Source organism: Marinobacter sp. CA1 (genome assembly GCF_020546665.1).
Lineage (GTDB): Bacteria > Pseudomonadota > Gammaproteobacteria > Pseudomonadales > Oleiphilaceae > Marinobacter > Marinobacter xestospongiae.
Genome location: NZ_CP071785.1, coordinates 3,828,361 through 4,721,802 on the forward strand (window position 1 = coordinate 3,828,361; position 893,442 = coordinate 4,721,802).

Below are 893,442 nucleotides of genomic sequence, written 5' to 3' on the forward strand. Positions count from 1 at the left end.
ACCCTGTAGGGCATGCTCCAGATTGCGCAGAAACACATACGCCGCCCGCAACTCCGCCACTACGTCAGAGGGCAACAGTTCCAGCGCCTCCAGTTGGGTCAGGATGGCCTGCAGCTCCCGTTGCTGGAGCTCTCGGTCACGTCCACCACGAATCAGCTGGAACGCCTGCACCACGAACTCGATCTCGCGAATGCCACCGCTACCCAGCTTGATGTCGTTATCCAGCCCCTTACGACGCACCTCGCGATTGATCATCGCCTTCATGTTGCGGAGCGATTCGAATGCGCTGAAATCGATGTACTTGCGGTAAACAAAGGGGCGCAGGCTGGCCATCAGTACCGCCCCGGCACGCTGGTCGCCGGCGACCACCCGGGCCTTGACCATGGCATAGCGCTCCCACTCCCGGCCCTGATCCTGATAGTAAGATTCCAGGGCCGCAAAACTCAGTGCCAGGGCGCCACTCTGGCCGTACGGACGCAGCCGCATATCGACCCGGTGTACGAAGCCGTCAGCGGTAATCTGGTCCAGGGCCTGAATCAATCGTTGTCCCAGACGGACAAAAAACTGCTGGTTGTCGAGGGTGCGCCGACCTCCCCGGGTCTCGCCACTGCTCGGGAAGGCAAAGATCAGGTCAATATCCGAGGAAACATTGAGTTCCCGGCCACCCAGCTTGCCCATACCTAGCACCACCATCGGTTGCGGCGCCTCTTCACCAGTGACCGGATCGGCGCCGTAGGGGGTGCCAAACGCCTCGCAGGCATCGGCGTAGAGCCAGTCCAGAGCACCCTGGATAGCGATGTCCGCCAAATCACTGGTGGCAGCAATGGTCTCTTCCAGGTCCGCCCAACGCAGCAGATCACGCCAGATGATGCGGAACTGCACTTCCTTGCGAAAACGACGTAACGCCGCCTGCAGCGCCGGCTCACTGTCCACGGCAGTGACGTAGTCGCGCCAGCACGCCTCCAGCGACGCGCGGGTCGTCGGCTCTGTCAGTGGTCGCTGCCTGACCGCATCGGCCAGCCGCTCGCTGTCCCGGGTCAGAATCTGGCGCAGGAACTGGCTGCTGGCCAGCGCCCTGGCCAGGTCCTCGGCCGTCACCCCAGCGCTTGCCAGCCACTCAGGCAAGCCCTCGGGACAGCTTTCCTGCCAACTTGCGGCGACTTCTTCCGCCAGAATGGCGGGTAACCCCTGCCACGGCTCGGACATAATGCAACCCCCTGTTTCTCTGTTATATTGTCGCCAAAGCCCCTGCGAATCGCACGCCAGTGGGCGTAAGACGAACACTACCATTCACCGGACCAGACTATACATGCTTCGAGACCGTCGGCCCCTGAACCCGGAACATCAGCTCGCCCACTTGCCCATGGCCAGTATTATCCGCAGCCGGATGAAACGGCTGTTCCTGATCCTCGGCGGACTGATGGTCTGTCAGGTACTGATTCTATGGTCGGTGGAACCGCTGTCGCTGTTCGAGGCCGCCTGGCTGACCATGACCACGGTCGTCACCGTTGGCTATGGTGACTACGCCCCACAAACGGTCGTCGGCCGACTCAGCACCATTGCGCTGATGTTCGTGGCGGCGATTACCCTGCTCACCCTGATTGTGAGCGACTTCATTGAGTACCGGTTCTACCGGCGCGAACGAATCGTTACTGGACGCTGGATCTACCCCATGAAAGACCACATCGTGATCATCAACACCCCCCGCCACGGCGGCGAGCAATATTTCATGCGCATTGCCAAACAGATACGGGCAGTGCCGGAATACCATAGTATTCCCATCCAGATCCTCACCCGCCAGTACCCCAACGGGCTACCGCCGGAGCTGACGGATCTGGGTTTGATCCACTATCACGGCTCCGGCAGCGACCCGGAAGCGCTCCGGGCTGTTCACGCCGGCGACGCCAAACACATCCTGCTGCTGGCGGCCGACGAGTCCGACCCCCACTCCGACAGCCTGACCTTTGACATCGCCCATCGGCTCAGCGAAGCCAACCTCGGTGGCCGGGTAATCGCCGAGGTGGTACGGGATGAAAACCGCTCCCGTTTCCAGCCGCTGGGGATTCGGACGGTGATCCGGCCAGTGCGTACCTACCCGGAAATCATGGTGAAAGCAGTGGTTGCCCCTGGCTCGGAGCGAGTACTCGAGGACCTGTTCAACTACGAACAGGATCATCCCCATCGTTACGACATTGTCCTGGATGACCTAAACTGGGCAGACATTGTCAGCGCACTGATCCGTCATGGCATCGGTACCGCCCTCGCCTACATAAACGGCGATGGTGAGGTCATCTGCCACCCTCCAGTGGACGAGGAGATCGAGGGCAAGGGCCTCATTGTGCTGGTCAAATCCCAGGACACACCCACCGTCGCCGTAGTGGAGGAAGCGCTGGATCGCTACCGCCAGTTCGTAGCCAAGTGGCATGAAATGCAGGAGCGTGCCGGCAACACCTGATGCGCGGTCTCAGGTGTTGATCAGCGCCAGCTGGAGAGCCCCCAGGTTCTCTACAACCTCTGGGTCAGGGCTGTCGCGGAGTCGTCGCAGATCGGTCTTTTGAGCCTCGCTGAGAACGCCCTCATAACCCGCCAGCACATCGTCCAGCGCCAGGCGCAGTTCATCGGTCAGTGCGCCGGTGAGCCAGCCGACGCTCACACCGTGGCACAGCCGGGTCAGGGCATCGCTGTCCGGGGCCAGCGGAGAGGGGTCATGCAGGCCCGCCAGGAAGTAACCCTGCTCCGCTTTGCTGATCAGATTGAGAAAGCAGCTATACGCCGCCGACAGCCGGGAGGCCCAATGCAACAGTCGCCGTTCATCCCCCGCCTTCAGCTCGAATTCCACCTCACACAACGGCCGGCTCTGGTCACCGGCAATGACCCGCCCCAGATCAAAGGCGCACTCGATCAACGTGTCGCCCTCCTCCAGCATGACAATACGACGTTCGAAGTTGGTTTCGAACACCGGCTCCAGCTCCGCCAGGTTGATCCCCTCCGCCAGCGGTGTATCTGCCAGCAGGCCCAGATTGAGACGGGTGCCCGTCAGCGGCCACTCCCATTCCTGACGGCGATGGGCGCCGGCGCGAAACTCGCCCTGGGTTTTCAGGGTCTGGATGTAACGGTCGCCGGCACGGCGTACCCGTAAAGCAGCACGCTGACGATTGAGCTCGGCCTTGGGGGTATCGAAATAGGTGTTGATGAGGGCCTTGGTCTCACCGGCCGCCGCCTCGGGCAGCTCGCTGAGCCATTGGAAGGCCGCTTCAGCGGTCGCGGGGGATAGGGTCAGCTTGATTTCAAGTTCCTGGGCCATGGTGCACCTTGGGGCAGAGTCCGTTTCCGCCAGCATACACATCGCCAAAAAAAACGGCGACCCGAGGGTCGCCGTTTCATTCCACGTTCCAACTCAGGTTAGCTGAATCAGAAGTAGTAGACCGCACCAACAGAAGCGATGGAACGCTCGTCGGTGGAGGCGGTGTTGCCCTGACTGTCGGTGTACTCATACACTTCGTCACCGCCACCCAGGTAGCCTTCAAAGTAGACGTACATGTTGTCAGACACGTTGTGCAGCGCCTGCAGGGTCACAGTATCACGCTCTGTGTCGTTGGCATCGTCAGCAGTAGCCAGCTCGTAAGACAGCGCGAACTGGTTGGCACCGATGGTGTAAACGCCCATCAGGCCCGCTACGTCGTAAGCGTCTTTACGGGTCTGGTACTCGGCAGAAACAGTGAAGCTGTCTGCACCGTAGGCAGCACGCAGGCCGTAGGTGTTCTCGGCATTACCGTCGTGGTTGTCGTTGGAGTCCATGGCCAGAGCCAGCTCAACACCGCCCATTTCGTAGGCAGCCGCCAGCTGGTACGGATAGGACTTCTCGGCGTTTTCAACGTCACCGTTAACCTGAACAGCGGCGCCCAGAGTCAGGCCACCGAAAGACGGGGTTTCGTATTGGATCAGGTCGCCTTCGCCAGTGCTGTATGCACCACCGACGTTGATTGAACCAACTTCGTAGAAGTTGGCAATCTGGTCGATCTTGCGCTCGTACAGGGAGTCGTCAGAACCTACCCAGATCTTACCGAAGCTGTCACCCTTAACACCGATGTAGGCTTCGTCAAGACGAACTCGGCCGCGGCCTTTGGTCTTGTCGTCAGCGTCAAAGCCGTCCAGCTCCAGCTTGAAGAAACCTTCCAGGCCCGGGGCAATTTCGTGGCTGTGCTTCACACCCAGGGTGGAGCCGTTGTCGAAATGATCAACTGTGGAAGGACCACCGTCGAAGTTGTCGTGTGCCAGTGCGTACTGGATGTTGCCGTATACGGTCGGCATGTTGTCTGCGGCCAGGGCAGAAGCGGAGAAGGTTGCCGCTGCGATAGCAGATGCGATGAGCGTCTTCTTCATGTTGCGTCTTCCTTTTTTGAGTTAACTCAGGTTTTAGCGTCGGGTTCTACCCGTTCTTTTTTGACTTCGACAATCGAGCCAGGAACGGGCCCGATTGTGTGTCGTAAACATGTCACTTTCATGACAAATAGTAAATGACGACTTAAGTGTTAACGGCATTGGAACCACCGTGGCCAAGACCACCGGGATTCGCCTTCGCTCCTTAAGCGTCAGCTACTTACAGGCTTTAATTAAAGCACTGCATGATGAATTCGTTTTAATACAAGGTTTTCACATTTGCAAACATTTCTACCAGATTTTTTAGTCCGTTTCGTGACAGTTCATGGCTGTTTTATAGCCAACTGCCCATCCAACTGACCATTCAAACCTGGGACCAACTTAGCCTTTCTTCACGGCTTTCAGAGTGATAGCTCAGCAAAGGCGCCGGACGACCTTTTCCCGGGCAAGTCCAGCACGAACGAATGCACCAGTTTGGATCGTACGGTTACAACCCCGAGGTTGGCACGACTCACACTTCCAGCAAGAACGTGACCGGACCATCGTTTACCAACGCTACCTGCATGTCTGCACCAAACCGTCCCTCACCCACAAGCTCTGTACCCAGGGCAGCCCTGGCGGAGGCGATAAAGCGTAGATAGAGTTCATTGGCTTGATCAGGGGGAGCGGCGGAAGAAAAGCCGGGGCGGGTTCCGGAGCGAGTATCAGCGGCAAGGGTAAACTGGGGGACAACCAGCAGCCCCCCTTTTATATCCTGGAGGCTGCGATTCATTCGCCCCTGGTCATCAGGGAACACACGGTAGGACAGAATCTTTCGGCACAGCGACTGCACCTGGGCCTCACCGTCTTCGCGCTCAACCCCCAGCAACAGCAGCAACCCGGTATCAATCTCCGAGAGCCGGTGACCTTCGACGGTCACACTGGCCTGTTTTACCCGCTGTATCAACCCCTTCATAACGTATCCGTTTGAATCTAGGAGCACAGATTCTAACGACCACGTCACTTTTCCTGCAACTGCCAGCCCCGGAAATTGCTTTACCAATCGTAACAGAGCCGGCGAGAATCACTCAGGAAGTCGTTTCCTGGGTCTTCTGAACCACCTCATCGACGGCGTGCATCAGGGCATCGACGATCGCCGGTTCGGAGGCGGAATGGCCCGCGTCGCGAATGATGCGCAGATCCGCGTCAGGCCATGCCTGGCTCAGCGCCAGGGCATTGTCCAGCGGACACACCATATCGTAGCGGCCATGGACGATGATGCAGGGAATTCCAGCCAGCGCACCGGCATTGTTGAGAATCTGGTCCGGTTCCAGAAAGGCCCGATTCATGAAGTAATGGCACTCGATTCGCGCCAGTGCGATGGCAACGTGGGGATGACCGAAATGGTCCACCACCGCCGGATTCGGGTGCAGGGTGGCACACCGCCCCTCCCAGATAGACCAGGCCTTGGCTGCCTGAATCTGCTCCAACTCGTTGTTGCTGGTCAGACGCCGGTAGTAGGCCGACACCAGATCGCCCCGCTCCGCCTCCGGGATCGGTGCCAGGAAGTCGCGCCAGTAATCCGGGAACACCCGACTGGCGCCTTCCTGATAGAACCAGTGAATGTCCTGGGGCCGGCACAGGAAAATGCCCCTCAGCACCAGTCCCATCACCCGCTCCGGATACTGTTCGGCGTAGACCAGACTGAGGGTGGAGCCCCAGCTTCCGCCGAACAGCACCCAGCGATCAATGCCCAGAAACTGCCGGACCTGCTCCATGTCCGCCACCAGATCGGCGGTGGTATTGTCCGCCAGCTCCGCCAGAGGCGTGGAGCGACCGGCCCCACGCTGATCCAGCAGGATGATGCGATAACGTTCGGCATCGAAGAACCGCCGGTAGTAGTCCTCACAGCCGCCCCCGGGGCCGCCGTGGACCACCAGCACCGGAATCCCCTCGGGATTGCCGCTTTCTTCCAGGTAGAGCTCGTGGGGAGGCGTCACCTTGAGGCGGTGACGGGCATTGGGACGGAGTTCTGGGTAAAGGTTCAACATGGAGGCATCACCTGGTGTCCATTAATGAAAGGTGCCTGTCGTCGACATCGAAGCAGTATGACATGAAACGCTTTGCCTCGCCCAAAACGCGAAAGGGGTGACCCTGAGGCCACCCCTTCCACCAAACCAATCCGCTCTGCCAAACCTGACCGGGCCCGAGCAATCACCCGGGCCGGTCAGCTCGGCGTCCCGATCAGCCCTTGTTGGCGCGCTTGCGCTCGTTCTCGGTCAGCAGCTTCTTGCGCAACCGGATCGATTTCGGCGTCACTTCCACCAGCTCATCGTCATCGATGAACTCAAGCGCCTGCTCCAGGGTGTGCTTGATCGGCGGCACCAGCCCGATAACCTCGTCCTTGCCAGAGGCACGCATGTTATCCAGCTTCTTGCCCTTGGTCGGGTTCACCACCAGATCGTTATCACGGCTGTGAATACCACAGAGCTGGCCTTCGTAGATTTCCTGGCCGGGGTCGAGGAACAGCTTGCCACGGCTCTGCAGGGTCTCCAGTGAGTAGGTCAACGCGGTACCTGTTGCCATTGACACAATCACACCGTTCTGACGACTGGTGACATCACCCGCCTTGATCGGACCATAGTGGCTGAAGGTGGAGGTCAGGATACCGCTACCGGACGTCATGGTCAGGAAGGTGTTGCGGAAGCCGATCAGACCACGGGCCGGAATGGTGTATTCCAGGCGCATGCGGCCCTTGCCATCCGGCGTCATGTTGGTCAGCTCACCCCTGCGCAGTCCCATCTGCTCCATCAGCGGGCCCTGGTGCTCTTCCTCAATGTCGACGATGACGTTCTCGTACGGCTCCTGCTTCTCGCCGTCGATTTCGCGGATCACCACTTCCGGACGTCCCACCGCCAGCTCGAAGTTCTCCCGGCGCATGTTCTCGATCAGCACCGACAGGTGCAGCTCACCCCGGCCAGATACCTTGAACTTGTCGGCGGAGTCCCCTTCTTCCACCCGCAGCGCCACGTTGTGCAGCAGCTCCTTCTCGAGGCGCTCCTTGATGTTGCGGCTGGTGACGTACTTGCCTTCCTTGCCGGCGAACGGCGAGTCGTTGACCTGGAAGGTCATGGACACGGTAGGCTCATCCACCGTCAGCGGCGGCAGCGCCTCAACGGCACTCTGGTCGCACAGGGTGTCGGAGATGTACAGCTCATCCAGACCGCTGACACAGACGATGTCGCCGGCCTGAGCCTCTTCAACCTCAACCCGCTGCAGCCCGGAATGGCCCATGATCTTGAGAATCCGGCCATTGCGTTTCTTGCCGTCCGCGCCAATGGCGGTGACCGGAGAGTTGGTGGTCACCTTGCCGCGCATGATCCGGCCGATGCCGATCACACCCAGGAAACTGTTGTAGTCGAGCTGGGAGATCTGCATCTGGAACGGGCCGTCCAGATCAACATTGGGCGCAGGAACATGGTCCACGATGGCCTGGAAGACCGCATCCATGTTGTCGTCCAGCTTCTCGTGGTCCTCGCCGGCGATGCCGTTGAGGGCGCTGGCGTAGACAATCGGGAAATCCAGCTGCTCGTCGGTGGCACCCAGGGCATCGAACAGGTCGAATACCTGATCCACGACCCAGTCCGGACGCGCGCCCGGACGGTCGATCTTGTTGACCACCACGATCGGGTTCAGACCTGCGTCGAACGCTTTCTGGGTAACAAAGCGGGTCTGCGGCATCGGGCCGTCGATGGAATCCACCACCAGAAGCACACTGTCCACCATACTCATTACCCGCTCGACCTCACCACCGAAGTCGGCGTGTCCCGGGGTGTCCACGATGTTGATGTCGTAGTCTTTCCACTTCAGCGCAGTGTTCTTCGCCAGGATGGTGATGCCACGCTCTTTTTCCTGGTCGTTGGAGTCCATAACGCGCTCATTCTCGAGCTCTTTACGGTCCAGAGTGCCAGACTGGCGCAACAGCTGGTCCACCAGGGTGGTTTTGCCATGGTCGACGTGGGCGATGATGGCGATATTACGAAGATTCTCAATCACAACAATATCCTGCGGCATGCGTACTGACCTGAGAGGTCTCAGGCGGCGGTCGTTCCCGACCACACGCACACCGTCTCAAATCCGTTAAGTAAAAGAACCGGCCCGGACATCGCTTGCTGACAACGAAAGCACAGTCAAGCGCGGCGGCCAGGCCTCTCCTCCCCCAGGGACACTTTTGAGTGGCACAGCCAGTGCCAGCAGAAACCAAACAGAAGGTATGCGGTGCCCGTTCAGGAACAGGGTCGGTGAGGCGGCGCGCAGTATAACGGAAACTTGATGTCGTTAGTATGAATAATGGTCGCAATTGGCAGGTAATTCCCACGACGACAAACACCCTGGCGCACCATTTAAGTGCATCACCCAAGGGGTTTGCACCATTTTGGTGTTGAGCTACGCTCGTGACACGGCGTTTTGCGCCCCGAAAGCGCATCTGCCCGACAGCCAGGGCCCGTCACTGCGCTGTTCTGGCGCATGCACGAAAAACTGGCACGGACCCTGCTTTGTCTTACGCAACCAATTTTGAAGGTGAGCGTCTGTTGCTTCTGATAAGCTACGCCCACCTGATAACAAGGCTGCGCCGGCCCACGCACTGAGGCGGGAGCGCCGGCCAAACGCAACAAAGAACACCGACACGCCCGCCTGCGGGCTAAACAACGGAGCTTGCATAATGTCCAAGACGATTGACCTGATCAAAGAGCACGAAGTTAAGTGGATTGACCTCCGGTTCACCGACAGCCGCGGTAAAGAGCAGCACGTGACCCTGCCGGCCACCGAAGTGGACGAGGATTTCTTCACCGACGGCAAGATGTTCGACGGCTCCTCAATCGCCGGCTGGAAGGGCATCAACGAATCCGACATGATTCTGATGCCGGACGACGAAAGCTCCGTTCTCGACCCGTTCACCGAAGAAACCACGCTGAACATCACCTGTGACATCGTCGAGCCGACCACCATGCAGGGCTATGAGCGTGATCCCCGCTCCGTTGCCCGTCGCGCCGAAGAGTACCTGAAGTCCACCGGCATCGCCGATGGCGCCCTGTTTGGCCCGGAGCCGGAGTTCTTCGTATTCGATTCGGTGAAATGGAACGTCGACATGAGCGGCGCCATGTACTCCATCCACTCCGAAGAAGCGGCGTGGGTTTCCGGCGAAGACTTCGACCGCAACAACATCGGTCACCGTCCGGGCGTGAAAGGCGGTTACTTCCCGGTGCCACCGGTTGACAGCCTGCACGACCTGCGTGGCGCGATGTGTGCCGCCATGGAGTCCATGGGCCTGGAAATCGAGGTTCATCACCACGAAGTGGGCACCGCCGGCCAGTGCGAAATCGGTGTTGGCGCCAACACCCTGGTGAAGAAGGCCGACGAAGTTCAGATCCTCAAGTACTGCGTGCATAACGTCGCCCACGCCTACGGCAAGACCGCGACCTTCATGCCCAAGCCTGTGGTTGGTGACAACGGCTCCGGCATGCATGTGCACATGTCCCTTAACAAGGACGGCAAGAACATCTTCGCTGGCGACGGCTACGCTGGCCTGAGCGAAACCGCCCTGTACTACATCGGCGGTATCATCAAGCACGCCAAGGCCATCAACGCCTTCACCAACTCCTCCACCAACAGCTACAAGCGTCTGGTGCCGGGCTTCGAAGCACCGGTTATGCTGGCCTACTCCGCCCGTAACCGCTCTGCCTCCATCCGTATCCCGTACGTCAACAGCCCGAAAGCCCGTCGCGTGGAAGTCCGCTTCCCGGACCCGGCCGCCAACCCGTACCTGGCGTTCGCAGCCCTGATGATGGCCGGCCTCGACGGTATCCAGAACAAGATCCACCCGGGCGATGCCATGGACAAGGATCTGTACGATCTGCCGAAAGAAGAAGCCCTGAACATTCCGACGGTTGCCGGCACCTTCCAGGAAGCACTGGACTGCCTGGAAGCGGACCACGAGTTCCTGACCCGTGGCGGCGTGTTCACCGAAGACATGATTGCCGGATTCGTTGACCTCAAGCGCGGCGAGATCGAGCGCCTGAACATGACCACTCACCCGGTCGAGTTCGACATGTACTACTCCTGCTGATCCTGACGGATGACGCAGTGCCTAGCCCCGCCCTGTGCGGGGCTTTTTTATGCCCGTTTGCCAACTCAAAGCGGTACCGACAGCCGAGCCTTAACGCTTTGTAACCAAGGGCAAAACCCATGGCGTTGCAATGTCCGATTGCGCTACCGATAATCCAGAAGAGGCTTACGCAGTCTCTCGATCCCAATAACCACAACGGACCAGGGCTATGACACCAAGGATTGCAGTATTCGCCGGCGCACTGACGGCACTGACTTCACCGGCGTTTGCCGAGATCTACCGCAGCGTGGATCAGTACGGCAACGTCACCTACTCAGACGAAGCCAGTGACCAGTCCGAGACGGTGGAGGTCAAGCCAATCACAACCATTACCCTGCCCAAACTGGAAGATGTCACCCAGACAGAAGCGGCGCCGGGGGCCGGCGATACCAACGCCCAGCCTTACGACAGCATCCGCTTTGTATCGCCAGGCAATGACACCGCATTCCACAGTGGCAACGGTGACGTGGAATTCCAGGTCAGCAGCAGCCCGGCCTTGCGTGAGGGTCACCTGTTCGAGGTTGCCCTGGATGGCGCCCCGGTCGGCCAGTCCAGCTCGGGTTCGGTGATGGTGCGCAATGTCTTCCGCGGTACCCACCAGGCCGACGTGCATGTGATCAACAGCGATGGCGTCCGCGTCCAGAGTGGCAACAGCATCTCCTTCACCATCCACCGGCCGTCCGCGCAGAATTAACCGAACCGGCGCCATACCCTGGCGCCCTCCCTGCCGGCGCCCCTGCCGACAAGGCACCAAAATGGTGCGCCCGCACCAAATAGCGGCCATACTCTGTGCCAACGCAGGGCGCGCCTCTTGTACCGCGCCCCGCTGTGACCGTCTCCGGCCAGGACAGATCACCCCCGTGCCGCGGTGAACGCCCCGCAACACGGCACCCTGCCGGTCTCCGTGCCGTATTAAGGCTGGGGCGGTGCACTCATTTCGATCCCGTCAGGGCTTTTGGGCCAAAGTGGTTCACTTCTTGCAGAAACGCCCTGCATACCAAGGGGAGAATCATGGCGACGTCTGCTGGCTACAAACACCTTCTGGACAACCTCACCACGGCGGTGCTGGTGCTGGATGCAAAACTCAACGTGCAATACCTCAATCCATCGGCCGAAAGCCTGTTTGAGACCAGTATCACCCGTGCCCAGGGTAACCCGGTGGTGGACCTGCTGGTGGAATCCGAAGAAGCCCTCGACACCCTTCACGCCGCCGCCCTCAATGGCCAGTCCTACACCAAGCGTGAAGCCGAATTCCTGTTGACCTCCGGTACCCGGCTGACGGTGGACTACTCGGTGTCACCGACCGGCAGCCAGAAACCGGAACTGTTGGTGGAGATCCAGCCCCGGGACCGCTTGCTTCGCATCACCCGGGAGGAGGAGATCATTGCCAAACAGGAAACCAGCCGCATCCTGGTCCGGGGCATGGCCCACGAGATCAAGAACCCGCTGGGCGGAATCCGTGGCGCGGCACAACTGCTCGACCGGGAACTGATCGACGAAGGCCAGCGGGAGTACACCCAGGTCATCATCAACGAGGCCGACCGGCTGCGCAGTCTGGTGGACCGGATGCTGGGACCCAACCGCGCATTACGGATGGCACCGACCAACATTCACGAGATTCTGGAACGGGTGAGAACCCTGCTGGAGGCGGAAAGCCGTGGCGAAATCCGCTTCCGTCGCGACTACGACCCCAGCCTGCCCGAGTTCCAGGGAGACAAGGAACAGCTGATTCAGGCGGTGCTCAACATCGCCCGCAACGCCATGGAGGCCGCCTTTGAGCACCACGACAACAGCCGTGAGGAACCGCCCACCATCACCTTCCGCACCCGCGCCCTGCGCCAGTTCACCATCGGCCACACCCGTCACCGGCTGGTGTGCCGCATTGACGTTATCGACAACGGTCCCGGCATTCCCCCGGAACTGCTGCAGAACATCTTCTACCCCATGATCAGCGGCCGGGCCAGCGGTACCGGCCTGGGACTGTCGATCACCCAAAGCATCATTGGCCAGCACAATGGGCTCGTGGAATGTGAGAGCGAGCCCGGCCAAACCGACTTCATCATCTTCCTGCCCCTGGAGGACCAAGCATGAGCCAATCGGCAAACGTCTGGATCATCGACGACGATCGCAGCATTCGCTGGGTGCTGGAGCGCGCCCTGAGCCAGGCCGACATGAAACCACGGGTTTTTGAAAACGGCGAGAGCATCATCACCCGCCTGGAGCACGAGCAGCCGGACGCCATCATCAGTGACATCCGCATGCCGGGTGTCGATGGCATCACCCTGCTGTCGAACATTGTCGAGCACCATCCCGACCTGCCGGTCATCATCATGACCGCCCATTCCGACCTGGACAGCGCCGTCACCAGCTACCAGACCGGGGCCTTCGAGTACCTGCCTAAACCGTTTGATGTGGATGACGCGGTGGCGCTGGTCAAGCGTGCCGTGGCCCACAGCCACGAGCGTCGCGCCACCAGCGAGCCGGCCGTCGAGGCCAGCCAGCGTAATGCCGAAATCATCGGCGAGGCACCGGCGATGCAGGAGGTGTTTCGCGCCATCGGGCGGCTGTCACACTCCAATATCACCGTGCTGATCAACGGCGAGAGCGGGACCGGCAAGGAACTGGTGGCCCAGGCCCTGCACAATCACAGCCCCCGGGCCAGCCACCCGTTCATCGCCCTGAACATGGCGGCGATTCCCAAGGATCTGATTGAGTCCGAGCTGTTTGGCCACGAAAAGGGCGCTTTTACCGGTGCCGGTGCCGCCCGCCATGGCCGCTTCGAGCAGGCCAACGGCGGCACCCTGTTTCTGGACGAGATCGGGGACATGCCTGCGGATACCCAGACCCGGCTGCTGCGGGTGCTCGCCGACGGCGAGTTCTACCGGGTGGGGGGCACCACTCCCATCAAGGTGGACGTGCGGATCATTGCCGCCACGCACCAGGATCTGGAGAGACTGGTGCAGGACGGCTCGTTCCGGGAAGACCTGTTTCACCGCCTCAACGTCATCCGGGTACACCTGCCCAAACTGGCGGAACGCCGCGAAGACATTCCCCGGCTGATGCAGCACTTTCTCAAACGGGCCGCCCGGGAACTGGCAGTGGAGCCCAAACTGCTGCGCCCGGAAGCGGAGGAGTACCTCACCACCCTGCCCTGGCCCGGCAACGTCCGTCAGCTTGAGAACACCTGCCGCTGGCTCACCGTGATGGCCAGCGGTCGCGAGATCCACATCGACGACCTGCCGCCGGAACTGCTGCAGCAATCCGAAACCCCGGCCACCGGCCAGACCTGGCAGGAAGGCCTGCGCAACTGGGCGGAACAGGAACTCAAACGCGGCCACAAGGGCCTGCTGGATGTGGCAGTCCCCGAGTTCGAGCGCATCATGATCGAAACCGCGCTCAAGCACACCGGCGGCCGCCGGCGGGACGCCTCCATCCTGCTGGGCTGGGGCCGCAACACCCTGACCCGCAAGATCAACGAACTGGGCATGGACCACGAGGGCCATCCGGACGATTGATGGCCTCAGGCCCCGGGGCTTGCCGGGGTGGTCCGATAGCCCTGGATCACCTCGTCCACAATGATCCCCAGGGAGGTCACGCTGGCCGCCGTGACATACCAGGTCTGGGCATCAACAAACACCACCCGCCCGGCCTTCCAGGCCCGGGTCTGCTGCAGCAGCGGGTTGGCCATGGTGGCCATGGTCAACGTCGCCTTGCGCTCCATCACCGCGGTACGGTCAATGACATAAAGGATGTCCGGGTCCACGGCGCTGATGAATTCATTGGATATGGGCTGGCCGTGCAGACCCGGCTCGATGTTCCGGCTGGCCGGCTTGACCCCAAGGGTGTCGAACACAAAGCCATAACGGGACCGGATGCCGAACGAACTATACGCACCATTGTTGTGCATCACGATCAGCGCGGTTTCCGGCCGCCCTGCCGTCACCGACCGGGCGCGCTCAACGCCGGCGCTGATCTCCGCCACCTTCTCCCGCGCCAGGGCTTGCTTCTGGAAAATCCGCCCCAGGGTCAGCAGGTGATCCTTGGCAATGTCGATGTAGCTTCCCTGTTCGTTCAGCAGGTCCCAGTCGAAGTGCAGGGTCGGCGCAATCTCACTCAGCTCATCGTAATACTGGGCCTGAACCGGCGAGATCAGGATCAGGTCCGGTTTCAGGGCGTACACTCGCTCCAGATTGGGCCGGACGATCGCCCCCAGGTCCTCAACCCCGGCATCATCCCGGTAGGACGCCAGGAAATCCGGCACATAATCCTTGGGCATGCCGGCCACAGGCACCCCCAATTGATCCAGCGAATCGACGTCGTTCATGTCGAACGCCACCACCCGCCTGGGCAGCTGCTCAATGGTCGTTTCCCCCAGTGCATGCTGCACGGTGATGGGCTGGTACTCGGCCTGGGCGGCTGACGACGCCTGCGGACTGGGATTGCCATCCGCCGATGCCGACGGCTCACAGCCTGCCAGCCCCAGCACCGCAGCCGCCACCAGCGCAGACCACCAGCGGGGGTAAAGTGTTTCCAGTTTCATGACCAGTCTCCCTGTGGGTTGAAGTAATTGCACAAACGGCCCCGCTCGCTGCGGACAATGTCGAACTCGAGGTCGTAAAGATCCTTCAGCCGGGCTTCGGTGACGGTGTCCGCCACCGGACCACTGAAATGGAGCCGCCCCTGTTTGAGGGCGACAATGCGGTCTGAGTAGTTGGCGGCAAAGTTGATGTCGTGGATCACCAGAATCACCGTCCGTCCCTGCTCGTCACACAGCCGGCGAAGGGCCCGCATGATCTGCACCGCGTGTTTCATGTCGAGGTTGTTGAGGGGCTCGTCCAGCAGCAGACAGTCGGTTTGCTGGGCAATGGTCATGGCCAGGAAGGCCATCTGCCGCTGCCCGCCGCTGAGCTCGTCAATATAGGCCTGGCGCAGTGGCGTCAGTGAGAGGAAATCGATGGCATCAGCCACCGCGTGCCGATCGGCTTCGGTGAGGGTGCCTCGACTGTAGGGAAAACGGCCAAACCCCACCAGTTCCTCCACCGTCAGCCTCAGGTTGATGTCCGGAGACTGTCGCAGGGTGGCTACTCGCCGGGCGTAGTCGGCCAGGCGGATGTCGTGGACCGGCTGCTCCGCCAGCCGGATCTCGCCCTGATCCGGCGACAGCAACCGCGCCAGCATCATCAGCAGGGTGGTCTTGCCGGCGCCGTTGGGGCCGATCAGCGAGGTGACCTGACGCGCCGGAAAGCGGGTGGAGACATCCGCCAGTACGGTGCGGCCACCATAGCGTTTGGACAGGTTGTGTACGGAAATCATGCGCGACCTCGGGTCCGGATCATTAACGCCAGAAAGTAGCCACCGCAGATCAGGTTGATCAGGATCGTCACGGTGGTGCGATAGTTGAGCACCTGCTCCACCAGCAACTGGGCCAGGATGAACAGCCCGACGGCCACCGCGCTGGCCATGGGCAGGGTGGCCCGATGGCGGGTAGTGCCCGCAAGGGCGTAGGCCAGATTGGCCACAAAAATCCCCATAAAGGCCGTCGGCCCCACCAGACTGGTGGAGATGGCCACCAGCACCGCCACCAGGAACAGCTGCTGACGGACACAACGGGGGTAATCCACCCCCAGCGACAGGGCCTGCTCCCGTCCCAGGGCAATCACATCCAGCAGCGCCCGGGAGCGCAGCATCACACCGGCCACCAGCAGCACCAGCACCGCCGCATAGCCCAGCTGCCCGGGACGAACCCGATTGAATGACGCCTCGTTGTAGCCCTGAAGGACAGCGAACTCACCGGGACTGACCGTGACCTGGATAAACTGGGTCAGGGTGCTGATCACCATGGTCAGCACCAGCCCCAGCAACAGCAGGAAATAGACGTTGCTGCGGCCATCCCGGAACAGCCAGCGATGGATCACCCAGGAATAGGCCAGCATCAGCAGCACCGACGCAAAGAAGTTGCCGTTCTGGCCCATCAGCATCAGGCTGCTGGTGCCCAACAGCCACACCAGCAGCGCCTGGAACAGCAGGTAAACCGACTCATAGCCCATGATTGCCGGTGTCAGAATCCGGTTGCCGGCGATGCTCTGGAACACAATGGCGGAGAACGCAATGCAGACACCGCCCAGCCCTATGGCCGCCAGCCGCAGCAACCGTTTGGGAATGATGTAGTCGGTGTCCAGTCCGGAATTCAGCAGCACAAACACCACCGCCAGCGCCAGCACGGCGACCCAGCTTGAGAGCATGAGCGGCCGGCGCATCAGCGGTTCCTCCGCAGAATCAGCAACAGAAACAGCACGCCGCCGACACTGCCGGCGGTCAGTCCGATGGGGATCTCGAACGGATAGATCAGCAGCCGGCTGATCAGGTCGCAGACCAGCAGCAGGCAGGCACCAGCCAGCGCCACAATCGGCAGGGTATGGCGCAGGTGCTCGCCGTAGTACAGCACCACCAGGTTGGGGATCACCAGGCCAACAAACGGTATGGTACCCACCGTAATGACCGTCACCGCCACCGTCACTGACACCAGCAGCAGGCCAAGGCCGGCGGTGACGGCGTAGCTCACCCCCAGACTGGTCGCCATATCCTCGCCCATGCCCAGTACGGTGAAGCGGTGGGCATAGAGGTAGGTCACCAGAATGATCGGCAGGGTGAGATAGAGAATCTCGTAGTTGCCTTCAACAATCTTGGAAAAGTCCCCCAGCAACCATCCCTGCATGCTCTGCAGGATGTTGTGGCGATAGGCGTAAAACTCGGCAATGGCACTGAGCACGCTGCCGTACATCAGCCCGATCACCGGCACCATCACGGTATTGCGGAAATGGATGCGGCGGACGATGGCCAGGTAGAGCGCACTGGCCGCCAGACAGAACACCAGGGCGAACAGCATCCGCCCCAGCGTGCCCATCGCCGGTGCCAGAATCAGCGACACCAGCAACCCCAGGCGCGCCGCGTCCAGGCCACCGGAGGTGGCGGGCTCGACAAAGCGGTTGCGCACGATCTGCTGCAGGATAACCCCGCACATGGACAGGCCGACGCCGGTCAGCACCACAGCCGCCAGTCGCGGCAGGCGGCTGGCGGTCAGGGTCGTCCAGGCATCGCCAGACAGCGACAGCAGTGCGTGCCAGGCCATCGGCTTGACACCAACCGCCAGCGAGACCAGGCACAGCAACACAAAGCCCAGGGACAGAACGCTAGGTATCGACACAGTGTTCCGCTTGTCGGAGATGGGGTTGTCCCCCGGCGACCTGCCAACCTCTGGCCGACTCGCGCTGGGCCAGAAAGCGTGCATAGCGCCCGCCGGCCGCAGCCAGCTCGCGGTGACATCCCTGCTCGCAGACAGCGCCATCCTCCAACACCACAATCCGGTCGGCAGAGGTGATGGTGGACAGCTGATGGGCGATCACTATCAGCGTGCGTTTGCCCCGCAGTCGCGCCAGAGTCTCGGCAATGATGGCCTGATTGCCGGTATCCAGTGCTGCCGTGGCTTCATCCACCAACAGGATGGGAGCGTCCTTGATCAGCGCCCGGGCGATGGCAATTCGCTGCCGCTCGCCCCCGGACAGCCGGGCACCACCCTCACCCACCAGCGTTTTCAGCCCCTCGGGTAAGCGTTCAACCAGCGTTTCCACACCGGCCAGCCGGACCACCTCCGCCAACTCGTTGTCACTGGCCCCGGGCCGCCCCAGGCGGATGTTGTCGGCGATACTGCCCTGGAACAGGTAAGTATCCTGGAACACCTGGCTGATCTGTGCCGCCAACTGGTCGCTGGTCATCTGCCGCACATCGATACCGCCCACCAGAACCTGGCCACCAGTGACATCGAAGAACCGCGCCACCAGACGCATCAACGTGGTCTTGCCCGATCCGGACGCACCAACCAGTGCAACCATGCTGCCGGGCGCAACCTCAAGATTCACCCCCCGCAACACCTCCGTCTCACTGGCGCCGTAACGGAAGCGGACATCGCGGAGGGTCACCGAATGGTCTGCCGGTGACTGTGGTTGAGGCGGCTGCGGCAGCGGTTGTGCTGCCAGGATTTCCCGCACGCCGTCAAGCTGGTTGCGAGCGCCCCGCAATGCCTCACCATAGCCGGCGATCTCCAGCAACGGCTCAACGAAGCGATAACTCAGCAGCAACGCCACGGTCACCGCAATCAGCGATTGCGACGACTGGCCAGCCATCAGCGCCTGGTTGAGCCAGAACACCGCCGCAAGCAGCAGCGTGGCAAAAACGGCCTGCACCACCCAGGCGTTGAGTGTCACCGCCAGTATCGAGGGGTAGATGAGTTGTCGGGCGGAGCGGTGCTGACGATCAATGGCCTCGGCCAGGAAACGGGCACCGGCGCCCTCACCGTTGAACGCCCGCAATACCGACTGGGCCTGGGCGAACTCCACCAGCCGCTGACTGGTGTCGGCGGCGTGGTCGTGGAAGCGGCGATCCACCTGCCGTCCCAGTCGTGTTGCCAGCCAGAACACCACCGCCAGCAGAGGCAGCGCCAGTAGCGCAATCAGCCCCATCTGCCCGTTCAGCGCAAACAGCGCCAGCACCATGACCAGGGGGGTGACCAGGCCACCAAACACCGGCGTGAACACATGCGCCGGCAACTGGGCCACCTCCATCAGGCCATGGGACACCACATGGCTGAGGCGGGCAGTGTTGGCCGGGGTAAACCAGCCCACTGGCAGGCCGGCGACATGGTCACCAAGACGCAGGCGACCGCTGCGCAGCACTGACACACCAACCCTGACCCCGGCCTTGTCCACCTGTACCCGCCACCACCAGGCCAGCGCTACACACCCCAGGAAGCCCGCCAGCCAGAACGTTGCGGGGCGCACCTCCCCGGCCAGCAAATGAGAGAGCAGCGGCACCAGCAGCACCACCGTGATGCCGTTCAGCAGACCATAGAGCACCACCATGATCAGGTAGCGCCTGAAGATGGCAACATCGCGACCCAACAGGCTCATCAACGTGTTCAACATGAGCTCGCCTCCTGATAGCCACCCAGGCGCCAAAGCCGGGTGTAGAGACCATTGCGGGCCAGCAGCTCCTCGTGCCGCCCCTGTGCGGCAATCCGGCCATTGTCCAGCACCAGAATGCGATCGGCCTGCCTCACGGTATCGAGCCGATGGGCGATGACCATCAGGGTACGGCCCTCGGCAAACCGCGACAGGGCCGCCTGGATCGCCGCTTCGTTGCCAGCGTCGGCAGCCGCCGTGGCTTCATCCAGCACCAGCACCGGCGGATCGAGCAATACCGCGCGGGCGATGCTCACCCTCTGCTGTTCGCCGCCGGAGAGCTGGGCGTCCTCACCAACCACCGAGTCATAGCCTCGCGGCAGGGCTTCAATGCGGTCATGGATATTGGCAAGCCGGGCCGCCGCTTCAATCTCCTGCCGGCTGGCCGCCGGACGACCCAGGGCGATGTTGTCTCGCACGCTGCCATGGATCAGGCGAACCTCCTGCAGCACAAACCCCACACGGCGATAGAGTTCCGGCGCGGCGAGCTGGCGCAGGTCCACCCCACCGAGGGTGATGCGACCGGCGCTGGGATCAAAGAACCGCAACAACAACCGGGCCAGGGTCGATTTACCGGCACCGGAAGCGCCCACAACGGCGGTCACCGTGCCAGGCTCCAGAGTGAAGTCGATCGCCAGCAGCACCGGCGACTGATCGTCATAACCGTAACTGAGCTGCTCAACCCGAACCTCGTTGCTGCCCGGCAGCGCCGCCTCAGCCGCCTCCGGTTGTGCCAGCACCGGGGTCTCCAACAGCGCCTGAACCCGTTGTGCCGCCCCCGTGGCGTTATGCAGGTCGTGGCCGATAAAGCTCAGCAGTTGCAGCGGCGCGGAGATGCCCGGCGTCACCAGGACAAACGGCAGCACCTCCACCGGCGTCATCCAGCCCAGACCGACGAACAGCACGCCGAACGTCAGCACCACGGCCAATACCGCCACCGGGGCGATGATGGCGTTGGCGTTGGCCATCGGCACCACCAATGGCCGGGTGAAGGCAACGAACGCCTGCAGGAACGCCTCGACGGCATCCCGGTAGCGGCTGTTGGCCCGTTCGCTGCCGGCAAAGGCTTTCAGCACCGGAATGCCATTGACGAACTCCACCACCGCGTTGTTGATCCGCGACTGGCCGTCGACAAACGCCTTCATGTTCTCTTCGCTGCCGGCCTTCATCGCCGCCCGGAATACCAGGAAAAATGCCGGAAACGGCAGTAACGAGACCAGCGCCATACGCCAGTCCATGGCAAACAGATACACCACCGACGCCAGAATCGCGCCCCAGGTGCGTCCGCGGATGGTGTAGTAGTGGGCGGTCAGCTCATGGAGGGTGCCGACGTCGTCCTGCAACGCCCGCTTCACCTCCCCCGAGGCCCGGCTGGTGAACCAGCCCAGCGGCACCTGGGCCAGACGATCCATGGCGGAGCGCCGCAGCTGCCGGGTCAGTCGATTGTCCGCCAGGTGCGCCAGCAGTTCAGCCACGGAAACCAGGGCCAACCCCAGGCACAGGGCCAGCAGACTCAGCGCGACGGTCTGCCAGATGGCATCGGTCAGCGCGCTGCCATCCACACCTTGCCCTCGCAACCCCTGATCCCCCAGAACAAGCGTCGCCAGGTGAGCGATTCCGGCCAGAGGCACCAGGGTGAACACCTCACCAGCGCCCGCGATCACCCCGGCCAGGGTCAGCCGCCCGCGAATCGGCGCCAGAACCTGACGGACTGCTCCGGTTCCGGCACTCACCTAGAAATCCACCGTTGCCGACATCAGGAAGGTGCGTGGCGCGCCCAGGCCACCAGACAGGCCGCTGCCATCACCGCCATTCCACGACCCCAGCCAGTACGCCTCATTGGTGACGTTCTGTACCCGCGCCCGCAGGGTCAGTGACTTGGCCAGTAGCCGGGTCACGTAACGGGCGCCAACATCAAAGGTGGTGTAGTCCGGCACCGCCAGTCGGTGACTGTTGTTGACGTAACGCTTGCCGGTGTGCACAACGCCGGCGGTCAGGGTCAGCCCCGGCACACGGGCCAGGTCGTACTCGGCTCCTACCTTGGCCAGCACCTTGGGCACACCGGTCACCTGATTGCCCTCGTTGGCGCCGTTCAGTGACCGGGTCACCTCCGCCTCGGTGTAGGACGCGCCGCCCAGCAAGCGCGTCCGCGGCAGCGGCTCGCCCACAAAGCTCCACTCCAGTCCCCGGTTGCGCTGCTCACCGTAGGTGCCGAACACCAGCGTGTCCGGATCGGTATAGGCGTTGGGCTTCTTGATCTGGAACAGGCTCAGGGTATGGGCGAACGCGCCCAGGTCCCACTTGGCGCCGATTTCATACTGCTTGGTCTGGTACGGTTCCAGCACTTCACCGGCGTTGGCCGCTGCCACCGGCGCGGTTGCCCCCTGGCTCAGGCCTTCGATGTAGTTGGCGTACAGTGACAGGGCGTCGCTGACACGAACCAGCAGCGCCGCCGACGGCGAGGTGCGGCTGGCATCATATTCCGCGGTCTTGGCGCCATCGGCCCCGTAATTGTCACTCCGGACGTTCTGGCGACGCGCCCCCAGAGTGAGCTGGTAGCGGTCATCGGCGAACGAGAGCGTATCGGCAATGGCGATGCTGCGCAGCTTGCTGCCACTGGCGGAGGTGTCCGCCGGAGACTGGTTGTAATCAGTCAGATCGGGGGCGACCCCAAAGTCCAAGTCGTAGTAGTTGGTCTGTACGTGGTCAAAGAAGTAGGCGTCCCGGAAGGACGAGTCCGACTCGAACTGGTTGGCCGACAGCGACCAGGCGTGACGGACCCAACCGGTGGTGAGATCACCGCGCACCCCGACTTCGGCGGACTTGACCGTGCCGTCCCGGGCCGAGCGGGCCGCCAGGGTGGAGATGTCACCGGCATCGTTCAGCAGCATGCTGCGGTCCACCAGCGCGTCATAGCCACCATCCTTGTGGCCCCAGGCCGCGTAGGCGGTGACCGTATCGGTCAGATCATACTCACCACGCAGTACTACGGTGTCGGACTCATTGCTGGTGTAAGCCCAGTCCGGTGCCAGGGAATAGTCTCCGTGTTTTGGCGTCGGTACCCTGGTTACCCCATCCGCCACCGCGAAGATGCCGAAGTAGTTGATCCGGTCCATGTCCTCCTGCTGGCTGTAGAGATCCACCGAGACGCGGGCATTCTCACCCCGCCAGTCCAGCCCCAGCGAGGCCAGTTGCATGCGGTGTTGCTGGCCATCCACCGGGGTGTCGCCATCACGGTAGACACCGTTGAAGCGCACGCCCCACTGCTGGTTGTCACCAAACCGCTGGCCCAGATCAACATGGCCACCCCAGAGGCTGTCGGATTCGTAGCTGGTGGTGATTCGCGCCAGAGGCTCCTTGCCTGCCCGCTTGGGCACGATGTTGACGCTGCCGGCAACGCTGCCGCCGGGCAACATGCCGTTAAGCAGCGCCGACGGTCCCTTCAGCAGCTCCACCCGCTCGGCCACCTCGGTGACACCCCGCAGGTTGGGGGCCATGCCCACCAGACCGTTGAAGGTCATGTCATCGGCGGAGGATGAGAAGCCGCGCACGAAGTAGGTCTCGAACAGGTTGCGCTTGGACGGCACGTACACCGAGGGATCGGTGGCACCGATCACCGCACCGATATCCTGGGCCTGCAGGTCCTGCAGCCGCTGCTCGGTGTAGCTGATGGTACTGAACGGGGTTTCCATCACATCCTTTTGGCCGAGGATACCGACAGAACCGCCGCGGGCCACCTGACCACCGGCGTAGGCTCCTGGCATGGCGTCCCAGCCAATGGCGTCCGCGCTCACTTCCAGCGGCATCAATACCGAGACATCACGGCGAGCCAGGGTGAAACTGCCATCGGGCTTTTCCACCAGCATCAGGCCCGAGCCCTGCAGCAGGCGGCCCAGCACCTCCCGGGGCGCAAGCTCGCCGCTCAGGGCCGGGCTGGTCAGACCCTGGGTCAGCGAGGGATCAAACGACAGCGGCAGCCCGGCTTCGGTGGCCACCCGGGACAGTTGCCGGCCCAGCGGATCACCGGCGGGAATGTCGTAGTGACGGGTGTCGGCCACCTCTGCGGTAACGGGCAGGGCGAGGGCAAGGGAAAGCGCGCAGGCGAACTGACGCGCCACGGGCAAGCAGCTGAAACGTTTCATACGACTCCTGATGACTTGGTATCGTGTTGCTGTTACTGGTAATGCCAATCAGGAACGAAAAAAGTATCAGCGCGACTGAAAATTATTGTTTCGGCAGCACCCGGGTCCAGTAGCCGAACAGGCTACGGTGCACCCGCAGTGGGTAGGTCGCCGCCACCATGGCCAGCGCCTGGTCACTGTCGAGCAGGGGGTAGGCGCCGGAGACGGTGAGTGCGGCCAGAGCCGGGTCCATCTGCAGGGTCCCGTGGCGATAACGCGCCAGTTCCCCGAGCAGTTGCGCCAGGGGCATTTCATCTGCCATCAACATGCCGTTGATCCAGGCGGCATCGGTGTCGGCAACGGCTTCCACCGCCCCCACCCGAGCCACCGAGAAGGCCAGCTGTGCGCCCGCCTCCACCACCGTCCGGGGCCCGCGGCCCGAAGGTGACACGGCCACCGCGCCCGCAAACACCTTGAGCCGGGTTTCGCCGTCGAGCTGGCGCACGCTGAAACGGGTTCCCAGGGCTTCCAGGCGGCCCTGCTCCGTCGCCACACGAAAAGGGCGCGGATCGGGCTGATCACTGGTCTCAATGTGAATCTCGCCCTGATGCAGGTCGATCAGTCGCTGCCGGCCATCAAAGCGCACCGCAATGTCGGTATCGGTATTGAGGATTAGTTGCGAACCGTCGGCGGTGGCCAGCTCCCGCTGCTCCCCGACCGCACTGCGATACCGGTTGGTACTGTCTGCCAGGTGCCAGGCGCCCCACCCCACAGGCACCACCGCAAGCAGCACCACCAGTTTGGCCAGGGCGGCGCGGCGCGCCGGACTGTCGGGGCGGTCCAGGGCGGCGGAAGCCACGCCCGGCGGCATACCACCCAGCGTGGCGGTAAGCCTTTCCACCCGTTGCCAGGCGCGGGCATTGTCGGCACTGGCTGCCAGCCAGTGGTCGAACTCCCGACGCTGGTCTGATTCAAGCGGCCCTTCCTGGAGCCGCAGCAACCACTCCGCCGCCTGCTCCAGTGCGGCCCGGGGCACTCCGGCGACACTCATTTCAGTCCGACTCCACCGACATCAGACAGCAGACCAGCGCCCGCTTGACGTAACGCTTGATGGTAATCTCCGACACCGCCAGACGCTCGGCAATCTCGCGATACTTCAGGCCCTCGAGCTGGGACATCAGAAACGCCTGCCTGACCGGCTGCGGCAGTTCATCGAGGGCGGCATCAATCTCGCACAGGGCATCCAGCAGCTGCTGTCGGTGCTCCGGTGATGGCGCCTCCGGCTCCGGCATGGAGGCCAGCGCCTGCAGGTAGGCCTGCTCCAGATCGCGACGCCGCCAGTGGTTGATCACCAGCGCACGGGCAATGTGCGAGAGATAGGCCCTTGGCTCCCGGATCACGGCGCCCTCACGATCCCGCAGCAGCACCCGGGTGAAGGTATCCTGGGCAAGATCGGCGGCGGTTTCCGAGCAGTCCAGCCGCCGTTTCAGCCAGGTACGCAGCCAGCTGTGATGAGTGTGGTAAAGACGGCAAACGTCTGTGGGCTCAGCGATGTTCGTGCCTGACAATGGACGCTCCTGACACCGGGTAACCGGGGCAACCAGCGCCCCAACAAATGATAATTGTTCGCATTCTAGAGCTTCACCGGAGAGAAACGCAAACCCGAGACAGCCAACCTCCCTTCACGCAAAGACCTTGACGTGCCGTCACACCGACCGGAAAAGCGGTGATCAAGCCGACCGACAGGCCAAAAAAAACCTCCAGTTGATGGAGGTTTTCAGTCGTAGCCGCAAAGGCGCGGCTAGATCACAAAGCCAGCCTCAGAACGGGATATCATCATCAAAATCGTCCACCGGCTCCGGCATGCTGCTCTGCTGTTGTTGTGGAGAATGCTGCGGAGAATGCTGCGGAGACGGTTGCGGAGGATGCTGCTGAGATTGCTGTTGCGGTGGCTGCTGGCTGTAACCGCCAGACTGCCCCTGGTAACCGCCACCCTGCTGCTGCGGTGCCGGCTGGTTGTAGGACTGCTGCTGCGGACGACCCGCCGGCGCGCCCTGGTTCATGCCGCCACCGTCGCCGCCGCGGCTGTCGAGCATCTGCATCTGGCCGTTGATGTCCACCACGATCTCGGTGGTGTAACGGTCCTGGCCATCCTGGCCCTGCCACTTGCGGGTCTGCAGTTTGCCTTCAATGTAAACCTTGGAGCCCTTGCGCAGGTACTGGCCGGCCACTTCGGCAATCTTGCCGAACATCACGATGCGGTGCCATTCGGTCTTGGGCACCAGCTGGCCGGTCTGGCGATCCTTGTAGCTTTCATCGGTTGCCAGGGTCAAGTTGACCACGGCATTGCCGTTCGGGGTGTAGCGGGTTTCCGGGTCCTGCCCCAGATTGCCGATGAGAATTACCTTGTTAACACCACGTGCCATGATTTGCTCCTGAGAATGTCTGGTTTGCAACAGACCATCCCTGGTCTGTCATCAAAGTTCATGTCGAATCTGTCAGGAAGCGTCTGGCCGGACGAAGTCATACTCCGTCAGGCGATCTTCCTCAAACTGGGCGCGATCAACCTTGAGATAGGCCGTATCCGTCCCTTCCAGGATCACCACATCCTGAACACCGGGGAGAGTCCTCAATGCCTTGTCCACCGCGTCCAGTCGGTCCCGGGCCGTTTCCCGCAACTTTAACACGAAACTGGTGGTATAGCTTGGCGCCGGCATGGACAGCGCCAGCAGCAGCCAGACCGCCAATACCGCCACCATCGGCCAGATCACACCGTCGATGCCCCCCCGGGATAGTAGCAGGCCTCCGACCGCACCGCCCACGAATGCCCCCAGGAACTGGGCCGTGGAATACACCCCCATCGCGGTGCCCTTGCTCGCCGCCGGCGATTCCTTGCTGATCAGCGACGGCAGGCTGGCCTCCAGCAGATTGAAGGCCATAAAGAACAGGAACAGCACCCCCCACGCCAGTGCCAGCCCCTCACCGGCGATCGCCAGGCCGGCGGTGGCCAGCGTCAGCAGCAGGATCGCCCCGGCCAGAACCGGTTTCATCTTGCGCTTCTTTTCGCCAATGATAATGAACGGCACCATGGCAAAGAACGACGTCACCATCACCGTCAGATAGAACCACCAGTGGGAGGTCGCCGGCAGTCCGAGGCGGTCCCGCAACAGCACCGGCACCACCAGGAAAATCGCGGTCAGCACCAGGTGCAGGGCGAAGATGCCAAAATCCAGCCGCAACAGGCGGCCATCGGTCAGCACCTGGGACAACATCGCCCGGGCCGGACGGGATTCCACGTCCTGTTGCTGCTGATGGGGATTGGGTACTACTTTATTGACAATCACCAACGCCAGGATGGCCAGGGCCGCCGTCAGGTAGAACAGCCCCGACAGACCAAACGCCGACCCCAGCAGCGGGCCCAGCACCAGCGACACCGAAAACGACAGCCCGATGGAGACCCCCACCGTGGCCATGGCCTTGGTGCGCTGTTCTTCCCGGGTGAGATCGCTGAGCAGCGCCATCAACACACTGGCTATGGCGCCAGCGCCCTGCAGAACCCGACCGGCAATCACACCGTATATGGACTCAGACGCACCGGCGATGATACTGCCGCCGGCAAACAGCACCAGCCCGATGTAAATCATGCGCTTGCGGCCAACCCGGTCAGACAACAGCCCGAACGGCACCTGCAACAGCGCCTGGCTGAGGCCGTAGGCACCAATGGCCAGACCCAGCAGGACCGGGGTGGCAGCGTCCAGATCGCTGCCCAGCAGCACAAACACCGGCAGCACCATGAACAGGCCCAGCATGCGCATGGCGTACACCGAAGCCAACGCGGTTACGGATCGCTTTTCCAGGGCATTCATACAGCAGGGATTCCTCGGTTCCAGTGTCGGACGGGGCCGGAACCGGCATCGGGCCTGCTCCGCTCCGGCTCGCCGGAAAGCGCGCATTGTAGCAGAACGGTCTGCCACGGGCATTGCGCCCGAGCCGGCGGATCACGGTATACTTTCGCTTTTATTTTGCCAGGGGGTGTTATGGATCATATCCAAGTTAAAGGGGCCCGAACCCACAACCTGAAGAACATCGACCTGGAGATGCCACGGGACAAACTGATCGTCATTACCGGTCTGTCCGGTTCCGGCAAATCCTCCCTGGCGTTCGACACCCTCTATGCCGAGGGCCAGCGGCGTTATGTGGAATCGCTGTCCACCTACGCCCGTCAGTTCCTGTCGATGATGGAAAAACCCGACGTCGACCACATCGAGGGGCTGTCACCGGCCATTTCCATCGAGCAGAAGTCCACCTCCCACAATCCGCGTTCCACCGTGGGCACCATCACCGAGATCTACGATTACCTGCGGCTGCTGTTTGCCCGCGCCGGTGAACCCCGCTGCCCGGACCACGACCTGCCACTGGAAGCCCAGACCGTCAGCCAGATGGTGGACCAGGTGATGGCCTTCCCCGAAGGCAGCAAACTGATGATCCTGGCGCCGGTGATCCGCGACCGCAAAGGCGAGCACCTGCAAGTGATCGAAACCATGAAGAGTCAGGGTTTCATTCGCCTGCGGGTCGATGGCGCCGTCTACGACATCGACGAGGTACCGGTGCTGGACAAAAAGCGCAAGCACCGCATCGATGTGGTGGTGGATCGCTTCAAGGTCAAGGCGGGTCTGGAACAGCGTCTGGCGGAAAGCTTCGAGACCGCGCTGGAGCTGGCCGACGGCATTGCCCTGGTGGCCCCGATGGACGCCGAGTCGGCCGACAACCACGAAGAACACACCTTCTCGGCCCGCTACGCCTGTACCCAGTGCGGTTACGCCCTCAGCGAGCTGGAGCCACGGATCTTCTCCTTCAACAACCCGGCCGGCGCCTGCCCCACCTGTGATGGCCTTGGGGTCAAGCAGTTCTTCGACCCGGAAAAGATCATCCAGCACCCGGAAGCCACCCTGGCCGAAGGCGCCATCAAGGGCTGGGACCGGCGGGCGGTGTACTACTTCCAGTTGCTCAGCAGCGTCGCCGACCACTACGACGTCGACATGGACACGCCGTTCGTCGATCTGCCGGATGACTTCAAGAAGGTGGTGTTGAATGGTTCTGGCAAGGAAGAGATCAGCTTCCGCTACGTCAATTCCCGTGGCCACGTGATGGAAAAGTCCCATCCCTTCGAAGGCATCCTGCCCAACCTGGAGCGACGCTACCGGGAGACCGATTCCCAAAGCATGCGCGAGGAGCTGGCCCGCAACCTCAGCCAGCAACCCTGCAAGGACTGCCACGGCACCCGCCTGCGTCGCAGTGCGCGCCACGTTTTCCTCGAAGAACGCAATCTGCCGGCCATTACCCAGCTGCCGGTGGGAGAGGCACACGACTATTTTGAACAACTGGCACTGCCTGGCCGCAAGGGCGAGATCGCCGAAAAGATCCTCAAGGAAGTGCGGGAACGGCTGAAGTTCCTGGTCAACGTGGGTCTGGAGTACCTCACCCTGGAACGCAGCGCTGACACCCTGTCTGGCGGTGAAGCCCAGCGTATCCGCCTGGCCAGCCAGATCGGCGCCGGTCTGGTGGGAGTCATGTACATTCTGGATGAGCCATCCATCGGCCTGCACCAGCGCGACAACGATCGCCTGCTGGCAACCCTCACCCACCTGCGGGATCTGGGCAACACCGTCATCGTGGTGGAACACGATGAGGACGCCATCCGCGCCGCCGACCATGTCATCGACATCGGCCCGGGCGCCGGCGTCCATGGTGGCCAGGTGATCGCACAGGGTACCCCGGAGCAGATCATCGCCAGCGAAGCGTCACTGACCGGCCAGTACCTGTGTGGCAGTCGCGAGATTGCGGTGCCACAGCAACGTCAGAGTGGCAACGGCAAGCAGCTGACGCTGTCCGGAGCCAGAGGCAACAATCTGAAAGATGTCACCCTCAGCATTCCGCTGGGGGTGATGACCTGCGTGACCGGGGTGTCCGGGTCAGGCAAGTCCACCCTGATCAACGGCACCCTCTACCCGGTGGCCGCGGCCAAACTCAACAAGGCCACCAGCCTGAACCACGCCCCCTATGGCAAGCTCACAGGGCTCGACCAGCTCGATAAAGTCATCGACATCGACCAGAGCCCCATCGGGCGCACTCCACGCTCCAACCCGGCAACCTACACCGGGCTGTTTACCCCGATCCGGGAGCTGTTCGCCGGCACCCAGGAAGCCCGTTCCCGGGGCTACAAGCCTGGCCGCTTCAGCTTCAACGTCAAGGGTGGTCGCTGTGAAGCCTGTCAGGGCGATGGGGTGATCAAGGTGGAGATGCACTTCCTGCCGGACGTCTACGTGCCCTGCGACATCTGCAAGGGCAAGCGTTACAACCGCGAGACACTGGAAGTGCGCTACAAAGGCAAGAACATCCACGAAGTGCTGGAAATGACGGTAGAGGAAGGCCGCGAGTTCTTTGACGCGGTGCCGTTCCTGGCCCGCAAGCTGCAGACCCTGATCGACGTGGGCCTGTCCTACATTCGCCTGGGCCAGAGCGCGGTCACCCTGTCCGGCGGCGAGGCCCAGCGGGTCAAACTGGCGAAGGAGCTGTCCAAACGGGACACCGGCAAGACCCTGTACATCCTCGACGAGCCGACCACCGGCCTGCATTTCTACGACATCCAGCAGTTGCTGAATGTCCTGCAACGCCTGCGCGACCACGGCAACACCATCGTGGTGATCGAGCACAACCTGGATGTCATCAAAACCGCCGACTGGATCGTCGACCTGGGTCCGGAAGGCGGCTCCGGTGGCGGCCAGATCATCGCCGAAGGCACACCGGAAACCGTGGCTCAAAGCCCGGTTTCACACACCGGCCGCTACCTCAAGCCGATGCTCACCAAAGCCGAGCCCGAGATCGCCTGACCCGCAAGGACAGTCGGCTCAGGCCCTAAAAAAGGGACGGAACTCAGTTCCGTCCCCCGGGCATCACGCTGGCGCGGACGTCAGTCTGATTTCAGCTGCAACGAGGTGAGGGTCCGCTCCCGAACGCTGTTCAGCAGGGCCTCGTCGTCGACCAGGGACTGGCCGTAAGAAGGCACCAGTTCGCGCATGCGCTCCTGCCACTCCGGTGTCTGCATCTTGTCGGCGAAGCAGCGTTCCAGCACGTTGATCATGGCGTTGGCGGCGGTGGAGGCCCCGGGCGAGGCGCCCAGCAGGGCTGCCAGAGAGCCGTCCTTGGAGGCCACGATCTCGGTGCCGAACTCCAGTTTGCCGCGACCATCAGCGGATTTCTTGATGATCTGAACCCGCTGGCCGGCGTCCTGCAGCTTCCAGTTCTTTTCCAGGGCATCGGGGAAGAAGTTACGCAGTGCCTCAACGCGCTCACCGTGGGTCTGGAACACTTCCTTGATCAGGTAGCGGGTCAGGTCCATGTTGGTCTTGCTGACCGACAGCATCGGCATCAGGTTGTTGGGTTTGACCGATCCGAACAGGTCAAACACCGAGCCCTGTTTCAGGAAGCGGGTGGTAAAGCCCGCAAACGGCCCAAACAGCAACGCCGGTTCACCGTTGATGATGCGGGTGTCCAGGTGCGGTACCGACATCGGCGGAGCACCAATCGGCGCCTTGCCGTAAACCTTGGAATGATGCTTGGCGACCACTTCCGGGTTCTGACACACCAGCCACTGGCCGCTGACCGGGAAGCCGCCGTAGCCACGGGCTTCCTCGATTCCGGATTTCTGCAGCAGCGGCAGCGCGCCACCACCCGCACCGAGGAACACAAAGCCGGCTTCCAGCTTGGTCATCTCGCCGGTGTTCTGATCCCGCACCCGCACTTTCCAGCGACCGTTGTCACGCTGAGCCAGGTAGTGCACCGGGCTGTTGAGCATCAGCTCAAAATTGGGCTGGGTCTCCAGGTACTCGACCATGGAGCGGGTCAGCGAGCCGAAATCCACATCCGAGCCATGCTTGATCCGCGTGGCCGCCACCTTCTGCATCGGATCGCGGTTCTGCACGATCAGCGGCATCCACTCTTTCAGCTCATCGGGAGATTCGGTGTATTCCATTTCCCGGAACAGGTGGTGGGCCTTGAGTTTCTCGAAGCGGCGCTTGAGGAAGGCCACGCCGTCCTCACCCCAGACAAAGCTCTGGTGTGGGGTACGGTTGATGAAGGAAGACGGCTCGGGAAGAATGCCCTGCTCCACCAGGTAGGACCACAACTGGAGTGAGACTTCAAACTGGGCATTGATGGCGAGGGCCCGGTCGATGGTCACATCGCCGTCGGCGGTCTCGGGGGTGTAATTGAGTTCACAGTAACCGGCGTGTCCGGTACCAGCGTTATTCCAACCGTCGGTGCTTTCATGGGCAACGTGATCGAGACGTTCCACCATGACGATATCCAGGGACGGGTCGAGTTGCCTGAGCATCATGCCGAGGGTAGCGCTCATGACGCCACCGCCGACCAGCACTACATCTGCCTGTCTTGCGGCCATTGGCTTATCACCTTAACAAGTTTTCGAACCTGTAGGCCCCCGGGGGGTAGCTGGGGAGCCAGACACGGAGCTTTGGTACGGCTCCTGCAAAATTTGCGCTAATTATCCCGATTTTTACGGGAATAATAAATTGAATATCTGAACTGGACCGATCCGCAGCTACCCGCAAGGCCGGCTGCCGCCGAACAGACCCTGGCCGGGGCGGTCGCAAAGGAATAGAATCGCGGCCGATCTTTCCAGAATACTCCGGGAGCCTCCGCTTCACTCCGCATCTCTTCAGAGCGCAGCCATCGGCCATTCAGAGGTGATCCGGAGTGAAGCAGCCGCTCCCCCGACCGTGGATCACATTATGTCGTTACTGGATCTCCTGCTGATCGGCCTTGCCGTACTCGCCCTCGCCGGCGTCATCTTCGAAGAAGTCACCCACGTCAACAAAGCCAAGGTGACACTGTTCTTCGGGACCCTGTCCTGGATACTGATGTTTCTGTTCAGCGCTGGCGAGGCGGAAACCGAGACCATCGCTGCGGGCCTGTCCGAAAGTGTCGCGGAAATCGCCAGCCTGTGGCTGTTCCTGGTGGCGGCAATGACGTTTGTTGCCTACCTCAACAAGAAGGGCCTGATCGAGAACGTGGTTTACCTGATCATGCCCGCGCGGGTATCAGAGCGTCGATTATTATTCCTGACCGGTTTATTTTGCTTCATCTTCTCATCTCTGGCAGACAACATCACTGCGACCTTAGTGTCCTGTTCGCTGATCCTGACTCTCAATCTGGAACTGAAAAAACGTATCCAGTTCATCACCCTGGTGGTGTTTGCGGTCAACTCCGGCGGGGTCGCACTGATCACCGGTGACGTCACCACGCTGATGATCTTCCTCGCAGGCAAGGTGGAGATCCTCACACTTCTTACTCTCGCCCTGCCCGCGTCGATCACCGTATTTCTGCTGGCGGTGTTCCTGTCCCGTGGCCTCGATGGCACCGTGGTGCTGGAGCCCCGGATGAACTCGGTGCGACCGGTGGACGCGGTAATCAGCGTGCTGTTCCTGTGCACCATCATCGGCACCATCACCGGCAACTCGCTGTTTGGCATTCCCCCGGTGCTGACCTTCCTGTTCGGTCTGTCGGTGATGTTCCTGGTTTCCCGGTTCATGAGCGACGACAACGATCTGGACCCGATCCTGGAATACGTCCGCAGCATCGAATTCGAGACCCTGCTGTTCTTCCTCGGCATCCTGCTGCTGGTGGGCAGCCTCAAGGAAATCCATGCTCTCGATTCCCTGGTTGCAGTCTATGAGCTGATGCCACCGCTGGCGGCGAACTATCTGATGGGGGCGTTCTCCGCCATCATCGACAACGTCCCACTGACCGCAGCACTGCTGAAAGCCGGTATCGAAATGTCCCCGGCGGAATGGATGGGCCTGACCTACGCCGTCGGTGTTGGCGGGTCGCTGCTGGTGATCGGTTCCGCCGCCGGGATTGTCGCCATGAGCAAAATCCCGGGGCTGACCTTCTCCAGCTACTTGCGGTATCTTGGCCACCTCTTCGCAGCGTATACCCTGGGCTACGCCGGGGTATACCTGCTGGGCAACGTACTCAACTGAGGTTTTTCAATGCTACTGGCAATCACCGCGATTCTGGCCGGACTGGTCCTGCTGGTCTGGAGCGCAGACCGATTCGTTGACGGCGCAGCCGCGACTGCACAGCACCTGGGTATGCCGACCCTGCTGATCGGCATGGTCATCATCGGTTTCGGTACCTCGGCCCCGGAGCTGGCGGTCTCTGCCATGGCGGCCTCCGACGGCAACCCCGGTCTCGCCCTGGGCAACGCCTACGGCTCCAACATCACCAACATCGCCCTGATTGTCGGCCTGGTGGCCATCGTCAGCCCCATTGCCATGCACTCCCAGGTACTGCGCAAGGAACTGCCGCTGCTGCTGGGGCTGTGCGCCATTGCCGGTGTGCAACTGATTGACGGCGAACTCACCCGCCTCGATGGCTGGGTGTTGCTGGCGGTATTCACCGCGGTGATGGGCTGGTCCATCGTCCAGGGCATCCGTGGCAAGGGCGACCCCCTCGGTGGTGAGACCGAGGCCGAGCTCAGCGAGCAGCCGATGTCCCTGAAGGTGGCACTGCTGTGGCTGTTCGCCGGCTTGGTGCTGCTGATCGTGAGCTCGCGGATGCTGGTCTGGGGGGCCGTCAGCGTGGCCCAGAGCCTGGGAGTAAGCGACCTGGTGATTGGCCTGACTATCGTTGCCATCGGCACCTCACTGCCGGAACTGGCCTCGTCAATTGCGGCGGTGAAGAAGAACGAGCACGACCTGATCCTGGGCAACATTCTGGGTTCCGGGATTTTCAACACCCTTGCGGTGGTGGGGCTGGCCGCCACCATCCACCCGCTGACCGTGGACATGGAAGTGCTGTACCGGGACTGGACAGTCATGACCGCCCTGACTGCGGCGCTGATCTTCATGGGATTGCGGGTATTCAGTTCGGAGCGCAGCATCAGCCGCCTGGAAGGCAGCCTGCTGCTGGCCACCTACATCGGCTATACCGGTTACCTGGTGTCCACCGTGATCGTCTGATCCCGGCCAGACCTTCCCCCTCGTATCAGCCAGCTGGGGCGCTCGACCTGGTGTCCCGTCTGGCTGCTTCATCGCCAGACACCAAAGGCGAGCAGTAACAGAAGCGAAAAATCAGAGGGCGTAGAGCGCGGAGAGAAAAGCGGGAAAAAACCACCATCCCTGGTGGCAGTTGGCGTCCGGCCACAGTAAGCGCGCCCCTCCCGGGAGAGGAGCCGAGCACGACAACAATGCAGTTGCTGAACGGCCCTTACGGTAACGGTGGCCGGTGACCGTTTTGTGACAGTCAGGCGCCCTCGGCACGAAACTCCATGGCGATGGAGTTCAGGCAATAACGCTGACCGGTGGGCGGCGGACCATCGGGAAACACGTGCCCCAGATGGCTGTCGCAGCGGGGACAGCGGATTTCGGTGCGGACCATGCCCAGGGTGTGATCCTCCAGACAACGGATGTGCTTCGGATCGTAAGGCTGGAAGAAGCTTGGCCAGCCGGTACCGGAATCAAACTTGGCGTTGGAACTGAACAGCGGCAAGTCACACAGCCGGCAGTGGTAGGCCCCCGCCGTCTTGTTGTCCAGCAACGTGCCGCAGAAGGGCCGCTCGGTGCCATGGTCCAGCAACACCGACTTCTCCTCGTCGGTGAGGCCTTCGGCCAGGCGCGCGATCTCGGCCTCGCTCAGGGGGGTCAGGTCGTAGCCTGCAGAGGAAGTGGTCATACCAGTCTCCTTGGTTGATGACACCGTTTATTGATGACGCTTTGTGTGATGAAACTGGGTGAACCCCGGGTCAGTCCTGAAGGTCCGGTTTGAGCCGGTCGCCGTAGTTCTGCCGCAGTTTCTCCACCTTGGGCCCGGCAACCGCCATGATGTAGGGCTGGTGGGGATTTCGTGCGGCGTAGTCCTGGTGGTAATCCTCCGCCGGATGGAACGTCGCCAGCGGCTCCAGTGTGGTCACAATGGGATCGGGGTAGACATCCGCCGCCTGCAGTTGCTCGATGTAGGCGGCCACCACCTGCTTCTGCGCCTCATCGGCATAGAACACCGCCGAGCGGTACTGGGTGCCCTGGTCGTGCCCCTGCCGGTTGAGCTGGGTGGGATCATGCGCCACCGAGAAAAACACCTTCAGCAAGTCTTCGAAGCTGACCCGCTCAGGATCATAGCGGATGTCCACCGCCTCGGCGTGACCGGTCTGGCCGGTACAGACGGCGGTGTAGTTGGCCGTGTCGGCATCGCCGCCGGTGTAGCCGGAAGTGACGCTGAGGACGCCGTCCATCGCCACGAATACGGCTTCTACACACCAGAAGCAGCCGCCAGCCAGAACCAGCCGCTGTTCACCGGTGCCGGGATCGGCCAGGCGCTGCTGCGGGTCCGGAAAACGGCTCCGGGGCACATTCATACCGGGAATGGAACAGGATGTGGTCATAACGGCCTCGTCTTCGTCGTTGGTTTGTATCAGGGTTTACAGTGAGGGACAGCAGGAAGCCAATACGCTGACCGCCATCACCGGGGATCACCACAACAGCCCACCCACTGCCGCACTCAACGGCGCCAACAGCCAGACCGGCTGACGCCAGACCGCCAGTGCCAGCCACAGCAGCAGCACCGCCGCAAGATCTGCCGGTGACCATACCGCCGCAGTCCACACCGGGTCGTACAGTACCGCCAGCAGCAGCCCCACCACGCCAGCGTTGACACCCGCCAGCGCCGAACGGGCGGCGGCATGGTGTCGCAACAGTGACCACAGGGGAAGACCCGCGAATACCAGCAAAGTTCCGGGCAGGAACACCGCCACCAGCGCCACCACCGCCCCATCCACGCCATTGACGCTGGCGCCGAGGAAAGCCGAGAAGGTGAACAGCGGTCCCGGCACCGCCTGGGCAGCGCCATAGCCAGCCAGAAAGCTGTCAGCGGACATTGCGCCGGAAGCCACAAACCCCTCCTGCAGCCATGGCAACACCACATGTCCACCACCAAAAACCAGGGCGCCGGCCCGGTACAGTTCCGCCGCCAGCCACGCCAGCGAGCCCTGGCTCCAGGGCAGCAGCGACAGCACCAGCAATCCCAGGAACACCACCAGGAAGCGCCAGGGGCGACGCTGCTCGCGCACCAACGGTTCGGAGTCGGTACCCACACCGGGGAAACGGCAGCCAACGCCCACCAGCGCAGCCGCTGCCAGCGCCACCAGTTGCAGCCAGAGGCCGCCGCTGGCCAGCAGTACCGCGGCGACTGCCAGCGCCAGACTCTGGCGGGCACGATCCGGACACAGGTTCCGCCCCATCTGCCAGACCGCCTGAGCCACAACGGCCACCACCAGCAGTTTGAGACCGTGGACCCAGCCGCTGGCCCCGGCGTCCGGCCAGGCAGCCAGGCCAAAGGCAAACAGCGCCATCAGCAACGCCGATGGCAGGGTAAACCCCAGCCAGGCCAGCGCCGCCCCCCGGTAGCCCCGCTGAAGGTAGCCGATGGCCAGTCCCACCTGGCTGGACGCCGGCCCCGGCAGCAGCTGACACAGCGCCACCACCTCGGCGTAGCGGGCATCCGTCAGCCAGCCCCGGCGTTTGACAAACTCATCATGAAAATACCCGAGATGGGCCGCCGGCCCGCCGAACGACGTCAGCCCCAGACGCAGGAACACCCGCCACAGCAGGCCAGCGGAGACCGGTGGAGTGGACACTTCTGACATATCGATTTCCCTTGCTGCAGTGGCCATTGATGACAGGAACGGTTGCATCCGCCCCGGAGGCATCCATACTTACCAGAGAATCTTTGCGGAGGCATGATGCCAGAAACCGTCGAGGAGCTGCCATGACGGCCCGAGCGCCCACACACCTGTCACCGGACGATCTGCTGGCCTATCGTCTGAGCCAGCGGCTGGGGCCGGTGCATGCCCGTCAACGGCTGGGCATCGAGCAGGAGTACGAGGCCCGGGTGTTCGGCCAGGATCACCACTCCTTTCACCTGGAAAACTGGACGTCCGCTCCGGCCCTGATTCGCACCTGTCTGCGGTTGTCCGGCCTGCTCCATCGTGGCCAGGACAACAGCCGCAACCTGCGGGTGGTCGACCACAGCTTCCGGGTAGCGGGACTGCCCGCCGCCTTCGACGGCTTCCGCATCCTCCACCTGACCGATCTCCACGTCGACATGGACGAGCTCAACCTGAAGCAGGTGATCGGACTGATCCGGGAGGTGGACTACGACCTCTGCGTTCTCACCGGCGACTACCGCAAGCTCACCTGGGGCCCCATTGACGCCGCCCTTGATGGCATGGACAGGTTACGCCGGGCCATCCGCGGCACGCCGCTGGCGGTGCTGGGCAACCACGACAGCATCCGCATGCTGCCAGCCCTGGAGGATCAGGGTTACCGCCTGCTGTTGAACGAGAGCACGGTGATCGAACGCAACGGCCAGGCGCTGTACATCGCCGGCGTGGACGACGCCCATTTCTACAAGGTCCACAACCTGCACAAGGCCGGTGACGACATCCCCGCCGAGGCCACCAGCCTGTTGCTCAGCCACACCCCGGAGATCTGGCGGGAAGCCGCCCATGCCGGCTATCGCCTGTTCCTCTGCGGCCACACCCACGGCGGCCAGATCTGCCTGCCCGGCGGCATTCCGGTCACCCTGGACTCAGACTGCCCCCGGGCCCTCGGCCGCGGGCACTGGCAGCACAACGGCATGCAGGGCTACACTTCCCCCGGCTGCGGCACCTCGGTGGTGAACGTGCGACTCAACTGCCCGCCGGAAATCACCCGCCACACCCTGCTGTGCAGCAGCGCCTGACCTGTCACCCAACAACCACACCAGTTTTTTTCAACCGGACAGGCAGCGATCAATGGGGATGACGGCGGATGCCCAGCCGATACAGCCAGGGTGAGCACACCACGTTGGCGGCCACAAACGCCGCCAGCAGCACCAGTACCTCGAGGCCAGCAATCCCCAGCCACGCCATCGCCAGCAGCAGCGGCAGCAATGCTTCCGGCACTTGATCCAGCCCCAGCGCACGGGCACTGGAGGCGAGTCCGAGACGTCGCTTGATAAAGCTGCTGATCAGATCCCCCACCAGCGCCAGGGCGCCGAACATCAGGCTGAACCCGACTTCCAGCCCCCAGAACGCGCCGTACAGACCCGCGCCCAGACAGCCTACAACCAATCCACGCCAGGTTTTGCTGTCGCCCAGCACGCGGCGGCCATCACGCCAGCAGCGACCACCATCCACCGGCCAGCGCCAACGCCGCCCCAGCAACCAGTGGGCGACCACCGGCAGGCCGTTGGCCAGCACCAGCAGGACAAACAGATGCAGGGACAACACCAAACCCTTGGCCTCCGTCGTTGTCGAGGTGTGCGGTGACGGTAGCGTCGAACAACGTCGTCCCTGAACGTCAGTCGCCGTTGACCCCACCGCGGGTCAGCTTCAGCGGGTCCAGCAACTGTTCCAAACGGTCCCGGGGCAGCCCTGACTGCTGTTCCGCCACATCAATGATGGCGCGTCCGCTTTGATAGGCCTCCTTGGCAATCGCGGCGGCCTTTTCATAGCCAATCTCCGGGTTCAGCGCAGTCACCAGCACCGGATTGCGGCCCACTGCGGCATCCAGGGTATCGGCATTGACCCGGAAGCCCTGAATCGCCCGGTCCGCCAGCAGGGTCGAGGCCTGGCTCAGCAGCCCCGTCATGTCCAGCAGGTTGCCCGCCACCAGCGGCAGCATCACGTTGAGCTGGAAGTTGCCGGACTGGCCCGCCATGGCCACCGCGGCATCCAGCCCCGTGACCTGGATGGCCACCATGGCCACCGACTCCGGGATTACCGGGTTGACCTTGCCCGGCATGATGCTGCTGCCCGGCTGCAGCGCCGGCAGGCTGATCTCCGCCAGGCCATGGATCGGGCCGCTGTTCATCCAGCGCAGGTCATTGGCGATCTTCATCAGCACCACCGCCACCCCCCGCAGCTGGGCGGACAGGTGCACCGGGGCATCCACCGCACTCTGGCCGACAAACTTGTGCTCCAGGCTGCGGAAGGGGTAACCGATGTCACTGCTCAGGGCACGCACGAACTGGTCAGGGAATTCCGCCAGCGCATTGACCCCGGTACCCACCGCGGTTCCGCCCTGGGGAAGTGCCAGCAGTTCCTCCATCGCCCGCTCCACCCGCTGTTCAGCGGCATACAACTGCTCCCGCCAGGTCCGCAGTTCCTGCCCCAGGGTGACGGGCATGGCATCCATCAGGTGGGTGCGGCCGGTCTTGACCTGATCCGACAACTCCGATTCCCGCTCGTAGATCATCCCTCGCAGATGGGACAGGGCCGGCAGCAATCGCTGCTGCACCTCGCTCACCAGGCTGACGTGGATGGCCGTGGGAATCACGTCGTTGGAGCTTTGGCTCATGTTGACGTGGTCGTTGGGATGCACCTCGATACCGCCGGCCTGGGCCAGGTTGGCCAGCACCTCATTGACGTTCATGTTGGTGCTGGTACCGGAACCGGTCTGGTAGCGGTCCACCGGGAACTGGTCCCGGTACTGGCCATCAAGAACCGCATCGCAGGCCGCCAGGATGGCGTCGCGCAGCGGCAGGTCCAACAGTCCCAGGCTGGCATTGGCCTCAGCCGCCGCCCGCTTGATGCGCACCACCGCCTCGATGAACGCTGGCGGCATCGGCAGACCACTGACCGGAAAGTTGTCCACCGCGCGCTGGGTCTGCGCTCCCCAGCGCGCGGTCCGTGGTACCTGGACCTCGCCCAGGCTGTCGTGTTCGATTCGATAATCGCTCATGACGATCCTCCCTGTCGCGTGTGGTCCCGGTTCATCACCATCGGGACCGTCAGTCTCCAGTTGGGACGGTCTGGCTGGTGGTTGGTTTCCGTCAGCCGCCGTTGGCCCGGAGCCGGACGTGGTCACAGATACCGGTCACCTGCTGGAAGTTGAGGATCACCGTATGCACGGTGTTGGTGTAACTGTCGTGGAGATGGAACTTGAAGCGCTTCTGCGGCTCGCCCTGCAAAAAGGCGTCGTACTCCCGCACCAGTTCACGGACATCGCCACCAGCGTCCTGGGTCCAGGTCGCATTGAAGGGACCCAGCACCGCTCCGCCGGCGAGGCAGATGGTGACTTCGTGGTTGGTAAGGGCATTCTCGGAACTGTGCATGACGGTGACCTCCGGATCGGTAAACGGACCTGTCGGCCGACAACGAGCGCCGGGCCGGTCGCCATCCGTACCCGGGCTCATGCCGGCGGGCACCGTGGCGATGCAGTAAGTGTAGGTCAGATTGTCGGAGACCGATCAGCGGTTGGCGGAGTCTGCCGTCGGTGGCTGCGGGCGTTCGCTGACCAGGCTGGTCAGCAGGGCCCGCAGGCGGTTGGGTTTGACCGGTTTGTTCAGCACCGGCAGGTACTGGGCCTGCAGCAGCCGTCGGCAACTGTCGCTGCGATCCGCGGTGATGATCGCCGCCGGCAGGTCCTGCTGGAGCTGACGGCGTACCGCGTACACGGCCTCGCAGCCGGTCTGGTTATCATCGAGGTGGAAATCCGCCAGGATCACATCCGGAGCCGGGCCAACGGCGCAGCTCTCCAGCGCCTCCTCCCGGCCCGACGCGACCATCACCTCGCAACCCCAACGCTGCAGCAGTGAGTGCATACTGACCAGGATATCCGGTTCGTTGTCGATCACCAGCACCCGCACCCCTGCCAGGGTCGCCGCGGCGACTTCAACGGCCGACACCGCCGGCGCGGGCGCCAGTTGCGGGCGGTCCTGCGCCAGCGGCACCGATAGCCGGAAACGGGAACCACGCCCCGGCCGGGAAGTCACCGCCACCTGGCAACCCAGGATGCGGGCCATGCGGTCAACGATTGCCAGACCCAGGCCAACCCCCTGTTTGCCGCCGCCCCCCCGGGGGATCAGTTGGCGGAACTCGGCGAAAATCTCCTGCAGTTGATCTTCGGCGATGCCGACGCCGGTGTCCCAGACTTCCAGGTCCAGCCGGCCGGCACGGGCGCGCATCGCCATCAGCACCTGTCCCTCCCGAGTATAACGGAAAGCGTTACTGAGCAGATTGCGCAGGATACGGGTCAGCATTCGCGGATCGGTACGGGCCACCACCGGACGCCGACGCACCCGGAACCCCAGGCCGGCGTTGCGGGCCACCGGCTCGAACTCCTCCCCCAGGCTGTGGACCAGGTCGCCAACGTCGACGTGTACCAGGTCCGGCTCCATCGCCTGCTGGTCCAGTTTGGAGATGTCCAACAGGTCCGCCAGCAGGTCTTCGGCGCCCTCCAGGGCCCGGTGGATACGGTCCACCAGCTGCCCTTCCCTCGCCGGTAACGGACTGTCCTGCAACGTCGACACCAGCAGGCGGGCAGCATTGAGCGGCTGCAGCAAATCGTGGCTGGCGGCCGCCAGATACTTGTCCTTGGAGCGATTGGCTTCCTTGGCGGCATCCACCGCCACCACCAGCTCCTGCTCCACCCGTTCACGCTGCTCGATCTGGTAACGCAGCCCTACATTGGCGTTCTGCAGGGCTTCGGTTCGCTCATCCACCCGCCGCTCCAGATCCGCGTTCAGTTGCTCCAGTTTTCTGCGGGCCTGGACCCGGTCGGTAACGTCGAGAACAAACGCTTCCACCACTTCAGCGCCCAGATCCGGCCGCCGCAGCAGGGTAATAGAGACCGCCACGGCCTGGCCATCGGCCCGTCGCAAGCGCGACTCCCGCGCCATCACCTGGCCATGGTCGAGCAATTCCTGGCGCAGCTGGTCAAATTCACCAATGGTATAGAACAGCTGTTCCCGCAACCGCCGTACCCGTCCCATCAGTTCCGCCGGGCTGGCATCACCGCAGATCGACGCCATGGCCGGGTTCAGCGCCAGAAAACCGCCCTTGAGATCACCCTGGAAAATCCCGTGCAGGGCATTCTCGAACAGCCACTTGTAGCGGTTCTTTTCCGTCTCGAGCTGGTCAATGCGCTCCTGCAGCTCCGGATAGTAGTTCTTGCGAACCGAATGGCTGCCCAGGCCCAGCAGATCGCCCACATCGTAGCGGCTGCCCGGGGCCGGTTCGGCGGCGGCAGGGGAAGACTCAAAGCGCCTCTTCATAGACCACTTCGACATCCCGCAGCGATGATTTGCGAGGGTTGGTGAGAATACAGGGGTCTTGCATGGCGAACTTCGACAGGTAGGGAATGTCACTGGAGGACACCCCCAGTTCCGCCAGTTTGGCTTCCAGCCCCACCGCCCGCTTGAGCAGGATCACCCGCTCCATCAGACGGCGCCGGATATCCGCCGGCCCCAGGCCACGGATATCGATTCCCAGCGCCTCGGCCACGCGCTTGAAGCGGTCCTCCGACGACGGGAAGTTGTAGGCAATCACATGCTCCAGCAGCAGCGCGTTGCACAGCCCGTGGGGCAGGTCCAGGTAACCGCCGAGGCTGTGGGACATGGCGTGCACGGCCCCCAGGATGGCATTGGAAAACGCCAGCCCCGCCTGCATGGACGCCAGCATGATGTGTTCCCGAAGTTGCGGATCGGACGGGCTCGCCACCAGCGGTTCCAGGTAGCGGCCGATCAGCCGGATCGCCTCCAGCGCGTGGCTGTCGGTAAGCGGGCCACTGCCAGTGGAGACGTAGGCTTCAATGGCGTGGACCAGGGCATCGACACCGGTGCAGGCCGTGAGGAAGGTGTCCATGGTCTCGGTCACTTCCGGATCGATCAGCGACACATCCGGCACCACGGCCTTGCTGATGATGGAAAACTTGAAGCGGCGCTGGGGGTCGGAAATGATCGCAAACTGGGACACATCCGCCGACGTACCCGCGGTGGTGGGAATCAGGATCATCGGCGGCGGCGGCACCCGGATGGTGTCCACCCCCTCGAAATCGAGGATATGGCCGTTGTGGCTGCTGACAATACCGATGCCCTTGGCACAGTCCATCGGGCTGCCGCCGCCAATGGCGACAATCACATCACACTGCTGGCTGCGGTAAAGCTCCGCGCCCAGCATCACCTCGTCCACCTTGGGGTTGGCGGAGATATCCGTGAACACGGTGCAGGCCAGCCCGGCCTCCCGCAGCAGGGTCTCAATCTCCTCCACCCAGCCGGCGGCCAACACCCCGGGATCAGACACCAGGAACACATGGCGGGCGCCAAAGTTGCTGGCGAAGTTGGCCACCGATTTGCGGGAACCGGCCCCGAAAATGATCTCCGGTGAGACAAACTTGCGCAGGGACGAGATGTCGTGACTCATGGGCAGACTCGTTGTTATTGTGATGTCGTTTCCAGGGAGCCTCTGATTAACTCCGAATCGCCTCTGCGCGATCTGAGGGCTGTAGCTGCAAGGCGCGGTCCGCAGGCAATGGCCGTAGCCCTTGGCAAGGATCGCAACGCCGCAGATGCAGCCCTCAGATCGCGCCCTTCGGGGCCTTCAGAGCGATCCACACTCGGCGTTGCGCCTTCTTGAAAGGCAACCAGCCTTCCTGCAAAGCCGCGCCTTGAGTGTGAACCGCTCTGAAGGCCAGAGGTGAACCGGAGTTAATCAGAGGCTCCCTAAACCAATCATTATCCCGAGTGTACCTGATGTTGGGCAAGTAGGCCCCGCCCTCAGGTTGCCGCCATGCGGTTGCGGTAGAACGCCAGCGAACGCCGCAGCACAGCCGCCTGGCTGGCCTGGTGGCGGAAGCCATGGCCCTCATCCGCGAACGACACCACCTCACTGTCATGGCCGGCGCGGGCCATTGCTGCCGCCATGGCTCGGGTCTGCGCCGGCACCACCACCTCGTCCAGCTCGCCCTGGAAAAACAGCACCGGCCCGGTCATGCGATGGGCCAGGTTGACCGGCGAGCGCTCCGGCCAGCGATCGCGGTCTTCCCCCAGCAGCCAATCCAGGTAACCGCTTTCAAAGCGGTGAGTGTGGGCACAAAGACGCCGCGGATCGGTGACACCAAACTGACTGACCGCCCCACGGAAGCAGTCAGCGCTGGCCATAGCCATCAACGCGGTATAGCCACCGGCGCTGCGGCCCTGGACAAACAGCCGCTGCGGGTGCGCCCGCCCCTCCCGTACCAGCTGTGCCACCGCCGCCAGACAGTCGGCCACCTCCAGCTCGCCCCACCGCCCGGCCAGGGCCTGGCGGAAAGCCCGCCCGGCACCGCTGCTACCGCGGTGATTGAGATCCAGCACCGAGAAGCCCTGCTGGCACCAGAATTGGGTGGCCAGATTCAACACCGGGTACGCGGCCGACGTGGGCCCACCATGAACCTGTAGAATCAGTGGCGGCGGCGTGATCGGGTCCCGGTGGCTGCCACCGGGATGGTTCCCTGATGCGACCGCCGGATAGAAAAAGCCACAGACCTCGGCGTCCGCCAACACAAACGGCTGCGGCCGCAACACCGATGTCAGTGGTTGCTCACCACCGGCCAGAACCTCAAGCTGATTGCTGACCAGGTCGATCCGGATCAGGCTCTGCAGCCGATGGTCACTGCTGGCCAGGGCGTAAAGAGCGCCGCGGTGATACTGCAAACAGCGAAAGTCGGTAAAGCCGTCAGCCAGCCGTCGGCGACGGGCCTCCGGCGCCGACGCCAGCCACAGCTGGCCTTCGCCGCGATGATAGCTGACCCGGGCCCAGCCCCCGCCCGGCAGGCCCAGGTGATGCTGTTCTGCCAGCTGCCAGGGAGCATTGCCATGGTCCGCCCGCAACCCACTGAGCAGGGACCACTGACTGCCCTCGCCGGTGGCCCTCACCCGGTAGGGCTGCCACCACCCCTGATGGTCTGACAGCACACACAACCTATGCCCGGACCAGCTCGGCTGCTGCACCGACGCCGGCCTCGGCGGCATTAAAGCACGGGGCGACCGCAGGGCACCGCTGGCATCACGTTGCGCCAGCCACAAGGTGCTCTGGTGCCAGGGCATGGCCGGCAGACGCCACTGCACCCAGGCCAGCCACCGTCCATCGTCGGACGGTGCCGGTGCACCCAGACAGTCCTCCGCCGCGCCAGCCCGCAATACGGTTTCCGTGCCATCGGTGGCAATCGCCACCAATGCCTGGTCGAGCACCTCCCCGGTAACGGACAGCCGCTCCCGCACCGCCAGCACGCCTCGCCCGGGATCGGCCACCAGGCCGCCATAGCGACTCCGTTCCGACGTTGCATCACTGCGGTCACCGGTCACCGGGACCGGCTCGCCGCTGCGGTGATGCAACCGCTCCACCTGGCCGGTGTCCTCACGCACCACCCAGGGGCCATCCGTCGTCAGACACAGGGCACCACCGCCATAGCCATTGATGCGGCTGCGGATGCGATAGTCCGGGGGGCTCAGAGGACGGGCGACGCCCTGGTCCAGGGTCCACAGCCGCACCGCACCGGTGTCCGGCGCCAGTTGCAGCCAGAACACCCCAGCCGGCCCCACCCGCAAGCCGTCACGCTGGATCTGGGCGGCAGAGGCGGCTTCCGGCGTCAGCCGGGATTGCTCAGCCGGTACGGTAGAACAGGCGGGAATTGTGGCGGTTACGATAGGTCAGCTCCTCCAGCCCGGCGGTGGCGTGGTCCGCCGCCCGCCGCGCCGCCAGGATACGGTCGTGGCTCGGTGATTTGCTGCACACCGGGTCCGGGTTGTCGGCGTTGCCGGTCAGCAGGTAGGCCTGGCATCGGCAACCGCCGAAATCCTTGCCCTTCTCGTCACAGGAACGGCAAGGTTCCGGCATCCAGCCATCGCCACGGTAGTGGTTGAATCCGGGGCTGTGGTACCAGATCGACTGCAGCGACTGCTCCCGGACATTGGCAAACTCAATCGGCAGCAACCGGGCACTGTGGCAGGGCAACGCCGTGCCATCCGGGGCCACCGTCAGGAACATGCTGCCCCAGCCGTTCATACAGGCCTTGGGGCGCACTTCATAGTAATCCGGCGTCACGAAGATCAGCTTCATGGCCTCGCCAGCGTCCGCCAGCAGGTCCCGGTAACGGTTGACGGCGGCCTCCGCCGTCTCCAGCTGGGTACGGGACGGCATCAGCCCCTCACGATTCTGGAACGCCCAGCCGTAGTACTGGCAAGTGGCCAGTTCAACGTAGTCCGCCTCCAGCCGCCGACACAGATCGAGGATATCCGTCATCTGATGGATGTTGTGTCGATGGATCACGAAATTCAGCACCATCGGGTAACCTGCCGCCTTCACCGCCCGCGCCATCGCCAGCTTCTGCTCGAACGCCTTGCGGGACCCTGCCACCGCATTGTTGAGCTCAGGATCAGAGGCCTGGAAGCTGACCTGGATGTGATCCAGGCCAGCATCGCGAAAGGCGTTGACCTTGGCCTCGGTGAGTCCCAGCCCGGAGGTGATCAGATTGCTGTAGTAACCCAGCTGACGCGCTTCGGCAATCAGCTCCGCCAGGTCCTGGCGCACCAGTGGTTCACCGCCGGAAAAGCCCAGCTGGGCGGCCCCCATCGCCCGCCCCTGGCGCAGCACCGACACCCACTGTTCGGTCGTCAGTTCCTGGTCCTGGCTGGCGTAGTCGAGCGGATTGGAACAGTAGGGACACTGCAGTGGGCAGCGATAGGTCAGCTCCGCCAGCAGCCACAGCGGTGGCCCGATGTCAGGCGCCTGATCTGAGCTATCAACACCGGCGGCCATCATGACAGCCGAATCCAGTGCTGACGCTCCGCATCCCGCAGGAAGTCGGTGACATCCCCCGCCAGGGAGCCGGCCTGGGGAAACTGCTGCTCCAGCCGGGCAACAATATCGCGGACACAACGCTCACCATCCACTTCCGCCAGGATGGCCCCGGCACTGCCGTTCAGTTTCACCATGCCTTCCGGGTACAGCAATACATGGGCCTGCTGGGCAGGCTCCCACTGGAACCGGAAGCCCGGCCGCAACTGCGGCACCTGGGCCATCATGACGCCAGCCCCCGATGCCACACTGCCTGATCAGTCACCGTATGGTATGGCGGCGTGTGGTGAACATAAGCCATGGTCATGGCGTCCAGCATCGACCACAGGATATCGAGCTTGAACTGGAGGATCTCCAGCGCCCGCTGCTGGTCTGCTGCGGCGGTGAAATGGTCAAGGGTGATGGTAAGGCCGTGGGCAACATCACGGCGGGCTTCCGACAGCCGCTTGCGGAAATAGCCGTAACCGGCCGGATCGATCCAGGGGTAGTGCTCGGGCCAGCTATCCAGCCGCGACTGATGGATCTCCGGCGCAAACAGCTCGGTAAGGGATGAGCAGGCCGCCTCCTGCCAGCTCGCCCGACGGGCAAAATGGTAGTAGGCATCCACCGCAAACCGGACACCGGGCAGCACGTGGCGCTGATCGACCACCTCCTCCCGGCTCAGCCCCACCGCTTCAGCCAGTTGCAACCAGGCCTCGATGCCACCCGGATCGCCGTCGTGTCCGTCGTGATCCAGCACCCGCTGCAGCCACTGCCGGCGCACTGCGGCGTCCGGACAGTTGGCCATGATGGCGGCGTCCTTGCGGGGAATGTTGACCTGGTAGTAGTACCGGTTCGCCACCCAACCACGGATTTGCTCCGGCGTGCACTGGCCACCGTACATGGCGCGGTGGAATGGGTGATGAATGTGGTAGAGCGCGCCCTTGGCCCGCAGGGCCTGTTCGAACGGCTCGCGCTGCATGGGGAATTCAACCGCTGCGTTCATGAGACCTCCGACAGGTCGAGATGCATACCATCCCAGGCAACCTCGATGCCATGACGCTCGAGCTCCGCCCGCTCGGCGGAGTCCTCGTCCAGAATGGGATTGGTGTTGTTGATGTGAATCAGGATCTTGCGACGGGCATCGAGAGTATCGAGCAGTTCAATCATGCCTCCCGGGCCACTCTGGGCTAGGTGCCCCATCTGCTGACCGGTCTTGTCGCCCACCTCACAGCGTTTCATTTCATCGTCGGTCCAGACGGTGCCATCCACCAGCAGCACATCGGCCCGACGCATCCAGGCCCGGATGCGATCATCCGGCTGCCCGAGCCCCGGCGCATACAGCACGCTGGCCCCCGTGCGACGGTCTTCGATAAACAGACCGACGTTGTCGCCAGGATGGGGGTTGTCACGCCGGGGAGAGTATGGCGGTGCGTTGCTCAGCAACGGAATCGCGGTCAGTTGCAGTGACGGCGCGCAGTCCACGGTAAACCGGGTGTCGTCGCCACAGGGCATGGGGCGCCAGTCCAGGCCACCGTTCCAGTGGGACAGCATGGTGAACAGCGGAAATCCGTGGCTAAGATCATCATGTACCTGCTCGGTGCACCACACCGGCAAGGGGCACCCTTCCCGTAGCGACAGCAGACCGGTGGTGTGGTCCACCTGGCTGTCCATCAGCAGGATGGCGGCAATGCCAGTGTCCCGCACCGCCCGGGCGGGCTGCATGGGAGCAAAGGCCGCCAGCTGGGCGCGGATATCCGGCGAAGCGTTACACAGGATCCAGCGCTCGCCGTCTTCACTGATGGCAATGGAGGACTGGGTCCGGGGCCGGGCATTGACGGTGCCGGCGCGAACGCCGTGGCAGTTGCGGCAGTTGCAGTTCCACTGCGGGAAGCCGCCACCGGCGGCGGAGCCAAGAATATGGATGTGCATGGGAACCTCCAGTCGGAAGCGACCGGCCGCGGAGGCCGGTCACCGACCGATCACCGGTTGGCGAAGTACATGGTGACTTCGAAGCCGATGCGCAGGTCCTGATAGGCTGGTTTGGTCCACATAGTGCCTTCCTCTTCGTTGTTGTCGTATTCAGGAAGCACCGGCGACGGCATCGCCGGCACACCCCTGATGCTAAACCGGCCCCACCAACCCCGACATGGTACTTTGGATGCAATTTTGAGCTGCCGAATGGCACTTCCGGGCCGCTTCGCCGGACCCGGGCGCACACGCCCGCATCGCCTCACCGCAAACGTACGGGACACTAGGCAGGGAAACAACACGAAAAAACGGCCCGACGAGAGAACCCAGGGACCGAAAAGGCAGGAAGACCCAAAGACCCCGCGACCGGAGAACGCCGCGGGGGCCGGCCAGAGGCCGGTCAGTAAAAGCACATCCATGTGCCGACTCACCTCCGGGCCGCCACCAGGACGGCCCGGGCACAACAACACCTGGTGACAGGTGGTGCCTAAATGCTGCCTAAGTAATGCCTAGAAGAAACCCAGCGGGTTGGTGTCGTAGCTCACCAGCAGGTTCTTGGTCTGCTGGTAGTGTTCCAACGCCATCTTGTGAGTCTCACGACCAACACCGGACTTCTTGTAACCGCCAAAGGCCGCATGGGCCGGGTAGGCGTGGTAGCAGTTCATCCAGACCCGACCGGCCTGAATGTTCCGCCCCATGCGGTAAGCCAGATTGGTGTCGCGACTCCAAACCCCTGCACCAAGGCCGAATTCGGTGTCGTTGGCGATAGCCAGGGCTTCTTCCTCGGTCTTGAAGGTGGTGACGCCCACCACCGGGCCGAAGATTTCTTCCTGGAACACCCGCATCTTGTTGTCGCCCTTGAACAATGTGGGCTGGATGTAGAAGCCGTCACTGAAGCCCTCGCCCAGCTGTTCACGGTCACCGCCGGTCAGCACCTCGGCGCCTTCCTGCTTGCCGATTTCCAGGTAGGACAGGATCTTGTCGAACTGCTCCTTACTGGCCTGGGCGCCAACCTGCACGTCGGTGTCCAGCGGGTTGCCACGCTTGATCGCCTTGGTGCGCTCGACCACCTTGGCCATGAACTCGTCGTAGATGTCTTCGTGAACCAGTGCCCGGGACGGGCAGGTGCAGACCTCACCCTGGTTGAAGAACGCCAGCACCAGGCCCTCGACACACTTGTCGATGAACTCCGGCTCCGCCTGCATGATGTCCGGGAAGTAGATGTTCGGCGACTTGCCGCCCAGCTCCACAGTGGACGGGATGATGTTCTCGGCCGCGCACTTGAGGATGTGGGAGCCCACCGGGGTCGAGCCGGTGAAGGCGATCTTGGCGATGCGCTTGCTGGTGGCCAGAGCCTGGCCAGCCTCGATGCCGTAACCATTGACGATGTTAAGCACGCCCGGCGGCAGCAGGTCACCGATGATTTCCATCAGCACCAGGATGCTGGCCGGGGTCTGCTCCGCCGGCTTCAGTACGGTGCAGTTGCCCGCGGCCAGACAGGGGCCCAGTTTCCAGGCGGCCATCAGCAGCGGGAAGTTCCAGGGAATGATCTGACCAACCACCCCCAGCGGCTCGTGGAAATGGTAGGCCACAGTGTTGTGGTCGATCTCGCCCAGATGCCCTTCCTGCGCCCGCAGACAGCCGGCGAAGTAACGGAAGTGATCGGCCGCCAGCGGAATGTCGGCGTTGAGGGTTTCACGAACCGCTTTGCCGTTATCCCAGGTCTCGGCCACAGCGAGACGCTCGAGATTGGCTTCGATGCGGTCGGCAATTTTCAGCAGGATGTTGGAACGTTCGGTTACTGAGGTCTTGCCCCAGGCCGGTGCGGCCTTGTGGGCAGCATCCAGAGCCAGCTCGACATCTTCGGCGGTGGAGCGGGGAATCTCGCAGATCACACTGCCATTGACCGGGGTGATATTTTCAAAGTACTGGCCTTTGACCGGTGCTACCCACTCGCCACCGATGTAGTTTTCGTAACGGGGTTTGAAGGAAACGACGGAGCCTTCCTGTCCGGGTTGTGCGTAGATCATGATGTCGACCTCTTGTTGTGGTTGTCTCTGGTGGCGTCACCGCCTTTTGTCAGCGTCTGTTTCACTCTAGCCGGCCCCGGTCAGGACGCCAATGGGTCCTTGGAGGGTCATCACTCGTTCATTAGTCGTAGATGCCCCAGGGCCCGTGGTTACTGGCCTCCCGGCGTGGCCTCCGGGCTCGCCAGCAACTCCAGTGCGGCTTTTTCATAGCCCGGATAGAGATGCGTCGTGGTTCGGATCAGCTCATAACGCCGACCGGCCACCGCTGCGAACCGTTCCGGGATCGCCATCTGCATCACCTCACTGCGGCTGAGACCACGCCGGGCTGCCTGCGTCAGGGCGCGATCCAGCCAGCTCAGGTAGTCGGCCATCTGTGCCAGGGCAGCGCCCCCGTCGCTGACCGGGCCATGGCCTGGCACCAGCACCCGGAATGGCAGCGTCCGCAACTGCTGCAGCTCTTCCGCCCAACGCGCCAGCCCTGGGGTCTGTGGGGTTGTGAGGGCGCGGTTGTAGAACACCAGGTCAGAGGCAAACAGCACACCGCTGCTTTCGTCCAGCACCACCAGATCCGACCCGGTATGCCCCGCAAACGCCATCAGCCGCAGCCGGCGCGTCCCCACCGTCAGCACGCCCGGGCTGAGGGTGTTGGGCGGCACCACCAGCTCGGTGCCCCGCATCCAGTCCCCCACCAGTCGGTACATGTTCTCGGCAAAGGCCGGACCATCCCGGGCCAACAGCTCACGCCCCCGGGGCAGCATATACAGGGTGTGCTCCGGGAAGGCCTGGTTGCCGAACACATGATCCGGATGATGATGGGTCAACAGCACATGGGTGACCGGCTGATCGCTATGGCGGGCAATCAATGCCCGCAGCGCCTCGCCATAGCGACGGGAGGGACCGGTGTCGATCACCACCACACCGGCATCGGTTTCGATAAAGCCGGTGTTGACGATGTTGCCGCCGTTGGCGGGCGAGAAATTCTCGGTGGTGCCCTCCACCACCCAGACCCCGTCCGCGACGGCCGTGGCCTCCAACCCGTAACTGCGGGCAGCCACCAGGGATGGCGCCGACAGCAGGCAAAGCAGGCACATCACCATCGCGCGAACTTGCAACCGCGTTGATGCTGCCACTAGCCGCCCTCCCCGAGCGCCAGTTCACGCTCGAACAGATTGCCGTTGTTGTCCCGCATCCATAACCGCACGGCACGCCGCTCGCCCGCCAGCTCAAACACAAACATCGGATTCTCTGCCGCCGACTCCGCCAGCCGCATCCGCAACAGCAGGCGGTCACTGGCCAGGTCGTGCAGGCGGACATCGTCGATACGGAACGCGGGCACATTGCCCACCATGCCGGAATCCATCGGGTGCAGGGTATGGAACTTGAAACGGGTGTGGCCAGGTACCGGCGAGAAGGCGCCGCCACGGATGGTGCCGAAGGCGGTCTGCCAATCCGGATTGGCAGCGGTCATGCTGGGCGCGGTGCAGCCGCCACCGGCAGCGTCGACATCGGCGCTGCCAATGTGCCAGCGACCATCACCGGCCTGCACCGCCACCCGCACTGCCGTCGCCTGCTGCACCCGAAAGTTGAGGGCGATCAGTCGCGGCTGCGCCGCCTCGGGGGTCAGTTTGAACAACAGCGGCACCGGGTTGAAATCAACCCAGCTCACCAATTGGCGAATGTGGCCGGGAAACGCCGACAGATCCACCGTCAGCGGCACCTGCGCGGAGTCCTCGGCGAAGCCGGGCACCTTCAGGGCCACCCGGTCATCAATCACCACCCGGGCCTCGTCCCCCAGGTATCGCGCCAGGTTGTACTCCCACATCGGGGAGCGCAGCGGGTCATCCGGCAGTGCCGCAGCCCGCGCCAATCCCGTTAGCAGCATCAGTGTGACAGCAATCCAGCGGCCCATGGCAACTCCCTGACGTTGGCGTTACTCCTTCACCGACTCGATGTAGGTCTTGATGGCCCACATGGCGTTCTGGTTCAGGTTGCGCTTGAACGAAGGCATACCACGATCGGTGCCGTGGGTGACCCGGCCGATGAAGTATTCATCGTCCCACTCGGTCAGCTCCCGCAGATCCGGAGTCAAACCACCGGACACCACTTCAATACCGTGGCAGTTCTGGCAGTTGCCGGTGTAGGCACGCTTGCCAACCGCCACCGCCTCCTCGTGGAAACTTCCCTTGTCGTTGCCGGCCCGGAAGGGGTTTTCGGCCAGCAGTTCCTCGCCCAGCTCGGGCAGATTGCCGGTGTCCACCGGCTGCGGGGTCACGTTGCCATGCCCCAGCACTGCGCCTGCACCGGCCAGTAACCCGGCGGCGGCGATCAGCTTGATGGAATGTGAAACTGCCATAACCTGTTACCTCTGTTGTTCTTGATGGTGATGATCTTGACGGTGTTGCTCTTGACCGTGCTGTTCTTGACGGTCTCGTGCTTGATCGGGTGTTGCACGTGATCTCTCAGAGCGCCAGCCGGGGCTCGTCGCCGCTGCGAACATGGCGCTGAATCCAGTCTAGAAAGGCGATGGCGGCGATCGAATGCCACTTTGGAGGCTGGCACCTCCTCCCTTGGTCGTACGCTCACCGGGGCGAGGCCAAAGCACGACGGCCCAGCGCCATGATCAAAAAGCCAGACAGTTCAGGGCCTAGGCCCGAGGCCGGGAACTTTTCCCGAGGCTACTTCCGGTTCTCCCGGGATTGCGGTGGGAATTTCCGTCGCCGTCAGCCCCGGGCGGGGCTAATACTCACTGCGTCACAGCGCTCCAGAGCGACCTGCGGCTGGTGAGCAAACCGGTCTGCCCCGCCCTGACCTGGCGCCCAACGACAGCAACCAAGGGGAAACACCATGAAAACAAACACAGCTAAGCGCCCCCTGATCCAAGGCATCAGTCTGGCCCTGGCCATCAGTTCGGCCGCCGGTCTGGCAACCAATGCCCTGGCCAGTGAGGTCACCTGGGACGACATCCTCAACGACGCCAGCACACCGGAAAACGTGCTGGCCTATGGCATTGGGCCCAAGGCACAGCGGTACAGCCCGCTGACCACCGTCAACACCGAGAACGTCGAGCGGCTGGTACCGGCCTATTCCTTCTCATTCGGTGATGAAAAACAGCGCGGCCAGGAATCCCAGGCCCTGGTGCACGACGGCATCATCTACGTGACCGGCTCCTACTCCCGCCTGTTCGCCATCGACGCTCGCACCGGTCGCAAGATCTGGGACTACAGCCACCGCCTGCCCAACGACATCCGCCCGTGCTGCGACGTGGTCAACCGGGGGGCCGCCATCTTTGGTGACAAGGTGTTCTTCGGCACCCTGGATGCCGGCATCGTGGCACTGAACAAAGACACCGGTGAGGTGGTCTGGCGCAAGAAGTTCGAGGATCACACCGGCGGCTACACCATGACCGGCGCTCCGACGCTGGTGAAGGATCAGGCCTCCGGCAAGGTACTGCTGATCCACGGTTCGTCCGGTGACGAGTTCGGCGTGGTCGGCAAGCTCTACGCCCGTGACCCGAATACCGGCGAGGAAGTCTGGATGCGGCCGTTTGTGGAAGGTCACTACGGTCGCCTCAACGGCGAACGCAGCACGCCCACCGGCGATCCCGATGCCCCCAGCTGGCCGGACGACCCCAACACCGAAACCGGCAAGGTGGAAGCCTGGAGTCACGGCGGTGGCGCCCCCTGGCAGAGCGCCAGCTTTGACGCCGAGACCAACACCATCATCGTCGGTGCCGGCAACCCGGCGCCGTGGAACACCTGGAAGCGCACCTCCCCCGGCGGCGATCCCCACGATTACGACAACCTCTACACCTCCGGCCAGGTGGGCGTGGACCCGAGCACCGGTGAGGTGAAATGGTTCTACCAGCACACCCCGAACGATGCCTGGGACTTCTCCGGCAACAACGAGCTGGTGCTGTTCGAGTACACCGAAGATGGCGAGACGGTGAAAGCCACCGCCCACGCCGACCGCAACGGCTTCTTCTACGTGGTGGACCGGGAGACCGGCGAATTCCAGAAAGGCTTCCCGTTCGTCGACAACATCACCTGGGCCACCGGTATTGATCCGGACACCGGCCGCCCGATCGAAGTGGAAGGCCAGCGCCCGCCACCCCCGGCCGAAGGCGAGACCAAGGGCGAGTCCATTGAGGTATCCCCGCCCTTCCTGGGTGGCAAGAACTGGAACCCGATGGCCTACAGCCAGGACACCGGCCTGTTCTATATTCCGGCCAATCACTGGAAAGAGGACTACTGGACCGAAGAAGTCACCTACAACCGCGGCGCCGCCTACCTGGGCCAGGGCTTCCGCATCAAGCGCATGTTTGATGACCACGTTGGCATCCTGCGGGCAATGGACCCGCTGACCGGTGACATCAAGTGGGAACACAAGGAAAACATGCCACTGTGGGCTGGCGTGCTGGCCACCAAGGGCGGCCTGGTCTTCACCGGCACCGGCGACGGCTACTTCAAGGCCTTCGACGCCAACAGCGGCGAGGAACTGTGGTCGTTCCAGACCGGCTCCGGGATCATTTCCCCGCCCATCACCTGGGAAATGGACGGCGAGCAGTACATTGGCGTGGTGTCCGGCTACGGCGGCGCAGTTCCGCTGTGGGGCGGCGACATGGCCGAGCTGACCAAGCCGATCTCCCAGGGTGGATCATTCTGGGCATTCAAGCTGCCATCGTGGATGGAAGCCAGCCGTTAAGCCCTGACCCAACCGGGCCCGGCAGCCGCCGGGCCCTCTCTGTCTGACCGGTCATCCTGCCGAAGGAGATCAGCATGCGAACTGCCACCGTTATCTTTACCGCCCTTGTCGCCAACGCCATCAGCGGCACGGCCCTGGCTCAGGAGGTCCGGACCTTCAACGGCTGTCCCCTGGTGCCTGAGGCCGACTGCGCTGGCGTCGACCTGCGAGGTGTCGACCTCGCCAATGAGGATCTCAAGGGTATCAACCTTGCCGGTGCCGACCTGCGCGGCGCGGTGCTCAACCACACCAACCTGCGGGGAGCCAATCTGAACGGTGCCAACCTGGCGGGCGCCACCGGCCAGCGGGTCAACCTATACCGGGCCTCGGTTCGCGGTGCCAACCTGCAAGGCGCCAACCTGGCGGGGTTGCGGGGGGAATACCTGTTTGCCCAGGGGGCGGACTTCAGCGATGCCAAATTGACCGGTGCCAACCTGGATTTCTCCCGGCTGTCCGGTGCCACCCTGGTGAACACCAACCTCAACGTGGCCACGCTGGAAATTGCCTGGCTGCCCAAGGCGAATCTGCAAGGTGCCAACCTGATGGGCGCCAACCTGCAGGAAGCCAAGTTGGGTTCCGCCAACCTGGCCGGAGCCAACCTGACCGATGCCCGCATTCACTATGCCATTTTTGAGGGCACCTACATGGAGGGCTGCACCGCCTGCCCGTTTGACTGGTAAGCGAGCGTGCGCTCACCGTAGCGCACCAGACCGCTGTCCACCGCCAGGTGGATGAGGTCGACCGCAGAACGTACCTGCAATTTGTTCTTGATCAGCGCCAAGTGGTTGGAAATAGTCTTGTCGCTGACACACAGACGCCGGGCAATACCGGCCACCGGTTCGCCACGGGCGTACATCACCAGCACTTCCAGCTCACGCTGGGTCATCTCCTGCAGACGCTGGTCGGCGCCGTGCTGGTGGTTGAGGGCCAGCCGGGTGGCCACCGAGTGCTCGATGTAGGGTTCGCCGGCGGCAACCCGTTCCACCGCCGCCACCAACACCGCCTGATCGCAGTTTTTGGACACGAAACCCAGCCCGCCCACGGCCAGGGCCTGACGCACCATGGGTAGCTCGTCGTGCATGGAGAAGAACAGGATGCGAACCTCGCGATGGCGCTGTAACAGACGTCGCGCCGCCTCCAGCCCGGACAGGTCTGGCAGGCCGATATCCAGCACCACGGCATCAAAGCGGTGTTCGGCGCACAGCGTCAACGCGGCCTGACCACAGTCTGCCTCGGTCACCTGCAGCGCTGGCAGGGCGCTGCGCAACAGCCTGTGGATCGCCACCCGGACCACCCGGTGGTCGTCCACCAATAGCACATTCATAGCGCTCTCCTTATTGTTTCCTCCCATGCTAGCGCTGACACCCCGGGCCGGAATGGTTCTTTGGTACCAGCGCCTTGCTACTTTGTGCATAGCGCCGACCCAGGCAGCCCCGCTTTAACCAGGCGTCTTCAAGGTGATCCGGAGTTCATCAGACGCTCACTAGTTCTTTAGTCGCACGGGATTAATGCCATGGTGGCATTCAAGGAAGGTTGCGAAGACCGTTAAATGGTAGCAACAAGAACTATAAGTGAGGTTTTCCATGCGCCACGCCCTGACCGGCCTGGTCGTCGGCCTGCTGCTGGCCGGCAGCCCGGTGCTTGCCGCCAACGATGCGCCCGAGGCGCTGTTCTCGGCGGACGGCTACCGCATCGACCGTTATCGCAGCCCCACACCGGAGGTCGCCGAACCCGCCCGGACAGTGGACACCGGGGAACTGCGCGCGCTGCTGAAGCAGACACCGAAACCCGTGCTGATCGATGTCATCAATCTGGAGTACCGGGCCGACCGATTCCTGCAGACAACGCCCCACCCCTCGCTGCCTGGCGCTATCTGGCTACCCAATACCGGCCGCGGCGAGCTGTCCGAAGCCTGGTTGCGATACCTTATCGACAATACCCTGGCGCTTACCGGCCAGCGCCTGGACTACCCGGTGGTGGTGCTGTGCAAGTCAGACTGCTGGCTGTCCTGGAACGCCACCCGGCGTCTGGCCGCCGCTGGCTTTCGTAACCTCTACTGGTACCGCAACGGCGTTGACGGCTGGGCCGAGGCCGGCCTGCCGATGCAGCCTGCGAAGCCGGTCAAACCCGGGTTCGCCACCGACACCAACAACAATTCCTGAGGTGCCCCATGCTGACCACCCTCACCCCCACCGCCAACACCGCTCACGCGGGGTCCAAAAACCGCTATGATGGAAACCTCCAGACCTGTGAGGAAACCAGACCCGCCGTGACCGACTCCGTGGACTGCAACTACCGAATCCTGATCGCCGACGACCATCCATTGTTCCGGGAGGCCATCAGCAACGTGATCGCCTCCGGTTTCGAGGGCAGCGAGATCATCGAGACCGAAGACCTCGACAGCGCCCTTGCCATTACCCGGGAACAGGACGACCTCGACCTGATCCTGCTGGATCTGAACATGCCCGGCATGCACGGACTCAACGGCCTGATCTCCCTTCGCAACGAGGCCCCCACCATCCCGGTGGTGATTGTCTCCGCCGAGGAGGACAAACAGGTCGTGCTGCAGGCCATCACCTACGGTGCGGTCGGTTTCATCACCAAATCCTCGCCGCGGGAGCAGATGACCGATGCCATCACCCAGATTCTCAATGGCAACGTCTACCTGCCGTCGGACATTATCCGTACCGGCAAGGAGACCCAGCGCCGTCACCGCCATGAAGACAACCCCATCTCGCCGGAGTTACTGAACTCCCTGACCCGACGCCAGCTGCTGGTACTGGAACGCATGTCCAAGGGCGAGTCCAACAAACAGATCGCCTACAACCTCAACATCGCCGAAACCACCGTGAAGGCCCATGTTTCCGCCATCCTGCGCAAGCTGGGCGTTCACAACCGGGTACAGGCCATCCTGTCGGCCGGGGATGTGGATTTCAGCCAGTATCTGAAGCGCTAGTGTCCCTTAACAAAAGTTCGTCTTATCATTGATTTTGTCGGATAGCCGAGCGATTGACGCAATGATTTGATCGGCTGTTTTACGCCAAACAAACGGTTTGGGATCGTCGTTGTAGGTCGCAAGGTAGTCTTTAATTGATGCTTCCAACTCGCGAGTACTGCGATGCGAGTTGCGCTTGATCCACCGCTCCGAGATCAGGGCAAAGAATCGTTCCACTAAGTTGACCCACGACGCCGAGGTTGGCGTGAAATGAACGTGGTATCTGGGTCTGGCAGCAAACCAGGCTCGCACCTTTTCGGTCTTATGAGTCCCGTAGTTGTCCATGACCAAGTGAATATCCAGATTCTCTGGAACCTCCCGGTCGATCTCATTCAAAAAGGCCAGAAACTCTTTGGCACGGTGTCGCCTATGAAGACGTCCGATAACCTCACCGGTGGCTACATCCAAGGCGGCAAACAGGGTGGTGGTGCCGTGACGAACGTAATCGTGCGTCCGAGTCTCTGAATAGCCAAACGACAGGGGGAGCGCCGGTTGGGTCCGGTTCAGCGCCTGTATCTGGCTTTTCTCATCCACGCACAGCACCAGAGCCCGGTCAGGCGGATTCATATACAACCCAACAATGTCGTGGACCTTGGCGACGAAGTGCGGGTCGGTTGAGAGCTTAAACGTCTCCAGGCGGTGAGGCTTCAGACCAAATGCCCGCCAGATTCGACTGATCGCCATGGCATTGAGGCCCGTTTCCTTGGCCATCAAGGTTGTCGACCAATGGGTCGCCTCCTTGGGCTTGGACTGTAGCGTTTTGTTGATGACCTCCGTGACCTTATCGTCATCAATACTGCGGGGCCGACCACTCCTGGGGGCATCGGTCAGCCCGGCCACCCGGAACTGCTCAAACCGCTTGCGCCACTTGCTGACCGTTTCGGCCGTCACGCCCACTCGCTCTCCGATCACTCGCCCAGGAAAACCCTCGGTGCTCAACAGGATCATTCGTGCTCGTTGTTGCTCAGCCGCAGGCATCTGCCGGCGACGAACCCACGAATTGAGCTCATCGCGTTCTTCGTCTGTAATAATCAAAGGGGTGACCGGTCGTCCCATTGCAGTAGCTCCCTCAATGCTTTCTGCAATTATAAACTTTAACCGCAAAAATTCGACAAACTTTTGTTAAGGGACACTAGTGCCGTGTTACTGCAGCAGATGATGCAGCGCTGAGCGCAGCTTGAGAGGTTTGACGGGTTTGTTCATCAGCAGGTAACCGCGATCGCGGATGTCCTGCTTCAGCGCATTGCTGTAGTTGGCGGTGATCATCAGTACCGGCACCGCCTGCCGCCGGCGAGCGTTGATGGTGGTCACGGCGTCGACCCCGGTCTCATCGTTGTCCAGGTGGTAGTCGGCGAGAATCAGGTCAACCGCATCGCTGGCAATGTCCACCCGGGCGTCCAGATCCGCCAGCGAGACCGCCGTCAGCACCTCACAGCCCCAGCCGGCCAGCAGCGTGGCCATGCCCTGACAGATCGCCGGGTCGTTATCGATCACCCACACCCGTGCACCGCCGAAGCTCTCGTGGGGCGCACTGGCGCAGTCCTGGCAAACCTGGGGACGGGGGCGATGGGTGGCCAGTGGCACCCGGACACTGAACACCGAGCCGCGTCCGGGCACCGAATCGACGTGAATGTCATGCCCCAGAATGCGGGCGATCTTGTCCACAATTGCCAGCCCCAGTCCCAGCCCTTTGTCGGCCTGGCGACCGGCCGGCTCAATGCGCTTGAACTCCTGGAAGATCTCCGACAGCTTGTCCGCCGCAATACCCGGCCCGGTGTCCCAGACCTGCAGTAAGACATGCTGCCCCTGGCGGCGGCAGCCCAGCAGGATGCGACCGTTGCCGGTGTAGCGGATGGCGTTGGTGAGAAAATTGCGCAGAATCCGCGCCAGCAGCTGGGAATCGGACTCCACCAGTGCCGAGCAGGGCACAAAATCAAGCCTCAGCCCCTCCGTGCCCGCCAACTGCCGGAACTCCCGCGCCAGATTGTTGAGCAGGTCCCGCAGGTCAAACACCGTGATGTCCGCCTGGATCACGCCGGCATCCAGCTTGGAGATGTCCACCAGGGTACCCAGCAGGTTCTCCACATCGTCCAGAGAGGTGGCCACCGACCGCACCAGGCTCTCCGCCCGTGGCCCGAACGCCTGTTCCTGCAGCGCGCTGGTAAACAGCCGGGCGGCGTTGAGGGGTTGCAGCAAATCGTGACTGACGGCGGCCAGGAACTTGGTCTTCGACAGGTTGGCCCGCTCCGCCTCCAGTTTGGCGTCCCGCAGCCGCGCTTCCACCGCCGCCCGCTCGTTGATCTCCTGACGCAGCTGGTTGTTGAGACCGGTGAGTGCTGCGGTTCGCTCTTTGACCCGGCGTTCGAGATGATCGTAGGCCTGTTCCAGCGCCAGCGCGGTGCGCCGGCGGTCGGTGATGTCGCGAATCAGCACGAACAGCCCCACCACCGTTCCCCGGGCGTCCCGGTTGGGCACATAGGAGCGCAGCATGTAGTGGCGCAGGCCCTCGCGACCGGTCTCCTCCAACTCAAAGGTCACGCTTTCACCTGCCAGTGCCTGGCGAACCCGGGGTAACAGCCGCCGGTACAGCGCCGGTTCATACACCTGCTCAAGCGGCAGCCCCAACAGCGATGTCCGGCCCGCGGCATACCAGCCTTCATAGACCTTGTTGCAGAACTGCATGGTCTGGTCGGCGCCGACGTAGGCGATCAATGCTGGCACATGATCGGTCACCAGGCGAACCCAGCGCTCGCTTTCGGCGAGGGTTTCGGCGTAGCGATAGCTCTCGGTGATGTCGGTGTAGGTGTTGACGAAGCCACCGCCGGGCATCGGATGGCTCTTGATCTCCAGCACCAGGCCGTCCGCACGACGATGGATCTGTTCGGCATAGGGGGCTTCCGCCGCTGGCCCCGGTGCCGGCAGCAACAGCGGCACCGAGGCATCCGCCATCACCGCAGACAGGTCGGTGTCACTGGACACCTGCTGCGGCGACAACCCGGTCAGCCCCAGGAAACGGTCGTTCCAGATCTCCGGGCAACCGTCAGGACTGACCAGCACCACACCCTGGGACAGGTTGTCGACAGCGCTTTGCAGCAACCGTGACTTTTCCGCCAGCGCCTGTTCACGGCGCAGGTTCTCCGAGTGCTTGAGATCGGTGATGTCGGAGTACAGCAGCACCAGACCACCTTCCCGGGTGCGGGTCTCGGTCATCTGCACCCAACGCCGGTTGGCCAGCAGGAACACCGAGCCCTCGGCATCCGGCTCGGTGTGCTCCTCAACGATCAGCCCTGAGCGTACCGCCTTGGCCTTGACCTCCGCCACGGTGGCGCCGTGGCGCACCCGCTCACCGGTGTAACGCCAGTAACTGTCAAACCGGCTGTTGCTCAGCACCAGGCGTTGATCCTGGTCGAACAGCACAAAGCCATCGCTGATGCTTTCAATAGCGTCCACCAACCGCTGGTGGGTGGTTTCCGCCTGTTGCCGGGCCCGCTCAAGCGCCTTGTTGCTGGCCTTCAGCCGGTCCATCGCCCCATTGAGGGCGTCGGTCCGCTCCCGCACCTGTTCGGCCAGCACCACCGAATGCTCAAAGGCGGCGTAGGGGTCGGGCTTGTGGGTGACACCGGACTCCACCCGCTGGATCAGCGCGTCGCGGATGCGCTGCAAACGGCCATTCTCTGCCTCGAGTTCGGCGATGCGGCGATCCCTGGGGTCAGTCCAGTCCGGATCAGGCGTTGCGGGTAGCGAAGTCAGGCTGGCCAATGACCACCCCCGTAAAAGTCTGGTTGATGTGCATGCCGTCAAACTGTTCGCCATAGGAGTTGAAGCCCATCACCCGATGGCGGCTGAGAAACTCGCCGATGTTCTGGTCGATGCCGGTCACCTCCGCTTCCAGGCGACGCAGAAAACAGTCGCAGCCGATAGTCACCAGCGGCTGGCCCACCACCGCCTCGGCCTGCTCCAACTGGTCCTGCAGGCTCTGTTGCAGCGATCCGGTGCGCATCATCGTCATCACGATGCCGGTTTCCACCGCGCAGTAGAACGTCAGGCTGCCGTCGGCATTGACCCGCTGCACCGAACGGATGAAATGGTGGCCGCCTATGCGTACCGCCATCGGGTGTAGGGCAAACGTTTTCCGATCGAGCTCGGCTTCGGTTACGCCCACTGCCCGGGCATAGGCCCGCGCCGCCGGCTCGGCATTGAGTTCATGGACGGTACGACGATCGCTGTCAGCGCGGGTCACCACCAGCTTCTGCTCGGTGGCAGTCATGTGGTGGGTGGAGAACACCCGGAAATCCAGCGGCGTATTAACCAGCATCACAATGGCGGCGTGGTTGTGGAAGCGGCCCCGAAAGTAGACGTGGGTGTCGTTGAGGCGTTCATCATCGCCCGCTGAGCCGCCGAACTGGGGAATCGAACCCAGCGCGGCGTTGAGGGTGGCCAGCACCAGTTCCTCACGGCTCGACAGGCCATCCAGCAGGGTGATGGCGAAGGTGTGGTCTCTGACCGGCGCCAGGTCAGCGTCACGGCAGGTGGCGAGCAGGCGGTCGATACAGGCCTGGGCATCCTGCAACGAGAACCCTTCCAGTTCCTGAATCAGCGCGCAGTCGACGGCAAAGTGGCGGCGATCCAGTGCAATGGCGGTCATGCAGCCACGGCCATAGCCTTGGGGCGTGATCTCTCCGGCGGTGGTGCAGCCACACACCAGAACGCCGGGGAACGCCGCCTCCAGTGCCGGGCCCAGTTGCGCCAGATCGTAGTCGGCGGAGCAGAAGAACAGCACACAGCCGAGTTCGGCATGGGCCAGCTCATCCGCCAGTGCCCCGGCTGCCGCCGCGGCATCACGCAGGGACGTACTGGCCAGCCGGGCGGCAGACTGGGAGCTGGCAGGCTGATGGGTAGCGGCATTCATCGGCTGAGGTTCCGGGTACGGCGGTAGTTCTTCCGATTGTACGGCCCCCAACGGGTACGCCAATGCGACTTCCGTGCTTTTTACCGGCGCGCCAAATCGATCGTAAGCCATTGAAAAAAGGCTCCTCTGAAAAAAAGGCCGACGAAACCAGACAGATTCGCCAGACCAATCCGCTACTTTCGTCCTACCGGACCCGGGGGTTTCCGGGGAAATAGCGGCAGCCATCCCTGCCCGCCGCGCCCCGCGGCAACCCACGCCGCGTTATCAGATCAGCACCTTCTGGGTCAGCACCTACCAGGTCAGCACGGCGCCCACCGCGATGGTGTCGGACTCTTCCACCATCGCGTCGGTGGATTGGCTGTCAACATTCAGCATGCTGTATTCCGCCACCAGCTTGAGGTTGCTGTTGACGTCGTGGAACAGGGCCACGGTGGTGTTGTCCCGTTCCTGATCCAGCACATCGTCCTCATTCTCGCCGTAGGACAACACCAACCGGTTGGCACCGAAGCGGTAGGCCCCCTGAACCAGGTAACCTTCAGTATCCTGCTCACCCGCCACCAGATCGAGGAAGTTATTGGTGAACAGCGGGTTAACGCCCTCCGCCGTAAAACCGGAGGCGGACAGCGACAGCCCGGCAACACTGACCTTGGCGCCGTAGCCAACACCAGTGGAGGTGACGTCCTCGACCGCGTCATCGGTACTTTCCGAATTCTGATACTGACCGTTGACCCAGGCCGTCAGGTTGATGCCATCCAGATCAAGCGCGTAAGTGAGTTCGGACTCGAACCGTGGCGCTTCCTCATAGGCCACACCGCTGCCGTCCTCCGCGGTGCCGTTGGGGTCCATCACCCCAACCGCCAGTTTGAATCCGGCCAGCTCCGGTGAGCGGTAGGTGATCTGTGCAGTGGGGAATGGGTAGGGATAGCCGGTGGCAATGTTGCCGAACGACACCCCCTGGCCGTTGACCAGGCCCAGGGTGTCACTGGTCTGGCCATAGCCCATGAGAATCTCATCAAGGAAGATGTTGGAACGGGCAAACAGACCGAAGTCCTTACCGATCAGCACCTCCCCCCAGTCGCTGGCAACGGTGCCATAGAACTGCCGCACATCTATGCCGGTGCTGGTGCCACCGGTTTCGCCATCGTTGATGGTGACCCAGAACGAGGAGCGCGCCCCCAGTGTCAGGTCGCCCATGTCGCGGTGGACATTAAAGCCCAGGTAGTTGGGCAGGAACCCCATTTTCACCCGGGACTGACGGCGATCCGCGCCCTCTCCCGGCTGGTCGACGTCGGTGTTGACGTAGAAGGTGTTGATGTAGCCGTCGGTGGAAAAACGGGTGCCGTCGGCGTCGTACAGATCGATGGCCGCCTGGGCCTGGGATGTCGTACCGGCAGCCAGGGCAACCGCCAGCGCCAGGGCAGCGGGTTTTGCATTGTTGTTGTTCATAGTTCCCCCATCTGGGAGTCCGCTGACCGGTGGCCCGTTCGGTTGATGCGCTGATCTGTTGAACGGGACACAAGTGCCAGCCGGAAGCTCCAAAGTTGTCATCTGGAAACAGCGCGACCGGCGGCCAGGCCGGGCGGCTGGGCCGCAATCAGTGGCCACGGATCATGGTCCGCCAGCGCGATCGGGGGGAAAATGGGTCGAGGGAGTCGGTTTGCTCGGCAATTGGAACGTTACCGGCACGGGACTTTGGAAGTAAGACTGGATGGACGGATCAACGCCCGGCGAGTGAAGCTAGAACCGCTCGAGCTCTGCCAGACAGTCGTCGAGGAAGGGGCCGGGCTGGGGCAGGATGGCCTCGTCCGCGACCACGCCGAACTGCACCTGCCCGGCGTAGCTGACGATGCTCACTCCCAGGCCAATGTTGCCGGCCTGGGGCACCCAGAACATCTGTTCACGGATACGGCAGCCGGCCAGGTAACGTTCGTCGCGGGTACCGGGCACGTTGGACACCACGGCACTGGCCTTGCGGTACATCAGGTCGGCGATGGGCTGGCGCCAGGCGCCTGGCAGCAGACTGGCCGACCCCGCCAGGCCCCAGGATATACCCGGTTGCCAGGTTTTTTTCAGACGCCGGGTTTCGTGCTTGACCCGGTAGAGCCGCTCCAGCGAACTGTCACCGTCCACCGGCAACGGCACAAACACGGTGCCAAAGAAATTGCCCAGATCCAGCTCGCCCGGACGAATACCCTCCGGCAGTTGGCGGCGTATATCCACCGGCACGGCGGCGTGCAGAATGGTATCGTCGAGGGATTCACCGTCAGTCTCGATGTGGCGACGCACCGCCGCAGACACACAGCTCAGCAGCACGTCATTGATGGTGGCACCGGTTTTGGCCGCCGCCTCGCGAAACCCCGCCAGCGCCACCGGTCGTGACCAGCGACAGCTGCGTCGGCCCAGCAGCGGCCGTTTGAGCCGGGTTGGACTATCCTCCGGCTCCACCAGGAACTGGCTCACCTCATTCACCAGACGCAGGCCCTGCATTGCCGCCCGTTCCAGCGGCGAGCGTGATCCGGTCTCCGTTGTCAGCGGCTCCGGCGCAGCCTCGGTCATCGCCGCCAGCGACGACAGCCAGGCTCCGGCTGAGCGGTACCAGCGACCAGGATCGGCCTGTTCGGTGGCACCATAGAGCGCCGGCGCCTGTTGCGGCGACGGTGGGCAGATGCGGTCGAACACCCCCAGCAGCGACAGGCCATCGGCGTAACAGTGGTGAATCCGCAGCAGCAGCGCGGCCCCGCCTTCGGCGTCGGGCACCAGCCAGAATTTCCAGCGCGGGCGATAGTCCGGCAGCGGTTGGTTGAGACGGGCGGACACCCAGTCCTGCAGCGCGGCCTCATCCAGCGGCTTGTGGACAACCTCGATATGATGGTGGAGGGCAAAACTCGGGTCCCGCTCCCACCACCACCCCGGAGCCCGCGCCACCGGCATGTAGCGGAAACGCTCCCAGGCCAGCCAGTAGACCTCCAGGAAGTCGTAAAGCCTCGCCGGCGTCAGTCCCTCGACCCGCAGCATGACCGTGATGGTCATCGGGTTTTCCGGGCGTTCCAGAGCCAGCCAGGCAGAATCCACCGGCAGGAGAAGATGCGCGTGCTCGTGACTCAACGACTGGCGACCCCGGTAAGTGTGTGTTTATGAGGCAATAACGAGGCATTGTGCCAGACATACCCGGCCGCCTCCACAGAGCCGGTTGCAACCCGGGAATTACAAAAAATTACATTTCAGCAACCTTCGCCCCCTATACTCGGGGTAGCAGGTGTTTAAAGGTGAAAGCGCCCCTGATTGGCCCTGACAAAGCGAAAAAAACGTAATCTGCGCCAATACAACCCGTGCACCCAAGCGATAAAACAGTGGTATCTGCTTGCAACGGTGCGCTCCTGAGCGCACGAACCAATAACAACGCGCAGACACACTGCTGGTGGGAGAACGGTGATGAAAGCAAGCCACGTTCGTAAACTGATCAAACCGATTGAGAGCGCTTACTCGGAAATGTTTTCCGGCCGGGTCTACCGGGTCGGCAAGGGTGCGGTCTCAGTACGGAATCACAGCGGCCAGGCGGAACAGACCGTCATTGGCGTTCATGGCTTTCTGGAAAACCACTGCTACTTCACCCAGGCCTACGAAGAGCCCACCACCGAACTGATCCTGCTGACCTGCTGCAATTACCACATCCCGGTCAACGGGGTGACGCCGGAATACCCGGAGTGGGAGGTGCCGATCAAGCACCCGGAAGCCACCATCGAGTACGATGCCTGCGTCCTGGTGCAGGCCCTGGCCAATCTGCCGACCACCGACAACATCCGCATCCACGGTCATTCCCGCGGTGGCGCAGTGGTACTGGAAGCCATCCGCCAGCGCCCGGAACTGTTTGACAACGTGGAGGTGGTGCTGGAGGCGCCGGTGCTGCCACAGGGCAAGCTGCACGCCCTGGTGACCACCCTGCTGGAGCCGGTCAGCCATGGCATGTGGCCCTGGCTGATCCGTCTGATCAACAGCGCCCCCCAGTCGGCCTATGGCCAGACATTCTTTGGCAAGATGAATCCGCGCAAGAAGGCCCTGCTCAGCAAGCTGTTCTTCGCGACCAGGGACCATCTCACCATCGTCCGCAACATCGAAAACATCATGGACTGGATGCACCGCACCGACACCAGCGTTTATCAGCACGTGCGCCATGGCACCTTCCTGATTCCCCAGGTGGACCGCATTCTCGACCGTTCGGCAATGCTGGCCAGTGCCCGCCAGAGCCCCACCACCATGCGGATTGTCGAGACCGACGCTCCCAGCCATTTCATCACTCTGGACAGCAATGAGTGGGTCCCGGGGTTTGAAGCCCTGCCCGCCGCCGCCCAACAGTAACGCCTGGTACAAGACAGCTCACACCGGCTCCGGTAAACTGCGGCCTTTTTGCCGCCGCAGCCCCGGAGCCCACAGCCGCCCATGTACCGTGATCGCCTCGTCCATACCCCGGTTCAGAGCGACGGTGGCCGCCGCCTGCAACAGCACCTGCTGGCTTACCACGATTTTCGCCTGCGCCGACGTCACCACCCGCTGGTGGACCGGCTGGCCCTGCTGGAACAGTGGCAGGCCCGCCGACTGCGGGAGTCCCACCAGGACCTGATCGCCGATCCGGGTTACCGCACTGGCCTGGAGTTCCTGCTCTCTGACCTCTACGCCCCCAGCGGCATGACTCGCCGCGACGACAACATCGACCGGGTATTTCCCAAAATGGTGAAGTGGTTGCCGGAACAGCAACTGGACACCCTGGCGGGCCTGGTGGAGTTGAACCTGGTGACCCAGTCGCTGGACCTGGCCCTGGTGGAGACCCTGGCCTACCACGGCCACGGCCGGCGCTTTCTGACCCCGGAACAGTACTGCCAGGGCTACCGCGCCTGCGGTCAGCTGGACCAACGCCGGCGCCAGATCGAGCTGGTATCGGAGGTGGGCCAGCAACTGGATCGATACGTCCGCAACCGGACCCTCGGCTGGCTGCTGGCAATCAGCCGGGGACCGGCTGAGATGGCGGGACTGAGCGATCTGCACGCATTCCTGCAGCGGGGCTACCGGGCCTTTCGTACCATGGACCGGGTGGAACGGCTGATCGATCAGTTGGTGGTGCGGGAAACCCGGGTGATGGAGCGCATTGTCTCCGGCCACCCGGCACCGTTCACGGCCTCAGAGAAGCCCGGGTAAGCCACCTAAGACTTGACCAGCTGATCCAGCTGGCTGTGGATTTCCTGCTCAATCCGTCCCTTGAACGGACGCAGCAGCAGGCCCAGCTCCAGGTGCACGTGAATGTCGTCCGGCTTGATGGTGAGCTGGCCCTTGACGCCACTGCGCTTGAACCGCACCAGGTCACCATCCCACTGGTAGTGGACATCAAACTCACGGGCCAGATCGCTGGCCAGGGCTTCCGCCGCCTGGCGGGCGTGGTCATGATCCAGACTGTGGGCACGGTGAATATCAATCACTGACATGGCGCAAGGTTCCCCTCAAAATTGGCAATTTCGCTAGTTTAAGGGGCCGCTAACCTTGTAGCCACCCCCCTAACCGTTAGAATACGGTGTTCAGATTCTGACAGGACCCTGCCATGAGCCAACAACCGACGTCCCCCGATCAGGCCCCCGCCAACAGCGCCGGCAACCCCGCCGACAACACCACCCACTTCGGCTTCCGGCAGGTGGATCGTGGCCAGAAGGCCGGCCAGGTGGCCGAGGTGTTCCACTCGGTCGCGGGCAAGTACGACCTGATGAACGACCTGATGTCGATGGGCATCCACCGCCTGTGGAAGCGTTTCACCATCGAACTCAGCGGCGTGCGACCGGGCCACCGGGTGCTCGACATCGCCGGCGGAACCGGCGACCTGACCATGAAGTTCTCCGACCTGGTGGGGCCGGAAGGGCAGGTGGTGCTGGCGGACATCAACGCCTCCATGCTGCAGGTCGGCCGGGGTCGTCTGACCGATCGCGGTTACGTCGGCAACATCGAATATGTACAGGCAGATGCCGAGCACCTGCCGTTCCCGGACAACCACTTCAACGCCGTCAGCATTGCCTTCGGCCTGCGTAACGTCACCGACAAGGACCAGGCCCTGCGGGACATGACCCGGGTACTCAAACCCGGTGGCAAACTGATGGTGCTGGAGTTCTCCAAACCCCGTAACCCGCTGCTGAGCAAGGCCTACGATCTCTACTCCTTCAACGCCCTGCCGCTGATGGGACAGATGATCGCCGGCGATTCCAACAGCTACCAGTACCTGGCGGAATCCATTCGCATGCACCCGGACCAGGATACCCTGCGGGACATGATGGCCGACGCCGGCCTGGTGAACTGCAAATACCACAACATGACCGGGGGCATCGTCGCCCTGCACGTGGGAATCAAACCCTGATGATGCCCGGCCCGACCCTGCGCGCCGCGCTGTCCGGCATGGTTGAGGAAGCCCTCAATCGGACCCTGGCGCTGGACCCGGCCGGCCACCAGGCGCTGCTCGCGGCGTTGCGCGGCACCGTGCAGTTCCGCCTGACCGCGCCACTGCCCCTGACGCTTACGCTTTCGGCCAGCGCCGACCGGGTGCGTGTCGGCAGCGTCGAGGAACCGGCGCCGGCCATCGAGATCGCCGGCCGGCCGCTGGCGTTTCTGGCCCTGGCCCAGGGCGATGACCAGGTATTCAGCGATGGCCGTCTGACGGTTCATGGCGACATGGCCCAGGCCCACCAGTTCCAGCGCGCGCTGGATCGCCTCAATCCGGACTGGGAAGCCAGTCTGGCGAAGGTGATCGGGGATGTGCCGGCGCATTTTCTGGGTCGTCGACTGCGCGCCGCCCTGCAGTGGAGTCGCCAGGCCAGCGCGGCCCTCAATGCCAACGTGGAAGAATACATCCACGAGGAGAGTCGCGCCCTGCCCGGTCGGCGCGAACTGGAAGCCACCTTCCATGACATCGACGAGCTGCACCTGCGCACCGAGCGCCTGGCCGCCCGCCTCGATCACCTGACCGACGCCCCCCGGAGTTCGGAGACACAGTGACACGCCTGCAACGCCTGATCCGTATTGGCTGGGTCTTTTGCCGTTATCGCCTGGATACCTTTCTGCCGATCGCGGAACTGCCCACGCCGCTGAAACTCTTTTTCCTGCTGGCGCCCTGGCACCTGTTCCCTCAGCCCAGGCTCAGTCGCGGCGACCGCCTGCGGCTGGCACTGGAAGAACTCGGCCCGGTGTTCGTCAAGTTTGGCCAGATTCTCTCCACCCGCCGCGACCTGCTGCCGGACGACATGGCCGAATCCCTGCGCCAGTTGCAGGACCGGGTGCCGCCCTTCTCCGGCGAGCGCGCCCAGGCCATTATTGAACGGTCCCTCGGCGCCCCGGTCAGTGAGTGCTTCGCCGAATTCAGCCAGCGGCCGATGGCGTCGGCTTCGGTAGCCCAGGTGCATGCCGCCACCCTGCCCAGCGGCCAGCAGGTGGTGGTCAAAGTCATTCGTCCGGGCATCGAGAAAGTGATCCGGCAGGACCTGGCGCTGATGTACCTGATGGCCGGCCTGCTGGAGCGCTACTGGTCCGAGGGACGACGATTGCACCCGGTGGACGTGGTGGCCGACTACGACGCCACCATCCACGACGAGCTGGACCTGCAGCGGGAAGCCGCCAACGCCAGCCAGTTGCGACGCAACTTCGACGGCTCCAGCCTGATCTACATCCCCGCCATCGACTGGGACTACACCCGCAAGTCGGTGCTGGTGATGGAACGCATTCACGGCATTCCGGTGGCCGACGTCGCCGCCCTGACCGCCGCCGGGGTTGACCTAAAGGTACTGGCAGAGAAAGGCGTGGAGATCTTCTTCACCCAGGTGTTCCGGGACAGTTTCTTCCACGCCGACATGCACCCGGGCAACATCTTTGTCGACGCCAGCAATCCCCGGGACCCCAAGTACATTGCCATCGATTTCGGCATCGTCGGCACCCTGGCCCCTGACGATCAGAGCTACCTTGCCCGCAACCTGCTTGCGTTCTTCCGGCGCGACTATCGGCAGGTGGCGGAGCTGCACATCCAGTCCGGCTGGGTGCCGCCAGACACCCGGGTCAACGAATTCGAGGCGGCAATCCGCACCGTCTGTGAACCGATTTTCGAGCGCCCGCTGAAGGACATTTCCTTCGGGCACTTCCTGCTGCGACTGTTCCAGACCGCCCGCCGCTTCAATATGGAGGTGCAGCCGCAACTGGTGTTGCTGCAGAAAACCCTGCTCAATGTCGAGGGCCTGGGCCGTCAGCTCTACCCCGACCTGGACCTGTGGAGCACGGCGCAGCCGTTCCTGGAAACCTGGATGCGACGACGGCTCGGCCCCGGCACCCTGTTCAAGACCCTGCAGTCCCACCTGCCGGCCTGGCTGGAGCAGTCGCCAGACATGCCCCAACTGGTGCATGATGCGCTACTGGAGCTGCGTAACCGTGGCACCGATGATCATCGCCAGGCCCAATGGCAGGCTCAGCTGGATGACCGGCAACGCCAGCAGGACCGACGTTGGCGGCGCACCACGGCGGCGCTGGTGTTGACCGGGCTGGCCCTCGCCAGCACCCAGGTCGACCTGCTGGCGGTGGCGCAGGATCTGCCCGCTTACGGGTGGGGGCTGATTGCCGTGGCTGCCTGGCTGGTGGCCCGTCCGGCTCCCCGCTAAAACCCACCCAATCGACGGACGTTCACAGAAATGAAAGACTCTTCCCCTAATGTCGACAGCCCAGAGTGGTTGGCCGAAGTGCGTTTCGACGCCAATGGCCTGATCCCCGCCATTGCCCAGGACGCCACCAGCGGTGACATCCTGATGATGGCCTGGATGAACGCCGAAGCGCTGACGGCCACGGCAACCGAAGGCCAGGCGATCTACTGGTCCCGGTCCCGCAACAAACTGTGGCGCAAAGGCGAGTCCTCAGGCCATCAGCAGCGGGTTCTGGACATTCGCCTGGACTGCGATGCCGACGTTATTCTGCTGAAAGTGGAACAGCGGGGAGGCATCGCCTGTCATACCGGACGGCGCAGCTGTTTTTACCGCCGCCTGGAACAGGGCCGCTGGGAAGTGACCGATCCGGTCCTCAAGGACCCGGACACCATCTATCGCCCGCACCCGCAACAGGGAGACTGACATGAGTGATGTGCTGATGCGCCTGGCCGACGTACTGGAAGCCCGCAAACAGGCGGACCCGGACAGTTCCTACGTCGCCAGCCTGCATGCCAAGGGGCTGAACAAGATCCTGGAGAAGGTGGGCGAGGAGTGCACCGAAACCCTGCTGGCGGCCAAGGATGCGGAGCGTTCTGGCGACACCAGCGACGTGGTGTACGAAACGGCCGATCTCTGGTTCCACTCGCTGGTGATGCTGTCGCGGCTGGGTCTGGGACCGGACGACGTAATCAATGAACTGGCTCGCCGCTTCGACCTCTCCGGACTGGAAGAAAAGGCCGCCCGGGACCAGTAATCGGAGTACCCCTTCTGGGGGTTTCCGCAATGCAGCCCCGGTAGCGTACAATATTGTGAGTCTCTGCATGAAAATGAGGACCCCATCATGGGTATCAGTATCTGGCAACTTCTAATCGTTCTCGGCATTGTCGTGCTGTTGTTCGGAACCAAGAAACTGCGCAATATCGGCAGCGACCTGGGTGGCGCCATCCGTGGCTTCAAGAAGTCCATGAACGAAGAGGACAACGGCAAGCCGCAACAGCGTTCCGTCGAGGACCAGGCTGCCGACCAGCCCCAACAGGCCCGCACCACCGACAGCGCCGGCGAAAAGACCCATAACTGAGACACCGCCGGATGTTCGACATTGGCTTCCTTGAGCTGCTGATCTGCTCAGTGATTGCATTGCTGGTTCTTGGCCCCGAACGCCTGCCCACAGCGGCGCGGGCGGCCGGGCGCTGGATTGGTGGTGCCCGCCGTATGGTCAGCCAGTTTTCCAGCGAGCTGGACCGCCAGCTCAAGGCGGACGAACTCAAGGAGCAGCTGCGCCAGGCTGGCGACGTTGGCCTGGAAGACGTTGAAAAGACCGTCCGCGATGCCCTCGACGAGGCCCGGCAGTACCAGCACATGGTGGTATCGGACACCAGTACCCGCTCCCGGCCGGCTCCGGCCACCCGTCGGGTACGGCCTCCGGAGCAGCAACCGGACTCCCCGGAGAACGAGCCCCCGGCGACACCGGCGGACAGCGCCAGCACGGAGGCAAACCAGACCTCTCCGGCACCTGAGTCCCCGGACACATCCACGGAAAGCCGTCAATGAGCGTTACCCCTCCAGGCCCGCCATCAACGGATGCGGCCGACAACAGCCAGGAAATGTCCCTGATCGAACACCTGCTGGAACTGCGCAACCGGCTGCTGAAGATGGTGCTGGCCGTCGCGCTGTGCTTTGCGGTGATCTACCCCTGGGCCAACGAACTGTACCTGTTTATGGCCGGGCCGCTGCTGGAGCTGTTGCCGGTAGGCCAGACCATGATCGCCACCGACATCACCTCGACCTTTTTCGCGCCGCTGAAGCTGGCGCTGGTGCTGGCGGTGTTTGCGGCAATCCCGGTGATTCTCTACCAGATCTGGAGTTTTATTGCCCCCGGACTCTACGCCCATGAGAAGCGTCTGGCGTTTCCACTGCTGGCAACCTCGGTCGCCCTGTTCTACCTCGGCGCCGCCTTTGCCTACTTTGTGGTGTTTCCGCTGGTGTTCAGCTTCTTTACCGCGATCGGCCCCGAGGGCATCGTTGAGTTGCCGGACATTGCCAGCTACCTCAGCTTCGTGCTGAAAATGTTCTTCGCGTTCGGTGTCGCTTTCGAGATTCCCATTGCCACCATCCTGCTGATCCTGACCGGCATCACCACCCCCAGGGAACTGGCAGCCAAACGCCCCTACGTGGTGGTGGCCTGCTTTATCATTGGCATGCTGCTGACTCCGCCGGACATCATTTCCCAGACCCTGCTGGCAGTGCCCATGTGGCTGCTGTTCGAGCTCGGCATCCTGTTTGGCTACCTGGCTCAGCGCCGGGCGCCGGCGACCGATTCGGCCGAGGCCAACGAGCCACAATGAACCTCGCACTGCTGACCGAGGCCGATTTTATCGGCCCCGACCGGGTCCGGCTGACCGGTCGCCGCTTCGACCACCTGGCCACCATTCTCGGCTCCGAGGTGGGAGACCAGGTGCCAGTGGGGGTGGAGAACGGCAACATCGGCACCGGCACCCTGATCCAGCGCGATGCAGACGCCGCCGAACTGGCCATTACCCTGGATCAGTCACCGCCCGAGCCCCTGCCCCTGACGCTGGTATTGGCCATGCCCCGCCCCAAAATGTTCCGGCGGGTGCTGCAAACGGTGGCGGCGCTGGGGGTCAAGGAGATCTGGCTGATCAACGCCTACAAGGTGGAGAAAAGCTTCTGGCAGACGCCCTGGCTGGGGCCAGACGCGTTGCGGGAGAACCTCACCCTGGGACTGGAGCAGGCCCGTGACACCCGCATGCCCCAGGTGCACATCCGCCAGCGCTTTAAACCCTTCGTCGAGGACGAGCTGCCGGCGCTGCTGGCACAGCGTCCGGGCCTGGTGGCCCATCCGGGCACAGACCAGCCCTGCCCGAGCCACCTGAGCAGCCCGGCGACCCTGTGCATCGGCCCCGAAGGCGGCTTCATTCCCTACGAGGTCGACAAGCTGGTTGAAGCCGGCTGCCAGTCGGTACACCTGGGTCGCCGCATCCTGCGGGTGGAAACCGCAGTACCGGTGCTGATCGGCCGGCTCTACGACGGCTGCGGCTACTAACTAAACGGCTGCAGCTAGTAGAAGGCCGCGGCTCTGCGGCGCGGGCGCCGGATCGGCGCCAAACACCACCTCCCCTTCTTGCGTACTACAACGCCCTGAGTAGCACGACGTCCTGAGTACCACGCCCCCGGCGCTTGTACCCACAACCTGCCGCGTCGATCAATTGATAATTTTACGCATTTGCATTACTTTTCCCCTCCCATCCATTACTCACCCGTAATCGACTCCCGGAGATTTCCATGACGATGATTCCGCGAACCCGCTCGGCACTTTACCGGGCCGGCCTTGGTACCCTGATCGCCAGCTGCACTACCCCGCTGCTGGCTGACGCCACCAATTACTCGCTGGATGAGCTGGTGGTGGTTGGTAACCGCGCGCCGGCACAGATCAGCCAGGTGCCGGGCACCGTCTGGGTCCTGGAGCAGGAAGCACTGGAAACCCAACTCCAGTCCGGTCAGGACCTCAAAAGTGTGCTTGGCAAGCTGGTACCCGGCCTCGACCTGGCGCCCCAGGGCCGCACCAACTTCGGCCAGAATATGCGCGGACGCAGCGTGCTGGTGATGATTGACGGCGTCTCACTGAACTCCTCCCGCGGTCTGAGCCGCCAGTTCGACAGCATTGACCCGTTCAACATCGAACGCATCGAAGTGCTCTCCGGTGCCACCGCGATCTACGGCGGCGGCAGCACCGGCGGAATCATCAACATCATTACCCATAAGGGCGAAGCCGGAGACACCCGCTATCGCACCGAGGCTTCCGCCAGCTCCGGCTTCAACGACAGCGAAGATCGCGTGTTCCGTGCCGGCCAGTCCATCAGCGGCGGCAATGACCGGGTCCAGGGGCGCCTCGCCGTAGCCACCCAGCGCAACAGCGCGTTCTACGACGCCGACGGCGACGCCATCATGCCGGACATCACCCAGACCGACCTGCAGTACAACCGCAGCCTGGATGTAATGGGCAGCGTGCGTCTACAACTGAGCGACCTGCAGTCCCTGGAGCTGCTGGGCCAGGCGTACGATTCCCGCTTCAACGGCAATCAGGGGGTCTACCTCGGCCCCAACCTGAGCACCATCGCAGATCCGGAGATTCGTACCGGCTACAAGACCGACCGGGCACCGGAAACCGATCGCCACCTGGTGAACCTGAACTACCAGCATCGCGACCTGTTCGGTCATACCGCGTACCTGCAACTGTCCACCCGGGGCGAGAAGGCCAGCTTCCACCCTTACCCCTACATTCGCCAGAACATGGCCCAGAGCTACGTTGGCGCGTCACTCCAGGACACCACCCAGCACAACCTCAAGGGGCTGCTGGTCAAGCACTGGGGGGACTGGCAGTTCAGCTATGGCGTGGATCTGGACCGAGAGGACTTCAAGGCCAACCAGATGATTTTTGACACCGCCAAAGCCTTGCAGAGTGGTGCCATGGTGACCGAGGAGGACTTTACCGTCGGCCGCTACCCGGGCTACCGGGTGGATGGTGTGACCGCCTTCCTGCAGACCGAGTGGCAGGCAACGGAGCGGCTGCGGCTCAACGCCGGCATCCGCCAGCGCCATTCCAGCCTGGAAGTGGACAATTTTGTGCCCACCCAGCAGCAGATTGACGTCCAACGCGGCCTGGCGACGGGTGCCGACGCCATTCCCGGTGGCGAGAACAGCTACGACGTCACCCTGGTGAATGCCGGCGCCATCTACAACCTCACCGCCAGCCAGCAACTGTGGACCAGCTTCAGCCAGGGCTTCGAAATTCCCGATCCGGGCAAGGTGTTTGGCCGCGGCAGCTACTCGCTGGACAATGGCTACTACACCCTCAACGACGCCCTCGACGTTGACAGCAACACCTTGCCCGGCCTGAAGACCCATCAGGTGGAATTGGGCTGGCGGGCGTACGAAGCCAACTGGGAAGCCCAGGTAGCCGCCTACTACACCTGGTCAGACAAGGACACCCGGGTCACCGATACCCTGCAGATTGACGTGGTGAACGCCAAGACCCGGGATTATGGCCTGGAAGCCAGCCTGGCCTACCGCATCAGCGATCAGTGGCGCGCCGGCGTCCAGGGCCATGTGCTGCGGTCCGAGGTCAAGAACGAGGGTGACTGGGACAAGAAAGACGCCCGTTACGCCAGTTTGCCCAGCGCCATGGCGTTTGTGGAATGGCAGGATGCCCGCACCCAGGTTCGGCTGCAGGGCAATCATGCCTTTGACATCGACGACGATGCCGGCAACGAGATCGATGGCTTTACCACCGTCGACCTGCAGGCTTCCCGCGAGCTGCCGGTGGGGCGCCTGGGAATGGGGATCAGCAACCTGCTGAACAACGACTATCTGACCGTCTGGGGTCAGCGCGCCCAGATGTTCTACGGTTACGACAAGCTGTTTGAATTCCAGGGCCGCGGTCGCACCTACACCCTGAGCTACACCGTCGATTATTGATCGACCCGGCGGGCCGGCATTCACGCTGGCCCGCCGCCTCAGCCCACCGGCCGCTCAGGCAGTTCCGCGAACACGCTTCCAGAGGCCTCCGACCAGGGTGACCACCGCCACCACCAGACCACCGGCCACAATCCCCACAACTCCGTCCGCCAATACCGGCATCAGTACCGCCAGCATCCCGGACAGCGGGTCGGTGAGATGATGGATCAAATCATAGAGCGTCGGAATGCCGTGGGAAATGATACCCCCGCCGACCAGGAACATCGCAGCGGTCCCCAGCACGGAGAGCCCTTTCATCAGGTACGGCGCCAGCCACAGAATGCCCCGGCCAAAGGCCCGCAGCATCGGGGCCAGGCCATCGTCGCCAGGCCGCTGGCTGAGATAGAGACCACCGTCATCGAGCTTCACGATGCCCGCAACCAGGCCATAGACGCCGATGGTGATTAATAACGCCACCACCGACAGCACCAGAAACTGCATGCCAATGCTCTGCTGGGCAACGGTGCCCAGGGTGATGGCAATGATTTCCGCCGACAGGATAAAATCGGTGCGGATGGCACCCTTCACCTTCTCTTTTTCCAGCGCCACCAGATCTTTCTGCGGGTCCCGCAGTGCCTGTTTCAGCTCCTCCTTGTGAGCCTCGTCCTCTTCATGGGAATGGAGCCAGCGATGGGCAAGCTTTTCAAACCCCTCAAAACACAGAAAGGCGCCCCCCACCATCAGCAGCGGGGTCACCAGCCAGGGTACGAAAAAGCTGATCGCCAGCGCCGCCGGCACCAGAATCACCTTGTTGCGCAGCGATCCCTTGGCCACGGCCCACACCACCGGAATTTCCCGGGCCGGTTTGACGCCGGTGACCTGCTGGGCATTGAGGGCCAGGTCATCACCCAGAACCCCGGCGGTTTTCTTGGTGGCGACCTTGGTCATCGCCGATACGTCATCAAGGATGGTGGCTATATCATCAATCAGGGCGAGCAAACTGGCTCCGGCCATTGCGGATTCCTTCCTGTGTTCTGTTAAGCGGTGGTGTTGCCTGGACTAAAGGATGTGTCAGGCTGCGGAGAGCGCCAGCCTGACCTGAAGTATGCCGGCTCAGGGTTGCAGTCCCATGGCCTGGGCGGCCACCCGGTGTTTGATGGCCGGCAACTGGTCAAGCCAGCGCATGCCGGTATTCCGAAGCCAGCGCAACGGCAGCTCATCACGGGCAAACAGCTGCTTGAAGCCCTCCATTGCCGCCATCATCGCCAGGTTATCGCCCTTGCGGCGGCGCTGATAGCGCGCCAGGGTCAGCTCATCCGCCGGTGACAGCCCCCGTTGCCGGGCGCTGTCCAGCTCCGCCAGCAGCACCCTGACGTCGCCATAACCAAGGTTGACGCCCTGGCCCGCCAACGGGTGAATGGTATGGGCAGCGTCCCCCACCAGTGCCAGGCTCTCGCCAATGTAGTCCTTGGCGTGACGCTGACGCAGCGGGAAAGCCTGGCGTGCCGACACCGCAACCAGAGGACCGAGTTGGTGTTCGATGGCCGCCGCCAGCGCCTCACGGAAGTCGTTATCCGACAGCGCCAGCAGACGACGGGCCTCGTCGGTGTCCTGGGACCAGACAATGGAACAGAAACGACCGGCGTCGGCCGGATCACCGCTGGCCAATGGCAGGAACGCCAGCGGCCCGGTCGTGGAAAACCGTTGCCAGGCGGTATCCCGGTGGCTCTGGGTGGTTTCCACCGTGCAGACGATGGCCTGCTGGTCGTAATCCCACTCGCGGGTCGGCAAACCGGCCCACTGGCGCAGCCGGGACTGGGCGCCATCGGCGGCCACCACCAGCGCCGCGGTCAATTCCCGGCCGTCGTCCAGGGTCAGTTGCCGCTGGCCCTGCTGGCAGGGCGACAGGCCGGTCACCCGGGCCTGGTCAAACACCGTCACCGGGCTGTCCTGCAATGCCAGCATCAGTGCCCGCACCAGCAAGCGGTTCTCGACGATACAGCCAAGGGCCGGCACCTGAAGGTCGGTGGCATCAAAATGAATACGCCCGGTACCCTCGGCATCCCACACCGTCATGCCGCGATAGGGACAATGGCGCTGGGTCGCCACCGCCTGCCAGGCGCCAAGATCGGCCAGCAAACGCTGGCTGGCCGCTGAAATAGCGCTGACCCGGGGTTCGAAATCCGCCACCGAGCCAATCGGTGCGGGGGCGTCCAGCAGCGCGGCTACCGGCGCCGCCTCCACCACACCAACCCGCCAGCCCTGCTGGCCAAGCCCCAGGGCCAGAGCACTGCCGGTCATGCCACCGCCGGCGACCAGCACATCGAAGTGCGGAGAGTCGTTCATGAGCGTTCCTCAATCGAGTGTCCTGACGTCCCGGCCGCGGCGTCCGCTGTCTGGCCATGGTGATAATCCGGGCGACGGGCGCCCAGCCCCATGGCCTGGCGGGCAAACCAGCGCTTGGCGGGAGCCACCAGATCAAGGCCAACCAGGCCGGCGTCCCGGGCCAGGCCCAGCCCCGGCACACTGGCGCCAAACAGTTGCACCAGGGAATCGGAGAATTGCACGGTACGCTGCCAGTCCGCCTGATGGGCCTGCTGATAGCCCTTGAGGGCCGACAGACTGCCCAGGGCATCGCCTCGGGCATCGGCCTGCTGAAACTGTTCCACCAGCGCGGTGATTCCTCGCAGCGCCAGGTTGAAGCCCTGGCCCGCCACCGGATGCAGGGCGTGGGCGGCGTTGCCGATCAGCACCACCCCCGGGCGCACCGGCTCCGGTACCGTCACCAGGCTCAGTGGGTAGTGACTGCACTCGCCCATGCGGGTAAACCGCCCCAGGCGCCAGCCAAAACGCTGCTGCAATTGCCGGCAACGGTCGTCCGGCGATGCCGCCATCACCGTATCCAGGGCATCCGGACTCAGCGTCCAGACCAGGGCACTGGTGCAAGCGGAAGCCGGACCCGGCCCGCCGTGGGGCAGCAATGCCATGGGGCCGGCGTCGGTGAATCGTTCAAAGGCGGTAAACTGGTGACGTTCGGCGGTGGAGACATTGGCGATCAGGGCATGCTGGCCGTAGTCCCGCCGTTCAACCTGAAAGCCCAGCTGCTCCCTCAGACCGGAGCGGCCACCATCGGCCAGCACCATGCACTGGGTGCGCAGATCGTGCAGGGTGCCATCGCCAGCGCGCACCTGAACCCGGGTTACCCCAGCTTCGGCACCGACCGTCTCCACCGTCGCTGGCGCCAGCCATCGCACCTGCGGGCACTGGCGCAGCGCCGCCATCAGGCACAGGCCCAGCCAACGGTTGTCCACCACATAGCCCAGGGCCTCCTGGTGATGATCCCCGGCAGCCAGCCGGGTGGCACCGAAGCGGCCGCGGTCGGACACATGGATATGCTGGATCGGCGTAGCCTGGCGGGCTAGCGCCGACCACAACCCCAGATCCTGGAAGATCTGCCGCGACCCCCACGCCAATGCAGTGGAGCGGGCGTCATAGCTGGGCTGGTAACTGTCCGGCAGGGCGTCCTGAGTCAGCGGGAACGACTCCACCACAGTGATGGCCCGATGCGGCAGGGCCCGGGCCATGGCCAGGGCCAATGAGGCGCCGGCCAGGCCACCACCGGCGATCACCAGATCGCTGTGCTGCCCGCCTTCAAGGTGGCTTGTCGCTGTCATGGTCAGCCCGCCATCAACGCTTCGATCTCGGCCACGGTCTTGGGCACGGCGTCCGTCAACACCCGGCAGCCCTCCCGAGTGACCACGACGTCGTCTTCGATGCGAATGCCGATACCCCGCCAGCGGGGCTCAACATCGGTGTTGTCCGGCGCCACGTAGAGGCCAGGCTCCACCGTCAGGACCATGCCGGGCTCCAGCACCCTCCAGGCATCGCCGACCTTGTAGTCGCCGACATCGTGGACATCCAGCCCCAGCCAGTGGCCGGTCCGGTGCATGAAGAAGGGTTTGAAGCGCTCCTGTTCCAGCGCGTCGGACAGCGAGCAGTCCAGCAGCCCGAGATCGATCAGGCCCTGACACAGCACTTCCAGCGCCGCCTCGTGCGCGTGGTTCCAGTGATTACCGGGGCAGACCGCCTCAATGGCGGCGTACTGGGCCGCCAGCACCACCTCGTACAGCGCCCTCTGCTCATCGCTGAAACGGCCACTGACGGGGAAGGTCCGGGTAATGTCGGAGGCGTAGCACTCCAGTTCGCAGCCGGCGTCGATCAGCACCAGATCACCGTCCGCCAGCGGCGCCCGGTTCTCGATGTAATGCAGGATGCAAGCATTGGTGCCACTGCCAACAATGGAGGGATAGGCGGTGCTGCGGGCTCCGTGCTCCATGAAGGTATGCAGCAGCTCAGCCTCCAGGTGATACTCGTGAAGCCCTGCCCGGGCGCGGCTCATTGCCCGGCGATGGGCTTCGGCACTGATCTCTCCGGCCCGCGCCATGACCTTGATCTCATTGGCGCTCTTGTACAGACGCAGATCGTGGAGGTGATGTTCAAGGGACACGAACTCGCCAGGCGGCTGGGCCCCGGAGCGAACCTTGCTACGAATCATCTTGACCCAGTCGATCACCTGGGTATCAAAAGTGTGGTCCTTGCCAAGGGGGTAATAGACTCGGCTGCGGCCCTCAATCATGCCCGGCAGGATGTCGTCGATATCAGAGATCGGGAAAGCATCGTCCAGACCATAATGCTCAATGGCACCGTCCGGCCCCACCAGAAAACCGTCCCAAAGTTCCTTCTCGGGATTACGCTCCTTGCAGAACAGCACCGACTCGCCATGATCCCGGCCAGGAATCAGCACCAGCACCGCGTCGGGTTCGCCGAAACCGGTGAGGTACTGGAAGTCGCTGTCCTGCCGGAATGGGTGCAACACATCCCGGTTACGCACCCGCTCCGGGGCGGCGGGCAGAATGGCGATGCTGTCCGGGGCCATGCGCTCCATCAGGCGTTGACGGCGTTCAGCGAACTCATTTACGGGTATCTTGGCGGCCATGACGCTCCCCAGTGATTGGTGTCGTTAGTGCAGGGTCTTGCTTTCGCGGGGTTCCGGCGGATTGTATTCGGTGAATACCGCCAGCGCACCCAGACGAACGTATTCGGTGATCTCGGTCAACTGCTGCTCGCTTTCCTCACCGTCCGCCTCGGTCTCGGACACCTGGCTGATCGCCACCAGGTCCTCGATCAGTTCACGGATTTCCTCCGGCGCCTCCCCCAGGCCAGCGCCGGCTTCCAGCGCCAGCCCCTCGAGGAAGCCACGAATCCACGCCGACAGGGCCTGCAAGCGCTGCTCCATGGCATAGTCATCGTCCGGCATCAGCGGCTGGAAGCTCATATCAGAGGCTTTCAGCAGGGTCAGGGTCTGGTCGTAAGCGGCAATCATGAACGCGCTCAGCGCCTCCGATTCCTCCGGCGCCGTGGTTGGCAAGCCCATCTGCTCACAGACCAGTGCCAGCCACTGGTCCTGCGGCAGGCGGCTACCGGCCGCCAGACGGCCACAGAGGGTACCGTGCAGTTCAGAGGGATGGCTGAACGCCTGGTGCTCAGTAAAGACGTTGGCCCAGCGCTCGAATTCGTCGTGGGAAGAAGTGGCGTCGGAATCAGACATGCAGTGGTTCAATCCTGTGGTGGTCATCGCGGATTCGACCGGGACAGCAACGCCGTCCGGTACAAAGCCCTATCCTAGCATTCGCGTCCAGCGAAGACACCGATCACCCCACCCCTTGACCTGCCCGGGATCGGGGTGAATTATGTTATAACATAACCAAACCCAGAACCCCGGAGTGCGCAGACATGCCCCATCCAATCTTTGCTCCACGGCACCTCGTCGTCGGCCTGCTTACCGTGGCCGGCCTGGCATCAACGGCCCAGGCCCAGGACAACCTGGCCGCCCACGAACACGGCCAGGCGCTGCTGCAGGTGGCCATCAGCGGTGACCGGCTGGATGTCATTTTCACCTCGCCGGCCTTCAATCTGCTGGGATTCGAGCATCGCGCCACCAGCGATGAGGACGTTCGCAAGGTCAACGAAGTCCATTCCTGGTTACGACGCACACCGTTGCTGACCGCCACCGGTATCAACTGCCGGTCCCAGGCTGCCACCATGGCGCTGACGGGCGCATCGGATGGGCACCACCATGAGGATGACCACGACCACGACCACGACCACGACCACGACCACGACCACGACCACGACCACGACCACGACCACGACCACGACCACGACCACGACCACGACGAAGAGCCTGGCAGCGTCCATCGCGATGTCGAGGTCAGTCAGCAGATTGTGTGCGAGGGGCAGGTGGCCGACGTGCGACTGGAATCCACACTGTTCCAACGCTTCCCCAACCTGGAAAGCCTGCGGGTCGAGTGGGTCACCGACCAGGCCCAGGGCAGCCACCGCCTGAGTCTGGATCAGCCGGGCTTCGAGCTGCCCTGAGCAGCGCCGATACCGGTGTCAGTAAAGCTCCACCGACTCGGCCTGGATGGTGTAGGAGGCGGCGGCCACGTCGTTCTCCACCCGCTCAGTACGCAGGGTGCCCTCAACCCACACCGGCTCGTACAACACTTCAAGCTGGATGCCCTGAGGGTATTTGACGTGGATAATCTGGTTCGGCGGCGGTGGCGGCACATGGATACAGGCGCCAAAATACGGCACCAGGAAGAATTCCAGTATGCGCATGTCGCCGGTGGTTTTCAGCGGTACCACAAACCCCGGAATACGGCCTTCGACGCCATTCATCGCCGGTACTACCCGTCCGGTCATGATTTCGTCAGGCAGGCTGGCAGGACCATCGCCTTCGTGCTCCACTTCCGGCAGGTTGTTCAGCAGTGCCAGATCGCTCTCCGGCATCAGTTCCAGCCAGTCGATTTCCCGTGCCGATTCATCGGCCGAGGCCGGAACCAGCCACAGCAACTGAATCAGGCACAGGGCGGCAATGCCAAGCCGTTTTGCCAACATGCAATATGCTCCCAATAAAGTGATGCTCCGATGCTACACCAACTCCACAACACCAGCACAGTGACTCCCGACCAAGCGACGCCGACATGACTTTTTCCCAGACAGACCTTGAGGAGACTCCCGCCCTGCGAACCCGGGACCTCCGTTTCCGCTGGAGCCCTGCCGATCCCTGGCTGGCCTTTCCGGACTTGACCCTGGCGCCCGGCACCAACCTGTTCCTGAAAGGCCCCAGTGGCAGCGGCAAGAGTACCCTGCTGAGCCTGGTGTGCGGGCTCGCCGCGCCGCAACAGGGCCGAATCGAGGTGATGGGCCAGGACCTCGGCCAGCTGTCACGGGGCGAACGGGATGCCCTGCGAGCCAATCACCTGGGGGTGATTTTTCAGCAGTTCAACCTGGTACCCTATCTCTCGGTAACCGCCAACACCCTGCTGCCCTGCCGGCTCTCCGCAGGCCGTCGCGACCGCACCGAACCCGCGCCGGACGCGGAGGCAAAGCGGCTGCTGAGCGCCCTGGCGGTGCCGTCACGGCTGTGGTCCAAACCCGTCACTCAACTCAGCGTCGGCCAGCAGCAGCGGGTGGCGGCGGCACGGGCACTGATCGGAGCGCCCCGATTGATCCTGGCGGACGAACCCACCTCGGCACTGGACCGGGAGAACAGAGACCGCTTTCTGGAGTTGCTGCTGACCCTGGCCGGGGAGCGCCGGACCTCGGTACTGTTCGTCAGCCACGATGACACCCTGGCCCGCCACTTTGACCACCTGATCACCCTGGGAGATCCCGCATGAGCCCGCGTCTGCCATTGTCGCTCGCCCTGGCACTGGCCAGCATCTGGCATCGCCGGGGCATACTCAGTCTGGTGACCCTGACACTGACCCTCAGCATCATGCTGTTGCTGGGCATTCAGTACCTGCGCACAGAGGTGCGGCAGTCATTCACCAGCACCATCGCCGGCACCGACCTGATCGTTGGTGCCCGCAGTGGCCAACTCAACCTGCTGCTTTACTCGGTGTTCCACATCGGTGATGCCACCAACAACATTCGCTGGTCCAGCTACCAGCAACTCCGGGACGACCCGCGCATCGACTGGCTGGTGCCGCTGTCCCTCGGCGACAGTTACCGCGGCTTCCGGGTGGTGGGGACCGATCAGGGCATGCCCGAACACTTCCGTTATGGCGACGACCAGCCACTGGCGCTGGCCCAGGGTCACTGGTTTGACGACCTGTTCGACGTGGTACTGGGAGCCGAGGTGGCGCGCCGCTTCCAGCACCGGCTGGGAGATGAACTGGTATTGGCCCATGGCGGTGGCAGCACCAGCTTCCTTCGCCATGACCAGACCCCCTTCACCGTCAGCGGCATCCTGGCGCCCACTGGCACACCGGTGGACCGGGCGGTCTACATCAGCCTGGCCGGACTGGAGGCCATTCATATCGGCTGGGAATCCGGCGTGCCATTGCCTGGGCGCACCGTCAGCGCCGATGTGGCGCGGCAACGGGATCTGTCACCCAAGGCCATTACCGCCGCCCTGGTTGGTATTGAGCGCAAGGTGCTGACTTTTCAGGTACAGCGCCAGATCAATCAGTTCCAGGGGGAACCGCTGACGGCCATCCTGCCCGGCGTGGCCCTGAGTGAACTGTGGCGACTGATGGGCCAGTTCGAGCGCACTCTGCTGGGCATCACCGGTTTTGTGGTGATCACCAGCCTGATCGGGCTGACCGCCGTGCTGCTGACCCTGCAGGTGCATCGCCGCCAGGAAATCGCCATCCTGCGGGCAACCGGCGCATCACCGCTGCTGATTGCCCGGCTCTACCTGATCGAATGCGGCCTGCTGGCGATGCTGTCCTGTGTGCTGGCCGTGGCCTTGGGCGCCGGCCTGTTGGCCCTGTTGGGGCCGTGGCTGCTGGAGCATTACGGCCTGCAGATCCGCCTGCGCGCCCTGGACCAGATGGAATGGCTGATTCTGGCCAGTGTACCGCTGGCGGCCATGGCGGTGGCACTGATTCCCGCCCTGCGAGGCTGGTGGCAGGGACGCAGGCCACAGTTTGGGACCGCGTCGACGGAATAACATCCCTGTAAATTGACCGGGTTAGAGTCCATACTTATAGTTACTGGGCCCCTGTCAGGTGGCGGGAACAGCCCCACGCTGCCCCGGCCCGGCTGGCCGGGGTTCTCGCACCACCGATCTTTTCAACCCGACCTTTCAACCGGTACCTTGGACACGCCATGGAACAGTCCGAATTGCAGGCATTAGCGGACAAGCTCGACAGGCTGATCGAACGCTGTAACAAACTGGAGCAGGACAACGCCGCAATGCGGGCGCAACAGGAAGACTGGCAGCGGGAACGTGCCCAGCTGATCCAGAAGAACGACCTTGCCAAGAACAAGGTGGAAGCCATGATCGGCCGTCTCAGGGCCCTGGAGCAGCACTGATGTCAGATACCGCCACCACGGTTGAAGTCAAAATTCTCGACAAGGAGTACCTGGTCGCCTGCCCCGAGGAGCAGCGTCAGGCACTGATGGAAGCCGCCGGCCACCTGGATCGCAAGATGCGGGAAATCCGCAGCAGTGGCAAGGTCTTCGGCACCGAGCGCATTGCCGTCATGGCCGCCCTCAACATCACCCACGAGCTGCTGCACCATGACAGCCTGTCCGACGCCTCCAGTCGTATCCTCGAGGCCATGAGCGACAAGCTGGACGAGGCCCTGTCTCCCGCTGAGTAGTTGATTCAGCGGCACCGTTAAAATCCGGTTTGCAATCGCCCCCGGTGATCACTCTATAATAGGCCAACTTCCTGGGTTGTTCGCTGGTCGGATACGTCCTCGAGCCGATGCGCACTACCCAGGCGGCCACTTCAGGGCATTGTGAGCATGTCCCCTGCGGGGGAAAGCCTAATATGTCACAGCGGCCGCCGACCTTGAACCTTGGGTTCAAGGGCCACATCCGATAACGGCAACCCGGGAAGCTTTTCTCCCCTCATCTCGCAGTAAACCTCCTCAACCGCACTCGCCAGCAGCGCCGGCCACCTGGGCCATAGGCAGACAGCCCATCAACTGTTTCCAGTGGATTACAGCGCTCACCCCGAGCTGTCGACATGCTTTACAGATGATAAGACAAGCTCACAGCCACTGCCCTTCAACTCAATGATTTAAATGAGGTATAGCCAGACAGGTTCAGTTCTTGCTGAATGCACTCTGCAATCAATAATGACCAGCCACCCCAACCGGCTGCGATCAAACGACTACATGGAGTGCATCCCAATGACAGTGAAACAGTCCCTGCTCGGCTTCGCCGTTCTCGCCGCCAGTTCCACCGCCCTGGCTGTGCCGGTTACCACCAACTACACCGCCGGCACCGCTTACACCACCACCGGTCTGTCCAGCTTTTCCACCGGTGCTAACGACATGGAAGGCCTGAGCATTACCGCCCAGTTCAGTAATGGCACCACCGATACCGCCGCCCTCAACGGCAGCGGCAGCGCCAACGGCGCGGGCTGGTCGGTCTCTTTCAGCGGCGCCACCACCTTCAACCAACCGTGGACCGTCAACGCCAGCAACACCTCTGGCTCACTGATCGAACAGCTGATTTTCAGCGGCTCCAGCGGCGACACCGTTTTTGACGTACTCGGCGGTGGCGAGTACACCCCGGGCTCAGCCAACGGCCGAGCCATCGACAACGCCAGCTACAGCGGCAGCACCGTCAGCGACGTGACCGCCACCTATACCAACCAGGTCTCGCTGAACGGCACCTTCTTTGGTGACCTGTATGAAACCCTGATCCTCAGCTTCAACCAGGGCCTGGCCAGTAACGACAGCTTCTCCTTCGTGACTGACACCGACAACTCCGCCATCGAAGGCGACATTCGCGTCGACGTTCCGGAACCTGGCACCCTGGCCCTGCTGGGCCTCGGTCTGGTCGGCCTGACCGCCGCTCGCAAGCGCTCAGCCTGAGCCCCCAGCCGGCCACTCACCGTGGCCGGCTTTTTGTTTCTCATCCCACTGGACGCCCAACCTTCCACCTTCGTATCCTGAGCACCGCAGGCACCGCCTGCCGGTCCCGCGCCGAGCCTCCTCCAGCCACAGGATATGCCACCACGTTATGCGTCTTCCGCTTGCTGCCCCGTTTGAACCACACCCGGAACAGTCATCACGTCACCAGATTCGCAAGGCCCTGCGCCGGCGACGTCGCTCCCTATCCCGGCACCAGCAACGACAGGCCGCCAGAGCCCTGGCTCAACGCCTGACAGCTAGCCCGGCCCTGTACCGAGCCAAGCACATCGGCATCTACCTCGCCAACGACGGTGAGATCGACCCCGCCCCCTACGTGACCGCCGCCCGGCAAAGGGGGGTTCAGTTCTACCTGCCGGTGCTACACCGCTTTCGCGATGGCCACATGGAATTTACCCCGTACAACGAAACCACGGTGCTTCAGCCGAACCGTTTTGGCATCCCGGAACCGGTGTTTAACGGTGGCCACGGGCGCCCGACCTGGGCGCTGGACGCGGTATTGATGCCGCTGGTGGGGTTCGATCTGGAAGGTGGACGCCTGGGGATGGGAGGAGGTTTCTACGACCGGACGTTTGAGTTTGTCCGCCGGACACCAAGGCTGGCGCCCAAACTGATTGGCTTGGCCCATGAGATACAACGGGTGGTGCGGCTGCCGATTGAGCCCTGGGACATCCCGCTTGACGGCATTGTCACGGATCGATGCCGCTACCGGGTCTGAGCCTCGCTGGCGGGCTCTCCGGCGTCAGGCCGTTTTCCCTGCTCGGAGGCCTGCAGGGAGGCGAAACCGGTAATGGCGAGCCCGATGGCGAAGATCAGGACAATGGTCCGGATCATATCTGGCTTGCGATGCATGAGGTGTGCTCTCCGTTCGCGCAGTAGCTTGCGCCAACCACGTCCGGGACCACGCTGCCCCGGACGTCTGATGTGTCGTCACCGCTTGCAACCAGAGTTGAATGAGCCGAAACAGCCCTTGGATAAAGCGTGAAAATCAAGCGGTAAAACGAACTTTGCAGAATCTACCGGAAGATTATCACGCATCTGATAACTTACAATTTATTACGAATTAATATTTATTAATGAACTACCGGTTAGCTCATGCTGAGCCGTTGCCGGCGCCCAGAAACAGCCGATAGGCTTCATTGTCGGTCATGTCCTGATAGCGGAAGCCGACCTTGTCGAGCATCGCCTGAAACGCCTCGGTATCGCCCTCATCCACCTGCGCACCCATGAGCACACGGCTGTACGCGGCGCCATGGTTGCGGTAGTGGAACATAGAGATGTTCCAGCGGGTCCCCAGAGACATCAGGAACTTCAGCAGCGCGCCCGGGCGCTCAGGGAACTCGAACTGGTAGACGCGTTCGTTGCTGACACTGGGAGCATGCCCGCCGACCATGTGGCGGATATGCTGCTTGGCCAGATCGGAATCGGTCAGGTCCACCACGCCGTAGCCGGTCTCCCGCAACTCCTGCACCAACTCATCCCGGCCCAGGCCACCTTGCTGGATCTGGATGCCGACAAAGATGCAGGCCTCATCGGCATTGGCGTAGCGGTAGTTGAACTCGGTGATACTGCGCTTGTGCAGGGCCTTGATAAAGCTCTTGAAAGCCCCCGGGCGCTCAGGAATGGTGACCGCCAGGATGGCCTCCCGCTTCTCACCAATCTCCGTACGCTCAGACACATAGCGCAAGCGATCAAAGTTCATGTTGGCGCCGCTGAGGACCCCTGCCAGGTTTTCACCCTCAATCTGTTCCCGCTCGATGTACTTCTTGATACCGGCCACCGCCAGCGCCCCAGCGGGCTCGGTGATGGAACGGGTATCGTCAAAGACGTCCTTGATGGCGGCACAGATTTCGTCGGTGGAGACGGTGATGACCTCGTCCACGGTGTCCTTGCAGATCTCCCAGGGGTGCTCGCCGATGCGCTTGACCGCCACCCCATCCGCGAAGATTCCCACCTCATCCAGAGTCACCCGCTCGCCGGCCGCCAACGCCGCCTGCAGGCAGTTGGAATCCTCCGGCTCGACACCGATCACCCGGATTTCCGGGCGCAGGTACTTGATGTAGGCAGCCATCCCGGCAACCAGACCGCCACCCCCGACCGGGATGAACACTGCATGCAGGGGCTGGGAGAACTGCCACATCAGCTCCATCGCCACGGTCCCCTGGCCGGCAATCACGTCGGGATCATCAAACGGCGGAATGTAGGTCAGCCCCTGCTTCTCTACCAACTCCGCGGCGTGGGCTGCGGCTTCATCGTAGGCGTCGCCACGCAGCACCACTTTGGCGCCGTTATTGCGTACCGACCGCACCTTGATCTCCGGCGTGGTCTGGGGCATCACGATCACCGCCTTGATGCCCAACTGCTTGGCCGCCAGCGCGACACCCTGGGCGTGGTTGCCCGCTGACGCGCAGATCACGCCCTTGGCTTTCTGCTCTTCGGAGAGTTGGGCAATGCGGTTATAGGCCCCCCGAATCTTGAAAGAGAATACCGGCTGCAGATCTTCACGCTTGAGAATAATCCGGTTTTCGAAACGACGGGACAGGTTACGGGCTTCGGTCAGGGGCGTTTCGATCGCCACGTCATAGACGCGGGCATCCAGGATTTTTTTGATGTAGCGTTGCGGCATAATCTCTGATTCCGTAAATAAGGCCAAAACCGGCGCTGTCGACGGACGGCGGCAAGCGACTGTTTCGCGCAGGGAAAAACCCACAGTGTAGAAAGTTTCCCGGGGGCACGTCTATAACCCCTCCAGGCTGGCGGCTATAATAGCGGCAATTTTCGCCACCGACGTACCCGGAGCCCAGCATGAACCAGGACCAACTGAAGCAGGCCGTGGCCAAGGCCGCCCTCGACTACATCGCCCCTCGCCTCGACAGCGACAGCATCATCGGGGTCGGCACCGGCAGTACCGCCAACTTCTTTATCGACCTGCTGGCCGACCTCCGCACCGAATTTGACGGCGCCGTCGCCAGCTCCGAGGCCACCGCAGAGCGCCTCCGCGGCCATGGCATTCCGGTGTACGACCTCAACAGTGCCGGCACTCTGGAGTTCTATGTCGACGGAGCCGATGAAACCAACGAACGGCTGGAACTGATCAAAGGCGGGGGCGCGGCCCTGACCCGTGAGAAGATTGTTGCCGCGGTCGCCAAGACCTTTATCTGCATTGCCGATGACAGCAAGAAAGTCGACATTCTGGGGGCATTTCCGCTGCCGGTCGAAGTCATCCCCATGGCCCGCAGCCATGTCGGCCGGGAAATCGTCAAACTGGGCGGTGACCCGGTCTATCGTGAGGGCGTCACCACCGACAACGGCAACATCATCATCGATGTCCACAACCTGGACATCAGCCGCCCGATCCATGTGGAAGAGCAGCTCAACCAGATCGTGGGCGTGGTGACCAACGGGCTGTTTGCCCGACGCCCCGCTGACCTGCTGCTGCTCGGCACCGCTGACGGTGTCCAGAGCATCGCCCGCCCCGGCGCACACTGAAGCCACCCCCTTCCACGCACCTTCTCACTCCTGAAAGCCCCCCCCATCAAGGGGCTTTCAGGTATTCAGAATCCCCACCCGGCTTCCAGGTCTGCCCCAGAGAGCCAAACGGCACCAACGGACAATACCAAGCGCTTGCTTGGTACCTCGTTATCGGTGACACTGCCAAAAACACCAACAATCCGATGGCCGGGGAGATCACCGTGACCGAGTACTTCAACGAGACCCACCAGCAGGTTCGCCAGACCGTGCGCAAGTTCATCAGCAGCCATGTCCTGCCCCACATTCAGGACTGGGAAGAAACCGGGGAGTTTCCCCGTGAGCTATACCGACTGGCAGGCGATGCCGGCTTGCTGGGGATCGGCTTCCCGGAGAACCTGGGCGGTACCGGCGAAGGCGATGTGTTCCTGAAGGTGGCCGTCTCCGAGGAACTGATGCGCTCCACATCGGGTGGCCTGGTGGCTAGCCTGGGGTCGCTCGATATTGGTCTACCGCCAGTGGCCAAGTGGGCCAGACCCGAGGTCCGCGACGAGATCGTGCCCCCGGTTCTTCGCGGCGAGAAGATCGCCGCCCTCGCCATCACCGAGCCTGGCGGCGGCTCCGATGTCGCCAGTCTGCGCACCCGGGCCGTCCGGGATGGCGATCACTATGTGGTGAATGGCAGCAAGACTTTCATTACCAGCGGTCACCGGGCCGATCACTACACCGTTGCGGTTCGAACCGGTGGCGAGGGCCATGGCGGCATCAGCCTACTGCTGATCGACCGGGACACCCCGGGCTTCAGCACCGGCGGCAAATTGAAGAAGATGGGTTGGTGGGCCAGCGACACCGCGGAACTGTTCTTTGAAGACTGCCGGGTACCGGCAGACCGATTGATTGGGGCGGAGAACGCCGGCTTCATCGCCATCATGAGCAATTTCCTGCAGGAACGGCTGATGCTGACCATCATGGCCTACATGACCGCACAGATCGCCCTGGAGGAGAGCCTGCAGTACAGCCAGCAACGCCAGGCGTTCGGCCGCTCCATTGATCGCTTCCAGGTCAACCGTCACAAGCTGGTGGAGATGGCGACCCAGATCGACGTCGCCCGCGAATACGCCTACCGCTGTGCCGCTCTGATGCAGGCGGGCAAGAACCCGATCAAGGAAGTGGCAATGGCCAAGAACTTCGCCGTTCAGGTGTGCGAGTCGGTCACCCGGGAGGCCGTTCAGCTGCACGGCGGCATCGGATACATGCGCGAGTCGGTGGTCGAGCGGCTGTATCGGGACGCCAAGATCCTGTCAATCGGCGGCGGCACCGATGAGATCATGAAAGAACTGATCGCCAAACAGATGAAGCTCTGACCGTTTCGCGGACCGACTTTGCCTTTGAAGGGCTTCGCCGGATGATGGCAAGCCCGAACCTACCATGGTTGAGTTTCGGACAGCGGCGGATCGACGTATAATTGCGGCCACTTTTCAGCCCCGTTTAACCGACCCCTGAGAAAGGACCGATTATGAACTTCGATCACATTCCCGCCGGCAAAAACCCGCCCGAAGACATCTACGTGGCTATTGAGATTCCAGCCAACAGCTCGCCAGTCAAATACGAGCTGGACAAGGACATGGGCGCACTGATGGTGGATCGCTTCATGGCCACTCCGATGTTCTACCCGGCCAACTACGGTTTCATCCCTCACACCCTGGCCGACGATGGCGACCCGCTGGACGTTCTGGTGGTGACCCCATACCCGGTACAGGCCGGTTCGGTGATTCGCTGTCGCCCGGTTGGCGTGCTGAACATGGAAGATGAAGCTGGCGGCGACGCCAAGCTGGTTGCCGTGCCGCACGACAAGTTGACCACGGCCTACAGCAACATCAAGGACATCGAAGACCTGCCGCAACTGCTGCGCGACCAGATCCAGCACTTCTTCGAGAACTACAAGACCCTCGAAGCCGGCAAGTGGGTCAAAGTCCAGGGCTGGGCGAATGCCGAAGAAGCCCGCAAGGCCGTGGAAGCGTCCGTAGCCGCTTACAAGGGCTGATCCCAAGGGGATGGCGTCACGGAGTCATGGCTTGCTAGGCTCCGTGATTCAGACACAAAAAAACCGGCGCCCGAAGGCGCCGGTTTTTTTGTGTCCCGAAGGCGAGGATTAATCCTCGTCTTCGTCCACCTCTTCCGCTTCGATGTCCAGAGGACGACCGACCAGCTCAACATAAGCCATAGGCGCGTTGTCACCGGCACGGAAACCACACTTCAGAATACGAAGGTAGCCACCCGGACGCTCGGAGTAACGCGGTCCCAGCTCTTCGAACAGCTTCGCTACCGCTGCGTCGTTACGCAGACGGGAGAAAGCCAGACGACGGTTGGCAACCGAGTCGGTTTTGGACAGTGTGATCAACGGCTCTGCTACCCGACGAAGTTCTTTCGCTTTCGGGAGCGTCGTTTTGATCAGCTCGTGCTCAACCAGCGACGCTGCCATGTTACGAAACATGGCTTTGCGATGCGCACTGGTCCTGTTGAACTTACGACCACTCTTACGATGACGCATTGCTCTGATTCCTTAACTTAAACTACCAATTCGGCGATTAACCGCCCAGAACCCGGTCGTCGCCACGAAGGCTCGCCGGCGGCCAGTTATCAAGACGCATACCCAAGGACAGACCACGCGAGGCCAGTACGTCCTTGATCTCGGTAAGCGACTTCTTACCCAGGTTAGGCGTCTTCAGCAGCTCCACTTCGGTGCGCTGAATCAGATCGCCGATGTAGTAAATGTTTTCTGCCTTCAAGCAGTTGGCTGAACGCACGGTCAGCTCCAGATCATCCACCGGACGCAGCAGAATCGGATCAATTTCTTCCTCTTCCTCTACGCGCTCCGGCTCTTTCTCGTGATCGAAGTCGACAAACACTGCCAGCTGTTGCTGGAGAATGGTCGCGGCCCGACGAATCGCTTCTTCCGGGTCGATGGTACCATTGGTCTCCAGATCAATAACCAGCTTGTCCAGGTCCGTACGCTGCTCAACACGGGCACTTTCAACCGCGTAGGCAACACGACGTACCGGACTGTACGTTGCGTCCAGCTGCAGGCGTCCAATCGCGCGGGTCTCGTCTTCGTCCAGACCACGCTGGTCAGCGGCCTCGTATCCGCGACCACGAACAATCTTGAGACGCATGTTCATGTCACCGTTGTCGCTCAGGTGACAGATCACGTGCTCAGGATTCGCAATCTCGACGTTGTGATCCAGCTTGATATCGCCGGCCGTGACAGGACCTGGACCTTTCTTGCTGAGGGTCAGCTCAGCTTCGTCCCGATCGGCCATCTTGACGGCCACACCCTTGAGATTCAGAAGAATCTCAATGACATCCTCCTGGACACCCTCGATCGCGCTGTACTCATGCAGCACACCGTCAATCTGCGCCTCAGTGATGGCACAGCCCGGCATGGACGACAAGAGTATCCGACGCAGTGCACTGCCGAGGGTATGACCGAAGCCACGCTCAAGCGGCTCCAGAGTTACCTTGGCACGAGTGCTGCTCGATTCCTTTACGTCGATGGTACGAGGTGTCAATAACTCATGTACTGAACGCTGCATAGACGCCCCTATCTGCTCTCGTTGCTAACTGGGCTTTACTTCGAGTAAAGCTCGACGATGAGGTTCTCGTTGATGTCGGCCGGCAGTTCAATGCGCTCAGGCACTGACTTATAAACGCCTGACATCTTGCTGGCGTCGACCTCTACCCAGCTCACAGGAGCGCGACCGGCAGCGATATCCAGAGCGCCTTTGATGCGCAGCTGGTTCTTTGCCTTCTCACGGATGCTCACAACGTCGCCCGGCTTGACCTGGTAGGAAGGAATGTTCACTACCTTGTCGTTCACCAGAATCGCTTTGTGAGAAACGAGCTGACGGGATTCAGCACGGGTCGAACCAAAACCCATGCGGTAAACTACGTTGTCCAGACGACCTTCCAGAAGCTGCAGCAGGTTTTCACCTGTTGCACCCTTCAGGCGGGCAGCCTCGGAGTAATAGTTGCGGAACTGCTTTTCCAGAACGCCGTAGATACGACGAACCTTCTGCTTTTCACGCAGCTGGACACCGTACTCGGACAGGCGGCCACGACGAGCGCCGTGCATGCCTGGCGGAGTTTCGATGTTACACTTTGAATCGAGTGCGCGAGCACCGCTCTTCAGAAAAAGATCTGTCCCTTCGCGACGAGACAGTTTACATTTTGGACCTATGTAACGTGCCATATCTCACTGTCTCCTGTCTTAGACGCGGCGCTTCTTGGGCGGACGACAGCCGTTGTGCGGAATCGGCGTCACATCTGTGATGTTGGTGATCTTGTAGCCGCACGCGTTCAGCGCACGAACTGCAGATTCCCGTCCGGGCCCAGGACCCTTAACCTCTACATCCAGGTTTTTAAGGCCGTATTCAGCAGCCGCGTTACCGGCTCTTTCAGCTGCTACCTGCGCAGCAAAAGGTGTACTCTTACGTGACCCGCGGAACCCGGAACCACCGGAGGTAGCCCAGGACAGGACGTTGCCCTGACGATCAGAAATGGTCACGATGGTGTTGTTGAAGGACGCGTGGATGTGCGCGACGCCATCAACAACCGTCTTTTTCACCTTTTTACGGGTACGTGTACCTGGCTTTGCCATGTTTGCCTACCTGTTACTTGCGAATAGGTTTGCGAGGACCTTTACGGGTGCGAGCGTTGGTCTTCGTGCGCTGGCCACGGACAGGCAGTCCATGACGGTGACGCAGACCACGGAAGCAGCCGAGATCCTTCAAACGCTTAATGTTCATCTGAACTTCACGACGCAGATCGCCTTCGACAGTCAGCTTGCCCACTTCAGTACGAAGTGCTTCAACCTGATCGTCGGAGAGGTCTTTAACCTTGGCGTCCGGCTGTACGCCGGCTGCATCGCAAAGCTTCTGAGCTGCTGTCCGACCAACCCCAAAAATGTAGGTCAGTGAGATAACAGCATGTTTGTTGTCGGGTATATTGACACCGGCTATACGTGCCATTCAGATTACTCCGCATTCAAAGCTTTGCTGTGTGAATTTTCCGCCACAAAAAGGGCGCGAAATAATAGCGCCTGACCAGAAAAAGATCAAGCGCTACTATCCCGTACCCCGGCAATGTCAGAATCCGATTCCTGAGGAATCAGCCCTGGCGCTGCTTGTGACGAGGCTCCGTGCAGATGACTCGAACTGAGCCATTGCGACGAATTACTTTGCAGTTACGGCAAATTTTCTTTACCGAAGCGCGTACTTTCATTGTCCACTCCAGTTTTCAAGGGGAACGGCTTAGCCGTTCCGACCATAGCCCTTGAGATTGGACTTCTTCATCAGCGATTCATACTGATGGGACATCAGGTGAGACTGCACCTGCGCCATGAAATCCATCACCACGACTACAACAATCAACAGCGACGTACCGCCCAGATAGAAAGGCACGTTCCCGGCTACCATCAGGAACTGAGGGAACAGGGACACCGCTGCGATATAGATCGCACCGAACAGAGTCAGTCGAGTCAAGACACCGTCGATGTACTTGGCGGTCTGATCACCAGGACGAATCCCGGGGATAAACGCGCCGGACCGCTTGAGGTTGTCGGCCACTTCCTTGGGGTTATACATCAACGCCGTGTAGAAGTAGCAGAAGAATACCACAGCTACCGCGAACAGGATGATATACAACGGCTGACTCGGGGCCAGTGCCTGGGACAGACTGCCCAGCCACTCCATACCTTCGCCCTGCCCGAACCACTGACCCAGCGACGCAGGGAACAGCAGAATGGAGGAAGCGAAGATCGGCGGAATCACGCCGGCCATGTTGACTTTCAACGGCAAGTGGCTGGATTGCTGGGCAAACACCCGGCGCCCCTGCTGCCGCTTGGCATAGTTGATCGTCAATCGACGCTGACCACGCTCCATGAACACCACGAAGCCAACCACAACCACCGCGAGGAGGCCAATTGCCAGCACCACCAGCAGGTTCATCTCGCCGCTGCGGGCCTGCTCCAGGGTCTGACCGATCGCGCCCGGCAAGCCGGCCACGATGCCCGCGAAGATCAGCAACGAAATGCCGTTACCGATACCGCGCTCAGTGATCTGCTCACCCAGCCACATCATGAAGACAGCGCCACATACAAACGACACCACCGCCACAAAGTGGAAGTTGAAGCTGTCACTGAAGGTGACTCCCTGGGAAGCCAGTCCTACAGAAATGCCAAGACCCTGGACCAGGGCCAGGATCACGGTTCCGTAACGAGTGTACTGACTGATCTTGCGTCGTCCCGCCTCGCCTTCTTTCTTCAGCTGCTCAAGCTGCGGACTGACCGCAGTCATGAGCTGCATGATGATCGAGGCCGAGATGTAGGGCATGATCCCCAACGCGAAGATACTCATCCGCTCAAGCGCACCACCGGAAAACATGTTGAACAGACTCAGGATTGTGCCCTGATTCTGATCAAACAGTGCCGCCAGCCGATCGGGATTGATACCCGGCACCGGGATGTGGGCACCGATCCGGTACACCAACAGTGCCAGCAGTACAAACCAGAGCCGCGAACGCAGCTCTGCCAGTCCTTTTCCCGCGCCAGCAGGCAATGATGCTGTCTTGGCCATTTAGTCCTCGACTCGTCTTAGTCCTCGACTTTTCCGCCCGCGGCTGTAATCGCCTCACGAGCGCCTTTGGTAACCTTCAAGCCCTTGACGGTCACCGCACGGCTCAACTCGCCGGACAGGATAACCTTGGCAGAACGGATCTCCTCACGGATGATGTCCGCCTTCTTCAGGGCTTCCAGGTCAACCACGTCGCCTTCCACCTTTGCCAGCTCATTCAGGCGGATTTCCGCCACGTAACGCTGCTGACGGGAAGTAAAGCCGTACTTGGGCAGACGGCGAGCCAGCGGCTGCTGACCACCCTCAAATCCCGGTGCGACGGAGCCGCCAGAACGGGACTTCAGACCTTTGTGACCACGACCACCGGTTTTACCGAGACCGCTACCGATACCGCGACCGACGCGCTTGGCGCTCGGGCGTGAACCGGGTTCCGGACTAAGTTCGTTCAAACGCATCTTAGTTCTCCTCCACCCGTACCAGGTAGTTCACCTTGTTGATCATGCCGCGAACGGAAGGAGTATCCTCCACTTCCACGGTATGACCGATTTTGCGAAGACCCAGGCCCTTCACACACAGTTTGTGGTTGGGCTGACAGCTGATCGGGCTGCGGGTCAGTGTAACCTTGATCTTTTTAGCATTCGCCATGACTTCAACCCAGAATGTCTTCCACGGTCTTGCCGCGCTTAGCTGCGATATCTTCAGGCGACTTCATTGCCTGGAGACCCTTGATAGTGGAACGGACCACGTTGACCGGATTGGTCGAGCCGTAACACTTGGACAGTACGTTCTGAACACCGGCCACTTCCAGTACCGCACGCATCGCACCACCGGCGATGATTCCAGTACCTTCGGACGCAGGCTGCATGTACACCTTGGAACCGCCGTGAACGGCTTTAACCGGGTACTGCAAGGTGGTGCCGTCGAGAGCAACGTCCACCATGTTCTTACGCGCGGCTTCCATAGCCTTCTGGATCGCAACCGGCACTTCACGTGCCTTGCCACGACCAAAGCCTACACGGCCTTTGCCATCACCCACTACGGTCAGTGCGGTGAAAGCGAAAATACGGCCACCTTTTACGACTTTGGCGACCCGGTTTACCTGAACCAGCTTTTCCTGGAGCTCAGGCGCTTTCTGATCGTTAACGCTCATCTTCTCCACCTCTTAGAATTGCAAGCCAGCTTCACGGGCCGCGTCGGCGAGTGCCTGAACACGGCCGTGATAACGGTAACCGGAACGGTCAAAGGCGACCTTTTCAACACCAGCCGCCTTGGCACGTTCAGCGATCAGCTGACCGACCTTCTTGGCGGCTTCCACGTTACCGGTTGCACCCTGGCGCAACTCTTTGTCCAACGTGGAGGCAGAAGCCAGCACTTTGCTGCCATCGGCAGTGGTGACCTGGGCGTACATGTGCCGGGGCGTACGGTGTACGCTCAGACGGTTACTACCCAGTTCACGAATCTTCATGCGCACCTTACGTGCGCGACGCAGTCTTTCGTTATTCGCGCTCATAGTCCCGCCTTATTTCTTCTTGGCTTCTTTGCGTCTGACCTGCTCATCCGCATAACGAACACCTTTACCTTTATAAGGCTCGGGCGGACGGTAAGCGCGGATTTCCGCAGCGACCTGGCCAACCTGTTGCTTGTCGATCCCGCGGATAACAACTTCCGTCTGGGAAGGCGTTTCAGCGGTGATCCCCTCGGGCAGCTCGTGCTCGACCGGGTGAGAGAAACCCAGTGTCAGATTGAGCTTCTTACCCTGCGCCTGGGCACGGTATCCAACGCCCACAAGCTGGAGTTTACGCTCGAAGCCCGCAGACACACCGGTGACCATGTTGTTGACCAGCGCACGGGTGGTACCTGCGAGAGCGCGGGACTGCTTGGCGCCATCACGAGCGGCGAAGCGCAGAACGTTTTCTTCCTGCGTAACTTCGACGGCCTGATGTACGGTGAGTTGAAGCGCTCCTTTAGAGCCCTTCACATTGATTTCCTGTCCGTTCAGCTTAACCTCAACACCGGAAGGCAGAACGACAGGATTATTGGCAACCCTGGACATCGTTATCTCCCTTTAGAATACGGTGCAGATGACTTCGCCACCCACGCCGGCGGAACGCGCGGCACGGTCAGTCATTACGCCCTTGGACGTAGAGACAATGGCGACACCCAAACCACCGGCTACTTTCGGCAGTTCCCCAGCGCCACGGTACTGGCGCAGACTCGGGCGGCTGGCCCGCTGAATGTCTTCGATAACGGGCTTGCCGCCGAAGTATTTCAGGGTAATGGTCAGCTCGGGCTTGGCGTCGGCTGAAACGGAAAAGTCTTCAACGTAACCTTCGTCCTTCAGGACCTGGGCTACGGAGACCTTGATTTTGGAAGACGGCATGGCCACGTCGGCCTTCTGTGCCATCTGTGCATTACGAATACGAGTGATCATATCCGCAAGCGTGTCTTGCATACTCATCGGTATGAGGCTCCTGATCTTTTTAGTTGTGCAGCGGCTTGCCGCACCGCTTACCAACGGGCACCTTCTCCTTGCGGGAAGGCGCCAATCTTACCAGCTAGACTTGGTCAGACCCGGTACGTCGCCACGCATGCCGGCTTCACGCAGTTTAATGCGGGACAGCTGGAACTTGCGCAGGACGCCGTGGGGACGGCCAGTTACCTGACAACGATTACGGAGACGTACCGGGTTCGCATTACGAGGAAGCTTTTGCAGCTTCATCTGCGCATCCCAACGGTCTTCGTCGCTGGAGTTCGGGTTCTTGATGATCGCCTTGAGCTCTGCACGCTTCGCTGCGAATTTCGCAACGGTCTTCTCGCGCTTGAGCTCTCGGTTCTTCATGGAAACCTTTGCCATAACACGGATTCCTTATTTCTTGAACGGAAAGCCGAACGCTTTCAGCAGTTCACGACCTTCGTCATCGGTACCGGCTGAGGTGGTGATGGTGATATCCAGACCACGGATCTTGTCGACTTTGTCGTACTCGATCTCGGGGAAGATAATCTGCTCACGCACACCCATGCTGTAGTTGCCGCGACCGTCGAAAGACTTCGGGTTCAGACCACGGAAGTCACGAACGCGAGGAATCGCGATGTGAACCAGACGGTCGAAGAAGTCCCACATACGCTCGCCGCGCAGGGTTACCTTGCAGCCAATCGGCCAGCCTTCACGGATTTTGAAACCCGCAACAGACTTGCGAGCCTTGGTAACAACAACTTTCTGACCAGCCAGACGCTCCAGATCCGCGACGGCATTCTCGATCAGCTTCTTGTCACCTACAGCTTCGCCGACACCCATGTTCAGGGTGATCTTCTCGATACGCGGCACCTGCATCACGTTCTTGTAGCCGAACTCTTTCTGCAGGGCAGGTACCACTTCCTTACTGTACTGCTCTTTCATGTTAAGCATCGTAACCACCACCGCTTACTGGTTATCGACAGCTTCATTCGTGGACTTGAAGATCCGCACTTTTGCGCCGTCTTCCTTAACCTGGAAGCCTACGCGATCGGCTTTGCCGGTCTGCGGATTAAAAATAGCCACGTTGGAAGCCTGGATAGGTGCTTCTTTCTCGACGATGCCACCGGGGGTGCCGAGCATGGGGTTCGGCTTGGTGTGCTTCTTGATCATATTGATCCCAGAAACCACCAGACGGCCGTCGTCCTGAACTTTCAGGACTTTACCACGTTTGCCCTTGTCTTTTCCCGTGGTGACGATTACTTCGTCATCTCGTTTGATCTTTTTCATAACCGGCCTCTAGTCCTTACAGTACTTCGGGTGCCAGTGAAATAATTTTCATGAACTTTTCATTACGCAGTTCACGGGTAACCGGTCCGAAGATACGGGTACCGATAGGGGCGTCCTGATTGTTCAGAAGTACAGCCGCGTTTCCGTCAAAACGGATCAGCGAACCGTCGGGACGACGTACACCTTTACGGGTACGTACTACGACAGCGTTCAGGACCTGGCCTTTCTTCACTTTACCGCGGGGGATGGCTTCCTTAACGGTTACCTTGATGATATCCCCAACGCTGGCATAACGCCGATGTGAACCGCCCAGGACTTTGATGCACTGAACTTGACGTGCACCGCTGTTGTCCGCGACTTCAAGCATTGTTTGAGTCTGAATCATGGTTGTTCTCCAGCAGAAACCACTTTGCCGTTACGACAAGACTCACCGTCCGGGCGAGTTACACCTTGGATGCTTGCACAGTGACTTCTACCAGGGCCCAGCTCTTGTTCTTCGAGAGCGGACGAGTCTCCTGGATGGTTACGATGTCACCGATGTTGCATTGATTAGTTTCGTCGTGCGCTTGCACTTTGGTTGAACGCTTAACGTACTTGCCGTACAGCGGGTGCTTGACCCGACGCTCAACCATTACAACGATGGACTTGTCCATCTTGTTGCTCACGACCTTGCCGCTCAGGGTTCTGGCAGTTTTGGTAGCTTCGGTCATGTCACTGTCCCGCCTTTTCGTTCAACACTGTTTTAACGCGAGCGATGTCACGCTTAACCTTGGCGAGGAGATGAGACTGATTAAGCTGACCTGTCGCCTTGCGCATGCGCAGGTTGAACTGCTCTTTCAGCAGGTCGATCAGCTCGTTGTTCAGCTCCTCGACTGATTTTTCACGCAGCTCTGTTGCTTTCATCACATCACCGTCCTCGTTACAAAGGTGGTTGACACGGGCAGCTTCGCGGCGGCCAGAGTAAAGGCCTCACGCGCGACGTCCTCGGCAACACCTTCCATCTCGTACAGCATCTTGCCGGGCTGAATTTCAGCCACCCAGTACTCGACGGAACCCTTACCTTTACCCATACGTACTTCCAGCGGCTTGCCGGTGATCGGCTTGTCCGGGAAAACCCGGATCCAGATCTTACCGCCCCGCTTAATCCGACGAGTCATGGTCCGACGTGCCGCCTCAATCTGGCGAGCAGTTATACGGCCACGGCTGGTCGCTTTCAATCCGTACTCACCGAAGCTCACCTTGTTACCGCGCTGAGCGAGACCGGTGTTACGGCCTTTCATTACCTTGCGAAATTTGGTGCGTTTTGGCTGCAGCATACGAGTGCCCCTTTACTTAGAACCTTTCTTGCGAGAGGCATTCTTGTCAGCACGGACCTGCTCCATACCACCAAGAATCTCGCCCTTGAAGATCCATACCTTAACGCCGATAACGCCGTAGGTGGTATGCGCTTCGTAGGTTGCGTAATCAATGTCTGCACGCAGTGTGTGCAGCGGAACGCGACCTTCGCGATACCACTCGGAACGAGCGATTTCAGCACCCCCAAGACGGCCACCGACCTGAATCTTGATACCTTTTGCGCCTTGGCGCATTGCGTTCTGAACCGCACGCTTCATGGCGCGACGGAACATCACACGACGCTCCAGCTGACCAGCTACGTTCTGGGCAACCAGGCGGGCATCCAGATCCGGCTTACGGACCTCTTCGATGTTGATGTGCACGGGCACACCCATCATGTCGCTGACTTCGCGACGCAGACGGTCAACATCTTCACCCTTCTTACCGATAACAATACCGGGACGGGCAGTATGGATCGTGATGCGGGCGTTCTGAGCCGGGCGCTCGATCACAATCTTGCTGACAGACGCCTTTACCAGACGCTTGTCGAGGAATTCGCGAACCTCAATGTCGTTCAGGAGGTTCTTCGCGTATTCCTGCTTTTCGGCATACCAGACTGAGTTGTGCTCTTTGATCACACCCAGGCGAATGCCGGTTGGATTTACTTTATGACCCATCTGAGCATCTCCTACTTGTCGGCGACCTTGACGGTGATATGGCAGGTGCGCTTGAAAATCCGGTCAGCGCGCCCCTTGGCTCGAGCTTTGATGCGCTTGAGCGTCGGACCTTCATCCACCATGATGGTGGAGACCCGCAGATCATCTACGTCCAGACCTTCGTTGTGCTCAGCGTTGGCAATCGCGGACTCAAGAGCTTTCTTGATAACCACGGCTGCTTTCTTCGGGCTGAAAGTCAGAATGTTCAGGGCGTCCTCAACAGCCTTGCCGCGTACCTGGTCAGCAACAAGACGAGCTTTCTGAGCAGAGAGGCGAGCGCCCTTGTACTTAGCCGCTACTTCCATTTCTATTCCCCTCACAATCAGCGTTTAGCTTTCTTGTCGGCTGCATGGCCGCGGTAGGTCCGCGTTGCCGCGAACTCACCCAGCTTATGACCGACCATGTCTTCGGTGACATAGACAGGCACGTGTTGCTTGCCGTTATGGACTGCAATGGTCAGGCCTACCATCTCCGGAAAGACTGTGGACCGGCGGGACCAGGTTTTGATCGGCCGCTTGTCGTTGCTTTCCAGAGCTGCCTCAACCTTCTTCAACAGATGCAGGTCTATAAAAGGACCTTTCTTCAAAGAACGTGGCACAGCATTTACCTCTATGTAGTCGTTTACTTGGCCGAACGACGACGTACGATCATCTTGTCAGTACGCTTGTTCTTACGAGTTTTATGCCCTTTGGTCGGAACACCCCAAGGAGTAACAGGGTGACGTCCACCAGAGGTACGCCCTTCACCACCACCATGCGGGTGGTCAACTGGGTTCATAGCAACACCACGTACTGTTGGCCGCTTGCCACGCCAACGTGATGCACCCGCTTTACCAAGCTGCTTGAGACTGTGTTCGCTGTTGGACACTTCACCCAACGTTGCACGACACTCAACAAGCACCTTACGCATTTCACCTGAACGCAGGCGGATGGTGGCGTATGCCCCCTCCCGAGCTACCAGCTGTACGGATGCGCCCGCAGAACGAGCCAGCTGGGCACCTTTGCCAGGCTTGAGTTCGACGCAGTGGATCACGGAACCGACCGGAATGTTCCGGATCGGCAGCGTGGAGCCCACCTTGATCGGCGCGTCGACGCCGGAGCGCACCTGATCGCCAGCTTTAACACCTTTGGGAGCGATGATGTAACGACGCTCGCCATCGGCGTACTTCAGCAGGGCGATGTGCGCAGAGCGGTTCGGATCGTATTCCAGGCGCTCAATAGTCGCCGGAATGCCATCTTTGGCCCGCTTGAAATCGATTACACGGTAGTGCTGCTTGTGACCACCACCAACGTGACGGGTTGTGATGCGACCATTATGGTTACGACCACCCGATTTGCTTTGCGATTCTACCAACGGTGCGTAAGGGCGCCCTTTGTACAGGTCCGGATTAGAGATCTTTACAACGTGGCGGCGGCCGGCAGATGTTGGCTTGGTTTTGACGATCGGCATATTACGACCCCTTTACCTTATTCCACATCCATAAAATCGATGTCCTGACCTTCCGCAAGCTTCACATAAGCCTTGCGAAGATCATTACGCTTGCCGAACCCACGGATAGTACGCTTGAGCTTACCCTTACGGTTCAGAACCTGAACACCTTCTACGGTAACGTTGAACAGCTGCTCAACGGCTTTCTTGATCTCAGGCTTGGTGGCATCAGGGGCAACACGAAATACCACCTGACCACGCTCAGCTGCCATGGAGGCCTTCTCTGATACGTGCGGCCCAAGCAGGACCTTATAAATACGTTCCTGATTCATCCCAGCATCTCCTCGATCTTCTTCAGAGCCGGAACGGTAACCACAACCTTCTCGAAGGCTACCAGGCTGACCGGGTCCAGGCCGGCAACGTCACGCACGTCAACGTGCGGAATGTTGCGGGAAGCCAGATGAAGGTTCTGTTCAACGGTCTCGGCCAGGATCAGGGCACTATCAACACCCAGGTCCTTGAGCTTTGCATTGAAGGCCTTGGTCTTGGGAGACTCGACGACAACGTCGTCGACCACAACCAAACGCTCCTGACGAACCAGCTCAGAGAAAATAGAGCGCAGGGCCGCACGGTACATCTTGCGGTTAACCTTCTGCTCGAAGTTCTGAGGCTTGGCAGCGAAGGTGGTGCCACCGGAGCGCCACAGCGGGCTACGGATGGTACCAGCACGGGCACGACCGGTGCCCTTCTGGCGCCACGGCTTCTTACCGCCACCGGACACTTCAGAGCGGGTCTTCTGGGCACGGGTGCCCTGACGACCGGCCGCCATGAATGCGGTAACGACCTGGTGAACCAGCGCTTCGTTAAAATCTTTGGCGAACGCGGAATCGGAAACCGAGATTCCCTTACCGCTACCTGTAATAGTCAATTCCATCGCACCGCTCCTCAGGCTTTAACTGCAGGCTTGATGACAACATCGCCACCGGTAGCGCCTGGAACAGCACCACGGATCAGCAGCAAGTTGCGCTCGGCATCGACACGGACAACCTGAAGGTTCTGCACAGTAACCTGAGCATTACCCATCTGACCGGCCATCTTCTTGCCCTTGAATACCTTGCCCGGGGTCTGGTTCTGACCAATGGAACCCGGTGCACGGTGAGACAGAGAGTTACCGTGAGTGGCATCCTGCATGGAGAAGTTCCAGCGCTTAACGCCGCCCTGGAAGCCTTTACCCTTGGAACGACCGATGGCGTCAACAACCTGGCCATCTTCAAACTGGGCAGCAGTAATCTCACCACCGGCAGCCAGGTCTTCGCCTTCACCGTCAGCCAGACGGAATTCCCACACGCCACGGCCGGCTTCAACGCCCGCCTTGGCAAAGTGGCCCGCTTCGGCCTTGGTCACACGAGAGGAACGACGCGCACCGACGGTTACCTGAACCGCACGATAGCCATCGCTTTCCAGAGTTTTGAGTTGGGTAATGCGGTTGGGTTCAACCTCAATTACCGTTACGGGCACAGACTGCCCGTCTTCCGTAAAAATACGGGTCATACCGGCCTTGCGACCGACAACACCAATTGCCATGTTTCACCTCTTAAGTGTACGGGGCTCTCACCCTCTATGGCCGTACGACAGTTACACAGACTAATACCGGGCGGTATTAGCCGAGGCTGATCTGAACGTCTACACCTGCTGCCAGGTCCAGTTTCATCAGAGCATCCACTGTCTTCTCCGTCGGCTCAACAATGTCGAGCAGACGCTTGTGGGTACGAATCTCGTACTGATCACGCGCGTCTTTGTTGACGTGCGGGGAGATCAGGACGGTGTACTTTTCCTTCCGCGTCGGCAGAGGAATAGGGCCACGCACTTGAGCGCCGGTCCGCTTGGCGGTATCGACAATCTCCTGCGTGGACTGGTCGATCAGGCGGTAATCAAACGCCTTCAACCGGATTCTGATTTTTTGGCTTTGCATGATGCACCAAACTCCACTCGTAGCAGCTACTTTTAGCCGACCTTCAAAAAAAGGAGCCGCATTGTATGCATATTACCCAGCCATGTCAAGCAAGGGGAATCCCCCCCCTGGTCAACTGCCGGGATACGGAATTTCGGGATAGAAAAAGGGGGCTGCATCAGCAGCCCCCTTCCCGAAATCATTCGAGTATCAAATTACTCGACGATTTTGGCAACAACGCCGGCACCAACGGTACGGCCGCCTTCACGGATGGCGAAGCGCAGACCTTCTTCCATCGCGATCGGAGCGATCAGAGTAACGTCCATCTTGACGTTATCACCCGGCATTACCATTTCAACGCCTTCCGGCAGCTCACAGGAACCGGTCACGTCAGTGGTCCGGAAGTAGAACTGCGGACGGTAGCCCTTGAAGAACGGAGTGTGACGACCACCCTCGTCCTTGCTCAGAACGTACACTTCGCACTCGAACTTGGTGTGCGGGTTGATGGAACCCGGCACTGCCAGAACCTGACCACGCTCAACGTCGTCACGCTTGGTACCACGCAGCAGAACACCAACGTTCTCACCGGCACGGCCTTCGTCCAGCAGCTTGCGGAACATCTCAACACCAGTACAGGTGGTCTTGGTGGTCTCGCGAATACCCACGATTTCCACTTCGTCACCAACCTTGATGATGCCACGCTCAACACGACCGGTTACCACAGTACCACGACCGGAGATGGAGAAGACGTCCTCGATCGGCATCAGGAACGGCTGATCGATCGCACGCTCCGGCTCAGGGATGTAGTCATCCAGAGCTTCTACCAGCTTCTTAACAGCGGTAGTACCCATCTCGTTGTCGTCTTTGCCTTCCAGCGCCATCAGCGCGGAACCGGTGATGATCGGAGTGTCGTCACCCGGGAAGTCGTACTGGCTCAGCAGATCACGAACTTCCATCTCAACCAGTTCCAGCAGCTCTTCGTCGTCGACCATGTCGGCCTTGTTCAGGAACACGACGATGTACGGAACACCAACCTGACGGGACAGCAGGATGTGCTCACGAGTCTGCGGCATGGGGCCGTCAGCTGCGGAGCAAACCAGGATCGCACCGTCCATCTGGGCAGCACCGGTGATCATGTTCTTCACATAGTCGGCGTGGCCCGGGCAGTCAACGTGTGCGTAGTGACGGATCGGAGAATCGTACTCAACGTGAGAAGTCGCGATGGTGATACCACGCGCCTTTTCTTCCGGAGCGTTATCGATCTGGTCGAACGCACTGGCAGTACCGGTACCCCAAACTTCGTGACACACACGAGTCAGAGCAGCTGTCAGAGTGGTTTTACCATGGTCAACGTGACCGATAGTGCCGACGTTGACGTGTGGTTTACTACGTTCAAATTTTTCTTTAGACACGGTTACACCTCTTCCTGTTTCTTAAGTCCGGGTATCAACCCTTTTTAATGATTGCGTCGGCAATGTTCGAAGGCGCCTCCGAGTAACCGGAGAACTCCATGGAGTAAGACGCCCGACCCTGCGTTGCGGAACGCAGATCGGTGGCGTAACCGAACATCTCCGCCAGCGGAACCTCAGCCCGGATAAGCTTACCGGAGGGGTTCTCATCCATACCCTGAATCACGCCACGACGACGGTTCAGGTCACCAACGACGTCACCCATATAATCTTCCGGGGTAACGACCTCGACTTTCATGATCGGCTCAAGCAGTGCCGGGCTGGCTTCCAGAGCACCCTGCTTCATGGCCATGGAACCTGCGATCTTGAACGCCATTTCGTTGGAGTCCACATCGTGGTAGGAGCCATCGTACAGAGTGGCCTTGATACCAAGCAGCGGATAGCCGGCCAGACAGCCGTTCTGCATCTGCTCCTCGATACCCTGCTGGACCGCCGGGATGTATTCCTTCGGAACCACACCACCAACGATCTCATTCACGAAGATGAAGTTCTCGGTATCGTCATCCAGCGGCAGCGGCTCAAGCTTGACCTTGACGTGACCGTACTGACCACGACCACCGGACTGACGAACAAACTTACCCTCAACGTCGGCCGGCTTGCGGATGCACTCACGATAGGCCACCTGCGGCTTACCAATATTGGCCTCAACCTTGAACTCACGACGCATACGATCGACGATAATGTCCAGGTGAAGCTCACCCATACCGGAGATGATGGTCTGGCCGGATTCTTCGTCAGTGCGAACACGGAAAGACGGATCTTCCTGAGCCAGCTTGCCAAGCGCAATACCCATCTTCTCCTGATCGGCCTTGGACTTCGGCTCAACTGCCACAGAGATAACCGGCTCGGGAAACTCCATACGCTCAAGAATAATCTTGGCATTTTCGTCGCACAGCGTATCACCGGTGGTGACATTCTTAAGTCCAATTGCGGCAGCGATATCGCCAGCAAGAACTTCTTTGATCTCCTCTCGATCGTTGGCGTGCATTTGCACCATACGACCGATACGCTCTTTTTTACCCTTCACAGAGTTAAAGACCGCGTTACCGGACTCCATCTTGCCGGAGTAAACCCGGAAGAACGTCAGAGTACCCACAAATGGGTCAGTAGCAATTTTGAAGGCCAGAGCAGCAAATGGAGCGTCATCATCAACAGGACGAGTCTCTTCCGTACCGTCCTCATCAACCTCACCGCGAATCGCCTTAACCTCATCAGGAGCCGGCAGAAACTCAACAACTGCATCCAGAACCGCCTGAACGCCCTTGTTCTTGAACGCCGAACCACAGGTTGCCAGAACGATTTCATTGGCCAGGGTACGTTGACGCAGAGCCTTCTTGACCTCGTCGTTGGTGAGCTCACCGCCTTCGAGGTACTTTTCCATCAGCTCTTCGCTGGCTTCGGCAGCTGCCTCAACCATTTGCTCACGGTAGGAGTCGCACTCATCCTGCATTTCGGCAGGAATGTCCTTCTCCTCGTAAGTCATACCGGCATCATCTTCGTTCCAGTAGATGGCCTTCATGCGGATCAGATCCACAACGCCCTGGAACTCGTCTTCAGCACCGATCGGCAACTGAATGGGTACAGGCGTCGCACCCAGACGGTTCTTGATCTGGTCAACAACGCGCAGGAAGTTGGCCCCGGCACGGTCCATCTTGTTGACAAAAACCATCCGCGGGACTTCGTACTTGTTAGCCTGACGCCATACCGTTTCAGACTGCGGCTCAACACCGGAGGACGCGCAGAAGACAACCACAGCGCCATCCAACACCCGCAGAGAGCGCTCAACCTCAATCGTGAAGTCAACGTGCCCAGGGGTGTCGATGATGTTTACCCGGTGCTTCTCGAACTGCTTGTCCATGCCCTGCCAGAACGTAGTCACGGCTGCGGAGGTAATGGTAATACCACGCTCCTGCTCCTGGGCCATCCAGTCAGTTGTTGACGCACCGTCATGGGTTTCACCCATTTTATGGCTACGGCCGGTATAGTACAGAATCCGCTCGGTGGTCGTGGTTTTACCCGCATCTACGTGCGCGCAAATCCCGATATTTCTATAGCGCTTGATAGGAGTCGTACGTGCCACTGTATGAACCTCAAATAATTAGAAACGGAAGTGGGAGAAAGCCTTGTTGGCTTCTGCCATGCGATGAACGTCTTCACGCTTCTTAACGGCGGCGCCCTTGCTCTCTACGGCGTCCAGGATTTCACCTGCCAGACGCTGAGCCATGGACTTCTCACCACGCTTCCGTGAGAATTCAACGAGCCAGCGCATGGCCAGCGCGTTCTGACGGGAAGGCCGTACTTCTACCGGCACCTGGTAGGTAGCACCACCCACACGACGGGACTTAACCTCAACCATCGGCTGGATGTTTTCCAGGGCCTTCTCGAACATGTCGATCGGCTCTTCCTTGGACTTGTCGGCAACAATATCAAGCGCGCCATAAACAATGCGCTCAGCCACAGACTTCTTGCCAGACTCCATCACGTGGTTGATGAACTTGGCCAGACGCTGGCTACCGAACTTGGGATCCGGGATAATTTCCCGTTTAGCTGCAACTCTTCTTCTAGGCATCGATAAGCCCTCAATAAACAAAAGGTCTTCAGGAACCCCTGAGATAGCAGATGCTACTCAGCCTTACTCTTACCGTTTCACATATCACCATCAGACATGGCAACGATAAAAGACACCCGCGAGGGATATCAGGACTTGGGTCGTTTAGCACCGTACTTGGAGCGGCCCTGCTTACGGTTCTGTACACCCTGGGTGTCCAGTGTTCCGCGAACAGTGTGATAGCGCACACCCGGAAGGTCTTTTACTCGACCGCCACGGATCAGTACAACGCTGTGCTCCTGAAGGTTGTGACCTTCACCACCAATGTAAGAGGAAACCTCGTAGCCGTTGGTCAGACGAACACGGCACACTTTACGCAGTGCTGAGTTCGGCTTCTTCGGCGTGGTGGTGTAGACACGGGTGCATACGCCACGACGCTGCGGGCAAGCCTGCAGGGCCGGAACGTCACTCTTGGCCACCTTACGTTTACGAGGCTTACGTACCAACTGGTTAATCGTTGCCATGTAAGCAAACTCCAATAAACCTAATCAATGAAACTTACCCCCGAGCGAGCGGGGGTAAAATTAAGGGACGCAAGTGTAAGCCTGCGCCCCAGGTCAGTCAAGAAGACTGATTCCTTTTTAACCAACTACCGGATCCGTAGATTCCGGCAGTTAGCGGTTGAGCTCTGCACTCAGCGCTTCAACCACGTCCTCGGCAGTTACGCCCTGCTCTTCCAGGTCACGCTTGCGACGACGCTCATTGTGGTAGGCCAGGCCAGTACCGGCCGGGATCAGACGACCCACTACCACGTTTTCCTTCAGCCCGCGCAGGTAATCACGCTTGCCAGTCACCGCACCTTCGGTCAGTACCCGGGTGGTTTCCTGGAACGACGCTGCGGAGATAAAGGACTCAGTCGCCAGCGATGCCTTGGTGATACCCAGCAGCAGACGCTCGCACTTCGCCGGTTCCTTGTCCTCAGCCTCGGCCTTGTCATTGGCTTCGATAAACTGGTTGTACTCCACCTGATCGCCGGACAGCAGCTCGGTATCGCCCGGGCTGGTGATCTCGACCTTGCGCAGCATCTGGCGGACGATAACCTCAATGTGTTTATCGTTGATGACAACGCCCTGCAGACGGTAAACGTCCTGGATCTCGTTGGTGATGTACTTCGCCAGCTCCACCACACCCAGCAGTCGCAGGATGTCATGGGGGTTGGACGGACCATCAGAGATCACCTCACCCTTCTCAACGGTCTCACCTTCGAACACGTTGAGCTGGCGCCATTTCGGAATCAGCACCTCATACGGGTCGCCATCCTTCGGCGTGATCACCAGACGCTTCTTACCTTTGGTCTCCTTGCCGAATGACACCATACCGGTGATCTCGGCCAGGATGGACGGCTCCTTCGGACGACGAGCCTCGAACAGGTCGGCAACCCGTGGCAGACCACCGGTGATGTCCCGGGTCTTCGAGCTTTCCTGCGGAATACGCGCAACCACGTCACCCAGCTCGACCTTACCGCCGTCACTGAGGGTGATCAGGGCGTTGGCCGGCAGGAAGTACTGGGCCGGACTTCCGCCGGGCAGCACCACTTCTTCGCCATTTTCGTCAAGCACCTGCACCATCGGACGAATGTCCTTACCCGCCGCAGGACGCTCCTTCGGGTCGATCACCTGAACGGTGGACAGGCCAGTCAGCTCGTCGGTCTGGGTGCGGACAGTAATGCCCTGGTCCATGCCAACAAATTTCGCAGTACCCGCACCCTCGGCGATGATCGGGTGAGTGTGGGGATCCCACTTCGCCACCACGACGCCGGCGTCGACTGCATCGCCATGCTTGACGGACAGCACCGCACCGTACGGAAGCTTGTACCACTCACGCTCACGGCCCTGCTCATCAGCAACCGCCAGCGCGGAGGAACGGGAAACCACAACCAGGCTGCCGTCGTTCTTCTCGATCGACTTCAGGTTATGCAGGCGAACGGTACCACCGTGCTTGACCTGAATGTTGTCTACCGCTGAAGCCCGGCTCGCCGCACCACCGATGTGGAAGGTACGCATGGTGAGCTGGGTACCCGGCTCACCGATGGACTGGGCAGCAATAACACCGACCGCCTCACCAACGTTGACCAAGTGGCCACGGGCCAGATCGCGGCCGTAGCACTGGGAACAGACACCGTGCTTGGTGTCACAGGTGATCGCTGAGCGAACCCAGATCTCATCCACACCCGCGCGCTCGACCATTTCGATGGTCTTCTCATCCAGCAGGGTGCCAGCCGGTACCACCGCGTTCTCTTTGTCGGTTGGCGTGAACACGTCACGCGCAGTAACCCGACCCAGCACCCGGTCGCCCAGAGGCACAACCACGTCGCCGCCTTCGATGTGCGGCGTCATCAGCAGACCTTCTTCGGTACCACAATCGTTCTCGGTAACAACCAAATCCTGGGATACGTCTACCAGACGACGGGTCAGATAACCGGAGTTCGCCGTCTTCAGTGCGGTATCCGCCAGACCCTTACGGGCACCGTGAGTGGAGATGAAGTACTGCAGTACGTTCAGACCTTCACGGAAGTTCGCGGTGATCGGCGTCTCGATGATGGAGCCATCCGGCTTGGCCATCAGGCCCCGCATCCCCGCCAGCTGACGGATCTGCGCCGCAGAGCCCCGGGCGCCGGAGTCGGCCATCATGTAAACCGAGTTGAAGGACTCCTGAGTCACTTCCTCGCCGTTTTCGTCGACAACAACCTCACCATCTGGACCGAACACCGGCTCTTTCGCCAGGCGCTCCATCATTGCCTTCGACACCTTGTCGTTGGCGCGGGACCAGATATCGATCACCTTGTTGTACTTCTCGCCCTGGGTCAGCAGACCGGACGCGTACTGGGACTCGATTTCCTTAACTTCGTCTTCCGCAGCCTCGACCATTTCGTATTTCTCGGGCGGAATTTCGAAGTCGTTAACACCAATGGAGGTGCCGGACACGGTGGCGTAGTGGAAACCGGTGTACATCAGCTGATCCGCAAAGATGACCGATTCCTTCAGACCCACGGTGCGGTAGCAGACGTTGATCAGGTTGGAGATCGCCTTCTTCACCATCGGCTTGTTGACGATCTCAAACGGCATACCGTCAGGCACGATATCAAACAGCAGCGCACGACCAACGGTGGTTTCCACCAGATTGCTGGACTCGGTGCTCTCACCTTCTTCGCTGACGCTGACTTCGCGGATACGAACCTTGATTCTGGCCTGCAGATCGACTTTCTTGGCACCGTAGGCGCGGTGAACTTCCTTGGTGTCGGCAAAGACCATGCCTTCACCCAGAGCGTTCTTGCGCTCACGGGTCATGTAGTACAGCCCCAGAACCACGTCCTGGGAAGGCACGATGATCGGCTCGCCGTTAGCCGGCGACAGCACGTTGTTGGTGGACATCATCAGTGCCCGCGCTTCGAGCTGAGCTTCCAGGGTCAGCGGTACGTGTACCGCCATCTGGTCACCGTCGAAGTCGGCGTTGTAGGCCGCACAGACCAGCGGGTGCAGCTGGATGGCCTTACCTTCGATCAGTACCGGCTCGAACGCCTGGATACCCAGACGGTGCAGGGTCGGCGCCCGGTTCAGCATGATCGGATGCTCGCGGATAACCTCATCGAGGATATCCCAAACCACCGCCTCTTCGCGCTCGACCATCTTCTTGGCCGCCTTGATGGTGGTGGCTAGGCCACGATGCTCAAGCTTGGCAAAGATGAACGGTTTGAACAGCTCCAGCGCCATCTTCTTCGGCAGACCACACTGGTGCAGACGAAGATAAGGACCAACCACGATGACCGAACGGCCAGAGTAGTCCACCCGCTTACCCAGCAGGTTCTGACGGAAACGACCCTGTTTACCCTTGATCATGTCAGCCAGGGATTTCAGCGGGCGCTTGTTGGTGCCAGTGATGGCCCGACCGCGACGACCGTTATCCAGCAGGGCGTCGACCGCTTCCTGCAGCATCCGCTTTTCGTTGCGCACGATGATGTCCGGTGCGTTCAGCTCCAGCAGGCGCTTGAGACGGTTGTTCCGGTTGATCACCCGACGATACAGATCGTTCAGGTCGGAGGTGGCGAAGCGGCCACCGTCCAGCGGAACCAGCGGGCGCAGATCCGGCGGCAGTACCGGCAGCACGGTCATGATCATGTCGCCAGGGCGGTTGCCGGAGTTGGCAAAGGCCTCGAGGATTTTCAGCCGCTTGCTGAACTTCTTGATCTTGGTCTCAGAATTGGTCTGCGGAATCTCTTCCCGCAGGGTCTCAATTTCGGCGTTCAGATCAATGTCTTCCAGCAGGGCCTTGACGGCCTCGGCACCCATGCGGGCATCGAATTCGTCACCGAACTCTTCCAATGCCTCGAAGTACTGCTCATCGTTCAGCAGCTGGCCACGTTCCAGCGTGGTCATGCCGGGATCGATCACGATGAACGATTCGAAGTACAGGACCCGCTCGATGTCCCGCAGGGTCATGTCCAGCATCAAGCCGATACGGGACGGCAGTGACTTCAGGAACCAGATGTGGGCAACCGGGCTGGCCAGCTCGATGTGGCCCATCCGCTCACGGCGAACATTGGCCAGGGCGACTTCGACGCCGCACTTTTCACAGATCACACCCCGATGCTTCAGGCGCTTGTACTTACCGCACAGGCACTCGTAGTCCTTGATCGGGCCAAAAATCTTGGCGCAGAACAGACCGTCACGCTCCGGCTTGAAGGTACGGTAGTTAATGGTTTCTGGCTTTTTAACCTCACCAAAAGACCAGGAACGGATCATGTCCGGCGATGCCAGGCCAATACGGATGGCATCAAATTCCTGCTTTTGGTTCTGGTTCTTGAGAAGATTCAGCAAATCTTTCATCAGTAACAGCTCCGGATGGCGTTAATCTCGGGCGGGCACCGACGGTGCCCGCTCACGCTGCCAAAACAATTCGGCTCAGTCGGATTCCAACTCGATGTCGATACCCAGCGAGCGGATTTCCTTGACAAGAACATTGAAGGACTCGGGCATGCCCGGTTCCATACGATGGTCGCCATCCACGATGTTCTTGTACATCTTGGTCCGACCGTTCACATCATCAGATTTGACGGTAAGCATTTCCTGCAGGGTGTAGGCGGCACCGTATGCTTCCAGTGCCCACACTTCCATCTCCCCGAAGCGCTGACCACCAAACTGCGCCTTACCACCCAGCGGCTGCTGGGTCACCAGGCTGTAGGAGCCGGTGGAACGGGCGTGCATCTTGTCATCGATGAGGTGGTTGAGCTTGAGCATGTACATGTAGCCAACAGTCACCGGGCGGTCGAACTGATCGCCGGTGCGGCCATCGTACAGCGTTACCTGACCGCTGGTGTCCATGTCCGCCAGCTCAAGCATACGCTTGACCTCAGCTTCCTTGGCACCATCAAACACGGCTGTTGCCATCGGCACACCGCCACGCAGGTTGTCCGCCAGCTCCAGGATCTCGGAATCGCTGAGGCTCTCAAGCTGAACCGCAGACACCTCGTCACTGTGATTATAGATCTCAGCCAGCAGTTCGCGAATTTCGGCGACCTTGCGCTGCGCTTCCAGCATCGCGTTGATCTTGACGCCCAGGCCCTTGGCGGCAGCGCCCAGGTGAGTTTCCAGCACCTGACCAACGTTCATCCGGGAAGGAACACCCAGCGGGTTGAGCACCACATCGACCGGGTTGCCCAGCTCATCGTACGGCATGTCCTCGATCGGCATGACCGCGGAGATAACACCCTTGTTACCGTGACGACCCGCCATCTTGTCACCCGGCTGGATGCGACGCTTGATGGCCAGGTAGACCTTGACGATCTTCAGTACGCCCGGCGCCAGGTCATCGCCCTGCTGGAGCTTGCGCTTCTTGTCTTCAAAACGCTGCTCGTGCTCCTTCTTGCGGTCTTCCAGGCTCTGCTCGGATTTCTCCAGCAGTTCGTTCAGCGGCTCGTCTTTCAGACGCAGCTTGAACCAGTCATCCCGCGGCAGCTCGGCCAGATAGCTCTCTTCCAGAGTGGCGCCTTTCTTCAGGCCCGGACCACTGAGGATCTCCTGACCCTTGAGGGCGTTCATCAGACGCTCGTAAGTGGCACCTTCAACAATGCGGTACTCGTCTTTCAGGTCCTTGCGGTACTTGTCCAGCTGCTCTTTCTCGATGGACTGGGCACGCTGGTCCTTCTCGATACCATCACGGGTAAAGACCTGGACGTCGATGACGGTACCCCGGGTACCGGTCGATACCCGCGCGGAGGTGTCCTTCACATCCGAGGCTTTCTCACCAAAGATCGCACGCAGCAGCTTCTCTTCCGGCGTCAGCTGGGTCTCACCCTTCGGCGTCACTTTACCCACCAGGATGTCACCCGGGCCGACTTCGGCGCCGATGTAGACAATGCCGGATTCATCCAGCTTGGACAGAGCACTCTCACCCACGTTCGGAATATCAGCGGTGATTTCCTCACTGCCCAGCTTGGTGTCACGGGCCACACAGGTCAGTTCCTGAATGTGGATCGTGGTAAAGCGGTCTTCCTGCACAACTTTCTCGGAGACCAGGATGGAATCCTCAAAGTTGTAACCGTTCCAAGGCATGAACGCGATGCGCATGTTCTGACCCAGGGCCAGTTCGCCCAGATCCACAGACGGACCGTCGGCGAGCACGTCACCACGGGCAATCTCATCGCCCTGCTTCACGATGGAACGCTGGTTGATGCAGGTGTTCTGGTTGGAGCGGGTGTACTTGGTGAGGTTGTAAATATCCACACCAGCGTCACCGGCTTCGGTCTCGGCGTCATTGACACGCACCACGATACGGGCCGCATCAACGCTCTCGATCACACCGCCACGACGGGCGGTCACACAGACACCGGAGTCCTGCGCCACAATTCGCTCAATGCCGGTACCAACCAGCGGCTTGTCGGCGCGCAGGGTGGGCACAGCCTGACGCTGCATGTTCGCACCCATCAGGGCGCGGTTGGCATCATCGTGCTCCAGGAACGGAATCAGTGAGGCCGCAACCGAAACAACCTGACGCGGAGAAACGTCCATGAAGGTAACGTTTTCCGGCGGCGTCACGGTGAATTCGTTGAGGTGACGAACCGTAACCAGCTCATCCGCCAGGCGACCATTCTCATCCACCGCGGCACTGGCCTGGGCGATAACGTAGTTGCTTTCCTCAATGGCCGACAGGTAGGCGATCTCATCGGTCACCTGGCCATCAACCACTTTGCGGTACGGACTCTCCAGGAAACCGTAGGAGTTGGTCCGGGAGTAGGTTGCCAGCGAGTTGATCAGACCGATGTTCGGCCCTTCCGGCGTCTCGATTGGACAAACCCGACCGTAATGGGTCGGATGCACGTCCCGCACCTCAAAGCCGGCACGCTCACGGGTCAGACCACCCGGCCCAAGCGCGGACACACGACGCTTGTGAGTAACCTCGGACAGCGGGTTGTTCTGGTCCATGAACTGGGACAGCTGACTGGAGCCGAAGAACTCTTTAACGGCAGCCGCAACCGGCTTGGCGTTGATCAGGTCCTGCGGCATCAGGCCTTCGCTTTCGGCCAGGCTCAGACGCTCACGTACTGCACGCTCAACCCGTACCAGGCCAACGCGGAACTGGTTTTCGGCCATCTCGCCCACAGAGCGGATACGGCGGTTGCCCAGGTTATCGATATCGTCGACGTTACCCTGACCGTTACGGATGTTGATCAGAGTCTTGAGGACATCGATGATGTCTTCGTTGGTCAGCGTGCCCGGACCGGTGCTCTCCTCACGCCCCAGACGACGGTTGAGCTTCATGCGGCCCACACCAGACAGGTCGTAACGCTCGTCGGAGAAGAACAGATTGGTAAACAGATTTTCAGCCGACTCTTTGGTAGGCGGCTCACCCGGGCGCATCATGCGATAGATTTCTACCAGCGCCTCAAGCGGCGAGCGGGTAGGATCAATGCGCAGGGTGTCAGACATGAACGGACCGCAGTCCAGATCATTGGTGTACAGGGTCTCAAGCTCGGTGATACCGGCGTCCAGCAGCTTGGTGAGGACGTCTTCAGTAATTTCGGTATTGCACTCAACCAGAACCTCACCGCTCTTGGTATCGACCATGTCACGCGCGATGACGCGACCATAGAGATACTCGGACGGCACTTCCAGTTCAGTGATGCCGGCTTTCTCGAGCTGACGGATATGCCGCGCGGTAACCCGGCGACCTTCCTCAACAATGACTTCACCTTCATTGTCTTTGATGTCAAAGGTGGCGATGTCACCACGCAGACGGCTCGGCACCAGCTCCAGCTTGCTGACGGTTTCGCCAATCGTAAACTTGGACGTCTCGAAGAACATCTCCAGCATCTGCTCTGACGTGTAACCGATGGCACGCAGCAGAATGGAGGCAGGCAGCTTCCGGCGACGGTCGATCCGTACGAACACGGAATCCTTGGGATCGAACTCGAAGTCCAACCAGGAACCACGGTAAGGAATCACCCGCGCGGAGTAGAGCAGCTTGCCGGAAGAGTGGGTCTTACCCTTGTCATGATCAAAGAACACACCCGGGGAACGGTGCAGCTGGGAGACAATCACCCGCTCGGTACCGTTGACAATAAAGGTACCGTTCTCTGTCATCAGGGGCATTTCGCCCATGTAGACTTCCTGTTCCTTGATGTCCTTGATCGCCTTGTTGGACGATTCCTTGTCATAAATGATCAAGCGGACTTTCACCCGCAACGGCGCTGCGTAGGTCACACCCCGAAGCTGGCATTCCTTGACGTCGAACACCGGCTCGCCAATGCGATAACTCACGTATTCGAGCGCCGCGTTGCCAGAATAACTGGCAATCGGGAATACGGATTTGAACGCTGCGTGCAGGCCAGTTTCCTGGCGCGCTTCCGCAGCCGCTTCCATTTGCAGGAAGTCCCGATATGAATCCAGCTGAATAGACAGCAAATAGGGGACATCCATCACGGAAGGCAATTTACTAAAGTCTTTGCGAATCCGCTTTTTCTCAGTGTAGGAGTAAGTCATCTGCATTCCCCAGCTTTAGACCTGATACCTGGTATCAAGAAGCAACCATTGTTTTGCTTCGGGGCCGAGTTGCTCGGCATACTGCGCCGTCTTGAACAAGACTCTGGCTGTAGGTTGTTAGGGACACGAGGGCCCTCAAACCACTTCCGCTGCAACGCTGTATAGCATATACAACAGAAAAAGGCCGGCGGCCCAGGGCCGCCAGCCCGTCCATGCTTATCGCACGGTAGCGTTCAGAAACCCGCTATTACTTGAGCTCAACGGAAGCGCCTGCTTCCTCAAGCTTCTTCTTGGCTTCTTCAGCTTCGTCTTTAGCAGCAGCTTCCTTGATGGTGGAAGGTGCGCCGTCGACCATTTCCTTAGCTTCTTTCAGACCCAGACCGGTCAGCTCACGAACGGCCTTGATGACGTTTACTTTCTTCTCACCAGCACCGGTCAGAACCACGTCGAACTCGGTCTTTTCTTCAGCGGCAGCAGCATCGCCACCGGCAGCAGCCGGAGCAGCGGCAACAGCAGCTTCAGCGGAAACGCCGAACTTCTCTTCCATTGCTTCAACGAGCTCAACAACGTCCATTACGCTCATTTCAGCAATTGCATTCAGAATATCGTCTTTTGACAGAGCCATGACTTTCTCCAATGTAAAATGTGTAGGGTGTTCAACAGAATCAAGCTGCGTCGCGCTTCTCGTCGCGGACTGCAGCGATCACACGCGTAATCCTGCCCGGAATATCGTTCAGGCTGCGTGCGAGCTTGGTAATCGGTGCCTGTGTAACCACGGCCAGCTTGGTCAACGCCTCGTGGAGGGTTGGCAGCTTCGCCAGGCGATCGATCTGCTCCGCGCCCATCAGCTCACCGCCGACGGCCAGGGCCTTGATCTCAAACGCCTCGTTTTCTTTGGCAAAATCCTTCAACAGGCGCGCTGCGGCACCCGGATCTTCCATAGAAAACGCCAGAATAGTCGGACCTACCAGAGCTTCGTCGATGCACTCGAACTCAGTGCCGCGAATCGCAATCTTCGCCAGGTTGTTACGAACAACCTTCAGATTGACGTTTTCGGCACGAGCCTTGGCACGAAGCGCCGTCATGTCACCGGAAGTGACACCACGGTAGTCGGCCAGAACCACAGACAGAGCATTACCAGCAGTCTCGTTGACTTCAGCGACGATCGCCTTCTTGTCTTCGAGTCTAATTGCCACTGGATTTCTCCTTGATTTCGCCAGTCGGAACGACCGGCAAACCCATCATTGCCCTTGCGGGCCCCTAACGGTGTATGGGTTCAGAGAACGTCATCACACCGTCTGCGCAGGCGTTGCTTTAACCCTTGTGGCCACCGTTGCCGGTGACCTCGGGGGCCTGCGGTCTTTGACAGCCTTGGCTTCCGCCAAAACTACAAAGTGCCTACCGAATCAGGGATCAGATGTTCAGACCGCTCTGATCGATAGCCAGGCCAGGTCCCATTGTGGTCGACAGGGTTACCTTCTTCAGGTAAACGCCTTTCGACGACGCAGGCTTGGCCTTTTTCAGGTCTGCCAGCAGCGCTTCAAGGTTCTGCTTGATCGCATCGGCAGAGAATTCAACGTTACCCAGCGGAGCGTGGATAATGCCGTTCTTGTCAGTCCGGTAACGAACCTGACCAGCCTTGGCATTCTTGACCGCAGTCTCAACGTCCGGGGTTACGGTGCCAACTTTCGGGTTCGGCATCAGGCCACGCGGGCCCAGAATCTGACCCAGCTGACCAACAACACGCATGGCGTCCGGAGTGGCGATGACCACGTCAAAGTCCATGTTGCCTTTCTTAACTTCTTCAGCCAGATCGTCCATGCCAACCACGTCCGCGCCAGCGGCGGTGGCTTTCTCGGCATTGGCACCCTGGGTGAATACCGCTACGCGAACGGTCTTGCCAGTGCCGTTCGGCAGAACGGTGCTGCTACGAACAACCTGGTCTGATTTACGCGCGTCAACACCGAGGTTAACGGCAACGTCCAGAGACTCCTGAAAGTTAACGCTCTGGCCCAGCTCAACCAGCACAGCAACCGCATCTTCTACGGAGTAGACACGACCGGCTTCGACTTTTTCACGGATCAGCTTTTGACGCTTGCTCAGCTTTGCCATGTTACAGGCCCTCCACGTTCAGGCCCATGCTGCGGGCAGTTCCGGCGATGGTACGAACCGCTGCATCCATATCGGCAGCAGTCAGGTCCGGCTCTTTGGTGGTGGCAATTTCTTCCAGCTGAGCGCGGGTCACGGTACCAACTTTGTCGGTGTTCGGACGGGCAGAACCACTCTTCAGACCGGCAGCCTTCTTCAGCAGAACGGCAGCAGGCGGAGTCTTGGTGATAAAGGTGAAGCTGCGATCGCTGTATACGGTGATCACCGTCGGAATCGGCAGGCCCGGCTCCATGCCCTGAGTCTGGGCATTGAACGCCTTACAGAATTCCATGATGTTTACACCGTGCTGACCCAGCGCAGGACCAACGGGGGGACTCGGGTTGGCCTGACCGGCAGCAACCTGAAGCTTGATGTACGCTTCAATCTTCTTTGCCATGATTCACTCCTTTGGGTTCGAACGCCTCTCGGCTCCCCATGGGTTTAATAACATAAGGACCAGACACAAAAAGCCCGCGTCACCATGGTGCGCGAGCTTTTGCCTGATCCGCTACGGCTCAGTCTTTTTCGACCTGCCCGAACTCCAGCTCAACCGGAGTGGAACGACCGAAAATCAGAACCGCAACCTTGACCCGACTCTTGTCGTAGTCAACTTCTTCCACAACGCCATTGAAGTCTGCAAAGGGACCTTCAATAACGCGTACAATCTCGCCCGGCTCAAACAACGTCTTCGGCTTGGGCTTATCGACGCCACTCTCAACCCGATTCAGAATAGCCTCAGCCTCTCTCTCGGTAATTGGAGCCGGCTTCTCCTTGGTGCCACCAATAAAACCAAGCACCTTAGGCGTATCTTTCACCAAGTGCCAGGTGGCGTCCTCCATCTCCATCTGGACGAGAACATAACCAGGATAGAATTTGCGCTCACTCTTGCGCTTTTTACCGTCGCGCATTTCCACCACTTCTTCGGTGGGCACGAGAATATCGCCGAACAGGTCTTCCATGCCATTCAGGACAACCCGCTCTTTCAGAGTGCGCATTACATGCTTTTCGAAACCCGAATACGCATGAACAACGTACCAGCGCTTAGCCATTGCACACCCCTGTTAACCAATAAAACCGGAAACCAGAAAACTGATAAACGAGTCCATACCCCAAAGCAGAAGCGCCACCACCAGCACAAACACAACTACGATCGCCGTAGTTTGAATGAGCTCTGGCCGGGTCGGCCAAACCACCTTCCGAATCTCGACGCGAGCTTCTTTCAGCAGGGTAGCAAAACGGCGCCCGCGATCGGTCTGCAAAGCCACAAAGGCCGCAACCATCGCAAGGACAACAAGGGCGAGAACACGATACAGCAATGACTCGGCGTTGAAATACTGATTACCCACTACACCAACGGCAATCAGAACGAAAACAACCAGCCACTTCATCGCATCGAAGCGACCGGTTGAGCTATCAGCTTTTGACTCCATAGGAATCAGCTTATGTATCCGGATGTTGTGAAATGGCAGGCCAGGAGGGAATCGAACCCCCAACCTGCGGTTTTGGAGACCGCTGCTCTGCCAATTGAGCTACTGGCCTGCACCGAAAACTCAGTGCACTCACTACAAAGAAGAGCAGCCCGAAAGGGCCGCTCACTCTATTCTTACTCTACAATCTTAGCAACAACGCCGGCACCAACGGTACGGCCGCCTTCACGGATGGCGAAGCGCAGACCTTCTTCCATCGCGATCGGAGCGATCAGAGTAACGTCCATCTTGACGTTATCACCCGGCATTACCATTTCAACGCCTTCCGGCAGCTCACAGGAACCGGTCACGTCAGTGGTCCGGAAGTAGAACTGCGGACGGTAGCCCTTGAAGAACGGAGTGTGACGACCACCCTCGTCCTTGCTCAGAACGTACACTTCACACTCAAACTTGGTGTGCGGGTTGATGGAACCTGGCACTGCCAGAACCTGACCACGCTCAACGTCGTCACGCTTGGTACCACGCAGCAGAACACCAACGTTCTCACCGGCACGGCCTTCGTCCAGCAGCTTGCGGAACATCTCAACACCAGTACAGGTGGTCTTGGTGGTCTCGCGGATACCCACGATTTCCACTTCGTCACCAACCTTGATGATGCCACGCTCAACACGACCGGTTACCACAGTACCACGACCGGAGATGGAGAAGACGTCCTCGATCGGCATCAGGAACGGCTGATCGATCGCACGCTCCGGCTCAGGGATGTAGTCATCCAGAGCCTCTACCAGCTTCTTAACAGCGGTAGTACCCATCTCGTTGTCGTCTTTGCCTTCCAGCGCCATCAGCGCGGAACCCGTGATGATCGGAGTGTCATCACCCGGGAAGTCGTACTGGCTCAGCAGATCACGAACTTCCATCTCAACCAGTTCCAGCAGCTCTTCGTCGTCGACCATGTCGGCCTTGTTCAGGAACACGACGATGTACGGAACACCAACCTGACGGGACAGCAGGATGTGCTCACGAGTCTGCGGCATGGGGCCGTCAGCTGCGGAGCAAACCAGGATCGCACCGTCCATCTGGGCAGCACCGGTGATCATGTTCTTCACATAGTCGGCGTGGCCCGGGCAGTCAACGTGTGCGTAGTGACGGATCGGAGAATCGTACTCAACGTGAGAAGTCGCGATGGTGATACCACGCGCCTTTTCTTCCGGAGCGTTATCGATCTGGTCGAACGCACTGGCAGTACCGGTACCCCAAACTTCGTGACACACACGAGTCAGAGCAGCTGTCAGAGTGGTTTTACCATGGTCAACGTGACCAATGGTGCCCACGTTGACGTGCGGCTTACTACGCTCAAACTTTTCTTTGGACATTCGACCTATCTCCCTAATCAACCATGACCGAAACGTTGACCGGACAAATAATGGAGCTCATGACCGGAATTGAACCGGTGACCTCATCCTTACCAAGGATGTGCTCTACCGACTGAGCTACATGAGCATTAAAACTTCATCAAATTGGAGCGGGCAGCGGGAATCGAACCCGCGTCATCAGCTTGGAAGGCTGAGGTAATAGCCACTATACGATGCCCGCAAGCAATAAGTGGTGGAGGGGGCAGGATTCGAACCTGCGAAGGCGAAGCCGTCAGATTTACAGTCTGATCCCTTTGGCCACTCGGGAACCCCTCCCAATACAACCTCGTTTTCGCGAAGCTGCGCAAAACCTTAAAGTGGAGCTGGCGGACGGAATCGAACCCCCGACCTGCTGATTACAAGTCAGCTGCTCTACCAACTGAGCTACGCCAGCTCACATTCGCCTCATCAGCGAGGGCAGCATACTACGGACTTTTTTTCGTGGTTGCAACACCTTCACAACCATTTATTTCAACCAATTCAAATTGGTGCCCATAGTTCGCCCGAGCCTGATCCAGTTCCTGGGAACCTGATGAATAGGCCGCCTCAAAAGCGAGCGCGTATCGTATCTGATTTCGGGGGAATAATTCCAGTACTGCCGGAAGATTTTCTGAAATTCTTTTCTCAAGGACCCGCTCAGCGGATTCCCGGGATTCAAACAGCCCCAACGAGATCGCGTTTTCCATCTCGCCACGGGTCACCAGGTACGAATCAACGCCTCGACGCTGCACATCGCGGAACAGTTCCAACGCTGCGTCCCGGCTCGACCGGGGTGGGATGATGACCCAATGCAAAGGCGGCTGCTCAAACTCCTGTGCCTCAACCTCCGGCTCGCTGATGGCAACAGCGCTCAGATCGCCCGCCAGGGCAAGCGCGGCCTCCTCGCTGTCGAACCATCCCAGACGGAAGCAGTAGCGTTGGACCGGCTTCGGCTCGGGGATCGGAATCTCCGCCAGCGCCGGATCAGCCTCCGTTACCGGTCCACTCTCCTGCCGGCTTTCGCCAGGGACATCGGCGATCGCAACCTCCGACGCCTCATTCGCGGTACCGGTGCCACTGTGCGCAGATTCCGGCGTCGGTTCCGGCGCTTCGACGTCACCCTCACCGGCCGACGGCGGCGGCACGGTTTGCAGCTCGGACACCCGGGGCAACCGCCCGCTCGCATCCGCATCACGCTCAACGTCGTCCGGCCCCGAGAACAACCACCAGAGCCCCAGATTGCCCAGCACCAACATCAACACCAGCCAGCGCATAATCAATCTTCCCGGACGTCAGCGGCCACAATCTCCAGCCCGTCGAGTACCAGACCGGGCACAGACTCTCCCTGCAGGCCACAACCGATCAGCCGATCCGAGTCGCCACCGGTAATAAACACCTTTTCTAGTCCCAAGGTCCTCACATCCTCCCTGAGTTGTTGAACCATCCCCCGCCACAGCCACTCAACCCCGTGATGCACACATTCTGCGGTGGACGTCCCTGGTGCCGAGTCCCCCTGGACCCGGCCCTCGAAGTGAATACGGGCGGCATCCTGGCTGAGGGCGCGGTACATCATATTCTGTCCAGCCAGAATGTAGCCACCGAGATGACGGCCATCCGCAGCCACATAATCCACCGTGACCGCGCTACCAGCATCAACAACCGCAATCCCACCGCTCACTCGGCTACGGGCAGCAACCATCGCATGCCAACGATCGGCACCCATGGTTTCCGGCCTATCATAGGCACAGACCAATCCCTGCCGCCGTGACTCAGTCCAGAAATACTCCGGTGGTACCGGAGTGATCCGTCGCAACCGCTCCTCCAGCTGCCGCCGGCCCTGGTCAGAAGCCACCGTGCTGACGGCAACCTGATTGATACCCTCACCATTCACTGGCAGATCAGCGAACAGCAAGTCCGAACCGATCGTCCCCTCTCCTTCAAAAACCGTGTTCCAGCCCCGCAACCGCCATTTGACCCGGCTATTGCCCATATCGACAAACAGCTTCATGCGTCAATCCGCAAGCTAATCTCCCCGGCTCGTATCGGGGACCGGTTACCGGCATCGTCTTCAACGAGGTAGCTGCCGTCCTGGTCAATGCCACAGCCGGTACCGACCAGTTGGCCCTGGGTGGTCACCAAAGACCGCCCCCGAAACAGATCCCGGTCAGACCAACGCTCGTGGAAACGGCCAAAGCCCTCCGCCTGGAAGGCCTCACTGGCGGCCAACACCCGAGTCACCAGTTCCGCTGCCAGAGCATTGCGGCTCCACTCCTGCTCAGGGGCGACACGAGCAAGACTGGTCCAGGCCTGATCAACATCGGACGCTTCGTGCATATGGACATTGACGCCAATGCCAATCACCACCTGGATAAAGCCCTCCTCCAGTTCCCCAAGCAGTTCAATGAGAATGCCTCCGAGCTTACTGCCGTTGTGATAGACATCATTGGGCCACTTCAATTGCAGGGGTCCGGTGCCGAAACTCTCAATCGCCTCCGCCAGCGCAACACCAAACACCAGACTCAGACCGTCCAACTCGGAGAACCCGCCCCGAATGCCCAACCCGAAGCTGATGTAGAGGTTCTCGCCCTTCGGGCTTTGCCAGGCCCTGCCACGTCGTCCACGGCCAGCGGTCTGACAATCCGCCAGACACACCAGAGTGCCCGTCGCCTGCCCGGGTAAGCGCCGCTGGCGCATAATTTCGGCGTTGGTGGAGTCAACCTCGTCCAGCACCATCAGCCGCAGCTGTTGCGCCAGACCATCGCCAAGCCCAGCACAGATGCGATCGTGATCCAGTAGATCGACGGGGGATTGCAGGCGATAGCCCTTACCACGAATGGTCTCAATCTCCACCCCCTGCTCCTGGGCCTTGCGAAGCTGCTTCCAGATCGCGGTTCGGCTGATACCCAGACGTTGGGCCAGGGATTCGCCGGAATGGACCTGCCCATCCGACAGCAATTCGACAAGTACTTTTAGATTCATGGGACAGAGGGTCCGGAAAACAAGCGAGTGATAGTGCCGGATTAAACACCAGGCAGCAGGAAAAAACAAAGAAGGGAAGGACCAGACGCTCGGGGCGAGCGTCTGGTCAACACACTACTGGATGGGCGTGGCGGTCAGGTTGGCCTTGATGTCGAAGTTTTGCATTTTGACACCATAGACCGCGGTTTGGGCACCCCCGATCGGATGCACCAGGTCGATGTTGTTGATGGAGAGTTCCTTGAAGCGGGCCTCGGCCTGCACCGCAAAGCCCAGAGGACGGTTCTGCATGTCCGCTGCGGTCGGGTTGGCCACATAGCGATAGCCTTCCGGCGCACCCGCATCCATGATCCGCTCGTCTCCACGGTTACCCACAACCCCGCGGGAGTCGGCACCGTCCTCCCTCTTAACCACCCGTGTCTGATAGACATCCACTGCGATGTCGCTCTGGATGCCGTAGGTGTTGTCTTCCACCCCATCGCCATCAAAATCGCCGCCATCGCTGGTGTAGATGTCATTCAACACCAGCTTCATGCCGGAATCGTTGATGGGGTTGCCGCTGCCGTCCAGCTGACGGTTGGATTCCCAGGTGAAGGCATTTTTGCGGGTATCGCTCACAGCCCGCGCCAACACATGCTTCATGCGAACGGTGACACCTTCCTCACCCCGGGTTTCCCAGACGCCACCGGAGGCCTCGCAGCTGGCCGCGTCAGACCCCATACCACCAGCGCAGACATCGCCCGCGCCACCGGGCAGGATAGTCATCGAACTGCCCTTTTCATATTTCTGCACCACAAAGCGACCAAAACTGGCGCCACTGGACTTGTCACCGACCCGGAGGTTGCCCACATCCATGGTACTCCAGGCCTCGCCCTTGATGATCGCCAGACCTTCGTCGGTCACATCAACGGTCATGTCACGGATGTGCATGTCGTAGTTCAGGTCGCTGACCCAGAGACCGGTCTGTGCGATCTCGCCGGCACCTTCGTCGTAGGGATTGGCGATCAGGGCGGCACTGCCGTTCCGGATCTGCACATCGGAATTGATGGTCAGCCCCTCGCCGCTGGCACCGCCGGCGCCCAGGGTCAGATGACCATCGAGTTCAAAGTCGTAGGCCGGGTAAAAACCCAGCGCCAGCAGCAATTCGGTACCACCCTGCAGCGGCGCGTTCTCATCGCCAACCCGCAGACCATTGATACGATAGCCACCTTTGATACCCTCAAAGCCAACCCGCAAACCGTCAAAGAAACGGGTACCGTTCTGGACTTCATCACGGGTCACATTGACGGTCACATCACCCTGCCCCCAGGATTGCAAACCGCTGAAGATCACCCGGTTGTTGTCCTCGGTGTAACTGAAGTCCGCGAGCTGAAGGCTCCACTGGGCCCCCAGCCTCAGCCCCTGAGGACCCGCGTCAGCATGGCCTCCGCCCATCAGGTAAAGTGCGTTGGTGTAGCTCTGACCGCGAATGACCTGATCCTGGAACAGGAAGCTGACATTCAGCCGCCCCAGACTCTTGTTCTGATTACCCAGCTCAATGCGGCCGATGTTGAAGGCCCCGGACAGCCCGCCGACGGAGAGTGCCAGCGCCTCACGGCCGTTCCAGTCCTTGTCGACATCAATCCGCAGGTCGGTAAGGTTGTAGTGACCGGTGATGTCCCTCAGCCCCAGCGCATTGCCATCATCCAGGTAGATGAAGTTGGCACTGTTGATCTGGGTGTTGGAGTCGATGCGGATACCTTCCTGGCCAACCCGGCCACCGCCACCGATGTAGGTTTCACCGGAGAGGTTGAAATCCCCCTTGAAGCCGCCGTATGAGGGCAATTCCAGGCCCGTGGTGGCATCGGTGGGCGAGCCGTGATTGAGCGGATTGTCGGAATAGCGAATCGCCCCGACCTCGTAACTGCCAATCAGCTCCGGGGTGGTGAACAGCAGCTGGTCCCCCACCACGTCCATGGTCACGCCTATGGCCTGGACGTCCATGGTGATGTCGTCCAGAAATACTTCGTTACCATTGGTGCGATAACCGATCCGCCCCCCGGTCATGGTGTAGGCACTGTCGAAGGTGTAACCATCCGGGCTAAGGGTGCCACCGGGTGAGAGGCGGAAGGTGCCCTGGAGGCTGTGATCAAAGAACAACCCGCCCATCCCCACGCCGGGCGCGCCTGGCAGGGTGACGTCCTCAAATTCGATGCGACGGTCTTCAACCAGATAACCGAGGTTCAGGCTGCCGTCGGCCTCAATGTCCAGATCGATCTTGTGGAACGCACCGCCATTGGGATCGGTCGCAGAACCAATGCGCACGTTCTCCAGGTGGATACCGTTGCCATCATCAAAATAGGACAGCCGATCGACGGTGGTCTGCAGATCCAGCTCCAGGGTTACCCCGGCCTGGCCACTGATGGAAGACATCATCGAGTCATCCAGGCTCTGCAGCTCGCCGACGGCCGGCATGGCAGCAAGCCCCAACCAGCCACCGAGCACTGGCGTCAGACAGGCGATCCGGGTCTGAGTCATTGGTCGTGCCATAGCGCCCTCTCCTTAAGGGTTACCGGTTGGAAAGACCAGCAGGTTGCCTTCCAGCGTGACGTCACCCTGCATTTCAATCGAGAAGATGTCAGTCTGCCGGAAACCGGGATCGGTTGGACGGGCAGTGCTGCTGCCAGCCAACTTGAACTGGACGTCGTTGTAACGCACCACATTGGGCAGCCCCAGCTCCACCACTTCCCGGTTGAACAGCTGACCATCCCCGGCAAAGCCGTCGTTGATTTCACGAACCTTGAGGGTCAGGCCCTCGAAAGCGAAGCTACCGCGGATGTCATCCAACACAAACCAGCCGCCGTCCTCTTTCAGCCGGTAAGCAACGCGGGCGCCACATTTCTTACCCACTTCCTCACAGCCACCGAAGTAGCCATTACGAATCGGACCGCCGAGTTCGTTGATGCTGACATCCCCCGACAGGTAGATGCCTCCCTGCCCGGACACATCCGACAAAGCGCCATCGTCGAGCCTGGCCAACTCGGCAGAGCCAAGCTGGGGCGCCAGGGCCAGCCCCAACGCCAGCGGTATTGAGCGTGCGTACTTGAGAGTCCGTCCAGTCATGGCGCCAGATCCTTGGTTTGGATTTTAAGGTGCTGGATCAACATACCTTCAACTCTTGCAGAGCCGAAATCCCGGTTACCGACAGAGAAGTTACCGATTGTGAGATTGCTGCGGTATTCCGGATTGGTGTAGTAGTCGTTATAGAAGTCCCAGGTCGCCGGGTCGCTGCTTGAACGCAGACCGTCCGCGCCAATGGTTCCCGGGGCAGGTTTCTGGATCGCCTGTATTTCAGCTACAAAATTGCCGCTGCCATCCACGTCCAGAAACATCGGTTGGAACTCGTTCCCCAAAGCCAGTTCCAGGGCAAAATCTGACATTCGGATGCGGGAGCCACAGTTGGTACCGTCCTGTTCACACGCGTTGATCGACAGCTCCGGGGTGTAGAAATTGAGTTTAAACTGGCCCACCAGCTGGCGCCGGTCATTATCGCCCCACAACCTCAGGTAGCTGCCATCGATCACCGCACTTTGTGCGTGGATATTAAGGTTCGAAGACTGATTCGACCCCACGGTCACATTCATCTGTAAACCGATATCCGGGCGTTCGCCAACAAAGGTCGCAGTGGAAGGGCGGCTTGAGCATACGCCACTGCCAGCGCCGCCCCCACCCATGCAGTTATAGCCTTCCGTCGCGGCGACCTTGGTTGGAGCTGCAATGCTGAGTACAGCCTTGTCCTGAACTCCAATGTCGTTGCCATCAACCACATCAATGGTGAAGGGGTTGACCAAACGCCCGAGATTAACGGAGCCGAGGGTCTGGCCGTAATTACTGCCCGACCCTGAGATATAGAGTTTGTTGACAACAATTTCGACGTCTTCGCCTTGGGAACTCTTAATTCCACCAATCTTAAAGACGCGGCCATTCTGAACGTCGGTACCGTGGGCGAATTTGAAATCCTCCAGTACCAGACCAATCCCGGCACCATCAATCTCCGAGAGCTCTGTCTCTGTCAGCCCCTGAAGCTCTGCCTTCGCGGCCGGCCCAGCTGCGACGCACAAGGCAATGATCCCGGCTTTCAGGAAAGGAGACTGGTGTAAGGTAGTAGTGGTCTCGCCGTGACGATGCATAGCTTTCCCCTAAAAGAGTCCACGACCGCGGTCGATGTATTCACTGCGATAACGCTGGGTTCCGTGTAGTGCTTCGCTAAGATTCACTTCTGTGGCGCCGTTGGGAATGTTGAAGAAGGCGCCAGCGGTGGCACGAACGAAGTCCTCTGGCGTTGGGTTTCCCTTGGCCACATCGGAAAGCCAGGCAAGATCCTTGGTTTGGAAAGAGATGAACGCGCCATCAACGGGCCCTGTTACGTGGCGCTCACCATCAATTTCTCCCAGCTCGCCTACCGCGAAGCTGTTGTACATATCCAACTCAAAACAGGAGTCAATGCCAAGAACCCTGCAATCTTTTGCGTACACATAGATATCACCGGCCCCACAGCTCAAAAACGAACAATCGGGAACAACGATTTCAGAGCTCGAACCGCGGGCCAAAAGGTTCTTTAGCGACCAACGAGTAAACCCACTGGCATTTTCCAGTACAAAGCGCTCCCCATCGGGGATACCGATGTGCTCCGCACGAATAGGGTCCAACGAGCCGATGTCAGGGTGCCCCTCTTCGCCGTAGACCAATTGAGCTTTGGTCTCCAACGGGCTTTCGCCTTCAAGCAGCGGTGTCAGCAACACGATAAGCTGATCAAAGAAATTGCCATCAGAGTCTGCATCCCTTAATCCTTCGCCTCGATCCAGAATGTTTACATTCACATTACCGGTCAGAGACTGGATGCGACCAGAAAGAACGCCCATGGACTCTCCAAAACCAAGTCGAAACCCGACGACCTCATCAGAGGTCTCATCATAGGCAAACTCAAGAAATGGGTTCTGGATTCTGAAAGGGACAATCTCACCCTCTCCATAGCGCGAGCCATCGGGCTTACGTTGCCGAGGCGCCTTGGGGTTATCATCGAAGTAGGCCTGATTGTTGATATAGCCCAGAGCAAAATCCTCGATCAGCACATCTGAACTGCCGGCCTTTTCGCCATCCCGCTCATAGCGGCCCAATTCCAGGACATCAACGTTGGTCTGAATATCGATATCCATACCAAGGTTAACCCTGGTATAGGCCACATTTTCCTGAGGATCGGGATGGTACTGACGGTCGATCGATACGAACGCCTGCCCGGTCACTTCCGACATAGCCTCGTCCGAGATGGCCTGAAGCTCCGCGGATGCCAACAGAGGCATGCTGGCCAGCAGACAGCCGCAGAATGCGATTGGCTTGTTCATCTTTGCCTCACCTGGCCACGCCACCGGCGTGGTTATTGTCATTGTCGTTTGGCAGTGAGTGTCTCTGGTCGACTGGTTTACTATTGTTTTTGCCCAGTTCTTGACCAGATTTTATGGGCATTATGCGCCCAAGGCTGTGCGCGTCGTCATAGATCAGGCAATTTATGACAGTCTTTTACATTGCCCGACCAAAAGTGACAAAGGTTTGTCACTTGGGGCCAGGCAATACCTCAGGTTTCTGCGGGCAAGCAGGGAGGAGCATATCGGACCTCGCCTTTCCTCGTCGGAAGAATCAACCCGGAGACCGGTCAGCACATCTTCGCGAAGGCTTTCGGAGGCTATCGCCAACTGGATGCATCCGATCCGACGGCATCCTGCGACGACAACTTTTCAGCGCTGCCCTGGTTGTTCGCCTCCCTAGAAAAGGCCCCGGCCTCGATCGATGTACTCGGTCCGATAGCGATCGATCCCGCCCAATGCCTCACCGAGACTGAACTCCACGGCCCCTGAAGGAATGTTGAAGAATCCTCCGGTTCCTGTACGGATAAAATCATCCACGGTCGGATTGGATTTAGAGACATCTTTCAGCCATTCAAGCTGCTGGGTCTGAAATGACAGGAACAGCCCGGATTCCGGAGCAACAACGCGACGCTCTCCATTCACTTCCTCAATCTGACCAATGGCCAGGCTTTCAAAGTTAGTCAGTGGGAAGCAGGCCTCAATACCTATCACCTTGCAGTCAGAAGCGATGATGTGAACTTGATCACCAATGATTTCAATCTCTGAACTCGCGCCGCCACCGATCGCGCCAAGTGCAAGTCGAATCAAAAACGGCACATCTTCAACAATGAAGCGTTCACCATTGGGCACACCTGCATGTGTCGCACGCACCGGATCGAGTTCGCCAATCTGGGGATGATCTGGCCCATAAACCAACTTTGCCTTGCTTCGCAGTGCATTCTGACGAAGGATAATGGGCCCCAATAATTTGATAACTTGGTCGACCCAATTTCCGTTTGAATCAGCGTCATCCAGATCCGCGCCAGTAGCCTGGATGTTGACATTCACGTCACCGGTCAGGTTTTGAATATTTCCGGAAAGAATTCCCTGTGCCTCACCGAAGCCAAGACGCACGCCGACGACTTCGTCGGTTCCCTCGTCGAAAGCGAACTCAAAGAATGGGTTGCTGATTGAGAATGGAACAATCTCGCCCTCGCTATAGGCAGAGCCATCCGCCTTACGCTGTCGAGGTGCGTCAGGGTTTCTGTCGAAGTAGGCCTGGTTGTTGATATAGCCCAGCGCGAAGTCGTTTATCAGCACATCGGACGTGCCCGCCTCCTCTCCATTGCGCTCATAGCGACCTAGCTCCAGCACATCCGCCTCTAGCTGGACGTCGAGATCCAGTCCCAGATTCACACGGGTATAAGCGACGTTCTTCTGGGCATCGGGGTGATACTGACGATCGATAGACACAAACGCCTGTCCGGTGACTTCCGACATGGCCTCATCCGAAATGGCCTGGAGTTGCGCTGATGCCAACAGGGGCATCCCGGCCAGCAGGCCGCCAAAAAGTGAAATTGATCGGTTCATCGTTCCCTCGCCTGTCCACGCCTTCGGCATAGCTATTGTCTTTGTCGTTTGGCAATGAGCGTCTCTGGTCGACCGGCCTGGTATTGTTATTTTTTTCTCTGTTGGTCAGCGTGTTCGGGCAATGGGAGCCCAAACAATACGCGCTGCCCGGATCAGGTGATTTGTGACAGCTTCCTCACATTGCCTGAGACACCGTCACAACGCCGTGTCAACTCGGGCCATACAAGGTTTCAGTTTGTTGCCGTTAGAGGAGAGAGTGGGGCCGTTCAGGCCAATGCAAGATCAGAGAGAACCCGTTGGCATTTCTGAAAAATAGTGTCTGTTAGGCTCGATGGGGCAAGTGGACTGATAACGATAAGGATATAACCCGATGAAACGAATAACCCTCGGTACCCTGATGCTTTGCCCGGCGTTGTTGAGTGCCCAACCCACAGAGTTTCCGCCGATGTCATCGATGCTGTCTTCCCCCAACTCTGCCCACGCGACAGCTGGCAGCATTCCAGGCGCACTGTGTCCCTACGTAATGGTTGACGGCGGCGCAATTCAATACAACCAACCATTCGATGTTTTTGCTTATATTGAAGGGGTATTAACTACCGGTGTATTGGCTCCAGCAACCGAAGGCATTTATGGAAGTATTGCCGTGCCACTTAGCGCATTGAGCCCTCCAGACCCAAGTAGTACGGGCCCAATTCCTCTAAACGGAGCTGAAATCATCGCATTTGAAGCAACGATCACTGGCTTTAACGACATGCCGAATAATTTAAGCCTAACTCCTTGGATAAATTTCAGTGCCAGAAAGGTCGCTGGCAGTGGAGATAATGCTATTGAAGAGATCGTAGCCCAATACTCTATTCTTATAGCCCGCTTGGCAGAGGAACCAACAGCCACGATAGCCGTTGGCGCAAGCTTTAGAAACTACCTCGACAAAACCCGAGGGAGTTTCTTGGATGACTCCCTTAGTGGAATCACAGGGAATAGTGTAACGGTCGGGCTGTACTATAATCAGATTACTCGTAGAGTTGGCGTAGTCACTGATGCTTTTGGGGATTATGGCTACATTCCACCAACGAATGAGGGAGATTTGACAAACATTCACCCTCTGCAAGAAATCGATACGACAACTGGCATGTTCTTTTCTTTTACAAATGTCTTTGGTCCCGGTAGTCAATCAGATGCAATGTTAACAATTGACCACAAAACCAATGCCGGCGACTTCACTCTAGCTTACCCGAGCGGTACGGTGGATATCTGTGGCAATGAAATATAGACGCCGATTATGCCAAGAAACTGACGTGTAAACCTGTCAGCATCATTCTCTACGAACCGGAATGCCCTCAGTCAGGCAGAGATTGAGGGCTTTTTCTTTGGCGCTAAGTAAATAAGGCCGAAGACTCAATTGCTTCGCTCCCAGCGTTTAAGGGTTATGGCCAAGGCCGCATTGACCTTGATGGCGTTATATCGATGGATTTTTTTCAGGCAATAAAAAAACCCCAACATCGAAGATGCTGGGGTTTTCGGTATTAAGAGCCTGACGATGACCTACTCTCGCATGGGCAAGTGCCACACTACCATCGGCGCAGGTCTGTTTCACTTCTGAGTTCGGGATGGGATCAGGTGGTTCCAGACCGCTATGGTCGTCAGACAAAAAGGTTGATCACTGGGAAGGATGAGAAAGCGAGATATTGATTTCAGGTTATCCGCAATTGTCTTGGGTGTTATATAGTCAAGCCGCACGAGCAATTAGTACTGGTTAGCTCAACGCCTCGCAGCGCTTACACATCCAGCCTATCAACGTCCTGGTCTTGAACGGCTCTTTAGGAGGCTCGAGGCCTCGGGGAGATCTCATCTTGGAAGGGGCTTCCCGCTTAGATGCTTTCAGCGGTTATCCTGTCCGAACATAGCTACCGGGCAATGCTTCTGGCGAAACAACCCGAACACCAGAGGTTCGTCCACTCCGGTCCTCTCGTACTAGGAGCAGCTTTCCTCAAATCTCCAACGTCCACGGCAGATAGGGACCGAACTGTCTCACGACGTTCTAAACCCAGCTCGCGTACCACTTTAAATGGCGAACAGCCATACCCTTGGGACCGGCTTCAGCCCCAGGATGTGATGAGCCGACATCGAGGTGCCAAACACCGCCGTCGATGTGAACTCTTGGGCGGTATCAGCCTGTTATCCCCGGAGTACCTTTTATCCGTTGAGCGATGGCCCTTCCATACAGAACCACCGGATCACTATGACCTGCTTTCGCACCTGCTCGACGTGTCTGTCTCGCAGTTAAGCGGGCTTGTGCCATTACACTAACCGCATGATGTCCGACCATGCTTAGCCCACCTTTGTGCTCCTCCGTTACGCTTTGGGAGGAGACCGCCCCAGTCAAACTACCCACCACACAGTGTCCTCATCCCCGATAAGGGGACCAAGTTAGAACCTCAAACATGCCAGGCTGGTATTTCAAGGTTGGCTCCACCAGAACTGGCGTCCTGGTTTCAAAGCCTCCCAGCTATCCTACACAAGCATGCTCAAAGTTCACTGTGAAGCTATAGTAAAGGTTCACGGGGTCTTTCCGTCTAGCCGCGGATACACCGCATCTTCACGGCGATTTCAATTTCACTGAGTCTCGGGTAGAGACAGCGCCCCCATCGTTACGCCATTCGTGCAGGTCGGAACTTACCCGACAAGGAATTTCGCTACCTTAGGACCGTTATAGTTACGGCCGCCGTTTACCGGGGCTTCGATCAAGAGCTTCGCACGAGTGCTAACCCCATCAATTAACCTTCCGGCACCGGGCAGGCGTCACACCCTATACGTCCACTTTCGTGTTTGCAGAGTGCTGTGTTTTTAATAAACAGTCGCAGGGGCCTGGTATCTTCGACTGGCTTCTGCTCCACCCGCAGGGGTTTCACATACAACCAGCGTGCCTTCTCCCGAAGTTACGGCACCATTTTGCCTAGTTCCTTTACCCGAGTTCTCTCAAGCGCCTTGGTATTCTCTACCTGACCACCTGTGTCGGTTTGGGGTACGGTCTCGAATCACCTGAAGCTTAGAAGATTTTCCTGGAAGCATGGCATCAATGACTTCATTCCCTAGGGAACTCGTCGTCGCATCTCGGAATTGAGGACCCGGATTTGCCTAAGTCCTCTTCCTACTTGCTTAAACCGGGACAACCGTCGCCCGGCTCACCTAGCCTTCTCCGTCTCTCCATCGCAGTGATCCAAGGTACGGGAATATTAACCCGTTTCCCATCGACTACACCTTTCGGTCTCGCCTTAGGGGCCGACTCACCCTGCGCCGATTAGCGTTGCGCAGGAACCCTTGGTCTTCCGGCGTGGGGGTTTTTCACCCCCATTGTCGTTACTCATGTCAGCATTCGCACTTCTGATACCTCCAGCATGCTTCTCAACACACCTTCGCAGGCTTACAGAACGCTCCCCTACCCCGCATACAAAGTATGCAGCCGCAGCTTCGGTGACCAGTTTGAGCCCCGTTACATCTTCCGCGCAGGCCGACTCGACTAGTGAGCTATTACGCTTTCTTTAAAGGGTGGCTGCTTCTAAGCCAACCTCCTAGCTGTCTGAGCCTTCCCACATCGTTTCCCACTTAACTGGTACTTGGGGACCTTAGCTGGCGGTCTGGGTTGTTTCCCTCTTCACGACGGACGTTAGCACCCGCCGTGTGTCTCCCGGATAGTACTCACTGGTATTCGGAGTTTGCATGGGGTTGGTAAGTCGGGATGACCCCCTAGCCCAAACAGTGCTCTACCCCCAGTGGTATTCGTCCGAGGCGCTACCTAAATAGCTTTCGGGGAGAACCAGCTATCTCCGGGCTTGATTAGCCTTTCACTCCGATCCACAAGTCATCCCCTGGCTTTTCAACGACAGTGGGTTCGGTCCTCCAGTGCCTGTTACGGCACCTTCAACCTGCTCATGGATAGATCGCCCGGTTTCGGGTCTAATCCCAGCAACTATACGCCCTATTAAGACTCGGTTTCCCTACGGCTCCCCTAGACGGTTAACCTTGCTACTGAAATTAAGTCGCTGACCCATTATACAAAAGGTACGCCGTCACAGAACAAGTCTGCTCCGACTGCTTGTACGCATACGGTTTCAGGGTCTATTTCACTCCCCTCACAGGGGTTCTTTTCGCCTTTCCCTCACGGTACTGGTTCACTATCGGTCAGTCAGGAGTATTTAGCCTTGGAGGATGGTCCCCCCATGTTCAGACAGGATATCACGTGTCCCGTCCTACTCGATTTCACTGAACTCAGGTTTCGGATACGGGGCTATCACCCACTATGGCGGCTCTTTCCAGGGCCTTCTCCTACCAGTCGTCCAGCTTAAGGGCTGGTCCCCGTTCGCTCGCCGCTACTTAGGGAATCTCGGTTGATTTCTTTTCCTCGGGGTACTTAGATGTTTCAGTTCCCCCGGTTCGCCTCTTACACCTATGGATTCAGTGTAAGATACCGACCCGAAAGTCGGTGGGTTTCCCCATTCAGAGATGTCCGGATCACAGCTCGTTTGCCAGCTCCCCGAACCTTATCGCAGGCTTCCACGTCTTTCATCGCCTCTGACTGCCAAGGCATCCACCGTATGCGCTTAGTTGCTTGACTATATAACCCCAAGACAACTGTGTTCGTGCTATCGATCTGTTGGCGGACCAGCAGAGGACAGAACGAGACAGTTTCCTTGAAGCGATAGAACAACCACTTCAACGACAACACCGGATAACGCTTGAAATCGCTATCACTTTGAGCGTATTGATCCTGGAGATAAATTGGATCAATACGTCTCGATATTGCTTTCTCATCCGAATTGTTAAAGAGCAATTCTGACCCAGTGATCAGAAAGAAGGATTTCATCAAAGTGAAACACTTGTTTCTGCACACTGACACAAGTCAGTAGGTTATGGTGGAGCTAGGCAGGATCGAACTGCCGACCTCCTGCGTGCAAGGCAGGCGCTCTCCCAGCTGAGCTATAGCCCCATATCGAACCACACACCAAGCGGACTTCGATAATGCTGACGCCGCACTCGGAAAATCGTTCAGATCTAGGCGCTTTAAAGCGTAGCGTGCGAGTAGCACGTGAGCTTTGAAGCAACGACGAGCTGAGCGATTTTGGTGGGTCTGGGTGGACTTGAACCACCGACCTCACCCTTATCAGGGGTGCGCTCTAACCACCTGAGCTACAGACCCAATTATCACTAAATCTTGTGCCACCTGAGCTGCGTTGCAGTCTTCGTTCGCTCGGTCACGTACTTCAGTACGCTCCCTCACTCTCTCAGCCTGCGCCTTGTCAGCTGTCACAACCTTTAGCGCTAATTCTCTGCTTCCCACTTACTTTTCAGCAAGCGATCACAGGGAACGGGTCTGAAAGACCCTATTGCTCTCTTCGCAAGTTAACCAAGTAATTCGTGTGGACTCTGACCGAGGCTTCGGTTTCGTTTAAGGAGGTGATCCAGCCGCAGGTTCCCCTACGGCTACCTTGTTACGACTTCACCCCAGTCATGAACCACACCGTGGTGATCGTCCTCCCGAAGGTTAGACTAACCACTTCTGGTGCAATCCACTCCCATGGTGTGACGGGCGGTGTGTACAAGGCCCGGGAACGTATTCACCGCGACATTCTGATTCGCGATTACTAGCGATTCCGACTTCACGGAGTCGAGTTGCAGACTCCGATCCGGACTACGATGCGTTTTGTGAGATTAGCTCCCCCTCGCGGGTTTGCAGCCCTCTGTACGCACCATTGTAGCACGTGTGTAGCCCTGGCCGTAAGGGCCATGATGACCTGACGTCATCCCCACCTTCCTCCGGTTTGTCACCGGCAGTCTCCCTAGAGTTCTCAGCCGAACTGCTAGCAACTAGGGATAGGGGTTGCGCTCGTTACGGGACTTAACCCAACATCTCACGACACGAGCTGACGACGGCCATGCAGCACCTGTCACTGCGTTCCCGAAGGCACCAATCTATCTCTAGAAAGTTCGCAGGATGTCAAGGCCAGGTAAGGTTCTTCGCGTTGCGTCGAATTAAACCACATGCTCCACCGCTTGTGCGGGCCCCCGTCAATTCATTTGAGTTTTAACCTTGCGGCCGTACTCCCCAGGCGGTCTACTTAGTGCGTTAGCTGCGCCACTAAGACTTCAAGAGTCCCAACGGCTAGTAGACATCGTTTACGGCGTGGACTACCAGGGTATCTAATCCTGTTTGCTCCCCACGCTTTCGCACCTCAGTGTCAGTGTTGGTCCAGGTAGCCGCCTTCGCCACTGGTGTTCCTTCCTATATCTACGCATTTCACCGCTACACAGGAAATTCCACTACCCTCTACCACACTCTAGCTTGCCAGTTCGAAATGCCGTTCCCAGGTTAAGCCCGGGGCTTTCACATCTCGCTTAACAAACCACCTACGCGCGCTTTACGCCCAGTAATTCCGATTAACGCTTGCACCCTCCGTATTACCGCGGCTGCTGGCACGGAGTTAGCCGGTGCTTCTTCTGCGAGTGATGTCTTTCCTAGCGGGTATTAACCGCTAGGCGTTCTTCCTCGCTGAAAGTGCTTTACAACCCGAAAGCCTTCTTCACACACGCGGCATGGCTGGATCAGGGTTGCCCCCATTGTCCAATATTCCCCACTGCTGCCTCCCGTAGGAGTTCGGGCCGTGTCTCAGTCCCGATGTGGCTGATCATCCTCTCAGACCAGCTACGGATCGTCGCCTTGGTAGGCTCTTACCCCACCAACTAGCTAATCCGACTTAGGCTCATCTAATAGCGCAAGGTCCGAAGATCCCCTGCTTTCTCCCGTAGGACGTATGCGGTATTAATCCGGGTTTCCCCGGGCTATCCCCCACTACTAGGCAGATTCCTAAGCATTACTCACCCGTCCGCCGCTCGTCAGCGGGTAGCAAGCTACCCCTGTTACCGCTCGACTTGCATGTGTTAAGCCTGCCGCCAGCGTTCAATCTGAGCCATGATCAAACTCTTCAGTTTAAATCAAGCAGATGCCGAAGCATCTAATTTTTGCTCAAGACAAAACTCAAATTCATCACCCTCAAAGAGGGTTCTGACAGGTCACTGTCTCGATATTTCGTATCCGAAATACCTCAGCCAGCGCCCACACGAATTACTTAGTTAACTTTTTAAAGAGCGTTGGGCCGTTGCCCGATCAAGGCCGCGTATTCTACAGTGAACCGCGAGCTTGTCAACCGTTTATTTTCAGTGGCTTTCGAAGCTTTTCGAAACCGCCGAAACCTCCCGGCTACCTCATCAAGGTGGCGCGCATTTTACAGCGTTGAACCACCTTGTCAACCGCTTATTTGAAGATCTCTCAAAACCGAAAACTTCAAAAAAACCAAACGGTTGCCTTTCGATTCCGAGCCCGCCTGACCGGCTTGCCCCTCGAAAGAGATGCGCATTCTACAGACTTCTCGGTGGCCGTCAACAAGGTTTTTGAAGAAATCTCAAAAACCTTGTTTTCCGTTCAGTCCTTGACCAGAACCCGGGCAATCTTCTTCTTGCCTGCCTGGATCACGCAGTCCTCGCCCAGCACAAAGTCCTTGCCGCCTTCCAATTGCTCGCCATTAATGTACACCGCGCCACGCCCCAACACATCGCGGGCCGCCGCACCGTTCTTGACCAGTCCCGCCAGACGCAGAACCGCCGCCACCGGCAGAGCGTCCTGGCCGTCCAGGGATACTTCGACCGTCGGGACGTTCTCCGGAATCTCACCCAGGGCAACCCGGTTGCCTGCGGACTTGTGCGCCGTCGCCGCTGCCTCTTCATCATGGAAGCGGGTAATGATCTCTTCCGCCAGTATCTTCTTGTAGTCCTGAGGATTAGCACCTGCGGCGACCGCTTCGCGGTACTCCGCCACTTCTTCCATCGGGCGGAAACTCAGCAGCTCAAAGTAGCGCCACAGCAGCTGATCGGGAATGGACAGCAGCTTGGTGTACATTTCACCCGGGGAGTCGTTGACACCGATGTAGTTGCCCAGCGACTTCGACATTTTCTGAACCCCATCCAAACCTTCCAGGATGGGCATGGTCAGGATCACCTGGGCCGGCTGATGGTGTGCTTTCTGCAGCACCCGCCCCATCAGCAGGTTGAACTTCTGGTCGGTACCACCGAGCTCAACATCCGCTTCCAGCGCCACTGAGTCGTAACCCTGAATCAACGGGTAGAGGAATTCGTGAATCGCGATGGACTGCTCAGCCTCGTAACGCTTGCTGAAATCATCACGCTCCAGCATCCGGGCGACGGTGTACTGACCCGCCAGCCGAATCATGTCCGCCGCCGTCAGCTTGCTCATCCACTCGGAGTTGAACGCTACCCGGGTTTTCTCCGGGTCGAGAATTTTGAACACCTGCTCTTTATAGGTAATGGCATTGGCCGCCACCTGCTCTTCCGTCAGCGGCGGACGGGTCGCGCTCTTGCCACTGGGATCACCGATCATGCCGGTGAAGTCACCAATCAGGAAGATCACTTCATGCCCCAGGTCCTGGAACTGCCGCAGCTTGTTGATCAGCACCGTGTGCCCCAGGTGCAGATCCGGCGCAGTGGGATCAAACCCGGCCTTGATGCGCAAAGGCCGCCCTTCTTTAAGCTTAGTGATCAGCTCCTCTTCCGGGAGCAGTTCGTCCACGCCTCGTTTAATGAGAGCCAGCGCGTCGTCGATCGATGCCATGAACAGATATCCCCAACACAAAAAATGGAAATGGAAGGTTACAGAGTTCAACAAAACAAAGCTGCGGCTTACCGCGACCCTTGCTACAGTGCCACCTGAACAAAGTTTAACCAGCCGTCCAAGCACCTATCATCTGGACGGTCGCCAAATAAAAGCGGCCATTATAGCAACGGGGGAGAGGAAAATCCGCGCCCGACACCCGGCGGAGGCCAGGCCTGACGCTATCCGGGACGGTTTTTCTACGGTAATCTGTTGAACTATACTTGCGTGAAAACTTTAATTAGGTAGTACAAGCTGATGTTCTCACTGCCCAATCCACCAGCCTATTGCTAACTCCGACTGATCGGGTCCGCTCTATTCCGATCCACAGTAGGCTGCTGAATTGCGCATTTATCTCATCACATTGCGCCTGATAACGAAAGCGGTGAACACCCCGCCCGTCAACGACCAAAGGTTTACCCCGTGCTGAACAAGTTTCCCAAAACCCATCTCGCTGCCGCGGTCGTCATCACCGCGGTGGTCACTACTGCGATGGTCCTGAGCCCCAGCTCCGACGTTGAGGCCAAACGGATGTCCGTTGCCCTGGATATCGAATCCGGCAAGGCCACCCCCATGCAACCGGCGGCAACTGACAACGCCGCCGCCAGTGCCAATGCTCAGTCGGTGCCGGCAGCGCTGTCTGCAATCGCGCCCACCGAAGCCACAGCCACCGCGGTTGATGTACCGGCGGAGCCACAACTGACCTGGTCCCGCTTCGACATCCGCAGCGGCGACACCCTCTCCAGTCTGTTCAAGAAGGCCGGCTATAACGACGGCCTAATGCTGTCGGTGATTCACGGTGAGGGCGAGGCGGTCGCGCTGCAACATCTTTACGCCGGAGAAACCATCGGCTTCGCCAGCAACGACGACGGCGACCTGGTACAGATCCAGCTCGAGCGCAGCCGTCTGGAGACCCTGCAGATCGACCTTACCGACGACGGCTTCGTGGGTGAGAAAGTGGTGCGCGAGCCTGAGGCCCGCATTACCTATGCCGAAGCCGAGATCGACAGCTCGCTGTTTGGTGCCGGCCAGTCTGCCGGCCTGACCGACAAACTCACCATGGAACTGGCGGGCATCTTCGGCTGGGACATTGATTTTGTCCTCGACATCCGTAAGGGCGACCGCTTCAGCGTGGTGTACGAGGAGCTGTTCCTAGACGGTGAGAAAATCGACAACGGTCGCATCCTGGCGGCCAGCTTCAACAACCAGGATCGCGAGTTCAAGGCGGTACTCTATACCGACGAAGACGGTGTCAGCGCCTACTACACCCCCGAAGGCCGCAGCATGCGTAAAGCCTTCCTGCGGACACCGGTGGACTTCGCCCGCATATCCTCACATTTCAACCTGTCCCGCCGTCATCCGGTGCTGCATCGCATCCGTGCCCATAAAGGCACCGACTACGCCGCCAGCCCGGGCACGCCGATCAAGGCGGCAGGCGACGGCAAGGTGATCCACGCCGGTCGCAAGGGCGGCTTCGGCAATGCGGTGGTACTTCAGCACGGCAACAACATCACCACCCTGTACGCTCACATGCGTGGCTTTGCCCGCGGTATCCGCTCCGGACAGCGAGTGACCCAGGGTCAGGTGATCGGTTATGTCGGCTCCTCTGGCCTGGCTACCGGCCCGCATCTGCACTACGAGTTCCGGGTTAACGGCGCGCCCCGCAATCCGGTGACCGTGCCGCTGCCCGATGCCGAGCCCATCCCCGGCGACGAGCGTCAACGCTTCTCCGCCGCCACGCAGGGGCTGCTGGCCCAGCTCGATACCTTCCAGAGCACGTCTGGCATGACCCTGGCCCGGGGCGAGTAAGCCATGGGGCCGGCCTACGTTGGCCTGATGTCCGGCACCAGCATGGACGGCATTGACGCCGCGCTGGTGTCGTTCAGCGCTGACCGGATCAAACTTCACGCCACCCACACCCTGCCCTACCCGGATGACCTACGTCGCCACCTGCAGCGGGTCAGTCAGAACCAGGGCACGCCGGATGATGTCGGCCACCTCGACCATCAGGTGGGCCGACTGTTCGCGGAAACCGCCGCCGGCGTGTTACGGCATCCCAATGCCCGCGGGCTGGATGTGGTCGCCATTGGCAGCCATGGCCAGACCATTCGCCATCAGCCCCGCGGGGAAGCCCCTTTCTCCATGCAATTGGGCGACCCAAACCTGATTGCCGAGCACACCGGCATCGCCACGGTGGCGGATTTCCGCCGCCGGGACATGGCCGCCGGTGGCGAGGGCGCGCCTCTGGTGCCAGCCTTCCATCAGTCGTTTTTCGGCCACCCCAGCCAACAGCGCTGCATCGTCAACATTGGTGGCATAGCCAACATCAGCAGCCTGTCCCCACGGGAGCCACGGGTTCTGGGGTTCGATACCGGCCCGGGCAATGCCCTGATGGATGCCTGGTGCCAGGACCAGCTTGGCAAGCCCTACGACGCCGATGGCCACTGGGCGGCCGAAGGTCGCGTGCATCAGGCGCTGTTGAGCGACTTACTGTCAGATGCCTACTTCGCCCTTCCAGCGCCCAAGAGCACCGGCAAGGAGAAGTTCAATCTCGACTGGATTCGCACCGCCCTGACCCGCCATCCGGGCATCGAGGCAGTCGATGTCCAGCGCACCCTGCTGGAGTTGACGGTCATCTCTATTACCAAACAGTTGCCGGAATGCCCCGACCTGAAAATTTACGTCTGTGGCGGGGGTGTTCGCAATCGGGTGCTGCTGCAGGAACTTCGCCGGGCCTGCACCCCCTTCAAAGTCTGTTCAACGGAGGAACTGGGGCTGGACCCGCAGTGGGTAGAGGCGACAGCATTCGCCTGGCTCGCCCGCCAGACCATTAACCGGTTGCCAGGCAACCTGCCGGAAGTCACCGGTGCCAAGGGACCAAGACTGCTGGGTGCGGTTTACTACCCCTGAGAAGGGTCTTGTCGATGAAACGCAGTGGGGAAAAGGGGAACAACGGAGCCGTCCAGAGAACCGCTCCGCCGGGTATCAGATCGAGAAGGACGAACCGCAGCCGCAGGTGGAGCTGGCGTTGGGGTTCTGTACCACAAACTGGGAGCCCTGCAGCCCCTCCTGGTAGTCCACCGTCGCGCCGACCAAGTACTGGTAACTCATCGGGTCCACCAGCAGCACCATGCCACCACGCTCGATGACGGTATCGTCTTCCTCCTGGTTCTCATCAAATGAGAAACCGTACTGGAAGCCAGAGCAGCCACCACCGGTCACGAAGACCCGGAGTTTCAGATCCGAGTTCTCTTCCTCTTCAACCAACTCCCGCACCTTGGCAACGGCATTGTCACTGAAGAACAGCGGTGTCGGCATTTGTTCCTGCACTACACTCAAGTTCGCCTCCGATACACGAGTCAGGGATGGGTTGGGGCGGCTGACCAAACTGGCCCAGCCAGAATGCCAGGCCCAATTATCGTATTCCCGACCAAAGCAGTCAATTATTCCACATCGGCGCGGGCATCGTCGTCTTCACTGACCGCTGACGAATCCTCAGCACGGTTTTGCTGTCCCAGCAGGCCGACCGGTTCACGCTGGTTCACCAAGTTACCGTTCACCGTCGCCCCCATCGCCATCTCAATCAGGTTGTAGTACACGTTGCCGTTGATTGAGGCCTTCGCCGCCAGCTCCAGATGCTCCGAGGCATACACATCCCCATGCACGGTGCCATTGATGATGACGTGAGGGGCCACAATGTCGCCGTCGACTTCACCGACTTCGGAAACCCGGAGCACGGCAGAACCACCCTCTTCGGCCGAAATCTTGCCGCGCACCTTGCCATCAACGTGCAGACCACCGGAAAACTTCAGGTTGCCTTCGATCGCCGTCTTGGCGGAAATCAGCGTATCGAACTGCCCTGCGGCGGGCCGACGTGGCTGCTGTTTTTTCTTTCCTAGCATGTCATTTCTCCGTTAGCTGCCCCCAATCAAAGGTGCGCTCGGCCTGGGACGACTTGCTTCCCTGGGCCTGGGCCACCACCTGAACTTCAAGGGGCTGAAAACTGTCGGGTACGGTCAGGAACCCTTCCACGTCCTGGAAGTATCGGAACCGGAACTTGACCCCCAGGTCGGTGATCTCTTCGGACAGATCCCGCAGGGCAATCACTTCCTTTTCGCCATCACGCAGTCCGATCACGTTGACGGCAACAATACCACCGATATAGCTGCTGTTGTCACCCACCTGGGTAAGCACCAGTTTGAATCCGTAACGCCCGTCCTGACGGGTGGTGTGCAGGTTCAGTCGATCCACCTGCAGCCCCTCGGCCACTTCCGAGGGCGCCATGATGTTGCGGTAGAAAGTCAGGTCCGCTTCCAGCTCCGCCACCCGGCTTTCCAGTCGGGCGATGGTGTGGCGGGCCTGGCTCAGCGCCGCTTCATCGATGCTGCGCCCCCGCTCCAAATTGATCAGCTGCTGTTCCGACGCCAACCGCTTCTGCTGCAGCGACTCCAGCTGATCCAGCAAATGGTCACGGGTGTCCACCACCGACGTGAGCTGGGTGCCGGTCTGGGACAGGCCCAGGAAATAGCCGCCAGCGGCGCAGGCCACCGAAAACAGCAGCAGGATTGCGGTACGGCGCAGCCGGCGGCCTGGCCGCCGGCGCACCATCACATATTCTTCACTGGGACTGCGGCTGTCGCTCACACCAGGCCTCAGGGCAGCAAGGCTGGCGCTTGCAGACCCAGGTCTTCCTGCAGCCCGAACATCACGTTCATGTTCTGAACGGCCTGACCGGCAGCGCCTTTGACCAGGTTGTCGATCACTGACGACACGATCACTGTCGCGCTGTCTTCCTGCCGGTGCAGGGCCATCCGGCAGTGGTTGGCGCCCCGCACGCTGCGGGTCTCGGGATGACTGCCAAACGGCAGGACATCGACAAATGGCTCGTCACGGTAGCGGTCCTCAAACACCGCCTGCAGACGATCGAAATCCGCCGGATCGTTCAGCTCGGCGTACAGGGTTGCCTCGATCCCACGGATCATCGGCAACAGATGTGGCACAAAGGTGACCCCCAGGGAGGCGTCGCCAGCGGCGGCAACCAGGCCCTGACGGATCTCCGGCAAGTGACGATGACCGGACGCACCATAGGCCTTGAAGCTCTCACCAATCTCACCGTGGAGCATGCCGATCTTGCCCTGGCGACCGGCCCCACTGGCACCGGACTTGGCATCGGCGATAATGCGATCGGTCTTGACCAGCCCCTGCTCCAGCAACGGCAGCAGCCCCAGCTGAACGGCGGTGGGGTAGCAGCCGGGATTGGCGACCAGTTCGGCTTCGCGAATGGCGTCGCGGGCCACTTCCGGCAGACCATAGACGGCTTTCTCGGCCCACTCCGGGCTCTCGTGGGGCATGCCGTACCAGGTAGCCCAGACGTCCAGATCCTTGAGCCGGAAATCGGCAGACAGGTCCACCACCCGGGTGCCCCGAGCGATCAGTTCCGGCGCCATGCGCATGGCCACACCATGGGGCGTGGCAAAGAACACCAGATCGCACTCAGCCAGTGTGTCCAGGTCCGGGGCGGTAAAGTTCAGGTCGAAGTGTCCTCGGAGGTTGGGGTAGAGATCGGCCACCGCCATGCCGGCCTCAGACCGGGATGTGATACAGCGCACCTCCACTTCGGGGTGCACCGCCAGAATGCGCAACAACTCGACACCGGTGTAACCGGTTCCTCCGACAATACCTACCTTGATCACCGAACTCTCCCGCTGCAAATCCCCACGCCAGGCGCGGGGGTGGATTTGGCCGGCTATTCTAACACGATAATCCCGCGTCTTATTGCAGGGCGCCCCCGCTCCTTTACAATTAAGGGGCCCGGGAAGCGGGCAAACCTGCCACCACCGTCAATCCGGATAGACGATCACCATGCGCGACCTCAAGCACCAGATCAGCGAACGACTGTTCCCCCTGTTCCGGCGCCGGCTGTCCGGCGTTGACGCCCTGCCCCAGCTGGCCCTGCTGGGGCTGCTGTCCGGTCTGGTGACGGGGGTGGTGATCCTGCTGTTCCGGCTGGCGATTGAGCTGCCGCTGGAGTACTTCCTGCCCGGTCATGACTCCGAAGCGTTCGAGAATCTGGATCTGATCACCCGTGGCTTGCTGCCGCTGGCCGGCGCCGTGGCCCTGGGGCTGTTCCTCCACCGACTGGGCATTCAGGACCGCAAGGTGGGCATCGTCCACGTCATGGAGCGACTCAATTACCACCAGGGGTATCTGTCGTTTCGCAGTGCGGTGGTGCAGTTTGTCTGCGGGGTTGGCACGGTCATTACCGGCCAGTCAGCGGGACGGGAAGGACCGGCAGTCCACCTCGGCGCGGCGTTCTCCAGCCTGCTGGGCCAGTGGATGCGCCTGCCCAACAACAGCATCCGAACCCTCGTCGCCTGTGGCTGTGCGGCGGCGATCTCGGCGTCCTTCAACACCCCGATCGCCGGCGTGATCTTTGCGATGGAAGTGGTGATGATGGAGTACACCATCGCCGGCTTCACCCCGATCATCCTGTCGTCGGTGACGGCGGCAGTGGTCACCCGGGCCGTGTATGGCGACGAGCCGGCGTTCAGTGTGCCGGCACTGACCATGAACTCGCTGCTGGAGATTCCCTGGATTCTGGCGGTGGCCGTGATCATTGGCATCGCCGCTGCCGCTTTCACTTTCCTGCTCGACTACACCGGTCGTTTCCACCAGCGCCCGGTGCTGCTGCGCATCATTGCTGCCGGCGTTCTGATGGTGCCGTTTGCCCTGTTGGTACCGGAGGTGATGGGTATCGGTTACGACACCGTCAGCGCCACCATCCACAACCAGTTGCCGTTCTGGCTGCTGCTGGGCGTGGCGCTGGCCAAGCTGGTGGTTACGGCGGTCACCCTGGGGCTGGGCATGCCCAGCGGGGTGATTGGCCCGACCATATTCATGGGCGCGACCCTCGGCGGCGCCATGGGGCTGGTCGGTGCCGCCATCGCGCCGGAGTACGCCTCATCGGTCGGCTTCTACGCCATGCTGGGCATGGGCGCAATGATGGGGGCAGTACTGCAGGCGCCACTGGCCGCACTGATGGCCCTGCTGGAGCTGACCCTCAACCCCCACATCATCCTGCCGGCGATGCTGATCATCACCACTGCCAGCATGGTGACCAGCGAGGTGTTCGGGCAGAAGTCGCTGTTCCTGACCATTCTCAAGAGCCAGGGCCTGAGCTATCAGAACTCCCCGATCATCCAGGCCTTGCGACGGGTATCCGTGGGCGCCATCATGGACCGCAGTTTCGCCCGGGTACAGCGTCACCTGCCCCTGGACGACTGCAAACGGGTGCTGAAAGCGGAGCACAAGTGGCTGATCGTGGACGGCAGCCAGGGCCCCGGCGCGCTGTTACCGGCGGTGGACCTCGCACGTTACCTGGAGGATGTCACCGAAGAGAGCCGGGAAACCGACAAGCCGCTGCCGGAATCCATTGACCTGATGGACATTCCCGCCAACCGACGCGACCTTGCTGCGGTACAATATCAGGCCACGCTCGAGGAGGCGCTGCAGGTGTTTCACGCCAGCAACGCCGAAGCACTGTACGTTCAGCGCCACGTTGCCCCGATGATCCAGCGGATCTACGGCGTGGTGCTGAAGTCCGAGATCGAAAGCTACTACCAGTATCGACGGAGTTAACGGATGTTGTGGGTCAAGGCCTTTCACCTGATTGCCATGGTGTGCTGGTTCGCCGGGATTTTTTACCTGCCACGGCTGTTTGTCTATCACGCTGCCTGCGAGGATGCTCCGGGGCGGGAACGCTTCAAGATCATGGAACGAAAGCTCTATCGCGGCATCACCACGCCGTCGATGATCGCAACCCTGGGCTTTGGCCTGTGGCTGATCAGCTTCAACCCGGCCGGTTATCTCAGCCAGGGCTGGCTGCACGCCAAGCTCACGCTGATTCTGCTACTGGTGGGCTACCATTTCTACTGCGGTCACCTGGTCAAGGTTTTCCGCGATGATCAGAACACCCGCAGTCACGTATTCTACCGCTGGTTCAACGAACTGCCGGTGCTGGTGCTGCTGGCTGTCGTCATCCTCGCCACCGTCAAACCCTTCTAGGAGGCAACGTCATCGAACTCAAACATCGCCCCCAGGTCCTGGTGCTGTCAGGGCTGGACCCCTCCGGCGGCGCCGGTATCCAGGCCGACATCCAGGCGATTACGGCCCTTGGCGCCCATCCACTGCCGGTACTGGCCTGCCTGACCGTTCAGGACACCCGAAACGTCTACGGCGCCTGCGCCATTGAGGCCGACCTGGTTCGCCAGCAACTCGACTGCCTGGCCCAGGACACCCCGTTCCACGCCATCAAAACCGGCGCCCTGGGGAATGCGGCCATCGTTGAGACGCTGCTGGATTTCCTCGCTGACAAACCCGACATCCCGCTGATTGTCGATCCGGTGATCAAGGCCGCCGGCGGTGGCGACCTGGCCGATCAGGCGCTGATCGAGTCAATGAAACAGGCGCTGTTTGCCCGCGCCGACCTGATCACCCCCAACGGCATCGAGCTGGCCCTGCTGGGGGACTCGGAACAGCCGGATCAGGCTGCTGCCAACCTGCTCAGCGGCGGCTGTCAGGCGGTACTGGCCACCGGCGGTCATGGTCAGGAAGAGGACATTACCAACACACTCTACTGCGAGGACCAGGCGCCCCGGGCCTGGCAGATACCCCGCCGTGGCGGGGAATACCATGGCACTGGCTGCACCCTCGCCGCCGCCATCGCCGCTGGCCGGGCGGCCGGGCTGAGTCGGGAGACCGCCATCGAGCAGGCCCAGCGCTTCGTATCCGCGGCCATCAATCAGGCGCTGGCCGTTGGCCAGGGCCAGCCGGTACCCGACCGGTCGGTGCGGATTGCCCCATGAACCCGGCTTTTAGCAAAGGGTTGCGGCCCGGGCTCTACGCCATCACCGACGAACAGCTGATCCCCGCCGACCAACTGGTTGCCGCAGTCACCGCCGCCCTCCGCGGTGGTGCGGTGCTGGTGCAGTATCGCGACAAACGCTCCCCGGACAGCGTGCGGCTGGACCAGGCCAGCCGACTCCAAGGCCTGTGTGGCGAAGCCGGGGTGCCGCTGATCATCAATGACGATCCGCAGCTGGCCAAACGAGTGGGGGCCGCCGGCGTTCACCTGGGCCAGAGCGACCAAACCCTGACCGACGCCCGCAACCTGCTGGGGGAAGACGCCCTCATTGGCATTACCTGTCACGGCGATCTCGAACTGGCCAGACTGGCCCATGACCAGGGCGCTGACTACCTCGCCTTCGGCCGCTTCTTCCAGTCGGCCACCAAGCCCGGTGCGCCCCCGGCAAACCGCCAGGTACTGGCCCAGGCCCGGCAGTTCGGCCGCCCCACCACCGCGATTGGCGGCATTACGGTCCATAACGGTGCCGACCTTATCACCAGCGGCGCAGACCTGCTGGCGGTGGTGGGCGGATTGTTCGGCCCCGGTGATGTCGAACTGCGCGCACGACAATTCAGCCGCTTGTTCGCTGACCATCATCCGCTCTACCCTTTTCACCCGTAACCTTTTTAACCCATCACTTTCAGTAGCCGTCACGGAGCTCCACAGCATGACCCAGTCTGAAACCCTGTTCGAACAGGCCCAGAAATACATTCCCGGTGGCGTGAACTCGCCGGTCCGGGCTTTCCGCGGCGTTGGCGGCACCCCGCTGTTCTTCAAACGCGCCGAGGGGGCCTACCTCTACGACGAGGACGACCGCCGCTACATCGATTACATCGGATCCTGGGGGCCCATGATCGTCGGCCACTCCAACCCCAGCATCAAGGAGGCCCTGCACCGGCAGATCGATCTGGGGGTCGGCTACGGCGCCCCCACTGCGATTGAAACCGACATGGCCCGCAAGGTATGCGAGCTGGTGCCCTCCATCGACATGGTGCGAATGGTGAATTCCGGCACCGAGGCCACCATGAGCGCCATCCGCCTTGCCCGCGGCTACACCGGTCGCGACAAGATCGTCAAATTCGAAGGTTGTTACCACGGCCATGTCGACTCCCTGCTGGTAAAAGCCGGCTCCGGCGCCCTGACCCTCGGCGAACCCAACTCCCCAGGCGTTCCCGCCAGCCTCGCCGAGCACACCCTGACACTGTCCTACAACGACATCGACGGCGTTCGGGACACCTTCGCAAAGATGGGTGACCAGATTGCCGCCATCATCGTTGAGCCAGTGGCCGGTAACATGAACTGCATCCTCCCGGTACCGGGGTTCCTGGAGTGCCTGCGGGAAGTGTGTGACGCCAGCGGTACGGTGCTGATCTTCGATGAGGTGATGACCGGGTTCCGGGTTGCCCTGGGTGGCGCTCAGGCCCACTACGGCGTGACCCCGGACCTCACCGCCCTGGGCAAGGTCATCGGCGGCGGTCTGCCCGTCGGAGCCTTCGGCGGCAAGCGCGCCATCATGGAACATATTTCGCCCCTGGGACCGGTGTACCAGGCCGGCACTCTGTCGGGTAACCCGTTGGCGATGGTCGCCGGGCTGACCAGTCTCAACCTGATCTCCGAGCCGGGCTTCCACGATGACCTCAGCCGCAAGGCCGAGACTCTGCAGCAGGGCCTGAAGGCCGCGGCCGGCAAGGCCGGCGTTCCGCTCGCGGTGCAGGGCGCAGGCGGCATGTTTGGCTTCTTCTTCACCGACGCTGAGCAGGTCACCACCTTTGATCAGGTCATGGCCTGCGATGTGGAACGCTTCGGTACCTTCTTCCAGGGCATGCTGAAAGAGGGTGTCTACCTGGCGCCGTCGGCGTTTGAAGCCAGCTTCGTCAGCGCCGCACTGTCAGACGACGACATTGCTCACACCCTGCAAGCCGCCGAGCGGGTATTCGCCACGCTGTGATCCAACCCACGTCGCCACGCCCGAGTTCCCGGGGCGTGGCGACGCTGACCACATCGTAACGCCCCGCCCTTACAGGGCCGACGCCCTGGCTTCGGCCTGATCCGCACCCGCCACATTCCCGCGAGCGCGGCGAATATCAGCAAGCAGCAACCAGCCGGAGCGCTGCAGTCCGGCATTGCGACCCGCCAGAGATAGCCCCTTCAGCGTAAACTGTTCCGCCGCCCCCAGGTTATCGGCCGTCACATAAGCCTCGGACAGTTTGAAATAGACCTCCGCCGAACGCGGCGAAATGCGTTGTGCCCGCTCCAACTGGCCAATCGCCGCCTGTGTCCGGCCCTGGGCCAGCAGACTGTCGGCGCGCGCGATCAGGCTGGCCGCCGCGCCGGACAGGGCATCCCCCTCATCACGGTAACGTGGTGCCGGGTCCGGTTCACGGGGCGTTGCCTCCCGGGCGGAGCTTGGCCGGGCCGGTGTCGCCGAATCCTGGCTGGACGTCGAGGATGCGTCGGCAGGCTCGGAGCGATCATAATCCGGTGGCGGCGCCGCCGGCACGTAGATGGAAGAACCACCCGGTCCGGTGGCGCAGCCGGCCAGCAGCAGCGCACTGCCAAAGGCGCTGCCCAGCATCAGGCGCTTGAGGGTCGGGTGTTTGGATGTCAGGTGCTTGGGGATCATTGAAACAGTCCTTCAAACCAGCCCCGCAGACGGTTGGACAGACTGCCGGCACAGTCATCCTGCCGCTCGGGCTCGCTACCAGCGATGAATGGAATCAGTCGCGCATTGTCGCAGGACTCCGCGGTCAGCGCACCCGTCTCCGCGTTCACCCAGTGATACTGGACGCCATCCGGGACTACCGGCTGAAAGCCGTGCTGTGGCACCTGCGACATGAATTCAGACCACACCGGCAAGGCCCCGGAGGCGCCGGTCAACGAGGTGGCACCGTTGTCATCACGCCCCACCCAGCTCACCGCCAGCAGGTCACCACTGAAACCGGCAAACCAGCTGTCGCGACCGTCATCGGTGGTGCCCGTCTTGCCCGCCAGCGTGAGCTCCCGGGGCAACCAGCGATAGGCCGAGCGACCAGTGCCTTCCTGCATGGTTTCCTGCATGGCGTACTGCACCAGGTGGGTGGCCGCCGGGTCCAGCACCTGGTCCACCGCCAGGTTGTAGCGGCTAAGTGCCTCCCCCCCGGCGTCGGTAACCTGACGAATGGTGCGCAGTGGGGTATTGAAACCACCAGTTGCCAGCCCCTGATAGGTCTGGGCCACGGTCACCGGGGTCATCGACACCGCGCCAAGCAGCATCGACGGGTACTGGGAGATCGATTCAGTCACCCCCAGGTCCTGCAAAATATCAGTGACGGAGTCCACACCAACGTCCAGTCCCACCCGCACCGTGGGCAGATTGTAGGAACGGGACAACGCCAGGTGCAGCGGCACCTCACCACGCTCCTTGCGATCGTAGTTGCGCGGTTCCCAGCGCTGGCCGTCATCGAACACCAGTGCAAAGCTCTTGTCCTGCACCGGGGAGATCAGGGTGTAACGCTCTGGCTGCTGCAAAGCCGCCAGATAGACGAAGGGTTTGATCAGCGAACCGATGGGACGACGGGCATCCAGCGCCCGGTTGAAACCGGCAAAGCGCGGATCACGACCACCCACCAGCGCCAGCACCTCACCGCTGTTGCGGTTGGTGACCACCATCGCCGATTCCAGCTTGCCGTCGCCACCACGGCCATCCAGTTCCTTCAGGGTTTCCCGTACCGAACGTTCCGCCGAATCCTGAATCGCCGGATCCAGGGTGGTGAAGATTCGCAGGCCTTCGCTCTGCAGGTCTTCGTCGCGATAGTCCCGCGCCAGGTGACGGCGTACCAGATCGATATAGGCCGGGTAGCGGTTCTCCGAGAACGAGGGCTTTGAAGTCACACCCAGCGGCCGCGCCTTGGCATCCGCAGCGGCCTCTTCACTCAACAGGCCCTGCTGCACCAGCACATCAAGCACCAGGTTGCGCCGCTGCCGGGCCCGTTCCGGGTGCCGACGGGGGTTGTAGTAACTCGGTCCCTTTACCATGCCCACCAGCAGGGCCACCTGGTGCGCCCTCAAATCCGCCAGTGACTCACCAAAGTAAAACTGGCTGGCCAGGCCAAAGCCATGAATGCTGCGCACCCCGGCCTGCCCCAGGTAAACCTCGTTGAGGTAGGTTTCGAGGATGTCGCGCTTGTCGTAATGCAGCTCCAGCAGAATCGCCATCAGCGCCTCATTACCTTTGCGCACCAGGGTCTGCTCGCGGGTCAGGTAGAAATTCTTGATCAGCTGCTGGGTCAGCGTGCTGCCGCCCTGCACCACCCGGCCGGCACGCAGGTTCACCCACATGGCGCGGGCAATGGACAACGGCGCAACGCCAAAGTGGTCGTAAAAATCCCGGTCTTCCACTGCCAGTAGGGTTTGCTCAAACAATGGCGGCAGGTCACTGAGCTGGATCAGCACCCGATCTTCCCGGTGGGCCGGATAGATGCCGCCGATCTGCGCGGGCTCCAGCCGCACGATGGGGGAGGACGGCCCGGACAGGGTGCGCAGCCCCTGTACCCGGTCGCCAGCAATCCGGAACGCTAGCCGCCGCCGGGGTTCATCACCGTCGCTGAATTCAAAGCCCCGGGTGCTGATCACATAGTTCTGGCCGGAACGCTGATAGGTACCGACGCGCTGACCATCGCCCTGACGATAACCCGCCAGCGCCAGCTCACGCTCAAGCGCGCTGCGGCTGACGCTGGCGCCATCATACAGCTCCAGAGGACGGGCATAGACCCGCGACGGCACCTCGAAACGACGACCCTCGAAGCGCTCGGTCACAACGGCATCCAGGTACACCATCCAGCCAGCCAGCAGCACGGCACCAACCAGAGTCAATCGCAGGACCAGTGGCCAGAACCAGCGTTTGCGGGCAACGGGGGATTTCTTGGGGGATTTGCGGGATTTCTTCTTGGCGGGCGCAGACTTTTTCATGTCCGGATTATACCCACAGCCAGCGCGGGCTTGGCAGGGCCGCTCTGTGTTATTTCTGTAATGCGCCCGTTATGATAGAGAGCCACAAAAAACAGAACTCCAAGGAGCGGTCGTGACCGAGACATCCCCAGACCAGTTGATCCAGGCTTTGCAGAACCCGGACCTGTTTGACCACCCGGTAGACAGCTTCGAAGTGCTGGAAACCCACATTTCCTGGGTGCTGCTGACCGGCGACTACGCCTACAAGATCAAGAAGCCGATGGACTTCGGCTTCCTGGATTTCTCGACCCTGGACCGTCGGCGGCATTTCTGTGAGGAAGAGTTGCGTCTCAACAGCCGCCTTGCCAGCGAGCTCTACGTCGATGTGCTGCCGATCACCGGCACTGCGGACGCGCCCCAGCTGGGCGGCAGCGGCGAGGCCATCGAGTATGCCATTCGCATGCGCCAGTTCAGCCAGAGCGAACTGTTCGACGCCCGCCAGGAACGGGGCGACCTGCCAGCGGCGCTGTTGACCACTCTCGCCCGCCAGGTCGCCAGCTTCCACGACCAGCTGCCGGCGGTCGCCGACGACAAGCCCCTGGGCACGCCGGAGGCGGTTTATGCCGCCATGCAGGAGAACTTTGACCAGATTCGTCCGCTGTTGTCGGATCAGCCCCTGCTTGACCAGCTCGACAACCTCGAGGCCTGGACTCGCACCACGTTCGAGCGCCACCACGAGCTGATTGCCCAACGCCGTGCCGGCGGTTTTGTCCGGGAGTGCCACGGTGACCTCCACCTGGCCAATATCACGGTATTCAATGACCAGGTCACGGTCTTCGACGGCATCGAATTCAACGAGCCATTCCGCTGGATCGATGTCATCAACGACCTGGCGTTCCTGCTGATGGACCTGGAGTCCCGTCGCGAGTACGCCCTGGCCAATGAGGTGCTGAACACCTACCTGGAGTACCGCGGCGACTTCCAGGCGCTGACCCTGCTGCCGCTGTACAAAGCCTACCGCGCCCTCGTTCGCGCCAAGATTGCCCTGTTCACCCTCGGCAACCCGGCCCTGACCGACACCGAGAAGGCCGGCCTGCACCAGCGCTATCGCGATTACGCCGAACTGGCAGAGAGCTACAGCGGCATTCCCAACCATTACCTGCTGGCCACCAGCGGTCTGTCCGCCAGCGGTAAGACCTGCGTCAGTGCCGCCATGGCCCGGGAGCTGGGACTGGTACGGCTGCGTTCCGATGTGGAGCGCAAGCGCCTGTTCGGCCTGGGGCCACTGGACCAGAGCAAGTCGCCCCAGGGCGGTAACCTGTACACGCCGGAAGCGACCGAACGCACCTACCAGCGCCTGGCGGAACTGGCCGGCCAGCTGCTGGAAGCCGGTCTGCCGGTCATTGTCGACGCCGCCAGCCTGCGGGTCAGCGAGCGGACACTGATCGCCGACGTAGCCGAAAGCCACAGCGTGCCGTTCGCGCTGCTGCACTGCGAAGCACCGGAAGAGAAACGGCGGGCCTGGATTCGTGAACGCAAGGGCGACGCCTCCGAGGCCACCGAATCCCTGCTGGATGCCCAGAAGGACTGGTGGGAACCGCTGACCACGGACGAGAAGCGCCACACTGTCCACGTCCACACCGACCAGCCCCAGGCGGCCGAAGCGTTGGCCGACTGTATCCGCCAGCACCTGGGGCTGCCGGAGTAACGCCCTGCGCACGCGGGCCCGGCCATGGTCTGGCCCGCACTGGGCTACACTGTTACCAGTCGGCGCGGCACCCGCGCCCGGGAAGGAGTAAAACGATGGACACCGACGCAATCCGCCATATCGACGACCCGCTGTATGAGATCCTCCGCAACGAGAACATGAAGGCGTTCAACGAGGCCAAGGCCAAGCGGGACAGCCTGCCCAGTTTTTCCCATGGCGACTTCCGCGGTCTGGATCTGCGGGGCCTTGACGCCAGTGGTCTGGATTTCAGCCACGCCTACTTCCGCGGCGCGGACATTCGTGGCGTCGACTTCCGTGAGGCCCAACTGGAAGGCGCCAGCATTGCCGGTGCCAAGATTTCCGGGTGCTACTTCCCGCTGGCGCTGCACGCTGATGAGATCGTTATGTCGCTGAACCATGGCACCCGCATGCGGTGCAATACCGGTAAGTGAACGCCTCCACCACCTGGCACCCGGTCTGCGAGCGCGACGCGCTGACGGACCGGCAAGCTGTCGAGTTCACCGTCGACGATACCCCGGGCTTTGTGATGTTCCACCGGGACCAACTGGTGGCCTACGCCAACCGCTGCCCTCACCTGGGCATCGAGCTGAACTGGATGCCCGGCCGGTTCCTGGATGCCGACGGCGACTTTATCCAGTGCGCCACCCACGGCGCGCTGTTCACCCCCGACCGCGGACACTGCATTGCCGGCCCGTGCCAGGGCGATGCCCTGAGCCCGCTGGAGGTGCGGGAAAGCCGCGGCCAGATTCTGGTCAGGGTGCCAGACTGACCGGCACCGGCCGGACCAGGTCAAGGCGGCCACTGACCTCGCCAGCAACGGCCAGATCCGCCTGCCAGGCCAGCACTTCCACCCCTCTCGCTACCGCTTCCCGCAGCAGGGCGCCGTAGGCCGGATCGATCCGGTCCGCCGGGCGAACTTCGGTGATGCCGGTGTGATTGACGCAAAACAGCAGCACGGCCCGCTCACCAGCCTCGACCTGCGCCATCAGTTCCCGCAGGTGCTTCTGGCCGCGGGTGGTCACCGCATCCGGGAACAGCCCGCGGCCATCCTCGCAAAGGGTCACGTTCTTGACCTCCACCCAGGCATCCGCCAGCTCGGCATGGCCGGACAGATGCAGGTCGATGCGACTGTTCTCAGCGCCGTAGCGCACTTCACTGCGGCAGTGGGCGTAGCCCGCCAGCGCCTCGATGCGCCCCGCTTCCACCGCCTCCCGGGCCTGGGCGTTGGGACGAGCGGTATTGATGCAGGCAAGCTGCCCCGGGGCAGTTTCCACCAGTTCCCAGGTGTACTTGAGCTTGCGTTTGGGGTTGTCACTGGATGTTAACCAAACCCGGGCATGATCCGGCTGGCAGCCCAGCATGGAACCGGTGTTGGGACAATGGGCGATCACTTCACTGCCATCCGGCAGTAGCACATCTGCCAAAAAGCGTTTGTAACGCCGGATCAGGCGCCCCTCAATCAACGGCGACGGGAATTGCATGCTATGCTCCGAAATGATTCGCGGAAAAGGCCCGCATGATACGGCAGCGGCGGGATCGCGCCAACGCACAGGCCCTGATCACAAGGCTGGCGCCCCCGGGGGTTATCTGCTATTTTCCGCAAATTCGCGTTTCAGGATGACCGCGCTGCGACGCTCCACGGAGGACGTCAGCGCGTTATTGTGAAGTACATGAAAGAGGCCGGGTTACATGGCAAATACTGCTGAAAGACCGCACGAGAAGTTCACCGACTTCACCCCTTATGAAATGAAGAAGGGTGAAGAGTACATGAGTGCCGAGATGCTCGAGCACTTCCGCGATCTACTGCTGCAGTGGAAGCAGGAGCTGATGGAAGAGGTCGACCGCACCATGCACCACATGCAGGAAGACGCCGCCAACTACGCGGACCCGAGCGACCGTGCCACCCAGGAAGAGGAATTCAGCCTGGAGCTGCGCACCCGTGACCGCGAACGCAAGCTGATCAAGAAAATCGACCAGACCATCGATCGCATCGACAAGGACGATTACGGCTTCTGCGACCAGTGCGGCGTTGAAATCGGCATCCGCCGCTTGGAAGCACGACCAACCGCCACCCTGTGCATCGACTGCAAAACTCTGGCGGAAATTCGCGAGCGCCAGACCGGTATCTGATCCCGACTCCCGCGCGCCGGTCCCCTGCCGCCGGCGCGCCTGCATCTCATGACGTCACCCCACTACTGCGGGCGCTTTGCGCCATCTCCGACGGGTCCGCTGCATTTCGGCTCCCTGGTCACGGCTCTGGCCAGCTTTCTGGAAGCCGACCGCCATCAGGGCACCTGGCTGGTAAGAATTGAAGATCTGGACCCATTGCGGGAAAGCCAGGAGGCGGTCGATCGTATCCTGACCTCTCTCGACGCCCATCAACTCCATACCGCCACTCCCATTCGTTTTCAGTCCCAACGCCACGACGCCTATCAGGCGGTCATCGAACGCCTGCTGGCAACCGGCCAGGCCTATCGCTGTCCCTGTTCCCGCAAGGAACTGCAGGCCAATAACGGCCATCACAGCGAGCGCTGCCGGCACCGCGAAGCCATCCCCGCCGGCACTCCCTTCGCCGTTCGCTTCGCCCTGCGCGATGCGGTGGCTGAGTGGCAGGACCGGCTGCTCGGTCACCAGCAGTTGATCGTGCGCGCCGAACTGGAAGACCCGGTGATCCAGCGCAAGGAAGGCTTCTACGCCTACCAGTTAGCGGTGGTGGTGGACGACATTGACCAGGGCGTCACCGACATCGTCCGCGGCTCCGACCTGCTCGCCACCACCGGCCACCAGCAGCAGCTCTATCAGGCCCTGGACGCGTCCTGGCCCAGCTGGTTTCACATTCCGGTGATACTCAACCAGGCCGGTCAGAAGCTCAGCAAACAGACCCACGCACCGGCCCTGGACGACCGCCAGCCGACGGATAACCTGGTGCGGGCGCTGACCGCCCTGGGCCAGCAACCACCAGCCAACCTGGCCAAAGGCACTGTGACCACGGTACTGGACTGGGCCAGGGCGCACTGGCAGCCCGACCGCCTACCACGACACTCCCAGTGTGAACAGCACCCAACGCCACCACAGCGCCACGACTGACCACCCGGGCCAGAGCGGCCAGCCCTGACACCGCCGCAACCGACATGGTATAAACGCAGGCTGTCATCACATTCGGGACGCTGTACCGATGTATATCTACCGACTGGTCTTCCTGCTGGTACTGGCCATCTACATATTCTCCCCCAACATCCTCGACTGGTGGATTGCCCCCGGGAATGCCTGGTACACCCCCTACCTGTTGTGGGGTGCTCTGATTGCCGTGGGCTTCTGGCTGGAATGGCGACGGGACCCCAATGAGTTTTAGTCTGACCACGCTGCTCACCTGCAGCTTTCTCTATCTTTCTCTGTTGTTCAGCATCGCCCACCTGACCGAGCGCGGCGCCATGTTTCGCGCCTGGCTGCAGCACCCGGTGGTGTACATCCTCAGCCTGGGGGTCTACGCCGGTATCTGGGCGGTCTATGGCGCTCTTGGCGTGGCGGCGGAAACCGGCTACGGCTTCCTGGCCTACTATCTGGGCATCAGCGGCGCCTTCCTGCTGGCACCGGTGCTGCTCAACCCGATCCTGCGGATTGCCCGGGCCTACCAACTGACATCACTGGCGGATCTGTTCGCGTTCCGCTACCGCAGTCAGTTTGCCGGCACCCTCGCCACCCTGTGCTCGGGCGTCGCCATCCTGTCGCTGCTCAGCATGCAGATCAAAGCGGTGGCGGAATCCGCCGCGCTGCTGGCGCCGGACACCTCGCCGCAGATGATTGCGGTGCTGTTCAGTCTGATTGTGCTGTTGTTTGCGGTGCTGTTTGGCGCCCAGCGGGATCAGGGATCGGAGAGTCACCGCGGCCTGGTGGCGGCGATCGCCTTCGATTCCCTGGTCAAGGTGGTGGCCCTGCTGGTACTGGGCGGCGTTGCCCTCACCACGGTGTTTGGCGGCCTGGATGGTCTGGAGCAGTGGCTGGCAAGCCACCAACCCCAGGTCGGCTATATGAAACTCAGCGTCGACGATGGCAGTTGGCGGGCGCTGATGCTGATGTCGTTTGCCGCCGCGCTGGTGCTGCCCCACATGTACCACATGACCTTCAGCGAGAACCCCAGCCCCCGGGCCCTGGCCAAGGCGAGCTGGGGCCTGCCGCTGTACCTGTTGCTGCTGGGGCTGCCGGTGCCGGTCATCCTCTGGGCCGGCCAGGCGCTGGGCGCCAGCTCGCCCCCCAGCTATCTGGTGATCGGACTGGCCCAGGCCCTGGACAGCCCGGCGCTGACCCTGCTGATGTACATCGCCGGGCTTTCCGCCGCCAGCGGGCTGATGATCGTCAGCACCCTCGCCCTGGCCGGCATGCTGCTGAACCACACCGTACTGCCCCTGCGCACGCCCACCGATCACGGTGACATCTACCGCTGGCTGCGCTGGGTCAAACGCATCCTCGTGGGGCTGATCATTCTCACAGCCCTGCTGTTCCACGAAACCCTCGGCAAGAACCTGGATCTGGCGATCCTCGGCATGCTGTCGTTGTCCGGGGTACTGCAGTTGCTGCCGGGCGCGCTGGGGGTGATCTACTGGCCGGAGGGCAACCGCCGCGGGCTGATCGCCGGACTGCTGGTGGGCATGACGGTGTGGGGGCTGACGCTGGTGCTGCCGTTCTCCAACGCCGCCAATCCCCTCGCCGAGCTGGGAGCACCGCTGGTGCCGGACTACAGCAACTGGCATATCTTCATCTTCCTCAGCCTGACCCTGAACATCACCACCTTTGCCCTGGTGTCCATGCTCACCCGTCCCAACAGCGAAGAGACCAGCGCCGCCCAGGCCTGCTCCTGGGGCGCGCTGTCACGGCCACAACGGCGGGAGCTGCTGGCCGGCTCATCCACGGAGTTTGTCCAGCAGCTGACCGAGCCATTAGGGTCGGACGTGGCCCAGCGCGAGGTGGATCGCGCCATCAGTCAGCTCAAACTGCCCGCGGTGGAATACCGGCCCTACCAGCTACGGCGGCTGCGGGACCAGATCGAGGTCAACCTGTCCGGCCTGCTGGGGCCGACGGTGTCCCGGGATCTGGTCAAACGCAGTCTGGGCTTCAAGCCCCTGGCCAGCGATGGCGGCCCTCAGGACATCCACTATATGGAACGAGCGTTGGGCGACTACCAGAGCCAGCTAACCGGGCTTGCCGCCGAGCTGGACAATCTCCGCCGCCACTATCGCCAGACCCTGCAGAACCTGCCCATTCCGGCCTGCTCAGTGGGTGACGACGGCGAGGTGCTGATGTGGAACCACGCCATGGAACAACTTACCGGCATCGCCGCCGACGACGTGGTCGGTGGGCGCCTGCTGGCGCTGCCAGAGCACTGGTACACCCTGCTGGAAGATTTCGTCAACGGCCCGGACCTGCACCGCTACAAGCACCGCCTGGATCTGCGCGGCCGTCCCCACTGGCTGAACCTGCACCGTGCCGCCCTCAGCGGCCCCGATCACCCCGAAGGCGGCAGCATCATCCTGGTGGAAGACCAGACCGAGACCCGACTGCTGGAAGATGAGCTGATGCACAGCGAACGGCTGGCGTCGGTGGGACGACTGGCGGCCGGTGTCGCCCACGAGGTAGGCAACCCGGTTACCGGCATCTCGTCGCTGGCGCAGAACCTGAAGCTGGAAACCGACGATCCGGATATTCTCCACACCGCCGACCAGATCCAGCAACAGACCCGGCGTATATCCACCATCCTGCAGTCACTGATGAACTTTGCCCGTACCGGCAACCACGCCCAGGCCAATCGATACGAACCGGCGGTTATTCGCCGCTGCGTGGAGGAGTCCATCAACCTGCTGTCCCTCAGCGACAAGGGGCGCGGCATCCGCTACCTCAACGACTGCCCGGACGACCTGGTGGTGCTGGGGGATGAACAGCGGCTGGTGCAGGTGTTCGTCAACCTGCTGGCCAATGCCCGCGATGCCTCGCCGGAAGGCGGCACCATCCGCATTGGTGGAAACCTGGAAGGCTACTCCGCTATCATCGAGGTCACTGATGAAGGGAGCGGTATTCCGGCGGATCAACTGGATCACATCTTCGAACCCTTTTACACCACCAAGGGCCCGAACCAGGGAACCGGCCTGGGACTGTCTCTGGTGTACAGCATCGTGGAAGAACACTACGGCAACATTCAGGTCGACAGTCCCGTCGCCGATGAGAGGGGCACCTGTGTGCGCCTGAGACTGCCCGCCTACGAGGCCGACGCCGAGAACGACACCGCCCCGACGAGCCGGAACGAAAGGTCAAAAAACTGATATGCCCCGTATCCTGATTGTTGAAGACGAAGAGATCATCCGCTCGGCGCTGCGCAAGCTGCTGCTGCATGCCGGCTACGATGTCGCTGACGCCGGCTCGGTGGACGAAGCCGAGCGCGACAACAATCTGCAGCAGTTTGATCTGATCATTTCCGACCTGCGACTGCCAGGCGCCCCCGGCACCGAGCTGATCAATCGCGCCCCCAGCGTGCCGGTGCTGATCATGACCAGCTACGCCAGCCTGCGCTCCGCGGTGGATTCGATGAAGCTGGGGGCGGTGGAGTACATTGCCAAACCTTTTGATCACGATGAAATGCTGGCCGCTGTGGAAGCCATCCTCAGCCAGCGTCGCCAGGCTCCAGCCGAGACGGAAGCCGACGACGCCCCGGTACCCGGTGCCTCGGAGGACGACCCCTCCAGCATCATGTACGGCGAGTGCGATGCCATGCAGCAGGTCTTCCGCCTGATCCGCAAAGTCGCGCCCACCGAAACCACGGTGCTGGTGAATGGCGAATCCGGTACCGGTAAGGAGCTGGCCGCCCGCGCCCTGCACCTGCTCAGCCCCCGGGCGTCAAAACCGCTGATTTCGGTCAACTGCGCCGCCATTCCCGAAAGCCTGATTGAATCGGAGCTGTTCGGTCACGAAAAGGGCGCCTTCACCGGGGCGGTGTCTGCCCGCACCGGGCTGATCGAGGCGGCGGACGGTGGCAGCCTGTTCCTCGACGAAATTGGCGAACTGCCCGCCGAGGCCCAGGCCCGCTTGCTGCGGGTGTTGCAGGAGAGCGAGATTCGCAAGGTCGGCTCCACCCAGAGCCGCAAGGTCAATGTCCGCATGATTGCGGCCACCCATCGCAACCTCAAGGCGATGACCCGCACCGGTGAATTCCGGGAAGACCTCTATTATCGGCTGAACGTGGTGCAGATTCGCATCCCACCGCTGCGGGAGCGCCAGGCCGATGTACTTGGACTGGCCCGCAAGTTCCTCAAGCGCCAGAGCGAGAGATTGGGCAACCCCAACCTCAACCTCAGCCCGGAAGCCATGCGTCTGCTACAGCGCCATCGCTGGCCCGGAAACGTGCGGGAACTTGAAAACGCCATCGAACGGGCGTGCATCCTGGTGGATGGCGACCTGATCTCCCCCGCCATGCTCGACCTGGAGACCGAAGGCGAAGACGTCAACATCCCCGAGAGCCTGGTGGAAGGCAACAACGAGCAGGCCCAGGACAACGACGGCTCCAACGATCTGTCGCTGGAGGACTACTTCCAGCATTTCGTACTGGAGAACCAGGACCGCATGAGCGAGACCGAACTGGCTCAGAAACTGGGCATCAGCCGCAAATCACTGTGGGAACGTCGCCAACGCCTGGGCATCCCCCGCAAGAAAAGCAACTAGTGCCCCTTAACAAAAGTTCGTCGAATTTTTGCGGTTAAAGTTTATAATTGCAGAAAGCATTGAGGGAGCTACTGCAATGGGACGACCGGTCACCCCTTTGATTATTACAGACGAAGAACGCGATGAGCTCAATTCGTGGGTTCGTCGCCGGCAGATGCCTGCGGCTGAGCAACAACGAGCACGAATGATCCTGTTGAGCACCGAGGGTTTTCCCGGGCGAGTGATCGGAGAGCGAGTAGGCGTGACGGCCGAAACGGTCAGCAAGTGGCGCAAGCGGTTTGAGCAGTTCCGGGTGGCCGGGCTGACCGATGCCCCCAGGAGTGGTCGGCCCCGCAGTATTGATGACGATAAGGTCACGGAGGTCATCAACAAAACGCTACAGTCCAAGCCCAAGGAGGCGACCCATTGGTCGACAACCTTGATGGCCAAGGAAACGGGCCTCAATGCCATGGCGATCAGTCGAATCTGGCGGGCATTTGGTCTGAAGCCTCACCGCCTGGAGACGTTTAAGCTCTCAACCGACCCGCACTTCGTCGCCAAGGTCCACGACATTGTTGGGTTGTATATGAATCCGCCTGACCGGGCTCTGGTGCTGTGCGTGGATGAGAAAAGCCAGATACAGGCGCTGAACCGGACCCAACCGGCGCTCCCCCTGTCGTTTGGCTATTCAGAGACTCGGACGCACGATTACGTTCGTCACGGCACCACCACCCTGTTTGCCGCCTTGGATGTAGCCACCGGTGAGGTTATCGGACGTCTTCATAGGCGACACCGTGCCAAAGAGTTTCTGGCCTTTTTGAATGAGATCGACCGGGAGGTTCCAGAGAATCTGGATATTCACTTGGTCATGGACAACTACGGGACTCATAAGACCGAAAAGGTGCGAGCCTGGTTTGCTGCCAGACCCAGATACCACGTTCATTTCACGCCAACCTCGGCGTCGTGGGTCAACTTAGTGGAACGATTCTTTGCCCTGATCTCGGAGCGGTGGATCAAGCGCAACTCGCATCGCAGTACTCGCGAGTTGGAAGCGTCAATTAAAGACTATCTTGCGACCTACAACGACAATCCCAAGCCGTTTGTCTGGCGTAAAACAGCCGATCAAATCATTGCGTCAATCGCTCGGCTATCCGACAAAATCAATAATAAGACGAACTTTTGTTAAGGGACACTAGAGAGCCTCTGGTTAACTCCCAGCCCCTCGGGCGGCCACTTCCCGGTCGCCCAGCCCCTTGGCACAACTCCCCCCCTCTCCGCCTTCACCTTGAAGCCCCCAACCAACGCCGAATCGTCTCGGCGCGATTTGAGGACAACCGCCAAAAGCGCGGTTATCCCCAACGGGTGTAACGCTGCGGTAACAGTGTTACCCGGTGTTACCGCAAGGAACAGGAAGGTGTATAAGAACCCGGCTTCGAGTAACACTTTAGTCTAATAATTCACCAACACCAAAGACTACAAAATATTAACCCACTGTTAACAAAGGCTTTTTAAAAACTGGCACACGCAGTGCAATCTCTATGGTGCACAACAACAAAAACAATGGTGACTGGCAGCGCCAAAACAAAAACAAAAAGCTGCACGAAGCGCTCAGCAACAAAAACAAGAATAGAGCGCAAGCGAACTGAGTGTTTTGGGTACTTTGCTTTTTAGTGGTCCCATGGCTCGTGTGAGTTGTAGATGTAGAGAAGAATCGTCCTCCAGGCGCCGCTATATCTGCTTCAATCTTACAGCGAGTTTCTGTCCACTCTATGTATTCAAAGCGTTCCGTTTGCCTTGCTTGCCCCTGACCGTAGGGGCCTATGATGGGGCAAGAACACAAAGAAGAAGCCCGGCAAAAACAAAAACAATGCAGATCGTCTATTCTTCGGAGGCGGGTTCGCGACAGCGGCCCGCCTTTTGGTTATCTGGAGCACCAACAAACGCCAGCCAGCCCCCCATTCCCCTCCAGCCGTGTGCAAATCCTCGCCAAACCGTTAAACTCTCGTTTTTGCGTAACGCAATGACGGAATTCAATGCTTAATAAAGTAAAGACCAGCCTGTCCCGCCTGCTTGGCAATAACAGCAAAAAAACCCGCAAGCTGGAGCGTCGGGATATCCCCCGGGACGAGCACAACGTCTCCCGCTCCATGATCAGCGAACCGGCCAAGAAAGTGCTCAACCGCCTGAACAAGGCCGGTTACGAGGCCTACCTGGTGGGCGGCGGCGTGCGCGATATCCTGCTGGACGGCCAGCCCAAGGATTTCGACATCGCCACCAACGCCACACCGGAAGAGGTGCACGAGCTGTTCCGCAACTCCCGGCTGATTGGTCGTCGCTTCCGCATCGTCCACGTGCTGTTTGGGCGTGAGGTGATCGAGGTCACCACGTTCCGCGGCAACGCCCAGGAAGCCGACCAGGACGACAGCGACCACCGCCAGACCAACGAGCACGGCCAGCTGCTGCGGGACAACGTCTACGGCAATATGGAAGAGGACGCTCTGCGACGCGACTTCACCATCAACGCGCTGTACTACTGCATCCGTGACTTCACCGTCATCGATTTCGCCGGTGGCGTGAACGACCTCAACAACCGCGAGATTCGCCTGATCGGCGATCCGGAAACCCGTTACCGGGAAGACCCGGTACGGATGCTGCGGGCCATCCGCTTCGCCGCCAAACTCGATTTCACCATCGAGCCGGACACCGAAGCGCCGATTCGCGAACTGGCCCCGCTGCTGGAACACATTCCCGCCGCCCGGCTGTTTGACGAAGTGCTCAAGCTGTTTTCCGCCGGCCACGGCGAGCGCACCTACGAGCTGCTGCAGGATTATGGCCTGCTGGCACCGCTGTTCCCGGACACGGTACGCGCCATTGAGGCCGGCGAATCCGACGAACTGATCCGCCAGGCCCTGCGCAACACCGATGCCCGTATCCGCAAAGGCAAGTCGGTCACCCCCTATTTCCTGTACGCCGCCATGCTGTGGCCGGCGCTGCAACAGGAATGGCGTCGGCGTCAGGACCATGGCGAACCGGTCCAGCCGGCACTGCATCAGGCCATGGGCAAGGTGATGGGACGCCAGATTCAGGCCACCTCGATCCCCAAACGCTTCTCCGGCCCGATGAAGGAAATCTGGGAAATGCAGATGCGACTGCCGCGCCGCCACGGCAAACGTGCCCTCATCACCATGGAGCACCCCCGCTTCCGCGCCGCCTACGACTTCCTGCTGGTGCGCGAGAGCGCCGGTGAGATCGAAGCCGGCCTGGGCCAATGGTGGACCGAGTTCCAGGCCACCGACGAGCGCGGCCGCGAGCGCATGCTCAGCGATCTCGGCAGTGGCGGAGGCCGTCCCAAGCGGCGGCGGCGCAAGCCCGCCAACCGGAAGCCCAGTGCATGACCACCGACGCCTTTATCGGCCTCGGCAGTAACCTCGCCGATCCCCTGGCGCAACTGGCCAGCGCCATCAGCGCGCTGGCCTGCCTGCCGGATTCGGCGCTGGTGGCACAGTCACCGTTCTACCGCAGCCGACCGGTCGGCCCCCAGGACCAGCCGGACTTCGTCAATGGCGCGGTGCACCTGCGCACCAAGCTGTCGCCGTTGGCGCTGCTGGACGAACTCCAGGCCATCGAACAGAACCAGGGTCGCGTCCGCCTGCGGCACTGGGGCCCCCGCACCCTGGATCTCGACCTGCTGTTGTTCGGCAACCAGACCATCGACGATCCAAGGCTGACGGTACCGCACCGGGAACTGGCAAACCGGGACTTTGCACTCCAGCCGCTGCTGGATCTCTCCCCCGATCTTCGGCTACCCGATGGCCGCCCCCTGGCCGAGCTGCGACATCGCTGTGCCGACAACGGCCTGCAACGGCTGGAGCCACCCACCGGCGAGGCCCCCACACCGGCTTGATCCCGCACCGGGGGCCCGCTTGCCTCCCGCGGTTGCCGGGGATACCCTTGTCGTTTAATTGCGCCGGCGGCCGCCGGCCCACGTCTTGACCCAGTCTACAGAAGGCAAGATTCCTATGGCTGTGACCATCAATACCCTGCGAGAGTACAAACAGAAAGGCGAAGCCTTTGCCGTTCTGACCTCCTACGACGCCACCTTTGCCCACACCGTCAGCTCAGCCGGCGTGGATGTCATCCTCATTGGTGACTCCCTGGGCATGGTGCTGCAGGGCCATGACAGCACGCTGCCGGTAACCATGGAACAGATGGTCTACCACACCCGGGCTGTGGCCAAGGGCAATCAGGGCGCCCTGGTGATGGCCGATATGCCCTTCATGTCCTACGGTACCACTGAGCAGGCACTCAATAACGCTGCCGAACTGATGCGGGCCGGTGCCCAGATGGTCAAACTGGAAGGCACCGACTGGATGACCGACACCATCACCGCCCTGAGCCAACGCGGCATTCCGGTGTGCGCTCACCTGGGTCTAACGCCCCAGTTCGTCAACAAGTTTGGTGGCTACAAGGTGCAGGGGCGCGATGAACACCACGCCGAGCAGATGATCGAGCACGCCTGCCTGCTGGAGCGGGCCGGCGCCGATGTCATCCTGCTGGAATGCGTGCCGGCGCCCCTGGCTGCCCGCATCACCCAGGCAGTCAAGGCCCCGGTGATCGGCATTGGTGCCGGCGCTGACACCGATGGTCAGGTACTGGTGGTTCACGACATGCTGGGCCTGACTCCGGGACGGCCGCCGCGGTTCGTGAAAAACTTCCTGGCGGAATCAGATTCCGTCCAGGACGCTATCAAGGCGTACGTCGACGCCGTGCGACACCGTCAATTCCCCGCTGAGGAGCACAGTTTCCAGGCATGAGAACCGTACACAAGGTCAAGGAACTGCGAACCATCCTGCAAAGCTACCGGGCCCAGGGCAAACGTATTGGTCTGGTACCCACCATGGGCAATCTGCACGACGGTCACCTGTCACTGGTAACCAAAGCCCTGGATGCCGCCGATGTGGTGGTTACCAGCATCTTCGTCAACCCGATGCAGTTCGGTGCCAACGAGGATCTGGACAGCTACCCCCGCACCCTGCGGGCCGATCAGGACAAACTCGACGCCAGTGGCAACACCCTGGTGTTCGCCCCGCCGGTCAGCGAGATCTACCCTGAAGGCCTGGTCCAGCAGACCCAGGTGGTGGTACCGGGTGTCAGCGAAGGCCATTGCGGCGCTGGACGTCCGGGCCATTTTGAGGGCGTCGCCACCGTGGTGACCATGCTGTTCAACATGGTCCAGCCGGACATTGCGGTGTTTGGCGAGAAGGATTTCCAGCAGCTGGCGGTGATTCGCAAGCTGGTGCGGGACCTGATGTTGCCGGTGGAAGTCATCGGCGCGCCCACCGTCCGCGATGAGGATGGCCTGGCACTCAGCTCCCGCAATGGCTACCTCAGCGAGGAAGACCGCCAGCGCGCCCCGGGCCTGCAACGGGTGCTTCAGGACACCGCGGGCAAGCTGGCCAACGCAGACGACGACGCCATCCCCGGACTGGAACAGGACGCCATGGACGAACTCAAGCGGCTGGGCTTTCGCCCGGAGTACGTGAACATCGTCAGCAGCCTGAGCCTGAAACCACCCCGTTCCGGCGAGCGGGACCTGACGATCCTGGCGGCAGCGTTTCTGGGCACTACCCGCCTGATCGACAACCTGTCCATCCAGCGCGCCTGACACCCAGCTCCCGACAAGGAACCCGACCATGGCCGAGGCCCGCAAACGCCTGACCGAACTTGAAGAATGGCAAGCCCTGCGCAAGCATCAGGGTGAGATGCAGTCGGTGCACATGCGGGAGCTGTTCGCCCTCGACCGGGACCGGTTCCGGCGCTACTTTACCGAAGCCGCCGGGCTGTCGCTGGATTACTCCAAGAACCTGATCACCGACGACACCCTGGCGCTGCTGATGGCGCTGGCCCGGCGCTGTCAGCTGCCGGAGCGGATTGAAGCGCTGTTCCAGGGCGACACCGTCAACCTCAGCGAGCAGCGACCAGCCCTGCACGTGGCGCTTCGCAACCTCAGCGACGAAGCCATTCAGGTGGACGGCCAGGACATCATGCCCGAGGTGCGCAGCACCCTGGCGCGTATGGAGGAATTTGTCTGGCGTATCCGCAGCACCCAGTGGCGCGGGTTCTCCAACAAGCCCTTTACCGACGTGGTCAGCATTGGCATCGGCGGCTCGTTTCTCGGCCCCAAGTTGGTATCGGCGGCGCTCAAGCCATATTGGCACGGCCACCTCAACTGCCACTACGTCGCCAACATTGACGGCAGCCACATCACCGAGGTGCTGCGTTACATCAACCCCGAAACCACCCTGTTCCTGATCCAGTCCAAGTCCTTCCGTACCCAGGAAACGCTGGAAAACACCAAGGTGGCCAGGGAATGGTTCCTCCACAACGGCGGCCGTGAGGAGCACATCAGCAAGCACTTTGTGGCGGTGACCGCCAAGCCCGAGGCCGCGATTGATTTCGGCATCGCCGAAGAGAACATCTTCCCGATGTGGGACTGGGTGGGAGGCCGCTACTCGCTGTGGTCCGCCATCGGTTTGCCAACCGCACTGACCATCGGCATGGAGAACTTCCGCTCCCTGTTGTCTGGCGCCCACACCATGGACCAGCATTTCCGCACTGCGCCACTGGAGCGCAACCTGCCGGTGATCCAGGCGTTGTTAGGCATCTGGTACGGCAATTTCTGGGGCGCCGATGCCCACGCCATCCTCCCCTACGATCACTACCTGCGGGGGCTGCCGGCCCACCTGCAGCAACTGGATATGGAGAGTAACGGCAAGTGCGTGACCCAGCACGGCGACCCGGTGGACTATGACACCGGCCCCATCATCTGGGGCGGCGCCGGCGCCAATGGTCAGCACGCCTATCACCAGTTGCTGCACCAGGGCACCCGGCTGTCGCCGGCGGACTTCATCATCCCCCTGCAGACCCACAACCCGGTGGCCAGCCACCACGCCATCCTGTTCGCCAACTGCCTGAGCCAGACCCAGGCGCTGATGCAGGGCAAAACCGAAGCGGAAGCCCGCACCGAGCTGGAGCAGCAGGGCCTGCCACCGGAAGAGGTGGACCGGTTGGCTCGCCACAAGGTCATTCCGGGCAACAAACCCACCAACACCCTGTTGTTTGAGCGCGCCACCCCCAGGATCGTGGGCGCGTTGATCGCACTCTACGAGCACAAGACCTACGCTCAGGGCGTGATCTGGGATCTGGATTCGTTTGATCAGTGGGGCGTGGAGTTGGGCAAGCAGTTGGGCGCCGACATCCTGCAACGCCTGCAAAGCCCGTCACCGCTGCCTGGCAGTTCAGACAGCTCGACCGACGGGCTGATTGCGCTGTTCCGTTCCCGTCACCACCACGAGCGCTAGCGCCCCTCCGGCTCATTCGCTGACCTACCGCCGAATGAATAAAGCAGGACGCCCCAAATGGCCTCAGGGCCGGGGTGAAATGGTCTGCCCCCGCCACTGGAACGGCACCACCCAGAGCTTCTGGTCACGGTCGTAGGCCTGCCATAACGCCTGGTAGGTCTGTCCATTCAGCGGGTGCGCCTGCTCCGGGGCAATTTCCGCCATCGGCCACAGCACAAAGGCGTTGTGGAGGATTTCCCCCCGGGGCAGTTCCACGCCATCGATGATACCGGCGGCGTCACCGTAGGTGAGGATGTCCAGATCCAGGGTGCGGGCGCTGAACTTGGGGGCGTCACGACGGCGGCCGTTGTCCGCTTCAATCTGCTTGAATCGTCGTGACAGGGTGGCCACCGGATCATCGGTGTAAAGAGCGACCACCAGGTTGAAGAACGGCGAGCCATTGAAGCCCACCGCCTCACTCTCATAGACCGACGAGATCCGCAGTTCGCCAAAGGCCTCGCTGAGGGCATCCAGCGCTGCGGAGACGTAGCGTTCCCGATCGACGTTGCTGCCAATGCTGACCAGCACCTCCACCGCCCCCGTCACGGCTTCTGTCCCCGCTCAATACGCACACCGACCGACCGTGCCTGCGGCACCGCGCCGGGTTTGCGCAGGGTCAGCGCCAGCCAGGCAATACCGTAGTGTTGCCGCAGGTCAGCGGCCAGTTCCTCGGCGGCGGTTTCCAGCAGCTGGGACTGTCGCCGTTGCAGAAACCCGCTCACCCGGGAACTGACATCGGCATAGTCCAGCGCCAGCTCAACGTCGTCACTGGCCGCCGGTCGACGGTTGTCCCAGGCCATCTCCAGATCCACCAACAGGTTCTGGGTGATTTCCCGCTCCCAGTCGTACACACCGATCACGGCGTCCACCGCGAGCCCTTCTATCAACACCAAATCCGTCACCAGAGACTACCTCTCTTACCGCTTCTGCCTGCCAGGCCGGCCTTGCGACCGATAGCTAATTGAACCGCCCGGGGCAACTCGATACTGTAGGACCGACTGCCCGCTCGCGCCAGCGCGGGGATTTTCGCACACTTGAGTGGTGCCCGTCCTACTCCCATGATCGCGATCAACGAGCCATTGCTGACCACCCTGTTCTGTGCCCTGGCCTATTTGCTGGGCTCGGTGCTGTTTGCGGTACCGGTCTGCCAGGCATGGGGACTGCCGGACACCCGCGCCCAGGGCTCGGGCAACCCCGGCGCCACCAACGTCTACCGCACCGGCGGCTGGGCGCCGGCACTGGCAACACTGGTACTGGATGCCGCCAAGGGCTGGTTGCCGGTGTGGCTGGCCCATCAGGCCGGGCTGTCACTGCTGGCGCAGGCCATGGTGGCGCTGTTTGCGGTCACCGGTCATATGATCCCGCTGTACTTTCGCTTCAAGGGCGGCAAGGGCGTGGCCACCGCGCTGGGCTCGGGGCTGGCGCTGGCACCGTTGACCACATTATTGATCAGTGCGGTGTGGGGCGTGGTGATGTGGCGCTGGCGCATCTCGGCACTGGCCTCGATTGTCGCCGTGGTGTGCGGTCCCCTGGTCAGTGCGCTGATTGAGCCGGACACCCTGCCCCTGTTTGGCCTGCTGGCGCTGCTGATCGTCGTTCGCCACCGCAACAACCTGATTCGTCTGGCCCAGGGGCGGGAATCCAGATTTTAGCATGGCAACGGCTTAGCGCTGGGGCGCCAGGCCCTCCAGGCACTCGGCCTCCAGCGGAGGCAACTGGTCCATGGGCCAGCGTGGCACCGCAACGATGCGCTCACCATCACGCTGGCCAGCCAGCAGACGCTGACAACCGGCGTAGGCGATCATCGCACCGTTGTCGGTGCAGAACTCTGGCCGGGCGTAGAACACCTCTGCCCGCAGCTTCTGCGCCATCTCCGCCAGTGCCGAGCGCAGACGCCGGTTGGCACTGACGCCGCCGGCCATCACCAGACGCCGACAGCCGGTCTGCTGCAGTGCCCGGCGACACTTGATTGCCAGAGTGTCCACCACGGCGGTCTCAAAGGCACGGGCAATGTCCGCCCGGGTCTGATCATCCAAGGTGCCGGCCTGTTCCGCCGCGGTCACCGTATTCAGCGTGAAGGTCTTCAGACCACTGAAGCTGAAATCCAGCCCCGGGCGATCCGTCATCGGTCGCGGAAATTTATAGCGACCATCCCGTCCCTGTTCCGCCAGGGCTGCCACCCGCGGTCCCCCCGGGTAATCCAGCCCCAGCATCTTGGCGGCCTTGTCAAAAGCCTCACCGGCGGCGTCGTCCACCGATTCCCCCAGCAACCGGTACTGGCCGATGCCATCCACCTGCACCAGCTGGGTGTGGCCACCGGACACCAGCAGGGCCACAAACGGGAACGCCGGCGGCTGTTCTTCCAGCATCGGCGCCAGCAGATGGCCTTCCATGTGATGCACCCCCAGCACCGGCACGCCCAGTGCAAAACCGAGGGCGTGAGCCACCGAGCCGCCCACCATCAGCGCCCCCACCAGGCCCGGCCCAGCGGTGTAGGCGATACCGTCAAGGTCGGCCCGCTTGCGGCTACCGCGCTCCAACACCTCATCGCATAGCGGCAGCAGTTTGCGGACATGGTCCCGCGAGGCCAGTTCCGGCACCACGCCGCCGTAATCGGCATGCATGTCCACCTGGCTGAACAGGGCATGGGCCAGCAGGCCCTGCTCGCTGTCATACAGCGCCACACCGGTCTCGTCGCAGGAGGTCTCAATACCCAGAATCAGCATAACTCGCTCACGTCTTGCGTTGGTTGGGGGAAACAGAAGCCCGGGATTCTACCAGAACGGCGCCGGCCGACGGCAGTTTTCCACAGCGGCCATTGACCATCGAGTGATCAAAGCGCTATCATTGCCGCCCCAAAATCGCACTGGTCGAGTTTTGTTCAATCTTACCAGGCGATACAATGGAAGGTGTGCAGGAGTGGGCTGGCGAGCAACGAGTCGCTGTGTACTGCACCGCAGGTACAAGTGGACCTGTCTGCACACCTTTAAAACTGAAACCGATTCCATAATAGGTAGGTGATTTTCGAATGCCAGCTGTTAAAGTGAAAGAGAATGAGCCGTTTGACGTAGCACTGCGTCGCTTCAAGCGTTCCTGCGAAAAAGCAGGCATCCTGTCGGAAGTTCGTCGTCGCGAGCACTACGAGAAGCCGACTGCCGTTCGCAAGCGCAAGGCCGCCGCTGCCGTCAAGCGTCATCTCAAGAAGCTGCAGCGGGAACAGCGCAAGTTCGAGCGCCTGTACTGAGTTGTACCCGGCGCTTGCTTGACTGCAAGCTCCAAGTCGCGACCCATCGGTTTCGGGTTGCGCTTCCAGAATGCCGTCGAGGCCCCGCTTCGACGGCATTTTTGGCTTTGGCCGCCGTCAATCACCGCAGCCCTATGCCTCCGGAGTTCCCATGAGTGGCTTGATCCCGCAACGCTTTGTCGAAGAGCTGCTAGACCGCATCGACCTTGCGGAGCTGATCGGGTCGCGCATCACCCTGAAAAAGGCCGGCGGAAACTATAAGGCCTGCTGCCCTTTTCACGACGAAAAGACCCCGTCGTTCAACGTCCGCCCCGATAAGGGCTTCTATCACTGCTTCGGCTGTGGCGCCCACGGGGACGCCATCAGTTTCATCCGCGAGTTTGACGGTCTGGGATTTACCGACGCCGTTGAAGAGCTGGCCCGTCGCCAGGGACTGGAAGTGCCCTACGACCGAGTGGCCCGCCAGGAGATGCAACAGGCCAGGACACTAACCGACGCGCTGGATTTTGCCAGCCAGTTCTATCAGGGCACGCTGCGCAGCCCCCAGGGCAATTACGCCCGGGACTACCTGCAACAACGGGGGCTCGACGCCGCCACAACCGAGCGCTACCAGCTCGGCTTTGCGCCGGGCACCGGCACCGCACTGTTTGAGGCGGCCGCGGCCGACCTCAAGGGCCCGCTGATGGAAACCGGCACGGTGTCTGACCGCTATGGCCGGCCCCGGGATCTGTTCCGCAACCGGATCATGTTTCCGATCCGCAACAGCCGCGGACGCACCGTTGCCTTTGGCGGGCGGACCCTGGGAGACGACAAGGCGAAGTACATCAATTCGCCCGAGTCCGATGTCTTCCACAAGAGCCGGGAGATTTACGGTCTTTTCGAAGCCCGTCAGGCCATCCGCCAGCTCGACCGCTTGCTGGTGGTGGAAGGCTATATGGACGTCATCGCCCTGGCCCAGCACGGCATTCACTACGCTGTCGCCACGCTGGGCACGGCGACCAACCAGGACAGTCTGACCGCGCTGCTGCGACAGGTCCGGCACCTGGTGTTCTGTTTTGATGGCGACGCCGCCGGCCACCGTGCCGCCGATCGCGCCATGGAGAACGCACTGGAACTGCTGGCGGATGGCCTCCATCTGCAGTTTCTGATGCTGCCCCAGGGGGAAGATCCGGACACCCTGGTGCGCAAGGAAGGTCCGGACGCGTTCCAGCAGCGCATTGATGGTGCCACACCGCTGTCCCGCTACCTCTTCAATCGCAAGAGCGAGGGACTCGATCTGGCACTCCCGGAGCACCGCGGCGAACTGCGGGCGCGGGTGGAACCGCTGCTGAACAAGATGCCACGTTGCACCCTGCGGGATGCCATGTGGCACGAAATGCTGAGACTGTGTGGCGGCAAGCGCGACTGGCAGAACAACCAGCGCGGTGACGGTGGTCGTGGCAAGTTTGGCCGATTTGGTCACCGCCGCGACCGCATACAGGAAGAGCGCATCGACGTGCGCCTGAACAAGGACAGCCTGCTGTGCCTGGCTCTGGTGGAAGCACCGGAACTGGCCACCGAGGTACTGGAGCTGGCCCGGATCGACCGTCAGCTGCCCCAGGCCCGCCAGCTGGCCAGCTGGATTGACCAGCAGCAGATCGGCGATCAACGCCAGCTGCTCAGCCGCCTGGCCCTGGATAGCCAGGCCCACGGGCGCTTTTTCGGCCTGTTCGACGGCATCGAACACGTGCCCAAACGGGAACAGACCCTGGCGGTCGCCAGGGAGATGCTGCAACCGGATCAGGAAGCGGCCCGCAAGCAACGCCTGGCGGCGCTGCTGAACGAGAAACGCAGCCTCGCCGACCTGAGCGATGCCGAGCGGCAGGAACTGCGCCAGCTGAGCCGTCACGAGGCGGGCTAACTGGCTGCGCGATAACGGGGGAAACCGCATCAGGGAAACCTGGCGCAACGGGGTCAAGCCAGCCCGCCCCAAACTGGCGACAGAACGACGGTTTGAACACTGGAGATCACGGCGGCACGGGGCTTTGCCACCAGCGGCCTTGAAACTAACGGTATTGATCACCATCTAACCATCCAGTGGCACACAAACCACGCGACAGCTATAATGGCTGTTTAACTTTTTTCCTTTTACCAGCGAGTTCACAGGGTGTCTATGTCAGGCAATTCGCAGAAATCACGTTTGAAAGACCTCATTGCCCGAGGCAAGGAACAAGGTTACCTGACTTACGCCGAGGTGAACGATCACCTCCCGGAAGACATAGCGGATCCCGATCAGGTCGAAGACATCATCCGCATGATCAATGACATGGGCATCCAGGTCTGCGAAGAAGCACCGGACGCGGACACCCTGCTCATGACCGATGGCGACTCCGCCGCCGACGAAGCCGCAGCTGCCGAAGCCGCCGCCGCCCTCGCCGCTGTTGAAACTGACGCTGGCCGCACCACCGACCCTGTCCGTATGTACATGCGGGAAATGGGTACCGTTGAGCTGCTGACCCGGGAAGGCGAGATCGTTATCGCCAAGCGCATCGAAGAAGGCATCCGCGACGTGATGGCCGCCGTTGCCCATTTCCCGGGCACCGCCGGCACCGTGCTGCAGGCTTACGAGCGCATTATCGAGAACGAAGGCCGCATCAGCGACATCGTCACCGGCTTCCTCGACCCGGACGACGCCGAGCCGTTCATGGGCACCGACGACACCGCCAGCAATGTGCCGGATTCTTCCTCGGACAGCGACGATGACAGCGACGACGAGGAAGAAACCGAAAGTGGTCCGGATCCGGAAGAAACCCGCCTGCGTTTCGAGCTCCTGCGTGAGAAGCTGAAAGCCGCCGAGGTTATGCTCAGCGACAAGGGCCGTTCCGACAAGGCCACCCAGCAGGCGCTGAATGAGCTGGGCGAGGTATTTGCCCCGTTCAAGCTGGCCAACAAGGCGTTCGAGGAACTGGTCAACGTGGTTCGCTCCACCAACGAAATGGTGCGTGAGAACGAGCGGGCCATCATGAAGATCTGTGTGCGCGAGTGTCGTATGCCGCGCAAGGACTTCATCAAATGGTTCCCGGGTAACGAGACCAACCTGGAGTGGGCCGAAGACCTGGCCAAGAGCAGCAAGGGCTATGCCTCTGCCCTCGGTGAGCGCGCTGACGAGATCGTGCGTCTGCAGAAGCGCATCCATAACGTTCAGAGCGAAGTGGATCTGGAGATTCCGGACATCAAGGAAATCAACCGCCGGGTGTCCATCGGTGAAGCCAAGGCTCGCCGTGCCAAGAAAGAAATGGTCGAGGCCAACCTGCGTCTGGTGATCTCCATCGCCAAGAAGTACACCAACCGCGGCCTGCAGTTCCTGGACCTGATCCAGGAAGGCAACATCGGCCTGATGAAGGCGGTGGACAAGTTCGAGTACCGTCGTGGCTATAAGTTTTCCACTTACGCTACCTGGTGGATTCGTCAGGCCATCACCCGCTCCATCGCGGACCAGGCCCGCACCATCCGTATTCCGGTGCACATGATCGAGACCATCAACAAGCTCAACCGCATCTCCCGTCAGATGCTGCAGGAGATGGGCCGCGAGCCCACGCCGGAAGAGCTGGGTGAGCGCATGGACATGCCCGAAGACAAGATCCGCAAGGTGCTGAAGATCGCCAAGGAACCGATCTCCATGGAAACCCCGATCGGCGACGACGAAGATTCCCATCTGGGGGATTTCATCGAGGACATCCAGGCGCTGTCGCCGGTGGATTCTGCCACTGCCGAAGGCCTGCGGGAAGCGACCCGCTCCGTGCTGTCCGGCCTGACGGCCCGGGAATCCAAGGTACTGCGGATGCGTTTCGGTATCGAGATGAACACCGACCACACCCTGGAAGAAGTCGGCAAACAGTTCGACGTCACCCGTGAGCGGATTCGTCAGATCGAGGCCAAGGCATTGCGCAAACTGCGCCATCCTTCCCGCTCCGATCACCTGCGCGGCTTTATTGACGATCAGGGCAACGGTTAATCCCCACAGCAGTGGCGGGCGCCACACCGCACCGGTATAATGGCGCCCGCTTTCTCCTCCCGAGAAGCTCCCGAAAGTACGAAAAGGGCCTATAGCTCAGTTGGTTAGAGCAGGGGACTCATAATCCCTTGGTCGCTGGTTCGAGTCCAGCTGGGCCCACCATCAATCAATGACTTACGCATCCCCTCCCCCGCTTTAGCCTTCTAGGTGTCAACCAAGTGTCAACGAGCCCTTCTTTGACAACCGCCAAAACCCGGCACCGACACCGCGCGAGTTCCATTCCTGGTGGCCAAGCATGTCCAATGGCAAGGCCTTGACGTCGTGCCCCTCCCTTTCAAAGACGCTTAACAAATACCCCCGGTTTATCCTTCAACAGCGCTTTCGCCCACTCGTGAGCCTGTGCCTGCAACGCCTGCAGCCGATCCTGTATCGCAGCAGTTAGCCGCTGTTCGTCATCCGCTGCAAGCCCCAGGGACTCCCGGTGCGTTTCCAGGTATTCGGCCAGCACGGCGTGATCATTGGCCAGCCCCTGGACTTCGGTCATGGCCTCAAAGGCCTGCACCTGCTTCTTGAAGCGTTTGTCATGGAGTGGAATCAGGATTCGCAGGCTGTAGAACAGATCCTTGCTGCGTTTGCGGAAGTCGTGAAAATCGTCGATGTCGTCGGAGGCCAGCGCCCCGCGTTCGGCATCACGGGCTTTGCGATAGAGACGCCTGAAGTTGGGTTTGAGATCCTCCAACTGCCTGGGCAATTGCCAATCCCGGGCCAGAAAACGCTGGGCCTCCATCTCCAGAGCCAGATCAACGAAGAACGCCTGCCCCTTGCTGGTGAGCGGGTCTTCCCGGGCACGCTCGGTCAGCATGGCGGTGACCCGATCAAAACCGTCGGTCTGCAATCCCTGCCGCTCATCCTGCAAAGCACGCCAGGTATTGACCATCACCATGGCGTCCCGGCTTCCGGACAACACCCCGGCAACGTGTCGATAACGGGCCTGATGATGGCGAAACGCTTCCACCCCGATCTGGGGACGCAGCAGCCGCAACAGCGCACGGATTTCCTTACAGCTCTTGCGGGCCTGGTGGACACCGGTTTCGGGATCACGGCAGGCCTGCAGAAGGGCAACGGCGATGTCTTCGTTGATGGACTGGATCAGGCGCTGCAACTGCTTGCCAAAGTTGCCGCTGGGATTGAGGCGATAGCGCATGGAACCTCCGAACGTCACCGTGGGCACGAGTGCGCCCGGAACACGTTTGAAAACGCCCTACTCTCGCAGCCTACTGGCCATAGCGACTGACGGCAACATCTCAAATGGAGCCCGCTATGGTCGAGCACGTTCGTAACGGCTGACGACTTCTGGAAGGTTTCCGGTTATAGATTGCGATAGTGACACCTGAGGCTGCCAAAGCCGCCCGAGATCAGAGCAAAGACTCTGTGAGTTCGGCGGCGCCATTGGACTACACCAACATTGCAGTCAGATGACTTTTGTACGGCCGGTGACGGCCAGAATGAGAAAATCGTCACACATTCACACGATCTTCATAAACCATCGGTAAAACACTCCCTTACTGATACAGGGGAGTAGTCGTTATGTCAGGTCAACCCTCAATGCTGGTGGAGAAACTGTGGCAACTGAAGCGCCGAATCGACAAGGGCGCCTGTCCGGGAGTGGAGTTTGTCCACCTCAACTCACTGCTGCGGGAGCCGGGTTACCGCGCCGATGTACTGCGACGGGTCGAGAGCCACGGCGGGCCTGAGATGCAGGCACTGGCGCGGGAGATCCAGGCCGCCGACCATGGCGAGCCGCTGATGGCGCGCAGCAACCCATCGGCACTGGGACAGGGCGATCGTGACACGGACCAGGACAGCAATCGCAGCTGGCTCCGCCGCCGCTCCACCACCCTGATCCCGGTGGTCGGCGTGGCGGTGGCCGCCATCGCCGGCTTCACGGCGTTTGAAAACCGCGCCATCCGGGTCAGTGACGACATCGTCGAAAACACCGTGTGGGAAAGCGGTAATCGCTACATCCTCGAGAAGATCGTGTTTGTCGATGGTGCCAACCTCACCATCGAACCCGGGGTCACCATTGAAGGCGAGAACGGCTCCGCGCTGATCGTGACCCGGGACAGCCGGCTGTACGCCCGCGGCCAGGCCGAAGCCCCCGTCGTGTTCACCAGCAGCCAACCGGAAGGCAAGCGCCACCGGGGCGACTGGGGCGGCGTAGTCCTACTCGGCGACGCGCCCGTCAACCAGCCCAACGCCTCCATTGAAGGGGTACCGGAAGGCGACCGCCGCGGTCAGTTCGGTGGTACCAATGCCAACGGCAGCTGCGGCCTGGTGGAGTACACCCGCATTGAGTACGCCGGCTTCGAGGTCTACAAGGACAACGAGCTCAACGGCCTCACCCTGGGCGGTTGCGGCAGCGGCACCATCATCCGCAACGTTCAGGTGCACCGCGCCCTGGACGACGGCATCGAAATGTTCGGCGGCACCGTGGATCTGAAGAACATCGTGATTTCCGGCGCCGGCGACGACAGCATCGACTGGGACTGGGGCTGGACCGGCCGGGTCCAGTTCGCGGTGATCCAGCAGCACCCGGACGTCGGCGACAACGCCTTTGAGGGGGACAACAACGGCAACAACCACAGTGCCCGCCCCCGCTCCGAGCCCACCTTCTACAACGTTACCTTGGTGGGTGCAGGCCAGTCCGAGAAACAGCATCGCGGCATGGTGCTGCGTGAAGGCAGCGGCGGCCATTTCCACAACATGATCATCGACAGCTACGCTATTGAGGCCGTGGACACCCGGGATGAAGTGCTGTCACTCACCAGCGCCGAAACCCTCACCTTCAGTCACAACCTGCTGGCCAATACCGGTCGCCTTGGTCGCGGGCCGGACGAGTCCGGTGACAACGATGACGATTTTGGCTTCAGTGAGAACGACTGGCTGCGCAACCCGGCCTTCAACAACACCATCCGCATGGATGGTGCACTCCACAGCACCGCCCGCGACCTGTATGCGCCCAGCTTCGAGACCCGGGTCCAGATGCGCCAGATGCAGGCGGTGAAGCCGCCCCAGAGCGAGTTCTTTGACGAATCCGCCGTGTTCCAGGGGGCTCTCAATCCGCTGTCACGCACCTCCTGGCTCGACGGCTGGACCGCCTTCCCAGGCGCCTGAGGCTGAGGCCCGACTGGCACCTATCCCGGTGCTGGTCGGGCTGGCCCTGCGGGAGGTTCCAAGCGCAGCGAATGCTGCTAACCTGCTCTCTGACGCCCTGCCAATAACAAACCGGGCGCAACCAGAGGGAGAGCAACTTGGACACCGGAACCCACCACCGCACCTGCCACCTGTGCGAAGCCATGTGCGGCATCACCATCACGGTCCGTGAGGGCCAGATCGACAGCATCCAGGGCGACCCGCAGGACCCGCTGAGCCGCGGCTACATCTGCCCCAAGGCAATTGCCCTGCAAGACCTCCACAACGACCCCGAACGGCTGCGCCAGCCAGTCCGGCGAACCGCCGACGGCTGGCAACCACTGGCCTGGGACGAGGCCCTGGATCTGGTCGCGGAGCAACTCGACCGGGTGCGGCAGGCTCATGGCCGCGATGCCGTTGGTGCCTATCTCGGCAACCCCAACGTCCACAACCACGGCGCCCTGGTAGCCAACCTGCCATTCCTCAAGGCACTGGGCACCCGCAACCGGTTCTCTGCCACCTCCAATGATCAGCTGCCCCACATGCTGGCGAATCTGGAGCTGTTCGGTCACCAGCTGCTGTTTCCGATCCCCGACATCGACCGCACCGACCTGCTGATCTGCCTGGGAGCCAACCCGATGGCCTCCAACGGCAGCCTGATGTCGGTGCCGGGATTCCGTCATCGCATCAAGGCCCTGCAGAGCCGGGGAGGCGAGCTGGTGGTGATCGATCCACGCCGCACCGAAACCGCGGCGGTGGCCGACCGTTTCCACTTCATCCGTCCCGGCAGCGATGCCCTGATGTTGATGGCGATGGTGCACACCCTGTTTGACGAAGGCCTGGTCAACCCCGGGCACATCGAGCCCTGGCTCAAGGACCGGGATCTGGTGGAGCTGGCCGCCCTGCCCTTCGCGCCGGAGCAGGTCGACGCTCACACCGGCATCGCCGCAGCCGACATCCGTGCGCTTGCCCGGCAGCTGGCGACCACCCCCAGGGCGGCTCTCTACGGCCGCATGGGGACCAGCACCCAGGCACACGGCGGCGTCGCCACCTGGCTGATTCACCTCCTTAACATCCTGACCGGCAAACTCGACGTCCCCGGCGGGGTGATGTTTACCCAGCCCGCGGTGGATCTGGTGGGGCTCGGCGCCATGGCGGGCCAGGCCGGTCACATTGGCCGACGCCACAGTCGGGTGCAGGGATTACCGGAGTTTGGCGGCGAGTTTCCCGCCAGCACCATGGCCGAGGAGATGCTGACACCCGGTGATGGCCAGATCCGGGGCTTTGTCTGCCTGGCGGGCAACCCGGTGCTGTCGAGCCCCAACGGCCAACGCCTGGAACAGGCGCTGGCGGGCCTGGATTTCATGGTATCCGTGGACTACTACGTCAACGAAACCAACCGCCATGCCAACGTCATCCTGCCGCCGACCTCGGCACTGGAACGCAGTCATTACGATCTGATCTTCAACCTGTTGTCGGTGCGCAACACCAGCAAGTTCAGCCCACCCCTGTTCGAGGCTGACGCCAACAGCCGCCATGACTGGCAGATACTGCTGGAACTGGCCCACCGGCTGGAACAGCGACGACACGACCGGCGTCTGGGGTGGCGCCAGGAACTGGGCTGGCGCGCCTTCAAGCAGCTTGGTCCCGACCCGATCCTCGACCTGCTGCTACGCAGCGGCCCCTATGGCCATGGCGGCGGCCTCTTGCGCTCACTGGGTCAGCCGCTGACCGACCTGATGCTGGATCTGCTGCCCGAACGCCACCCGCTGCACACCCTGGCTGAATTGAGCCCGCTGAACCGGCGCTGGCAGGCCCTGCCCAAGGGGCTGTCACTGTCGAGCCTGCAACAGGCCCCCTCCGGGGTGGATCTGGGACCACTGCAACCCAGCCTGCCTGAGCGGCTGTTCACCCGGGATGGCCGCATTAATCTCGCCCCCCGCCGCTATCTGAAAGATCTGGAGCGACTGCACGACCGACTCCGGGACCAGCCGGGGGAGGGTCTGCAACTGATCGGTCGACGGCATCTGCGCAGCAACAACTCCTGGCTCCACAACAGCCACCGCCTGGTCAAGGGTAAAGATCGCTGTACCCTGCAGATTCATCCCGGGGATGCCGCCAGTCTAGGCCTGGAACAGGGCCAATCGGCCCGGGTTCGCGGCCGCGCCGGGGAGGTTGTGATTCCGGTGGAAATCACCGAAGATCTGATGCCCGGCGTGGTGTCCATTCCCCACGGCTGGGGACATCACCGGCCCGGTACCGGTCAGTCGGTCGCCGCCGCCCACGCCGGCTGCAGCATCAATGACGTGCTGGGCGACGACCAGGTGGACCCGCTCAGCGGCACCTCGGTACTGAACGGCCAGACCGTCACGGTTCACCGGTGCGGCGAACCATGAACCAATCACCCTCCGCGCCCCCTGGCGCGGGTCGTCTCAGGAGTTGTACACCATGCCAGCATGGCTGCAGTGGAGTCTGATTGTCGCCGGTCTGATCGCCAGCGTCCTGCTAGTGCTGTTTATCGTTCGCCAGTGGCGCATCCTGCGCCAAGCCCGGGTTCGGGAACGCAGTCAGGCGGCGTTCCATGCCCAGCGCCGGGAGAACATTGTCGACAGCCTGCAGGTGCTGGCCATGGCCATTGAGCAGGATCAGGTGGAATACTCGGAAGCGTGCCTGCGGATCAAGGGACTGCTGGAGCTGGTGGCGCCGGAGCTGCTGACCCAACCGCCGTACCAGGTGTTTCAGGAGGTGCACGACCAGATCAGCCATATGCCGACGCACCAGGCACGCCAGGACACCGATCGGAAGTTTGTGCGCAAGATGGACAAGGAACGCTTTGCGGTGGAGCAGCAGCACGCCGACGCCATCCGCCGGGCCGCCACCGCGCTGCGTCAGCACACGTTTTGACCGGCATTTTGTAACAGTTTGTAACCGCACCAATTAGGCCGGGCCGCTTAATTCGCGTTGTAAATCAGCGGCTTTGTCAGCGCCCGGCACAGCCCGCTCCGGTCCTGAACCCGGTCTCACCCGACGCCCCCTCCCGCAGCAGCTTTTTTTGGCTAGATTAAAAGACAGGCCCGGCTTCAAATCGGCGGGGCCTCTTGGGTTTGCCATGCCCAGGCGCTGTATTGCTATCTCCTTTGATTGATCGAATGCGACGATACCGTGAGTGATCTGCAACAAGCGGGTGAGCTTGCCGGCCTCTTGGGGCCGGCTTTTTTCCATCCCGGGCGCTCAGTGGCCCTGCATCATGCCGGCGATGGCCATCACCGCATCCTTGTTACCCACCAGATCATCAAATTGGGCCTCCACCTCAGCCTGATCCAGCCCCAGGGCCAGAAAGTGGGCGCGATCCACCGTCTCCGCCGCACCCAGGGCAATACCCCGCTGGATCAGTAGCTGACGCCCCAGCCACAGCAATCGCGGGTAAACGTCATACTCACCCTGGAAGTCGGGGTTCTTCTGCTGCCGGATCGCCTGGGTGACTTCATCCGGCATGCCCCAGTTGGTCATCAGCTGGGTGCCGATCTGCTCCCGGGTGACCCCCAGCAGGTAATGCTCGATCAGTGAAGAGTCGATGTGACCATTCACTTCCAGAGAACGGCACAGCTTCTGAAAGTGGGGCGGGAACACATGGGCCAGCACCAGATAACCAAAGTTGTGCAGCAGTCCGGACAGATACGCGAGACCAAACACCGGTCGCTGCCCTCGTGGCATCATGCCGGCCAGTACCCCAGCGGACTGGGCCTGCCAGATGGCCTGTTGCCAGTAATCCACCTGGCCCTCCGGTTTGAGTTTGGGCTGATCCAGGGCCCGCCCCAGAGACAGCCCCACCGCCAGGTTCATCACCAGATCGAATCCCAGTACCCGCGACACCGCGTCGTGAACCGAGCGCACCTGGCCGGTAGCGGCGTAGAAGGAAGACGACGCCCAGCTCACCACCTGTGCCGCCAGACTGGGATCACTTTCAACAATGTCCACCAGGTCGCCCATCATGGCGTTGGGGTTTACCCGCAGGTGAATAATGCGTTGCGCGGTCTCAGGCAGCGGTGGCAGTTCCAGGGTGTCATCGAGGCGCTGCTGGATACGCAGGCCGGTGAAGCGCTTGATGGCGGTGTGAAGTTGAGCCTGGTCTTCCTCGGGCCGGTCCAGATTAACGCTGATGGTGTCAGGATCGACCGCAAACCCCAAACGCTGGGCGCCAGCCGTCAGCTCGCGGAAATCGCCATCGCTGAGCACAATGGTGCCTCCCTGCTCGGGCAACTCCAGCCCCACCACCGAGAGGGTATCCACGGCCTCGTCCACCACCGTGGGATAACCGGTCAGTGACGGCAGCGCTGGCAGTTCCCGCAGCCCGGTACGCTCACGCAGCCGACCCAGTTCAGTGCCCGACAGCAACCGCAGCGACCGCTGCAGGCGACTGTTGAGGGCGGCGATGTCGATCATGTCCTGACGCCGACAGATGACCTGCAACTTGCCCTGATCATCACTCAGCAGCACCATCCGCAGCAGGGTGTCCGCTGCGCTGGCGCTGGTGGCATCACGCAGCTCCACGCTGTTGGCGGTGTCCCCCAGGGCCTGACGGACAACGACGGGTAATTCCATGGTATTCCCCTGTTTCCAGTGCTGGCGGGACACTGACCGCCAGCCACGTTGCTTTGGTTCCGTCAGGGGCATCCAGGTCGGTTGCGTTGCCGTCCACGTCGGCACCCCTGATAGCTTTAAGTAACCTCTGATTAATTATACGTCTCCGTAGCGTATACGCTCTCCGAGCCAACGGCGAATCAGCGCCGTTACCCGGGCCCGATCCGCCATCAGGCCGGGCGCCAGTTCGCGGATCGGTTCGATCCAGCCTTTATCACGTTCAAATTCCGCCAGCCGGAACTGCATCAGCCCGGTCTGCCGGGTCCCCAGGACCTCCCCCGGACCGCGGATTTCCAGGTCTTTCTCGGCAATGACAAAGCCGTCCTGACTGTCCCGCAACACCTGCAGGCGGGCCTTGCCGTTCGTCGACAGTGGCGGGTGGTACAGCAGTACGCAGAAGCTGGCCTCATGGCCGCGCCCCACCCGGCCCCGCAACTGGTGCAACTGAGCCAGCCCCAGGCGCTCAGGATTCTCTATGATGATCAGTGATGCGTTGGGAACGTCCACCCCTACCTCGATTACGGTGGTGGCCACCAGCAGGTCGAGATCACCGGCTTTGAACGCCGCCATAACCCCGGCCTTCTCCGTCGCCTTCAGGCGACCATGCACCAAGCCCACCTTGAGATCCACCAGTCGCGCCTGCAGCTCTTGCGCCGTGGCCTCGGCGGCCTGGCACTGCAGTGCCTCAGACTCTTCGATCAGGGTGCAGACCCAGTACGCCTGGCGGCCGTCCCGGCAGGCACTGCGCACCCGCTCAATCACGTCTTCCCGGCGGCTGTCGGGGATCACGATGGTGTCGATGGGTTTACGGCCTGGTGGCAGCTCATCGATCACCGACGTGTCCAGATCGGCGTAGGCGCTCATCGCCAGGGTCCGGGGAATCGGGGTTGCGGTCATGATCAACTGGTGCGGTGCCAACTCACCGGCCACCCCTTTATCCCGCAGGGCCAGGCGCTGGTGAACGCCAAAGCGGTGCTGCTCGTCCACAATCACCAGTGCCAGACGCTGGAACGCCACATCGTTCTGGAACAGCGCATGAGTGCCAATGGCGATCTGGGCATCGCCGCTGGCGAGCGCCTCCAGCACCCGCTGGCGCGCCTTGCCCTTGACCTTGCCGGAGACCCACGCCAGTGACAGCCCCAGTGGTTCCAGCCATTGCTGAAAGCTATTGTAGTGCTGCTCGGCGAGGATTTCCGTCGGCGCCATCAGCGCCACCTGACCACCGGCGGCAATCGCCTGCAGTGCCGCCAGCGCTGCCACCACGGTCTTGCCCGAGCCAACGTCCCCCTGCACCAACCGCAACATGGGCAGCGGTTGGCTCAGGTCCTGACGGATGTCGCCAACGACATGACGCTGGGCACGGGTAAGTTCAAACGGCAGTTCATCGACAAACCGCTGCACCAGATCGCCCTGGGGCAACAGCGGCAACGACTGCCGCTGCTGGATCTGTTCCCGCACCTGCAGCAGACTGAGCTGGTGCGCCAGCAACTCCTCCATCACCAGCCGCTGCTGGGCCGGGTGTTTGCCCGCCAGCAGCTGGGGCACGTCCGCGTCTGCCGGCGGTGCATGAACCAGCATCACCGCCCGGGTAATGTCCGGTAACTGGTAGTCGGCGAGCACGGCCTCCGGCAGCAATTCCCGGATCGGGTAGCGCTGGAGATAGGCCAGGGCCTGGCGGCACAGCGCCCGTACCCGGGGCTGCTGGATACCATCGGTCAGAGGATAGACTGGCGTCAGCGAGGCGTCTTCCTCAGACGCCATGGGGGCAGGATTGATCTCGTACTCGGGGTGGTAGAACTCAAAGCCGGCACGGCCGGCACGAACCTCGCCAAAACAGCGCACCCGGGTGCCGGCAGCCAGTTGCGCTTTCTGGGCGGCGTTGAAGTGGAAGAAACGCATCACCAGGAAGCCGGAATCGTCCCGCAGCGTCACCTGCAGGCTGCGTCGTCGCCCCATCACCAGATCGGCCTTGGCGACCTCCCCTTCCACCACACCCACATCACCGATACGCAGGCTGCCGATCGGCAGCACCCGGGTGCGATCCTCATACCGGTGCGGCAGGTGGAACACCATGTCCTGCAGGCTATGGATGCCCAGTTTGGCAAGCTTGCCCGCCAGCGCTGCGCCGACGCCCTTGAGGGTTGTGACAGGCAGGTCTTCCAGCGAGGTCATATCACCCTCAGGCGCTCAGTGACGCTGCCGGCGTCTCGTCCCGGGCCTTCTCCATCACCCGGCACTGCCCCGCAGCCAGCCGCAGCACATCAATGGCTTTGGGTCGCGGAAAGGTCACCCGCCAGGCCAGCGCCACAGTGCGGTAGGGCACCGGCGCCACGAACGGACGTACCACCAAGATGTCCTCCCGGTACTGCATGGCCGTAGCGGCAGACAGCGGCAAGACGGTGATGCCCAATCCGGACGCCACCATGTGACGGATGGTTTCCAGCGAGCTGCCCTCGGTCACCAGCGCCGGTGTGGCACTCTGAGGGCGATTGGTGACGGTTTCCACCAGTGGCGGGCAGGACTCCAGCACCTGGTCCCGGAAGCAATGCCCCGGTCCCAGCAGCAACAGCTGCTCCCGCGACAGCTGTTCGGCTGTCAGCTCCGTTTCGTCCGCCAAGGGGTGCCCCGCCGGCAACAGCACCACGAACGGCTCGTCGTACAACGGCAGCGTGACCACCTCCGGCTCATCGAATGGCAATGCCACTATGATGGCGTCCAACTCCGAGTGCCGCAGTTTCTGGCGCAGGTTGGCGGTATAGTCCTCTTCGATGTACAACGGCATCTGCGGCGCAGCACGACGCAGCTCCGGCAACAGATGGGGAAACAGATAGGGGCCGATGGTGTAGATGGCTCCGACCTTGAGCGGCGAGTTGAGCTGGTTCTTGCCGTCCTGGGCCATGTCGCGGATCACCCCCACCTGATCCAGCACCCGCTGGGCCTGCTCGATGATCCGCTCGCCGGACTCGGTGACCCGGATGCTGCTCTTGCTGCGCTCAAACAGGGGAACGCCGAGTTCCTCTTCCAGCTTCTTCACCGCGACACTCAAGGTGGGCTGGCTGACGTGACATCGCTCCGCCGCCCGGCCAAAATGTTTTTCCCGGGCCAGGGTAACGACGTATCGCAACTCGGTGAGGGTCATGGTGCGCTCCGGTCAATCAGAATAGGGTTCGGCGGCCTGGATCATCCATAGGCTCTCTGGATCAAGCATAAGGATAGATATTGATTATGGCAATCGAAGAAACAGCCTCCCAGCCCCGTATCCTGGTCGCCGGTTGTGGCGCCCTCGGCGGTCGTATCGCCACGTTGCTTGCCCGGGACGCCACCGTCTTCGGGCTGCGCCGTCAAGCCAACAAGGTACCTGCCGGAGTCGAGCCGGTGGCCGCCGATCTGCTGCAGCCGACACAGCTGCGACAGGTTCTGCCGTCAGACCTGGATGCGGTGATCTACTGCCTGACCCCCAGCCAGTACAGCGACCAGGGCTATCGGGACGCCTACGTGACCGGCCTCAACAACCTGTTGGACGCACTCGACGGCCAACGCCCCCAACGCCTGATCTTCATCAGCAGCACCAGCGTGTACCACCAGGACGACGACAGCTGGGTGGACGAGGACAGCGCCACCGAGCCGGCGCGCTTCAGCGGCCAGTGCATTCTCGAGGGTGAGCAGCGGGCCCGCGACAGCCGCATTCCGGCCACGGTAGTACGCCTGAGCGGCATCTACGGCCCCAGCCGGCGCCGCTTTCTCACCGCGGTGCAGGACGGCGGTATGAACCCACGCTCACCCGGCCCCTACAGCAACCGCATTCATGAAGAGGACGCTGCCCGGGCGGTAGTGCACCTGCTGGAGCTGGCGCTCAGCGGCAATGATGTCGCCCCAACCTACCTGGTCAGTGACTGTGAGCCGGTGCGACTGGATGAAGTGGTGCGCTGGGTTCAGGACCAGGTGCCCTGTCGCACTCCCGGCGATGATGCCCGCACAGGCGGCCGGGCCGGAAGTAAACGCTGTCGCAACCAACGACTGCTGTCCACCGGGTTCCGGTTTCAATACCCCGATTTTCGGGCGGGTTACGGTGAGATGATTGCGCAGGAGAAGCCGGACGACGCCGGTTAGAAGGGAATTCATCGGCCCTGGCGGAAGGGCCAGGGCCATGAGTCAGCTCAGCTCAGGACCATCACCGCGTCCATTTCCACCGGCACGCCCTTGGGCAGGGCAGCAACACCGATGGCGGCACGGGCCGGGTACGGCTCCTGGAAGTAGGTCGCCATCACTTCGTTAACGGTGGCGAAGTTGCTCAGGTCGGTCATGTAGATATTGAGTTTGACGATGTCCTGCAGACTGCCACCGGCCGCTTCACACACGGCCTTCAGGTTCTCGAACACCTGGCGGGTCTTGGCGGCGAAATCCCCGGCCACCACTTCCATGGTTTCCGGCACCAGCGGAATCTGGCCTGACAGGTACACGGTATCACCGGCTTTTACTGCCTGGGAGTAGGTACCAATAGCCTGGGGTGCACTTTCTGTCTGGATTACCGATTTGTTGGTCATGACCTAGGGTCCTTTTCACTAAAACGAACATCCTCGCCCCTTCGGAGCGAGTCTGTCAAGATCGACCATGAACCGCCACAAGGGGCCACGGTGGCGGCGTCAGTGGCGAATCCGGCTGATGTGGGTAACGGCCCGGATATTGCGGATTCGACGCATCACCCGTGCCAGGTGGCGACGGCCATTGACGTGAACCACCAGGCTGACGATGCCCAGACGGGCATTCTGCTCTTCCACGTTGATGCGCTCAATGTTGCCATCGGCCTTGGCCACCGCGCTGGCCACCTCGGCAATGACACCGCGCTGACGCTCCAGCTCAACCCGCAGCTCCACCGAGAACTCATCGGTGATGTCCTTGGCCCACTTCAGATGGGTCAGGCGTGAGCGGGCTTCGTCACTTTCCGGCAAGCGCTCGCAGGTATCGGAGTGAATCAGCATGCCATTGCCGGAATCCATCACCCCCACCACCGGGTCACCGGGGATGGGTTTGCAGCACTGGGCGAAGCGCACCAGCAAGCCCTCAGTACCGCGAATGGTGACCGGGGCTCGGCGATAGCCATCACCGCTCTGCTCCAGGTCCGCGCCGGTGTCCTGACTGTCGCTGCCGGCGCCACTGACCAGCTGGCGAGCCACCAGATAGGCCATGCGGTTGCCGAGGCCGATCTCACTGAGCAGGTCATCAAAGCTCTGCACCTGGTTATGGCGCACCACCGCCTCTATCTGGGCATCATTGATGTCTCCCAACTTCTGGCCAAAGCCGTTGAGGGATTTTTTCAACAGGGTTTTGCCCAGTTCCAGGGATTCGGTGCGCTTCTGGTGCTTGAGCACATGGCGGATGCTGCTGCGGGCTTTGCCGGTGACGACAAAACCAAGCCAGGCCGGGTTTGGCCGGGCACCTGGCGCGGTGATGATTTCCACGGTCTGCCCGCTTTGCAGCGGCTGGCTCAGGGAGGCCAGATTGCGGTTGATCCGACAGGCCACACTGGCGTTGCCGATATCGGTATGGATGGCGTAGGCAAAGTCGATGGGCGTGGCGCCACTGGGCAGCTCCATGATCTTGCCTTTGGGGGTGAACACGTAGATCTCGTCGGGGAACAGATCCACCTTGACGTGTTCGATAAACTCCAGCGAATCGTCCGCCCGTTCCCGCATCTCCATCAGTCCCTTGACCCAGCGGTCCACCCGCTTCTGGTTTACGCTGATGATGTTGGACTGGTCGTTCTTGTACATCCAGTGGGCGGCAATCCCGTTGTTGGCAATGTGCTCCATTTCCTCGGTCCGGATCTGGATCTCAATGTTCACATGCATGCCAAACAACGTGGTGTGCAGGGACTGGTAACCATTGGCCTTGGGCATGGCGATGTAGTCCTTGAAACGCCCCGGCAATGGTTTGTAGAGGCTGTGGACCGCCCCCAGGATGCGATAGCAGTCGTCTTCGGTGTCGGTAATGATGCGAAAGGCATAGACGTCCATGATCTCGTGGAACGACTTCTGCTTGAACTTCATCTTGTTATAGATGCTGTTCAGGTGCTTCTCCCGCCCCATGATGCGGCCGGGCAGACCACGCTCCGCCAGTTTCTCCTCCAGTCGACCACGGATCTCCTGGATGATTTCCTGGTGGCTGCCCCGCAGCTTGGCCACCGCCTTGGAGATGTAACGGGAGCGCATCGGATAGAGCGAGGAGAAACCCAGATCTTCCAGCTCGGTGCAGATCGAATGCATGCCCAGGCGATTGGCAATTGGGGCGTAGATATCGAGAGTTTCGGTGGCGATGCGCTGGCGCTTGGCAAAGGGCAGCGGGCCCAGGGTACGCATGTTGTGCAGGCGGTCGGCGAGTTTGACCAGGATAACGCGGATGTCCCGGGCCATCGCCAGGGTCATCTTCTGGAAGTTCTCGGCCTGGGCCTCGGCACGGGAGCGGAACTCGATCTGGGTCAGCTTGCTGACGCCGTCCACCAGGTCTGCCACCGACTCTCCGAACTGGTCGGACAGCGCTTCCTTGGGGATACCGGTGTCTTCAATTACATCATGGAGCATGGCCGCCATCAGACTCTGATGGTCCAGCCGGAGATCGGCGAGGATGCTGGCAACCGCCAACGGGTGGGTAACGTAGGGCTCACCACTGCGGCGTTTCTGGCCTTCGTGAGCCTGTTCGGCGTAATAATACGCCCGTCGCACCTGATTGACGCGACTGCTGTCCAAGTAACTGCTCAGTTCCCTGGCAAGACCTTCCACCGTCTGCTCTGCTGACACCGCCCCTCCAACTCTTCGACATGGCATTGGACAAAAAACCCGGATGTGACCATCCGGGTTTTCGAGGTCCATCAACGGTTGGGGGCAAGCCCCCTACTTGACACTATAAAACCGTCAGGACGAATTTCAATGCCCCATTCAGCGGGGGGCGACGATTCTTAATCGTCTTCTTCTTCGGTGAGCAGCTCGGGGCTGACTTTGCCTTCGGCAATCTCGCGCAGGGCCAGAACCGTCGGCTTGTCATTCTCTTCCGGCACCATCGGCTCGTGGCCCTTGGTGGCAATCTGGCGAGCACGCTTGCTGGCCACCATGACCAGTTGGAAGCGGTTATCTACGTGATCCAGGCAATCTTCAACGGTAACTCGAGCCATAACACTCCCCGGCAATTCTTTTGGTAACAGTGCCCGTAAGGCACGCATTTCGGCAGACCGCGTAGTCTACCGCCACTGGTTCATTTTGTATACAGCGCGATGAACCGGACTATCCCTACGGTCTCGCCGTCAGACTGGCCAGCAAACCGGCATGACGGGCTTCCTGAGCGGCCACCCGCAGGCGCTGGCCCCGCACGATGGCGAGCAGGTCCGACAGCGCCACCTCAAAGTCATCATTCACCACCAGGTAATCAAATTCCTGGGCATGACGGCACTCCTCCGCTGCCTCCCGCAGGCGTCGCTCCACCACCTCAGCCGCGTCGGTGCCGCGCCCGGTAAGCCGCTGCCGCAGCACTTCCGGCGACGGCGGCAGGATGAAGATACCAACACAGTCCGGCATCAGCCGCCGTACCTGCACCGCACCCTGCCAGTCGATCTCAAGGATCACGTCACGGCCCTGGGCCAGGGTGTCCGCCACCCAGCGCTGGGAGGTGCCGTAGTAGTTGCCAAACACATCGGCGTGCTCCAGGAACTCATCCCGCTCGATCATCGCCTCGAACTGTTCGCGCCCCACGAAGTGGTAGTTGACGCCATCCTGCTCACCCGAGCGCATTGGCCGGGTGGTATGGGAGATCGATACCCCCAACACCGGATCACGTTCGAGCATCTGCGCCACCAGGCTGGTCTTGCCCGCTCCGGACGGTGCAGATATGACGTACAGGGTGCCTTGTTGCTGCTCGCTCATCGGCTGGTGGACTCCGCGGTTGTGTGAGAAAAGTCGGCCATTATAGGGGCTCCGTCGCGGAGCCGCATCCGCCGCTCTACTCCAGGTTCTGCACCTGCTCGCGCATCTGCTCGATCAGCACCTTCAGATCCACCGCCGCGCGGGTCACCCGGGCATCGAACGATTTGCTGCTGAGGGTATTGGCCTCACGATTGAGCTCCTGCATCAGGAAGTCCAGGCGCCGGCCAACGGCGCCATCGCCGGCCAGGGTGTCGGTGACTTCGTCGATGTGCGCCTCAAGACGATCAAGCTCTTCCGCCACGTCCGATTTCTGCGCCAGCATCACCATTTCCTGACTGACCCGATCGGGCTCCAGCTCCACGCTCGCCTTCTGGAATCGCTCCCTCAGGCTCTGTTCCTGCTGGGCCAGCAGTTCCGGCATCAGCTCACGAACCTCGCTGACCCGGGAAGCCATCTGCTGCAGGCGGTCCTCAAACAGCGGCCGCAACCGCTCACCTTCCCGCTCACGGGCCTCGATCAGCTCCGCCACCGCCCGCTCAAACAGCGCCAGCGCTTCGGCCTTGACCGGCTCCAGATCCTGTTCAGCGGCCTGCATCACACCGGGCCAGCGCAGAATATCCAGGGCATTGATGTGGGCGGGATTGTCCAGGATGCGATTGATCTGATTGGCAGCCTCGTTAACGCTGGCGGCAAGATCATGGTTGATTACCAGCTCCTGGCTGGTGCTGTCAGCCAGATGCAGGCGCATGCCCACTTCCACCTTGCCCCGTTTCAGGCGGGTACGCAGCTGCTCACGGAACCGGTTTTCCAGCTCCCGCAGGGTATCCGGCAGCCGGAATCCGGGTTCCAGATAGCGATGGTTAACGGCGCGGATCTCACAGGTCAGTGAGCCCCAGTCACCCTGGGCGTCCTGGCGGGAAAAGGCGGTCATACTTCTGATCATGGCGGCTCCGAGTCTGGCTTGGGCAACCCCGGCAAAGGGAGGGGCTGCACTCTCCGAAGCCGAGTGTAGCAGGGGCCGACGGTTCCCGGCGAGCCTGGCCGCCGCCCCCTGTCGCCATGTTATACTGGTGGGTCACTTCATTCATTCCGGCCGGCTCGTCAGCCGGCCTCAAGCAGGACCCAGGATCACTATGCGACCCAGCGGAAGAACGCCGGAACAACCGAGAGATATCCGAATCACCCGTCACTACACCCGTCACGCCGAGGGCTCAGTGCTGGTGGAATTTGGCGACACCAAAGTGATCTGCACCGCCTCGGTGGAGAACAAGGTACCACCGTTCCTGCGGGGCGAGGGTCAGGGCTGGATTACCGCCGAATACGGCATGCTGCCCCGCTCCACCGGCAGCCGCATGGGCCGGGAAGCCGCCCGCGGCAAGCAGGGAGGCCGCACGGTTGAGATCCAGCGCCTGATTGGCCGCTCACTGCGGGCAGCGGTGGACCTCAAGGCCCTGGGCGAGCACACCATCACCATCGATTGTGACGTCATCCAGGCGGACGGCGGCACCCGCACCGCTGCCATCACCGGCGGCTGCGTTGCCCTGGTCGACGCCCTGAACCACCTGGTGAAGGAAGGCCGACTGAAAACCTCGCCGCTGAAGCAGATGGTGGCCGCTCTCTCCGTCGGCATCTACCAGGGCACCCCGGTGACCGACCTCGACTACCCGGAAGACTCCTCCGCCGAAACCGACATGAACGTCATCATGACCGACCAGGGCGGCTTCATCGAGATTCAGGGCACGGCCGAAGGTGCACCGTTTGCCCAGGACGAACTAGACAGCATGCTGGTAATGGCCCGACAGGGCATCGAGAAGGTGTTCGCGCTGCAGAAAGCGGCACTGGAAGACTGAGACAGAAACGGAAACACGCCGCCGCATGGAAGCGGCGGCACCCGCGAGCAGCCTCGGCTGGCCACGGGCAAGGACGATCACATCGGGATCAGAATCCGATCTCGATGTCGTAGTCCATGATGACGGGCGCGTGATCGGAGAAGCGGGTGTCGTTGTCGATCCAGCCATCAAGGATGGTCTTGCGAATCCCCGGCGTCAGCAGCTGATAGTCGATACGGATGCCTGCATTGCGGCGCCAGCCTTCGGCCCATTCGGGCCAGCAGGTAAACTGGTTGCTCTGCTTGTTGATCTCGCGGAAAGCATCTATGCAGCCCATCTCATCGAACAGCCGGTCCAGCCAGGCACGCTCGTGAGGCAGAAAGCCGGACACATCCAGCTGGTGATAACGGGAGCTGGCATCGGTGACGTGGTGGGCGGTCTGCAGATTGGCGCAGAAGATGAATTGCCGGCGCTTGCGAAGGGTTTTCTGCATGTGCAGACCGAAGGCGTCCATAAAGGCGTCTTTGTGGTCCAGCGCTGTCAGGTCATCCTCACCGATGGGTTCGTCTTCCTTACCCAGGGCGGATGGCGCCAGCACACAGGCCACACTGACCTTATCGAAGTCAGCCTGGATAAAGCGACCTTCCCGGTCCGCCTGTTCGTTGGCGAAACCGTACATGATGGCCTTGGGGAAATGGCGGGTGTAGATGCCAACACCGCCGTCCTCGTTCCGCTCACCATCGATGAAGTAGGCCTCGTAGCCTTCGGGAATCAGGTTACGGTCTTCAATCTCGTAGGCGCGCATACGGTGGTCCTGCACACAGACCACATCGGCGCCCTGCTTCAACAACCAGTCGAAGAAGCCTTTTTCAACGGCCTGTTCGAGGCCATTGACGCTGATTGATACTACCCGCATACGTGTTCCCTGATTCGGTTTGTGTGTATGATACCGGTTTTAAATGCTTTTAAAAGCCAGAAGCCTTGCCATGCACGACTACCAGCGCGATTTCATAGAGTTTGCTATCAACCGAAACGTACTGCGTTTTGGTGAATTTACCCTCAAGTCAGGCCGGATCAGCCCCTACTTTTTCAATGCGGGTCTGTTCAATACCGGAGACGACCTGCTTCAGCTCAGTCGTGCCTACGCCGCCGCGCTGCAGCGTAGTGAGCTGAATTATGACATCATTTTCGGCCCCGCCTATAAGGGCATACCGTTGGCGGCCGCCACCGCCATGGCTCTGGCCAGCGACGGCGACAGCCGGCCGTTTGCCTTCAATCGCAAAGAGAAGAAGGATCACGGCGAAGGCGGCAACATCGTTGGCGCTCCGCTCAAGGGCAAGGTACTGATCGTCGATGATGTCATCACCGCCGGCACCGCCATTCGCGAGTCCATCGACCTGATCCAGGCGGCCGGCGCCGAGCCTGCCGGGGTACTGATCGCACTTGATCGCCAGGAACGTGGCACCGGTGAACTCTCCGCCATTCAGGAAGTGGAGCAGCAGTTCAACATCCCGGTGGTCAGCATCATCCAGCTGGAGCAGGTGCTCAGCTACGCCCAGTCTCAACCAGGCTTTGAAGAGCATGCCCGCAAGGTTGCCGACTACCGGCAGAGCTACGGCATCTGAGAACCGCTGTGTAATCCTGGCAGCCCGCTGACAGTCTGATATGCTGAACACACACCAGCCCAGCCTGAAAAGGAAGCCGCGCCGACACGCCATGAATCGTATCCAACGACTCTTCAGCACTGTCCTGGCAGCCTCGCTGCTGTTTGCGGCTACCGCCGCCGATGCCCGCATGTATCGCTACAAGGATGAGAATGGTCGCACGGTGATCAGCAACACTGTGCCCCAGCAGGCATCCCGTCGCGGCTACGAAATCCTCAACAGCCAGGGCCGGGTGGTTGAAGTCATCGACCCGGAACCCACCGCCGAAGAACTCGCCGCCCGGGCCGCCGAAGAAGAGCGACAGCGACAGGCAGAATTGCAACGGCAGGCGGATCTGGCGCTGCTGAAGCGGTTCAGCCATCCCGACGAAGCCATCCGGGCAATGGAGCGCAAGATCCAGGAAATGCGCGGGCTGACCCAGCTCAAACGCGGCAACATCTCCGTGCTGGTGAGCCAGCTCGACGAAGAGCAGGGCCGGGCCGCCAACCTGGAGCGGGCCGGACGGGACATTCCGGAATCCACCCTGCAGAAGATCACCCGGCTACAGAATCAGATCCGGGGCATCGAACGGGAAATCGCGATTCAGAACGCCGAGATCGAACGGATGCGCGAGCGCTACCTAGAAGACATCGAACGCCTGGAAGTCATCACCGGTGAGCAGGCCACCATCACACCGGATCTCGCCCCCATCGCTGACGGCAACGGAGCGCCCTGAGCGCCACCGCCCAGTCACCAAAAAGGCCACCCCTGGGGATGGCCTTTGTCTTACCTTGCCCCACCGACAACCGCCAGTTCAGGGCTGACCGCCTCAGGCGGTGGTGGACGCCTTCTTGGCAGCCGTGGTCTTGCGGGCTGCCGGCTTCTTCGCCGGAGCTTTCTTCTCCTCAGCACCGTTGATCGCCTCTTTGGCGGCCTCAGCGGCTTCTTCCACTTCCTCAGCGACGTCGTCTGCTGCCTCAGCAACCGCATCCGCGCTTTCCGCCGCCTCTTTCTCCAGACGCGCCACCAGATCACCGGCGAAGCTGCCGAAACGGGTGTTCAGATCCCGCAGCTGGGAAAACAGCGATTCGCTGTAACCGTCATAGCGCTCCCGCAGGGACTTGACGCTGTATTCACGGACTTCCGACTCCAGCTTCTCGGCGTATTCGAACGGCTTGGAGGAGAGTTTTTTCTGCTGCTCCTCAGCGGTGTTGATACCCTTGGCGACGATGTCCTGAAGCTGTTCCTGATACGACTTGAGTTTACCCATGGTGGCTCTCCTTTAAGATTGCTTGCCTTTGAGATTGCTTGCCAGTGAGATTGCTTGGCCGGCAATTGTGCGCGGCCGTTGGTTGGCGATGCCTGTTCGAAACCATGCCCGTGAAAGGCACTTCTCGCTTGAGACAAACCCTGCCCTTTGAGACAAACTCTGCACCTGCAGCACCGGCTACAACACTTCGGCGCCCACGCCCGGAACGGGCATCTGAGAGGCGGGCAAAGTACAGCTGCCTGCGTGACTTGAACGTCCGGCGTTTCCCTACCGGGGCTTCAATTCATCATCGAGACTAGAGACAAAAATTAGAATGTTCATACTAATGGCGACGAAATTGGCGCCATGTCAAAGCGGCATGCCAAGGAAAGCTCTGCGACCTCGGGGTCGACGCGGGCGGGTCAGATGTAAGCAGGAACGGGAATCCGAAAGGAAGTGGCCGCCGCGGGCGGACGACCGGAAAATGGCGGGTTATGGCAATCAGGCTGCGCGACTTACCAGCGAAAGATGACCCAACTGGGAATCAGGGTGTCCGATTCCGACGTTCGCGCCCAACCACCACCGTCGGCTGGCACCAGGTAATAGGCCGGACCGGTACTGGGCACCACCTTGATTTCCACCACTTCGCCGTTGACGCGGTACTCGTAGACCACCTGATCTTCGCCACCACGAATCACCACCTGGGGCTCACCAGGCTCGGGCTGGTACTCGGGTACCACCACCGGCTCGCCCGACGGCTCGACATCTGTCGGAAGGTCAGCGGCCTGCTGCGCCTGGACCGCCAATGGCAGGAGCAGACCGGCCAACACCAGAGATTGACACAGGGACCGTTGCAACAGGCTCACAGTCAGTCGACTCCTTATCAGGTTATGGAACAGTCTTGGCACGCCCGAATTGCCGTCGACAACGGGTTCGCCTAGAGTGACGGCAACCGATAGAATGCCCCACAAGGCTGGTCCTGCCGGCATCAGCGCCTCCAGGCCCCAGAATTGCACAAGCCCAAACACGCTTCAACAGATTCCGGAAACGAGTTGATATGAGTCAGCAGCAGACACCCCCGGTGGTTCTCATTGATGGTTCCTCCTACCTGTTCCGGGCGTTTCACGCCCTCCCGCCCCTGACCACCAGCAAGGGGCAGCCCACCGGCGCCATCAAGGGGGTGATCAGCATGATCCGGCGTCTGGATCAGGACTTTCCCGGCTCACGAGTGGTGGTGGTGTTTGATGCCAAGGGCAAGACCTTCCGTCACGACCTCTACGCCGAGTACAAGGCCAACCGGCCACCGATGCCGGAAGACCTGGCAAGCCAGATTGAGCCCATTCACCAGATCATCCGGGCCATGGGCCTGCCACTGCTGATCGTGCCAGACGTGGAAGCGGACGATGTCATCGGCACCCTCGCCCACGAGGCCACCAGCAAAGGCATTGATGTGGTCATCAGTACCGGCGACAAGGACATGGCCCAGCTGGTCAGCGATCACGTCACGCTGATCAACACCATGACCGACACCCGCATGGACCGGGACGGCGTGGTCGACAAGTTCGGCGTCGGCCCAGAGCGGATCATCGACTACCTCGCCCTGGTGGGCGACTCGGTGGACAACATCCCCGGGGTGACCAAGTGCGGACCGAAAACCGCGGTCAAATGGCTGCAGAGCTACGGCGACCTGGACCAGTTGATGGCCCGTGCCGATGAGGTCAAGGGCAAGATCGGCGAGAACCTGCGGGACGCGCTGGAGCAGCTGCCCCTGAGCCGGGAACTGGCCACCATCAAGACCGACGTGGAGCTGGACTTCGGCCTGGAAGCGCTCAAACACGACGACGAGCAGCGGGACACCCTGCTGTCGCTGTTCCGTGAATACGAATTCAAAACCTGGGTTGCCGAACTCGAAGGCCAGGACACGGCCAGTGAGGAGCCCGCTCCGGCCACCCCCGAGATCGAGACCAACTACCAGACCATCACCACCGAGGCGGTGCTGGATGAATGGCTGCAAAGGCTGGCCAAGGCGCCGCTGTTTGCCTTTGACACCGAAACCACCAGCCTCAACTACAGCCAGGCCGAGATTGTTGGTGTGTCGTTTGCGATCGAACCCGGCGAAGCCGCGTACGTGCCGCTGGCCCACGACTACCTGGGCGCACCGGAGCAGCTCGACCGTGATCAGACCCTGGCAAAGCTCAAGCCCCTGCTGGAAGACCCGTCCCATCACAAGGTCGGCCAGAACCTGAAGTACGACAAGAACGTGCTGGCCAACCACGGCATCACTCTGGAAGGCATTGCCGAGGACACCATGCTGGAGTCCTATGTGCTCAATTCCGTCGCGTCCCGACATGACATGGACTCCCTGGCCCGGAAGTACCTGGGGCTGGACACCATCAAATTCGAGACCATCGCCGGAAAGGGTGCCAAGCAGCTCACCTTCAATCAGATCGATCTGGAACAGGCCGCGCCCTACGCCGCCGAAGATGCCGACATCACCCTGCGCCTGCACCAGACCCTGCGGCCCCAGCTGGATAATCTCGGCCGCCTCGCCGAGGTCTACAACACCATCGAACTGCCCCTGGTCCCGGTGCTGTCGCGGATGGAACAGCGTGGCGCCCTGGTGGACGCCGAACGCCTGGCCACCCAGAGCACGGAGCTGGCAGCACGAATGGAAGAGCTGCAGGCCGCGGCCTACGAGGAAGCCGGCGAAGAGTTCAACCTGGGTTCGCCGAAACAGCTACAGGCCATCTTCTACGACAAGATGGGCCTGCCGGTGATCAAGAAAACCCCCAAGGGCGCGCCGTCCACCGCCGAGCCGGTGCTGCAGGAGTTGGCCCACGAACACGCCCTGCCCCGACTGATTCTCGAACACCGCAGCCTGAGCAAGCTCAAGTCCACCTACACTGACAGCTTGCCCGGCATGATCAGTGCCCGCAGCGGCCGCGTCCACACCTCCTATCATCAGGCGGTGGCCGCCACCGGACGGCTGTCTTCCAGCGAGCCCAACCTGCAGAACATTCCGATTCGCACCGCCCAGGGACGACGCATCCGTCAGGCCTTCATCGCGCCGGAAGGCTACAAGCTGATGGCGGCGGATTACTCCCAGATCGAGCTGCGGATCATGGCCCACCTGTCGGGCGACGAAGGCCTGCTGACCGCCTTCGCCAACGGTGAGGACATTCACCGGGCCACCGCTGCCGAGGTGTTCGGGGTGGCACTGGAGGACGTCAGTGACGACCAGCGTCGCAGCGCCAAGGCCATCAACTTCGGCCTGATCTATGGCATGTCCGCCTTCGGGCTGGCGCGACAACTGGACGTCGAGCGCAAGGTCGCCCAGCAGTACATCGACCGCTACTTCGAGCGCTACCCCGGCGTGCTGCGCTACATGGATGACATCCGCAAACAGGCCCACGACGACAGCTACGTTGAGACTCTGTTTGGCCGTCGCCTCTACCTGCCGGAGATCAATGCCCGCAACAAGCAGATGCAGCAGGCCGCGGAACGTACGGCGATCAACGCGCCGATGCAGGGCACCGCCGCCGACATCATCAAACGCGCCATGATCACCGTGGAAGAGTGGCTGCTGAGCGAACACCCCGACGATGCCCGGATGATCATGCAGGTTCACGATGAGCTGATTCTGGAAGTCCGGGAAGACGCGGTGGAGCGGGTTCGTGAGGGCCTGGTGGCACGGATGTCCGCCGCCGCCGAGCTGCGGGTTCCGCTGCTGGTGGAGGCCGGTGTCGGCGACAGCTGGGATGAGGCCCACTGAAGCCACTTCATCACCGTTAGATCATTGCCCCTAGACAGTGCAAGCATCTGAATAAACGCCCCTTTTGGGGCGTTTTCTTATCTCGGACACCCGCCAACGACACTCAAACCGCGCCGTGGCGGCACGGCACGATTTTCGCTTGGGCTCTCCTGTCGGCTGCCATTGCAGCCAGGATGTGACCCTTGTCAGCAGGAGCAGTACCTATGACCACCCTAGCCCCAGAACAGAACTGGTTACTGGACCCGGGTCGGCTCAAGCTGGTTCACCAGTGCCGTCGACTGATTCACTCCGAATTCGGCGTCAAACTCCATCTCACGGAAGACCGGCTGCCCCAGTTGCTCGCGGATTTCGCCGGACGCACCCGATCAACCCAACTGGTCAGGACCTGGGACAGCCTCAAGCATCAGATTCCCGGTTTTGATCCGGAGCACCCGGAGGGGGACCGCAGCCGCCGATACCGCGGCCAGCGCCTGGCGGATGATATCGAGCGCAATGATCGGGAACGGGTTGGCGTGGCAGCGGAACCGCCAAGGAACAAGGTGATCTATCGGGGGCAGGTGGTGGGATGACGGCCCCGGGCGCTGCCGGAGCCGTCTGTCGAGTCAAGTCAGCGGCAGGTCAGAACTGCTTGCTGAGCTGCACTGAGGCGCCCCAGGCGTCCAGCTCGTAAGTGCCCTGGAAACGGGCGGCGTTGGCCAGCGGCTCGTCGTCCACGTTGTACTCGCGCTCATCCACGTCTACGTCGTCAAACAGCAGCACACCCGCCGCCACATCGACCGTCCAGCCACTGCGGGCATCGGCATACTGGGTACCCAGAGTCAGCCACTGACGGTCATCAGACGGAATCCGTGCGGTACGGTAGCTCTCGTCCACCGGTGTCTGGTCGTAGGCGTAACCGGCCTTGAATGCCCAGGCAGGGGACGCCTGCCAGATCACACCAACGTTGGCCTGCCAGGTGTCGTTCCAGTTTTCGGAGACGTGGCCGATCATGCCCGGACGACCGTATTTGTCCTGGGCGCCAACGCCGGTGGAGATCGCGCCATTCTGTTCCCGGCTCTCGATGTCCAGCGCCACGAAACGGGACCACTTGGCCCAGGTAGCTCCGGCCAGCAACGTCACGCTGTCGGTCAGTTGATGACGGGCGCCCACGGAGATGCTCTCGGGAATCTCCAGCGGTACCCGGGCGTCTTCCTCCAGGTTGGTGAACGCCATGTTCAGGCCACCGGCGCCAATCTGTGGCACCGGTACGTTGGTGAGGGTTGCCTCGCCTTCCAGTTCCAGTTCAGTACCGGTCTGGGCAGTCAGACCAAACTGGGTGCGGTCACTGACCTCCCACAACAGACCAAAGGTAAACGTCATCGCAATGTCGTCACCTTCCACATCGAAATAGCCTTCCTCAAACGCCGGACCGCCATAACCGGATGCCTGCGCCTGCTGGTAGTTCTGGCTGTAGTCCTGAAACTTCGACAGCCGGCCCTCGGCGTAGATCAGGTTGGCGCCGAAGCCCATAGAGAAGCCGTTGCCGTCATTCAGCGCAATGGAGGGGCTGAAGGCAATCGCGGTGAGCTCGGTCTTGTCGGCGAAGTAGCGACCCACGAAGTCGTTGTCGTAGTCGGCGCTGAGGCCGTAGGGGGCGTGAATGCCGAAGCCGACATCGACGCTGTCGTTCACCTCATAGGTCATGTACAGGTTGGGCAGGACCGCCAGGGGAGCAAAGTCACCACCACTGCTGCCATCCACTGGGGCGCCGGCAGCGCCGGTGGCGGAGCCGGTCGGACGGTCCAGTTCGGCGTCAATGTTGAGGATGGCGGCACCGAACGACAGGTTGTTGCCTTCCAGTTGACTCATGCCGGCGGGATTGAAGAACACCGTGGTGGCGTTTTCCGGGTTGGCGGCAGCCCCCGCGTTGGCCACACCCATGGCGCTGGCGCTTTGCTCATTGAGCGAGAAACCTCCAGCGGATGCCACGACAGGCGCGGAAATCAGGGCGGCAGAGACGAGATAACGTGTTGTTTTGTACATAACTCCCCCTTTTTGGAATGCGGCGGAGTATACGCACGACACGGTAATGGCCTCAAATGCCAATACTATTCATTCAGGGACACAACCAACTACGACTAAAGTCGCAAGCCAGATAAAAGGGAGGAGGATCGCAGCCAGGCCGTCCGCACTGGCTGCGTTACAGACGACTCAGTCGCCCTGGATCGACAGCTTGTCGACGGAGGAGGACAGCTTGTCGGCGCCCTGAGCATCGGTCCCCAGCTTGATCATCAGACGCAGGTCGTTGGCCGAGTCGGCGTGCGCGAGGGCATCCTCGTAGGTCACCAGGCCGTCGGCGTAGAGCCGGTACAGCGCCTGGTCGAAGGTCTGCATGCCGGACTCGGTGGACTTGGTCATCAGCTCCTTGAGCTTGTGAACCTCACCCTTGCGGATCAGGTCAGACACCAGCGGGGTATTGATCAACACCTCAATGGCCGCGCGACGTCCCTTGCCATCCGGAGTCGGCAGTAACTGCTGGGCGACGATGGCCTTGAGGTTGAGGGACAGGTCCATCCAGGTCTGGTTGTGCTGGTCCGGATTGAAGAACTGGATAATCCGGTCCAGGGCCTGGTTGGCGTTGTTGGCGTGCAGCGTGGCCAGACAGAGGTGACCGGTCTCGGCAAACTGCACCGCGTACTCCATGGTCTGCTTGGTACGGATCTCGCCGATCAGGATCACATCCGGCGCCTGTCGCAGGGTATTCTTCAGCGCCACTTCGAAACTCTCGGTATCGATCCCCACTTCCCGCTGGGTCACGATACAGCCCTGGTGCTGGTGGATGAATTCGATCGGGTCCTCAATCGAGATGATGTGACCCCGGCTGTTGCGGTTACGGTGCCCCAGCATCGCGGCAAGGGAGGTGGACTTACCGGTACCGGTGGCCCCCACAAAGATAATCAGACCGCGCTTGGTCATCGCCAGATCCTTGACGATCTCCGGCAGCGACAGGTCATCGATCTGGGGAATCTTCACCTCGATTCGCCGCAGCACCATGCCGCACAGGTTGCGCTGGAAAAACGCGCTGACCCGGAAACGGCCGATACCGCGGGCACTGATGGCAAAGTTGCACTCGTGGGTCTCGTCGAACTCGGCCCGCTGCTTGTCGTTCATCGCGCCGTAGACCAACTCCCGGGTCTGCTCCGGGGTCAGGGCATTCTTGGTCACCGGCAGCACCTTGCCGTGGACCTTCATGCTGGGGGGCACACCAGCGGTGATAAAAAGGTCAGAACCGCCCTTGTCCACCATCAGGCGCAGTAGTTTTTCAAATTCCATGGCTGTTCCCTGTGCTTAGCAATCAGAAGTTGTCCGGCATCTTGGCCTTCATCCGGGCCGCCTCGCGGGAGATCAGACCTTTCTGCAGGAGTCGTTCCAGACACTGATCCAGGGTCTGCATGCCCAGCGAGCCACCGGTCTGGATCGCCGAGTACATCTGCGCCACTTTGTCTTCCCGGATCAGGTTTCGGATGGCCGGGGTCCCGATCATGATTTCGTGGGCCGCGATCCGGCCACCGCCCATTTTCTTCATCAGACTCTGGGAGATAACCGCCTGCAGCGACTCCGACAGCATCGACCGCACCATGGACTTCTCTTCCGCCGGGAACACGTCCACCACCCGGTCGATGGTCTTGGCTGCCGAGGTGGTGTGCAGGGTACCGAACACCAAGTGACCGGTCTCTGCCGCGGTCAGTGCCAGGCGAATGGTTTCCAGGTCCCGCAGCTCACCTACCAGGATGATGTCGGGGTCTTCCCGCAGCGCCGAACGCAGGGCCTCGTTGAAGCCGAGGGTATCCCGGTGTACTTCCCGCTGGTTCACCAGACATTTTTTGGAATCGTGGACGAATTCGATCGGGTCCTCGATAGTCAGAATGTGTTCGTAGCGACTGTCATTAATATAGTCCAGCATCGCTGCCAGGGTGGTGGACTTACCGGAACCAGTCGGCCCGGTCACCAGCACCAGCCCGCGGGGTACCGAGGAAATGTCCCTGAACACCTGCCCCATGCCCAGATCGTCCATGGTCAACACCTTGGACGGAATGGTCCGGAACACCGCACCGGCACCGCGGTTCTGGTTGAAGGCGTTGACCCGGAAACGGGCCACGCCGGGCACCTCGAACGAGAAGTCGGTTTCCAGAAACTCCTCGAAATCCTTGCGCTGCTTGTCGTTCATGATGTCATAAATCAGTCCGTGGACTTCTTTATGTTCCATCGGTGGCAGGTTGATGCGCCGGACGTCACCGTCCACACGAATCATCGGAGGCAGGCCGGCAGACAGGTGCAAGTCAGACGCGCCCTGTTTCGCCGAGAAGGCAAGCAGTTCAGTAATATCCATAGAGGTCCTCGGAAGGCTTTTTCTTGGTTCCTGCGGACAACCCGGTTGGGGCAAGGAGATACAGGCCTGGACGGTACGCCTGGCCGAAGGCAGCGCACGCGCTTGGCATTTTCCTGGCCCGGGGGTAACGTGTTGGCCAAACGCCGAATTTTGCCGGATTGACACCATGAGCAGCATAGCAGACAACATAGAGAGCGTAACCCGAAGCATACAAAAAGCAACAATCAGCGCAGGCCGCGAGGCGGGCTCGGTGACGCTGCTGGCAGTGAGTAAAACCCGGCCGGCGGATGACCTGCGCGCTGCGGTGGCGGCCGGGCAACGGGCTTTCGGTGAGAACTATCTGCAGGAGGCGCTGGACAAGATCGAGCAACTGGCCGACCTCCCGGGGCTGGAATGGCACTTCATCGGCCCCGTCCAGTCCAACAAGACCCGCGCCATTGCCGAGCATTTCCATTGGGTGCACAGCGTTGACCGTCTGAAAATCGCCCGCCGCCTCAGCGAACAGCGCCCGACGACACTGCCGCCGCTGCAGGTGTGCCTGCAGGTCAATATTGATGAGGAGGCCAGCAAATCCGGCTGCCACCCCGACCAGGCGATGACGCTGGCCGAGCAGATCCGCGAGCTGCCCCGGTTGCGGCTGCGGGGACTGATGGCGATTCCCGATCCCGATCGCCCGGAGCCGGCACTGCGTCAGAGCTTCCGGCGTCTGGCGGAACTGCAGCAGCGCATCAACGCCAGTACTCCGCAGTTACCGGCGCTGGACACCCTGTCGATGGGCATGTCCGGTGACCTGGAACTGGCGATTGCCGAAGGCGCTACCTGCGTGCGCGTCGGGACCGCCCTGTTCGGCCGCCGGCCGCCACCCGGCGAACCAAGACCGCCGGCATAATCTGCTATCATCGGCCAGACCGTTATCACCCAAACATCCGCGCGACAGACACTGGGAGCCCACCTTGAGCACAGCAACCACCATTTCCTTTATCGGTGCCGGCAACATGGCCAGCGCCATCATCGGCGGCATGATCGCCAATGGGTTCAACGCCGAGAACATCTGGGTCAGTGCCCCGGACGACCAGCACCTGCAGGCCATCCGCAAGCGCTTCGGGGTCAGCATCACCACCGACAACCGTTACTGTGCGCAGCAGGCCGACATCGTGGTCCTGGCGGTGAAGCCCCAGGTCATGGCCGACGTCTGCCGCGATATCGCCCCGGTGGCCCAGAACACCCGGCCACTGATGGTGTCCATCGCCGCCGGCCTGGAAGCCGCCACCCTCGACAACTGGCTCGGCGGCGGCCTGCCGCTGGTGCGAGTGATGCCCAACACACCGTCACTGGTGGGCAAGGGAGCCGCCGGTCTGTACGCCAACAGCCAGGTCAGTGACGACCAGAAAGCCAGCGTGGAGGCGGTGTTCAAGAGCATCGGCTCCGCCCAGTGGGTGGCGGAAGAGAAATTGCTGCACGCCGTGACCGCACTCTCCGGCAGTGGCCCGGCCTATTTCTTCCTGATGCTGGAAGCGCTGGAAGCCGCCGCGACCAAGGCCGGCATCGAAGCGGGCACGGCCCGTGAACTGGCGATCCAGACCATGGCCGGCGCCGCCGAAATGGCCGCCCAGAGTGAGCACGACCCGGCCCAGCTCAAACGCAACGTGATGTCGCCGGGAGGCACCACCGAGCAGGCCATCCACACCTTCGAGGACGGTGGCCTGCGGGAACTGGTGGAGAAAGCCTACCAGGCCGCCTTCAGCCGCTCCGAGGTGATGGCCAAAGAACTGGCCGGCGACGACTGAGACTGGCTGGCGGGGTTGCATCCGCCCCGCCCTGCCCACATAACCCAGGAAACCCTTCCGTCAACGGAGACTCGGCTTCATGCTGGCGCACATTCTGATCACTGTCCTGCAGATCGTCTCGACGTTCTATCTGACGATCGTGCTGCTGCGATTTCTGCTGCAACTGGCGCGGGCAGACTTCTACAACCCCATTTCCCAGTTCGTGGTGAAGGCCACCAATCCACTGCTGCGTCCGTTGCGGCGGATCATCCCCGGCTGGGGCGGGATTGATGGCGCATCGCTGGTGCTGGCGGTGCTGATCCAGGCCCTGGCCTACGTGCTGATCCTGTTTACCCTCAATGGCGGCCTGCCCAGCATCAACCCGATCACCCTGCTGACCTGGTCAGCGCTGACGGTGCTGGGGCTGATCATCAAGATCTACTTCTGGTCAGTGATCGCTGTGGTTGTGGTGAGCTGGATCGCACCTTCCAGCCATCACCCGGCGATCCAGCTGGTGGCCCAGATCACCGAGCCGGTGATGCGCCCGGTGCGCAACCTGATGCCACCGATTGGCGGCCTCGACCTGTCGCCGATTGTCGTGTTCCTGATTCTCAGCGTGCTGACCGAGGTGGTCCAGCGCATGGCCATGGCCGCCGGCCTTGGCGCGATTGGCGTGGGTTTGTAGAACCGGTCACAAACCTGCAATCAGTTACAAAGCAATACAATTGGAAACAGTTCGCAAACCCGAATCCAGCCAATTGATTTAACAAAATTTTTCACGCACTATCCCGGATCTTTACAGGTTCATGACTGCCGCCGCCCGACCAGGGTGTCGGGGCGGCAGCAGGTTTCTGTCGGTTTTGCAGTAATATTCTGCTATTGCCCATTACAATCTGGTAAAGGTCGGTGCGATGAAGACATACGGAAGCCTGTCCCAGCAGGTGGAAGCCTACCATTCATGGAAGAAAGAACTGATCCGGCAGATCAGCCGTTACCGGCTTTGGCTGCAGGATAACGACCTGTTCTCGGACGACATCAGCAGCCGCATCCGTCACGGCCTGGAATTGCTGATCGAAGACGAGCTCACCATCGCCTTCGTCGGCGAATACTCCCGCGGCAAGACCGAGCTCATCAACGCCCTGTTCTTCTCGAGCTACGGCCAGCGCATGCTGCCGTCCCAGGCCGGGCGCACCACCATGTGCCCCACCGAGCTGTTCTTCGACCGCAACCAGAATGAAAACTACCTGCTGCTGTTGCCGATCGAGACCCGTCGTCAGGACATCTCGCTGCAACAACTGCGCAAACAGCCCCAGGACTGGGTTCGTCACGAGCTGGACGAGAACAATCCTGAGGTGATGCGGGAAGTGCTGGGAGAAGTCGCCCGCACCAAGAGCGTGACGCCCCTGGAAGCCCGCGAACTGGGCTTTGAGGAGAGCATGCTGGAGACCGACCGGGAACAGCCCGGCAAGGTCCTGATTCCGGCCTGGCGCAACGCCCAGATCAGCATTCGCCACCCCCTGTTCGAGCGCGGCCTGCGCATCCTGGATACCCCGGGCCTGAACGCCCTGGGCTCCGAGCCGGAGCTGACCATCAGCCTGCTGCCCAAGGCCCACGCCGTGATCTTCCTGCTCAGCGCCGACACCGGCGTCACCGCCAGCGACATGGCGATCTGGAAGGAACACATCGACACCGAACACGCCGACCATCGCGCCGGCCGCTTTGCGGTGCTGAACAAGGTCGACGTGCTCTGGGACGATCTCCAGGGCGAGGCGCACACCCGCGACGCCATCCAGCGGGTACAGCAATACACCGCCGACCACCTGGGCATCCGCCAAACCGACGTGATCCCGGTGTCCGCCAAGCAGGGCCTGCTGGCCCGGGTTCGCAACGACGAGGCCAAGTTCCAGCGCAGCAATCTGCCGTGCCTGGAACAGCTGATCATCGATCGCATCCTGATGCACAAGGAGCAGTTGATCACCCAGAGTCTGATCAACGACCTGTTGGGAATGCTGCAGAACTCCCAGGCCGCCATCATGGGCCGGCTGGAAGTGCTGGAGGAAGAATACGACGCCTGCTCCGACACCAATGTCGACCGCGACGCCCTGCGCAAGCTGGCGGACCGCTCCCAGCGCGATTACGACTTCTACTACAAGAAGCTGATCACCCTGCGCTCCAGCCGCCGGCTGATGCAGTCCCAAGGCACAGCCCTGAGTCAGCTGGTCAGCGAGGAACGGTTTGAGGCCCACGTCACCAAGACCCGCGACATTCTGACCACCAGCTGGACCACCGCCGGCCTGACCCGGGGCATGGATCACTTCTTCGAGCTGCTGGAAAGCGATCTCAACAACCTGCTCAGCGAAGGCCAACTGGCCGAAAAGATGGTGTCAGCGATCTATCGCCGCTACAACGAAGACACCCGCGCCCGTCACCTGGAGCCCATTCCGCTGCGGGCCGGCCGTCACGTGATTGCAGTGCGGGAGCTGCGCAAGAAAGCCAACCGGTTCCGGCTCAACCCGCGCAACCTGCTGACCGAGCAGAACCTGCTGATCCGCCGCTTCTTCAACGTGCTGGTCAGCGAGGCCCGAACGCTGCACGCCCGCGTCCGCAAGGATGTCGACCGCTGGCCCAGCGAGGCGCTGCTGCCCATCATGCAGTACTCGATGGAACAGAAGCAGCTGCTGGAGCACCAGGTACGCCGGCTGCGGGACATGGTCCGCAATGAGCGCGACAGCAAGGCCCAGCGCCGCCGCCTGGAAACCACCATCGCCGACCTGCGTCGTCAGCTCGAGCTGGCGGAAAACATGCAGCGGCAGATCCGCAAGCCCGCCCCCACCCTGATCCAGCAGAAAGTGGTGAACATTTCCGGCATCGCCTGATGCCGGCTCATCCCGCCGCCATTCCCACGGCGGTTGCAGGCTGACAGGGCCGCCGATAAACTGCATGGCTGGCAATCGCTTACCCCGTCTACAGGCGGAGGGTTGCCAGCCGTCACTGCCAACGTTTAACGGACCCAACCAGGAAGCCTTACGCGCCGATGCCCGAATCCCTGCCGCCGGACTCTGTCGGGTTAGTGACCCCTCAGACCATTGCTTTCGAAGAGCCCCTGACCCTGGCCTGCGGCCAGACCCTGGGCCGTTACGATCTGGTGGTGGAAACCTACGGCACACTCAATGCCGACGCCAGCAACGCGGTACTGATCTGCCACGCCCTCAGTGGCCATCACCACGCCGCCGGCTATCACAGCCCCGAGGATCGCAAGCCGGGCTGGTGGGACAGCTGTATCGGCCCCGGCAAGCCCATCGATACCAACCGCTTCTTCGTGGTCAGCCTCAACAATCTGGGGGGCTGTAACGGCAGTACCGGGCCGATGTCGATCAACCCGGACACCGGCCGCCCCTACGGCCCCGATTTTCCGGTGATTACCGTGGCTGACTGGGTCCACAGCCAAGCACGGCTGGCGGATCATCTCGGCATTACCCAATGGGCCGCCGTCGTGGGTGGCTCACTGGGCGGCATGCAGGCGCTGCAATGGAGCCTGACCTACCCGGACCGCCTGCGGCACGCGGTGGTAATTGCCTCCACCCCACGTCTGACCGCCCAGAACATTGCCTTCAACGAGGTGGCCCGCAAGGCCATTACCAGCGACCCCGATTTCCACAACGGCCGCTATCATGACTACGGCACCCTGCCCCGACGCGGGCTGATGCTGGCCCGCATGGTCGGTCACATCACCTACCTGTCGGATGCCTCCATGGGGGAGAAGTTCGGCCGTGAGCTGCGGGATCAGGCGTTCAAGTTCGGATACGACGTCGAGTTTCAGGTCGAGAGCTACCTGCAGTACCAGGGCGAGCGGTTTTCCGAGTCCTTCGATGCCAACACCTACCTGCTGATGACCCGGGCGCTGGACTATTTCGATCCCGCCTATGACTTCGACAACAACCTGTCCGAGGCCCTGAAGCAGGCCCGCTGCGAGTTTCTGGTACTGTCGTTCAGTACCGACTGGCGCTTTACCCCGGCACGCTCCGAGGAGCTGGTGAACGCCATGATCGCCGCCCGCCGCAAGGTCAGTTACGCCGAGATCGACGCGCCCTGGGGACACGACGCCTTCCTGATTCCCACACCCCGCTATACCGATGCCTTCGGTGCCTACATGAGCCGGGTCGCCCGGGAGGTGAACGCATGAGAACCGATCTGGCCATCATTGAACAATGGATTCAGTCCGGCAGCCACGTCCTCGACCTGGGCTGCGGTGACGGCACCCTGCTGGACTACCTGCAGCGGGAAAAACAGGCCAGCGGTTTCGGTCTGGAAATCAACCCCGACCACATCACCACCTGCATGGCCCGGGGGGTGGCGGTGATCGAACAGAACCTGGACACCCAGGGGCTGCAGAACTTCGAAGACCAGAGCTTCGACGTGGTGCTGATGACCCAGGCTCTGCAGGCCGTGCGCCGGCCCGACCGGGTGCTGGACGAGATGTTGCGCCTGGGCCGCGAGGGCATCGTGACGTTTCCCAATTTCGCCTACTGGCGACTACGCTGGTATTTGATGCGCCGCGGAAGAATGCCGGAGTCGGAAGCCCTGCCCTACCGCTGGTACAACACCCCGAACATCCACCTGTGTACGTTCAAGGATTTCGAGGCGCTGTGCCATCGCAAGAACATCCGCATCAAGAACCGCACCGTGGTGGATGGCCAGCACCAGGATCGCTGGCTCAGCCGGCTGTGGCCCAATATGCTCGGCCAGATCGCCATTTACCGCATTACTCGCCAGGAGGACTGACCATGATTCCGCTTCCGCGTCTCGCCCGCCGTACCCTGGTGGCGCTTGCCCTGGCCTGGACCAGCGTTGCTGCCCAGGCCGAATCGGTGGCTTTTGACGACTACGAAGTCCACTACAGCGTGTTTCCCAGCACCTTCCTGAAGCCCGAGGTGGCGGCCCAGAACAATCTCAACCGCAGCAAGGCGATCGGCATTCTCAACATCAGCATCATGGAAGAGAACGAGCTGGGAGGCCTGCAGACCGTCAGCGGCCAGGTTGAGGGCAAGGTGCTCAACGACATCCAGCAACCGCGCTTTCTCGCCTTTCGCCGCATCCAGGAAGGCGACGCGGTGTATTTCATCAGTGAGTTCCAGTACCGCCCCGGTGAGCTGCTGACATTCCATGTCACCGCCCGCCCCACCGGCGCTGGTACCGACCTGCCCATCCGATTCGCCCACACGCTGTACGAAGAATGACCGACACCGACAACCGGCTGGTGATCGCCAGCAACAACGCCGGCAAGCTTGCCGAACTGACTGACCTGCTGTCCCCCCTGGGGCTGACCCCGGTGGCGCAGAAAACCCTCGGCGTCAGCGAGGCGGAAGAGCCGGCGGTCACCTTCGTCGAGAACGCCCTGCTCAAGGCCCGTCATGCTGCCCGCAGTACCGGACTGCCAGCACTGGCCGACGATTCCGGCCTGGCGGTGGACGCCCTGGGCGGGCAACCGGGCGTGCGCTCGGCGCGCTTTGCCGGCGACCAGGCCAGCGACGGCGACAACATCGATGCCCTGCTGGCCGCCCTGGCGGACGTGCCGGAAACCGACCGCGGCGCCCAGTTTCACTGCGTGCTGGTCTACCTGCGCCACGCCGACGACCCCACGCCGCTGATCTGCCACGGCCGCTGGCCCGGACGGATTCTGAGCGAACGCCACGGCGATGGCGGCTTTGGCTATGACCCGGTGTTCTGGGTACCGGAACGGTCCTGCAGCGCGGCGGAGCTGAGTCGCGCCGACAAGGGCCAGCTCAGCCACCGGGGGCGCGCCCTGCGGCAACTGCTGGCGCTGCTGGACAGCTCCGCCGCACCGACGTGAGCAACACCATCCCGGCAGCACCCCGACCGGCGCTGCCGCCACTCAGCCTGTATCTGCACATGCCCTGGTGCGTGCGCAAATGCCCCTACTGCGACTTCAACTCCCACGCCCTCGACGGCACCCCGCCGGAGTCCGACTACCTCGCCGCCATTCTGGAAGACCTGCGGCACGACGCCGACCAGATCCAGGGCCGCAGGGTGGAGACCGTGTTCATTGGCGGAGGCACCCCCTCGCTGATGTCGGCGGAGTTCTATCGCCAGCTGTTTGCCGGCCTGGCGCAACAGCTGGACTTTGCCGACAACGCCGAGATCACCCTGGAAGCCAACCCCGGTACTGTCGAGCAGGGCCGTTTCGAGGGCTTTCGCGCCGCCGGCATCAACCGGCTTTCGCTGGGCATCCAGAGCTTCAATCCCGACCATCTGAAGGCGCTGGGCCGCATCCACGATGACCACAGCGCTCATCGGGCGATTGCAGCCGCCCGCAATGCCGGCTTCGACAACTTCAACCTGGACCTGATGCACGGCCTGCCGGAGCAGAGCGTCGACCAGGCCCTGGCGGACATCGAGGCCGCCCTGTCCTGGCAACCGCCGCACCTGTCCTGGTATCAGCTGACGCTGGAACCCAACACCGAATTTTACAGCCGCCCGCCGGACCTGCCGGACGACGACCGGCTCTGGGAGATCTACTGTCAGGGCGGCAACCGGCTTCGCGAGGCCGGCTTCCGCGACTACGAGGTCTCGGCCTGGGCCCGGCCCGGCCAGGCCTCCCGTCACAACCTCAACTACTGGACCTTCGGCGACTACCTCGCCCTGGGCGCCGGCGCCCACGGCAAGCTCACCGGCACCGATGGCTCGATACGCCGCTACTGGAAAACCCGCCAGCCCGACGCCTACCTCAAGCGCATCGGCAGCCGCACCGCGGGCCAGCAAAGCATAGCGACGGATGAGCTGGCACTGGAGTTCATGATGAATGCGCTGCGCCTGCGTCAGGGCGTGGACGAGGCAGTGTTTGAGCAACGCACCGGTTTACCACTGCAATCGATTGCGGTATTACTGGAACAGCTACGATCCGAAGGACTGCTGGAACAGGACCGCCTGCAGGCCACGGAACAGGGGCACCGCTACCTCAACAGTCTGCTGGAGCGTTTTCTTTGAAGCACGAAGCCACCCTGCCGCCACTGCCAAGATCTCTGAAACTTGGCTTGCTGGCCACCCTGGGCCTGTTTCTGACGTTGCTGGCCATCAATCAGCTACTGGTTTCACCGGTGGCCAGCAAGGGCATTGTTGATCTGGAGCTGGCCTCCAACGCCGAGCGAACTCTCGCCATCCTCACCAGCTGGGGTGAACAGGGAATGCTGTGGGCTCAGGTCTCACTGTGGCTCGATTTCCTGTTCATCGCGATCTACGTGGTGAGTCTGCTGGCCCTGACCGGCTACCTGCTGCAGGACCGTCCCGGCATTCGCGAACGCAAGGTGGGCCATTCGGTACGGGCCCTGTTTGTCGGCGCGGGCGTCTGTGATGTGGCGGAGAACGTCCTGCTGCTCAACAACCTGTCAGCACCATCGGACAGCGTCAGCCTGGCGGCCGCGCTCTGCGCGATGATCAAGTTCACCGCCCTGCTGCTGGGCGGTGCCGGCCTGCTGGTGATCAGGGCCGAGCGCCGGCATCCACTGGAAACGTCCAGATAGCCGGCGCCCCGCACCTCACCCGCATATCAATTGGTGCGACGGAACAACAGGTCCCAGACACCGTGACCCAGACGCTCACCGCGCTGCTCGAACTTGGTGATCGGGCGGTCGTCCGGACGCGGTGAGAAGCCGCCTTCCTCCACGGTATTGGCAAAGCCTTCCGACGCCTGCATCACTTCCATCATGTGCTCGGCGTAGTTCTCCCAGTCCGTCGCCAGATGCAGAATGCCGCCAACCCGCAGCTTGTGGCGCAGCCGCTGGACGAACTCCGCCTGCACCAACCGGCGCTTGTGGTGGCGTTTCTTGTGCCATGGATCGGGGAAGAACACCATCACCCGGTCCAGGCTGGCGTCCGGCAGACACAGGTCAATCACGTCGTTGGCGTCGATGTTGTAGACCCGCAGGTTTTCCAGGCCATGATCCTCAACCTCCTTGAGCAGCGCCCCGACCCCAGGCAGGTGCACTTCCACGCCAATAAAGTCCTGTTCCGGCGCCGCCGCGGCCATGGTCGCCAGGGATTTGCCCATGCCGAAACCGATTTCCAGGTTCAGCGGAGCCTCACGGCCAAAGACCTCACGGGGGTCAATCATGCCCTGCTCCCGGGTCAGGCCGAACTTTGGCCAGCAGCGGTCAAAGGCGTTCTTCTGGCCCACCGTCATCCGGCCCTGACGCAACACAAAGCTGCGAATACCCCGCCGCGTAGTAACCGGAGATGTAACCGGAGATGTGGCCGGGGATGTGACCGAAGGTTGGTCCGTTTGGTTATCGCGATCTGTCATCGGCTGTCCTCAACCCGCTGGTTGTCAGTGTGGGAAAGATTACGTCATCAATAACCCGACAGTTTACCAGAACCGGCGGCACCGGCTCATACCGGACTGCGGCGCAATAAGTCAGCGAATGAACCGCACGGAACACTAACCCGCTGGCTTGCGATCGAGCTTGCGGTACCCCAACGCTTCCACCAGGTGGCCCTGGACCAGTTGGCCGTCGCCGGCCAGGTCGGCAATGGTGCGAGCCACCCGCAGGATACGGTGCAGCGCCCGCGCCGACAGCCCCAACCGTTCAATCGCCTGAGTCAGCAAGCGCTCACTGCCAGCATCCAGTGCGCACCAGGTCTGCAACTGCGCGCCCGCCAGGCGAGCGTTGATCACTCCCCGGTCGGCCTGCCGCTGGCGCGCGGCGATCACTCGCAGGCGAACAGCCGCACTGCTTTCGCCTCCGCCTTGGCGTCGCAACAGCACCTCCCCGGGCTGTACCGGCACCTCAACGTGGAGGTCGAAACGGTCGAGCAGCGGCCCGGACAACCGGCTCTGGTAGCGCTGAACCTGCTGGGGCGTGCACTGGCACTCAATGGCGGGATGGCCACGATAGCCACAGGGACATGGATTCATCGCCGCCACCACCTGGAACGCCGCCGGAAATGCCACCTGACGGCTGGCGCGGGAGATCACGATGCTGCCGGACTCCATCGGTTCCCGCAGCACTTCCAGCACCTTGCGATCAAACTCCGGCAGCTCGTCGAGAAACAGGATGCCCTGGTGGGCCAGGGAGATTTCTCCCGGCCGGGGTCGGCTGCCGCCGCCCACCAGCGCCGCCGACGAGGCGGTGTGGTGCGGCGAGCGGTACGGCGGCTGGCGCCAGTGCCCGGCGCGGATCGGCAGGCCGGCAATGGAGTGAATGCTGGCCACCTCCAGCGCGGCCTTGTCGTCCAGGGCCGGCAGCAGGCCGGGCAGGCGACTGGCAAGCATGCTCTTGCCGGTCCCCGGTGGCCCGAAAAGAAGCAGGTTGTGGCCGCCGGCAGCGGCGATCTCCAGGGCCCGTCGCGGCACCTGCTGGCCCTGGACATCGGCCAGATCGGGCTGATCCGGCGGCGCGGTGTCCTCCGCCATGGGGACGATGTCGGGCAACGGGCCACTGCCGGCCAGATGCTCACACACCGCCAGCAGGTGATCACCCGCCGCCACCCCCTCGGCACCGGCCAGGGAGGCCTCTTCGGCATTGGCCCGGGGAATCAGCAGCGCCCGTCCGGCCTGCCGTACCGCCATCACCGCCGGCAGGATGCCGGTAACACCGCGGAGCGCGCCGTCCAGCGACAGCTCCCCCAGGCATTCCACCTCCGCCAGCGCGGCAGCCGGCAACTGACCGGAGGCCGCCAGGATACCCAGTGCGATGGGCAGGTCAAAACGGCCACCTTCCTTGGGCAGATCGGCGGGCGCCAGATTGATGGTGATGCGCTTGGCAGGAAACTCGAAGCCGGCATTGAGCAGGGCGCTGCGAACGCGGTCCTTGCTCTCCTTCACACCGGTTTCGGGCAAACCGACGATGGACAGGGCCGGGAGACCGTTGGAGAGATGAACTTCAACCGTGACCGACGGCGCGGTGACACCCAGGCAGGCCCGGGTATGAACAGTGGCAAGCATGACAACCTTCCCTGGTTGATAAGAGCGAGAAGCCCCGGTGTGCGCCTTCCTGGCGCATCGACTCCGGGGCCGAAATCAGACAGAAAACTAGTCGACGGCAGTACCGGGTTCGGCCTGGCGTTGTTCAAGTTCGGCCACCCGCTGTTCCAGGGCTTCCAGCTTTTCGCGGGTACGCATCAGTACCGCCTGCTGGGCATCGAACTCTTCCCTGGTCACCAGTTCCAGACGGGACAGCACGGACATCACCGTGGCGCGGGCGTGCACTTCAAAGTCTTCCCGGGCGGCGCGCGCCATGTCGGGGACGAACTGACCAAACTGACCCTGAATCTGGGACAGAAAATCCTGCGGACCTTTCACGAGTCACCTCATTGTTTGCTGTGTGCGGGGGGCATGGCTCTGACAGATTGTTCTGCCAGAGTGTGGCACGGGATCGCCCCTGCTACCGAAGAGGGAGTGTATCATACCCCCGCGCCTGCCATACTGGGCCAGCCCGCGTCCAGAGGGTCAGCGACACGCTCTGCGATCGCCTCTGGCAGGCTCGCACCAGTATGGTTCACGACCAAAACCGGTGCGCTATAATGGAGCGCCCTGACGTCCCATTTTGGCACAGGGTTTTTCCAACTTTTTGTATAGAAAGAGATTTTTTGCGTTGGCACATCCGATGCTACTGACCTGGTACGCAATCCGCACAATTGGTGTGCGAGGTAGCAGCATCCCGACTGCAACGGCGGGCCCGGCCCCCGATTGTTGATACGGCTTCAACAAGGAGAAAGCAATGAAACTTGTGACTGCAATCATCAAGCCTTTCAAGCTGGATGATGTCCGCGAGGCACTGTCCGAGATTGGCGTTCAAGGTGTCACCGTCACCGAAGTCAAGGGCTTCGGCCGGCAGAAAGGCCACACCGAGCTGTACCGTGGCGCTGAATACGTGGTGGATTTCCTGCCCAAAGTCAAAGTGGAGGTCGCCATTGGCGACAACCTGCTCGATCAGGTTATCGAGTCCATCACCAAGGCGGCCAACACCGGCAAGATCGGCGACGGCAAGATCTTCGTGACCGAACTCGAACAGGCGATTCGAATCCGGACCGGCGAGACCGGAGAAGAAGCGGTCTAAAACCGCCACCGGAATTTTCAAGCCAGCGCAAAAACATCCAGTTACCTGAAAAGCCTCGTGCGGAGGGCTTCACATGGAAAACAATCTCTTTCACCTGCAGTACGCTATAGATACCTTTTATTTTCTTGTTTGCGGCGCATTAGTTATGTGGATGGCTGCAGGGTTCGCGATGCTCGAATCCGGCCTCGTGCGCGCCAAGAACACCACCGAAATTCTCACTAAAAACGTCGCACTGTTTGCGATTGCCTGCACCATGTACCTGGTGTGCGGCTACGCCATTATGTACGACGGCAATGTCTTCCTCTCCGGCATGGGCGCTATCGACGTCGACGGTGTGCTGGGGGATTTCGCCGGTCGTGAAGGCGGCTTCGAGGGCGGCTCCATCTACTCCGGCGCCTCTGACTTCTTCTTCCAGGTGGTGTTTGTGGCTACCGCCATGTCCATCGTCTCCGGCGCAGTTGCCGAACGCATGAAACTGTGGGCCTTCCTGCTGTTCGCGGTGGTCATGACCGGCTTCATCTACCCGATGGAAGGCGCCTGGACCTGGGGCGGCGCGGAAGTGTTTGGCCTGTATTCCCTGGGTGACCTGGGCTTCAGTGACTTCGCCGGTTCCGGCATCGTACACATGGCCGGTGCGGCCGCTGCCCTGGCGGGCGTTATCCTGCTGGGTGCCCGTAAAGGCAAGTATGGCCCCAACGGCGAAATCCGCGCCTTCCCGGGTGCCAACCTGCCACTGGCGACCCTGGGTACCTTCATCCTGTGGATGGGCTGGTTCGGCTTCAACGGTGGCTCCGTCCTGAAACTCGGTGACGTAGCCAGCGCCCACTCGGTTGCCATGGTGTTCCTCAACACCAACGCTGCGGCCGCTGGTGGTGCCATCGCCGCCCTGATCACCGCCCGCCTGATGTTTGGTAAAGCGGATCTGACCATGCTGCTCAACGGTGCCCTCGCCGGTCTGGTGGTGATCACCGCTGAGCCGTCCACTCCGAGCGCCCTGACCGCCACGCTGTTTGGTGCCCTCGGCGGTGTACTGGTGGTCCTGAGCATTGTGACCATGGACAAGCTGCGGATCGACGATCCGGTCGGTGCGATCTCGGTCCACGGTGTCTGCGGTCTGCTGGGCCTGCTGCTGGTGCCTTTCACCAACGACGGTTCCAGCTTCAGCGGCCAGATCATCGGCGCCATCACCATCTTTGCCTGGGTCTTCGTAGCCAGCCTGATTGTCTGGGGCATCATCAAGGCCGTCGTCGGCCTGCGGGTCAGCGACGAGGACGAGTACGAAGGTGTGGATCTGTCCGAGTGTGGTATGGAAGCCTATCCGGAGTTCGTCAGCACCAAGTAATCCCACAGCAGCCGGCCCCGCCGGCTGCGCCAAACAGAAAAGGGCGCCATCACAACGGCGCCCTTTTTTTATGATCGGTACGGCAACACGGCTCAGTCTTCCAGCAGCTCCCGCATGAACTGCGGTTGCGCCAGGGCACCATGGTGCGTGGCCTCGTTGTAGTAGCGGGTGACGAACGGCCGCTCGGCGGCATCGGCCTCGCGGAAGTACCGCAACGGGTTGTCCTTGCTGCCCATGGTGCAGCTCCACCAGCCGGTGGGGTACACCGGTTGCGGGAACGGCAGCGTCACCACATGGCTCAGACCGGCCTTCTTCATGTCGTTGTGGATATCGCGGATGATGGTATCGGCATGCAGCAGCGGCGACTCGCTCTGCTGCACCACTATGCCGCCATCCCGCAGCGCCAGCATGCAGTCGCGGTAGAAATCCAGCGCGAACAGGCCCTCGGCTGGACCGACCGGATCGGTGCTGTCGATAATGATCAGGTCGATGCTGTTGGGCTCAATGTCCCGCATCCACTGCACCCCATCGCCAAAGAAGAAGTTGGCCCGGGGGTCGCCGTTGGACTCACACAGTTCGGGGAAGTATTGCTCGGACAGCTTGGTGACCCGCTCATCGATCTCCACCTGCCAGGCCTCTTCCACATCGGGATGCTTGAGCACTTCCTTCAGGGTGCCACAGTCCCCACCGCCAATGATCACCACTTTCTTCGGCGCTTTGTGGGTAAACAGTGCCGGGTGGGTCATCATCTCGTGGTAGAGGAAGTTGTCGCGGCTGGTGAGCATGACGCAGCCGTCGAGCACCATCAGGTTACCGAAGGTGTCGGTCTGGTAGATTTCCAGCTTCTGGAACTCACTCTGTTCCTCGTGCAGCTTCTCCCGCACTTTGAGGGAAAACGCAGTGCCCTCGTTCTGGAATACCTCGGTGAACCAGCCTTCATTCAGTGTTGTCATGACGGACCTCCCCTTGCCAATGACAGGCCCCGACGGGGCCGAACTGGCGGTATTGTAGGTGTCCTTTCAGCATAGCTGAAGCGGTCGCCGCGAATATTGCCACGCCTATTGCCACTCCGTCACCGCTACCCTCTTTGCGAGGCCAGGGTGAAGCCCTACAATGGCGCCATTCCCGACCTCCGGGAGAGAATTTCCATCCCGCCTCCACGCCCGGGTCCACCGGCACCCGTCCAGAGGCAGGTTGCACACATTGCACAGGGTTGCGCCCGATGACCGATCTTGTCTCCACCAATGCCCGTCACACCTACAACATTCCCCACTGGAGCGACGGCTATATCGACGTCAACGGTAACGGGGAAGTCTGTATTCAGCCCGACCGGGGTGAAACCGGCGCTGCCATCAGCCTGCCAGCACTGGCCAGCGACCTGGTTGCCCGGGGCAGTCAGCTGCCGGTGCTGGTGCGATTCACCGACATCCTCCACGACCGGGTCAACCGGCTGTGCGACGCCTTCAACCAGGTGGCCGCAGACCAGGGCTATCAGGGGGGCTACACGGCGGTTTACCCGATCAAGGTCAACCAGCAGCGCCGGGTGGTGGAGGAGCTGATCCGTGCCGAGCCCGCCGCCAGTCGTCAGCAGATCGGTCTGGAGGCCGGCAGCAAGCCCGAACTGATGGCGGTGCTGGCACTCAGTCAGGTTGGGTCGGTGATTGTGTGCAATGGTTACAAGGACCGGGAGTACGTGCGCCTGGCGCTGATCGGCCAGGCCCTCGGTCACCGGGTCTACATCGTGGTGGAGAAGCAGTCCGAGCTGGCGCTGATCCTGGAAGAGGCCCGCCAGCTCAAGGTCAAGCCGCTGATCGGCGTACGCGCACGCCTGGCCACCATTGGCAAGGGTAACTGGCAGAACACCGGCGGCGAGAAATCCAAGTTTGGCCTGTCCGCCAGCCAGGTGCTGGCTCTGATCCAGACCCTTGAGCAGGCGGATGCCCTGGATTCACTGCAACTGCTGCACTTCCACCTGGGTTCCCAGATCGCCAACATCCGCGATATCCAGACCGGACTGCGGGAATGCGCGCGCTTCTACAGCGAATTGCGCCAGCTGGGAGCACCGGTCACCACCGTCGACATTGGCGGCGGCCTCGGGGTGGATTACGAAGGCACCCGCACCCGCAGCAGTTGCTCGATGAACTACAGCGTGGAAGAGTACGCCTACAACGTTATCCACACCCTGCAGGCCGAGTGTGACCGCGCCGGCATTCCCCACCCGGACCTGATCAGCGAATCCGGCCGCGCCCTGACCGCCCACCATGCGGTGCTGATCACCAACGTGATCGATCGCGAAAGCGCCGACAGCGCCGACCCCGTGGCCCCGCCGGAACCGGCCCCACAGCCACTGCAGGACCTGTGGCAGGCGCTGGAGGAACTGCAGGCCCAGCACAGCCCGCGCTCGCCGGTGGAGCTGTACCACGACATCCTGCATGCCCTGAGCGATGTCCACGCCCAGTTTGCCCACGGCCTGCTGGGGCTGGCCCATCGTGCCGCCGCGGAACGTACCTACAGCCGCTGCTGCCAGCAGTTGCGCCAACGCCTGAACGGCAGCAACCGGGCCCACCGGGAAATCATCGACGAGCTCAATGAAAAGCTCGCCGACAAACTGTTCGTCAATTTCTCGCTGTTTCAGTCACTGCCGGATGTGTGGGGCATTGACCAGGTGTTCCCGATCCTGCCGCTGCGGGGGCTGCAACGGCCGCTGACACGGCGGGCGGTGATCCAGGACATCACCTGCGATTCCGACGGCCGTATCGATCTCTACGTTGATGGCCAGGGTCTGGAAACCACCCTGCCTCTGCCAGAGGATGACGGCGAGCCACTGCTGCTGGGCTTCTTCATGACCGGTGCCTATCAGGAAATCCTCGGCGACATGCACAACCTGTTCGGCGATACCCACTCGGTGGATGTCCGGCGGGACGAGGACGGCAGCTACCGCATCAGCGAGAGCATCGCCGGCGATACCGTGGCGAAGATCCTCCGCTACGTGAACTTCGAGCCGGAGCAGCTGCTACAGGCCTACCGCCGCAAGTTTGCCCGCAGTGACCTCGACGCCCTGAGCCAGGAGCGGCTGCTGGCAGAGCTGGAAAGCGGGCTTCACGGCTACACTTACCTGGAAGACTGACTACCTGGAAGACTGACGGGCGCGATAGGCGGAGGGGGACACCCCCTCCCATTTGCGAAAGGCGCGACCGAAGTTCGATGGATCGCTGTAGCCCAACCGGTCAGCAATGTCATCGATGGTGGCCGCTGATGCCGTCAGCAGCTCCAGCGCCCGGGCATGACGCACCCGATCCAGAATGGCCTGGAACCGTACCCCTTCGGCGCTGAGCTGCCGCCGCAGGGTGCGGGAGGACACCCCGAGACTGTCGGCCACCTGTTCCAGCACCGGCAGCCGCCCGGTGCGCACCGATTCCAGCAACCGCCGCACCCGGCCCGCCGCCGAAGCGGTCTGGGACTCCAACTGGCGCTGCTCTTCCTCACACTGCTGCTCCGCCACCCGCCGTGCCACCGGGTTGGACAGGGCGATGGGCAAATCCAGAAACTGCCGCCGGAAGCGCAGCTGATTGGCGCAAGCGTCAAACCGCACCTGATCGGCGAACAGTCCCTGATAGGCCTGCCAATGGGCGGGTCTGGGGTAGGTCAGTCGGCACGAGCCGCCTTCCAGCAGGCGGGTGCCGAACAGCAGCAGATTGACCTCCATGATCGACGCCAGCACCACCTCAACGTTGAACACGTACAAATCCTGCAGATCGTGTTCCACCTTCAGCTCAATCACGGCGTCATCGCCATCGGTGTAGAAATCCAGCCCCATGTAGGGAAAGCGGATACGGAAGTACTTGATCAGCACTTTCAGCGCTTCTTCGATGGTGTCGCTGCTGATCGCCGCCTGGGACAGAGCGCCGTGGGTGGTGAACTTGAGCCGGCGGCCAAACGCCAGACCCAGGGCCGGATCGCCACTGTGCTCCAGCGCCGTCCGGCTGAGTGCAACAAACTGCTTGATGGTGATGAGATTGTCCGGATGCTCGAGAGCCGAAGACCGGATCGCCGCCGCCTTCAGCAATGGCTGACGCCGGATACCCCGCTCCTCCAGCAACTGGCAGAGGATGTCAGCGTAATGCGCTTTGATCACCGGCAGATCCACTGCCAATTCGGATGAATACCTGGACATTCCGAAACCCTGAATCGCAAACCGCAACAACACTAGACTGCATTGATCAAAACGGCAATCACCTGTCTGCCCCGGCGACAGTGTAGAAATGGTCAAAACAGCATCACCGTTCCCCCCGCCATGAATCCAATAGCCACGACCGGACGTAAAGCTTTTCACCAGTAGCCACTGACAGACGCCGGACGAGTGCCTAGAATGATGACTCAAACCGTAACAAGCCACGCCAAAGCCAAGGAGCGTCCAGTGACGACGCTGGAGCCAACTGCCCACCGGGCAGACAGTCCCCGTGACCCCTGGAGCCAGCTGCTGGAAAAGGTGGGCAAACACCAGGACCGGGAAGCCTTCCAGTCGCTGTTTCAGCACTTCGGGCCACAGATCAAACACTACGCCATCGCCAACGGTCTGCCCCATCAGGCAGAGGAGCTAGTGCAGGAGGTCTTTATCTCGATCTGGCGGCGCTCCTGCCTGTACGACTGGCGCAAGGCCGCGGCCTCCACCTGGATCTTCACCATCGCCCGTAACCAGCGGGTGGACCTGCTGCGCAAGCTCCGCCGTACCAATAAGGAAATCACCGTGGAGACCGAGGACCTGTGGCAGGTACCCGGAGAGCAGGAGGACGAACCGGTAACGTCCCTGCACCGGCTGATGTCGGAACGGCGGATTCGGGAGTCCCTGGTGCATCTGCCGGAAGAGCAGATCACGGTGATTGCCAAGGTCTACATGGAGCAGAAGTCCCACCAGACCGTGGCGGAAGAGCTGGACATCCCCCTGGGCACGGTGAAAAGCCGGGTCCGCCTCGCCCTGAAGAAACTGAAAGTACTGTTGCAGGACCAGAAGTCATGACGTCGCATCACCCCGACACCCTGAGCCTGATGGAGTACAGCGCCGGGACCCTGAGCGATCCCCATGCCCTGTGCATCCGCCTGCATCTGGATCACTGCCCCCACTGTCGCAGCCGCGTTGACGCCCTCGACAGCCTGGGTGCGATGATCGTTGAGAGCCAGCCCAGGGAACCGGTAGCGGCCGGTACCTTTGACGCCATTCTCGACCGCATAGACGCCGAGCCGGCGCAGGGAGCAATCGTTATGCCACGGGACCCGCGCGATGCCCTGCACAAGCTGCTCGACACCGACGACCTCAACAGCCTGCCCTGGAAACGGCAACTGGCGGACGCCAGCGTGTTCGACATCAGCGACTATTTTCCGGAGCAGTCCGAACGGGTGGTGCTGCAGAAGCTGACCGCCGGCGGCAAGGCCCCCAGCCACACCCACCGGGGCACCGAGACCACCATCGTGCTGCAGGGGGCGTTTGTGGACCACAGTGGTGTGTTCAACCAGTGGGACTTCGTGGTGCTGGACCAGAACGATACTCACAAACCGGTGGCCGTCGGCCACGACGACTGCATCTCGCTGTCGATTCTGAGCGCGCCGCTGAAGCTGACCGGTACCTTCACCCGCCTGCTCAATCCGTTTATCCGCTGAACTGAAGGCAGTTCACTGGTACCGGGCACGGCTCCGCGCTCACTTACCAGGGCAACTCGGTACCGTCCCAGTTCAGGAAGCGGCCATTATCATCACTCCCCAAACCACCAAGGATGCGCAGCAGGTTGACCGCCGTGTCCTCCGGATCGTGCACCTCCAGCTGTCGCAGCGACTCCTGAAACGGCGCACTCAACGCGGTCCGGGTGGTGCCGGGATGCACCGCCACACAGGCCACGGAGCGATACTGGCGCTGGAGCTCGATGGCCAAATTGGCCACTAGCATGTTCAATGCCGCTTTCGACATCCGGTAGGCGTACCAGCCTCCCAGACGGTTGTCGCCAATCGATCCGACCTTGGCTGACAAGGCCATCACCCGCAGCAGCGGCACCCGACCCAACCAGGGTCGCAACGCCTGCATTACCAACGCCAGCCCCACCGCGTTGATCTGGAACGCTTTCACCAACGCCCCCGGGTCAACATCCTGCAACCTCTTCTCGGGGGCCAGGTCGTGATCGTGGAGCAGACCGGCGGCGTATATCACCGTGTCGATCCGGATGGCCGGCGCCAGCACCCCGGTAAGTGCCCGCTGCACCTCGTCGGGACTCGCTGCCTGTGAGTCCCAGGTCAGCGGGATTACCCGGGAGTCGGACGAGCTGTGTGTTCGCCGCGACAGCGTGATCACCCGCTCAACCCCGGCATCCGCCAGCAACGCATTCAACAGCGCCCGGCCAATGCCGCCACCTGCGCCCACCAGCACAACGTTGTGGATCGAACGGTCGGTCATAGCGGAATCTCCTCTGCGGGCATCAATCGGACCAAAGCCGGGCAGGGCCCGGGTTACCAGAACGGTACGCCCGGCTGGCGAATTCCGACCACCACGCACCGGCCGGCGTGGCCGAAAATGACCGACAGCTGTCAGCTTCTGACCTTCTCCAGCCCCGGCCAATAGCAGAGAATGATTACGTTGATTAGTGTCTCTGAACTAGTCCGGCTCACCCCTCTGGGGTCGAGCAATACTGCTTTCGGCCACGCATTGCGTGGCCTTTTTATTTGTCAGAAAACTTTACACCCTCCTCCCCAAAAAAGATTAAATCGCCCTCCCCCACCAACCGTTAAACACTACCTATCTCTTAAACAACGCTACCCGCCAAGAATTGCGTCAGACTTTTTTCCACTCAACCCAAAGAAGTCTCGCCATCAACGACATATACAGTGTCCAAACCACCCCTTAACGTCGATTTACTTTACACACAAAAAACCATAACGACCTGATTAATTTACAATTCTTTTATTTTCAAGCATTGCCGAAATGCTCTGCTTAAGGTCAAATCCCACCGACAGTCTAAAACGAGACACCAGTCACAGACTGACAGGCGCTTGAAAAGACGCTCAATTGAATAACCTGGCCGTACTTCCTTAGAAATCGGCATATACGAAACACACAGTCACGAACCGAGACGAGCAGCAAACTTTTGACGCAAATATCTTGTCGTTACCGACATTAATTCGCCGCCCGATCACGTTATACCAACACGAACCCCTCGAAATTGGTAGATGATCACAACTGTTGAGTTTGACTTCCGACAGCAACAATTGACTGCAACTCATTTGAACAGGTAAGTGAAGAGGATAAATCTATGATGATCAGCATTCTCGGCCTTGGTTATGTAGGTGCAGTCTGCGCGGCCTGCCTTTCAAAGCGAGGTCATACTGTTGTAGGGGTCGACGTCGCTCAAACGAAAATAGACATCATCAATCAAGGTCGCTCACCGATTGTCGAACCTGGTCTAGAAACGCTTATTCAGGAAGGCGTTCGCAATCATCGAATCACAGCCACTACAAATGTCAGACAGGCCGTATTGGAAAGCGATCTTTCAATGATTTGTGTTGGCACACCGAGCAAAGCCAACGGAGATCTGGACCTAACCTTCGTAAGAACAGTCTGCCAGCAAATCGGTGATGCTCTCCGAGATAAGGCCACCCGTCATACTGTAGTCGTTCGCAGCACGGTATTGCCAGGCACTATTCGCGACGTAGTGATCCCGGCATTGGAGCATGCATCAGGCAAAAAAGCTGGTGTGGATTTTGGCGTAGCCATGAATCCAGAATTTTTAAGGGAGTCAAGTGCCATTGCCGATTATGAAAACCCACCGATGACGGTTATCGGTGAGTTGGATGACGCATCTGGCGCTCCTCTCGTGGAGATATACCAGGAATTGGACGCTCCATTGATTCGACGCCCTATCGAAGTGGCAGAAATGATCAAGTACACCTGCAACGTCTGGCATGCGACAAAAGTCGCCTTCGCCAATGAAATCGGTAACATTTCAAAAGCCGTTGGCATTGATGGCAGGGATGTTATGAATGTCGTTTGTCAGGACACCGAACTAAACATATCCCGTTACTACATGCGGCCAGGCTTTGCTTTTGGTGGGTCCTGCCTGCCCAAGGATGTCAGAGCGCTCACCTATCGTGCGCGACAACTCGACCTCCCCCAGCCCCTGCTAAATTCGCTAATGCCCAGCAATGCACTACAAGTGCAACTTGCAGTGGATCGGATCATCGGCTTTGGTAAACGTAAAATCTCCTTGCTTGGTCTAAGCTTCAAGTCGGGCACGGATGACCTCCGCGAAAGCCCTTTGGTGGAGTTGGCCGAACGCCTCATTGGCAAGGGCTACGAACTTAAACTCTATGACGCCAATGTCCAGTACGCCCGAATTCATGGGTCAAATCGTGATTACATCGAATCACGCATCCCTCACCTATCCTCACTGCTGGATGACAGTCTTGATGCCGTCATCGACCACGGAGAGGTCATCGTTATCGGGAACGGTGAAAAGATCTTCCAATCAGTTGTCGATTCACAGGAACATACCGGAAAACGCTTGTTTGACCTTGTAGGCTTCATGGATGGTGTCACTGGACAAGACCAGGAAGGTGTCTGCTGGTAAAGCTCTAAAACAAATAGTAACGAGCACGGATACATATTCCGCTGCAGCGATGAACTTTGAGCACGCTGGATGGACTCGAGATATGTCTACACCAAAGGGACCTTCTACCTACCGGGAGCTGGCTCAGCGCTTCCTGGGCTGGCTTCTGCTATTTGGTTTCATTGCCTTGCTTGCCGACTCGGTTGATGCACGCTATCTGGACCCAAATCACAAAAAGTTCATTTTCCTGTTGGGCATCATTGGCACCTGGCGCTACGGCAATGCCATCATGCATTACCTGCGGGGCATGTACTTCCTGTACTGGCGCTTCCCCCGAATGCGCCGGGCGGTGGAGCGGCTGGGAGACCGGGCGCTGCCCTCGGAGGTGTTCATGGTGGTCACCAGCTTTCGCATTCCCACCCACACCACCTTCAAGGTCTACCGCTCGGTGTTCCAGGAAGTGGAACGGCTGGAGCGGCCCGTTACGATCATTGCCTCCATCGTGGAGAAAGCCGACGAAGTCTTTATCAAGGACATCCTGCGCCAGACCTGCCGCCATCCTGATCGCATCAAGCTGCTGATCGTCCGCGCCCGCGGCACGGGCAAACGGGACGGTCTGGCCCACGCCTTCCGCGCGCTGTCACGGCAGATGCCGGCAGAGGACGCGGTTGTAGGGGTGGTGGACGGTGACACCCTGATGCTGCCGGACTGCGTTGCCAACGCCATCAAATTCTTCAGCTACCTGCCCAATGTCGGCGGCCTCACCACCAATGAGTATTGCGAGGTGGAGGGCAGTGAGCTGATGCGCCAGTGGCACGCCCTGCGATTCGCCCAACGCCACGTCAACATGTGCTCCATGGCGTTGTCCCAGCGGGTGCTGACCATGACCGGGCGACTGTCGTTCTTCCGCGCCACGGTGCTCACTGATCCGGACTTCATCCGCGATGTCGAGGCGGACCACCTGGAGCACTGGCGCCTGGGCCGCTTCCAGTTCCTCACCGGTGATGACAAGTCGTCCTGGTTCAGCCTGATGCGGGCCGGCTGGGATACCTTTTATGTGCCCGACAGCCTGACCCTGACCGTGGAGCACCCGCCGGAGCCCCGTTTCCTGAAGGCCACCCGGCAACTGATGTACCGCTGGTACGGCAACTCCCTGCGCCAAAACTTCCGCACCACCCGCCTGCTGGGCCGGCGACAGCTGGGTCTGTTCACCATGTACGTGCTGTACGACCAGCGCATCTCGATGTGGACCTGCCTGCTTGGCCTCAGCGCTTCGCTGGTGGCGTCCTTGCTGTTCGGGGCCCAGTACCTGCTGCTCTACCTGCTGTGGATACTGATTTCCCGCACCATCGCCACGCTGCTGTACGGCCTGTCCGGACACGCCATCAACCCGTTGTACCCGCTGGTGCTCTACTACAACCAGATCGCCGGCTCGGCGATGAAGGTCTACTCCATGTTCCATATGGACCAGCAGAGCTGGACTCGTCAAAAAACCAAATTGGCTCGTGGCGGCAACATCGACGCTGCGCTAAATGCACTGTCATCCAAAGCCATGCTGATTGCATCCGTAGGCATTTTTTCTGGTGCGGTTGCCAGTTTGATTTACCTATCACATAGCCCCTCGCTTTGAGGAAGACGACATGACCACCACAAAACAACCACAAATAGTGCACGAAGCTATCGATGAACGTCAGCATGTGCGTACTCGTGTGCCGGCCAAGGCCTTACTGATAGGCAACACTGATGTCATCGAATGCCAGATCCAGGATCTTTCCTTGGGCGGGCTGGGGCTGATATCAGAGGAACCGCTGCAAGAAGGGCAGCTTTTCAAAGCCCAAGTGACCCTTGATATACACAATGCAAGTCTTAACCTTGAGGCTGATGTCAAGGTAGTCAAGCAACGGGGCGACGTGACCGGAGTTGCGTTCATCGACCTGACACCAGGCAAGCGAGACATCCTACGCTACGTCATCTCTGCCTATCTCGCTGGTGATATCGTCGACGTCAACGGCGTACTCACGGTGATGCAGCGGGAAAACTACATCAAACAGCGCAAGACAAAGGCCGATAACAGCCGCAACGGGGGCGACCGGCTCAAGGCCGCACTGGGCACCCTGGTGTACCTGCTGGTCGGGCTGGGCATTCTCAGCGCTCTGGGCTACAAGCTTTACCTGTACCTGTTCCGGGTGGAGGCGGTGCAGGCCCATGTCGACACCAACGCCTACCACCTGAACATGCCGGACAACGGCTTTGCCCGCTTCCTGCTGCCTCCAGACCAGCTCAGCGTCAGCCCGGGTACGCCAGTTGCCGCGGTTTCCGGCCAGCTCGCCAGCCGTCAGGAATTGCCGGAACAGCTGCCAGCCCTGGCCCGGTTGAGTGCCGAGGAACGCGCTCTGCTGCTGGGTGAACAACCGCTTGAGACCGTGATCACCAGTCCCTGCGACTGCGACGTTTACTACCCGCAGGCAGCCACCGACCGCTACGCCTACCGTGGCGACAGCCTGGTGCACCTGCTGCCAAAGGATCAGCCGCTGACGGTCAAGGCCCAGATTCCCTACCGGGTGATCGACCAGATCGACTCCATCGATCAGGTCTCGCTGCAGGTGTATGGGGTGGACGGGCCACTAACCGGCGACATCATCGGTACCCGGCTGCTGCCGCAACAGGGCACCATCGAACTGACCATCCAGCCGGACACGTTACTGCCGCGCAGCAGCTACCTCAGTCCGGTCACGGTGGATCTTTACCGCGGCTTGCCATTTGACCTGTGAGTAAGACTGTTGCCATGATCCGAGCCGTCTCCTACGCTTCACTGACACTTGCCATGGTGCTGTCGGCACTGGCCAACGCCGCTGAAACCGGCCTACCCCAGGTTCGCTATCAGCTGCATCAGGCTCCGGACACCGAGGTGATCGAACCGTTACGGCGTTTTGCAGAGCGTGGTGACCGGCCGTCCATGCGTCTGCTTGCCAGTCGACTGGTATCGCTGGAGCAACTGGATACCACCCATGAGGCCATCGGCTGGTACTGGCGCGCCTTTGATCGTGGCTATGGCAAGCCCCTGGCTCTGGCCGGGATGTCGGAGATTGCCGATCGCATGCCGCTGTTCCGCGAGCAGATCCGCTCGCTACTGCAGCAGGGCCTGAACCAGCTCGATCCGCTGGCCAACGATGAGACCCTCAACAGCGTGCTCGACCTGTTCCTGGTATACCCCGAACTGCTGCCTTCTGATCAGGTAGAGCACCTGATCGGGCAATACCAACGTGCCTGCGTACTGGACTGCCGTGCCCTCACCTACCAAGCCCGATTACTGGAAGCCCGCGGCCAGTTGGAGCAAGCAGAACGGCGCTACCGGCAGGCTATGCTCTTGGACGCCCGGGCGGTTGGGCTGTACTCCCGCATGCTCGGCGACAACGCCTTCGATGGCCTGCTCTCGGTCGCCCAGGCCCACCAAAGCCGTTTGCCGGAGCTGCCCGCCGAGGTGGTGGAAATGCTCGCTGTGACCCTGACCCGAACACCCCGCCAGCACGACAACGCTATTCTGCTCTGGCTCGACCAGGCCATTGCCTGGGGCTCGTTTCAGGCACTGCTGGCCAAGGCCGGCTACCTGCTGGACCACCCCGATGTATTCGACCACCAGGCCGCCTTCCGGTTGATTGAACAGATTAGCCTCCGGGACCCGGACGAGGCCGGCTTTCTCCGGGCCCAGGCACTGCAGGTTTACGATTGGCCGAGCCTGGACCCGGAAGCTGCACAGCGGCAGCTCCAGACCCTGGCACCGCGCCACCCTGACCGGGTACAACTCGCAATGGCACAGCTATACAGCAGCGGTGGCCTGGACGAACCCGATCACCGCGCCGCACTGGCGCTCTACCAACCCCTGTTAACCCGACCCAACGCCGCCGCCCATTACCGCGTCGCTACGCTGTATGCTGGCACCCGCGCCATGTGCCCGGACCCGGTCAAGGGCTATGGTTACGCCCGCATTGCGGAGCTGCTGGGCAGTGCACGCGCCCGGCTGTTACGGCAACAGCTGGAAACCCGTCTGAGCCCTGAGCAACACAGCCGCGGTCAGGCCCTGGTTCACGTTCTTCGACAACGCCTGGAGCAGTCGATATGAGCCGCCTTCACTTCCGATCTGTCTGGTTGTTCCTGCTGCTCCTAACACTCCCGGCGCTGGTCCGGGGCGCCGCTAACACTATCACCACCGAACAGCCCCGTTATCAGCTTCAGCACAAAGTTACCGCCCAGATCGGCTATGGCCCCGGTGACGCCCCGCTGGGGAGTGACAACCGCGGATTCGGCCAACTGCGCTACCAGCCTGCACTGACTGCTTACCTGCCCCAACGGGCCTGGCCCGACTGGCAGTTTCACACCCGACTGTGGCTGACCTACACCGATGACGACAGCAACAGCGCGCTGTTCGAAGGCACCAGCCCGGAAGGTGACAGTCTGGAACTGCGGGATGCCTACGTCCGCCGCGAGCGGTTGCTGGACGATCCCCGACTGTCCCTGACCATCGGTCGCCAGCCCTATCGGTCACCATTGGCGCTGTGGTGGGACACCAGTCTGACGTCGGCCCGTCTCCAGTGGCAGGACACCTTCGAGCGTGGTTTTGTCGCCCTCGGACAACGGCCACACAGTTTCAACAGCGTCGAGGGCCGGCTCGACCCGGAGGACAGGGACATCGGCTATCTGCTCTCGGAAGCTGCCTGGCGCTGGGCGCCACAGGGATGGACTGGGGTCCGGCTGATGGCAGAGCTCGATCACTCCGGCGCCGACTGGCGCAACGATCGGGAAGACATCCGTGCAGTCCGCACCGGGGTATTCATCGGTGAGCGCCAGCGTGAGGACCGGGCCCTGGTCACCGACTACCACCTTGAAGCGCTGTGGCTGCAGGGACAACGGCAAGACACCAATGGTAAGGACAGTGTCCGCGGCTGGGCCCTAGCAGGCGAAGCCGGCAAACGCTTCCGCCAGCAGCCCTGGCAACCCAGGCTGGCGGTGCGGGCAGTGATAACCGACGACCGCGCTCAGGGCTTCTACCTCAACGGCCTGCAGAGCGACCGCCTTCAGTTTGAGCCAAGGGAGCGGGGGGCCATGGCGGGATCACTGGTTAACCTCAGCCTTCGCAACACGCTGTTTTACGGCCTTCGTCTGGAAGCCCACCCGGCAACCCGCCAGCGACTGGCCGTTATGCTCAGCAATCTGCACTGCCGCTCCGCCAGCGGCCCGCTGCCCCTGGAACGCATCAGTGACCGAAACGACCGCTGCCAGGGGCATGATCTGGGACAAACGTTGGACCTGGACTATCGCTGGCGGATGTTCCCACTCGCCTTCGCCGGAAGTCAGCTCAACTGGCAGGTAAGTGCCAGTCTGGGCCTGTTCCATGCAGGGTCGGCGCTGGCCGAAGGTGGTGATGACCAGCAATGGCTGATCAATACCGAGATGAGCTGGTAGGGCACGCCGATGATCTTCGCTTCCAACGTCTTCCTATTCCTGTACCTGCCGCTGTTCCTGGCGGTGTACTACTTGGCACGGCCACAGTGGCGATCGCTGGTGATCCTCGCCGGCAGCTACCTGTTCTACGCCTGGTGGCGACCGGATTTCCTGCTGCTGTTCGTCGCCGTCAGCTACTGGAACTATGGGTTTGGGCGCTGGCTGCACCAGTACCGTCAGTCTGCTCCAGGGCTGGCGTTTCGTCTGCTCACCGTTGCGGTCATCGGCAACCTGGCGGTGCTGGGTTACTTCAAGTACGCCAACTTCGGCGTCGAGGTGCTGAACGACCTGCTGCAGCCGCTGGGCATCGACACTTTCACCCTGGAGCACATCATCCTGCCGCTGGGGCTGTCGTTCTATATCTTCCAGGCCATCAGCTATGTGGTGGACGTGTACCGCGGGCACGCCCAGCCGGCCCGCCATTTTGTCGATTTTGCTGCCTACATCGCGCTGTTTCCCCAGCTGATTGCCGGCCCCATCCTGCATTACCGCACCATCGACCGGCAGCTGCGCCAGCGCGAACACAGCTGGGAGCTGTTCTCCCTGGGCGCCAGCCGGTTCATGCTGGGCTTTATCAAAAAGGTGCTGATCGCCGATTCCCTCGCGCCCCTGGCCAACCGCTTCCTGAGCAATCCCGATCCCGGCTTTGCCGATGCCTGGCTGGGTACTGCGGTGGCGTTCATCCAGCTCTACTTCGACTTCTCCGGCTACAGCGACATGGCCATTGGTCTGGGCATGATGATGGGCTTCCGCTTCGCCGAGAACTTCAACCAGCCCTTCCTGGCCATGAGTTTCACCGAGTTCTGGCGGCGCTGGCACCTGACCCTCGCCGACTTCCTGCAGAACTATGTCTACCGTCCGCTGGTGAAGGCCTGTGGCGTCAACGCGGGCCGGGCGCTGTTCGTTACCATGCTGCTTTCCGGTATCTGGCACGGCGCCAGCTTTGCGTTCTTCTTCTTCGGGCTGGTGACCGCACTGATGATGATGCTGGAGCGACGGTTCCGCTGGGTCACCACCCCACGCACGCCCTACAACGGCTGGCGCCACCTGCTGAACCTGCTGTTGATGATCATGATGATGGGGTTCTTCACCACCGGCGATCTGGCCCACTCGCTGCAGATTCATCAGGGCATGCTGGGCCTCTCCGGCCCCGGCTACCTGGAGCCCTATCTGCTGGCCAGCTCCCGCCTGACGCTCGCGTTTGTGCTGGTGGCGGTGGTATGGCTGGTGATCGCCGGGCGCACCAACCTACGGTTCTACGCCCGTGAAGGCGCCCCCTACCTGATGCAGGAGGTACGCGGCTGGCAGGCCGGGCTGCTGTGGCTGGGTTTCGCCCTGGCGGTCAGCCGGCTGGCGGCCAACTCCTTCTCACCCTTCCTGTACTTCCAGTTCTAGGAGCCGCCGATGTTTCCCGTGATGACTCGCGCCAGCCGCTGGAACGGCTACCTGTTCTGTCTGCTGCTGGTTGCCATGATGATCTACGGCGTGCCGCAACTGCTGCACTACGCCGGCAGCCAGGACCAGGCCCTGACCCTGTACCTGGATGGCGAGCTGGCGCGGGATTTTGAAGGCGAGTTCGATCAGCAATTGCCGCTGCGGGACCTGGCGATCCGGTTCTGGGGCAACCTGCGCTACCTGGTGTTCCGCGAAGGCGAAAACGGCGTTGTCCTGGGCCAGCAACACTGGCTCTACACCACCGAGGAGCTGGTGTACCCCAGCCGCCTGGACGCAGTGCTGGCCGGCCACCTGAGCCGCATCGGGGAGTTCCGCGAGGCCCTCGCCCGGCGTCAGCAACAACTGATTCTGGTGCCGGTGCCCATGAAGGTCGCCACCTACCCGCAATACCTCGGCCGCCCCCTGCCGGCACCGATCGCCCGCCTCTACCCCCGCCTGATTGAAACGCTGAACCAGCGCCAGTGGCCCCATGTCGACCTGGCCACGGCGTTTCACCAGACAGCCGGCGATGGCGCGCCCCTGTTCCTGGCCCGGGACACCCACTGGAGCCCCCGCGGGGCCCGGCTCGCCGCCGACACCATCGCCCGGACCTGGCCCGAACTGCAGGGCGACCGGTCATTCCGTACCGAACGTCTGGACGACAGCCGCTATCAGGGCGACCTGACCGGCTTCATCCTCACCAGCGATGGTCTTGCCGAGGGCTACAAGGCCAGTGAGGTGGTGCCCCGCTTTGAGACCCACGGCGACCTGACCATGCCGACAACCGCTGCCCTGTTTGGCGATCACAGTGATCGTGGAGTCGATCTGGTTGGTACGTCTTACAGCCAGATCGAGCGGTGGCACTTTACCGGCTTTTTGCAACAGGCCCTGGCTCGAGAGGTCAGTACCTTTGCAGTGGAAGCCCTTGGGCCCTACGCCGCCATGGAACGCTATCTGGCCGACACCCACCGGGATGCCCAGCCGGACACCGTGATCTGGGAATTCCCGGTGCGGGCCCTGTTGCAGCCGCTAGACCCGAACAAAAGCTGGCAGCAATCCCTGGATGAACAGTTCTGACGAGGAGAACCCCGATGCTGTACCGGTTACCCCAACTGGCAGCCCTGCTGCTGATGACCCTGTCCTCACTGGCCTGGGCCGACGACAACGCGGCGCTCTATGACGATGCCCTGCCGGCGGACGCCGGCTTCGTCCGCCTGCTCAACCTCGCCGCGGCGCCGGCGGAGCTGAGGGTACCGGCTCACGCCCTGAACCAGGCGGTGGGCGGCACCCAGCTGGGAGACTTTCTGGTGCTGCGCGAGGGGGAATACGAGGTGACCGTCAACGGCGACGCGCTGACCGTTGCAATCGGCGCTGGCCAGGCCACCACCCTGATCAGTGATGGCCAGCAGCTGCGGCAACAACAGGCACCGCTGCCGCAGAATCCCCGCAAGGCCCAGATCTGGTTCTACAACTTCAGCACCCAGCCACTGGCACTGAAAACCGCCGATGGCCAGATTGCAGTGGTAGACACCCTGGCGCCCGGAGAGCAGGGAGAACGGCTGATCAACGAGGTCAAACTGGGCTTTGCCGCCTACCAGGGCCAGCAGGCCGTCGCCGAGTTTGCCCCCTTGCTGTTACGGAAGGGGCGTAGCTACAGCTATGTGGTGATGTCCTCCGAGCAGGGGCCGGTGGCCCAAGCCAAACTCAACACTGTGGCACGGAGGGACCCATGATTGCCATCAGAACAATGGCGCCCTGGCTGGTCGCCCTTGCTCTCGCCACGACACCCACTGTTGCCAGCACCGGCGCTACCATGTCGTCCGACAACACCGACTCCCTACTGATGTCACCCGCTGACGCCTGCGACCAGGGCTGCCTCGCCTGCCCTGGCCTCGCGGACCCGGAACACTATGCCGAAGGCTCCATGAAAGCGCTGCGGATGATCACACCGGGGCAGGAGCGCTGGCTGTTTCGCAGCGAAACCGACCTTGCCACCGACTTCGGTTTTCCGGATGCCCAGGCCGAAGCCTGGTTCCGGCAGTTGGTGTCGACCCTCGCCCGGCAAGACACCGCCCTGGTGATGATTCTCCAGCCCACTCGAGGCCTGATGCATCAGGACCGCCTGCTGGCCGACGACCGCGCCGGCTTCGATGCCGAGCGGGCACGTCAGGGCATGGCACGGTTCCAGACCCAGTTGCGGCGGGCCGGCGCCATTGTGCCCGACATGCTGCCACTGGTGGACCAGCCGCCGGAGGCCGACTACTTCTTCCGCCGCGATCATCACTGGACCCCCGCCGGCGCCCGCGCCACCGCCGAGCGTGTGGGCGTGGCCCTAGCCGATCATCCGTTGCGCCAGCGACTGCCACCACAGGCCTTCGTCACCGAGCCCGGGGCGGTGATCCGAAAGCGCGGCTCCCTCAACAGTGGCCTGGGCCAGATCTGTGGCAATCACTATGGCCACCAGTACCTGCGCACCTACCAGACCCGGCCGGCGCAGCAGCAGAACCAGGCGGCGCTGTTTGGCGACCCGCCAAGGCCCGAGGCCGTACTGGTCGGCACCAGCAACTCCGCCGCACGGGACGACGACCAGAAGAACTACAACTTCGACGGTTTCCTCAAACAGGCCCTGGCCACCGACGTGCTCAACCATGCCCTGCCGGGGGCCGGAGCCGCCGGCGCGCTGCAGCAGTTTCTCCACTCCGCCGACTACGACCCGGCACAGCCACCGGCGGCGATTCTGTGGGAGCTGCCGCTGAACTACCGGCTGGATGACCCGCTGATGTATCGCCAGCTGCTGCCCGCCGTCAGCGGCCGCTGCCGCGGCGACCGCCAGATTCGTCGCCAGACCCTGGCACTGCCGGCGCTCCAGGTGCATCAGCGGTACGAAGTGCTCAGCAACACCGGTGACCAGTACCGCGACCTGCGTGGTCTCGACGGTTACCTGGACCTACGTTTCAGCGACCCGGACCTCAAAGCGTTCTACATTATTACCTACTACGACAACGGCGAGCGGGATAAGGTCTGGATACGCCGCCCGGCAGCAGTGGCCGGTGGCCAGTACTATCTGGCGCTGTCCCGCTCACCCCGCCTGGCCGAAGCCAACCTGCTGTCGGTGTTCATCGAGCCGACCCAGACCACGGCCACAGCCTCGGAGATGGAGATTCGACTATGTCGCTGAACCGCACCCTGAATGCCCTGCTACTGACCAGCCTGTGGGTACTGCCCCAGGCGCTGGCACAGGCGGTACCGGCAGGCGTGCCCACCCAGCCGGTCAGCGCCGACTGCCCGCGGGAGGTGGTGGTGCCCTACACCGGCCACCTGCAACTGCCCAGCAAGTACGACCAGAGCGATGCCAGCAAGTCCACCCTGAGAACCGAGCTGGCGGCAGAACCGGAAGCCATCAAGGCGCAGATCCAGGCCTACAGCAAGCAGGTGGTGGGCTTTGCCGACTATTACCTCAGCCATACCGGCGACCGCCACCGGCGCGGCGCCCTTGCCTGCTTCCATGGCGCTCTGGGCAGCTGGGCCGACGCCGGCGCGCTACTGAGCACCGACGCCAGCAAGACCGGGGTGGCGGTGCGCAAGTGGAGCCTGGCTTCCATCGCTACCGCCGCCTGGAAGCTGCAGCGCCTGAGCACCGACGCCCAGCCATTCCGCCTCACCGACCCAGAACGGGAGTGGCTCGCCGCACTGGCCTCCCAGGTGGAACGGGAGTATGCGCCCCGGCTTGATCCCGACTTCCGCTACTTCAATAACCACGACTACTGGGCCGGCTGGGCACTGGTGGTGACCGCCATGGCCCTAGAGCAACCGGCCTTCAGTGAACTGGGCTATCGAATCTTTGACCGGGCACTGAGCCAGATTGAGCAGGACGACAGTGGCCAGCTGGGCTGGCTGCCCAACGAAGTGGCCCGTGCCCACCTCGCCACCAACTACCTCAACTACGCCCTCAATCCCCTGGCGTTGCTGGCCCGACACGCTGCCGCCAACGGCCATGCGATGTCCGCCGACCAACGCCAGCGCCTACGCTCACTGGTGCGGTTTGTGGTGGCCGCCGAACTGTCCCCCACCCGCCTGCCGCCGGTACTGGCGCAGGAACAGGAGCCGGTGCCCGACTACAAGTTTGCCTGGCTGCTGCCGCTGCTGGATCTCGACCCCCGCCCCTCGGTGGCGTGGACCCTGTACCAGCGCAAGGCCGGCAACGTCGACGGCTACAGCCAGGCCGGTGGCCGGCTGGCCCCGCTGTATCCCGCCGCCAGCCTGGGGCCTCAGCCATGAGCTGGTGGAAAGCCTTTAGCGGATGGAAGAACATGAGCCACAACAGAATCACGGGCGCAAAGGCCAGCCAGGGCCTTCGCGCGGCCCTGACCAGCGCGCTGCTTGCGCTGCTACTAGCCCCCGGCAGCGGCCACGCCGATCTGATGGCGGACATCGCCGCCCTCAGCACCAATACCAACAGCCCGGTCAACTGGCCCGAACCACCCCAGCCCCGTAGCCGGTCATCCCGCGGCCAGGCCACCATCGCACCGCTGTTTTCTTCCGAGCAGGGCAGCTGGCCATTCGAGCCGTTTACCCACAACGGCCTGTTTGCGGTCATCGCCAACTACCAGCAGCAGCATCCACGGGGGGTTCACCTGCGCGGTGGCAACGTCGACCTGGCCACCCTGCAGCGGCAGTTGGGTGATTCGCGAGTACTACGCCCCCACAAGGATGGCTACCTGCTCAGCTACCCGGTGGTGATCGGCGCCGATGCCGGCTTGATCGTCCAGGACACCACCCTTTATCTCGACATCTACGCCGGTGCCGCCATCATCAATCGCGGCGACCTCACCGTTCAGGATGCCACCGTCACGGTCTGGCAGGGCCAGCGTCCCCGCGCCCGCATCGCCCAGTACCGGCCGTTCATCACCGGCTGGGCCGGCAGCCGCACCTGGCTCGATGGCGCCGTGCTCGACCGGCTGGGCTATGACGCCCATCTCAGCCGGGGCCTGACCCTCGCCCGCAGCCAGGCCCAGTCGGCCAATCTGCCACCGGCACGGCTGGTGGCTCGTCACAGCCGCTTTGACAACCTCAGCAGCGGGCTAGAGCTGCGCCAGGGCGAAGCCTGGATCAGCGACAGCGAATTCCACCGCAACCGTCACTACGGCATTGATGCCATCGACAGCCGTCTGCGGGTGCGCACCAGCGAATTTCGCGACACCCGGCTGAACAGCAGTCTGCGTGTCCAGGGCAACAGCCGGCTCCGGGTTGCCGACACCCTGTTTGCCGGCGCCCATAAGTCCGCCCTGGAATCCCCCGGCTTCAGCGGCGAGCTGACCCTGCTGCGATCGGTCATCGGCCACAGCGGCAGCCACGGCCTGGCACTCTCCGCCAACGGCCCTGCCCGCCTGCGACTGGCAGATTCGGTGGTCGCGGGCAATCAGCTCAGCGGCGTGCAACTACAGGGGCCAATCCAGGCCTCGCTGACCGGCAACCGTTTTCGCCACAACCGGCGGCCGGCCCTGCGGGTAGACGCCCGCCAGCCGGCGGGCGAGGTGGAGCTGCTGCTCTGGCGTAACCACATCGGCCGCAGCGACCAGGCCATGCTGACCGGCGCGGCGCTGGCCCGGCTGGCGATGGCGGACAACCAACTTGAACTGGCGACCATTGAGTACGACTGGCTGCAGGGCTATCTGGCACCGCTGCAGAGCGAACTGGCCCAGCAACTGTTCCGTCACGGCTGTCCGGTGGATATCCGCGCGGACGAACACAACCGGCCCCGATTCCAGGCCACCGGGCGTAGGGGTTGTCCGTAGACGACGTCGGCCCCATGGAGCCGGCCGCCGCCATCAGGTACACTCTGCGCTCCATTGCGGCCACCGATTCACAACACATGGCTGAGAACACGCTTTCCACCGCAGACGCCGATTTCCAGCACCGCTTCGGCGGTATTGAACGGCTCTATGGCCGCCGGGCACTGGCGGCCTTTCGCCAGGCGCACCTGGTCATCGTCGGACTCGGCGGGGTTGGGTCCTGGGCGGCGGAGGCCATTGCCCGCAGCGGCGTTGGCACCATCACCCTGATCGACATGGACGACATCTGTGTCTCCAACACCAACCGCCAGTCCCACGCCCTCACCGGCCAGTACGGTCGTACCAAGACCGACGCCCTGGCGGAACGGCTTCGGGCGATCAATCCCCACGCCCGCATTGAGCCCCATTTCGGTTTCCTGACGCCGAAGAATGTAGCGGACCTGCTGGGGGACGACCTCACCGGTGTGATCGACGCCATCGACAGCGTCAAGGCCAAGGCCGCGCTGATCGCCCACTGCAAACGTCGCAAGATCCCGCTGGTGTGCGCCGGCGGCGCGGGCGGCCAGATGGACCCGACCCAGATCCAGGTGGCCGACCTCAGCCGCACCACCCAGGACCCGCTGCTGGCCAAGGTGCGCAACATGCTGCGACGGGAGTATGGGTTTTCCCGCAACCCCAAGCGCCGCTTCGGCATTGAGGCGGTGTATTCGCTGGAACAGCTCACCTACCCGGCGGCCGATGGCGAGGTCTGCCTGCAGAAGCCCGATACCGACGGCCCGGTGCGCCTCGACTGCGCCACCGGCTTTGGCGCCGCCAGCCCGGTGACCGCCACCTTCGGCTTTGTGGCCGCCTCCCGCCTGCTCAATCGCATTGCAAGGCGGGCCCAGCTTGACGATAGTACAAAGAGCCTCTGATTCGCCCCGAATCACCCCATCCAACGGACACGGACTGATCTCTCTATGCCGAGCATTGTGATGCTTCTTGCCAGCATTGGCGTTCTCTCACTGTTTTGCCAGTGGCTGGCCTGGCGGGTACGGATGCCCGCCATTCTGTTCCTGCTGGCCGGTGGCCTGGCCGCCGGGCCGGTGCTGGGCTGGCTGGACCCGCAACCGCTGTTTGGTGACCTGCTGTTTCCGGTGATCTCGCTGGCGGTGGCGGTGATCCTGTTCGAGGGCAGCCTGACGCTGCGTTACCAGGAGATCCGTGACCACGGCAAGATGGTCCGCAACCTGATCCCGGTGGGCTCGGCGGTCACCTGCCTGATCGGCACCCTCGCCGCCCGCTGGGCGCTGGAGGTGTCCTGGGAGGTTGCACTGCTGTTTGGTGCCATTTCCATTGTCACCGGCCCGACGGTGATCGTGCCGCTGCTGAGGTCCGTGCGACCGACCGCCAAGCTGGCCAACATCCTGCGCTGGGAAGGCATCATCATTGATCCGGTGGGGGCGCTGCTGGCGGTGCTGGTGTTTGAGGGCATCGTGTCCTGGGGCCAGGGCAACGTCTTTGGCCACTCCCTGTTCATTTTTGCCAAGACCCTGGCGGTGGGCTTCCTGATCGGCGCGGTGGCCGGCTACCTCAACGGCATCGCCCTGCGCCGCCACCTGCTGCCACAGTACCTTCACAACGCCGGTACCCTGACCTTCATGCTGGGGGTCTATGCCCTGTCCAACGAGCTGGCTCATGAGTCTGGTCTGCTGACGGTCACCGTGATGGGTATCTGGATGGCCAACATGAAGCAGGTACCCATCGACAGCATCCTGGAATTCAAGGAATCCCTCAGCGTGTTGCTGATTTCCGGGCTGTTCATCATTCTGGCGGCGCGGGTGGAGTTCGACGCCATGGCGGCCCTGGGCTGGGATATGGTGATTGTGCTGGCGGCGCTGATCCTGCTGGCGCGGCCGGCCAGCGTGTTCCTGGCGGCCATCGGCACCACCCTGAACTGGCGGGAAAAACTGTTCCTGAGTTGGGTGGCGCCCCGAGGCATCGTGGCCGCCGCGGTATCGGCGCTGTTTGCCTACCAGTTGCAGAAGCTCGGCTACGAGAGCGCCGGCGCCCTGGTGCCACTGGTGTTCATGCTGATCATCACCACCGTCACCCTGCAAAGCCTCACCGCCCGCCCCATCGCGCGCCTGTTGAAGGTGGCGGAACCGGCGGATTACGGTTACCTGATCATCGGCGCCAACCAGATGGCCCGCAAGATCGCCGCCGCCCTGCAGAAACACGAGGTGCCGGTCACCCTCACCGACACCAACTGGGAGAACGTCCGCCAGGCCCGTATGGACAACCTGCAGGTCTACTTCGGTAACCCGGTGTCGGAACACGCTACCACCCACCTGGACTTCACCGGCCTGGGCAACCTGCTGGTGATCTCTCCCTACAAGCAGCTGAACACCCAGGCGACTTATCACTTCCTCGACTGGTTCGGCAAGAACAGCGTGTTCAGCCTGTCGGAAGGCGACCAGGACCAGCAGGCCGCCCGGCACCAGACCGCCGAGAAAGTGCAACGGACCCGGGGACTGTTTGGCGGGGTGAGCTACGCCAAGCTGGCCAGTCTGGCCAGCCAGGGCTATGTGGTGAAAACCACCCAGCTGAGTGAGGCATTCAGTTACGACGACTTCGAGGCCCAGTACGAACGCCAGGCCCTGCTGCTGTTCGTGATCGACAACCGTGGCCGTATCCAGCCGGTCACCGGCGCGCTGGAGAAGAAACCCGGCAAAGACTGGACCCTGATCAGTCTGATCCCGCCGCAACCGCCCAAGGAGCGCAAGGAGAAAGACGTCGACAGCGAGTCCACCGTCTAACCTCCGGCTCGATTGATCCGCTGACTGGGCTGCGCCGCTCAGCGGCAGTCCAGCACCAGCTTGCCACGGCCGTGGCCACGTTCCAGCTGTTGCTGGGCGGCCCCGGCCTCCGCCAGCGGGAACACCCGCTCGACGTGGACCCGGACATCGCCGTCCTCGATCAGTTCGGCGATTTCTTCCAGGTGGAACACCTCTGGCCTGACCGTCATACCGTGGGCCTTCAGGCCCATGGCTTCGGCACTGGAAATGATCTCGTCAGCGGTGACGGTGGGAATAGTGACCAGCACCCCGTGCTCACTGAGGGTGTGCAGGGAACGCCGGCCGATGTCGCCACCCACCAGATCCAGCACCACGTCGAGGCCGTAGCACTCGTCCACGAAATCCATGGTGGCGTAATCGATCACCTCATGAACCCCGAGGGCGTTGAGGAAATCCCGGTTGGCAGCCGAAGCAGTGGCGATCACATGCGCCCCCCGCTCCAGCGCGAACTGCACCGCAAAGTGACCAACACCGCCGGCACCGGCGTGAATCAGCACCTTCTGCTCCGGCTCCAGTTCCGCCACTTCAAACAGTCCCTGCCAGGCAGTCAGTGCCGCCAGCGGCACCGCTCCAGCGCTGACCAGATCCAGCTCCTCCGGCACAATCGCCAGCTCATCGGCCCGGGCCAGGGCGTACTGGGCATAGCCGCCACCATCGCCGGGAAAACCGATCATCCCCATCACCCGGTCCCCCGGCGCCAGGGTGGTGACCTCATCGCCCACGGCAATGACCTCACCGGCCATGTCGTAACCGGGTGTCCAGGGCAGGTGTGACTCGATCTGGCGGGCGGCAAAGCCCAGCCCCTTGCGGGTTTTCCAGTCAATGGGATTGAGGCCGGCGCCGGCCACACGAACGCAGACCTGGCCTGTACCGGGCAGGGGAACCGCCGCGGTTTCCAGACTCAGCTCATCGGCCTCACCGAACCGGTGGTACACGATGCGCTGCATCTCGCGGGCCTCTGGGGGCAGGGAATCGTGGGCCATGACGGCTCTCCTGATCGGCAGTGGACGGGGTTCTTTCTCCAGCCTAGCAGAAGCCGGCCGGAGCGTGTCAGTTGCTTATGACCAGGCCCTGGCCACCCTCGGTCAGTGCGCTGGCCAGGATGTCGCCGTATTCCTTCGGCACCCGGGTGGGCCGCTGGCTGCGCAGGTCGACACAGGCGTGGGTCGACAGCGCCCGCATCAGCGTCTTGCCATCGCCCGGACGTACCAGCTGGAATTGCCGGGCAGAACGGAAACGGCCGTCAAAGGCGGTCAGCCAGGTGCCCATCAGCAGGCGGTCACCGGCGTTGGCCGCCGCCAGGTAGTCGATCTCGGTGCGGGTGATGGCCATGGCCTTACCGGTGGCCTCATGGCGATCCCAGGTCATGCCCAGGCTTTCGATGTGGGCCCAGCTGATGTCTTCCAGCCAGCGCACGTAGACCACGTTGTTGGCATGGCCCAGGCGGTCGGTGTCGGCGTCGGTCACGTCGATCTCGAGGATAAAGGGGTTGGCCAGGTCCCAGTCGATGGCCGCCGTTGCTGTCATTTGCCGAACTCTCCCAATCCAGGCACGGAGCGCAACGCTAGCCGACCGATGCGGTCATTGTGAAGTGAACCAAAGTATAGGTAACCGTTGCTGGGATTGACCGAGGTGATTTCCTGCAGGTGGGTGCCCTTGGGGTCGTGCAGGCTGGTAATCACCCTGCCCTGCTCATCCAGTGCCACCACCAGGCCGTAGGGCTCCGGCTTGGGCTGCAGGCCGTCGGGCAGCTTCGCCACCAGATCCTTGAGCCAGGGCAGGCTGTGCATCATGTCGATCTGGCCATTGCGCAGGGAGGGAAACGCCACCCAGTAACGCCCGACCTCGTCCACCGCCAGGTTGTCCGGAAACCCCGGCAGGTTGTCGGTAAAAATCTCCGCCTGGCCGGCGTCGCGACCGGCAATCCAGTACTTGAGAATGCGGTACTTCCAGGTTTCGTTGACCAGCACGTACGTGCCATCAGGCGACACCGCAACGCCGTTGGCAAAATGCAGGTTCTGCAGCAGCACTTCGGTCTTGCGGGTCTGCGGATCGTACCTCAACAGACGGCCGTGGGGACGCATCTCCAGCAGATCCAGCTTGTAGTCCGGCTGGTGGAAACGGGAGCTGGCGTCGGTGAAATAGATTCGGCCATCGGGTGCGATGTCGACATCGTCGGTAAAGCGGAACGGCAAGCCTTCGGCTTCCCGGGTCAGCACAGTGACCTTGGCCTCCGGCGACACCTGCAGCAGGCCCTGCCAGGCATCAGCAACAATCAGGTTGCCGGCGGCATCGAACACCATGCCCAGAGGGCGACCGTTGGTCTCAAGCCAGGTTTCCACCCGGCCATCCGGCCAGATTCTTACAATCCTCCCATCCTGGGTACCGGCGTAAAGACGGCCCTGATCATCCTCGGCGGTGTCTTCCGGGCCGTACACCCGGCCCCGGGCCAGCAGCTCCGCCAGCCGCAATTTCTGGTTCGGAGCCAGGGCATCGGTCAGCGCCGGCGGCGGCGGCGCCTGCCAGGCCTTGCTGTCCACCGGCGATGGCGACAGCAGGAATCCCCCCAGAACCACAAAAAACAGCAACAGACTTGCCAGCAACCACCTCATAGAATCCTTCCAGTTGTGTTCGAGTTAGCCCTCAGCACGTACCTACCATAGCAAACCCTGACGATGGTCTTGGCGCCAACGCCATCCGGCTGTCCAGCGGAATCGATGTTGGCCCGCAATCACTGCTCCGCTAGAAACTGGCGGCACAGAGCGGCGAAGGTGTCCGGCTTCTCGGCATGCAACCAGTGGTCGGTACCGCTGATGATGCGCAACTGGGCTTTCGGGAACAGTGACATCACCGCCTCGCGATGCTTGTCCTGGATGTAGGCGGACTCGCTGCCCTTTAGAAACAGCACCGGCCCGGTGAACGGCCCCTCCCCTTCCGGCGCAGCGGCCAGGTTGTTGTAGCTGGCCTCGATCACCGGCAGGTTGATGCGCCAGCGGAAAGCCGCCGGGGCGGCCTCGGTGCGCTCCTCCTCCGGCACCCGCTGCAGGTTCTTCAGCAGGAACTGGCGAACGGCAGGCGTCTCGACGTAACGGGCCAGCGCCCGGTCGGCATCCTGGCGCGACGCCAGGCTCGCCAGGTCGAGCCCGGTCATCCCTTCCAGAATCACGTCGTGATGGGGTGGATAACTCACCGGAGCAATGTCCGCAACGATCAGCCGTTCCACCCGTTCCGGCGCGCTCAGCGCCACCTGCATCGCCGCCTTGCCGCCCATGGAGTGGCCCAGCAGTGAGGCCCGCTCCAGACCGGCCTGGTCCATGTAGGCCAGAATGTCCGCCGCCATGGCCGGGTAGTCCATCTGATCGGTGTGAGGAGAACGGCCGTGGTTGCGGTGATCCAGGGCGTGGATCTGGTATTCATCCTGCAGCCGCTGGGCCACGCCGCCCAGATTCTCCAGTGAGCCAAACAGCCCGTGCAGCAGGATCAGCGGTTCGCCTTCGCCACTGACCCGATAGTTGAGCGCCACTGTCATGCCCATCGCTCCGTTGTTCGGCGGTTACCCGCGGGTGTCGTCATACGTTTGTTTTCTCTGCATCAAACCCTGGAAATGTGGAAGCCTTCGCGCTTTCCCAGCGATCCACAGGCTACAGTGAGCGAACATTTTCCGCCAGTCATGAGGACCCGCGCCATGCCCGCTTTCCTTCAGCAGGAACGCCGTCGCCATCGCCGCATGCCCGCCGCCGAGCTCACCCTGGAGTGGCGCCGTCGCCGGGGTCTTTTCTCACGCTTCCACCCGGCTATCGGTGAGGATTTTACCCGCGAAGGCCTGTCGATGGTGGTGGAACCGGACCGGGAGCCCGCCCCAGGCGACACCCTGGAACTGCGTGCCGCGTTGTCGATGGAAGCCGGTCAACTGGATCTGGAGAAGATACTGGCAGTGGTAAAAAACGTCCGCCGGGAATCCGGGCACTGCCGCGTCGGGCTGGCGTTCGATTTTGCCGCCAACCGCACCATGCGCGCGGAATCCACGGTGGCGCAACTGGCAAGGATTGAGGGGCTGCTGGCCCGCAGCGCCAAGCTGCGGCAACGATTGCTGGCAACACCCTGAGGCTTAACCAGTACCTGAATCCGTGACTTCAACGAGCTGAAGTCACGGATTCAGAAAAAGGTTTTATTTCCAGAGCTCCCACCACCGCTTCCGATTAACCAAGTTCATTTGCTTGGCTTTATCGTAGCAGGCTCCACAAAGCAGCTTTACGCCAGCAAACGCTTCAGATTCATCGTTCCATTCGCCGACGCGATTGACGACGTCCTCACAGGCGGAACACCAAGAATCCGGACGCGGGTTTTCTGGGCTTTCTACAGAAGACCAGAATCCTCGCGGTTTGCTATCTCGAAGACTTTGCACTGTATGCTGGCAAACATACTAATCCAAAACAAAGTAAGCGAACATCACGCCGAGATATAAGCCAGCTCCGGATGCCCGAAAAATGACTTCAAGAGCTTTGGTAATTTCTGCAATCGCCGTAGTTGCCGATAAACGATAGCTCGGAGCTGCTCCTTGTTGTTGATGACTTTCTTGCCCACATGGTGATACTTGATGTAGCCCCAGACAGACTCGTCCGGGTTCAGTTCGGGGGAGTAAGGCGGCAAGAAAAACAACCTGAGCCTGCCATCAAGATTGTCCACGTACTCTCTGACCTTGCGGGCATGATGGACTGGGTGGTTGTCCAAAATCAGGAACACGGGTTTGTCAGCATCCCGAACCAAAGCTTTGAGAAAACCGATAAACACCTCGGCATTCATGGTGCCCTGCAGCGTTTTAAAGCGCAGCTCTCCACGAGGCGAAATGGCAGAAATCAGGTTTAGACTGAAGCGGCTTCCAGTCCCTCGTATGAGGGGAGTTTCGCCCGCAGGGGCCCAGGTTGTGCCACTGTGATAATCAGAGCGAATGGTGGCCTCATCTCCGAAGAAGATGGTGGCTCCTGCCTTCTTGGCCTCTTTTTGAATCTCTGGATAGGTTTCTTTCTTCCATTGTTCCACTGCTTTCGGGTTTTGCTGGTAGGCCCTATGCAGCGGTTTCTGAGGTGTCAAACCGAGGTTCCGGAGTAGGCGCCCAACAGACACATCGCTCAGGCGTACATTGAACTCCCGGCGGATCAGTTCACGCACGCGAGCCCGGGTCCACAACGCAAACTCGAACTTCAGTTGATCCGGCGTGAATGAGGTGATCCAAGTGTAGAGTTCACGAATCTGGTCTCCGGTCAGCTTCTTCGGTCGGCCTGAAATCTGCTTCGCCTTGAGGGCGTCAAAGCCACCTTCGCGATAGGCCGCCAGCCACTCATAGATCCGCGCCCGGCTCATGCCAAGAGCCTTGATGACCACTTCAGGACTCTCTCCATCCATCACACGTTGAACGGCGCGAATGCGGAGGGCTTCCAATGTCTTGTGGTCGAGTTTACGACCGTCGTCATGGCGCATGAGGGGAGATATCCGATAAGCTTGGCGAATAGGGACTGCATTATAAATGATGTTCGCTTACTTTCGTACTCATTAGTACGTCGCCTGCTGCTTACCGTGCTCGCAACATTCAACATAATGACCTTCATCGCTCATCTGCATTGCCTTTTAACAAGGCTGTAGAAAACCTCGCGTTTTTTGATGGCGTTCCTACGTGAAATCTGGGGTCGTTCTCGATGATGATGACAGCTCCAGATTTTAAGAATAGGCGCTATTTTTAGTTCATTTATCGATCATTTTCAGGTCAAAACATCTCCTGACCTTAACGCCAATAGTCCGCGGCGGCCATTGCGTAGCGAAGCGTAGAAAAAGCCGTCCAGTGGAGGCCCATCAGGGCCGGAACGAACTGGATTCCTGGTTAAGTTTTTATAGGCCAACCTGCGTGCGCCCAAGTGCCAACGCCAATTCTCGAATTATTGTGAAGGGCACATTTGCCAGCGAACTTCCTAGCTTCTGACGGACTTGTGCGGCAACGGTTTCGTTCCGCATCGAATCCAGAAACTCATGTCCTTCCCAAGATAGGCCAAATGGGTAAACAGTGATTATCCTGTCTGGCGTTGTTTTCGAGTTAGTCGACTCTGCATCCAATAGACCCGCCTCGAACATCCGGCGTAGATGGTAGGCGACAACACGATCGTCAAAACCGTCAATATGAAGCTTTTCAACCACAGAGATCTCGTCGCGATTCTCCAAAAACTCAAGAACTTTAATGACCAGTTCCATATCACGTTGCATGAGATCTCCAGGAAAACTTAACGCCCGCAATAAACGGCGCGAGGAACGAGCGTCCGGCGACCGCAGGGAGCGAATTGAATTGCTTGGTTAACCATTTTAGACCCACTGATTCTCATAAATCGTTCTTCTCAGCACTCTAGCGGCGAACAGAGCCATTTCTTCTAGCTCTTTTTCCGACTCTTCAGGATCATCAAGCAGCTTCTGATCATCCCATGGGTCATTTACATGCACCCACTTATTTCTGTACTTCCGTAGCTTGTGCAAATCAGCTCGAAGATCGTCTGCTATGAGAGCACCATCAATTAGCTCAAAGAGGCTGCTGCGCTCTTTCTCGGAATACTCGGAGCGCAGATAGGTTTCGATCCCAGAAACTGCCGTCAGTATTGATGCCAGGTTCGCTCCATTCGCAAACGCCAGGTCCGACTCTCGGACAATAAAAGAGCACCACTCTGACAGGATGACCCCGCCTTTTAAGAGCTCTTCATCAAGCGATACTATGTGGTTCCAACGTTCTTCTTCGTTCATATGGCTAACATTGATTCAATGGAAAGTTACGTGTTTAAACACATCACCAGACTGATATCCCGCCAAGTTTCTCCATCAAACTTATACTCCGACTCCTATTCCATCAAGCACTTAGAGAGATTCTCCCTAGGTTCGTTTGCGTAAAATGTGTCAGACGCCAAAATATCCCGACGGCTGTATAAACAAGGCCAACAGTACGGGCATGAAAAAACCATCGGCATAAAAAAACCGGCGCAGGCAAGGGCCTGTGCCGGTTTTCGCTGTTGCTTGAGCAATCGCTGTTACTGACTGACGACCCGCTCCGCCTCCTCCATGGAGGTGTGGCGGACGTCTTCTCCCTTGACCATGAAGATGACGTTCTCGGCGATGTTGCAGGCGTGGTCGCCCACCCGCTCCAGTGCCCGCAGCACCCACATCACCGACATGCAGCGGGAGATGTTGCGGGTGTCTTCCATCATGAAGGTCAGCAGGCTGCGGATTGCCGCCTGATACTCTTCATCCACCCGCTTGTCTTCCTTCATCACCTGCAGCGCCAGCTCGGAATCCAGCCGGGCAAAGGCGTCCAGGGCGTCGTGCAGCATACCGCCCACATGGTTGCCGATGTGGCGCACTTCCACGTAACCGCGCGGCGCCTTGCCTTCCTCGGACAAGCCCATGGCGAACTTGGCGATTTTCTTGGCTTCATCCCCGACCCGCTCCAGGTCGGCCACCATCTTGATCACCGACACCACCAGGCGCAGGTCGCGGGCGGTGGGCTGGCGACGGGCGATGACCCGGGTGGACTCCTCGTCGATCTCCACTTCCATCCGGTCCACGGTCTTGTCGCGGGCGCGGATTTCGTCAGCCAGGTGGCCGTCGTTGTCGATCAGGGCCTTGACCGCGTCGGCCAGCTGCTGCTCAACCAGCCCGCCCATTTTCAGGAACTGGGTCTTGAGCTCCGCCAGTTCTTCGTTGAACTGGTGGGAGATGTGATCACCGTAGACGTCGTCTTTCTGGTTCGGCATTGCCTGTATTCTCCTTCTCTGGTCCACCGTGGCCGGCGTTAGCCGAAGCGACCGGTAATGTAGGACTCGGTCAGCTCATGCTCCGGGGCGGTGAAGACCTTGTTGGTCTCATTCACTTCCACCAGGTGGCCCAGGTGAAAGTAGGCGGTGCGATGGGAGACCCGGGCCGCCTGCTGCATCGAGTGGGTAACGATGATGATGGTGTAGCTTTGCGACAGTTCGGCAATCAGCTCCTCGACCCGCGCCGTGGCGATGGGGTCCAGCGCCGAGCAGGGCTCATCCATCAGCACCACTTCGGGGCTGACGGCGATGGTGCGGGCAATACACAGCCGCTGCTGCTGACCGCCGGACATGCCGGTGGCAGGAGCATCCAGGCGATCCTTCACCTCGTCCCAAAGACCGGCCTTGCGCAGGCTGTTCTCAACAATGTCGTCGAGCTCTGACTTGCGGTTGGCCAGGCCGTGAATGCGCGGTCCGTAGGCGACGTTGTCGTAGATCGACTTGGGGAACGGGTTGGGCTTCTGGAACACCATGCCCACCCGGGCCCGCAGTTCCACCACGTCGTTCTTGGGATCGTAGAGATCCTTGCCGTCCAGCTGCAGCTGGCCCTTGACCCGGCAGATGTCGATGGAATCGTTCATCCGGTTGAGGCAACGCAGGAACGTTGATTTACCACAGCCGGACGGACCGATAAAGGCGATGACCTCGTTCTTGGCGATGTCCAGGCTGATGCCCTTGATGGCCTGGGTATCACCGTAGAACACCTCCACATCCCGCAGGGTGAACTTGGGATCGTCGGAGAACGGTGTGCCCACGGTTTTGCCGTATTCGATGACGCTCTCGGCCGGCTTTTCCGGGGCAGCGGCAGGAGCTGACGCTTCGGCCAGATCACGCTGGGCCTGTTCGTTGGAAAGACTTGCGTTCAGGGTACTCATGGGATTCTCCTTACCACCGGCGCTCGAGACGTTTACGCAGCCAAATGGCCAATGCATTCATACTGATCAGGAAGGTCAGCAGCACCATAATGGCCGCCGACGCGCGTTCGATAAAGCCCAGCTCCGGGCTGCCTGCCCACAGGAAGATCTGGACCGGCAAAACCGTGGCGGAATCGAAGAAGCCATCCGGCACATCCACGATAAACGCCACCATACCAATCAACAACAACGGCGCGGTTTCGCCCAGCGCCTGGGCCATGCCGATGATCGAGCCGGTCAGCATGCCTGGCAGCGCCAGCGGCAGGACGTGATGCAACACCACCTGCATCTTCGAGGCGCCAATTCCCTCGGCCGCTTCGCGGATCGACGGCGGCACACTTTTGATGGCGGCGCGGCTGGAAATGATGATGGTGGGCAGGGTCATCAGCATCAGTACCAGACCACCCACCACCGGCACCGACCGGGGCATGCCAAACAGGTTGATGAAGATCGCCAGACCCAGCAGACCGAAGATGATCGACGGCACCGCCGCGAGGTTGTTGATGTTGACTTCAATGAAGTCAGTGAGCTTGTTCTGAGGCGCAAACTCCTCCAGATAGATGGCCGCCGCCACCCCGATCGGAAACGACAGGAACAGAGTCACCAGCATGGTCAGCAGGGAGCCCACCATTGCCCCCAGCACACCGGCATTGCCCGGCTCACGGCTGTCGCCGTGGGAGAAGAACACGTCGTTGAAGGAGTTCTCAATGACGCCCTTCTCCACCAGTTGGTCGGCCCACTGTTGCTGGCGCTCGCTGAGCTTGATGGAGTAGGTGGTGTCGCCCTTGTGCTTGACGTAAACATCCACATCGTCGCTGGCCAGGAACGTCATCGTCTGGGTGGTCCCCAGAATTGACGGATCGGCCTTGAGGGCGTCCTTGAGCTCGTTGGTGGCATAGCTGGACACCAGGCCGTTAAGGGCACGCTGGTCCTCGCGCTCGGACGTAGCCTGGGGCACCTCTTTCTGCAACGCCGCCAGCAGCGGCGCCTTGAAATCGGCCATCCGCAGGGCTTTATCGTCGGTGGCGTCTTCCAGGTACATCAGGCCCTGGTCCAGGGTCACCTCCAGGGTCACCGTGGTCTTCAGGAAACCGGTGTAGCCTTTGCTGATGATGTCGGTAAACAGCGTTACCAGGGCCAGCAGAGCCACGGCGATGGCGGCAATGCCATAGGCCCGGAAGCGCCGTTCCTTGCGATAGCGCCGCTTCAGCGACTGGCGGACGATCTCCGCCTGAGAAGTTGGATTAGTCATACTGTTCCCGATATTTGCGAACCACATGGAGGGCGATGATGTTGAGCACCAGGGTGACGATGAACAGCATCATGCCCAGGGCGAAGGCGGCCAGTGTCTTGGCACTGTCGAACTCCTGGTCACCCACCAGCAGGGTCACGATCTGAACGGTGACGGTGGTGACAGCATCCAGCGGGTTGGCGGTAAGGTTGGCGGCCAGACCGGCAGCCATAACCACGATCATGGTTTCACCAATGGCCCGGGACACCGCCAGCAGGATGCCCCCCATGATGCCCGGCAGGGCCGCGGGGAAGATAACCTTCTTCATGGTTTCGGACTGGGTCGCGCCCAGCGCCAGGGAACCATCCCGCAGGGACTGGGGCACGGCATTGATGACGTCGTCAGACAGTGACGACACGAACGGGATGATCATCACCCCCATCACCAGACCGGCGGCCAGCGCGCTCTCCGCGGACGCCTGCAAACCCAGCGCAGCGGCCAGGTCAGTAATGAACGGCGCCACCGTCAGCGCGGCGAAGAAGCCGTAGACCACGGTGGGAACCCCGGCGAGCATTTCCAGCAGCGGCTTGACGATACCCCGCACCCGCCTGGTGGCGTATTCGGACAGGTAGATGGCGGACATCAGCCCCACCGGCACTGCCACCACCATGGCAATGGCGGAAATCAGCAGGGTACCGACAAACAGCGGGATCATGCCGAAGGCGCCTTCCGCGCCCACCTGGTCCACCCGGATGGCGGTCTGCGGACTCCAGGAAGAACCGAACAGGAATTCGGTCATCGGCACCTTGTCGAAAAACCGGATGGTCTCGAAGATCACCGAGAACACGATGCCAACGGTGGTGAGAATGGCCACTGCGGCACAGGCAAAAAAGATCCGCCGCAGGGTGGTCTCGAACTTCTCCCGGGCGTTGATATGGGGTGCAATCCGCAGCCAGGCCAGGAAACCGCCCAGCACCGCAATCACCACCACCAGCAGAGTCATCATCAGCTTGCTGTCTTCACGCAGGGCGGTCAGGCGGGTGGCCGCCTCGGCGATGGGCTCGGGGACAAAGTCCGCCGACAGCGCACCGGAAGCCACGTTGCTGATCTGCGACAGGATCAGGCTGGCCTCACCAGCCGACTCCGGTCGCAGGTCGTCGGGCAGGCTGCCAACGATCAGGGTTTGGATCACTTTGCCTTCGAAGCCGAGCCAGCAGGCCAGAATCAGCAGTGCCGGCAGGCCACACCACATGGCCGCCCGGGCTGCGTAATAGAACGGTAGGGACTTGAGGTGTCGGATGCCACCCAGCGGCGCCGCCAGGGCCCTGGATCGGGCATAGCCCAGGGCGAACGCGATGGCGATCAACACCACCAGCAGTGGTATCAGGTTGGCAGGTTGCATGAATTCTCTCTTTGTCTGGCGCTTGGCAAAGGCTCAATACTAGCGCGTATAAACTGGTTTCTCAGGGCTTTCCTTACAGACGAGAAAAGTGCGAGACCGCCGGCCCCGCACTTTTCTTGGTCATTCTGCCTTGTCCTGGCGGAGCTTACAGCTCGTTGCCAGTCATGGTTTGCATGTTGTTGGCGTTCTCGGACGCCTGCATGCGGGCAGAGCGGGCCAGCGGGATCAGGCCAACGTCAGCCAGGTAGCCGTTGTTGCCCCAGGTACCTTCACTGGTGAACTCAGCCACGTACTCGGCGATGCCAGGAACCACACCTACGTGGGCTTTCTTGACGTAGAACCACAGGGAGCGGGCAACCGGGTAAGCGTCGGAGCTGATGTTCTCCATGGTCGGCTCCATGCCGTTGATGGTGGCAGCCTGCAGAGTACCGGTGTTCTCTTCCAGGAAGCTGTAGCCGAAGATGCCGTAGGAGGAAGTGTCCGCAGCCAGCTTCTGAACAATCAGGTTGTCGTTCTCGCCGGCTTCAACGAAGGCACCGTCTTCACGGATGCTCTGGCAGACCTGTTCCTTGGCGTCTTTTTCCATGGCGTCGATCATAGGAATTTCTTCACAGCCACCTTCCATGGCCAGTTCAACGAAGGCGTCACGGGTACCGGACGTCGGAGGCGGTCCCATTACACGGATCGGCTTGTTCGGCAGGCTGGCGTCAACTTCGCTCCAGTTCTGGTACGGGTTGGCGACCAGGCGGTCTCCGCCGTTGGGGTCCGGAACTTCCTTGGCCAGGGCCAGGAACAGCTGCTCCAGAGAGATGTCCAGGTTCTCGGCTTCTTTGGAGCTGGCCAGAACGATGCCGTCGCTGCCAATCTTGACTTCAACGATGTCCTTGACGCCATTGCTCTGGCACAGTTCGAACTCGCTGGACTTCATGCGACGGGAGGCGTTGGTGATGTCCGGGTGCTGGGTACCGATACCGGCACAGAACAGCTTCAGACCACCGCCGGAACCGGTAGACTCAAGTTTCGGGGTCGGGAAGTCGGTGTTACGGCCGAAGCGCTCAGCAACCACGGTCGCAAACGGGTAAACGGTTGAGGAACCGACGATATTGATCGTGTCGCGGGCCAGAGTCGGGGTAGATACGGCTGCCATGGCACCGGCTACGGCAACGCTGGCGAGAGCTGCTTTCAGTTTAATCACGGTACGTCTCCATCACTTGAGCTGTTAGCTGCTTTTTTGGTGGCTGATCGGGTCGGATCGCGTCCAAGTCCTTGCCGGAACGAGTAAATCCTGCCCCGCAGTCAAACGGCATGGGTGAGCCGATGGTTGGAGAATACGGAGGGACTGTGACAACTTTGTTACAGCCACTGAAATACACAGCAACCCCTTTTAATGGGATGATGCGGTTATTAACTTGCAGCGACGGCGTGGATCGCTACCATGCCTCCAGCCATCAAAATCTACAAAAATTGCATAGGTAGGCTTCATGACTTCCCTTGACGACGATAAACCCGCCCCCAAAGGCGAGCTGGTATTACAACTGGTGCCACTGCCCGGTGACACCAACGCCAACGGCGACATCTACGCCGGCTGGCTGGTCAAACAGATGGACCTGGCGGCCGCCACCGTGGCCGGTCGCGTCTCCCTCGGCCGCAGTGCCACCGTGGCCATCGACCGGATGGAGTTCCTGTCTCCGCTGCGGGTGGGGTCCCAGGTCAGCTGTTACTGCGACCTGGTGGACATCGGTCGCAGCTCGATGAAAATCCAGGTGGAGGTTTGGACCCTGGACCGGGGCGCCAAGCGCCAGCGCAAGGTAACCGAGGCGCTGTTCGTCTATGTCGCCATCGACGAGCATGGGCGTATTCGGGAAGTTCCGGACCAGTAGCCGGCAACCTGATCGCACCGCTGAACGGCTGTCACCGGGCACCCACATCGGCTCCCAGGGGCACAACAGGTCTATTAACGCGACGGATCTGGTCGCGCTACGGTTCTGAGCACACTATAGTTCTGATAAAAAATCAGACATCAGGAACCTTAACGCGTGACAAGCCCCCAAAACGGCCCGGAATTCCTGGACCGGCACCTGTTGACCGGCATGATGGACATCATGACCGACCACGTCTTCATCCTGCGCCGGGAGAGCCCGCGCTACCGCCTGGTTTATTGCAACCAGGCAATGGCAACGTTCATGCGCCTTCAACCGGCAGACCTTTGCGGACGGCGGCTGGATGAGATTATTCTCGACCCGGATCTGTACGAACGCATTGCAGGCAACTATGACAAGGTCCTCGACGCAGGCCACATCCTGCGCTTCGAGGAGACCACCGAAGGCTTCGAGGCCAACCAGGTCCGCATCTTCGACACCTGTCTCTCACCCATGCCCGGCACCGATGGCAACTCCGTCTATATATGCGGCATATCCCGCGACACCACCGCCCGGCGTGAGGCCGAACTCGCCTTGCAACAGGCCAACGAGACCCTGGAGACGCAGTTGGCGGAGAACCGGGAACTGCACCGGCAACTGGAAGAGGAGGCCATCCGGGACCCGCTCACCAATCTGTTCAACCGGCGCTATTTCCTTGAAAGCCTGACCCGGGAACTCAGCCGCGCCCATAGGGAAACCTATCCGGTGACGCTGATGATGCTCGACATTGATCACTTCAAGGAACTCAACGACAGCCATGGCCACTCTGTGGGTGACCAGGTTCTGGTGGAAGTCAGCCAGCGGCTGTGCGCCGGGATGCGGAAAGAGGATGTGGTCTGCCGCTGGGGCGGGGAGGAGTTCCTGATCATGATGCCGGGGCTGTCGCTGGCGGACGCCCACGTGAGGATCATGAGCTGGCGCCGGGATCACAGCCCGATGGCGGTCCAGCTCCCCGGCCTGAGCCTGGCGGTCAGCTTTTCCTCAGGTCTGGCCACCGCGCCACATCATGGCACCACCACCGACGATGTGATCAATGCCACCGACAAGGCGCTCTACGAGGCCAAGACCAATGGCCGCAACCAGGTCCGGCTGTATCGCCAGCCGGCCTGAGCCGGCAACAGTGCGCCCGCCCTGGTCTCAGCAGGCCTCCAGCGGGGCGTAGGCCAGCACCAGCCATTTGGCGCCGTCATCGAAGTTGACCTGCACCCGGGTATGGTGACCGCTGCCTTCGCAGTTCATCACAATCCCCTCGCCAAACTTGGGATGCCGTACCCGCTGGCCAAGACGGAAACCGGCCTCGGCACTGGCGTCGTTGCTGAACAGGCTTTCGTTGGCACGCTCCACCATGGCCGGACGACTGACGGTGTTGCGCAGGCGAACTTCCTGCAGGCAGTCCGACGGAATCTCCCGCACAAACCGGGACAGCGCGTGGAACTTCTCCTGACCATAGATGCGACGGGACTCGGCGTAAGTCAGCACCAGACGTTTCATCGCCCGGGTAATGCCGACGTAGGCCAGCCGGCGCTCCTCTTCCATGCGGCCGGGCTCCTCCAGCGACATGCCATGGGGGAACAACCCTTCCTCCACCCCGGCCAGAAACACCACCGGGAACTCCAGGCCCTTGGCGGCGTGCAGGGTCATCAACTGGACGCTGTCTTCGTGGGCCTCGGCCTGGGACTCCCCGGCATCCAGCGCCGCCTGGGCGATGAACTCCGACAGCGGGTCCACCCCCTCTTCCACCTCAAAATCGGAGAGGGCGTTGACCAGTTCCTCCAGGTTCTCCACCCGGGCCTGGGCCTTCTCGCCCTTCTCGTTGGCGTGATGGTCCTTCAGCCCACTGTCTTCGATGGTCTGCTTCATCAGCCCCTGCAGCGAGGCGTTGGGTACCAGTTCCGACAGCGACTCGATGATACCGACAAACCGTTGCAGGCCGGTCTTGGCACGACCTTTGACCTGCCCGGCCGCCAACAGCCGCTCTCCGGCCTCCCACAACGAGATACCCTGCTCGGTGGCGAACTGGCGCAACTCCGCCAGGCTCTTGGCGCCAATGCCCCGGGGCGGCACGTTCACCACCCGCTCAAACGCCGCGTCGTCGCGGCGATAGTGCACCAGTCGCAGGTACGCCAGGGCATTGCGGATTTCCTGGCGGTCGTAGAACCGCAGCCCGCCATACACCCGGTAGGGAATGCCCTGGCGCATCAGCGATTCCTCCAGCACCCGGGACTGGGCGTTGGAACGATAGAGGATCGCCACCTCACTGCGCAGGTTGCCATCCGCCACCCAGCTCTCAATGGTATCGGCGATGTAGTTGGCTTCGTCCTGCTCATTGAAAGCGGCGTAGAGGCTGATGGGGTCGCCCTCGGGACCATCGGTCCACAACTGCTTGCCCAGTCGGCCCTGGTTGTTGGCGATGACCGCATTGGCAGCCTTGAGGATGGTCTGGGTCGAGCGATAGTTCTGCTCCAGCCGTACCAGCCGGCCATTGGGGAAGTCCTGCTGGAACTGCTGAATGTTCTCGATCTTGGCTCCGCGCCAGCCGTAAATGGACTGGTCGTCGTCACCCACGATGGTCAGCGGGACCCGCTGGCCGGCCAGCACCTGCAGCCAGGCGTATTGCACGGTGTTGGTGTCCTGGAACTCGTCCACCAGAATGTGGCGGAACCGGCGCTGGTAGTGGGCCAGCAGCTCCGGACGCTGTAGCCACAGTTCGTGGGACCGCAGCAGCAGTTCGCCAAAGTCCACCAGGCCGCTTTGCTGGCACAGGCGCTGGTAGTGCTCGTAGATTTTCACCATCACCGAGGTGAAATGGTCACTGGGATTGGCCTGGATGTGCTCCGCCCGCAAGCCTTCGTCTTTCTGGCTGTTGATGTACCACTGCACCTGTTTTGGCGGCCAGCGGGTCTCATCGATCTGCAGCTCCCGCATCACCCGCTTCACCAGCCGCAGCTGGTCGTCACTGTCCAGCACCTGAAAGTTCTCCGGCAGGCCAGCATCCTGCCAGTGGGAACGCAGCAAGCGGTGGGCGATGCCGTGGAAGGTACCAAACCACATGCCCCGGGACGGCAGGTTGAGCATCTGCTCAATACGATGCCGCATTTCCCGCGCGGCCTTGTTGGTGAAGGTCACCGCCAGCAGGCTGGTGGGCGGCAACTGTTCCACTTGCATCAGCCAGGCCATCCGGTGCACCAGCACCCGGGTCTTGCCGCTGCCGGCGCCGGCCAGCACCAGCAAGTGGTCGTTGGGAGCGGTCACCGCCTCACGCTGGGCGTCGTTGAGCGGGTCGATGATCGGGGATACGTCCATGGGAAATCGTCACAGGCCTGGCGCCCGAGGGCGCAATGAATGTCAACGGCGAAGTATACCAGCCCGGACCGGATTCGGCTTCAGCGAGCCCAAACCGCCATCAACACTGACGCCCGTCAATGCGACGTTCTGGTCATAACCGGCCAACCTAGGTAAAATTACGTACCCTTCATCAAAACACTACAGACCGTTACGTTTGCGCACTTACGGTAGTGTGAACCAAGCTGCAAATAATCTGTAATACGCTGCCTTACGGCCCGGTCAGGAGTCCAAGCCATGCTGTCCGCTCTCAAGATATCCCACAAACTGGCGTTACTGGTGGCCGTGGCCATCCTTGCGTTCAGCATCAGCCAGGGGTTTTCCATCGTCACCGAGCGCAGTAATTCCGAGCGTCTAGCCCAGGTGGAAGAGAGGCTCTACCCCACCCTGGAACGCACCACCATCAACCTCGGCCAGTTGGCGCTGATGGAGATGCAGCTGAAGAACTCCGTCACCACCGGCGACAAGGACCTGCTGCAGGAAACCCGCGGCTACTACGACACCATTCGCGGCAACCTGACCGACATCGCCCGCCTCAACCCGGCCCTGGCCAGTGAGGCCCGGGACCTCGGCAAGCTGCTCGACACCTACTACAACAAGGCGTCCAACCTGGCCACCGGGGTGATCGACGGCACCGCCGATTTCAGCCGTATCGGTGACGAGGCCGCCGCCAACGCCCAACGCCTGGAACAGCTGCGCAGCGACCTGGACGCTATGCGCAAACTGACCCGGTCCCGCTTCCAGGGCGAGATCAGCGACACCGTGCAAGCCGCCAGCCAGGCCGGGACCGCCTCCCTGACCATCGCCATCGCCGCGCTGACGGTGCTGGTGGTGCTGAGCGTGGTGATTGCCCGCTCCATCACCGGCAGCCTGCAGCGCATTATCGAGCCGCTGCGTGACATGGCCTCCGGCGAAGGCGACCTGACCGCCCGCATTGATTACCAGGGTCGCGACGAGTTGCGGGAACTGGTGGAACAGTTCAACCGTTTTGTGGAAAAACTCCATTCTTCCTTTGCCACCATCCGCAAGGACGTGGGCGAACTCAACACAGTGGCGGAGTTGCTGGCCACCACCAGCCAAGTCAATCTGGAGCGCATCAGCAGCCAGGCTCAAGCCATTTCCTCTACCCGTAACTCGGTGGACGAGCTGGTTCGCAGCGTCGAGGAAGTGGCCGGATTCGCCTCCAGCGCCTCCGACCAGACCCAGGACGCCGCCAAGTTCGCCCAGTCCGGCCAGACCACGGTGAACGCCAACGTCGACACCATCAAGCAACTGGTGACCGACATCGAGGGCACCGCCCAGCTGGTGAACCAGTTCGACGAGTTCTCCAGTCGCGTTGGCGGCCTGCTGGACACCATCCAGACCGTTGCCGAACAGACCAACCTGCTGGCCCTCAACGCCGCCATCGAGGCTGCCCGTGCCGGCGAGCATGGCCGTGGCTTTGCGGTGGTGGCCGATGAGGTCCGGGGCCTGGCGGTACGCACCCATAAGGCCACTGAAGAAATCCAGACGGTGATTTCGGAGCTGTCCCGGCTGTCATCATCGGCGGTGGAAGCCATGGAGCACAGCGTTACCCGGGCCCACGACGGCGTCACCGCCACCAACGAGTCCGGCGACATCCTCACCAAGATCCTCGCCAGTGTTCAGCAGATCAGCGAACTGAACGAGCAGATAGCAGCGGCCACCTACGAACAGAGCACCACCTTCAACGAGGTGACCGGGCATATGACGGACATGCACCGGAACGCCGAGCAGGTGATGGAAAGCACCCACCAGCTCGACACCGCCAGCAAGGACATTCATGACGTAAGCAACGGTCTGCAGTCCGTTGCCGGGCAGTTCCGGGTCTGACGCCCCAAGCTCCAAGCGTCAGAAACAACAAGCCCGCACAGGCGGGCAAAACAGCCACAACGGAGTAGCCTCATGACCCCGAAAACCCTTCGTGCCACCCCACTGGCGCTGTGCCTGGCTGCGGCCGGCGTCAGCGCCCAAACCACCGATGACAAGATCGACCAGCTCGAGCAACGCCTGAACGCACTGCAACAGCAGTTAACACAATCCCAGAGCGACCGGGTACGCCTCAACGGTTTCTTCAGCACCGGTTTCGCCCGCGCCAGCAACAACGCCGGCTTTGCCGGCATCACCGACAAGGCCGAAGTCAAAGACCTGAGCCTGTTCGCCCTGCAGGGCAGCTTCCAGGTCAACGACAAAACCCAGGCGGTGATGCAGATCATCGGCCGTGGTGAGGAAGACTGGGACCCGGCGCTGGAATGGGCCTACATCAGCCACCGCCCCACCAACAACCTGCAGGTGCGGGCCGGTAAAATGCGCCTGCCGTTCTTCATGTATTCGGACTCGCTGGAAGTCGGCTATTCCCAGCCCTGGGTGCGGCCCTCAGAAGCGGTCTATGAGCCGGCGGACATCACCAGTTACGTAGGTGCCGATGTCGCCCACACCCTGAATTTCGACAGCTCCTCCCTGACCACCACCTTGTTCGGCGGATTCACCGATGAGGACACCCTCACCGCCGGCCAGCCAGTGGACGTACGCCTGCGCAACGCCGGCGGCCTGACCCTGCTGTGGACCGATTACATCTGGAGCCTGCGGGCGGTGGCCGCCACCGCGGAAACCACCATTGAGGGCCAGGGCTTCTTCATCGCCGATTCCGACCGCAGCAACTTCTACGGCCTCGGCTTTGGTTACGACGATGGTAACTGGCAGGTGCTGTCGGAGGTGACCCGGGTGGAAGTGGACGGCATTTTCGCGGACACCGATTCCGCCTACCTCTCTGTCGGCCATCGTTTTGGCAGCGTGACGCCTTACGCCAAGGTTGGCTGGATTGAATCCGTCGACAACGACGACCGTCCGCTGGCCGTGGACCCGACTCTGGCAGCCCTCAACACGCGCCGTGACGAATACAGCCTGGGCCTGCGCTGGGACGTGATCCCCGGTATCGCCATCAAGGCGGACGTGACTCACGCCCGTGGCTTCGACGGCAAGCCCGGTGGGCTGGGTAACCCGATGACCACCGAATCCAGCACCAATGTCTACACCGTCAAGATCGATTCGGCGTTCTAAGGAGGCGACCCATGAAGACCCTGTTTGCAGCAGTACTTGCCCTGAGCTGTGTCGCCACCCAGGCACTGGCCGACGTGGTGGTGATTGGCAACCCGGCGGGCCCGGACAGCATCAGCGCCAGCCAGGTCCGCGATATCTACCTCAACCGCAGCCAGCAGCTGCCGGATGGCCAGAAAGCCGTGCCGTTTGAGCTTCAGAGCGGCAACCCGGTACGGGCCGACTTCCACGGCAAGATTACCAACCGCAACGACGCCCAGCTCAAGGCGTTCTGGTCCCAGCAGGTGTTCACCGGTCGTGGCCAGCCCCCCCAGGAGCTGGCCAACGCCGGCGCGGTGAAGAACTCCGTCGCTTCCACCCCGGGCGGTATCGGCTACATCGATGCCGCCGAGGTCGACGATACCGTCAAGGTCATCCTCACCCCCTGAGTAACCAGCGCCCCCGCCCAGCGGGGGCGCTTCTCACCATCGTCTTGCATTTCAGTCCTTTGGCGCCATATCCAGTCTCTCAAGCTGCGTTTTCTGAGAGGATGCCCTGTGCCCGATTTCCGCCGTATCAGCCTGACCACCGACCGCCTCAGCCTGCGGCCACTACAGACCGGCGACGCTGACGCCCTGCTCGCGATTTTCTCCGACCCGGAGGTGATGCGTTACTGGAACACCCCACCCTGGTCCTCGTGTCAGGATGCCATCGACTTTATTGAGCAAAGCCATCAGGCCCTGGCCTCAAAGGAACAGGTCATCCTGGGAGTGTACGATCGCCACAGTCAGCAACTGCTGGGCAAGTGCCTGTTGTTCGCCTACGATGTGGAATCGCGCCGCGCGGAAATCGGCTTCGGCCTGGCTCGCCAGAGCTGGGGCAAAGGCTACATCCAGGAAACCGGGCAGGCGCTGATCCGTTTTGGCTTTGAGGACCTCAACCTGAATCGGCTGGAAGCAGAGATTGATCCCGCCAACACCGCATCCGGCAAGGCTCTGGAGCGGCTCGGGTTTAACCGCGAAGGACTGCTGCGTGAACGCTGGATCATCGATGGCCAGGTGTCGGATTCCGGCCTCTACGGCCTACTGCGTTCTGACTGGCAGGCGACCAACACCATCCCACAGGAACGCTGACCATGCCCCAGATCCAGCCCACGGAACTGCCACAACACGCACTTTCGGCCCCCTACCAGGAACAGCAGGCCTACCTGGACTGCCTGACCACCGAGGTGGCCGGACAGGTCAGCCTGGCGGACTATATTGAGGCGTTCTACACCACCCCACTGTTCAAGCTCGAACGGCGACTGCTGGCGCTGGCCCGCAAACCAGCATCCGATGCCGATGCCCGCGCCCTGGCGCAGGCCGAAACCGAGCGTTTCTCCGCCTGGACGGTGGAGGGCCGGCATCCCGACCAACTGCTGCTGCGGGACTTTACCGGTCGCACCCGTTCCTGGTTGATGGTGGCATCAACCGGGCCGCAAACCACCCGCCTGTACTTCGGTTCCGTCGTGGTTCCGCTGGCCTATAATGAGGCCGGCGAGCCCCGCTTCGGCCCGCTGTTCGGCCTCCTCCAGAGCTTCCACGACCGTTACAGTCGTGGCCTGCTCAAGGCCGCCGCCAAAGCCATCGGCAAACGCGGACCGGGCACTAACCGCTAGCTCAGGCAGGCAGCCAACGTGGAAACTTCCAGCTTGTGGCGTCACCCCGATCATCCCGGCATTGAGCTACTGTCAGCCCGCTACACCCGCTTTGAGTTCAGCCGCCACTGGCACGATGAGCTGGCCATTGGCGTGATTGAGGCAGGCGCCGAAGGCCTGGACTACCGCGGTGACCGGCTGCTGATCCCGGAGCAGCACATCGTGGCGATCAACCCGGCGGAGGTCCACACCGGGTTTGCCGGCGCCGATCAGGGCTGGACCTACCGCATGTTCTACTTTGATCCCCAACTGCTTGGGCAGCTACTGGACCCGCCACTTGAACCGATCATCGAGCGCCCGGTGATCCACGACCCGGCGCTGTTTACCCTGCTGCTGGCGCTGCACCGGGCCCTCGAACAGCCAAGCCTGAGCCTGACCCGGAACACCCTGTTGAGCCAGTGTCTGGAGCGGCTGTTCCGCCGCCACGGCCAGCGATCATCAACGCCCACACCGGCACTCGACCGGCCCGCGGCACAGTGCGCCCATGACTACCTGCACGACCACTGGCACAGCAACGTCTCGCTGGATACCCTCGAAACCGTCACCGGTGCCAGCCGGTTCCAGCTGATCCGCAGTTTCCAGGCCCGTTATGGTCTCACGCCCCACCAGTTCCTGCTGTTGCTCAAAGTCCATCACGCCAAGCGCTCCCTGGCGGCGGGCTGCAGCCAACTGGACACCGCCCTGGCCTGCGGCTTCTACGATCAAAGCCACTTCTCCCGCAACTTCAAACGTGCTTTCGGGGTGCCCCCCTCCCATTACCGCACCGACTGACCGGCTGCCTGCAATTCTGTACAAGCGACCAGCGGCCGTTGCGCCGTACCCTGAACCTCCAATCTGGAGGAGTCGCTATGAGTTTACTGATGCCCTGGCTGGGCGTGATGTTTCCACTGGTGTTCAGTCCCGGCCCCGCCAACATCGTCTTTGCCGCCTGTGGCGCACAGCTGGGCGTGCGCCGCTCGCTGCCGTTCCTGGTGGGCGTGGATACGGTATTCCTGGTGCAGTCGCTGGTGGTGGGCTTCGGACTCGCCCAGGTGGTTGCCCGCTACCCGTATCTGGTGCCGCTGTTGCAACTCGCCGGCGCAGCCTATCTGGTTTATCTGGCTACAGGTTTCCTGCGCAGCGGGTCCTCCGCCCAGCCGGATGCCCGGCCGGCCCTGGGCTTTGTCGAAGGCGTGACGATTCAGACCCTGAACGGCAAGGGCTGGCTGTTGGTGGTGCTGATGTTTTCGCTGTTCGGCGAAGCCGCCCGCTCCCAGTTCGGAGCAGCCGGCACACTGGTGCTGGTGGCGTGGCTGGCGGTGCTGAACGTGGCCATGCACCTGGTGTGGATCAAGGCGGGGGCGCTGCTGGCGCGACTGGGCAGCGGCCAGCGTTTCGCCCGCAACCAGAACCGGCTGTACGGTACCTGCCTGTTGCTGGTTGCGGTTTGGCTGATCGTCGACAACGACCTTTGGCCACTGTCGCTCTAGAGGACGGAGGTCAGTCGCCGCGAGGAATGGTCTGGGGTTCGATGAACTCGAACAGGCCTTCCAACCCGCCTTCACGACCAATACCGGATGCCTTCATGCCGCCAAAGGGAGCCTCAGGGGTGGGACCGGTGCCGGTGTTCCAGCCGACATGGCCGAAACGCAAACCCGCCGCCACCCGCTGGGCGCGCTCGGCGTCGGCGGTGAAGACGTAGGCTGCCAGACCGAACTCGGTGTCATTGCCGGCAGCCACCACCTCGTCCTCGGTACGGAAGCTCGCCATGGGCACCAGCGGACCGAAGGTTTCTTCCCGAAAGCACGCCATGTCCGGCGTGACACCAGCAACCACACTGGGCGGATAGAACAGGTTATCGCCGCTGAGGCTGCCCGGCGCCGGTCCGGCCACCAGCTGGCCGCCCTTGTCCAGGGCGTCACTGACGTGGCGGTGCACCTTGTCCCAGCCGGCCCGATTGATCAGCGGACCAATGTCGATGCCGTCGTCCATCCCATTGCCCACGGTCATCCGCTCGACCCGCTCCGCCAGTTTCTGGCCAAACGCTGCCATCGCCTCATCCTGGACAAAAATGCGGTTGGCGCAGACACAGGTCTGGCCACCACCACGGAATTTGTTGGCGATCAGATTGTCAGCAGCGGCATCCAGATCGGCATCGGCGAAGACGATGAAGGGGGCATTGCCACCCAGCTCCAGGGACAGTTTCTTGACCTGCTGGGCGGTATCGAGAATCAGCTGACGGCCTACTTCGGTCGAGCCAGTAAACGACAGCATCGGCACCTCGGGGCTGTCGCACAGCACCTTGCCAATCACCGACGCCTTGCCCATCACCAGGTTGACCATACCTCGGGGAATCGACGTGTGCTGATCCATCAGGCTGAACAGCGCAATCATCGTCAATGGGGTTTCGCTGGCCGGCTTGATCACCGAGGGGCAACCGGCGGCCAACGCCGCCGACAGCTTCTTGGCGATCATGCCGATGGGGAAGTTCCAGGGCGTGATCAGGCCCACCACGCCGATTGGCCGGTAGTGCACCGTCCAACTGCAGTTACGGGCCCGCTCCGGCAGTTCGTGAGGCTCCAGCGCACCAATGTGGCGGGCGCAATAGTCAAAGAAACCGGCGGCGTAATCGGCTTCCCCTTTGGCTTCGGCCAGGGGCTTGCCATGCTCGGCACAGAGTATGCGGCCAATCTCGTCCCGGTGTTCAGTCAGGGCATCGCGGATCTCTTCCAGCCAGCGACGACGGGTTTCCAACGGGTATGGCTGCATCAGCCTGAGCGCCGACTGACCAGCCTCGATAGCCTGGGTCACCTGGTCCGCCGACAGGGATGCCACCTCGGCGATGACATCACCGGTGGCGGGATTGAATACCTGAAACCGGTCGTCGGTCTGGGGCGTCCATTGGCCGTCGATGTATCCGGTGAACTGAGTCAACAGGGGGGACTGAATCATCTTCGCTCCTCACGGGTTCGGTGCACGACGGCGGACTGCACCGGGCTCCTGGAATCGAAGGCGGGGTGCAATCCGTCCTCAGGAAACCACTGCCGGCTTCCTGTCCGGGTATACCCGACTCATCTTGGTCGTTGACCGCGCCGCTGTAAAGCCACCTGGCGAGAAATTCATCAGCACAAAAAAACGGTTGGCCGCCTTGACCTTAGGTCGATTTCCCTGCCTATACTCGAACTACCATGGAACGTCAGGAGGTCGGTCAATGAAAGCCTATTTCCACCCGTCACAGGATCTGCACATCCCCAAGACGTACTTTACCCGGGGCCAGATGCGTAAGCCTCAGGAGGTGCCGGACCGTACCGGCGAGATGCTTGCAGGCCTGCGGGCCATGGACGTTCCGGTGCTGACTCCGGCCGACCAGGGCTCCGGCACCATCGCCCGGGTTCACGACCTGAGTTACCTGAGATTCCTCAAGTCCGCCCACCCACGCTGGCTGGAGATGGGCGACGACTGGGGCGATGAGGTCATGTCCAACATCTTCGTCCGCTCCCCCAACGCCCTGCGCGGCATTCTCGCCGAGGCCGCCCGCTACCTCGCCGATGGCAGTTGTCCCATCGGCGCCAACACCTGGGAGGCCGCCTACTGGTCGGCGCAGACCGCTCTCGGCGCCGCCGACGCGCTGATGGCCGGCGAGCGCACCAGTTACGCGGTATGCCGCCCACCCGGCCACCATGCCCGCCGTGATGCCGCCGGCGGGTTCTGTTACCTCAACAACGCCGCCATCGCTGCGGAGAAGCTCACCGCCCGTTTCCCGCGGATCGCCATCCTCGACACCGACATGCACCACGGCCAGGGCATTCAGGAGATTTTCTACCATCGCAACGATGTGCTGTACGTCTCCATCCACGGCGACCCCACCAATTTCTACCCGGTGGTCAGTGGCTACGAGGACGAACGCGGTGAGGGAGAAGGCCTGGGCTACAACATCAATCTGCCGATGCCCCACGGCTCTCCGGAGGAGGTCTTCTTTGACAAGCTGACGGAAGCCCTGAGCGCCATCAAGCTGTTCCAGCCTGATGCCCTGGTACTGACACTGGGCTTCGACATCTACCGCAACGACCCTCAGGCCAAGGTGGACGTGAGCTCAGAAGGTTTCTGTCGCCTCGGCAACCAGATCCGCCTGGCCGGCCTGCCCACCCTGGTGGTTCAGGAGGGCGGCTACGACCTGGAAGCACTGAGCACGAACGTGCAGCAGTTCTTTAAGGGGCTGGAGGGGTAAGAGACACAGACCTCGCTGCTTTTGACATCCATCCACCTGACCTGCGCAGCAGCTCAGGCGCTCCCTAACAGCGTCAATAGTCGTAGGCCGGGGTCTGGCTGAGCCAGCACCGCATCGGGAATGTTTAGAAGCGAAATCACCATTCAGGTATTTGGTTCTCGCTGGTACGCTTGCTCTGATGTAGGATGAGCCACGTACTAATGCGAAACTTTGTATCCGAACTCAGCTCGACTCAATGCTCGAAAAAGTCAGCAGCCTCAAGCTGCTGATATAATGAAAATCTTATTGATTTCTTGAATTTTTCAGTCGAAATACTTAAGCACTCGGTTACTTTATTACCCATTAGTAATAACCATGGACAACTGACACCTACAAGGATGACTATGACTCAACAACCTCCCGCAGTACTCTCTCGCTATTAATTAAATATTCGGTCTTTTCATCCAGAAAAGAATTTCGGATGGTCAGGTCTATATTTCGAAGGAGATGATCGCCGCTTCTCTCTTCAACCCAGCGGCTCAAATGTCCTTACATCCAGAATATGGCAAAGGTTTGTACTAAATACTGAGCCGGGAAGCATAAGTGAGCTACGAACACGCTCCGACCCATCTAAGGCACCGTGGTCTGATGAGATGCAAGAATACTCTGGACGACTGGCACCTGAAGGTAGAGTGAACGTTGTTGCAAGCAAAAAGCCCAAAGGTATTAGCCAGTTCAGGATAGCCGGATCATACGGAGGTGTAAATCACGCGATGAACGGCTCTCCAGAAATGCAGGAACGCCTGGGGTTTTCGTATGAGCCAACTCTCAACGTCAGCTACGAGCTTCTGATCGATATTGACAGGATTAAGCGCCATTTGGATATAGTTGCCTATATCAAAGGAGACGGCTTCCCCAACTGTGAGGCATTCATTGTTGGACCAGGGCAAACGCCAGTATTCCTAGGCGTGCATGTTCGTAAAGGAATGCCAGCTACCACTCTTGCGCTCAACGCAGGTTACCCAATGATTGCGTGCGCTATCAGACTTCCGATCAATCGAGACGGCAGTTTCAAAGGCGTGGTAGGTGATGAACTGGCTCGAAAGAAGAAGAACAAGCGTGAGATGGAGTACCAAAGCATTTCTGACTGGAATAGTCGTTTTACATCAATAAGCCCCAATAGCGGCCACTGCATGGGACTGGAGCGGTCAGATCTCAAAGGGTTATTCAACATGGAATGCCTGTTGTGAACAACCTCACTTTAACTTCAATAACATGGACTTTGCTTGGGTGTCTATTGATCCCATCATTAAGCTCATGTGCTCGGGATACAAAAGAAACCAGCAGAGATGCAGAAATTTACCTAATTCCTGAAGGCTACGTCGGCTCCTTCTACATCTTGTTCAATATTCCGCAGGGCGAACCCCAAGAATACGAAGCCGACGCCAGAGTGTACGAAATCCCGGAAGATGGCATGCTGATGATGCAATCGGACCCAAATGAGGGCTGGATTCAAAGCAACAAAATAGACTTCTTCTTCGTCGCGCCAGATGGAACCAGGACTCGTATCACCGAACGCTGGACTACTAGCCTGAAAGATACACCTGAAAACAGAATGGATGAACATGTAACGGTATTTGGTGGGGGTATTGGGGTTTTCGAGCCTATTCGCCACTGCCAGATCACTGAGACAAACTTCTACGTTGGAACAAAAGCTCAAGCCCTGGATGGGCAGGGCTTTTTCGACCTATTCAGTGAAAGGGGCGTTGAACAAATTCCAGACGAAATATTTCTTGAGGCTTGTACAAAGTAGTACCTAAGCTCATCTCCAAAAAATTCCTCAAGAGCCATGTACTTCATTATTAGTTACACGTTTCTAGGGAGCAACAAGCAAGACCCAGTTACGCGTCTACACTTACTGTTTGACTTCAGGTTTTCAGTGATCCTGATGTCAGACAATAACTGCAGCACTTTGAGATAACGAGGTAGAGGAAGGAGGGTCGCTGCCGGTACCCTCATTCGCTTTACCGACCAAAGTGAAGCAGTGATGGGATACCGACAACTGACCCAGGAACAACGGTACCAGATTTCTGCCCTGCGTGTGGCAGGCAAGAGCCAACGCCAGATTGCCACGATTCTGGGCTGCCACAGCAGCACCGTCTGTCGGGAGCTACGCCGCAACGCGACCGCAGGGGGTTACCAGGCTGCCTTGGCACAGCAGTGCAGTGACCAGCGGCGACGGCAGGCCAATAAAGCCCACAAGCGGGCTTCGTCATTGATTGACTGGGTCAGCCGACTGATCCGAAAGCGCTGGAGTCCGGATCAGATCGCAGGCCTGATGGCGCGCCTGGGGCAGCTCCGGGTCAGCCGCCAGTGGATCTATGACCTGATCCTTCGGGACCGCGCCAACGGCGGCAAGCTCTGGACCTACGGCCGGCACTCCAGGAGGCGCCGCGCTCAACGAGATCTGGCCAAGCGCGCGGGACTGGGCAAGATCCCGAATCGAACGGGTATAGAGCATCGACCTGCCGAGATAGACCAGCGTCTGGAGGTGGGTCACTGGGAAGGAGACACGGTTCTGCACGGCCACAAGCAGTCAGGCATCGTAACGCTCGTGGAACGTCGTAGCGGATACTTGCTGGCAGGCCGGTTGGCGCGTGTCACAGCCGACCTGACGACGAATGCGATCATCCGCTTGATGACGCCGCTTCGCGGCGCCGTCAGCACCCTGACGCTGGACAATGGCAGTGAGTTCGCAGACCACGAGAGAATGGCCAAAGCCTTGAGCATGGCGACGTACTTCTGTGATCCCTATTGCTCAGGACAGCGTGGGACCAATGAAAATACCAACGGCTTGATACGGCAGTATTATCCGAAGGGAACCGACTTCTCAACGGTCAGTCAGCGAGCCCTGAATCGGGTGATCGATGAGATCAATAATCGCCCCAGAAAACGGCTGGGGTACCGCACACCGGCGGAGGTGTTCTGGGGAGAATATTCCGGGGCACTACCAACGAGTGGTGCTGCACTTATTGTTTGACTTCAGGATGTGAACCAAATCAGCTGGACAAGATCCGAGCAGCCAAAGAAAAGCTGGAAGCAGACCAAAAGGCGCGGGACAAGGCCGCGGGCGCGTTCTCCGGATGATGATCGCCGCTTGCCCCGTGGCGGTCGAAATTTCAAACGGGATTACGGGGTGCCGGATGACAAGGATCAGAGCAACGTTACCGATCCCCAGAGCCGGATCATGAAAATGGCGGATGGCTTCCAGCAATGCTACAACGGCCAACTGGCCGTGGACGGTGAGTTCCAACGGATTGTCGCCAACCGCCAGGACAACAATCCCAATGATAACGGCTGCCTTCTGCCCTTGTTGAACGAGGTAAAAGACATCCTGGGCGGCGATTCTCATCAATGCCTGACCGATGTCGGTTATCGTAAGGAAGATGATCTTCAGGCCCTGGAGATCCGGGGCATCAACGGCTGTGTCTCGCTACGACGGGAAGGCAAAAAGACCACCGAGATCGATGCGAACCGTTACCCCGCGACGGCCCGGATGGACGAGAAACTGGCCACCGCGACAGGTCAATCGGTTTACGCCCGGCGTAAGCACCTGGTTGAGGCGGTCAATGGCTGGATCAAACAGATCCTGTGCTTCCGCCAGGTCAGTCTGCGGGGGCTCGACGCAGTGCAAGGTGAGTGGGATCTAGTCTGCTTGTCGCTCAACCTCCGGCGGATGAGCTCGCTGATGAGGCTGACATAGGCGATTTGAAGGGGTTGCAGAACGTGTTGGGCTATCGGTACACGGTCGCGAGCTCGTTCATAACCGTCCTGGTTGCCAGAACATAAAGCCAAGACTTTATCCGGTTAGATTGTGTGGATACGTTTGCGGTCCCGAATTATAAGGCGGCGCGACAGAGGTGCTTGCTCAAAATACTTCTGCCGCAGACTCCTAGGACCGAAGTATATCCACACAAGCCAGACAGTCTATCTCATCTGGCTTATTCGGATAGAAAACCAAGTTTGGCAAGAACTCCCTTGGAAGAGAGTCCTGAGTCAGTAAAAATCGCAGATCTCAAGCGTTCGGCGCATAGACCTTGACGTTGCTATAGCCTTCGGCCCTGAGATGGCCGGCGTGCATGCGGCTCATGGAGCCGCGGTCGCAGTACAGCAGGTACTGGCGATCCTTGGGCAGCTGGCCGATCTGCTGGTTCAGTTCGTAGAAGGGAATGCGCAGGATCTCGTTGCTGGGCAGATCCAGCGGCGCCCGCTCCTCTTCGGAGGGGTGACGCACATCGATGATCACATCCGCCACCGCCGGTGTCGGCACCAGCTCCACGTCCTCCGGCGTGGTGAGGGTATCCATCAGGTCGGCGACCGAGGTCTCGGTACGCTGCTCAATCGCCTGCTGCAATACCGCCGGGTCCATCTGGGATTCGCAGTACTCTACCCGCACCAGCTTGGCTCGGGTCGCCGGTTTCTGGGAGATCACGCCGCAGTATTCCGGCATGGTGCGGGCGAACGACTCGGTGCCGATGTCACGGGCCACCTTGATGATCTGCTCCTTGTCCATCGCAATCAGCGGCCGCAGCACCACCTGCTCGCTGGCCCGGTCGACCACGTTGAGGTTGGTGAGGGTCTGACTCGACACCTGGGCCACCGCATCGCCCATCACCAGGCCTTCGGTGTTCTGGCCGTCGGCAATCGCAGACGCCGCCCGCAGCATTTCCCGCTTCAGCACCACGCCCCAGTGGCGGTTATTCACCGACCGCATGATTTCCGCCACCACGCCATCAAACGGCACCGAGATGAACTTGGCATGGTGGGACGAGCCGTACCGCTGCCACAGATAGTGCACCACCTGGCGCACCCCCACTTCATGGGCTGTGCCGCCCAGATTGAAGAACAGGTAGTGGGTACGCAGGCCCCGGCGCAGCATCAGATAGGCTGCCACCGAGGAGTCATAGCCACCGGAGATCAGTGTCATGACCGACTCGATACTGCCCAGGGGGTAGCCGCCCATACCCCGGTGACGGCGACGGGCCACCATGAATTCTTCCTGCTGGACCTCGATACGCACCTCAACTTCCGGTGCCTTGAGACTCACCCCGCGAGCTTCGGAAGCGCTCAGCAGTGCGCCACCAACATGACGTTCCAGATCAAGGGAGTTGAAACTGTGGGTGCCGGTGCGCTTGGCCCTGACTGCGAAGGTCTTGCCAGCCAGCTCGGCGGCAAAGGCCTCCACCGTTTTGGCGGCGACGTCGTCCATATCCACCAACGGAAACGCGGCCACCTCCTGGATGGTGGAGATGCCGGGAATCCGCACCAGCTCATCGACCACCGGTCCGGCCAGGCTGCGGTCGTCCGGCACATCCACATTGATGCGGTCCCAGCTGCCCTCGACAGCGATGTCCGGGTCCAGCCGGATCAGGATCTTGCGGACATTCTGGCGCAGTTGGCGCATCTGCTGGCGGCGGACAGGCTTGCTTTTGATCGCAACTTCCGACGCGGGACGAATCAGGAATTTCATGACGGGAATCGACTTCTGGCTGGGTGGCGTAAAGAGGAGAAAGCGCTTAGTGTAACCTGTTCCGGCAGAGCCTCAAAATCAGCGCCCACGGAAATGGGCTAAGTTAGAGGTAAGGACCGGTACTCTTCGCCTGACAGGAGCACGTCTGTTCATGAGTGAACCCACCATCAACGCACTGGTATCCCCGGAGGGCAGTCTCGAAATACTGTCCAACCACGAAGTCAACCGCCTCAAGGACCGCAGTGAAGGCGGTCTCTATCGGCTGTTCCGGCAATGCGCCCTGGCGGTGCTCAACACGGGCGTCGAAGCCGACGACTGCAAGAGCCTGATGGAACAGCACGCCGATTTCGACATCCGCCTGGTGCCCCAGCCCCGGGGGCTCAAGCTGGAACTGATCAACGCCCCGGCGAGCGCCTTTGTCGACGGCGACATGCTGCGGGCCAACCGGGAACATTTATTTTCAGTGCTGCGGGACATCGTCTATTCCCACTCCATTCCCAGCTCCGCCGCCGGCTTTCGCCGCGACGACCCGGAGGACATCACCAACCTGATCTTCCACATTCTCCGCAACGCCCGGGTGCTGCAGGCCGGTCGCCAGCCCGATCTGGTGGTGTGCTGGGGCGGCCACTCCATCAACCGCGAGGAGTACACCTACAGCAAGGACGTCGGGCATCAGCTCGGCCTGCGCGGCCTGAGCATCGTGACCGGCTGTGGCCCCGGTGCCATGAAGGGACCGATGAAGGGCGCTACCATCGGCCACGCCAAACAGCGGGTGAAGGATGGCCGCTACATCGGCATCACCGAACCGGCGATCATTGGCGCCGAGGCCCCCAACCCGATCGTCAACGAACTGGTGATCATGCCGGACATCGAGAAACGGCTGGAGGCCTTTGTGCGCGCCGGACACGGCGTTATCGTGTTCCCCGGTGGCGTCGGCACGGCCGAGGAAATTCTCTACCTGCTGGGCATTCTGCTGCATCCGGACAACCGCGACCTGCCCTTCCCGGTGGTGTTCACCGGTCGCAAGGAGAACGCCGACTATTTCGAGATGATCGACCGTTTCATCCGCAATGCCCTGGGCGAAGAGGCGGCGAGCAAATACGAGATCGTGATTGATGACCCGGTGCGGGTGGCGCAGATCATGAAGAAAGGTATGGACGACGTGGCGGTGTTCCGACGCGCCATGCAGGACGCCTACCACTTCAACTGGATGCTGAAAATCGATCCGGTGTTCCAGCTGCCGTTTGAACCCACCCACGAGACCATGCGGGCGCTGGAGCTGCACCAGAACCAGCCGGTTCACCTGATCGCCGCCAATCTGCGCAAGGCCTTCAGTGGCATTGTCGCCGGCAACGTCAAGGAACAGGGGATTCGTCAGATACAGCAAAAGGGGCCGTTCGAGATTGCCGGAGACCCGGCCCTGCTGGAGCCCCTGGAGGAAATGCTGGCGGCCTTCGTACAGCAGAACCGGATGAAACTGCCCGGCTCGGTGTCCTACCACCCCAGCTACCGCATCATTCGCGGCGCCGCCTGAGTGGCCAAGGCCGGAGCCCGGGCTCCGGCCATTCCACCAGGATTAACCGCCGGCTGGCAGGCTGGCGAAGTAGGCCGCCAGGTTGGCAATATCCTCATCGCTCAGTGCCGCTGCCTGAGCCTGCATCACCGCTGCCTGGCCGCCATTGCGCTCCTTGGAACGGTAGGCTTTCAGGGAGCTGACCAGGTAGGCCTCATTCTGGCCCGCCAGATTCGGGTACATGGGAATCTGTGCAACACCATTCTGGCCATGGCAGGCTGCACAAACCGCCGCTTTGGCCTGCCCTGCTGCGGCATCGCCGGCTGTCGCCAAACCTGGAACCGCCGCCAGTGCAACGGCGCCTGTCAGAACAAAGTGTTTCAGCTTCATGGGTGCTACCCTCTCATCGGTTTTTATGTAAGCCCTGGGGCCCGAGGGCCGGATTTATAACATAGCCCCCTAACCGCTCAAATGCGATAGATCAAGTTACGACTTTGGAACCGTTGTCGTATCACCCCCAGGGGGTCACCAGACCCATACGTAACCGGCGGGCAACAGGATTTTGGCAGCACCGCCCGCAATCGACGTTTGTCCCCTTCCCCGGGCCCTGCGCTACCGTCACACTCGGGGACAGGATAAGCTCGCAGTGTTCCAGCGTCCCGAGCGGGTAATTCGCTGATCTAGTGCGAATTAACCGCTCGGGACACGAGGGAGCCTCTGATCAACCAACGGAGAAGTGTGAATGTCCATCCTGGTAAACGAACTGGCCTGCCAGCAGGGCCGCCTTGGTCACCTGACCCTGGATGCCCCTGCCAGCCTCAATGCACTCAGCGAAACCATGCTGGATGATCTGTTGTCGGCGCTTGACCGCTGGGAGCAGGATGAGCAGGTGTGCCTGGTGCTGCTGGACAGCCGGGATGACACCGCCTTTTGCTCAGGCGCCGACCTGAAAACCCTTTACCGGGCACTGTGCGAGGGCGACAGCCGCACCGTCGAAGGCATCTTCTCCCGCGAATACCGGCTGATGTACCGGCTCCATCGCTACCCCAAGCCGGTGGTGGCGCTGGCTGAAGGAGTCGCTTTCGGCGCCGGCATGGGGCTGCTGTCCGCCTGCCGCTACCGGCTGGTGGGCCCCGAGGTGGCACTGGCGATGCCGGAAGTCCGCATTGGCCTGCTGCCGGATGTGGGCGCCAGCTGGTTCCTGAACCGGCTGCCGGCGGGCCTGGGGTTGTTTCTGGGACTGACCGGGGCGCAACTGAACGCCAGCGATGCCCTGCGGGTCGGGCTCGCCGATCTGGCGGTGCCAGCACAGTCCCGCCAGGCACTGGTGAGCCAGATTCAGGCTCAGGCCTGGACCGGGCGGGTGGCCGCCGACGACAACCGGCTCCACCGTCTGATCAACCAGTTCGCCAGCCAGCACCCGACCGCGCTGCCGGACAGCCAGCTGGCGCAACACGAACAGGCGATCGCCCACCTGTGCCGTCAGGGCGCCCTGCCGGACATTGTCGATCGCCTGCTGGCGGCGGATGAGGGTAATGACTGGTGGCAGGCCTGCATCGCCAACCTGCGTCAGGGCTGTCCGGTCACCCCCTGGCTGGTGTCGGAGCAATTACAGCGGGGCCAGCAGATGTCGCTCAGGGACAGTCTGACGATGGAGCTGGCACTGGCGCTTAACTGCAGCCAGGCCGCGGATTTCCGGGAAGGCATTCGCGCCCGCCTTATTGATCGCGACCAGTCACCACGCTGGCAGCACGGCAGCGTTCGGGAGGTGCCCGGAGAGCTGGTGGAAAGCCGTTTCGCGCCTCCGTGGGGCCACCAGCCGTCGCCACTGGATCTGGTTTAGTAACTAGTGCGCCCAGGGGCACCCACCTCAGGTTTCCGCGCCAGCCTGGATCAGCAGCATCTCGATGTCGCGGAAACCGCCGGCCCGGGCCAGGTCCAGAGCGGACCGGCCCTGATCGCCGCGATAATTGACCTCCGCGCCCGCCGCAATGACCGCCTCGGTGGTCAACAGATCGCCGCCGGAGACCACGTGCATCAGCAGCGAGCGGCCATTCTGGCTGACGTTGACGTTGGCACCGGCAGACAGCAGCACCTTGACCACCGCCAGGTGGCCGCCACGGGCCGCCAGCAGCACCGGAGTCTGCCCGTTCTGGCTTTCAGCGTTGACGTTGGCGCCAGCGGAGAGCAACAACTGCACCAGCCGCCGTTCACCATCCGCCGCCGCCAGCATCAGTGGTGTCATGCCGTCCGCGCCGGCGTAGTCCGGTGAGGCCCCCCGACTCAGCAGGTACCAGGCAATCCGGTCTTCACCACGCCGTACCGCCAGTGCCAGCGGCGTTCCCTGTTCGGTCAGGGTATTGAGGGCCGCGCCCTGGTCCGCCAGGGTCTGCACCCGTGGCAGATCTCCACTGGCCACCGCGGCCATCAACGGCGTTTCCGCACTGCCGGCCTGGGCCCGGTCGAGGTTGGCCGGTTGCGGCTGACCGGCACAGGCGGCCAGCTGCAGTCCAATCACCAGGAGTAGAAGTCGTACAAGATGTCGCAGGGCTGTTCCATTCGCCGCCATGTTTGAGGGTCTCAGTCACGATGAAGTCGTAGCCTGCATTCTGGACAGTTAGCTTTGGCAGTTAAATCGAGCGGTTCACAAGTTCCGCTCAGAGCCGCTCCGAATGCGGCAGAAACTGCCTGGTCACAGCCCGCAGACGCTGCTCAGCATCCCGGCGGCCATGGCAGAGGCCAGCTGACTGGGCCTGCGCCGGGGACCAGCCCTGCAGCACCAGCCGGCACCAGAGCCCGGCATCGTCATGGTGCCGCAGCGACGTGGCCACGTCCGGGCGGGCACTGAGCAGCCGCAGCACCGGCAGCGCGAGCTCAAGCCCCCGGTGCCCCTCGGCAAAGGCGGCCAGCTCCCGTCGATCCAGAGCCGACAGCACCGGCGCCGGAGGCAACTGGGCGGTCACCGCCAGCGTCAGTTCCGGGGCCAGCTGCGGCCAGACTACCGGTAACAGGGTCAGCCAGTGCTGCGAGAAGCGCGCGGCGATGGCTTCCACCAAGGCCTGGCCGTCTGCGCTCAGGCCACTCAGCATCTGAACGGTAAACTCGCCACTGCTGGCCTCCCGGTGCAACCCCAGGCGCACCGTGCGCAAACCACAGCGCTGCCAGAACGCCAGCAGGTCCGGGCTGGCGCCGTAGCTGGTACCGAGGGCATCCAGACCGGCCTGTTTACTGTGCTCCCGGGCTGCCGCCACCAGCGCCTGCCCCACACCACTGCGGCGGCAGCCGGCACTGACGGCGATCCGAACCACCCGCAACAGGGTGCAGGTCGCAGCCTCGGCAAAGCCGCTGTGATTGGCCAGGGACTGGGGCAGCAAGTGCCCGCGCAGGCGCCGGCGCCCCGCCATCACTTCCTCCGCCAGCTGGCAGGACAGCCCGCCCTCGCGGGCCGCCCACAGCACACCAACCAGCCGGTCCCCCAGCCAGGCCCGCCAGCTCACGGCGGTGGGATCATCCAGCCACTGGCGAAGGTCCCCTGGCGAGGTGCGGTAATGGGCATCCACCAGCAGACCAAAAGCCTGCTGTCGTTCGTGCTCGCTGGCATCGGCCGGAGACCAGCGCTCCACCCGTACCGCTTCGTCCATCGGCGCCGCGTCCGGGCCTGAGGTCTGCAGCAGGAACAACTGGTCCACCAGGCGCTCCAGGGGGTCATCCGGGCACCAGCGGATCGGGGCCGAAAGCTGACGCTGGCGCCACTGCGGAGTCTCCCGCTCCAGCACCCCGCGAAAGCGGATGTTAAAACCGCGACCCGTACCCTCATAGCCATGGATGGTGGTGGCAAACACGCAGCGGGGCCAGCCCAGCAGGATGGCCCGCAACTGCGGTGCCGGAATCGCTGCGGCTTCGTCCACCAGCACCAGTTCCGCCTCGGGGCGCTCTGCCAGCAACCGGTCCGGTGGCAGGAACAGCAGTTCGGCGCCATCCGCCAGCCGCAGGTGATCCGCTGCGGCCACCGCCGGCGCCTCCTCCGTCGCCAGACAGGCATGATGGAAAAGGGTCGCCACCGCTTCGGCTCTGGGCGCGGTCACCAAAACCCGGCGCCGGCCCTGCTGCAACAGGGCCATCGCCGCCATGCCCAGGGCAGCGGATTTGCCGCGGCCACGGTCAGCGCTGACCACCAGGGGGCGTCGACGCCGCCCCAGCCCTACCCGGATGACATCCGCGACCAGTTCCGACTGCTCGGGGGTAGTGCCAGGACAAAACGGTGCCTCGGAGACCGGCAACTGCGGCGGCGTCATCGCCGAGCAGTCGGGGCCAATCCGCAGCACCTCGGCATCGTTGGCAACCAGGGTCGCCAGCCGGGCGGCAAACGGGTGATCGGGAGCGCTGTCAAGGCCGGTACGGGGGTAATCCGGATCGGCAAAGCGGCCCCATTCCCCGCACGGTGGCATCAGCCAGAACCACAGGCCGCCTGCAGCCAAAGTGCCGCTGAGTGCGGCCAGGGCGTCCGGCGGGTTGCCGTGCCAGCCGTCCCAGACCAGCAGCGCCACATCCCGACCCAACCAGTCCCGGGCGCGGGCCGGGCGCACTGGGGTGAGGGTGAGGTCAAGCTCGCACGCGGCCGCTTGCGGTCCCAACCACAATCGGGGCTCGCCATCCAGGCCAGGCAGCAGTTGCCGCAGCCAGGCCATGGCGGCATCACGGTCCCCCTCCAGCAGGACCAGACGGCGCTGGCCAAGGTTCCGCAAACGCTGCTGGAAACGCTGCCAGGCCGGCAGGTCGGGAGAAGGCCAGGCGGACATGATCAGCTCAGGTCGATGGCGTGGCGTTTCAGGTCCGCCAGCTCACACACGCTCAGGGTATCCTGGTGCGTGGCCCGCAACCGCACCCGGGGCGCCGCGCCCGCCGCCAGCGCTTCCTGCCAGCGGCCGGCACACAGGCACCAGCTATCGCCGGCCCTGAGACCGGGGAACCCGAACGCCGGCACCGGCGTGGACAGGTCATTGCCGCGCGCCTGGGAGAACGCCAGAAACTCGTCCGTCACCACCGCACAGACGGTGTGCTGGCCAGCATCGTCAGGACCTGTATTGCAGCAGCCGTCGCGGTAGAAGCCGGTGACCGGATCATTGCCACAGGCTTCCAGAGTCTCCCCCAGCACGTTGATCGGTTCTGCCATCACTTCGGTCATTTCGCCTCCTCGGGATACCAACAAGTAGCCGAGCATTATGGTGCACGGGTGACCGCCATACCAGTTGCCGACTACAATGGCGCCATGCCAACCGACCTGCCCGATTTCCTCACCGACGAACAGCGCGCCATCATCACCGCGCCCTACGAACACGCCGTCATTACCGCCGTCGCGGGCAGTGGCAAAACCTTCACCCTGGCCTGGCGCATTCGCCACCTGCTGGCCCAGGGCCACGATCCGACGCGGCTGCTGGTGCTGATGTTCAACCGCAGCGCCCGCCGCGACTTCGAGCGCAAGCTGCAGGACGTCACTCGCGACACCGGCCTGATGCTGCCGGAGATCCGCACCTACCACGCCATGGGTCTGCGCCTGTACCGGCGCTTCGTCCGCGACGGCTACCTGCCAGCCTTCTCCGAGGCCATCCTGAGCGAGCAGGAAATCCAGTTCCAGGCCTGGCGACTGACCCGGGAGTTGGCGCCTGCGGAACTGGCGGACGAGATCCGCCGTAACAAGAAGGACTATGTGGAAACCGCCGTCAGTTTCATTGACCGGGTCAAGACCACCCTGTCGCCGGTGGACGTGGTGTTCGAGGAACTGGATTACACCGAAAAGCACCGCTACCTGATTGAGCTGTTCCACAGCTTTGAGCAGTGGCGCAAGGGCCAGGCCCGGATCAGCTACGCCGATATGCTCTATGAGCCAGTACTGGCGATCCACCAGACCCCACAGCTGCAGAAGCTGGTCGCCAACAAGATGGACCTGATCCTGGTGGACGAGTACCAGGACACCAACGAGATCCAGCACCTGCTGCTGCGTTACGTTGCCGGCGACCGGGCCCGCGTCACCGTGGTGGGAGACCCGGATCAGACCATCTACGAATTTCGCGGCGCCCGGCCGGAATTCATCCTCAACCGCTTCAGTGAGGAGTTTGACAGCCCTCTGGAGCAGACCCTGAGCTACACCTTCCGCTACGGTCACCGGGTGGCGCTGCTGGCCAACCACCTGATCCATCACAACAGCGGTCGCAAGGACGTGCTGTGCCATGCCCATCCAGGCACCCCTGCCACCGAGGTCCGGCTGCACGAGAGCGAGCAGGATGGCGACGCGGTGCTGACCATCCTGGCCCAGCTGTCACCGGAGCAGTTGGCAGACACCGCCATCCTGTTCCGGGTCTGGAGCCAGAGCGTGGCACTGGAACTGCAGCTGCTGGCCCGCCAGCTGCCCTATCGCATCGATGCCGGCAAGGGCGCCCTGTTCAGCCGCGAAGTCCAGGCGATTACCGGCCTGCTGCAATTGGTGGCCGGCAACCTGGCGCAGATGCCCGACGCCGACCGGCTGGACATCGCCCGTCAGTTGCTGCGTTTCCCCCACGTTGGTCTGAAGGAAACCGAGCTGGACCAGATCGCCCAGTTCCTCGCCAGGATGCCCGGGCAGTGGGGTCAGCGGCTGCTGGCGATGGAGTTTGATGCCCTGCCGCCCATGGCCGGGCGCAAGCTGCGCCGGCTCGGCGAAACCCTGGTCAAGCTGGAGGGCCACCAGGGCCCGGTGGCGTCGCTGATCAAGCGCTACGCCGAGGATACCGAACTGTTCGAGGGACTGCGCAGCCTGGCGCTGACCCACGAGACCGCCGATGAACGCGTCGACACGGTGGTGGGCTTCCAGCGTTACCTGGCCAGTCTCGACATCGGCGCCGCCGAGGCGGTGATCCACCTTCAGGCCCTCAAGACCCAGGCCGGCCAGAATCGCGATGGGGGCGTCTTGCTGTCCACCATTCACCGCACCAAGGGGCTGGAATGGCCGCGGGTGATCGTGCCCGGGCTACAGGAGAAATACCTGCCCTACAGCCCCCGTCAGGGCGAGAATCTGAAAGTGCTGGTGGAGAGCGAACGCCGACTGCTGTATGTCGCCATGACCCGCTGCCGAGAGCAGCTGCACCTGATCACCCGCCCCCGTGGCCAAGCCCCCCACCTGGATGGTGACCAGGGCCCCAGCCGCTTCGTCGACGAGCTTTGCTTTTCCCTCAGCGACCAGCTCGGCGGCCACTTGGAGCAGGCCTGTGACGCCCAGACCCTGACCCTGGACCACCCCCTGACGCCGGTCAGCCAGCGCTATGCTGAACGCGAGGGCCTGGAGTTGGCCACCACCAATGCCCAGCCCGCCCGGCGCGACGGGCCGTTGTGGACGCTGCCCCGGCTACGACATGTGATTTTCGGTGCTGGTACGGTGATGACCGAGGAGGAAAGCGCGTTCGAGGTCCGCTTCGACTCCGGTGAACAGCTCAACTTCTCGAAAAAGAGCGCCCACCTGTACTTCTCCCCGGCCGACTGAGGGGCGTGCCTCATCGCATGGAGAATCAATGGCTTCGTCACGGATAGTCAATTACCGAATTATGGCCTAGCTTTCATGATTGAGGCTCTGTGGAAACGCTAGGATTGTATAGAACAACATAATGACGAATGGAATGGACAGGAGGTACTGCATGACCGTCATGCGCCCATTTGCTGCTGCGGCGCTCGCCGTGGCCGTAGCCACCCCCGCGGTGGCCGAGGAAACCAACCAGTACATCTACCTCAACCCGTTTGCCGGCTACCAGCTGTTTGACGACAAGCGCGACCTGAGTGAAACCGGCACTTACGGCTTTGGGGTGGAATTCCGCTTCGCGCCACGCTGGGCCCTCGAAGGGGTGTACTCCAAGGCTGACGCCGACCGCAAGTACGTCAGCGGCGACAGTGATTTCAACGAGTACCGGCTCGATGGTCTGTACTACCTGGCCGATGCCGAAGAGGCCTGGAACCCGTACCTGGCCGTGGGTGCCGGTCACGCCGATTTCGGTGACGGCCCGGTCCGCACCGCCGGTACCAGCCATGACGAGACCCGGGTCAACGTCGGCGCCGGGGTGCGCTACAACATCAGCGACAGCGTGTCTCTGCGGGGCGATCTGCGGGAATTCCACGGCATCGATGAAAGCACCTTTGACACCCAGGTATCGCTGGGCCTGAGCCTGGCCTTTGGCCGCACCATCGGCACACCGGACCCGGTGGATTCCGACATGGACGGCGTCTACGACGACAGCGACCAGTGCCCGGGCACCCCCGCCGGGGTGCCGGTGGACCGGCTCGGCTGCGCCCTGGACGACGACAACGACGGCATTGCCAACCACCTCGATCGCTGTCCGGACACCCCGGCCGGCGCCACCGTCAACAGCCGTGGCTGTGAACTCGATTCCGACCGTGACGGCGTGGTGGACAGTCAGGACAAGTGCCCGGATACCACCGCCGGTGCCGATGTCGATAACGAGGGCTGCGAAGGCGTCACCGAGACCATCGAAACCATCGACCTGCGGGTCCAGTTCCCGCTGGACAGCGCCCGGATCGATGACGCCTACGACGCCGAGATCCGGCGGGTCGCCGAGTTCATGGAGAAGCACCCGGATACTTCGGTGGAAATCGCCGGCCACACTGACGCCAGCGGTCCCGCCGAGTACAACCAGAAGCTGTCCCAGCGGCGCGCAGAAGCCGTGGCCCAGCGTCTGACCGATGCCTTGGGCATCGATGCCAGCCGGGTGACTGCGGTGGGCTATGGTGAAAGCCGGCCACTGCAGGACGACGACAGCGCCGGTGGGCGTGCCCAGAACCGGCGGGTGGAAGCCCACATCCAGGTACGCTACTAAGTGCCAGCAACCGCACCTGCCCGGGCGGATCGGCCCTGGCGCCGGTTATCCCGGGCAGTGCGGGTTGGCAGCCTGGTAACGGCTGGTTTGTTATGCAGCGGCGCCGGTGCTGAACCGGTGTACCGCTGCGACAACGGCAACGGGGTGACCTTTGCCGACCAACCCTGTGGTGATGACGCCACCCGAATCCAGGTTCCGGACAACCGTCTGGGCGGGCGCCTGGACAGCAACCTGCCCCAAGATGACGCCGAGCCGGAACCGCCCCCCGAAACCACCCCGTCGGCACCAGACAGTGTTGACGACTCGCCCTGCCGTTACATCAACTCCACTCAACTGCGCACCTATCTTGCCCGTAACCAGGTGGTCCGGGGCATGACCCGGGAGCAGGTCCGCAAAGCCTTCGGGCCGCCACCGGAAACCCACAGCGTGCCCCAGGAGGCCTGGGTCTATCACACCGATTACTACGGTCGGCTCTACGAACTCACCTTCGTCTATTTTCGCGACGGTTGCGTCGACAGCGTGCAGTATCGCAAACCCTGATCAGCCGCGGCGGGCATCCAGCAACAGGTTACGGGGCGTCAGTGGGCGCTGGCAGAATTCCCCCAGGCTGACCCGGTACCCCTGCTCTTCCAGATACAGGGCATAGTCCAATACCAGCCAGAGCTCCAGCGGGCGGCGGAACAGGTGACGCACCAGCTCGTGACAACGCACCTGATGCAGGCGCCGCCAGCCATGGGCCAGCCAGTACTGGTAATCGATATCCACCGGCAGCGCCAGCGACTTGCGCTCCGCAGCCCAGAGGCAGAAATCGCGGAAATCGGCACGGTTCAGCGCCGCGGGATGGGGCGGCACCGGCAGGTAATGATCCTGGCCCCGCACCTGGCGCTGCAGGCCATCGAACCCCAGCCGCCAGGCGGAAACGGTCTGGCGCTGGCGCCGGACCCGGGCCGGTGCGGTCACCGTTTCCTGCACCACCACCCGCATCTCGCCGGCATCCAGGCTGACCCGGGCCGCCTCGCGGGCACGCCGGGACAACAACGGATAATGCCCCTCAACGCCCAGGTGGTAACAGCAGGGGGACACGCTGAGCCGGGCCAGACCGTCCTCGCTGCCCTGCCGCAACAGCTGGCGGTGGAGCTCGCCACAGGCGTGCAGGGCAACGACTTGGTCGGCCGCCGGCAGGGACCAGCCACTGGCCAGCACATCCTGCTGGCGGATGGTCACCGCGGCGCCATCCCGGGCCGCCAGCGTATTGCCGTCAACCACCAGTTCCGGATCCCACTCCAGCCCGGTCACCGCCTCGGCACCGCAGGCCACCAGGGTTCGCCCCAGGTGGCCCTTGCCGCAGCACCAGTCGATCAGCCGGGGCTCCAGTGGCGTCAGCGCCGCCGCGAAGGCACCGGCCTGCAGACGCTTGCGGCCCGGCATGTCCCGGGCCCGGGATTCCGCCAGCGGCGTGGCGGGCGCCTCGGCGACCGGTACCGCCAGCAGCGACGCCCGCTCGGCCAGTTCCGGCCAGAACGGGCTGAGGTCCTTCGCCAGCGCCGGTAGATCCTCGCTGTATTGCTCACAGGCAGCTTCATCCAGCGCCTCCAGCCAGCGGGCGGCCGCCGGCTGCGCCCTGAGCCAGTCCGGTTCGGGGGTGCTGAACGGCACTGTGGCCCACAATGGCCGATACTGCGCCAGCCAGTGATCCAGGGCCTGCCAGCGCGACCACCAGTCCTGCGCCATCATCACACCCGGAAACGGTCAGGCCGGAACGGGTCGAGGGACAGGGCGGTGGGCTCCTGGTCGATCACCTGGGCAACCAGCTCGGCGCTGGCCGCCGACAGGGTCCAGCCGAAGGTGCCGTGGCCGGTGTTGAGGTAGAGGTTGTCACGACTGCCGCGACCGATGATCGCCGGGCCGTCCGGCGTCATTGGCCGGAATCCGGTCCAGCGACTGGCCTGGTCCAGGTCGGCACACCCGGGGAAGCGGGATTCCACCGATTTGCGAATGGTGGCCAGCCGGGCTTCCGGAATGTCCCGGGCAAAGTCCGCCAGCTCGACAAACCCGGTCGCCCGCAGGCGATCCCCCAGGCGGGTCGACACCACCTTGAAGTTGTCATCATGCACGGTGGAGCGGGGCGCCCGTTCCGGGTCCAGCAGAGGCGCGGTCAGCGAGTAGCCCTTGACCGGGTAGATCGGCAACCGCATGTCCAGCGGTGCCACCAGGCCCGGCGACCAGCAGCCGGCCGCCACCACGCAGGCATCCACCGCCATGCTGTCGCTGCGACCGTCCGGGCCGGTCATTTCCACCGCCTGAACCCGCCGGTCGTCCGCCACCAGGCGCTGCACCTGTTGCTGGAAACGGAAGCTCACGCCATGCTGTTCACAGGCCCGGGCCAGGGCCCGGGAAAACAGGTGGCAGTCACCGGTGCCGTCAGTCTGGTAGCGGATCGCACCGTGGAGCGGGCCATCACCGGTCATGCCGGGTTCGTAGTCCCGGACCTCACGGGGGCCCAGTAGCTGATAGGGCACTCCCAGCTCGTCCAGCAGTTCGCCGGTTTTGCGGTACTCGGCCATCTGGGCCGGCGAACTGGCCAGGTGCAGCAGGCCGTCGTGGCCGCCGTCGAAGTCGAGGTTCAGCTCCTGCTCCAGATCGAGGAAGCAGCGACGGCTGTAGGTACCCAGGTGCACCATGGCGCGCTTGTTGAGGCCATACACCCCCGGTGCCAGGGCAAACCGCAGGGTGGCCAGCAGGAAACGCAGGGTATCGAAGGACGGCGGCATCGCCATTTTCAGCGGGCCATCCGCCTTTACCAGCCATGGCAGGGCCCGGCGCACCATGGCCGCATCCGCCCAGGGGTACACCACACCGTAGGAGCGCTGGCCGGCGTTGCCAAAGCTGGTTTCCCGACCGGCATCGTCATGGCGTTCGATCACCGTCACTTCGTGACCACGCTTGCCCAGTGCGTAAGCCGTCGTCACCCCGACGACCCCTGCCCCGATCACCGCTATCCGCATTGACTGTTTCCTCCTGGTCGATCAACCGTGCCTGATGCGCGAATAAACATGCCTCAAGACTGGCATGAGTGACCGGCAGCACGGCTTCGCAATTGTACCTACCGGCCCCGCCTGCCTTCACCAGCCTGTCAGCGAACCACCCACTAGTCCTTGGCTTTCAGCGCCTCAGCGTATTGCGCCAGCAGCGCCGGATCATGACTGGGGTACTCCGGCGCCAGGCCCTGCAACTGCTCCGCCACAATGCGCGCCACCAACGCCCGCGCCACCGGTTTGCGGTTGGCGGGGATGATGTGCCAGGGCGCAGCGGTGGTATGGGTCGCCGCCATGGCCTCCCCCGCTACCGCGCGGTATTCGTGGCGACGGCGCCAGGCATCGATGTCCGACGACTCAAACTTCCAGCGCTTGCGGGGCTTGTCCAAACGCTTCAGCAAGCGGTGGCGGTGTTCCTCATCGGACAGGTGCAGCCATATTTTGACGATGGTGGTGCCTTCCTGCACCAGGTGGGATTCGAAGCTGCGGATGGCGTCATAGCGGGCCGGCCAGTTGTAGTGCTCCGGCGCCCGCACCGGCCACAGCCGCTCCGCCATCACCGCCTCGTGGTAGCTGCGGTTGAAGGCCACCATCTGGCCCAGTGCCGGCAGCATGGGCACCGTGCGCCAGAGAAAATCGTGGCGGGCTTCAAGGTCATCGGGACGGCTGAACGACCAGGCGTGGAAGCCGGCCGGATCGGCGTAGGTGGCCAGGGTGCGGATCAGGCTGTCCTTGCCGGAGGCGTCGGTACCGTGGAGTACCAGCAGCAGGGCATGCTTGCCGTTGGCCCACAACCGGCGCTGATGCTCTCCGATCAGATCAAGGCTGGTCTCCAGACAGGGCAGCTCGAATGAGTGATCGATGTCCGTGGGATAGTCCTTGAGCTGGACCCGGGCCGGGTCCAGGTGAAACTGGCGGCTGAACGGCGTATCCGTCATGGTAATGCTCCTCATCCGGCCGGCTGGGGTGGCCGGAAGTCAAATGGTAAACTGGACCGCAAACGCCAACTGCAGCCCGCGAGTGATTCATGAGCCGAAAAAAACGCGACATTCCGGTGTTCGAGCACCCGATCATCGAAACCCATTGTCACCTGGACTACCTCAAGGACCAGCCACTGGATGACATCCTGGCGGAGGCCCGCCGGGTCAACATCGAGCGGGTCGTGACCATCGCGGTTTCCCCCGACAACCTGGGCCGGGTGCGGGAACTGAGCCAGGTCGCGCCCTGGCTCTACGGCACCCAGGGCATTCACCCCCACGACGCCGAGCAATACACCGACGCAGTGGAAGCCGAGATTCGCCAGCACGGCGCCGACGACAAGATCGTCGCGGTGGGCGAAATCGGTCTCGACTACTTCTACGACAACGCCGATCGGGCGGTACAGCGTGAGGTGTTCCGGCGTCAGCTCCAGATTGCCTGCGACCTGGATCAACCGGTGGTCATCCACAGTCGCGAAGCGGATGACGACACCATCGAGATCCTGCGGGACTTCGAGGCCACCCTGACCCGCCGCGGTGTCATCCACAGCTTCACCTCCGGCCCGGGACTGGCCCGCTACGCCATCGACCAGGGCTGGTGTCTGGGGTTCAACGGCATCGCCACCTTCAACAAGGCGGAGAACGTCCGTGACATCATCCGCATGACGCCCATCGGGCAGATCCTGCTGGAAACCGACGCGCCGTTCCTCACTCCGGTGCCCTACCGAGGCCGCGAAAATGCGCCATGCTACCTACCCTTTGTGGCCGAGAAGGTGTCCGAGGTCAAGGAAATCCCCGTTGACGAGGTGGTGCGAACCACCTACCACAACAGCTTGAGGACCTTCCATCGTCTCGCAGGCGCCAGCGCTTGATCCGCCCGCCATTGGATTTATAGTGAAGGTTGAGGCCGGTTACGCATTGGTAACGGGTTCATGATCAAGGCAGGAGAGGGTGCATGATCAAACGAGTGCCAGTAACCGCGTTGGAGGTGGGGATGTACATCACCGACCTCAACAACGACTGGATCCCCCACAACACCCGCAATCGCCGCGGTTTCCTACGCAACGAGACAACCATCGCCAAGATTCGCCAGATGGGAGTGGATTTCGTCTATATCGACACCAACAAGGGCAAGGACACCCAGGACAGCGAGCCGGCCCGTGAGGTGGACGCCCGCAATGCTGCGCTGCTGGACGACGTCGGTGCCCTCAAGCCGCTGCCGAAACGGGTACGGCCACTGGCGGATGAAATGGTGATCGCCCAGCAGATTCATGGTGAAGCCCAGAACCTGGTGGGCAATGTGCTGCGGGACGTCAAGCTGGGCCACGCCATCAACATTACTCCGTTCAACGAGCTGGCCACAGAACTTCAGGAATCGGTGTTCCGTAACCACAACGCGCTGTCCTGCCTCGGTCGCATCCGCGACAAGGACAACTACCTGATGGAACACTCGGTCAACCTGAGTGTGCTGATGTCGCTGTTCGGCAAGGCCATGGGGTGTTCCGCCGACGTCCAGCACCAGACCATCATCGGCGCCCTGCTCCATGACATCGGCAAGATCCTCACCCCGGAGGAGATTCTCCACAAGCCCGGGCGCCTGAGCGCCGCAGAATTTGAGGAAATGAAAGCCCACGCCCGCCATTCCCGCGACATCCTGCTGGCCACCGAGGGCATTGGCGAACTGACCATCCTCACGGCCGCCCAGCATCACGAAAAGATGGACGGCACCGGCTACCCGGAAGGCCTGCGGGGCGATGAAATTTCTGTCTACGGTCGCATGGTGGCGATCTCCGACGTGTACGACGCCATCACCGCCGATCGGGTCTACCACAAGGGCATGACGCCCACCCAGGGTCTGAAGAAACTGCTGGAGTGGAGTGGCCCTCACCTGGACTCGGCGTTGGTACAACAATTCATCCGCTGCATCGGGCTCTACCCGGTGGGCTCACTGGTGCTGCTGGAGAGTGGCCGGCTCGGCGTGGTGGTGGAGAGCAACGACGACGACCAGCGCCTGCCGGTGGTGCGAGTGATGTACCACACCAAATTCCGCATGCCGATCACTGTGGAAACCCTGGATCTGGCGAGTCCGGGCTGCCAGGACCGTATCGTCCGGGCGGTTGACCCGGAAGACTACCAGATCAACTTGAAGAAGTTTCTTGCGCTCTAATGAAGCAGCTTCCCGTCAAAAAAGTTTCTTCCCGCCTGAAAAGTTCCTCCCCGCCTGGCTAGCCGGAGGAGCACATCAGTGCACTTCGTCTGAGTCACTGGCTTTCTGGACGATCAGGTAGGCGATGCTCATGGTCAGCACGATCAGCGCGATGCCCCACAGGTAAGAGGCGTCGACGGTGTCCAGATCGAGGATGATCACCTTCCGGGCGATGGCCATCAACGCCGTCGCAATCACGATCTTGACGTGGATGACGTTGTCACGCAGGTAGATGGTGATGTTGATGAAAATCTCGATAGCGATCAGCACCGCCATGAAAGCGCCAAAGGTGGCCAGCATGTCGGAGATGGTGAGGATGTAGACCGGTGGCGTGACCAGCTTCTGGTACAGCGTCCAACCCACGTCCACCACACCCATCAGAATCACCAGCACCATCAGGATCGCCAGCAGCCGCACGGCAATCCTGATAATGGCATTGAGCCCTTTCAGCAGGGCCGGGTCGAACCGGTCCAGCAGGGTCGCTTCCGGGCCCTTTTCCGGGGCCCGGTCTTTGTCATCCCTGGCAGCGTCGTCGCTCATTCAGGCGGCGATCACGGGGCGGAAGGATGGTTCACGGTACGGCTGTTCACGCTGTTGCGCCGGCGCTTCGAAGACGTGGAAGGCTTCCGGACCGAACGGGTCCAGGGCGGTTCCGCGGTAGACGTAGTGATCGGGCACCGGCTCGCCGGAGAAGGCAACACGGAACTCGTACTGGCGCTCGGGGATATCCACCTTGAGCGGTTCCTCCACCCAGAGATAGACGGTTTTTTCCGGGACCACGTACTCACAGCGTACCACCTGGAAGCCCTCACGCAGGGTCAAGCGGTTCAGTTCGCGGCTCACCTTGAGTGCATACTTGTGAATGGTTTTCATGATGCCTCTCCTCATCGTGGGTCGACAGGATCATCATTACCGGATACTGAAACAGAGAAAAGCAGATTGCTTCGTTACTTCAATCAGCTTTTTTCGAACGATTAACAGTCTCTGATCAACCCGCCCCTCAGGACGCCAACGACTGCCCACAGATCGCCGCCACCGCCGGGTGACTGTTGCGACGACTGCGACTTACAGCGTACAACTGATCCTGTACCTCTGCCACCTCACCCACCGCCGCTACCTGGTATTGACGGCAGACCTCGTCCGCAATCACCGTGGGCGCAGCGAACACGCCGTAGCCCTGATGGCCAAACACCTTGATCAGCGCGCTGTCGTCGATCTCGGCACGGATGTCCAGACGGATACCCTGCTCATCAAACCACTGCATCAACTGGCGCACGTAGGGCGCCTTCACCGCATTGGCCAGGAAAGCCTGGCCCTGCAGGCTGTGGGGAAAGCCGGTCTGCAGGTTGGCGGCCAGATCCGGCGTTGCGAACAGGGTAATGGAGGTCTGCCCCAGGGGGTGCACGTAGCAGTGATCGTCCATGCCGGCGTCGGGCTCGCGATCCGTCAGCACCACATCCAGCTGTCCGGCCTTCAGATCCTGCAGCAACTGGGACGGACGGCCACTGCGACAGCTCAGCCGCACCGGCCGTGTCAGGGTCAGTGCCGGTTCCAGCAACTGGTAGGCAATCAGTTTGTGGATCGACGCCGCGACCCCCACCGTCAGCCCCAGGGCACGCTCGTCCGGCCGGGTATCGAGCACGGTCTTGAGCTCGTCGGCAATGCGGAACATGTCATCGGCGTAGCGGTACACCATCTGCCCCAGGTCGGTCAGCACCAGGCGGCGGTTTTCACGCCGGAACAGCAGGCTGTCGAGCGAGCTCTCCAGCGCGGTCAGCTGGCTGCTGAGGGTCTGCGGCGCCAGGTTGAGCAGTTGCGCCGCCCGCGCCAGCGACCCTTCCCGGGCAATGACCCAGAAATAGTACAAATGCTTGAAATTCAGGGACTGCAACATTCCACGGGTCACCCCAGTGACAGGAACAACCCCATCAGTATTGGCGACAGGAAGGACAAAATAAAGCCGGAGGCAATCGCCACCGGAACGCAGGCCAGACCACCGCTGCTGCGGATGATGGGCAGGGTGAAGTCCATGGCGGTGGCGCCGCCATAGCCGATGGCCAGGGCCGGGTGTCGACCAATCACCAGCGGAATCAGCGCCAGGGCGATGATCTCCCGCAAGACGTCGTTGAGGAACGCTACCCCACCCCAAGCCGGGCCCAGAGCGTCACCCACCACGATCCCCGACAGCGAGTACCAGCCAAAACCGGAGGCCAGCGCCAGGGCATCGTGCCAGGGTATCGACAGCAGGGGGCCGAGCAGCAACCCGATCAGCAGGGAGCTGATCACCACCGCCAGCGCAATTCCCAGACCCTGGCGGTTCATCAACAGCTTACGCAGGGACAGGCCAGCGTTGCGCAGTTGCACACCGATCAGCAGCAACAGCAGCATCAGTGACCAGGTCGCCAGGTCCTCGACCCAGGGCAATGCCGGCAGCAGCCAGGCACCGGCGGCCACCCCGACCAACACCGCCGAGAGCGGTTTCAGCGCCGCCAGAAACAGCCGTCGGTAGGACGTTTCCGTCGCCTCCTCAGCCGCTGCCACCGTCATCGGCTGCCAACGCTGCCACAGCCACAGAGCCGCCAGGTTGGCGAGGCCCAGGGCAACCACCAGAATCGCCACCTGCCCCAGCATGGTTGCGAGCTGCTGCCACAGGCCATCCATTTGTCCCAGGCCCAGACCCAGCAACGCCAGGATGAAATACACCAGCCCCTCCACAGCGTAATGGATCACCGTCATCACCGTACGATTGTCCAGGGCCAGGGCAAACCCCAGAAACAGGGGCGCAAGAATGATCAGCGCATCCAGCATAACTCTCTCACTACAGGCGTGGAGGCCCGATACCGGGCCAGAGACAGGCAGGGCCCTTGGCGGGCCGGTGAAATGGGGGACTGGAGGTCAGTGCAGCGGTTGGCTGCTGCGGTCCTGGACCAGAACCCAGGGCGCAATCACCACCGCCCAGAGTTCGGCATTGCGGTCATACCAGGCCTGGGCCATGGCCGGCGGCACGTCACCGACCTGGCCGGCGGCCATCCAGGCATCGAATTGGGTCTTATTGTCGGCCACCAGCTCGGCGGCGACATCCAGCAGGTCGAGGTCGGCGCCGACCCGCACCACGTGGCCGCGGGCGTAGTAGGTCTGCAGGTCATGCCAGCCAATGCGGGAGGTTTCCAGATTGAGTTTGGCCTTGAGTTCGTCCCGGGACTGGTCGCTGGACATGGTACGCCTCGCCTTGCGGTTGTCAGTGAGTGAAAACGGGCCGAAAGTGTCGGCCATCTGCCGGCGTTTGGCAAGGCCGGCCAGCCGCCATGCCGGTACGCGCCCAGCGGCTAACCGACATGCTGGTCCCAGATGCCCTGGACCTTGTCAGACAGGGTCATGGGATCGAACGGTTTGGCGATCACATCAATGGCCCCCAGAGCCTTGTAAGACTCCACCTCCGATGACTGGACCTTGGCGGTCATGAACGCCACCGGCACCTCGGCCAGGCCAGGTTTCTGGCGCAGCGCCTGCAATGTTTCCGGGCCGTCGAGCCGCGGCATCATCACATCCAGCAGGATCAGGTCGGGCTGAAAGCCGTCCACCCGCGCCAGCGCATCCTCGCCCGATTCGCACAGCATCACCTCAACCCCGCCCACCGAGACCAGGGCCAGTTCCGCCACGGCACGAATGTCCGGTTCATCTTCCACGTACATGATGCGCTTCAACTCAGCCATGGTCTGACTCCTCATCCCTCAATGTGTCCGCCCCCGGATCGCGCTCCGATCCCAGCAGCGGCAGCTCAATGTAGAACGTCGCCCCGCCACCAGGGGTGTCCTCAAATCCAATATCGCCGTGCATGCCCTCCATCAGTTGCTGGCTGATCACCAGCCCCAAACCTGTGCCTCCGGACTGCCGCGAGTCAGAACTGTCGGCCTGGGCAAAAGCGCTGAACAGCCTGTCGCGGAAGGCTGCCGGCACACCCCGGCCCCGATCCTCAACCCGCACCCGCACCCGTTCGCCCGAAGGCTCTACCAACACCCGAACCGCGCCATCGGTATGGGAGAACTTGATGGCATTGGACAGCAGGTTGGTCATCACCTGAATGAGACGACGGGGGTCCGCCCGGACCTGCAGACGAGTGTCCGCCGCTTCCAGCAGGCACTGGACCTGAAAGCGATCAGCGTAACTGCGGGTATCGTCCAGCACCTGTTTCAATAAGGGCAGCAGATCACAACGTTCCAGTTCGAACGGCATCTTGCCGGCCGCCAGTTTCTCCATATCCAGGATGTCGTTGATCAACTCGCTCAACCGCTCGCTGTTGCGCAACGCCAGGCTCACCATGTCCTGGGCTTTCTCCGGCAAGGCGCCTGCGACGCCCTTGCCCACCATCGACAGGGCTGCGGTGATCGCCGTTAACGGAGTACGCAGTTCGTGGCTGACGGTTGACACAAACTCCCGTTGCATCTGCGTCAGCCGCTTACGCTCTGTTATGTCCTCCACTATCGACCAGATCAGTTTGCGACCAGAAGCATCTGTCAGCAGAGTTCCATGCAGCATGACGGGGTACCGGTGGCCATTGCGGTGTACAAATTCTTTCTCGTAGGGGCCGTAGTGCCCTCTGTTTTCCAAGCGTTCCAGTTGCACCGCTTCCTGGTCGGCATAGTCCTTTGGTGTGACATCCCAGTAGCTCAGCGACAGGAACTCCAGCCGGCCGTAGCCTGCAGATGCCAACAGCGCATCGTTGACCTGGATGAACTGACCAGTGTCGAAATCGTTGAGAGCGATACCCACCGGCGACAGTTCGAACAGCGCCCGCAACCGGGCCTCACTCTCCTTGAGCCGCAGCTCCGCCGCTTTCTGGGCCGAGATGTCTGTGTGGGTACCGGCCATGATCAGCGGATCACCGTGGATATCGTGGGCCATGACCCGACCCCGGGCGTGGACCCAGACCCAATGGCCATCCTGGTGGCGCATGCGGAAGGTCGCGTCGTAGTAATCCGAAGCACCGGCAAAGTGACGACGCAACTTGATTTCCGCCTTTTCAAGATCGTCCTCATGGAGCAACCGGCGCCAGGTCTCCACGCTCAGTGGACTCAGTTCCTCCAGCCGATAGCCAATAATCTCGGCCCAGCGTTCGTTCAGGGTCAGGGCATCGGTCTGGACGTTCCACTCCCAGATACCCGTGTCGGTGGCCCTAATCACCATTTCCAGCCGACGCTCGCTCTCTCGCTGACTGCGCTGGACCCGGGTCGCCTCCCGCAACTGCCCAATGGTCCGCAACAGCGGACCCAGCTCCCGCTCCAGGGTCCGGTCGTAGCCCTGTTCCCGATTCGCCAGCCCCAACATTCCCACCAACTGACTGCCATGATAGATCGGCAACCCCATAAAGGTATGGATGGGCGGATGACCGTGGGGCACGCCGCTGCCGCGGGAATCATTAGGCAGGTCGTTGGCCAGCACCGGCTGGCCGGTGGTCATGACCTGGCCGAACAGAGTGTCGAGGTTGTGGAACTCCAGCCCCTCGTTGATGTTGTCACGATAGAAGGCCCGCGAGGCTTCATCCCAGGCAATGTTGGTAATGGTGTCGGTCTTTAGGTATGGCTGCCCCTCGGGGCTTTTTAGTATTTCACCAATAAAGCCAAAAGCACTGTCAGTGAAACGTAAAATCTCGTCCAACAGCTCAGTAAAGGCCTGAGGATTGTCCGGCCGGTTAATGAAGCTGGCCTGCGCTCGTGCCACCGCCAGTTCGATAGCCCGCAACCGGGAAAGGGTCTGATCCACCTGCCAGCGCTCCAGCACCGCTGTTGTCCAGCCACTGAGCAGTTCCATGAAGCGAAAGTCGTAGTGGTTGAAGCCCGTGGGTTCCCGTGGCGAGGGTGAAGAGAAGTTCAGGGTACCGTATGGCTGGCCAGCCACCACCAGCGCTGTGCCAAGATAGCTCTCGAGGCCGAACTCCCGGTAACAGGGGTGACTGGCGTACTGGGATTGCCCCATATTTTCAATGGCCAGGGTTTCGCTGGCATCAAGGGTCAGACTGCAATACGTATCATTAAGATCAAAGGCCTGGCCATCGTGGAGCGTGTCCGGGGGAGAGGCATGAGCCAACACCGTGTATCGATCACCCTCGATCTGGCTGATGATGCCAAATGGTAGCTTCAGGTAATCACACCCCAGCCGCAGCCCCTCCCGAAGGCAGTCGATGGGATCACGTCGGGTGTCGTTGTGAATGGCCGAGAGCGCCTCCAGGGTACGGTAGTAGCTTTTTTGCTGACTCTGGCCAATCTCCGCCTCGATGCTGTCGGCCAAATCCCGTAATAAACGACGATCATGAGCGGACAGGGTCCGGGGCTGGCTGTCGATGATGCACAGGGTACCGAGCCGAAAGCCATCGGCGGAGTGCAACGGCGCGCCTGCGTAGAAGCGGATGTTGGGGCTGCCGCACACCAACGGATTGTCGTGAAAGCGGGAATCGTGCGCGGCGTTCTCCACCACCAGGATGTCCTCGTTGAGAATGGCGTGGCCGCAGAACGACACACTGCGTGGTGTCTCCAGAGCATCCAGCCCCTGGCGGGATTTGAACCATTGACGGTCGGCATCTACCAGGGAGACCAACGCGATTTCCACACCAAACAGCCGTTGTGCCACCCGGGTCAGGCGATCAAAACGTTCCTCGGCAGGGGAATCCAGCAGCCCGGTGGCACCGAGGGAACGCAACCGTTCAGTCTCGTTTTCAGGTATCTCTGGCGCTCTCAATCACCTTCTCCTTCCCGCCTGTTCGTGGTCGTCTCGTGGCAGTCCTCACTGACTATTTCACTCCGGCCCAGGCTCGTGGTCGGCGGTATCGGCGAAATCACTCGGGTCCAGGCCAGCGAAACGCAGTAGACGCTGACATTCCGGTTCCGCCACCCGGCCCTGGGCAACCAGGGCCGCGGCACGCATGGCAATCCGGTCCTGTTTGGCGCCGCCCCGGGGCAGGAAATAGATCGCGCCAATCAGCTCCCTCAACTCCAGTGGCAGCCGCCACTGCACCTTGAGGCGATTGCCACAAGGCTGGGACCAGTCCTTCAGGGCCTGGTCAATCCGCTCATCGGTTAGGCTGCCGCCACCGGCCAGATACTGCTGCAACACACTAAGCACCACCAGCTCGCCGGCCCGGCTCAACAGGCCTGCGGTAAAGGCTTCGTTCGCTGGTAGTCGCAGCTGGCGAAACATTGACTGGGCGTAGTGGGCAACGTCTTCGCTCTGATGCTGAAAGGCTTCAGCACGTTCCCGCAAGCCGGCGTCGCTGAGAGCATGGGTATTGTCCAGCGCCAGCCCCAGGGCAATGTCCAGGGACATTCGCGTACCCACCAGCCGGATCGCCTCCGACAAGGTCGACACCGGCTCGCCGGACCGTCGAAAAGAGTTGCGATTAGCCACATCCAGCAACCGGGTGGTGAGACCGGTTTCATCCCGCCAGCGCTCCGCCAGTTGGTTGGCATCCAGGGGCTCGGCTCGATCCATCAGGTCCAGAACGTCCGCCGGCGCCAGGGTCGTGGGCAGCTGAAAGTGGCCCTCGCAGGCGGCCTTGAGCATGGCTTCCAGGTCACCGTGATCGCCATCGTCGTCCTGCTCGGGGGGCAGGATGGTTTTTAGCCGGTCCCGGACCATCTCCACGCTGAAGGGTTTGGAGACAAACCCGCTGATACCATGATGAGCCGCTGCCAGTACCGATTCCCGGTCACTGCGGCCGGAAATCATCAGCACCGCCACCTCGCGATCGTCCTTACGGATCTGTCGCACCAGCTCCAGCCCGGAGCCGTCCGGCAGGTTCCAGTCGCAGATCACCAACTGGTAGCGACCGGGCAGCCACTTGTTGCCTGCCTCTGCCACCGAGGTCACGATGTCGGCAGACAGCCGCGGGTAGATCCCCGCCAGGATGGTTTCCAGCAGCTCCGCCATCAACAGGTCATCCTCGAGGATCAGGGTATTCATCAGGCTCCGGTCTCCTGGTCATCACGGTGATTGGGGGCCTGGGACTGATACAGCGTCACCCCATTGCGACCGGCTCGCTTGCGCTGGTAGAGCGCTTCGTCAGCGGCGTTGAGCGCGGCCTCGGCGGAGGCAAAGTTCCGCAGGCTGGCCACGCCGGCGCTGAGAGTCACCTGAAATTCCTCGCCATCACCGGCAAACACCAGACCGGCGAACTGGCCACAGACGTCCTGGAGGATTTCCTCCGCCACCTCGGCACTGCAGTCCGGCAGGATCACCACAAACTCTTCGCCACCGTAACGGCCAATAATGTCGGTCTTACGCAGCCGGTGACGCAACAGGTTGGCAAGGGCGCGGATCACCACATCGCCGACGGCGTGACCATGGCTGTCGTTAACCCGCTTGAAATGGTCCAGATCAAGCATGGCCACCTGGGCCGCCAGGCCATAGCGGCGACAGCGATCAAACTCCTTCGCCAGCTCCTGCTTCACTAAGGAGTGTTTAAGCAGGCCCGTGAGGCTGTCCAGAGACGCCAGTTTGGAGAGCTGGCGGGCACGAACACAGCGGGCCTTGACCTCCTTCACCAGGCGGTGGTCACGAATCGGCTTCTCGATAAAGTCATCCGCCCCCTCGGCGATGGCGGAAATCTGTTCGTCCCGGTCCTGCTCGCTGGACAGATAGATGATAGGCAGCCCCAGCCACTCCGGCTGAAAGCGGATCATCCGCGCCAGGTTGATGCCGGAATAGTCCCCCATGTGGATGTCCATCAGCACGATGTCGGGGCGATACTCCGACAGCCGACGGATGACGTCGGGGGGATGAGTGACGGTCACCACTTCCAGACCGCCGGCCTCCAGTACCAGCCGGTAGTGCTCCACCAGCTGGTCGTCGTCATCGACGATCAGCACCTTGCCGCCCTGGCGCTCTTCGCGCTCCTCATTGAGCTGCTGAATGCGATCCGCCAGCGCGGGAATATCCACCGGCACGGTGAAGAAACCGCCGGCGCCGGCATCCGCCACCCGGTAGCGGACATCAAAGGATTCGTCATGGGCCACAAAAACCAGCGGCAGGTCGCTGTGGCGTTCCAGTTCCGCCACCACCCCATGCACCGCGTCCAGCAGATCCGCGTCGGCCACCAACGCCGCCAGATTCTCGCCGGTACTGGCATGATCACGGCGGTAGCCATCCGGACTGTCAAACACCGCCACCCGGTAGCCATAGCGTGACAGCCCCTGTTCCAGTTCCTCACGCACCTCGCTGTTGGCTGAAATCAGGTCCACCCGCTGCAGAGTGCCGTCCTCCGGCTCGGCCACCGCCCGCTGCAACAGCGGAATGGCGCAATCGCCGGCGTCGGCCTTGAGCAGGTCCGGCAAGCTGTCCAGGCGCTGGTAGAAATCCTCATCCAGTACCGTGGTGAGCAGCCCGGACAGGTCGTCGGAATCCATCTCCACCACCTGTTTGAGGGTCTCCTCCAGCTTGCGGGCCTGACTGCCCAGGGCCTGGAAACCAAAGGTGCCCGCCGAGCCAGCCAATCGATGCAGCCACTCATACCCCTGTTTGAGGGCCCGGATGCCAGCGGCATTGCCCTCCACCGCATGCAGTTTGGCCACATTGTCGTCCAGTTCCACCACCACCCGGGCGACGAACTGGGCCTTCAGCGCCTCCAGTTTGTTGACGACGTCCTGGTATCCGCCACTCGGCATCAAATCCCCTTAACCACTGGTCTTGAGTTGGCAAACGCTGCCCGATCCACTCCACTGGATCGGGCCGGTCTCTGGCCAAACTATAGCGTGCCTGTCGGGTGGTGACGACCGCACTTAAGGCTCAATCCGCTGAAATCATCTCCCGTATCACATAATGCAGGATGCCGCCGTGGCGGAAGTAGGTCGCCTCGTTGGCGGTATCGATCCGCGACAGCAGCTGGCAGCGTTCTTCGTGACCATCCGGGTACGTTACCGTCATGGTCAGACTGGCGGCCGGCTCCGGATTCCCGGCCATACCGGTGATGGTGATGGTTTCCTCGCCGGTCAGTTTCAGCGACTGGCGACTGACGCCATCGGTGAACTGCAGCGGCATCACCCCCATGCCAATCAGGTTGGAGCGGTGGATACGTTCAAACGATTCCGCCACCACCGCCCGGACCCCCAGCAGGCGGGTGCCCTTGGCGGCCCAGTCACGGCTGGAGCCGGTGCCATACTCCTTGCCGGCGATCACCACCAGCGGCGTATGGTCATCGGCGTAGGCCATGGCGGCGTCGTAGATCGCCATCTGCTTGCCACTGGGGATGTGGCGGGTGAAGCCACCTTCCACATCGTCCAGCATCTCGTTGCGGATGCGAACATTGGCGAAGGTGCCCCGCATCATGATTTCGTGGTTACCCCGCCGGGAGCCGTAGGAGTTGAAGTCGCGGGGTTGGACGCCCTTGTCCTGCAGATACCGTCCGGCCGGGCTGTCGGCCTTGATCGCCCCTGCCGGTGAAATGTGATCGGTGGTCACCGAATCCCCCAGCAGCGCCAGAATGCGGGCGTCGTGGATGTCATCCACCGGTTCAGGCTCCGCCCCCATGCCTTCGAAGAAGGGCGGGTGCTGGATGTAGGTGGACGCCTCAGTCCACTCGTAGACCTTGGCATCGGGCACCTGGATCGAGCGCCAGGTGTCGTCGCCTTCAAACACCTCGCCGTACTCTTTGTGGAACATCTCGGTTTCCACTTTCGCCACCGCCTCGGCGATCTCTTCCTGGCTCGGCCACAGTTCCCTGAGGTATACCGGCTTGCCATCCCGGTCCACACCCAGCGGGTCGCGGGACAGGTCCACCCGAACATTGCCGGCCAGGGCAAACGCCACCACCAGGGGCGGCGATGCCAACCAGTTGGTTTTCACCAGCGGGTGCACCCGGCCCTCGAAGTTACGGTTGCCCGATAGTACCGAGGCCACCGTCAGGTTACCCTTGTCGATGGCCTGCTCGATGGGATCGGGCAACGGTCCGGAGTTGCCGATGCAGGTGGTGCAGCCATAGCCCACCAGGTTGAAGCCCAACTGGTCGAGAACCTCCTGATAACCGCCGACCCGCAGGTAGTCGGTCACCACCTTGGAGCCGGGCGCCAGCGAGGTCTTGACCCAGGGCTTGGTTTGCAGCCCCCGGGCCACGGCCTTCTCGGCCAGCAGGCCTGCGGCCATCATCACACTGGGGTTGGAGGTGTTGGTACAGGAGGTGATGGCGGCGATGACCACCGCGCCCGGGTCCAGGTGCAGCTCCTCGCCGTTGAGCTGGAAAGGCTGGCTGGCGGCGTGACGATAGCTTTTCTCCACCCCGACCGCGGTCTGGCCGCCTTCCGATTGCAGACGGCTGTCTGATTCTGTCGCCGGACCTTCGTTGGTCTCCATCAGCAGTTCAAAGGCCGACTTCATCTGGCTCAGTGCCACCCGGTCCTGAGGCCGCTTGGGGCCGGCCAGGCTGGCTTCCACCTCGCCCATGTCGAGTGCCAGGGTGGTGGTGTAGGCCGGCTCCTGGCCAGGCTCCCGCCACAGCCCCTGGGCTTTGGCGTAGGCCTCCACCAGCTCGATCTGGTGGGCCTCACGGCCGGTCAGCCGCAGGTACGCCAGGGTCTGCTCGTCCACCGGGAAAAAGCCACAGGTGGCGCCGTACTCCGGGGCCATGTTGGCAAGGGTGGCACGATCGGCCACCGGCATGTCCTTGAGGCCATCGCCGAAGAACTCGACGAACTTGCCCACCACACCGTGCTTGCGGAGCATTTCGGTGACCGTCAGCACCAGGTCGGTGGCGGTGATGCCTTCCCGCAGTTTGCCGGTGATCTTGAACCCAACCACTTCCGGAATCAGCATCGACACCGGCTGTCCCAGCATCGCCGCTTCCGCTTCGATGCCGCCCACACCCCAGCCCAGGATGCCGAGACCATTGATCATGGTGGTGTGAGAATCGGTGCCCACCAGGGTGTCGGGGAAGGCGTAGGTCTTGCCGTCGATATCGCGGGTCCAGACCGTCTTGCCGAGGTATTCCAGATTAACCTGATGGCAGATGCCGGTGCCCGGCGGTACCACCCGGAAGTTGTCGAACGCCTGCTGGCCCCAGCGCAGGAACTCATAACGCTCGCGGTTGCGTTCCATTTCGATGGTGACGTTGTCTCGGAAGGCCGAAGCGTCACCGAACTTGTCCACCATCACCGAGTGGTCGATGACCAGATCCACAGGCGATAGCGGATTGACCAGCGCAGGGTCCTTGCCCGCCGCAGCCACCGCCTCACGCATCGCCGCCAGGTCGACGACGCCAGGCACGCCGGTGAAATCCTGCATCAGCACCCGCGCCGGCCGGTACTGGATTTCGGTGTCGGAGTGACGGCTGTCCAGCCACTGCGCCATGGCCTCCAGATGCTGGCGGGTGACGGTATCGCCATCCTCATGCCGCAACAGGTTCTCCAGCAGCACTTTCAGTGAGAACGGCAGTCGCTCCAGGCCCGGCAGGGCACGGGCCGCCTTGGGCAGGCTGTGGTAATGGTAAGTCTGGCCAGCCACGTCCAGCTGGCTCAGGGTCTGCAGACTGTCGGGATTGCTCGCTTGCGTTGCCATGGTGCACATCCTCCGTATCTGGTCGGGGTCGGGTTCAACCATGTTCCTACTATTGGGACGGCCGCGCGCCAGGTCAAAGTCACCGGGCTTATAGCCACCATAGCCGCGCTGAATGGGCCGGCGTCGCGACGCGCCGCAGCGCCGATGAGTCCAGGGTACTTCTGACTAACCCTTAGAGCTTGAAGGCCTGCATCTTCGCCGCCAGCTCATCCGCCAATCGGCGCAGATCGTCCACTTCCCGGTGACAGGCTGCCATGTCGTCGCTGGAACGGCCGCTCAGCTCGGAGATATTCTGGACGTTGCGGCTGATCTCTGCGGTAACCGAACTCTGTTCCTCGGTTGCCGCCGCCACCTGCTGGCTCATGCCCACGATCTGTTCGACGCTGTCGCCAATCTGGTCCAGGGCCTCGCCCATGCGCTCGGAGGTGGCCACCGTCTCGCCAGTGGCCTGCTCCCCCGCCGCCATCGCCGACACCGCGCGACTGGAGCCGCTCTGCAGGCGCTCAATGATGGCGCGGATCTCCTGGGTTGAACTCTGGGTTTTCTGGGCCAGACCACGTACCTCATCGGCCACCACCGAGAAACCACGACCGTGCTCTCCGGCGCGGGCCGCTTCGATGGCGGCGTTCAGTGCCAACAGGTTGGTCTGGTCGGAAATGTCATTGATGACGTCGATCACCCGCCCAATGTCCTCCACCTCGGTGGCGAGCTGCTGGATGGCGGTGGCGGAATCGCGGATGTCCCCGGCCATCCCGCTGACCTGGGCCACCGAGCTGGCCATGTCACTGCGGATGGCGCCGGCATGCTGGCCCATGGCCTCCAGTTGGGCGGCGGTATCGTTGGCGTTACGCGCAATCTCCTGAACCGTGGTTTCCATCTCATAGACCGCTGTCGCCACCGACTCGGTCAGCCGGCTCTGCTCTCCGGCCCGGGTGCTGTTGGCGGCGATCACCTCGGAAATCTGCTCGACAAACGCCTGCAACCGGTGGGCAGTCTCCAGCAACGCCAGGATCATCTCGTGCTGGGAACCGACAAAACTGTTGAACCCTTCGGCCAGTTCCCCCAGCTCGTCCTCGCTGTCCACGTCAAGGCGCTGGGTCAGATCCCCCCCGCCCTTGCCGATGTCCTTCAGCGCCCGGGTGACCCGGGTCAACGGCTGGGTCATCCGGGTAGCCACCAGCGCCACCAGCCCCAGGAACACCGCAGCCACCAGGCCCCCGGCCACCAGTGCCAGGGTGGTGGCCTCAGCCAGGGCACCATAGATTTCTGCCGATGGCACTTCCACCACAACCCGCCAGTCCCCCAGGTTCAGGGGCTGACTGGCGGCAATGAAATCGTCACCGTCACGCTGGAACTCCACCAGGGTGTAACGGTCCTGGCCGGTGATCTCAGCGGCGGCCGCTGCCGGCATCATGTTTTTCAACTGGCCACCGGTGCGGGCCAGTTGCGGATGGATGTTGACCTGTCCTGACGCCGACACCAGGTAGACAATGCCGGAGTCGCCAAAACGGAACTCGCGGATTCGCTCCGCCATGCGCTGCAGGCCGATGCCAATTCCGGTGACCGCCAGCGCTTCCCCCTGGTCCGCCATGCGAACGTTGATGAACAGGGTGGGCTTGCCACTGGCCTTGTCCACATCCAGCGCCAACGCCAGATCCCGGCCACTGTTGAGGAAGCCGTAGAACCAGTCATCCTGGCCCCGACGAACGGTGCGCTCGATGCCATCCTGGGTGTAGTAGCGGTTGCTGGCCGCGGAGACAAAATGCGCCGAGTCCGCACCTACACGCTGGCGCACCCGCTCCAGAAAACGGCTGACCGGGTCCAGCTGGGTGGCGGCCTCGCCCTGGCGAATCCAATCGTGCAGGAAGGCATTGTCGGCAATCATCTGGGAAGCGGTGATGGCCGGTTGCATGTCCCGTTCCACCGAGTTGGCGATGGCTTCAACGCTGGACGGCAGCGCCGAGCGCAACAAATAGCGGTCCAGCACACCGTTCATCTGCCAGATGTTCAGTGCGATCAGGGTCGCGGCGCTGATCAGCAGCGCCGCCCCCATGCCAATGATCAATTTCAGGCGAATACTCATAACGGCTTGGCTGGCTCCTGGGATACGGCAAGGATAGGGATGTCCCGGTCAGTATAGTCAGGCTTGGCGCGCTGGCACTGACCGGGGTCAGGAGGGATGGCAGAAAACCCGGTGTTCAGTGCTGGCGATCACCGTACAGCTGGGCATACAGGCCCTGGCGGGCGATCAGTTCGTCGTGATGGCCCTCTTCGATGATCTGGCCATCCTCAAACACATAAGCCCGGTCCGCCTGCTTCACCGCGCTGAGCCGGTGGGCGATGATCAGCGTGGTGCGCTGGCTGAGGAAAGCCGACAGCGCCTGATGGAGCTGGAACTCGGTTTCCGCATCCAGTGCCGAGGTCGCCTCATCGAGGATCACAATGGACGGGTCCGACAACACCATGCGGGCTATGGCCAAACGCTGGCGCTGGCCACCGGACAAGCGCACCCCCTGGCGCCCCACCAGGGTGTCCAGCTGCTCCGGCATCACCGCCACGGTGCCAGCAAGCTGGGCGATCTCCAGCGCCTGCCACAGCGCTTCATCCGGCCGCTCCCGCCCCAGGGTAAGGTTCTGGCGGATGCTGTCGTTGAACAGGGCCGGATGCTGCAGCACTGTGGCCACGTGCTCCCGCAGGCAATCCAGTCCAACACGCTGAACCGGCACGCCATCGATCAGCACCTCGCCGCGGTCGGGGGTGTACATGCCCAGGATCACCTGCACCAGGGTCGACTTGCCGCCGCCACTGGCGCCGACCACCGCCACCTTTTCCCCCCGCGCCAGATGCAGATCGATGCCCCGCAGGACCGGTTCACCGTCGCCGTAGTGGAAGTGCACATCCCGCAACGTCAGGCTGACGGTGTGACGATCACGGAAAGGGTTTTCCAGCGCCGGGTAGCGGGGTTCCTGTTTCAGTGCCAGCAGCCGGTTGATGCGGCCCAGGGCGGCATTGGCGGCGTAGAAGGCGTACTGCATGTTGAGGATTTCCTGCACCGGCGTGAGCATGAACCAGAGATAGCCAAAGATCGCGAACATCATGCCGATGCTGAGATCACTCAGCAGCACCGTCACCATCGCCGCGGCGCGGAATACGTCGACGCCAAACTGGAACAGGGCAAAGCTGGCCCGGGCGGCGGCGTCGCTGCGCCATTCGAACTGGATGGCGTGGTCCCGTACGGTGCGGGCCCGGCCCACCAGCTGGCGCAGGTAATGGGGTTCGCGGTTGGCCGCCCGCAACTGATGGATGGCATCGAGGGTTTCCGTGAGCGCCCCCTGGAACACCTCGTAGGCCTGGTTCTCCTCCCGCTTCAACTCTTTGACCCGCTTGCCGATGCGCATGGTGGCGAAGATCACCAGCGGGTTGAACAGCAGGATCAGCAGCGCCAGCTGCCAATGTACCCACAGCAGGATGGTGGCAGTGGCCACCACCGTCAGGCTGGCCACCAGGAAACGGCTGATGGTGGTGCCGAGAAACTTGTCGACGGTGTCCAGATCGGTAACGAAGTGACTGCTGACCGCCCCCGAGCCCAGGGTCTCGTACTCTGCCATCGACACCCGCTGCAGCCGCCCCAGCAACTGGGAACGGATACGGAACACCACATCCTTGGAAATCTTGGAGAACTCCCGCGACTGCAGCACGTTGAAGCTCAGTGCCAGTATCCGCAGCAGCAACGCCGCCACCACCATCATTGCGATGTAGGCTACGGGCTGCTGCCATGCTGTCGGCAACAGGGTATCCATGGCCGGCAGCACCGGCCCGGGCTCCTCCAGCAGCACCTCATCCACCAGCACCGGCAGCAGCAGCGGAATGGGAACACTCACCATGGTGGCCAGAATCGCCAGCAGGTTCGCCCGCACCAGCCGGCCCCGATGCCGTAACGCCAGCCGGGCAATGCCACGCCAGTCGTAGCCTCGGGGGGCGTTGCCGGCGGCCTGATCGGTGGCCGTCACGGCCTGGAGTGCAACGTCGTTTGAATTCTTCAACCTTCCTCCTGACAGCCCATGGTCACCCCGGGCCGGATTTTGTGGGTCTGGCAGTGGAGCACAACCCGCGGTTCTGCGATCATGGCGAGCGGAACCTACCCCTTTTGACGACAGGACGCGCACCCGTACCGTGAAACACGACTGCCATTACCATCCCGGCGCCCCCGCCAAGTGGCACTGCGGCGACTGCCAGATCCACTACTGTAACCGCTGCATGCCCGATGCCGACAGCAAGAAACAGCATGGGCTGTGTCCCCGCTGCAATCGCAGCATGCGTTACCTGGGCGCGGCCACCGCGGTGGAGCCGTTCTGGAACCGGCTGGGGGCCTTTTTCCGCTACCCCTTCCACTTCGATCCCCTGCTGGTGATCGCCATCTGCACGCTGGTGCCGCTGATGCTGTCCGCCAGCCTGGTGGGGCTAATTGTCAGCCTAGTGCTGTTCGTGGCGCTGCTGAAGTACACCTACACGGTGATCAACCACACCGCCGAGGGCCACATGAAACCGCCACCACTGGCGGTGGCCTTCACCGGTGACGGTTTTGGCATCGTGTTCCTCCAGCTGCTGGTGTTTGTGCTGTTCGGGGGCCTGGTGGCCGCCGCCGGCATGGTGGGCGGCCCGATTCTGGGACTGCTCGCGCTGGCCCTGGTGGTTCTGGCCATTCCCGCCAGCATCATGGTGCTGGCCATGGAACAGTCGGTGGGACCGGCGGTCAACCCGCTCAACCTGGCGGCGCTGATTTCCCGCATCGGCTGGCCCTACTTTCTGTTATACGGCTACCTGATCCTGCTGACCCTGGCGTCGGGCGCGGCCCAGGACTTTGCCGTGACCCATTTTGCGCCCTGGCTGGCGATGCCGCTGTCCGGCTTTCTCAACAGTACCTTTACCCTGATCCTGTTCCATATGCTGGGCTACCTGCTGTTCCAGTACCAGGAGGAGCTGGGGTTCGCCAGCGACCTGCAGGACGACCAGGATCAGAGTGCCGACAACCACCGCGACCGCAGCCAGCGGCTGGATGCCGACATCGACATGGACCTCAAGGACGGTCGTTACGACCGGGTCCAGGGCAACCTCAAAGAGGCCCTCAAGCGCAACCCCCAGGACCCAAAGCGCCTGGAGCAGCTCTACCGGCTGCTCTGCGCCCGTCAGGACGACGCTGAACTGTATCGCTACCACGGCCGCCTGCTGGGCTGGCTCGCCGACCGCAACGATGGCGCCGGCCTGGTCGACATGCTGGACGCACTGGAACGGGTCGAGCCCGGCTTTCGCATCGACGACCCGGTGCTCGCGGTCCGCTGCAGCCGCAGCCTGTACCAGCACGGCAGCTATCGCCGCGCCCTCAAGCAGCTGCTGGATTTCCACAAGCGCTTCCCGGACAGTGACCAGCTGGCCACAGCCTACATCCTGGCCGCGCAGGTACTGGCCAATGGCCTCAAGCAGTGGGAAAAGGCAACCGCCTTTCTGGGATTCGTCAAAAAACAGTGCGGGGATCACCCCCAGGCCGCCGGGCTGGACAGCTACCTGGAACAGGCCGCCCGCCGCGAGCCCCTGAAAGGCCCGAAAGCGAGCTTTACCGTCGACGGCTAACGTCCCGTCCGGTTAATGACCTGCTGAGCCGCTGAAAGACGCAGCAGGTCAGCGAATCAACCGGACAGAACACTGGAGGCACCGGCTCAGGCCGGTGGCAAAGCCGTCAGAATCTGGCGGTAGTGGCTGGCCCGGGGCGCCATCTGGCGCTTGTCGAACTCATCCGCCAGCAGCCGGCAGGCTTCTTCCACCAGCACGCCTTCACCGCTGCTGTAACGCAGCCGCTCGAAGGCCTTCTCCGCCTGCTTGAGGTCATCGGCCCGCAGGCAGGCGAACAGGATGCGGTTGTGATCCTCCGCCGCCAGCGGGTGGTGGCTCTCGCCCTTGCCGAGGAATTCCTGCCACACCTCCACCATGCGCTCGGGCTGCTTCTGGGTCAGCAACTGCCCCATCAGTTCGCGGGTGCGATCACGATAGGCTTCCTGATCCGGACGCAACTTGGCAAGCTGGTACAGGTGCTCCAGCAACACGATGCGTTCCGGGTAGCGCTGCCACAGCGCCTCAAACTGCAACCGGGCCTGGTCGAACTCCATCCGCGCCAGGGTCGCCATGGCCTGGCCGTACCCTTGGGTAAAGCGGTCGTCGATTTCCTCCTGCTCCGGCTCGTAGAACGACTCCCGCACCTGCAGCCAGCTCTTGCCCAACAGCAGGATGATGCCAGCGCCCGCCACCAACCCGCCGGCGTGAGCCATGTAAGCCACCCCGGTGGCACCGGCGAACCAGTAGTCGTAAATCTCCTTGCCCAGCCAGACTGGCAACAGCGCCAGCGCTGGCGCCCGGAAATAGTTGAAGTACACACCGAGAAAATAGAAAAAGCGGATGCGTTGCAGGCCATAGATCGCCACATACATCCCCATCAGCCCGGAAATGGAACCGGAAGCCCCCACCAGCGGCACCGTGCTGCCGAGGGAGAAAACCGTGTACACCAGACCTGACAGTACCCCGCACACCAGATAGGACAACAGATAGCGACCCACGCCGAGGGCCTTTTCGACGGTAAACCCGAGCAGGAACAGGAACACCATGTTACCGATCAGATGCCCCCAGCCGCCGTGCAGGAACTGGTAGGCAATCAGGGTGGACGGTGTCAGCTCGGCAGGCTTGAGGCCCAACTCGTTGGCGCTGAGGCGGTCCAGGTAGTCGCTCTGGATCTGGTCGTGCTGTTGCTGCCAGTAACGCCGGTCGGCACTGGCCAGCAGGATGTCGAGGTTGTCTTCCATGTACTGGTGGAACGGCGGGTTGAACAGCAGCGTCGCTGCCACCCACTGATCCTCTCCGTCCACCAGCGCCTGTTGGAACGCCTGCAGCTCATGCACCCGGTCGGATTCCCCGGCCATGCCGATCTGGCGCTCCAGGTAGGTCTCGTACACAGGCGCTTCCAGGGCCAGCAGGTCCGCCTCCAGGTAGTGCTCCAGCGCGGCCTGCTGCAGGCGCGGGTCCTTGCCCTGGTAGAACAGGAAAATCAGCAGGCAGGCCAGCATCAGGCCGAGGGTGGCCAGGGGCGGACGTTTCCAGTTAATGGCGTTTTCGGCGGGAACAATCAGCATGGGCGGTCACAATTCATCACAGTTCAGTCGGGGTGCGTCCGCTTTTGTACCACAGCAACGACAGCATTTCGCGTTGAAATACCTCCTGACAGCCGAGGTTGTGCACCTCAGCGCAACGAGCCGGCACAAGCGTCCATTCGCCTCAGGAGAACACACCATGTCACACAACCGTCATATCCATCGCGTTCAATCACCCCGGCTGGCAGGCTCGCTACTGGGGAAGGTGGGCTGGCGCAGCGCCTGCGGGGTGCTGCTGGCCACCAGTCTGATCGGGTGCAGCAGCCATGGGCCACAGACCGACACCGTTGCCAGGGCACCCACCGCCGTTCAGGTCGAGCCGGCCGATCCCGCGCCAATACTCGACCATTCTCCAATTGCCGCATCAGCCGCGAACGCCAATAGTGATAACAAACAACAACAATCGGCGGACCACCCGACAGAGGAAACAGAGATGACAGTGCTCGTACTGGACAACCCGGAACTGCTTGCCCAATCCGCCCACCTGGATGCGGACGCCACCCTCGCCGCCGATGCCGCTGAAGAAGGCCCACGCAAGCCCCACCGCCTGCGCTTCCACTACGGTTTCGACAAGCACCAGCTCAGTGACGAGGACGAAGCGATCCTGCGCCAGCACGCCGCCTATCTGCGGGCCCATCCGGAGGTGACGGTGCGAATTCACGGCCATACCGACAGTTTCGGTGCCGCTGACTACAACACCTTCCTGTCACGATTGCGCGCCAACGCGGTGGCCAAGCTGTTGAAAGAGGAAGGAGTCCGGGATGCTCAGGTGCAGATCAGCGCCTGGGGCAGCAGCCGGCCACTGGCCCGGCCTGACGACCACTCCGCCAACCGCCGGTTGGAGCTGGAGTACCACAACGAGCGCCTTGCCAAGGCCCAGTGAGAAATCGCGGCGATGGCACCGGCCGCCCCGGTGCCATCGGCTGTGCTTGAAGGGAACTGCGGCCAGTGATCAGTAATTGGCCTGAAAGACGTTCAGCATCACCGCCACCACCATCGCCAGCAGTGCCAGCCAGGTCAGCAGGATACCGCCCAGTCGCGCCGGGTGGGCACCACCGCGACCCTGGATCATGCCCCAGGCGTGCAGGAAGCGCCCCAACACGAACGCCATCCCCAGAGCGTAGATCCACTCCACCATGACCCCGTTGAGCTCGCCGATGGCCAGCAGGATCACCGCAATGGGGGCGTACTCGGTCAGGTTGGCCTGGGCCCGTACCGCCGCTTCGAAATCCCGATTGTCGGTCACACCGACGCCTTTCTTGTGACGCAGGCGGAACATCGCCACCCGTACAGACAACAACACCAGCAGAATGGTGCATACACAGGCGAAGACCGCCGACACCGGTAGAATCATCGTCAACCCTTCTTCAGTTTGCCCACCAGGAACAGCAGCAGCACCGCCCCTACCGTCGCGGTGACCAGCTCACCCACCGCCCCCTGGGACGCCAGCCCCAGCAGCCGGAACACAATGCCGCCAACGAACGAACCGACAATGCCGATCCCCACATTCGCCAGCACGCCAAAACCACGGCCTTTCATGATCAGCCCGGCCAGCCAGCCGGCGACGCCACCAATAATCAGAAACAGGATCAGATTCATCATCCGCGACCTCCCGAGTCGTCTCCATGGGCTTCAAGACTGCCGCGATTTTCACGCTGCTTCAAGCAGTTCCGCAATGACGAACGGTTAAGGGTCAGTGGCTCGCCAACTCGGCGATAACCTCCGCCATCTGGTGACGGCAGCGTTCCATCAGCTCGGGAATGTCGGCGTTGGTGAGGCCGGTGGTTTCCACCGGCGGCAGAATACGGACAGCAACCGACTGGTAGCGCCCCAGCGCGCCTTCGGTGCGACCGTGATAGGGCTGGGCACAGACCATGGTGATGGGGGCACCGGCAGCGACCGCGGCGTGAAAGGCGCCTTTCTTGAAACGACCCAGCTCGGCACCGTGACTGCGGGTGCCTTCGGGGAAGATCCACAGGCTTTTGTGCTCGCGGGTGATGGCTTCGCTGGTGGCCTGCATCGCCGCCACCGCTTTATGGGACTTGGCGCGATTGATCAGCACATTGCCCCCCAGCCAGAACACCTGGCCAAAGAACGGCGCCCAGACCAGGGCGGACTTGCCCACCGTAACCGCCCGCGGTGGCAGCAAATCCCCCAGCACGAACAGGTCATCGTTGTGCTGGTGATTGGCGATGATCACGGTGGGACGGTCGTGGGGCATGTGCTGCCAGCCATCCAGGGGACGCTTCAGCCCCAGAATCCGCCGGCCAAGACGGGCCAGCCAGCGGCCAAGGACGCGGTTATTCTCCGGATTGAAGGGCCGGGCCAGGCAAATCGCCAATCCCAACAGACACACCACCGGCACCATCAACCAGGCCAGAAATTTTCGCACCACACCCATTGCACGTTGTCCACTTGATAACCAAACACAAACCCCGTCGCGACCGGACCAGGGCAATGGTCGGGCCGGGACGGGGTCTACAGGGCGAACAAGTGTACGCCAAAAGTGTTCAGCTGTCCGTTACAGCGTGTGCCACCGAGGCCACCTCCGGCACTGCGGTGGTGACCCGCTGGGCCTCGACCACGTACCGCAGCGGGCCGTTGGTATTGAGGCTGTCGAAGGGGTAGCAGGTCACCAGCAACAGGCCGTCCGGACCCAGGGCATTGAGATCCACCCCCTCCTGGCGACTGTCGACGATACGGATCGACGCCACCTGGTAATCCTGCCACTGGCCGTCCCGCTGCTGCAGTTGCAGCCGGGTGCCGGCAGCCATCGCCTCCAGCGCCCGAAAATGGGTATCACGATGGCCGGCGATCATCACCGGTCCGTGATCACCGGTGCGCACCAGGCCAGGGCCAAAGGCGAGGCTTTCGCCATGGACACCGTCCATCACGATCCAGGACAGATCCTCGTCCGGCAGCGCCAGGCGGGCCACCGGCCAGGTGTCGGCCCAGGGCCAAGGTTTGGCGTCGGTCTGCCGGGCCCGGCTTTCCGCCCAGGCCATTTCCAGCAGCTCCTGGGCCAGCATTGCCTTGGCGGGAATCCACAACCCCGCCACCACCAGCATCAGCGACGCCAGCGCCACCACCGTCAACCAGCGCCCGCTCATGACCAGACTCCCGCCCGGCGGCGCCGGAACAGCCCCGCCAGCCCACTGAGCACCAGTCCCAGCAGCCCCGACGTCAACAGCAGCGGAGACCAGGTGGCGGTCTGGGGGTAACGCATCATCCCCGGCTGGCTGCCATCCGGTAGCAGGGTCGGCACCTGATCCTTGGCCAGAGCCTGGTTCATCGGACGGACCGGGGTACGGTCCACCGCCACAAAGCTGGTGAAACGGGTCACCAGGCGATGGGCCAGTGCCAGCTCGGTGACCTGGTCACGAATTTCAGAACCCACCTGCCCGGACAGCGACTGGTCCATCAGGCTGTCGATCTTCTCCGCCGCCCAGTATCGGTGCAGGCCCTGCCCCGGCGCTGCTTTCGCAAGGTCGAGCGACTGCTGCCAGCGGGTACCGTCCGGCAGCCGGCCGGACGCCTCCAGGGTGCCTTCCAGGCCTTCGCCGTCAGATGCCCGCACCACCTGGATCAACGGTTCACCCAGAAACAGGTCGCCCGGTCGCTGGGGCAGCGCCTCATGCTCCGACACCCCATCCGGCCACTGGCTGGCAATGTCAGTCATCACCGGTGCCTGCATCTTGGCAAACAGTGTGTCCAGCGGCCCGGAGACGTCCGCCAGGTCACTGATGGCGGTGTAGGTCCCGCGGCCAAAGCGGGCAGCCTCACGCATGAAGTGCATGTTGGGCGCCGATCCAATCGCCACCGTGAACAGCCGGCTACGCCCCAGCTGGCGCTGAATCTGGCTGAACAGGGCCGCTTCGTTACCCACTGCACCGTCGGTCATGAACACCACCTGTCGCACATAGCCGCTGCGGTCTTCATCGTCGGCGTCGGCAAGCAGCGCGGCGTCCAGCGCCGGTGCCATTTCGGTGCCGCCGTCGGCGTGCAGGTCCTGAACGTAGCGCCGTGCCCGCGCCAGGTTGGTGGCCGACGCCGGTACTGACGCCATGTGCAGGGCCTGGGTCTGACTGTTGAACTGGATCACGTTGAAGCGGTCTTCCGGCTGCAGGGTATCCAGCCCTCGCAGCAACGAGGCCTTGGCCTGACGAATCGATTCACCGGCCATCGAGCCGGAGGTATCAATCACGAACACCAGTTCCCGGGGTAGGCTCTGGGCTTGTTGCTGCCCCGGCACCAGCATCGCCAGCAGGTACTCCTCACCCTGCCAGTGTTCGCGGAACAGGGCGGCGGCCGGTGCCTGGCCACGCACCGGCGTCCAGCGCACCACCAGGTCGCGGTCCATTGCAATCGCGCCCCGGGTCGGCGCCACCACCACTTGGTCACCGTTCCAGGTGCTGTTTAGGCCATGACTGGGGCTGGTGACGTTGCCGATCGGCAGACCGGCGTTGAGGGTCAGTCGCACACTGGCCTGGTGGCTCCCGGCCGGAACATCGTTCTGGCTGACGGTGAACGGGCTGATCTGGTCGGCATCCGGCACCTCGGTGGTGGCGGTGGCCCAGCCCTGTTGCCACTGGGTGGACTGCTCGGTTAGCGGTTTGCCCGGCATGTAGCGGGGTGTCAGCGTGGTGGGCAGGCGCAGTTCAAACTCACCGGCCTGATAGCGCACCGCCTGCTGGTAACGCAGTTCCACTGACACCGCCTCACCGGGGGGAATGTTGGCTAGCCGGGTAGTGAACAGGTTGGGCCGCTGCTGTTCCACGGTCGCGGCCTGGCGCCCTTCGTCCCGGGCTTGCTGGTACTGGCGTTTGGCCTCCTGGCGGGTATGGATCTCGCCTTCGATCACCCGCTCACCGGCGATCATGGTGAGGCCGTAGACGCTGGCGTCCTCCGGCAGCGGGAACACGAACACCCCCTCCTGCCACTGCTGGCTGGTGTTGGCGAACTTCTGCACCAGCCGGGTGTCGGCAATCAGCCCGCTGACGGTCACCTGGTAGTCGGTGGTCAGCAGGGTGGCTGGCTGTTGCCACTGGCCCTGGCCATCAATGAAGTGGAATGCGCCAGTGCCCGGGGCTTCCGAGGCGTCGGCGAACAGCGGCTGGACAAACAGCAACAGCGCCATCGACAACCACAGGCCGACGCCTTCGCTCCAGCGTGGCAAACGCCGACGACGGGGCTGCAGTGGCTTGGCGGGACGGGCCGGAACCCGGGCGGGAGGAATGCTGACCGCGAGTAGCATGGTACCTTTCCTTGCGTGATGGATGAGATGACCTCATTTCACACCGCCGAGCCGGCGATCCGGTGGCGCAATCGGGGCAGCCCGATGGGGAAAAGTGATGAATTGTGGCAAGCTGGCGGGATGCCCTTGAGCCCGCGGGCGACCGTGATTTAATAGCAGGCACCCAAGGACCACTCATCCCCACACGACGCACGGACATGAAGCGACACATCTGCCTGATTGAAGACGAACCCGCCATCCGCGAGAACTATCGCGATGCCCTCGAGCGCCGCGGCTACCGGGTCACCACCCACGGCGACCGGCCCGCTGCGCTGCTGGCCCTGAGCGCCCAACTGCCGGAGCTGGCCATCATCGATGTGGGTCTGGGGGACGAACCCGACGGCGGCTTTGCCCTGTGCCAGGAGCTGCGCCAGCGCTCCGCCACCCTGCCGATCATCTTCCTCACCGCCCGTGACAGCGACATCGATTCGGTACACGGTCTGCGCCTGGGTGCGGACGACTACGTCACCAAGGACATGAGCCTGGATCACCTGCTGGCCCGCATCACCGCTCTGTTGCGGCGCGCCGACGCCTGGGCCGAGGCGCTGAAACAGCCTGATGAGGTGATCAAGCGTGGTCGTCTGAGCCTCAATGTGGATCGGATGACCGTGACCTGGAACCAGTTGCCGGTGGAACTGACGGTCACCGAATTCTGGATGCTGCACTCCCTGGCCCGCCACCCGGGCCATGTCCGCGACCGCGACCAGTTGATGTCCGCCGCCAGCACGGTGCTGGACGACAACACCGTGACTTCCCACATCAAGCGCATCCGTCGGAAGTTCCAGCAGGTGGACGCCGACTTCGATGGCATCCAGACCGCCTACGGCATGGGCTACCGCTGGAATGCCCACGAGGTCTGACGCTTGAGTCTGAAACGCCAGTTACTGATTGCCAGCCTGCTGACCCTGCTGATTCCCTGGCTGGGGCTGCAGTTCGTGCTGGAACTTGACGGCGCCCTGCGCCAGCAGGCCCAGGGCCAGCTGCTGGAGCAGGCCCAACGCATGGCGGTACAGACCAATCCGCTGCTGCAACGCCAGCCGGCGGTGTTCCACGGCACCCCGGCGCTGTTTGCCCACACACTCAGCCACGCCCCCAATCTGGACGGTTTTGGTGACGACTGGCCCGGCTATGACGAGGAATTCGACGACGGCCCGCTGGACGACCCCAATACCCCACTGGGCTGGCAACTGGCGGTGGACCGGGACCACCTGTATCTACTGGTCAAGGCCCGCCGGCCCCAGCCCCGTTACTTCGATCCGGGTCGGCCGCGACAGCCCCACGATCACCTGCGCCTGGTGTGGACCCGCTCCGGCGAGCGGGTGGAGCGCCTGATCCGCACCCCGGCACCCGGGCCTGTGGTGGGCTGGCAGCCTCAGGACGATCCCCGCCCCGACTACCGCATCCGAGGCTTCTGGCAGGCCCATGGCAACGGCTACCAACTGGAACTGCAACTGCCCCGGCCAGAGCCCGGTGAGCGCTTCAGTTTTGCCATCATCCAGCCGGATCAGGCCGGCGTACCGCCCAGCCATGGCCCCGGCCTGACCACGCTGCCACGGCTGGTCACCCGCGCGCCACTGCTGGAACAGGCTCTGACCCGGGGCCTGGCCCCCGGCCAGCAGGCCGCCATCCTCGACCCGGCGGGTTGGCGGGTGGCCTGGAGCGAACGACCGGCAGCGCCGGATTCCCCGGACTTCGACAGCCTCAGCCCACTGCAGATCGTTGAGCGCATCAGCCTCAATGGCCTGCGGGGGCTGGTGCGTTTCTACCAGCCCAGCCCGGCGCGCTGGCCGCTGCTGGCGGACCGACAACCCATCGAACAATTGCCGGAACAGGGGCTGATCGACAATGGCGATGGCCCGGCACTGCTGGTCAGCCAGCCGCTGGCGGATGGCCGCCGGCTGGTGCTGGTGCAGTCGCTGGATCAGTTGCTGACGCTGTCCGGCAGCGCCCTGGGAACGGTGATCGCCCGCAGTACCTTGCTGGTGATCGCGTTGATGCTGGTGCTGTTGGGCTATTCCAGCTGGCTGTCCTGGCGCATCACACGGTTGCAGCGGGCGGTCAGCAGCAGCGTCGACCAGGACGGCCGGATCATAGCCGCCCTGCCCCCGGTACGGGGCCGCGACGAAGTGTCGGAATTGGGGCACCAGTTCCGTCTGTTGATGGACAAGTTGCAGGGCTACACCGACTACCTGGAGAGCTTTTCCCGCCGCCTCACCCACGAGTTGAAAACCCCGGTGGCCATTGTCCGCTCGTCCCTGGACAACCTCGCCCACACCAGTCCGACGGCAGACCAGCAGGCCTATCTGGACCGGGTGCGCCAGGCCACCGAACGCCTGAGCCAGATCCTCCAGGGCATGAGCGAAGCGGCGCGGCTGGAACAGAGCTTTGACCACGCCGAACACGAGCCCTTCGACCTTGCCGAAGTGGCGACCCAGGCCACCCATGCCTACCAGGCGCTGTCCCCCGGCCATCGCATCCAGTACCAGGGCCCGGACCAGGGCTGCCAGTTCCACGGCTCGCCGGAGTTGCTGGTGCAGTTGCTGGACAAACTGGTGGACAATGCCCGCGACTTCACCCCCACCGCCGGGCTGATCGAAATCCGCCTGAGCGCCGATCCCGGCCACTGGCGGCTGGCGGTGTACAACCAGGGCTCCGCCCTGCCGGACGCGCTGGCCAGCGAGATTTTCAACCCGTTCGTGTCGCTGCGGGACAGCAAGGGCGAGGGCCACCTCGGCCAGGGCCTGCTGATCGTGCGACTGATCGCCGAACACCACCAGGGCGAAGCCCGGGCCAGCAATGCCGATGACGGCGTCGAGTTCAGCATCTTGTTGCCCAGGCCATCGCAGGCGGGACAGGCCTGACCGTCAATCCAGCCCTTGCCAGCCCCCGCGGATTGTCCTAGTGTCCCGATCCTTGCCGGAAAGTCGTAAGACCCTGGTCGTCTACTGCCCGGGGCGGTAATCGCCTATGGTCAGGGCACGGGTCCGGCGTCAATCCAGCCGGCGCAGCAACAAGGAATCTCCCCCGTGACTTCCCAGCCCCAGACGCTCAATTTCCACCCCCTGCGGGGAGAACTCTACGACGAGCTGCACTCGCGGCCGTTTCAGGTACTGCCCTGCCCGGCGGCGGTAACTCACATTGCCCTACTGACCGATGACGACCAGCGCGACGCCCAGTTTCGTCACCTCCAGGAGCTGCACGTGCTGCTGGGCGAGCCGGCCCCCACGGCGGAGGTCAGCTGCTTCGAGGCCACCTTTGGCCACCTGCGGGTGCGGCGGGAAACCCATATGGAATTCGCCTCCTACACCTTCATCAACCTGGCCCCCGGCCCCCACCACCGGCCCTTTGAACACACCGGCGCATCGCTGCTGCCGAAAGGCTGGCTGGAACGCCTGAGCGGCACCGTGGTGGCGGCGTTCCACCTTGACCTGCAGACCGTCAACAGCAGCCCCAACAACGATCTCGGGCTGGTACGGCCGTGGTTTGAGGGCAAACGTCTGGTAGGCAGCAGTCCCCAGGAAGGCAAGGCCCGGGTCTGGGGCAGCTTCAAGCTCCACAGCGACGGCTTCGGCCGCTTCATGGTGCTCAACCAGAGCCTCTCCAACAGCCAGCTCGGGCGTCTGACCCACCGCTTGATGGAAATCGAAACCTACCGGCTGATGTCCCTGCTGGCCCTGCCCCAGGCCCGCACCATCACCCCGAGACTGAACGAGATGGACCAGCAACTGGCGGAGATCACCCAGGCTCTGGCAGACAACCGCTCGATTGACGAGAAGGCCATCCTCGCCGAACTTACCGACATCGCCGCTCGTATCGAAGCGTTCCGCGCCCAGTCCACCTTCCGTTTCTCCGCCACCCGGGCCTATCACCGCCTGGTGCTGACACGGCTGGAGGAGCTGCGGGAAGACGAGCTGTCCGGCCACCTCACCATCACCGAGTTCATGACCCGGCGGCTGACCCCGGCGGTGAAGACCTGCGAAAGCGTTGGCGACCGTCTGGAAGACCTGTCACGCCGGGTCGACCGTGCCTCGGACATGATGCGCACCCGGGTCGAGCTGGCGATCCAGAGCCAGAACCAGCAGCTGCTCGCCTCCATGGACCGGCGCTCGAAGATTCAGCTGATGATGCAGCACACGGTGGAAGGTTTCTCGGTGGTGGCCATCAGCTACTACCTGATCAGCCTGCTGAAGATGGCCCTGGACACCGCCGCCGCCAGCGGCTTCAGTTTCAACAAGTCACTGGTGCTGGGCATCGCCATTCCGGTGATTCTGCTGGCAGTGTTCCTCGGCATCCGCTTTATCCACCACCACTTCATCAAGCTGGCCCGGCGGGAGTAGCCGCCATTCAGGCCGGCTCACTACCGTCCGCTGTTTCGCCACCAAACTGGCGGTAGAACTGCTGGGCGGTGCGACCATTGCGGACACCGCGGCTGGTGGCAAAACGAATGGCCTCCCGGTGCAGGGCGTCCCGGTCAGCCACCGCCGGGAACAGGGCATCCACTGCCTGCAGGTAGACGTCCTGGGCAAAGGCATAGAACGACAGCTGGAGGCCGAAACGGTCCGCCAGCGAGACCTGCTCTTCGATCGCTTCCGACGGGTGCAGTTCGCCGTTGTGGACCTGGCTGTTGAGGTTATCGGCCATGTATTCCGGCATCAGGTGACGGCGGTTGGAGGTGGCATAGACCCGCACATTCTCCGGCGGCAGCTCCAACGACCCTTCCAGCACGCTCTTGAGCGCCTTGTAGCCGGACTCACCGGTCTCGAAGGAAAGGTCGTCACAGAAGATCACGAACCGGAACGGCTGCTCGCAGAGGTCATCGACAATTTCGGGCAGGAACACCAGATCGTCCTTGTCCACTTCCACCATCCGCAGACCCTGGTCGCGATAGCGGTTCAGCAGTGCCTTGATCAGCGACGACTTGCCGGTCCCTCGAGCCCCCCACAGCAGTGCATTGTTGCTGGGCTGGCCGGCCAGAAAACGCTCGGTGTTGCGGGCCAGGGCCTGCTGCTGTCGTTCGATGCCGGTCAGCTGGTGCCACTGGATCGGGTCCAGCCGGCGGATAGGCCTGAGGCCCTGACGATGGCGACGCCATACCGCGGCTGCGATACGGGGCCAGTCGGGGGATTTGGGCTGGGTCATGGGCGGTCTCCTGTTTCCTCCCCGGGCGGGATGTGGAACACTGCCGCCAGGGATCTGAACTGAATCAGGAGACTATAACGCACATGGCCGTCAAATCTGTCGCTCTCGTCGCCCACGACAACAAGAAACGGGAACTGGTGGACTGGGTCTCCAGCAACCAGCAGCGGCTGGCACCGCTGGCGCTCTACGCCACCGGCACCACCGGCCGGCTGCTTCAGGAGCGATTGGGGCGGGACGACATCCACACCCTGCTGAGCGGCCCGCTGGGCGGCGACCAGCAGATTGGCGCTAAGATCGCCGAGGGCGAAATCGACCTGCTGGTGTTTTTCTGGGACCCGCTGGAACCCCAGCCCCATGATCCGGACATCAAGGCCCTGCTGCGCATTGCCGCGCTGTGGAACATCCCGGTGGCCTGCAACCGCGCCAGCGCCGAGTTCATCCTCAGTTCCACCTGCATGACCGACCCCGGCCACCGTGCCCAGCGGCCGGACTTCAGTGATCACGCCCGGCGGCGGGTGGAATAGCCCCGACCACCCGGTTACACTGACTCCAGCGGGGCTCGCCCCCGGCGGCGCAGGAAGCGCCGAGTCGACCCACACCGCTACATACGGTGTGGCCACAGACCCATGCCCAGGGATCGGGCAGGAGCAAACCAGCCATGCCTCTCACCAGCTACAAGTCACTGGCCGTCGGCCTGTTGGCCATGACCCTCTCCGGCCTGAGCCAGGCCGCCATCTATCGCTGCAGCCAGAACGGCCATACGGTGTTCGCCGACCGCCCCTGCGGTGACAACACCGAAACCGTCGCCGTCGATCCGGTCACCACCGGCGGCCGCCTCGACACCGGTACCGACGTGGAGTTCTACCAGCCGCCCGAGACCAGTCGCCGCCAACAGGCCCCAGGGTGTCCGGTTGGCTACCTGCAATCCACCGAACTGCGACGCCTGCGGGTGCAGTCGCGGGTGCGTGCCGGCATGAGCGAGGACCAGGTTCGCTACATCCTTGGTGATCCCGCCCAGCGGGCCGGCCAGTGGTGGGTTTACCGCCGCAAGGGCGAGGAAACCGGCCGCTACCGCTTCCGCAACGGCTGCCTCGACAAGTGGCGTTAAGGAGCCTCCGCCAGCAGATTATCAATCGCCTCGCTCAGCTCCGGGTCATCGGGCGTCACGGTACTGGGGAAGCGCGCCACCACGTTGCCGCTGGCATCCAGCAGGTACTTGTGGAAGTTCCAGCCCGGCGGCTGACTCTGGCGATTGATTGCCTGGAACACCGGATTGGCATCGGCACCGGTGACCGCGCTGAGCGCCACCATGGTGAAGCTGACACCAAAATTGACGTAGCAGATCCGCGCCGCTTCCTCCTCACTCTTCGCCGCCTGGCGGAAGTCATTGCTGGCAAAGCCCACCACCGCCAGCCCCCGGGAACGGTATTTCTGGTACAGTGCCTCCAGGCCCCGAAACTGGGAGGTGAAGCCGCAGTGACTGGCGGTATTAACCACCAGCATGGGCTTGCCGCCGGCGACTTCGCACAGATTCACCGTGTCCGGCGAGTGCAGCCGTCGCAGGTCGTGATCAAGCCAGTCCGGGCAGGTTGCGGCCATGGCCACCGGTGCCGTCAGTGTACTGGCCAGGATCAGCATCGCGGCCAGGGCAGATCTGGCAGGTAAGCGCGTTATCATGATGGTATCCCCACATCGTCAACGGTGTTGTTCTGAAGCCATACGGTATCAGCTTAACAACGGTTTCACGGCGCAACGGCGCCGGAGGTGCCAGTGACTCCGAGCAATCCCGATCACGAGCAGCCCCCCGCCCCGGCGGACCTGGCCGATCCACTGTATTACCTGCACAACTTCGACACACTGGTGGCCTGGGTTCGCGAGCATCACGATGACCTGCTCACCGCCGACGAACGCCGGCGTCTGGACCGTCTTGCCGACCTCAGCACCGCCGCCCGCGCCCTGTTGGTGAGACTGGTAATGCGTCGTGGCCACTGCTTCCGCACCGACCGCCTGGCCTACCCGGAACTGGAGGCCACCATCGACGACCTGATTCAGGAACTGACCGACGGCGACTGGCTTCTGCGCGATCCCGAACTGTTCCTGACTGACGCTGCCCGCCTGCAGACCCTGGCCGAGTTACGGCAGCGCTGGCTGGGGCGGCCGGAAGCCGACGGCCTGCCCCGGACCGTGGGCAAACAGGTGCTGGTGGATACCCTGACCGAACGCTTGCCCCATGCCGCCAGGGCCAGCCACTGGGGACTGCCGGACACGGTGGCACTGACCACACCGGAGCTGTTTGATCGCCTGCGCCTGCTGTTCTTCGGCAACCTCTATCAGGACTGGTCGGACTTCGTGGTGGTGGAACTGGGCCACTACCGCTACGAACCGGTGCCACTGACCCCCGCCCTGCGCGCCGTCACCCAGCGGCAGCATCTGGACGACTACCTCACTCTGCAACAATGCCGGGAGTTGCTGGAGACACACCCGGCCCGCGAGGTGTGGCCCCAGTTGCCAGCCTGCGACCAAGACAATCCCTGGCTGATGGCCCGCTACCACAGCCTGCTGTATGAACTGGGCATTCTTGCCGAACGCCAGGGCGATCCGGAACTGGCGTTGACCGCCCTGGCCAACAGCGGCCACCGCGAGGCCCGCCTGCGCCTGGGACGGCTGCTGGAACGCCAGCAGGCTCTGGAGAGCGCCTGGAACCTGGCCACCGACGCCCTCGCAGCACCTCGCACCGACAGCGAACGTCGGGGCATGCAGCGTCTGGCCCAGCGCCTGGCCCGCAAGCTGTCCCGGGCGGCACCCGTGGCACCGGCCCGCCCCGAACTGCAGCAGTGGTCGCTGGCCCTGCCAATCAGCGACGGCTCGGTTGAAGCCGCGGTTGCCGGGCACCTGGCGGGGCCCGACGTCACCGTCCATCACACCGAAAACCGGCTGTTCACCGCGCTGTTTGGGCTATTGTGCTGGGATGCCATTTTCCTGCCCGTGCCCGGGGCCTTTTTCCACCCGTTCCAGATGGCCCCCGCGGACCTCAACCACCCGGATTTTGTCCGTCGCCGTCAGTCCGAATTCGAGCGCTGTCTCACCGGGCTGGCGGACGACAGTTACCAACACCGTATCCGCCAGACCTGGCACCGCAAAGCCGGCACCCGAAACCCCTTCGTCCACTGGCCCACGCTGTCAGAATCACTGCTCGATGCGGCCTTCGCCTGTATTCCCGCCGGCCATCTACATGCCCTGTTTACTCACCTGCTCAGCGACCTGAAGGAGCATCGCCGGGGCCTGCCCGATCTGATCTGTCTGGACCGGCGCCAGCAGTGTTATCAGCTGGTGGAAGTCAAAGGGCCGGGAGACCGGCTTCAGGACCATCAACGCCAGTGGCTGGAGTTCTTCACACGCCAGGGCATTCCCGCCTCGGTCTGCCACCTGAGCTGGCTGGACGACGGAGACTGTGCCTGACGGGCATTTCGCGCTACAGTCCCAATGATTCTCTTTCCTGTTCCGGCGGCCCGGCCGCTCAGCAGGGCACCGCAGTCGCCGCCGCGATACCGGCGCTCAACCACCAACAACGGAGGAAACCACCATGGCACGGATCTACGACGACAACTCGCTGTCCATCGGCAACACCCCCCTGGTCAAACTCAACCGGGTTGCCAATGGCGCCACCATCTGGGCCAAGATCGAGGGTCGCAATCCCGCCTATTCGGTGAAATGCCGTATCGGCGCCGCCATGATCTGGGACGCCGAGAAGCGCGGCGTGCTCAAACCGGGCATGACCATCATTGAGCCCACCAGCGGCAACACCGGCATCGCCCTGGCGTTCGTCGCCGCGGCCCGGGGCTACCCGCTGGTGCTGACCATGCCGGCCTCCATGAGCCTGGAGCGCCGCAAGGTATTGAAGGCCCTGGGTGCTGAGCTGGTGCTGACCGAGCCCGCCAAGGGCATGCCCGGCGCCATCGCCAAGGCTGAGGAAATGGCCGCCGCCGACCCGGACAAGTACTTCCTGCCGCAGCAGTTCGAGAATCCGGCCAACCCGGCGATTCACGAGGAAACCACCGGGCCGGAGATCTGGAACGACACCGACGGCGCCGTCGACGTGTTTGTTGCCGGCGTCGGTACCGGCGGCACCCTGACCGGTGTGTCCCGCTACATCAAGGGCACCCGGGGCAAAGCCATCACCACCGTGGCGGTGGAGCCAAGCGATTCCCCGATCATCACCCAGACCCGTGCCGGCGAAGCGCCCAAGCCCGCCCCCCACAAGATCCAGGGTATCGGGGCCGGCTTCGTGCCCAAGAACCTGGACATGGACCTGGTGGATCTGGTGGAAACCGTTAGCAATGACGACGCCATGGCCATGGCCCACAGACTGATGAAAGAAGAAGGCATCCTCTGCGGCATCTCCTGCGGTGCCGCAGTTGTGGCCGCGGTGAAGCTCGCGGAGCGGGCGGAATTCCAGGGCAAGAACATTGTCGTGGTGCTGCCGGACTCGGCTGAGCGTTACCTGTCCTCCGCGCTGTTCGCCGATACCTTCGGCGATCTGGAGAACGTCCAGTAAAACCGTACACTGCCGCCTGGGGTGTCATCAGGCGGCCTTTTCCCTTCCTTCAACTGCGCTCACACCGCCTGATCGGCCACCGACTCCGGCTGCTCCGCCAGCGACCCGGCACAGCGTCCGAACTGGAAATCCCCCAACGCCAGGAACCGTGTGCGCAACCAGTAACGCCAGGTTGAGAACGGCCACAGCGCGAAGTTCCTGCCATCGGCCTGCTGGTACCAGCTGCTGCAACCGGACGTCCATACCGTGCCTTCCAGACCTCGGGCGACCTCGTCGTTGAAGTTGCACTGGGCGCCCTCGATTACATCCACGTAGTCGGCGCCACGGGCCGTGACGGTGTTCATCAGATTGACGATGTAGTCCGCCTGGCATTCGATCATGAAGATGATGGAGTTGTGCCCCAAACCGGCATTCGGCCCCACCAGCTGGAACATGTTGGGGTAACCGTGGACCATGGTGCCCATGTAACCCTCGACGCCGGCCTGCCAGTCCTCGGCCAGGGTGTGACCGCCGGCACCGCTGAGTTCGAAGCCTTTCATGTAGAGCCGGGGATCGACCTGAAACCCGGTGCCGAAGATCAGGCAGTCCGCCGGGTGCTCCCGACCGTCCGCCGTTACCACGCTGTTGGCGCGCACTTCACGGACCCCCTCAGTGACCAGCTCGACGTTGTCCCGGTTGAACATCGGGTACCAGGCATTGGAGATCAGCACCCGCTTACAGCCAACGGTGTAGTCCGGGGTCAGCGCACGGGCGGTATCCCGGTTTTTGACCTGCAGCCGGATCGACAGCTTGGCAAGCTGTTGCAGCCCCTTGGCCAGCGAAGGATGGAAGATTGGCCAGACCCGCGCTTCGTTGCTCCAGTACAGGCGGGCCCGGTGTAGCTTGCGCAGCAACGGGTAGCGCCGGAACAGCGCCTTCTCCAGCCCGAAGTAGCGGCGCTCGTCGCGGGGGATCACCCAGGCCGGGGTACGCTGCAGGACGGTCAGCCGGTCCACTTGCGGCGCGATCTCCGGGCAGTACTGAATGGCACTGCCACCGGTCCCGATGGACACCACTCGTTTACCCCGCAGGTCGTAATCATGGTTCCAGCGGGCGGAGTGGAACTGTTCGCCCTGGAACCGGTCCAGTCCCGGAATGGCCGGGTACTGGGGCACGTGCAATGGTCCGGAGGCCAGTACCCAGTACTGGCAGTCAAACCGGTCGCCGCGTTCGGTGGTGATCTGCCAGCGGGCGGTGTCCTCCTGGTAGTGGGCGGCGATGACCTCCTGGCCGAACCGGACCTTCTGCCGCAGGCCATAGGCCTCGGTGGTGTCGAGGATGTACTGCTGGATCTCCTGCCAGGGCGCGTAACGCTTGCTCCAGTCCGGTTTGCCATGGAAGGAGTAGGAATACAGGTGAGACTGGACGTCACAGGCACAGCCCGGGTAGGTGTTGTCGCGCCAGGTGCCGCCAACCTCATCGGCCTTCTCCAGGATCACCAGGTCTTCGACACCGGCCTCCATCAGTTTGATGGCCATGCACAGGCCGCCGAAACCGGCGCCGACGATGACCACGCCGGTGCGCTGGACGGGAGAGGGTTTGCGGGAAGAATGTTGTTTTTGGTTCATCTGTCATACCTCAGCGATTGCGATCAATGCTGCGAGTGTATGACGCTCCCTGTCGGGCCCGTGGGCCAGAGCGGGGTCATTCGGGGACACCGCCGGACGCCTTTGACCCAGGTCAAAATTCAGTCATCATGGGGCCACGGAGCCTCGGCTTCATGCCACCGAAGTCCTCACGCTTAACGTGCCACAGTAATCCACACGTTTTACGTGCCACGGTAGTCCTCACGTACCATGGTCCTTACGTTTAACGTATCACCAAAGGAGCCAGACCGTGTATCTGTCCGTGCAACTGAGCTACTACCCCCTGAACGACGACTACAAGCCCCCCATCAAGGACGTCATCGCCCGCCTTGAGGCCAGCGGCCTGGAAGTGCACGCCAACCGCATGAGCACCCAGGTGTTCGGTGACTATGACACCGTTATGGCGGTGCTGGCTGACACCATGAAGTGGTCGTTCCAGACCTTCGGCAAGGCGGTGTTTGTGGCCAACTTCCTGGAAGGGGATCGTCGCCCCAGATCGTAGAACGCTCCGGGGCGACGGACGGTTTTGTCTGGCTAGTCGACCGAATCCGAGGTGGAACTGAGGGTTCCCTGCAGGGCCTCCACCGCTTTCAGCACCCGGCTCATCTCGGTCTGGGTTTTCAGGTCCAGACCCAGCTTGCCCTCCATGGTCTGCACCAGCGGCACCACCGACTGTTCGAAAATGTCGGCGAAAGCCTGCAGCGCTTCGCCGAGGCCAGCCGGACTGGCCACATTGACGGTCACCGCCGGCTCCACCTTCAGGTCCTGCAGCCCGGTGCGGAAGGAATCCGCCACCTGGCTGAGCGCCTCCAGGCTCGCCACCGCAGGATCGGGGCCGGTATCGGCCGGGTTGTCCTCGGGCACCAGCTGCCGCAGCTGTCCCAGCGCTTCCACAATCAGCCCGAGCTGACGCACCACCTTGACGCCGGTTTCCTCATCGCCCCCGGCCTGCTGACGGCGACGGAATTCGGTGCAGATAGCCTGCCACCGCTCGGCTTCCTGCGGGCTCAGGGTTCCGCGCATCTGCTTGAGCTTGAGCAGGTTCTCCTCCGCCCCCTGGGTCAGCAGCTGGGCCTCGCCGAGGTAGTGGTCGTCGATCAGGGCATCGAGTTCGTCGTCTGTCATCACCGGTGACAGTTTCTCCGCCAGCTTGTTCATGTTGCGGTAACTGCCCTGCAGCTTGAACGTCGGCTCGGTGCGGTAAGCCTCAGCCTGGGCGCTGGAGGCGATGTAGGCCTGGTTGACCTGCAGCACCACATTGCGCACCTGGATCATCTTCTTCAGCAACGCCACAATTTCTTCCCGTTCCGCACCGCTGTAGTCGTGGTCAAACTCCGAGCTGGGCACATCCCGACCACCGGCAATGTCGGCAAAGCGGTAGAAATCGTCCATACCGCGGGTGGCCAGCGGCGCCAGCACCGAGTTGGAGCTGAGGCTGTTCTCGATGTAAGACAGCTCGAACACCTCTTCCATGCCGCTGAGCACGTCCCCCAGGTTGTAGATGTCCGCCCGGTTGGCCAGCATGTCGGGGATCTGGAAGGTCTCGCCACTCTCGGTGTAGGGGTTACCGGCCATCACCACGCAGAAACGCTTGCCGCGCAGGTCGTAGGTTTTGGTGCGCCCGCGCCAGACCCCTTCGATGCGACGACTGCCGTCACACAGGGAGATGAACTTCTGCAGGAACTCGGGATGGGTGTGCTGGATATCATCCAGATACAGCATCACGTTGTTGCCCATCTCCAGTGCCAGGTTGAGCTTGATCAGCTCGGCCTCGGCGGTGGAATGGGGCGCCTTTTCCGGGTCCAGCGAGATCACATCGTGGCCCAGACTGGGGCAGTTGATCTTCATGAAGATCAGCCCCAGGCGACTGGCGACGTATTCCATCAGCGTGGTTTTACCGTAACCCGGCGGCGAGATCATCATCAGCAGGCCCATCAGGTCGGTACGACGGTTCTCCCCCACCGTGCCCATCTGCTTGGCCAGGTTGTCACCGATCAGCGGCAGGTAACTCTCGCTGATCAGCTTGTTGCGCACGAAGGACGACAGCGGCTTGGGCCGGAACTCCTCCAGCCGCAGCCGGTCGCGCCATTTCGCCAGTACCTGCTGGCGCACGTCCTGCAGCCGGGTCCAGGCGGGAATCACCTCCTCCTGGTGTCGGCGCAGGCGCTGGCTGAACTCATCCAGCTGCAACCGGAAGCCACGGTCAACAATACGGGGGTGCTGCCCCAGCAGGCCGACCACATCAAACGCCAGTTCAACGTTCCGGGGCTGGGTGCTGACGCGCTTGCCGGCATTGAGGATGGCAATGGCCTCGGGCAGGTAGTGGCTGTCCTGCTGGTGACCGGCCTTGATCGCCCAGGCCTGCAGCCAGTGGGCGGTGATGCGCCAGCGGGCGCCGGGCTGGTCGCTGACCACCGTCAGCGCCTCTTCAAACTGGCTGAAGTGACCTTCCCGCTTCATTTCGCTGACGAAGCCATCCACCAGGGTGGCGGCATACTGGGTGACCTCAAAGCCACCGCTTTCCTCCGCCAGCTGCAGTATCAGGTAGTCGGCGGCGTTGCGGATAACACTGGCCTCCCCCGGGAGTTGGTGGTCACTGACAAAGGCCGCCAGCGCCGGTTCAATCTCCTCCACCAGGGTCGCGATCAGCTCCCGGGAATGCATCATGCGGCTGAGTATGCCGGCTGACAGACAGCGGGACCGCAGCGTCCGGGCCTGTGCCTCGTCCTGCGACCGGCGGGCCCAGAACAGCATGGCCAGCGCCCGGGCCTGGGGACTGAAACGCAGCAGACCGGCACTCTGGGTGGCGGGCCACAGGGTGCTGACAATCAGGGCAGCGTCATGGTCATGGATGCCCTTCTCGTAGCCCTCCCGGTAGCGGGGCGAGGCAAAACGGCGGATGTAATCGATCAACTCCTCCCGGTCGGCGACGTTGACCGGGGTCTCGCCGCCCTGGGCCAGCTCCGCCATCACCAGGTAGGCCAGGTATTCACCGCGGTACACCTGCTCCGACTCCGAGGGCTGGCTGACGTCCCAGTAGGCTCGCAGGGCGTCCAGTTCCGGCTCGTCGATGGCCTCGTAGTACTGGGTGCCGGTGAGGTGCAGCATGACCTTGCCGTCCCGGGGTACCAGAGTCAGGTCCACTTCCTGGTGGTTGACCGAGAACCGGTGGCGCGGCCCCAGACGAATCACCTGACCACCGTCCTCATAGATATCAGCGCGATCGCGGACGCTGCGCAGGGCGGCGTCCCGTTCCGAACGCAGGCGGCCCTCGCAGTCGTCCGCCTCCATGTTGGCGCCGAGGTCCCGCAGCTCCTCCGCCATACTGCGGACCTTCGCCACCATGGCGTCGGAAGCGAAGAAGGCGTGCAGCTCTTCCTGGCTCTCGAAGCGCTCGGTGCGCCGGTTGACGTTCTTGAGAATGCGGCTGGCGGCGTCGGTGAGGGTGTTGATACGACGCTGGCGCTGATCCTGTAACTGCTGGCGGCGAGCCTCGATGCTCTCGTGAGCGGTCTCCCGCTGCTCCAGGATGGCGGTAAGGAATTCGTCGTACTCGCCGAACTGGCTCTCCAGCTCCTGCAACTGGTCCAGCATCCGCGTCATCAGGCCATCGCAGGCATCCGGCTCGGTGAGTGCACCGACACCGTTGGCCAGGCTCTGCTCGAACAGCCGCATGCGGGCAGCAAACTGGGCCTTGGCCTCCTCGCTGCCACGGGCCTTGAGGCGGATCTCCGCCTCCGAGCGTTGCTGGTTGATGGTGGCGTAGATGCCGGAAATGTTCTCGGTGATCTGGGTCTCCAGGCTGGCGTTGTCACCGGACAACGACGCCAGCATGCCCTGGATCATGTCCAGGCCCGCAGTCAGCTCGCGATACTGCTCGACACACTCTGCCAGTTGATCACGGGACTCTGCCTCTTCGCAGCGGGTGGCCAGTTCCGCCAGGGTCTGGCGGTAGCCGTCCAATGCCGCCGGGGTGGCCAGAAACTTGAAGGTGCGGTCGGTCAACCGTTCCTCGGCCTGGTCCAGCTCCGCTTCCAGTTCGCCGATCTCGGCCTCGTCGATGTAGCGGCGATCCCGCAGGGTGCGGACCTTGCCGCGGTGATCCCGCAATTTCTTCAGGTGGGCGACAAACACATCCGGCGTTTTCCAGCTGTCGGGCTTGAGATCCCGCAGCAGGGCACCCTGCTCCCGCGCGGTGTCCTGCACCGCCATCGCGGTCTGGGCACGGATGCTCTGGACCTTCTCGTATTCGTCCAGCATCAGCTCAGCGGTCTTGCGGACTTCTCCCAGCCGTTCCGCCAGCGGGCTGGCAGGCACGTCTTCGGAATCGGCGATCTCACTGATCCAGTAGAACTGATCCAACACCCGGTCGGTGGTACGGATCAGCGAGGTGAAATGCTGCTCCGACACCTGAGGCCGCTCCACCAGGCCAACAATGGTGTTGAGTTCGGCAATGCCCCGCACCAGCTCCGGGTTGCCGATGCGGCCCAGCAGGGAATCGTTATTGACGCTGTCGCGGGCGTGGTAGCTCTCTGACATGAACGGTGTGGTCCACACCTGCAGCGGATGTACCAGGGTGGGCTCCTGGTCAGCGTTGAAGATGGCCAGGTGGCCATTTTCGAACAGCGCGAAGCCGTGGCCGATCATCGGCGTATCGGCCTGCTTGCGAATCAGGTTGTAGCGGTACAGCACCACCTGGCCGCCGTCCTCGCCGTAGAACACGTAGAGCACGTCCTCGCCGTTGGGGGAACGGATCATGCGCTTGAAGCGCAAATCCGCCGCCGGCACGTCAAAGGTCTTGAGTTCGCCACTGGCCAGGTAGTAGCCCGACGGGAAGATCAGGCCGTGGTTCTCCGGCAACTGCACCACCGAGCCACCGAGGGCATCGATGCGTTCCACCTGGCGGGTGCTGCGGTTGTACAGGTAATAGCGCCAAGCGTCCTCGCCGTACGGCAGGATGCGCACCAGAATAACCTGCTGCAGGTCGGCGTATTCAAAGGTGGCGTCGTCGAGGGACTGGGAGTCGGACGCCACCGGGTCAGCAAAAATGCCCTCGCCGGTGTTGGTGTTGTTCTCGATCTTGAAGGTGATGTCGCCGCGCAGGTTGTCGATGAACAGGGTGTCAGCAATGTTCAGATGCGGCGCCCGGCCCTGGACCTGGCTGTCGCGGCCGGCGGTCTGCCATTCGAAACTGAATCGGTCGGGGAACACCAGGTCGCGTTCACCTCGGTTGTCGATGTAGCGATTGACCTCTCCGGTGGCCGTCAGCTCCCAGCGGAACACCCGCCGGTCACTGAGCTTCTCGCCAATTCGAAAGGCCATCAGCAGCATGCCGTTGAGGATCACCAGCTGGGCCAGGGTGGCATGGCTGTAGTACTGCTGCAGCTCACGAAAGTCAGTGCGGAAACGGTCATCCGCCAGGAAGCTGTCTGCCACCGACGCTTCGGTGACCTCAAAGCCGTCGTCCGAGTCCTGCAGATGGTAGAGGCTGAACACATCCTCCAGTGCCAGCGCCTTGCGCAGACCCAGCTGAACGTTGAAACCGAACAGCAGGCGATCACCAATGCGGACCACATCCCGGGCCACCGAGTTGCTCTCGGTGCGTACCCGCCCCCGGCCCAGCACGCTCATGCCGGCACTGCCGAACACCTCGGCACGGGCGGCGTTGAGGGCCTCGACATCGGCCCGGAGTTGCTGGCCCTGGTCTTTCAGGCGCCGCTGGATGGTTTCGAAGGCAGAGCCTTCCCGGACGATGTCCTCAAGTTGACTGCGATCCGTCGACATGGCGATCTTCCTGGCTAGCGAAATCGGGAAATGGGCAGGGGCTGTGGGGCCGGCGCGCACTGGCAGCCGGCCCCAGGTGCCATCAGGCGTTCTCGGTGGAGTCCGCCGACGGCTTCTTCAGTGCCCGCTCGCTGATGCCGGCCAGGGCGGCCTGCAACGCGGGGGATTTGTCCAGAACACCCTGGACGGTCTTGCCGTAGCCCAAACCGGTAGCGAACTTCTCGAAAATGTCGCCATCGCCGCCAATCATCTCGAACTTGGCATCTTTCAGCGCGGCCGACATCACCTTGCCGTTCTCCAGCATGCCGATGCGCTGGGCTTCGATGGTGGCCATGGTTTCTTTCTCGTGCACTTCCAGGTTCATGCGGAACTGCTCGAAGTGACGGGCCTCTTCGGACATGTTGTCGTAGGCCTTGAGTTTTTCCACCAGACCGTTGGCTTCGGCCTTGGCCATGGCTTCGCGGGACTTGGCCTTGGCCAGACCCAGCTTCTCTTCGCCTTCGGCCTCGGTTTCAAGCCGCTGCTCGAGCACCCGCACTTCCGCCAGACCGGCATCCTCGTCGGCCTTGGCCTGGGCGGTGCGCACTTCCGCCGCCACCAAGCCTTCGGCACGCTGGGCGTTGGCCTGGGCTTCCTGCACCTGGGCCTTGGCCAGACCGTCGGCAGCAGCCTGGGCCTGACGACCACGGGCCAGTTTCTCTTCCGCCGCCGATTTCTTCTCGGCCGCATCCAGATCCGCCTGGGAGCGGACCACCACTTCCTCGGCTTCCAGCTTGGAGCGCTCGAACGCCGCCTCGGCGGATTTCAGCTCCTTGACCTTGCTCTCTTCCGCTTCCGCTTCGGCCGCGACCACGGTCTGGACTTTCAGCCGCTCCGCCTCGGAGCGGTTGCGGACGTCCTTGATGTTTTCTTCCTCTTCCGCCACACCGCGCTCCACGGCGATGCGCTCGCTGGTGATGACCGCAATCTCCTTGCGTTCCTCTTCCAGCGCCTTCTCCATGCCGATGCGCTCCACTTCCACCGCGCGCTGACGGTTCACATCCTCCAGCTCCCGGGCCTGCTGGATGCGGACGTCCTCGATCTGGACCGCACGCTCGCGGGCCTTGGTGGCCATTTCCACCTGCCGCTGCTTGTTCTCCTCGGCGATCTGGACTTCCTCGTCGGTCTTGATTCGGGCCGACTCGGCCTTGGCACGCTCCTGCTGGCGAACCTGCTCGGTTTCCGATGTTTCACGGGCCTGCAGGGTTTCGATCTCACGCTGCTGACGGGCTTCGGCATCGGCCTGGGTGCGCTCCAGTTCCAGCGCCGCTTCCCGCGCGGACACGTTCTTGCGCTGAATTTCCAGCTCCTGGTCCCGTTCCAGCCGGTTGGTTTCAACGTTGTGGAGAGCGGTGATCTCGGTGATCCGGCGAATACCCTCGGAATCGAGGATGTTGTGGGGATCGAGGGAGCTCTTCGGGGTCTGCTCCAGGTAGTCAATCGCCACGTCTTCGAGGATGTAGCCGTTCAGGTCCTCACCGATGGTTTCGACGATGGCATCGCGAAAGCGCTGACGCTCCTCAAACAGCTGCATGAATTCCAGCTTCTTGCCCACGGTTTTGAGGGCTTCACTGAACTTGGCGTTGAACAGCTGGTTGACCGCTTCCCGGTCCGAGGCCCGGCCCACACCAACCGACTTCGCCACCCGCAGTACATCCTCTGCGGTTTCGTTCACCCGCAGGTAGAACGCCACGGTGATGTCCGCCCGCAGGTTGTCCTTACAGATCAAACCATCCTTCCCTGTGCGGTTCAGCTCCAGGGTGATGACCGAAATCTTCATGGTTTCGGCGCGATGGATCACCGGCAGCACCATGGCCCCGGTGAAGTAGACCTTCGGCGTCGCCGACATGTCATTGACGATCAACGCCTGACCCTGGTCGATCTTGCGATAGAACGCCTTGAACAGCGTCAGAATGGCCAGGATCGACACCACCAGTACACCGATGGTGACGAGGACCGGCATAATCCACGACAAGTCCATTTATTGTCTCTCCTGCGTTGGTTGAGGGATGAATCGGGAAACGGGTTTACGGGGGCTAGCCGGAGCTTCCGGCCAGGAACTCTGCCTCGGTCACCACCCAGTACGCCTGGTGCTCCGGCAGATACTCCACCAGCACCGCGCGATCGCGCCGGGCCAGGGAGGCATCACTGCGAATTTTCAGGATCAGGTGGGCGCCGTCCCGGTGGACTTCCGCCCGCCCCTGCCCCTTATTGGCATTGAACGACAGCACGACGCAACCGGCGCCGATGATCTGCTTTTCCAGGGGACGCTTGTAGGCACGACGGAACAGTGGGCGCAGGGGCCGCACCAGCACCGCAGTGGCCAGCAGGCCGGCCACCAGGGCCAGTGGAATCACTACAAGGCCAAAGAGGATATGGCCCCAGCCGGCACCGAACAGCGATCCCAGCATGAGATCTGCGAAATAGGCGGTGAGCCAGGCACCGAGAAACAGCAGCGTCAGCACCAGTGGTAACGGCACCCCCTGCAGACCCAGGGTCACCATCAGCCCGCCCATGTCAGAGGAAGCATCGAGATCCAGGTCGGCGTCACCGCCGCCATCCAGATCCACCAGACCCACCAGGGAAATCAGCCAGTAGATCACCGCCACGGCCAACAGCACCGTGAACAGCACGGTGGGAAACGAGAATGTGACGGCAATGAAGGCTTCCATGAACTCCACTCTCCCTGGCCTGGACTATACTGGGCAGCGCGACTGGCTGCTGGGTAGTATGCGACATATTCTGTCACGCGGTGGTCAACTTATACCGCACCCTTTCGATTTATTGCAAATTCTTTATTGTCCGTTATAGACTGATTCCGGATGACATAACATGTCACTCGTAACCGACGGTTCTGCACGGAGTAGCGCCTTTGCCGACGCCGGGCCACGGGACGAGCCACTCGAAAAGGAGCTTACTGTGGACACACAATCCCTCATTCTTTCCCTGGGAGACGCCACCCACGCTGGCCGGACATTTAATGTCATGCCGGTGACGGGCGACGACCCGGTGCTGCAGATCGTGGTCTCCGGCGCCGAGGAGACACCGGTGTACCTTACGATCACCGATACCCAGATTCTGTGTCTGGTGTATCTGTTTGAGCAGAACGAGATTCGTCCGTCGGCCCTGGCGGACCTTCATGAGAGCATGCTGCGCATCAGCGTGCCCATGCCGCTGAGCGCCCTGGGCAAGGTCGACAACCATTATGTGGTGTACGGTGCCCTCAGCCCGACCTCCAGCCTTACCGAGGTCATGCAGGAACTGGTCACCCTCGCCGATAATGCGATCGACCTGTTACAGACGTTTGAAGACTTTCTGGAATGATCAGGGGACGATGACATGAAAGCCGTGTTGAAGAAATTGCTGACCGCCATGCGCGGAAGCGCCAATGAGCTTGGCGAAGCCATCATCGACAACCAGGGCAGCCGGATTCTGGAACAGGAGCTGCGGGACTCGGAGCACGAACTGGCCGAGGCCAAGAAGGAACTGGCCGCTCTGATGGCGGAAGCCGCCTCCCTAGCCCGCCAGATCGGCGAGGAAACCAGCGCCATCGAACGTCGTGAACAGGACGCCCGCAAGGCCCTGGGTGCCGGCGAGGAAACCCTGGCCCGCGAGGTTGCAGAGCGGATTGTCGGCCATGAAGGCCGGCGCGCGGAACTGACCACTGCCCGGGAAACCCTGCTGGTTCGCATCAGCGATCTCAAGGAGCGGATGCAGCAGTCCGAGAAGCAGCTGGCCGAGTTCCGCCGCGAACTGCAAGTCGTGAAGACCAATGAGCGGGTACTGCGCACCACCGCCCAGATCGATACCAACATCAACAGCAACCAGTCTTCCCTGAGCACCGCCAAGGCCACCCTGGAACGCATCCGCGAACGCCAGGCCCGGGAGGAAGACCGCCAGAACGCCTCCGTCACACTGGAGAAGGAACTTAGTGGCGCCGATCTGGACGAAAGGCTCAAGGCCGCCGGCATTGATGGCGAGCAGGACTCCGTCAACGACGTCCTGGCACGCCTGAAGGCGAGTAGCAGCGGCAATACCCCGTAATTGATACAGGCCTGTCACAGCCCGGTCACGGTTTGCCGTCACCGGGCTGTTGCCTGTTGGAGAGAGCATGAACAAACCCAAGGACTGGCCAGAGGAAACCCGGGCCATACAGGCCACGCAACTGGCGTTTGACCTGTCCAGCGACATCCAGCGCGCCTTCCGCGTTGCGTCGGCCATGCAGGACCTCAACACCTCGGCGATGGTGCGCAAGGTGCTGCAGCTGCCCTACCGCAAGAAACGTATCCGACCACGGCTCACCGTCACCCTGCACGATGACGACTTCGTCCAGCTCGCCGAACGCTACGGCCTGCCCGCCAGCGACCGGGCGGCCATTCGCCAGTGCGTCGCCGACGAACTCAGCGCCTTTGCCAGTCGCTTCCTGACCGATCCGGACGCCGATACATCTGTTAAATAGCGCAACATTTTTTTAGACTTGGGGGCTTTTGGAGTTGCCCGTTGGTGACTCGCATTCAAGGAAGAAAGCCCGTCATGACAGACTTCGCGCTAACCGAAGAGCAACGCCAGTGGCTGTTCGGACTGAGCAGCCCCATGGTGGCCATCAATGTCGATGCCGAGGCCAGCTACCTCGAGCCGGCCATGTGGCCCGACCACAAGACCCCGGAGTTCCTCGCCCTGGAGGATTCCTGGGGCATCAGCAACCGTGACGACCTGCTCAGCACCGTGGCGCAAATGACCGACGACGGCCACGCCACCAGCATTCCCACGGACTACTGGCGCTGGCCCCAGCAGACTCCCTCCGAACGCGCCCAGGCGCGGGCCTGTCCCGACCCGGAACCGCAGCACCTGCTGGAGACATTCGTTGACCGTACCGCGGTGCTGACCGGTCAGGGCGGCATCCGCGCCTGGGATCTGGCCCGCATGGGCTTCCTGCTGCGCAGCGGTTACTTCCTCAGCTACCTTGATGAAGCGGAAATGCTGCACCTGCATCTGCAGCTGGCCCTTCGCGCCCGTTACTGGTACCAGTCCTGGGATCAATACCTTGCAGGCTTTCTCTGCGGCCGGCTGCTGTGGCGGACCCTGAACTGCGACAGCGCCGACGAGGTCGCGGAGCTGTTGCTCGGAAATGCCGCCCAGGAGTGGCTCGAGCCACTGTTCCGGGAGCTGAACACCGCCTTTACCAACCCTGCCAACAGCCTGCCCTGGGACCTGGAGCTGCCCCACAGCGAACGTCCCGACAGCCTGCCGGAGATGCTGACATGAGCGACAGCCCCTGGAGCCAGCTGGGGCTCGAGCCCACAAACGATACTCGGACAATCCGCCGGGCCTACCGTCAGCGTCTGCCGGAGCACCCGCCAGAGACCGATCCGGAAGGGTTCAAGCGACTGCGCCAGGCTTATGAGGAGGCCCTCGCGCTCGCCACTAAGCCCCAACCCGAGCCTGAGACTGAAGCCGAATCGGAAACCGCCACCGACGAAGCACCGGCTCAGGACGCAGCCGATGAGGCACTGCAGGCCGCACAGGCCTGGTTCGACCACCTCAACACCCTGTCCGCGGCGGCGGAGAGCCGTTTCCACATTGCCAGCTACCAGACCCATCTGGCACAACTGGACGAACTGCCGCTGGCGGCCATTACCCCGTTACCCGCGCCGACCCTGGATTGGGCCAGCCAGCGGGGCTATCTGCCCAAGGCGGTATTGCGGGCACTGCGGGACCGCTTCCAGTGGCCACAGCTGGTCAATCGTTACGAGCCCCAGGAAGCCCTCGAGGTGGACCGTTTCCTCACCGCCCTGGACCAGGACGACCCGTTCAATCTGGAGGTGCTGTCGGCCTGGCCCGGCCACGCCCAGGAAGGCGCCATCCGTTTGTTTGCCGCCCTCGCCCACGGCCTGCGGCACGGCGACGTCAACAGCCTGCGCCAGTTGCTCTATCTGCCAGCCGTGCATCCGCTACCTCCCTGTCCACGGGCGCTGTGGCTGTTGCTGCGGTGCTATCAGGCCTGCCAGCTGCCGGTCCCCGACGCCTGGCTGGCCACCGCCAGAACCCTGCACCAGTGCGCAGACCTGGCCACCGAACTGGACCGGGACTGGCTGCTGGCCTCGCTGCTCGCCCACAGCGGCCAGACCGGGGCCGCCCTGGCGGTCATGACCCCGCACCTGAGTGCCGGCGCGGCACCGGATCTGCGCAGTTGGCTGTTCCGGCTGTTCCAGCACCAGCAGCCGGAATGGCTGCCGCTGTGGACTCTGCTGCTGCGCCCGGACCTGAACGACCCGGTGGACGCCGGCGATACGCTGCAACTGCTGGCCGCCCAGCGCCAACTGCTGGAGCGGAAGGACAGCGACGCACTGATGGCCCGGCTTTGCATTCGAGACGGCCTGTGCAGCGGGTTTCGTTATGGCCTGCCCCCCAGTGTCGACCGCCGGCACGACGACCCAGTCACCCTCAGCCACCTCTATGGCTGGCTGATGCAGCTGCAACAGGGCGTTACGCCTTTTGATACACCGTTCGATGCCTCGAAACTGGACCTGTGCGGCCTGCAGGCGCAGTTGCCGGACGACTACCCGGCAACCCGCCTGGCCCTGGCACTGCTGCACGAGCACCAGCAGTTACTGTCGGCACAGAGGGTGCTGCAGGAAGGGCTCGATCAACCCGAGCTGGCTCACGAACTGCAGACCCGGCCGGTCAGCGTACGACAACAGATACTGGCCCGGGACCTGACGCGACCGCTGCCGGAACTGCAGCGCCTGGCGGAAGCGGCCGAACTGAACCTCGAGGTGGACGACGATCAGCAGGGACAAGCCCATGAGGACCGGCTGGACTGGATTCGCCGCCGTCTCCACGCCGGTGACCGTCACTGGTGCAGTCGCGCCAGCCTGCCAACGGACCCGGAAGCCGCAATGGCGTGCCAGCGACTCGGGCTGGTGCTGGACATGGAGCCGGCCTGGTTGCTGGAGCCTTTCAGTCAGCCACTGCTGCAGACCGTGGCCGAGCAGCCCGAGGACTCGGTTTTCAGACTGCTGGCCCGCACACTGCTGGCGTTCCAGCAACAGGAGCCCGACGCCGACGCGGTCAAGGAGCTGTGCCGGCAACTGGTGCTGCCGCTGACGGACGCCGGCTTGCGCGACGCCTTCGCGCGACTGCTGAACACCCCCAGGATGATCACACACCTGATGAACGGGCTGTACCTGGAACCGGGCCTGCCGGACGCGTCCTGGGCCCCGGTAATGACGGCCCTGCTGGGCACCGAGCCCGCCAATGGCATCGACCCGCTGTACTACCACGCCCTGCTGACACTGAGACCGGCCCAGGCACCGCCAGCCCTGACAGCGCAGGTCAAGCAGCACACCCTGGCGCTGGACAACGTCAACTTGCGGGGCCAGGCCCTGCTCAGCGATGCCCTGAACATGCCGATTGCCGAACTCAAGGCGCTGAAAATCTGGCAGGCGGACGAGCTCGCCTATACCGGAGCCGCCCTCAACACCCTGGCGGCACTGAGCTCCAGCCACCCCAGCCAATGGCCCCACAAGGACGATGCCGCCACTCTGCTACAGACCTATCGCGGTGAGACCGAGGACTCCGTGCCGGTGCGGGTGCGATTGCTGTGCGGGCTGATCCTGGGTCAGTTGGAACACCACCTGACCACCCTGAAGCAGCAGCCCGGTGACTGGTCTTCAGAGCCCTGGCGGCGGCCGTTCAGCTTTCGCGGCCGACTGAGCCGGCTGGACTTTTTCCTGCATACCCTCACGGTGATGGCGCCGGGTCTTGGCCTGCAGGCCCTGTACCCCGACGCAAACGCCACACTGATCTCACTGCTTATGATGGCTGGCTTTGTTGCGTTTCTCAGCGGCATGACGCGACGCCTGCGGGACATCGGCCTACACGGTCGCCGGCTTGGGTTCGCGGTGCCAGTGTATCTGGTACTGCTGGTGGCCGTACCGCCGGTTGCCATCATCATCCTGCTGTTCAAGGGATCGGCCGTGCCCAAGCATTCCCTGGCCCGCGACGAGCAGCCCTGGCTGACCCAAATGGACCACCTCTATCAGGAATCCTGACACTATGAGCGAGCAGCCCTCCGTCCGCCCGGACGTGGCCATCGGCATCGACCTGGGCACCACCAACAGCCTGATTGCCGTCTGGAAAGACGGTCAGGCCGAACTGATCCCCAACAGTCTGGGCAAGACCACCACCCCCTCGGCGGTGAGTCTGGACGACGACGGTACGCTACTGGTCGGCGAGGCCGCGGCCGCCCGTCGGATCTCCCACCCCCATCGCACCGCCGTGGCGTTCAAGCGCCTGCTCGGCAGTGACCACCAGCACGAGCTGGGAGACGGCCACCGCTATTCCCCCACTGAACTGTCGGCAATGGTCCTCAAAAGCCTGAAGGCGGATGCGGAACAGCACCTGGGGCACGCCATCGAGGAGGTGGTGATCTCGGTACCCGCCTATTTCAGCGACGAACAACGCAAACACACTGCGTTCGCCGCCGAGCTTGCCGGACTCAAGGCGGTGCGCCTGATCAACGAGCCCACGGCCGCCGCCATGGCCTATGGCCTGCACGACCAGGAAGAACGGCTGTCACTGATCTTCGACCTGGGCGGTGGCACCTTCGACGTCACCCTGCTGGAGTACGACGGCCCGATCATCGAAGTGTGCGCCTCCACCGGCGACAACTACCTTGGGGGCGAGGACTTCACCCGCGCCATCGTCGACGCCTGCCTGGCCACCTGGGAACTGAAAGACAGCGAGCTTGAACCGGCCGCATTGGCGCGGCTGACCGCCCAGGCCGAACAGTTGAAGTGCCAGCCACCGGGGCAGCGCGGGGAACTGCGCTGGCACTGGCGGGATCGCGACTACCGCTGGCAGCTCCCGGAGCGCGAGGGCCCCTGGACGCCACTGCTGCAGCGGCTGCGGCAACCGATTGAGCAGGCCCTGCGGGACTCCAAACTGGACCCGGGCGCCCTCGACCACGTGGTGCTGGTGGGCGGCGCCACCCGGCTCAAGGAAATCCAGCAACTGGTGACCCAGCTGTTCGGCAAGCTGCCGCTCCGACACCTTGACCCGGACACCGTGGTGGCCCTCGGTGCCGCTGCCCAGGCCGCTTGTCGCCTGCGGGATGCGGCGGTGCGGGAGGTCATCCTCACCGATGTCTGCCCCTACACCCTCGGCATCAGCACCACCATGTCGGTGGAGGATCAATACCTTGGCGGCCTGATGTCCCCGATCATCGAGCGCAACACCACCATTCCCGCATCCCGGGAAAGCAGCTATCGCACCCTCCACGACAACCAGTCGAAGATCCGTATCGATATCTACCAGGGCGAGCGGCCGCGGGTGGCGGACAATATCCGGATTGGTGAGCTGGAGGTCAGCGTGCCAAAGGCACCGGCGGGTGAGGAGGCAGTGACCGTGCGCTTCAGCTACGACATTGATGGCCTGCTGGAAGTGGATGTCACCGTGCAGTCCACCGGTGCGCAGACCAGCAAGCTGATCGACCGCAGCCCCAACGGGCTGAGCGACGCCGACCGGGCGCGCTCCCATGAACGGCTCCAGGCGATCAAGATCCATCCCCGTCAGACCATGCCCAACCGCACCCTGCGGGCCCGGCTCGAGAGCGCCTATGCCCAGGCCCTGGGTGAGACCCGGGACCAGATTATGCACTGGCTGAACCAGTTCGACGCGGTACTGGAACGACAGGACCCGGACGAAATCCGCGATATCCGCCTGGCGCTGGAAGACGCCCTGACCCAGCTGCCGTGACTAGTGTCCCGATGCCCCGGTTGGCGCCGGCTGACGCACCCGCAGATAACTGGCAAATCGGGGCAACCCCGTGGCCGTCAGACCGAAGTACTTGTAGGTCACCAGCGCACCGATGGCCGGAGGATCTGCCCGCTCGGCATCGCTGAAGCCGGTACCAAGGCGGAACCGACGACCGTCCGAACGCTCCACCAGCAAGGCACCCAGCATTCCCTGGTACTTGCCCTGCCCTGGCAGGTGCGCCACCACTACCGCCTCGGCATCCCGGTGGCGCTTCACCTTCAGCAACGCCTGGCTGCGCCCTGCCCGGTAGCGACTGTCCCGGTGATGCAGCATCAGCCCTTCACCGCCGGCGGCAATCACCTCATCGAGACGGGTCATCAGGGCATCGTGGTCGGTGGCCGGGCGCTGGTCGATCAATGCCACATGGGGCGAGGGAGAAGGCGTCAGCAGCGCCCGTAAACGTTGCAGGCGCTGACCGAAGGGGAGCCGGCTGGCCGGCAGGTCAAACACCATATAGCGGATGCGCTGCCATTCCTGTCGCCGCGGCTGGAAACGCCGGACGGCGGCGGACAGCTCACTGAAGCGGCCCCGGCCCAGCCACAGCTCACCGTCCAGGGGCACGTCGGGAAAGTCCTCCACAAACCAGGCCGGCGCCGGGTATTGGTGGCCCTGGCGTGACCAGAGCCGCTCGCCGTCCCAGTAGGCGCGAACACCGTCGAGTTTCTCACTGACCCAGTAGCCCGACAGCGATGCGCCGGCCTGGTAGGTCTCCGCTAGTTGCAGCGGTGGCGGCGTCTGGGCCCAAAGCGAGACCGGCAGCCACAGCAGCAGCCACCAGATCGGGTTGCGATTGTTCATGACACCTCCCTGTGTCGATTGCGTTGTCTGTTACCCCGCCAGGGCGTTAACGGCGCTTGGGCGTCCAGGCCCAGATCATCTCGACCTCGATCGGCTCCTTGGCTTCAGCGTCGTGGATACGCACAGCAACGGCGGTCTCGCCCTTGTCCTCATCGCGGATACGCTGCTTCTGTTCTTCGGTCAGAAAGGCCTCTACGGTCATGTCGCCTTTCGCTCGCTTGGTATACTCGGCGTGGACCGTCTTGATTACCGGTATTTTGTCGTCCGGCACGTTCATGCCCACCAGAAAACCGGTGGCCGACTCCGCCAGCAACAGCGAGGCCACAGCATGAACACCGCCGATGTGGTTCTGTACCCGACGCTTGTTGGCCAGAGTGATGACGCAGCGGTTGGCGTCGAGACTGAGGATGCGGATGCCCGTGGTACCCGTGAAAGGCACCGCCTTGCCAAAGAACAGGGACAGCGCCCGGGGACGGGCGATGGCCGGCAAAGAGTTGATCCGGTTAACAATTGAGGCAAGACGGTTGACGGCCGCCATGGCGTTCCCTCCATATTTGGGTTCAGCTATCTTATAATTCAGCGCTGGACAATAACCCATTCGTCGAAGGAAAGAAACGCGACGCCGCGTAGCCCGAGACCCACAACCTCCCTACTCACAAGGAAACCAATATGAGCGACCTGAAAGCCAAGTTTGACGAGGCGGTCAACTACATCCAGACCGCCGAAGGCGATTTCAAGCCGTCCAACGAAATGAAACTGGACTTCTACGCCCTCTACAAGCAGGCCACCGAGGGCGACGCCAGCGGCAAGCGCCCGGGCATGCTGGATGTGGTTGGCCGCGCCAAGTACGACGCCTGGGCCAAGCTCAAGGGCACGTCAGCCGACGACGCCATGCAGCGCTATATCGATCGCCTGGAAGCACTCAAGAACCAGGGCTAAACTGAAGTAAAAGGGCAACTACCGCTGCAGCCCGACAACGTTTGAAGGTTTTTTGCCACCTTCAAACGTTTGTCATACGATGCGGAGATCATAACAACAACAATGTTTGTGGAAGACGAACCATGCAACTGATCGAAGCGTTGGAGCATGCCCAGCCGGGCCTGCTCAGTCGCGTATCCCTGGCGATCCGCCAGCACCAGCTCAACCAGCGGACTGAGCAGAACTACCTGCACTGGATTACCCGCTTTGTGCTGTTTCACGACCTCAAAGACATCGAAGCCCTGGAGGCGGATGACCGCCAGCAGTTCCTGAGCTATCTCGGCGAACGTATCGAAGTGTCCCGCGCACGGCTGAACCAGGCCAAGCAGGCCCTGACGTTCTTCTACGAGGACGTACTCGGCAAGCGGGACGACGCCACGGCCGCCGCCTGAACGCTCTCAGCCCGGCGGCGCTCCTGTCGTCAGGGCTGCCGCCAGCTCAGACCGCCCTTCAGCGGGCGGTAACGTTGGCGCCGTAGGTGTTGTAGGTACGACCAGGGGATGGCTGGATGGAGTAGGTATTGCCATTCACCTGCCCGGGAATCACCCGCGGGTTGCTGAAGCGAATCTCCACCGGAATCTCCGAACGCCCCAGATCGGTCCGATTGTCCGATGGCTGCAGCGCCAGCGGGTCCAGATAGAAATCCTCTTCGGTTTCCGCCACCGGCACACCGGCCGCCGGAGCCTCCAGCCCGCCCTCAATGATGGTGTTGGCCAGCGACTCCTCTTCCAGTGACTGGAACGGAATCGTGTCCATGGTAGACCGCTCCCGGTAACCGAAAGGGTCTTCGGATTCCTGGGCGGCGTCCTGAGCGTAGGTGCCGGCTGAATACAGCCCCGCCAGCGTGAACAGGACCAACACGGTTGATCGGTTCATGCTTTCCATCTCTTTGTTTTCCTTGTTTTCTTCGCAGCTTTCGTGACTGCTGGCTTTGGCGACGGTTAACGCTACCCCTTGCACGGTCGCACCGGCAACCATGGGTGTGATACCCCAAGTGTGGAGGCCAGTAGCCAGCGTCTCGTAGTGACGACTAGTGACAATTTTTGAACAGTTTATCGGCAATTAAAGCAACCCGATGGAGAGTTCGCCAATTCTGTGACCCCATTCACGGGTCCGATCAGGCCAAAATTTCACCAATCGTTGCATTGCCCCTGAAATCCACAGGGTCTTACGGTCATCCATCGCTCTGATACACTCGCCCACACAGACAGTCACCAACGACGACTCACACCATGCGCGCAAAACTCATTACCCGTGATGGCTTTGAAGCCCTGAAAAAAGAGCTGGATTACCTCTGGCGCGAGCATCGTCCCGAGATCACCCGCAAGGTGCAGTGGGCGGCCAGCCTGGGCGATCGCAGCGAAAACGCCGATTACCAGTACAACAAGAAGCTGCTGCGACAGATCGACCGCCGGGTGCGCTACCTGCGACGGGTTCTGGCGGAGCTGACAGTCGTGGATGCCGCCCCGGAGCAGGAGGGCCAGGTGTTCTTCGGCGCCTGGGTGGAGATTGAAAACGAAGAGGGCGAGACCAAGCGTTTCCGCATTGTTGGTTATGATGAGATCTTCGATCGCAAGGACTACATTTCCATCGACACACCGATGGCCCGGGCGTTACTGAAAAAACGGGTGGACGACGAGGTCGAGGTGAATACTCCCCAGGGCCCGGCCTACTGGGTCATCAACGCCATTGAGTACGAACACTATAAAAAAGCCCCGTAAGGACGGGGCGAAGGCTAGCGCTGTGCTGGAGGGTCAATGCGCCCATCTGCGGAAGGGCACATGCCTGAGCCTTGCGGAGACTCCAAGGAGCCTCTGACTCACTCCGAATCATCTCTGGCTTTCAGAGCGGTTCACACTCAAGGCGCGACGATGCAGACAGGCTGGCCGCCTTTCAAAGCGTCGCAACGCCGGGTGTGGATCGCTCTGAAAGCCCCGAAGGGCGCGCTCTGAGGACTGCATCTGCGGCGTTGCGGCCCTTGCCAAGGGCTACGGCCATTGGCTGCGAACCGCGCCTTGCAGCTACAGCCCTCAGAGCGTGCAGAGACGGTTCGGAGTGAGCCAGAGGCTCCTAACTACACCTTCTACTGTACGGATTGACAATTACTGCAGGGTGGCCAGGCCATTACGTTTCCGACAGACCGAAATTAGGTTGTGCATCCTAAAAATAGCCAGTAGGTTTGGCCACAATCCTTATTAGCCACGTTTCGGAAGATTGCCATGAACACCAAGCAACTGCTCGACACCGCACTCACCGGCCTGGATCACCTGGGCTATCAGTTGGACCAACTGGGCATCACCGGTAAGGTCAACCGCCACAACCTGGCGGCGTTTGTCATGAACGAACAGAAACACCTGGAAGGCGAGTGGGACAGCATTCAGGCCCGCATTGACCGTCGCCGGTCGCAGCTGGAAGGCCTGCGCCATCAGGTGGAAACCCGTGCGGAATCGGTGATCGGGCCACTGCGCTCGCGCCTGGACGAACTACGGGGCAGCCTGCGCGGCTAAAAGCCCGGCCGCCGACGCGACCCAAGCAGCCTCTGCTTAACTACTCTTGCTTAACTACTCTGCGGAGGAGAGTTCGGTCGCGTCGGCAGTGGTCTCGTCGTTATCGCCTTTGCCCTGGCCCGCTTTCTGGCGCCGGTTCTGTTTGCGGTAGGCCGGCAACTGGATAGTGACGGTCAGCCCCGGACGCTCTTCGCCTGGATGGCTGTCGCTGAGCAGAATCTGGCCCTGATGGATCTCCGCCACCGCACTCACCAGACTCAGCCCCAACCCATTGCCAGGCAATGACCGGCTCTTGCCCACCCGGTAAAAGCGCTGGAACACGTTCTTCTTCTCGTCATCGGGAATACCGATGCCGCTGTCACTGACCTCAAACACCACGTAGTCCCGGTCCCGGTACACCGACACCCGAATACCACCCTGCTCCGGCGTATACTTGATGGCGTTGTCGATCAGGTTGCTGACCATCTGGAACAGCAGGTCCCGGTCGCCATCGATCATCGCCTCGTTATCCAGGGACTGCTGGAAATCCTGCTGCTTGTCTTCCGCCACCGCCTCGTAAAGCTCACAGGCATCGGTAACCAGCAACCCCAGCGACACCGGTTTCATGTCGGCGGTATTGCCACGGGTCTCGAGGCGGGCAATGCGCAGCAGCGCGTTGAACGTCGACAGCAACTGATCCGCTTCCGCCACCGCCCGGCCGGCCTGTTCCCGGGCCTCGTCGTTGTCCACCGCCATCAGGGTGGTCTCCAGCTGGTTACGCAGACGGGTCAGCGGGGTTCGCAGATCGTGGGCGATGCTGTCGGAGACATGCCGAATACCTTCCATCAGGTACACGATGCGATCCAACATCTGGTTGAGGTTTTCCGCCAACTGATCAAAGTCGTCGTCGGTGCCCCGGGTGGGTATTCGCTGGGACAGGTGACCGTTCATGATCTTGCGGGAGGTGTTGTTGATCACCTCAATCCGGCGCGTGGTGCTGCGACTGATCATGAAACCGCCGAGCAGCGCCAGGGCCAGGGTAATCCCCATCCCCCAGTTGATCGCCGTTTCGATCACCCGTTTGAGTGCGGACAGGTCGTCCACGTCCCGACCCACCAGCAGCCGCAACCCGCCCTGGACCTCAAAGATTCGGGCACGAGCCAGCCTTGGCGGACCCTGCCAGCCAACCGAACCATTGAGGGTGAAATTGATCCAGCCGCTCTGCGACTGGCTACCTTCCGGCCAGGTGGCGAGGTTGCCGGCCAGCTTCATGTAATCTTCGGTGGTCACGAGGTAGAGGGACTTGCCGTTGGGGTCCCGTGCCACCCGCTCCCGAATGATGGTGATCAGGCCGTTGATGCCGCGACCGCGGTACTGCTCCGCCAGACCGGCGATTTCCGCTTCAATGGTCTCGTCGGTCTGGGCGGCCATAAATCCCGCCGTACGCCAGTAGATGAACGCCAACAACAGAAAGACTGATGTGGCGAACACCACCATGTACAGCAGGGCGAGCTGAAAGGTGGATGTGCGGAGCTGACTAAGCAGTTTCACGAAGCATGTATCCGGCACCCCGGACAGTCTGCAACAGCGGAGTGTCGAATTCCTTGTCTATCTTGGCCCGCAGGCGACTGATGTGAACGTCGATGACATTGGTCTGGGGATCAAAATGATAGTCCCAGACTTTTTCCAGCAGCATGGTGCGGGTCACCACCTGGCCGGCGTTGCGCATCAGATACTCCAGCAGCCGAAACTCCCGCGGCTGGACATCGATGTTCTGGCCGGCCCGCTTCACCGTCCGCGCCAGCAGGTCCATTTCCAGATCCGCCACCCGCAGCACGGTTTCAGTCTCGGCGGCCTGGCGGTTACGCCGTACCAGGGACTCGATCCGGGCCAGCAGCTCGGTGAACGAGAAGGGCTTGGTGAGGTAATCGTCACCGCCACCACGCAGGCCTTCGACTCGGTCATCCACATCGCCCAGGGCACTGAGGATCAGCACCGGAACCTGGTTACCGGTGGCGCGAACCGTCTTGATGATCGACAGACCATCCATCCCCGGCAGCATGCGGTCGACGATCATGATGTCATAGTCTTCGCTGGCCGCCATCATCATGCCTTCCTTGCCATCCGCCGCGTGGTCCACCACGAAGTCTGACTCTTTCAGTCCCTTGATCAGATAGCTTGCGACGTCCTGATCGTCTTCAATTACCAGCGCTTTCACTCAAAAGCCTCCAGGTTCTTGGAAAATCATAAAAACAGGTTACGGTCTTGCCTCAATGACAACCAGTTACGATCTTGTAAGAGGGTGTCGCCATTGGCGACGGTCACAGCCCGCTTAATTCCGGGCCCGGGCCAGCCAGGCCAGGGACTCCTCAGTACGCCCAGACGGGCGGTATTCGGCGCTGACCCAGCCGGTATAGCCCATCCGGTCTAGGGCCCGGAAGATCGCCGGGAAGTGGATCTCCCCGGTGCCCGGCTGGTGCCGTCCGGGGTTGTCGGCGAACTGGATATGCCCCACCTGCGGCAGGCAGCGTTCCAGCGTGCGGATCAGGTCCCCCTCCATAATCTGCATATGGTAGAGGTCGTATTGCAGCTTCAGGTTGTCGGAAGCCACCTCAGCGATCAGCCGCAGCGCCCGCGCCGAAGTGTCCAGCACAAAACCGGGCATGTCGACCCGGGAGTTGATGGCCTCCACGCACAGCGTGATGCCTTCCCGCGCCAGCTGCTGATTGGCCCAGTCGACGTTGCGCACCAGGGTGTCCCACACTTCCGCTTCCGCCACCCCGACCGGCGCCAGGCCCGCCAGACAGTTTACCCGCTCGCAGCCAAGCGCCTGGGCGTAACCGATCGCCTGCTCGACACCGCGACGGAACTCATCCACCCGCCCCGGCAGGCAGGCAATGCCGCGCTCCCCGGCGTCCCAGTCACCGGGCGGCAGGTTGAACAGCGCCTGGGTCAGCCCCTGATCGTGGAGCCATTGGCGCAGCTGCTGCCGGCGCCAGGGGTAAGGAAACAGGAATTCGACTCCCTCGAACCCGGCCTGGCGGGCGGCGGCAAAGCGCTCAGGAAACGGCACTTCGTTGAACAGCAGGGTGAGGTTGGCAGCAAAACGGGGCATCTCGTTACTCCCTTGATCCAGAACCGGACCAGGCAGGACCGGGGCCAACGGCTCCTAGGCGAGAGCCGTTGAGGTGTTCCAGCTCCAGCAGCAGGCCACTGTGATCCACTTCGCTGTGGCCATTGGCCAGCAGCGACTGGTAACTGTTGTGCACTTGCTGTGCCAGCGGCAGGGTCAGTCCCTGGGCCCGGGCCTCGTCGAGGATCATCCGCAGGTCCTTGAGCTGGATACGCGCTGGCGCCCCGGGCTCAAAGTCGCGCTCAATCATCCGCAAGCCATGCTGATCCAGTATCCGGCTGTGGGCGAAACCGCCCAGCAGCGCCTGGCGCACGGCCGCGGGATCGGCTCCGCCACCGGCGGCCAGCAACAAAGCCTCGGACACCGCACCGATGGTAATGCCAACAATCGCCTGATTCGCCAGCTTCGCCAGCTGCCCGGCCCCGACCGGACCAATGTGGGTCACCGAACCCAGTGCCGAAAGCACTGCTGAGGCCTCCGCCAGCACCGCGGCCTCGCCACCGGCCATAATGCTGAGCTCGCCAGCCTCCGCACCCCGGGTTCCCCCGGACACCGGCGCGTCCAGATAACGAATGCCCCTCTCCTGCAGGCGAGCGCCATGGTCCCGGGCCTGGGCCGGGGCAATGGAACTCATATCAATCACCAGGGCGCCCGGCGCCAACGCCGCCAACACGTCCGGCGCCAACAGCACCGCCTCCACCACATCGCCGTTCTCCAGCATGGTCACCACCACATCCGCGCCAGCCACCGCCTCAGCAGGCGTGGCAGCGATGTGCGCCGCTTCCGCGAAGGGCTCACACTTGCTGACTGTGCGGTTCCACAATCGCATGGCGAACCCCGCCGCCAGCAGGTTGCGGGTCATCGGCGCCCCCATCAGGCCAATGCCGAGAAAAGCAACGGTGGGTTGTGTCATGACGGGAAACTCCGGGCGGCGGTGAATGGCAGATACAAAAACGCCACCGGGTCGCAAAACCCGGTGGCGCTGGTAACAACGGTGTGAGCGGCGCCCCCGATCAGGCGGCTTCGCTCATCTGCACGCGAATTTTCTTCATCGCGTTTTTCTCCAGCTGGCGGATACGCTCGGCGGACACGCCGTACTTCGCCGCCAGCTCATGGAGCGTGGACTTGCTGTCCGACAGCCAGCGTTCCCGCAGGATGTCCTGGCTGCGTTCATCCAGGGACTCCAGCGCGTGCATCAGGCGGCTGTTGGAGTCCTCGGTCCAGTCAGACTGTTCCAGCAGGGTGGCCGGGTCAGCGCGACGATCCTCCAGATAGTAGGCCGGAGCCTGATAGCTGCTGTCGTCGTCATCGTCCATAGGGCCATCGAAGGAGGTGTCCTGAGAGGCCAGACGCCCTTCCATTTCCCTCACGACATGGGGTTCAACTCCGAGATCGCTGGCCACAGCCTGCAGCTCGTCGTGGTTGAGCCAGGCCAGACGCTTCTTCTGGCTGCGCAGGTTAAAGAACAGCTTGCGCTGGGCCTTGGTGGTCGCCACCTTGACGATGCGCCAGTTGCGCAGGATGTATTCGTGGATCTCGGCCTTGATCCAGTGCACGGCAAACGACACCAGCCGAACACCGTATTCGGGGTTGAAGCGCTTAACCGCCTTCATCAGCCCGACGTTGCCTTCCTGGATCAGGTCGGCCTGCGGCAGACCGTAGCCGGAATAGCTGCGGGCGATGTGAATGACAAAACGCAGATGTGACAGCACCAGCTGCCGGGCAGCATCGACATCACCGTCAAAATGCAGGCGTTCGGCAAGGTCGCGCTCTTCATCGACTGTAAGCACCGGAATCCGGCTCGCGGCCTGGATATAGGCGTCGAGATTGACTCCCGGAACCAGTTTGTCAGCCAACTGTAAACTTGTACCCATGCTTGCCCTCCTACTTAGGGACTTGCAAATATAGCAACTAATGTTTTGACCGCCAAGAGCGCTCAAAGTTCCCTTTACGCCAACATTAACCGTTTATAAACAAACTGTTAGATATTCCAGGGACATCAGCGACGATTTGAAACTACTGTGACAGCGCCGATTCCGACATACGGTGTTTCCACAACACCGGTTCGACCATTGTCCATCAACCAGTCACCCCCGCCGGTATCTTTGGACCGGATTTCAGGCACTTGCCGGTAGTCGCCCTTACCCGGCGCAGGCCATGCTCAGCCGGCACCGGAGGGCATACCCGGCTCAATGGCATCGAGATGGCGCTTGACCGCCACCCAGGCCCCCAACCAGCCCAGCACCATGGCCACCAACAACAACCCCAGGGCGCCTTCGAAGGATAGACCGGTCAGCTCAAAATTGCTGCGATACAATCCGGCCAGCCGCTCAATCGGGCCACTGAGCCACCACAGCGACAACTGCAGCAGCACCCAGGCCACCAGGCCACCGCCCAGCCCAAACCAGACGCCAGTGTACAGAAACGGCCGGCGAACAAAGGCATCGGTCCCCCCCACCAGCTTGGCCACCAGGATTTCATCACGCCGATTCTCAATGGCGAGACGAATTGTGTTGCCAATCACCAGCACTACGGCCGCGCCCAACAGCATCGCCAGCACCCAGACACCCCGGGCCAGCAGTTCCGTCATCCCATTGAGCCGCTGTAGCCAGCCCAGATCCACCTGTACCTGGGCGACCCCTGCCAGCGCTTTCAGCTCCGCCGCCAAGCGCTCCACCCCGGCGGCCGTACGGTCGCTTTCCGGTGGCGTCACCAGTAGCGTGTGCGGCAACGGGTTGGTATCGAGGTAATCCAGGGCGTCGCTGAGACCTGAGCTGTCGCGGAACTCCGCCAGCGCCTGCTCCCGGCCTATCAGCTCGACGTCGTCGACATCACCGCGACTGCCCACTTCCAGTTGCAGTTGCTCAGCCTGGGCCAGGGACAAGCCGTCCTCCAGGTAGGCGGTCAGCCGCGCACTGCTCTCCCAGCCGGCACTGACCCCCTGCAGGCTACCCAGCAGCAGTAACAACCCCACCGGCAGCGCCAGCGCTACGCCCATCACCAGCCAGGTCATCAGGCTGGCCACCGGGGTCCGCAGCAGGCGCCGGGCACTGTCCGAGGCCACCTTACGGTGATGGGCAAAGTAACTTTCCGCCGCCGAGCGGCTTTCGCTGCGGGCACGGGCGGCACCGCGACCGCGTTCGGGACGGCTACGACGGGGTTCAGTGGCCATCGGCAGACTCCATGGCCGCGTCCGAGGTGACCAGCCGTCCCTGCTCCAGAGTCAGGGTGCGGCGTCCCATGGCATCGATCAGGGCGATGTCGTGACTGGCAATCAGCACCGTTACCCCAACCTGACTGAACTGTTCGAACAGGTGCATGATGTCGGCCGAGAGCTCGGGGTCCAGGTTACCGGTGGGCTCATCCGCCAACAGCAACGGCGGCTTGTTCACCACCGCCCGGGCAATGCCCACCCGCTGTTGCTCACCACCGGACAGCTGCATCGGGTTCATCCGTTCCTTGTTGAGCAGGCCCACCTTGTCCAGTGCCGCCCGCACCCGCCGACCGATATCCCCGGCCGGCACGCCCATCACTTCCAGCGGCATGGCGACGTTGTCGAACACGGTGCGGTCGAACAGCAGCTGGTGATTCTGGAACACCACACCGATGTGACGGCGGATGTAGGGCACCTGGCGCCGGGGCAGGGTGTTGAGAACCTGACCGCCCACCACCACCTGGCCGGCGGACGGCCGCTCCATCAGCATGATCAGCTTGAGCAGGGTGCTCTTGCCGGCACCGGAATGGCCCGTGAGAAAGGCCAGCTCGCCCCGGGACAGGTGAAAGTTCACCTGTTTCAGGGCCGTATGGTCGCTGTCGTAGCGTTTACTGACCTGCTGAAACTCGATCATGGCTTCGGACTACCCAGTCAGTGACAGGAGACGACGGTCGTGGCGAATTACTCTTCGAACAACGCGTCGACAAAGGTTTCCGCATCGAAGCTGCGCAGGTCATCCACCTGCTCACCCACCCCGATGTAACGGATCGGCAACTGCAGCTGACGGGCAATGGCAAAGACGATGCCGCCCTTGGCGGTGCCATCCAGCTTGGTCAGGGTAACACCGCTGACTCCCACCGCCTGCTGGAACACTGTCGCCTGGCTGAGGGCGTTCTGGCCGGTTCCGGCATCCAGCACCAGCATCACCTCGTGGGGCGCACTGTCGTCCAGCTTCTTCATGACGCGAACCACTTTTTCCAGCTCGCTCATCAGGTTGTCCTTGTTCTGCAGACGTCCGGCGGTGTCGGCAATCACCACGTCGACACCCCGGGACTGGGCTGACTGCACGGCATCGTAGATCACCGACGCACTGTCCGCCCCGGTGTGCTGGGCCACCACCGGCACCTGGTTGCGCTCGCCCCAGACCTGCAGCTGCTCCACCGCCGCGGCCCGGAAGGTATCCCCCGCCGCCAGCAGGACCGACTTGCCGTCACGCTGGAAATGCTTGGCCAGCTTGCCGATGGTGGTGGTTTTGCCCACCCCGTTCACCCCAACCATCAGGATGACGTACGGCTTCTTGCCGGCGTCCACTTGCAGTGGCTTGGTCACATCCGCCAGCAGGCCGTGGAGCTGCTCCCGCAGGGCACTGCGCAGGGCCGCACCGTCCTTGAGCTGGTTGCGCTCAAGCTTGTCGGTAAGAGTCTCAATGATCTCGGAGGTGGCGGTCACCCCGACATCCGCCATCAGCAGCGTGGTTTCAATTTCTTCCAGCAGATCCTCGTCGATCTGCTTGCCCACCGAAAACAGGTCGGCCAGACCGGACGTCAGGTTGGCGCGGGTCTTGCCCAGCCCCTTACGAAGTCGCTCAAAAACGCTGAGCTGCGGCTCTGGCTCTGGCTCTGGCTCTGGCTCTGGCTCTGGCTCTGGCTCTGGCTCTGGCTCTGGCTCTGGCTCTGGCTCTGGCTCTGGCTCTGGCTCTGGAGCAGGCTCCGGCACCGTTTCCGGGGTGACAACGTCAGGCGCCGCGGCGGGCTCGGCCGGTGTGGCAGCAGGCGCTTCAGCCGCCGGGGCCTGATCCCGTGCGGCTGCTGTTGGCAACGGCTGTGGCGCGGCGCCCGCTGTGGCCTCCGGCTTGCGCTGGGGTACCGGCTCCGGGCGGGGCACCCGTCGGCGGTTCGCCGCCAGATCGCCAACGAACAACAACACAAGGAGGGCCAACAGGCCGATTGAAATCCACTCTGCCGTCATAGTCTTACCATCAGTCTGGAATGGGCGGGAACGTCCCGGGTCGCCGGGCGCCCCAAAAGGAAAGCGACCATTCTAGCGGCAGGGGCTGGCGGCGTCCAAACCCGCCCTTTGGTGGCCTGCCGCTTTCGGCTACCATAGGCGCCGACGCTTACACCACGGAACCGCCATGCCCCGCAAACGCCCCGCCAAACAACCATCCCGCGCCAGCAGCGGGGAACTGCGCATCATCGGCGGCGACTGGCGCAGCCGCAAGCTGCGGTTCCCGGATGCCGGCGGGGTGCGTCCCACGCCGGCCCGCACCCGAGAGACCCTGTTCAACTGGCTGTCGTTTCACCTGGCGGGCAGCCGTTGCCTGGACCTGTTTGCCGGCAGCGGCGTTCTGGGGCTGGAGGCGCTGTCCCGGGGGGCCGCCGAGGTCACCTTCGTGGACCACACCAGCGCCCTCACCCAGGCTTTGCGGGATAACCTGCGCCTGCTCGAGTGCCGCCGTGGCCGGGTGGAAACCCAGTCGGTCGAGCGTTTCCTGGCCACGCCACCGGCGCAACCGTTCGACATCGTATTCATGGACCCGCCCTTCCGCCAGAACTGGCTCGACAACCTCTACCCGGCGCTGGCCGGCGACGGCTGGCTGCACACCGGCAGTTGGGTCTATGTTGAGCACGAAAGTGATGGCGCGGTACCTGCAACACCGCCGCATTGGCAGCTACACCGGCAGAAGAGCGCCGGCCAGGTGAGCTACAACCTGTTCCGGGTGGGTGAACGCAACGACGCCCCAAGCGGGGCGTCGTCGGACTAACAGTAAGCGCTTACGCAGCCGGGCGTAAGGAGTAAGCCTTGAGGTGAGTGGCAAACTCCTCCAGGTAGCGGATACCGCTGGCTTCCGCCTCGCGACACCACTCCATCAGGGCCTGCATCTTTTCCTGCGGTTTAACGCCACGGCGACGCCACAGGGCCTGCAGTTCCTGACTCTTGTCGTAGATCTGCCGCAGCACCGGGTTGCTCTCCAGCACCGAATCCAGCTGGGCCTGCTCGCGGGGCTCAATCAGGCTGACCTCCCGTGACAGCAGCTGACGGAGCTTGCGGTAGCGGGGCTTGATCTCGTCTTCCATCAGCGTCCGCTGCTGACGCAACACCGGCTCCATCACCCGCTTGCGGTACTGACGCATGATGTCGAAACGGTTGTTGGCAATCGCCTGCACGGTCTCCACATCCACATCCTGCTTGCCCGGCACGTAGTGCACGATGGGACGCACGCCCTTGGGCTTGGCCAAGCCGAACAACTGGAACAGACGAATGTAGCCCCAGCCGATGTCCACCTCATACCAGCGCCGGGACAGCTTGGCGGAATTGGGGTAGGTGTGGTGGTTGTTGTGCAGCTCTTCGCCACCGATCAACAGCCCCAGCGGGGAAATGTTGCGGGCGTTGTCGGCACACTCGAAGTTGCGGTAACCGATGTAGTGGCCAATACCGTTCACCACGCCAGCGGCCCACACCGGAATCCACATCATCTGTACCGCCCAGATCCAGATCCCGTGAACGCCAAACAGCAGCAGATCAAGAGCCGCCATCAACGCCACACCAAGCATCTTGTGGCGGGTGTAGACATTACGCTCAATCCAGTCTTCCGGCGTCCGCTGACCATAACGCTCCAGGGTTTCCGGGGTAGCAGCCTCGGCGTAGAGTTCGGCACCTTCGAGCAGCACTTTGCGGATACCGCGAACCACCGGGCTGTGGGGATCTTCCTCCGTCTCGCACTTGGCGTGGTGCTTGCGATGGATGGCGGTCCATTCCTTGGTGTTCTGGCCGGTGGTCATCCACAGCCAGAAGCGGAAAAAGTGAGCCAGCGCCGGATGCAGATCCAGGGCGTTATGCGCCGAATGGCGGTGCAGATAGAGCGTGACGCTGACGATGGTGACGTGCGTCAGGGCCAGTGCAACCAGCACCAGTTGCATCACCGACAGGTCAAGGAGACCGTTGTACCACATACCAGAATTCCTCGGGGGGATCACGATGGCGCCGGGCAGCGCCGATTATTGTATTGGGTTTGTTGCCAGGGGCTGTTCTCAGGAGTCAGGCCCGCAAATGGGACAAGTGCCGCTACTGTAGCTTACGGGTGTACGCCAAACAAGCGAGTTGCGTTGTCGGAAAGTTACCTTTTGCATCCATTTTCAACGTCTTTTTACCGCAGCCCGCGGCCCCCGCTCTTCACCCCGCGGCAAGCCAATGACACAACGCCGGAATCCCGCCCAGACAGGCCGTTGACATTCCGTTACCGGCTCCCACAATCAGGGTTCCGATCCACCCAGGAGTACCATCGTGCCGGAACTGCCGGAAGTTGAAACCACCCGCCAGGGCATCGCCCCGTTCTGCGAACAGGCCACCGTTGAGGAGGTCATTGTGCGCAACCCCAGCCTGCGTTGGCCAGTACCGACGGACCTGGCGGAACAGCTGCAACGGCAGCGAATCAACGCCGTTGAACGACGCGCCAAGTACTTGCTGCTTCGGATTGGTGACGGCACCGTGATCGTGCATCTGGGAATGTCCGGCAGCCTGCGGGTGATCACCGACGACAGTCCGCCACAAACCCACGATCATGTCGAACTGCGGCTCGATTCGGGCGTCCGGCTGCGCTACAACGACCCACGCCGGTTCGGCTGCTGGCTGTGGAGCACCGAGCCGGAGAGCCATCCGCTGCTCGCCAGCCTGGGCCCGGAGCCACTGCCCCCCGAGTTCACCGGCCCCTACCTGCGACGCCAGGCCCAGGGTCGCAAGACGCCGGTCAAATCACTGCTGATGGACAACCACGTGGTCGTGGGCGTCGGCAACATCTACGCCAACGAAGCGTTGTACAAGGCCGGCATTCATCCCCAGCGACCGGCCGGCCGTATAAGCCTGGACCGCTATCATCGACTGGCGGCTGCGGTCCGGGAGACACTCAGCGCCGCCATCCTCGCAGGCGGCACCACCCTGCGGGATTTCGTCAACAGTGACGGCAAGCCGGGCTACTTTGCCCAGTCGCTGCTGGTGTACGGCCGCGGCGGTGAACCCTGCCACCACTGCCAGCGGCCATTGAAGGAAATCCGCATGAACCAGCGCACCACCGTCTACTGTCCGCGCTGTCAGCGTTGAGCTGTCAGTGATGGCCTGTCAGCGATGGCCAGGGCGGTTGAATTTTCACCAATCTGGACCATAGTTAGGAAATCCGGGCCGCGCCCTTTGCCGTCAGGGCCAATACGGAGCGCGCCGCGTCGAACCCCAAGGAGACCGACCATGACCACCCGGCTTTCCCGATCCCTGCTTGCCGTCGCCACCGCCACCATTCTCAGCCTGTCCGCAACCAGCGGCCACGCCCGCACCGTGGACGAGTCCCCCAGCGCCGCCGCCATGACCGTAGACGCCCTGGTGGCGCGGCCGGTACTGCTGGCCACCACGGTGGTTGGCGCGGCGGTGTATGTGGTGTCGCTGCCGTTCTCGCTGCTGGGCGGCAACGCCAGCGAAGCCGGCGAGGTGCTGGTTCTGGGCCCGGCCAAGGCCACCTTTGTACGCTGCCTCGGCTGTACCCAAAACGGCCGCCTGCAAGAGCCGGTCAACCCGGACGAACGCTAAGGAATCTCCGGTTAGCAATACCGGGCTATCTCCGCGTTTTCCACGGTTGCACCCGCTGCGGTTCTGCGTCAGCCTGAGGGTGAATTCCTCAGGCTGTGATTTCCCATGCTGAACTGGTCAACCCTCGACACCCTGCTGCTGGACATGGACGGTACCCTGCTGGACCTCCATTACGACAACCACTTCTGGCTTGAGCACCTGCCCGCGCGCTACGCCCAGCAATACCAGCTCAGCCCGGACCAGGCCCGGGACCACATCCTGCCGATGATCCAGGCCGAACGAGGGTCGCTAAACTGGTACTGCACCGATTACTGGAGTGAGCGGCTGCAGCTGGACGTCAACGCCCTCAAGGCGGAAGTCGGTGACCGCATTGCCTACCGCCCCCACGTCGAGGAGTTTCTCGAGACCGCCCGCCAAAGTGGACTGCGCACGGTGATCGTCACCAACTGCCACCCCGATCCGCTGGCGCTGAAGCTGAGCCGCACCGGTCTGGACAAGAAGGTGGATCACATCGTCTCCAGCCACCAGCTTGGCAAGCCCAAGGAAGACCCGAGTTTCTGGCGGGACCTGGCCCAGACCACACACTACCAGGCCGACCGCGCCATGATGCTGGACGACAGCTTCCCGGTGCTGGAAAGCGCCAATGCCGCCGGCATCGGCCAGTGTCTCGCCATCCTCGCGCCCGACAGCCGCCAGCCCCATCGGGAGCGACACCCGCACCTGCCAGGCATCCACCACTTCGACGAAGTGCTGCCGGAACTGCGCCGCCAGCGTCAGGGACATGCCGGAAATCCGGCCTGAGCCCCCGTTGCGCCTGCCCATCGGGCTCGGTGCCATCCGGCGACTGATGCCGTTATAATGTGGGCATAGACTCGTCAGGTGGGAGACATGAGCGACAGCAACCAGACCGAATCCCGGGTCCGGCTCGACAAATGGCTGTGGGCAGCCCGGTTCTACAAGACCCGATCCATCGCCAAGGACGCCATTGAAGGCGGCAAGGTGCATTACAACAACCAGCGCTGCAAACCGGGCAAACTGGTGGAAACCGGTGCCCAGGTCACCCTTCGCCAGGGCTGGCAGGAACGCATCGTGATCGTGGACGACATCAGCGATCGCCGGCGCGGCGCCCCTGAGGCCCAGAAGCTCTACCACGAGACCGACGACAGCATCAAACGACGGGAGGACATGGCCTGGCAGCGCAAGACCCTGCAGGCCGCGCAATTGCCACCGGCACGGAGGCCGTCCAAGAAAGACCGTCGCGACATCCAGCGATTCCGGGAACAGAACGGGCTCTGATCCGCCTTCCCCAACGTTCAACCTCGGCTTGGCCGTACCAGGAGACATACCATGGCGTCCCAGGACCAGTTCCAGCGCTTTATCTTTGAACACAGCGAGATCCGGGGAGCCTGGGTCCAGCTCTCCGACAGCTTCCGCGAAGCCGCCAGCCAGGCGCCCTACCCGCCCACCGTGCGGCAACTGCTGGGTGAATCCCTGGTCGCCAGCGTACTGATGAGCAGCACCCTGAAATTCGAGGGCACGCTGTCGCTGCAGGCCCAGGGCGAAGGCCCGCTGAGCACCCTGATGACCGAGTGCAGCCACGATCGCCATGTCCGTGGCCTGGCCCGCTACAGCGCCCCGGCGGCGGCGGAAACCGGCCTCAACGCCCTGTTGGGCGAAGGCCGCATGGCCATCACCATCACTCCACAGCAGGGTCAGCGCTACCAGGGCGTGGTACCGCGGGAACAGGACACCCTGGCCGGCTGCCTGGAGGACTACTTCCAGCGCTCGGAGCAGATCGATACCCGCCTGTTCCTGTTTGCCGATGACCAGCGCAGTGCCGGCCTGCTGCTGCAGCGCCTGCCCGGCAGCAGCCCTGAAGACCAGGAGCTGTGGGAACGCATCAGCCAGCTGGCCGCCACCACCACCAGCGAAGAAATGCTGGAGCTGGACAGTGAAACCATGCTGACCCGGCTGTTCCACGAAGAGGAAGTGCGCATCTTTGACGCCGAGCCGGTCGCCTTCCGCTGCAGCTGCTCCCGTGAACGCACCCTGGAGGCCCTGCGCTCCATCGGCGCCGACGAGTGCTACAGCATCCTCGAAGAACAGGGCAGTATCGATATGGACTGCCAGTTCTGTCACGCCCATTACAGTTACAACCGTAACGACATCGATCACCTGTTTACCGGTCATTCCCTGCACTGACCACGCGTTCCGGACCGGCCTGTGAAATGATTCGCGTTTTCGCAAGCCGGCCCGACCGATTGGCCCGGAGCCCGCGTCTGGCGCGGCTTTCCGGGCAGTCGTTTTTTACTGGCGTCTCTGGCATAATAGCGCGCCTGAATTGACCCGATTGCTCAGAATTCCGTCAACCCCACCCCGGTCTTCCGGGGGCAGGCACAGCGTGCAGACCGGTATTCCGAGTGATCACGAAGACACCCCGAGGGCGAGGTCGAAGTGAGCAACACTTATACTGATCTGAGCGCAGCACGACTGGTCGAGCTGGCACTGGAAAGAGGCGAAGGCCAACTGGCGGCCAATGGTTCACTGGTGGTCAAGACCGGCAAGCGTACTGGCCGTTCTCCCATGGACCGCTTCATTGTTGAGGAGCCCAGCACCGCGGACGCGATCCACTGGGGCCCCATCAACCGCCCGTTCGACGCCGACAAGTTCGACGCCCTCTGGGACCGCGTGGAAGCCTACATCGCCGAGAAGGACCAGTTCCTGTCTCACGTTCACGTCGGCTCCGACCCCGAGCACTACCTGCCGGTTCGCATGACCACCGAAACCGCCTGGCAGAACCTGTTTGGCCGCAACCTGTTCATCCGCCCGGAGAGTTACAACCAGGCCGACAAGCAGGAGTGGCAGATCCTCAACGCCGCCGGCTTCCAGTGTGATCCGGAGCGTGATGGCACCAACAGCGATGGCTGCGTGATCATCAACTTCGCCAAGCGCAAGGTGCTGCTGGCCGGCATGCGCTACGCTGGTGAAATGAAGAAAGCGATGTTCTCGGTACAGAACTTCCTGCTGCCGGAAAAAGACGTACTGCCGATGCACTGCTCCGCCAACGTTGGCGAGAATGGCGAGACCTGCCTGTTCTTCGGCCTGTCCGGCACCGGCAAGACCACCCTGTCCGCCGATCCTGAGCGCTTCCTGATCGGCGACGACGAACACGGCTGGGGCCCGGGCACGGTCTTCAACATCGAAGGCGGCTGCTACGCCAAGTGCATCGACCTGAGCCAGAAGAACGAGCCGATCATCTGGGACGCCATCCGCTTCGGTGCCATCGTCGAGAACGTCACCATCGACGAGGAAACCCGCGAGCCGGATTACACCGACGTCTCCCTGACCGAAAACTCCCGCTGCGCCTACCCGCTGGAACACGTTGAGAAGCGCGTTCTGGAGAACCGTGCCGGCGAGCCGTCCCACATTGTGTTCCTGACCTGCGACATGACCGGCGTGCTGCCGCCCGTGTCCATCCTCAGCAAGGAAGCGGCGGCGTACCACTTCCTCAGCGGCTACACCGCGCTGGTGGGCTCCACCGAGATGGGCTCCTCCTCCAAGCTGAAATCCACCTTCTCCACCTGCTTCGGCGCACCGTTCTTCCCGCGTCCGGCAGGCGTTTACGCCGAGCTGCTGATGAAGCGGATGGACGAGTTCGGCAGCAAGGTGTTCCTGGTCAACACCGGCTGGACCGGCGGCGCCTATGGTACCGGCAAGCGCTTCAGCATCCCCACCACCCGGGCGATCATCAGCGCGATCCAGAACGGCGACCTCGACGACGTCGAGACCGAGCACCTGCCGACCCTGAACCTGGAAGTGCCGACCAGCGTACCGGACGTCGACAGCCAGCTGCTCAACCCGCGCAACACCTGGAGCAGCGCCGACGAGTATGACGCCAAGGCCCAGGAGCTGATCGGCCAGTTTGTCGACAACTTCAAGAAGTTCGACGTCTCCGACGCCATCGTGGCGGCCGGACCGAAGCTCGCCGACTGAGCCAACGGAAAACCGCGGCCACCGGCCGCGGTTTTTTTATCTCCCCATGACCAAAACCCTGATGACCTGGCTGATCCGCCTTGGCCTTGCCACCCTTGTTCTGGTGGTAGCGGTCGCCGTATGGTTCGGCATCCAGTCCTCACGCAACGTCGAGGTTGCCCAGCCGTACTTTGAGCAACGGCTGCCAGCAGTCCTGACCGGTGATCCCGCCGACCTTGCACCGATACTGACAGCGCCTCTGCGAGACCGCCTCGAAAGCACCCAGGGCCAGCCCCTGCGCGATCTACTGACCCGTCTCGGACCGCTGCAGTCCTTCAGCCAACTGCAGTACGTGGGTGGCCACGCCGACATCCCCATCGAGACTCAGCACTTCGACCTGCTGCGATTCTCACTTCTGGGCCAGTTCCGCCACGGCCGCGCCCAATTGGGCATCACCCTGGCTCAGCCGGCCGACCGGGACAGCGCGCCGTTCCAGATCCACCAGTTCGATGTTCAGTCCGAGCTGGCGCCCGGCGGCGATCGCTAGCAACACTCCATACCCCCACCAGGCCACAACGCCAGCTATCTACAATCCCAAACACAAAAAACCCGTTACCAGCGTTCCCACACCAGTAACGGGCCAGGGTGACCAGGGGCCGGCAGTGAGCCTGGGCTAGCGTTCGCGGTACACGAACAGCTCGCCGGAACCGATCTTGTCAGCGATGTCCTTAATCAGTTGGTCTCCGGTATCCGGAATCGCCCAGGGCTTGCCATGGACATGCAGCCATAGCTCCACCATCACATTGTGAAACGGGTCCTGGACTGCATCCACGATGGTGGCCAGGGCCTCCCGGGCATAGGTTACGCTGGGCAGGAAGGCTTCCTGCACCGGATGTCCGGTTTCGTCCAACCGGGGTACCTTGGTGAACACCAGTCTCTGGTTGAGCTCGTCACGCAGGTAGAAGGCATCGTCGAAAAGCATCGGCGGCTATCCTTTTCCGGCAGCGGGCTCAGGCCCGCTGCAAGGCTTCACGAACGGCGCGGTAGAGCGCACCAACGGTCTTGTCGAACACCCAGCGGATAAAGCTGAAGGTCAGCTCCACCACCGCAGTGACCGCCACACGGGCAAACGCCAGCATGTGTCCCAGCAACCCACGGGCCTGGTCCGCCAACTCCCGCGAAGACTGCGCCACCTGCTCAATGGTACGGGCCAGCAGGTCGTAGAAGGTCAACGTTGAGCTGACGGCAGCCTGGGCCAGCACGGCGGTGTAGTAACCGGCGTCCTTCAGCAGGGTGATCAGCGCGGCGGAAATCCGTTCGGACCAGTAGGCGGAGAACGACGCCTCGTGACGACGCTCGTAGTCCAGGCGCACCGGCTGCTTGAGGAAGTCCAGAGAGGCCTGATGCAACCGGCTCCAGTCTGAGGTGTTGGCGGTGTTGCGATAGCCCGGCACCTTGTTCTTGCCCATGCCGTGGGCATCGATGGCAATCCCGGAGCCGTTGTCCAGACGGTACTCAAAACCGTTGGCCGGAGCGTGGATAAACGGCCACAGCGGCACGTTGGGCACCGGATCGGCGCCGTGGGTGCAGCGGTACAGCCGGGCAGCGGCGTGGGTGGTGTGCTGGGCGAAGCCTTCCAGGCCGACCCGGGGCGCACCAAAGGTGTAGATGTTGACCGGCTTGCGGTAACGATCCTTGATCCAGTCAGCCGTCAGTGACGCCAGGGCGCCACCCAGACTGTGACCCACACAATGCACGCCGCGGCTGTCCGTGCCGGTCAGGTGCGGTGACAGCAGGGACTCGAACGCCCCCTTCATGCTTTCGAACGCCTCGTTGAAGCCGGCGTGCACGGTGGAACCGCTGGCGCAGGTGGAGTAACCCACGTTGCCGTTGGTCAGCCAGTCGTGACCGTCCTGGGTACCCCGGATGGCCACCACGTGCTGGCCCTGGAACTGGTTCTTGCCATGCCCCACCAGCGCAAAGCCGGAAGTCTTGGAGAACAGCCCAAAGAAACCACCCGTGGTCCCGGTCACCGGGCCATTGGACAAATCGATATCAAAAGCGGACTTCAGTTCCTGGCTCTTTTTCAGCCCCAGGTTCGGAATACTGCTTGGAGACTGGATCTCATACACAAGATCCGCCAGCTCAGAGGCCAGCCTAGGCGATAATGCTTGCATAACATATCCTTATGATGACGTTTTCCATCGACAGATACTGCCAATAATATGGTCGAACTGCGGGTTATCCGGGATTGGGAAATAGTGATCGATCTCTTCATTCGCTATATCACAATCCAGATTCTTCAACAGATCCGAGATCACCGGTTCTTCGTCAATCCGGTCCGTTGTGTATTGCCATAGGATGTAATATTCGCCTTCATATTTAGCTGCCACCACCTGACGAAGGCGGGCCTCGATCAGAGGCTTACCAGGTGTGTTTGAGCGGGTTGTCCACTCCGGGAATGAGAACCGGCCCTCGGTGTCGGTCTCGACCGTTTCGGCCTCGACCTCGTCGTAGGTGGCCTCACGGATGATTTCCACGCCCGCCAGGGGTTCACCCTGATTGGTGAGGCGCCCTTCCACAGACGGGAAAAGCAACACGTCGTACTTTTTCAGAAAACTGAACATCCCTGCGTATACTCCAGTCGCTGTTGCAGCAGCCAGCACAATGACAAGTGGAATCCAAATGCGTTTAATCAAGACAACACCATCCCGGGGCAGGCTGGCTTTTCATCGGGGGAAGGCAGGCGCAAACATCATCGTTATGCCTGCGCAGGCAGGTATTCAAAACACGCATTGCACATGTTAAGAAAACATACATGTTCCTGATCCCTGAACAAAAAAGCCAATACCTGGCTAAATTCGAATCAAAAGTTATCCAAGCGCCCCGCCACTGTCAATTACCATTCCATGACGGCAAAACAGCAACATCGCTGCAAACGTCGCTCCCATACCAAGGCGGCCTGTATACTCCGGTGTGACGTTTTGTAATCAGCACCGAAAATGTGACACGGTTCCAATCCACAGAAATGCCTCGCCATCGGTTCCGATTCCGCGCTTCCATCCTTAACGGCCCGTCAACAGGCCGACAAAAACGCCATAAAACACCGCGACAACCACCGGCAGCCAGTACCAGTGATACTGTGAACTCCCGGTGCCCGCCAGGTAGCTCACAATAACCCCCGCCGCCGTCAGCACACACAGCCCTGGCAGGGCGTAGATGGCCCCGTTCAACAGCGCCGTCTGCCATGGCTGCAACTCGGTGGTATTGGCAGCGCCGGCGCCCATGAACACACTGAACATGAACAGCATAAAGGCCAGCATCAACTGCCCCAGCGTGCCAAGAATCACCCCCATCAACGACATTGCTCGACCTCCCTGCGGCGCGATCTGGAAAAGGCTGCCACTGTAGCGCCTATTCCCTGCGGTCGCGACCTTCAAACGGTGCGTTACAACGCTTTGTTTGGCGGGGCAATATGTCACCAAAGCCGTCATTGACAGTGTTTCGGGCGGCCCTTAACGTCCGCCCCAAGGAAGATTCAACCAACCCGTGCCCCGGTCTCGCCACCGAGGTACTGACACAGATAAGGACATCCGATGGCAACGCCTTCCCCCTTCGGCCCGTTCGAACTCAAGCGTGGCGACAGCGATAAGCAGCAGACCTGGGGCGGCCACAAACGGCCGAACGCCGGCAACCATGTCACCACCCTGCAGGAAGCCCTGGTGGCCGTAGACATCCCCCTGTCCATTATTGACGGCGAATTTGGCCCCGGCACCGAGCAGGCGGTAAAGATGTTCCAGTGGTGCCTCACCGCACACCCCTATCGCCGGTTCAACCAGGCCCTGGTGACCGATACCCGCAACGTCACTCAGGCCGTGAACGGCCGAGTGGACAGCCAGACCGCCAGCGAGCTTGAACGCTGGCTGGACCAGAGCTACGCCAGCACCGGCGACCTGGTGAGGCTGGACAGCGCCCTGCTCGACCACGTGGAAGTCGGTGATGGCTTCCGGGTGCTCAGCCACGCCTCGGTCCGGGACAGCGACGTAGTGGTGGCCTCAGCCGCCGCCGACCTGATCACCACCGCCAACACCAAAGCCGGCGAACGCTCGGTGCAACTGGTGCTGAACCAGGCCTTCCGGGTGAACGGGGTACCGGTCTCCGGCGCGGTGGTTACCCCCGCCACACGCTCCCAGCACCTGATCGGCCATGCCATTGACTGCAACATCGTCGATGGCAACAACTGGAACAACAGCCGCACCTTTGCCGCCGGCCGCCAGACCGACGGCGCCACCAACCTGATCAGCGACCTGAAGGCCGCCGGCTACCGCTGGGGCGGGGATTTCTCCAACCCGGACACGCCCCACTTCGACAAGCGGCTGAACCCATACGGTGACGCCTACGGCTTCAAGTTCTTCTTCAACCAGCGCACCATCACCAACAACCTGCCAATCCCGCTGAAGAACCTGGAGTAATCATGGCCCCGCTACGCTCCCTGATCACCCTCGGCCTGGCGCTGCTCACCAGCGCCTGCGCCCAGGCCGATACCGCCCACACGCCCCTGGCCGAGGCCTGGTCCGCTGGCAAGGTCATCGTCGTCACCATCGACGCCACTCCCAGCGATACCGACGAAACCTACGGCGACTTCGCCTACTACCTCAACGACTTCGCCACCAACGCCGGTGACGACTGGGCCTTCTTCGAACTGGATTCACAGCAGGCCAATCCCGACATCCCCATTGAACTCAACGTCACCGCACCGCCCTACTCAGTGCTGTTCATGAAAGCAGGCGCCCCCCAGGGCTACCTCTACCCCGGCCCGATCCTCGAGCCCCAGGTGTACGACTTTGTGCAGCGGCAGTTTGAGGGCAAAGAGGTGCCGGAGTATCTGTATCAGTTTGCTCCGGATGAGGTGCGAGTGGAGATGGATGAGGAAAGCGGGTTGTTCAGGGTTGGTGTTGGGTCATAGCATCATCTGCTACCACAAGTTGGCGTGGCGGTTTTAGTAGGCCAAGTGCGCCCTGGTCGTTAACCACCGGGACACTGACGCCACAGCATAGGGTGGCGAGCCACAGAAGGCTGCTCTCCTGGTCCGGGGACTGATGGACCGCCAGCAGGCGATTGAAACAATAGGCCCATCCCGGCTTCCCAATTCCTGGCCTACATCGGTGATATCCGGCGTTTCAAGAATGCTAAGGTATTAGCCGCCTTTGTCGGTGTCACGCCACGACAAAAGCAGTCCGGGACTTCGGTGAAGGACGGAGCAGTTTGTCGAGGGCGGGTCACACAGCCGCCAGGAAGGCCTTGTTCATGCCAAGCATGGCGGCTAAGCGCTACAATCCGGTGATTAGAGCCTTGTCCCTACGTTTGGAAAACGAGGGCTGGCTTCAAAGGCAATTGGAGGCGCCAGCATGAGCAAGTTAGTTCACCTGATCTATGGTGTGATCAAATCAGGGCAGCAATTTCAGGCAAAAGTCCCGATGGCAGGACTTGAAGTTCAAGAAGGTATCTGATCCCGTGATTGCGGTTGTCCTCTGAAATATCCAGGTGACAACTACACTGACACATAGGACCAGCAGGCGATCGAAGAAATAGATTCGTTCCGTTTTTTCTGCCAAAGCACTTACCGACCAAGCTCTATTTATTCCAACAACTCTTTGAGAGTTTAACCGAACTCGCCACCCATCTCCAAATACTGTTCTAGAGCAGCATCACCTTCAGCTTCGTACTCAATATGAAAATGATCAATTTTATCCAACCTAGATTTACAGTCAGAACCCAAAAACTCTTTATATTCTTGCAAAGCACAAGTTGCCTGAGCAATGGTCATCAAAACCTTCCGAGATTCGTTATACTCACACTCGATATAAATAACATTACTTACTGCCATTACAGAGTGAGAGTTCCCGGTCCCCAGATACCCGCCTTCGCGCCTTCCGTCACCTATTTCAGAGAAAACAACCATCCACTCTTCAAGACTGCTACAACTGTATTGAATATCATTTCCTAGCCAATTGGCAATCGTCTTAGCACCGACGGTATTTCCTTCAGGAACATATAAATCACCTGGACGAACAAAATTTATTTTACCTTCCATCAATAGTCCTCTATATAGACCGGCCAAGCGGTGGACGCATTGCCATCCGGCTTCTGGTAATACCCTCTGATAGTAACACCACTTGGAGAAACGCCTTCCCACATATCATCAACCAACGGCCTTGAGTTATAAAATGCCTCCTGTATTTCAGTTTCTGTTTGCCTTCTGGACCAACTTTCAGGATAAAATGTTGACGGTGCTTTCTTATCAACCCAAGCACCAGTGGCCGAGTCACGCACCTGAATCCTAGCCTTCATTACACCACTAGAATCTGCCTCACCAATCACCTCAGTTACCCTTATATTGGGAGATCGAATGTAATGACCGCCAACAGCTCTTTGCCCCACAACACTGCCTTTTCGAAGAACAGGCTTTACTTCCCCATCGAGAATATGACCAAATTCAATCTCAGCAACCCGTTTGGGCTGGCCGGATGCTTGTTGGACCAATTGTAAAGGTGTTGGATAACTATTGTTAGAGTTTGGAACACCTAGCCGGCTGGGAACCAAACGACCAGCAGCCCTTCTCGCAGCAGATGCTGGCGCACTCAACGGAGTGTCTGCTCCGCTTGCCAATGCTCCTGCTGTCAAGGCAGTCTCTGTCGCAACTGCCGACGCAGCAGCAGGTCGCAACAAAATGGCGTTGGTAAGACCAACGCTTTTCACTTCCCCAATAGCGGCGCCTACACTTCCAGCTACCGAACTGGCAGCAGGCGTCAATGCTGTGGCTCCTACAGCAGCTGGGTAGGGTGACAGCGCCGTAGCACCAGCCGCGCTTTTTACCATAGTCAACTGGTGCCGCAAGCCAACCTCTTGGGGAGAAGCATTTTGGCGCATAGCTGTGTGACCAGAGCCAAAGATACTCTCCATAATCAGTTGAGCGGTTGACAGATCACCTATCTGACCTTCTTCCCAGGCTATTTCCTGGCTAGCGGGAGATACGTCATCCACGGAGGCCATTTCAGCATCAATCGCATTCTCAGCTGTCACACTGGCCTCTTGCACCAACCCCAGCTGGTCAATGTAATCCACCGGATTCTGGGTGTAACGATAGCCGTTAAGGCCACCTTTAATACCCAAAGGATCGGACGTCAGGTAACGCCCTGCGTCTGGCTCATACTCCCGAAACCGGTTCTGCACGATCCCCGTCAGCTCATCCTCAAACTGCCCCGGCAGGCGGATGGGTTGGTGGATGTGGCCTTTCGGGGTATCCGGCTGGCACTGGCCCCAGGCGTTGGCGTTGGCCTGCCAGAGTTTTTCCCCGGTCCGGCTCCACAGGCGGATGGGCATCATGCGCCAGTCCAGTTCGTAGAAGCAGGGCTCGCCGTCGATCAGGGTCACCAGGGGTTCGTCGGTGGCGGGGTCCCGGAGGTACCACTGCCACTGTCCCTGAGGGCTTTGCTCGCCAAGCAGCACGTCCCCGCGCCACAGGTAGGTGGTGGTGCCGGCCTCGGTTTTGCGCCAGGCCCGACGGCCTAAGGCATCGTAGCCGTAGGTGACCCTCAGGCCCGGGCGCCGTACTTCGATGAGCTGGCCTTCGCCGTCGAACTGGCGGTGTTCGGTGGTCTTGCCCACCACCCGGATTTCGGCGCCCAGGGCGTCATACTCGCGGCGGTCGCTGGCAGTGCGCAGCAGGCGGTCGTTCTCGACCACGCCGCCTTCCGGTACCCGGTTGCCACCCAGGTCGTAGTGGTAGACGGTGTCGTTTTCCTGCACCAGCTGGCCCTGGCCGTCCCGGCGGTAGCGGGTATCGCCGGTGTCAGTGTCGCTGGAGGCTTCCAGCCGCGACTCCTGGTCCCAGCGGTAACGCCGGGTCGCCTGGGTCTGGCCCTGCCATTTGCGCTTGATCAGGCAACCGTAGCGGTCGTGAAGCTGGCTCTGGCGGTTGTTGCCGGCGCGGCGTTGGGTTTCCCGACCCTGGGTGTCCAGGGTGCGTTCGATCAGAGTGTCGCCGTTCACCGCCAAGGTGTGCCAGCGGCCCTGGGCGTCATAGCCATAGTGGACCTGGGTGCCGTCTGGCAGGTCCATGCGTTCCAGCCGGCCACCGGGGCCGTAACCGTAGGCGATGCGGTGGTGGTCCTGGTGGTGTGCCGCCACCTGGCCCTGGGGCGTCCATTGCCAGCGCAGCTTGCGGTCGGCGCAGTTGGCGTGGCTGCGGCGGCCAAAGGCGTCGTACCGGTAGTGGCGGCTGACCGCCTTGCGGTCCCGGCCCTGGCTGGTCTGGCTCAGTACCCGGCCCGCCGGGTCCCGCTCGGTGTGCTGGACCCAGAGGCCGGGGTGTTCGCGATGGGTGATGTAGCCGGCGGCGTTGTAGCGGAAACGGATATCGCGGCCATCGGGGGCCGCGCAGCGGTCGACCTGGCCGGCGGCGTTCCAGCCCAGTTGCCACTGCTGGCCATCGGCCCGGGTAATCGCGGTCAGCCGTTCGCTGAGATCGTACTGGTAACGGACCCGGTGGCCATCGGGACGGCGGTAGGCGGTGGGCCGCAGCAGATCGTCATACTCGTAACCGTGCTGGTCGCCCTGGGCGTTGATGAAGGTGGTCAGGCGGCCGGCGCTGTCGTACCGGTACTGGCGACTGCGCTTCTGGTCCGGCGCCTGCTCCGGGTACTGATGGACCGCCAGCAGGCGATCGAAAAAATATATTCGCCCCAGTTTTCTACTGGGTTGAGCTATTCAAGGGCCAGCCGGATTGTGACGAGGGCAAAAGGCAAGACCTGACCCCGTGATTGGTGAATGGCAGGAGCAGTTTGTCGAGGGCAGGTCACACAGCCGCCAGGAAGGCCTTATTCATGCCAGGCATGGTGGCTAAACGATACCATCCGGTGATTAGAGCCTTGTCCCTACGCTTGGAGAAACGAGGGCTGATTCCAAAGGCAATTGTTCGCGCCAGCATGCGTACTAATCCGAAACAAAGTAAGCGAACATCACGCCGAGATATAAGCCAGCTCCGGATGCCCGAAAAATGACTTCAAGAGCTTTGGTAATTTCTGCAATCGCCGTAGTTGCCGATAAACGATAGCTCGGAGCTGCTCCTTGTTGTTGATGACTTTCTTGCCCACATGGTGATACTTGATGTAGCCCCAGACAGACTCGTCCGGGTTCAGTTCGGGGGAGTAAGGCGGCAAGAAAAACAACCTGAGCCTGCCATCAAGATTGTCCACGTACTCTCTGACCTTGCGGGCATGATGGACTGGGTGGTTGTCCAAAATCAGGAACACGGGTTTGTCAGCATCCCGAACCAAAGCTTTGAGAAAACCGATAAACACCTCGGCATTCATGGTGCCCTGCAGCGTTTTAAAGCGCAGCTCTCCACGAGGCGAAATGGCAGAAATCAGGTTTAGACTGAAGCGGCTTCCAGTCCCTCGTATGAGGGGAGTTTCGCCCGCAGGGGCCCAGGTTGTGCCACTGTGATAATCAGAGCGAATGGTGGCCTCATCTCCGAAGAAGATGGTGGCTCCTGCCTTCTTGGCCTCTTTTTGAATCTCTGGATAGGTTTCTTTCTTCCATTGTTCCACTGCTTTCGGGTTTTGCTGGTAGGCCCTATGCAGCGGTTTCTGAGGTGTCAAACCGAGGTTCCGGAGTAGGCGCCCAACAGACACATCGCTCAGGCGTACATTGAACTCCCGGCGGATCAGTTCACGCACGCGAGCCCGGGTCCACAACGCAAACTCGAACTTCAGTTGATCCGGCGTGAATGAGGTGATCCAAGTGTAGAGTTCACGAATCTGGTCTCCGGTCAGCTTCTTCGGTCGGCCTGAAATCTGCTTCGCCTTGAGGGCGTCAAAGCCACCTTCGCGATAGGCCGCCAGCCACTCATAGATCCGCGCCCGGCTCATGCCAAGAGCCTTGATGACCACTTCAGGACTCTCTCCATCCATCACACGTTGAACGGCGCGAATGCGGAGGGCTTCCAATGTCTTGTGGTCGAGTTTACGACCGTCGTCGTGGCGCATGAGGGGAGATATCCGATAAGCTTGGCGAATAGGGACTGCATTATAAATGATGTTCGCTTACTTTCGTGCTCATTAGTAAGTTAGTTCACCTAATCTATGGTGTGATCAAATCAGAGCAGCCATTTCAGGCAAAAATACCGATGGCAGGACTTGAAGTTCAAGAGGGTATCTGACTCCGGCCTTTCTCTACCCCGTTATCGCAAAGTGCTGAGCTTATCTAATGCGAAACTTCGTATCCGAACACAGTTCAACACAATAGTCGACAAAGTCATGATTACCATAAGCCATTGATATTTTATGGTTTTTTGTTTTATTGACGATGCGCAGCCAAAATATTTAAGTGTTCGGCTACTTTGTTCCCATTAGAATTATCCGAATTCAGCAATCGCCTGTTTTTGTAACGAATATCAACTCAAACCTCTATTTTTGTTTCAAGAAATTCTAAATATTTTGGATCATCTTCCATGAAAATATCCATACCCGCCCCCATATATGCTCTAGCTAACTCGTCCGCCGCCTTATCTTCATTTCCTTGCTCAAAGTACATCTGCCCAAGCCGGAGATGGACATATGGGTTTCCTAAACCACCCGGACACTGCACCGCATTATAAAAACACCTAAAACATTTCTCGTAATTGCCCATCTGGAAATGCACATCACCAATAGCCACATAAATCCAAGTTGCAGCTTCCCACTCATTTCTATCTTCAGGCAACAACTTCAAAGCCGAAATATAGTTCGCCTTAGCCTCTTCAAGTTGACCAGACTTAACCAACTCATCACCCTTCTTACAAAGCAAGGCGACCTCTGAGTGTACCATCTTTGGTAATTCAGCCACTTAACCCCCCTAATCAATATCTTCTATTTCGAAATATTTTCTCTTCTCCGCATCCGTAGCCTCTGGCAAATACCTTGACCCAGACGATGCACCTTTACTTCTGTTAATACTCAATGGCTCTAGAACATAATTATCAGGATCTGTCATAAAACTCCGAACTTCAGGAGAACGCGCACCATGATAGCGTCCCTCTCGATTCCAATAATCGACAGCTCCGTCGATATGCCCCATATCTGTTTGTTCAATAGGATACCATTTACCATCCTCACCTAGAACCTGGCGATTAGAACCATTTCCAATTAATGTCCCCTCTCGTCTCATCCTGTCTTGAACTTGCAAACCCACTCTAGAGTCTTTCCCAGGCGTGCTTCCCATGAATGTTTCACGATTCGATCTACCAGTCCCATTCATCCTCTGCCATCGCCTAACATTTGGGTTCGAAGGGGCTGGCAATCTTGCATAGACCTGTCCTTCGGCGCCAAACCGAACCGGTGTATGAGAGCCACTTGGAAGATCATCAACCCTACTAGCCAAACGACCTGCTGTCTTTCTTCCAGCAGATGCTGGCGCACTCAACGGAGTGTCTGCTCCGCTTGCCAATGCTCCTGCTGTCAAGGCAGTCTCTGTCGCAACTGCCGACGCAGCAGCAGGTCGCAACAAAATGGCGTTGGTAAGACCAACGCTTTTCACTTCCCCAATAGCGGCGCCGACACTTCCAGCTACCGAACTGGCAGCAGGCGTCAATGCTGTGGCTCCTACAGCAGCTGGGTAGGGTGACAGCGCCGTAGCACCAGCCGCGCTTTTTACCATAGTCAACTGGTGCCGCAAGCCAACCTCTTGGGGAGAAGCATTTTGGCGCATAGCTGTGTGACCAGAGCCAAAGATACTCTCCATAATCAGTTGAGCGGTTGACAGATCACCTATCTGACCTTCTTCCCAGGCTATTTCCTGGCTAGCGGGAGATACGTCATCCACGGAGGCCATTTCAGCATCAATCGCATTCTCAGCTGTCACACTGGCCTCTTGCACCAACCCCAGCTGGTCAATGTAATCCACCGGATTCTGGGTGTAACGATAGCCGTTAAGGCCACCTTTAATACCCAAAGGATCGGACGTCAGGTAACGCCCTGCGTCTGGCTCATACTCCCGAAACCGGTTCTGCACGATCCCCGTCAGCTCATCCTCAAACTGCCCCGGCAGGCGGATGGGTTGGTGGATGTGGCCTTTCGGGGTATCCGGCTGGCACTGGCCCCAGGCGTTGGCGTTGGCCTGCCAGAGTTTTTCCCCGGTCCGGCTCCACAGGCGGATGGGCATCATGCGCCAGTCCAGTTCGTAGAAGCAGGGCTCGCCGTCGATCAGGGTCACCAGGGGTTCGTCGGTGGCGGGGTCCCGGAGGTACCACTGCCACTGTCCCTGAGGGCTTTGCTCGCCAAGCAGCACGTCCCCGCGCCACAGGTAGGTGGTGGTGCCGGCCTCGGTTTTGCGCCAGGCCCGACGGCCTAAGGCATCGTAGCCGTAGGTGACCCTCAGGCCCGGGCGCCGTACTTCGATGAGCTGGCCTTCGCCGTCGAACTGGCGGTGTTCGGTGGTCTTGCCCACCACCCGGATTTCGGCGCCCAGGGCGTCATACTCGCGGCGGTCGCTGGCAGTGCGCAGCAGGCGGTCGTTCTCGACCACGCCGCCTTCCGGTACCCGGTTGCCACCCAGGTCGTAGTGGTAGACGGTGTCGTTTTCCTGCACCAGCTGGCCCTGGCCGTCCCGGCGGTAGCGGGTATCGCCGGTGTCAGTGTCGCTGGAGGCTTCCAGCCGCGACTCCTGGTCCCAGCGGTAACGCCGGGTCGCCTGGGTCTGGCCCTGCCATTTGCGCTTGATCAGGCAACCGTAGCGGTCGTGAAGCTGGCTCTGGCGGTTGTTGCCGGCGCGGCGTTGGGTTTCCCGACCCTGGGTGTCCAGGGTGCGTTCGATCAGAGTGTCGCCGTTCACCGCCAAGGTGTGCCAGCGGCCCTGGGCGTCATAGCCATAGTGGACCTGGGTGCCGTCTGGCAGGTCCATGCGTTCCAGCCGGCCACCGGGGCCGTAACCGTAGGCGATGCGGTGGTGGTCCTGGTGGTGTGCCGCCACCTGGCCCTGGGGCGTCCATTGCCAGCGCAGCTTGCGGTCGGCGCAGTTGGCGTGGCTGCGGCGGCCAAAGGCGTCGTACCGGTAGTGGCGGCTGACCGCCTTGCGGTCCCGGCCCTGGCTGGTCTGGCTCAGTACCCGGCCCGCCGGGTCCCGCTCGGTGTGCTGGACCCAGAGGCCGGGGTGTTCGCGATGGGTGATGTAGCCGGCGGCGTTGTAGCGGAAACGGATATCGCGGCCATCGGGGGCCGCGCAGCGGTCGACCTGGCCGGCGGCGTTCCAGCCCAGTTGCCACTGCTGGCCATCGGCCCGGGTAATCGCGGTCAGCCGTTCGCTGAGATCGTACTGGTAACGGACCCGGTGGCCATCGGGACGGCGGTAGGCGGTGGGCCGCAGCAGATCGTCATACTCGTAACCGTGCTGGTCGCCCTGGGCGTTGATGAAGGTGGTCAGGCGGCCGGCGCTGTCGTACCGGTACTGGCGACTGCGCTTCTGGTCCGGCGCCTGCTCCGGGTACTGATGGACCGCCAGCAGGCGCTGACCCTCGTAGTCGTACTCGGTGACCAGGTCCTGCTCCAGCCGGCCGGCGACGCGACCGTCCGGGTGGAAGGCAAACCGCTGCAACAGGCCATTGCGGGCGCTGGCCAGTACCTCGCCGGTATCGCCACAGCCCAGGTCCACGGTCTCGCCGGTATCACTGGTGGCACGGCTGGGCCAGCCATCGGCGTCGTAATGGTAGTGCCAGCGACTGCCGTCGGCGCGCTGTTCGCTCTGCAGGCGTCCGGCCAGATCCACCTGGCGGGTGAGGGTGCGGCCGTCCGCCAGCTGCTCGGCGATACAGAAGCCCAACTCGTTATAGTGCCAGCGGTGGCAGCGGCCGTCCGGTTCGATGGTCTCGACCTTGCGGCCCTTGTCATCGAACACGTGACGGGTGGTGGCGCCATCGGGGCGGGCTTCCTGCACCAGCCGGCCCAGACCGTCGTAGGCCCACTGCCAGACGCCGCCGTCCGGGTCCTGACGGGCGACGATGCGGCCGCTGTCGTCGTAATGGAAGACCTGGGTATGGCCATGGGCATCGTGCACCTGGGTCAGGTAACGCTCGGGCTGGTAGTCAAACCGGAAGTCGTGATGGCCCTGGTCACCGCGACTGCGCAGGCAGCGGGCGCGACGGCCCTGGCCCTGCCACTCGAAGTGGAAAGCGTAACCGGTGGGCAGTTCCCGGTGGGTCAGCAGGTGCTGGGCGTACTGGTACTGCTCGGTGCCGTGGTCGCTCTCGGCACGCACCAGGTTGCCGTGTTCATCGTAAGCATACCGGGCCAGGAGTCGGCTGTTGTCGCCCCGTTCCAGGTGCAGCTCCCGCACCAGGCTCGGCTCGCTCTTGCCATAGCGCAGTACCACAGCTACCTGAGGGTTAAGCTGGATGCGGGTCAGCCGGAAGGCGGCATCGTACCGAAAGCGCCACTGCTGACCAGTGAGGTTCTGGACACTGGTGGGCCACCAGGTCCTGCCGTCCTCGGTGGCCAGAATCCAGGCGCGGCCGTCAGCCTCGGTGAGGATCATGCGGTTGTCCCGGCGACGCTCCAAGCGCAACCCTGTGTGCACCTGCCAGGTCATTTCACCCGGCTTGAGGAAATCCAGCTTGAGGGAACGGGCGTCGTCGTCGAGCACCCACAGGTGGTCGTCATCCAGATCAATCCTCCGCAGGCCCGGCATGGCCCAGCCGGCGCCCAGACCAAGCTGGCGATCGCAATAGCCGGAACGGTAGCGCCGAACCCAGGCCAACGGCATGGGGCCGTCGATCACGAAATCCTCGATGTCGAGGATTTCCTCACCGGTCACCGGCGCTACTGGGTCACCCTGCAGTTGCGATTCACCGCTGGCTGCCCCCGGATCATCTTCATTGGTGGACGAGGAAGTGCTGCCTGACCCCTTGGCAGAGCCAGATGATCCGCCACCACCACCTCTCGAGGTACGCGCAGAAGTGCATCCCGCGGTGTCTCCACCGCCTACCCCGGGAGACAGTTTGTCCGCCGGTTTGCGGCGGATGACCAGTTTGCCTTCGTACACCAGCCTTGCAACGTGCGGAAACAGCTGGGAGGCATTGTTGGCCAGATGAGCAGGAAGGCCATTCGCCTCCAACAGCCCAGCCCACTGACTGTGGTTGGCATCCAGGGATTCACCAAACCGCTCCCGTAACCAGGAATCCCAGCATCCGGAACCGTCCGCAATCTCGGTAGTATCCGAACCCTGAACGGAGTCCGGCGGTGCTATGTAGTAGGTGCCATCGTTTCGCACGATCTCGATGTGACTGGCCATGTCTGTGCAATCCCTGCCTTAATTCACTGCGATATGACATCCGGTCGGTGCCGCCTCCGGGCGGCACACGGTTATCGGCACGTCAGTTTGCCGAAACGGCCGTCCTGGGTGACCGGCAGGCTGCACGCCAGCCGTTGCTCCCCGGGCGCGGTGCGCCGGATGTACTCCACGTCAAATTCGAACCCGCCCAGCTCCCGGTTGAAGCCAATGGCGGAAAAACCGGTATAGGCGGTGTCGCGAAAATCCACCACCTCACCGTCTGATACTGCGATGTCGCAGACGTCCTGCCGGGCGCTGATCTGCCATCCATGATCCGGGTCGATGGCCTCAAACCTCAGGCAGGGGTAGTCGGTCTCGGTGTTGAAGCGAACAAAACGCCAGAGGGTGCCCTGATGCCGGGTGGCGCCCACTTCCATGGCGCGACCGTCCACCTGGGGTGGCTCCATACCACCGGCCTGCACCAACAGGGGGGTTATCAACAGCCCCAACAGCCACCACCGTTGCATCCCACAAACTCCTTCATCTCTGCCGTTTCACCGCGCCAACCACGGTCTCTGATGGCCGCCCCTTACGCCAGGTAGCGCACCCGGCGCTGGAAGCGGTCCGCCGGTACGTTGCTCCACAGGCTGGCGTTGCCCAGCACCTGACGGAAGGCGGCCAGGTCGTTGGCCACCACCGGTGGCTGAACCTGGCGCCGGGTGGTGCCGGTGTAATCACCACGGAACCGCAGGTCCACCAGGGTGTCGCGGATACGGCCATCGAGACCGGCCCAATCGGTTGGACCATAGCGCTCCAACACATCCTGCTTGCCGCAGATGCGGATCACATCCTGTTCCATTTCGCTGTAAACGGTCTCAAACAGCGACAACTGGACAGCGGGCGATACTTCGAAATCCAGCAGGTCGTTGTCGATGATGAACTGTTCCGCCGCCGCGCCGGACAACCGCACGGCACCTGCCAGGGTGTTGGCACGGTTGGCCGCCAGGCCAGCCGCCGCCAGTTGCCGGGTGACTTCAGCACGGGTCCGTTCGCGCAGGTCGTAACCACGGCCGATGGTGAGGCCGGATGACGCCGAAGGCACGTGCAGAATGCGGCTGTGGTAGCGCCCGCCTTCCTGGCCTTCCGCCTCCCAGGTCAGGCGCCCCTGACCCGGCGCCACCACCGGCTGACGGGTCCGCGAGGCTGCCAGGGTTTCCAGCAGCCAGGTCCAGCTCTGGCTGCCGGCACGAACCAGGCCTGAGGCCACACTGACGCCGCGATCACTCTGAAAGCGCGCAATGGCCGCATCCAGCTCATGCCCGGCGGTACTTTCGATGGGCAACGCCGCCTGGGACCGGACCCGGCGGTGAACGTTCACCAGTGCCCGCACCAATCGTACATCCTGGGCGCGATTCGCACCGCCGCGCCCGACACTCCCTGTTAACTGCAGGTTCATCACCTCATGCTCCCTTGATTGTCACGGCCTGCGGTTCGGTTGCTATTACCCTCAGCTTGCGCTCAGCCGTAACGTGCGGCCTCCGCTGCCTCGTCATCCTGTGTCGCGTCACCCAGCGCGGGGGCATCCAGGGCCGCTGGCCCGAACGCCGGAGCACCGCTGCCCTGGACCGGCGCCACCACCGTCACCCCGGCCAGCGGGCTGTGCTCATCCAGACACAGCAGGGCGCCAGGACGATGCCAGTCACCCAGGCGGTAGCCGTCCAACAGCCAGTACAGCCCCCAGATCGCACCAACCACACCGCAAGGTGGCAACAGTTGCTCCGGGAATTCCCAACGCAACTCGGGCCGACTCCAGGAGGTCAGGCTCGCCAGGAATGGCATCAGCCGCTCCAGACCGGAATCCCGGGGGTAGTCCGGGCACACCAGCACCTCGATGGCGGGCTCCGCCATCTGGGCCTGGGCCAGCAGGGAGGTCAGGTCATTGTGCCCCGCCAGCCGACCATCCATCGCACTGTGTTGAATCGTCACGCCCTGCTTGCCAGGCGCCAATGTCAGCGACAACCACTGGCGTCCGTCGATCTGATCGGCGGCCATCAGCCGGGCCGGCCGGTCATGGGTGCGCAGTGCGCTCAGAGCCAGCGCCAGGCCGGCCCTACCGAAACTCACCTGAACCGGCAGATCGGCCAGCGCCGCCTGCCAGTGTTCCCGCCGGGATTGTTCTGCCGACGGCAGTATCAGCCAGGTCGCCAGCCGCGTGTCCAGGCGGCTGCGCAGCCACTCGGGGGACAGCAGGTCATCATCGGCGTCACCGGCGCTTTCAGCCGGCGCGGGTCGTTGGTCTTCGGGCAGATCAAACCCTGCCGTCAACCAATCGGCGATGGCCACACCGGCGATCTCGCCGTTCAATTTGACCAGTTGCCAGCTCACTGTCCGATCTCCCCTGTTTCAACCGCCCCGGTGTTCAGGCCACCCGGTTATCCCTGGGCACAGACAAGGGGCGGGGTAACGGTTTACCAGTGGCCGCCGAACAAAGACCAGGGCGCGCCTTCAAGCCCCGCCCAGTTGGCCCACCAGTGCCGTTGGCGCAATCGCAGACCGGTGGGATCATCACCCTCGGTCTGCAACCCTTCCAGTTCTGTGGCGGCCACCTCCGCGTCGGGGCCGCCCTGCTCCGCCAGTTCCTGCAACCAGGGCTCAAACTGGACACAGCCAGAGGCGCCCATGGCCTCGATTACGTCGGCGCCGTCAACGTGGCCCATCAGCCAGTTCACCAACGCCGACCGCTGCTCTTCCTGCGCTGCAAGCAGCAGCGGATAGAACCACATCGGCCAGACCGTCTGTGCCACCAGCCACAACCGGGGCATCAACTCCCGTGTTCCAGCCACCGATTCACCGGCGCGGAGGGCCTCCAGAGCCGCCAACCATTCGCGCCAGGGCGAGGGGCAGTCCGCCTCAAGCCCTCGGCGCGCCAGGGCCATCACCGACCAGAGGTCGGTTTCCGGCGTCGGTGCTGCCTCTGCCACCATCCCCTCGGCCGGCAGTGACACGCCACTGTGGCAGGCCGCCAGTTGCCAGTGCACTGCCGTCACGGTGTCCTGGTCCAAACTGTCTTTCAGCTCCGCCAGCAGGGTGTCCAGGGTCGCTGGCTGCAGGCGAGCGTTGGTCTCCAGCCACAACAGCGCCAAACGGCCGCTGTTGATGGCCCCGTCGGTCAGCGGCCAGATTGCCGGCTGACGGGTATCCGGGTGGTGTTCGCACCACAACAGCAGCCGTCGGTCGAGCTGTCGTAGCAGCGACAGTGACGCCTGATGGCTGTTGAACAGCGCCTGGCGCTGTTCCAGCAGGGTTTCCAGCATGGCAAAACTCCCTAGCCATGACCGCCAGAATCAGTTCAGGCTGATCTTGGCGGCTTTCATGTCAATGGTGGTGCCCTGCACACTGATGCTGGTGCCCTTGATGGAGATCGCCCCGGACGCTTCCATGGTCAGGCTGGCCGCGCCGGTCTTCAGGGTGATGCTTTGGCCGGCCTCAACGGTGATGGTCTTGCCCACCGTGACCTTCTGGTCACCCGTTATGTCGACGGTCTGGTTGTTGAGGACGGTCAGAGTATCGTCATTACCGACTTCGGTGGTGCGATCGTTCTTGATGTCGTCGGTCTGGTCGTGCTCTACCGTCAGCTCGTGATCTTTCTCGGCATGGACCAGCAGCAGTTCCTTGCCAATGGTGTCGTCGAAACTGATCTCATTGTAGTTGGCGCCGCCGCCCTTGGTGGTGGAGCGGGTCTTGAAGCCGGAGATGTTCTTTTTCGACAACGGTTCGTACGGCATTTTGTTCTTGCCGTTGTAAACCGAACCGGTGATCAGTGGCAGGTCCGGATCACCACTGAGGAATTCCACCAGCACTTCCTGGCCTTCCCGGGGGATGAACTGGGCCCCCCAGTTCTCACCGGCCCAGGACTGGGCGACACGAATCCAGCAGGAACTCTTCTGGTCGTATTTGCCTTCCCGGTCCCAGTGAAACTGCACCTTGATGCGGCCATGCTCGTCAACGTAGATCTCTTCCCCCGGCGCGCAGGTGACTGTTGCGGTCTGCAGCCCCGGCACCATCGGCTTGGGCAGCTTGCGGGGGACGTAGGGTGCCTTGGTGGGCACACAGCGGAAGCTGTTGGTGTAAAAGAAATTGCCCATCGACGGCTGATTGTCGGCATTGAGGGGTACCGACGCTTCAATGGCAATCTCTGTGATCACGAATTCGTTGTGGGGCGGGATCTCATCCTCATGTTCTTTGAATGAGAACTTCAGACCAACGCCGAAAGAGCGATAGTCCGACACTGCCCGATAGCTTTCCGATTCCTGTGCGATACCCTTGAGATGCAGGGCCGCAAGGCTGGCGCCGTCCTTGATGGGACGATCCTCGCCAAAATATCCGAACAGTTCCCGGGAACCAAAAGGTCCGCCGGGGACTTTCTCATTACTGGTGTCCTTGACCTTCTGTTTTGGGGTCTCGAAATCAAAGCCGTGCTCAATGATGGAGTTGGCGGTGGCCTTGAAGCCGGCATACCAGCTGGAGATGTGGGCCGATCCGGTCGGTCGGGAACAGAACACGACAGACCCTTCGGCAGCCTTGGGATAGGCTTTCTCATGGTCGGTGATGACCATGGTATGGGAGCCATTGGCGTGCTGAAAAAAGAACGAGAGACCCTCGTGAGCCAGCAGACGGCAGACAAAATCCCAGTCGGTTTCGTTGTATTGGACGCAGTAGCGGTAGTTGTAAAGGCCCTTCTTGACCTTCCAGCTGAACGCCACCGAGTGCTCCCCGAGGATAGTCTCAACGATCTTCTTGACCGTTTTATCCTGGAAGATTCGACAGTTGGTGCGGTTGGCCGCAGACCAGGCCCGCGGAACGATGATGGCCTCGTAGCGTTGGCCATCGCTGTTGTGCAAGGGTTTGCCCAGTTCCCAGATGCTCAGAAAATGGCCATGGAAGTAGCGTTCGCCGCCGCCTCCCTGGGACCCGAGCTTCAGGCTGACACTCACGCCTTCGCCGATGTGCTTCTTCATGTCACTGATACGCTGGTTGGCGGTAAACCCAACCCGTATCTCGAAAAGACGGGACATGCCTTCACGCACATTCAGCCGTTCAAGGACCAGTGCGTCCTTACCGAGTGAACTGTGAATCTGAAGAAAGTGGTGTTGCTTTTCCTTGCCCATGAATCGCCGCGCCTTCCTGGTTTCGGTGAATGAAAACAGAGGGAACCACGCGGGTTCCCTCTGCAGGCTGGAAACCCTGGATCAGAGCTTCTGGCCTTTGAGGCCGCTGTAGCCGTACACCTTCGGAGAGGTGCTGTTGTTTTTGTCGTCGTTCGGAGTCACGGTCATCATCATTTCGGTGTAAGAAATGGTGATGGACTCAACCGGACGATCACCGGAAACAGACACGGAGTAGTTGGAGATCATGGCATCGGTCAGTTCGATTTTCATGATTTCTTCAATTGCTTCGCCCTGCTTGGTGATGAAGAAGGTAGCCTTCTTACCTTTACCAATGGTGGCTTCTTTGAACAGGTCCGGAGAAGCGTTGTCCTGCAGCTTGGTGATGGTGATATCACCCAGACGGGTAGCAGACGCTTCACGGTCCATGGCGGTACCGGTGTAGGCCGAAATTTCACGATGAACGTTAAAGTCCATGCTCAGAACAGTGATCATATCCTTGTACTGTTCTGCGGTGGCTTCACCCTGGATACCTTCGTAATCCAGATAGGTATTCGCTTGCATGTGTATCTCCTTGCGTTTTAAGTTACGTCCTGTAACGAGGACATGGTTATCCCAGTTCCGGCATCAGGCCAGAACCGCGGATTCGGGGTTCACCGTCCAACCATCAGATAGCAATGCAAAGGGGATGCAAACATAGCACCAGTCCCTGATATTATGCTCGCCGTTTCGGACACACAGCCGCTTCGATAAAGCCGGCCGGTGAATCGAGGTAATCGACTGAAACATAATCCAGCTTCCAGCGTTCCTGCTCCCTTTTAAATTCCATCTTAATAACAGCTGGTCGATCAAATCGATCAAATCCGTTCAGGGTCAGGCAGCCGAAGCCGCCGTCCCTTAACTCATAATGTGCCGTTTTCTTCACCAGTATATCGGGCAAATCTGACAATACTGGGTAATAGTCACTGAATTCCTTTGGGTCTTCCAGACCCCGGTTGCGCATGGAGGAGGATAACGCGTCCTCCATGATGTAGCCGTAGTCACGCTCCTGCAATCTATATGCGTACTCTTCATACACGTCATATAAATACACATAATCGCCATGACTGGCACAACCGCCAATGAACATTAACAGCAGCGACAGAATTTTAAACGGTGCAGCGAAACAAATACCAGAGACTTTTTGCAACGCCATGTGTATTTTCACGCCTCACCACCTTCTGTTCTGTGCTCTGTTAGCCAATCAGGAAACCTGGAAGGTTTCGTCCTTTACAACAATGTTAAGGTCTGACAGTTTGTCATCATTGGCAATGGCATTCAGCAGGATATCCGACAGCTTCGGCAGGATGTCCCGCTGGATCACCTGCTGAATGTTTCGCGCGCCCGTGCTGGCCTGGTGACCACTGTCCGCGATCCGCTCAATCACCTCGTCGGAGTACCCCAGGGTCACACCGTGCTGACGCTGGGCCCGCTCACAGACCCGGTCCAGCTGCATCCGTGCGATGGTCTGCAACTGTTCTCCGCCCAGTGGCCGGTAGGGCAACACCACGGTGCGGCCCAGGAACGCCGGCTTGAACGTCGCCAGCAGGTCGTCCCAGATGGCGTCCTTCAGGGCCGAGGGCTCCGGCGCAGTCAGTTCGTCAGCGTACAGATCCGAGATGTGCTCGGATGCGGCGTTGGATGTCATCAGCAATACGGTGTTGCGAAAATCCACATCCCGCCCTTCACCATCCCGCAGTGAGCCTTTGTCGAACACCTGATAGAAGATGTCCTGCACCCCGGGATGGGCCTTCTCCATCTCATCCAGCAGGATTACGCTGTAGGGCTTGCGTCGTACCGCTTCAGTCAGCACCCCGCCCTCGCCATAGCCAACGTATCCGGGAGGTGACCCCACCAGTTGGGAAACCTTGTGCTCCTCCTTGAACTCGGACATGTTGATGACGGTCATGTTCGATTCGCTACCGTAGACCTGCTCCGCCAGCGCCAGTGCGGTTTCGGTCTTACCAACACCGCTGGGGCCAACCAGCAGGAACACCCCGAGGGGTTTCTTCTCGTCGGCGAGTTCGGCCCGGGCCACCTGAATGGTACGGGCAATGTCATCCAGGGCGTGATCCTGGCCGGTGACCCGTTGCTTGAGCGTGGTGGCCAGTTTGAGGATGCCGGCCACTTCGTCAGACTGCATCCGGCCCAGGGGGATGCCGGTCCAGTCGGACAACACCTCGGATACGAGCTGGGTGTCCACCTGCCAGTGCACCATCACCTGTTCACGCTCCGCCAGAGTGGCGCGAATTTCGTTCAGGCGCTGTTTGTCGTCGTCATTTTCCTCGTCAAGCAGGACCTTGCTGATACCGGCGGCTTCAGCCACCAGCTCCCGCTCGCTGTCCCACTCGGCCTCCAGGCTAGCCAGCGACTCACGGGCCTGATGCAGGCGGGTGTCCAACTGGTCCTGGCGCGCGCTGTGATCGATACCAAAACGGGATTCGCGGGACAGCAGGTCCAGTTCCTGTTCCAGGGCAGTCACCTCCGCACGCGCCCGCTCCACTGGCGACGGCACGCTGGCCTGACTCATGGCGACCCGGGCACAGGCGGTATCCAGCAGCGCCACCGCCTTGTCCGGCAACTGACGACTGGCCAGGAAACGGGTCGACAGCACCACCGCAGCCCGCAGGGCATCGTCGGCAATGCCAACACCATGGTGGGCCTCCAGAGTCGGCACCAGACCACGGAGAATCTGAACGGCGATGGCCTCATCCGGCTCGTCCACCTTGACCACCTGGAAACGGCGGGTCAGGGCAGCGTCTTTTTCAAAGTACTTGCGGTACTCCGCCCAGGTTGTCGCCGCGATGGTCCGCAGCTCTCCCCGCGCCAGGGCCGGCTTGAGCAGGTTGGCGGCGTCGTTCTGGCCAGCCTGGCCACCGGCGCCCACCATGTTGTGAGCCTCATCGATGAACAGGATAATCGGCCGTTCCGAGGCTTTGACCTCTTCAATCACCCCTTTGAGACGATTTTCGAATTCCCCTTTCACACCGGCACCGGCCTGCAACAGCGCCAGATCCAAGGTCAGCAGACGCGCTGGCTTCAGGATCTCGGGAACATTGCCCTCGGCAATGCGACGCGCCAGTCCTTCCACCACCGCGGTTTTGCCCACGCCGGCCTCGCCGGTGAGGATCGGGTTGTTCTGACGACGACGGGTGAGAATATCAATCACCTGACGAATCTCATCGTCGCGGCCGATGACCGGGTCCAGGAGTCCGTCGGCAGCCTGGGCCGTGAGGTCGACGGTGTACTGCGCCAGGTGCTGTTCCTTCTTGCCCTTGGCCTTGGCCGGTTTGCTGGAGGCGGCGGCCTCCTCCGCGGAGAGCGAGGCCCGGATGTTGGCCCACTCGGCCAGCAGACGGGCCGGGTCAATGCCGTTCAGCTCGCCGGCATTGCGGGTCGCCAGTGCCGCCATGGCGGGGTCGTTCAACATGCTGTACAGCAGGGTGGCGCCGCGCATGGTGGGCTCACCAAACTCGATGGACGTATCCAGCCAGCACTGACGGAACAGGTCCACCATCCGGGGCGACAGGCTGGGCGTAGCGCCACTACCGGTGCGGAAGGTTTCCAGGCCTGCCTCCAACTGGGCGTCCAGGCGACCGAGATCCAGGCCAAAGTGACGGAACACCCCCACCAGGTCAGGATCATCGGTCCGCACCATGCTCTTCAGCAGGTGCTCCAGCTCCACGGTGTGGTGGGTGCGCTGGAAACACAGACCCACAGACGTTTCCAGCGACTCCTTACCCGCCTCATTGAGCTTCTCAACCAGTGACTTGAGTGTCATCGCAGACATGCTATTCAATCCTTTCCTTGGCTTGGCTTGAAACTGACCTCGACCATTTTGGTTGATTCCGGTCGGGCCCCAATAAAACTGTCAGCGCCGAGCTTGCCCTGCTGCCCCAGTATCGTGTGGGTCAGGTGGGCGGCACGGGCCGACAACCGATAACGAACCCGGGTCTGGCCACTGACCAGACGCTGAGTTACCTGTAACAAGGTCTTGCTGTAGGCACCGCCAGGCAGCACCGTGACCAGTTCTTCCCGGGATTTGGGACGGAAAACCACTTCCACGCCCTTGTCCGCAATCCACACCCGGCTACCGAGGATCGCCCCGCCAAGGTTGGCAAACTGCCCCTTGGGACAATCGTCGTCTGGCAGCCGGGACTGGTCGTCCGGGGACACCTGGGCCCATTCCCCCTGCATCGCACGGACATCCACCGGCATACCGGTAATGTCTTCCAACACCGCCCGTAACATACTGCCGGAGCGGGCATGGCGGGCGAAGGCCGCGCCGTAATAGAGTTGCCAGTTTTCCTCACAACCGGTCAGGGTCTTGAGGATGTAGGTGAAGATGTCTTCTTCCTCACGCTCCTGATGAACCGCGGGCTGGGTTTTCTCCCAGCTGCGGTAAAGCAGTGAAACCAGGCGATGATTGAAGAGATCCAGAAAATCCCGGGTGGCCGGCGACTTCTGCTTGACCAACTCCAGCACCCGCTCGGTAAAGCACGCCGGCATCGCCCCTCGCGCACCGGTCAGCCCCATCAGGTCCACAGTAAGATCGTGCTGCACGACACCGTCGTCACCGTCGTCACTACGCCGGGCGCGCTGTGTCACCAGATCCTGGCCGGCAAACCCAAGGTTCTGGCTCGATCGAAAGCGCACCACCTCCTTGTTCGGCCAACCGTCATGGCCGACCCGGTGATAACCTTTACGGTCACCAACCAGCTGTCGTTCGGCTTTCCACACAGCGCGGTACAGGGTGGTCGGCGTTGCCATCAGAGCAGCTCCCGCTCGCCTGCGCGAGCTGGCCACAGGCAATAGTCACGGTGATGACCACCAAGGCGGATACGTACCCGGGTAAAGGTATTGACCTGGGTAAACTGGGCAAAGAAGCGATCCAGGATGGCCGAAAACAGGTAAATACTGGTGCCGGCATAGCTGGGCTTGGAGAAGGTGACCTGGATTTCGGTGCCCTGGCACAGGCCGCTGTGGACCCCTTTGCCAACCCGGGCAGCCACGCGCTTCATGGTCACGTCTTCAATGCCTTCGATGAGTGCCTGGGTCTCCGGGGTGTGGCGGAAATCGTGCAGCTGCAACACCGCCTTCAGGCGTTCCAGGGCATCGTCACCGGCAAAGTGTTCCAGGTTGAGCTGCTGGATAAACTCCCAACGGGTACCGTCTGACAGGTCCGGACGGGTGGTTGCGGTCGGTGGCACCAGCGCCACGGCCTCCTCCACCAGCGGTTCACCGATGGCCCGGAACCGGGGCTCGCCACCGCCGAAGGGCAGCCGCTCCGGAATGTTGCGGTTGCAACACCAGGCATTGACCATCAGGGTCTCGTCTTCTGGCAGATCATCCTGGGTACGGTGGTTGAAACGCCGGTCCACCAGCGACAGGTAGGTCTCAAAACCCGGCTCAAACTGGCCGCCCGCCCAGTCCGCGTCCCGGCGGCCAAGGTGCCAGTAGACATCAAGCCCGGATTGCCAGCGCGGATGGCCGAGGCCGTAGAAGGGCGCCATCTCGCGGATGTTCTCATTTTCTACCAGGTTGACCGACTGGACGCTGACCACTTCAAAAGTCTCCGCCCCACGAAACCGGGACACCAGCCGGTGCTCATGATTGCTGTCGTCATTGGCAACGGGTTCCAGAGACTCGTCAAACAGGTTCACCGCCGGCACACACCACAACCTCATGTGCTCTGGTACAAAGCTCTTTTCCTGCTCGCTCGACTGTTCACCGAGGTAGATGTACAGGTCGACTTCGTCGTGTTCCGGCCAGGTGCCCGCCAGGCCCGCCAGGTCGGCAAACAGGAACTTTTCGGGAAACAGGAAAAACTCCACCAGCAGCCGGAAGCCGTCAAAGCTGCGCTTGCGATACGGCACAAGCGCGTCTTCCGGCTCAAAACCCACCGGCTGCAACTGCTTGGTGCCAAAGAAACGGATCTGGCGGGTGTCGTGGGTCGGTACCACCGCGAAGCCCACTCCGGACCGATGGATCAGATCATACAGCTCGTTGCTCAGGTGGGTCTGGCCGTGGAGGTAGAACCGCAACGACGGCAGATCAATCTCGCTGAATGGCAGCGTCGACTTCAGCCGCAGCTTGATCACACTCTGGGCCCCTTCCGAGCCAGCGGGACGGGGAGCATCAAAAGGAGCATTCTCAAAGGCCCCGGAGACCACCTCCACCGGCGCCAGATAGTGACTGGATGGCGAGCGGAACTCACACGCCGGCATCCGTTCGACCTGGGTTTCATAGCGCTGCTGCGGATCAAGGGCGGCGCAATGGGTCTGCGAGGCACCAGCGGCGAGTTGCAGGATCGTCATCGATGGAATCGGCGCCATGTAGTCCGGGAACAGGTTGCCCATCAGGATGCTGGTCAACTCCGGAAAATGATCGTCCAGTCGCTGACGGATCTGGGCGGTCAAGAATGCGACCCCCTCCAGCAAACGCGAGACATGGGGATCTTCCACCGACTCGTCGCTCACCCGCAGGTTACCCGCCACCTTGGGGTAGGCCTTGGCAAACTCGGCCCCCTGACGACGCAGGTAGGCCAATTCGCGGTTATAGTACTGGAGGAGTTCGTCACTCATATCACGCACACTCCTGCAGGGTCATCGACAGGTTAATAGGCTCGAGGTCGGACTGAAACGCCACCGGCTCCGGCACCGGGTCCACCAGCAAAATGGCATCAATTCGCAGCCTCAGTTGCCGATTCAATGGGGTGTCCCCATCTTCAGCTTCCACGCTCACTCGGGTCAGTCGCGGCTCGAAGCGGATAATGGTCTGGCGGATTTCCTCGCACAGCCATTGCCGGGCGTCAGTGGTACTGAGATCCATAACGGTAAAATCCGGCAATCCGAACCCCAGCACCGACTGCTTAAGCTCCCGCAGTTCCGCCGGCAGCTCCAGCCAGGAACGGCGGGTGTTCAGCAGCGCTTCCAGGTCCTGCCGCACCGACTGGCGGATGGACGAGACCGTGGCCCGGGCATCGCCGTCGGCGGCGAGCCGGTCCAGCAGGCTCATCTGCAGGCGAACCGAGCTATCAATCGGCATGAGCAAGCTCGACGCGCTCAACACGCTTCAGCGATTCCAGACTGATGGCGTCATCACCAACCAGGAACAGCTTGAGACCGATACCGGTGATCAGTCCTTCCGACCGCTCCTGCCAGTCGGTCACCCGGCCCAGCCGCTCCTCGTCGGACTGGCTATCGACGTAGGTCAGCGGTATAAACACCTCGCCCTGCTTGCCGGATACCAGCTCCACGTCCGCCCGACGCCAGATCAGCTCGACCGGTGACGTCGGCGGGTGGAAGTCGATGGCTTCAATCTCAGACCAGCGCCAGAGGTAGAAGTGGCCATCGGCCCCCAGGGCCTCGATAAAGCCACACAGAGCGTCATCACAATCCCGGGTATCTCCCTCAGCGTCGCCGAAACGGAAGGTCGCCGCCGTACGGGTCTGCTCCAGTTTCGCCGCTTCCTGTTCTGCCGCCGCCACGTCGTCCTGGCTCAGCGCCAGCCGCAGCGCCAGCAGAGCTTCCAGGTCCGCGCCTTCTGTAGCCACGACTTCCTCGGCCAGCTTGCCATCCCGAAACGCCAGGCGGGACTGCTGGGCCCGGATCAGTTGGCGCAGGTTGGCGGCACCGGCAAGCCAGTCCGGGTGGTGGCGGGCCAGTGAACCCAGCATTTCGTCCGCCCGCTCCAGTTGACCGGCCACACACAACAGCTCAATCAATGATGCGCGCAGGTCGGCGGCGCCGGGCTGGGCCTTGATCATCTGCGTTGCTTCTTCAATGGCCTGCTGCAGTTGTCCGCTGGCCAGATGCTGCTTGATGGCATCCATTCCTGAGTCCTCCAAATGTCAACTCATATGGCGGTGCGGGCTAATGCCCGTCCACCGGTGTCAGTTCCGTAATCAGCCGCATTCCGGTGACCAACTGGTCCAGCTGGAAGTGAGGCTGAAGGTGTATAATCGAGTAGTACTTGCCCGGTTCACCGGCCCGCGCCTTGACGGACACCTTGGCATCACGCAGCGGGAAGCGCGCCCTTAGTTCATCCGAGGCGCCTTCGGTGGCCATGGTGTAGCCGTGTATCCAGCGTTGCAGCTGGGACTCGCATTCCTCCGGGGTACGGTAGCCCCCTACACGATCCCGTCCCATCACTTTGAGGTAATGAGCGAAACGGGACACGCAGAGAATGTAGTGCAGCATGGCCGACAGCTTGGCGCTGACGTTGGCTGCCAGCAATTCGTAGGACTTTGGCTGCTGAATCGAAGGCACCGAGTGAAACACCAGCATGGGGGTGTTGGGTAATGGCACCAACGGCAGAAACCCCTCCTCGGCAAGGGCCTTTTCCATCCGATCACTGATTTGCCAGTCCACTGCCTGGCGTGTCGGGAACAGGCGCCCTGATCGGTTGATGTCGGAGATTTCCGGCATGTTGTCGACCGTGCCATGGGCCACCCGGCCAGCCCGAAAACCGCGAATATGGGAAAACCAGCCGGATTCGCAGAATGCCCGGATGGCCACGGTGCCAAAGGCAAAACAGGCCGGCCCCCACAGATAGTCCTTATCGGTCACCTCCCGACGCTCCAGAAACCCGAAGGCTTCAGCGCCCTCGCCCAGTTCCCGATGTGGCGGTCGCATCAGCATGCGGGGCACCGCCAGACCAAGGAAACGGGCATCGTCCACTTCCCGCAACGAACGCCAACCGGTCAGCTCCACCTGGGAGAAATGACTCTCCAGATCTCGGACACCAGTCAGCTCTGCATAGTTATCAACGCCAAAGAAGCTGGGAGCCGCATTGAGGATCAGCGGCGAAAACGCAGCCGCCGCCACCTGGGCCAACTCCCTCAGCGTGTCCAGGTTGGCCACGCCCCCCCGTGTTCGGTGACTGACACTGTAGGTACCCAGTAGCAAACCAAACGGCTCTCCCCCCGGACTACCAAACTCCTGCGAATACACCTTGGCAAACAGTCGCGACTGATCAAACTCGATCGCCCGGTTCAGATCCGCAGCAACGGTTTCCCAAGAGGCATCCAGAACTTTTATCCTCACCACATCCTGACGATCATCCAGCGCAGCCTGCTCTACCAGCAGGCTGACGCCCCGCCAGTTGGCTTCCAGGTCCTGGAACTCGGGGTGATGCAGGATTTCATTGAGCTGGGCATTGAGCAGGCGATCCAGCTTCAGGATCACCTTCGACAGCGCCGCCCGAACCTCATCCGAGGTCCAGCCCGCACGGCCGTGATACTGACTAAGGAACAGCATCAGTGCCCGCTGGTCATCCGACTCAGCCACCAGGCGCTCCGCCAGCCCCCGGGTCAGGCCCGGTTGCTTGGGTTGGCGCGACTTCCGCTGATTCAGATAGTCCTTGTCGACAAACGTCAACGCTGCGCTCATGAAGACTCCAAACCGTCCCGGGGCCCATCCGGGCCCCGGGAAACAGTCTTAGTTACCAATCTCTGGGATTTTTGCGACCAGGCGCAGGGAGGTGGTGAGTTCCTCCATCTGCAGCCAGGGGCGCAGCCAGGCAATGGCGTTGTAGGAACCCGGGCTACCCGGGATCTCACGCACCTTAACCTTGGCGTCTGCCAGCGGGAACTTGGCCCGAATTTCCTGACCACCGCCCTCGGAGGCGTTGACGTAACCAAGAATCCAGCGGTTCAGCCAGTTTTCCACGTCTTCCGACTCCATGAAGGAACCGATCTTGTCCCGAGCCATCACCTTGAGGTAATGGGCAAAGCGGGAAGTGGCCATCATGTACGGCAGACGAGCTGAAATAGCGGCGTTGGCCGTGGCATCCGGATTGTCGTAGATCTTCGGCTTCTGGCAGCTTTGGGCGCCAAAGAACACGGCGTAATCGGTGTTCTTGTAGTGACACAGCGGCAGGAAGCCGAGCTTGCTGAGCTCAGCCTCACGACGGTCGGTGATACCGATCTCGGTCGGGCACTTGAGGTCCGGATCACCATCATCACTGCGGAAGATATGGGCCGGCAGTCCCTCGACTTTACCACCGCCTTCGGCACCACGGATGGCGGTGCAGAAACCATACTTGGCGAAGGCGTTGGTCATCCGGCTGCCCATCACGTAGGAGGCATTCATCCAGCAGTAATCTTCGTGCTCCGGGCGCACCGCCATGCCGGTTTCCGGATCAATCTCGAACTCTTCGAAACCGAACTCTTCCACCGGTTTGGTAGCCTGGCCATAAGGCAGACGAGCCAGTACCCGAGGCATGGTCAGCGTGACAAAGCGGGAATCCTCGCTTTCACGGAACGAACGCCATTTGGTGTACTCGAGGGACTCGAACACTTTTTCCAGGTCCCGCGGTTTGGACAGTTCGGTCCAGTTGTCGAAGCCGAACAGGCCAGAACCACCGGCAGACACAAACGGACAGAAGCCGGCAGCGGCAACGTTGGACATCAGACCCAGAGTCTCAACATCGTTCGGGTGATTGGTGAACTCGTAGTCCCCAATCATCACACCGTAAGGTTCGCCACCCGGGGTGCCGAACTCGGACTCGTAGATCTTCTTGAAGATCTGGCTCTGGTCGAATTCCACCGCCTTGGACAGGTCCTTGTGAAGGTCCTTTTTGCTCAGGTTGAGCATGCGGATCTTCAGCATGGCGCTGGTCTCGGAGTTCATCACCAGGTGGTGCATACCCCGCCAGGAACCTTCCAGTTTCTGGAAATCTTCCTGATGCATGATCTCGGACAACTGACCGGAGATCATTTTATCGATCTTGGAGATCGCCTGGGAGAAGGTGATGGTCAGGTTTTTATTCCAGGTCATCGTGCCCTTCATCGCCTCTTCAGCCAGAGTGCGAATCAGCTCCTCCGCTCGGCTGCTCTCGGTCTGCTTGGTAGCCCCGATGGCCTGATCCAGGAGACTGAGGGCTCCGCCTTCCTCTTCGACAACCGCGTCCGTAGCCTGGGTTTCAAGACTCATTCCTTGTCCTCCTTAGTGCGATTCAGTTCCGAACTCAGTGCCTGCAGGTCATCCGAGTTGTTCAGTACGCGTTCCAGCAGTTCTTCCAGCTCTTCCGACCGGTCGACCTTGGTCAGCAGGTCACGCAGCTTGTTACGGGTTTCCATCAGGTGGCGCAGAGGCTCAACCTGGTCGACCACTGCGGCTGGCTGGAAGTCTTCAATGGAGTTGAACTCCAGCTCAACGGACATCTGGGAATCGTCATCCGCCAGCTTGTTGTCCACCTTGAGTTTGAGTTTCGGGCTCATCCGACGCAGCACGTCGTCAAAATTATCCCGATCAATCTGAATGAAGCGACGATCCCTGAGGGGCTTCAAATCGGTATTGTTATTACCGGAAAAATCTCCCATGACACCGACAACAAACGGCAGCTCTTTCTTGACCAGGGCCCCTTCCGTTTCTACGTCATAGGTAATGTGTACCCGGGGCTTGCGGACCCGGGACAGTTTGTTGTGGATGCTTTCCATGTCGCTGTCTCCTGTTGAGCGTCACTGTTAGTTTTCGAGTGGTCATTCCCGCTCGGGGGCAGGCACACCGGTTAGTTTGAAGAACCCGTCACGGGCTCCGCCATCGTCTATCAACTCCTCCATAAGTTCTGGCAAGGACAGCTCGCTCCATCGAACTGCCCGGGTAATGGCATAGGACACCGGCGAATGCGGCTCGGTCTTGAGAAAAAAATCGGACAACCGCTGCAGCTGCTCAAGGGCTTCTTTACGGCTCTCGATCGCCACCTTGACCGGGTCAACGCTGCGCCGCCCCTCGGCGACCGGCGCTTCCCCATCCGCACTGGCGGCATCTTCTTCGGCGGCTGTTTCAACCACCTCATCCGCCTGCTGGGACAGGTACTGGTCAATACGCTCACCAGCATGGTGATTGAGCATCAGCAGGCAGCGTTCCAGCGCCTTACGGATATTGGTGGTCGGCTGCGGCTCCCCGTGCATGGCCTCGTCCATGGCATCGGACAACGCCGCGAAGGACTTGCTGGCGGCCTCAATGGCAACCCGCATTGCGACCAAATGCTCAATCGGGGTTTCCTTGGCGGCGGCATCCAGGGCATCCGGTGACACCGAGCCACTGCGAATACGGGCTTCGGCCTTGTCTTCATCCAGGCGGGCCACCTCGGCGGCCTGCTCGGCATGCCAGGTGGCGAAAATGTCGTTGCCATCGCCGCTGAAGAACAGTGGGACGGATATGATCGGGCGAATCAGAGTGCCTTCGCCATCCACGCCGTTGAGCCCTACCAGCGGCGAGATCCGGGTATCCAGACCCTCCTCATCCGGTGACGGGTAGATATGGTCCCAGTGGCGTTCAATCATCTCGCGGGCCAGCTCAAAACCTTCCCTGACCCCGTCAAAACCGTACTCGCGGCACAGGGCTTCGATCAGCCAGGCCACAAACTCCAGGTCCTTGGAACGGCTTTCCAGCAGCGGCGGAATATCGTCAAGCAGCTGACGCCATTGGGAGATCTGCGGCGGCTCCTCATCGGAGAACACCTGCCGCTCCAGGGCACGAGCCTGATTCCGCACATCCTTGAGGGTAAAATAGGGCGACAGCGGCGATGCATCCTCACGGGTGTCATCACCGCAGGGTGCATCTTCTGAGATGTCAGCCAGCAGGGCCTCAAACGGCAACAGGCGGGAATCAACGTCGGTCATAGCAATCCTGCATCCACTTCATTCATAGTCCGTTACACGTTCCACTGACCCAGCGGCAGCGTGGAATCCCCCTGCACGGCGGGACGATCGTTCCACGCCATCTGATGATCCACCTGTACGATGATCGAGGTGATGTTATCCCGACAGCCTTTGACCAGCGCGGAGTGACGGATCGCCTGATTGATGTCGTCGATCGGCTCACCAGCAAGCAGGGCTTCAAGCTCCTGCAGTTCAAACTCCTTACTGATGCCATCGGTGCACAACAGGAAGCGGTCACCAGGCAATACCTCACCTTCAACCACATCAATCACCGGCTCATCCTCAACACCCAGCGCCCGGGTGATGACATTTGACAGCGGATGGCTCTCCGCCTCTTCTTCTGACAACACCCCCTGCTCCACCAGATCCGCCACCTGACTGTGGTCCCTGGACAGACGCTGCAGACGACCATTGCGTAACAGATAGGCCCGGCTGTCGCCGATCCACAATACCTGATAGCGGTCATCGACGATCTTCAACGCCACCAGAGTCGACCCCATGGTCGCGCCCGGGTGCTGCTGCTCGCCATACTGGCGAATCCGCTCATTGGCGAGCAGGAATGCCCGTTTGAGATCCTCATTGGCGAGGGCGTTACCGTGTCGCAGACGCTCAGAGGTCACGGTGTCGCAAATCAGTTGACTGGCAACGTCGCCGGCCTGGTGCCCGCCCATACCATCGGCGACCACCCAGAGGCCGTCCTCGGGAAACGACAGAAACGCGTCCTCATTGTGATCCCGCACGGCGCCCGTGTGGGTAAACTGGGCTGAAGACAATCGCACGCCTAGCGTCCCTCCCCGTAAAACTCGGCTTCCAGCCAGCCATGACTGGGCCATTGGCCCACCATCATTGAGACAAACTGGCCGATTTTTGGCAGCCCGTCTGTCAACAGGGTCACAGGCTCGACAAACGCCGATCCCTGGGTCCACCAGACTGTGTTGCGACGATCTTTCTTCAGCATCGCCTGCAACCAGTCCGACTCGCTACCCGCGGACGGAAATACCAGATTGCCCTCCCCCGCAGGGCACTTCATGGTGGCGGGTGACGGGGCGGGGGCGGCCACCTCGGCCAGTCGCTGCTGCCAGCTTTCTTCCTGCCAGCCATCGTCCAGCACCGCCAGGATGCAGTCTTCCATCTCTGAGGCCCATTCCGGCTGACGCCAGCCATCCAGGGTCTGGCCGCTGAACTCCCGAACCACCAGGAACGGAAAATGCCGACCGACACGATCCACGGACGGGATCAGGGTACCCACCAGGCCCACATCAAGAATCGCGCCCGGCGCTGCACAGAAGTGCCAGATTGGTGATGTCAGGTAGGCGTCCATCCAGCGATCCGCCAACTGGTCCCGGCTCACGGCCAGGGATGCCTGGCACCACTCGAAGAACAGATCCCGGACATCGGGGCGGACATCCACGGTGATAAAATCACCACGTCCGGGCACTTTCCCCATGTATCCCCACATCAATCGATACTCCTCGCGCTACAGCCGGGACGGCAGAGTGAAGTTCTGGACCAGCCCACTGCGGAAGGGGTGCTTCACAGAGGACGGTTCAACCTTGATGCGGGCCAGATAATCACTCAGCATCACTTCCAGGGTCAGCTCACGGCCTTCACCGGACAGGCCGTCGTAGGCATCCAGCATATGGAACAGCGCCCATTCGCCCTGGAAGGACCGCTGCACCACGGCATCCGAGGTCGAGCCCGGGTTAACCGCCACCCGCACGCCACCATTGGTATCACCAGGCCACACGAACGGATGGCGACGGGCCGGTCCATGACGGTAATTCAGTTCATTGCCACCCGCTTCAAACGAGAACTGGGTGACCCGGTTGTCCAGGTAGACAGTCTGTACTGAGAACGGCACCCGCAGAGTCTTGGTACCTTCGACGAAGAAAGCCTCCCGGATGCGGCTTGCCCGCTGGAAGAAACGCAGACTGGAACCACGAATGTTCAGGTCCGTGGACAGTTTCCAGGGCGTGCGGGAGGTATCGACATGCTCGGCCACATACTGCTGGAAGAAGTTGTCCACCGTGCCGCCATAGCCGAAGAACTGACTGAAGTCGGCCAGGCTGATCTCTTCACTCGCCGACGGATCAACCGGGTACAGCCCGGCAATCGCCGAACTGTATTCCCGATAGACCTCGTTACGCCAGAGACCATTGATCTTCTGGGTCGCGGACGTGCGGACCAGGCCCCGGGACTCGCGGGCAAAGCCGGAAACAATCGACTCCAGGTGGGACGACTGGGTGTTGCTGACGGTGGCGTAGAAACCGGTGACCGCAGCGTTGAAATCCGCCCGGGACACGGTCTGGAAGTTGTTGCCGCCGCTGGCCTGTTCAGCAAAATACCGGGACATGATGCGAGTCTTGTCCTGCAGCGACTGGAAGGTCTCTTCCTTGATGTTGTGCATGACCTTGAAGGCGTCATCCACCAGCGTGGTCTGCTGCGGCTCTTCGCCGGCCAGAGGCATCAGACGGTTGAGACGGTCGAAGGCCCGGCTTTTACGGGTAGCCTCCTCCATCGCCTGATCCTTGGCGGCATCCATCTGGGCCGAGTTGTCACCGGTATCCAGCGACAACTGGGTGTTGTACTTCACCGCCGATACCAGTCGATTGAGTGGGGCGTCGGGCCCACTCAGCAGGTTGGTCAGGTAACGGCCCTGCTCAGGACTGCCGAAGGAACGGATCTTCAGATCCGACAGGAACGACTCCCAGGTGTAGATGTAGTCCCGGAAGTACTGGTCCTCGACCAGCGACTTGATTCGAGCTTCGTCCAGATTGCGATAGTCCTTGGAATCCTCACCGTAGACCCAGGAGTCCTCCAGCAGGTGACTGACAATCTGGTCACGTTCAGGTTCGAACACGCCCTGGTAACCGGATTTGGTGTAAAGCGCCGGAATACCCTCATGGAGGCTTTCGCCGGAACGGCGCTCAAACACTTCTGACGCCACGGTGCCGAGTACCATCGGTAGTCGGAATTCCGGCAGACCGGCGGCCTGGGCATCCATCTTGATGCGCTGGTAAGCCCGTTCCGCCAGAGGCACAGCGGTCAACTCATTCCGCGCCTGCTCCACCAGCGAGTTCGAGACCCGCAACGGCTGCTCCAGGGCGAGGTAGTCCTGCAGATGGGCCAGCAGAGCCTCACGCTGGGGCCGGTTGATCTCGCCCGGCAACTGCTGGCTCAGCAGATACTCCAGCCACAGCGCCACCTGCTGCTCGTTGTAGCGACTGCGGTCCCCCATCATCAGGTAGCTCTTGAGGGCCTCGTACAGATATTCCGGGTTGTCGAGATGAAGCCGGATGTCCTCTTCCAGCGTCCGCTTCAGGGTGCCGCCCAAACGGTACTGCATCACCCGGCCATGCACGCCTTCGGCAGCCTGACGCAGGCCCTGAACCTGGAAATAACCCAACGACGAGAAGCCCGGCATGGCGGTTTCCGCCTCTCCGCCCACCAGTTGGGCGGATTCATCCAGCAGCCCTTCCAGCACCAGCCAGTCGGCCTCCTCCGGCACCTTGTCGAGGTGCTGATCCAGAGACTCGGTGCGAGCAGCAAACTGGTCAATGGAATCCCGCGCCTTGGCATAGTCCAGGTACCAGGCAGTTGCCAGCCCCACCGTCAGTACCGCCATGGCGGCAAAGGCAATCCGGCGGGTCAGAGTCATCTGCTTGGCCTTGCTGCGGTCAGTCACCGCCAGGCCATGCTCGGAAAAGATGATCTGGTCAAACAGCTTGCGCTGGAAGAAACCATCGTCGGGGACGCCCCGCAGATCGCGTTTTTCTTTCGGGGTTTGAAGCTTGAACTGCTGATCGACCAGGCCAGAGACCTTGTCGAACGCCGGCTGTCCCTGCTCGGAGGACACCATGTACACCCCTCGCAGCAACGGTACTTCCTCGTAGGCGGAGGGGAAGAACACGTCTTTGAGCAGATTCCACAACGGTGCCTTGAGCAGGGCGACCTGTTTGGGGAACTCATAGACACGACGGCGGGTATCCGGGGCCCGCTCCTGCTGCAGACGATGGAGCAGGAAGTGGCTGAGCCGTCCAAGCAACTGGTTGAACTCCTCGTCGAACACCACCGGCAGACGCTCGGGGTCCTTGACCGAATCCAGCTCGAAGGTCAGCCCGAGCACGTCTTCCCGCTCCTGCTCGGACAGCATGCCGAAGGTATCAACAAAGCCGTCCAGCAGGTCGAACTTGGTCAGCATCACATAGACCGGAAACACCACGCCAAGGCGGTTCTTCAGCTCCTGAACCCGCTGTTTGATCGCCCGGGCGTGCAACGCCTGCTCGGTCGGCGTCTGCTCCAGCAGATCCGCCACACTCACAGCTACAATGACACCATTGATGGGCTGGCGTGATCGGTACTTCTTCAGCAGGCCCAGGAACGCATTCCAGCCTTTGGCATCGCGCTTGTCGCCGGATTCCTGAGTGGTGTAGCGGCCGGCGGTATCGATAATGACCGCCCGGTTGGTAAACCACCAGTCACAGTAGCGGGTGCCACCCACGCCTTTTACCGAATCCAGCCCCATCTCGCTCTTCAGCGGAAACTCCAGGCCGGAGTTGAGCAACGCCGTGGATTTGCCGGAACCCGGCGCCCCCACAATCATGTACCAGGGCAACTCATAGACAGAGCGGAAGCGACCCGGCTTCCACTTACGGACCAGGGCGAGTGCTTTACGCAGGTTATTGCGCTGGGTTTCCAGCTCTTCCCGCAACAGCTCATCCCCTTCCTCGGAGGCCATCATTTCGCTGACCACCCTTTCGTTGTCCTTGCGCTCCCGACGGGTCCGCCACAACTGAATCGCCAGGTAGGAAATCACCAGCAGCAGCAGGAACGTCACCCGGGCCAGCACGGACTCAAACGGCTTCCAGTCGGCAATAGCCAGCAACGGGCCACCAAACCAGACCAGAATAACGAGCGCAACAAAGCCCAACAGAATAAAAAGGGCTCGCAGCGTAATCTTGGACAGCATCCGGCGAATCCATGCCATAGGGTTTTACCTCAAATACTCCGTCATCGGATCTCAGGGAATCAGACTGATTTCCACGCGTCGGTTGCGGGCCCGGTTCTCTGCCGTGGCATTGTCGAACCGGGGCTCAGCCTCCCCACGACCTTCCGGCCACAACCGGCCCTCCAGATTGGCGGCACCGGCCAATTCATCCGACACGGCGGTGGCACGAGCCAACGACAGGTGCCAGTTGGAGGGGTAGCGGGAGGTGGATATGGGCTGATTGTCGGTATGGCCGGTCACCATCACGGAGCCTTCCGTGGATTCCAGTGCCCGGGCAATCTTGTTCATTAACGGCAGGGTGTCCTCACGCAATTCGGAACCGCCGGACTCAAACAGCGACTCGTTGCCAATGCGCAGGGTAACGCGGCCATTGTCCTCTGCGTCCAGCTCGACCAGCCCCTTGTCGATCTCGGTCTGGAGAATACGACGCAGATAATTCGCCTGATTCGGGTTGGCGTTGCCGGTCGGCTCCTGAACAGCGGGAATTGCCAGCTGGTTCATTGCCTCCAGCACCGGCTCCGAGCTGGAATCGAGAGTATGGGAAAAGCCCAGGTAGAACAGCAGCAGCACTACCGCACAGACGGACGCCCCAACCCAGACTGGCACGCCCCGGGTAACGCCGGGGCCAGACTCAATCTTCTGCTCCCAGGACTTTTCAAAGGGCGTGGCAAAGCGGCCATGTTTGGCGCAGATCTCGTGATAGAGGCAATCCCGCAGGGTATCGAGTTCTTCCTGGCCCCGTTCCTCAACCCGGTACTTGCCCTTGAAGCCCAGCGACAGGCAGAGGTACTGCAGCATCATCACTTCGGTATTGGTGGTGCGCCGGGCGCCAGCAACCAGGTCGAAAAAATGCGTACCGGACCAGGTCTGGGAATGGAACTCAGACAACAGCGAATGCGCCGCCCAATGCCCGCTCTGCCCCCACTCACTGTTCAGCACAATCTCGTCAATCAACGCGCAGACACAGTAGGACGCAGTTTCCACCGTATCCGGTGTCAGGTTTGCGGCTTTCAGATTGGCCTGGTACTCGCGAACCAGATCCATGCACTGACGACGGAGGTCGGCGACGTCATCGACCCGGGCCGCGCCCAGCAACCGAACGGCCAGGGACAGCAGCCTCGAGGCCTGGTCGCACACGGCTCCCAGACTGGTCTCCGGCAACTTGAAACGGCTGTAGGAAGGCGTTGCCGAAGCGGCATCGGCCATCACCGTTTGGTCTGGTGCAGCGGCCGCTTCCGGTGCGGAGGTGGGAACCTGCTTGGCTCCCGGGCGCGGCTTGATGATGGTGCTGTCGTTCATAGAGCAATCCCTGCTGAATATCCGTCAACGGCTATTGCCGAATGGCCCACAGCTCAAGTTCGAGCCCCGGGTAATTGCCGGAAACATGAATGGCCAATCCGCCACTCTGCTTGAGATGCTGCCAACGCTCGCTCTTGCCGTCCAGCAGGAAATAGTGATACCCGGCATGGTAGGGAATCTGGCGCGGAGCCACTGGCAGGGCGCTGACCGGAATCCCAGGCAGGTGGTTGTTGACCAGATCGCGGATGTGCTCGACCGCACCCAGTTTGATCTGAGCCGGCAGCCGTCGGCGAATATCTTCGGTGGTCAGATCCGCCTTCACCGCCAACACTAGCTGCGCGGAATCCAACAGACTGCCGTCCGGCAATGGCGCCACACGAATGCCGTATTGGGCTTCTTCCAGGCGCAGGGCAATAGCGGTTTGCTCGAGCACGGTGCTGAGGGACTGGCTCAGTAACGCCGCCAGGTCACCAAAGGTCTCGGTCAGCTGTTCGTGTCGGTAGGGCGGCAATGCCGGCACCATCTTTTCCGTCCGGGTGAACAGTGCCAGCTCACCGGTGAGCGTGATGGCCAACTCGTAGAACCGTTCCGGATGGACCTGGGAAGAAATCTTCAGGTGCTCCAGCATCGGCTGCCAACGGTTGAGTGTCTGTAGCATCAGCACGTCAAACAGGGTGGAGGACTGCTCAGCACCTTTCTGCATGCGAACCGCCAGCGCCTTGGCGCGCTGCTTGACCATGCCCAGGGTTTCCCGCAGGAACGAAGCCAGTGGCGGCATGGCCGCAACATCCAGACAGGGCGGGATAAAACTGCGGTCGAGCTTAACGTCTTTCTCGTTGACCACTTCGACAATGCGCGCCACTGCCAGGTAGGCGAACCCGGCCAGGTCATCACGACCCAACTTCAAACGCGGGTTGAGGTGGGCCAGCCCAAGTACCTCTTCTTCTCCATCGTCGGCGGAGTCATCCAGAAGACGACCTTCCTCGAAGCGATAACGGGCCGTCTGGGACGTTGCATCAGCGGCGATGTTGGTACCGGCCAGTTTTTCCATGGGCAACGCCAGATACACCAGTTCATCGCGGGCGTCGGCGGGAATCTCCATCACCAGAGCGTTGCCCTGATCGAACTCAAACGGCATGCCGTCCGGGAAGATACCCGCGGCACGCACCACCGATACCTGGCCAAGGCCCAGCGCCTGCGGGTCCAGCTCCACCTCCGACAGACCATAGCCATGGACATCGGTGCGGGTATGACGCTCCCTGGCGACCTGATAGAGAAAGCGGTCCTGCTGTTGGAAATGCTGCGGCCTGAGCAGCATACCCTCAGACCAGGCGACTTTGGCCAATCGTTCCATGATGTCAGATTCCTGTGTAATACGGGCCCAGCAGATACCGCCGGGATAAAATGGTCCCGACTTAATCGCGAATCAGAGTGATCGAGCGCCGATCAATCATGATGTCACGATTCTTGTACTCCTGTGGATTCGCCTTCAGGTTGAGTTTCCAGTCGGCATTCTCGATGTCACGAAACGCGCCAATAACGCCAATATGGGTGGTCGCCTCATCAAGCCGCATTTCGTGGGTCACACTGCGGCCGGGGCGGAGCACCATTTCGGTGGAACTCAACAGATCTTCGCCCAGAACGGCTTCCGCGTTATCGTAGAGATCAAAGAAGTCCGCCCCTTCGAAACCGTCAGCCGAGCTCAGCTCATATACGCGAACCACCAATGGCGAAGCGCGTTCATTGTCGTCCGGGTTGATGCTGCCCAACGCCCGGAAATGCAGATTGGTATAGGGTTCAACAATCGCATTGGCAACCACACAACCGGCCAGGGTGAGCAAGGCTGCGAATACGCTTACCAACCGCATTGTTTTCGTCATCACTAGGGACTCCCGTCTTTCTGATCCACTTCCCGTTCATAGGCTTCGATGAAGACATCACTTCTGAGCATCCTGTCGCCGTCACCGTAGGCCTCCAGTTGCCACGCACGATGACGCCGAATTGTTTCCAACGTTTTACGGTGTGAGAACAGGCCACGACCTTCGGCTCCGGACGCGCCGGGCGTTTCGGCCAGAATATCAGCCACCACCGCCTCAATCCCCTTCATCAGGGCCCGCTCGTGGGACATGATATCGTCAAAGGCGTTATTCACCGCCTGCTGCGCCTTCAGGTTTGCAGCATGCGGACGCAGCAGCAAGCTGTCCAGCGCATCCTGGGGTGTCGCCGAGAACTTGAGAGGGTTGTTCTCACTTCTCTGGAACAGGGTCTGAGCCACCCGCAGTTGCTGCTTCTGACGTGCCCGGGCATGGATCATGTCCAGCAATCGATCCAGCAGGGCTCGGGTCAGACCACCCAGTTCCCGATAAAACTCGGTCCCCATACCAGACGCCCGCTCCGGGCTGATCCCAAGACCATCCCAAAGGGCTTCCAGCGCATCCGGCTCAGCGGTTTGTCGTGGCGGAGCCTCGCTGGTTGGCGCACGCCCTGGTGCCGGCCGGGCCGTTGTCGTTGCCGCCGGTTGCGACGCCTCCGGTGCTGGCTCCTGATCCCAGCTCCAGCCACCGGGAATCGACGGTTCCGGCATCGGCACGTGGGTATCCGCCATCATTCTTTCCCCCAGACCTGCCGCCAGCACATCGGGGAAATCCTCTACTGGCTGACTGGTAGCAGCAGGCTCCGGGATCGCCGATGGGGTGGTCACGCCAATAGGCTCGGGAATCGGAGCGGGGTCGGGGGTGGGCTCAACCTGAGGCGCCGGCGCCGGCGACGAATCTCCCGAAGCGTGAACTGTCGCACATATTTCGAAATCACCCAGACGCAGTCGGTCACCGTCACTGATTGCGGCGGCGTTGCCCTTGCCTATCGGGGATTGGGAGTCGTTGATGAACACGCCATTGGTGGACGTATCCACAATGGAGAACGTACCGCCTTCGCTGCGGATTTCGGCGTGCCGCGAAGACAGGATTTTGTTGGGGTCCGGCAGATGCCAGTCACACTCGGGCGCACGCCCCACAACCACCGTTTGCCCCACGCCGACGCGATGGCTGCCGGTAACGCTGGGCGACAAACGCTGATAGCTGGATATGGAAAGCTCTAGCTGCATCGATTTCGTCCTTCCCTCTGAGCGTGGCTTGCCGTTCGCAGGGAACAGAACGGGCAAACCAACCAATCCATGGCAACTTGCTTGATGGCAACTGGAATGTAAGGGACATCCAAGGTCTAAAGATAAGAGACAGCGAGGCTATTCAATTTTTGCAAGAGTGTCAATTTATGTGAAACCCGCACCCACCGGTTCTGCGAAGCCGCTCACGTGCCAGGGTTGACCCTCTGCCCGGAATAGCCGATCATCCTGTGCGTTAACGGAGATTGATCAATCAGGGACTGATTCCATGGGCAAGCCTGCTGCTTACCTGGGCGCTTTTCACGCCTGTCCTGCATTCAACGGTCCGGTTCCACACGTAGGTGGCCCGACCCTTGCTGCATCACCCAATGTGTTCGTGGGTGGACTCCCCATCGCGAGACTGACCGACAAGCTGGTGTGCGTTGGCCCGCCCGACGTCATTGTCCAGGGCTCAGCCACGGTATTCGCCAATGGCCTGCCAGTCGCCCGACTGGGCGATTCAACCGCCCATGGCGGCAAGATCGTGGTTGGCAACCCGACCGTACTGGTCGGGGGATAACGGCCATGACCACGGCAGCAAAGCACAAATGGCTCGGCGAAGTCCTCAATGATCGCTACCGCATCGAGGCACTGATTGCCTCCGGCGGCATGAGCGATGTCTATCGCGCGGTCGATACCCACCTGGAACGGGCCGGCGCAACCGATTGTAACGTTGCCCTGAAGATCCTCAAACCCGAGACCGCCAAGGAAACCGCCTCCCTTGGCCTGCTTGCCCGCGAAACCGCCAAGACCCGCCGGCTCTCCCATCCCAACATCGTACGGGTGCAGGATCTGGAGCAGGACGGCGAGACCTGGTTCATGGTGATGGAGCTGCTGGAAGGTGAGTCGCTATCCCGGGTGATCCAGCGTTCACGCCCCAACGGGCTGAAATGGGCTGGCGCCAGAGCCATTCTCGAGCAGATCATGTCGGCACTGAGGTACTCCCATCAGCACGATGTGATCCATGCCGACCTGAAACCATCCAACATCTTTTTCACCAAGAATGGCCAGGTCAAACTACTGGATTTCGGCGTCTCCCGGGCCCTGACCGACCCACTGCACGAAGACTTCCTGAATCCGGCACACGACGAAACGTCGATTTACGGCTACACCCCGGCGTACGCCCTGCCCGAGCTGGCAGAAGGCGGCGAGCCGTCCACCCGCGGCGATCTCTATGCACTGGCATGTATTCTCTACGAGCTGCTCAGCTCCAGGCACCCGTTCGATCGCAAACCGCTGACCTTGGAAGAACGTCGGGCCACCAAGCTGAGCCGCCCCGGCAACATGCCCATCAAACTGTGGCTGACCGTAAAACGACAACTGCTTGGTGACGAAAAAGCCCTGTCACTCAAGCAACTGGACAAAGCCCTGACTCCCATCCCCTGGGCCACCATCGGACAGACCACCGCTACCGCCGCGGCAATCACCGCGGCCATTATCAGCTGGCAGCTCAACTCCGCCGAGTCGGTGGAAGCCGCCAACCAGATTCGCCAGCTGGAATCGGCCACCGAACAGTTGGACGAAGTACGCGAACTGCCGCCAAGGCAACTGCTTGCAGCAATCACCGACTTACCCGACATCGAGCGGGCTGGATTGTTGAAGCTGCGGCAACCGGATCTGATGCGCCATTACCTTGACCGCATGGATCGAGCCCTGGAACCGTCGGAGACCACCGGGCTGCCAGATACTCCCAAGGCGCTCGAGATTGCGGGCGAAGCCGCCAAGCTGTTCCCCCGCGACCAGCAACTACTGCAGGTTCAGGATCGCATTGAGCGCCGTCAGGCCACCCTGCAGCAGGCCATTGCCGAGGAGCTGCTGTCCAGCCTGAACCAGGGCGACTTCAAAACCACCGAGGATGCGCAGAACCTGGAGCAACTGGCCTCCAACCTTGAGTTCCTGGGCGGCACGCTGCCGCTACCGTCTGAAGAGGCCAGCAAGAGTTTCAACCGCCAGACTGCAACGGCGCTTGAGTCCAACGACGCCGAGACCCAGTCTCATCTGCTCGCCACTGGCAACCGTTTCTTCCAGGACGTACCGGAAGTGCAGGACAACCTGGCCAAGCTGGCCGCGCTTGAAGATGCCGTCTACGCCCTCAATCGCTACCGAGAGCGTGTGGAGGCCGGTGAGCAAGGCCTGCCTTTCCCCGCCGATGCAGCTCGCATCTTTTACGCGCAGCGGTTTGAGCAATGGGGCAAAACCATTAAGGCCGCCCGCAGCAGTCGCGACCTGGACACCGTCTATGACGACGTCCAGTCCCTCAAGCCCAAGCTCCCCGAGGGCTTCGACATCATTGTCGAAACCGAGAAGACGCTGGCGGATGCCTATCTGTCACGGGCAGACGCCCTGCTTGCCCGCAACCGCACCCGACAGGCTCAGCCCCTGCTCAAACGGGCAACCGAGCTGATGCGCTGATCCGGAGAGGCCTGCCGCTACGGCGAGTCAGGCCGCCAACTCATCTCTGAACACCTGCTCCCACAGGGCCCGGTAACGGGCCTTGTGCCAGCCGATGTGGCCGATGCGGCGACAGCCGATGTCGTCTGGCCGCACGGTGAGCATCTTCTTCGGTGCGGCGGTGAAGAAGCCATGCAGGGTTTCGATGTTGCGGGCAGACATCATTTCGTCATCGCTGAAGGCGAGCGCAGTGATCGGCGTCTGCACACTGGCAAACCGACGCTCCAGCACCTCGCCCTCCACACCAACCGCGTATTGCGGATGCAGGCACCATTTCCGCCACTGCATCATCACGCCCTTCGGCAGGTCACACATGATGTTGAGCCTGCGCCCCGGAAAGTAGCCTGCCAGCGGCACCACGGTCGGCACCAGGCCGTACCACAACAGCCACGCGATGCGCTTGGTGGGCGGCGAGTTATGCCACCAATAGCCGGTACCGGCGGCCACCGTAATTGCCTGATCGATGCGATCGGTGCTGTCCATCATGCCCAACAGGTGACCGCCAACGCTGTGACCAATCCAGACACGGCGCTGGCCGGGAAACCGCGCTTCAACAAAATCCAGCACCGCGGGGCAGTCGTAGCGTGCCCAGCTCAGCATGGTGGCACGGCTGTTGCGGACATGGCCATCGATCGACAAACCAATACCGTCGTAGTCAAAGGTGACGGCGGTGTAGCCCTGTTCAGCCAGCCAATGGGCGAAGTCTTCGTAGTGACTCTGGGCCACACCGGTGGCGCTGGCGACAATCACCACGGCCCGGCTGTCCGTTGCCGGCGGAAACACTCGGGCCACAATCTGGTGACCGGCCTCGGTCTGCAGTGTCTGGGTCAGATAGCTCATTTCTACCTCCTGGCCTTGGGCCATCAGAAGCGGGTCAGCAATGCATTGAGAAATTTCAGCACCACATCGATCTCATCATCGCTGAAGCCCGCCATCATCTGTTCGTTCAGTTCGGTAATGAACGGCGGAATCATCGCGGCGCGGGCACGCCCCTGCTCGGTCAGCAGCAACCGCGACACCCGACCGTCCTCCGGACACGGCTCACGGGCGATCAGGCCCGCGGCCTCCATACGGTTGACCAGGCCGGTCACTGCTGGCTTCTTGAGCCCCAGTTCCCTGGCCACCTCGGTCAGCCGGGCAGCGGGATTATTCGCCAGTACCAGCAGCACCCCCAGCTGACTGACGGAGGCACCGAACTGTTCGTCACTCAGTCGCTCGACGTGGCGAAACACCCGGTGTTGGGCACGGTTTAACAGCAGAAAAAGACGGCGGTCCATGGCATCTCCGGTCAACACTGAGGCAAGCGCGATCACGAACTTATTTAGTTCACGCACGAACAATATAGTTCGCAAGCAAACCAGTTTTCAACCCCTTCTGTGCAATCCGCTGGAGAGATGGCGCGCTTTCGGCCCGGTGCGGCTTTTGGTAGATTCAGTTTTCCGGCAAGGAAGGACCTTTATGAGCACCCCAGACGACGATATCCTCCGTGCCTGGCACGACAACGCCGAGCCCTGGGCCCGGGCGATCCGGGAACACCGCATCACCAGCCGCGAGCGGGTGACCAACCGGGCGATAGTGCAAGCCATCCGCGATCTTGCGCCAGCGAAGGTGCTTGATGTTGGCTGCGGCGAAGGCTGGCTGACTCGCACCCTGGCAGACGACGGCATCGACTGCCTTGGCATTGACGCCATGCCGGCACTGATCCAGCATGCCCGCGACGCCGGCCCGGGTCGCTATCAGGTCCTGAGCTACGAGGATCTGCCAGCCAAGGCTCCCGAGGAGCGGTTTGACCTCGCGGTGTGCAACTTTTCGCTATTGGGAGACCGCCCGGTTGCCCGCCTGCTCGCAGCCCTGCCGAACTGGTTGAATAGTGACGGCCACTTGGTGATCCAGACCCTGCATCCCGGCCCGCACAGTCACCCGGACGAGGATGGCTGGCGCAAGGGCAGCTGGGGTGGTGCCGGCCCCGGCTTTGGCGACCCCGCGCCGTGGTACTACCGCAGCCTGCCCTCCTGGCAGACGCTGCTGCGGGACAGCGGTTTCCGATCACTGCAGCAACAGGAACCCAGGGACCCGGATACCGGTGACCCGGCGTCGATCCTGTTCATCGCCCAGTGATTCAAATACCGCCAGCGCCACGCCGGGGCATTCCCAATTGCCCGTCAGGCCCGTAAGGTAAGCGGTTGTTCAGACAAGGAGTCGCAAGATGTTCGGCGTTCGTGACGTATGCCTGCCGTTGGCACTGCTGGTGATCGCAAGCCTGTCCGGCTGTGCCGGTTTCATTGGGGGAGATCTGGCCGATCAGCCATTGGGCGAGGTGCAGGTGCCGTTCTGTGACGATCATCCCGAAAGTCGCTATCGCTTCACCGTCACCACCGACGCCGAGGACGATTACTTCGACCAGACTGTGGCGGGGGAAATCTCGGGCTGGACCTTTGGACTGATTCCAACCTATTGGATGAAATCGGAAACCACCCAGGCCCAGGTCTTTGAGGGTGACACGCTGCTGGCGGAGTACCAGTACCGGACCCGGGTTCACCGCTTTTATGGCCTGCTGTGGGGACTCCTGCTGATGCCGCTGGAGGCGCTCATGGACCCGACCAACATCCTGCCCGGCAATGAGGGGGAGGGACTGGTGATCAACCGCTCATTGCGCTACCGGGCCCGGGTCAAAACGTACCTGACAGCGGTGCAGGAACAGGGCATGAACAGCGACGAACTCTGTTTTTTCCGCGCCAATCGCAACCGTTAACGAAGCTTTGCCCGACTACAGGGTGCAACCAACTACAGGGTGAGGCCAACGACAGGGTGTGACCGACTACAGGCGGCGAACATGTCAGGCCGGAGAATTGTCCCGGACAATATCCCCCTGATTTGCTTCAAGTTCCTCCAGGGCACTGCGGCAGCGGGCCTCAGCGTTGTCCAGCTCCAGGTTGGCCATGGCAATGTCGCTGAGCTGCTGACGCAGCCCCTCGCGCTTCTTCTCGATGATATCCAACATCAGCTTGAGCTGCTGCTCACTGCCCCGATGGGTGTTGTCCCACAGATCAAACAGTTCCTTGGACTCGGCCAGGGAGAAACCCAGTCGCTTGCCCCTCAGAATCAACTTCAGGCGCACCCGGTCCTTGCTGGAGTAGACGCGGGTCTGACCACGCCGGCCGGGGTGCAGCAGGCCCTGGTCTTCGTAGAAACGGATGCTGCGCACGGTGACGTCGAATTCGCTTGCCAGTTCACTGATGGAGTAGGTTTTGCTCATAGCTCTTCTGTCTGGATGGTTAACAATCAGGCTAGATGGCATTTACGTAAACGTAAAGCATATTCCTGCGACCTATTCACTTGCTCATCCAATACAACACGCCCCAACCCTCGGCAACACAAGCTTTTGTCGCTTTTCTCAACAGAGACTTCGACCAAAGTCGTACTTGTGTCAGCGTGATTCCCGTTGCTACGTTGGCGGAAACCTTACGTTAACGTAAGCACCTGTAGACCAGGGCATGCCGGATAGTCTGCAAACTGCAGCACCACCGGCTCGCAACAGGTCGCCAGGAACTCAATACAACAACAACAAACGAACTTGGATTCTCAAATGAGTGCAGACTATGTTCTCGAATCCCGGAACCTTGTGAAAGCGTTCAAGGGATTTACCGCCGTCGATGACGTCAATCTGAAGGTGAACCGGGGGCACATCCATGCGCTGATTGGCCCCAATGGCGCCGGCAAGACCACCGTCTTCAACCTGCTCACAAAATTTCTCAGCCCCACCTCCGGCCGCATCCTGTTCAATGGCCAGGACATCACACCGATGAAACCGGCCGCCATCGCCAGGGCCGGGGTGGTACGGTCGTTTCAGATCTCCGCGGTCTTTCCCCAGCTCACCGTGCTGGAGAATGTGCGCGTGGCGCTGCAACGCAAGGAGGGCAACAGCTTTCACTTCTGGCGACCGCAACGCATTCTCGACCGCCTCAACGACCGGGCGATGGAGCTGCTGACCTCGGTCGGGCTGGAGAGCTTTGCCGATGCCCGCACCATGGACCTCTCCTACGGCCGCAAGCGGGCACTGGAGATTGCCACCACGCTGGCCCTGGACCCGGAGTTGATGCTGCTGGACGAGCCCACCCAGGGCATGGGCCACGAAGACGTCGGCCGGGTCGCGGACCTGATCAAGCAGGTGTCCGCCGGCCGCACCATCCTGATGGTGGAGCACAACCTCCACGTGGTGTCCAAGCTGGCCGACCGCATCACCGTATTGCAGCGCGGCGCCATTCTCACTGAAGGCGATTACGCCACCGTGTCCACCGACCCGCGGGTGCAGGAAGCCTACATGGGCACCGCCGCCGCGGCCGAGGCCAATGCGCAGCAGGAGGAGACGGCGTGAGCACCCATCGAGAGAAACTTCGTCTGGCGGATGTCCATGCCTTCTACGGCGAGTCCCACATCCTCCACGGCATCGACCTGCACCTGAGCCAGGGCGAGCTGGTGACCCTGCTGGGACGCAACGGCGCCGGCCGCAGCACAACCCTGCGGGCCATCATGAACATGGTGGGACGCCGGACCGGCTCCATCACCGTCAATGGCACCGAAACCATCGACATGCCGGCCCACCGCATTGCCCACCTGGGCTTGGGCTTCTGCCCCGAGGAGCGCGGCATTTTCTCCAGCCTCAATGTGCTGGAAAACCTGATGCTGCCCCCCACCGTCCGTTCCGACGGCATGAGTGTGGAGGAACTGTTCGAGATGTTCCCCAACCTGTACGAGCGTCGCTTCAGCCAAGGCACCCGACTGTCCGGCGGCGAGCAGCAGATGCTGGCACTGGCCCGCATCCTGCGGACCGGCGCCAACATTCTGCTGCTGGATGAAATCACCGAAGGTCTGGCGCCGGTGATCGTGCAGAAGCTGGGGGACGTGCTGATCGCCCTGAAAGAGCGGGGGCTGACCATCCTGCTGGTGGAGCAGAACTTCCGTTTTGCCGCCCCCATCGCCGACCGTCATTACGTGATGGAACACGGCCATGTGGTGGAGGAAGTCCAGGCCCACGAACTCGCGGAAAAAGAATCCTTACTGAACACCTACCTGGGTGTCTGAGCCGGTATTTCCGGCCACCATACCTGAGAAACAACAACAACTTGCTCAATTGGAGAAACAACATGAACCGGTTCACCAAGACCCTGGTCGCTGTGGCTGTCGCCGCTGCCACCTCCACCGCCGCTGTCGCCAACGTATCGGATGACAAGATCAAGATCGGCGTGCTCGCCGACATGGGCGGTGTCTACTCTGACCTTTGTGGCCCTGGCTGTGTGACGGCCCTGGAAATGGCCGCGGAAGACTTTGGCGGCGAAGTGCTCGGCGCCCCGATCGAGATCGTCAGTGCCGATGACCAGCTCAAGGCCGACGTCGGCTCCGCCATTGTCCGCAAATGGGTCGAGGATGAGCAGGTCGACGCCGTCGGTGGCCTGGTCTCCTCAGCGGTGACCGGCGCCGCCACCAAGGTACTGACCGATGCCAAGAAGATCGCGATGATCTCTACCGCCGCATCCAACGCCTTCACCACCGCCTCCTGCTCGCCCTACAACGTTCACTGGACCTACAACGTGGCAGCACTGGCCAACGGTACCGTTAAACCAATGGTGGATTCCGGCAAGAATAAATGGTTCTTCATCACCGCCGACTACGCCTTCGGCCATGCCCTGGAATCCGTTGCCACCGAGGTGATTGAGAACAACGGCGGTGAAGTGGTGGGTGTGGTGCGCGCGCCGCTGGCCACTACCGACTTCTCTTCCTACGTGCTGCAGGCCCAGGCCTCCGGTGCTGACGTGGTGGCCCTGGCCAACGCCGGTGCCGACACCGTCAACTCACTCAAGGCCGCCACCGAGTTCGGGCTGACCGAGATGGTCGATGTGGCCGGCCTGCTGGTGTTCACTCCCGCCGCCCAGGCCATGGACCCGGACACCGCCGCCGGTATGCGCCTGACCACCGGGTTCTACTGGGACTACGACGATGAAACCCGGGCCTGGAGCAACCGCTTCAAGGAACGTCATGGCAGCATCCCGGCCATGGGCCACGCCGGCGCCTACTCCATGGCGATGCATTACTTCCGCGCGGTGGAAGCCGCCGGCACCGACGACTCCGACGCGGTGATGGCCAAGATGCGGGAGCTCAAGCCTGACGATTTCTTCGCCCGCAACGCCTACCTGCGCGCCGACGGCCGCATGGTCCACGACATGTACTACGCCGAGATCAAGCCCGCCGACCAGCGCCGCGACAACGACGACATCCTCAATGTGCTGAGCGTGATTCCGGGTGACCAGGCCTTTGCGCCGATGCTGCCGGAATGCAACTTCGCCGACTAAGCGCCCCATCGGCCCGCCACACCCCGGTGCCGGCGGGCCGTCGACAGTGACTGGCAAGAGCAAGCAAAGGCTATGATGACGTTTCTTGGAATCAACCTGTTCGGACTGTTCGGGCAGCTGCTGGTGGGGCTGATCAACGGCTCCTTCTACGCGCTGCTCAGCCTTGGGCTGGCGATCATCTTCGGGCTGCTGAAGATCATCAACTTCGCCCAGGGCGCGATGTACATGCTGGGGGCCTTCTTCGCCTGGATGGCGCTGAGTTACTTTGGCATGAACTACTGGGTGGCACTGGTGGTGGTGCCGCTGGTGGTGGGCTTTATCGGCATTCTGATGGAGCGCTTCCTGGTGCGGCCGATTGCCCATGAAGATCACCTCTACAGCCTGCTGCTGACCTTCGGCGTGGCGCTGATGCTGCAGGGCATCTTCACCCACGTCTATGGTTCCTCAGGGCTGGCCTACGCCATTCCGGAGGAGCTCAAGGGCGGCACCCGACTTCCCTTCATGTACCTGCCGAACTACCGCGCCTGGATCATCGTTGCCTCGCTGGTGGTGTGCGGGCTGACCTGGTGGCTGGTCGAGAAAACCAAACTGGGCGCCTACCTGCGGGCCGGTACCGAAAACCCCCAGCTGATGCAGGCCTTTGGCATCAACGTGCCACTGATCGTCACCCTGACCTTCGGTTTCGGGGTTGCCCTGGCCGGCTTTGCCGGTGTCATGGCCGCACCGGTGTATTCAGTGTCCCCGGAAATGGGCTCCAACCTGCTGATCGTGGTGTTCGCCATTGTGGTGATCGGCGGCATGGGCTCGATCGGCGGCGCCATCCTCACCGGTCTCGCGATGGGGGTGATTGAAGGGCTGACCAAATACCTGTACCCGGAAGCGTCCACCACCGTCATCTTCCTGGTGATGGTCATCGTGCTGCTGCTGAAACCCTCTGGCCTGTTCGGCAAGGAAGCCTGAACCGGCGGCATCAGCCACAACAATAAGAGAGAAGGTAACTCACGATGAAACTGTCGAAACTCCACATCGCCCTGTTGCTGGTCGCCCTGGTGGCGCCTTTTGTGCTCTATCCGGTGTTTCTGGCGAAGATCCTGTGCTTCGCGCTGTTTGCCTGCGCCTTTAACCTGCTGCTGGGTTACGTTGGTCTGTTGTCCTTTGGTCACGCCGCCTTCCTGGGCACTGGCGGTTACATCACCGGCTGGCTGATGATGAACGCCAACCTGACCCCGGAGCTGGCCATTCTGCTGGGTACCGCCGCCGCTGGCCTGCTGGGCGCGCTTTACGGCAAGCTGGCGGTGAAACGCGAAGGCATCTACTTCGCCATGGTAACCCTGGCGCTGGCGCAACTGATCTTCTTCGTTTACCTGCAGGCGCCATTCACCGGCGGCGAAGACGGCATGCAGGGCATCCCCCGCGGTGAACTGTTCGGCCTGATCGACCTGTCCGACAACCTCACCATGTACTATTTTGTACTGGCGGTATTCCTGTTCGGCTTCTGGCTGATCAACCGCACCATCCACTCGCCGTTTGGTCAGGTGCTCAAGGCCATCCGCGAGAACGAGCCCCGGGCGGTGTCTCTGGGTTATAACGTCAACGACTACAAGTGGGTGGCGTTCATGATTTCTGCCGCCCTGGCGGGGCTGGCCGGCGCTACCAAGAGCCTGGTGTTCCAGCTTGCCTCTCTCACCGATGTGCACTGGCACATGTCCGGCGAGGTGGTGCTGATGACCCTGGTGGGCGGTGTCGGTACGGTGTTCGGCCCGCTGCTGGGCGCCGGCGCCATCGTCACCATGCAGAACTACCTGTCCGGCGGCGAGCTGGGCAACTACATTCACATCATTATGGGAGCCATCTTCGTTATCTGCGTGCTGGCATTTCGCGGCGGCCTGGTCGGTGAGCTGCAAAAGCTGGTAAAACGCAACTTCGGCTGACCCCAGTACCTGGGGCAGGGACGCCCCAACCGCTCAACACCAGGAAGGTGCCATGCGCAAATCCGATCGACTGTTCCAGCTCACCAACCTGTTACGGGCCCATCAGCCCATTACCGCCCGGGCCCTGGCCCAGCGGCTGGCGGTGTCCGAACGCACGGTGTACCGCTACATCGACGACCTGTCGGTGTCCGGAGTACCGGTGTACGGCGAAGCCGGAGTGGGCTACCGGCTGACGCCAGGGTTTGAGCTACCCCCGCTGCAACTGACCGGCGGCGAGCTGGAGGCGCTGGTGCTGGCCGTTAACCTGGCCACCTCACGCACCAGCGGCCAGTTGGCCGCCAGCGCCCGATCACTGCAGAGCAAGATCGAAGCCGCCCTGCCCGCCACCCTCGCCAGCGAGCATGCCCGGGCGCCCCGCACCGTACAGGCACCGGCAACCCCCAAGGCCACCCCACCACCCTACTGGGAGACGCTGCATCAGGCCATCAGCCAGGGCACCGCACTGGCGATGCATTACCAGGCACTGAATGGCGACATCAGCCAACGTCCGATCCGGCCTCTGGGGCTGTTCTACTGGGGAAACAAGTGGACCCTGGGCAGCTGGTGCGGACTGCGGCAGGACTACCGGGACTTTCGGGTGGACCGGATTCTGCAGCTGACACCGGCAACCCTGGCGAGCCCGGAGCACGTCAGCCTTGACGATTATCTGAAGCGGCTCTGACACAGGGGTGTCAGGAGGCCTCCATCAGACTGGACACTTCACTCACAGAAGGAGTCCATCGTGTTGATCAAATCCGGTTTTGAAACGTTTCAGGGCATGGAGTTTGCGCTGTTCAGGCTGCGTCCCGGCATCACCGAAGCGCAGCTGCTGGCGCGGGCCCAGGCCGCGGAGCAAGGGTTCTTCCTGCATCGCGACGGCTTGCTGGGCCACTGGTTGCTGCGGGGTGCAGACGGCCTCTACGCCGACGTCACGCTGGCCCGCACTCAGGCACTGGCGGAAGCCATCTGCCAGCAATGGCTTAGTGAACCGGAGACCCAACGGTATCTGGCGCTGATTGATGAGGGTTCCGCCGACATGAGCTTCTGGACCCGGCTCTGCCAATTGCCAGGCCCGGAAGCGCGCCTTTAGAAGCCGACGTTCAGGGCCAGCCAGTAGCGGCGGCCATCGGCGTGATAGCCGTATTCGTCGTCGCGGATTTCCTTGTCCATCAGGTTGTAGACGCCGGCCTTGAGTTGGGTGCGCTCGGTCAGGTCGTAGACCATACCGGCATCCACCAGGGTGTTGGACGGCGCCACGACGGAACGGCTGGAAGGTCCGGTCACCGGCTGGCTTTCTTCACCGCGGTAGCGCACCTTCAACCACGGCGCCAGACGGTCGCTGGCCTGCCAGTCCAGCCCGAGGCTCACCAGGTGCTCTGGCACCTGCACCAGCGGCTGACCATCGTAGGCTCCGGACTTCTGCTCGGAATCGGTATAGGTGTAGCTGGTGGAGAGCGCCAGGGACTGCCCCAGCGGCGTCGACAGATTCATCTCCACACCGCGGGTGATGGCTTCATCAACGTTGACCCGGTAGGTGGGGTCGGAGCCGAACTGGTTGGGACCGTCGGTGCAGATGCTGATAGGGCACGCCACCCGGGTGATCTTGTCCTCGAAATCAGTGTGGAACAGGGTCAGGCCGGCGGCCACACCAGTGGCGCCACGGTAATGCAGGCCGACCTCCTTGTTGAGGGAGGTTTCCGGCTCCAGATCCGGGTTGCCATAGATGTTGCCACCACGGCTGATCTGCCCCCAGTCCGGGGTAATCTCCCGCAGGTTGGGGGAACGGAAACCGGTGGAGACCCCACCCTTGACGGTGACCGATGGCGACAGCTGCCACACCGCGTAAAGACGGGGGCTGACGTGGCTGCCGTAGTTCTCGTCATCATCGAGCCGGGCGCCCCCCGTCAGCGACAGGCTGTCACTGAGCATCCACTCGTCCTCGGCGAACAGCGCCCACTTGGAGCCATCCACCCGGGTGCGGTCGGAAATGCGGTTGGAGGTGCGGTCGTCCAGCGACTCTTCCTCGTAGCTGGCGCCCACGGTAACGATGTGATCCCCCAGCACGGTCACCAGGCTGCTCTTGGCGACGGTGTTGGTGATTTCCATTTCGCGGCTGCGGTTCTCCGTGGTCTCCCGCTGCACTAAGGTGTCGGAGGTGCCCAGCTGCCAGCGCCCGGTGTGGGACAGGGCGTAGTGCTGGCGCTGGTGCTTGTTGTCGGAGTCGGTACAGCCACCGCGGCAACCGTCGGCCTGGCCGGACACGCCGACAAAAGATCGCCGCCGCTGGTCAGTCACGCCGGCTTCCAGGATCACATCGTGATCCGGGTTCGGGGTCAGTGCCAGGCGGGTGGTGATGCTCTGCAGTTCCTTCTCCTCGAAGCCACCGATGATCTCATCCTCCTCCCGACTGTGCTGACGGCCGTAGATCTGCAGCCCCAGCAGGTCGTCCACCAGAGGCCCGCCAATGCTGAAGTTGGCCTGCTGGACGTTACCGGACGCCTGATCTTCCTGGATGATGGTTTCCATCTGGACACTGCCGGCCCAGGCATCCGGCACCTTGCGGGTGATGATGTTGATCACGCCGCCAATGGCATCGGAGCCGTACAGGGTCGACATGGGGCCACGCACCACTTCCACCCGCTCAATGGCTTCCACCGGCGGCAGCCAGTCCTGCTCGAAGCCGGCGCTGCCATTGGGCCGGCTCTCGCGACTGGACAGCCGGCGGCCATCCACCAGAATCAGGGTGTAGCTGGCCGGCAGTCCACGCATGGTGATGTCGCTGCCACCGTCGCCGGAACCGCCCCCCAGAACCACCACACCGGGCACGTCCCGGAGCACGTCGGTGACGTCCTGATAGGCGCCCTTGTCGAGGGTTTCCCGGTCGATGACGCTGATAGAGGCCGGCGCCTTGGTCGCCTCCTGCTCGTAGCCGGCGGCAGTCACCACCAGCTCATTCAGAGCCACCGGGTCAGCGGCCAGCACCGGTCCCGATACCAGTGCCATTCCGATCCAACCGGCCCGATTCAGGGCCACTGCGCGCTTCAGGCTATCCGCAACCATGACACTCTCCTGCGTTAAAAAAGGCGAATGATAATGGTTCGCGTTAAATTCAGGCAGGTGATAAACTGGCACGATCTGTTGCAAATACCGGAACACCCCATGTTCGACCTCAAGGAACTGGAGGCCTTCGCCACTGTGATCCAGTCTGGCAGCCTCACCGCCAGCGCCCGCGATCTCAACCTGCCCAAGTCCACCCTCAGCCGGCGCATCCGTCAGCTGGAAAAACAGCTGGGCCAGGCTCTGCTGCGACGGGAATCCAACCGTCTCAGTGCCACTGAAGCCGGACGACTGTTCTACCGCTACTGCGACGACATTCTGCAGCTTGCTCGGCAGGGCCGCAGCGCGCTGGATGAATTGCAGGAGGAAATCCGCGGCGACCTGGTGCTGCGCTGTCACGGCGCCTTCACCCGGGGCTGGTTCCCCGACCTGGTGGAGACCTTCATGGCCCGGCACCGTGGCGTGCGGGTGGTGATCCACACCCAGGTGGCCCGCCCCTGCGCCGACACCATCGATGGCCCCTGCCTGTGGCTTGGCCAGCTGGATGACATCGGCCTGCGCCAGGAGCCCATCGGTACCCTGAGCCAGGGCCTGTACGCCCAGCCAGACTATCTGGCGCGCCATGGCCACCCCGAGCATCCCCGGGAACTGATCCACTACGACTGGGTGGACCTGCTGGGGGACAGCAATGACGGCCTGGTGCTCCAGCATCCCCGCGAGGGTCTTTACCCCCTCAACCCGCCGGTGTCCTGCCTGCGGGTGGACCAGTTCACTCTACAGGGCGACGCCATTGCCCGCGGCCGTGGGCTGGGGTTGCTGCCCCACTGGCTCACCGCCCGACGCCTGCGCAGCCACCCGGGCACCATGGTGCCCTGCCTGCCGGAATGGCAGGGTCCTTCGCTGCCGATCTGGCTGATCTACCCCCACGGCCAGCTGGCCCGACGCCAGCGCGCCTTTCTCCAGCATCTGCGGGCATCCGTCCCCGCCGCCTGGTTGCAGCCGAATCAGCGCCCAGCCAGCTGAGCCGGGCGTCGCGAACCGCTTGCCGCACCCGGGTGGTGGCGCTATCTGGGGGTCGCGCTATCCGAGTGGAGGCACTGTCCTGGTGGTGGCAATATGGGGGAACGATAGCGGGCCGGAACACCGGTCTATCCTCACACTGCCTGGAGAAAGAAATGTCCCCCTTACAAACACTCGCCCTGAGCCTGTTGCTGGCTCTGACCTGGTCCCTGTCCGGGACTGCCCTCGCCGACAGCCTGTCCGACGACCAGGTTCGTCGTTTCATCGACGTCATGGAGCAAATCAACGCCATGGAGGAAGAGTTCGCCGAACTCGACCAGGAGCTGGAACGCCAGGCCCGACCCAATGGCAACGAACTGCCGAACTTTGAGCACCTGTTCAGCAGCACCCTGGCCAAGGTCACCGACCACCCCTCCTACGGCCTGCTGGAAGACGTGGTGGAAGATCACGGCTTTGACGATGTACCGGAATGGGGGCGGGTTGGCGACCGGGTCTTCCGCGCCTGGATGGCGCTCGAGGTGGCCGAGCAGATGAACCAGATGCCGGCAGACCCGTCGGCGATGCTGTCACAGCTGGAGAACAACCCCAACCTCAGCGACGCCCAGAAAGCCCAGATACGAGCATCGGTGGAGCAGATGATGGCGGTGAGAAAAATGCTGGAAAGTGCGCCCAAAGGCGATATTGCCGCCGTGCGTCCCCATCGGGACACCCTCCGCCGGGCAACGGAGATGGAGTAGCAACCAATTCAGGGAGAGGCGTGCCACGACCGGATGGCCGGTCGTGGCACAGGTCTTCAACTCATCAGGTTGTAGACAAACACGATCACCACCGCGACCGGGGTGACGAAACGCAGCAGGTTCAGCCACAGGCCGAACGCGCTGTTGGACAGGTTGATGTCCTGCTGCAGGCTTTCCTTGGCCACGAACCAGCCAACAAACACAGCCGTCAGCAGACCGGACAGCGGCAGCATGATGTTGGCGGTGAAGTAGTCGAGCAGATCAAAGATGGTCTTGCCTTCGAAGCGCTCGAACATCGCCAGCGGGGTCACGTCTGACCACAGGTTGAGGGACAGGATCGAGGCGATCCCCAGCAACCAGCAGGCAATCCCGACGATGATGGCACTGCCACCGCGGCTCACCACAGTCTTCTCCTCAAACCATTCCACCACCGGCTCCAGCAGGGAGATGGCGGAGGTCCAGGCAGCAAACACCAGCAGTACGAAGAACAGGGTGCCGAAGAAGGTACCCATCGGCATCTGACCGAAGGCCAGCGGCAGGGTCTGGAAGATCAGACCGGGACCGGCGCCGGCTTCCAGGCCGTTGGCGAACACCACCGGGAAGATCGCCAGACCCGCCAGCAGCGCAACACCGGTATCCATCACCGACACCGTCACCGCGGTCTTGCCGATGGAGATGTCGCGCCCCAGATAGGAGCCGTACGCCATCATGATTGCCATACCCAGGCTCAGGGTGAAGAAGGCGTGACCCAGGGCGATCAGTATCCCATCAACCGTTAGGGCGCCGAAGTTGGGTCTGAACAGGAAGCTCACCGCCTCCATGAAGTGGCCGGTGGTGGTGGCGTAGCCTACGGCCAGCAGCAGCAGCGCGAACAGTGCCGGCATCAGGATATTGACCGCACGCTCCAGGCCGGATTTCAGGCCCTGGGCAACCACCAGGATCACCAGCGCCATGAACAGTGAATGCCACATCAGCAGCTGCCCCGGGCTGGCCAGCAGATCGCCGAAGATCTGGTTGACCACCTCAGCGCTCTGGCCGGTGAAGTCACCGCTTGCGGCGTGCGTGATGTAGGACGCCGCCCAGCCACCGATCACCGAATAGAACGACAGGATAATGAATGCCGCCAGCACACCGATGATGGCCGACACCCGCCACAACGGTGAGCGCAGGTTACGCTCGGCCACCAGACGCATACTGGCCACCGGATTGTGGCGACCACTGCGACCGATAAAGACTTCCGCCATCATGATGGGAATGCCGATCACCGCGATACAGAGCAGATAAACCAGCACGAAGGCGCCACCGCCATTCTCGCCGGTGATGTAGGGGAACTTCCAGACGTTACCCAGGCCGACCGCCGAACCGGTGGCAGCGAGGATAAAGGCGAGTCGGGACGACCAGAGGCCACGCTTGGCCGATCCGTCCGACGCCATGTTGGAGTCAGTCATATTGTTATCCTGTGTGTATAAGCTAGCTTATTAATATCAATTATGGCTTGCCGCCACCGCACGCCAGGGCTGACCCGGGGTACCGTTGCAAACGGCAATTGGAGCGAAATTCTGCCAGTCCCCCACACAGGATGCCAGTCAACCAGGCCAATGCCCGCCAATTCGTACCCGGCGGGCCGCTCGCTCCCCCTTCGCAAGCATGGCGGGCGGGCTCAGTTGCGGGTGATGAAGCGCGCCACCAGATCCTTGAGACCCACCGACATATTGCTCAGTTCCTCACTGTAGGTCTTGGCGGAATCCGCCTTCTCGGTGCTGTTGTCCGCCAGTTCGGCAATGCTCACCACCTGTTGGTTGATTTCATCAGACACCTGACTCTGCTGCTCAAAGGCGGCCGACATGCTGATGAAGCTGTCGGAGATCCGGCCAATGGCCGACACAATGGCCTGCAGCGACTGCTCTGCGGACTGCACCTTCTCCAGGCCGACACCCGCAATACTCTCGCCTTCCCGGGTGGCCTGCACCGCCTGGCTCACCTGCTCGCGGAAATCGTCGATGATGTTCTGGATGCTGACCGTGGACTCCCGGGTTCTCGCTGCCAGCGACCGTACCTCGTCGGCCACCACCGCGAATCCCCGGCCCTGCTCGCCGGCGCGGGCGGCTTCAATGGCCGCGTTGAGGGCCAGCAGATTGGTCTGCTCGGCGATGTCAGAAATCAGCCGGGTTGCCTCACCGATGCTCTCGGTGGATTCCCCCAGCTTGCCAATGGCACCACCAATGGCATTCACTTGACCAACCAGCTGTTCAATCGCCGCCAGCGCCTGGGCACTGAGTTCGCTGCCGGAAGACGCCGAACGATTGGCTTCCTCGGCATCCCGGGCGTTGCTGGACACGCTCTCGGCCACCTCCTGGATCGACACAGTCATCTCATTGATCGCAGAGGCGGTCTGATCGGTCTCGGCGCGCTGCAGGGCGATGGAATCGGCGCCCTCACTGATCAGCCGATGGCTGTAGCGGGCCTTTTCCAGCAACAGATCGGAGTGGTCCTCGATCCGCGCAAGCACGGTGCGGATACGGGCCTCCTCGCTCATCAGCACCATCGCCAACTGGGCGAAAAGGCCGTCTTCATCGGTGTAGGTCTTGGCCACCACCGGGTCCTTGAAGGCATCCGGTCGCAGATCGATCAACCGCCGCAGGCGACTGGACAGCGACTGGGTCAGCAGTCCGCCGGCCACCAGGTGCCCGGCGACGATCAGCGCCAGCGCCAGGCCACTGTGATCCAGCCCCAGCGCCACCAGGGAAGCCGCCAGCGAGACCAGCAGCGGCCAGCCGGAACGGACAATCGATGCAACCCGGCCACGGTGATCACTGTGACGGCCAGCGGACAGCCGGCGATAGAGTTTCTCAGCCCGTGCCACCTGCTCCCGGCTGGGAGCGGTGCGGACCGACTCAAAGCCCACCATAGTCTTGCCGTCCCAGATCGGCGTGACATAGGCGCTGACCCAGTAGTGATCGCCGTTCTTGGCGCGATTCTTGACGATACCCAGCCAGGGTCGCCCCGCTTTCAGGGTATCCCACATACCCTTGAACACGCCCTGGGGCATGTCAGGGTGACGAATAATGTTGTGGGCCTGGCCCACCAGCTCCTCGCGTGAGAATCCGCTGATCTCGACAAACTCGTCGTTGCAGTAGGTGATGCCCCCTTTCAGGTCGGTGGTGGTGATCAGCCGCCCCCCCTCTCTCATCCGGACTTCTTGCTGGGTCACCGGCAGGTTCTTACGCATTCTGGGCGTCTCCACGCTGGTTGGCTGCCAAGAGCCAACTTCCTCGCAAGGAATTGATTTTTATCAAGGCGAGTTTACCAAATACGCCAAGGCCGATTCTTAAGACCTTAGAATAAAGATGGTTAAAAAGTGTGAAAGATCAACCCGGACCGCAGCCACACCCCGCCGAATCAGGCGGTCTGCAGGCGGTTGGGACGGAACCGGGCGTTTACCCACAGCGACAGCAGGATTACGCTGCCACCGACGACCAGCCGCAGCAGATCCGCATCCCGGTTCCAGATCAGCAGGTTCACCAGCAGACCGGCGGGTACCAGGGCGTTGTTCATGATCGCCAGGGTGCCGGCGTCCACCTCGCAGGCGCCCCGGTTCCACAGGAAGAATCCGAGACCGGACGCAACCAGACCCAGCCAGGCCAGGATGCCCCACTGCAGCCCGGTGGAAGGCAGTTTGTCGGCCTGACCGAAGATCAGGAAGGAAGGCAGCGCCACCAGCAGGGCGCCGAGGAAGAAGTAGCCGAAGGTGTGCCGGGGATTGGCCACGCCGGCGTAGTGCCGCATCAGGTGTTTATAGCCCACCTGGCCGGCAGCGAAGGTGGCATTAGCCAACTGCAGCAGCAGGAAACCGGCAATGAAGTCCTCACTCAGGCCATCGTAGCGGATGATACCGGCGCCCACGGTGGCAATCGCCGCCGCCACCAGCGCCATCGGGGTAAACCGGCGATAGAAGGCATCGTCGATCAGGGTGACATAGAGCGGCGTGAAGATGGTGAACAGCAAGACCTCAGGCACGGAGAGGTAGGCAAAGGAACGATACAGGCACAGGTAGGTGATCCCGAACTGCAGCGCGCCCACGGCCAGGGTGCCCAGCTGCAGCCCCGCCGGAATACCGCGCCAGCGCAGCAACGGCAGGAACACCAGCCCGCCCAGAAGAACCCGGGTCAGCACGGCAAAATCGCTGTCCACCCGGCCGGCGAGGAACTCACCAATCAGACTGAACGAAAACGCCCACAGGACCGTGACAACAACCAGCAGTGCCATACCACGCAACTCCCCGACCGGATAGCGGCAACCCTCCGGTTGCCTGCGAAAAGGAAGCGCACTTTACCACACTGTCAGTTGCTCACACCCGGGGCATCAGCCAGCGAGAAACTCCCGACGGCGATCGCGATCGCTCTTGAACACCCCGCCCAGGGCCAGGGTCTCGGTCTCGGAACTGACGTCCATCACCCCCCGCGCCTTGACGCAGTAATGGGTCGCCTGGATCTGCACCGCAACGTCGTCCACATCCAGCAACGTCTGCAATGCCACCAGAATCTGGTGAGTCAGCCGCTCCTGAACCTGGGGCCGCCGGGCAAAGAAACGCACGATGCGGTTGATCTTGGACAGGCCGATCACCCTGTTCCGGGGCAGGTACGCCACCCGTGCCAGGCCATCAATGGTGACAAAGTGATGCTCACAGGTACTCAGCACCGCGATGTCCCGCACCCGGATCATCTCATCCACCCCCATCTTGTTGTCGATCTGGGAGATCTTGGGAAACTGGTGGTAGTCCAGGCCGGCGAACACTTCGTCCACGTACATCCGCGCAATGCGCTGCGGGGTGTCATGGAGGCTGTCATCGTTGAGATCCAGACCCAGGGTGGCGACCACCTCCGCCATCAGCTCGGTGATGCGTGTCACCTTCTGATCCCGGGTCAGTACGTTTTCGTTGAGGGGCGTTTCCAGGCCCTGCTCGATGAGGGCGGCCTGCACCGCTTGCGCTTCTGGGCTCAGCATGTCGAATTCCGTTAGTGACGACCATTCTCCCTGCATACGCCCATCTGCGCATCCGGGATCACGGGTTGATGACAACAGCGTGTCCGCTCTGTGACGAGCCGGTTATTATCCACAAGCATCTTCCCTTATGCACTAAGTAGGCGCCACGAGCTATCATGGACGGTCTTCCCCGGGGCGCCGACCCATCACCGCGGATGTCACCCTGATCCGTCGCCGTGACACCGGACCGCGCCCCTCAAACACTAAGACCTGGAACCTTCGCCGTGCAGACCCTGGACGACACCCATCAACCTCTCCCCGCCAGCCGCCAGCCGCTGGTTCAGCGCACGCTGTCGGAGTGGGGCACGCTGATCCGCCTGGGCGCGCCGATTCTGGTGGCGCAACTGGCGCAGATGGCCAATGGCGCCATCGATACCGTGATGGCCGGACACGCCAGCGCCGAGGATCTGGCTGCCGTGGGCATTGGCAGCAGTCTGTGGATGCCCCTGTTCCTGTTCTTCATGGGGCTGCTGGGAGCACTGCAACCGATCATTTCAGGTTACCGGGGCGCGGGCGACAATCATCGCATCATGCCCACCACCTGGCAGGGGCTGTACATTGCCGCGGTCGGTGCGGTGCTGATGATGGTGGCGTTGGCCAACGTGCGACCAATCCTGGCGATGCTGGAACTGGAAAGCACCACCGCCGGTATCACCCAGGGCTATCTGGATGCCTTTATCTGGGGCGTGCCGGCGCTGTTCCTGATTGTCGCTCTGCGGGGACTGACCGATGGCCTCGGCCACACCAAGGTGATCATGGTGTTCTCGCTGCTGGGCACGCTGTGCAACCTGCCGCTGAACTACATTTTCATCTACGGCAAGCTGGGACTGCCGGCCATGGGCGGGGTTGGCTGTGGTTGGGCCACCGCCATTGCCAACGGCATTGCCGCGCTGGCCCTGGTGATCTATCTCAACCGCAGCGCGGCCTATCGCCGCTTTCACCTGCTGGCCAGCCGGTGCCGGCCGGATGGTGCCCAGATCCGCTACATCCTTGCGATCGGGGTACCCATCGGCTTCACCATCTTTGTCGAGGCCAGCATCTTTTCGGTGATCGCGCTGTTCCTGGCTCCGCTTGGACCGGTGGTGGTGGCCGGCCATCAGATTGCACTCAACGTCACCTCGCTGATGTTCATGGTGCCACTGAGCCTGGGCATGGCACTGACCCTGCGGGTCAGCTTCCTGGTGGGCGCCAGGGCTCCGGACACCGCCCGGCTGATCTCCCGCAGCTCGCTGCTGCTGGCCGGCGCCATCGCGCTGGTGTTTGCCAGCGGACTCTGGCTTGGATCGGGATTGATCGCCCAGCTCTACACCAGTGACCCGGAGGTTCAGGCGGTCACCATCGCGCTGTTGCTGTGGGCGGCGCTGTTCCAGATCGTCGACGTCATCCAGGTTACCTGCATCAGTGCCCTGCGAGGCTACAAGGACACCCGCATCCCGATGCTGATCATGCTGTTCTCTTTCTGGGGCGTGAGCCTGCCACTGGGGTATGTGCTGACGTTTACCGACTGGCTGGTACCGGCGATGGGGGCCGCCGGTTTCTGGATCGGGCTCACCGCAGGCCTGACCTCAGCCTCGGTGCTGCTGATGAGCCGACTGTTTCTGTTTACGCCGGAACAGGCCGACGATCAGCCAGCAACGGTAACCGGCGCCAGTGCTTCCGCGTAGATGATGCGGTCACGGCCGGCGGCCTTGGCCTGATAGAGCGCCTCATCGGCCCGGGCCAGCCAGCTGGCGGCGTCGTCTCCCTCCCGCAGCAGGGCGATGCCGATGGAGGCCGTGACCGGCCCCGCCGGGCTCTTCAGGGAACGTCGCAGGCTGTGCTGGAGATGGTTCATCACCGCCTGCAGGCCGGATTCGTCCACCCCGGGCAACAGCAGTACAAACTCCTCACCACCGTAGCGAAAGAGCTGATCGCTCTTGCGGGTGTGCCGCTCCAGCAGGCTGACAAACTCCACCAGCACTTCGTCGCCAACACTGTGACCAAACTGGTCGTTGATACGCTTGAAATGATCCAGATCCAGCAACGTCAGGGCATAGGACAGACCGTTACGGCGATGGCTGGCCACCGCCGCGGTCAGCTCCCGGTCCATGGAGCGACGGTTCTTGATACCGGTCAGGGGGTCGAGGGTGGCCAACTGCTCCAGCCGGGCACGCTGGTTTTCGTTGCGCAGGGCAAACACGTAGGCACAGCAACTCACCACGACGGCAGTAGTCACGAACGACCACATCTGCTCCTGGGATGAGAACGCCGCGCCATGGATGATCAGCGCCATCACCGCCGCCAGGTTGATCAGCACCGCCACCGGCGCCACCGTCAGGAAAAAGCTGGTAATCAGCGAGGGATAGAGCCAGAACAACCCCACTTCCCCCTGCACCGTTGCCACCGCAACACCGCCGCCACAGGCGACAATGGCCAGGAAGAAGCCAGACCGGTAGGTGTCACTGGTACGCCAGGCGTACACCACCGCGCCACAGATGCTGACCAGGATACTGAGATCGATCAGCCCCGCCAGGATGGTGCCCTGCCAGAACCGATAGAGGGCAAATGGGGTGATTCCAAGCACCGCACTGGCACCCAGCAGGGTGATGATGGAGAGGCGGAAGTTACTGCGAAGCCGGGAGTACATGCCAGGAGTCCATGTTGGTGTTGTTATTGGGAACTGTCCGTGTACCGCAATGATCAATGGGCCAAACCACAGCATATCCGAAAGGGCCAGACTGGAAATCCCCCGCCGACAAAATATGACATTTGTTCAAGTTTCTGCCAGCGTGCGCCCTGTCCGTCCCCCCACAGATCCGGTAGAGTAGCTTTCAACTACATTACAATAATTTGCGTTACCCGGTGGGAACCTCATCACAAGGGAAAGGAACGTTGTGACCAATCTTGTCCGTGTCGCCCCCGGTGCACTGGTGGTCGGCAAACCGCTGCCCTGGACGGTGTACGATGCCCACGGCCGGGTGCTGCTGACCCAGGGCTACGTGATCCACAGCAACGCCCAACTGGAGCAGCTGTTCGAACAGGGTCTGTTCCACCCCCGTATGCCGGAGAAAAAGGAGACGCCGGAAGCCACTGAGGATGTCCGCGACCGCAACCCCTTTTATGATTACCCGGTACTGCTGAACACCCTGGAAGCCACCCTCAACGCCATTACCGCCGGCGAGGCCAGTGCCTTCAAGCGCCTGCTCGGTCTCACCCGGCTGGTGCAGCGCAGCTGTCAGGAAGCCCCCGACCCGTGCCTGGCACTGGTGCACCTGTACTCGGTGGAACCCACCGCCTTCGAGCACACCCTGTTTCACGCCATTGTCTGCCAGATGGCGGCGGACCAACTCGGCCTGGACAACAACCGCGCCAGTATCCTGGTCGCAGCGGCGCTGACCGCCAACATCGCCCTGCACCCCATCCTCGACCGGCTCAATGCGTCACCAAGAACCCTGAGCGATGACCAACGCGACATCATCCACCGCCACCCGGAACGCGGCGCCCAGGCCCTCAGCCAGGCCGGTATCGACAACAGCCTGTTGCTCGACATTGTGCGTCAGCATCATGAGCGGGCGGACGGCGCCGGCTATCCCCGGGGGCTGGAAGGCGGCGACCTGCTGCCGGAAGCGGAACTGCTGTCGTACGCGGAACTGTACGTGGCACTGATCACCCGGCGCGGCTACCGTCCCCGCCTGTCCATCGGCGACGCCCGCAAATCGCTGCGGGAAGCCGGCAGTCTGAGTGCCCGGCCACGGCTGTGCCAGGCCCTGCTGGCGGCCCTGACGCCCTACCCACCGGGTTGCCTGGTACGACTGGCCAACAACGAAGTGGCGGTGGTCACCCACCGGCCCCAGGTCGCCAGCGGCCATCGCGCCCAGGCCATCATCAGCGCCCAGGGTGACCGCTATCTGGGCGCCTTCCAGCGTCACTGCCAGGAACTGGACTACAACATTCGCGCCCAGGTGGAACCCGATGTGATGCCGTCCATGGACTTCGGGCTACTGTGGGGGTTTGGTTAGGCGGGCCATCACCGCGTCGGTGATGCGGTGGGCCAGCGGGGCGATTACCGACACCAACGGGAAGGCGACGGCCCAGGCCACGATGAAGGCATGCAACCAGCGCTGCGGGAAACCGGCATCCAGGCCGGTATTGATCAGGGTCACCACGGCCGACATCAGCAGTGACATCAACCCCGACATCACAAACGCGAACACCAGGTTGCGGCGTCGGCCACCGAGATGGGCAGTTTGGGACATAGGGAACCTCTGATTGAATAGGACGCTATGTTCTACCAGAGTCCTCCAATCAGGATGATACGTGTAACTACCAACTCAGCCGGCTGTCAGTCCGCCTCGGCGAAACGGCCCGTCTCCAGGCCGCAGCCCAGTTTTGCCAGTTCCGCCAGGATCGCACTGCGGGTGACGATGCCCACCAGACGGTCATGGTCCACCACCGGATAGACTTTGGGCTTGCCGGCCCCCAGGTTCTGGGCCAGGTCCACCACCGCCATTTCCGGGGTCACCGTGACCGGGGCATGAAACATCACATCATTGACGATGGGTTCACCCTCGCAGTGGTAACTGCTGACCAGCAGGGCATGAATGCAGTCCTGCTCGGACACAAACCCGATCACTTTGCGGTGATCGTCCACCACCGGCAGTCCGGACACATGGTTACTGAGCAACGCCTTGACCACCTTGGCCAGGGGAGTACTGCAACGGATCGGCTCGATATGGTTCCACATCACATCGGATACTTTCAGTGAGCGCATGAAACGCGACCTCCTAGGTTGAGACGAGGTTGGAGTGGGGCTCTCTATAACCATAGGCAATGGCACCACAAACAGGAAGGTCACAGCCTGCAATTCTGCCCCTCAACGGGACACACTTACATGCATTCTGCAATAAAAATTTACGTAGAATCAGTGCCCCTACGTATTGTTGATGAATGGTCACTTACTATACAGTAGCACTGTGTTCCGGAGACCCCTCCGAACACTCCTGGAGGCCCTCCAGGAAGGCGCCGACCGATCCCGGCAACGGCGTCCTATCGATGGACTGAAACTTTGGCAAACCCGGAAACCACAGGAGCCTTATCGGACTCCTGGGATGGCTAATGCATTTAGGAGGTGTACCATGCGTTTGAACAGCCTGGCTATCCGTTTTCGTCGCAACCGCGCTGTGGTTGCTGACACCGTTGAGCAGCCGCAGGCGCTCACCCTGGGTCGTCGTCAAAGCATGACCCTGGAGTCACTGAACCGTGCGGCCCAGACCCGCAGCCTGAAAGCCGGCATGCGTGTACGCTAAGCGGTCTTGACGACACCAGAGAAAAATAACCAACACGGAGGACCACCCCCGTGGAGAGTTCGACCTGATGGCCAGCCCGATGACAATCCGGCTGGCCATTTTCGTTTCTGAGCGCTGGGTTTTGCTCACCCCGCCCGCGACTGGGACGCCACCGCCAGACCAATGTCGGCAATCCGGGCCAGCAAGGGCACCGGCAGGTCATGCCCCATCCCCTCAATCAGTTCCAGCCGCGCCTGTGGCAACAAATACTTGAGCTGTTCCGCGGCCACCGGCCGCACCAGCGGGTCCTGGCGACCGTGAATGATCGCCGCAGGCACGCGAATCTGCCGGGTCCATGGCGTCAGGCTGCCCGTGGACAGAATCGCCCGGGTCTGCCGCAGAATACCAGCCGGGTGGTAGCTACGACGGTAGTCCGCCACCAGCCGCGCCCGCACGTCCGGCGCCGGCGTGGGGTACCCCGGGCTCTGGATCGCCTGCCAGAACGCCAGACTGCGGGCCACCACCGAGGCCTCATCGTGCCCCTTGGCACCGACTCCGGCGAGTTTCCACACCAGCCGGGGCTGGGGCAAAGGCAGCCGCGGGCTGTTGGTTGAAGTCATGATCAGTGCCAGCGAGCGCACCCGCTCGGGCCATCGCGCCGCCGCCAGCTGACTGATCATGCCCCCCATGGAGACGCCAACCAGGTGCGCCTGCTCGAGCGCCAGCGCATCCATCAGATCGCGGACATCACCGGCCATGTCATGAAGACTGTAGGGACCGTCCACCGACAGCCCCAGCCGGTGCCGGGCCATCATCATCATCGGGTGGCCGCTGAGGTGCTGCTTGAGGTGGCTGGACAGACCGATGTCGCGGTTATCGAAGCGGATCACCCGGAACCCGGCGTCGGCGTAGGCATCCAGCAGGGCCTCCGGCCACAGTGTCATCTGCGCCCCCAGCCCCATGATGAACAGCACCGGTTCGCCGTCCGGATTGCCCCGGGTTTCCACCCAGAAACGCAGGCCTCGGGTGGTCACCTCGCGCTGTTGTGGCAGGTGATGGCTGGGCGTGGTGGTCATGGCAAACTCCTGAACTGGGCTAAGGGAGCGGATCACAGCTCCCACGGAAACCAGACGATGTTGTACGACACCCATGCCTGCTTGCCAATGCCTCTGCCGGCCCCGATCCCGGCACCTCGGTCAATCCCCTGTTACAGCAATGGTTTACACCAGCGTTTCAACAGCTAAACTCAATCCTTTATTGACCTTGCCAACAATTAAAACCGGCGCAGGCGTCATCACAGCCCGCCTTCAGAACCGGGTGACGCCTGCGTGAACCAGACCAGGAGACGCAGATGGAAGCGATTTCAAACTTTGTGGGACAGATCAACTCGCTGGCCTGGGGGCCGCCGATGCTTGTGCTGATCCTGGGGGTAGGGCTGTTCCTCAGCATTGGCCTCAAGTTCATGCCGATTCTCAAACTCGGCGCCGGCTTCCGGTTGATGTGGCAGGGCCGCAGCAGCTCCGACCAGGCCGGCGAGATTCCGCCATTCCAGGCACTGATGACGGCGCTGTCCGCCACCGTGGGTACCGGTAACATCGCCGGTGTCGCCACAGCGGTTTTTCTGGGCGGGCCCGGTGCATTGTTCTGGATGTGGCTGACCGCACTGGTGGGCATGGCCACCAAGTACTCCGAAGCGGTACTGGCGGTTCGCTACCGCGAGGTGGACGAGCGTGGTGCCCACGTTGGCGGCCCGATGTACTACATCCGCAACGGCCTGGGCCCCAAGTGGGCCTGGCTCGGCGTACTGTTCGCGCTGTTTGCTGCCATTGCCGGTTTCGGTATCGGCAACACCGTGCAGTCCAACTCGGTGGCGGATGTGCTGGAAGCCAACTTCAACCTTCCCACCTGGGCCTCGGGCGGCATCCTGATGGTGCTGGTCGGGCTGGTACTGATCGGCGGCATCAAGCGCATTGGTCAGGTCGCCAGCGCGCTGGTGCCGCTGATGGCCATTTCCTACGTCACCGCCGGTGTGGTGGTGCTGGCCATCAACGCCAGTGAGATTCCCAGTGCTCTGCAACTGGTCTTCACCCACGCCTTCTCCCCCATTGCCGCACAGGGCGGGTTTGCCGGCGCCGCCATCTGGGCCGCGCTGCGATTCGGTGTGGCCCGGGGTATCTTTTCCAACGAAGCCGGCCTCGGCTCAGCGCCCATCGCCCATGCGGCCGCCCAGACCAACAACCCGATCAACCAGGGTATGGTGGCCATGCTGGGAACCTTCATCGACACCATCATTATCTGCTCCATCACCGGCCTGGTGATCATCACCTCCGGCACCTGGACCAGCGGTACCGAAGGCGCGGCCCTGACCTCCATGGCGTTCGCCGACGCCCTGCCCGGCATCGGCAACTACATCGTGGCCATTGCCCTGGCGATCTTTGCCTTCACCACCATCCTTGGCTGGTCGTTCTACGGTGAGCGCAGCGTTGAGTTCCTGTTTGGCGTCAAGGCCATCATCCCCTACCGGGTGCTGTGGGTGCTGGCGATTCCCCTGGGCGCCACCTCGGACCTGGGTTTCATCTGGCTGCTGGCCGATACCCTCAACGCCCTGATGGCACTGCCCAACCTGATTGCCCTGGCACTGCTGAGCCCAGTGGTGTTCAAGCTGACCAAGGAGCATTTCAACCGCCAGCGCGAACTGGGGGTAAAATCCTGATATGGATTCACGTGGGAGCCGCTGATGAACGTTGGTTTTGATGAACGTTGATTCACGTCCGCTCTTCAGCGCTTCCCTTGTGTTCTCCGACAGCCATCCCCATGGTTACTCAGAGGACACTGGTGAACTGGCCGGTCCGGGGTCGGGCCGGCCTGACCCGACAATGAAGGAGGACACCGCATGAGTCTGAGACTGGGAGATACCGCGCCGGATTTCGAGCAGGAATCCACCGAAGGCACCATTCGCTTCCACGATTGGCTGGGGGACAGCTGGGGGGTGCTGTTCTCGCATCCCGCCGACTTCACCCCGGTGTGTACCACCGAGCTGGGATTGACGGCGAAACTGCACAAGGAGTTCGCCCGCCGTAACGTCAAACCCATCGCCCTCAGCGTCGATCCGCTGGATTCCCACCGGGAGTGGATCCACGATATCAATGAAACCCAGGAATGCACGGTGACCTTCCCCATCATCGCCGATGCCGACCGTACGGTTTCCACCCTCTACGACATGATCCATCCCAACGCCGACGACACCCTGACGGTGCGCTCGCTGTTCGTGATCGACCCGCAGAAAAAAGTGCGGTTGATCATCACCTATCCCGCCAGTACCGGTCGCAATTTCAAGGAAGTCCTGCGAGTGATCGATTCGCTGCAGTTGACCGATGAGCACAAGGTGGCGACCCCGGGCAACTGGGAGAAAGGCGAGGACGTGGTGATAGTGCCTTCCCTGCAGGATGAGGACGAAATTAGCAAGCGCTTCCCGCATGGCTACAAGAAAGTCCGTCACTATCTGCGCATGACGCCGGACCCCCACAGCAACTGGAGCGGTGACTGACCGCGCAACCTTTTCTGCAGATCAAAAAAAACCGGTCGGAACTCGACCGGTTTTTCTTTACTCGCCAGGAGACTGGCTCAGAATGCCGGCACCACGGCACCCTCGTACTTCTCTTCGATGAAGCCTTTCACCGCCTCGGACGTCAGGGCGTCAGCCAGCTTCTGCATCGCTTCGCTGTCCTTGTTGTCCTCACGGGACACCAGGATGTTGACGTACGGTGACTCCGCACCCTCAATGATCAGGGCATCTTCAGACGGGTTCAGGCCGGCTTCCAGGGCGTAGTTGGTGTTGATCATGGCCACGTCCACCTGATCCAGCACCCGCGGCAGGGTGGCTGCTTCCAGCTCGTAGAACTCCAGATCCTTGGGGTTGTCGGCAATGTCACGGGGCGTGGCGGTGATCTTGCTACTGTCTTCCAGGGTAATCACGCCGGCCTGCTGCAGCAGCAACAGGGCACGGCCACCATTGGTGGGGTCGTTGGGGATGGCGATGGTCGCGCCTTCGGTCAGCTCATCCAGTGATTCAATCTTGCTGGAGTAGGCGCCAAACGGCTCAACGTGCACACCCACCACGCTGACCAGGCTGGTGCCACGGCCATCGTTGAACTCGGTCAGGTAAGGCTGGTGCTGGAAGAAATTGGCGTCCATCCGCTCCTGATCCACCTGGATGTTGGGCTGAACGTAATCAGTAAACACTTTGACATCCAGATCCACGCCCTGCTCCATCAGCTGGGGCTTAACGAACTCCAGAATCTCGGCGTGGGGCACGGCAGTGGCGGCAACACTGAGTTTGTCCGCAGCCTGGGCGGCGGAAGCAGCGGCGACGGCGGCCAGGGCCACCAGGACGTTTTTCAGTTTCATATCCTTACCTCTTGGTTTTGGAGTCGTTATTCAAACCCGCTCAGCGACGGCTGAAATAGGTCACCAGGCGATCACCAGCCATCTGCAGCAGCTGCACAAATACCACCAGCAACGCCACGGTAATCACCATCACGTCGGTCTGGAAGCGCTGATAGCCAAAGCGGATGGCAAGATCGCCAAGACCACCGCCCCCGACCACGCCGGACATGGCGGCGTAGGACACCAGGGTGATGGCGGTCACGGTAATGCCCGCAATAATGCCCGGCAGCGCCTCCGGCAGCAAGGCACCGAAGATGATCTGACGGACGGTGGCGCCCATGGCCTGGGTCGCCTCAATGATGCCCCGGTCCACTTCCCGCAACGAAGTCTCCACCAGGCGGGCAAAGAACGGCGCACCACCGGCCACCAGGGGCGGAATCGCGCCGGCGACCCCCAGGGAGGTACCGATGATCATCACCGTCACCGGGATCATCACGATCAACAGAATGATAAACGGCACCGAGCGCAGCACGTTCACCACAAAGGACAGCACGGCGTAGGCCATTGGCTGCTCCAGCAACTGACGCTTGCCGGTCAGGAACAGCAACACCCCCAGGGGCAGGCCGATCAGCACGCTGAACAGCAGCGACAGGCCGACCATCACCAGGGTATCCCAGCTGGCCCAGCCGATTTCCAGCCAGTCGACGTTGGACAGTAGATTTTCCATCAGCGTAGCACCTCCACATGCACGTCGGCGGCTTTCAGGGCGGCCATGGCAATATCCAGGTCGCCTCCCACCAGGGACAGGGTGAGCTGCCCGTAGGGGGTATCCTTGATGTGGTCAATGCGCCCGGAGAGGATGCTGAAATCCACCCCGGACTCCCGCGCCACCTTGCCCAGCAGGGGTTTGTAGGTGGATTCCCCCCGGAACGTCAGCCGCAGAATGCGGCCTTCAGCGTGGGACAGGTCTTCCTGCAGCTCGTCGCGATCGATGTTCTCGCTCTCGAACACGAAATCCCGGGTTGTGGGGTGTTCGGGATGCAGGAAAACATCGCTGACCGCGCCCAGCTCCACCACTTCGCCGGCATCCATCACCGCCACCCGGTCACAGACCCGGCGAACCACGTCCATCTCATGGGTGATCAGCACAATGGTCAGACCCAGCTCGCGGTTGATGTCCGCCAGCAGTCTCAGTACCGACTGGGTGGTCTGGGGGTCCAGGGCGCTGGTGGCCTCGTCACACAACAGGATTGACGGCCGGCACGCCAGTGCACGGGCAATGCCCACCCGCTGTTTCTGGCCACCGGAGAGCTGCGAGGGGTACTTGCTGGCGTGGTCACTGAGGCCGACCCGGGCCAGCAGTTCGTCCACCCGGTCACGGATCTGCTGGCGCGAGTAGATCCCTGCCAGCTTCATCGGGAAGGCGATGTTGTCCGCCACGGTTTTTGACGACAGCAGGTTGAAGTGCTGGAAGATCATGCCGACCTTGCGACGGAATCCCCTCAGCTGTTCAGCGTTGTAGTCGGTGACGTTCTCGCCATCAATCAGGATGCGCCCACCGGTGGGGCGCTCGAGGAGGTTGATCAGCCGGACGAGAGTGGACTTGCCGGCACCGGAGTGCCCGACAATGCCAAATACCTCGCCGGCCGCAACGGTCATACTGGTGGCCTTCAGCGCAGGGATCGCCCGGCCGCCCACTTCGTACGACTTCTGGACCTGGTCAAATTCAATCACGGAGCAGCCTTGTGAGTGCAGCGTTAAAATGGGGTGGGATTATAGACTAAACCGTGGTCAAACCCGAGCGCGGAAGGTCGTTGAATGCCACTACCCGTCAGCGCTTTCCAGTGCCTCACTAGAGCTCATACAGCCGTGCAACATGCAGAATCGGCCCGGTGGGCGCACCAGTGGGCGAACCACCCCGGGGCTCCAGGCTGATGGCCAGGGTTCGACTCTGGCTCAGGGCGGCCCGGGCCTCGTCATCCAGGGTGACCTGGTAGACTTCGCCCACCGGCACCACCCCCAGCGATAGCGGTGTGCCGTTTTCCGGCACCACCCACAGTTCGTAGTCGCGATCCTGGGCGGCCGGCTGGGCGGCGACTGGCCGCAGGCTCAGGCGGTGCTCATGGGCGGCTTCGCTGACCACCCAAAGTGGGTCATCCACATCCTGCTCGACAATGGCGCCAGCCAGGAAACGCGGTTCCACCACCGGCGGGGTCTGCCACAGCACCACCGCCAGCACCATTACCGCGGCAGTGGCCAGCGAACTCCAGGTGGCCAATAACCAGCGCCCGGCAGCACCCGGCGACGGCGTTGCCGTCGGCCAAAGACGCTGGCCAATGCGCCGCCAGACCCGTTCCGGCGGCGTCTGCTCCGGCACCACTTCGGCCAGCTCCGCCAATCGGGTTTCCCAGTACCAGACCTCCCGACGCACCGCGACGGAGTCCATCATCCAGCGCTCAAACCGCTGGCGCGCCCGGCCCCGAAGCGAGCCCATGACGTATTCAGCCGCCAGTCGTTCAATCCTTTCGGGAGTCCGTTTCATCGTTCCAGGCACCGTTTCAAAGCCATCAGACCACGGCGAATCCAGCTTTTCACCGTGCCAATCGGGGTTTCCATGGCAACCGCCAGTTCCTCATGGGTCAGACAGCGATAGTAGGACAACAGAATACTGTCCCGCTGGGACTCGCTGAGTTCCTCCAGACACCCACTCAACGCGGAAGCCCCCGACATCATCAGCGACCTGTCCATCGGTCCCGGGCCGTCGTCCGCCAGCCCGTCCAGGTCAGCATCACCACGGCCCTGGCGCACCTTGCGGGCGCGGATCAGGTCCAGGGTGCGATAACGGGCGATGCTGAGCATCCAACTCAGTGGCGCGCCCCGTTCCTGGTGATACTCGCCGGCGTGGTGCCAGATCCGCACGAACGCATCCTGCAACGCCTCTTCCGCCAGTTCCTGCTGACCAGCCAGCTTCAGGCACAGGCCAAACATTCGCCCCGACACCTGTCGGTACAGAGTCTCAAAAGCCCGCCGGTCCTGTTGCGCCACCTTAGCCAGCAGGCGTAGCAACTGTGCCTGATCCGCATCCACCGCTGCCATGTCCATCTCCCGTTTCGCGACCTCGCCTACCGAAGCCACACCTAATCCGATACGGCCCAAACCTGCCGCCAGATGCAGAAAAAAATATTGCACCGCTGCATCCGCCCACCACGCTCAGCCGTTACCCCTGATACCGCCACCGGTTAACGGTGGTCGGGCCGCAGAAGCCCGTAGGTGAAAGACAACACAGGGGGATGCCCCCTAACCATAGAAGAGGATTGCATAATGACCAATCGAACCCAGACCCGTCTGTCCCTGGCCATTGCCGGGCTGTGCCTTGGCGTGGGAATTTCCCACGGTTCCAGCCACCGGGAGGCACCGTTTCTCACCGAGCAGCCCAAAGTCGATGCCAGCGACTTCTACATGTTCCGCAGCTACGAGCCCGGCCGTGCGGATTTCGTCACCCTGATCGCCAACTACCTGCCATTGCAGGATGCCTATGGCGGCCCCAATTACTTCGACCTGGACCCGGATGCCCGCTACGAGATCCATATCGACAACGACGGCGATGCAATTGAGGATCTGACCTTCCGCTTTTCGTTCCAGGACATCAGCAATGACATCCAGCTTCCGGTCGGCCCCAGCGGCCAGGAAACCCTGGTATCCGTCCCCCTCAAGCAGATCGGGGACGGCACGGTGGATGGCAACCTCCAGCAACGCCAGGAATACACCGTCGAGATCGTTCGCGGCGACCGCCGTGGCGCGGCCGCGCAGGCCACCAATGCCAGCACCGGCACCGAACGCTTCCGTAAACCGCTGGACAACATCGGCAGCAAAACCTTCGCCGACTACAGCGGCTACGCCGACCAACACATCCACGACATCGCAATCCCAGGCTGCAATGGCCTTGGCCGGGTCTTTGTCGGCCAGCGCAAAGAGGCCTTTGCTGTCAATCTCGGCGAAATTTTCGACCTGGTGAACACCAACCCCCTCGGCCCACGGGATGGCGAGGGCGCCGGTGACCTGGCCGACAAAAATGTCACCAGTTTTGCCCTGGAAGTTCCCATTGACTGCCTCGCTGGCAGCGCCACCACCCAGAACAGTGGCCAACCGGTGATCGGCGCCTGGACCACTGCCAGTCTGCGCCAGGCACAGATCTTGAACCCCAGCCCTGCCGCCAATGGCAAGGGCGCGACCATTCAGGGCGGCGCCTTTACCCAGGTGTCGCGATTGGGCATGCCACTGGTGAACGAGGTGGTGATCGGCCTCAAGGACAAGGATCGATTCAACGCCTCCGAGCCCCGGGACGATGGCCAGTTCGCCACCTACGTCACCCACCCCACCCTGCCGGAACTGCTGGAAATCCTGTTTGCCAGCGCCGGCGCCAAAGCGCCTGACACCTTCCCCCGCAATGATCTGGTGACGGCGTTCCTCACCGGCGTACCGGATCTTAATCAGCCCGCGGGCGTCACCGCCTCGGAAATGCTTCGCCTCAACCCCGCCATCGCCGCAACCGACGCCGCCAGCCAGTCCGACCTGGGTGTTCTGGGAGGAGATCTGGCGGGATTTCCCAATGGCCGCCGGCCGGTGGATGACGTGGTCGACATTGCCTTGCGGGTCGTGATGGGCGCGCTGCTTGAAGACGCTCCCAACCGGGACGTGCCCTTCACCGATGGCGTCCAGCTTGACCCAGCCGAGCTGATGACCCGGTTCCCTTATCTGGCAACACCGATTGCCGGCTCCCCGAACCCGTCGACCATCTAATTCTGGAGGTAACCTATGAGGCCATTGACCCTGACCACCCTAGCCCTGGCGGTGATGCTGTCCGGTTGCTCCAGCAGCGACAACGACCGCCGTGAGCCGATGCCGAGTGAGAGTTTCACCGGCTTCGTCAAGGCGCAGTTCAATCAACCGGACAACCGTCGCGAACCCACCGAAATCAACCATCGGGAGTTCAGTTTCGATGATCAGAACAACCCACAAGCCTTTGACGACCTGCTGTAAGCACGGTCGTCCCCACTGCCGCTCTGCCAGAGACCCCCGATCGGCCGTGGCTTCCCCTGCCCTGTGGGGCAGGGGCTTTTTACTGGTAGCCCTGGCGCTGACCAGCCTGACCGTTGTCGCCGCACCCACCATCGAGGCTCGGCCGCCTCCGGATCAGGTGCTGCTGGAGCTGCCACCGTCCATGTTATCTCTGCCGGCAGCCGCAACGCCGGCGCAGCGGGCAGAGCGGGTGCAGCACTGGCTCACCCTTGCCAACACGGAGGATGATCCCCGCTTCCTGGGCTACGCCCAGCGCAGCCTCGAGCGTTGGCCGGCGCAGGCCCGTTCAACGCTCTACCAACTGCTGTGGGCGCAGCTGGAACAGCGCCTTCATCGTTTTGAGCCGGCCACGGAGAGACTGCGCCAGGTACAGGAGCAGACCCGTGCCGACCACCCCCACTGGCACCAGGCCACCTTGATGCTGGCCACCCTGGCACTGGTACAGGGTGACTATCCCCAGGCCCGCCAGGCCTGTACCACGCTGGTATCAGCCCGATCCGACGCAGGGTTGGCAGGCCTTACCTGTCAGGCCCTGGTCATGGCCCGCACCGGGCAGTCAGACACCGCCTACAAGCAGCTCACTCGCCATCTCGAACAGGCCCGCCAGGCCCCATTGCAGACCCGTCTCTGGGCTCGAAGCGTTTTGGCGGATCTCGCCGCTCAACGGGGAGACCCAGCAGCGGAATCCCACTGGCAATGGCTGCTGCTGCAGGCCCCAGACCTGCACCAGAGCCGGGCGGAGTGGGCCGACTGGCTGCTGGCCCGGGGACGCCACCAACAGGTACTCGCGCTGACCGCCCATCATCAGGGCTCCGACCGGCTGGCACTGCTGCGTCTGCTGGCACTGCAACAGAGTTCGTCAACGACGGAGACGCAACTCCTACGACAGCAGCTGGCGCAGCGGTTCCGCGACGCCCGCTGGCGCGGAGAGCTACTGCATCGCCGCACCTACGCCCGCTACCTGCTGGACGTGGAACGGGACACCGGCGGCGCCCTCAACCAAGCCAGACTGAACTGGCAACACCAGCGGGAACCGGAAGACACCCGCCTGCTGCTACGCGCCGCCTACCAGCATCAGGACCAGGATACCCTGCGCCAGGTGAAAGACTGGCTTGCGACCAACCAACAGAGCGATGCTCGTTACCCCGAGGGAGGACGCTGAAATGCCGCTCCGTATCCTTTGCTACCTGTGCCTCGCTTTCCTGACCTTGCCAGCCCATGCCCACAAGGCCAGCGACGGCTACCTCTACCTCGACAGCGACGGTGACCGTCAGTGGCAGCTGCGCATTGATCTGGCACTACGGGACCTGGCCCTGGTACTGCCTCTTGACCGCAACGGCAATGGCCAGATCACCGGTGCCGAACTGACCGCCAGCCGCAGCGATGTCCTTGGCTACCAGGCCGGTCACCTGGCGCTGTCCAACCCAACCGGAGATTGTCAGCTCATCCCCGCTCGCTGGGGGCTGAGTCAACGCAGCGACGGGCCCTACGTGGCCACCACCTATCAGGCAAACTGCCCGGATGCCGCCCCACCTCAGGCCCTGCGTTATTCGATGCTTTTCGAGCAGGACGCCCTGCACCGGGGCCTGGTTCAGGTCGACCTGCCCAACCAGCAGCGCCTGGCGGTACTGGCTCCGGACAGCCGCCTGCTGACGCTGGGCCCCCAGGCCCCGTCCGCACTGGCGAGCTTTGCCAGCTTTGTACGGGAAGGCGTGGTGCACCTGTTGATCGGACTGGATCACCTGCTGTTCCTGCTGGTACTGGTACTGCCAGCCACCCTGCCCAATCGCAGGGGGCAGCGTCCCCCTTTCCGCCAGCAGTGGCTGACGCTGGCCGGCGTCATCACCGCCTTCACTGTCGCCCACTCCATCACCCTGGGGCTGGCCGCGCTGGGGCTGGTAACCCTGCCAATTGCCCTGGTGGAAACGGTGATTGCGCTGTCGATTGCGGTTGCGGCCATCAACATCCTGTGGCCGGTCCTCGGTCGCAAGACCTGGAAGCTCGCCTTTGTTTTCGGCCTGGTCCACGGTTTTGGCTTCGCCAGCGTGTTGTCGGAGTTGACCACCACAACGCCCCATCTGGTGCTGGCACTGGCCGGATTCAACGTTGGAGTGGAACTGGGGCAGCTCGGTCTGCTGATTCTGGTGTATCCCCTGTTGTCCGGCCTGGCTTTGGCGCCCGGCTACCGCCGGGTGATGGTGCCGGCAATGATTGCCGGCGTCAGTACCGTCAGCCTGTTGTGGGTCATAGAGCGGGCTACGGCCATCTGATCCACTCGGGACACCAGGCATTGCTGGCCAGGTCCAAGAGGTATAAGAGGTATAGATAAGAGGTACAACAAGGAGCTCGCGGCGCAAATGTAAAAGGCGGTTAACCGCCCCTGACGCCGCGGGTTGACTGGACTAAACTGTGTCATTGAGAGACCCTGCGCCACACCGACCCGGTGGTGTAGCGGTTTCCCGATGTCTCCCGGCGAGTGACTGGACAGCCTGTATTGACCGACCGTACCGACGTTCCCGCACGGATGAATTCTGCCCAGGCATGGGTCGCTTACCTGAGCAAGGTCGAACTCCCTGTTCTGGCCAATACTCTGCGTAATATCGACGAGCTGACCGACAGCACCAGCAGTACGGTGAACGAGCTGGCTCATGTGATCCTCAACGACGCCCAGCTCACCTCCCAGGTCCTGAGACTGTCCAACACCGTGTTCTACAACCAGACCCGGACCCAGGTCAGCACCGTCAGCCGGGCCATTACCCTGATCGGATTCGATGCGGTCAAATCCATGGCCATCTCCTCGCTGATCGTCGACACCCTGCTGCAGCGCAGTGATCGCCCACATCTGCTTCGGTGTCTGGCACGAGCTCTCCATGCCGCGGTCCAGGCCCGCTGCCTGCTGCCCAAGCGCAACAGCCAGGCCCAGGAAGAAGTGTTCATCGGCGCCCTGCTGATGAACATCGGTGAACTGACGTTCTGGTCCTGCGATACCGAGCAGGCCGATGAGCTGGAATTACGCCTGCACGGTGATGAAAGCGAGGCCGACGCCCAACGGGCGGTGCTGCACACCACCTTTGTCACGCTCACACGAGGGCTGGTGGAGGCCTGGGCCCTGGGGCCATTCATCCGCGAAGCGGTCGCCCCCGGCCAGGCACGATCACCGGAAGCCCATCTGGTGCAGCTGTCCGTGGAACTGGCACGGGCGGCCGAGCAAGGCTGGCACAGCGAGGCGGTGGCGCAGGTACTGACGCCCGTGGCCCGGGCGACCGGTGAGTCGGTCACCGATCTGCGGGCGCAGCTGGCCAGCAACGCCGAGGAGGTGGTACAGATTGCCTCGTCCCTGGGCATTCCCCAGGTGGTCCAACTGCTGCCGGGCACCCAGCCCGAGAGCGACGATCTGCCACGCCAGGAGGCACCGGTACGCGATGCCGACATACAACTGCAGCTGCTTAGGGAACTGACCCGGGTGCTGACAGAAAAACCCGACATCAACACCGTGTGTCAGTTGGTGAGCGACGGCATTCAACGGGCGGTCGGGCTGCAACGGGTGGCCCTGCTGATGACCGACCGTAGTGGCGACACCCTGGTCCCACGTCGGGTGGCCGGTCCCCACACCGAAGGCTGGAAAGCGGACTTCCGGATACCCCGGAACGGCCAGGGTGAACTGGGCGAACTGCTGCCCCATGGCACCGCGATCTACCGGCCACGGTCGGACGCCCCCACCACAGCCGCAGATCCCTGGCTGGGCCGGGTACCGGCGCTGACCGGAGCCCTGGTGGCCAACGGTCGCCTGGTTGGGATGTTCTACGCCGATAACGCCGGCGCCCCCACCACACCGTCCGAAGCCCAACGTGCAGCCTTCGACCACTTTATCCAGCATGCCCAGCTGTGCCTTACGCTGATCTCCCGCCGGGATACTGCTACCCCCTGAGGCCGTCATGCCCGATGCAGTTGGGTAGTCGGAGTATCTGTCCTCCTAAGCCCTCGTGGCCGGGGCCAAGGTTGACTACCCTGTTTGCTGAAACTTCATAATGTACCCGGACAGGACCCGCCATGACCCAGAACGCACCCCTCGATATCGTCATCATCGGCACTGGCTTCGGTGGCCTGGGCATGGCCATTCAGCTAAAAAAGGCCGGTATCGAAAACTTTGCCCTGCTGGAGAAGGCCGACAGCGTCGGTGGCACCTGGCGCGACAACACCTACCCGGGCGCCGCCTGCGACGTGCAGTCCCACCTTTACTCGTTCTCGTTCGAGCCCAAGCACGACTGGACCCGCAAGTTCGGTCTACAGCCGGAAATCCGCGCCTATCTGGAAGGCTGTGCCAGCAAGTATCAGTTGCAGCGCCACATCCACTTCAACCAGGAGGTAACCACCGCGGACTTCGACGCAGACGCCGGTCTCTGGCGCCTGCAGACGGCCACCGGTGACCGCTTCCTGACCCGCATTCTGGTGACCGCGACCGGCCAGCTCAACCAGCCCGCCTACCCGCGTCTTGACGGGCTGCAGCGGTTCCAGGGGCACGCCTTCCATTCCGCCCGCTGGGACCACCGCCACGACCTCAGCGACAAACGGGTGGCGGTGATCGGCACCGGCGCCAGTGCCATCCAGTTTGTGCCCCAGATTCTGCCCAGGGTGCGCGAGCTCAAGCTGTTCCAGCGCTCCGGCGCCTGGGTTATCCCCAAACCGGACCGGCCCTTCAGCGGGTTTGAGCAGTACCTGTTCAACCATTACCCGGTGCTGGATCGCCTCTATCGCACCCAGATCTACTGGCGCAACGAATCCCGGGCGCTGGCGTTCACCCGCTTCGGTTTTCTGCTGAATGTGTTCAAGTGGCAGGCCAAACACCTGGCCAAGAAGCATGTACGGGACCCGGACAAGCGCCGCAAGCTGATCCCGGACTACCCGGTGGGCTGCAAACGGGTATTGATCTCCAACGACTGGTACCAGGCGATAGACCAGGATCACCTGGCGCTGATTACCGACGGCATCGACCACATCGATGAGCGTGGTGTGGTCACGACCGATGGTCAGCACCATGAAGTGGACACCCTGATCTACGGTACCGGCTTCAAGGCCACCGACTTCCTCAGCCCGATCACCATCACCGGGCTCAACGGCCAGTCCCTCAACGACGCCTGGCAGGACGGTGCCGAGGCCTACAAGGGCATGAACGTGGCAGGGTTCCCCAACCTGTTCATGCTCTATGGCCCCAACACCAACCTGGCCCACAGCTCCATTGTGTTCATGCTGGAGTCACAGATCCGCTATGTCATGCAGTGTGTCCGCCTATTGCAGGACCCCGGTCTGCACTACATCGACGTCAAGGCCGAGCGCCAGCGGGACTACGTCTCCGGGCTTCAGCACCAGCTCAGCCACAGTGTCTGGGAGTCCGGTTGCGATTCCTGGTACAAGACCGCCTCCGGCCGCAACACCAACAACTGGCCAGGCTTCACCTTCAGCTTCCGGCTGATGACCAGCAAGCTGGACCTGCAGGACTATCACCTTCAGCCGGTGCCGGCCCGGGGCTGAACGGGTATGAAAAAGCCCGGTCTGGCCGGGCTTCTGGGAGGATTGTGCGGTTATTACGCACGATTGGGGGGATTGGCGAAGGGCCTCAGTGCAGTGCCCGCAGTTGCCGTGGGTACAGCGCCGCGCTCACTTCCGGCTCTTCCAGCAGATCCGCCAGTTCGCGATCCACTTCGGTTTCTTCGCCCTCTTCAGGCAGCGGCTCGAACAGGGTATCGAGCCAGGCCGTAACCTGGGGCGCGTCGTCGCGACCGTAATCGGTCGACAGGGCGCCAATGCCCCGGAAACCAATGATGCGCTGGTGGCGCGGATCGCGAATCTGCTCGAACCCCCGCCAGTAGACCCGGTCACGGGTGTGCAGTTGCACGAACAGGGTGTCGATGGGCTCGGCCTGCTCGTCGTCGCTACGCCCGCTTTCAGCCTCAACCTCGGCGTCCGCAGCCACTGCGGGTTTCTTGCGGATGGTGGTCCAGGCCGGATACAGCAGGGCCACGGCATCGGCTTCCACGTGTTCACGCGCCGCCCTCAGGATCAGCGCCCAGCGTGCCTTGTCGGCATCGGTGTCCAGTGAGTTGATGGGCAGGTCATAACTCTGCTCATTGGTGAGCACTATGGCCATCATCGGGGCATCCAGCTCCCCCATGGCCTCAGCCTGCGCTACGGATACCAGCTCTTCGATTGCCATCGGTTGGTTCATCGTTCACTCGCCTCCTCGATGCCATCAGGTGTCAGGGCCGCTTCGTTACCAATTGGCCGGGACCCTGACTAACAGCATAGCCTGTTCACACTGCAAAGATAAACGCCCGGTGCCCGCAAGCGGATCACCCGGACGGGTCTGCAGCGCCCAAGTTGCAATCAGCCCAGGGTGTCCAGGCGCTCGTACTGACCGAACCAGGGCAGCGCCTCTTCCAGCTGCGCCGCCACCTGCAGCAGGGTCGCCTCATCGCCGCTGGGGGCGCCCAGTTGCACCCCAACCGGCAGACCGTCGGCGCTCCAGTGCAGTGGCACCGACATCGCCGGGGTACCAGTGAGATTGGCCAGCTGGGTGAACGGGGTCCGGGCCAGGCTTTCCAGTGCCAATTGATCAACCTGACCACTGCGGTGCACCAGACGTCCGGCCTTGAGCGCGAGCATCAACCTGGCCATCAGCTGCAGATGTGCCGGTGTGTTCATCTCGCCAATACGCGCCGGCTTCTGCCCGGCGCTGGGGCAGAGGTAGAGATCGTAGCGCCCGAAGAACTGCCCCAGAGCCCGGCCGAAATCGTTCCACTGCTGGCGCATGCGAACGTAGTCCGGCAGCGGCAGGGTCCGTCCCAGCATGGCCAGCAACCGGGTTTCCAGCTCGAAATCGCTGTCTTTCGCTCCCCAGTCGTCCTGGGCCCGTGCCATGGCCGCAGCCACCTCACCGAAGTACAGCCCCAGGTAGCAGCGGGCCAGGGCAGGGCCATCATAGTGGGGCCGGGCCAGCTCAACCTCATGGCCCAGGCTTTCCAGCAGGCGTCCGGTGGCTTCCACCGCCTCGACGTACTCGGGGTCAACCTCGGTGTGATAGGGCGATTCGGTGAACAGGCCGATACGCAGCGGCCGGGGCGCCTGCTGCATCAGCTCGGCATAGGGCTGCGCCGGAGGTGCGATACGGAATGGGTCGCCCTCGGCGGGGCCCGCCAGCAGATCCAGCATGGCGGCGCTGTCACGGACGGTACGGCTGACTACATGGTCCACCGAGGCGCCGGTCCAGGCCTCGCCCACCAGCGGACCAGCAGACACCCGGCCGCGGGAAGGCTTGAGACCGAACAGGCCATTGTAGGCCGCAGGAATACGTATGGAGCCACCACCGTCGTTGGCACCGGCGATGGGCACAATCCCCGCCGCCACTGCAGCACCCGAGCCACCGCTGGAGCCGCCCGGCGTCCGGCTCAGGTCCCAGGGGTTGCGGGTCGGCCCCCACAACTTCGATTCGGTGACCGCTTTCAGGCCCAGCTCCGGCGTTGCGGTGCGTCCCAGGAACACCAGCCCGCCGCCGCGGCTGCGACGGACAAACTCAGAATCGGTGCGGGCAATGTTGTGGCGGAAGCCCCGGCTGCCATAGGAACACAATACCCCTTCCTGCTCCTGGGCCAGGTCCTTGAGCAGGAACGGCACGCCGGCAAAAGGCGCATCCTCCGGCAGCGGCTGGCTGCGGGCCTGCTCGAACTGGGGCTGACAGATGGCGTTGATACGACGGTCCACGGTCTCGGCACGGCGGATGGCGGCGGCACAGACCTCCTCGGCACGCACCTCACCACGACGGATCAGGTCCGCCAGGGCGACGGCATCAAATCGCAGGTATTCGGCTTCCTTCATTGCGGCTCCCTCATGATGGTCGGCTGGCGACAGCATACCCTAACATGATGGGCACAGGGACTTTCCCCACGCCCTGGCCTGATCACCCCGCCCCCCAGCGCAAAGCCGTGGACAAGGCACCGTGGCGCTGGCTAGGATGCCAACAGATCGAGCCCGTTCCCCCAACAATCAGCAAGGACATCCTCACCATGCGAGACCGGCTACTGCTGTCGCTGCTGTTCGGCTGGCTGCTTGCCGTAACGGTGCCCGTCGCTGCCCAGGACACCGAGGCCGACTGGACCGAGGTGGTGCGGTCATCGCCCTACTGGGTCAGTCAGGGGGTGTACCAGAACATCGTCACCATCCGCCGCTGGGTGCTGTCCTCTTCCGGCTACTGCTCGCAGCCGGATCGTCACATTCTGTTCGACCGTCGCGGTCGCTTTCTGGGTTACATCGATAACGGCGTGTCGCGACTTGGCACCCAGCGGCGCATTAACGACGCCCGGGCCTCCATGGCGCAGCGGGGCAAGGCCCATACCTGGATCAAGGGCGCCCCCGATGTCACCGGCTACCCGTTCGCACTGGCCTGCGACCAGCCCCACGCCGAGCTCGACGACGCCATCAGCCGCTACCTTGGCAACGACCCGGATGCCCGTCTCTGGGGCAGCTGGGACGACCTCAGCTTCGCCTCGCCACAGCAGCCCGGGAACCTGCACCAGGCACTCTCGCTGGTGGTCGCCACCCGCCAGGCCCAACAACGGATGCAACTGCCTCCGGAGCTGCCTCGTTATCTCGCCGGCCAGTTGCTGATCGAAAGCGGCGGCCGGGCCCGGGCCCACTCGGCCGCCAACGCCCGCGGCATCCTGCAGCTGTCGAGCTCGGCACTGGGGGACTGCGGCATCACGCCGAAGCACCACTGGCATCGGCTGGCCCAGTTCGACTGCGCCCTGAAGCTGATGAACCAGAACGCCCGCAATCTGCGTCCGGCCTTCGAGCAGCGCTTCGGCAGCCTGCCCGAAGGCAAGCGTCAGCGACTGTTCACGCTGTTACTGATCCAGGCCTACCACGGCGGCGCGGGCCGGGTCGAAGCCCTGCTCAACGATGACCAGCGGGCCGAGGCCGCACGCTACTTTGCCCGCCACCACGACCGTTTCTCCGCCGGCGATATCGCTTTCGGCATGATCTACCACAACCTGGGCCGGGACCGGCTGGGGCTGGCATCACTGTATTACGTCGCCGACGTGCAGCTGGCCACCGAAGCCCTGTGCCAAACCTCCGCTCTCCGGGAAGATCCGCTGTGTACGGCCGCCCCGGAGTAGCCCGCACCACCCTCAACAACCCCTGATCGGAGCTGCCTTGGACATCGCCCTGTTACCGGAAGGCCTTGGTGTCACCACCGCCGCGCTGCTGCTGGCCGCATCGGCACTGACCTCAATGATTACCGCCAGCCTGGGTGCCGGCGGGGGTGTGCTGCTATTGGTGCTACTGGCCATGTGGCTGCCACCGGCGGCGATCATTCCGGTACATGGTCTGGTGCAACTGGGTTCCAACGCCGGCCGCGCGGCGATGACCTGGCGCAAGGTGGACTGGCGGGTGATTGCAGCCTTCGCCCCCGGGGTTCTGGTGGGCGCCGCAGTGGGAGCCTGGCTGCTGGTGGACCTGCCCCAGCACCTGTGGCAGCTCACCATTGCCCTGTTCGTGCTCTACCTGTGCTGGGGCCCGCCACTGCCAGGCCGGGCCCTGGGCACCCCGGGGGTGTTCCTGGCGTCGGTGCTGACGTCCTTTGTGTCGCTGTTCGTGGGCGCCACCGGGCCGCTGGTGGCTGCCTTCGTCAAGCAGATCCACCGCGACCGTTTCACCACCGTGGCCACCTTTGCCACCGCCATGACCCTGCAACACGCGCCCAAGGCCCTGGTATTCGGCTTGGCCGGGTTTGTCTTCCAGCAGTGGCTGGTGTTTATTGCGGCAATGATTGTGTGTGGTCTGGTGGGTACCCGGCTGGGACTGCAGGTATTGAAAAAACTGGACAACCGTCGCTTCCAGCAGTTGTTCAACCTGTTGCTGACGGCGCTGGCGCTGAGGCTGTTGTGGCAGGCCGCCCAGTCTGCCGGCTGGCTGGGAAGCCTCTGACTAACCGCCAGGTTCCGTCACTTCCTCGTATTCCGGTGGCAGCGGTACCGAAACCACCTGGTTGCGTCCCTGGGCCTTGGCGGCGTAGCAGCCCTCGTCGGCCCGGGCGATGGTTTCCCGGGGGCCGGAATCGTCCTGTGACAACACCGTCAGGCCTATGCTGGCGGTGACACCGAAGGACTGTCCTTCATGTTCGATGGTCAGCGCCTCCACCTTGGCCCGGATCTCCTCCGCCAGTAACTCCGCCCGCTCCAGGCCACAGCCCGGCAGGATCACCCCGAACTCGTCACCGCCAATACGGGCAACGCAGTCAGACTGCCGCACCGCCTGGCTGAACACCTCCGCCAGCCGTCGCAGCAGTTCGTCCCCCAGCAGGTGGCCGCCGTGATCGTTGACCGGCTTGAAATAATCCAGGTCGATCAGCATCAGCACGCTGGGGGTTGTGAGCTCTTCCGCCCGCTCCAGCCATTTGATCAGCGTGGATGAGAAGCCGCGCCGGTTCATCACCCCGGTCAGGGCGTCGTGACTGGCTTCCCAGGACAACTGACGTTCCTGTTGCCGCCGCTCGCTGTCATCCCGCAGCACAAACACCAGACGTTCGTTGTCTCCGCCAGGACTTAACCGCAGCATGGTCAGCTCAACATCAAACTTCTGGCCCTGGGTATTGCGCAACACCGCGTCCAGCACCGGAACCTCCGACTGTGCCAGGAATCGCTCACGGCGCCAGCGCATCCCGTCGGCCTCAATGATGACCCGATCAAAGAAATTGCTGCCCTCACATAGCGACGGACTGCCCATGTATTCGCAGGCACCCTGGTTGGCGTAGCGAACCGCACCCTGGGGATCGGTCAACAACACCCCTTCGCGCAGCACACTGAGGATGCTCTCGGCGCGTTTCTGCTCCGCTTTCAGCTCGGCTTCCACCGCCAGCTCGTGGGTGATGTCGCGAATGACGGTGAGGGTACCGAGGGTCTTGCCGGGAGCGTCGATCACCGTCGTCATCACATCCACCCAGCGGGTGCCCCGCCCCTGCTGGTGCTCCACCCGGAAACGACCGCGGTAGACCCCGCCCTGCTGACGAATACGACGCCAATCCGCAACCACCGTGTGGCGATCAGCGGAGTGGATCAGCGCCGTCAGCGGCAGGTGGCGGATCTGATCTGCAGGCACGCCGACGATGTCCTCGCAGGCGGGGTTGACGAACTCGACCCGGCCCAGCACATCCGCCTGCAGGATGCCAATGGGGGAGCGCTGGGACAGCGAGCGAAAAAAAGCCTCACGGTCCGCCAGCGAGTTGACCACCTCGGTACGCTCATCCATCACCGTGTTGAAGGTGTCGGCCACCTGGCGGATCTCCCGGCCACCACCAACGCTGACCCTGCGGGATCGCAAGCCCAGATGGCGATCAGTGATCTGCTGGGAGAGGTGGGTCAACGGTGCCAATAGCAGGCGGAAGCCCCACAGTGCGACCGGCACCAGCACCAGCATCACCGCCAACAGCACCCAGGCCAGCATGTCGGTGAGGCGGGAGGCCGGGGCGAAGGCCTCGTCCAGGGGCCAGATCACCCCGACAAACCAGGGCGCCTGATTAAGCTGGCGAATCGATACCAGGGAGCGCCGACCATCCTTGTTGGGCGAAATCTTCGTGCCCTCAAAGCCTTGCAGAGCGGCGGTGACCGGAGCATTGCTGGCGGGGATCGGCTGCATCACCAGGCTGGTGTCGTCGCCATGGGCGAGGGTAATACCGCTCTGGGTACCAATTCCAACATAGCCGGTACGCCCGATGTGAACGCTGGCAATGTCGGCCATGAAGTTCTCGCCATCCAGGTGAATGGCACCGCCCAGCACCCCCACCATCTGGCGCTGGTGATCGAACACCGGCGCGGCCACCATGATCTCCGGCAGGTCGGTGCCATAGGCCCGGTAGGGCTCGGAGATCACCGGGGTCAGTTGCCCGAGGGCCTGGCGGAAGTAGGGCCGGTCACGGATATCGATGCCGAGGTGCTCCCGCCCCTCCGGGTAGGCGCCAATCAGAGTACCTTTGGCATCAAACAGGTAAATGCCATCAAACAGATGCCGCAGGGCCACCTGCCGGTCCACCAGTAACTGGGCCCGACTCTCGAAGGCCACACGGTCCATGGCCAGGTGGGCGGCCACGTCCGAGATGGCTTCCAGCCGGACCGACAGTTTCTGGTCCAGCTCACTGGCCATCAGTCCGGCCATGATGGCTACCCGGGCTTCCGCCTGGGCCTGCAGCTCCTGCCGGCTGGCCAGGGAGTTGGACAGGCTCACCGCAAGGGCGGTCAACAGGATGGCCCCTACCACCAGAAGCACGGCCCGATTGACCAGACTATCAAGCCAGCGACGCAACATAACTCAGTAAGACTACTCCGGCATGAATCGATGGGAACCACAACCGCCATCCTGAACCCGCAGAGCCGGACGACAGCATTCCCGAGGGGCGTAGAGAGGCTCACGGACTCCCCGCCGATGCGTTTCTAGTTTAACAGATGAGCAGGTTTCTGCAGTTTACGGCTTCAAATCTCTAACAGGAATCGTTATCATTTTCGCTCATTTCCGTTTTCTCGTTGGGGCAGTCATGGCTGACAACACTCTCACTCAATCGACCGACCTTTTCTCTGGACCGCTGCAGCAACTGATCGACATGGGCGGACCGGTGATCATGGTCCTGCTGGTTCTGGCCGCCGCCGGGGTGGTTACCTTTGTTTACCTGATGCTGTGTGGCGCGGTCTATGCCCCCCGCCTGCCCCGTTCCCTGCGCCGGGTGATCGACGACTGGCACCACAGCCCCAGCCAGGCCTGTGCCGATCGGGTGATGGCCGGCATCGGCTGGTTCCAGCGCCAGAACCCGCTGCGCCGATTGACCGCCGATACCATGGCCGCCCGCCTCAACCATGATGAACCCAACATCGTTCGGGAAACCCTCGCCCGGGACGCCCGTGCAGCTCTGGAGCCGTTCGAGGGACCACTGAAAATCCTCGAAGTGATTGCTGCCCTGGCCCCATTGCTGGGTCTGCTGGGGACGGTTCTGGGGATGATGGACGCCTTCAGTGCCATGGCCGCCACCGAAGGCCGGGCCGATGCCAGCCAGCTCAGTGGCGGCATCTACGAAGCCCTCACCACCACCGCCGCGGGCCTGATCGTGGCGATTCCGTTCGCCGCGCTGGCGGCCTGGGTGGAGTTCCGTCTGCGCCGCCTCAACAACCTGGTGAATGGTGCCCTGGTCACCGTTCTGGCACCGGCGATTCCGGAGCAGCAAGCCGCTATCGACATGCCGGCGCCAGCGGCGGAAGTGGAGCGCCAGCCGGAAGCCCCGGCACGCCAGAAACCGGCCGCCAGACACGACACCAGCACCGCCACTGCATCGGCCCGCGTCGCCCATGCAGCTGGTTGATCCACGGCCATCCCGGCCCATCCCAATACGGATTACCCCACTGATCGACGTGGTGTTTATCCTGCTGGTGTTCTTCATGCTCACCAGCCGCCTGCTGCCCACCAGTTTCCTGGAGCTGGACAACAGCACCGCCCCGGGGCAGTCGGTGGACGGCGATCCCTTGCCGGAACTGGTGGTGGAGGCCTCCGGCCAGATTCGCTGGCAGGACCAAGAGTGGGCCCTGCCGGCGCTGTTGCAGGAATTACGGCGCACCCAGGTGACCGAAGTCAATCTGGCGACCGCAGGTGAAGCACAGCTGACCGACTTCACCCGCACCCTCACGACCCTGAAAACCGCGGGCATTGAGCCTCACTGGCAACGATCCGCCCCGGCGCAAGAAAGCGAGTAAGCTATGGAATCCCTGGTACCGCCTCCTCCCGGAAGCGGGAAGACCCTGATGGATCGGGTGGAGGACAGCCTGCTGCCATTGATCAACCTGGTCTTCCTGCTGCTGATGTTCTTTATCGTGGCCGGCCAGTTGTCGGATACCCCACTGCCAGAACTGCCTGGGGTGGCAGACGATGCCAAAGACCAGAAACCCGCCGCCGATCTGGTGCTTAATGCCGACGGCCGCTGGCAGGTGGGGGGGCAGGATGTCAGTGAAGAGACTCTGGTGTCACAACTGCCAAAACCCGATGAGACCACGCCGCTGAAGATCGCCGCAGCCAACGAGCTGGCCATGGCCGATCTGGAGTCAGTACTGCGGCGCCTGGAAGAGGCAGGCTATAAGGACGTGGTCCTGTTGACGGAGCCGGCATCATGAGCCGCGGCGTCCGATGGCTGTTCCTCCTGGTCGCCCTGGGCCTGTCCGCGCTGGCACTGGCGCTGGTGCTACCGCACACACCGACACCGCCAACCCAGGAAGGCGAAACCATGGTCACCACCGCCGCGGCCATCAAGATCTCGCTGGCCGGCCAGCCACAGGCAGAGCCGGAGCCGGTTACCGAACCCCAGCCACAGGTGGAGCCACCACCCCCGGAGCCCAAACCGGAACCAGAACCTGAGCCGGAGCCGATCCCCAAACCGGAACCCAAACCCGAGCCCAAACCGGAACCTAAGCCAGAGCCAGAGCCGGAACCAACACCGGAACCAACACCGGAACCGGTACAGCAACCGGTTACCGAACCGGCGCCACAGCCGACCTCGGAAGTGGAGGCGCCGGCGGCAGAGAACACCTCCAACCGTCAGCAGGCGGAGCAGGTGGAACTCCAGGCCGGTGCTTCAGAGAACGTGGACGCCTACCTCACCGCGCTCAACCAGCACCTGCGGCGCCACTACGAGTACCCCCGCCGTGCCCGCCGCCTGGGCCAGGAAGGTACGCCGATTGTGGAGTTCGAGTTCAATCGTAACGGTGAGCTGGTCAGCTATCGGGTGAAGAACTCATCGTCCTTCACGCTGCTGGACCAGGCCGCCATGGATCTGCTGGAAGAAGCCAGCCCGCTGCCACCGGTACCGGATTCCATGGAAGGCCAGACGTTCACCTTCACCCTGCCGGTGGCCTTCAAGCTGCACTGACGACAACGAGTGACCGGGCGGGTATGATGCGTCTCGAACCCATCACCCGGCCGGACATATTGCCCGATGGCTCCCAGCCCTCATCAGCAACTGGGCCAGTTGCTCTGCCAAGCCACCCACGAACTGCTGTGGTCGCCCCAGGCCCGGCACATCCGTGGACGCCAGTCCGGCACCAGCCTGACCTGCCGGGTTGGCCATGGCCAGGCAACCTATCACCGCTACGATCCCCGTGACCGCCAGCACCTGATCACCTACGGTGCCCGCATGATCGCCGCCAAGCAAAGCGCCACCACCGCCGTGACCTGGCTGTCCAGCCGCGAGATCCAGCAACGCCGGTACTTCAACGGCGAACTCTCCAGCGCCAACCTGCTGGCCCACACCTGTTGTCACGAGTTTGCCCACCTGCTGCAACAGGTGGCGGGCAAACGCTTCCATGGCTCGGTACACAACGGCCATTTCTACCGCATCCTCGACCAGCTGCACCACAGTGGCCGCGCCCTCGCGGTGCGCCAGTACCTGCTGGCTGCAGCCGGTCAGCGTGGCCTGACACTGGCCACCACGCCGTTCGACCTGCCCCGGGAGGCATCAGCCCGGGCCCGGTGGCAGGCCGGCGACCGGGTCCGTTTCGGCCACGGCGCCAACCAGCACCAGGGCCGCATCCTCCGGGTCAACCGCAAGACCTGCACGGTGTGCTGTGACGACACCCACCGTGGTCGTGAAGTGCGCTACCGGGTACCGCTGGCGATGTTGCACAAAGTGGATTAGGTCAGCTCCGCCAGCAGGCCCTTCAGTTCCGGCACACAGGAGCCACAGTTGGTGCCGCAACGCAGCTGTTGCCCCAGCGCCGTCACCGAGTCGGCACCGTCAGCCACCGCCGACGCAATCTGCCGCTGCCCCACCTGAAAACAGCTGCAGACAATGGCGCCTACGTCCTCCCGCGCTACATCCCGGGCCGCCAGCAACGCCCGTCGTTCGCTCTCTTCCAGGGCTTCACTGAGAAAGCACTGCTCCAACCAGGCCAGATCCGGCAGCTGCTGTGGCTGCCGTTCCACCAGCAGCATGGCTTCCAGTCGGCCATCCTTCAGCCGCGCCGCCCGAAAACGGCCCTCCGCCGGATCACTCATCACCAATTGCGGGGTGCCGCCCAGCCAGTCATCGGCATCGTCCAGCCAGTGGCGCGGATCGGTGCCTGCCAGCCACCAGCTGTCGCAGCCCGCCAGGGGCACGTGACACCAGTATTCCGCCCGCCAGCGCCGCGGCCGATCCCGGCGAACCAGCAGGCGGGCATGCCAACGGGCCCGGAACGGCGTCAATGCCGCCACCCCGTGCTTGGACTCCGGCTGCCCAGACAGCGGATCGGTCACCGCCGGCATCAGCGCCGACGCCAGCCCCGCCGGGGTGAACTGGCGGTTCCAGTGAATCGGCACGAACACTTCCCCGGGACGCTGACCACGACTGGCCCGCACCCGTCCGACAAACCGCTGGCGCTGCCGTGTCAGCACCGCCAGATCGCCGTCCACCAGCTGATGGCGGGCCAGATCCTGGGGGTGGGCCTCAATGAATGGCTCCGAGCGGTGCTGCAGCAGCCGCGGTGCCCGCGCGGTGCGGGTCATGGTGTGCCACTGGTCACGGATGCGACCGCTGTTGACCACCAGCGGATGGTCCGAGTCGGGGCGGCTTTCCGGCCAGACCGTCTGGATCGGCACCAGCCGGGCACGGCCATCGTCGGTGCAGAAACGGCCATCATCAAACAGTCGCTGCCGGCCCCGGGGAAACGCATCGTTGACCGGCCACTGCACCGGCGCCAGGCGATCGTAGTCCCGGTCCGACAACTCGCTGAGGCCACGGATGTCGAAGCAACGCGGGCCGGCAGCGGCGGATGCGTCGTTACCAACCCCTGACAACGCGGCGTGTTCGCGGAAGATGTCCGCGGGCCCCTGGTAGCGGAATGCCTCGCCGTACCCCAGCCGCTGCGCAACCTCCGCCATAATCCACCAGTCCGGCCGGGCGTCCCCGGCCGGTGGCAACAGCCCCCGCTGGCGGGAGATACGCCGTTCAGAGTTGGTCACGGTCCCGTCCTTCTCGCCCCAGCCGGCGGCAGGCAGCAGAATGTCGGCAAACGCCGCGGTGTCGGTGTTGGCAACGCAGTCGGAAACGATCACCGTGGGGCAGCGGGCCAGGGCTTCGCGGACCCGCTCGCTGTCCGGCAGGCTCACCGCCGGGTTGGTCGCCATCACCCACAGCACCTGGATATCACCGCGGTGGATGGCCTCAAACAGGTCCACCGCCTTGAGCCCAGGGCCATCGGCCAGCGCGTCCGTTCCCCAGAAGTCCGCCACCAGTTCCCGGGCCCCCGGTGTCTGGTAATCCAGGTGGGCGGCCAGGGTGTTGGCCAGTCCGCCGACTTCCCGGCCACCCATGGCGTTGGGCTGGCCGGTGAGTGAGAAGGGGCTGGCCCCCGGCCGGCCAACCCGACCGGTGGCAAGGTGACAGTTGATGATGGCATTGCCCTTGTCGGTCCCCGCCACTGACTGGTTGGCGCCCTGGGAGAACCCCGTAACAGTGCGTGGCGTGTGCTGGAACCAGCGATAGAAGGCTTCCACATCAGCGACAGGCAGATCGCACTGGTGCGCCACGCTGGCGCTGTCCGGCGCCGCCTCCCGGGCACTGGCCAGCGTGGCCTCCAGACCGCTGCAGTGGCGCTCGAGGTAGTCCCGGTCCAGGCCGCCGTGGTCCGCCAGCCAGACCAGCAGGCCGTTGAACAGCACCGTGTCCGAGCCCGGCCGCAGGGGCAGGTGCAGGTCCGCCAGGTCGCAGGTGGCGGTCCGCCGGGGATCAATCACCACCACCCGCCGTCCCGTCCGGGCCGCCGCCTGCATGCGCTGGTACAGCACCGGGTGATTCCACGCCGCATTGCTGCCCACCAGCACCAGCAGGTCCGCCAGTTCAAGATCCTCATAGCACGCCGGCACCGCGTCAGCGCCAAAAGCCCGCTTGTGGGCCGCCACCGCCGACGACATGCACAGCCGGGAATTGGTGTCGACATGGGGGGTGCCAATAAACCCCTTGGCCAGCTTGTTGGCGACGTAATAGTCCTCGGTCAACAGCTGGCCGGAAAGATAGAACGCCACCGAACCCGGGCCGTGACTGGCCCTGGCCTGGCGAATGGCCTCTGCCGTGGCTGCCAGGGCCTCCGACCAGTCAACCGCTCGCCCCGCCAGGCGCGGCTGCAACAGGCGACCGTCATCGCCCAGGGTTTCATGGAGGCTGGCGCCCTTCACGCACAACCGTCCGTGGTTGGCGGGATGGTCCGGGTCTCCGGCCACGGTGCCAGGCGTATCGGTGGCCTCAGTAGGCCGGGATGCTCCGGGTTTGAACAGCACGCCACAGCCCACGCCACAGTAGGGGCAGGTGGTCCGGCAGGTGTCAGTCACAGCAACTCCTGATCTCGCTGACCGGGCACAAAAAAGCCCGATGCCCGGGGTCGCGTGCGCAAGCCAGGGCCATCGGGCGTCAGTGCCGGTGATGGGTAAAAGGTCATGTTGTTGCCGTCATACAAAGCAATAACAGGGCCAGCCGTCGTTACCGCCGGTCGCAGCGATGCATCAGGCCATGGACGGACAAACAACCGCACAAAACGGTGCAAAAACCCCGCCGCGTGCACAACGACCGGGCACAGCCTGCCCCGCCGTCCGCCTCCGGCAACCGCCATCAACCCGCGCGCCGCCTGTGTCGGAGGCCGGGGCCGGGGCGCTGGCAGATTTCTTGCAGATCCATCACCAGTAAACCCGGGAGAGCCACGGCCCCCCGACTGAAACCTGATTACGTTATCAAAGGATGACCGTCATGCACTCGACCGACCCACTCCGCATACTGCTGATCGACAAGGACAGTGACCGCGCCCGGCTGGTAAAGCAGGCACTGGAACTGGAGGGGCACGAGGTCATCAGCCAGCGCCCGGACGCCACCGGCCTGACAGCGGCGGTGGCCCGGGACGAGCCGGACATGGTGATCATCGACATGGACCTGCCAGACCGTGACACCCTGGAGAACATGAGCACGATGAACGAGCACGCCCCCCGCCCCATCGTGTTCTGCGCCAACGAGCCCGGCGACCGAGACACCATCAAGGCCGCCCTGCATGCCGGTGTCAGCGCCTACGTCATGGATGGGCTGCAACCGGAGAAGGTCCGCGCCATCATCGACTCGGCGGTGGCCCAGTTCGAATCCTTCCAGGCCCTCAGGACCGAGCTGGCGCAGACCCGCACAGCGCTGGAAGACCGCAAACTGATCGAACGCGCCAAGGGCCTGATCATGAAACGGGAAGGCTGTGACGAAGACGCCGCCTACCAGGTGCTGCGCAAGTCCGCCATGGACCACAGCGAACGCCTGGCGGTGATTGCCCAGCGGGTGATCGACATCCTCGAGTCCGAGACCACCACCGCGGCGCCACGTCGCGCCCTGCAACAGGCCAGCTGAGACCCGTTCATGCCCGCACCGACCCCGCTCCACCGCCATCCCGGTTTCCACATCCGCCTCGGGTTTGTGCCGTTGCTGGACAGCGCGCCGCTGATCATGGCCCGTGAACTGGGGCTGTTCGATGCCGAAGGCCTGGAGGTGGAGCTGATGAAAGAGGGTTCCTGGGCGTCGGTTCGCGACAAGGTCAGCTTTGGCCTGCTCGACGGCGCCCAGATGCTGGCCCCGATGCCGCTGACGATGTCGCTGACCCGGGGCCAGCCGGCGACCCAGGTGGTCTCCGGTATGGTGCTGAGCCGCAACGGCAACGGCATCACCCTGGCCCAGCCGTTGTACCAGGCACTGCGCGATCGCGGCGTCGACGAAGACCATCCCATCGATTCCGCCAGCGCCCTACGGGCCCTGGCCCGGGAACGTGGCCGCCCGATCCGGCTGGCCTCGGTGGCGCCCTGGTCCAGTCATGACCTGCAGTTGCGGGACTGGTTGGGCAGCGCCGGAGCGCTTTCGGATGCCGAGGTGGAAATTATCCCGGTATCGCCAGTGCAGATGATTGATGCCTTCCGCGCCGGCGCCATTGAGGGCTGTTGCGTGGGGGAGCCCTGGAACAGCCTGCTGGAACTTGAAGGGCTGGGGCGAATCCTGCACTCCGGCCACCAGATCTGGCAGAACGCCCCGGAAAAGGTGCTGGGCGTGCGGGCCGACTGGGCCCAGCAGCACCCGGCCGTACACCTGGGTCTGATTCGTGCCCTGCTGGGGGCCTGCCGCTGGCTCGACAACCCCCAGAATCACCGCCAGCTGGCACGGATACTGAGCCGTCGGGAGTACTTGGGCGAACAGGTAGAGCAACTGGCGCAACACCCGTTCGGACTGTTCCATCCTGGCCTGCACCAACACTTCTTCGAGCGCTGCGCCAATTTTCCCTGGTTGTCCCAGGCCCATTGGCTGGGCAGCCGCCTGGTCTGCCACGGCCAGCTCAGGCAGGCCTCACTGGCAGCCATCAAGACCGTGATCCGTCCCGACATCTACCGCCAGGCCGCCGACACCTTCGGCCTCGATGCGCCGGCGATGGATGGCAAAACCGAAGGCCGTCACCACCTGCCGTTCACCGTCAATGGCCGCCATGGTCCGGTGGACATTGCCGGTGACCAGCTGCTGGGGCAACAACTGCATGAGTGGTAGCCGCCCCGTGCCCCCTACTGAAGCGCTCCACCCTGAAACTGTGCAATCTCTGCCCACCCCTGTCTAAGACAACACCCCGACAACCCACAACCCACTGTTATTAAACATATAAATATTTTGGCACAAAGCCTGCAACGTCATCCTTACTGATCAGCCATCCACTGACGGCAGTGACTGCCGTCCACACACAATGCGATTTCACAGGCAACGGCGCCCGTCCTCCAGCAGAGGACCGGCGCTTTTTTTGTGCCTGAAATAACCATCGGGAGAGCACACCATGACACGACCTCACATGATTGCCCTGGTCCTGGCCTGCAGCGGCTGGATGCACGGCGCACTGGCAGAGGCCAGCGCCACCGACCTGGGTCCGGCGGAAAAACCGGACCTGAAACTCGGCTTCATCAAGCTCACCGACATGGCACCGCTGGCGGTGGCCTGGGAAGAGGGTTACTTCCTCGACGAAGGCCTGTTCGTGGAACTGGAGGCCCAGGCCAACTGGAAAGTGCTGCTCGACCGGGTCATCACCGGCGAACTCGACGGCGCCCACATGCTCGCCGGTCAGCCGCTCGGCGCCACCATCGGCTACGGCACCCAGGCCGATATCATCACCGCCTTCAGCATGGACCTGAACGGCAACGGCATCACCGTCTCCAACGATGTCTGGCAGCAGATGGAACAGCACCTGCCGCAGCAGGCCGACGGCAATCCGGTGCACCCGGTCAGCGCCGAGGCACTGAAACCGGTGGTGGACAGCTATCGGGACCGGGGCGAACGCTTCCCCATGGGCATGGTGTTCCCGGTCTCCACCCACAACTACGAACTGCGCTACTGGCTGGCCGCCGGCGGCCTTAACCCGGGCTACTACGACCCGGAGAACGGCGACACCAGCGGCACCCTGCAGGCCGACGTGCAGCTCTCGGTCACTCCGCCGCCACAGATGCCCGCCACGCTGGAGGCCGGCACCATCAAGGGCTACTGCGTTGGCGAACCGTGGAACCAGCAGGCGGTGTTCAAAGGCATCGGCGTGCCGGTGATCACCGACTACGAAATCTGGCCCAACAACCCGGAGAAAGTGTTCGGGGTGACTGAGGGCTGGGCCGAGAAATACCCCAACACCCACGTTCGCCTGCTGCGGGCGCTGATCCGTGCCGCCTACTGGCTCGACGACAACGCCAACCGCGAAGCAGCGGTCCAGATGCTGGCCCGCCCCAACTACGTCGGCGCCGACCCGCAGGTGATCGCTAACTCCATGACCGGCACCTTCGAATATGAAAAAGGCGACGTACGCTCGGTACCGGACTTCAATGTGTTCTTTCGCTACTACGCCACCTACCCGTATCCGTCCGATGCCATCTGGTACCTGACCCAGATGCGGCGCTGGGGCCAGATCGCCGAGCCCAAGCCGGATAACTGGTACATGGACACTGCGAAGAAGGTCTATCGGGCCGACATCTACGCCGAGGCGGCGCAGTCGCTGATCGACGACGGCACCCTCAGCGCTGACGACTTTCCGGACCTGAGCGCAGAAAACTTTGAGCGGCCCGGACAGGGCGAGCTGATCGACGGCGTGGCCTTCACCCCCCGTCAGCCCAACGCCTACATCGACAGCTTCGCCATCGGCCTGAAGGGCCGGGACACCGCGGTCGCCGCCGAGTAATGGGAGACACACCATGACAACCGCCACCTCGTCTGAATCCCTCAAGGCGCCGCCGCGCTGGTTTGCGGCGGCAACCGAGCGGCTCTCCCCCCGGGCGCTGGCCCGGGGCGGGCGCAACCTGCTACTGCCGCTGATCGGCATTGGCCTGTTCCTGCTGTTCTGGCAACTGGTCGCGCCCCAGGTCAATACCTCCCTGGGCAGTTTCCCGGCGCCCACCGATGTCTGGCAGCAGGCCGGCCAACTGTGGCAGGAGCACAGTGACGAGCGGGCACGGGGCGATCGCTTCGTCACCATGCAGGAGGAACGCAATGCCCGCATCCTGGCTGACAACCCCGAGGCAGAGGTGCGTATTCGGCCTTACCCCGGCGCGCCCACCTTCTTCGACCAGATCGGCACCAGCCTGGTGACGGTACTGTGCGGTTTCCTGCTGGCCACCCTCATCGCGGTGCCACTGGGTATCGTGGTGGGCCTCAACCGCTTCTTCGCTGCGGCGGTCAACCCGCTGATCCAGGTGTTCAAACCGGTGTCGCCACTGGCCTGGCTGCCGCTGGTCACCATGGTGGTGTCGGCCACCTACGTCAGTGACGACCCGATGTTCGAGAAGGCGTTCCTGACCTCGATGATCACCGTCACCCTGTGCAGCCTGTGGCCGACCCTGATCAACACCAGCGTCGGTGTGGCCGCGGTCAATCCGGACCTGCTCAACGTCTCCAAGGTGCTGCAACTGTCGTTCTGGACTCACACCCGCAAGGTGGTGTTGCCGTCCTCGGTGCCGATGATCTTCACCGGCCTGCGGGTATCGCTGGGCATTGCCTGGATGGTGCTGATCGCCGCCGAGATGCTGGCGCAGAACCCGGGGCTGGGGAAATTCGTCTGGGACGAGTTCCAGAATGGCAGCAGCCAGTCCCTCAGCCGCATCATGGTGGCGGTGCTGGCGATCGGTTTTATCGGCTTTCTGCTCGACCGGATCATGCTGCTGATCCAGAAGAAAGTCGCCTGGAACGAGTGAATTTTACAGAGCATGCCGCCCCGGGCAGATAGACCCTTCTGGGACACGCGGTGAATACATCCATGTACGCTCGACCAAAACATCCCTGTTTTGGACGGTCCCGGAAGGGCCTATCTGCCCGGGACTCCGCAACTTTTGAGGTGAAAGCCGTGAGTAAATCGCATCTTGAGTTAACCGGTGTTGATATGGCCTTCGACACACCGTCGGGCGCTTTTCTGGCTCTGGATAACGTCAACCTGAAGATCAGCAAGGGCGAGTTCGTGTCGCTGATCGGCCATTCCGGCTGCGGCAAGTCCACCGTCCTCAACATCGTCGCCGGCCTGTTGCCGGCCACCCGGGGCGGCTGTGTACTCGACGGCCACGAGGTCAACACCCCGGGGCCGGAGCGGGCGGTGGTGTTCCAGAACCACGCCCTGATGCCGTGGCTGACGGTGTACGAGAACGTTGCCCTGGCGGTGAACCAGGTATTCAAAAAGTCCATGGGCAAGCGCGAGAAGCGGGCGTGGATTGAACACAACCTGGCGCTGGTGAACATGCAGCACGCCCTCAACAAACGCCCCGGTGAGATCTCCGGCGGTATGGCCCAGCGGGTGGGCATTGCCCGCGCCCTGGCAATGAAGCCCAGCGTGCTGCTGATGGACGAGCCGTTCGGCGCCCTCGACGCGCTGACCCGGGCCCATCTGCAGGATTCGCTGATGGCGATCCAGCAGGAGCTCAACAGCACCGTGATCATGATCACCCACGATGTCGACGAGGCGGTGCTGCTGTCCGATCGCATCGTGATGATGACCAATGGGCCGGCCGCCAGCGTCGGGGAAGAACTGGCCATTACCCTGCCCCGCCCCCGGAACCGGGTTACCCTCGCCGATGACCCGGATTACGTGCATTACCGTCAGGCGGTGCTGTCATTCCTCTACGAGAAACAGACCTTTCCGGGACGCAGCGAACCCGAACCGGCCCCGCTGCCGGCAGAGCCGGCAGTAGCAGGCCCATCGCCCAAAACTGCCGAGGGCAGCAAAGCCAGCACCAGCCGGGAGGCAATCGCCTGATGACAAGCCCGGTCCGCTTCCATCGCCTGCGCCAGCACAGTGCAGGGCGACCCAGAGCGGGGCGCCGGCTTCGACGGGTTGTGCGCCACGGCCCACCTGAAACCCTGTAAATCAATAAGTTGCATTAATGGCACGATACTCGCTTTAGAAGACTCAGGATGGGGTTAGCCGGTTGCGACCGGACCATCCGCATTTCGTTGTTGGCAAAGTTGCCGGACCGTCGCGTTCTCCCCGGGGAACCCGACGCTCCGGCTTTTTTCGTTGGGAGAACACCGATGTCGGTTCAGCCAAACACACCCCGAACCCTGGTGATCTGCGGCCATGGCATGGTGGCCCAGCGTCTGCTGGAACGGCTGTGCGACCAGGCCAGCCACCCGTTCGAGCGCATAGTGGTGCTCAGCGGCGAGCCTTCGGCCGCCTACAACCGCATTCTGCTGTCGTCGCTGCTGGCCGGTGATGCCGACGAAGCCAGCCTCAGGCTGCAGGCCGACGACTGGTTCCAGCGCCAGGGAATAGAGCGCCGCCAGGGCGACCCGGTGGTTGGCATCGACCGCCAGGCTCGTCAGGTGGTGACCGCCAGCGGCCATAGGGAAAGCTACGACCAGCTGGTGATCGCCACGGGTTCCCGTTCCGCCAGCCTGGGCCTGCCCGGTGAACAGCTCAACGGCGTGGTGGGATTCCGTGACCTGCGCGACACCCGCACCCTGATCGAGCTGAGTCAGCGCCACCGTCGGGCAGTGGTGATTGGCGGCGGATTCCTAGGGCTGGAAGCGGCCGAGGGGCTGCGCCGGCGCGGCATGGCCGTCACCGTGCTGCATCGCAGTTCTCACCTGCTCAACCGTCAGCTTGACCGGGTCGGTGGCAACCTGCTGGAACAGGCCCTGAGCGCACGGGGCCTGTCCATACGCACTGGTATCGGACCCATGGCCTTGCTGGGCAACCAGCAGCTGCGGGCGGTGCAACTGACCGACGAGACCCTGATCAGCACCGACCTGGTGGTGATCGCCGCCGGCATCACCCCCAACGCTGAGATTGGCCGTGACGCCGGCCTGGCCTGCGACCGCGGCATCCTGGTCGACAACCGCCTGCAGACCAGTGATCCGGCGATCCACGCCCTCGGCGAATGCTGCCAGCTTGGCGACCAGACCTTCGGGCTGGTGGAGCCGGGCTATGAACAGGCCGACGTGCTGGCGCAGGTGCTGGCCCAGCCCGACAGCCAGGCCCGTTTTGCACCAGCCGTGATTGCCACTCGCCTGAAAGTCAGCGGCATCCCCATTTTTTCCAGCGGCCAGACCGACGCCGACGAGCACACCGACTCGGTGGTCTGGCAGGACTACGAAACCGATCGCTACTGCCGGTTGCTGATCCGTGACCGCAAGCTCACTGGCGCCGTGCTGTTTGGCGAAACCAGCGACGGCCCCTGGTACCACGAGTGCATTCGCCAGGGCGACGACATAACGGAGTACCGGGCCAACCTGGCATTCGGCAAACAGTACTGCAACGCGGCAGCCTGAACCGACCCCGGTCTAAGATGAGAGGACACCCCATGAGTAAGAAAAACCTGTTAGTGATCGGCAACGGCATGGTCGGTCACCATTTCCTGGAACAGTTTGTTGCTACCGATGCTGCCGCGGATTACCACATTGTGGTGTTTGGCGAGGAACCGCTGCTGGCCTACGACCGGGTCCACCTGTCGGAGTATTTCGGTGGCTCCAGCCACGCCGACCTGGCCATGGGCACCGCCGAGTGGTACGCCGAGAATAACCTCGACCTGCACCTGGACGAGCAGGTCACCGGCATCGACCGCGACGCCAAACAGGTGGTCACCCCGAAAGGCACCTACGCCTACGACGAGCTGGTGCTGGCCACCGGCTCCTTCCCGTTCGTACCACCCATCGACGGCAATGACCGGCCCGACTGCCTGGTCTACCGCACCCTCGACGACCTCGACCAGATCCGCGCCAGTGCCGAGAATGGCAAGGTCGGCGTGGTGGTCGGCGGCGGCCTGCTGGGCCTGGAAGCCGCCAACGCCCTCAAGAGCCTGGGGCTGCAGGCCCACGTGGTGGAGTTCGCCCCGCGGCTGATGCCGGTGCAGCTGGACAACGACGGCGGCGCGCTGCTGCGCCGCAAGATCGAGGAGTTGGGGGTGCAGGTCCACACCGAGAAGGCCACCACCGCCATCGTCGACGGCGAGGACTGCCGCCTGCGGATGAACTTCAGCGACGACAGCCACCTGGAAACCGACCTGATCGTCTTCTCCGCCGGCATCCGGCCCCAGGACGCCCTGGCCCGCAGCTCCGGCCTGGAGATTGGTGAGCGCGGCGGCATCGTGATCAACAACCAGTGCACCACCTCCGACCCGCACATCCACGCCATCGGCGAGTGCGCGCTGTGGAACCAGCGCATCTTCGGCCTGGTGGCGCCGGGCTACACCATGGCCCGCACCCTCGCCGGTGCCCTCAACGGCGACGGTGAGGCCGCCTTCACCGGCGCCGACATGAGCACCAAGCTCAAGCTGCTCGGTGTTGACGTCGGCTCCATCGGCGATGCCCACGGCCAGAGTCCCGGCGCCCGCAGCATCCGCTTCAACGACGAGGCCAGCGGAGTCTACCGCCGCATGGTGATCAGCGAGGACGGCAAGAAACTGCTGGGCGCCATTCTGGTGGGCGACAACGGCCCCTACGACACCCTGCTGCAGTACGCCCTCAACGGCATCGACCTGCCGGCCAGCCCGGAAGCGCTGATCCTGCCGGAATCCGAGGGCGGCGCCCCGGCCCTGGGTCCGGACGCCCTGCCGGACACCGCCTCGATCTGTTCCTGCCACAACGTCACCAAGGGTGACATCTGCGGCGTCATCGACGCCGGCTGCCAGGACCTTGCCGGCGTCAAGGCCGAGACCAAGGCCAGCACCGGTTGCGGCGGCTGTGCCGCGCTGCTGAAGAACGTGGTGGACTGCGAACTGGAGAAACGCGGCGTCGAGGTCAGCACCGACATCTGCGAACACTTCCCCTACAGCCGCCAGGAGCTGTTCCACCTGGTCAAGGTCAACGGCATCCGCACCTTCCGCCAGTTGATTCGGGAACACGGCCAGGGCCATGGCTGTGACATCTGCAAACCGACCGTGGCTTCCATTCTGGCCACCGTGTGGAACGAGCACATCCTGGCCACCGACCACGTCGCGTTGCAGGACACCAACGACACCTTCATGGCCAACATGCAGAAGAACGGCACCTACTCCATCGTGCCGCGGGTGCCGGGTGGCGAGATCACCCCGGACAAGCTCATCGTGCTCGGTGAGGTGGCCAAGGAATACAACCTCTACACCAAGATCACCGGTGGCCAGCGCATCGACCTGTTCGGCGCCACCCTCAGCGAGCTGCCGGAGATCTGGGAGAAGCTGATCGCCGCCGGCTTCGAGACCGGCCACGCCTACGGCAAGTCGCTGCGTACGGTGAAATCCTGCGTCGGCAGCACCTGGTGCCGCTACGGCGTGCAGGACAGCGTCGGCATGGCGATACTGCTGGAGAATCGCTACAAGGGCCTGCGCGCGCCCCACAAGTTCAAGCTGGCGGTGTCCGGCTGCACCCGTGAGTGCGCCGAGGCCCAGAGCAAAGACTTTGGCGTGATCGCCACCGACAAGGGCTGGAACCTCTACGTCTGCGGCAATGGCGGCATGCGGCCGCGCCACGCCGACCTGTTTGCCACCGACCTGAGCGACGAGGAGCTGATTCGCACCATCGACCGGGTGCTGATGTTCTACGTCCGCACCGCCGATCGTCTGCAGCGCACCAGCGTGTGGCTGGAGAATCTGGAAGGCGGCCTCGACTACCTCAAGGAAGTCATCCTGGAAGACAAGCTCGGTCTCGGCGAGGAGCTGGACGAGCACATGCAGAGGGTGATCGGCACCTACCAGTGCGAATGGAAGACCGCGGTGGAAGACCCCGAGAAGCGCAAGCGCTTCCGCGAGTTCGTCAACGACGAGCGCAAGGACCCCGTGCAGCAATGGACCACCGAACGCGGCCAGCGCCGCCCCGTGGCGGAAACCGCCTAAGCCAGAGGAGACCCAGCAATGACCCGCAAGACAACCCAATGGCACCACCTGTGCGACGTGCAGGACTTGATCCCGGAATCCGGCATCGCGGTATGGACCCCGGCCGGCCCGGTGGCGATCTTCTACCTGCCGCATCAGATTCCGTCGCTGTACGCCATAGGTCACCATGACCCCTTCTCCGACGCCAACGTGCTGGCCCGGGGCATTACCGGTGACCTCAAGGGCGAGCCGGTGGTGGCCTCACCGATCTACAAACAGCACTTCAGCCTGCGCAGCGGCGTCTGCCAGGAAGACGACAGCGTCCGCGTGCCCACCTTCCAGGTGCTGGTGGACGGCGAACAGGTGCTGGTGGAAGTACCCGCAACCCAGCGGGCCGATGCCGTGGCCTGACGACCCGGGCAGTGGCCTGGGGCAGTTGGGCCACTGCCATTGTGACCGGACGACCGGTAGTATCGGGGCAGACCAATAACAGCGACAACAAGGACCTGTCCCTTTGAAACCTCTCAGCCCGGCCGACCAGCTGTTCCTGTGGCTTGAAAAGCGGCAGCAGCCCATGCACGTGGGCGGACTGCAGCTTTTCTCCTTCCCCGATGACGCCCCCGACGACTACGTCGCCCAACTGGCGGATCAGCTGCGCCAGCAGACCACCGTGACGGCACCGTTCAACCAGCGTCTCACCAGCCGCTTTGGCCAGCCCTACTGGACCGGAGACACCCAATTGGATCTGGAACACCACGTCCGCTTCGAGGCCCTGCCCACCCCCGGGCGCATCCGCGAACTGCTGGCGTTCGTCTCGGCCGAGCACAGCCACCTGATGGACCGGGAGCGGCCGCTGTGGGAATTTCACCTGATTGAAGGGCTGCCGGACCGGCGCTTCGCCATCTACACCAAGGTCCATCACGCTCTGGTGGACGGCGTCTCGGCGATGCGGATGATGAAGCGGATGCTGGCGGACAGCCCGACGGAGCGCGAGCTGCCGCCGATCTGGTCGTTGCCGCCCAGAGCGAACCGTCAGCCGCAGCCACGGGGATCGGTGATCGACAGTCTCAGCCACCTGCTGGGACAGTCCGGTCGCCAGCTCGGCACCCTGCCGGCGGTGGCACGGGAACTGTTGCGCACAGTGCAGCGGGCCCGCCGCAACCCCGAGTACGACTCGCTGTTTCGCGCCCCCCGCTGCATCCTCAACCAGAAAGTCACCGGGTCCCGCCGGTTTGCCGCCCAGTCCTACAGCCTGGCACGCATCCGGGCGGTGGGGGAGGCCTTTGACGCCACCGTCAACGATGTAGTGATGGCGATGTGCGGCCACGCCCTGCGCGCCTACCTGCGCAGCCAGAGCGCGCTGCCGGAGCAGTCGCTGATTGCCATGGTGCCGGTGTCCCTGCGACGGGACGACAGCGCCGAGGGCAATCAGGTGGGGATGATCCTGGCGTCGTTGGGCACCGACCTGGCCGACAGTGGCGAGCGCCTGCGCCACATTCACCAGGAAGTCGGCGAGGCCAAGGCCCGCTACGCCAGTCTGTCAGCGGAAGAGATCGTCAACGTCACCGCACTGACCCTGGCGCCGGCGGGATTCCACCTGCTGACCGGGCTGGCGCCAACGTGGCAGACCTTCAATGTGGTGATTTCCAACGTGCCGGGGCCCCAGCAACCGGGTTACTGGAACGGAGCCCGGCTCGAGGGCATGTACCCGGTGTCCATCGCCATGGACCGGATGGCGCTGAACATGACGCTGACCAGCTACTGCGATCAGGTGGAATTCGGTCTCACCGGGTGCCGGCGCACCCTGCCCAGCCTGCAACGGCTGCTGGACCACCTCGACGAGGGGCTGGAGGAACTGGAGGCGGCCCTGCGCTGAGCGCGCAGGGGCGATTCGGAGTTAATCAGAGGTTCCCTCAGTAGCCGGAGGACTCGGTGTTCTTGATCGACACCTGCTCATTGAGGGTCCAGAAATCGTACAGGATACCGATCAGGAACAGACCGCCGGTCAGCAGGTAGAGGATGCCGGTGATCCACTTGCCCATGTACATGCGGTGGACTCCGAACACCCCGAGAAAGGTGAGCAGAATCCACGCCACATTGTAGCTGGTGCCCCCTTCCCGGAAACGCAGGCCGGCCTGCCGGTCCATGGACGGGATCAGGAACAGGTCAATGATCCAGCCAATCAGGAAAAATCCCAGGGTGAAGAACCAGATGGTGCCGGTCACCGGCTTGCCGTAGTAGAACCGGTGTGAGCCCAGGAAACCAAAGATCCAGAGCAGGTAACCGATGATCTTGCTGTGCGTGTCTGCAGGCTGCATGGGCTGCCCTCCTGTGTTGAAACGGGACGCTAAACGGGCCCCAGTGTAACCGAGCGTTGGCTCGGAAAAGATGACAAAGGCGACAGCTCCCGTGAAGCTGGCGAGCGTCTCGCTTAAGGCCCCATCTCCGGTGCCGGGTCGGGGCCGTCTTCGCGGAATTCGCTGGCGGATTTGCCGGTCCACTTGCGGAACGCCCGGCTGAAGTTAGACAGGTCGGCGTACCCCAGCTCGTAGGCAATCTCGCTCACCGACTGGTTGGTGTAACGCAGCAGCTGGATGGCGCGGTCCTTGAGCACGCCCTCGACAATCTCCCGGTAGGTGGTGTCCTTCTCCGCCAACCGCCGCTTGAGGGTCCGTGACGATACACAGAATCGCTCCGCCATGGCCTCCAGTGACGGCAGCGGCCCAGGCATGATGTGCAACATGTTGCGGATGGCGTAGGTGATGTCGCCCTGGTCCTTGAGTGCCTTCTGCAACTCGAATTCGCACTGGTCCCGGGCCATCCGGGATGCATCGGCATCGGCCAGGCGCATCTTTGCCTGCAGCAGTTTCTTCGGAAAAATGGTCATTTCCGCCGGTTGCTGGTACTGGAACGCCACCGGCAGCTGGTCGGCAAACTTGCGGAAATACCCCGGCTCCGGCGCCGTGAGGTGAACCTCAACCCCGGGGATCTTGCCGTCGGTGATCTCAAATCCCATCTCCGCCGCGCTGGAGCGGTCAATCAGCTGATCCGCCAGCAGCATCAGGGTGGTGGCCACCGTTTCCGCCAGGAAGTGATAGAGCCCGGGTACGTCAAACTGGGCCTGCATGGTCACCAGAACGCGATCATCGGTGTCGTTGATGGCCATGGTCAGAAACGGCACCCGTAACTGCAGGTAGCGCCGCACCGAGTCCAGGGCTTCCCCCATGGTGGGACTGGTCAGTGCCGCCAGGCCCAGGGTGCCGTGGATGGTCAGCCGCAGCTCCCGCGCCAGCAGAAAACTGAGGCCCTGATCGCCGGCAAGCGTTACTGCCCGCTCGGCCATCACCATGGCGTCGGTCACGAATACCCGGCTGTCGTTGGCCTTGAGGTCCTCCGCAGAAAAGCTCAGCCCCTCGTAGAGCTGACGCTCGTTGTGGCCCAGCTTGCCGACGGTTTCCGCCAGCACCCGCATGTAGACACCCGGCACCAGGAACAGACCCAGCATCTGCCGTTCTTTGTCAGGACTCGTATTCGCCATGGTACTTCCTTCGTAACTGGATGAACGAACTGATCGGACAGGCGCCGGACGGACACCACAGGCATCACACCTGTCTGGATGCTAGCACGAAGCCCCACGGGACAGCACCGTGGCTCCGGCGCCCGGCCCTGACGTCAGGCCAGTCAATCCGGGCCAGGGTGGCCCAACCTGAACGACCGACGTCCCCTTCTCGCCTTCTCCCGCCGGTTTGACCCCGGCACACTCAATTCATGACTGATGCGCAAAGCGCGGACTTCATCATTGAGCGCAAAGCGCGACCATTAAAAGAACAGCGCAGGAGTACCAACATGCAGACAACTCAAGACACCGCCAACAATCGTTCTGACAATCGTTCTGACAACGCCAAGACCCGGACCCCGGACAATGTGTCCATCAAGCCCCAGCGCATGGGTTTCGAGTTCGACGAAAAGAACCCTCGTTACTGGCTCGACAACAGCTACATCCTGAGCCACACCATGAATGCACTGTCGGTGCTGTTCCCTCAGGGCGAACAGTTCTTTGTTGACTCGGTACGCTACTTCCGCGATCAGATCACCGATCCCAAGATGAAGGAAGAGGTGCGGGGATTCATTGGCCAGGAAGCCATGCATTCGCTGGAACACATTGCCATGAACCAGCACGTGCGTGACCAGGGCATGCCGGTGGAAGAACTGGAGAAACAGCTGAGTGTGGTATTGGGCATCGCCAAGAAGCTGCCGAAGCGGCATCAGCTGGCGATCACCTGCGGCCTGGAACACCTCACCGCAATGATGGCCGACATGCTACTGGAGCGGAACGACATTCGCGAAGACATGCACGAGTCGATGCAACCGATCTGGGTCTGGCACGCCATTGAGGAAACCGAGCACAAGGCGGTCACCTTCGACGTCTTCCAGGAAGTCGGCGGCACTTACGCCGAACGCGCCTTCTACCTGGCCTTCAGCACCGCCATGCTGGGCGTGGTGGCCTCCGCCTTTACCGCCCAGATGATGATCAAGGACCCGAAACACTTCAGCCTCAAGGACACCGCCAAGGGGATGTGGCGGATGTGGGGCAAGAACGGCGCCTTCTCCAGCCTGATTCCCACCTGGCTGGAATACTTCAAGCCGGGCTTCCATCCCTGGGATCACGACAACAGCGAGCTGATCGAGCGTTTCAAGGCCAAGATCAACGAACACATCGCGCCGCAGTTCAAGAACGGTAACCGTCGCACCCTGCAGTGATCAGTCAGTGATCAGTGATTCCTCAGTAATGAACTAGCTCACCAATCCCAACGCACGGGCGCGGGCCACCGCCCCCGTGCGGTTGGCCACCGCCAGCTTGCCGTAGATGCTGCTGAGGTGGGATTTCACCGTCGCCTGGCTGATGCCCAGACGTTCACTCAGGCCCTTGTTGGTGAGCCCCGATCCCAGCAGCACCAACACTTCCCGCTCCCGGCTGCTGATGTCTGACAGCAGCGCTGAATCCAACTCCGGCGCCGGCGCCTCCACGCCTTCTCCGCCATGGCGCAACACCGCCTGGGCCGAGGTACGGCCCTGGTTACGGGCCACACAGGCCCGCAGAATCGGCTCCAGCAACACTCCTTCATCGAGGAACAGCCTGACCGCACCCATCGGCACAAACTCGTCCAGGGTTTCCGCCAGCAGCGCTACCGCCTGCCCCTGGGCCTCCTCCCGATACCAGCTGTGCTGCGCCGCCAGTACCTGCAGCCGTCCCAGCAACAGCCGGTTGTCCCCCTGCGCCGCCGCCTGCTGTAACAACGCCAGGGGCTCGTCGATGGGTTGCCCCATCAGCAGGCTGCCGGCCAGCCGCAGCAGGGATTCGTGCAACACACAGAAACGCGGCCGGGCCTCGGTTTCGGCAGGCTGCTGGGACCAACGCACCAACGCCGACGCATCTCCCTGGCGCCAGGCTACCAGCGCCCGCAACGCCTCGGGTGCCGGCACGTTGTAGGCCCAGGGATTATTCAGGCGGCGGTGCAGGCTGGTCATTCGAGCCACCTGGGCCAGGGCCTCGGCATCGCGATGGTCAATCAGCGCCAGCCGGAACAGGGCGAACAGCAGGTACAACTGATCCAGTGGCGTCAGCCGTTCGCTGCCCAGCGCCCAGGCCCGCTCCAGCTGCTGCCGGGCATTCACCAGATCATTCGCCTCCAGCGCCAGCAACCCCTGCAGGTACGCCAGCAACGATTGCGCTTCGGTGTCGCGGGCGGCGTCCCGGAGCCAGCCGGCCAGGGTGCGGTACTCCGTGGCTGCGCGATCCACTTCCCCCCGGTGCAGCAGGGCTGGAACCAGCACCACCAGACAACGCAGCAGGCAACGCTCATCGCGCCAGTGACGGGCATCGTCCAGTGCCGCCCGGAGGTAACGTTCGGCCTGGCCCAGCTCCGCCTCCATGAAGGCGTTGGCCCCCAGGGTGTACAGCGCCCAGCGCCGTAACTGGCTCTGGTCCTCAGCCAAGCCGCTGTCCAGGCCCTGCTCCAGTTGCCGCACCAGCGTCGCAGCATCCTGATGGCGGCCACTGAGGCGAACGGCGGGGCAGCGCAACATCAGGCCAATGTGGACCAGCGTCGGCTCCGGCGTCTGGTCACTCCCGGCCCACAGCCGGTCGGCGTGGTCCAGGCTGGCCAGAACCTGCTCGTACTGGCCCTCAAAGAAATGAAACAGCGCCGTCACCACCGCCAGCGCCGGAGACTGACGACGAAAGGCCGCAGGAAACCGCTGCAGCAGATCACCATGGATTGGCTGCACGTCCGCCGCCAGCCACATCGGCAGCAACCGCTCGGCGTCGTCATAGCATTGGTCCGCCAGGTACAGCTCCAGGGCATCCCCCACCAGGCCGGTGTCCGCCAGCGCCCGTGCCGCGGCCAAGCGCTGGCGCCGGCCCTGTTCCGGCGCCTGTGGCCGGGCCAGCAGCCAGTCCCGCAGCAGATCGTGCATGCGGTACCAGGGCGGGCCGTCAGCTATGCCGTCGAGGTGCCAGACCAGCAGCCGATGCTGCCGCATACGCCCAATCAGCTCACCGCTGTCACCCGCCTGGCGCACGGTGTTGGCCAGTGCTTCCGAGAACGATGGCAACGGCGCCATCGCCAGCAGAAACTGCTGCAGCTCGTCATCAAGCTGGCCGAACACCTCCTCCAGCAGGTAATCCGACAGCATCAGCGCGTCACTCTGGCCGTTGACCGGTGCCTCGCGGTGAGCCGGCACCTGGCCGGCCAGCTGTAACGCGGCCGGCCAGCCACCGGTCTGTCGGTGCAGACTGCGGGCACGCGCCTCATCCACCGGGCTCGCCAGGCGTTGGTGCAGGAAACGGCGGGACTGGCTTTCGCTGAACCGCAGCTGGTCACAACCCACCAGCAGCGCCTGGGCCCGGGCCAGGTGGCGTGCCCGCCGTAACGGCGGTTCGTGGCGGGACACCACCACCACCCGCAACAGCGCCGGCGCCAGGTCGAACAGCCGCTGGCACTGATTCAGCAACAGCGGGTTATGGATTTGGTGGAAGTCATCAAGCACCAGGTAAAGCCGCTGGGGTGCCTGCCAGGTGCGGGCGTAATCCGACAGAGCGTTAACCAGGCTGTCGACCGGATCGTCCTCCCAACCCTGGGCAAGCGCCTGGAACAGGCCCTGATGACGGCGATCAAAATGCGGGTCGATACGTGCCAGGGCTTCCCGGATGCCGGCCCAGAACAGGGCCGGCTCGTTGTCACGAGCTTCCAGGGCGAGCCAGGCGTGGGTGGGCTGGCGCTGCTCCAGCCATTGGCTGACCAGGGTGGTTTTGCCAAAGCCGGCGGGCGCGCACACCAGCGTCAGCGGCGCGTCCTGGGAGCGATCCAGCAGGGCCAGGCGATCCGGGTCATCAATCAGGCCGGCGGGCAGCCGCGGCCGGATCAGTTTGGTTTCCGCTACCATTGGGCAGGTCATCCGTCACGATTCCTTTCCAGCTTATCGACGGACAGCGGGTGGCTCCACGGTGAGGCCGCCAGGGTGAGACAGAGCTAACGGTTTGGCGACCAATTGCCGCCGAGCAGGCCGGTACCGCGCAGCAGCACCGCGGCAATGCGGGCCGCACCCAGATCGCGGGCACACAGGTACCAGGGGGTTTCGCGGCCACGATAGCGGGATTTGTGGTAGGCCAGCGGCGCAAAGGCATACAGCCGGTTGCCATGGCGGTAGAACAGCTGGGCGAGACGACGCACCATCGGCTGTTCGCCGGAGCAGGCGCGCACGCCATGCAGCGGCGCGATGCCGAGAGACAGTTCCGGCACGCCCTCCTCCCGGAAGCGGGTCATCGCCTGCAGGATGATGTAGTCCAGCAGACCGGAATGGTGGGCCTCCGGCCGGGCCCGCAGGATATTGGCGCAGTACCCCACCAGCTCGCCGTTGTCGAAATAGGGATCGAAGAAAACGTAGCCGGCCAACTGACCGTCCAGGTAGGCGTAGAACTTCCGCACGCCCCACTCATCAGCAAACACCGGCGGCCGGGTCAGCAGGCTCAGTTCCCGGTGTTTGACCGCCTTGCCCTGACGCCAGGCGTCGGAGATGGCCGCCACCGCGGCCTGGTCCACCCCAACCGCCGGCAGTTCCATCACCGACACGGCATGGCGCCGGTGCAGGTTGCTGGCATGGCGCAGCTGTTTCATCGCCCGCCCACGCAGGCTGAAGCGCGCCAGATCGACGGCAAACTCGGTGCCGATGATGTTGGTGCGATGCCCCAACCCCGCCAGGGTATCGGCCATCTGCGGCCCCACCCCCACGTACAACGGCCGGCCAGGCACACTGCGCTCGAACTGGCGCAGCAACCGGGGCAATTGGTTGGGCGCCGCCACCGGATCGGTAAACACCACGTTGACCGGACCGGCCAGCGTCGGCACCGGGATGTAGGGCACGAAGCCCAGGCTGTCCAGACTGTAGTGGCGGCAGCCCTGTTGCAGGGAGAAGTAGCTGCTGGATTGGCGGCCGTGCTGACACAACCAGCTTTCCAGTTGCGCCGACGGCAGACGCACCGGCGACGCTGGCACGGGTTGCGACGGCATCAGCACGTCGGCTGCGGGCTCGGCTGTGGCTGCAATGTGGGTTACCGTCATGGACTCTACCTTTCAAGCTGTCGCTGAAGACGCAACGAAAACACTACGCTCCGGTGTCACCACCGGCATCCACCCAATGGCTGACCCCGGCGCCGGATTGCGGAACTGGATCACAGTTCCACCATCGTCTCCGGTTAATCGGTAATCGACTGTCGTCCCCGCCGAATCACTTCGCCCAGACGCCACAGCCGCCACTCACCGGGCTGGTACAGATCCCATCGTTCATCGGTGGTCAGCGGTTCGGTGACGATCACACTGACCACATCGTTGGGGGTGGTTTCGGCCTCGAAATCCACCGTCACATCGGCATCTTTCAGCCTTGCCGGGCCAAAAGGTGCTCGCCGGGTGATGCTGGCCATCTTGGTGGTGCAGAAGGTGAACAGCCAGTCGCCGTTGGTCAGCAGCAGGTTACACACCCCCTGCCGGGCGTAATCGGCGGCCCGTTCCACCAGTTGGGCGACCAGGCTATCCAGGTCAGCCTCACGACTGCCCGAGGCCCGCAGGTGATTGAGCAGGTCGCAGAACAGCGCCTCGCTGTCGGTACTGCCCACCGGCTCGTAGAATCCGGTTTGCGGCTGGAAGGTCTTGAGCTGACCGTTGTGGGCAAATGTCCAGTAGCGGCCCCAGAGCTCGCGGATGAACGGGTGGGTGTTGGCCAGACACACCGAGCCAACATTGGCCTGGCGGATATGGCACACCGCCACTTCGCTCTTGATCGGGTGGGTCTGCACCACCTCGGCAATCCGCGAACTGGCACTGGCGCCGGATTCGTGGAACGCCCGCACGCCCTTGCCCTCATAGAAGGCCACACCCCAGCCATCGCGATGGGGGCCGGTGTCACCACCGCGGCGGGTCAGGCCGGTAAAGCTGAAACACAGATCGGTGGGGGTATTGGCGCTCATCGCCAGCAATTCACACATCGGTACCGCTCCCTATCCGTGCCCGTTGGCGTCAATGACACCACCAGTCTGCAACCGGCGACTGGCGCTACGCACCAGACCGTCTGCCTGATGACCATCACGATCGCTATGGGCTAGCCCCACCGCCAGTGCCGGCGAGAATGCACCGTCGTCCGCCGCCAGCCGCAGCGCGGCCACCTGCGCCTGCAAACTGGCCGTCAACTGTTCCGCATCGGCACGCTGAAGGTCGCGTAATACCAGGCCAAACGACCCGTCACCTAGGCGTCCGATCACGTCGGTGGAGCGCAACCGGTGGGTCAGCACCTCGGTCACCGCCGCCACCAGGCGATTGCTGAACGCCAGCCCCTGGTGTGCCTGCAGGGTCTGAAAACCGTCGATGTCCAGCAGCACCAGAGCGCAGGGGCTGTTGCTGCGCTGACACTCCGACAGGGTCCGCGCCAGGCTGTCACGGAAGCGCTGGTGGTTGACCAGACCGGTGAGCGGGTCCACCTGGGTCAGCGCCAGCAACTGCCCTTCCGCCGCCTCCCGGCGCTGCTCAAACAGGTGGATGAACACCAGCATCAGGCCGGCGCACAGCAGCATGTTGAGCAGGTCCACTGCTACTCCGGTGGAGTGCTGGCTGCCAAGATAGTAGGTGTAGCTGACACAACCGGCGGCCATGAATGGCACGCTGAGCACCAGCCCCCGTTGTCGCCCCAGCAGCAGGTACGCCAGCACCGGCATCATCAACACCCACACAAAGGAGGCCACCGAGGCCTGGGGCATGATGATGACGTAGTTGAAGAAGGCAAACAGTGGAATCAGGTAGCCGTAGGTCCAGGCCCGCAGGTGCCGACATCGGGCCAGGCGGATGTAGCCGGTCAGCAGCACTACGCTGGCCAGCAGTTCCAGACCGGCCAGCACCGGCTTGCCGTTGTGAAATTGCAGCGCCGCGAAGGCCACCAGGGCGCCGGCAGTGACGGCGTAAAGCAGGCGAAGCAGATCGCGGCGATAATGGGGGCGCAGGCCTTCGCTGGCCGGCGCCGGGGCGTCACAGGAAGTCGAAGAAGTCATGGAGAATTGGTCCCTCAGATACCGCCAGTATACGACGCTGCCCCAGCGAGTAAACCCGCGGGCAGGGTCCTGGTTAACAGCAACCGGGAACCACATCACCAGACCGCCTCAGTTGTAGAGGCTCTTGCGGGAGAACCGCTGCACCAGGGGCTGGTACGCGGCCCCCAGAACCCGGTTAAGGGCATCGATGCCCCAGGCATCCGGTCCCACCAGGATGCGGGACTCGTCCCGCAGGATGCCTTTGACAATGGTTTCCGCCGCTTTTGCCGGCGTGGTCATGGCCAGTTTGTCGAAACCCTTGCGCTGAGCTTCGGCGTTCTCCGATTTGCCCATGCGGGCGGCGTTGGCGATGTTGGTACGAATACCGCCGGGGTGAACACAGCTGACAGCCACCGGCTGTTCTTCCAGCTTCATCTCCTGACGCAGCGACTCGGTGAAACCGCGCACGGCAAATTTGGCGGCGTTGTAGGCGCTCTGCTTGGGCACGCCAATCAGGCCAAACACGCTGGAAATGTTCACCACGTGACCATCACCGGAGGCAATCAGGTGCGGCAGGAAGGCACGGGTGCCGTGGGCCACACCCCAGAAGTCGATGTCCATCACCCACTTGAAGTCCTCGTCGGTCATCTCCCGCACCGAAGCCGACAGCGCCACGCCGGCGTTGTTGATCACCAGATTGACCTGGCCAAAGTCCTTCGCCACCTGGTCGGCATGGGCGTAGATGGCGTCACGACTGGATACGTCCAGGGTGTAGCAACGGACTTCGTTGGCACCGCACTGCTCGGCAGTTTCAGACAGGCCGGCCTCGTTAACATCGGACAGGGCCAGACGGCAGCCCCTGGCCGCCAGGGCCTTGGCCAGGGCACGACCAATGCCGGAACCGGCACCGGTAACGACAGCGACTTTGTTGTGCAGATCTTTCATCGGGGTGACCTCTTGTTATGAATTCCGGGCTCGCCGCGGCGGCGCCACAGGGTATGCCCCATCATCGCGCAGAGTCCGCAATGCCAACATGGCAGAAGGCAACACCGGGGCTGGGCGCTGCGGTCAGTGCTGTTGTCTCGCAATTGAGGACGCCGCGGATCCCTTTGGGTACAATTCCAGCTCCAATCACGTTGTCACAGGAAGCTGCCTATGGAATGGAGTCTGACTCACTTCTGGTTGATCCTTGCCCTGGTGCTGTGCCTGGCGGAACTCACCTCCGGGGTGCTGTTGCTGCTGGCGCTGGGGATTGCTGCCGGGCTCACTGCGCTGGTGTCCTTCCTCGGGGCCGGATTCGAGTGGCAACTGGTGGCCATGGGGGTGTTCTCCGGCATCCTGGTGCCGGTCGCCATCCGCTGGATTCGCCCACACTTCTCTCCCAAGGGTGTGGCCTATGGCACCACCGGCACCGGTGTTGAGAGCGGGCGCCGCTACCAGACCCTGAAGCGGGACTTCGACGGCGCGACCGGCATCAAGGTCAATGGTGACTTCTATCGCCTGAAAATCGCCGACAGCCACGAAACCGAACTGCCGGAAGGCACCGAAGTTGTCTTCGATCACTTTGACGGCACCACCGCCGTCGTCCACAGCGTTAATCGCAACAAGGAGCACTAAACATGGAGTCCCTGGTCAGTCCGAGTCTGATTCTGAGCCTGATATTTGTCGCCGTCGGCATTTTCATTATCGCCAAGGGCCTGGTGATCGTTCGCCAGTCCGAGGTGATGGTGATCGAGCGCCTGGGGTCGTTCAACCGGGTGCTGGAGAGCGGCGTCAACATCATCATCCCGTTCATCGAACGGCCCCGCCCCATCACCATCATCCGCTACGTCAAGATGGGTCAGGAATACCATCCAGTGGCCAGCGACGAGACCCGCATTGACCGCCGGGAGACGGTAATGGACTTTCCCGGTCAGCCGGTGGTGACAACCGACAACGTCACCGTGTCCATCAACGGCGCCCTCTACTACCAGATCATCGATCCCCGTCGGGCGGTGTACGAAGTGGCCAACATGAGCCAGGCGGTGGAAGTGTTGGCCAAGACCACCCTGCGTTCGGTGGTGGGCAAGATGGAGCTGGACAAGCTGTTTGAATCCCGCAGCGAAGTGAACAACGCCATCCAGGCGGAGATGGAAGAGCCCGCATCCAAATGGGGGGTCAAGCTGACCCGGGTGGAAGTGCAGGACATCAGCATGCCGGAGGAAGTGGAAGAGGCGATGCGACTGCAGATGGCCGCGGAACGGAAACGTCGGGCCACCGTCACCGAGGCCGAGGGTGAGAAGGCAGCAGCCATTGCCATGGCTCAGGGCCAGCGGGAATCCGCCATCCTCAACGCCCAGGGTGATAAGGAATCCGCGATCCTGCGGGCCCAGGGTGAGCAGGAGTCCATCCGCCTGGTACTGAGCGCCATCGGCGACTCCGAGGACAACAAGCAGGCGGTTATCGGCTATCTGCTGGGTCAGAGCTACATCAAGGCGCTGCCCACCATGGCGAAAGACGGCGAGCGGGTGTTCGTGCCCTACGAATCCTCCGCCCTGCTGGGCTCCATGGGCATGTTCCGTGAACTCACCGGCTCACCGGAAGACGCGGTGCGCAGTAGCCTCCAGCGTGACGGTCTGCGCAGCGGGATTGTCGGCGGCTCCGGCGCCAACAGCTGAACCCGCGGCTATTCCAGCAAATGATCCAGGGGACGCTGGTAGCTGGGGGCAAACACTTCGAGGAAATACAGCACCTCTGGTAACGCTTCCTCCTGCAGGCGGGCCAGGATCTGGTCCGCCGCCGGCTCAAACTCCCGGTTACCGGCCTGGATCTCCGCCTGACACTTGAGCCAGGCGGACAACCGGTCCGCCGCCTTGATCAGCACCCGCTCCTGCTCCGGCCAGGTTGATTCCCGGATGTAGGGCGCAAACGCCCCCTGCAGGGACGCCGGCAACAGCGCCAGCAACTCCGATTCCGCCTTGTGTTCAACGTCGCCAAACGCCTCCCGCATCACTTTCGAATGGTACTTCACCGGCGTTGGCAGATCCCCGGTAATCACCTCGGTGGCGTCGTGGTAGAGCGCTGCGGTCGCGATGCGGTCAGCATTGACGTCACCGTCGAAGTGGCGATTACGAATCAGCGCCAGGGCGTGGGCCAGGGTCGCCACCTCCCAGGAATGGGTGGCGACGTTCTCCTCAATGGCGTTGCGCATCAGGCCCCAGCGGCGAATCCAGCGCAGCCGGGCAACGTAGGCAAAGAAATGGCTCAGGGGACGCTTGTTCACAACGTTCCTTTTCATTAAGTCGATTCTTGGATTGAATTCATGGCTTGGAATCATGGCCTCGATGGCAATGACAGCCACTGGCGGCAGGCACGCCGTCAGCGTGCCTGCAGGCTGAAGGGCACGGTCACCCGGCCGTCGTCGGACGCCGGGGCATCCAGTGACGGCTCCGCCAGAAACAGTTGGCTGGCCGGAATGTCGTACTGTTCCGACAACTGACGGTGCAGCCACTCCCCCCGCGCCGCCGCCAGTCGGCCCAGGGTTTCAGGCGGCAAGGTGCGATCAGCCGTCAGGCGTCGTACCAGGCGGTCCGCCCAGGGTTCGCCGCCGGCTGTAGCCGCCTGCTCGCGCATTGCATCCAGGGTGGCAGCACCGAACCGGTCACGGACCGCACCTTCCAACGCACCGATGCGGGCTGAGGCGCCGGCCTCCGCCACTCCCAACTGCTGCCACAACGCCTCTCGGTGCAGCGCCAGGCCATCCTGGGACGGCACCACCGCACCACGCACTTCGAGAATCAGCTCCGGACGCTCGGCCAACGCCTGGGCCAACACCGTCAGCTTGTCGGATTCACCATCGGCCAGGGCGACGTCACCGGGCACAAAATCCACCGCGCCCAGCTCTTCGCCGCTCAGCCCCGCCATTTCGGCCACCGCACCCAGCGCGCTGAAGGGCGATGCCGCGGCTTTCACCACCAGGTTGACGAAGGTGCGCCACAGCACCCGGTCCAGCCGGAAGTCCGGGTCGTCCAGATTCCCGCTGACCGGGATATCCAGCTCGATCACGCCCCGGCGATCCCGCAGCAGCGCCAACCCCAAGCTGAGCGGTGCCTGCACCGCCTCGTCGCTGGCCACCGCCTGGCCCAGTTCCAGTCGGTCCAGTAACACCCGATTCTCCGCACTCAGTTCCGTGCCAGACAGCTGGTAATCCAGTCCCAGCCCCAGTTTGCCCCGGTCAATGCCATAGCCCAGGTAGCGGCCGGCGTAGGGCGAAAAGGTCGGCATGGAGACGTCGCTGAGTTCCAGGGTCAGGGTGCTGTCGCCCTCGGCTCCCAGAGGCGACAGGGTGCCGTCCAGCCGCAACTGGCCGGACTCACCGACCCGGCCCGAGAGTTGCACACGCCCCTGTTGAGGCGGGATGTTGCTGAGCCCGATCACCTGGCCGTCCAGCGCCCGCAGACGGGTATTGAAGGCGGGGCTGACGCTGCGATCGGTGTAGGCCACCTGACCACCGCTCAGCGCCAGTTCGCCTATGCGGAAGATCAATCCCGGCGCCTCATTCTCACTGACAGGCTCGGTCGGGGTGTCGGAGTCGACCGGGGCGTCAGAGGCATCCGCAGGCGAAGCCAGCAGCGCAGCGATATTGAGGTTTCCGGAGGCCTCCCGCAGCAGTTGGGCCTGGGGCCCGGTCAGCGTTACCTGGCCGATCTCCAGACGTGCCGGGGTGAGGTTGTATTCAATCGGCGCCAGCCGCAACAGCTGCCATGCCAGCAACTCCTCTTCCCGGTCCACCACCGCCGTCACCAGCCCGCCAATCTCGGCGCTGCCACTGAAGGTGCCGGTCATGGGCTGTTTCTGGTCGTCCAGGTCAAGTTCACCGTCCAGGGACAGGCGGCCGTCACGAATCGCCAGCTGGCTGGCCTGTTCGATGTAGGGCGACAGTGGCGCCAGCGCCAGATCGCGAGCGGTCACGGCCGCCTCCAGGGTCAGCGGGGTCAGCGTCACCTGGCCCTGGGCGGACAGCTGGCCACCACTGGCAACACCGGTTTCCAGGCGGTAGTCCACCGGTTCAGCCAGTTGCTCACTCAGCGGGCCCAGAGTCAGCGCCAGGTCGGTTGCCTCCAGACTCACCGGCCGGGGCGGTTGCTGATCCTGCCAGCGCAGGTTGGCTCCCGTCAGGTCGATACCCGCCAGCGACCACTGCCAGGCCGGGGCGCTGTCGCTGTCGTCCTCAGAGGTGTCATTCGTGGCAGGATCTGTCGCCGCCAGCGGCTTGAGCCAGTCCAGCTGGCCGTCCGCGTCACGAGCCAGCTCCAGCGACAGGTTCTGCATGGTGATCGGTCCCAGTTCCAGCCAGCGCTCCAGCAGGCTGAAGCGAATGTCGGTGAGGGTCAGGCGCTCCAGGGCCAGACCGGTGTCCTCACCCGCCGGCTCACGGATGGCCAGCTCCGCCACGGTCACCGCTCCCCCGGTGGTGACCAGGGACAGCCGGTTGTCGTAAGCCAGCTGGTAGTCCGTGCTGACACTGACCTCGCCGTCGGTCAGGGTGTAGGGCAACGCCGCGCCGGCGAAGTGAGCCAGGATGTCGTAATCCAGATCTTCCAGGGTGAGGCGTCCCTCGGAGTAGAGCGGCGCCAGGCTGAGGCTGCCTTCCCAGCTCAGGTGCTGGTCGCCGATCCGGGCCTGGAGATGGTACCGGCTGTCCCCGTCATCACGCGGGAAGGTGGCCAGGTCTGAAAGATTCAGGTTAAGGGGTGCGATATCAAAGTGCCGCGGCGTGTCCGTGCGACGATCCCAGAGCGCGATCTGACCCTCCGCCAGCACCAGCGACCGCAGCAGCAGTGGTATCGGCTCAGATTCGGTGTCGGACTCCGGTTCAGGATCATCGGTGGTCGGGTGCTGGTCCTGCCAGTCCTGCAGCAGATTGACCTGCCCGCCCGGCAACAGCTCCAGCCGCAGCTGTGGCTGCGTCACCCGGATGCCGTCAAAGGCCAGCACACCAGTAAACAGGTGCAGGAACGACAGATCCACCCGCAGTTCCGGCACCGTCAGCACGGATTCGCCGCGGCTGTCCGTCGCGCTCAGCGCAGACGCTTCCAGCGCCAGGGTGAAGGGGTTAAAACGGATGTCCTCAACCTCCGCCTGCCACCCCATCTGATCCCGGAACTGGCCGGGCACCTGACGCTCCAGCCACCAGGGCAGAGCCACAAACCCGGCCAGCATGTACAGCAACAGCACCACCGCCAGCCACAGTCCGATCCGTTTGATTGTGCGGTTGCCACTCACCTGCCTTGCCACAGACGTCTCCCTATCCCTTGGCTGAAGGGATACCAGGTTCCATTGATCCAACGATCTTGAAAGAATACACCATCGTATTCAGCCCCAGTATGACGAAGACCCTGAAGCCCCTCAAAGGCTCAACCACCAAAGGATAGCCCTATGGACATTGGTGACATGCGCCGGGAGTTCGAGAGCGAAGGCCTCGACCGTGACCACCTGGACGACAACCCCACCCGCCAGTTCGAACGCTGGTTTCACGATGCCCGTGAGGCCGGGCTGCTGGAACCCAACGCGATGTCACTGGCCACCACCGGCAGTGACGGCCTGCCGGACCTGCGCACGGTGCTGCTGAAGTACTTCGACGACCAGGGACTGGTGTTCTACACCAATTACCAGAGCCGCAAGGCCCGGGAGCTGGAGGAAAACCCCAAAGCGGCACTGCTGTTCCCCTGGATTGGTCTCAACCGCCAGGTGATCGTCCAGGGCCGGGTGGAAAAGGTCAGCAAGACCGAATCCCTCAAGTACTTCGCCTCCCGCCCCCGCGGCAGCCAGCTCGGCGCCTGGGTTTCGGAACAGAGCCAGGTGATCACCTCCCGTGGTCTGCTGGAACAGAAGGTGGCGGAGATCAAACAGCGCTTCAGCGCCGGCGAGGTGCCACTGCCCAGTTTCTGGGGCGGTTACCGGGTGATCCCGCAACGCTTCGAGTTCTGGCAGGGGCGGCCGTCCCGGCTGCACGACCGTTTTGAATATCTGAGGCAAGACGATGGCTGGCTCATCCAGCGCCTGCAGCCCTGAGGCAACGGCACCACAAATCTGGCTGGCCCGGGTTCCCGAGCAGCAGCCTGAGGCCCTGCCCGACTGGCTGAGTCGCGAAGAACAGCAGCGGGCCGCCAGCCATCACGGCGCCGGTCGGCTCGATTTCCTGCACAGTCGCTGGCTGATCCGCCAGGCCCTGGGTCACGCCGCCGGGCGCCCGCCTGAACAGTGTCAACCGGTCAGCGGGCGTCCGGTGGCCGCGGCTGTGCCGGCCGGGTGGCGGCTGTCCCTCAGCCACAGCCATGGCGTGGTGGCCTGTGCCACCGCCTGGGAGCAACCGCTGGGCATTGATCTGGAACCGCTGGGACGCCACAGCCGCTGGCGGCGGGTGGTGCAGCACTGGTTCAGCGAAAGTGAGCAGGCCTGGCTGCTGGCCGAACAGGACGCCAGCGCATTCCTGCGCTGCTGGACCCTGAAGGAAGCCTGGTTGAAGGCCACCGGCCGCGGCATCGCCGGCAACCTGCAAACCCTGGAGATCGACGCCGATGGCCAGTTGCACGGCGATCTGTCGGACCCCGACTGGTGGGCCATCAGCACCACCACCGGTGGTTTCCAGCTGGCGCTGGTGTACCGCTGCCCAACCGGTGTCACTACGCCAACACAGTGGCTGGTGGCGGACCCGCAACTGTCCCTGGCCACTGCCGCACCGCCGGTCAGCGCCGCCGGCGACACCCCTTTCCATACGGCAGACGGCACGGACAAGCCGGCCCAGCCCTGCCCGATCCTGCCGGCAACCGGAACCGATCATGACTGACGACACCCAACGCTGCCCCTGGTGCGGCACCGACCCACTGTATGTCCATTACCACGATACCGTCTGGGGTCGCCCCGAGTACGACGACCTGGCGCTGTTCGAGAAGCTCTGTCTCGATGGCCAGCAGGCCGGGCTGAGCTGGATTACCATCCTGCGCAAACAGGAAACCTACCGCGAGGCCTACGATGGCTTCGACCCGCAGAAGATCGTCCACTACGACGACGCCAAGGTGGCAGAGCTGCTGGCAAACCCGGGCATTATCCGCAATCGCCTCAAGGTCCAGTCGATCATTCGTAATGCCCGAGCCTATCTGGGGTTCCAGGAGCGTGGGGAGTCGTTCAGTGACTTTCTGTGGTCCTTCGTCGATGGCCGGCCGGTACAGAACCAGTGGCGAACCTTTGAGGAAGTGCCGGTCACCACGCCACAGGCGGAGGCCATGTCCAAAGCCCTGAAGAAGGCCGGCTTCAATTTCGTCGGCCCCACCATTGTCTACGCCTTTATGCAGGCCACCGGCCTGGTCAATGACCATCTGGTGGGCTGCCCGGCCCACCAGGCCTGTCGCGACGAAGCCACATCCAACTGATCCCGCCCTGCGGGACGGTCGTACATCAGGGGGACATTCACGGCTTCGGAGCATGCCATGCGTATCACCCTGGAGGAATTGCGACAGGCGGCCAACGTTACCATCGAGCGGGTTGACATCCTGTCCCTGGAAGGCCAGCGCTACATGGCCACCCTGTACATGGGCGGGCGCGGTCAGGTGCTGTCCGATGGCCACGGCCAGACCCTGCTGTTCCGCAGCAGCTGGGAGATCAAGGACTCCCTGGCGGCGTTTGAGCCCCAGCGGCTGGTGATCATTCACCCGTCCGCCTACAACGAAATGATCGGCATGGACCCGGCGCCCGTGCCGCCGCTGAGCATTGACCTGCAGAGGCGCAAGTCGTGATCGCCATCGCCCGCCTTGCCGTTGCCGTTGGCCTGTTGGGACTGCTGCCCTTCGTGGCCGGTGCCGCTGCTGTGTTGCTGTGGCCCGAGCGTCAGGCCCAGATGATGGAACTGTTCTATCTCTACAGCGCCGGGATTCTGGTGTTCATGGCCGGGGTCTACTGGCCCATTGGCCTGCAACTCCAGCAGCACTGCTATCCGGTGTCACCGGTAGTGGTGATGGCGCTGAGCCAGGCGTTCTTTGTGACCGCTGGTGTCGCGGTGCTGCTACCCATGACGATCCAGGCGGTGCTGTTCCCGCTGGCCTATCTGCTGCTCTACCTGGTGGATGCGGTGTGGATGAAGAGTTTCTGGCCCGCCTGGTACCTGCGGCTGAGACTGGCATTGACCGCGGTCGCCATGGCGACGCAGCTGGCGGTGGGGATTGTGCTGTTGTAGCAAGAAGGCTGCAAAAGGCAGAAAGGGAAAACAGAGAGTGCCGCCCGGAAGGGGATCGGAGACGCCCAGCAACGCCGGACGCCCCGATCGGGAGGCAAGACACCCTCCATTACCCGGAAAGGAAGCGACCGGTTCCCTTTCCGGGCAACTCATGCACCACTTACGCCGCGACGATGGCGTACTCGTGGTTGTGAGGTTCGATCAGCACACCGTGCAACGCCGCAATGGAGCGGTCGTAGGCATCCTCATCGATGACGAACTGGATATCCACCTGGCGCATGCACTGGTGGATGGCCAGTACGCTGATTTCGGCATCCGCCAGCGCCTTCACTGAACGTGACAGGATACCCGGCACTTTCATGTCGGAACCGATGGCTGATACCAGCGCCACCTTGCGGGTGTTGATCTCGGCATTCGGGAACACTTCCTGCAGCGCCTTCACCACCCGCTTGATGTTCTTCAGCGTGCTGTCGACGTAATGGGTGATGGTATTGGCGTTGGTGTCCTTGGACACGAAGCGCACCTTGAAACGGGCCAGGGTGTCGAGGATCTTGCGATCGGACCCCGGCTCGCCCTGCATGTCCTGGTCGAACACTTCCACCGCGAACACGCCCTTGGCGCCGGCGATGATCTCCACCTGCGGCTTCTCACTGACGTAATCCGGCGTGATCAGGGTACCGGTATGCTCCGGCTCGAAGGTGTTCTTCACCCGCAGCGGAATCTCGTTCTGACGCAGGCCCTTGCCGGCCCGGGGGTGAATCGCTTCCATCCCCAGGTTGGCCAGCTGGTCGGCAACGTCGTAGTTGGTCCGCCCCAGTGGTACCACCTTCTCTTCACCAACGATGTTGGGATCGGCGGAGCTGAGGTGGTATTCCTTGTGGATAATCGCTTCCCGAGCGTCGGTGATCACCGCCACCCGGCTGAAGGTCATCTCGCTGTAACCCCGGTCGAAGGTTCGCATCAGACCTTCCTTGCACTGGGCGTAGCCGGTCACGATGGGCAGCTCACGGCTCAGGTCGACGGCGTCGAACGCCTGCTTGAGCTTTTCATCCAGCGGCAGCAGCTCGTTGTCACGCCAGCCGGTGAGGTCCACAAAGCGGGCATTGATGCCTTCCTGCTGCAATTTCAGCGCAGTGTTGAAGGCACTGTGGGCTTCGCCGATACCCGCCAGCATCTCCCGCACGGTGAGCAGATGCTCCTCGAGCTGGAACTGGCCGTAAGAGCACAACCGCTGCAGGTCGATCAGACAACCGCGAACGCCTTCGATGCGATCGGTGATGAACTGGTCCGCCTGCTGCTTGAGCATCGGGTCTTCGAACAGCTCGCCGTTGAGGTCGGTCAGGAACTGCACCAGCTTGGTGAGGTCATCGCCCCAGGCCCAGTCTGACTCGGCATCGGCGAACAGGGCGTAAACGCCCGGTTCACCGGTTTTCTTGTGCTCCAGCAGCTCATTGGTGACACCGCCGTAAGCTGAGACCACGAAGATGCGCTGATACAGCTCGTCCTCGGTGCGGCCGCCCAGGATGATGTTGTCCCGGACCGCCTCGTAGTTGCTCATCGACGTGCCGCCGATTTTTTCTACGGTATGTTGTTGGCTAGTCATTGTCGGTTCGTCCTTGGCGTTACGATGCCTTGCTCAGACTTGTACCCAAAACCTCGTCAAAACACTCGGCCAGGATGTCGGTACCCTTTTTCAGGTCATCCTTGCTGGTGGTCAGCGGCATCAGGCACTTGATGACTTCGTCGTTGGGACCACTGGTCTCAATGATCAGGCCTTTCTCGAACGCCAGCGAGGTGATCTTGTCCGCCAGATCGCCGTTGGGGCAGGCAATACCACGCATCAGACCACGGCCCTTGAGGTAGAAATCGCTACCGTACTTGTCAGCGATGGCCTGCAGGCCGTTGCCCAGTACCTCGGTCTTCTCCTGCACTTCCTTGGCGAAGGCGTCGTCTTTCCAGTACGTCTCGATGGCGGTACGGGCGGTGATAAACGCCATGTTGTTACCACGGAAGGTACCGTTGTGCTCACCCGGACCCCACACGTCCAGCTCCGGCTTGAACAGCACCAGCGCCATCGGCAGACCATAGCCGCTCAGGGACTTGGAGACCGTGACGATGTCCGGCTTGATTCCGGCAAATTCGAAGCTGAAGAACTCACCGGAACGGCCGTTACCGGCCTGGATGTCGTCCAGGATCAGCAGCATGTCGTGCTTCTTGCACAGTTTCTCCAGACCCTGCAGCCACTCGGCGCTGGCCGCGTTGAGGCCGCCTTCGCCCTGTACCGCCTCAACAATCACGGCGGCCGGCAGGTCGAGACCGGAGGAATTGTCAGACAGCATCTTGTCCATCATCGCCAGGGTGTCGACACCCTCGCCCAGATAACCGTCGTAGGGCATGAAGGTCACGCTGTTCAGCGGTACCCCGGCACCACCGCGGTGGTGCTTGTTACCGGTGGCGGCAACCGCACCCAGGGACACACCGTGGAAGCCGTTGGTGAAGGAGATGATGCCGTCGCGGCCTTTCACTTTGCGGGCCAGTTTCAGGGCCGCTTCCACACAGTTGGTACCGGTCGGTCCGGTGAACTGCATTTTGTAGTCCAGCTCACGGGGGTCGAGGATGTACTTCTTGTACGCCGCGATGAAGTCGTGCTTGGCGGTGGTGAACAGGTCAAGACCCTGGCTGATGCCATCGCTCTCGATGTACGTCAGCAGTGCCTGTTTCAGGGTGTCGTTGTTGTGACCGTAGTTCAGCGAGCCGGCACCGGCGAGAAAGTCCAGGTACTCCTGGCCATCCTCGGAGTAGATGTGGGCGTTCTTGGCCCGGTTGAAAACCATCGGAAAAGCGCGGGAATAAACGCGTACTTCGGATTCGGTGCTCTTGAAAATATCCATTGTCTTGCCTCTTAGCATTTTAGGTTCGAGGTAGATGTGCGAAGGCTGTTCAGTGTCGGTCGCGACCAGCGCGTCGCACGTGATTTGGAGCCTGTTGGCAGCCCGACCTCAGCGAGCCGCCGGCTCGCTCACGGTATGGCTGGTTGGCTGAAGGGACCGATACGCAGCAGGAACTCGGAATCGTGTTCGCCGCCAAAATGGGCCGCCTTCTCGAAGTGCTCGTGGTACTTCAGCTCTGCCCCAAGGTCGCGGGCAAACGAACGGAACAGCGCCCAGGACGCCTCGTTGTCCGCGGTGATGGTGGTTTCCAGGTGGGTCACGCTGGCGCACACCTCACGGCCGGCGATGGCCTTGAGCATGCGCTTGGCCAGCCCCTGGCCGCGTCCTTTCTCGTGGACGACCACCTGCCAGATGAACAGGGTGTCGGGCTGTTGCGGAGGAATGTAGCCGGAGATGAATCCGACCAGGTCACCATCCAGTTCGGCGGCAACACAGGTCTCGGCAAAGTGGGTGCACTGCAGCAGGTTGCAGTACATGGAATTGGGGTCCAGCGGCGGGCATTGGGCCACCAGCTGGTAGAGCCGGAAGCCATCACGCTTCTCCGGAATCCGGAGGGTGATGGCGGTGGTATTCGAACCTTCGGTGGTCATAGTGTGATTCATTCGCCTCAAAAAGTTAGTGCTAAATTATATAGACCTCGAAAGATATTTCAAGGTCATCAGCAGAGCTAACCCCGGGGAATGATCAAAAAGCGATCATCGCCTCAGTACCTATCATCGCATACGGGCTTGCAGAAAGGGTTACAGAAGCATGTCAGATGCATCTAATCCGGTACCCTGGAGGATGCGATCACGGTAGGAAATGGCGGCGTCGGAGCCGGCCGGCCAGAGCCGATCGAAGGTCCCCTGCCAGGCGTGCAGATCGAACGAGACCGGTGCCAGCGCGACCGTCTGAGCATGCCCCTCGAGCATTGCCAGATTCGTCGCGAACGGCGGCATGGCGCTGATTCGGGCGATCAGGCCACGGCTGTCACCATACAGATTGGCCATCCCCGCGGAACCGTTGTTCACCACCCGACAGAGCCGGCCATCCACCTCGCCCTGCCACAACAGCGGCAGGCAGGTGTGGCTGCAGACCATCACATCGGCGCCAGTCTGGCGGAACCACTGCCGTAGCCGCTGATCCCCCGATGCCTGCAACCGTTCCCGGGCCAGCCCCCAGCCCGCCAGGGACTCGGGATCTCCGTGTAAAATCAAAACCTTTAGGCCACCAAAGATCCCGCAGCGCCAACGCGCCAGACCACGCAATTGCTGCTGAATTTCCGGCTGGTCAGCGGCCACCGCCTGCAGTCGTTGCATGATGCGATTGGACCGCGAAACCACACCGTCGTCGACGAACTCCGGGTAGGCACAGCCACAGCCTGCGCTGTCACTGGGCTGGGCCAGTTCGTACTCGACGTTGCCCAGCATGGCATCATGTCGCAACACCCGGTTGTTGATGGTCCGGAACAGGGTGTCGTCGGCATTGAACCAGTTGAAGTCACCATTGAACAGCAGCCTGACCGAACGCCCGGCGGCCCGCTCTTGAGCCACCATGGATTCGATTGCATCGAGGGCGAAAGGATTGCCATACAAACCACCGGCGACGTACAGCACCTGCTCAGGCCAGGCTTCCGGATCCTGCCCCAGTTGCTCGGGCCGGTAACGGTAATGCAGCGGGCAGGCGCGGCCCGCCGCCTCACGATCTGTCGCCATCTAGTGCCCCTTAACAAAAGTTCGTCGAATTTTTGCGGTTAAAGTTTATAATTGCAGAAAGCATTGAGGGAGCTACTGCAATGGGACGACCGGTCACCCCTTTGATTATTACAGACGAAGAACGCGATGAGCTCAATTCGTGGGTTCGTCGCCGGCAGATGCCTGCGGCTGAGCAACAACGAGCACGAATGATCCTGTTGAGCACCGAGGGTTTTCCCGGGCGAGTGATCGGAGAGCGAGTAGGCGTGACGGCCGAAACGGTCAGCAAGTGGCGCAAGCGGTTTGAGCAGTTCCGGGTGGCCGGGCTGACCGATGCCCCCAGGAGTGGTCGGCCCCGCAGTATTGATGACGATAAGGTCACGGAGGTCATCAACAAAACGCTACAGTCCAAGCCCAAGGAGGCGACCCATTGGTCGACAACCTTGATGGCCAAGGAAACGGGCCTCAATGCCATGGCGATCAGTCGAATCTGGCGGGCATTTGGTCTGAAGCCTCACCGCCTGGAGACGTTTAAGCTCTCAACCGACCCGCACTTCGTCGCCAAGGTCCACGACATTGTTGGGTTGTATATGAATCCGCCTGACCGGGCTCTGGTGCTGTGCGTGGATGAGAAAAGCCAGATACAGGCGCTGAACCGGACCCAACCGGCGCTCCCCCTGTCGTTTGGCTATTCAGAGACTCGGACGCACGATTACGTTCGTCACGGCACCACCACCCTGTTTGCCGCCTTGGATGTAGCCACCGGTGAGGTTATCGGACGTCTTCATAGGCGACACCGTGCCAAAGAGTTTCTGGCCTTTTTGAATGAGATCGACCGGGAGGTTCCAGAGAATCTGGATATTCACTTGGTCATGGACAACTACGGGACTCATAAGACCGAAAAGGTGCGAGCCTGGTTTGCTGCCAGACCCAGATACCACGTTCATTTCACGCCAACCTCGGCGTCGTGGGTCAACTTAGTGGAACGATTCTTTGCCCTGATCTCGGAGCGGTGGATCAAGCGCAACTCGCATCGCAGTACTCGCGAGTTGGAAGCGTCAATTAAAGACTATCTTGCGACCTACAACGACAATCCCAAGCCGTTTGTCTGGCGTAAAACAGCCGATCAAATCATTGCGTCAATCGCTCGGCTATCCGACAAAATCAATAATAAGACGAACTTTTGTTAAGGGACACTAGTGTCCCGTCTGGTTAATTCGTTGACTTAATGAGCCACTGACAACCCGAAGAGCTAGGCGTGCTGGTGAAGGTTTGGTGGTTCCAAATCGAGACAGTACAACGACGCTATTCGGGTTGTCAGTGGCTCCCGAAGGGCTTGTCTCTGAGGGCTCTGAGCCTGTGTTGCCACTGTTTGATGTGGAACCACCACATCGGCACAGCGGCGCCTTGGTCAGAACCCTCAGAGACAAGTAGTAAGTTAACGAGTTAACCAGACGGGACACTAGTTGGTGCCGCGGCTGGGTTCGACCGCTCGCCCGGCCAGCCGGCGCAGCACCAGCGGCAGGAAGAAACCGGCGCTGCAGATCAGGAAGCCGTAGGCGTTCACTCCCAGCAGCATGGCGTACTTGCCCTCACCGATGGCCCAGGACGCCGGCACCAGCCCCATGGCCAGCAACACCCCCAGCGTCAGGCCACCCCAGAAGCTGAGGTGGAAGCTCCAGGGCGACCATTGGGTAAAGCCGTAGAACAGGAACACCGGTGCCAGCCCCATCACCATGGTGCCGGAGATGGTGGTGGCCTTGAGGATGTCGGTGCCGGCAAACATTGGCAGGTTGCCGAGAATCGCAAACACCACCATCACCACGGCCCCCACCCGCAGGCTCGGCAACCGGTCTGCCGCCCGGCGGGCCAGCCGGGGCAGGTCCACCGCCAGCGATTTCGCCAGCGAGGTGAAGGTGGAGTCGAGGGTGGAGCCGGCCGACGTCATCATCACCACGCTCATGAAGAACAGCGCGGTCAGCCCCAGGGACTGCCCCACCGCTGCCGGCGCGTTGCCCATGGCTTCGATACCATTGAGCTGGGCATGAACCCCCACCAGGCTGAAGATAAACACCGCGACAAAGCCCAGCAGACCCGCCACTACAAAGCTCTTGAGCATGGTTTTCTCGCGGTTGACGAACCCCCGATCGGTCAGCACCGGGTCGTGGAAGGGGTAGCTGAAGATCTGCAGCCCGGCCACCAGCAACAGGTCCATGCCCGCCTCCAGGCGGAACTCGCCGGTGGTAAGCAGGGTTCCGGTATCGTTGGCCGGGACGATCAGGAACAGCACGGCGCCGACGAAGAACACGAACACCACCGCCTGGATCGCATCGGTGAAGATCGAGCTGCGCAGCCCGCCTTTGAGGCTGTAGGCCAGGGTAAAGGCGGTGAACAACATCGCCGCGGCGTAGTACTGCCACTCCCCGGGCAGGCCGAAGTAGCCGCCCACCACCGCGGTGTTGCTCCACACCTCGTTGTAGAGCCGGATCAGGATCGCCGCCGCAAAGCTCAACGCCGCCAGCCGGCCAAAGCGGGAGGTGAGAAAGTCCTGCAGGCTGGTGGCGCCGGTCTGGGTACGGATCAGGTAGATCACATAGCCGGCCACCGGAATCGACAGCCAGTAGGTGGCGTAGGCCAGGCCACCCACCACGCCGTAGGCCGCCCCCAGGTTGGCGGCGTTGGTGACCGACTTGGCAAAGATCCAGCTGATGAAGATACTCGCCGTCAGTGACCACTGACCGACCGGGTTGCCCTTGTCATCCGCCCCCTGATAGAACGACTTGGCCGTGGTGCTGCGGGGGGACAGCCAGTACATGATGGCGCCGTAAACCAGCAGGAAGCCCCAGAACAGGGTTGCTTCGGTAATCGACATGATGGTGTGGTCTCCCTTGGTCCAATCAGGTGGGCTCGGCGCAACTGGCGCCAAAGCGGTAACAGGCAAAGCAGCGGTGATGTCGCAGCATGATCCGCTGGTCCATGCTTTCTTTCAGGGTCGCCCCCAGGTCGTAGTCCGGGTCATCGTCCACCAAGGTGCAGGCGTAGACCCGGACCTGATCCTTCTTTTTCACCAACATGCGGGTGTAGGTACACATGAAGTGGGCCCGGCTTTCCCGGCTCGGGTACTTCTCCATGCAGGTTTCGGTGATCTCGGGACTGCCGTCCTCCGAGCCCGGGGTTCCCAGGTCGGGAAACGCGGTGAAGGCCAGGTCTTCGGGAATGCCGTGATCCCGGAAGATGCGACGGAACGCGGCCGCCACTTCCTCCGGGTCTTCACCCTCATCCGACTGGCGGGCAATCGACACCACAAAGCCCTGCTCCCTGAGCCAGCGAATGCCCTCCAGCGCCTTGGCAAAACTGCCATCCCCCCGATCCCGGTCATGGCGCAGGGCATTGGGGTAATCCAGGCTGACCCGGAAGTGGATGTCGTGGCGATTCTCCAGCAGTGGCAACACCTGGTGGCGACGCTTGAGCAGGGGCTCGGTGGCGTTGGTGAGGACAAAACAGGGGCGGTGCTGGCTGGCGTAGTTGAGGATGTTGACGAAGTCCCGGATCACAAACGGCTCGCCGCCGGTGAACGAGAACTGGCTGACGCCCAACTCCAGCGCTTCATGGATGAACGGTTTGACGTCGTCCAGGGTCATGCCGGGGATGCGCCCGTCACCGGGGTGGGAGCCTTCCAGGCAGAACGGACAGGCCAGGTTGCAGGCGGTGCCGGTGTGTATCCACAGCTCCCGCAGTTGGTCACTGTCGATGTAGCCCCGGGGATCGCCGGAGCGGGTGTGGGTCCAGCTGTCCACCGCGCGCGGCGAAATCACTTCCACCGCCGGAATGCGACGGGCACTGCTCGCGTTAGAGGGCATGTTGTCTCCTGTCTCTCATCGCTGCCGCCAACACAGGTTTGGCGGCCTTTGTTATAGCTGCTGTGATTCCACCGCCGTGGACGCGGCGTTCCCGGGTTTGCCCCGGCGCCAGCGGTGCAGCTTTTCCAGCAGCCGCAGCACCAGTTGCGGTGCGTGGGCCCGCTTCCACTCCCCGGCGGCGTACTTGGCCGCTTCGTTCCAGGTCGGATAGGGGTGAATGGTTCCCAGGATCTTGTTCAGCCCCAACCCGTGTTTCATTGCCAGGGTGAATTCCGCCAGGATCTCACCGGCGTGCTGTCCTACCACCACAGCGCCGAGGATGCGGTCCTTGCCGGGCGGGGTCAGTACCTTGATAAAGCCATGGTCCTCACTCTCGGCAATAGCACGATCCAGGTCGTCAATGCCGTAGCGGGTCACTTCGTAGGCCACACCCTGAGCCTGCGCCTCGGTCTCGCTCAGCCCCACCCGGGCCACTTCAGGGCCAGTGAAGGTCACCCAGGGCATCACCCGGTACTCCACCCGGAACCGCCGGAACTGGCCGAACAACGCGTTCACCGAGGCATACCAGGCCTGGTGTGCCGCCGCGTGGGTGAACTGGTACGGACCGGCAACATCACCGCAGGCAAACACATTGGGGAAGCGTACGCTGAGGTCATCCTCCACCGGCACCGTGCCATTGCGTTCCGGCTCAATGCCCAGAGCCTCCAGATTGAGGCCGCGGGTATTGCCACTGCGGCCCACCGCCACCAGCACCCGGTCAAAGCCGATACGGACCCGCTCCTCAGCGTTATCCGCGCCCTCGCGGCCACAATAGACCACCCGCTCGCCGTCTTCCTCGGCAAATTCCAGGGCACGGTGTCCCAGCCGCAGATCAATGCCGTCCCGTTCAAACTGGCGCTGCACCAGCTCGGCCACCTCGGGGTCTTCCTTCGCCAGCAGGCGGTCGCCCTGCTCCAGCTGGATCACCTGGCTGCCCAGACGCTGGAAGGCCTGGGCCAGCTCCGAACCGATTGGCCCGCCACCGAGCACCAGCAGCCGTTGTGGCTGTTCGGTCAGCGACCAGAGGGTATCGGAGGTCAACGGCTCCATCCGCTCCAGCCCCGGGATTGGTGGCATTGCCGGACGGCCACCGGTGGCGATGATGATGCTGCGCGCGGTCAGGGTTTGCCGGCGACCATCACTGTGGGTGACCGCTACCTCCCAGGGCGAGACGAACTCCGCAGAACCGGCGATACAGTCCACCCCCAATTTGCGGTAACGCTCCGGCGAGTCGTGGGGCTCCACCTGGGCGATCACCCGTTTCACCCGGGCCATAATGTTGGCGAACGAACCCTGCACCGGCACCGAGTCCAGGCCGTAACGATCGGCATGGCGCATGGTGTCGGCGGCCTTGGCGCTCTTGATCAGCGCCTTGGACGGCACACAGCCGGTGTTGAGGCAATCGCCGCCCATGCGGTCACGCTCAATCAGCGCCACCTTGGCCTTGACCGCCGCCGCGATGTAAGCCGACACCAGGCCGGCGGAACCACCGCCGATCACCACCAGGTTGTAGTCAAACTGCTGCGGGCGCTGGAAGCCCCGGTATACCCGGCGCCGACGCACGAAACCGAGGGCAAACTTGGCCACCAGGGGAAACACCCCCAACAACACAAAAGCCCCCAGCACGCCCGGTGATACGATGTCCCCCAGGGTTTCGATCTGCGCCAGTTGGGTACCGGCGTTCACGTACACAAACGTGCCCGGCAGCATCGCCAGCCAGCTCACCAAAGCGTAAGTGCGCAGTTTCATGCCGGTGAGACCCATGGCCAGGTTGATCAGGAAAAACGGGAACACCGGCACCAGACGCAGGGTGGCCAGGTAAAAGGCCCCGTCCTTCTCGATCCCCCGATCCATCCGCCTGACGGTCTCGGCGTAGCGCTGGCGCAGGGTATCCCGGAACAGGAAGCGGGCCGCCAGAAACGCCAGCGACGCGCCTGCGGTGGACGCCACCGACGCTGCCGCCAAACCCAGCAGGTTACCGAAGAAGGCACCACCGGCCAGCGTCAGTACCGCAGCCCCCGGTAGCGACAGCGCCGTGGCCGCGATGTAGATCAGCACGAACCCACCCACCGCAGCGAGGGTGTTATCGGCAATCCACTGTGCCAGCGAGGCCTGGTGGGCCTGAAGGTTGGCCAGGGTCAACAGCTGATGGCCATCAAAGACAATAAACAGCCCCACCAGCAGGGCGATGATGGCGATCAGGACAAGTTTTTTCCGATTGATCATGGGTTCGACTACCTTTTGGGTGGAATCACTGCGGCCATGGACACCTATTCTTGCAGGATGTTACGGAACAAAGTTCACTTTTCTGTCTCTTTACCTTCACGAATGCAACCAATTAAAGAAAACGATATGCCACCAACTCGGGAACACAACGACGAACAGCAACTGGTGTTGCGACTGCAGGCAGGCGAGGCCGCTGCCTATCGGGAGGCGGTGCGCCGCTACACCCCCGGCATGCTGGCGGTGGCGCGCTATTACACTGACCATAGCAGCGCCGAGGACATCGTGCAGGAGTGCTGGACCCGGGTGGTCAGCGCCATTGCCGGCTTCGAGGGTCGCGCCAGTCTCAAGACCTGGCTCCATCGCATCGTTGCCAACCAGGCCAAAAACAGCCTGCGCCGGAGCCAGCGGGAAGTTCAGACCGATTTCAGCGAGGCGCTGGAACCGCAACTGGCAAGCCGGTTTCGCAGCGACGGCCGCTGGTCCCAGCCACCCCAGCTGAGCACCCGTGAAACCGCCGAGAGCCTGCTGGAGAACGGCGCCCTTGGCGACTGCCTGGACAAACATCTGTCCCAGCTGCCCGAGGCCCAGCGCTCGGCCTTGATGCTCTACGAAGCCCACCAGCGGCAATCGGCGGAAGTCTGTAACATTCTGGGGGTCAGTGCGTCCAACCTGCGGGTGATGCTCCACCGGGCGCGACAGAAGATTTTCCTGATGGTGGAGCACTTTCAGGAGACGGGCCAATGCTGATGTGCCGAGATCTGGCGGTGATCGCCAGCGATTACATCGAAGGTGACCTGCCACTGACGCAACGGCTGTCGGTGCGCACCCACCTGATGATGTGCCGCCACTGCCGTTCCTTCGTTGCCAACCTCCGCAACAGCATCGAGCTGATGAAGGGCCACAGCGACCAGCGTCTGGATGACCGCTACGCCCGCCGGCTGGATGAGGAAATCGAACGGGCGCTGGCCAGCCAGTCCAAAGACGGTTCAGGACCTGATCAGGGTTGAGTCAAGGCTTCTCAGACAGCAACGGCGCCACCACCGGTTCCGAGAACCCCTGTACCCGACGGCCATTGATCAGCAGGAACGGCGTCCCCTGGCCACCGAGTCGCTCGAAGGTGTCGCGGGCCGCTTCGGAGGTGCTGATATCGAACTCCTGATAGGCAACGCCCTGCTCGGCAAAGAACTGCTTGGCCGCCAGGCATCCCGGGCAATAGGGTTGCGAGAACAACACCACCTCGCTGCGTTCCGGGTCACCGGCCACAGCCGGCACCGCCATCAGCCACAACAGCACTGCCAGGGGAATCAGTTTCAGACGTTGCATCCAGGCCTCCGGAATCCATTGCTTCGAAGGCACTGACACCGGTTGGGGGGATTTGTTACCCGGCGCAAGGGTATTTCTTCGACAGGAGATGCCCCGGCCCCGCCCATCGGCGTGACCGGGAAAGCGCTTAACGCAGGTCCGGATTAAGGGTGTAGGTCCCGGTCACTCGCGCCTGGGCGAGGACATGGCCCGCCATCGCCTCACGTACAGCCTCGCCATCGAACTCGCCACTGAGGCCCAGAGTCTCCACGTCGAGGGCGTACACCTCAAAGTGGTAGTGATGGAGGATCTCATCGTTCCAGGGCGGACAGGGGCCGTCGTAACCGGCGTAGGTGCCGGCCATGTCCGGATTGCCGGCGAGGAACTGGGTGTAGGTGTTGATGCCACGCACGCCAATTGGCCCCGGACCCGCCGGCTTGCCCTTGGGCAACACACCGTCGCTGTCCTCGCCTTCCGGAATACGACTGACCGATGCCGGAATGTCCACCAGCAGCCAGTGGAAGAAATCCACCCGCGGCAGATCCTTAGACACCCTCTTGCCTTCCTGGTTGACGTCGTCGGCAACGCTGGGAACATCCGGGTCAAACATCACCACGGCAAAGCTTTTGGTTCCGGCCGGGGCGTCTTCCCAGCTGACTTCCGGGTTGCGGTTGGGGCCGAAGCTCATGTGGTCCTCGGCACTGAACACACCGAAAGCAAACGATTCGGGAATCGGCTGACCCTCGCTGATACCGCTGACAGTGATTTTCACGTGTTGCTCCTTCTGGATATCTTGGTTTGCGTGGCGATGCTCACGCAGAATGTTGACCGCCATACCAGGCAGTAGGTTCCGGTTGTAGCAGGCCACCGGATTGTCTGTCCAGAGCACGGCTAACCAACCACAACCAACAAAAGAACTGAGCACCGGGTAAGCACATGCCGCACTGTTGTCACATCTCGCCCGCCACTATCGTCGTAATCGGTATGGTGCTAATAGACCGGAGAGCGACATTGTTTCCCCGCTGGCATCGGGATAGCATAGGCGCGCCTTCCGGGGGATGCACCGGGAGTGGGGCAAGTGAAGAAAGCGAAGCGTTTTCAAGTCGATGGATTGAGAGCCTTTCGCTGTCTTCACTTAAGGAACTGCATCCATGGATAAACTGCATCACATCGTCGTTGTCGGCGGAGGAGCCGGTGGTCTTGAACTGGTAACGCGCCTGGGAAATAAGCTGGGCAAGCGTCAGAAAGCCCGTATTACCCTGATTGACGCGGTCCTCACCCACGTCTGGAAGCCACTGCTGCATGAAGTCGCGGCCGGGTCGCTGGACGCCAGCACCAATGAGATCAACTTCCGCGCCCACGCCCGCAAACACCACTACGAATTCCAGCTGGGACGCATGAGCGACCTTGACCGGGAAAACCGCCAGATCACCCTGGAACCGTTCTACGACAACGAGGGGGTGGAAGTGGTGCCGGAGCGTCATGTCCAGTACGACTCCCTGGTCATCGCCGTGGGCAGCACCGCCAACGATTTTGGCACACCCGGCGCCCAAGACCACTGTCTGTTTCTGGACAGCCTCGCCCAGGCCCGGCGTTTCCACAACCTGATGCTCAACGCCTTCCTGCGCACCAACCACGAAGCCAAGCACGGCCAGCCGGCGCAATTGCCGATCACCATCATCGGGGCTGGCGCCACCGGGGTGGAACTGGCGGCAGAGCTGCGACTGGCCTCCCGCGAGCTGCCGGTGTACGGCATGAACTCGCTGCAGCCACAGGACGTCAGCATCCGCGTGATCGAGGCGGCAGATCGCATCCTTCCGGCTCTGCCGGGGCGCCTGTCCGCCGCCGCCACTCGGGAACTGGAACGCCAGCATGTGGACGTGCTCACCGGACAGCCGGTCAGTGAAGTGAAAGCCGACGGCGTGGTGATGAAAGACGGCACCGAGCTGCCCTCAGCCATGACCATCTGGGCGGCCGGCATCAAGGCACCGGCCTTCCTCGCCAAACTCGATGGCCTGGACACCAACCGCGGTAACCAGCTGGTGGTAACCCAGACCCTGCAGACCACCGCCGACCGCGACATCTTCGCCTTCGGCGACTGCGCCGCCTGCCCGCAACCGGACTCCGACCGGCCGGTACCGCCGCGGGCCCAGGCCGCGCACCAGCAGGCCGACACCCTCTACAAGACGCTGGTCAACCGCCTCGAAGGCCGCGAAGACGTGCCCTTTGTTTACAAGGACCACGGCTCGCTGATCAACTTCAGCCGCTACACCACCGTCGGCAACCTGATGGGCAACCTCTCCGGTCGCAGCATGTACATCGAGGGCAAGGTTGCCCGGCTGTTCTACGTCTCGCTGTATCGCATGCACCAGGTGGCCCTGCACGGCTTTCTGCGCACCGGGGTCATCTGGCTGATGGACAAGATCAGCCGCGCTATGCATCCCCGTTTGAAGCTGCACTAACCCCCTTCGACGATCACCCGTGCCAGCCCAGGGAGGGGCTCGTGCTAGGGTGACGCCCAGTACATTTCCTCCAGCACCACCGCGGGAATCGGGGCGTTTTGCCACAGTCCTTTCAGCCCGGTGCGGTGGATGGAGTGCTGGGGCTTCATGTACAGGAACACGTTCACCGCGTCATCGCTGATCAGACGCTGGGCGTCGCCGAGCAGGCTATTGCGTTGCGGCTCATCCTGGGTTCGTTCAATGCGCCGCCAGAGTGCCTGGAACTCGGGGCTGCGGTAGTTGAAGTAGTAATCGTCCCGGGCGTAGATATCGATGTCCATCGGCTCGACGTGAGAGATCAGAGTGATGTCGTAGAGCTTCCGGTTAAAGACCCGGTCCAGCCAGTCAGGCCAGCTCAGCCGCTCCACCTGCACCGCAATCCCCACCGCCTCCAGGTCGCTGGCGATGTGCAACCCGCCGCGTTCCGCATAGATGGGCGGTGGCAGGCTCAGCGTCAGGCTCAGGGACTCCGCCCCGGCCTCACGCAGCAGCGCGCGGGCACGGTCGGGATCGTAGGGGTAGCGATCCACCAGATCCACGTAGGCCGGGTGCTGGGGGGAGAAGTGGCTGCCGATGAGTTGCGGAGTGAACTGTTCGTAGATCGACAGCAGCGCCTGCCGGTCGATAGCATGGGCCAGGGCGCGGCGGACCCGCAGATCCCGCAACGCCGGATGGGCATGGTTCAGCGCCAGGATCACCTCGCCCTCGCCGTTGCCCTGCAACACCGAAAAGTCGTGGTGCAAGGCCAGTTGCAGATGGCTGGGAAGCGGGCTGGCATCGGCGTGAACATCCACCTTGCCGGCGCTGAGGCTGTTCTCCAGCTCAATGCGATTGGCGGTAAAGGTGAAATGGGCATGGCGGATCGCCGGCGTGGGGCCCCAGTACTCCTCAAACGCCGTCAATGACACCGGCCCACCCTCCCAGGGCAGCACCCGATAGGGGCCGGTGCCAATCGGCCGGGTGGCATTGGTTTCGACACTGTCAGGATGCACGATCACCGCCGCCGAAAACGCCAACCGATAGGGCAACAGGGCATCCGGCCGCGTCAGGTGGAGTCGCAGTTCAAACGGCGCGCTCACCTCAATCCGCTCGATGGCGCTGTACAGCGGCCGCTGGGGATTGCCGGAGTCCGGGTCCACCAGTCGCGCCAGACTGAACGCCGCCACCTCGGCGTTGAACGGTCGGCCATCGTGAAACACCACGCCCCGGCGGAGGTTAAAGGTCAGGGTCAGACCATCGTCGCTGACCGACCAGGCAGTGGCCAGGGCCGGCTGGACCTCGGCCTCCCGCGTCAGCCGGGTGAGCCCCTGGAAAACGTTCATGTGAGTGACTTCGGCCACGCTGGCGGAGGGGGTCAGTGTGGGGTCGAGGTGGGGCGGCTGGATCTGGCGATCGATGGTGACGGTGTCATTGGCCCAGAGCAGTGTCGGCAGACACAACAGCAGAACCAGCCAGAGAACGACCACCCGGGGAATACCCAGCCGGTGCACAACACGAATCATAACGACACCTCGTTGCCGGAAGGTCTGGGAGAATGGGCCACCAAACGGTTGCGGCCTGCGTTCTTGGCCTGGTACAGGCGTTCGTCGGCCTCTTTGACCGTGCTGGCCAGCGAACAGCCGGGTTGCTGCTGGGCCAGGCCGATGCTGACAGTCACCGAAAGACGCTGCGACCCCACCTCGATCACCGTCGCAGCAATCTCCCGCCGCAGCACATCCAGCCCCCGCTGCAGAGCCTTGAATGGCACATCCCGGGCCAGCAGCGCGAACTCCTCGCCGCCATAGCGGGCCACCAGTACCTCATCGGGCAACTCCCGCCGGATCAACCGGGCGATGTGTTGCAACACCCTGTCGCCGGCATCGTGGCCGAAGCTGTCATTGATCGCCTTGAAGTAGTCAATGTCCATCAGCGCCACACAGAGTGTGCTGCCCTGTGGCGCCTCACCATGAACCTTCAGCGCCTGTTCGAAATAGTGGCGATTGTGCAGCCGGGTGAGGGAGTCGTGGGTCGCCAGAAAGTTCAGCTCCCGGTTCATTTCCAGAATGCGCTGTTCGTTGAGGTTGATGCTGTGAACGTAACGCCGGATTGCGGCGCCCATGTGGGCCACTTCGTCGCCACCTCGAACCTCGATGTGTTCTGGCAGTGGGCGGGGGCGACTCAAACTCGCCTGCAGTCGGCGCAGGCGCCGGACCACACCGAACTGAATGAAGCCCAGGAGCAGCAGTACCGCCAGAATCACCGCCACCGCCGAGGCTTTAAGCAGTGTCTCCAGGCGCGCGATGTCCGCGTTGAGATCGCCGATGGTGCCCTGCACCTGCTCACGCATGGCGGTCACGTGGTAGCCCACCGAAATGCCCAGGTTGCGGGACAACAGCCGGTTGTCGCGAATGATCGCCGCCAGCTGCGTTTCCACGTCAGCCAGCTGCTCCAGTCTGGCCCGGCTCGGCGGCGAATCACCGCTGAGTGCGGCCCGGAGATCGATCCGTTGGTGTACCAGCCCCTGCATGGCCGCCACATTGGCCATCAGTTGCTGGCGTACCGCCAGAATGTCGTCAAAGCGGGAAGACTCCCCCCGCAGCGCCGCCAGCTGGTTGACCAGCCGGCCCACCCACTCGGCACGGTCGGCAATCTCGAACATCGCCTCACGGCGCTGGAAGTGGGTACTGGCGAGCAACAGCAGTGAGCTGCTGGAGACCAGACCCTCGGTCTGCTGAAGCAGCAAATGCGCGGTTGCCAGGCCGCGGTTCTGCTGCTGGTCAAGCTCGGCAATGGTGTCGCGGTACTGACCAAAGGCATGCAGCGCCAGCAGGATCGCCCCCAGCGTCACACCCACCAGCAACAAACTGAGCAACAGGGTACGCAGCGCCAAGCCCGACAACAGCCCGGACGATGGCGACGGTGATTTTGCAGTCAGTTCCGGGGCCACTGCTTCCCCTCTGCCCCGATCACCGGACATACACATTCCGCATGCAACATGGGTCCAAGCTATGGGATCTCTGACCAGAGCCCCTCATGAAGTTTGTGGCAAGTCGCCGGTGTCGACAAGAAAATCCTTGCGCATTGAAACCAGTATGCAACCTAACCAGGAAAAATGATAAACATTGGGAAAGTCATAAAGCGCCACCATAGCCGTCCCCACCAGCGCTTCTTTATCCTCACCCGTTATAAAAAAACGACCCGTTATCAGAGGATGAGACGCCATGAACCACACCTACCGAACCGTCTGGAATGCCACCAAAGGCGTTTGGCAGGCCGTGGGAGAGCATGCCCGACGACAGACCCGAAGCCCCTCCGCCGGGCGGGGCAAGCAGCCCACCCGGTCATTGTCGTTGGGCGGGCTGTTGCTGGTGACACTGCCGGCGTTTGCCAGCGACCTGCCCACCGGCGGGCGGATCATCGATGGCAACGGCGGCTTTGACCATCAGGGCAACCGGCTCACCATCCATCAGGACAGCCAGAACCTGGCCATCAACTGGGACGATTTCTCCATCGCCGAGGGTCACTCGGTCCACTTCCAGCAGCCCAACGCCGAGGCCGCGGCACTGAACCGGGTGACCGGCAACCACGTCTCCGACATTCGCGGTGCCCTCTCCGCCAATGGCCGGGTGTTCCTGGTCAATCCCAACGGTATTCACTTCTCCCGGACCGCCCAGGTGGATGTGGGCGCCTTGGTTGCCTCAACGCTGGACATCACCACTGACGACTTCATGGCGGGCAACTATCGTTTTGAGGGCGACAGCGGCAATGCGGTGATCAACGCCGGTCGCATCACCAGTGCCGCAGGCGGCGCGGTGGCGATGATCGCCGCCGAAATCATCCACACCGGCAGCATCACCACTCCCAACGGCAGCACCCTGATGGGCGCGGGCAATAAGGTGACCCTCGATCTCGGCGGGCCGGTGAAAATTGAAGTCGACGAAGCCCGACTGGAAACCCACATCGAACAGGGCGGCGCCATTCGCGCCGATGGCGGGCTGGTTTATCTCACCGCCAGGGCCGCCAACGAACTGACCCGCAGCGTCATCAACCACACCGGCATCACCGAAGCCCGCACCCTGGCCAGCAATGACCGGGGCGAGATCATGCTGATGGGCGATATGGCCAGCGGCAGGGTGCAGGTGGCGGGTACACTGGATGCCTCCGCGCCGGCTGACCTGAGCCCCGATGCGGGTGACGGCGGGTTTATCGAAACCTCTGCCGCCCAGGTGCAGGTGGCCGACGGCACCACCGTGACCACCCACGCTGACAGCGGCGATACCGGCACCTGGCTGATCGACCCCAAAGACTTCACCATCGCCGCCAGTGGCGGTGACATGACCGGCCAAGCGGTGAGTGATGCCCTGGCTACCACCGATTTTGAAATCGAAACTGCCACCATGGGAACGGATGGGGGCAATGGCGACATTCTGGTCAACGATGAGGTGAGCTGGAGCAGCGCCAACACCCTGACCCTGAATGCCGAGCGTAATATCGAATTCAACCGTGAGGTGAGTGTCACCGGTGCCGGGACTCTGTCGCTGCTGTATGGGCAGGACAGCCTTGCAGCGGGCAATACCGCCAATTATTACGTCAATGCGCCAGTAGACCTTGCCAGCACTAGCCATTTCAGCACGTTGCAAGGCAGCGATGGCACGCCCATCGACTACACCATCATCACCGACCTGGGAACGGAGGGCTCCAATAGCGGCACGGATCTGCAGGGTATTCTAGGCGGTCTCTCGGGCAACTATGTACTCGGCAGTGATATCGATGCCAGCGCCACGGCGGCTTGGGCAAAGGGCTTTGCGCCACTGGGCAGAGTGACTTATGGCCATACCTTTACCGGTCGGTTCGATGGGTTGGGGCATACTATCAGCGGCTTGGTTTCTGCACCGACCGGTGGGTTCTACGGTGAAGACAACGTCGCGTTGTTTGGTGCAACCAACGGCGCCGTAATTCGCAATGTCGGACTGGTGGACGTCAAGATTACCGGGGAAAACCAGGTCGGTGCCTTGGTGGGAGATGGCTACCAGACCACCATCCACAACAGCAATGCCACCGGGCAAATCAGTGGCAACCAGAATGTCGGCGGTTTGGTCGGTTACACCACTCGCGTCGACATCAGCAACAGCTTCGCCACTGCCGATGTCGAGTTAGCCGGTGACTTTGGCGGCGGCCTGATCGGCAACGCCTGGAACAGCGAGATTCGCAACAGCTATGCTTCCGGCACCGTCACCGGCGCATCGCAGCTTGGCGGACTGATAGGCAAATCAAAAACCACCACGATCTTAGATGTCTACGCTGTCAGCACCGTGACCGGCACCGGTAACGACCTGGGAGGCCTGATCGGTGAACTGGAGGGAGGCTCGGTTGATCGGAGTTACGCCGCCGGACGGGTAACCGGAGCAACCGGCACGAATCATGGGGGCTTGATTGGCTATGGCTGGAATGGAGAGACCGTCCAGGACAGCTTTTACAGCATCGACGGCACAGGGCAAACTTCATCCGCCGGAGGGTCTGGCCTGTCTGAGGTCGATATGCAGCAATTGGGTGACTTTCTGGCAGCCAACTGGGACATCGACGCCCAGGGCGGTACCGGCAGCACCTGGCGCCTCTACGAAGGCCACACCACCCCACTGCTGCGCAGTTTCCTCACTCCACTGACGGTGCGGCCGGAGTACGACGGCAGCGGCGCTCACCTGACGAATATCGGCGCCGCCGCAGGCGATGCGCTGAATGATCCGCGGATTTCCGGCAGCCAGACCAACACCGCGCTGACCCTCGCCGGCAGCACCAATAACGGCGAATACCTGGCCAGCCTGGACCTCGATGGCCTCTATTCCGGCCAGCAGGGGGTCGATCTGATTGCCGGTGATCGAACCGTCACCGACAGTAATGTAGCCACCGCCGGCAATGTCGCCCTCACCAACGGCGTGAGCTGGGACAACGGCACCCTGCGCATCGACACCAGCGGCAGTATCACCCACATCGGCGCCATTGACGGCGGCGCGGGCAGTGTCTTCGACCTGGCCGGTGGCCGCTGGCAACAGGAGACCAGCAATCTGCCAGACTTCGCTGTTCACGATTTTCGTATCGATCCAGCGAACGCGACGTTCCGGCGGACCGCCGGTGGCGGTGGAAGCGGGGTTGACCCTATCGTGATAACCGACATCTACGGCCTGCAGGGGATCGGGTCTCACAGCCTGCTGGGCCCTTCCTTCGTCCTGGCCAACGATATCGACGCCAGCGGCACCGCCAACTGGCATGACGGCGAAGGCTTTGATCCCATTGGCGATTCCGCAAACCGCTTCACCGGCAGCCTCCATGGCGGGGGCCATATCATCGACGGCTTGTCCATTCAGCGTCCCACCGAAGGCTTTGTTGGGCTGTTTGGAGGCACCGAAGGCGCCACGTTGAGGAATATCGGGTTATCGGATGTCAGCCTGGCGGGAAATCTCTATGTTGGTGCTCTGGTGGGGCACGCTCGCAACACCGCCATCAACAGCAGCTTTGCGAGTCGTGGTCAGGTAACGGCCGCGCTTTTTGGGGCTGGCGGGCTGGTTGGGTTCGGGGACGATAGCGTTATCCAAAACAGCTACACGGATGTGGCGGTGTTGTCAGAGGGCCAGGGCGTTGCCGGTGGGCTGGTCGGCGCCGGTTCCATGGATATCAGCAACAGCTATGCCCGCGGCGATGTCAGTAGCCCCGGCGCACAGGTGGGGGGGCTGGTGGGCCAGTACAATGGCGGCACCATCACCAACAGTTATGCCACCGGCCAGGTAACCGGCAGTACTCTTGTCGGCGGCGCCGTCGGAAATCTGCAGAATTCGGCGTCGCTCAGCCAGGTGTTCTGGAACCAGGATGCCAACCCCAGCCGCATTGGCGTTGGCAACGATGCGGCGGCAGCCGGCGTAATCGGCAAGAGCCTGACCGACCTGCAAACCCTTTCCACCTTCACCGACGCCAACTGGGACATCGATGCCCAGGGCGGCACCGGCAGCGTCTGGCGCCTCTACGAAGGTCACACCACCCCGCTGCTGCGCAGCTTTCTCACATCGCTGACGGTGGCCGCCGATGATGCCAGCGCCACCTACAACGGCACCGCCCAGACCGGCCCGGGGAGCTGGAGCGCCAGTGGCTCCCACGACAGCGGCCTGATCCTCGGCACCGCCAGCATCACCGGTGGCGGCCAGGATGCCGGCAGCTATGGGATTGCGCTCGATGGCCTGTACTCCGGCCAACAGGGGTACGACCTGACCTTCAACGACGGCACCCTCACCATCACCCCCCGCCCGGTCACCGTCACCGCCGATGACCTGCGCAAACGCCAGGGCCAGGCCGACCCCGCTCTCACCTGGCAGGCCGGCTGTGGCGCCGCAACGGCTGACTGCGGCCTGGTCGCCGGCGACAACCTGACCGGCACCCTGAGCCGCGCCCCCGGCGAGGGCACGGGTCGCTACGCCATCCAGCAAGGCTCGCTGACCGACGCCGCCAACCCCAACTACGCCATCACCTTTGAAGAGGGCGAACTGCTGATCGCCGCCCTGCCGCCGACTCCGCCACCGGAGCCGGACCCAGAACCGGAACCGGAGCCAGATCCAGAGCCAGATCCAGAGCCAGATCCAGATCCTGACCCAGAACCGGAACCGGAGCCAGATCCAGAGCCAGATCCAGAGCCAGATCCAGAGCCAGATCCAGATCCAGATCCTGACCCAGAACCGGAGCCAGAGCCAGAGCCAGAGCCCAGCATGGACGCAGCGCCAGGCGAGAGCATCTCCACACTGCAACGGCAGGTCACGCAGCGGCAGGATCGCTCGTCATCAGTGAACGCCGGCATCGACATCGAAGTGGAAGGCAGCGGCATTCGCCTGCCAGAGCAGACACTGTTAGGCGCTGCCGACTAGCGCCAATGCACGAACGGAGGGCTGCCCAGCGGGCGCCCTCAGAGAGGATCGGCAGCCAATCAGTGGCTCTTCAACGGATTTTGGCACGGGAATACCGCACTCATGCAACGAAGTAACAATCAGACCCTTACCCTGGCCCTGGTGCTGGCAGCACCGCTTATGGCCCCGCTTGCCCAGGCCCAGACAGCGCCGGGCGCCGGCCAGATTCTGCAACAGAACCAGCCCGACACACTCAGCCCCACCGCGCCGTCAGTGGATCTGGAACTGCAGGGTGAAGCGCTGACCGACACCGACCCGGGCGGCCGCACGGTCACCCTCACGGCCATCACCTTCCAGGGTAACCAGCGCTTTTCCGACGACGAACTGGCTCGGGTTATTCCCAGTGCCCTTGGCCACCCCCGGGACCTGGCCGGTCTGCGCCGTCTGGCCAACAACATCAGCCGGTTCTATCGCGACCAGGGCTACCCGTTCACCCACGCCCTGTTGCCCGCCCAATCGCTGAACGACGGTGCCCTCACCATTCAGGTGGTGGAAGGTCGCTATGGCCAGGTCACCGCACACAGCGACGACCCGCAGTTGGTGACGGCGGCACAGCCCTACCTCACGCCGCTGGTCAGTGGAGAGGCCATCGCCTCCGCGCCGCTGGAGCGGCAGATGCTGTTGTTGGGGGACCTCCCCGGGCTCGCCGTCACGCCGGTCTTGCGGCCCGGCCAGGCGGTGGGCGAAGGTGACCTGGACGTCCGCGCGCAGGAAAGCGATCGTGTTGCGTTTGAAGTGGGTGCCGACAACCACGGCAACCGCTTCTCCGGCGCCTACCGGGGCCGCGTGGGCGCCACCGCCCGCGGCCTGCTTACGGTGGGGGATGAACTCCAGGTGACGGCACTGTATTCCAGTGAGCAGACCTGGCTGGGCAACCTGGACTATTCACGCCCCATTGGCACCAGCGGCCTGCGCGCCGACCTGGGCTACGCCCACACCGACTACTCCCTGGGCAAAGGCTTTGATGGCTACACCGGCACCGCCCATGTCTACACCACGGGGCTCAGCTACCCGCTGGTGCGCCGCCAGACCCAAAACCTCTCCCTCAGCGCCCGGTACCGCTACAAGGACCTGGACGACACCATCGACTTTGCCGACTACCGCAAGGCCACCGAAAGCCACAGCCTGCCCCTGGTGCTGCGCTTCGATAGCCGCGACGCCCTTGGCCAGGGCGGCCTCACCTACGGCAGCCTCGGGCTGACCCCCGGCGTGCTGGACCAGTCGCTGTCGGGGCAGACCGGGGCCGACTACGGCTTCACCAAGGTCAACCTGGACTTGGCACGCCTGCAAACCCTGGGCTATGGCGTGCAGGCCTATGGCCGGGTCACCGGGCAGTGGGCGGACCACAAACACCTGGACGGCTCCGAGAGCTTCCAGCTCGGCGGCCCCAATGGCGTGCGGGCCTACCCCAACGGCGAGGGCTCCGACAGCCGCGGCTGGCTGGCCCAGCTGGAACTGCGCTACCACACCGGCTTAGGCCTGGCTCCCTATCTGTTCTACGACCAGGGCCGCACTCCCAATGGCGGCGCCGACGAGGGCGATGCCCGCTCCCTGGCCGGCGCCGGCCTGGGCCTGCGCTACCGTCGCCACAGCCTCAACCTCGACCTCAGCAGCGCCTGGCCACTGGACGGCGGGGATGCCCAGTCCGACGACCGTCAGCGTGAGCCGCGGCTATGGGCCAGCTTCGGGTACCAGTTCTGAAAGGCTTCGACATCCTCCGGCACTAACACCAGACACCTGCCGCAGTCGCGCTTCGGTGACTGCGGCTCACAGACCGCACTGCAAGACCTACCTACCGCAACACACCGACACCCACTGCAACACAGAAATCACAATATTTTATTAGGTTTTCTACCAATCCATTTCTAATCTACAGGTTATAAAAACAGGGAAATCCCAACTTGAGCAAGGATGCGTGTCCACTCTTGCCTGTCCCTGCCCGATAGAGTCGCCATTGCCCAGCCGAGGAACCCATGGCCAATAGTCTGCACACCACCAACCAGCAGTTGTTTGTCATCGACAGTGCCACACCGGATATCGAATCCCTGATTGCAGGCCTGCCTTCAGGGGCGGAGTACCTGATCCTTGCAGCCGAACAAGGCCTGGCCGGATTGGCACAGCAGCTCTCCGATTACGAACAACTGGATGCTATCCACCTGCTTTCCCACGGTAGCGAAGGTGCGGTGTACCTGGGTGGTGAAGTACTCAACTCCGACTCCCTGCCTCGGCATCAAGAGGCGTTAAGTGCTATCCGCGACAGCCTTAGTGAGAACGGCGACCTATTGCTTTACGGCTGCGACGTCGGCGCAGGTGAACTCGGCGAGTCATTTGTCAAAGAGCTGGCACGCTGGACCCAAGCGGATATTGCAGCGTCGGACGACCTGACAGGAAACACCGGCTTAGGAGGAGACTGGCAGCTGGAGTATCACATGGGGGACGTTGATACAGACACCCTGGTTGCCCGAGCCTATGGTCATGTGCTGGCTGGCAGCGCTGTATTCGACTTCGAAGATGCCACGCAGATAGACGTCGAGGCACCAGATCCAAATCAAGGAGACGGTCGGGAATACCGAGTACAACAAACTGTTGATGGAGTGACAGTTACCGTCGCCACCGATGCTTCGACGGGGAACCAAACCTTCAATGTTGTCGAGGCTGGCAACGGATATGGCGGCACCAGTGGCTTGGTGTTTTACTCCTACTACACACAGGTTACATCGTTTACGATCTCCTTCAGTGACGCGGTCACTGTAACCAGTCTAAGGGCCGCGACTGGCGGCGATACCAGCACCTGGACGTTTTCCGATGCAGACAGTAATACTGCTGATGTCACAGCAACAGTGACAGGGTCAGGAATTGATGTCGATTTAAGCAGCTTTGGCGAAACACAAACCGTAACCGTTACATCTTCAGATCCGACCGGCAACAACGTTATCTTGGATAACGTTGTTTTTTCCGCCTCCTCGAACACTCCCACCCTCACCAACGCCACCTACAATGCCAGCACCGGCTCACTGGTCGTTACCGGCACAGACTTTACCGCCACAGCCGGCGCCGCAAATGATGTCGATGCCTCCAGGTTCACCCTCACCGGTGAAGGTGGTGAGACCTATACTCTGACGGATACTGCCGATGTTGAGATCGACTCAGCAACCCAGTTCACCCTGTTACTATCGGCAACCGACAAGGCTGCCATCAACCAGATTCTGAACAAGGACGGCACCAACGCCACCGACGGCACGGCATTCGACCTCGACGGCGCAGCGGGTTTTATTGCTGACAGCGCAGCCACCGCCGATACCGACGCCAACGGCGTGACGGTCTCCAACGTCGCAGCCCCCACAATCTCATCTGCGACCTACGACTACAGCACCAACACGCTGGTGGTCACTGGTACCGGTTTCCTGAAGGCGTCCGGGGCAGCCAACGACATTGACGTCAGCAAACTGACGTTTACCGGTGAAGGCGGGGCAACCTATACCCTGACATCCTCCAGTGATGTCGAGATTACTGACGGAACGTCGTTCTCAGTCACTCTTTCGGGCGCTGACATCAGCGCTGTTGAAAGCCTGCTGAACAAGGACGGCACCACATCTGCCAGCAGCGGCACAACCTACAACCTCGCCGCAGCGGAAGACTGGGCCGCAGGGGCGGATGCTGCCGTGACCGTGGCCGACACCACCGGCAATGGCGTTACCGTTTCCAACTACACCCCGCCCACACTGACCAGCGCCACCTTTGACTGGAGCAACGGCCAACTGGTGCTGACCGGGACCAACTTTGTGTCAGCAACCGGCCCCAACAATGACATTGACGTTTCCACGTTGGAAATCTTTGGTGAAGACGGTGTTAGCTACGCCCTGACCAGTACGGATGTGGACATCACCTCAGCCACTCAGGCGACGGTGGCACTGAATACCACGGACCTGCTTCACGTGCGAGGCCTGCTGAACAAAAACGGCACCACATCAGACGACAACACCACCTACAACCTGGCGGCGCAGGACAACTGGATGACCGGTGCCCCCGCCAGCAATGACATTGCCGACGCCACCGGCAACGCAATCACTGTCTCCAATGTCAGTCTGCCCACCATCACCGCTGCGACCTACGATTCTGACAGTGGCGTTCTTACCGTGACCGGGACCAACTTTGTCCATCGAACCGGCGCAGCAAATGATGTCGACATCTCTACCATCACCCTGACAGGCGAAGGCGGCGCCTACACACTCACCAGTGCCAGCGACGTGGAGATCAGTTCGGACACCAGCTTCACCCTGACACTGAGTGGTGCTGATAAAACCAACGTGGACACACTGCTGGACCAGGCCGGCAGCACCTCTAGCGGAGGCACAACCTATAACATTGCGCTGGCTGACAACTGGCTGACCGGTGCCGCCAGCTCGCCAGACATCGCCGACACAACCGGCAATGGGGTCACGGTGCAGGTTGCTCCCAGCATTGCGACCGCCAGCTACAACGCCACTGCTGGCACCCTGGTGATCACCGGAGCCAACATCCAGGCCAACGGCGGCGGCGCGGACATTGATGCCTCAGCCTTTACCCTCAGCGGTGAGGGTGGTACGACCCACACCCTGACAGACACCGCCGATGTCGAACGCACATCCATCTCCGGCTTCACTTTGAACCTGAGTACCGCTGATCAGGCGGCCGTGGCCCAGATCCTCAACAAAGACGGCACCACCTCCACTGGCGGCAGTACCTTTAACCTCAGCGCAGCGGACGACTGGAACACCAATGTCCTCTCCGGAGACACGTCGGACCTCAGCAACCCCGTCACGGTCTCTGACGTCCCGGTGCCAACACTCGTCAGTGCGACTTACGATGCCAGCACCGGCACCCTGGCCGTCACCGGTACGCATCTGTCAAAGCGGGATGGCAGTGCTGATATAGATGCCTCGATGCTGACCCTGACGGGCGAAGGCGGTATCACCCACACTTTGAGCGATACCTCGGATGTGGAAATTACCTCAGACACCAGTTTCACCCTGACCCTGAGTGCGGCAGACCGCGAAGCCCTGGGGCTGATTCTGAACAGCGCCGGCACCGCAGCCACTGGTGGCACCACCTACAATCTGGCGGCCGCCGAAGACTGGGCCCTGGGAGCCGACGCAACGGTAACCATCGCGGACCTGACCGGCAATGGCATCACCGTCAGCAATGTGCAGACACCCACCATTACTTCAGCCACCTACCATGGCCCCACAGGAGTACTGACGGTAACCGGCACCAACTTTGTTCAGCTGAGTGGCGCCAATAACGACATCAATGTCAGTCAGCTATCGATTGTTGGTGAAGGTGGCCAAAGCCGCGCACTAACCAGTGGCTCGGTCGACATCACCTCCGCCACCTCATTCAGCGTGACCCTTAACACAGCTGACCGCACGGCCCTGGCGACACTGATCAACAAAGACGGCACCGCAGCCACCGACAATACCAGCTACAACCTGGTTGCCAATGAAGACTGGGCTGCAGGTGCTGCTGCGGCCGTCACGGTTGCGGACCTGAGCGGCAATGGCATCACCGCGACCCTCAACACCGCTCCTACCGCCAGCGATACCGTCGAGTCAGTGCCATACAACGGAGGCTATACCTTTACCGCCGCGGATTTCGGTTTCAGTGATGCCGATGGTGACACCCTCAGCCACATCACTGTAAAGACCCTGCCGACCGCCGGCAGCCTGATGCTCAACGGTACGGCGATTACTGTTGCAGACACCGACATATCCCTGGCCCAGCTCAATGCTGGCGAACTGGTGTTCAGGCCCGCCTCTGGAGGCAGTGGCACCGGTTACGCCAGCTTCGACTTTACGGTGAACGATGGCAGCGAGGATTCGGTCAACAGCCACGCCGTAACCCTGAACGTGGGCAACCCACCGCCACCTCCGCCACCTACACCCACACCCACGCCTGATCCGGAACCAGAGCCCGACCCCGAGCCTGATCCTGACCCGGAGCCAGACCCCGATCCGGACACCGACGGCGATGGCATCAGTCAGGAAGAGGAAGCCGGCGTACCCTCCCTCGACGGAGACGGCCAGGGCGATGGCAATGGCGACACGGTGCTGGACACCGAACAGGCCAACGTTGCCTCACTGCTGTTTCTGGAAACCGACACCGCCCAGAGCAACCCGGGCGATGCGCCGGCAACCTACATCACTCTGGCAACGGGCAGCGGCAACAACGCCCTGACCAACCTGGTGCAACTGGACGCCCCGGCGGATCGGCCAGACGACCTGGAGATGCCCCTGGGCCTGCTGGGCTTTGAGGCCACGGTGGACGAAGGTGACGCCGTTACCTTCGAGCTGTTCATCGCTGGCAGCCTGAACGTCAACGGTTACTGGAAGCAGGATGGCAGCGGTGAGTGGGTCAACCTCGCCAGCGAGGCCTATGGCGGCAGCATGACGCAGGTGAACGATCGCCTGCTGCTGACCTTCGCCATCGAAGACGGCAGTGAGTTCGACGACGACGGCCAGGTCAATGGCGTGATCCTCGACCCGGGCGCCCCCGGCTTCCGGCCACTGGCACCGGAGCCTGAGCCAGAGCCGGCTGAACCGCCAGGGCCGTTTGATGGCCTGACAGTAAGTGACTACTTCGATTGGTTCGATATGGGGTAGACTGGGCCTTCAATCTCAGAGCATCGGGCACCCAAACGGGTGCTGACGTCAGTGGCTGGAGTCGGGATGAAGCAACACAGTTCAAGGATGACCGCGCCGGAGCTGGAGGCAGCGTGGGATTTTAAGGGCACCGAGTTTTCGCTGCCACACCACTCTGGCACCGGTTGCATGCAGATCGCTCAGCTTCCCCAGGACGGCAAGCTGTACTGCTCCGAGTACCGGGTGATAAACGACTGCCAGGTGGATACCGCAACGGACCCGGTACAGCTTCCCCAGTTGCTGTGCTCCCAGGTACTGCTGTCCGGCCAACTGGAGCTGGAGACACCGGATGGTCGGCGGCACGCCAACACGCCCAACCGGGCCCTGCTGATGCGCCTTCATCAACCCGGCTCCCGTTTGCATCTGCCCGGCAACCAAGTCATCCGTCACGTCGGTGTGGCGCTGCCCTTGCACCACGAAGGCCTCGTCGCGCCGGAGCTGACTGCCACATTATCGGATTTCCATCACTGCCAGAGCGACTCCCTGGTACACGGGGTGCCCTGGAGCAAACGCACCCGCAGCCTTGCCACCGAGCTGTTTCAGCTAGCCGCTGCAGCGGAGCAACCCGTGCTGCCGCTACGCCGGGATGGCCTGGCCCGCTGCTTCCTGGCCAGCCTGCTGGAAGACTACGGCAACCATCAGTTGGGGCATGTGGCACCGGATGAAGCCGCAAGCGTATGGGAGCAGCAAATCATCGCCCAGATCTGCGACTACATTTCCCGGCAATTGGCCACACCGCTGCGTAGTGACGATCTCGCGTTGCACTTTGGACTCTCTCGCCACCGTCTCAATGACCTGTTCCGGAGCCTGGTCGGCCAGTCAGCCAGCGACTATATCCGTGAAAAGCGCCTCACCACCGCCCGCGAGCAGATCGAAACCCAGGGCCTCCCCGTCAAAGTCGCCGCCCACAACGTCGGCTACCGCCACGTCAGCAACTTCACCAACGCCTACCGCCAGTACTTTGGGGTCACGCCCGGGCAAAGCCAATTGAGTGCGATTCAGCAATAGCCTATAGCGACCATCGACCCGATACGGCCGACAAAAATGATAAGGATTGCCAAAAATCATAAATCAAACCGATTGCACCCCTGACCTAATAAACTGAATATGAGCGATATTTTGGCCTGGTGAAATCATCTGTTGCCCCTAATGTTCAGATGCCCTCCAGTCAAGGTCAAACCAGACACCACCGTGCGCTTCTCCGAACAACAACCATAGGGGAAAGGGAGCCCGCAGGCGGTAGATATCTATTTTCTTTGTGCGGCAGTTGTCCCAGAGGTATCCATGGCGATCTCCAATAGCAGTCAACGATCAACCGATCACCGTCAGCTCATAATTATCGACAGCGCAGTGGCAGATCAAACAACCTTACTGTCCAATCAAGCGCCCGGGACAGACTACCTGGTCATGGAACAGGGAGATTCACTGGCGTTTCTGGCGCAACAGTTAAACGCCTACCAGGACCTGAACGCGATCCATCTGATTTCTCACGGCGGTGAGGGCAGTCTTTATCTTGGAAATGAGCAGCTTACGTCCGCCACACTGGACCAGCATGCGACGTTTCTGCATTCGATTCGGGACGCATTGGCAGACGATGGTGATCTGCTGCTCTATGGCTGTGACGTGGCCTCCGGTGATCGCGGTCTGACGTTTTTACGGGACCTCTCCCAACGAACCCGGGCAGACATTGCCGCCTCCGACGACACGACAGGGAACGGTGGTGATTGGTTGCTGGAGCAGCATACCGGACGCATCGACACTGGCGTAGCAATCAGCGATGGCGCTCAACAGGCCTATCAGTTCAGCCTCGCCACGTTCGATATGACGGCGCCATCGGGCCCGACCAAGCAGTACAACCAAACGGTGGACACCGTCACGATGACGGTGTCCAGCCCAGGTGATCTTATTTCATCCGGTATCGGTGACGGTGCGGGCTCAACCGGGCAAACGCTGATCACCCAGGGCAGTGGCGGCAACCTCACGGTCACTTTTGACGCTCCCATCAGCATCTCCAGCCTGGCTGTCGGTAACTTCAACACCAACAACCAGCGGGTGGTCATAACGCCCAATTCCGGCAGCGCCGTTACCTCGAATACCCTGGCAAACCAGACCGGCGAAACGGTCACGGTCAATTTCACCAATATTACGTCGTTTACCGTTGCCTTTGAGAGCGGGGCGGCCTATCAGGGCATTCTCGATACCATCGTCTTCACTGCCTCCGCCAATCCGGCACCAGATATCTCCGGCACATCGTCCAATCAGGCGGTGAACGACAACAGCACAGTCACACCGTTCTCCGGTGTCACCATCAGCGACAACGACAATGTCTCGGTGACAGTCACCCTGGATGACCATAACAAGGGCGTATTCACAACCGGCTCCCTCTCAGCGTCAGGCTTCAGTGACAACGGAGGAGGTACCTACTCGCTGGCCAGCACCTCGGCCGTCAATGCCCAGGCCGCCATTCGCCAGCTTGTCTTCGACCCGACGGATAACCGCCAGGCACCAGGGGCAACGGAAACCACCACCTTCACTCTTGCCGTTAACGACGGTTTCAGGGATACGGTTGATACCACCGCGTCCGTGATGTCGACCTCGGTCAACGACAGCCCCAGTGACATCAGCCTCAGCAACTCAGCCATAGCCCACAGTGATGGCCAAAGCAACGTGACCGTCGGTACGCTATCCAGCATTGACCCGGATACCGGAGAAAGCTTCAGCTACAGCCTGGTCAGTGGCAGCGGAGATACCGACAACAGCCGTTTTTTCATCGATGGCAACGTATTGAAAGCCAAAGACCCTACCGCGATGGCCGACGGCAACTACTCGGTCCGTATCCAGACCGACGATGGCGAGGCCCAGTTCAGCGAGGCTCATACTATTCAGGTCACTGACGATACCCCGGCCGAGGTCACTGCCATTTCCCTGGCTAGCAGTCCTGACCTCAACGCCGACACCGTCACATTCAACGTGTCGTTCAGCGAGGTAGTGAACAACCTTTCTGCAGACGACTTCGTCCTAACTACCGTTACCGGTAACGCCACCGGCACAATCAGCTCGGTTTCAACATCCTCAGGCAACTCCATTAATGTGACTGTCAACTCGATTGCTGGCGATGGCAGCTTTCGCCTCGATTTGAAGAGTAACTCTGACATCACTGACAGCCGTGGCAACGGAAACGGCAACAATGGCTACACCCCTGATTACCAGGCTGGGGATCTGCATACCGCCGACCGGGTGGCTCCAGATGTTGTCGGTGTAACCAGCACTTCACCCGATGGTGGTTACGGAGTTGGCGACACCATCACACTCACCGTTAATTTCAGTGAGGCGGTGGCCGTTACCGGTGCGCCCGAGTTGTTGCTGGAAACCGGCACCACCGATCGGACTGCCACCTACAGCAGTGGTTCTGGCACCGATACCCTCTCTTTCACCTACACGGTACAGGCTGGTGATCGCAGTGCTGATCTGGACTATGTATCAACAGCCGCTCTCAATCTGGCCGGCGGCACCATCAAAGACCTCGCCGGCAACGACGCCTCTTTCACCTTACCAACCCCGGGCAGTACGGGCTCACTGGGCGCCAACGCTGAGCTGGTGGTGGATACCGCCGGACCAGAGATTCTGACGGTGGCCATTGCGGACGTGGCGATGAAAGTCGGCGATGTGGTCGAGGCAACCATCACGGTTACCGATGATCAGGGCGATCACTACAGCGGTCTGAGCGGCACAATCGGTGGCTTTAACCTGTCCAACCTGAACCGAGTCGATAACACCACCTACACCGCCCAGTTCACCGTGGCGGAATCTGGTACCGATGTGGCGGCGACGGACGATCTCCCGGTCTCCCTGACCCTCGCCGATACCCTGGGTAATCGTTCCGCCACCTTTGACACACCGATCAGCCAGGCCAATGATGCTCTGGATGCCAACTCACCAGCCGCTTCGGCCCCACAACTGGAGGCCACTTCCGATTCCGGTGTCAGCAACACAGACAAAGTAACCAACCTGGCCACGGCAACGGTTGGTGCGAGCTCAGCGGAAACCGGCGCAACGGTGTCCGTGCGTGTAGCCGGACTTGAAGTTGGCACCACCGTCGTGGATGGCACAGGTCACTGGCAGTACCAGTTTGGTGCGGGCGACCTCACAGAAGGCGACAACACCATTAACACCGTGTTGCTGGATGCGGCGGGTAATACCAGCACGGTGTCAGCAGACTTCACCATCACCCTGGACACCATCGCGCCCACCGCCGCCGACGATACCGGCGCCACGGTCAGCGAGGATGCCGGCATGGTCGCGTTGACTGGTGTCAGCAGTGGCCACGACAACCTCCTGGGCAATGATACCGACGCTGTGGCGATCACCGCCGTCAACGGAATGACAACAAACCTAGCCAGCGCCACGGCAGGCAACAACGGCGGACTGTTCACCATTCTGGCCGATGGCAGCGCCAGCTTTGACACCAGCAACGAATTTGATCACCTGACCTCCGGCGAAACCCGCACGACCGAAGTCACCGTGACAACCCTGGATACCGCAGGCAATACCAGCGATGCCACCTTGCTGGTGACGGTGGAAGGCATAAATGACGGCCCCAGCCTGGCTACCAATACTGGCTTCAGCGTCCAGGCCAGACGCAGCATTACCTTCACCGATGCACAACTCAACGAGGGCGATCCGGACGACGATGGCACCGAGGTCATCTACACCCTCAATACCCTGCCAAGCTCAGGCAATCTACGCCTAGAAAATACCACCCTGGCCGCAGGTGACCAGTTCAGCCAACAGGATATCAACGACGGCAAAGTCAGTTTCCTGGCGGGCAATCGACGCGGCAATGTCGAACTGGATTTGACCATCAGCGACGGCGGCGAAGACGGCACCACGGGCAGCGTGGAGACCGTTTCCATCACCGTCACCTCACCGCCCCCACCACCTGCGCCCGATCCCACCCCCGACCCAGGACCCGTGCCGGAGCCACAACCCGATCCGGACACCGATGGCGATGGCATTCCCCAGGACGAAGAGGCCGGCGTGCCCTCCCTCAATGGTGACGGCGTGGGGGATGGCAATGGCGATGGCATCACCGATACCGAGCAGGGCAACGTTGCCTCGTTGATCTTTGGCGTGGGGGGGGCATGGCAATGGCGATGGCATCACCGATACCGAGCAGGGCAACGTTGCCTCGTTGATCTTTCTGGAATCGGACCGTGCCGAATCCGATCCCGATGGGGTACCGGAGATCTACCTCACCCTGGCCGCCGTCAGCGCCGAAAGCGCCCTCAAGGACCTGGTGCAACTGAATGCCCCGGAAGACCGGCCAGACGACCTGGAGATGCCCCTGGGGCTGCTGAGCTTCGGTGCCGAGCTGGAACAAGGCAGTGACAGCGCCACATTTGAGCTGTATCTCAACGGCGATCTCAACATCAACGGCTACTGGAAGCAGGACAGCGACGGTGACTGGGTCAACCTCGCCAGCGAGGCCTACGGTGGCAGTGTCAGTCAGGTCAACGACCGCCTGCTGCTCACCTTCACCATTGAGGATGGCGGCCAGTTCGATGACGACGGCCAGGTCAACGGCGTGATCACCGACCCCGGGGCGCCGGGCTTCCGTGCTCCGGAACCGGAACCTGAGCCCGAACCGCCGACGCCGCCAGGAGCCTTCGATGGCCTGCCGGTGGACACGTTCTTCGATTGGTTTGAGATGGGTTAAAGCCCCATCAAACAATGGACCAAGAACAACAGACCAAGAACAACGACTGTCGAATAAAATCCAAAAAAGTGCCTGTGCTTCTATGCCCAGACACCGTCAATAAACGTGCGAATGGAGCATTCCAATGAACAACCCGACTTCCCGCAAGCTCGCCCTGGGCCTGGGGCTTACCGCCGCCCTGCTCGGTTCCAACAATGCCCTGGCAGGCTGTAGCATAGATCCGATGATAGGTTCCATCTGCATGGTGGGGTTCAACTTCTGCCCCCGAGGCTTTCATGAGGCAGACGGTTCACTGATAGCCATCTCATCGAATGCCGCGCTTTTCTCCCTGCTAGGCACTACCTACGGCGGCGATGGCCGCACCACCTTTGCTCTGCCGGACCTGCGTGGCCGTACACCCGTTGGATTGGGGCAGGGCCCAGGACTAAACGGGACGATTACCCAAGGTCAAAAGCTGGGACAGGAGTCTGTCACCCTGGGCCAGGACAACATGCCCATTCACGCCCACGGCGCCACCTTTGTCGGCGACGACCAGTCGGCGCCCGTCAATATTCCCGTGTCTGACCGCTCCGCAAGCAACAGCACGGTGCCAACGGCCAGCCGCAACCACCTCGCGGTGTCCACCGGCGGCCCGGGGGCTGCGGCCATCTGGTCCGACACGTCGAGCCAGATTGCCAGTGTCGGTGGGGCGACCACCAACATCACGCCTGGCGGCCAGATAACAGTCAATAATGCTGGCGGCAGCGTGCCCTTCAACAATCGCCCGCCTCAACTGGGCGTTCGCTACTGCATTGCGCTGCAGGGCACTTTCCCATCCCGAAACTGATGTCACCCGGGGTAAACAGCCCCAGGCTACGGAGAGCAAACATGTTGTACCGTCACGTAACGGTGATCGATCCGGCGTTGGCCGATGCACAGACACTGGTCAACGCCGCCCATCAGTTGGGACACACCACCCTCATTCTGACCCAGGATGAGGCCAGCCTGCCGTCACTGGTCCAGCGGCTGGAAAACCTTGGCCAGATTGATGCGTTGCACGTCCTCTGCCACGGTGAGCCGGGGCAGGTCCGGCTGGGCAACACCCTGATTTCGCCAGCAAATATTGATGCCCTTGCGCCTTCGCTACAGCGGTTAGGCGCCTGCGTTGAAGAGGCGATCCTGCTGTACAGCTGCCACACCGCTTCAGGCCCGCAGGGTCAAGAGCTTTTGGCTCGCCTGGGCAACCTTCTGGGCACGACCGTATCCGCCTCCAGCACGGCCATTGGTCACAGCACACTGGGCGGAAACTGGATTCTGGACCAGTCCACGGGGCCGCACAGCGCACAGGCTTTATCAATTCCCGGCTACGCTGGGGTGCTGGCAACCACCCTGACCTTCAGCGCCGATGAGAGTGGCTGGGATGCTCAGGCCATGGCCGTCGATGGCGAGGGAGGCAGTACCGACTTCCCAGGCATGGAACTACAGATATTCAACATCAGCGATGCCGCGGGCACCAAACTGGACCATATCAACTGGTATGGCGCCGATACGTTCTACGCTGACGATGGCTTCCACGGTGTCACCATTGACTGGGACAACCATAGTGGCGAATGGGCAGGCATGGCCATCCAGAGCGCGGATGGCGCCGAATTCCAGCTGCAATCTTTCGATTTCTACGACTGGGGCAGCTACCCGCGACAGGGCGAGAACGTCACGGTCATTGGCTATCGGGATAACGTGCAGGTCGGCTCACAGACCTTTACCTCTAATGGCGATAACAACCGCAAGAGTGTTGCCATCACACCGTCGACAGGCTTCGAGGCGGTCGATGAGGTGCGTATTGTGTTCGAAGACGGCGCGGGCTACATCGCTCTCAACAACATCACCGTCGACGTAGCAATCCCACCCAATACGGCACCGACCGCCAGCGACGATAACCTCAGCATCCGCTACAACGGCAGCCACACCTTCGCCCTCGCCGACTTCGGCTTCAGTGATGTGGATGGCGACACCCTGCACCACGTCACCATCAACACCGTGCCCACCAGCGGCAGCCTGACTCTGGATGGCAACCCAGTGAACAATGGCGATACCATCTCCGCCATGGATCTCTCCGGTGGCAAGCTGGTGTACAGCCCCGCCAGCGGCGCCTCCGGCAACGGCTACGCCAGCCTGGTGTTCACCGTCAACGACGGCACCGTGGATGCCGCCGGCAGCAATACCCTGACTCTGGACGTGGGTACCCCGCCGCCGCCACCGCCGCCCCCAACACCCGATCCGGAACCGGAACCCGACCCTGAACCAGAGCCCGACCCTGACCCCGAGCCGGAGCCGGAGCCGGAGCCACAACCCGATCCGGACAGCGACGGCGATGGCGTTCCTCAGGACGAAGAGGCCGGCGTGCCCTCCCTCAATGGTGACGGCGTGGGGGATGGCAATGGCGATGGCATCGCCGATACCGAGCAGGGCAACGTTGCCTCACTGATTTTCCTGGAATCGGACCGTGCCGAATCCGATCCCGATGGGGTACCGGAGATCTACCTCACCCTGGCCGCCGTCAGCGCCGAAAGTGCCCTCAAGGACCTAGTGCAACTGAATGCCCTGGAAGACCGGCCTGACGACCTGGAGATGCCCCTGGGGCTGCTGAGCTTCGGTGCCGAGCTGGAACAAGGCAGTGACAGCGCCACATTTGAGCTGTACCTCAACGGCGATCTCAACATCAACGGCTACTGGAAGCAGGACAGCGACGGTGACTGGGTCAACCTCGCCAGCGAGGCCTACGGTGGCAGTGTCAGTCAGGTTAACGACCGCCTGCTGCTCACCTTCACCATTGAGGATGGCGGCCAGTTCGATGACGACGGCCAGGTCAACGGCGTGATCACCGACCCCGGGGCACCGGGCTTCCGTGCTCCGGAACCGGAACCTGAGCCCGAACCGCCGACGCCGCCAGGAGCCTTCGATGGCCTGCCGGTAAACGACTACTTCGACTGGTTCGATATGGGATAGATTCGATATTCGCCAGACATTTGCAACAACTCCGAGGTCAAAACGTTTATTTGGCTATCTAATCAGGACTTTCTAGTCTGTAATCAATCATTACAGGGAAGAGCCTACCTTGAGCATGGAAACACGCTCTCCTCTATCCCGCCCCAAAAGCCGCCACAGCCCAATCGAGGAAGCCATGGCCAATAATCAAGGTACCACCAACCAGCTGTTTGTCATTGACAGCGCCACGCCAGACATCGAAGCCCTGATAGCGGGCCTCCCACCAGGCGCGGAGTACTTGATTCTCGCGGCCGGCGAGGGCTTGGAGGAATTGGCAGGCCAACTTGCCGATTATCGGCAGTTGGAGGCGATTCACCTGCTGTCTCACGGCAAAGAAGGCGCCTTGGTTCTGGGGAAGGAGACTCTGACTTCAGAGTCCCTACCCCAGTATCAAAAGGCCATGGCCGCGATTGGCGACCGTTTGACCGAGAACGGAGACATCCTGCTTTACGGGTGTGAAGTCGCCGCGGGTGACGTTGGCAAATCTTTTATTGAAGAGCTGGCCCGCTGGACCAAAGCCGACATTGCCGCCTCAGAAAACCTGACCGGCTCAGATCAGTTGAATGGCGACTGGGTTCTCGAAGCTTCCGTTGGGCAGGTTGAAGCTCCTACGTTCTCGATGAGTGACGACTACAATTACCGGCTGACGCTTGATGGTGCAACAGTCGAGCAAGTGGAGTTGGCCACAAGCACCGTTGTCGTCGACTCAGATGACGATCTAACCGGTGCGTCTGCCACCTACGATGTCGAGTTCAACCTCAGTCCCAGCGTAGAAAACCTATATGCCGATATTGATGCAGGGCAGATTACTATCGCCGGCAGGAATGGCACGTTCATTAACATCGACGAGATCAATTTCAATTTTTCTGGAGGCAGTTTAGATCAAATCACCGCTGTGACCTTAAACTCAGCGGAATCCACAGCAGACAGTTTGGAAGGGACTGTTACCGCGAGCTTCACGTCAAATTCAATAACCCTGGAAGGATTGAATGGGGCGGTTTTCTCGAACACCACCACGGTGCAATCCATTGTCTTCGACATCACCACCACAACGACATCGAGTGCGCCAACCCTCACCAACGCCACCTACAATGCCAGCACCGGCTCACTGGTCGTTACCGGCACAGACTTTACCGCCACAGCCGGCGCCGCAAATGATGTCGATGCCTCCAGGTTCACCCTCACCGGTGAAGGTGGTGAGACCTATACTCTGACGGATACTGCCGATGTTGAGATCGACTCAGCAACCCAGTTCACCCTGTTACTATCGGCAACCGACAAGGCTGCCATCAACCAGATTCTGAACAAGGACGGCACCAACGCCACCGACGGCACGGCATTCGACCTCGACGGCGCAGCGGGTTTTATTGCTGACAGCGCAGCCACCGCCGATACCGACGCCAACGGCGTGACGGTCTCCAACGTCGCAGCCCCCACAATCTCATCTGCGACCTACGACTACAGCACCAACACGCTGGTGGTCACTGGTACCGGTTTCCTGAAGGCGTCCGGGGCAGCCAACGACATTGACGTCAGCAAACTGACGTTTACCGGTGAAGGCGGGGCAACCTATACCCTGACATCCTCCAGTGATGTCGAGATTACTGACGGAACGTCGTTCTCAGTCACTCTTTCGGGCGCTGACATCAGCGCTGTTGAAAGCCTGCTGAACAAGGACGGCACCACATCTGCCAGCAGCGGCACAACCTACAACCTCGCCGCAGCGGAAGACTGGGCCGCAGGGGCGGATGCTGCCGTGACCGTGGCCGACACCACCGGCAATGGCGTTACCGTTTCCAACTACACCCCGCCCACACTGACCAGCGCCACCTTTGACTGGAGCAACGGCCAACTGGTGCTGACCGGGACCAACTTTGTGTCAGCAACCGGCCCCAACAATGACATTGACGTTTCCACGTTGGAAATCTTTGGTGAAGACGGTGTTAGCTACGCCCTGACCAGTACGGATGTGGACATCACCTCAGCCACTCAGGCGACGGTGGCACTGAATACCACGGACCTGCTTCACGTGCGAGGCCTGCTGAACAAAAACGGCACCACATCAGACGACAACACCACCTACAACCTGGCGGCGCAGGACAACTGGATGACCGGTGCCCCCGCCAGCAATGACATTGCCGACGCCACCGGCAACGCAATCACTGTCTCCAATGTCAGTCTGCCCACCATCACCGCTGCGACCTACGATTCTGACAGTGGCGTTCTTACCGTGACCGGGACCAACTTTGTCCATCGAACCGGCGCAGCAAATGATGTCGACATCTCTACCATCACCCTGACAGGCGAAGGCGGCGCCTACACACTCACCAGTGCCAGCGACGTGGAGATCAGTTCGGACACCAGCTTCACCCTGACACTGAGTGGTGCTGATAAAACCAACGTGGACACACTGCTGGACCAGGCCGGCAGCACCTCTAGCGGAGGCACAACCTATAACATTGCGCTGGCTGACAACTGGCTGACCGGTGCCGCCAGCTCGCCAGACATCGCCGACACAACCGGCAATGGGGTCACGGTGCAGGTTGCTCCCAGCATTGCGACCGCCAGCTACAACGCCACTGCTGGCACCCTGGTGATCACCGGAGCCAACATCCAGGCCAACGGCGGCGGCGCGGACATTGATGCCTCAGCCTTTACCCTCAGCGGTGAGGGTGGTACGACCCACACCCTGACAGACACCGCCGATGTCGAACGCACATCCATCTCCGGCTTCACTTTGAACCTGAGTACCGCTGATCAGGCGGCCGTGGCCCAGATCCTCAACAAAGACGGCACCACCTCCACTGGCGGCAGTACCTTTAACCTCAGCGCAGCGGACGACTGGAACACCAATGTCCTCTCCGGAGACACGTCGGACCTCAGCAACCCCGTCACGGTCTCTGACGTCCCGGTGCCAACACTCGTCAGTGCGACTTACGATGCCAGCACCGGCACCCTGGCCGTCACCGGTACGCATCTGTCAAAGCGGGATGGCAGTGCTGATATAGATGCCTCGATGCTGACCCTGACGGGCGAAGGCGGTATCACCCACACTTTGAGCGATACCTCGGATGTGGAAATTACCTCAGACACCAGTTTCACCCTGACCCTGAGTGCGGCAGACCGCGAAGCCCTGGGGCTGATTCTGAACAGCGCCGGCACCGCAGCCACTGGTGGCACCACCTACAATCTGGCGGCCGCCGAAGACTGGGCCCTGGGAGCCGACGCAACGGTAACCATCGCGGACCTGACCGGCAATGGCATCACCGTCAGCAATGTGCAGACACCCACCATTACTTCAGCCACCTACCATGGCCCCACAGGAGTACTGACGGTAACCGGCACCAACTTTGTTCAGCTGAGTGGCGCCAATAACGACATCAATGTCAGTCAGCTATCGATTGTTGGTGAAGGTGGCCAAAGCCGCGCACTAACCAGTGGCTCGGTCGACATCACCTCCGCCACCTCATTCAGCGTGACCCTTAACACAGCTGACCGCACGGCCCTGGCGACACTGATCAACAAAGACGGCACCGCAGCCACCGACAATACCAGCTACAACCTGGTTGCCAATGAAGACTGGGCTGCAGGTGCTGCTGCGGCCGTCACGGTTGCGGACCTGAGCGGCAATGGCATCACCGCGACCCTCAACACCGCTCCTACCGCCAGCGATACCGTCGAGTCAGTGCCATACAACGGAGGCTATACCTTTACCGCCGCGGATTTCGGTTTCAGTGATGCCGATGGTGACACCCTCAGCCACATCACTGTAAAGACCCTGCCGACCGCCGGCAGCCTGATGCTCAACGGTACGGCGATTACTGTTGCAGACACCGACATATCCCTGGCCCAGCTCAATGCTGGCGAACTGGTGTTCAGGCCCGCCTCTGGAGGCAGTGGCACCGGTTACGCCAGCTTCGACTTTACGGTGAACGATGGCAGCGAGGATTCGGTCAACAGCCACGCCGTAACCCTGAACGTGGGCAACCCACCGCCGCCTCCACCACCCCCACCCACGCCTGATCCGGAACCAGAGCCCAACCCCGAGCCTGATCCTGATCCGGAGCCAGATCCCGAACCGGACACCGATGGCGATGGCATTCCCCAGGACGAGGAAGCCGACGTGCCCTCCCTCAATGGCGATGGCGTGGGGGATGGCAATGGTGATGGCATCGCCGACTCTGAGCAAGGCAACGTTGCCTCACTGATTTTCCTGAAATCGGACCGTGCCGAATCCGATCCCGACGGGGTACCGGAGATCTATCTCACCCTGGCCGCCGTCAGCGCCGAAAGTGCCCTCAAGGACCTGGTGCAACTGAATGCCCCGGAAGACCGGCCAGACGACCTGGAGATGCCCCTGGGGCTGCTGAGCTTCGGTGCCGAGCTGGAACAAGGCAGTGACAGCGCCACGTTTGAGCTGTACCTCAATGGCGATCTCAACATCAACGGCTACTGGAAGCAGGACAGCAACGGTGACTGGGCCAACCTCGCCAGCGAGGCCTACGGTGGCAGTGTCAGTCAGGTCAACGACCGCCTGCTGCTCACCTTCACCATTGAGGATGGCGGCCAGTTCGATGACGACGGGCAGGTCAACGGCGTGATCACCGATCCGGGAGCACCGGGCTTTCGTGCGCCAGTACCGGAGCCTGAGCCCGAACCGCCGACGCCACCAGGAGCCTTCGATGGCCTGCCGATGGACACCTACTTCGACTGGTTTAACCTTGGATAACAGCTATGTTTAGAAACATCGGCCCGGACACAGGCCAGGAAACAACTAATGAAAACAGGACGAACCCCATGAAACTTTCCATTCTCGCGATGTCCACCTTGCTGCTGGCGGGCACGGCCCAGGCTGGCCCTTACCTGGTGCTGGAAGCTGGCCAGGCTCGGGGTGATTTCGATCTGAACGACTTCAAGGCCTTCAACCAGTCCGTCATTGATGCCGGCGGCACCGCCAGCCTGGACGACGATGACACCGACACGGCCCTGAGCCTTGGCGGCGGCTACCGCCTGAACAACCACTTTGCGGTAGAGCTGGCCTACATGGACCTGGGCGAATACAGCGCCCGCTCCGACACCCAGGATACCGTCGACGGTTTTGACCGCGAGCGCACCATCGAGGAGCGGCTGGAACTCAGTGGTCTGGCCCTGCAGGCCATTGGCCGCTGGCCTATCAACAACCTGGCCCTGGAAGGCAGCGCCGGGCTGATCCGTCTGGACCAGGACGGCAGCGCCCGTGCCGAGGGCCAGACGTTCGACAACTCCGGCACGGTGGTGGATTCCCAGTCCACCCGTAGCAGCGCAGACGACAGCGAGACGGTCCCCATGTTCGGCGTGGGCGTGAGTTACCAGTTCACCGACCAGCTACAGGCGCAGGTGCGCTACCGCCGGATGATGAACATCGACTCCGACCTGCAGGACGAGTACGACCTGGACCTGTTTACCGCCGGGATCGGCTTTCACTTCTGATCACCCTCAACCCTGCCGGTGCCCGCCGGCAGGGGCATAACCCGCCCCGTCTTCGAGCACTCTCCCGCTCCACTTCCGCTCTCCCCGCGCCAGCAATTCTGTCGCTGACACCCTATCGCCCCGGCCTCACCGGCGTTATCGACTCAGGGTTCCTTTTTTCCGCATGAGGATATAATATAATCGGCATATTAATTTTCTGGCATATTTGGATTAAGACATGAGCAAAAAGCGACGGGTACTCTTTGTCTGCACCGCCAACAGCGCACGCTCGCAGATGGCAGAGGCCCTGCTGAGATCCATCGCCGGTGATCAGTTCATCGTCGCCAGCGCTGGCACCGCACCGACCACCCCTCACCCCCTGGCGCTGCAGTGCCTGTCGGACGCTGGCATCGACAGCACCGAGCTGCGGGCCAAATCGATCAGTGAGGTCAGCCAGGAGCACTGGGATTACGTCATCACCCTGTGTGACAAGGCCTCACGAGAGTGCCAGCCGATGGCGTCGATGGGACAGATGATTGCCTGGGACTTCCCGGACCCGGTACCCGGTAACCGGCCCTCGGGGTTTGCGCTGGTGATGAAAGAACTGCGGGAACGAATCAGCCTGTTTGTGCTGGTCCACCAGAAAGACAGTCACCGCCCTATTCATTACCCGCCTGCCGGCGTGTTCAAGGCTCTGGGGGATGACAACCGGCTGGCGGCGCTGTTGTTGATCCAGCTTTATGAAGAGCTGTGTGTCTGCGAACTGACTGCAGCCATGGAACTGTCCCAGCCGCGAATCAGCCGATTTCTCGCCCAGTTGCGGGAACAGGCGCTGGTGGAGGATGAACGGCGGGGGCAGTGGATTTACTACCGCCTGCATCCAGCACTGCCGGACTGGCTATTGACCACCCTGCACGCCGCCGCTGCAGAAAACACCAGCGTCCTGGCGCCCATGACCCAGCGCCTCGACGCCATGCCCAATCGCCCCGCCCGTACGGCCTGCCAGTAGGAGCACAACCATGGGACTGTTTGAACGATTTCTCAGTGTCTGGGTCGGGCTGGCGATCATTTTGGGGGTGACCGCCGGTCATCTGTTCCCGGGCCTGTTCGAGGCTGTTGCTGCATTCACCTGGGCCCAGGTGAACCTGGTGGTGGCGGTGTTCATCTGGGCGATGATCTACCCGATGATGGTCCAGGTGGACTTCGCCGCGCTGCGGGACGTTCGGCGGGAGCCCCGGGGGCTGTGGCTGACGCTGTTGATCAACTGGCTGGTCAAGCCGTTCACCATGGCGGCCTTGGGCTGGCTGTTTTTCCGGGTGTTCTTTGCCGACTGGGTGGCGCCGGAAACAGCCAACGAATACATCGCCGGCATGATCCTGTTGGGGGTGGCCCCCTGCACCGCCATGGTGTTCGTGTGGAGCCACCTAACCCGGGGCAACGCCAGTTATACCCTGGTTCAGGTATCAATCAACGACCTCATCATGATCTTTGCCTTCGCCCCCCTCGCCTCGCTGCTGCTGGGGCTGTCCGACGTCACTGTACCCTGGGACACCCTGCTGCTGTCCGTCACCCTGTACGTGGTGTTGCCGCTGATCGCCGGCGTACTCACCCGGCGCTACCTGCTGGCGCAGGGGCGTGACCGGCTGGACCGCTGGCTCGCCCACAGCAAGCCCACTACCATCCTCGGGCTGCTGGCGACGGTGGCGCTGCTGTTCGGGCTCCAGGCTGATCGCATCCTCGAGCAACCCCAGGCCATCGGGCTGATTGCGATCCCGCTGCTGATCCAGAGCTACGGCATCTTCTTTATCGCTTACGGCCTCGCACGCACCCTGAAGCTGCCCCACAACATCGCCGCTCCGGCCGGGCTGATCGGCACATCCAACTTCTTTGAGCTCGCCGTGGCTGTCGCCATCAGCCTGTTCGGGCTCACCTCCGGCGCCGCCCTCGCCACCGTGGTGGGAGTGCTGGTGGAAGTCCCGGTGATGCTGTCGCTGGTGGCCTTCGCCAATCGGACACGGCACTGGTTTCCTGAACCCACGCCTTTGGAGGCAACGTCATGACACGCCTATTCCCCTTGGCGGCACCAAACCACTGTCCCAACCTCGACATGAGTCGTTTGGATCTGTCCATTCCCGCCTTGCCCGGAGGACCGGATCATCCACCTCGTGTCTTGTTACTCTATGGGTCCTTACGAGCCCGCTCCTATTCACGCCTGGTGGTAGAGGAAGCGGCCCGAATACTCAACCTGCTAGGGGCGGAAACCCGCATCTTCGATCCAAGCGATCTGCCATTGCCTGACCAGATCGAGAACGATGATCACCCGGCTGTGCAGGAGCTACGCGAACTGTCTCTATGGTCGGAGGGCCAGGTCTGGTGCAGCCCTGAACGCCATGGCCAGATCACCAGCGTGATGAAGGCACAGATTGATCACTTACCCCTGTCAATGGGCGGCATTCGCCCCACCCAGGGTAGAACCCTGGCCGTAATGCAGGTCTCGGGAGGCTCCCAAAGCTTCAATGCGGTCAACACCCTACGACAGCTAGGGCGCTGGATGCGGATGGTCACCATCCCAAACCAATCCAGTGTACCCAAGGCTTATCAGGAATTTGATGAAGCCGGCCGGATGCTGCCTTCGGCGTTCTATGAACGCATTGTTGATGTCATGCAGGAGCTGGTCCGGTTTACCTGGTTACTGCGGCCTCACACCGAACAGCTGACCTGTCGATACTCGGAAACCCAGCCCGACACCTTTAACCGGGAACAGGCCATCCTCACCAACCTTTAACGAATCCAGGAGCTCTGACAATGACCACACTCAAAGTCGGTATTAACGGATTTGGCCGCATTGGCCGCCTGGCGCTGCGCGCCGCCTACGACTGGCCGGATGTCGAGTTTGTCGCCATCAACGACCCCGGCGCCAGCGCCGGCCACCTGGCTCACCTGCTGAACTTCGACAGTGTCCACGGGCGCTGGCAGCATCAGGCTGACAGCGATGACCAGGGGCTGGTGATCGGCCAGCACCGAATTCCGGTCAGCCACCATACGGCGATTGCCGATACCGACTGGTCCGGCTGCGACGTGGTGATCGAGGCCAGTGGCAAAATGAAAACCGTGGAGCGCCTGAACGGCTACCTGGACCAGGGCGTTAAACGGGTGGTGGTGTCGGCTCCGGTCAAGGAAGCGGGCGCCAAGAACCTGGTGATGGGGGTGAACGACCACGAGTTCGATCCCGCCAGCCACCGCATCGTGACGGCAGCGTCCTGCACCACCAACTGCCTGGCTCCGGTGGTCAAGGTGATCCACGACAAGCTGGGCATCCGCCACGGCACCATCACCACCATTCACAGCCTCACCAACACCCAGACCATTGTCGACGCCCCCCACAAGGACCTGCGCCGCGCCCGCGCCTGTGGCAGTTCGCTGATTCCCACCTCCACCGGCTCGGCCACCGCCATCGTGGAGATCTTCCCGGAACTCAGGGGACGGATTGATGGCCACGCGGTGCGGGTGCCCCTGACCAACGCCTCTCTCACCGACTGCGTGTTCGAGGTGGAGACAGCGACCGATCGCGACACCGTCAATCGCCTGCTGCAGGAAGCCGCCGAAGGCGAACTGGCGGGCATTCTCGGCTATGAAGAACGCCCGCTGGTGTCCATCGACTACCGCACGGACCCACGCTCCGCGATCATCGATGCCCTCTCCACCCTGGTGGTCAACGGCACCCAGGTGAAACTTTACGCCTGGTACGACAACGAATGGGGCTACGCCAACCGCACCGTTGAGCTGATGCGCAAGGTGGGTGCTGCCTGAGATGAATGCCGCCATCCGCCAGTACCTGGTTATCACCGGTAACTACTGGGCCTTCACCCTCACCGATGGCGCCCTGCGAATGCTGGTGGTGCTGCACTTTCACCAGTTGGGCTACTCACCTCTGGCCATTGCCCTGCTGTTCGTGTTCTACGAGTTCTTCGGTGTGGTGACCAATCTCGTGGGCGGTTACCTGGGGGCCCGGCTGGGCCTCAACCGCACCATGAACATCGGCCTGCTGCTGCAGGTGCTTGCCCTGGGCATGCTGGCGGTGCCGGCTACCATGCTGACGGTGCCCTGGGTGATGGCGGCCCAGGCGCTGTCCGGCATCGCCAAGGACCTCAACAAGATGTCCGCCAAGAGCGGCATCAAGCTGCTGGTGCCCGGGTCGGAACAGGGCAAGCTGTACCGCTGGGTGGCCATCCTCACCGGCTCCAAGAACACCCTCAAGGGCATCGGCTTTTTCCTGGGGGGCGCCCTGCTGGTGGCAACCGGTTTTCAGGGTGCGGTCATCGCCATGGCTACCGCGCTGATGTTGGTATGGCTCGCCAGCCTGGTGCTGTTGTCCCAGGAACTGGGCCGCAGCAAAGCCAAGCCCAAGTTCACCGATGTGTTTTCCAGCAGCCGGGCCATCAATGTGTTGTCGTTCGCCCGCCTGTTTCTGTTCGGCGCCCGCGACATCTGGTTTGTGGTGGCGTTGCCGGTGTACCTCCACACCGGGTTTGGCTGGGATTTCTGGCAGGTGGGTGGCTTCATGGCGTTGTGGGTCATCGGCTACGGCGCTATCCAGACCCTGGCCCCGACGCTGACCCGCCGAACCGCCCAGGGCCTGCCGCAGCGGCGTGTTGCCGTTATCTGGGCCATGCTGCTGGCGGGCCTGCCAGCCGCCATCGCGCTGGGGCTGGGCCATGGCGGGCAGGATCAGATCGTACTGGTGGGCGGCCTGTTGTTGTTCGGCGCCGTGTTCGCCATCAACTCCTCCCTGCACAGCTATCTGATTGTCAGCCTGGCCCGCGCCGACGGCGTCTCTCTCGACGTGGGGTTCTACTACATGTCCAACGCCATGGGCCGTCTGCTGGGCACGGTGCTGTCGGGCTGGATGTACCAGGCCTACGGCCTGGAGGCCTGCCTGTGGGTATCTTCGGCGATGCTGGTGGTGGCGACGGTGGCGGTGGCGCGGTTGCCGAAGAATCTGGCCAGAGAGACTGGGGAATCGTATCCGGGCCGGGCTAAACCAACGTGTAAAAGCCGTTGAACACAAAGAGAGGTGCGCCAGAGACAGTATGAACTGTGACCAGCACGACTATATCGAGATAGCCTGCACCTTCGGCCTGCGGGTCCGCTTGTTGCTGGCCAGTGGCGAATGGACCGAAGGTGTCGCCCTCGATACCCGCTACAACCAGTTAAGACAGCATTGCCTGTACCTGAAAACCCATGTCGGTGAGCGGGAAATCACGCTGGATTCGATGGTGCGGATGACGGCCGTCACCGATAACCGGTATTTTTCCGATGTGTTTTTCAGCTAGCGCCGGACCTGGAGGTAGGTTGAATACGATCGCCATAGAGGCTCTGGACAGGCGTTTTTACAGCGAAGGGCCACAAGGCTGGCGTCAGGGTAGCAGGCGACGCCGCTAACGCCGTCATCACTCTCCGAGCACCCCATAACGGGTTATGGAGCGGGTGAAGGGAATCGAACCCTCGTATGCAGCTTGGGAAGCTGCCGTTCTACCATTGAACTACACCCGCATCTGGGAGGCTCTGGCGAGACTATAGTCAGCCGGGGCACAATCTGGCAAGGACGTTGTCTGCCTGGGCGACGGCAGGCGGGTGGTTGTTGTGCAATACTGACAACAGTCGCCATTTCCGGGGAGTGGTTGCAGTGATCCTCACTCGCGTCAACCGGGAGCTCTTCACCTATGGATGGCCTGTTGTTCTTGTCTTCGCTGTCGGCTTGCTGCTCACCGCCTACCTGACCCAACGGGTAGAAGAAGCAGAAGCCCGCCTGGCGACCTCCCGCTTTGCCCAAGTGGCCCAGCACCGTATTCAATTGGTGGAACAGCGCTTCCACAGTCAAATGCGGGAACTGGAGCAGCTTCGCCGCTACATTCACCTCGACACCCAACTGACCCGACAGCGCTTCTACGACTTCAGCCACTCGCCGGAAGGCATCGAACGGGCCGCCGGCTGGGTGGAAAATCTGCCACGCTCCGCTGTCGACACCTACCTCGCCCGGATGGAACTGGAATACGGGCCGGCGTTCCGGCTAACACCCTTCACCCCGTCGGATGAGGAAGACCGTTTGCGACTGTATCCGGTCACCTACCTCAGCACCCTGCTGGAATCCGACCGCGTGGGCGAGGACATCCGCCAGGCGCCCGGACGCCAACGGGCGATGGACCGGGCACTGATCACCGGCGCCACGGTGGTTCTACCGCAGCCGGCCACAACCGCCGGTAACCGGGAAGCAGCCATCATGCTGCTGGCACCGGTATTCCATCCCGCCACGGGCGAAGCCGTAACCGAACGCCACTTCGGCACCCTGCGGGGGTTCGCCTATCTGCAACTGCGACTGGCCAGCCTGGTTGGCAGTGTCACCCGGCCGGATTCACTCGCCCCCACCGCCACCAGTGAGCGGCAGGTCATCGACCTGTCAGTAACCGACATCAGTGAACGGGAAAGCCCTGGCCTGCTCTACGCTACCGATGAGCACAGCCTGCCGTCAGAGATCCAGTTCAGCCAGGAGCTGGAGCTGGCCGATCGCACGCTGAGACTCACCGCCACGCCAGCGCAACCGGAGGCCTGGCGCGCCGGCCCCACTGCACTGGTGGTATTCGCCATCGGCTCGGTCGGCGCCACGCTGGTGGCAGGCTATCTGGCGTTGTTGCTGTTTCAGCGGCGGAGGGCTGAGCGACTGGTGCGCCAGCGCACCGAAGCGCTGGAGGAAGCCAACGCTTACCGCAATGGCCTGCTGGCGTCCGCTCAGGATGTCGCCGTGATCGCCACCGACACCGACGGCATCATTACCCTGTTCAGTGCCGGCGCCGAGAAAATGCTGGGGTTCCGGGCTGAGGAAATGGAAGGCCGGACTCCGATGACCCGCCTTCACCCGGCGGATGACCTCGAGCAGTGGCATCAGCGCCTGAGCCAGCAACTGGGCCGTACCATAGACGAACGCCAACTCTACCCCGCGGCCATTGAGGCCGGGCTGTACAATTCCCAGCACTGGGAATACCAGCACCGCAACGGCGAACGCCGCCAGGTCCAGCTCACCTTCTCCACCATCTGCAATGGCACCGGTGAGGTGCTGGGTTACCTCAGCGTTGGCGTTGACCTCAGCGACTATGTCCGCACCCGTAAAGCTCTGGAGCACAGCGACCATCTGCTACGGGACCTGTCGGCCGAAGTCCCCGGGGTGATTTTCCAATTCCTGATGCGTCCCGATAACAGCAGCTGCTTCCCGTTCATCAGCCAGGGCGTGGAACGGGCGTTCGAGCTGACGGTGGACCAGGTCCAGAACAGTGTTGAACTGCTGTTCGAACGTATCCATCAAGACGACCGGGCCGCCTGCTTCCAGTCCCTTCGGAAATCCCGGCAACAGCTCACCCCCTGGGTGCACGAGTTCCGGGTGCAATTGCCTGAACATGGTATCCGCTGGTTGCTGGGAGAGTCCCGACCGCACCAGCCGGATGACGGCTGCACTGTCTGGAATGGCCACATCAGCGACATCACCAACCTCAAACAACTGGAACTCCAGCTCCGCGAGCAGGCTACGGTGGACCCCCTGACCAAGGCCTTCAATCGCCGTCACCTGCACACCCAGTGGCAGCAGGCCATTGCCCGTTACCGACGAACCGGGATTCCACTGTCGCTGATCATGCTCGATATCGATCATTTCAAGGTGATCAACGACACCCATGGCCATGATGCCGGCGACGAAGTACTGGTGCGTCTGAGCTGGCTGCTCAACCACGAAGTCCGCAACACCGACATGGTCTACCGTCTGGGCGGCGAGGAGTTTCTGGTGGTGTGCGAAGACACCGATCTGCAGGGCGCCCGCACCCTGGCTCAGTCCTTGCAGCGCAAGCTCAAGGCCAGCCCGATGCCATTCGTCGGCCGCATCACCGCCAGCTTCAGTGTCACTGAGGTGAACGCCACAGAGTCGATGGACACCGCTTTCAAGCGCCTGGACAACCTGCTCTACCGGGCCAAGCGTAGCGGTCGTGACCGCATCGTCTGCTCGGAGATCAGCCACCGTTCGTCCCACCCGGGGTGATGGCCACAGAGTCCGTAAGGGATTACCCCTCAGGCACTTAGCGGCTCCTGGCCGGTTTGGTATCATCAGAGGTCTACCGAGCCCGGCGGATGCGTTGTCACGCCGCAGGCCTGCCAACCACCGGAGACGGCATGGATTCCCTATTGATCCTCATTGGTGCCCTGATGCTGGTGATCAGCATCGTTCTCAGCCCCCTGTCGGCCAGACTGGGGATGCCAGTGCTACTGATATTCCTCATCGTTGGCATGCTGATGGGCGAAGACGGCGCCGGAGGCATCCGTTTTGACAACTTCGAGCTGGCGTTCCTGGTGGGCAATCTGGCGCTGGCGGTGATTCTGCTGGACGGCGGTATGCGCACCCGCGCGGATACCTTTCGGGTCGGTTTGCGACCGGCGCTGATGCTGGCCACCGTCGGGGTATCGATTACCGCCGTCGGCGCCGCTCTGGTCGCCCACTGGGTGTTCGGCCTGCACTGGATTGCCGCACTGCTGCTGGGTGCCATCATCTCCTCCACCGACGCCGCCGCGGTGTTTTCGCTGTTACAGGGACGTGGTCTGCACCTCAACGAACGGGTCAGTGCAACGCTGGAAATCGAATCCGGCAGCAACGACCCAATGGCCATCTTTCTCACCATTATGCTGGTGACCCTGGCGTCGGCACCCGACAGTGGCAGCGTTGGCCAGGCCCTGCTGATTCTGGTCCAGCAGTTTGGCATCGGCGCCTTGATGGGCGTGGCCGGCGGTTACCTGATGGTGGCTGTCACCAACGCCATGCGCCTGACGCCATCGCTGTATCCGCTGCTGGTGGCCGCCTCCGGCATGACGGTGTTTGCCGCCACCCTGGCGCTGGATGGCAGCGGCTTCCTGGCGATCTACCTGGCCGGCGTGATTCTCGGCAACAAACCGGTGCGGATGATGCCGATGATCCTGCAGGTTCACGACGGTCTGGCCTGGCTCGCCCAGCTGTGCCTGTTCCTGATTCTGGGCCTGCTGGTCAACCCTTCGGAACTGCTGCCCCTGGCTGGCGGCGGTCTGGTGCTGTCACTGGCACTGATCTTTGTGATTCGTCCGCTGGCGGTGATGGCCACACTGTGGCCGTTCGGCTTTAACCGCCGTGAACTGGGCTTCATCAGTTGGGTGGGTTTGCGGGGGGCGGTCCCCATCGTGCTGGCGCTGTTCCCGGTGATGGCAGACCTGCCGGAAGCCTGGCGGCTGTTCGACATCGCCTTTTTTGTGGTCCTGGTGTCACTGATCGTACAGGGCACCACCATGGCACCGCTGGCCCGCAAGCTGCGGCTGGAAGTGCCGGCGGGTGAAGACCCGTACCGACGGCTGCCGCTGGACGTGGCCGCTGCCGGCGATCATGAGCTGATGCTGTTCCCGCTACGGGGCGAAGCCTGGCAGCAGCCCCGGCCACTGTCGGCGCTGAAACTGCCTCCCAACACGGCGATCGCCGGGGTTTTCCGGCAACGCCTGTGCCACGCGCCGACGCCCGACCTGGAGCTGACCTCCGGCGATGTGGTCGCGGTTTTCTCAGAACCGGAGCGACTCACCGAGCTGGGCAAGGTCCTCAGTGGTCGTCACGCGCCCCAGCACCTGGCGGAACGGGCCTTCTTCGGCGATTTTGTGCTCAATGGCGACGCCCTGCTGGGCGATGTGGAGCAGGTCTATGGCATCGAGTTCGACGAGCTGCCGCCAGAGCTGTCCCTGGCCGAGTGCTTTGCCCGCCGAACCAAAGGCCACCCGGTGGTCGGCGACAAGGTGATCCTGGGACCGGTGATCCTGGTAGCCCGGGCTACGGACGCCGATCAGGTCACCAAGGTGGGGCTGAAAATGGACCCGCAAATTACAAAATGACGCTTTCGCCATCTTCGCCCTGACATTCTCTCTATGATATAAAAAGTTCCGGAGACAGATTACTGATTGTTAAGGATTGGCTTTGCGTCCGGGATTCCTGCTTTTCAGCCCGCTCTGGGCACTACTACTGACACTCTTGGCGCCGATGTCAGGCCAGGCATCGGAGCTGACGACGGCTGCACTGACGTCGGCACCCACGGTGAGCCAGGTACTGGTGCGCAAGGAAGACCGTCGTCTGTACCTGATGGCGGGGTCGGACGTGGTTCGAAGCTACCGCATTTCTCTGGGCGACAACCCCGTTGGTCACAAGCTCTACGAGGGTGACGAACGAACACCCGAAGGTCGCTACACCCTTGACTGGCGTAACGAAAACAGCGACTTCTACAAGTCCATCCACATTTCCTACCCCAACGACGAAGACCGCAGCCTGGCAGCAGCCTGGGGGCTGGACCCGGGCGGCAGCATCATGATTCACGGCCTGCCCAACAATGCCGGCGATCTGGCGTTTGCCTACATTGGCCTGGACTGGACCGACGGCTGCATTGCCGTCAGCAATGAGGAAATGGAAGAGATCTGGCAACTGGTGGCGGACGGCACCCCCATCCATATCCTGCCCTGATCAGCTAACCGCACTGTCATCAATGCTTCAGAAAGGTATTAAGTTGCTGTCATCACCGATAAACTTTTGTTGTTACTGAGTTAACATTTTAACCTTGAGTGTTTTACACTGATTCACGATTCCGGTTGTCGCAGCCCCTGTGCACGAACCAACTGGATGTTGGCTATACTGACTTCCGAGATTTCAGGAAGTAACCCGACCAATGAGAGGAATTGATATGCGTAAGTTGACGATCGCAGGGTTCGCACTGGCCACCGCTCTGACTGCTGGTTGCGCCACCACCGACCAAGCCGCCATCGATGAAGCCGCTGCCAACGCCAGCTCCGCCGAGCAGACTGCCAGCAACGCCATGAGCACCGCCAACAGCGCTGCCGCGGCTGCCCGCTCTGCCCAGCAGACAGCGGAAGAAGCTCTGGCCGCAGCCCGTGCTGCCCAGCGCTCTGCCGACGAGGCCAACGAGCGCGCGCGTCGCATGCTGCAGCGCGCCAGCCAGAAGTAAGAGCTGCCTCTTACCTGGGAACAGCCCCGGAAAGCCCCAACCGGCGATTGAATCGACCGGTCTGGCGAGCTTCCCGGGGCTGTTTTTGTATCAGCCGCCGTTATCCTCCGGTGGCGCCGTCTTCTTCCGATGGCTTTGCTGGACCGCTATCGCCACGCTGGAACGCCGCCAGCACATCCAGCGGCAGTGGGAACACAATGGTCGACGCATTGCCGGTGCTCATGTCCGACAGCGTCTGCAAATACCGCAACTGCATCGCGCCCGAATCCGCTGCCATCACCTGGGCCGCTTCCACCAGCTTGCGGGACGCCTGCAGCTCCCCTTCGGCGTGAATCACCTTGGCCCGACGTTCCCGTTCTGCCTCCGCCTGACGCGCAATCGCCCGGATCATGGACTCGTTGAGATCGACGTGCTTGATCTCCACGTTCACCACCTTGATTCCCCATTCCTCGGTCTGGGCATCAATGATCTCCTGGATATCGGAGTTCATCTTGTCGCGCTCCGCCAGCATCTCGTCAAGGTCGTGCTTGCCCAACACCGACCGTAGCGTGGTCTGCGCCAGCTGACTGGTGGCCGAGGCGTAGTTCTCCACTCGGATAATGGCCCGCTCCGGGTCCACCACCCGGAAATACAGCACGGCATTGACCCGAACGGTGACGTTGTCGCGGGAGATCACATCCTGACCGGGCACATCCAGGGTGATCACCCGCAGGTCCACCCGCACGATCTGCTGAATGCCGGGAATCACGATGATCAGCCCCGGTCCTTTCACCCCCTGGAACCGCCCCAGGAAGAACACCACGCCCCGCTCATACTCCGGCAGGATCTTGATCGCCGAGGCGATGATCAGCAACAGCACCACCGTGGGTGCCACGTAGGGAATCAACTCACCAAGCATATTGCCTCCTTATGCCATTGCCTCAGGGGGCCTCGACCCGGACGGTCAGCCCCTCAAGTGCCACCACCCGCAGGTCGTCGCCGGCGGCCACCGGTCGTTCACTCAGTGCGTTCCAGCGTTCACCGCTGAGCTGCACATGGCCGCCGTAGCCCTGGTCCCGGGGCTGAAAATCCTCCAGCGCCCGGGCGTGCTCCGTAACCAGCTGTTCCCGGCCACTGACCGGCCGACGCCGGCGCAGTCCCAGGAACCGGCTTACCGTCCACAGGATGAATCCCGCCGCCACCGCAGCGGTGCCACCAATGGCCGGAAGCGAAATCTCGCTGTGACTGCCGTCCATCAGGATGATCGAGCCCGCCACAAAGGCGATGACGCCCCCGATGCCCAGCATGCCAAAACTGGGCATGAAGGCCTCACCGACGATAAAGGCAAGCCCAAGCAGAATCAGCGCCAGTCCGGCGTAGTTCACCGACAGCACTTGGAATGCGAACAGCGCCAGAATCAGGCAGATTGCCCCGATCACCCCGGGCACCAGAGCCCCGGGGTTGGACATCTCGAAGATGATGCCGTAGAAGCCGATGATCATCAGGAAATAGGCAACGTTGGGGTCGGTAATCACCGCCAGCAGCCGGGTGCGCCAATCCGGCTCCACCCGGGTCAGCGCCAGATCCGCCGTGGCCAGTTGGCGTGGGCCGGTAGCCATCTGCACCGTACGACCGTCCAGCTGCGTCAGCAGGTCGGGCAGGGACGTTGCCACCACATCGATGACATTGCGCTCCAATGCCTCCTTCGCCCCCAGATTGACGGCCTCCCGCACCGCCTGCTCGGCCCAGTCGGCATTGCGGCCATGGCGTTCTGCCAGACCACGGATGTAACTGACCGCATCCTCCAACACCTTGCGCTCCATGGCGGTGTCGCCACGGCGCTTATCGGCAGAGGGCGTCTCCGTTGCATCAGTGGCATCGCTGGCATCGGCGGGCGATGTCGATGATGGGGATTCGTCAGTCGGGGCGTCCTGAGCTCCGGAAGGGGCAGGGGGGTCTGGTGAATCCTGGCCGGGCAGGCCGCCCAGTTGCACCGGTGTGGCCGATCCCAGATGGGTGGCCGGAGCCATGGCGGCAACGTGGCTGCCGTAGAGGATAAAGGTACCGGCACTGGCAGCGCGGGCACCATCGGGGGACACGTAGGTCACCACTGGCACCTCTGACGACAGCATCGCTTTGATGATCTGGCGCATGGAGGCCATCAGCCCCCCTGGGGTATCCAGTTGCAGCACCAAAAGCTCAGCGTCGGCGGCCTCTGCCTGTTCAATACCCCGCAGCACATAATCCATGGTGGCGGGGCCGATGGCGCCCTCCACCCTCAGCACCAGGGCCTGCTGCCGTGACTCGCTGTTGGCCATACCGGCCACCAGCGCCAGCAACAGCAGTAGGAAGCTGACGGCAAGTCGCCCCCCGTGGAGTCGATTGGGTGATACAGCCATGGCACCTCCCGAGTTGCGTCGGTAGTGTTGCCACGCCCGGGAGTCCGCCACAACGAGCCGGGCGCTCACCGTTACTGATCAAGGGATCGAATGGGAGCCTCCGACGGACTCCCCAATAGCAACTATAGCCCGTTAGCCGGGAACCGGCCGGAATAACCCGGAGTGACCTCCTGCGACATGACACATCGCACAGGATTGGCACCCTCGCTGATCATAGCGGGCCTGCAGGGCTGTGACCTGAGAACTGGCGACGAAGTTCCGGAATCAGAACCACAACTGCTGGACGGGAGGGGATGGCTCGGCTGCCGGGGAGGCAGCTTCCGGTGAGGGTGTCACGGAGTCTGTCCGCCCGCTGTCTTCGCCGGAGGCCAGTTGCGGCAGGCGCTCGCCAACCATTCTTGGGATACCATCGCCTTTCTGCACCGCCAGCTCTACCTGATGGCGCTGGATCTCAACACCCGGCACGCTCTGGCGCAGCTGCTCCAGGCGATCAGACACCTGCTGCCACAGCCGCTCCCGGTCGCTGTCGCGGTAGTTTTCAGTGGGGCGATGGACTTCCAGCCACACCTCGTCGCCGTTGAAGCCCACTTTTACCGGTTGATCCACCACCTGCACGGTGGTGCCATCGGCCACTTCGCGGGCCAGGGTGGCGATGTCCTGATTGTACATCCGGAAACAGCCATGACTGACCTGCATGCCGACACCGAAGCGCTTGTTGGTGCCGTGAATCAGGTAGCCGGCTTCGCTGAGCAGCAGGGCGTGACTGCCCAGGGGGTTTTCCGGGCCGGGCGGGATCATCCGCGGCAGAAACTCGCCGGCCGCCTCGTATTCCGCCCGAATACTCTTGGGCGGATACCAGGCCGGGGATTCCAGTCGCATGGTGACCCGGGCATCGGTCACCGGAGAAGGATTCTCTTCGGTACCCACACCCACCGGGTAGACCGCCACACCGTCATCGCGGAAATGGTAGAGCCGGTATTCCGCCAGGTTCACCACCAGGCCTTGCCGTCGTCCTTCCGGCAAGACATACCGCCGGGGCAGAGTAATGGCCGTGCCATCCCCGGGCAGCCAGGGGTCGACTTCCGGGTTGGCCTTGACCAGTTCCAGATACCCCAGGCCCAGCCGGGTACCAATGGCCGCGAAGGTGTCTTCGTAGCGGGTGGTCATCATTCCCAGATCGCCGAGCAGATCACCCTGCGGTCGCCAGACCGGAACCCGCGGACGCTCCGGGTCGCTGTCGGCGTCTGCCGCTTCCACGTCCGCGCTGGCGTCTCCGACGGCTGGCGCGTCGTCAGCCAGGACGGAGGCCGGGGCAAGCAACGCCACCAGCCAGGCGGCGAACCAGAGTTGTCGTTTTGCCATAGGGTACTTCCTGGGCTTTCTGCAAAGTCGGAACCGGTCCCTGGCTTCCTGTTCAGTCTTTTAATGGGCGTTACCAGCCAAGCGCTCAGCCTCGCAGGGTGGTCCATACCGTGACCACGGCCAGCAACAGGAACAGTACGCTGGCGCCGATGCGGGCCGTTGCCAGGGGCAGGCGGTCCATCAACCATTTTCCTGCCATGATAACCGGTACGTTGGCCGCAAGCATCCCCACCGTGGTGCCGACGATCACCCACAGGGTCTCGGTATAGCGGGCCGCCAGCACCACCGTCGCCACCTGGGTCTTGTCACCGATCTCGGCCAGGAAGAACAGCACCGTGGTCGCGGCAAACGCCCCCAGCCCGAGGAATCCGGAGTCATCGCTGTCGTCTTTGTCCGGGATCAGCAGCCAGGCGGCAATGGCCACAAAGCTCCCAACCAGAATCCACGGCAGCCAGGCCGCGGGCAGCAGACTGGCAACCCAGGCCCCCAACCAGGCCGACAGGGCGTGATTCAGCAGGGTCGCCACCAGAATGCCAAGGACAATGGCGCTGCGATTGGCAAAACGGCTGACCAGGAACAGCGACAGCAGCTGGGTCTTGTCACCGATTTCGGCGATAAAAACCGCCAGGGAAGAAGCTAGGAAGGCATCCATTCAGATAAGGCTCCAGGGCGGATTTCAGACATGAGACAGAGCCATCCTCCGCCCATGGGAGATGGTCCTGTCCCAGGTCTTGCCAATCCCCGTCAGGCATCTGCTGACGGTGGGACGCGATGGCCATGGAGATGAGCTCCAAGTGTGTTGACCATCACCCGCCAGACAAAGCGATTGCGAAACCGGTCGGTTCGCACTTGCTGGCGAAGGCTACTCCCCCGAGAGTGGCGCCAGTATACCCAGCCATAACCGCGGATTCAACGCATGGCCGTGCGAGTCAGCGGTCGGGTTCAGGTCCGCATCCGCCACACCGGCAGCACCGCTAGGGCGACACAGGTCGCTACCAGCCACCAGGCAGTATGAAAGGCCTCAATGGTGGGCAGGCCACCGGTATGATCACCGTATTCCAGGGTCAGGGCCACGGCGTTGATGCCGTAGGCACCGCCAAGCTGACGGGTGAAGTTGATGATGCTGGAGCCGGCACCCAGCTCGTCCACCGCCAGCGGATTCAACGCGCCGGTGGAGAGCGCGGGCAGCATGAACCCCAGGCCAATCCGGCCCAGCACCGCCCACAGTGCCAACCAGAAGAACCCCAAAGCCAGATCAGACAGCGCGAACAGCACCGCCGACAGCGAAAACAGCCCGATGCCGACCAAGATCAGGCTACGGGCGCTGTAATGATCTGCCAGCCGGCCCGAAATGGGGAAGGTGATACCCAGGGCAATCCCCGCCGGCAGCATCAGCAGCCCGGCTTCGGTGGCGGAGAACGACAGTGCGCTCTGCACGAACAGCGGGATCAGGTAGGTGGAGCCGAACAACGACAGCCCCAAAGCCAGGGCACCAATATTGGCATAGAGAAACGCCGGCCGCCGCAGCAGGGCGACGTTCAGCAGAGGATGGCGGGCGCGACGTTCACGCACCACGAACGCCGATAACGTCAGCAGTGCCAGGGCACCTTCGGCGGCAATCAGGCCCTGCTGGCCCGTCAGCTGCTGCAGCCGGTTCAGGGCATCCAGACTGGAGGCGATGGTGATACCCAGTAGCACCAGTCCCGGCAGGTCAAAGCGGTAGGGTTGAGGCCGGGTAACCGGCCGGGGCAGGAAGCGCCAGGTCATGACAACGCCCAGCAGGGTAACCGGGGCCGGGGCGAACATTACATAACGCCAGTGCAACTGATCCACTAGGAAGCCCCCAAGCACCGGACCCAGCGCCGGGGCAAGGATTACTCCCATGCCGTAGATTCCCATGGCCTGGCCCCGACGCTCCCTGGGGAAGATCCGGAAGATCAGGTACATGGCCATCGGCTGCATCAGTCCCGCCATGGCGCCCTGGGCGACCCGGGCAAGAATCAGAGTATTGGCATCGGGACTGAAGCCACCGAGAATCGACACCAGCGAGAACACCGCCATGGCGCAACCCAGGGTTTTGCGAATACCGAAATGGTCCAACAGCCAGGCGGACGCCAGCATGGTGGTGGTCATGGCGGCGATGAAACCGGTCGCCAGCCAGTGGGCCTTGCCCTGGCGGATGCCGAACTCCGCCATGATGTCTGGCAACGCGACATTCACCACAGTGGCGCTGAGCACCGTTGCCATGGTGCCCAGCATCACCGTCAGTACCGCCAGCCAGCGCCAGCGATCGCCATAACGGGCCTTCAGATCGTCAACGGAACTGCGACTCAGGGCTGGCCTCCGGCCCGGGTGGGCATTACTTCTGACGTTCGGCGTTCACCATGATCTTCTGGAACACCTTCAGGGCACACTCAACTTCGTCGTCAGTGACGCCTTCGAGCATCTGATCGCGCAACTCCACCGCACGCTCGTTGAGGTCATCCATGAAGCGCTCGCCGTCTTCTGTGAGGAACAGTCGACGGGCGCGACGGTCGTGCTGACAGGGACGGCGCTCGATCAGGTTCTGCTCTTCCAGGCTGTCCAGCAGGCGCACCAGGGTGGGGTTCTCAATCGCCATCAATCCCGCCAACTCGCGCTGGGTCAGGCCCTCACCACCTTTTTGCAGATACACCATGGTGGTCCAGCGAGCCTGGGTGACGCCCAGATCCTTGAGTCGCTCATCCAGCAGCTTGCGCCAGCGTCGGGTCACGCGGGCCACGGCAAACGGAAACTGGTCTTTCATAATCTCGTACTCCATAAAGCAAGATCAGGGAGTCGTTGAACGGGCGGGTGGGCCAGGGACGGGTAACTCGTTCAGACGCTCCGGACATTCCGAGCCCAAAAAAATCGGATCGCTAATAGTAAGCTAATGATCCATTAGAGGATAGAAGAGTGAGGACCAAACGCATCAGGGAAAACCGAAAGCAAACTCACTGGAACGCACTCAAAATGACCAACCCAACCACGCCACAAGCCGCGCCAGACGGGCAGTTCACAATATTTTACATTAAGGTGACGTAACACACGAGCGACTGGCATTACTGTTACCATGATTCGGTACTCAGGGATCGAGATACCAGAAAGAACATCAGAAAAGCTGGGTGATTTCCGCACGAGCAACACCGTCCACGGGGTTGAACCCAACTCCGGCCCCCACCCAGCCTAAGAGCCAAGCCCAGTCAAAGAGCCAAGCGACATGAAAAAAACGGAGTGGCCCATTCGATGGGATCTGCTGTTGCGCTACCGCCTCATTGAGATCATCGCACTTTGGGAAGGTCGTTTGACCACTAACCATATCTGCCATGGATTCGGCATTGGCCGCCAGCAGGCTTCCAAGGACATCAATACGTACCTGCGCGAGCTGGCGCCCGGCAACCTGGAATACGACCGCCATCTGAAAGGTTATGTGCCTGCTGAAAATTTCCGGCCGGTCGTGACTCAGGGCGAGGCCGAGGAATACTTCGATCTGATCCGCCGTAACGAGGTGCTGAGCCAGACCTTCGAAACCCTGGATATCGGTTTGCCCAACAGCCGTATCCTGCGATTCCCCCGCCGTCTCGCAGAGCCAACCCTGGCGCGCACGGTCATTGCTGCCATCCGCCAGGGTCGCAAGCTCCGCGCCCAGTATCTGTCCATGGACAGTGCCGACGCCGAGCAGTGCCTGCTGGAACCCCATACTCTGATCTGCGGGCTCGACCGCTGGTACGTCCGGGGCTGGTGTCACAACAGCGAGCAATTCCGCGATTTTCGCCTCAGCCGTTTCCGCCAGCCGCTGACGCTGCTGAGCGAACGGGCCCGGCACGGTCACCACCTAGATGAAGACTGGCAGCAGCTGGTTACCCTGGTGTTCCAGCCCAGCCAGCGCCTCAACCACCACCAGCGCGACCTGATCGCCCACGACTACGGCATGACCGACCAGCGCCTGGAACTGACCACCCGTGCGGCACTGGCGCCTCACTTGCTGCGTCAGGCCGGCCTAAGTGACGCCGCCGAGACGGGCGAGCTGGAGCTGATCAGCCAGACCGAGGCAGCCGCACCGCAGGAAGCCACCGCCCAGCCCCGGGCACTGGCGGAAGCCTGAGAATCAGAACCAGGCCAAGCTATCGCGCCCGGTCCCAGTGGCTGGTGTGCAGCTGGTTACTGGCCTGGCTATTGGCCGTCCTCCAACTGCCAGCCTGGGCAGACTCCTGTGGTGAGCCCGCGCTGGCGATCCACCAGATTCAGGGCGCGGCAGAACAATCCCCCTACGTTGGTCAACGGGTCACGGTGGAAGGCGTTATTACCTACAGCGCCACCGACGCCGGCGAACTGCAGGGCGCATTCCTGCAATCCGCCGACCACCAGCGGGACGATGAACCAGCCACCTCGGAAGCCCTGTTTGTTCACAGCCGTACGCCGCTGTCAGCGCCAGGACGTCGGCTGCGGCTGACAGGCCAGGTGCGGGAGTACCATGGCCTGACCGAGCTGACCCGAGTGCAACAACGGCTGGACTGCGGCCCGGCCCCTCTGCCCACCGCCACCACCATTGCCTGGCCCCCAGCCGACGGCGCCGAGGCTCTGGAAGGCATGCGGGTGCGGCTGGAATCGCCGCTGGTGGTGATCGACCAGTACGATCTTGCCCGCTATGGCACCCTGACCCTGGCGCCTGAACGCCAACCTGTACCCACCCAGATCCTGCCGCCCGGCCCCCAGGCTCAGGCACTGTTCCGGCAGCAACAACGCCAACGGCTGCTGCTGGATGACGGCCGCCTGCAGCGTCATCCCCAGCCCTTGTCCTACCCAGCCGGCGGCTTCAGCGAGCAACAGACCCTGCGTGCCGGCACCACGGTAGAGCAACTCGCCGGTGTGCTCGACTACCGTTTTGATCACTGGCGCCTGCACCCTGAACGACCACCCATCTTTCGGCCAACAGCCCCCAGACCAGCACCGCCAGCGCCACCGGAGGGCCATCAGCTCAGGGTCGTGGCATTCAACCTGGGCAACTACTTCCCGTACCTTGCAGCGACGGGCCAGCCCCGGGAAAACAGCCGGGGCGCCACCAGCGCCCAGCAATGGCAGCGCCAGCAACAACGCCTGGTCAGCACCATCCAGGCCCTAGCGCCCGACGTGCTGGCACTGACCGAACTGGCCAGCGATGGCTACGGGCCTGCCAGTGCACCGGCTTTGCTGGCCCGGGCACTGGGCGCACAGTGGCGCTTCGTGCGCTCCCCGGACGATGGTCACGACGCCATACGGGTCGGACTGCTGTATCGGAGCGACCGGGTTAACGTGGTTGACGCGCCGATGGCGGTCGATCTGGCGGGGAGTCGGCCAGCGCTGGTGCAAACCTTTCTGCCCATCAACGGCCGACGCTCAAGCGGACTCCCACCGATTCGGCTGGTTGTCACCCATTTCAAGTCCAAGGGCTGCGGCCGGGCCAGGGGCGCCAATCAGGATCAGGACGATGGCCAGGGCTGCTACGCCGCACGGCGAAATCGGCAAGCCGAGCAGCTGGCAGAGGCGCTTACAGAGGCGACGCCCGGCACCGGCACCCTGATCCTTGGGGATCTCAACAGTTATGCCCGGGAAACACCGCTGGACCGGCTCGCCAACGCCGGTTACCGGGATCTGCTCAACCCGCCGGACCAATCCGGCTGGCGCTACAGCTACCGGTTCCGCGGCCGCCTCGGCAGCCTCGACTACGGTCTGGCTGACCAGACCCTGCTGCCCCACGTCCAGGCCGCCCGAACCTGGGCGATCAACGCCGATGAACCATCGCTGTTGGGCTACCAGCATCCCCGTTTTGGCGACTTGGTGGCCACCAGCAAGCCCTGGCGATCGTCCGACCACGACCCGGTTGTCATCGATCTGGGAACCCCTTTCGCCGCTTTCGACTGACCGCTGGCGCCACCTTGTTCTGCCCCGACAGCCAACGCCTGACGGTTTCTGCCCGGTACACTGCCAGCAGGTAACCAATGAGTGAGGCCCTGCTGTGACCCTGACCCTTCCCGACCTCTGGCCCCTGGCCCGGACCGGCCATCGCTGGCTGCAACCCTGCCGTCACCGGCACACCCTGGTGGACGGCCACCGCCTGGTGTGGCTGGAACGCGGCCAACCGGGCCCGGGCCGACCCACGGTGGTGCTGCTCCATGGCTTTGCGGCGATGAAGGAGAACTGGAGTCTGTGGCTCACTCTGCTGCCGCGGCACTGGCATCTGCTGGTACCGGACCTGCCGGGATTTGGTGAAAGCGACTACCACGCCGGGGCCAGCTATCGCTATGAAATCCAGGCCAGCCGCCTGCGGAACTGGCTGACCGACCTTGAGGTCGGCCCGACCCACCTGGTGGGCAGTTCCATGGGCGGCGCCATTGCCACCATCCTGGCCCACCGCCTGGAACCGGCACCCGCCTCGCTGACCCTGCTCAACAGTGCCGGCATTCCCGAGCACGAAGGGGTCGATCCGGAGGCGCCGTTCGAATCGGATCGTGACCGGGTACTGATTCCAGCCTCGCTGGGCGCGGTGTATCGCATGTTCAACGCCGTCGGCAGTGGCCGTCCCCATCCCGGCGCCCTGGCCACTGCCGCGCTGCTGGGTCCGGACCTGCTCCGGCGGCAGCACGCTCATCGGCATATTTTCAACGACATGCTCGCTGATGCCCTGGCCCCGATGCGCTACCTGGGTCGCCGACCCATGCCGCTCCAGGTGCAGTGGGGAGACAAAGACACCATCACCCCAACCCGCTGTGTCGACTATTTCCGGCGTACCATCCCAGCGGCGGATATTCGTCTGTTTCGGGGCGTGGGCCACCTGCCCATGCTGGAAGTGCCCGGCCGCTCCGCGCGCGCGCTGGTGGAGCAGGTGGAGGCGGCATCCAGCCGTTAAAGAAATATGACACCACGTCATGAATTGGCCCCCATATCCCATTGACCCGTCAGCGCAGTCATGGGGCAGGGGTACCAATGCGGTCATAATCAAAGTCGATTGCCACCACCACAATAAGAACAGCACCTACGAGGAAACAGACATGCGAGCCTCACCATCCCAGGCCCAGGACCTCGGCCTGCCAGCGATCTACCTGCACCTGCTGGCGGAACTGCTTCATCGGCTCAACGTCGATGACCAGGCACTGCTGCTGCGAGTGGGGCTGGACCCTGCGCGACTGCAATCCACGGAGTTGCGGGTCAGCCAATCCCAGGCCAGCGAGTTTGTCACCCGGGCGATCATCGAAAGTGGTGAGCCCGGCCTGGGCATCATGCTGGCCCAGGAGATGAAACTGCCACTGCACGGCGCTCTCGGCACCGCGGTGATGAGCAGTGGCAACCTGGGGGAGGCGCTGGACCTGGTCAGCCGCTACCTGATGCTACGGGCACCGCATCTGCGGGTTCATCATAAGCAGGAAGGGGATCGGGTGGTGTTCCGGCTGGTGTGCGATATCGACCTGGGACCGCTGCAGGGCTTTATCCTCGACGCCATGCTGTTTGGCTGCGTCACCATGGGCACCCAGTTGCTGGGGTCACCGCTGCAAGGTGCGGAGATCCGTCGCCAGGGCAATGAGCCGGCGTACTTCCAGCGTTTTCGCCAGCAGATTGCCGCACCGGTGAACTATCAGTGCCGGGAAGATGCCTTCGTGCTGCCGCGATCCGCCCTCGATGCGCCCATCCGTTTCAGCGACGAGCAGCTGGCCGCCACCTCCCGCGCCCAATGCGAAGAGGCCCTGCAACAGCTGACCGAGGAAGCCGGCTTCGGCTGCCGGGTACGGCGTGTCATCGAAACCAGCCACCCATTCCCGCCAAAGCTGGCGCAGGTCGCCAGTACTCTGTTCGTCTCCGAACGGACCCTGAAACGGCGTCTCCAGGAGGAGAGCTGCAGCTTCCAGCAGCTGGTGGATGAGGTAAGACTGCAACGGGCCGGGGAACTGCTGGAAAACACCGCCATGAACCTGAGCCAGATCGCCGATGCCCTGGGCTATGCCGATGCCGCCAACTTCACCCGGGCCTTCAAGCGCTGGACCGGCGTCAGCCCCAGCCAGTACCGCAACCAACAGAAACAGAACGCTGCGGAGCCGGCACAGGTACCGGCGCCAGCTCTGGAACGTCGGGCTGTCAGCCTGTAGGGAGACCTTTAACGATCGCCGCTAATCGATGCCCACGATCTTGTGCATCTGCAGGGTCAGACGCCATTGCGGGTTTGCCAGGCAGTAATCCGTTGCCCGGCGGGTGTTGCTGCGTTTAATCGGGTCATCGCCGTCGTCGGGAACCGCCGGAGACGCCATCGGCGACAGGAAGAAGTGGTCCGCGTCCATCGCCGCAAACCGTTCCGGCAACGCCAGCGGCTGCGGATACACCAGTTTCAGCTCATTGCAGCGGGTGATCACCACCTCGGCATCGGCCTTGGGACTGACGCACAGCCAGTCGATACCCGCCGGCGCCGGCAGGGTGCCGTTGGTTTCCACACCCACCTCGAAACCGGCAGCATGGAAGGCATCAATCAGTGGCGCATCCAGCTGCAACAGCGGCTCACCGCCGGTACAGACCACATAGGGCCGCCCCAGGCCAGCGGGCCACAGCTGACGGATGTGCTCAGCCAGAACCGCCGCAGTATCAAAACGGCCACCATTCTGACCATCGGTACCGACAAAGTCGGTGTCGCAGAAATCGCACACCGAGCCGGCCCGGTCCTTCTCTCGTCCATTCCAGAGATTGCATTTGCTGAACCGGCAGAACACCGCAGCCCGGCCCGCCTGAGCGCCTTCTCCCTGCAGGGTGTAGAACGCTTCCTTTACCCGGTACATGACGGACCGGTCTCGTACGGCAGCGGATCGCAAATATCGTGGGCGGCAAACGCCTCCAGCCGCTCAACACAGGAGCCGCAGCGGCCACAGGCCTGGTCGCGACCGTTGTAGCAGGTCCAGGTCTGACTGTAGTCCAGCCCCAGCGCCAGCCCTTCCGCCAGAATCTCGCCCTTGTCGTGCTTGAGGAAGGGGGCCTCAATAGCCACCGGGTGGTAGTTCGCCACCCGGCAGACCGCATCCATCTTTTGCAGGAATTCCGGACGGCAATCCGGGTAGATAGCGTGGTCACCACCATGGGCGCCAAACCACACCGCCCGGGCTTCCACCGTCACCGCGTAGCCGGTCGCCAGCGACAGCAGGATCATGTTGCGATTGGGCACCACGGTGGATTTCATCGAGTCCTCCTCGTAGTGTCCCTCCGGCACATCAACGTCACTGGTCAGTGCCGATCCGGCCATCACCGGCCCCAGGGAGCGAATATCAATCACCTGGTGCGGCACCCCGAGCTGCTGACACACCTCACGGGCGCATTCCAGCTCCCGCACGTGGCGCTGGCCATAGTTGAACGACAGGGCGTGCACCTGATAACCCTGGGCGCGGGCCTTGTGCAACAGGGTGAAGGAATCCATTCCGCCGGAATAGATGACAACAACAGTCTCGCTCATGAATGCCTCGTCTGGCGCACCACGGCTCTGGGCCACGGTACGGTGTGGGTGATGGCGGTATTGTAACAAGGGAATGCGAGGATAGGGTTCGCGTCTCTTTGACAGGACGGTTACACTCTGGAAACGGCTCACCAACAAAAAATTCGAACGGCATGACCACCGATAGCAGCCCGGCATTCATTGACTTCGAGGCGTCCAGTCTGGACCTCATCGCCAGCTACCCGATTGAAGTGGGTGTTTGCCTGGCAGACAGCAGCCTGCACAGCTGGCTGATCCAACCCCATGTGCTCTGGAGCGACTGGTCGGACAGTGCCGAACGCATCCACGGCATCAGCCGCAGCACCCTCGAGCGTGAGGGCATCGCCGTGCATGAAGTGGCGCTGCAGCTCAACGAACTGCTCAGTGGGCAGGTGTATTGCGACGCCTGGACCTTTGACAGCTTCTGGCTGCACCGGCTGTTCCGCGCCGCCAAGGTACTGCCGGCGTTCCAGCTGGAGTCGGTCTCCATGCTGCTGGATTCCAGCCAGGTGCATCAGTGGTCACAGACCCGACACCAGGTGATCGAACACCTTGCCCTGCCGGTGCACCGCGCCGCCAACGACGCCCTTATCCTGCGGGAGACCTGGTGGCGTCTGATGCAGGCGCCACTGGCGAATCACGCCGACGGCGCCTGACGGTGGCGGCTGTCACTTGAGCGGCATTCCCGGGCGAGGGCGCCCGGCGCACGCATCAGTGGTGCAGACGCTTCATCTTGATGGCCACCAGTTCCAGGCCATCGCGGACCGTGGTGAGGGTCCAGTAGGAAATCAACGCCATCAAACCGGCACCAATGACTGTGAAGGTCAGATCATCCCCCACACCCTGGTTCTGGGCCAGGATCAGGTAAGCCGCGAGCGCGACCAGCAAAACGATTTCTACGAAAAGATCGGAGTGGAACTTGCGGGCAGATCTGGATTCGCCAGACATTTTCTTAGGTTTCAACCTCTGGATAGCAATGGATTGGATAGCTGGCTAAATTATCGCCAAAATCCGGCCATTTGGCTGTAGGCAGTAGCCGCTACGGGGTTTCCGAGGGTTGGCGCCGCAAGTTGCAGGGCGCAAGTTGCAGGTCGAGGGTACAGACGACTTTTTTCGGGGCAAAAAAAAGCGCGACCAATTGGCCGCGCTACAAAGGAGAGATCCATTCGGTAACTCACCCGGTAGGGGAGTCGCCGCGGATTGCACAACGTAAAACACGTGACAGGACGAATTATGGTGACCGCAAGCCCAAGCGTCTGTAAGGGTTTGCCGAAGACCGCTGAACAGGCCCGCCATGCCGCGGCTGTTAGGTATTGAAGGCAGGTTGATTGGGTAGAAATGCCCATTTGCAAAGTCGGCCGCAGGCGATACACTGCGCCTTGATCGAAACCCTATAAGCTTTGGCGCACACCGCCAACCTCACCACCGGGAGACAGCCAGTTGTCTGCACTGTCAGCACTGATTCCAGTCAACGCTTGCCACGGCGGCCACGGCCATGCCCTGCCAGTGGCGCGCGCCATGGTGGTGATTCACTAACGGCTTTCGGTCTCGCCCGGGAGCCTTGCAGCGACCGGGTCCGCCTCTCCGCATCAGGCTCCGGTCGTCCAGGCCCCGGGCTTAAGAACCCCACAATGTGTTCCTGTCACGAAGGGCAAGCACCCCTTGTCAGCCGTGGCGCCGTGCCGTCGGCGTCCCGCCGGTCGGGATCGGGAACTCCGGGGTTCACCTGTTTGCAGCCGCAAAACGATAAGGAGAACACCATGAGAAGACAACCGAGTTCCCGTGCTGCCAACCAGCCCCTGAACCAACGCCAGGGCCCGGTGCGCCGTCCCAACAAGTTGCCGCTGCTGGACGCCATCTGCAAGAAACTGAATCAGCGCGTCAACCTCGACGATGAGCAACGGGTGTTGGGGCTGTATGAACGTGGCTGGATTTTCAAGGGTGTGCTGAGCGGACTGGACGGTGCCGAGGCCCGATACGTCCGGACCCTCGCCACCAAGTACAATTCCTGGATCGCCCGCCAGGTAGCCTGACCGGAGAGCAGGGCGGCGGAAGCGTCAGTGACGACGCTTCAGGCCGCCCTTGAGCATGGTGGCCTCGCCGCCGTGCACCATGGCGTAGTTGTTGACCACATCGTGGATCTTTTCCTGGGAATAGGGTTTAACCACGTAACCGTTGGCCCCGGCGCTGATGGCCTTCTGGATACTCTCGATGGAATCGTCAGCGGTCACCAGCACAATGTGCTGATCGGGCTGGCTGCGCTTGAATTCTTCCATCAGCTCGTGACCATCGCCATCCGGCAACCCCAGGTCGAGCATGACGATCTCGTAGCGCTCGCTGGCAAAGGCCGCACGGGCACCCTCAACGTCCTCGCTCTCGACTACCCGGGTGGCACCCGCCTGGTACAGCATGTCCCGCAGCAGTTCCCGCATGGTGGCTTCATCCTCCACCACCATTACCTTCAAATTCTGCATAGTCCCTGTCCTCTGCTAAGGCGTCTCTGAGCGACGTGGAATGTTCAGCGGCTCTGGGTCGGGAACCCCGGCAAGCGGGTCCCCGGGCTCGTTGCCATTCGTCGGTACGGTGCCATCCGGCAGTGTCGGCGCCGCGGATTTGGTTAGCATATTACTGATACTGATGGCTGTCGTGTAGAGCGAGATCGCGACAATCAGCAACACTGGCTGCAGGAACGCTACGAACCCCGGCACTGGCTGACCACTGATGATGCTCAGCATCAGGATGATCGCCGGCCCCATCACCACAAACAGGGTCAGCGCAATGAAGAACACGATCCGCTCTTTGAAGCGCCCCAGCTCCCGCTCGGTGACCAGCCCCAGGACGAACTTGCCGATGGCCAGGCCACCGAGAATGGCCGCAGCAATACTCAGGTCCGGCCGCAGCAGCACCTGGGCAACATCGCCATCCCAGATCCGTTGCATGAAAATGATCAGGAACGGGAACAGCACGAACAGCACATCGGCGTAGGTGCCGTACATCATGCTCAGCGACTGGCCTTCCCGCTGCGGTTCGGTGTCGGTCATCAGGGGTCTTCCTCCTGCTACAGAATCATCACCAGAGCGGTGCTATGGACCAGTGTCCCGGGTCCGCTCCGATCCCAAGGCCTGTTCAATCAGGGCATCCAGCGCCGTCAGCTGGTCACTCACCCGCTGCCAGTCCACCGGCGCCATCTTCAGTGACCGCTCCAACTCGCCGGCCAGCTCCGTCATCGCAGGATAGCCCATGGCACCCGCCGTGCCCTTGATCTGGTGAGCCTCCTGTCGCAGCGGTTCCGCGGTCTGTGTCGCCCGGGCCCGGGCCATCCGCTGCCGACGCTGGGCCAGGCTGGCGAGAAACTGCCGCACCAGCTGTTCAATGCCGGCATCCTCATCCGCCACTTCCACGGCATCGGCGGCAGTCGCTTGCGGCAGGTAGCGGGCCAGCAGTGCGGCCAGTCGCTCCGGGTCAATGGGTTTGGTCAGCACCCCCTCGCAACCGGCTCCCTGCAATGCCTCAATCTCCCGGGCATCACCAGCGCTGAAGGCCACCAGGGGCCGCCGAAAGCCGGCCTGACGCAACAGCTGGCAGGCGTCAACGCCGTCCATGCCGGGCATGTGGCGGTCCATCAGCACCAGTTGCACAGGTTTGGCCAACGCAGTCCGGACCGCATCATCACCGCTGGCCACCGCGATCACCTCCAGCCCGAACCGCTGCAGCATGGTCACCACCAGTTGCCGGTTGTCGTCGTTGTCCTCCGCCACCAGCACCAGGCCGCGGTAGCGTTGCGACGTTGCCGGCCGTGGCGGCGCCGAATCCAGGTAGCGCGCCAGCAGGTCATAGAAACGCTGCTTGTCGATGGGCTTGGCCAGGTGATCGGTGAAACCGGCGCGTCGATAATCGTCGATATCTTCGCTCATCACATTGGCCGTAAGGGCCAGGGTAGGAGTGTTGATGCCGGCCTCCCGCAGCGCCACCATGGCATCGCGACCATTCATCACCGGCATCTGGATGTCCATCAGGATCAGGTCGAAATGCTGCTGACTGGCCACATCCAGCGCTTCCGCACCATTGCCCACGTGCACCAGCTCGGCGCCAGTCCGGGCCACCAGCAGCGACACCAGCTTGCGGTTGACCTCATTGTCTTCAGCACAGAGGATGCGCCCGGCCAGCTGCGGTGCCTGCACCAACGGCAGGGGCCGGCTCTGGTTCAGTTCCGAGGCATCCCGCAGTTGCACCACATCCTCAAGCGGTCCGGTGGCGATGGTGACGTCAAACTCACTGCCGTCACCGTAGCGACTGCGAACCGAAATGGCTCCGCCCAGCAGTTCTGCCAGACGCCGGGAGATGCTCAGCCCCAACCCGGTGCCACCATACTGGCGGGCAATCGCGGCACTGCCCTGGGCGAAGGGGTCGAAGAGCCGCTGCAACTGCTCAGGCTTCATGCCAATGCCGGTATCCGCCACCCGGGCATGGAGCCTCTGCTCAGCCCAGTCGCAGGCAAGTGCCAGGGTGATGGACCCCCGCTCGGTAAATTTCAGCGCATTGCCGCACAGGTTGATGAGAATCTGGCGGAAGCGGGTGGGGTCGGTCTGGATGGTCTGGGGCAGGGGAAACTCGCAGTCAATGCTGAAGTCCAGCCCCTTCTCCCGCGCCCGGGACTCAAAGAAGGCCCGCAGCTCATCCAGCAGCTCTGGCAGGTTAACGGTGACAATGTCCACCGCCAGCTTGTTGGCATCGATCTTGGAATGATCGAGGATATCGTTCACCAGGTCCAACAGATGACGGCCACTGCGTACCACCGTCTCGGCGCTGTTGCGCTTCTCCGCCTCGTTCAGATCCGGCTCCAGCAGGGTTTCACCATAGCCGATGATCGCCGCCAGCGGGGTACGGATCTCATGGCTCATATTGGCCAGGAACTGGCTCTTGGCTTCCGCGGCATTGCGGGCCAGTTCCTTGTCGAGACGCTCCTGCTCCCGCTCTTTCTCGATCTGCTGGCGCTGGTGACGTTCGGTGGCATCGATACAGGTACCTTCCAGAAAGCGGGGGTCGCCTTCGGCATCGTAGACGGTGTGGAGGGAGATGTTGGCCCAGCGGTCCTCGCCCTGGCGGGTCTGGAAACGGGCCTCAATGCCCTTGACCGAGCCGTGGTGCTGGATCTGATCCACTACCCACTCCCGTACCCGGTCATCCGCAAAGCAGGTGGCGAGCACATCCTGGCGCGCCTTGATCAGTTCACGGCTGCTGGCAAACCCCAGCAGCTCCGCCATCGCCGGATTGGCGGTGATGAAACGCCGGTCCAGGGACATCTGGAACACCCCTTCCACGGCGTTGTCGAACAGCGACTGGTACTGGCGCAGATTGGCCAGGGCACGCTGGCTCCAGCTCAGGGCTTCACCCTGGACCAGCTTGATGCGATCCGCCAGGGCAAACGAGAACAGGATGATCTGGCCGGCCAGGCCAATCTGGCTGGCGTGGGCCGTGACAATGTTGAGCGGCAGGTACCCCATCACGGTGAGGGCGTACACCACAAACCCGCTCAGGGCGACGGTCCAGGCGTAGAAGTAGGCTCGTGCAGCCGGATTGTAGTGGCGCCAGGACAGGTAGCTGACCACGATCATCACCACACACAGCAGGATGGTAACCAGCACACACCATTCCATGGCGATGTGGTAGGGCATCACCGTCGCCAGCCCCAGGGTGGCCAGCACGCAGTAGAGACTGACCCGAATCACCTTGTCCAGCTCCGGCGAACGCCACCGGGTCTCCAGCAGCGATCGCGCCATCAGCAGGCCGAAAAACCAGGTGCCCATGATCTGGTAATGCAGATAAGCCTTGTCGAAGAACCAGGGGCGCTCGCCAAACAGCTGGGTACCATGCACCTGTTCGGTGACAATGAACATCACCGCCATCACCAGGTACAGCACGTAATAGATGTTGCTGCGCTCCCGCACCGACACCGCCACGAACAGATTGTAGGCCAGAATGCCGAGGATGCTGCCCAGCAACAGCCCCCGGAAAACCTCGTCCACACTGACCTTTTCCAGGTAACGGTCCGGCTGCCACAGGGTCAGTGGCAGTCGCAGGGTATTCTGGGTGGCAACGCGCAGGTACAGTCGCAGCGGCTCGCCGGCCGGCAATTGCAACCGGAAGGTGGGGTTGGGCACCGCCAGCTCGCGCTGGCTCCAGTCACGACTGTAACCGGCATGGCGGTGTTCCACGACCTCGCCCTGGCGCACCAGGTAAAGATCCAGATCGTCCACCAGCGGCAGCGCCAGCTCCAGAATCCAGGTCTGCGGGTCGCCCCGGGGCGCGGCGGCCAGGTCGATTCTGGCCCAATAGGCCGACTCGGTGTAACCGAAGTTGAGTACGCTGCCCTGGTGCCGGTTGAATGTCGGACCATCGCTGGCCATCACGTCGGCGAGACTGAGGGACCGCTGCGGGTCCTCCAGATACCACAGGCAGCGGCCGAGGTCGTAGGACTGGTTGCTGGTGGAGAGGGTCAGCGGACGGTCATCGCAACCGGTGCGGGCCTGTGCCTGAGACACCACCAACACCAGCAGGACCAGCCCCATGAGAGCCTTGCCCAGCACCGACCCCAGCAATCCCGTCGGGGCAATCGGGCAACGATGGGCTCGGTCGTCGGGATGACGCAAAATGTGATCTCCGAGGGGGAAGCACCTGGCTGTTTGCATTACCGTGAGTTGTTATAGTGTTTTGACATTTCCGGCATTTTCAGACAACAACGCCCAGCGAGAATAATAACTCCCCGGCTATCCGACTTCACTGTAGCGCGATATCCCGGGGGACGCACCCGAGGAACCCTGCGAATGAGACATTATCCGCTCTTAGTTGCCACCCCCTTCGTCGCCCTGCTGGCAGGCTGTGGCGCCGATACCGGGGGTGACAGCGCCTTCAACCCGGCGACGGATGTGGAGTTGCTGTTTTCCACCTTTATCCTTAAAAACACCGAAACCGTCGACAATCTCCAGCACACCCGGTTTGACGATTTTTATCGCGGTATCCAGCCACTGGATAGCGACGATGCTGACGCGGCAGAGGTCACTGGCCAACTGCGCGGACTGGTGCACTCCCTGATGGGTGCAGATGCCGATGACTCCGGCCAGACTTACGACCGGGTCCGTAATCCGCTGGACTTGATGAATCAGGTGATTGCGGCCAACGAGGTGGCCAATTTTGTCGAAGGCCGAAATTACATCAGCGATCGCATCGACGAGGGCAAACCCGCCACCTACAACACCAGAAGCAACGAGTCACTGATCCGCTTCGTTGACCAGGCCGCCACCCTGAACCAGGAACCCCTGCCGGTCCGCGAGTGGCGTTACCAGACCCTGGCCTGGACCTATACCCCTTACGATGAAGACGGCAATGCCGGGCATGACAAGGTCTTCCGCACCATCCAGCACATCGCCCGGCAAGACGACAGCGCCGACGAGGACGACCTGCCGCAACTGGTCAGCTTCCTGGCCGGCACCCAGTTCGACGCCAACAACTTTGTCACCACCGGCTACAACCAGCCGGAGATGGCCACCGTCAGTTTCGCCACCCGAACTCTGGGCAGCCTGGAGCTGCGTCAGGAGTTCATTGGCGAGAAAACCGATACCCTGTTTATCAGCGACACCGACAGCCCCTGGTTCACCATCAATGGCACCACGCCGGACTGTGTGCGGGCGGAGCTGGACTATCCGATGCAGGTGCTGAGGCTGTACACCTCAACCGGGGAGTCGGCCACCATTGACCACGACAATGACCCGGAGACGCCCAAGGAAGACAACCCGGCCCACTGCGGCATGAAAGACATCGGTGACGAAACCCTGAGCTTCGCCACCGTGGCTGTGCCGGCGCGTCAGTAGCGCTGGTCCAGCTCCCATTGGGCGATGAAGCCGCGTTTGCGATCCAGCATGCGCTGGTAGGTGGTGATCATCAGATCCGCGTAGGGGGCGTTGACCAGACGCAGGCTTTCGATCCGTCGCTCAAGCTGGGCGACTTCATCGTGGATGCGCTGGTTGACGTGGGAGCGGACGCTGTCGTGCTGGTCCAGATCCACCGCCCGCGAAGGGGCAGCCGGGGAAACAATGGCGTGACGATTCATGGCTCTCATCCAATGAGTTCTGGTTATAGCGGACAGGACACCCTCGTTCTGTCCGACGCAATCGCCGATGTTGCTATCGATGTTGTTGGCAACCATCGATATTGGCAACTATCGATGTTGGTAATACCGGGCAACTGCGCTGTTCCGAGTATAGCAGGCTGAAAGCCTGTGCAAGGAATCTGCTGGCATTGTGCACAGATTAGGTTGCAAAGACAATAATCCATGAACCCGAGTTCATGGATTATCCAGCTTCGTGCCCCCTCGTTCCGCCAGCGTCGCCAGTGCTATAGTTCTGCCAAAGACCGCCTGCACCCTCCCAGTCAAGCTAGCCAAGGAGTCATCATCATGAACCAGACCTCGGTTGCGGATACCCTGCGGGAGTTCCTGTCGCTGATGGAACTGCTCGACGACGCTTACTGGGAGGCGGCGACGATCCAGCACAAGGACATGATCTACGACATCATCAGCATCTTTCACCAGGAAGTGGCGGAACTGAACAAGCTCAGCATCATGGACCATCACTACCCCTACGAGGTCATTACCGAGGGCATCCGCCGGGTCGTCCCCAAGCTGGAACGCCTGGACGATGCCCGGGAAGACGTCATCCAGCGCACCCAGACCCTGACCGACTTCCGCGATGTGCTGTCCTCGGTACTGGGCATCCTGGAGGCCCAGCTGCAAGAGCTGTAGGAACCTACGGCCCCGAATCGCTCAGGCCACCGCCAGTGGTCGCTGGGCATCCGGGATCAGCGGGAACTGGTCACACACGGTGTACACAAACCGCACCAGCGCCGGCAGGTGATGGGCCACGATCGGCAGGCCGGTGTTGAGCAGGCTGACGGATATATCCCGGGCGGTATCGGCCCAGCACAACTTGTTGATCAGCCCCAGGTGACCGAAGGCAAAACGGCTCTGCTGGCCCCAGATGCCCACCGGATTGCCTCCCAGCATCAGGCCGGCGCTGAACCGCATCGGCACCAGCATGGTGCGATCGATCTGCAACGACCCGAACTGCTGGATCGCCCGCCGCACGGTAATCTCGGCGCAGATGCGACGCCCCTGCCAGACCCCGCCGTTCAGCATCATCTGGAAGAAACGCCCCATTTCCTCGGCGGTACCGCAGAGGTTGCCCGCCGGAATCACCGCGGCCTGGAAGCGGGGATCGTTGACCACCTGCTCAATGGTCACGATGTCGCCGCCCAGCGCCCGACTGACGACCCAGGACACCGGGAATGTCGGCCGCGGCCCGGTGGCGTAGTTGAGTGCCAGGTTATCCAGTGACGGTCCGGCTATGCCATAGGTAAACCAGCGCATGCCCATGGGCTTGCGCAGGAACTGATCCAGGAACGCCTCAATACTGGCGCCGGTGACTTTTTCCAGCACCCGCTGCAGCACGAATCCCCCGGTGATGGCGTGGTAGGCCACCTTGGCGCCATCCACTTCCACCGGCTTGGCGTCGCACAGCAGCCGCCAGATTTCGTCCCGGTCCCAAAGCACATCGATCGGTGTGTCCTTGGGAATCGCGGGAATACCGCCACGGTGGGACAGGATCTGGTGAATGGTGATGGTGCGCTTGCCATGGCGGCCAAACTCCGGGCAGTAATACGCCACCGGATCCATCAGATTGATCAGGCCCTTCTCCGCCAGCATGTGCATCAGCAGGGCAGTCACCGCCTTGGCCGCCGAGAAATAGCACACCGGCGTATCCGTGGTCATCGCCACTTTCGGGGTGTCCGGTTGATCGCCGGGACCGTTGCCGCGGGCATGACCAATGGCCCGGTGCAACACCGGTTCTCCACGGTGGCGGATCGACAGCTGGATGCCGGGATGGACGCCGGTCTGGTAGAGTCGTTCCACGCTGCGCCAGATCCGTTCCACGGTCTGGTCGCTGACCCCCACCGCCGCCGGGTTTTCACCGGCCGCATCGATGTGGGTCACCGATGCCAGATCCTGGGGTACGGCGAAGGTATGGAAGGCGCGACGGGCGAGCTGTTTCATGGCAGATCCTTGGGCGTCTGGCAGCGAATGTTCGGAACTCCCTATGATTCTAGCTGCTGGCGGCGGGCACATTGGCCGAACCGCACTGCCACTGGCGTCAGCCGTCATAACCCTACAGACCGAGGCTTCCCGTGTCCCAGCCTGCCATGATCTTCTCTGCTGTTGTCCTGTTGTCGATTGTCATCGCGGCTTTCTACGGCCTGTTCATCTACCCGCGTCAGCGCCGCCACCACCTGCTGCGACAGCCGTTTCCAGCGTCCTGGCAGGCGCTGCTGGAGGAGCGTATGGCCCTCTACCGGCGCCTGCCCCAGAGCCGGCGAACCAGTCTCCATAACCATCTGCGTCTGTTGCTGGACCGGGTGGAGTTCTACGGTTGCGCTGGCGTCACCGTCGACGAGTCGATGAAGGTCCTGATCGCCGCCCACGGCGCGCTGCTGGTGAACGGCCTGTCGCCGACCTACTACCGCCGGCTGCGATCCATTCTGGTCTACCCGGGCGCCTATCGGGTCCAGGAGGCGGTGCACGACGGTGAGGTGCTCAGCCACAGCGCCCAGGAGCGGCTGGGGGAATCCTGGGAACAGGGCCGGCTGGTGCTGGCCTGGGATACTCTCGCCCGGGAGGCCGCCGACGAACACGCCGACAGCAATGTCGCCCTGCACGAGTTCGCTCACCAGCTTGACCAGGTGGACGGCCAGTCCGACGGTGCGCCGCCCCTGGCCTCCGCGGAACTGGCGGAACACTGGCAAACGGTGTTCAGCGACGCCTGGCACCGTCGCCAGCGCGGCGGACACCACAGCGTCATCGACGAATACGGTGCCACCTCACCGGCCGAGTTCTTTGCCGTCACCAGCGAGACATTCTTTCTCCATCCCCGGGCCCTGGCCCACGAGGAGCCGGAACTGTATCGCTGCCTGAGCGCCTTCTACCACCTCGATCCCGCCCACTGGTAGCACCGGCTTTGGCCCGGTCTACCGGGCCGGCACTCTCGACCGCGGACACTTGACAGCCAAAACGTGATAGTCAATCATGTTTACTCCAGCCACCAAGGCTGTGGTCACGCCGTGCGCGTGCCGCCAAAACAACAGGCTTTCTCTGGCCAATAAAAACAACGACCCGGGAGATTGAAGTGATCGACTCCACCAAAACCGGCCGCCTTCGCGCAGCCAGCCTCCGCGTTCGCCCATCCAGACTCCGTCCCAGCGCCCTGGCCCTTGCCGTCGCAGCCCAATTGGCCAGCACCACGCTGTTGGCCCAGGGCTTCTACGTTGATGAGCAGAGCGTCCGTCACCTCGGCAACGCCTACAACGGTATGGCCGCCATCGACGACGACCCGTCGGCGGTCTATTACAACCCCGCCGCCATGACCAGCGGTGACAATGGCCGCCTCGCCGGTAACCTCACCGTACTCAACAACAACCTGGACTACGACGGCCACCCGGTGATGCTGTCCAACGCCGATGGCGGCACTCCGGTGCCAGTGCAGGGCGACCGGGTCGAGGTCAGCGATACCCAGCCACTGCCGACCCTGTACCTGACCCTGCCGCTGGACGACGACCTGGTGTACGGCATTGGCATCAACGCCCCGTTCAACACCGGTAACGATCTGGGCGACCGCTCCAAGGCCCGGTATCAGACCATCGAATCCACCATTGGCACGATCACCCTGACCAATGCCTTTTCCTACCGCGTCAATGATCAGCTCAGCCTCGGTTTCGGGGTGATGGCGCAACAGGCCACCGCCGATCTGGTGCAGGCCCTGAGTCCCGGACTGGTGTGCCTGGATGGCGGCATGGGCAGCGCCGGTTGCGAGGCCATGGACCTCACCATCGACGGCAGCGCCGACTTCGATGGCCGGGTGGACATGGAAGGGGACGAGCTCTCCGTGGGCTACAACCTGGGCCTGCTGTACCGCATCAACGAACGTCAGCAACTGGGCTTTGGCTACCGCTCCAAGATCGACCACAAGCTCGACGGCGACGTCACCGTCACCATGCCGGTGACCTTCGACCAGGTGTCCGGCTCGATGACCACCCGCATCACCACGCCGGCCATCGCCAACGTCAGCTACCAGCACCGGTTTGACCGGCTGACCCTGCTGCTGGATGCCAGCTGGACCGACTGGAGCGAGTTCGACGCCCTGAAGTTCCGCGCCGAGGACCCGAATGTGCAGGCGCTGCTGGCGGACCAGACCTTTGACTGGGACGACTCCGTTCGAGTCGGCATCGCTGCCGAGTATGCCCTCAGCCCCAGCCTGACCCTGCGCGGCGGCGTCGCCCTGGACCAGTCACCGATTCCCGACCAGCACGCCACCGTTGATCTGGGCCAGGACGACTACCACCAGTTCGCTGTCGGTCTGAGTTACCAGCCCAGTACCGACCTGGTGATCGACGCCGGTTACATGCTGGGACTGACCAGCAGCCGTGACATCCGTCAGGGCGATATCACCGACCCGAACCAGAACCTGGCACAGCTGGAGGGTGAGACCCACTACACCTTCCACTCGCTGGGGTTGGGTGCGCGCTGGTCCTTCTGACCGGCGCGGTCACCACATCCACAACACGAGAGAAACCATGCGCAAAGCAACCACTTCCCTGCTTGCCCTGGTCACAGCCGGTCTGCTGGCCGGCTGTGACCAGGGCCCGGATCAGGCCACTGTGGTGGCCTACGCCGCCTCCGCCCAGCCCGCTGACCCGGCGCTGGCGGAGATCTATCAGAGGTCGTGCCAAGCCTGCCACAGCCGTGGCACCTCCGATGCACCGCTGGTGGGCGACGAAACCGCCTGGCAGCCGCGGCTGGAGCAGGGCATGGACACCCTGCTGACCCACGTAGTGGAGGGCTATGGCGGCATGCCGCCCTACGGCCTGTGCATGGATTGCAACGCGGCTGAGTTCGAGCAGCTGATCCAGTTCATGTCCCATTACCCGGACAATTCTTAAGGAGCAACTGATTGACTCAGGATCACCTCTGGCCTTCAGAGCGGTTCACACTCAAGGCGCGGCTTTGCAGGAAGGCTGGTTGCCTTTCAAAAAGTCGCAACGCTGAGTGTGGATCGCTCTGAAGGCCCCGATGGGCGTGCGCTGAGCGCGCAGAGGCAATTCGGAGTCAATCGGGGGCTCCCTTACTCCCATTGCAACCAGAGGCAGGACACACGCCATGGCAAATCGTCGGGAATTCCTCAAAACCCTGGTGGCCGCCGCAGCGGCCACTTCCTTGCCAGTGCAGCAGGCGCTGGCCAACAGCGGCACGGATGGCCAGCGCCTGGCCTGGAAGAACTGGTCCGGCTCCCAGATCAGCCACCCCCAGACCCGCATCGCGCCGGCCACTGTCGCCGAACTGCAGCAGCAGGTTCGCGATGCCCGCGGGGTCATCCGCGCGGTGGGCTCGGGCCACTCGTTCTCGCCACTGGTGCCGACAGACGACACCCTGATCTCCATCAACCGGCTGAGCGGAGTGCTGAGTCACGACGACGCCCGCCAGCAGGCCACCATTGCCGCCGGCACCCGTCTCGGCCAGCTGGGGGGACCGCTGGAGGAGCGCAACCAGGCCCTGATCAACATGCCGGACATTGATCAGCAGACCCTCGCCGGCTCCCTTGCCACCGCGACCCACGGCACCGGCGCCGGACTGCAGTGCCTGTCGGCCAATATCGAGGCCCTGTCCCTGGTCACCGCCCGTGGCGAGCAGGTGCAGTGCAGCCGCGACCACAACCGCGAGCTGTTTGATGCCGCCCGGGTTGGCCTCGGCGCCCTCGGCATTGTCACCGACGTCACCCTGCAGAACACCCGGCCCTACCGGCTGAAACGGGTGTCGGAATGGATGCCGATCGAAGACATCGTCGCCAATGCCCAGGACACCGCCGACAAGTACCGCAACTTCGAGTTCTTCTACATTCCGTTTGCCGGTATGGGGCTGCACGACACGCAGGAGTTCACCGACGAACCGGTGTCCAGCACCGAGAAGTTCGACCAGAACGACGGCGCCCGCGACCTGCAGAACGTCCGCGACATGCTGAGCTGGTCCGACACCATGCGGCGCATGGTGCTGCAGGGCATCCTCAAGACCATCGACAAAGAAGTGAAGGTGGCATCGTCCTGGCAGAACTACACCAGCGAGCGCAATGTCCGTTTCAATGAGATGGAATACCACCTGCCTCGGGAAGACGGCCTCAAGGCACTGATGGAGATCAAGGAGGTGGTGGAGAACAACTTCCCCGAAGTGTTCTTCCCGTTCGAGGTGCGCTTCGTCAAGGGCGACGATATCTGGCTCAGTCCGTTCTACCAGCGCGACAGCATTTCCATCGCCGTCCACCGCTTCTTCGAGGAGGACTACAAGCCCCTGTTCAAGGCGGTGGAGCCGATCTTCCGCAAGTATGGCGGACGTCCCCACTGGGGCAAGCTCAACACCCTCACCGGAGCAGACTTCAAGACCCTGTACCCCCACTGGGATGACTTCCGCGCGGTGCGCCAGGAGATGGACCCGGACGGCCGCTTCCTCAACCGCTACCTCAAGGACCTGCTTGCCTGATGCACAACAGCGAAGCCTTCTCCCACAGTCGCCGCCGGCTGCTGCTTGGCGGCGCCGCGGTGGGCCTGGCCGCCGGGATCGGCTGGCTACGGCCAGGCGCCGCCAGCGGCAGTCATAGCGCCTACTTCCAGAGCCTCAGCAAGGCCGCGGACCGGAACGGGGTGTTCCAGCCCCAACTGATTGTTGATCAGCAGCGAATGCTGGCCAACCTGGACCGCCTTACTGCCGCCCTGAAGAATCAGTACCACTACCGCATCGTCGCCAAATCCTTGCCGTCGGTGGAGCTGCTGGCCACCCTGATGGAGCGGGCCGGCACCAACCGGCTGATGGTGTTCCACCAGCCGTTTCTGACCCAGGTCGCCCGCGATCTGCCCGCCGCCGATGTGTTGCTGGGTAAGCCACTGCCCGTGGCGGCAGCGATGCGTTTCTACCAGCAGCTGGCCGCCGACACCACCGACTTCCAACCGGAACGGCAACTGCAATGGCTGATAGACAGCCCTGAACGTCTGGGCCAGTATCACCAGCTGGCGCAGCAGCGCAGCCAGCCCATGCGGCTGAACCTGGAAATCGACATTGGCCTGCACCGGGGCGGTATCCAGTCACTGGAGACCCTGGAAACCATGCTGCAAACCATCGATGCCTCCCCCTGGCTCACCTTCTCCGGTTTTATGGGCTACGAGGCCCACATCGCCAAGGCCCCTGGCAGCAACGACTGGCTGCGGGACCAGGCCATGGAACGCTACCGGGCTTTCGTTGAACGGGCAGAGCGGACCCTGGGCCGGTCCATACGCGACCTCACCCTCAACACCGGCGGCAGCACCACCTACACGCTGTACCGGGACCGCCACGACCAGGTGGTGGCCAACGAAATCGCCGCCGGCTCGGCACTAGTGAAGCCCACCGACTTCGACCTGCCAACGCTGGCAGACCACGTGCCGGCTGCGTTCATCGCCACCCCGGTGCTGAAGGTGCTCGACCATACCGAGATTCCCGGCGCACCGGGTCTGGGCCGGTTGATGAGCTGGTGGAATCCCAACCGGGAGAAAACGGTGTTCATCTACGGCGGCTACTGGAAAGCGGTGCCCGAATCCCCCGCCGGCCTCAGCATCAATCCGGTGTATGGGCGCTCCACCAATCAAGAGATGCTCAATGGCAGCGCTGACCTGACCCTGAAGCCGGACGACTGGGTGTTCCTGCGCCCCACCCAGAGCGAGCAGGTCTTCCTCCACTTCGGTGGCATCGTCCGCTACGACGCCGATCAGCAGCAGCTGGACGGACACTGGCCGGTGCTGGGGAGCCGCATTACCGGCCAGTCATAGGGCTGACCAGGGAATGGTGATAGGCTCATTGCTGCCAAATCAAAGGGGAAGCAGGAATGAGCTCATCTCAGGTCCGGGCGCGGGGCGCCCACTGGCTGGCAGTCACGCTGGGACTGACCAGTGTTGCGGCGGTGGCCGAGGAGACCGATCCATACACCCTGCCGGCCGCCGAGCTGGAGGAGTGTGCGTTACTGGAGAACGGCATCAAACGGCTGGCCTGTTTCGATGCTGCGGTGGACACCGAAACCCTCAACCGCAGTTCCAGCCCGGAGCAACGCCAGCAGGCGGAAAAGAAAACCGAGCTGATCGGACCCCGGGCCTATGACGCCAATGGCGAAGTGGAAGACAAGGAAGACATGGCCGAAGCCCTGGTCAGTCGCCACATCGCCACCGAGCGGGCGTTCATGTCGTTCGCCGGCAATTTCCTGCCCCACAAGCAGAGCTACCTGCTGCCCTACACCTACACCCTGGACACCAACCCCAGGCCCCACAGCCCGACGCTGGGTTTCACCGACTACGACTACGACGTTGAAAACCACGAAGCCAAGTTCCAGCTGAGTTTCAAGGTGCCCTTGCTCAGCGGCGTGTTCGACAAGCGCACCACGCTCTGGTTCGGCTACACCCAGACCTCGTTCTGGCAGCTCTACAACAAGGACGATTCGGCGCCGTTCCGGGAAACCAACTACGAGCCGGAAGTGTTCATGCGTTACGACCTCGGCATGGACCTGGGCCCGGGCCGTATCGATGTGGTGGAGCTGGGCTTCACCCATGAATCCAACGGTCGCACCGAACCCCAGTCCCGCAGCTGGAACCGCATCAATGCCTCCGTCACCTACGGCGTCGGGCGCTGGCTGTTCGCGGTCAACCCCTGGTACCGCATCCCGGAGAAGCGCTCGGACGACAACAACCCGGATCTGGACCGCTACCTGGGTTACGGCGACCTGTGGACGCTCTACAAGGTGGACGAGGCCCGCACCGTGTCCCTGCGGCTGCGCAACAACTTCCGCACCGAGGACAATCACACCTCAGTGGAACTGGGCTACAGTTTCCCCCTGGGTCAGTCGGTCAAGGGCTATATCCAGTATTACAACGGCTACGGTGAAAGCCTGGTGGACTACAACGTCCGAATCCACCGGCTGGGGGTCGGGATCATGCTCCACGACTGGCTCTAGTGTCCCGTCTGGTTAATTCGTTAGCTTACTGCTTGTCTCTGAGGGTTCTGACCAAGGAGCCGCTGTGCCGATGTGGTGGTTCCACATCAAGCAGTGGCAACACAGGCTCAGAGCCCTCAGAGACAAGCCCTTCGGGAGCCACTGACAACCCGAATAGCGTCGTTGTACTGCCTCGATTTGGAACCACCAAACCGTCACCAGCACGCCTAGCTCTTCGGGTTGTCAGTGGCTCAGTAAGTCAACGAATTAACCAGACGGGACACTGAAACTTCAGTTTTTCTGAACGAGTTGGCCAGCTTCTTCCGCTTTGCCCGCATTACGGCGCCGGGCAAGATAACGCGGTAACCAAGGAGATCGCCGTATGGCCCAGATTCTGTACCTGCCCCACGGTGGTGGCCCGCTGCCACTGCTGAATGACCCCGGTCACCAGGCACTGACCGACTTCCTCACCCGGATTCCCGAGCGGCTAGCACCGCCCGAGGCCATCCTGGTGATCAGCGCCCACTGGGAGGCACCGCGCGTAACCGTTACCACCGCGGCGCAACCCGACCTGCTGTTTGACTACTACGGCTTTCCGGAGGCCGCCTACCAGCTCCGTTACCCGGCCCCTGGTGAGCCGGCGCTGGCCGCGGAGATCCTGCAACGGCTCAAGCAGGCCGGCATCGAGGCCGACGGCGACGACCAGCGCGGATTCGATCACGGCCTGTTCGTGCCCCTGTTGCTGATGTACCCGGACGCCAACATACCCTGTGTCCAGCTGTCACTGCATCAGGACCTCGACCCCCAGGCCCACCTGGCCCTCGGCGAAGCGCTGGCACCACTGCGCCAGCGCAACCTGCTGGTGATCGGCTCGGGGCTGTCATTCCACAACATGGCGCTGCTGAGACAGGGTGGAGGTGATGGTCATTATGACGCCGACATCGCCGACTTCCACCGCTGGCTGATCGAGACCTGCGCCAGTGGCCTGGACCACGACCAGCAGCGGCAACGTCTGCTCAACTGGCAACAGGCCCCCGCCGCCCGCCTGTGCCACCCTCGCGAGGAGCATCTGCTGCCGCTGCACGTATGCTGGGGCATGGCCGGGGGCGACAACGCCGCCGAGGTGGTGTTCAATGACCGCATCCTGGGCCATCAGGCCGTCGGCCTGTTGTGGTCAGAGCTGTCCGGCCACGCCTGATCCGAACCAACCACCAGCAGAGGCACCCCATGACACCCGGCATCAACATCGCCCGGAAGGCGGGCATTTCCCACACCATCCACGAATACAGCCACGAACCCGGCAGCGAATCCTACGGCACCGAAGCGGCGGACAAGCTGGGGCTGGCCCACCACCAGGTGTTCAAAACACTGGTGTCCAAAGTGGACGGTCGGGAACTGGTGGTGGCGGTGGTGCCGGTCAGCGCGATGTTGTCGCTGAAGCAGATCGCCCGGGCCGCCGGTGGCAAGAAAGCCACCATGGCGGAGCCGACGGAGGTGGAGCGCAGCACCGGCTATGTCCTCGGTGGGGTCAGTCCGCTGGGGCAGAAGAAGCGACTGCGCACCTTTATTGATGACTCCGCCACGACCCTGGAGCGCATTCATGTCAGCGCCGGACGAAGGGGGCTGGAGATTGAGCTGGCGCCTGGCGACCTGCAACAGCTCACCGGCGCCCGGCTGGCCCCCCTGCAGGCCTGATCAGTCCTGCTGCGCCATCGCCGCGTAGACCACCAGTTCCACCTTCATCTCCTCCCGGGCCAGTCCGGCCACCACCACCGCGGCGCGGTTCGGGTAGGGCGCCTGGAAATACTCGGCGTAGATGCGATTGACCACCGCCAGGTCCGCACGGTCGGTGACGTAGATCATCACCTGGGTCACCGCCCTCAGGTCAGTGCCCGCGCAGGCCAGGGTATGGCACAGGTTGTCCAGGGTCTGGCGGGTCTGGGCTTCGATGCCCCCGGCCACCACCTGACCGTCGGCGTCGATGGGAATCTGCGCGGTGAACAGGATGCCGTTGCCAATGGTGGCCCACTCCAGTGGCGACGGCGAGGCATACAGGTCGGTTTTTACGGTAGAGATCATGGTGTTTCCTTAACGAGCGTCTGATTAAACTAGTGAATGTGAATGGATGGCACGGGCGGTGCCGGCGCCCTACTTCTCGGCGCCAGCCAGGTGTTTTTCGACCGCGCTGACGGCACGGAACCCCAACTGCCGGAACGGCTCCGGAGGCATCCAGGCCGCCCGCCCCAACACACCGGGAACGTCGAGATGGGGCTGCTGACAAGCCAGCCGCGCCAGCTCGGAACCCAGCAACCAGCCCTTGAGGATGCCGACACCGTTGCAGCCGATGGAGGCAAACAGTCCCGGTTCCAACTGTCCCCACAACGGCGCGCCGTTAAAGGTGAGGGAGGTGGTCCCACCCCACCAATGCTCCAGCCCCAAAGATCGCAGCTGCGGGTAGCGCCGGGTCAGGCTGCGCATCAGTTCCTTCGCCACTTCCTGACCACCTTCGTGCTCATATCCGTACATACCCCGTACCATCAGCCGACGGTCCTCGGTGGTACGGAACGTTGATCCCAGCCGATGGGCCGGCAGCAGACCCCACTGTCCGCCGGGAGCCAGGGACTCGAACAACGGCGCCGGTAGACGCGGGGTCAGGCCAGCATAGGTGAAGATCTTGACGCTGTAGGCCCGGCCATAACCCAGACCGGCGGCAAAAGCGTTATTGGCCAGGAACACCTGACCGGCATAGGCGGTGCCATTGGGGGTGCGCACCAGCCAGCGATCGCGCTCCCGGCTGATCACCATGGCCGGGCTGTGTTCATGGACGGTGACCCCGGCCGGCACGGAGGCAACCAGTGCACGGATCAACTGACGGGGGTTCACCAGGCGACTGCCGGGCAAGGCCAGGCCCTGTCGATAATGATGGCTGCCGGTGAGAGCGGTGACGGCGTCCCGATCCAGCCACTGGCAGGGTTGGCCTGAGGCTTCCAGATGCCGGGCCATGGCCTGCAGATGATGCTGTCCCCGCTGTGACGCGGCGCCCTTGAACACCGTCGCCGTGGCGCTCTGATCAAGATTTGCCAGCGTTGCCATGGTGTGATGAACCGCGCGATAAGCCTGATACAGCGACTGCGCGGCCTCCGCCGACGGTGCTGCCAGGGCATGCTCCAGCATGAACCCGGAGTTCCGCCCTGGCGATCCGGCGCCCACGGCATCGGCTTCCAGCACCCGGATGTCTGCACCCGGGCGCAGACTGGCGAGGGTTCGGGCGATGCCCAGGCCGGTGTAACCGGCGCCGATCACGACTGCATCACAGTGCACCGGTCCCTGCAGCGGCGCAGCCGCGGCACCATCGCTATCAACCACCTGCCAGCCGCAATGGCGCAGGTAATGGGGGTGGGTAGATGTCATCGTCAATACCTCATCACACGATGGTGTCAGCAAGATCGTTGTCACGACCCTCGTTGCTATCCTCGTTACTATCTTCGTTACTACCTTCGTTACTACCAAAAAAAGCCTGGCGAATGCGGCTGGCGGCCGCCTGCAGCCCGGAAATCAGCGCCTCGTCGTGGCCATCACTGAGCCGCGAACGTCGCAGGCAACAGCTCACCGCAGCCACCGCCCGCTGGCGATCATCCAGCACCGGCACCGCTATGCCGGTGAATTCCGGCGGATCACTGCCCTCCACCCCGCGAGTGAACTGAAGGTGCCGGCACATTGCCATCGCCTGCGCCACCTGGGGCACCTGAATGCCATAGTCCCGCCGCAGGCGCGGGCCATTGTGGTCAAGAATCTGCTGCTGCTCGTCCTCGCCCAGGAAACTCAGGACCGCCACCGACGCCTGGCCAACACCGCAGAGAATCTCATCACCACATTGACGGGTGTAACTGCGAGCCGGAAAGCGACCGTCGTAGATCGCCAGACACATCACCGTCATCCCATTGGGGACCATCAGGAAGAAGCTGTCGCCATGGCGCTCGGCCAACTCCAGCAATGGCAGTCGGGCAACATCGGCGATGCCGCCACGCGCCTGCTCCCCCCAACGCAGCAGGGCCGGCCCCGCCAGCAGCGGTCCCCGGGGCAGGGGCTGTCGTAACAGCCCCATCTGCCGCAGGGCACGGGTCAGCCGGTACAGGGTGGGGGTGCTGAGGTCGGTCATTGCTTCCAGCTGGGCCACGGTCAGCCCCCGCTCCCCGGCACGCACCACCAGATCCAGGACCCGGTAGCTGCGATCCAGGGTCTGAATGCCGCTGCCATGGTTGCTGTCCGTCATCGGCTACCGCCCCCCATCAATCGTCCGCTGGCGCTGCTGATCGGCCTATCGGTTGGCACTATACGCCGCGCTCCGGGAAGCGCCTTATCAGCAGGCGATAATTTCACCAAAACAGGCGAAACAAAATCATATGAGAATTTAGAATTTAAATATGAATAACTTGTTGCCATATACGGTTTGAAACGATCAGTTTATGTGCTTATATGCGTCTTAAGTTAATATCTAGGTGTAACTATGGCAATCGATCTTCAACCCCAACCCTGGCAAGGCAGACTCGATCCGGAAGATGGCCCCTCTTCAGTACGCTGGCATCAGCGCATCGACCCGGCCAGCCAGACCCCGGGTCACGCCGAGTTCGGTTTACTGGGGTTTGCCTGTGACGCCGGCGTCCGCCGCAACAAAGGCCGCCCCGGCGCTGCTGCGGGACCAACGGCGTTTCGCGACCAACTGCGCAACCTGGCCTGGCACGGCGACCGGTCGCGGATGCTGGACTTCGGAGACGTGGTGGTTGAAGGCGATGCCCTGGAGGCTGGCCAGGCCCGCCTGGCCGAGGCGGTGGCCGAGAGTCTGGACCGGGTCTACCGGTTGCTGGTAATCGGCGGTGGCCACGAAACCGCCTGGGGCTGCTTCAGCGGGCTGCACCAGACCCTGCCGGCCAACACCCGGGTAGGCATCATCAATCTCGACGCCCATTTCGATCTACGCAAACCGGGGGCCGATGGGGTATCCTCCGGCACCCCTTTCTACCAGATCGCAGAAAAGCTGGGCACCGATGCCTTCCATTACTGCTGTCTGGGCGTTTCCCGTACCAGCAACACCCAGGCGCTGTTCGACCGGGCAGACGAACTCGGGGTGTTGTACCGGGAGGATCGGGAAATGCTGCCCCGTCATGTTCCCGAGATCTGCCAGCAGATCCGCGATTTCTGTGCCGCGGTGGACGTCCTCTACCTCACCATTGATCTGGATGTGCTGCCGCACTTCCAGTCTCCCGGTGTCAGTGCGCCGGCGGTGCGGGGGGTGTCGCTGGAAGTGGTGCAGTCAGTAATAGAGGAAGTCCTGCGCAGCTCCGTGCAATGCCGCTACGGCCTGCCGCTGGTGGACATGACCGAACTGAATCCGGACTACGACGTCCATGGCATCACCGCCAAAACGGCAGCGATGCTGGCCGACACTCTGCTGTGTCGATAACCGTCATCACGCGATGGCACCAGAAAGACCCACTCTCATCAGGAGACGATAACAATGACCAAACTGAAAAAGTTCCTTCTCTCTGCCGCCCTCAGTGCGGGTGTGGCCGCTACTGGCGCCGCCCAGGCCCAGGACCGGGTGTTCTTCGGCATCGCTACCGGCGGCACCGGCGGCACCTACTACCCGCTGGGCGGCATGCTGGCCCAGGTGATCTCCAACAACGCCGAGCTGGAAGGCAAGAAACTGTCCGCCACGGCGGAAACCGGTAACGCCTCGGTAGCCAATGCCGGCCTGCTGGGCCGTGGTTCGATCGAATCCGCCTTTGTCGCCGCCGACATTCTGGACGCCGCCTACAATGGCCGTAACCAGTTCGAAGGCAAGGCCATCACCAACCTGCGGGCCCTTGGCGCACTCTACCCGGAAACCGTGCAACTGGTCGCCCAGCCGGGCCTGGAAACCTTTGCCGACCTGGCTGAGCATACCGTCAGCTCCGGTTCCCCCGGTTCCGGTCAGTGGCAACTGCTGGGTGACCTGCTGGCCGCTCATGGCATGAGCCGCGACGACATCGGCGAGGACTACTCCTCGTTCTCCCAGTCCGCCGAAAAGCTCAAGGACGGTAACCTGGATGCGTCGCTGATCACCGCCGGCTCTCCCACCGCCTCCATCACCGAGCTGGCGAACGGCCATGACATCAACATCATCCCGCTGTCCGGCGCGCCGATCGCCAAGCTGCAGGAAACCCAGCCGTACTACGCCTCCGCGGTACTGCCGGCCGGCACCTACAACGGCGTCGACCACGATGTGGACACCATCGCCGTACGGGCCATCTGGGCGACCCACGCCGACCTGCCGGAAGACATCGCCTACGCCGTCACCAAGGCGCTGTATGAGAACACCGAAACCCTCGGCAAGGTTCACGTGAAGGGCAAGGAAATCAGCGTTGAAACCGCGCTGCAGTCCGTTTCCATTCCGTTGCACCCGGGCGCTGAGCGGTACTTCCGTGAAAAAGGCATCATCGAATAAGCGCTGCGCGTTGCCGTGGCTGGTGACAGGCCTGCTGGGCCTGTTCACCAGCACCGCGGATGCGGCGGCACTGCGTGTGACGGTGCACCGCGGCGGGCAGTTCCTCGCCTGCATCCCTCTGCCGCAACCCCGCTTTGAGCTGTCGTTCATCCATTCGGTGTCGCTGACACCGGTTACCGATGTCTACCAGCTGACCACCGCCGATAACGACGGCTGGACCCTGCTGCAGACCCGGGAGCGGTTCATCGCCCACGGCCAGGGCTTGCCCTCGATGGCGAACGAACCGGATGCCACGGCCTTCCGTCACCACGACGGCGTTTTTGAGCTGGAGATGGCTCGTCCCATCCCCCGGCTGATTGTGCGGACGGACGCCCGTTTCAGGAATCGACTGCACACCGGTCAACAGACCGTTGATCTTAACCAATGGCCGGACAACGGGCTGCTGATCGCCCCCGTGTCCCGCTGTGACTAACACCCCACCGAGTGTACAGGCATGAGCAACTCGCGAACCTACGACTCCGATCAGGCCGGTGGCCATCCCCCTGAGATGCACCAGCAGGATCTGGACAACCTGATCAAGCAATTCGACAACGAATCCAACTTCCGGGACCTGAAGGGCGTGCTGAAATGGCTGGTCACCGCCGCCTGTGTGGTGCTCAGTCTGTTCCACATCTACACCGCCGGTTTCGGCCTGCTGAATGAGGTATCCCACCGTACGGTCCACATGGCCTTCATCATGGGCCTGCTGTTCCTGGTGTTTCCCCGCCGCCGGCCAAAGCGGCCCAAAGTTGCCACCACCATGGGCCTGGCCTACGGTGCGTTCTACCTGTTGATCGCCTACCAGCTGGTCGGCGCTCTGGGTAGCCAGATGCCAGCCTGGTGGGGCTGGGGCATCTACGCCTTTGCAGTGATGATGGCGATTTCGGCCCTGCCTCTGAGTTTCCTCGGCAATGGCCACAAGCCCGGCTGGCTGGACTGGCCGCTGGCGGTCGCCGGTGCCGGCTTCTCGGCGTACCTGGTGATCTTCTTTGAAGAGATTTTCATCATCAACGTAGGCTTCCCGCAAACCTTCGACTACCTGATGGGCGGCATTGCCATCATGCTGGTGGTGGAGGGTGCCCGCCGCACCATGGGCGAATCGCTGTCAGTGATCGGCGTGCTGGCCCTGCTGTACGCCATGTTCGGCCCGCAACTGCCGGGCGTGATGGCGCACCGTGGCTACGACGTTATCCGTCTGGTGGAACACCTGTACCTGGGCACCGAAGGTATCTACGGCATCGCCATTGGCGTGGTCGCCACCTACGTCTTCCACTTCGTGCTGTTTGGCGTACTGGCCCAGGCCTCCGGTCTCGGTCAGCTGTTCATTGAACTGGCCACCATGGTCGCTGGCCGTTACAGCGGTGGTCCGGCCAAGGTATCGGTGGTGTCCTCCGGGTTCTTCGGCATGATTTCCGGCTCCCCGGTGGCCAACACCGTCACCACCGGCGCCTTCACTATCCCGATGATGCAGCGCTACGGCTTCAGCGGCCGCTTCTCCGCCGCCACCGAGGCGGCGTCCTCCTGCGGCGGCCAGATTACCCCGCCGATCATGGGCGCCTCGGCGTTCGTGATGTCAGAAATGCTCGGCGTGCCCTACAACGAGCTGATCCTGATCGCCATCATCCCGGCGGCCTTCCACTACCTGGCCACCCTGTGCATGGTGCACTTCGAAGCCCGTCGCCTCGGCCTCAAGGGCATGCCGTCCGACGAGATTCCCCATCTCGGCGATGTCATGGCGCGCCACTGGCACCAGGTGATCCCGCTGGTGGTCATGGTGACCCTGCTGCTGATGCAGTTCACGCCCTTCCTGGCGGCGTTCTGGGGCATCATCCTCACCATCGTCTGCTCCTACATTCCGCTGCTGCTCAAGCCGCTGGGCTTTGACCGGCTGGATCACGAAAGTGTGCTGACGCCACGGCGGCTGATGCATGGACTGGAAGAGGGAGCCAAACAGTCCATCGCCATCACCGCGGCGTGTGCCTGTGTCGGCTTCCTGCTGGGCGTGACCACCCTGACCGGTCTGGGCTTCAAGTTCTCCGGCGCCATCGTCGGTCTGGCCCACGATTTCGGTGGCACCCTGAGTGCGCTGATTCCGTTCGACCTGGTCACCGAGGACAGCCTGACGCTGTTCATCGCGCTGATCCTGGTGGCACTGGCCTGCATCCTGATGGGCGCCGGCATCCCCACCACGCCGACCTACATCATCCTGGCCTCCATTGTGGCGCCGGCGCTGGACGATTTTGGTATCGCGCTGCTGGCCACCCACTTCTTCATCTTCTACTACGGTGTGCTGGCGGACGTGACGCCCCCGGTTGCCCTGGCGGCTTACGCCGGTGCCGGTATCTCCGGTTCCGACCCGATGCGTACCGGTACCACCGCGTTCCGGCTGTCGATGGGTAAAGCACTGGTGCCGTTCATGTTCCTGTACGCACCCAGCCTGCTGTTCCTGGACTTCACCTGGACCGAGTTCAGCCTTGCCATGATCAGTGGGGTGCTGTGTATAGTGGCACTTTCCGCCGCCTACATCGGTTACTTCAGCGCGCCGCTGTCGCGGGCCGAGAAGACCCTGCTGACCATTGCCGGCCTGGTTTTGGTTGGTAACAGCCCGTGGCTGATCGCCATCGCCGGCGCCGTGGTGCTGATGATTCTGGGGCGGAACTATCGCAATAGCCAGTCGTCACTGGCGGTTGCCTAAACGGAGGGAGATCAAGCCTTGAGTGAAAAGGACTACACGGTTCCGGCCCTGCAACGGGGCCTGCGCATCCTGGAGATGTTCGACAGCCAGCGCCGGACCATGAGCCAGGCGGAAATGGCCGAACAGCTGGGGGTCAGCACCAGCTCGCTGTACCGCATCGTGCAGACGCTGACCAACATGCAGTACCTGAACAAGATCGGAACCAACACCTACACTCTGGGCACCCAGGTGGTGTCACGGGGCTTCAGCTACCTTGCCAGTCGCGAGATTGTCGAGGTGGCCGCTCCGTTCATCACCCGGCTGCGGGACAGCACCTCGCTGTCGAGCCATCTCGGCATCCGCGATGGCGCCGAAACCCTGTACGTGTTCCGCGCTCTGGCGCTGCAGCGGCTGTCGGTCAACGTGCCACTGGGCACCCGCTTTCCCTGCCACACCACGGCCATGGGACGGGCGCTGCTGATGGGCATGACCCCGGCGGAGCTACAGACCCTGTACCAGGGCCAGCGCATCGACGGCTACCCGGTGCCGGCGCCACAGACCATGCCGGAGCTGATAGCCCAGTGTGAGAAGGAGCGCAGCCAGGGCTGGAGTCAGCACTACTCGGATTACTCCACCGCGCTGGCGGTGCCGATCCGTAACTTCACCGGCAACGTGGTTGCGGCCATCAACATCTCCGGCCCCGACCCGGTGATGAACAGCGATGCCGTCCGCCAGCAACTGATCGACGCCCTCCAAGACACCGCCCGGGAGATCATGCGTCAGTTGGGTGGCTACTAGCGGCCACAATCGCCACCCATCCCCAGAAACCACAACGCCCGCAGATTCGGGCGTTTTTTATGCTGGCTCAGAACTGATAGCGCAGCTTCAGGTTCCAGCTGCGGGGTTCGCCCCAGTGAACGCCGTTGTAAAAGCCGACAGTGCGGTAGTAAGCCTCATCCAGCAGGTTGTACACATGCAGGCTGGTGGACAGATTGTCGAGCCAGCGGTACTGGGCCATCGCATCCACCAGATAGAAATCCGACTGGGTAATGCGGGCCGACTCGGTGACCGGCGAGCCGTTGTCGTTGAACTCGCCGGTCGGCCTTTTGGCGTCGTCCCAGATCTTGCTCTGCCAGGTCACCCCGCCGCCCACACTGAGCCGGTTCCACTGGCCCGGGAAACGGTAGCCACTGAAGACCCGCAGCAGGTTGCGGGGCCGGTTACTCTGCAACGTATTACCGTCGGCATCCTCCACTTTGGTGTGGGTGAAGCCGAATGACAGGTTCCAGTTGGCGGTGATATCGCCCTGGGCTTCCAGTTCCACGCCGCTGACCTCGCTGCCCTTGCCGGTGCTGCGGTAGGGCAGGCGACCACCCGGCAACTGGAAGTGACCGTTCTCATCGTAGCCTTCCGGCGGGTTGTCCGGATCGAAGCTGCCCGGTTTCAGGTCCCGGGTGTCGTCCCGCTCCGCCAGGTTGTCCTGCTCGCCGCGGAATGCGGCCACTGACAGCGTCAGCCGGTCCTCAAACAGACTGCTCTTGAGGCCCAGCTCGGTGTTGTCCCCCACCACCGGGTCAAGGAAGTCGCCGTTCATGTCCTGGTAGTCCTGGGGTTTGAAGATGCTGGTGTAGCTGGCGTACACCGTCAGCTGGTCACTGAGGTCGTAGGTCACCCCAAGGTACGGCGTCAGTTCACGGTCCACCCCATACGCACTGCGCTCTTCCAGCTCACCGTTCTCATCGTAGCTGCGGGCGCTGTAGTCCCAGTCGCTGAGGCGGGCGCCGACCGTCACGTGCAACGGATCGATCACGCTGAAACGGGCGGTGGCAAAGCCGGCGCTCTGTTTGGTGCGGTAGCGGTCAGCATCAAAGCCCAGATCGGTGACGGTGAACTGCGGGAAGCGGCCATCAAAGGTGCGCCAGTCCTCGATGGTGGTGTAACTATCCGGCACCGGGTCCCGCACCAGGAACGGCACGTTGCGCTTGCTGTCGGTTCTGGCGTAACCGAACACCAGTTCATGGTCGCGGCCAAACAGCGCGAAGGCACCGTTGACCTGGACATCGACCGTGGTGGTGTCCATCTCCTGATCGGCATTGCTGCGCCAAGCTCGCATGCCGGTTCCATCTGCAGCCGGGTAGCCACCGCCACCAAACCAGCGCGCGCCACCAAACTCCTTGGTGTCATCGACGTAGGACAGCTTGAGGTTCCAGCCGTAGCCAAAATCATGCTCAAGGCTGCTGAAGAGCTGTTTCTGCTGCACCGACCACTCGCTCCAGCCCGGTGCCCAGTTGGTGCTGCGGGGCAGGTTGGCCTTGCGACCGTCCGCCATCCAGTAGGGCACGGTGCCCCAGGTGACACCGGTGGTGATGGGTGCCTGGTAGTCATAGCCCAGGGTGATCAGGGTACGGTCGGTCAGGTCAAACTCGGCCACCCCGTACAGCACTTCCTTGTCCAGCTGGTAGCGGTCACGAAACGAATCCTCTGCCTGCTTGACCCCTACCAGCCGCGCCCGCAGGCGTCCGTCCAGGGCGACCGGACCGCCCACATCGAACTCGCTGCGCCAGCTGTCCCAGCGTCCGAGCTGGCCGGCCACCGTCGCCTGGAAGTCCCGGGTCGGGCGCTTTCGCATCAGGCTCACCGAGCCACTGGGATCACCCGCCCCGGTCATCATCCCGGTTGCGCCGCGCACCACCTCGAGCCGGTCGTACACCGCCGCGTCGCTGTTGAGGGACACGTAGGGACCACCCTGGGGCATCAGCACGCCGTCCACCAGGTAGTTATTGATGGCGTAGCCACGGGAATAGAAGCGGGTACGCTCTGTGTCATTGTTGGTGCGGTAAACGCCAGGGGTCCGCTCCAGCACCTCGTTCAGGCTGTCCACCCCGAGATCGTCCAGTCGCTGCCGGGTGACCACCGTCACCGACTGGGGCGTTTCCCGCAGCGACAGGTTCAGCCGATTGGCGGTACTCATGGTGTCGGTGCCGTACGAACCGCTGCCTTCGGTGGTGCCCGGCGACTGTCCTGCCGCTGTCACTGAGATTGGCGACAGCATGATGGCACCCGCGTCCGCTCGCTTGAGGGCATAGCGGTTTTCACCCTGGGCCACCGCCTCCAGCCCCGTGCCTGCGAGGATCGCCGCCAGCCCGTCAGTAACCCCAAAGCGCCCGGTCAGCCCCGGGCTTTGGCGTCCCCCGGTCAGCGCCCCATCGATCGCCAGCAGGATGCCCGTGGCCGCGGCAAAGCGGTTCAGTACCTGATCGAGACTGCCGGCGGGGATCGCAAGGTCCACCTGGTTGCGGGCCTGCTGGGTCGTCGTCGCCGCCTGCACCATGGCCGGTACGGCAACGACGCTGCAGCCCAGCCCGGCGACCAGGATCGCCCGTGGCAGGGCCGCACAGCGGAAGGAGGAAGGAAGGTTGATGAGCATAGAACGTCCTCGTACGGGAAACAGGGTCCACGGTCAGCGTGGGTATACCCTGTTTCCCGTACGAGAACGCAAAAGTGCTACAACAACGGCCACGTTTTCGTGGATGTTACGGCAACCGCAGGTTGCTGACGCCGGCTTTGCTCCAGCAGAGGGTATTGTCGGTGTCACAGGTGTGGGTGATATAGCCGTCAAAATCGTAACGGTAGTAGAGCGTATCACCAACCACCTGAATGCCGTTGATCCTGGAGTTTCTCGGCTTGTCCAGCCGCATCAGCGGCAGCACATCGCCGGCGTCATTGACCTCGTAGATCACCCCGTAACCGTAGGTCATCTGACTGTTGGAGTCCGCCTGGCTAAAACCGGATACACCGGCCATCAGCAGGCGGCCGCTGTCAGTCAGTACGGTGTCGAAGAGCATGTCCTCATCATGCACATGGAACAGTTGCGAGTGGAGGGTCTCGCCGGTGGAGCTGTCAATCCGCGCCAGGTAACTGTCCCATTCACTGCTGCCCCCCGCCGCGCCGGCCTTGCCATAGCGGGTGCCGCCGGTCAGCACCAGCTCGTCCCCGCGCCACAACACGCTGGTCAGCGCCTCATCATGGCCCTTCAGACCGGCAATGAAGGTGCGCAACTTGACACCATCCGGGCTGAGCACAGAGATGCCCACATCGGAGCCAGGGTTCGGGTCCGCCAGTGGCTGGCCGAAATGGGCCTGGTACAACCGGGCATTATCGTCACGGGGCTCGGTACCCTGGAACAGTTCAAACGCCACCGCAACGGCGCCATCGTCACGGACGTCCATTTGGCTGACATTGGTCAGGTCGCCGAACCAGAGATCGCGATTAGCCGGCATGATTTGCTGGTCCCAGGCCACGGTCAGATCGGAATTGAACCTGTACACCTTGATGCCATAGGTATGGGCCACCAGGTAAGGCACGCCGTCGTGGACCTGCAGACGGGCGAGAGTATTCACGCCAATCTGGGGCCGGTTGTTATGGCTCAGACTCTCCTCCACCCGGCGGCTCGGCGTCTCAGCGTTACGCTCATAGAAGTAGTAATACAGCTCCTGCTCGTTTGGCTGGTCTTCCAGCCAACGTTGCTGCAGGGTATTGCCGGCACCGTCAAGCTGGGTGAATCGCAGCTCAAACCAGCCCTCTGCAGGACCCGGTCCGTCATACGCGCTGGGCACGGCTTCCAGCAGCAGCACCCGGCTGCCATCCTGTACCGCCATATCCACGACGATGACGCCGTCCTGCGGTTGATAGCGGAACGTCTGCTGGCCGTCGATGTGGCAGCTCATGCTCTGTTGCCAGCCCGGTTGCCAGGCGCGGCCCATCGGGAGCGGATTGTCCACATCAGTTCCCCGTTGCACCTGACACCAGAGCCCTTCTGCACTCACCGCCAGATCGGTCACCTGGACCTGGTATGGCTCCGTCAGCTCAAAGTTCACCCGCACATCCGACGCCGGCGGCGCCACCGCGATATCCAGCAAGTCACCATTGCCCGGTGGCAGCGGCACATCCCCGGACAACGCCGGTGGCGGGTCCGTCGGCTTGTCATCGGGGTCGGAATCACTGCCAGAACCACAGGCACTGAGCATGCCCGCCATCAACAGGGCGGCAACCAGCCGTTTGCTTTCCAAAATCGTACTCCTGGATCAAGGGTCAATCAGAGGGTTTTAACGCGCCTTCCCGAAAGAGTCTATAAAACATCAAGATAACGACAGAGTCGGGACAAATCACTGGCTCTTGGGGCGGTGTCGGTCGCCAGCGTCAGCAGCCTCTGACCGTCCTGCGGGGTGATTCGGGATTTACCAGAAGCTGATCGAGAACAGCCCATCATTCTTATAGACGAGTCACCAGGCCAACAAGTGACAGATGTCATGCCGCAATTGCAGGGGCAGGCTCAGGACGCCGTGACGGTGACCCAATAATCAGTGATCGACTGCACCGACACCGGTAGCACCTGGGCCAGCGCCTGCAGGATGGCATCGGTGTCGTCGAGCGGAAAGACGCCGGACACCACCAGATCGGCCACCGCCGGGTCGCATCGCAGTCGCCCCGGGCGGTAGCGATCCAGGTTGCGGATAAAGTCCCCCAGACGCTGCTGCTCCGCCACCAGCCGCCCCCGGCTCCAGGCGGCTTCGGTCGCTGCCACTGGTGCCGGCACACTGACCGCCCGGCGCTGGAAGTCTGCCTGCTGGCCGGCTTCCAGGCGCATCGCCGTGCCCCAGCGCGGGGCCAGGTTGACGGCGCCGTCAAACACCTGCACCCGAGTGCCGGCACCGTCTCCGGGCAGGCGCCGCACGCTGAACCGGGTACCTACCGGTCGCACCACACCGGCGTAAGTGCCAACACTGAACGGACGCGGGGTTGGCGACGGGTCCATCGCGGTGGTGACGAGGATTTCACCGCGATACAGCCGCAGGTGACGACGGGATGGCGTGTAAAACAGGTCCAGGGCGGTGTCGGTATTCAGCGTCAGTGCGGTACCGTCAGGGAGCGTCATCGTGCGTCGCTCGCCGGTGCCCGTGCGGTAATCGGCGGTGGCCATACGCCAGACCCGGGTTCGGGTCGCGCCATAACCCAACAGCCCGGCGCCGCCAAAGGCCGTCAGACCCAGCAGCAGTTTGCGCCGGCCCAGCTCGGCGGAGGGTGCCCGCAACACCCGCCCCGCCAACTGCTCCGGCACCGTCTCAAACGCCTGACTGACCTGCTGTACGCGTTGCCAGGCCTGCCGCTGGGCCGGACCGGTCGCGAGCCAGCGTTCAAAGTCGGCCTGCTCTTCGACCGACACCTCACCCGACCAGAGAATCACCTGCCATTCCAGTGCCTGGGACCGCAACTCCGATTCCGGCAATCGCTGCGTTCCCTCACTCCGGCGCGACTTCCAGCTCATGGCGCCTCAGTCGCCGCCAGGCATGCCTGCATGGCAACCAGCATGTCCTTGCGGACCGTCGCCACCGACATGCCAAGGTGCTCGGCGATGGCGCTGTAGGTCAGGCCATCGAATCGCGACAGTAAAAAGGTCTCACGGACCCGGGGCTTGAGCGAAGCCAGCATCCGGTCGATCCGCACCAGGGTGTCCAGCACCAGCGACGACTCCTCGGGCGACGGCGCCACCGCCATCGGTTGATGGGACAGTGCTTCCAGGTAGGCCTGTTCGATACGCTGGCGGCGATGGCGGTCCACCACCAGGCCCTTGGCAATCTGCATCAGATGGGGCCTGGCCTGGGCCTGGTCGGGTACGCGGCCGCTGGTCAGCACCCGCAGGTAGGTGTCCTGGGCCAGATCCGCCGCCCGATGGGAGCAACCCAGCCGTCGCCGCAGCCAGCCATACAGCCAGCCGTGATGGTCCTGATACAACGAATGAAGCTGCTGTTGTGCGAAATCCGCGCCTGACACGACAAGCCCTGAAGACAATGAGAGGAAACGGCATGGCTATTAATGAAAACGATTCGCATTCTATAGTTTTGTGACTGCGAAAAGCAATCCATACCGCACCGCTCCCCGCTTGCAGGCAGGGACGGTGAACACAACAGGGAAGGCAAAACGAGGAGGCTCGCCAGACTAAAGGTTGCCGGCGAGCACGGGGAAGGTGCTGATCAGGCACCTACCGCCAGGAAGGCCTCGACCAGTTTGTCGATGCGACTTTCACTCAGGCCAGCGACGTTCACACGACCACCACCCACAACGTAGACGCCATGGTCCTGGCGCAGGCGGGCAATCTGCTCGTTGCTGAGACCGGTGACGGAGAACATGCCGCGGTGACTGGCAAAGTAGTCAAAGCGGTCGCTGTCACTGGCGTCCCGGAATGCCGTGACCAGCTGCTGACGCAGACGCACGATGCGTTGCTGCATGCCATCCAGCTCATCCCGCCACTGTTGGGTCAGGCTGTCGTCGTTGAGCACCCGGGCAACGATGGCGGCGCCGTGATCCGGTGGCATAGTGTAGGTCGCCCGCGCAATCCGCTGCATGTGGCCCTTGGCACGTTGGGCATGGGCCAGACTCTCGCCGATCACAATCGCAGCACCGGTGCGCTCACGGTAGAGCCCGAAGTTCTTCGAGCAGGAGGTGGCAATCAACAGCTCCGGCAGCCTTTCTGCCAGGTGCCGCAAACCACGGGCATCGCCCTCCAGACCGTCACCAAAGCCCTGGTAGGCCAGATCCACAAACGGCAGGAAGCCCTGACGCTCGGCCATGTCGGCGATAGCCTGCCAGCTTTCCCAGGAAATGTCGGCACCGGTCGGGTTGTGACAGCAGCCGTGCAACAGCAGCACGTCTTCCGGCCCCAGCTCTGCCACCTGGGCCAGCATCGCGGCCTCATCCACCCGCTTGCTGTCCGGATCGAAGTAGGGGTACTCGCGCACCTCCAGTCCGCAGGCTTCCATCACCGGCTGGTGGTTAACGTAGCTGGGCCGGCTGATCCACACCCTGGCACCGGGGCGGGCGTAGGCAATCAGCTCACCGAGCATGCGCAAAGCGCCGCTGGCGCCGGGGGTCTGGATGGTGGCGGCACGATCCAGGGCCGGGGTACCGGACAACAGCAGCGAGGTCAGTGCCTGGTTGAACACCTCATTGCCGGCGAGGCCGACGTAGCTCTTGCTGTCCTGTTCCTCGGCGATACGCAACGCCGCCTCCCGCACGGCAGCCATAACCGGCGTCGCACCAGCGGCGTTGCGATAGACCCCGATGCCGAGGTCCAGTTTGTCGTCCCGGGGGTCGTCCCGGTAGGCCACGGTCAGCGAGAGAATCGGATCTTCTGCCGGGGGATCGAGCTGCTCAAACACTGCGGTATCTCCTTCTAGCCAGTCAGGACTTGCCCAAACCCCCAAGAATACTCCGGTCCTGCCCTCCAATTCGAGTGTTTTACTCAAGCACCGCGCCGGGCTGGCGCTCGCCTGACCGAGATTGCTCAATACGCAACCGGTTGAGGCGTACCACCGCGCAACAACCCAACGCCAGCAGCCAGGCCAGCGCCCCGGCCACCACGGGTGCCCACAAGGCTGTGCTCACCCCGGCCTGATCCACCACCCAGCCCGCCACAGCCGCACCGCCTGCAACACCAACGCCCAGGCCAGTGATCAACCAGGTCAGTCCCTCGGTTAACTGGGCCGGGGACACCAGGGTTTCCACCAGGCGCATGGCGACAATCATGGTCGGCGCGAAGAAGCCACCACACAGGAACAGCACCGCCGCCAACGCCACGGTATGATCGACCCACAGCAACGGCAGGGCCGTCACCGCGGTTGCGAACGCACACCAGGCCAGCAGTCGGGGAAGCGGCCAGGCGGGGTTCAGCGCACCAAAGGCCAGACCAGCCAGGCACGAGCCCACGGCATACACTGACAGCACCACACTGGCCGCCGCTGGCTGGCCCTGGGCATCGGCAAACGCCACACTGATGACGTCGATTGCCCCCACAATGCCCCCCAGTGCCACCAGTGTCATCACCAGCGCCCGCACCGACGCCAACCCCATCGCCGACGGCTGAGCATCAGCACTGGTACCATGGGCCGGCGGCTCGGTCGCCCGCTGGCGGACCAGCGCCACCACCCCGGCCGCCAGCATCAACACCGCCAGCAGCGGCCCCGCCTCCGGAAACAGCGCCACGCTGGCACCCACCGCCAGGGGCGGTCCCACGATGAAGCTCACTTCGTCCAGTACCGACTCCAGGGAATAGGCCGTGGCCAGCTTGGGGGTGCCGCGATAGAGCTCGGTCCAGCGTGCCCGCACCATCGCCGGCATGCTCGGCATGAACCCCGCCAGTACCGCCAGCGGAAACAGCGTCCAGTCCGGTGCCTGGAAATGGCTGGCCAGCAACAGTGCCAGCATCGCCACCACACTCAATGCGGTCACCGGCGGCAACACCCGGCCCTGGCCGTAACGATCCACCCAGCGGGACACCTGCGGCGCCGCCAGCGCCATGGTCACGGTAAAAGTGGCTGCCACGGCACCGGCCAGCCAGTAAGAGCCCCGCTGTTGCGACAGCATGGTGATCAGGCCGATACCGGCCATCGACAGGGGCATGCGGGCAACCAGGCCGGCACTGGCAAACGCCAGGGTGCCTGGGTGCTGAAACAGGGCGCGATAGGGATTCGCCATAACGTCTCCAGTCATTTGGAAGAAACCTTTGGAATGGCCTCCCGGCACCATGGCCGGCTCATGGCAATCTAGGAACGGCCGTTGTCGCCCACTCACATACGGGGCGTATGTGAAGCTAATTGACATACGTAGCGTATGTCAATTATAAAATTGCTCCAGCCGTTTCATCCAAAGGACAACCCCATGGCTCCAAAACCGCGAGCGGAAATGATTGAAGAAACCCGTGCCAAGCTGCTGGCTACTGGCCGTCAGCACTTTGGTACTGCCGGTTTCGCGGCCACGGTTATGGACGATCTCACCGCCCGGGCGGGATTGACCCGGGGCGCGCTCTATCATCATTTCGGCGACAAAACCGGGCTGTTCTTTGCTGTGGTACAAGACGTGGATCGGGAGATGGAACGGCGACTGGCTGACGTCTCCGCCCGGGCTTCGACACCCTGGCAGGCGTTTACGGGGCGCTGTCGGGCCTACCTGGCGATGGCTCTGGAGCCGGAGATCCAACGCATCGTGCTTCGTGACGCACCGTCGGTGCTGGATGAGGCCCGACTGGAGGCCATTCGCCAGCCCTGTGTCACGGCCGTTGCCGGACTGCTGCAAGGACTGATGGATAAGGCCGTGATAGCACCGGCACCGGCGGCACCGCTGGCACGGCTGATCAACGGCGGCTTGATGGACTCGGCGCTGTGGATCGCCCGCAGCAGCGATTCGGACCAGGCCCTGGCGGAGGCCCTGGCCGGACTGGAGGTATTGCTGGCCGGGTTACGGCTCCCGGGCCAGTGACGCTGGATTGATGTCTGGCTCTTCATGACGCAGCAACTGGTTGGCCAACTCCAGGGCACTGTGGCATTCCCCGGTTTCGGTACAGTGCTCCAGTTGCGTCTGCCAGTAGGCGCAGGCTGAACGGCGGCGACAATCGGTTGCCCTCACCAGCCAGTCGATCCCCTGCTCGGTACGCTTGACCGGTGCAAACAGATACTGCTGCCCCTGGTAGGCCAGCACCGCCACCCGATAGTCGCTGCCTTGTCCCACCGTCGACGGGTAGTCAAGCAGGTTCACCAGGCTGAGAGGGGTACCACGGGGAATCACCGCCACCACATTGCGGTCTCGGGCGGGATAACCGCCGAAACGGCCACGCTGGGACAACGGCAGCAGGCGCTGTGTCGCGCCATCGCCGGCGAGGACCACACCCAGGGCCGCGTGGTCGCCGGCGACCGCCAGCAGGGTTTCCGGAGTCACGAAGGTGGCGTCATAAGCCGGCGGCAGGTCGGCGTGCAACGACGCCGGGGAAGGGGCATCCGGGGTGCTCTGGCATCCGGCCAGCACCAGCAGACACAGCAGCGACAGAATTCGGTACATGAAGGGGTTAACCTGTCAGTCAGTCCATTGAGCGAGCCATGATCCCATGGCTGACAGAATGGTCAAGCCGGCAACCGCAAAATTGGCGATCAGTCCCGGCCATTCCCGCTGCTGCACCTGGCTATAACCACGCCCCACTGACGGCGGCTCAGTCCGGCCTGGCCAGCCAGGACGCCAGCTTGGCCCGGCTGCGCTCGGACACCGGTGTTGCCAGCAGTGCTTCCATCCGCGCCGGGTCACGGGGTTTGTTGACCCACAATGTGAACATCTCCGCCACCGTGACCGACGGTGTCGCAACCGGCTCGAACTGCACGTCTGCACCTGCCTCCAGGCGGCCGCCTTGCAGTACCCGGGCATAGACTCCGGGTCGGGCGGCATCGATGAAGCGGGCAACGAACTGCGGGTCGGCCATCCGGGCACCAAAGGTGGCACAGGGAATGCGCGGAGCCGACAGTTCCAGCACCACATCGGCAATCCGCAACCGGTCACCAATACGCAGAGGCTGCTCGGGAAAGGCGGACAGGGTCAGGTTCTCACCGAATATCCCCGGCGCCAACTCACGCTGCAACTGCGCCGACCACCAATCGTAGTCCTCACGGCTGTAGAGGTAGACCGCCTGGTCGACGCCACCGTGATGACGACCATCAACGATCACATCCCCGGCGACACCCTCAATGCCAACCTCAACCGGCCCCGATACCGGGCGTTTATGGATGCCGGTTTGCTGCACCCGTTTGCCGATGGCGATGGGCTCACTGGCACCGACGTTGATGGATTCCAGCCGTATTGCTCTGGTCATTGCCTTTCTCCCTGACGGTTTGTTTCTCCCGCCAGCCCCAGGGCCTGGCGAAGGTTGTCCCGGGCGCGAGTCTCCCAGCTCTGGTACAACGCCGGCGTCTGATACAGCCGCGTGCGTTCCAGAAAGCCGGCAAGCACCTGGCGACGTTTGCGTCGATACAGCCAGCCCGGCACCCAACGGTACTCCTGGCGGACCTGGAGTTCGTACTCGGCGAATCGCGCCGGCTCCGCTGCCAGAATGGCCAGGTCGATATCCACCAGCAGGGCCCGGTCGGGATCGCCGGATGTCGTGGTGCTGCCTTCGTCGGCACCGTGGCAGGTCGCCATCACCAGCGCCACCACCCGATCAACCCGGGACTCAGCGATACCGGCTTCCGCCAACGCCTGCCGGGCCCACTCGGCGCTGCGGGCCTCATTGTCGCCAGAGCGCACCTGATAAACCGCGTCGTGAAACCACAATGCCATCTCCACCTCGGCAGGTTGCTGGCAATGGTGTCGCTGGTGCTCGAACGTCAGCAGGCATTCGCTCAGGTGCTGCAAGGTGTGGTAGTGGCGCTGGGGCTCCTGCCAGGCCGTTAACAGCTGCTGGCAAAGGGCATCACCGGTACCGCTTTGAGTGGGCGACAGGCCCGTCCAAGCGCGCTGCCAGGAGCGTTGGAGCAGGGCATCCCGGTGTGAGGAGGAATCAGAATCGGGGAGTGGGCACATGGGGGTCTCACTGGCCAGATCACGGACGGGCATCAGTTTGCGCCGCCCCCGGGGCTGATGCAAGCCATTGACCTTAAAGGCGGTTAGCCATCACACAGAAAGGCGCTCGGCAGCGGCTGTAACAATCCCGCGACAGCGGTGTCCAAGAGCAACCATCCTGTCTGCATGAGGACATCGCAATGAACGCCATCTGGCAACGCACCATCATGATTCTACTGCTGACCACCGTGGCATCGCTGGCCCGGGCGGGGGAAGACCCCGTCTACACCGGACTGCTGTCCAACACCGGCGCCGGCGGCTTCGATGTCGTTGGCTACTTCGAGCAGGGCCAGGCGCTGAAAGGCTCAGCGGACTTCCAGAGTGAGTATCAGGGCGCCCAGTGGCGCTTCGCCAGCGCCGATCACCAGGCCAGGTTCGAAGCCAACCCGGAACGCTACGCCCCCGCCTACGGCGGCTATTGTGCCTGGGCGGTCAGCCAGGGCTACCTGGCGAAAGGCGATCCGCAGCACTGGAGCATTGTCGACGGCCGGCTGTACCTGAACTACAACCAGGACATCCAGGATCGCTGGCTGGCGGATACCACGGGCTTTATCCGTCAGGCCAATGCTCACTGGCCGCAAGTACTGGAATGACTCAAGTCACCTCGGTCGCGGCCGCCAGCGTTACCCGGTCGCGACCGTGGCGCTTGGAATCGTACAGGGCATCGTCAGCACGGCGGATCAGCGCCTCCGGGTCGCTGTCCTGATCCGACTGAATCGCCACCCCGAAACTGCCACTGATAGCCACCGTCTGGCCATCAGCCAGCTGGACGGATAATGCCGCCATGGTCTGACGCAGGCGTTCCGCCGCCTCACCCGCCTGTTCACGATCACAGTTGGGCAGGATCACCACAAACTCCTCACCACCGTAACGACACACCACATCCACCTGCCGAACCGCATCGTGCAAGGCTTCGGAGACCGCCTTCAGGACCCGGTCGCCGTTCTGGTGACCGTAGGTGTCGTTGAATTTCTTGAAGTGGTCGATGTCACACAACACCAGGGCCAATGGCTGGCCAAAGCGCTCCGCCCGCAGACACTCCTGGGCCAGCATCCGATCGAAATGGCGGCGATTGTGGAGCCCGGTCAGGCTGTCGGTGATGGCGGCAGTCTCCAGCTCCCGCTGTTGCAACAGGATCTTGCTGCGCATGGTGTTGAAGGTGTCCGCCACGCCCGCCAGCTCATAGGGAATGCGGACCTCTATGCGATGGTCCGGGTCGCCATCGGCAAACTTCATGGCACCGTCAGACAGCCGGTTCATACTGTCGATCAGTGATCGGTTGATGATCCACAACCCCAGCACCCCGAACACCACGGACAGCAACAGTGCCGCCAGGGCGAGCTGATCGAATTGCGTGATGGCGACCAGGGCCCGGCGGTGGCTGGCCTCGTTGGCCAGCCGGACATCCTCGAACAGCTTGCCCAGGTCGTGACCGAGACGATCGATATCGTCCTCGAACGCCAGCACCGGCTGACGCCGGCTGGTGTCCATCATTCGTGGTGGCAGCCCCAGCACCTGCTCAGCATCCCCGGTCACGGCCCGCCAGTCCGCCAGTGCCTGGCGCACATCCTGCTCCAGCAGCGGCTGCCGGGCTACCGCCTGCTCCAGCCGGACAAAGGCCTGGTCAATAAGGTCACGGTGTTCAACATAACTGTCCGCATACCCACGCTGACCGGTGGCGGCATAATCCACCACCGCCCGGGATACATCCCAGAGATTGATTTCGATCTGGTTCAACGGCTGCAGCACCTGACTCTGCTCTTCGGTCACCGCCACCAGCGGTTGCACTATTTCACTGTGAAAACGCAGGTAGCCCAGCACCGCCAGCAGACACACCGGCGCGATGGTCATCACCAGGCCGCTGGCCAACCAGAACTTGAGGGACCGCTGCTGCCAGAAGGATTTGATGCGGCTCATGAGGGGCTCCATCAGCTCATGTTCAGGGAAACGCCCTCAAGGTATAGCCGAAACCGACGTCGTCGACCATACCTGAGGGCGTGTGACTGGAGCCTTGTCTGTGCTATAGCCAGGTCAGCACTGCTGCCAGGCCAACACTACTACCAGGTCAGCACTACTAAGAGGTCAGCACTACAGCGAAGTCAGCTTACCCGCCCCCTTGCGGCGCAGTTCCCATTCCTCGCGGGTCTGGGCGGCCTGTTCACCGGGCATGGAATCGACGATGTGGAAGTAGTCGGAGCTGTATTCGTCCTCCATCACCAGTTCCCGCTCCTTGACCTTGACCACGTACACCGTCTGTACGTTCTGGTGATCGAACTCACGCCATTCCTGCTCGTCCTTGAGGAAGCTGTAACGATGCCCCTCCAGTTCTTCAATCACGCTGCTGGTGCGGGTAGTGCCCGCCCGTTCCACCGCCTCCTTGTACTGGTACACGGTGCTGTAGGCCGAGGCCGCTACCGATGAGGGGCGCATTTCATAGCGCTCGGAGAAGGCGTCAACAAACGCCTGGCCACGGGGATAGCCGCGCTCATAGGGCAGGTTCCAGACCCAGGGTGCGGCGCCGATCACGCCCTGCATGATGGTCGGTCCCACTTGACGCACCATGCCCAGGGTCAGACCCGGCACCACCACCTGCATGCGCTCGGTCAGCCCCATCTCATAGGCAATGTTGAGTGCCCGCACCATATCGTCGCCAAACAGCACCAGCATCAGCACGTCAGCATCACTGGCTGCAGCCTGCTCCAGGGCAGCGCGGTAATCGGTGATCCGGGCCCGCGGAAAGGGCGTGTGCACCCCGGGATGCACCTGGGTGTCCGCGGTGTTGGAGAAGTTGCGCATGGACTCCTCGGTGGACCAGCCCCAGGTGTAGTCGGCGGTGATGTAGAAGTAGCGATCGTTGGCATGCTGCCGCTGCAGGTAACGGCTCAGCGCCTTGGCCGACATCCAGGCGTTGTAGGGTTCACGGAACATGTGCCGGTGACCCTCACTGCCGGTGGTGGCGTTGGAGTAGGTCAGGGTACCGAAGTACACCCGGTCACGGTCCCGTGCCACCTTGCCGGAGGCGATCACCACCGAGCTGGAGGCCCCGCCGAACACCATGTCGACACCTTCCTGATCAATCAGCTCCGCGGTGTTTTCAGCGCCCTGTTCGGGTTCACCACGGGTGTTACGGATCACCAGTTCCAGTGGTCGGCCCATCACGCCGCCAGCCTTGTTGATCTCATCCACCGCCAGAAAGGCGCCCAGGCGCTGTTGCAGGCCCTGGTCCTTGTAACGGCCGGTTTGAGGGTAGTTGAGTCCGAGCCGGATCGGTTCGGCGAGCGCTGTCGCGCCGGTGACAAGCCAAATACACGCACAGAGGAGTACGGTCCTGATACTCATGGGTAGGTCTCCTGGGCAGCCTCGCCAGCAACTAAGTCCATCCGCTGCTAACGGTTCGCCTTTTTATTATTTGAATGTTGGACCTTGTAGTCTCCGCACCGAAATGGCGTACAACAACTGTACAAAGGTGACAGTTTGGTTACGAAGTGTGAACGCCCGGCTTGACCAACCTTACCCACTAAATAATAATGATTCTCATTAGCCATTAAGGATGGCGAACCGCCTGGCCAAGTCGCGCCAGTGGCGGGCGCAGGCACAGCAGGAAGACGAACATCATGGACACCAACAGTTACCGGACACTGGAAGCCCGGATTCGCCACGGCAGCGAGCCGGACCACCCACGACTGCTGATCCGCTACCTCAGCCTCAGCTGCGCCCGGGCGGAACGCTGTAACAGCTCGGGTGACAAACGCGCCGCCTACCTGCGGGCCTACCATACCCTGCTGGAAGCCATCTGCGATCCCTGCGTCGCCCGCCATTGGCGCTGCCTGTGCCTGGACCAGATCTGCGTTCCCATCATCGCCCTGAACCGGCTTGCCAGCACCCGGCGCGAGCGTGCCCGCATCCAGCGACTGCGCCACGAACTCTCGGTACTCAGCCACTATTTCCTGGCCTGACCGGCCACCACACCAAGGAGCCACAATGACCCAAACCCGCATTGAACGTGACAGCATGGGCGAGCTGGAGGTACCGGCCAACGCCCTTTACGGCGCCCAGACCCAGCGCGCGGTCAACAATTTTCCGATCAGTGGCCGGGGCATGCCGGAAGCCTTCATCCGTGCACTCATCCTGATCAAGTCCGCCGCGGCCACCAGCAACCGCCAGTTGGAGTGCCTGACCCCGGCGCAGGCCAACGCCATCGTCAGCGTCTGTTCCGACCTGCTGGCCGACGACGGACTGATGACCCACTTTCCGGTGGATATCTTCCAGACCGGCTCCGGCACCAGTTCCAACATGAACGCCAACGAAGTCATCGCCACTCTGGCCAGCGCCAAAGCTGGTGAAACCATTGGCGCCAACGACCATGTCAATTTCGGCCAGAGCAGCAACGACGTGATTCCCAGCGCCATTCACGTCAGTGCCGCCCTGACACTCAACGACCGCCTGCTGCCGGCGCTGCGCCATCTTCAGGATGCCATCGAGACCAAGGCTGATGCCGTCATGCAGTACTGCAAGACCGGTCGCACCCACCTGATGGACGCCATGCCAGTACGCATGGACCAGACCCTGCGCGCCTGGGGTGCCCAGGTGACGCAGAACATCCACCAACTGGAGGCCCTGCAGCCGGCGATCCAGACCCTCGCCCAGGGCGGCACCGCGGTCGGTACCGGCATCAATGCCCACCCTGACTTCGCCCGGGTCTTCAACGGCAACCTCAGCAACCTCACCAATCTGACGTTCACCCCGGCGGTCAATTTCTTCGCCCTGATCGGCTCCCAGGACACCGCCGTGGCCCTGTCCGGCCAGCTCAAGGCCACCGCCACCACGGTGATGAAAATCGCCAATGACCTGCGCTGGATGAACTCCGGACCACTGGCGGGACTTGGCGAAATCGCCCTGGAGGCGTTGCAGCCCGGCTCCTCGATCATGCCCGGCAAGGTCAACCCGGTGATTCCGGAAGCCGCCGCCATGGTTGCCGCCCAGGTCATTGGCAACGACGCCGCCATCACCATTGGCGGCCAGTCCGGCAACTTCGAACTCAACGTGATGCTGCCGATGATCGCCAGCAACCTGCTGGAAAGCATTGAACTGCTGAGCAACAGCAGCCGTCTGCTGGCCGATCGCGCCATCACCACCTTTACCGTCAACGACGACAAACTCACCGAAGCCCTGCACCAGAACCCGATTCTGGTGACCGCACTCAACCCCATCATCGGCTACCTCAAAGCCGCCGAGATCGCCAAGCAGGCCTACCGGGAAAAACGCGCCATCATTGATGTCGCCGAAGAGCAAACCGACCTCTCCCGGGAAGAGCTGAAACGCCTGCTCGATCCGGCAAAACTCACAGAGGGCGGGCTGTAGACTCCGGCAGCCGTAATCGGCAATGCGGCGGTCAGCAATCGGGGTACAGCCGACCGCCGCACCACCAAAACCAAGTATATATACTTAATAGATGCAAATTTAACCAAGGGTTTGCCACTGGTGTTTTTTTGTGCTGTGATGCCCTAAACACCAACCGGAGTCGCCCATGCCCGCCACCCCACACGCCGATGGTTCGCTGACCGCCACCCACTGGGGCACCTACCGTGTCCACACCCAGAATGGTCGGGTCACAGCGCTGACCCCATTCGAGCGCGACCCTGACCCATCCGCGATTGGTCAGGGCATGGCGGATGTGGTGGACGGCCCGCTGCGGATTACCCAACCGATGTTTCGACGTGGCTGGCTGGAGCAGGGAGCGGGTCCTGCCGACGGACGAAGGGGTAGCGAAGACTTCGTCGCGCTTCCCTGGCCCGAAGCCATCGAGCGGGTAGCCGCCGAACTGAACCGGGTTCGTCAGCACCATGGCAACGAAGCGATTTATGGCGGCTCCTACGGTTGGTCCAGCGCTGGCCGGTTCCATCATGCCCAGAGCCAGCTAAAACGCTTCCTCAACACCATCGGCGGCTATACCGCCTCCGTCAACACCTACAGCTACGCGGCTGCGGAAGTCACTCTGCCTCACGTCCTGGGCAGTTTTTACCCCATGGTGAACGGCGCCACCAGCTGGGCCCAGATGCGCAAGCACACCGACCTGTTCGTGGCCATTGGCGGTATCCCACTGAAAAACGGGCAGGTCACCAATGGCGGCGTAGGACAGCATGTCCAGCGACAGGACCTGCTGGATGCGGTGGCAGATGGGGTCCGTCTCATCAACATCAGCCCGATTCGCTCGGACGTCATGGCCGAGGCAGGGGCCGACTGGCTGCCGCTCAGACCAGGCAGCGATGTCGCGCTGTTGTTGGCCATCGCCCATACCCTGGAAAGCGAGGGCCTGACCAACCAGCAGTTCATTGCCAGCCATACGGTCGGGTTTGAGCGCTTCCGTGACTACGTGCTCGGACACAGCGATGGTCAGGCCAAAGATGCCGATTGGGCCGCAACACTCTGCCAGCTCGACCCCGATGATATCCGCCAGCTGGCAAGACGGATGGCCCGGGAACGCACCATGATCTCCGTGAGCTGGTCACTAACCCGGCAGGATTACGGTGAGCAGCCCTACTGGGCCGCCATCGCCGTCGCCGCCATGCTGGGCCAGATCGGCACCGAGGGTGGTGGTATCGGCTTCGGCTACTGCGCCATGAACGCCATCGGCGCCAACTATCAGGGCATTCCGGGCGCGGCCTTGCCCCAGGGTAACAACCCGGTGAAACAGTTCATCCCGGTCGCCCGGATTGCCGACATGCTGCTGAATCCCGGTGAACGCTTCGACTACAACGGCCAGTCCGGACACTACCCGGAGATAAAACTGGTGTACTGGGCTGGCGGCAACCCTTTCCACCACCACCAGGACCTGGATCGGCTGCGACAGGCCTGGCAACGGCCAGACACCGTCATCGTCCATGACTGGTGCTGGAATGCCCATGCCCGCCATGCCGACATTATTTTGCCCGCGGCCACCCATCTGGAGCGGAACGACATCGCTTCGTCCAGCCGTGACCCGTTCCTGGTGTACATGACCCAGGCCATTGACCCGGTTGGGGAAAGCCGCACCGACTACGCCATTTTCAGCGCCCTGGCCAAGGCTCTGGGGGTGGAGGAGGCATTTACCGACGGACTGGATGAAAGCCAATGGCTGGCCCGACTGTACGACGAGACCCGGGACAAGGCGGCGGTGCAGGGCATTGAACTGCCGGACTTCGAACAATTCCGCCAGCAGGGCTGGTTCGAGGCCGAGCCCCCGCGGCAACCGCAGGTCCTGATGCAGGCGTTTCGCCGGGACCCGGAAACCCATCCCCTGGGCACTCCCAGCGGAAAAATCGAACTGTTCTCGGCAACCGTGGCCGGTTTCGGCTACGACGACTGCCCCGGCTATCCCTGCTGGATACCGCCACGGGAATGGCTCGGCGGCGCCACCGCGGCAACGCCCCTGCACCTGATCTCCAACCAGCCAAGGACCAAGCTGCACTCACAGCTGGACCATGGCCAACACAGTCGCAGCGCCAAGCTCAATGGCCGCGAACCGGTCATGCTGCATCCCGACGATGCCGCCGCTCGCGGCATTCGCCACGGCGATCTGGTTCGGGTCTTTAACCACCGGGGCGGGTGCCTGGCGTCGGCCATTGTCAGTGATGATGTTCGTCCGCAGGTCGTGCAACTCAGTACCGGCGCCTGGTATGACCCGCCGTCGTCACCGGCCAGTGGCCTGTCATGCCTGCACGGCAATCCCAACGTACTGACCCGGGATCAGGGCACCTCCCGGCTGGCACAGGGCCCCAGCGCCATGTCCTGTCTGGTGGAGGTCGAACGTTACCTCGAACCGGCAGCGCCGGTAACGGTCTTCACACCGCCAACCATCGACCACCGCAAAGGCACAGCCGACTAATGCCTGATCTGCCGAGGGCCGGATCCTGTCCGCATCGACACGCCGGGTTGCAATTCCCCCTGGCGCCGCTTTAATAGGCAGTCAGATCACCACCGGCCCAGATTCCCCATGCGACAGACCTTCGAACTTACCCTCAGCGAGACTCAAACCGCTGCCGATGCCCTGGCAGCCCACACCGGGCTGTCCAAGGGACGCATCAAGGACGCCATGACCAAGGGCGCCTGCTGGTGGACCTGGAAAGGCAAGACCCTGCGATTGCGACGGGCCACCAAGACTCTGTACCCCGGAATCCGGCTGGCGCTGTATTACGATGACACCGTGCTGGCACGCACCCCGCCGGAAGCGTCCTGTGTGCAGGATGGCAAGCGCTACAGCCTGTGGTACAAACCCCACGGATTGCTGGCCCAGGGTTCCCAGTGGGGAGACCATTGCAGTCTGTTGCGCTGGGTGGAACAGCGAACCGGCCGTGAGGTATTTCTGGTCCACCGGCTCGATGCCGATGCCGCCGGCCTGATGCTGGTGGCCCATGACGGCAAGGCCGCCGGTGCGCTGTCCCAGCTGTTCCAGGGTCGGGATATCCGCAAGGTCTATCAGGCCTGGGTCTGTGGTGACCTGCAGGCCAGCGACCGGGTGCTGGACGAGCCCATCGACGGCAAGGCCGCGATCAGCCGCGTCACCACCCTGGCGTATGATCCGCAGCGGGACAGCACCCTGGTGGAAGTGGTGATCGAAACCGGCCGCAAACACCAGATCCGGCGTCACCTGGCGGGCATTGGCCACGCCATCGTCGGCGACCGGCTCTACGGTGACGGCAAGGGCGAGACCCTGCAGCTGCTGGCCCTGGCGTTGAGTTTTCAGTGCCCGCTGAGCCGCAAGGCCATCGAGGTGTCACTGCCTGAGGCGTTGTGGCTGGAGGGTGCGGCTAATCAGGCATCAAACAGCTGATAGCCGCTCTTGCCGTGCTTTTTGATCTGGTACATCGCCTGATCGGCTTTTTCCAGGAGTTGCGCCAGCGCCTCACCGTGGGTGGGGTACAGGCTGATGCCAATGCTGGCACCGATGTTGTAGTGCTGGCCGCCTACCTGGATGTCGTCTTTCAGCCGTGCCAGTAACTTGGCAGCAATGTCGTGGACGTGAGCGGCATCATTCAGCTGGGTGGCAATCACCACGAACTCATCGCCCCCCAGGCGGGCGCAGATGTCGGTACTGCGGGTGTGCTCCCGTAACCGTTGCGCCACGATCTTGAGCACCTCATCGCCGATGCAGTGACCGGCACGATCATTGATCGGCTTGAAGTTGTCCAGATCTATGTAGATCAGTGCCACCGACTGGTGGGGCCGGGTGGCCAGCAGCAGAGCGTCTTCGAACAACTTGGTCATGTAACGTTGGTTGTTGAGCCCGGTCAGCGGGTCGAGGTAAGCCAGCTCCAGTGCCCGGGACTCCGCATCCAGCAAACGCTGCTGAAACAGCAACAGCAATGCGCCAATCAACGACAGGTACAACAGCACCGAGAACACCATGCCCGTCACAAAACCCGCAGCCTGGGTCTCAGGTTCAAACCGTAACGACGGATAACTCAGCCAGTACACAGAGAAAACCGCGGCCACCAACGCGGTGAAAACCAGCATGCCTTTAGGCACCCGATGACGGTAGCGATAGGCCAGAACGGCCAACAGCCCCAGTGCACTGCTGTTGAACAGCACCACCCCCCAAGCCACCGTCGTAACCGCCAGGTCGAACCCCACACCGGCCACCAGCCAGACCAGGGCCAGCAAGGCGACACCACGGCAGTACCTTTCAAGGGAGTCGAGCGCAAGCAACCGGATCAAGCCGGTTACCAGGAACAGCTTTTCCAGCACCACAAAGGCGATGTAGACGGCTTCGGCGATGCGCTCTTCCGCCCCCCAATCAGGCAACAGCAGGCTGAGTCTCGCCGACAACAGGCATAGCATTGCCAGTGCCCACCAGATGGCTACCGAATGGGTACGGGGAAAACGGTTCAACCAGAAGAACAGCACCAGAAACACGGCGTAGATCGAGGAGCCAACAAGGTGTACCACATCGATGGGCGCCATAGACAAACGGCCTGGGCTGGAAGCGGATGTTTCCCCCAGTATAGCTCGGCTACGCCGGGCTGCCGGTCAGCCTGGCTGGGTGACGAACGCCACCAGTGCCTCGTGAGCCTGTTTGGTACCGTTGATGGCCATATCGGTATGCGACGGGTCCCGGTAAGCCGGACCGGTTTCAGTCTGGACCATTTCAGTCCAGCCATCCCCCAGGTCCCGGAATTCCAGCACGATCTCGGCGTCGGCGCCATCGAAGCGGCCTTGGGGGCCCCAGGACTCCCAGCTCTGGACAATGCGCTGGCCGGGCACCAGTTCTTTGAACTCGCCCCGGGCGGACAGCTCACCGTCCGGAGTGGGCCAGCGATAGACGTAAGCGCCGCCTGGGCGGGCATCGATTTCAACACTGGCAGCCAGCCATCGCGCCAGCGACGGTCCGTCTGTCCAGGCCTTGAAAACCGCGTCCGGGGACGCCTGGATGCGTGTCGTTACCGAAAAACCCTGGTCTTCCACAGTAGCAGTACTCATGGGTCGCGCTCCTTTCGACGTTCAGGCTTTGCCTGATCGTGGCATCCCACCAGATATTATTCAACCAAAAGGTTGACAGTTGCAGGAGTTCGGCAGATATTAAACCACATGGTTAACTATAGCGATGATGCCCTCAACCAACTGTTCCATGCCCTGGCGGACCCAACCCGGCGGGCGATGCTGCAGGCACTGGCCCACCACCCCCAACCGGTCGGGGCCCTGGCCGCCCCGTTCGAGATTTCCCTGGCGGCCGCCTCCAAGCACATTCGGGTTCTGGAGCGGGCCGGTTTGCTAACCCGGCAGGTACAGGGACGAAGCCACATCTGCCAGCTCAACGCCGCGCCCATGCATGGCGGTATGGAGTGGATACGCCATTACGAACAGTTCTGGCACCACCAGCTGGACACCCTGGAGCATTTGCTGGAAGCGGAGGATGCCGCCAAAGCCGATCCAGAAAGCCGTCGGGATGCTCCATCCACGTGAGGACCACTGTGAGGAGAAAACACCATGACCCAACCCTATGGCGAACTCAGCAACCCCGACACCCTGACCATTGAACGACTGCTGCCTGGCCCGGTCGAGCGGGTCTGGCAATATCTGACCGATCCGGAACTGCGACGGCAATGGCTGGCGGCCGGCCCGATGACACTGGAACCGGACGGTGAGGTGGAGTTGCGATTCCACAACAGCCAGCTGTCCGGCGCTGAGGACACCCCCCCAGCCAAATACGCCCAGTACGATGACGAACACATCCAGCGGGGCACCATTCTGGCCTGTGAACCTCACCGACTATTGCGCTTCACCTGGCCCATGGGCGATGAGATGACGGAAGTCAGTTTCGAGCTGAGCCCGCAGGGCGAGAAGGTCAAACTGGTCATCCGCCACAGCCGTCTGCACCAGGGCGACCACCTGCTCTCGGTCGCCAGTGGCTGGCACACCCATCTGGCCTTTCTGCTGGCCAGGCTGGAGCAACAGCAGCCACCGGCATTCTGGGCCACCATCGCTGAGACCGAAGCAGAATATGCCCGGCGATTTGGGCTGAAGCGGAACTCAGCCTGAGTGGGTTCGGGTTCCGGCCTGGTACGGTCGACCCAGAGTTCTGTTGATTATAGCCAGTACACCAGCTTAATCCCGGTTCCGAAGGTACGGCCGTCCTGTAGTTCAAGGCCTGAAACTTCGAACCGGGCATCCAGACGCGGCTGCAATTCAAGCGTGCGTTTCTAGCGAAGGAGCCGTCAATCACTCGCTATAGAACGCTATTCTTCCGGCTATTACAACGCACATCACCACCAGCCAAAGCCGACTGGCGCCAAACCAGGGCCGCCCCCACCCACAACGCCAGCTCCAGGCCAAACGACCAGTGCAGCACAAAGTTGAGCCACCAGGGCGAATAGCGCGCGTCGACGGTGAACAGGGCAACGGGCTGGTCAACGAAAGGGGCCAGCCACCAGATATCCCCGACCACACTGTCCAGCAGCAGGTGCAGGCAACCACCGCAGACGAACAGAAAGCCCGCCGTAACGACCGGCCCGGTATACCCGAAGCGCCGCAGCAACAGTATTGGCAACAACAGACTGAACCAGAGCGCGGGGTAGTGGGTGAGGTAGGTGTGATGGTGGACACGACCGGAGTCCACCAGCCAGAAATAGAGCATGTCCAGATCCGGCGCCATCGCGCCGGCCATCGCCGATCCCAGTCGCAGCCCCGGACGCAGGTTCCGCGCCCAGGGCCAGCGTGTGGCCTGAGTTCCCAGCAGGTAGCCCGAGGGCAGGTGGGCCGTCAACATCGCTCGTTCCTCCATTGTTTCGAGACACACTGTTTCGAGACACGAGGCGATTCTGCCGGGGGATTCGGTCAACCAGCGGCCAGCAATGTGATCAATTCTGGCAACCCCACGCTCAGCGCTCGCCGGCGGACGGCTTGGACGCCGCCAGGGCAGCGTCGATGAGGTGACGGCCAATGGCCTCCTCGAACTCGGCCCATACCGGCTGCATGGCCCGGCGCCAGGTGTCCAATTCGGCTTCACTGGGGCGGTAGACTGTCACTTCACGCATCCGCTTCAGGTCCTGGTGGTCGTTGCGGCTTTTGGCGGTGGCCACGCTGTTGCCATAGCGCAGCGCAATGTCCATGGCGTAGCTCAGCATCCGGCGGTCCTCATCCGGCAGGCCCTGCCAGAAGGCATTGTTGGTGATCAGCAGGTAGTCCAGCACGCCGTGGTTGGATTCCATCAGATAGGGCTGATGGTGCTGGAAGTTCTTCGAGTAGATGTTGGACCAGGTGTTCTCCTGCCCCTGGATCATGCCGCTGGCCAGGGCATCGTAGACATCGGCGAACGCCAGCGGCACTGGTTCCGCGCCAATCTGCTCGAACTGGGCCCGCAGCACCGGAGAATCCATAATCCGGAACCGCAGCCCGGCCAGGTCCTGGGGCTCACGGAACGGTCGGTCCGCGGTCAACTGCTTGAGGCCATTGTGCAAATAGCCCAGACCGAGAATGTTGCTGTCCTGCATGCTGGTGAGCAATCCCCGGCCCGCCTCACTCTGCTGAAAACGGTCCACCGCGGCCATATCCGGGAACAGGAACGGCAACGAGAACAGCTTCAGACGGGAGGTGTAGCCGGCAAACTTGGACAGTGACGGCGCTGCGAAATGCACCTCACCGGCAGCCACCGCGTCGATCACTTCGACATCGTTCATCAGGGTCGAGTTGGGGTGCACCACCACCTGGTAGCGACCGCCCAGTTTCTGCTCGACGATGGACTGGAACATGGTCGCCATCTTGCCTTTTGGGGTATCCGGTCCCACCACGTGGGAAAACACCAGTTGCCGCGGGCTCTCGGCCGAGGCCAACAGCGGCAACAATAACAGGGGCACCAAGCCCAAACGGACAATCCACTTCTTCACTTCGGATCTCCTTGCACAGGGAAGTCGGCAGCCGGCATGGGCCACCGTTTTGTTAGGCTGCGATCAAAAAAAACCCGAACCACCGGGCAGTGGTTCGGGTTGTGGGCCGGTACGGCTGGCCGGGATCAGTCGATCTCGGCGCGGGCGTTGGCCAGGATGGTGTTGAGGGTCTTGCTTGCCTGCATGACCTCAGCCACCTGCTCAGCCGGCGCGTGATAGTAACCACCGATGTCCGCCGGGTGGCCCTGGATCACGCTCATTTCCTCGAGGATCTGGTCCTTGTTGGCTTCCAGCTGCTCGGAGAGCTTGGTGAAGAACGCCTTCAGTTCCGCATCTTCATCCTGCTTGCTCATTTCCTCAGCCCAGTAACGGGCCAGGTGGAAGTGGCTGCCACGGTTGTCCAGCTCACCGGTCACGCGGGACGGCGACTGGTTGTTCTCCAGCAGGCGCTCGGTGGCCTTGTCCATGGTCTGGCCAAGGATACGGGCGCGGGCGTTGCTTTCCTTCTCGCCCAGCTCGTCCAGGGACACCGCAATGGCCAGGAACTCACCCAGGGAATCCCAGCGCAGGTGGTTCTCTTCCAGCAGCTGCTGCACGTGCTTCGGTGCAGAGCCGCCGGCGCCGGTCTCGTACAGGCCACCGCCGTTCAGCAGCGGCACAATGGACAGCATCTTGGCGCTGGTGCCCAGTTCCAGGATCGGGAACAGGTCGGTGAGGTAATCACGCAGTACGTTGCCGGTCACGGAAATGGTGTCGAGGCCACGGATCAGCCGCTCCATGGTCCAGCGAATGGCGCGCACCGGGCTCTTGATGAGGATTTCCAGACCATCGGTGTCGTGGTCCTTGAGGTAGGTTTCCACTTTCTTGATCAGCTGGGCGTCGTGGGGACGCTCGTCGTCCAGCCAGAACAGTGCCGGCATGCCGGACGCACGGGAGCGGTTGACCGCCAGCTTGACCCAGTCGCGGATCGGCAGGTCTTTGGTCTGGCAGGCACGCCAGATGTCGCCTTCCTCAACCTTGTGCTCGGTCAGTACCGCGCCATCGGCGTCGACAATGCGGACGACGCCGTCTTCCTGGATTTCAAAGGTCTTGTCGTGAGAGCCGTACTCTTCCGCCTTCTGGGCCATCAGCCCCACGTTCGGTACCGTACCCATGGTGGTCGGATCGAAGGCGCCGTGGGTCTTACAGAAGTTGATCACTTCCTGGTAGATGGTGGCGTAGGTGGACTCCGGCATGACCGCCTTGGTGTCCTTGAGCTTGCCGTCGCGGGCCCACATCTTGCCGGAGTTGCGGATCATCGCCGGCATGGAGGCGTCGACAATCACGTCGCTCGGTACGTGCAGGTTGGTGATGCCTTTGACGGAATCCACCATGGCGATTTCCGGGCGGTGCTCGTAGCACTTGTGCAGGTCTTCCTGGATCTGCTCCTGCTTGGATTCCGGCAGTTGCTTGATCTTCTCGACCACACTGGACAGACCGTTGTTCGGGTTAACACCGATCTCGTCGAACAGATCGCCGTACTTGTCGAACAGCTCCTTGTAGAAAATCTTCACCGCATGACCGAACACGATCGGGTGGGAGATCTTCATCATGGTGGCTTTGACGTGCAGGGAGAACATCACACCGGTGTTTTCACAATCGGCAATCACGTCCTCGAAGAACTGGCACAGCGCTTTCTTGCTCATGAACATGGCATCCAGCACTTCGCCTTCCAGCAACGGCAGGTCGTCTTTCAGGACCGTCTGTTCGCCCTTGCTGTTCTCGAACACAATCTTGGCGTTGGTGGCCTTGTCCAGGGTCAGGGACTGCTCGCTGGAGTAGAAGTCACCACCGCGCATGTGGGCAACGTGGGTACGGGAAGCCGGGCTCCACTCGCCCATGGAATGGGGATACTTGCGGGCAAAGGCTTTCACCGCTGCCGGCGCACGACGGTCCGAGTTGCCCTCACGCAGTACCGGATTCACCGCACTGCCGAGCACCTTGGCGTAACGGGCCTTGGCGTCTTTCTCGTCGTCGTTCTGGGGGTTTTCCAGGTACTCGGGCAGGTCGTAACCCTGGGCCTGGAGCTCCTTGATCGCTGCCCGCAGCTGCGGGATGGAGGCACTGATGTTGGGCAGCTTGATGATGTTGGCGTGCGGGTTCTTGGTGTACTCCCCCAGCTCGGTCAGGGCATCGGGGACCCGCTGCTCGTCGGTCAGTCTATCCGGGAACTGGGCCAGGATGCGGCTCGCCAGGGAAATGTCACTGGTCTCAAATTCAATACCGGCCGGCTTGGCATAGGTTTCCAGGATCGGAAGCAGGGAACGGGTGGCCAGGGCGGGTGCTTCGTCCGTCAGGGTATAGACGATCTTGGATTTTGATTCGGTCATTTTCGTCCTCTAGCTAGTGTGAGAGTTCAGGACGGTCATGGCCAGACCGGAAGTCTTGTGAACCCACGGTCACGGCAAAGACTGATTACGAACTTTTGATGGGCGTACTAAGATACCAGTTTTTCCAGTGGAATGAGTAAGATCTTAGTATAAGAACTTAGATATTGTGGGCAGAACCGGTGACAATCCGGTGAAATGGCGTTTTTTTACGGAAGTTTCGGAAACGGCGGGAATTTTCCAACCCCGCCGGCCAGGGCGCCAGGGGGTTGGAAAGTAAGTTGGATAGTGAGTTGGCCAGAGGGTCGGGGACTCAGCCCGCCGGCATCAGGCCAACCGCCGACAACGCCTCGGCAATCTGGTCCAGGGCCTGGGGGTTGGCCAGGGCGTCACGGTTGTCACTGCGGGCGGCACCGTTGATCAGTCGGGCCACCGCCAGCTCCACCTTCTTGCCGCTGCGGGTGTAGGGAATGTCCGCCACCTGCACAATGTGCCGCGGCACATGGCGGGGGCTGGCACCCTCGCGGATGCGGGACTTCAACCGCTTCACCAGGGCTTCATCCATAGCCTCGCCCTCGGCCGGCACCACCAGCAACACCACTTCCACATCGCCGTCAATCTGGCGTCCGACCACCAGGCTGTCTTTCACCGCAGCCTCGGTCTCCACCTGCCGGTAGATCTCAGCGGTACCGATGCGCACACCGCCCGGATTGAGGGTAGCGTCGGAGCGACCGTAGATGATGGCGCCACCGTGCTCGGTGAACTCGATGAAGTCACCATGGGCCCAGACCCCCGGGTAGGTATCGAAGTAGGCGCCGTGGTAGCGACTGCCATCGGTGTCGTTCCAGAAACTCACCGGCATCGACGGCAATGGCTGGCGACACACCAACTCGCCGCGGCCCTGGGAGACCGGCTGGCCGTCGTCACCGTAGGCCACCGCATCCACGCCCAGGAAACGGCACTGAATTTCGCCCCGGCGCACCGGCAGCAACGGTGTCGCGCCGACAAAACAGCCACAGATATCGGTGCCCCCCGCAATGGACCCCAGCAGCGCCTGGGGTGCACCGTCGCTATAGATCCAGTCGTAGTCCTCAGGCAACAGCGGCGAACCGGTGGAAAACACCACCCGCAGCGGGCTCTGGTCCAGGGTCTTCGCTGGCGCCAGCTCGGCCTTGCGACAACCGGCAATAAAGCGGGCACTGGTGCCGAAGTGGGTGACCTTTTCGTCCGCCACCGTCTGCCACAGGAAATTGAGGTCGGGATAACCCGGCGAGCCATCGACGGTGATCACCGCCGCCCCGGTCAGCAGCGCTGACGCCTGCCAGTTCCACATCATCCAGCCACAGGTGGTGAAGTAGAGGAAACGGTCATCAGCGCCAACGTCGCCGTGCAGCATCAGTTCCTTGGCGTGGTTGACCAGCAGCCCACCGGCACCATGGACGATGCACTTGGGTTTGCCAGTGGTACCGGAGGAATAGAGGATGTAGACCGGATGCTCCGGCGGCAACGGGGTGTAGGAAGGCGCCTGGCCCTCACCGGCCGCCAGCGCGTCCTCCCAGGTGGTCACCCGGTCACCGGATATCGGTGGCTGGTCCGGCAACTGCTGGACACTGACCACACAACGCAGCGAAGGCAGACCGGCGATCAGTTCGGCAAACTCCTGCTGGCGCGGGAACACCTTGCCGCCGTAGCCGTAACCGTTCACCACCACCAGCGCCGCCGGTTCAATCTGGCTGAAGCGGTCGTTGATGGCCCCAACCCCGAAGTCCGGCGATGCCGAGCTCCAGATGGCTCCCAGACTGGTGGCCGCCAGCATCGCGACCATGGCTTCGTAGCCATTGGTCACCACCCCGGCCACCCGGTCGCCGGCGACAATGCCCTGGCCACGCAGGAACGACTCCAGCGCCCCTACATCCGCCTTCAACTCGGCGTAGCTGCGGCGCAGCACCGGCCGGGTTTCGCAGTAGGCGACGATGGCTTCCCGGTCCGCCAGCTCACCCTCAGCGTGGCGCAACAGGTTGGCGGCGAAGTTCAGGGTCATGCCGGGGAACCACTCGGCACCGGGCATGGTGCGACGCCCAAGCACCGCATTGGCCGGACGGTCGCAGATCAGACCGCAGAAGTCCCAGACCTTCTGCCAGAAGGTTTCCAGATCGTCGATGGACCACTGGTGCAGGGCGTGGTAATCGGCAAAGGGGCCATGGCCCTGCTGCTCCAGCCAGTGTTTGAAACGGGCCATCTGGCTGTTGTTGAGGGCCGACTCGGTGGGGCTCCACACGACATCGGCGGGTTGGTTGTCAGTCATGGTGTTGCTCTCTCCTGTTCGCGCTGCCGTTTACTGCATGTGCCAGCCATGGCTTACCACCACCGACTGGCCGGTGAGGGCCGCCGAGGGGAAGGCAGCCAGATGCACCGCCAGTTCCGACACGTCCTCGACGGTGGTGAACTCACCGTCGACGGTGTTCTTCAACATCACGTTTCTGATCACCTCCTGCTCGGAGATGCCCAGTTCCTTGGCCTGTTCCGGAATCTGCTTGTCCACCAGTGGCGTGCGAACAAACCCCGGACAGATGATGTTGCTGCGGACGCCGTGGCTGGCCCCTTCCTTGGCCACCGCCCGGCACAGACCGAGCATACCGTGTTTGGCCGCCACATAGGGTGCCTTCAGCGGCGACGCCTCCAGCGAGTGGACCGAGCCCATGTACAGCATCACCCCGCCATCACCGGCGTACATCTGCTGCAACGCCGCCCGGGTCACCAGGAAGGCGCCGTCCAGGTGTACCCGCATGACCTTCTGCCAGTCGGCAAACGCCAGCTTGTCCAGCGGGTCGATGTGCTGGATGCCGGCATTGGCGAGGGCAATATGCAGGCCTCCCCACTGGTTGACGATCTCCGCCACACCGCGATCCACCGCCTGCTCATCGGTGACGTCCATGGCCAGTCCCATGGCGGTGCCACCGGCAGCCTCAATGGCGCGGGCGGTGTCGGTGGCGGCATCGCCGTCGAGGTCAGCGACCGCCACCCAGGCGCCCTCACGGGCATAATGCTCGGCAATGCCGCGGCCAATGCCACGGGCACCACCGGTGATCAGCGCAATCCGCTTGTCTAAACGCATTCTTGAATCTCCTTAAACAACGTCACCGGGGCTAGTCGTAGGCGACACTGGGCAGCCAGGTCGCGATTTCCGGCACCAGGAACACGATGGCCAGGGCCACCAGCTGGATAATGATGAACGGCACCACACCCCGGTAGATATCGGTCACCTTGATCTCCGGCGGCGCCACCCCCTTGATGTAGAACAGGGCGAAACCCACGGGCGGCGTCAGGAACGAGGTCTGCAGGCACATCGCAAAGAGGATGGTGAACCACACCAGATCAAAGCCCAACTGCTGCACCACCGGCGCCACCAGCGGCAGGATGATCAGGGTGATTTCCACCCAGTCGAGGAAGAAGCCCAGCAGGAACACCCCGAACAGAATGGTGAGGATCACGCCATAGGGGCCGAAAGGCAGACCCAGCAGCGCACTCTCGATCACCTCATCACCGCCGAGACCCCGCAGTACCACCGAGAACGCCGTCGCCCCCAGGAAGATGGCAAAGATGAACGACGCCGTGCGGGTGGTCTGGTAGAGCGAGGACCGCAGCACCGGCAGGTTCAGGCGACCGGCAAACAGCGCCAGCAACAGCGCGCCCAGAGCCCCTACACCAGAGGCCTCGGTCGGCGTTGCCAGACCGGCAAAGATCGACCCCAGTACCCCCAGGATCAGCGCCGCGGTGGGCACCACCGCCTTGCAGACCTCCCAGATCACACTGATATCCACCTTGCCAAGCCCTTCCGGCACCGGCGCCACATTGGGCTGCAGCAACGGCCTCAGGATGGCGTAACCGACGTACATGGTGCCCAGCATCAGGCCGGGCAGGAAGGCCCCCATGAACAGGTCGCCCACCGACGCCTCGGGCACCGCCAGCCGGTCCGCCATCAGTACCAGCATGATCGACGGCGGAATAAGGATGCCCAGGGTGCCGGTGGCACAGGCGGTGCCGACGGCAAAGCCCTTGTCGTACTTATTCTCCATCATCACCGGCAGGGACAGCATGCCCAGCAGCACCACCGAGGCACCGATGATGCCGGTGGTGGCCGCCAGCAGCACACCGATCACAATCACCGTGACGGCATAGCCACCACGCACCGCTCCGAACAGCTTCACCATGCTGTTCATCAGTCGCTCGGCAATGCCGGACTGATCGAGCATGATGCCCATGAAGATAAACATCGGCAGCGCCACCAGGGTTTCGCTCTCCACGATCCCCCAGATCCGCTCCGGTGCCAGCCCCATCGACGAGGGGTAGTCAAACCACAGGTTGGCGCCGAAATTCTCCACCGCCACCACACCGACCACGGTCCAGATCACCGCAGTACCACCCAGCACCCAGGCAACCGGGAAGCCGGTCATCAGCAATGCTCCAAAGGTCAGGAACATGCCAATTACGAACAGGGTTTCAAGCTCCATCAGGCCGCATCCCCTTGTTGATCTTGTGAATGGGTCTCAGGCTGCGACGTCCGCGGTTTCAGCGGTCGCGGAAAACCGAACAGCAGCGCGGTCACCTTGAACAGGCGGGATACCGCCGCCAACGCAATCAGCATGAAGGCCAGGGCCAGGATGGCCTTGAGAACCCAGCGATGGGGCAGCCCTGCGGGCGCCTGGCTGGTTTCCCCGACCTGGAAAGAGCTGAGGGCGTAGGGAATCATTTCGTAGATCGCAATGCCCAGGAAGGGCAGCAGCAGTAACAACAGGCCGAACAGTTCGATCCAACCCTGGGTCTTCAGACTCAGGCGCTCGTGGATCACATCCACCCGCACGTGGTCGTCCACCACCAGGGTGTACGCCAGCCCCAGCAGCCAGCCGGCGCCGGCAATGTGCCACTGCAGTTCCTCCAGCAGCACCGAGCCCTGGCCAAAGGCGTAGCGGCCAACCACCGCCCAGATGATGACCCCGGTGACCACCACCCAGAACCAGGAGGCCAGCTTGCCGATTGCCGTCAGCGCCCGGTCGAGCAGGCGACTGATAGCGGTATCCGGCAGTTCGGTGTGGTGATGGATAAGCTCATCGGCATCGGTCACGGTCGGGTGACCGGAGGGTCCTTGATCAGACACCGTCATGGAAGAGTCCTCGCTTAACAAGCCAATACTGCGAAGCAGCCATGATCCCGGAAGACCATGGCTGCGGCTCGCCAGGCCGGCAACGCCGGCTGGCGGTTGACGCGCCCCGGATTACAGGTCGCTTGGCAGGTAGGCGCGGCTGTCCCACACCTTGTAGGTTTCCATGAATTCCTGCTGGCTGTCGTAGACCCGTTTGAAGTCGGCGTCACGCTCGGACTCCTCCTCCAGCACTTCCTCGGTCACCGCCTTGAGCTCCAACAGTACCTCGCGGGGGATCTGGTCAGCCTGGACACCTTCGTCCTGGAAGCCGGCCAGCACCGCACCGTTGCGATACTCACCCTCGGCCAGACCCAGGGTAGTGGCGGCGGTACAGGAGGCTTCTACCAGCGCCTGCTGGGACTCGCTGGCGCCATCCCACTCATCCTTGTTGATCAGCAGGTACTGGGCAGTGAACTGCTGGTGCCAGCCCGGGAACAGGTTGTACTTGACCACCTGGTTGAAGCCCAGGATCTGGTCGATGGCGGGCATGGAGAATTCGGTGGCATCGATGGTGCCTTTTTCCAGCGCCTGATACAGCTCGCCACCCGGAATCATGGTGACCGACGCGCCCAGGCGTTCCAGCACCTTGCCGCCGAGACCGGCGAAGCGGATCTTCATGCCGTCGTAGTCTTCCAGGGTTTCGATCTTGTTGGCGTACCAGCCCGCCGTTTCGGGCCCGATGATGCCGCAGAGCTGGGCGTGGACGTTAAAGCCCTTGTTGGCGTAGACCTGTTGCAGCAGGTCATGGCCGCCACCGTAGTAGTACCAGCCGATATAGGCCCAGGGCTTCATACCGAAGGGAACCGCGGCGAACAGCGGTACCGCAGGCACCTTGCCCTGGTCGTAACCGATCCAGGTGTAGCCGGCGGATACCTTGCCGTCGGAGACGGACTGCAGGATATCGAATGGTGGAACCAGCTCACCCGGCTCATACACCCGTACCCGGATGCTGCCGTTGGAAGCGGTGGTCAGGTTGTCAGCTACCCAGGCAGCGGGAGAGCCCAGACCGGGCAGGTTGGTGGCAAAGGCGACGGGCATTTTCCAGCGCAGGTCGTCGGCAACGGCACTGGTGGACAGGGCGATAGCACCGGCAACGCCGGTCATGGCCTTGAGCAGTTTCATCGATAAGTCTCCTAATATTGTTCTTGTAGGTTGCCCGCCTGGCATCGTCGGGCGGGTCTGGCCTGAGTGTAGTCAGACAGCGCAGGAAACAGGAAAGACTGAGGACGGTAGGGTTGAGCTGTCGGCGTCATTCTTGTTTTCTGCGTTGTTCTGACGTCCTGCCTGACAGGAATAGCAGACACCGTGCCAAACCACAAAAATACAGTAAAAACAGGAGACTAAAGAGATCGGAGCAATGTAGTGGAAAACCGAAATGTCCTGACTTCCAGACACACTTAGACAGAAGTCTAAAAGGCCCGTCCTGAAAACCGGACAGGCGTCCAGGATTCAGGACATTCGCGCCAGCTTTTCGTACAACACCGAACGAGAGATGCCCAACAGTTTTGCCGCCCGGGTGCGGTTGCCGCGGCTGGCCACCAGGGCCTCTTCAATGGCCTGGCCCTCCGCTTCTGCCAGGGTCTGGGCCAGCGGCCGGATGGGCCGCGGCACCAGCGATGGCGAGGGCCGATTGCCGCCGCGGGGCAACACCTTGAAGATGGCATCGGCATCCAGACGGCCGGAGTCTTCCCCCATGGTCAGCGCCCGCTCCAGCACGTTGCGCAGCTCGCGGATGTTGCCGGGCCAGTCGTAACCGGCCAGCGCCGACACCGCAGCGTCGGTGATCTCGCCCCGCAACTCCAGACCCTCACACAGGTCTTCCAGAATGGCCTCGCACAACACCCCGAGATCCGGCAGCCGGTCCCGCAGCGGCGGAATGGGAATCTCCAGCACATTCAGGCGGTAATAGAGGTCGGAACGGAAGCTGCCCTCTGCCATCATCGCCTCCAGGTTGCGACTGGTGGCGGCTATCACCCGCACGTTCACCGGCACCACCTTGTTGGAGCCCAGCGGTTCGATCTCACCTTCCTGCAGCGCCCGCAGCAGCTTGGCCTGCAGTGCCAGGGGCATGTCGCCCACTTCATCCAGGAACAGGGTGCCGCCGTTGGCGAGCTGGAACTTGCCGTCGCGGTTGCGGCGGTCCGCGCCGGTGTAGGCCCCGGGGGCGACACCGAAGAACTCCGCTTCCAACAGATTTTCCGGAATCGCCGCGACATTCACCCCCACGAACGGGCGGTCGGCGCGTCCGGAAGCCGAGTGGATGGCCTGGGCCAGCACCTCTTTACCGGTCCCGGTTTCCCCCAGCAGCAGCACCGGCACGTCCCGGCCAGAGGCCAGGCGGGCCCGGCGCTTCACTTCCAGCGCCGCGGGGCTGGCGCCGACGAAATCCCCCAGGCTGTAGCGGGTGCCGCGGGTCTTACGCGCCAGGGCCTTACGGGCCGCCACCAGATCCTGGTGCAGCCGGCGGTACTTGCTCACCAACGGGGTCAGTGGCTGCAGGTCGTCGTACAGCACAAACGCCACCGCCCCCATGATGTCGCCGTCCTCATTGAAGAACGGCAGCCGGGTCACCACCAGTTGCTGGGTGTCGTGCTCCATGATGTCGAGCAGCAGCGGCTGGCCGCTCTGCACCACCTCATGCATCCGGGTCTGGGGAATGACACCTCGAACATCCTGGCCAATGACCCCGCGGGGATCGGGCAGCCCCAGCAGGGCGGCATAACTGGCGTTGATCCAGGTGATACGGGCATCCCGATCCACGGCGATGGCGCCGGCACTGGCTTCCTCAAACATCGGAAACAGCGCTTCGATCAACTCCCGGGTCAGCCCACTTTTGTTGTTTTGGCTAAACGGCTTGGTCATGAACTCGCTACTGGCTGGAAAAAAGTCTGTCATGATGATGAACCTGCCAGAGGTTATCCCGCGGGACCGGGGTTGGCAATCCAGGCCACCAACCGCCAGCCCCGCAACGTGGGGGATCAGTCCGGGATGCGGACCTGATTGTCAACGAAGTGGATACGATCCGCCTGCGCCGGCGCCGGCTGGATCGCCGGCAACTGCGCCAGGGTCAGCGCTGGCGCACCAGCACCACGGGGCTGGGGCCGTACCACCTGGCTCGGCGGCAACTCGGCCCCGGTGGTCAAGCGGTCGTACACCAGATCCAGCGCCTGCAGGTAGTAGTGGTGCAGCGGCACGTAGCGGGCATCAAAACCGGGAAAGGCATTGAATGCATCCAGGTGATGGGCGTTCAACACCTCGTAGTAACGCAGCCCGGAGGTGTCACCCTCAACCCGGCGGTTGAGACCGAAGTAAGGCCGCGAGGTGTGGTTGATTGGCAGGATGGCGTCGGCCCGCCCGGTCACAAACACCGCCGGTTTGCCCTGCAGATCGCCACTGGCCCGCACCGCCTCGATACCAGAGCTGACGCGCTCGGCCTGGGCCTGCAGCGGGGCCGACAGCGCATCGCCGGTGACCGGATCGAGGCCGTCCACCAGACTGCGCAGGCACAGCAGCGCATCCAGGCCATGGTCGGCGAGGCCGCTGGAGGTGGAGACCGCATCCGCCAGACGGGTGGGCACCCCGGCGGCCTGGTCATACACCAGCTGCACCCCGGACGTCGGCGGAATGCCGTTGCTGGTGGCGTACAGGAGCGCCTCCTGGGCATCCGTCAGCGGGATCACGGTGCCCTGGTCACCGGTGGCCGCCAGCGACAGGCCGCACAGCGGTTGGTTGACCGGGAACTCGCCATAGGCGTTGGCGTAGGTCATGGCGATGGCCTGGGCCACGGACGCACCGTAGTGGCTGGGCGCCACCAGGTTCTGCTCCGGCTGGATGGCGTACTCGTCATTGAGAATGCGCAGGGCATCGGTGGCCTGCTCGTCCAGGGTCGCCCCCGTCACCAGGCCCTTGGCCGCCAGCGCGGCACAGGTGTTCTCGTTGACGTCGACGTTGTTCAGCGCGGCATTGAAGGGGGCGTCATCCCGCACCGCCGGCGCCCGGTTGGCACAGCCCTGGTAGAGGGCAATGGCGGAGGTGTAGTCCAGCAGGCTGCGGCTGTGCCCGGTAATGACCGGGCCATCGCCCTGGCGCAGGGTGAAGCTGCTGTCCGGCGTCGGATTGATGTTGGGCTCGGATACTGCAACACCGTCAATCCAGCCGTTATCATCAAGCTCGGCCGCCCGCACCGAGGCACCGCCACCGTTGGAGACGCTGGAGGCGATCACCAGGGTGTTTTCCGGCGTCAGCACCACGGTACGGCCATCGTCGCCGTGGGGTTTGCCATAGCGCTGGTTCAGCACATAGAAACCGAACTCGATTGACTGCAACACATGGCGGCCCCAGTCCGCCTCCGGGTTGTCCCGGGAATGGGCGTGCTTGAACGCCAGCCGGTCCGGGTGACTGGTGTTGAAGGCCTGGCGTTCGGCGTCGGTGAGATCGGTGCGAAACAGCACCGGCGTGTCTTCGTCATCACTGAGGGTGCCGTCCAGACGCTGGGCGTTATTGGTCATCAGATTGTGACTGCCGGTTCCGGTGCCCTTGTCGGTGTACACCACCGCGCAGCCCTGTTTCAGCCCCCATTCTCCGGCGGTACCGATGGCACCGTAGATGCCACGGGAACCGGAGGACGGTGCGGTCACCATACAGGCCTGTTCGGTGTCAAAACTGGCGGGCACCTGCACCATCACGGTGACCGGGTGATCGGCGCCGGGCACCGTTGCCAGTGCCAGGGTTTCGGAGCCTGCCACCAGGCCATCGTCGTTACGCCCAACCTGGGGTCCGTAGAGTCGGCCATAGCCGCCGTCGGCGGTCATGTCCGCCAGCGCCCGGTAGTTGGTGTAAATCGCCAGGCGGCGCAGTTCCGCCGGCGTGGGATTGAGGCTGTCGGCAAACGCCGGTGCGGTGGCGCTGGCCAGACCACTGCCACCGAGACCGGCGGTCAGCAGATCGTCGGTGATGCCGTCGTAATCCTGCTGCTGTATTTCGCCGGTGATAAAGCCGGGCAGGGTGTTGAGTTGGGGAGAATCGTCGTTGTCGGAGCTGCAGCCCACCAACAGAAAGGCCGCCGCCAGGCCCGTGGGAATGGCCAGCCGTGCGCGATTGGTCATGACATGTTTCCTTACCGGTGTTGTTGTTATTGAACCGCGTTCCAGCGATCGGACGTCGCCGGACGCCGCAGCCACCGATGCAGATCCCGGGCCAACGACACAACCGCTTTAAATTCAATGAGTTAAAGTGATTCGAGCGGAGCATCGGACCCGCATGTCCGGATATCAGGACAGACAGAATCCGGCGATTCCCGGTCGTTACACTGGCAGGGTGGGCCTCAGGGGGCAAAAGCAGGTACTCACAGCCGACGTCCTGGAATCCGGACACCGTCCCACTTTCCGGACAGACGGGCGCAGCTCAGTCCAACACCGACCGCAAACCGTCGATGGCTTCCACCAGGCCATCCGGCTGGCGTTCCCGCGACCACACCACGTAGGAAGGGTAAGGGAATTCCGGTGCCAGCGGCACCCGATGCAGTTCACCACGGGCCAGGTAGGGTCGCACCGCCCGCTCGCGGAAATAGCCGGCGCCCCCGGCCTGGAGAATGAAGCTGAGCGCCAGCGGCCCGAGGCCAACAAAGACGTTGGAACGCCGCAGGGTGGGAAAGGCCTGATCGTGGCGACGGGAGAATTCATCCCCCCAGTCGACATAGACGTAACGGTCCGGGGCGCTGATGGCCCCTTCCGGTTCGGTGCTGACCATGATCAGCCGTTCCTGCTGCAACAGTTCGGTGGCCAGATCCGGGTGGTACAACGGCGAGTACATCACCGCGAAATCCAGCAGGCCGCGCTCCACCTTGTCCAGCAGACTGGCGGGCTCTTCCACATGGGTACGCAGGCCGATGTCGGGGTGATGCTGGCGCATCCACACCAGCCAGTTCAGCAACAGCGGGCTCCACAGGCTCTGCTCCCCGCCCACGGCCAGCATCTGGCGCTGCTCCGGCGCCATATTGACCTCATGCTGGGCCCGCTCCCACACCTGGATCAGCGCCTGGGCATGGCGCTCGAAGCGGCGGCCTTCCAGGGTCAGCAGGGCACCATGGCGGCCCCGATCGAACAGGGTTCGGCCCAGTTGCGCCTCCAGGGTTTTGATACGGGCGGTGACGGTGGTCTGGGACACACTGAGCCGTTCGGCCGCCTGCATAAAGCTCCCAACTTCCACCACCACCAGGAATGTTCGCGCCAGTTCGGTATCCATGGCCGAACCTTACCTCAAAATAATTGCTGGTTAGTAGCAATATAATTCGTTATTTATGCATTAATGAGGGTGGGATACTGGCTCCGCCAATGTCGGCCAACCTTTTCTATCCGTAGGCTTGTCATGACCAATGCAATCGAACACCGCGACGTTTGGTCGTCCCCCTGCCTGCTGGGACAACCCGACGCTCACCTGCTGACACCGGAACCCGCCGGACGGGAACTGGCCCTGGTAAACAGCCTGTCCCGGGTCTTCGGCATTCACCTGAAATCCGCCGGGCGGGACACCGACCATCCCATGCTGAGCAACCTGACGCGGCTGTTCCACCGGGTGACGGTGGACGCTGACACCGCTCTGGAGCGACATCAGGAAGCCTGGTCCAACGTCTACCTGATCCAGCACGGGGTCACCCGGCTGTTCCGTGAGGCCCCCAACGGCAAGATTTCGATTCACCACTTCTTCGCCGAAGGCGACCTGGTGTGGCCAGTGTTCGGCCGCAGCCGGACCATGCGCAACACCCTGTGCCTGTCCACCGTCACCCACTGCACACTGTGGGCTGCGGACTTCCAGGCCTTCCGCGCCACCATTCGCAAACACAGCGAAGGCCAGTGGGCCCGTTTCGCCCTGGCGCTGACCGAGGAACTGGCCGAGCTGGCCACCATGCGGGAGTTCCACAAGCAGACCCTGTCGGCAAAGGAACGCTACGACCTGCTGGTGCGCGACTACCCCGAGCTGGTGCAGCGGGTACCGGACAACCAGCTCGCCGCCTGGCTGGGCGTGGTGCCGGCGACCTTCTCCCGCCTCAAGCGCGCAAGCTGATCCACTGAGCGCGGAGCTGGCACCAAGCCACGTTTCAGCCCCGCGCGTCACGACCATCCCCAGAACATCAGCCACCAGGCGGCCAGTATCGACAGGATCGCCAGCAACGGGCCAACCATGGCCACCATCCGCCGCCCACCGGTGGCATAACCACCGGCAATCTTCCAGGCCAGCACCGCACTGGCAACGGCGCCCAGCGCCAGCAATGTAGCGCGGGCCTCGTTGACCCAGCCCAGGCGGATACCGTCATTGCCCAGCAGCGTCACGGTAATGCCGGTCAGCCCCAGGAACACCCCCAGCCCCGCCAACGGGATCAGACAGTAGCCCAGGTGCCAGAGCCGCGACCAGGACCAGCGCCCCAGCAATCGGTTCGCCAGCGCCAGCAGCATCGCCAGCACCGATCCCAGCAATGCACCGGTGGCGGTGATGTAGAGCAGCAGGGTGACGCCATCGAGCAGGTTGAAGACGTCGTTCTGCGCCGGGTAATTGGTGAGAACCCAGGCCGGCAATGTGGTGGTGAGCGGCCACAGCCAGTCCCAGGACACCAACCAGGTGGCAATGGTCTGCTTGAGGGCCACAAACCAGGGGCTCACGGTCCACTGGAACGACCCCACCGCCACGCCCAGAACGCCGTAGAGCAGCAGCACAAACTCCCAGCCGGTGGGCTGGCCGTCCCGCGGTGGCCGGATCACCTCGCTCGCCGGCGCTCGTAACCGCAGCCGGATCGAGGACTTGTAATCGCTGCAGCGGCCGCACATGTGACAGTCGCTGGTGCTGTCGAGCTGCTTCAGGGGAATCAGCGGCCCACAGTCCGGCGCGGGCGAACGCGGGCGCTGATGTCGGGTTTCACGGTTGAACCGGACCCAGGCGGCCTGGTCGGTGTGGAAATGCACCGGCGCCAGTTTCGCCAGCAGGCCGAACACCCCCCGCACCGGACACAGGTAACGGCACCACACCCGCTTACCCTTGCCATACACCAACCCCACCAGGGTCGCCGCCAGCGTTGAGCCCCCCAGCACCACCAGGGCTCCCAGCGGATACTGGTAGACGCTGGCCATCTGGCCGTACAGGGTGGTGCCCAGGAACGCCACGAACGGCCAGCCGGGCCAGCGAATCCAGGCCGGAATCGGCCGGCCCAGCCCCACCCGGCTGGCCGCCTCGGTGAGGGTGCCCTCCGGACAGAACACGCCACACCAGACCCGTCCCAGCAACACCATGCTCACCAGCACGAAAGGCCACCACAGTCCCCAGAACACAAAAGCGGCGAAGACCGTCAGATGAGAGAGGATCTGGGCCTGGTGATCCGGCAGCGGCAGGCACGCCGGCACGATCAGCAGCACCGTGTACACAACCACCACCGTCCACTGAATCCGCTGAACCCACCGCCGGTGGCGACGCAGGCCATCGCCAATCGCCGCCAGTCGCGAAGGCCTGGCCGTCGCGGGCTGGCCCAACGTCATACCGCCGCCTCCGTTGACAGACCCGCAGCGGGCCGACGCCGCTGCCAGCGCAGTCCAATCGCCACGATCAGCCAGAACAGGCCGTAGGCCAGCACCATGGTCAGGGCCGGCCAGGCGCGGTAGCCGGCGAAATCCGCCAGCAGTGCCCCCACGCCCTGGCCATCGTCGAGCAGCCAACGGCTGTCCCACAGAGGATCAGGGCCCGCTGGCAACAACCCCAGGCCGATCAGACGTTCCACCCCGGCAACCAGCAGTGAGGCAGCCAGCATTAGCAGCAGTATCTCAGTCAGGCGGAAAAACAGCCGCCAGGAGAACAGCCGGGGACCGACCTGCAGCAGGGCAAACGTCAGTAACGCCACCGCCAAGCCACCGAGGGCTGCCAGGGTGAACGACGCCAGGGCGGCCGGGGAGTCCTGGGCCAGGCCCATGCCATACAGGAAGATCAGCGTTTCCGAACCCTCCCGGGCCACCGCAATCGCCACCAACACGGTGATGCCCCAATGGCGGGAGTTGTCAGTGGCGTGGCTCAGCCGCTGCTCGATACCGGCCCTGAGGCCGGCGCCGTGGCGGCGCATCCAGAACACCATCTGTACGATCAATGCGCTGGCGACCAGCACCATCGCGGCCTGAAAGATCGCCTGGCGTTCGCCCTGCAGCCAGCCGTCAGCCTGCATCAAACCGATCCCCATCAGCCCGGCCAATGCCACGCCCACGGCGACGCCAAACCACAGGTAACGCTGCCCGGCACCGCCGGAGGTGCGGGCCAGCCAGGCGTGAACAATACCTATCACCAGAATCGCCTCAACGCTCTCGCGCCAGACGATGAAGAAAACCTGTTCGGGCATGCCGGACTCCTTACGATGGCGCGATGGCGGACGCTTTACTCGGCAATGACCTTGCCGCGGGCCTCGGGCAGATGAAATTCGTCAAAGAAGTCGTATTCACCGGGGCGAAGCGGGTGCACCACCACAAACGAATCCACCCCCGGTCCCATCACCTTTTCCTTGCGCAGGGAGCGACTCTCAAACTCCACCGGGGTATCGCCGGTGTTGTGCAGGCGGATCTTGAAGCGCTCGCCCGCCCGCACCCGCAGCTCCCGGGGAATCAGTTCACCGTTGTTGAGTTCCAGATCGTAGGCCGGCAGCCCGCCGGCCCGGGCCAATGGTGCCAATAGCGCGGCCATGGTGAGGACAATCAGTCGATTCATCGCCGTCGCGCCCTCAGTACCCGCCTTTCTTGCCGACTCCGGCGTAGACGAAGGTGTAGTCCACGCTGAAGGTGTCGAACCACTCGTCCACGCCGGTCTCGTTGTCAATGTGGCGCATCAGGCGCGGGGTGCGAATGGTGTAGGTCAGGTGATACTCGCCCGGACCATTCAGCCGCACGTTGTCGCCGTAGTGGGTGCCATCGCTGGCGATCATCGGCATGAAGCGGCCCTCAATGGCGGTGCCGCTGCCGGCCTTGGTCAGCACGTAATCGATTTCCAGGTAGGGGATCCAGGCACCGGGGGCAAAGCCGTTGGGGTTGTCTTCCAGGGCGTGGATGTCCGCCTCCAGATGAATGTCCGCCTCAGCCGCCGGCAGGCGGCCGGTCGGTTCCATCACCACCGGCTGCAGGTACACGGCGGCGATCTCCATGCCATGCTCCAGAGCGGGTTCACCGATGGGGTATTCCAGCGCCATCGCAGAGGATGACAGCAGCAACAGGGGGGCAAGCAGTAACGAAGGGCGGGGCATGGCGGCGTTCCTCGATCAGGTCTGTTGGAACGGCACTATAAACAAATGATAACGGTTATCGTTTGATCAATATCAACCTGCGGTCATTGATCCACCTCAGGACGGCTCAAGCCCCGGGGTCGATGGCCTGGCAGCCTGGTCCGCCGGCCGCCAGAGCGGGTAGGGAATGCCCGCCATCCGGTTGATCACCCAGGCCTGCACCAGCAGCAACAGCAATCCGGACATCAGGATCGGCAATTGGGCAGGGTGGGGCATCAATCCCAGTGACACGATCAGGGCGGTGGCACCGGCCGGCGGATGGGGTACCCGCAACACCACCATCAGGCAACTGGTGAGCCCCAACGACATCGCTGCGGCCCCTACCCGGGAAAGGTCGACGCCGGTGGCCATGGCTGACGACGCGTCCGCCAGCCCAAACAGGTACAGCGACACCAGGCCCATCAGGGCACCCAGCAGGTGACCACAGAAAGCATTGCGGGGCGACGCCGGAGCCGCCAGCGGGACGTGGAAAAGAATGAACGCGGTAGCGCCAAGGGATGGGAAGATAAAGGCTTCCTGGGTGGCCAGCGCCACCAGCGACACGAGTGCGATGCTGAGGCTGCCGTTCACCAGATTGAATCCCGCCTGCACCGTGCGTCGGCTGAATCGCTGTTCCAGCCGCTCCAGGTGCAGCACCCGCAACACCCCGCTGACCTGCTGCCAGCGCAGGCGTTCGTTGCCCGCCGCCATGCCCGTCTCCGTTGACGTCACCAAAGGGCCGGCGATGCTACGGCAGAATGTCCGGCCAGACCATGGCAGCGCCCGCCATCACTTGATATTCATCAACTGACGCCAAAACCCGGTCACAGAACACCGCTTTCAGTCGCGGACAGGGCTACAGCCGCAGGTAGGGCGCCAGGGTCAGCAACAGGATCATCGCCATGGCGAGACAGGCCGCCAGAGTGGTCACCGGCTTGTGGCGCAACCGCGCCCAGAAGCCACGTACCCGGCCGGCGTCCAGGCCCTGCTGGTAGGCCGCACGCTGGCGGCTCAATCGCTCGGCCTGATAGTCCTGCAACAATGCCCGTGCCCGCTCCGCCTCATCGGCGTCATGGACCCAGAAACCGCCCATGCTGATGCCCCAGCGGCTTGGCGGGGTCTCATAGTAGGCCACGCCATGCTGTTCGAACAGCGCGCGAATCTCATCCGCTTCATCGTCGGGCACATGGCGCAGGTTCATCAGGTGGTGTGGCATGGGTCTCCGGGGCGTGGTGGTTGCCCCGGGGTCGGGGCCATAGAGTTCTGGCGCTACGCCCATTATTCTAGTGCCAGTGCCCATTGCTTGAATAGCCGGCGCTTCCGGATCTTTGCCAAGGACCCTGCATGACCGAACACCCCCTGACCCGCCTGCTGGCGTTCGACGACCAGGTACGACGGGACCGCCGCCAGGCGCCGGCGTTTCTCCACCGCCGTGACCGCCGTTTTGGCCTGGATACCGAGGCCCGCGACGATGACACCCTGGTGAACCAGTGGCTGACGCACCTCCGCCGTTTCAGCCCGGGCAGTCAGCAGAACGCCGGCGGGCGTGACCGGCGCCTGCAGCGCTGGGACCGAATCGGCCTGGCCTTTATGGCCGCCGGTGTGCTGCTTGGCATTACCACCATGCTGGGTCTGCTGTACTACGACGGCAGTGGCCGCATCAACGTCACCGTGCTGCTGGCGTTCCTGGCGCTGCAGCTGCTGCTGGCGCTCGCCACCGCCGTGCAGTCGCTGCTGGGCTGGCGCCCCTGGGGCTGGCTGGTAAACCGCAGCGCCGGCGCCGACACCTCCGTGCTGCAACACCTTCACCCCCAGCTGTTGGCCCGGGCCGCCCAGGGTGGGGGGCTGGCCTTCACCCTCGCCGGCCTGGCAACCCTGCTGGTGCTGGTGGTGGTGCAGGATCTGGCGTTCGGCTGGAGCACCACCCTGGCCGCCGGCGCCGAAAGCTATCACCGGCTGGTGCAGACCCTGGCCATACCCTGGCAGGCACTGTGGCCGGCCGCGGTGCCAGACGCCAACCTGGTGGCCAGCACCCGCTTCTTCCGCGCCGCGCCGACAAGCGCCGTCACCGCCGTCCGCTGGGGCGACTGGTGGCCGTTTCTCACCATGGCCTGGCTGTGTTACGGCGTGCTGCCCCGGGCCCTGCTGAGATGGCTGGCCGGTTGGCACCTGCGTCACCAGGCCCGCCAACGGCTGTACCATCACCCGGGGCTCACCGCCCTGCGCTACCGCATGGAGACGCCGGTGCTTGAGACCGGCAACCCCGACGCCGATGCCAGCAGCGCGCCGTCCCTGGACACCCGCGGCGAGCTGCAGCCGTACCCGGACAGTCCGGTGGTGATCCGGTGGGCCGGCGCCGGTGGGGAGCAGCTGCCGCTGGACTTTGCCGATAACGGCCAGCGCCAGGTGTTCGAGGCTGGCGGTGGCGCCACCCTGGCGCAGGACCGGCTTGCCCTGCGCCAGGCGGCCGCGGTACTGGCGCTGGCCGAATTGCCATCGGCGATCGTGCTGACCCGGGCCTGGGAGCCGCCCACCGGGGAGCTTGAAGACTTCCTCAGCGAAGCCCGCGAGCAATGGCCGACGGACACCCTAGTGGCGCTGGTTCCCCTGGCCACAGACCCCAGCCGACCACCGGAACCCCAGCAACTGGCACAGTGGCTGCGCTTCAGCCAACGCCAGCATCAGGCCCGGCTGCAGGTCAGCCGCTACGATGCCCAGCCACCGGCCCGGGCCTGGAGCAACGGGGGTGCGACATGAGCCAGCCGCCACTGTTTGCCGTCGTCGGCCACCCCAACAAGGGCAAGTCCAGCGTCGTGGCGACCCTGTCCCAGAACGACGCCATCGCCATTGCCCTGGAGCCCGGCACCACCCGGGAGCACCATACCTACCCACTGAGCATTGACGGTGAGACGCTGTATACCCTGGTGGACACCCCCGGCTTCCAGCGCCCCCGCCAGGTGCTGGCCTGGCTGGAGGCCCACAGCCTGTCGGCCTCCGACCGGGCCGAAACGGTGGCGGCGTTTGTCCAGCAGCATCGCGACGATCCCCGTTTCCACGACGAGTGCGAACTGCTGACACCATTGATCAACGGAGCCGGCATTATCTACGTGGTGGACGGCTCGGTACCCTACAGCGCGGCCCATGAGAGCGAGATGACGATCCTGCGCTGGACCGGCCAGCCCAGCCTGGCGCTGATCAACAGCATCGGCACCGACGACCACAGCGACACCTGGCAGGCCGCCCTGGGCCAGTACTTCCAGGTGGTGCGCAAGTTCAACGCGGTGACCGCACCGTTCAACCAGCACCTCAGCCTGCTGAAGGCCTTCGGCCAGCTGGAGCCAGCCTGGGAATCGGTGCTCGAGCGGGCGGTGATGCACCTGTCGGAACAGCGCGCCCAGCGCCGCCATCAGGCCGCCCGGCTAATCGCCACAGCGCTGGAGGACATGATGGCCTGGCAGGAACGTCGCACCCTGACCACGGGCCAGCCCGCGGACGCCGATCGTGACGCCCTGGCCGGCCAGCTGCGACAGGCCTGGTATCGGCACCAGCGTCGCCGTGAACAAGCCCTGCGACTGGCCATTGAAGCGCTGTATCAGCATCACCGGGTACAGCGCCAGGAGGCCGAGCTGGAGTGGCACAGCGACCACGACCTGTTCAGCGAGGACAGCCGCCAGGCCTGGGGTGTCAGCCGTAAATACCTGGCCGGTGCCGGGTTTGGCGCTGGCGCCCTCGGTGGCGCAGGGCTGGACGCGGTCACCCTGGGCTCCTCCCTCGGCACCGGCGCCTTGATTGGCGGGCTGGTGGGGGCCGCCGGCAGCTACTTTTACGGCGACCGGCTGGCACTGCCGGTGATGCGCCTGGGGCCCCTGCGTGATGGCCTGCAGACCGCCCGCTTCGGGCCGGTACAGGACAGCCAGTTCGGCTACGTGGTACTGGGCCGGGCGGTCGACCACTGGTGGCACATCAGCTGTCGCAACCACGCTGGCCGCGATACTCTGGACCTGGCACCCGCCGACAGCCACTGGCTGGAAACCCTTGCCCCGGAGCATCGTCAGCAGATCCACAAGGCCCTGCAGCGCTGCCGCAAACAGAAGCCGCTGGGCAGTGACCAGCGCCACCGGCTGGCGCTCGCGGTGGAAGCCGCACTTGAGGCATACAGCCGCTGGCGGTTGAATCCGGGTTGAGAGGGATGTTTATACTGTAAGGCTATTCCATCACCCAATGAGGAATGCTATGAAAATTGTACGTGTACAGGACATCATCGGCACCGAACGCGAAGTGGAAGGTCCAGGCTGGACCAGCCGTCGGCTGCTGCTGAAGAAAGACGGCATGGGCTTCTCGTTCCACGAGACCATCATTCCCGCTGGTGCCGAACTGAACCTGTGGTACAAGAACCACCTGGAAGCGGTGTACTGCGTGGCCGGCAACGGCACCATCACCGACCTGGCCACCAACGAGACCCACGAGATCACCGACGGCACGCTCTACGCCCTCGACAACCACGACCGCCACATCCTGCGCGGCGGCACCGAGGACATGCGCCTGATCTGCTCGTTCAACCCGCCGGTCACCGGTCGCGAGACCCACGACGAAGACGGTTCCTACAACCTGTCGGAGTAATCCGCCCCTCCGGGAACCCCTGTAATGCTCAAGGAGCACACCCCTGCCAGCACCGCCCACCTGGTGCTGGTCGGTCTGCTGTTGTGGCTGGCCGGCCTGTACCTGCGGATACCGGTGCTGGTGGCGCCCGCGCTGGCGCCGGACATCGCCGCTGAGCTGGCGCTGTCCCAGGCCCTGACCGGCGCCCTCACCACGCTGCCCATCCTGATGCTGGCCATTGGCGCCATGCCGGGTTCGCTGGCGATCTCCCGCCTTGGCCCCCGCCATACCCTGGCCCTGGCGATGCTGGTGATGGTGCTCGGCTCGGCGGGCCGGGCGCTGGTACCGGACGCCACCGCTCTGATGGCGGCCAGTGCGGTCATGGGCCTGGGAGTGGCGATGATGCAACCGGCGCTGCCAGCTCTGTTGCCACGCTGGCTGGCCCCGCACCACCTTGCCATGGGCACCGCCATCTACATGAACGGCATGCTGATGGGGGAGTTCATTGGCGCCGGCATTACCCGGCCGTTGATCCTGCCAATGGTGGAACACAGCTGGCGCCAGGCGCTGCTGGTGTGGTCACTGCCGGCCCTGCTGGTCACCGCCGCACTGTACCTGCCCCGCCGCGACAGCGCCCGCCCAGCCCGACGACCAGCCTGGCTGCCGGACTGGCGCAACCCGCTGACCCTCAAACTGGGCCTGCTGCTGGGGCTTTCCGGTTCGCTGTTCTTCGGCTTCAATGCCTACCTCGGCAACCTGCTGGAACAGCGGGGTGAGCTGGAACGGCTCTCCGACGCCCTGTTCTGGTACAACCTGGCCCAGGTGTTCGCCTCGCTGATCATGCTGAAAATGGCACGACGCTGGGTCGGCAACCGTACCGTGATCCTGGTGATGGCGCTGGGAGCCATCGCGGGCGCCCTGGGCAGCGTGCTGACCGACGGCACCCTGGCGATCGCCAGCGCCACCTTCATGAGCCTCACCGCGGGCATCCTGCTGATCCTGCTGGTGGCGCTGCCGCCACTGCTGGTGAGTGCCGCGGACACCGGGCGGCTGTCCGCCGGCAATTTTCTGGTGGGCTATACCATCGCCTTCGGCGTACCTACCCTGGGTGGTCTGATCGCTGACGCCACCGGGGATGTCCGTCACGCCATCTTCACCATGGTCGCCTACGCTGTGGCGGTATTGCCGCTGGCGCTGACGCTGGACCTGAGACGGGCCCGCTCACCCGCTCCCCAAACCCATTAACCGTTGGACACCCTGACTATGCGCCAGCTTCTTCGTCTGTCCCTCACCGCCCTGTGTCTGCTGCTGGTACTGGGCTGCTCCGAACACCCCAGCCAGGCCAGCGAACGCCAGGCCCTGCCGGCACCGACCAGTGACACGGTGAGTTTCAGCGACGACGTGCAGCCCATTCTCGCTGGCAAATGCCTGGCCTGCCACGGCTGCTTCGACGCCCCTTGCCAGCTCAAGCTGGAAACTGCGGAAGGCCTGGTGCGCGGCGCCCACCCCAGCCCGGTGTACGACGGCGGCCGGCTGGAAACCGCAGCCACCACCCGGCTCGGCTTCGATGCCAGCAGCGAGGCCCAGTGGCGGGAACTTGGCTTCTACTCGGTGCTGGCAAAGAACGGCGGGGAACAGAGCCTGTTCGAGCGCATGATCCGGCTCGGCAAGCAGTACGACTTCGCCCCCAACAGCAAGCTGCCAGATGACATCGCCCTGGGGCTGGCACGCAGCAACCAATGCGTCAGCAATGACGAGTTTGCCGACTACGCCGAGGACCATCCGCTGGAAGGCATGCCACTGGCGGTGACCGGGCTGACCGATGACGAGTACGCCACCCTCACCGGCTGGCTCCGCCAGGGCGCCCCCGTCACCCTGGAACAGGTCACCCCGGGCCCGGCCGAGCAGGCGCTGATCCACCGCTGGGAATCCCTGCTGAACCAACGCGATGACCGCCATCGCCTGGTGGCTCGCTGGCTGTACGAGCACCTGTACCTGGCGCACCTGTATTTCCCGGAACTGGAGGGCGACGCCCGCTTCTTCCAGCTGGTGCGTTCCTACACGGCGCCGGGCGACCCCGTTGACCCGGTGGCCACCCGGCGCCCCAACGACGGTGTAGACGCACCGTTCTACTACCGCCTGAGACCGGTGACCGGCAGCATCCTGCACAAACGCCACATCACCCTGCCGGTAGGCGAAGCCACCCTGGCGCGGGTCCACAAGCTGTTTTTCGAGCCGGACTGGTCGGTGCACCGGCTGCCCGGCTACGGCGCCACCGAACGGGCCAACCCGTTTCTGACGTTCTCCGCGATTCCGGCCCGGGCCCGCTACCAGTTCATGCTCGACAACGCCGAGTACTTTGTCCGCACCTTCATCCGCGGACCGGTGTGCCGTGGCCAGATCGCCACCGACGTAATCCGCGACCGCTTCTGGGCGATCTTCCAGGACCCGGACAAGGATCTCTACATCACCGACGCCGCCTACCGCCGCAAGGCGACCCCGCTACTCAGCCTGCCCGGCCAGGACTCCGCCCTGCTGGATCTGGGGGACAATTGGCTGGGCTACCAGGAAATGCGCAATCGCTACACCGCCCTGCGCGAAGCCGCCTATCGCGAGTACCAGCCCGACGGCGCGCGGCTTGCGGATATCTGGGATGGCGACGGCCACAACGACAACGCCCTGCTTACCATCTTCCGTCACCACACCAGTGCCTCGGTGCAACGGGGGCTGATCGGCCAGGTCCCGCTCACCACCTGGTGGATGGATTACCCGCTGTTTGAGCGCACCTACTATGAGCTGGTGGTGAACTTTGACGTCTTTGGCAACGTTGCCCACCAGGCCCAGACCCGGCTCTATTTCGACCTGATCCGCAACGGCGCGGAGCACAGCTTCCTGCGACTGCTGCCGGCAGACGCACGCCAGTCGGTACTGGATCACTGGTACCAGGGCAGCGGTCAGCTCAAGTTCGGCATCAGCTATCACGAGGTCGATACCGACACCCCGAGCGGCGTGACCTTCGCCACCGATGCCCCCCGCCAGGAGCTGGGCCTGCGATTGCTGCAACGCTTTGCCGACATCAATGCCGAACACCAGGACCGCCTCAACCGCTGCGCCGGTCGCAATTGCCGGCGTCCCGACCAGCCGGGCTGGGTGCACCCGGTGGACCGACAGCTCAAGACCCTCGCCAACGTCCCGGCTGAACGCCTGGCCGCCATCGATGGCCTGCCGGATGTGACCTTCCTGCGGGTCCACAACGACGATGGCGAGCGCACGGTGTACAGCCTGATCCGCGACCGCGCCCACAGCAACGTGGCCTTCATGATGGGGGAATCGCTGCGCTACCAGCCGGAACAGGACCGCCTCACCCTCTACCCGGGCATCATCGGCAGCTACCCCAATTTTGTCTTTGACCTGCCGGCCTCACAGGTGGCGGAGTTCACCCGCCGGATGCAGGCCGTAGCGACGCCGGAGGATCTGACCCGGGTGGTGGATACCTGGGGCGTGCGCCGCACCCATCCACGGTTCTGGCAGATCCTCCATGACATCACCGCCTGGCACCGAGGCCAGCGACCGCTGGAAGCGGGCATTTTTGACATCAACCGTTATGTCAATCTGTAGGGCTGCTGCGGGATACCGCCTGTAGTGAAGGCGTGGTGATGTTGTGGCAAAGCTGTAACGAAATGTAAGATCCGGCGGCCCGGGCTTTTCCGCCCTGACCGCTGGTGATAATGTGATCAGCAGTGGCCCGATATGACGGGCTGAACCCTGACCAGTTGAACCCATGAGGTCGCTATGGACGTCTCTTCCATTGCCAGTTACGCCAGCCTTCAGAGCCAGGGACAGGTCCGTGAGCAGGTACAGCTCAGTGTATTGAAAACCGCCCAGGACATGGCCTCCCAGGGCGCCATGCAGTTGCTGGACAGCGTCGCCCAGACTGCGCCGGTATCCACCGCCAGCTCCAACCCCAACGTCGGCAACAACATCGACGTTCGCGCCTGATTCCGCTCAACGCCCCTGTTTCTTGGTGCCCTGCTTCGCTTCCGCGGTGAGCGGGTCTTCCGGCCAGGGGTGCTTGGGATAACGCCCGCGCATGTCCTTGCGCACCTCCACATAGCCATTACGCCAGAAACTGGCCAGATCACTGGTCACCGCCAGTGGTCGCCGGGCCGGTGACAGCAGGTGGATCACCACCGGCACCTCGCCCCGGGCCACCGTCGGGGTGGTGGTCCAGCCAAACAGCGCCTGCAGTTTCGCCGCCAGCACCGGGCCGTGGTCGGTGGTGTAGTCGAGGGTGACGTTCTGGCCGGTGGGAATGCTCAGCGCAGCCGGCGCCAGTTCCGCCAACTGCTGTTGCCGGGGATAGTCCAGCAGGCTCAGCAGCGCCGGCACCAGGGCCACCTGCTGGAGCTGGCCCCAGCTTTTCACCCCCACCAGGAACGGCGCCAGCCAGGTGTCCAGAGCGTCCAGCAGCGAGGTATCATCCATCGCCGGCCACTCGTCCGGCCACCGCGAATGCAGCAACCGGAGCCGGGCCCGCAGCTGACGGGCGTTGTCGTTCCACGGCAGGCTGGCCAGACCTTTCTCCCGCACCGCCGCCAGCAACCCCGCCACCACCTGCTCCGGCGACGGATCGGGCAGGGCGGTTTCCGCCAGTACCAGGCGTCCCAACCGGGTCTGGCGACGGGCAACCACCCGGCCGCGGTGGTCGTCCCAGATCGCCTCTTCAACGGTGGTCATGTGGTCGGCCAGATCCCGCTCCAGATCCGCCGGGTCCAGCGCCGCGGCCAGGTAGATGGTCGCCTCCCGCGCCTGGCCGTCCAGCTCGGCCGCCACCAGCCAGTCTTCCCGCGCCAGGGCATCGTCCGGCCGCAACGCCGCCCCGCGGCCGTTGCTGAGCTGGTAACGTGGCGACGTTCCGGGGCGGCGACGGGCCACCCGATCCGGGTAGGCCTGGGCCAGCAACCGTCCCAGGTCCGCGGCACTGGCACCGCTGTCCGGCTCCGGAGCCCATCGCGCTGCCACCCGTTTCAGGGCCTGCAGACGCTGGCCATCCACCCGGCTGTCCCGACGCTCCCCACGCAGCAGCTGCCAGCGGCTGTGCAGATCGGCGCCGGCGCCCGGTCCCAGCAGGTCCCGGTCTTCCAGCAGTGCTGCCAGCTCGGCGGCGGTTCGGGCCAGCCCCCAGTCCCGGCCCCGCAGCATCATGTGCGCCAACCGGGGATGCGCCCCCAGTTGCCGCGCCGCCTTGCCCTGTTCGGTGATCGCGCCGTCGGCCGCCAGCAGGTCCAGCCACTGCAACAGCGACACCGCTTGCTGCCAGTGGGCCCGGGGCGGGGCATCCACCCAGGTCAGGTCATCCGGGCTGCGGGCGCCCCACTGCGCCAGTTCCAGGACCAGCGGGGCCAGGTCGGCCTGCTGGATCTCCGGCGGGGTAAAGTCGGCCAGACCAAACTGGTCGGACTCACTCCACAGTCGGTAACACACCCCGGGCTCCACCCGCCCGGCACGGCCCTTGCGCTGCTCCGCCGACGCCCTGGACACCCGCCCGGTGACCAGTCGAGTCATGCCGCTGTTGGCATCAAAGCGGGCCTGGCGCTGCTGGCCGGCGTCCACCACCACCCGAATGCCCTCGATGGTCAGGCTGGTCTCAGCGATGGCGGTGGCCAGCACAATTTTGCGTTCACCCGCTCCCGCCGGTGCGATGGCGCGGTCCTGATCGTCATTGCGAAGGTTGCCGTACAGCGGTGCCACATGGACACCCGCCGGCAGGTGACCCGCCAAAGCCTGGGCAACCCGGCGAATTTCGCCAGCCCCGGGCAGGAACACCAGCAATGATCCCGACTGGTCCGCCAGAGCCTCCTGAATGACCGCCACCACATGATCCAGCAGCCGTCCCTGACGGGGCAGGGGGCGATAGATCTCAGTAACCGGAAACGCCCGGCCGGCGCTGGTAAGTACCGGTACATCCCCCAGCACCCGGGCAATGGGCGCGGTATCCAGGGTGGCGGACATCACCAGCAACCGCAGATCCTCCCGCAGCGCCTGTTGCGATTCCCGCACCAGCGCCAGCCCCAGATCCGCCTGCAGCGAGCGTTCGTGGAACTCGTCAAACAGCACCGCAGCGTAATCCTCCAGCGCCGGGTCGTTCTGAATCAGCCGGGTGAGGATGCCTTCGGTCACCACCTCGATACGGGTCTGCGCCGACACCCGGGTGTCCAGTCGGGTGCGGTAACCCACGGTCTCGCCCGCCCGTTGCCCCAACTGGCTGGCCATGAACCGCGCCGCGGAACGGGCCGCCAGACGCCGAGGTTCCAGCATCAGGATCTTGCCGTCTCCCCGCCAGTCCGCCGCCAGCAGCGCCAGCGGCACCCGCGTGGTCTTACCGGCCCCGGGCGGCGCCTGTAACAGCGCCGTTGTATGCTCGTCGAGGGTGGCCAGCAGGTCGGGGAGCAGGTTGTCGATGGGGAGCATGGTTGGGGGTATCCGGGTTGATGCGGGGTATGAATTCTAGCGGGAGAAAGCAGGGACTGTCAGGACGGCGGCCACTCTGACCATACCCCCGTTTGATTAGTGTCCGTGCCACGCCTCAGGCTTCGGCACCAGCGCACTGAACACCAGGCCCCAGGCGAGGGCGGCGACGCCGATCCAGAAGGCGGTGTCGAGGGTGCCGCCGAGGTTGAGCCATTGCTTGGTCAGCCAGGGGCCCACCATCTGGGTGAAACCGTAGAGCGCGACCAGGGCGGCGGAGAGGCGGGGGCCCTGATGGGGGTGGAGGGCACGGCCGATGCGTTGGGTCAGCAGGACCGTGCCGACGAAAGTGATGCCCACCAGCAGAGCACACAGCACCAGACCCACCGGACCTGGCCACAGCACCGCTGCCAGAACACCCAGCAGCTGGATCAGGTAATTGGCCCGCAGAGCCGGCAGATCCCCGAGACGGCTACCCAGGTGGTTCCACAGGAAGGCGGCAGGCAGGGTCGCAAGAGCCACTAACAACCAGCTGCCATCGAGCAGCCAGTGCTCCGGTGGCAGCTGGCGCTGGGCCACCAGTGGCAGGAAGGTCATCGGCAGGATGTACCCCAGTCCGGCACCCGCGTAGGACAGGAACAGCGGCACGCTGGCTCGATCCAGTAACGGTCCATGGTCCGCACCGTGGCCAGAGCTCTCAGGCCGGGAGGGCACCTCGAGTTTCAGCAGTCGCGCCGTTCCCCACCAAGCCAGTGGGATCGAGAGAATGGCCGCAGGCCACCAGCGGGCGGCACCGCTCAGCCAGTCCGCACTCAGGCTCACCAGGGCGCTGGACAGCAGCAAGCCCAACCCCACCCCCAGATAAACCAGGCCACTGGCGCTGGCGCGGTTGCGGCGGACCAGCCATTCCAGAATCAGCGCCGGCGCCTGCACAAATACCACACCGTTGGCTACGCCGTTAAGCCAGCGGGAGGCGGCGATTGTGGCTTCGCTGTCCAACTGGGTCTGGAGCAGCGTGGTGAGTACGTGCACCGCCAGCGACAGCGGCAACAGCAGGCGGATGTGGTCAATGCGGTGCCAGCGAATGGCCAGCAACGCCCCCATCAGATAGCCGAGGTAGTTCCAGGTGGCGATGCTGGCGCCCTGTTGCAGATCCAGCTGGCCATCGGCGACCAGATAAGGCAGCAGCGGGGTGTAGATAAAGCGCCCGAGGGAGTGCACCACAACCAGCAGAACGGCGCCAGCGGCAAGGACCGAGAACAGCTCACGGGGCGTGGTACAACTGGGTTGGGATACCGACATTCAAGACACCACGGCAGACAGCTAAGAAGAAGAGCAACCTTTCCCTGAAAAGACCCGGATCAACCCGCCCGGGGATGATTGCGACGGGTCCACTCATAGATTTTCTGATAGGCCTCTGCCAGGTCTTTGGGCGTATGCGGGGGCTGGATAACCGCGGTCATCTCGCCCTCGGGGTTGATCAGCGCAATGTGAGCACTGTGATCCACCAGTTGCACACCCTTGTCCTCACGATGGACAAACACCGCGTTGAGGCTCTTGGCCAGATCCCGCAGCACCGAAAGGTCGCCGGTAAGGCCGTGAAAGTCGTCGCCGAAAAAGTTGAGGTACTCGGTGAGCCGGTCCGGGGTATCCCGCTCCGGGTCGGCAGAGATCAGCAGGTAATCCGGCTGCGGCAGGGTATCCGGCATCAGACCGTCAGCCTGGCGCAGGGTGGACAGGGTGGCGGGGCAGACGTCGGGACAGAAGGTGTAGCCCACAAAGGCGAAGGTCCAGCGTCCCTTGAGGGCCTCCTGGCTGACCGTTTCACCGGCCTCATTGAGCAGCTGAAACGACGGCAGTGCACGGCCCTGCTCGTACACAAAGGTATTAAGCTCGCTCAGTTCCGGCGCTGGTGCGGTATTGGCGGTTTCCGCCTGGAACACCTGCCGGCCCACCACTAGGCCAAACACCAGAACCACCACCATCACCAGGATGATGACCGTATTGCGTACCGTGCGATCCATCTCTGTCTCCCGAAGCTTTCAACACCGCGATCAGCGCCAACGTGATCAGAACCGTGCGAAATGGTCGACCAGCAAGACCACGAACAGTGCCATCAGGTAGGTGATGGAATACTTGAAGGTGGCCAGGGCGACCCGGCGGTCATCACCGCGCAGCAGTCGAATGGCATAGTGCAGGAATCTCAGCCCCAGAACCAGTGCCCCGACCAGATAGAGGGTGCCCGACAACCCGGTCACGAACGGTAGCAGACTGGCCGCCAGCAGCATCAGGGTGTACAGCAGGATGTGCAGTTCGGTGTAGCGGTTGCCATGGGTCACCGGCAGCATGGGGATACCGGCCTTGGCGTATTCTTCCTTGCGATGGATCGCCAGTGCCCAGAAATGCGGTGGCGTCCAGGCGAAGATGATCAGCACCAGCAGCAGCGCATGGCCGTCCACCTGGCCGGTGACCGCCGTCCAGCCCAGCAGCGGCGGCATGGCCCCGGCCAGTCCGCCGATAACGATGTTCTGGGGCGTGGCCCGCTTCAGAAACAGGGTATACACCCCGGCGTAACCCACCAGCGACGCCAGGGTCAGCCAGGCTGTCAGCAGGTTGACCTGCCACACCAGCACCACCATGCCGGCCAGGGCCAGTGTCAGCGCGAACAGCAGGGCATCCAGTGGCGCCAGCCGCCCGGTGGCCACCGGACGTTTGCGGGTCCGCGCCATCACCGTATCCACCTTCTGGTCCACCACATGGTTGACCACCGCCGCCGCCCCCGCCAACAGCGCAATGCCCAGGTTGCCGAACAACAACGCCCGCCAGGACGGCAGGCCCGGTTCCGCCAGCAACATGCCGATGACCGCAGTGAGGATCATCAGCGCCACCACCCGTGGCTTGGTCAGTTCCAGGAAATCACGCCAGGACACCGGTTGGCGCCCGGCCTGGAGAGTCAGTGCTTTTGCCGGTTCAGTCATACGGTTGCCTCCTGGTTAAAGGGCGATGGCGCGACAGTGGCGGGCTGTGGCGAAGCCGGCCGGGTTCGCCACAACAGGTGGATGATGGCAATCAGCAGCGCCGCCCCCATGGCGTTGTGGGCGACGGCAATGGCCAGGGGCAGGTGCAACGCCACGTTGAGGAGCCCGAGGCCGATCTGTGCCAGCAGGGTCACGGCGACCAGGCCCAGGGCCTGACGCTGACGCCGCCGGGGACAGGCCGGCCATACCTTCAGCAGCAACAGGGACCAGTACACCAGCACCACCAGGGCGCCGAGGCGATGGCTGAAGTGGATCGCCACCCGGCCATCCGCGGTGAGCTGGCCACCCAGATAGTTCGGCCCGACCTGCTGGGTGATGTCGAAGCCATGGCGAAAGTCCATCGCCGGCCACCACTGGCCCTGGCAGGTAGGCAGATCCGGACAGGCGACCGCGGCGTAGTTGGCGGCGGTCCAGGCGCCCAGGGCGATCTGGCCGATCACCAGCAGCAACCCGCCAAACAGCCAGCCCCGCCATCGTCCCAGTTGTGGCGCTGGCGGCTCCCAGCGGGCCAGCAGACGAATGCTGAGCAGGGCCAGTAACGACAGGGTAGTGAAGCCCCCCAGAAGGTGCAGGGCCACCACCTGGGGCCAGAGCTTGAGGGTCACGGTCCACATGCCAAAGGCGCCCTGCAGCAGGATGAAACCGGCCAGGAACAACGGCAGCTTCCAGGGCAGACCGTGGCGCCGGTGGCAGAATGCGAACCCCGCCAGGCCGAAAACCACCAACCCCAGGATCGCGGCCGCGTAGCGATGGATCATTTCCGGCCAGCCCTTGCTGGCATCCACCGGGGCATGGGGGAAACGGGCCTCAGCAAGGGCAATCTGCTCGGCGCCCTGGGGCACGGTGAGGAACCCGTAGCAGCCGGGCCAGTCGGGACAGCCCAGGCCGGCATCCACCAGCCGGGTCCAGGCCCCGAGCATCACCACCACCGCGGCGAGCACCGTTGCCGCCAGGGCCACCCGGCCCATGCCCCGTTGCCAGGACGTATGTTCAGGCGTTTTGGTCATGGCGGCTTATCCGATCTGGGAGAGTTTCAGCAGATGCTTGATGTCCTTGAGCATGTCCTTGCCGCTGTGGCGCTCGTCGTAGCGCATCAGCACATTGCCCAGCGGGTCCACCAGCAGCACCGCCGGTGCCTGCCCGGGGCGCACGCCTTCTGGCCACTGCGGGCGGGCATCGGGCGCCAGGCTCAGCCGTTCCATGGCGCGGTATTGCTGCTCCCAGGTAGCACTCAGCTCAGCTCCGATCTGGCCAACATAGGCCGCCCGCGCCACCCGGTTGGCGTTCTTGCCCAGGGCAACAGGCACCTGCCGGGCCAGGTAGAGCAACTGCTCGCAGGCCCCATCGCAGTCTTCGGCCACCACCATCAGCAGCCACTGCCCCTCCGTATCAGAAAGGCCAAACCGTTCAGCCAGAGGCTCACCGCCGACACCACGCAGCTGCAACTGGTCGACCGGCACCACGGGCTGAACCAGCACGCCCTGATTGCTGTGGCCAGTGGGGTTGAGCCAGCCGGTGTAGAACATCACCGTGGCGAGGATCATCGGGCCGAAGCCCACGGTGAACAGCAGCAGTGCCATGCGCCGACCCCGGCGCACCTGAGCCGGCGTCGGGTGTTGTGGGGTCTGGGAGGCGGGTTGGTTCATGGATTCAGCCGTTGTCGTTGTCATTGTTGGCTCCCTTCGTTGTTATCGGGGTTCCTTTTTGATCATAGGCTGGTGGCCGGCGGTAGCTGGCGAAGACGGTCAGTACCACCAGCACCGCCGCCATCAAAAACCACTGGGTGGCATAGCCGTAGTGAGTCTGTGGGCCCATCCGATCCGGCACCCAGTCGGCACGGAAGGCCCCGGGCTGAAGCGGGCTCTCCAGTCGCACAATGCGGTTGGCAACCCCAGGTGCCAGCACCGCCACGTCGGCTGGCGCCAGGGTCTGAACCCGTCGGGGCCAACCGCTTTGCGGCCCCGGGGGCGTCTGTGCCAGCACCGGCGGCTGGGGAAAGTCGGCCACCCGGCCCGCCACCCGCAGCTCGCCCTGGGGTGTGGGGAACACCGGCAGGTTCTGTCGACGTGCCGGCGCCCGCACCCAGCCCCGGTTGACCACCACCGGAGGCCCGGCCACGGGATGGAACAGGGTCATCACTTCGTAACCGGCCACGCCGTCGCGGGTTCGGTTGTCCAGCAGCCAGCTGTGGTCGCCATAGCGGCCACTCAGCACCACCGGTTGCCCGGACTGTGGCTGCTGTTGCCACAGCACCGACCAGTCCAGTTGCTCTGCCTGGCGTCGCCACAGCTCCAGCTGCCGGGTCTTCTCGCTGGCCCGGTCCAGCTGCCAGATCCCGAGGCCGAGCAACAACGGCAGCATCAGGCCGCTGAACAGCAGCAGTCGCAGATTCGGTTGCCATACCCGCACCGCCGCCGGGGTCCCGATCATGCTTTGCTATAGTGGAGACTGACCCTGCCAGCCACCAACCGATTGCCGGGAGCACCGATGTTGAAGATTGTCATTGTGATCATGATGATTGCCGTCCTGATCAGTCTGTTTACCGGGCTGGTGTTCCTGATCCGCGATGGCGGTAAAACCAACCGGGTGGTTAACTCCCTGGCGGTGCGGGTGGGCCTGAGCCTGGCGCTACTGGCGCTTATCCTGGTGTCGCTGTGGCACGGCGACCTCAGCCTCAATCCCACCCCCTGACCGGCAGTGCCTAGAGAATGTAGACAAAGACAAACAGCCCCAGCCACACCACGTCGACAAAGTGCCAGTACCAGCTCGCCGCCTCGAAGCCGAAGTGTTTCTCTGCGGTGAAGTGGCCCTTGAAAATCCGGATCAGCATGATGGTCAGCATCAGGGTCCCCAGCATCACATGGGCCCCGTGGAACCCGGTGAGCATGAAGAAGGTACTGCCGTAGATGCCGGACGACAGCGTCAGGTCCAGCTCGGTGTAGGCGTGAACATACTCTTCCGCCTGCAACGCCACGAACGCCAGCGCCAGCACAATGGTGGCCGCCAGCCACAGCTTGACCTTGCCGCGATGCCCCTGTTTGAGGCCGTGGTGGGCCACGGTCACGGTGAACGACGACGTCACCAGCAGGATGGTGTTCACCAGCGGCAGTCCCCAGGGACCGATCACCTCGGAGGGTCCCGGGTAAGCCTGCGGATCGGGGTTGTTGAGCAGTGGCCAGGTGGCCTGAAAGCCCTCCCACAGCATCTGTGAGCTGCCGCGGTCACCCTCACCACCGAGCCAGGGCACCGCAAACACCCGGGCGTAGAACAGGGCGCCGAAGAAGGCGGCGAAGAACATCACTTCGGAGAAGATGAACCAACTCATACCCCAACGGAACGAGCGATCCATCTGATCGCTGTAGAGTCCGGCCCGGCTTTCGCGAATCACGCTGCCAAACCAGCCAAACAGCATGTAGGCCATGATCAGGCTGCCCACCAGGAAGATCCACCAGGAGCCGGTGGTGGAGTTGCCCTGGGACCCGTTCACCATGATCGATGCCACCCCGTACAGGGTGACCCCCAGCCCGACCGTGGCGATGATCGGCCACTTGCTCTGGGCGGGAACGTAGTAGGTCTGGTCAGTTGCCATGCCTGCCTCCGACGGTTTAGCCGTTATTGTTGGTGTTGTCCTGCCCACTGCCGGAGACCGCCTGCAGCTCGCTCTGATCGTACAGGGTGTAGGACAGGGTCAGTTTGCGGATGTGTTCCGGCAATGCCTTGTCAACAATGAACACCAGCGGCATCTGCACGGTTTCACCCGCTGCCAGGGCCTGCTGGTTAAAACAGAAACACTCGGTTTTGTGGAAATACAGGGTGCCTTCGGCTGGAGCCAGGCTGGGCACGGCCTGCCCCACCATCGGATCGGTGGTGGGGTTTTCGGCGTAGAAATTGACGGTGGTGGGCTCGCCCGGGTGCACGGTGATGCTGCGGGTCACCGGCCGAAACACCCAGGGCATGTCAGGGCCGTTCTGGGCGATGAACTGAACGGTCACAGTGCGGTTGGCGTCGGTCTCCTCATTGCCGCTGGCCTGATAGCGGCCAGCGGTCTTGCCGTTGATGCCGGTGATGTCACAGAAGACGTCGTACAACGGCACCATGGCGAAACCAAAGGCAAACATCCCCATCACGCCGGCGAGGCACCAGCCGATCACCCGGGCATTGGAGCGCCGGGGTGGCTGCGGGTTGGGCTGCGGTGTGTCGCTCATGACCGGTTCCTCCGTGGGCGGACCGTTACTTGACCTCGGGCGGGGTGCTGAAGGTGTGGTAGGGCGCCGGTGATGGCACCGTCCACTCCAGCCCTTCGGCACCGTCCCAGGGCTTGGCCGGCGCCGCCTCACCACCACGGACGCACTTCACCACGATCAGCAGGAACAGCAGCTGGGTGGCCCCGAACATGAAGGCACCGATGCTGGATACCATGTTGAAGTCGGCGAACTGCAGGGCGTAATCCGGAATCCGCCGGGGCATGCCCGCCAGTCCCAGGAAATGCATGGGGAAAAAGGCCAGGTTCATGCCGATGAACGAAAGCCAGAAATGGGTCTTGGCCAGAGTCTCGTCGTACATGTGACCGGTCCACTTGGGCAGCCAGAAGTAGGCCGAGGCGAAGATGCCGAAGATGGCTCCGGGGACCAGCACATAGTGGAAGTGGGCCACCACAAAGTAGGTGTCGTGATACTGGAAGTCCGCCGGGGCGATGGCCAGCATCAGCCCGGAAAAGCCGCCGATGGTAAACAGGATGACGAAAGCCACGGCAAACAGCATGGGTGCCTCAAAGGTGAGGGAACCGCGGAACATGGTGGCCACCCAGTTGAACACCTTCACCCCGGTGGGCACCGCAATCAGCATGGTGGCGTACATGAAGAACAGCTGCCCGGCGATGGGCACCCCCACGGTAAACATGTGGTGGGCCCAGACCACAAAGGAGAGCAGAGCAATGGCACCCACCGCGTAGACCATGGAGGCGTAACCGAACAGCGGTTTACGGGAGAACGCCGGAATGATGTGGGACACCGCCCCGAACGCCGGCAGGATCATGATGTAGACCTCGGGGTGGCCGAAGAACCAGAACACGTGCTGGAACAGCACCGGATCACCACCGCCGGAGGCATCAAAGAAACTGGTACCGAAGTTGATGTCCATCAGCATCATGGTGACCACACCCGCCAGCACCGGCATCACCGCAATCAGCAGGAACGCGGTGATCAGCCAGGTCCAGACGAACAACGGCATCTTCATCATGGTCATGCCCGGGGCCCGCAGGTTGAGGATGGTAGCGATGACGTTGATCGCCCCCATGATCGAGGAGATCCCCATGATGTGGACGGCAAAGATAAAGAAGGTCGTGCTCGGCGGGCCGTAGGTGGTGGACAGGGGGGCGTAGAAGGTCCAGCCGAAGTTGGGGGCTCCGCCCTCCATGAACAGGGTGGACACCAGAATCAGGAACGCACACGGCAGCAACCAGAAGCTCCAGTTGTTCATCCGCGGCAGAGCCATGTCCGGGGCGCCGATCATCATTGGCAGCATCCAGTTGGCCAGACCGACAAAGGCCGGCATGACCGCCCCGAACACCATGATCAAGCCATGCATGGTGGTCATCTGGTTGAAGAACTCCGGCTGCACGATCTGCAGCCCGGGCTCAAACAGCTCAGCCCGGATCACCATCGCCATGGTGCCGCCCAGCAGGAACATAGCGAAGCTGAACACCAGGTACATGGTGCCAATGTCTTTGTGGTTGGTGGTCAGCAGCCACCGGCTGATGCCCCTGGCAGGACCGTGATGATGTTCCCCGGCATGGGTATCGATAACCGCACTCATGGAAGACCCCCCGTTACCACCGGCCCAGCGGTGGCGTTTGTCCATCGGTTACTGCTGGTTCTTGTAGTCAAACACCTCTTTGGGCGTCACCATTTCCCCGGTGTTGTTGCCCCAGGCGTTGCGCTCGTAGGTGATCACCGCCGCCAGGTCCACCTCACTGAGCTGCTTGCCAAAGGCCTGCATGGCAGTACCGGACACCCCGTTAACCACCACATCCAGATGCGCCGCCATGTCCTCGGTAACGATGGCGCTGCCCTTGAGAGCCGGGAAGGCTGGTGGTGCGCCGGAACCGTCAGGCTGGTGACAGGCGGCACAGGCAGTGGCGTAGACACCTTCACCCCGAGCTACCAGCTCATCCAGGGTCCAGTCCTTCTGGGTCAGCTCGCGCTCTTTCTCAGCCGCGGCCACCTGATCGGCCACCCAGGTGTCGTACTCGTCCTGGGGCACCGCCTTCACCACCACCGGCATGAAGCCGTGGTCCTTGCCGCACAGTTCGGTGCACTGGCCGCGGTAGATGCCGGGCTCGTCGACACGGGTCCAGGTCTCGTTGATAAAACCGGGGATGGCGTCTTTCTTGACCCCGAACGCCGGTACCCACCAGGAGTGGATCACATCATTGGCCGTTACCAGGAAGCGCACTTTCTTGCCCACCGGGATCACCAGCGGGTTGTCCACATCCAGCAGGTAGTTCTCGGATTTTTCGGTGCGGTTGTAGATCTCGTCACGGGACGTGGCGAGGTTGGAGAAGAAGCCGAAGTCATCGTTGATGTAGTCGTAACGCCACTTCCACTGATAGCCGGTGATCTTGATGTCGATGTCCGACGCTTCGGTGTCGTACATGTCCACCAGGGTGGCGGTGGCGGGGATGGCCATGGCCACCAGGATCGCGAACGGAATCAGCGTCCAGAGGATCTCGACCACGGTATTCTCATGGAAGTGGGCCGGCTTGTGGCCCTCGGACTTGCGGTGAGCCAGAATCGACCAGAACATCACCCCGAACACCACCACCCCAATGATCACGCAGATCCAGAGGATGGTCATGTGGAGGCTGAAGATGTCGTTGCTGGTTCCGGTCACCCCCGGGGTCATGTTCAGGGTCCAGTCCGCCCGGGACCAGACCGGAAACAGTAACCCGGCAGCGAGTAAACCCGCCCGCTTCGCGTGCACGCCCATAGCCTTTCTCCGTAGAGTTCTATGGAGCCCTGAGCGTCCACTGGCGTTGCCGGTCGCATCCCGCTGATCGGTTTGCGTGACCCAGCGGCTCCTTATTCTTGTTCGATATTCCCTCTCACCGGCCACAGGCGGAAACCGCTCGTACTGACGGAACCGGCGAGGAAGCCTGCTCACGGATTAACCAACCCTGAGTATAGACAGGGGGTTGGGAAATGCTAAAAATTGGGTAAACGGAATATGACTATTAACACTGTTTTTTTATAACCTGAGCTTCTAGGCTACCGCCGTTCCACTTCGCCACCCCGAGACCGTCGCCCCATGTCCCAAACCGGCCTTTTCCCCCTGCGCCTGCCGGCGGTCGACCGTCGTCTTTGGGCCCTGGCCTGGCCATTGATGCTGACCAATCTCACGGTGCCCCTGCTGGGGCTGGTGGATACCGCCGTGCTCGGCCATCTGGACCAGCCCGACTACCTTGGTGCGGTGGCCATCGGCGCCAACCTGTTCACCCTGCTGTACTGGACCTTCGGCTTCATGCGCATGGGCACCACCGGGCTGGCAGCCCAGGCCTACGGCCGCCGCGATGACTTTGAGCAGACTGCGCTGCTGGTACGTTCACTGGTGCTGGCACTAACCATTGGCGGCCTGCTGATCCTGCTGCATCAGCCGCTGATCCGGCTTGGTCTATGGCTGATGAACCCCAGTCCGGAGGTCACCGAACTGGCCCGCGACTACGCTGCCATCCGCATCTGGAGCGCCCCGGCAGTGCTGTGCCAGTACACCCTGGTGGGCTGGCTGATCGGCACCCAGTACCCTCGCGGGCCAATGCTGATGCTGATTGCCGCCAATACCCTCAACATCCTGCTGGATCTGCTGTTCGTGACGGTTCTGGGCTGGTACAGCAACGGCGTGGCCCTGGCCACCGTGGCAGCGGAGTACACCGCCTCCGGCCTCGGCTTCTGGCTGGTGCTGCGACGGGTGCCGGCAGGCCAGCGACTGGGCCGGGCGCTGCTGGGCCAACTGGCGGACTACCGCCGCATCCTCCAGGTCAACCGCTATATCCTGGTGCGCACCGTCACCCTGCTGCTGGTGCTGGCGTTCTTTACCGCCCAGGGCGCGCGCCAGGGCGATGTGGTCCTCGCCGCCAACGCAGTACTGATCACCTTCCTGATGGTCATCTCCAACGGCCTGGACGGCTTCGCCAACGCCGCCGAGGCGATGGTCGGGGAACGGGTGGGGCAGGGCGATCGCGACGGTTTCTACATCGTCTGCCGCAGCGCGCTGCGCTGGACCTTATGGGGGTCGGTGCTGTTTACCGTGGTGTTCGTGGCCGCCGGCCCCTGGCTGATCAGCCTGCTCACCAGCATCGATTCCGTGCGCCACACCGCCTGGCACTACCTGCCCTGGCTCTGGTGTCTGCCGCTTGCTGCCATGGGCGGGTTCCTGCTGGACGGCATCTTCATTGGCGCCACCCGCACCCGGGAGATGCAGAACACCATGCTGTTCTCGGCCCTGGTGGTGTTTCTGCCGCTGTGGCGGCTGACCACCGACTGGGGCAACCATGGGCTGTGGTTTGCGCTCATTGGTCTGATGCTGGCCCGGGCCGGCAGCATGGCCTGGCTGTTCCATCGGCATCACCAAAATGAAACCTGGTTCACATAAACCGCCGCGACAGGCAGTTTGGTGAAAACCAACTACACTTGCTTCAGGAGGCCAGCAACCAGTTCTGGAAACGGCCCGACGGCAGGCATGACGTGGTAGCCAGCCCGTTCGCCTGGAGCATCGACAGCACCGAACAAGGGGAGGCGCCTTGCGACCCTACTCCGTTCAGTTAACGGCATCTCCTGATATGACACCAGCAGTAGTGCTCGACATCATTGACCAGGCGCGTCGGCAGGAAGCCCGTTCCGGTGAGTTTTTCCGGCTTTTGAGACTCAAGGCGGAAGAGCTGCCTGACAGCATCGTCGTGGAGGGTTACCAGCCCGCCACCTGCCTGTTCCAGTTCGCCCTAGAGTACATCGAGATGGCGCCCCGGCTGATCGACTTTGTCGATACCTGCGCCAGCGATGCCGGCTGTGCCGATCTGTTCGTCCCGTTCATCGACGCCGCCACCCGCTACTTCACCCAGCCGTCGCCGCTGCTGGCCCGCTACGAGGGCCTGGACAGCCTGCTGGTGCGCTCCTATCTGTGCCACCGGCTGATGGAGGAAATGTATGAGAACAATCGTTCCACCCGCTCCAGCCAGCTGGTGGACATGGAGGCCACCCGGGCCAACCTGTTGGTACATCAGCTGATTGGGGAGCCATTCTCCAACGAGCTGGATCAGTCCATCGTGGTGACGGTGATGCAGATTGCCGGCACACCGGATTACTACGAGCTGGACCTCAATCCCTTCGTCCAGCAGGCCCGCCAGGACGCCTGGGACTGGATGCGGGACTACTGGGAGAACCTGTTGGTCCGCAACCACATCCGCTTCTCCCTGGGAACGCCCTGACCCCCGGTCCCGACAGGAAGCCGACGGCCATGACACCACCGCCCATGCGCACCAGCCGATGCGGCCTCTTGCTCCTGTGCTGGCTGTTGTTGGCAGCTACCTGGTCGGCCACGGCACTGGCCAGTGGTCTGACCCTGCGCTTTGTCGACGCCGGCAGCGGTGAACCGGTGTCGGACGTGGTGGTGGTCGCGGTCTCACCGTCGGAACCCAACCCGGTCAAGGCCGAAATCGAGCAGCGCGACCGCCAGTTCCGGCCCGGAGTGCTCACCGTACCGGTCGGATCAACCGTGGACTTTCCCAACCGCGACGACACCCAACACCACGTCTACTCCTTCTCACCCGCCAAACCGTTCGAACTGAAACTGTACGCCGACCGGCCCGAGGCCCCCATCCGCTTCGATACTACCGGCGTGGTGGAGCTGGGCTGCAACATTCACGACCACATGCAGGGGTTTGTGCTGGTGACCGAGGCCGTTCAGTCCTGGCGCTCCGGCGCCGCCGGGCTGGTCACCCTGCCCAGCCCCAAGGCACCGCTGACCCTGCGCTACTGGCATCGGCGGCTGCCGGACAACACCCGGTTCCAGCCACTCACCCTGGGTGAACCGTTGCCCGCCCACCATCGGATCGCCCTGGAACTGCAACCACCACCCCCGGCCAACAACGCTCTCGACCGGCTGCAACAGCGGTTCCGGGAGCTGTAGATGCTGAGGGTGGGGGAGATCGGATTCCGCGGCCGGCTGGTGCTGACGCTGACGACCCTGGTCATCCTGGTGGGGTTGTCCATTGGCGTGCTGACCATGGTGCAGCTGTTTGAAGATGAGAAACAGCGGGCCATCACCCAACTGACCGTTGCCGAGCGGGTGGTGAAGGCGGTGCTAGAGAACCGCGCGGACACCCTCCAGAGCCAGCTTGAACTGGTGAGCCAGGACTTCGGCTTCCGCACTGCCATTGCCAGCGGCGAACGAGCCACCCTCGACAGCGCGCTGGCCAACCACAGCCAACGCGCCGGAGCCGATCTTGCCCTGGTACTGGACCGCGACAACCAGCTGCTGGCAGCCACCCAGGCCCTGGGGCCGAAGCTGCCGACTCCCTTCCTGACGCTGTTGGACACCACCGTGCCTCCGGCAAACAATCGCGGCTTTCTGGCCTGGGGCGGCGACGGCTACGAGATGCTGCTGATCCCCATTGAAGCGGCCGGACTGCGGGCCCGACTGCTGGCGGGATTCAAGCTCAATGCCGCACTCACCAGCAACATTCGCCGGCTGGCCGGCACCGACATCGCCTTTCGCCACCATGACCACTCAACCGGCATCGATCAGCTGCTCGCCAGCAGCCTGGCCAACCTACCACCATTGCTGCACAGTCACGAGCGTGACCTGCCCCACAACGATATCCATTTCTTCCAACGGCTGATTCATCTGGGACAAACCGGGGATGAGGACTTTGACGCCATTCTGATGATCGATCGGCGGGACGCCCTGAACAGCTATCGCCAGCAGGCCATCAAGATCTCGGCACTGATCGGCACCAGTCTGCTGCTGGCCATTGTGATTGCGGTGCTGGCGGCCCGGGCACTGGGTAAGCCGATTCTGTCCCTGGCCCGCTACGCCGCCGACATTGGCGACAACCTCAACCCACGGGCACCGGCCACCCCAAGCTACGGTGAACTGGCGGTACTGGAAGACACCCTGGAGAAGATGCAGCGCAAGATCCTGCAGCGGGAACAGCGCATCGAATTTGCCGCCAGCCATGACGAGATCACCGGCCTGCTCAACCGACTGGCCATGGTGCAGGCGCTGCGCAAACGCCTGGAAAAAGGCGATGAGGTAACGGTGGTGGGCATGTCGGTACAGGCCCTGAGCGAGATCAACGATACCCTGGGGCTGAGTTTCGGTGACAAAGTGCTGACAGCCACCGGGTTGCGCCTGCAAAGCCAGGTGCCACCACCGGCAATCTTTGCCCGCACCGGGGCCAATGAGTTCGTCGCGCTGCAGGAGCGGCTCGACGGCCACCGTCTGGAAAACCTGATCAAGGCTCTCAAAGCCAATGCCGAACAGCCGCTGCAGATCGAGCAGACCCCGTTCTCGGTGCAGTGCCGGTTTGCGGTGCTCCAGGTCCCACGGGATGCCACCACCGTGGATGAAATTCGCCGCCGGCTCAACCTGACTCTGGAAGCCGCTGGCCATCGCAGCGACCGGGTGGCCTTCTACACCCCCGGCGAGGACGAGTTCCGGCTGCGGGAGCTGCGGCTGATCCAGGAGCTGCAAAGCGCCATCCGCAACGACGGCCTGCACATGCATTACCAGCCCAAGGTGGCATTCGACAGTGGCGAGCTGGTGCAGGTGGAGGCGCTGGTACGGTGGGTGCACCCGGAATATGGCTTCATCTCACCGGACGAGTTCATCCTGCTGGCGGAACGGTCCGGCCAGATTCACGAGCTGACCCGCTACATCCTCGGCCAGATTGCCCGCGATGCCAGCCAGTGGTGGTATCGCGGCCTGCAGATCGGCCCTGCCATCAACCTGTCGGCACTGGACCTGTCCCGTCCCGAACTGGTGGACGACGTGCTGGCCATCTTCGCCAACTATCCCGGCGGGCTGTCGTCCGTGACCATGGAAGTCACCGAAAGCGCGGTGATGGAGGACACCGTCACCGCCCTGGAAACCCTCACCCGGCTGCGCAAGGCCGGGGTGAAACTGTCCATCGACGATTTCGGCACCGGGCATTCCTCGCTGTCCCAGTTACGCAAGCTACCGGTACAGGAGCTGAAGATCGACAAATCCTTTGTGCTCGATTTGCAGGAAGACGATCAGGATCAGTGGATTGTCCGCTCCACCATCAACATGGCCCACGGCCTGGGGCTGCGGGTAGTGGCGGAGGGTATTGAGAACCTGACCAGCTGGCAGCTGCTGCAAAGCTGGGGCTGTGACCTGGGGCAGGGCTATTTCCTGGCCCGCCCCATGCCGGCGGATGAGCTGGCCGGCTGGGTACGAACCCTGGCGGAGAGCCGCGATGCCCTGATCCCCCACACCAACACCGAGCCGACGGAGTCCGACTCATGACGGCCTTTCGCCTGGTGCTTGCCTGCCTGACCCTGCTGCTGAGCACCGCCGGTCAGGCCAGTCCGGGCAGCCGGCTGTGGGCCACCGGGGGCGTCACCACCATTGACGGCAGTGCCGGCGGTGGCCTGGTGCCCTGGGCCCTGCTCAGCGGTTACGCCAGTGACCGCGAATGGGGCGGTACTCTGGCGTTGTCCCGGCTGGAAAGCGACGACTACAGCCTCGATGTGGCCGCCGCCTCATTCAACTGGCGTAACCGCCTGGAGCTGAGCATCAGTCGCCAGACCCTGGACCTGGACAGCCTGGTCTTCGCCCTCAAGGAGGGTTTCGGCCTGGAGCAGGACCAGCTGCGCCAGGACATCGTCGGTGCCAAACTGAGGCTTTGGGGAGACGTGCTCTACAGCCCCCTGGGGCAATGGTCCCTGGGCCTGCAGCACAAACGCAACCGGACCTTCCTGGTGCCCGAAGCCATCGGCGCCCGGGACGACCAGGGAACCGATGTCTACCTCAGCGCCAGCAAACTGCTGTTTGCCGCGGTGCTCGATCGCAACCTGCTGCTCAACGCTACGGTGCGGGCCACGCGGGCCAATCAGGGCGGTCTGCTGGGGTTTGGCGGTGACCGTAACAACGACCATGAACTGATGGCCGAGGCCAGCGTCGGGGTGTTCCTGAACCGGCACTGGCTGGTGGGCCTGGAATATCGCCAGAAGCCCGACAACCTGACGTTCGCCGACGAGCAGGACTGGTGGGACCTATTCCTGGCCTGGGTGCCGGACCGCCGGCTGGCGGTCACCGCCGCCTGGGTCGAGCTCGGTGACATTGCCGGCCTGCAGCACCAGCAAGGTGCCTATGTGTCGCTGCAGGCCAGCTTCTGACCGCCACCAAGCCGGAGGACGCCATGACCCCCATTCGCCCCTGGTTGCTGATCCTGATGCTGGCCGTCACGGCAGGCTGCCAGGCACCGACCGCGACGCCGGACGACACCCTCTATCAGGATCTGGGTGCCCGCGGCGGCATCGCCGACGTGGTGGAGGAGTTGCTGTACCTGATCGTTGACGACGACCGCATCAACCGCCAGTTCCGCGGCCTCGACGTGGCCAGCTTCCACCGCCACCTCACCGACCAGTTGTGTCAGCTCGCCGGCGGCCCCTGTACCTACAGCGGTCGCGCCATGCGCCCCCTGCACGCCGACATGGCCATCACCGACACCGAGTTCAACGCGCTGACGGAGAACCTGGTGCTGGCGATGGAACGCAACGGCATAGCCACCGGCGTCCAGAACCGGCTGCTGGCGCGGCTGATCGCGCTTTATCCGGAGGTTCGTAATCTTTGACAGCCAAGACGCCCGCGGTAAGCTAGACAGGTCTATAACCCTTCACTGCGCCGCCGTCACTAGGAGACCCCCTTGCTGGATAACGCCGATCTGGGAAAACTGATCATTCGCCTGACCCTGGGCTGCCTGCTGCTGTTCCACGGCATTGCCAAGCTGCTCAACGGTGTTGGTTTCATCGAAGGCCAACTGGCCAGCCATGGTCTGCCGACCGTGCTTGCCTACGGCGTCTATATTGGCGAGATCCTGGCGCCGTTGATGGTGATCCTGGGCTACCAGACCCGCATCGGGGCACTGATCATTGTATTCAACATGCTGGTAGCCATCGCGCTGGTCCACACCCATGAGCTGCTGGCGCTGAGTCGCAGCGGGGGCTGGGCGCTGGAGCTGCAGGGCTTCTTCCTGTTCACTGCATTGGCGGTGATTTTCCTCGGCCCCGGTCGCTACAAACTGAAGAACTGAGCAAGGCCATCATATTATGACCCCATCCGTCGCCATCGGCCGCTACCGCCACTATAAGGGCCGGGATTACGAAGTGCTGGGCGTGGCCCGTCACAGCGAAACCGAAGAGCCACTGGTGGTCTACCGCTGCCTCTACGGTGACCACAGCCTGTGGGTCCGCCCGCTGGCGATGTTCCGGGAAACCGTGGAAGTCGCCGGCGAACTGGTGCCACGATTCGCTTACCAGGGACCCATGCTGAACCCCGGAGCCGACTGAACGGCCCACCGCCCCCGCTTTGACTCGCGGGGGCAAATCCTGCACATTACCGCCCCGTCACTTTTGTCCACGGGGCCCGCCGGCACGGCCAAGGCTCCGACCAACACCCGGAGTCTGCCATGAATGCCGTTGTTGCCGCGGTCGGGATCATGCTCATACTGAGCCTGTGCCGCATTCACGTCGTCGTTGCCCTGATCATCGGCGCCATTGCCGGTGGCCTGATCAGCGGCCTGTCTCTCGAAGCCACCATTGACGCCTTCAACAGTGGTCTCGGCGGTGGTGCCACGGTGGCGCTGTCCTACGCCACCCTGGGCGCGTTCGCCGTGGCCATCGGCAAGTCCGGCCTGGCCCACGCCCTGGCTGACAAGGCCCTGACGCTGGTGGGCCGCCAGGATGACGGCAAGGCGGTTACCGGTATCCGCCTGCTGATCGTGGGCCTGCTGATCGCCGTGGCGATGTCGTCCCAGAACATTCTGCCGATCCACATTGCCTTTATTCCGCTGGTGGTGCCGCCGCTGCTGTACGTGATGGCGAAACTGCGGATGGATCGCCGGCTGGTGGCCTGCGTCCTGACCTTCGGCCTGATCACCCCCTACATGTTCCTGCCGGTCGGTTTCGGTGGCATCTACCTGAATGAGATCCTGCTGGCCAACGTCAACGACAACGGCGTTGCCACCGACGGTCTCAATGTCATGTCCGCCATGGCGCTGCCGGCCCTGGGCATGCTCACCGGCCTGCTGGTGGCGGTGTTTGTCAGCTACCGCGGCAACCGCGACTACGACCTGGAGGCCATTGGCCAGACCGAGCGGGTAGACGTCAGTTACAGCGGCCGCACCCTGGTGATGGCACTGGTGGCCATTGTCGCCGCGTTCGTGGTGCAGCTGTGGCTGGGCTCCATGATCCTCGGCGCGCTGACCGGCTTTGTGCTGTTCAACCTGTCCGGCGTGGTGAAGTGGAAGGAGGCCGACGACCTGTTCACCGAAGGCATGAAGATGCTGGCGATGATCGGTTTCATCATGATCGCCGCTTCCGGCTTTGCCGAGGTGATGCGGGAAACCGGCGAAATCGCCTCACTGGTGGAAGGCTCGGTCGCAGCCATTGGTGACAACAAGGCGCTGGCTGCCTTGCTGATGCTGGTGGTGGGGCTGCTGATCACCATGGGGATCGGCTCGTCGTTCTCCACCATTCCCATCATCGCCGCCCTGTACGTGCCGCTGGCCCTGGAGATGGGCTTCAGCCCGCTCGCCATCCTGGCACTGGTGGGCACCGCAGGCGCCCTGGGGGATGCCGGTTCCCCGGCGTCGGACTCCACCCTCGGCCCCACCGCCGGCCTCAACGTCGACGGCCAGCACAACCACATCTGGGACACCGTGGTGCCCACGTTCCTGCACTACAACCTGCCGCTGCTGGTGTTTGGCTGGCTCGCGGCAATGGTGCTCTGACGCACCAGTGTCCCGATGGCACTGGCGGTGGATCGCCGTCAGTGCCATCGGGACCAGCTGTCCAGGGAGCTATCAACGAGTCTCTATAAACCCGACAGAAGAACTCCCTAGTCCTCCTGGCCGGCCTTAAAGAACACCACCTGTTTGACAGTGTGATCGTCGCGGTTGCTGCGCTGGTTGACCCGGGTATCGAGTTCGGCGACCTCGGCCTCACTCTGCTTGTCGTGGTAGCCGCAGGCTACGCATTCGCGGAACTGGCCATCGTCGTTGCTGTACATCACAATCTTGTCCATCTCCGCACAGCGGGGACAGACCGCGCCGGCGATGAATCGTTTGGGGCTCGCCATCAGTCTGCTCTCATCAGTTGGTGTGGTCTGCCCGGGCCCGGCACCAAGGCCGGGCCCGGAATCTCAGGCGGCGTCGCCGGTGATGCCGGACTGCCGCAGCAGGGCGTCCACTTCCGGCTCGCGACCGCGGAACGCCTTGAACAGGGCCATCGGTTCCTGTGACCCGCCTTTTTCCAGAATGTTCGCCAGGAACGAGTGGCCGGTCTCCGGATCGAAGATGCCGTGCTCCTCGAACAGCGAGAAGGCGTCCGCCGCCAGCACCTCCGCCCACTTGTAGCTGTAGTAGCCGGCCGCGTAGCCGCCGGCAAAAATGTGGGAAAAGCTGTTGGGGAAGCGGTTGAAGGCCGGGGACTCCACCACCGCGATCTCACGACGCACCTGACGGTGCACTTCCAGTGGCTGCACCGGCGACTGGGGATCAAACTCGGCATGGAGCCGGAAATCGAACAGCGAGAATTCCAACTGCCGCACCATCTGCATGCCGGACTGGAAATTCTTCGCCGCCAACAGCTTGTCCAGCAGTGCCTGGGGCAGGGGCTCACCGGTCTCGTGGTGGCTGGCAATCAGTGCCAGGGACTGCTGATCCCAGCACCAGTTCTCCAGGAACTGGCTGGGCAGTTCCACCGCGTCCCAGGCGACGCCGTTGATACCGGATACGTCCGCCACTTCCACCTGGGTCAGCATGTGGTGCAGGCCGTGGCCAAATTCGTGGAACAGGGTGGTGACCTCGTCGTGGGTCAGCAGCGACGGCTTGCCATCCACCGGCGGGGTAAAGTTGCAGGTCAGGAAGGCCACCGGCAGCTGCAGGTGGCCCTGCTGGTTGCGCCAGCGGACCCGGCAATCGGCCATCCAGGCACCACCGCGTTTGCCCTGACGGGCGAACAGGTCAAGGTAGAACCAGGCGATGGGCTGACCGTCGCGGCTGATGCGGTAGGCGTGAACGTCCGGGTGCCAGGTTTCCACTTCGGGCTGGGCCTCAATCTGCACACCGAACAGCTTCTCAGCCACCGCGAACAGGCCCGGTACCACCTTGTCCACCGGGAACCAGGGCCGCAGGGTTTCCTGGGAGATGTCGTAACGCTGCTGACGAAGCTTCTCGCTGTAGTAGCCGATGTCCCAGGCTTCCAGTTCCTCCACCCCGTAGGTGTCACGAACAAACGCCTTCAGCGCCGCCACGTCCTGCTCCGCCACCGGCTTGGAGCGGGCCGCCAGCTGGTTGAGAAAGTCCATGACTTCGTCAACGCTACGGGCCATTTTGGTGGCCAGCGAGCGTTCGGCGTAGTTGTTGAACCCCAACAGCTGGGACTGGGTGTGGCGGCGCTTGAGAATTTCCGCCATCACCTGGGAGTTGTCCCACTTGCCAGCGTCCGGTCCCATGTCGGAAGCGCGGGTAACAAAGGCCTCGTAGACGCGACGACGCAGATCACGGTTATCACCGTAGGTCATCACCGGATAGAAACTGGGGAAATCCAGGGTGATGACGTAGCCGTCCAGGTCGCGCTGACGGGCCGCCTGACGGGCACCCTCGATGGCGGTTTCCGGCACCCCGGCCAGCTCTTCCACGTCGGTAATGTGGCAGTACCAGTGCTGGGTGGCGTCGAGAACGTTGTCACTGAACTTGTTGGACAGCTCCGCCAGTTCCCGCGACAGGTGGGCGTAACGCTGCTTCTGCTCGTCCGGCAGATCGACACCGCCAAGTCGGAAATCCCGCAGGGTGTTCTCAATCGCCTTGCGCTGGTCCGGGTGCAGCTCGGCAAAATCCTCCCGCGCGGCCAGGGCCTTGTAGGCGCCACACAGCTCGGTGTTCTGGCTCAGCTCGGTGCCGTACTCGGTGATCTTCTCGAGGCAGTTCTTGTAGGCCTGGCGGGTGTCATCGCTGTTCATCACCGCATTGAGGTGGGAGATCACCGCCCAGGCGTTGTTGAGGCGATCATCGAGCGCCTGCATCGGCTGGGCCAGGGTGTCCCAGGTCGGCTCCTGCTGTTGCGCCAGATCCTGGATCTGCATCCGGTTGTCACTGAGAATCTGGTCGATTGCCGGCTCCATATGCTCGGTGCGGATGCGGCCAAAGGCTGGCAGCAGGTCGTCGGTCAGCAGTGGGTTAGTCATAGGTCCCCTTCTCAGTGCTCGTATTGTCAGGTAATTTGATTGCCATCCGGCCACCCGTTTCCGGGGCGCCCGACTCCACAGGAATACAGAGGTATATGTAATGGCGAATGTCCGTTCTCACAAGGGTACCACGCCACAGTTTGGCGCACGCACCTGGGTCGATCCCAGTGCGGTGGTGATCGGCGATGTGGTGTTGGGGGACGATTGCTCGGTGTGGCCGATGACGGTGATTCGCGGTGATATGCACCAGATTCGCGTCGGCAACCGCTGCAGTCTGCAGGATGGTTCCGTGCTGCACATTACCCACGCCAGCGACTACAACCCCGGGGGCTGGCCGCTGATTCTGGGTGATGACGTCACCGTTGGCCACAAGGCCCTGCTGCATGGCTGCACCATCGGCAGCCGGGTGCTGGTGGGCATGGCCGCGACCATCATGGACGGCGCGGTGGTGGAGGACGAAGTGATTGTGGCGGCTGGCTGCCTGGTGCCACCGGGCAAGCGCCTGGCCTCCGGCTACCTGTACGTCGGCTCCCCCTGCAAGCAGGCCCGGGCACTGACGGAGAAGGAGCGTTCCTTTTTCAAATACACCGCCGCCAACTACGTCAAACTGAAGGACGAGTACCTCGCCGACGGCGAGACCCCATCCTTCGGATAAAACCACGGGGTGGGTAACCACCCCGCGTCCATTCCGTTACTCCCCGTCTGCTTCCGGGGCCGGACGGTGGCTCATGGCGTCAATCCAGATCGGGTTGGAGAACGCCTGTTTGCCCTCGCTGTCTTCCACCACGACGGCGTAGAAGGTGTCGCTTTCGACGGTGATATCGAATTCGGCCCGGGCCTGGGTCGGCGCATCGTCAAACTCACGCTCGGCCACCACCTGGCCGCCATCACCAATCAGCTGGATCGCCGCCAGGCCGTTGGCGGCCGCCAGATCAAAGCCCAACGTGGTCTGCTCGCCCTCAGGGTAGGTCAGATCCTCGCCGAACAGGTGATCCGGATACACCAGCGGACCAAAGGTCACGAAGGCATGGCCGTCCCGCAATGACGCCACAAAGCTCTCCGCACTCACTTCACCAGCCACCTGGGCATAGGCCCGCACCGAACCGGAACGGTGCTGCCAGACGTCGTGGACATCGGAGCCGGCGCTGAGGTAAACCCGCTCACCATGGCTCCAGTGGTCCCAGGCCTTGCGCAAGGTCTTCTCATACTCGCCTTCGGCGTTGATCTCCATCAGGTCAAAACGGGGGAAGTAGCCACCGGTGGCGGTGCCGTTTTCCAGATTGGTGTAGTAGCCGTACTTGATGTACGGATGGTTGACCTGAATGGCGTCGGCACCCAGCGCGTCACGCTGGGCAATGATGTCCTGGATCGGCGCTTCACCGGAATTGATCTGGTAGTCCGCGTTCGGGTCGATGGGGTAGGGATTGAAGTGGCCCCAGGACGCCGAGATCTCGATCGACGGGATGAACGGCACCCCACGGGCGGCCGTCAGACGTGCGGCCTCAGCCAGGTTGCGGGTGGTGTCGTGGTCCAGCAGCAGTACCAGGTCCAGGCCGGCGGACAGCTCGGAGCGGATGGCGTACTCCGGCGGCGTGAAACCGTCCAGCACATCGGAGTGGTGGTGCATGTCGGCGGAGTACCAGTCACGGCGGTTGGGTGCGGTGTTCTGGTGAATGTCCACCACCTCGTTGGCGGTCTCTCCGGAGCTGACCTGCACCTGCGCACGGGTGGCCTGGCTGAGGAAGTTCTCACCGTGGGCGACCTCAAACACATAGTCCCCCGGCGCAATGGCCACTTCCCGCTGGCCAACCTCGTTGAGCTCGGTGAAGTAGGTGGTCTTGCCCAGGAAGCCCACCAGTGGCATCTGGCCCTCGCGGATGGTCAGGCGCGCGTCCCGCGGCTCGCCGCTGGTGCTGTCCTGAACCTGGAACCGCACCTTGCCCGGCGCTTGCACGTCGTTGAAATCCACCTGCTGCCGGCCATCGGCGGTCACCGTGATCGCCACCGGTGTGCTGTCGGCGTGACTGCGCGCGGTGGCGTAGAGCTGATAGTCGCCAGCCGGCAGCTGCAGCTGATAACGGCCCTGATCCCCCAGAGCCCAGGCATAGGGCTGACCATCACGTTCCACCACGATCACCGGGGTGGTCACCGGATCACCGCTGGCGGTTTCCACCTGGCCAGACACCTGACCGGCCGGCAGTGCCTTGCGTTCCACCTCGGCGGCAACGGCGCGGGCAATACTGCCATCCGGCAGCACCTGAACCCAGCCTTCAAAAGTGCGGGACGCTCCCGGAGCCAGATCGTGCTGCAGGTACAGGTCGCGGGCGTCGTAATCGATGTGGCTCATGTAGGGGGCGTGCAGGACAAAGCCCCAGTCCTCATCGTAGGCGGCGGACCAGTCGGCGAAAGCCTGGTCGGTCGGACCCTCCTCGGTGCCGTGCATGCCCGCCGGGCCGAACAGGTGACCACCGTCCGGCCACATGACGTAACCCGAGAGGATGTCGTCGTAGGCCTTGTCACTGTCGTTGGCCATTTCGGTGACCACGTGAATGCGGTCCGACCCGGCCGCCAGGGTGTAGGTGGTGGTCAGCTGGACGCCTTCCCAGTCACGGCGAACTTCCACCACGCCCCGCTCAGGGCCGTCCTCGACGATGGTGAATTCCTGGTAGGTGGTGGGCCAGCTGGACCAGTTGTTGGGGATGAAATCAATCAGCGACACCTTGTCCCGGGCCGGCTCGCCGTTGTGCACCGGCGCCGCATCGATAATGCCACCCGGTGCCACGCCCCAGGGCGGAGCCGAATCAACGGCGATGGACGCCACCAGGTGATCGTTGCGGAGCTGGATATCGGTGCTGGCGGTGGCATCACCACTGCGCAGGGGCGTGGGTCCGCGTTCAACCGAAACTCCGGCCAAGGTCTGGCAACCGGCAAGGGAAAGACCCAGGGTCACACCCAGGGTTCTCGCCGTCGACTTGAATGCTGTCTGCATGAAATCTTCTCCTAGCCTACGTGTGTTGGCGGGCCGTGTTGGCATCGTTGTTATTGCTTGGTGGCAGCCCGAACGACAGGCAGGGTACGAGGCATTGAACGGTCGTTCAATGTTGACAAACGGAAATATTGATTAATCGTTCAATCAAAATAAGGGCAGATTAGTGCATTTTCGACGCAGAACCATTCCTTGATGTCGATCAAATATCAGCCATTGAAAAGTCCGCAAACCGTTCCTATAACCCCCTTAGACACGGTTCACGGAGTCCGTCCAGTAGGCGCCACTGTGATGGGGCTGTTCCGGGAACGAAGCTGATGTCTGACACAACGATTTCAGATTCGTAGGAGGAGTTTCATTATGAGCAACATTACCCGCTGGAACCCGATGGGCGAGTTCGAAGACCTGTTCGACCGCTACCATCGCTACTTCAACCTGCCCCGCACCAACGGCGAGCGGGAAGGCATGTTCAGCCGCAGTGACTGGGCACCGGCGGTGGACATCAAGGAAACCGAGTCCGCCTTCACCATCGAGGCCGAGCTGCCCGGCATGAGCCGGGAGGACGTCAAGGTTACGGTCCACGATGGGGTACTGTCGATCCAGGGCGAACGCCGCAAGGAAGAGGAGACCGGTGACAAGAAGCACCACCGGGTGGAACGGGTGTTTGGCAGCTTCACCCGACGGTTCACGCTGCCGGACAACGTCGATCAGGGCAACATTGGCGCCAGCTTCAAGGACGGTGTGCTGACGCTGACCCTAAACAAGGTGGAACCGCCCGAGCCCAGGGCCATCGAGGTGGACGTGCACTGATCCACCACGGACCGGGGAGCCCCTGCGGGCTCCCCATCGATTCGATCAGGCGTCGGCCAGCTGTGCCGATGTCTTCGCTCCAGCCTGCTTCAGTGAGGCTACATAGGCGGCACTGCGCCGGTGTTCGGCAATATGGTCGAGAATGGTCTGACCTTCGCGGTTACGGGCGTTCAGGTCCCGGCCGGCATCGACAAAGAAACCCACCAGGCGCTCGAAATCCCCTTCCCGCAGGGCCTGATAGGCCCGGATCAGTACGAAAAAATCGGCGTTGTCCTGGCTGTCGTAGGGGCTCAGGTCGAGGAATCCGCGAATGCGCTCGTCGCTCAGTTCCTCACCAATGACCTTGGGTTGCTCGGGTCCACTCATGGATACTCTCTATCAGCTGTCGTGTTCGATTGGCGGCTGCATCTCATTGTGCAGTATGAAAATACCAGGGGCGACAGTATACCGGCCAGTTACCGGTGGGGTTATATGAATTGCGTCTGAGCACCTGACCGGGAGTCATAAGTGGCGTGACCGTCAGGGCAGGATCTCCACCGGCAGGTCGTCGGTGGCCACGCTGTCCGAGCAGGTGGGGTTGCGGATGGAAATTTCCACCCGGCGGTTCTTGGCGCGGTTTTCCGGGGAGTCGTTGGGGGCCAGAGGGTTGGTTTCGGCGCGCCCGGCCGCGGTGACCCGCTCGGCTTCCACCTCCTGGCTCAGCACCAGCTCATGCACCACCGATACCGCCCGGGCGGCGGACAGATCCCAGTTGGAGCGGAACCGGCTGCTGTTGATCGGCCGGTCATCGGTATAACCCGCCACCAGCACGTCACCGGTGCAGCCCGACAATACCCTCACCACCTTGTCGATAATGGGGATCATGCTGGGCTTGATCTCCGCTTCCGCCGAGCGGAAGGTGGCTTCTTCGGCAAAGCGGATCACCACCTGCTGGCTGTCGTAACTGACGTTGAGGTCCTCCGCCAGCACCTGGGGCTCCAGCTGCTGGATCAGGCGCCCGGCCAGGTCCACCACCCCGGCCGGCACCGTGGTGGGCGCCTCGCCCTGATCGCGATCGTCGATCAGTTCCGGCTGCTGAATGGCCGTGTCGGAGGGCTCCGGCAGGGACACCGTATCGGTCTCAATCAGGGTCAGGGGGGAACCGCCAACGCCGTCGTCGAGCACGTTGTTGCTGCCAAACGCCACCGCCATCGACTGGGCCATCATGCGGTATTTCTCGGCATCCATTTCAGCAAACGACAGCAGCAGGATGAAGAAGGTCAGCAACAGGGTAGCCAGATCGGCAAAGGTGGTCATCCAGGCCGGGGAACCGCCCCCCGCCTTCTTCCTGGTTGCAGGCTTCTTCAGCACCGGACTCAGGCCTCCCGTTCGGGAATCAGGCCCTGGCGTTTTTCCGGAGCCACGAAGGACGACAACAGCTCGGTCATGACCCGCGGGTTCTCGCCGCGCATGATGCTGCGCATGCTGGTGGCAATCAGCAACTGGTTACGCTGCTCGTCCTCGGCCTTGAGCTGCAGCTTGTCCGCCAGGGGCAGGGCGATCAGTTGGGCCAGGAAGGCACCGTAGAGGGTGGTCAGCAGGGCGATTGCCATGGCCGGGCCGATGGATGACGGATCATCCAGGGTATTGAGCATCTGCACCAGCCCCACCAGCGTCCCCAGCATGCCGATCGCCGGCGCCGATTCACCGATACCGCGGAACACCCGCTCGGAGACTTCGTAGCGTTCGGCGCACTGCTGGATTTCCTGGGCCAGGGCTTCTTCCACCAGCTCCGGGGCATGGCCATCGACACACAGGTTGATGGCCTTCTGCAGGAACGGGGTGTCGGTTTCGTGGCTCTCAAGGCCAAGAATGCCATCCTTGCGCACCACCCGCGCCAGCTCACTGACCTCCAGGATCAGCTCCGATGGCCGTGCCACCCGGTCGGTAAAGGTGGCAGATATGGCCAACCGGAAGGCGCTGGCTACCGACGCTAGGCGGAATTTCACCAGGGTCACCGCGATGGTGCCACCCAGCACGATCGCCAGTCCCGGCAGGTTGAGGAACGTCAGCAGAGTGGCGTTCGCCAGCATTGCCAGGATCACGATCAGGATGCCGGCCAGCAGGCCAACGAGGGTCAGTATGTCCATGGGATGCCTTTTGCCCTTACCTCAACAGCAAGCCAATTCCGCAGAAAAACAGAATGTTATCTGGCAAGCATAGCCGAACCCGGGCGCCAGTGTTAAGGCGCCTGACAATGGAGCGGCGGTCAATGGCGGATCAGCTCCGCAACGCCGCCATCACCGGCGCGGTTTGCGGGCTTACCCCCCGCCAGATCCGGAACGATTCGGCGGCCTGCTCCACCAGCATGCCCAGGCCATCCACCGCCTGCGCCGCGCCCTGATCCAGGGCCCACTGGTTAAATGGCGTCGTGGTGGCAGCGTACATCATGTCGTAGACCTGGGTGTGGCGGTCGATCACAGCCTGGGACAACGGGGGCAGATCGCCCTGCAGGCTGGCGCTGGTGCCATTGATGATCAGGTCAAACGGCTGATCCGGGGTTTCGAAACCACAGGCACTCAACCCGGTCTCGCCAGCTTCGTCGGCAAACAGCTCCACCAGGGCCTGGGCACGGGATACCGTGCGGTTGGCCAGGGTCAGCGAGGCCGGCCCGGCGGCCAATAGCGGCCCCAGCACGCCGCGAACCGCACCACCGGCACCCAGCACCAGCAGCTTGCGGCCAGCAAGGGTGATGCCGTGATTCACCGTCAGGTCGGTGACCAGCCCCTGGCCGTCGGTGTTGTCCGCCACCAGATCGCCGGCTTGATTCCGATACAGGGTGTTGGCAGCCCCGGCTTTCTCCGCCCGCACTGCACGCCGGTCCGCCAGCGCCCAGGCCTGTTCCTTGAACGGCACGGTGACATTGAGACCACAGCCACCGGCGCGGAAGAACTCTGCTACGGTGCCGGCAAAATCGTCCAGCGGCGCCTGGATGGCGGTGTACTCCATGGCTTCACCGGTCTGCCTGGCAAACAGACTGTGAATCCGCGGTGACTTGCTGTGACTGATGGGGTTTCCCACCACGGCGTAAAGATCGTTGCTCATGGTTGCTCCTGTCAGTGGGCGGTCAGGCGTCCGCCAGCCAGTCCCGCGAGGTCAGGTAGTGTTCGGTCAGACGTGCCTCCTCACTGCCGGGCTCAAAGCGGCGATCGTAGTCCCAGCGTACCAGTGGGGGCAGCGACATCAGGATGGACTCGGTACGCCCACCGGACTGCAGACCAAACAGCGTGCCCCGGTCACACACCAGGTTGAACTCGACGTAGCGACCACGGCGATAGAGCTGGAAGTCACGCTGGCGTTCCCCGAACGGGGTGTCCTTGCGACGGTTCACGATGGGCTCGTAGGCCTCGATGTAGCTGTCCCCCACCGACCGCATGAAGGCAAAGTCCTGATCAAAATCGCCGGTGTTGTGGTCGTCGAAGAACAGGCCACCGATGCCCCGGGGCTCGTCCCGGTGCTTGAGGAAGAAGTAGTCGTCACACCAGTGTTTGAACTTGGGGTACAACGCCTCACCAAACGGCTGGCAGGCGGCACGGGCCACCTGGTGCCAGTGCACGCAGTCGTCGTCGTAACCGTAGTAGGGAGTGAGGTCATAACCGCCACCGAACCAGTACACCGGGTCTCCATCCTTGGGGGTGGCGATGAAGAAGCGGACGTTGGCATGGGACGTGGGCACGTAGGGGTTGTGGGGGTGGATCACCAACGACACCCCCATGGCCTGCCAGGGTGCCCCGGCCAGGTGCGGCCGATGGGCGGTCGCCGACGGTGGCATGGTCTCACCCATGACGTGGGAAAAATTCACGCCCCCCTTTTCAAACACCGCCCCGTCGGCAATGACCCGGCTGCGGCCGCCTCCGCCTTCCTCACGGGTCCAGGCATCGGTATCAAAGCCGGCTTTGCCATCCACCTGGGCCAGGCGCTGACAGATGCGATCCTGCAGGTCGAGCAGGTAATCGCGAACGGCGGTGGTATCGGGCTGAGCGGGTTGGGACATGGAAAACTCCTGACGGATCGGCCTAGCGCAGTCGCCGGCCGGTGGTGATATCAATGATCTGGCTGGGTTGGCGGGACTCGCCCAGGGCGCCGGGCACCAGCCAGTCGAGTCGGTCGGCGAAATAGCGGCGCACCTGCCAGGCATGACGCGCCGGCTGGCGCCCTGCCGGGTTGCAGGACGTCGACACCAGCGGCATGCCGGTGCTCTGGCACAGGGCCTGTACCAACGGGTGGGCGCTGACCCGGATGGCAATGCTGTGATGTCGACCCCGCACCCACGCCGGTATCTGCTCCAGCGGGTCCGGCACCACACAGGTGACCGGGCCGGGCCAATGCTGCAGCGCCCGCTGACGAATCTCCGGCGCCAGTGGCTGCAGCAGGAACGCCACCTGGTCCAGGGACCCGGCGACCAGGATCAGGCCCTTGTGCCAGGGGCGCTGCTTCAACGCCAGGATGCGTTCCACCGCCTCCCGGTTCCAGGGATCACAACCCAGCCCCCAGACCGCTTCGGTGGGGTAAGCAATGACGCCACCGCGGGCGACGGTGCGGCGGACACAGTGACGTTGCCATGAGTTGAGCGAGGGGGATTGCTGGGGCATGACCACCTACCTGATGTCACGGACAGTTTCTGGGGAGCCTCTGAATCGCTCCGGTGATACCCGCTTGGCACTGTCAGCGCAGGCGCTGGTAACCACCAGGCACCGACGCCACCAGCCCCTGCATTTCCAGCATCAACAGCGACTGCAGCAACTGGTCGGCGGCCAGACCGGTGGCCTCGCAGAGGGTATCGGTTGACTGCGGATCATACCCTAAAGCCTGCAGCACCGCGATTTCCCGCGCTGGCAGATCCGCCTCGGCAGCGCTGCCGCCAGCGTCAGATTCGACACTGGCGGGAGAGGGTGAGGGGACGGGGGAGGACGCCACCTGCCAGCCCCCCAGCTCCTCCTCAATATCGGCCACCGTTTCCACCAGCGCGGCACCCTGACGGATCAGGCGATGGCAGCCCTGTGCCTGGGGGTTGCGTACCGACCCGGGCACGGCGAACACCTCCCGTCCCTGCTCCAGCGCCAGCCGTGCGGTGATCAGCGAACCACTGCGCAGGCTCGCCTCCACCACCAGTACGCCCCGGCTGAGGCCACTGATCAGACGGTTGCGCTGGGGAAAGTGGGCGGCGCGGGCCGGCGTGCCCGGCGGCAGGTCAGACACCAGCAGCCCCTGCCGGCGGATCTGTTCACTGAGGGACCGGTGCTGGCGGGGGTAGTCGACATCCACGCCGGTACCGACCACCGCCAGGGTGGGATAGCCGGCGTCCAGCGCACCACGGTGGGCGGCACCGTCGATACCCAGCGCCAGCCCGCTGGTGACCAGGTAGCCCCGCTCGCTCAGGTCGGCGGCAAACTCATGGGCCAGTTGCAGCCCGGTCGGGGTAGCGTTACGGCTGCCCACCAAGCCAATCTGCGGCCTGACCAGCAGGCGGCGATCACCCTGCAGATAAAGCACCAGCGGCGCGTCGTGGATATGACGCAGGGGTTCCGGGTAATCGTGATCGCCCCAGGTCACCATCTCGATGCTCAAGGCCTGACAGCTGGCCTGTATCTGCTTCAGCGCAATCAACAGTGGGTGAGCAGTATCCTGCGCCTGCCAGGCCCGCAGCGCCTCACGGGTTTTCTGCGGCAGCGCGGCGGCCTGCCACACCGCTTCGGTGGTGGCCAGCAGCTCCAGGGGGTCGTCAAACTGTTGCAGCAGCGTCAGCCGACGCTTGCGGCCCAGGCCCGGCAGGCGGGCCAGACACAACCACGGCAGGGTATCGGACTGGCTGGTCAGAACAGGCGATGCGATGGACATCGCTGGTGAGGTTGGGGGCATGGCAGCATCCTTGTTGCGTAGCGCCGTCCTGGCGAAAACCCGCAGTATGCCATAACGCAAGAGGGAGGCACCGGGCCTCCCTCTTGTTTGTTGATTACCCGTTGTTTGTTGATCACCAATTGTTGGTTGATCAGGCCACTGCGCAACCGGTCAGGGGTTGCGCACCTTGTCGCCCAGGGACAGCGGTCGGGTTGCTGTCAGGATCAGGCCGTAGCTCATCTTCTCGTAGGACTGGAACACCATCAGCAGGCCAGCACGCTCGTCCGGCAGGGCGATGGTTTCCTTGGTGACCGGATCACGCACCAGGTTGCCCTTCTTGAACACCGCCAGCACGTTGCCCGGCACCAGGCCTTCACGCAGGCCGCGGTTCAGGGCCACCACGTCGAACTGACCAATCTGGGTCACGCCGTCTTCCACCGACAGCATTTCACCTTCGATCTCGTTCTCCGGCGAGCTGGGGGTGAAGGTGGTGGTGATGCTGCGGTCCTCACCGGCCAGCAGTCGATCGCCAATGCGGACTTCCTCACTGGAGCTGGTCACCCGCATGGTCAGCACGTCACCGGTTTCCTTGGTGATCTCACCTCGGGCAATCGCCCGCGCTTCCAGACCCAGGAACTCACCGGTCTGGGGATCAACGAACTCCTTGCTGCGGCGGAAGATACCAACGTTGTCGGCCGGTTTCTCACCACGGGCGTAAAGCTTGTCGCCGGCCCCTGCCACAATGCGGCCATCCTCACCCTCAAGCACGTAGGGCGAGCCATTGAGTTCGGTCACGTCGACAATGCGGGTGTCGGACAGGAAGCCACTGATGGCATCCAACGGGATTGCCGGAATCGGGGTATCAATAGGCTCGGAGCGAATCTGCGGCGACAGCTTGATCACGCCATTGCGGTTGACCTTGGTTACCCGCGGCTGGCCGTCGATGTACACCAGGGCCAGCTCGTCACCCGGGTAAATCAGGTGAGGATTGCTTACCTGGGGATTGACGTGCCAGATCTCTGGCCAGTACCAGGGGTTGTCGAGAAAGCGGGCAGAGATGTCCCACAGGGTATCGCCCTTGACGACGGTGTACCGATCGGGGTGATCATCCCGGAGATCGGGCCCGGCCGCCTGTGCCCAGGTGGTAACCAGCAGCATGCCAGCCGCCAGCGCGTACAGCAGATTCCTCATTGTGTATGTCCTTGATCGCGTGCCTTCATCGGTGGTTTTGATCGCGGGTCGTCCAACCGCCGCTCCTCGCGTCTCCCTCTACTATAGAAGAAGTGACGCAAATTGTGATGTTATCTTTTGTTCTTCCAGTAGATTCTACCTATCAACTGGTTAGTTTGTACTCAGTCGTGAAACTAAGGGATAATAGCGCTGTATGAGCCGGTAAGCACTCATCCTGACACGAGTCACTTTGGGGCTGACGCACTTCGGGCCTGCGGCGGACAGGGCGCGCCCTGATACCCCCCTGCAGCCGGGACTACAGTCAGCCCGAATACAATTAGCCCGAATAGTAGTGGACGGGCGGCGAATTGACCCTCTACACCGTCGCATTTCTGGCATGATAACCGATCTCCCGCCCTGTCGGGCAGGGGCGGATCACCGTTATAATGGCCTTTTCGCCGGTCCGTACCGACACACGATCCAACAGTAAAGAACCGACACGCTATGATCCTAGACATCCTGGAATACCCTGACCCCCGGTTGCGCACCGTTGCCAAGCCGGTGACCGAGGTCACGGACGACACCCGCAAGCTGATCGACGACATGTTCGAGACCATGTACGATGCCCCCGGCATCGGCCTTGCGGCCACCCAGGTCAACGTTCACCAGCAGATCATCGTGATGGATCTGTCCGAGGATCACAGCGAGCCACGGGTGTTCATCAACCCGCAGGTGGACGTCCTCGACGGCGACTACGAGAAAATGCAGGAAGGCTGCCTGTCGGTGCCCGGATTCTATGAAGACGTCGAGCGCATCGAGCATGTCCGCATCAAGGCTCTGGATCGCAACGGCGAGCCTTACGAACTGGAAGCCACTGGCCTGCTGGCGGTGTGTATCCAGCACGAGATGGACCACTTGAACGGCAAGCTGTTCGTGGATTACCTGAGCGCCCTCAAGCGCAACCGTATCCGCAAGAAGCTGGAGAAACAGCACAAGATCCGTGCCTGATCCCGCCACGGGATCGCGCCAGAACATCGACAGCCAACAAGACCGGGTGCCAACCCGGTCTTTTCGTATCCACCGACACAGAGACCACCAACCGTGCGAGTTGTCTTTGCAGGCACCCCCGACTTTGCCGCCACCGCCCTCAAGGCCATCCTGGCCACCAACCACGAGGTGGTGGGCGTCTACTCACAACCGGACCGTCCCGCGGGGCGGGGCCGCAAACTGACCCCCAGCCCGGTCAAACAGGTGGCGCTGGATGCCGGTCTGCCGGTGTTCCAGCCACTCAACTTCAAAGACAGTGCCGATCGCGACCAGCTGGCAGAGCTGGCGGCGGATGTCATGGTGGTGGCCGCCTACGGCCTGATCCTGCCACAGCCGGTGCTGGATACCCCCCGTTATGGCTGTCTCAACATCCATGCCTCACTGCTGCCACGCTGGCGCGGCGCGGCGCCGATCCAGCGGGCGATTGCCGCCGGCGAAGACCGCACCGGCATCACCATCATGCAGATGGACGCCGGCCTCGACACCGGGGCCATGCTGTTGACCCGAGAAACCGCGATCCAGGCCGACGACACCGGCGGCAGTCTGCACGACCGCCTGGCGGACCTGGGCGGCGAGGCCATTGTGGAAGCCCTGGCACACCTCGACACCGGCTCGCTGCAGGCCGTTCCCCAGGATGACAGCCTTGCCAACTACGCCCACAAGCTCAGCAAGGAAGACGGTCACCTGGACTGGACACGCCCGGCGCTGGAACTCAATCGGCTGATCCGCGCCTTCAATCCCTGGCCGGGCTGCTTTACCGATCTTAACGATGACAGCGGCCAGGCCCCTCAGCGTATTCGCATCCACGCCGCTGGCGTCGTCGATGGAGGCGGGGATGCTCGTCCCGGCACCATCCTGCGGCGGGAGCGGGACGGTATCGACGTCCAGTGCGGCCAAGGTGTGCTGCAGCTGACCCAGGTGCAGCTGCCCGGCGCCCGGGCCCAGAGCGTCAACGACCTGATCAATGGCGGCAAGGCCCTGCTGCTGCCTGGCCAGGAGCTCAACTAGATGGCCCACTCATTGCTGCCGCTGCGGGCGGTCGCCGCCAGGGTCCTGCTGGCGGTGGAACAGGGTCAATCCCTGTCCCAGGCGCTGCCACCGGCCCTGGACCAGGTGGAGGATGGCGAGCGATCCTCTCTGCAGGCGTTGTGTTACGGCGGTTGCCGCTGGTTCCACCGGCTCGATGGCGAGCTCGCCGAAAGGCTGCGCAAGCCCCTGCGCAAACAGGACCGGGTGGTCCATCACCTGTTGGTGGTGGCGCTGTTCCAGCTCCGCTTCAGCCAGCAGGCCGACTACGCTGTCCTCAATGAAACCGTCGAGGCCTGCCGCGCCCTTGCCAAACCCCATCTTACCGGCCTGGTCAACGGCCTCCTGCGCAAGGCCCTGCGCGACGATTCCCCCACCGACATCCGGGACAACCCGGCCCGGCACTACAGCCACCCCGACTGGCTGGTGGCCAAGCTGCAGCACAACTGGCCCGACGACTGGACCGCCATCCTTGATGGCAATAACAGCCAGGCACCGATGACCCTGCGGGTCAATGCCCGTCGGGGCGATCGTGACGACTATCTCGCGCGGCTGCAGGCCGAGGGCATAGAGGCTTCCGCCACCCGCTTTGCCCGCCACGGTCTGCAGCTGGCCCGACCGGTGCCGGTGGACCGGCTGCCCGGATTTGCCGACGGTTCCGTCAGCGTGCAGGACGAGGCCGCCCAACTCAGCACTGACCTGCTGGCGCTGGCCCCCGGTCAACGGGTGCTGGACGCCTGCGCCGCTCCCGGCGGCAAGACCTGCGCCCTGCTGGAACAGCAGCCGGACCTGGCGGAGGTGGTCGCCATCGACCAGGCCAGCGAGCGTCTGGCGCGGGTCGAGGAGAATCTCGAGCGGCTCGATCTGGACGCCCGCCTGGTGGCCGCCGATGCCGGCGACACCGAGCAGTGGTGGGACGGCCAGCCGTTTGACCGCATCCTGCTGGACGTGCCCTGTAGCGCCAGCGGCGTGATCCGTCGCCACCCTGACATCAAGCTGTTGCGGCGGGAAGCCGACATTGCCCCGCTGGCAAAGATCCAGCTCGAACTGCTGGCCGCCATGTGGCGGATCCTGGCACCAGGTGGACGGCTGGTGTACGCCACCTGCTCGGTGTTCCCCCAGGAAAACCACCGTATAATCGAGCGGTTCCTCAAACAGCAGGACGATGCCCGGCTGGTGGACCTGGACGTGCCCTGGGGCCGCCCGATGCCCGCCGGCCGCCAGCTGCTGCCCGACCCCCTCAGTCACGACGGTTTCTATTACGCTGTGCTGGACAAACCGGGCGGGCCGGACGCGCCCGCCGACGACAGGTGAACCGTAATCCGGCACTGGCCGGTACAGGGAACTGAACCATGAAAATCATCATCCTGGGTGCCGGCCAGGTCGGCGGCACCCTGGCCGAGAACCTTGCCAACGAAGCCAACGACATCACCGTGATCGATTCCGACGGCGCCCGTCTGCGGGAACTGCAGGACCGTCTCGACATCCGCACCGTGCAAGGCAGGGGGTCCTATCCCACCATCCTGCGCCAGGCCGGCGCCGACGACGCCGACATGCTGATTGCGGTGACCAACAGTGACGAGGTCAACATGGTGGCCTGTCAGGTGTCCGGGGTGCTGTTCAAAACCCCCACCAAGATCAGCCGGGTGCGGGCCAACGCCTACCTGGCCCGCAAGGAGCTGTTTGCGGACCAGGGTTTCCCGGTGGACGTGCTGATCAGCCCGGAGCATCTGGTCACCCGTCACATCACCCGACTGATTGAATACCCCGGCGCGCTGCAGGTACTGGAATTCTCCAAGGGTCTGGTACGGCTGGTGGCGATCCGGGCCACCAAGGGCGGACCACTGGTTGGTCACGAACTGTCCTACCTGCGCACCCACATGCCCCGCATCGATACCCGGGTGGCGGCCATCTTCCGCAAGGACCGGCCGATCATTCCCCAGGGAGATACCGTGATCGAGGACGGTGACGAGGTCTTCTTCATCGCCGGCACCGACCACATCCGCTCGGTCATGAGCGAGCTGCAACCACTGGAAAAGCCCTACAAGCGGATCTTCATCTGCGGCGGTGGCAACATCGGCCAGCGCCTGGCCCACACCCTGGAGAACCGTTACCAGGTCAAACTGCTGGAGCGGGACCGGGAGCGCTGCGTGATGCTGTCGGAAAGTCTGCGCAAGACTGTGGTGCTGGAAGGCAATGCCGCCAACAAGGACATCCTGCTGGAAGAAAACATCGAGAACACCGATGTGTTCTGCGCCGTCACCAACGACGACGAGGCCAACATCATGGCGTCGCTGTTGGCCAAACGACTGGGCGCCCGCAAGGTCCTGACGCTGATCAACAACCCGGATTACGTCGATCTGATCCAGGGCGGAGACATCGACGTTGCGATCTCCCCCCAGCAAACCACCATCGGTAGCCTGCTCACCCACGTTCGTCGTGGCGACGTAGTGAACGTTTACTCACTCCGAAGAGGCGCTGCTGAGGCCATTGAGGCCATCGCCCATGGCGATCACCGGTCCTCCAAGGTGGTGGGCAAGCGGCTGGATGAAATTGCCCTGCCGGAAGGCACCACCATCGGCGCCATCGTCCGCCACAACGAGGTGCTGATCGCCCACGACCACCTGCGGGTACAGCCCGATGACCACGTCATCCTGTTCCTGGTGGACAAGTCCCGCATCCGTGACGTCGAACGGCTATTCCAGGTGGGGCTGACCTTTTTCTGACGCCGTTGGGATACGCTTCACAGCCGTTCCGGCCCGTGCCGGCGGGGCGCGCCATCGCGGCTTAGAAAAGCCGGCGACAGCAGCGTATAATGCGGCAACTTTACATTCGCTGCGTGCCGAGGGTTCAGTCCGGTACGCCACACACAGACCGATAGCAGGCAATCGTCGTGACAGACAAGGCAACTCTCAACGGAAGCCAGGACCTCAACACCTTTCAGGGACTGATCCTGGCGCTGCAGAATTTCTGGGCGCAGCATGGCTGCGTCGTGCTCCAGCCACTGGATATGGAAGTCGGTGCCGGCACCTTTCACCCCGCCACTTTCCTGCGGGCCATCGGCCCGGAGACCTGGAACGCCGCCTACGTGCAGCCCAGCCGCCGTCCCACGGACGGTCGCTACGGTGAAAACCCCAACCGCCTGCAACACTACTACCAGTTCCAGGTGGTGCTGAAGCCGTCGCCGGACAACATCCAGGAGCTGTACCTGGACTCCCTCAAGGCCCTGGGCCTGGACCCACTGGTCCACGACATCCGTTTCGTTGAGGACAACTGGGAATCCCCCACCCTGGGCGCCTGGGGTCTGGGCTGGGAAATCTGGCTCAACGGTATGGAAGTCACCCAGTTCACCTACTTCCAGCAGGTCGGTGGTATCGAGTGTTACCCGGTTACCGGCGAGCTGACCTACGGTCTGGAGCGCATCGCCATGTACCTGCAGGGTGTGGACAGCGTCTACGACCTGGTGTGGACCCAGGGCCCGGACGGCGTGGTCACCTACGGCGACGTGTTCCACCAGCAGGAGGTGGAGATGTCCACCTACAACTTCGAGCACGCCGATACCGAGTTCCTGTTCCACTGCTTCGACGTCCATGAGCGCGAGAGCAAGCGCCTGATCGAAGCCGGACTGGCACTGCCGGCCTATGAGCAGGTGCTGAAGGCCTCCCACACCTTCAACCTGCTGGATGCCCGCCACGCCATCTCGGTCACCGAGCGCCAGCGCTTCATCCTGCGGGTGCGCACCCTGGCCCGAGCCGTCGCCCAGGCCTACTTCGACAGCCGCAAGGCCCTTGGCTTCCCGCTGGCACCCGAAGCCCTGCGTCAGGAACTGCTGGCCGACGACGAACAAGCGAACGACTCTGCTAAGGGGAACGCATAACCATGGCAACACAGGATTTTCTGGTCGAACTGGGTACCGAAGAGCTGCCGCCGAAGGCGCTGAAATCCCTTTCCGACGCGTTCACCCAGGGCATCGTTAGCGGGCTGGCTGACGCCGGCATCGATCACGGTGCGGTGGAAAGCTTCGCCGCCCCCCGTCGCCTGGCGGTGCGTATCCGCGATCTCGCCGATGCCCAGCCGGACAAGCCGGTGGAGAAACGCGGTCCGGCGGTCAAGGCCGCCTTCGACGACGCCGGTAACCCCACCCGCGCCCTCAATGGCTTCGCCACCTCCCTGGGGGTCACCCCGGATCAGCTCGACACCCTGGAAACCGACAAGGGTGCCTGGGTGGTTTACCGCACGGTAGAGCAGGGCAAGCCCACCATTGAGCTGCTGCCGGCACTGATCGAGAAATCCCTGGCGGCGCTGCCGATCCCCAAGCGCATGCGCTGGGGCGCCTACCGCACCGAATTCGTCCGTCCGGTACATTGGTTGGTGCTGCTGTACGGCAACAAGGTGATTGATGCCCCGATCCTCAACCTGACCCCGGGCAACCAGACCCGTGGTCACCGCTTCCATTGCCCCAAGTCGCTGCTGATTCCCACCCCCAACGACTATGAGGTGGTGCTGAAAGAAGAGGGCCGGGTACTGGCCAATTTTGAGGAACGCCGTGACGTGATCCGTGCCGGTGTGGCTGCCATCGCCAAGAATGAAGGCAACGGCCGCGCGGTGATCAACGACGACCTGCTGGACGAAGTCACCGCCCTGAATGAGTGGCCGGTACCGCTGCTGGGGCGCTTCGAGGAGCGCTTCCTGGAGGTGCCCGCCGAAGCCCTGATTTCGTCGATGGAAGAGCACCAGAAGTACTTCCATGTGGTCGACGATAATGACCGCATGCTGCCGCTGTTCATCACCGTGGCCAACCTGGAAAGCAAGGACCCGGCGCAGGTAGTAAGCGGCAACGAGAAGGTGATCCGGCCGCGGCTGTCCGACGCTGCCTTCTTCTACGAGACCGATCGCAAGACCCGGCTGGAAGACCGAGTCGAGCAGCTCAAGCCGATCGTGTTCCAGGAAAAACTCGGCAGCCTCTACGACAAGTCCGTGCGGGTCGCCGCGCTGGCGCGCAAGATTGCCGATGCCATCGGCAGTGATCCGGCGCTGGCCGAACGTGCTGCCATGCTGGCCAAGACCGATCTGGTCACCGAAATGGTGCTGGAGTTCACCGACCTCCAGGGCATCATGGGTCAGTACTACGCTGAGCACGATGGCGAGCCGGCCGACGTTGCCAAGGCGCTCAATGAGCAGTACATGCCGCGCTACGCCGGTGATGACCTGCCCACCACCCTGACCGGCTGCGCCGTGGCCCTGGCCGACCGCATCGACTCGCTGGTGGGGCTGTTCGGCATCAACCAGCCGCCGTCCGGTACCCGTGACCCATTTGGTCTGCGTCGGGCGTCCCTGGGGGTCCTGCGGATAATCATCGAACGGGCGCTGCCGCTGGATCTGCAGACCTGCTGCGAGTGGGCAGCGGAGAACTTCACCGTGCTCAGCGAGCAGAAAGTTGCCACCACCGTTGTCGACTACATGCTGGAGCGCTTCCGTGCCCACTACGACGAGCAGGGCATCGGTGCCGAAGTCTACCTGGCGGTGCATGCCCGCCGGCCCACCCGGCCTCTGGACTTCGATCGCCGCATCAAGGCGGTGGAGGCATTCCGTCAGTTGCCGGAAGCCCAGGCCCTGGCAGCGGCCAACAAGCGGGTCTCCAACATCCTCACCAAGCAGGGTGGCGACAGCATTGGTGAAAGCGTCGACACCAGCCTGCTGCAGGACGGTGCCGAACAGGCCCTGGCGGATGCCGTGGCCAAGCAGGCCGACGCGGTACTGCCGCTGTTCGAGCAGGGGGACTACGGCTCTGCGCTGAGCTCACTGGCGGGCCTGCGCCAGCCGGTGGACACCTTCTTCGAGGAAGTGATGGTGATGGCGGAGGACGACGCCGTTCGCAACAACCGCCTGGCGCTGCTGAACCGTCTGCGCAACCTGTTCCTGCGGGTCGCCGACATCTCACTGCTGCCGACCGCCAGCTAACACGGCAATGCTGGTCATCCTGGACCGGGATGGGGTCATCAACCACTACGATGGCAGCTACATCTGCTCGCCAACCGCGTGGTTGCCCCTTCCCGGCAGCCTGGAAGCCATCGCCCGTCTCTGCCATGCCGGCTACACCGTGGCCATTGCCACCAACCAGTCCGGCATCGGCCGGGGCTATTACGACGTCGATACTCTGGAGGCCATGCACAGCAAGATGGCCGATCTGCTCAAACCGTTGGGCGGCCGTATCGACCTGATCGCCTACTGTCCTCACCATCCCAATCAGCACTGCCATTGCCGCAAACCGGCCACCGGCCTGCTGGAGCAGATCCGCCAACGGCTCGGCCTGAGCACCCTGGCTGGCACCCTTATGGTTGGCGACAGCCGCAAGGACCTGGAAGCCGCCCTCGGCGCCGGCTGCCAACCCTGCCTGGTGCGCACCGGCAACGGTCGCGAAACCGAGCACCACCTGCGGGAACGGCCTCTGGCTGGCGTGCAGGTGTACGATAATCTGGCGACCCTGGTCGACACACTGCTTGCCACCAGCCGATAAAAAATTCTCCACTGGGCACTGGCAAAAAGCCGCTGTTTCCGTATAATACCGGCCGTTGTTCGGCGTGTAGCGCAGCCTGGTAGCGCACTTCGTTCGGGACGAAGGGGTCGGAGGTTCGAATCCTCTCACGCCGACCAATCTTTCCCTCCCTGCTTTATCCGTGTTTCATTCGCCCTGTTTCTCTACCAACCAATCCGGTTGTGTACCGCCGCTCGTTCACACACGGCAGCCTCCGTTCACCCGCAGTCACACTTCGTCGCCAATCCACGCTAAACTGGGTGCCAGTTTTGACACACACTGTCTGTTCCCCGTTGCGTGCCAGGAATCCTGGCTGATAAGGATATAGCATGAAACTTAGCCCCCAGCTGACCGGTCTGATCACCGTTGCCACCCTCCTGGCCGGTTGCAGCAGCCAACCGTTGAGTGTTGGTACCGACGATGTCTGTGGCAGCCTGCAGGCGTTGATTGCCGATTACGATGCCGACTTCGCCAGTTTTCGCGGCAAGGGGGACAGCTTTATCGCCGGCACCGTTTACCGCGCCAAGACCGAATTGATCGAAGGCCACTGCCAGATCTGGAGCTGGGGTCGTGGCGATGCCGCCTACCTGTGCGCCGCCACCAGCCCCAGTCTGGACATAGCCAAGAGCCGTCACCAGCAGGCGCTGGCGTCGGTTAAAAGCTGTCTCGGGCCGCAGTGGCAGGAAGAGGGCGACTGGCGCCAGCGCGCCGGTGAGACCGACGGCTATGCCTCCCGATTCCGTGCCCCGGACAGCGACGCCCTGGTGTCAGTACAGACCACCGTACAGCTCGGAGGCCCGGTACGGCACTACACCAACTTTCTCTACATTGGCGGCGAGTCCCGGGCGGACCAGCCCCGCAGTCGGTAGGTACGTAGCCAGGTGGGTAGCCAGGTGGATAGGGCAGGGCAGTGGCCGGCCCGGACCAAGCCCTCAGATATAGAGCCACAGAATTGAAACGACAACCCGTGCAGGCATTTCCATGACCCAGACCACGAACACCACTCCCACCCACAAACCTCGTCCCTGGGTCGATCTGCTGGTCAGCATCGTGATTCCGTCCGTGATCCTGATGAAGCTCAGCGGCGACGACTATCTCGGCAGCACCTGGGCGCTGGTCATTGGCCTCGCCTTTCCGTTGGGCTGGGGGCTGTTTGAGCTGCTCCGCTACCGCAAGTACAACTTCATTGCGGTGCTTGGGGTGATCAGCGTCGGCCTCACCGGCGGTATCGGCCTGATGGAGCTGGACCCGCAGTGGCTGGCCATCAAGGAAGCCGCAGTGCCGCTGCTGATTGGTCTGGCGGTACTGGTGTCCACCCGCACCCAGTACCCGCTGGTGCGTACGCTGCTGTACAACCCGTCAGTGCTGGATGTCGACAAAATCCAGCGGGCACTGGTGGAACGCAACAGCGAAGCCGAGTTTGAAGCGAGGCTGTTGAAGGCCAGTTACCTGTTCAGTGGCACCTTCTTCTTTTCCTCCGCGATGAACTACATTCTCGCCAAGTGGATCGTCACCAGCCCGGCGGGCACCCAGGCCTTCAACGAAGAACTGGGACGAATGACCCTGGTGAGCTACCCGATGATCGCCATCCCGTCGATGGTGATGATGATTGCCATTTTCTACTACCTCTGGCGCACCATCCGCCGCCTGACCGGCTACACCCTGGAAGAAGTGATGTCGCCGCACCTCCATGGCAACGAACAGCCCGAGGGCCCGTCCGAATCCAACAAGGGGCGGTAACGCCCCCTGTTGTTATTGGCTATCTATCAACAACTATCTGTTACCAACTACCTGTTACCCAACTACTTGTTACCCAACGAGCTGTTATCAACTACTGGTGACCACCAGCCCGATATCACAGCGGGTTAGTGACATGTCCCCCATCGACCGGGATTACCGTTCCGGTCATGAAGCCTCCGGCCTCGCTGGCCAATAGCAGCAGCGGGCCACTGAGATCCTCCAGTTGCCCCAGTCGCGCCATCGGAACCTGGCGCTGGATGTAACGCTGGCCCTGCTCGGTGGCAAAGAACTCATCGTTCATTTCGGTGCGGAAATAGCCCGGAGCCAGGGCATTGACCCGGATTCGGTGTCGGCTCAGCTCTACCGCCAGCGCCTTGGTCAACTGCACCACACCGGCTTTGGCCACCGCGTAGTGGCTAAGATCCCGACCGACCCTCAAGCCCAGGATCGACGCAATGTTGATGATGCTGCCGGGCTGCCCCTTCTCCACCAAACGGCGACTGACTTCCCGGGCCAGGAACCAGGCACTCTTGAGGTTGGTGTCCATCATCCGGTCCCAGTCCGCTTCCGTGGTCTCCAGGAACGGACGCGGGTCGCCAATGCCGGCGTTGTTGATGAGGATCTCCACCGGCCCGAACTGGTTTTCCACGGTAATCAGGGCAGTCAACACCGAGTCACTGTCGGTCACATCCATTGCCACCGCCAGGGCCTGGCCACCGGCCTGCTCAACCTCGCTCACCAGCGATTCCAGGCGCTCCAGACGGCGCGCCGCCACCACCACCCGGGCACCGGCCTCGGCCAGTACCGCTGCGAAATGGCGGCCAAGGCCACTGGAGGCACCGGTCACCAGGGCCACCCGGCCCCGCAGGCTAAAGCGTTCGTTTGTCATTGTTGTCTCCTTGTGACGGCATGGGGTTCCAGCAGCTTATCCGAGCCCGGCACAGGGCGCCAATGGCTATCCACAGTGGATTGCTATCGCCTTCACAAGAGCTGATTCACAGACACAAAAAAGCCGGCCCAGGAAATCCGGGGCCGGCTTTTTGTCAGTGCTGTCTAACACGGCACGGGATCAGACATCCAGATTGGTCACCTCCAGGGCGTTGGTCTGGATAAAGTCCCGGCGGGGTTCGACGTCGTCGCCCATCAGGGTGGTGAAGATCTGGTCCGCGGCGATGGCGTCCTCGATGGTCACCTTCATCATCCGGCGGGTTTCCGGGTCCATGGTGGTTTCCCACAGCTGCTCCGGGTTCATCTCACCCAGTCCCTTGTAGCGCTGGATGTTGAGGCCTCGCTGGGCTTCCTTCATCAGCCACGCCAGGGCGCCCTCAAAGCTCAGCACCGCCTGTTTGCGCTCGCCCCGCTGGACATAGGCGCCTTCCTCGATCAGGCCATTCAGCGTCTCACCCATGCGGGCAATGGCGGCGTAGGAAGCTGACTCGAAGAACTCGTGGTTGAATACATGGGCGTGGGGGATGCCATGGACGTAGATCACCACTTTCGGCAGGTAGAGCTGACGCTCCTCGTCCTTCTCCACTGAGAAGGTGTATTTGGTGCCGGTGCGGGTATCCAGGGACAGATCCTCGCCCAGGGAACCGACCCAGGCGGCAACGGTGGCTTCGTCCTTGAGGCTGTCGACGGTCAGGGTCTCGACCTTGAGCATCTCCTGCAGTACCCGCGCCGGGTAGGCCCGGGACAGCCGCTCAATCATCGCCATCACCGCCTGGTAGTCCTTCACCATGGTTTCCAGCGCGGAATCCTTGATCGCCGGCGCTTCGGTGTTCACGAATAGCTGGGCGCCTTCCAGGGCGCTCTGGGTGAGGTATGCTTCCTTGGCCTTCTCATCCTTCAGGTACTGTTCCTGTTTGCCCCGTTTGACCTTGTACAGCGGCGGCATGGCAATGAAGACGTGGCCCCGCTCGATGATTTCCCGCATCTGGCGGAACAGGAAGGTCAACAGCAGGGTCCGGATGTGGGAGCCATCGACGTCCGCATCGGTCATGATGATGATGGAGTGGTAGCGAAGCTTCTCCGGATCGAACTCCTCACGGCCAATACCGCAGCCCAGAGCAGTGATCAGCGTGCCGACCTCGGCGGAGGACAGCATCTTGTCGAAGCGGGCTTTCTCGACGTTGAGAATCTTACCTTTCAGAGGCAGGATCGCCTGGGTGCGACGTTCGCGGCCCTGCTTGGCACTGCCACCGGCCGAGTCACCCTCCACAATGAACAGTTCGGACAGAGCCGGGTCTTTCTCCTGGCAGTCCGCCAGTTTCCCGGGCAAACCGGCAATGTCCAACGCGCCCTTGCGGCGTGTCATGTCGCGGGCCTTGCGAGCCGCTTCACGGGCCCGGGCAGCTTCAATCATCTTGTTGACGATCTGCTTGGACTCGTTGGGGTGCTCCTGCAGGAAGTCGGAGAACACCTGGTACATCTCCTGTTCCACCGCGGTTTTCACCTCGGAGGAGACCAGTTTGTCCTTGGTCTGGGACGAGAACTTGGGATCGGGCACCTTGACGCTGATGATCGCGGTCAGGCCCTCGCGGGCGTCATCACCGGAGGTGGCTACCTTGGCTTTCTTGCCCAGACCTTCGTGCTCGATGTAGTTGTTCAGGGAGCGGGTGAGGGCAGAGCGGAAGCCTGCCAGGTGGGTACCGCCATCCCGCTGGGGAATGTTGTTGGTGAAGCAGAAGATGTTCTCCTGGAAGGCATCGTTCCACTGCATCGAGACCTCCACAGCAATGCCGTCTTCCCGTTCCTTGTTGAAGTGGAAGACTTCATTGATGGGGGTCTTGTTGGTGTTCAGGTGCTCAACAAAGGCCCTCAATCCACCCTCGTACTCGAACACTTCTTCCTTGCCGCTGCGCTCATCCTGCAGACGGATGCGTACACCACTGTTGAGGAACGCCAACTCACGCAGCCGCTTGGCGAGGATGTCGTAATGGAATTTGATGTTGGTGAAGGTCTCTTCAGAGGGCACGAACTGGACTTCGGTCCCGCTGCGGTCGGTGTCACCCACCACCGTCAGAGGGGCATTGGGCACCCCGTGGGTATAGACCTGCTCATGAACCTTGTTGTTACGGCGGACGGTCAGTTTCAGGGTGGAGGAGAGGGCGTTAACGACCGACACCCCGACGCCGTGCAGACCACCGGACACCTTGTAGGTGTTGTCATCGAACTTACCACCGGCGTGAAGCACGGTCATGATCACTTCCGCCGCAGAAACTCCTTCCTCCTCGTGCAGGTCGGTAGGGATGCCACGGCCGTTATCCCGCACGGTGATGGACTCATCCGGATGGATGACCACCCCGATTTCCGAGCAATACCCCGCCAGGGCCTCGTCGATGGAGTTGTCCACCAACTCGAACACCATGTGGTGCAGGCCAGTACCGTCATCGGTATCCCCGATGTACATCCCGGGGCGTTTGCGCACCGCATCCAGGCCTTTCAACACTTTGATACTGGAGGAGTTATAACTCTGTTCACTCATTAGACGCTCCTAAAGCGCGGGGCTTATTCTTCCGTCAATCGGCCATGTTCCACGTGGAACATGCGGTATTCCGGCAGGCTGTCCTCCCGCCACAACTCGTCCGGACGGGGTCGTTCAATGGATGTCATGAAAACCTGACACCGAAGTTCGTGCAGCTTGTTGGCCAGCATGGCGCGGTGGCCCAGATCGAGCTCTGCATTGATGTCGTCCAGCAAAAACGTGACCTGCTTGCCGAGGCCAGACAACACCATGCCCTGGGCGATCTTCATCAGGATCACCAGGGTTTTCTGCTGACCACGGGAAAAGGTTTCTGCGACGGGACGTCCCTGATAACGTAACCGTAGATCGGCACGATTGGGCCCATACAGGGTATGGCCCATTCGCCGTTCCTGCTCCCGGTGAGACACCAACACATCGACCAGGGACTGTTTCACGTCCCATCCCGGATAGAAGTCCACTTTCAGGCCGTCCACCCAGGGCGTTTCCACCTCTTCCAACAACGTCTCAAACGCCTGCTGAAAGGCCGTAACCGCTGCCTGTCTCGCTTCCGTTACCTGCTCCGCGAGAACGCCGTACTGGCGGTCCCAGACCCGGAGCAGGTGATCGTCCATTCTACCATCTCTGAGCGCCTGATTCCGCTGTGAGGTCACTCTTTGGCACTGCTGCCAGAGACTCGCAAAGGAAGGTTCCACGTGGAACACTGACCAGTCGAGAAACTGCCGACGTTTGCCGGGGCTACCGCCAACAATCTCGAACACGCCCGGATCGATCACCGACACCGGCAGCAATCGGGCCAGTGACGACAGGCTCCGCACCGATTCACCGTTGTGGCGAAGCAGTGTCTCCTTGTCCGCCAAATCCCGGGCAAACCCCACGCGATGGGCAACCTCGGTGCTGACCATGTCCGAGACATCCGTGGCGCCATTGTTCAACGCCCCAAAGACAGTAAAACGTTTCTCGCCGTGACAACACACCGCCTGATGGCGGTGAACCCGAAACGAGCGCCCCAGCCCCAGATAAGCAACCGCCTCCAGAACGCTGCTCTTGCCGCTGCCGTTCTCGCCGTGAATCAGATTGAACGAGGGAGAGAAATCGACGCCGTCACCAGTCAGATTACGGAAATGTTCGGTTTGAAGCCTGATCAGTGCCATTAAGACAAAACTACCTGAATGGAAGGGGAGAAGGGCATTGCTCCGGAACTCTTCTTCCGGTGCGCTGGCGCCGTGATGTGGGACCAGTACACTGAGTTAGCCGCCGAAAGTCCCAGGCCCCCCGCCCAACAAACCCAGCGAACTCGCCAGCGAGGAGACTGAACCCAAAACAGAAGTTTACTAGATGCCATGGCCGCAAATCGAACGTTGCTGAGCCTTTCACCATCATTGCTGACGTGTGTACCAGGGGACCACGTATAAACATCGGGAAACCCGCGACCACGCGCACTGGCTCGACAGGTCGATAACTACAACACCGTCACCGACGCCACACCTCCAGTCAACCGCATCAAAATCATCAATTGGCTGCCAAGCATGTGCGCATTCCCAGTGATCACTCGTTTGCCAGGGATATACAACGCCTGACCCGCCTAAAACCTGCTCACGTACTCAGGCAACGATGTGCCATGCTATGGAGAACACAATCACCAGCCCTCATACTTCAAGATCGCAGATGGGTCCGCCTTTTCTGATCGATTCCCGACTGCCTCGCCGCACCGTTTTCAGCTTCACTTTGGCAAAACCAACCAATAGCCTTCCGAAACGCTCTATTCCGGCTGGCAACGCCTTATCATCGAAGGATGCCCCTCGAATGAACCCGGTATCAACCCTCCCTGGACTTGAGGACCGTGCCGCTGTCGCGACGAAGTGCGCCCAGCATCGACTCATCTTTCATGCGCCAGCACCCGGCAGTAACTGAAACCGAACAACACGACGCCCGAAAACGCCCGGTCACTTCGATTCAACCAGGAAAACGTTGGCCATCGCCAGCAATCTTAGTGTTGAGGATCCATAGACACGGAATGATGGGCGGAGCAGACCCCCGAACCAGAACGGCTCCCTTGCTGTGGATAATCAACTGACTGAGGGCAGGGGAAAACCAGGCAAAGACAATGAAAAAATCACCGGCCTTGGTGAGCGCACTTCAAAGGTTATTCACAGTTCGTACAGCAACAACGTTTTCCAGACATCAGTTATTCATCCACAACCATCCACGTCCTCTACCTGTGGAAAAAAACCACAAACTGCACGACCAAAACGAGTCCGATATCCGCACCGACGACTGAAAGCCCAGAAAGGTTATGCACAAGATGTTCAGGATCGCTGGCAGTGCCAGTTCTTCCTGAACCAACCGCTCAGGCATCACCGGGATCGGAACACAGCTCGCCCCACGGGCGGGTTTGTCCGGTTGAGCCAGGATTGGTATGACGACGGCAGAGCAATCGGATGGCGAGCACCACCGAAAAGATATCCACAGTAGTCGCACCAGGAAAACCCGACCGGGAAAGGACGGATAACGGCGCCTGTTGCCAACATCACTTTTACTGATGACAACGGAAATCTCATGGAATAATCCAACGACAAAACTGTCCACAGCCAGCCAGACAATCCGGCTCAACCTTGTTCTGTTGATAACCGGATAAGTCCACCGAGACGGCGGTTCGGGCCAGAGCAAACTACGCCGGAGTTTATGCTGTGGATATACACAGTCCTTGTGGATAGCGCTGGCGTTGATGATTTTATGACCCGAACCACCGCTGAATGGCGCCATCGGCATGACCACTCTCCCGGAAGAGCCGGGAACACTGAGTTGTACGAACACTTCGCCGGCAGGGCAAGGTAGTTAAAAAGCCACGCTCTGTGGACAACTCCGGTTTTATGACGATTGAGAGACCGAACTACACACAGGCTATCCACAGAAAACAAGGAATAACTGCGGTTACTGCAGGAAAACGTTATTCACAGAACCCGCTACGCCAAAGCCAACGGTCACGAGGGCCGAAGCGACGGTTTGTGGATAAGATTCTTGGGACGCAAGACGAAAGCGGATGGCAACCAGAGTCTGCCAACCTCAGCGGACAACCGGAGGTTGGCAATGATCCCTAAGCCTTCAGTGGAGCAGGGTGAGGCGATCGTCCATGAACACATCCATTTCCGGCGCCAGGATGTGGACGTAGCGATCAAAGTAGAGGAACTGCTTTAGCAGCAGGGCAAACTCGCGGGGAAAGTGAAGGCCATGGCCTTCGCCGATCTTGACCATATCCATCAGGATGCTGTTGACGTCGTCTTCGGCCTGATCGGGCTGATAGCTGTCCATGTCCGGAACCATCCGGTCCATCTGCTGATACAGTCGCCGCAGGTCGTCGGCAAGATCCCCCGCAACCACCGTCTGCCGGGTAACCCCAATACGGATCATGGCGTCGGCCACGCCTTCAAAGTTGCCCACCATCACCGCGGATATAAAGTCGGAGACCGCCTGCCAGGTATCGGGCCGAATGCGGCCGACGATGCCAAAATCGATAAACCCGACACGGCCATCGGTCAGCACCATCAGGTTGCCGGCGTGCACATCGGCGTGGAAGAACTCACACTGGGTGAGGCTGGCGAACCAGGTGTTCATCGCGGCAATCAGGGTGCGTTCGGGATCACGGGCGTAACCGCGAATGCTCTCCAGATCCGTCAACGGCACACCGTGGAAACGTTCCATGGTGAGTATCCGCCGGGTACTGGCGTGTTGGTAGACACGGGGAACCGTCGCATCCTCATTATGAGTATTGTGAAGGAAATCACGGAATACCTGGAGGTTGTTGGCTTCCTTAATGAAGTCACACTCCTCCATCATGGTGCGCTGAATTTCTTCCACAATGCCAGACATCGAAGTCCAGGACAGCTTTGGCGCCAGAGTCTCGAGAATCCGCGCGGACACGTAAAGAAAATTCAGGTCAGTCAGCAGGATGTTTTCCACACCCGGCTTCTGCACCTTGATCACCACCTCTTCTCCGCTCACCAGCCTGGCCGCATGCACCTGGGCGATCGACGCCGATGCCAACGCTTCGGGCTCGATGTGGGCAAACACCTCATCAATCGTCCGATCCAGCTCGGCGGCAATAATCCGGCGGATGGTGGCAAACGGCAGGCTTGGGGTGCAGTCCAGGCAGTACTGGAATTCCTCCACGTAGGCCTTGGGGAAAAAGGTGGGGGAACTGGCGATGAACTGGCCCAGCTTGATGTAGGTCGCGCCGAGGGATTCAAACGTCTGGCGCAGCAGGCGTGGCGCCGGGGGACGATCCCCCAACGCCCAGCTGACACCGGTGCGACCCAACACGCTCAGGGTCTGGCCGATTCGAAACGCGCCTTTCAGGCCATTGGTCACTGCGGTCATGATGGATATCCTTGCTGCCATGATGTCTCTGTGACGCTCTCTGTCTCAGGGCCTGACACGCCCGGCTCGATTACAGCCGCATGGGCATGACCACGTACAGGCAACGGTTGTCGTTCTGTGCCTCCAGTAGGGCACTGCTGTTGGGGTTGGCCAGGGTAATCTTGACCTGGTCTTCGTCCAGCGCATTCAGGACGTCGACCAGATAGCCTACATTAAAACCAATCTGCAGGGATTCGCCCTGATACTCCACCGGCAGCGCGTCTTCGGCCTGTTCTTGATCCGGGTTGTTGGCAAACACCTGAAGCTGGTTGGGCGCCAGGTTCAGACGCACACCGCGGATGTTTTCGTGGGACAAAATGCCCGCCCGCTGCAGGGTATTTTTCAATGTCGCCCGGTCTGCCAGTACCACCTTGTCACCGCCGCGCGGGATCACCCGGTTGTAGTCCGGGAACTTGCCCTCGATCAGTTTCGAGGTAAAGGTGTAGGCGCCGATGGTGGCCCGCAGATGGTTGTCGCCAATCACCAAGGTCACCGGTGTTTCCACATCGTCCACCAGCCGTGCCAGTTCCAGCACCCCCTTGCGGGGAACAATAACCTGGCGCAGATCGGGACAGCCTGTGGACAGTTCCAGGTGAGCCATCGCCAGACGGTGGCCGTCGGTGGCGACCGTGCGAACGTGGGAGGCGTCTACTTCCAGCAACAGGCCATTGAGATAGTAACGCACATCCTGCTGCGCCATCGCGAACGCGGTCGCATCCAGCATCCGTCCCAGTTCCTTTTGCGGCAACTCGAGCCGGAAACTCTCGTCCTCGTCTTCCACGTTGGGGAAATGCTCCGCCGGCAGGGTGGAGAGGGTAAAGTGGCTGGCACCGCAGTGCAGGTGCAGGCGATCACCCTCCAGCGACAGTTCGATCGGCGACTCGTCGCCCAGGGCGCGGCAGATATCCGCCAACTTGCGGGCAGGTACGGTAATCCGACCCGGCTGGTCGACGTGTACCGGGGTGACCCGGCCGACCAGTTCCACTTCCATATTGGTGCCGGTCAGGGTGAGGGTATTGCCCTCGGCGTCCAACAGCACGTTGGACAACACCGGCATGGTCTGTTTCCGTTCCACCACCCCGGCGATGGATTGCAACGGGGTGAGCAGGGACTCGCGGCTGATTGTCAGTCTCATGGCTGGCACTCGGTCTACTGGTTCGATGGGTCTGTGAATAATCGTTCTGTTTACGGCTTGCCTGGCGTCGGCCGGTCCCGGCGCCGGTCCCTCAGGTGGTCAGCAGCCGCATGAAGTTCTGGTAGTCTTCGCGGATATTGGGATCAGATTCCTGCAATTCCACGATTTTCTTACAGGCGTGCAGAACCGTGGTGTGGTCCCGTCCGCCAAACGCCTCGCCAATTTCCGGCAGGCTGTGATTGGTCAGTTCCTTGGCCAGCGACATCGCCACCTGACGGGGACGCGTCACGGTGCGGGTGCGCCGCTTCGACAGCAAGTCTGCCACCTTGATCTTGTAATACTCCGCTACGGTGCGCTGGATATTGTCGATGCTGACCTGCTTTTCATGCAGCGCCAACAGATCCTTCAGGCTCTCGCGGATGAATGGCGGCGTGATTTCCGAACCGGTAAAGTGGGCGTTGGCAATCACCAGTCGCAGTGCACCTTCCAGCTCCCGCACGTTGGAGCGGATTTTCTGGGCAATAAAGAAGGCCGCTTCGCTGCTCAGACGAACATTGGCCTGTTCCGCCTTCTTCATCAGGATCGCCACCCGGGTTTCCAGTTCCGGCGGTTCCACCATTACCGTCAGGCCCCAGCCAAACCGGGACTTGAGCCGCTCTTCCATATCGACGATTTCCTTGGGAAAGCGGTCGCAGGTCACAATCACCTGCTGGCCGCCTTCGAGCAAGGCGTTGAAGGTATGGAAAAACTCTTCCTGGGACCGCTCCTTACGGGCAAAGAACTGGATGTCATCAATCAGCAGCGCGTCTACCGAGCGATAATAGCGTTTAAACTCATTGATCGCATTGAGCTGCAGCGCCTTGACCATATCCGCCACGAACCGCTCCGAGCGCAGGTACGCCACCTTGGCGCCCGGATTACGGCGAACAATCTCGTTGCCGATGGCGTGCATCAAGTGGGTCTTACCCAAGCCCACGCCGCCATAGAGGAACAGCGGGTTATAGGCACCACCGGGGTTCTCTGCCACCTGCATCGAGGCCGCCCGTGCCAGTTGGTTGGACTTACCTTCGACAAAGGTTTCGAAAGTAAAGCCTTCATTAAGGAAGCTCTGATGCTTGATGTCCCCTTCCACCTGCACCGGCCGCCGTTCGCTGTCATTCCTGGTTCGGGCAGCGGTGGTCTGGGCCAAAGACTGGGTCTTCGGCTCCACCACCGTGGCAGCCACACCGGCTTCCTCTTCGGTGACACTGCCGGCTTCCTCATCACTGACTGGCGTCGGCGTCTGCACCGCCGCCGGCTGGGATCGCGCCACCGGCTCACTGGCCTTGGGCGCCGAGCCCACTTTCATATGAACCCGCGGGGCCTGACCACCCTCCAGATCCTTGAGTACTTCCTCTATACGGCGAAGGTACTTTTCATTCACCCAGTCCATCACGAACCGGTTTGGGGCAAACAGCATCAGCTGCCCGTCGCGCTGATCCGACTGCAGCGGTCTCAGCCAGGTATTGAACTGCTGCGCGGGAAACTCATCCCGGAGTACTTCTAGACATTGATGCCAAATGGTCTGCGGCACGTCGCCCGCCTCCGATGCTTATAAACGCCAGCCAGAGCGCTTCTGGTCACCGCCAGAAACGTCGTCGTGGAAAAGGTAATCCCGGATTCTACCCTGCCAAACACCGCCAGGAAAAGGGCACCAGGGCGGTCATTCACAGCCTGTGGAAATCTATAATGATGTTTTTCAGCTTGTTGCAGACTTACCGACAGCGTTGTGTACAGATAATCCGCTACAGAAAAGTTATTCACAGGACCCTGTTGGCACCCGGGGTCAAACCCTGTGTCCAGACGTTGGACCCACCATGGCATAACTCATCCAATTCCCCTAGTCGCGACTTTTCCCCAATCCCCTCGTCGGTTACCCACAGCCCTCAGAGGCACTAGTCAACCCGGTTGTCATCGTTGCAGTTTTTTGATTTAAATCGCGTTTTTACAGGTATCCACAGAATACCTGGTGCCCTATAACAGTAATAAATATCTTTAAAGAGAATAAAAAAAGACCTATTGGTTTAATTAACTGATCCTGTCACCAACCATCGATCCCATCCCCACTGACCCGAAATTGCTGCGAACAATGTCCTGCCCTGAGCAAGCATTTCCTCACACCACACAGCGTGTCGCTTCTGGTGACATATTAGAAAATGACGGGGCCATCCGATCACTGACCTCCACCGCCATTGTTGCAGCAAAGGTCCGGTCCATTGCCAATCAGGCTGACCACGGTTCCTGGCCTTGATCAAAACTTCGGCAATCCGTAACTTTCACCGCACCATCAGGCCATTGAATTAGGCTTGCACTTGCCCTAGAATGCCGCTCCTGTTTTGGCTGTTCATTTTGCAGCCAGCAACTGAACATCCAACTTCTGTAACGTGAGAGCATTCCCATGAAAAGAACGTTTCAACCGAGCGTCCTGAAGCGTAAGCGTGTTCACGGTTTCCGTGCCCGCATGGCTACTGCCAACGGCCGCAAGATTCTGGCTCGTCGCCGTGCCAAGGGTCGCGCTCGTCTGTCCGCCTGATCGGACAGTCTGCAGCTGCGATGAATTCCCTGTCGTTTCCCAAGAACGCCCGTTTACTGCGTCCGGGGGACTACGGCAGGGTATTCGATAACGTCCAGATCAAGGTTCCGCACCGCCATTTTCTGGTTCTGGCATCGGCCAATGAGCTTGGTCGACCCCGTCTTGGGCTGATTTTCGCCAAGAAGAACCTGAAACACGCGGTCCAGCGAAACCGGGTCAAGCGACTGGTGCGCGAAAGCTTTCGTCAGCACCCTGACCTGCCTGCCGTTGACATCATCGTGTTGGGCCGACAGGGCCTGGCCGGCATTGAAAACGCCAAACTGCACGCCATACTGGACGAACTCTGGCAACGGTTACGGCGCAAAAGCTTGGCCAGCAACCAGCCAGCACCACCGGTCAATGCCCAAACCCGCAATTCCGGGACGGCTTAGGGAACGGGTCCATGCGCAAACTGCTGCTCCTGCCCATTCGTTGCTACCAGTACGCAATCAGTCCCATGATGGCGAGTCATTGCCGTCACTATCCGACCTGTTCCAACTACGCCATCGAAGCCATCGAACGCCATGGTGCGGTTCGCGGCTCATATCTGGCGGGTCGACGATTACTGCGTTGTCACCCCTGGTCACCCGGCGGCTACGACCCGGTACCACCGTCAACGCCCACACCGCCCTCTCCGGAAGGCAGTTCCATCCGCTCTGCTAACGCCAACCAGACGACACAGTAGGTTTATGGACATCAAACGCATTGCTCTTTACGCCGGCCTGGCGATTGTCAGTTACCTGATGGTACTGGCCTGGAATGAGGACTATCACCAGCCCCCAACGGCCCAGGTAACCAGTGAGTCCAGCGCGCCAACCCTGGCTTCTGCCGACGGCAGCGGACCTGTAGCGACAGGCGATACAGCGGATGAGGAATTCACCACACCGGAAAGTACCACCACCGGTCTGGCGAACGACGCCAATGCCAACCAGGTGTCAGATCAGCTGATTACCGTCACCACCGACGTTATGACACTGGCCATTGACCGGGTGGGCGGTAATCTGGTGGAAGCCGAACTGCTCCACTATGAAGACGATCTTAATAGCGGCAACCCACTGAAACTATTGCAAAATAATGATCAGCGAAGGTACATGCTGGAAAGCGGTCTGATTGGTCGAAATGGCTTTGACAGCCGACGCAATGGCGAGACGCCGATGTACGCCAGTGAGCTGAGCCACTACCAGCTCGGAGACGGTCAGGACCAGCTGAGCGTCGACTTGGTGTTCACTGCAGACAGCGGAGTGGAAGTCACCAAGCGTTACACGCTGGCTCGCAACAGCTATCAGATTGATGTTCGCTATCTGGTCAACAACCAGTCCGACGCCACCTGGCAGGGCAACTTCTCGGGCAAGATCGTCCGTGATCGCAGCCCTGATCCCACCGCCCAGAACAGCATGGGCATCCGGGCCTTCCTGGGCATGGTGATGAGTTCTTCCGAGGACCCGTACGACAAGCACGATTTTGACGATCTGCGGGAAAATCCCATCAACCAGACCGTCCACAATGGCTGGCTGGCGTTCCTGCAACACTATTTCCTCACCGCCTGGGTACCGACCCAGGAACAGGCCAATCAGTTCCAGACCACCATGCGCGGTGACCTGGTGGTGATGGGCTTTGTCAGTCCGGCCACCGTGGTTGAGCCCGGGGACAGTGCCGAGATCGGCGCTACCGCCTACGTTGGTCCGAAGATCATTGATCGCCTGGAACAGGTAGCACCGAACCTGGATCGCACTGTTGATTTCGGCTTCCTGTTCTTCATCGCACTGCCGCTGTTCTACATCCTGGAATGGTTCCACAGCCTGGTCGGCAACTGGGGTATGGCCATCATTCTGCTGACGGTGCTGGTCAAGGGGGTATTCTTCAAACTCTCCGCCACCAGTTACCGTTCGATGGCACGGATGCGGGCGGTAGCGCCACAACTGACCCGTTTGCGGGAACTGTACGGCGAAGACCGCCAGCGCATGTCCCAGGAAATGATGGCGCTGTACAAGAAAGAGAAGATCAATCCACTGGGCGGCTGTCTGCCGATCCTGGTGCAGATGCCGGTCTTCATTGCGCTGTACTGGGTCCTGTTCGAGAGTGTTCAGCTGCGGCATGCGCCGTTCATGCTGTGGATACACGATCTGTCGGTGATGGACCCCTACTTCATCCTGCCGATCCTGATGGGCGCCAGCATGTTCCTGCAGATGAGTCTCAACCCGTCGCCGCCGGACCCGATGCAGGCCAAGATCATGAAACTGATGCCACTGGTCTTCACCATCTTCTTCCTGTGGTTCCCGGCAGGTCTGGTGCTGTACTGGCTGGTGAACAACGTGCTGTCGATCAGCCAGCAGTGGTACATTACCCGCAAGATCGAAGCCGAATCCGCGGGCAAGAAACACTGACGGCAGCCTTCATCGCCGTTAGTTATCCACAGGGGCCCCTTTTCAGGGGCCTTTGTGCGTTCTGTCCACAGCCAGGAGCTGTCGATGACCACCGACACCATTGCCGCTATTGCCACTGCTCCGGGTCAGGCCGGCGTGGGCATCGTCCGGGTTTCCGGGCCAGCGGCCAAAACCATTGCCACCCGCCTGCTGGGTTTTGAACCCCGGCCCCGCTTCGCCCACTACGGCCCGTTCTGCCAGGCCAACGGGGCGGTGATCGATGAGGGCATCGGGCTGTTTTTCCCCAACCCGAACTCTTTCACCGGCGAGGATGTGTTTGAACTCCAGGGCCACGGGGGTACCGTCATCCTCGACCTGCTGTTGCGGGAAGTGTGCAGCCTCGGGGCCCGTCTGGCCCGCCCCGGAGAGTTTTCCGAACGCGCCTTTCTCAACGACAAGCTCGATCTGACCCAGGCGGAGGCCATCGCCGATCTGATTGAGAGCAGCTCCGAGCAGGCGGCCCGCTGCGCCGTGCGTTCGTTACAGGGGGAGTTTTCCCGCCGCATCGACACCCTGGTGGAGGCGCTCACCCACTTACGCATTTACGTCGAGGCCGCCATCGATTTTCCCGAGGAGGAGATCGACTTTCTTGCCGATGGCAAGGTGGCCACCGATCTGGCCGCCATCATGGCGGATCTGGACACCATCCTGGCGGAGGCCCAGCAGGGCAGCATCCTCCGGGACGGCATGAAGGTGGTGATCGCCGGCCGCCCCAACGCCGGCAAATCCAGCCTGCTCAATGCCCTGGCTGGGCGGGAAGCGGCCATCGTGACCGCCATTGAAGGCACCACCCGGGACGTGCTCCGGGAACATATCCACATCGATGGCATGCCCCTGCACATCATCGACACCGCCGGCCTGCGGGACAGTCCGGACGAAGTGGAACGGATCGGCATCGCCCGCGCCTGGGACGAAATTCGCCAGGCCGATCGCATCCTGCTGATGGTGGACGCCACCACCACGGCCGACACCGAGCCCCACGCCATCTGGCCTGACTTTATCGACCTGCTGCCGGCGTCGGCGCCGGTCACGGTGATCCGCAACAAGGTGGACCTGTCCGGTGAAGCGGTGGGCTTGGTGGAAAACGCCAGTGCACCGGTGATTCGGCTGGCGGCCAAATCCGCCAGTGGCCTGGAGGTGCTGCGGGATCACCTCAAGCAGTGCATGGGCTTTGCCACCACCACCGAGGGTGGCTTCCTGGCCCGGCGGCGCCATCTCGATGCCCTGGATCGTGCCCGACAGTCCCTGCTGGAAGGCCAGCAACAGCTTGATGGCTACGGTGCCGGCGAGCTACTGGCAGAAGACCTGCGTGCCGCCCAGGATGCCCTGGGGGAAATTACCGGCACCCTGACCCCGGACGATCTGCTCGGAAAGATTTTTTCCAGTTTCTGTATCGGCAAGTAGTTGCCTGCAACCACAGGGCACGCCGACCCATTGCCAAGGAGAGTACGCACAGATGAACCCTAGCCGCGATGTTGCTAACAGCTTTTCCACAGGTTTACTCGGACTGGTGCTGCTGGTCCTGGTGTCCGGGTGCTCCAGCCTGTACTACGACACCATGGAGAAATTCGGGATTGAGAAGCGGGAGATCCTGGTGGACCGGGTGGAGGAAGCGCGGGAAAGCCAGGATGAGGCCCGTACCACCTTCCGTTCCTCGCTGGCGCGGTTCCAGCACGTGGTGGAGACCCCGGACACCGACCTCAAGGCCCGGTACGAGGAGCTGCGGGATGCCTTCGAGGACAGCCAGAGCGTGGCGGAAGACGTCCGCTCCCGCATTGACTCGGTCGAAGACGTGTCTGAAGCCCTGTTTGAGGAGTGGCAGGAGGAACTGGGTCGTTACCAGAACGCCAACCTGCGGCGGGCCAGCGAGCAGCAGCTGCGGGACACCCGCCGCCAGTACGCCACGCTGATCCGCCGCATGCACCAGGCTGAGGCACGGATGGCGCCGGTACTGGAGGCGTTTGAGGACCAGGTGCTGTTCCTCAAGCACAACCTCAATGCCCAGGCCATCGGCGCGCTGGAAAGCGAACTGGGGCGCATCCGCGCCGATGTCGATCAGTTGATCCGCGACATGGAACAGGCCATGGCCGAATCCGACGACTTCGTCCGCAGCCTGCGCCAGCCCTGAGTAGCGGGTGAAAAAACCAATGGCTGCAATTACCTATGGCGCAAAAGGGGGCATTCGGTGGCGGATTACAAATTGATACAGTGAAGTGCGAAACCTTTTCATCGGACTCAAGTACACTCCGACACCCTGATCGATTTTCGACCAGTCAGACCGGCTGACACGTCTTTCACCATGGAGGTACCAATGCGACTGATTGCTGCTCTGCTGCTGGCCCTGCCAGCGTTCCTGATGTCCTCAACCGGACATGCCAGTGACCGGCTCTATCTCTACACCGAAAACTTTCCCCCCTACAACATGAGTGCCACTGGCCGAGCTTACGAGCACAACGGCAGCGGCGTGGACGGCCTTTGCACGGAAATCGTCAAGGCAATGCTCGCCGAAACCCAGCTGGATTACGTGATCAAGCTGCGGAACTGGGATTATGGCTACAGCCGGGCGATGGAGAAGACGAACCACGGTATTTTCTGCACCCACTACACCGAGGAACGGGCACCGCTGTTCAAATGGGTGGGGCCGCTGGCGACCAACCAGCGCACGCTGTTTGCCGCCTCCGGCAGTGATATCCGGGTTAACCGCCTGTCTGACGCCCGTGGCCTGACCATCGGTGGCTATCGCAATGACGTCATGGCGCAGTACCTCAAGGACCAGGGGCTGTCCGTGTCGGAGCTGGACAGCGATGATCTGAACCCGAAGCGGCTGGAGCTGGGCCAGATCGATCTGTGGATTGCTGACCGTCTGGCCGGCCCCTACATCGCCTCCCAGCAGAACGTTGAGGGCCTGAAGCCGGTATATGCCTTCGAGGAAGGGGAGATTTTCCTGGCCCTGAACCCCCAGACACCGGACGCTGTGGTACAGACGCTGGAAGCGGCGCTGGAGCGTATTCGCCAGTCCGGCATTTACCAAGCGATTCAGGACAAGTACTGAGCAGCCGGCAGCGACGATCCTTAATACTTAAGTGATTCGTAATTGCAATTGTTACAAAAAGACACGGTTAGAATGACGGCCTAATCCGACAACGTAGCTACAGTGTACGTGTCCCGGCTCGTGATGGGGAAAGCCCCGGAGGCAGTACGAGCGGTTAGATCCCGATCATTGTTGAGGAACCGTCGATGCGTCTGCTCGCAGTACCGATGCTGCTGGCCATGCTGATGGGCACTGGGGTGCCCGCCATGGCCAGCGAAAAGCTCTATTTCTATACCGAGAATTACCCGCCCTACAACATGAGCGCCACCGGGCGCGCCTTCGAACACAGTGCCGATCAGATTGACGGTCTGTGTACCGATCTGGTGGAGGCCATGATGGCCAACACCAGCCTGGACTTTGTCATCAAGCTGAGGAACTGGGATTACGGTTACCAGCGGGCCCTGAACAAACCCAACCATGGGGTATTCTGCACCGCCTACAACGACGAACGGGCAGGGCAGTTCAAGTGGGTTGGGCCATTGACCACCATTGCCTGGACGGTCTTCGGCAAGGCCGGCACCGACATTACCCTAAACAGTCTGGATGACGCCAAGGGTTACAGTTTCGGTGGCTATCGCAACGACATCATGACCGATTTCCTCAAGGAGCGGGGATTCGAGATGTCCGAGCTGGACAGCAACGACCTCAACCCGCGGCGCCTGGCCCTGGGGCAGATCGACCTGTGGCTGGTGGATCGTCTGACCGGCTACTATCTGGCCTCCCAGCAGGACGTCGAAGACATCGAAGAGCTGTACTCGTTCAACGAGACCGAGCTCTACCTGGCACTGAATCCGGACACCCCGGATGAGGTGGTACAGACCCTGGAGATGGCCCTGGAGCAGGTTCACCAGTCCGGCATGTTCTCTGCCATCAGCGACCGCTACGGCCTTTAGTAACCCCCTTCGGGATACCAGCCGCAGCGGCACTGATAGACCGGGTTCCTAGCCCAGAAACGCCATATGCTCGGCGTCCAGCTGCATCAGGTTTTTGGTGGGGCTGAGCATGCTGGTGGCGTGGCTCTGGGCCCGTGGCAGCAGTCGCTCGTAATAAAATTCGGCGGTGGCCAGCTTGGCGCGGTAGAACTCCGCCGCGTCGGCGCCGCCGTTCTCCAGTTTGTCTGCCGCTACCGCCGCCTGACGGGCCCACAGGTAGGCCATGGTGACGTAGCCGCTGTACATCAGGAAGTCGTGGGCCGCAGCGCTGACTACGTCGCGGTCCTTGCGGGCCGCCAGCATCAGCCGCACAGTCAACACGTTCCACTGCGCCGTCAGTTTCAGCAGTTCCACTGCGAACGGCCGTAACCGCTTGTCGGTCAATTGCTTGCGGGCGAAGTTGGCGATCTTCAGGGTGAATTCCCGCACCGCACCGCCCTGGGTCATCATCAGTACCTTGCGGCCCAGCAGGTCGAGGGCCTGGATGCCGGTGGTGCCTTCGTACAGGGTGGCGATCTTGGTGTCACGGATGATCTGCTCCATGCCATGCTCGCGGATGTAGCCGTGGCCACCGAAGACCTGCACGCCCTGGTTGGCGGCCTCGTAGCCGAGCTCGGTGAGGAAGCCCTTGAGGATCGGCGTCAGGAAGCCGAGTTTGTCGTCGTAGGCCTCGGCCTTCTTGCTGTCGCCCTGTTCATGGCCTTCCACCATGTGGTCGGCAAGCCGCGCGGCGTAATACAGCATGGCGCGACCGCCTTCGGCGATGGCCTTCTGGGTCAGCAGCATACGCCGTACGTCGGCGTGATGGATCAGGCTGTCGGCGACCTGATCCGGCTCCTTCTTGCCGGACAGCGCCCGCATGGAGCGGCGATCCCTGGCGTAGTCCAGCGCCCATTGGTAGGACAGTTCCGCCGGCCCCACGCCCTGGATGGCAGTGCCGATGCGGGCGGTGTTCATAAACGTGAACATGCATTCCAGGCCCTGGTTCTCCGGGCCGATCAGGTAGCCGGTGGCGTCGTCGAAGTTCATCACGCAGGTGGCTGAGGCCTTGATGCCCATTTTCTTTTCCAGACTGCCACAGGTGACGCCGTTGCGCTGGCCGACATCGCCGTTATCATCCGGCAGGAACTTGGGCACGATGAACAGGGAAATGCCGCGGGTGCCCTTGGGCGCGTCCGGCAGACGGGCCAGCACCACATGGACGATGTTGTCGGTGAGGTCGTGCTCGCCGGAGGAAATGAAGATCTTGGTGCCGGTGACCCGGTAGCTGCCATCGGCCTGGGGCTCGGCCTTGGTCTTGACCTGGCCCAGGTCGGTGCCACATTGGGGTTCGGTCAGGCACATGGTGCCGCCCCAGCGGCCCTCGGTCAGTGGCGGCAGATAGGTCTGTTTCTGTTCGTCACTGCCGTGGAGGAAGATGGTGTTCATGGCGCCAATGGACAGGCCCGGGTACATCGAGAAGGACCAGTTGGCGGTGCCCATCATTTCCTGCTTGAACAGCCCCAGGGAAGCCGGCAGGCCCTGGCCACCGAACTCCTCGGGCGCCGACAGGCCCTGCCAGCCACCAGCGACGTACTGGGCGTAGGCCTCCTTGAAGCCTTTGGGGGTGGTGACCTCGCCGTTTTCCAGTTTGCAGCCTTCCTCGTCGCCGCTCTGGTACAGCGGGCTCAGCACGTCCTCACAGAAACGGCCGCACTCGCTGAGAATGGCGTCAACAATGTCCGGCGTGGCGTTCTCGCCGCTGGCCAGGGAGGCGTAGTGGCGGGGGTAGTCAAAGACCTCGTTGAGCAGGAATTTCATGTCCCGCAGGGGAGCCTTGTAGGTCGGCATACCGGTACCTCTGTGATGCGATTGTCAGGGGAAAGGCCCAGGCCGGGCCGTGTCTGTTTTTTGTTGTACGGCATTCAAACGAGCGTTCCATTGACGAAAACCGCCTACCCCCCTGTCAGCAAGGACAATTGGCCGAAATGACGAAAGCCCGCTTCTGACGACCCGTTGCGGTCGGTCCAATCCGCCCCGGGGGCCGTAAAGCCCTGTGGATAACTTAAGCGGAGGTAAAGAACATGCAAAGATGGTCCTGGAAGTATGGCGCCGGCGTCCGGCTGTGGGTATGTTGGCTGGCAGTCGCACTGGCCGGCTGTGCCGGACCGTCGCTGGACGACTACCAGGGGCGGACGCCGGAGCTGGAGCCGACCCGCTTTTTCGAGGGTGAACTTTCCGCGCGCGGGGTGGTCAAGGACTTCTCCGGCGAAGTGATCCGCACCTTTGATGCCGACATCGTTGCCCGCTGGGACGACCGCGGGGTGGGGACCCTGGATGAGGTGTTCCGCTTTGACGACGGCGAACGCCAGACCCGCATCTGGACCCTGACGCCCAACGCCGACGGCTACCTGGCCGAGGCCGGTGATGTGGTGTCTCCGGGCCAGATGCGCTGGACAGGCAACAGCCTGCATATGAATTACGTGCTGCGGGTGGCCACCGATGATGGCGCCATCGACGTGCACATGGACGACTGGATGCACCTGGTGACCCCCGATACGTTGATCAACCAGACCACCATGACCAAGTGGGGCGTGGAGGTTGGCGAGGTGGTGCTGGTGATCCAGAAACGATGATCACGAAAGGTGAGACGGGAGTATGCTGAAACAAGGGATGATCGCCCTGGCCATCCTGCTGATGGCGGTGGCGGCGGGGGCTGGCTACCAGATGCTGGCGGAACAACAGACCGCCGGCGAACAGGAGCAACGGCCGCCCCGCATCGTCAACACCGCCCAGCCCAGGCTGCAGCAGGTTCAGGACGCGCTGTCGGCGGTGGGCACCCTGAAGTCCCGGGAAGCGGTGTCGCTGACGGCCGAAGTCAGCGGCCGGGTGGTGGCGATGGAGTTCGAGTCCGGTGGTCGGGTACGGCAGGGCCAGCGTCTGGTGCAGCTGGACGATCGCCAGGCCCGCGCCGATCTGGAGGTGGCCGAGGCCCAGCTGGCTGAGGCCCAGCGCCAGTTTGACCGCGCCCGCCGGCTGGTCACCAACAACAGCATTTCCCAGTCCCGTCTCGACGAGCTGCGCACCGCTCTGGATGTGGCCAGAGCCCAGCGTGTGGCGGCCCAGACCCGCCTTGACAACCATCGCATCGAAGCGCCGTTCAGCGGCGTGGTGGGGCTCACTGACCTCAGCCTGGGCAGCTACCTCAGCGTGGGCGATGTCATCGCCACCCTGGACGACACCAGCCGGATGGAGCTCGGCTTCTCGGTCCCCGAGCGCTTCCTGGGCCAGCTCCATCGTGGCCAGCGTGTGGAAGGCACCACCCCGGCCTACAGTGGCGAGCGTTTTGCCGGCACCCTGATCGAGCTGGGCTCGCGGGTCAGCGAACTGAGCCGGACCCTGCCGGTGCGGGCGCAGGTGGACAATCCGGACGGTCGCCTGCGGCCGGGCCAGTTCATGTCGGTGCGGTTGACCCTGGCGGAGCGCGAGGCGCTGGTGATTCCCGAGCAGGCGATGCTGATTCGTGGTGGCGCCAGCTACGTGTTCACCGTGGTGGACGGACAGGCCCGGCGCACCACGGTGACGGTAGGGCAGCGCCAGCCCGGCTGGGTGGAGATCCTCGAGGGTCTGGCACTGGATGATCAGGTGGTGATCACCGGCCAGGACCGCCTCAGCAGCGGAGACCCGGTCAAGGTGGTGGACGACGACAGTGCTATTCCTCCCAGCCACCTGGCCAGGGCGCCGGGAGCGGCGTCGTGATCCTGTCGGATGTCTCTATCAAGCGGCCGGTGTTCGCCACCGTGCTCAGCCTGCTGGTGCTGGTGTTCGGCCTGGCAGCCTTGCTGGGTCTGCCGGTGCGGGAGTACCCGGACATTGATCCACCCTACGTCTCCATCTCCACCGATTACACCGGCGCCGCCGCCGAGGTGGTGGACACCCAGATTACCCAGGTAATCGAGGGCGCGGTGAGCGGGATCGAAGGCATCCGCTCGGTGACCTCCAGTACCGAGCAGGCGGAATCCCGCACCTCCATTGAATTCAACAGCGATGTCGATGTCGACGTTGCCGCCAACGACGTCCGCGATGCGGTGTCGCGGGTGGCCAACCAGCTGCCGGATGAGGCGGACGCCCCGGTGGTCAGCAAGGCCGACTCCGATGCCAACCCGATGATGTGGGTCACCCTGCGCAGTGATGTCTGGAGTCGCGCTGAGCTCAGTGACTACGCCGACCGCGTACTGGTGGACCGGCTGTCGGTGCTGGAGGGCGTTGCCCGGGTGCGGATCGGTGGTGAGCGCCGTTACGCCATCCGGGTGTGGCTGGACCAGCAGCGGCTGGCGGCCCGGGACATCACCGTGGCAGAAGTGGAGCGGGCGCTGCGGGCCAACAACGCCGAGTTCCCCGCCGGCTCACTGGAATCGGAAACCCGGGACTTCACTGTGCGGGCAGAAGGCCGGTTGTCGTCGGTGGAGGCCTTCCGTGAGCTGGTGATCCGCCGTGACGGCAACAACCTGCTGCGGCTGGGGGAAGTGGCCCGGGTGGAAATGGGCGTGGAGTCTGATGTCGGACGGCTGCGGGCCAACGGCAAGAATGCGGTTGGCCTGGGTATTATCCGGCAGTCCAAGGCCAACACCGTGGCGGTGTCGGACCGGGTCCAGGCTGAACTGGACAACATCCGCCAAACCCTGCCGCCGGAAGTGTCGATAGCCGAAAGCTACGACGAATCGCTGTTTATCCGTGCCTCGATCCGCGAGGTGATCACCACCCTGGCCATTGCGGTGGCGCTGGTGATCCTGGTGATTTTCGTGTTCCTGCGGTCCTGGCGGGCGACCCTGATCCCCGCCGTTACCATCCCGGTGGCGGTGATTGGCGCGTTTATCGGCCTTGGGGCGCTGGGCTTCTCGGTCAACGTCCTGACCCTGCTGGCGGTGATCCTGGCCATCGGCCTGGTGGTGGACGACGCCATTGTGATGCTGGAGAACATCCAGCGCCGCATTGATGATGGCGAGCCGCCGTTGCTGGCTGCCTTCCGCGGTGCCAAGCAGGTGGCGTTTGCGGTGATTGCCACCACCCTGACTCTGGTGGCGGTGTTTGTGCCGATCTCGTTCATGCAGGGCAACGTCGGCCGGCTGTTTGCCGAGTTTGGTTTTACCCTGGCAGCGGCGGTGGTGGTATCGAGTCTGGTGGCGCTGACGCTGGCGCCGATGCTGTGTTCCAAGTGGCTGCGGCACAGCCCCCAGCAGGCGGAGGGCCATCGCCTGTGGATGGCCAGCGAGCGGGTGCTGTCGGGGCTGACCCGGGGTTACGAGCGGCTGTTGCGGTTCTCCCTGCGCCAGCCCGGGCTGCTGCTTGGGCTGGGCCTGGCAGGGCTGGTTCTGGCTGCGGTGGTGTTTCCGCAACTGCCCCAGGAACTGGCGCCGACGGAGGACCGCAGTGTGGTGATTGTGCCCGCAAGTGCGCCGCGGGGATCGACGGTGGAATACACCGATCACCACGTCAGCAAGATTGAACGCCAGTTGATGCCCTACCTGGAGCAGGGTATTGCCGACCGGCTGCTGGCGATTGTCGGCTTCCGTGACGAACAGGACCGGGGGCTGATGATTGTTGGCCTGGTGCCGTGGGAAGAACGCACCATGCGCCAGCAGGAGCTGGCCGCCGAGCTGTGGCCAATTCTCGGCAGTGTGCCGGGGGTGCGCTCGGTGGCGATCAATCCCGGTGGGCTGGGGGGCGGCTTCAGCGAGCCCATCGAGCTGGTGATTGGCGGTCCGGACTACGACACCGTGCAGGCCTGGAGCGAGGAGCTGCTGGCGCTGGCGAAGGAAAATCCCAACCTGTACAACCTGGAAACCGACTTCGAGCTGACCCGGCCCGAGCTGGCGGTGACCATTGACCGGGAGCGAGCGGCGGACCTGGACATCACCATCGAGGACGTTGGCCTGACCCTGCAGACCCTGCTGGCTTCCCGCCAGGTTACCACCTTCCTCGACCGGGGCCGGGAGTACGACGTTATTGTCCAGGCCGAAGACGCCGATCGCGCCACCCCGGATGACCTGGGCCAGGTGTTCCTGCGTGCCCGCAGCGGTGGCGAGCTGATTCCGCTGCAGGCGCTGGTGTCGATGGCGGAAGTGGGCGCCAACCCTGACCTGCGGCGGGTCGACCGGCTGCCGGCGGTGGTGATCAGTGGCTCGCTGGCGGAGGGCTACGACCTCGGCACCGCGCTGGACTACCTCAACACCCTGGCCATGGACAACCTGCCACCGGAAGCCCGTATCAGCTACCGCGGCCTGAGCCGGGAACTGGAAGAATCCACGGCGGCCATCTACCTGACCTTTGGACTGGCGTTCGTGATCGTGTTCCTGGTGCTGGCGGCCCAGTTCGAGAGCTGGATTCACCCGCTGATCATCATGCTGGCGGTGCCGCTGGCGGTCACCGGCGCGTTGCTGGCGTTATGGTGGTCGGGGATCAGTCTCAACATCTACAGCCAGATCGGCATCATCATGCTGCTGGGGCTGATGGCGAAGAACGGCATCCTGATGGTCGAGTTCGCCAACCAGCTGCGGGACCGTGGCCACAGCGTCCAGGAGGCGATCCTCCAGGGCAGTATCCTGCGTTTCCGGCCGGTGTTGATGACCACCATTTCCACCGTGTTTGGTGCGGTACCGCTGGTGCTGGCGTCCGGCGCCGGGGCAGAAAGCCGGGCCTCCATCGGTGTGGTGATTCTGGGTGGTCTGGTGTTTGCCACCACTCTGACGCTGTTCATCATCCCGGTGCTGTACAACCTGCTGGCACGGTTCGCCAAGTCCGCCAATGCGGTGGAGCAGGAGCTGGAGCGGCTCACCGCAGGACAGGCCGGCGGTGCCGGTGTCCAGGGAGCCCGTCAGGCGCCGCGACCGGAGGACTTCTAGCGCGCCTTGGATTCAAGCGGGATCAGCAAAAGCGAGCCCCGCCTACAGCGTCGGCGGAAAGCTCAGCTGGCCGTTGAACAGTTCGTCCGGGTGCAGGTCGACGCAGAAAATCATCGCCTGGTCCTCCAGTTGCAGCGTGGTGGACAGGGTAATGGTGCGGGTGGCGTCCGGCAGTGCGACGTAGGGCCGGCAGGCGTTGACCTGCTGGGGCTGCTCGATGGCCAGGCGGACGTATTCACGATGGGCCCAGCAGGCACCGCTGGAGCCATACAGCGGATTGAAGGTACGACGCTGGTGGTCAGGGCTGGCGATGGCCAGGTTGCCCTGCTGCACGCCCTGGCGATCCAGCAGGAAGCAGCGTTTGACGCCAGCGATCGTCAGCAGGCCGCCACAGGCCTGGTCGAAGGCTTCCTGGCGCATGATGCGGTGACAGGCCTCCAGGGTCTCAAAGCGCAGTAACCGCAAGAATCCCTCCTGGGCCAGATGGTCCACCGACGCGAACTGCTGGTTGTTGGCCAACAGGCGCTGGAACCGTTGTTGCAGCGGTGCTGCCTCGTTGTCCGCCAGCGGCGCCGGGCGGCCGAAGTAGAAGCCCTGCAGCAAGTCGGCGTCGGTGGCTAGGGCAATGCGGGCCTGGGCGTCGGTCTCGATGCCTTCCAGCAGTACCAAGCTGCCGCTCTCCCGGATCATTCGTACCAGGCTGTCCAGCAGTTGACGGGCCCGCGGGTGACACTCGGCATTGACCAGTAGGCTGCGGTCCAGTTTGACGATCAGCGGTTCCAGCTGCCACATGCGCTCAAAGTTGGAATCGCCGACACCAAAGTCGTCGATGGCGATCTGGAAGCCCCTGGCCTTGGCCTGGGCAACGAAGTCCAGCAGCGCCTGGCGTTCCGCCACCTCGGTTTCTACCACCTCAAGCACCACTTGGGCCGGCTCGATGCCCAGATGCCGGCAGTGTTCGGTGAGGGTGGTCAGGCAGTTGTCCGGGTGCACGCAGGTGGTGGGGCTGATATTGAGGAACAGCCACACCGGCACCGGCGGCTGCTGATGGGCGAAGCTGTCCAGGTGCAGCTGCAGCAGGTGGCGGTCGAGCTGATCGGTGCAGTCCGCCCGCTGGGCGGCCTCGAACAGTTGCGGCGGCGGCACCGCCTGCTGCTGCCGCTGGACCCGGATCAGCGCCTCATAACCCACCAGACGCTGATGGCTGGGGCTGAAGATGGGCTGGGACACTGGCGTAAGGGCGAACTGATCCAGAAACTCACTGCCTTTGGGGGCAGGGGTCCAGAAGGTGGTGCGGGACCTGAGCGAAATCACACTGCTCATGATGTTGGTTGGCCTCGATGGCAATTGGCAGAACCGTTCCCTGGGGTAGCTGAGTTTTCCACAGACCGTCGATCCGACGCTGTCCGGGACTGCGGGGTTATTCGCAGCAGGATCAGGTTTGCGAAGTTCATGCCAGCTGTGGATAACGGTCATTGATGGCCACGAGAGCAGGTTATCCACAGGTTTTCCCCGGAAGGCGCCCTGTTAAGGTGCGGTCACCACCGTGACTGCGCCAGGATGGCGCGTGCCGGTCAGCCGGGGCTTGCCCCCGGGATCGCTTTGCCGCATCGTTACAGGAATTTTTTCCACAGCCTGGCCGGGACGGCTTGTTACTGGCCGCCCGGGCGGTGGCTGGTGTGCCATCGGCGGTTGCCAACAAGGAGGAGTGTGTTTTCATGGCCGATCACAGTCAGTTCCGGCTGCTTGGAGAGCGACGGTTCCTGCCGTTCTTCCTGACCCAGTTTTCCGGTGCCTTCAACGACAACCTCTACAAGAACGCCCTGCTGTTGCTGGTGACCTACAGCGCCGCCGGCCTAATGGGGCTGTCGGTGGACATCGTGGTCAATCTGGCGGCGTTCCTGTTTATTCTGCCGTTCTTCCTGTTCTCTGCGATTGCCGGCCAGGTGGCGGACAAGTACGAGAAGTCGCTGGTGATTCGCCGGGTCAAGGCGCTGGAGATTGTCATCATGGCGCTGGCAGCGCTGGGGCTGTGGTTTGGCTGGTACGGCGCACTGTTGCTGCTGCTGTTCCTGATGGGCACCCAGTCAACCTTCTTCGGTCCGGTGAAGTACGCCATCCTGCCCCAGGTACTGCGGGACGACGAACTGGTGGGCGGTAACGCGCTGGTGGAAATGGGCACCTTCGTGGCGATCCTGCTGGGTACCCTGGCGGCGGGCCTGATCATGGGTTTTGATGCCCCCGAGCGGGTGGCGGCGGTGGCCGTCCTGATCATGGCGGTGGTCGGTTACCTGGTGGCGCGCCAGGTGCCCGCCACCGAGGCCGGCGCTGCCAACCTGACCATCCGCTACAACCCGCTGAAGGAAACCTGGAAGCTGATGGCGATGGCGCGGGAGAAGCACTCGGTGCTGCTCAGCATCATGGCGATCTCCTGGTTCTGGTTCCTTGGCGCGGCCTATCTGACCCAGTTCCCTAACTTCGCCAAGTCCGAGCTGTTGGGGGACGAGACCGTGGTGACGCTGCTGCTGGCCATCTTCACCATTGGCATCGCCCTGGGCTCGGTACTGTGCGAGCGGCTGTCCGGCCATCGAGTGGAACTGGGCATTGTCCCCATCGGTTCGTTGGGGCTGAGTCTGTTCGGGGCCGATATCTACTTCAACATGCCCACGGCCACCACCACGGTGGATTGGTGGACCGTGATCAGTGACGGTGACTACCGCCGGATTGCCATTGACCTGCTGGGCATCGGGGTATTTGGCGGGCTGTTCATTGTGCCGCTGTACGCCTTCGTCCAGCACGAAACCCCGGCCGACAAACGTGCCCGGATCATCGCCGCGCTCAACGTCTTCAACGCCCTGTTCATGGTGGTGAGTGCGTTGATGGGAATGGTCATGCTGGGGCTGATCGGGTTGTCGATTCCGGAATTCTTCCTGGTGCTGTCGATCATGAACCTGGTGGTGGCGGGGTTCGTTTACCAGCAGGTGCCGGAGTTTGCCCTGCGGTTTGTGATCTGGGTGTTGTCCCACACCTTCTACCGGGTCCGTCACCAGGGTCTGCAACGCATTCCCGAGGACGGGCCGGTACTGCTGGTGTGCAACCATGTTTCCTACATGGATGCCCTGGTAATCGCCGGCGCGGTGCGTCGTCCGGTACGCTTCGTGATGGACTACCGCATCTTCAAGACCCCGGTACTGGGGGCATTCTTCCGCCTGGCCAAGACCATTCCCATCGGCTCCCGCAACCGCGTGCCGGAGATCTACCAGCGTGCCTTTGAGCGCATCGATGAGGAACTGGATGCCGGCAACGTGGTGTGCATCTTCCCGGAAGGCAAGCTGACCAAGGACGGCGAGATCGATACCTTCCGCGGCGGCGTGGAACTGATCCTGGAGCGCCGGCCGGTACCGGTGGTCCCAATGGCCCTGCGGGGATTGTGGGGCAGTTTCTTCAGTCACTGCGGTGGTCCGGCCCTGAAACACTGGCCGCGGCGCTTCTGGTCACGGATCGAGTTGCGGGCCGGGGATGTGGTGGCGCCAGAGGCGGCGTCCGCCGGCCAGTTGCTGCAGCAGGTGACGGAACTGCGGGGGGAAACCCCCTGAGGAAAACCCGCATGGTGTGTGGATAAAAACAGGGATAAAGTCCGGACAAGCCGTGGGTTTCTTTATTTATGGCTTTTGCTTTCAGTAGCTTATGTTGTTTTCGTCGACTTTGCAGGGACCGTATTTCTGTGGATAACTTTATTGAAAATTTTTTTCAACAAGGTCAGGCAAACCGCTGATAAATCTGGCTGTTTTCTGCGCAGATCGATGAAAAACTGAACGCCCGCGCTGGCCTGCAATGACAGATTATTGCAACGGCGATGACTCTGGTTAAAATTTGCACATTCCAACTGCATTTCGGGCGGGGAGGCGTTATACTCCCCGCCCCGAATTTTTCTCCCTGTATCCGAGGTGACGAGTGGACTTTCCGACCCGTTTCGATGTGATTGTCATTGGTGGTGGCCATGCCGGTACCGAAGCCGCGTTGGCGGCAGCCCGCATGGGCTCGGCCACACTGCTGCTGACCCACAACATTGAGACCCTCGGCCAGATGTCCTGCAACCCCGCCATTGGCGGTATTGGCAAGAGTCACCTGGTGAAGGAAATCGACGCCCTGGGTGGCGCCATGGCCCGGGCCACCGATCGCGGCGGTATCCAGTTCCGGGTACTTAACAGCCGCAAGGGGCCGGCGGTGCGGGCGACCCGTGCCCAGGCCGACCGGGTGCTGTACAAGGCGGCGATCCGCGAGATGCTGGAGAACCAGCCCAATCTGACGCTGTTCCAGCAGGCCGCGGACGATCTGCTTGTGGATAACGATCGGGTCACCGGGGTAGTGACCCAGACCGGCATTCGCTTTCACGCCGACACCGTGGTGCTGACCACCGGAACCTTCCTGGGCGGGGTTATCCACATCGGTATGCAGAACCACGCCGGCGGCCGTGCCGGCGATGCGCCGGCCAACGCCCTGGCCAAGCGGCTGCGGGAGCTGCCATTCAACATTGGCCGGCTGAAGACTGGCACGCCACCGCGGATTGATGCCCGCAGTGTCGATTTTTCGGTGATGCAGGAGCAGTGGGGCGATGCCCCCACCCCGGTGATGTCGTTTATCGGCTCCCGCGATGAGCACCCCGAACAGGTCTGCTGTTACGTTACCCGTACCACCGAGCAGACCCACGACATCATCCGCAGCGGCTTTGACCGTTCACCGATGTTTGCCGGTGCCATTGAAGGGGTGGGCCCACGCTATTGCCCGTCCATCGAAGACAAGGTCAGCCGCTTTGCCGACAAGGATTCCCACCAGATCTTTGTGGAGCCGGAAGGGCTGACCACCCACGAGCTCTACCCCAACGGGATTTCCACCAGTCTGCCGTTCGACATCCAGCTGGCGGCGGTACGGTCGATCCCCGGCTTTGAGAATGCCCACATCACCCGGCCTGGCTATGCCATCGAGTACGATTACCTGAACCCCCAGGACCTGCGCCACACCCTGGAAACCAAGTTCATTCGGGGTCTGTACTTTGCCGGCCAGATCAACGGCACCACCGGTTACGAAGAGGCGGGTGCCCAGGGCCTGCTGGCCGGCCTTAACGCCGCGTTGCAGGCCCAGGGCAAAGACGCCTGGTACCCGCGCCGGGATGAAGCCTACCTCGGTGTGCTGGTGGACGACCTGATTACCATGGGCACCTCCGAGCCCTACCGCATGTTCACCAGCCGTGCCGAGTACCGGCTGATCCTGCGGGAGGACAACGCCGACCTACGCCTCACCGAAACCGGCCGCAAGCTGGGATTGGTGGACGACAACCGCTGGGACCGGTTCAATCGCAAGCGCGATGCCATTGCCATTGAACGTCAGCGCCTGGAAAGCACCCGCATTCATCCCGGCACCGCCCAGGGCGAGACCGCCGACGGCCACCTCAACCAGCCGATGACCCGCGACCAGTCCCTGGCGGAGCTGCTGCGCCGTCCGGAGATGGCGTACCCGCAGATTGCCGACATTGGCGGCGAGCGTGCGGACGATCCGGCGGTGGCCGAGCAGGTGGAGATCGAGATCAAGTACGAGGGCTACATTTCCCGGCAGGCCGATGAGATCGAACGGTTGCGGCGCAATGAGAATACCCGTCTGCCGGTGGATCTGGACTACGAGCAGGTCGGTGGCCTGTCCAACGAGATCAAACAGAAGCTGCTGGCGGTCCGGCCGGAGACCATTGCCCAGGCGTCACGGATTCAGGGCGTGACACCGGCAGCCGTGTCCCAGTTGCTGGTGTACCTGAAAAAACGCGATCTGCTCAACAAGCGCTCGGCCTGATTTCCGATGTCCGACGCACTCTGGCAGAAGCAACTGCAGCGTGGCCTGGTGGCCATGGATCTCAATCTCTCCAGTGGCCAGCAGCAACAGCTGCTGGCCTTTCTCGCCCTGCTCAACAAGTGGAACCGGGCCTACAATCTCACCGCGGTCCGTGAACCGGCGGCGATGGTGTCGCGGCAGTTGCTGGACAGCCTCAGCCTGCGGCCGTTCGTGACCGCAGAGCGACTGTTGGATGTGGGCGCCGGTGGCGGCCTGCCGGGGATTCCCCTGGCCATCACCTGTCCCGAGCGTCACTTCACCCTGCTGGACAGCAACATCAAGAAAACCCGGTTCCTGACCCAGTGCAAGCTGGAGCTTGGCCTGGATAACCTGGACGTTATTCACGGCCGTGCCGAGGCCTGTCCGCCGGATACCCGCTATCATCAGATCAGCAGCCGGGCCTTCACCGCCCTGGCCAACCTGGTGGACTGGTGTGGTCACCTGCTTGCGGACGGTGGCGAGTTCCTTGCCATGAAAGGTCAGTTTCCGGATGATGAAGTGGCGGCGCTGCCGGCGCCGTGGCAGGTCCGCGAGCAGCATGCCCTGGTGGTACCGGAGTGCAGTGGGGAACGTCACCTGCTGATTCTGGACCGGTCCCACTGAACCATCGGCCGGTGTCCCGGCCAACCAAAAGAAACCAATGAATCCGGAAGCGAGGACAGGAGACTTGTCATGGCACGCGTAATTGCGGTGACCAACCAGAAAGGCGGTGTGGGCAAGACCACCACCTGCGTCAACCTGGCGGCTTCCCTGGCGGCCACCAAGCGTCGCGTGCTGCTGGTGGACATGGACCCGCAGGGCAATGCCACCATGGGCAGTGGTGTGGATAAAAATGCCCTGGAGCGGTCCGGTTACGACGTTCTCACCAAAAAAGCCGACATCAGTGAGGTGGTAGTTCAGGTCGAGGCGGCCGGGTTTGACCTGCTCGGCGCCAATGGCGATCTCACCGCGGCGGAAGTCGAGCTGATGAACGAGATCGGCCGTGAACACCGGTTGCGACTGGCGGTCAACTCGGTGCGTGAGCGGTACGACTACATCCTCATCGACTGTCCGCCGTCGCTCAGTCTGCTGACGGTGAATGCGCTGTCGGCCTCGGACTCGGTGCTGATTCCGATGCAGTGCGAGTATTACGCCCTGGAAGGGCTGGCGGCGCTAATGAACACCGTGCAGCAGATCCAGGAGACGGTGAACCCGAATCTGGAGATCGAAGGCATCCTGCGGACCATGTACGATCCGCGCAACAGCCTGACCCTGGACGTGTCCGGTCAGCTCAACGAATACTTCGGCGACAAGGTCTACCGGGCGGTGGTGCCGCGCAACGTGCGACTGGCGGAGGCGCCCAGTTACGGCCTGCCGGCACTGAAGTACGACCGTGCCTCCAAGGGTGCCATCGCCTATCTGGCCCTGGCCGGGGAGATGGTGCGCCGGCACGGCACCTCAAAGACATCCGCGGCAGTCGCCGTGTAAGATAGCAACCGACAATCAGCGGGAAGAATGACAGACACCATGGCGGCGAAGAAACGGGGATTGGGCGAACGCGGACTGGGCGCCCTGTTGGCGGGTTCCAAGGTCAGTCTTGACCAGCAGGTCCAGGATCATGACGGCGAACTGCGGGAACTGCCGATCGACCTGGTCCAGCGCGGACGCTATCAGCCCCGGCGTGACATGGACCCGGCGGCGTTGCAGGAGCTGGCGGACTCCATTCGCCAGCAGGGGGTAATGCAGCCGGTGGTGGTCAGGCCGATTGCTGAAGGCCGGTACGAGCTGATTGCCGGGGAGCGACGCTGGCGTGCCTGTCAGCTGGCGGAGCTGGACCGGATTCCCGCGATCATCCGCGAGGTGCCCGACGAAGCCGCCATCGCCATGGCGCTGATCGAGAACATCCAGCGGGAAAACCTCAACCCGATCGAAGAAGCCTTTGCCCTGCAGCGGCTGCAGGAAGAGTTTGGACTCACCCAGGCCCAGGTGGCCGAGGCGGTGGGTAAATCCCGCACTACCATCACCAACCTGTTGCGACTGATTGGCCTGACCGAGGATGTGCGGCTGATGCTGGAGCATGGCGACCTGGAGATGGGCCACGGCCGGGCGATGCTGACCCTGCCCCCGGAACAGCAGCTGCAGGTGGCGCGGACGGTGGTGTCAAAATCGTTGTCGGTACGCCAGACCGAGGCTCTGGTGCGCCGGGTTCAGCAGGAAAGCGACAAACCGGCCAAAGCCGGCAGCAAGGAGCTCGATCCCAACATCCGCGCGCTCCAGGACGACCTCTCGGAACGGCTCGGTGCCCGGGTGTCCATCGCCCATGGTCAGCGCGGCAAGGGCAAACTGGTGATCGAATACAGCTCGCTGGATGAGCTGGATGGCATTCTGGGCCACATTCAGTGACCCGACCCCGCCCTCTTTTGGTGCCAGGGCGGTCCAACCTCGGGACCACAACCTAGGTCCCGTTTTTCCTCCCGACCACTATATCTAGTGGTCAAAAAAGAAACACGCACCCATTTGTGTCCGATTGCCGTCGAAGCCAGAAATTTCGGGCTGTTACGGCTTTCCCGGGGTTTGCAGATTTGTTGATTCGTGCAAGTCGAACACATATAATCTGCCGCGCTTGTACGCGGTGTATTTGGACCCGATACGACCAGAACACCGACGCAAGGCGGACTTTTTTGGGGCAGTCATGACAAAGGCACATTCGAACGGCATCGGCCGTCCGCCCATTGGTCGCTGGTTTCTGATCCAGGGCGTGGTGCTGGTAATCGTCGGTCTGGCATTTTTACTCAAGAGCCCCGTTGCCTGTTATTCCGCCTTTCTGGGGGGCCTCATTTTTATCGTCCCCCACGGTTATTTCGCGTTCAAGGCATTCCGCTACTCCGGCGCGCGGGCTGCCAAGAAGATCATGAGTTCTTTTTATCAGGGTGAGGCCGGCAAGCTCATCCTCTGCGCCATCCTGTTCACGTTGGCGTTTAAATGGATTCAACCGCTCGACGTAGCGGCACTTTTTCTAACATTTGCGGTCATGCTGGTCACCAATCTGGTGGCCCCGTTCCTGGCGAACGGCAGAACGCAGCGAAATTAACTGGACCTGAGAGAACGTTATGGCAGGCAGTGCATCTGAATATATCCAGCATCACCTCCAGAACTTAACCTATGGCAAGCTGCCAGCTGGCTACGAGCGGGCCGATGGCACCGTCACCAGCGAAGCCGGCTGGACCCTGGCGCAATCCGGCCAGGAAGCCTCCGACATGGGCTTCTGGGCCCTGCACGTTGATTCCCTGGGCTGGGCTGTTGGCCTCGGCGTGCTGTTCCTGTTCCTGTTCCGCATGGCGGCCAAGCGCGCCACCAGCGACACCCCGGGTGGCCTGCAGAACTTTGTTGAAGTGATGATTGAGTTCGTTGACAACAGCGTCAAGGAAACCTTCCACGGCCGCAACAAGGTCATTGCCCCGCTGGCACTGACCATCTTCTGCTGGGTCTTCCTGATGAACCTGATGGACCTGGTGCCGGTAGACTTCTTGCCGCAACTGTTCCACCTGGCGGGTCTCGATTACATGAAAGTGGTGCCGACCACCGACGTCAACGTCACCCTCGGCATGTCCCTGTCCGTATTCGCGCTGATCATCTACTACAGCCTGAAAGTCAAAGGCGTGGGTGGCTTCCTGGGCGAGCTGACCCTGCACCCGTTCTCCTCTGACAACCTGTTCCTGAAAATTCTGCTGGTCCCGGTCAACCTGCTGCTGGAAGGCGTGAGCCTGATCGCCAAGCCGATCTCCCTGGCACTGCGTCTGTTCGGTAACCTCTACGCCGGTGAGCTGATCTTCATCCTGATTGCGCTGCTGCCGCTGTGGGCACAGTGGACGCTGTCAGTACCCTGGGCGATTTTCCACATTCTGGTCATCACCCTGCAGGCCTTCATCTTTATGATGTTGACCATCGTGTACCTGAGCATGGCGCATGAGGACAGTCACTGACCGGTTCGCCGGTCACCAGACTGTCGTGAAAACCGGTTTGTAAAGCGCAAGCGAATTCTCTTAAACCCTAAACCATTAAACTGAAAACCAAACTGAAAACTGGGAGTTAACATGGAAACTGTAGTTGGAATGACCGCGATTGCCGTTGCACTGCTGATCGGCCTGGGTGCCCTGGGTACTGCGATTGGCTTTGGTATCCTCGGTGGTAAGTTCCTGGAAGGCGCTGCCCGTCAGCCGGAAATGACCCCGATGCTGCAGGTTAAAATGTTCATCGTTGCCGGTCTGCTCGACGCCGTAACCATGATCGGTGTTGGTATCGCCCTGTTCTTCACCTTCGCCAACCCGTTTGTTGCCCAGGTTGCTGGCTAATTGAGTCGTCATTCCGGGGGCATGTCCCCCGGTTTGTTGATTCCTTACACAACAGGCGAGAGGTGACGACGTGAACATTAATTTGACGATGATCGGTCAAGCCATCGCGTTCTTTATCTTCGTTGTCTTCTGCATGAAGTACGTGTGGCCGCCGATTATGGCTGCCCTGCAGGAGCGTCAGAAGAAGATCGCGGATGGACTGGCTGCCTCGGATCGTGCCGCGCGTGACCTGGAACTGGCTCAGGAAAAGTCAGCCCAGGAACTGCGTGAAGCGAAGCAGCAGGCGGCGACCCTGATCGAGCAGGCCAACAAGCGCGCCAACCAGATTGTGGAAGCCTCCAAAGCGGATGCCCGCAAGGAAGGCGAGAAGCTGATCGAACAGGCCAAGGCTGAAATTGAACAGGAGCGCAACCAGGCGCGTGATGCCCTGCGTGCAGAAATTGCCGCGATCGCGATTGCCGGTGCCGAGAAGATCCTGGAAACCTCTGTCGATGCCAACAAACACAGCGAGATGCTGGACAAGCTGGCAGCAGAACTCTAAACGACGAGGTTCATCATGGCAGAACTGAGAACGCTGGCTCGTCCATACGCCAAGGCAGCCTTCAAGGCTGCCCAGGAACAGCAGCAGCTGGCCGATTGGGCCAACGTGCTGACCATGGCTGGGCACATCGCAGCGAACGACGTAATCCGACAGCTTCTCGCAAATCCGGGCATCGACGAATCAAAGAAGGCGGAACTGATCCTGGGGGCGACCGAAACCGACGCCTCCGAAGCGGTCCGCAACTTCTTCCTGATCCTGGCCGAAAACCGTCGGCTGGCCCTGCTTCCGGAAATTGCGACGCTCTTCAATACGTACCGGGCTGAACTCGAGCGCACTGTTGATATTGAGGTTACCGCAGCCTTTGAGCTGACGGACGACCAGCAACAGAAGCTCGCCCAGGCACTGTCGACCAAGCTCGACCGCAAAGTGTCACTCGCAGCATCACAGGACAAGTCTCTGATCGGCGGCGTCATCGTGCGTACCGGCGATCTGGTCATCGATGCATCTGTCCGCGGAAAGCTGAACAAAATGGCCGACGCTCTGGGCTCCTGATTTCAGCACAAGGTTTGAGGATAAAGGCATGCAGCAACTGAATCCATCCGAGATCAGTGACATCATCAAGCAGAGAATCGAGAAGCTCGATATCTCTTCCGAAGCAAAGAACGAAGGTACGATCCTGTCCGTTTCTGACGGCATCGTACTGATCCACGGTCTCGCCGACGTTATGTACGGTGAGATGGTGGAATTCGCCAACGGTACCTACGGCATGGCTCTGAACCTGGAGCGTGATTCCGTGGGCGCGGTGGTACTGGGCGACTACGACGACCTGGCCGAAGGCCAGAAAGTCCGTTGCACCGGCCGCATCCTGGAAGTACCGGTTGGTAACGAACTGCTGGGCCGTGTTGTTGACGGTCTGGGTAACGCCATCGATGGCAAGGGTGACCTGGGCACCGAGCTGACCTCTCCGGTTGAGAAGGTTGCGCCTGGTGTTATCGCCCGTCAATCCGTTGATGAGCCGGTTCAGACCGGTCTCAAAGCGATCGATACCATGGTTCCCATCGGTCGTGGCCAGCGTGAGCTGATCATCGGTGACCGTCAGATCGGTAAGACCGCGGTTGCGATCGACGCGATCATCAACCAGAAGAACACCGGCATCAAGTGTATCTACGTTGCCGTTGGTCAGAAGCAGTCTTCCATCGCCGCCGTTGTGCGCAAGCTGGAAGAGCACGGCGCCATGGACCACACCATCGTGGTTGCCGCCGGTGCTGCCGATCCTGCCGCGATGCAGTTCCTGGCACCGTACGCCGGTACCGCCATGGGTGAGTACTTCCGTGACCGTGGTGAAGACGCACTGATCGTTTACGACGATCTGTCCAAGCAGGCGGTTGCCTATCGTCAGATCTCCCTGCTGCTGCGTCGTCCGCCGGGCCGTGAAGCCTACCCGGGTGACGTTTTCTACCTGCACTCGCGTCTGCTGGAGCGCGCTTCCCGCGTTAACGCCGACTACGTTGAGCAGTTCACCAACGGTGAAGTGAAAGGCAAGACCGGTTCTTTGACCGCGCTGCCGATCATCGAGACCCAGGCCGGTGACGTTTCCGCGTTCGTACCGACCAACGTGATCTCCATCACCGACGGTCAGATCTTCCTGGAAACCAACCTGTTCAACTCCGGTATCCGTCCGGCGATGAACGCCGGTATCTCGGTATCCCGGGTTGGTGGTGCCGCCCAGACCAAGATCATGAAGAAGCTCGGCGGTAACATCCGTCTGGCCTTGGCCCAGTACCGGGAACTGGCAGCATTCGCCCAGTTCGCTTCCGACCTTGACGAAGCGACCCGTAAGCAGCTGGAGCACGGTCAGCGCGTTACCGAACTGATGAAGCAGAACCAGTACAGCCCGCTGTCCGTGGCGGAAATGGGTACCGTTCTGTTTGCAGCCAACGAAGGCTTCCTGGACGACGTTGATGTGGAAAAAGTTGTGGCTTTTGAAGCCCAGCTGCTGGACTGGATGCGTGCGGAGCAATCCGAGCTTCTGGCCAAGATCAACGAGAAGGGCGATTTCAACGACGACATCGCTGCCGGCCTGAAAGCTGCACTTGAAAAATTCAAGACCACTCAGAGCTGGTAAACGATCCACGGCCTGCGAGTTATCGCGGGCCGGTTTTGTCACAGCGAGTGTCTAATTTGAGAAGGCAGTGAGTTATGGCCGTCGGAAAAGAAATACGTAACCAGATTTCCAGCATCAAGAGCACGCAGAAGATCACCAGCGCCATGGAAATGGTTGCGGCGAGCAAGATGCGGAAGGCTCAGGAGCGCATGCAGGCCACTCGCCCATACGCTCAGAAGATGCTTCAGGTTATCGGACACATTGCGAAGGCGAATGCTCAGTATCGTCACCCGTTTATGGTCGAGCGCGAGGTCAAGCGTGTGGGCTATATCGTGGTGTCGACCGATCGCGGCCTTTGCGGTGGTCTGAACGTCAACCTGTTCAAAGCGCTTGTCCGTGAAATGCGAGCGTGGAAAGAAAAGGGTGTGGAAGCTGATCTGTGCGCAATCGGCCAGAAAGGCAACTCCTTTTTCCAGAACTACGGCGGCAATGTCGTCGCGGCGCTGACCCATCTGGGGGACAGCCCGAGTTCTGACAAACTCATCGGCAACGTCAAGGTCATGCTGGACGCCTACAACGAAGGCAAGATCGACCGTTTGTACGTGGTACACAACGAGTTCGTGAACACCATGACCCAGAGCCCGAAGGTGGAGCAGCTGCTGCCGCTGCCGGAAGGCGAGGACGAAGAAGAGATCAAGAACCAGTGGGACTATCTCTACGAGCCCGATGCCAAGCAAATCCTTGAAGGTCTTCTGCCACGTTATATCGAATCCCAGGTTTACCAGGGTGTGGTAGAGAATCTGGCCTGTGAGCAGGCAGCCCGAATGATTGCCATGAAGAGCGCGACAGATAACGCCGGTGGCATCATTGACGAGCTTCAGCTGGCTTACAACAAGGCGCGCCAGGCAGCCATCACGCAAGAAATTTCGGAGATTGTGAGCGGCGCAGCATCGGTTGGTTAACGCTCACAGACCTACTGGTTTTATTGACTATTTAAGATAACGAGGAACCGAGCATGAGTAGCGGACAAATCGTTCAGATCATCGGCGCGGTTATCGACGTGGAATTCCCACGTGACTCCGTACCCAAAGTGTATGACGCACTGCTGCTTGAAGGTGGCGACACAACTCTGGAAGTCCAGCAGCAGCTGGGCGACGGCGTTGTACGTACCATCGCCATGGGCAGCACCGAAGGCCTCAAGCGGGGCCTGACCGCAACCAACACCAACGCACCGATCTCCGTCCCGGTCGGCACCCAGACTCTGGGCCGTATCATGGACGTACTCGGCCGTCCCATCGATGAATGCGGTGAGATTGGCGAAGAAGAGCGTTGGGGTATTCACCGTAAAGCACCTGGCTACGCGGACCAGTCCGCCTCTGCCGACCTGCTGGAAACCGGCATCAAGGTTATCGACCTGATCTGCCCGTTCGCCAAGGGTGGTAAAGTTGGCCTGTTCGGTGGTGCCGGTGTTGGTAAAACCGTAAACATGATGGAACTGATCAACAACATCGCGAAAGAGCACTCCGGTCTCTCCGTATTCGCCGGTGTTGGTGAGCGGACCCGGGAAGGTAACGACTTCTACTACGAAATGAAGGAGTCCAACGTTCTCGATAAGGTGGCCATGGTTTACGGCCAGATGAACGAGCCCCCCGGAAACCGTCTGCGTGTGGCCCTGACCGGTCTCACCATGGCTGAGAAGTTCCGTGACGAAGGTCGTGACGTACTGTTGTTCGTCGACAACATCTACCGTTACACCCTGGCCGGTACTGAGGTATCTGCACTGCTGGGCCGTATGCCGTCTGCGGTAGGTTACCAGCCGACACTGGCCCAGGAGATGGGTGAGCTGCAGGAGCGTATTACCTCCACCAAGAACGGTTCCATCACGTCCATCCAGGCGGTTTACGTACCGGCGGATGACTTGACTGACCCGTCCCCGGCCACCACCTTCTCGCACCTGGATGCGACCGTGGTACTGAGCCGTGACATCGCCTCCAAGGGTATCTACCCGGCGATCGATCCGCTGGACTCCACCTCCCGTCAGCTGGACCCGCTGATCATTGGTGAAGAGCACTACAGCGTGGCTCGTGGCGTGCAGACCAACCTGCAGCGCTACAAGGAACTGAAGGATATCATCGCGATCCTCGGTATGGACGAGCTGTCAGAAGAAGACAAACTGACCGTAGCCCGTGCCCGTAAGATCGAGCGTTTCCTGTCCCAGCCGTTCCACGTTGCTGAGGTCTTCACCGGTGCGCCTGGTAAGTACGTGCCCCTGAAGGAAACCATCAGCAGCTTCAAGGGCATCCTTGACGGTGACTACGATGACATGCCGGAACAGGCGTTCTACATGGTAGGCTCCATTGAGGAAGCGGTCGAGAAAGCGAAGGAAATGAAGGCCAAGGGCAACTAAGAGGCCATCCATTTCCTGATCGACCAAAGAGGCAACAGACATGGGTATGACCGTGCATTGTGACGTGGTGAGTGCCGAAGAGAAGATCTATTCCGGACTGATCGAGATGCTGATCGCGGCCGGCTCCGAGGGTGACCTGGGTATTGCCCCAGGCCACACCCCGCTGCTGACAGCGCTGAAGCCCGGTCCGATTCGGGTGATCAAGCAGGGCGGAGAGGAAGAAATCCTCTACGTCTCCGGCGGTTACCTCGAGGTTCAGCCGAACCTCGTCACGCTGCTGGCTGATACCGCGGTTCGTGCAAAGGATGTGGACGAAGCCGCGGCGATGGAAGCCCAGCGTGAAGCCGAGAAGGCACTTGCCAGCAAGACCGGTGAATTCGAGTACTCCCGTGCCGCTGCGGAATTGGCGGAAGCTGTGGCCCAGCTTCGCACCATTCAGCAGCTGCGCCGTAAGATGAAGTAACCTATCCTACGGTCAGGGATTGCTGATCACCCAAGCCGCATCCTGAAGCGACCGGCGCCATGATTCATGGCCCCGATCATCCAGGGATGCGGCTTTTTTTGTTTCAGGACACTGCCCCCGCAGTCGGCCACCCGGGCTGGAGGATGTCCGCAAGGTATCACTAGGAGAGAACCCCGTAATGACTCCACTGCACGTAGTGATCCTGGCCGCTGGCCAGGGCACCCGAATGAAATCGGCCCTGCCCAAGGTTATGCACGCCGTGGCCGGCAAGCCGATGCTGCACCACGTCATCGACACCGCCCGCACCCTGGGGGCGGCCGGCATTCATGTGGTGGTTGGCCACGGCGCCGACCAGGTCAAGGACCAGACCCCCGCCAGTGATATCCACTGGGTCACCCAGGCCGAGCAGCTTGGCACCGGTCATGCCGTGGCCCAGGCGCTGCCGGGCATTCCTGATGATGCCCGGGTACTGGTGCTGTACGGTGATGTTCCTTTGACCCGTCAGCACACCCTGCAACAGCTGGTGGCGGAGGTCAGCAACGACTGGCTGGCGCTGTTGACGGTGACCCTGGCCCAGCCTGATGGGTATGGCCGCATCATCCGTAATGACGACGGCGCGGTGCAAGCCATTGTTGAGCAAAAGGATGCCAGCGCCGAACAGCGTCGGGTGAACGAGGTCAACACCGGCATCCTGGCTGCCAGCGGTGCCCGCCTGAAGGACTGGCTGCCGCGATTGTCCAACGGCAATGCCCAGGGCGAGTACTACCTCACCGACATCATTGCCATGGCGGTGGCCGATGGCGTCGGCGTTCATGCCGCCCAGCCGGAAACCGAGGTTGAGGTCCAGGGGGTCAACAACCGGCGTCAGCTGGCGACGCTGGAGCGCTGGTTCCAGCGCCAGCAGGCGGAGCGTCTGATGGATGAGGGCGCGACCCTGGCCGATCCGGCGCGAGTGGACGTCCGTGGCGAGCTCACCATCGGCACCGACCTGTGGATCGACGCCAATGTGGTGTTTGAAGGCCAGGTCCGTCTTGGCAGCCGCGTCAGCATTGGTCCGGGCTGTTTCATCCGCGATGCCGAGATCGGTGACGATGCGGTGATCCACGCCCAGTCGGTGATTGACGGCGCCGACATTGGCGCCGCCGCCCAGATCGGCCCCTTCGCCCGTCTGCGTCCGGGCACCCGTCTGGCGGCCCGTACCAAGGTTGGCAACTTTGTCGAAACCAAGAAGGCCGAGGTCGGCGAGGGCAGCAAGATCAACCACCTCAGCTACGTCGGCGATGCCATCCTGGGCCAGGATGTGAACGTGGGTGCAGGTACCATTACTTGCAACTATGATGGGGTCAACAAGCACCGTACCGAGATTGGTGACCGGGTCTTTGTGGGTTCCAACACCTCCCTGGTGGCGCCGGTTACCGTGGCCGCGGATGCCACCATTGGCGCCGGCTCCACCATTACCCGGGCGGTGGACAGCGAGGAACTGGCGGTGGCGCGTGGCCGTCAGCGCAACATCCAGAATTGGCAGCGGCCGGAAAAGGAGGCCTGACTGGCCCCGGCTCAATCCAGACAGAACAGGTAACAGATCATGTGTGGCATCGTAGGCGCAGTATCGGAACGGGACGTTCAGGGCATCCTGCTGGAGGGGCTGAGACGGTTGGAATACCGTGGCTACGACTCCGCGGGTATGGCAGTGCGTCAGGATCAGGGCGATATCCAGCGCGCCCGGGAAGTGGGCAAGGTCGCGGCACTGGCCGAGGCCATCGAACAGCAGCCCTGCAATGGCAGCGTGGGCATTGCCCACACCCGCTGGGCCACCCATGGCGAACCCAGTCAGATCAATGCCCACCCCCACATGTCGGGCGAGCGCCTGGCGATCGTCCACAACGGCATCATCGAGAACTACCAGGGCCTGCGGGATCAGCTCAAGGCTGACGGTTACACCTTCAGCTCCCAGACCGACACCGAGGTGGTCGCGCACCTGATCGAGCGGGAATACCGTCAGCAGGGTGACCTGGTGGCGGCGGTGCGCGCGGCCATCGGCCAGCTGCGGGGCGCCTATGCCCTGGCGGTGTTGCACGCCGATGAGCCGGATCATCTGGTGGTGTGCCGGGCGGGGAGTCCGCTGGTTGTGGGTGTGGGGATTGGCGAGAACTTCATTGCTTCCGACCAGTTGGCACTGCTGCCGGTCACTGACCGCTTCATGTTCCTGGAGGAAGGCGATCTGGCCGAGATCCGCCGTGATGGCGTGACCGTGCTGGATCGTGACGGGGCCGCGGTGGAGCGGCCGGTGTCGCGCTTTGAGCATGGTATGGACTCGGCAGACAAGGGTGAGTACCGCCACTTCATGCTCAAGGAAATCCACGAACAGCCCCGCGTCATCCAGGCCACCATGGAAGGCCGGATCACCGACAGCCGGGTGTTGGAGCAGGCCCTGGGCACCGAGGCCGGTAGCCTGCTGGACGACGTTCGCCACGTTCAGATCATCGCCTGTGGCACCAGTTACCACGCCGGCATGGTGGCGCGGTACTGGATTGAAGAACTGGCCGGCATCCCCTGCTCGGTGGAAGTGGCGTCGGAGTTCCGTTACCGCCACCACGTGATCCAGCCGGACACCCTGTTCCTGTGTATCTCCCAGTCCGGCGAGACTGCCGATACCCTGGCCGCCCTGCGCCAGGCCAAAGACGCTGGTTTCCGCGCCGCACTGGCAATCTGCAACGTACCTGGCAGCTCCCTGGTGCGGGAATCGGATCTGGTGATCATGACCCAGGCCGGTCCGGAGATTGGTGTCGCGTCCACCAAGGCGTTCACCACTCAGCTGGTGGCACTGTTGCTGTTTACCCTGGCGCTGGGGCGCCACAATGGCCTGAGTGAACAGCGTGAGGCGGACATTGTGGCGGCGCTGCACCGACTGCCGGGTCAGGTTGCCGATGCCCTGGCGCTGGATGGCAAGATCGCCGAGTTGAGCAAGGCGTTCATGGACAAGAATCACAGCCTGTTCCTGGGCCGTGGCGCGATGTTCCCGGTGGCGCTGGAAGGCGCACTCAAACTGAAGGAAATCTCCTACATCCACGCCGAGGCCTACCCCGCCGGTGAGCTCAAGCATGGCCCGCTGGCGCTGGTGGACAGCGAGATGCCGGTGGTCACCGTCGCCCCCAACGACGAACTGCTGGAGAAGCTGAAGTCGAACCTGGAAGAGGTTCGTGCCCGCGGTGGCGAGCTGTTTGTGTTTGCCGATGGCGGTGCCGAACTGCAGGACCAGCCCGGCATTCACGTGCTGCAGATTCCCGAGGTGCACCCGATCACCGCCCCCATCGTCTACACCCTGCCACTGCAGCTGCTGTCATACCACGTTGCTGTGCTCAAGGGCACCGACGTAGACCAGCCGCGGAACCTGGCGAAGAGCGTGACGGTGGAATAATCCAACGCAATCGATGTGCTGCCATGCCGGGTCTCACCGACTTCTGACCCGGCATGGCCTTAAAATCAAATAATTAGAAAAGCTACCTTCCTGTCTCTCGAATCCCTTTTAACATCTTTGACAAACTCGTTGCGGACCGTAACACAGCCGTTGTGGCGTAATGGCTGGCAACTGCCGTAGCATCCTGGCTGTTCAAAAAATGACCAGCTCAAGGGTGTGCCATGACACGTGTGTTGTTGCTCCTGTTTTTCGTAATCCTGACGGGCCAGGCCCAGGCCGAACCCGCCATTACCCTCTCCGATGCCTCGGGTAGCCTGACGCTGGTGCGTTCCGAACTGGAGGCATTTCCCCAGACCGTCATCGAAACCGAAACGCCGTACTATGAGGGCAAGGTGACCTTTAGTGGTCCGTCCCTGCGTCGGGTGCTGGAAGCCCTTGGGGTTGAAGGACATCAGGAGGTGACGTTCCGTGCCCTGAATGATTACAGCGTGAGCGGGTCAGTGAATTCTGTTCTGGATCTCGATGCGATCGTTGCCACCCGCCGTAATGGCGCAGCCATGTCAGTGCGCCAGCGTGGACCGTTCTGGATCATGCTGCCTCTGACAGAACGTCCGGAGCTGGACGATCCCCAGTACCACCGTTATATGGTCTGGCAGCTTGCTGCCATCGAACTGAAGTAAGCGGCCATGGGATCCCGATCCGCTGCCCAGCGGGTATTCTCCCGGCCGGTGGTCGTCACCCTGTTTGTGGCTCTGGTGTTGCTGCTGGGGGCCAGTTTCCACACCTATCGCCAGGATCAGGAACTGCAGTCGGTGTCTCTGGCAGAGCTGCGCATGGCGTCCTGGAACCTGGCCCAGCTGGGCCATGAGGCGGATGAGTTTGGCCACGAGCTGAGATCCATGACCACCGTTGCCGCCGATCAGGATCAGCTGCTGCTGCAGTACGACATTCTCTGGAGCCGGTACGACTATCTGCTCCAGAGCCGGGAATCGGCACCGACCCGCAACCACAGCGACAACGAATCCAGGCTGCGTTCGCTGTTTAGCCAGTTGCGCGCCATGGAAACGCCGCTGATGGCCCTGGTCAGTGGCCAGCGTTCCGACTGGGACACGCTGACCATGCAATGGCAGCCGCAGCGTCTGGCGTTGCAACAGTTGGTGGTGGATAACTTCGTTGGCGATGAAACCGGCTTGCTGATGGATCAGGTGCAGGCATCGCGGGAGCGGCTGTCGCTGCTGTCAGTGCTGACCCTGGTTGTGGTGGCGGTGATCCTTTGCTATCTGGCGTTTGCGTTGATCTACATTCGCCGGCAGTCCCGCATCGATCAGCAGACCGGGTTGCCAAACGCCAACTACCTCCAGGTGCTGCAGTCGGTGGACGTGGGGCAGGCGATTATTGCCTGCGAAATCCGCGACTATCGGGTGGTGCTCAGTGAATACGGCACCGACTACGCCGCCGATCTGACCCATACCTTTATCGACCGCCTGAAGGTGGGCCTGGAGCTGTACTCGTTTCAACTGGTCCAGCTGTCGCCATCGGAGTTCGTGATCTTTGTACACACGGGAGACACCGGACAGCTGGTGCGTCAGTTACTTGCCAGTGTGCATTTTGACTGGATGGTGCACGATGCTGTGCTTCCGGTGCGTGGCATCTTCGGTATCGATCCCGCTGGCGCGGGTCCAACCCTGGACTGGCAGGATCGTTATCAGCAGGCCCAGCGGTGTCTGGCCCAGGCGGAGCGTCAGGGTCTGGATCACTGCATCAACAACCAGGACCTGCGCAAGCAGCTGATGGAAGAACGGTTGGTGCATGCCGGCCTGGTTCGCTTCCTGGCGGACGAACCGTCATCGCTGTCGCTGTCGTTGGTGTATCAGCCCATTGTCAGCACCGGTAACATCAAGGACATCCGCGGCGCGGAAGTGCTGCTGCGGGCATGGCAGGAGGAACTGGGTCCGGTACCGCCCAACCGGGTGGTGGAACTGTGTGAGCGCTTCGGGCTCGGTCGCCAGCTGGGACGATGGCTGTTCCGTCAGGTCGCGATGGAAACCCGGCAGCTCTACACCGACCTTGGGTTTCAGGGCACCCTGTCGATCAACCTCAACCCCGCGATGCTGGCCGACGAGCTGGAGACCGACGTGCGTTCGCTGCTGCTGGATGCGGGCATACCGGCGTCCTGCCTGTGCATGGAGATTACCGAAGACAATGCCGCGCTGAATTTCGGCCGGATCAATGAGCTGATCCAGCGCCTCTCACAGGCGGGGGTAGGCTTTGCACTGGACGATTTTGGGACCGGGCATTCCTCTCTGGAGTATGTGCGGGAGTTGAAGATTGACCGGTTGAAGATTGATCGCTGCTTCGTTCAGGGCATTGAGCACAGTGCGGCCAAGGCCCGGTTCCTGGGCTCCATCATTGCCATGGCGGAGCAGGGCTTCCTGAAGAGTGTGGTGGAAGGTGTGGAGAATGAGGCCCAGTGGAATCTGGTCCGGGCCATGGGTGGGTCGCTGGTGCAGGGATTCTTTGCCTACAAGCCCATGCTGTTCAGCGATTTCCTGGCTGAGATCCTGACACACTGGAGCACGGTTTCGACCGATCACACGCTGGAGGTTAGCTCATGAAGTGGCGTCATTCCCTGGGCTATAAAGCCGTGCTGGGTATTGGGCTGGTCGAGCTGACGATGCTGGCAGTGATGCTGTGGTCCATCTTCCAGTTCATCGAAACGTCGTTCTCCGGTGAAATCGACCGGCATGCCCGCTCCATCGTTGAAGTGTTTGCCGCCGTGGCCAGTGATGATGTGGTCGCTCGCAATGTGCCGGCGTTACGGCAGTACGCCGAGCAGATTGCTTCTACGCCGGGCACGGCCTTTGTGCGTATCACCGATTACCAGGGGGTATTGCTGGCTCAGGCCGGGGATTCCCAGGCGCTGTTACAGCCATTCCGGTCCTGGCAGCCTGGCGAGGCATTGCCGGATGTGTTCATGACCCGTCAGGACATCGGCAGGGCAGGCCTGGATTTTGGCGTCATTGAGGTGGGGCTGGACCTCACGGGTCAGAACGCGGCCCTGCTCGAGTTACGCCACAAGAGCCTGATGCTGGGACTGATCGAAATGACGCTGGCGGCGTTTATCTCCCTGTTATTGGGCCATTTCGTCGTCACCCGAATCGCGCGGATGGTCTCCCGGGTACGCGGAATGACCGCCGCGGGCGAATCCATTGACCCGATTTCAGGCGATGAGCTCAATACCCTGGAAGCGGAGCTCGAACGGCTGGAACAGATGCTGCAGTGGCAGCGCCGACAGCAGCGGGAACGCATCCATCAGCTGGAGACCATCAATGGCCATTGCCAGCGCAAACTGGCCAGCCAGAACCCATCCATCCTGCAGTCCCATGGCGGGTAGTCTGTCATCGAAATGTCATATTGATTCCTGATGCTTGCGCAATGAACGAATGCCGGCGAATCCACGGGCAAGTTGGAAATCCTCGTATATCCTTCATACAAACACACACTTAGTCTTCGCACGCCAGCGTACCTCCGTTGTGCCAAGCCACGGCGATCTCTACAGGAGACTCCCTGAATGAAGATAAAGACCAAGCTGCTGTCGGCCTTTCTGGCCACCACCCTGTTGCCGGTGCTGATTGTTTCGCTGATCACCATCAACAACGTGATTGAGCAGGCCGAAGCCGACTTCCTCAACACCAGCACCACCGATATTTCCATCGTTGACCAATCGTTCGAGAACTTCTTCGATGTGATTGGCTACAACGTTTCGTTCATGGCCGAAGCCAGTGCGGTGACCAACACCAATGCCGGACCGATCACCAAGTATTTTGGTGAGGGCCGTAAACCGTCCCTGGTGGCCCGCCGGAATGGCGGCCGTGAAGAGGCCATCTTCGACCTGTTCAGCGCCATCGGAGACAACAACCCGATGCTGGGTTACGTCTACATGGGCGAGAAGGATGGTGGCTACCTGGAATGGCCTGGCACCGCCGACTATGGTGACTGGGACCCGCGCACCGAACCCTGGTTTGATATCGGCAAGCAGGCCAGCTACCAGATCGCCCGCCGGGATGGCTACTACTGGGAGCCGGACGACGCCGTCTATGTGTCGGTGCTCAAGGGCTACCGCAACAGCCAGGGAGATTTCGGTGGCGTGGTGGCGATCGACGTGTCGCTGAAATCCCTGACCGACATGGTGCAGCAGATACGTCTGGGCGACAGTGGCTACCTGATCATCGTTGAGGGCAGCGGCAACATCCTGGTGGATGGCGGCAATCCGGAAAACAACTTCCAGTCGCTGACCGAACTGGAGGGAGACTACTTCGGCCTGATCGACGCCACCGAGTCCGGGGTGATTGAGTTCAGCATCGACGGCGTCGACTACATGGCCAATGTCTATCATTCCGAGGCCCTGGGCTGGAAGTTCGTGGGCCTGATGGAGAAAGACGAGATCTTTGCCAGCGCCCGCGACGTGGGCATGACCACCGCCATCGTCAGCCTGGTGCTGGTGGTGCTGTTCGGGGTGTTGGGCCTGTACATCGCCAATCGCATTGTCACGCCGATCAACTCGGTGAAGGACAACCTCAAGACCATCGCTGAGGGCGAAGGCGATCTGACCACGCGGATTCCGGTGGCCAGCCGCGACGAGGCCGGCGAACTGGCGCAGTGGTTCAACCAGTTCATCGAGTCGACCCAGACCATGATCCAGGACATCAAGTCCACTGCCCACGACATGGACGCGGTGTCGGCGGACACCAGTGGCAAATCGGCGGACCTGTCCGACAACGCCAGCCAGCAGCTGGGTTCCATTGAGCAGATTGTCACCGCGGTGACGGAGATGGCGGCGGCGGCCAACGAAGTGGCGAAGAACTGTGTGGACACCGCTTCGGTGTCGGAGAACGGCATGGAGGCCACCAGTGCCGGCAAGGATGTGATCAACCGCAGTGCCGCCGGCGTGGAGGCCCTGGGGGAGAGCATCAAGTCGTCCAACTCGGTGATCCTGGAGCTGGAGAAGGAAACCGGCAACATCAACAACATCCTATCCACCATTCAGGACATTGCCGAGCAGACCAACCTGCTGGCGCTCAATGCCGCCATTGAGGCGGCCCGGGCCGGTGAACAGGGACGGGGATTCGCGGTGGTGGCCGACGAGGTCCGCAGCCTGGCCCAACGCACCCAAAGCTCGACCGAGGAGATCAACAAGATTCTCAGTCAGCTGGTGAACCGCACCAAGGACGTGTCCGCCAATATGGAGCGCAGTTCGCGCCAGTCCGAAGAAGCGGTAGCGTTAACCGCCGAGGCGCTGCAGGCCTTTGACCGCATTGAAGAGGCGGTGGAGAAGATACGCGACATGACCACCCAGACCGCCAGCGCGGCGGAAGAGCAGCATCTGGTGACAGAGGACATCAACCAGAACATCGTCAACATCAACGATTCCGCCAACCACGTCACCGGGGTGTCGCGGGAAGTGGCTGGGCTGAGTGCCCGCCAGGCCGAGCTCAATGCCCGCCTGACCCAGCTGGTGGCCCGCTTCAAGACCGAATAGGGGAGTGGGGATGCGGGCTCAGGCCGAGTGCCGGGCCCGCGACTTGCCATTGAGGTTGGTCGCCAGCCAGACGTCCATGGGTTGGGGCTTGCTGAAGTAGTAGCCCTGCACCACGGTGTTGGGGTAGTGCTTGAGGTACTGCCACTGCTCCTCGGTTTCCACCCCTTCCACCACCGTGCGCAGGTTCAGTTCCGCCGCCATGTTGTGGATCATGGAGACGATGGCGCGTCCGCTCTGGTTACCGCCGATGTCCTGGGTGAAGGAACGGTCGATCTTGAGTTCCTGGATGGGCAGGTGCTGCAGGTAGCTGAGGCTGGAATAGCCGGTACCGAAGTCGTCAATGGACACCTCAATGCCCAGGCCCGCCAGCGCCCGTAGTTTGCTCACCAGCAACCGCAGCTCTTGCACCATCACGCTCTCGGTGAGTTCCAGGGTCAGGTGATGACCGCTGAGGCGGTGGTGGTGCAGGCCGGTGATCAGGTGGGAAACGAAATCCTCCCGCGCAAAGTGGTCGGCACTGATATTGATGGCGAAGCGCAGGTCCCCCAGTTCACCCTGGTGCTGGTGGATCATCTCCAGCATCTGGTCAATGACCCAGCGGTCCAGCGTAGTGATGAAACCGGTGGACTCCGCCAGTGGAATGAAGGTGGTGGGGGATACCAGCCCCCGATCCGGGTGTTCCCAGCGTAGCAGGGTTTCTGCGCCCACCAGCTTGCCGTCGGTGTCGCACTGCGATTGCAGGTAGATCCGCAATTCGCCGTTACCGACCGCATGGCGCAGGGCCTGGGCGGTGTAGAACCGCTCCATGGCATCCAGCCCCATGCGCTCGCTGAAGAACACGATGGAGCCGGCCTGTTCCAGTTTGGCCTTGTGGTGGGCGGTTTCGGCGTTGCGCAGGGCATCCGCCGCCAGCTCCGAGGTGGTGCCCGGCAGCAGGGTGATGCCGACCGTCACACTGAGGGAAATGTCCTGGTTTTCGATGGTCAGGGAGCGGGCCATGGCTTCCTGCAGTTCGGTGGCCACTTCCAGTGCCCGGTTGGCCTTCTGGGTCTTGCTGGCATGGCTCGGTGGCAGCAGCACCGCAAACTTGTCGCCGTCGATACGGGCAATGGTCTCACCATTGCACATCAACTGGCTGAGGCGGTCAGCAAAGGCACGGAGCACCCGATCGCCCACCTCCAGGCCCATGGATTCGTTGATGGCCTTGAAGCGGTCGATGTCGAGGATCATCACCGCGGAGGTCAACTGGCTGGTCTGGCACATCTGCATGGCGGTTTCCAGCCGCTCCAGCATCAGCAGGCGGTTGGGCAGGGCGGTCAGGGCGTCGTACCAGGTGAGGAAATCGATGGTGCTCTGTTTCTGCTTGGTGGCGGAAATGTCGCTGAACACCGAGACGTAATGGGTCACCCCTTCGGCGGGATTGGACACCGCGTGGATGGTGCGCAGCTCCGGATAGGTTTCGCCGTTGTGGCGACGGTTGATCAGCTCCCCCTGCCAGTGACCGGTCTTGCGCACCCGCTCCCACACCTCGGCGGAGAACTCCGAGCGCTTCAGCGATTGTCGCAGGGTATCCTGGTCCTTATCGACCACGTCTTCCGGGGCGTAACCGGTGATCCGGGTAAACGCCGGATTCACAGCACGAATACACCCCTCGCCATCGGTGACGGTGATGCCTTCCATCGCCTGATCGAACACCGCGTCCATCAGCAGCATCTGCGGATTGAGCGTTTTACTGGCAGTACTGACGTGCTCCATCTCCTGGGCGATGGAGGCGTCCAGCCGGGAGGCAGTATAGCTGAGACGGTCCATCATACCGTGCACTGACAGGTGGGAGCGGATGCGGGCCAATACCACTGCCCGGTCAAAGGGTTTGTGAATGTAGTCAACCGCGCCCATCTCGAAGCCGCGCTGCTCCGACGCGCTGTCGGTAGCGGCGGTCACGAAGATGATGGGGATGCGGTTCCACTCCTGGTGCTGCTTCAGGGTCTGGCAGACTTCGTAACCGTCCATGCCGGGCATCATCACGTCCAGCAGGATCAGGTCGGGAAGGGTGTCGTTCTCAAGGAACTGCAGGGCGCCGGCGCCGCTGGTGGCGATGGCGATCTCATAATCAAAACGCAGGGCTTCGGCGAGTACACGAAGGTTGTTGGGCTCGTCATCAACCAACAGCAACAGCGGTTTTTGCAACAGCGTCTTCCGATCCATGGATGCACTCTCCTGAGAGACGTCCTGGTCCTTCCGTAGGGAGCCCCTGAACCGATCTGAAGAGGTATCGGGGGTTCAGAAGCTCATTGAATGTGACTCGTTTCAGTGTAGAACGCCTTAGGCTAATTCCAAGCCAGTTGGCGAAAGTTCACACGATTTGACGTTCGATTTCCGACAGCGTCACCATCGCCGACTGGTAGCGGAATTCGTCCAGCTCCATCAGCAGGGTGCGGAAGCGCTCACCGAGGTCCGGGTGATTGACGTAGTTGCGCAGTCGGTCAATGTCCTCCTGGGACGGCAGCCGGGAGCGGGCAATGGTTTCCTGGATCGCCTGCAGCTCCTGCTGGATCGCGCCGGTTTCGGCCGCTTGGCCATCCTCTTTCGAATTGGCCTTGGTTGGTGGCTCCTGCTCTGCGAGCCAGTCGGCGATTTCGGTGACTGCCTGCTCCAGCGCCTGCCTCAGTGAGTCCAGCTCAACCTGCTCGCCCTCTTTGAACTGTTTCTCGGCGGATTCGGCCAACTGAGAGAGTTCGTACAGTCCAAGGGTGGCAGCGGACCCCTTGAGGGTGTGAAGGAACTGGTGCAGGGGCTTGCGGTCCTCACCTTCGGCCGGCAGCTGTGGACAGCCGGACCGGTACTGCCGCACAAAGCTCTGCAGCAGCCGCAATACCAGCTCCTGGTCGCCCTGGAAGCGGGTAAGGATTTCCTGCTCACTGAACTGCAGGGCACCGGGCAGACCAATGCGGGTATCCGGATCGATATCCGGCAGCATCGGGGTCACCGCGGTCTGGCCGTCGCGGTTGAGCCAATGGCACAGCACCGAGGTCACCACCTGGAAATCCAGCGGCTTGCCGATGTGGTCATTCATGCCGGCCGCCTTGGCCTGTTTGACGTCTTCCTCGAACACCGCGGCGGTCATCGCCACCACCGGCAGGTCGTAGTAGGCGTACTGCTCGCGGATCTTGCGGGTGGCTTCATAGCCGTCCATGTCCGGCATGTGGAGGTCCATCAGCACCAGGTCGTAGTGCTGGTGTTCAAGGTACTCCAGCGCCTCGATGCCGTTGCCAGCGGTGTCCGCGGAGAGCCCCAGCTTGGCGAGCATGGACAGCGCCACTTCCTGGTTCAGCTCGTTGTCCTCCACCAGCAGGATGCGGCTGCCGGCTACCAGCGACTGCAGGGTGCCCAGGTCGGGCACCACGATACCGGGGCGGCTGTCGTTGTGGTCGCTGCGGCCAAAAGTGTGCACGCCATTGAGGCTGTTGAACAGCGCAGACGGTGTCACGGGTTTGGTCAGAACCGAGGGGTGGTCGTCATCCTGGCGGACCTCTCGCTCCAGTGCCTGCAGCAGGTCTTCCTGTTTATGGGCAGTAACCATGATCACCATCGGGTGGATGTTGGAGCCGGTGGTGCGGGCGTACTCCTGCAGGCTGTTGTAGAGCCAGACTCCGTCCTTACCAGGTAGTATCCAGTCCACCAGCAGGGTGTCGTACTGTTCATGGGTATCCAGTGCGCGCAGGTAGCGGGCCAGACCATCCTCCGCGGTACGGGCGTGATCGCAATGCACCGACCAGGTATTGAGGTAGGACAACATCAACTGGGCGGTGGCGTCGTTGTCTTCCACCAGCAGCACCCGCCGTACCCGCAGCTGGTGGTTCTGCCAGGCCGGTTCGGTGGTTTCCACCTGCATTGGCAGGGTGAAATGGAACTCACTGCCCTCGTCCGGCTTGCTGGCCACCGAGATATCCCCCCCCATTAACCGCACCAGGCTCTTGCATATCGCCAGCCCCAGGCCGGAACCACCGTACTTGCGGGTGGTGGAGGTGTCGGCCTGGTCAAAGGCCTCAAAAAGATCGGCCTGTTTTCCCGGTGGAATGCCAATGCCGGTGTCCCTCACCGAAAAGCGGACATGGTTGACCTGGTTGCCCGGTTTTTCCAGGCGCACCGCCAGTTCCACGGTGCCACTCTCGGTGAATTTCAGGGCATTGCCGAGCAGATTGTTGAGCACCTGGCCCAGCCGGTGGTCGTCACCAATCACGGTGCGGGGCAGGGCCGGGTCAATCCACACCAGCAGTTCCAGCCCCTTCTTGGAGAAGCCCAGCTCGAACAGTTGCACCGATTTGCGGATCACCTGCTCGATGGAAAACGGCTCCTCCACCACGTTGAGTTTGCCGGCTTCCAGCTTGGACAGGTCGAGGATGTCGTTCAGCACCTGTAGCAGGGCGTTACCGGCGCCGGAGATCTTGTTGACGTAGTCCTGCTGCCGAGTATTGAGGCCGGAATCTGCTAACACCGTCAGCAGCCCTAGGATGGCGTTCATTGGGGTGCGGATTTCGTGACTCATGTTGGCCAGGAAGGCGCTCTTGACCCGGGCGACGTTTTCGGCACTTTCCGTCCGTTGTTTGAGAGCGGTATTCAGTGCACTTAAGGTTTCCCGAGCCTGAACAATCTCAGAAATGTCTGTTACCAGGGATATGAAGCCTTTGATCAGCCCTACGGGGTTGAATAGTGGCAGTAAGTTGAGCAACACCGTGCGGGAGCCCTGTCGAGTGGCTAACACCAGCTCAACGGCTTGCTTTTCTCCTTTCATCACAGCATCGATCTGCGGTTGGCACTTCTGATAGGCCTCTGCGCCAAATACATTGTGCAGGCTCATCCCTTTCATGGTGTCCGGGTCCAGGTCAAGCCATTTATGATGGGTTCCGTTGGCGTATTCGCAGCGCTCGTTGGTGTCCCAGAATGCCACCAGACCAGGCAGGGCATTGGTAAGGGCGTTTATAAACTGAATGTTGTCGGTCAGTTCCTCCGCATTGCGAGTAAGCCGATTACGCAATTGTACGGCTTGGTGTAAGCGGCGGTAGAACAGCATTGACAGCAGTGAGAATAGTGCCAGCAGAATGAAGAACACCAGGGCAGCCTGCTGCAGAGCATTCTGGTGGTAGCCAGCCAGCAACTCAGTGGATTCACGTAACAGCAGGGTCAGGGTTGGAGCCTGTTTCACAGTGGCTCCGCCCCGGCCCTTAGCATCAGGAGTGATATGGCTCAGATACCAGTGGCCAGAATCCAGCTCAAGATCGCTGTCGGAGTCGATTGCCAGTGCCTGCCACAACTCCGGGTTGGTCTGGGCAACATTATTGTCGTGGTCACGGAATGAGGCCCAGGTAACTGTGGGGTCCGGATGCAGTATCCAGTCGCCTTGAGAGCTGGTTACCATTACCTCAAACCCGTTCAGTTGGCCAAGCTCAGCGATGCTGGCCAGCAGATTGTTTGCCTCCACATTGATGATCAGATAGCCGTTATCCCGACCCTGATAAGCTGGCAGCCGTAGTGCGACCCGCAGTACGGGCCGTAATGGACGTTCCAGTCTCCCTTGTTCGCGATTGAGGTCTGGCTCTGAGATATGGAGCTGAAATGGAGCTAGAGCCATGACTGCGTGGTGATAGGATCGAGGGCTTTTGTCCTGCAGTTGGTCCTCGGGTGTGCGCTGGATTATTTCCTCCCCCTGACCGATATCAATGCGTACACCTTCGTGGCCGGTATCCTGTATCCAGCGAACCTGAAAGTAGTTTGGATTCTGGTAGATCAACGGATATAGCGCCTGGGCGAACAGGGCTTTCTGCTCAGCCAGGGTGGGTGCCTCCAGTGCCGAACGGGCCAGTGGGGTCTGGGCGATGCCAGAAAGATCACGGATTGGAATTGCCAGGGCATCTTTGAGCTGGGTACGTAGCTCGGTCAAGGTGCGGTAGGCATCGGCATCTGTCACTAAGTGCGCGTGCTGGTGGTTCTGGTGGTAGGTCAGCCAGGTCAGCAGCAGGATCAGACCGGTTAGCGGGACGCACAACATCAGTAACTGCTGGCGAGCGTTACGGTCCATCTCAGATAGGGCTCTCACGATTCTGCACTCCTTGCATCGCCGACGAGCGAAATTGCCACGATCCTCTCAGCATGGTCGATTCTGGCGAATTTTCCAGCGCCCGAACGCCGCCGACCATCGCCCCGGGACTGGCTGCAACGTCCTGCCGATGGGTCACCGTGAGCCGGGGACCCGGTGGATGAACTACGACCTTTGGCCTGGCGTTCCGGACGCGTCCGAACCGACAACAGCGTCGTTCTTTTGTACTGATTTATAGCCAACTGGCCAGAAAGTGGCCAGGGGATCTGCTACCATGCCCACGCCCTTCGTCAGTTGTTCAAGTGAATTGATCATGCCATCCACCGTTATGGGCGGTTTTGCCGCCAACTTCCTGGGCAATGCGCCCACCTGGTACAAACAGGTGATCATTCTGTTTCTGATCGCCAATCCCCTGATCGTCTGGACCTTCGGTCCCGGTGTTGCCGGCTGGGTGTTGGTCGGCGAGTTCATCTTCACCCTCGCCATGGCGTTGAAGTGCTATCCGCTGCTGCCCGGTGGCCTGCTGGCGGTGGAATCCCTGCTGATCGGCATGACCACGCCGGAGGCGGTGTACCACGAGGTGCTCACCAACTTTCCGGTGATCCTGCTGCTGATGTTCATGGTGGCGGGGATCTACTTCATGAAAGACCTGCTGCTGGTGACGTTCACCCAGATCCTGGTGGGGGTACGCTCCAAGTCAGCGCTGTCGCTGCTGTTCTGTTGTGCCGCGGCACTGTTGTCGGCCTTCCTCGATGCGCTGACGGTCACCGCGGTGATCATCTCGGTGGCGGTGGGGTTTTACTCGGTTTACCACAAGGTGGCGTCCGGCAAAGGCTACCACCACAAGGACCACAACGCCCTCAGTGATGACGGTGTGATCGAGCTGCACCGGGAAGACCTGGAAAACTTCCGCGCCTTCCTGCGCAGCCTGCTGATGCACGGCGCCATCGGTACCGCCCTCGGCGGCGTGGCCACCATGGTCGGCGAGCCCCAGAACCTGCTGATTGCCAAGGTGGTGGGCTGGGACTTTGTTGAGTTCTTCCAGAGCATGGCGCCGGTGAGCCTGCCGGTGCTGGTGGCGGGGCTGATCACCTGCTGGCTGCTGGAGAAGCTGCGCTGGTTCGGCTATGGCACCCGCCTGCCCAAGCCGGTACGCCAGGTGCTGGAGGAATTCGCCGACAACGAGCGTTCCAAGCGCACCAAGGCAGACCAGGCGGCCCTGTGGGTGCAGGCGCTGGCGGCCGTGGTGCTGGTGATCGGGCTGGCCTTCCACCTGGCCGAGGTGGGACTGATCGGGCTGCTGGTGATTATCCTGATCACCGCCTTTACCGGGGTCACCGATGAACATCAGATCGGCAAGGCGTTCCAGGAGTCGCTGCCATTCACCTCGCTGCTGGTGGTGTTCTTCGCCATCGTGGCGGTGATCCACGAGCAGCACCTGTTCAAGCCGATCATCGATCTGGTGCTGAGCCTGCCGGAAAGCAGCCAGCCGGCCTGGTTCTTTGTTGCCAACGGCGTGCTGTCGATGATCAGTGACAACGTCTTTGTGGCCACGGTGTACATCAGCGAGGTCAAGCAGGCGCTGGATGCCGGCACCATCACCACCGAGCACTTCCAGAACCTGGCGGTGGCGATCAACACCGGCACCAACCTGCCCAGCGTGGCCACCCCCAACGGCCAGGCGGCGTTCCTGTTCCTGCTGACCTCCGCCATTGCGCCGCTGGTGCGACTGTCCTACGGTCGCATGGTGGTGATGGCGTTCCCGTATACGGTGGTGATGGGCACGGTTGGCCTGTTTAGTGTCATCCAGATGATTTAAAATCCCCCGTCCCAGTTGCCCGCCCTGGTTGTTTCGTGACCAGGCGCGGGCATTGTCGTCTCTAGCACACTGATTTTTCCGGATTCCTCATGATGAAAACCATCAAAACCGAGTGGTTGTCGAACATTCGCGGCGACCTGCTCTCCGGCATTGTTGTGGCCCTGGCCCTGATTCCCGAGGCCATTGCGTTCTCCACCATTGCCGGCGTCGACCCCAAAGTGGGGCTTTACGCATCGTTCTGTATCGCCGTGGTAATCGCCTTCGCCGGCGGCCGTCCCGGCATGATCTCCGCGGCCACCGCCGCCATGGCCCTGCTGATGGTGGATCTGGTGAAAGACCACGGCCTGCAGTACCTGCTGGCGGCCACCATCGTCACCGGGGTGCTGCAGATTCTTGCCGGCTACCTGCGGCTGGGGGAGCTGATGCGCTTCGTCTCGCGCTCGGTGGTGACCGGCTTCGTCAACGCCCTGGCGATCCTGATCTTTATGGCCCAGCTGCCGGAGCTGACCGGCGTCACCTGGCACGTCTACGCCATGACCGCCGCTGGCCTGGGCATCATCTACCTGTTCCCGTACGTGCCGGTGGTGGGCAGGGTGCTGCCGTCGCCGTTGGTGTGCATCATCCTGCTGACCATCGTGGCGGTGTTCCTCAACCTCGATATCCGCACCGTTGGCGATCTCGGTGAGCTGCCGTCGACCCTGCCGATCTTCCTGTTCCCGGACGTTCCGCTGAACCTGGAGACGCTGTGGATCGTGCTGCCGTACTCCGCCTCGATGGCGGTGGTTGGGCTGCTGGAGTCGCTGATGACTGCCACCATCGTTGACGACCTCACCGATACCGAAAGCAACCGCAACCGCGAGTGTCGCGGCCAGGGCATCGCCAACATCGGCGCCGGCCTGCTCGGCGGCATGGCTGGCTGTGCAATGATCGGCCAGTCGATCATCAACGTGAAGTCCGGTGGCCGCACCCGGCTGTCCACCCTCACCGCCGGTATTGTGCTGCTGATCATGGTGGTGGTGCTTGATGACATCCTGGTACAGATCCCGATGGCGGCGCTGGTGGCGGTGATGATCATGGTGTCCATCGGTACCTTCAGCTGGGATTCTTTCCGCAACCTCAAACAACACCCGATATCCACCAACATCGTGATGATTGTCACGGTGATTGTGGTGGTGGCAACCCACAATCTGGCGTTTGGGGTGTTTGCCGGCGTACTGCTGGCGGCGATGTTTTTCGCCAACAAGGTGGGCCACTTCATGCTGGTCAAATCCGACCTGGACGAAGCCAGCCGCAGCCGCAGTTACACCGTGGTGGGCCAGGTGTTCTTCAGCTCGTCGGAGAAATTCCTGTCCTCCTTCGACTTTAAGGAAGGGGTGGATCGTGTTGTGATAGACCTCAGCCGGGCCCATTTCTGGGACATCACCGCCGTCGGCGCCCTCGACAAGGTGGTGCTCAAGTTCCGCCGTGAAGGGGCCGATGTCGAGGTGATTGGCCTGAACGAGGCCAGCGCCACCATCGTTGACCGCTTCGGGGTGCACGACAAGCCCGAAGGCGTTGAACAGCTGATGGGCCATTGAGCCTGCCGACACCGACAACAGGGATTGAGGTAGCGAGGTAACGATGAAGCAAGTAGTAGGCTGTATCGATGGTTCCCGGGCCGCGCCGGCGGTGTGTGACTACGCTGCCTGGGCCAGTGGGCGCCTGGACGCGCCGCTGACGCTGTTCCACGTACTGGACCAGGACCGCTATCCGGCGGAAACCGACCTGGCCGGCAGCATTGGCCTGGGTACCCGTGAGCATCTGCTGGAGGAACTGGCGGAGCTGGACCAGCGCCGGGGCAAACTGGCGCTGGAACAGGGCCACCACATGTTGCAGGCGGCGGAACAGCGGGCGCAGGCGTTCGGTGTCACTGACATCCACCAACGCCAGCGCCACGGTGATCTGGCCGACTCCCTGCTGGCGATCGAGGACAGCACCCGTCTGCTGGTGATGGGGCTGCACGGTGAAAGCAGTACCGATCGGGATGTCCACATTGGCAGCCAGCTGGAGACCGTGCTGCGTCAGGTCCACCGGCCGGTGCTGCTGGTGCCGGACGAGTACCGCGAACCCCGCAGCGCCATGCTGGCCTTTGACGGCAGCCCGACCACCCGCAAGGGGCTGGAGATGTTGGCCCAGAGCCCGCTGTTCCGCGATTTTCCCCTGCACCTGGTGATGGTCGGGGCTGACACCAACGATCAGTGGGAGCAGCTCAAGCAGGCGGAGCAGGTGCTGGCGCCGCTGCAGACCGAGATCCACCTGGCGATCCGCCCCGGCGACGTGGAACAGGCGCTGCACCAGTACCAACAGGAGCACGACATCGAGTTGATGGTGATGGGGGCCTATGGCCACAGCCGCATTCGTCAGTTGTTCATGGGCAGTACCACTACCAACATGCTGAAAACCTCCACCACACCGCTGTTGGTGTTACGCTGAGGTGAGTGTAAAACTTGACGCATCGTGGTCACGGAAGTTTGACCCAGTCGGGGGTATTGTTGGCCTGATCTGATACCCTCCGGTTTCACAATGGCGCAGGCAGTACCAGCAGCAGGAGCGGACGGTGATCAGTGGCGTGGACAACAGGCAGACGGGCCGTTGGGGGTGGTTACCCCTGCTGCTGCTATGGTTCTGCCTGCCCGCCCAGGGACTGGCGAGCGAAGACCGGGTGCTGCGCATCGGCTATGTGGAGTTCCCGCCGCTGGAATACCAGAACGGCAACCGCCGCGCGGCGGGCAGCTTCATTGAGCTGACCCGAAAGGTGGCAGCCGAGGCCGGCTACCAGGTGGAGTTCGTCTACCTGCCCATCTCCCGCACCTATTTCTATCTCAAGAACGGCGTGATCGACCTGTGGCCAGGGCTGACGGAAGTCCCGGAACTGCAGGGCTATGTGCTGGAAAGCGCGGTGACGCCGATCCCGGTCAAGCTGTCGGCCTGGTCGCTCCGGGACACGCCGCCGGTCACCCGCTTCGAGACCTTCAACGAACAGATCCTGATCCTCATCTCCGGCTACACTTACGGTGGTCTGGTGGATTACCTGGAGCAATCCGACAACATCCGGGTGTCTTACGCTCCCAATCACCTGGCGGCGCTGTACATGCTGGAGCGCAATCGCGGTCACTACCTGTTGGATTACCAGTTTCCGATTCGTGAAGTGATGGCGGATTACGACATTGAGGGCCTGCGCGAGCACCCGCTGCGCACCCGCTACACCGCCTGGCTGTTCTCCCGCCAGAGCCCGGGGGCAGAACGCATCCGGCGCCGGTTCGACGACGCCTACCGACGCCTGGCCGAGCGCAACGAGGTACCGCCACCGGTGACCCGGGGTCAAAGTTATCTGTTGCCCGGCTTCCCCGCCCTTAGCGAGTGAGTGGTTACTTTTTCTCTTGGCCTTCTAGGGTGTAATCAGTTCAATGTCGCCGTACCAGGCGGTGGCTGAGTCACCGGTGTTGTCGGCATCCGACATGATGCCGATACCGACGATCCGTGGCGGCGCCTTGCTGAAGGCCTGGCGGTAATCCGCCACCAGGTCCCGTTCCACCGTCACCCACTGTCCCACCCGTTCCCGGCCGCTGGTTACCGCCACCATCATGGTCTGGTCGGTGTAGGGGTTGGCCACCATCCGGCCCTGCGGTAGCCGGTTGGCCCAGATGTAGTTGAGGGCATTGCCCGGCAGTTCCTCCCCGAACAGCGCCTTGACGGTGCCGCGCTTGAGGCGCTCGAAGAAGCCGGCGTGTTCGTCCTCGAACCGGAACGCCACGTAGAGCCGCGCGGGGTAGTCGTCACCGTCTTTGCGGCGGGCGTCGCCGGCCTGGTAAACGTTGCTCACCTTCCAGCGCCAACGCAGGATCAGCTGCTCGCCGGGGTCAAGGTCCAGGCGGGCGATCAGGCCAGAGGCACCGCCATCGGTGCGGGCTTCCACCACCTGGGTGCCCTGGGAATCGCGTACCAGCCGATACTCGCTGTGACGCTCGATGTTGGGGAACGTCAGGGGCATCCACTCCGGCGCCAGGGTATCGAGCCGGGAAAATTCCGCTGGCGCGGCCGTGGCCGGCAATCCAAAAGCCAGGCTTATGATCATCGCCAGGGCTGCTAACACCTTGTTTCGATTCATGCCGATTCCCCCGTTTTGGGCACTGACCCGTGGATTGCCGAAAAGTGCCTTGTTGAAGTCATGATCGGTGTATATAGTGTTGTTGTTCTTGGTTTGATACCAGATATAGTGATTAAGGCGTAACCAAAGCGGTGAGGAAATCACCAGTCACAACGCCAGATCACGCTGTATCGGGAATCCGGTGAGACTCCGGAACTGACGCGCAGCGGTATTGGGGAACGAGCGAGGCACGGTGCCAGGCACCAGACACTGACCGCAACCGGTTGGGAAGTCGCCCCGCAAGGCGGTTCGATCACGAACCCTGCCCCTGAGTCCGAAGACCACCAGGAACAGTGAGCTTATTGCTCAGTAACTGCACCTTCGCGTCACAGGTGAGCAGAGTCGAATTGAAGTGGGGGCATACCGCTGGGGAACAGATCTGAACTCTGTCCCCTGCCCGATGTCGCAGCCTGTCTGGGGAAAGCTTTGTCGTCGGGGACAGATTTCAGATCTGTCCCCCTGCTCATGTCCCCACCACGGTTGCTCGCCCCATCTCTCGCTCTCCTGCCGACGTGAAGGTCACGGACTTTCAACGCGCACTCAGGAGACACAGCATGTCCGCCGCCACGGCCGATCCCCAGCTCAACACCGATTCCCTGCAGGTTATCAAACGTAACGGAACCCTGGTCAGCTTCGACGCCGCCAAGATCAGCGTCGCCGTTACCAAGGCATTCCTGGCGGTGGAAGGCGATCAGGCGGCCGGCTCTGCCCGCATCCACGACAGCGTTGCACGGGTGACCGAGCAGGTGATTCAGGCCATCAGCCGCCGTCTCAAGGCCGGCGGCAAGGTCCATATCGAAGACATCCAGGACCACGTTGAACTGGCGCTGATGCGGGCCGAAGAGCAGAAAGTGGCCCGTGCCTACGTACTCTACCGCGAAGCCCACGCCCAGGAGCGGGCCAGCCGCGAGGCCCCGGTGGAAGCGCACCCGAGCCTGACCGTGAAACAGACCAATGGCAAGGTGGCACCGCTGGACCTGGGGCTGATGAAGTACCAGGTGGAGCAGGCCTGTGAGGGCCTGGACGGCGTCGACGCCACCTCGGTGGTGGACGAGGCCCTCAAGGGCCTGTATGACGGCATTCCCGAGGCCGATGTGTTGTCAGCGCTGGTGATGACGGCCCGCAGTCACATCGAGCAGGAGCCGGACTACTCCCAGGTCACCGCCCGCTTGCTGCTGGAACAGCTGCGGGTCGAGGCCGCCATTGCCCTCGACCTGCCCCTGCAGGAATCCCTGAAGGCGGTCTATCCCCAGGCCCTGACCGCGTTTGTTCACGCCGGCATCCGCTACGAACTGCTCGATGAGGCGCTGGCGGCGTTCGACCTGGAGCGCTTGGGTGCGGCACTGATTCCGGAGCGCGACTACCAGTTCGGCTTCCTCGGCCTGCAGACCCTGTACGACCGCTACTTCCTGCACTGGAACGGCGACCGTCTGGAACTGCCCCAGGTGTTCTTCATGCGGGTGGCCATGGGCCTGGCGCTGCGGGAAGACGACCCCAATGCCCGCGCCATCGAGTTCTACAACCTGCTGTCGTCCTTCGACTACATGGCGTCCACGCCAACCCTGTTCAACAGCGGCACCCAGCACAGCCAGCTGTCGTCCTGCTACCTCACCACCGTCAGCGACGACCTGGAAGGCATCTACGGTGCTATCAAGGACAACGCCCTGCTGTCCAAGTGGGCCGGCGGTCTTGGCAACGACTGGACGCCGGTAAGAGCGCTGGGTTCCCACATCAAGGGCACCAACGGCAAGAGCCAGGGTGTGGTGCCGTTCCTGAAAGTGGTCAACGACACTGCAGTGGCAGTGAACCAGGGCGGCAAGCGCAAGGGCGCGGTGTGTGCCTACCTGGAAAGCTGGCACCTGGACATTGAGGAATTCCTCGAACTGCGCAAGAACACCGGTGACGAGCGCCGTCGCACCCACGACATGAACACCGCCAACTGGGTGCCGGATCTGCTGATCGAGCGCATGCGCCGGGACCAGGACTGGACCCTGTTCAGCCCCAGCGACGTGCCGGACCTGCACGACCTCTACGGCAACGCTTTCCGCAGCCGGTACGAGGAATACGAGGCCATGGCCGAGCGCGGCGAACTGCCGCTGCACAAGAAGCTGCCGGCCAAGCAGCTGTGGCGCAAGATGCTCACTGTGCTGTTCGAGACCGGTCACCCGTGGATCACCTTCAAGGACCCCTGCAACCTGCGCTCACCGCAGCAGCACCAGGGCGTGGTGCATTCCTCCAACCTGTGCACCGAGATCACCCTCAACACCAGCGCCGAGGAAATCGCCGTCTGTAACCTGGGCTCGGTCAACCTGGCCGCCCACATCAAGGATGGCGAGCTGGACGTGCAGCGTCTGGAGCAAACCGTGAACACCGCGGTGAGGATGCTCGATAACGTCATCGACATCAACTTCTACGCCGTGCCCCAGGCTCGCGAATCCAACCTGCGGCACCGTCCGGTGGGCATGGGCCTGATGGGCTTTCAGGACGCCCTGTATCAGCTCAAGCTGGCCTACTCCAGCCCGGAAGCGGTGGAATTCGCCGACCTCGCCATGGAGCAGATCAGCTACTTCGCCATCCGCGCCTCCGCCGAGCTGGCGGCCGAGCGTGGTGCCTACCCGACCTACCAGGGCTCGCTGTGGGATCAGGGCATCCTGCCCATCGACTCCATCAACCTGCTGGCGGAATCCCGCCAGGACGGCGACCTCAGCGTTAACACCGAAGCGAAGCTGGACTGGGCGCCGGTGCGCGAGCTGGTGGCCAAGCACGGCATGCGTAACTCCAACGTCATGGCCATCGCGCCGACCGCGACCATTTCCAACATCGTCGGTGTGTCCCAGTCCATCGAGCCGGCGTACCAGAACCTGTTCGTGAAATCGAACCTGTCCGGCGAGTTCACCGTGGTGAATCCGTCCCTGGTCGCCGACCTCAAGGCCGAAGGCCTGTGGGACAACGTCATGGTCAACGACCTCAAGTACTTCGACGGCTCGGTGCAGCAGATCGAGCGTATCCCGGCCGAGATCAAGGCCCGCTACGCCACCGCCTTCGAGATGGACGCCCGCTGGCTGGTGGAAGCCGCCGCCCGCCGCCAGAAATGGCTGGACCAGGCCCAGAGCCTCAACCTGTACATGGCCGAGCCGTCCGGCAAGAAGCTCGACGCCCTGTACCAGTTGGCCTGGGAACGCGGCCTGAAAACCACCTACTACCTGCGCTCCCTGGGCGCCACCGGCGCCGAGAAATCCGCCCCGGTGCAGGCAGCCCCGGCCCCGCAGGTGTGCTCCATCGACAACCCGGACTGTGAGGCCTGTCAGTAAGCCGTTTGTTTTCACTGAGGTAACTGAACAGTTCTGAGGAACGGGCTGGGAACCTTTTTCAGGACCGTCGCTGGCCATGGACGGCCAGCGTCGAGCCCTACAGGGACGTATTCACGGGCGTGTCCTGAAAAAGGTTCGCAGACCGGTTCCGGCACCAAAACCAAATCGCCTACGCCGACACCAAGATTCTGAGGACCACCACCATGCTCGATTGGGACGACGACTCCACCCCCAAGCAACCCCAAGCCGGCAACCCCGACGGCCCGCGCCCGGTCAACGTTGACGACAAGCGTGTGATCAACGGCGAGACCGACATCAACCAGCTGGCACCGTTCAAGTACCCCTGGGCCTGGGAGTACTTCATGAACGCCAACAAGAACCACTGGACCCCGCTGGACATCAACATGGCCCAGGACGTCCACGACTACCACCACCGCCTGAGCGCGCCGGAGAAGCACGTCTACGAGAACGTGCTGGCCTACCTCACCACCTCCGACATTCTCGCCATGCGCAACATTGGCCTGGCGGTGATGGAGAAAATGAGCGCCCCGGAACTGCAGATCTACCAGGCCCGCCAGGTCTACGAAGAAGCCCTGCACACCTGGACCTACCAGCACTGCATCGAGACCCTCAACCTCGACCAGAGTGAGATCTACAACCGCTATCGGGTGGTGCCGGAGATCAACCAGAAGATCCAGGTGGCCAACCGCCGCCTCGATGCCGCCATGCGCTCCGACATGAACCTGCGCAACCCGGACGACCTGCAGGACTTCATCATGTCCTACCTGTTCTTCGCCGCGGTGTTTGAAGGCTGCTGGTTCTACAACGGCTTCAGCCCCATTTTCGCGTTGCAGCGTCGCGGCCTGATGCGCGGCACCGGCGAGCAGCTGCAGTACATCCTGCGGGACGAGGCCATGCACTTCTCCTTTGGCCTGAAAGTGGTGAACCAGATCCTGGAAGAAGAGAACATCACCCTCGACCCGAAAGCGGTACGGGAGATGTGGGACGAGTCCGAAGCCGCCGAGAAAGCCTACGCCGACTACATCCTCCGCGACCCGATCCTCGGCTACTCCGCCGAGTACCACAGCGAACAGTTCCGCTTCGTTGCCAACCGCCGCGCCCGCACCGTCGGCCTGGAAGAACCGTTCCCCGGCGCCAAGAACGTGTCGCCTTGGCTGGACGAACAAGCCAACATGCGCAAAGAGAAGAACTTCTTCGAGACCCGGGTGATCGAATATCAGACCGGGGCTCAGTTGGAATGGTAAGCGCTTACTGACCTTTAACCCAACGGACTGCGTACGCCTGCAAAGCCCTGGCCCAGCACATGGGTGTAAATCTGGGTGGTGCGCAGATCCGCGTGGCCGAGCAGATCCTGCACGGTACGGATGTCATTGCCACGTTTCAGCAGCTCAGTGGCAAAGGTGTGCCTGAAGGTATGGCAACCCGCCCGTTTGCCAATCCCTGCTTCACTTACCGCCCGACGAACTGCCCGTTGTACGGAAGAAATGTGGCGGTGGTGGCGGGCAACATTACCCAGGTTGTCGGTACTGAGTGAAGGCGATGGAAATAGCCATTGCCACTCCAAAGAGTTACCTGCGTTAGGGTATTTCCTGGCCAAAGCGTACGGCAAGCTGACCGGGTGCTGATACAACTCGTCTTTCTGCTTCCAGGCCCTCTGCAAGTCGCCAATATGGTTCTGCAGCGGCACAACAAGCGGTGTCGGTAGCAACGTCGTCCTGTCTTTCGCACCCTTGCCGTCACGCACTGTAATTACCTGTTGATTGAAGTCCAGGTCTTTGATCCTGAGACGACAGGCTTCGGTCACCCGTAGACCGGAGCCGTACATCAACGAGGCAATAAGGTGATCAGGATGATTTAGCCTCTCAATAGTGCGCATGGCTTCGTCATGGGTAAGGACCACAGGCAATTTTCGAGGCTTTTTCGACCGAACCACATCACCAATATCGCCCAAAGGTCTGTCCAAAACCTTGTCATAAAGGAACACCAGCGAGTTCAAAGCCTGGTCTTGGGTAGCTGCTGCAACTTGCCGATGTACAGCAAGCCAGGTCAGGAATTCATTGATCTCTCTGGAGCCCATATCCAGTGGGTGCTTCATCTGATGGAAGCGAATGAAATACCGAATCCAGTACCAGTAGGACTTTTCAGTACGAATGCTGTAGTGATTGACGCGAATAACGTCGCGGAACTGATCACGCAAACGAAGTTGTTTCCCTTCCATGGGACTATCTCCAGTATCTGTATATTTATGGCTCTTCACTTATCCGTGTGGGTTAGGAGCCATAGGCAGTCCGCCATAGTGAAACAGTATCGCCCGCTTGAACCTTTCCTTGCTCCGGAATCCTCTGGATCGAACCTTTAACGTTCTTATCTGTCCGTTGATGGCTTCCGCCAGTCCATTTGAGGCTCGAAATCGCATGGCGTTGAGAATGCCAAACAACTTGGTTTCGATCTGATTTGCCGCTGACGCCAAGGCCCGAATTTCTGTTAGCCGAGCCATCTGAACCCATTCCAGCCAAGCCGAACGAGCACCTTTGACACGATACCCCTGCCAGATGTCTCGAGCCTTTTCCTTGAGGTACCACACCAGGCCGGTGTCTTTGAGCGCATCCGACAAGTTCCGGATTTGCCGAACCTGCTGTCCCTCAAGGCTCTTGCGGTGACGTAACCAGGTATATCGGCTTCGGTGGATCTCCTGACGCATCGAACGATCCGCCCGCGCCATGTCAGCCTTGCGAGTGGCATCAAGCGTCCGGGTCAGCATCTGTGCAACATGAAAGTGATCGAAGGCAATCTTCCGGTGGGCTTTCTCGATATGGTCAAACGTGGCCTTCTGATAGGCCGGGCTCATGTCCATGGAGATCGAGATAATCGACTGTTTGCACGGCTCTTTCAGGCTTTCGTAAAAACGGCCAAGACTGTCTGAAGACCGGCCGTCTTCCACCGCGAGGACCTGCCCCTCGGCATTGGAAACGATCGTCACATAGTCGTGCCCCTTGCGGAATGCCGTCTCATCGACCGCCAGCCGAGTAGTATCCCGGTTGGGCGTATTGGCCAGCCCCCGACGCACCGCTCGATCCATGATGTTGTCGATGGCGGTCCAACTCAGACGCAACTGTTTGCTGACGGCAGAGATCGAAGCTGCCTTGAGCCAACTAATCACAAAGGCTTCAAACAGCAATGTGTACCGGCTGTTCTGTTCAGCCCAGGGTACGCTGATAGTCAGGCAACCATGCTCCGGACACTGTACTCGAGGGACTTGAGCAACCACTTGCGTCCGAAATTGGCAGGTATCGAGATGACGCCAACGACGCTCCCGTGAGTCGTAGCCCGGGCAGGTACGGGCACAGCGAGGGCAGACCAGTTTGGCGCTGCGGTCTAGATCGACCTGGACTACGACTTCTCCCTGGCTCTTATCAAGCTCGACGCCTGAGACAAACCAGGGCGAGGAGAGCCCAAGAATCTGTTGGTAAAGGGTGCATTGATCCAACGGTAGTCACCATCCGTCGCGTTAATCGGATGGGATAACAGTGACCAAAAACGATAGGAAAATAAAGGGTTACCCACCAGAAGAAGTGAAGAGCCATATTTATACAGTATTATTGTGAGAACAAATCGTGGAAGTCAAATGATTCCATGGCGAAGCGCTTAGCAATTGGCTAAGCTGATGTTTTAACAAGAACTTGGTGGGGCGCTGCTGCTATGAAATTGCGTAATAATGACGCAGTCAAGTTTGTGCAATATCGAAGCGCGCTATCTAATTGCTGTTACGTGTAAGGGTGAAGATATGGAAGTTTCCGCCGAAGAAGAAGTAAAACAAATAGAGATGGGTAAGCCGTACGTTGTCATTCTAGGTGCTGGAGCTAGTTTCGCGGCCTTTCCAGACGGTGATCGACACGGGCGAAAGCTACCCTTAATGAACAACTTAGTCGAAACGCTAGGTATTGAAGATGTGGTATCGCGTTCAGGGCTATCTTTCACATCAAATAATTTCGAGGATATTTACTCAAAAATCCACAAATATCCTGAATTGAAAGAGCTGAGAGAGGAACTCGAAGAGGCTGTTTATGAATATTTTCGGGAAATGGAGCTTCCTGACACTCCTACTATCTATGACCACCTCGTTTTGTCCCTGCGAGATAAAGATTTTATAGCAACATTCAACTGGGACCCATTTTTGGTTCAAGCGATCCGTAGAAACGGGCAGCGGTTTAAAATGCCACGGGTTTTGTTCCTTCATGGAAACGTTGAAGTGGGGGATTGCCCAAAAGGTCATATGATGGGGATTAATGGCAATCAATGCCATGAGTGTCATGACTTGTTAACCCCCACAAAACTTCTCTATCCAGTCTCAGAAAAGAATTATCACTTAGATGACTTTATTTCCAAGCAGTGGTCAACACTGGATGAGCTTCTAAAGCATACGTTCATGGTCAGTATTTTCGGGTATGGAGCTCCAGTCTCTGATGCAAGTGCAATCGATCTGCTGAAAAAGGCATGGGGTAGTGTGGATAGTAGAAACATGGAAGAGATTGAGATCATCGATATTCGCGATGAGGATGACCTTCGCGAGACTTGGTCGCCATTCATTCACACGCATCATTACCGAGTCGAGAAGGATTTCTATAGCTCCTGGATCGCAAACCATCCTCGTAGAACAGGAGAGGCCTATATAAACCAATTTCTCAAAGCTCAATTTATTGAAAATAATTCGCTACCTAGAACGGCGCATTTTGAAGAGCTTTGGGATTGGTACGACAGGCTCCAGACTGCGGAGAACTTACACGTAACCAGTGGGTGAAGCCGACCGGTACTACGCTGCGCTCTGCACCGGCAGCTTACCCAAAGCGTTAGCCTCACAAAGGGATGAATGATTTGAAGTTAAAGCTAAACCCAATACAAATTGAGCCAAGCGATCCTTTCAAATATGATCTTTTGGGTAGAAAGGAAGAAATTGTTAATCTGTCCTTGCTAGTATCAAACGTAAACTCCCCGGCCGTGATAGCAATTGATTCACGATGGGGGACGGGAAAGACAACTTTTATCCGACTGTGGGAGCAGCACCTTAAGGAAGATAATTCTCCCTCTCTATACTTCAATGCTTGGGAGACCGATTTTTCGGATGATCCATTGGTCTCTTTCTTAGGTGAAATGAATGAGGGCCTAAAGACTCTCATTGGTGCCAATGAAAAAGCAAACGAGGCGTGGGAGAAAACCAAAGCTGCCGGAAAACAAATTGCAAAACGAGGAATTCCCGCATTGGTGCGAATTGGCACTGCCGGAATAGTTGATGCTGATAAATTAATAGAAGATGAGATGATGAAAGCAGCCGGGTCATTGGCTGGTGATGCACTCGACAACTACCTACAGCAAAAACAAGCAATATACGAGTTTCATGCCGCATTGACTAACTTTATTGAGAAGTCAGCCGATGGTAAGCCGCTCGTCATATTTGTCGATGAACTGGATCGATGTAGGCCAAATTACGCAATTGAGTTGCTGGAGAGAATCAAGCATCTCTTCAACACAGAAGGTTTGATCTTTGTGTTAGCTCTCGATAAAGAGCAGCTAGGTCATTCGATTGAAGCCGTCTATGGAAACGGAATCGATTCGGTTGGGTACCTTCGCCGATTCATCGATTTTGAGTATCAGCTGAAACAGCCCGACAAGGCTAGCTATATTGACTCTCTGTTTTCTGCACTACAGATAGACAAATTTTTTCAGCCAAGGAAAAAATATGGAGAACTCCGGCACGACGAAGACCATCTAAAAAATGTATTTTCAATGCTAGCAACTAACCTTCGGCTCTCATTGAGAGAAATCGAACAATTCCTTGCAAGTATCAATATTGCAATTAGGGCCGCTAAAGAAAACGAGTATATCTTCCCCGCATTGTTGGTTTTCTTGCTTATTTCAAAGCATTTCAAGTCAGACGCATATCAGCGATATGTCTCAGGCGAGGGAGATGAGTCAGAGCTAATCAATTACCTTTATGACATCGTGCCAGAACGGAATAGAGATGAGAGTTTTGAATGCGCGTTAGTCGAAGGTTTTTTAATAGCCGCCAAGAACGATCGATTTCAAAAAGCCGAATCGCCGACAATTTTGAGACACAAAGAAATACTTCAGAATGACGAACTGGATTACAAAGAAAGACAATACTCTGAGACAGTTGTGAATGTTGTAAACAGGCCAGCAGGTGTGGGCCATGGTGTAAACCTAAACCGACTCAAAGACCGTATCGATTGGCTTAGTAGGTTCGAATTTTTCGATGTTGAAGGCTAACAAAGCGCTGCTGTCGGACAAATTTTCCGCTGCGCTCCAAATTTGCCGCAGAGCGCAGCGTTATAACGCGAGGAGAGTATGAGACAGCAGATAGAGGCTCTTGATCGGTTGATACTGGAAAAACGACCCGAGTTGCATGCCTCGCTGTGTCCCGGAGCTTCTCATGACTACGTTGCAGATACGTTGGGCTCCTTATTTGAAAAGGCACCCGCTGGTCTGGTTTCGTTGTGGGAATGGCATGATGGGCAGTCACAGCGATACTTAGGAGACTTCCATCCGAGAGCCAGTGAGATGTTTCTATCGGTCGCTGATGCGTTCGAAACGATGGAAATGCTTAATGAATATGTCGATGCTGGAGATGTTTCACCCGATAACTGGCAATCTGATTGGCTGCCTTTTACCGAAAATGGCGGGGGAAACTACACCTGTGTGAGCATTTCTACAGGGAAGGTTTATTACTTTGATAAATATGCGGTTTCTACTGGAGTGCAATATTCGTCCTTTTCTGAATGGCTTGAAGATTTAGTCGATGGGTATGAAAAGTTATAACAATCGCAGGCACGGCGACGCCTTTTCCATTGCGGCTTCGCCTCCATTCCAAAGCCGCGCATGCTGCGGGCGTTAGGCTGATGATGAAATCTTTGGCAAAGGTTTTTTTAACGATACTATTTGTCGCTTTTCTTTGTTTCGCAATTTCCGAAACAGAGGGTGAGGCATGGCTTACGGTTTGGTTTGTCCTATTTTTCTTTGTTGGAATACCGCTAGCCTTAGTTGTTCTAAGAGATGTTCTGGTGGTGGCGCTGCCTCGGTGGGTGGGCCCCTCTCAAATGTTGCTGCATATTTGTGCTGTCTTTGGGGCAGTTATAGGGTATGGGTTAGGGGTTATGGCGGTGAGTTCTGGACATGAAAAAGCGCATTTGCATCAGCTAATGGTGATTGTGTTTCCTGTGCTGGTCTATGCCACACCATTATTGATGGTCTTTAATGGTATGCCACTATCGCGTGTAAAAGATTTCTACTTTAGGTCAAAAAACGATGGGCGGTAAGCCTAACAATGCCATGCATGCGACGAGCGCATGATGGCTGGCGTTAGGCAAATATGAATAAATATCAGCTTCAAGTAACAGAAGAAAATTTCACTATCAAAAAAGATGGTGAGCTATTTTGTGAGGGCAGCTTTCTCCCTTCGTTTGGTTCATATAGTTTTTCGTTTACTACCTTAAACGGAGAACAATACGTAATGAAATCGTCCGGTATGTTTATTTGGCGAAAAATTCGTTTGTATAAAACTGATTCATTAGTTGAAGAGTTTTCGGTTAATAAAGCAAAGCAGAGCAATGTTAAATTAAACTTTGTTCCTAACTATCAAGCAGAAAATTGTGTAGTTAATTGGTCAAACGACTCAATAAATAATGAAATTCAAATTATCTGTTTGGTCATTTTAGGGTATATTACTAATGAGTACGAAAGTAAGCGAACATCATTTATAATGCAGTCCCTATTCGCCAAGCTTATCGGATATCTCCCCTCATGCGCCATGACGACGGTCGTAAACTCGACCACAAGACATTGGAAGCCCTCCGCATTCGCGCCGTTCAACGTGTGATGGATGGAGAGAGTCCTGAAGTGGTCATCAAGGCTCTTGGCATGAGCCGGGCGCGGATCTATGAGTGGCTGGCGGCCTATCGCGAAGGTGGCTTTGACGCCCTCAAGGCGAAGCAGATTTCAGGCCGACCGAAGAAGCTGACCGGAGACCAGATTCGTGAACTCTACACTTGGATCACCTCATTCACGCCGGATCAACTGAAGTTCGAGTTTGCGTTGTGGACCCGGGCTCGCGTGCGTGAACTGATCCGCCGGGAGTTCAATGTACGCCTGAGCGATGTGTCTGTTGGGCGCCTACTCCGGAACCTCGGTTTGACACCTCAGAAACCGCTGCATAGGGCCTACCAGCAAAACCCGAAAGCAGTGGAACAATGGAAGAAAGAAACCTATCCAGAGATTCAAAAAGAGGCCAAGAAGGCAGGAGCCACCATCTTCTTCGGAGATGAGGCCACCATTCGCTCTGATTATCACAGTGGCACAACCTGGGCCCCTGCGGGCGAAACTCCCCTCATACGAGGGACTGGAAGCCGCTTCAGTCTAAACCTGATTTCTGCCATTTCGCCTCGTGGAGAGCTGCGCTTTAAAACGCTGCAGGGCACCATGAATGCCGAGGTGTTTATCGGTTTTCTCAAAGCTTTGGTTCGGGATGCTGACAAACCCGTGTTCCTGATTTTGGACAACCACCCAGTCCATCATGCCCGCAAGGTCAGAGAGTACGTGGACAATCTTGATGGCAGGCTCAGGTTGTTTTTCTTGCCGCCTTACTCCCCCGAACTGAACCCGGACGAGTCTGTCTGGGGCTACATCAAGTATCACCATGTGGGCAAGAAAGTCATCAACAACAAGGAGCAGCTCCGAGCTATCGTTTATCGGCAACTACGGCGATTGCAGAAATTACCAAAGCTCTTGAAGTCATTTTTCGGGCATCCGGAGCTGGCTTATATCTCGGCGTGATGTTCGCTTACTTTGTTTTGGATTAGTAACTATCAACATAAAATTACTACTGGCTCAGTACCGGCTGCCTAACAAGTGGCTGCTACGGACCCAAAACAGTTGGCACCTTCTCCGCACGCTTCGCAGCGTCAAAGTCGCCAACTATTTTGGGCCGCAGAGCCATGCGTTAGCACTCTTGAAAGATTATGAACATCGTAGAAATTATAGAGAAAAGAGGTTGTGGTGAGCTTAGAATAAACTTTGCAACCAATTGGAATTACTCCACTAATCAAATATTGAGTGGATTTGGTCTCTTTCCAAATGAAGAGAATCTTATTGAGGTGACTATCGAAGTTGCTCGTGAGATTGTCGAGACTCTACTTTGGCGTGATCTTGCTTACAGCGTTGAAATCATGTCAAAGAATGATGCTATAAAGTATTCTGAGTATTTGATCTATTCCCAAGCACCAAGAGAATCTACTTTTTATACTAATGCAGAATGGCAAAAGTATCACCAAACAAGCTCCTTCAGCTCAAAGCGTTTTACTAATTCTACATTTGATGGTGGTGTTCTATGTGTGGGTAAAGATTCATCGATGAGTATATGGGTTGAAGATGAAGATTAGTGCTAACAAGGGCCAGCAACGGACTGTCAAAAGTGTCACTCAAATTGCTAGCGCAATTACGTGCCACTTTTTCCAGCCGCTGTGGCCGGCGTTATGACTAAGGAGTAGTCGATTTTGGAAGTGGTATCCACCCTATACGAATGCAAGCATTGCTCGGGTACTGGCACCTGCACAAATGGCGAGGACAAAGCTTCATGTCTGGCTTGTGCTAAAAAGCATGATCTTCCTTTTTGGCAGCAGCGCGGCCAGCGTGGCCTGATGTGTGGTTCGTGTGGTGGTATTGGGCAAGCAGAGCCACTGACGGAGCGGATGAATAAACGCATTGCGCCGATGCTAGCTATATTTTTAACCTTTTTTTTGCTGGTAATGATTTCGGGCGCTGCATTGCTCAAGAGCCAATATTTTTCAGAGCTTCTGGCATTCGGTAGTGCCATCATCGGGTCTGTGGTGGGGTTTTACTTTTCATCACGCCAGAACAAGTCATAACAAACGCAGGCACGGCGACGCCTTTTCCATTGCGGCTTCGCCTCCATTCCAAAGCCGCGCATGCTGCGGGCGTTATTGGTCCTGGCCTTCTTCATTTTGGTTGGGTTAGTGCAAAGGCCTTGGCATCGGATTTGGCTGCAAAGTCGCATACGTGGGTGATGGCCAAGGCCGGAAAAGTGGCTGTCGGGGTTGGGTGCCCACATAACCCGCAGCATGGTTATTCACGGCGTGCCTCAGTCGCGGGGCCGTTCGTTTTAAACGGTAATCGGGCTGGCACCGTCTGCGCTCTGGTTCCTTTCGGCATCCGTTGGGTTGGTGCAAGCTGTTCGGGAGAGGGCATTCAGCGTTGGGTGCCAGGGGAGACCTTGGTGGTGACCGGCCACTAACCAGTCGGTCAACCGGACACCAAAAGCTAGTAGCTTTTGGTTCCCTCCGCTGCGCTCCGGCGCCGGTTACCATCAGCGTTGAGGCTGTAGAAAAAGTCCCGGAATCGCCCCTCGTGCTCTGGTAGCATCGAGTCATCGCAGACCGACAAGGACCCGTCCCATGCCCCGATTCAGGCACTACAACTACGACCAGGATTCGATGGTCGTGATCAACTACCAGGACCAGCTTCAACCTGGCACCTTTGAACACGCGGTGCATTACCTGATTGAGCACAAGCTGGACCTGTCGGTGTTCCACCCCAAGTACCGTAACGACGATACCGGCCGGCTGGCCTACGATCCGGCCATCCTGCTGAAGATCATCCTGTTCGCCTACTCCAAGGGCATCACCTCCAGCCGCGAGATGCAGTGGTGCTGCGAGACCAACATCATCTTCAAGGCCCTGTCCTGCGACACGGTGCCCCACTTCACCACGCTGGCGAAGTTCGTCAGCAGTCATGCGGATGAGATTGAAGAACTGTTCGAGCAGGTGCTGCTGGTGTGCCACGAGCAGGGTCTGCTGGGTAACGAACTCTTCGCCATCGACGGGTGCAAGATGTCGTCCGATGCGGCCAAGGAATGGTCGGGCACCTTCAAGGAACTGGACGAGAAGCGCACCAAGTTGAGACGCCTGGTTCGCCATCACCTCAAGGTCCATTACGAGCGGGACGAGGCAGAGACTGAAGCTGAACTGGACCGGGACATCCGACGAGCCAAGACCATCCTGTCCCTGGATGAGGCCGCGAAGAAAGTGGACCGCTTCCTAAAGACGAACCGCCCAAGGATGGGCCGGGGGAAGCGGAGCAAGGAAGTGAAGAGCAACATTACCGATAACGACAGTGCCAAGATGACCACCAGCAAGGGCACGATCCAGGGCTACAACGGCGTGGCCACGGTGGACAGGAAGCACCAGGTCATCATCGACGCCCAGGCTTTTGGGGAAGGCCAGGAACACCACACCCTGCAACCGGTTCTGGAGAGTGTCGAAGCCCGCTACCGCAAGCTGGGCATTGCCGACAGCATCTACCAACAAAACACCATCATCACCGCCGACACCGGCTTCGCCAACGAAGCCAACATGAAGTACCTGCACAATCGACAGATCAACGGCTATATCCCGGACAACAAATTCCGTAGCCGCGACCCGAAGTTCCAGAACCCTGATGTCAGACAATAACTGCAGCACTTTGAGATAACGAGGTAGAGGAAGGAGGGTCGCTGCCGGTACCCTCATTCGCTTTACCGACCAAAGTGAAGCAGTGATGGGATACCGACAACTGACCCAGGAACAATGATACCAGATTTCTGCCCTGCGTGTGGCAGGCAAGAGCCAACGCCAGATTGCCACGATTCCAGGGCTTTGCAGCAACCGTCTGTCGGGAGCTACGCCGCAACGCGACCGCAGGGGGTTACCAGGCTGCCTTGGCACAGCAGCGCAGTGACCAGCGGCGACGGCAGGCCAATAAAGCCCACAAGCGGGCTTCGTCATTGATTGACTGGGTCAGCCGACTGATCCGAAAGCGCTGGAGTCCGGATCAGATCGCAGGCCTGATGGCGCGCCTGGGGTCGTTCCGAGTCAGCCGCCAGTGGATCTACGACCTGATCCTCCGGGACCGCGCCAACGGCGGCAAGCTCTGGACCTACGGCCGGCACTCCAGGAGGCGCCGCGCTCAACGAGATCTGGCCAAGCATGCGGGACTGGGCAAGATCCCGAATCGAACGGGTATAGAGCATCGACCTGCCGAGATAGACCAGCGTCTGGAAGTGGGCCACTGGGAAGGAGACACGGTTCTGCACGGCCACAAGCAGTCAGGCATCGTAACGCTCGTGGAACGTCGTAGCGGATACTTGCTGGCAGGCCGGTTGGCGCGTGTCACAGCCGACCTGACGACGAATGCGATCATCCGCTTGATGACGCCGATTCGCGGCGCCGTCAGCACCCTGACGCTGGACAATGGCAGTGAGTTCGCAGACCACCAGAGAATGGCCAAAGCCTTGAGCATGGCGACGTACTTCTGTGATCCCTATTGCTCAGGACAGCGTGGGACCAATGAGAATACCAACGGCTTGATACGGCAGTATTATCCGAAGGGAACCGACTTCTCAGCGGTCAGTCAGCGAGCCCTTAATCGGGTGATCGATGAGATCAATAATCGCCCCAGAAAACGGCTGGGGTACCGCACACCGGCGGAGGTGTTCTGGGGAGAATATTCCGGGGCACTACCAACGAGTGGTGCTGCACTTATTGTTTGACTTCAGGACCAGAAAGCCAAATACGGCAAACGCCACCAGAGCCAGACGAATACCGGCTGGAAAAACATCATCCCGGCCAGTGAATTCCAGTTCGATCCGGTGAATCTGACGTGCATCTGCCCGGCGGGTGAATCTCTGACCTACCGGAGCCAGAAGGAAGCCGAGAACGGCAAGACCCGGGTTCATTTCGAAGGCCGTTTGCTGCAATGCCGGCACTGCCCCAAGAAGCACCGATGTATGCAGAACCCGACGTCCGCCGATCACCGCAAAGGCTCGGGAAGGCAGGTTTCGTTCACCATCGAAAACAAACGCCAGCCCAACTACACCGACTGGATGAGGCATCGGGTGGACAGCCCGGAGGGCAAAGCGATCTACAGCCACCGAATGTCGGTGGTGGAACCGGTGTTCGGCAACATCGGCAGCACGAAACGATTGAACCGCTTCAGCCTGCGGGGCAAGAAGAAGGTGCAGGGCCAGTGGCAGCTGTATTGCCTGGTGCACAACATTGAGAAATTGGCGAACTATGGGCACTTGGCGGCATGATGTGAGGGCGAAGGCCCCTCAAAAAGGGCTACAGGAAGCCAATCATAGCGTCCCTGAAGGCGCTGATGTTGCTGAATGGCTAGACAAACACGGGCTGCGAGTCATCGGCCAAGCTGATGCTGGCGACAGAAAAATTGGGGATCAGGTGGTAGGGAGGACTCGGAAACGAGTTTTTCTACAGCCTCGTTATGTGGATTAGTGTTTTAGGCCATGTAGGTAAGTAGCGGGAAGGGTTTGTGCATAAAAAGGCTTTTCTAATTGGTGGCGGAGTTGGCTGTTTGGCTGGTGGTTTGCTGAGCTTTCTTTTCGGGTTCTCCGAAGAAGGTATTGCTGCAGGTATTGTGGTTGGCTGGGCCGCCGGTGAAATTATAGGTTTGGCCGCTTCTAGATAAAGGATTGCTAGTGTTGAAACTGAAGCTGCCACATAACAAGTGACTGTGGTGTCAATTCCATAAATTAAGCCATTTCACCCCGCCATGATTCCTGGTTTTTGATCATGGTATTGAGCATCACAATCATCTTTCTCATGCAGGTGATGAGAGCGACTTTTGGGATCTTCCCCTGGGCTTTCAGGCGTTCATAAAAGCGTTTGAAGACCGGATTGCACTGGATGGATGAGAGCATGGCCATGAACATGACAGTGCGGACTCTGTGGCGCCCACCTCGTATCCTTCGTTTGCCGTTGAGCTTGCCACTGTCTCGGTTGATGGGTGCTACGCCAACAAGCGCTGCGATCTCCTTGCGGTTCAGCGAACCGAGTTCCGGGAGTTCACTCAGGAAGGTGTAGGCGAGCACTTTTCCGACGCCTGGCACGCTGGTCATGATCTCCATTTTGCTGCGCCACTGATCCACCTTGGCCACCTCCTGCTCAATCTGTCGGGTGACGGTTTCAATCTGACTCTGGAGCATCCGGAGCATACTTTTGATCGACCGGTGAAGGGATTTCGGCAGGATCTGGAGGCGGTTTTTCTCCATGGTGGACATTTCCAGAAGCTGAGAACGTCGGGCCAGTAAGTCCTTAATCTTCTGGGAGGTTTTGTCTGGAATAGGTTTGAACTCAGGTTTCAGTGTGGCGGCATACTGCGCGATGACCTGGGCATCAATCCGGTCGGTTTTGGCGAGTACGCCAATGGCTTGGGCGTAGCGTCGGACACTGATGGGATTGACGATAATGATCGGCAAACCGGCTTTGTCACAGGCCTGAACCAGGGCATGTTCATGTCGACCGGACGCTTCGACAACGATGCGTTCGATCTCGTAGTTTTTGAGGATTCGGACGAAGCGACGAATGTGGGCTTCGGTATTTGGGATGGTATAGAACTGCCCGGAGGGATGAAGAGCAATGTCCAGATTGGCTTTACGGACATCGACGCCGACATTGACTGGGGTTTGGATTTCCGTGTTGTTCATAATAAGCTGACTCTGCCTTGCTATACGGGCTCGAGGCCCCGATGACTGTTCGAGTTATCGCTTGAGAGTCATGCAGCGCTACACACTTGTTATCGGTCTCTCGAAGGAGGAGCCGGTCAGGCATCGAGCTGCTGCATGAAGGCCCCCAGCGGCCACTGGGGGTGGGCCTCAATTTACCCAAACACGGAAGAAATTATCCATACAAGGCCAGGCAGGGCGACGCCAAAATGCGGCGCGCCTGCTGGCAGCGTTAAATTTCTAGTCGGACATGGAATGTTGAGTATTAGCTTTGATCGTCTCAAACTGATTGAACGTCCAGCGAAGTTGCTGACAAAGGCGTTGATCGTTCTGTTCTGGCTCTGTGCGGGGTTTGAAGTCTACGAGCTCTATTACGCGAGATCAGAGGAAAAGCCTGAGTATTTTTTCTTCACGATGGGCGGTGGTATTTTCGCAGGACTATTTTATCTATGCATTGCCTATTTTTTTCTACTAAGGGCATTCCTGCAACCTCCAGGGGTTAAGCGAATGCCACAGAAAATTGTTCACATGCGAAAGTATGGGGCTATTGTAGTGGCTGCATTCTTTATATATGCCGCGGCAGCTACGGTGGTCGGCAATTTAACCAGTGGGTAAAGCCGACCGGTACTACGCTGCGCTCTGTACCGGCGGCTTACCCAAGGCGTTATAGCTCAAAGGAAATATCGTGCCGACTCGAAAGTTACTGAAAGGGATTGCAGGTGGGATTCTTGGAAAAGTAACTGGTAGAAATAATGATATTTCTAGCTTTTTGGGTGTGGGATATTTATATAACTTGACCCATTATAAAGGTGTTGGTGGGTGTAGTTTTGAGCTGTTGGCTGGAACGTCTACGCCAAATATAGAGTTTTCAGAACGTTTTTCTTCTATCTACAAAAAAATTCTATGTGAGCAGCTTTTAAAAAATAAACTCCCAGAATCGGCCGTTAAAGAAGTGGTGGTTAAATTTGAGTTCAATGTAAGTCCAGGCGATGATTCTGATTTGGTGGGATTAAATGTTTATGGTCAACCATTTCGGTGTACGGTTATACTAATAGCAGATACAGGGAAGCAATATGTTACGTCACACTTATCAAGGTGTCGTCGCCAGCCGCCAACGCCACCTAAAGACGAAGGCGCCGTTGTATTGCGGCAAGAGCTATAACAAATGCAGGCGCGGCGACGCCCATTACATTGCGCCTTCGGCTCCATTTCATGGGCGCGCATGCTGCAAGCGTTGAAGTGACTCCCCACGTCAAGAGGCAAACACCAGTCCAGGCCCGTTTTTCAGAGCTACATTCCCGCAGTTAAAGGGCGGGTCAGGACAGACGCTGAGGCCAGTAATCGTCGACGGTTTTCATGCTGATACCCGTGGGTTCTCACCACCTTACTTTTCCGTCGTGAAGCCGGTCCTCCGTCTAGGAGCGAGCGTCTAGCTGTGATTGCCTCACCCGCATAGTGATACTATAGTGTCACTATCAATTTGGATCAGGGTGAGCCCATGAAAGTTGAGCTTGTTACAAACCTGAAGCGTCAAGCTACAAAAATCCTGGCAGACCTGCATCTGACCAAAGAGCCGGTACTGATCACTGAACATGGCCAGCCATCCGCTTATCTTGTTGATGTGCAGGATTACGAGTTCATGCAGCGCCGACTTGAGCTGCTTGAGGGGCTCTCACGGGGAGAGCGAGCTGTACTAGAGGGAAGAATGTACAGCCAAAGTGAGGCCAGGGAGAAAATGAGTAAATGGCTGAAGTAATCTGGACAGAGCCCGCCCTTCAAGAACTGGATGCCATCGCTGAGTATATTGCTCTAGACAATCCTGCTGCCGCACGCGATCTGGTCCAACAGGTTTTCGATAAGACCGAGCGTTTGGAAAACTTTCCTCAATCCGGGCGGATTCCTCCCGAACTCCCCAATTCGGTATACAGAGAGGTCGTGGTTCAGCCGTGTCGTATTTTCTATCGTGAGGACGAGAGGCGGGTTCTCATCCTCTATGTCATGCGAGAGGAGCGGCAGCTTCGTGCGTACATGCTTGGAAGCAGCTAACCAGGCGCGTCACTCGGATGCCTTTGTCTCCGCTTTGTTACGCCAAAGCTACCGGCCTGGAGCGCTTCGGCGTCATACGGACGCTCGTCTTGACGTACGTACCTAAAGGCGTACACTTGGTTAAAAATTGAACTCACAAGAGGTGCGTCATGGCAGGAATCACAGCGACTGAGGCGCGCAGCAACCTTTATCGGTTGATTGACGAGACCGCCGAGTCCCACCAACCAATCGTCATTATGGGTAAGCGGAACAAAGCCGTTCTGGTTTCTGAGGAGGACTGGTCCGCAATTCAGGAAACACTCTACCTGCTCTCCGTACCTGGTATGCGGGAGTCTATTCGTGAGGGGATGGATACCCCCGTGGATGAATGTGATGAGGAGCTGGACTGGTGACATGGAAGTTGGTTTACACCAGGCAAGCCCAGAAAGATGCAAAAAAGCTTGCCTCCAGCGGTCTCAAACCAAAAGCCCAGGAGCTGTTAGCGCTGATAGCGGAAGATCCATACCGCAAGCCGCCTCCGCTTGAGAAGCTCATTGGTGATCTGGCGGGGGCCTATTCGCGCCGCATTAATATTCAGCATCGTCTGGTCTACCAAGTGCTAGAGGACGAGCAAGTGGTGAAAGTTCTCAGGCTCTGGAGCCACTACGAATAATGCATAACCAGCCGCTGTTGCCGGACAATCTTCCCACCGCTTCGCGGCTCCAAAATTGTCGCAAAGCTCCGCTATAAATCAGGGTGTAGCCATCAATGGAGTGGCGCAAGGGCGATTACCTAATCACTGACGATTCCAAGGTGCAACTGGGTATCGTCCACCGCTTGCTTGCGGCAACCTATTTGGGGTGGCCGCCGTCCTCAAGAAACCGTCGAGCGTATGATGGTGTTGCAAACCCGCGATGCTCAAGGATTGTACGAGAAGTTTGGCTTCTCTGGAAATAGTGCTCGGCTTCGCGGGTCTTGTAGCACCGAAGCCAGACGAAGAGTCAGCCGATGTTGTCGGTCGACTTCACGGAACAGCAGTAATCCGGCATCGGAGGTGATGTGGCCACCAGAGAAATCGGCTTCAATCTGGCGGCGTGCGAGTGGCGAGAAAGTCAGTTTTTCAGGTACCATTTGGAAGCGGCTGTTGGTGTTGGTTTCTTGGGTAAGGTCTTGAAATCTGAGCACTTTCATCCGGACGTGATGTTCACTTGAAGTCAGGCTTCGTCATATGAAACTTGAAAACATTGAAATGCTCATTGATGGCTCGGGTGAAATTACCGTTGGCAGAGCTGGGCCGGTTCGTTGTGCGGCGACCGCATCTGATGAAGGGCAGTGCCTTGCGATGTTAGTTCGTCAGCCTGAAGAGCCATTCGAGGATTTGCTCGCACGATTGGATCGCGCCATTGCTGATGCAGTCGAGGAACAGATATTTGTTGATGAAGTCAATGAATAGGCTGTCAAACGTCATACATCATTGCGACCGGATGCCGCGTGCCGGGGTTTCAATCTGTTGGGTGCCGCTCGTTTAGAGGCCGAAAGCCTTGGCTGGTGTTTGCTGACCCTCGCACACTATACTGTACTACAATGTATTAACCCGCATTGGAGGTACAGTCATGAGCGTTACCACCGTTCGTCTTCAGGCAGAAGTTGAAGAGCACCTGGAAGCAATCGCCGGCAGGCTCCACCGGAGCAAAGGCTGGGTGATTAACCAGGCGCTTTCGGAGTACATCGAAAAACAACAGCGTGAGCAGGCGCGTTGGCAGCAAACGCTTGATGCAATGGAGTCGGCGGCACAAGGAAAGGTAGTCGATGCTAACGACGTCCATAGCTGGCTCAATAGCTGGGGAACCGAAAACGAGCAGGATGCGCCGAGGTCAGGTAATTGAAACTGGTTTACACGGACGAAGCCATTGAAGACTTGAAGCGCCTTAGGGAATTTATAGCAGTCCACAATCCCTCTGCGGCCTCCAGGATAGCGGCCGAGCTGGTGACCAAGATCGAATTGCTACCAGACTTTCCAAAGATGGGCACACCGGTTGAAATGGCGCCGCTTCCCGATTCCATCCGCGATATGGTTTTTGGCAATTACGTTGTCCGTTATTCAGTACATGGGAGTGCCATTATCATTCTTCGGGTATGGCATGAAATGGAAGGTGAACGGTAGCAATTTAACCAGCCGCTGTTGTCGGAAATTGTCCAGCGTTACGCAGCTCCAAAATTGTCGTAGAGCGCAGGGTTAACTGTCTTATGAGCTTTTCTGTGGCCTCGCCATCACTCAGGGAAGATTCACTCGATGAGTTGCAATGCAACATTAAGAAACTTATTGAACTGCAAATTCAGAAGCTTTTTAAGAGTAACGTGTTCAGTTTTGTTGGCATCCGCTATTAGTGGGTGCGAAGTGATTTATGGCGTTGTCCTGATGGCTTCTTGCGGTTTTTCTTCGGACCTGGAGATCCACCCTGAAACATTGCCAGTGGCAATCGTGGGCCAACCTTACCGCGTGGATATTTCAGCTTCGGGGAAGCAAGCGCCAATTGGAGATTTTTATTTGTCTGCTGGTCAACTTCCGGTGGGTCTTGAGTTTATCTTTTTAGATAATAGATCAGGTGAATCTACGGCTGCTATCGAAGGTGTTCCATCAGAAACGGGAAATTTCCCGATCGCTGTTGGAGCGAGGACTTATGGTACCCACTGTGCCGGTCAAACAGCCAATAACGAATATGCATTGGAAGTTATTGATAAATAAAAATATTCACTGGGATTAAATTTGGCCGGATTTTTATTCGCTCTACGTTCGAGTCAAAAGTTTTAGTCTGCTACATTCGCAACTTGCCTGACTTGGCGTCGGCTTTGATGGAGGAATTGACATTGAAATCAGGAATCTTTATAGCATCGATACTTTTGCTGGTTGGATGTGCGTCTCAAGGACAAACTGTTCCTGCAGTAACCGATAAAGACGCAGTTATTGAGCCTGTTATCGAACAAAACGCGGCCGGAGAAGCCTCAATCATGACGAATCCGGCCCTGAAGTCTTACAGGGAGGAATACCTTCATGCAACCGAGCATAAGGCGTTTGCTCAATCAGAGAGTGGTGCCTGGTCCTGGAAGTCGAATAGAACCTCAATAGGTTACGCAATAGATAACGCTCTAATTGGGTGCCAAAGAAACAATAGAAGATACGAAGAAGAGTATCCGTGTAAGATAATCAATATCGATGGAGTATGGGCTAAAGAGCACTCGGGAGCCTCTGATTAACTCCGGATCACCTCTGGCCTTCAGATCGGTTCACACTCAAGGTGCGGCTTTGCCGCCCTTGCCAAGGGCTATCCGGGTGCGGCCCAGACCATTGGCTGCGTGCAGCTACATCCCTCAGATCGCGCAGAGGCGATCCGGAGTTAATCCGAGGCTCCTTCATCCGCCCATCGCAACAAGGATTGTATTCGCTCATGAACATCAACCTGGCTATGGTCCCTTTTATTCTCGGCTTCGTAACGCTGGTGCCGGCGGTTTTGGCCGCTCTGGTTGCCCGGAAGCAGAAGCGCTCCGTTGGCATGTGCGCGCTGGTGGCGTTTGTCCTGGGGATGATCAGCATGATTGGTGGCTGGGTGTACCTGGCCGTGCTGACGTTGCTGCCCCCTGCTACCCCGGATAATCCGCCGGGTAATGCCGGATAACGCCAGGATGTGGTGACGGCTGTGCATCGCCGGAGGCCTCCATCGTCATGAAGGTTCTGCTGCTGCCGGGCATGGATGGCACCGGCCAGCTCTTCGAGCCGTTGCTGAGGGCGTTGTCGGGTGATCTGGCGCCGACGGTGGTGTCTCTCAACCACCTGTCGGCTGACGGTTACCGGGAACAGGTGGCGCAACTTCGTGGCCAGTTGTCGGCGGTCCCGGTGGTGATCGTGGCGGAATCCTATTCGGGCCCCATTGCCTACGCACTGTGTCGGGAACTGGGGCGTCGGGTGGCCGGGGTGGTGTTTCTGGCAAGCTTTGTCTCCCGACCGTGTGGGGTGGTTCGGCTGGCGCGGCGGTTACCGGCGGCGTCACTGCGACTCGACTGGTTGCCGGATCGGTTGCTCAATGGCGTTGGATTTGGTGGTCTCGGCACGGCGTCGTCGATGGCGTCAGTTCGGCTGGCGGTGCAGAATGTTGCCCCGGCGGTTCTCAAACAGCGGTTGAGCAACATGGCCGTGCTCAGGGAACCCAGTGAGCGTCTTTCGACGCCTGCGGTCTACATTCGCCCAACCCGTGATTACCTGGTCAGCCAGGCCGCTGTCGATACGGTCGCCCGGGTATTTCCCGCGCTCAGGGTAATCCCCCTGGAAGGCGGTCATTTCATCGCGCAAGGCCAGCCTGATGCCTGCGCACAGATCATTTTGCAGTTTGTACGCCAGGGCTTTCCACCCCCTGACTGCACGGGACACTAGACGTCAGGCGTTGGGGAGAAAGCTCAATCAATTTCAAACGCAGTGCCGGAATTGGCTATAAGGAAAACCATGATTCGTAGAAAGCGTCCACTTCGAATGGGAGTGTGTTTGCTGGTATTGGCCGTTGCGAGTCTCCTGGTCGGTCTGTTGGGCGGCTTCGAGGCCGGTGGCCGCTCATACGAGAACTATGGTTTTCTCTACGTCTTGGGCATTGGCGTATTTCTGTTTGTTGGCTCTGCACTGGTCGGCTATGGAATCTCCAACAAAAGCCCTATGGGGAAGCTGGGAAGGTCCGTCTATCTTGTCTACCTGCGTAGCAAGCGCAGATGATACGGTTGCTGCTGGCTGACACTCTGCCCTGGCCAAATCCGCTGGCGAGAACGCTATGATCGAACTGCAACGGCCGAAGGATCTGGCGCGACTGCGTCGTCTTGCCCTGAACGCTCAGGGCCTGCTGCAGGCGCAACCGTTTGGCCGTGGTTTGGCGGGCGCGCGGCGGGCCATTGGCCACGTTGGCTATGTCCAGATTGATACCATCTCGGTGGTGGAGCGCGCCCATCATCACGTCCTTCACACCCGGGTACCCGGCTTCGAGCCGGCCATGGTCGACCGGATGCTTCGGGACCGGGACATCTTTGAGTACTGGTCTCACGCCGCGGCCTTTCTGCCCATCGACGATTTTCGTTTCTCATTACCCTACAAGCACGCCATCAGAAGCGGCCAGACGCACTGGTTCCGGAAGCCGGACCGAGCGCTGATGGCGGAGTTGCTGGCCCGCATTCGTGCCGAAGGGCCGCTGCGGTCCCGGGATCTCGAAGCCGGTGCCCGCAAGCAGGCCGGCTGGTGGGACTGGAAACCTGCCAAGAAGGCGCTGGAGCAGCTGTACATGGAAGGCGAGCTGATGGTCAGTGACCGCGAGGGCTTCCAGAAAAGCTACGATCTGACCGAGCGGGTGTTACCCGCAGGCGTCGATACCCGCGCGCCCACCACCGACGAGTTTGCCAGCCACCTGCTTGAGCAGCAGTTGCGCTGCCATGGCCTGGTGTCGCTCAAGGGGCTGACCTACCTGCGCCGCAACGCCGATCTGCGTCAGGCCGTTAAAGCGTTGGTGGATGACAGGCTGGCGCAGGGGATGTTGGAACCGGTCCGGGTGAACGGGGGTGAGGTGTTTCTGCTGGCCGCGGGGGCGCTCGATCAACCCCTGCCGCGGCTGGGCAACCGCCTGCGCATCCTGTCGCCGTTCGACAACAGCGTTATCCAGCGCGACCGCCTCCGGGCCCTGTTCCAGTACGACTACCAGATCGAGTGCTACGTGCCGGAAGCCAAGCGCCAGTACGGCTACTTTTGCCTGCCGCTGCTGTACCGCGACGAATTTATTGGCCGCATGGATTGTAAGGCCCATCGCAAGCGCCGGCAGCTGGAAATCAAGTCGCTGCACTTTGAGCCGCATCGCTTTGGCGACGACGCGGTTGTATCGGCCTTTGCCGATGCGATCGGCAACTTCTGCCGGTTCCAGGGCTGTGAGTCGGTGTCGTTGACGGCGGTTTATCCGCACCGGCTGGCCCAACCTCTGAACCTTGCGCTGGAATCCTTGCGGTGATGCCAGGCTGGGCGCGTAATTGTTTTCGGGGGTTGTAGCACCAGATAGCCTCTGGCGAACGGTTAGACGCTCTGTCGTCAATTACGGTATAACGTGCAGTCAGGGCCGAATCGGACGGGCCCGAAACAATTGGACTGTGGATACGATTGATGGACCGATACCGGACCCTGATCCTGCTGGCAGGCCTGTGGCTGCTGGCCTTTGGTGCCCAGGCGGAGCCGCGGGTAGTGCTGGGCGATGGCGACATTGAGCTGACCGACTTCGCTATTGGCTACTTCGTCGACCAGAGCAAGGCCCTGTCCTATCCGCAGGTCCGCAACCAGACGTTCACCGAAACCGGCAACCGAACCACCCTGGGCACCAACGCCCGGGTAACCTGGTATCGGGTGATTCTCGATAACCCCGGCCCTCAGCCCCGCACGGTCAGTGTGCACCTGCCCCATGCCTACCATGTTCAGGAAGTGGCGCTTTATGAGGAGCAGGGAGGGCGCCTGGTGCGCGACGAGCACCTGGCCCTGGATGAGGCCGCCGACAGCCCGCTGATGTATCGCGGCGTGGTGGTGTACTCGCTGACGGTGCCGGCGGGGGCGTCCACCACGCTCTATGTCCGCAGCCATTCCTACTCCCACCAGTGGTTTGCCCTGGAGATTCTCGATCAGGACCATTCCCGGCGGGTGCTGATGGGCAGCAAGCACGACATTGCCCTGATGGTGGGGATGATGCTGGCGCTGGTGTTCTACAACTGCCTGTTGTACTTCGCCACCAGCAAGAAAGAGAACATCTACTACTCGCTCTACCTGATTTCCGGGCTGGTGTGGATTGCCCTGTCCTACGGGCTGGTTGCCAGTCTGTTCAATGCCTATGGCGCAACGGTGTTCCAGCTCAACATGTCGCTGATCACCATGCCGATTTTCCTGCTGTTGTTCATGATGTCGATCTTCGACACCCGGCGACTCTATCCCACCGAACACCGCTGTCTGCAGGCGTTGCTGGTGCTGTTGGTGGCAACGCTGGCGTACAGCGTGTTCGATATTTCCGGCGCGCTGAAACCGGCCAGCAGCCTGGCGGCCCTGATGATGGTGGTGACGTTTTCGGTGAGCATTTCGCTGTACCGCAAGGGCAACCCGCTGGTGAAATTCTTTCTGGTGGGGCACACCTTCTTCGTGGTGTTCAACGGTATTGCGGTGCTGTTTTACAAGGGCCTGATTGCACCCAGCTACTGGAGCAGCCATGGCGTTGGTATTGGCATCGTGCTGGAAGCGCTGACCCTGGCGTTCATTATTTCCTACCGGATCAAGGTGCTGGAGGACATCCGCGCATCCCAGGACGAACTCAAGAAGCAGGCGGCCACCGATCCATTGACCCGGCTCTACAATCGCCGGTATTTTCACTCCGAAGCCGACTTCCTGCTGGAGCTGGCGAAGTCCCGGGCGGAGCCGCTGTCGGTGCTGGTGCTGGACATCGACCACTTCAAGCAGGTGAACGACAGCCACGGTCACCATGTGGGCGACCAGGTCATCGTGCGTCTGGCCCAGGTGCTGCGCCAGTTCAGCCGTTCCAACGATCTGGTGGCGCGCTTCGGCGGCGAGGAGTTTGTGATGCTGCTGCCCAACGCCGACCGTGCGGAGGCGGAAATCTGCTCGGAACGGATTCGGGCCGCGACCGAGTCGTTGGCGGTGGCGATAGACGCCAGCACCAGCCTGCGCTTCACCATCAGCATTGGTATTGCCGAAGTCGCGGTTGGCCAGGAGAGCACTGAGGCGGCCATCAAACGCGCCGACCGGGCACTCTACAGAGCCAAGCGCAGCGGTCGTAACCGGGTCTGTGTCGATCTGCCGGCACCGGCCTGAACCGCAAGGGTGGCCCCGCGAAGGCCGCCACCATCCCGACAGAGGAGCTGTCGGAGACCATCCACCAGGGACAGGATGTAACACACCATGACACCAACCCGTGCGCTGGCTGCATTACTGGCCGGCCTTGCCATCACTGCCGTTCAGGCGCAGGAATACGGCACCAACCCGATGCCCCAGGACATCGCGTCGCTGAGTTCATCGGACTACACGGTGATTGAGCGTTTTGCTGACACCTTTCGGGGCAATGGCAGCATGAACCCCGGCCTCTATCGGGTCTGCGACCGCTACACCCTGATGCTCAATCCGGCGGCCCAGCGGCAGGAATTTCCTGACCAGCACTACACGATTCCGGCGGATGATCCGCTGTTCGATGAGCTGGTGGAGCTTGCGGCCAAAACCCGACATGCTTACTGCAATGTGGATTACGATGCCGTTGCAGAGCAGTCGCTGGCGGCGTTTTTGAGTGATCCGGCCTTCAACCGTCGATATCTGCCGGCGATGCGCCGGATCTCCCGCCATAAGCCGGAGCCGGGCGACCAGAACCGGGCCTATCAGGGCTTTGACCGTGCCCTGGAGAACTACCTCAGGGCAGAACGCCAACCGCTGTTGGATCGTTACTTCGCCCAGGTTCAGGAACTGCACGATCGCTACTTTGCCTGCGAAGGCTGTCAGTGATCCTTCATCAACACGATAGAGAGGAAAGCCGGCCCCGGTGTCCGGGGCTGGCGTTTGGGTATGAATAAGCAACCTGAAAAAGTGGTTCGCATCGCCACCGAGCGGGCCGAACAGCGTCGCAGTGGCTGGCGCTACCGGGTTCAGAAAACGGCTCCGTTGCTGATGGCGGCGGTGCTGGTGGTACTGGCGGTACTGTTTCACGAATCCGACAGCACCGTGCCGGTGATGGACGCGGATGAGCCGGTGAGCCGGGTGAACGCCGATGGCGACCTGGTGGTGACGATCCCGGCAGACCGCCGTGGTCATTATGTGTTTGCCGGCCGGATCAACGGTCAGCCGGTAAAGTTCCTGCTCGATACCGGCGCCACCCGGGTGGCGATTCCCGGCGGCGTGGCCAACCATCTCGATCTTACCCGCGGGGTGATGTACCAGACCCACACTGCCAATGGCACCTCCATGGCGTACCACACCCTGCTGGATTCGGTGCAGGTCGGCGGTATTGAGCAGCGCACGGTCAATGCGGCGATCCTGCCGGATTTTGACGGCGATGAAATACTGCTGGGGATGTCGTTCCTGAAAGAGCTGGACCTCCGCCAGAGCGGAGGCCAGCTGATCCTGACCCTGCCGGCCCGCTAGCGGCCTTGCTGGCTGACCGCCTGCCCCGGCGCCGGGGCGCCGGCCAGGGTGCGGTACAGGCCGACCATGGCCAATACCGTGTCGGTGCGGCCTTGGCTCAGGGCCTGGTCACTGGCGAGCTGTTCCCGCTCGGCGTCGAGCACCTCGAAGTAGCCGATGTAGCCCTGGCGATAGCGGGTCCGGGCCAGGTCCGCGGCGGCCTGGGCCGCCTCGGCGGCGGTCTCCAGCTGGGCGGTGCGTAACTGACTGCGCTGGTAGCGTATCAGCCGGTTCTCGGTTTCCTCGAGGGCTTCCAGCACCACCTGGCGGTAGTCGGCCAGGGCGGCACGGGCGTCCGCATCCTCGGCGTCGATGCGGGCCTGGACCCGGCCGAAATTGAGGAAGGTCCAGTCGATACCCAGAGCGACCCGGCGGGACTCCGCACCGGCGCTGAACAGGTCGCCGCCGTTCAGAGCCACGGTACCCAGCAGGGCATCGAGGCTGAAGCGGGGGAACAGGTCGGCGGTGGCCACGCCAATGTCGGCGGTGGCCGCCGCCAGCTGGCGTTCGGCCTGGCGTACGTCCGGGCGCCGGCGCAACACGTCACCGGGGCTACCCACCGGGATGGCGGGGGTGACCGTGGGCAGCGCCGTGGCTGGCTGCAATCGCGTCACCAGCTGTCCCGGCGCCTGACCGGTCAGCACCGCCAGGCGATGCATGCGGACACGAATGTCCGCCTCCAGCCGGGGCACCACGGCGCGGGTGCTGGCCAGTTGGGCACGGGCCCGCAGGACATCAAAGTCGGTGCTGCGGCCGGCGTCCATGCGGGCGCTGACGATGGCCAGGGAATCCTGTTGCAGGGTGACATTGCGCTGGGCCACCGTCAGCTGCTGTTGCAGCCCCCGCAGTTCAAAATAACTGCTGGCCAGTTGCCCGACCAGGGCTACCCGCAAGGCGTCCAGTTCCGCTTCGCTGGCCTGCAGCCGGGCACCCTGGGCCTCGGTGGCGCGGCGCAGGCGACCAAACAGGTCCAGTTCCCAGCTGGCGTTGGCGTCGATCCGGAAACGTTCAATGTCGCCGTCCCCGCCAGCCGGTCGCTCTGATTCGGGCAGGTGCAGTGCCGCCGCGGAGGCGCCTGTGCCTATTGTTGGCAACTGCTCGCTGCGGCTGCCCCGCAGCAGCGCTTCGGCCCGCTGGTAGCGGGTCAGCGCCGCCTGCAGGTCGAGGTTGGCGGTGAGGGTCTGGTCGATCAGTTGTGCCAGCAGCGGGTCGCCAAAGCCTCGCCAGAAGCGGGCTTCCTCAGTCGCATTGAAGGGCTGCTGGTTATGCTCGGTGCTGAACCGGGCCGGAGCCTCCAGCGTCGGCGGCTGGTAGTCCGGGCCGACGGCGCAGCCGGCCAGCAGCACCAAGCTGCTGGCGATCAGGCGCATCTTAGGCATGGTTTCCTCCTGGCAATGCTGCCGGGTTCTGGTCGTCGTCCCCGGACAGGGTGGAGCTGTGGTGGCTGGTCAGGGGCTTGCTGCCGGACAGCTTGCGCAGGGCCACGTAGAACACCGGGGTCAGGAACAGGCCGAACAGGGTGACCCCGATCATGCCGGCGAACACCGCGGTGCCCAGCGCGGCCCGCACTTCGGCGCCGGCACCGGTGGCCAGCACCAGCGGCACCACGGCGGCGGTGAAGGTGATGGACGTCATGATGATGGGGCGCAGGCGCAGACGGCAGGCTTCCAGTGCCGCATCCACAATGCCCCGGCCCTGCAGTTCCAGCTCACGGGCAAATTCGACGATCAGGATGGCGTTCTTGCAGGCGAGGCCGATCAACACCACCAGACCAACCTGAACAAAGATGTTGTTGTCGCCATCGCCGAACCAGACGCCAATCAGTGCCGACAGCATGCACATGGGCACGATCAGGATCACCGCCAGCGGTAGGGTCCAGCTTTCGTACAGCGCCGCCAGTACCAGGAACACCAGCAGGATGGCCAGCGGGAACACCACCAGCGCGGCGTTGCCCTGGTTGGCCTGCTGGTAGCTCAGGTCGCTCCACTCGAAGTCCATGCCCGGCGGCAGCACCTGTGCGGCAATGCCGCCGAGGGCGCCCATGGCCTGGGCCGAAGACAGCACCCGGGGGTCGGATTCGCCGGCCAGGTCCGCTGCCGGGTAGCCGTTGAAGCGGATCACCGGGTCCGGACCGAAGGTCTCGCGCAGGGTCACCATCGAGCCGATGGGCACCATCTCGCCCTGGTCATTGCGGGTCCGCAGCCGGGCGATGTCCTCAATGCTGTCGCGGTAGGGGGCATCGGCCTGGGCGATCACCTGCCAGGTACGGCCAAACTGGTTGAAGTCGTTGACGTAGCTGGACCCCAGATAGGTCTGCAGGGTGTCAAACAGCTCGGTGAGCGGTACCCCCTGGGCCTTGGCCTTGAGGCGGTCCACCTCGGCATCCAGCTGTGGCACGTTGGCCTGGTAGCTGGTCACCGGGAAGCTCATGCCCGGAGTCTGGGCAACCGTGCCCTGGAACCGGTTGACCGCTTCCTGCAGGGCGCCATAGCCGAGGTTGCCGCGGTCTTCGATGAACATCTGGTAGCCGGACCCGCTGCCCAGGCCGAGAATCGGTGGCGGCATGAAGGAGAAGGCAAAGCCTTCCTTCAGCCCGGCGATCTGCTGGTTGATCCGGGCGTTGATCTGTTCGGCACTGAGGCTGCGTTCCTCGAACGGCTTGAGGGGGAAGAACACCACACCGGTGTTGGCGGTGTTGGTGAACTGCAGCGCATTGAGGCCCGGGAAGGCGATGGCATGATCGACGCCGTCGGTTGCCATGGCAATGTCGGTGACCTTTTGTAGCAGCTCATCGGTACGCTCCAGTGAGGCCCCCTCCGGCAGTTTCACGCCCGCCATCAGGTACAGCTTGTCCTGCACCGGGATAAAGCCGGGTGGCACCACCTTGAACATGAAGCCGGTGGCGGTGAGCAGCAGGGCATAGACCACAAACACCGCGCCGCGGCGCCGCAGCGACCGTGAAACACCGCCTTCGTAGCGGCGGGCACTGGCGTCGAAGAAGCGGTTGAAGGGCCGGAACAGCCAGCCGAACAGGGCGTCAATCAACCGTTGCAGACGGTCTTTGGGCGCACTGTGAGGTTTCAGCAGCATCGCCGCCATGGCCGGAGACAGAGTCAGGGAGTTGATGGTGGAAATCACCGTGGAGATGGCGATGGTGACCGCGAACTGACGGTAGAACTGGCCGGTGACACCGGACAGGAACGCCATCGGAATAAACACCGCACACAGCACCAGGCCAATGGCGACGATCGGGCCAGACACCTCTTTCATCGCCTGGTGGGCCGCCGCCAGCGGTTTAAGGCCTTCCTCAATGTTCCGTTCGACGTTTTCCACCACCACGATGGCGTCGTCCACCACGATACCGATGGCCAGCACCAGACCGAACAGGGTCAGGGTGTTGATGGAGTAGCCCAGCAGGTACAGCGCCCCGAACGTGCCCACCACCGACACCGGCACCGCCAGCAGCGGGATGATGGAGGCGCGCCAGGTCTGCAGGAACAGGGTGACCACCAGCACCACCAGCAACACGGCTTCCAGCAGGGTGGAGATCACCGACTTGATGGAATCGCTGACAAAAATGGTGGTGTCGTACACCGCCTCGTAGCCGACGCCGTCCGGGAATAGCTCAGCGGCCTCGTCCATGGTGGCGATCACGTCGTTACGGATCTGCAGGGCGTTGGCGCCCGGGGCCTGGAAAATACCGATCGCGACGGCATCTTTGCCGTTGAGCTGGGAGCGCAGGGTGTAGTCGCCGGCACCCAGCTCCACCCGGGCGACGTCCGCCAGCCGCAGGATTTCGCCGTCGTCGCCGCGCTTGAGCACGATGTTGCCGAACTCTTCTGGAGTTTCCAGGCGGCCGCGGGCGTTGATCAGGGTGAGAAAGTCACTGTTGGCCACCGGCTCGGCACCGAGCTGGCCGGCGGACACCTGCACGTTCTGTTCGCGCATGGCCCGTACCACATCGCTGGCGGTCAGGCCGCGGGCGGCAATGCGCTCCGGATCAAGCCAGGCCCGCATGGCGTAGTCGCCGCCCCCGAAAACCTGGGCATTGCCGACGCCCTGGATGCGGGCCAGGCGATCGCGCACGTGCAGGCGGGCGTAGTTGCGCAGGTACAGGGTGTCGTAGCGGTCATCCGGAGAGGTCAGGTGCACCACCATCAGGAAGGTGGGGGACTGCTTCTGGGTGGTCACACCCTGGCGACGGACCGCTTCCGGTAACCGCGCCAGGGCCTGACTGACCCGGTTCTGCACCTTCACGGTGGCGTCGTCGGCGTCGGTTCCGGGGCGGAAGGTGACGGTCAGTTGCAGCACGCCGTCTGACCCGGCCACGGACTTGAAGTACATCATGCCTTCAACGCCGTTGATCGCTTCTTCCAGTGGCGTGGCCACGGTGTCGGCAATCTCCTTGGGGTTGGCGCCGGGGTAGACGGTGCGCACCATCACCGACGGCGGCACCACTTCGGGGTATTCGCTGATCGGCAGATTGGGGATGGAAATCAACCCGATGGCGAAAATTATGATGGATACCACGGCCGCAAAGATCGGCCGGTCCACGAAAAATCGCGAAAAATTCATGACAAAAGGCTCCTGTGCGACAGCCGTGGAGGCTGCCGCCGGTCTCTGGTTCCCTGGACGTGGGGTGTTAGATCACTGCGATCCGGGCCCCTGGCCCGGTCCGGTTCAGGGGCTGGCAGCCACCACGGTGGTGTCGTCTCCGGTCTCCCGCATTGCCACCTGTTGCGGGCTGACTTCCATGCCGGGGTAGAACACTTTCTGAACGCCGTTGACGATGACCCGGTCACCGCTTGCCAGGCCGTCGCGGATCACCATCAGGTCATCGACCTGGCGACCTACGGTGACGTGGCGGGGCGTGGCCTGGTTCTGGTCATTGATGACGTAGACAAAGCGACGGTCCTGGTCGGTCAGTACGGCTTTGCGGTTGACCATCAGGGCCTGGTCCAGCTGCGCCACCGGCATTTCGACCCGGGCGAACTGGCCGGGTTTGAGGCGTTCACCGGGGTTGGCCAGAACGGCGCGATACTGCAGGGTGCCGGTGCTGGCGTTGAGCTGGTTATCGATGAAGTTCAGCTCACCGCTGAGGGGCTGGTCGCTGTCGTTGCCGAGCTGGATTTTCACCGTTTGCGGCCCGCCAGCGGCCAGCAGCGCCTGACTGGCGGCAGCGGTCTGTTCATCCGCTTCGAAGTAGACGTACATCGGATCGACGGACACCACCGTGGTCAGTTCGGTCTGGTCGGCGTTGGCCAGGTTGCCCCGGGTGACCAGGGCGCGGCCGGCGCGACCGCTGACCGGTGCGGTCACCCGGGTGTACTCCAGGTTCAGCTCTGCGCTGGTGAGTGCCGCCCGGGCGGCTGCCACGCTGGCCTGGGCGCCCATCAGTGCGGCGTCGCGCTGGTCGTATTCCTCCTGGGAGATGGCCCGGCTCTTCAGCAGGCTGCGGGCCCGGCCGGCTTCGCTGCGGGCCAACGCCAGCTGGCTGTTGGCCTGGGCCAGCTCGGCCTGGGCAGCCTGCACCCGGGCCTGATAGGGGCGGGGGTCGATCTGGAACAGCAGATCGCCGGCTTCTACCAAGGCGCCTTCGTCGAACGCCACCTGCTGGATGTAGCCGCTGACCCGGGGCCTCAGCATCACCGCGTCGGTGGCCGCCACCCGGCCGGTGAAGGATTGCCACAGGGTGACCGGCTCGGCCAGTACCTGCGCCACGTCCACTTCCGGCGGCGGTGGCATGGCCATGGCTTCCTCGCTCTGGGCCTCACAGCCGCTCAGGAAAATGGCCAGCACCAGGGCCAGGCCGCCTGCCAGCGGTGAGCGCCGGCGTGTGTCGTTGGTCAGACGTTCCATGATTCTCTGCTCCCGTTGTCGAATAGGTACCAGCACCACCTGTTGCGGCCGTTTTTGCCGGTGACTGTCCCCTCAATCGTTTGGGCGAGGGACAAATCGACAGCCACGGTAATGCCTCAAGTAAACTTGAGGTCAACCGTTTGTTGTCGTCGCTACAGCTGGGCAGGGGGTAGTGCTCTGGTCGATGGAAGGTTTCTCCACGAATGGTTGAGAACCTTACCGAGTGGGGACAAACGGGTGGTATCGGATTACTGCGAAACGATTGCCTGATTCTGCAAAGCGATTAAGAAAAGGTTATGGCATGGGGTGCTGGGTTCATTCTATAGTCTCTGTTATAAAAGGCTTTTATTGTGATTCGGCCGAATTGTCGAACGTTCAAGGTGTAACAAAAGTGCAACGCCTGTCGACGGTGATGGCTTGCCCGTTCCTGTTTTTTGATTGCCTATTACTGCAAAAATTCTCGTTGGCAAACCAAGTGATTCCTGTCCCGCCGTATACTTCGATGCAGTGTTCGGCGATCGCTGAGCGGATGTGATTCACCAGATGGGGCATGCACCAGGAGCGGGAGTGACCGATGTTGACCAGTAATCAGGAAACTGGCGTGGAACTGGACGCCGACATTGAGCAGATGCGCCAGCGCATTGCCTCGACGGTGGAGCGCTGGACGCCGAACCAGCAGGTGCAGGACACCCTGGTGCCCGGGTTGCAGCTGTTCCGGTCCGACAACCCGACCAGTTGCACCGCCACGGTGTACGAACCGTCGGTCTGTTTTATGGTGCAGGGCACCAAGAGCGTCAGCTTTGGCGACCGGGAGCTGTTCTACCAGGCCCTGACCTACATGGTGTCCTCGGTTCACCTGCCGGTGCTGGGCCGCATTCTGGACGCATCGCCGGAGTCGCCCTACCTGGCGTTCAAGCTCACTTTCGATCCCCAGGAAGTCAGTAACCTGGTGCTGGAAATGGGCGCGCAGTTGCCGCCGGTGAACGATTGCTGCGCCGAGGGTAACTGTGCGCTCAGTATGGCCACCATTGAACGCCCGCTGCTGGATGCGCTGTGCCGGTTCACTGGCCTGCTGGATGTTCCCCAGGACATTCCGGTGCTGGCACCGCTGATCCGGCGGGAGATCCTCTATCGGGTACTGCTGGGGGAAATGGGGCCGCGGATGCGCAAGTTCGCGGTGGCGGATTCGTCAGTCCAGCGGGTCTCCAAGGTGATTGCGGTACTCAAGGACCGCTACACCGAATCTCTCAAGGTGCGGGAGCTGGCGGATGAGGTGAACATGAGTGAGTCGGCGCTGTTCCACACCTTCAAGCAGGTGACCCGGATGTCGCCGCTGCAGTACCAGAAAAAGCTGCGCCTGCACGAAGCCCGCCGACTGATGCTGTCGGAAGGGCTGGAGGCTGCCACCGCCAGTTACCGGGTTGGCTACGAGAGCCCGTCCCATTTCAGTCGGGAGTACAGCCGCCTGTTTGGCGCACCGCCACGGGCGGATGTGATCAAGCTGCGGGGCGAACAGGCGGTGACGGCGCTGTCCTAGGGAGACCCTCAAAGCGCAAGATCCGGCTGGCCGAGTGCGGGCGGCGCGGGCACACTGACGATTCTGCCGTGATGATCAGGAGTGCCGCCGATGTCGGACTACGAGCGCATTGCCCGCGCCATCCAATACCTCCGCAGCCACACCGGCGACCAGCCCTCGCTGGCCGCCGTAGCCGAGCATGTCCACCTCAGTGAGTACCACTTCCAGCGGCTGTTCCGGCGTTGGGCCGGGGTGACCCCCAAGCGTTACCTGCAGGCACTGACCCTGGCCCGGGCCAAGCAACTGCTGGCGGACAGCCGCCGATCCCTGCTGGCCACCAGCGATGAGTTGGGACTGAGCAGCAGTTCGCGGCTGTACGATCACTTTGTGCAGCTGGAAGCGGTGACACCGTCCGAGTTCCGCCAGCGCGGTGCCGGCATGACCATCACCTGGGGAGTGCACGCCACGCCGTTCGGGCCCGCCTTTGTGGCGCTGACGCCAAAGGGTGTGTGCCAGTTCGAGTTCGTGGCGCCGGCGCAGCCGCAGGCCCCGCTTCAGCGCCTGCTCGATCTCTGGCACCAGGCCCGGGTGGTGGAAGACCAGCCCGGCACTGCCTGGGTGGTGGCGCGGTTGCTGGCGGCGCCCGCCGAGGACGGTGCCCCCCTGTCACTGTGGGTGCAGGGCACCAACTTCCAGGTTCAGGTCTGGCGCGCGCTGTTGCAATTGGCCCCCGGGCACCTGGCCAGCTATCGCGACGTTGCGGTTGCCATTGGCCACCCCACGGCAGCCCGGGCGGTGGGCACCGCGATCGGCGCCAACCCGGTGGCGCTGGCGATTCCCTGCCATCGAGTGTTGCGCCAGGGCGGCGAACTGGGGGGCTACCGCTGGGGAGAAACCCGCAAGCAGGCGATCCTGGCGCGGGAGCTGGCTCGCGCCGATGCCCCCGATCTGACCTCCGCGTGACCTGGCTTAAGCGCGAGTGCGGCGGCTCGCCCCACTGGCGCTGGCAATCTGGTATCTTTCCGTCCGGGTCCTGTCGTTACGGGCCAGCGCTGGCGGTCGTCTGTGGATAACTTCGTGGGTAAGCGGTGGTCAAATGGGCGGACAGCCTGTGGACAGGGTGTGTAAAACACGCATGTGGATAACGCTATGTGGATTGAGAACGAAGCACTGACCGGCCAGGTGGTCACCCTGGAGCCGCTCACGGAAGCTCACATCGAGCCGTTGCAGCGGGCGGTGGCGGACGGTGAAGGCTGGAAGCTGTGGTACGCCTCGGTACCGACCGTGGCCGCGATACCGGAGTACGTGCGTCAGGCCATGGCGGCCGCCGAGTGTGGCGATATTGCCTACGCGGTGCGATCCCGGGCCAGTGGCGACATCGTGGGTACCACCCGCTACTACAACGTCGACGCCGCCAACCGTCGGGCGATGATCGGTTATACCTGGTATGCCGCCGCCGTGCGCCGCAGTGCCGTCAACACCGAATGCAAGCTGCTGTTGCTCGGCCAGCTTTTCGAGCAGGCCGGCGCCGTCGCCGTGGAGTTCCGCACCCACTTCTTCAACCAGGCGTCCCGAGCCGCCATCGAACGGTTGGGGGCCAAGCAGGACGGTATTCTGCGCAATCACCAGATCATGGCGGACGGCTCTTACCGCGATACCGTGGTTTATTCCATCATTGCCAGTGAGTGGCCAGCGGTGAAGAATAACCTGCTGAGCAAGATGCAGCCCTGAAGGTTCGCCCTGTGCGCGGTGAACTCAAACCATGAGTGGAGGCCCCATGTTCGTTGTATCCCTGACCTACGTTGTTGAGTTGTCTGAGGTTGAGCCCCACCTGGCCGCCCATGTCGAGTTTCTCGAGCGGCACTACGCCAGGGGCCACTTTGTTGCATCCGGGCGCAAGGTGCCCCGCACCGGGGGCATCATCCTGGCCCGGGTGGCCAGCCGTGAGCAGCTCGACGCAATCCTGGCGGAAGATCCGTTCCAGCAGGCGGGTGTGGCGGAATACGAGGTCACTGAGTTCCTCGCCACCAAGGTGGCGCCGGGGTTCGAGTCGATCAAGGACTCCCTGCAGTGAGACGGGTGTCGCGTCGATGAACGTCAAGCAGTTCGCCGAGCGGGTGGGGCTGAGTCCGCACACCATCCGCTATTACGACAAGCTGGGTCTGCTGGGAGAGGTGCGTCGCCGACCCAATGGCCACCGCTATTTCTCCGAGCGGGACCTGGAGTGGATCGGCTTCGTGCACCGCTTGCGGGACACCGGCATGCCGGTTGAACAGATGCTGGAATACGCCCGCCTGCGAGCCGAAGGCGACACCACCATGGCGGCGCGCCAGGCGGTGCTGGAGTGCCACGCCGAGGCGCTCGACGCCCACATCCGACAGCAGCAGGCTCACCTGGACAACCTGACCCGCAAAATCGCCTGGTATCGCCAGCAACTGGCCGGCAAGACCGGTTCTTGACTGAGAGTTCACTCCAAGGCGTAGCCTTCCTCCTGAGTCACAGTCGTTCAATAACCCAGGAGGATTCCGAACATGTCCCGTAACACCCTGTTTGTTTTTGCCAAGATCTCCCCCAAAGCGGCTCACCTGGAGGATGCCAAGGCGGCGCTGCTGGCGATGCTGCCGGCCACCCACGCCGAACCCGGTTGCCTGCAGTTCGAGCTGCACTGCTCACCGGACGATGGTTGCCTGTACCTGTACGAGGAATGGGTGGACCGCCAGGCCCTGGATGACCACCATCGTCAGCCCCACACCGAGGCGGTGGTGGCCCAGTTCGAACAATGGCTGGCGGTACCCACGGAAGTGACGCTGTTGCACCGGGTCCAGGGCGCCACTCACTGATGGCCACCCGCCGGCTTGTGCCGGCGGCAGAAATCCTTAAGGTGTTGTCCCTGATCGGAGGTTCCCTAATTCACCGGGCCGGACGGAGTCCGGCCAGCGACAGGTACAGAATGGACCCGGCCAACCTGCTGAAAATCGATTCTCTGGACAACGAATGGCGCGACAAGGACACCGTCATGCTGCATGCCTGTTTTCAATTGCTGAAAGATTGTGTGGAAAAAGAACGCCTGCTCGATGGCAACACCGACTGGCAGGCGGATGAACGCCAGCGTGAGACCTACCGTGAACTCAAGGCCCTGTACGACTGGTGGTGTGGTTACGCTGACAACCGCTTCCCCGATGACGCCGATTACGCCCTGGAGACCCAGATGCTGGAGCGTCTGGTGCGGATTCGCTGGGCCATGTGGACCTGAACCCTGAAAGTCTGAGCCCTGGATGGCGGCTCCATGAGGATCGCCGTCAGGCCAGATCGCTTTCCAGGCTGTCGCGGCGATGGTCCTGCAGTTCACCGTCCTGAAACAGGTGGCTGTAATGGGTCCGCACACTGTCGACGATGAACTCGTGGGGCAGGTCATCGAACACGCCGTGGTCCTCAATGTATTCCATGTGGGCGTGGCCGTCGGCGGTGTACTGCTGGAATACCGAATCCCGCAGCCCGTCAAAGGCCAGTGGCTCAACCCCCATAATCTGACACAGGCGGTTGTTGAAGGCCGGGGTGGCCTTGACCCAGCGCTCATTCAGGTAGAGTTCGATATAGCCGTGCATGCGGAAGATGTCTGATCGCAGGAACTCGATCAGCTTGGGGCTGGACAGGTGGTTGCGGACATCCGCCAGACCCAGCCGGCTGGGCACGCCGATGGCCCGGGCGGCGGCCCCCAGCAGAATCGCCTTGGGAATGCAGTAGGATTCGCCGCTGATCAGGGCGTGACTGGCGCGGAAGGTGTCAGGGTCATCACTGAACACGTAGGGGTTGTAGTGCACCTCATCCCGCACGGCCAGGTACAGGGCCCGCATCTGGCTCACCGGATCGGTGGCAACGCCGTCGAGCTGCTGGTCGATCCACTGCGCCAGCTGGGGCTGGCGGTAGTCGAAAAAACGGGTTGCCTGCAGGTAGTTGTCCATACGTCACGTCCACGAAGTTGATCAGATGCGGTTTAGGGCGGATACAAGGGATGCTCCCGCACCTGGTCGTGGGCCACAATAGGAAAATCGGACAATTCGGTTGGCCCCATCGGCCACTGGTTTGCAGCGCTAATCTATGAGCAGGAGGCATCATGACCGTCACTCGCATTGTCGCTAATATTGCAACGCCGGACCCGGCCCGGGCCAAGGCGTTCTATGAGGATATCCTGGGGCTGTCGCTGTTGATGGACCACGGCTGGCTCCGCACCTATGGCAATCAGCAACGGATGTCGGTGCAGGTCAGCTTCGCCGAGCAGGGCGGTGGCGATACCCCGGTGCCCGATCTGTCGGTGGAGGTGGACGATCTCGACGCGGTGCTTGCCCGGATCAACGCGGCGGGTATCGATCTGGAGTATGGGCCGGTGACTGAGCCCTGGGGCGTGCGCCGCTTCTTCGTGCGTGATCCCTTTGACCGGCTGGTGAACATTCTTGAGCATTTGACGGAGTAGTCTTTCCATGTCCGATTCGATCCATGTGCGCACCTGGCGTGGCCCGTTGGCGGAGTTTGTGATTGGCGCCTACCAGGGGCAGCTGTGCCTGCTGGACTATCGCTATCGGCGGTTACGTCAGCGTGTGGATCAGCGGGTCCAGCGCAACCTGGGGGCGTCGTTCCTGGAGGCGGATGATCCGGTAATCGACGCTACGATTGCCCAGTTGGAGGAATACGGTCGTGGCGAGCGGCAACAGTTCGAGTTGCCGCTGCGGCTGGCGGGCAGTGAGTTCCAGCAGGCGGTGTGGCAGGCGCTGATGGCGGTGCCCTACGGCGGTACCGCCAGTTATGGTGAGCTGGCGGAACGGCTGGGGCAGCCGCAGGCGGTGCGGGCGGTGGCCAATGCCAACGGCGCCAATGCGCTGGCGTTGGTGGTGCCCTGCCATCGCATCATTGGCCGCCGCGGTGAGCTGGTGGGTTACGGTGGCGGCCTTGAGCTGAAGCGCCGCCTGCTGCGGCTGGAACAGGAACATGTGGGGCAGCTGCCACTGTTTGCCGACCATCCCAGTGCGGAGACCAACGATGAATAAAGTATTGCTCAGTGCCTGCCTGTTGGGCCGCCGGGTGCGTTACGACGGTGGTGGCCTGGCGGTGACGGACGACATCCTGGCCCGCTGGCAGTCCGAAGGTCGGGTGGTGACGGTGTGTCCGGAAGTGGACGCCGGTATGGCCATTCCCCGCTCACCGGCGGAGATCCAGGGAGGTGACGGGCGCGATGTACTGGCCGGTTCCGCAACGGTGACGGAGCGGGACGGCGGTGTGGTGACCGATGCCTTCCGGCGTGGGGCCGAACTGGCCCTGGCGGCATGCCAGCGCCATGGTATCCGGGTGGCGGTGCTGACCGAGTCCAGTCCGTCCTGCGGCAGCCAGACCATCTACGACGGTCGCTTTGCCGGCCACAAGCGCGATGGCGTCGGCGTGACCACCGCGCTGCTGACCGCCCATGGCATCCAGGTTTTCAGCCAGCACCGGCTGGCAGAGGCGGACGCCGCCTTGCGCGCCAGCCCCGGCGCTCGATAATTACTGCTTTGGCGACTGCGTCAGCTGGGACGTGAGTTACTGCACGGCCGGGCCGGTTTCCACCGTCAGCCCGGCGGCCTGCCACTGGGGATAGCCGTTGATCAGTCGCAGTGCCTCCAGCCCCCGGGCCCGCAGGGCGATCACGGTGTCGTGGGAGAGCAGGCAGTGGGGACCGCGGCAGTAGGCCACCACCGGACGATCGGCGGGCAACTCGGTCAGCCGCTGGGCCAACTCCTCAAACGGAATGTTGATGGCGCCGGGCAGGTGGCCCAGGGCGTAATCGGCTTCAGTCCGCACATCCAGCAGGGTGACGTCACCGTCCTGCAACCGTTGCAGCAGCGCGTCGCAATCGATCGCCTCCAGGGTGTCTGGCTGATAGACGCTGTCATCCACCATCGCCTGGACCCGACGGCGCTGCTGTTCGCTGAATTCCCGCAGTGCCGCCAGCAAGGGCAGGATCGGGCCGTCTCCGAGCCGATACAGCACCCGTTTGCCGTCGCGGCGGGTTTGCACCAGTCCGGCCCGTTTCAGGTGTTGCAGGTGCTGGGAGGCATTGGCCACGCTCAGCCCGGAAAGCTGGGCCAGCGACTCCACCGCCCGTTCGCCCTGGGCAATGTGCTCCAGCAGCGACAGGCGGTGGGGGTGACCCAGAGTACGCGCCAGATCGGCGGAGTCCTGGACCAGGGATTGGGCAGAAGGCAGTCGTGTCATTGACCAGACGCTATCATCCCTTCATCATTCAATCAATCAATTGAATGTAGGGAATGGAGTATGAGCACAAGTCTCGAATTGCTGTTCTGGGGTGCGCTGGTGGGAACGGGCGCCACCGTGGTGATGGATCTGTGGGCCTGGCTGGCCCGGCTGCTGCTGGGTATGGCGTCTCTCGACTGGGCGCTGGTGGGCCGCTGGGTTGGACAGTTGGCCCAGGGTAACTGGCGGCATGGACCTATTGCGAAAGTGCCGCCGATGGCGGGGGAGCGCGCCCTGGGCTGGGCGGTGCATTATGCCGTCGGGGTGATCTTTGGTGTGGTGCTGTTGCAACTGTGGGGACTGGAGTGGGCCCGTCAGCCGACCCCCGGACCGGCCCTGGCCTTTGGCGTGTTGACGGTGGCGGCGCCGTTCCTGGTGATGCAGCCGGCGCTGGGGGCCGGCGTGGCCGCGTCTCGCACCCCCAACCCGGCCCAGGCCCGCTTCCGCAGTCTGCTGACCCACGCGGTGTTCGGGCTGGGGCTGTACCTGTCGGCCTTGCTCCTGGCCCGGTGGATAACGGCATAATGGCGGACTTTGGCGAACTCGACGTGAGGGCCGGCCATGGTTCGATCCCCATCTCCCGGGCAAACGCCCGAGATCCTCTTGGTGTACGACGGTGAATGCCCGGGAGGAGTCGGCGCCGACGCTATCCATACCCTGGCGTTAATCAGCGGCCGTTCCGGCTTATTCAACCGCTTCAACTACTGGCTGTTCCGCTCCCCGCGGCGGGCGGCGCTGGTGTACCCTGTCTTGCGCAGCTGCCGCAATCTGTTGCTGAAACTGCTGCGCAAGACCCGTATCAACAACCTGGGCCTGCCGGACAACGACCGTTTTTAGGGAGCCTCAGATCAACTCTGAATCGCCTCTGTGCGATCCGAGGCGCCCGGCCGGCCCCATTTCAGGGAGAGAACCCATGGCGCTGTCCTCGCTGCTGGCTGAACTGGAAACCCTCGGAGAAACCAACGACGCTCGGGAAACCGACCGTGCCCGCAAGCTGCTCAACATCACCCGCGATACCGGTGAGCTGCTGGCGGTGCTGCTGAAAGCCGGTGGCTGTCGCCGGGTGCTGGAGGTGGGCACTTCCAACGGCTATTCCACCCTGTGGCTGGCGTCGTCTTTGCCGGCGGATGGCTGCGTGGTTTCGCTGGACAGCGCCGCTGATAAACTGGCCATGGCCGCGGACAACCTGGCTCGCGCCGGGCTGACGGAACGGGTTGAGCTGGTGGAAGCCGACGCCGCCGCTTACCTGGCGGAGCAGTCGACCGCGTTTGACCTGGTGTTCCTGGATGCCGACCGCAGCCAGTACCCGGCGATGGCGGAAGACGTGTTCCGACTGGTCCGCCCCGGCGGTTTGCTGGTGTGCGACAATGTGCTGTCGCACGCGGATGAGGTGGCGCCCTTCCTGGCAGCGGTGGAGGCCAGTGGGCTGTTTACCACCGCCATTGTGCCGGTCGGCAAGGGAGAACTGGTGGCCTGCCGTCATCCGGACTGACTGGCTGCTATTGGCCAGGTCGGGACACTTGTTGTGGCGTCGCCGCCAGGCCGCAAGAGAGTAAAGGAAGAACAATGAAAGCGCTGTTGATCATCCTGCTGGTGGGCGGTGTGTCCTACCGGTTCTCAGACGCGGATTCCGGTCAGTTGCTGACCGGTTTCCTGTTCCCGTTTCTGTGTGGCGGCTCGGTGGTCGCTGGCATAATCTGGCTGTTCTGCCACCTGGACTACCGCGGTGGTTCCGGTGGCGGCGGCGGGACTGGCAGCGGCGGTTTTGGCGGCTTCGGTGACGGTGGTGGCGGCTGCGGTGGCGGTGACGGCGGCGGGGGCTGCTAGTGTCCCGTCTGGTTAATTCGTTAACTTAATGCTTGTCTCTGAGGGTTCTGACCAAGGCGCCGCTGTGCCGATGTGGTGGTTCCACATCAAGCAGTGGCAACACAGGCTCAGAGCCCTCAGAGACAAGCCCTTCGGGAGCCACTGACAACCCGAATAGCGTCGTTGTACTGTCTCGATTTGGAACCACCAAACCTTCACCAGCACTCCTAGCTCTTCGGGTTGTCAGTGGCTCAGTAAGTCAACGAATTAACCAGACGGGACACTAGCCCCGCGCCCCGGTGCCGTTCAGGTATTTCGTCACCGTCCGCTTCAGAAGGTAAACACCCGCACCCTGGCGTCCCGCATCAGGCTGGCCATTGCCGGCGGTGTCGCGACGGTGACGCCCTCCGCCAGATCTTCCTCGCCATGCTCGCTGTTGGGCAGATAGAGCGCACAGACCTGGACTTCGGCGCCCTGCTGCTGCAGCCGCCGGAGCAATTGCGCCGGAGTGACCTGTTTCGGCGCCAGCACCGTGGCTGGCGGGTTGGCGAGCGCCAGGTCGCCGGCCTGGTCACACAGCAACACCCGCACCCGGGTGCCCTGACTGGCCAGGGTGTTGCCCAGCACCATGGCCATGCCCTGGGTTTGGGGCGAGGCGCTGGAAAGGATCAGCAGGGTCTGGTCGACGGTCATGGTGGATGTCTCCTCGGCGGTGGCGACAGTGGTGGTCAGACACAGCAGCACGGCGAGCCACAGTCGGCGGATGATGATGGACATGGCGGTCTCCTATTAGCGGGGTTTGCGGGTGTGGCAGGTGTTGATGCCCAGCAGCCGGTAGGCGGGGCAGTTGCCCAGGGCGGCGGTGGCCAGCGGCACTACCCCCAGCCAGCCCCACGGGGTCTGTGGGCCGATGAAGACCAGCGCGATCAGCGCCAGGCCGACAACAAGACGCAGGCTGCGGTCGATGGGTCCAAGGTTTTTGCACATCAGCAGTTACTCCCAAACCGGTGGTTGATGGCCTGACTTTAAGGCCGCCGGCGTTGGCGCTCAGTGACTAAGTCACAGTCCCCGGGGTGGCGCGGCACTAAATTAGCGGGCGCAGCGCTGGTGTCAGAAGAGGAGAGTGTAATGAGTGAGCAGGGCGTGTGGCAGGGACTGCCGGAAGCGATACAGGCACGCATTCGTGATGGCAGTCAGGTCGTTGATATCGCCGCCGGCGAGGTACTGTTCCGCGCCGGGGATGGCTGCCGTGGTCTGCCTCTGGTGGTCACCGGCACGGTGCGGGTGCAGATGACCGGAGCGTCCGGCCACAGCATCGTGCTGTACCGGGTGGAGGCCGGGGATGTCTGTACCCTGTCGATCGGCTGCCTGATGACCGGCGCCGGCTACCGTGCCGAGGCGGTGACGGAGAGCCCGGTTACGGTCCAGCTGCTGCCGGTGGTGCTGTTCGAGCAATTGATGGCCCAGTCGCCCGAGTTCCGCCAGGTGGTGATGGCCGCCTATGGCCGACGACTCGACGACCTGATGCTGCTGGTGGAGGAAGTGGCGTTTCGGCGCATGGACGAGCGCCTGGCGGAATGGCTGGCCGGTCATCGTCCGCGGGGCGAGATCCGCATCACCCACCAGCAACTGGCGGTGGAGTTGGGCACGGCCCGCGAGGTTGTGAGCCGACTGCTCAAGGAGCTGGAACATCAGGGCCAGCTGCAACTGGGGCGCGGGGTGATCCGTTTCCTGGGATCATCGACGTCTTCGGCTTGATTTCGGCAAGCCGCTGCTGGTCTGATAGGCGGCTTTGCCGCAAATACCGGAACCCGATGGTGGACCAACCATGACCATTACCCCTTTCCAGGCTCTGACCTGTCCGCTGGATGGCGCCCCGCTGAGCGCGGAGGAGCGGCGCTGGTGCTGCCCGTCCGGCCACAGCTTTGACACTGCCCGCCAGGGCTACGTGCATCTGCTGCCGGTGCAGAACAAACGCTCCCGTGACCCCGGCGACAGCAAGGACATGGTCGCCGCCCGGCAACGGTTCCTGGCCCATGACGATTACCACCCCATTGCCGAGGCGGTCAGCCGCCGGGTGCTGGCGGCGGCCCCGTCCACCGCGCCCTTGCGTTGCCTGGATGCCGGCTGCGGCGAAGGCTACTACCTGAGGGTACTGGCGGAGTCGGCCACCGCTGCCGGCCGGGATCTGGAACTGCTGGGGCTGGATATCTCGAAGTGGGCGGTGCAGGCCGCTGCCCGCCAGGACCGGCGGGTGCGCTGGCTGGTGGCCAGCAATGCCAACCTGCCGGTGGCCGACAACGCCCTGGACTGGGTGCTGTGCCTGTTCGGGTTCCCGGTCTATGACCAGTTTGCCCGGGTGCTCAAACCCGGTGGCCGCCTGTTGCAGGTGGACGCCGGCCCGGAGCATTTGCGCCAGCTGCGGGAAATTCTCTATCCCCAGCTGCGTGAGTCCGCCAACACCGGGGCCGACGCCCCGGCTGGGTTTGAGCGCGAGGGTGAAGAGCGTATCCATTACCCCCTGACCCTGCCCAGCCAGGAGCGCATTGCCGACCTGCTGGCGATGACACCTCATGGCTATCGCGCCAAGGCCGAAGGCCGGGCCCGGGCTGCGGCGCTGGACGCCCTTGAGGTCACGGTGGATGTGCGCCTGGTGAGCTGGCAGCGACGATAGCGGTCCGTGCTATGCTGGACGCTCCAGTGGCAACCGGGATGACCCGCCGTGACCGCAACCCCTGATCCGATCTTCTGGTGCGACGATCGTCTGCCTCACGTCGAGCTGCGTAAGGTGGCCGACGGTCGCCAGGTCTGTTACGCCCCCCACAGCCACCGGGAATGGTCCCTGGGGGCCATCACTGCCGGGTGCAGCACCTTCGACTACCGCGGCCAGCGCCATTACATGAAGGCAGGTGATCTGGTGCTGATCAATCCCGACTGGGTGCACAACTGCAACCCCATCGACAACCAGCCCTGGTCCTACCTGATGCTGTACGTCGACACCCACTGGCTGACCCGCCTGCGCCACGATCTTGACCAACTGCCGGCCCCGGCCTGGCAGGACCTGGCCACCGCCACGCAGGATGATCCCGAGTTGTACCAGGGCTTCTGCGAGCTGGCCGACACACTGCTGGACCCGGACCGGGAACTGCTGGCGAAACAGGACCGGCTGGTGGACTATCTGACGCACCTGCTTGAGCGAGTCGCGGCGGCACCCTCGCCGGTACCGGTGAGAGTGCCGCCCAGGATCGGTGAACTGGCGACGTATCTGGACCAGCACTGTACCGACGATCTCAGCCTTGACGCCCTCTGTCAGCAGGTTGGCTGCAGCCCGGGCTACCTGATCCGCGCCTTCCGTCAGGCTTTTGGCCTGACGCCCCATGCCTACCTGGTCAATCGTCGCATTCAGCTGGGCCGGCAACAGCTGCGCCAGGGACTGCCCATCGCCGAAGCGGCCCTTAATGCCGGGTTCAGCGATCAGCCCCATTTCCAGCGCACCTTCAAGCGTCTGGTAGCAGCCACCCCCAACCAGTACCGGCGTCAGACTTCTTCTGTCGGCGCCAGCGACTCCTAGCTCACCATCAGGAACACACAGCTGGCGGCCAGCAGTGCCGCCAGGGTCCGGTTCAGCCCCTGCAGCACGTTGGGCTGGCGGACGTAATGCCGCAGAAAGGCCCCACTCACCACCCAGCTTCCCAGCGACAGCCAGCAGATTGGCAGGTACAGCGCGGCGAACAGCAGCACCTGGCCAGTCTCGGCGCCCTGGGTGTAGGCGCCAATACCGGAAACCGAGGCCAGCCAGGCCTTGGGATTGAGCCACTGCATCATCCACCCGGTGATGAAACCGGGGCCGTGCCCCTCAGTCTCCGGCAGCTCCCCGCTGTCCCGGGCCAGCTGGTAGCTGAGGTACAGCAGAAAGGCGATGCCGCCCCAGCGCAGGATCTGGTTGAAGCCGGGCAGTTGCGACAGCAGTGCGTGCAGTCCGAATCCGATGGCGAGAAACAGCACGATAAACCCCAGAGTGGCGCCGGTGACAAAGATCAGCCCGCGAGCCATCGGATAGCGGGTACCGCTGCTGAGGCAGACCAGATTGACCGGTCCGGGGGAGATCGAGGCGGCCAGGGCAAAGGCGGACATGGGCAGAATCAGGGACAGGCTCATGGCTGGCTCCTTGTGGTTGTGAGAGTCCATTGACAGGGGCATTGATTGTGCCCGGCCGTATTCGCCGGGTATTGAACAAAATGACACCCCGGGTCGTACCTCCCTCTGCGGTCTCCATTTACGACCAGGGCACACTGGCAAGCCCGGGTAAGGACTGCTTCACTGATAGCCATGATCGTCGGACAGTGGGCCCAATGGCGACCATGGCAACGGTAGGGAGGGCGATGAAACGCGATGCAGAGCTGGAGTGATGCCGACTGGCTGGACCTGAGCCTGGCACTGGTTGAGGCACCGACCGCCGGGCATGACAACGCCATTCACCGTTTCCTTGGCAAGCTGGGAGATCGTTTTCAGGCCTGTCGCTGCAGCCTGCATCTGCTGGATCATGCCGGTGCCGTGTTGCGGCGTTCCCATGCCTGGCAGGTGGAGGATCACACCCTGGCGCCGGGTTGGCAGCGGCTGACCCTGGCCCGCTTCCCCTGGTTGGTGGCGCAACTGCGGGGCCAGCGTCAGGTGACCATCGATCAGCCCGAGGCGCTGGGTCAGGAGGCGGCGGCGGAAAAATCGCTGTTGCAGAAACACCAGACCCGCTCCCTGGTGATGGTGCCGGTAAGCGCCGATGGCGCCGACCTCGGTTATCTCAGTTGTGAAGGTGTGCGCCAGGCGCTGCCATCGGTGTCGGAGGTGGCCAGTGGCCTGGCGCCGGCGGCGCGGATGCTGGCGTCGGCGGTGCAGGGCTGGCTCGACGCCAACGAGCGGCGGCGTCTGGACCAGAGTCTCAGTACCTTTGCCAGCCAGTTTCCCGGTGTGGTCTACCAGTTCCAGCTGTTCCCCGATGGTTTTGCCCGCTGTCCCTTCATCAGCGACACCGTGGAACAGCTGTTCGAGGTGCCGGCGGCCCAGGCCCGTGAGGACGTGCGACCGCTACTGGCCCGTATCCACCCGGAGGACCTGGGGCGGTTCTTTGAGGCCATCGAGACCTCCCGGGCCAATCTCACTCCCTGGTTCCTGCAGTTTCGTGGCCGCCGCCCCAGTGGTGAGGTGTTCTGGGTCGAGGCGCGCTCAGTGCCGGAACCGCAACCGGATGGCAGCATGCTGTGGCACGGCTACTTCCACGACATCACCGCCCAGGTGGAGGCGCAGCGGCGATTGCGCCAGCAGGCGGAACAGACCGAGGCCATCCTCGCCAATGTGGCGGACGCCATTCTCACCATTGACCACAAAGGCCGGATTCGCACCTTCAATCCCGCCGCCGAGCGGATCTTTGGTTTGCAGGCCGGGGATGTGATTGAACACCCGGTGGCGGAATTGCTGACCTATCCCCACCGCCGCAGCCTGTATCGGCTGCTGCGCAAGCAGGGCGGTCTGGTCGACGGTCGGGAAGTGGAAGGGGTGCGGGCCGATGGCAGCGTGTTTCCTGCTGAGGTCAAACTGTCGGTGATCGATGCCCAGGGTGACCTGCGTTACGTGGCGGCGGTACGGGATCTGAGCCAGAGCAAGCGGGCGGAGGCGGAGATCGAGCAGCTGGCGTTTTTTGACCCGCTCACCGGCCTGCCCAATCGCCGCCTGCTGGTGGACCGGCTGGTCCAGGCCCAGGCTTCCAGTGAGCGCAATACCCAACACGCCGCCCTGGTGTTCATTGATCTGGACGACTTCAAGACCATCAACGACTCCGCCGGTCACGCAGTGGGCGATGAGCTGCTGCGGCAGGTGGGTCAGCGACTGTCGGCCACCGTCAAGGACCTGGACACCGTCGCCCGCCTGGGCGGCGATGAGTTCGTGTTGATCCTCAAGGGCTTTGCCGGTGATCCGACCCGGGCGGCCACCCAGGTGGAAAAAGTCTGTGAACGGGTCCGACGTCAACTGAACCGGCCCTACCGGTTGTCAGGAGGTGAGTACACTGGCTCCCCCAGCCTTGGGGTCACGCTGTTTTTCGGTCGCCGCCGTCAGCCGGACGAACTGCTGCGCCACGCCGATCTGGCGATGTACCGCGCCAAGGAAAACGGCAAGAACCGGATTGCCTTCTACGATGCCGAGATGCAGCGGATCGTCACCGAACGGCTGCAACTGGAATCGGACCTGCACCTGGGGCTCAAGCATGGCCAGTTCCAGTTGCACTACCAGTTGCAGGTGGACTGCCGGCAGCAGCCGGCGGGAGTGGAAGCGCTGGTGCGCTGGCATTCGCCGGAACGCGGTTGGGTGTCGCCGGGGGCGTTCATTCCGCTGGCGGAGGAGAACGGCTTCATCGTGCCCCTGGGGCACTGGGTGCTGGACCAGGCCTGCCACCAGCTGGCGCAGTGGCAGGCTGCCCCGGCGCCGTTCAGCCAGTTGGTGATGGCAGTGAACGTCAGTGCCCGCCAGTTTCACCAGCCGGCGTTCGTGGCGTCGGTGGAGGCCGCGCTGGCGCGCTCCGGGGCACCGCCGCGGCTGCTCAAGCTGGAGTTGACGGAGAGTGTGTTCGCCCAGGATCTGGAGCTGATCCGGGATCGTTTGCAGCGCCTCAAGGCCCTGGGTATCCGGGTGTCGCTGGACGATTTCGGCACCGGCTACTCGTCGCTGGGTTATCTCAAGCGGTTGCCGCTGGACGAGCTCAAGATCGACCAGGGCTTTGTCCGCTGCCTGCACCGGTCCGCCGGTGACGCGGCCATCGCCCGGATGATCATTGCCCTGGCGGCGGAAATGGAGCTGACAGTGGTGGCCGAGGGGGTGGAACGGGACGATCAGTTCCAGGCCCTGGTGGCCATGGGGTGCGACCGGTTCCAGGGCTTTCTGTTCGCGCGGCCGCTGGCACTGGCGGAGGTGGAATCCCTGCTGCAGGGTGTTAATGCGTCGCCGGGAACCATCGGCAAACGCCCGGGTCATCTTGTCAGCGGTTTCCCGGGGCCGAACGAAGGGGGATGACCATGGCACGGTATCTGGCACTGATCACGGCAGTACTTATTGTCGGTTGCGTCGGCAAGCCCATTGATCAGTTGGCCGATCCACAGCGCCAGCACGCCTGTCGCTTCGAGACCGACCTTCACCAGCGCATGGAATGCCTGCATCACGGCGGCGGGCCCTGGCCGGATTGAGCCGCGTTGAACCTGGCCGAAGGCGCGCCATGGCGGGGCTGGCGATCAGATAGGTGAATTCTATTGGTCGCCTAGAAACAATCAATTTGAGCCTTCTGCCACTTCGGCCTACCTTATCAACTCGTTTCAAACACGCGAATCCAATCGACAGGAGATTGCTGGATGTCTTTGATCAATACCGAAATCAAACCGTTTAACGCCACTGCTTTCAAACAGGGCGAGTTCGTTGAAATCAGCGAAGCCAACGTCAAGGGCAAGTGGGCGGTCTTCTTCTTCTACCCGGCCGACTTCACCTTCGTCTGCCCGACCGAGCTGGGCGACGTTGCCGACAAGTACGACGAGCTGCAGAAGCTGGGCGTGGAAGTGTTCTCCGTCTCCACCGACACCCACTTCACCCACAAGGCATGGCACGACACTTCCGAGACCATCGGCAAGATCAACTACTTCATGGTGGGCGACCAGACCGGCACCATCACCAACAACTTCGGTGTGATGCGTGAAGGTCAGGGCCTGGCCGACCGCGCCACCTTTCTGATCGATCCGGACGGCATCATCCAGGCGGTGGAAGTGACTGCCGAAGGCATCGGCCGTGACGCCGACGACCTGCTGCGCAAGGTCAAGGCCGCCCAGTACGTCCGCAACAATCCGGGCGAAGTGTGCCCGGCGAAGTGGAAAGAAGGCGAAGAGACTCTGGCGCCGTCCCTGGACCTGGTTGGCAAGATCTAAGCTGACCGGTCAGCGACCTGGTGCTGTACCGAGAACCCCGGCTTGTCCGGGGTTTCAGACTGCTGACAAACCCCGGTTTTCCGGGGTTTGTTGCATTTGGTCGTTCTGTTTTCAGCCGACGGTCGCTTGAGTCAGCCTTCCTCGTCGATACTTCCTATCAACCCGTTTTTGAGTCCATGCCAGGATAGACGCCTGTAAGACCAGTGCTGCAAGCGATTTCAGCCCCAAAATACGCGCCAGGAGCTGCGCGATCTTCTTCATATTCTGGGCAGTCGCAGCCAACAGACATTGCTCGCGGACCTTTGACAGCCCTCGCAATCGAGCATAGCGATGGCCATGCAACTGCTTGGCATCCGCGAACGAGCGCTCCACCGTCTCTTGCCGTCGTTTGTACAGCGCCTTGCCCCAAGGCGTTAATCGGTTTTGGTCGACTCGTTCTTTGCAGTCCTGCCAAACATGGCGGGTGAGCACCTTGACGTGGTTAGCGCTGCGCGTGCACTGACCAAGTAGCGGGCAGTCTTTGCAGTGAACCGGGTTGGACTTGTACTCCCGGTAGCCCTGCCGGTTGGTGGTGGCGTAGATCAGCAACTGTCCCTCGGGGCAGCGATAGGTATTGGTTTCCCGGTCATAGGTGAAGGCGCGCTTGGGAAGATAGCCCTTGGGCTTGTTGGGGCGTCGGTAGCCCATCACGCCATAGATGCCCCGGTCTTCCAGGCCCTTGCAGAGACCCGCCGTGTAGTACCCCGCATCCAACCCCACACCCCAGACGTCAAAACCGAAGCGTTCTCGCTGGCGGTCCAACCGATCGAGGTAAGGCCGGCTGTCATGGAGATTGGCCGGGGTCGCGTAACTGTCTGTGATGATGGCATGACGCCCATCCACCGTCCGGTGGTCCAGATAGAAGAAGCCCTTGGGTTTCCCTTCCCGCACCATGTAACCGCTGTCCGAGTCGGTACGACTCACCTTGGTGTCCTTCATTTTGGGCGGCTGCTCGGACAGCTTCGTTTTCAGCGGCTGCTTGCCATGAGCCTTGCGGTCGCTCTCGATCGCCTGCTCCAAACTCTCCAGGTAATCCACCACCTTCACTTCCGCCTGTGCCAGGTCGTACTTGTTCTTGTTGGCGTTGGCCTTGAGGTGGGTGCTGTCGGTGTAGAGCACTTCGCCACCAACCAGGCCGTACCTCATGGCCTGAAGCACGATCTCATCGAAGATCTCCTGATAGATGTGGCTGTCATGAAAGCGACGACGGCGGTTCTGGCTCAGCGTGGAGGCATCTGGCACCTTGTCGGTCAGGTTGAAACGCAGGAACCAGCGGTAGGCCACATTGACCTGAATCTCCCGCACCAGCTGCCGCTCACTGCGGATACCGAACAGGTAGCCCAGAAACAGCATCTTGAACAACACCACCGGATCAAGGGCCGGGCGGCCGTTGTTCGCGCAATACAGGTGCAGTACACGCTCACGAATGAACTCGAAATCAATGGCGTGATCGATTGAGCGAAGCAGATGGGTTTCAGGAACCAGGGACTCGAGACAGACCATCTCGAGTTCGTGTTGTTGTGGGGAGGGCTCTTTGAGCATGGGGCAGCCTCTGGAAAGTCGCTGACCCAAATGCAACAAACCCCGGTTTTCCGGGGTTTGTTGCATTTGGTCGTTCTGTTTTCAGCCGACGGTCGCTTGAGTCAGCCTTCCTCGTCGATACTTCCTATCAACCCGTTTTTGAGTCCATGCCAGGATTGATGCCTGTAAGACCAGTGCTGCAAGCGATTTCAGCCCCAAAATACGCGCCAGGAGCTGCGCGATCTTCTTCATGTTCTGGGCAGTCGCAGCCAACAGACATTGCTCGCGGACCTTTGACAGCCCTCGCAATCGAGCATAGCGATGGCCATGCAACTGCTTGGCATCCGCGAACGAGCGCTCCACCGTCTCTTGCCGTCGTTTGTACAGCGCCTTGCCCCAAGGCGTTAATCGGTTTTGGTCGACTCGTTCTTTGCAGTCCTGCCAAACATGGCGGGTGAGCACCTTGACGTGGTTAGCGCTGCGCGTGCACTGACCAAGTAGCGGGCAGTCTTTGCAGTGAACCGGGTTGGACTTGTACTCCCGGTAGCCCTGCCGGTTGGTGGTGGCGTAGATCAGCAACTGTCCCTCGGGGCAGCGATAGGTATTGGTTTCCGGGTCATAGGTGAAGGCACGCTTGGGGAGATAGCCCTTGGGCTTGTTGGGGCGTCGGTAGCCCATCACGCCATAGATGCCCCGGTCTTCCAGGCCCTTGCAGAGACCCGCCGTGTAGTACCCCGCATCCAACCCCACACCCCAGACGTCAAAACCGAAGCGTTCTCGCTGGCGGTCCAACCGATCGAGGTAAGGCCGGCTGTCATGGAGATTGGCCGGGGTCGCGTAACTGTCTGTGATGATGGCATGACGCCCATCCACCGTCCGGTGGTCCAGATAGAAGAAGCCCTTGGGTTTCCCTTCCCGCACCATGTAACCGCTGTCCGAGTCGGTACGACTCACCTTGGTGTCCTTCATTTTGGGCGGCTGCTCGGACAGCTTCGTTTTCAGCGGCTTCTTGCCATGAGCCTTGCGGTCGCTCTCGATCGCCTGCTCCAGACTCTCCAGGTAATCCACCACCTTCACTTCCGCCTGTGCCAGGTCGTACTTGTTCTTGTTGGCGTTGGCCTTGAGGTGGGTGCTGTCGGTGTAGAGCACTTCGCCACCAACCAGGCCGTACCTCATGGCCTGAAGCACGATCTCATCGAAGATCTCCTGATAGATGTGGCTGTCATGAAAGCGACGACGGCGGTTCTGGCTCAGCGTGGAGGCATCTGGCACCTTGTCGGTCAGGTTGAAACGCAGGAACCAGCGGTAGGCCACATTGACCTGAATCTCCCGCACCAGCTGCCGCTCACTGCGGATACCGAACAGGTAGCCCAGAAACAGCATCTTGAACAACACCACCGGATCAAGGGCCGGGCGGCCGTTGTTTGCGCAATACAGGTGCCGTACACGCTCACGAATGAACTCGAAATCAATGGCGTGATCGATTGAGCGAAGCAGATGGGTTTCAGGAACCAGGGACTCGAGACAGACCATCTCGAGTTCGTGTTGTTGTGGGGAGGGCTCTTTGAGCATGGGGCAGCCTCTGGAAAGTCGCTGGCCCAATTACAACAAACCCCCGCTACCATGGCGAGGGTTTGTCAGCAGTCTGGAACCCCGGCTTGTCCGGGGTTTTTTTATGGCGATCAGAACGTTGGCGGGTGCGGACGATGAATAGAAATTCTCTATTGAACGTTTAATGGCAATCAATTTGAGCATATTTCAGCCGGGCCGTATCGTACGGGGTAATTCGATAACGATTCACCAAGCCCGCCGGCACCAACCCCGGCGGATTGCCAAAGGGGAACAGACACCATGTTGGATGCCAATCTGAAGGATCAACTCAAAGCCTACCTCGCCAACGTCACCCAGCCGGTGGAGCTGGTGGCGGCGCTGGACGACAGCGACAAGTCCCGTGAGCTGCATCAGCTGCTGCAGGAGATTGCCGGACTGTCGGACCAGGTCTCGCTGACCGACGAGGATGGCGCCGCCGACGTTCGTCGGCCATCCTTCGCCATCAACCGGGTGGGCACCGACATCGGGGTGCGGTTTGCCGGCATTCCCATGGGCCACGAGTTCACCTCGCTGGTGCTGGCACTGTTGCAGGTGGGCGGCCACCCGTCCAAAGCCAGTCAGGAGGTGATTGAGCAGATTCAGGCGCTGGACGGCGAGTTTGAGTTCGAGACCTATTTCTCGCTGTCCTGCCAGAACTGCCCGGACGTGGTGCAGGCGCTGAACCTGATGAGCGTGCTGAACCCCAACATCAAGCACACCTCCATCGACGGGGCGCTGTTCCAGGACGAAGTGGCACAGCGGGAAGTGATGGCGGTACCCAGTGTCTACCTCAACGGTGAGCCCTGGGGCTCGGGCCGCATGACGCTGGAGGAAATTGTCGCCAAGGTCGACACCAACGCCGGTGCCCGCGAGGCCGAGAAGCTCAACCAGAAAGCGCCGTTTGAGGTGCTGGTGATCGGCGGCGGTCCGGCCGGGTCGGCCGCGGCCATCTACGCCGCCCGCAAGGGCATCGCCACGGGCATTGCCGCTGAGCGTTTTGGTGGCCAGGTCAGCGACACCATGGGCATCGAGAACCTGATTTCCGTGCCCTACACCGAAGGGCCCAAACTGGTAGCGGCGATGGAGCAGCACGTTGGCGACTACGATGTCGATGTGATGAACCTGCAGCGCGCCGAGAAGCTGGTGCCGGCCGCCCAGACCGGTGGCTACCACCAGGTCCGCCTGGCCAACGGTGCCACCCTTCAGGCCCGCAGTGTGGTGCTGTCCACCGGTGCCCGCTGGCGTCAGCTGGGTGTGCCGGGTGAAGCCGAGTACCGCAACAAGGGCGTGGCCTACTGCCCGCACTGCGACGGCCCGCTGTTCAAGGGCAAGCGGGTGGCAGTGATTGGCGGCGGCAACTCCGGCGTTGAGGCCGCCATTGATCTGGCCGGGATTGTCGGCCACGTGACCTTGATCGAATTTGGCGATCAGCTGCGGGCGGACGAGGTGTTGCAGCAGAAACTGCGCAGCCTGCCCAATGTCGACATTCTGGTGTCTGCCCAGACCACCGAGATCCTGGGCACCGATGGCAAGGTCAGTGGTCTGGCCTACACCGACCGCAGCAACGGCGAGAGCCATCAGCTGGCGCTGGAAGGGGTGTTTGTGCAGATCGGTCTGGTGCCCAACACCGAGTGGCTCAAAGGCGATATCGAGCTGAGCCAGCACGGCGAGATTGTGGTCAACGACCGCGGTGAAACCTCCATCCCCGGTGTGTTTGCCGCCGGCGATGCCACCACCGTGCCCTACAAGCAGATTGTCATTTCCATGGGGGATGGCGCCAAGGCAGCGTTGAGCGCCTTTGACTTCTTGATCCGTCACAACAACCCGGATGCGGAGGACGGTGACCAGGCCGCCTGAAACCGCCTGCCGACGGACAATAAGTGAGCGGCGAAGCCCGCTGAGAGAGCGCAGGCACCGGAGTGATCCGGTGCCTGTTTTTGTTTGTGCCCCGGGGGTAAACCCTGCCGATCCGCGGTTCCGTTCCGGCCTTTTCCTGGCTTACCGGTAACTCTCTGAAAATAAAGACCATAGCTCCGGTTTTCTGGCGTCATGCAGGCGCTCTGGTGACGGCTGTTGATCACTAAGTGATCAGTTTGGCTTGTATTCGCCCTGACATTTCGTTAACCTATGCCTTAATTGAACGTTCAATCAATAAAAAGAACGCCGTTCTTCCCAACCGATGCCATGGCCCGAAAGGCCGGTTTGATGTGGTGTCGGATCTATGCCCACGGGCGCTCTTGTTTGGCCGTTTTTTATCAATTGATGCGGTGGCTGGCATGCCTAGCGATGGCGTGCGGCTGCAACTGGCCGGGCCCGACCATTGGGTGAACTTTCAACGGACCGAGGTGAATTGAAGATGACGCTACCCCGTTACCAGAGTTTTGTTGACGGCCGTGCGCTGGCCAATACCAGCGGCGAGACCTTTACCGTGGTCAATCCCGCCACCGGCGAGGCGATCTACGAGATGGAAGTGGCCGATGAGGGTGTGCAGGCCGCCGCCCTGGCCAGTGCCCAGCGCGGCTTTGCCCAGTGGTCGGCGACGCCGGCCATCGAACGCAGCCGCATTCTGCTGAAAGCGGTGGCGCTGCTGCGGGAGCGCAACGACGAGCTGGCGATGGTGGAAGTCCGGGACACCGGCAAGCCGCGCCAGGAAGCGGAAGCGGTGGACGTGGTCACCGGCGCCGATGCAATCGAATTCTTCGCCGGTCTGGCGCCGTCCATCGAAGGCAACCAGCAGGACCTGGGGGGCGATTTCTACTACACCCGCCGCGAGCCGCTGGGTGTGTGTGCCGGTATCGGCGCCTGGAACTACCCGCTGCAGATCGCCTGCTGGAAATCCGCACCGGCGCTGGCCTGTGGCAACAGCATGATCTTCAAACCGTCTGAGGAGACCCCGCTGGGTGCCCTCAAACTGGCGGAAATCTTCATTGAGGCGGGCGTGCCCGCCGGCGTGTTCAACGTCATCCAGGGCGATGGCGCGGTTGGTGCCTGGCTCACCAACGAGCCGGCCATTGCCAAGGTCTCGTTCACCGGCGAGGTGGGCACCGGCAAGAAAGTGATGGCAGCCTCGGCGGCCTCCCTCAAGGACGTCACCATGGAACTTGGCGGCAAGTCCCCGCTGATCGTGTTCGATGACGCCGATCTCGACGACGCCGTCTCCGCCGCCATGCTGGGCAATTTCTACACCCAGGGTGAGATCTGCACCAACGGCACCCGGGTGTTCGTTCACGACGCCATCTATCCGCAGTTCATGGGGCGCCTGCTGGCCCGTACCCGTGACAACATCCTGATGGGCGACCCCACCGATCCGGACACCAACTTCGGTGCCCTGATCTCCGCCGGTCACCGGGATCTGGTGATGGACTACATCGCCAAGGGCGTGGCTGAAGGCGCCACCCTGGCCCACGGTGGCCAGGCGGTGGCACCGGCCAACTGTCCGGGCGGCTACTTCGTCGAGCCCACCATCTTCACCGACTGCCGTGACGACATGACCATCTGCCGCGAAGAGATCTTCGGGCCGGTGATGTCGGTGCTGACCTTCAGTGACGAGGATGAGGTGATCCGTCGCGCCAACGACACCGAGACCGGTCTGGCGGCCGGGGTGTTTACCCGCGACATCCGCCGGGCCCACCGGGTGATCCATCAGATCCAGGCCGGCATCTGCTGGATCAACAGTTACGGTGCCTCTCCGGCGGAGATGCCGGTGGGTGGCTACAAGCTGTCCGGCATCGGCCGCGAGAACGGTCGCGTCACCCTTGACCATTACACTCAGATCAAGTCGGTGTACGTCGGCATGAGCAACCTCGAGAGCCCGTTCTAGGAGGTGGCCGATGACTGAACCGCGTTATGACTACATCATCGTTGGCGCCGGCTCCGCCGGCTGCGTGCTGGCCAACCGGCTGACCGAGGACGGTAATCACCGGGTCCTGTTGCTGGAAACCGGCGGCAGCGACAAGAGCATCTTCATCCAGATGCCCACCGCCCTGTCGATCCCGATGAACACCAAGAAGTACGCCTGGCAGTTCGAGACCGAACCGGAGCCGTACCTGGACAACCGTCGCATGCACTGTCCCCGTGGCAAGGTGCTGGGGGGCTCGTCCTCCATCAACGGCATGGTCTACGTCCGTGGCCACGCCCGGGATTTTGACGAGTGGCAGCAGCACGGCGCCGAGGGCTGGGACTACCAGCACTGCCTGCCGTACTTCCGCAAGGCGGAAACCTGGGCCTTCGGTGGTGACCGCTACCGTGGCGACCAGGGCCCGCTGGGGGTGAACAACGGCAACAACATGCGCAACCCGCTGTACAAGGCCTTTGTCGACGCCGGCGTTGACGCCGGTTACCTGGCCACCGACGACTACAACGGTGCCCAGCAGGAAGGCTTCGGGGCGATGCACATGACGGTCAAGAACGGCCGTCGCTGGTCCACCGCCAACGCCTACCTGCGTCCGGCGATGGCGCGGCCCAACCTCACCGTGGTGACCCATGCCCTGGTGCACCGGGTGCTGCTGGACGGCAAGCGCGCGGTCGGTGTGCGCTACGAGAAGGACGGCAAGCTGCACGACGAGCGGGTTGCCCGGGAGGTCATTCTCTCGGCCGGCTCCATCGGCTCGCCGCACCTGCTGCAACTGTCGGGCATCGGCAACCGGGCGCTGCTGGAGCAGGCCGGTGTCGAGGTCAACCATGAGCTGCCGGGGGTGGGCGAGAACCTGCAGGACCACCTGGAGTTCTACTTCCAGTTCCGCTGCAAGCAGCCGGTCTCGCTGAACCGCAAACTGGACTGGTGGAACAAGCTCAAGATCGGGGTGCGCTGGATTCTGCGCAAGGATGGCCTGGGGGCTACCAACCACTTTGAATCCTGCGGGTTCATCCGTTCCAAGGCCGGGGTCGAATGGCCGGACCTGCAGTACCACTTCCTGCCGGCGGCGATGCGTTACGACGGTCGCGAGGCCTTCGATGGCGACGGCTTCCAGCTGCACATTGGCCACAACAAGCCCAAGAGCCGGGGCATTGTCCACATCCAGTCGGACGACCCGCGCCAGCCGCCGCGCATCCGCTTCAACTACCTGCAGCATGAAGCGGACCGGGAAGGTTTCCGGGACTGTGTCCGGCTGACCCGGGAGATCATCAACCAGCCGGCGATGGACGCCTACCGCGGCGCGGAGATCCAGCCCGGCGAACAGATTCAGAGCGACGAGGACATCGACGCCTTCGTGCGTCAGGCGGTGGAGAGCGCCTACCACCCGTCCTGTTCCTGTCGCATGGGCCGCGATGACCTGGCGGTGGTGGACCCGGAGACCCGGGTTCATGGCCTGCAGGGCCTGAGGGTGGTGGATTCATCGATATTCCCGACCATCCCCAACGGCAACCTCAACGCGCCGACCATTATGGTCGCCGAACGGGCGGCCGACCTGATCCGGGGCAGGACGCCCCTGCAACCGACTGACGCCGAGGTCATCATGGATGATCAATGGGCCCAGCGTCAGCGCACGGGCCAGGCCAAACGAACCCCGGCCTGAGTCCGGTCAGGGGCTGCGGCCCCTGCCATGCAAACCATCAGGTTTTAGCGATCGCCGCCTTGCTCCGGCAAGCGGCTCCCTTCGCCTACGCAAGCGATCGCTAAGACCTGGCCCGTTGGCAAGCGGGGGTTTGTGTCCGATTCGAACTAGTAAGGAACCCGGCAATGACGCCACCGGCCATCCGGCTGTGGACGTGCCTGAGCGGTTCCCCAATAATGTAGAGGAGGAACACCCATGCTATTGCGCAAAATGATCGACTGCTTTTACCGGAGGCGCGCATGACACTCTGGTTATCTGCAGGCCTGCTATTCACCTTCGCGGCCATTGCCGTGGTCCTGTTCAAGTGGTGGGACCTCAAGTGCATTGGCGTTACCCCGGTTCACACCTTCACCTTCATTGCGATTCTGTTCACTTCCGGCCTCGATGTCGGGCTGATCATGTTCCCGCTGACCGAGTTCGGCGGCTACGCCGATCTGGCGGCAAGCCCCGAGTACGGCTTTGCCAATCCCCTGGCCATTGAGTTTGGTTTCTGGGCGTTTCTGATCTGGGGATTCTACTTCCTCACCTGCTTCTATTTCTGTGTCATCGAGCCGCGGGTGAAGTTCTTCGATATTCCACTGGTGAAAGTGATCAACAACGTGGTGATCATCGGCACCTGTGCCTTTACCGCCTTCCTGCTGCTGGTGAACCTGCCGTGGTACCTGCCGCAGATCGGTGACGGCGAATCGGTGGTGCCCACCTTCTACCTGATTGTGATGCTGGCGATCGCGGCGGCGGTCTACTCCAGCAGCAACATCCGCTACGTCCGCCTGCTGAGCCTGGGGTCGAGCTGGCTGTTCATCGCCCTGATCGCAATGATGTGGGGCCAGGCGTTCCTCACCGACAACGGCCAGGTCAGTGACTTTTTCGCCACCGCCGGCCTGATCGGTGACTACTTCACCAACTTGCACCAGTTCATGCTGCCGCTGAACGACTACCACGAGTTCTATCTCTACTGGTGGTTCTCCTGGAGCATCATGATTGGCCAGTTCACCGCCCGCTTCATCAGTGGCCTGCGCACCTGGCAGGTGTTTCTGGCGATGCTGGTGTTCCCGTCACTGGCGATCGGCATCTGGTTCAGCGTGCTGTACTACTTCCACGCCGAGAGCCTGGCCATCAGCAGCTTCGTCAACCTGGCGATGATCACTGTGGGCATCCTGATGGTGATCAACTCACTGGATTCGCTGGTGCGGCTGTACACCGACAACCTGGGCCTGACCACCCAGCGCATGGGCAAGCCCATGTACTTCGTGTTCAACTTCGTGGCTCTGGCGGTGCTGACACTGCTGTTCCAGTTCGACTTCCTGCAGATTCAGTGGGTGGGCGCGCTGGTGATTGCGATCTACTTCGGCTGCTTCGGCTACATCCTCCTGCAGAAGCGGGCAGAGGTGGCCTCGATCCAGAGTTCACCGAAGGAAAATACCCTCGATTTCAGCAAGATCGAGTACGTCAGCTAAGCTGATTACCCCGGCATTCCGCCTCTGGCGGGGGCCGGGGTTCCCTCCTCATCCCAGGTCGGTGGCTGATCGCCCCACAACTGCACCTGGAACCCCAGGTCATCGGCCTGGTCCTGAATCTCCGCCAATGACAGCCGTGCCACGCACGGGCCCGCGCCGCTGGGCCAGTGGCCCCGTTGCAGCCAGCGTCGGGCCAGCAGCAGTGCCGGCAGGATGGCCAGGTCGACGTTGTCTCCGGTTGCCATGGTCAGTTGCCAGCACAGGGTCTGGCGCCGGTTACGCCGGTCGGTGCCGGTCATGACCACCTGCAGGGCGGCGGGGTCGGCGCCTGGCTGGGTGGTGAGCGACGGCGCCGGTGCGGGAATCGCCGGCAGTTTCTGGCACGGTGCCGCCAGCGAGCGCAGCCGGGCCATGGCCATCGCCGGCAGCCGACGCCAGTTGCGGGGCACCGCGACCTGCAGCTGTACCCGTTCACTGATCTCGCAGGCGCCGGGCAACAGCACCTGATCGGCGGCATCGGCGGCGATGGTCCAGTGTTGCCCCACCGCGCCCCCGAAGTCCCAGCGACAGGGCAGACGGGTAGCCAGCGGGTAGCGGATTCCCACCTGACGGCCGGGGGCCAGCGCCAGGTCCACCGACGCCAGGGTGGCAAAATCGTCACGATAGTGACTCACCACCGCCGAGGTCAGGCCGGGCGCAGCGGTGGCGCCGCTGACCAGCAATACGCCGGCCTGCTGTGCCGATTGGTTGAGCTGGGCCAGGTTACAGACATGGCGCCGCTCGGTGGCGGTGTCCAGATAATGGGCGCCCACCTGCAGGCAGGCTTCGGCCACCCGCAGGCGGCCACTGCGGAAGGGGCCATCGGCGTCGATGACCAGATCCGGTGCCAGCGCCTGCAGGCGGCTGCTGAAATCGCTTTGCTCCGGTGCCAGCAGGGAGGTGCTGAGCTGGGCCCGCGCCTGCGGGCTGAGCCGGCTGGCCAGGGCCGTGGTGGCGGCCTGACTGGCACCGGCGACCACCAGGTCCAGACCGGCCTGTTGGCTGAGATGGTGACAGAGGCGGGTGCCAAGCGGGCCATACCCGCCTACAACGACTACTCGCTTCATCCTGATTCCCCGAGTCCTTGGGTCGATACGGAGGCGGATTATAGCGGATGGGCGGTGGTCGGCGGCAGGTTGCCAGAAGCGTCACATCGCCCGAATGTGACGACGTTATCACCCGCCGGGTCGACTCAGTGGCCGAACACCGGCAGATAAACGTGCTGGTAGCCGATGGTGACGGCGACGTACAGCAGCAGGCTGGCCATCAGCCGGTTGAACCAGACAAAGTAGCGGGGGTTGGCGATGCGGCGGCCGACGGCGTCGCCCAGCAGGGCGTAAACGCTGGGGGCGCCGAACGCCAGTACCGTGAGTGCGGCGACCCAGGGCAGGATGGCCAGCCCCTCCAGCCCGGCAGCGGGAAACTGAATGGTGGCAATGGGCAGGGTGGCCACCAGGCCCTTGGGGTTGAGCAGCTGCATCACCAGCCCGGAGCGGAAATCCAGAGTGACGCCGTTACCGGCGTCGGGCTCATTCAGCGACGGTTTGGCCCTGACCAGCGCCTGCGCCAGATACAGGATGTAGAGGCAGCCCAGGGCACCGACCACCGACAGCAGCGGTCCCTGCACCAGCTGGCTGCCGAGCAGACCAAACACCAGCAGAAGCAGCAGCATGGCGCAGGCTACCCCGGTGAAGAACCCCAGGGACTGCCGCAGTCGGCCCTGCAGGCCGGAATTGAGGCTGAGCAGGTTGACGGGGCCCGGGGTGTACATCACCCCGAACGCGTAGGCGAAGGTCTCGATCATCGGATATCTTCCTGGTGTTGCGGGCGGACTGTTCCGGGTGGAGTGTTGCGCGGCCTGATTCAGGCGCAGACGCTGGCCTGGTACTGGCGCGGGGTCATGCCGTAGATGCGCTTGAAACGCCGGTTCAGGTGGCTGAGGTCGGCGAAGCCGTAGCGGAACGCCACCTCGTTGGCGGCCTGTCCCGCCTCCAGATCATTGCGGGCGGCGTTGATGCGGCAGTTGAGTACGTACTGGTGCGGGGTGATGCCAAACTGGCGCCGGAACAGACGCAGGAAGTGGTACTTCGACAGGTGCACCGCGTCGCTGATGTCCTCCAGTGCCAGGTCGTCGTCCAGATGAGCATGGATGTAGTCCCGTGCCCGCAGCAGCAGGGTGTCGACCCGGGGGCTCACCGCGTTGGCCTGGTAACGGCCCAGGCGCTGGGCCACCCGGGCAGCCAACTGGTACAGCGCGTGTTCCTGATCCAGCTGGCTGCCGCCGCCGGCGTTCACCAGCTCTGCCAGCTGCAGGATCACCTGACGCAGCGGCGCGTCTGCCAGCAGGGTTTCCCGTAGCCGCAGGCTGCCGTTGTGGGCCTGGCCGGCCGCTTCCGCCAGCAGCGGATCGAGACGGTCGGGGTGGATATAGACCATCACGTAGTTCAGCGGATCGGCGCCGCCGGACTCGCCATCATGCACATCGCCGGCGTGAAAATGGATGATGTGGCCGGGCGTACTGCGGTGAAAATGACCGCCGCTGAAAAAGTCCTGACGACCGCTGAGGGTGACGCCGAAGGCATGTTCCTCGTGGGCATGGCGATCGTAGCGAAAGTCGCTCATGGCGGCCTGCAGTACCGTCAGCTCCGGTATGTGGCTACTCTTGTTGAACTGGAATTGGCTGCGCTGTTCCACGACGGTCTCCGCTGTGACGCCCCTCATCGTGCCGGGGGTCAGGTTCGGACACACTGTAGCCAGATTTGCCGTGGAACGCTTGGACAAAATTGCTCGTCTGCGCCGGAGGATGCCGTGAGCCTGATTGACTGTGTCAGCCTGTTTGCCGTGCTGGTGGCGTTGGCGGCCCTGCCTTCCACCAGTGTGGTGCTGGTGGTGAGCCGGGCAGCCGAGGGCGGCCTGCGGGCCGGAGCCGCGGTGACGGCGGGCATTGTGCTGGGGGACCTGGTGTTCGTCGCTCTGGCCCTGGGGGGCATGGCGGTGCTGGCGCAGACCCTCGGGGGGCTGTTCCTGGTGGTGCGCTGGCTGGCGGGACTGTGGCTGATCTGGCTCGGTATCCAGCTGTGGCGCCGGCCGTCGGCGGCCCCGGCGCCGGTATCGCCGCCATCACGGCGGGGGCTTGCCGGCGGTGTCCTGGCCGGTTTGGCGCTGACGCTGGCGGACCTCAAGGCGATTGTGTTCTACGCCAGCCTGCTGCCGCTGTTCGTCGACCTGGCCCAGCTGACCCCGCGTGACCTGGTGCTGGTGGTGGTGATCGACATCGTGGCGGTGGGTGGGGTCAAACTGATCTACGCCGCGGCGGCCCTTCGAATCGCCCGTCGTCTGGGGCCCAAACCCGGGCTGCGGCGGGTTGCCGCCGGTGCCATGGTCACTGCCGGCGGCTGGTTGCTGGTGCGGTCCTAGGGCCGCGCCGACGAATCAATCGGATGGAATACCCGTGTCAGAACCAGCGCTGAGGGTAGGGCTGGTGCGACACCCAGCGGTGGTAGCCGTAGCCGAAGGCAACGATGGTCACCGCGCCCAGGGCCACCGGTGTGAGCAGGAAGTGCCAGTCCTCCCCCGCCAGCATGATCAGCAGCGGATTGGCGCCAGCCGGCGGGTGGGTGGTGTCTGTCAGCAGCATCACCGTGACCGCCAGGCCAACCGCCAGACCCAGTGACCAGGGCGTCAGCCCGAGCAGATCGGCCACCGCAAGGCCAATGGCGGCGGTAAGTACGTGGCCCAGCACGATGTTGCGGGGCTGCGCCAGCGGGCTGGCGGGCAGGCCGAACAGGATCACCATGGTGGCGCCAAACGGTGCCATCAGCCACAGCGCGCTGTCCAGATTGCTGAGGCTGCTGAGCAGGGTAATGCAGACCGCGGCGCCGAGGCCGGCGATCAGGGGTGTTTTGCTGGCGGTCAGTGACAGGTTCATAACGGGATACTCCGGGTGGTTGGGGGAGAGAGCGTGTTGGCTCACGCAAAGGTAGACCGGTCTGTCTACTTTTTAGGGTAGACAGGTCTGTCTCCCTGTGTCAATCTGCCCGTCACCGTTCAGCGCTGCCAAAGTGGAAACCGCAATATGGACAAACGACAACACCTGGTGACCACCGCCTTCGAGCTGTTCTATCGCGAAGGGGTTCACGCGGTGGGCATCAACCGGGTGCTGGAAGTCGCCGGGGTGGCGAAGAAAACCCTGTACCACCACTTCGACAGCAAGGAAGCACTGGTGGCCGCGGTGGTTGAGTATCGCGATGGCCGCTACCGGGACTGGCTATTGGCACGGATGGCGCGCGCCGGCACGGGCCAGCGTGCGCTGACGGGGCTGTTCGCGGCGCTGGACGACTGGTTCAACGATCGTGATCCGGCCATTCGGCCATTCCACGGCTGCTTTTTTATCAATGTCAGCGCCGAGTACGGCGATCCGGCTCATCCCATTCACCAGTTGTGCGCCGACCACAAACGCGCCATTGCCGCGCAGGTCACCGGGGTGATGGCGCAGATCACCGAGGACCCGGTGCAGCAGGAGCGGCTGGCCCAGGCGGTGCTGTTGCTGAAGGAGGGCTGTATCGTCCAGGCCCATGTCTGTGGTGATCGCAGCGCCGCAGTGCGGGCGGGAGAACTGTTGACGGCGCTGTTGCGGGAGGCCGGTCTGGCCGCTGAGCCGGCATAGGGGATTACCGAAGCGACACTACCGGTGTGAAGGGGCCAGGCGTAATTTTGGTAGCTTGCAAATCAAATCAGAACCAAGCCAAGGAGCACGCCATGTCCAATGACAGTCCACAGCACACCGATACCCTGGGCAGCATCAACCGCCAGATCGTGGCGGACGGCGAAGACCTGCCGGCGGTCCAGTTGCGGGATGGCAGCCGGGTCCAGACCGGCACTGTGGCCGCCATGCTGCAGAACGTTGAGCGTTACAATCGCGGCGAGCGGGGGGAGGTGGAAACCGCCCTCTCGGTGGCCGTACCCACGTTGATCAAGGTGGGCCTGTTCGAACTGTTTTCACCGCAGGAATGGATGGCCGGGGACAACCCCGGACGCCGGTTTGTGGGTGAGCAGGCGCTGGCCTGGCTTGCGGAGCAGAACTGAGGATTACCATGATCAAGGCGCTTCGTTGCCTGCTGTTGATACCGCTGCTGTGGCTGGCGGGCTGTTCGCCCGCCGCCGAGGTACCGGCGTTGCGGCTGAGTGAGGATGAACTGGCCTGGGTAGGGGCCCAGATCTTCCGCAACGAATGCGCCAGCCGCCCTCGGTGCCTGGTGCACTGGAACGAAGGGGAGGCGTTTCCGTCGCTGGGGATCGGCCATTTTATCTGGTACCCGAGCGCGGTGGACGACCGCTTTGTGGAGAGTTTCCCGGAACTGGTTGCCTTCATGACCGAGCGCGGCGTGACGCTGCCCAGCTGGCTGGCGGAGCTGTCGCCTCTGGACGCGCCCTGGCCGGATCGGGCCAGTTTCCTGGCCCAGGCTGACAGCCCCAGGGTGGTTGGCCTGCGGGACTTCCTGCTGCAGCATCAGGGGGTACAGGCGGAGTTCATTTTTGCCCGCGCCCAGACCGCGCTGACGCGGGTGCTGGCAGCGGCGCCGGAGTCCCGGCGTGGCGAGATCGCGGAACAGCTGGCGGCCCTCAGCGCCACACCGGGTGGCGTCTACGCGCTGCTCGATTACGTCAATTTCAAGGGTGAGGGTCTGGCGACCGGTGAGCGCTACCAGGGCCAGGGTTGGGGCCTGTTACAGGTACTGCAGCAGATGACGGCCACTGAGGGGGCCACCGCTCTGGCACGTTTCCGCGATGCCGCCGCTGCGGTGTTGACCCGTCGTGCCGAGCTGGCACCCCGGGCGATTGAGCGGCAGCGCTGGTTGCCGGGCTGGCTGCGGCGGTTGCAAAGCTATCGGGAGCCGGCCATGCTCGGAGACGATAACGCCCAATCCTGACCCGACGGGACACCCACTTCATGACTCAGCCAGCACCCCACTCAACGCCCGGCCCGACCGGCTGGTGGCGCGCCCTGCCTCTGGCGGCCCTGCTGGTGCTTGCCGGTTGCGCCAGTACCCCTGGCCCAGCGCCGCTGGCACCTCCTTCACTGTTGCCCCTGCCGGCCGCTTCAACGGATGGCCAGAGCCGGTTGCAGCAGGTCTTCGAGCACTACCAGGGCACGCCTTACCGGTATGGTGGCACCGATGGCGGTGGCTTTGACTGTTCCGGGTTCATTCGTACCGCCTACCGTGAGGCGCTGGGGCAGGTGCTGCCACGGACCACCGGGCAGATGCTGGCGGCGGGGGCCGCGGTGCCGCCGGGCCAGGTCCGGCCCGGGGATGTGGTGTTCTTTCGACTGCAGGGCAAGGAGCGCCACGCCGGTATTTACCTGGGGCAGGGGCGCTTCATTCACGCCTCCACCTCCGTCGGCGTAACCGCTTCGCGGCTGGACCAGGGCTACTGGCGGCCGCGCTTCAGCCAGGTCCGGCGCTTTCGTTAGCCTTCAAACCCTTTCAACACGTTGACCACATTGACGCCTATGGCGTCGACGTCGTAGCCCCCTTCCATGGTAAACAGCGTGGGCAGCCCCAGCTCTGCCAGTCGCTGCCCCAGGGTGAGGTAGTCGCTGGACTTGAGCTTGAAGAACGAGATCGGGTCTTCCTCGAAGGTGTCCACCCCCAAAGCGATGATCAGGGCGTCCGGAGCGTAGTCGGCGATGCGCTGGCAGGCGGTCTCCAGCCCTTCGCGCCAGACCTCGAACGGGGTGTTGGGCGGGTAGGTGATGTTGAGGTTGTAGCCCTCGCCGTCGCCTTCGCCGGTTTCGTCCTCGAAGCCGAGGAAATGGGGGAATACCAGGTCCGGATCACCGTGCAGGCTGAGGGTCAGCACATCGCTGCGCTGGTAGAAGATGCTCTGGGTGCCGTTGCCGTGGTGGAAGTCGACGTCGAGAATCGCCACCCGTTTGGCGCCCTGGTCGAGGAACGCCTGGGCGGCAATGCCGGCGTTGTTGAAGAAGCAGTAGCCGCCAAACAGTTCTTCGGCAGCATGGTGTCCCGGCGGCCGGCACAGTGCGAAGGCGGCGCGTTCACCCCCGGCCACCAGGGCCTGGGCGGTCAGTGCCACATCCACGGCGGCGCGGGCGGCTTCCCAGGTACCGTCGGTGATCGAGGTTTCGGCGGCAAAGCTGTAGAAGCCCAGGCGGCCGTCGATGTCTTTGGGCAGCCGCTCGCGCATGCCCCGGCCGGACCAGACCGCGGGGATGGCTTCGCCGGGTTTGCCCTCGGCCTGCCAGTCACGCCAGCAATGTTCCAGGAACTCGATGTAGCGATCGCTGTGAATCCGTCGGATCGGCGCCAGCCCATGGGACTCGGGTGGCAGCACCTCACCGAGTTGCTGTTCTTTCACCCGGGCGAGGATGGTTTCTGCCCGGTTGGGGTTCTCATGGGGTGGGATCAGTACCCCGCCGTCCAGTTCGGAGACAGCCGTACGACGGTGGTGCAGGGGCGAATACACGGTTTTCATCGATAACGCTTCCGGTTGACCAAAGGAGCCACTGTCGCACAGCGTCCGGGGCGGCTCAATGGGGCCTTCGTAGGGTCGGGCGCATGCTTGCCGGTTGCAGGCTATTGATTAGTGTCGCTGTAAAGGTGGGACGAATTGGGTAAGCTTGGCCTGGCGATCGGAAGGATCATGTCAGTCTTGTACAGGAGAAGGAGGAATATCATGGATCTGTCGACTTTGCTGCTGTTCGTGCCTGCCTGTTTCGCCCTCAACCTGTTTCCGGGTCCCAACAACCTGGTAGCGCTTGCCAACGGCCAAAAGCAGGGCTTTATGGTGGCATGGTTAGCTGGGCTGGGACGGCTGCTGGCATTCGTGGTCATGATTGCCCTGGCGGCACTGGGATTGGCGGTGATCCTGCAGACCTCGGAACTGGTGTTCCTGGGGCTCAAACTGGTTGGCGCCGGTTACCTGTTCTGGATCGCCCTGCAGATGTGGCGGACACCCGCCGCTGCGGCGGAATCCTTGGCGGAAACGCCGAACCGGGGAGTGCTGGCACTGGCGCAGCAGGAGTTCCTGCTGGCGGCGGGCAACCCCAAGGCAATCCTGATATTCACCGCGTTCTTCCCCCAGTTTATCGATCCTGGCGAGGGCGTGGGCGCCCAGTTTGCCGCGTTGGGGATGGTGTTTCTGCTGCTGGAATGGCTGGTGATAGCCGGTTACGCCGCCTGCGGCCATGTGCTTGGCAATTGGCTGCAGCAGCCCCGCCGTCGCCAGTGGTTCAATCGCGGCTGCGCCAGCGCGTTGGCTGTTGCCGGGGTTGGGCTGCTGGCATCGGACCGCCGGGGTTAACCCGGTGGTCCGTAGGGCCAAAGATTGCAAAACTATGTGTAAAACCAATGAATTGGCGGGTGGACTAATTGCCTTACTAACATAAGTGTCTAAACTGTAACCTCATAATTACGGATAATTATGAGAGTGCTATGGACACACGTAGAAGAACAATCATCGCGGTTTCCCTGACCACCCTGGTGTTGCTTGCGATTGCGGTGACCCTGGGCGTTCGCCACTACTCCGATACGGCTCCCGATACCGACTACCAGGAACTGGCCCAGGGCTGGGACAACCGGGTGCGGGAGCAGATGCACCACCTCAGCTTCGGCTCCCGCATCCTGCCCTACGACTGGCTGCTGCACCTTGAGCAGGCCGACAGCGATGAACCGTTGCGGGACAACGCCCACCTGGCGGGGCTCGGCTTCATTCCCGCCAAGGCCAGCCCGCTCAATCCGGACGGTCTGCCGGTGGGGTTCAGCCGTGACCATGCCCGTGATGGTCAGCTTTGGGCCGGGGTCAACTGCGCCGCCTGCCACACCGGGGTGATTCGTTACAACGGCGAGCAGGCCATCGTCGAGGGCGCCCCGGCGCTGATCGATTTCAGCGGGCTGGAAGCGGCGGTGGAGGCGAGCCTGGCGGCGACCCTGGCTGATGACGGCAAGTTCCAGCGCCTGGTCACGGCGCTGGCACCCGAGGACCCCGACGCCCTGCGCCAGCAGTTGCAACAGCGCCGGGACTACCTGAACTGGCGCCGTGGCATTAACCGCAGTGATACCGCCTACGGCCATGGTCGCCTGGATGCCTTTGGCCAGATCTTCAACACCGTGGCGGTGGAATTGCTGGAGGAGCCCGCCAACGCCCGTCCTGCCAATGCGCCGGTGAGCTATCCGTTCCTGTGGCGGGCCTCCCACCTGGATCTGGTGCAGTGGAACGGTTCCGCTCCCAACAAGGCTCCCGGCCCCCTGATCCAGAACGTCACCACCGCGCTGGCGGTGTACGGCACCGCCAACCTGGTCGATCATTCCGGCCGCACCGGCTACCCCAGCTCGGTGAATGTCAGCAACCTCGGTACCCTGCAGAAGCACTACTACCAACTGCAGGCGCCACGCTGGCCGGTGTCACTGCTGGGCGCCCTGGACAGTGACCGGGTGGCCCGTGGTGAGACCCTCTACCGCAACAACTGCCTGGCCTGCCACCAGCTCAGTGACCGCAACCAGGCCAAGGAATCGCTGCGGGTGACCCTGGTGCCGCTGACCGAAGTGGGTACCGATCCGCGTATGGCGGACAACTTCATCGACGCCCGGGCAGACACCGGCGCCCTGCAGGGCCGCAAGCAGTTCGTGCTGGCGGGTGACCGCTTTGGCGAGCAGGCCCGCACCATCGATATGGTGGTCCATGCCGCCATGGGCGCCACCCTGCGCCATCCGGTGGAGGCGGTGGTGGCCGCGGTGAAGGACTACCAGAAGGTGTATGGCACCCAGCCGGCCAACGAACCCCGCCAGTACAAGGCCCGTCCGCTGGCTGGCGTCTGGGCAACGGCGCCCTACCTGCATAACGGTTCGGTACCGACGCTGTTTGATCTGCTGACGCCGCCGTCCGAGCGTCCCCGGCAGTTCCATGTCGGCAGCGCCCACTTCGATCCGGAACGGGTGGGCTTTGATAGCACCGCCGGAGCGCACACCAGCCTGTTCGACACCTCGCTGCCGGGAAACCACAACGGTGGCCACGTCTATGGCACCGACCTGTCCGAGGCGGACCGGCTGGCGCTGATCGAATACCTCAAGAGTCTGTAGCGGCCGGGATCGGCCCTGAAATCGCACAAGGAACGCATCATGACCCTATCCCTGTCTCAACGTCTCTGGCTCTGGTGTGGCAAGGCCCTGAAATGGCTGGTTATTCTGGCCCTGGTCCTGCTGCTGGCCGCAGTGGCGCTGTTTGCCTGGTACATTCTGTGGCCGACCTCGTCGGTGCCGCCGCTGGAGCAGGTGGACGAAGTGGTGTATCTGGACCAGGGCTGGGGCGTCCGGCGGGAGTCGGCGCCACGCCAGCACTACTATTACACTCCCCAGGGCACCTCCATGCCCCAGGGTGCCACCACCGGGGCGGTCCGCTACGACTGGTTTGTGCATCTGGAACTGCCGTTCTCTGACCAGCGCTTCGCCGATCCGGATCACCTGCGCCAGCTCCGGTTCCTGGTGGACCCGGCGCCCACGGCGGGCAACCCGGACCAGTTGCCGGTCGGTTTCACCCGCCATTTTGATCCGGTCACCGGCGATCAGTTGCTGGATGTCTCCTGCGCCGCCTGCCACACCGGTGAGCTGCACATGGAGCGGGAGGGTCGTCGCTACGCCCTGAGGGTGGACGGTGGCCAGGCCATGCATGCGCTCACCGACACCACCCGTGGTGCCTTTGCCCCGAAACTGGTGGCCTCGCTGTTCTACACCGCGCTGGTGCCGTGGAAGTTCGATGAATTCGCCCGCCGGGTGCTGGCCCAGCGCTACCCGGACGGCAAGGACGAACTGCGTGACAAGCTGTGGGCATCGGTCAGGGCCTTTGCCAGCAGTCCCCAGAACAATCCCTTTGGTCACCTTTACCCGGTGCAGGAAGGTTATGGTCGAACCGACGCGCTGGGGCGCATTGGCAACACCGTCTTTGGCGACCACCTGAAGCCGGCCAACTCGCCGTCCGGCAACTACCAGCCCGGCAACGCCCCGGTCAGTTACCCCTATCTGTGGAACATCTGGAAATTCAGCTGGGTGCAGTACAACGGCTCGGTTGCCCAACCGCTGGCCCGCAATATTGGCGAGGCCATGGGGGTTGGGGCACGGATTCCGCTGTTGAACGATACCGATGGTCCGTTGCCGGCGCCGGAACGTTTCCGCAGTTCGGTAAGGATCGAGGACCTGGTGGCCATCGAGCATACCCTGCAGTCGCTGCAGCCGCCGACCTGGCCCGATACCCTGCTGGGGGAAGTAGACACCGCACTGGCGGACCGGGGCGCCGGGCTGTTTGCTCGCCACTGCCAGAGCTGTCACGGTCCCCATCGGGTGTCGGAGGCTCGCCAGCAGGCGCTGGCACCGCTGAAGCCCTCGGCTGACAGTGAATGGCGCATTGAGGTGATTCCGGCGTCCCAAATCGGCACCGATCCGGCAACCGCCGATGGCTTCATGGATCGCCGTTATGACCTCAGCCCCACCGGCCTGACCGATGCGGATCTGGAAGACGCGTTGCGTCCGTTACTGTACCGGCAGCTGGTGCGCCAGGTGCGATACCGTCTGCGTGAAGTCATTGACGGTCGCCAGCGCCAGGGGCTGGCGCTGGGCGAGTTGCCGGCGTTGCTGGCGGATTACCCGACCCAGTCGCCGGACGCCCGCATTCCGCAGGCCCGCTTCGACGCCCTGCTGGCCAGTCTGAGCGAGCTGGTGGTGCCGTTGCCATCGGTACCGGGAGTGCGTACCCCCGCCCCGGACCCGCTCAGCTGCGACCTCGACTGCCAGACCGTGGCGCTGTTGTGGCAACTCCAGCATGGCCAGGATTACGCCGACATTCAGCTGGATGCGCTGGATGTGACCCGGTTGACCGAGGGCGAGGCCCTGAACGTCGTCGGTATCCTGGTCAAGAACCGCTACTTTGCCGATCAGCGCCTGGACTTTGACCAGCAGCAGTGTGTGGAAGGGTTTGGCACCCTTGACCTGCCGCAGCAGGTTCGCGGCTACAAACCGCGGCCGCTGGCCGGCGTCTGGGCCACGCCTCCGTTCCTCCACAATGGTTCGGTACCGACCATCTACCAGCTGCTGTCGCCGCCGGAAACCCGCAGCGAACGCTTCCTGGTGGGCTCCCGCCGCTATGATCCGGAGCACCTGGGCTACGATGTCCAGAGCGAGGGTGACGGCGACGGCTTCTGGTTTGATACCACCGTGTCCGGCAACCACAACAGTGGTCACGCCTTCGCCGCCGATCCGCAGTTGTGGCAGCAGCACCTGGTGGACCCCGACGCCCAGCCGCTGCCGCAGGGGGTCATTGGCCCCATCCTCAGCCATAACGACAAGATGGCCCTGCTGGAATACCTCAAGGTCCATCGGGATTCCCGCGACCAGGGCTATCAGCCGCCGGCGGCCAACTGCTTTGGGGAGGGCGGGGTATGACCGCCCGGGAACCCCGCCCGGAGCCGGTCTACACCGAAGACTTCAGCGAGGTCGAGGCCGCCGAGCGGCAATGGATTCAGGCCCGGCGACGGGCCTGTGGCCAGGATGTGGCCGAGGATGCGCCCATCACCGCACTGGCGCTGTCCGGTGGCGGTATCCGTTCCGCCACCTTCAACCTGGGGGTGTTGCAGGCCCTGGCCCGGGCCGGGCTGCTGCATCAGGTGGACTACCTGTCGTCGGTTTCCGGCGGTGGCTACATTGCCGCCTGCCTGAGCTGGCTGCGGGCTCACTTTCCGGTCTGTCAGCAGCGGGACATCGCCGCGGCGCCGCTGGCCAATGGCCGTGGTACCGTGCTGGACTGGCTGCGGGCCCATGGCAACTACCTGATCAACGGCAAAGGCATCTCGGGCTGGACTCTGGGAGCCTCCATCCTGGCGGGCACCCTGCTCAATCTGCTGGTGCTGATGCCATTGCTGCTGGGCCTGGTGGCGCTGGCCAGTGCCGAGTGGTGGTCAGTGTCCTGGCCCGTCTGGTTGCACCTGCCCGGGGCTCAGGCCATCTCCGGACATGACGGATTTATCCTGTTGCTGCTGACCGGGTTGGCGAGTGCGGGGCTGTATCTATTGGTGCTGCTGGTGTTTGCCCTGGCCAGTTCCGAACGCGGGCCGGCGGGTCACAGCACCGAACGTCGGTTGCGGCTGGTGTTGGGCTGGTGCCTGGCAACCACCGTCATGGGACTGGTGGTGGGGCTGTTGCCGGTAGTGGCAGATCTGGAGATGGCCGCGCTGAGCCGGTTTGGCAGTGAACGGCTGGCGGGGGTGATGCACCACCTGACGTACCTGGGCCCCATGGCCACCGGGCTGTGGTCGTTGCGACTGGCCCGCAAGCAGGGTGGCGGCCTGGCCGTGGCCGGCCTGGGGTTGTTGCTGTACGGTTTCCTGACCCTGCTGTATTACCTCTGCACCGATACCGGCCTGATCGGTTCCAGCCTCTACATCGGCTGGCTGGGGCTGTCCCTGGTACTGGCCCTGGTGGGCAACATCAACACCCTGTCGATGCACAGCTTTTACCGGGGCCGGCTGGCCGACGCCTACCTGCCGGTGGTTGCCAACCCCGGTTCGGAGACCGCCGACTGGCCCAAGGACCCGCTGCGGTTCCGGCTCACGGAGCTGCATCCGTCCTCCGGGGCACCGCTGCACCTGATCAACACCACCCTCAACACCCGCAATTCCCGCCGCCAGCGGCTGCAAAGCCGGGGCGGCGCGTCGATGGTGCTGAGCCCGCTGTACTGCGGTTCTGCGGCCACCGGCTATCGGCATACCGGTGATTACCTCGGTGGTGCCATGACGCTCTCCACCGCCTTTGCGGTGTCTGGTGCGGCGGTGGACCCGGACACCTTCAGTACCCGTTCCCGCCCGCTCAGTTTTCTGATGACGCTGCTCAATCTGCGGCTCGGGGTGTGGACCCGCAATCCCCGCAGTATCCGCCGGTGGCGCTGGCTGCCGGGCTGGTACCGTTACATGCTGCGGGAAATGCTGGGTCTTGGTCTGGCGGAGTCGGAGGCGGAAATCCACCTTTCCGATGGCGGCCATTTCGACAATCTGGGGCTCTACGAACTGGTTCGCCGGCGCTGCCGGTTCATTGTTATCAGCGATGCCGGTGCCGATCCGGACACCTCGCTGTCGGACCTGGGCCGGGCCATCCAGCGGGTGAGGGCCGACTTCGACGCCGAAGTGATGCTCAGCGCCGATGATCTGGTGCGCCGGACCGTCGACGGTATGGCGGAGCGGGCCTACGTCTGGGGGCGGGTGCGCTATGCCGATGGCAGCGAGGGGCAGATCCTCTACCTGCGGGCGGCGCTGTGTCCGGGGCTCAGCGCCGACATCTACGCCTACTGGCGTCGCAACCCCTCCTTCCCCAACCAGACCACGGCCGACCAGTTCTTCGACGAGATGCAGTTCGACAGCTACCGCCAGCTGGGTCTGGAGCTGATGACCGCAATCCTTGCCGATGCGCCGCGGGATTTTGCAACGCTGTTCGGCCGGGCGGAACACCGGGAAGCCCCAGACTGTCCCCGGACCAGAGACGCCTGACGACAGTTTCTGACAGCGGCCATCAGAGCAGGGGGAGCCAGGCGTCGGCCGGCACCCGGTGGGCCAGGTGGCTCAGTTTGTGGGGATTGCGGGTGATGTAGACATCGGTCACACGGCCATGCTGGAGCGTCAGCGCGGTGGTTTGCAGGGTGCCGTCCTGCTCGACGGAGAGCCAGCCGGGCTGGCCGTTGATCGGCAGCGCTTCCGCCCAGCGCGGGTATCCGCTCTTGCGGGCCAGGGCCAGGAACAGTCGGCACAACCGGTCGACGCCGTCGATCCGCCGCAGTGCCGCCGGCCGGACGCCACCGCCATCGCTGTGCAGGCGGGCATCCTCCACCAGCAGCTGGCGCAGGGTGGATTCGTCGCCACTGCGGGCGGCGGTGAAGAACGCCTCCGCCAGACGCTCGCCATCAGGCGGTGGCGCCGGAAAACGCGGTCGTTCAGCCCGCACCCGATCCCGTGCCCGCTTGGCCAACTGACGGCAGGCGGGCTCGCTGCGGGCCAGTGCCCGCGCGACTTCCTGGAATGGCAGCTCGAACACGTCGTGCAGCAGGAAGGCCGCGCGCTCCAGCGGGCTGAGTCGCTCCAGCGCCAGCATCAGGGCGTAACAGACCTCCTGCTCCAACTGGTGTTCGGCATCTGGGGTGGCCTCGGCAACCAGCGGTTCCGGCAGCCATTCCCCGACGTAGTGTTCACGTCGATGACGGGCTTCCTTCCAGCGGTCCAGACACAGCCGGCTGACCAGGGTGGACAGGTAGGCGGCCGGATTATTGATGTCGCCGAGGCCGATGCCCTGCCAGCGTAACCAGGCATCCTGCAGAATGTCTTCAGCCTCGCTTACCGAACCGAGCATACGAAAGGCCAGCGCCGCCAGTCGCGGGCGCTGGTGCTGGAACAGGGTCAGGGCATCGTCTGTCATGGCTGCTCAGTGATCGTGGCTGGCGGTGGTGCTGCCGGCGGATTCGGTCGGGTGAATCAGGCGGAAGCCAATGGCCAACCGGTTCCAGGTGTTGATGGCACCGATCAGCAGGGTCAAGTCTACCAGCTCGCGGTCGCTGAATTGTGCCTTGGTGGCTTCATAGTCACGGTCCGGGGCGCCGGTGTCCGCCACTAGGGTCAGCGCTTCGGTCCAGGCCAGGGCGGCGCGTTCCCGCGGGCTGTACAGGGGTGACTCGCGCCACGCCGCCAACAGGTGCAGGCGCAACTCGGACTCGCCGGCAGCCCGGGCATCGGTGGTGTGCATGTGCAGACAGAAAGCGCAGCCATTGATCTGCGAGGCTCGGGTCTTGACCAGTTCGATCAGGCTGTACTCCAGCCCGCACTGCTGCAGGTAACCTTCCAGTTTCACCATGGCCTGGTAGGCCTCCGGGGCGGCACCTGGGGGATCGAGTCTTGCTTCCATTGGGAGTCTCCTTGAGGGTTGGGATAAGCTGTCACCCCTTAAGACGACACAGCGTGCGGCGTTGTGACATCAACAGAACATTTTTTCCGGTGACAGACAGGGAGATCACAACAAATGACGGAGATCCGCTTCTCGGCAGAGCAGAAAGCAGACCTGGTGCAGCGGCTGCAGGCCTATTTCGACATCGAGCTGGACCAGGAGCTCAAGCAGTTTGATGCCGAGTTCCTGCTGGATTTCATCGCCCGGGAACTGGGCGTTCACTACTACAACCAGGGCCTGTTCGATGCCCAGGCGGCGCTGTCCAATCGCTTGGACAGCCTGACCGAGGCAATTGACGAGCTGGAAAAACCGCTGCCCTCCCGACGCTGATGGCACTCTTGGGTGAGGGGGCTATGCTGTAGGCAGGTCCATGGCGAAAGGGGAGTATCCCCGGGAGGCAGCATGCTACTGGCCGAAACCGCAACCGGACACCTGGTCGAGGTGCTGGACCTGCAGGCCCTGTTCAACCCGTTTTCCGCCACCGTGCGTGGCTGTCTGCACTTCGGTGAGGAAGCCCAGGACCCCGAGCCGTTCGACAAGACCCGGCTCAGCTTCCCGTCCGGCGAGGCCCTGCCGCGGTGCTGGACGGATGCGGACTACCGCCGAGGTGAGTCCCGCCAATCAGCCTAACGCTGAGGCGTTAATCAGAGGCTCCCCAGGCATTTGATGGCAGTGGCGGCGGCAGAGGTGCGGTTTTCCACCCCCAGCTTGCGAAACACCTGCTCCAGGTGTTTGTTGACGGTGCGTGGGCTCATGTCGAGGATCTGGCCAATCTCCCGGTTGGTTTTACCGTTGGCGATCCACAGCAGCACCTCCGATTCCCGTCCGGTCAGCTCAAAGCGCTGACGCAGCGCCTCGCTGGCGGCATCCGGGCGCTGCGGTTCGTGCAGTCGCAGCAGGTATTCCCGCCGGTCCACCAGGGCCAGGAACTCGATCGCCAGCTCCTGATCCCCCAGGGTGACCGGCAGGCTGTGGCCGGGTTGTGGTAGCCGTTGCAGCCAGCCCGCCAGGCTCTCGCGAAAGCGCTCGCCCGCTGGCTGATCGGCGGCGGGCAAACGCTGCTGGACGGCCGGGGTGGCCCACAGCGTCTCGCCCCGGAGATCGCAGGCGAACAGCTTCTGGCCAGTGCTGTCGAGGGCTGCCCGGGCACTGCGGGCCATGCGGGCATTGGCCAGGTGCACCCGCATGCGGGCCAGCAGCGCGGTGGTATCAATGGGTTTGGTGACATAGTCGACGCCGCCGGCATTGAGCCCCATCACCACATGCTCGGTGTCGCTGAGCCCGGTCATGAAGATCACCGGCGTGTCGGTCAGACCCGGCAGTGCCTTGAGCCGACGGCAGGTCTCAAAGCCGTCCATCTGGGGCATCAGGGCATCCATCAGCACCAGGTCGGGGGTCAGGGTCTGGCCGATGGTCAGGGCCTGGCGTCCCTCCAGGGCCACCAGCACGGTCAGGCCCTCGGCCTCCAGGGCATCACTGACCATGCGGATGCTATCGACGGAATCGTCCACCACCATCACCACCGGGGCGGTGGCGTTGTCAGCATTCAGGTTCATGGCTTTCCTCCAGCTCGGTCAGCAGATCGTCAAAGCGGAAGTCCCCGGCCAGGGCGATCAGTCGATTGGCCGCTGCGTCAGCCAGTACGCCCTGCTCCCGCAGGGTCAGCAGGGTCTGCTGCAGGCCCTTGCGGTGGCCGATGGCCACCAGTTCCGCCAGCGTTCTGCGTTGCTCCGGCGTCAGGGTCGCCGCAAGCGGCGCTGCTGCCGTTGACGGCTCCTGAGGGGCGTTGACGGTCCGGGTCTGCCAGCGCAGATCCAGTTGCAGGGCCAACAATGCCAGCAGGGCGTCGAGGCGCACCGGTTTGAGCAGATAGCCGTTATGGCGTTCGGGCCGATCCTGGCCTTCCTGGGCATCGGCCGACACCATCACCACGGGCAGGGTCGGTGTGTTCTGGCGCAGGGTTGCCAGCACCTGCCAACCGCTCTGTCCGGGCATGGCGACGTCCAGCAGGACCAGGTCGGGGTGGAAGCTGGCCAATTGCCCGGGCACCCGCCAGGGGTTGGCTTCGCCCCGCACCTCAAACCCCAGTGGCGACAGCATGGCGACCATCAGCTGGCGGTGGGACGGGTCGTCGTCCACCACCAGCAGACGGCGGCGGCGGCCGTGGTAGCCGACGATGTCCGCCGGGGGGGGCGGTACCGGGCTGGCAACCGGGGTCTGGCTGGCGAGCATCAGGCTGACCCGGAAGCAACTGCCCTGGCCGGGCTCGCTGTCGACCTGGATGTCGCCGCCCATGATGTCGGTCAGCAGTCGGGTGATGGTGAGCCCGAGACCGGTGCCGGTGCGACTGACGCCGGGGGTACGGATTCGTTCGAAGGGGTGGAAGATGCGCTCGAGGTTGTCGGCGGCGATGCCCTCGCCGGTATCGCGCACGGTGAATTCCGCCACCTGGTTGCGGTAGCGCACGGTCAGTGACACTTCACCGTGGTCGGTGTACTTGATGGCGTTGGACAGCAGGTTGATGAGGATCTGTCGCAGGCGCTTCTCGTCGCCGGTGACCACCGCCGGCAGCCGGCTGGGACCATGGTAATGGAACGCCAGGCCCTTGGTTTCCGCCTGCAGCCGGAACAGGTGCACCAGCTGGGTCATCAGCAGTTCCAGCTGCACTGGCCCGCGGTGCAGCTCCAGCCGTCCGGCTTCAATCTTGGAGATGTCCAGCAGTCCCTCGATGAGGTCGGCAAGGTACTCGCTGCTGCGACGCATGACCGACAGCGCCTCACGACGGTGCTCGGGGATGCTGCGATCGTGCTCCAGCAACTGGGCGTAGCCGAGGATGGCGTTGAGTGGCGACCGCAGCTCGTGACTGATGCCGGTGAGGTAGCGGCTCTTGGCATCGTTGGCGGCCTCGGCGTGCTCCTTGGCCTGTTGCAGGGCCTGATCGGTCTTCTCATGGGCGGCAATCTCCGCCATCAGCAGGCGGGTCTGGCGGTGGGATTCCTCTTCCGCCACCCGCCGGCTTTCCTGGGCCAGCACGAACAGCCAGCACACCACCCCGGTGATGATGATCAGCACCGAGAACACCTGCCACAGGGTGCTGGACATCAGCAGCTGCTCGGTGGCGGAGGTCACCGTGGTGTGGTGGTAGATCAGCGTCAGCAGCAGGCCGCAGGCGCCGTTGATCAGCACCATCAGCGTCAGGAAACGACTGACCCGGGTGCGCAGATGGGGTTGCCAGGCGGCGGGCAACCAGTCACCGAACCAGTGCCGCAGCTGGTCCCGGTAACCGGCACCGGGTTTGCAGCCATCACCGCAGCGGGCGTCCAGGGTGCAGCACAGGGAGCAGATGGTGCCGCCATAGGCGGGGCAGTGGGTGATGTCCTCGGGCTCGAAACGGTGCTGGCAGATGGAGCAGGGGATGCGCTGGCCGCCACTGTCGATGGCCTGCCAGGGCCGGGCAATGTAGTAACGCCCCTTCGTCAGCCAGGCCAGGGTCGGGGCGGCGACCAGGGCGGTGGCCAGGGTCAGGAAGTGGGCCAGGGCCTGGGCGGTCTGGCCCAGGGCGCCGGCGTAACAGAGCATCCCGGTCACGCTTGCCAGGGCCATGCTGCCGACCCCCACCGGGTTGATGTCGTAGAGGTGGGCGCGTTTGAACTCGATGTAGCGCGGGCTCAGCCCCAGCGGTTTGTTGATCACCAGGTCCGCGGCCAGGGCGCCGACCCAGGCCACCGCCACCAGGCCGTAGAACCCGAGCGTGGCTTCCAGCGCACGGTAGATGCCCAACTCCATCACCAGCAGGGCGATGGCGACATTGAACACCAGCCACACCACCCGGCCGGGGTGACTGTGGGTGAGGCGGGAGAAGAAATTGGACCAGGCGATGGAGCCGGCGTAGGCGTTGGTGACGTTGATCTTGAGCTGGCACAGCACCACGAACAGCCCGGTCAGAGCCAGGGCGACGGCAGGTGAAGGCACCAGGTAGCCATACGCCACCTGATACATGGTGACGGGGTTGCTGGCGTCGTCGTCCGCCAGGCCGTGACCGAGGGCGACGGTGACCAGAAACGAGCCGGCGAGGATCTTGAGCACTCCAATCACGATCCAGCCCGGGCCACCGAGTACCACCCAGCTCCACCAGCGTCCGCGCTGGCCCGCCGCCGGTGCCGGCAGGAAACGCAGGAAGTCCACCTGCTCACCGATCTGGGCCATCAGGGAGAACACCACCGCCGAGGCTGCACCAAAAAGCAGCAGGTTGAACTCGTCGCCCTCCGATGACGCACGCCCCTGAAAGTCCTGCCATTGTCCCAGGCTGTCCGGCGCCACCACCGCGATGGCGATGAACGGCAGCAACTGCAGTCCCAGCCACAGCGGCTGGGTCCACAACTGGAAGCGGCTGATGGTACGGATGCCATGGGTGACCAGCGGGATGATCACCAGTGAGCACAGCAGGTAGCCAACGGTCAGCGGCACGCCGGCAACCCGTTCCAGCACCATCGCCATGATGGCGGCCTCAATGGCGAAGAACAGGAAGGTAAAGGACGCGTAGATCAGCGAGGTGAGGGTGGAGCCAATGTAGCCGAAGCCGGCACCGCGGGTCAGCAGATCAATATCGACGCCGTCGCGGGCGGCGTAGTAGCTGATGGGTAAGGCCACCAGGAAGATGATGGCCCCCACCACCAGGGTGGCGGCGAGGGCGTTGGTAAAGCCGAAGCTGAGGGTGATGGCGCCGCCAATGGCTTCCAGGGCGAGGAAGGAAATGGCGCCCAGGGCGGTGTTGACCACTCGCCGGCCGGACCAGTGCCGCGCGCCCTTGGCGGTGAAGCGCAGGGCATAGTCCTCCAGGGTCTGGTTGGCGACCCACTGGTTGTAGCGTCGGCGCACGCGAAAGATGTTTTGCCTGGTGTGCATGGATGGTTTCCGCCAAGGGTTCCCGCTGGCTGTTACAAAAGCCGTGCCATGGTGGTGTTGTAACTCGTTGATCCCGGGAGGCCCATGCGTCAAATGACGTAGCGGGGTGGGGCATTTGCCGAATGGGCCGGCAACGGCGACGTGGACAGAATGTGAGCAGACGGTGGCGGTTCGTGACGCCGTCACTGTCCGAGCTCCAGACAGGATTGCAACCACGTGAGGACCCACCATGACTTCCAGACATTCCCGCATTTCCCCTCCGCCAGCCCGGGGCTGGCAACGGCTGAAAGCCCTGGCGGCCGGACTGATGCTGTCGGCCTCGGCACAGGCGGCGGTGCCCGCCACCGATGAGGTGAACACCACCGGCCTGGCGGTGACCGATGACGCCGTACAGGTCGGCATCCTGCACTCGGTGACCGGCACCATGGCCATCAGCGAGGCCGGGTCGGTGCAGGCCGAAATTCTCGCCATTGAGCAGATCAACGCCATGGGCGGCGTCCTCGGACGCCAGATCGAGTATGTCCAGGAGGACGGCGCCAGCGACTGGCCCACCTTTGCCGAGCGCTCCCGCAAACTGCTGCGGCAGGACAACGTTGCCGCGGTGTTTGGCTGCTGGACCTCGGCCTCCCGCAAGGCCGTACTGCCGATCTTCGAGCAGTACAACGGCATGCTCTACTACCCGACGTTCTACGAGGGCCTGGAACAGTCGCCCAACGTGATCTACACCGGCCAGGAGGCCACCCAGCAGATCCTGGCGGGGCTGGACTGGGTGGCCCGGGAAAAGGGTGCCGAGACGTTTTACCTGCTGGGGTCGGACTACATCTGGCCACGCACCTCCAACAAAATTGCCCGCAAGCACATCGAAGACGTGCTGGGGCTGGAAGTCGTGGGGGAGGATTACTTTCCCCTCGGCCACACCCAGTTCAACTCCGCCATCAACCGCATCCGGCTGAAAAAACCGGATGTGATCTACGCCATCATCGTGGGTGGCTCCAACGTGGCGTTCTATCGCCAGCTGGAAGCGGCCGGCATCGATCTCACCGAGGATGACGTCACCCTGCTGACCATCTCGGTCACCGAAGACGAGATTCTCGGTATCGGGGGCGACAACATCGAAGGCGCCTACGCCGCCATGAAGTACTTCCAGAGCCTCGACAACGCCAATAACCAGGCCTTCGTGGACGCCTTTAAGGCCCGCTGGGGTGAGGATTCGGTGATCGGCGATGTCACCCAGGCGGCCTACCTCGGTCCCTGGCTGTGGAAGGCGGCGGTGGAGAAAGCCGGCTCTTTCGACGTCGACAGGGTGCGCGAGGCCTCCATCGGCCTGGAGTTGGACACCGCGCCGGAAGGCTATGTCCGGGTCCATGAAAACCACCACCTGTGGTCCCGTACCCGCATTGGCCGCGCAGGAGCGGATGGCCAGTACCAGGTGGTCCACGAGACTGCCGAGCTGATGGAACCCGACCCCTTCCCGGAAGGCTACCAGTAAGCCCTTGCCAGGCTGCGCCCGCTCGGGCGCAGCCCGTCGATGCTTCCGTTATCCACAGTGCCTGCCAGCGATGACAGGCCGGAGGACCAACCATGTTTGACTATTCCATGTCCGAACTGACGGCCATCTTCGCCATGCAGGGTTTCGCCGGGCTGATCCTGTTCTCGGTGTTCCTGCTGATGGCGCTGGGACTGGCCATCATTTTTGGTCAGATGGGGGTGATCAACATGGCCCACGGGGAGTTCATGATCCTCGGGGCCTACGTCACCTATCTGACCTCCAACCTGTTTGCCGAATACGCCCCCGGGCTGTTCGACGGCTATTTCTTTGTCGCCATTGTGCTGGCATTCCTGGCGTCGGCGTTGCTGGGGATGCTGGTGGAATGGAGCATGATCCGCTTTCTCTACCAGCGGCCACTGGACACCCTGCTGGCCACCTGGGGCCTGAGCCTGGTGCTGCAGCAGGCCTATCGCTCGATCTTTGGTGCCCGTGAGGTGGGGGTGGTGATTCCCGACTGGCTGACCGGCTCCTATCCGGTCACCGACATCGTCGAGCTGCCGGTCAGTGGCATCTTCGTGATGGTGCTGGCGGTGGGGGTCACCCTTGCGGTGGCGCTGCTGATGTTCCGGTCCCGCTGGGGCTGCCAGGTGCGGGCTGTCGTCCAGAACCGGCCGATGGCCGGTGCGGTGGGCATCAACACCGCGCGGGTTGACCGGCTCACCTTTGCCCTCGGCTGTGGCATCGCCGGGATTGCCGGCAGTGCCTTCACCATGATCGGTTCCACCGGGCCGTCGTCGGGCCAGCTCTACATCGTCGACACCTTCCTGGTGGTGGTGTTTGGCGGTGCCGCCAGTCTGCTGGGCACGGTCGCCTCGGCGTTTGGCATCTCCCAGGCACAGTCCACCCTGGAGTTCTTCCTCGGCGGCTCGATGGCCAAGGTGCTGACGCTGATGGTGGTGGTGCTGATCCTGATGGTCCGTCCCCAGGGCCTGTTTGCTCTCAAAGTGCGTCGCTAGGAGGCCCATGCCATGTTTCGTACGACCTTCATGACCCGACACGACCTGTTGGGCTTCGCGGTGCTGGCGGTGTTGCTGCTGCTGGTGCTGCCGCTGTCGCTGGATGTGTTCCGCCTCAACCTGGTGGGCAAGTACCTCACCTACGCCTTCGTGGCGGTGGGCCTGGTGCTGTGCTGGGGCTGCGGCGGCATCCTCAGTCTTGGCCAGGGGGTGTTCTACGGCCTTGGCGGCTACGCCCTGGCGATGTTTCTCAAGCTGGAGTCGTCGGACCCGGAGAGCACCCGCATCCAGAGTACCCCCGGCATTCCCGACTTCATGGACTGGAATCAGCTCATCGAGCTGCCCTGGTTCTGGGAACCGTTCCAGAGCCTGGGGTTCAGTCTGCTGGCGGTGCTGTTGGTGCCGACCCTGTTCGCCTACCTGATCGGTGTGGCGATGTTCAAGCGGCGGGTGGGCGGGGTTTACTTCGCCATCATCACCCAGGCGATTGCCGCCATCCTCACCATCCTGATCATCGGTCAGCAGGGTTACACCGGTGGGGTCAACGGCATCACCGACCTGCGTACCCTGCTGGGCTGGAACATCCGTACCGACTTTGCCAGCTACGTGTTCTATTTCATCTGTGTCGGGTTGCTGTTCGTTTGCCTGCTGGTGGCCCAGTTCATTCGCCGCAGCAAGCTGGGGCGCATCCTGCTGGCGATGCGGGAGCAGGAGGACCGGGTGCGTTTCTCGGGCTACGACGTCGCCGGCTTCAAGATCTTCGTATTCTGCGTGGGCGCGGCCTTTGCCGCCATTGGCGGTGCCATGTTCACCCTGCAGGAAGGCTTCATGTCCCCCAGCTTCGTCGGCATCGTGCCGTCCATCGAGATGGTGATCTTCTGCGCCGTGGGCGGTCGGCTGTCGCTGCTGGGAGCAGTGTATGGCGCGTTGCTGGTGAACCTGGCGAAAACGGTGTTCGGGGAGAGTTTCCCGGAGCTGTGGCTGTTTGCCATGGGGTTGCTGTTCATCGGTGTGGTGATGGCGTTTCCCAACGGCCTGGCGGGTCTCTACCAGCAGTTCCTGGGGGATCGGGTGGCACGTTGGCTGGATCAGTTGGGGCGGCCATCGCGGTCGCAGGCGCCGGTTGCCCTGGAAGGAGGTACGCAATGAGTCATGGCAGCAATACCGATTTTGTGCTCGCGGTGGAGGGGCTGACGGTGTCGTTTGACGGCTTCCGGGCGGTGGACGATCTGAGCTTCTACGTCGACGACAGTGAGATCCGCGTCATCATCGGCCCCAACGGTGCCGGCAAGACCACGGTGCTGGACCTGATCTGCGGCCGCACCCGGGCCACCGCCGGCTCGGTTCGCTTCCGCAACCGTGAGCTGACCCAGCTGCGGGAACACGACATCGTCCGCGCGGGGGTTGGGCGCAAGTTCCAGACGCCGTCGATCTACGATGACCTGACGGTGTTCGAGAATCTGGAAATCTGCTACCCCCGCGGTCGTGGCGTATTCGGTTCGCTGTTCTTCCGCCGTGACCAGGCGGTGATCGACAAGGTGCGGGAAGTGGCGGCCACGGTGCTGCTGACGGAGCGGCTCGAAGAGCCGGCGGCGCTGCTGTCCCATGGCCAGAAGCAGTGGCTGGAGATCGGCATGTTGCTGATCCAGGACCCCCAGTTGCTGATGCTGGACGAGCCGGTGGCGGGAATGTCGATCACCGAGCGGCGCCAGACCGCGGACCTGCTGCGGCGCATTAGCCAGGGCCGGTCGGTGATTGTGATCGAGCATGACATGGATTTTGTCGCCGAAATCGCCGACCGGGTCACCGTATTGCACCAGGGCCGCATCCTCGCCGAAGGCAGTGCCGAGGCGGTCAAGCAGGACCCGCAGGTCATCGACGTCTATCTCGGGCATTAGCGGCCAGGACACTCAGGAGGACACCGCATGTTGCAAGTATCCGATTACCACGTCCGCTATGGCCAGAGCGAAGTGCTCCATGGCCTGGACTTCACCCTCGGCGCCAATGAGATTGTTGCGGTGGTGGGCCGTAACGGCATGGGCAAGACCACGCTGATGAAATCGCTGATCGGCATGATTCCGTCGGCGTCGGGCCAGGTGCGGCTGGAAGGGCAGGAGCTGTCCGGTCTGCAAAGCCACCAACGGGTCCGCCAGGGACTGGCGTTTGTGCCCCAGGGCCGGATGGTGTTTTCCACCATGTCGGTGCAGGAGAACATCGAGACCGGCCTGACCAGCACCGGCCGCCGCCGTGTGCCGAGGGATCTGTATGACCTGTTCCCGGTGCTGCTGGAGATGCGTCACCGCCGGGGCGGCAACCTGTCCGGCGGTCAGCAGCAGCAACTGGCGATTGCCCGGGCCCTGGCCAGTGACCCCAAGGTGTTGCTGCTGGATGAACCCACCGAGGGCATTCAGCCTTCCATCATCCGGGACATGGCGCGCACCCTGAAGCTGATCCGCGACCAGCGCGGCCTGTCGATTCTGGTCTCTGAGCAGGTGCTGAGCTTCGCCCTCGACATCGCTGACCGCATCCTGGTGATCGAGAAGGGGAAAATAGTTCAGGACCAGCGACGAGAAGACGTGGACGAGGCAACGATAGCCTCCTATCTTTCTGTATAGCCCCGGCGAAGGTGCTGCGCCGAGTCAGGCCCCTACGTCATTTGACGCAGTTGGCCGGGGTGATTGCCGTATGGTCTGGAGTTCCGGTCGGGGCCGATACTGGAATGACCATACGACTCAACCACTGTTCAAGGAGACGCCGTTATGGCCGAAACCATCATCAAGATCGACCTCAGCAAATCCGCCTACGAAAACGATGCCATCCACAACCGCTGGCATCCGGACATCCCCATGGTGGCTACCGTCAAACCCGGAGACGACTTCATTGTCGAGTGCTATGACTGGACCGGTGGCCAGATCAAGGACAACGACAGTGCCGACGACGTCCGTGACGTTGACCTCAGCCAGGTGCACTTCCTGTCCGGCCCGATCGCGGTGGAGGGCGCCGAGCCCGGCGACCTGCTGGAGGTGGATATTCTCGATATCGGTGCCTTTGATGAAAGCCAGTGGGGCTTTAACGGCTTCTTTTCCAAACAGAACGGCGGTGGCTTCCTCACCGAGCATTTCCCCGAGGCCCACAAGTCGATCTGGGAATTCAACGGTATGTTCACCAAGTCCCGCCACATTCCCAACGTCGAGTTCGCCGGCATGATCCACCCCGGCCTGATCGGCTGCCTGCCGTCACGGGAGCTGCTGGAGCAGTGGAACCAGCGCGAGAAGGCGCTCTACGACACTGACCCGGAGCGGGTACCGGCGCTGGCCAACCTGCCCTTCTCGGACACCGCCCACATGGGCCGGCTCAGTGGCGATGCCGCCCAGGACGCCGCGGCCGAAGCCGCCCGCACCGTGCCGCCGCGGGAGCACGGTGGCAACTGCGACATCAAGGATCTGTCGCGGGGTTCCAAGGTCTACTTCCCGGTGTACGTCAAGGGCGGCGGGCTGTCGGTGGGGGATCTGCACTTCAGCCAGGGGGACGGTGAAATTACCTTCTGTGGCGCCATTGAAATGGCTGGCTGGATTCACCTGCGGGTCAACCTGATCAAGGACGGGGTGGCCAAGTACGGCATCAAGAACCCGGTGTTCAAACCCAGTACCATCAAGCCCAAGTACGATGACTATGTGATCTTCGAGGGCATCTCGGTGGATGAACAGGGCCAGCAGCACTACCTCGACGTGCACGTGGCCTATCGCCAGGCCTGTCTCAATGCCATCGAGTACCTGTCCAAGTTTGGCTACAGTCCGGCCCAGGCCTATGCCCTGCTCGGCTGTGCCCCGGTGGAGGGCCATATCAGCGGGGTGGTGGACGTGCCCAACGCTTGTGCCACCCTGTGGTTGCCCACCGGCATTTTCGATTTTGACATCAACCCCAGTGCCGATGGCCCGACCACCCAGGTGACCGGGGGGATGGATGTGCCCAAATCACCGGATAAGGAGTAACGGCCATGCCGGTCTATGACTACAAGTGCCGCGATCACGGTCTGTTCCATCGCCTGGCCACCCTGGCCGAAGCGGCGCAGCCGGCGCCGTGTCCCGACTGCGGTGGCCTCGCGCCCCGGGTGATTGTGATGCCGTCGAACCTGCCACGGATGGCGCCGGATCAGCGCCGGGCAATGGACCGCAACGAGCGGGCCCGTCATGAACCGCTGCATTCCACCGCCGCCCAGCGGCAGGAGGACGCTGGTCATCGCCAGCAGTGTGGCTGCGGTTCACCGAACAGCCGGCCCAAGCTGTTCTACACCGCCGATGGCAAGAAGATGTTCCCGTCGATGCGGCCATGGATGATCAGCCACTAGCAAACTGCCAGCCGGCCCGCTCGGGCCGGCGTTTTTACATATCCCGCTGATGCTTCTGGGTTTTGGCGCCCGCCCTACATGCCCGCGGCGTCGGTGCTCTCGAAGATCTTGTCCGCCGAGGCGGCAACAAAGCCGCTGTACAGCGAGCCGTCCGCGGTGGGGTAGCGCTTGGCGAACTCGTAGAAACAGCTGGGAATCACCGCCGCCCGGTCACGGAAGGTCACTTCCGTCAGGTCTGCCATGGTGGAGGACTGTTCCAGCATGGCTTCCGGAGATCCCTTGATCTCACCGCCGGAGCTGTTGATCGGGAAGCCTTCGGCCTTCAGTACCGCATTCACCTCGGCCACCGAGTCGAACCGGGCCAGTTCGTTGATGTTGACGGTGAAGTGGTTGGCGCGATAGCCCCAGGCGGCCATCCAGGCAGCGTACTCACTCTCCTTCAGCAGTTGCTGGTACGTGGTGTAATCGACCTGCCAGTGGGTTCCGGAGTAGAGGAAATCATCGGCTTCGACCGCCTGCGCCGGAACCTGGGCCACCAGCTCACCGACGATCGCCTGCAGTTCCGGTGAACACTGCTCCACCAACAGTTCGGAGATGAACACCTTGGGCGCGGTGGGGTCCGGATGCTCATAGTGGCGGGCGTACAGTTTCTTGGCTTCGAAGTGGTACTCGCCACCCTGGACGTAGCCGAGACTGAGAAAGTGGGCAGCCAATTTGTCGAGGCCAACCCTGGGCAGGTTGAAGGTACGCAGGGCGATGTGGTCGTTGATGATCTCATCCGCCTGAGTGCCGCCGAGCAACTGGTGGATGCGCTCCGCCGACGGAGTCACGGTCTTGTAGTTCTCCCACAGGTGGTGGAACAGGGTGTCGCGATCAGAGTGCATGGCGGAACTCCTCGGTATTGGACCGGTTGAGACTGGAAAAACGGGTAGCTGATGGCGAGGACCAGTGCTCCGCGGTCTGGCGCTCGCCAGAGCTGGCGTTCAGCGGCAGGAAACGGGCGATGGCGCCTTCCTCCAGGCTGAGCTGGCTGGCCAGATCGGCCGGTATCTGCAGCAACTGGTGCTCCGGCAGGTAGCGGGCCTGCTCGGTGATGGTGGCGCGGAAGCCGGCGGTGGCGGTGTTGGCCAGCAGCAGCGGCTCGCCTTCGCCACACACCGGGCCGGGGTCGAGCACGGCGGTATCCGCATCCAGCACCTGAATGCGGCATTGCCGGGACTGGGCGATGCTGCGGATCTGGCTGCGTTCGGCCTCCACCGTGGGGCCGGCATCGAACAGGTCGACGTAGTCCTTGTGGCGGAAGCCCTCACGCTCCAGCATCGCCAGCGCGGGGCGGGTGTCCGGATGCACCTGGCCAATGACGTCGCGGGCGCTGGCGCTGAGCAGGTTGGTGTACAGCGGGTATTTGGGCATCAGTTCGGCAATGAAGCGCTTGTTGCCGGCGCCGGAAAGGTGCGTCACGGTGGCGAAGTCGAGATTGACGAAGTGCACCCGCAACCAGTTCCAGAACGGCGATTCGCCGTTGTCGTCGGAGATCCCGCGCATCTCGGCAATGACGGTGTCGGCAAAACGCTGCGGGTGCTGGGCCATGAACAGGAAGCGGACCCGGGACAACAGCTTGCCGGCATTGGCGCGACGGAACCTGGGGCGCAGGTAGAGGGTGCAGATCTCGGTGCAGCCGGTGTAGTGGTTGCACATGTTGAGCACTTCAACGCTGTTGAACAGGTCCAGCTCGCTGGAATGATGCACCACCCGGCTCTTGTGGTAGTGGTACAGCGGGCTGCTCAGGCCTACGCTGGCCTCGATACCGGTGGTGCCCATGAGCTCGCCGCTGTCCTCGTCCTCCAGTACGAACAGGTAGCTCTCCTGGCCGGGTTCGTATACACGGCGGGCAAAGCTGTCGATGGAGTGCTGGATCTTGTCACGGAGGAACGTCCGGTCGTCGATCAGCGAGGTGAAGCCGGGGCCGGATTCGACGGCAATCTGTTGCAGGGCGTCCAGATCGTGATGGGCAACGGGACGGATGATCATGGGCAAGCTCCGGGTCGGGGACCTGTCAGGGATACCCGCTATTATCGCGACCACTGTTGTCAGCTTGCAGTTTCAGATTTAACGAATCAGTGCCATATTTAGGCAAATTGACCAACAGGTTTGCCAATATGATCAACAAACAGGATCTGCGCCTGATCGCCCTGCTGCGCAAGGACGCCCGCACCAGCGTCTCGGACCTGGCCCGGGCCCTCGACCTGTCCCGCTCCACGGTGCAGAACCGGCTGGCCCGGCTGCAGAGCACCGGCATCATCAAGGGCTACTCGGTGGAGCTGGGCGGCGAATACACCGCCAACCAGGTGGAGGCCCATGTCTCCATCAAGGTGCACCAGAAACTGACTGTGCGCACCAACACCGCCCTGGAGGCGATGCCGGAAGTAAGCCAACTGTATGCCGTGAGCGGTGAGTACGACCTGCTGGCCATCGTCCAGGCCCAGAGCCTGGAGGCCCTGAGCGCGGTACTGGACGACATCGCCACCCTGGATGGGGTGGAGCGCACCAACTCTGCGGTGGTGCTGGAGACCAAGTTCAGGCGCTGAGCCAGGCCACCACAGGCTCGACCACGCGGTCGTGCCACAGCAGCCGGTGGTGGCCCAGACCCTCACTGCGCAACAGTTCGGCGCCGGGCCAGCGATGGTAGACCCGTGCGCTCTGCGCCGGCGCCACTGCACGGTCCTGATCGTCGATGACCACCAGCCCCGGCTGGTTCAGCTGTGGCACCAGTTCATCCAAGGCCAGCCGCTGCCAGACCTCGGGACCGAAGCGGGCCTCCATGCGCGCCCGGTGCTGCGCCAGGGCGCCGGCAGACAGGCCCATCTGCACACCCAGATTGTCCACCACTTCCGACAGCGACGCCGGGGGCGCCAGCAGGACCAACTTGCGGGCACTGAGGCCGTCCACCAGGGCGCGGCCGGCAGCCAGACTGCCGAGGGAGTGGGCCATCACCGCCTCCAGCGGGCCGAACAGCTCGCCCACCCGGGTCAGTACTTCGGTCATTTCATAGAGATCGGTGCGCTCGCCCTGGGCGCGGCCGTGGGCGGGGGCGTCGTAGAGCACCACCCGATAGCCGGCGGCGACCAGTGGCTGGATAAAGGCGCCAAACTGGATGCCGGCGCCGGACCAGCCGTGAACCCCGAGCACCACAGGGCCTTTGCCCCAGCTGTAGACCGGCAGGGTACGCGTGCCGACGTGCAGCTGGGTGTGGCTGTCGGCCTGCTCCAGCAGGTGCTCGTAGCGGCTGGGCATGGGCAGTCGCTGCGGGGTGAAGGCCAGGCGCTCGATCAGTCGGGCGGCACCGTCGCTGGAGAGGCGGGCATACAGGGCCAGTCCCAGGCTCAGGGCCTGGTGTTGCCAGGAGCGGTGGCTCGCCGCAGTGGCTGGTTGTTGTGATATGGATGGCCGTGATGCGGATGATCGTGACGCCGATTGTGGCGATATGGATGGGGTGACCTGGGTCATGGTTGATTCCTCCCTTACGGGCGTTGGGCCAGGATGGCTGACAGGTTCAGATTAGGGCTTGTGGTGGGTGAGCTGGAGTGTCATATTTGACACTCTTGGTGCGAAATGGGACATGGCTCATGATCACTGTTGCGGTTCTCGCGTTGCCTCACTGCCACGCCACCGGCATTCACGGGGTGATGGATTTTTTCACCACCGCCACCTATTGCAGTTGCAAGTCCGGCGGTAATCCCGCGACCCGGTTTGATTGCCAGATCGTGACCCTGGATGATCAGCCGGTGCAGGCCTACAGTGGCGCCACGGTGGTACCCACCGCCCGGCGTATGGAGCTGACGCCGGATCTGGTGGTGGTGGGGTCCGGCATAGAAGCGGTATCGGCGCCGGCGCAGCTGGAGCAATACCTGGTGGCAACCGAGCCGGCCCTGGCCTGGCTGCAGGACTGCCATCGTCGTGGTGCGCTGATTGCCAGCGTCTGTACCGGCAGCTTTGTCCTTGCCGAGGCCGGTCTGCTGGAGGGCCAGGTGACCACCACCCACTGGCGCGCTGCCGCCCAGTTCCGGCAACGCTACCCGACCCTGCGGCTGGAGGAGGATCACCTGCTGGTGGACAACGGCCAAGTGGTCTGTGCCGGTGGCGCCTCGGCCTACGTGGATCTGTGCCTGTATCTGGTGGAGCGCCTGGTATCGCCGGCCATTGCCCTTGCCTGCAGCAAGCTGCTGGTGCTCGATGGCCGGCGCCGGGAACAGACCCCCTACATGGGATTCTTTGGTCAGCAGTCCCATCAGGACGAGGCGGTTCGCAAGGCCCAGGTCTGGATGGACCAGCACTACGCCGAAACCATCGTGATTGATGAGGTGGCGGCCCAGGCCGGCCTGGGGCCGCGAACGTTCAAGCGCCGTTTCAAGGACGCCACCGGCGACACCCCACTGGCGTACCTGCAGCAACTGCGGGTGGAAGCCGCCAAGCACCTGCTGGAATCGACCCGTACCCAGACCGCCCAGATCATCTGGCAGGTGGGTTATGAGGACACCAGCTCCTTCCGCCGCCTGTTCAAGCGTACCGTGGGCTGCACCATGGAACAGTACCGTCGTCGTTTCAGCTACCTCACACCGGAACCGGTCAGCCAGCGGGCCGCAGCGGCGGATGAAATCGGGTAGACTGGTCGCCTTCGAATTGTTGGCGACGGGTGTTTAGGCGGTGATCCGACAGCTTCCACGATGGGTTGAAATTGGCGGTTTCTGGCTGGCGCTGGTGGCCGGTGCGGTCAATGCCATCGGCTTGCTGGGTTTTGAGCATCAGGCCGTGTCCCACCTCACCGGCACGTCCAGTCTGGTGGCCCTGGCCCTGGTGGATCTCAACCTGTCGGTGACCGTGCACTTGCTGCTGATCATGCTGTGCTTCGTGCTGGGGGCGCTGCTCAGTGGTGCCCTGGTGGGCAATGTGGCACTGCGGCTGGGGCGTCGTTACAGCGTGGCGCTGTGCCTGGAGGCAGCGCTGTTGTTGCTGGCGATGGTGGTGTTGCAGCAGGGCTCAACCCTGGGGCATTTGCTGGCGTCGGCGGCGTGCGGGTTGCAGAACGGCATGGTGAGTACCTACAGCGGCGCCATTGTTCGCACCACCCACGTCTCCGGCCTGTTCACCGATCTGGGCACCATGCTCGGCGCCCGCCTGCGGGGGCACCCCATCGACCGGCGCCGGATCGGTCTTTACCTGCTGCTGATCGCCGGTTTCATCACCGGCGGCGCGGTGGGTGCGATGGCGTTCCGGCACTGGCACTTCCTGGCGCTGATCGTGCCGGCGGCCGGCACCCTGTTGCTGGCCGTGGTGTATTGGGGCTACCGCCTGCGCCAGCGCCCCGTGCAAGAGGAGTAAGTCCCATGCTCTACCCGCTGACGACATTGCTGTTGCTGCCCTGGTTGCTGTGGCAGGGCCGACGGGTGCGGCGGGACACGCCGCGCCTGCCGGAGCCGGATGGGCCGCGCGAGGGAGTGTCCGGATCGGGGACGCCGCTGGCGGTGCTGATGGTGGGTGATTCTGCTGCTGCCGGCGTGGGCACCCGGGTTCAGACCCAGGCGTTGTCCGGCCAGCTGGTCCAGGCGTTGGCGCAGCGATTTCAGGTGCGCTGGCAGTTGCTGGCCCGCACCGGTGACAGCAGTGCCGATGTCTGCGACCGGCTGGCGGCGCAATCGCCGCGACCGTTCGATCTGGCGCTGGTGTCGGTGGGCGTCAATGACGTTACCGGCCGCACCACGCTGCGGCAATGGCACCGTCATCTGCAGCAACTGACCGGCCTGTTGCAACAGCGTTTCGGGGTGCGTGAGGTGGTGTTCACCGCGATACCGCCAATGCACCAGTTTCCGGCCCTGCCGCAGCCCCTGCGGTGGTACCTGGGGCGCCGTGCGGGTCAGCTCAACCAGGCGCTGGCGCAGTTCTGTCGGGATACCGGCGGCTGCAGTCTGTTGCAGGTGCCGTTCCCGTTCGAGCCGGGTCTGATGGCGAGTGATGGTTTCCACCCCGGTGAGGCCGCTTACGCGCTGTGGGGCCAACACGGCGCTGAATTGCTGGCTGACCTGCACGTCAAGGCTCTCTCTGGCGCGCCCTCTGGCGCATCCTCTAGCGCACTCTCTGGCGTAACCCCGGCGGCGTTGGCAGAATAGCCGCCCGCCCATCAGCGAAGGAAGACACAGACGATGCAAGTGGCAGTCTATTGCGGTTCCAGTTCCGGTCATAACCCCGATTACGTTGAGGCCGCCCAGGCCCTGGGGCAGTACCTCGGGGAGCAGGGCATCAACCTGGTCTTTGGTGGTGGCAAGGTAGGGCTGATGGGCACGGTGGCTGATGCGGTACTGGCGGCTGGCGGTGAGGTCCATGGGGTGATTCCCGAAGCCCTGAAAGACCGGGAGCTGGCCCACCCGGGGCTGACTCACCTGGACGTGGTGGCCACCATGCACCAGCGCAAGGCGCGCATGGCCGAGCTGGCCGATGCCTACATTGCCCTGCCGGGTGGTCCCGGTACCCTGGAGGAGCTGTTCGAGGCCTGGACCTGGGGTCAACTGGGCTATCACCGCAAACCCTGTGCCCTCTACAACGTCTGCGGCTACTACGACGCGCTGCTTGATTTCGTCGACCGGATGACCGGCGAAGGGTTTCTGTCACCGACCCATGCCGAGATGCTGATCGTCGCCAGTGAGCCGGCGCCGCTGGTGGATGCCCTGCGGGCCTACCAGCCTCCGGCCCGCAAGTGGAGCTGATCCCCCGGCCGCTCAGGGCATCAGCGTCAGCCAGCGTAAGCCGGCAAAGGTGGTGAGACTGAGCACCACCACCCACAGTAGCGAACAGCGCAGGCCCGCCAGCACCACCGCGACGCCGCCGCCCACCAGATAGGGACTGTCCGGTGTCAGCCACAGCGCGCCATGGGGCGCCACCGCAATGGGGGTGGCCATTGCCGTCAGCACGCAGGGGGCGGAAAACGACAGCAGCCGTTGCAGGCGCGGTCCCGGCGTCAGAGTGACAAAACCGGCAAAGAAGGCGAAACGGAAGCCGAAGGTCACCAGCGCCATGGCCGCCAGCAGGGTCCACATCATCATGTCGTGGCTCCCTCTGAGGCGGACCGTGAACCGCCGTAACCCACGGCCATGCCGGCGACACTGGCAATCAGCAGACCCAGGGGCACTGCCAGCAAGTGGCAGGCGACGGCGACCAGGGCACTGGTCAGGGTCGCCGCCAGCGCCGCCGATGATGTGACCTGGGGAACCACCATGGCCAGGAAGATCGCTGCAATCGCGAAGTCGAAGCCAAACCTCTCCAGCCCCGCCACCGACTGTCCCAGGACGATGCCCGCCAGGGTGGCGAGGTTCCAGATCAGGTAGAACGTCAGCCCCGCCGCCAGGGCGTAGCCGCGATGAAAGCGGCCGTGGCGCTGGCGGTAGGCCTGCACCACCACGAACAGCTCGTCAGTCAGCAGGAAGGCCAGCCCCAGTCGCCAGCGCAGTGGCTGCTCGCGCACATCCTGTCGCAACACTGCTGAATACAGCAGGTGGCGGGCGCTGACGATCGCGGTGCTGGAGAGAATCGGGCCGGGGGCCCCGACACCGCCGCTGATCAGGCCGATGGCCGCCAGTTGCGCGGCGCCGGCAAACACCAGTAGTGACAGGCACTGGGCCTGCCAGGGATTGAGCCCGGCCTGCAGCGCCAGGGAACCGCACAGCAGGCCCCAGGGCACCACCGCCAGCGACAGCGGCAGAATATCCGCCAGCGCCTGGCGAGCGGGCGGATAGGGTGGGGCAACAGCAGATACACTCGACATTTTGGACTCCGGCAACATCTCGAATCTGTCGAGGTTGGCATCACCGAGAGCCGCTGGCTTGTAGCATCTTGCTCTGGCGGGCGTACTGGCCGGGCGCGACGCCCATGGCCCGCTTGAAATGGGTGGTCAGGTGGCTCTGGTCGTGGAACCCGCAGTCGATGGCCACGCTCGCCGGGGCCTGGCCCTGCCGCAGCAGCGTGCGTGCCAGCCGCAGGCGGTTCTGCACCTGGTAGGCGTGAGGTGGCAGGCCGTAGTGGCGGCGGAACTGGCGGACCAGATAGTAGGGGCTGAGGTCGGCCAGCCGGGCCAGGTCCTCCAGCGCGGCATCGGCGGCGGGGAAATCGTCAAGAAATTCCTTCACCAGCTGCAGGGCGCGGCTTGGCGCCTTACCCTCACGGAAGCTGTGGCGGCTGCGGGAATGGCGGGCGACCAGGCGGGTCATCACCGAGTACAGCAGGGTTTCATTGAGCAAGCGGTCGTGGCTGTCCCGCAGGTGACTGAACACCAGTCGCAACTGGGCCGCCAGTTCCGGGTCCTGCACCACCGCCTGGGGAAAATAGGGCACGCCATCGCGACCCTGGAACAGCTCACGGCCGACGTGCTGGAACTGCTTCGGGGTCGGGTACATGGCGCGATAGGCCCAGCCATAATCGGTGGCCGACTGGCCGGTGTGGACATCGTCGGCGTTCACCAGAATGATGCTGTCCTGGTCCGCCAGGTGCTGGTCTCCGGTGCGGTAGAACCGTTGGGCACCGTGCTCGATCACCGCCACGGTATAGCCCTCGTGGGTGTGGCGGGCGAAGTTCTGGCGGTAGTAGTGGGCGTTCAACAGTTCCAGCCCACCCAGTACCGGGGCATTGGCGTAGTCAGCGTTCTCTTTCATCGGACCTGTCCTGAATCACGCCAGTGCACCACAGTCGCCCACGCTTGTCTTGTAGAAAATTGCGGCCAGGGTTCCGTCTGCCTCATTCGTTGATCTATTGGGCCTTGGGCAGGCAGGAGGGGGGTGGCGGACAGCCGTTGCGATCCTGCCCCGGCTGGTGACCGGCCGGCAGCTGGGGAAAGCGGTTGGGGTCGTGGCGGTAGGCGCAGGCGCGGGCCTGGCTGGCCGCCTGGGGGCACTGCTGTTGTTCCAGGGTTTCTGCCAGGTTGTGCCAACCGGCACCCAGTTCCGGAAATGCCCGGGTCAATCGGGCGTAGTGCTGCCGGGCCAGGTCCCAGTCCTGCTGCTGATAGGCTACGTTGCCAAGCCCGAGTCGGGCCGCGGCCTGATCCGGCCAGTGGTACAGCGCGGTGCGGTAGGCCTCGCGTGCCGCCTCCAGTTGTCCGGTCGCTTCCAGGTCATGGGCACTGGCGAGGAACGCCAGTGGTGTGGTGGTCGCCGGTACCTGGTCGGGCGTCAGCATGACCCGGGCCCAGCGCTTCGCGCGCTCCCAGGTGGCAAGAAAAGCTGGCCTTGGCAACCGATAGTTGGCGTTGACCCCGGAATGCAGGATCAGCACATCCGCCTCGACGTCATAACCTGTTACCACCGCATAATGCCACTGGGGCCACCATCGCAGCCCGAGATTCTGCAAGACCAGCACCGGGTGACCGGCGTCAATCTCGCTCAGCAGGGCCTGGAAATCCGGCGCCAGCGGGTGAACCAGCAGACCTTCCTGCCGTGCGGTGGCGACCATATCGAGCTGCAGTGACCCCTGTCGCCCTGGTAGATACACCCGTTCCACCAGCGCATCCGGCGTGGCGCCAATCCCCTGGTCGTTCAGCATCATCGCCAGTGCTGCCGGCCCGCACTGGTAGCGCGTCTGGGGGTGGAACGGCACCGCCAGCTGGTGTGCTGCCGGTGCCGGCTCCCGGACCGTGCTGGGCCAGGGCTGGCTGGCGCAGCCCGTAAGCAGCGTTGCCACCACCAGGCCGGCGAGCAGAAAACCTCGTACCATCACGGTCGCCGATCAGCGAATGCAGTTCACGAACGGGAACAGGTCCGTGGCGCAGAGCATGTCGGTGATGATGAAGACCAGCACAAACAGCACGATGACGCCCACGACGCCCTCGCCGGCGGGGGCTTCGTTGAGCTGCTGGTTGAAAGATGCGAGCTCCGCCGGGGTGAGCCGGTCGATGCGTTGCTGCACCTGGTCTTCACTCACACCAAGGGCTTTGAGGGACTGACGCACGTCGTCCTGGGACAGCGCCTGACTCAGGGACGCGCGGGACTGTGTCTGGTGTTGCTGCTGGATCAGTTCGCCGGTGCCGACGATGGCGGCCTGGGCCGGCACGGTGAGCATGCTGGCCAGCAAGGCCAGACATAACAGTGGCGCCAGTTGGCGAATGGTTCGGGTGGCAATGATCATGTTGGGCTCCCCCTTCTCCGGATCTCAAGGACTGCGGACTCGTCCCGGGAGGTCTGTGACTGCAGGTGACAGCGAGCGTCCTGTCCCGAACTGCCGATATATACCCCAAGTGTATACAGGTTCTGCTGGATTGCCCCGGTTCCGGTGGTTACCGTTCGATGAGGGATTGGTCATCTGGTGAACATAAAAAAGCCCCGGAGGCGAGCTCCGGGGAACAGGGTGCTGCCGGAAGCCCGGCCGGCGCAGGGTGCGCCGGGGGAGGGCCACCGAAGGGGAGGTCAGGACGTCAGCTGACTTCTCAGGACGTGTTTCTGCAGTTTGCCGGTGGATGTCTTCGGCAGTTCTTCGGAGAAGATGATCCGTTTGGGTACCTTGAAGCCGGCCAGATTGGCGCGGCAGTGGGCGACGATGTCGTCCTGACCCAGATGCTCATGGCCCCGCTTGAGGGTGATAAAGGCACAGGGGATTTCCCCCCAGTGATCGTCCGGCGCCGCCACCACCGCCGCTTCCAGCACGGCGGGGTGATCATAGAGGGTGCTCTCCACTTCCAGGGTGGAGATGTTCTCGCCCCCGGAGATGATGATGTCCTTGGAGCGGTCCTTGATCTCGACGTAGCCGTCCTCGTGCCAGACCCCCAGATCACCGGTGTGGAACCAGCCGCCAGCGAACGCTTTGTGGGTTTCATCCGGGTTGCTGAGATAGCCCTTCATCACACTGTTGCCACGCACGAACAGCTCGCCGATGGTGGTGCCGTCACGGGGGACCGGGGCCAGGGTATTGGGGTCGGCCACCATCATGTCGGTCATCGACAGCGACAGGATGCCCTGGCGTGCCATCTTGGCGGCCCGGTCCTTGAGGGACAGGTCCTGCCAGTCGTCCTGGAAATCACACACCAGACTGGGGCCATAGGTCTCGGTGAGGCCATACAGGTGCACCACCTTCATGCCCAGGCCTTCCATCGCTTCGATGGTGGCGGCTGGGGGCGCGGCACCGCCGGTGGCCACGGTGACGGCCTGGTCAAACGGCTTGCGCAGCTCTTCCGGGGCGTTGATCAGCATGTTCAGCACCACCGGTGCGGCGCAGAAGTGGGTGACGCCGTGGTTGGCGATGGCATCGTACACCGGCTCCGGGTGGGGCTGGCGCAGGCAGACATGGGTGCCACCCACCGCGGTGACCGCCCAGGGGTAACACCAGCCGTTGCAGTGGAACATCGGCAACGTCCACAGATACACCGCACCGGAGGGCAGGCCAAAGCCAATCACGTTACTCAGGGCATTCAGGTAGGCGCCGCGGTGGTGGTAGACCACCCCCTTGGGGTTGCCGGTGGTGCCGGAGGTGTAATTGAGGGTGATGGCCTGCCACTCGTCTTCCGGCGGCTGCCACTGGAAATCGTCATCACCGGTGGCCAGCAGCTGGTCGTAGGTCATGGTGCCCAGGGCCTCGCCACCATCGAAGCTGGGGTCATCCACGTCGATCACCGTCGGTTTGGCGTCACAGCCTTCCAGCGCCGCCCGGGCGCGGTCGCTGAATTCCCGGTCGGTGAAGAAGATCCGCGCCCGGCTGTGGTTGAGCATGAAGGTCATGGTCTTGGCATCGAGCCGGGTGTTCTGGGTGTTGAGCACGGCGCCGATCATCGGTACCGCGAAATGCAGTTCCAGCATTTCCGGCACGTTTGGCAGCAGGGCGGCGACGGTGTCGCCACGGCGCACCCCAAGCTTGCGCAGTGCCGACGCCATCTTCAGGCAGCGACGGTGGGTCTCGGCCCAGGTCCGTCGTACCTCACCGTGGATCACCGCCAGGCGATTGGGATGGGCCAGGGCGGTACGCTCCAGAAAAGTGACCGGCGACAGCGGTGTGTGGTTGGCGGTGTTGGCCGCCAGGCCGGTTTCGTACAGGTTGTCCATGCAAGTGAGCCTCTTGTTGTTGTGTCTGCGATCGGGGGGCCGCTCAGCCCTGTTCGGTGGCGGCGTCCCCGGCATCCGGTTGTTCCTTTGCCGGCGCGGGAGCGGTAGCGAACCAGTTCTTCTCCAGTACCAGCCACAGTACCAGGCCGGTACCCAGACCCCAGGCCGCGCCCTTGGTGGCCAGGATGGCACCGACGATGACGGCCACGCCCCGCTGCAGGTTACTTTGCCGTTCCAGCATCTCGATGGCCAGGTAGCCGCAGAGGTAACCCTGAATCAGCAGGGTCAGTGCCATGCCGATATTGAGACCGGGCTTGAGCAGGGTAATCACCGGCACCAGAATCAGCGCGATGCTCATGCCCCAGTAGATGCTGGTGGCGCCGCCCCAGTAGCTGTCCATGGCCTTGCGGGGATTGTTCATGTAACGGTTGATCACCAGTGCCTGACCGCCGGTCCAGGCCGGGCCGGAGAGGCTGATGAACGGGGCCAGCAGACCGTGGATCAGGTTGCGGATGCCCACGATGATGCTGTTGCGGCGGGGGCTGAACACCAGTTTCTCGTCCTTGCGCACGCCGTCGGCGTTCTTGAACAGGGAGTCCACCACCAGGATGTCGCCGAAGGCGATGATGTACGCCGCCAGCGCCAGCGGCAGGGCGTCGATGAAGTACTGCAGCGGCGGCAGGCCGAGACCGAAGACGCTGTAGTCCCGGATGATGTCGCCGATGGGGATGGCGGTGAAGCCCCACTCCACCTGCGGCACCGGCACTTCACCGATGAGGATGCCGAACACGTAGGCCAGGATGAACGGAATGGCGATGCCGTACTGGGCCACGAAGCGGAAGAAGCCATAGCGGGCCCGCAGCGGCGCGGCGGTTTCCGAGAACAGCATGAAGAAGCCCAGCGCGGCGCCGGACAGGATGGTGATCGGCATGGTCCAGACCCGACCGTCGGCGCCGAACTCCCCCATCACCGCCGAGATCCCGGCGCCAATCAGGATGCCGGCCTTCAGCGACATCGGCATCTTGCGCACCATGGCGTCGGCCCCCTTGAAGATGCCGAGCCCGAGGAACAGCACCGCGACCGTGATCTGTAGCGCAATCAGGGCGAGTATTCGCGCGTCCCCCTCCGGGTATCCGGACAGGAAGGCGATGTACAGCGGAATCCCGGCGGTGATCCAGCCGGACACCGCCGGGTCCCCGAAGTGGGTGTGCAGCAGGTAGAGGAAGTTGTTCAGCAGCACGAAGGCGACGGCAACCTCGAAGGGAATGCCGAGAATGTCGGTCATCAGTGCGGTGATGCCCAGAGGCACCACGCACAGGATCACCCCCTGGAGGATGTCCGGAATCTCCAGCTTGTAATGCACCAGCGGTATGCGGAGCTTGAGTGCGCCGAGCATGGACGGCTGTTCGGCACCGTCCGGGCGTTGCTTGAGGGACATTGTTGTTGTTCTCCATCCACGATTGTGTGTGAGACGGCCGGCGAGAATGATTCACGGCCACTCCCGATCCTAGGCACTAATACGGTTAAAAGCAATGGTATTTACTTGGTTTTATGAGTGGATACTCTCAATCTGGCTGAAAGTATGATGTCGCTGGAAATGGCGCTTGCAGGCAGGGGCGGGCCGGCGGCCTGAATGGCCGCCAGCGAATGTCGCAGATGGGGTTCCGGGAGGGTGGAACCGGGCGGTTCCGCCAGCGGGGACTGTCTTAGCCGGTGTAACCTTCGACAATGCCCAGGGCGATGGCGATCTGCACCAGCTCGGCCAGGGAATCCACCGTCATTTTGGTCATCATGTGGGCGCGATGGCCTTCCACGGTCTTGCGGTTGATGCCCAGGTCGTCGGCCGCCTCCTGGTTGGACATGCCCTGGACGATCAGCGCCAGCACCTGTTTTTCCCGCCGGGTGAGACTGTCGTAACGCTGCTGGATCTGGGATTGCGAGCGCTGTTTCTGATGGCGTTCCCGGTCCAGGGTAAGGGCGTTGTGGACGTGGTCGATCAGGACCTGGTCATCGAACGGTTTCTCGATGAAGGTCAGGGCGCCCTGGGTCAGGGCGGTCACCGCCATGTCGACATTGCCGTGGGCGGAAATCATGATCACCGGCAGATCGATGCGGTACTCCGGCAATTTCTTCTGGGCATTGATGCCACTCATGCCGGGCATGCGGACGTCCATCACCAGGCAACCGCTGTCGCCGGGCCGGTAGTTCTCGAAGAACGCCATCGCGTCCTCGAACGTGCGTACCGTCAGGCCGACGGACTCCAGCAGCCACTGAAGCGAATCGCGGACATCGGGATCATCGTCGATGACAAAGACGGTCTGGTCGTGATTGGTGGAGTTCATCGAGCCTGTCTGGTCATGTTGGGGGTGAATCAATCGTGAGGGTGAACGAGAAGCGGGCACCGCCGCCGGGCAGGTTGTCGGCCCACAGTTCACCCCCGAGATTTTCCACCAAAGAGCGGCTGATCGCCAGCCCCATCCCCAGACCGCTGGACTTGGTGGAGTAGAAGCGCTCGAAAATACGGGTCATGGCCTCCGGTGGTATGCCGCCACCCTGGTCGGTGACGCGGACCATCAGGTGGCCGTGATCGAAGCGCTCGGCGGTGATCTCCACCATCGCAGCGCTGCTGTCGTCGTCACGACGACTGGCCTCAATGGCATTGACCAGCAGGTTGAGGATCACCTGTTCCAGCTGGATCTTGTCGCCCCGCACCGCCGGCATGGACTGGTCGACCCGGTTGACCAGTTGGACGTTGTGACGCTCGGCGGTGGACTCGCAGAAATCACACAGGTCGCCGATCAGCGCAGTCAGGTCTAGGGCTTCGATCACCGGCTCCTGTTTGCGGGTAAAGTCCATCATCCGGTGAATGATCTCGCCGGCCCGCAGCGCGGTGTTGATGGAGCGGGTGATGGGCAGCTCGATATCGGCCCAGCTGAGGGCGTCGTGGCCGGCAAAGCGGCGTTCCACCCCGCGCAGAAAGTTGACCATCGCGGCCAGGGGCTGGTTGAGTTCGTGGGCCAGGCTGGAGGCCAGCTCGCCCATGGTGACCAGGCGGCCGGCGTGGTCGAGTTCCTCCCGGTAGGCCTTGAGCTGCTGTTCGGCGGCCTTTTTCTCGCTGAGGTCGTGGGCCACCAGGGAGAAGTACTCGACATCACCGTGCAGTGAACGGTGGGCCAGCAGTTCCAGCATCACTGGCAGCGGCCGGCCGTCACGGCTGGTCAGGGCCAGCTCTCCCCGCCACTGGCCCCGCGCCAGCGCTGCCGGAAAGGCCTCCTGAACCAGCAGTTCGTTGCCCCGTTCGGACACCAGCCGGTGCAGGGGAAAGGCAGTGTAGTCTTGCTGTTCCAGGCCCAGGGCGCGGCGGGCGGCCTCGTTGAGGTGGGACAGGGTGTGATCGAGATGGACAAACAGCACCAGATCCTGGGTGCTCTCCAGCACCCGCGCCAGGCGTCGGTTGGCCTTGTCGGCCTTGATGCGGTGACTGGCATCCCGCGACACCACCAGGATCTCGCGAATGGCGCCGGAATCCGGGTCGCGGATGGTGCGACTGGTGCTTTCCAGCCAGGTGTAGTGACCATCCTTGCAGCGAAAACGGTAGGTGTGGGTGTACAGGCCGCGGTCGTAGTTGACGCTGGGCGCCCGACGCTTGAAGTCTTCAACGTCGTCCGGGTGGTAGAGATCGTAGGCCGACATGCCCACGATTTCCTGCACGCTGTAGCCCAATAGATGGGTCACCGCCGGCGAGGCATAAATGAAGCGCCAGTCATCGGGGGTGTGGCGGGATATCATGTCGGTGGACTGTTCCGCCATTTCCGCCAGCAGGCGATTGCGCTCGGCGTCGTCGGTCAGCGCGGAATAGCCTTCTTCGGGTGTTCGGGTCTTCATGGTTCTCCTGGTCCAGCCTGGCCGGGTTGCGCGATGCCAACCCGGGCCAGGTGGTGGCGATCAGCGCAGGAAGTCCTTGCTGAACGTCTTGAAGGCCGGGGCGTCGGAGCGGCGAATCCACTCAAAGCCCACCATTTCCCGGGTCACCAGGGTGACACCGGCCTGTTCCAGGCGGCGCAGGGTGATCTCGGTATCGCGATGATTGCGGGCAGAAATGGCGTCGGCTACCACGAACACGTCGGCGCCGGTTTCCTTCAGCCGCAGCGCGGACTGTAGCACGCAGGCCTGGGATTCCATGCCACACAACACCACCTGCTGCCGGCCTTCCTGCTCAAAGCGGGCGGCAAAGCCTTCGTCGTCGATGCAGGAAAAGGTGGTCTTGCCGTACAGGTTGGCCTCGCCGATGCGGGCCTGCAAGCTCTCTTCGGTGTGGCCCAGGCCTTGTGGGTACTGCTCGGAACCGATTACCGGCACCTCGGCCAGCTGGGCCAGGCGAACCAGCCAGTCGCAGTGTTTGACCAGGGTGTCGTTGTCCTGAACACCCGGCAGCAGCCGGGCCTGGACGTCGACTACCACCAGAATCGATTGTTTGCTATCCAACAGCATAGTCATCTCCCCTTACTCCGCCGGACGACGGTCCACCATGTTGGTGGCGTAGCCTTCGGCAACCACCTTGTCACCCACCTTGCAGACGGTCTTCAGTTTGACCCGGCGGCGTTGTTCGTTGATCTCTACCACCTCGGCGCTGGCCACCACGGTATCACCGATGTGTACCGGGGCCTTGAACTTGATCTCCTGGTCGACGTAGATCGCGCCCGGTCCCGGCAGACGGGTGCCCAGTACTGCGGAAATCAGCGCCGCGCTGAACATGCCGTGGACGATCCGCTCTTTGAACGGGGTGGTCTTGGCGTACTCGACGTTGAGGTGGACCGGGTTGTCGTCACCACTGATGCCGGCAAACAGCACCACATCGGCTTCGGTGATGGTCTTGGCATAGCTGGCGCTCATGCCAATGGACAGGTCTTCAAGATAGTAACCGTGCAGGTCATTCATGGTTGATTGTCTCCATAGGTTTGATCCATTCGCTTAGGAGGTTAATGGTTTGTATTGAATAAACCAAGTAGTTTTACTTGGTTTTGTTCAAAAGCTCTGATAGCCTCCCGTCAACAACATCAACAAGTAAAGCGGAATCATCGGGTTCCGCGACGTCCCGGACGTCCTTTTAATGCCACGGACGTTCTTTTAATGCCAAGTGGGGTAGTTGTCATGCAAAGCCAGCCAGCCAACATCTTTGAGCGGGCGTTCAAACGCCTGGTTCCCGGTGGGGACGCCGGCGCCGGTCGTCGCGCCGCCAACGAGTCGCTGACCGTCGCCGCTGATCTGCCGGAAGCCGATCTGGAAGTGGTACGGCAGTGGATCGATCACTGCCTGGCGGAGAATGGCGGCCAGGTGGCGGCCCGCAATCGCGCGGCGGAACTGGGGCGCACCTACCTGACCCTGTCCCGTCAGGGCCGCATCCGTTTCCTTGGTCTGCTGGCGGAGCACTACGGGGTTGATGAGGCCCGCGTGGGTCGGGAAATCGATCACTGGCAGGCTGCCGGTTCCGGTCACAAAACCGCGGCGGCCCAGGCCCTGCGTCAGGCTTTGGAGCCCAGCCGGGTGGCCCTGCTGAAGCAGTTCAACGGGGTACCCTCCGGCGTCAAGTTCCTGGTCGATATGCGTGAGGAGCTGTTGGGTCTGCGCAAGGAGCACCCATCGCTGCAGCCGCTGGAAAGCGACCTCAAGGAACTGCTCAGTCACTGGTTCGATGTCGGCCTGCTGCAGCTTGAGGAAATCAGCTGGCGTTCCGGTGCGGTACTGCTGGAAAAACTGATTGCCTACGAGGCGGTGCACGCCATCAAGAGCTGGAGCGACCTCAAGAACCGGCTTGATTCCGACCGCCGCTGCTTTGCCTTCATGCACCCGAGCATGCCGGATGAGCCGTTGATCTTCGTTGAGGTGGCGCTGGTCAGCGGCATGGCCGACAACGTCCAGGCGCTGCTGGACGAATCCGCGCCGACCCAGAATCTGGAGGCGGCGGACACCGCCATCTTCTATTCCATCTCCAACGCCCAGCGCGGGCTGGCGGGCATCAGCTTCGGCAATTTCCTGATCAAACAGGTGGTGCGCAAACTGCGGGAGGAATTTCCTCAGCTCAAGCAGTTCGCCACGCTGTCGCCGATTCCCGGTTTCTGCCGCTGGCTCAACCAGAGCGACGCCGACACCCTGCGGGGCCTGCCCGGTGGCGAACAGTGGCTGTCGCTGCCACCACCACGCACCCCGGAGCAGCTTGATCCCAATGGCAACAACGAGGTGCGGCGTGACGCCCTGACCCGGCTGGCGGCCAGCTACCTGTGCCAGGTTCGCCGCCAGGGCAACAAGGCCCAGGACCCGGTGGCCCATTTCCATCTCAGCAACGGTGCCCAGGTGGCGCGGCTGAACTGGCTGGCGGACAGCTCAGACAAGGGGCTGAAGCAGTCCGCCGGGTTGATGGTCAACTACCTCTACGAACTGCCGAAGATCGAGCAGCGCAGCGAGCGCTACACCTCGGAGGGCGCGATCGCCCAGTCGTCAGCGATCAAGAAATTATTGAAGTAGTTGCCAGGCAACTGCATCAACCACTACCCCAACAAGCACTGAGACAACCATCAAGGAGAGCACCATGAGCAAACGTATCGCAGTTGTAACCGGCGCCACCGGCGGCCTTGGCACCGCTATGTGCAAGGCGCTGGTCGACCAGGGTCGCCAGGTCATTGCCAGCCACCTGCCGGGTGAGGCCGACACCCAGGCCGCCCAGGCGTGGCAGGCGGAAATGAACGGCGCCGGTTATGAGGTTGCCATCCTGCCGCTGGACGTGACCGATTTCGAAGCCTGCAGCAACTTCGTTGCCACCGTGGAGCGGGATTTCGGTGCCATTGACGTGCTGGTCAACAACGCCGGTATCACCAACGATGCGCCGCTGAAGAAGATGGCCCAGGACCAGTGGCTGCAGGTGATCAACGTCAACCTGAACTCCATGTTCAACATGTGTCGCCAGGTCTTTGAGGGCATGTGCGAGCGGGGCTTTGGCCGCATCGTCAACATCTCTTCCCTCAATGGTGAGAAGGGCCAGTTCGGACAGTCCAACTACGCCGCCACCAAGGCCGGCATCTACGGCTTTACCAAATCCATCGCCCAGGAAGGTGCCCGCAAGGGGGTGACCGCCAACGCGGTGTCGCCGGGTTACATCGATACCCCGATGGTGCGTCAGGTTCCGGAGAAAGTACTGGACGGCATCATTGCCGGTATTCCAGTGGGCCGGCTGGGCCAGCCTGAGGACATTGCCCGCGCCGTGGCGTTCCTGACGGACGACAACGCAGGGTTTGTGACCGGCACCAACCTGTCCGTCAACGGCGGCCAGTACATGAGCTAAGGAGCGTTTCCATGGCAGAGTACAGAGCACCCACCCGCGACATGGCGTTCGTTCTCAGCGACGTGGCCGGGTTCCATGATATGGCGAAAGCCTGTGGTCACGAAGAGGTCGGTGACGACCTGGTAACCGCGATCCTCGATGAGGCGGCGCGTTTTTCCGGCTCGGTGCTGGCGCCGCTCAATGGCTCCGGCGACCGCGCCGGGCTGAGCTTTGGCAGCGACCACACCATCACCACGCCGGCCGGGTTTGCCGATGCCTACCGTCAGTATGTGGACGGCGGCTGGGGCAGCCTGCAGTTTGCACCGGCGTTTGGTGGCCAGGGCCTGCCGTTCTCACTGGCGATACCGGTCCAGGAGATGTGGCACGCCGCCAACATGGCGTGGGGGCTTTGTCCTCTGTTATCCCAGGGCGCGGTTGAGGCGTTGTCGGAGAATGCCAGTGAGGCCCTCAAGGCTGAACTGCTGCCCAAGATGGTGTCGGGTCAGTGGACCGGCACCATGAATCTGACCGAACCCCAGGCCGGCTCTGATCTGGCCACCATCCGCACCACCGCGGAACGGGATGGGGCGCACTACCGCATTCGTGGCCAGAAGATCTTCATCACCTGGGGTGAACACGATATGGCGGAGAACATTGTTCACCTGGTGCTGGCGCGGCTGCCGGATGCCCCGGCCGGGGTTCGCGGCATCTCGCTGTTCGCGGTGCCCAAGTACCTGCCGGACGCGCAGGGCGAGCCCGGCGAACGCAACGACTGCCACGCGGTCTCCATTGAACACAAGCTGGGCATCCACGCCAGCCCCACCTGTGTCATGAGCTACGGCGACAACGACGGCGCCATCGGTTATCTGGTGGGCGAGGAAAACCAGGGCCTGGCCTGCATGTTCACCATGATGAACAACGCCCGCCTGACCGTGGGTCTGCAGGGGGTGGCGGTGGCCGACCGCGCCTACCAGGCGGCACGGGATTATGTGTTTGAACGTCAGCAGGGCGTGGCACCGGGTGCCACGGGCGCCTCGGCGATCATCCGCCACCCCGATGTGCGACGCATGATGATGACCATGAAGGCGCTCACCGAGGCCGGTCGCTGTCTGGCCTACAGTGGTTGCGTCGGGGTGGACCTGGCACGGGCGCCGGATCTGGACGAGGATCAGCGCCGCTATCATCGTCGGCGGGTGGAGGTAATGACGCCGCTGGTGAAGGGCTGGTGCACCGAGATGGCTCAGGAAGTCACCTCGTTGGCGGTACAATGCCATGGTGGCATGGGCTTTGTGGAGGAAACCGGCGTCGCCCAGTACTATCGGGATGCCCGTATCCTGCCCATCTATGAGGGTACCAATGGCATCCAGGCGATGGATCTGGTGGGCCGCAAGACCCTGCGGGACCAGGGTCAGGGCATGACGGAACTGGTTGCTGAAATGCGTGGCTTTGCCGAGGCCATCGCCGGCGATGCCGCGGTAACGGGCGAGCGTCTGGATCGCTTCCGCCAGTCGGTGGCGTTCGTGGATGAGGCGGTGCGGCTGGTACTGGATGGCCAGGACGATGCCAATCACGCCGGTTCGGTGGCCTTCAACTATCTGATGCTGACCGCCACCACCGTGGCTGCCTGGCTGATGCTGCAGTCGGCACAGCGGGCCGCGGCCCGGGATGACGGCAGCGACCCGTTCCTGCAGGGCAAGCGGGTGACGGTGAATGTCTTCATCGACCAGATCCTGCCCCGCTGCGCCGGCTACCTGTCGGCCATTCGTGCCGGCAGTGAGGCTATCATGGCGATGGCGGACGACAGCTTCTGAACGAACACGAGGTGAGATCATGTACATCAACGGGGAATGGCTGAGCGATCGGCCCACCTTCGCGGTCACCAACCCGGCCACCGGCGAGGCGCTGGGGTCGGTGCCGGATTGCAGCGACGCCGACATCGACCAGGCCATCGCGGCGGCGCACAGCGCCTTTGACAGCTGGAAGAAGACCACGGCCTACGAGCGTTCGCGGTTGCTGTACCGGGCCTGGGAGCTGATGATCCAGCGCAAGCAGGCGTTGGCGGAACTGATGACCAAAGAGCAGGGCAAGCCGCTAAAGGCCTCGTTGAACGAGGTTCAGTACGGTGCCGATTTTCTGCAGTGGTTCGCCGAGCAGGCCAAACGCATCCAGGGTGAGACCATCCCGTCGGCGCGGGAAAACCAGCGCTTTCTGGTACACCGGGTGCCGGTCGGTGTGGTGGGGGCGATCACCCCCTGGAACTACCCGATCTCGATGATCACCCGTAAGCTGGCGCCGGCGCTGGCCGCCGGCTGCACGGTCATCCTCAAGCCGGCGGAATCGACGCCGCTGTGCGCCCAGGCAATGATGGAGATCTTCGCCGAGGCCGGCTTCCCGGCCGGTGTGGTCAATGCCATCACGGTACAGCAGCCAGCCCGGGTCGGTGAGGCGTTCTGCCGCGACCCGCGGGTGCGCAAGCTGACCTTCACCGGGTCCACCGAGGTGGGCTGTCAGTTGAACGCCGAGGCTGCCCGTCATATGAAGCGGGTATCGATGGAACTGGGCGGGCATGCCCCGGCCATTGTCTTCCCCGATGCCGATCCGGTGCATGCGGCCAAGGGACTGTCGCTGGTGAAGTTCCTCAATGGCGGCCAGGCCTGTATCAGTCCCAACCGGATCTACGTTCATGAAGATCACCGCGAGGCGTTTGTCGCCGAGCTGGTGAGCCGCGCCGAGCGGCTGCAGGCGGGTAACGGTCTGGACAGCACTACCTCCCTGGGGCCGCTGATTGACCAGCGGGCACTGGACAAGGTGGATCGCCAGGTCAAGGATGCCGTGGCCAAGGGCGCGACCCTGGAGACCGGTGGCGACCGGCTGCACAACGGCGAGCTGGCCCGGGGCTGCTTCTACGCGCCAACGGTGCTGTCCGGGGTGACGCCGGAGATGGCGATCTATCGCGAGGAAACCTTCGGTCCGGTGGCGCCGGTGATCAGCTACCGCGATGGTGACGATGTGCTGGCGATGGCCAACGACACCGCCTATGGCCTGGCGGCCTACGTCTACACCGACCGCCTGTCCACCGCCCACCGGGCCTTCGAGGCGCTGAACTTTGGCATCATCGGCATCAATGACATCAACCCCACCAGTGCCGCCGCGCCCTTTGGCGGCATGAAGACCAGTGGTCTGGGGCGCGAAGGTGCCGAGGAAGGCATCGACGAGTACCTGGAAACCAAGCTGGGTGGCTTCGCCATCTGACGTCCGGCAAGCGGCCTGCGGCGACTTCGGGTGCGCCGTGGGTTGGCGCCGGTGGTGATCATGGCCGGCCGGATTTGCCGCCGGCAATGAATCCGATCCCTCGCTGACGTATCATGCTGCTCTATAACAGGCCCGTTCAGGGCCGTCGATCATACGATGACAGAGGAGCACCCCATGATCTGGACCGTCTACCTATCCGGCGAAATCCACACTGACTGGCGCCAGCAGATCCAGGCAGGCGTCGAGGCCGCGGGCCTGCCGGTGGAGTTCACCGCCCCGGTCACCGACCACGACGCCAGTGACGCTGCCGGCGATGTGCTGGGCAAGCCGGACGTTGGTTTCTGGCGGGACCATCAGTCCTCCAAGGTCAACGGTATTCGCACCAAGACCCTGTTGGAGCAATGTGACCTGGCGGTGATCCGTTTTGGCGACAAGTACAAGCAGTGGAACGCGGCGTTTGATGCCGGCTTCTGCGCCGCCATGGGTACCCCCTACATCACCCTGCACGACGACAGCATTGTGCACCCACTCAAGGAAGTCGACGCTGCCGCCATGGCCTGGGCCCAGACCCCGGAGCAGGTGGTTGAGGTGCTCAAGTACGTCACTACGGCCCAGTAACCCGGGCGGGAGAAACACCATGATCAAGCGACTGATGATGACCCTGGCGCTGGCCGTTGGCCTCGCTGGCTGTGCGCCGGAAGTGGGCAGCGATGCCTGGTGTGCGGACATGGATGAGAAGCCCAAGGGCGACTGGACCATGAACGAAGCCGGTGACTACGCCAAGCACTGTGTGCTGCCCTGAGCGGCGGGAAGATCGCCATGAGTGAACGCTGTTTCAGCACTGACGACCAGCAGTTGCTGACCGATATCCTGCGTCATCGCCGTGATGTCCGCGGCAACAACTTCCGCCCGGAGCCGATTCCGGAGCCGGTGCTGGAGCAGATCCTGCAGGCGGCGACGCTGGCGCCGTCGGTCGGGTTTTCTCAACCCTGGGAGTTTGTGCAGGTGGCTGACCCGGCACTGCGGGCGCAGGTGGCGGAAAGTTTCGATGCCGCCAACCGGCAGGCCCGCGAACGCTTCAGTGGCGAGCGCGGTGAACTCTACGCCCGTCTCAAGCTTGAGGGCATTCACGAGGCGCCGGTCAACCTGGCGGTGTTCTATCGCGCCAGCGAGGGGCCGGTGTTGGGCCAGACCGCCATGGCGGAGGCCGGAGAATACAGTGTGGTGTGCGCAGTCCAAAACATGTGGCTGATGGCCCGGGCACTGAACGTCGGCATGGGCTGGGTCAGCATCCTCGACCCCCGCCGGGTGGCGGAGATCCTGCAGGCGCCCGCCGACCGCAAACTGGTGGCCTACCTGTGCCTGGGCTATGTCCATCGCTTTGACGACCGCCCGGAGCTGGAACGGCTGGAATGGGAGCAGCGTCGCGCCCTGGCCACCGTGCTCCACACCGACGGTTACCGGTGACGGTCATGCTGCCACTGTCCAACGCCGTCAGCCTCGCCGATGATGAAATCGAGATTCACCAGATCCGTGCCCAGGGCGCTGGCGGCCAGAACGTCAACAAGGTCGCCTCGGCGGTGCATCTGCGTTTTGATATCCAGGCCTCACGGCTACCGCCCTACTACAAGGAGTGCCTGCTGGCGCTGCGGGACAGCCGAATCACCAAGGACGGAGTGATTGTGATCAAGGCCCAGAACCACCGTACCTTTGAGGCCAACCGGGACGATGCCCTGGCGCGGTTGCAGGCGCTGATCCGGGATGCGGTCAAACCCCGTAAGGCCCGTCGCCCCACCAAACCCTCCCGCGCCGCCCGCAAGCGACGGGTGGACAGCAAGACCCAGCGTGGCCGCACCAAGGCGCTGCGGGGTAAGGTGATGTAGTCCGTCGGCGTTGAACGGCGGCGCGTTAGTCAGCCGGGCTGTGGCCGACTACCGGTGTGGTTGCGGCGATCAGCGGGGTGGCGGGTCTGAGCGACACCGGATGCTCACCCACCGCATGCCAGTAGCGTTGTGGGATCACGTCCAGGCTCTGGTAGGTTTCCGGCAGCGCCAGTCGCACCACCCGCCGGCTGGTAAGCTCGCCGTCCTCCAGGGCACGGCGGATCGCCGGATGGCTCAGGAAGTTGGCCATGAAGGCGCCGCTGTTGTAGGCGTTGACCAGCCCGGTCAGCAGCAGGTCGTGCAGATCTGGCCGGTTGACCGAGACATAGAAGAAATAGTCGTAGGGAAACACCACCATCATGCCTGGCAGGACTGCCAGTTGCTGGTGCTCCGGCCGTGCCAGTTCGGTGTAGATTTCCTGGACGCCGCGATGGAACAGGTCAAAACGCTCCATCGCCAGCATGCGCCAGAGGTTGTCGTAGCGGCTGGTGATCACTTCCAGGCCGTTGGCCTGCAGGACATCGTTGTCGGGCCAGCCAATGCCCGAGCCGATCCGGTAACGGCGCAGCTCCGCCAGTGAATCGACACCTTTCAGCTCCGCCAGCCGTTCCGCCTTCACCACCATCAGCCGATAGCCAAGCAGGCCACGGGTGAGGGGAATGTTGACCTGAAGCAGGCGCCGTTCCCGTTCCGGACTGTAGCCACTGAAGAACACGTTGATGGGTTCCCAGGCCGAGTCGAGCATGGCGAATATGCGTTGCTGGGGCGTTTCCGGCAGGGGCACCACTTCCAGGGTGTGGTCTCCGGGGGCGTGGGCCAGCGCCAGTTTCAGCACTGACAGCTCGTAATCGAAGATTTCGGTGTCACCGTGCAGCACGCCGACCCGGAAGGACTGGGCCGCGGCCGGGGCCATCAGCAGTAACCCCAGGATCAGCAACAACATTCTGGAGACCATGGCGTGCTCCACTCGCTTGTGCCTGTCTGCTTTATCAAAGCACATAATCCGGCTTCCTTCACACCGTGGTGCGGTTGCGGGTGAATTAAAGTGGCTATCGCCGCAGGACTCTGTTACCGTGCCCGCCATCCTGCCTCGAAGGATTGCGCAGTTACGGCCCCGGGCCGAGCGCGACCCCCATTCGAAACGACCTGTCAGAGGACGGCGCGCCCAACATCCGGTGCACAGCCGTAGTCGTCTTAGTTTCGCCGCTCCAACTGCGGCACTCCCGCCCGATGTCGGGAGTCATATCAAGAGTTTACAATTATGAGTTTTGCTTCCCTCGGTCTGTCCGAGTCGCTGGTCCGTGCTACCTCGGATCAGGGGTATGAAACCCCGTCCCCCATTCAGTCCCAGGCCATTCCCGCCGTACTGTCCGGCCAGGACGTCATGGCCGCTGCCCAGACCGGCACCGGCAAGACCGCCGGCTTCACCCTGCCGCTGCTGCAGCGTCTGGGTGAGCTGCCCCGGCGTTGCCAGGGCGTCCGCGCGCTGATCCTGACCCCAACCCGGGAGCTTGCAGCCCAGGTGGGCGACAGCGTCGCGCTGTACAGCAAGTACCAGGCTACCTCCTCGGCGGTGGTGTTCGGTGGCGTCAAGATCAATCCCCAGATCCGCACCCTGCGCAAGGGCGTGGACGTGCTGGTGGCTACCCCGGGCCGGCTGCTGGATCTGCACCAGCAGGGCGTGGTCAATTTCGATGCCCTCGACGTGCTGGTGCTCGATGAGGCCGACCGCATGCTGGACATGGGCTTTATCCGGGATATCCGCAAGGTGCTGACCCTGCTGCCGGCAAAGCGCCAGAACCTGCTGTTCTCCGCGACCTTCTCCGGTGACATCCGCAAGCTGGCCGAAGGCCTGCTGAATGAGCCGGTGCAGGTGGAAGTGGCCCCCCGCAACACCACCGCGGAGACCATCCAGCAGACGGTGTACCCGGTGGACAAGAGCCGCAAGTCGGCGTTGTTGAGCCGGCTGGTGAAGGATCACGACTGGCAGCAGGTGCTGGTGTTTACCCGCACCAAGCACGGTGCCAACCGTCTGACCCAGAAGCTGGAACGCGACGGCATCGCCGCCGCGGCGATCCATGGCAACAAGTCCCAGGGTGCTCGTACTCGCGCGCTGAGCCACTTCAAGAGTGGTGAAATCCGGGTGTTGGTGGCCACCGACATCGCAGCCCGGGGGCTGGACATCAAACAGCTGCCGCAGGTTGTGAACTTTGAACTGCCTAATGTGCCGGAAGACTACGTCCACCGCATTGGCAGAACGGGCCGGGCTGGTGAGCAGGGGCAGGCGCTTTCGCTGGTGAGTGCGGATGAGGGCAAACTGCTGGCGGGGATCGAGAAGGTTATCAGCCAGTCGATCCCGCGGAAGACGATGGCGGGATTCGAGCCGGAGACACCGCTGTCCGTCACCCCAAAATCGGCCCCGGGTCGCGGTGGCCGGTCACGTCCGTCCGGTCGCAATGGCCAGGGACGTGGTGGTAACAGCCCGGGGCAGGGCCGTGGCCGCGCCCGCTCCCGTCAGGGAGACGGCGGGTCCAAACGCGGCTAGGCCCTGACCCAACCCCCGGGTTCCGGGCGCCTCTGGTGGTTTCCCTGCTGTAAAGCCACTCCGCCAGAGGCGCTGTCAGGTCTCAGAACTTGTAGCTGAGGCCGATCATGTACACCATCGGATCGATTTCCACGTCCACCTTGGCGGTGCCAACGCGCTGACCGTCGCTGATGGCGTGGATGTCGGCGGTGGTGTCGATGTCTGCCCACCACATGGCGGCGTTCACACCGAGTTGGTCGGTGATCTGCACGTCCACACCCAGCTCGGCGGCGATGCCGAAGCTGTCATCCAGTTCCAGCTCGGTGGCGTCGATCACCCCGCCGCCCAGGGCTGCATCGACCGCGCCGGTCAGTGTCGGTGTGGTGTCTTCCTCAAAAAAGTTGGTGTAGTTCAGGCCAATGCCGACGTACGGGTTAATCTGCTGATTGGCGCCCAGCGGGTAGTACTGCGCGGTGATGGTCGGCGGCAGGTGCTTGGTGGAACCCAGCTTGCCGGCACCGGCGATGGAGCCGGCCGCACTGATGTCGTGCTTGAACGGCGTGGCACCCAGAATACCCACCCCGAAGTTGTCGTTGAGCATGTAGGTGGCGGTAATACCCAGCTGGGTATTGGAATCAACACCGACTTCCCAGTTGCCATCGCCAACACCAGCGCCGCCCAGAGTCACGGTATCGCTGGATTCCTGCGGGTCCACTACGACGGCGCCGGCGCGGATCAGGAAGTCTCCGGCTTCGTGGGCCTGGGCAACACCAGCCGCCAGCAGGCAGCCAGCAAGGATTCCGGTCTTGAGGGTATAGGACATGGCAAACTCCTTCGGGAAACAGGGAAGTAATGATCAAAAGCATCGATCAACAGTGATCTATGGCCCCAAGGGTACGCCGTTGGCAAAAACGCAACTTGACCTGACGCAAGAATCGGTCCTGAGATCCGGCCGGCGCCGGCAGGAAGTTGATTGGGCTCAATAGAAGGCTGTGGTGGGTCGCAGGCAGGTGCGAACGGGCCAGCGGTGATCCGGCGTCAAGCGGGGGCTCCCTGGACGCTGATCCGTGGCATAATGTTTTGCTGCTGTATTTCGCATCCAAGGACGATACGTTTTTTAAGGAGGAATCCCATGTCGCTATATTTCCTGCAATCCCTGCGTTTACCTGTCGCCGGTGCTGCCGTCGCCGCTGCGCTGACGGTGTCGGGCTGTTCCGACGCGGTGGAGTCGATGACAGAGAAGTATGTGAAATCCCAGTTTGAAGAAGCCGGTATGCAGTTCGATGAAAACGGCGAGCTAAGTGGGTTTGACTACGGTGAAGGCCAGATGTCCTTCGCGCTGGAGGTGGACGAACTGCCGGAGGACTTCCCGGCAGACGTGCCGGTTTACCAGGGCATGGCACTGGAATCCATGTTCCGCAACACCCGCGAGCAGGGCGAACACTTCATGGTGGCCGGCTCGACACTGGATGACGTCAAAACCGTGGTGGACACCCTGGTGAAGGACGCCTCCGACGCGGGCTGGCAGTTGGACGAGGAAGAGCTGGACGGGGTGATGTGGATTGAAGGTGAGGACGGTACCGCCAGTGACGCAACGGCCTGGCTGCGCAAGCAGGACCGGGTGCTGAACTTCGTGGTGTCACCGGAGGGTGAGGGCACCCAGATCACGGTGATGACCGGATACGACAAAGATCGTGGCTGAGCGCGCCTTGCGCTCAACGTTTTCGGAGGCTCGGCAGATCAGCGAATCACCCGGACGGGACCTTAGCTGTCAGCGTCCGGGTCGTCAGCAGACGTCGCCCCCGGCAGGCACACCTCGCGGATGGTCAGTGGCTGGCCATCCGCATCCCGCACACACACAGGGCTGATCGGCCGGCCACTGGCCCGGTCCCGCAGATCCAGCGGGGCCTGGTCCGGCGCCGGGTTCCACCTGTCCCCCCATTGCCGCAGGGCGATGACCACCGGAAACAGCTCCCGGCCCTTGTCGGTCAGCCGGTATTCGAAGCGGCAGCCATGCTCCCCCACATCGACCTTGGTCAGCACCTGGTTTTCCACCAGGCGCCCCAGCCGGTCGCAGAGAATGTTCTTGGCAATCCCCAACTCCTTCTGGAAATCGACATAGCGGCGGGTGCCGTACATTGCCTGCAGCACGATCAGCAGTGACCACCAGTCACCCACTTCGTTGAGGGCGCGGGCGACGGAGCAGTTGGAATCATCAAAACGTTTTCTGGCCATGGATCACAGTCTACCGAAAAGGGTTGCATCAAGAAACCAGATTAAATAGGGTTGCGTTATGAAACCAAATCAACCGGACTGCCAACGCAGCGGAGACCGATCATGACGATGAACCTTGGACCCCTGTTCGAGCCTTTCGAGACCACCAAACTGACCCTCGCCAACCGGGTGGCCATGGCGCCCATGACCCGCAACTTTTCACCGGGCAGCGTGCCGGGCGATGATGTGGTGGCCTACTACCGCAGGCGCGCCGAAGGCGGCGTGGGACTGTTGATCACCGAGGGCACCACGGTGAACCATCCGGGCGCCAACGGTTATCCCAACGTGCCGGCGTTCCACGGCACCGAGGCGCTGGCGGGCTGGAAAAAGGTGGTGGATGCCGTTCACGACGCCGGTGGCAAGATCTTCCCCCAGCTCTGGCATGTGGGTGCGGTACGCAAGGAAGGCACCGAACCGGATGCCAGTGTGCCGGGTTTCAGCCCGTCGGGGCTGTTTGCACCGGGCAAGCCCAATGGCCGGGCGATGAGCAAGGGCGACATCGACGAGGTGGTTCAGGCCTTCGCCGATGCGGCCCAGGACGCCAAGGCCATCGGGTTTGATGGCGTCGAGATTCACGGTGCCCACGGTTACCTGATTGACCAGTTCTTCTGGCAAGGCACCAACCAGCGAGACGACGAATACGGTGGCTCAATGGCCAACCGTCAACGCTTCGCCATTGAGATCATCGAAGCGGTACGTGAGCGGGTGGGTCCCGACTTCCCGATCATGCTGCGGTTCTCGCAATGGAAGCAGCAGGACTATGAGGCCCGCCTGGTGGAGTCCCCGGAACAGCTGGAGGCCTTCCTCAAACCACTGGCGGAGGCCGGGGTGGACATCTTCCACGCCTCCACCCGTCGTTTCTGGGAGCCGGAGTTTGAAGGTTCCGACCTCAACCTGGCGGGTTGGACCCAGAAACTGAGCGGTGTTCCCACCATGTCGGTGGGCAGCGTGGGGCTGACCGAAGACTTCATCAGCGGCACCTTTGCCAGCAAGCAGGAGTCGGTGGAGCAGTCCGGCATTGACGAGCTGGTGGAGCGGATGAACAACCACGAGTTCGAACTGATTGCGGTCGGCCGCGCGCTGCTGCAGGACCCGGAATGGCTGGTGAAAGTGAAGGAAGGCCGGCTCGACGAGGTTGAGGCCTTTGCCCGCAAGTCCCTGGCCAAGCTTTACTGACACCCGGATTGACGACCTCCGAAGACTGGACGTCCCCTGTTGCCCCGCCTTGGCGGGGCTTTTTTCGGCGCCCCGGGTTGGCCTGCCGGCGCAGTGCCGGCCAATGTGTTGATCGAACCGCGCGAATGCCGGTTGACAGGGTTGGCCCGGGCGCGGCATTCTGCGGATTCGTTATTTGTTGATGTTCCAATTTTTTTCAGGGTTACCCATGTTCTCCTGTTGTGCTGCAGCACCGAAAGCGATTAGCCGACTGGCCGAGAAGGCCGTCTGGCATCGTGCGCGCGTGGCTGTGGCTGGGGACGTTAACGACTGACGTAACACCGAATCCTCCAAAGGCCGCAGCGCAATCGCCCTGCGGCCTTTTTGTTCGTGGGGTGGTGGCTTCCGGAGGCGTGACGACGGACGCTTTACCAAGGAAGAACCTCATGCACATACCTGCTGCGTATATGACGGTGGTCCTGGTCTGGGCCACCACTCCCCTGGGCATCGCCCTGAGCGGTGCCACCCTGCACCCGATTCTGGCGGGGGCCCTACGGATGGCAATTGCCGCCGTGCTGGGCCTGTTGCTGGTGGCGGCGCTGCGGATTCCCCTGCGCTGGCGGGGGCCGGCGCTGCGCAGCTACGGCTGGGCACTGTTGGGGGTCTATGCTGCCCTGAGCCTCAGTTATTTGGCCGCCCAGTCAGTGCCATCCGGGCTGATTTCGGTGCTGTATGGGCTGTCGCCGATGGTCTCAGCGGTACTGGCCCGCTGGCTGGTGGATGAGCCGGCAATGCCGGCCTACAAGTGGCTGGCCTGTGGTATTGCGCTGACCGGCCTGGTGGTGCTGTTTGGTCACGACCTGGCGGTTGGCAGTGCCCGGCTGTCGGGGCTGCTGATGCTGCTTGTGGCGGTGTTTCTGTTCAGCCTGAGTGCGGTGATGGTGAAGCGTACCGATGCCCGCTCCCACCCGCTGGCCCAGACTGTGGGCACGGTGGTGTTGAGCGTACCGCTGTTCGTCTTGACCTGGTGGTTGCTGGATGGCCAGGCGCCGACCCTCGACTGGGCCACTCCCTCGCCTTGGGCGGTGCTGTACCTGGCGGTGTTCGGCTCGCTGCTGGGGTTTGTCAGCTATTTTCACGTGCTGCACCACCTGCCGGCGAGCACGGTGGCGCTGGTGACGCTGATTACGCCGGTGTTTGCGATGGCGTTGGGGCACTGGTTCAACGACGAGGTACTGTCAGCCACCGTGTTGCAGGGCAGTGGTCTGATCCTGGTGGGGTTGGCGGTATTCTTCTTTGGCGGCCGCTGGAAAGCTGTCGGCAAGGTTGCGGCATCGTAATCGCGTTGACGCCGGGCTGACGTATCATGGCATCAGCAACCCATAGCAGGAGGTCACCATGCCCTCGATCAAACCCGTTGCCCTGGCGACGCTGTTGCTGACTGTGACCATCGGCGGCTGTGCCACGGTCGGTCAGGATTTCGCCACTCACAATGTCGACCAGATCCGCCTGGGAGACACCACCCGTGACGAGGTCCAGCGACTGTTTGGCCAGCCCTGGCGTACCGGCCTCAAGGATGGTCAGCGTACCTGGACCTACGGCAAGTACCGCTGGTCGGCGTTCGATGATGCCCAGACCACCGACCTGGTGATCACCTTCGACGACGACGGTACCGTCGAGTCCTATACCTTCAACACCACCCAGTAAACCAACCCGGCCCTGCGTTCTGCGGGGCCGTTCCTTTCCTCCCGGCGTCCCGTTCAGCCGGCCAGTGTCCCGGCTGGTTGGTATCACCGATGTTCGATGGATGCGGCCAGGGCCTCAAGCTCGGCGGCGTCCAGCTGGTCCAACAGGGCGCCGCGGAACTGCCGGTTGATGAAGCGCTCGCTTTCCTGCTGGATCGCCAGCCGTTGCTCAGGTTTCTCGATGTAGTCCATGGCGCGAAACAGTAGGTACCGAATCGTCATGTGGGAGATTTCCAACACGGTGGCCTGTGGTAGCCGGCTGGACACCAGGCGCAGGTTGAGGATGTCCTCCGCCATCTCCCGGGCGCTGGCATCAAGCTGGTTTTCCAGGGCCCGCCGCAGCAGCGGTGACGGGCCGTACAGTTCCCGCACCGCCACTGTGGTGGCGGCCCGGTTCTCCAGAAAGTAGCGATAGACGAAGCTGACGGTACTGGCCACCGCCTGGTCGGAAGTGTCCGCAACGTTGCGCAGTTCCCGCACCCCCGTTTTCAGCTCGTCGGCAATGTAGCCCAGCACCTGCAGACCCAGTTCGTCCAGGTTGCGAAAGTGCCGGTAGAAGGTGTTGGGGTTGAGCCCGGCTTCCCGGGCCAGCTCCCGCAAGCCCAGGGAAGTCAGGCTGCGACTTTCGGTCGCCAGCTTAAGGGCGGCCTGGATCAGTTTCAGTTTGCCTGCGCTCATCACGCTCATTGGGACGCCTTACCGTCATTCAGGGCCAATTGACCGCTGTTCGTGAACTTGAAGTATACAGTCGTCTACTTTCGGGTGTATACATTTGTCTACCGACGGACGGGCGCCCATCGTAGCCAGTCCAGCATGCCAATAACAATCGGGTTGCAACAGGAGTGGGAGCATGAACGACAACACACAGATCGCCATCATCGGTACCGGCTTTTCCGGGCTGGGCATGGCCATCCGGCTCAAGCAGGCCGGCTACAGCAACTTTGTCATTCTGGAACAGAGTGACGACGTGGGCGGCACCTGGCACGAGAACCACTACCCGGGCTGTGCCTGTGACGTGCAGTCGGCGCTGTATTCCTTCTCCTTCGAGCAGAACCCGAACTGGTCCCGGATGTTCGCACAGCAGCCGGAGATCCAGGCGTACCTGCGTCACTGTGCCGAGAAGTATGACTTGTTGCCCCACATCCGTCTGAACACCCATGTCGCCGGTGCCCGCTACCAGGAGGGCCGTCAGCAGTGGACCCTGGAAACCTGCGACAGTCCGGCACTGTGGCAGTACATGCAGGCCCGGGGCATCAAGCCGGGTGATGAGCTGGACCGCAGCGACGACCAGTTGCCGGCGTTCCAGACCCTGACGGCCCAGGTGGTGGTATCCGGCATGGGTGGTCTGAGCACGCCGGCCTACCCGGAGATTGCCGGCATCGAATCCTTTACCGGCAAGGCGTTTCACTCCCAGGACTGGGACCACGATTACGATTTCCGCGGTAAGCGGGTGGCGGTGATCGGTACCGGTGCCAGTGCCATCCAGTTCGTACCGGAAGTGGCCCGGGACGCGGCCCATCTGGATCTGTACCAGCGCACACCACCGTGGATCATGCCCAAGCCGGATCGGGCCATCTCGCCGCTGGAACGGGCGCTGTTCCGGCGGGTACCGCAAACTCTCAATGCCCTGCGCAACAGCATCTACTGGTATCTGGAAGCCCGGGTGTTGGGCTTTGTCGGCAATCCCCGCATCCTCAAGCTGGGGGAGCTCCAGGCCCGTCGCCACATCCGCAGCCAGATCAAGGACAAGGCACTGCGCAAGAAAGTGACCCCGGATTTCCACTTTGGCTGCAAGCGGGTGCTGATCTCCAACAACTATTACCCGGCGCTGGATCAGGACCATGTTGACGTGCTGACCGACGGTATCCGTGAGGTGCGGGGCAACGTCATCGTCGACAATCACGGCGTCGAACGGGAGGTGGACTGCATCATCTACGGCACCGGCTTCAAGGCCCAGGACCCGATCCCCCGCGGCATGATCTACGGCCGTGACGGCCAGGACCTGCTGGATGCCTGGCAGGACGGCGCCGAAGCCTACAAGGGCACCACCGTGACCGGCTTCCCCAACCTGTTCCTGCTGATGGGGCCCAACACCGGTCTGGGCCACAGCTCCATGGTGTACATGATCGAATCCCAGGTGCAGTACGTCATCGCGGCCCTTGAACAGATGGCGCACCAGGGCTGGTCCAGTGTGGAAGTGAAGGCCGACAGCCAAAGCCGTTACAACGCCTCGATGCAGGCCAGGCTGGGGGATTCGGTGTGGCAGACCGGCTGCAAGAGCTGGTACGTCAACGAGAATGGCAAGAACACCACGCTGTGGCCGGGCTTCACCTGGCAGTTCCGCCAGCAGACCCGGTCATTCGATGCGGCCCAGTACCGCTGCCAGCCGCTTACCGCAAACGCTCCCGAAGCGGCACCAGTACCAGCCTGATTTCAGGTCTTTGTTCCCTTGCATGTTGGAACATTGCGTTGCCGGGGCTTTGCCCCGGCTTTTTTACGCCTGTGGTAAGCTTGTGGGCCTGATCCTGCCAACACGCGCGCTACCATGTCTTTTGATACCACAGCACACAATCGCCAGCGGTTCTGCTTCGACGGCGTCGAGTCGGTGTGGCTGTTTGGCTACGGCTCGCTGATCTACAAGGTGGATTTTCCGTACCTGGAGCGGCGGCCGGCCCATATTGAGGGCTGGGTGCGGCGATTCTGGCAGGGTTCCCATGACCATCGGGGCACCCCGGAGGCTCCCGGCCGGGTGGTCACGCTGATACCGCAGGCCGGCGCCCGTTGCCTGGGCATAGGCTACCGGGTGGCCCCGGCGGTGTTTGAACAGCTGGATGTGCGGGAGAAGAACGGCTACCTGCGGTTCCAGACGCCGATGACGTTTGCCGACGGCACCCGTGAGCAGGGCCTGGTGTACATCGCCACCGAGGACAACGCGGCCTTTCTGGGACCGGCGGACGATGAGGCGATTGTCCGCCAGATCGCCTCGGCTCATGGCCCCAGCGGCGCCAATGCCGAATACCTGCTCAACCTGGCCGCGTCTCTGCGGCAACTGGGGGACGACGATCCCCACATATTCACTTTGGCCGGCCTGTTATCGACGGTCTGAGCACCGTCAGCCCCTTCCCGACGCCATCCGATACTGTGACGGCGTGACGCCAAAGCGTTTGCGGAACGCCCGGCTGAACTGGCTGGGGTCGCCAAATCCACAGGCCAGGCCAACCGCGGTGATCTTGCTGCCCGGTGCCTGCAGCAGTCGTCGCGCTCGCAGCAGCCGCTGTTCCTGAATGTACTGATAGGGCGCGCAACCGAATGTGGCCCGGAACAGGCGGGCGAAGTGATAGGGACTGAGGTTGACCCAGCCGGCCAGGGTGGCCAGCGTCAGCGGCTGGTCCAGCTCGGCATCGATACGATCCTCCAACAGCCGCCGGTAACGCCGCGACAGCTGTCCCCGCACCTCCGGGGTGGCGCGCGGGGCGATGGCGTGGCGGCTGACCACCTGCACCAACAGCCATTGCGCCAGATGCTCCATCGCCAGTGCCTGCCCGGGCGCCTGCCAGTCGGTCATCGCCAGCAGCTGGCCAGCCTGGGCCAGCAGCGGGTCCTCGGCGTGGTAGCGTTCCTGCAGCTGCAGGTGACCCGGTTCGCAGTCCCAGGTCTGTTCGGCGCACTGGGCCAGGTCCCGGTCGTTGAAGTACAGGTGAACAAACTCGAACTGTCCCGAAATCCCCCAGGTTGAGCGACTGCCCGCCGGCAGCAGACACACCGCGCCGGAGAAGCCCCGGCTCACGGCGTGGCCGTTCACCAGCCGGCTGGCCCGGTCGCCGTGGCTGGTGTAGATGCTGAGGACGTGATGGCGGGGCCGTTCATAGTGCACCTGGCCCTTGCGGTTCTGCCACTGGGCCAGGGTCTGGCCACGGTCCAGCTCCAGCAAACGCTGCTGGTCGAGTCCGGCGGAACGCAGGACGTCGACAATGTCGAGCCGGGAGCTGGCTGGTGCCAGGGGGGAACAGGAATGGTCTTGCATAGCGGAGCCTCCGCAAGAATCATCCACGGAACCGCAGGATCTGACAAGCCCCGGGGATATCGGCGGTCGTAGACTGGCGGATTAGCCGTTAGGAGTGCCTGCCCATGCCCATCGCCCTGCATTATGGTTTGACTGTGTTGATCTGGGGTCTGACCTGGACCGCGATCCGTCTTCAGGTGGAAACCGCTGCCGTTGACCTGGCGGTGTTCTATCGATTCGTGATGGCGTCGGTGGTGGCCCTGGGGGTATTGGCGCTGTTGCGCCGGCTGCCGCGCCTGAGCCTGCGGCAGCATGGCTGGCTGGTGCTGCAGGGGCTGACCTTGTACAGCATCAACTTTCTGCTGATCTACCGGGCGGCGGAGACCATGACCAGCGGTCTGCTGGCGGTGGTGTTTTCCCTGGCGGCGCTGTTCAACGCCTTCAACGGCTGGGTGATCCTGCGGCTGCGACCGACCCGGCGACTGTATCCTGCGGTGGCGCTGGGCGTGACCGGGGTGGCGCTGTTGTTCTGGCATGACCTCAGCCTGGGCAATGCCACTCTGTCGAGCCTGCTGTTCGCCATGGCCGGAACCTTCTGGTTCTCTCTCGGCAACCTGATCAGCGTCAAGGTGCGGATGGCGGAGGTGCCGCTGCTGCCGGGCAATGCCTGGGCCATGGTCTACGGCGCGCTGCTTCTGGGCGGTTGGTGCCTGGTGCAGGGGGTGGAGTGGGTTGTACCGACCTCCACCACCTTCTGGGGGGCGACGGCCTTTCTGGCGATACCCGGGTCGATCGTGGCGTTCTACTGCTACATTACCGTGATACAGACCCTGGGGGCGGACAAGGCGGGCTATGCCACCGTGCTGTTCCCGGTGGTGGCGCTGTCGGTGTCGACCTGGCTGGAAGGCTTTGAATGGACCACCCCGGCCATCGCCGGCGCCGCCCTGGCGCTGCTGGGTAACTGGGTGCTGTTCCGTAAATCCCCGTAGGTTCAGGTGCGTACGGACAGACGACAGGCAAGCCAGTAGCATGCACGCTTTAACCTGAAGGTAACCCGACCGATGTTTGCCGAGTTCTTCTCGACCTACCTGAGCAGTACTGTCCGATTCGTCTTTCTGCTGGCGCCGTTCTTCGTGGTGACCATGTTCCTGGCGTTGACCCGGGGCCAGCCCGTGGCTGAGAAGAACTCCATTATCCGGCGGGCCACCGTGGCGGCGCTGGTATTGGGGCTGATCCTGTTTTTCGCCGGCCCGGTGCTGTTCAATGCCATTGGCATTACCCTGAACTCGTTCCGTATTGGTGCCGGCTCGCTGCTGTTCCTGACCGCGATCAGCCTGGTCAACAGCGGTACCCGCAATCACGCTACCGGGTTGCCCCAGGAAGACCGCGACGACATCGCGGTGGTGCCGATGGCGATTCCGGTGATGATCGGTCCGGCCACCATCGGTGCCATTCTGGTGTACGGCGCGGAACTGAAATCGGTGCCGGAAGTGGTGGGTGGTGTGCTGGCCCTGGTGACGGGCCTGCTGTTGCTGGCGCTGTTGCTTTACCTGTCCGGCTACCTGGAGCGGATGCTGGGCAAGACCGGTCTCAACATCCTGTCCAAGGTCAGTGGTCTGATTCTGTCCGCCATGGCGGCGGAAATCGTGCTGACCGGCATCGCCGGCTTTATCAAGTCGGCGGGGCTGGTCTAGCCGACCAGTTACCCCTCACCGACTTTCCATCATCCGTTAGCCATCCCCGCAGGGGCCTATAGCCCCGGTGCTCAGCCGGACGCGCCGTGATACTCACTGTCGGCGATGTAGTGGCTCTCGGCCCTGGCCTTGCGGCGATGCTGCAGGCCGATCAGGATCAGGGGCACCACGATCATCGTGCTGCCCAGCACGAACCAGGCGTCCGGTACCTCGCCGAACCAGATCCAGCCAATCGCCACCGCCCAGATCAGCCCGGTGTACTCGGCACTGGTGACCTGGTTGGCGTCCACCTGCTTGTACGCCAGCAGCACGGTGACGTTGTAGCCAAGGATAAACAGTGACGACCCCAGGGCACTGACCAGGATGGAAGGATCCCACTCGGCACCTTCCACCAGCGTCAGCACCGCAATGGCCGGCAACACCATCAGGTAGGTCAGGAACAGCTTGTGGACCGTGCTCTGGTCGCTGGGCAGCTTGCGGACCATCAGCGCGTTGATGGCAAGGGCGGCGGCAGACCCCAGGGCCGCGATAGCGCCCCAGTTGAACTCCATCGGCCGCAGGATAACGATGATGCCGAGAAATCCGCTGATCACCGCAACCACGCTCAGGGCGGTCAGCTGCTCCCGGAATACCAGCACCGACAGCACCATAACCAGCACCGGCGCGGCGTAGAAGATGGCATTGGCGGTGGCCAGGGGCAGGGCGCCGAGGGCCACGATCATGCAGAGGATGCCGCCGAGGTGGATATGGGCGCGGACAAAATGCGCCCGCCCGCCTTCAAACAGTTTGCGGTGGTTGATCTGCTTCCACAGCGGCAGCAGGAACAGCAGGGTCAGCGCACAACGCAGGAACGCGAACTGGAAAACCGGCGCGCCGGGCTCCAGCAGCTTGATGAAAACGTCGGAAATCAGAGCCAGGGCGTTGCCGATGACCAGGAGCAAGATGGCACTGCTGACGGTCTTTCCGGACATGATCGTTCCTCCATGATGGGGTGGCGGGTGAGCCTCTGAGTGCGGTGACGCTCGAAGCGCTGAGGGAGACAGTGTAGGGTGGGGCTGTCATTGGATAAAATGATGTTTATTGATCTGGTATTAGGTTTTTAGATAATGAAGCTGCCTCCCCTCAAAGCCCTGCCGGTGTTTGAAGCCGTCGCCCGACTCAACAGTTTTTCACTGGCCGCGGAGGAGCTGGCGGTGAGCCAGAGTGCGGTCAGTCACCAGATCAAACAGCTGGAGACGTATCTGGGGGAGAAGCTGTTCCTGCGCAGTGGCCGTCAGTTGACCCTGACCGAGGATGGCAAACAGTACCTGGAGGCCGTGGGATCGGCGTTGTTGCAGATTGAACGGGCCAGTGAACAGATGCTGGGACGGGAGGAATCACGGCTGCGGCTGGCCTGCTTCAGTTCCTTTGCGGTGCGCTGGCTGATACCGCGATTGCCGGATCTGCAGCGGGCTCAGCCGCAACTGGACCTGGCGCTGGAGATGACGATCCAGAACCCGCAGCTGTCCGACCGGGTGGCGGACTGCTTCATCACCATTGATACCTCATCATCGGCGTTCAGCTACGAGCTGCTGTACAAGGAGCGGCTGTTTCCGGTGTGCAGCAGCGACTACTGGCAGCGGATCTGCCGGCAACTGGGGCTGGACCGGCAAGCGGGCGAGGACCGCGAGGGTCTGGCACCGGAGCAGCTGGCGGCCTTTCCGCTGCTGTCGACGCAGACCATCTTCAACCGCCAGGCCGGCGACTGGCAGGCCTGGTATGACGTCGCCGGCATGGGCATTCCCGGCAACGCCCGGATTCAGCATTTCAGCCACATGCTGCTGGCCCTGGAGGCCGCCCGATACCACCAGGGCATCGTCCTCACCAACGATTACATGCTCAGCACCCTGGAGGACGCCGACGATTTCGTGCGGTTGCCCTGCCACCACGTCATCACCGGCGACCGCTTCCACTTTGCCTGGAAGACCAGCCGGCGGCGGGAGCAGGGCATTCAGACCCTGCGGCGCTGGCTGGTAGAGCAGGCTGAGGCCGACGGTCTGCGGTGACCGTCATGCCGCCGCTGGCATTGGTGGCGCCGGGCTTTCTGCGGTTTTTCAGCGAGCTGGAACGATCATTACCGGAGCTTTACCGCACGGTAACCGTGGCGATGGCGGCAACCTGCTACCTTGAGGCCTTTCCGAATTCTGGCCTGCCGGAGGTCACCATGCCACCCCATTTGCGCCACTGCCTGGTTTGCCCACTGTTGCTGTTGCTGTCGTTGCCCGCCCTGGCCCTGCAACCGGGGCTGGCGCCCCCGGCGCCCAGTCTGCCGCCCGGGCTCCAGAAGGCTGCGCCCGGCGGTTCGGATGCCCAGGGCTGGACGCTGGAGCCGCCCCCGGAGGCCGGTGACAGCCTGCCGGATCACCTCTACCGGGGCGGCTACGTTCTGGATCTGGATGACCACCACCAGCGGGTGGCGGTGGAGGACCGTATCTACATTGTGTTGCGGGATACCCGGAAGATCCTCCGGGTGGTGGATCGGTAGACCGCGCTATTCCTCTTCCCGTGGTGGCCGCTCCACCACCTGTCGCTTGCCCTTGGCGCAGCGGGCCAGTTTCTTGATGCCCTCGGCGTCGAAGGCATCCACCCGAATCACGTCGTAGAGCGCTTCCAGCGCCTCCAGCAGCAATGCCTGCTCGTCTTCGCGGATGATGTTCTGGGCGAGTGCCCAGTCCACCAGTTCCTTGCGCTGGTGCCCCATCAACAGCGCAATGGCATCCAGTTCGTCTTCGTTGCGGCCGCGAATGGCGGTGTGGAGACGTTCACGCATGTCGTGGGTTTCGTTGGCCAGGCGATAGGCGTTGAGCACCCGGCCCAATGAGTCCTCCGGACTGTGGTTGACGTAGCAGCCCTGCGCGAGCCGCTGCCGCAACGGGGTGTCCCGGACAATGCTGGCGGCAACGTCGGTGCCGAGTTCGTCCTCCGGCCCTTTGTTGCCGATGGTACCGAGGGGGAACACCAGCAACCGCAGGGGCCAGCGCAGCAGCGGCACCGGGTAGTTGCGGATCAGTTCGTGCATCTGCCGCTGCAGGTCCCGCAGGCAGGTTTTCAGGCCCCAGGCCACCAGCGGGCGCTGGTCCGGCGGGTAGCCCTCTTCGTGCCACTGCTTGATGATCGCGGAGGCGTAGTACAGCTGCACCAGGCAGTCCGCCATCCGTCCCGACAGCCGCTGGCGGGCTTTCAGACCGCCGCCAACGCTGAGCAGGGTGACGTCGGTCAGCAGCGCAAAAGCCGCTGAGAACCGTACCAGCTGTCGGTAGCAGGGCTGGATATCGCCCTGGCTGGGGACAGACTCCAGGCGGCCCCAGGTCAGCGCCGAGACGAACGCCCGCAGGGCATTGCGGGTGGTGTGGGCAATGTGGCGATAGAACACGCCGTCGAAGTTGCGGACTGCCTGCTGCTGGTCGTCCAGACCGGCGGCCTCGATCTCCTCGACAATGTAGGGATGGCAGCGGATGGCGCCCTGGCCGAAAATCATCAGGCTGCGAGTGAGGATGTTGGCGCCCTCAACGGTAATGCCAATGGGTACAGCCTGATAGGCGCGGGCCAGGAAGTTGCGGGGACCGGTGATGACGCCACGACCGGCCACTACGTCCATGGCGTGGTTGATCACCTCCCGCATCAGGTCGGTGTTGCGGTACTTCAGCACCGCCGACGGTACCGACGGCCGTACCCCCCGGTCCAGCATGCCGGCGGTGAGACGACGGGCGGCGTCCATCATGTAGCTGTACCCGGCAATCGGCTCCAGGGCTTCCTGGACCCCTTCAAACTGGCTGATGGAGCGACCGAACTGTTCCCGCACCAGGGCGTAGGAGCCGGTGGCCAGGCAGGCCACCTTGCCTGCCCCGGTGCCGAGGGCGGGCAGTGAGATGGAGCGGCCGATGGAGAGGCACTCCAGCAGCATGGTCCAGCCCCGCCCCAGCATCGCCTGGCCGCCGATGATCTGGTCCATGGGAATGAAGACGTCGTTGCCCCAGGTCGGCCCGTTCATGAACACCGTGTTCATGGGCAGGTGGCGGGCGCCGGCGTTAACGCCGTCCAGATCCTTGGGCACCAGCACGCAGGTGACACCGATTTCTTCGTCGCCTTCCAGCAGACGCTCCGGATCGTAAACCTTGATGGCCAGCCCGATCAGCGTCGCAACCGGCGCCAGGGTGATGTAGCGTTTGTTCCAGGTGACCTTCAGTCCCAGCACTTCCTCGCCGTTCCACTGACCCTTGCAGACAATGCCCTTGTCGGGAATGGCGCCGGCATCGGAGCCGGCCACCGGCGAGGTGAGGGCAAAGCAGGGGATGTCCTTGCCGCTGGCCAGGCGCGGCAGGTAATGGGCCTGCTGCTGCTCGGTACCGTATTCCATCAGCAGTTCACCGGGGCCGAGGGAGTTGGGCACCATTACGGTGACGGCGGCGGACACGCTGCGAGTAGAAATCTTCATCACGATTTCGGAGTGGGCGGTGTGGGAAAAGCCTTTGCCGCCGTGCTCCCGTGGAATCATCAGTCCGAAGAATCCGTTGTTGCGGATGAACTTCCACACCGGTGCTGGCAGGTCATAGTCCTCATGGGTGATGGACCAGTCATTGAGCATGGCGCAGAGCTCTTCCACCGGGCCATCGAGGAAGGCCTGCTCCTCTTCACTGAGGTGACCAGGCTGGGCATCGAGCAGCTTTGACCAGTCGGGCCGGCCGGAGAACAATTCGCCATCCCAGTCCACGGTGCCGGATTTCAGCGCTTCGGCTTCGGTGTCCGAAAGCTTCGGCAACCTGCTGCGGACCCAGCACAGCAGTGGCCGGCTGATGCGTTCACGGCGTTGCTCCCCGGGGAACAGCACCACCAGGCTCAGCGCCAGCAGGCCACCTCCCAGCAGGATGCTGAGCAGGTGCCAGTGATCGCAGATCACCCCCACCAGGGTCGCCACGCTCATCACCACGGCGGCGGTGGTACCTCCGACGCCGAGGTAAACCAGTACCAGGATGCTTAACAGCAACAGCACAATGCTCATCCGGAATCTCCTTCTTCGGGTTGTCGCACAGCCACGTTGTCGTTCATTCGGCCGGTTGTTTCAGTTTGGCAGGGCTTGCTTGCAGCCTGTCATCACTCCTTTATTAACCCGTGACGGAGGCGTGACAGGCTGCGGTCGGGCTCAGCGGGTCTGTATGTTGCCCTGTTCGTCGGAGATGACGATTTCTACCCGGCGGTTCTGCTGGCGGCCGCTGGCGTTGTCGTTGCTGGCCTTGGGGTAGGCCTCGCCGAAGCCGCGGGTATCAATGCGGCCCGGGCTCACGCCATTGGCTGCCAGGGCATCCCGCACCGAGCCGGCCCGGTTCTCCGACAGCCGCTGGTTGAAGCCCTCGTCGCCGGTACTGTCGGTGTAGCCTTCAATCAGCACCCGGCGTTCGGGATAGGCTCGCATAAATTCCGCCAGCCGGTCGATGGTGCGTTCCGCTGCCGGCTTCAGGTCGGCCTTGCCCACATCGAACAAAACATCGCCCAGGGTCAACACCATACCGCGCTCGGTCTGTTCGGCCTGCATGGCTTCCATTCGCCGCCGCAGCGCTTCGGCTTCCTCGGCGCTGCGTTGCAGTTCCGACTGTTTCTGCGCCAGTTCCAGTTCCTTGCGCTGCAGTTCCAGCTGTTTGCGGCGTTCCTCGGCATTGGCCACTTCCGCCTCCAGCTCCGAACGCAGGCCCTGTTCCCGGGCGATCTCGGCATGGCGCAGGGCCAGGTAGGCGCGGTGCTCAACGCTGGAGGTGTCGGCATCGTCCTCCAGCAGGGCCTGGGCCTCCTCCAGGTTTTTGCGGGCACTGCGCAGCTGGGTGGACGCGCTGCGGGCCACCGCCGGGTCGTTCTTGATCTGGTCGTAGAGAATCTGCGCCTCGTCGACCACAGGGTTCTGCTTGGGCGCGCCGGCACAGCCGGTCAGCAGCACCAGGGCACCGAGGGTGGCGCTGGTGATCAGAGTACGTAACGTCATGGTTGGATCTCCTGTTCCGGTGCCTACTGAGCAGCCTCGTTCATCTGGGTCCGCAGGGACTCGATGTTGCGGTTGATCTCATCCACCGCCTGGCGGGCCTTGGCGGTTTCCGAGCGGGCGCCGGCGAGCTGGGCATCGACTTCGGCCTGATGCAGCAGGCGGCGGGCGCGATCATGCTCTTCCCGGTCCAGCAGTTCGCGAGCATCGGCGATCTTGTTCTGGGCCTGGTTGAGCAGCACCGGCTCGTACTGGCGGGCCTGGGAGGCCTCGGCCTGTTCGATCGCCGAGGCGGCGGACAGCAGTTCGGAATCCGGACGGGGCCCGGGACCCGCACAGCCGGCAAGGACGACAGTGCAGCCCAGTGCAAAGGCCGCGGGCCTGAGAGTTCGGTAGGCGTTCATGGGGCGACTCCTTGTTGCGATGTAAGGAACCGTGACCACCACTCGCCGTCACCGCAGCGCGGCGACGACGGACTGAACAGGATGACGGGTCTTTCTACTATAGCAGCCCGTGTTTGTAATGCCCGGTTATAGCAGACCCGCGCTGAACACCAGCCCCAGGGTGATGGGCATGACCGCGAGGCTGCCGAGGTTGCCGATCAGCACCAGCGAGGCGACCCGGTGGGGCTCCTGACGGTACTGTTCTGCCACCATGTAATTGAGCACCGCCGGGGGCAGCGCGGCGAACACCCACAGGGTGGCGATCTGCAGTCCCGGCAGGGTCATCATCTCGATCAGCGGCCAGGCCAGGATCAGACCGCTGGCGGGGCAGGCGATTGCGCCCACCAGTCCCAGTTTCCAGTCCGAGAAGTCAACATCCAGCATGCGGATGCCGAGGGTAAACAGCATCAGCGGAATACACACGCCGCCCAGCATATTGAGGGATTCGAGCATCCAGGACGGCAGCGCCAGGCCGCTGAAGTTCACCGCCAGGCCGGCGATGCTGGCCAGCACCACCGGAATCTTCAGCAGTTTGCGCAGCGGCTCGTGAGGGTTGAGCATGTGCAGGCCGACGGTAAAGTGCAGCAGCATCTCGACGATGAACAGCACCACGGCGGCCGGCAGCGCGGCCTCACCAAACGCCAGTACCATCACCGGGATGCCCATATTGCCGGAGTTGTTGAACATCATCGGCGGCAGGAAGGTTTTGGGGCTCAGCCCCAGTACCCGGCACAGCGGCCACAGCAGCAACCCCGAGCCCAGCACCACCACCGTGCCGGCCAGTGCCAGCCAGCCATAGTCCTGTAACGGTGCCTGCTGATCCGCCAGAACCGCGAACACCAGCATGGGCACGAATAGCTCCATGTTGAGGGTGTTGATGCCCTGGATGTCGGTGCTGCGAAAGCGGCCATAGAGCGTGCCGCAACCGGTGATCAGGAACACCGGCAACAGGGTGGCAAGAATCTGGGTGAGCATGGAGTACTACCATTAATTGTTGGTGTTGTAGGGAAAACTCTTAGCTTCGCAACTGTTGCCGGGAGGGGCAAGCCCGGAGATGGCGACCTGCCACCAAGGTCGAAGTCGCGGCGTGGTAAGGTGTCAGCAGATCCAGGCCACAGGAGATGCTGGCTACAGGAGCTACATCGTGGCGCAGAAGGTGATACTGAGGGGAAACAGGGGAGACACCGAGAGTGACCAAGAGAATGACGCAGGATGCTAACAGCGTGTCCACCGCCACGTTCGATTCCGTGGTACCCCGTGCCGGCAGTGGCGCGGTCAAGTACGACGCCCGCAAGGCGGTGTTTGGCACCGACCAGGTGATTCCGCTGTGGGTGGCGGACATGGACTTCGCCACCCCGGCGGCGATCACCCGGGCACTGGCGCAACGGGCAGAGCACCCGGTGTATGGCTACTCGATGTTTCCGGAGAGTCTTTACCAGGCGATGATGGACTGGTTCCGGGAGCGTCATCATTGGTCTATTGAGCGGGAGTCGATTGTGCTGGTGCCCGGGGTGGTGCCGTCCCTGCACGCCGCCTGCCTGGCCTTTGCCGGGCCGGGTGAGGGGGTGATTATCCAGCCACCGGTGTACCCGCCGTTTTACAGTGCCATTGAGCAGACCGGTCGGCGGGTGCTGGAGAACCCCTTACGGTTGCAGGACGGTCACTACCAGCTGGATCTGGCGCACCTGGAGCACTGTGCCGCTGACGCCCGGCTGCTCCTGCTTTGCTCCCCTCACAACCCGGTGGGGCGGGTATGGCAACCGGAGGAGCTGGACGCCATCCTGGCCATCGCCCGGCGTCACCAGTTGGTGGTGCTGGCCGATGAGATCCATGCCGATCTGGTGTTCCCGGACAGCCATCGCCATACCCCGCTGGCATTGCGGGCGGGAGCGGAGGATGCCCTGGTGACGGCGGTGGCTCCGAGCAAATCCTTCAACATTCCCGGACTGGGGCTGTCGGCGCTGGTGGTGCCGGATCGTGACCGCCGCCAGGCGCTGGCGCGGGAGTTCGACCGTCTCCATGTTCGCCACTGCAACCCGTTCAGCGCCACCGCGTTCGAGGCGGGGTATCGCCATGGCGGGCCCTGGCTCGATGCCCTGCTGGACTACCTGCAGGGCAATCGGGACCGGGTCTGTGAGCGGTTGGCGGCGGTGCCGGGCATCACCGCCCACTGTCCACAAGGAACTTACCTCAGTTGGCTGGATTGCCGGGATCTGGGGCTGGATGATGCGGGCCTGAAGCGCTTCTTCATTCACCAGGCCGGTCTGGGCCTGAACCCGGGCCGCAGTTTTGGTGCCGCCGGCAGCGGCTTCATGCGGCTGAACCTGGGCACCTCCCGGGCCCAGCTGGACCAGGCCCTAGACCAGCTGGCGGCGGCGCTGGCGTCTTAGAACCTGACCGGAGACTAGTCCGCCAGTTCGGCGGATTCCGGGGTCTGGGCCTCGGCGCCGATGTGGTAGGCGGCAAAGCCTGCCATCACCACCTGATCAACCGCCATGCCGATCACCCGGCCATCCCGCGGCGCACGGATCGGGTGCTGGGCGTTGGTGATGGGGTCGGCGACGTAACCCAGTACCTGGCCCTGGCTGATGGTGTCCCCCAGCTCCACATCGCTGAACAGGATGCCGCCGTGCTCCGCCCGAACCCAGAATGAGTTGTAGTACACCGGTTCAGGCTCACCCCAGACAAACATCCGCGACACCATGCCCTGTTTTTCCATCAGGCTGTTGAGGCTGTGCACACCAGCGTTGATCTGGTGTTCCTGGATACGCAGGGATTCCCCCGCTTCCAGCGTCACCGCCTTGATACCGGCGTCCACGGCGGCGGTGCGCAGCATGCCGTCGGAACCTGAGGAGTGCACCACCGCCATGCGATCAAAGCCGCGAGTGAAGTCCGCCACGTCGGGGTTGTTCATGTCTGCCCGCAGCTGTGGCAGGTTGGTGCGGCGCAGGGAGCCGGTGTGAATATCCACCAGCATGTCGCAGTGACGAATCACCTGGTTGAACAGCGAATGGGCAATGCGGTCCGCCAGGCTGCCGTCGGTGCTGCCGGGGAAGTGCCGGTTGAGGTCGCGACGGTCCGGCAGGTAGCGGGTGCCGCGTTGGAAGCCCTGTAGGTTGACGATGGGAATGCCGATCACCCGGCCTGACAGGGACTCCGGGTCAAGGTCATAGACGGTGCGGCGGACGATCTCGATGCCATTGAGTTCATCGCCATGGATGGCGCCGGTCAGGCACAGGTTGGGGCCCGGGTTGGCGCCGTTGACCACCAGCACCGGCGTGGGCTGGGACAGGCCGGCAATCTGGATGCCCGGTGCCCAGGCCAGGCGGGTGGAGGTGCCGGGCAACACCTCGGCGTTGAGCAGGGTGAGGCTGGTGGCCTGGGCCGGTTCCGGTTCCGGTTCTGGCTCGGGGGCCGGCGTCTCCGGCTCCACCGTGGCGGTATCGGGGGTGGCAGTTTCGGCTGGCTGGTCAGCATCGGTGGCCGTTTTGGCTTCCCCGGTGTCGCTGGTGGCGGTCGCTGGGGCGGTTTCCGCCTCCGGGGCCGGCGGTTGCACTTCCGGCGGTGGCGCTACTTCCTTGAGGTCGATGTTGGGGGCAATCACCTTGCTGCTGGTGTTGCCATTCTCGCTCTGGGCATCGGATGAGGCGTCGCCGGTCCCGGCCGGCGTGGTCGTTGCGTCTGCCTGAGCGGCATCGGTTTCCGCCTCCGGTTCAGCGTCTGCCTTGGGAGCTGAGGCCAGCGGCTGTGACTGCTCGATGTCGGTTACATTCTCGTCCTCGGCGATGTCCTCCACCTCGAGGGTTTCGTCCGGGCCGCCGGTGGTTTCGGCATGCAAACTGGCTGGCGCCAGCGCGGCCAGGCTCAGCCAGGTGAAGGACAGCAGCGGTAGCAGCGGGTGTCGGGTCATGTGTAACGACGTGCTCCTGGAAAGTCGATGGGTTGGGTGATCCGGTTCTCAGCTTTCCTAGCATAGTGAAGCCCCATGACACTGGGTATGGGGCTAACAGAATGGTAACAGCGGCACTGCCCGGTGATCGGGGCTAGCGCAGCTGCCAGATCTCTCCCTGCTGCTGTACCCGGCCGTCGGCCACCAGTTTCTCCAGATGCGCCAGCAGCGAGCGTGCGGCCAGGCCGTGGATGGCCGCGGGCACGTCGTCGTAGGCATGGGGTGTTAGTACCTTGAGGGTGCCGGGGCCATGATGGTGCAGCGCCTGGATGACCTTATGTTCACGACTGAGGCGGTGGGTGGTGAGGAAATCGATCACCACCGCCGGGTTGCCCATCAGGAAACCATGGCCCGGAGCGATGTAGGCCAGATCCTCCTCCAGCAGACGGGCCAGGGACGTCAGGTAGGCTTTCATGTCGCCGTCGGGGGGATTAATCACCACCGTCGACCCCTGCATGATGTGGTCGCCGGAGAACAGCAGGCCCTGCGACTCCAGCAGGTAGCACAGGTGGTTGGAGGCGTGGCCCGGGGTGTGCAGCACTTTCAGTGGGCCGGCGCCGGTGGCCAGCTGGTCGCCGTCACGGGGTTGCCACTGGGGCTGGAAACTGGCGTCCTGGCTGGCGCCGGCCGGTGCCGGGTAGCCCACCAGGCGGGCGCCGGTGCGCTCGTGCAGCACCTTCGCGGCGGGAGAGTGGTCAAGGTGAGTATGGGTCACCAGTACCTGGCGGATCTGGCCGTCGGTCACCGCCAGCAGCCGCTCCAGGTGGTCGTCCTGCGCCGGGCCCGGGTCAATCACCGTATAGTCCCCCGGCTGGCCCAGCAGGTAACTGTTGGTTCCCGGCCCGGTCATGACGCTGGGGTTGCCGGCGGTCAGGCGATAGACACCGTCCCCGATGGCCACCAGTTCGCCCGGCTCGATGGTGGCGGAGGCATGGCCGAGTCGGTCCGGGTCCAGCTTGCGAACCTGGTCGTAGGCCGGGGTGCCGCTTTCCACCATGATGGTGCGGTCGCCTTTGCGGGCGGGCCAGGCACTGTCATTGCTGGCGGCCGGTGGATTGGCGCGGGCGTAGGCGATGGCGTCGTCGGCGCTGGCAAAGGCGCACAGTTCCCGCAGGGTCTTGAGGGTGGGGGCGCTGAACAGCCGGTCGCCACGGCGATGGTTGGCCAGTGCCTGGTGAGGGTCGAGCCAGAGGTGATCGATGGTTTCCGCACCGTCGTGCCGGGCCGCCTGCGCCGGTGCCCGGGCCAGGAAGAAACGGGTATCGAAGCGCCGTGGCGCCCCGGCCGGGGTCACCCAGTGGCTCAGGTAGGCCAGGCGGTCCAGGGGCAGTGACAACGCCAGGTCCTGGCACAGTCGGGCAAAATCCAGCTCACCGCGGCAGACTGCCTGGCGCCGGCTCAGGGCCTGCTGGTAGCGGTCGGTCGTCAGCGGCTGGCCCTGGCGGTCGGTGGCCAGCAGTACGCCGGCCTCCTCGAAACTTTCGCGAATGGCCGCGATCAGGTAGTCGGCGCCGCCGCCGTCCAGGCTCATGGTCTGGTTGATGGCGGTGTCGTCGTAGCCTCCCGGGGTGTGGTTACCCAGGTGATGGTGGTCGGCGCGGTCGCTGTCATCCACCGCGCCCCCGGGAAAAACGTAATAGCCGGGCAGGAAGGCGGCATCCCAGCTGCGTTGCAACAACAGGACTTCCAGGCCTGTGGGGCCATCCCTGAGCAGCGCCAGGGTGGCGGCCGGTCGAATATCCATGGGGTTCTCTCTATTTTTTTGCCGTCCGAACCGGAGCGGCACAGCTTTTGTTTCTTTTGTTATGGGGAGCTTCTGATTGACTCCTGGTCCCTGTTTTACCACAACCATCATCGGGGTGGGCAGGGTGAACCCGGGCGGGGGGCAGGGTATGATGACGTCTTTCCCGAGCAAGCGACGAGGATGGCCGTGGCCCGTATCCAGCTAGAGTTTCCCGACGACGTATTCAGCTTCGAGACCGCCATGCCGGTGCGCATCACCGACATCAATGGTGCCCGTCACCTGGGCAACGACGCCCTGATTTCCATGCTGTCGGAGGCCCGGGCCCAGTTCCTGGCTCACCATGGCATTGAAGAAACCGACAACCAGGAGGTGGGCATCATCGTGACCGACCTGGCGACCATGTACCAGGCCGAGTCGTTCTTCCCGGAGATGCTGCGGTTCGAGGTCGGGATGATGGATTTCAACCGCTACGGTGGCGACATTGTGTTCCGGGTCAGCAAGCGGGAAGGCGGCGAGGCGGTGGCCCTGGCCAAGTACGGGTTTGTCTTCTTCGACTATGGCGAGCGTCAGGTCACGCCGATGCCGGCCTGGTTCCGATCCCGCTTTACCGCGCTCTAGTCCGCTATCAGGTGGCCGCTGAGCCGGCGGTGCGGGCCGTCAGGGCGTTCAGTCCGGCGCGGTAGAACTGATAGGCCATCAACCCCGCCAGCAGGTTGCCTGCCAGAGCCCCGGTCATCAGGCCGGTGATGCCCGCCAGCTGACCACCCAGCCACAGCAGCGGCAGGAAGCACAGGAACAGGCGTAGGGTGGACACCAGCAGCGCCCGCATCGCCAGTCCCAGGGCGTTGCACACCGACACCATCAGCATGCAGATGCCCAGGCCGGCGTAGCTGAGCGGCACCCGCACCAGATAGCTCTGCAGTACCGTCTGCACGCTGGTATCGCTGCTGAACAGTTGCGACACCAGCCCCGAGGCGGCCAGCCACAGCACCCCGATCACCAACTGCCACACCACCACAAAGCGCACCGCCAGCCGCACCAGGCGCCGGATCTGCTCGAGGTCACCGGCGCCCAGCAGTCGGCCGATCATCGGCGGCATCGACATGGTCAGCGCCAGCACCACCACGATGGAGAAAAACTCCAGCCGCGTGCCCAGCCCCCAGGCCGCCACCGCGGAGGCGCCAAACCCGGCCACCAGGGCGGTGGCCAGCATGGCGGCCAGCGGCGGCATCAACTGGCTCACCATCGCCGGAGCCATGATGCCGCCAAGCTGGCGCAGGGCGTTGGGCAGCGACAGACCGGCGAGGTCGAACCTCAGCCAGCCCTGGCTCAATAACCGGGGGTAGATGGCCAGACAGCCGATGGCAAAGGCGGTGACCGTGGCCAGGGCGGCCCCCGGCAGGCCCCAGCCGAACACGAAAATGAACAGTGGATCGAGGGCGATGTTGAGCAGGCTGGTGACCATCATCATGATGCCGGGCAGCTTGGTGTTGCCGTGGGAACGGCAGACGCTGTAACCGAAGTACAGCATGGCCCCCAGCCAGGCGGACAGCAGCCAGGGCAGCCAGTAATCACGGATCAGTGGCAGCAGGTGGGCGTCGGCCCCCAGCAGCGTCATGATCGGGTTTCGTACCAGCCACAGGGCCAGGCACAGCGCCAGTACCATCACTGCACCGACCACCACCACCAGACCACCCAGGCGCTGGGCCCGGGCCTCGTCGCCAGCCCCCAGGGTGCGGGAGATGATGGCGGTGGTGGCAATCCCCAGCCCCACCTGCAGGCCGATGACCAGCTGCTGCATCGGCAGGGTGAAGCCCAGGGCTGCAAGAGGATCACGACCGAGCTGGCCGATGAAGGCGCTGTCCACCAGCTGGAACGTCATCAGCGACAGTACGCCGAACAGCATCGGCCAGGTCATGGAGAACAGCTGTCGGGGCAGACTTGCGTTGGAGGGCATGGTCACGGGAGTACGGCCGGTGGCATTAAGAAAGGGGCCATTATAGGGAGCGAAACGCCAAATGCCGAATCCGGCGGGGCGGCGTTTGCCAGGTGCGGGTGGGTGGCGTCCCTGCCGACTGATGGCCAGCAGGGACGGGGTATCACAACGCCTTGAGGGCGGCGTCGTAATCCGGCTCGTTCTTGATCTCTGACACCAGCTCGCTGTGCAGCACCTTGTTGTGCTCATCCAGCACCACCACCGCGCGGGCGCAAAGCCCGGCCAGCGGACCGTTCTGGATCGCCACACCGTAATCCTGCTGGAAGCTGTAGTTGCGGAAGGTGGACAGGGTAACCACATCCTTCAGTCCCTCGGCGCCGCAGAAACGGGCGGCGGCAAAGGGCAGGTCGGCGGAGACCACCAGTACCACAGTGTTGTCCAGGCTGCTGGCCTTTTCATTGAACTTGCGGGTGGAGGCGGCGCAGACGCCGGTGTCGAGGCTGGGCACGATGTTCAGGACCTTGCGCTGGCCGGCGTAGGCGTCCAGCTTGACCTCCTCCAGGCCCTGGCTGGTGAGGGTGAAGTCGGGCCCGGTATCGCCCGGGGTGGGGAAACTGCCGCTGATGTCCAGCGGATTGCCGTCCAGTGTTACGTCGCTCATGGGAGGCTCCCTGTAGCTGAGTGGTGACCCCGCGCGGGGCCGTTGGCTGAGACTCCCTTACTTGTAGCCCATCGCCGCCGGTTCGTCACCCCTGCTGGTCAGTTTGTGCGGCCTCAGCCCTGGGCTTCCGCTGTCGGCTCGAAACCTGGGGCGGGGAATCGCTGCACCAGCAACAGGTACACCACCAGGGCCGCCAGTGCCGCGATGGCGATGATCGAGGCCATCACCAGCGAGGTGCCGGTGTGGAGATGGCCGACCAGAGCGCCGACGCAGGCGGCCACCGTCATCTGTACGAAACCGAACAGGGCGGACGCCGATCCCGCCATACGGGGGAAGTTGGCCAGCGCTCCGGCCATGGTCTGGGGCAACACCATGCCCACCCCGGTCATGAAGATGGCCTGGGGGATGATCACCGCCCAGACGTTGAACACTTCCGCCATCGCCAGGCCGGCCATCAGCGAACCGCCGGCGACGGCGATCCCGAGCCCCCGCAGCAGCAGCTGGTCCGGCACCAGGCGATGGCTCAGGCGCATGGCGGTCAGGTTGCCGGTGATGTAGCCGGCCACCATGAAGGCGAAGAACAGGCCGAAGTGCCGTGGCGACACCTCCAGGAAGTCGATCAGCACGAATGAGGACCCGGACAGGAATGCGAACAGGCCGGAGAACACCAGGGCATTGGTCAGGGTATAGCCGAGGAAGCTGATGTCCGAGGCGATGCTGCGGTAATTGTGCCAGAGGCTGCTCAGCCGCAAGGGTTGGCGGTATTCCGCTTTCATCGGTTCGGGGATGCCGAAGGCCACCACCATCGTCATCACCAGGGCATAACCGGCCAGGGCGAGGAAGATGGAGGCCCAGCCCAGGGTGTCGAGCATCAGGCCACCGAGAGTGGGAGCAATGGCCGGTGCCAGCGCCATGATGCTGGCCAGCAGTGCCATGATGCGGGCGGCGTCCCGGGGAGCGTAGATGTCACGAATGGCGGCACGGCCCAGCACCGGGCCGGTGGAGCCGCCCAGGGCCTGGAGGAAACGGCACAGGGTCAGGGTCTCGATGTTGGTGGCCAGGGCACAGCCCAGGCTGGCGCCGGCGAACAGCACGAAGCCGGCAATCATCACCGGTTTGCGACCGAACCGATCCGCCAGCGGGCCACACAGCAACTGGGCCAGGGCAAAGCCGGCCATGTACACGCTGAGGGTGAGCTGGACCTGATCGGTACCCGCCGCCATGGCCTCCCCAAGGGCGGGCAGCGCGGGCAGGTACATATCGGTGGCCAGGGGACCGAGGGCCACGGCGGCGGCCAGCAGCACGGTAGTCCAGACGCTGGTAAGTGCGAGCATGGGTATCCTGAATAGCAA

At 62.2% G+C, this 893,442-nt stretch carries 809 protein-coding genes, 10 tRNA genes, 3 rRNA genes, 1 other RNA gene, 3 pseudogenes and 1 riboswitch (1 of these 827 only partly in view); of the genes and pseudogenes, 419 read left to right on the forward strand and 407 right to left on the reverse strand.

All coding sequences use genetic code 11. From position 1 onward, the window contains the following. A protein-coding gene (gene glnE, locus J2887_RS17515; RefSeq protein ID WP_227172430.1) for a bifunctional [glutamate--ammonia ligase]-adenylyl-L-tyrosine phosphorylase/[glutamate--ammonia-ligase] adenylyltransferase crosses the window boundary here: on the reverse strand, positions 1-1,206 show its 5' end (the start). It extends 1,698 nt beyond the left edge of the window; the window shows 1,206 of its 2,904 coding nt (coding positions 1-1,206); the start codon lies at positions 1,204-1,206; the stop codon falls past the left edge of the window. Positions 1,207-1,309: 103 nt separating this feature from the next. Between glnE and J2887_RS17520 the strand changes: the two genes are divergently transcribed. Beyond that, the gene (locus tag J2887_RS17520) at positions 1,310-2,455 is read left to right on the forward strand and encodes a potassium channel family protein (RefSeq protein ID WP_227172431.1); all 1,146 of its coding nucleotides are present in this window, start codon (positions 1,310-1,312) and stop codon (positions 2,453-2,455) included. Positions 2,456-2,464: 9 nt separating this feature from the next. Here J2887_RS17520 and J2887_RS17525 read toward each other — a convergent pair whose 3' ends face one another. From J2887_RS17525 to typA, 5 genes are all read right to left on the reverse strand, one after another. After that, positions 2,465-3,304, reverse strand: coding sequence for a CYTH domain-containing protein (locus J2887_RS17525; protein ID WP_227172432.1), 840 nt, complete (start codon positions 3,302-3,304; stop codon positions 2,465-2,467). Positions 3,305-3,411: 107 nt separating this feature from the next. Next, positions 3,412-4,383, reverse strand: a complete 972-nt coding sequence (locus J2887_RS17530; protein WP_227172433.1) for a porin — start codon at positions 4,381-4,383, stop codon at positions 3,412-3,414. A gap of 508 nt (positions 4,384-4,891) precedes the next feature. Continuing rightward, complete coding sequence (gene dtd, locus J2887_RS17535; protein WP_227172434.1) at positions 4,892-5,335, reverse strand: D-aminoacyl-tRNA deacylase; 444 nt, start codon at positions 5,333-5,335, stop codon at positions 4,892-4,894. A gap of 112 nt (positions 5,336-5,447) precedes the next feature. Then, a complete protein-coding gene (gene pip / locus J2887_RS17540) occupies positions 5,448-6,410 on the reverse strand; it encodes a prolyl aminopeptidase (RefSeq protein WP_227172435.1) in 963 nt (320 codons plus the stop codon). Positions 6,411-6,603: 193 nt separating this feature from the next. Then, positions 6,604-8,415 carry a translational GTPase TypA gene (typA, locus tag J2887_RS17545; protein WP_228752821.1) on the reverse strand — a complete coding sequence of 604 codons (1,812 nt, stop codon included), beginning with the start codon at positions 8,413-8,415 and terminating at the stop codon, positions 6,604-6,606. A 667-nt stretch (positions 8,416-9,082) separates the two neighbouring features. Here typA and glnA point away from each other — a divergent pair. From glnA to ntrC, 4 genes are all read left to right on the forward strand, one after another. Beyond that, complete coding sequence (gene glnA, locus J2887_RS17550; protein WP_227172436.1) at positions 9,083-10,486, forward strand: glutamate--ammonia ligase; 1,404 nt, start codon at positions 9,083-9,085, stop codon at positions 10,484-10,486. Between the two features lie 208 nt (positions 10,487-10,694). Then, positions 10,695-11,219, forward strand: coding sequence for a DUF4124 domain-containing protein (locus J2887_RS17555; RefSeq protein ID WP_227172437.1), 525 nt, complete (start codon positions 10,695-10,697; stop codon positions 11,217-11,219). A 317-nt stretch (positions 11,220-11,536) separates the two neighbouring features. After that, entirely contained in the window at positions 11,537-12,616 is a 1,080-nt protein-coding gene (gene glnL, locus J2887_RS17560; protein ID WP_227172438.1) for a nitrogen regulation protein NR(II), read from the forward strand. After that, a complete protein-coding gene (ntrC, locus tag J2887_RS17565) occupies positions 12,613-14,040 on the forward strand; it encodes a nitrogen regulation protein NR(I) (RefSeq protein WP_227172439.1) in 1,428 nt (475 codons plus the stop codon). The genes glnL and ntrC overlap by 4 nt, the downstream gene beginning before the upstream one ends. Positions 14,041-14,045: 5 nt before the next feature. Here the strand turns inward: ntrC and J2887_RS17570 are convergent, their stop codons facing one another. The 11 genes from J2887_RS17570 to J2887_RS17620 form a co-directional block, all read right to left on the reverse strand. Further along, positions 14,046-15,065, reverse strand: a complete 1,020-nt coding sequence (locus J2887_RS17570; protein ID WP_227172440.1) for a siderophore ABC transporter substrate-binding protein — start codon at positions 15,063-15,065, stop codon at positions 14,046-14,048. Further along, positions 15,062-15,838, reverse strand: coding sequence for an ABC transporter ATP-binding protein (locus J2887_RS17575; protein WP_227172441.1), 777 nt, complete (start codon positions 15,836-15,838; stop codon positions 15,062-15,064). Before J2887_RS17575 ends, J2887_RS17570 begins: the two co-directional genes overlap by 4 nt. Beyond that, the gene (locus J2887_RS17580; RefSeq protein WP_227172442.1) at positions 15,835-16,782 is read right to left on the reverse strand and encodes an iron chelate uptake ABC transporter family permease subunit; all 948 of its coding nucleotides are present in this window, start codon (positions 16,780-16,782) and stop codon (positions 15,835-15,837) included. The genes J2887_RS17575 and J2887_RS17580 overlap by 4 nt, the downstream gene beginning before the upstream one ends. Continuing rightward, a complete protein-coding gene (locus J2887_RS17585; protein ID WP_227176165.1) occupies positions 16,782-17,723 on the reverse strand; it encodes an ABC transporter permease in 942 nt (313 codons plus the stop codon). Before J2887_RS17585 ends, J2887_RS17580 begins: the two co-directional genes overlap by 1 nt. Then, positions 17,716-19,503, reverse strand: a complete 1,788-nt coding sequence (locus J2887_RS17590) for an ABC transporter ATP-binding protein (RefSeq protein WP_227172443.1) — start codon at positions 19,501-19,503, stop codon at positions 17,716-17,718. The genes J2887_RS17585 and J2887_RS17590 overlap by 8 nt, the downstream gene beginning before the upstream one ends. Beyond that, the gene (locus J2887_RS17595) at positions 19,497-21,272 is read right to left on the reverse strand and encodes an ABC transporter ATP-binding protein (RefSeq protein WP_227172444.1); all 1,776 of its coding nucleotides are present in this window, start codon (positions 21,270-21,272) and stop codon (positions 19,497-19,499) included. Before J2887_RS17595 ends, J2887_RS17590 begins: the two co-directional genes overlap by 7 nt. Next, positions 21,273-23,681, reverse strand: coding sequence for a TonB-dependent receptor (locus J2887_RS17600; RefSeq protein WP_227172445.1), 2,409 nt, complete (start codon positions 23,679-23,681; stop codon positions 21,273-21,275). 82 nt (positions 23,682-23,763) lie between these two features. Further along, positions 23,764-24,711 carry a FecR domain-containing protein gene (locus J2887_RS17605; protein WP_227172446.1) on the reverse strand — a complete coding sequence of 316 codons (948 nt, stop codon included), beginning with the start codon at positions 24,709-24,711 and terminating at the stop codon, positions 23,764-23,766. A gap of 1 nt (position 24,712) precedes the next feature. After that, positions 24,713-25,228 (reverse strand): sigma-70 family RNA polymerase sigma factor, encoded by a 516-nt coding sequence (locus J2887_RS17610; protein ID WP_227172447.1) that lies wholly within the window; start codon positions 25,226-25,228, stop codon positions 24,713-24,715. A 252-nt stretch (positions 25,229-25,480) separates the two neighbouring features. Next, complete coding sequence (gene ssb / locus J2887_RS17615; RefSeq protein WP_324197225.1) at positions 25,481-26,086, reverse strand: single-stranded DNA-binding protein; 606 nt, start codon at positions 26,084-26,086, stop codon at positions 25,481-25,483. 72 nt (positions 26,087-26,158) lie between these two features. Next, positions 26,159-27,526, reverse strand: coding sequence for an MFS transporter (locus J2887_RS17620; RefSeq protein ID WP_227172448.1), 1,368 nt, complete (start codon positions 27,524-27,526; stop codon positions 26,159-26,161). 171 nt (positions 27,527-27,697) lie between these two features. Here J2887_RS17620 and uvrA point away from each other — a divergent pair, with 171 nt between their 5' ends. Next, complete coding sequence (gene uvrA, locus J2887_RS17625) at positions 27,698-30,550, forward strand: excinuclease ABC subunit UvrA (protein WP_227172449.1); 2,853 nt, start codon at positions 27,698-27,700, stop codon at positions 30,548-30,550. 80 nt (positions 30,551-30,630) lie between these two features. On the opposite strand, the gene mqo is transcribed toward uvrA, so the two are convergent. Next, the gene (mqo, locus tag J2887_RS17630; protein WP_227172450.1) at positions 30,631-32,118 is read right to left on the reverse strand and encodes a malate dehydrogenase (quinone); all 1,488 of its coding nucleotides are present in this window, start codon (positions 32,116-32,118) and stop codon (positions 30,631-30,633) included. Between the two features lie 349 nt (positions 32,119-32,467). Here mqo and nhaD point away from each other — a divergent pair, with 349 nt between their 5' ends. Both nhaD and J2887_RS17640 read left to right on the forward strand, forming a co-directional pair. Beyond that, positions 32,468-33,718, forward strand: a complete 1,251-nt coding sequence (gene nhaD / locus J2887_RS17635; protein ID WP_227172451.1) for a sodium:proton antiporter NhaD — start codon at positions 32,468-32,470, stop codon at positions 33,716-33,718. Positions 33,719-33,727: 9 nt separating this feature from the next. Then, positions 33,728-34,699 (forward strand): calcium/sodium antiporter, encoded by a 972-nt coding sequence (locus J2887_RS17640; protein ID WP_227172452.1) that lies wholly within the window; start codon positions 33,728-33,730, stop codon positions 34,697-34,699. Between the two features lie 283 nt (positions 34,700-34,982). On the opposite strand, the gene msrB is transcribed toward J2887_RS17640, so the two are convergent. From msrB to chrA, 3 genes are all read right to left on the reverse strand, one after another. After that, positions 34,983-35,411 (reverse strand): peptide-methionine (R)-S-oxide reductase MsrB, encoded by a 429-nt coding sequence (gene msrB, locus J2887_RS17645; RefSeq protein ID WP_227172453.1) that lies wholly within the window; start codon positions 35,409-35,411, stop codon positions 34,983-34,985. Positions 35,412-35,481: 70 nt separating this feature from the next. Continuing rightward, the gene (gene msrA / locus J2887_RS17650) at positions 35,482-36,117 is read right to left on the reverse strand and encodes a peptide-methionine (S)-S-oxide reductase MsrA (protein WP_227172454.1); all 636 of its coding nucleotides are present in this window, start codon (positions 36,115-36,117) and stop codon (positions 35,482-35,484) included. Positions 36,118-36,204: 87 nt separating this feature from the next. Beyond that, positions 36,205-37,377 carry a chromate efflux transporter gene (gene chrA, locus J2887_RS17655; RefSeq protein ID WP_227172455.1) on the reverse strand — a complete coding sequence of 391 codons (1,173 nt, stop codon included), beginning with the start codon at positions 37,375-37,377 and terminating at the stop codon, positions 36,205-36,207. A 122-nt stretch (positions 37,378-37,499) separates the two neighbouring features. On the opposite strand from chrA, the gene J2887_RS17660 reads away from it, so the two are divergent. Further along, a complete protein-coding gene (locus tag J2887_RS17660; RefSeq protein ID WP_227172456.1) occupies positions 37,500-38,474 on the forward strand; it encodes a metallophosphoesterase in 975 nt (324 codons plus the stop codon). A gap of 49 nt (positions 38,475-38,523) precedes the next feature. Here J2887_RS17660 and J2887_RS17665 read toward each other — a convergent pair whose 3' ends face one another. The 15 genes from J2887_RS17665 to pedF all read right to left on the reverse strand — a co-directional run bounded on the left by J2887_RS17665 (position 38,524) and on the right by pedF (position 53,664). Then, positions 38,524-39,003 (reverse strand): CDP-archaeol synthase, encoded by a 480-nt coding sequence (locus J2887_RS17665; protein ID WP_227172457.1) that lies wholly within the window; start codon positions 39,001-39,003, stop codon positions 38,524-38,526. Between the two features lie 70 nt (positions 39,004-39,073). Beyond that, the gene (locus J2887_RS17670; protein ID WP_227172458.1) at positions 39,074-40,456 is read right to left on the reverse strand and encodes a class II fumarate hydratase; all 1,383 of its coding nucleotides are present in this window, start codon (positions 40,454-40,456) and stop codon (positions 39,074-39,076) included. A 91-nt stretch (positions 40,457-40,547) separates the two neighbouring features. Beyond that, positions 40,548-40,910, reverse strand: coding sequence for a hypothetical protein (locus J2887_RS17675; protein WP_227172459.1), 363 nt, complete (start codon positions 40,908-40,910; stop codon positions 40,548-40,550). Between the two features lie 54 nt (positions 40,911-40,964). Beyond that, positions 40,965-42,770: a NahK/ErcS family hybrid sensor histidine kinase/response regulator gene (locus tag J2887_RS17680; RefSeq protein ID WP_227172460.1), complete on the reverse strand. Its 1,806-nt coding sequence runs from the start codon at positions 42,768-42,770 to the stop codon at positions 40,965-40,967. Beyond that, on the reverse strand, positions 42,754-43,917 hold the full coding sequence (gene ercA / locus J2887_RS17685) for an alcohol dehydrogenase-like regulatory protein ErcA (protein WP_227172461.1): 1,164 nt from the start codon (positions 43,915-43,917) through the stop codon (positions 42,754-42,756). The genes J2887_RS17680 and ercA overlap by 17 nt, the downstream gene beginning before the upstream one ends. 353 nt (positions 43,918-44,270) lie before the next feature. Continuing rightward, positions 44,271-46,061, reverse strand: a complete 1,791-nt coding sequence (locus J2887_RS17690) for a prolyl oligopeptidase family serine peptidase (RefSeq protein ID WP_227172462.1) — start codon at positions 46,059-46,061, stop codon at positions 44,271-44,273. 76 nt (positions 46,062-46,137) lie between these two features. Beyond that, complete coding sequence (pqqE, locus tag J2887_RS17695; RefSeq protein WP_227172463.1) at positions 46,138-47,295, reverse strand: pyrroloquinoline quinone biosynthesis protein PqqE; 1,158 nt, start codon at positions 47,293-47,295, stop codon at positions 46,138-46,140. After that, entirely contained in the window at positions 47,292-47,558 is a 267-nt protein-coding gene (gene pqqD / locus J2887_RS17700; protein ID WP_227172464.1) for a pyrroloquinoline quinone biosynthesis peptide chaperone PqqD, read from the reverse strand. Before pqqD ends, pqqE begins: the two co-directional genes overlap by 4 nt. Further along, a complete protein-coding gene (pqqC, locus tag J2887_RS17705; protein ID WP_227172465.1) occupies positions 47,555-48,316 on the reverse strand; it encodes a pyrroloquinoline-quinone synthase PqqC in 762 nt (253 codons plus the stop codon). The genes pqqD and pqqC overlap by 4 nt, the downstream gene beginning before the upstream one ends. Continuing rightward, a complete protein-coding gene (gene pqqB, locus J2887_RS17710; protein WP_227172466.1) occupies positions 48,313-49,242 on the reverse strand; it encodes a pyrroloquinoline quinone biosynthesis protein PqqB in 930 nt (309 codons plus the stop codon). Before pqqB ends, pqqC begins: the two co-directional genes overlap by 4 nt. 50 nt (positions 49,243-49,292) lie before the next feature. Then, on the reverse strand, positions 49,293-49,364 hold the full coding sequence (pqqA, locus tag J2887_RS17715; RefSeq protein ID WP_084332595.1) for a pyrroloquinoline quinone precursor peptide PqqA: 72 nt from the start codon (positions 49,362-49,364) through the stop codon (positions 49,293-49,295). A gap of 426 nt (positions 49,365-49,790) precedes the next feature. Continuing rightward, positions 49,791-51,311: an aldehyde dehydrogenase family protein gene (locus tag J2887_RS17720; RefSeq protein ID WP_227172467.1), complete on the reverse strand. Its 1,521-nt coding sequence runs from the start codon at positions 51,309-51,311 to the stop codon at positions 49,791-49,793. Between the two features lie 149 nt (positions 51,312-51,460). Next, on the reverse strand, positions 51,461-52,408 hold the full coding sequence (locus J2887_RS17725; protein WP_416381920.1) for a quinoprotein relay system zinc metallohydrolase 1: 948 nt from the start codon (positions 52,406-52,408) through the stop codon (positions 51,461-51,463). A 32-nt stretch (positions 52,409-52,440) separates the two neighbouring features. Next, complete coding sequence (locus J2887_RS17730; protein WP_227172469.1) at positions 52,441-53,220, reverse strand: quinoprotein dehydrogenase-associated SoxYZ-like carrier; 780 nt, start codon at positions 53,218-53,220, stop codon at positions 52,441-52,443. A gap of 21 nt (positions 53,221-53,241) precedes the next feature. Then, the gene (pedF, locus tag J2887_RS17735; RefSeq protein ID WP_227172470.1) at positions 53,242-53,664 is read right to left on the reverse strand and encodes a cytochrome c-550 PedF; all 423 of its coding nucleotides are present in this window, start codon (positions 53,662-53,664) and stop codon (positions 53,242-53,244) included. 491 nt (positions 53,665-54,155) lie between these two features. On the opposite strand from pedF, the gene J2887_RS17740 reads away from it, so the two are divergent. Further along, entirely contained in the window at positions 54,156-56,012 is a 1,857-nt protein-coding gene (locus J2887_RS17740) for a PQQ-dependent methanol/ethanol family dehydrogenase (RefSeq protein ID WP_227172471.1), read from the forward strand. A 74-nt stretch (positions 56,013-56,086) separates the two neighbouring features. Continuing rightward, positions 56,087-56,731, forward strand: a complete 645-nt coding sequence (locus tag J2887_RS17745) for a pentapeptide repeat-containing protein (RefSeq protein ID WP_227172472.1) — start codon at positions 56,087-56,089, stop codon at positions 56,729-56,731. On the opposite strand, the gene J2887_RS17750 is transcribed toward J2887_RS17745, so the two are convergent. Next, positions 56,692-57,375 (reverse strand): response regulator transcription factor, encoded by a 684-nt coding sequence (locus tag J2887_RS17750; protein WP_227172473.1) that lies wholly within the window; start codon positions 57,373-57,375, stop codon positions 56,692-56,694. The two genes, J2887_RS17745 and J2887_RS17750, sit on opposite strands and share 40 nt — an antisense overlap. 259 nt (positions 57,376-57,634) lie before the next feature. On the opposite strand from J2887_RS17750, the gene J2887_RS17755 reads away from it, so the two are divergent. Next, positions 57,635-58,213 (forward strand): rhodanese-like domain-containing protein, encoded by a 579-nt coding sequence (locus J2887_RS17755; protein WP_227172474.1) that lies wholly within the window; start codon positions 57,635-57,637, stop codon positions 58,211-58,213. Between the two features lie 8 nt (positions 58,214-58,221). After that, positions 58,222-59,007 carry a response regulator gene (locus J2887_RS17760; RefSeq protein ID WP_227172475.1) on the forward strand — a complete coding sequence of 262 codons (786 nt, stop codon included), beginning with the start codon at positions 58,222-58,224 and terminating at the stop codon, positions 59,005-59,007. A 6-nt stretch (positions 59,008-59,013) separates the two neighbouring features. On the opposite strand, the gene J2887_RS17765 is transcribed toward J2887_RS17760, so the two are convergent. The 5 genes from J2887_RS17765 to J2887_RS17785 form a co-directional block, all read right to left on the reverse strand. After that, a complete protein-coding gene (locus J2887_RS17765; RefSeq protein WP_227172476.1) occupies positions 59,014-60,102 on the reverse strand; it encodes an IS630 family transposase in 1,089 nt (362 codons plus the stop codon). A gap of 87 nt (positions 60,103-60,189) precedes the next feature. Further along, a complete protein-coding gene (locus J2887_RS17770; protein WP_228752822.1) occupies positions 60,190-62,805 on the reverse strand; it encodes a NahK/ErcS family hybrid sensor histidine kinase/response regulator in 2,616 nt (871 codons plus the stop codon). Next, a complete protein-coding gene (gene nosP / locus J2887_RS17775) occupies positions 62,771-64,066 on the reverse strand; it encodes a nitric oxide-sensing protein NosP (RefSeq protein WP_227172477.1) in 1,296 nt (431 codons plus the stop codon). The genes J2887_RS17770 and nosP overlap by 35 nt, the downstream gene beginning before the upstream one ends. Positions 64,067-64,246: 180 nt before the next feature. Beyond that, positions 64,247-65,401 (reverse strand): porin, encoded by a 1,155-nt coding sequence (locus tag J2887_RS17780; protein WP_227172478.1) that lies wholly within the window; start codon positions 65,399-65,401, stop codon positions 64,247-64,249. Between the two features lie 291 nt (positions 65,402-65,692). Continuing rightward, a complete protein-coding gene (locus J2887_RS17785) occupies positions 65,693-66,985 on the reverse strand; it encodes a WS/DGAT domain-containing protein (RefSeq protein ID WP_416381872.1) in 1,293 nt (430 codons plus the stop codon). Between the two features lie 402 nt (positions 66,986-67,387). Between J2887_RS17785 and J2887_RS17790 the strand changes: the two genes are divergently transcribed. After that, positions 67,388-68,311: an alpha/beta hydrolase gene (locus J2887_RS17790; protein WP_227172480.1), complete on the forward strand. Its 924-nt coding sequence runs from the start codon at positions 67,388-67,390 to the stop codon at positions 68,309-68,311. Between the two features lie 81 nt (positions 68,312-68,392). Then, complete coding sequence (locus J2887_RS17795; protein ID WP_227172481.1) at positions 68,393-69,145, forward strand: FFLEELY motif protein; 753 nt, start codon at positions 68,393-68,395, stop codon at positions 69,143-69,145. Positions 69,146-69,150: 5 nt separating this feature from the next. Here the strand turns inward: J2887_RS17795 and J2887_RS17800 are convergent, their stop codons facing one another. Next, positions 69,151-69,429 (reverse strand): polyhydroxyalkanoic acid system family protein, encoded by a 279-nt coding sequence (locus J2887_RS17800; protein WP_227172482.1) that lies wholly within the window; start codon positions 69,427-69,429, stop codon positions 69,151-69,153. Between the two features lie 113 nt (positions 69,430-69,542). Between J2887_RS17800 and ubiE the strand changes: the two genes are divergently transcribed. From ubiE to J2887_RS17850, 10 genes are all read left to right on the forward strand, one after another. Next, a complete protein-coding gene (ubiE, locus tag J2887_RS17805) occupies positions 69,543-70,343 on the forward strand; it encodes a bifunctional demethylmenaquinone methyltransferase/2-methoxy-6-polyprenyl-1,4-benzoquinol methylase UbiE (protein WP_227172483.1) in 801 nt (266 codons plus the stop codon). Beyond that, entirely contained in the window at positions 70,343-70,978 is a 636-nt protein-coding gene (locus J2887_RS17810; RefSeq protein WP_227172484.1) for a ubiquinone biosynthesis accessory factor UbiJ, read from the forward strand. Before ubiE ends, J2887_RS17810 begins: the two co-directional genes overlap by 1 nt. After that, positions 70,975-72,621 carry a ubiquinone biosynthesis regulatory protein kinase UbiB gene (gene ubiB / locus J2887_RS17815; protein WP_227172485.1) on the forward strand — a complete coding sequence of 549 codons (1,647 nt, stop codon included), beginning with the start codon at positions 70,975-70,977 and terminating at the stop codon, positions 72,619-72,621. The genes J2887_RS17810 and ubiB overlap by 4 nt, the downstream gene beginning before the upstream one ends. A gap of 30 nt (positions 72,622-72,651) precedes the next feature. Further along, positions 72,652-73,083, forward strand: a complete 432-nt coding sequence (hisI, locus tag J2887_RS17820; RefSeq protein ID WP_227172486.1) for a phosphoribosyl-AMP cyclohydrolase — start codon at positions 72,652-72,654, stop codon at positions 73,081-73,083. A 1-nt stretch (position 73,084) separates the two neighbouring features. Continuing rightward, complete coding sequence (locus J2887_RS17825; protein WP_227172487.1) at positions 73,085-73,414, forward strand: phosphoribosyl-ATP diphosphatase; 330 nt, start codon at positions 73,085-73,087, stop codon at positions 73,412-73,414. An 87-nt stretch (positions 73,415-73,501) separates the two neighbouring features. Continuing rightward, positions 73,502-73,738, forward strand: a complete 237-nt coding sequence (gene tatA / locus J2887_RS17830) for a Sec-independent protein translocase subunit TatA (protein WP_227172488.1) — start codon at positions 73,502-73,504, stop codon at positions 73,736-73,738. 11 nt (positions 73,739-73,749) lie between these two features. Continuing rightward, positions 73,750-74,211 carry a Sec-independent protein translocase protein TatB gene (gene tatB, locus J2887_RS17835; RefSeq protein WP_227172489.1) on the forward strand — a complete coding sequence of 154 codons (462 nt, stop codon included), beginning with the start codon at positions 73,750-73,752 and terminating at the stop codon, positions 74,209-74,211. Further along, positions 74,208-75,005: a twin-arginine translocase subunit TatC gene (tatC, locus tag J2887_RS17840; protein WP_227172490.1), complete on the forward strand. Its 798-nt coding sequence runs from the start codon at positions 74,208-74,210 to the stop codon at positions 75,003-75,005. Before tatB ends, tatC begins: the two co-directional genes overlap by 4 nt. Beyond that, entirely contained in the window at positions 75,002-75,724 is a 723-nt protein-coding gene (locus J2887_RS17845; protein WP_227172491.1) for a 16S rRNA (uracil(1498)-N(3))-methyltransferase, read from the forward strand. Before tatC ends, J2887_RS17845 begins: the two co-directional genes overlap by 4 nt. A 245-nt stretch (positions 75,725-75,969) precedes the next feature. Beyond that, on the forward strand, positions 75,970-78,156 hold the full coding sequence (locus J2887_RS17850; RefSeq protein ID WP_416381921.1) for a TonB-dependent receptor: 2,187 nt from the start codon (positions 75,970-75,972) through the stop codon (positions 78,154-78,156). A gap of 54 nt (positions 78,157-78,210) precedes the next feature. Here the strand turns inward: J2887_RS17850 and J2887_RS17855 are convergent, their stop codons facing one another. The 5 genes from J2887_RS17855 to J2887_RS17875 all read right to left on the reverse strand — a co-directional run bounded on the left by J2887_RS17855 (position 78,211) and on the right by J2887_RS17875 (position 83,743). Then, on the reverse strand, positions 78,211-79,149 hold the full coding sequence (locus J2887_RS17855) for a DUF808 domain-containing protein (protein ID WP_227172493.1): 939 nt from the start codon (positions 79,147-79,149) through the stop codon (positions 78,211-78,213). Between the two features lie 99 nt (positions 79,150-79,248). Further along, on the reverse strand, positions 79,249-80,481 hold the full coding sequence (locus J2887_RS17860) for a UbiH/UbiF/VisC/COQ6 family ubiquinone biosynthesis hydroxylase (RefSeq protein ID WP_227172494.1): 1,233 nt from the start codon (positions 80,479-80,481) through the stop codon (positions 79,249-79,251). Continuing rightward, positions 80,478-81,809: a 2-octaprenyl-6-methoxyphenyl hydroxylase gene (ubiH, locus tag J2887_RS17865; RefSeq protein WP_227172495.1), complete on the reverse strand. Its 1,332-nt coding sequence runs from the start codon at positions 81,807-81,809 to the stop codon at positions 80,478-80,480. Before ubiH ends, J2887_RS17860 begins: the two co-directional genes overlap by 4 nt. Before the next feature lie 2 nt (positions 81,810-81,811). Beyond that, positions 81,812-83,131, reverse strand: a complete 1,320-nt coding sequence (pepP, locus tag J2887_RS17870) for a Xaa-Pro aminopeptidase (protein ID WP_227172496.1) — start codon at positions 83,129-83,131, stop codon at positions 81,812-81,814. Positions 83,132-83,155: 24 nt separating this feature from the next. Beyond that, positions 83,156-83,743 carry a UPF0149 family protein gene (locus tag J2887_RS17875; protein ID WP_227172497.1) on the reverse strand — a complete coding sequence of 196 codons (588 nt, stop codon included), beginning with the start codon at positions 83,741-83,743 and terminating at the stop codon, positions 83,156-83,158. 185 nt (positions 83,744-83,928) lie between these two features. On the opposite strand from J2887_RS17875, the gene J2887_RS17880 reads away from it, so the two are divergent. Beyond that, positions 83,929-84,573 (forward strand): ZrgA family zinc uptake protein, encoded by a 645-nt coding sequence (locus J2887_RS17880; protein ID WP_227172498.1) that lies wholly within the window; start codon positions 83,929-83,931, stop codon positions 84,571-84,573. An 18-nt stretch (positions 84,574-84,591) separates the two neighbouring features. Here J2887_RS17880 and J2887_RS17885 read toward each other — a convergent pair whose 3' ends face one another. Further along, on the reverse strand, positions 84,592-85,095 hold the full coding sequence (locus J2887_RS17885; protein WP_227172499.1) for a DUF3299 domain-containing protein: 504 nt from the start codon (positions 85,093-85,095) through the stop codon (positions 84,592-84,594). Between the two features lie 86 nt (positions 85,096-85,181). On the opposite strand from J2887_RS17885, the gene J2887_RS17890 reads away from it, so the two are divergent. From J2887_RS17890 to J2887_RS17920, 7 genes are all read left to right on the forward strand, one after another. Next, positions 85,182-85,880, forward strand: coding sequence for an ABC transporter ATP-binding protein (locus tag J2887_RS17890; RefSeq protein ID WP_227172500.1), 699 nt, complete (start codon positions 85,182-85,184; stop codon positions 85,878-85,880). Next, on the forward strand, positions 85,877-87,157 hold the full coding sequence (locus tag J2887_RS17895) for an ABC transporter permease (protein WP_227172501.1): 1,281 nt from the start codon (positions 85,877-85,879) through the stop codon (positions 87,155-87,157). The genes J2887_RS17890 and J2887_RS17895 overlap by 4 nt, the downstream gene beginning before the upstream one ends. A 158-nt stretch (positions 87,158-87,315) precedes the next feature. After that, positions 87,316-87,522, forward strand: a complete 207-nt coding sequence (locus tag J2887_RS17900) for a TIGR02449 family protein (protein WP_227172502.1) — start codon at positions 87,316-87,318, stop codon at positions 87,520-87,522. After that, positions 87,522-87,812: a cell division protein ZapA gene (locus J2887_RS17905; protein ID WP_227172503.1), complete on the forward strand. Its 291-nt coding sequence runs from the start codon at positions 87,522-87,524 to the stop codon at positions 87,810-87,812. Before J2887_RS17900 ends, J2887_RS17905 begins: the two co-directional genes overlap by 1 nt. Positions 87,813-87,877: 65 nt before the next feature. Continuing rightward, a non-coding RNA gene (gene ssrS, locus J2887_RS17910) (6S RNA) lies at positions 87,878-88,057 on the forward strand. 292 nt (positions 88,058-88,349) lie between these two features. Beyond that, entirely contained in the window at positions 88,350-89,039 is a 690-nt protein-coding gene (locus J2887_RS17915; RefSeq protein WP_227172504.1) for a PEP-CTERM sorting domain-containing protein, read from the forward strand. A gap of 148 nt (positions 89,040-89,187) precedes the next feature. Beyond that, positions 89,188-89,814, forward strand: a complete 627-nt coding sequence (locus tag J2887_RS17920; protein WP_227172505.1) for a 5-formyltetrahydrofolate cyclo-ligase — start codon at positions 89,188-89,190, stop codon at positions 89,812-89,814. Here the strand turns inward: J2887_RS17920 and J2887_RS17925 are convergent. Together J2887_RS17925 and ilvA are read right to left on the reverse strand one after the other, a co-directional pair. Beyond that, positions 89,802-89,948, reverse strand: coding sequence for a hypothetical protein (locus J2887_RS17925; protein ID WP_227172506.1), 147 nt, complete (start codon positions 89,946-89,948; stop codon positions 89,802-89,804). The genes J2887_RS17920 and J2887_RS17925 overlap by 13 nt on opposite strands. Positions 89,949-90,189: 241 nt before the next feature. Continuing rightward, positions 90,190-91,722: a threonine ammonia-lyase, biosynthetic gene (ilvA, locus tag J2887_RS17930; protein WP_227172507.1), complete on the reverse strand. Its 1,533-nt coding sequence runs from the start codon at positions 91,720-91,722 to the stop codon at positions 90,190-90,192. Between the two features lie 179 nt (positions 91,723-91,901). Between ilvA and rpiA the strand changes: the two genes are divergently transcribed. The 3 genes from rpiA (at position 91,902) to ppa (ending at position 94,608) form a co-directional block, all read left to right on the forward strand. After that, positions 91,902-92,585, forward strand: a complete 684-nt coding sequence (gene rpiA / locus J2887_RS17935; protein WP_227172508.1) for a ribose-5-phosphate isomerase RpiA — start codon at positions 91,902-91,904, stop codon at positions 92,583-92,585. Between the two features lie 185 nt (positions 92,586-92,770). Then, positions 92,771-93,928 (forward strand): acyl-CoA dehydrogenase family protein, encoded by a 1,158-nt coding sequence (locus J2887_RS17940; protein WP_228752823.1) that lies wholly within the window; start codon positions 92,771-92,773, stop codon positions 93,926-93,928. Between the two features lie 152 nt (positions 93,929-94,080). Beyond that, complete coding sequence (gene ppa / locus J2887_RS17945; RefSeq protein WP_227172510.1) at positions 94,081-94,608, forward strand: inorganic diphosphatase; 528 nt, start codon at positions 94,081-94,083, stop codon at positions 94,606-94,608. Positions 94,609-94,716: 108 nt separating this feature from the next. Here ppa and rplQ read toward each other — a convergent pair whose 3' ends face one another. The 54 genes from rplQ to J2887_RS18215 form a co-directional block, all read right to left on the reverse strand. Then, entirely contained in the window at positions 94,717-95,115 is a 399-nt protein-coding gene (gene rplQ, locus J2887_RS17950) for a 50S ribosomal protein L17 (RefSeq protein ID WP_227172511.1), read from the reverse strand. 37 nt (positions 95,116-95,152) lie between these two features. After that, a complete protein-coding gene (locus tag J2887_RS17955; protein WP_227172512.1) occupies positions 95,153-96,157 on the reverse strand; it encodes a DNA-directed RNA polymerase subunit alpha in 1,005 nt (334 codons plus the stop codon). 35 nt (positions 96,158-96,192) lie between these two features. After that, positions 96,193-96,813, reverse strand: coding sequence for a 30S ribosomal protein S4 (gene rpsD, locus J2887_RS17960; RefSeq protein WP_227172513.1), 621 nt, complete (start codon positions 96,811-96,813; stop codon positions 96,193-96,195). An 18-nt stretch (positions 96,814-96,831) separates the two neighbouring features. Next, positions 96,832-97,221 (reverse strand): 30S ribosomal protein S11, encoded by a 390-nt coding sequence (rpsK, locus tag J2887_RS17965; RefSeq protein ID WP_007153992.1) that lies wholly within the window; start codon positions 97,219-97,221, stop codon positions 96,832-96,834. Between the two features lie 13 nt (positions 97,222-97,234). After that, a complete protein-coding gene (rpsM, locus tag J2887_RS17970) occupies positions 97,235-97,591 on the reverse strand; it encodes a 30S ribosomal protein S13 (RefSeq protein ID WP_227172514.1) in 357 nt (118 codons plus the stop codon). Positions 97,592-97,730: 139 nt separating this feature from the next. After that, complete coding sequence (gene rpmJ / locus J2887_RS17975) at positions 97,731-97,844, reverse strand: 50S ribosomal protein L36 (RefSeq protein ID WP_004580765.1); 114 nt, start codon at positions 97,842-97,844, stop codon at positions 97,731-97,733. 29 nt (positions 97,845-97,873) lie between these two features. Further along, positions 97,874-99,196: a preprotein translocase subunit SecY gene (gene secY / locus J2887_RS17980; RefSeq protein ID WP_227172515.1), complete on the reverse strand. Its 1,323-nt coding sequence runs from the start codon at positions 99,194-99,196 to the stop codon at positions 97,874-97,876. A 17-nt stretch (positions 99,197-99,213) separates the two neighbouring features. Beyond that, positions 99,214-99,648 (reverse strand): 50S ribosomal protein L15, encoded by a 435-nt coding sequence (gene rplO, locus J2887_RS17985; protein ID WP_227172516.1) that lies wholly within the window; start codon positions 99,646-99,648, stop codon positions 99,214-99,216. A gap of 1 nt (position 99,649) precedes the next feature. Further along, complete coding sequence (rpmD, locus tag J2887_RS17990; RefSeq protein WP_227172517.1) at positions 99,650-99,838, reverse strand: 50S ribosomal protein L30; 189 nt, start codon at positions 99,836-99,838, stop codon at positions 99,650-99,652. 4 nt (positions 99,839-99,842) lie between these two features. Further along, positions 99,843-100,343 carry a 30S ribosomal protein S5 gene (gene rpsE, locus J2887_RS17995; protein WP_227172518.1) on the reverse strand — a complete coding sequence of 167 codons (501 nt, stop codon included), beginning with the start codon at positions 100,341-100,343 and terminating at the stop codon, positions 99,843-99,845. A gap of 12 nt (positions 100,344-100,355) precedes the next feature. After that, the gene (gene rplR / locus J2887_RS18000; protein ID WP_227172519.1) at positions 100,356-100,703 is read right to left on the reverse strand and encodes a 50S ribosomal protein L18; all 348 of its coding nucleotides are present in this window, start codon (positions 100,701-100,703) and stop codon (positions 100,356-100,358) included. 9 nt (positions 100,704-100,712) lie between these two features. Then, positions 100,713-101,246, reverse strand: a complete 534-nt coding sequence (gene rplF, locus J2887_RS18005; protein ID WP_227172520.1) for a 50S ribosomal protein L6 — start codon at positions 101,244-101,246, stop codon at positions 100,713-100,715. 12 nt (positions 101,247-101,258) lie between these two features. Continuing rightward, positions 101,259-101,651 (reverse strand): 30S ribosomal protein S8, encoded by a 393-nt coding sequence (rpsH, locus tag J2887_RS18010; protein ID WP_227172521.1) that lies wholly within the window; start codon positions 101,649-101,651, stop codon positions 101,259-101,261. 90 nt (positions 101,652-101,741) lie between these two features. Next, a complete protein-coding gene (gene rpsN, locus J2887_RS18015) occupies positions 101,742-102,047 on the reverse strand; it encodes a 30S ribosomal protein S14 (RefSeq protein ID WP_227172522.1) in 306 nt (101 codons plus the stop codon). A gap of 12 nt (positions 102,048-102,059) precedes the next feature. Continuing rightward, positions 102,060-102,599, reverse strand: coding sequence for a 50S ribosomal protein L5 (gene rplE / locus J2887_RS18020; RefSeq protein WP_227172523.1), 540 nt, complete (start codon positions 102,597-102,599; stop codon positions 102,060-102,062). Positions 102,600-102,614: 15 nt separating this feature from the next. Beyond that, positions 102,615-102,935 (reverse strand): 50S ribosomal protein L24, encoded by a 321-nt coding sequence (gene rplX, locus J2887_RS18025; protein WP_227172524.1) that lies wholly within the window; start codon positions 102,933-102,935, stop codon positions 102,615-102,617. A 16-nt stretch (positions 102,936-102,951) separates the two neighbouring features. Further along, complete coding sequence (rplN, locus tag J2887_RS18030; protein ID WP_091814959.1) at positions 102,952-103,320, reverse strand: 50S ribosomal protein L14; 369 nt, start codon at positions 103,318-103,320, stop codon at positions 102,952-102,954. A 58-nt stretch (positions 103,321-103,378) separates the two neighbouring features. Next, the gene (gene rpsQ, locus J2887_RS18035) at positions 103,379-103,645 is read right to left on the reverse strand and encodes a 30S ribosomal protein S17 (RefSeq protein WP_227172525.1); all 267 of its coding nucleotides are present in this window, start codon (positions 103,643-103,645) and stop codon (positions 103,379-103,381) included. A gap of 1 nt (position 103,646) precedes the next feature. After that, the gene (gene rpmC, locus J2887_RS18040) at positions 103,647-103,838 is read right to left on the reverse strand and encodes a 50S ribosomal protein L29 (protein ID WP_227172526.1); all 192 of its coding nucleotides are present in this window, start codon (positions 103,836-103,838) and stop codon (positions 103,647-103,649) included. Continuing rightward, the gene (gene rplP / locus J2887_RS18045) at positions 103,838-104,251 is read right to left on the reverse strand and encodes a 50S ribosomal protein L16 (RefSeq protein ID WP_131481880.1); all 414 of its coding nucleotides are present in this window, start codon (positions 104,249-104,251) and stop codon (positions 103,838-103,840) included. The genes rpmC and rplP overlap by 1 nt, the downstream gene beginning before the upstream one ends. Positions 104,252-104,263: 12 nt before the next feature. After that, entirely contained in the window at positions 104,264-104,947 is a 684-nt protein-coding gene (gene rpsC, locus J2887_RS18050; protein WP_227172527.1) for a 30S ribosomal protein S3, read from the reverse strand. Positions 104,948-104,958: 11 nt separating this feature from the next. Continuing rightward, the gene (gene rplV, locus J2887_RS18055; RefSeq protein WP_227172528.1) at positions 104,959-105,291 is read right to left on the reverse strand and encodes a 50S ribosomal protein L22; all 333 of its coding nucleotides are present in this window, start codon (positions 105,289-105,291) and stop codon (positions 104,959-104,961) included. A 17-nt stretch (positions 105,292-105,308) separates the two neighbouring features. Next, a complete protein-coding gene (gene rpsS / locus J2887_RS18060; protein ID WP_106763876.1) occupies positions 105,309-105,584 on the reverse strand; it encodes a 30S ribosomal protein S19 in 276 nt (91 codons plus the stop codon). A 23-nt stretch (positions 105,585-105,607) separates the two neighbouring features. Beyond that, the gene (gene rplB, locus J2887_RS18065) at positions 105,608-106,435 is read right to left on the reverse strand and encodes a 50S ribosomal protein L2 (protein WP_227172529.1); all 828 of its coding nucleotides are present in this window, start codon (positions 106,433-106,435) and stop codon (positions 105,608-105,610) included. Positions 106,436-106,452: 17 nt separating this feature from the next. Continuing rightward, on the reverse strand, positions 106,453-106,746 hold the full coding sequence (rplW, locus tag J2887_RS18070; RefSeq protein WP_227172530.1) for a 50S ribosomal protein L23: 294 nt from the start codon (positions 106,744-106,746) through the stop codon (positions 106,453-106,455). Continuing rightward, positions 106,743-107,348, reverse strand: a complete 606-nt coding sequence (gene rplD, locus J2887_RS18075; protein WP_227172531.1) for a 50S ribosomal protein L4 — start codon at positions 107,346-107,348, stop codon at positions 106,743-106,745. The genes rplW and rplD overlap by 4 nt, the downstream gene beginning before the upstream one ends. An 11-nt stretch (positions 107,349-107,359) precedes the next feature. Then, positions 107,360-107,998 (reverse strand): 50S ribosomal protein L3, encoded by a 639-nt coding sequence (gene rplC / locus J2887_RS18080; RefSeq protein ID WP_227172532.1) that lies wholly within the window; start codon positions 107,996-107,998, stop codon positions 107,360-107,362. Positions 107,999-108,074: 76 nt separating this feature from the next. Continuing rightward, entirely contained in the window at positions 108,075-108,386 is a 312-nt protein-coding gene (gene rpsJ / locus J2887_RS18085; protein WP_004580743.1) for a 30S ribosomal protein S10, read from the reverse strand. A 194-nt stretch (positions 108,387-108,580) separates the two neighbouring features. Continuing rightward, positions 108,581-109,777 carry an elongation factor Tu gene (tuf, locus tag J2887_RS18090; protein ID WP_227172533.1) on the reverse strand — a complete coding sequence of 399 codons (1,197 nt, stop codon included), beginning with the start codon at positions 109,775-109,777 and terminating at the stop codon, positions 108,581-108,583. A gap of 34 nt (positions 109,778-109,811) precedes the next feature. Beyond that, positions 109,812-111,914 (reverse strand): elongation factor G, encoded by a 2,103-nt coding sequence (gene fusA, locus J2887_RS18095; protein WP_227172534.1) that lies wholly within the window; start codon positions 111,912-111,914, stop codon positions 109,812-109,814. 18 nt (positions 111,915-111,932) lie between these two features. After that, positions 111,933-112,403, reverse strand: a complete 471-nt coding sequence (rpsG, locus tag J2887_RS18100) for a 30S ribosomal protein S7 (RefSeq protein ID WP_227172535.1) — start codon at positions 112,401-112,403, stop codon at positions 111,933-111,935. A 128-nt stretch (positions 112,404-112,531) separates the two neighbouring features. Continuing rightward, positions 112,532-112,906, reverse strand: a complete 375-nt coding sequence (gene rpsL / locus J2887_RS18105; protein WP_008174844.1) for a 30S ribosomal protein S12 — start codon at positions 112,904-112,906, stop codon at positions 112,532-112,534. Positions 112,907-113,056: 150 nt separating this feature from the next. Then, positions 113,057-117,265 carry a DNA-directed RNA polymerase subunit beta' gene (gene rpoC / locus J2887_RS18110; protein ID WP_227172536.1) on the reverse strand — a complete coding sequence of 1,403 codons (4,209 nt, stop codon included), beginning with the start codon at positions 117,263-117,265 and terminating at the stop codon, positions 113,057-113,059. A gap of 75 nt (positions 117,266-117,340) precedes the next feature. Continuing rightward, positions 117,341-121,417: a DNA-directed RNA polymerase subunit beta gene (gene rpoB / locus J2887_RS18115; protein WP_227172537.1), complete on the reverse strand. Its 4,077-nt coding sequence runs from the start codon at positions 121,415-121,417 to the stop codon at positions 117,341-117,343. A 247-nt stretch (positions 121,418-121,664) separates the two neighbouring features. Continuing rightward, entirely contained in the window at positions 121,665-122,042 is a 378-nt protein-coding gene (gene rplL / locus J2887_RS18120) for a 50S ribosomal protein L7/L12 (RefSeq protein WP_227172538.1), read from the reverse strand. Between the two features lie 40 nt (positions 122,043-122,082). Continuing rightward, positions 122,083-122,613, reverse strand: a complete 531-nt coding sequence (gene rplJ, locus J2887_RS18125) for a 50S ribosomal protein L10 (RefSeq protein WP_227172539.1) — start codon at positions 122,611-122,613, stop codon at positions 122,083-122,085. Between the two features lie 217 nt (positions 122,614-122,830). After that, on the reverse strand, positions 122,831-123,529 hold the full coding sequence (gene rplA / locus J2887_RS18130; RefSeq protein ID WP_227172540.1) for a 50S ribosomal protein L1: 699 nt from the start codon (positions 123,527-123,529) through the stop codon (positions 122,831-122,833). A gap of 1 nt (position 123,530) precedes the next feature. Next, entirely contained in the window at positions 123,531-123,962 is a 432-nt protein-coding gene (rplK, locus tag J2887_RS18135; protein ID WP_227172541.1) for a 50S ribosomal protein L11, read from the reverse strand. Positions 123,963-124,080: 118 nt separating this feature from the next. Beyond that, positions 124,081-124,614, reverse strand: a complete 534-nt coding sequence (gene nusG, locus J2887_RS18140) for a transcription termination/antitermination protein NusG (RefSeq protein ID WP_227172542.1) — start codon at positions 124,612-124,614, stop codon at positions 124,081-124,083. Between the two features lie 12 nt (positions 124,615-124,626). After that, complete coding sequence (secE, locus tag J2887_RS18145; protein WP_227172543.1) at positions 124,627-124,995, reverse strand: preprotein translocase subunit SecE; 369 nt, start codon at positions 124,993-124,995, stop codon at positions 124,627-124,629. A gap of 33 nt (positions 124,996-125,028) precedes the next feature. Then, positions 125,029-125,104 (reverse strand) — tRNA-Trp (locus tag J2887_RS18150). A gap of 64 nt (positions 125,105-125,168) precedes the next feature. Further along, positions 125,169-126,365, reverse strand: a complete 1,197-nt coding sequence (gene tuf / locus J2887_RS18155) for an elongation factor Tu (RefSeq protein WP_227172533.1) — start codon at positions 126,363-126,365, stop codon at positions 125,169-125,171. Between the two features lie 51 nt (positions 126,366-126,416). Then, positions 126,417-126,492: transfer RNA gene (locus J2887_RS18160), tRNA-Thr, on the reverse strand. Positions 126,493-126,510: 18 nt separating this feature from the next. Then, positions 126,511-126,585 (reverse strand) — tRNA-Gly (locus J2887_RS18165). Between the two features lie 10 nt (positions 126,586-126,595). Further along, positions 126,596-126,680, reverse strand: a tRNA-Tyr gene (locus J2887_RS18170). A gap of 42 nt (positions 126,681-126,722) precedes the next feature. Then, positions 126,723-126,798: transfer RNA gene (locus J2887_RS18175), tRNA-Thr, on the reverse strand. Between the two features lie 31 nt (positions 126,799-126,829). Continuing rightward, entirely contained in the window at positions 126,830-127,657 is an 828-nt protein-coding gene (locus J2887_RS18180; RefSeq protein ID WP_227172544.1) for an SPOR domain-containing protein, read from the reverse strand. Between the two features lie 2 nt (positions 127,658-127,659). Next, positions 127,660-128,391, reverse strand: a complete 732-nt coding sequence (locus tag J2887_RS18185) for a type III pantothenate kinase (protein WP_227172545.1) — start codon at positions 128,389-128,391, stop codon at positions 127,660-127,662. After that, positions 128,388-129,362 (reverse strand): biotin--[acetyl-CoA-carboxylase] ligase, encoded by a 975-nt coding sequence (locus tag J2887_RS18190; RefSeq protein WP_227172546.1) that lies wholly within the window; start codon positions 129,360-129,362, stop codon positions 128,388-128,390. Before J2887_RS18190 ends, J2887_RS18185 begins: the two co-directional genes overlap by 4 nt. Before the next feature lie 114 nt (positions 129,363-129,476). Beyond that, positions 129,477-131,888, reverse strand: coding sequence for a DUF6160 family protein (locus J2887_RS18195; RefSeq protein WP_227172547.1), 2,412 nt, complete (start codon positions 131,886-131,888; stop codon positions 129,477-129,479). A gap of 12 nt (positions 131,889-131,900) precedes the next feature. Then, positions 131,901-132,461, reverse strand: a complete 561-nt coding sequence (locus J2887_RS18200) for a DUF6160 family protein (RefSeq protein ID WP_227172548.1) — start codon at positions 132,459-132,461, stop codon at positions 131,901-131,903. Further along, entirely contained in the window at positions 132,458-133,528 is a 1,071-nt protein-coding gene (locus J2887_RS18205) for a hypothetical protein (RefSeq protein ID WP_227172549.1), read from the reverse strand. The genes J2887_RS18200 and J2887_RS18205 overlap by 4 nt, the downstream gene beginning before the upstream one ends. Before the next feature lie 9 nt (positions 133,529-133,537). Next, positions 133,538-134,740 carry a DUF6160 family protein gene (locus J2887_RS18210; RefSeq protein ID WP_227172550.1) on the reverse strand — a complete coding sequence of 401 codons (1,203 nt, stop codon included), beginning with the start codon at positions 134,738-134,740 and terminating at the stop codon, positions 133,538-133,540. 417 nt (positions 134,741-135,157) lie between these two features. Continuing rightward, a complete protein-coding gene (locus tag J2887_RS18215) occupies positions 135,158-136,330 on the reverse strand; it encodes a DUF6160 family protein (RefSeq protein ID WP_227172551.1) in 1,173 nt (390 codons plus the stop codon). Positions 136,331-136,700: 370 nt separating this feature from the next. Between J2887_RS18215 and J2887_RS18220 the strand changes: the two genes are divergently transcribed. After that, a complete protein-coding gene (locus J2887_RS18220) occupies positions 136,701-137,600 on the forward strand; it encodes a hypothetical protein (protein WP_227172552.1) in 900 nt (299 codons plus the stop codon). Between the two features lie 259 nt (positions 137,601-137,859). Here the strand turns inward: J2887_RS18220 and rrf are convergent. The 6 genes from rrf to tyrS all read right to left on the reverse strand — a co-directional run bounded on the left by rrf (position 137,860) and on the right by tyrS (position 145,007). After that, positions 137,860-137,975, reverse strand: a 5S ribosomal RNA gene (gene rrf / locus J2887_RS18225). Positions 137,976-138,052: 77 nt separating this feature from the next. Further along, positions 138,053-140,942 (reverse strand): 23S ribosomal RNA (locus J2887_RS18230). Between the two features lie 296 nt (positions 140,943-141,238). Further along, a tRNA-Ala gene (locus tag J2887_RS18235) sits at positions 141,239-141,314 on the reverse strand. A gap of 133 nt (positions 141,315-141,447) precedes the next feature. Next, positions 141,448-141,524 (reverse strand) — tRNA-Ile (locus J2887_RS18240). A 250-nt stretch (positions 141,525-141,774) separates the two neighbouring features. Beyond that, positions 141,775-143,314: ribosomal RNA gene (locus J2887_RS18245) — 16S ribosomal RNA — on the reverse strand. The 16S, 23S and 5S rRNA genes sit together here with 2 tRNA genes alongside, the layout of an rRNA operon. A 490-nt stretch (positions 143,315-143,804) precedes the next feature. Next, positions 143,805-145,007 carry a tyrosine--tRNA ligase gene (tyrS, locus tag J2887_RS18250; protein WP_227172553.1) on the reverse strand — a complete coding sequence of 401 codons (1,203 nt, stop codon included), beginning with the start codon at positions 145,005-145,007 and terminating at the stop codon, positions 143,805-143,807. Between the two features lie 462 nt (positions 145,008-145,469). Here tyrS and J2887_RS18255 point away from each other — a divergent pair, with 462 nt between their 5' ends. Continuing rightward, complete coding sequence (locus tag J2887_RS18255) at positions 145,470-146,855, forward strand: peptidoglycan DD-metalloendopeptidase family protein (RefSeq protein WP_227172554.1); 1,386 nt, start codon at positions 145,470-145,472, stop codon at positions 146,853-146,855. Positions 146,856-146,858: 3 nt separating this feature from the next. Further along, positions 146,859-147,956 (forward strand): anhydro-N-acetylmuramic acid kinase, encoded by a 1,098-nt coding sequence (locus tag J2887_RS18260; protein ID WP_227172555.1) that lies wholly within the window; start codon positions 146,859-146,861, stop codon positions 147,954-147,956. Positions 147,957-148,031: 75 nt separating this feature from the next. Here J2887_RS18260 and erpA read toward each other — a convergent pair whose 3' ends face one another. The 4 genes from erpA to argC form a co-directional block, all read right to left on the reverse strand. Continuing rightward, on the reverse strand, positions 148,032-148,364 hold the full coding sequence (gene erpA / locus J2887_RS18265) for an iron-sulfur cluster insertion protein ErpA (protein WP_227176168.1): 333 nt from the start codon (positions 148,362-148,364) through the stop codon (positions 148,032-148,034). A gap of 125 nt (positions 148,365-148,489) precedes the next feature. Beyond that, positions 148,490-148,948 carry a bactofilin family protein gene (locus tag J2887_RS18270; RefSeq protein WP_227172556.1) on the reverse strand — a complete coding sequence of 153 codons (459 nt, stop codon included), beginning with the start codon at positions 148,946-148,948 and terminating at the stop codon, positions 148,490-148,492. A gap of 1 nt (position 148,949) precedes the next feature. Beyond that, positions 148,950-149,690: a DUF6776 family protein gene (locus tag J2887_RS18275; protein WP_227172557.1), complete on the reverse strand. Its 741-nt coding sequence runs from the start codon at positions 149,688-149,690 to the stop codon at positions 148,950-148,952. Between the two features lie 8 nt (positions 149,691-149,698). Further along, positions 149,699-150,739, reverse strand: coding sequence for an N-acetyl-gamma-glutamyl-phosphate reductase (argC, locus tag J2887_RS18280; RefSeq protein ID WP_227172558.1), 1,041 nt, complete (start codon positions 150,737-150,739; stop codon positions 149,699-149,701). Positions 150,740-150,908: 169 nt separating this feature from the next. Between argC and J2887_RS18285 the strand changes: the two genes are divergently transcribed. From J2887_RS18285 to hemL, 5 genes are read left to right on the forward strand one after another with little or no spacing between them, the layout of a single operon-like run. Further along, positions 150,909-152,684 carry a chloride channel protein gene (locus tag J2887_RS18285; RefSeq protein ID WP_227172559.1) on the forward strand — a complete coding sequence of 592 codons (1,776 nt, stop codon included), beginning with the start codon at positions 150,909-150,911 and terminating at the stop codon, positions 152,682-152,684. Between the two features lie 3 nt (positions 152,685-152,687). Continuing rightward, the gene (gene hemJ / locus J2887_RS18290; protein WP_227172560.1) at positions 152,688-153,110 is read left to right on the forward strand and encodes a protoporphyrinogen oxidase HemJ; all 423 of its coding nucleotides are present in this window, start codon (positions 152,688-152,690) and stop codon (positions 153,108-153,110) included. 41 nt (positions 153,111-153,151) lie between these two features. Beyond that, positions 153,152-153,910: a bifunctional hydroxymethylpyrimidine kinase/phosphomethylpyrimidine kinase gene (gene thiD, locus J2887_RS18295; RefSeq protein WP_227172561.1), complete on the forward strand. Its 759-nt coding sequence runs from the start codon at positions 153,152-153,154 to the stop codon at positions 153,908-153,910. After that, entirely contained in the window at positions 153,907-154,572 is a 666-nt protein-coding gene (gene thiE / locus J2887_RS18300) for a thiamine phosphate synthase (protein ID WP_227172562.1), read from the forward strand. Before thiD ends, thiE begins: the two co-directional genes overlap by 4 nt. A gap of 46 nt (positions 154,573-154,618) precedes the next feature. Next, the gene (gene hemL, locus J2887_RS18305) at positions 154,619-155,899 is read left to right on the forward strand and encodes a glutamate-1-semialdehyde 2,1-aminomutase (protein ID WP_227172563.1); all 1,281 of its coding nucleotides are present in this window, start codon (positions 154,619-154,621) and stop codon (positions 155,897-155,899) included. Positions 155,900-155,968: 69 nt separating this feature from the next. Here the strand turns inward: hemL and J2887_RS18310 are convergent, their stop codons facing one another. Together J2887_RS18310 and mrcB are read right to left on the reverse strand one after the other, a co-directional pair. Further along, positions 155,969-156,574, reverse strand: a complete 606-nt coding sequence (locus J2887_RS18310) for a tetratricopeptide repeat protein (protein ID WP_416381873.1) — start codon at positions 156,572-156,574, stop codon at positions 155,969-155,971. Beyond that, complete coding sequence (gene mrcB / locus J2887_RS18315; RefSeq protein WP_227172564.1) at positions 156,571-158,898, reverse strand: penicillin-binding protein 1B; 2,328 nt, start codon at positions 158,896-158,898, stop codon at positions 156,571-156,573. The genes J2887_RS18310 and mrcB overlap by 4 nt, the downstream gene beginning before the upstream one ends. Between mrcB and J2887_RS21875 the strand changes: the two genes are divergently transcribed. The 4 genes from J2887_RS21875 to J2887_RS18335 all read left to right on the forward strand — a co-directional run bounded on the left by J2887_RS21875 (position 158,814) and on the right by J2887_RS18335 (position 161,375). Beyond that, entirely contained in the window at positions 158,814-159,014 is a 201-nt protein-coding gene (locus J2887_RS21875) for a DUF2614 family zinc ribbon-containing protein (protein WP_227172565.1), read from the forward strand. The two genes, mrcB and J2887_RS21875, sit on opposite strands and share 85 nt — an antisense overlap. Further along, the gene (locus J2887_RS18325) at positions 159,011-160,585 is read left to right on the forward strand and encodes an AAA family ATPase (RefSeq protein ID WP_227172566.1); all 1,575 of its coding nucleotides are present in this window, start codon (positions 159,011-159,013) and stop codon (positions 160,583-160,585) included. The genes J2887_RS21875 and J2887_RS18325 overlap by 4 nt, the downstream gene beginning before the upstream one ends. Before the next feature lie 95 nt (positions 160,586-160,680). After that, the gene (locus tag J2887_RS18330) at positions 160,681-161,037 is read left to right on the forward strand and encodes a pentapeptide repeat-containing protein (protein WP_227172567.1); all 357 of its coding nucleotides are present in this window, start codon (positions 160,681-160,683) and stop codon (positions 161,035-161,037) included. Next, the gene (locus tag J2887_RS18335) at positions 161,034-161,375 is read left to right on the forward strand and encodes a Rieske (2Fe-2S) protein (protein WP_227172568.1); all 342 of its coding nucleotides are present in this window, start codon (positions 161,034-161,036) and stop codon (positions 161,373-161,375) included. The genes J2887_RS18330 and J2887_RS18335 overlap by 4 nt, the downstream gene beginning before the upstream one ends. Here the strand turns inward: J2887_RS18335 and sfsA are convergent. Beyond that, positions 161,359-162,087: a DNA/RNA nuclease SfsA gene (gene sfsA, locus J2887_RS18340; RefSeq protein WP_227172569.1), complete on the reverse strand. Its 729-nt coding sequence runs from the start codon at positions 162,085-162,087 to the stop codon at positions 161,359-161,361. The two genes, J2887_RS18335 and sfsA, sit on opposite strands and share 17 nt — an antisense overlap. 208 nt (positions 162,088-162,295) lie before the next feature. Here sfsA and dksA point away from each other — a divergent pair, with 208 nt between their 5' ends. The 11 genes from dksA (at position 162,296) to pgi (ending at position 175,650) form a co-directional block, all read left to right on the forward strand. Beyond that, the gene (gene dksA / locus J2887_RS18345) at positions 162,296-162,736 is read left to right on the forward strand and encodes an RNA polymerase-binding protein DksA (protein WP_227172570.1); all 441 of its coding nucleotides are present in this window, start codon (positions 162,296-162,298) and stop codon (positions 162,734-162,736) included. 48 nt (positions 162,737-162,784) lie between these two features. Further along, positions 162,785-163,693: a tRNA glutamyl-Q(34) synthetase GluQRS gene (gene gluQRS, locus J2887_RS18350; protein WP_227172571.1), complete on the forward strand. Its 909-nt coding sequence runs from the start codon at positions 162,785-162,787 to the stop codon at positions 163,691-163,693. A gap of 88 nt (positions 163,694-163,781) precedes the next feature. Continuing rightward, the gene (locus tag J2887_RS18355) at positions 163,782-163,958 is read left to right on the forward strand and encodes a hypothetical protein (protein WP_227172572.1); all 177 of its coding nucleotides are present in this window, start codon (positions 163,782-163,784) and stop codon (positions 163,956-163,958) included. Beyond that, entirely contained in the window at positions 163,948-166,917 is a 2,970-nt protein-coding gene (locus J2887_RS18360; protein ID WP_227172573.1) for an ATP-binding protein, read from the forward strand. The genes J2887_RS18355 and J2887_RS18360 overlap by 11 nt, the downstream gene beginning before the upstream one ends. A 1-nt stretch (position 166,918) precedes the next feature. Continuing rightward, on the forward strand, positions 166,919-168,310 hold the full coding sequence (locus tag J2887_RS18365) for a sigma-54-dependent transcriptional regulator (RefSeq protein WP_227172574.1): 1,392 nt from the start codon (positions 166,919-166,921) through the stop codon (positions 168,308-168,310). Positions 168,311-168,386: 76 nt separating this feature from the next. Further along, entirely contained in the window at positions 168,387-169,475 is a 1,089-nt protein-coding gene (locus tag J2887_RS18370; protein ID WP_227172575.1) for an IS630 family transposase, read from the forward strand. A gap of 847 nt (positions 169,476-170,322) precedes the next feature. Then, a complete protein-coding gene (pcnB, locus tag J2887_RS18375; protein WP_227172576.1) occupies positions 170,323-171,684 on the forward strand; it encodes a polynucleotide adenylyltransferase PcnB in 1,362 nt (453 codons plus the stop codon). Continuing rightward, a complete protein-coding gene (folK, locus tag J2887_RS18380) occupies positions 171,681-172,193 on the forward strand; it encodes a 2-amino-4-hydroxy-6-hydroxymethyldihydropteridine diphosphokinase (RefSeq protein ID WP_227172577.1) in 513 nt (170 codons plus the stop codon). Before pcnB ends, folK (J2887_RS18380) begins: the two co-directional genes overlap by 4 nt. A gap of 115 nt (positions 172,194-172,308) precedes the next feature. Continuing rightward, entirely contained in the window at positions 172,309-173,103 is a 795-nt protein-coding gene (panB, locus tag J2887_RS18385; RefSeq protein WP_227172578.1) for a 3-methyl-2-oxobutanoate hydroxymethyltransferase, read from the forward strand. Then, entirely contained in the window at positions 173,100-173,954 is an 855-nt protein-coding gene (gene panC / locus J2887_RS18390; RefSeq protein ID WP_227172579.1) for a pantoate--beta-alanine ligase, read from the forward strand. Before panB ends, panC begins: the two co-directional genes overlap by 4 nt. A 28-nt stretch (positions 173,955-173,982) precedes the next feature. Next, positions 173,983-175,650, forward strand: coding sequence for a glucose-6-phosphate isomerase (gene pgi, locus J2887_RS18395; RefSeq protein ID WP_227172580.1), 1,668 nt, complete (start codon positions 173,983-173,985; stop codon positions 175,648-175,650). Positions 175,651-175,713: 63 nt separating this feature from the next. Here the strand turns inward: pgi and folK (J2887_RS18400) are convergent, their stop codons facing one another. Then, positions 175,714-176,235 (reverse strand): 2-amino-4-hydroxy-6-hydroxymethyldihydropteridine diphosphokinase, encoded by a 522-nt coding sequence (gene folK / locus J2887_RS18400; protein ID WP_227172581.1) that lies wholly within the window; start codon positions 176,233-176,235, stop codon positions 175,714-175,716. Beyond that, the gene (gene folB / locus J2887_RS18405) at positions 176,232-176,591 is read right to left on the reverse strand and encodes a dihydroneopterin aldolase (RefSeq protein WP_227172582.1); all 360 of its coding nucleotides are present in this window, start codon (positions 176,589-176,591) and stop codon (positions 176,232-176,234) included. The genes folK (J2887_RS18400) and folB overlap by 4 nt, the downstream gene beginning before the upstream one ends. Before the next feature lie 156 nt (positions 176,592-176,747). Between folB and plsY the strand changes: the two genes are divergently transcribed. Then, the gene (gene plsY / locus J2887_RS18410) at positions 176,748-177,341 is read left to right on the forward strand and encodes a glycerol-3-phosphate 1-O-acyltransferase PlsY (RefSeq protein WP_227172583.1); all 594 of its coding nucleotides are present in this window, start codon (positions 176,748-176,750) and stop codon (positions 177,339-177,341) included. A gap of 12 nt (positions 177,342-177,353) precedes the next feature. Here plsY and tsaD read toward each other — a convergent pair whose 3' ends face one another. Further along, positions 177,354-178,415 (reverse strand): tRNA (adenosine(37)-N6)-threonylcarbamoyltransferase complex transferase subunit TsaD, encoded by a 1,062-nt coding sequence (gene tsaD / locus J2887_RS18415; RefSeq protein ID WP_227172584.1) that lies wholly within the window; start codon positions 178,413-178,415, stop codon positions 177,354-177,356. A 302-nt stretch (positions 178,416-178,717) separates the two neighbouring features. Here tsaD and rpsU point away from each other — a divergent pair, with 302 nt between their 5' ends. From rpsU to J2887_RS18435, 4 genes are all read left to right on the forward strand, one after another. After that, positions 178,718-178,933, forward strand: coding sequence for a 30S ribosomal protein S21 (gene rpsU / locus J2887_RS18420; RefSeq protein ID WP_004578868.1), 216 nt, complete (start codon positions 178,718-178,720; stop codon positions 178,931-178,933). Between the two features lie 151 nt (positions 178,934-179,084). Continuing rightward, positions 179,085-180,833 (forward strand): DNA primase, encoded by a 1,749-nt coding sequence (dnaG, locus tag J2887_RS18425; RefSeq protein ID WP_227172585.1) that lies wholly within the window; start codon positions 179,085-179,087, stop codon positions 180,831-180,833. Between the two features lie 252 nt (positions 180,834-181,085). Next, positions 181,086-182,927: an RNA polymerase sigma factor RpoD gene (gene rpoD, locus J2887_RS18430; RefSeq protein ID WP_227172586.1), complete on the forward strand. Its 1,842-nt coding sequence runs from the start codon at positions 181,086-181,088 to the stop codon at positions 182,925-182,927. Positions 182,928-183,012: 85 nt separating this feature from the next. Further along, positions 183,013-183,089 (forward strand) — tRNA-Ile (locus tag J2887_RS18435). Positions 183,090-183,261: 172 nt separating this feature from the next. On the opposite strand, the gene J2887_RS18440 is transcribed toward J2887_RS18435, so the two are convergent. Then, a complete protein-coding gene (locus tag J2887_RS18440; protein WP_227172587.1) occupies positions 183,262-184,131 on the reverse strand; it encodes a CHAD domain-containing protein in 870 nt (289 codons plus the stop codon). A 383-nt stretch (positions 184,132-184,514) separates the two neighbouring features. Between J2887_RS18440 and J2887_RS18445 the strand changes: the two genes are divergently transcribed. The 3 genes from J2887_RS18445 to J2887_RS18455 all read left to right on the forward strand — a co-directional run bounded on the left by J2887_RS18445 (position 184,515) and on the right by J2887_RS18455 (position 189,023). Then, positions 184,515-186,101, forward strand: coding sequence for a hypothetical protein (locus J2887_RS18445; RefSeq protein ID WP_227172588.1), 1,587 nt, complete (start codon positions 184,515-184,517; stop codon positions 186,099-186,101). Between the two features lie 137 nt (positions 186,102-186,238). Further along, positions 186,239-188,515 carry a molybdopterin oxidoreductase family protein gene (locus tag J2887_RS18450; RefSeq protein ID WP_227172589.1) on the forward strand — a complete coding sequence of 759 codons (2,277 nt, stop codon included), beginning with the start codon at positions 186,239-186,241 and terminating at the stop codon, positions 188,513-188,515. A gap of 52 nt (positions 188,516-188,567) precedes the next feature. After that, on the forward strand, positions 188,568-189,023 hold the full coding sequence (locus J2887_RS18455; RefSeq protein ID WP_227172590.1) for a DUF2489 domain-containing protein: 456 nt from the start codon (positions 188,568-188,570) through the stop codon (positions 189,021-189,023). Between the two features lie 327 nt (positions 189,024-189,350). Here the strand turns inward: J2887_RS18455 and J2887_RS18460 are convergent, their stop codons facing one another. From J2887_RS18460 to J2887_RS18470, 3 genes are all read right to left on the reverse strand, one after another. Further along, complete coding sequence (locus tag J2887_RS18460; protein ID WP_227172591.1) at positions 189,351-190,721, reverse strand: HDOD domain-containing protein; 1,371 nt, start codon at positions 190,719-190,721, stop codon at positions 189,351-189,353. 135 nt (positions 190,722-190,856) lie between these two features. Continuing rightward, on the reverse strand, positions 190,857-192,932 hold the full coding sequence (gene recG / locus J2887_RS18465; protein ID WP_227172592.1) for an ATP-dependent DNA helicase RecG: 2,076 nt from the start codon (positions 192,930-192,932) through the stop codon (positions 190,857-190,859). A gap of 7 nt (positions 192,933-192,939) precedes the next feature. Next, positions 192,940-193,899: a hydrogen peroxide-inducible genes activator gene (locus J2887_RS18470; protein ID WP_227172593.1), complete on the reverse strand. Its 960-nt coding sequence runs from the start codon at positions 193,897-193,899 to the stop codon at positions 192,940-192,942. Positions 193,900-193,985: 86 nt separating this feature from the next. Here J2887_RS18470 and J2887_RS18475 point away from each other — a divergent pair, with 86 nt between their 5' ends. Then, complete coding sequence (locus J2887_RS18475; RefSeq protein WP_227172594.1) at positions 193,986-194,870, forward strand: NAD-dependent epimerase/dehydratase family protein; 885 nt, start codon at positions 193,986-193,988, stop codon at positions 194,868-194,870. A 47-nt stretch (positions 194,871-194,917) separates the two neighbouring features. Here the strand turns inward: J2887_RS18475 and J2887_RS18480 are convergent, their stop codons facing one another. From J2887_RS18480 to J2887_RS18500, 5 genes are all read right to left on the reverse strand, one after another. Then, entirely contained in the window at positions 194,918-195,304 is a 387-nt protein-coding gene (locus J2887_RS18480) for a RidA family protein (RefSeq protein WP_227172595.1), read from the reverse strand. A gap of 99 nt (positions 195,305-195,403) precedes the next feature. Further along, positions 195,404-197,554 (reverse strand): RelA/SpoT family protein, encoded by a 2,151-nt coding sequence (locus J2887_RS18485; protein WP_227172596.1) that lies wholly within the window; start codon positions 197,552-197,554, stop codon positions 195,404-195,406. Positions 197,555-197,712: 158 nt separating this feature from the next. Further along, complete coding sequence (gene rpoZ, locus J2887_RS18490) at positions 197,713-197,925, reverse strand: DNA-directed RNA polymerase subunit omega (protein WP_227172597.1); 213 nt, start codon at positions 197,923-197,925, stop codon at positions 197,713-197,715. Positions 197,926-198,040: 115 nt separating this feature from the next. Next, positions 198,041-198,670 carry a guanylate kinase gene (gene gmk, locus J2887_RS18495; RefSeq protein WP_227172598.1) on the reverse strand — a complete coding sequence of 210 codons (630 nt, stop codon included), beginning with the start codon at positions 198,668-198,670 and terminating at the stop codon, positions 198,041-198,043. A 76-nt stretch (positions 198,671-198,746) separates the two neighbouring features. Beyond that, positions 198,747-199,613 (reverse strand): YicC/YloC family endoribonuclease, encoded by an 867-nt coding sequence (locus J2887_RS18500; RefSeq protein ID WP_227172599.1) that lies wholly within the window; start codon positions 199,611-199,613, stop codon positions 198,747-198,749. Between the two features lie 190 nt (positions 199,614-199,803). Here J2887_RS18500 and rph point away from each other — a divergent pair, with 190 nt between their 5' ends. Further along, positions 199,804-200,520 carry a ribonuclease PH gene (gene rph / locus J2887_RS18505; RefSeq protein ID WP_227172600.1) on the forward strand — a complete coding sequence of 239 codons (717 nt, stop codon included), beginning with the start codon at positions 199,804-199,806 and terminating at the stop codon, positions 200,518-200,520. Between the two features lie 88 nt (positions 200,521-200,608). Here rph and J2887_RS18510 read toward each other — a convergent pair whose 3' ends face one another. Beyond that, the gene (locus J2887_RS18510; protein WP_227172601.1) at positions 200,609-201,415 is read right to left on the reverse strand and encodes an exodeoxyribonuclease III; all 807 of its coding nucleotides are present in this window, start codon (positions 201,413-201,415) and stop codon (positions 200,609-200,611) included. Positions 201,416-201,485: 70 nt separating this feature from the next. Between J2887_RS18510 and pyrE the strand changes: the two genes are divergently transcribed. Then, positions 201,486-202,124, forward strand: coding sequence for an orotate phosphoribosyltransferase (pyrE, locus tag J2887_RS18515; RefSeq protein ID WP_227172602.1), 639 nt, complete (start codon positions 201,486-201,488; stop codon positions 202,122-202,124). A gap of 91 nt (positions 202,125-202,215) precedes the next feature. Next, complete coding sequence (locus J2887_RS18520) at positions 202,216-202,878, forward strand: DUF4124 domain-containing protein (protein WP_227172603.1); 663 nt, start codon at positions 202,216-202,218, stop codon at positions 202,876-202,878. Between the two features lie 93 nt (positions 202,879-202,971). Here the strand turns inward: J2887_RS18520 and J2887_RS18525 are convergent, their stop codons facing one another. Both J2887_RS18525 and J2887_RS18530 read right to left on the reverse strand, forming a co-directional pair. Next, the gene (locus J2887_RS18525) at positions 202,972-203,412 is read right to left on the reverse strand and encodes a hypothetical protein (RefSeq protein ID WP_227172604.1); all 441 of its coding nucleotides are present in this window, start codon (positions 203,410-203,412) and stop codon (positions 202,972-202,974) included. 494 nt (positions 203,413-203,906) lie between these two features. Further along, positions 203,907-204,257, reverse strand: a complete 351-nt coding sequence (locus tag J2887_RS18530; protein WP_416381874.1) for a DUF2782 domain-containing protein — start codon at positions 204,255-204,257, stop codon at positions 203,907-203,909. Between the two features lie 191 nt (positions 204,258-204,448). On the opposite strand from J2887_RS18530, the gene polA reads away from it, so the two are divergent. Together polA and J2887_RS18540 are read left to right on the forward strand one after the other, a co-directional pair. Further along, the gene (gene polA, locus J2887_RS18535; RefSeq protein WP_227172605.1) at positions 204,449-207,163 is read left to right on the forward strand and encodes a DNA polymerase I; all 2,715 of its coding nucleotides are present in this window, start codon (positions 204,449-204,451) and stop codon (positions 207,161-207,163) included. 203 nt (positions 207,164-207,366) lie between these two features. Continuing rightward, positions 207,367-207,732 (forward strand): hypothetical protein, encoded by a 366-nt coding sequence (locus J2887_RS18540; protein WP_227172606.1) that lies wholly within the window; start codon positions 207,367-207,369, stop codon positions 207,730-207,732. A gap of 49 nt (positions 207,733-207,781) precedes the next feature. Here the strand turns inward: J2887_RS18540 and J2887_RS18545 are convergent, their stop codons facing one another. The 3 genes from J2887_RS18545 to J2887_RS18555 all read right to left on the reverse strand — a co-directional run bounded on the left by J2887_RS18545 (position 207,782) and on the right by J2887_RS18555 (position 211,532). After that, positions 207,782-209,185, reverse strand: a complete 1,404-nt coding sequence (locus J2887_RS18545) for an OmpP1/FadL family transporter (protein ID WP_227172607.1) — start codon at positions 209,183-209,185, stop codon at positions 207,782-207,784. Between the two features lie 168 nt (positions 209,186-209,353). Next, positions 209,354-210,475, reverse strand: coding sequence for a PilT/PilU family type 4a pilus ATPase (locus J2887_RS18550; RefSeq protein ID WP_227172608.1), 1,122 nt, complete (start codon positions 210,473-210,475; stop codon positions 209,354-209,356). A 22-nt stretch (positions 210,476-210,497) separates the two neighbouring features. Next, on the reverse strand, positions 210,498-211,532 hold the full coding sequence (locus J2887_RS18555; protein WP_227172609.1) for a type IV pilus twitching motility protein PilT: 1,035 nt from the start codon (positions 211,530-211,532) through the stop codon (positions 210,498-210,500). A 166-nt stretch (positions 211,533-211,698) separates the two neighbouring features. Here J2887_RS18555 and J2887_RS18560 point away from each other — a divergent pair, with 166 nt between their 5' ends. The 10 genes from J2887_RS18560 to J2887_RS18605 all read left to right on the forward strand — a co-directional run bounded on the left by J2887_RS18560 (position 211,699) and on the right by J2887_RS18605 (position 220,836). Then, positions 211,699-212,421 carry a YggS family pyridoxal phosphate-dependent enzyme gene (locus J2887_RS18560; RefSeq protein ID WP_227172610.1) on the forward strand — a complete coding sequence of 241 codons (723 nt, stop codon included), beginning with the start codon at positions 211,699-211,701 and terminating at the stop codon, positions 212,419-212,421. 64 nt (positions 212,422-212,485) lie between these two features. Beyond that, positions 212,486-213,319 (forward strand): pyrroline-5-carboxylate reductase, encoded by an 834-nt coding sequence (gene proC / locus J2887_RS18565; RefSeq protein ID WP_227172611.1) that lies wholly within the window; start codon positions 212,486-212,488, stop codon positions 213,317-213,319. A gap of 79 nt (positions 213,320-213,398) precedes the next feature. Then, positions 213,399-213,983, forward strand: coding sequence for a YggT family protein (locus tag J2887_RS18570; RefSeq protein ID WP_227172612.1), 585 nt, complete (start codon positions 213,399-213,401; stop codon positions 213,981-213,983). 226 nt (positions 213,984-214,209) lie between these two features. Then, positions 214,210-216,174: a dynamin family protein gene (locus J2887_RS18575; protein ID WP_227172613.1), complete on the forward strand. Its 1,965-nt coding sequence runs from the start codon at positions 214,210-214,212 to the stop codon at positions 216,172-216,174. A 158-nt stretch (positions 216,175-216,332) separates the two neighbouring features. Then, a complete protein-coding gene (gene metX / locus J2887_RS18580) occupies positions 216,333-217,481 on the forward strand; it encodes a homoserine O-succinyltransferase MetX (protein WP_227172614.1) in 1,149 nt (382 codons plus the stop codon). Further along, positions 217,478-218,080, forward strand: coding sequence for a methionine biosynthesis protein MetW (gene metW / locus J2887_RS18585; protein ID WP_227172615.1), 603 nt, complete (start codon positions 217,478-217,480; stop codon positions 218,078-218,080). The genes metX and metW overlap by 4 nt, the downstream gene beginning before the upstream one ends. A 2-nt stretch (positions 218,081-218,082) precedes the next feature. Continuing rightward, on the forward strand, positions 218,083-218,535 hold the full coding sequence (locus J2887_RS18590; RefSeq protein ID WP_227172616.1) for a DUF4426 domain-containing protein: 453 nt from the start codon (positions 218,083-218,085) through the stop codon (positions 218,533-218,535). Next, the gene (rdgB, locus tag J2887_RS18595; protein ID WP_227172617.1) at positions 218,532-219,149 is read left to right on the forward strand and encodes an RdgB/HAM1 family non-canonical purine NTP pyrophosphatase; all 618 of its coding nucleotides are present in this window, start codon (positions 218,532-218,534) and stop codon (positions 219,147-219,149) included. The genes J2887_RS18590 and rdgB overlap by 4 nt, the downstream gene beginning before the upstream one ends. Further along, the gene (gene hemW, locus J2887_RS18600; RefSeq protein ID WP_227172618.1) at positions 219,146-220,303 is read left to right on the forward strand and encodes a radical SAM family heme chaperone HemW; all 1,158 of its coding nucleotides are present in this window, start codon (positions 219,146-219,148) and stop codon (positions 220,301-220,303) included. The genes rdgB and hemW overlap by 4 nt, the downstream gene beginning before the upstream one ends. Continuing rightward, on the forward strand, positions 220,300-220,836 hold the full coding sequence (locus J2887_RS18605; RefSeq protein ID WP_227172619.1) for a hypothetical protein: 537 nt from the start codon (positions 220,300-220,302) through the stop codon (positions 220,834-220,836). Before hemW ends, J2887_RS18605 begins: the two co-directional genes overlap by 4 nt. Before the next feature lie 26 nt (positions 220,837-220,862). Here J2887_RS18605 and trmB read toward each other — a convergent pair whose 3' ends face one another. The 3 genes from trmB to J2887_RS18620 form a co-directional block, all read right to left on the reverse strand. Continuing rightward, positions 220,863-221,615 (reverse strand): tRNA (guanosine(46)-N7)-methyltransferase TrmB, encoded by a 753-nt coding sequence (gene trmB, locus J2887_RS18610; protein WP_227172620.1) that lies wholly within the window; start codon positions 221,613-221,615, stop codon positions 220,863-220,865. A 135-nt stretch (positions 221,616-221,750) separates the two neighbouring features. Further along, positions 221,751-223,256: a YifB family Mg chelatase-like AAA ATPase gene (locus J2887_RS18615; protein WP_227172621.1), complete on the reverse strand. Its 1,506-nt coding sequence runs from the start codon at positions 223,254-223,256 to the stop codon at positions 221,751-221,753. Between the two features lie 87 nt (positions 223,257-223,343). Then, entirely contained in the window at positions 223,344-223,613 is a 270-nt protein-coding gene (locus J2887_RS18620; RefSeq protein WP_227172622.1) for an accessory factor UbiK family protein, read from the reverse strand. 418 nt (positions 223,614-224,031) lie between these two features. On the opposite strand from J2887_RS18620, the gene glnK reads away from it, so the two are divergent. Together glnK and J2887_RS18630 are read left to right on the forward strand one after the other, a co-directional pair. Beyond that, a complete protein-coding gene (glnK, locus tag J2887_RS18625; RefSeq protein ID WP_004578958.1) occupies positions 224,032-224,370 on the forward strand; it encodes a P-II family nitrogen regulator in 339 nt (112 codons plus the stop codon). Positions 224,371-224,443: 73 nt separating this feature from the next. After that, on the forward strand, positions 224,444-225,712 hold the full coding sequence (locus J2887_RS18630) for an ammonium transporter (protein ID WP_227172623.1): 1,269 nt from the start codon (positions 224,444-224,446) through the stop codon (positions 225,710-225,712). Between the two features lie 92 nt (positions 225,713-225,804). Here the strand turns inward: J2887_RS18630 and speE are convergent, their stop codons facing one another. Further along, positions 225,805-226,665, reverse strand: coding sequence for a polyamine aminopropyltransferase (speE, locus tag J2887_RS18635; RefSeq protein ID WP_227172624.1), 861 nt, complete (start codon positions 226,663-226,665; stop codon positions 225,805-225,807). 269 nt (positions 226,666-226,934) lie between these two features. Between speE and speA the strand changes: the two genes are divergently transcribed. Continuing rightward, positions 226,935-228,839, forward strand: coding sequence for a biosynthetic arginine decarboxylase (speA, locus tag J2887_RS18640; protein ID WP_227172625.1), 1,905 nt, complete (start codon positions 226,935-226,937; stop codon positions 228,837-228,839). Here the strand turns inward: speA and J2887_RS18645 are convergent, their stop codons facing one another. After that, positions 228,840-229,886 (reverse strand): AraC family transcriptional regulator, encoded by a 1,047-nt coding sequence (locus tag J2887_RS18645; protein ID WP_227172626.1) that lies wholly within the window; start codon positions 229,884-229,886, stop codon positions 228,840-228,842. A 195-nt stretch (positions 229,887-230,081) separates the two neighbouring features. Here J2887_RS18645 and J2887_RS18650 point away from each other — a divergent pair, with 195 nt between their 5' ends. Both J2887_RS18650 and J2887_RS18655 read left to right on the forward strand, forming a co-directional pair. Continuing rightward, positions 230,082-230,729 (forward strand): sigma-70 family RNA polymerase sigma factor, encoded by a 648-nt coding sequence (locus tag J2887_RS18650; RefSeq protein ID WP_227172627.1) that lies wholly within the window; start codon positions 230,082-230,084, stop codon positions 230,727-230,729. Further along, a complete protein-coding gene (locus tag J2887_RS18655) occupies positions 230,726-231,367 on the forward strand; it encodes a ChrR family anti-sigma-E factor (RefSeq protein WP_227172628.1) in 642 nt (213 codons plus the stop codon). The genes J2887_RS18650 and J2887_RS18655 overlap by 4 nt, the downstream gene beginning before the upstream one ends. Before the next feature lie 43 nt (positions 231,368-231,410). Here J2887_RS18655 and J2887_RS18660 read toward each other — a convergent pair whose 3' ends face one another. After that, positions 231,411-232,151: an SDR family NAD(P)-dependent oxidoreductase gene (locus tag J2887_RS18660; protein WP_227172629.1), complete on the reverse strand. Its 741-nt coding sequence runs from the start codon at positions 232,149-232,151 to the stop codon at positions 231,411-231,413. Between the two features lie 853 nt (positions 232,152-233,004). Here J2887_RS18660 and J2887_RS18665 point away from each other — a divergent pair. From J2887_RS18665 to J2887_RS18725, 13 genes are all read left to right on the forward strand, one after another. Further along, positions 233,005-234,318, forward strand: a complete 1,314-nt coding sequence (locus J2887_RS18665; protein WP_227172630.1) for a nucleotide sugar dehydrogenase — start codon at positions 233,005-233,007, stop codon at positions 234,316-234,318. 82 nt (positions 234,319-234,400) lie between these two features. Continuing rightward, positions 234,401-235,927 carry a glycosyltransferase family 2 protein gene (locus J2887_RS18670; protein ID WP_227172631.1) on the forward strand — a complete coding sequence of 509 codons (1,527 nt, stop codon included), beginning with the start codon at positions 234,401-234,403 and terminating at the stop codon, positions 235,925-235,927. A 10-nt stretch (positions 235,928-235,937) separates the two neighbouring features. Next, a complete protein-coding gene (locus J2887_RS18675; protein WP_227172632.1) occupies positions 235,938-237,068 on the forward strand; it encodes a PilZ domain-containing protein in 1,131 nt (376 codons plus the stop codon). 14 nt (positions 237,069-237,082) lie between these two features. Next, the gene (locus tag J2887_RS18680) at positions 237,083-238,417 is read left to right on the forward strand and encodes a hypothetical protein (protein ID WP_227172633.1); all 1,335 of its coding nucleotides are present in this window, start codon (positions 237,083-237,085) and stop codon (positions 238,415-238,417) included. Beyond that, positions 238,414-239,757 (forward strand): alginate export family protein, encoded by a 1,344-nt coding sequence (locus J2887_RS18685; RefSeq protein WP_227172634.1) that lies wholly within the window; start codon positions 238,414-238,416, stop codon positions 239,755-239,757. The genes J2887_RS18680 and J2887_RS18685 overlap by 4 nt, the downstream gene beginning before the upstream one ends. Before the next feature lie 9 nt (positions 239,758-239,766). Next, the gene (locus tag J2887_RS18690; protein ID WP_227172635.1) at positions 239,767-241,191 is read left to right on the forward strand and encodes an MBOAT family O-acyltransferase; all 1,425 of its coding nucleotides are present in this window, start codon (positions 239,767-239,769) and stop codon (positions 241,189-241,191) included. A gap of 9 nt (positions 241,192-241,200) precedes the next feature. After that, positions 241,201-242,307 (forward strand): alginate O-acetyltransferase AlgX-related protein, encoded by a 1,107-nt coding sequence (locus J2887_RS18695; protein WP_227172636.1) that lies wholly within the window; start codon positions 241,201-241,203, stop codon positions 242,305-242,307. A gap of 14 nt (positions 242,308-242,321) precedes the next feature. Continuing rightward, a complete protein-coding gene (locus J2887_RS18700; protein ID WP_227172637.1) occupies positions 242,322-242,963 on the forward strand; it encodes an alginate O-acetyltransferase AlgF in 642 nt (213 codons plus the stop codon). After that, positions 242,960-244,408, forward strand: a complete 1,449-nt coding sequence (locus J2887_RS18705; protein WP_227172638.1) for an alginate O-acetyltransferase AlgX-related protein — start codon at positions 242,960-242,962, stop codon at positions 244,406-244,408. Before J2887_RS18700 ends, J2887_RS18705 begins: the two co-directional genes overlap by 4 nt. Next, a complete protein-coding gene (locus tag J2887_RS18710; RefSeq protein WP_227172639.1) occupies positions 244,399-245,508 on the forward strand; it encodes an alginate lyase family protein in 1,110 nt (369 codons plus the stop codon). Before J2887_RS18705 ends, J2887_RS18710 begins: the two co-directional genes overlap by 10 nt. Before the next feature lie 32 nt (positions 245,509-245,540). Beyond that, positions 245,541-247,025, forward strand: coding sequence for a right-handed parallel beta-helix repeat-containing protein (locus J2887_RS18715; protein ID WP_227172640.1), 1,485 nt, complete (start codon positions 245,541-245,543; stop codon positions 247,023-247,025). Between the two features lie 77 nt (positions 247,026-247,102). Next, positions 247,103-247,936: a tRNA cyclic N6-threonylcarbamoyladenosine(37) synthase TcdA gene (gene tcdA, locus J2887_RS18720; protein WP_227172641.1), complete on the forward strand. Its 834-nt coding sequence runs from the start codon at positions 247,103-247,105 to the stop codon at positions 247,934-247,936. Positions 247,937-247,981: 45 nt separating this feature from the next. Next, entirely contained in the window at positions 247,982-249,820 is a 1,839-nt protein-coding gene (locus tag J2887_RS18725; protein WP_227172642.1) for a cation:proton antiporter, read from the forward strand. A gap of 38 nt (positions 249,821-249,858) precedes the next feature. On the opposite strand, the gene J2887_RS18730 is transcribed toward J2887_RS18725, so the two are convergent. The 4 genes from J2887_RS18730 to J2887_RS18745 all read right to left on the reverse strand — a co-directional run bounded on the left by J2887_RS18730 (position 249,859) and on the right by J2887_RS18745 (position 253,388). Beyond that, the gene (locus J2887_RS18730) at positions 249,859-250,842 is read right to left on the reverse strand and encodes an NADP-dependent oxidoreductase (protein WP_227172643.1); all 984 of its coding nucleotides are present in this window, start codon (positions 250,840-250,842) and stop codon (positions 249,859-249,861) included. Between the two features lie 67 nt (positions 250,843-250,909). Then, positions 250,910-251,386, reverse strand: a complete 477-nt coding sequence (locus J2887_RS18735) for an acyl-CoA thioesterase (RefSeq protein WP_227172644.1) — start codon at positions 251,384-251,386, stop codon at positions 250,910-250,912. Continuing rightward, on the reverse strand, positions 251,383-252,471 hold the full coding sequence (locus tag J2887_RS18740) for an SMP-30/gluconolactonase/LRE family protein (protein ID WP_227172645.1): 1,089 nt from the start codon (positions 252,469-252,471) through the stop codon (positions 251,383-251,385). The genes J2887_RS18735 and J2887_RS18740 overlap by 4 nt, the downstream gene beginning before the upstream one ends. Before the next feature lie 119 nt (positions 252,472-252,590). Then, complete coding sequence (locus J2887_RS18745; protein WP_227172646.1) at positions 252,591-253,388, reverse strand: alpha/beta fold hydrolase; 798 nt, start codon at positions 253,386-253,388, stop codon at positions 252,591-252,593. 156 nt (positions 253,389-253,544) lie between these two features. Between J2887_RS18745 and J2887_RS18750 the strand changes: the two genes are divergently transcribed. Then, on the forward strand, positions 253,545-253,964 hold the full coding sequence (locus J2887_RS18750) for a hypothetical protein (protein WP_227172647.1): 420 nt from the start codon (positions 253,545-253,547) through the stop codon (positions 253,962-253,964). 344 nt (positions 253,965-254,308) lie between these two features. On the opposite strand, the gene J2887_RS18755 is transcribed toward J2887_RS18750, so the two are convergent. The 8 genes from J2887_RS18755 to J2887_RS18790 form a co-directional block, all read right to left on the reverse strand. Beyond that, positions 254,309-255,337 carry an IS630 family transposase gene (locus J2887_RS18755; RefSeq protein ID WP_227172648.1) on the reverse strand — a complete coding sequence of 343 codons (1,029 nt, stop codon included), beginning with the start codon at positions 255,335-255,337 and terminating at the stop codon, positions 254,309-254,311. A gap of 405 nt (positions 255,338-255,742) precedes the next feature. Further along, a complete protein-coding gene (locus J2887_RS18760; RefSeq protein ID WP_227172649.1) occupies positions 255,743-256,111 on the reverse strand; it encodes a DUF2513 domain-containing protein in 369 nt (122 codons plus the stop codon). Positions 256,112-256,207: 96 nt separating this feature from the next. After that, positions 256,208-256,636, reverse strand: a complete 429-nt coding sequence (locus J2887_RS18765; RefSeq protein ID WP_227172650.1) for a hypothetical protein — start codon at positions 256,634-256,636, stop codon at positions 256,208-256,210. 281 nt (positions 256,637-256,917) lie between these two features. Next, on the reverse strand, positions 256,918-257,640 hold the full coding sequence (gene phoU, locus J2887_RS18770; protein WP_227172651.1) for a phosphate signaling complex protein PhoU: 723 nt from the start codon (positions 257,638-257,640) through the stop codon (positions 256,918-256,920). A 38-nt stretch (positions 257,641-257,678) separates the two neighbouring features. Further along, complete coding sequence (gene pstB, locus J2887_RS18775; RefSeq protein WP_227172652.1) at positions 257,679-258,575, reverse strand: phosphate ABC transporter ATP-binding protein PstB; 897 nt, start codon at positions 258,573-258,575, stop codon at positions 257,679-257,681. 10 nt (positions 258,576-258,585) lie between these two features. Beyond that, complete coding sequence (gene pstA / locus J2887_RS18780; RefSeq protein WP_227172653.1) at positions 258,586-259,866, reverse strand: phosphate ABC transporter permease PstA; 1,281 nt, start codon at positions 259,864-259,866, stop codon at positions 258,586-258,588. Continuing rightward, positions 259,859-261,247, reverse strand: coding sequence for a phosphate ABC transporter permease subunit PstC (gene pstC / locus J2887_RS18785; protein WP_227172654.1), 1,389 nt, complete (start codon positions 261,245-261,247; stop codon positions 259,859-259,861). The genes pstA and pstC overlap by 8 nt, the downstream gene beginning before the upstream one ends. 145 nt (positions 261,248-261,392) lie before the next feature. Beyond that, complete coding sequence (locus tag J2887_RS18790) at positions 261,393-262,442, reverse strand: substrate-binding domain-containing protein (protein ID WP_227172655.1); 1,050 nt, start codon at positions 262,440-262,442, stop codon at positions 261,393-261,395. Positions 262,443-262,728: 286 nt separating this feature from the next. Here J2887_RS18790 and J2887_RS18795 point away from each other — a divergent pair, with 286 nt between their 5' ends. Both J2887_RS18795 and J2887_RS18800 read left to right on the forward strand, forming a co-directional pair. Then, a complete protein-coding gene (locus J2887_RS18795) occupies positions 262,729-263,127 on the forward strand; it encodes an acyl-CoA thioesterase (protein WP_227172656.1) in 399 nt (132 codons plus the stop codon). Between the two features lie 156 nt (positions 263,128-263,283). Continuing rightward, positions 263,284-264,276 carry a GGDEF domain-containing protein gene (locus tag J2887_RS18800; RefSeq protein WP_227172657.1) on the forward strand — a complete coding sequence of 331 codons (993 nt, stop codon included), beginning with the start codon at positions 263,284-263,286 and terminating at the stop codon, positions 264,274-264,276. Between the two features lie 27 nt (positions 264,277-264,303). Here J2887_RS18800 and uvrD read toward each other — a convergent pair whose 3' ends face one another. Next, positions 264,304-266,469: a DNA helicase II gene (gene uvrD, locus J2887_RS18805; protein ID WP_227172658.1), complete on the reverse strand. Its 2,166-nt coding sequence runs from the start codon at positions 266,467-266,469 to the stop codon at positions 264,304-264,306. A 276-nt stretch (positions 266,470-266,745) separates the two neighbouring features. On the opposite strand from uvrD, the gene J2887_RS18810 reads away from it, so the two are divergent. From J2887_RS18810 to J2887_RS18840, 7 genes are all read left to right on the forward strand, one after another. Next, on the forward strand, positions 266,746-268,359 hold the full coding sequence (locus J2887_RS18810) for a methyl-accepting chemotaxis protein (protein WP_227172659.1): 1,614 nt from the start codon (positions 266,746-266,748) through the stop codon (positions 268,357-268,359). Positions 268,360-268,431: 72 nt separating this feature from the next. Then, positions 268,432-269,586, forward strand: coding sequence for a porin family protein (locus J2887_RS18815; protein WP_227172660.1), 1,155 nt, complete (start codon positions 268,432-268,434; stop codon positions 269,584-269,586). Positions 269,587-269,597: 11 nt separating this feature from the next. Then, positions 269,598-270,011, forward strand: a complete 414-nt coding sequence (locus J2887_RS18820) for a phosphate ABC transporter substrate-binding protein (RefSeq protein ID WP_227172661.1) — start codon at positions 269,598-269,600, stop codon at positions 270,009-270,011. Positions 270,012-270,119: 108 nt separating this feature from the next. After that, a complete protein-coding gene (locus J2887_RS18825) occupies positions 270,120-270,695 on the forward strand; it encodes a GNAT family N-acetyltransferase (RefSeq protein ID WP_227172662.1) in 576 nt (191 codons plus the stop codon). Between the two features lie 2 nt (positions 270,696-270,697). Then, positions 270,698-271,219: a hypothetical protein gene (locus J2887_RS18830; RefSeq protein ID WP_227172663.1), complete on the forward strand. Its 522-nt coding sequence runs from the start codon at positions 270,698-270,700 to the stop codon at positions 271,217-271,219. An 18-nt stretch (positions 271,220-271,237) separates the two neighbouring features. Beyond that, positions 271,238-272,029: an AraC family transcriptional regulator gene (locus J2887_RS18835; protein WP_227172664.1), complete on the forward strand. Its 792-nt coding sequence runs from the start codon at positions 271,238-271,240 to the stop codon at positions 272,027-272,029. A gap of 77 nt (positions 272,030-272,106) precedes the next feature. After that, complete coding sequence (locus tag J2887_RS18840; protein ID WP_227172665.1) at positions 272,107-272,727, forward strand: LysE family translocator; 621 nt, start codon at positions 272,107-272,109, stop codon at positions 272,725-272,727. Between the two features lie 10 nt (positions 272,728-272,737). Here J2887_RS18840 and J2887_RS18845 read toward each other — a convergent pair whose 3' ends face one another. Further along, positions 272,738-274,189 carry an NAD-dependent succinate-semialdehyde dehydrogenase gene (locus J2887_RS18845; RefSeq protein ID WP_227172666.1) on the reverse strand — a complete coding sequence of 484 codons (1,452 nt, stop codon included), beginning with the start codon at positions 274,187-274,189 and terminating at the stop codon, positions 272,738-272,740. Between the two features lie 259 nt (positions 274,190-274,448). Here J2887_RS18845 and J2887_RS18850 point away from each other — a divergent pair, with 259 nt between their 5' ends. From J2887_RS18850 to J2887_RS18870, 5 genes are all read left to right on the forward strand, one after another. Then, complete coding sequence (locus J2887_RS18850) at positions 274,449-275,465, forward strand: histone deacetylase family protein (protein WP_227172667.1); 1,017 nt, start codon at positions 274,449-274,451, stop codon at positions 275,463-275,465. Between the two features lie 632 nt (positions 275,466-276,097). Next, complete coding sequence (locus tag J2887_RS18855; RefSeq protein WP_227172668.1) at positions 276,098-276,694, forward strand: hypothetical protein; 597 nt, start codon at positions 276,098-276,100, stop codon at positions 276,692-276,694. Continuing rightward, positions 276,691-277,257 (forward strand): DUF6843 domain-containing protein, encoded by a 567-nt coding sequence (locus J2887_RS18860; protein ID WP_227172669.1) that lies wholly within the window; start codon positions 276,691-276,693, stop codon positions 277,255-277,257. Before J2887_RS18855 ends, J2887_RS18860 begins: the two co-directional genes overlap by 4 nt. Positions 277,258-277,491: 234 nt before the next feature. Beyond that, the gene (locus J2887_RS18865) at positions 277,492-278,484 is read left to right on the forward strand and encodes an IS30 family transposase (RefSeq protein ID WP_227172670.1); all 993 of its coding nucleotides are present in this window, start codon (positions 277,492-277,494) and stop codon (positions 278,482-278,484) included. 156 nt (positions 278,485-278,640) lie between these two features. Next, entirely contained in the window at positions 278,641-279,207 is a 567-nt protein-coding gene (locus J2887_RS18870; RefSeq protein WP_227172671.1) for a transposase, read from the forward strand. A 312-nt stretch (positions 279,208-279,519) separates the two neighbouring features. On the opposite strand, the gene thiI is transcribed toward J2887_RS18870, so the two are convergent. Continuing rightward, positions 279,520-280,974 carry a tRNA uracil 4-sulfurtransferase ThiI gene (gene thiI / locus J2887_RS18875; RefSeq protein WP_227172672.1) on the reverse strand — a complete coding sequence of 485 codons (1,455 nt, stop codon included), beginning with the start codon at positions 280,972-280,974 and terminating at the stop codon, positions 279,520-279,522. Between the two features lie 151 nt (positions 280,975-281,125). Between thiI and ppnN the strand changes: the two genes are divergently transcribed. Continuing rightward, positions 281,126-282,508: a nucleotide 5'-monophosphate nucleosidase PpnN gene (ppnN, locus tag J2887_RS18880; RefSeq protein WP_228752824.1), complete on the forward strand. Its 1,383-nt coding sequence runs from the start codon at positions 281,126-281,128 to the stop codon at positions 282,506-282,508. 42 nt (positions 282,509-282,550) lie between these two features. On the opposite strand, the gene J2887_RS18885 is transcribed toward ppnN, so the two are convergent. Further along, positions 282,551-282,877: a c-type cytochrome gene (locus J2887_RS18885; RefSeq protein ID WP_227172673.1), complete on the reverse strand. Its 327-nt coding sequence runs from the start codon at positions 282,875-282,877 to the stop codon at positions 282,551-282,553. A 352-nt stretch (positions 282,878-283,229) separates the two neighbouring features. Here J2887_RS18885 and J2887_RS18890 point away from each other — a divergent pair, with 352 nt between their 5' ends. Continuing rightward, positions 283,230-284,330, forward strand: coding sequence for an enoyl-CoA hydratase/isomerase family protein (locus tag J2887_RS18890; RefSeq protein ID WP_227172674.1), 1,101 nt, complete (start codon positions 283,230-283,232; stop codon positions 284,328-284,330). A gap of 27 nt (positions 284,331-284,357) precedes the next feature. Here the strand turns inward: J2887_RS18890 and J2887_RS18895 are convergent, their stop codons facing one another. From J2887_RS18895 to J2887_RS18905, 3 genes are all read right to left on the reverse strand, one after another. Next, positions 284,358-285,056: an ankyrin repeat domain-containing protein gene (locus J2887_RS18895; RefSeq protein ID WP_227172675.1), complete on the reverse strand. Its 699-nt coding sequence runs from the start codon at positions 285,054-285,056 to the stop codon at positions 284,358-284,360. Positions 285,057-285,144: 88 nt separating this feature from the next. Continuing rightward, the gene (locus tag J2887_RS18900; RefSeq protein WP_227172676.1) at positions 285,145-287,286 is read right to left on the reverse strand and encodes a tRNA(Met) cytidine acetyltransferase TmcA; all 2,142 of its coding nucleotides are present in this window, start codon (positions 287,284-287,286) and stop codon (positions 285,145-285,147) included. Between the two features lie 2 nt (positions 287,287-287,288). Beyond that, entirely contained in the window at positions 287,289-287,672 is a 384-nt protein-coding gene (locus J2887_RS18905; protein ID WP_227172677.1) for a DUF2237 family protein, read from the reverse strand. An 84-nt stretch (positions 287,673-287,756) separates the two neighbouring features. On the opposite strand from J2887_RS18905, the gene J2887_RS18910 reads away from it, so the two are divergent. The 3 genes from J2887_RS18910 (at position 287,757) to J2887_RS18920 (ending at position 291,882) form a co-directional block, all read left to right on the forward strand. Continuing rightward, positions 287,757-290,000 carry an ATP-dependent helicase gene (locus J2887_RS18910; protein ID WP_227176172.1) on the forward strand — a complete coding sequence of 748 codons (2,244 nt, stop codon included), beginning with the start codon at positions 287,757-287,759 and terminating at the stop codon, positions 289,998-290,000. A 151-nt stretch (positions 290,001-290,151) separates the two neighbouring features. Continuing rightward, on the forward strand, positions 290,152-291,342 hold the full coding sequence (locus tag J2887_RS18915) for an OmpA family protein (protein ID WP_227172678.1): 1,191 nt from the start codon (positions 290,152-290,154) through the stop codon (positions 291,340-291,342). Further along, positions 291,343-291,882 (forward strand): outer membrane protein assembly factor BamE, encoded by a 540-nt coding sequence (locus J2887_RS18920; RefSeq protein WP_227172679.1) that lies wholly within the window; start codon positions 291,343-291,345, stop codon positions 291,880-291,882. On the opposite strand, the gene J2887_RS18925 is transcribed toward J2887_RS18920, so the two are convergent. The 3 genes from J2887_RS18925 to J2887_RS18935 form a co-directional block, all read right to left on the reverse strand. Then, positions 291,883-293,073, reverse strand: coding sequence for a methyltransferase (locus J2887_RS18925; RefSeq protein ID WP_227172680.1), 1,191 nt, complete (start codon positions 293,071-293,073; stop codon positions 291,883-291,885). It abuts the gene before it with no gap. A 2-nt stretch (positions 293,074-293,075) separates the two neighbouring features. After that, the gene (locus tag J2887_RS18930; RefSeq protein ID WP_227172681.1) at positions 293,076-294,347 is read right to left on the reverse strand and encodes a D-amino acid dehydrogenase; all 1,272 of its coding nucleotides are present in this window, start codon (positions 294,345-294,347) and stop codon (positions 293,076-293,078) included. Between the two features lie 143 nt (positions 294,348-294,490). Further along, positions 294,491-295,315, reverse strand: coding sequence for a polyphosphate kinase (locus tag J2887_RS18935; protein ID WP_227172682.1), 825 nt, complete (start codon positions 295,313-295,315; stop codon positions 294,491-294,493). Between the two features lie 89 nt (positions 295,316-295,404). Between J2887_RS18935 and J2887_RS18940 the strand changes: the two genes are divergently transcribed. Both J2887_RS18940 and J2887_RS18945 read left to right on the forward strand, forming a co-directional pair. After that, positions 295,405-296,226, forward strand: coding sequence for a TatD family hydrolase (locus tag J2887_RS18940; RefSeq protein ID WP_227172683.1), 822 nt, complete (start codon positions 295,405-295,407; stop codon positions 296,224-296,226). Positions 296,227-296,309: 83 nt separating this feature from the next. Further along, positions 296,310-297,521: an HD-GYP domain-containing protein gene (locus tag J2887_RS18945; protein WP_227172684.1), complete on the forward strand. Its 1,212-nt coding sequence runs from the start codon at positions 296,310-296,312 to the stop codon at positions 297,519-297,521. Between the two features lie 75 nt (positions 297,522-297,596). On the opposite strand, the gene J2887_RS18950 is transcribed toward J2887_RS18945, so the two are convergent. The 12 genes from J2887_RS18950 to J2887_RS19005 all read right to left on the reverse strand — a co-directional run bounded on the left by J2887_RS18950 (position 297,597) and on the right by J2887_RS19005 (position 314,104). Next, positions 297,597-298,100: a phosphate-starvation-inducible PsiE family protein gene (locus tag J2887_RS18950; protein WP_227172685.1), complete on the reverse strand. Its 504-nt coding sequence runs from the start codon at positions 298,098-298,100 to the stop codon at positions 297,597-297,599. After that, positions 298,101-298,433, reverse strand: coding sequence for a DUF7352 domain-containing protein (locus J2887_RS18955; protein ID WP_227172686.1), 333 nt, complete (start codon positions 298,431-298,433; stop codon positions 298,101-298,103). A gap of 127 nt (positions 298,434-298,560) precedes the next feature. Further along, positions 298,561-299,454 (reverse strand): transcriptional activator NhaR, encoded by an 894-nt coding sequence (gene nhaR / locus J2887_RS18960; protein WP_227172687.1) that lies wholly within the window; start codon positions 299,452-299,454, stop codon positions 298,561-298,563. Positions 299,455-299,462: 8 nt separating this feature from the next. Beyond that, positions 299,463-300,368: a lysine exporter LysO family protein gene (locus J2887_RS18965; protein WP_227172688.1), complete on the reverse strand. Its 906-nt coding sequence runs from the start codon at positions 300,366-300,368 to the stop codon at positions 299,463-299,465. Positions 300,369-300,455: 87 nt separating this feature from the next. Continuing rightward, positions 300,456-300,776, reverse strand: coding sequence for a DUF2288 domain-containing protein (locus tag J2887_RS18970; RefSeq protein ID WP_227172689.1), 321 nt, complete (start codon positions 300,774-300,776; stop codon positions 300,456-300,458). A gap of 110 nt (positions 300,777-300,886) precedes the next feature. Then, the gene (locus tag J2887_RS18975) at positions 300,887-301,273 is read right to left on the reverse strand and encodes a response regulator (RefSeq protein WP_227172690.1); all 387 of its coding nucleotides are present in this window, start codon (positions 301,271-301,273) and stop codon (positions 300,887-300,889) included. Further along, positions 301,266-304,292 (reverse strand): GAF domain-containing protein, encoded by a 3,027-nt coding sequence (locus tag J2887_RS18980; protein ID WP_227172691.1) that lies wholly within the window; start codon positions 304,290-304,292, stop codon positions 301,266-301,268. The genes J2887_RS18975 and J2887_RS18980 overlap by 8 nt, the downstream gene beginning before the upstream one ends. A gap of 57 nt (positions 304,293-304,349) precedes the next feature. After that, a complete protein-coding gene (locus J2887_RS18985) occupies positions 304,350-305,513 on the reverse strand; it encodes an HDOD domain-containing protein (protein WP_227172692.1) in 1,164 nt (387 codons plus the stop codon). Next, complete coding sequence (locus tag J2887_RS18990; RefSeq protein ID WP_227172693.1) at positions 305,513-307,213, reverse strand: diguanylate cyclase; 1,701 nt, start codon at positions 307,211-307,213, stop codon at positions 305,513-305,515. The genes J2887_RS18985 and J2887_RS18990 overlap by 1 nt, the downstream gene beginning before the upstream one ends. Before the next feature lie 121 nt (positions 307,214-307,334). Next, positions 307,335-310,094 carry an aconitate hydratase AcnA gene (acnA, locus tag J2887_RS18995; protein WP_227172694.1) on the reverse strand — a complete coding sequence of 920 codons (2,760 nt, stop codon included), beginning with the start codon at positions 310,092-310,094 and terminating at the stop codon, positions 307,335-307,337. A gap of 172 nt (positions 310,095-310,266) precedes the next feature. After that, on the reverse strand, positions 310,267-312,177 hold the full coding sequence (locus J2887_RS19000; RefSeq protein WP_227172695.1) for a methyl-accepting chemotaxis protein: 1,911 nt from the start codon (positions 312,175-312,177) through the stop codon (positions 310,267-310,269). Positions 312,178-312,292: 115 nt separating this feature from the next. Then, positions 312,293-314,104 (reverse strand): ABC transporter ATP-binding protein, encoded by a 1,812-nt coding sequence (locus J2887_RS19005; RefSeq protein WP_416381922.1) that lies wholly within the window; start codon positions 314,102-314,104, stop codon positions 312,293-312,295. A gap of 163 nt (positions 314,105-314,267) precedes the next feature. Between J2887_RS19005 and J2887_RS19010 the strand changes: the two genes are divergently transcribed. Then, complete coding sequence (locus J2887_RS19010) at positions 314,268-315,722, forward strand: B-box zinc finger protein (RefSeq protein ID WP_227172696.1); 1,455 nt, start codon at positions 314,268-314,270, stop codon at positions 315,720-315,722. Positions 315,723-315,808: 86 nt separating this feature from the next. Here the strand turns inward: J2887_RS19010 and J2887_RS19015 are convergent, their stop codons facing one another. Continuing rightward, entirely contained in the window at positions 315,809-317,269 is a 1,461-nt protein-coding gene (locus J2887_RS19015) for a rhomboid family intramembrane serine protease (protein WP_227172697.1), read from the reverse strand. Positions 317,270-317,426: 157 nt separating this feature from the next. On the opposite strand from J2887_RS19015, the gene J2887_RS19020 reads away from it, so the two are divergent. Then, complete coding sequence (locus J2887_RS19020; RefSeq protein ID WP_227172698.1) at positions 317,427-318,170, forward strand: OmpA family protein; 744 nt, start codon at positions 317,427-317,429, stop codon at positions 318,168-318,170. Positions 318,171-318,239: 69 nt separating this feature from the next. On the opposite strand, the gene J2887_RS19025 is transcribed toward J2887_RS19020, so the two are convergent. From J2887_RS19025 to J2887_RS19045, 5 genes are all read right to left on the reverse strand, one after another. Further along, a complete protein-coding gene (locus J2887_RS19025; RefSeq protein WP_227172699.1) occupies positions 318,240-318,641 on the reverse strand; it encodes an MAPEG family protein in 402 nt (133 codons plus the stop codon). A 2-nt stretch (positions 318,642-318,643) separates the two neighbouring features. Continuing rightward, positions 318,644-318,889 (reverse strand): GlsB/YeaQ/YmgE family stress response membrane protein, encoded by a 246-nt coding sequence (locus J2887_RS19030; protein ID WP_227172700.1) that lies wholly within the window; start codon positions 318,887-318,889, stop codon positions 318,644-318,646. 91 nt (positions 318,890-318,980) lie between these two features. Continuing rightward, entirely contained in the window at positions 318,981-319,688 is a 708-nt protein-coding gene (locus J2887_RS19035) for a lysophospholipid acyltransferase family protein (RefSeq protein WP_227172701.1), read from the reverse strand. A gap of 109 nt (positions 319,689-319,797) precedes the next feature. Next, on the reverse strand, positions 319,798-320,397 hold the full coding sequence (locus J2887_RS19040; RefSeq protein WP_227172702.1) for a class GN sortase: 600 nt from the start codon (positions 320,395-320,397) through the stop codon (positions 319,798-319,800). After that, the gene (locus J2887_RS19045; RefSeq protein ID WP_227172703.1) at positions 320,394-322,541 is read right to left on the reverse strand and encodes a marine proteobacterial sortase target protein; all 2,148 of its coding nucleotides are present in this window, start codon (positions 322,539-322,541) and stop codon (positions 320,394-320,396) included. The genes J2887_RS19040 and J2887_RS19045 overlap by 4 nt, the downstream gene beginning before the upstream one ends. 197 nt (positions 322,542-322,738) lie before the next feature. On the opposite strand from J2887_RS19045, the gene pdsR reads away from it, so the two are divergent. From pdsR to J2887_RS19060, 3 genes are all read left to right on the forward strand, one after another. Then, positions 322,739-323,440 (forward strand): proteobacterial dedicated sortase system response regulator, encoded by a 702-nt coding sequence (pdsR, locus tag J2887_RS19050; RefSeq protein ID WP_227172704.1) that lies wholly within the window; start codon positions 322,739-322,741, stop codon positions 323,438-323,440. 3 nt (positions 323,441-323,443) lie between these two features. Continuing rightward, on the forward strand, positions 323,444-325,441 hold the full coding sequence (locus J2887_RS19055; protein WP_227172705.1) for an ATP-binding protein: 1,998 nt from the start codon (positions 323,444-323,446) through the stop codon (positions 325,439-325,441). A gap of 165 nt (positions 325,442-325,606) precedes the next feature. Next, entirely contained in the window at positions 325,607-326,917 is a 1,311-nt protein-coding gene (locus tag J2887_RS19060) for a DUF3422 family protein (RefSeq protein WP_227172706.1), read from the forward strand. 7 nt (positions 326,918-326,924) lie between these two features. Here J2887_RS19060 and J2887_RS19065 read toward each other — a convergent pair whose 3' ends face one another. Then, the gene (locus tag J2887_RS19065) at positions 326,925-327,719 is read right to left on the reverse strand and encodes an ATP-binding protein (RefSeq protein ID WP_227172707.1); all 795 of its coding nucleotides are present in this window, start codon (positions 327,717-327,719) and stop codon (positions 326,925-326,927) included. A gap of 83 nt (positions 327,720-327,802) precedes the next feature. Here J2887_RS19065 and J2887_RS19070 point away from each other — a divergent pair, with 83 nt between their 5' ends. Together J2887_RS19070 and J2887_RS19075 are read left to right on the forward strand one after the other, a co-directional pair. After that, positions 327,803-328,243: a methylglyoxal synthase gene (locus J2887_RS19070; RefSeq protein ID WP_227172708.1), complete on the forward strand. Its 441-nt coding sequence runs from the start codon at positions 327,803-327,805 to the stop codon at positions 328,241-328,243. Between the two features lie 134 nt (positions 328,244-328,377). Further along, entirely contained in the window at positions 328,378-328,827 is a 450-nt protein-coding gene (locus J2887_RS19075) for a DUF4124 domain-containing protein (RefSeq protein WP_227172709.1), read from the forward strand. Here the strand turns inward: J2887_RS19075 and J2887_RS19080 are convergent. Further along, positions 328,824-329,357 carry a glutathione peroxidase gene (locus J2887_RS19080; RefSeq protein WP_227176174.1) on the reverse strand — a complete coding sequence of 178 codons (534 nt, stop codon included), beginning with the start codon at positions 329,355-329,357 and terminating at the stop codon, positions 328,824-328,826. The two genes, J2887_RS19075 and J2887_RS19080, sit on opposite strands and share 4 nt — an antisense overlap. Before the next feature lie 132 nt (positions 329,358-329,489). Here J2887_RS19080 and J2887_RS19085 point away from each other — a divergent pair, with 132 nt between their 5' ends. Next, a complete protein-coding gene (locus tag J2887_RS19085) occupies positions 329,490-331,178 on the forward strand; it encodes a VRR-NUC domain-containing protein (protein WP_227172710.1) in 1,689 nt (562 codons plus the stop codon). 124 nt (positions 331,179-331,302) lie between these two features. Next, a complete protein-coding gene (cysK, locus tag J2887_RS19090; RefSeq protein ID WP_227172711.1) occupies positions 331,303-332,274 on the forward strand; it encodes a cysteine synthase A in 972 nt (323 codons plus the stop codon). A 59-nt stretch (positions 332,275-332,333) separates the two neighbouring features. Here cysK and J2887_RS19095 read toward each other — a convergent pair whose 3' ends face one another. Beyond that, a complete protein-coding gene (locus J2887_RS19095) occupies positions 332,334-333,881 on the reverse strand; it encodes a flavin-containing monooxygenase (RefSeq protein ID WP_227172712.1) in 1,548 nt (515 codons plus the stop codon). Positions 333,882-334,149: 268 nt separating this feature from the next. Here J2887_RS19095 and J2887_RS19100 point away from each other — a divergent pair, with 268 nt between their 5' ends. Further along, positions 334,150-334,401 (forward strand): YkoF family thiamine/hydroxymethylpyrimidine-binding protein, encoded by a 252-nt coding sequence (locus tag J2887_RS19100; RefSeq protein WP_227172713.1) that lies wholly within the window; start codon positions 334,150-334,152, stop codon positions 334,399-334,401. A gap of 32 nt (positions 334,402-334,433) precedes the next feature. Here J2887_RS19100 and J2887_RS19105 read toward each other — a convergent pair whose 3' ends face one another. The 3 genes from J2887_RS19105 to J2887_RS19115 form a co-directional block, all read right to left on the reverse strand. Then, positions 334,434-339,683, reverse strand: coding sequence for a DNA repair ATPase (locus tag J2887_RS19105; protein WP_227172714.1), 5,250 nt, complete (start codon positions 339,681-339,683; stop codon positions 334,434-334,436). An 82-nt stretch (positions 339,684-339,765) separates the two neighbouring features. Further along, complete coding sequence (locus J2887_RS19110; RefSeq protein WP_227172715.1) at positions 339,766-341,703, reverse strand: flotillin family protein; 1,938 nt, start codon at positions 341,701-341,703, stop codon at positions 339,766-339,768. Positions 341,704-341,758: 55 nt separating this feature from the next. Then, the gene (locus J2887_RS19115; protein WP_227172716.1) at positions 341,759-342,394 is read right to left on the reverse strand and encodes a hypothetical protein; all 636 of its coding nucleotides are present in this window, start codon (positions 342,392-342,394) and stop codon (positions 341,759-341,761) included. 247 nt (positions 342,395-342,641) lie between these two features. Between J2887_RS19115 and J2887_RS19120 the strand changes: the two genes are divergently transcribed. From J2887_RS19120 to J2887_RS19145, 6 genes are all read left to right on the forward strand, one after another. Next, the gene (locus tag J2887_RS19120; protein ID WP_227172717.1) at positions 342,642-343,046 is read left to right on the forward strand and encodes a YjfI family protein; all 405 of its coding nucleotides are present in this window, start codon (positions 342,642-342,644) and stop codon (positions 343,044-343,046) included. A 15-nt stretch (positions 343,047-343,061) separates the two neighbouring features. Beyond that, entirely contained in the window at positions 343,062-343,766 is a 705-nt protein-coding gene (locus J2887_RS19125; RefSeq protein WP_227172718.1) for a PspA/IM30 family protein, read from the forward strand. 67 nt (positions 343,767-343,833) lie between these two features. Beyond that, entirely contained in the window at positions 343,834-344,181 is a 348-nt protein-coding gene (locus J2887_RS19130) for a hypothetical protein (protein WP_227172719.1), read from the forward strand. A 74-nt stretch (positions 344,182-344,255) separates the two neighbouring features. Continuing rightward, positions 344,256-344,987, forward strand: coding sequence for a DUF1266 domain-containing protein (locus tag J2887_RS19135; protein ID WP_227172720.1), 732 nt, complete (start codon positions 344,256-344,258; stop codon positions 344,985-344,987). Then, positions 344,984-347,776 carry a DUF805 domain-containing protein gene (locus tag J2887_RS19140; RefSeq protein WP_227172721.1) on the forward strand — a complete coding sequence of 931 codons (2,793 nt, stop codon included), beginning with the start codon at positions 344,984-344,986 and terminating at the stop codon, positions 347,774-347,776. Before J2887_RS19135 ends, J2887_RS19140 begins: the two co-directional genes overlap by 4 nt. A gap of 4 nt (positions 347,777-347,780) precedes the next feature. Beyond that, positions 347,781-349,481 (forward strand): Hsp70 family protein, encoded by a 1,701-nt coding sequence (locus J2887_RS19145; RefSeq protein WP_227172722.1) that lies wholly within the window; start codon positions 347,781-347,783, stop codon positions 349,479-349,481. Here the strand turns inward: J2887_RS19145 and J2887_RS19150 are convergent, their stop codons facing one another. Then, entirely contained in the window at positions 349,482-350,339 is an 858-nt protein-coding gene (locus J2887_RS19150; RefSeq protein WP_227172723.1) for a DNA ligase, read from the reverse strand. A 46-nt stretch (positions 350,340-350,385) separates the two neighbouring features. Beyond that, on the reverse strand, positions 350,386-350,877 hold the full coding sequence (locus J2887_RS19155; protein ID WP_227172724.1) for a DUF4442 domain-containing protein: 492 nt from the start codon (positions 350,875-350,877) through the stop codon (positions 350,386-350,388). Positions 350,878-351,008: 131 nt separating this feature from the next. Here J2887_RS19155 and J2887_RS19160 point away from each other — a divergent pair, with 131 nt between their 5' ends. Together J2887_RS19160 and J2887_RS19165 are read left to right on the forward strand one after the other, a co-directional pair. Further along, a complete protein-coding gene (locus J2887_RS19160; protein ID WP_227172725.1) occupies positions 351,009-351,278 on the forward strand; it encodes an acyl-CoA-binding protein in 270 nt (89 codons plus the stop codon). Between the two features lie 122 nt (positions 351,279-351,400). After that, positions 351,401-351,709, forward strand: a complete 309-nt coding sequence (locus tag J2887_RS19165) for a site-specific integrase (RefSeq protein WP_227172726.1) — start codon at positions 351,401-351,403, stop codon at positions 351,707-351,709. A 58-nt stretch (positions 351,710-351,767) separates the two neighbouring features. Here the strand turns inward: J2887_RS19165 and J2887_RS19170 are convergent, their stop codons facing one another. Next, positions 351,768-352,193, reverse strand: coding sequence for a hypothetical protein (locus J2887_RS19170; protein ID WP_227172727.1), 426 nt, complete (start codon positions 352,191-352,193; stop codon positions 351,768-351,770). A 356-nt stretch (positions 352,194-352,549) separates the two neighbouring features. On the opposite strand from J2887_RS19170, the gene greB reads away from it, so the two are divergent. Then, positions 352,550-353,038 (forward strand): transcription elongation factor GreB, encoded by a 489-nt coding sequence (gene greB / locus J2887_RS19175; protein WP_227172728.1) that lies wholly within the window; start codon positions 352,550-352,552, stop codon positions 353,036-353,038. 498 nt (positions 353,039-353,536) lie between these two features. Then, positions 353,537-353,824 (forward strand): hypothetical protein, encoded by a 288-nt coding sequence (locus J2887_RS19180; protein WP_227172729.1) that lies wholly within the window; start codon positions 353,537-353,539, stop codon positions 353,822-353,824. Positions 353,825-353,878: 54 nt separating this feature from the next. On the opposite strand, the gene J2887_RS19185 is transcribed toward J2887_RS19180, so the two are convergent. The 8 genes from J2887_RS19185 to ftsY form a co-directional block, all read right to left on the reverse strand. Continuing rightward, entirely contained in the window at positions 353,879-355,354 is a 1,476-nt protein-coding gene (locus tag J2887_RS19185; protein ID WP_227172730.1) for a sensor histidine kinase, read from the reverse strand. After that, positions 355,341-356,021: a response regulator transcription factor gene (locus J2887_RS19190; RefSeq protein WP_227172731.1), complete on the reverse strand. Its 681-nt coding sequence runs from the start codon at positions 356,019-356,021 to the stop codon at positions 355,341-355,343. Before J2887_RS19190 ends, J2887_RS19185 begins: the two co-directional genes overlap by 14 nt. Positions 356,022-356,135: 114 nt before the next feature. After that, the gene (hyi, locus tag J2887_RS19195; protein ID WP_227172732.1) at positions 356,136-356,918 is read right to left on the reverse strand and encodes a hydroxypyruvate isomerase; all 783 of its coding nucleotides are present in this window, start codon (positions 356,916-356,918) and stop codon (positions 356,136-356,138) included. Between the two features lie 4 nt (positions 356,919-356,922). Next, the gene (locus tag J2887_RS19200; protein WP_227172733.1) at positions 356,923-357,849 is read right to left on the reverse strand and encodes an NAD(P)-dependent oxidoreductase; all 927 of its coding nucleotides are present in this window, start codon (positions 357,847-357,849) and stop codon (positions 356,923-356,925) included. 100 nt (positions 357,850-357,949) lie between these two features. After that, positions 357,950-358,810 (reverse strand): RNA polymerase sigma factor RpoH, encoded by an 861-nt coding sequence (gene rpoH, locus J2887_RS19205; RefSeq protein ID WP_227172734.1) that lies wholly within the window; start codon positions 358,808-358,810, stop codon positions 357,950-357,952. Between the two features lie 287 nt (positions 358,811-359,097). Continuing rightward, complete coding sequence (gene ftsX, locus J2887_RS19210) at positions 359,098-360,108, reverse strand: permease-like cell division protein FtsX (protein WP_227172735.1); 1,011 nt, start codon at positions 360,106-360,108, stop codon at positions 359,098-359,100. Then, positions 360,098-360,784 carry a cell division ATP-binding protein FtsE gene (gene ftsE, locus J2887_RS19215; RefSeq protein ID WP_227172736.1) on the reverse strand — a complete coding sequence of 229 codons (687 nt, stop codon included), beginning with the start codon at positions 360,782-360,784 and terminating at the stop codon, positions 360,098-360,100. Before ftsE ends, ftsX begins: the two co-directional genes overlap by 11 nt. Positions 360,785-360,831: 47 nt before the next feature. Next, positions 360,832-362,118: a signal recognition particle-docking protein FtsY gene (ftsY, locus tag J2887_RS19220; RefSeq protein ID WP_227172737.1), complete on the reverse strand. Its 1,287-nt coding sequence runs from the start codon at positions 362,116-362,118 to the stop codon at positions 360,832-360,834. 166 nt (positions 362,119-362,284) lie between these two features. On the opposite strand from ftsY, the gene rsmD reads away from it, so the two are divergent. Further along, positions 362,285-362,914 carry a 16S rRNA (guanine(966)-N(2))-methyltransferase RsmD gene (gene rsmD, locus J2887_RS19225; protein ID WP_227172738.1) on the forward strand — a complete coding sequence of 210 codons (630 nt, stop codon included), beginning with the start codon at positions 362,285-362,287 and terminating at the stop codon, positions 362,912-362,914. 10 nt (positions 362,915-362,924) lie between these two features. Here the strand turns inward: rsmD and J2887_RS19230 are convergent, their stop codons facing one another. Further along, positions 362,925-364,103: a fatty acid desaturase gene (locus tag J2887_RS19230; RefSeq protein ID WP_227172739.1), complete on the reverse strand. Its 1,179-nt coding sequence runs from the start codon at positions 364,101-364,103 to the stop codon at positions 362,925-362,927. 331 nt (positions 364,104-364,434) lie between these two features. Between J2887_RS19230 and mutM the strand changes: the two genes are divergently transcribed. From mutM to J2887_RS19265, 7 genes are all read left to right on the forward strand, one after another. Then, positions 364,435-365,247, forward strand: coding sequence for a bifunctional DNA-formamidopyrimidine glycosylase/DNA-(apurinic or apyrimidinic site) lyase (mutM, locus tag J2887_RS19235; RefSeq protein WP_227172740.1), 813 nt, complete (start codon positions 364,435-364,437; stop codon positions 365,245-365,247). Between the two features lie 141 nt (positions 365,248-365,388). Next, positions 365,389-365,724: a hypothetical protein gene (locus tag J2887_RS19240; RefSeq protein ID WP_227172741.1), complete on the forward strand. Its 336-nt coding sequence runs from the start codon at positions 365,389-365,391 to the stop codon at positions 365,722-365,724. 105 nt (positions 365,725-365,829) lie between these two features. Further along, positions 365,830-366,525, forward strand: coding sequence for a GMP/IMP nucleotidase (gene yrfG, locus J2887_RS19245; RefSeq protein ID WP_227172742.1), 696 nt, complete (start codon positions 365,830-365,832; stop codon positions 366,523-366,525). A gap of 87 nt (positions 366,526-366,612) precedes the next feature. After that, positions 366,613-367,020, forward strand: coding sequence for a ribosome-associated heat shock protein Hsp15 (gene hslR, locus J2887_RS19250; RefSeq protein WP_227172743.1), 408 nt, complete (start codon positions 366,613-366,615; stop codon positions 367,018-367,020). A 51-nt stretch (positions 367,021-367,071) separates the two neighbouring features. Further along, positions 367,072-367,926 (forward strand): Hsp33 family molecular chaperone HslO, encoded by an 855-nt coding sequence (hslO, locus tag J2887_RS19255; RefSeq protein ID WP_227172744.1) that lies wholly within the window; start codon positions 367,072-367,074, stop codon positions 367,924-367,926. A 252-nt stretch (positions 367,927-368,178) separates the two neighbouring features. Further along, on the forward strand, positions 368,179-369,717 hold the full coding sequence (locus J2887_RS19260; protein ID WP_227172745.1) for a phosphoenolpyruvate carboxykinase: 1,539 nt from the start codon (positions 368,179-368,181) through the stop codon (positions 369,715-369,717). A gap of 46 nt (positions 369,718-369,763) precedes the next feature. After that, positions 369,764-370,243: a hypothetical protein gene (locus J2887_RS19265; RefSeq protein WP_227172746.1), complete on the forward strand. Its 480-nt coding sequence runs from the start codon at positions 369,764-369,766 to the stop codon at positions 370,241-370,243. 126 nt (positions 370,244-370,369) lie between these two features. Here the strand turns inward: J2887_RS19265 and J2887_RS19270 are convergent, their stop codons facing one another. The 4 genes from J2887_RS19270 to J2887_RS19285 all read right to left on the reverse strand — a co-directional run bounded on the left by J2887_RS19270 (position 370,370) and on the right by J2887_RS19285 (position 373,061). Continuing rightward, the gene (locus J2887_RS19270) at positions 370,370-370,678 is read right to left on the reverse strand and encodes a hypothetical protein (RefSeq protein ID WP_227172747.1); all 309 of its coding nucleotides are present in this window, start codon (positions 370,676-370,678) and stop codon (positions 370,370-370,372) included. A gap of 28 nt (positions 370,679-370,706) precedes the next feature. After that, positions 370,707-371,873 carry a lipase family protein gene (locus J2887_RS19275; protein ID WP_227172748.1) on the reverse strand — a complete coding sequence of 389 codons (1,167 nt, stop codon included), beginning with the start codon at positions 371,871-371,873 and terminating at the stop codon, positions 370,707-370,709. Positions 371,874-371,882: 9 nt separating this feature from the next. Beyond that, the gene (locus J2887_RS19280) at positions 371,883-372,395 is read right to left on the reverse strand and encodes a carboxypeptidase-like regulatory domain-containing protein (RefSeq protein ID WP_227172749.1); all 513 of its coding nucleotides are present in this window, start codon (positions 372,393-372,395) and stop codon (positions 371,883-371,885) included. 366 nt (positions 372,396-372,761) lie between these two features. After that, positions 372,762-373,061 (reverse strand): hypothetical protein, encoded by a 300-nt coding sequence (locus tag J2887_RS19285; RefSeq protein ID WP_227172750.1) that lies wholly within the window; start codon positions 373,059-373,061, stop codon positions 372,762-372,764. 231 nt (positions 373,062-373,292) lie between these two features. On the opposite strand from J2887_RS19285, the gene J2887_RS19290 reads away from it, so the two are divergent. From J2887_RS19290 to J2887_RS21880, 3 genes are all read left to right on the forward strand, one after another. Continuing rightward, complete coding sequence (locus J2887_RS19290; RefSeq protein WP_227172751.1) at positions 373,293-374,168, forward strand: M15 family metallopeptidase; 876 nt, start codon at positions 373,293-373,295, stop codon at positions 374,166-374,168. A 2-nt stretch (positions 374,169-374,170) separates the two neighbouring features. Continuing rightward, positions 374,171-374,662, forward strand: coding sequence for a hypothetical protein (locus J2887_RS19295; RefSeq protein WP_227172752.1), 492 nt, complete (start codon positions 374,171-374,173; stop codon positions 374,660-374,662). Between the two features lie 168 nt (positions 374,663-374,830). Further along, complete coding sequence (locus J2887_RS21880) at positions 374,831-375,040, forward strand: IS110 family transposase (protein WP_227176175.1); 210 nt, start codon at positions 374,831-374,833, stop codon at positions 375,038-375,040. Positions 375,041-375,358: 318 nt separating this feature from the next. On the opposite strand, the gene J2887_RS19305 is transcribed toward J2887_RS21880, so the two are convergent. Together J2887_RS19305 and J2887_RS19310 are read right to left on the reverse strand one after the other, a co-directional pair. Next, positions 375,359-375,790 (reverse strand): hypothetical protein, encoded by a 432-nt coding sequence (locus J2887_RS19305; protein WP_227172753.1) that lies wholly within the window; start codon positions 375,788-375,790, stop codon positions 375,359-375,361. Further along, a complete protein-coding gene (locus J2887_RS19310; RefSeq protein ID WP_227172754.1) occupies positions 375,790-377,505 on the reverse strand; it encodes an RHS repeat-associated core domain-containing protein in 1,716 nt (571 codons plus the stop codon). The genes J2887_RS19305 and J2887_RS19310 overlap by 1 nt, the downstream gene beginning before the upstream one ends. On the opposite strand from J2887_RS19310, the gene J2887_RS21685 reads away from it, so the two are divergent. After that, positions 377,479-378,510, forward strand: a complete 1,032-nt coding sequence (locus tag J2887_RS21685) for a hypothetical protein (protein WP_228752825.1) — start codon at positions 377,479-377,481, stop codon at positions 378,508-378,510. The genes J2887_RS19310 and J2887_RS21685 overlap by 27 nt on opposite strands. Positions 378,511-378,716: 206 nt before the next feature. On the opposite strand, the gene J2887_RS19320 is transcribed toward J2887_RS21685, so the two are convergent. The 26 genes from J2887_RS19320 to tagH all read right to left on the reverse strand — a co-directional run bounded on the left by J2887_RS19320 (position 378,717) and on the right by tagH (position 412,280). Then, positions 378,717-379,745 carry an IS630 family transposase gene (locus J2887_RS19320; RefSeq protein WP_227172648.1) on the reverse strand — a complete coding sequence of 343 codons (1,029 nt, stop codon included), beginning with the start codon at positions 379,743-379,745 and terminating at the stop codon, positions 378,717-378,719. 412 nt (positions 379,746-380,157) lie between these two features. Continuing rightward, entirely contained in the window at positions 380,158-380,583 is a 426-nt protein-coding gene (locus tag J2887_RS19325) for a tetratricopeptide repeat protein (protein ID WP_227172755.1), read from the reverse strand. Between the two features lie 9 nt (positions 380,584-380,592). Continuing rightward, positions 380,593-385,017, reverse strand: coding sequence for a DUF6531 domain-containing protein (locus tag J2887_RS19330; protein WP_227172756.1), 4,425 nt, complete (start codon positions 385,015-385,017; stop codon positions 380,593-380,595). Between the two features lie 71 nt (positions 385,018-385,088). Beyond that, entirely contained in the window at positions 385,089-385,523 is a 435-nt protein-coding gene (locus J2887_RS19335; RefSeq protein ID WP_227172757.1) for a hypothetical protein, read from the reverse strand. 62 nt (positions 385,524-385,585) lie between these two features. Beyond that, positions 385,586-386,452 carry a hypothetical protein gene (locus J2887_RS19340; RefSeq protein WP_227172758.1) on the reverse strand — a complete coding sequence of 289 codons (867 nt, stop codon included), beginning with the start codon at positions 386,450-386,452 and terminating at the stop codon, positions 385,586-385,588. 62 nt (positions 386,453-386,514) lie between these two features. After that, positions 386,515-387,381, reverse strand: coding sequence for a hypothetical protein (locus J2887_RS19345; RefSeq protein ID WP_227172759.1), 867 nt, complete (start codon positions 387,379-387,381; stop codon positions 386,515-386,517). 83 nt (positions 387,382-387,464) lie between these two features. After that, entirely contained in the window at positions 387,465-388,310 is an 846-nt protein-coding gene (locus J2887_RS19350; protein ID WP_227172760.1) for a hypothetical protein, read from the reverse strand. Between the two features lie 30 nt (positions 388,311-388,340). After that, positions 388,341-390,164 carry a type VI secretion system Vgr family protein gene (locus J2887_RS19355; protein WP_227172761.1) on the reverse strand — a complete coding sequence of 608 codons (1,824 nt, stop codon included), beginning with the start codon at positions 390,162-390,164 and terminating at the stop codon, positions 388,341-388,343. An 81-nt stretch (positions 390,165-390,245) separates the two neighbouring features. Next, complete coding sequence (locus J2887_RS19360) at positions 390,246-390,725, reverse strand: Hcp family type VI secretion system effector (RefSeq protein WP_227172762.1); 480 nt, start codon at positions 390,723-390,725, stop codon at positions 390,246-390,248. A 151-nt stretch (positions 390,726-390,876) separates the two neighbouring features. Beyond that, complete coding sequence (locus J2887_RS19365) at positions 390,877-391,368, reverse strand: hypothetical protein (protein WP_227172763.1); 492 nt, start codon at positions 391,366-391,368, stop codon at positions 390,877-390,879. A 36-nt stretch (positions 391,369-391,404) separates the two neighbouring features. Then, entirely contained in the window at positions 391,405-393,981 is a 2,577-nt protein-coding gene (gene tssH / locus J2887_RS19370) for a type VI secretion system ATPase TssH (RefSeq protein ID WP_416381923.1), read from the reverse strand. A 14-nt stretch (positions 393,982-393,995) separates the two neighbouring features. After that, positions 393,996-394,970: a type VI secretion system baseplate subunit TssG gene (tssG, locus tag J2887_RS19375; protein ID WP_227172765.1), complete on the reverse strand. Its 975-nt coding sequence runs from the start codon at positions 394,968-394,970 to the stop codon at positions 393,996-393,998. Next, positions 394,970-396,784 (reverse strand): type VI secretion system baseplate subunit TssF, encoded by a 1,815-nt coding sequence (tssF, locus tag J2887_RS19380; RefSeq protein WP_227172766.1) that lies wholly within the window; start codon positions 396,782-396,784, stop codon positions 394,970-394,972. The genes tssG and tssF overlap by 1 nt, the downstream gene beginning before the upstream one ends. A gap of 1 nt (position 396,785) precedes the next feature. Next, positions 396,786-397,247, reverse strand: coding sequence for a type VI secretion system baseplate subunit TssE (gene tssE / locus J2887_RS19385; RefSeq protein WP_227172767.1), 462 nt, complete (start codon positions 397,245-397,247; stop codon positions 396,786-396,788). After that, on the reverse strand, positions 397,237-398,034 hold the full coding sequence (locus tag J2887_RS19390; RefSeq protein WP_227172768.1) for a type VI secretion system accessory protein TagJ: 798 nt from the start codon (positions 398,032-398,034) through the stop codon (positions 397,237-397,239). Before J2887_RS19390 ends, tssE begins: the two co-directional genes overlap by 11 nt. A gap of 40 nt (positions 398,035-398,074) precedes the next feature. After that, positions 398,075-399,592, reverse strand: a complete 1,518-nt coding sequence (gene tssC, locus J2887_RS19395; protein ID WP_227172769.1) for a type VI secretion system contractile sheath large subunit — start codon at positions 399,590-399,592, stop codon at positions 398,075-398,077. 48 nt (positions 399,593-399,640) lie between these two features. Further along, a complete protein-coding gene (tssC, locus tag J2887_RS19400; RefSeq protein WP_227172770.1) occupies positions 399,641-401,137 on the reverse strand; it encodes a type VI secretion system contractile sheath large subunit in 1,497 nt (498 codons plus the stop codon). Next, positions 401,134-401,643 carry a type VI secretion system contractile sheath small subunit gene (tssB, locus tag J2887_RS19405; protein WP_227172771.1) on the reverse strand — a complete coding sequence of 170 codons (510 nt, stop codon included), beginning with the start codon at positions 401,641-401,643 and terminating at the stop codon, positions 401,134-401,136. Before tssB ends, tssC (J2887_RS19400) begins: the two co-directional genes overlap by 4 nt. A 42-nt stretch (positions 401,644-401,685) precedes the next feature. Beyond that, a complete protein-coding gene (gene tssA / locus J2887_RS19410; RefSeq protein WP_227172772.1) occupies positions 401,686-402,831 on the reverse strand; it encodes a type VI secretion system protein TssA in 1,146 nt (381 codons plus the stop codon). Positions 402,832-402,863: 32 nt separating this feature from the next. Then, positions 402,864-403,649, reverse strand: coding sequence for a PP2C family protein-serine/threonine phosphatase (locus J2887_RS19415; RefSeq protein WP_227172773.1), 786 nt, complete (start codon positions 403,647-403,649; stop codon positions 402,864-402,866). Positions 403,650-403,651: 2 nt separating this feature from the next. After that, positions 403,652-404,329: a type VI secretion system-associated protein TagF gene (gene tagF, locus J2887_RS19420; protein WP_227172774.1), complete on the reverse strand. Its 678-nt coding sequence runs from the start codon at positions 404,327-404,329 to the stop codon at positions 403,652-403,654. Between the two features lie 18 nt (positions 404,330-404,347). Then, on the reverse strand, positions 404,348-407,857 hold the full coding sequence (tssM, locus tag J2887_RS19425) for a type VI secretion system membrane subunit TssM (protein WP_227172775.1): 3,510 nt from the start codon (positions 407,855-407,857) through the stop codon (positions 404,348-404,350). Positions 407,858-407,890: 33 nt separating this feature from the next. Continuing rightward, positions 407,891-409,177 (reverse strand): type VI secretion system protein TssL, long form, encoded by a 1,287-nt coding sequence (gene tssL, locus J2887_RS19430; protein WP_282450594.1) that lies wholly within the window; start codon positions 409,175-409,177, stop codon positions 407,891-407,893. A gap of 31 nt (positions 409,178-409,208) precedes the next feature. Continuing rightward, complete coding sequence (tssK, locus tag J2887_RS19435) at positions 409,209-410,531, reverse strand: type VI secretion system baseplate subunit TssK (RefSeq protein WP_227172776.1); 1,323 nt, start codon at positions 410,529-410,531, stop codon at positions 409,209-409,211. A gap of 61 nt (positions 410,532-410,592) precedes the next feature. Further along, positions 410,593-411,057, reverse strand: a complete 465-nt coding sequence (gene tssJ / locus J2887_RS19440; RefSeq protein WP_227172777.1) for a type VI secretion system lipoprotein TssJ — start codon at positions 411,055-411,057, stop codon at positions 410,593-410,595. Positions 411,058-411,059: 2 nt separating this feature from the next. Continuing rightward, a complete protein-coding gene (gene tagH / locus J2887_RS19445) occupies positions 411,060-412,280 on the reverse strand; it encodes a type VI secretion system-associated FHA domain protein TagH (RefSeq protein WP_227172778.1) in 1,221 nt (406 codons plus the stop codon). A gap of 286 nt (positions 412,281-412,566) precedes the next feature. Here tagH and J2887_RS19450 point away from each other — a divergent pair, with 286 nt between their 5' ends. Together J2887_RS19450 and J2887_RS19455 are read left to right on the forward strand one after the other, a co-directional pair. After that, entirely contained in the window at positions 412,567-412,857 is a 291-nt protein-coding gene (locus J2887_RS19450) for a PAAR domain-containing protein (protein ID WP_227172779.1), read from the forward strand. A gap of 5 nt (positions 412,858-412,862) precedes the next feature. Continuing rightward, positions 412,863-414,749, forward strand: a complete 1,887-nt coding sequence (locus J2887_RS19455) for a protein kinase domain-containing protein (protein WP_227172780.1) — start codon at positions 412,863-412,865, stop codon at positions 414,747-414,749. A gap of 27 nt (positions 414,750-414,776) precedes the next feature. Here the strand turns inward: J2887_RS19455 and J2887_RS19460 are convergent, their stop codons facing one another. Beyond that, positions 414,777-415,628 (reverse strand): alpha/beta fold hydrolase, encoded by an 852-nt coding sequence (locus tag J2887_RS19460; RefSeq protein ID WP_227172781.1) that lies wholly within the window; start codon positions 415,626-415,628, stop codon positions 414,777-414,779. 23 nt (positions 415,629-415,651) lie between these two features. After that, positions 415,652-416,065, reverse strand: coding sequence for a MarR family winged helix-turn-helix transcriptional regulator (locus J2887_RS19465; RefSeq protein ID WP_227172782.1), 414 nt, complete (start codon positions 416,063-416,065; stop codon positions 415,652-415,654). 181 nt (positions 416,066-416,246) lie between these two features. On the opposite strand from J2887_RS19465, the gene J2887_RS19470 reads away from it, so the two are divergent. Both J2887_RS19470 and J2887_RS19475 read left to right on the forward strand, forming a co-directional pair. After that, positions 416,247-416,906 (forward strand): class I SAM-dependent methyltransferase, encoded by a 660-nt coding sequence (locus J2887_RS19470; protein ID WP_227172783.1) that lies wholly within the window; start codon positions 416,247-416,249, stop codon positions 416,904-416,906. Positions 416,907-416,994: 88 nt separating this feature from the next. Beyond that, positions 416,995-417,540, forward strand: coding sequence for a hypothetical protein (locus tag J2887_RS19475; protein ID WP_227172784.1), 546 nt, complete (start codon positions 416,995-416,997; stop codon positions 417,538-417,540). Between the two features lie 84 nt (positions 417,541-417,624). Here J2887_RS19475 and J2887_RS19480 read toward each other — a convergent pair whose 3' ends face one another. Then, positions 417,625-418,044 carry a MerR family transcriptional regulator gene (locus J2887_RS19480; protein WP_227172785.1) on the reverse strand — a complete coding sequence of 140 codons (420 nt, stop codon included), beginning with the start codon at positions 418,042-418,044 and terminating at the stop codon, positions 417,625-417,627. A 330-nt stretch (positions 418,045-418,374) separates the two neighbouring features. On the opposite strand from J2887_RS19480, the gene J2887_RS19485 reads away from it, so the two are divergent. From J2887_RS19485 to J2887_RS19515, 7 genes are all read left to right on the forward strand, one after another. Then, entirely contained in the window at positions 418,375-419,163 is a 789-nt protein-coding gene (locus tag J2887_RS19485) for an ABC transporter ATP-binding protein (RefSeq protein WP_227172786.1), read from the forward strand. Beyond that, positions 419,160-419,870 (forward strand): ABC transporter ATP-binding protein, encoded by a 711-nt coding sequence (locus J2887_RS19490; RefSeq protein WP_227172787.1) that lies wholly within the window; start codon positions 419,160-419,162, stop codon positions 419,868-419,870. Before J2887_RS19485 ends, J2887_RS19490 begins: the two co-directional genes overlap by 4 nt. A gap of 62 nt (positions 419,871-419,932) precedes the next feature. Further along, positions 419,933-421,135, forward strand: a complete 1,203-nt coding sequence (locus tag J2887_RS19495; RefSeq protein ID WP_227172788.1) for an ABC transporter substrate-binding protein — start codon at positions 419,933-419,935, stop codon at positions 421,133-421,135. 72 nt (positions 421,136-421,207) lie between these two features. Beyond that, positions 421,208-422,095 (forward strand): branched-chain amino acid ABC transporter permease, encoded by an 888-nt coding sequence (locus J2887_RS19500; RefSeq protein WP_227172789.1) that lies wholly within the window; start codon positions 421,208-421,210, stop codon positions 422,093-422,095. 44 nt (positions 422,096-422,139) lie between these two features. Then, on the forward strand, positions 422,140-423,066 hold the full coding sequence (locus J2887_RS19505) for a branched-chain amino acid ABC transporter permease (RefSeq protein ID WP_227172790.1): 927 nt from the start codon (positions 422,140-422,142) through the stop codon (positions 423,064-423,066). A gap of 52 nt (positions 423,067-423,118) precedes the next feature. Next, complete coding sequence (locus J2887_RS19510) at positions 423,119-423,787, forward strand: helix-turn-helix transcriptional regulator (protein WP_227172791.1); 669 nt, start codon at positions 423,119-423,121, stop codon at positions 423,785-423,787. Between the two features lie 60 nt (positions 423,788-423,847). Further along, the gene (locus J2887_RS19515; protein WP_227172792.1) at positions 423,848-424,195 is read left to right on the forward strand and encodes a hypothetical protein; all 348 of its coding nucleotides are present in this window, start codon (positions 423,848-423,850) and stop codon (positions 424,193-424,195) included. Here the strand turns inward: J2887_RS19515 and J2887_RS19520 are convergent. After that, positions 424,192-426,165: a ligand-gated channel protein gene (locus J2887_RS19520; protein ID WP_227172793.1), complete on the reverse strand. Its 1,974-nt coding sequence runs from the start codon at positions 426,163-426,165 to the stop codon at positions 424,192-424,194. The genes J2887_RS19515 and J2887_RS19520 overlap by 4 nt on opposite strands. Positions 426,166-426,264: 99 nt before the next feature. On the opposite strand from J2887_RS19520, the gene J2887_RS19525 reads away from it, so the two are divergent. Further along, a complete protein-coding gene (locus tag J2887_RS19525; RefSeq protein ID WP_227172794.1) occupies positions 426,265-427,185 on the forward strand; it encodes a LysR family transcriptional regulator in 921 nt (306 codons plus the stop codon). Between the two features lie 152 nt (positions 427,186-427,337). After that, positions 427,338-427,919 (forward strand): hypothetical protein, encoded by a 582-nt coding sequence (locus J2887_RS19530; protein WP_227172795.1) that lies wholly within the window; start codon positions 427,338-427,340, stop codon positions 427,917-427,919. A gap of 56 nt (positions 427,920-427,975) precedes the next feature. Here the strand turns inward: J2887_RS19530 and J2887_RS19535 are convergent, their stop codons facing one another. The 4 genes from J2887_RS19535 to folE all read right to left on the reverse strand — a co-directional run bounded on the left by J2887_RS19535 (position 427,976) and on the right by folE (position 432,923). Beyond that, positions 427,976-429,367, reverse strand: coding sequence for a sodium-dependent transporter (locus J2887_RS19535; protein ID WP_227172796.1), 1,392 nt, complete (start codon positions 429,365-429,367; stop codon positions 427,976-427,978). Positions 429,368-429,579: 212 nt separating this feature from the next. Then, the gene (locus tag J2887_RS19540) at positions 429,580-431,148 is read right to left on the reverse strand and encodes a PAS domain-containing methyl-accepting chemotaxis protein (protein ID WP_227172797.1); all 1,569 of its coding nucleotides are present in this window, start codon (positions 431,146-431,148) and stop codon (positions 429,580-429,582) included. Positions 431,149-431,318: 170 nt separating this feature from the next. Next, positions 431,319-432,185 carry a carboxylate/amino acid/amine transporter gene (locus J2887_RS19545; RefSeq protein WP_227172798.1) on the reverse strand — a complete coding sequence of 289 codons (867 nt, stop codon included), beginning with the start codon at positions 432,183-432,185 and terminating at the stop codon, positions 431,319-431,321. A 96-nt stretch (positions 432,186-432,281) separates the two neighbouring features. Then, positions 432,282-432,923 (reverse strand): GTP cyclohydrolase I FolE, encoded by a 642-nt coding sequence (gene folE, locus J2887_RS19550; protein ID WP_227172799.1) that lies wholly within the window; start codon positions 432,921-432,923, stop codon positions 432,282-432,284. Between the two features lie 272 nt (positions 432,924-433,195). Between folE and J2887_RS19555 the strand changes: the two genes are divergently transcribed. Continuing rightward, entirely contained in the window at positions 433,196-434,626 is a 1,431-nt protein-coding gene (locus J2887_RS19555) for an MATE family efflux transporter (RefSeq protein WP_227176177.1), read from the forward strand. Here J2887_RS19555 and J2887_RS19560 read toward each other — a convergent pair. Next, entirely contained in the window at positions 434,587-435,588 is a 1,002-nt protein-coding gene (locus J2887_RS19560) for a sensor domain-containing diguanylate cyclase (protein ID WP_227172800.1), read from the reverse strand. The two genes, J2887_RS19555 and J2887_RS19560, sit on opposite strands and share 40 nt — an antisense overlap. A gap of 247 nt (positions 435,589-435,835) precedes the next feature. On the opposite strand from J2887_RS19560, the gene J2887_RS19565 reads away from it, so the two are divergent. Further along, positions 435,836-436,960: an HD-GYP domain-containing protein gene (locus J2887_RS19565; RefSeq protein ID WP_227172801.1), complete on the forward strand. Its 1,125-nt coding sequence runs from the start codon at positions 435,836-435,838 to the stop codon at positions 436,958-436,960. Here the strand turns inward: J2887_RS19565 and J2887_RS19570 are convergent. Both J2887_RS19570 and J2887_RS19575 read right to left on the reverse strand, forming a co-directional pair. Next, a complete protein-coding gene (locus tag J2887_RS19570) occupies positions 436,940-437,197 on the reverse strand; it encodes a DUF2798 domain-containing protein (protein ID WP_227172802.1) in 258 nt (85 codons plus the stop codon). The two genes, J2887_RS19565 and J2887_RS19570, sit on opposite strands and share 21 nt — an antisense overlap. A gap of 86 nt (positions 437,198-437,283) precedes the next feature. Beyond that, the gene (locus J2887_RS19575; RefSeq protein WP_227172803.1) at positions 437,284-437,712 is read right to left on the reverse strand and encodes a CBS domain-containing protein; all 429 of its coding nucleotides are present in this window, start codon (positions 437,710-437,712) and stop codon (positions 437,284-437,286) included. A 364-nt stretch (positions 437,713-438,076) separates the two neighbouring features. Between J2887_RS19575 and J2887_RS19580 the strand changes: the two genes are divergently transcribed. Continuing rightward, positions 438,077-438,247 (forward strand): hypothetical protein, encoded by a 171-nt coding sequence (locus tag J2887_RS19580; protein ID WP_227172804.1) that lies wholly within the window; start codon positions 438,077-438,079, stop codon positions 438,245-438,247. Between the two features lie 125 nt (positions 438,248-438,372). Here J2887_RS19580 and J2887_RS19585 read toward each other — a convergent pair whose 3' ends face one another. Further along, positions 438,373-439,302 (reverse strand): alpha/beta fold hydrolase, encoded by a 930-nt coding sequence (locus J2887_RS19585; protein ID WP_227172805.1) that lies wholly within the window; start codon positions 439,300-439,302, stop codon positions 438,373-438,375. Positions 439,303-439,577: 275 nt separating this feature from the next. Here J2887_RS19585 and J2887_RS19590 point away from each other — a divergent pair, with 275 nt between their 5' ends. Then, positions 439,578-440,939, forward strand: coding sequence for an alanine/glycine:cation symporter family protein (locus J2887_RS19590; RefSeq protein WP_227172806.1), 1,362 nt, complete (start codon positions 439,578-439,580; stop codon positions 440,937-440,939). Between the two features lie 180 nt (positions 440,940-441,119). After that, the gene (locus J2887_RS19595) at positions 441,120-441,773 is read left to right on the forward strand and encodes a peroxiredoxin (RefSeq protein ID WP_227172807.1); all 654 of its coding nucleotides are present in this window, start codon (positions 441,120-441,122) and stop codon (positions 441,771-441,773) included. A 77-nt stretch (positions 441,774-441,850) separates the two neighbouring features. On the opposite strand, the gene J2887_RS19600 is transcribed toward J2887_RS19595, so the two are convergent. From J2887_RS19600 to J2887_RS19620, 5 genes are all read right to left on the reverse strand, one after another. After that, complete coding sequence (locus J2887_RS19600; RefSeq protein WP_227172808.1) at positions 441,851-442,633, reverse strand: MetQ/NlpA family ABC transporter substrate-binding protein; 783 nt, start codon at positions 442,631-442,633, stop codon at positions 441,851-441,853. Positions 442,634-442,673: 40 nt separating this feature from the next. Next, positions 442,674-443,339, reverse strand: coding sequence for a methionine ABC transporter permease (locus J2887_RS19605; protein WP_227172809.1), 666 nt, complete (start codon positions 443,337-443,339; stop codon positions 442,674-442,676). Further along, positions 443,339-444,346 carry a methionine ABC transporter ATP-binding protein gene (locus tag J2887_RS19610; protein ID WP_227172810.1) on the reverse strand — a complete coding sequence of 336 codons (1,008 nt, stop codon included), beginning with the start codon at positions 444,344-444,346 and terminating at the stop codon, positions 443,339-443,341. The genes J2887_RS19605 and J2887_RS19610 overlap by 1 nt, the downstream gene beginning before the upstream one ends. A 118-nt stretch (positions 444,347-444,464) precedes the next feature. Next, on the reverse strand, positions 444,465-445,154 hold the full coding sequence (locus J2887_RS19615) for an anti-sigma factor (protein ID WP_227172811.1): 690 nt from the start codon (positions 445,152-445,154) through the stop codon (positions 444,465-444,467). Further along, on the reverse strand, positions 445,151-445,708 hold the full coding sequence (locus J2887_RS19620) for a sigma-70 family RNA polymerase sigma factor (RefSeq protein ID WP_227172812.1): 558 nt from the start codon (positions 445,706-445,708) through the stop codon (positions 445,151-445,153). The genes J2887_RS19615 and J2887_RS19620 overlap by 4 nt, the downstream gene beginning before the upstream one ends. 225 nt (positions 445,709-445,933) lie before the next feature. On the opposite strand from J2887_RS19620, the gene J2887_RS19625 reads away from it, so the two are divergent. The 6 genes from J2887_RS19625 to J2887_RS19650 all read left to right on the forward strand — a co-directional run bounded on the left by J2887_RS19625 (position 445,934) and on the right by J2887_RS19650 (position 453,220). Next, the gene (locus J2887_RS19625) at positions 445,934-447,412 is read left to right on the forward strand and encodes a DUF4331 domain-containing protein (RefSeq protein ID WP_227172813.1); all 1,479 of its coding nucleotides are present in this window, start codon (positions 445,934-445,936) and stop codon (positions 447,410-447,412) included. A gap of 15 nt (positions 447,413-447,427) precedes the next feature. Continuing rightward, positions 447,428-447,652, forward strand: a complete 225-nt coding sequence (locus J2887_RS19630; RefSeq protein ID WP_227172814.1) for a hypothetical protein — start codon at positions 447,428-447,430, stop codon at positions 447,650-447,652. 46 nt (positions 447,653-447,698) lie between these two features. Next, positions 447,699-448,853, forward strand: a complete 1,155-nt coding sequence (locus J2887_RS19635; RefSeq protein ID WP_227172815.1) for a hypothetical protein — start codon at positions 447,699-447,701, stop codon at positions 448,851-448,853. A 1-nt stretch (position 448,854) separates the two neighbouring features. Beyond that, entirely contained in the window at positions 448,855-449,961 is a 1,107-nt protein-coding gene (locus tag J2887_RS19640; RefSeq protein ID WP_227172816.1) for a HupE/UreJ family protein, read from the forward strand. 224 nt (positions 449,962-450,185) lie between these two features. Continuing rightward, on the forward strand, positions 450,186-451,619 hold the full coding sequence (locus J2887_RS19645; RefSeq protein WP_227172817.1) for an HDOD domain-containing protein: 1,434 nt from the start codon (positions 450,186-450,188) through the stop codon (positions 451,617-451,619). 122 nt (positions 451,620-451,741) lie between these two features. Then, a complete protein-coding gene (locus J2887_RS19650) occupies positions 451,742-453,220 on the forward strand; it encodes a flavin-containing monooxygenase (RefSeq protein ID WP_227172818.1) in 1,479 nt (492 codons plus the stop codon). Between the two features lie 85 nt (positions 453,221-453,305). Here the strand turns inward: J2887_RS19650 and J2887_RS19655 are convergent, their stop codons facing one another. Together J2887_RS19655 and J2887_RS19660 are read right to left on the reverse strand one after the other, a co-directional pair. Beyond that, a complete protein-coding gene (locus J2887_RS19655) occupies positions 453,306-453,914 on the reverse strand; it encodes a hypothetical protein (RefSeq protein WP_227172819.1) in 609 nt (202 codons plus the stop codon). A 158-nt stretch (positions 453,915-454,072) separates the two neighbouring features. Next, positions 454,073-455,560: an amidase gene (locus J2887_RS19660; protein WP_227172820.1), complete on the reverse strand. Its 1,488-nt coding sequence runs from the start codon at positions 455,558-455,560 to the stop codon at positions 454,073-454,075. A 188-nt stretch (positions 455,561-455,748) separates the two neighbouring features. Here J2887_RS19660 and J2887_RS19665 point away from each other — a divergent pair, with 188 nt between their 5' ends. After that, entirely contained in the window at positions 455,749-456,858 is a 1,110-nt protein-coding gene (locus tag J2887_RS19665) for a hypothetical protein (RefSeq protein WP_227172821.1), read from the forward strand. Positions 456,859-456,895: 37 nt separating this feature from the next. Then, positions 456,896-457,669: a sulfite exporter TauE/SafE family protein gene (locus tag J2887_RS19670; protein WP_227172822.1), complete on the forward strand. Its 774-nt coding sequence runs from the start codon at positions 456,896-456,898 to the stop codon at positions 457,667-457,669. Here the strand turns inward: J2887_RS19670 and J2887_RS19675 are convergent, their stop codons facing one another. Beyond that, a complete protein-coding gene (locus J2887_RS19675) occupies positions 457,670-460,042 on the reverse strand; it encodes a GGDEF domain-containing protein (RefSeq protein ID WP_227172823.1) in 2,373 nt (790 codons plus the stop codon). Between the two features lie 226 nt (positions 460,043-460,268). Here J2887_RS19675 and J2887_RS19680 point away from each other — a divergent pair, with 226 nt between their 5' ends. The 5 genes from J2887_RS19680 (at position 460,269) to J2887_RS19705 (ending at position 463,403) form a co-directional block, all read left to right on the forward strand. Further along, positions 460,269-461,084: a MotA/TolQ/ExbB proton channel family protein gene (locus J2887_RS19680; protein WP_227172824.1), complete on the forward strand. Its 816-nt coding sequence runs from the start codon at positions 460,269-460,271 to the stop codon at positions 461,082-461,084. After that, complete coding sequence (locus J2887_RS19685) at positions 461,071-461,472, forward strand: ExbD/TolR family protein (protein ID WP_227172825.1); 402 nt, start codon at positions 461,071-461,073, stop codon at positions 461,470-461,472. Before J2887_RS19680 ends, J2887_RS19685 begins: the two co-directional genes overlap by 14 nt. 48 nt (positions 461,473-461,520) lie before the next feature. Then, positions 461,521-461,886 (forward strand): ExbD/TolR family protein, encoded by a 366-nt coding sequence (locus J2887_RS19690; protein WP_324197233.1) that lies wholly within the window; start codon positions 461,521-461,523, stop codon positions 461,884-461,886. Beyond that, entirely contained in the window at positions 461,883-462,638 is a 756-nt protein-coding gene (locus tag J2887_RS19695; RefSeq protein WP_227172827.1) for an energy transducer TonB, read from the forward strand. Before J2887_RS19690 ends, J2887_RS19695 begins: the two co-directional genes overlap by 4 nt. A 66-nt stretch (positions 462,639-462,704) precedes the next feature. After that, complete coding sequence (locus J2887_RS19705; RefSeq protein WP_227172828.1) at positions 462,705-463,403, forward strand: hypothetical protein; 699 nt, start codon at positions 462,705-462,707, stop codon at positions 463,401-463,403. Here J2887_RS19705 and J2887_RS19710 read toward each other — a convergent pair. Next, positions 463,400-466,072: a nitrate reductase gene (locus J2887_RS19710; RefSeq protein ID WP_227172829.1), complete on the reverse strand. Its 2,673-nt coding sequence runs from the start codon at positions 466,070-466,072 to the stop codon at positions 463,400-463,402. The genes J2887_RS19705 and J2887_RS19710 overlap by 4 nt on opposite strands. A 412-nt stretch (positions 466,073-466,484) precedes the next feature. Between J2887_RS19710 and J2887_RS19715 the strand changes: the two genes are divergently transcribed. The 9 genes from J2887_RS19715 (at position 466,485) to J2887_RS19755 (ending at position 477,914) form a co-directional block, all read left to right on the forward strand. Then, a complete protein-coding gene (locus tag J2887_RS19715; RefSeq protein WP_227172830.1) occupies positions 466,485-467,117 on the forward strand; it encodes an ANTAR domain-containing response regulator in 633 nt (210 codons plus the stop codon). A 9-nt stretch (positions 467,118-467,126) separates the two neighbouring features. Continuing rightward, positions 467,127-468,293 carry a CmpA/NrtA family ABC transporter substrate-binding protein gene (locus J2887_RS19720; protein ID WP_227172831.1) on the forward strand — a complete coding sequence of 389 codons (1,167 nt, stop codon included), beginning with the start codon at positions 467,127-467,129 and terminating at the stop codon, positions 468,291-468,293. Between the two features lie 325 nt (positions 468,294-468,618). Next, on the forward strand, positions 468,619-469,950 hold the full coding sequence (locus J2887_RS19725) for a CmpA/NrtA family ABC transporter substrate-binding protein (RefSeq protein WP_227176178.1): 1,332 nt from the start codon (positions 468,619-468,621) through the stop codon (positions 469,948-469,950). A 13-nt stretch (positions 469,951-469,963) separates the two neighbouring features. Then, positions 469,964-470,959 carry an ABC transporter permease gene (locus J2887_RS19730; protein ID WP_227172832.1) on the forward strand — a complete coding sequence of 332 codons (996 nt, stop codon included), beginning with the start codon at positions 469,964-469,966 and terminating at the stop codon, positions 470,957-470,959. 185 nt (positions 470,960-471,144) lie between these two features. Continuing rightward, complete coding sequence (locus J2887_RS19735) at positions 471,145-472,008, forward strand: ABC transporter ATP-binding protein (protein ID WP_228752889.1); 864 nt, start codon at positions 471,145-471,147, stop codon at positions 472,006-472,008. 275 nt (positions 472,009-472,283) lie between these two features. Then, positions 472,284-473,522, forward strand: coding sequence for an NAD(P)/FAD-dependent oxidoreductase (locus J2887_RS19740; protein WP_227172834.1), 1,239 nt, complete (start codon positions 472,284-472,286; stop codon positions 473,520-473,522). A 32-nt stretch (positions 473,523-473,554) separates the two neighbouring features. Next, positions 473,555-476,059 (forward strand): nitrite reductase large subunit NirB, encoded by a 2,505-nt coding sequence (gene nirB / locus J2887_RS19745; protein ID WP_227172835.1) that lies wholly within the window; start codon positions 473,555-473,557, stop codon positions 476,057-476,059. Between the two features lie 18 nt (positions 476,060-476,077). After that, on the forward strand, positions 476,078-476,449 hold the full coding sequence (gene nirD, locus J2887_RS19750; protein ID WP_227172836.1) for a nitrite reductase small subunit NirD: 372 nt from the start codon (positions 476,078-476,080) through the stop codon (positions 476,447-476,449). A 103-nt stretch (positions 476,450-476,552) separates the two neighbouring features. Further along, complete coding sequence (locus J2887_RS19755) at positions 476,553-477,914, forward strand: WS/DGAT/MGAT family O-acyltransferase (protein ID WP_227172837.1); 1,362 nt, start codon at positions 476,553-476,555, stop codon at positions 477,912-477,914. A gap of 37 nt (positions 477,915-477,951) precedes the next feature. On the opposite strand, the gene J2887_RS19760 is transcribed toward J2887_RS19755, so the two are convergent. Both J2887_RS19760 and J2887_RS19765 read right to left on the reverse strand, forming a co-directional pair. Next, positions 477,952-478,356 (reverse strand): NINE protein, encoded by a 405-nt coding sequence (locus J2887_RS19760; RefSeq protein WP_227172838.1) that lies wholly within the window; start codon positions 478,354-478,356, stop codon positions 477,952-477,954. A gap of 113 nt (positions 478,357-478,469) precedes the next feature. After that, positions 478,470-479,576 carry an AraC family transcriptional regulator gene (locus J2887_RS19765; RefSeq protein WP_227172839.1) on the reverse strand — a complete coding sequence of 369 codons (1,107 nt, stop codon included), beginning with the start codon at positions 479,574-479,576 and terminating at the stop codon, positions 478,470-478,472. 308 nt (positions 479,577-479,884) lie between these two features. On the opposite strand from J2887_RS19765, the gene J2887_RS19770 reads away from it, so the two are divergent. Next, positions 479,885-480,799, forward strand: coding sequence for a metal-dependent hydrolase (locus J2887_RS19770; protein WP_227172840.1), 915 nt, complete (start codon positions 479,885-479,887; stop codon positions 480,797-480,799). A 33-nt stretch (positions 480,800-480,832) separates the two neighbouring features. On the opposite strand, the gene J2887_RS19775 is transcribed toward J2887_RS19770, so the two are convergent. From J2887_RS19775 to J2887_RS19795, 5 genes are all read right to left on the reverse strand, one after another. Beyond that, positions 480,833-483,496, reverse strand: coding sequence for a LuxR C-terminal-related transcriptional regulator (locus J2887_RS19775; protein WP_227172841.1), 2,664 nt, complete (start codon positions 483,494-483,496; stop codon positions 480,833-480,835). A gap of 74 nt (positions 483,497-483,570) precedes the next feature. Next, positions 483,571-484,659, reverse strand: a complete 1,089-nt coding sequence (locus J2887_RS19780) for a DUF2156 domain-containing protein (RefSeq protein ID WP_227172842.1) — start codon at positions 484,657-484,659, stop codon at positions 483,571-483,573. Between the two features lie 134 nt (positions 484,660-484,793). Next, positions 484,794-485,579 (reverse strand): class II glutamine amidotransferase, encoded by a 786-nt coding sequence (locus J2887_RS19785; protein WP_227172843.1) that lies wholly within the window; start codon positions 485,577-485,579, stop codon positions 484,794-484,796. A 12-nt stretch (positions 485,580-485,591) separates the two neighbouring features. After that, a complete protein-coding gene (locus J2887_RS19790; protein ID WP_227172844.1) occupies positions 485,592-486,632 on the reverse strand; it encodes a GGDEF domain-containing protein in 1,041 nt (346 codons plus the stop codon). A gap of 108 nt (positions 486,633-486,740) precedes the next feature. Then, a complete protein-coding gene (locus tag J2887_RS19795; RefSeq protein WP_227172845.1) occupies positions 486,741-487,556 on the reverse strand; it encodes an SDR family NAD(P)-dependent oxidoreductase in 816 nt (271 codons plus the stop codon). 210 nt (positions 487,557-487,766) lie between these two features. Here J2887_RS19795 and J2887_RS19800 point away from each other — a divergent pair, with 210 nt between their 5' ends. Together J2887_RS19800 and J2887_RS19805 are read left to right on the forward strand one after the other, a co-directional pair. Beyond that, positions 487,767-488,228, forward strand: a complete 462-nt coding sequence (locus J2887_RS19800; RefSeq protein ID WP_227172846.1) for an NfeD family protein — start codon at positions 487,767-487,769, stop codon at positions 488,226-488,228. Between the two features lie 2 nt (positions 488,229-488,230). Further along, positions 488,231-489,268 (forward strand): SPFH domain-containing protein, encoded by a 1,038-nt coding sequence (locus tag J2887_RS19805; protein ID WP_227172847.1) that lies wholly within the window; start codon positions 488,231-488,233, stop codon positions 489,266-489,268. Between the two features lie 8 nt (positions 489,269-489,276). Here the strand turns inward: J2887_RS19805 and yfbR are convergent, their stop codons facing one another. Then, positions 489,277-489,888, reverse strand: coding sequence for a 5'-deoxynucleotidase (yfbR, locus tag J2887_RS19810; protein WP_227172848.1), 612 nt, complete (start codon positions 489,886-489,888; stop codon positions 489,277-489,279). An 80-nt stretch (positions 489,889-489,968) separates the two neighbouring features. Beyond that, positions 489,969-492,887 carry a DUF748 domain-containing protein gene (locus J2887_RS19815; RefSeq protein WP_227172849.1) on the reverse strand — a complete coding sequence of 973 codons (2,919 nt, stop codon included), beginning with the start codon at positions 492,885-492,887 and terminating at the stop codon, positions 489,969-489,971. A 141-nt stretch (positions 492,888-493,028) separates the two neighbouring features. Here J2887_RS19815 and pdxH point away from each other — a divergent pair, with 141 nt between their 5' ends. Genes pdxH through J2887_RS19840 form a run of 5 tightly spaced genes read left to right on the forward strand, consistent with a single transcriptional unit; the run spans position 493,029 to position 495,822 of the window. Beyond that, positions 493,029-493,664: a pyridoxamine 5'-phosphate oxidase gene (gene pdxH / locus J2887_RS19820; protein ID WP_227172850.1), complete on the forward strand. Its 636-nt coding sequence runs from the start codon at positions 493,029-493,031 to the stop codon at positions 493,662-493,664. Further along, positions 493,633-494,439 carry a 4'-phosphopantetheinyl transferase family protein gene (locus J2887_RS19825; RefSeq protein WP_227172851.1) on the forward strand — a complete coding sequence of 269 codons (807 nt, stop codon included), beginning with the start codon at positions 493,633-493,635 and terminating at the stop codon, positions 494,437-494,439. The genes pdxH and J2887_RS19825 overlap by 32 nt, the downstream gene beginning before the upstream one ends. After that, positions 494,432-495,022, forward strand: coding sequence for a DNA-3-methyladenine glycosylase I (locus J2887_RS19830; protein ID WP_227172852.1), 591 nt, complete (start codon positions 494,432-494,434; stop codon positions 495,020-495,022). Before J2887_RS19825 ends, J2887_RS19830 begins: the two co-directional genes overlap by 8 nt. Positions 495,023-495,079: 57 nt before the next feature. After that, entirely contained in the window at positions 495,080-495,385 is a 306-nt protein-coding gene (locus tag J2887_RS19835) for a DUF6482 family protein (protein WP_227172853.1), read from the forward strand. Next, entirely contained in the window at positions 495,382-495,822 is a 441-nt protein-coding gene (locus J2887_RS19840) for a DUF3429 domain-containing protein (RefSeq protein ID WP_227172854.1), read from the forward strand. Before J2887_RS19835 ends, J2887_RS19840 begins: the two co-directional genes overlap by 4 nt. A 160-nt stretch (positions 495,823-495,982) precedes the next feature. On the opposite strand, the gene J2887_RS19845 is transcribed toward J2887_RS19840, so the two are convergent. From J2887_RS19845 to J2887_RS19860, 4 genes are all read right to left on the reverse strand, one after another. Continuing rightward, complete coding sequence (locus J2887_RS19845; RefSeq protein ID WP_227172855.1) at positions 495,983-497,425, reverse strand: aspartate kinase; 1,443 nt, start codon at positions 497,423-497,425, stop codon at positions 495,983-495,985. Between the two features lie 19 nt (positions 497,426-497,444). After that, entirely contained in the window at positions 497,445-498,713 is a 1,269-nt protein-coding gene (ectB, locus tag J2887_RS19850) for a diaminobutyrate--2-oxoglutarate transaminase (protein ID WP_228752826.1), read from the reverse strand. Positions 498,714-498,841: 128 nt separating this feature from the next. Then, positions 498,842-499,363, reverse strand: a complete 522-nt coding sequence (ectA, locus tag J2887_RS19855; protein WP_227172857.1) for a diaminobutyrate acetyltransferase — start codon at positions 499,361-499,363, stop codon at positions 498,842-498,844. Positions 499,364-499,513: 150 nt separating this feature from the next. Continuing rightward, a complete protein-coding gene (locus J2887_RS19860) occupies positions 499,514-500,467 on the reverse strand; it encodes a hypothetical protein (protein ID WP_227172858.1) in 954 nt (317 codons plus the stop codon). 80 nt (positions 500,468-500,547) lie between these two features. Here J2887_RS19860 and J2887_RS19865 point away from each other — a divergent pair, with 80 nt between their 5' ends. Then, positions 500,548-501,636, forward strand: coding sequence for an IS630 family transposase (locus tag J2887_RS19865; RefSeq protein ID WP_227172575.1), 1,089 nt, complete (start codon positions 500,548-500,550; stop codon positions 501,634-501,636). 272 nt (positions 501,637-501,908) lie between these two features. Here the strand turns inward: J2887_RS19865 and J2887_RS19870 are convergent, their stop codons facing one another. From J2887_RS19870 to J2887_RS19880, 3 genes are read right to left on the reverse strand one after another with little or no spacing between them, the layout of a single operon-like run. Continuing rightward, positions 501,909-503,318: a sodium:solute symporter family transporter gene (locus tag J2887_RS19870; protein WP_227172859.1), complete on the reverse strand. Its 1,410-nt coding sequence runs from the start codon at positions 503,316-503,318 to the stop codon at positions 501,909-501,911. A 25-nt stretch (positions 503,319-503,343) separates the two neighbouring features. Next, on the reverse strand, positions 503,344-504,306 hold the full coding sequence (locus J2887_RS19875; protein WP_227172860.1) for a radical SAM protein: 963 nt from the start codon (positions 504,304-504,306) through the stop codon (positions 503,344-503,346). A gap of 51 nt (positions 504,307-504,357) precedes the next feature. Then, positions 504,358-506,571 (reverse strand): FAD-dependent oxidoreductase, encoded by a 2,214-nt coding sequence (locus J2887_RS19880; RefSeq protein ID WP_416381875.1) that lies wholly within the window; start codon positions 506,569-506,571, stop codon positions 504,358-504,360. 126 nt (positions 506,572-506,697) lie between these two features. On the opposite strand from J2887_RS19880, the gene J2887_RS19885 reads away from it, so the two are divergent. Continuing rightward, a complete protein-coding gene (locus J2887_RS19885) occupies positions 506,698-507,318 on the forward strand; it encodes an RNA polymerase sigma factor (RefSeq protein WP_227172861.1) in 621 nt (206 codons plus the stop codon). After that, positions 507,312-507,578: a zf-HC2 domain-containing protein gene (locus J2887_RS19890; protein ID WP_227172862.1), complete on the forward strand. Its 267-nt coding sequence runs from the start codon at positions 507,312-507,314 to the stop codon at positions 507,576-507,578. Before J2887_RS19885 ends, J2887_RS19890 begins: the two co-directional genes overlap by 7 nt. Before the next feature lies 1 nt (position 507,579). Here the strand turns inward: J2887_RS19890 and J2887_RS19895 are convergent, their stop codons facing one another. Next, positions 507,580-507,894, reverse strand: coding sequence for a glutaredoxin family protein (locus tag J2887_RS19895; RefSeq protein ID WP_227172863.1), 315 nt, complete (start codon positions 507,892-507,894; stop codon positions 507,580-507,582). 127 nt (positions 507,895-508,021) lie between these two features. Beyond that, on the reverse strand, positions 508,022-508,645 hold the full coding sequence (locus J2887_RS19900) for a YbhB/YbcL family Raf kinase inhibitor-like protein (protein WP_227172864.1): 624 nt from the start codon (positions 508,643-508,645) through the stop codon (positions 508,022-508,024). 379 nt (positions 508,646-509,024) lie between these two features. On the opposite strand from J2887_RS19900, the gene J2887_RS19905 reads away from it, so the two are divergent. Then, a complete protein-coding gene (locus J2887_RS19905) occupies positions 509,025-510,335 on the forward strand; it encodes an NAD(P)/FAD-dependent oxidoreductase (RefSeq protein WP_227172865.1) in 1,311 nt (436 codons plus the stop codon). A 44-nt stretch (positions 510,336-510,379) separates the two neighbouring features. On the opposite strand, the gene J2887_RS19910 is transcribed toward J2887_RS19905, so the two are convergent. The 3 genes from J2887_RS19910 to J2887_RS19920 form a co-directional block, all read right to left on the reverse strand. After that, complete coding sequence (locus tag J2887_RS19910) at positions 510,380-511,876, reverse strand: ABC transporter substrate-binding protein (protein WP_227172866.1); 1,497 nt, start codon at positions 511,874-511,876, stop codon at positions 510,380-510,382. Then, positions 511,873-513,300 (reverse strand): GGDEF domain-containing protein, encoded by a 1,428-nt coding sequence (locus tag J2887_RS19915; RefSeq protein WP_227172867.1) that lies wholly within the window; start codon positions 513,298-513,300, stop codon positions 511,873-511,875. Before J2887_RS19915 ends, J2887_RS19910 begins: the two co-directional genes overlap by 4 nt. Positions 513,301-513,384: 84 nt before the next feature. Then, positions 513,385-513,576, reverse strand: coding sequence for a hypothetical protein (locus tag J2887_RS19920; protein ID WP_227172868.1), 192 nt, complete (start codon positions 513,574-513,576; stop codon positions 513,385-513,387). On the opposite strand from J2887_RS19920, the gene J2887_RS19925 reads away from it, so the two are divergent. The 16 genes from J2887_RS19925 to J2887_RS20000 all read left to right on the forward strand — a co-directional run bounded on the left by J2887_RS19925 (position 513,575) and on the right by J2887_RS20000 (position 544,494). After that, positions 513,575-518,257: a filamentous hemagglutinin N-terminal domain-containing protein gene (locus tag J2887_RS19925; RefSeq protein ID WP_227172869.1), complete on the forward strand. Its 4,683-nt coding sequence runs from the start codon at positions 513,575-513,577 to the stop codon at positions 518,255-518,257. The genes J2887_RS19920 and J2887_RS19925 overlap by 2 nt on opposite strands. 102 nt (positions 518,258-518,359) lie before the next feature. Further along, a complete protein-coding gene (locus J2887_RS19930) occupies positions 518,360-519,997 on the forward strand; it encodes a ShlB/FhaC/HecB family hemolysin secretion/activation protein (protein WP_227172870.1) in 1,638 nt (545 codons plus the stop codon). Positions 519,998-520,269: 272 nt separating this feature from the next. Then, entirely contained in the window at positions 520,270-524,934 is a 4,665-nt protein-coding gene (locus J2887_RS19935) for a DUF4347 domain-containing protein (RefSeq protein WP_227172871.1), read from the forward strand. A 66-nt stretch (positions 524,935-525,000) separates the two neighbouring features. Beyond that, positions 525,001-525,981 (forward strand): helix-turn-helix transcriptional regulator, encoded by a 981-nt coding sequence (locus tag J2887_RS19940; protein WP_227172872.1) that lies wholly within the window; start codon positions 525,001-525,003, stop codon positions 525,979-525,981. A 276-nt stretch (positions 525,982-526,257) separates the two neighbouring features. Next, positions 526,258-530,361: a DUF4347 domain-containing protein gene (locus J2887_RS19945; RefSeq protein WP_227172873.1), complete on the forward strand. Its 4,104-nt coding sequence runs from the start codon at positions 526,258-526,260 to the stop codon at positions 530,359-530,361. Continuing rightward, positions 530,270-530,689 (forward strand): choice-of-anchor U domain-containing protein, encoded by a 420-nt coding sequence (locus J2887_RS19950; protein WP_227172874.1) that lies wholly within the window; start codon positions 530,270-530,272, stop codon positions 530,687-530,689. The genes J2887_RS19945 and J2887_RS19950 overlap by 92 nt, the downstream gene beginning before the upstream one ends. 124 nt (positions 530,690-530,813) lie before the next feature. Beyond that, positions 530,814-531,515, forward strand: a complete 702-nt coding sequence (locus J2887_RS19955; protein ID WP_227172875.1) for a phage tail protein — start codon at positions 530,814-530,816, stop codon at positions 531,513-531,515. A gap of 41 nt (positions 531,516-531,556) precedes the next feature. Next, a complete protein-coding gene (locus J2887_RS19960) occupies positions 531,557-533,674 on the forward strand; it encodes a DUF4347 domain-containing protein (protein WP_227172876.1) in 2,118 nt (705 codons plus the stop codon). A gap of 175 nt (positions 533,675-533,849) precedes the next feature. Then, the gene (locus tag J2887_RS19965) at positions 533,850-538,442 is read left to right on the forward strand and encodes a DUF4347 domain-containing protein (RefSeq protein WP_227172877.1); all 4,593 of its coding nucleotides are present in this window, start codon (positions 533,850-533,852) and stop codon (positions 538,440-538,442) included. 68 nt (positions 538,443-538,510) lie between these two features. Continuing rightward, the gene (locus tag J2887_RS19970; protein WP_227172878.1) at positions 538,511-539,182 is read left to right on the forward strand and encodes an outer membrane beta-barrel protein; all 672 of its coding nucleotides are present in this window, start codon (positions 538,511-538,513) and stop codon (positions 539,180-539,182) included. A 217-nt stretch (positions 539,183-539,399) separates the two neighbouring features. Beyond that, the gene (locus J2887_RS19975; RefSeq protein WP_227172879.1) at positions 539,400-540,170 is read left to right on the forward strand and encodes a metalloregulator ArsR/SmtB family transcription factor; all 771 of its coding nucleotides are present in this window, start codon (positions 539,400-539,402) and stop codon (positions 540,168-540,170) included. Positions 540,171-540,180: 10 nt separating this feature from the next. Continuing rightward, complete coding sequence (gene arsB, locus J2887_RS19980; RefSeq protein ID WP_227172880.1) at positions 540,181-541,221, forward strand: ACR3 family arsenite efflux transporter; 1,041 nt, start codon at positions 540,181-540,183, stop codon at positions 541,219-541,221. Further along, positions 541,218-541,946, forward strand: a complete 729-nt coding sequence (gene arsH / locus J2887_RS19985; protein WP_394373294.1) for an arsenical resistance protein ArsH — start codon at positions 541,218-541,220, stop codon at positions 541,944-541,946. Before arsB ends, arsH begins: the two co-directional genes overlap by 4 nt. Positions 541,947-541,966: 20 nt before the next feature. Then, positions 541,967-542,971, forward strand: a complete 1,005-nt coding sequence (locus J2887_RS19990; RefSeq protein WP_227172881.1) for an ArsJ-associated glyceraldehyde-3-phosphate dehydrogenase — start codon at positions 541,967-541,969, stop codon at positions 542,969-542,971. A 1-nt stretch (position 542,972) separates the two neighbouring features. Next, the gene (arsJ, locus tag J2887_RS19995; protein ID WP_227172882.1) at positions 542,973-544,223 is read left to right on the forward strand and encodes an organoarsenical effux MFS transporter ArsJ; all 1,251 of its coding nucleotides are present in this window, start codon (positions 542,973-542,975) and stop codon (positions 544,221-544,223) included. Positions 544,224-544,251: 28 nt separating this feature from the next. Continuing rightward, positions 544,252-544,494, forward strand: coding sequence for a Rho-binding antiterminator (locus J2887_RS20000; RefSeq protein WP_227172883.1), 243 nt, complete (start codon positions 544,252-544,254; stop codon positions 544,492-544,494). Positions 544,495-544,640: 146 nt separating this feature from the next. Here the strand turns inward: J2887_RS20000 and J2887_RS20005 are convergent. Then, positions 544,641-544,714: transfer RNA gene (locus J2887_RS20005), tRNA-Gly, on the reverse strand. Between the two features lie 133 nt (positions 544,715-544,847). On the opposite strand from J2887_RS20005, the gene J2887_RS20010 reads away from it, so the two are divergent. The 4 genes from J2887_RS20010 to J2887_RS20025 all read left to right on the forward strand — a co-directional run bounded on the left by J2887_RS20010 (position 544,848) and on the right by J2887_RS20025 (position 550,215). Then, the gene (locus J2887_RS20010) at positions 544,848-547,241 is read left to right on the forward strand and encodes a diguanylate cyclase (RefSeq protein WP_227172884.1); all 2,394 of its coding nucleotides are present in this window, start codon (positions 544,848-544,850) and stop codon (positions 547,239-547,241) included. 131 nt (positions 547,242-547,372) lie between these two features. Continuing rightward, on the forward strand, positions 547,373-549,097 hold the full coding sequence (locus J2887_RS20015) for a potassium/proton antiporter (protein WP_227172885.1): 1,725 nt from the start codon (positions 547,373-547,375) through the stop codon (positions 549,095-549,097). Between the two features lie 145 nt (positions 549,098-549,242). Continuing rightward, a complete protein-coding gene (locus tag J2887_RS20020; RefSeq protein WP_227176181.1) occupies positions 549,243-549,716 on the forward strand; it encodes a L,D-transpeptidase family protein in 474 nt (157 codons plus the stop codon). A gap of 217 nt (positions 549,717-549,933) precedes the next feature. Further along, complete coding sequence (locus tag J2887_RS20025; RefSeq protein ID WP_227172886.1) at positions 549,934-550,215, forward strand: Lpp/OprI family alanine-zipper lipoprotein; 282 nt, start codon at positions 549,934-549,936, stop codon at positions 550,213-550,215. A gap of 100 nt (positions 550,216-550,315) precedes the next feature. Here J2887_RS20025 and J2887_RS20030 read toward each other — a convergent pair whose 3' ends face one another. From J2887_RS20030 to J2887_RS20055, 6 genes are all read right to left on the reverse strand, one after another. Then, entirely contained in the window at positions 550,316-551,113 is a 798-nt protein-coding gene (locus J2887_RS20030; protein WP_227172887.1) for a slipin family protein, read from the reverse strand. Between the two features lie 22 nt (positions 551,114-551,135). Continuing rightward, on the reverse strand, positions 551,136-552,593 hold the full coding sequence (locus J2887_RS20035) for an NfeD family protein (RefSeq protein WP_227172888.1): 1,458 nt from the start codon (positions 552,591-552,593) through the stop codon (positions 551,136-551,138). A gap of 264 nt (positions 552,594-552,857) precedes the next feature. Beyond that, positions 552,858-553,955, reverse strand: coding sequence for a L,D-transpeptidase family protein (locus tag J2887_RS20040; RefSeq protein ID WP_227172889.1), 1,098 nt, complete (start codon positions 553,953-553,955; stop codon positions 552,858-552,860). Positions 553,956-554,040: 85 nt separating this feature from the next. Beyond that, positions 554,041-554,607, reverse strand: coding sequence for a TMEM165/GDT1 family protein (locus J2887_RS20045; RefSeq protein ID WP_227172890.1), 567 nt, complete (start codon positions 554,605-554,607; stop codon positions 554,041-554,043). A gap of 290 nt (positions 554,608-554,897) precedes the next feature. Continuing rightward, entirely contained in the window at positions 554,898-556,265 is a 1,368-nt protein-coding gene (locus J2887_RS20050) for a DHA2 family efflux MFS transporter permease subunit (RefSeq protein ID WP_416381924.1), read from the reverse strand. 49 nt (positions 556,266-556,314) lie between these two features. Next, on the reverse strand, positions 556,315-556,740 hold the full coding sequence (locus tag J2887_RS20055; RefSeq protein ID WP_227172891.1) for a MarR family transcriptional regulator: 426 nt from the start codon (positions 556,738-556,740) through the stop codon (positions 556,315-556,317). 453 nt (positions 556,741-557,193) lie between these two features. Here J2887_RS20055 and J2887_RS20060 point away from each other — a divergent pair, with 453 nt between their 5' ends. From J2887_RS20060 to J2887_RS20075, 4 genes are all read left to right on the forward strand, one after another. Then, positions 557,194-558,078 carry a helix-turn-helix transcriptional regulator gene (locus J2887_RS20060; protein WP_227172892.1) on the forward strand — a complete coding sequence of 295 codons (885 nt, stop codon included), beginning with the start codon at positions 557,194-557,196 and terminating at the stop codon, positions 558,076-558,078. Between the two features lie 71 nt (positions 558,079-558,149). Continuing rightward, on the forward strand, positions 558,150-559,874 hold the full coding sequence (locus J2887_RS20065) for an ExeM/NucH family extracellular endonuclease (protein ID WP_227172893.1): 1,725 nt from the start codon (positions 558,150-558,152) through the stop codon (positions 559,872-559,874). Positions 559,875-559,968: 94 nt separating this feature from the next. Further along, the gene (locus tag J2887_RS20070) at positions 559,969-560,859 is read left to right on the forward strand and encodes an alpha/beta fold hydrolase (RefSeq protein WP_227172894.1); all 891 of its coding nucleotides are present in this window, start codon (positions 559,969-559,971) and stop codon (positions 560,857-560,859) included. Between the two features lie 142 nt (positions 560,860-561,001). After that, positions 561,002-562,090, forward strand: coding sequence for an AraC family transcriptional regulator (locus tag J2887_RS20075; RefSeq protein ID WP_227172895.1), 1,089 nt, complete (start codon positions 561,002-561,004; stop codon positions 562,088-562,090). A gap of 21 nt (positions 562,091-562,111) precedes the next feature. On the opposite strand, the gene queE is transcribed toward J2887_RS20075, so the two are convergent. Both queE and queC read right to left on the reverse strand, forming a co-directional pair. Beyond that, a complete protein-coding gene (gene queE / locus J2887_RS20080) occupies positions 562,112-562,768 on the reverse strand; it encodes a 7-carboxy-7-deazaguanine synthase (RefSeq protein WP_227172896.1) in 657 nt (218 codons plus the stop codon). Continuing rightward, complete coding sequence (queC, locus tag J2887_RS20085) at positions 562,756-563,433, reverse strand: 7-cyano-7-deazaguanine synthase QueC (protein ID WP_227172897.1); 678 nt, start codon at positions 563,431-563,433, stop codon at positions 562,756-562,758. Before queC ends, queE begins: the two co-directional genes overlap by 13 nt. 152 nt (positions 563,434-563,585) lie before the next feature. Here queC and J2887_RS20090 point away from each other — a divergent pair, with 152 nt between their 5' ends. Continuing rightward, a complete protein-coding gene (locus J2887_RS20090) occupies positions 563,586-564,107 on the forward strand; it encodes a hypothetical protein (RefSeq protein ID WP_227172898.1) in 522 nt (173 codons plus the stop codon). Between the two features lie 55 nt (positions 564,108-564,162). Here the strand turns inward: J2887_RS20090 and J2887_RS20095 are convergent, their stop codons facing one another. Then, positions 564,163-564,339, reverse strand: coding sequence for a hypothetical protein (locus tag J2887_RS20095; protein ID WP_227172899.1), 177 nt, complete (start codon positions 564,337-564,339; stop codon positions 564,163-564,165). Between the two features lie 872 nt (positions 564,340-565,211). Here J2887_RS20095 and J2887_RS20100 point away from each other — a divergent pair. After that, entirely contained in the window at positions 565,212-565,484 is a 273-nt protein-coding gene (locus tag J2887_RS20100) for a hypothetical protein (RefSeq protein WP_227172900.1), read from the forward strand. Between the two features lie 24 nt (positions 565,485-565,508). Here the strand turns inward: J2887_RS20100 and J2887_RS20105 are convergent, their stop codons facing one another. Genes J2887_RS20105 through J2887_RS20115 form a run of 3 tightly spaced genes read right to left on the reverse strand, consistent with a single transcriptional unit; the run spans position 565,509 to position 570,101 of the window. After that, a complete protein-coding gene (locus tag J2887_RS20105; RefSeq protein WP_227172901.1) occupies positions 565,509-565,925 on the reverse strand; it encodes a response regulator in 417 nt (138 codons plus the stop codon). Positions 565,926-565,940: 15 nt separating this feature from the next. Next, a complete protein-coding gene (locus J2887_RS20110) occupies positions 565,941-566,492 on the reverse strand; it encodes a hypothetical protein (protein WP_227172902.1) in 552 nt (183 codons plus the stop codon). A gap of 42 nt (positions 566,493-566,534) precedes the next feature. Then, the gene (locus tag J2887_RS20115) at positions 566,535-570,101 is read right to left on the reverse strand and encodes a 7TM diverse intracellular signaling domain-containing protein (protein ID WP_416381876.1); all 3,567 of its coding nucleotides are present in this window, start codon (positions 570,099-570,101) and stop codon (positions 566,535-566,537) included. Positions 570,102-570,275: 174 nt separating this feature from the next. Between J2887_RS20115 and J2887_RS20120 the strand changes: the two genes are divergently transcribed. Further along, entirely contained in the window at positions 570,276-571,319 is a 1,044-nt protein-coding gene (locus tag J2887_RS20120) for a hypothetical protein (RefSeq protein ID WP_227172903.1), read from the forward strand. On the opposite strand, the gene J2887_RS20125 is transcribed toward J2887_RS20120, so the two are convergent. Then, the gene (locus tag J2887_RS20125) at positions 571,313-571,558 is read right to left on the reverse strand and encodes a hypothetical protein (RefSeq protein WP_227172904.1); all 246 of its coding nucleotides are present in this window, start codon (positions 571,556-571,558) and stop codon (positions 571,313-571,315) included. The genes J2887_RS20120 and J2887_RS20125 overlap by 7 nt on opposite strands. Before the next feature lie 345 nt (positions 571,559-571,903). On the opposite strand from J2887_RS20125, the gene J2887_RS20130 reads away from it, so the two are divergent. Then, on the forward strand, positions 571,904-572,248 hold the full coding sequence (locus tag J2887_RS20130; RefSeq protein ID WP_227172905.1) for a hypothetical protein: 345 nt from the start codon (positions 571,904-571,906) through the stop codon (positions 572,246-572,248). Positions 572,249-572,269: 21 nt separating this feature from the next. Here the strand turns inward: J2887_RS20130 and J2887_RS20135 are convergent, their stop codons facing one another. Continuing rightward, positions 572,270-573,556 carry a serine hydrolase domain-containing protein gene (locus J2887_RS20135; protein ID WP_227172906.1) on the reverse strand — a complete coding sequence of 429 codons (1,287 nt, stop codon included), beginning with the start codon at positions 573,554-573,556 and terminating at the stop codon, positions 572,270-572,272. Positions 573,557-573,687: 131 nt separating this feature from the next. On the opposite strand from J2887_RS20135, the gene J2887_RS20140 reads away from it, so the two are divergent. The 8 genes from J2887_RS20140 (at position 573,688) to ybaK (ending at position 582,245) form a co-directional block, all read left to right on the forward strand. Further along, on the forward strand, positions 573,688-574,506 hold the full coding sequence (locus J2887_RS20140; RefSeq protein WP_227172907.1) for a zinc-dependent peptidase: 819 nt from the start codon (positions 573,688-573,690) through the stop codon (positions 574,504-574,506). Between the two features lie 176 nt (positions 574,507-574,682). Continuing rightward, positions 574,683-576,089 carry an OmpP1/FadL family transporter gene (locus J2887_RS20145; protein ID WP_227172908.1) on the forward strand — a complete coding sequence of 469 codons (1,407 nt, stop codon included), beginning with the start codon at positions 574,683-574,685 and terminating at the stop codon, positions 576,087-576,089. Between the two features lie 37 nt (positions 576,090-576,126). After that, positions 576,127-576,492, forward strand: a complete 366-nt coding sequence (locus tag J2887_RS20150; protein WP_227172909.1) for a c-type cytochrome — start codon at positions 576,127-576,129, stop codon at positions 576,490-576,492. Between the two features lie 217 nt (positions 576,493-576,709). Further along, positions 576,710-578,080, forward strand: coding sequence for a D-arabinono-1,4-lactone oxidase (locus tag J2887_RS20155; RefSeq protein WP_227172910.1), 1,371 nt, complete (start codon positions 576,710-576,712; stop codon positions 578,078-578,080). Further along, positions 578,080-579,399, forward strand: a complete 1,320-nt coding sequence (locus tag J2887_RS20160) for a DSD1 family PLP-dependent enzyme (protein ID WP_227172911.1) — start codon at positions 578,080-578,082, stop codon at positions 579,397-579,399. Before J2887_RS20155 ends, J2887_RS20160 begins: the two co-directional genes overlap by 1 nt. A gap of 56 nt (positions 579,400-579,455) precedes the next feature. Next, positions 579,456-580,571 (forward strand): phospholipase A, encoded by a 1,116-nt coding sequence (locus J2887_RS20165; protein WP_227172912.1) that lies wholly within the window; start codon positions 579,456-579,458, stop codon positions 580,569-580,571. A 361-nt stretch (positions 580,572-580,932) separates the two neighbouring features. Further along, positions 580,933-581,748: a DODA-type extradiol aromatic ring-opening family dioxygenase gene (locus J2887_RS20170; RefSeq protein ID WP_227172913.1), complete on the forward strand. Its 816-nt coding sequence runs from the start codon at positions 580,933-580,935 to the stop codon at positions 581,746-581,748. Between the two features lie 29 nt (positions 581,749-581,777). Next, the gene (gene ybaK / locus J2887_RS20175; RefSeq protein ID WP_227172914.1) at positions 581,778-582,245 is read left to right on the forward strand and encodes a Cys-tRNA(Pro) deacylase; all 468 of its coding nucleotides are present in this window, start codon (positions 581,778-581,780) and stop codon (positions 582,243-582,245) included. Here the strand turns inward: ybaK and J2887_RS20180 are convergent, their stop codons facing one another. The 3 genes from J2887_RS20180 to J2887_RS20190 all read right to left on the reverse strand — a co-directional run bounded on the left by J2887_RS20180 (position 582,246) and on the right by J2887_RS20190 (position 584,823). Beyond that, positions 582,246-582,629 carry a RidA family protein gene (locus J2887_RS20180; RefSeq protein WP_227172915.1) on the reverse strand — a complete coding sequence of 128 codons (384 nt, stop codon included), beginning with the start codon at positions 582,627-582,629 and terminating at the stop codon, positions 582,246-582,248. A 69-nt stretch (positions 582,630-582,698) separates the two neighbouring features. Beyond that, positions 582,699-583,961 carry an NAD(P)/FAD-dependent oxidoreductase gene (locus J2887_RS20185; RefSeq protein WP_227172916.1) on the reverse strand — a complete coding sequence of 421 codons (1,263 nt, stop codon included), beginning with the start codon at positions 583,959-583,961 and terminating at the stop codon, positions 582,699-582,701. A gap of 13 nt (positions 583,962-583,974) precedes the next feature. After that, a complete protein-coding gene (locus tag J2887_RS20190) occupies positions 583,975-584,823 on the reverse strand; it encodes an IclR family transcriptional regulator (RefSeq protein ID WP_227172917.1) in 849 nt (282 codons plus the stop codon). A 234-nt stretch (positions 584,824-585,057) separates the two neighbouring features. On the opposite strand from J2887_RS20190, the gene hutG reads away from it, so the two are divergent. The 5 genes from hutG to J2887_RS20215 are packed head-to-tail and all read left to right on the forward strand — an operon-like array spanning position 585,058 to position 590,545. Next, positions 585,058-586,011 carry a formimidoylglutamase gene (gene hutG, locus J2887_RS20195; RefSeq protein WP_227172918.1) on the forward strand — a complete coding sequence of 318 codons (954 nt, stop codon included), beginning with the start codon at positions 585,058-585,060 and terminating at the stop codon, positions 586,009-586,011. 54 nt (positions 586,012-586,065) lie between these two features. Continuing rightward, positions 586,066-587,034 (forward strand): TAXI family TRAP transporter solute-binding subunit, encoded by a 969-nt coding sequence (locus tag J2887_RS20200; protein WP_227172919.1) that lies wholly within the window; start codon positions 586,066-586,068, stop codon positions 587,032-587,034. Continuing rightward, positions 587,012-587,506, forward strand: coding sequence for a DUF1850 domain-containing protein (locus J2887_RS20205; protein ID WP_227172920.1), 495 nt, complete (start codon positions 587,012-587,014; stop codon positions 587,504-587,506). The genes J2887_RS20200 and J2887_RS20205 overlap by 23 nt, the downstream gene beginning before the upstream one ends. Before the next feature lie 21 nt (positions 587,507-587,527). After that, positions 587,528-589,768 (forward strand): TRAP transporter permease, encoded by a 2,241-nt coding sequence (locus J2887_RS20210; RefSeq protein WP_227172921.1) that lies wholly within the window; start codon positions 587,528-587,530, stop codon positions 589,766-589,768. Positions 589,769-589,786: 18 nt separating this feature from the next. Further along, complete coding sequence (locus J2887_RS20215; protein WP_227172922.1) at positions 589,787-590,545, forward strand: IclR family transcriptional regulator; 759 nt, start codon at positions 589,787-589,789, stop codon at positions 590,543-590,545. Between the two features lie 67 nt (positions 590,546-590,612). Here the strand turns inward: J2887_RS20215 and J2887_RS20220 are convergent, their stop codons facing one another. The 6 genes from J2887_RS20220 to J2887_RS20245 form a co-directional block, all read right to left on the reverse strand. Continuing rightward, complete coding sequence (locus J2887_RS20220) at positions 590,613-593,174, reverse strand: TonB-dependent siderophore receptor (protein WP_227172923.1); 2,562 nt, start codon at positions 593,172-593,174, stop codon at positions 590,613-590,615. Between the two features lie 106 nt (positions 593,175-593,280). Further along, positions 593,281-594,816: a hypothetical protein gene (locus tag J2887_RS20225; protein ID WP_227172924.1), complete on the reverse strand. Its 1,536-nt coding sequence runs from the start codon at positions 594,814-594,816 to the stop codon at positions 593,281-593,283. A gap of 263 nt (positions 594,817-595,079) precedes the next feature. Further along, on the reverse strand, positions 595,080-596,072 hold the full coding sequence (locus J2887_RS20230) for a FecR domain-containing protein (RefSeq protein ID WP_227172925.1): 993 nt from the start codon (positions 596,070-596,072) through the stop codon (positions 595,080-595,082). After that, positions 596,069-596,578, reverse strand: coding sequence for a sigma-70 family RNA polymerase sigma factor (locus J2887_RS20235; RefSeq protein ID WP_227172926.1), 510 nt, complete (start codon positions 596,576-596,578; stop codon positions 596,069-596,071). The genes J2887_RS20230 and J2887_RS20235 overlap by 4 nt, the downstream gene beginning before the upstream one ends. Before the next feature lie 200 nt (positions 596,579-596,778). After that, entirely contained in the window at positions 596,779-597,963 is a 1,185-nt protein-coding gene (locus J2887_RS20240; RefSeq protein ID WP_227172927.1) for an aromatic amino acid transaminase, read from the reverse strand. A gap of 79 nt (positions 597,964-598,042) precedes the next feature. Beyond that, positions 598,043-599,278 (reverse strand): MFS transporter, encoded by a 1,236-nt coding sequence (locus J2887_RS20245; protein ID WP_228752890.1) that lies wholly within the window; start codon positions 599,276-599,278, stop codon positions 598,043-598,045. A 183-nt stretch (positions 599,279-599,461) separates the two neighbouring features. Between J2887_RS20245 and J2887_RS20250 the strand changes: the two genes are divergently transcribed. Next, positions 599,462-600,058, forward strand: coding sequence for a TetR/AcrR family transcriptional regulator (locus J2887_RS20250; RefSeq protein WP_227172929.1), 597 nt, complete (start codon positions 599,462-599,464; stop codon positions 600,056-600,058). Here the strand turns inward: J2887_RS20250 and J2887_RS20255 are convergent. The 3 genes from J2887_RS20255 to J2887_RS20265 all read right to left on the reverse strand — a co-directional run bounded on the left by J2887_RS20255 (position 600,038) and on the right by J2887_RS20265 (position 602,173). Further along, positions 600,038-600,634: a hypothetical protein gene (locus tag J2887_RS20255; protein WP_227172930.1), complete on the reverse strand. Its 597-nt coding sequence runs from the start codon at positions 600,632-600,634 to the stop codon at positions 600,038-600,040. The two genes, J2887_RS20250 and J2887_RS20255, sit on opposite strands and share 21 nt — an antisense overlap. A gap of 148 nt (positions 600,635-600,782) precedes the next feature. Continuing rightward, complete coding sequence (locus tag J2887_RS20260; RefSeq protein WP_227172931.1) at positions 600,783-601,433, reverse strand: MOSC domain-containing protein; 651 nt, start codon at positions 601,431-601,433, stop codon at positions 600,783-600,785. Beyond that, a complete protein-coding gene (locus J2887_RS20265; protein WP_227172932.1) occupies positions 601,430-602,173 on the reverse strand; it encodes a hypothetical protein in 744 nt (247 codons plus the stop codon). The genes J2887_RS20260 and J2887_RS20265 overlap by 4 nt, the downstream gene beginning before the upstream one ends. 146 nt (positions 602,174-602,319) lie before the next feature. On the opposite strand from J2887_RS20265, the gene J2887_RS20270 reads away from it, so the two are divergent. After that, a complete protein-coding gene (locus J2887_RS20270) occupies positions 602,320-602,772 on the forward strand; it encodes a YHS domain-containing (seleno)protein (RefSeq protein ID WP_227172933.1) in 453 nt (150 codons plus the stop codon). Position 602,773: 1 nt separating this feature from the next. Here J2887_RS20270 and J2887_RS20275 read toward each other — a convergent pair whose 3' ends face one another. Beyond that, on the reverse strand, positions 602,774-604,096 hold the full coding sequence (locus J2887_RS20275) for a diguanylate cyclase (RefSeq protein WP_227172934.1): 1,323 nt from the start codon (positions 604,094-604,096) through the stop codon (positions 602,774-602,776). A 171-nt stretch (positions 604,097-604,267) separates the two neighbouring features. Then, positions 604,268-605,518 (reverse strand): substrate-binding protein, encoded by a 1,251-nt coding sequence (locus tag J2887_RS20280; RefSeq protein WP_227172935.1) that lies wholly within the window; start codon positions 605,516-605,518, stop codon positions 604,268-604,270. A 275-nt stretch (positions 605,519-605,793) separates the two neighbouring features. Between J2887_RS20280 and J2887_RS20285 the strand changes: the two genes are divergently transcribed. From J2887_RS20285 to J2887_RS20300, 4 genes are all read left to right on the forward strand, one after another. After that, complete coding sequence (locus J2887_RS20285) at positions 605,794-606,135, forward strand: hypothetical protein (protein WP_227172936.1); 342 nt, start codon at positions 605,794-605,796, stop codon at positions 606,133-606,135. 25 nt (positions 606,136-606,160) lie between these two features. Continuing rightward, positions 606,161-607,540, forward strand: a complete 1,380-nt coding sequence (locus J2887_RS20290) for a class II fumarate hydratase (protein WP_227172937.1) — start codon at positions 606,161-606,163, stop codon at positions 607,538-607,540. Between the two features lie 166 nt (positions 607,541-607,706). Further along, positions 607,707-610,043 carry a molybdopterin-dependent oxidoreductase gene (locus J2887_RS20295; RefSeq protein ID WP_227172938.1) on the forward strand — a complete coding sequence of 779 codons (2,337 nt, stop codon included), beginning with the start codon at positions 607,707-607,709 and terminating at the stop codon, positions 610,041-610,043. A gap of 108 nt (positions 610,044-610,151) precedes the next feature. Beyond that, entirely contained in the window at positions 610,152-610,988 is an 837-nt protein-coding gene (locus J2887_RS20300; protein ID WP_227172939.1) for an RluA family pseudouridine synthase, read from the forward strand. On the opposite strand, the gene J2887_RS20305 is transcribed toward J2887_RS20300, so the two are convergent. Next, positions 610,970-612,118: a GGDEF domain-containing protein gene (locus J2887_RS20305; protein ID WP_227172940.1), complete on the reverse strand. Its 1,149-nt coding sequence runs from the start codon at positions 612,116-612,118 to the stop codon at positions 610,970-610,972. The genes J2887_RS20300 and J2887_RS20305 overlap by 19 nt on opposite strands. A 66-nt stretch (positions 612,119-612,184) precedes the next feature. After that, positions 612,185-612,634, reverse strand: coding sequence for an SRPBCC family protein (locus J2887_RS20310; RefSeq protein ID WP_227172941.1), 450 nt, complete (start codon positions 612,632-612,634; stop codon positions 612,185-612,187). Between the two features lie 108 nt (positions 612,635-612,742). On the opposite strand from J2887_RS20310, the gene J2887_RS20315 reads away from it, so the two are divergent. Both J2887_RS20315 and J2887_RS20320 read left to right on the forward strand, forming a co-directional pair. Next, on the forward strand, positions 612,743-613,117 hold the full coding sequence (locus tag J2887_RS20315) for an ArsR/SmtB family transcription factor (RefSeq protein WP_227172942.1): 375 nt from the start codon (positions 612,743-612,745) through the stop codon (positions 613,115-613,117). 24 nt (positions 613,118-613,141) lie between these two features. Further along, complete coding sequence (locus J2887_RS20320; RefSeq protein ID WP_227172943.1) at positions 613,142-613,693, forward strand: SRPBCC family protein; 552 nt, start codon at positions 613,142-613,144, stop codon at positions 613,691-613,693. A gap of 187 nt (positions 613,694-613,880) precedes the next feature. Here the strand turns inward: J2887_RS20320 and J2887_RS20325 are convergent, their stop codons facing one another. The 11 genes from J2887_RS20325 to J2887_RS20375 form a co-directional block, all read right to left on the reverse strand. After that, a complete protein-coding gene (locus tag J2887_RS20325) occupies positions 613,881-614,420 on the reverse strand; it encodes a metal-dependent hydrolase (RefSeq protein WP_227172944.1) in 540 nt (179 codons plus the stop codon). 112 nt (positions 614,421-614,532) lie between these two features. Next, positions 614,533-615,537, reverse strand: coding sequence for a DctP family TRAP transporter solute-binding subunit (locus J2887_RS20330; protein WP_227172945.1), 1,005 nt, complete (start codon positions 615,535-615,537; stop codon positions 614,533-614,535). Positions 615,538-615,662: 125 nt separating this feature from the next. Further along, a complete protein-coding gene (locus J2887_RS20335; RefSeq protein ID WP_227172946.1) occupies positions 615,663-617,906 on the reverse strand; it encodes an NADP-dependent isocitrate dehydrogenase in 2,244 nt (747 codons plus the stop codon). A 310-nt stretch (positions 617,907-618,216) separates the two neighbouring features. Next, the gene (locus J2887_RS20340; protein ID WP_227172947.1) at positions 618,217-620,208 is read right to left on the reverse strand and encodes an acetoacetate--CoA ligase; all 1,992 of its coding nucleotides are present in this window, start codon (positions 620,206-620,208) and stop codon (positions 618,217-618,219) included. A 30-nt stretch (positions 620,209-620,238) separates the two neighbouring features. Then, a complete protein-coding gene (locus tag J2887_RS20345; protein ID WP_227172948.1) occupies positions 620,239-621,018 on the reverse strand; it encodes a 3-hydroxybutyrate dehydrogenase in 780 nt (259 codons plus the stop codon). 31 nt (positions 621,019-621,049) lie between these two features. After that, positions 621,050-622,414 (reverse strand): TRAP transporter large permease, encoded by a 1,365-nt coding sequence (locus J2887_RS20350; protein WP_227172949.1) that lies wholly within the window; start codon positions 622,412-622,414, stop codon positions 621,050-621,052. Then, positions 622,414-623,064 carry a TRAP transporter small permease subunit gene (locus J2887_RS20355; RefSeq protein ID WP_227172950.1) on the reverse strand — a complete coding sequence of 217 codons (651 nt, stop codon included), beginning with the start codon at positions 623,062-623,064 and terminating at the stop codon, positions 622,414-622,416. The genes J2887_RS20350 and J2887_RS20355 overlap by 1 nt, the downstream gene beginning before the upstream one ends. Before the next feature lie 111 nt (positions 623,065-623,175). After that, positions 623,176-624,225, reverse strand: coding sequence for a TRAP transporter substrate-binding protein (locus J2887_RS20360; protein ID WP_227172951.1), 1,050 nt, complete (start codon positions 624,223-624,225; stop codon positions 623,176-623,178). A gap of 327 nt (positions 624,226-624,552) precedes the next feature. Then, positions 624,553-625,965 (reverse strand): sigma-54 interaction domain-containing protein, encoded by a 1,413-nt coding sequence (locus J2887_RS20365; protein ID WP_227172952.1) that lies wholly within the window; start codon positions 625,963-625,965, stop codon positions 624,553-624,555. Between the two features lie 116 nt (positions 625,966-626,081). Then, a complete protein-coding gene (locus J2887_RS20370) occupies positions 626,082-628,208 on the reverse strand; it encodes a D-(-)-3-hydroxybutyrate oligomer hydrolase (RefSeq protein WP_227172953.1) in 2,127 nt (708 codons plus the stop codon). A gap of 298 nt (positions 628,209-628,506) precedes the next feature. After that, on the reverse strand, positions 628,507-629,346 hold the full coding sequence (locus J2887_RS20375) for a LysR family transcriptional regulator (RefSeq protein ID WP_227172954.1): 840 nt from the start codon (positions 629,344-629,346) through the stop codon (positions 628,507-628,509). A gap of 123 nt (positions 629,347-629,469) precedes the next feature. Between J2887_RS20375 and J2887_RS20380 the strand changes: the two genes are divergently transcribed. Further along, entirely contained in the window at positions 629,470-630,165 is a 696-nt protein-coding gene (locus tag J2887_RS20380) for a Crp/Fnr family transcriptional regulator (RefSeq protein ID WP_227172955.1), read from the forward strand. A 47-nt stretch (positions 630,166-630,212) separates the two neighbouring features. On the opposite strand, the gene J2887_RS20385 is transcribed toward J2887_RS20380, so the two are convergent. The 6 genes from J2887_RS20385 to J2887_RS20410 form a co-directional block, all read right to left on the reverse strand. Next, complete coding sequence (locus tag J2887_RS20385; protein WP_227172956.1) at positions 630,213-631,625, reverse strand: 4Fe-4S binding protein; 1,413 nt, start codon at positions 631,623-631,625, stop codon at positions 630,213-630,215. Next, positions 631,622-632,470 carry an FTR1 family iron permease gene (locus J2887_RS20390; protein WP_227172957.1) on the reverse strand — a complete coding sequence of 283 codons (849 nt, stop codon included), beginning with the start codon at positions 632,468-632,470 and terminating at the stop codon, positions 631,622-631,624. Before J2887_RS20390 ends, J2887_RS20385 begins: the two co-directional genes overlap by 4 nt. A gap of 35 nt (positions 632,471-632,505) precedes the next feature. Next, entirely contained in the window at positions 632,506-632,832 is a 327-nt protein-coding gene (locus tag J2887_RS20395) for a cupredoxin domain-containing protein (RefSeq protein WP_227172958.1), read from the reverse strand. A 13-nt stretch (positions 632,833-632,845) separates the two neighbouring features. Then, the gene (locus J2887_RS20400) at positions 632,846-633,361 is read right to left on the reverse strand and encodes an iron transporter (RefSeq protein WP_227172959.1); all 516 of its coding nucleotides are present in this window, start codon (positions 633,359-633,361) and stop codon (positions 632,846-632,848) included. 96 nt (positions 633,362-633,457) lie between these two features. Next, complete coding sequence (locus tag J2887_RS20405; RefSeq protein WP_227172960.1) at positions 633,458-634,090, reverse strand: HPP family protein; 633 nt, start codon at positions 634,088-634,090, stop codon at positions 633,458-633,460. A gap of 145 nt (positions 634,091-634,235) precedes the next feature. Next, complete coding sequence (locus J2887_RS20410; protein ID WP_227172961.1) at positions 634,236-634,595, reverse strand: DUF6164 family protein; 360 nt, start codon at positions 634,593-634,595, stop codon at positions 634,236-634,238. Between the two features lie 128 nt (positions 634,596-634,723). Here J2887_RS20410 and J2887_RS20415 point away from each other — a divergent pair, with 128 nt between their 5' ends. The 6 genes from J2887_RS20415 to J2887_RS20440 all read left to right on the forward strand — a co-directional run bounded on the left by J2887_RS20415 (position 634,724) and on the right by J2887_RS20440 (position 641,977). Then, complete coding sequence (locus tag J2887_RS20415) at positions 634,724-636,136, forward strand: DUF2868 domain-containing protein (protein ID WP_227172962.1); 1,413 nt, start codon at positions 634,724-634,726, stop codon at positions 636,134-636,136. Then, on the forward strand, positions 636,133-637,563 hold the full coding sequence (locus tag J2887_RS20420; RefSeq protein WP_227172963.1) for a GTPase/DUF3482 domain-containing protein: 1,431 nt from the start codon (positions 636,133-636,135) through the stop codon (positions 637,561-637,563). The genes J2887_RS20415 and J2887_RS20420 overlap by 4 nt, the downstream gene beginning before the upstream one ends. A gap of 49 nt (positions 637,564-637,612) precedes the next feature. Further along, entirely contained in the window at positions 637,613-637,999 is a 387-nt protein-coding gene (locus J2887_RS20425; protein WP_227172964.1) for an ectoine synthase, read from the forward strand. 24 nt (positions 638,000-638,023) lie between these two features. After that, entirely contained in the window at positions 638,024-639,223 is a 1,200-nt protein-coding gene (locus J2887_RS20430; protein ID WP_227172965.1) for a CynX/NimT family MFS transporter, read from the forward strand. 18 nt (positions 639,224-639,241) lie between these two features. Next, the gene (locus J2887_RS20435; RefSeq protein WP_227172966.1) at positions 639,242-641,596 is read left to right on the forward strand and encodes a fatty acid cis/trans isomerase; all 2,355 of its coding nucleotides are present in this window, start codon (positions 639,242-639,244) and stop codon (positions 641,594-641,596) included. A 174-nt stretch (positions 641,597-641,770) separates the two neighbouring features. Continuing rightward, positions 641,771-641,977: a YjfB family protein gene (locus J2887_RS20440; RefSeq protein ID WP_227172967.1), complete on the forward strand. Its 207-nt coding sequence runs from the start codon at positions 641,771-641,773 to the stop codon at positions 641,975-641,977. A 6-nt stretch (positions 641,978-641,983) separates the two neighbouring features. Here the strand turns inward: J2887_RS20440 and hrpB are convergent, their stop codons facing one another. The 7 genes from hrpB to J2887_RS20475 all read right to left on the reverse strand — a co-directional run bounded on the left by hrpB (position 641,984) and on the right by J2887_RS20475 (position 649,914). Next, on the reverse strand, positions 641,984-644,449 hold the full coding sequence (gene hrpB / locus J2887_RS20445; protein WP_227172968.1) for an ATP-dependent helicase HrpB: 2,466 nt from the start codon (positions 644,447-644,449) through the stop codon (positions 641,984-641,986). A 96-nt stretch (positions 644,450-644,545) separates the two neighbouring features. After that, the gene (locus tag J2887_RS20450; RefSeq protein ID WP_227172969.1) at positions 644,546-645,748 is read right to left on the reverse strand and encodes a YbfB/YjiJ family MFS transporter; all 1,203 of its coding nucleotides are present in this window, start codon (positions 645,746-645,748) and stop codon (positions 644,546-644,548) included. Between the two features lie 59 nt (positions 645,749-645,807). Continuing rightward, positions 645,808-646,470 carry an SCO family protein gene (locus tag J2887_RS20455; protein ID WP_227172970.1) on the reverse strand — a complete coding sequence of 221 codons (663 nt, stop codon included), beginning with the start codon at positions 646,468-646,470 and terminating at the stop codon, positions 645,808-645,810. A 45-nt stretch (positions 646,471-646,515) separates the two neighbouring features. Then, on the reverse strand, positions 646,516-647,424 hold the full coding sequence (cyoE, locus tag J2887_RS20460) for a heme o synthase (protein WP_227172971.1): 909 nt from the start codon (positions 647,422-647,424) through the stop codon (positions 646,516-646,518). Then, the gene (locus J2887_RS20465) at positions 647,421-648,491 is read right to left on the reverse strand and encodes a COX15/CtaA family protein (protein ID WP_227172972.1); all 1,071 of its coding nucleotides are present in this window, start codon (positions 648,489-648,491) and stop codon (positions 647,421-647,423) included. Before J2887_RS20465 ends, cyoE begins: the two co-directional genes overlap by 4 nt. Positions 648,492-648,497: 6 nt before the next feature. Continuing rightward, positions 648,498-649,154, reverse strand: coding sequence for a hypothetical protein (locus tag J2887_RS20470; protein ID WP_227172973.1), 657 nt, complete (start codon positions 649,152-649,154; stop codon positions 648,498-648,500). After that, the gene (locus J2887_RS20475) at positions 649,135-649,914 is read right to left on the reverse strand and encodes an SURF1 family protein (RefSeq protein ID WP_227172974.1); all 780 of its coding nucleotides are present in this window, start codon (positions 649,912-649,914) and stop codon (positions 649,135-649,137) included. The genes J2887_RS20470 and J2887_RS20475 overlap by 20 nt, the downstream gene beginning before the upstream one ends. Before the next feature lie 57 nt (positions 649,915-649,971). On the opposite strand from J2887_RS20475, the gene J2887_RS20480 reads away from it, so the two are divergent. After that, complete coding sequence (locus J2887_RS20480; RefSeq protein WP_227172975.1) at positions 649,972-650,175, forward strand: twin transmembrane helix small protein; 204 nt, start codon at positions 649,972-649,974, stop codon at positions 650,173-650,175. Positions 650,176-650,185: 10 nt separating this feature from the next. Here J2887_RS20480 and J2887_RS20485 read toward each other — a convergent pair whose 3' ends face one another. From J2887_RS20485 to coxB, 4 genes are read right to left on the reverse strand one after another with little or no spacing between them, the layout of a single operon-like run. Next, a complete protein-coding gene (locus tag J2887_RS20485) occupies positions 650,186-651,073 on the reverse strand; it encodes a cytochrome c oxidase subunit 3 (RefSeq protein ID WP_227172976.1) in 888 nt (295 codons plus the stop codon). Between the two features lie 16 nt (positions 651,074-651,089). Beyond that, the gene (locus J2887_RS20490; RefSeq protein ID WP_227172977.1) at positions 651,090-651,689 is read right to left on the reverse strand and encodes a cytochrome c oxidase assembly protein; all 600 of its coding nucleotides are present in this window, start codon (positions 651,687-651,689) and stop codon (positions 651,090-651,092) included. Between the two features lie 25 nt (positions 651,690-651,714). Next, positions 651,715-653,298 carry a cytochrome c oxidase subunit I gene (ctaD, locus tag J2887_RS20495; RefSeq protein ID WP_227176184.1) on the reverse strand — a complete coding sequence of 528 codons (1,584 nt, stop codon included), beginning with the start codon at positions 653,296-653,298 and terminating at the stop codon, positions 651,715-651,717. A gap of 48 nt (positions 653,299-653,346) precedes the next feature. Then, positions 653,347-654,471, reverse strand: coding sequence for a cytochrome c oxidase subunit II (coxB, locus tag J2887_RS20500; protein WP_227172978.1), 1,125 nt, complete (start codon positions 654,469-654,471; stop codon positions 653,347-653,349). Positions 654,472-654,789: 318 nt separating this feature from the next. Between coxB and J2887_RS20505 the strand changes: the two genes are divergently transcribed. The 9 genes from J2887_RS20505 to J2887_RS20545 all read left to right on the forward strand — a co-directional run bounded on the left by J2887_RS20505 (position 654,790) and on the right by J2887_RS20545 (position 663,511). Next, positions 654,790-656,130: an MATE family efflux transporter gene (locus J2887_RS20505; RefSeq protein ID WP_227172979.1), complete on the forward strand. Its 1,341-nt coding sequence runs from the start codon at positions 654,790-654,792 to the stop codon at positions 656,128-656,130. A gap of 187 nt (positions 656,131-656,317) precedes the next feature. Continuing rightward, positions 656,318-656,962: a hypothetical protein gene (locus tag J2887_RS20510; protein WP_227172980.1), complete on the forward strand. Its 645-nt coding sequence runs from the start codon at positions 656,318-656,320 to the stop codon at positions 656,960-656,962. A gap of 29 nt (positions 656,963-656,991) precedes the next feature. Beyond that, positions 656,992-657,663 carry a methylamine utilization protein gene (locus tag J2887_RS20515; RefSeq protein ID WP_227172981.1) on the forward strand — a complete coding sequence of 224 codons (672 nt, stop codon included), beginning with the start codon at positions 656,992-656,994 and terminating at the stop codon, positions 657,661-657,663. Then, on the forward strand, positions 657,664-660,024 hold the full coding sequence (locus J2887_RS20520) for an EAL domain-containing protein (RefSeq protein WP_227172982.1): 2,361 nt from the start codon (positions 657,664-657,666) through the stop codon (positions 660,022-660,024). After that, entirely contained in the window at positions 660,021-660,896 is an 876-nt protein-coding gene (locus tag J2887_RS20525) for a DUF3034 family protein (protein ID WP_227172983.1), read from the forward strand. Before J2887_RS20520 ends, J2887_RS20525 begins: the two co-directional genes overlap by 4 nt. A gap of 23 nt (positions 660,897-660,919) precedes the next feature. Beyond that, the gene (locus J2887_RS20530) at positions 660,920-661,354 is read left to right on the forward strand and encodes a group I truncated hemoglobin (protein WP_227172984.1); all 435 of its coding nucleotides are present in this window, start codon (positions 660,920-660,922) and stop codon (positions 661,352-661,354) included. A gap of 72 nt (positions 661,355-661,426) precedes the next feature. Then, positions 661,427-661,813, forward strand: coding sequence for a DoxX family protein (locus J2887_RS20535; RefSeq protein ID WP_227172985.1), 387 nt, complete (start codon positions 661,427-661,429; stop codon positions 661,811-661,813). Positions 661,814-661,829: 16 nt separating this feature from the next. Then, entirely contained in the window at positions 661,830-662,069 is a 240-nt protein-coding gene (locus J2887_RS20540) for a DUF1653 domain-containing protein (RefSeq protein ID WP_227172986.1), read from the forward strand. A gap of 119 nt (positions 662,070-662,188) precedes the next feature. Further along, a complete protein-coding gene (locus J2887_RS20545) occupies positions 662,189-663,511 on the forward strand; it encodes a Na+/H+ antiporter family protein (protein WP_227172987.1) in 1,323 nt (440 codons plus the stop codon). A gap of 107 nt (positions 663,512-663,618) precedes the next feature. On the opposite strand, the gene J2887_RS20550 is transcribed toward J2887_RS20545, so the two are convergent. Together J2887_RS20550 and prlC are read right to left on the reverse strand one after the other, a co-directional pair. Then, on the reverse strand, positions 663,619-663,858 hold the full coding sequence (locus J2887_RS20550; RefSeq protein WP_227172988.1) for a YheV family putative zinc ribbon protein: 240 nt from the start codon (positions 663,856-663,858) through the stop codon (positions 663,619-663,621). Positions 663,859-663,921: 63 nt separating this feature from the next. Then, on the reverse strand, positions 663,922-665,967 hold the full coding sequence (prlC, locus tag J2887_RS20555; RefSeq protein ID WP_227172989.1) for an oligopeptidase A: 2,046 nt from the start codon (positions 665,965-665,967) through the stop codon (positions 663,922-663,924). Between the two features lie 100 nt (positions 665,968-666,067). Between prlC and J2887_RS20560 the strand changes: the two genes are divergently transcribed. Beyond that, on the forward strand, positions 666,068-666,622 hold the full coding sequence (locus tag J2887_RS20560; RefSeq protein WP_227172990.1) for a gamma carbonic anhydrase family protein: 555 nt from the start codon (positions 666,068-666,070) through the stop codon (positions 666,620-666,622). Between the two features lie 36 nt (positions 666,623-666,658). Here the strand turns inward: J2887_RS20560 and J2887_RS20565 are convergent, their stop codons facing one another. Beyond that, positions 666,659-668,956, reverse strand: a complete 2,298-nt coding sequence (locus J2887_RS20565) for a CehA/McbA family metallohydrolase (RefSeq protein WP_227172991.1) — start codon at positions 668,954-668,956, stop codon at positions 666,659-666,661. Between the two features lie 357 nt (positions 668,957-669,313). Between J2887_RS20565 and J2887_RS20570 the strand changes: the two genes are divergently transcribed. Next, positions 669,314-669,763, forward strand: a complete 450-nt coding sequence (locus J2887_RS20570) for an Hsp20/alpha crystallin family protein (RefSeq protein ID WP_227172992.1) — start codon at positions 669,314-669,316, stop codon at positions 669,761-669,763. 45 nt (positions 669,764-669,808) lie between these two features. On the opposite strand, the gene J2887_RS20575 is transcribed toward J2887_RS20570, so the two are convergent. The 8 genes from J2887_RS20575 to J2887_RS20610 form a co-directional block, all read right to left on the reverse strand. Next, complete coding sequence (locus J2887_RS20575) at positions 669,809-670,129, reverse strand: PA4642 family protein (RefSeq protein WP_227172993.1); 321 nt, start codon at positions 670,127-670,129, stop codon at positions 669,809-669,811. A gap of 153 nt (positions 670,130-670,282) precedes the next feature. Further along, positions 670,283-671,122, reverse strand: coding sequence for a flagellar motor protein MotB (locus J2887_RS20580; RefSeq protein WP_416381925.1), 840 nt, complete (start codon positions 671,120-671,122; stop codon positions 670,283-670,285). After that, a complete protein-coding gene (locus J2887_RS20585) occupies positions 671,119-671,892 on the reverse strand; it encodes a motility protein A (protein ID WP_227172995.1) in 774 nt (257 codons plus the stop codon). The genes J2887_RS20580 and J2887_RS20585 overlap by 4 nt, the downstream gene beginning before the upstream one ends. 130 nt (positions 671,893-672,022) lie before the next feature. Beyond that, a complete protein-coding gene (aroE, locus tag J2887_RS20590; protein ID WP_227172996.1) occupies positions 672,023-672,847 on the reverse strand; it encodes a shikimate dehydrogenase in 825 nt (274 codons plus the stop codon). Between the two features lie 22 nt (positions 672,848-672,869). Continuing rightward, positions 672,870-673,796 carry an oxygen-dependent coproporphyrinogen oxidase gene (hemF, locus tag J2887_RS20595; RefSeq protein ID WP_227172997.1) on the reverse strand — a complete coding sequence of 309 codons (927 nt, stop codon included), beginning with the start codon at positions 673,794-673,796 and terminating at the stop codon, positions 672,870-672,872. Between the two features lie 22 nt (positions 673,797-673,818). Further along, entirely contained in the window at positions 673,819-674,394 is a 576-nt protein-coding gene (locus J2887_RS20600) for an L-threonylcarbamoyladenylate synthase (protein ID WP_227172998.1), read from the reverse strand. Between the two features lie 73 nt (positions 674,395-674,467). Then, positions 674,468-675,661, reverse strand: a complete 1,194-nt coding sequence (gene dprA / locus J2887_RS20605) for a DNA-processing protein DprA (RefSeq protein WP_227172999.1) — start codon at positions 675,659-675,661, stop codon at positions 674,468-674,470. 150 nt (positions 675,662-675,811) lie between these two features. Further along, a complete protein-coding gene (locus J2887_RS20610) occupies positions 675,812-676,831 on the reverse strand; it encodes a LysM peptidoglycan-binding domain-containing protein (RefSeq protein ID WP_227173000.1) in 1,020 nt (339 codons plus the stop codon). A 483-nt stretch (positions 676,832-677,314) separates the two neighbouring features. On the opposite strand from J2887_RS20610, the gene def reads away from it, so the two are divergent. The 10 genes from def (at position 677,315) to J2887_RS20660 (ending at position 687,158) form a co-directional block, all read left to right on the forward strand. After that, positions 677,315-677,818: a peptide deformylase gene (gene def, locus J2887_RS20615; protein WP_227173001.1), complete on the forward strand. Its 504-nt coding sequence runs from the start codon at positions 677,315-677,317 to the stop codon at positions 677,816-677,818. A 93-nt stretch (positions 677,819-677,911) separates the two neighbouring features. Beyond that, entirely contained in the window at positions 677,912-678,865 is a 954-nt protein-coding gene (fmt, locus tag J2887_RS20620; protein WP_227173002.1) for a methionyl-tRNA formyltransferase, read from the forward strand. Continuing rightward, a complete protein-coding gene (gene rsmB, locus J2887_RS20625; protein WP_227173003.1) occupies positions 678,866-680,197 on the forward strand; it encodes a 16S rRNA (cytosine(967)-C(5))-methyltransferase RsmB in 1,332 nt (443 codons plus the stop codon). Between the two features lie 38 nt (positions 680,198-680,235). Beyond that, positions 680,236-681,609, forward strand: coding sequence for a Trk system potassium transporter TrkA (gene trkA / locus J2887_RS20630; protein ID WP_227173004.1), 1,374 nt, complete (start codon positions 680,236-680,238; stop codon positions 681,607-681,609). A gap of 167 nt (positions 681,610-681,776) precedes the next feature. Further along, positions 681,777-682,760 (forward strand): glycine--tRNA ligase subunit alpha, encoded by a 984-nt coding sequence (gene glyQ / locus J2887_RS20635; protein ID WP_227173005.1) that lies wholly within the window; start codon positions 681,777-681,779, stop codon positions 682,758-682,760. Positions 682,761-682,762: 2 nt separating this feature from the next. Further along, a complete protein-coding gene (gene glyS / locus J2887_RS20640) occupies positions 682,763-684,844 on the forward strand; it encodes a glycine--tRNA ligase subunit beta (protein WP_227173006.1) in 2,082 nt (693 codons plus the stop codon). A gap of 7 nt (positions 684,845-684,851) precedes the next feature. Continuing rightward, positions 684,852-685,400, forward strand: coding sequence for a D-glycero-beta-D-manno-heptose 1,7-bisphosphate 7-phosphatase (gene gmhB, locus J2887_RS20645; RefSeq protein ID WP_227173007.1), 549 nt, complete (start codon positions 684,852-684,854; stop codon positions 685,398-685,400). Positions 685,401-685,460: 60 nt separating this feature from the next. Beyond that, positions 685,461-685,537 (forward strand) — tRNA-Pro (locus J2887_RS20650). A 210-nt stretch (positions 685,538-685,747) separates the two neighbouring features. Beyond that, positions 685,748-686,287, forward strand: coding sequence for a hypothetical protein (locus tag J2887_RS20655; protein WP_227173008.1), 540 nt, complete (start codon positions 685,748-685,750; stop codon positions 686,285-686,287). A 112-nt stretch (positions 686,288-686,399) separates the two neighbouring features. Continuing rightward, positions 686,400-687,158 carry a VC0807 family protein gene (locus J2887_RS20660; protein ID WP_227173009.1) on the forward strand — a complete coding sequence of 253 codons (759 nt, stop codon included), beginning with the start codon at positions 686,400-686,402 and terminating at the stop codon, positions 687,156-687,158. A gap of 115 nt (positions 687,159-687,273) precedes the next feature. Here the strand turns inward: J2887_RS20660 and J2887_RS20665 are convergent, their stop codons facing one another. The 6 genes from J2887_RS20665 to dnaA form a co-directional block, all read right to left on the reverse strand. Then, entirely contained in the window at positions 687,274-688,047 is a 774-nt protein-coding gene (locus J2887_RS20665) for an SDR family NAD(P)-dependent oxidoreductase (RefSeq protein ID WP_227173010.1), read from the reverse strand. A 180-nt stretch (positions 688,048-688,227) separates the two neighbouring features. Beyond that, positions 688,228-690,642: a DNA topoisomerase (ATP-hydrolyzing) subunit B gene (gene gyrB, locus J2887_RS20670; RefSeq protein ID WP_227173011.1), complete on the reverse strand. Its 2,415-nt coding sequence runs from the start codon at positions 690,640-690,642 to the stop codon at positions 688,228-688,230. A gap of 23 nt (positions 690,643-690,665) precedes the next feature. Next, the gene (recF, locus tag J2887_RS20675; protein WP_227173012.1) at positions 690,666-691,793 is read right to left on the reverse strand and encodes a DNA replication/repair protein RecF; all 1,128 of its coding nucleotides are present in this window, start codon (positions 691,791-691,793) and stop codon (positions 690,666-690,668) included. A 1,951-nt stretch (positions 691,794-693,744) separates the two neighbouring features. Next, complete coding sequence (locus tag J2887_RS20680; protein ID WP_227173013.1) at positions 693,745-695,016, reverse strand: ABC1 kinase family protein; 1,272 nt, start codon at positions 695,014-695,016, stop codon at positions 693,745-693,747. Between the two features lie 70 nt (positions 695,017-695,086). Next, positions 695,087-696,190, reverse strand: coding sequence for a DNA polymerase III subunit beta (gene dnaN, locus J2887_RS20685; protein ID WP_227173014.1), 1,104 nt, complete (start codon positions 696,188-696,190; stop codon positions 695,087-695,089). Positions 696,191-696,281: 91 nt separating this feature from the next. After that, a complete protein-coding gene (gene dnaA, locus J2887_RS20690) occupies positions 696,282-697,763 on the reverse strand; it encodes a chromosomal replication initiator protein DnaA (protein WP_227173015.1) in 1,482 nt (493 codons plus the stop codon). An 864-nt stretch (positions 697,764-698,627) separates the two neighbouring features. Here dnaA and rpmH point away from each other — a divergent pair. The 8 genes from rpmH (at position 698,628) to J2887_RS20730 (ending at position 705,208) form a co-directional block, all read left to right on the forward strand. Further along, positions 698,628-698,762, forward strand: coding sequence for a 50S ribosomal protein L34 (gene rpmH, locus J2887_RS20695; protein ID WP_227173016.1), 135 nt, complete (start codon positions 698,628-698,630; stop codon positions 698,760-698,762). 20 nt (positions 698,763-698,782) lie between these two features. Then, entirely contained in the window at positions 698,783-699,193 is a 411-nt protein-coding gene (gene rnpA / locus J2887_RS20700; RefSeq protein WP_227173017.1) for a ribonuclease P protein component, read from the forward strand. A gap of 11 nt (positions 699,194-699,204) precedes the next feature. After that, positions 699,205-699,486 (forward strand): membrane protein insertion efficiency factor YidD, encoded by a 282-nt coding sequence (yidD, locus tag J2887_RS20705; protein ID WP_227173018.1) that lies wholly within the window; start codon positions 699,205-699,207, stop codon positions 699,484-699,486. 4 nt (positions 699,487-699,490) lie between these two features. Continuing rightward, positions 699,491-701,185 (forward strand): membrane protein insertase YidC, encoded by a 1,695-nt coding sequence (gene yidC, locus J2887_RS20710; RefSeq protein ID WP_227173019.1) that lies wholly within the window; start codon positions 699,491-699,493, stop codon positions 701,183-701,185. Positions 701,186-701,263: 78 nt separating this feature from the next. Beyond that, positions 701,264-702,628, forward strand: a complete 1,365-nt coding sequence (gene mnmE, locus J2887_RS20715; protein WP_227176185.1) for a tRNA uridine-5-carboxymethylaminomethyl(34) synthesis GTPase MnmE — start codon at positions 701,264-701,266, stop codon at positions 702,626-702,628. A gap of 52 nt (positions 702,629-702,680) precedes the next feature. Next, positions 702,681-703,352 carry a DUF2959 domain-containing protein gene (locus tag J2887_RS20720; RefSeq protein WP_227173020.1) on the forward strand — a complete coding sequence of 224 codons (672 nt, stop codon included), beginning with the start codon at positions 702,681-702,683 and terminating at the stop codon, positions 703,350-703,352. A gap of 183 nt (positions 703,353-703,535) precedes the next feature. Beyond that, positions 703,536-704,276: a substrate-binding periplasmic protein gene (locus J2887_RS20725; RefSeq protein WP_227173021.1), complete on the forward strand. Its 741-nt coding sequence runs from the start codon at positions 703,536-703,538 to the stop codon at positions 704,274-704,276. Positions 704,277-704,461: 185 nt separating this feature from the next. Further along, positions 704,462-705,208 carry a substrate-binding periplasmic protein gene (locus tag J2887_RS20730; RefSeq protein WP_227173022.1) on the forward strand — a complete coding sequence of 249 codons (747 nt, stop codon included), beginning with the start codon at positions 704,462-704,464 and terminating at the stop codon, positions 705,206-705,208. 48 nt (positions 705,209-705,256) lie between these two features. Here the strand turns inward: J2887_RS20730 and J2887_RS20735 are convergent, their stop codons facing one another. After that, entirely contained in the window at positions 705,257-707,077 is a 1,821-nt protein-coding gene (locus J2887_RS20735) for an acyl-CoA dehydrogenase C-terminal domain-containing protein (protein ID WP_227173023.1), read from the reverse strand. Between the two features lie 233 nt (positions 707,078-707,310). Here J2887_RS20735 and J2887_RS20740 point away from each other — a divergent pair, with 233 nt between their 5' ends. Genes J2887_RS20740 through J2887_RS20750 form a run of 3 tightly spaced genes read left to right on the forward strand, consistent with a single transcriptional unit; the run spans position 707,311 to position 712,128 of the window. Beyond that, positions 707,311-707,862 carry a DUF3833 family protein gene (locus J2887_RS20740; protein WP_227173024.1) on the forward strand — a complete coding sequence of 184 codons (552 nt, stop codon included), beginning with the start codon at positions 707,311-707,313 and terminating at the stop codon, positions 707,860-707,862. 22 nt (positions 707,863-707,884) lie between these two features. Next, positions 707,885-708,985, forward strand: a complete 1,101-nt coding sequence (locus tag J2887_RS20745) for an efflux RND transporter periplasmic adaptor subunit (RefSeq protein ID WP_227173025.1) — start codon at positions 707,885-707,887, stop codon at positions 708,983-708,985. Further along, positions 708,982-712,128, forward strand: a complete 3,147-nt coding sequence (locus J2887_RS20750) for an efflux RND transporter permease subunit (protein WP_227173026.1) — start codon at positions 708,982-708,984, stop codon at positions 712,126-712,128. Before J2887_RS20745 ends, J2887_RS20750 begins: the two co-directional genes overlap by 4 nt. Positions 712,129-712,170: 42 nt before the next feature. On the opposite strand, the gene J2887_RS20755 is transcribed toward J2887_RS20750, so the two are convergent. Next, entirely contained in the window at positions 712,171-713,451 is a 1,281-nt protein-coding gene (locus tag J2887_RS20755) for an EAL domain-containing protein (RefSeq protein ID WP_227173027.1), read from the reverse strand. 395 nt (positions 713,452-713,846) lie between these two features. Between J2887_RS20755 and J2887_RS20760 the strand changes: the two genes are divergently transcribed. From J2887_RS20760 to J2887_RS20855, 20 genes are all read left to right on the forward strand, one after another. Further along, positions 713,847-715,724 (forward strand): MFS transporter, encoded by a 1,878-nt coding sequence (locus J2887_RS20760; protein WP_227173028.1) that lies wholly within the window; start codon positions 713,847-713,849, stop codon positions 715,722-715,724. Positions 715,725-716,082: 358 nt separating this feature from the next. Beyond that, positions 716,083-717,969 (forward strand): tRNA uridine-5-carboxymethylaminomethyl(34) synthesis enzyme MnmG, encoded by a 1,887-nt coding sequence (gene mnmG, locus J2887_RS20765; RefSeq protein WP_227173029.1) that lies wholly within the window; start codon positions 716,083-716,085, stop codon positions 717,967-717,969. Positions 717,970-717,975: 6 nt separating this feature from the next. Then, positions 717,976-718,611, forward strand: a complete 636-nt coding sequence (rsmG, locus tag J2887_RS20770) for a 16S rRNA (guanine(527)-N(7))-methyltransferase RsmG (protein ID WP_227173030.1) — start codon at positions 717,976-717,978, stop codon at positions 718,609-718,611. Between the two features lie 69 nt (positions 718,612-718,680). Then, positions 718,681-719,475, forward strand: a complete 795-nt coding sequence (locus tag J2887_RS20775; protein WP_227173031.1) for a ParA family protein — start codon at positions 718,681-718,683, stop codon at positions 719,473-719,475. Between the two features lie 39 nt (positions 719,476-719,514). Next, positions 719,515-720,390 (forward strand): ParB/RepB/Spo0J family partition protein, encoded by an 876-nt coding sequence (locus tag J2887_RS20780; protein ID WP_227176186.1) that lies wholly within the window; start codon positions 719,515-719,517, stop codon positions 720,388-720,390. A 289-nt stretch (positions 720,391-720,679) separates the two neighbouring features. Beyond that, positions 720,680-721,078 carry a F0F1 ATP synthase subunit I gene (locus tag J2887_RS20785; protein ID WP_227173032.1) on the forward strand — a complete coding sequence of 133 codons (399 nt, stop codon included), beginning with the start codon at positions 720,680-720,682 and terminating at the stop codon, positions 721,076-721,078. 19 nt (positions 721,079-721,097) lie between these two features. Continuing rightward, entirely contained in the window at positions 721,098-721,970 is an 873-nt protein-coding gene (atpB, locus tag J2887_RS20790; RefSeq protein WP_227173033.1) for a F0F1 ATP synthase subunit A, read from the forward strand. A 111-nt stretch (positions 721,971-722,081) separates the two neighbouring features. Then, positions 722,082-722,339: a F0F1 ATP synthase subunit C gene (gene atpE / locus J2887_RS20795; protein ID WP_091812395.1), complete on the forward strand. Its 258-nt coding sequence runs from the start codon at positions 722,082-722,084 to the stop codon at positions 722,337-722,339. A 70-nt stretch (positions 722,340-722,409) separates the two neighbouring features. Further along, a complete protein-coding gene (locus J2887_RS20800; protein WP_227173034.1) occupies positions 722,410-722,880 on the forward strand; it encodes a F0F1 ATP synthase subunit B in 471 nt (156 codons plus the stop codon). A 15-nt stretch (positions 722,881-722,895) separates the two neighbouring features. Next, the gene (locus J2887_RS20805) at positions 722,896-723,432 is read left to right on the forward strand and encodes a F0F1 ATP synthase subunit delta (protein WP_227173035.1); all 537 of its coding nucleotides are present in this window, start codon (positions 722,896-722,898) and stop codon (positions 723,430-723,432) included. 28 nt (positions 723,433-723,460) lie between these two features. Then, on the forward strand, positions 723,461-725,005 hold the full coding sequence (atpA, locus tag J2887_RS20810) for a F0F1 ATP synthase subunit alpha (protein WP_227173036.1): 1,545 nt from the start codon (positions 723,461-723,463) through the stop codon (positions 725,003-725,005). A gap of 74 nt (positions 725,006-725,079) precedes the next feature. After that, positions 725,080-725,946, forward strand: coding sequence for a F0F1 ATP synthase subunit gamma (atpG, locus tag J2887_RS20815; RefSeq protein WP_227173037.1), 867 nt, complete (start codon positions 725,080-725,082; stop codon positions 725,944-725,946). 53 nt (positions 725,947-725,999) lie between these two features. Next, positions 726,000-727,391 carry a F0F1 ATP synthase subunit beta gene (gene atpD / locus J2887_RS20820; protein ID WP_227173038.1) on the forward strand — a complete coding sequence of 464 codons (1,392 nt, stop codon included), beginning with the start codon at positions 726,000-726,002 and terminating at the stop codon, positions 727,389-727,391. A gap of 40 nt (positions 727,392-727,431) precedes the next feature. After that, on the forward strand, positions 727,432-727,854 hold the full coding sequence (locus J2887_RS20825; protein ID WP_227173039.1) for a F0F1 ATP synthase subunit epsilon: 423 nt from the start codon (positions 727,432-727,434) through the stop codon (positions 727,852-727,854). Positions 727,855-728,032: 178 nt separating this feature from the next. Next, positions 728,033-729,400, forward strand: a complete 1,368-nt coding sequence (glmU, locus tag J2887_RS20830) for a bifunctional UDP-N-acetylglucosamine diphosphorylase/glucosamine-1-phosphate N-acetyltransferase GlmU (RefSeq protein ID WP_227173040.1) — start codon at positions 728,033-728,035, stop codon at positions 729,398-729,400. A 39-nt stretch (positions 729,401-729,439) separates the two neighbouring features. Continuing rightward, positions 729,440-731,272, forward strand: a complete 1,833-nt coding sequence (gene glmS / locus J2887_RS20835) for a glutamine--fructose-6-phosphate transaminase (isomerizing) (protein WP_227173041.1) — start codon at positions 729,440-729,442, stop codon at positions 731,270-731,272. Positions 731,273-731,493: 221 nt separating this feature from the next. Then, positions 731,494-731,952 carry a molybdopterin-dependent oxidoreductase gene (locus J2887_RS20840; RefSeq protein WP_227173042.1) on the forward strand — a complete coding sequence of 153 codons (459 nt, stop codon included), beginning with the start codon at positions 731,494-731,496 and terminating at the stop codon, positions 731,950-731,952. A 6-nt stretch (positions 731,953-731,958) separates the two neighbouring features. After that, on the forward strand, positions 731,959-733,887 hold the full coding sequence (locus tag J2887_RS20845) for an EAL domain-containing protein (protein ID WP_227173043.1): 1,929 nt from the start codon (positions 731,959-731,961) through the stop codon (positions 733,885-733,887). After that, positions 733,884-734,666, forward strand: a complete 783-nt coding sequence (locus tag J2887_RS20850) for a hypothetical protein (RefSeq protein WP_227173044.1) — start codon at positions 733,884-733,886, stop codon at positions 734,664-734,666. Before J2887_RS20845 ends, J2887_RS20850 begins: the two co-directional genes overlap by 4 nt. A gap of 177 nt (positions 734,667-734,843) precedes the next feature. Further along, positions 734,844-736,811: a methyl-accepting chemotaxis protein gene (locus J2887_RS20855; RefSeq protein WP_227173045.1), complete on the forward strand. Its 1,968-nt coding sequence runs from the start codon at positions 734,844-734,846 to the stop codon at positions 736,809-736,811. A gap of 18 nt (positions 736,812-736,829) precedes the next feature. Here J2887_RS20855 and J2887_RS20860 read toward each other — a convergent pair whose 3' ends face one another. Both J2887_RS20860 and J2887_RS20865 read right to left on the reverse strand, forming a co-directional pair. Continuing rightward, the gene (locus J2887_RS20860) at positions 736,830-739,016 is read right to left on the reverse strand and encodes an EAL domain-containing protein (RefSeq protein ID WP_227173046.1); all 2,187 of its coding nucleotides are present in this window, start codon (positions 739,014-739,016) and stop codon (positions 736,830-736,832) included. A 148-nt stretch (positions 739,017-739,164) separates the two neighbouring features. Beyond that, a complete protein-coding gene (locus tag J2887_RS20865) occupies positions 739,165-742,905 on the reverse strand; it encodes a response regulator (protein ID WP_227173047.1) in 3,741 nt (1,246 codons plus the stop codon). 313 nt (positions 742,906-743,218) lie between these two features. On the opposite strand from J2887_RS20865, the gene nhaB reads away from it, so the two are divergent. The 4 genes from nhaB (at position 743,219) to J2887_RS20885 (ending at position 748,127) form a co-directional block, all read left to right on the forward strand. After that, complete coding sequence (nhaB, locus tag J2887_RS20870; protein ID WP_227173048.1) at positions 743,219-744,724, forward strand: sodium/proton antiporter NhaB; 1,506 nt, start codon at positions 743,219-743,221, stop codon at positions 744,722-744,724. 89 nt (positions 744,725-744,813) lie between these two features. Then, positions 744,814-746,301 carry a SulP family inorganic anion transporter gene (locus J2887_RS20875; protein WP_227173049.1) on the forward strand — a complete coding sequence of 496 codons (1,488 nt, stop codon included), beginning with the start codon at positions 744,814-744,816 and terminating at the stop codon, positions 746,299-746,301. Between the two features lie 43 nt (positions 746,302-746,344). Beyond that, positions 746,345-747,196: a universal stress protein gene (locus tag J2887_RS20880; protein WP_227173050.1), complete on the forward strand. Its 852-nt coding sequence runs from the start codon at positions 746,345-746,347 to the stop codon at positions 747,194-747,196. Positions 747,197-747,332: 136 nt separating this feature from the next. Further along, positions 747,333-748,127: a substrate-binding periplasmic protein gene (locus tag J2887_RS20885; protein WP_227173051.1), complete on the forward strand. Its 795-nt coding sequence runs from the start codon at positions 747,333-747,335 to the stop codon at positions 748,125-748,127. Positions 748,128-748,151: 24 nt separating this feature from the next. Here the strand turns inward: J2887_RS20885 and J2887_RS20890 are convergent, their stop codons facing one another. After that, positions 748,152-748,871: a DUF3047 domain-containing protein gene (locus tag J2887_RS20890; RefSeq protein ID WP_227173052.1), complete on the reverse strand. Its 720-nt coding sequence runs from the start codon at positions 748,869-748,871 to the stop codon at positions 748,152-748,154. Positions 748,872-749,043: 172 nt separating this feature from the next. Continuing rightward, positions 749,044-749,193: riboswitch (cobalamin riboswitch) on the forward strand. Positions 749,194-749,464: 271 nt separating this feature from the next. Here J2887_RS20890 and J2887_RS20895 point away from each other — a divergent pair. Then, a complete protein-coding gene (locus tag J2887_RS20895; protein ID WP_227173053.1) occupies positions 749,465-752,221 on the forward strand; it encodes a ribonucleoside-diphosphate reductase subunit alpha in 2,757 nt (918 codons plus the stop codon). A 203-nt stretch (positions 752,222-752,424) separates the two neighbouring features. Beyond that, entirely contained in the window at positions 752,425-753,486 is a 1,062-nt protein-coding gene (locus J2887_RS20900; protein ID WP_227173054.1) for a ribonucleotide-diphosphate reductase subunit beta, read from the forward strand. 14 nt (positions 753,487-753,500) lie between these two features. Here J2887_RS20900 and J2887_RS20905 read toward each other — a convergent pair whose 3' ends face one another. Together J2887_RS20905 and J2887_RS20910 are read right to left on the reverse strand one after the other, a co-directional pair. Then, positions 753,501-754,460: an integron integrase gene (locus J2887_RS20905; protein ID WP_227173055.1), complete on the reverse strand. Its 960-nt coding sequence runs from the start codon at positions 754,458-754,460 to the stop codon at positions 753,501-753,503. 39 nt (positions 754,461-754,499) lie between these two features. Beyond that, positions 754,500-755,729 carry an ISL3 family transposase gene (locus J2887_RS20910; RefSeq protein ID WP_227173056.1) on the reverse strand — a complete coding sequence of 410 codons (1,230 nt, stop codon included), beginning with the start codon at positions 755,727-755,729 and terminating at the stop codon, positions 754,500-754,502. 297 nt (positions 755,730-756,026) lie between these two features. Here J2887_RS20910 and J2887_RS20915 point away from each other — a divergent pair, with 297 nt between their 5' ends. The 10 genes and pseudogenes from J2887_RS20915 to J2887_RS20960 form a co-directional block, all read left to right on the forward strand. Continuing rightward, positions 756,027-757,040, forward strand: coding sequence for a hypothetical protein (locus tag J2887_RS20915; RefSeq protein WP_227173057.1), 1,014 nt, complete (start codon positions 756,027-756,029; stop codon positions 757,038-757,040). 74 nt (positions 757,041-757,114) lie between these two features. Beyond that, positions 757,115-758,524: a KAP family P-loop NTPase fold protein gene (locus J2887_RS20920; protein ID WP_227173058.1), complete on the forward strand. Its 1,410-nt coding sequence runs from the start codon at positions 757,115-757,117 to the stop codon at positions 758,522-758,524. A gap of 78 nt (positions 758,525-758,602) precedes the next feature. Continuing rightward, positions 758,603-759,073: an SMI1/KNR4 family protein gene (locus J2887_RS20925; RefSeq protein WP_227173059.1), complete on the forward strand. Its 471-nt coding sequence runs from the start codon at positions 758,603-758,605 to the stop codon at positions 759,071-759,073. An 80-nt stretch (positions 759,074-759,153) separates the two neighbouring features. Further along, positions 759,154-759,570, forward strand: coding sequence for a hypothetical protein (locus J2887_RS20930; RefSeq protein ID WP_227173060.1), 417 nt, complete (start codon positions 759,154-759,156; stop codon positions 759,568-759,570). A gap of 484 nt (positions 759,571-760,054) precedes the next feature. Beyond that, positions 760,055-761,083: an IS630 family transposase gene (locus J2887_RS20935; protein WP_227172648.1), complete on the forward strand. Its 1,029-nt coding sequence runs from the start codon at positions 760,055-760,057 to the stop codon at positions 761,081-761,083. Positions 761,084-761,268: 185 nt separating this feature from the next. Further along, a complete protein-coding gene (locus tag J2887_RS20940; protein WP_227173061.1) occupies positions 761,269-761,688 on the forward strand; it encodes a hypothetical protein in 420 nt (139 codons plus the stop codon). 114 nt (positions 761,689-761,802) lie between these two features. Beyond that, the gene (locus J2887_RS20945; protein WP_228752827.1) at positions 761,803-762,174 is read left to right on the forward strand and encodes a molecular chaperone DnaJ; all 372 of its coding nucleotides are present in this window, start codon (positions 761,803-761,805) and stop codon (positions 762,172-762,174) included. A 546-nt stretch (positions 762,175-762,720) separates the two neighbouring features. Next, positions 762,721-763,758, forward strand: a pseudogene (locus tag J2887_RS20950) (transposase); the annotation flags it as partial. 155 nt (positions 763,759-763,913) lie between these two features. Then, on the forward strand, positions 763,914-764,852 hold the full coding sequence (locus J2887_RS20955) for an IS30 family transposase (protein WP_227173062.1): 939 nt from the start codon (positions 763,914-763,916) through the stop codon (positions 764,850-764,852). Positions 764,853-764,858: 6 nt separating this feature from the next. Beyond that, positions 764,859-765,395, forward strand: a pseudogene (locus J2887_RS20960) (transposase); the annotation flags it as partial. A gap of 456 nt (positions 765,396-765,851) precedes the next feature. On the opposite strand, the gene J2887_RS20965 reads toward J2887_RS20960, so the two are convergent. After that, positions 765,852-766,805 carry an IS110 family transposase gene (locus J2887_RS20965; protein WP_227173063.1) on the reverse strand — a complete coding sequence of 318 codons (954 nt, stop codon included), beginning with the start codon at positions 766,803-766,805 and terminating at the stop codon, positions 765,852-765,854. Positions 766,806-767,078: 273 nt separating this feature from the next. Between J2887_RS20965 and J2887_RS20970 the strand changes: the two genes are divergently transcribed. From J2887_RS20970 to J2887_RS20995, 6 genes are all read left to right on the forward strand, one after another. Beyond that, positions 767,079-767,438 carry a hypothetical protein gene (locus tag J2887_RS20970; RefSeq protein ID WP_227173064.1) on the forward strand — a complete coding sequence of 120 codons (360 nt, stop codon included), beginning with the start codon at positions 767,079-767,081 and terminating at the stop codon, positions 767,436-767,438. A gap of 70 nt (positions 767,439-767,508) precedes the next feature. Then, on the forward strand, positions 767,509-767,985 hold the full coding sequence (locus J2887_RS20975) for a hypothetical protein (protein WP_227173065.1): 477 nt from the start codon (positions 767,509-767,511) through the stop codon (positions 767,983-767,985). Between the two features lie 336 nt (positions 767,986-768,321). Next, positions 768,322-768,579 (forward strand): type II toxin-antitoxin system Phd/YefM family antitoxin, encoded by a 258-nt coding sequence (locus J2887_RS20980; RefSeq protein ID WP_227173066.1) that lies wholly within the window; start codon positions 768,322-768,324, stop codon positions 768,577-768,579. Further along, on the forward strand, positions 768,567-768,869 hold the full coding sequence (locus tag J2887_RS20985) for a type II toxin-antitoxin system RelE/ParE family toxin (protein ID WP_227173067.1): 303 nt from the start codon (positions 768,567-768,569) through the stop codon (positions 768,867-768,869). The genes J2887_RS20980 and J2887_RS20985 overlap by 13 nt, the downstream gene beginning before the upstream one ends. A 149-nt stretch (positions 768,870-769,018) precedes the next feature. Then, positions 769,019-769,261 carry a type II toxin-antitoxin system Phd/YefM family antitoxin gene (locus tag J2887_RS20990; RefSeq protein ID WP_075878843.1) on the forward strand — a complete coding sequence of 81 codons (243 nt, stop codon included), beginning with the start codon at positions 769,019-769,021 and terminating at the stop codon, positions 769,259-769,261. Then, positions 769,258-769,521 (forward strand): Txe/YoeB family addiction module toxin, encoded by a 264-nt coding sequence (locus tag J2887_RS20995; RefSeq protein WP_227173068.1) that lies wholly within the window; start codon positions 769,258-769,260, stop codon positions 769,519-769,521. The genes J2887_RS20990 and J2887_RS20995 overlap by 4 nt, the downstream gene beginning before the upstream one ends. A gap of 269 nt (positions 769,522-769,790) precedes the next feature. Here the strand turns inward: J2887_RS20995 and J2887_RS21000 are convergent. Beyond that, a pseudogene (locus J2887_RS21000) lies at positions 769,791-769,979 on the reverse strand (transposase); the annotation flags it as partial. A 97-nt stretch (positions 769,980-770,076) separates the two neighbouring features. Between J2887_RS21000 and J2887_RS21005 the strand changes: the two are divergent. From J2887_RS21005 to J2887_RS21060, 12 genes are all read left to right on the forward strand, one after another. Beyond that, entirely contained in the window at positions 770,077-770,301 is a 225-nt protein-coding gene (locus J2887_RS21005; RefSeq protein ID WP_227173069.1) for a hypothetical protein, read from the forward strand. A gap of 160 nt (positions 770,302-770,461) precedes the next feature. After that, positions 770,462-770,734, forward strand: a complete 273-nt coding sequence (locus J2887_RS21010) for a CopG family ribbon-helix-helix protein (protein WP_227173070.1) — start codon at positions 770,462-770,464, stop codon at positions 770,732-770,734. Then, positions 770,731-771,012, forward strand: coding sequence for a type II toxin-antitoxin system RelE/ParE family toxin (locus J2887_RS21015; protein ID WP_227173071.1), 282 nt, complete (start codon positions 770,731-770,733; stop codon positions 771,010-771,012). Before J2887_RS21010 ends, J2887_RS21015 begins: the two co-directional genes overlap by 4 nt. A gap of 129 nt (positions 771,013-771,141) precedes the next feature. Then, positions 771,142-771,594, forward strand: a complete 453-nt coding sequence (locus J2887_RS21020) for a hypothetical protein (protein ID WP_227173072.1) — start codon at positions 771,142-771,144, stop codon at positions 771,592-771,594. A gap of 122 nt (positions 771,595-771,716) precedes the next feature. Next, positions 771,717-772,103, forward strand: coding sequence for a hypothetical protein (locus tag J2887_RS21025; protein ID WP_227173073.1), 387 nt, complete (start codon positions 771,717-771,719; stop codon positions 772,101-772,103). Between the two features lie 191 nt (positions 772,104-772,294). After that, positions 772,295-772,522: a hypothetical protein gene (locus tag J2887_RS21030; protein ID WP_227173074.1), complete on the forward strand. Its 228-nt coding sequence runs from the start codon at positions 772,295-772,297 to the stop codon at positions 772,520-772,522. A gap of 47 nt (positions 772,523-772,569) precedes the next feature. Beyond that, entirely contained in the window at positions 772,570-773,274 is a 705-nt protein-coding gene (locus J2887_RS21035) for an alpha/beta fold hydrolase (protein ID WP_227173075.1), read from the forward strand. Positions 773,275-773,343: 69 nt separating this feature from the next. Beyond that, positions 773,344-773,604 (forward strand): hypothetical protein, encoded by a 261-nt coding sequence (locus J2887_RS21040; RefSeq protein WP_227173076.1) that lies wholly within the window; start codon positions 773,344-773,346, stop codon positions 773,602-773,604. 55 nt (positions 773,605-773,659) lie between these two features. Beyond that, on the forward strand, positions 773,660-774,874 hold the full coding sequence (locus J2887_RS21045; protein ID WP_227173077.1) for a winged helix-turn-helix domain-containing protein: 1,215 nt from the start codon (positions 773,660-773,662) through the stop codon (positions 774,872-774,874). A 149-nt stretch (positions 774,875-775,023) separates the two neighbouring features. Then, the gene (locus tag J2887_RS21050) at positions 775,024-776,724 is read left to right on the forward strand and encodes a sensor domain-containing diguanylate cyclase (RefSeq protein WP_227173078.1); all 1,701 of its coding nucleotides are present in this window, start codon (positions 775,024-775,026) and stop codon (positions 776,722-776,724) included. Positions 776,725-776,811: 87 nt separating this feature from the next. Next, positions 776,812-777,402 carry a hypothetical protein gene (locus tag J2887_RS21055; protein WP_227173079.1) on the forward strand — a complete coding sequence of 197 codons (591 nt, stop codon included), beginning with the start codon at positions 776,812-776,814 and terminating at the stop codon, positions 777,400-777,402. Between the two features lie 60 nt (positions 777,403-777,462). Then, positions 777,463-778,038: a retropepsin-like aspartic protease family protein gene (locus J2887_RS21060; protein ID WP_227173080.1), complete on the forward strand. Its 576-nt coding sequence runs from the start codon at positions 777,463-777,465 to the stop codon at positions 778,036-778,038. Here J2887_RS21060 and J2887_RS21065 read toward each other — a convergent pair. From J2887_RS21065 to J2887_RS21075, 3 genes are all read right to left on the reverse strand, one after another. Beyond that, positions 778,035-779,456 (reverse strand): efflux transporter outer membrane subunit, encoded by a 1,422-nt coding sequence (locus J2887_RS21065; RefSeq protein ID WP_227173081.1) that lies wholly within the window; start codon positions 779,454-779,456, stop codon positions 778,035-778,037. The two genes, J2887_RS21060 and J2887_RS21065, sit on opposite strands and share 4 nt — an antisense overlap. Continuing rightward, positions 779,449-782,652, reverse strand: coding sequence for an efflux RND transporter permease subunit (locus tag J2887_RS21070; protein WP_227173082.1), 3,204 nt, complete (start codon positions 782,650-782,652; stop codon positions 779,449-779,451). Before J2887_RS21070 ends, J2887_RS21065 begins: the two co-directional genes overlap by 8 nt. A 105-nt stretch (positions 782,653-782,757) precedes the next feature. Beyond that, positions 782,758-783,936: an efflux RND transporter periplasmic adaptor subunit gene (locus J2887_RS21075; RefSeq protein ID WP_227173083.1), complete on the reverse strand. Its 1,179-nt coding sequence runs from the start codon at positions 783,934-783,936 to the stop codon at positions 782,758-782,760. Between the two features lie 574 nt (positions 783,937-784,510). Here J2887_RS21075 and J2887_RS21080 point away from each other — a divergent pair. The 7 genes from J2887_RS21080 to J2887_RS21110 all read left to right on the forward strand — a co-directional run bounded on the left by J2887_RS21080 (position 784,511) and on the right by J2887_RS21110 (position 788,705). Next, positions 784,511-785,473, forward strand: a complete 963-nt coding sequence (locus J2887_RS21080) for an AraC family transcriptional regulator (protein WP_227173084.1) — start codon at positions 784,511-784,513, stop codon at positions 785,471-785,473. Between the two features lie 90 nt (positions 785,474-785,563). Further along, a complete protein-coding gene (locus J2887_RS21085) occupies positions 785,564-786,415 on the forward strand; it encodes a bifunctional transcriptional activator/DNA repair enzyme AdaA (RefSeq protein ID WP_227173085.1) in 852 nt (283 codons plus the stop codon). A gap of 186 nt (positions 786,416-786,601) precedes the next feature. Beyond that, positions 786,602-787,183 carry a GNAT family N-acetyltransferase gene (locus tag J2887_RS21090; protein WP_227173086.1) on the forward strand — a complete coding sequence of 194 codons (582 nt, stop codon included), beginning with the start codon at positions 786,602-786,604 and terminating at the stop codon, positions 787,181-787,183. Between the two features lie 46 nt (positions 787,184-787,229). Further along, on the forward strand, positions 787,230-787,526 hold the full coding sequence (locus J2887_RS21095) for a YciI family protein (protein WP_227173087.1): 297 nt from the start codon (positions 787,230-787,232) through the stop codon (positions 787,524-787,526). A 16-nt stretch (positions 787,527-787,542) separates the two neighbouring features. After that, positions 787,543-787,911 (forward strand): MerR family transcriptional regulator, encoded by a 369-nt coding sequence (locus J2887_RS21100; protein ID WP_227173088.1) that lies wholly within the window; start codon positions 787,543-787,545, stop codon positions 787,909-787,911. Positions 787,912-787,983: 72 nt separating this feature from the next. Then, positions 787,984-788,292, forward strand: a complete 309-nt coding sequence (locus J2887_RS21105; protein ID WP_227173089.1) for a putative quinol monooxygenase — start codon at positions 787,984-787,986, stop codon at positions 788,290-788,292. Between the two features lie 110 nt (positions 788,293-788,402). After that, on the forward strand, positions 788,403-788,705 hold the full coding sequence (locus J2887_RS21110; protein WP_227173090.1) for a hypothetical protein: 303 nt from the start codon (positions 788,403-788,405) through the stop codon (positions 788,703-788,705). Between the two features lie 46 nt (positions 788,706-788,751). Here the strand turns inward: J2887_RS21110 and J2887_RS21115 are convergent, their stop codons facing one another. Then, positions 788,752-789,414, reverse strand: a complete 663-nt coding sequence (locus tag J2887_RS21115) for a transglutaminase-like domain-containing protein (RefSeq protein WP_227173091.1) — start codon at positions 789,412-789,414, stop codon at positions 788,752-788,754. A gap of 152 nt (positions 789,415-789,566) precedes the next feature. On the opposite strand from J2887_RS21115, the gene J2887_RS21120 reads away from it, so the two are divergent. Genes J2887_RS21120 through J2887_RS21130 form a run of 3 tightly spaced genes read left to right on the forward strand, consistent with a single transcriptional unit; the run spans position 789,567 to position 790,984 of the window. After that, on the forward strand, positions 789,567-789,923 hold the full coding sequence (locus J2887_RS21120; RefSeq protein WP_227173092.1) for a VOC family protein: 357 nt from the start codon (positions 789,567-789,569) through the stop codon (positions 789,921-789,923). Positions 789,924-789,930: 7 nt separating this feature from the next. Beyond that, positions 789,931-790,494, forward strand: coding sequence for a methylated-DNA--[protein]-cysteine S-methyltransferase (locus J2887_RS21125; RefSeq protein ID WP_227173093.1), 564 nt, complete (start codon positions 789,931-789,933; stop codon positions 790,492-790,494). Beyond that, positions 790,487-790,984 (forward strand): DUF523 domain-containing protein, encoded by a 498-nt coding sequence (locus J2887_RS21130; RefSeq protein WP_227173094.1) that lies wholly within the window; start codon positions 790,487-790,489, stop codon positions 790,982-790,984. Before J2887_RS21125 ends, J2887_RS21130 begins: the two co-directional genes overlap by 8 nt. Before the next feature lie 36 nt (positions 790,985-791,020). On the opposite strand, the gene J2887_RS21135 is transcribed toward J2887_RS21130, so the two are convergent. Beyond that, positions 791,021-791,695 (reverse strand): ArsR/SmtB family transcription factor, encoded by a 675-nt coding sequence (locus J2887_RS21135; protein WP_227173095.1) that lies wholly within the window; start codon positions 791,693-791,695, stop codon positions 791,021-791,023. Between the two features lie 60 nt (positions 791,696-791,755). Between J2887_RS21135 and J2887_RS21140 the strand changes: the two genes are divergently transcribed. The 4 genes from J2887_RS21140 (at position 791,756) to J2887_RS21155 (ending at position 793,561) form a co-directional block, all read left to right on the forward strand. Further along, complete coding sequence (locus J2887_RS21140) at positions 791,756-792,259, forward strand: DUF2938 domain-containing protein (RefSeq protein ID WP_227173096.1); 504 nt, start codon at positions 791,756-791,758, stop codon at positions 792,257-792,259. Between the two features lie 36 nt (positions 792,260-792,295). After that, positions 792,296-792,571, forward strand: coding sequence for a hypothetical protein (locus J2887_RS21145; RefSeq protein WP_227173097.1), 276 nt, complete (start codon positions 792,296-792,298; stop codon positions 792,569-792,571). Positions 792,572-792,647: 76 nt separating this feature from the next. Then, on the forward strand, positions 792,648-793,226 hold the full coding sequence (locus J2887_RS21150; protein WP_227173098.1) for an O-methyltransferase: 579 nt from the start codon (positions 792,648-792,650) through the stop codon (positions 793,224-793,226). A gap of 74 nt (positions 793,227-793,300) precedes the next feature. Further along, positions 793,301-793,561: a hypothetical protein gene (locus J2887_RS21155; protein ID WP_227176195.1), complete on the forward strand. Its 261-nt coding sequence runs from the start codon at positions 793,301-793,303 to the stop codon at positions 793,559-793,561. 309 nt (positions 793,562-793,870) lie between these two features. On the opposite strand, the gene J2887_RS21160 is transcribed toward J2887_RS21155, so the two are convergent. Together J2887_RS21160 and J2887_RS21165 are read right to left on the reverse strand one after the other, a co-directional pair. Next, positions 793,871-794,317, reverse strand: a complete 447-nt coding sequence (locus J2887_RS21160) for a hypothetical protein (RefSeq protein WP_227173099.1) — start codon at positions 794,315-794,317, stop codon at positions 793,871-793,873. A 12-nt stretch (positions 794,318-794,329) separates the two neighbouring features. Continuing rightward, positions 794,330-794,527, reverse strand: coding sequence for a DUF2892 domain-containing protein (locus J2887_RS21165; protein ID WP_227173100.1), 198 nt, complete (start codon positions 794,525-794,527; stop codon positions 794,330-794,332). A 141-nt stretch (positions 794,528-794,668) separates the two neighbouring features. Here J2887_RS21165 and J2887_RS21170 point away from each other — a divergent pair, with 141 nt between their 5' ends. The 3 genes from J2887_RS21170 to J2887_RS21180 all read left to right on the forward strand — a co-directional run bounded on the left by J2887_RS21170 (position 794,669) and on the right by J2887_RS21180 (position 797,111). Then, positions 794,669-795,298, forward strand: coding sequence for a Crp/Fnr family transcriptional regulator (locus J2887_RS21170; protein ID WP_227173101.1), 630 nt, complete (start codon positions 794,669-794,671; stop codon positions 795,296-795,298). Positions 795,299-795,368: 70 nt separating this feature from the next. Further along, the gene (locus J2887_RS21175; protein ID WP_227173102.1) at positions 795,369-796,214 is read left to right on the forward strand and encodes a putative RNA methyltransferase; all 846 of its coding nucleotides are present in this window, start codon (positions 795,369-795,371) and stop codon (positions 796,212-796,214) included. Positions 796,215-796,262: 48 nt separating this feature from the next. After that, positions 796,263-797,111, forward strand: a complete 849-nt coding sequence (locus J2887_RS21180) for an AraC family transcriptional regulator (protein ID WP_227173103.1) — start codon at positions 796,263-796,265, stop codon at positions 797,109-797,111. On the opposite strand, the gene J2887_RS21185 is transcribed toward J2887_RS21180, so the two are convergent. After that, complete coding sequence (locus J2887_RS21185; RefSeq protein WP_228752891.1) at positions 797,108-797,692, reverse strand: LysE family translocator; 585 nt, start codon at positions 797,690-797,692, stop codon at positions 797,108-797,110. The two genes, J2887_RS21180 and J2887_RS21185, sit on opposite strands and share 4 nt — an antisense overlap. A gap of 240 nt (positions 797,693-797,932) precedes the next feature. Between J2887_RS21185 and J2887_RS21190 the strand changes: the two genes are divergently transcribed. The 3 genes from J2887_RS21190 (at position 797,933) to ahpC (ending at position 801,495) form a co-directional block, all read left to right on the forward strand. Then, entirely contained in the window at positions 797,933-800,599 is a 2,667-nt protein-coding gene (locus J2887_RS21190) for a putative bifunctional diguanylate cyclase/phosphodiesterase (RefSeq protein WP_227173105.1), read from the forward strand. A 2-nt stretch (positions 800,600-800,601) separates the two neighbouring features. Next, the gene (locus tag J2887_RS21195) at positions 800,602-800,769 is read left to right on the forward strand and encodes a hypothetical protein (RefSeq protein ID WP_227173106.1); all 168 of its coding nucleotides are present in this window, start codon (positions 800,602-800,604) and stop codon (positions 800,767-800,769) included. Between the two features lie 162 nt (positions 800,770-800,931). Then, positions 800,932-801,495, forward strand: coding sequence for an alkyl hydroperoxide reductase subunit C (ahpC, locus tag J2887_RS21200; RefSeq protein WP_227173107.1), 564 nt, complete (start codon positions 800,932-800,934; stop codon positions 801,493-801,495). Between the two features lie 111 nt (positions 801,496-801,606). Here ahpC and J2887_RS21205 read toward each other — a convergent pair whose 3' ends face one another. Together J2887_RS21205 and J2887_RS21210 are read right to left on the reverse strand one after the other, a co-directional pair. Next, entirely contained in the window at positions 801,607-803,076 is a 1,470-nt protein-coding gene (locus J2887_RS21205; protein WP_227173108.1) for an IS1182 family transposase, read from the reverse strand. A gap of 81 nt (positions 803,077-803,157) precedes the next feature. Beyond that, positions 803,158-804,627 carry an IS1182 family transposase gene (locus J2887_RS21210; protein WP_227173109.1) on the reverse strand — a complete coding sequence of 490 codons (1,470 nt, stop codon included), beginning with the start codon at positions 804,625-804,627 and terminating at the stop codon, positions 803,158-803,160. 279 nt (positions 804,628-804,906) lie between these two features. Between J2887_RS21210 and ahpF the strand changes: the two genes are divergently transcribed. From ahpF to J2887_RS21235, 5 genes are all read left to right on the forward strand, one after another. Continuing rightward, on the forward strand, positions 804,907-806,502 hold the full coding sequence (gene ahpF, locus J2887_RS21215) for an alkyl hydroperoxide reductase subunit F (RefSeq protein WP_227173110.1): 1,596 nt from the start codon (positions 804,907-804,909) through the stop codon (positions 806,500-806,502). A gap of 236 nt (positions 806,503-806,738) precedes the next feature. Continuing rightward, positions 806,739-806,999 (forward strand): hypothetical protein, encoded by a 261-nt coding sequence (locus tag J2887_RS21220; protein WP_227173111.1) that lies wholly within the window; start codon positions 806,739-806,741, stop codon positions 806,997-806,999. 2 nt (positions 807,000-807,001) lie between these two features. Then, positions 807,002-808,465: a betaine-aldehyde dehydrogenase gene (betB, locus tag J2887_RS21225; protein ID WP_227173112.1), complete on the forward strand. Its 1,464-nt coding sequence runs from the start codon at positions 807,002-807,004 to the stop codon at positions 808,463-808,465. A gap of 10 nt (positions 808,466-808,475) precedes the next feature. Next, positions 808,476-810,161 carry a choline dehydrogenase gene (gene betA / locus J2887_RS21230; RefSeq protein WP_227173113.1) on the forward strand — a complete coding sequence of 562 codons (1,686 nt, stop codon included), beginning with the start codon at positions 808,476-808,478 and terminating at the stop codon, positions 810,159-810,161. A 278-nt stretch (positions 810,162-810,439) separates the two neighbouring features. Beyond that, positions 810,440-811,657, forward strand: a complete 1,218-nt coding sequence (locus J2887_RS21235; RefSeq protein ID WP_227173114.1) for a BCCT family transporter — start codon at positions 810,440-810,442, stop codon at positions 811,655-811,657. A 5-nt stretch (positions 811,658-811,662) separates the two neighbouring features. On the opposite strand, the gene J2887_RS21240 is transcribed toward J2887_RS21235, so the two are convergent. The 3 genes from J2887_RS21240 to J2887_RS21250 form a co-directional block, all read right to left on the reverse strand. Further along, on the reverse strand, positions 811,663-812,763 hold the full coding sequence (locus J2887_RS21240) for a saccharopine dehydrogenase NADP-binding domain-containing protein (protein ID WP_227173115.1): 1,101 nt from the start codon (positions 812,761-812,763) through the stop codon (positions 811,663-811,665). Between the two features lie 125 nt (positions 812,764-812,888). Further along, positions 812,889-813,500 (reverse strand): LysE family translocator, encoded by a 612-nt coding sequence (locus J2887_RS21245; protein WP_227173116.1) that lies wholly within the window; start codon positions 813,498-813,500, stop codon positions 812,889-812,891. Positions 813,501-813,559: 59 nt separating this feature from the next. Further along, positions 813,560-814,390, reverse strand: a complete 831-nt coding sequence (locus J2887_RS21250) for an AraC family transcriptional regulator (protein ID WP_227173117.1) — start codon at positions 814,388-814,390, stop codon at positions 813,560-813,562. Positions 814,391-814,504: 114 nt separating this feature from the next. Here J2887_RS21250 and J2887_RS21255 point away from each other — a divergent pair, with 114 nt between their 5' ends. Continuing rightward, positions 814,505-815,113 (forward strand): LysE family translocator, encoded by a 609-nt coding sequence (locus J2887_RS21255; protein WP_227173118.1) that lies wholly within the window; start codon positions 814,505-814,507, stop codon positions 815,111-815,113. A gap of 37 nt (positions 815,114-815,150) precedes the next feature. Here the strand turns inward: J2887_RS21255 and J2887_RS21260 are convergent, their stop codons facing one another. After that, positions 815,151-815,624: an HPP family protein gene (locus tag J2887_RS21260; RefSeq protein WP_227173119.1), complete on the reverse strand. Its 474-nt coding sequence runs from the start codon at positions 815,622-815,624 to the stop codon at positions 815,151-815,153. Between the two features lie 147 nt (positions 815,625-815,771). On the opposite strand from J2887_RS21260, the gene J2887_RS21265 reads away from it, so the two are divergent. The 4 genes from J2887_RS21265 to J2887_RS21280 all read left to right on the forward strand — a co-directional run bounded on the left by J2887_RS21265 (position 815,772) and on the right by J2887_RS21280 (position 818,168). Next, positions 815,772-816,362 (forward strand): TetR/AcrR family transcriptional regulator, encoded by a 591-nt coding sequence (locus J2887_RS21265; RefSeq protein ID WP_227173120.1) that lies wholly within the window; start codon positions 815,772-815,774, stop codon positions 816,360-816,362. A gap of 92 nt (positions 816,363-816,454) precedes the next feature. Continuing rightward, entirely contained in the window at positions 816,455-816,781 is a 327-nt protein-coding gene (locus J2887_RS21270) for a DUF7709 family protein (protein ID WP_227173121.1), read from the forward strand. A gap of 8 nt (positions 816,782-816,789) precedes the next feature. Further along, positions 816,790-817,626: a hypothetical protein gene (locus J2887_RS21275; RefSeq protein ID WP_227173122.1), complete on the forward strand. Its 837-nt coding sequence runs from the start codon at positions 816,790-816,792 to the stop codon at positions 817,624-817,626. A 20-nt stretch (positions 817,627-817,646) separates the two neighbouring features. Next, positions 817,647-818,168: a C40 family peptidase gene (locus tag J2887_RS21280; protein ID WP_227173123.1), complete on the forward strand. Its 522-nt coding sequence runs from the start codon at positions 817,647-817,649 to the stop codon at positions 818,166-818,168. On the opposite strand, the gene J2887_RS21285 is transcribed toward J2887_RS21280, so the two are convergent. Further along, the gene (locus J2887_RS21285; protein WP_227173124.1) at positions 818,165-819,190 is read right to left on the reverse strand and encodes a histone deacetylase family protein; all 1,026 of its coding nucleotides are present in this window, start codon (positions 819,188-819,190) and stop codon (positions 818,165-818,167) included. The genes J2887_RS21280 and J2887_RS21285 overlap by 4 nt on opposite strands. Positions 819,191-819,391: 201 nt before the next feature. Here J2887_RS21285 and J2887_RS21290 point away from each other — a divergent pair, with 201 nt between their 5' ends. The 4 genes from J2887_RS21290 (at position 819,392) to J2887_RS21305 (ending at position 826,238) form a co-directional block, all read left to right on the forward strand. Beyond that, positions 819,392-820,018 (forward strand): LysE family translocator, encoded by a 627-nt coding sequence (locus J2887_RS21290; protein WP_227173125.1) that lies wholly within the window; start codon positions 819,392-819,394, stop codon positions 820,016-820,018. Positions 820,019-820,149: 131 nt separating this feature from the next. Continuing rightward, the gene (locus J2887_RS21295) at positions 820,150-821,793 is read left to right on the forward strand and encodes a di-heme-cytochrome C peroxidase (protein WP_227173126.1); all 1,644 of its coding nucleotides are present in this window, start codon (positions 820,150-820,152) and stop codon (positions 821,791-821,793) included. A 39-nt stretch (positions 821,794-821,832) separates the two neighbouring features. Then, on the forward strand, positions 821,833-824,145 hold the full coding sequence (locus J2887_RS21300; protein ID WP_227173127.1) for a c-type cytochrome: 2,313 nt from the start codon (positions 821,833-821,835) through the stop codon (positions 824,143-824,145). Beyond that, a complete protein-coding gene (locus tag J2887_RS21305) occupies positions 824,142-826,238 on the forward strand; it encodes a patatin-like phospholipase family protein (RefSeq protein ID WP_227173128.1) in 2,097 nt (698 codons plus the stop codon). The genes J2887_RS21300 and J2887_RS21305 overlap by 4 nt, the downstream gene beginning before the upstream one ends. A gap of 22 nt (positions 826,239-826,260) precedes the next feature. Here J2887_RS21305 and J2887_RS21310 read toward each other — a convergent pair whose 3' ends face one another. After that, positions 826,261-827,157, reverse strand: coding sequence for a sigma-70 family RNA polymerase sigma factor (locus J2887_RS21310; RefSeq protein ID WP_227173129.1), 897 nt, complete (start codon positions 827,155-827,157; stop codon positions 826,261-826,263). 6 nt (positions 827,158-827,163) lie between these two features. Beyond that, complete coding sequence (locus tag J2887_RS21315) at positions 827,164-827,640, reverse strand: carboxymuconolactone decarboxylase family protein (protein WP_227173130.1); 477 nt, start codon at positions 827,638-827,640, stop codon at positions 827,164-827,166. Between the two features lie 114 nt (positions 827,641-827,754). Here J2887_RS21315 and J2887_RS21320 point away from each other — a divergent pair, with 114 nt between their 5' ends. Both J2887_RS21320 and J2887_RS21325 read left to right on the forward strand, forming a co-directional pair. Then, positions 827,755-828,009 (forward strand): DUF2164 domain-containing protein, encoded by a 255-nt coding sequence (locus tag J2887_RS21320; protein ID WP_227173131.1) that lies wholly within the window; start codon positions 827,755-827,757, stop codon positions 828,007-828,009. A gap of 72 nt (positions 828,010-828,081) precedes the next feature. Next, a complete protein-coding gene (locus J2887_RS21325) occupies positions 828,082-828,309 on the forward strand; it encodes an acetyltransferase (protein ID WP_227173132.1) in 228 nt (75 codons plus the stop codon). 14 nt (positions 828,310-828,323) lie between these two features. Here the strand turns inward: J2887_RS21325 and J2887_RS21330 are convergent, their stop codons facing one another. Further along, positions 828,324-829,235, reverse strand: a complete 912-nt coding sequence (locus J2887_RS21330) for a DNA-binding response regulator (protein ID WP_227173133.1) — start codon at positions 829,233-829,235, stop codon at positions 828,324-828,326. Further along, the gene (locus tag J2887_RS21335; protein WP_227173134.1) at positions 829,219-832,584 is read right to left on the reverse strand and encodes an ATP-binding protein; all 3,366 of its coding nucleotides are present in this window, start codon (positions 832,582-832,584) and stop codon (positions 829,219-829,221) included. Before J2887_RS21335 ends, J2887_RS21330 begins: the two co-directional genes overlap by 17 nt. Before the next feature lie 307 nt (positions 832,585-832,891). On the opposite strand from J2887_RS21335, the gene urtA reads away from it, so the two are divergent. The 7 genes from urtA (at position 832,892) to J2887_RS21370 (ending at position 839,437) form a co-directional block, all read left to right on the forward strand. After that, the gene (urtA, locus tag J2887_RS21340; RefSeq protein ID WP_227176188.1) at positions 832,892-834,073 is read left to right on the forward strand and encodes an urea ABC transporter substrate-binding protein; all 1,182 of its coding nucleotides are present in this window, start codon (positions 832,892-832,894) and stop codon (positions 834,071-834,073) included. A gap of 92 nt (positions 834,074-834,165) precedes the next feature. Next, the gene (gene urtB, locus J2887_RS21345) at positions 834,166-835,089 is read left to right on the forward strand and encodes an urea ABC transporter permease subunit UrtB (protein WP_227173135.1); all 924 of its coding nucleotides are present in this window, start codon (positions 834,166-834,168) and stop codon (positions 835,087-835,089) included. Between the two features lie 12 nt (positions 835,090-835,101). Beyond that, positions 835,102-836,238, forward strand: a complete 1,137-nt coding sequence (gene urtC / locus J2887_RS21350; protein ID WP_227173136.1) for an urea ABC transporter permease subunit UrtC — start codon at positions 835,102-835,104, stop codon at positions 836,236-836,238. Continuing rightward, complete coding sequence (gene urtD / locus J2887_RS21355) at positions 836,235-836,987, forward strand: urea ABC transporter ATP-binding protein UrtD (protein ID WP_227173137.1); 753 nt, start codon at positions 836,235-836,237, stop codon at positions 836,985-836,987. Before urtC ends, urtD begins: the two co-directional genes overlap by 4 nt. 27 nt (positions 836,988-837,014) lie before the next feature. Beyond that, entirely contained in the window at positions 837,015-837,704 is a 690-nt protein-coding gene (urtE, locus tag J2887_RS21360) for an urea ABC transporter ATP-binding subunit UrtE (protein WP_227173138.1), read from the forward strand. Positions 837,705-837,848: 144 nt separating this feature from the next. Next, positions 837,849-839,081, forward strand: coding sequence for a formamidase (gene fmdA / locus J2887_RS21365; protein WP_227173139.1), 1,233 nt, complete (start codon positions 837,849-837,851; stop codon positions 839,079-839,081). 5 nt (positions 839,082-839,086) lie between these two features. Next, the gene (locus J2887_RS21370; RefSeq protein ID WP_227173140.1) at positions 839,087-839,437 is read left to right on the forward strand and encodes a zinc ribbon domain-containing protein; all 351 of its coding nucleotides are present in this window, start codon (positions 839,087-839,089) and stop codon (positions 839,435-839,437) included. 74 nt (positions 839,438-839,511) lie between these two features. Here J2887_RS21370 and J2887_RS21375 read toward each other — a convergent pair whose 3' ends face one another. Further along, the gene (locus tag J2887_RS21375; protein WP_227173141.1) at positions 839,512-840,321 is read right to left on the reverse strand and encodes a DUF1338 domain-containing protein; all 810 of its coding nucleotides are present in this window, start codon (positions 840,319-840,321) and stop codon (positions 839,512-839,514) included. Further along, a complete protein-coding gene (gene astA, locus J2887_RS21380; RefSeq protein ID WP_227173142.1) occupies positions 840,311-841,468 on the reverse strand; it encodes an arginine N-succinyltransferase in 1,158 nt (385 codons plus the stop codon). The genes J2887_RS21375 and astA overlap by 11 nt, the downstream gene beginning before the upstream one ends. A 128-nt stretch (positions 841,469-841,596) precedes the next feature. Here astA and J2887_RS21385 point away from each other — a divergent pair, with 128 nt between their 5' ends. Continuing rightward, positions 841,597-842,025 carry an Lrp/AsnC family transcriptional regulator gene (locus J2887_RS21385; protein WP_227173143.1) on the forward strand — a complete coding sequence of 143 codons (429 nt, stop codon included), beginning with the start codon at positions 841,597-841,599 and terminating at the stop codon, positions 842,023-842,025. Here the strand turns inward: J2887_RS21385 and J2887_RS21390 are convergent. After that, the gene (locus J2887_RS21390) at positions 842,015-842,944 is read right to left on the reverse strand and encodes an alpha/beta hydrolase (RefSeq protein ID WP_227173144.1); all 930 of its coding nucleotides are present in this window, start codon (positions 842,942-842,944) and stop codon (positions 842,015-842,017) included. The two genes, J2887_RS21385 and J2887_RS21390, sit on opposite strands and share 11 nt — an antisense overlap. A gap of 119 nt (positions 842,945-843,063) precedes the next feature. Between J2887_RS21390 and J2887_RS21395 the strand changes: the two genes are divergently transcribed. The 4 genes from J2887_RS21395 to J2887_RS21410 are packed head-to-tail and all read left to right on the forward strand — an operon-like array spanning position 843,064 to position 846,195. Further along, the gene (locus J2887_RS21395) at positions 843,064-844,101 is read left to right on the forward strand and encodes a GlxA family transcriptional regulator (protein WP_227173145.1); all 1,038 of its coding nucleotides are present in this window, start codon (positions 843,064-843,066) and stop codon (positions 844,099-844,101) included. A 40-nt stretch (positions 844,102-844,141) separates the two neighbouring features. Further along, on the forward strand, positions 844,142-844,816 hold the full coding sequence (locus J2887_RS21400) for a YoaK family protein (protein WP_227173146.1): 675 nt from the start codon (positions 844,142-844,144) through the stop codon (positions 844,814-844,816). A 5-nt stretch (positions 844,817-844,821) separates the two neighbouring features. Next, on the forward strand, positions 844,822-845,601 hold the full coding sequence (locus J2887_RS21405) for an SGNH/GDSL hydrolase family protein (RefSeq protein WP_227173147.1): 780 nt from the start codon (positions 844,822-844,824) through the stop codon (positions 845,599-845,601). Positions 845,602-845,634: 33 nt separating this feature from the next. Beyond that, positions 845,635-846,195, forward strand: coding sequence for a TIGR00730 family Rossman fold protein (locus tag J2887_RS21410; RefSeq protein WP_227173148.1), 561 nt, complete (start codon positions 845,635-845,637; stop codon positions 846,193-846,195). 12 nt (positions 846,196-846,207) lie between these two features. Here the strand turns inward: J2887_RS21410 and J2887_RS21415 are convergent, their stop codons facing one another. From J2887_RS21415 to J2887_RS21465, 11 genes are all read right to left on the reverse strand, one after another. Next, a complete protein-coding gene (locus J2887_RS21415; RefSeq protein WP_227173149.1) occupies positions 846,208-846,531 on the reverse strand; it encodes an AzlD domain-containing protein in 324 nt (107 codons plus the stop codon). Next, the gene (locus tag J2887_RS21420) at positions 846,528-847,250 is read right to left on the reverse strand and encodes an AzlC family ABC transporter permease (RefSeq protein WP_227173150.1); all 723 of its coding nucleotides are present in this window, start codon (positions 847,248-847,250) and stop codon (positions 846,528-846,530) included. Before J2887_RS21420 ends, J2887_RS21415 begins: the two co-directional genes overlap by 4 nt. A 40-nt stretch (positions 847,251-847,290) precedes the next feature. After that, complete coding sequence (locus J2887_RS21425) at positions 847,291-848,133, reverse strand: AraC family transcriptional regulator (protein ID WP_227173151.1); 843 nt, start codon at positions 848,131-848,133, stop codon at positions 847,291-847,293. Positions 848,134-848,227: 94 nt separating this feature from the next. Continuing rightward, complete coding sequence (locus tag J2887_RS21430) at positions 848,228-849,190, reverse strand: PA2778 family cysteine peptidase (protein ID WP_227173152.1); 963 nt, start codon at positions 849,188-849,190, stop codon at positions 848,228-848,230. Positions 849,191-849,202: 12 nt separating this feature from the next. Beyond that, positions 849,203-849,598 (reverse strand): PA2779 family protein, encoded by a 396-nt coding sequence (locus J2887_RS21435; protein WP_228752892.1) that lies wholly within the window; start codon positions 849,596-849,598, stop codon positions 849,203-849,205. A gap of 281 nt (positions 849,599-849,879) precedes the next feature. Further along, a complete protein-coding gene (locus J2887_RS21440) occupies positions 849,880-851,505 on the reverse strand; it encodes a long-chain-fatty-acid--CoA ligase (protein ID WP_227173154.1) in 1,626 nt (541 codons plus the stop codon). A gap of 43 nt (positions 851,506-851,548) precedes the next feature. Then, on the reverse strand, positions 851,549-852,943 hold the full coding sequence (locus J2887_RS21445) for a hypothetical protein (protein WP_227173155.1): 1,395 nt from the start codon (positions 852,941-852,943) through the stop codon (positions 851,549-851,551). 268 nt (positions 852,944-853,211) lie between these two features. Beyond that, positions 853,212-853,847 carry a response regulator transcription factor gene (locus J2887_RS21450; RefSeq protein ID WP_227173156.1) on the reverse strand — a complete coding sequence of 212 codons (636 nt, stop codon included), beginning with the start codon at positions 853,845-853,847 and terminating at the stop codon, positions 853,212-853,214. Between the two features lie 13 nt (positions 853,848-853,860). After that, positions 853,861-855,390: a PAS domain-containing sensor histidine kinase gene (locus J2887_RS21455; RefSeq protein ID WP_227173157.1), complete on the reverse strand. Its 1,530-nt coding sequence runs from the start codon at positions 855,388-855,390 to the stop codon at positions 853,861-853,863. A gap of 60 nt (positions 855,391-855,450) precedes the next feature. Next, entirely contained in the window at positions 855,451-855,996 is a 546-nt protein-coding gene (locus J2887_RS21460; protein ID WP_227173158.1) for a hydrolase, read from the reverse strand. Between the two features lie 12 nt (positions 855,997-856,008). After that, positions 856,009-856,443: a MaoC family dehydratase gene (locus tag J2887_RS21465; RefSeq protein ID WP_227173159.1), complete on the reverse strand. Its 435-nt coding sequence runs from the start codon at positions 856,441-856,443 to the stop codon at positions 856,009-856,011. A gap of 213 nt (positions 856,444-856,656) precedes the next feature. On the opposite strand from J2887_RS21465, the gene J2887_RS21470 reads away from it, so the two are divergent. From J2887_RS21470 to arfB, 8 genes are all read left to right on the forward strand, one after another. After that, positions 856,657-858,027: a malonyl-CoA decarboxylase gene (locus J2887_RS21470; protein WP_227173160.1), complete on the forward strand. Its 1,371-nt coding sequence runs from the start codon at positions 856,657-856,659 to the stop codon at positions 858,025-858,027. A gap of 64 nt (positions 858,028-858,091) precedes the next feature. Next, complete coding sequence (gene phbB, locus J2887_RS21475; protein ID WP_227173161.1) at positions 858,092-858,841, forward strand: acetoacetyl-CoA reductase; 750 nt, start codon at positions 858,092-858,094, stop codon at positions 858,839-858,841. Positions 858,842-858,852: 11 nt separating this feature from the next. Beyond that, on the forward strand, positions 858,853-860,631 hold the full coding sequence (locus J2887_RS21480; RefSeq protein ID WP_227173162.1) for an acyl-CoA dehydrogenase: 1,779 nt from the start codon (positions 858,853-858,855) through the stop codon (positions 860,629-860,631). Positions 860,632-860,650: 19 nt separating this feature from the next. Further along, entirely contained in the window at positions 860,651-862,072 is a 1,422-nt protein-coding gene (locus J2887_RS21485; protein WP_227173163.1) for an NAD-dependent succinate-semialdehyde dehydrogenase, read from the forward strand. Between the two features lie 174 nt (positions 862,073-862,246). Then, positions 862,247-862,690 (forward strand): YtoQ family protein, encoded by a 444-nt coding sequence (locus J2887_RS21490; protein WP_227173164.1) that lies wholly within the window; start codon positions 862,247-862,249, stop codon positions 862,688-862,690. A 19-nt stretch (positions 862,691-862,709) separates the two neighbouring features. Then, positions 862,710-862,874, forward strand: coding sequence for a DUF3012 domain-containing protein (locus J2887_RS21495; protein ID WP_227173165.1), 165 nt, complete (start codon positions 862,710-862,712; stop codon positions 862,872-862,874). A gap of 17 nt (positions 862,875-862,891) precedes the next feature. After that, the gene (bluB, locus tag J2887_RS21500; protein WP_227173166.1) at positions 862,892-863,539 is read left to right on the forward strand and encodes a 5,6-dimethylbenzimidazole synthase; all 648 of its coding nucleotides are present in this window, start codon (positions 862,892-862,894) and stop codon (positions 863,537-863,539) included. A 5-nt stretch (positions 863,540-863,544) separates the two neighbouring features. Continuing rightward, the gene (gene arfB / locus J2887_RS21505; RefSeq protein ID WP_227173167.1) at positions 863,545-863,955 is read left to right on the forward strand and encodes an alternative ribosome rescue aminoacyl-tRNA hydrolase ArfB; all 411 of its coding nucleotides are present in this window, start codon (positions 863,545-863,547) and stop codon (positions 863,953-863,955) included. Between the two features lie 25 nt (positions 863,956-863,980). Here arfB and J2887_RS21510 read toward each other — a convergent pair whose 3' ends face one another. Then, positions 863,981-864,955: a hypothetical protein gene (locus tag J2887_RS21510; protein WP_227173168.1), complete on the reverse strand. Its 975-nt coding sequence runs from the start codon at positions 864,953-864,955 to the stop codon at positions 863,981-863,983. 261 nt (positions 864,956-865,216) lie between these two features. Between J2887_RS21510 and J2887_RS21515 the strand changes: the two genes are divergently transcribed. Continuing rightward, positions 865,217-866,500 (forward strand): DEAD/DEAH box helicase, encoded by a 1,284-nt coding sequence (locus J2887_RS21515; protein WP_227173169.1) that lies wholly within the window; start codon positions 865,217-865,219, stop codon positions 866,498-866,500. Positions 866,501-866,582: 82 nt separating this feature from the next. Here the strand turns inward: J2887_RS21515 and J2887_RS21520 are convergent, their stop codons facing one another. Beyond that, a complete protein-coding gene (locus tag J2887_RS21520; protein WP_227173170.1) occupies positions 866,583-867,302 on the reverse strand; it encodes an OmpW/AlkL family protein in 720 nt (239 codons plus the stop codon). A gap of 309 nt (positions 867,303-867,611) precedes the next feature. Between J2887_RS21520 and J2887_RS21525 the strand changes: the two genes are divergently transcribed. Beyond that, positions 867,612-868,181, forward strand: a complete 570-nt coding sequence (locus J2887_RS21525) for a hypothetical protein (protein ID WP_227173171.1) — start codon at positions 867,612-867,614, stop codon at positions 868,179-868,181. Between the two features lie 62 nt (positions 868,182-868,243). Here the strand turns inward: J2887_RS21525 and J2887_RS21530 are convergent, their stop codons facing one another. Beyond that, the gene (locus J2887_RS21530; RefSeq protein ID WP_227173172.1) at positions 868,244-868,714 is read right to left on the reverse strand and encodes a winged helix-turn-helix transcriptional regulator; all 471 of its coding nucleotides are present in this window, start codon (positions 868,712-868,714) and stop codon (positions 868,244-868,246) included. Between the two features lie 102 nt (positions 868,715-868,816). Between J2887_RS21530 and J2887_RS21535 the strand changes: the two genes are divergently transcribed. From J2887_RS21535 to bamE, 3 genes are all read left to right on the forward strand, one after another. Further along, entirely contained in the window at positions 868,817-869,929 is a 1,113-nt protein-coding gene (locus J2887_RS21535; protein WP_227173173.1) for an NADH:flavin oxidoreductase, read from the forward strand. 425 nt (positions 869,930-870,354) lie between these two features. Further along, on the forward strand, positions 870,355-871,248 hold the full coding sequence (locus J2887_RS21540; protein ID WP_227173174.1) for a DMT family transporter: 894 nt from the start codon (positions 870,355-870,357) through the stop codon (positions 871,246-871,248). Between the two features lie 58 nt (positions 871,249-871,306). After that, positions 871,307-871,615, forward strand: a complete 309-nt coding sequence (bamE, locus tag J2887_RS21545) for an outer membrane protein assembly factor BamE domain-containing protein (protein WP_227173175.1) — start codon at positions 871,307-871,309, stop codon at positions 871,613-871,615. Between the two features lie 83 nt (positions 871,616-871,698). Here bamE and J2887_RS21550 read toward each other — a convergent pair whose 3' ends face one another. Further along, entirely contained in the window at positions 871,699-872,340 is a 642-nt protein-coding gene (locus J2887_RS21550; RefSeq protein WP_227173176.1) for a TetR family transcriptional regulator, read from the reverse strand. 163 nt (positions 872,341-872,503) lie between these two features. Between J2887_RS21550 and J2887_RS21555 the strand changes: the two genes are divergently transcribed. Both J2887_RS21555 and J2887_RS21560 read left to right on the forward strand, forming a co-directional pair. Continuing rightward, the gene (locus J2887_RS21555) at positions 872,504-874,084 is read left to right on the forward strand and encodes a flavin-containing monooxygenase (RefSeq protein WP_227173177.1); all 1,581 of its coding nucleotides are present in this window, start codon (positions 872,504-872,506) and stop codon (positions 874,082-874,084) included. 114 nt (positions 874,085-874,198) lie between these two features. Then, positions 874,199-874,759 carry a gamma-glutamylcyclotransferase gene (locus J2887_RS21560; protein WP_227173178.1) on the forward strand — a complete coding sequence of 187 codons (561 nt, stop codon included), beginning with the start codon at positions 874,199-874,201 and terminating at the stop codon, positions 874,757-874,759. A 6-nt stretch (positions 874,760-874,765) separates the two neighbouring features. Here the strand turns inward: J2887_RS21560 and J2887_RS21565 are convergent, their stop codons facing one another. Beyond that, entirely contained in the window at positions 874,766-875,677 is a 912-nt protein-coding gene (locus tag J2887_RS21565) for a helix-turn-helix domain-containing protein (protein ID WP_227173179.1), read from the reverse strand. A 104-nt stretch (positions 875,678-875,781) separates the two neighbouring features. Between J2887_RS21565 and J2887_RS21570 the strand changes: the two genes are divergently transcribed. Both J2887_RS21570 and J2887_RS21575 read left to right on the forward strand, forming a co-directional pair. Next, on the forward strand, positions 875,782-876,645 hold the full coding sequence (locus J2887_RS21570; protein ID WP_227173180.1) for a DMT family transporter: 864 nt from the start codon (positions 875,782-875,784) through the stop codon (positions 876,643-876,645). Positions 876,646-876,717: 72 nt separating this feature from the next. After that, positions 876,718-877,350, forward strand: a complete 633-nt coding sequence (locus J2887_RS21575; protein WP_227173181.1) for a MarC family protein — start codon at positions 876,718-876,720, stop codon at positions 877,348-877,350. Positions 877,351-877,421: 71 nt separating this feature from the next. Here J2887_RS21575 and J2887_RS21580 read toward each other — a convergent pair whose 3' ends face one another. Further along, positions 877,422-878,321 (reverse strand): DMT family transporter, encoded by a 900-nt coding sequence (locus J2887_RS21580; RefSeq protein ID WP_227173182.1) that lies wholly within the window; start codon positions 878,319-878,321, stop codon positions 877,422-877,424. Between the two features lie 135 nt (positions 878,322-878,456). Between J2887_RS21580 and J2887_RS21585 the strand changes: the two genes are divergently transcribed. Continuing rightward, the gene (locus tag J2887_RS21585) at positions 878,457-879,395 is read left to right on the forward strand and encodes a LysR family transcriptional regulator (protein WP_227173183.1); all 939 of its coding nucleotides are present in this window, start codon (positions 878,457-878,459) and stop codon (positions 879,393-879,395) included. 5 nt (positions 879,396-879,400) lie between these two features. Further along, a complete protein-coding gene (locus J2887_RS21590; protein WP_227173184.1) occupies positions 879,401-879,874 on the forward strand; it encodes a hypothetical protein in 474 nt (157 codons plus the stop codon). A 6-nt stretch (positions 879,875-879,880) separates the two neighbouring features. Here the strand turns inward: J2887_RS21590 and J2887_RS21595 are convergent, their stop codons facing one another. The 4 genes from J2887_RS21595 to J2887_RS21610 form a co-directional block, all read right to left on the reverse strand. Beyond that, a complete protein-coding gene (locus tag J2887_RS21595; RefSeq protein ID WP_227173185.1) occupies positions 879,881-882,388 on the reverse strand; it encodes an acyl-CoA dehydrogenase in 2,508 nt (835 codons plus the stop codon). 141 nt (positions 882,389-882,529) lie between these two features. Then, complete coding sequence (locus J2887_RS21600; protein WP_227173186.1) at positions 882,530-883,360, reverse strand: OmpA family protein; 831 nt, start codon at positions 883,358-883,360, stop codon at positions 882,530-882,532. A 23-nt stretch (positions 883,361-883,383) separates the two neighbouring features. Next, entirely contained in the window at positions 883,384-883,761 is a 378-nt protein-coding gene (locus J2887_RS21605) for a DUF4398 domain-containing protein (protein ID WP_227173187.1), read from the reverse strand. 126 nt (positions 883,762-883,887) lie between these two features. Continuing rightward, on the reverse strand, positions 883,888-884,775 hold the full coding sequence (locus tag J2887_RS21610) for an AEC family transporter (protein ID WP_227173188.1): 888 nt from the start codon (positions 884,773-884,775) through the stop codon (positions 883,888-883,890). 227 nt (positions 884,776-885,002) lie between these two features. On the opposite strand from J2887_RS21610, the gene J2887_RS21615 reads away from it, so the two are divergent. Further along, positions 885,003-886,190, forward strand: coding sequence for a MalY/PatB family protein (locus J2887_RS21615; protein ID WP_227173189.1), 1,188 nt, complete (start codon positions 885,003-885,005; stop codon positions 886,188-886,190). Positions 886,191-886,204: 14 nt separating this feature from the next. On the opposite strand, the gene J2887_RS21620 is transcribed toward J2887_RS21615, so the two are convergent. Further along, the gene (locus tag J2887_RS21620; protein WP_227173190.1) at positions 886,205-887,710 is read right to left on the reverse strand and encodes a succinylglutamate desuccinylase/aspartoacylase family protein; all 1,506 of its coding nucleotides are present in this window, start codon (positions 887,708-887,710) and stop codon (positions 886,205-886,207) included. Positions 887,711-887,843: 133 nt separating this feature from the next. After that, entirely contained in the window at positions 887,844-889,493 is a 1,650-nt protein-coding gene (locus tag J2887_RS21625; protein WP_227173191.1) for an MBL fold metallo-hydrolase, read from the reverse strand. A gap of 186 nt (positions 889,494-889,679) precedes the next feature. On the opposite strand from J2887_RS21625, the gene J2887_RS21630 reads away from it, so the two are divergent. Next, positions 889,680-890,111 carry a thioesterase family protein gene (locus tag J2887_RS21630; protein WP_227173192.1) on the forward strand — a complete coding sequence of 144 codons (432 nt, stop codon included), beginning with the start codon at positions 889,680-889,682 and terminating at the stop codon, positions 890,109-890,111. A 7-nt stretch (positions 890,112-890,118) separates the two neighbouring features. Here J2887_RS21630 and J2887_RS21635 read toward each other — a convergent pair whose 3' ends face one another. The 3 genes from J2887_RS21635 to J2887_RS21645 form a co-directional block, all read right to left on the reverse strand. After that, complete coding sequence (locus J2887_RS21635) at positions 890,119-891,450, reverse strand: MATE family efflux transporter (protein WP_227173193.1); 1,332 nt, start codon at positions 891,448-891,450, stop codon at positions 890,119-890,121. 142 nt (positions 891,451-891,592) lie between these two features. Beyond that, positions 891,593-892,090 carry a thiol peroxidase gene (tpx, locus tag J2887_RS21640; protein WP_227173194.1) on the reverse strand — a complete coding sequence of 166 codons (498 nt, stop codon included), beginning with the start codon at positions 892,088-892,090 and terminating at the stop codon, positions 891,593-891,595. A gap of 113 nt (positions 892,091-892,203) precedes the next feature. Continuing rightward, positions 892,204-893,424 carry a multidrug effflux MFS transporter gene (locus J2887_RS21645; RefSeq protein WP_227173195.1) on the reverse strand — a complete coding sequence of 407 codons (1,221 nt, stop codon included), beginning with the start codon at positions 893,422-893,424 and terminating at the stop codon, positions 892,204-892,206. Positions 893,425-893,442: the final 18 nt, after the last annotated feature.

Bases quoted from the DNA above. Each gene is read 5' to 3' on its own strand.
- J2887_RS17520 (WP_227172431.1), top strand. From the start codon at position 1,310: ATGCTTCGAGACCGTCGGCCCCTGAACCCGGAACATCAGCTCGCCCAC.
- J2887_RS17525 (WP_227172432.1), bottom strand. From the start codon at position 3,304: ATGGCCCAGGAACTTGAAATCAAGCTGACCCTATCCCCCGCGACCGCT.
- J2887_RS17530 (WP_227172433.1), bottom strand. From the start codon at position 4,383: ATGAAGAAGACGCTCATCGCATCTGCTATCGCAGCGGCAACCTTCTCC.
- dtd (WP_227172434.1), bottom strand. From the start codon at position 5,335: ATGAAGGGGTTGATACAGCGGGTAAAACAGGCCAGTGTGACCGTCGAA.
- pip (WP_227172435.1), bottom strand. From the start codon at position 6,410: ATGTTGAACCTTTACCCAGAACTCCGTCCCAATGCCCGTCACCGCCTC.
- glnA (WP_227172436.1), top strand. From the start codon at position 9,083: ATGTCCAAGACGATTGACCTGATCAAAGAGCACGAAGTTAAGTGGATT.
- J2887_RS17555 (WP_227172437.1), top strand. From the start codon at position 10,695: ATGACACCAAGGATTGCAGTATTCGCCGGCGCACTGACGGCACTGACT.
- glnL (WP_227172438.1), top strand. From the start codon at position 11,537: ATGGCGACGTCTGCTGGCTACAAACACCTTCTGGACAACCTCACCACG.
- ntrC (WP_227172439.1), top strand. From the start codon at position 12,613: ATGAGCCAATCGGCAAACGTCTGGATCATCGACGACGATCGCAGCATT.
- J2887_RS17570 (WP_227172440.1), bottom strand. From the start codon at position 15,065: ATGAAACTGGAAACACTTTACCCCCGCTGGTGGTCTGCGCTGGTGGCG.
- J2887_RS17575 (WP_227172441.1), bottom strand. From the start codon at position 15,838: ATGATTTCCGTACACAACCTGTCCAAACGCTATGGTGGCCGCACCGTA.
- J2887_RS17580 (WP_227172442.1), bottom strand. From the start codon at position 16,782: ATGCGCCGGCCGCTCATGCTCTCAAGCTGGGTCGCCGTGCTGGCGCTG.
- J2887_RS17590 (WP_227172443.1), bottom strand. From the start codon at position 19,503: ATGTTGAACACGTTGATGAGCCTGTTGGGTCGCGATGTTGCCATCTTC.
- J2887_RS17600 (WP_227172445.1), bottom strand. From the start codon at position 23,681: ATGAAACGTTTCAGCTGCTTGCCCGTGGCGCGTCAGTTCGCCTGCGCG.
- J2887_RS17605 (WP_227172446.1), bottom strand. From the start codon at position 24,711: ATGAGTGTCGCCGGAGTGCCCCGGGCCGCACTGGAGCAGGCGGCGGAG.
- ssb (WP_324197225.1), bottom strand. From the start codon at position 26,086: ATGGCACGTGGTGTTAACAAGGTAATTCTCATCGGCAATCTGGGGCAG.
- J2887_RS17620 (WP_227172448.1), bottom strand. From the start codon at position 27,526: ATGAATGCCCTGGAAAAGCGATCCGTAACCGCGTTGGCTTCGGTGTAC.
- uvrA (WP_227172449.1), top strand. From the start codon at position 27,698: ATGGATCATATCCAAGTTAAAGGGGCCCGAACCCACAACCTGAAGAAC.
- mqo (WP_227172450.1), bottom strand. From the start codon at position 32,118: ATGGCCGCAAGACAGGCAGATGTAGTGCTGGTCGGCGGTGGCGTCATG.
- nhaD (WP_227172451.1), top strand. From the start codon at position 32,468: ATGTCGTTACTGGATCTCCTGCTGATCGGCCTTGCCGTACTCGCCCTC.
- J2887_RS17640 (WP_227172452.1), top strand. From the start codon at position 33,728: ATGCTACTGGCAATCACCGCGATTCTGGCCGGACTGGTCCTGCTGGTC.
- msrB (WP_227172453.1), bottom strand. From the start codon at position 35,411: ATGACCACTTCCTCTGCAGGCTACGACCTGACCCCCCTGAGCGAGGCC.
- msrA (WP_227172454.1), bottom strand. From the start codon at position 36,117: ATGACCACATCCTGTTCCATTCCCGGTATGAATGTGCCCCGGAGCCGT.
- chrA (WP_227172455.1), bottom strand. From the start codon at position 37,377: ATGTCAGAAGTGTCCACTCCACCGGTCTCCGCTGGCCTGCTGTGGCGG.
- J2887_RS17660 (WP_227172456.1), top strand. From the start codon at position 37,500: ATGACGGCCCGAGCGCCCACACACCTGTCACCGGACGATCTGCTGGCC.
- J2887_RS17670 (WP_227172458.1), bottom strand. From the start codon at position 40,456: ATGAGCGATTATCGAATCGAACACGACAGCCTGGGCGAGGTCCAGGTA.
- J2887_RS17675 (WP_227172459.1), bottom strand. From the start codon at position 40,910: ATGAGCCCGGGTACGGATGGCGACCGGCCCGGCGCTCGTTGTCGGCCG.
- J2887_RS17680 (WP_227172460.1), bottom strand. From the start codon at position 42,770: ATGAAGAGGCGCTTTGAGTCTTCCCCTGCCGCCGCCGAACCGGCCCCG.
- ercA (WP_227172461.1), bottom strand. From the start codon at position 43,917: ATGAGTCACGACATCTCGTCCCTGCGCAAGTTTGTCTCACCGGAGATC.
- pqqE (WP_227172463.1), bottom strand. From the start codon at position 47,295: ATGATGGCCGCCGGTGTTGATAGCTCAGATCAGGCGCCTGACATCGGG.
- pqqD (WP_227172464.1), bottom strand. From the start codon at position 47,558: ATGATGGCCCAGGTGCCGCAGTTGCGGCCGGGCTTCCGGTTCCAGTGG.
- pqqC (WP_227172465.1), bottom strand. From the start codon at position 48,316: ATGAACGCAGCGGTTGAATTCCCCATGCAGCGCGAGCCGTTCGAACAG.
- pqqB (WP_227172466.1), bottom strand. From the start codon at position 49,242: ATGCACATCCATATTCTTGGCTCCGCCGCCGGTGGCGGCTTCCCGCAG.
- J2887_RS17720 (WP_227172467.1), bottom strand. From the start codon at position 51,311: ATGATCTACGCACAACCCGGACAGGAAGGCTCCGTCGTTTCCTTCAAA.
- J2887_RS17725 (WP_416381920.1), bottom strand. From the start codon at position 52,408: ATGGTGATGTGCCTGCTTTGCCTGCTGTCGGCGCCATCCCTGGTGGCT.
- J2887_RS17730 (WP_227172469.1), bottom strand. From the start codon at position 53,220: ATGGGCCGCTGGATTGCTGTCACACTGATGCTGCTAACGGGATTGGCG.
- pedF (WP_227172470.1), bottom strand. From the start codon at position 53,664: ATGGCAGTTTCACATTCCATCAAGCTGATCGCCGCCGCCGGGTTACTG.
- J2887_RS17740 (WP_227172471.1), top strand. From the start codon at position 54,156: ATGAAAACAAACACAGCTAAGCGCCCCCTGATCCAAGGCATCAGTCTG.
- J2887_RS17745 (WP_227172472.1), top strand. From the start codon at position 56,087: ATGCGAACTGCCACCGTTATCTTTACCGCCCTTGTCGCCAACGCCATC.
- J2887_RS17750 (WP_227172473.1), bottom strand. From the start codon at position 57,375: ATGAATGTGCTATTGGTGGACGACCACCGGGTGGTCCGGGTGGCGATC.
- J2887_RS17755 (WP_227172474.1), top strand. From the start codon at position 57,635: ATGCGCCACGCCCTGACCGGCCTGGTCGTCGGCCTGCTGCTGGCCGGC.
- J2887_RS17760 (WP_227172475.1), top strand. From the start codon at position 58,222: ATGCTGACCACCCTCACCCCCACCGCCAACACCGCTCACGCGGGGTCC.
- J2887_RS17765 (WP_227172476.1), bottom strand. From the start codon at position 60,102: ATGGGACGACCGGTCACCCCTTTGATTATTACAGACGAAGAACGCGAT.
- nosP (WP_227172477.1), bottom strand. From the start codon at position 64,066: ATGGCTTACGATCGATTTGGCGCGCCGGTAAAAAGCACGGAAGTCGCA.
- J2887_RS17780 (WP_227172478.1), bottom strand. From the start codon at position 65,401: ATGAACAACAACAATGCAAAACCCGCTGCCCTGGCGCTGGCGGTTGCC.
- J2887_RS17785 (WP_416381872.1), bottom strand. From the start codon at position 66,985: ATGACCATCACGGTCATGCTGCGGGTCGAGGGACTGACGCCGGCGAGG.
- J2887_RS17790 (WP_227172480.1), top strand. From the start codon at position 67,388: ATGAAAGCAAGCCACGTTCGTAAACTGATCAAACCGATTGAGAGCGCT.
- J2887_RS17795 (WP_227172481.1), top strand. From the start codon at position 68,393: ATGTACCGTGATCGCCTCGTCCATACCCCGGTTCAGAGCGACGGTGGC.
- J2887_RS17800 (WP_227172482.1), bottom strand. From the start codon at position 69,429: ATGTCAGTGATTGATATTCACCGTGCCCACAGTCTGGATCATGACCAC.
- ubiE (WP_227172483.1), top strand. From the start codon at position 69,543: ATGAGCCAACAACCGACGTCCCCCGATCAGGCCCCCGCCAACAGCGCC.
- J2887_RS17810 (WP_227172484.1), top strand. From the start codon at position 70,343: ATGATGCCCGGCCCGACCCTGCGCGCCGCGCTGTCCGGCATGGTTGAG.
- hisI (WP_227172486.1), top strand. From the start codon at position 72,652: ATGAAAGACTCTTCCCCTAATGTCGACAGCCCAGAGTGGTTGGCCGAA.
- J2887_RS17825 (WP_227172487.1), top strand. From the start codon at position 73,085: ATGAGTGATGTGCTGATGCGCCTGGCCGACGTACTGGAAGCCCGCAAA.
- tatA (WP_227172488.1), top strand. From the start codon at position 73,502: ATGGGTATCAGTATCTGGCAACTTCTAATCGTTCTCGGCATTGTCGTG.
- tatB (WP_227172489.1), top strand. From the start codon at position 73,750: ATGTTCGACATTGGCTTCCTTGAGCTGCTGATCTGCTCAGTGATTGCA.
- tatC (WP_227172490.1), top strand. From the start codon at position 74,208: ATGAGCGTTACCCCTCCAGGCCCGCCATCAACGGATGCGGCCGACAAC.
- J2887_RS17845 (WP_227172491.1), top strand. From the start codon at position 75,002: ATGAACCTCGCACTGCTGACCGAGGCCGATTTTATCGGCCCCGACCGG.
- J2887_RS17850 (WP_416381921.1), top strand. From the start codon at position 75,970: ATGATTCCGCGAACCCGCTCGGCACTTTACCGGGCCGGCCTTGGTACC.
- J2887_RS17855 (WP_227172493.1), bottom strand. From the start codon at position 79,149: ATGGCCGGAGCCAGTTTGCTCGCCCTGATTGATGATATAGCCACCATC.
- J2887_RS17860 (WP_227172494.1), bottom strand. From the start codon at position 80,481: ATGAACGACTCTCCGCACTTCGATGTGCTGGTCGCCGGCGGTGGCATG.
- ubiH (WP_227172495.1), bottom strand. From the start codon at position 81,809: ATGACAGCGACAAGCCACCTTGAAGGCGGGCAGCACAGCGATCTGGTG.
- pepP (WP_227172496.1), bottom strand. From the start codon at position 83,131: ATGGCCGCCAAGATACCCGTAAATGAGTTCGCTGAACGCCGTCAACGC.
- J2887_RS17875 (WP_227172497.1), bottom strand. From the start codon at position 83,743: ATGTCTGATTCCGACGCCACTTCTTCCCACGACGAATTCGAGCGCTGG.
- J2887_RS17880 (WP_227172498.1), top strand. From the start codon at position 83,929: ATGCCCCATCCAATCTTTGCTCCACGGCACCTCGTCGTCGGCCTGCTT.
- J2887_RS17885 (WP_227172499.1), bottom strand. From the start codon at position 85,095: ATGTTGGCAAAACGGCTTGGCATTGCCGCCCTGTGCCTGATTCAGTTG.
- J2887_RS17890 (WP_227172500.1), top strand. From the start codon at position 85,182: ATGACTTTTTCCCAGACAGACCTTGAGGAGACTCCCGCCCTGCGAACC.
- J2887_RS17895 (WP_227172501.1), top strand. From the start codon at position 85,877: ATGAGCCCGCGTCTGCCATTGTCGCTCGCCCTGGCACTGGCCAGCATC.
- J2887_RS17900 (WP_227172502.1), top strand. From the start codon at position 87,316: ATGGAACAGTCCGAATTGCAGGCATTAGCGGACAAGCTCGACAGGCTG.
- J2887_RS17905 (WP_227172503.1), top strand. From the start codon at position 87,522: ATGTCAGATACCGCCACCACGGTTGAAGTCAAAATTCTCGACAAGGAG.
- J2887_RS17915 (WP_227172504.1), top strand. From the start codon at position 88,350: ATGACAGTGAAACAGTCCCTGCTCGGCTTCGCCGTTCTCGCCGCCAGT.
- J2887_RS17920 (WP_227172505.1), top strand. From the start codon at position 89,188: ATGCGTCTTCCGCTTGCTGCCCCGTTTGAACCACACCCGGAACAGTCA.
- J2887_RS17925 (WP_227172506.1), bottom strand. From the start codon at position 89,948: ATGCATCGCAAGCCAGATATGATCCGGACCATTGTCCTGATCTTCGCC.
- ilvA (WP_227172507.1), bottom strand. From the start codon at position 91,722: ATGCCGCAACGCTACATCAAAAAAATCCTGGATGCCCGCGTCTATGAC.
- rpiA (WP_227172508.1), top strand. From the start codon at position 91,902: ATGAACCAGGACCAACTGAAGCAGGCCGTGGCCAAGGCCGCCCTCGAC.
- J2887_RS17940 (WP_228752823.1), top strand. From the start codon at position 92,771: ATGGCCGGGGAGATCACCGTGACCGAGTACTTCAACGAGACCCACCAG.
- ppa (WP_227172510.1), top strand. From the start codon at position 94,081: ATGAACTTCGATCACATTCCCGCCGGCAAAAACCCGCCCGAAGACATC.
- rplQ (WP_227172511.1), bottom strand. From the start codon at position 95,115: ATGCGTCATCGTAAGAGTGGTCGTAAGTTCAACAGGACCAGTGCGCAT.
- J2887_RS17955 (WP_227172512.1), bottom strand. From the start codon at position 96,157: ATGCAGCGTTCAGTACATGAGTTATTGACACCTCGTACCATCGACGTA.
- rpsD (WP_227172513.1), bottom strand. From the start codon at position 96,813: ATGGCACGTTACATAGGTCCAAAATGTAAACTGTCTCGTCGCGAAGGG.
- rpsK (WP_007153992.1), bottom strand. From the start codon at position 97,221: ATGGCAAAGCCAGGTACACGTACCCGTAAAAAGGTGAAAAAGACGGTT.
- rpsM (WP_227172514.1), bottom strand. From the start codon at position 97,591: ATGGCACGTATAGCCGGTGTCAATATACCCGACAACAAACATGCTGTT.
- rpmJ (WP_004580765.1), bottom strand. From the start codon at position 97,844: ATGAAAGTACGCGCTTCGGTAAAGAAAATTTGCCGTAACTGCAAAGTA.
- secY (WP_227172515.1), bottom strand. From the start codon at position 99,196: ATGGCCAAGACAGCATCATTGCCTGCTGGCGCGGGAAAAGGACTGGCA.
- rplO (WP_227172516.1), bottom strand. From the start codon at position 99,648: ATGCGTTTGAACGAACTTAGTCCGGAACCCGGTTCACGCCCGAGCGCC.
- rpmD (WP_227172517.1), bottom strand. From the start codon at position 99,838: ATGGCGAATGCTAAAAAGATCAAGGTTACACTGACCCGCAGCCCGATC.
- rpsE (WP_227172518.1), bottom strand. From the start codon at position 100,343: ATGAGCGTTAACGATCAGAAAGCGCCTGAGCTCCAGGAAAAGCTGGTT.
- rplR (WP_227172519.1), bottom strand. From the start codon at position 100,703: ATGAGCGCGAATAACGAAAGACTGCGTCGCGCACGTAAGGTGCGCATG.
- rplF (WP_227172520.1), bottom strand. From the start codon at position 101,246: ATGTCCAGGGTTGCCAATAATCCTGTCGTTCTGCCTTCCGGTGTTGAG.
- rpsH (WP_227172521.1), bottom strand. From the start codon at position 101,651: ATGAGTATGCAAGACACGCTTGCGGATATGATCACTCGTATTCGTAAT.
- rpsN (WP_227172522.1), bottom strand. From the start codon at position 102,047: ATGGCAAAGGTTTCCATGAAGAACCGAGAGCTCAAGCGCGAGAAGACC.
- rplE (WP_227172523.1), bottom strand. From the start codon at position 102,599: ATGCTTAACATGAAAGAGCAGTACAGTAAGGAAGTGGTACCTGCCCTG.
- rplX (WP_227172524.1), bottom strand. From the start codon at position 102,935: ATGAAAAAGATCAAACGAGATGACGAAGTAATCGTCACCACGGGAAAA.
- rplN (WP_091814959.1), bottom strand. From the start codon at position 103,320: ATGATTCAGACTCAAACAATGCTTGAAGTCGCGGACAACAGCGGTGCA.
- rpsQ (WP_227172525.1), bottom strand. From the start codon at position 103,645: ATGACCGAAGCTACCAAAACTGCCAGAACCCTGAGCGGCAAGGTCGTG.
- rpmC (WP_227172526.1), bottom strand. From the start codon at position 103,838: ATGAAAGCAACAGAGCTGCGTGAAAAATCAGTCGAGGAGCTGAACAAC.
- rplP (WP_131481880.1), bottom strand. From the start codon at position 104,251: ATGCTGCAGCCAAAACGCACCAAATTTCGCAAGGTAATGAAAGGCCGT.
- rpsC (WP_227172527.1), bottom strand. From the start codon at position 104,947: ATGGGTCATAAAGTAAATCCAACCGGCATTCGCCTGGGTGTGATCAAA.
- rplV (WP_227172528.1), bottom strand. From the start codon at position 105,291: ATGGAAGTAGCGGCTAAGTACAAGGGCGCTCGCCTCTCTGCTCAGAAA.
- rplB (WP_227172529.1), bottom strand. From the start codon at position 106,435: ATGCCGATCGTCAAAACCAAGCCAACATCTGCCGGCCGCCGCCACGTT.
- rplW (WP_227172530.1), bottom strand. From the start codon at position 106,746: ATGAATCAGGAACGTATTTATAAGGTCCTGCTTGGGCCGCACGTATCA.
- rplD (WP_227172531.1), bottom strand. From the start codon at position 107,348: ATGGAATTGACTATTACAGGTAGCGGTAAGGGAATCTCGGTTTCCGAT.
- rplC (WP_227172532.1), bottom strand. From the start codon at position 107,998: ATGGCAATTGGTGTTGTCGGTCGCAAGGCCGGTATGACCCGTATTTTT.
- rpsJ (WP_004580743.1), bottom strand. From the start codon at position 108,386: ATGCAAAGCCAAAAAATCAGAATCCGGTTGAAGGCGTTTGATTACCGC.
- rpsG (WP_227172535.1), bottom strand. From the start codon at position 112,403: ATGCCTAGAAGAAGAGTTGCAGCTAAACGGGAAATTATCCCGGATCCC.
- rpsL (WP_008174844.1), bottom strand. From the start codon at position 112,906: ATGGCAACGATTAACCAGTTGGTACGTAAGCCTCGTAAACGTAAGGTG.
- rpoC (WP_227172536.1), bottom strand. From the start codon at position 117,265: ATGAAAGATTTGCTGAATCTTCTCAAGAACCAGAACCAAAAGCAGGAA.
- rpoB (WP_227172537.1), bottom strand. From the start codon at position 121,417: ATGACTTACTCCTACACTGAGAAAAAGCGGATTCGCAAAGACTTTAGT.
- rplL (WP_227172538.1), bottom strand. From the start codon at position 122,042: ATGGCTCTGTCAAAAGACGATATTCTGAATGCAATTGCTGAAATGAGC.
- rplA (WP_227172540.1), bottom strand. From the start codon at position 123,529: ATGGCAAAGCTGAGCAAGCGTCAAAAGCTGATCCGTGAAAAAGTCGAA.
- rplK (WP_227172541.1), bottom strand. From the start codon at position 123,962: ATGGCAAAGAAGATTGAAGCGTACATCAAGCTTCAGGTTGCTGCCGGT.
- nusG (WP_227172542.1), bottom strand. From the start codon at position 124,614: ATGGCTAAGCGCTGGTACGTTGTTCATGCGTATTCGGGTTTCGAAAAG.
- secE (WP_227172543.1), bottom strand. From the start codon at position 124,995: ATGGAGTCAAAAGCTGATAGCTCAACCGGTCGCTTCGATGCGATGAAG.
- tuf (WP_227172533.1), bottom strand. From the start codon at position 126,365: ATGTCCAAAGAAAAGTTTGAGCGTAGTAAGCCGCACGTCAACGTGGGC.
- J2887_RS18180 (WP_227172544.1), bottom strand. From the start codon at position 127,657: ATGCGCTGGCTGGTGTTGATGTTGGTGCTGGGCAATCTGGGGCTCTGG.
- J2887_RS18185 (WP_227172545.1), bottom strand. From the start codon at position 128,391: ATGAAGCTGTTTGTCGATATGGGCAATAGCCGGGTCAAATGGCGGTTG.
- J2887_RS18190 (WP_227172546.1), bottom strand. From the start codon at position 129,362: ATGAATCTAAAAGTACTTGTCGAATTGCTGTCGGATGGGCAGGTCCAT.
- J2887_RS18195 (WP_227172547.1), bottom strand. From the start codon at position 131,888: ATGGCACGACCAATGACTCAGACCCGGATCGCCTGTCTGACGCCAGTG.
- J2887_RS18200 (WP_227172548.1), bottom strand. From the start codon at position 132,461: ATGACTGGACGGACTCTCAAGTACGCACGCTCAATACCGCTGGCGTTG.
- J2887_RS18205 (WP_227172549.1), bottom strand. From the start codon at position 133,528: ATGCATCGTCACGGCGAGACCACTACTACCTTACACCAGTCTCCTTTC.
- J2887_RS18210 (WP_227172550.1), bottom strand. From the start codon at position 134,740: ATGAACAAGCCAATCGCATTCTGCGGCTGTCTGCTGGCCAGCATGCCT.
- J2887_RS18215 (WP_227172551.1), bottom strand. From the start codon at position 136,330: ATGAACCGATCAATTTCACTTTTTGGCGGCCTGCTGGCCGGGATGCCC.
- J2887_RS18220 (WP_227172552.1), top strand. From the start codon at position 136,701: ATGAAACGAATAACCCTCGGTACCCTGATGCTTTGCCCGGCGTTGTTG.
- tyrS (WP_227172553.1), bottom strand. From the start codon at position 145,007: ATGGCATCGATCGACGACGCGCTGGCTCTCATTAAACGAGGCGTGGAC.
- J2887_RS18260 (WP_227172555.1), top strand. From the start codon at position 146,859: ATGGGGCCGGCCTACGTTGGCCTGATGTCCGGCACCAGCATGGACGGC.
- erpA (WP_227176168.1), bottom strand. From the start codon at position 148,364: ATGCCGACACCGCTGTTCTTCAGTGACAATGCCGTTGCCAAGGTGCGG.
- J2887_RS18270 (WP_227172556.1), bottom strand. From the start codon at position 148,948: ATGCTAGGAAAGAAAAAACAGCAGCCACGTCGGCCCGCCGCAGGGCAG.
- J2887_RS18285 (WP_227172559.1), top strand. From the start codon at position 150,909: ATGCGCGACCTCAAGCACCAGATCAGCGAACGACTGTTCCCCCTGTTC.
- hemJ (WP_227172560.1), top strand. From the start codon at position 152,688: ATGTTGTGGGTCAAGGCCTTTCACCTGATTGCCATGGTGTGCTGGTTC.
- thiE (WP_227172562.1), top strand. From the start codon at position 153,907: ATGAACCCGGCTTTTAGCAAAGGGTTGCGGCCCGGGCTCTACGCCATC.
- hemL (WP_227172563.1), top strand. From the start codon at position 154,619: ATGACCCAGTCTGAAACCCTGTTCGAACAGGCCCAGAAATACATTCCC.
- J2887_RS18310 (WP_416381873.1), bottom strand. From the start codon at position 156,574: ATGATCCCCAAGCACCTGACATCCAAACACCCGACCCTCAAGCGCCTG.
- mrcB (WP_227172564.1), bottom strand. From the start codon at position 158,898: ATGAAAAAGTCTGCGCCCGCCAAGAAGAAATCCCGCAAATCCCCCAAG.
- J2887_RS18330 (WP_227172567.1), top strand. From the start codon at position 160,681: ATGGACACCGACGCAATCCGCCATATCGACGACCCGCTGTATGAGATC.
- sfsA (WP_227172569.1), bottom strand. From the start codon at position 162,087: ATGCAATTCCCGTCGCCGTTGATTGAGGGGCGCCTGATCCGGCGTTAC.
- dksA (WP_227172570.1), top strand. From the start codon at position 162,296: ATGGCAAATACTGCTGAAAGACCGCACGAGAAGTTCACCGACTTCACC.
- gluQRS (WP_227172571.1), top strand. From the start codon at position 162,785: ATGACGTCACCCCACTACTGCGGGCGCTTTGCGCCATCTCCGACGGGT.
- J2887_RS18355 (WP_227172572.1), top strand. From the start codon at position 163,782: ATGTATATCTACCGACTGGTCTTCCTGCTGGTACTGGCCATCTACATA.
- J2887_RS18360 (WP_227172573.1), top strand. From the start codon at position 163,948: ATGAGTTTTAGTCTGACCACGCTGCTCACCTGCAGCTTTCTCTATCTT.
- J2887_RS18365 (WP_227172574.1), top strand. From the start codon at position 166,919: ATGCCCCGTATCCTGATTGTTGAAGACGAAGAGATCATCCGCTCGGCG.
- J2887_RS18370 (WP_227172575.1), top strand. From the start codon at position 168,387: ATGGGACGACCGGTCACCCCTTTGATTATTACAGACGAAGAACGCGAT.
- pcnB (WP_227172576.1), top strand. From the start codon at position 170,323: ATGCTTAATAAAGTAAAGACCAGCCTGTCCCGCCTGCTTGGCAATAAC.
- folK (WP_227172577.1), top strand. From the start codon at position 171,681: ATGACCACCGACGCCTTTATCGGCCTCGGCAGTAACCTCGCCGATCCC.
- panB (WP_227172578.1), top strand. From the start codon at position 172,309: ATGGCTGTGACCATCAATACCCTGCGAGAGTACAAACAGAAAGGCGAA.
- panC (WP_227172579.1), top strand. From the start codon at position 173,100: ATGAGAACCGTACACAAGGTCAAGGAACTGCGAACCATCCTGCAAAGC.
- pgi (WP_227172580.1), top strand. From the start codon at position 173,983: ATGGCCGAGGCCCGCAAACGCCTGACCGAACTTGAAGAATGGCAAGCC.
- plsY (WP_227172583.1), top strand. From the start codon at position 176,748: ATGATCGCGATCAACGAGCCATTGCTGACCACCCTGTTCTGTGCCCTG.
- tsaD (WP_227172584.1), bottom strand. From the start codon at position 178,415: ATGCTGATTCTGGGTATTGAGACCTCCTGCGACGAGACCGGTGTGGCG.
- rpsU (WP_004578868.1), top strand. From the start codon at position 178,718: ATGCCAGCTGTTAAAGTGAAAGAGAATGAGCCGTTTGACGTAGCACTG.
- dnaG (WP_227172585.1), top strand. From the start codon at position 179,085: ATGAGTGGCTTGATCCCGCAACGCTTTGTCGAAGAGCTGCTAGACCGC.
- rpoD (WP_227172586.1), top strand. From the start codon at position 181,086: ATGTCAGGCAATTCGCAGAAATCACGTTTGAAAGACCTCATTGCCCGA.
- J2887_RS18440 (WP_227172587.1), bottom strand. From the start codon at position 184,131: ATGCGCTATCGCCTCAATCCCAGCGGCAACTTTGGCAAGCAGTTGCAG.
- J2887_RS18445 (WP_227172588.1), top strand. From the start codon at position 184,515: ATGTCAGGTCAACCCTCAATGCTGGTGGAGAAACTGTGGCAACTGAAG.
- J2887_RS18455 (WP_227172590.1), top strand. From the start codon at position 188,568: ATGCCAGCATGGCTGCAGTGGAGTCTGATTGTCGCCGGTCTGATCGCC.
- J2887_RS18460 (WP_227172591.1), bottom strand. From the start codon at position 190,721: ATGGAATTACCCGTCGTTGTCCGTCAGGCCCTGGGGGACACCGCCAAC.
- recG (WP_227172592.1), bottom strand. From the start codon at position 192,932: ATGACCTCGCTGGAAGACCTGCCTGTCACAACCCTCAAGGGCGTCGGC.
- J2887_RS18470 (WP_227172593.1), bottom strand. From the start codon at position 193,899: ATGACCCTCACCGAGTTGCGATACGTCGTTACCCTGGCCCGGGAAAAA.
- J2887_RS18475 (WP_227172594.1), top strand. From the start codon at position 193,986: ATGGCAATCGAAGAAACAGCCTCCCAGCCCCGTATCCTGGTCGCCGGT.
- J2887_RS18480 (WP_227172595.1), bottom strand. From the start codon at position 195,304: ATGACCAACAAATCGGTAATCCAGACAGAAAGTGCACCCCAGGCTATT.
- rpoZ (WP_227172597.1), bottom strand. From the start codon at position 197,925: ATGGCTCGAGTTACCGTTGAAGATTGCCTGGATCACGTAGATAACCGC.
- gmk (WP_227172598.1), bottom strand. From the start codon at position 198,670: ATGAGCGAGCAGCAACAAGGCACCCTGTACGTCATATCTGCACCGTCC.
- J2887_RS18500 (WP_227172599.1), bottom strand. From the start codon at position 199,613: ATGATCAGAAGTATGACCGCCTTTTCCCGCCAGGACGCCCAGGGTGAC.
- rph (WP_227172600.1), top strand. From the start codon at position 199,804: ATGCGACCCAGCGGAAGAACGCCGGAACAACCGAGAGATATCCGAATC.
- J2887_RS18510 (WP_227172601.1), bottom strand. From the start codon at position 201,415: ATGCGGGTAGTATCAATCAGCGTCAATGGCCTCGAACAGGCCGTTGAA.
- pyrE (WP_227172602.1), top strand. From the start codon at position 201,486: ATGCACGACTACCAGCGCGATTTCATAGAGTTTGCTATCAACCGAAAC.
- J2887_RS18520 (WP_227172603.1), top strand. From the start codon at position 202,216: ATGAATCGTATCCAACGACTCTTCAGCACTGTCCTGGCAGCCTCGCTG.
- J2887_RS18525 (WP_227172604.1), bottom strand. From the start codon at position 203,412: ATGGGTAAACTCAAGTCGTATCAGGAACAGCTTCAGGACATCGTCGCC.
- polA (WP_227172605.1), top strand. From the start codon at position 204,449: ATGAGTCAGCAGCAGACACCCCCGGTGGTTCTCATTGATGGTTCCTCC.
- J2887_RS18540 (WP_227172606.1), top strand. From the start codon at position 207,367: ATGACCACCCTAGCCCCAGAACAGAACTGGTTACTGGACCCGGGTCGG.
- J2887_RS18545 (WP_227172607.1), bottom strand. From the start codon at position 209,185: ATGTACAAAACAACACGTTATCTCGTCTCTGCCGCCCTGATTTCCGCG.
- J2887_RS18550 (WP_227172608.1), bottom strand. From the start codon at position 210,475: ATGGAATTTGAAAAACTACTGCGCCTGATGGTGGACAAGGGCGGTTCT.
- J2887_RS18555 (WP_227172609.1), bottom strand. From the start codon at position 211,532: ATGGATATTACTGAACTGCTTGCCTTCTCGGCGAAACAGGGCGCGTCT.
- J2887_RS18560 (WP_227172610.1), top strand. From the start codon at position 211,699: ATGAGCAGCATAGCAGACAACATAGAGAGCGTAACCCGAAGCATACAA.
- J2887_RS18570 (WP_227172612.1), top strand. From the start codon at position 213,399: ATGCTGGCGCACATTCTGATCACTGTCCTGCAGATCGTCTCGACGTTC.
- J2887_RS18575 (WP_227172613.1), top strand. From the start codon at position 214,210: ATGAAGACATACGGAAGCCTGTCCCAGCAGGTGGAAGCCTACCATTCA.
- metX (WP_227172614.1), top strand. From the start codon at position 216,333: ATGCCCGAATCCCTGCCGCCGGACTCTGTCGGGTTAGTGACCCCTCAG.
- metW (WP_227172615.1), top strand. From the start codon at position 217,478: ATGAGAACCGATCTGGCCATCATTGAACAATGGATTCAGTCCGGCAGC.
- J2887_RS18590 (WP_227172616.1), top strand. From the start codon at position 218,083: ATGATTCCGCTTCCGCGTCTCGCCCGCCGTACCCTGGTGGCGCTTGCC.
- rdgB (WP_227172617.1), top strand. From the start codon at position 218,532: ATGACCGACACCGACAACCGGCTGGTGATCGCCAGCAACAACGCCGGC.
- trmB (WP_227172620.1), bottom strand. From the start codon at position 221,615: ATGACAGATCGCGATAACCAAACGGACCAACCTTCGGTCACATCCCCG.
- J2887_RS18615 (WP_227172621.1), bottom strand. From the start codon at position 223,256: ATGCTTGCCACTGTTCATACCCGGGCCTGCCTGGGTGTCACCGCGCCG.
- glnK (WP_004578958.1), top strand. From the start codon at position 224,032: ATGAAACTTGTGACTGCAATCATCAAGCCTTTCAAGCTGGATGATGTC.
- J2887_RS18630 (WP_227172623.1), top strand. From the start codon at position 224,444: ATGGAAAACAATCTCTTTCACCTGCAGTACGCTATAGATACCTTTTAT.
- speE (WP_227172624.1), bottom strand. From the start codon at position 226,665: ATGACAACACTGAATGAAGGCTGGTTCACCGAGGTATTCCAGAACGAG.
- speA (WP_227172625.1), top strand. From the start codon at position 226,935: ATGACCGATCTTGTCTCCACCAATGCCCGTCACACCTACAACATTCCC.
- J2887_RS18645 (WP_227172626.1), bottom strand. From the start codon at position 229,886: ATGTCCAGGTATTCATCCGAATTGGCAGTGGATCTGCCGGTGATCAAA.
- J2887_RS18650 (WP_227172627.1), top strand. From the start codon at position 230,082: ATGATGACTCAAACCGTAACAAGCCACGCCAAAGCCAAGGAGCGTCCA.
- J2887_RS18655 (WP_227172628.1), top strand. From the start codon at position 230,726: ATGACGTCGCATCACCCCGACACCCTGAGCCTGATGGAGTACAGCGCC.
- J2887_RS18660 (WP_227172629.1), bottom strand. From the start codon at position 232,151: ATGACCGACCGTTCGATCCACAACGTTGTGCTGGTGGGCGCAGGTGGC.
- J2887_RS18665 (WP_227172630.1), top strand. From the start codon at position 233,005: ATGATGATCAGCATTCTCGGCCTTGGTTATGTAGGTGCAGTCTGCGCG.
- J2887_RS18670 (WP_227172631.1), top strand. From the start codon at position 234,401: ATGTCTACACCAAAGGGACCTTCTACCTACCGGGAGCTGGCTCAGCGC.
- J2887_RS18675 (WP_227172632.1), top strand. From the start codon at position 235,938: ATGACCACCACAAAACAACCACAAATAGTGCACGAAGCTATCGATGAA.
- J2887_RS18680 (WP_227172633.1), top strand. From the start codon at position 237,083: ATGATCCGAGCCGTCTCCTACGCTTCACTGACACTTGCCATGGTGCTG.
- J2887_RS18685 (WP_227172634.1), top strand. From the start codon at position 238,414: ATGAGCCGCCTTCACTTCCGATCTGTCTGGTTGTTCCTGCTGCTCCTA.
- J2887_RS18690 (WP_227172635.1), top strand. From the start codon at position 239,767: ATGATCTTCGCTTCCAACGTCTTCCTATTCCTGTACCTGCCGCTGTTC.
- J2887_RS18695 (WP_227172636.1), top strand. From the start codon at position 241,201: ATGTTTCCCGTGATGACTCGCGCCAGCCGCTGGAACGGCTACCTGTTC.
- J2887_RS18700 (WP_227172637.1), top strand. From the start codon at position 242,322: ATGCTGTACCGGTTACCCCAACTGGCAGCCCTGCTGCTGATGACCCTG.
- J2887_RS18705 (WP_227172638.1), top strand. From the start codon at position 242,960: ATGATTGCCATCAGAACAATGGCGCCCTGGCTGGTCGCCCTTGCTCTC.
- J2887_RS18710 (WP_227172639.1), top strand. From the start codon at position 244,399: ATGTCGCTGAACCGCACCCTGAATGCCCTGCTACTGACCAGCCTGTGG.
- J2887_RS18715 (WP_227172640.1), top strand. From the start codon at position 245,541: ATGAGCCACAACAGAATCACGGGCGCAAAGGCCAGCCAGGGCCTTCGC.
- tcdA (WP_227172641.1), top strand. From the start codon at position 247,103: ATGGCTGAGAACACGCTTTCCACCGCAGACGCCGATTTCCAGCACCGC.
- J2887_RS18725 (WP_227172642.1), top strand. From the start codon at position 247,982: ATGCCGAGCATTGTGATGCTTCTTGCCAGCATTGGCGTTCTCTCACTG.
- J2887_RS18730 (WP_227172643.1), bottom strand. From the start codon at position 250,842: ATGGCCCACGATTCCCTGCCCCCAGAGGCCCGCGAGATGCAGCGCATC.
- J2887_RS18735 (WP_227172644.1), bottom strand. From the start codon at position 251,386: ATGACAGCAACGGCGGCCATCGACTGGGACCTGGCCAACCCCTTTATC.
- J2887_RS18740 (WP_227172645.1), bottom strand. From the start codon at position 252,471: ATGAGGTGGTTGCTGGCAAGTCTGTTGCTGTTTTTTGTGGTTCTGGGG.
- J2887_RS18745 (WP_227172646.1), bottom strand. From the start codon at position 253,388: ATGACAGTGGCGCTCAACTATCGGGTCAGTGGCGAAGGCGAACCGCTG.
- J2887_RS18750 (WP_227172647.1), top strand. From the start codon at position 253,545: ATGCCCGCTTTCCTTCAGCAGGAACGCCGTCGCCATCGCCGCATGCCC.
- J2887_RS18755 (WP_227172648.1), bottom strand. From the start codon at position 255,337: ATGCGCCATGACGACGGTCGTAAACTCGACCACAAGACATTGGAAGCC.
- J2887_RS18760 (WP_227172649.1), bottom strand. From the start codon at position 256,111: ATGCAACGTGATATGGAACTGGTCATTAAAGTTCTTGAGTTTTTGGAG.
- J2887_RS18765 (WP_227172650.1), bottom strand. From the start codon at position 256,636: ATGAACGAAGAAGAACGTTGGAACCACATAGTATCGCTTGATGAAGAG.
- phoU (WP_227172651.1), bottom strand. From the start codon at position 257,640: ATGCCGAACCAGAAAGACGACGTCTACGGTGATCACATCTCCCACCAG.
- pstB (WP_227172652.1), bottom strand. From the start codon at position 258,575: ATGAGTACCCTGAACGCAAGTCTTTCCAACGAACAGGCCCAGCGTGAT.
- pstA (WP_227172653.1), bottom strand. From the start codon at position 259,866: ATGACTAATCCAACTTCTCAGGCGGAGATCGTCCGCCAGTCGCTGAAG.
- pstC (WP_227172654.1), bottom strand. From the start codon at position 261,247: ATGCAACCTGCCAACCTGATACCACTGCTGGTGGTGTTGATCGCCATC.
- J2887_RS18795 (WP_227172656.1), top strand. From the start codon at position 262,729: ATGACTTCCCTTGACGACGATAAACCCGCCCCCAAAGGCGAGCTGGTA.
- uvrD (WP_227172658.1), bottom strand. From the start codon at position 266,469: ATGGACGTATCCCCGATCATCGACCCGCTCAACGACGCCCAGCGTGAG.
- J2887_RS18810 (WP_227172659.1), top strand. From the start codon at position 266,746: ATGCTGTCCGCTCTCAAGATATCCCACAAACTGGCGTTACTGGTGGCC.
- J2887_RS18815 (WP_227172660.1), top strand. From the start codon at position 268,432: ATGACCCCGAAAACCCTTCGTGCCACCCCACTGGCGCTGTGCCTGGCT.
- J2887_RS18820 (WP_227172661.1), top strand. From the start codon at position 269,598: ATGAAGACCCTGTTTGCAGCAGTACTTGCCCTGAGCTGTGTCGCCACC.
- J2887_RS18830 (WP_227172663.1), top strand. From the start codon at position 270,698: ATGCCCCAGATCCAGCCCACGGAACTGCCACAACACGCACTTTCGGCC.
- J2887_RS18840 (WP_227172665.1), top strand. From the start codon at position 272,107: ATGAGTTTACTGATGCCCTGGCTGGGCGTGATGTTTCCACTGGTGTTC.
- J2887_RS18845 (WP_227172666.1), bottom strand. From the start codon at position 274,189: ATGATTCAGTCCCCCCTGTTGACTCAGTTCACCGGATACATCGACGGC.
- J2887_RS18850 (WP_227172667.1), top strand. From the start codon at position 274,449: ATGAAAGCCTATTTCCACCCGTCACAGGATCTGCACATCCCCAAGACG.
- J2887_RS18855 (WP_227172668.1), top strand. From the start codon at position 276,098: ATGCAAGAATACTCTGGACGACTGGCACCTGAAGGTAGAGTGAACGTT.
- J2887_RS18865 (WP_227172670.1), top strand. From the start codon at position 277,492: ATGGGATACCGACAACTGACCCAGGAACAACGGTACCAGATTTCTGCC.
- thiI (WP_227172672.1), bottom strand. From the start codon at position 280,974: ATGAAATTCCTGATTCGTCCCGCGTCGGAAGTTGCGATCAAAAGCAAG.
- ppnN (WP_228752824.1), top strand. From the start codon at position 281,126: ATGAGTGAACCCACCATCAACGCACTGGTATCCCCGGAGGGCAGTCTC.
- J2887_RS18885 (WP_227172673.1), bottom strand. From the start codon at position 282,877: ATGAAGCTGAAACACTTTGTTCTGACAGGCGCCGTTGCACTGGCGGCG.
- J2887_RS18890 (WP_227172674.1), top strand. From the start codon at position 283,230: ATGTCCATCCTGGTAAACGAACTGGCCTGCCAGCAGGGCCGCCTTGGT.
- J2887_RS18895 (WP_227172675.1), bottom strand. From the start codon at position 285,056: ATGGCGGCGAATGGAACAGCCCTGCGACATCTTGTACGACTTCTACTC.
- J2887_RS18900 (WP_227172676.1), bottom strand. From the start codon at position 287,286: ATGTCCGCCTGGCCTTCTCCCGACCTGCCGGCCTGGCAGCGTTTCCAG.
- J2887_RS18905 (WP_227172677.1), bottom strand. From the start codon at position 287,672: ATGACCGAAGTGATGGCAGAACCGATCAACGTGCTGGGGGAGACTCTG.
- J2887_RS18910 (WP_227176172.1), top strand. From the start codon at position 287,757: ATGCCAACCGACCTGCCCGATTTCCTCACCGACGAACAGCGCGCCATC.
- J2887_RS18915 (WP_227172678.1), top strand. From the start codon at position 290,152: ATGACCGTCATGCGCCCATTTGCTGCTGCGGCGCTCGCCGTGGCCGTA.
- J2887_RS18925 (WP_227172680.1), bottom strand. From the start codon at position 293,073: ATGGCGCAGGACTGGTGGTCGCGCTGGCAGGCCCTGGATCACTGGCTG.
- J2887_RS18930 (WP_227172681.1), bottom strand. From the start codon at position 294,347: ATGCGGATAGCGGTGATCGGGGCAGGGGTCGTCGGGGTGACGACGGCT.
- J2887_RS18935 (WP_227172682.1), bottom strand. From the start codon at position 295,315: ATGACGGATACGCCGTTCAGCCGCCAGTTTCACCTGGACCCGGCCCGG.
- J2887_RS18940 (WP_227172683.1), top strand. From the start codon at position 295,405: ATGAGCCGAAAAAAACGCGACATTCCGGTGTTCGAGCACCCGATCATC.
- J2887_RS18945 (WP_227172684.1), top strand. From the start codon at position 296,310: ATGATCAAACGAGTGCCAGTAACCGCGTTGGAGGTGGGGATGTACATC.
- J2887_RS18950 (WP_227172685.1), bottom strand. From the start codon at position 298,100: ATGAGCGACGACGCTGCCAGGGATGACAAAGACCGGGCCCCGGAAAAG.
- J2887_RS18955 (WP_227172686.1), bottom strand. From the start codon at position 298,433: ATGAAAACCATTCACAAGTATGCACTCAAGGTGAGCCGCGAACTGAAC.
- nhaR (WP_227172687.1), bottom strand. From the start codon at position 299,454: ATGTTGCAGTCCCTGAATTTCAAGCATTTGTACTATTTCTGGGTCATT.
- J2887_RS18965 (WP_227172688.1), bottom strand. From the start codon at position 300,368: ATGCTGGATGCGCTGATCATTCTTGCGCCCCTGTTTCTGGGGTTTGCC.
- J2887_RS18970 (WP_227172689.1), bottom strand. From the start codon at position 300,776: ATGTCCAGCGACCAGTCCCGGGACGAACTCAAGGCCAAACTCAATCTG.
- J2887_RS18975 (WP_227172690.1), bottom strand. From the start codon at position 301,273: ATGGCTGAGTTGAAGCGCATCATGTACGTGGAAGATGAACCGGACATT.
- J2887_RS18985 (WP_227172692.1), bottom strand. From the start codon at position 305,513: ATGAATACCCTGATCCTCGAGGATGACCTGTTGATGGCGGAGCTGCTG.
- J2887_RS18990 (WP_227172693.1), bottom strand. From the start codon at position 307,213: ATGCCGAGTGGCGGATACCAGGACGTCGTCAACAAACTGGAGGCGCTG.
- acnA (WP_227172694.1), bottom strand. From the start codon at position 310,094: ATGGCAACGCAAGCGAGCAATCCCGACAGTCTGCAGACCCTGAGCCAG.
- J2887_RS19000 (WP_227172695.1), bottom strand. From the start codon at position 312,177: ATGAGTATTCGCCTGAAATTGATCATTGGCATGGGGGCGGCGCTGCTG.
- J2887_RS19015 (WP_227172697.1), bottom strand. From the start codon at position 317,269: ATGCTGATTGTTCCCGCCGAAAACGCCATTAACTGGAAACGTCCGCCC.
- J2887_RS19020 (WP_227172698.1), top strand. From the start codon at position 317,427: ATGTCACACAACCGTCATATCCATCGCGTTCAATCACCCCGGCTGGCA.
- J2887_RS19025 (WP_227172699.1), bottom strand. From the start codon at position 318,641: ATGATTCTACCGGTGTCGGCGGTCTTCGCCTGTGTATGCACCATTCTG.
- J2887_RS19030 (WP_227172700.1), bottom strand. From the start codon at position 318,889: ATGATGAATCTGATCCTGTTTCTGATTATTGGTGGCGTCGCCGGCTGG.
- J2887_RS19035 (WP_227172701.1), bottom strand. From the start codon at position 319,688: ATGGGTGTGGTGCGAAAATTTCTGGCCTGGTTGATGGTGCCGGTGGTG.
- J2887_RS19040 (WP_227172702.1), bottom strand. From the start codon at position 320,397: ATGAGCGGGCGCTGGTTGACGGTGGTGGCGCTGGCGTCGCTGATGCTG.
- J2887_RS19045 (WP_227172703.1), bottom strand. From the start codon at position 322,541: ATGCTACTCGCGGTCAGCATTCCTCCCGCCCGGGTTCCGGCCCGTCCC.
- pdsR (WP_227172704.1), top strand. From the start codon at position 322,739: ATGAAGCGACACATCTGCCTGATTGAAGACGAACCCGCCATCCGCGAG.
- J2887_RS19065 (WP_227172707.1), bottom strand. From the start codon at position 327,719: ATGACCCAGCCCAAATCCCCCGACTGGCCCCGTATCGCAGCCGCGGTA.
- J2887_RS19070 (WP_227172708.1), top strand. From the start codon at position 327,803: ATGGCCGTCAAATCTGTCGCTCTCGTCGCCCACGACAACAAGAAACGG.
- J2887_RS19075 (WP_227172709.1), top strand. From the start codon at position 328,378: ATGCCTCTCACCAGCTACAAGTCACTGGCCGTCGGCCTGTTGGCCATG.
- J2887_RS19080 (WP_227176174.1), bottom strand. From the start codon at position 329,357: ATGCTGATCCTGGCCAGTACACTGACGGCACCGGTGGCCATGGCCGCA.
- cysK (WP_227172711.1), top strand. From the start codon at position 331,303: ATGGCACGGATCTACGACGACAACTCGCTGTCCATCGGCAACACCCCC.
- J2887_RS19095 (WP_227172712.1), bottom strand. From the start codon at position 333,881: ATGAACCAAAAACAACATTCTTCCCGCAAACCCTCTCCCGTCCAGCGC.
- J2887_RS19105 (WP_227172714.1), bottom strand. From the start codon at position 339,683: ATGTCGACGGATCGCAGTCAACTTGAGGACATCGTCCGGGAAGGCTCT.
- J2887_RS19110 (WP_227172715.1), bottom strand. From the start codon at position 341,703: ATGGACTTGTCGTGGATTATGCCGGTCCTCGTCACCATCGGTGTACTG.
- J2887_RS19115 (WP_227172716.1), bottom strand. From the start codon at position 342,394: ATGGAAGCCTTCATTGCCGTCACATTCTCGTTTCCCACCGTGCTGTTC.
- J2887_RS19125 (WP_227172718.1), top strand. From the start codon at position 343,062: ATGAAAGCCGTGTTGAAGAAATTGCTGACCGCCATGCGCGGAAGCGCC.
- J2887_RS19130 (WP_227172719.1), top strand. From the start codon at position 343,834: ATGAACAAACCCAAGGACTGGCCAGAGGAAACCCGGGCCATACAGGCC.
- J2887_RS19135 (WP_227172720.1), top strand. From the start codon at position 344,256: ATGACAGACTTCGCGCTAACCGAAGAGCAACGCCAGTGGCTGTTCGGA.
- J2887_RS19140 (WP_227172721.1), top strand. From the start codon at position 344,984: ATGAGCGACAGCCCCTGGAGCCAGCTGGGGCTCGAGCCCACAAACGAT.
- J2887_RS19145 (WP_227172722.1), top strand. From the start codon at position 347,781: ATGAGCGAGCAGCCCTCCGTCCGCCCGGACGTGGCCATCGGCATCGAC.
- J2887_RS19150 (WP_227172723.1), bottom strand. From the start codon at position 350,339: ATGAACAATCGCAACCCGATCTGGTGGCTGCTGCTGTGGCTGCCGGTC.
- J2887_RS19155 (WP_227172724.1), bottom strand. From the start codon at position 350,877: ATGGCGGCCGTCAACCGTCTTGCCTCAATTGTTAACCGGATCAACTCT.
- J2887_RS19160 (WP_227172725.1), top strand. From the start codon at position 351,009: ATGAGCGACCTGAAAGCCAAGTTTGACGAGGCGGTCAACTACATCCAG.
- J2887_RS19165 (WP_227172726.1), top strand. From the start codon at position 351,401: ATGCAACTGATCGAAGCGTTGGAGCATGCCCAGCCGGGCCTGCTCAGT.
- J2887_RS19170 (WP_227172727.1), bottom strand. From the start codon at position 352,193: ATGAACCGATCAACCGTGTTGGTCCTGTTCACGCTGGCGGGGCTGTAT.
- greB (WP_227172728.1), top strand. From the start codon at position 352,550: ATGCGCGCAAAACTCATTACCCGTGATGGCTTTGAAGCCCTGAAAAAA.
- J2887_RS19180 (WP_227172729.1), top strand. From the start codon at position 353,537: ATGAACACCAAGCAACTGCTCGACACCGCACTCACCGGCCTGGATCAC.
- hyi (WP_227172732.1), bottom strand. From the start codon at position 356,918: ATGCCCCGTTTTGCTGCCAACCTCACCCTGCTGTTCAACGAAGTGCCG.
- J2887_RS19200 (WP_227172733.1), bottom strand. From the start codon at position 357,849: ATGACACAACCCACCGTTGCTTTTCTCGGCATTGGCCTGATGGGGGCG.
- rpoH (WP_227172734.1), bottom strand. From the start codon at position 358,810: ATGGGTACAAGTTTACAGTTGGCTGACAAACTGGTTCCGGGAGTCAAT.
- ftsX (WP_227172735.1), bottom strand. From the start codon at position 360,108: ATGGCCACTGAACCCCGTCGTAGCCGTCCCGAACGCGGTCGCGGTGCC.
- ftsE (WP_227172736.1), bottom strand. From the start codon at position 360,784: ATGATCGAGTTTCAGCAGGTCAGTAAACGCTACGACAGCGACCATACG.
- ftsY (WP_227172737.1), bottom strand. From the start codon at position 362,118: ATGACGGCAGAGTGGATTTCAATCGGCCTGTTGGCCCTCCTTGTGTTG.
- rsmD (WP_227172738.1), top strand. From the start codon at position 362,285: ATGCCCCGCAAACGCCCCGCCAAACAACCATCCCGCGCCAGCAGCGGG.
- J2887_RS19230 (WP_227172739.1), bottom strand. From the start codon at position 364,103: ATGTGGTACAACGGTCTCCTTGACCTGTCGGTGATGCAACTGGTGCTG.
- J2887_RS19240 (WP_227172741.1), top strand. From the start codon at position 365,389: ATGACCACCCGGCTTTCCCGATCCCTGCTTGCCGTCGCCACCGCCACC.
- yrfG (WP_227172742.1), top strand. From the start codon at position 365,830: ATGCTGAACTGGTCAACCCTCGACACCCTGCTGCTGGACATGGACGGT.
- hslR (WP_227172743.1), top strand. From the start codon at position 366,613: ATGAGCGACAGCAACCAGACCGAATCCCGGGTCCGGCTCGACAAATGG.
- hslO (WP_227172744.1), top strand. From the start codon at position 367,072: ATGGCGTCCCAGGACCAGTTCCAGCGCTTTATCTTTGAACACAGCGAG.
- J2887_RS19265 (WP_227172746.1), top strand. From the start codon at position 369,764: ATGACCAAAACCCTGATGACCTGGCTGATCCGCCTTGGCCTTGCCACC.
- J2887_RS19270 (WP_227172747.1), bottom strand. From the start codon at position 370,678: ATGCTTTTCGACGATGCCTTCTACCTGCGTGACGAGCTCAACCAGAGA.
- J2887_RS19275 (WP_227172748.1), bottom strand. From the start codon at position 371,873: ATGCAAGCATTATCGCCTAGGCTGGCCTCTGAGCTGGCGGATCTTGTG.
- J2887_RS19285 (WP_227172750.1), bottom strand. From the start codon at position 373,061: ATGTCGTTGATGGGGGTGATTCTTGGCACGCTGGGGCAGTTGATGCTG.
- J2887_RS19290 (WP_227172751.1), top strand. From the start codon at position 373,293: ATGGCAACGCCTTCCCCCTTCGGCCCGTTCGAACTCAAGCGTGGCGAC.
- J2887_RS19295 (WP_227172752.1), top strand. From the start codon at position 374,171: ATGGCCCCGCTACGCTCCCTGATCACCCTCGGCCTGGCGCTGCTCACC.
- J2887_RS19305 (WP_227172753.1), bottom strand. From the start codon at position 375,790: ATGGAAGGTAAAATAAATTTTGTTCGTCCAGGTGATTTATATGTTCCT.
- J2887_RS19320 (WP_227172648.1), bottom strand. From the start codon at position 379,745: ATGCGCCACGACGACGGTCGTAAACTCGACCACAAGACATTGGAAGCC.
- J2887_RS19330 (WP_227172756.1), bottom strand. From the start codon at position 385,017: ATGGCCAGTCACATCGAGATCGTGCGAAACGATGGCACCTACTACATA.
- J2887_RS19335 (WP_227172757.1), bottom strand. From the start codon at position 385,523: ATGCAACGGTGGTGGCTGTTGGGGCTGTTGATAACCCCCCTGTTGGTG.
- J2887_RS19340 (WP_227172758.1), bottom strand. From the start codon at position 386,452: ATGAACCTGCAGTTAACAGGGAGTGTCGGGCGCGGCGGTGCGAATCGC.
- J2887_RS19350 (WP_227172760.1), bottom strand. From the start codon at position 388,310: ATGCTGGAAACCCTGCTGGAACAGCGCCAGGCGCTGTTCAACAGCCAT.
- J2887_RS19355 (WP_227172761.1), bottom strand. From the start codon at position 390,164: ATGGGCAAGGAAAAGCAACACCACTTTCTTCAGATTCACAGTTCACTC.
- J2887_RS19360 (WP_227172762.1), bottom strand. From the start codon at position 390,725: ATGCAAGCGAATACCTATCTGGATTACGAAGGTATCCAGGGTGAAGCC.
- tssH (WP_416381923.1), bottom strand. From the start codon at position 393,981: ATGACACTCAAGTCACTGGTTGAGAAGCTCAATGAGGCGGGTAAGGAG.
- tssG (WP_227172765.1), bottom strand. From the start codon at position 394,970: ATGGCAACGCCGACCACCCTGTACCGCGCTGTGTGGAAAGCCGAACGA.
- tssF (WP_227172766.1), bottom strand. From the start codon at position 396,784: ATGAGTGACGAACTCCTCCAGTACTATAACCGCGAATTGGCCTACCTG.
- tssE (WP_227172767.1), bottom strand. From the start codon at position 397,247: ATGCCGATTGATAGCTCGGTTCGCCTGCAGATGAGCCTGCTGGACCGG.
- J2887_RS19390 (WP_227172768.1), bottom strand. From the start codon at position 398,034: ATGGATGCCATCAAGCAGCATCTGGCCAGCGGACAACTGCAGCAGGCC.
- tssC (WP_227172769.1), bottom strand. From the start codon at position 399,592: ATGAGCGCAGCGTTGACGTTTGTCGACAAGGACTATCTGAATCAGCGG.
- tssC (WP_227172770.1), bottom strand. From the start codon at position 401,137: ATGAGTCTTGAAACCCAGGCTACGGACGCGGTTGTCGAAGAGGAAGGC.
- tssB (WP_227172771.1), bottom strand. From the start codon at position 401,643: ATGGAAAGCATCCACAACAAACTGTCCCGGGTCCGCAAGCCCCGGGTA.
- tssA (WP_227172772.1), bottom strand. From the start codon at position 402,831: ATGACCGACGTTGATTCCCGCCTGTTGCCGTTTGAGGCCCTGCTGGCT.
- tagF (WP_227172774.1), bottom strand. From the start codon at position 404,329: ATGTGGGGATACATGGGGAAAGTGCCCGGACGTGGTGATTTTATCACC.
- tssM (WP_227172775.1), bottom strand. From the start codon at position 407,857: ATGGCATGGATTCGCCGGATGCTGTCCAAGATTACGCTGCGAGCCCTT.
- tssL (WP_282450594.1), bottom strand. From the start codon at position 409,177: ATGAACGACAGCACCATCATCAAGCCGCGCCCGGGAGCCAAGCAGGTT.
- tssK (WP_227172776.1), bottom strand. From the start codon at position 410,531: ATGGAACGATTGGCCAAAGTCGCCTGGTCTGAGGGTATGCTGCTCAGG.
- tssJ (WP_227172777.1), bottom strand. From the start codon at position 411,057: ATGACGAAAACAATGCGGTTGGTAAGCGTATTCGCAGCCTTGCTCACC.
- tagH (WP_227172778.1), bottom strand. From the start codon at position 412,280: ATGCAGCTAGAGCTTTCCATATCCAGCTATCAGCGTTTGTCGCCCAGC.
- J2887_RS19450 (WP_227172779.1), top strand. From the start codon at position 412,567: ATGGGCAAGCCTGCTGCTTACCTGGGCGCTTTTCACGCCTGTCCTGCA.
- J2887_RS19455 (WP_227172780.1), top strand. From the start codon at position 412,863: ATGACCACGGCAGCAAAGCACAAATGGCTCGGCGAAGTCCTCAATGAT.
- J2887_RS19460 (WP_227172781.1), bottom strand. From the start codon at position 415,628: ATGAGCTATCTGACCCAGACACTGCAGACCGAGGCCGGTCACCAGATT.
- J2887_RS19465 (WP_227172782.1), bottom strand. From the start codon at position 416,065: ATGGACCGCCGTCTTTTTCTGCTGTTAAACCGTGCCCAACACCGGGTG.
- J2887_RS19470 (WP_227172783.1), top strand. From the start codon at position 416,247: ATGAGCACCCCAGACGACGATATCCTCCGTGCCTGGCACGACAACGCC.
- J2887_RS19475 (WP_227172784.1), top strand. From the start codon at position 416,995: ATGTTCGGCGTTCGTGACGTATGCCTGCCGTTGGCACTGCTGGTGATC.
- J2887_RS19480 (WP_227172785.1), bottom strand. From the start codon at position 418,044: ATGAGCAAAACCTACTCCATCAGTGAACTGGCAAGCGAATTCGACGTC.
- J2887_RS19485 (WP_227172786.1), top strand. From the start codon at position 418,375: ATGAGTGCAGACTATGTTCTCGAATCCCGGAACCTTGTGAAAGCGTTC.
- J2887_RS19495 (WP_227172788.1), top strand. From the start codon at position 419,933: ATGAACCGGTTCACCAAGACCCTGGTCGCTGTGGCTGTCGCCGCTGCC.
- J2887_RS19500 (WP_227172789.1), top strand. From the start codon at position 421,208: ATGATGACGTTTCTTGGAATCAACCTGTTCGGACTGTTCGGGCAGCTG.
- J2887_RS19505 (WP_227172790.1), top strand. From the start codon at position 422,140: ATGAAACTGTCGAAACTCCACATCGCCCTGTTGCTGGTCGCCCTGGTG.
- J2887_RS19510 (WP_227172791.1), top strand. From the start codon at position 423,119: ATGCGCAAATCCGATCGACTGTTCCAGCTCACCAACCTGTTACGGGCC.
- J2887_RS19520 (WP_227172793.1), bottom strand. From the start codon at position 426,165: ATGGTTGCGGATAGCCTGAAGCGCGCAGTGGCCCTGAATCGGGCCGGT.
- J2887_RS19525 (WP_227172794.1), top strand. From the start codon at position 426,265: ATGTTCGACCTCAAGGAACTGGAGGCCTTCGCCACTGTGATCCAGTCT.
- J2887_RS19530 (WP_227172795.1), top strand. From the start codon at position 427,338: ATGTCCCCCTTACAAACACTCGCCCTGAGCCTGTTGCTGGCTCTGACC.
- J2887_RS19535 (WP_227172796.1), bottom strand. From the start codon at position 429,367: ATGACTGACTCCAACATGGCGTCGGACGGATCGGCCAAGCGTGGCCTC.
- J2887_RS19540 (WP_227172797.1), bottom strand. From the start codon at position 431,148: ATGCGTAAGAACCTGCCGGTGACCCAGCAAGAAGTCCGGATGAGAGAG.
- J2887_RS19545 (WP_227172798.1), bottom strand. From the start codon at position 432,185: ATGGCACTGCTGGTTGTTGTCACGGTCCTGTGGGCGTTTTCGTTCAGT.
- folE (WP_227172799.1), bottom strand. From the start codon at position 432,923: ATGCTGAGCCCAGAAGCGCAAGCGGTGCAGGCCGCCCTCATCGAGCAG.
- J2887_RS19560 (WP_227172800.1), bottom strand. From the start codon at position 435,588: ATGTACTCCCGGCTTCGCAGTAACTTCCGCCTCTCCATCATCACCCTG.
- J2887_RS19570 (WP_227172802.1), bottom strand. From the start codon at position 437,197: ATGTCCCAAACTGCCCATCTCGGTGGCCGACGCCGCAACCTGGTGTTC.
- J2887_RS19575 (WP_227172803.1), bottom strand. From the start codon at position 437,712: ATGCGCTCACTGAAAGTATCCGATGTGATGTGGAACCATATCGAGCCG.
- J2887_RS19580 (WP_227172804.1), top strand. From the start codon at position 438,077: ATGCGTTTGAACAGCCTGGCTATCCGTTTTCGTCGCAACCGCGCTGTG.
- J2887_RS19585 (WP_227172805.1), bottom strand. From the start codon at position 439,302: ATGACCACCACGCCCAGCCATCACCTGCCACAACAGCGCGAGGTGACC.
- J2887_RS19590 (WP_227172806.1), top strand. From the start codon at position 439,578: ATGGAAGCGATTTCAAACTTTGTGGGACAGATCAACTCGCTGGCCTGG.
- J2887_RS19595 (WP_227172807.1), top strand. From the start codon at position 441,120: ATGAGTCTGAGACTGGGAGATACCGCGCCGGATTTCGAGCAGGAATCC.
- J2887_RS19600 (WP_227172808.1), bottom strand. From the start codon at position 442,633: ATGAAACTGAAAAACGTCCTGGTGGCCCTGGCCGCCGTCGCCGCTGCT.
- J2887_RS19605 (WP_227172809.1), bottom strand. From the start codon at position 443,339: ATGGAAAATCTACTGTCCAACGTCGACTGGCTGGAAATCGGCTGGGCC.
- J2887_RS19615 (WP_227172811.1), bottom strand. From the start codon at position 445,154: ATGAAACGGACTCCCGAAAGGATTGAACGACTGGCGGCTGAATACGTC.
- J2887_RS19620 (WP_227172812.1), bottom strand. From the start codon at position 445,708: ATGGCAGCGGTGGATGCGGATCAGGCACAGTTGCTACGCCTGCTGGCT.
- J2887_RS19625 (WP_227172813.1), top strand. From the start codon at position 445,934: ATGACCAATCGAACCCAGACCCGTCTGTCCCTGGCCATTGCCGGGCTG.
- J2887_RS19630 (WP_227172814.1), top strand. From the start codon at position 447,428: ATGAGGCCATTGACCCTGACCACCCTAGCCCTGGCGGTGATGCTGTCC.
- J2887_RS19640 (WP_227172816.1), top strand. From the start codon at position 448,855: ATGCCGCTCCGTATCCTTTGCTACCTGTGCCTCGCTTTCCTGACCTTG.
- J2887_RS19650 (WP_227172818.1), top strand. From the start codon at position 451,742: ATGACCCAGAACGCACCCCTCGATATCGTCATCATCGGCACTGGCTTC.
- J2887_RS19655 (WP_227172819.1), bottom strand. From the start codon at position 453,914: ATGAACCAACCGATGGCAATCGAAGAGCTGGTATCCGTAGCGCAGGCT.
- J2887_RS19660 (WP_227172820.1), bottom strand. From the start codon at position 455,560: ATGAAGGAAGCCGAATACCTGCGATTTGATGCCGTCGCCCTGGCGGAC.
- J2887_RS19665 (WP_227172821.1), top strand. From the start codon at position 455,749: ATGCGAGACCGGCTACTGCTGTCGCTGCTGTTCGGCTGGCTGCTTGCC.
- J2887_RS19675 (WP_227172823.1), bottom strand. From the start codon at position 460,042: ATGTTGCGTCGCTGGCTTGATAGTCTGGTCAATCGGGCCGTGCTTCTG.
- J2887_RS19680 (WP_227172824.1), top strand. From the start codon at position 460,269: ATGGCTGACAACACTCTCACTCAATCGACCGACCTTTTCTCTGGACCG.
- J2887_RS19685 (WP_227172825.1), top strand. From the start codon at position 461,071: ATGCAGCTGGTTGATCCACGGCCATCCCGGCCCATCCCAATACGGATT.
- J2887_RS19690 (WP_324197233.1), top strand. From the start codon at position 461,521: ATGGATCGGGTGGAGGACAGCCTGCTGCCATTGATCAACCTGGTCTTC.
- J2887_RS19695 (WP_227172827.1), top strand. From the start codon at position 461,883: ATGAGCCGCGGCGTCCGATGGCTGTTCCTCCTGGTCGCCCTGGGCCTG.
- J2887_RS19705 (WP_227172828.1), top strand. From the start codon at position 462,705: ATGGCTCCCAGCCCTCATCAGCAACTGGGCCAGTTGCTCTGCCAAGCC.
- J2887_RS19715 (WP_227172830.1), top strand. From the start codon at position 466,485: ATGCACTCGACCGACCCACTCCGCATACTGCTGATCGACAAGGACAGT.
- J2887_RS19720 (WP_227172831.1), top strand. From the start codon at position 467,127: ATGCCCGCACCGACCCCGCTCCACCGCCATCCCGGTTTCCACATCCGC.
- J2887_RS19725 (WP_227176178.1), top strand. From the start codon at position 468,619: ATGCACGGCGCACTGGCAGAGGCCAGCGCCACCGACCTGGGTCCGGCG.
- J2887_RS19730 (WP_227172832.1), top strand. From the start codon at position 469,964: ATGACAACCGCCACCTCGTCTGAATCCCTCAAGGCGCCGCCGCGCTGG.
- J2887_RS19735 (WP_228752889.1), top strand. From the start codon at position 471,145: ATGGCCTTCGACACACCGTCGGGCGCTTTTCTGGCTCTGGATAACGTC.
- J2887_RS19740 (WP_227172834.1), top strand. From the start codon at position 472,284: ATGTCGGTTCAGCCAAACACACCCCGAACCCTGGTGATCTGCGGCCAT.
- nirB (WP_227172835.1), top strand. From the start codon at position 473,555: ATGAGTAAGAAAAACCTGTTAGTGATCGGCAACGGCATGGTCGGTCAC.
- nirD (WP_227172836.1), top strand. From the start codon at position 476,078: ATGACCCGCAAGACAACCCAATGGCACCACCTGTGCGACGTGCAGGAC.
- J2887_RS19760 (WP_227172838.1), bottom strand. From the start codon at position 478,356: ATGCAGCCTGCAGACACGCACAGCAAGATCATCGGTTACCTGCTCTGG.
- J2887_RS19765 (WP_227172839.1), bottom strand. From the start codon at position 479,576: ATGGCGAATACGAGTCCTGACAAAGAACGGCAGATGCTGGGTCTGTTC.
- J2887_RS19770 (WP_227172840.1), top strand. From the start codon at position 479,885: ATGCAGACAACTCAAGACACCGCCAACAATCGTTCTGACAATCGTTCT.
- J2887_RS19775 (WP_227172841.1), bottom strand. From the start codon at position 483,496: ATGACCTGCCCAATGGTAGCGGAAACCAAACTGATCCGGCCGCGGCTG.
- J2887_RS19780 (WP_227172842.1), bottom strand. From the start codon at position 484,659: ATGACGGTAACCCACATTGCAGCCACAGCCGAGCCCGCAGCCGACGTG.
- J2887_RS19785 (WP_227172843.1), bottom strand. From the start codon at position 485,579: ATGTGTGAATTGCTGGCGATGAGCGCCAATACCCCCACCGATCTGTGT.
- J2887_RS19790 (WP_227172844.1), bottom strand. From the start codon at position 486,632: ATGACTTCTTCGACTTCCTGTGACGCCCCGGCGCCGGCCAGCGAAGGC.
- J2887_RS19795 (WP_227172845.1), bottom strand. From the start codon at position 487,556: ATGAAAGATCTGCACAACAAAGTCGCTGTCGTTACCGGTGCCGGTTCC.
- J2887_RS19800 (WP_227172846.1), top strand. From the start codon at position 487,767: ATGGAATGGAGTCTGACTCACTTCTGGTTGATCCTTGCCCTGGTGCTG.
- J2887_RS19805 (WP_227172847.1), top strand. From the start codon at position 488,231: ATGGAGTCCCTGGTCAGTCCGAGTCTGATTCTGAGCCTGATATTTGTC.
- yfbR (WP_227172848.1), bottom strand. From the start codon at position 489,888: ATGAAAAGGAACGTTGTGAACAAGCGTCCCCTGAGCCATTTCTTTGCC.
- pdxH (WP_227172850.1), top strand. From the start codon at position 493,029: ATGGACATTGGTGACATGCGCCGGGAGTTCGAGAGCGAAGGCCTCGAC.
- J2887_RS19825 (WP_227172851.1), top strand. From the start codon at position 493,633: ATGGCTGGCTCATCCAGCGCCTGCAGCCCTGAGGCAACGGCACCACAA.
- J2887_RS19830 (WP_227172852.1), top strand. From the start codon at position 494,432: ATGACTGACGACACCCAACGCTGCCCCTGGTGCGGCACCGACCCACTG.
- J2887_RS19835 (WP_227172853.1), top strand. From the start codon at position 495,080: ATGCGTATCACCCTGGAGGAATTGCGACAGGCGGCCAACGTTACCATC.
- J2887_RS19845 (WP_227172855.1), bottom strand. From the start codon at position 497,425: ATGACTAGCCAACAACATACCGTAGAAAAAATCGGCGGCACGTCGATG.
- ectB (WP_228752826.1), bottom strand. From the start codon at position 498,713: ATGGATATTTTCAAGAGCACCGAATCCGAAGTACGCGTTTATTCCCGC.
- ectA (WP_227172857.1), bottom strand. From the start codon at position 499,363: ATGACCACCGAAGGTTCGAATACCACCGCCATCACCCTCCGGATTCCG.
- J2887_RS19860 (WP_227172858.1), bottom strand. From the start codon at position 500,467: ATGGCGACAGATCGTGAGGCGGCGGGCCGCGCCTGCCCGCTGCATTAC.
- J2887_RS19865 (WP_227172575.1), top strand. From the start codon at position 500,548: ATGGGACGACCGGTCACCCCTTTGATTATTACAGACGAAGAACGCGAT.
- J2887_RS19870 (WP_227172859.1), bottom strand. From the start codon at position 503,318: ATGTCGATTACCGAAGCAACCCTGTTCTGGGGCTTCCTGCTGGTTTAC.
- J2887_RS19875 (WP_227172860.1), bottom strand. From the start codon at position 504,306: ATGCCCTCTAACGCGAGCAGTGCCCGTCGCATTCCGGCGGTGGAAGTG.
- J2887_RS19880 (WP_416381875.1), bottom strand. From the start codon at position 506,571: ATGATCAATCGGAAAAAACTTGTCCTGATCGCCATCATCGCCCTGCTG.
- J2887_RS19885 (WP_227172861.1), top strand. From the start codon at position 506,698: ATGCCACCAACTCGGGAACACAACGACGAACAGCAACTGGTGTTGCGA.
- J2887_RS19890 (WP_227172862.1), top strand. From the start codon at position 507,312: ATGCTGATGTGCCGAGATCTGGCGGTGATCGCCAGCGATTACATCGAA.
- J2887_RS19895 (WP_227172863.1), bottom strand. From the start codon at position 507,894: ATGCAACGTCTGAAACTGATTCCCCTGGCAGTGCTGTTGTGGCTGATG.
- J2887_RS19905 (WP_227172865.1), top strand. From the start codon at position 509,025: ATGGATAAACTGCATCACATCGTCGTTGTCGGCGGAGGAGCCGGTGGT.
- J2887_RS19910 (WP_227172866.1), bottom strand. From the start codon at position 511,876: ATGATTCGTGTTGTGCACCGGCTGGGTATTCCCCGGGTGGTCGTTCTC.
- J2887_RS19925 (WP_227172869.1), top strand. From the start codon at position 513,575: ATGAACCACACCTACCGAACCGTCTGGAATGCCACCAAAGGCGTTTGG.
- J2887_RS19920 (WP_227172868.1), bottom strand. From the start codon at position 513,576: ATGGCGTCTCATCCTCTGATAACGGGTCGTTTTTTTATAACGGGTGAG.
- J2887_RS19930 (WP_227172870.1), top strand. From the start codon at position 518,360: ATGCAACGAAGTAACAATCAGACCCTTACCCTGGCCCTGGTGCTGGCA.
- J2887_RS19935 (WP_227172871.1), top strand. From the start codon at position 520,270: ATGGCCAATAGTCTGCACACCACCAACCAGCAGTTGTTTGTCATCGAC.
- J2887_RS19940 (WP_227172872.1), top strand. From the start codon at position 525,001: ATGAAGCAACACAGTTCAAGGATGACCGCGCCGGAGCTGGAGGCAGCG.
- J2887_RS19945 (WP_227172873.1), top strand. From the start codon at position 526,258: ATGGCGATCTCCAATAGCAGTCAACGATCAACCGATCACCGTCAGCTC.
- J2887_RS19955 (WP_227172875.1), top strand. From the start codon at position 530,814: ATGAACAACCCGACTTCCCGCAAGCTCGCCCTGGGCCTGGGGCTTACC.
- J2887_RS19960 (WP_227172876.1), top strand. From the start codon at position 531,557: ATGTTGTACCGTCACGTAACGGTGATCGATCCGGCGTTGGCCGATGCA.
- J2887_RS19965 (WP_227172877.1), top strand. From the start codon at position 533,850: ATGGCCAATAATCAAGGTACCACCAACCAGCTGTTTGTCATTGACAGC.
- J2887_RS19970 (WP_227172878.1), top strand. From the start codon at position 538,511: ATGAAACTTTCCATTCTCGCGATGTCCACCTTGCTGCTGGCGGGCACG.
- J2887_RS19975 (WP_227172879.1), top strand. From the start codon at position 539,400: ATGAGCAAAAAGCGACGGGTACTCTTTGTCTGCACCGCCAACAGCGCA.
- arsB (WP_227172880.1), top strand. From the start codon at position 540,181: ATGGGACTGTTTGAACGATTTCTCAGTGTCTGGGTCGGGCTGGCGATC.
- arsH (WP_394373294.1), top strand. From the start codon at position 541,218: ATGACACGCCTATTCCCCTTGGCGGCACCAAACCACTGTCCCAACCTC.
- J2887_RS19990 (WP_227172881.1), top strand. From the start codon at position 541,967: ATGACCACACTCAAAGTCGGTATTAACGGATTTGGCCGCATTGGCCGC.
- arsJ (WP_227172882.1), top strand. From the start codon at position 542,973: ATGAATGCCGCCATCCGCCAGTACCTGGTTATCACCGGTAACTACTGG.
- J2887_RS20000 (WP_227172883.1), top strand. From the start codon at position 544,252: ATGAACTGTGACCAGCACGACTATATCGAGATAGCCTGCACCTTCGGC.
- J2887_RS20015 (WP_227172885.1), top strand. From the start codon at position 547,373: ATGGATTCCCTATTGATCCTCATTGGTGCCCTGATGCTGGTGATCAGC.
- J2887_RS20020 (WP_227176181.1), top strand. From the start codon at position 549,243: ATGTCAGGCCAGGCATCGGAGCTGACGACGGCTGCACTGACGTCGGCA.
- J2887_RS20025 (WP_227172886.1), top strand. From the start codon at position 549,934: ATGCGTAAGTTGACGATCGCAGGGTTCGCACTGGCCACCGCTCTGACT.
- J2887_RS20030 (WP_227172887.1), bottom strand. From the start codon at position 551,113: ATGCTTGGTGAGTTGATTCCCTACGTGGCACCCACGGTGGTGCTGTTG.
- J2887_RS20035 (WP_227172888.1), bottom strand. From the start codon at position 552,593: ATGGCTGTATCACCCAATCGACTCCACGGGGGGCGACTTGCCGTCAGC.
- J2887_RS20040 (WP_227172889.1), bottom strand. From the start codon at position 553,955: ATGGCAAAACGACAACTCTGGTTCGCCGCCTGGCTGGTGGCGTTGCTT.
- J2887_RS20045 (WP_227172890.1), bottom strand. From the start codon at position 554,607: ATGGATGCCTTCCTAGCTTCTTCCCTGGCGGTTTTTATCGCCGAAATC.
- J2887_RS20055 (WP_227172891.1), bottom strand. From the start codon at position 556,740: ATGAAAGACCAGTTTCCGTTTGCCGTGGCCCGCGTGACCCGACGCTGG.
- J2887_RS20060 (WP_227172892.1), top strand. From the start codon at position 557,194: ATGAAAAAAACGGAGTGGCCCATTCGATGGGATCTGCTGTTGCGCTAC.
- J2887_RS20075 (WP_227172895.1), top strand. From the start codon at position 561,002: ATGCGAGCCTCACCATCCCAGGCCCAGGACCTCGGCCTGCCAGCGATC.
- queE (WP_227172896.1), bottom strand. From the start codon at position 562,768: ATGTACCGGGTAAAGGAAGCGTTCTACACCCTGCAGGGAGAAGGCGCT.
- queC (WP_227172897.1), bottom strand. From the start codon at position 563,433: ATGAGCGAGACTGTTGTTGTCATCTATTCCGGCGGAATGGATTCCTTC.
- J2887_RS20090 (WP_227172898.1), top strand. From the start codon at position 563,586: ATGACCACCGATAGCAGCCCGGCATTCATTGACTTCGAGGCGTCCAGT.
- J2887_RS20100 (WP_227172900.1), top strand. From the start codon at position 565,212: ATGAGAAGACAACCGAGTTCCCGTGCTGCCAACCAGCCCCTGAACCAA.
- J2887_RS20105 (WP_227172901.1), bottom strand. From the start codon at position 565,925: ATGCAGAATTTGAAGGTAATGGTGGTGGAGGATGAAGCCACCATGCGG.
- J2887_RS20110 (WP_227172902.1), bottom strand. From the start codon at position 566,492: ATGACCGACACCGAACCGCAGCGGGAAGGCCAGTCGCTGAGCATGATG.
- J2887_RS20120 (WP_227172903.1), top strand. From the start codon at position 570,276: ATGAGACATTATCCGCTCTTAGTTGCCACCCCCTTCGTCGCCCTGCTG.
- J2887_RS20125 (WP_227172904.1), bottom strand. From the start codon at position 571,558: ATGAATCGTCACGCCATTGTTTCCCCGGCTGCCCCTTCGCGGGCGGTG.
- J2887_RS20130 (WP_227172905.1), top strand. From the start codon at position 571,904: ATGAACCAGACCTCGGTTGCGGATACCCTGCGGGAGTTCCTGTCGCTG.
- J2887_RS20135 (WP_227172906.1), bottom strand. From the start codon at position 573,556: ATGAAACAGCTCGCCCGTCGCGCCTTCCATACCTTCGCCGTACCCCAG.
- J2887_RS20150 (WP_227172909.1), top strand. From the start codon at position 576,127: ATGCGCAAAGCAACCACTTCCCTGCTTGCCCTGGTCACAGCCGGTCTG.
- J2887_RS20155 (WP_227172910.1), top strand. From the start codon at position 576,710: ATGGCAAATCGTCGGGAATTCCTCAAAACCCTGGTGGCCGCCGCAGCG.
- J2887_RS20160 (WP_227172911.1), top strand. From the start codon at position 578,080: ATGCACAACAGCGAAGCCTTCTCCCACAGTCGCCGCCGGCTGCTGCTT.
- J2887_RS20165 (WP_227172912.1), top strand. From the start codon at position 579,456: ATGAGCTCATCTCAGGTCCGGGCGCGGGGCGCCCACTGGCTGGCAGTC.
- J2887_RS20170 (WP_227172913.1), top strand. From the start codon at position 580,933: ATGGCCCAGATTCTGTACCTGCCCCACGGTGGTGGCCCGCTGCCACTG.
- ybaK (WP_227172914.1), top strand. From the start codon at position 581,778: ATGACACCCGGCATCAACATCGCCCGGAAGGCGGGCATTTCCCACACC.
- J2887_RS20180 (WP_227172915.1), bottom strand. From the start codon at position 582,629: ATGATCTCTACCGTAAAAACCGACCTGTATGCCTCGCCGTCGCCACTG.
- J2887_RS20185 (WP_227172916.1), bottom strand. From the start codon at position 583,961: ATGACATCTACCCACCCCCATTACCTGCGCCATTGCGGCTGGCAGGTG.
- J2887_RS20190 (WP_227172917.1), bottom strand. From the start codon at position 584,823: ATGACGGACAGCAACCATGGCAGCGGCATTCAGACCCTGGATCGCAGC.
- hutG (WP_227172918.1), top strand. From the start codon at position 585,058: ATGGCAATCGATCTTCAACCCCAACCCTGGCAAGGCAGACTCGATCCG.
- J2887_RS20200 (WP_227172919.1), top strand. From the start codon at position 586,066: ATGACCAAACTGAAAAAGTTCCTTCTCTCTGCCGCCCTCAGTGCGGGT.
- J2887_RS20210 (WP_227172921.1), top strand. From the start codon at position 587,528: ATGAGCAACTCGCGAACCTACGACTCCGATCAGGCCGGTGGCCATCCC.
- J2887_RS20220 (WP_227172923.1), bottom strand. From the start codon at position 593,174: ATGCTCATCAACCTTCCTTCCTCCTTCCGCTGTGCGGCCCTGCCACGG.
- J2887_RS20230 (WP_227172925.1), bottom strand. From the start codon at position 596,072: ATGAGCTGGAAGTCGCGCCGGAGTGAGGGAACGCAGCGATTGCCGGAA.
- J2887_RS20245 (WP_228752890.1), bottom strand. From the start codon at position 599,278: ATGGCGAATCCCTATCGCGCCCTGTTTCAGCACCCAGGCACCCTGGCG.
- J2887_RS20250 (WP_227172929.1), top strand. From the start codon at position 599,462: ATGGCTCCAAAACCGCGAGCGGAAATGATTGAAGAAACCCGTGCCAAG.
- J2887_RS20255 (WP_227172930.1), bottom strand. From the start codon at position 600,634: ATGTACCGAATTCTGTCGCTGCTGTGTCTGCTGGTGCTGGCCGGATGC.
- J2887_RS20260 (WP_227172931.1), bottom strand. From the start codon at position 601,433: ATGACCAGAGCAATACGGCTGGAATCCATCAACGTCGGTGCCAGTGAG.
- J2887_RS20265 (WP_227172932.1), bottom strand. From the start codon at position 602,173: ATGCCCGTCCGTGATCTGGCCAGTGAGACCCCCATGTGCCCACTCCCC.
- J2887_RS20270 (WP_227172933.1), top strand. From the start codon at position 602,320: ATGAACGCCATCTGGCAACGCACCATCATGATTCTACTGCTGACCACC.
- J2887_RS20275 (WP_227172934.1), bottom strand. From the start codon at position 604,096: ATGAGCCGCATCAAATCCTTCTGGCAGCAGCGGTCCCTCAAGTTCTGG.
- J2887_RS20280 (WP_227172935.1), bottom strand. From the start codon at position 605,518: ATGAGTATCAGGACCGTACTCCTCTGTGCGTGTATTTGGCTTGTCACC.
- J2887_RS20285 (WP_227172936.1), top strand. From the start codon at position 605,794: ATGGACACCAACAGTTACCGGACACTGGAAGCCCGGATTCGCCACGGC.
- J2887_RS20290 (WP_227172937.1), top strand. From the start codon at position 606,161: ATGACCCAAACCCGCATTGAACGTGACAGCATGGGCGAGCTGGAGGTA.
- J2887_RS20295 (WP_227172938.1), top strand. From the start codon at position 607,707: ATGCCCGCCACCCCACACGCCGATGGTTCGCTGACCGCCACCCACTGG.
- J2887_RS20300 (WP_227172939.1), top strand. From the start codon at position 610,152: ATGCGACAGACCTTCGAACTTACCCTCAGCGAGACTCAAACCGCTGCC.
- J2887_RS20305 (WP_227172940.1), bottom strand. From the start codon at position 612,118: ATGGCGCCCATCGATGTGGTACACCTTGTTGGCTCCTCGATCTACGCC.
- J2887_RS20310 (WP_227172941.1), bottom strand. From the start codon at position 612,634: ATGAGTACTGCTACTGTGGAAGACCAGGGTTTTTCGGTAACGACACGC.
- J2887_RS20315 (WP_227172942.1), top strand. From the start codon at position 612,743: ATGGTTAACTATAGCGATGATGCCCTCAACCAACTGTTCCATGCCCTG.
- J2887_RS20320 (WP_227172943.1), top strand. From the start codon at position 613,142: ATGACCCAACCCTATGGCGAACTCAGCAACCCCGACACCCTGACCATT.
- J2887_RS20325 (WP_227172944.1), bottom strand. From the start codon at position 614,420: ATGTTGACGGCCCACCTGCCCTCGGGCTACCTGCTGGGAACTCAGGCC.
- J2887_RS20335 (WP_227172946.1), bottom strand. From the start codon at position 617,906: ATGACCGAATCAAAATCCAAGATCGTCTATACCCTGACGGACGAAGCA.
- J2887_RS20340 (WP_227172947.1), bottom strand. From the start codon at position 620,208: ATGACTGACAACCAACCCGCCGATGTCGTGTGGAGCCCCACCGAGTCG.
- J2887_RS20345 (WP_227172948.1), bottom strand. From the start codon at position 621,018: ATGCGTTTAGACAAGCGGATTGCGCTGATCACCGGTGGTGCCCGTGGC.
- J2887_RS20350 (WP_227172949.1), bottom strand. From the start codon at position 622,414: ATGGAGCTTGAAACCCTGTTCGTAATTGGCATGTTCCTGACCTTTGGA.
- J2887_RS20355 (WP_227172950.1), bottom strand. From the start codon at position 623,064: ATGACGGTGTCTGATCAAGGACCCTCCGGTCACCCGACCGTGACCGAT.
- J2887_RS20360 (WP_227172951.1), bottom strand. From the start codon at position 624,225: ATGAAACTGCTCAAGGCCATGACCGGCGTTGCCGGTGCTATCGCCCTG.
- J2887_RS20365 (WP_227172952.1), bottom strand. From the start codon at position 625,965: ATGACCAAGCCGTTTAGCCAAAACAACAAAAGTGGGCTGACCCGGGAG.
- J2887_RS20370 (WP_227172953.1), bottom strand. From the start codon at position 628,208: ATGACCAATCGCGCACGGCTGGCCATTCCCACGGGCCTGGCGGCGGCC.
- J2887_RS20375 (WP_227172954.1), bottom strand. From the start codon at position 629,346: ATGGATACCGAACTGGCGCGAACATTCCTGGTGGTGGTGGAAGTTGGG.
- J2887_RS20380 (WP_227172955.1), top strand. From the start codon at position 629,470: ATGACCAATGCAATCGAACACCGCGACGTTTGGTCGTCCCCCTGCCTG.
- J2887_RS20385 (WP_227172956.1), bottom strand. From the start codon at position 631,625: ATGACGTTGGGCCAGCCCGCGACGGCCAGGCCTTCGCGACTGGCGGCG.
- J2887_RS20390 (WP_227172957.1), bottom strand. From the start codon at position 632,470: ATGCCCGAACAGGTTTTCTTCATCGTCTGGCGCGAGAGCGTTGAGGCG.
- J2887_RS20395 (WP_227172958.1), bottom strand. From the start codon at position 632,832: ATGAATCGACTGATTGTCCTCACCATGGCCGCGCTATTGGCACCATTG.
- J2887_RS20400 (WP_227172959.1), bottom strand. From the start codon at position 633,361: ATGCCCCGCCCTTCGTTACTGCTTGCCCCCCTGTTGCTGCTGTCATCC.
- J2887_RS20405 (WP_227172960.1), bottom strand. From the start codon at position 634,090: ATGGCGGCGGGCAACGAACGCCTGCGCTGGCAGCAGGTCAGCGGGGTG.
- J2887_RS20410 (WP_227172961.1), bottom strand. From the start codon at position 634,595: ATGCCACACCACCTGATGAACCTGCGCCATGTGCCCGACGATGAAGCG.
- J2887_RS20415 (WP_227172962.1), top strand. From the start codon at position 634,724: ATGACCGAACACCCCCTGACCCGCCTGCTGGCGTTCGACGACCAGGTA.
- J2887_RS20420 (WP_227172963.1), top strand. From the start codon at position 636,133: ATGAGCCAGCCGCCACTGTTTGCCGTCGTCGGCCACCCCAACAAGGGC.
- J2887_RS20425 (WP_227172964.1), top strand. From the start codon at position 637,613: ATGAAAATTGTACGTGTACAGGACATCATCGGCACCGAACGCGAAGTG.
- J2887_RS20430 (WP_227172965.1), top strand. From the start codon at position 638,024: ATGCTCAAGGAGCACACCCCTGCCAGCACCGCCCACCTGGTGCTGGTC.
- J2887_RS20435 (WP_227172966.1), top strand. From the start codon at position 639,242: ATGCGCCAGCTTCTTCGTCTGTCCCTCACCGCCCTGTGTCTGCTGCTG.
- J2887_RS20440 (WP_227172967.1), top strand. From the start codon at position 641,771: ATGGACGTCTCTTCCATTGCCAGTTACGCCAGCCTTCAGAGCCAGGGA.
- hrpB (WP_227172968.1), bottom strand. From the start codon at position 644,449: ATGCTCCCCATCGACAACCTGCTCCCCGACCTGCTGGCCACCCTCGAC.
- J2887_RS20450 (WP_227172969.1), bottom strand. From the start codon at position 645,748: ATGTCGGTATCCCAACCCAGTTGTACCACGCCCCGTGAGCTGTTCTCG.
- J2887_RS20455 (WP_227172970.1), bottom strand. From the start codon at position 646,470: ATGGATCGCACGGTACGCAATACGGTCATCATCCTGGTGATGGTGGTG.
- cyoE (WP_227172971.1), bottom strand. From the start codon at position 647,424: ATGACTGAACCGGCAAAAGCACTGACTCTCCAGGCCGGGCGCCAACCG.
- J2887_RS20465 (WP_227172972.1), bottom strand. From the start codon at position 648,491: ATGACCAAAACGCCTGAACATACGTCCTGGCAACGGGGCATGGGCCGG.
- J2887_RS20470 (WP_227172973.1), bottom strand. From the start codon at position 649,154: ATGACAACGACAACGGCTGAATCCATGAACCAACCCGCCTCCCAGACC.
- J2887_RS20475 (WP_227172974.1), bottom strand. From the start codon at position 649,914: ATGATCGGGACCCCGGCGGCGGTGCGGGTATGGCAACCGAATCTGCGA.
- J2887_RS20480 (WP_227172975.1), top strand. From the start codon at position 649,972: ATGTTGAAGATTGTCATTGTGATCATGATGATTGCCGTCCTGATCAGT.
- J2887_RS20485 (WP_227172976.1), bottom strand. From the start codon at position 651,073: ATGGCAACTGACCAGACCTACTACGTTCCCGCCCAGAGCAAGTGGCCG.
- J2887_RS20490 (WP_227172977.1), bottom strand. From the start codon at position 651,689: ATGAGCGACACACCGCAGCCCAACCCGCAGCCACCCCGGCGCTCCAAT.
- ctaD (WP_227176184.1), bottom strand. From the start codon at position 653,298: ATGAGTGCGGTTATCGATACCCATGCCGGGGAACATCATCACGGTCCT.
- coxB (WP_227172978.1), bottom strand. From the start codon at position 654,471: ATGGGCGTGCACGCGAAGCGGGCGGGTTTACTCGCTGCCGGGTTACTG.
- J2887_RS20505 (WP_227172979.1), top strand. From the start codon at position 654,790: ATGTCCCAAACCGGCCTTTTCCCCCTGCGCCTGCCGGCGGTCGACCGT.
- J2887_RS20510 (WP_227172980.1), top strand. From the start codon at position 656,318: ATGACACCAGCAGTAGTGCTCGACATCATTGACCAGGCGCGTCGGCAG.
- J2887_RS20515 (WP_227172981.1), top strand. From the start codon at position 656,992: ATGACACCACCGCCCATGCGCACCAGCCGATGCGGCCTCTTGCTCCTG.
- J2887_RS20520 (WP_227172982.1), top strand. From the start codon at position 657,664: ATGCTGAGGGTGGGGGAGATCGGATTCCGCGGCCGGCTGGTGCTGACG.
- J2887_RS20525 (WP_227172983.1), top strand. From the start codon at position 660,021: ATGACGGCCTTTCGCCTGGTGCTTGCCTGCCTGACCCTGCTGCTGAGC.
- J2887_RS20530 (WP_227172984.1), top strand. From the start codon at position 660,920: ATGACCCCCATTCGCCCCTGGTTGCTGATCCTGATGCTGGCCGTCACG.
- J2887_RS20540 (WP_227172986.1), top strand. From the start codon at position 661,830: ATGACCCCATCCGTCGCCATCGGCCGCTACCGCCACTATAAGGGCCGG.
- J2887_RS20545 (WP_227172987.1), top strand. From the start codon at position 662,189: ATGAATGCCGTTGTTGCCGCGGTCGGGATCATGCTCATACTGAGCCTG.
- J2887_RS20550 (WP_227172988.1), bottom strand. From the start codon at position 663,858: ATGGCGAGCCCCAAACGATTCATCGCCGGCGCGGTCTGTCCCCGCTGT.
- prlC (WP_227172989.1), bottom strand. From the start codon at position 665,967: ATGACTAACCCACTGCTGACCGACGACCTGCTGCCAGCCTTTGGCCGC.
- J2887_RS20560 (WP_227172990.1), top strand. From the start codon at position 666,068: ATGGCGAATGTCCGTTCTCACAAGGGTACCACGCCACAGTTTGGCGCA.
- J2887_RS20565 (WP_227172991.1), bottom strand. From the start codon at position 668,956: ATGCAGACAGCATTCAAGTCGACGGCGAGAACCCTGGGTGTGACCCTG.
- J2887_RS20570 (WP_227172992.1), top strand. From the start codon at position 669,314: ATGAGCAACATTACCCGCTGGAACCCGATGGGCGAGTTCGAAGACCTG.
- J2887_RS20575 (WP_227172993.1), bottom strand. From the start codon at position 670,129: ATGAGTGGACCCGAGCAACCCAAGGTCATTGGTGAGGAACTGAGCGAC.
- J2887_RS20585 (WP_227172995.1), bottom strand. From the start codon at position 671,892: ATGGACATACTGACCCTCGTTGGCCTGCTGGCCGGCATCCTGATCGTG.
- aroE (WP_227172996.1), bottom strand. From the start codon at position 672,847: ATGAGCAACGATCTTTACGCCGTGGTGGGAAACCCCATCAGTCACAGC.
- hemF (WP_227172997.1), bottom strand. From the start codon at position 673,796: ATGTCCCAACCCGCTCAGCCCGATACCACCGCCGTTCGCGATTACCTG.
- J2887_RS20600 (WP_227172998.1), bottom strand. From the start codon at position 674,394: ATGCCCCAGCAATCCCCCTCGCTCAACTCATGGCAACGTCACTGTGTC.
- dprA (WP_227172999.1), bottom strand. From the start codon at position 675,661: ATGCCCCCAACCTCACCAGCGATGTCCATCGCATCGCCTGTTCTGACC.
- J2887_RS20610 (WP_227173000.1), bottom strand. From the start codon at position 676,831: ATGAGGAATCTGCTGTACGCGCTGGCGGCTGGCATGCTGCTGGTTACC.
- def (WP_227173001.1), top strand. From the start codon at position 677,315: ATGATCCTAGACATCCTGGAATACCCTGACCCCCGGTTGCGCACCGTT.
- rsmB (WP_227173003.1), top strand. From the start codon at position 678,866: ATGGCCCACTCATTGCTGCCGCTGCGGGCGGTCGCCGCCAGGGTCCTG.
- trkA (WP_227173004.1), top strand. From the start codon at position 680,236: ATGAAAATCATCATCCTGGGTGCCGGCCAGGTCGGCGGCACCCTGGCC.
- glyS (WP_227173006.1), top strand. From the start codon at position 682,763: ATGGCAACACAGGATTTTCTGGTCGAACTGGGTACCGAAGAGCTGCCG.
- gmhB (WP_227173007.1), top strand. From the start codon at position 684,852: ATGCTGGTCATCCTGGACCGGGATGGGGTCATCAACCACTACGATGGC.
- J2887_RS20655 (WP_227173008.1), top strand. From the start codon at position 685,748: ATGAAACTTAGCCCCCAGCTGACCGGTCTGATCACCGTTGCCACCCTC.
- J2887_RS20660 (WP_227173009.1), top strand. From the start codon at position 686,400: ATGACCCAGACCACGAACACCACTCCCACCCACAAACCTCGTCCCTGG.
- J2887_RS20665 (WP_227173010.1), bottom strand. From the start codon at position 688,047: ATGACAAACGAACGCTTTAGCCTGCGGGGCCGGGTGGCCCTGGTGACC.
- gyrB (WP_227173011.1), bottom strand. From the start codon at position 690,642: ATGAGTGAACAGAGTTATAACTCCTCCAGTATCAAAGTGTTGAAAGGC.
- recF (WP_227173012.1), bottom strand. From the start codon at position 691,793: ATGGCACTGATCAGGCTTCAAACCGAACATTTCCGTAATCTGACTGGT.
- J2887_RS20680 (WP_227173013.1), bottom strand. From the start codon at position 695,016: ATGACCGCAGTGACCAATGGCCTGAAAGGCGCGTTTCGAATCGGCCAG.
- dnaN (WP_227173014.1), bottom strand. From the start codon at position 696,190: ATGAGACTGACAATCAGCCGCGAGTCCCTGCTCACCCCGTTGCAATCC.
- rpmH (WP_227173016.1), top strand. From the start codon at position 698,628: ATGAAAAGAACGTTTCAACCGAGCGTCCTGAAGCGTAAGCGTGTTCAC.
- rnpA (WP_227173017.1), top strand. From the start codon at position 698,783: ATGAATTCCCTGTCGTTTCCCAAGAACGCCCGTTTACTGCGTCCGGGG.
- yidD (WP_227173018.1), top strand. From the start codon at position 699,205: ATGCGCAAACTGCTGCTCCTGCCCATTCGTTGCTACCAGTACGCAATC.
- yidC (WP_227173019.1), top strand. From the start codon at position 699,491: ATGGACATCAAACGCATTGCTCTTTACGCCGGCCTGGCGATTGTCAGT.
- J2887_RS20720 (WP_227173020.1), top strand. From the start codon at position 702,681: ATGAACCCTAGCCGCGATGTTGCTAACAGCTTTTCCACAGGTTTACTC.
- J2887_RS20725 (WP_227173021.1), top strand. From the start codon at position 703,536: ATGCGACTGATTGCTGCTCTGCTGCTGGCCCTGCCAGCGTTCCTGATG.
- J2887_RS20730 (WP_227173022.1), top strand. From the start codon at position 704,462: ATGCGTCTGCTCGCAGTACCGATGCTGCTGGCCATGCTGATGGGCACT.
- J2887_RS20735 (WP_227173023.1), bottom strand. From the start codon at position 707,077: ATGCCGACCTACAAGGCTCCCCTGCGGGACATGAAATTCCTGCTCAAC.
- J2887_RS20740 (WP_227173024.1), top strand. From the start codon at position 707,311: ATGCAAAGATGGTCCTGGAAGTATGGCGCCGGCGTCCGGCTGTGGGTA.
- J2887_RS20745 (WP_227173025.1), top strand. From the start codon at position 707,885: ATGCTGAAACAAGGGATGATCGCCCTGGCCATCCTGCTGATGGCGGTG.
- J2887_RS20755 (WP_227173027.1), bottom strand. From the start codon at position 713,451: ATGAGCAGTGTGATTTCGCTCAGGTCCCGCACCACCTTCTGGACCCCT.
- J2887_RS20760 (WP_227173028.1), top strand. From the start codon at position 713,847: ATGGCCGATCACAGTCAGTTCCGGCTGCTTGGAGAGCGACGGTTCCTG.
- rsmG (WP_227173030.1), top strand. From the start codon at position 717,976: ATGTCCGACGCACTCTGGCAGAAGCAACTGCAGCGTGGCCTGGTGGCC.
- J2887_RS20775 (WP_227173031.1), top strand. From the start codon at position 718,681: ATGGCACGCGTAATTGCGGTGACCAACCAGAAAGGCGGTGTGGGCAAG.
- J2887_RS20780 (WP_227176186.1), top strand. From the start codon at position 719,515: ATGGCGGCGAAGAAACGGGGATTGGGCGAACGCGGACTGGGCGCCCTG.
- J2887_RS20785 (WP_227173032.1), top strand. From the start codon at position 720,680: ATGACAAAGGCACATTCGAACGGCATCGGCCGTCCGCCCATTGGTCGC.
- atpB (WP_227173033.1), top strand. From the start codon at position 721,098: ATGGCAGGCAGTGCATCTGAATATATCCAGCATCACCTCCAGAACTTA.
- atpE (WP_091812395.1), top strand. From the start codon at position 722,082: ATGGAAACTGTAGTTGGAATGACCGCGATTGCCGTTGCACTGCTGATC.
- J2887_RS20805 (WP_227173035.1), top strand. From the start codon at position 722,896: ATGGCAGAACTGAGAACGCTGGCTCGTCCATACGCCAAGGCAGCCTTC.
- atpA (WP_227173036.1), top strand. From the start codon at position 723,461: ATGCAGCAACTGAATCCATCCGAGATCAGTGACATCATCAAGCAGAGA.
- atpG (WP_227173037.1), top strand. From the start codon at position 725,080: ATGGCCGTCGGAAAAGAAATACGTAACCAGATTTCCAGCATCAAGAGC.
- atpD (WP_227173038.1), top strand. From the start codon at position 726,000: ATGAGTAGCGGACAAATCGTTCAGATCATCGGCGCGGTTATCGACGTG.
- J2887_RS20825 (WP_227173039.1), top strand. From the start codon at position 727,432: ATGGGTATGACCGTGCATTGTGACGTGGTGAGTGCCGAAGAGAAGATC.
- glmU (WP_227173040.1), top strand. From the start codon at position 728,033: ATGACTCCACTGCACGTAGTGATCCTGGCCGCTGGCCAGGGCACCCGA.
- glmS (WP_227173041.1), top strand. From the start codon at position 729,440: ATGTGTGGCATCGTAGGCGCAGTATCGGAACGGGACGTTCAGGGCATC.
- J2887_RS20840 (WP_227173042.1), top strand. From the start codon at position 731,494: ATGACACGTGTGTTGTTGCTCCTGTTTTTCGTAATCCTGACGGGCCAG.
- J2887_RS20845 (WP_227173043.1), top strand. From the start codon at position 731,959: ATGGGATCCCGATCCGCTGCCCAGCGGGTATTCTCCCGGCCGGTGGTC.
- J2887_RS20850 (WP_227173044.1), top strand. From the start codon at position 733,884: ATGAAGTGGCGTCATTCCCTGGGCTATAAAGCCGTGCTGGGTATTGGG.
- J2887_RS20855 (WP_227173045.1), top strand. From the start codon at position 734,844: ATGAAGATAAAGACCAAGCTGCTGTCGGCCTTTCTGGCCACCACCCTG.
- J2887_RS20860 (WP_227173046.1), bottom strand. From the start codon at position 739,016: ATGGATCGGAAGACGCTGTTGCAAAAACCGCTGTTGCTGTTGGTTGAT.
- nhaB (WP_227173048.1), top strand. From the start codon at position 743,219: ATGCCATCCACCGTTATGGGCGGTTTTGCCGCCAACTTCCTGGGCAAT.
- J2887_RS20875 (WP_227173049.1), top strand. From the start codon at position 744,814: ATGATGAAAACCATCAAAACCGAGTGGTTGTCGAACATTCGCGGCGAC.
- J2887_RS20880 (WP_227173050.1), top strand. From the start codon at position 746,345: ATGAAGCAAGTAGTAGGCTGTATCGATGGTTCCCGGGCCGCGCCGGCG.
- J2887_RS20890 (WP_227173052.1), bottom strand. From the start codon at position 748,871: ATGAATCGAAACAAGGTGTTAGCAGCCCTGGCGATGATCATAAGCCTG.
- J2887_RS20895 (WP_227173053.1), top strand. From the start codon at position 749,465: ATGTCCGCCGCCACGGCCGATCCCCAGCTCAACACCGATTCCCTGCAG.
- J2887_RS20900 (WP_227173054.1), top strand. From the start codon at position 752,425: ATGCTCGATTGGGACGACGACTCCACCCCCAAGCAACCCCAAGCCGGC.
- J2887_RS20905 (WP_227173055.1), bottom strand. From the start codon at position 754,460: ATGGAAGGGAAACAACTTCGTTTGCGTGATCAGTTCCGCGACGTTATT.
- J2887_RS20915 (WP_227173057.1), top strand. From the start codon at position 756,027: ATGGAAGTTTCCGCCGAAGAAGAAGTAAAACAAATAGAGATGGGTAAG.
- J2887_RS20925 (WP_227173059.1), top strand. From the start codon at position 758,603: ATGAGACAGCAGATAGAGGCTCTTGATCGGTTGATACTGGAAAAACGA.
- J2887_RS20930 (WP_227173060.1), top strand. From the start codon at position 759,154: ATGATGAAATCTTTGGCAAAGGTTTTTTTAACGATACTATTTGTCGCT.
- J2887_RS20935 (WP_227172648.1), top strand. From the start codon at position 760,055: ATGCGCCATGACGACGGTCGTAAACTCGACCACAAGACATTGGAAGCC.
- J2887_RS20940 (WP_227173061.1), top strand. From the start codon at position 761,269: ATGAACATCGTAGAAATTATAGAGAAAAGAGGTTGTGGTGAGCTTAGA.
- J2887_RS20965 (WP_227173063.1), bottom strand. From the start codon at position 766,805: ATGAACAACACGGAAATCCAAACCCCAGTCAATGTCGGCGTCGATGTC.
- J2887_RS20970 (WP_227173064.1), top strand. From the start codon at position 767,079: ATGTTGAGTATTAGCTTTGATCGTCTCAAACTGATTGAACGTCCAGCG.
- J2887_RS20980 (WP_227173066.1), top strand. From the start codon at position 768,322: ATGAAAGTTGAGCTTGTTACAAACCTGAAGCGTCAAGCTACAAAAATC.
- J2887_RS20985 (WP_227173067.1), top strand. From the start codon at position 768,567: ATGGCTGAAGTAATCTGGACAGAGCCCGCCCTTCAAGAACTGGATGCC.
- J2887_RS20990 (WP_075878843.1), top strand. From the start codon at position 769,019: ATGGCAGGAATCACAGCGACTGAGGCGCGCAGCAACCTTTATCGGTTG.
- J2887_RS21005 (WP_227173069.1), top strand. From the start codon at position 770,077: ATGAAACTTGAAAACATTGAAATGCTCATTGATGGCTCGGGTGAAATT.
- J2887_RS21010 (WP_227173070.1), top strand. From the start codon at position 770,462: ATGAGCGTTACCACCGTTCGTCTTCAGGCAGAAGTTGAAGAGCACCTG.
- J2887_RS21020 (WP_227173072.1), top strand. From the start codon at position 771,142: ATGAGTTGCAATGCAACATTAAGAAACTTATTGAACTGCAAATTCAGA.
- J2887_RS21030 (WP_227173074.1), top strand. From the start codon at position 772,295: ATGAACATCAACCTGGCTATGGTCCCTTTTATTCTCGGCTTCGTAACG.
- J2887_RS21035 (WP_227173075.1), top strand. From the start codon at position 772,570: ATGAAGGTTCTGCTGCTGCCGGGCATGGATGGCACCGGCCAGCTCTTC.
- J2887_RS21040 (WP_227173076.1), top strand. From the start codon at position 773,344: ATGATTCGTAGAAAGCGTCCACTTCGAATGGGAGTGTGTTTGCTGGTA.
- J2887_RS21045 (WP_227173077.1), top strand. From the start codon at position 773,660: ATGATCGAACTGCAACGGCCGAAGGATCTGGCGCGACTGCGTCGTCTT.
- J2887_RS21050 (WP_227173078.1), top strand. From the start codon at position 775,024: ATGGACCGATACCGGACCCTGATCCTGCTGGCAGGCCTGTGGCTGCTG.
- J2887_RS21055 (WP_227173079.1), top strand. From the start codon at position 776,812: ATGACACCAACCCGTGCGCTGGCTGCATTACTGGCCGGCCTTGCCATC.
- J2887_RS21060 (WP_227173080.1), top strand. From the start codon at position 777,463: ATGAATAAGCAACCTGAAAAAGTGGTTCGCATCGCCACCGAGCGGGCC.
- J2887_RS21065 (WP_227173081.1), bottom strand. From the start codon at position 779,456: ATGCCTAAGATGCGCCTGATCGCCAGCAGCTTGGTGCTGCTGGCCGGC.
- J2887_RS21070 (WP_227173082.1), bottom strand. From the start codon at position 782,652: ATGAATTTTTCGCGATTTTTCGTGGACCGGCCGATCTTTGCGGCCGTG.
- J2887_RS21075 (WP_227173083.1), bottom strand. From the start codon at position 783,936: ATGGAACGTCTGACCAACGACACACGCCGGCGCTCACCGCTGGCAGGC.
- J2887_RS21080 (WP_227173084.1), top strand. From the start codon at position 784,511: ATGTTGACCAGTAATCAGGAAACTGGCGTGGAACTGGACGCCGACATT.
- J2887_RS21085 (WP_227173085.1), top strand. From the start codon at position 785,564: ATGTCGGACTACGAGCGCATTGCCCGCGCCATCCAATACCTCCGCAGC.
- J2887_RS21090 (WP_227173086.1), top strand. From the start codon at position 786,602: ATGTGGATTGAGAACGAAGCACTGACCGGCCAGGTGGTCACCCTGGAG.
- J2887_RS21095 (WP_227173087.1), top strand. From the start codon at position 787,230: ATGTTCGTTGTATCCCTGACCTACGTTGTTGAGTTGTCTGAGGTTGAG.
- J2887_RS21100 (WP_227173088.1), top strand. From the start codon at position 787,543: ATGAACGTCAAGCAGTTCGCCGAGCGGGTGGGGCTGAGTCCGCACACC.
- J2887_RS21105 (WP_227173089.1), top strand. From the start codon at position 787,984: ATGTCCCGTAACACCCTGTTTGTTTTTGCCAAGATCTCCCCCAAAGCG.
- J2887_RS21110 (WP_227173090.1), top strand. From the start codon at position 788,403: ATGGACCCGGCCAACCTGCTGAAAATCGATTCTCTGGACAACGAATGG.
- J2887_RS21115 (WP_227173091.1), bottom strand. From the start codon at position 789,414: ATGGACAACTACCTGCAGGCAACCCGTTTTTTCGACTACCGCCAGCCC.
- J2887_RS21120 (WP_227173092.1), top strand. From the start codon at position 789,567: ATGACCGTCACTCGCATTGTCGCTAATATTGCAACGCCGGACCCGGCC.
- J2887_RS21125 (WP_227173093.1), top strand. From the start codon at position 789,931: ATGTCCGATTCGATCCATGTGCGCACCTGGCGTGGCCCGTTGGCGGAG.
- J2887_RS21130 (WP_227173094.1), top strand. From the start codon at position 790,487: ATGAATAAAGTATTGCTCAGTGCCTGCCTGTTGGGCCGCCGGGTGCGT.
- J2887_RS21135 (WP_227173095.1), bottom strand. From the start codon at position 791,695: ATGACACGACTGCCTTCTGCCCAATCCCTGGTCCAGGACTCCGCCGAT.
- J2887_RS21140 (WP_227173096.1), top strand. From the start codon at position 791,756: ATGAGCACAAGTCTCGAATTGCTGTTCTGGGGTGCGCTGGTGGGAACG.
- J2887_RS21145 (WP_227173097.1), top strand. From the start codon at position 792,296: ATGGTTCGATCCCCATCTCCCGGGCAAACGCCCGAGATCCTCTTGGTG.
- J2887_RS21150 (WP_227173098.1), top strand. From the start codon at position 792,648: ATGGCGCTGTCCTCGCTGCTGGCTGAACTGGAAACCCTCGGAGAAACC.
- J2887_RS21155 (WP_227176195.1), top strand. From the start codon at position 793,301: ATGAAAGCGCTGTTGATCATCCTGCTGGTGGGCGGTGTGTCCTACCGG.
- J2887_RS21160 (WP_227173099.1), bottom strand. From the start codon at position 794,317: ATGTCCATCATCATCCGCCGACTGTGGCTCGCCGTGCTGCTGTGTCTG.
- J2887_RS21165 (WP_227173100.1), bottom strand. From the start codon at position 794,527: ATGTGCAAAAACCTTGGACCCATCGACCGCAGCCTGCGTCTTGTTGTC.
- J2887_RS21170 (WP_227173101.1), top strand. From the start codon at position 794,669: ATGAGTGAGCAGGGCGTGTGGCAGGGACTGCCGGAAGCGATACAGGCA.
- J2887_RS21175 (WP_227173102.1), top strand. From the start codon at position 795,369: ATGACCATTACCCCTTTCCAGGCTCTGACCTGTCCGCTGGATGGCGCC.
- J2887_RS21190 (WP_227173105.1), top strand. From the start codon at position 797,933: ATGCAGAGCTGGAGTGATGCCGACTGGCTGGACCTGAGCCTGGCACTG.
- J2887_RS21195 (WP_227173106.1), top strand. From the start codon at position 800,602: ATGGCACGGTATCTGGCACTGATCACGGCAGTACTTATTGTCGGTTGC.
- ahpC (WP_227173107.1), top strand. From the start codon at position 800,932: ATGTCTTTGATCAATACCGAAATCAAACCGTTTAACGCCACTGCTTTC.
- J2887_RS21205 (WP_227173108.1), bottom strand. From the start codon at position 803,076: ATGCTCAAAGAGCCCTCCCCACAACAACACGAACTCGAGATGGTCTGT.
- J2887_RS21210 (WP_227173109.1), bottom strand. From the start codon at position 804,627: ATGCTCAAAGAGCCCTCCCCACAACAACACGAACTCGAGATGGTCTGT.
- ahpF (WP_227173110.1), top strand. From the start codon at position 804,907: ATGTTGGATGCCAATCTGAAGGATCAACTCAAAGCCTACCTCGCCAAC.
- betB (WP_227173112.1), top strand. From the start codon at position 807,002: ATGACGCTACCCCGTTACCAGAGTTTTGTTGACGGCCGTGCGCTGGCC.
- betA (WP_227173113.1), top strand. From the start codon at position 808,476: ATGACTGAACCGCGTTATGACTACATCATCGTTGGCGCCGGCTCCGCC.
- J2887_RS21235 (WP_227173114.1), top strand. From the start codon at position 810,440: ATGACACTCTGGTTATCTGCAGGCCTGCTATTCACCTTCGCGGCCATT.
- J2887_RS21240 (WP_227173115.1), bottom strand. From the start codon at position 812,763: ATGAAGCGAGTAGTCGTTGTAGGCGGGTATGGCCCGCTTGGCACCCGC.
- J2887_RS21245 (WP_227173116.1), bottom strand. From the start codon at position 813,500: ATGATCGAGACCTTCGCCTACGCGTTCGGGGTGATGTACACCCCGGGC.
- J2887_RS21260 (WP_227173119.1), bottom strand. From the start codon at position 815,624: ATGAACCTGTCACTGACCGCCAGCAAAACACCCCTGATCGCCGGCCTC.
- J2887_RS21265 (WP_227173120.1), top strand. From the start codon at position 815,772: ATGGACAAACGACAACACCTGGTGACCACCGCCTTCGAGCTGTTCTAT.
- J2887_RS21270 (WP_227173121.1), top strand. From the start codon at position 816,455: ATGTCCAATGACAGTCCACAGCACACCGATACCCTGGGCAGCATCAAC.
- J2887_RS21275 (WP_227173122.1), top strand. From the start codon at position 816,790: ATGATCAAGGCGCTTCGTTGCCTGCTGTTGATACCGCTGCTGTGGCTG.
- J2887_RS21280 (WP_227173123.1), top strand. From the start codon at position 817,647: ATGACTCAGCCAGCACCCCACTCAACGCCCGGCCCGACCGGCTGGTGG.
- J2887_RS21285 (WP_227173124.1), bottom strand. From the start codon at position 819,190: ATGAAAACCGTGTATTCGCCCCTGCACCACCGTCGTACGGCTGTCTCC.
- J2887_RS21290 (WP_227173125.1), top strand. From the start codon at position 819,392: ATGGATCTGTCGACTTTGCTGCTGTTCGTGCCTGCCTGTTTCGCCCTC.
- J2887_RS21295 (WP_227173126.1), top strand. From the start codon at position 820,150: ATGGACACACGTAGAAGAACAATCATCGCGGTTTCCCTGACCACCCTG.
- J2887_RS21300 (WP_227173127.1), top strand. From the start codon at position 821,833: ATGACCCTATCCCTGTCTCAACGTCTCTGGCTCTGGTGTGGCAAGGCC.
- J2887_RS21305 (WP_227173128.1), top strand. From the start codon at position 824,142: ATGACCGCCCGGGAACCCCGCCCGGAGCCGGTCTACACCGAAGACTTC.
- J2887_RS21310 (WP_227173129.1), bottom strand. From the start codon at position 827,157: ATGACAGACGATGCCCTGACCCTGTTCCAGCACCAGCGCCCGCGACTG.
- J2887_RS21315 (WP_227173130.1), bottom strand. From the start codon at position 827,640: ATGGAAGCAAGACTCGATCCCCCAGGTGCCGCCCCGGAGGCCTACCAG.
- J2887_RS21320 (WP_227173131.1), top strand. From the start codon at position 827,755: ATGACGGAGATCCGCTTCTCGGCAGAGCAGAAAGCAGACCTGGTGCAG.
- J2887_RS21325 (WP_227173132.1), top strand. From the start codon at position 828,082: ATGCTACTGGCCGAAACCGCAACCGGACACCTGGTCGAGGTGCTGGAC.
- J2887_RS21330 (WP_227173133.1), bottom strand. From the start codon at position 829,235: ATGAACCTGAATGCTGACAACGCCACCGCCCCGGTGGTGATGGTGGTG.
- J2887_RS21335 (WP_227173134.1), bottom strand. From the start codon at position 832,584: ATGCACACCAGGCAAAACATCTTTCGCGTGCGCCGACGCTACAACCAG.
- urtA (WP_227176188.1), top strand. From the start codon at position 832,892: ATGCTGTCGGCCTCGGCACAGGCGGCGGTGCCCGCCACCGATGAGGTG.
- urtB (WP_227173135.1), top strand. From the start codon at position 834,166: ATGTTTGACTATTCCATGTCCGAACTGACGGCCATCTTCGCCATGCAG.
- urtC (WP_227173136.1), top strand. From the start codon at position 835,102: ATGTTTCGTACGACCTTCATGACCCGACACGACCTGTTGGGCTTCGCG.
- urtD (WP_227173137.1), top strand. From the start codon at position 836,235: ATGAGTCATGGCAGCAATACCGATTTTGTGCTCGCGGTGGAGGGGCTG.
- urtE (WP_227173138.1), top strand. From the start codon at position 837,015: ATGTTGCAAGTATCCGATTACCACGTCCGCTATGGCCAGAGCGAAGTG.
- fmdA (WP_227173139.1), top strand. From the start codon at position 837,849: ATGGCCGAAACCATCATCAAGATCGACCTCAGCAAATCCGCCTACGAA.
- J2887_RS21370 (WP_227173140.1), top strand. From the start codon at position 839,087: ATGCCGGTCTATGACTACAAGTGCCGCGATCACGGTCTGTTCCATCGC.
- J2887_RS21375 (WP_227173141.1), bottom strand. From the start codon at position 840,321: ATGCACTCTGATCGCGACACCCTGTTCCACCACCTGTGGGAGAACTAC.
- astA (WP_227173142.1), bottom strand. From the start codon at position 841,468: ATGATCATCCGTCCCGTTGCCCATCACGATCTGGACGCCCTGCAACAG.
- J2887_RS21385 (WP_227173143.1), top strand. From the start codon at position 841,597: ATGATCAACAAACAGGATCTGCGCCTGATCGCCCTGCTGCGCAAGGAC.
- J2887_RS21390 (WP_227173144.1), bottom strand. From the start codon at position 842,944: ATGACCCAGGTCACCCCATCCATATCGCCACAATCGGCGTCACGATCA.
- J2887_RS21395 (WP_227173145.1), top strand. From the start codon at position 843,064: ATGATCACTGTTGCGGTTCTCGCGTTGCCTCACTGCCACGCCACCGGC.
- J2887_RS21405 (WP_227173147.1), top strand. From the start codon at position 844,822: ATGCTCTACCCGCTGACGACATTGCTGTTGCTGCCCTGGTTGCTGTGG.
- J2887_RS21410 (WP_227173148.1), top strand. From the start codon at position 845,635: ATGCAAGTGGCAGTCTATTGCGGTTCCAGTTCCGGTCATAACCCCGAT.
- J2887_RS21415 (WP_227173149.1), bottom strand. From the start codon at position 846,531: ATGATGATGTGGACCCTGCTGGCGGCCATGGCGCTGGTGACCTTCGGC.
- J2887_RS21420 (WP_227173150.1), bottom strand. From the start codon at position 847,250: ATGTCGAGTGTATCTGCTGTTGCCCCACCCTATCCGCCCGCTCGCCAG.
- J2887_RS21425 (WP_227173151.1), bottom strand. From the start codon at position 848,133: ATGAAAGAGAACGCTGACTACGCCAATGCCCCGGTACTGGGTGGGCTG.
- J2887_RS21430 (WP_227173152.1), bottom strand. From the start codon at position 849,190: ATGGTACGAGGTTTTCTGCTCGCCGGCCTGGTGGTGGCAACGCTGCTT.
- J2887_RS21440 (WP_227173154.1), bottom strand. From the start codon at position 851,505: ATGGACAACCTGTACGAAACCGGCCTGGCGGCCAACACCGCCAACCAC.
- J2887_RS21445 (WP_227173155.1), bottom strand. From the start codon at position 852,943: ATGTCCCTCAAGCAACGCCCGGACGGTGCCGAACAGCCGTCCATGCTC.
- J2887_RS21450 (WP_227173156.1), bottom strand. From the start codon at position 853,847: ATGAACTCCACCAATCACGACCAGACCGTCTTTGTCATCGACGATGAT.
- J2887_RS21455 (WP_227173157.1), bottom strand. From the start codon at position 855,390: ATGAAGACCCGAACACCCGAAGAAGGCTATTCCGCGCTGACCGACGAC.
- J2887_RS21460 (WP_227173158.1), bottom strand. From the start codon at position 855,996: ATGCTGTTGGATAGCAAACAATCGATTCTGGTGGTAGTCGACGTCCAG.
- J2887_RS21465 (WP_227173159.1), bottom strand. From the start codon at position 856,443: ATGAATGACCTGCACGGTTACTATCTTGAAGACCTGTCCATTGGCATG.
- J2887_RS21470 (WP_227173160.1), top strand. From the start codon at position 856,657: ATGCAAAGCCAGCCAGCCAACATCTTTGAGCGGGCGTTCAAACGCCTG.
- phbB (WP_227173161.1), top strand. From the start codon at position 858,092: ATGAGCAAACGTATCGCAGTTGTAACCGGCGCCACCGGCGGCCTTGGC.
- J2887_RS21480 (WP_227173162.1), top strand. From the start codon at position 858,853: ATGGCAGAGTACAGAGCACCCACCCGCGACATGGCGTTCGTTCTCAGC.
- J2887_RS21485 (WP_227173163.1), top strand. From the start codon at position 860,651: ATGTACATCAACGGGGAATGGCTGAGCGATCGGCCCACCTTCGCGGTC.
- J2887_RS21490 (WP_227173164.1), top strand. From the start codon at position 862,247: ATGATCTGGACCGTCTACCTATCCGGCGAAATCCACACTGACTGGCGC.
- J2887_RS21495 (WP_227173165.1), top strand. From the start codon at position 862,710: ATGATCAAGCGACTGATGATGACCCTGGCGCTGGCCGTTGGCCTCGCT.
- bluB (WP_227173166.1), top strand. From the start codon at position 862,892: ATGAGTGAACGCTGTTTCAGCACTGACGACCAGCAGTTGCTGACCGAT.
- arfB (WP_227173167.1), top strand. From the start codon at position 863,545: ATGCTGCCACTGTCCAACGCCGTCAGCCTCGCCGATGATGAAATCGAG.
- J2887_RS21510 (WP_227173168.1), bottom strand. From the start codon at position 864,955: ATGTGCTTTGATAAAGCAGACAGGCACAAGCGAGTGGAGCACGCCATG.
- J2887_RS21515 (WP_227173169.1), top strand. From the start codon at position 865,217: ATGAGTTTTGCTTCCCTCGGTCTGTCCGAGTCGCTGGTCCGTGCTACC.
- J2887_RS21520 (WP_227173170.1), bottom strand. From the start codon at position 867,302: ATGTCCTATACCCTCAAGACCGGAATCCTTGCTGGCTGCCTGCTGGCG.
- J2887_RS21525 (WP_227173171.1), top strand. From the start codon at position 867,612: ATGTCGCTATATTTCCTGCAATCCCTGCGTTTACCTGTCGCCGGTGCT.
- J2887_RS21530 (WP_227173172.1), bottom strand. From the start codon at position 868,714: ATGGCCAGAAAACGTTTTGATGATTCCAACTGCTCCGTCGCCCGCGCC.
- J2887_RS21535 (WP_227173173.1), top strand. From the start codon at position 868,817: ATGACGATGAACCTTGGACCCCTGTTCGAGCCTTTCGAGACCACCAAA.
- J2887_RS21540 (WP_227173174.1), top strand. From the start codon at position 870,355: ATGCACATACCTGCTGCGTATATGACGGTGGTCCTGGTCTGGGCCACC.
- bamE (WP_227173175.1), top strand. From the start codon at position 871,307: ATGCCCTCGATCAAACCCGTTGCCCTGGCGACGCTGTTGCTGACTGTG.
- J2887_RS21550 (WP_227173176.1), bottom strand. From the start codon at position 872,340: ATGAGCGTGATGAGCGCAGGCAAACTGAAACTGATCCAGGCCGCCCTT.
- J2887_RS21555 (WP_227173177.1), top strand. From the start codon at position 872,504: ATGAACGACAACACACAGATCGCCATCATCGGTACCGGCTTTTCCGGG.
- J2887_RS21560 (WP_227173178.1), top strand. From the start codon at position 874,199: ATGTCTTTTGATACCACAGCACACAATCGCCAGCGGTTCTGCTTCGAC.
- J2887_RS21565 (WP_227173179.1), bottom strand. From the start codon at position 875,677: ATGCAAGACCATTCCTGTTCCCCCCTGGCACCAGCCAGCTCCCGGCTC.
- J2887_RS21570 (WP_227173180.1), top strand. From the start codon at position 875,782: ATGCCCATCGCCCTGCATTATGGTTTGACTGTGTTGATCTGGGGTCTG.
- J2887_RS21575 (WP_227173181.1), top strand. From the start codon at position 876,718: ATGTTTGCCGAGTTCTTCTCGACCTACCTGAGCAGTACTGTCCGATTC.
- J2887_RS21580 (WP_227173182.1), bottom strand. From the start codon at position 878,321: ATGTCCGGAAAGACCGTCAGCAGTGCCATCTTGCTCCTGGTCATCGGC.
- J2887_RS21585 (WP_227173183.1), top strand. From the start codon at position 878,457: ATGAAGCTGCCTCCCCTCAAAGCCCTGCCGGTGTTTGAAGCCGTCGCC.
- J2887_RS21590 (WP_227173184.1), top strand. From the start codon at position 879,401: ATGCCGCCGCTGGCATTGGTGGCGCCGGGCTTTCTGCGGTTTTTCAGC.
- J2887_RS21595 (WP_227173185.1), bottom strand. From the start codon at position 882,388: ATGAGCATTGTGCTGTTGCTGTTAAGCATCCTGGTACTGGTTTACCTC.
- J2887_RS21600 (WP_227173186.1), bottom strand. From the start codon at position 883,360: ATGACGTTACGTACTCTGATCACCAGCGCCACCCTCGGTGCCCTGGTG.
- J2887_RS21605 (WP_227173187.1), bottom strand. From the start codon at position 883,761: ATGAACGCCTACCGAACTCTCAGGCCCGCGGCCTTTGCACTGGGCTGC.
- J2887_RS21610 (WP_227173188.1), bottom strand. From the start codon at position 884,775: ATGCTCACCCAGATTCTTGCCACCCTGTTGCCGGTGTTCCTGATCACC.
- J2887_RS21615 (WP_227173189.1), top strand. From the start codon at position 885,003: ATGACGCAGGATGCTAACAGCGTGTCCACCGCCACGTTCGATTCCGTG.
- J2887_RS21620 (WP_227173190.1), bottom strand. From the start codon at position 887,710: ATGACCCGACACCCGCTGCTACCGCTGCTGTCCTTCACCTGGCTGAGC.
- J2887_RS21625 (WP_227173191.1), bottom strand. From the start codon at position 889,493: ATGGATATTCGACCGGCCGCCACCCTGGCGCTGCTCAGGGATGGCCCC.
- J2887_RS21635 (WP_227173193.1), bottom strand. From the start codon at position 891,450: ATGCCCTCCAACGCAAGTCTGCCCCGACAGCTGTTCTCCATGACCTGG.
- tpx (WP_227173194.1), bottom strand. From the start codon at position 892,090: ATGAGCGACGTAACACTGGACGGCAATCCGCTGGACATCAGCGGCAGT.
- J2887_RS21645 (WP_227173195.1), bottom strand. From the start codon at position 893,424: ATGCTCGCACTTACCAGCGTCTGGACTACCGTGCTGCTGGCCGCCGCC.